Here is a 908027-nt window from a genome sequence, read left to right as displayed (position 1 = left end):
GTGCGGTCGACTATGAGCAAACGCCCGACGCACCGGTCGAACCGGGCTGTGCGCTGCTGTGCGTTGCGCGGCCCGCGACGGGCGCCGCGGAGCCGCTCGTGCTCGACCGCTGACGGCCCCTGCGACATGCCGCCGCAGACGGCCTGCTGCGCGAAAAGCGCGCGCAACTGCTTCTTTTTTCAAATGCCGTCCGGATCGACGATAGCGTCAACCGATTCGATGAAAGGAGCCCATCATGAAACTGCTCGCCATGGTTCGCCTGGTCCTGTGGAGTTTCTTCGGCGTGCGCAACAGCAAGGCGCACGCGACCGATCTCGCGAACACCAACTTCACGTTGCTGCCGTTCGTCGCGATCCTGCTGGCGGTGCTGGTCGGCGCGGTGATCTACGGCGTCGTGCATCTCGTCGTCGATCCGACCGTGACGATGCAGGGGTTCTGAGCGACAGGTGAACCGATGGCGGGCCGTCATGCCCGCTCCGGTTTTCGCCCGTTCTACCGGTGCACGACTGCACCGGTTGTCGAGGTCGTCGCGCGCGACGCGCATCGCGATCGCGTCGCCGCCGTGGTCGCGCCACCCGAAGCGTATTTCCCCCGTCCCGCCGTTCCCGCCTCCCGTTCCGTCCGATTCCACGGCCATCCGTCCCGCAAGGGGTAAAATGCGCGCCACGCCGCGTTGTCGCGCGCGACGGGCAGGCCGCCGTTCCAACGAACGGCCGGCGCAAGCGCCCGCCGCCTGCGCCGGGGCGTTCGAAGCGTCCTCCGCATGACACGACCGCGCGATGCCGCCGGCCGCCCGCCCGCTCCCGACGAACCCGTCGGCCGCTGCGTCGGTGCCCGGTACGTCACCTGAATCCGATGTCCCATCCTGCGTCTTCCTGACCGACCGGCACGCGTGCGTGCCGTACTGTCCGATTCGTCTGATGAGTGTCGTGTCGTCGCATGCGTCCGGTAGCGGTGCGGATTCTGTCCGCGGGCACACGCTTCGCAGCTTCGTAACGTGTTTCGACAGGGTCGAGTGGCGAGTTTTCCATCCAGAACAATGACGGTGAATAGAACAACAGCGACATCCGCACGGCGGCGTCGCACGAAGGTCGGGCTCGGAGTCGGCCTCGGCATCACGCTTTTCGCGGCGCAGGCCGCCGCGGCACCGGGCGACGCGCCCGCACCGGATGCCGGCGCGGCCGGCACCGCGACGCTGCCCGCGATCACGGTGAGCGGCGAGCGCGGCAGCACGCTGCGCGCGCGCGAAGCGTCGGTCGCAGGGCTCGACGACGCGCCGCTGCGCGACACGCCGGCGTCGGTGAACGTCATCACGCGCGCGCTGATCGACGACCAGCAGGCGAAGCGCCTGAGCGATGTCGTGCGCAACGACGCGTCGGTCGTCAACGACTATGCGCCTGTCGGTTATTTCGAAGGCTTCGCGATCCGCGGCTTTCCGGTCGATCTCGCGAGCGCGATCCGCATCGACGGGCTGACGGTGTCCGGCGAGCAGAACGTGCCGCTGGAGAACAAGGAGCGCGTCGAGATCCTGAAGGGGCTCGCGGGCATCGACAGCGGCGTCGTCGCGCCGGGCGGCGTGATCAACTTCGTGACCAAGCGCTCCGCCAACGTCGCGAGCGTGACGGGCGGCGTCGACAGCCGCGGCTCGACGTCGGCGGCCGTCGATCTCGGCCGCCGCTTCGGCCCCGACCATCAGTTCGGCTTCCGGATCAATGCCGCGAAGGAGAACATGCACTCCTACATCGACGGCACGAACGGGCGGCGCACGTTCGGTTCGATCGCCGCCGACTGGGACATCAGCCCGCGCGCGAGCCTGCAACTCAATGCCGAATTCCAGCAGTGGATCCAGCGCTCGGCGCCCGGCTACCAGTTGCTCGGCGGCACCGTCGTGCCGTCGGTCAAGACGACGTCGAAGGCGCTCGGCACGCAGCCGTGGGCGAAACCGGTGACGACCGATGCGCTGAACCTGAACGCGCGTTTCGACTACCGGTTCAACGACGACTGGAAGGCCTACATCGCTGCCGGCCGCAGCCGTACGATGATCGACGACAACAGCGCGTTCGCGTACGGCTGCTATTACGCGGCAAGCTGCACGGCCGGCGCGACGTCGCCGTTCTTTTTCGGCGCGAACGGCGACTACGACGTCTACGATTTCCGCAGCCCCGGCGAATACCGGCGCAACGACGACTTGCGCGCCGTCACGACCGGCAAGTTCGCGACGGGGCCGCTGCGGCACGAGCTGACGCTCGGCGTGAGCGTGCAGCGCCGCGTCGTGCACATGGCGACGGCCGTGTACGACTATGTCGGCAGCGAGAACATCTATGGACCCGACGTCGCGTTTGCGCCGTCGCCGAATACACCCGGGCCGTCGTATCCGCAGCTCGATTCGTGGCAATACGGCGTGTTCGGGCTCGACCGCATCAGTATCGGCGAACACTGGCAGGTGCTCGCGGGCGGCAAGGAAGTGCTGCTGCGCCAGCGCAGCTGGAGCAGCCTCGACGGCGACACGACGCATACCGATCGCTCGGTGTTCCTGCCGCAGGTCGCGCTCGTCTACAAGCCGGTGAACGTGCTGTCGCTGTACGCGTCGTACAGCAAGGCGCTTTCGCTCGGCGACCAGGCGCCCGTGCGCGCGACCAACGCGTATGCGTTCCTGCCGCCGGTCGAATCGCACCAGATCGAAGTCGGTGCGAAATACGACTGGCTCGACCGGTTGAGCCTCACGGCCGCCGTGTTCTCGATCAGCAAGCCGTTCCAGTTCGCCGACCCCGATCCGTCGGGCACGTCATACACGTTCGTGCAGCGCGGCACGCAGCGCCACCAGGGGATCGAGCTCGGCGCGGCCGGGCGCGTGACCGAGCGGCTGGGGCTGACGGCCAGCGTCGCGGCGATTCGTGCGCGCGCGGTCGATTCGGGTTCGCCGGCATATGAAGGGCACCAGATCATCAACGTGCCGGCGCTGCGTGCGTCGCTGTATGCGGACTACGCGGTGCCGGGTGTCGCGGGCCTGAACGTGCTCGGCGGCGTCGAGTACAGCGCGGCGCGCAACGCGAACGAGGAAGGCACCGCACGCGTGCCGTCGTGGTTCGTGTTCAACCTCGGCGCGCGCTACACGACGAAGATCGGCGGTCATCGCACGGTGTTGCGCGTGTCGGTCGACAACCTGTTCAACAAGTTCTACTGGCGCGACGCGGGCGAGCAGCAGGGCGATGCGTACCTGTTCCCCGGTGCGCCGCGCACCGCGCGTGTATCGTTGACCTATGATTTCTGATCGTCGGGACCCGGCCGCGTGACGCGCGGCCCCGGCAGCTAACCAGGAGAGCACAGACGATGTCCCCACTCGAAATCGCCGGCGTGATCGTCAGCGCGCTCGCGATCTGGCTGACCGCGAAGCGCCGCATGCTCTGCTGGCCGGTCGGGCTCGCGTCGGTCGCGCTGTACGGCTGGATCTTCTTCGATGCGAAGCTGTATTCGGACATGCTGCTGCAGGGCGCGTTCGCGGTGCTGCAGGTGTACGGCTGGCAGCGCTGGCTCGCGCAGCGTGCGAGCGAAGCCGACGGCGGCGCGTCGCCGGCCGGCGACGTCGCGCCCGTCACCGGCGTGCGGCCGCTCAAGATGCTGCCCGACCTGATCGCGGCGGTCATCGGCAGTGCGCTGCTCGGCGGGATGATGGCGCGCTGGACCGATGCGGCGCTGCCGTTCGTCGATGCGTCGCTGACCGCGTTCAGCCTCGTCGCGCAATACTGGACCGCGCGGCGCTACATCGCGTCGTGGGGGCTGTGGATCGTCGTGAACGTCGTGTACGTCGGGATGTTCGTGTTCAAGGAACTGTATTTGACGGCCGGGCTCTATGCGCTGTTCATCGGGCTGGCCGTCGTCGGCTGGCGCGACTGGAGCCGCACGGCCGCCGCATTGCGCGCGGCCGCGGGCGGCCCGCTCGCATCGGGCGGCGGCGCGCGCTGATTCACGCACGGATTCAACCACGGAGCAACGTCGTTCATGTCATTCCCACTCGAGCCGGACGGCCCCCTGTCGCGTGACGTCGCGCCGCCTCAATTCGGCGTGGACGGCGAGCAGGCCGAACGCGACTGGCCGTTGATGACGCACGACGAGGTGGCGGCAATACTCGCGCGGATCGACGGCGCGGGCGAGCCGGTGCGGCTGACGTGGCACAGCCCGCGGCAGTTCGCGGCGGCCGTGCTTGTGCGGATGGCGGACGGGCGCGGGCTGTTCGTCAAGCGTCACCACGTCAGCCTGCGCGATGTCGCGGGGCTCGAGGAGGAGCATCGTTTCATCGCGCATCTGCGCGAACGCGGCATCCCCGTGGTGGACGTGCTGGCCGATCGCCACGGCGCGACCGCGTTTGCGTCCGGCGAGTGGACGTACGAGGTGCACGTGCTTGCGCCCGGCGTCGACCCGTATCGCGGCGTGATGTCGTGGCAGCCGTTCACGCATTCTTCGCACGCATACTCGGCCGGCCGCGCGCTGGCCGAACTCCATCGCGCGTCGGCCGGCTACGACGCACCCGCGCGGCCCGTGCGCACGCTGCTGTCGAGCTTTCGCGTGCTGTCGTCCACCGATCTGGCGGGCGCGCTCGAACGCTGGGTCGAAGCGCAGCCGCTGCTCGTGCGTGCGCTCGGCTCGCGCGACTGGCGCGGCGACGTGGCCGATGCGATCGGCCCGTATCACGCGCGTCTCGTGCCGCTGCTGCCTGCGTTGCCGCCGCTGTGGACGCACGGCGACTGGCATGCGTCGAACCTGCTGTGGACCGATGCGGGGCCCGGCGCGCAGGTGCGGACCGTGCTCGATTTCGGCTTGTCGGATCGCACCTGTGCGGTGATGGACCTCGCGCTCGCGATCGAGCGCAATACGGTCGACTGGATGGCGCCGGCTGAGGCGCGACGCGTGGAATACGAGCAGATCGGCGCGCTGCTCGACGGCTACGAGTCGCTTGAACCGCTGGGCGACGACGCGTACGCGGCGCTGGTCGCGCTGCTGCCGATCGTGCATACGGAGTTCGCGCTGTCGGAAGTCGCGTATTTCGGCTGCATCATCGATGCGCCGGCGATCGTCGACATCGCGTACGACGGCTACCTGATCGGGCATGCACGCTGGTTCGGCGAACGCGACGGACGGCAACTGCTCGACTGGCTCGTGGAGCGGCGGCGGGGGAAGCAAGGGCGCGTTTGATTCTCGAGAATGCGCGGATAGCTTCCCGGGTTCGGTGATCGACATATCGCTCGAATCGAACATCGAAATCTCGTCCAGATGGATTCGATGGACCGTCGCACGCGAGCGTTGGCGGTACACGGGTCAACGCAAGCGTGGCGGCGGTAAATGAGCCGACGTCATGTCAATGGCCGGTGCAGCAGTTGTCGAGGCAGCCGGGGCTTACTTGAATGGTGACTTCACGTGTTTCCGACGTCGATCCGGCTGCACTGCCGGCTGGATAAATTTGCGTTTTTATCTGAAGCGGTGCGTTTATCAGACCGTCGTCTATGACGACTTTCGCCGTCGCGGAAGCTCGTTTCGTTGCAAGTCGTTCCGGATCGTCCTCAATCTTGGAAGCGCTCCCAATTATAGTGATCCAGTTTTGAATTGGGTGCTCGGAATTGATTGCTGAAACCCATCGCCCAACTCGTATTTGCTCGGATTCGGAGATTTCGTGGCTGTCGTGGGGGAAGGCTACGAAAAAATGCTGTGATGGTAGATTTTGTGATCCCTGGCATTCAGCTGCAGCACTTGCGGGGAAAAGAAGCGACGCTACTATAGGCGTGATTAATGTAGTGATGAAAATTCTCATGCTGAATTCGGCCCCATTATTCCGCAAATAATTCTTCGCCGTAGATCACGAACCCTGTGAGGGTATCCGCGTTCCTCAATGCCTGGTCAGGATTGGCCCTTGCCCATGCGGCCGCCGTGGGATCGAGCCCGTAACGAGGGTCGCCGCTGCCGAAGGTGTCGACGAAGTGAGTGACTTCGTGAATGAGCGTGGATAGGCGGGAGTCTCCGAACATATTCTGATCCCGTAAGCCGGTACAAAACTTCATCGCAATACTGATAAGCCTGCGCTCCGTGTTGGGCCCGCAAACGTGAGCGGCTTCATTCTCGATGTCGATCATGTTCGGAACGCAACCTAGCATTCTATCGAGATTCGGATCGCTTCGAACGAAATGATGTGGTGTTAGCGTTTTTAGAACCGAGAGATGTCGTGAGAAGCCGTCGAGAAGGTATTGTCGTGTATTTTCATCGCATCGATTGAACCAATAGGTCATTCTGTCTTGGGTCGTTTTGTCATACCGCTTCAGGTCGGTGATCCTGCGTTCAACTAGGATTATGGACCATTTAAGCAGTCGCGACGCCATAATTCTAAATTCTCGATTGGTCATGTTGGGGCAAATGGGTGTTGTGTTGATGTAAACATCAACCATCGATCCCGGGTTTGTGTTGGTGACGGCTCCGGAGTGAACGAGAAACCATTCTTTGTCTTCGTCAGTGTCAAAGTCGTACTCGTTGTGATCGAAGAGGTTTTTCATTGATTTAAAGTCTCGATTCGTAGATTTTCAAGGAGGCAGCACGACCTTGAGGTCATAAAGCAGCATGATTTCATTCGTGTTGCCGGAGCCTTGAACAGTCATCTTTTCGAGCGAATACGTCTATAGAACTAGTTCTAAATTTCGAAAGATATTCTTTATGCTGACGTGATCGTCCGAGCAGATATGCACGTCGATTCGGCGAGTACACCGCGCCCAACATGACGGAAATATCATCTTCGCCTCATGTTCGCACTGCGGCCGCTCCGTAGCATCGGTCGCAAACCGTTACCGCAGAACCGAACATGCTCAAGCTCTCTCTCGCCGTGGCCGTCGCCTTCGCGACGGCCGCGACGGCTTATGCGCAGCCGTCGCTGTCGCCGGGGCCGACCGCGGCTGCCGCGGGCCCCGCCGCACCGGTCGGCGCGCCGCCATCCGACGCGCTTCCGGCCCCATCGTTGACGCTTCCCGATGCGCTCGCCGTCGCGGCCCGCAACAATCCGGCGCTGCGCGGTGCACGCGCGGACGTCGATGCATCGGCCGGCGCGCTGATGCAAGCCGGCGCGCGGCCCAATCCCGAAGTGTCGTTCCTGCAGGAAGGCTTCAGCCGCGCCGAGCGCACGTCGACCGCGCTGATCAACCAGACCATCGAACTCGGCGGCAAGCGCCGCGCGCGGCTCGATGTCGCGTCGTACGGCCGCGAGTCGGCCAGCGCGTCGCTCGACGAACAGGGCGCCGTCGTGCGCGCGGATGTGATCGCCGCGTTCTACGGGCTGCTCGCCGCGCAGCGACAGCTCCAGGTCACCGAGGAATCGGCAGCGATCGCCGCACGCTCCGCGGATCTTGCGGCGCGTCGTGCACAGGCCGGCAAGGTGTCGCCGGTCGAGGCGACGAAGGCGCAGGTGGCGGCGGCCGGCGTGCAGATCGAAGTCGTGACCGCGCGCGGCCGTGTCGAGGTCGCGCGCGAGAAGCTCAACGCGGTGATGGGTGAAGCGCGCGGCGACCGGCTCGCGGTGCTCGGCGACCTGGAAGCCGTGCCGCCGGTAGAGCCGCTTGCCGCGCTGACCGCGCAGCTCGACGATTCGCCGCTCGCGCGGATCGCGCGCGCCGAGATGCTGCGCTCGAACGCGGCGGTGTCGCTCGAACGCGCGCGGCGCATTCCCGACGTGACGGTCAGCGCGGGCGTGAAGCGCGTGACGACGGGCGGCGTGCCCGACAACCAGGCCGTGGTCGGCGTATCGATCCCGATTCCGCTGTTCAACACGAACAAGGGCGCGCTGCTCGAGGCGACGCACAAGGCCGAGCGCGCGAACGCCGATCTCGATCGTGAACGCACGCGCCTGCGGCTGGAACTCACGCAGGCCTACGCGAACTTCGAGGCCGCCGAGCAGGAAGCGCAGCGGTTGAAGTCCGACATCCTGCCGGCCGCGCGCCTCGCGCTCGACGCGATGTCGCGCGGCTACGAACTCGGGAAGTTCAGCTTCCTCGACGTGCTCGACGCACAGCGCACGCTGTTCCAGGGTCAGTCGCAATACGTGCGCGCGCTCGCCGACGCCCATTCCGCCCGCGCCGACATCGGCCGGCTCGTCGGCACGCCGCTCGTGGCCGTCGCGCAATAAGCGCCCCTCCTATCTGAAGGATCATCATGTCACGCAGCAGAATCTTCGTTATCGCGGCGGCCTTGCTCGGCGGCGCTGGGATCGTGATCGGCGCGCTCGCCGTTACCCGGAGCGGGAGCAACCCCTCGGCGCCCGCGGGCACGGAAGCCGCGCAGCCGGCAGAAGGTGCTGGCGCGCACGGCGGTGTCGTGCTCAAGCGCGGCAAGCTGTCCGTCGAGATCGTGATGACGGAAAAGCCCGGCGACGCGCGGCTCGTCGTCTATCCGTTCGTCGACGGCAAGCCGGCGACCAGGGACGTGACCGTCTCCGGCACGCTGGTGCGGTACGACCGCACGCACGAGCCGCTGCGTTTCGACGCGGCCAGCCAGAAGTTCGTGTCCGCGCAGTCAATCGCGAAGCCGCACGTGTTCGACGCGACGATCGACGTGAAGGCCGGCAACGACGCCGCATCGTTCCCGTTCGCGCGCGCCGACGGCGCGATCGCGCTGACCGATGCGCAACTGGCGACCTCGAAGATCGCACTCGCGAAGGCCGGCCCCGCGCAGATCGCGACGCCGTTCCAGCTGCCGGGCGAGATCAAGTTCAACGAGGACCGCACCGCGCACGTGGTGCCGCGCGTGGCCGGCATCGTCGAGCAGGTGTCGGTGTCGCTCGGGCAGAACATCGCGAAGGGGCAGGTGCTCGCCGTGATCGCGAGCACCGATCTCGCCGACCGCCGCAGCGAACTGCTGACCGCCGAGCGCCGGCTGTCCGGCGCGCGTGCGACCTACGAGCGTGAACGTACGCTGTGGAAGGAGCGCATCTCGGCCGAGCAGGATTACCAGCAGGCGCAGGTGCAGTTGCGCGAGGCCGAGATCGCCGTGCAGAACGCGCGGCAGAAGCTCGCCGCGCTGAACGCGCCGGTCGGCGTGGGCGCGCTGAACCGCTACGAACTGCGTGCGCCGTTCGCGGGCACGATCGTCGAGAAGCATGCGACACCCGGCGAGGCGATCGCCGCCGATGCGAGCATGTTCGTGATCTCCGACCTGTCGACCGTGTGGGCCGAGATGGCCGTGCCGGCACAGCGGCTCAACGACGTGCGCGTCGGCCGCGACGCGACCGTGATCGCGACCGCGTTCGAATCGCGTTCGAGCGGCCCGATCGCATACGTCGGCTCGCTGCTCGGCGAACAGACGCGCACCGCACCGGCGCGCGTCGTGTTGCCGAACCCGGACGGCGTGTGGCGCCCGGGGATGTTCGTGAACGTGTCGGTCGACGCGGGCAAGCAGGGCGTGCCGCTGGCGGTGGCGAGCGACGCGCTGCAGGACGTCGACGGCGCGCCTTCCGTGTTCGTGCGTTCGCCGAAGGGGTTCGTCGCGCAGGCTGTCGAGACCGGGCGGCGCGACGAGCGCGCGACCGAGGTGCTGAAGGGGCTCAAGCCGGGCCAGGAGTACGCGGCGTCGAACAGCTTCGTGCTGAAGGCCGAACTCGGCAAGGGGAGCGCGGAACATGAATGAGTGTGACGTATGCGCCGTCGCGCGATTTGCCGCCCGGCTCGCGGCCCGAGATGCGGCCCGACTCGCGGCCCGCTTTCCGGCTCGCCGTGTGACCGGCCGGGCGGCCCGTCCGGTGCGGGCGACCGTTCCCCGTTTCAAGGAATCCCGACATGTTTGAGCGCCTGATCCGCTTTGCGATTGCGCACCGCTGGCTCGTGATGCTGGCGATCGCGGCCGTGGCCGCGCTGGGCGTGTTCAGCTACCAGAAGCTGCCGATCGACGCGGTGCCCGACATCACGAACGTGCAGGTCCAGATCAACACGTCTGCGCCCGGCTATTCGCCGCTCGAGGCCGAGCAGCGCATCACCTATCCGGTCGAGACCGTGATGGCCGGGCTGCCGGGCCTCGAGCAGACGCGCTCGATCTCGCGCTACGGGCTGTCGCAGGTCACCGTGATCTTCAAGGACGGCACCGATATCTACTTCGCGCGGCAGCTCGTCAACGAGCGCATCCAGGAAGCGAAGGACAAGCTGCCGGCCGGCATCGCGCCCGCGATGGGGCCGACGTCGACGGGCCTCGGCGAGATCTACCTGTGGACCGTCGAGGCCGACGCCGCCGCGCGCAAGCCCGACGGCACGCGCTATACGGCGGCCGACTTGCGCGAGCTGCAGGACTGGGTCGTCCGCCCGCAACTGCGCAACGTGCGCGGCGTGACCGAGGTCAATTCGATCGGCGGCTACGTGAAGGAATATCGCGTCGCGCCGAACCCGGCGAAGCTGATGTCGTACGGGCTGACGCTCGCCGACGTCGTGCGCGCGCTGGAGCGCAACAACGACAACGTCGGCGCCGGCTACATCGAAAAGCGCGGCGAGCAGTATCTCGTGCGCGTGCCGGGCCAGGCGCGCACCGTCGACGACATCGCGAACATCGTGCTGACCAACGTCGGCGGCGTGCCGGTGCGGATGAAGGACGTCGGCGCGGTCGACATCGGCCGCGAGTTGCGCACCGGCGCCGCGACGTCGGACGGCGAGGAAGTCGTGCTCGGCACCGTCTTCATGCTGATGGGCGAGAACAGCCGGACGGTGTCGAAGGCCGTCGCCGCGAAGATGGAGGACGTGAACCGCACGCTACCGGCCGGCGTGAAGGCGATTCCGGTGTACGACCGGACGGTGCTCGTCGAGAAGGCCATCGCGACGGTGAAGAAGAACCTGCTCGAAGGCGCGATCCTCGTGATCGCCGTGCTGTTCCTGTTCCTCGGCAACATCCGCGCCGCGCTGATCACCGCGCTGGTGATTCCGCTGTCGATGCTGATGACCTTCACCGGCATGGTCAACGCGAAGGTGAGTGCGAACCTGATGAGCCTCGGCGCGCTCGACTTCGGGATCATCGTCGACGGCGCGGTCGTGATCGTCGAGAACTGCGTGCGGCGGCTCGCGCATGCGCAGGCGGCCGCCGGCCGGCCGCTCACGCGCGACGAGCGCTTTGCGGAAGTGTTCGGTGCGTCGCAGGAGGCACGCCGTGCGCTGATCTTCGGGCAACTGATCATCATGGTCGTGTACCTGCCGATCTTTGCGCTGACGGGCGTCGAAGGCAAGATGTTCCACCCGATGGCGATCACCGTCGTGATGGCGCTCGCGGCCGCGATGGTGCTGACCGTCACGTTCATTCCCGCGGCCGTCGCGCTGTTCATCGGCGAGCGTGTCGAGGAGAAGGAGAACCGGCTGATGGGCTGGGCGCGGCGCGCGTACGAACCGGTGCTCGCTGCGTTCATGACGCGCCCGGCGCGTGTGATGATCGGTGCCGGCGCGATCGTGCTGGTCACGCTCGGGCTCGCCACGCGGCTCGGCAGCGAGTTCATCCCGAGCCTCAACGAAGGCGACCTGGCCGTCTCCGCGTTGCGGATTCCCGGCACGAGCCTGTCGCAGTCGGTCGAGATGCAGAAGTCGATCGAGAAGACGCTGAAGGCGCGCTTCCCCGAGATCGAGCGCGTGTTCGCGCGCACCGGCACGGCCGAGATCGCGGCCGACCCGATGCCGCCGAACCTGTCCGACGGCTACATCATGCTGAAGCCGGCCGACCGGTGGCCCGACCCGAAGAAGCCGCGCGACCAGCTCGTGCGCGAAATCGAGGAGGCGCTCGCCGAGCTGCCGGGCAACGCGTACGAGTTCTCACAGCCGATCCAGCTGCGCTTCAACGAGCTGATCTCGGGCGTGCGCAGCGACGTCGCCGTGAAGATCTTCGGCGACGACATGGCGGTGCTGAACCAGACCGGCGAACAGATCGCGGCCGCGCTGCAGAAGGTGCCGGGCGCGTCGGAGGTGAAGGTCGAGCAGACCACTGGCCTGCCGGTGCTGACGGTCAACCTCGACCGCGACAAGCTCGCGCGCTACGGCGTGAGCGTCGCCGACCTGCAGGACTCGGTGGCCGCGGCCGTCGGCGGGCAGAAGGCCGGTACGCTGTTCCAGGGCGACCGCCGTTTCGACATCGTCGTGCGGTTGCCCGACGAGCTGCGCTCGGACATCGAGGCGATCAAGCGGCTGCCGATCGCGCTGCCCGCGCCGGCCGCCGGCGCCAGCGCGCCGCTCGCGGCGGCACCGTACGTGCCGCTGGCCGAACTTGCGACGATCGACGTCGCGCCGGGCCCGAACCAGATCAGCCGCGAGGACGGCAAGCGGCGCGTGGTCGTCAGCGCGAACGTGCGCGGCCGCGATGTCGGTTCATTCGTCGCCGATGCGCGCGAGCTGTTGCAGCAGGACGTGCGCGTGCCGGCCGGCTACTGGGTGTCGTGGGGCGGCCAGTTCGAGCAGCTGCAAAGCGCGAGCGAGCGCCTGAAGCTCGTCGTGCCGCTCGCGCTGTTCATGGTGTTCGTGCTGCTGTTCGTGATGTTCAACAACGTGAAGGACGGGCTGCTCGTGTTCACCGGCATCCCGTTCGCGCTGAGCGGCGGCGTCGTGTCGCTGTGGCTGCGCGGGATTCCGCTGTCGATCACCGCGGCGGTCGGCTTCATTGCGCTGTCGGGCGTCGCCGTGCTCAACGGCCTCGTGATGATCTCCTTCATCCGCAACCTGCGCGACGAAGGTGTACCGCTCGACGCTGCCGTGCGCGATGGCGCGCTCACCCGGCTGCGGCCCGTGCTGATGACCGCGCTGGTCGCGTCGCTCGGCTTCCTGCCGATGGCGTTCGCGACCGGGACCGGCGCCGAGGTGCAGCGCCCGCTCGCGACGGTCGTGATCGGCGGTATCCTGTCGTCCACGGCGCTGACGCTGCTGGTGCTGCCCGTGCTTTACCGCGTCAGCCATGCGGTGTCGTGGCGCGCGGTGTTGCGCGGCGCCCTCGGCGCGGGCGTGCTGCGCCGGCTGGGTTTCTTCAAGGGTAATGCGTGATGCGAATTCTGATTGTCGAGGATGAACCGAAGACGGGCGCGTACCTGCGCAAGGGCCTCACCGAGGCCGGCTACGTCGTCGACTGGGTCGAGGACGGCATCACGGGCCAGCACCAGGCCGAGACCGAGGAGTACGACCTGCTCGTGCTCGACGTGATGCTGCCGGGGCAGGACGGCTGGACACTGCTGCAGAACCTGCGGCGCAGCAAGTTGACACCCGTGCTGTTCCTCACGGCGCGCGACGATGTCGGCGATCGCGTGAAGGGGCTCGAGCTCGGCGCCGACGACTATCTCGCGAAGCCGTTCGACTTCGTCGAGCTGACCGCGCGCATCAAGTCGATCCTGCGGCGCGGCCAGCCGCGCGACTCGAACACGCTGCGCGTGGCCGATCTCGAACTCGACCTGACGCGCCGCAAGGCCACCCGGCAGGGCGACACGATCCTGCTGACCGCGAAGGAATTCGCATTGCTGTGGCTGCTGATGCGCCGCGAAGGCGAGATCCTGCCGCGCGCGACGATCGCGTCGCAGGTATGGGACATGAACTTCAACAGCGACACGAACGTCGTCGATTCGGCGATCCGGCGCCTGCGCTCGAAGATCGACGACGCGTACGAACCGAAGCTGATCCACACGGTGCGCGGGATGGGCTACGTGCTCGAAGCGCGCGGCGGCGCGGCCGCATGATCGCGCGCCTGCTGCCGCGCACGCTGCGTGGTCGCCTGACCGCGCTGATCATCCTGTCGACGTCGGTGATCCTCGCGTCGAGTGGTGTCGCACTCTACGAAGCGCTGAGCAATCGCGTCGAGACGACGGCGGCCGAACAGATGGCCGGCATTTCCACCGCATTGGGTGCGCACCTGGCCGAGGCGCGCACGACGGCCGACGTCGCGCGCAACCCCGACATCTGGATCGACCAGTTGCACGGCCATCCGAACATGGATCTCGCGATCTTCGACGCCGCGGGCACGCGCCTCGTCGGCACGCCCGGCTTCCGCCCGTATGCGCCGCTGATGTCGCTGAACGCAGGGCGTGTGCCGGTCGGCGTCGCGCCGCCCGGCGCACGGCACCAGTATCTGGTGACGACCGTGCCGCTCGCCGGCAACGGCGCCGGCGCGCCCGCGGTGCGCGTCGCGGTGCAGTACGACCGCAGCGCCGACGTCCTGCTGCTGCGCACGCATGCTTATACGATCGTCGTGATCGAAGTGTTCGGCGTGGTGCTCGCGGCCGCGATCGCGTACGGCATCGCGGCACTCGGGCTGAGCCCGCTGCGACGCTTCGCGGCGCGCGCCGAGCAGATGTCGACGAGCCGGCTGGCCCATCCGCTGCCGGAACTCGATACGTCGGGCGAGCTGAAGGAGCTCGAGCACGCATTCAACGGAATGCTCGAGCGGCTGAACGAGTCGTTTACGCGGCTGAGCCAGTTTTCGTCGAATCTCGCGCACGACATGCGCACGCCGCTCACGAACCTGCAGGCAGCCGCGCAGGTCGTGCTGTCGCAGCCGCGCAGCGCGGATGAATACCGGAACGTGATCGAGTCGAGCATCGACGAATACCAGCGCTTGTCGCGGATGATCGAGGACATGCTGTTTCTCGCGCGCTCGGAGCAAGCCGGCACGTCGATCAGCGTACGGCGGCTGAATGCGGCGGAGGAGGCGGAGCGGGTGGCCGGCTACTACGAGTCGCTGGCGGAAGACGAGGGCGTGACGGTGAAGGTGGACGGCCACGCGTGGGTCGATGCGGACCTGACGTTGTACCAGCGCGCGCTGAGCAACCTGCTGTCGAATGCGTTGACCTATGCGCCGCGCGGCAGCGTCGTGACGATCGATTGCGTCGAGCAGCGCGGCGCGACGACGATCGCCGTGTCGGATACGGGGCCCGGCATTGCCGCGGAGCATGTCGGGCGGATCTTCGAGCGCTTCTATCGTGTCGATCCGTCGCGGCACAATTCCGCGTCGGGCACGGGGCTCGGCCTCGCGATCGTCCGGTCGATCATGGACAATCACGGCGGCGAATGCGGCGTCGACAGCGATCCCGGCCGGCGCACGACGTTCTGGCTGCGCTTTCCGCGACGGCCGGCCGAGCCGAACCGGCCGGCGGCCATCAGCACCTGACACCGCGGGCGGGCACGCTCGCGCGTTCGCCATGAGGCGGCCGCGCGCGGCGCGCTGCCCGCGGTCGTGTGACCGAGCGTCATTGCCGCGCGGTCAGGTTGTCGTGGTTATCGGCCTGCGGCTTCTTCTCGCCGCCATGCACCGAAATCCCGTGAAGCTCCTTGTTGCGCGCGACCATCTCGCCGCTCGGCGGGTATTGCGTCTTGCCGGCCGGCACGACGCCGTCGTGTTGCGCCTGCTTCAGTTCGTTGACGACCTGTGTGCGGCTCTTGCCCTGCGTTTGCGTTTCCGCGAATGCGGCCTGCGCGGCCATGCCGAGCGACAGCGTGGCGGTGACGAACAGTGCTGCGAGTTTTGCCGTTTTCATCGAGTGCTCTCCTTGATCAGGTCGCCGGGTGGCGAACCATGGACCCAGTATGCGAAAGCAGCCGTGCGTGACCGTGATCGCCAGATGAAAAAACCGTCAGATTGCGCAAGCAGGCAGCGAGTCGTTGGGACCTGACCGACATGACGCAACCGTCATGTTCGCGTCACGGGTGCGATGAGCGGGAAGCGGAACATGAAGTCTGCCGTTGGCCGACTGCGCCGAAGGCATTCGTGCCGTCCGCGGCAGCAGCATGGAAAGCGGGCGGCCCTGTTCAGACTCTCGTTCCGGATCGAAAATTGGATCGTCCCGCCATCCGTCTAGCCTTGATCGCAGTCCTGATCGTCCCGCTGCTCGCGGGTTGCGTATCGACACGTCCCGGCACCACCGCAGCCGCGCCGGCCGCTGCACGCAAGCCGGTGCCGGCCGACCTGATGCCCGGCGAGCAGATCGACTATGCCGGCCACCGCTGCGGCAATCCGAACCTGTATGTGAAAACGCATGCGTGCCTGTTCCCGCAACGCAATGCCGCGCCGTGATCGTCGGCTATGCGACAAAAAAAGGCCCGGTACTCGACGAGTCCGGGCCTAACGCGTGATCGTGCCGTGCGACAACGACCCGCTGCGTGGGTGGGAACGGGCGTGGCCCGTTACCGTTCCGATCGTAGCGACATCACGCATCGCGAACCTGATCGCAACATGAAATTTTCGTCACGCAGCGAGCCGGATTGGCCGTCGTGCTCAGAACCGGTGGCGCAACCCGAGGTTGACGATGCCCTGCGTGCGCGTGCCGCCGTAGCCATACGAGCCGATCGATGCCTGTGCCGTTTGCGTACCGCCGTCGAGCGTGCGCTGTTCGCCGTTCGCGCGCTGCCACGCGCCGACCGCATAGAGATCGGTGCGCTTCGACAGCACGTAGTCGGCGCCGGCGGACACCTGATGGTAGGTCGCGCCCGTATCGCCGCGGGCACGCGTGTAGCTGTAGCCGACGCCGACGAGCAGGCTGGGCGTCGCCTGATAGTTGAAGAAGCCGCGCGCGGTGTCGTACTTCTGCGTGCTGCGGAACGCGGACATCGCGTCGGCCTTGTACAGCGCATTGCTGTAGTCGATGCCGACCGCGAACGGCGCAAAGTTGTAGCGCAACGCGCCACGCGCGATGCCGATCGATTTCGCGGAGATGTAGCCGCCGTTGACCAGCGACCCGTCGAACGTGCCGTCGGACGTGCCGTTCCAGCCGGTGCGGATGCCGTTGGCGAGCGCTGACCGGTTGGCCGCGTAGTAGTAGCCGCCCGCGATATCGACGGGGCCGTTGCTGTACGACAGGCCGGCCGACCAGGTCTGCCCCGCGCCGCTCTTGCCGGCCACGCCGCCGAGCGCGTACATGCCGACGAACTGAAATCCGCCGATCACGGGAGACGTGTACTTCACCGCGTTGTCGGTGCGCGACGACGTGTCGTAGTTGTCGACGTCGCCAGGTGTCGCGTACACGCTGCCGAAGTAGAAGTCGCCGGTGATCGGCCATGCGACGTCCGCAAGTGCGTCGTACTGGCGGCCGAGCGTCAGCGTGCCCCAGCGCGCGCTTTCGAGGCCGACGAACGCCTGCCGGCCGAACATCCGCTTGCCCTGGCCGAGTTCGCCGGTGTTCGGGTTGAAGCCGTTTTCCAGCGTGAAGATCGCTTTCAGCCCGCCGCCGAGGTCTTCCGCGCCTTTTACGCCGAAGCGGTTGCCGAGCAGATTGCCGTTGCCGAGGCCGACGAGATTCCTGCCGTCCGCGTTGGCGTTCCACACGTAGGTGAGCGACGTATCGAACAGGCCGTACAGCGTGACTTCCGACGCATGCGCCGCATGGGCGGCCGCGAGCAGCGTACCCGACATCATGACGAGCCGAACTGGAGTTTTCATGGTGTGCCCCTGAAGTTCAAGAAGATCGTTTCGTGGATCGCTCGATTCCGGCGCGGAGCCTTGTGGTGGCAGGCAGGAATATCGCGATCGCGCTGGCGATTCTGGAAAGCGTTCGGATCGTGGAGGTGAGGGACAAATGAGAAAAATGTCATCGCCACGTCATGTGTGCTGCATCGAGCGATAAATTTCATTCGGACTGCGATGAAGGGGATGAGGGGGGCGTGACGAAACCGTCATGCTGCGATCACGATTCCGCACCGGCGTCGGCTCAAAGTGAAGGCTCCCGTCACGGATTCCCAGCAAGGAGCAAACAATATGAACATTCCACGTCCGATGATCGCCGTCGCCGTTGCCGCACTATCGATTGCGGCCTTCTCGCAAGCGGTGGCCGCCCAATCCAGGACTCGGCAGGAAGTGCGTCAGGAACTGGTGCGCGCGCGCCACGACGGCGTGATCCCAAGCCCGAATCACGATTACCCGACGAGCCCGGCTGCTGTCGCGCGGAATCAGGAAATCCATCGCTCGACCGTTCATCGCGGCGAGCAGGCGCCGATGGTCGATGCGCACGACAACCGCTTCGCGGTTCGTTGATCGGTTCATTCACGGCAGGGCGGATTGACATCCGTCGGCCGGATTCACCAGCGTAGAGGAACGTGTCATGCGCAATATCGTGAAAGGAATCGTGCTGGCGGCGTGCCTGATGTCGACGACGGCGATCGCGGCCGGCTGGCCGGAACGTGCGCTGTCGCATGCACCGGCGCATGACGTCGGCAGTCGTGCGAGCGAGCGGATGCGCTGCGAATTCGCGGCCGTACCCGCCGGCGCGTGGACCGCGACGTTCACGCGAGGGCAATGCGAGGTCGACGGCGGCCGGCTGACGTTCGTGCCGGCCGATGCCGGAAGCGAGTCGACGATGACGGAGAAGCGGATCGTACTCGGCGATGTCCGTACCGCATCGCATCAGTCGCGCAAGCTGAAGGAACAGCTGCAGTTGACGACGCGCGACGAAGTCATCGCGCTGAACATGCTGACCGACGACGGCAGCCGCAAGTCGCGCGAACATGCGATCGACCTGTGGAGCGCGTTGCGCGACGCGGGCGTCACGCCCGTGAACGGCATGCGTATCGTCGATACGTATCCGACGGGCGCGACGACGTGGTAGCCGCCGCGTGCGGCTTATCCGGTCTTCACCGATCCTTCGATCAGGAAGAATACGATGAAGCCGATGAAGAACGCGGCCGTCGCGAACGGCGTTTCGGGCACCTCGTGCGCTTCGACCAGCAGTTCTTCGGTCACGAGGTACAGCAGCGCGACGGTGCCGAGCCCGAGCAGCGCCGCGTAGAGGTTCGCCGGCAGGCCGGCAAACGCCGCGTTGCCGGCCACGGCCGCGAGGCTCAGCAGCGCCGCGAGCCCGACCGGCACGATGATCGACAGCAGCCGGCCGATGCCTGCGGCGGCAAGTGCCGCGCTGACCGACAGCGCGAGGAACAGCACTTCGAGCGTCAGCGCGACGGTCAGGATGATGCCGCTTTCGTCGCTGGCCGAGAACGCGATGCCGAGCACGAGGCCGTCGACGACGAGGTCGATCGCGGTAACGACGATCAGGCTCACCGGCAGTCGCGCTGCCTCGAAGTGCGTCTCGATCGCGCCCGACAGCGCGCGGATCGCGAGCATCAGCGCGATGCCGAGCACGAACCCGACGACGACCGGAAACAGCGCATGCGCGCGGTCTTGCGGCAGCAGTTCGAGCGCGGCGGCCGCGAACACGATGCCGCCGGTGAAATGCTGGATGACGCTCGACGTCTTCGGGCCGGGCGCACGCCAGGCGGCCGCGAGGGCGCCGAAACAGGCCGCCAGCACGGGCGGTAACGTGAGCAGCGCAAGCTTCGCGGTCGGTGTCATGAGGCCTCTGGGCGGTTGGCGTGCCGCAGCGCAGGCTGCGTTGCAAGATCGTACGCACCGGGCGTCGTCCCGGTATCAACCGGGGATTGAACACCTTGAAGCCGCTTCAAGGTCAAGTCATTTGACGCGGGGCGCACCGGTCGGCCGGCACGCCCGTTCCGGTCAAAGCTGCGCGAGCGCCTGGTCGAGGTCGGCGAGCAGGTCGTCGATATGCTCGATGCCGATCGACAGCCGCACCGTTTCTTCCTTCACGCCGGCCTTCGCGAGTTCGGCCGGCGACAGCTGCCGGTGCGTCGTCGACGCGGGGTGCGTCGCGAGCGACTTCGTGTCGCCGATATTGACGAGCCGCGTGAACAGCTTCAGCGCGTCCTGGAACTTCGCGCCGCCGTCGCGGCCGCCTTTCACGCCGAACGTCAGGATGCCCGGCGCGCGGCCCGACAAGTAGCGTGCGACGAGCGGATGGTCGGGGTGATCGGGCAGGCCCGCATAGTTCACCCACTCGACGTGCTCGTGGCGCGCGAGATGTTGCGCGATCTTCAGCGCGTTGTCGCTGATCCGCTCGACGCGCAGCGCCAGCGTCTCGATGCCCTGCAGGATCTGGAACGCGTTGAACGGCGAGATCGCCGCGCCCATGTTGCGCAGCGGCACCACGCGCGCGCGGCCGATGTAGGCGGCCGGCCCGAACGCTTCCGTATAGACGACGCCGTGGTAGCTGACGTCCGGCTCGTTCAGCCGCTTGAAGCGGTCGGCATGGTCGGCCCACGGGAACTTGCCGGAATCGACGATCGCGCCGCCGAGGCTCGTGCCGTGCCCGCCGAGATATTTCGTCAGCGAGTGCACGACGATGTCCGCGCCGTGCTCGAACGGGCGCAGCAGGTATGGCGACGGCACCGTGTTGTCGACGATCAGCGGGATGCCGTGGCGATGCGCGACCTCCGCGAGCGCGGCGATATCGGTGACGTTGCCGAGCGGGTTGCCGACCGATTCCGCGAAGATCGCCTTCGTGCGTGCATCGATCAGCGGTCCGAACGACGCGGGGTCGCGCGGATCGGCGAAGCGCGTGGTGATCCCGTATTGCGGCAGCGTGTGCGCGAACAGGTTGTAGGTGCCGCCGTACAGCGAACTCGCGGACACGATGTTGTCGCCGGCTTCGGCGATCGTCTGGATCGCGTACGTGACGGCGGATTGGCCCGATGCCAGCGCCAGCGCACCGATGCCGCCCTCGAGCGCGGCGATCCGCTGCTCGAGCACGTCCGTGGTCGGGTTCATGATCCGCGTATAGATGTTGCCCTGGACCTTCAGGTCGAACAGGTCGGCGCCGTGCTGCGTGTCGTCGAATGCGTACGCAACGGTCTGGTAGATCGGGACGGCGACCGCGCGCGTGGTCGGGTCGGGGCGATAACCGCCGTGCACGGCGATGGTTTCGAGACGCCAGTTCGGATTGGCCTGATCGGTCATGGGTGCTCCGTTTGTTGTTGTGAAGGTCGAGGGTCCTGCCGTCGGGCGATTATAGGAGCACGTGCGCTGCGTTCCTTAGAACGAATGGTGGGTTGCTTATGGGGGCGTCGCGCATAGAATGCCTTTTTCCCGCAGACGAAAGGTGCGTGATGGATCAGGACCAGTGGAACCAGGTGGATGCGTATTTCTCCGCGACGCTCGTGCCGTCCGACGACGCGCTCGACGCCGCGCTGGCGGCAAGCGACGCGGCCGGGCTGCCCGCGATCAACGTCGCGCCGAACCAGGGCAAGCTGCTGCAGCTGCTCGCGACGATCCGCGGCGCGCGCCGCATCCTCGAAGTCGGCACGCTCGGCGGCTACAGCACGATCTGGCTCGCGCGTGCATTGCCGCCCGGCGGCACGCTCGTGACGCTCGAGCTGAATCCCGAGCATGCGAAGGTCGCGACGCGGAACATCGCGCGCGCCGGGTTCGCGGAGGCAGTGTCGGTGGTGGTCGGCAGCGCGAAGGAGAGCCTCGCGCGGCTCGTCGACGCCGGGGAGGCACCGTTCGATTTCATCTTCATCGATGCGGACAAGGACAACAACGCGGTCTATCTCGACGCGGCGCTGAAGCTGTCGCGGCCCGGCACGGTGATCGTCGTCGACAACGTCGTGCGGGGCGGGCGCGTGGCCGATCCGGACAATCGCGAGCCCGACGTGGTCGGCGTGCGCGCCGGGTTCGCGCGCCTCGCGGCCGAGCCGGCGCTCACGACGACGGCCGTGCAGACGGTCGGACAGAAGGGCTGGGACGGGTTCTCGATCTCGATCGTCGGCGCGTGACCTGATGCGTCAGTGCGCGCCGGCGGCCGCGTCGGCGCGGCGGTACAGGCGCGGCCACTGGTCCTGGAACAGCCCGTTGCAGGTGCCGTGCGTCGCGATGTCGTCGAGCAGGAAGCGCCGGCCGTCGAAGATCCACGACGCGGTCGAGCCGCAATCGCCGGCACTGCGCAACCGCACCTTGCTCGACAGCATCGCGCTGGCCGGATCGTAGCCGGCGTCGGTCAGTTCGTTCGGGAACGACGCCGAATCGAGGCCCGCGTTCGCGTTCTCGCCGAAGTTCATCGCCGTCGGCGCGTACGGTGCGGTGCGGCGGATGCGATACCACAGGTCGGTGTGGTTATACATGCTGCTGGTCTGGCACGGGATCGCGACGAGCGCCTCGTCGGCCGAGATTGCGACGGCGCTCGACGCCTTCCTGCGATCGGCCGCGGACATTTCGTCTTCGACATCGGCCGCGCATTGCTTCACGTCGGCGCCGAATTTCGCGAGCACAGCGTCGACGAGCGGACGCTGTTCGGCCGCCGACAGGTTCGCGACGGGCGGCGGCGCCGGCGTGACCGCGGGCGGCAGCGCCGGTGCGGGCGGCACCGACGACGCAGGCTTGGTGCCGGGGCGCAGCAGCGCGGTGACCGTGCCGACGCGGCCCTGCGTATCGTCGATCAGCAGCAGCGCGGCATTCAACCCCGACAACGGCGTACGCGCGGTGTGTGCCGATGCCGGATCGCCGAAGCTCAGCGCTTGTGCGTTGCGCGACGCGGAGAGCCAGGCGGCCACCGTCGCCGGATCGTTCGTGCGGACCCGGAACGGGTGCGCCTGGTCGTCGCTCTTGTCGCCGAACGCATGCCATTGCGCCGGCACCGCATCGAACGGGCGGCCGTCGACGCGTGCGGTACGCAGGTCCAGCGGCGCCGACGCGTAGAGGTCGAGCGACGGTTGCGCATCGGGGCCGGCATCGCGCGTCAGGCGCAGGATGAGGGTGGGACGGGCGTCGTCGATATCGTCCGCATGGCTTTCGGCCACGCAGCGATTGCCGTTGTCGCAGACGACCGACCAGCTCTTGAAATCGCGCTCGACCGGCGGCCGCGCGAGCGGGCGGGCCTGTGCAGCGATCGGGGAAACGGCGAGGAGGACGGCGAGGGCAAGCGGAAAGCGGTGCGGCATGACGGTTCGTATCGACGGTGAAAGGGCGGGCGGAAGATGCCGGACTGCAAGCGCATCGTCAGCAAGCGGTGCAGGTCGAGTGCAGCGGCGCGAACGGCGACAAGTATACCGCTGCCGCGAGGTGCGATCGATGTCACGACCCGTCGCAGGCGGGTACGCGTGTTGCCGGCCGGCCGGCAACAGCGGCAGATGGACGGACGGCGCGATGCCCGCAGGCACCGCGCCGTCCGTCTTTCAGCGGCAGTCGACCACGTCGCGCAGGAACGTGTCGAGCATCGCCACGTCGCCCCACGGCCGCTTGTATTCGCGGTCGTGTTCGGCATCGGCGAGCATCGACTCGACGAGCGCGTGGATCGCGGGCCGGCGCGGCCCGTACTCGCTTTCGTTCGCGCGCATCTTCAGCGCGAGCAACGCATCGAGTTCCGCGCGCACCGCCGGCTCGTGCACGGTGCCGTCGACGAGATCGGCGAAGCGCATCGGCGGCATGCCGAGCCCCATGTCGATCCAGCGCACCGCGAGCAGCGGCCGCAGCACGTACAGGTACTTCTTGTAACGCACCGTGTCGCCTTGCAGATAGCCGCGAAAGTTCTTCTTCGCCATCGCGAGGTAGTGATGGCGCCCGCGCACCGGCGAGAAGAACGCCGCCGCCAGCGACCGGAGCCGCGGCGCCCAGCGTGCATCTTCGCGATACACGACCGGCGAGTCGAGCCATTCGAGCAGCGTCGGGTTCGAGCGGCGCAGCAGTTGCAAGGCCTTGCGCAGCTCCCAGCCGCTCACGTCGAGCTCGTCGTCGAGCGGCCGCTCGATCACGTCGCGTTGCGCTTCGACGCTCAGGTACCAGTCGCGTCGATGCACGTACACGAAGCGCACGTCGTAGTCGCTGTCCGGTGACGCGAAGCCCCAGCCGCGGCTGCCCGATTCGCACGCGAACAGCACGCTCACGTCGTGGCGGCGCTCGACTTCCGCGAGTTCCGCCATCACGCGCGCCCGCACGGCCGGGGCGACCGGATGCGCGCTGCGCACCGGCATCATGGTGTTTTCCGTTTTCATGGTTGTTGTTTCCCTTTCTTCGCGCGCGGCCGCCGGCCATCGGCCGCGCACCGCGCTATCCTTTCACGCACACCACCTGGCGCAGCGTGTGCACCACTTCGACGAGGCTGCGCTGGGCCGCCATCACCGCGTCGATGTCCTTGTAGGCCATCGGGATTTCGTCGACGACGCCCGCGTCCTTCCGGCATTCGACGCCTTGCGTGGCCTTCACCTGGTCATCGGCCGTGAAGCGGCGCTTCGCTTCGGTGCGGCTCATCGTCCGGCCTGCGCCGTGGCTGCACGAGCAGAAGCTTTCCGGGTTGCCGAGCCCGCGCACGATGAAGCTCTTCGCGCCCATCGAGCCCGGAATGATCCCCAGTTGCCCCTTCTGCGCGGACACCGCACCCTTGCGCGTCACGAGCACGTCTTCGCCGAAGTGGCGTTCGCGCTGCACGTAGTTGTGGTGGCAGTTCACCGCGTGCTCGTCGACCGCGAACGGCTTCGCGATCACGCCGCGCGCCGCGGCGATCACCGCGTCCATCATGGCCTGCCGGTTGCGCCGTGCGTAGTCCTGCGCCCAGCCGACCGCTTCGACGTAATCGTCGAAGTGCCGGCTGCCTTCGGTGAAATACGCGAGGTTGCGGTCCGGCAGGTTCGCGATGTGCTGGCGCATGTCGGCCTGCGCGAGTTCGATGAACAAGCTGCCGATCGCATTGCCGACGCCACGCGAGCCGCTGTGCAGCATGAACCACACGTGGTCCGCATCGTCGACGCACACTTCGATGAAGTGGTTGCCGGTGCCGAGCGTGCCGAGATGCGCGTAGTGGTTGGTCTTTTCCAGCTTCGGATACTTGTCGACGATCCGCTGGAAGCCCGGTTGCAGCGACTTCCACGATTCGGTCACGGCGGCCGGCGTGCGATCGCCCCACGCGCCCGGATCGCGGCGGCCCGGCGCGCGGCCGTGCGGCACCGCACGTTCGATCGCGCTGCGCAGCCCACCCAGCGAATCCGGCAGGTCGGACGCCGTCAGCGTCGTGCGTGCGGCCATCATCCCGCAGCCGATGTCGACGCCGACCGCGGCCGGGATGATCGCGCCCTTCGTCGGAATCACGCTGCCGATCGTCGAGCCCTTGCCGAGGTGGACGTCCGGCATCACCGCGATGTGGCTGAAGACGAACGGCATCTGCGCGGTGTTGCGCAGCTGCGCGCGCGCTTCGTCCTCGACGGCGACGCCTTGCGTCCACATCTTCACCGGCTTGCCGTTCGCCAGTTCCATCACCTGATATTCCATGCGATTCATTTGCTCACCTGATTCATTCGATTGTCCGGCGCGACACGCGTGTGCCGCGCCGGAACCTGCATTACGTGCCCTTGATGCTGACGAGTCCGTTCAGCACCTGGTCGAGGCCGCCGAACACCGAGATGCGGTCGATCCGTTCCGCGACGCGCTCGAGCGTTTCCAGCTCCTTGAGCCGCAGCGCGGTCGGGTTTTCTTCCATCACCTTCGCGGTGTTCAGCAGCGAACGCGTGGCCGCCGTTTCCTCGCGGCGGCGAATCACGTTCGCCTGCGCGGATTTCTCCGCCTCGACCACCTGCGCGAGGATCGTCTTCATGTCGCCCGGCAGCACGATATCCTTCACGCCGACGCTGCGCACGTCCACGCCCGAATCGCCGAGACGGGCACGCACCTGCGCGATCACGACCTCGTCGATCGACTGCTTGTCCTCCAGCAGCTCGTCGAGCGAGCGCGTGCCGACCGCCGACCGCAGCGCGAACTGCAGCTCGCGGTACAGGTGCTCGACCGGCTTCTGCAACTGGCCGAACGCATGCAGCACGTCCGCATAGCACCACGTCGCCGACAGGTTCAGCCGCAGCGCGACCTTGTCGCGCGTCAGGATTTCCTGTCCGCCGACTTCGATCGCCTGCAGGCGCAGGTCGACGAGCTCGACCGCGACGTCGCGGTTGAAGCGCCAGAACGCCGAGGTACCCGCGTCCAGCAACCGCTCGATCTTGCCGTCGATCTTCAGTACACCGACGTGGTACGCCGGCACCTGTGCCAGCAGCACGCCCGTCAGGCCCGCCACGCCGCGCGCCCGCAGCGCCGGTTGCGCGATGCGCTTCACGAGCGCGGCCGGCAGCAGGCTGTCCTGCGTGAGGTCGACGCGTTCGAGACGGTGCGCGGCCAGGCCGCGCCAGTACAGCCGGCGCGTGCCGGGCGCCAGGATCTCGACGAGCACGTCGTCTTCATAGCGCAGGCCCGCTTCGTCGTCGGCGAGATCCATCGCGACGAAGTACCGCGCGAGCACGTCCGGTGCGTCGTGACGCAGGTAGTCGGCCAGCGCGGCGTCGGCGAGCGGCGCGTCGAGACGCGCGGTCTGCACCGACAGGCGCTTGAACGGATCGAAGGCCTTGAACACGCCCGGTTCCAGCACCTTCACGAAATCACCTTCGCTCATCAGCAGCGCGCGTTCGTTCTTTTTCACAACATGTCGCATCCACATATTCTTGTCCTTTTTTTCAATGACCGCCGGGTGACGCGCATCGTGCGGATCGCGGTGCGACGCAACCGGGCGGGTGGCGCGCTGGCCGGCGTCGATGCACACGGCGACGCATCCTGCATCGCATCGTCGTGCGCATTCGCGCGGGCCGTGCGGCCGCCCGGCCGATCGCGCGGAACCGCAACCGGTCCGACGCGCGGCGGACCTTGCGGCCCGCACCGGCGGGTACTGCTTCTATCAAGAGACTGTCCTTGCGGACAGTGTTCGAGCGGGATTCGAACCCGCCACCGGCCGGCTTTCGCCGACTGCTCCACCTGACTGAGCTTCCGAACAATGGGCGCTCCGGGATTCGAACCCGGACGAGGCATCCTGGCGCGCGCCCCTTTGCCTTCATCTGTCCATGGCGGCATGCGCTGCCGCGACGAACGAGGTTCGGCGGCGGCGCACCAGCAGGGCTTGTTGAACCCTGGCTCGCGGGCCAGCGGGACATCCGGCGTCTTCTATTTAGCGAGGAGCGTGCCAGTGGGCGTGCTTGCGCTTTGGATATTTTTTAATTCATTGAAAATAAAGGGGATTTTATTTTTGCGAGTTTCTTTGGGGCGGTGCTTCGTGAATGTGTCGTCCAGAGAATCCGATACAATAAGATCGCTTCTTATCCCATGAGATAAACATGCGAAAGACCGTCGCTATCGGCTTTCTCGGCACCGTGCTCGACCAGGGCGGCCGCGCGCCGCGCCGTTACCGCAAATGGCGGCCGACGATTTCGCTGTGCGAGCAGCCCGACCTGCCGATCGACCGGCTCGAACTGCTGCATCCGCAGGACTACACGCGGCTCGCCAACCAGGTGCGGGACGATCTCGCGCGGCTGTCGCCGCAGACCGACGTGCGGCTCACGCCGGTCACGCTCCACGACCCGTGGGATTTCGAGGAGGTCTACGCGACGCTCCACGACTTCGCACGCGCGTATCCGTTCGACCTCGAGCACGAGGATTACCTGATCCACATCACGACCGGCACGCACGTCGCGCAGATCTGCTGGTTCCTGCTGGCGGAAGCGCGCTACCTGCCCGCGCGCCTCGTGCAGACGGGGCCGCCGCAGCGGACCGACGAAGGGCCGAGCGGGCCCGGCACGATCTCGGTGATCGATCTCGACCTGTCGCGCTACAACCGGATCGCGCAGCGCTTCACGCGCGAGCGCGACGAAACGGTGTCGTTCCTGAAGGCCGGCATCGCGACGCGCAATGCACGCTTCAACGCGCTGATCGAGCAACTGGAGCGTGTGGCCGTGCGTTCGCGTGCGCCGATGCTGCTGGTCGGGCCGACGGGTGCCGGCAAGTCGTTTCTCGCGAAGCGCGTGTACGAGCTGAAGCGCGGCCGCCATCGGCTCGCGGGGCCATTCATCGAGATCAACTGCGCGACGCTGCGCGGCGACGCGGCGATGTCGACGCTGTTCGGTCACGTGAAGGGCGCGTTCACGGGCGCGCAGTCGGCGCGCGCGGGGCTGCTGCGCGCGGCCGACGGCGGGCTGCTGTTTCTCGACGAGATCGGCGAACTCGGGCTCGACGAGCAGGCGATGCTGCTGAAGGCGATCGAGGAGAAGCGCTTCCTGCCGGTCGGTGCGGACGTCGAGGCGACCAGCGATTTCGAGTTGATCGCGGGCACGCACCGCGACCTGCGGCAGATGGTGGCGGCCGGCACGTTCCGCGAGGATCTCTATGCGCGGATCAATCTATGGACGTATGAACTGCCGGGGCTCGCGGAACGCCGCGAGGACATCGAGCCGAACCTCGAATTCGAACTCGACCGTTTCGGTCGCGAGCAGGGCGAGCAGGTGCGTTTCAACGTGGAGGCGAAGCGGCGCTATCTCGCGTTCGCCGCGTCGCCGCGCGCGGCGTGGGCCGGCAACTTCCGCGAACTGTCGGCGTCGGTCACGCGGATGGCGACGCTGGCCGATGCGGGGCGGATTACCGAGGAACTCGCCGAGCAGGAAGTTGAGCGGCTGACGCGCACGTGGTCGTCGCCGGCAGGCACGGGGGCGGCCGATACATGCGTCGACGCGGTGTTCGGCGCGCGGGCGGCGGAACTCGACCTGTTCGACCGTGCGCAACTCGAACGCGTGCTGGATGTATGCCGCACGTCGGCGAGCCTGTCGGAAGCCGGACGCACGCTGTTCGCAGTGTCGCGGCAGAGCAAGAAGCAACCGAACGATGCGGACCGGCTGCGCAAGTATCTCGCGCGGTTCGGGCTCGATTGGGAGAGCGTGCGGCAGGCACTCGACGGGGTGTGACGAACGCGGCGGCGCGGCCGGCGCGGTTCGTCACGCCGCCGCAGTCGCCGCGTCGTGAAACGGCGCCAGGAATCCCCAATCCGGGTGAGCCGCCGCGATATCCGCAAGCCCGCGCGCGAACGCTTGCGCCGGCAACCACGGATATCCGAACGCCGCATGCAGCGTGCCGAGCTTCAGCGACTGCGGATCGTCGACCGTATCCATCCGTGCGATATGAATATGCAGCGCGGCAATCCGCGCGACGTCTTCGCTTGCGTCATCACCCGCGAACTGCCAGCGATACGTGCCATGCCCGATCCGCAGCGCGCCGCTGTCCTTCTGCCGCATCACGACGAGCCACGGCATGCGGCTGACGCCATGCGCGTCGACCTCCGGTTCCGTGCAGACGTAATAGGTCCGGCACCGCTCGAACCGCTCGCCGAATTCCTCGACCAGCGTGCGCGCAATGGCAGCCGCGCCCGTCACGCGCGGCGGAAAATCGATATCGTCGCTCGCGAGCGAAAAGCTCAGCTCGGCATCGGTCGCGAAGCACTCGGCAATCAGTGGCGGATGGTTCAGGTCTTTCGCGCGCAGATAGCATTCGAGCAGCGCGCGAACCGTCGCGGGATGAAGCGGGAAGGGCATGGTCGAACCTCCAGTGTAGGAAAATCGGGCCGCACGATCCGGCATGCGTATGCGGTGGATACGCTGCCGGTCGTGGGTTGATGCGTGCTCGATAGAAGCGCCGTCACGCGCGGCAGATCGCGATGATCTCCGCGCTGGCCGCTTCGTCGAACGGTGCGCGTTGCCAGTTGCCGCACCATTCTGCCGACGCGAAACCGGCAGCCGCCACGCGTGCGAGCAGTTCGGGTTGCGCGATGAAACGCAGCCGGCTCGTGTTCGTCAGCAGCGTGTCGTCGCGGCGGAAGCGGTAGTGCGTGTCGAACGTCACGATCGCGCCGTCGACCGCACGCACCGCGTGATGGAGATCGACGCGGCCGAAGTCGTGCGATTCGACGCTGCGTGCCGAATGCGAGGGCGTCCATGCACGCCACGGCTCGACGCGCGGATTGCGGGTGTCGAACAGGAAGCGGCTGCCATCGGTGAGCACGCGTCGCACGCCATGCAGCATCGCGTCGATTTCATCGTCGGTCAGCAGGCACTGGAACGCGTGCCCGGTCATCACGACCGCATCGAACGGTGCGCCGGACGGCAGGCTGCCGAGTTCGCATGCGAGCCAGCGCACGGTGTCGGCGCCCGGTTGGCGCCGTGCGTACTCGATCATCGCCGGCGCCGGGTCGATCGCGATAACGTCATGCCCGGCCGCCGCGAGCCGGCGCGCGAACGTGCCGGTGCCGCAGCCGAGATCGAGGATGCGCTGCGGCGCGGCGCCGATCTCGGCGGCATAGAACGCGAAGTCCTGATCGCCCGCGTTGAACAGGTCGTAGACCGAGACGAGGCGCGGGTCGGTGTAGAGGCGGTCCGGGTCTGCGGGCGTCATGCGGCCACGCGGATCAGCGCTGCTGCACGGCCACACGCAGCCCGAGCGCGATGAAGATCGAACCGATGATCTTGCCCTGCCAGCGCGTGAGCCACGTGAGCCGCTTCACGATGCGGCCGAGCGGGCGGATCGAGCACGCGATCAGCGTCGTATAGATCGAGCTGAGCACGACGAAGATCAGCCCGAGCACCGCGAACTGCACGAACGTCGAGCCGCGCTCCGGGTGGACGAACTGCGGCATGAACGCGAGGAAGAACAGCGCGGTCTTCGGATTCAGCACTTCGGCGGGAATCGCCTGCAGGTACGCCTTGAGCGGCGTGACGGGCGACACTTGCGGCAGCGACGGATCGGATGCCTTCTCCAGCAGCGCGCGCACGCCGAGATAGATCAGGTACGCGGCGCCGACCAGCTTCACGACGTTGAACGCGAGCGCCGACGTCATCAGCAGCGCGGACAGCCCGACGGCCGCGAACAGCGTGTGCACGAAGTCGCCGCTCGCGACGCCGAGGCCGGTCAGGATGCCGGTCCTGCGTCCGCCCTGCACGGTGCGGCTCAGCACGAGCAGCACGGCGGGGCCGGGGATCAGGAACAGGCCCAGGACGACGGCCGTGAAGGTGGTCAGCGTGGTCAGGTCGAACATGGCGGCTCCGGCAGGTTGGCGCGGCGGCGGGGATCGGGGCATTGTATTCGGTTCGGCGTGCGGCTGCTGACGCGGCGCCCGGGCTGCCCGACCGTGCCTGTGCCTTTCTGGTATAAGCACGAAAGGATGCGCGGGCACGGCGTCCTTGTCTCTTCCAATGCCTGACCTTCCATGCGCGAGCTTCCACCGACCACCGATCCCGCCGCGGACGCCGAGATCTATCACGTGCCGCGTCCGCTCGTCGTATTCGGCGGCTCGGTCGTCGAGCCCGAATGGCGGCTGGAGCGGCACAGCCATCGTCAGGCGCAACTGCTCTATACGCTGAGCGGTGTCGTCTATTGCGAGATCGACGGCGGCGTGTGGAGTGCGCCACCGCAATGCACGGTGTGGATTCCCGGCGACGTCCCGCATGCGGCGCGCGGCTCGGCCGGCGCGACCTTCTACGCGGTGCTGGTCGAGCCCGACGCCGTGCTCGACCTGCCCGCGCACTGCTGCACGCTGTCCGTGTCGCCGCTGCTGCGCGAACTGCTGCTGAAGGCCGCGAGCTTCCCGAGCCTGTACGACGTCGACGGGCCGCAAGGGCGGCTGATGGCGACGCTGCTCGACGAACTCGTCGCGGCGCCGGTCGAGGACCTGTACTTGCCGATGCCGGCCGATCGCCGGCTGCGCAAGCTGATCGACCATCTGCTCGACGATCCGGCCGACAGGTCGCCGCTGCCCGAACTCGCGCGGCGCGCGGGCATCAGCGAGCGCAGCCTCACACGGCTCGCGACGAAGGAGCTTGGAATGAGCCTCGGCGACTGGCGCCGGCGGCTGCACGTCGCGCTGTCGCTGCGGATGCTGACGACCGGCCGCCGCGTGCACCAGATCGCGATCGACCTCGGCTACGAGAGCGCGAGCAGCTTCGTGACGATGTTCCGCAAGGCGACCGGCAAGTCGCCGACGCAGTTCCTGACCGACCGGCAACGCTGACCGACGCGGCCACGCGCGTTTGGCCGGATTGGAAAAGCAGTTGGCCGGGATGAGAAATGACGCGTTCGACCTCGATCCATAAAATGAGAATCGTTCTCATCTGGAGGTCGACATGCACATCAACACGACGGAATTCCCGTTTGTCTGGCTGCGTTACGGTGGTTCGACGCACCTCGAGCCCGCCCGACTGGTCGCCGAACTCGACGCGTTGCTGGCGCGCGGCGAACGCTTCGTTCTTCTGACCGACGATGCGCCGTCCGGCGGCGATCGCGGCGACACCGACCACGAGATGCGCAAGCAGCTCGCGAAGTGGAGCAAGGCCCACCGCGCGCAGTCGCGCGAATGGATCCCCGCGATGATCGCGATCGAGCCCGATGCGGCACGGCGTGCGGCGCTCGATGCATTTTCGGGTGCGTTCGAGAAGGTCTGGGGCTATCCGTTGAACGCGGCCGCGACCCGCGACGACGCGCTGGCGCTCGCGCAGCGGCTGCTCGCCGAACCCGCGCGCAGCATGGCGGCGGCGAACGCCTGAACCGGCCGCCGCGCGAGCCGCGCGGCTTTCATCGACATCGACACACATGCATGGCGCACGCACGCGCGCGCCGCGGCATGTCGCAACCACGCAGGGGTGACCGGTGGACAATCCGATCCGCGCGATGCGCATCTTCACGCGCATCGTCGAAATGAAGAGCTTTACACGCGCGGCACTGGCGCTCGGCATCTCGCGCGCGACCGCGACGCGGACCGTGCAGGAACTCGAAGCGGCGCTTGGCACGCCGCTGCTGGTGCGTACGACGCGCGCGCTGCGGGCGACGTCCGAAGGCGACGCGTATTACCGGCGCTGCGTGAGCATCACGGCGGACGTCGACGAGCTCGAAGCCAGCATTCGCGGCGCCGCGCGGCACCCGAGCGGGCCGTTGCGCGTCGAGGTGCCGGCGTCGGTGGCAGGCGCGATCGTGCTGCCGGCGCTCGACGCGTTTCATGCGCGGCATCCCGATCTCGTGCTGATGCTGGGCGTGGCCGGGCGCGCGGGCGATCGCGACGCCGATGCGATCGACTGCGCCATCCGGCTGGGCGCGCTGCCCGATTCGTCGCTCGTCGCGCGCCGGCTCGGCACGCTCGAGCGCGTGACGTGCGCGAGCCCCGCGTATCTCGATCGCTTCGGCGTGCCGCGCACACTCGACGCGCTCGAGGCCCACCGCGCGGTTGGCGGCGCGCTGGTGTCCGGCCAGCGCACGGCTGAACTCGATTTCGTCGCGGACGACGTCGTGCGCAAGGTCCGGCTCGACAGCATCGTCAGCGTGGACGACGAGCAGGCGTATCTGGCCTGCGGCGTGCATGGACTCGGGTTGATCCAGCCCACGCGTATCGCCGCGCAGCCGCTGATCGATGCGGGACGGCTGCGGGAAGTGTTGGCGGGCTGGCAACCCGATGCGCTGGCCGTGTCGGCCGTCTACGTGAAGCGCCCGCACGTGTCGCCCGGGGTGCGCGCGTTCGTCGACTGGATCGCCGAGCGTTTCGTGCAGGCCGGATACGAGCAGACCGGGTTGGCGGCGGCGGGGGCGGTGGGGTGGCGGCCGGCGCTGCCGGGTGCAGCCGCTACCGGCGATCGCTACAGCGGGCTGGTGGCGGTGGCGTGACGGCAGCAGACCGACGGAAAGATCGCGAGCAGCGTTCGCGAGGCGGAACGCGCCGGCCATCCATCCGATCTGTATCGAACGGTGTAAATATTTTGGCGATTTAGCACGAAATTCGCCGGAATGTTTTCATCGGAGACCGAACGGCCTGCAGTGAAGCCGTATAGGGCGAGTCGGGGTGTGCGCGTGCATCGCGCATCGACAGCCGACACACACGGCGTATGGAACGGGCGCGCTACACCGCCCTGAGGCGCCCCAATTCCTCCGCCAGAAAATCGACGAACGCGCGAATCCGCGTGGACATCTGGTGACGCTGCGCGTACACCGCGTAGATATCGGCGCTCGGCGTTTCGTGATCGGGCAGCACGACGACGAGGCGCCCGTCGGCGAGATAGTCGCGCAGGTCCCACTCCGCGCGCATCAGGATTCCGTGCCCGTCGAGCGCCCACTTCACGGCGATCTCGCCGTCGTTCGTCGTCAGGTTGCCGTTGATCCGCACGGCTTCCGTGTGGCGCGCCGCGCCGCGTCCGCTCGTCAGGCGCCAGATGCCGTAACCCTCGTCGCCTTGCCGGATGCCGATGCAGTTGTGCCGCGTGAGGTCGTGCGGCGTGCCGGGTGTGCCGTGCCGCGCGAGATACGCGGGCGCCGCGCACAGCAGCCGGCGGTTCGGCGCGAGCCGCCGCGCGACGACGCGCGTGTCGGGCGGCTCGCCGAAGCGGATGCACACGTCGAAAGCGTCGTCGGTGAGCGGCGGCGGCATCACCGACAGCTGCAACTGCACCGACACCTCCGGATAGCGCGCGACGAAGCGCGAGATCGCGGGGCCGACGTGGCTGCGCCCGAACCCGAGCGTCGCGTTCACGCGCAGCAGCCCTTTCGGCCGCTGCTTCGCGCTGCCGAGCAGTTCGCCGAGTTCATCCATCTGGTCGAGGATCCGGCGCGCGTAGTCGAGATACACGTCGCCTTCGGGCGTCAGCATCATCCGCCGCGTCGTGCGGTTGACGAGCGTCACGCCCGCGCGCCGCTCCATCTGGGTGAGCCGCTTGCTGACGGCCGCCGCGGTCAGCCCGAGTTCGCGTGCGGCCGCGCTCAGGCTGCCCGATGCGGCCAGCGTCGAGAAGAAGCCGAGATCGGCCGGCTGGACGGTATCCGCCATGACGGGATTCATGAATTTTAGTTAAAGATGCTTTGAGTATAGCCCCGGTTTCTGCACTTCCGGTTCGGTAAAGTGCGGTCACGCTCACGATCAATCGAGGATGGCCGCATGAAGACCTACCGTATCGCAACGATTCCCGGCGACGGCATCGGCAAGGAAGTGGTGCCTGCGGCCAAGCAGGTGCTGGCAGCGCTGGCCCGCGGCAGCGACCGCTTTGCCTTCGAGTTCGAGGATTTCGACTGGGGGGCCGATTACTACCGCCAGCACGGCGCGATGATGCCAACCGACGGCCTCGATGCACTGCGCGGCAAGGACGCGATCCTGTTCGGCTCGGCGGGCGACCCCGGCGTGCCCGACCACGTGACGCTGTGGGGGCTGCGCCTGAAGATCTGCCAGGGCTTCGACCAGTACGCGAACGTGCGCCCGACGCGCATCCTGCCGGGCATCGATGCGCCGCTGAAGCGCTGCGGGCCGGATGACCTGAACTGGGTGATCGTCCGCGAGAACTCCGAAGGCGAATACGCGGGTGTCGGCGGCCGCGTGCACCAGGGCCATCCGATCGAGGCCGCGACCGACGTGTCGATCCTCACGCGCGCCGGCGTCGAACGCATCATGCGCTTCGCGTTCCGCCTCGCGCAGTCGCGTCCGCGCAAGCTGCTGACGGTGATCACGAAGAGCAACGCGCAGCGGCACGCGATGGTGATGTGGGACGAGATCGCGAAGCAGATCGCGCAGGAATTCCCCGACGTGACGTGGGACAAGGAGCTCGTCGATGCGGCGACCGCGCGCATGGTCAATCGCCCGGCGTCGCTCGACACGATCGTCGCGACCAACCTGCATGCGGACATCCTCAGCGATCTCGCCGCCGCGCTTGCCGGCAGCCTCGGCATCGCGCCGACCGGCAACATCGATCCCGAGCGCCGCTATCCGTCGATGTTCGAGCCGATCCACGGCTCCGCGTTCGACATCATGGGCAAGGGGCTCGCGAATCCGGTCGGCACGTTCTGGTCGGTGGTGATGCTGCTCGAGCATCTCGGCGAAACGGATGCGGCCGTGCGCGTGATGCAGGCGATCGAGGCCGTGACGGCCGACCCGTCGCTGCATACGCGCGACCTCGGCGGCAATGCGACGACCGCGCAGGTGACGGCGGCTGTTTGCGAGCGCGTCGCGCACGCGGCGGTCGCGGCCTGACGACGGGGCGGGCGGCAAGCAAGCGGCAAGCGGCTCCCCGCCCGTTCATCGCCCCGGATTTTTCTGCCCGAGACTCGCGCATCCGACGCGAGCCGGGCTCCCGTTGCTCGCCGCCCGCTTCATCGCGGTGCTGCCGAGCATTCACGGACAGAGTACGGCTCGACCTCGAAGGAGGAGACACATGCAAGCGGATCTGGAAACCCGCGTCACACGGAAACTGATGTGGCGCATCATTCCGTTCGTGATGCTGCTTTACTTCGTCAGCTTTCTCGATCGCGTCAACGTCGGCTTCGCCGCGATGACGATGAACAAGGCGATCGGCCTGTCGCCGACCGCGTTCGGGTTCGGCGGCGGCCTGTTCTTCATCGGCTACTTCCTGTTCGAAGTGCCGTCTAACCTGATTCTTCACCGCGTCGGCGCGCGCATCTGGATCGCGCGCGTGATGATCACGTGGGGGATCGTGTCGGCCGTGTCCGCATTCGCGACCGGGCCGACGAGCTTCTACGTGCTGCGCTTCCTGCTCGGCATGGCCGAAGCCGGATTCTTCCCCGGCATCATCCTGTACCTGAGCCTGTGGTTCCCCGCGAAGCAGCGTGCGGTGGCCGCCGCGTGGTTCATGGCGGCCGCGCCGATCTCGACCGCGATCGGTTCGCCGCTGTCGGGCGCGATCATGCAGATGCCGCCGATGTTCGGGCTCGCGGACTGGCAGATGCTGTACATCGTCGAAGCGCTGCCGGCCGTCTTACTCGGCTTCGTCGTGCTGAAGTGCCTGACCGATTCGCCGTCGAAGGCCGCGTGGCTGCGCACCGACGAGCGCGACTGGTTGATTGCGAAGCTGAAGGCCGAGGCCGACGCGCGCCACACGCATGCGGGGCACACGGCCGGTGCGTGGCAAGCGCTGCGCGATCCGCGCGTGCTGGCGCTCGCGCTGATCTACTTCGGCACGTCGGCAGGGCTGTACACGCTCGGCCTGTGGGCGCCGCTGATGGTCAAGCAGTTCGGCTTCTCCGCGCTGCAGACGGGCTTGCTGACCGGCATCCCGAGCATCGCCGCCGTCGTCGCGATGATCGGGTGGGCGCGGCATTCGGATCGCACCGGCGAGCGCACGTGGCACGTCGTGATTCCGTGCGTGCTCGCATGCATCGGCTTCGTGTTCGCGGGGCAGGCGAGCACCGCGCTGCTGACCGTGCTCGCGCTGGTCGTCGTCAACATCGGGATCAGCGCCGCGAAGGCGCCGTTGTGGGCGATGCCGAGCGCGTTCCTGTCGGGGGCCGGCGCGGCGGCGGGCATCGCGATGATCAACTCGATCGGCAATCTCGGCGGATTCGTCGGGCCGTTCGCGATCGGCTGGCTGAAGCACGCGACGGGCGGGTATGCGGCGGGGTTGTATGTGGTGGCGGGCACGCTCGCGGTGTCGGCGGTCGTCACGTTGATGCTGAGCCGCAAGAGCGCACAGGAGCAGGTCGTGCCGGGTGTGCGGCATCATTCGTGAGCGCGGCGTGCGCATCCAAACGCCGGGCGGGTGCGCGTTGCGTTCCCGCCCGGCGTCACGCCTCGCAACTTGCGATCAGGTTCAGCTGTGCGTGAGCGTCAGCGCATAGAACTTCACGACGGTGCCGGGCGTCGTCAGCGGCGTGCCGGACACGGCCGTCTGGTCGTAGTCACCCGCCTTGAAGTAGAAGCTCTCGCCGTCGAAGCTCGAATCCATCGTGAAGGTCTTGGTCGTGCCGTTCGCGGTGACCGTGATCGTCGTGCCGCTCAGGCTCAACGCATAGCTGAACTTCTTGCCGACGCCGATCGTGGTGATCGGCGTGGTTGTCGACTTGCCGCCCTGGTTGGTGCTTTCGAGCAGCAGTTGCACAACACCGCCGGACGTGAACTGCAGCTCGCACAGCGGCTTGCTCGGGCCGGTGCCCTGGAAGATCTGGCCGATCGTCGTGTGATCGGGCACCTGCGTGACGGCGACCGTCGCATTCAGCCGGTTGGTGCCGGAGGTCGGCCAGATCGCGTTCTCGCGCAGCTCCGTGCGCGGATGCAGCGAGCCGGACGTGGTCCAGCCCTGCGTCGGGTCCATCATCACCATCGAACCGTCGCTGCCGTCCGTGTAGAAATACGTCGGGTTCACATAGCCGCCCGCGAGCGACGAGCCGCTCACGGTGTCGACCTTGCCGGACGAGCCGGTCGGCAACTGTAGCGTGAACGGCGCGAGGTTGAAGTTCGAGCCGGGCGGGTTAGACGGACTGAGCGCCATCGCGGTGGCCTGCTGGCGTGCGGCCGCGGCCGGGCTGGCCGGGTCGTCACCGCCGCAGGCGGAAAGGAACGCAACGGACAGTACGGCGACGACGCTCGGGATGATCCGGTTCTTCATGGTGTCTCTCTCTGATGGTCCGTGGCGGGGCGCCACGTCGTGGATAACGTTTTCCTTTTGGGCATTCGATCGCCATGAGGGTGATCGGTTGCCTGTAGAAAGCACTCCAAAATACAGAAAGCAGGTATGAACTGAAGACGGCTGGTAAACGGGAGTGAAAAGAAGGCAATACTGAAAAATCACGATGCTTTCGATCGGCTTTCCGCGTGGCTTGGTCAGTCGATCGAAGACGATGCTAGCAAGAAGCCTTGAGAGAGTAAACGTTTTCCTTCCCGGCGTGAAAGCACGGCTGGATGCAAGGTCGCGGCACGGCAGCGCGTTCGCAACTTGCCATGACTGGCGCGACGGTACAGTGCCGTTGGTGCGTGACGCGGCGTGATGCGAATGCGGAGGGAAAGCGGAGGCGGAGAGAGGGGAAGCGGCAGGTCGTGTGCGTGATGATGCGCCACACACGACCTGCCCGACCGTGCCGCATCGAGCGATGCGGCACGGCGTCAAGCGAAGCGACTTACTTGTCGTCGCCCTTGATCTGCGGCAGCGCCGATGCTTCGCCCGGCGTCAGCAGCCCGACTTGCGAGTACACGCGCAGCTTGTCGCGCGTATCGGTGATGTCGAGGTTGCGCATCGTCAGCTGGCCGATCCGGTCGCGCGGCGAGAACGTCGATGCCACCTTCTCCATCGACAGGCGTTCCGGCTGGTACGTGAGGTTCGGCGACTTCGTGCTCAGGATCGAGTAGTCGTTGCCGCGGCGCAGTTCGATCTTCACTTCGCCGGTGATCGCGCGTGCGACCCAGCGCTGGGCCGTTTCACGCAGCATGATCGCCTGCGGGTCGAACCAGCGGCCCTGGTACAGCAGGCGGCCGAGGCGACGGCCGTTCTCGCGGTACTGTTCGATCGTGTCTTCGTTGTGGATGCCGGTGACGAGACGCTCGTACGCGATGTACAGCAGCGCGAGGCCCGGGGCTTCGTAGATGCCGCGGCTCTTCGCCTCGATGATCCGGTTCTCGATCTGGTCGCTCATGCCGAGGCCGTGGCGGCCGCCGATGCGGTTCGCTTCCAGCAGCAGCTCGACCGGGTCGGTGAACTCGACGCCGTTCAGCGCGACCGGCTGGCCGGCTTCGAAGCGCACCGTCACTTCTTCCGCGGCGATCTTCACGTCGTCGCGCCAGAACGCGACGCCCATGATCGGGTTCACGATCTTGATGCCGCTTTCGAGGCTTTCCAGATCCTTCGCCTCGTGCGTCGCGCCGAGCAGGTTCGAGTCGGTCGAATACGCCTTCTCGGCCGACATCTTGTACGCGAAGCCCGCCTGGTTCATGAACTCCGACATTTCGGCACGGCCGCCGAGCTCGTCGATGAACGTCTGGTCGAGCCACGGCTTGTAGATCTTCAGATCCGGGTTCACGAGCAGGCCGTAGCGGTAGAAGCGCTCGATGTCGTTGCCCTTGTACGTGCTGCCGTCGCCCCAGATGTTGACGCCGTCTTCCTTCATCGCGGCGACGAGCATCGTGCCCGTCACGGCGCGGCCGATCGGCGTCGTGTTGAAGTACGTGACGCCGGCCGTCGTGATGTGGAACGCGCCGCTTTGCAGCGCCGCGATGCCTTCGGCGACGAGCTGCGCGCGGCAGTCGATCAGGCGGGCGCCGGCTGCGCCGTATTCGATCGCGCGTTTCGGGATCGCGTCGTAATCGTCTTCGTCGGGCTGGCCGAGGTTCGCCGTGTATGCGTACGGGACGGCGCCCTTCAGTTTCATCCAGTGCAGCGCTGCGCTGGTGTCCAGGCCGCCGGAGAAGGCGATGCCGACCTTCTGGCCGGTCGGGAGGCTTTCGAGAATCGTGCTCATAGGAATAACCGTGGATTGAAGCCGGTGGGATCGTATTTCGCGGAATATGCGAGTATCGGCTGTCCGGGAAGTTGGGGCAAGGGCTGATTTTCGCGCGGAATGGTCGTCCGGCCTGTCGCGGCGGGCCTGACAGGCGGTTAACCAGGCGGAGAACGCGATCCGGAAAGGCACGAAATCGCGGCCGAAACGGGCATCGACGCGTGCGGTCGCGGGCCGGATTTTGCGGGGCCGGATCGGCCGAAGCGCATGGCCACCGCCGCCAGGGAGCCGGCCGATCGTTTCGAAAGGAATATGAAAGTTTTTGGCTGGAAACCCGGAATCCGTCAGAACCTCAGATATTCCACGACTGCGCGGTATCCAGCAGCTTCTCGCGCAACTGATCGACTTCGCCGGCCAGCTTGGCCATGATCGACACATAGCCGGACAATTGCGGCGGCGGCGCGTCGTGCGGCGGGTCGGCGGGCCGGCGGCGCGGCGCGAGCCGGCTCGGCGTGCCAAACTTGAGCGCGCGGCTCGCGCCGACCAGCGTGTCGCGGATGCGCCGGTTCGCGGCCTTCATCTCGACGCGCATGTATTCGCGGGCCGCCACGTCGTCACGGGCCGGCACGGCGCTCGACAGGATCTCCAGATAGCCGATGCACAGGCGCAGGCTGCGCTGGATCGCCTCGAGCTGCATCATCGACGTCTCGCATTCCTTCGACACCGACGGCATCAGCGAGCGCAGCTGCACGAGCAGCGCGCTCAGCGCGGCCATTTCCTTCAGGTGCGCGTCGTCGCTCACGTGGCGGTCGCCCGCGAGCCGCGCATGCACGGCCGCGCACGCGCGCAGCGCGTCGGCGAGCTTGTAGCGCCACGAGTAGGTCGCGTAGAGCGGCAGCGCGAACGAGAACGCCAGCGCGATCACGATGCCGACCAGCACGTTCACCGCGCGCCACAGGCCGTCGACGATCTCGTTGTCGCCGTGCCCGGCGACGATCACCATCGTGATCGCCGACAGCAGCGCGATGTAGCCGGCCTTGCCGATTGCGTAATACGCGCAGACGCCGCACCCGACGGCCATCAGCAGGTAGATCGCGAACGGCGCGTTCAGGAACGAGTAGAGGAGGATCAGTCCGAGCCCCGCCAGCGCGCCGATCGACGTGCCGAGCGCGCGCTCGGCCGCCTTCTTGCGGATGTTGCCGTGGTGCTGCAACCCGCCGACGACGATCAGCACGGTGATCGTCGACCACTCGCCGTGCGGGACGTGCAGGCCGGTGGACAGTGCGATCGACACGAGGACGGCGAGCGCGACGCGCGCCGCGTGGATCAGCTTCGCGTGCCGGTAGCGGCGGTACGGGTCGAGCAGCGGGCGGAGCGCGTTGCGCAGCAGGGGCGGCAGCCGGGTAGGGAGCGGGGTGGTCATGACGGAGCGGGGGTGGCGGGAACGCGCACGGCGGCGTGCGCGGGCCGGCGCCGCGCCGCTTGCGCAGCAGACGTCACGCTAACCGAACGCGCGCGGGCTGTCCACGGCGCGGGCGCGGACGCGGCGCCTGGCCGCGACGCGGGACGTCACGCGTCGGCCGTGGCCTGCGGCGCGTCCAGCACGCGGTTGCGGCCGCCGGACTTCGCGCGGTACAGCGCTTCGTCGGCGCGCCGCAGCAGCGTCGCGGCGTTCATCCGGCCGTCGGCGGCGGTCGCCGTGCCGATGCTGGCCGTGACGCGCCCGTACGGGCTCTTCACGTGCTCGATGCCGAGCCCCGCGATCGCGCGCCGGATGCCTTCGGCGACGGTGGTGGCGCCTTGCGCGTCGGTGTCGGGCAGCGTGACGACGAATTCCTCGCCGCCGTAGCGCGCGACGTGGTCGCCGTCGCGGCGCAGGCAGCCCGACGCGGATTGCGCGACGCGGCGCAGCACGTCGTCGCCGGCCGGGTGGCCGTAGTAGTCGTTGAACGCCTTGAAGTGATCGACGTCGACGAACAGCACGGACAGCGGCCGGCCGCTGCGCGCCGCGCGCTGCGCCTCCTTCGCGAGCACCGTGTCGAACGTGCCGCGGTTGTCGAGGCCCGTCAGCGCATCGGTGCGGGCGAGTCGGTACAGCTTCGATTCGGCGACCTGCCGCCGCTTCAGTTCGCGCGACAGCGCGAGCGAGCCCCACGCGATGAATCCGGTGAACAGGCACATCAGCACGACGGTCCAGACCGTGCGGTGGTGCCACGACGCGTAGATGTCGATCTCGGCCGGCGCGACGTCGACGACCAGCGGCAGCCCGGCGAGATGCTTGTAGACGTAGATGCGCCGGACGCCGTCGATCGCGCCGGTACCGGTCAGCTCGCCGCTGCGGCTGCGCTGCGACTCGATGAACAGCGGCGAGTCGTGCAGGTCGAGGCCGACCACGCGCGTGTCGTACGGCAGCCGCGACACGAGCGTGCCGTTGTCCTCGACGATCGCCGCGCTGCCGTGCCGGCCGACCGCGAGGCCGTCGAGCAGCGCACGGAAGTAGTCGATGCTGAGCGTGCCGACGACGATGCCGCCGAAACTGCCGTCGGACCGCGTGATCCGGCGGCTGAGCGCGATCGTCAGGGCGCCGCCGCGCAGCCGGGAAGCGTAGGGCCGGCTGATGTAGAGGCCCTGCGCGAGCCGGTCGCGATGCACGGCGAAATAGTCGCGGTCGGCGAAATTGCCTTGCCGGGCCGGCGACGCACTCGAATCGACCACGATATTGCCGTGCGGGTCCATCACGAAAATCGAGCCGAGATACTCGCCGGTTGCCGCGCGGTCGAACAGCAACCGGTGGCGCTGGCGCGGCGGCAATGTCGTCAGTTCGGGATCGGTGACGCCGTCGACGACGTTTTGCAGCGACAAATCGTAGAGCGCGATATTGCGCGCGATATCGCGTTCGATCAGCAGCATCAGGTTGCGCGCATTTTCGACCGCATGGTCATACGCGTCGCGCCGCGCCTCGATTAATAGCGACGCGGAAAGTCCCCAACTGAACATCAGCAGCACGATGCCCGCAACGAGCACGCCGCGGGGCGAAAGAATGCGTGCCACGATCGACGCGGTATGGCGGCGCAGCGTGACGGGCAGCGGGAGTGACTTCATCCTCGGGCGTGGCGGGGGGCGGATATTCGCGGGGGCTGGCGGTTCCGCGCGGATTATTTCGAATTAATCGGCATTATCTCGCGAATTCGTGATTTTCGCGTGCGCATGCAAAACATGCATGCGGAAAGGGCGATTCTAAACGGTTACGCACCATTACCGCATCGCGCGGGCGATTTGATTTGAATCGATTATCAGTCTCGGTCGTTTTGTCTGATTAATAGCGTGAAGACCGGTCGATATTGCGCATCGGTGCGGTAATTGGCGGATTGAGACAGGCTTCGCCCGCGCATCGGCCGAAATGAAAAACCGCATAACCTCGAATAACGCACGGTTCTCGTCCCGGCACGCAGTGGCGGCTGCGCCGACGCAGCCAACTCCTTGATTCTGCGAATTCTCCGCGCGACGGCGGGCGTGCCGACCCGAGCTGCCCCGTTGGCGAATCAGGTAGAATCCGCGCTTCGCCGCAGGCGCCCGCCGCGCAATGCGTATCGGGGCCGCATCGAATGCATCGCAGGACGCGCACCGCGCTCCGATACCGCATGCGCCGGCTACGGATGCCGGCTCGCTCAACGTTCGTCTGGTTTTATGTCCGCAATTCCGAATTCCGACCCATCCGGTTCGTCCGCGAACCCACCCAAGCTTCATCGCGCGCTGAAGGCGCGCCACCTGACGATGATCGCCATCGGCGGCTCGATCGGCACGGGCCTGTTCGTCGCGTCCGGCGCGTCGATCTCGCAGGCCGGCCCCGGCGGCGCGATGGTCGCGTACATGCTGATCGGCCTGATGGTGTACTTCCTGATGACGAGCCTCGGCGAGATGGCCGCGTTCATGCCGGTGTCGGGTTCGTTCGCGACCTACGGCGCGAAATACGTGGACGAAGGCTTCGGCTTCGCGCTCGGCTGGAACTACTGGTACAACTGGGCCGTGACGATCGCGGTGGAACTCGTCGCCGCGCAGCTCGTGATGCACTACTGGTTTCCGGACGTGCCGGGCGTGTGGTGGAGCGCGGCCTTCCTCGGCGTGATGTTCCTGCTCAACGCGCTCACCGTGCGCGGGTTTGGCGAAGCCGAATACTGGTTCGCGCTGATCAAGGTCGTGACGGTGGTCGCCTTCATCGGCGTCGGCCTGCTGATGATCTTCGGCATTCTGAAGGGCGCGCCGAGCAACGGCTGGGGCAACCTGACGATCGGCGACGCGCCGTTCGCGGGCGGCCTGCCGGCGCTGATGGGCGTGGCGATGATCGCGGGCTTCTCGTTCCAGGGCACCGAGCTGATCGGCGTCGCGGCCGGTGAGTCGGAAAATCCGCGCACGACGATTCCGCGCGCGGTGCGCCAGGTGTTCTGGCGGATCCTGCTGTTCTACGTGTTCGCGATCTTCGTGATCGGCGTGCTGATTCCGTACACCGACCCGAACTTGCTGAAGACGGACGTGACGGACATCGGCGTGAGCCCGTTCACGCTGGTGTTCCGCCACGCGGGCCTCGCGTTCGCGGCCGGCGTGATGAACGCGGTGATCCTGACGGCCGTGCTGTCGGCCGGCAACTCGGGCATGTACGCGTCGACGCGGATGCTCTATACCCTCGCGACCGAGGGCCGCGCACCGAAGGTGTTCGCGAAGCTGTCGGCGGGCGGCGTGCCGCGCAACGCACTGTATGCGACCACCGCCGTCGGCGCGCTGTGCTTCTTCACGTCGCTGTACGGCGACAAGACCGTGTACCTGTGGCTGCTGAACACGTCGGGGATGACGGGCTTCATCGCGTGGCTCGGCATCGCGGTCAGCCATTACCGCTTCCGCAAGGGCTACGTGAAGCAGGGCTACTCGCTCGACCAGCTGCCGTACCAGTCGAAGTGGTTCCCGTTCGGCCCGCTGTTCGCGTTCGTGCTGTGCCTCGTGATCGCGCTCGGCCAGGATTACCAGGCGTTCCTCGCGAACCGGATCGACTGGGCCGGCGTCGCCGCGACCTACGTCGGCATTCCGCTGTTCCTCGTTGTGTGGCTCGGCTTCCGGTTCCTGAAGAAGAGCCGCTTCGTGCGCTACGAAGACATGGAGATCGCGCCGTGGATCGCCGCGAGCCGCGGCGCGCAGCGGCAGCCGGTGGCGAACCGCGAAACCGCGGGCTGACGCGGGCGCGGCAGGCAGCCGCGCGGCGGACGACGAAACGGGAAGCCGCGTGCTTCCCGTTTTTTTTGCCCGGCTTTTGCCTGCACGGGGTCAAAGCCGGTTATATTGCCCGACCCTACCGGGCCACGGCCCGGCCGGCGCGACAGGCGCAGCGCGGATCGGCATCCGGCGTGCGCGGCGCGCGGCGGCCGGCGGAATGCCCGGCGTTTTCATCGTTCCGTCCGGGCCGGCACGGCCCGCGGAGCGCGCAATCCAGAGGAATCCATGAGCGCATCACCCGCCGAGCGGAAGGCCGGACCCGTTTCCATCGTGCGAATCGAAGCCGCGATCAACGCGTGGCGCGAAGTGTACCCGCCGGCGCCGGACGGCGAGGATGGCTACGCGCTGGACGCCGGCAGCAACTGCCTCGCCGAGCTGTACGGCACGATGATCTGCTACCAGTTGCCGGACGTGCCGCTCGACTCGCTGAGCCCCGAGCAGCGCGATGCGCTCTACGCGACCGAGGTGTGACGCGCGGTCGTGACGTCATCGTCACACGGCGTCGATGAAGCAACGGGAAGCTCGCGGGCTTCCCGTTTTGCTTTGGGCCGCGCGTGGCGGCCGGCGCCGCCTGCGGTATCGTGACGACATCATCCGGCCGCGGTTGGCGCCGGAGCGCTGTCCGGGAGACATCAAAATGGAGTTGAGACACCTCCGCTACTTCGTCGCGGTGGCCGAAGAGCGGAATTTCACGCGGGCGGCGGAACGGTTGCATATCGCGCAGCCGCCGCTGAGCCGGCAGATCCAGCAGCTCGAGGAGGCGCTCGGCGTGCCGCTGTTCGAGCGCAACGCGCGGCCGCTGAAGCTGACCGACGCGGGCCGCTTCTTCTATTCGCACGCGGTGCAGCTGCTCGCGCAGACGACCGAACTCGAATCGATGACGAAGCGCGTCGGCAAGATCGAGCGCAGCATGTCGGTCGGTTTCGTCGGCTCGACGCTGTACGGGATGCTGCCGAAGATCATCCGGCGCTTTCGCAGCGAGTATCCGGCCGTCGAGCTGAGCCTGCACGAGATGTCGACGATGGACCAGATCAAGGCGCTGAAGGAAGGGCGCATCGACGTCGGGTTCGGGCGCATTCGCCACGAGGATCCGAGCGTGCGGCGCGTCGTGCTGCGCGAGGAGCGGATGATCGTCGCGCTGCCGGTCGGCCACGTGCTCGACAGCGCGAAGCCCGTGCTGTCGCTGCACGATCTCGTGAACGACACGCTGATCATTTTCCCGAAGGCGCCGCGTCCGAGCTATGCGGACCAGGTGCTCGCGGCCTTCCACGATCGCGCGTTGCAGCCGCGCAGGATCTACGAGACGCGCGAGTTGCAGATCGCGCTCGGCCTCGTCGCGATGGGCGAGGGCGTGTCGGTCGTGCCGCAGAGCGTGTACGGATTGAAGCGCGACGACATCAGCTACAAGCCGCTCGACGATCCGAACCTCGTGTCGCCGATCATCATGAGCATGCGGATGCTCGACGAATCGGAGGACATCCGCGCGATGCAGGCGCTGATCTACCGGCTGTACGACGAAGCGCAGATGGAGTACCTGCCGCCGCAGCCCGAATGAACGCGCGGGCCGTAGGGGCTTGCTTGACGCCGTGCGCGCCGGCCGGCCACCATGTCCCGATTCGATGCGGCCGCTGGTGTGCGGCCGCTTTCACGCCGCAGGCAGACACATGACCGATATCCTGACCGAGGAGACCGCCGTCGAGACGCCGCAAGGGCGCCTCCATACGAAACGCTGGCGTGTGAGCCCTGCGCGCGACGCGGCAGCGCCCATCGTGCTGCTGCACGATTCGCTCGGCTGCGTCGACCTCTGGCGTGACTTTCCCGAGCAACTCGCGCGGGCCGCGCAGCGCGACGTGATCGCCTACGATCGCCTCGGTTTCGGCCGCTCGGATCGTCATCCGGGAACACTCGGCACGACGTTCGTGCGCGACGAGGCCGATCATGCGTTCGCTGCGGTGCTCGAGCGACTGGGCGTCGATGCGTTCGTCGCGTTCGGACACAGCGTCGGCGGCGGGATGGCGGTGGGCTGTGCCGCCGCGTATCCCGAGCGCTGCCGCGCGCTCGTGACGGTCGCCGCACAGGCGTTCGTCGAGGATCGCACGCTGGACGGCATTCGCGCGGCGGGGCGGCAGTTCGACGAACCGGGGCAACTCGACCGGCTCGCGCGCTATCACGGCGACAAGGCCGAATGGGTGCTGCGCGCGTGGGTCGACACGTGGCTGTCACCGGCATTCCGCGACTGGAATCTCGACGAAGACTTGCCGCGCGTGCAATGCGCGACGCTCGCGATTCACGGCGAAGACGACGAGTACGGGTCCGACGCGCATCCGAAGCGGATCGCCGCGCGCGTCGCGGGGCCGTCGTCGTTCCTGCTGCTCGCACGATGCGGACACATGCCGCACCGCGAGCGGACGGACGACGTGCTGGCCACAATCAAGACGTTGCTGCGCGACGCGGGCGCCTGAGCGCCCGACAACCGGCGGGCCGGGCCCGCCGGCCGTCAGAACGACAGCTGGATCGCGAGATCGATCGCAAGCAGTGCGATCGAGCAGCCGATGCCGAGGATCACGTTCGGCAGCCGGTGCTCGAAGTCGCGATTGTCGCGGCGCATCGCGGCGCCGAGCAGGAAGATCGCCTCGACGACGATCTGCAGCCCGACGAACAGCAGCATCAGCAGATACTCGTAACCCATCTGCTTGAACGCGGCAAATTGCATCCCGTGATCGCGGATCCATTGGCCGACGCGCAGCAGTTCGTAGACGAACAGCAGGGCGGGGAACAGGTAACTGATGAAGTAGGTCGGCGCGGTGGCGTGCCGTAGTTCGAGGTGGAAGTGCTGATGCGTGGTAGCCATCACAACCCTCCTTGCAACGCGTGATTGCGGTCGCGACGGCGGCGCGATCACGTGCGAACGAAGGGATTACCCGATGCACAGTGCGCAGCCGTACGACGCCAGCATACTGCTGCGCGGGAAATTTGGCATGCGAAGTGTGTGTTCGTTGTAACAATATGTGTGAGACGTGCGACGCGTTGGCTGTGGTCCGTTGCCGGTTGCTCTGCGTTGCCCGGCGTCGGGGTGTCCGTTCGGGCGCGCGTGGTAGCGGAGTCGATGAATCGGCGAACGCCTGACGCGAAGGGCTTCGTCTCGCCCCATTCCGCAAACGCGATGGCCCGCGTCACGGCATCAGAAATGCCCGGTGAACCGGTAGCGGCTGCCCGGGTGCCACAGATTGGCGACCGACGCGACCATCGCCTGCGACCACGTGCGCCGATGCAGCAGCAGGCACGGCTCGCGGTCGTCCATCGTCAGGTGGCGGCGCGTTTCGGCGTCGGGCATCGCGGCCTCGATCCGGTATTCGACGCGCTGCAGCGGCGCGACGCGCGTCAGGTACTGGTTCGGCGTCGTCGTCGTGAAGTCCTGCAGCGCATATTCCGGTGCGCAGGCCGGATTGACCCAGCGTTCCTCGAGCTGCACAGGCGTGTCGTTCTCGAAATGCAGCACGCGCGAATGAAAGATCGGGCTGCCCGTATCGAGCTGCAGTTCGTCGGCGAGCTTCGCGTCGGCGGCGGCCGCGCCGACCTGCAGCACCTGCGCGCGGTAGCCGTGGCCGCGCGCGGCGACTTCGTCCGAGATGCTGCGGATCGCGACGAGCGTCGATTCGTATTTCGGCGAGGCGACATACGTGCCGGAGCCGCGCGTGCGCGTGAGCACCTGTTCGGCCGTCAGTTCGCGCAGCGCGCGGTTGACGGTCATCCGTGCGACGTTGAATTCGCGCGCGAGTTCGTTCTCCGACGGCACCTGGTCGCCTTCCGCCCACTCGCCGGCATGAATGCGGGCGAGGATGAAGTCCTTGATTTCCTGATAGATCGGTGTGGTCATGGGATCGCGATTCCAGAGTCGGCGGCGGCTCGCTGCCGAATGCCGATCCGGCGCGCGCCCGGCGCCGAGTGTACCGGTTTCGCGGGCGAGCGGGCCCGGATTCCCCGCATGATCCCTGTTCGACCGGCGCGCGTCCATGCGGGATTGCACAGAGCGGCCGGCCTGCGACGGCCGGCGTGCGGTCAGAACCGATGCCGGATGCCGACCGTCGCAACGACCTGCGTGCTGGTCGACGAAGCCGCGAGCCCCGTCACGTTCGCGAACCCGAGCGTCGCGCCCGACGGTACGCCGAACTGGTGCTGGTACACGGTTTCCGCATAGACGTCGGTGCGCTTGCTCAGCGCGTAGTCGGCCATCAGCGTCACCTGGTGCCATTTCGGCCGGTGACTGCCGGCGGCATCGTCGTAGCGGCCGTCGGTGAACGTGTAGGCGCCCGCGAGCGAGACGGCCGGCGTCAGCGCGTAGCGCGCGTTGACCTCGTAGTTGTCGAAGCGCAGCGCATTCAGCGCGCCGGGCAGCGACGAGGCGGCCGTGTCGTCGAACATCGAATGCGTCCACAGCGCGCCGACCGTCAGCCGGTCGAACGCATAGCTGCCTCCGGCGCCCATCACGCGCTGGCGCACGGCCGGGAAGTTCGCGCCGTCGTTGGTCGACAGCGCCCCGCCGGCCGTCAGCCCGCCGCGGTTGAGCTGCAGGTACGCGGCACCGAGGCTGACCGGCCCGTTCGCATACGACACGCCCGCGCTGTACGCGCGGTTGTTCGCGAAGCCGCCGGCCGCGTTGCTGAACCCGTACAGGCCGCCGAACTGCCAGCCGGCGAGCGTCGGGCTCGTGTATTTCACCGCGTTGTCGATGTAGAACGAATCGTCGATGTTGTCGTTGTCGAACGGATGCGCTGCGAGGTTGTTGCCGTCGCCGTTGTTCGCCATCGCGAGCGGGCCGAGGTAGTCGACCACCGAGTCGTATTGCCGGCCGAGCGTCAGCGCGCCGTAGCGGTCGCTTTGCAGGCCGACGTACGCGCGGCGGCCGAACATCGTGTTCTTGTAGGACTGCGTGCCGTTGTTCAGGTTGAAGCCGTTCTCGAGGCGGAACAGCGCATGCAGGCCGCCGCCGAGATCTTCATTGCCGCTCAGGCCGAAGACCGTGTTCGACAGCAGGCCGCTGCCTTGCTGCCATGCGCTTTTGCCCGACTGGTTGTTCGTATAGACGATACCCGCATCCAGCATCCCGTAGAGCGTGACGCTGCTTTGCGCATGCGCGGCGGCGCCGAAGAAGGCGAGGGAGAGGGTACCGACGACTGCTTTTTTCATTGCGTGTGCTTCCTGGAAAGGCCCGTTGCGACGGGAACGACGATTCGTCGCGCGTCTCCGTGCGGATCCGCGCGTTCGAATCGATGAAAGGGGGAGCTCGTGACGCGTGTCACGCGCGGCGGCGGCGAACGCCGGCTAGTGCTGCAACAGGCGGATCGCGCCGAATTCGGCGGCCGGCAGCACGCGGAGGATCGACAGGATCGCGGGCGATGCCTGCGACCGCGCGACTTCGAGCTCGATGCACGCGCGCCCGGTACGGTTGTCGATCGCGGCCGTGTAGAAATTGAGTGCGGTACCGACGGCCTGATGCAGCCGGCGGCGCACGGCCGCGAGGTTGTCCGATTCGACGCGGATCGACAGCAGCACGACCTCGTCGGCGGCGAGCCTGCGCCGCAAACGCACGGGCGGCAGATCGTGTGAAGCAGCGGATTCGGTTCTGGTCGGTTTCATGCTTTCTTCCCCTGGTCGCATCGTGCTTCGCACCGCGGCAAGCTCGTCCTGGACATGGCACCCATTTTAAGAATCGCGGCGGCGATACGGTGTATAGACTCGCGCGAGCGCTGAAAAGAACGCATAAAAACGTAGTGCGCGCAGGCTTTCGTCTTTACAGCTTTTTTATTCCCCGTAAAGAAATTGAACACCGCTTTGATACGCGGATTTCTACACTGTCGCATCCCATTCGCCAGATGAGCATGGGGGCGTCATCCGGGCTTGTGCCGACACGGCAAGGCCCGCTATGCCGACAGTCGCGCGGCGATGCCGTGCATACGAAAAAAGGGGAAAGCCATGTTGTGGATCACCGGCGCGCTATCGCTCGCGCTCTTCATCTATCTGTTTCATGCGTTGATCAAGACCGAGCGGTATTGATCGACGCGATTCAACAGGAATTCGAAAATATCGGTGAATGTCATGAGCGATCTGCTTTTCATTTTTTTCACGCTCGCGTTCTTTGCATTGACGGCCGGTTTCATCACCGGCCTCGACCGGATCTGAGCGAGCGTCGACATGTTCAACAATCTCATTCAATTCGCGATCGTTCTCGCGATCATGCTGGCGCTGGTGCCCGTCGTCGGGAAATGGCTCGCGCACGCCTTCACGAGCCCGCGCCACGCGTGGGTCGAGCGCCGCACCTATGCGCTGCTCGGCGTGAACCCCGACGAAGCGATGTCGTGGCAGCGCTACGGGATGGTGCTGCTGCTCAGTAATGCGGGGATGATGCTGCTCGGCTACCTGCTGCTGCGCATCCAGGACGCACTGCCGTTCGATGCGCTGCAGCGCGCGTCGCAAAGCCCCGACCTCGCGTTCAACACGGCCGCGTCGTTCATCACGAACACGAACTGGCAGGCCTATGCGGGCGAGAGCAGCCTGTCGAACTTCTCGCAGATGGCCGTCATCACGTTCCTGATGGTGGCGAGTGCGGCGACCGGCGTCGCGGCCGCGGGCGGCTTCATCCGCGGGCTGAGCCGCAAGAGCGCGGCCGACATCGGCAACTATTGGGTCGACTTCACGCGCGTGATCTATCGTGTGCTGCTGCCGCTCAGTTTTGTCATGGCGCTGGTTTACGTGTGGCAGGGCATGCCGCAGACGCTTGCGTCCGACGCCTGGGCGACCACGCTCGAAGGCGCACGCCAGCAGATCGTGTTGGGGCCCGTCGCGAGCCTCGAATCGATCAAGCACATCGGCACGAACGGCGGCGGCTTCTTCAGCATGAACGCCGCGCACCCGTTCGAGAACCCGACGCCGCTCACCAACACGCTGCACATGCTGTCGATGCTGCTGATCCCGTCCGCGCTGACCTATGCGCTCGGCACGATGATCGGCCGGCGCAGCCAGGGATGGGTGCTGCTGGGCGCATTCGTCGTGATGTTCGTCGGCTTCCTTGCTGTGATCTATTCGGCCGAGCAGCACGGCAACCCGCTGCTGAGCGGCATCGGCGTCGACCAGCAGCTGAGCGCGACGCAGCCGGGCGGCAACATGGAAGGCAAGGAAATGCGCTTCGGCATCGCGCAGACGAGCCTGTTCGCGACCGTCACGACGGCCGCGACCACCGGTTCGGTCGACGCGATGCACGATTCGCTGACGCCGCTGGGCGGGCTCGTGCCGATCGCGCAGATGATGCTGAACAACGTGTTCGGCGGCGACGGCGTCGGGCTGATCAACCTGTTCACGTTCGCCATCCTCACGGTGTTCCTCGTCGGGATGATGATCGGCCGCACGCCGGAATTTCTCGGCAAGAAGATCGAGGCGCGCGAAATGAAGTTCGTGATGCTCGCGGTGCTCGCGCATCCGTTCAGCATTCTCGGCTTCACCGCGCTGGCCGCACTGCTGCACTCGACGCTGGCGAGCCTCGCGAACCTCGGCCCGCACGGCTTCAGCGAGGTGCTGTACGCGTACACGTCGGGCACGGCCAACAACGGGTCCGCGTTCGCGGGGCTGAACGCGAACACGCCGTTCTTCAACACGACGATCGGCTTCGCGATGCTGATCGGCCGCTACCTGACGCTGCTGCCGATGCTCGCGGTCGCGGGCAGCCTCGCCGCGAAGAAGGCCGTGCCGGAAAGCGCGGGCACGCTGTCGACGTCGACGGGCCTGTTCGCCGGCCTGCTGGTGTTCGTGATCCTGGTGGTCGGCGGTCTGACGTTCCTGCCCGCGCTCGCGCTCGGCCCGGTCGTGGAGCACCTGCTGATGTCGGGCGGCCAACTGTTCTGAGGGAAACATCATGATTCAAGGCAATCGCCAGGCAGCGGCCGCCGCCGCGCCGGCATCCGGTTCTTCGTTCGGCGCGGCGACGCGCGGCCTCGTGCGGCCCGTGATCGCATCGTCGGTGCTGTTCATGCTCGTCACGGGCCTCGCGTATCCGCTGCTCACCACGGGCGTCGCGAACGTGCTGTTCCCGGCGCAGGCGCGCGGCAGCCTCGTGCGGCAGAACGGCACGACGATCGGCTCCGCGGTGATCGGGCAGCATTTCACGCGCGCCGGCTACTTCCATGCGCGGCCGAGCGCGACGGTCGGCACCGATCCGGCCGATCCGTCGAAGACGGTCGACCAGCCGTACAACGCGGCCGGCAGCGGCGCCAGCAACCAGGGTGCGACCAGCAAGAAGCTGCTCGCCGACGTCGCGCAGCGCGTGCGCGCATACCGGCAGGAGAACGCGCTTGCCGACGGCACGCCGGTGCCGGCGGACGCCGTCACCGCGTCCGCGTCGGGGCTCGATCCCGAGATCTCGGTCGCGAACGCGCGGCTGCAGGCGGCGCGCGTCGCGCATGCACGCGGCATCGATGCCGCGCAGGTGGCGGCGCTCGTCGATCGCATCGCGTTGCCGCGCCAGCTCGGCGTGCTCGGCGAGCCGCGCGTGCGCGTGCTCGACCTGAACCTCGCGCTCGACCGCACGTTCGGCCAGGCGGCCGGCGCGAAGCAATAGCAGGAACCACGGAGTCATTCATGTCCCATATCGAAACCCCGATCAACCCGGCGGCGATGCCGGTCGGCGGCGTGCCGCCGATGCGCTGGACGGCCGTGCTGCGCGAGGCGTTCCGCAAGCTCGCGCCGCAGGTGCAGTTGAAGAACCCGGTGATGTTCGTCGTCTATCTCGGCAGCATCGTCACGACCGCGCTGTGGCTGCAGGCGCTGACCGCCACGGCCGATGCGCCGGCCGGCTTCATCTTCGCGGTCGCGTGCTGGCTGTGGTTCACCGTGCTGTTCGCGAACGCGGCCGAGGCGCTGGCCGAAGGGCGCGGCAAGGCGCAGGCCGATGCGCTGCGCGCGGCGCGCAAGCGTGTGTACGCGAAGGTGCTCGACGAGCCGAAGCAGGCCGGCAGCACGAGCCATCGCGTGCCGAGCGACGAACTCGCGGCCGGCAGCATCGTGCTCGTCGAGGCCGGCGACACGATTCCGGCCGACGGCGAAGTGATCGACGGCGTTGCGTCGGTCGACGAATCGGCGATCACCGGCGAATCGGCGCCGGTGATCCGCGAGTCGGGCGGCGATTTCTCGTCGGTGACGGGCGGCACGCGCGTGCTGTCCGACTGGATCATCGTGAAGATCACCGCGCAACCGGGCGAGGCGTTCCTCGACCGGATGATCGCGATGGTCGAAGGCGCGAAGCGCGGCAAGACGCCGAACGAGGTCGCGCTGACGATCCTGCTCGTCGCGCTGACGATCATCTTCCTGCTCGTGTGCGTGACGCTGCTGCCGTTCTCGCAGTTCAGCGTGCTGCTGAACGCGTCGGGCTCGGCCGTGAGCCTGACCGTGCTGATCGCGCTGCTCGTCTGCCTGATCCCGACGACGATCGGCGCGCTGCTGTCGGCGATCGGCATCGCGGGGATGAGCCGCATGATGCGCGCGAACGTGCTCGCGACGTCGGGCCGCGCGATCGAGGCGGCCGGCGACGTCGACGTGCTGCTGCTCGACAAGACCGGCACGATCACGCTCGGCAACCGGGAAGCCGTGCAGTTCCGGCCGGCACCCGGCGTGGACGAGCGCGCGCTGGCCGAGGCCGCGCAACTGTCGTCGCTCGCCGACGAGACGCCCGAAGGGCGCTCGATCGTCGCGCTCGCGAAGCAGCGCTTCTCGCTGGACGTGGTGGGGGCCGTCGGCAGCATCGCGGTGCCGTTCAGCGCGCGTACGCGAATGAGCGGCCTCGATATCGGCGCACGCCAGGTGCGCAAGGGTGCGGCGTCGGCGATCCGCGCGCACGTCGATGCGCTCGGCGGCGTGTTTCCGCAAGCGGTCGAGACGGCCGTCAACGACATCGCGCGGCGCGGCGGCACGCCGCTCGTCGTCGCCGACGGCTCGACGGTGCTCGGCGCGATCGAGCTGAAGGACATCGTCAAGCACGGGATCGGCGCGCGCTTCGCCGAGCTGCGCAAGGTCGGCGTGAAGACGGTGATGATCACCGGCGACAACCGGCTCACCGCGGCCGCGATCGCGGCGGAAGCCGGTGTCGACGACTATCTGGCCGAAGCGACGCCCGAAGACAAGCTGCGGCTGATCCGCGAGCACCAGGCGAAGGGCCATCTCGTCGCGATGACGGGCGACGGCACCAACGACGCGCCGGCGCTCGCGCAGGCCGACGTGGCCGTCGCGATGCACAGCGGCACGCAGGCGGCGAAGGAGGCGGCCAACATGGTCGACCTCGACAGCAACCCGACGAAGCTGATGCAGGTGGTCGAGGTCGGCAAGCAGATGATCATGACGCGCGGCGCGCTGACCACCTTCAGTGTTGCGAACGATCTCGCGAAGTATTTCGCGATCATCCCGGCCGCGTTCGTCGCGACGTATCCGACGCTCGGCGCGCTGAACGTGATGGGGCTGCACAGCCCGACGTCGGCGATCCTGTCGGCGGTGATCTTCAACGCGCTGATCATCGTCGCGCTGATTCCGCTCGCGCTGAAAGGCGTGAAGTATCGCGCGGAGCCGGCCGGGAAGCTGCTGGGGCGCAACCTGCTGATCTATGGCGTGGGCGGCATCGTCGCACCATTCATCGGCATCAAGCTGATCGACATGCTGTTGACTCCGTTTATCTGACCGAACGCGCCGTCGCGGCCCCGCTCACGCCTTCGCGGCGTGTGCGGGGCCGTTCGGCGTTTCAATTGCCGGAAGCGATCATGGATGTGAATGTGAACGTGAACGAAGCGAATCGACGGGCGAGGGTGCCGCAGGCGCCCGTGGCGGGCCGTGACATCTGGCGCCGCGTGCTGCGCGCATGCGCGTCGATGGCCGACCGCATTGCCGGTGCCGGGCCCGACACGCGGCCCGCGCTGGCCGTGCGCGAAGCGCATCCGCGCACGCAGGTCTGGGTGTGGCGGTACGCGGTGCCGCTGCTGCTGGCCACGCTCGTCTGCGCGCTCGCGACGCTCGCGGCGAGCGCGCTGCTGCGCGTGTTCGACCTGTCGAACGTCGTGATGCTGTTCCTGATGACGGTCGTGCTGATCGCGCTGCGGCTCGGCAGGCTGGCCGGTGCGTGGGCCGCGTTCGTCTGCGTCGGCTGCTTCGACTTCTTCTTCGTCGAGCCGAGGCTGTCGTTTGCGGTGTCCGATACGCAGTACGTGTTCACGTTCGCGCTGATGCTTGCCGTCGCGCTCGCGATCGGCCAGCTCGCGGCGCGCCTGCGCGCGGAGGCACGCGCCGCGCGGGCGAACGAGAAGCGCTCGGCGGCGCTCGCGCGTGTCGCGCACGATTTGTCCGCCGCGATCGAAACCGAACAGATCGCATCGATCTGCACCGGCACGATCGCGCCGCTGCTCGGCGTGCGCGTCGCGCTCGTGCTGCCCGATGCGGATGACCGGCTGATGCCCGCGCGGCATGCGCGGTTCGTCGACGTACCGACGGCACGCTGGGTCTACGAAAATGGCCGCATGGCCGGTTGCGGATTGCCGCCGTTCGAGCGCGCGGCCGCGCAATACCTGCCGCTGAAGGCGCCGATGCGCGTGCGCGGCGTGCTCGTGCTGTTCGGCGACGCGCAGCCGGTGCCGACCGATCCGGACGACCGCCGGCTGATCGACGCATTGTGCTCGTCGATCGCGATGGCGCTCGAGCGCGTGCACTACGTCGGCGTCGCGCAGCACACGCTGGTCCGGATCGAAGGCGAGCGCCTGCGCAACGCACTGCTTGCCGCCGTGTCGCACGACCTGAAGACGCCGCTCACCGCGATCCGCGGGCTGGCCGAGACGCTGGAGCGGCCCGAGCGGCTCGCGCACGGGCAGCCGGCCGCGCTCGCGCACGGCATCCGCAACCAGGCCGAGGCGCTGCACGGGCTCGTCGTGAACCTGCTCGACCTCGCGCGGATGCAGAGCGAAGGCGTGCGGCTCAATCGCGAGTGGCACATGCTCGACGAGATCGTCGGCAGCGCGCTCGCGCATTCGGCCGGCGTGCTGGCCGGCCGCGACGTGAGCGTCGACCTGCCGGCCGACCTGCCGCTGATCGACGTCGACGCGCTGCTGATCGAGCGCGTGCTGATGAACCTGCTCGACAACGCGGCGAAATACGCGGGCGCGGAGGCGGCCGTGGCGGTGCGTGCGCGCGTGTTCGGCGAAACGCTGTACGTATTCGTCGAGGACGACGGGCCCGGTTTCATCGCGCGCAACACCGAGCCGCTGTTCGAGCCGTTCGAGCGCGAACGCAAGGAATCGTCGATCAGCGGCGTGGGGCTCGGGCTCGCACTGTGCCGCAGCATCGTCAACGCGCACGGCGGCTCGATCCGCGCGGTGCCGCTCGATCCGCACGGCGCGCGGTTCGAGATTCGCCTGCCACTGGGCGCGCCGCCCGATATCGAACACGAGAGCCGGACATGATCAGATCACGCGTATTGATCGTCGAGGACGAAGCGGACATCCGCCGCTTCGTGCGGATGGCATTGGAACAGGAAGGGCTCGACACCTGCGAGGCGTCGACGGCCCGCGAGGCGCGGATGTATGCGTCGAGCAGCAAGCCCGATCTCGTGATCGTCGATCTCGGGCTGCCGGACGACGACGGCAAGGCCTTCATCCGCGAGTTGCGCCAATGGTCGACGGTGCCGGTGATCGTGCTGTCGGCGCGGCAGCAGGAGGTGGAGAAGGTCGCGGCGCTCGATGCGGGTGCCGACGACTACCTGCCCAAGCCGTTCGGCGTGCCCGAACTGCTCGCGCGGGCGCGGGCGCAGTTGCGGCGCGCGGCGTTCGTGTCGGCCGACGGGCAGGCGTCGTCGATCGTGCGGTTCGGCGACGTGACCGTCGATCTCGGCCGGCATGAGGTCACGCGTGGCGGCGAGCCCGTGCATCTGACGCGCCTCGAATTCCGGCTGCTCGCCGCGCTGATCCGCGCGCGCGGCGGCGTGGTTGCCGCGCGGCAGTTGCTGGCCGAAGTCTGGGGCATTCACGACGCCGAGCGCGCACACTACGTACGCGTGTACATGACGAACCTGCGCCAGAAGCTCGAGCCGGTGCCCGCGAGGCCGCGGCACCTGCTGACGGAGCTGCAGTTCGGCTACCGGCTGGTCGGTCTCGAAACGGTCGGCGTGCCAAGCGAGGTCTAGACAGCCTTTGCGCGGCATCCGGCTGTCACCTTACGCCGCGAGAAAGCCGGAATTCAGCCTTGTGTAATCGATAATTAATTGAAAATTAAGGAGAATTGCGGCCCACGGCCATAATCCGCCGACAATTAGAGATAAACACGGATTGCTGGCGCCACCCCGGAAAAGGCAAAGTTGTATGTACAACTTGGAGCGTCGCCGGAAGGGGCGATTGCCGGGTTGGAAGGGTTCCCGGCGGGCAGTCCGGCCGGAACCCGGCCCAGTTCGCCTCTGACAGGAACGCCATGAAGAAACTCGCGCTCAGTATTGCCCTTGCCTGCATCGCGGTCGGTGCCCACGCCAAGGATTGGTCGACGATCCGGTTCGGCGTCGACGCCAGCTACCCGCCGTTCGAATCGAAGGACGCAAGCGGCAAGGTCGTCGGCTTCGACGTCGATCTCGGCAACGAGATCTGCGCCCGCCTGAAGGCGAAATGCGTATGGATCGAGAACGACTTCGACGGGATGATCCCCGCGCTGAAGGCGAAGAAGTTCGACGGCGTGCTGTCGTCGATGTCGATGACGCCGGCGCGTGCCGAGCAGATCGCGTTCTCCGACAAGCTGTTCAACACGCCGACGCGCCTCGTCGCGAAGAAGGGCACGAACCTGCAGCCGACGGCCGAATCGCTGAAGGGCAAGTCGGTCGGCGTCGAGCAGGGCACCATCCAGGAAACCTACGCGAAGGCCTACTGGGCGCCGAAGGGCGTGCAGGTCGTGCCTTACCAGAACCAGGACGGCGTGTACCAGGACCTGATGTCCGGCCGCCTCGACGCGGCGCTGCAGGACGCGGTGCAGGCCGACATCGGCTTCCTGAAGACGCCGCGCGGCGCGAACTTCGAATTCGCCGGCAAGGACATCGACGATCCGAAGACGCTCGGCAACGGCGCTGGCATCGGCCTGCGCAAGGACGATGCCGACCTGAAGGCGAAGATCGACCATGCGATCGCCGACATCATCAAGGACGGCACGTACAAGAAGCTCGAGAAGAAGTACTTCGCGTTCGACGTCTACGGCGGCTGACGCTCCATGCGGCGCGCACCGGTTGTGGCGCGCGCCGCGAGTGTTGCCGGGTGCAACCCGCTTCGCGTGACGCGTCCGACTTGATGAGCAGGTTGCATCAGGTAGTGCGTAGATATCGTTTGATGCGCGGGTAATGGCTATTGACAATCCAGCCACCTCGCTCTGGACTCCTCATATGATCTTCCAAGGATTTGGCCCGCTGCTGTGGGCCGGCACGGTCGAGACCGTGAAGCTCGCGGTGCTGTCGCTCGCCGCCTCGCTCGTGCTGGGGCTTGCCGGCGCGGCGGCGAAACTGTCGGCGAACCGCGTGCTCAAGTCGATCGGCACGTTCTACACGACGCTGATCCGCGCGGTGCCGGACCTCGTGCTGATGCTGCTGCTGTTCTACGGGATCCAGATCCTGCTGAACAACGTGACCGACCTGATCGGCTGGGACCAGATCGACATCGACCCGTTCGTGGCCGGCGTCGTGACGCTCGGCTTCATCTACGGCGCGTACTTCACCGAGACGTTCCGCGGCGCGTTCCTCGCGGTGCCGCGCGGCCAGCTCGAAGCCGGCTTCGCGTACGGGATGAGCGGCTGGCGCGTGTTCCACCGCATCCTGTTCCCGCAGATGATGCGTTTCGCGCTGCCGGGCATCGGCAACAACTGGCAGGTGCTCGTCAAGGCCACCGCGCTCGTGTCGATCATCGGTCTCGCCGACGTCGTGAAAGCGTCGCAGGATGCAGGCAAGAGCACGCTCGATTTCTTCTTCTTCACGCTGGCTGCGGGCGCGATCTACCTCGCGATCACGACGGTGTCCAACGTCGTGCTGCATCACCTCGAGAAGCGTTATTCCGTCGGTGTCCGGAGGCTCGCACTGTGATCGAACTCGTCAGCCAGTACTGGCAAAGCTATCTCTACACCGACGGCTACCGCTTCAGCGGCCTCGCGATCACGCTGTGGCTGCTGGTCGTGTCGATCGCGCTCGGTTTCGCGCTCGCCGTGCCGCTCGCGATCGCGCGCGCGTCGTCGAACCGCTGGATCTCGGGCTCCGTCTGGCTCTATACGTACGTGTTCCGCGGCACGCCGCTCTACGTGCAGCTGCTGATGTGCTACACGGGCATCTACAGCCTGCAGGTCGTGCATAACCACGTGCTGCTCGACACGTTCTTCCGCAACGCGATGAACTGCACGCTGCTCGCGTTCGTGCTGAACGAATGCGCGTACGCGACGGAGATCTTCGCCGGTGCGATCAAGGCGACGCCGGCCGGCGAGATCGAAGCCGGGATGGCCTACGGGATGTCGCGCTTCAAGCTTTATACGCGCATCATCCTGCCGTCCGCGCTGCGCCGTTCGCTGCCGAGCTACAGCAACGAAGTGATCCTGATGCTGCACGCGACGACACTTGCGTTCACCGCGACCGTGCCCGACATCCTGAAGGTCACGCGCGACGTCAATTCGGCGACGTACATGTCGTTCCAGGCCTACGGCATTGCCGCCGTGCTGTACGCCGTCGTCGTGTTCGCGCTCATCTGGGCGTTCCGCAAGCTCGAGACGCGCTGGCTCGCGTACCTCTCGCCGCGCAGCCACTAACGCATCCGCAAGATTCGCAAGGAAGGACCCAGCATGTACAAGCTTACCGTTGACAACCTGCACAAGAAATTCGGCGACAACGAGGTGTTGAAGGGCGTGTCGATGAAGGCGAAGGCCGGCGACGTCATCAGCATCATCGGCTCGAGCGGCTCCGGCAAGAGCACGTTCCTGCGCTGCATCAACTTCCTCGAACAGCCGTGCTCGGGGCAGATCACGATCGGCAGCGAGCCGATCCAGACCACGCGCGACCGCAACGGCTCGTTGCGCGTGGCCGACCAGAAGCAGCTGCAGCGCATGCGCACGAAGCTGTCGATGGTGTTCCAGCACTTCAACCTGTGGGCGCACATGACGGTGCTCGAGAACGTGATCGAGGCGCCGATGGCCGTGCTCGGCGTCGGCAAGGATGAAGCGATCGAACGGGCGCGCAAGTACCTGGAGAAGGTCGGCCTCGCGCCGCGCGTCGAGGGCATGTATCCGTCGCACCTGTCGGGCGGCCAGCAGCAGCGCGTCGCGATCGCACGTGCGCTCGCGATGGAGCCCGAAGTAATGCTGTTCGACGAGCCGACGTCGGCGCTTGATCCAGAACTGGTGGGCGAAGTGCTGAAGGTGATGCAGAAGCTCGCCGAGGAGGGCCGCACGATGATCGTCGTCACGCACGAGATGGGCTTCGCGCGCAACGTGTCGAATCACGTGATCTTCCTGCATCAGGGGAAGATCGAGGAAGAGGGCGATCCGCAGCAGATTCTCGTGAATCCGAAGAGCGAACGGCTCGGGCAGTTCCTGTCGGGGCGGTTGAAGTAAGGCCGCGTGCGGATTTGCATCAACGCCCGTGAAGTCGTCGCGGCTTCACGGGCGTCGATGCGAACCACGCCTACTGTTGCGCGAGCGCGTCCGTCAACGGGCGCTGCGCGACGCGCACGAGATTGTCGCGGCCCGCACTCGGGCTCGACCATTGCAGGTGCATGCTGGCCGGTCCGCTCGCATGCACGTACTCCACGCGGATCGGCACGTTCCGCTTCTGCGCGAGGTGGATGCGGCCCTTTGCGGTCGCGAGCCCCGGCTGCGCCTTGTCGATCACCTTGCGCCCGTCGATCCACACGCGTGCGACGTTGTCGCTCGTCACGCTGAACGTGTAGTTGTCGCCCTTCGGAATATCGAGCGCGCCGGTCCAGCGGATCGCATAGTTCGTCGCATTCATCCCCTTCGACGCATCGGGCGAATCGGTGCCGCGCTCGGTGTTCAGGTCGAAATCGACCAGCGGCGTGATCGACGAGAACACCGGCGTCGTGAACGTCGTGTCGTTGTAGTACGTCGCGTTCAGCACGCGCAGCCGCGAGCTGAACGCGCTCGCGAGCGCCTGCACCTCGGCCGTGCTCCACGGGTGGCCGTCGGGGTAGAGCGTGCCCTGGAACGGCGTGGCCGGCTCGACGGTGGCCGGTGCCGATGCCGTCTGCCCCCAGTGGAAGCGCGTATTCGTGCGGCCGATCATCAGTTCCCACACGAGGAAGCCCGTCTTGCCGCCGTACGTCGACGCGATGCCGGCCATCGTCTGGCCGGCCTGGCCGCCCGGCCAGCCGCGCTGCAGCGTTTCCGAATTCAGGCTGTCGAGCAGGCTCGGCGGCAGCGAGTAGTCGGGCGTCGTCGCGTTGAGCGCATACGGGTGGAACGCATGGAAGTCGGAGAAGTAGTCGCCTTCCGCCTCCTGCACGTTCGGCGAATTGATCGGCTGCGTCGCGCCCGCGTTCAGGATCGCGATGCGCGCGTCGTTCATCATCAGCGCGCGCGTCGGCTGCAGCGCGCCGTTGCCGCTGCAGCCGGGCTCGTTCATCGGTTCCCAGTACAGGATGCGCGGATCGTTGCGGTGCGCGGACACGAAATCGGCGATGTAGTGCTGCAGGTCCTGCTTGTACGTGGTCGACGCGCCGGCCGCGACCGGCTGCAGGTACTGCTGCTCGACCGACTGCCCGGGCGACTGCACCCAGCGGCTGTTGTGCACGCCGAAGATCGGCGCGGGCTGCGGGCCGTATGCGGGATCGACGTGCCAGCAATCGTCGTAGAAGATCGGCGCGACCTTCAGGCCGTGGCGCGCGGCGATCTCGAGCAGGCTGTCGAACTTCGCGAGGAACGCGTCGCGGTCGTTGACCCAGTTCAGGTAGTGCAGGTAGACGGTGATCGTGTTCATTCCGTACGTCTGCGCGTAGTCGAGCTCGCGGTCGACGATCGCCGGATCGTAGTTTTGCCAGAAGTCGATCGCGTTGACGGCATTCCACGGGTTGTACACGGCGCCGACCACGCGCGAGAAGTCGTACGTTGCCGGCGCGACGTCCGGATAGCGGCTGACGGTCACGTTGCTGAACGCGACGCTCGCACCGAAGCGGCGCAGCCCGAACGCACCCGCGCGCAGCGCGGTCGTCAGGCCGCTCGTCGCGTCGTTGATGCTGATTACCTGCGTGCCGTCCACATGGACGTCGATCGCGTTGTTGCGCGTGACGACCTTCAGGTGATGCGTGCTGCCCGGCACGATCGCAGGCACCGGATAGTCGACGAAGTCGGTCCAGTTGTTCTGCTCGCGGCCGACCTGCACGACGTGCCGCACCGCGTCGAGCCCGATGTAGTAGCCCGTCAGTGCGTCGGTGCCGACCGTCGGGTTCGTCACGTGCACGATGAAGCCCGCATTCGCGGTATTGGCGCCCGGTGCCGGTGCGCCGATCGTGACGTCCGCTTCGTAAGACGCGTGACCGTACGCCGGATGCTGCGCGTTCGTGACGAGCTTCGCGCCGTCCGTGCTCGTGCCGTCGATCCGGATCGTGTTCGACCCGCCGCTCGTCCAGGCCGGGCCGTATGTATCGAAGTCGGCGAGCGTCAGCGTTTGCGTGTCGATCGCGACAGGCGGCGCCGGCGGTGCATAGGGCGGCACGCCGCGCGACGACACGCGCAGCGCGGGCGTCGGCCCCGGCAGGCCGAGCGTGACGAGCTGGTTCGGGAAGTGCGACGGGCCGCCGTACCCGGCATTCATGAAATCGCCGGATGCCGCGGTATTCGCGGCGGTGGCACTGTCGCTCGCCGCGGCGTCGATGGCGGCACGCGCGGCGAGTGCCGATGCGGACGGGGCGGACGAATCATCGCCGCCGCATGACGCGAGCAGCACGACGACCGCCAGCGCGGCGGGTTTGAGGCGAGACGTGATAGTCATTCTGGACTCCGGATGAATGAGGAGAAGCGGACGACTGGTGACTCGATGCGGATGCAGCGGTATCCGGACAGGACGCGTCGCGGAACGGTAGGCGTGTGAGGTGCGGACGGGCGGAGCGGGCAGCGCGGCGGGTTCGCGCGCATTCGCTTCCGGTCACCGTCTCGTCGTGTTGCCTTGTGGTGGCTCGGGGTTCTGCCCGATGCCGACGCAAGTATAGAAATGCTTTTAAATTATTACTAATAATTTAGCGATGGTGTTTACCCTGAAGCAGGCGGCGGCCGAGGGTCAGCCGGACGGGAAGGGCCGCGCGTGAAGGCGGCGGGCGGCGAATGCGCCGCGCCGTCCGGTGTTCAGCGTCAGCGGGAAGGCGAAGGCGGCCGGATGCTTACACGCTGGCCGAGTGCGCGGCCGTCTCGACGGTCCGCACCGAGCCGCGCTCGACCAGCGGCCCGTCGAGCTTGATCGCGCGGCGGCGCACGGGCATCCCGACCGCGCGGTTCTGCTCTTCCTGCAGCAGGATCTCGACGGCCCAGCGGCCGAGCTCGTAGTTCGGCAGCACGATCGTTGACAGCGGCGGGTGCGTGTGCCGCGCGATTTCCTGGTCGTCGTAGCCGAGCACCGACACGTCGTCGGGCACGCGCATGCCGAGATGCTTGACGGCCTCGATCGCGCCGATCGCCATCAGGTCGTTCGCGCAGAAGATCGCGGTGGGCGGGTTCGGCTCGCGCAGCAGCGACAGCGTCTGCTCGAAGCCGGTATCCGAACCCCAGTCGCCGTCGCGCACGAGCTCCGGCGCGAACGGAATGTCGGCCGTCGCGAGCGCGGTGCGATAGCCCTTCAGGCGATCCTTCGCGGCGTCCTGCCACGGCTCGCCGTTGACGTAGCCGATGCGCCGGTGGCCCGCGCGCAGCAGGTATTCGGTCGCCGCATGCCCGCCCGCGACTTCGGCCGGCACGATCGACGACAGCCCGCTTTCGGCCGTATAGCAGTTGAGCAGCACGGCCGGCACGCGCAGCAGCTCGGGCGGCAGCGTGACCTTGCGCGTATAGACGGTCGCATAGACGACGCCGAGCAGGTTCGGCATCGCGAGCACCGAATCGAGCACCTGGCGCTCGATATCGACGTTGCCGTGCGTCGAGTACACGGCGAGCAGCTTGCCGTTCGCATAGGCCGCGTCGCGTGCGCCGTCGATGTTGACGACCGGATGCGGGCTCGTCGAGATTTCGTCGGCGAGATAGACGATCAGGTCGCGCTCGCCGTCGTGCGTCATCGCCACTTCGCGCGGCAGGAAGCGATAGCCGAGCTCGTGCGCGATCTTCAGCACCTTCTCGCGCGTGGTGTCCGAGAACTTGGTGCCCGCCGCGTTGTTCAGCACGAGGGAGACGGTGGATTGCGACACGCCGGCAAGCTTGGCGATGTCGGTCATCGTGGGGCGACGTTGAGTAGAGCGTTTCACGGTAGGAGCGCGGTCCGGCCTCGGCAGGATGGGCAAATGAATCGGTAATGAGCGGGTCGGATCAATCTGACTCGACGGTAACATCGGCAAATCTGGCCGGCAATCAAGCTTTACGCGTGCTTTGCCGGATGCGTCGACGTCGAGATAATAATATCAACAAATATTATTGACCACGCGTGCCGCGCCATGCCATCCTTTGCCGCACCTGCCCGCGGCCGGCGCGGTATGCCGGCCGGCGGGGTCGTCAGTCTCGCGTCCCGGGGGATGATCGATGATGCCGATGGAACTACCGCGCAGCGCCAACCTGATCGAACTGACCAGCGCCACGGCCCGCGTGTGCGTCGCGCCGAAGGTGGGCGGCTCGATCGCCGCCTACTACGAGGTCGAGCGCGACCGCCAGCGGCACTGGTTCCGGCCTGCCACCGCCGAGGCGGTGGCGAGCGGCGACCCGCTCGGCATGGCGAGTTTCCCGCTGTTCCCCTACTGCAATCGCATCCGCGACGCGAAGTTCGCATTCGACGGCCGCACGATCGACCTGTCCGGCCCGCACGATGCATTCCGGCATGCGCTGCACGGCCACGGCTGGCGCCGGCCGTGGCAGGTCGGACGACAGGACGCCGCCTCGGTCGAACTGCACTTCGAGCACCGGCCCGATCGCGGCCGGCAGGGCGACTGGCCGTTCCGCTACGAGGCGCGCCAGACGATCCGGCTGGACGGCGGCAGCCTGTCGATCACGCTGTTCGCGCGCAATCTCGACGCGCGGCCGATGCCGTTCGGCATGGGCCATCATCCGTATTACGTCAGGACCTCGCGCACGCTCGTCAGGGCGCAGGTGGACGCCATGTGGCACATCGACGACGACGTGCTGCCGACCCGCGTCGGCGCGCATCCGGCCGTCGATGCGCTGCGCGACGGGCTGCGGGTCGATGCGTTCGATCTCGACAACAATTTCGTGGGCTGGGCACGCGAGGCCGCGGTGATCTGGCCCGAGCGCGGCTGCCAGGTCGTGATGTCGGCGCAGCGGCCGTTCGACCAGCTCGTCGTGTTCGCACCCGCCGGCGTCGATGCGCTGTGCGTCGAGCCCGTGACGAACACGACGGACTGCTTCAACGTGGGCGCGCGCGACCGCGCCGCGCCCGTCGGCGGCTGCGTGCTGGCGCCCGGCGAGTCGCTGGAAGCGACGCTGCGCTGGACGCCCGGCCCGATCTGAGCGGGCGCTCGGCGGTACGGGATTATCCCGAGTCGGGCAGGCGATAATATCGAGTAATAATATTAATTCGTGACGCCGGAGCCGGCCGTGTGTGCCACGGCGTGCGGGTCGATCACAACACAACACTTGGAGACGATGATGCCGAGCCGTGCAAAGCTGCAACGTATCGTGGTGACGATGGGTGTGACGCTCGGATGCGTCGCGATCGCGCAGGCGCAGGACAATGCGCAGAAGGTCGGGTCGAGTTCCGCGCAGACCTGCACGAATCCGAAGCCGGGCAGCGTGAAGCTGACCGATCTGGTGGTCGGCTTCTCGCAGTCGGAGAACGAACAGAACCCGTTCCGCGCGACCGAAACCGCATCGGTGCGCGCCGCTGCGAAGGCGGCCGGCGTCAAGCGGCTGCTGTATACGAATGCGAACGCGAACCAGGCGAAGCAGGTCGCCGACATCGAAAGCATGATCAACCAGGGCGCGCAGGCGCTGATCGTCGCGCCGAACGATTCGACCGGCCTGCAGCCCGCACTCGCACAGGCACGCGCGAAGGGCATCCCCGTCGTGACGATCGACCGGCAGACGGCCGGCACGCCGTGCCAGGATTTCATCACGTTCCTCGGCTCCGATTTCTTCCGGCAAGGGCAGCGTGCCGCGCAGGCGCTCGCCGATGCGACCGGCGGCAAGGCGACGATCGCCGAGATCCAGGGCGGCTACGGCAATACCGTCGAGAGCCAGCGTACCGACGGGTTCGCCGATGGCCTGAAGAAATTCCCGAACATGAAGATCGTCGCGTCGCAGACCGCGAACTGGTCGGCCACCGAAGCGCAGAAGGTGATGGAGCAGGTGCTGCTCGCGCATCCCGACGTGACCGCCGTCTACGCACAGGCCGACACGATGGCGCTCGGCGCGATGACCGCACTGCGGCAGGCCGGCAAGCAGCGCGGCGTGACGGTCGTGTCGATCGACGGCACGAAGGATTTCGTCATCGCGATCGCGAACGGTTCGGCCGCCGCGAGCGTCGAGACGAACCCGCGCTTCGGCCCGCTCGCGTTCAAGTCGCTTGAAGCGTGGTTCGCCGGCAAGCCGGTCGCGCAGAAGCAGATCATGGACGATGCGCTGTACGACAAGGCGAACGCGAAGCATTCGCTCGAAGCGAACCTCGTCTACTGACCGGCCGGTAAACGATCGGCAATCGATCGGCAACCGCTCACACGCGAACGCGAGGCGCGAGATGGACGCAACGCTTTCCGCCGGACCCGGCGCCGACGATGGCGCCGGCGGCAAACCGGTCGTGCTCGAGACGCGCGGCGTCGGCAAGACATTCGGCGTCGTGCGAGCGCTCGACGGCGTGTCGCTGACCTTGCGCGCGTGCGAGGTGCACGGGCTGATGGGCGAGAACGGCGCCGGCAAGTCGACGCTGATCAAGATCCTCACCGGCTTTCACCAGCCCGATGCGGGCGAGATCCGCGTCGACGGCGCGCCCGTGTCGTTCGACAGCCCGCGTGCCGCGCAGCGCGCAGGCATCTGCGCGGTCTACCAGGAAATCAACCTGATCCCGGAACGCAGCGTGGCCGAGAACATCTTCCTCGGCCACGAGCCGCGCCGCTTCGGCCCGTGGATCGATCGCCGCGCGATGCTGGCGCGTACGCGCGAGATCGTCGAGCGCTACGGGCTCGACGTCGATCCGGCCGACAAGGTCGGTTCGCTCGGGCTCGGCCAGCAGCAGATGGTGTCGATCGCGCGTGGCGTGTCGCTCGGCGCGCGCGTGCTGATTCTCGACGAGCCGACGTCGGCGTTGAGCGGCGCGGAAGTGGAGGTGCTGTTCGGCGTCGTCGACCAGTTGCGCGCGACCGGCATCGCGATCGTGCTCGTGAGCCATCGGCTGTCCGAGTGCTACCGGATGTGCGATCGGCTCACGGTGCTGCGCGACGGCGCGGTGGTGCGCAGCGATACGCCCGACCGGCTGCCGCGCATGGCGCTGATTTCGGCGATGCTCGGCCGCGAAGTCGGTGCGCATGGTCCGCGCGAACAGGCGGAAGCGGCCGCTGCCGACGCGGCGCAGGAGCCGGCACTCGCCGTCGACGGGTTGCGCTGGGGCACGCGGTTGCGCGACGTGTCGTTCCGTGTCGCGCCGAAGGAGATCGTCGGGCTCGCGGGCCTGCTCGGCGCCGGGCGCACCGAAACGTTCAAGGCCGTGTTCGGCGCGCAGCCGCCGGATGGCGGCGCGGTGCGCGTCGGCGGCCACGCGCTCGATGGTGCGGATCCGTCGCGCGCGATTCGCGCAGGGCTCGCGTTCCTGTCCGAGGATCGCCGCTCGGAAGGCATTTTCTCGAAGCTGTCGGTGCGCGAGAACATCGTCGTCTGCGTGCTGCCGCGCATCGCGCGCTTCGGCTTCATCTCCGTGCGCAAGCAGGAAGCGCTCGTCGAGCGCTACATCCGCGAGCTGGGCATCAAGACGTCGCATGCGGGCGCGCCGATCTCGACGCTGTCCGGCGGTAACCAGCAGAAGGCGCTGATCGCGCGCTGCCTGTCGACCGAGCCGTCGGTGCTGCTGCTCGACGATCCGACGCGCGGCATCGACGTCGGCGCGAAGGCGGAAGTACACGATCTCGTCAAACGGCTCGCCGATGAAGGGCTCGCCGTCGTCGCGACGTCGTCGGAGATGGAAGAGCTGCTCGAGCTGGCCGACCGGCTCGTGATCCTGCATGAAGGCGCGACGAGCGGCGAGCTGTCGACGCGCGGCGCGAGCCCCGACGACGTGACCGCGTTGCTCGCGAACCAGGCGTAGCGCGCCGGATATCGATTGGAGGATGAGGAAAGCGTGAACCTTGCCAACCTGATGAGCGAACCGGATGAAGCACGCCGCACGTCGCGCCGCTCGCTGTTCGCGCAGGCGCGCGACCACAGCGTGTATCTCGCGTTCGTCGCGCTCGCCGTCTTCAACCTGCTCGTCACGCCCGGCTTCTCGAGTCCGCTCGCCGCGCGCAGCCTGCTGTTCCAGGCCGCGCCGATCGTGCTGATCGCGCTCGGGCAGAACCTCGCGATTGCGACGCGCGGGATCGACCTGTCGGTCGGTTCGGTGATGGCGCTGTCGAGCGCGATCATCGCCGTGTGTTTGCCGTATGGAACGGGCGCGGCATTCGCGGCAGCGATCGCGATCGGGCTCGCGGTCGGCCTCTTCAACGGCGGGCTCGTCGCGCGGCTCGGCATCGATCCGCTGATTTCCGGGCTTGCATTGCTGGTTGCCGCGCGCGGGCTGGCGCAAGCGTTGCTCGGCGGCTCGCGCGTGAGCCTGCCGCCTTCCGATGCGTTCGATTTCATCGGCGTCGGCACGTTCGTCGGATTGCCGGTCGTGATGCTGATCGCGCTCGCGTGCGCGGCCGTCGTGTTCTTCGTCGTGCGCAACACGACGTTCGGGCGCTACACGATCCTCGTCGGCGCGAGCCGCGATGCCGCGCATCTCGCCGGTGTGCCCGTGCGGCGCACGCTGCTGGCGGTCTACGCGGCGAGCGGTGCGTTGGCCGGGCTCGCCGGCCTGTTCGCCACCGCGCGTCTCGGCGCGGGCGATCCGAACTACGTCGGCGTGAACTTCGAACTCGATGCGATCGCCGCGTCGGTGATCGGCGGCACGCCATTGTCGGGCGGGCGCGTATCGATCGTCGGCACCGTGTTCGGCGTGCTGCTGCTGCAACTGCTCGACGCCAGCTTCATCATGAACAACATCACCTACACGTATGCGCAGATCCTGAAGGCCGCGTTCATCCTCGGCGCGCTGTACCTGCAGCGCTCGGGAGCCTGACATGTCGACCGCGCCGATTTCCACACCTACCGCGCAGGACGCGAGCCGCGCTCGCCGCGCGCAGTTCGTCCGTCTCGTGCAGGCGCGCGGCGCGATCGCGATCCTCGTGCTCGTGTGCCTGATCGCCGGCCGCGTGTTTCCGCATTTCCTGAGCGCGCCGAACCTGCTCGACATCGTCGCGGCCGCCGCGTTCGTCGCGCTGATCACGATCGGGCAGAGCTTCGTCATCATCCTCGGCGGGTTCGACCTGTCGGTCGGCTCGCTCGTCGGGCTCGGCACCGTGATCGCCGCGTATGCGGCGCCGTATGGCTGGGGCGCGGCGCTCGCCGCACCTGTCGGCGCCGGGCTGATCGTCGGGCTCATGAACGGCTGGCTGATCGCGCGGGCGCGCATGGCTCCGTTCATCGTCACGCTCGCCGCGCTGCTCGGGTTGAAAGGGCTGGCGCTCGTGCTCGCGAGCCAGGACATGCTGATCGCGAATCCCGGGTTCTTCGCGACGATCGCGAACGGTACGCTGTTCGGGATCGGCAATCTCGTCTGGATCGTGCTCGTCGCGTATCTCGTCGCCGCGTTCGTGCTGAATCACACGCGCTACGGCGCGGGCGTATTCGCGATCGGCGGCAACGAGGAAGCCGCGCGGATGCTCGGCGTGAACGTCGAAGGGCTCAAGATCGTCACGTACGGGCTGAGCGGGGCGCTCGCGGGGCTGGCCGGCGCGCTGCTCGCGTCGCGGCTCGATTCGGGCCTGCCGGGCGCGGGCAACAGCTACGAGCTGCAGTCGATCGCCGCGGCGGTGATCGGCGGCGTGTTGCTGACGGGCGGCGTCGGCACGCTGTTCGGGCCGCTCGCGGGCGTGCTGCTGCTCGGCGTGATCGAAAACGTGATCAACCAGGTCGGCACGTTGAGCCCGTACTACCAGAACCTCGCGAGCGGCGCGTTCCTGCTGCTCGCGGTGATCGCGCAGACGCTGCTGACGGGCAAGCGGCGCAAGCGGTGACGCGCACGGTTGCGTGCAGCTGCAAACTGGAACGCTAAATGCTTGTCACGCGTGATCCTTTCGATGAAGGAGCACGACGATGAGCACACCGACCACCACCGCCTTTTCCCACGTCAGGCCGCAGGACACCGTATTTCGCGGCGAAGGCCTGCGCGACTTCTTCCTGTATCGCGATCTCGGCATCGCGGCCGCGACGAACGGCAAGGTCGTCGCGCAACTCGTCAGGGCAAATCATGCACCGGAGGCGGGCACCGGCTGGCACCGTCACGAGGCCGAGTTCCATATCGTGATCATGCTGAAGGGCTGGGCGCGCTTCATGTACGGCGAACAGGAAACGCTGGTGGCCGCCGGCGACTGCGTGCACCAGGCGCCGGGAATCGTCCACTACCTGTTCGACTACTCGCCGGACATGGAGTACCTGGAGATCGTCGGGCCCGCCGATTTCAAGTCGATCGACGTCGACGGGCCGTGCGCGGTACCGCCGCCGACGCCGTGGAGCGAGGCGGGCGCTTAGCCTTCACGCGTTCCTGAACATGCAGTCGACCAACCGCCTTCGGGCGGTTTTTTATTTAGCCACTGGCACCCGCGACAGGCTTCCTTCCCATTTCGTTCGCTTCGACGCATTGCTTCGAATTCCCAAGCGTTGCCGAGCTGAAGATCCGGAAAGAAAGGAAAGGCATTCGTCAGCTTCGACGGCCGATTGGCGATGCGATGTCAAAGATCGTCAATTGCACGCAGGTGCGGTGCACGGCCTGTCGACGACCGGCGTTAAGGAGGTACCAGCCGGATCACCGGCTGACCTATCCGGGAGAGTTTCACCATGAACCGCATCGCGAAGATCCTGACGGCAACCGCACTGGCTTGCGCCGTGCTCGTGCCGGCACTGGCCGAAGCGCATTCGCACCGCGTGTGCCACTTCGATCATCACCACCATCGCGTGTGCCGCTGGGTGCGGTAACCGTGGTCTTTCCCGGGGATGTCCCGGACGTTTCATCTTTCAGGCAAATCAGGAGAGGATCATGAAAAAAACGATGTTGATCGCCGCGCTGGTCGCCGGCATGGGTATGTCGATCGGTGCGTTCGCGCAGGTTCCGGCCAGCGCGCCGGCCGGCACGACCGGTCTGTGCAAGGACGGCTCGTTCTACTCGGGCGCGTCGAAGAAGGGCGCATGTGCTGGCCACAAGGGCGTGAAGGCGTGGTACGGCGCGTCGGCCGCTGCCGCGGCGAGCGCACCGGCCGCAGCGCCGGCCACGGCGGCTTCCGCTGCGCCGGCATCGGGCGCCGCACCCGCGAAGAGCGCCGCCGCAACGACCGCCGCGGCGCCGGGCGGCGGTGCGGGCAAGGTGTGGGCGAACGACAGCACGAAGGTCTATCACTGCTCGACCGACAAGTACTACGGCAAGACGAAGCACGGCAGCTACATGTCGGAAGCCGACGCGAAGGCGAAGGGTTACCACGCGTCGCACGGCAAGGCCTGCTCGTAAACGCGCAGGGCCGGCGCGCGCGTTCAATCGCGCGCGTCGTCCGAACGCGGCAGCACACGTCGCCCCGCCTCTCCGGCGGGGCGATTCATTTGCAGCGCCGCGCACGCTCAGTGCGCGAGATGCGATCGTGTTTCCGTCGCCGCGTCATCCGCGGTTGCGCGCGCATCGAGCAGCGCGCGCAGCGTGACGTAGTGGGTGCCGCTTGCGTCGCCTTCCGCGGTCGCGGTGCGATCGTACGGCTCGTTGTCGTGGATCGTCGCCCGCACGATCGGATAGATCTGCGTTTCCCACCGGCTGCCGTTGAACACGCCGTAGTGCCCCACGCCCGTCTGTACGTGGTGCGTCTTCAGATACGGCGGTAAGCCCGAACACAGTTCCTGCGCGGCCACCGTCTGGCCCACTGCGCAGATATCGTCCTTCTCGCCCTCGATCGTCAACAGCGCGGTGCGATGAATCGCAGCCGGTTCGACGAGCCTGTCGCCGACGATCAGTTCGCCGCGTGCGAGCGCGTATTGCTGGAACACCTTCTCGACCGTTTCCAGATAGAACTCCGCGGTGAGATCGGCCGTCGCGAAATATTCGTCGTAGAAGTGCCGCAGCGTGTCGGCTTTCGCGGGGTCGCCTTTCGCGCGTTCGTAGTACAGATCGGCGAACGACGCCGCATGCCGGTCCGGGTTCATCGACATGAACGCGCCCACTTGCACGAAGCCCGGATACACGCACCGCTGCGCGCCGACGAAGCCTGTCGGTACGACGCTGATCAGGTTGCGCGCGAACCATTCGATCGGCTGGCTCGTCGCGAGCTCGTTGACCTTCGTCGGATTCACGCGGCAGTCGATCGGGCCGGCCATCAGCGTGAGGCTCGCCGGTTGTGCCGGATCGCCGCCGGCCGCCATCAGCGCGACTGCCGCCAGCGACGCGACGGTCGGTTGGCAGATCGCGAGCACGTGCGCGTCCGGGCCGATGTGGCGGACGAAGTCGATCACGTGCGTCACATACTCGTCGAAACCGAAGCGGCCGGCTGCCAGCGGGATGTCGCGCGGGTTGTGCCAGTCGGTGATGTACACGTCGTGGTCGGCCAGCATCGTGCGTACCGTGCCGCGCAGCAGTGTCGCGAAGTGCCCGGACATCGGCGCGACGATCAGCACGCGCGGCTGGCGCGCGACCGCCCCCGCCTTGCGGAAATGCAGCAGCGTCCCGAACGGCGTCGTTGTTGCCGCTTCCTCGACGATCGGCACCGTTTCCCCGTCGACGATGACCGATTCGATCCCGAACGGCGGGCGCCGGTGCGAGAACGCGCAGCATTCGAGCAGTTCGCACAGCGCGTCGACCATGCGGCCCGTCGGTGTCGACGTCGCCGGCGGCCACAGCGACATCGTCGCGCGCGTGGCGGCTGCCCATGCGCGCGCCGGGCGCAGGCATTCAGCAGACCATTGATAAAACGGATAGGCAAGCATGTTCATGGCCGTCGTTCGTTGCGCCGCAGTACAGGGAACGAGGCAAGCCGTGTGCCAGCGTGCGGCTGGCACGCGCGTTGCACGCGGTTCGAGAGCGCGGCAGCGCAAGCGGCACGTGACGACGGATGGACGAAGGCGACGCGCCGCTGCGCCGTCCCGGCGCGCGATACGTGCCGCGATGCCGTGCGACGTTGCGCCAGTTCGGCGAACGGAGCGCACAGGTGTGGTGCGGGCGGTCGCGCGGCGCGTCCGTTACGGTGCAGGGGCACGAACGACATATTCAGCAGGGGAGCGACATGGAATCCAACGCACGGACGACGCTGACCATCAGCAGCCGCAACTACTCGTCATGGTCGATGCGCGGCTGGTTGCTCGCGAAGCTGAGCGGGGTCGCGTTCGAGACGGTCAGCGTGCCGATCGATGCGACGTCGCGCGCGGAGTTGCTGCTGCTGTCGCCGTCGATCCTCGTGCCGTGCCTGACGCACGACGGCAACGCGGTGTGGGACACGCTCGCGATCGCCGAATACCTGAACGAGATCCGCCCGCAGGCGCGGCTGCTGCCCGACGACCGCCATGCACGCGCGCATTGCCGGTCGATTTGCGGCGAGATGCATTCCGGCTTCAGCGCATTGCGATCCGCGCTGCCGATGAACCTGCGCGGGCATTTCCCCGGCTTCCGGATCTGGTCGCGCGCGCAGCACGACATCGAGCGGATCGTGACGATCTGGCGCGAATGCCTCGCCGAGTACGGCGGCCCCTGGCTGTTCGGTGCGGAGATCGGCATTGCCGATGCGATGTACGCGCCGGTCGTCACGCGCTTCCTGACCTACGACGTGAAGCTCGAACCGGACGTCGCCGAATACTGCATGCGCGTGCTCGCGCATCCGTTCGTCGCCGAGTGGATCGAAGCGGCGAAGGCCGAGCACGAAGACATCGACGAACTCGACATGGAGTTCTGACGCACGCACTCGCCGCACACGTTCAATTTCGCGACATGCGCAAGGGGCGAAACGAACATTCGATGCGCTCGCGCAACTCGCAAACGTTTTACCTTGATTTCGGTTCGAAACGAGGACGAATTCCCTAAAGGATGTTGAGCCCCATGACGTAAACAGGTCACGGGGATGACTCGCGATCGCACGCTTCAGACGTGCGACGCGCAGTCCGCAACAACCAGCGCAGCAGGGGGATCGACTTGTGAATCGTCAGCAATCGTGGACGCGTACGGCGGCGCCCGGGGAAATCATTTATTCCGAGGGCTTCGCCGGCGAGCCCGTCATCTTTCTGATTACCGACGGCAAGGTCGAGCTGTCCACGCGATGCGACGACAAGCGCGTCATCGTCGCGACGCTCGGCCGTGGCGAGTTCTTCGGCGAATCGGCGTTGCTCGCGGCCGAACCGCGAGCGCATACCGCGAAGGCGCTGTCGTTCTGTCAGCTCACCGTCGTGCCGGCCAGCATGCTCGATGACGAAATCGAGCGGGTGTCCGCGCTGCTGCGCCACATCGTGCGGACGATGATCCGCCGCGTGAAGCGCAAGGACGACCAGCTCGCGACCTACACGCATGGCGACTTCATGCCGGGCGTGCTGTCGTATGCGCACCTGCTGGCGCTGATGGCGAACGCCGATGCGCGCGAAGCCGCTGACACGTGGGCGCGCCGGCCGATGCAGGCCCATGCGGCCGAAACCTCGGTGCCGCTCGCCGAAGTCATCCGCAAATGCCGCGCGATTGCCGGCCATTCGCGCCCGCACGTGCTCGCGATGCTGCGGCGCATGGAGAAGCTCAATCTCGTCACGATCGAAGCCGCGCAGGGTGACGCTGCCGGCGGCGCGATCGACCATGCGGCCTCGTCGGATGCGCGCCAGGTCGTCACGTTCGACGCCGCTCGCGTGATCGATCGCGCGCAGCAGGTGGCCGATCACGATCTCGACCTGTCGATCAACAGCGAACTCGAACTCATCGAACTGGCCGATCTCGAATCGCTGATCGGCGTCGACCGGACGCTGCTGCTCAGCAAGCTCTCGAACGGCGAGATCGCCGACGAAGTGTTTGCGTTCCGCAAATCGAAGGTGCTCAGTTTCGTCGAGCAGAAGGGCGTGGCGTACTTCTCGCGGCGCAACGGGCGTCGCGGCGGCGACGTGCGCGCGCTGGAGGACATCGTGTGGGTCGACCAGCGCACGCTGTTCGACGTGATCAGCGCGTTCGATACGTACGACCTCGCGAAGCTGATCGCGAATCTCGACGATCGCGCCGTGGCCGACAAGCTGTTTTCCGTGATGACCGAGGCGCGGCGCAACGAAGTGTCGTGGGTGATGCGCCGCGAGATCAAGCTCGATCCGATCGAGGTCGAGGAGATCGAGCAGCGCGTGCTGGATGCCGTGCGTGTGGCGAAGGCGCCTGTGGCGGGCGTGGCGCCGGTGGCGTCGACGTCGTCGTCGGATGCGTGAAACGGAGAAACGTATGGATCTGTTGACCCTGGCCGGCGTGGTGCTCGGCGGCGCGGCGATCGTGTTCGGTTTCGCGCTCGAAGGCGGGCATTTCTCGATGCTGTTCCAGTTCGAGGCGCTCGTGATCGTGCTCGGCGGCACGCTCGGCGCGGTGATGATCCAGAACACGTGGGCGCGCTTCTTCGACGCGGTGAAGCAGTTGCGGCTCGCGTTCGTGCGGGCGCGCGAGGTCGATCGCAAGAACCTGTCCGACCTGCTCGAATGGGGTGACCGCGCGAAGCTCGACGGGTTGCTCGCGTTCGAATCGATGGACGTGAGCGGCATTCATCCGTTCGCGCGCCGCGGGCTCGAACTGCTTGCGAACGGCGTGTCGACCGCCGTGCTCGAGGATGCATTGCAGCGCGAACTCGATGCGTACGAACGCAGCCGCCTCGCTGCCGTGCGCGTGTGGCAGCAGGCCGGCGGTTATGCGCCGACGTTCGGCATTCTCGGTTCGGTGCTCGGGCTCGTGCAGGTGACGAGCCATATTCTCGAACCCGCGCAGCTCGGGCCGGGCATCGCGATGGCGTTCGTCGCGACGCTGTATGGCCTCGCGTTCGCGAACCTCGTGTTCCTGCCGCTGTACGGCAAGCTGCGCGCGCAGATCGACAGCGAGATGCGGTTCCGCAAGCTGTATCTCGACGGCTTGCTCGCGATTTCGCGCAAGGAGTCGCCGCATACGATCGAAACGCGCCTGACCGGCGATGTGCGCGGGCGCGCGGCGGAATCGCTGGCGTGATGTTCGTGCGCAGGTATCTGTCTGCGCGCCTGTACCTTATGACGAACCCGGACTCCCGACAGCATGACTGCTCGAACTGACGGCGCATCCGCTGCCGATCGCGACGATGACGAACTCGAAGGCGCGCAGTCCGGACGCTGGCTGATTTCGTACGCGGATCTCATCACGACGCTGATGGTGCTGTTTCTCGCGCTGTACGTGCTGCAGCTCGCGAAATACAACGCGCTCGATGCGCGGTACCAGACGCTTGCGCGGCAGGCCGGCGGTGCTGCGACTGCCGCCGCCGAACCCGTCAAGTCCGACGCTGCGCCGCCGTGGCTCGCGTTGCTCGATTCGTTGAAGTCGAACGGCCGGATCTCGCTGGTGAAGGCGCCGCACGGTGTCGAGATCGGCATCGACGCGAAGATCCTGTTCAATGTCGGCGATGCGCGCTTGCTGCCCGATTCGTCGCCCGTGCTGAACCAGATTGCGCAGGCGCTCAGCGATCATGCGACCGGCGACATCCTCGTCGAAGGCCACACGGACAACGTGCCGATCGCGAACGCGAAATACGAATCGAACTGGGAGCTGTCGTCGGCGCGTGCGGGCAGTGTCGTGCGCTACCTGACCGAGCGCGGTATCGCGCCGCATCGGCTGGCGGCGATCGGGCGGGCCGATACGCAGCCGCTCGTCGCGGGCGACGATACTGCATCGAGGGCGCGAAACCGGCGCGTTACGATCTTCGTTGCATACTGATTAGCGTGGTACTCGCGTTGTGCCAACGCATATAGGCGGCCGCATATGCCCGCCTGTCATCAACATAACGAATCTCGCATGATTGGTATCTGAAATCAGCGATGCGGTTCTGCGCGTGCATGCCGATAACCCAAACTGGCTCAGACCGAGCGGTTATCGAGGGTTCCCCATGCATTTCTGGCGCAAGCTTTCCATTCAGAACAAGCTGATTCTCAGCATGACGAGTTGCCTGCTCGTGTTCGTCGCGATTTCGAGCGGGCTCAGCGTTCGTCTGATCGGCAACGCGGTGCGCGAGCGCGTCGTCCACGAAGAGCTGCCGACCGCCGTGAACGGCATTCGCGCCGACGTGCAGCGCCAGATGGCCGGCCCGATCGCTGCGTCGCGCATCCTCGCGCGCGATGCATTCCTGCTGCAATGGGAAGCCGACGGCGAACCCGACGCCGGCACGCGCAACTGGATCCAGTTCGCAAAGAACGTGAAGGACGAGCAGAAGGCCGCGTCCGTGCAGTGGGTGTCGGTCAAGAGCGGCAACTACTACAACGAAGCCGGCCTGCAGCGGAAAGTGACCGACAAGGATCAGTGGCTGACCAGCTTCCTGTCGTCCGGCAAGGCGTACGACGTAAACATGGATCGCGAGGAGACCGTCGGCGGCTACATGATGTTCATCAACAGCCGCGTGGAAATCGACGGCGTGCCGATCGGCGCGGCATGCATGAGCCTGTCCGTCGATGCGCTCGCGAAGGGCATCTCGGCTTATCGGATCGGTGAGACCGGGTTTGCGTATCTCGTGCGCCCCGACGGCGCGATCATGATGCATCGCGATACGTCGCTGATCGACGGCAAGCATTTTCTGAAGGATGAGCCGGGGCTGCCGGGGGATGCGTCGTCGACGTTGCTTGCGGGCAAGCCTTATGCGTATCTCAGCTACGAGGGTGATGGTGGCGCGCGGTTCATCGCGACGTCGTTCATTCCTGAGTTGAATGCGTATGTGGTCGTCCAGGTACCGCAGGCCGAACTGCTCGGGCCGGTGACGCGCGCGATCCGCAGCGCGGCGCTCGTTGCGGCGGTGGTGGGGCTTGGGGTTGCGCTGCTCGTGATCTGGCTGGTGGGGCGCGCGATTGCTGCGCCGATTCGGCGGGCGGCGACGTTGTTGTCGGAGATTGCGAGCGGTCAGGGTGATTTGACGCGCCGGATGACGGTCGAGAGCGAGGACGAGATCGGGCAGCTGTCGGACGCGTTCAACCGGTTCGTGTCGTCGCTGTCGACGCTGGTTCACCGGATTCGGGCGGCTTCGGCTTCGATCGCGACCGGGTCGGCGCAGATTGCTTCTGGGAATGCGGATCTCAGCGAACGCACCGAAGGGCAGTCGAGCAACCTGGAGCGGACGGCTTCTTCGATGGAAGAGATCACGGCCGTGGTGCGCAACAACACCGAGACGGCGACTACTGCGGCGAAGATGATCAACGGTGCGGCGGATACGGCGGCGCGTGGCGGGCAGGTGGTGGGCGAGGTCGTGACGACGATGGAGCAGATCAGCAACGCTTCGCAGCGGATCTCCGAGATCATCGTGATGATCGACAGTATCTCGTTTCAGACGAATATTCTGGCGTTGAATGCTGCGGTGGAGGCGGCACGGGCGGGGGAGCAGGGGCGTGGGTTTGCTGTTGTCGCTTCGGAAGTGCGGAATCTCGCGCAGCGTAGTGCGCAGGCGGCGAAGGAAATCAAATCGCTGATCGAGCACAGCGCGGGGACGGTTGGTGCCGGGTCGCGGCTGGTGAGTGAGGCGGGGAAGGTGATGAGTGATGTTGTCTCGCAGGTTCAGGGCGTTAGCGCGATGATGAGCGAGATTGCGGAGGCTAGCCTGGAGCAGAGCGCCGGGATCGACCAAATCGGGGACGCGGTGCAGTCGCTCGATCAGATGACGCAACAGAATGCGGCTCTGGTCGAGGAAAGTGCGGCGGCCGCGGAGAGCTTGAAGCAGCAGGCGGCGGAATTGACCAAGCTGGTTTCGGCTTTTAAAGTGGATGAGTAAGGGCTGATTGGCGGGTTGAGGATCGGGTGTTTCTGAGGGCGGCTGCCGTGGGGTCACGGCAGCCGTTTTTGCTTGTTGGCGCGGGATTTAGTGGCGTTTATAGAAATGAAACGCATTTCTGGATTGAGGGTTGGGGTGGGGGGCGGCGGTGCTTGTTGCCGTTATTGCTGCGTTGGGGGCAAAGGTTGTCGGGGCGCCGACGGATTCTTACCTGGCTTATCGGGAGAAGGTCGCGGCGGAGGTTGCCGCGCCCAGGATGGAAGATCAGGCGGATCTGGACAAGAAATATGCGGCCGAGGTGAATGCAAAGCTGGTTAAGCTGCATCGGGCAGTGTAAGGCGAAGTGGTTTCTGCAAAAGCAGAGCATAACGTGCAGAGCGTTGTCGCCGATGACGGGATGACACGCGGGCAGGACGGTCTGTTCTTGAAGTTGGATGACGCGATGGTCAATCTTCTGGTTACGACGGTGTCACTTTTGCAGGTTCGGGAAAAAACGGCCGATGTTGGGGTCAAGTCGATCGATGATGCTGCCGTTATCTTGTAAGGACACTCTTTGTGCGACGTGTTCGCCGATGATGCCGCGAGTTTCGGTTTGCTGAACTGCCGCTAAAGCGCAACCCGGCTGATGCGGTGGTGAAGGCGCGGCTGTTCGGGGAAAGCCAGGATGGGGTGCCGGGAGCCGAATATGTTGGTCATCTCTGTAAAGCAAGGGAGAGGATTTATGTCCTCTGGCGGGACGTAACGGTGCCGGAACCGCGGCTTGTGGCGGCGGCAAGAGTGTTTCACGAAGAGTTTTCCGGTGCAGAAGAGGTATTCGCGGAACGTTGCGGAAACAGATGCGATGGTGGGTGACGTTGTTTTTCGATATGAGGTTATCGTGCGGGCGCAATCTCGTTCGATAGTACCCTAAACATCGGTGACAACCGACGGCTGAAAGTCGGATATTGGCGTAGATGCCGTTCGTTTCGTTGCCACTGGGTACTTCAATTTCCTTTTTGCCTCGCGTCTTCAGTCATGGACATTGCTTTTGAGTCGCCTGATCAATTGGACGTGATCGCCCTCATCGCCGATCTGTACGCCTACCAGGACAACTTGTACCCGCCGGAAAGCCGGTGCGCGCTGGACCTTGCATCATTAAAGTGTCTAGGGCTAGACTAGACCGAACAGACAGCGTCGGATCGTCTGACTCAGTGGCCATTCGACATGCTAGCGAACATCGTCAACAATCTGTCTGCCGAGCCACGCCGCGCTGACTCCTTGGCAAGCACAGAAGCGTCGGCGCTACACCGCTGTCGACGCGAGGCAAAAGCTCCATTCGGCAATCTGCCTACCTAAACTCGGGTAGAACAACAAAATCGGTATCAATCAGTGGTGGACAAATGACAGTAACAGTCGCGACGGTAACTACCGGGGCTAGGATTCTGACGCCATTAGTAAAAGACTTATACACGAAGGCAAAAAGTATAGGTGCCACTTATCTCGATAACTGGGCGGCGTCCCAGTTCCCGAAGCGACTGGCGAAGAAAATCAGCAAAATTGAATCGGTAAAGACTCTCTGGCAATTTGAAAAAGAGGTGTTGATCAGAGATTTCTACTATCCGGCGGCTATCTCGTTCAATGGCGGAAAGAAAAAGGTCGAGAATATCGGTGATCTTGGGGCTAACACAGTCGTAATAGAGGGAATCGTAGGGCAAGGAAAGTCTATGTTCCTGCGATATCTTTGCATACAAGAATTATCCGAAAGCGGCAGCGGTAGGCTACCCATTTTCATTGAACTCCGATCAGTGAAGTCGGGAAAAGACCTGATGGACTACATTCTTGCCGAGATGAAGACGTATGAGATCGACGCTACGCGCGACTCGTTTCACTTCCTCGCGCAGACTGGAAAAATTGCCATTTTACTCGACGGATTTGATGAACTCGACAATTCGCTGATCTCGAGCGTTGTAAGGGAGCTGGAGTTAATTATCGAAAAGTATGAAAACATCGTCGTTTTGGTAACCTCCCGGCCAGATTGCGACATACAAAAGTGTCCACCATTCGAGGTCTTGCGATTGGCAAATATAGGAGTAGAGGATCACCTGCCATTCCTTAGTAAACTCGGGCTGATGCGCGTTCGAGCCAACGAAATTGCAATCGCTATCTCTGAGAGTCCAAACGAAATCTCTGAACTTATTGTAACGCCATTAATGTTGACGTTAACGGTAATGGTATATAAATCGGAGAATTCTATCCCGCCGCTGCTTGCTGAATTTTTTGAATCATTGTTTGCGACGGTTTTTACGCGGCACGACAAAACTAAACCCGGTTTTGAGCGGAAGCTTCAAACCGGGCTCGGCGAGCGAACACTCCAGAAGTTATTCGAAACGTTCTGTTTTATGTGTGCGCAAGCCGGGTTTACCCGGAGTCTCACGGCCGAACAGTTTGCGTCGACATTCGAGCGGTCGGCAGAATATTTTACCGAAGGTGCTACAAAGCTTGAGGCGTTCCGACATGACGTCAGCAAGGTCGCTTGCTTACTTCTTGAAGAAGGAGTCGGCGATATGACATTCCTTCATAAAAGCATTGCGGAATATTTTGCTGCGTCCTTTGTTCGTCGATTGCATGAGAGTGCGGCTCAGAAGTTCTATGAGAGGGTCAGGGGTGACTATCGTAAATGGGAACAAATACTTAATTTTCTGTCGAAAATTGATCAATATCGATACAATAAGTTCTTCCTTATCCCAGACTGCGAAGATTTTTTGAGAGATTTTCCGTCTGGCGCATCTTCCGAAGTGAGCATACTACAAGCGTATTTGCGGAAGCTGACCAATGGGGTAAGTATTCAACTGGCCGAGCGAAAGGGTACTTTGCGTGTGACAACTATGCTCACTGTGAGCGAACCTGATGCTATGCACGAACGTTCATTTACCCATCAAAAGGTGTTGAGTAATGTGGCATTTTCGTCAAATCTGAATGCCTACAGCGATATTTTGCTTAAGGGTGGGATTCGCCTAGCGAGACCGCACACGGATCGAAAATCAAGGATGGATATGGTTGAGAAGCCTCTTTCGGAGATTTATCAAGAGATTGGATATGATCCGTTTTTGATATCAATGAGGATAGGAATTCAGCGAGTTGAACGAGAGCTGGAAATGGCACGTAAATACGTAGCGGCCGAAAATCGCAAGGAAGACATCTTCTAAAGTCTCTTGCAAGCGCATGCCACAATCGAGCGCATTCCTAGCAATGCGGTCGTCCAGTGCGGGGCGATGACGGCTCTCGATGAGGTGACGGCGAGGCCATCTCAGACCTGATCTGACGCGGGCTGACAGATGAGGTCGTGACTTATACAATTAAAGCAACCCAATGTGCTGTTTGCTGTTGCTCGGGACAACGAGGGGAAGCAATCGGGTGTGGTGCGGGGCGGTTGTCGTCCATCCCGAATTCGGCGAATTGAAGCGCATGTATGTCAGCCCGCGAGCTCGTGGGCAAGGTGTTGCCAGGAGACTTATTTCCGTGCTTGAGTCGCGTGTAATTGACTCGGGCTGCTCGGTGCTAAAGCGTGAAACCGACCCCTCGCGTTGTATGCGTCTGCTGGCTATCAACATCGAGGATCGTTTGGTGACTATGCGGACGACCCGGTGAGTGTATTCATGGAAAAATATATTGCAGGCTGAGAATCTGGCTCACTGGGCATCGGATAACCGAAGTGTAGTCCAAGGGGACGTCTGGTTTCGGCTGCGGATTCAACCCATCGATGCAGCGCTCCTTGCCGCTATGCAGTGTGTTGTATCGACGAGTTGAATCCGCAGCCATAGGTATTCATTCATCGCAGAATTTTGTACGCCGGTTTTTATAAGTTCGACAAAAATTTAAGGTGTGGTTTACAATCAAAAAAATTTTAGAAAAATATTTCCAATGAGCTCCAGAATTGATGCAGCCGAAGCACTTGAGATTGGTGACAATATCGCAAAGAACGGCAACAACGCCTTCCTATTTCTAACAGGAGATAACGGCAGTGGAAAGAGTTCCCTACTGTTGGATATTGCGAAATCGATAGCTAAAAAAAGGGCGAACACACCATATGGGGATTTTGATCCCGATAATCACTCGCCAAAGATCATAGCCTACTCGATGGCGCCATTTAGCAAATTTGATTCCGGTGACGCAAATTCTCTGTTGGCGCGGAGATCGTTCGAACGAATAGGCGGGGGATCGAGTGGTACATCCAGATATGCATTACTTTTTCAGGCAATCGTCCAGTTCTGTATTTCGGACGAGAGTAAGCAACCACTTTTTCAAGAGATCGCTGATGTCACTCGGTTCTCTGCAACATTCAGGGTTCGCCTCCGAATTGAACGAGCTCGATTGCAAAGATTTCCACGTCTGGAAATTGATAACAATCCGGTAGCGCGGTCAATCCTGCAATCTACTTCACTTGAGGTTTTCATGCGGCCGGGGACTGTGCGGATTGCTACACCGTCGGACGCAGAGATGCCCCCGTCAAATTTTGATGCTCACTTTCCACCTACGGTCTCGGGAGAGTCGCGTGATCTCGCCGATGCACTAATGCTCCTTCGTCGACTTGGCGGCCTTCGCGTCATTCGCGTCGAATATGCAACGCAGGAAGATTCATGGAGGTCCGCCGATCAGCTCAGTTCCGGACAGCTTAGCTTTTTTGTTGGGCTGATGGTTTTGGCCAGTGCAATTGAAGATGATTGCATTATTCTCATTGATGAACCAGAAATAAGTCTTCATCCTGCTTGGCAGGAGAAATATTCTCAACTTATTTACAAGATCGCCAAGTATCACAAACGCTGTAGGTTTTACATAGCAACTCATTCGCCTATGGTAGTCAGCGCTGCTAAGGAAAAAGGGACCTTGGTTATCAATCTCGGCGCTGAATTGATCAGTGCGTCAGATATGATGGGCTCGACTGTCGGGAACATAGAAGAAGTTTTCGCGGTATACTTCAATACGCTTACCTCGAATAGTCACTTTGTCCGAGAAACAGCTATTAGAGCAACTCAAGCTCTGGCGATGGGTGACGCCAACGAATTTTCTATTTTTACAGATATTCTTCGGAAATTGAAACCTAAAATTCAAGATGCGCAAACGAAGAAGTTGGTCACGGCGATTTTGAAGAGGGCTGTTTCGTGAATATTGCGATAGAGAGTTTGTGCGACAAAGATATTTTTGATGGTGATGATCTTGCTGCTATCGAAAAAATTGAAAAATTGACCTGCTCATCACGTGATAAATGGGGCCACGATGATTTCAAGGTTGCATATAAAAAAATAAAAACCGCCTTGGTTAATGAGCAAGGCAGACATTGCTTCTATTGTCAAAAGCAGTATTTAAATATTGCGATGGATGATTGGCACATTGATCATATCGTGCCCATCGATGAAGATGAGAGGTTTACATTCTGCGATAGGAATCTCGTCGTCGCATGTAAATGGTGCAATCGGTTGAAGAATGACAAGCCCGTTTTGGTAAAGCCACCAAAGACTGCGAAATACTCAAAATCTAAAAATAACTATCGTATCGTACATCCTAGATACGATACCTACTCTGCTAATATTGATATCCTTGGGGGCCACGTTTACGTCGGGAAGACGCCCAAAGGTAGAAGAACGGTGCACGATTGCGTTCTTGATAGATTCATTTTGAGTTACCTTTCAAGTGTAAAGGCTTCTGATCGCCAGTTTGTAGAGGGTGCTTTAACTCTTTTGCTATCTGGTAATCCTAAAAAATTAATTGAATTCATTAAGGCGTTGCCATAATTCTGTGGGTTTTCACTGCGTGAGCATCGATTGTGAAGGTGAAATTTCACGGGATACAAACGAATCGAATTCGCTCGCGCGAATTGCCTGCAGTAGATCCTTGGCGACGCTTTCTACAAACACGAGGTAAGGACCTATCCGCAATTTCGTGGGTGACTCATATCATGAGAGGTAAAAATCATCGATATACCGATGAAGAAGAAAAGGCAAACTGTAGCGCGTCAGGCAGCGGCTCGCAGACCGCTGCCTGAACGTAAGCACTCGACCAGCACCGTAGAGTAGGTCGTTGACGACGGGAGCGCGATGCTATCGGATGGGTTCGACTTGGGCAGTAGACGGAAGCGCCGACGCCACGTTCCACGGCAACAACTCGTCGATGCGGTTGATCGGATGGTCAGCGATGCGCTTAAGAACATAGGCGAGATACGCCTCGGGATCGAGGCCATTCAGGCGTGCCGTGCCGATCAGGCTATACATCGCGGCGGCACGTTCGCCACCGGAGTCGGCGCCGGCGAACAAGTAATTCCGTCTGCCGAGGGCGACGCCGCGCAGTGCTCGCTCGGCGATCAGGTTGTCGATTTCCGCACGCCCGTCGCTGCAGTAGTAGATGAGCGCCGGCCAGCGATTCAGCGCGTACTGAATCGCCTTGGTCGTGTCGGATTTTGCAGAGAGCGTGGCGAGCGTTGCTTCGAACCAGCGTTTCATGTCGTCGAGCAGCGGTACCGCTCGCGCCTGGCGCACACTGTGTCGCTCATCAGGTGGTTTGCCACGGATCTGCTCCTCGATCTTGTAGAGCCCGCCGATCCGGTGCAGCGCTTCCTCCGTTACCGCATTGGGACGGACGGCATGTAGATCATGGATCTTTCGGCGAGCGTGGGCCATGCAGGCAGCTTCCTGGATGGTGCCGCCGCGATACAGCTCGGCATAGCCGGCAAACGCATCGGCCTGCAGCACGCCGGTGAAGTCTGCAAGATGCTGCTGGGGATGCTCGCCCCGTCGATCGGGCGTGTAGGCGAACCAGACTGCTGCCGGCTCTTCGGAAGCGCTCGGCCGATCATCGCGCACGTAGACCCACAGACGTCCTGTCTTTGTGCGACCGTTGCCGGGCGCCAGCACTGGCAACGGCGTGTCGTCAGCATGAACCTTGCCGCCGGCCAGCGCGTAGCGGCGCACGGTGTCGACCAGCGGCGCGAGCAACGCTGTGATGCTTCCCATCCAATACCCCATTGCATCCGGATCAATCTCGACGCCGTCGCGCGCGTACATGACTGCCTGGCGATGCAGCGGGATGTGGTACGCGAACTTCGACACGGCGATGTGCGCGAGCAGCGCTGGGCCCGGGATGCCACGATCGATCGGTCGACTCGGTGCCGCGGCCTGCACGATGCGATCGCAGCATGCGCAGGCCAGCTTCGGACGGCGGTGGCGAATCACGCGGAAGTGCGCCCGGACGTATTCGAGCTGTTCCGCGACGTCTTCGCCCAGCGGTTTGAGTTGCCCGCCGCAATCGGGGCAGTCATCATCGGCGGGCAGATGGATCCGCTCTTCGCGCTCAAGGTGATCGGGCAACGGCTTGCGGCCGACACCTTCGCGACTCGGCCGTTTCACTGCATCCGCCGCGGCCATATCGGCCGAGCCTTCATCGGCCTGCAGGTCTTCCAGCCGCAATTCAAGCTGTTCGATCTGGCGATCCAGCTTCTCCGATTTTCGGCCGAACTGCATCCGGCGCAGCTTGGCAATCGTCAGCTTCAGATGTTCGATCTCGATCGCGCGCGACGAGAGCTGCTCGCGCAAGCTGGCGACCATCGCCTTCAGCGCTTCAATGTCGTCGGGGAGATCGGTGGGAGCAGCGGACATGCGGTGAGCTTACACGACGCCACCCACAAGCTCTCCACGCGTAATGAACGTTTACAATGCGCTTCGCGGGCGTACCGCATCGATCGGCTGCCGCCAATCGAAACCTTCGAGCAAGAGCGCGAGCTGAGCGGTCGTCAGCGCAACAACACCAGCATCGGCGCGTGGCCACGCGAAACGTCCTTTCTCGAGGCGCTTCGAGAGCAGGCACAGGCCACCGTCGCACCACCACAAGCACTTCAGCAAGTCGCCGCGCTTACCCCGGAACACGAACACGTGCCCGCTGTAGGGATCCTTCTCCAGCACGGTTTGTACCTTCGCGGCTAATGAGTTGAAGCCGGAACGCATGTCCGTGACGCCCGCCGCGATCCAGATTCGCGTGTTCGGCGGGATCACTTCAGACAGTCTCGCAAATACTGTTCGGCGAACTCCTGCGACACACCGCGGATACGAATACGTCGTTTGCCGACCTCGATCTCGATTTCACAGCCTGGCGGCATCGCCGGGCTCGCCGACACGTCCGGCGTTTGCGGCAGAGCGTGATGTGGGATGTCTTTCGCAGGCAGATCGACCACATCAACCGGTAGCAGCGCGATGTTTGGTACCGACGGTGCAGGTTGCGTATCGAGTAAGCTTCTTCGCCACTGCGCGACCATATTGGCGTTCAAGCCGTGCGCACGCGCTACCTCGGCAATCGAGCGATTCGGATCGTTCGCTTCGGCAGCAACCGCTTCCCGAAACTCCTTCGTGTAGTTCCTCGATCCCGGTTGTCTTCCATGCACCACTGGCTTCATCAATCTGATTCCCATTACATCTGATGGGAATCAGATTGCCGGTGCCGCGCCCTCATGAACAGACGGTACGTGTCGAGCGCTTACGCCTGAACTGTCCAAGGAGCTGCTAGATCAACTCGTTAAAGGGCCGATGACGCCGGCCGAGGTGCAGGACCTGATGCTAGCGTTCAGCAACGCAGTCATCGAACGCGCGACGGGCGTTGAGATGATCTGCATCTGGGCTGCCCACCGGGTCAGCCCAAGCCGGCCAGTCAGGTCAACGAGCGCAACGGCGCCAGCGGCAAGACGGTCATCACCGATCAGAGCTAGCCGGGATGCGCCCAAGCGCTATCGCCTTCTAAATCCTCACACATCAGGAGCAGAAGCCCACTGGGCGCAGATTGCTGAATCGGTCTCAGCTTTAAGCTGACCAATCTCAAAATCGACTAGCATCTTTCCCGCAGTGAGAGCGTCGTTCACCCACTTTGGTCGGCGCCCCTTTCCAGACCACATGTTGCCATGCGCGTCCGCATACTTCGGGGGCCCGTTTATGGCGGTTTTCGTGACGGCCACCGTTTTGCGAAAATCGTCTTGCGGCGTTGCGTCGATGCCAACGATGCGCAAAAATAGGGCAGGATCCGCGGCTTGCAACTCTAGTGCCTTCCGTTTGAGGAGCGCAATCAAGCCATCAAAATCCAACGTTCCGCCAGCCGGGTTGTTCCATTTCCTGCGGCGCTGGAGCACAACTACAAAGAAACCAATCTTCGAGTTCGGAGTCTGCATGTACTGCCCCTTCAACTGCTCATCCAAGGCCACAAGGTAGTCGGCAACAGTCCAGCGCTCGGACATCTTGAGCTCAACCGTGGCTCGAAGGTCGCCTACCTGACACAGGACATCGCGCCGGGTTGCCGCTGGAAGGATTGACTCCAGTGTCACGACATAACGGCCACCGCTTGCATGATTCAACTCGCTGCCAAGAAGCGCCTGGAAGTCTTCTTCGAGGGCTAGGCCTTCGGTTTTCGTCTTGATGTGTTCCATGACCACCAGATTGAACATTCGTCGAAGGCTGAATTCGCCATGTTCGATGCCACGCTGCACTGCGAGTAGGTCGTTGTGGACAGCTTGAGCGAAAGCAGCGAATCCAATCGTTGGTGGTGCGAAGTCGCGTTCGAACTTGGCGTAGCTCTGCTGGGCGACTGGAACGACGTAGGCTTCCTCCTCGCGCATCTGAAATTGCAACTGCCTCATGTATTTCGCTCGCGCTCCGCTGGTCTTCTTTCGAAGGTCGTCCAGTACGACGTAGGCCGCTTGGGACTTGGCACTAGAGATTGCAGGAAGCAGCGAGTCGCGAAGACGTTGTGCGTGGTCGCGAGCGCCAACTTCAAACACCCGCCCGTCTTCGTGAGCGATATCGTCGGGCTCACGCACGACGGTCACCACCCACTCATATAGGGCTGCGAGAGCCTTCAGGCCGTCCGTGCCTCTCTCTGCTAAACCGCTCAAGCGGCTCCGCTGGTCCTGACCGATATACGCAGCCAGGTCGAACATGAACTCTTCCGCGGCGCGTTGTTCGGCTGTACGCCAACTTTCCCACCGCGCGTTGAAGGTTGCCGGGTAGTGCAACAGCCAGAACTGGCCCCAGACGACCGCGTTTGAACGGTGGCGCGTCATGTCGCGGATACCGGCCTCAAGTCCACTACGCACCGTCTGCTCATCTGCATTCCCAGGCGAGGCGACGGGACCATGACCGGGCGGCGTGTCGCGGAACGCTACAGACATGCGCGACCAAGCTTCGCCTTCGAAAGCGCCTTGGTCGAGACCTCCCCCTTCAACTACCGCGCAGGCCAGGGCAGCCGCAAGCGCATACGAATCGACGCTAGCTGAGCCTGTCGCGAACGTCCACGCCGCGCCGGACAGGCCGCGCTGAACCGCGGGAGGCGCGTCCGGCAAATGCCGAATTAGTGCGGCCGCCTGGTCAGCCGACACCGCGCCGGCGTCTGCCTTGGCCAGCACCTGGCGGAATTCCTCGATCGCTACCGCCTCATTGGCGCGCACGACGGACCAGAACCACTTCGGATAGCCGTTGATTTCAAAGCGACCGTAGGAGAGAGCTTGTTTAACCTCAGCGACGGACAGCGCTGGAAGCTTGGAGCCGTCTCCAAGGTCAAGGTGAAGCCCCTGAAGGCCTGCGACGGTCACGTAGTACGTGGTGTTGCGCTCGTGCTCGCGGAATTCAGGTGCGCGGGCGCGCCATATAGCGCTCAGCCCTGCTCGGGCGGCGCTAGCAAGGTCGACGCCCGCTGCCTTTTCGAACGCCGAGAAGTCGCAATCGCTGTAGTGCGAGTAGTGACTTGCCCGGCATAGCCAATTGGCAATCCAGGCAAGCGCATTCGCGTTAGATCCGTCTCTCACGCTATCAATTTCGTTCGACAGCGTGTCCTTGGAATGATTGTCCAGCTCCAGCTTCTTTCGCTTCGCCTCGTTGGGCCAAGTAACCGGCTTCTGTGCAGCAGCCTTCTCCTTGAGCGTGGATACGAGTTCGGTGAATCTAGGCTCGGCAAGCGCATTAACATCGCCGTCTTGCCACAGCGAGTACATCCCGTAGGAGACAAGCGTTTTCCAGATTCCGTCGGACGTTCGGTCACTTTGAGCGATGACTGCTCGAAGTAGGTCCCGGCGAACGGTGTCGGATACCTTCAGTGCGGCGCGGAGCTCAGGATACTCGCCGTTTCCAAAGTGGAGCTTGCCGTGCGCCTGGCAGTACGCCAGGCACAGCTTGGTGACGCGTTCGACAGGAAGGCTATCGGTTCGAACAACGAGCGCAATCAACTCTTGAACGGCCTCTGCGAAGTTTTCATATCTTTCGTTGTGCCCGTAATGCTCCGCATCAAAGTTCTCCACCAAACGGGATAGCAACCGCTCAGTGAGCGCCGCAAGTTGTTCTGGGCTTGCTGAGTCTGCGACAGCGTGCGTGAGAGCCCACGTGAGATTGAACCCGCCGCTGCTGCACATGTACTGCTTGCTTGCTAATTCAGCGATCGTGTCGGCGTCGAATGTCTTCCACGCAAGCTCACTAAGAAGAAGCTGAAGCGTTCGTTCTTCAAGGTGCGGGCTCATCTTAGCCGCATCAGCGAGTGACTGAGCATCGTCATCTCGTTCGAGCGACAGCAGATACGCGAGTTCTGCTGGATTTCCTAGCAGCTTCGCGTAGTCGTTGCCATGCTTGGACAGAACCTTGTCGCGGAAAACTCCCAGACGAGCGTAGGTAGCGACATCGAGAAGCGCGATGCGGGCGTGCCAGTCAGAGCCAACGCGGTCGTAGGCCTCCAGAAGTGTCGGTTCAATTCCAGGCTTCGCAGCTTGCCAGTAGTTCTCCGCCGTTAGGGTGAAATAGTTGCGTCCTAGTGTGTCGCCGCAAGTGTCCAGCCGCTCCACGCTGCGCTTCAGCGCTGCGCTCGCCTCAGCCAATGGAACTTGTGTACTACGCAGATCACCGAAAAATGCTACGGCCTGCGGCTCAACCTCCAGCAACTCTAACCTGCAGTGCACATTGAATGTGGATAGCCAGCCGGCGAGAGTCAGGTACGCTCGATGTACTCCACATTCACCAGTCGCTGCTCTCCACGACAGCGAAGCAACAAGCCGGTGCGCATCTTCGGGCGACTGAACCAGGGACGAGAGGCGCTTTGCGGCGAGATAGGGAAGCAGTTGATCGGGATAAAGCTTGACCTGATGCCGGCCAGAATCGATGAATAGCCTGGAGCCAAGCAGATACGCCAATGAGCTCTCAGAGAGCAAGGAGCCAACGAGGGGCCGGCACGACAGCACCCCATCCTGTACCTTGAGAACATCCCCGGCCAACTCCATGTTTGGCAGTTGACAAACGGCCGAAGCTGCCGCGAGCTTTTCTAGGGCGTCGCTCAAGCTCTCCGGAGAAGGCCGTCCCACCAGTGCTTCGCGGTGGTCTGAGCGCTGCTGAGCCTGGACGCCAGAAACCATTCGCTCAAAGACGGAGGATAGGTCGCTAGGCGGATTGGTCACCGGGTCAACGTAAGCCAGTACGTCGAGACTTCCAGGGCCATCCGTGAGTTGATTTAGCCCGAAACGCCGCGCCGCGTCGAGCAATGCCTTACCGTCTGCGACACTATGGCGCTTCTCGAGGTACCGCCTCGCTGCGCTCTTTGAGAGGGGAAACAACCGGAAGACCTTCAAGTGCTCCTTCGGGATGGACTTCGCCTTAATCGTGCTGCTGGCGTCGAACGCGGCGAGGCCAGCGCTCGGAGCTTCATTCACATCGACTTCTTCTGACGTGTCGTCAGGCGACGCGTCCTTTGCGTTGCTCGAATAGAGCGTTGTGCAAAGCTCTGCTTGAACAACATCAAGAACAGAAGGCGTGAGAGTTGCGGGGCGCGAAGAGAGAATCCAACTGACATCTGCGCCTGGATACCCAACTGCCCTGGACACCCTGCGAAGTGCCGACTGTAGCCCCGATTCCCGACCCAGCACCGCCTCATCCAGAGAATCCACAAACAAGTGCAAACGCTCGGCGGGCGAGTCCTCCCATGCTCCGAATGCTTTGGCCTCGGTCGTTTCAAGAGCGATGTGAAAGTCGGGCTCTTCGAGAAGCCGATGAAGGGCAACGAACACTGCATGCCGCCCTTCGTTACGGAGGCGTTGCGCGCAAGCTCGCAACTCTGTCGTTTTGCCGAAATTTGCACGCGCAGTGATGAGCGAGAAGCGTCCGGCGAGGAGTTGCTTCCAGCCTAGGCGCTTGCGACCCATAATATCCTGGGCCAGAAGCTCCTTGACCGAGTACTCGGTCAAGAGGCCAAAACGTCGTTCTAGATCGAGATAATCGGTCATCGCGTGGTAGCCCAGTCAGCTTCTTCTTCGTTAGTGTCGGCTAGGCCGACTTCGAGTGCGGCTGCCTATGGACCTATTTTGGGATTTATTGAAGCCCCGGACAAGCCCATACGCTACGTAGGAGAGCTCCGCCGGTAGGCGTTTCCATAGGAATTTCTGAAGAACCTGTGCAGCCCTCTGACGCACGTCTGCTTCTGTGTCGTTTACCCAGGCGGTGCGAGCGGCAATGCCGGGTCGGGAGCCGTCAACCGTATTTGCTCCGTTTGGTTTAGCGATTCGGCGAACATCCAGGAACGTAACCTGACGAATTCGCAGCATTCGTCTTGTGTTGCGCACGCCCTATGCCTAACGGCCAATCCCCCTCATTTCCCCATTTCTGAGATGCCAGTCCGACTACACTGGTCATGAAGCCTTGCTTCTCGCCATCGGAGATGAACGCAACCCCCTCCGCCCCGATGGTCGAAAGAAAGCCGTCTTGCCCAACAAGACCCAGCGAAAGGGGAGAAAGAAGGGGAAACCCGAGGCATCAAAGAAGCGCGGGCCGCATGGGCGGCAACCCATACGACCCGCTGACCACCACCAACTCATACAAGGAGTTGAAAATGGCTGACGCCAATACTAAGCCACGTCGTAGAAAGAACAAACCGGTCAACATGCAGGAGACGTTTGAGCTGGTCCTGCGCAACTACCCGGATCTTCCCAAGCGAGGCTGGCCGTACCTGCCGTGGATGAAGGCGATCGATATCAATTTCAAGATCTTCGGATTCAAGCCGGGCGACCGCGTGTACCTGAGGGTCAGTGACGTCGACCGGTCGATCACGATCACGCCGGACTACAGCCAGTTGGCGCTGCGAGAGCAGCCGTACCACGATGATTGGGAACCGTCGCCGGAATAACATCTGCAAGGGCCGCGTGAAACGGCTCTAGCGAGTGGAATGCAGGCGTTACCCAAACGCGACTGACCGCCGGGGCAACATGCCCCGGCCATGGCAGCAAACGCCGCGACTCACCCCTAAAGCGACCGTCAACAACTGTCACGACCGAAAGGCCCGTGAGGCCGCACCGCGCCTGCCGAAACTGCCGCTAGGGCTTCACATCATCGCCCGCTGGCCCGCCGCTTCACAACTTTCCCACGCTGCAACACATACTCGACCCGCGCGCCTTCATCGGCCACAACCCCGATATCCTCGAGCGGATTCCCATCCAGCACGACGAGATCAGCGATCGCCCCCACGGCCACAACCCCCAGCTCCCCCGTCATATTCACAATCTCCGCCGCCACCGTCGTCGCGGACCTAAGCGCCTCCAGATTCCCAAGCACCTCCGCCCGAATCCGAAACTCGCCAGACTGAAACGCGTGCATCTCACCGAGCAGATCCGACCCGAACCCCATCTTCACGCCGGCCTTCGCATAAATCTCAAGCGACTCGCGTCCTTTCTGCTGCACGGAAGCCACCTTCGCGATGGAGTCCGCGGGCATCCCAAACTCCGCCCCATGTTTAGCCAGCGCGTCATATGTCACCAGCGTCGGCACCACGAACGCCCCACGCTCATGCATGAGCGTGGCAGCCGCTTCATCCACGAGATTCCCGTGCTCGATCGTCCGCACGCCGCATCGCACGGCCCGCGCAATCGCTCGGCCCGTATACGCATGCGCCATCACATACGTATTCGCGGCCTCGGCCTCGTCGACGATCGCCCGAATCTCGTCCTCCGAATACTGCGTGTTCGCAATCGGATCGGTCGGCGAAGCCACGCCGCCTGACGCCATGATCTTGATCTGCGTCGCGCCTTTCTGAATCTCCTCACGCACGGCGAGCCGCACGCCTTCGACGCCATCGACAACCCGCGCAATCGCGCCCGTCCTGAAACAGCAGGAGCAGGGCTCCAGCACGTCGCCACGAGGCCGGAAATCCCCATGCCCGCCGGTCTGCGACAACGCTTTCCCCGACGGAAAAATCCGCGGCCCCGGAATCAGCCCGGTCTCGACCGCCTGCATCAGGCTCCAGTCCGCGCCCCCGGCATCCCGCACACTGGTAAACCCACGCGACAGCATCGCATCGAGAATCGGCAGCGACCGAATCGCCGCGAGAATATTCGGCTGCGTCGCATTCGCGCCGAGGTTCGCATTCGAAGCCAGCACATGCACATGGCAATCGATGAACCCCGGCATCACGGTCTTGCCGCGCACGTCGATCACCTGCGCATTCGGCAAATCCACCGGCCGATCGGTGACTTCGACGATCCGCTCGCCTTCGATCACGACATGATGATGTTCGAGCAACACGCCTCGTTCGAGGTCGAGCACGTTGCCGCCTTGAAGCACGGTAATGGTCATGAGGAAAAATCCTTATCGAGTCGTGGAGACCGCACGCTTCGCATCCCTCACGAAGCGCGTGCCGACGAAACTGACGGCCGCCGCGAGCATCACGTAGAACGCGGGCGCCATGTTGCTGCCGGTGCGGGCGATGAGCCACGTGATCAGGAACGGCGCGAACCCGCCGAATATCGTCACCGCGAAGTTGTACGCAACGGACAACCCGGTCGACAGCACCTTCGTCGGAAACAGCTCGGCGAACGCCGCGAGAATCGGCCCGGTGTAAGTGGCGATCAGCACGCCGAACACGGCCTGGAACACGATCAGCGACACGAACCCGGGCGCATGGTTGATCCACGAGAACATCGGCCACGCGAGCACGAGGATCGCGAGCGCCGCGCCGGACAGGAACACGCGTCGTCCCCACACGTCGGCGAGTCGCCCGACGATCGGCGAGCAGCACATGATCATCAGCCCGCCGACCATGCCGGCCGTGAAGCCGGTCGATTGCGGCAGATGCAGCGTGCGCACGGAATAGGTCGGCATGTAGAACAGCAGCACGTAGGTGCAGACGGTCCACAGGATGACCATCGAGAAACTCGCGAACGTCTCGCGCGGATACGTGTGCAGCACTTCCTTCAGCGGCGAGCTTTCCTTCGCCTGCGATTCGACGGCGCTGAACGCGGGCGTCTCGTCGAGATGGCTGCGAATGAAGTAACCGACCGGCCCGACGATGATCCCGAGCAGGAACGGCAGCCGCCAGCCCCAGCTATGCAGCGCCTGCGTGTCGAGGGACGTCGTGACGAACGTGCCGGTCGCCGCGCCGAGCAGCACCGCGAAGCCGATGCTCGACTGGATCCAGCTCGAGTAATACGCGCGCTTCTCCGGCGGCGCGTATTCGGTGAGGAACGCGGTGGCGCCGCCCATCTCGCCGCCGGCCGAGAAGCCTTGCAGCAGCCGCGCGACGACGATCATGAGCGGCGCGGCGATGCCGGCCTGTTCGTAGGTCGGCGCGATGCCGATCAGCGCGGTGCCGGCCGCCATCAGCAGGATCGTGAGCGACAGCGCGGCCTTGCGTCCGACCTTGTCGGCATAGACGCCGAGCACGATGCCGCCTACCGGCCGCATGAAGAAGCCGACGCCGAACGTCGCGACGGTGAGCAGCACGGATGTCAGTTCGTTGCCGGTCGGGAAGAACAGCTTCGCGATGATCACCGCGAAGAAGCTGTAGACGGTGAAGTCGAACCATTCGAGGCCGTTGCCGATCACGGTCGCGACGATGGCGCGGCGGCGCTGTTGCACCGCCGCATCGACGGAAGGCGCGGCGCGCGGGGAAAGCGTTCCTTGCATGGTCTCTTCCTTGGTCAGAAGACGGGACGGCTGCCCCGCTTGAATCCCATGCTAAGGAGAGCCGCAATTTTTTCTGAAACGAAAGATTCGCATGCCTGCATGCGCTGCACGCATGCGTCGCGCTCGGGGCATTCAGGGCGCGGTCTGCTGCTCCGCCTGTTCGAACAGCCAGCGGGTGAACAGGCGGGCGGCCTGGTTCTGCGCGCGGTCGTTCGGCGAGATCAGGTAATAGCCGCCGCCGTGGCTCGCGGACGCTTCCGTCACGCGCACGAGCAGGCCGGCTTCGATGCATGCGTCGATCATGTAGCGCCAGCCGAGCGACACGCCTTGGCCGAGAATCGTCATCTGCACGATTTGCGGATAGGAGTTGATCGTGATGTCCTGCGGCTGCGCTTTCTGCCGGTCGACGTCGTTCATGTCGAACCATTCGGACCACGACATCCATTGGCGCTGGCCGTCTTCGAGGCGCAGCAGCGTTTCGTTCGCGAGATCGGCCGCGTCGAGCGTGCGGCCGGCCAGATAGCCGGGCGCGCAGACGGGGAACACTTCCTCGTCGAACAGCCGGCGCGCGGTGTATTCGGCCGGCGCCTGCTGACGCACGTAGTAGACGCCGACGTCGAATTCCGCGGGCGACATCGATGCAAGACCGTCGCGCACGATCAGGCGCAGCTTGATGCTCGGATACGTGACGCGAAAGTTCGGTAGCCGCGGCGTGAGCCACAGCAGCGCGACGCCGGACGAGCACGCGATCGTCAGTTCGAGATCGCCGTACGGTTTCATTACGTCGTGCGTGGCTTGCGCGCATTGCGTGAGCAGATGGTGGACTTGTGCCGCGTATTGCTCGCCGGCGATCGTGAGCCGCAGCGAACGGTGTTCGCGCACGAACAGCGAGCGGCCGAGAAATTCCTCGAGCTGCTGGATCTGGCGGCTGATCGCGCTTTGGGTCAGGTGCAGTTCGGTGGCGGCTTTCGTGAAACTCGCGTGCCGCACGGCGGCTTCGAACGCGATCAGGCACTGAAGAGGCGGCAGAGGCGTGATGCGCATGGCGGGCAGGGAATCGGGGGAGCTGTCGACATGATACGGGCGAATCGAACGGAAATGACCGGGCGGGAAGGGCGTTGCCGATCAGCCTGTTCGCCGAGATCGGGCACGACGCGCGAGCGGCCAGGCAACGCGCGCAGCCAGTCAGGGCCGCATCGCTTCGCCCGAAAAGTGGATCGCGAGGTAAAACAGTTACAAGTTAGCTGTTGACGCGTGGCTATCTGGCAGTTAGTGTGTGCGTCGAAGTCCAAGAAGTCCGATTGCTGTTCATCAATTGCTCGCTCCTCCAAGCGGTATTCGTTGTCCTCTCCCTCCTTGACGCTTCACGCGCTCTTCAACAGAGCAAATCTCTCTATTTTTTTATCAAGGAATCTTCATGGATACCGGTATCGTCAAGTGGTTCAACGACAGCAAAGGCTTTGGCTTCATCACGCCGGACAACGGCGGTGACGACCTCTTCGCTCACTTCTCGGAAATTCGTGCGGACGGCTTCAAGACGCTGGCTGAAAACCAGAAGGTGAGCTTCGAGACGAAGCAAGGCCCGAAGGGTCTGCAAGCGGCCAACATCAAGCCGCTGTAAAGTTTGAAGGGCCCGGCCATCCCACGATGGGCGCCGGGTCGCAGCGACATCCTCACGGAGCTGGTCTCCTAAAGTTGGCGCGGTTGTTCCTGGCTGCCGCTGTTAAGTCGGCAGCTGGCCAAGCGCCACACGTCTCGTTGCACTTCATTCCCCCCTCCGGCCTCAGCGCCTGATTTTCGCTTTCCGACTGCTTCAGATTCAGCTCGCAATGGCTTTGAATCGGCGTATCCGTGCGCATTTCGCACGGCACGCGCGCGGTCGTTCATTATTAAAATTAAAAATGCAAACCAAACATATTCATCAATACAACGGCTATGCCGTCCAGCCCTCGGCGCATCGTTTGCCCGACGGCAGTTTTTCCGCCAACCTGCTGCTCGAGCGCGTCGATGGCGCGTCTGCAGAAGGCCGCTACCAGTTCTATTCGCTCGATTACTTCGCGAGTGAAGCGCAAGCGCTGCGGCACTCGGCACGCTGGGCGCGCCGCTGGGTCGACACGCGCGGTTAAAGGCAACGCGGTGGTGCCGGATACTCAACGCATGTGAGTCCCCGGGCGCGTACGACAACGCGCGCCCGACCCCCGCGTGCGGCCGATTCTTTAGCGACGATCCGAGAGGCCAGGGCGGACTGAACGGTGCTGCCAACCTCCGCATTTGTGCGAAGATTGCCGATATCCCAAATATGCGAGACCGCCGTGACCGGATCGACCGCCGAGGGCACCCCGGAAGCAACCGCCCACTCACCCTGGATGCCTGTCGCCCTGGCCGAACTCGGCATCCGCCGCCACCCGCCGGGCAGCATCAACCCGCGCATCGTCGAATACAACAACCAGACGAACCTGGTCGGCTACGACGACAAGATTTCCTGGTGCTCGTCCTTCGTCAACTGGTGCATGACGCACGCGGGATTCCGCGGCACCGGGTCCGCGCTCGCACGCTCATGGCTTGAATGGGGCCGCCCGCTGGAGCGCCCGGTCTACGGCTGCATCGCGATCCTGACACGCGACGACCCGACGAGCTGGAAAGGGCACGTCGGTTTCTACCTGCGTCACGACGCCGAACACGTTCACCTGTTCGGCGGCAATCAGCTGGAAGAAGTGCGCGAACTCGCGTACCCGTTGCATGAAGTGATCGGCTACCGCTGGCCGGCACCGCATTGACCCACCCGCGCTGGACCGGTAACGCAGCGAGAACCTGTCCGCATTTTTGTGGGCGAGACCGGCTTCGACGACGCGCCGCAGCAGGTCTGCGCGCGAGTCGAACCATCGGTGTTGCTTGGCAATGCGATCGACGATCGCTCGATCCACGCCGGGTGCCTTGCCCGCTTCGCGCAGTGCGCTGCGCGGCCGATAAATCGTCCGTCCTTCGACAAACGGCGACGTGCGCAACAAGCGGGCCAGATAGAACACGTTCTGGCCCAGGCCGTTTTCCCAGACGTTCTGGCCGGCATGCGTGAAAACCGAAATTCCGATTCGCATGATCGTTCACCCGAGAGCGTATGCGTCGCTTACCACTGGTAGGCTGCGCCAGCACCGTACGTATTACCGCCCGCACCGTTGATCGCCACCCCTCCCTTGACCTTCAGGTTGTTCGTGATTCGAGCGGTAAAACCAAGGGCCACTGCCTGATATCCCTGGAAGCCGGCGGTACCTATGCCGAACGAGAGCGTCTTCCCGGGATCGACTTCAGGAATCATCGTCAGCGCGGCGGCACTGGCAATTCCGGAATAGGCCATCCTTGCCACCTGATTCACGTTCGACTGCACGGCTCCCAATTGCGACATGTTGACCGCGTCCGTCGGGTTCATCCCGGGCGCCAGATTCGTAATCCTGCGCTCGTTGCCAGGCGAGCCCACCGACACCGTGCTCGCTTCGCTTGCGATTGAGCCCGCGCCTAGCGCGACCGAATTCTCCGCTGTTGCTATCGCTCCCGCGCCGAGCGCAACCGAGTTGCTCCCCGAGGCGAGCGCGTTGGTGCCCGATGCCGTGGCGGAGCTGTTGACGACCTGAGCTGCGGCATCTGTCGCGACCGGGTTTGCCGACATGCCCTGAACTGCTTGCGCGGTAACGACTGCCTTCGTGCTGGTCGAGAGCGAGGTCGAGCTGGTAGACAGGGAAGCCGTCCCCGTCGATGGAGTGCTTTGCGCAGTACTGGCACTTGTCGAGGTCGATGTCGAGAGCGCGGTAGCAGTAGACGTGCTCGTGGTTTGCACCGCGGCTTTGCCGCCCCCCTGGGAGTTTATCTGCGTGGACAGGGAGGCCAGCCCCGTCGACAGCGATGTCACCGCGGTATTCAACGTCGCCACCTTGCCGTTTGTCGTGTTCAAGCTGGTCGAGAGAGACGCAACGCCGGTGAAGAGCTGAACCACGCTGGTCGAGGTGGAAACGCTCAACGTCGACAGGCTGTTGTTGACCGTGTTCAGTTTGTTGAGCCAGGAGGCAATCGAGCCGGAATACGAGGTCGACAACGACGCCAGATTGCTGTTCGTCGTGTTCAGGCTCGTGGAGAGTGAAGTCACGCCGTTCGCCGCCGCGCTGATTCCGGTCGATGCCGATGTCGACAGGCTCGATACGTTGTTGTTGGTCGTGTTCAGACTCGTTGATAGCGAGTTGACCCTGCCCGTCGTCGTGTTCAAGCTCGTGGAAAGCGAGCCGACCGTGCTGTTCGTCGTGTTTAGGCCCGTCGACAGCGAGCTTACGCCGCTTTGCGCCGTGCTGATGCCGGCCGCGGCCGAGGTCGACAGGCTTGTCACTTTGCTGTTGGTCGTGGTCAGACTTGTCGACAGCGAGGTCACACCGCTTTGTGCCGTGCTGATGCCGGCCGCGGCCGAGGTCGACAGGCTTGATACGTTGCTGTTGGTGGTGTTCAGGCCCGTCGATAGGGAGGTCACGCCGCTTTGCGCGGTGCTGATGCCGGCCGCGGTCGAGGTCGACAGGCTTGTCACTTTGCTGTTGGTCGTGTTCAGGCCTGTCGAGAGGGAGGTCACACCGCTTTGCGCGGTGCTGATGCCTGCCGCGGCCGACGTCGACAGGCTTGTCACTTTGCTGTTGGTCGTGTTCAGGCCCGTCGAGAGGGAGGTCACGCCGCTTTGCGCCGTGCTGATACCGGCCGCAGCCGAGGTCGACAGACTCGCCACGTTGCTGTTGGTCGCGGTCAGGCTCGTCGACAGTGAGGTCACACCGCTTTGCGCCGTGCTGATACCGGCAGCGGCCGATGTCGACAGACTTGCCACGTTGCTGTTGGTCGTGTTCAGACCTGTCGACAGGGAGGTCACACCGCTTTGTGCCGTGCTGATACCGGCCGCGGCCGACGTCGACAGACTTGCCACGTTGCTGTTGGTCGTGTTCAGACCTGTCGAGAGGGAGGTCACACCGCTTTGTGCCGTGCTGATACCGACCGCAGCCGACGTCGACAGACTTGCCACGTTGCTGTTGGTGGTGTTCAGGCCCGTCGACAGAGAGCTGACGTTGCCGTTGGTCGAATTCAAGCTGGTCGACAGAGATCCCACGTCGGTCGATTCCTGCGTCGACAGTGCACTGAGGGTGCTGTTGGTCGCGTTCAGGCTCGTCGACAGCGAGGTCACGCCACTTTGCGCTGTGCTGATGCCAGCCGCAGCCGAAGTCGACAGGCTCGTCACGTTGCTGTTCGTCGCATTCACGCTGGTTGACAACGATCCGACGTCGGTCGACTCCTGCGCCGACAGTGCACCGAGGGTACTGTTGGTCGTGGTCAGGCTGGTCGAGAGGGAGGTCACACCGCTTTGCGCCGCGCTGATACCGACCGCAGCCGAAGTCGACAGACTCGCCACGTTGCTGTTCGTCGTATTCACGCTCGTCGACAGCGAGCTCACGCCGCTTTGCGCCGTGCTGATACCGGCCGCAGCCGAAGTCGACAGGCTTGCCACGTTGCTGTTCGTCGTATTCACGCTGGTCGACAACGATCCGACGTCGGTCGACTCCTGGGTCGACAGTGCACCGAGGGTGCTGTTGGTCGTGGTCAGGCTGGTCGACAGCGAGCTCACACCGCTTTGTGCCGCGCTGATGCCGGCCGCGGCCGAGGTCGACAGGCTCGCCACGTTACTGTTGGTGGTATTCACGCTGGTCGACAGCGATCCGACGTCGGTCGACTCCTGCGTCGACAGTGCACCGAGGGTGCTGTTGGTCGTGGTCAGGCTTGTCGACAGAGAGGTCACACCGCTTTGCGCCGTGCTGATACCGGCCGCAGCCGAGGTCGACAGGCTCGTCACGTTGCTGTTCGTGGTGTTCAGGCCCGTGGACAACGAACTGACGTTGTCGTTGGTCGCATTCACGCTGGTTGACAACGATCCGACATCCGTCGATTCCTGGGTCGACAGCGCAGCGAGGGTACTGTTGGTCGTGGTCAGGCTGGTCGACAGGGAACTGACACCGCTTTGTGCGGTGTTGATACCAGCCGCGGCCGAAGTCGACAGACTCGCCACGTTACTGTTGGTGGTATTCACGCTGGTCGACAACGATCCGACGTCGGTCGATTCCTGCGTCGACAGCGCACCAAGGGCGCTATTGGTCGTGGTCAGGCTTGTCGACAACGAGCCCACACCGCTTTGTGCGGTGCTGATACCGGCCGCAGCCGAGGTCGACAAACTTGTCACGTTGCTGTTCGTCGCATTCACGCTCGTCGACAGGGAACTTACGCCGCTTTGCGCCGTGCTAATGCCGGCCGCGGTCGAAGTCGACAGGCTCGCCACGTTGCTGTTCGTCGTATTCACGCTGGTTGACAGCGATCCGACGTCGGTCGATTCCTGCGTCGACAGCGCACCGAGGGTGCTGTTGGTCGTGTTCAGACCTGTCGACAGCGAACTCACGCCGCTTTGCGCCGTGCTGATACCGGCCGCGGCCGAAGTCGACAGGCTCGTCACGTTGCTGTTGGTGGTATTCACGCTGGTTGACAGCGATCCGACGTCGGTCGATTCCTGAGTCGACAGCGCACCGAGGGTGCTGTTGGTCGTGGTCAGGCTCGTCGACAGGGAACTGACACCGCTTTGCGCCGTGCTGATGCCGACCGCGGCCGAGGTCGACAGGCTCGCCACGTTGCTGTTCGTCGTATTCACGCTGGTCGACAGGGAAGTCACACCGCTTTGCGCCGTGCTGATGCCGGCCGCGGCCGACGTCGACAGACTTGCCACGTTGCTGTTCGTCGTATTCACGCTGGTTGACAGCGATCCCACGTCGGTCGATTCCTGAGTCGACAGCGCCCCGAGGGTGCTGTTGGTAGTGTTCAGGCCAGTAGACAGGGAGCTCACGCCGCTTTGCGCTGTGCTGATACCGGCCGCGGACGACGTCGACAGGCTTGCCACGTTGCTGTTGGTGGCGTTCAGGCCCGTGGACAACGAACTGACGTTGCCGTTGGTCGCATTCAAGCTGGTCGACAGTGATCCGACATCGGTCGATTCCTGCGTCGACAGTGCATCGAGGGTGCTGTTGGTCGTGGTCAGGCTTGTCGACAGGGAACTCACACCGCTTTGCGCCGTGCTGATGCCGACCGCGGCCGACGTCGACAGGCTCGCCACGTTACTGTTCGTCGTATTCACGCTGGTCGACAACGATCCGACGTCGGTCGATTCCTGGGTCGACAGCGCACCGAGGGTGCTGTTGGTCGTGGTCAGGCTCGTCGAGAGGGAGGTCACACCGCTTTGTGCGGTGCTGATACCGACCGCGGCCGAGGTCGACAGGCTCGCCACATTGCTATTCGTGGTATTCACGCTGGTCGACAACGAGCCCACGTCGGTCGACTCCTGACTCGATAGTGCACCGAGGGTGCTGTTGGTCGTGGTCAGGCTCGTCGACAGGGAGGTCACACCGCTTTGCGCCGTGCTGATACCGGCCGCTGCCGAAGTCGACAGACTCGTCACGTTGTTGTTCGTGGCGTTCAAGCCCGTCGACAACGAGCTGACGTTGCCGTTGGTCGTATTCAGGCTGGTCGACAGCGATCCGACGTCGGTTGATTCTTGGGTCGACAGTGCACCAAGGGTACTGTTGGTCGTGGTCAGGCTCGTCGACAAGGAACTCACGCCGCTTTGAGCCGTGCTGATACCGGCCGCAGCCGAAGTCGACAGGCTCGCTACATTGCTGTTCGTCGTATTCACGCTGGTCGACAGCGATCCGACGTCGGTCGATTCCTGGGTCGACAGCGCCCCGAGGGTGCTGTTCGTTGCATTCACGCTCGTCGACAGGGAACTTACGCCGCTTTGCGCCGTGCTGATACCGACTGCGGCCGAGGTCGACAGACTCGCCACGTTACTGTTGGTGGTATTCACGCTGGTCGACAACGATCCGACGTCGGTCGACTCCTGAGTCGACAGTGCACCAAGGGTACTGTTGGTCGTGGTCAGGCTCGTCGACAGGGAGGTCACACCGCTTTGTGCCGTGCTGATACCGACCGCGGCCGACGTCGACAGACTCGCCACGTTACTGTTGGTGGTATTCACGCTGGTCGACAGCGATCCCACATCGGTCGACTCCTGGGCCGACAGCGCACCAAGGGTGCTGTTGGTCGTGGTCAGGCTCGTCGACAGGGAGGTCACACCGCTTTGTGCGGTGCTGATACCGACCGCGGCCGAAGTCGACAGGCTCGCCACGTTGCTGTTCGTCGTATTCACGCTGGTCGACAGCGATCCGACGTCGGTCGATTCCTGGGTCGACAGCGCCCCGAGGGTGCTGTTGGTCGTAGTCAGGCTCGTTGACAGGGAACTCACGCCGCTTTGCGCCGTGCTGATGCCGACCGCAGCCGAAGTCGACAGGCTCGCCACGTTGCTGTTCGTGGTATTCACGCTGGTCGATAGTGATCCCACGTCGGTGGACTCCTGAGTCGACAGCGCCCCGAGGGTGCTGTTGGTCGTGGTCAGGCTCGTTGACAGGGAACTCACGCCGCTTTGCGCCGTGCTGATACCGGCCGCAGCCGAGGTCGACAGACTTGTCACGTTGCTGTTCGTGACGTTCAGGCCCGTCGACAACGAGCTGACGTTGCCGTTGGTCGTATTCAGGCTGGTCGACAATGAGCCCACGTCTGTCGACTCCTGAGTCGACAGCGCACCGACGGCGCTGTTGGTGGTGTTCAGGCCCGTAGACAGGGAGCTCACGCCGCTTTGCGCTGTGCTGATACCGGCCGCGGACGACGTCGACAGGCTTGCCACGTTGCTGTTGGTCGTGATCAGGCTCGTCGACAGGGAGGTCACTCCGCTTTGTGCGGTGCTGATGCCAGCCGCGGCCGAGGTCGACAGGCTCGCCACATTGCTATTCGTGGTATTCAAGCTGGTCGACAACGATCCGACGTCGGTCGATTCCTGGGTCGACAGCGCGCCGAGGGTACTGTTGGTCGTGGTTAGGCTCGTTGACAGGGAACTCACGCCACTTTGCGCCGTGCTGATACCGGCCGCAGCCGAAGTCGACAGGCTTGCCACGTTGCTGTTGGTGGCGTTCAGGCCCGTGGACAACGAGCTGACGTTGTCGTTGGTCGCATTCAAGCTGGTCGACAACGATCCGACATCAGTCGATTCCTGGGTCGATAGTGCACCGAGGGTGCTGTTGGTCGTGGTCAGGCTCGTCGACAGGGAGGTCACACCGCTTTGCGCCGTGCTGATGCCGGCCGCGGCCGACGTCGACAGGCTTGCCACGTTGTTGTTCGTGGCGTTCAAGCCCGTCGACAACGATCCGACGTCGGTCGACTCCTGGGTCGATAGTGCACCGAGGGTGCTGTTGGTCGTGGTCAGGCTTGTCGACAGGGAGGTCACGCCGCTTTGCGCCGTGCTGATGCCGGCCGCAGCCGAGGTCGACAAGCTCGTCACGTTGCTGTTCGTCGCATTCAAGCCGGTCGACAGCGATCCCACGTCGATCGACTCCCGGGTCGACAGCGCACCGAGGGTGCTGTTGGTGGTGTTCAGGCCCGTCGACAGGGAGGTCACGCCGCTTTGTGCGGTGCTGATGCCGGCCGCGGCCGAGGTCGACAGGCTCGCTACATTGCTGTTCGTCGTATTCACGCTGGTCGACAGCGATCCGACGTCGGTCGACTCCTGCGTCGACAGTGCCTCGAGGGTGCTGTTGGTCGTGGTCAGGCTCGTCGACAGGGAACTCACGCCGCTTTGAGCCGTGCTGATACCGGCCGCGGCCGAGGTCGACAGACTCGCCACGTTGCTGTTCGTCGCATTCACGCTGGTCGACAGCGATCCCACATCGGTCGATTCCTGAGTCGACAGCGCACCGAGGGTGCTGTTGGTCGTGGTCAGGCTCGTCGACAGGGAACTGACACCGCTTTGCGCCGTGCTGATGCCTACCGCAGCCGAAGTCGACAGGCTCGCCACGTTGCTGTTGGTGGTGTTCAGGCCCGTCGATAGGGAGGTCACGCCGCTTTGAGCCGTGCTGATGCCGACCGCAGCCGAAGTTGACAGACTCGCCACGTTGCTGTTGGTGGTATTCACGCTGGTCGACAACGAGCCCACATCGGTCGACTCCTGGGCCGACAGCGCACCGAGGGTACTGTTGGTCGTGTTCAGGCCCGTCGACAGGGAGGTCACACCGCTTTGCGCCGCGCTGATACCGGCCGCAGCCGACGTCGACAGACTTGTCACGTTGCTGTTGGTCGTGTTTAGACCTGTCGACAACGAGATCACACCGCTTTGTGCCGCGCTGATACCGACCGCAGCCGACGTCGACAGACTTGTCACGTTGCTGTTGGTGGTGTTCAGGCTCGTCGACAACGAGCTCACACCGCTTTGTGCCGTGTTGATACCGGCGGCGGCCGAGGTCGACAGGCTTGCCACGTTGCTGTTGGTCGTATTCACGCTGGTCGACAGGGAGGTCACACCGCTTTGCGCGGTGCTGATGCCTGCTGCAGCCGAAGTCGACAGACTCGTCACGTTGCTGTTGGTGGTGTTCAGACCCGTCGACAACGAGCTCACGCCGCTTTGTGCCGTGCTGATACCCGTCGAGGTCGAAGTCGACAGGCTTGCCACGTTGCTGTCGATGGCGTTCAGGCCCGTCGACAACGAGGTCACGCCGCTTTGTGCCGTGCTGATACCGGCCGCAGCCGAAGTCGACAGGCTCGTCACGTTGCTGTTCGTTGTGCTCAGACCTGTCGACAGCGAGTTCACGCCGCTTTGCGCCGTGCTGATCGCCGTCGAGGTCGAAGTCGACAGGCTGGTCACCTTTCCGTTCGTGGTGCTCAACCCCGTCGACAACGAGGTTACGCCGCTTTGTGCCGTGCTGATCCCCGTCGAGGTCGAAGTCGACAGGCTCGTCACGTTACTGTTCGCCGTGCTCAACCCCGTCGACAACGAGGTTACGCCGCTCTGCGCCGTGCTGATCCCCGTCGAGGTCGAAGTCGACAGGCTCGTCACGTTGCCGTTCGTGGTGCTCAGGCCCGTCGACAGCGAGTTCACGCCGCTCTGCGCCGTGCTGATCCCCGCCGCAGCCGACGTCGACAAGCTCGTCACGTTGCCGTTCGTTGTGCTCAATCCCGTCGACAGTGAGTTCACGCCGCTCTGAGCCGTGCTGATCCCCGTCGAGGTCGCAGTCGACAAGCTCGTCACGTTACTGTTCGTTGCGCTCAGGCCGGTCGACAGTGAGTTCACGCCGCTTTGCGCCGTGCTGATCCCCGCCGCAGCCGAGGTCGACAAGCTCGTCACGTTGCTATTGGTCGTACTCAACCCCGTCGACAGCGAGTTCACGCCGCTCTGCGCTGTGCTGATGCCCGCCGCAGCCGAGGTCGACAAGCTCGTCACGTTACTGTTCGCCGTACTCAGCCCCGTCGACAGCGAGTTCACTCCACTTTGCGCCGTGCTGATGCCGGTCGAAGCCGACGTCGACAAGCTGAAAAGCTGCGCGCCGTTAACCGCATCCGTTGACGTCGATGTCACGGTCCCGGCCGTAACATTGATGATCTTGCGCGTTGCCAGCGTACCGCTGCCAGCGCCCACGCTCACCACGTTACTCTGCCCCCCGTCGGTGCTACCGTAACCCAAGGCAACGCTGTTTGACCCAGTGGCCGTCACACTGCCGCCGATTGCCACCGAGTTTTGCCCCGCGCCGGTCGCACCGTAGCCGATCGCGACGGTGTTGGACGCGCTGACTCCAGCACCTGCATTCACGCCCAACGCCACGTTTCCGTTTCCGGTCAAGTTCTGCCCGGCGCCAGCTCCAATGGCCGTGTTGTAGTCCCCCGCGAGACCGTTCCCCGAATTGGCCCCGACTGCCGTGTTGTAACCGGCGCTGACTACGCTACTGCCTTGTCCGCTGTGATACCCGTAGAACGTGCTGTTGCTCCCGCTTGCCCCAACGCCGTTGCTCACACCACTTCCACAAATGTTGCTGTTGCTGCCGTTTTGGCAGGTGCCGTCCGCCCACCCCACCTGCGACAAAGACATGCACGCACCAGCCGCCAACGCCGCAGCCGCCGCCGCACGCACCCGCCGCACCGCCCGGGTTCGCCCGCCTGACTTCCCTTGTCCGGCCACGCACTCCGCGACAGCAACCATCTGATTCAGCCGCTTGCTGAAAATGCACTTGTAGATCTTGTTCATGTTGTCCCCCAGTTCTCATCAGCACCAGTTCGCGGAGAGCGCTTGCAGACAGGTTCCCCAGTCCGCGCGCACTTCTTGCCTGTATGTCACGACATCGGGATACCAGGTGGTGTCGCCAAACCACCGCCAATCGGCATGCTTTTGCAAAAGCACATGTGTCTTCAGTCCAAGCGCACCCGCAAGATTGGCGCTCGACGTACACACCGACGCGATTTCATCCAGACACTGCATTGCCGCTGCAGTCCGGCTGAAGTCGGTCAAGAAGTGAGAAAGATCGGTAACGGGTAAATCGGGCACGCCGGTGAGAACCGCGCGATACCCTGTGGGCATCAGCGAATAGAAGTGCACACAGCCAATGACTTTCAGATGCGCAACGGCGAGGTTGTAGCGAATCTGCGGATCATGAGGCGCGAGCGCGGCGGCCCGCGTGAGTTCCTCGAGTGCCTCGCGTGGTCGGCCACCTTGGTTCAATGCCACGCCCGGGAGAAGACGCAGGAAGCCGCAGCCCTGACCGACAGAGATGGCCTGCCTCGCGCACTCGGCACTTTGCTCAAAGTGCCCGTCATTCAAAAGTTGCAACGCTCGCTGCGACAGTGCCGCGGTGCGCGTTGACCGGCCGGACTCGACTTCCGCTGTCGCACCAGAAGGAAGTGGCAATACGCCGGTGATGCATGCCAGCCTTGAGGGTGGCGAATGCAAGTCTTCTCTGCATTTCATACGTCCCCCCGAACACGTCGTGAATCGAGTTCTCACCGCGCGCGTGAGCGCGGCTCAATCAACGTGTGCGGAGGGGTGATGCGAGAGGGCAGCCGCATGGCAGCCATAGCGTACTTGGACATGATTTCCCCGATCTGCGTTTTGGTCGTTCGTTGCCTGCACTGGGCTCTACGGCCGTGCGGCTTGGATGTGTGCGAAACACGTGAGCAAGGAGTAGGCCAGCACGCGGTGGCTCAATGACCACGAGGCCGAGCGATCGACAGGCGATGTGAGGCAGCGCTCGGGCCCCGGCGTTGTTTCAGTTCTGAAACTCCGGAAGGACGAGCCGATTCTCCAAGTCCCGCGCGCAGCAAGGAAACACACGTACGGCGCGGCTTTGCGTCGGCGGCAGGCATGGGATTCCTGCGTACCCCATTGCTGTGATTTATCTAGGAATGTTTCAATCGTGCAACCTGCGGCCGGGAACGATGCCGTGTGGGGTAATCGTTCTGTTCGGGCATGTGTGTGACCCGCCCGGGGGAATTTTCGGACCGGTTGAAACCGAGAGAATGGCTTCCAATGGAGAAAAGGAAGTCATGAAGAAGAGCCGATTTGCCGAGGAACAGATGGTCGCCATGAATGTGCTCGGCCCGATCCTCATCGGGCGGCTGGCGAGCGGCGCGCCGGCAAGTGTCGAAGCCGGCGCCTTATCGTGATTCCGCTCAGTTCTTCGCCACGGCCTCCACCTCCGGCCCACCCGCCGCGTCATTCCGGCTCCACCCACCCCCAAGCGACCGATACAACGCCACCGCCGCCAACGCATGTTCCCGCTTGACCTGATTGAGCGAATCCGAATCCCGCAGATACACCTCCTGCGCCGACAGCACATCCAGAAAATCCGTCGCGCCGCCCTTGTAGAGCTGATTCGCCAACCCGAGCGCCTTGTCCGATGCAGAAAGCGCGCTACCGAGCTTGCGCGTCGCCTCGTCGGAGCTGACGAGATTCGCGCGCGCATCCTCGACTTCCCGCAGCGCCTGCAGCATCGTCTGCCGCAATCCGAGTTCCGACTCGCGCATCCGGCTTTCGCTCTGCGAGATATCCGCCGTAATCCGCCCCGCATTGAAGATCGGACTCGTGGCGCTCAACGCCGCGCTGAACAGGTTGTCGGTCAACGTCGGCAACCCGAGATAGGAAGCCGCCAGAATCCCGTCCGTCAGGTTCAACGAAAACTTCGGATACCGCTCGGCCTTCGCCACGCCCACTTGCGCCGCACGCCGCTCGACTTGAGCGTAGGCAGTCAGCACATCGGGCCGCCGCAGCAACGCCTGCGAAGGCAACGTCCCCGGCGCGCCGACCGGCGGCGCCGGAATCTCGCCAGCCTGCGCCAACACGAGCCGATCGACCGATTCAGGCGTGCGCCCCGAATACACGGCAATCAGATTGAGCTGATGCGAGATCTGCGCCTGCGTCGGCGGAATCCGTGCTTCGAGCGCATCGAGCTGGTTCTGCGCACGCGTGACGTCGAGCTCGGTCGACAGCCCGAACGCCTGCCGCTTGCGCGTGAGTTCGAGCGCATGCTGCCGGATTGTCACGTTATCCTGAAGGATCTTCAATTCCTGCTGCGCCCAGCGCAGATCGACATACGCGGATGCCGCATCGGCCGCGAGCGCGAGCCGCATCGCATCTTCCGCATGCTTCTGTCCGACAAGCTCCGCCTGAGCGGCCAGCAGATCGAGCCGTTCACCGCCGAACACATCGGGCGACCAGCTCAGCGCGAGCCCCGCGCCAGCCTGCCGCACATAACCGAGCGGCGGCGGCGTATTCTGCCGCGCATCGGCCGCATGTGCGGTCGCGTCGAGTTCGGGCAGCAGCACCGCGCGCTTCTGGACGGTCAGCGCTTGCGCCTGCTTCACGCGTTCGGCGGCGGCTTGCAGATCGAGGTTGCCGTCGAGCACGGTCGCGATCAGCGTGTCGAGCACGGGATCGTGGAATTGCGCCCACCATGCGGCCGCGTCGATGTCCGCGCGCGGCACGTCGGTATCCCACGCAGCAGGTGCAAGCGTCTGCACGGATTCGTTCAGCGCCGGATGCTGCGCGGGCTGCACCGCGCACCCGGCGGCGAATGCACTGACAGCCAGCGCGAGAAGTAGCTTTTTCATGATGAAGGACCTTGACCTCAGTGCGCGTCCGGCGGCGGCGCGTTGAACGTAATGGGTTTGGAAAACACGACGGCAAGCAGCGCGACGACGAAGCACAGCGACAGCGCGTAATACGCATCGGCATAAGTGAGCGTCAGTGCTTCGCGATAAATCAGCCGATGCAGGTTCGCGAGCCCGGCCTGCGCGGTATTCAGCGTGTTGCCGGCCACCGAGCCCCAGTAGGCGGCCTGGCGATCGAGCAGCGACGCGACCTGCGGTTCGCCGGCGCTCACGTGCTCGTTCAGCCGCAGGTAGTGAAAATTCAGCCGGTCGTTGAGCATCGTCGCGCTGACCGCGATGCCGATCGCCCCGCCGAGGTTACGCATCAGGTTGAACAACCCGCTCGCCGATTTCAGCCGCGACTGCGGCAGCGAGCCGAGCGCCATCGTCACGATCGGCGGCACGCTGAATTGCTGGCCGATGCCGCGCAGTGCCTGCGGCAGCAGCAGTTCGCGCCAGCCCCAGTCGTGCGTGATCGGCGTGTACAGATAGCAGCCGAGGCCGAAGCAGATCAGTCCGAACACGAGCAGCGCACGCAGGCTGAAGTAGCGCGCGGCGAAGGCATACGCACAGAGCGCGATCAACTGGAACGCCCCGACCGACAGCAGCGCGATACCGATCTGCAGCGAGCTGAACGCCCGCACCTGCGCGAGAAACAGCGGCGTGAGGAACACGGTCACGAAGATCCCGATGCCGGTCACGAACGACAGCAGGCTGCCGATTCCGAAGTTGCGCACGGCGAGGGCGCGCAGGTCGACGATCGGATCTTTCGCGGTCAGCGCATGCACGATGAACAGGAAGCCGCAGATGCCGGAGATCCACGCGCAAATCACGATTGCATCGTCGCCGAACCAGTTCTTGCGCGGGCCTTCCTCGAGCACGTATTCGAGGCAGCCAAGGAAGCCCGACATCAGCACGATGCCGAGATAGTCGCCGCGCTTGATGAGGCTGAGGTCGGGCTCGTCGATGTGCACGTAGCGCGGCACGAGCGCGGCCACTGCGATGCCCGGCACGAGGTTCAGGTAGAACAGCCAGTGCCACGACCATTGGTCGGTGATCCAGCCGCCGATCACGGGGCCGATCGCCGGCGCGAGCGACGCGAGCGCGCCGATGGTCGTCGACGCGATCAGCCGCTGCCTGCCGGGAAACAGCACGAACGCGGTGGTGAACACGGTCGGGATCATCGCGGCGCCGAGCGCGCCCTGCAGGCCGCGAAACAGGATCATCGAGTTGATGTCCCACGCGAGCCCGCACAGCATGCTCGTGATCGTGAAGCCGACGGCCGACGCGACGAACAGCCAGCGCGTCGACATCACCTTCGACAGCCAGCCCGACATCGGGATCACGATGATCTCGGCGATCAGGTAGGCCGTCTGCACCCACGACAGTTCGTCCTGGCTCGCGGACAGCCCGCCGCCGATGTCGCGCAGCGACGACGCGACGATCTGGATGTCGAGCGTCGCCATGAAGAAGCCGACGCACATCAGCGCGAACGCGAACACGCGCTGCCGGGTCGGTTGCGACGCGGGGTCGCCGGAAAACGCGGTGGTCATCGTCGGCTCCCGCTCAGTTCTTGTGATCGGTATGCACGGTCACGACCGCGGAGAGCCCCGGGCGCAGCACGTGCTCGATGCCGGGCTGCGGATCGAGATGCACGCGCACGGGCACGCGCTGGACGATCTTCGTGAAGTTGCCGGTCGCGTTCTCGGGCGGCAGCACGCTGAAGGTCGCGCCGGTCGCGGGCGCCAGGCTGTCGACTCGGCCATGCAGTTTCGTGCTCGACGCATCGAGCGACACGTCGACGCGATCGCCCGCATGCATCTTGCGCAACTGGTCTTCCTTGAAGTTCGCATCGATCCACAGGCCGGAGGCCGGCACGACCGTCAGCAGCGGCACGCCGACGTTCGCGAGCATGCCGACGCGGCCCGTGCGGTTGCCGACGTAGCCGTCGACCGGCGAGCGGATCGTCGTGTATTCGACGTTGAGCGCCGCGACGCGCTGCGCGGCCAGCGCGGTGTTCACGCGGGCCTGCGCATCGGCGAGCTGCGCGCCGAGCACGTCGAGTTGCCGCTTCGATGCAAGCAGCGCGGCGTCGCTGCGTTCGACGGCCGCGCCGGCCTTCGAATAATCGGCGTCCGCGCGCTCGACGATCTGGTTCGACACGGCATCGGATTTGACGAGCTCGCGGTAGCGCACGCGGTCCGACGCGGCGCGCGTCAGTTCGGCCGACGATGCGTTCTTGTCCGCCGCATGCTGGCCGATCACCGCGAACTGCAGTTGCTGCTTCGCTTCGAGTTCGGTCACGGCGGAGCGCGCGCTGTCGACTTCCGCGGTCGCCTGTGCGAGCTTCGCGTCGTAGTCGCGCGCATCGAGCTGCACGAGCACGTCGCCGGCCTTCACACGCTGGTTGTCGGTCACGAGAATCTTGTCGACGAAGCCGTTGACCTTCGGCGCGAGCACCGTCACGTCGCCGCCGACATACGCATCGTCGGTGCTCTCCTGGAAGCGCAGCACGAACAGCCAGTCGAGCACGGCCGCGGCCACGACGACGACGGTGATGCCTACCGCGATGCGCATCCACGGCACGCGCCGCTGTTGCTTCGCGGGCCGCTCGGTTGTGGCTGCTTCGCGCGACGAGGCAGCGTCTTGGGTCGTTTCCATCGATTCACCTATGTATATGCACTTATCAAAACGATCGACGACATCGCGTCGATCGGGGAAGGGGCTAGCGTTCCGGCAGGTTGTGCGTGATCCGGAACAGTTCGTCTCTGAGGCGGGCCGCCTGCGCCGGCCCGAAGCGCTGCTCGAACGCTTCCTGCGCGGCGAGCCATTGCACGTGCGCGTCGGCGACCTTCGTTTCGCCGTGCGCGGTCAGCGCGAACGTCTGGCCGCGGCATGGCGGTTCGATCCGGCCCGTCACCAGTGCCGCGCCGACGAGCGGCTTGAGCGCGCGCAGCAGCGCGGTGCGTTCGATCACCAGCACGTTCGACAGCGTCGCCATCGTCAGGCCCGGCCGGTCGCGCAGCAGCGCGAGGATGCTGTATTGCGACGGCGTCACGCCCGCCTGCGACAGATAACGTTCGTAGAACTGCGAGATGCGGCGGGCGGCTTGCCGGACCGCAAAGCAATCGTCGTCGGTGAGAGTGATCTTGTGCATGTGCACATGTTAGGGCGCAGGGGGCCGCGAAGCGATGGGCGGGGCAGGATCAGATTGGTGTCGTGGCTGTACCAATCGCCATCAGGCGGCCGCCGGGACGATCCAGCCTTCGCGGTCGCAATAGGCGGCCGTGTAGTCGATGAACGCCTTGACCTTCGCGGGCAGCAGCAGGCGGTTCGCGTACGCGAGCTTGATCTCGACGAATGCGTCGACGAGGTCGGCGTCGGCCAGCAACTGCACGAGCGCGCCCGACGCGAGTTCGGCCTCGACGAGCGTTTTCGGGACGACGCCGATGCCGAAGTCGTGCATCACCATTTCGCGGTTGAAGACGGGGCTGTTCGACGAGATGTCGAAGCGGAACGGCACGGTCAGCAGGTCGCCGTCGACGCGGAACGACAGCGCGGGCCGGCGCAGCGACGGCGAGATCGGCACGAACGGATGATCGGCGAGATCGGCCGGTGTTTCGGGGTGCGGATGTTCGCGCAGGTAGGCCGGCGTCGCGACGATCACGACCGGAATGCGCTCGACCAGCCGCACGACGGTCGATTCGCTCGTCAGCATGTACGGCACGACGATGCCGATGTCGTAGCCTTCGCCGACGAAATCGACCGGGCGCTCGGTCAGCGTGACGTCGAGGCGCACCTTCGGATGCGCGCTCTTGAAGCCGGCGATCAGCGGCACGAGCCGGTTCAGCGCGGCCGTCGTGTGCGCGACGAGGCGCAGCAGGCCTTCGGGCTCGCGCGTTTGCGTCTGGGCTTCGACTTCGAGCGCGTCGAGTTCGTCGAGCACGGCCGCGCAGCGTTCGTAGATGCGCTCGGCCGTTTCGGTCAGCGACACCTGGCGCGTGGTCCGGTGCAGCAGCCGGCTGCCGAAGCGCGCCTCCAGATCCGCGACCGCGCGCGACACGACCGGCCGCGCGAGGCCGTGCATGTCGGCGGCGCGCGTGAAGCTGCGCATCTCCACCACCGACCGGAAGATCCGCAGCTTGTCGATGTAGTCCATGTCCGTCTCCTTGACGCGATGGCCGGCCGCGAGCCGTGTTACGGCGGAGTGTACATTGACTTTATGCATATGCACATATAAATTGACGAACATGAACGACACCTCGATTGCCCAAGCGTGCCACTGCCTCGCGCTGCGTCAGGCGGCGCGTTTCGTCACGCAACTGTACGAGCGGCATCTGGCCCCGGTCGGCGTCACGCCCGCGCAGTTCTCGATCATGGCGAATCTCACGCGCCAGCCCGGTCTCCTGATGAGCGAGCTTGCCGACATGCTCGTGATGGACCGCACGACCTTGCTGCGCGCGCTGAAGCCGCTGCAGCGCGACGGTTTCGTCGCGACGGCCGCGTCCGAGCACGATGCGCGCGCGCATGCGCTGCACCTGACGAAGCTCGGCGAGCGCACGTTCGCGCAGGCGAAGGTGGCGTGGCAGGCGGCGCAGGACGAATACGAGACGCAGTTCGGCAGCGATCGCGCGAAGGCGTTGCGCGGTGAGCTGTTCAGCCTGACCGCCGAACGCTAGGCGAACTGGAGCGAAATTCGAGCCATTGGCCAGGTTGCGGGCCTTCGATCGCATGAATTGGTTTTAAAACTGTCCGGATCGACGATGATCTGGACAGTTTTCAATTCCAGTTGTAGAGTCCTCTGACGGATTTCACGGGCCGGCGGCGCCGCCCGAGTCACGAGGAGCAACCGATGCTGCAGTTGAGTGACCGCGACGACGCGATGTTGCGCGGGGATTTCGGCGATGGCGTCGCGCGCGCGATGCGGATCGTCGCGCGTACGGCGCAGGTGATGTCCGCGCCGCACCTGATCGACATCACGTCGGCTCATATCGACGGCTGCTTGTATCACGGCCAGACGAGCCTCGACTTCGTCGAGTATTTCGTCGACACGGGCGCGCAGGTCGCGGTGCCGACCACCTTGAACGTCGGGTCGCTCGACCTGATCCATCCCGAGCTGTACCACGGCGATCGCACGATCCAGCGTGATGCGCAGCGCCTGATGGACGCGCACCTGCAGCTCGGCTGCGAATCGAGCTTCACCTGCGCGCCGTATCAGCTGAAGAAACGTCCCGCGAAAGGCGAGCAGATCGCGTGGGCGGAATCGAATGCGATCGTGTTCGCGAACTCGGTGCTCGGCGCGCGCACGAGCCGGTATGGCGACTTTCTCGACCTGGCCGCCGCGATCACCGGGCGCGCGCCGTATGCGGGGCTGCATGTCGAAGCGAACCGCGCCGCGCGGATCGTGTTCAACGCGCCGGACTTCAGCCGCCGGGCATCGCGCGATATCTATTTCGCCGCGCTCGGCCTGCTGATCGGCAGGATCGCGGGCGCGGTCGTGCCGGCGATCGTCGGGCTGCCGGCGGACACCACCGAAGACGAACTCAAGGCGCTCGGCGCGGCGGCCGCATCGAGCGGTGCTGTTGCACTGTTTCATGCGGTGGGCATCACACCGGAGGCGCCGACGCTCGACGCCGCGTTGCATGGAGGCGCGGCGCAACGCACGGTCGACGTCGCGCTGGCCGATCTCGACGAGATTCGCCGCACGTTGAACCACGGTGCGGCCGGCGACGCACTGGTCGCGGTGGCGCTCGGCACGCCGCATTTCTCGCTGGCCGAATTCCACACGCTCGACACGTTGCTCGACGCATTCGACGGCAAGCCGGCCTGCGATTTCTACGTGAACACGAGCCGCTTCATCCTGTGGGAGCTGGAGGAGGCTGGCCTCGCCGGCAAGTTCGCCGCGCGCGGCATTCAGATCGTCGTCGATACCTGTACGTACATCACGCCGGTGATGAAGCGGCTATCGGGGCTGGTGATGACCAACTCGGGAAAATGGGCGTCGTATGCGCCCGCGAACATCGGCGTGACGGTCGCGTACGGCAGCATGCGCGAATGCGTGCGATCGGCGTATGAAGGCAAGGTGCGATTCGATGACTGAAGCGACGGGCAGGCAATTGACGGGCGACACGCTCGTGCCGGGCAGCGCGTGTGCGCGCGCGTTCGTCCTCGACAAGCCGCTCAGCTTCTGGGGCGGCTACGACTCGGGCGCGGGCAGGATCGTCGATCGCGGGCATCCGCAGGCCGGCGCGAGCCTCGCCGGCAAGGTGATGGTGATGCCGCATGCGAAGGGCTCGAGTTCGAGCAGCAGCGTGCTCGCGGAAGCCGTGCGCAACGGCACGGGGCCGGTCGCGATCGTGCTGAAGGAGCGCGACCTGATCATCTCGATCGGCGCGATCGTGGCCGCCGAGCTGTATGCGATCGCGGTGCCGGTGGTGTGCGTGAGCGACGACGTGTACGACGCGATCGTCGCCGCGACGGGGGACGTGCGGATCGAGGCGGGCGAGGGGGATGGCGGCGCGAGGATCTGCGTCGACCTCTGACGCGTCGTGCGCCGGATCGTCTCAGATGAAGCGAATGTGCGGCGTTTCTTCGGTCGAGAGCGACAGTGCGCGCCGGGCAGCATTCATCTCGCGCTTGCCGCCTGGCTGCCTGAGCCGCCGGATCTCGGGCCACAAGATCGCGCCGAACACCGTGCGCAGGATCGTGCTCAGCAGGAGGAGGGCGATCGCGGCGCCGCCGAACCATGTGGCTATTTCCAGCACGCTGTCCGTGCTGCGTTCCATCGCGGACACGAGGCAGGCGGTGGCGGCCATGGCGACCAGCATGCCGATCGTGACGACAACATCCATGCGGGCAGCCGCGACTTTCGCGGGGCGAACGAGATAGACCGAGCCGTCGGTTGCGTTGCGGATAGCGTAGATGGCGCGGCGATCCCGATCTTGCGTGTAGGCGACGGTCAACCGGTCGCCCGCGACGATGAACACGCTTTGCGTGCTGTTCGTCCTGAGCATGAGCGGTGCGTCGACCGTGTCGAGCTGGAGCGCAATTTCCTCGATGCTTTGCTTGGTCGTGCCGAGATTGTTGCTCCAGACCTCGGTACTGATCGTTTTCTGGCTGACCGACGTCACGCAGCCGGACACAATCTGCATGGTGTGATCGTTCATCCGTTGCTCCGTTCGACCGTCAAGCCGGCCGGTTCGCCTTGCCACTTTTCCTGGGCTTCGCGCCGCTGGGGCCGGAAGGCCAGCTCGCAGAGGCCGGCGATCGCGAGCAGGGTGCCCAGCAGACTGACGATGCCCACGACCAAGGCCACCGCGCCGACGAACGCCCAGCCCGATTTGAAGACGGCGCCGTCGATCAGCAGGCTCAGCATGAAGATGCATGACGCCCACGTGAGCAGCGACAGGTTGCTGTTCTTCTGCCCGAGCGCATCGTAAGGGGCGATTGCCAGATCGTTGCTCCTGATCCACGCGATCTGGTGCCGGCCGCGATCGTCGAAGGTGCACGCGCGCACGGTCATCCCGGGCTTCAATCGACCGATCTGCTTGAATGCCTCTGCGTCGATATCGTCGGCGGCGATGAAGTAGCACGTGCCCTGCATCGTCAGGCGATAAAGCGGCACCTTCTTGGTCTCGGACGCGACACGAATGAGGTTGGTGTCGATACGGTCGATCGTCGATTCGATCAGGGTGGTGTGATTGGGCATGGGACGGGAGAGTGAGCCGGCCGGCGCCGCTTTGGCGCGGGATTGATCATACCGATTAAATTGCAGGTCGACACCACGTACCTGCTGCTGCGCATCATTCGCGTGCCGGCCCCGCGGCCGCTTCCCGAAACGCGCTCGGCGTCTGCCCGGCCCAGCGTCGGAACGCGCGCGTGAAGTTCGCCGGGTCGGTGAATTGCAGGCGCTCGGCGATGGTCTTCAGGTCGAGATCCGACGCGGCGAGCAACTGCTTCGCGTCGCGAAACCGCGCTTCGTCGAGCAGCTGCCGATAGCTCGACCCGGCTTCCTCCAGCCGGCGCCGCAGCGTGCGCGTCGATACGAGCAAGGCATCGGCGAGCGTGTCCGGCCCCGGGTAATCGCCGGCGGCGCGCGCCAGCTCCGCACGCACGCGCTCGACCAGATCGCCTTCCTCCTGCCGCACCTGCGCATATTCGCGTTCGACCTGCACCAGCGCCTGCCGGTGCGCGACTTCGTCGGCGAGCGGCAGCGGCCAGTCGAGCACGTCGTGCGCGATCCACAGCGCGTTGGCCGCGCAGCCGAATTCCACCGGCGGCAACTGGTCGCGATAGCGCGCGAAATACACGGGCTCCGGCCACGCGAACTGCAGCCTGATCGGCGGCGACGCGCGCCCGGCCCATTGCGAGATGTTCTGCGCGAGCCCCGTCAGCACGAATTCGAACATCACGTGGTGCTGCAGCACGGGGCTGGCCTGCACGCCGTGCAGTTCGAGCGTCGCGCCACGCTCGTCTTCCGCATAGGTCAGCCGGTACTGCCGGTTGCGCATCCGGAAGTAGCGCTGCGTGACGGACAGCGCTTCGCGGATGTCCCGCGCGGTCAGCGTCGCGTAGCCGAGAAAGCCGTGCACGGTCGGTTTCAGCAGCAGCCCGAACGCGAGCCCGATGCCCGGGTCGCCGCCGATCTCGATCGCATTGAGCACGAGCCGCCCCCATTGCGACGGCGCGACGCGCGCGTCCGGTTCGGCCAGCACCGCATCGCGCAGGCCCGTGCCGGCGCGCACGGCGGCCAGGTCGACGCCGCGCGCGGCCAGCGCCTGCAGCAGCAGGCGTGTATAGGCAACCGGAATCGTCGGCCGGCGCAGCCCGAGGCGGTCCTTGGCGAGGGGAGCGGTCATGTCGTATTGGCCGGAAATGACAAGCATTATGGCTGTTTGCCCCCTCACGCTCAAGGCGGCGCGCGCCTACGATGGCAGGCATCGCTTTTGGGCTCGACCATCATGACAACCGCCTTTCCCCACCTGCTCGCGCCGCTCGATCTCGGCTTCACGACGCTGAAGAACCGCGTGCTGATGGGCTCGATGCACACGGGCCTCGAAGACAGCCGCAAGACGCTGCCGCGCCTCGCCGAATATTTCGCCGAACGCGCGCGCGGCGGCGTCGGCCTGATCGTGACGGGCGGCTTCGCGCCGAACGTGGCCGGCTGGACCAAGCCGTTCGGCGGCACGCTGATGACGTCGGCGGCCGCGCGCCGGCATCGCGAGATCACGGAGGCCGTGCACGCGGAGGACGGCAAGATCGCGCTGCAGATCCTGCATACGGGCCGCTACGGCTACCACCCGTTCGCGGTCGCGCCGTCGAAGATCAAGTCGCCGATCTCGCCGTTCGCACCGCACGAGCTGAGCGCGCGTGGCGTCGAGCGGCAGATCCGCGCGTTCGTGCGCTGCGCGAAGCTCGCACGCGAAGCCGGCTACGACGGCGTCGAGATCATGGGCTCCGAGGGCTACCTGATCAACCAGTTCATCTCGATGCATACGAACAAGCGCACCGACCAGTGGGGCGGTTCGTACGAGAACCGCATCCGCCTGCCGATCGAGATCATCGAACGTACGCGCGAAGCGGTCGGCCGCGATTTCATCCTGATCTACCGGCTGTCGATGCTCGACCTGATTCCGGACGGCAGCGACTGGAGCGAAACCGTGCAGCTCGCGAAGGCCGTCGAGCGCGCGGGCGCGACGATCATCAACACGGGGATCGGCTGGCACGAGGCGCGTGTGCCGACGATCGCGACGTCGGTGCCGCGCGGCGCGTTCGCGTGGGTGACGAAGAAGATGAAGGGCGAGGTCGGCATTCCGCTCGTGACGACCAACCGGATCAACCGGCCGGAAGTGGCCGAGCAGATTCTCGCGGACGGCTGCGCGGACATGGTATCGATGGCGCGGCCGCTGCTCGCCGACGCCGAATTCGTCGTGAAGGCCGCGCAGGGCCGCGCCGACGAGATCAACACCTGCATCGGCTGCAACCAGGCGTGCCTCGATCACGCGTTCAAGAACCGGATCGCGTCGTGTCTGCTGAATCCGCGCGCGTGCCACGAGACGGAGCTGAAATACACGCCCGCGCAGCAGCCGAAGCGCATCGCGGTGGTCGGTGCGGGACCGGCCGGGCTGTCATGCTCGACCGCACTCGCGCAGCGCGGCCATCACGTCGACCTGTTCGACGGCGCAGCCGAGATCGGCGGCCAGTTCAACATGGCGAAGCAGGTGCCGGGCAAGGAAGAGTTTCATGAGGCGCTGAGCTACTTCGGCCGCCAGGTCGAGCTGACCGGCGTGAACCTGCACCTGAATCGCCGCGTCGATGCGAGCGACCTGATCGCGGGCGGCTACGACGAGATCGTGCTCGCAACCGGCGTCGCACCGCGCGACCCGAAGATTCCGGGGCAGGACGGGCCGAACGTGCTCAGCTATATCGACGTGCTCGCCGGCAAGCAGCCGGTCGGCCGGCGCGTCGCGGTGGTCGGCGCGGGCGGGATCGGCTTCGATGTCGCCGAGTATCTGGTGCAGGACGGCGAGTCGCCGGCACTCGACCTGGACGAATGGAAAGCCGAGTGGGGCGTGACCGATCCGGCCGCGACGCGCGGCGGCGTGACGCGTGCGCAGGTGTCGGCACCGGCGCGTGAGGTGACGCTGCTGCAGCGCAAGCCAGCGCCGCTCGGCAAGGGGCTCGGCAAGACGACCGGCTGGATTCACCGCGCGACGCTGAAGATGAAGCAGGTGAAGATGATCGGCGGGGTGAACTACGAGCGAATCGATGCGCGCGGGCTGCACGTGTCGTACGGCGAGCAGCGCACCGATCACGAGCTGATCGAAGCCGACACGATCGTGCTTTGCACGGGGCAGGAGCCGCAGCGCGCGTTGCTCGCGCCATTGCAGGCGGCCGGGCGCACGGTGCACCTGATCGGCGGCGCGGAACTGGCCGCCGAACTCGATGCGAAGCGCGCGATCGATCAGGGCGCGCGCCTCGCGGCGCGGCTGTAACGACCGTTGCGGCTCAGGCCGCTTCGGCCCGCTCTTCCTCTTCCGCCTCGAGCATGGCCTTGACGATCAGGTAGATGGCCGGCAGGTCGTCATCGTCGCGGCGCCAGTCGACCGGTTCCTCGACGTCCGCGGCGACCAGCCGGCTGTCGCGCAGCCGGATGAACGCGTCGACGACGGCCGGATCGTTGCGGTTCAGGAAACCGGCATTCGAGAATGCCAGCTCTTCGACGTTCAGCAGCGCCTGCCAGCTCATCGTGCGGACGGCCGCCGGATGGGTGCGCCGCCGCAGGCCAAGCGCCCGCTGCGCGGGGCCGCCGGCGACACGCTGCAGATCGACGACTGCCCGCTGCGCGGCGCGCTCGAAGTGGACGGGATTGAAGCCGGGTTGCTCGGGATCGAATGCGGATGCCAGGAACATGGTCGCCTCACAAAAGTCCGTTCGTCTGTGGATGACGGAATTCGGGTCAAATGGTGCAAAAGCACTGTAAATATATACAGTGTTTGGCGCAGATTCAAGCCCCGGATGAAGGATTTTGTGCAGCGGCGATCGAAGCGGGCGGCCGCAGCGATCCGGCGAACGGCTTACATCGCCGCCGCGATCGTCTCCCGCAACCACCGATGGGCCGGATCGCGATGCACGCGCTCGTGCCACAGCATCGACATTTCATAGCCGGGCACCTCGACCGGCGCGTCCACCACGCGCAGCGCGGGCACGTCGCGCACCAGCCGCTCGGGCAGCATCGCGACGAGGTCGGTGCTCGCGACGGCCGACATCACGAACAGGAAATGCGGCACCGACAGCACGACGCGCCGCGCGGCGCCGACCTTCGCGAGCGCTTCGTCCGTCACGCCGAAGAAGCCGCCGCCGTCGGGCGACACGATCACGTGTTCGAGCGTGCCGAACTGCGCGAGCGTCGGGCGCCGCTTCAGCTTCGGGTGGCCGGCGCGGCCGATCAGCACGTACCGCTCGACGAACAGCGGCAGGCGGCGCATGCCCGGTGGTGACCCTTCGGTCGTATGAAAGGCCAGGTCGATGCCGTTTCGTTCGGTATCCTGTTCGGTGCGCGGCGGCACGAGCTCGACGACCGCGAGCCGCGTACCGGGTGCAGCCGCGCGCAGCGTGCTTAGCGCGGGCAGCACGATCGTCGATTCGCCATAGTCGGTCGCGGCCACGCGCCACGTGTTCGTCGCGGTCGCGGGATCGAACGGCGTGGCCGGAACCACCGCGCGCTCGACCGCTTCGAGCGCATCGCGCAACGGCTCACGCAGGGCTTCGGCGCGCGCGGTGGGCCGCATCCCGCGCGGCCCCGGCAGCAGCAGCGGATCGCCGAACAGGTCGCGCAGTTTCTGCAGCTGCACGCTGACCGACGGCTGCGACATGTTCAGTTTCTCGGCCGCGCGCGTGACGTTGTGCTCGGCAAGCAGCACGTCCAGCGTGACGAGCAGGTTCAGATCGAGCCGTCTTAGATTATTCATGGCTATACCTGGAATATCAGGAATTCATTTCAAATATACCTTTGGTCGCGGCATCCTGCAGTCATTCAATCCACGGAGTGACGAACATGAATGTGCTGATCGTGTATGCCCATCCCGAACCGCGTTCGCTGAACGGCGCGCTGCGCGATTTCGCCATCGCGCATCTCGAAGCGGCCGGCCACACGGTGCAGGTGAGCGACCTGTATGCGATGAACTGGAAGGCGGTGCTGGACGAGAACGACGTGACCGATCGTGCGCCCGACGCGCGGTTCGATCCGACGCTCGACTCGAAGCGCGCATTCGCGGCGGGTACGCAAAGCGAAGACATCGCACGCGAGCAGGACAAGCTGAAGTGGGCCGATGCGGTGATCCTGCAGTTTCCGCTGTGGTGGTTCTCGATGCCGGCGATCATGAAGGGCTGGTTCGAGCGTGTGTATGCGTACGGTTTTGCGTATGGCGTCGGCGAGCATTCCGATACGCACTGGGGTGATCGCTACGGCGAAGGAATGCTGGCAGGCAAGCGGGCGATGATCGTCGTCACGACGGGCGGGTGGGAGCCGCACTACAGCCCGCGCGGCATCAACGGGCCGATCGACGACCTGCTGTTCCCGATCCAGCACGGCGTGCTGTATTACCCGGGGTTCGACGTGCTGCCGCCGTTCGTGATCTACCGGACGGGCAAGATGAACGACGCGCGCTTCGACGAAACACGCGCGGCGCTCGGCCGGCGTCTCGACGATCTATGGACCATGCAGCCAATTCCGTTCCGCCGGCAGAACACGGGCGACTACGAGATTCCGGCGCTGACGCTGAAGGACGAGATCGCGCCGGGGAAGGTGGGGTTTGCGGCGCATCTGGCCGCATGACGATTGCTGTGTACGCCGATGCGCGGCGACACGGATAACCGTCGCCGAATGCAAAGCGGCACGGGCGGCCTGCGAGACATCGCCGGCCGCCCGTGTCGCGCTTTTCGCGGCCGCTGGTCGCGGCCGCGATTCATCGTTGCTTACCGATCGTCTTCCCGCACCGACGACGGATGCCGGCACAGCGCCCGCACCTCCATCTCCATGTACGGAAACAGAGGCAGCTGGCTCAGCAGGTCATGCAGTTGCTGCACGCTCTCGACGTCGAAGATGCTGACGTTCGCATACTGCCCGGCGATCCGCCACAGATGGCGCCAGACGCCTTCGCTCATCAGCCGCTGGCACATCGCCTTTTCTTCCGCCTTCAGCGTGGCCGCCTTGACCGGATCCATGTCCGCCGGCAGGCGAACGGTCATTTCCACATGAAACAGCATCCTGCACTCCTTGAGTTGTCGAGTCGTCGAACGGGAAGGGCGCTCAGGCCTGCGCGCGTGCCCGCTCGACTTCGCTGCCCGGTACGTCCCGCTTTTCCTCGAGCAGAGAGAAATCGAAGTCGATCAGCGCGAACTGCCCGTCGACGCCATACGGCTTGCCTTCCGCGCCTTCCGCTTGCTTGACCGGCGGGATCAGCCCGTCGCGCGTCGCGAACGCGAAGTCGTCCCACAGATGCGGATCGCCGTCGATGTTGATCTGCGTCGTCAGCTTACGATAACCGTCCGCCGAAACGAAGAAGTGAATGTGCGCCGGACGATGGCCGTGGCGGCCGAGCTGGTCGAGCAGTTGCTCGGTCTTGCTGCCCGGCGGCACGCTGTAGCCGACCGGCAGCACGCTGCGGAAGCTGTAGCGGCCGTCGGCATCGGTGCGGATCGAGCGGCGCAGGTTGAACGCGGGCTGCGATTGGTCGAAATACGAGTAGTTGCCCAGATGGTTCGCATGCCACACCTCGACGAGCGCGTTCGCGATCGGCGCGCCGTCATGGCCGAGCACCCGGCCGCGCATGATCAGCGTCTGGCCCGGATCGGTGCCGTCGTCGAGACGCGCATGGCCGACCGATTCCGGCGCACCGGCCACGTACAGTGGCCCCTCGATCGTGCGCGGCGTGCCGCCCTGGATGCCGGCCTTCTCTTCGGCTTCGTCCATCCGTACGTCGAGGAAGCGCTCGAGGCCGAGGCCCGCGGCGATCAGCCCGAATTCGCGGCCGGCTTCGTTCAGGTAGTTCAGCGCGGTCCAGAACTCGCTCGGCTGCACGTCGAAGTCCTCGATCGTGTAGCAGACGTCCTTCACGATCCGGTTGACGATGGCGCGCACGCGCGGGTTGCCGGGTTTCTCCGCGGCGTCGTCGAAGGTCTTCAGCAGTGCGTCGATGGCTTGCTTGTTCATCTGTGTCTCCGGTTTCGGTTGTCGTGTGGGGATCAGCGGGCGCCGCGTCGCATCCGTTCGATGCGGGCCCAGTCGAAGGTGATGCCGAGGCCGGGCGTCGCCGGCAGATGCAGCTTGAAATCCTGGTAGCGCAGCGGCTCGACGAGGATTTCCTCGGTGAGCAGCAGCGGGCCGAACAGCTCGGTGCCCCATTTCAGCGAGTCGAACGTGCTGAACAGTTGCGCGGACGCCATCGTGCCGGCCGCGCCTTCGAGCATCGTGCCGCCGTACAGTTCGATGCCAGCGGCCGCCGCGATCGACGCGACGCTCGCCGCGCCCTGCAGGCCGCCCGACTGCGCGATCTTCACCGCGAACACGTCGGCCGCGCGCTCCTGCGCGAGCGCGAACGCATCGACGGGGCCGTGCAGCGCCTCGTCGGCCATGATCGGCACCTGCGCGAGCTGCGTGAGGCGCTTCAGCCCCGCGCGGTTGGTCGCGGCGATCGGCTGCTCGACGAGACTCACGCCGGCTTCCGCGAGCCGCGCACCGGCCCAGATCGCGTCGGTTTCGCTCCATGCCTGGTTCACGTCGACGCGCACGTCGCCGCGCTCGCCGAGCGCGCGCTTGATCGCGACCACGTGCGCCACATCGTCGGTGACCGCGTTCGAACCGATTTTCAGCTTGAACGCGCGGTGGCGGCGCGCGTCGAGCATCGCTTCGGCTTCCGCGATGTCGCGCTGCGTGTCGCCGCTCGCGAGCGTCCACGCGACATCGACCGCATCGGTCCGGCGGCCGCCGAACAGTTCCGACAGCGGCACGCCCAGGCGCTGCGCCTGCGCGTCGAACAGCGCGGTTTCGATCGCGCACTTCGCGAAACGGTTGCCCTGGAACAGCTTGCGCGCACGCGCCAGCGCGGCGCCCGGACGCGTCGCGTCCATGCCTTGCAGCAGCGGCGCGAAGTAGGTGTCGATGTTGACCTTGATGCTTTCGGGGCTCTCCTCGCCATAGGCGAGGCCGCCGATGGTCGTCGCCTCGCCGACGCCTTCGATACCGTCCGTGCATCGAACACGGACCAGCACGAGGGTCTGGCAGTTCATCGTCGCGACCGACAGTTTGTGGGGCCGAATCGTCGGCACGTCGACGAGCAGCGTGTCGATGCGTTCGATGGTGGCGGCAGTTGCTATCATGCGATTCCTCCTGTTGGTGCACATGGTAGGAATTCCCGCCCCGCGTCGTCCAACACTCTTTCCGACTACTTCCATACCTTTGAGGCATGAAATGGAATTGCGTCAGCTCCGCTACTTCATCGCCGTCGCCGAGGAAATGAACATCACGCGGGCGGCGGAGCGGCTGCACATGACGCAGCCGCCGTTGAGCCGCCAGCTTCAGGCGATCGAGGACGAGATAGGGTTGCCGCTGTTCGAGCGCGGCGCGCGGCCGCTGAAACTGACGGATGCCGGGCGCGTGTTCTATGCACAGGCGAAGCGCCTCGTCGACCAGGCCGACGAGCTCGGCCCGCTGACGCGGCGGCTCGCGCAGCTGGCGGAGCGGATCGTGATCGGCTTCGTGCCGTCGACGCTGTACGGCGCGCTGCCGGACGTGATCCGCGCGTTTCGCGAGGCGCAGCCGGACGTCGAGCTGTCGCTGATCGAAATGTTCACGCTCGAGCAGCTCGGCGCGCTGAAGGGCGGGCGGATCGACGTGGGGTTCGGCCGCCTGCGCTTCGACGACGACCAGCTGGTGCGCGAGGCGCTGATCGAGGAAAAGCTGATCGCGGCGCTGCCGGCCGGGCATCCGCTCGCCGATCCGGACCGGCCGCTGACGCTCGCGGATCTCGCGAACGAGACGATGATCGTCTACCCGAGTACGCCGCGGCCGAGCTTCGCCGATCAGCAGCTGTCCGCGCTGCGCGATGGCGCGGTCGTGCCGGCGGCCGTTCATGAGGTGCGCGAGCTGCAGACGGCGCTCGGGCTCGTCGCCGCGCAGGTGGGTGTGTCGCTGGTGCCGGAAAGCGTGGAGGGCGTGCGCGTGCGGGGCGTCGTCTACCGGCGGCTGCCGGAGCCGGCCGCGACGTCGCCGATCATCATGAGCCGCCGGCTGCACGGCGAAAGCGCGGCCACGGCGGCGTTCTGCGCGATCGCGCGGGAGATGATCGCGCCGGCAGCGTAACGGCCACGATCGACGTTGATGTCATAAATCGCAACTAACGGTCTGTTTCCGCGTGCGCCGCCGAATTCGGAGAGGGTTCGCGATGACATACCGATCCAGCTTCCATCGCAGCCGGCCGGCAAGCCGTTGCGCGGCGTGCGAGGCGAGTGGTAGCGGCTACCGCTGCGCGTCGAGCGTCTCCGACGGCGATTCACCGAATTTTTCCCGATACGCGATCGCGAACCGCCCGAGGTGCGTAAACCCGCAATCGAGCGCGACATCGGCGATCCGCCGGTCGGACGCCGCACCGCGCAGCAGCTCGCGCGCATGATCGAGCCGCGTCGCGCGCAGGTATTGCATCGGGCTCATCCCGCGGAACTGCAGGAACGCGTCGCGCAGCGTCCGTTCGGGCACGTTGGCGGCCTGGACGATATCGGCGAGCTGCAGCGGTTGCGCGTAGTACGCGTTCACGAACTCCTGCGCGCGCCGGACGAAGCCCGGCGCCGGGTCGCGGTGCGACGCGTGCGGCACGGACGGCGGATGGCCTTCGATCAGCAGGTCGATCAGCAGATGCTCGAGCTGCGACGCGACGCGTGGGTTCGCGTTCGCGCGTTCGAGCAGCTCGGGCGACCGCGCGACGAGCATCAGCTGCTGGCGCCACGCGGAAAGCGCGGCGTCGCTGACGTGCAGCACGGGGTCGAGCATCGCGCGCGGGTCGCCGGTCAACGAACCGACGGTCGCCGCGTCGATGCGCAGCACGAACTGCTCGCAATCGGCCGACAGCACCGCGTCGAAGCGCTCGCCGGGCGCGCACAGCACGCCGGTCTGTCCGTCGACGCCGAGCTGGCGCCCCATCGCGCGCACCTCGGCCTGGCCGGACAGGCAGAACATCAGCAGGTAATAGCCGTCGACCGCGTCGACCTGCACGCGCATCGCGTCGCCGAACGCGATCGTGCCGATCCCGAGCCCGCCCAGCTTGACGAAATCCATGTGCGACGCGCCGTGCACGCGGCCGTTCGGCAGCAGCGCATGCGGCTGCATCACGCGCGAGATGCGCTCGCGCGTCTCGTCGAGATCGCGGGATTCGAACAGCCGGTGCGCGCGCAGCGCGAGCGGCTCGAACGACGTTGGGGACATGGGCCTCAGCCTTGGTATGGGCGACGTGCGCTTCGATCCGACGAATGGGTCGCGATCGTGCGCCGGGTCGCGTGTGCCGTCATGCTAGCGCAGAAATCCGCCGAAAGTGGATATTGCGCCGCCGCAATCGCACTTTCCGGATAGACGGCGAATATTAGCTTTTCAAAAATCGGCTCCATGCATTCAACGCAACGGATCGACAAGGAGTCCGACATGGAGCAGACAGAATCGCCCGTCGTTTTCGCCGCGCGCGGCGACACATCCGACGTGACCTTTCCGCACGACGACGGTTCGCGCGTGCCGTACAAGGTGTTCAGCTCGCGTGCGGTCTACGATCGCGAGCAGGAGCGCATCTTCCGCGGGCCGACGTGGAACTTCGTCGCGCTCGAAGCCGAAATCCCGAAGGCCGGCGACTTCAAGAGCACGTTCGTCGGCGACACGCCGGTGGTCGTCACGCGCACCGAGGACGGCACGCTCTCCGCGTGGGTGAACCGCTGCGCGCACCGCGGCGCGCAGGTATGCCGCAAGTCGCGCGGCAACGCGAGCTCGCATACGTGCGTGTATCACCAGTGGAGCTTCGACAACTCGGGCAACCTGCTCGGCGTGCCGTTCCGGCGCGGCCAGAAGGGGATGACCGGGATGCCGGCCGACTTCGACCCGAAGCAGCACGGGCTGCGCAAGCTGCGCGTGGACAGCTATCGCGGGCTCGTGTTCGCGACCTTCAGCGACGAGGTCGCGCCGCTGCCCGAGTATCTCGGCGAGCAGATGCGCCCGTGGATCGACCGGATCTTCCACAAGCCGATCGAGTATCTCGGCTGCACGCGCCAGTATTCGAAGTCGAACTGGAAGCTGTACATGGAGAACGTGAAGGACCCGTATCACGCGAGCATGCTGCATCTGTTCCATACGACCTTCAACATCTTCCGCGTGGGGATGAAGGCGCGCTCGATTCCCGATGCGAACCACGGCCTGCACAGCATCATCACGGTGACGAAGACGAACGACGACACGTCGGCCGCGTACAAGCAGCAGAACATCCGTTCGTTCGACGAGGGCTTCCACCTCGAGGACGAATCGATCCTCGATCTCATATCGGAATACGACGAGGACTGCACGAACCATATCCAGCCGATCTTCCCGCAGCTCGTGATCCAGCAGATCCACAACACGCTGGTCGCACGCCAGATCCTGCCGAAGGGCCCCGACAACTTCGAGCTGATCTTCCACTTCTTCGGCTACGCGGACGACACGCCCGAGCTGCGCGCGCTGCGCATCAAGCAGGCGAACCTCGTCGGGCCGGCCGGCTACATCTCGATGGAAGACACGGAAGCGACCGAGCTCGTGCAGCGCGGCACGGTGCGCGATGCCGATGCGACGTCGGTGATCGAGATGTCGCGCGGCAATCCGGACCAGCAGGACACGGTGATCACCGAGAGCCTGATCCGCAAGTTCTGGGTCGGCTACCAGAAGCTGATGGGCTATTGAGGCGGGAGCGAAAAATGACGGAAGACATGAAGACGTGGTTCGAGATTTACATGCTCCAGAACCGCTACATCGGGCACCTCGACAACGACCGGCTCGAACACTGGCCGGAGATGTTCACCGAGGACTGCACGTACGAAATCGTGCCGAAGGAGAACGCCGATCTCGGGCTGCCGGTCGGGATCGTCCACTGCACGAACCAGCGGATGCTGCGCGACCGCGTGGTGTCGCTGCGGCACGCGAACATCTACGAGGAGCACACGTACCGGCACATGACGTCGGGCCTGACGATCGTCGCCGAACGCGACGGCGAGATCGACACCGAGAGCAACTACGTCGTCGTGCAGACGCGCAGCAACGGCGAGTCGAACGTATACCAGGCCGGCAAGTACTACGACACGGTCGTGCGCACGCCTGACGGGTTGCGCTATAAGACCAAGCGCGTGATTTACGACACGTCGCGCGTGCAGACGCTGCTCGCGACGCCGATCTGACCGATCTGACGAAGCAAGGAACAGACATGACCGAAGCAACGCTGGCCGAGTGGCATCCGCTCGGCGCTTTCGACGAATTCTCCGAAGACGAACCGGCGGCGCGTGTCGCCGGCCAGAAGCCGATCGCGATATTCCGGATCGGCGACGAGCTGTTCGCGATGCACGACCTCTGCACGCACGGCCATGCGCGGCTGTCCGAAGGCTATGTGGAAGACGGCTGCGTCGAATGCCCGCTGCACCAGGGGCTGATCGACATCCGCACCGGTGTGCCGAAATGCGCACCGATCACCGAGCCGGTGCGGACCTATCCGATCCGGATCGTCGACGGGCAGGTGGAAGTCAATGTCGGCTGATCCGTTCGTGATCGTCGGTGCCGGCCACGCGGCGCGGCGCACGGCCGAAGCGCTGCGCGAACGCGATGCGGCGGCGCGCATCGTGATGATCGGCGCGGAGCGCGAGCTGCCGTACGACCGCCCGGCGCTGTCGAAAGATGCGCTGCTGGCGGACGGCGGCGAGCAGCGCGCGTTCATCCGCGATGCGGCATGGTACGACGCGCAGCGCATCGAACTGCGGCTCGGCACGCGCGTCGACGCGATCGAGCGCGATGCGCAGCGCGTGCGGCTCGACGACGGCACGACGCTGCCCTATGCGCGGCTCGTGCTCGCGACGGGCTCGCGCGTGCGCACGTTCGGCGGGGCAATCGACGAAGGCGTCGTGCCGCACTACGTCCGCACGGTCGACGATGCGCGTGCGTTGCGTGCGCGGCTTGCGCCGGGCCGCCGCGTGGCGGTGCTCGGCGGCGGTTTCATCGGGCTCGAGGTGGCGGCTGCCGCGCGCCAGCTCGGTTGCGACGTGACGGTGATCGATCCGGCGCCGCGCCTGTTGCAGCGTGCGTTGCCGGAAGTGGTCGGCACGTATGCGCGGCAGATGCACGACGCACGTGGTGTGGTTTTCCAGATGGCGACGCTGCCGCGCGCGATCCGTCGCGCACCGGGCGGCGGCGCGATCGTCGAGACCGATCGTGGCGACGTCGAGGCCGATATCGTCGTGGTCGGCATCGGCGTGGTGCCCAACGTCGAGCTGGCGCAGGCGGCCGGACTCGACGTCGACAACGGCATTCGGGTCGACGCGGGCTGCCGCACGGCCGACGCCGCGATCTTCGCGGCGGGCGAGGTGACGATGCACTTCAATCCGCTGCTCGGGCGTCACGTGCGGGTCGAGTCGTGGCAGGTGGCGGAAAACCAGCCGGCCGTCGCGGCCGCGAACCTGCTCGGCGCCGATGATGCCTACGCCGAGCTGCCGTGGCTGTGGTCCGATCAGTACGACTGCAACCTGCAGATGCTCGGGCTGTTCGGCAACGAACGCACGATCGTCGTACGCGGCGATCCGGCGAGCGGGCCGTTCACGGTGTTCGGGCTCGGCGACGACGGCAGGATCGTCGCGGTGGCCGCGGCGAACCTCGGGCGCGACATCGGCGCATCGCGCCGGCTGATCGCGGCAGGGGCCGTGCCCGATCCGGTGAAGCTGGCCGATCCGGCGGTGAATTTGAAGTCGTTCATGTAGAAACGGCACGCGGGGCGCGCACGGCGCACACGTGCCGTGCGTGCCGGCTGCGCCTGCGCGTTTGTCGGTTGCAGCGAAATCGGGGATATTAGCGGCATCGCCGATCCGCCGGTCCTCCATGACGCCCGACAAAGCCCTCGAACTGAAACGCAGCAAGCGCCGCGCGCTGTGGCTGCTGCTGGCCGCCGTCGCGGTGTTCGTCACGACGATCCTGCTGCCGCGCGGCCCGTGGGTCGACGGCGTCAAGGCCGTGGCCGAAGCCGCGATGGTCGGCGCGCTCGCCGACTGGTTCGCGGTCGTCGCGCTGTTCCGCCGCGTGCCGATTCCGTTCGTGTCGCGCCACACCGAAATCATTCCGAAGAACAAGGACAAGATCGCCGACAACCTCGCGGTGTTCGTGCGCGAGAAATTCCTCGGCCCCGACGCGCTCGCCGCGCAGATCCGCCAGCACGATCCCGCGCAGAAGCTCGGCGCGTGGCTCGGCGAACCGGCGAACACCGACGCGCTCGGCAGCTACGTGACGAAGCTGATGAGCTTCGCGCTCGACATGACCGACGACGCGCGGATTCAAGCGTTCGTGCACGACGCGTTCCGCGCGGTGATCGACCGGGTCGACCTGTCGCAGTCGGCCGGCGCGATCCTCGACACGCTGACGAAGGACGGCCGCCACCAGGCGCTGCTCGACGACGCGATCGAGCAGGTGGTCGACGTGCTCGACAAGGAGGAGAACCGCGAGGTGATCGCGGGCTTCATCGTCGAATGGCTGAAGACGCAGTACCCGAAGGTCGAGAAGATCATGCCGACGCAGTGGTTCGGCGAGAACGGCGCGCGGATGCTCGCGAGCGCGGTGAGCCGGGTGCTCGAAGGCGTGGCGGCCGACCCCGAGCACGAACTGCGGCAGCGCTTCGACCGGACGGTCGCGCGGCTGACCGAGCGGCTGAAGCACGATCCGGCGTTCATCGAGAAGGGCGAGGAGATCAAGCGCTATATTCGCGACGGCGACGCGTTCAACGAGTATGCGCGCGACCTGTGGGACCAGTTGCGCGCGTGGCTGAAAGCCGATCTCGCGCGCGCCGATTCGGCGCTGCACCGGCAGGCCGCGACGCTCGGTGGCTGGCTCGGCGCGCGGCTGTCGGAGAGCCCCGCGCTGCGGGCATCGCTGAACGAGCACGTGGAGAAGGCCGTGCACGAGATGGCGCCGGATTTCGCCGATTTCCTGATGCGGCACATCCGCGATACGGTGCGCAACTGGGATGCGCGCGAGATGTCGCGGCAGATCGAGCTGAACATCGGCAAGGATCTGCAATACATCCGCATCAACGGCACGCTGGTCGGCGGGCTGATCGGGCTCGGGCTGTACCTGGTGTCGCTGGTGCCGCGCTGGGCGGCCGGGTGGCTGCATTGACGCGGCCGGACGCATCGCGGGCCGCGTGCGGCACCGGCCGCGCACGCATCACGCGTGCGCTTTCGAGCCGTGCAGTTGCAGGCCGAGCGCCTTGATGACTTTCAGGATCGTGCCGAAGCTCGGGTTGCCGTCGTGCGACAGCGCCTTGTACAGCCCTTCGCGCGACAGGCCGGCATCGCGCGCGACCTGCGACATGCCGCGTGCACGGGCGATCACGCCGAGCGCGTGCGCGATGAAGGCCGGATCGTCGCCGGCCTCCTGCAGGCAGGCCTCGAAGTAGTCGGCCATGTCGTCTTCGGTTTTCAGGTGTTCGGCCGAATCCCACGGCCGCGTGTTGATCTTGTCCATCGATCACTCCATGTCGAGGCGCGCGAGCATCGCGTGCGCGGCGCGTATGTCGGCCTGTTGCGTCGATTTATCGCCGCCGCAGAGCAGGATGACCCAGATCGGCCCGCGCCGGACGTAGTAGACGCGGTAGCCGGGGCCATGGTCGATCCGCATTTCGACGACCGGCGAGCCGGCGGACTTCCAGTCGCCCGGATTGCCCATCGACAGGCGGTCGATGCGTGCCTGGATGCGGCGCTTCGCGACGCGATCCTGCAGGCTGGCAAACCAGGCGTCGAAGACGTCGGTGGTTCGGATGCTGAACGTAGGCGCACTGTAGGGCATCGATTGCAGTATGTCAACCATGGTTCACAGATGAGATGGGCGGGTGGCAGGTCGATTCGTGGTCGCTACGGTAGGGCTGCCCGCTTCGTTTGTGTGCCGATTGGCCGTTCGGCCGAAGTCGAAATTTGTCGAATCCGTCTACAATCAAACACGTCCTTGCCGCTCGTGCGCGTTTGCCGCGTGCGGGCGGATCCGTTCGTTCTCCGGTGTTGCCGGGGGCGCCGCCACGCATCGCAATCGCGTATTGCGCGGCGGGAAGTGCCGTGGTTTGTGTCCAGTAGGTAAGCGTCCGCGTGCCGTAGGCCGGCGCGCGTCATGAACGCCGCGTGTCCGTAGGCCGGGCCGGCGGCATAACCGAGAGTCCCCCATGAAAGCATCGGATCTGTTCGTGAAGGCGCTGGAAGCCGAAGGCGTCGAGTACGTGTTCGGTATTCCAGGCGAAGAAAACCTCGATCTGCTCGAATCGCTGCGGCGATCGAAGATCAAGCTCGTGCTGACCCGGCACGAGCAGGCGGCCGGGTTCATGGCCGCCACCTACGGCCGCCTGACGGGCCGCACCGGCGTATGTCTCGCGACGCTCGGGCCCGGCGCGACGAACTTCGTCACGGCCGCCGCGTACGCGCAGCTCGGCGGCATGCCGATGCTGATGATCACCGGGCAGAAGCCGATCAAGTCCAGCAAGCAGGGCCACTTCCAGATCGTCGACGTGGTCGACATGATGCAGCCGCTCACGAAGTTCACGCGGCAGATCGTGTCGATCGGCAACATCCCGTCGGCCGTGCGCGAGGCGTTCCGGCGCGCGGAGGAGGAGCGCCCGGGCGCCGCGCACCTCGAGCTGCCGGAAGACATCGCGCACGAAGAGGGCGACGGCAAGCCGATCCCGCGCAGCTACAGCCGGCGGCCGGTGGCGGAGGAGAAGGCGGTCGCGCATGCGGTCGACGCGATCCAGGCCGCGCGCCATCCGCTCTTGATGATCGGCGCGGGCGGCAACCGCAAGACCACCTGCAAGATGCTGCTCGAATTCGTCGACAAGACAGGCATCCCGTTCTTCACGACGCAGATGGGCAAGGGCGTGATCGACGAGACGCATCCGCTGTGGCTCGGCAACGCGACGCTGTCCGACGGCGATTTCGTGCATCGCGCGATCGAGCATGCGGACTGCATCATCAACGTCGGCCACGACGTGATCGAGAAGCCGCCGTTCTTCATGCGCACCGACGACAAGACCGTGATCCACGTGAACTTCCTCGGCGCGCAGGTCGATCCCGTCTATTTCCCGCAGATCGAAGTCGTCGGCGACATCGCGAACGCGGTGTGGCAGATGAAGGAGGCCGTGTCGCCGCAGCCGCACTGGGATTTCGCGCGCTTCGCGATGATCAAGGAGCACTTCGACGCACACCTGGAGAAGGGCCAGCACGACCCGCGCTTCCCGATGTATCCGGTGCGCATCGTCAACGACCTGTACAACGCAATGCCGGTCGACGGCATCGTCTGTCTCGACAACGGGATGTACAAGATCTGGTTCGCACGCTACTGGCGTGCGCACGAACCGAACTCGCTGCTGCTCGACAACGCGCTCGCGTCGATGGGCGCGGGCCTGCCGTCGGCGATCGCGACGAAGATCGTGCATCCGCAGCGCAAGGTGATCGCCGTGTGCGGCGACGGCGGCTTCATGATGAATTCGCAGGAACTCGAAACGGCCGTGCGGCTGAAGCTCGACATCGTCGTGATGATCCTGCGCGACGACGCGTTCGGGATGATCCGCTGGAAGCAGGAGAACATGAATTTCCCCGATTACGCGATGACGCTGCAGAACCCCGATTTCGTCGCGTATGCGCAAAGCTACGGCGCGCACGGGCATCGCGTCGAATCGGCCGACGATCTGGAGCCGTTGCTGCGCGAGTGCTTCTCGTCGCCGGGCGTGCACGTGATCGACGTGCCGATCGATTATTCGGACAACGAGCGCGTGCTGAACCGCGAGATCAAGCGCCTGTCGGCCCAGCTCTGAATTCCCCGTTCACAGGAAGGAGTCGTTCCATGTTGAAGGAAACCTATCCGTATTACCTCGCCAACGAAGCCGTCTACGCGAACACCGATCTGGAAGTGATGGACAAGTTCAGCGGCAAGGTCGCGACGCGCGTCGCGCTGGCCGATGCGAAGGCGATCGATGCGGCAATCGCCGCGGCGGTCGACGCCGCGAAGCCGATGCGCGAGCTGCGGGCCTTCAAGCGGCAGGCCGTGCTCGACCATTGCGTCGCGCGCTTTCGCGAGCGCTTCGACGAGCTGGCCGAAGCGCTGTGCATCGAGGCCGGCAAGCCGATCAACGATTCGAAGGGCGAAGTGACGCGGCTGATCGATACGTTCCGCGTGGCGTCCGAGGAATCGGTGCGCATCGACGGCGAGATCATCAACCTCGAGATTTCCGCGCGTGCGCAGGGCTATACGGGCTACACGAAGCGCGTGCCGGTCGGCCCGTGCTCGTTCATCTCGCCGTTCAACTTCCCGCTGAACCTCGCCGCGCACAAGGTCGCGCCCGCGCTCGCGGCCGGCTGCCCGTTCGTGCTGAAGCCCGCGAGCCGCACGCCGATCGGCGCGCTGATCATCGGCGAGGTGCTCGCGGAAACCGATCTGCCGAAGGGCGCGTTCTCGGTGCTGCCCGCGCATCGCGACGGCGCCGATCTGTTCACGACCGACGAACGTTTCAAGCTGCTGTCGTTCACGGGTTCGCCGGCAGTCGGCTGGGCGCTGAAGGAGAAGGCCGGCAAGAAGAAAGTCGTGCTGGAACTCGGCGGCAACGCGGCCGCGATCGTCGATGCCGATCAGCGCGACCGGCTCGACTACGTGGTCGAGCGTCTCGCGTTCGGTGCGTACTACCAGTCGGGCCAGAGCTGTATCGGCGTGCAGCGGATCCTCGTGCATGCCGATCTTTACGACGCGCTGCGCGAGAAGCTGATCGCGAAGACGCGCTCGCTGAAGATGGGCGATCCGAAGGATCCGTCGACGTTCGTCGGCCCGATGATCTCCGAATCGGAGTCGCGCCGGCTGTCGGGCTGGATGGACGCGGCCGTCGCGGCGGGCGCGAAGATCGTCGCGGGCGGCAAGGTCGACGGCGCGATGTTCGAGGCGACGCTGCTGGAAAACGTCGGGCACGAGCAGGACCTGTACCGGAAGGAGGCGTTCGGCCCCGTCGCGATCCTCGAGAAGTTCGACCGCTTCGACGACGCGCTCGCTCGCGTGAACGACAGCGACTTCGGGCTGCAGGCCGGCGTGTTCACCGATTCGCTCACGCATGCGCAGCGCGCATGGGACGAACTGGAGGTCGGCGGCGTCGTGATCAACGACGTGCCGTCGTTCCGCGTCGACAACATGCCGTACGGCGGCGTGAAGGATTCGGGGCTCGGTCGCGAAGGGGTCCGCTACGCGATCGAGGACATGACCGAACCGCGGCTGATGGTCGTGCGCCGACGGTAACGCGCAGGCACGCGGCACGGGTCCGCGACGGCACGCAGGCTGGCGATCGGGCCGGCCTGCGTGCCGTTTTTCATTGCGGTGCATGCATCGGGGCGGCACGGCGCGCGCACCCCGCACGGCAGCCCGCCCGGCGCGCGCTCGACTGCTGGCCTCGCCTCGTGATGTAATCGCGCCAAACTGCGGACCGCGGTACGACGCCGGAACGCGCGAATTCATTCTTCACGAGGTCGATTCATGTCCCCCGTCTCGGCATTCAAGCTGGTTCTGTTGTCATTTCTCGCGATCGTCGCGCTCGAATGCATCGCCAAGCGGCTGCGGCTGCCGCCCGCGGCCGCGCTGCTGATCGGCGGCATCGGTATCGCGTTCATTCCCGGCCTGCCGCCGATCAACCTCGATCCCGACCTGGTGCTGCTGGTGTTCCTGCCGCCGCTGCTGATGGACGGCGCGTACTTCTCCGTGTGGGAGGAGTTCAAGCGCAACGTCGGCGGCATCCTGATGCTCGCGATCGGCGCGGTCGTGTTCACGACGTTCGCGGTCGGCTTCGCCGTGCACTGGGTCGTGCCGGCGCTGCCGTGGGCCGCGTGCTTCGCGCTCGGCGCGATCGTGTCGCCGCCCGACGCGGTCGCCGCGAAAGCCGTGCTCGAACGCGTCGCGCTTCCGCGCCGGTTGATGGTGCTGCTCGAAGGCGAGAGCCTGCTGAACGACGCGGCCGGCCTCGTGCTGTTCCGCTTCGCGGTCGCGGCCGCACTCACCGGTGCGTTCAGCCTCGAGCACGCGGTCGTGCGTTTCGCGGAACTCGGGCTCGGCGGCGTGGTGGTCGGCTTCGTGGTCGGCAGGCTCGTCGTGTGGTTCCTGAAGCTGCTCGACGACGACTATCTCGTGATCACCGTCGCGGTAATCACCGGCTGGATCGCGTACATCGCAGGCGAAATGGTCGAGGTGTCGGGCGTGATCGCGACGGTCACGGCCGGCATGATCGTCGGCTGGCATCAGCACGAGGTGTTCTCGGCTGCCGTGCGCACGCGTGGCACCGCATTCTGGCAGGTCATCGTGTTCCTGCTCGAAGCGATGGTGTTCGTCCTGATCGGGCTGTCGCTGCGCGGCGCGATCCACCGGCTCGGCGGATTCGAGCAGGTGCTCGCCACGATGGTGCCGCCGGTGGTCGCGGTGCTGGCGGCGGTGATCCTGTCGCGCTTCGTGTGGATCTATGCGGTCGAGGCGCTGAAGTGGCCGGTGCGCGGGTTCGCACGGCGCGGCGAAGCGCCCGACTGGAAGGCCGCGACGATCATGAGCTGGGCCGGGATGCGCGGGGTCGTGACGCTGGCGATCGCGCTGTCGCTGCCCGAGGCGCTGCCCGGTCGCGACGTGATCCTGGTCGCGTCGTTCGCGGTGATCCTCGTCACCGTGCTGCTGCAGGGCACGACGATCGGGCCGCTGATCCGGCTGCTGCGCGTGCCGCAGCGCGAGGAGCGCGCCGCGCATCATCTGACCGAGCCGCAGACGTGGGCGCATGTCGAGGCTGCCCAGCTCGCGGCGATCCAGCCGCTCGTGCGCGACGAGAACGGCGTCGTGATCCACCCGCGCCTGCTCGAGCAGTACACGTATCGTGCGGAGCTGACCGAACGCGCGAAGAACGAACCCGAATACCCGGCGGAAGTGCGCACCGCGCACTACGACGTCGTGCTGGCCGCGATCCGGGCCGGGCGCGCGGAGTTGTTGCGCCTGCATCGGTCGGGGCGCATCCACGACGAGATGCTGCATGCGCTCGAACGCGATCTCGACCTGCAGGAAGTGTCCGCGCAGCACGCGCGCGGGTAAGCCGGCGCGACCTGCCATCGCACGGGCCGGCGTCCTGCCGGCGCCGCCGAACCGCGCGCCGGCCGATCCTGGCCGGCCGCGCGTTTTTTTGCACCTGTCTACCGGCCGATGTGGCGTATCGGCATCCGGCCCTCAATACGTCCGGCAAACAGCCTTGCAGCCCATGCAATCCTTATGGGACCGGTCTCGCAAACGTTATCGTCTTTCGAATCCGGAAATGATCCGATTTATCTGATTCCGTCTCTTTCGGCATATTTGGCAAAACTAAACCGGAAGGAGATAGATGCTGTGTTCTAATTTCATTTAGAATCAGCCGGTTATCTTTATTGAGAGAAAGAATGCGGAGGTAATGCGGTCGCCAATGGAGAAGGAATCGGCGTCCGAAGCCCCGTAAGGCAGTGCCGACAGGCCAAATCGGCGGAATCAGGCGGTTTTTTCAACCGCCAAAATAAGATAGTGTCCAAGTCGGATAAACAACTCCTATGAAAGAATCGATTGGAGATTCGGCGTTTGAAACTGTATTTATGAAAGAATCGAGCAGTGATAATGCCTCGGATTGTCTCGAATCGGGGTTATCGGTCCTCCTGGTCGACGATCAACCGTTCGTCGGCGAGGTGATCCGTCGCGCGCTGCGCAGCGAACAGGACATCAACCTGCATGTGTGCACCGACGCGCACCGGGCGATGGCGGTCGCGCGCGACGTGAAGCCGACGGTGATCCTGCAGGACCTCGTGATGCCGGAGATCGACGGCCTCGATCTCGTCCGCGCGTGGCGCGCGGACGCCGGCACCGCACGCGTGCCGATCATCGTGCTGTCCGCGAAGGAGGAGCCGATCGTCAAGCGCGAGGCGTTCATTGCCGGCGCGAACGACTATCTGGTGAAGCTCCCCGACGCAATGGAGCTGACCGCGCGCATCCGCTATCACTCGAATTCGTACCTGATGTCCCGGCAGCGCGACGAGGCGCTCGATTTCCTGTCGCACGACATGCGTTCCCCGCAGACGTCGATCCTCGCGCTGCTCGACGTCTACCGCACCGAACACGGCGACATGCCGGCGATCATGGAGCGCATCGCCGGCCATGCGCGGCGCGCGCTTGCGCTCGCCGACGGTTTCATCCACCTGACCCGCGCGCAGTCCGAGCGCCGCGCGCACGAGGTCGTGAGTCTCAACGAGATCGTGCTCGATGCCGTCGACCAGCTGTGGGAGAAGGCGGCCGGGCTCGGCTGCCGGGTCGTCGCGCACGTGCCCGACACCGAGTGCGTGACGATGGGCGACCGTATGATGCTCACGCGCGCGGTCGCGAACCTGATCGACAACGGGCTGAAATACGGCCCGGCCGGCACCGACGTGCACTGCACGCTGGGCAGCGAGGACGGCGCCTGGCTGATCGGCGTCGAGGATACCGGCGCCGGCATCGCCCCGGAGCAACGCACGGCCGCGACCGAGTCGTTCGTGCAGCTCGAATCCGCACATGGTGCGGCGCGCGGCGGCTTCGGCCTCGGGCTCGCATTCGTCCGCGCGACGGCGGCGCGGCACCGCGGCCGGATCCTGATGCGCAATACGGCGCGCGGCTTCATGGTCGCGCTTCGGCTGCCGGCGCAAGCGGAGCGGTGATTTTGCGGCGCGGCCTGCCGGCGCCGCGTCGTCCGCAGACCCCGATACGCTCGCGGCGCGCCTCTCGGCGCGCAGGCGGGCGCGGATTTTTTCAACGCTGATTTTAGAAAGCCCATAACGAACATGGCCACCGTGACGCCTCGCGCGACCAATGAAAGCCTGCATCCGACGATCGGCGCCGCCCGGCTGACGCTCGGTAATCGCATCCTGCTCAGCTTCGGCGTGCTGTTCGTGCTGATGCTGGTGACAGCCGGCGTGTCGTACGAGCGACTGCGCGCGATCAATGCCGAAGCCGTCAGCATCGAGCGTGACTCGCTGCCCGGCGTCTACCTCGCGTCGTCGCTGCGCGCAGCGGTCAACGAAACGTTCGTCATGCTGCAGCAGGCGACCTTTGTCGAGACCGATCCCGACGCCGCGCAGCGCGATCTCGCGAAGATCACGGACGCGACGAAGCAGGTCGAGTCGCTGTCGGTCGACTACCAGGCATCGATCTTCCGCGACGACGACCGCGCGCGGTTTGCGACGTTTCGCGGCGCATACGATCGCTACCTGCCGCTGTTGACCGACGCGGTCCAGAAGCACCACGGCTCGCGCGACGAAGCGATCGCCGCCTACGCGAAGGTGTTGCCGGGCTGGACCGAGGTCGTGCAGGACGCGAACATCATGGTCCAGGAGAACCGCAAGTTCGCCGACCAGTCCGCGAGGCTGATCCGCGAATCCGTGCAGGACACGGAAGTCGTGCTCGTCGGCGCGCTGACGATCATGCTGCTGTCCGCGCTCGGGCTCGGCTACCTGCTGTACCGTTCGGTCACGGTCCCGATGGCGCGGCTCGTCGAAGTGCACGACGTGATGCGTACCGGCAACCTCACGCGCCGCCTCGACCTGCGCCGCCGCGACGAATTCGGCACGCTCGAGACGGGCTTCAACCGGATGGCCGACGAGCTGACCGAACTCGTCGCGCGCGCGCAGCAGTCGTCGCTGCAGGTGACGACGTCAGTGGCCGAGATCGCGGCCACCTCGCGCGAGCAACAGGCGACCGCGAACGAAACCGCTGCGACGACGACCGAGATCGGCGCGACCTCGCGCGAGATCTTCGCGACATCGCGCGACCTGCTGCGCACGATGAACGAGGTGGCCGGCGTGGCCGAGCAGTCGGCGACGCTCGCGGGCGTGAGCCAGAGCGGGCTCACGCGGATGGGCGAGACGATGCGCAGCGTGATGGACGCGGCCGGCTCGGTGAACGCGAAGCTCGCGATCCTCAACGAGAAGGCGCTGAACATCAACCAGGTGGTCGCGACGATCACCAAGGTGGCCGACCAGACCAACCTGCTGTCGCTGAACGCGGCGATCGAGGCCGAGAAGGCCGGCGAGTACGGCCGCGGCTTCGCGGTCGTCGCGACCGAGATCCGCCGCCTGGCCGACCAGACGGCCGTCGCGACCTACGACATCGAGCAGACGGTGAAGGAAATCCAGTCGGCCGTGTCGGCGGGCGTGATGGGCATGGACAAGTTCTCCGAGGAAGTGCGCCGCGGGATGCTCGACGTGCAGCAGGTCGGCGGGCAGCTGTCGCAGATCATCGCCGAGGTGCAGACGCTCGCGCCGCGCTTCCAGATGGTCAACGAAGGGATGCAGACGCAGGCGAACGGCGCCGAGCAGATCACGCAGGCGCTGTCGCAGCTGTCGGAGGCCGCGCAGCAGACGGCCGAGTCGCTGCGCCAGTCGTCGCAGGCGATCGACGACCTGACGCTGGTGGCGAACCAGTTGCGTACCAGCGTGTCGCGCTTCAAGGTCGACGCGTGACGCGCGCCGATCCGCAGAACGGCGCGCATGCGCTGTTCCTGATGTTCGAGCTCGACGGCGAGCGCTATGCGCTCGACGCGGCCGGCATCGACGAGGTGCTGCCGCTCGCGGACACGAAGGCCGTGCCCGGCGCACCCGACTGGATCGCCGGACTGCTGATGCGCGGCGGCCAGCCGGTGCCGGTGATCGACGTGCCGATGCTGGCGCTCGGCCGGCGCGCGCATGCGCTGCGCTCGACGCGGCTTGTGATGGTCCGCTACCGCGCGGGCGACACGGGCGTCGAGCGCACGCTCGGCCTGATCGTCGAACGTGCGACGCAGACGATGCGGATCGACCGCGCGGCGTTCCACGCAAGCGGCATCTCGACCGCGCGCACGCGCTGGCTCGGGCACGTCGCGAATACGCCTGACGGCGTCGTGCAGCAGGTGTCGGTGTCCGACCTGGTCGACGATGTCGCGCGCCTGTATCTGTTCGACGGCCTGACGGGCCACGGGGGGGAATTCGCATGAAAGCGTCCGAATCGCGATTTCGCGGCTGGCTGTTGCGCGAGACCGGCATCGACTCCGATTCGCTCGGCAACGATTTCCTGACGCGGGCGCTGACGGAGCGCGTGCATACGCTGCAGGCGGACGGCGAGCGCCTGCCGTCGGCGGCGCGGCCGCCCGTCACGCCGGAAGCGCTCGACGCGTACTGGCAGCAGCTGAACGCATCGGCCGACGAGAGGCGTGCGCTGATCGAGCTGTTCGTCGTGCCCGAGACGTGGTTCTTCCGCGACCGCGAGGCGTTCGCGACGCTCGCGCGGCTCGCGACCGAGCGGCTTGCCGCGATGCCCGGCCGCGTGATCCGCGTGCTGAGCGCGCCGTGCTCGACGGGCGAGGAGCCGTATTCGGCGGCGATGGCGCTGCTCGACGCGGGGCTCGACCCGGCCAGCTTCGCGATCGATGCGATCGATCTCAGTGCGCGCGCGATCGAACAGGCGCGGCTCGGCTGTTACGGGCGCAACGCGTTTCGCGGGACGGCCACCGAGTTTCGGTCACGGTACTTCACGCCGGCGAGCGACGGCTGGCTGCTCGACGAGCGCGTGCGCGCATGCGTGCAGTTCCGTCACGCGAACCTCGTCGAACCGGCCGCGGATACGGGTATCCGCTACGATTTCGTGTTCTGCCGCAACGTGCTGATCTACTTCGACCGCGACGCGCAGGATCGCGTGATCCGCTCGCTCGACGCGTTGCTCGTCGACGACGGCATGCTGTTCGTCGGGCCGGCCGAAACGGGCGTCGCGATGCGGCACGGGATGCGCTCGGCGCGCGTGCCGCTGGCGTTCGCGTTTCATCGTGAGCCGGCCTGCACGGCGGCCGATGCGGGCGCGGCCCGGTCGGCGCCGCCGCTGTCGGCGGCGGCGCCGTACCGGCATGCGGAGCGCCTCACGGTCGCGCCGCTCGCGGCGACGCGCCCGGTGCTGGCCGTCGCGCCGCCGGCCTGGCGTGGCGACGCGGGGCAGCCGATCGCGGTGCCGCCGCCGGCCGTGAACACGGCCGCCTTCGACGCACGGGCCGACCTGCCGGTCGCGACGGCCGACGCGGCCGCGCCGGTTGCCGAAGGCCTCGCGCCGACGCTCGAGGATGCACAGGCGCTCGCGAACGCGGGCGCATTCGACGAAGCCGAGCGCGTGCTCGCGCAGTTTTCGGCGCGCGTCGGGCCGCATGCCGACGCGTTCTACCTGAACGGATTGATCGCGGATGCGCGCGGGCGCGCCGCGGAAGCGGGCGACTTCTACCGGAAGGCGCTGTACCTGCGACCCACGCACCACGAAGCGCTGACCCATCTCGCGACGCTGCTCGACGTCGGCGGCGATCGCGCGGGGGCGCAATGGCTGCTCGAGCGCGCACGGCGCTCGGCCGGCTGACACGATGACGGGAACGGGACCGACACCGCGATGACCAGAGAAACTCATGAACCGCGCCGCCGCTGCCATTGACGATACGACGATCGACGTCGACGATTGCTGGAACCGGATCGGCACGCGCGGCGACCGCTCGTGCGAGCGGCTGAACGACTGCCTGCGCTGCCTGAACTGCCCGGTCTACGCATATCACGCGGCGAAGCTGCTCGAGCGTCCGCTCGACGCCGCCGAGCGGGCCGACGCGACGCGCCGGATCGGCGCGTTCGGCGTCACGCACGCGGGCGGCGACGACGGCGACACGCATCATGCGGCGCTGGCGTTCCGCGTGGCCGACGAATGGCTCGCGCTGCCGATCGGCGTGCTGCGCGAGATCGCCGGCACGCGCCCGATTCATTCGCTGCCGCATCGCCGCAATTCGGCCGTGCGCGGTGTGGTCAACATTCGCGGCACGCTGCGCATCGCGATCTCGATCGGCGCGCTGCTCGGGCTCGATGCAGGCAAGGGCGGCAACCGCGATGGCGACGGCCGTTTCACGCGGCTGCTGGTCGCTGCGCACCAGGGTGAACCGGTCGTGTTTCCGGTCGACGAAGTCGAGGGCGTGCTGCGCTTCGGCGCATCCGACTGGGTGCCGGTGCCGGCGACCGTCGGGCGTGCGAGCGCCGGCCTGTCGCGCGGCGTACTGTCGTGGCGCGGCAAGTCGGTGGGCCTGCTCGACGACGATCGGCTGTTCGACGCCGTGACACGGAGCATGCGATGAGCGGCGATGACGACCTGAGCCACCTGTCGCTGCTCGAGCTGTATCGCGAGGAGACGCGCACGCAGACCCAGGCGCTGTCCGAGCGGCTGCTCGCGCTCGAATCGGGCGAGCCCGACTCCGTCGCGCTCGAAGCCTGCATGCGCGCCGCGCATTCGCTGAAGGGCGCCGCGCGCATCGTCGGCGTGCCGCTCGGCGTCGACATCGCGGGGCGGATGGAGGAATGCTTCGTCGCCGCGCAGGCCGGCACGATCTCGCTGACGGCCACGCACGTCGACGTGCTGCTCGCCGGCGTCGATTTGCTGGTGCGCGTCGGTGATCCGCAGGCGCAGCCCGTGACGCCGACCGAGATCGACGTGTTCGCGGCCGCGCTGACGGGCGCCGACGGCGCACAGACGATGCAGGCGCCTGCCGCGATGCCGCCGCCGGCGCCGCCGTCGGTCATGCCGTATCGCGACCACGACGGTGCCGCGAACGAGCCGGTCGGCGCGAGCGCCGCGGTGCCGCCGCTCGCCGTGTCGGGCGCGGTGCCCGATCCGGCGCAGGCCGGCCGCGTGGCCGGTGCCGGCGCGATGCGCCGCGTGCGTGCCGATACGCTGAACCGGCTGCTGAGCCTGTCGGGCGAATCGCTGGTCGAATCGCGCTGGCTCAAGCCGTTCGCCGAGTCGATGCTGCGCGTGAAGCGTGCGCAGCGCGACGCGGCCCGTTCGCTCGACCTGATGGTCGAACAATTCGCCGATGAGCTCGATGCCGGCATGCTCGCGTCGATGAACGAAGTGCGGCACATGCTCAACGATCTGCAGCGTTCGCTGGCCGAGCGCATGGACGAATTCGACCGCTTCGAGCGGCGCAGCACGCATATCGCCGAGCAGCTGTACGACGAGGCGCTGCAGTGCCGGATGCGGCCGTTCGGCGACGCGACGCGCGCGTATCCGCGCATCGTCCGCGATCTCGCGCGCTCGCTCGGCAAGCAGGTGCGCTTCTCGATCGTCGGCGAGGGCACGCAGGTCGATCGCGACATCCTCGACCTGCTCGACGCGCCGCTCGGCCATCTGCTGCGCAACGCGATCGACCACGGCGTCGATTCGCCCGACGCGCGGCGCGCGCGCGGCAAGCCAGCCGAGGCCAGCGTGACGCTGGAGGCACGCCACAGCGCCGGCTCGCTGCTCGTCAGCGTGATCGACGACGGGCCGGGCGTCGACATGGACGCGCTGCGCGCGGCCGTCGTGCGCCAGCGCCTGACCGACGACGAGACCGCCGCGCGGCTGTCCGACCCCGAGCTGCTCGAATTCCTGCTGCTGCCGGGCTTCTCGATGCGCGATGCGGTGACCGACGTGTCGGGGCGCGGCGTCGGCCTCGACGCGGTGCAGGAGATGGTGCGCGGCGTGCGCGGCGCGGTGCGGATCTTCAACGAGCCGGGCGCGGGCATGCGCTTCGTGCTGCAGCTGCCGCTCACGCTGTCGGTGATCCGCAGCCTGCTCGTCGAAGTCGGCGGCGAGCCGTATGCGTTCCCGCTCGCGCACGTGCGCCGCACGCTCGAACTCGCGCATGCCGACATCGACGTGCTCGAAGGGCAGCCGCATTTTCCGTTCGACGGCCGGCGCGCGGGCCTGGTCGCCGCGCACCAGCTGCTCGACGCGGGCGAGCCCGACGCCACGCGCACCAGCACGGCCGTCGTGGTCGTCGGTGCCGAGCCCGAGCTGTACGGCGTCGCGGTCGACCGCTTCCTCGGCGAGCGGATGCTCGTCGTGCAGCCGCTCGACAGTCGCCTGCACAAGATCCAGAACATCGCGGCCGGCGCGCTGCTCGAGAACGGCGATCCGGTACTGATCGTCGACGTCGAGGACCTGATCCGCTCGGTCGACAAGCTCGTGCGCGGCGGGCAGCTTGCGCGGCTCACGCGCGACCCGCAGCTCGCGCTCGCCGATCGCCGCCGCCGCGTGCTCGTCGTCGACGATTCGCTGACGGTGCGCGAGCTCGAACGCAAGCTGCTGGAAAAGCGCGGCTACGACGTGACGGTCGCGGTCGACGGGATGGACGGCTGGAACGCGGTGCGCAGCGACGTGTTCGATCTGGTCGTGACCGACGTCGACATGCCGCGCATGGACGGCATCGAACTCGTCACGCTGATCAAGGGCGACCCGATGCTCAAGCGCGTGCCGGTGATGATCGTGTCGTACAAGGATCGCGACGAGGATCGCCGCCGCGGGCTCGATGCTGGCGCCGACTACTACCTCGCGAAAAGCAGCTTCCACGACGAGGCGCTGCTCGACGCCGTGCACGACCTGATCGGAGGCGCGCGCGGATGAACATCGGCATCGTCAACGACCTGCCGCTGGCCGTGGAGGCGCTGCGCCGCGTGATCGCGCTGCGCGCGGACCACCGCGTGCTGTGGGTCGCGACCGACGGCGACGAGGCGGTGGATTTCTGCGTCGCCCATCCGCCCGACGTCGTGCTGATGGATCTCGTGATGCCGAAGGTCGACGGCGTTGCCGCGACGCGCAGGATCATGGCGCGCGCGCCGTGCGCGATCCTGATCGTGACGGCGAGCGTCAGTGCGAACACGTCGTCGGTGTACGAGGCGATGGGGGCCGGCGCGCTCGATGCGGTCGACACGCCGACGCTCGCGCTCGGGCTGTCGGCCGACGCGTCGCCGCAGGCGCTGCTCGCGAAGATCGACCAGATCGGCCGGTTGCTCGAAAGCCGGACGGCGGCGCTCGTCCCGCCGGGGCCGGCGCCCGCGCGCGGCCAGCCGACGCTCGTCGCGATCGGCGCGTCGGCGGGCGGGCCGACCGCGCTCACCGCGCTGCTGCGCGCGCTGCCGGCCGATTTCCCGGCCGCGCTCGTGATCGTCCAGCACGTCGACCAGGCGTTCGCGTACGGGATGGCCGAGTGGCTCGACGGCTATACGCGGCTGCCGGTGCGCGTCGCGCGGCAGGGCAGCGTGCCGCAGGCCGGCGAGGTGCTGCTCGCGGCGACCAACGATCACCTTTACGTGTCGCCGCGCGGCGTGCTCGGCTATACGCAGCATCCGGTCGAGACACCGTACCGGCCGTCGATCGACGTGTTCTTCAACAGCGTTGCCGACGGCTGGCAGGGCGACGCGCTCGGCGTGCTGCTGACGGGCATGGGGCGCGATGGTGCGCTCGGGCTGAAGGCGATGCGCGCGAAGGGCTGCTACACGATCGCGCAGGACGAGGCAACCAGCGCTGTCTACGGGATGCCGAAGGCGGCCGCGGCGATCGGCGCGGCGTCGGCGATCCTGCCGCTCGAGCGGATCGCCCCCCAGCTGGTTTCGCGCATCACGCGCCCGCTGCGCGACTGACGGCGCGCCGGGGCTGCATTGCCGGCGATGCACGGCGTCGCGTACAATGGCCGCCTGCGGAGATGGCATGCCTCCCTGCGGTCGTTCCCGGCGCGTTGCGCGCGGTGCGGCCCTCAACCGCCGGTTCGCCCGGCTGATGATGCCTGCGTGTTCCTGGGTCGTCAGGAGGTCGCAGGCCGTCGATGCGGTATTCTGCCGCCCAGGTTTTGATGTTCAGTCGAATCTGGAAATCATGTTTTTCACGACTTCTTCCGATCTTCTCGCGACCGTGCGCTACGTGTGCCGCTGGCTCGCGCTTTCGGCGCTGCTCGGCGCGCTCGCCGGCACGGCTTCCGCGCTGTTCCTGATCGCGCTCGACTGGGCGACCGGCACGCGCGTCGCGCATCCGTGGCTCCTGTGGGGGCTGCCGGCCGCCGGTTTTGCCACCGGCTGGATCTATCACCGTTTCGGCCAGTCGGTCGCGCGCGGCAACAACCTGCTGATCGACGAGATCCACGACCCGAAGGCGCTCGTGCCGAAGCGGATGGCGCCGCTCGTGCTCGTCGCGACCGTCGTCACCCACCTGTTCGGCGGCTCGGCCGGCCGCGAGGGCACGGCCGTGCAGATGGGCGGCGCGCTGGCCGATCGCATCACACACGTGTTCCGCCTCGATCGCGAGCATCGCCGCGTGCTGCTGATGGGCGGCATCGCGGCCGGTTTCGCGTCGGTGTTCGGCACGCCGCTCGCGGGCGCCGTGTTCGGGCTCGAGGTGCTCGCGATCGGGCGCGTGCGGTACGACGCGCTGTTGACCTGCGTCGCGTCGGCGATCGTAGCGGACGTCGTGTGCCGCACATGGGGCGTGCATCACGCGGCCTATGCGATTCCGTTCGTGCCGGCCGTGTCGGCGACGGGGCTGGCCGTGACGATCGTCGCGGGCGTCGCGTTCGGCGTCGTCGGGCGGCTGTTCGCGTTCGCGACGCATGCGCTGACCGCATGGTTCCGGCGCGTCGTTCGCTACGCGCCGCTGCAGCCGGTGCTCGGCGGCCTGCTCGTCGCGGCGGCAGCCACCGTGCTGAACGTGCCGCAGTATCTCGGCCTCGGCATCCCGACGATCGAAGCGGCATTTCACGGCCCGCTGCCGCTGTACGATTTCGCGGGCAAGTTCGCGTTTACGGTCGTCACGCTCGCGTCGGGGTTCAAGGGCGGCGAAGTGACGCCGCTGTTCTACATCGGCGCGACGCTCGGCAACGCACTCGGCCAGGTGCTGGCGCTGCCGGTGCCGGTCCTCGCGGGGCTGGGGTTCGTCGCGGTGTTCGCGGGCGCGGCCAACACGCCGATCGCGTCGACGATCATGGCGATCGAACTGTTCGGCGCGGACATCGGCGTGTACGCGATCGTCGCGTGTGTCGTCGCTTATCTGTTTTCGGGGCACGCGGGGATTTACCGCGCGCAGCGCGTGGCGGTGGGGAAGGGGACGCAGGCCGAGGTGGAATGAGGCGGGGGCGAACGTCCGTCCCCATCGGCCGAGCGGTGTTTCAGTTCACTGCATGCCGGACGTCAACCTGGAGACATTCGATGACGCTGGACGACTTTCTGACCGAAGCGAAACGCCTTGCCAGGCCATGCCGTCTCTACCGCTTCGCGGACGACGGCGAATCCGTCACCGGCTACTGGCATGGGGTCGACGCCGGCGCGTCGTGCATCTCCGTCGAACGTGACGGCACCTGGCTGAACGTGTACCTCGACGAAAGCGGCACGGGCGGCCGCGTGGAGATTTCCGCGCAACCTGTCCGCTCCGACCGCCCGCTGTGCCGATCCGACGCGATATCGCTTCCGCCGGTCGACGCGCTGTTCCGCTTCGGCTCCGCCGCGATCGGCGCGTACCTCGCTTCACACGGCTGGCAGCGCGACTGGGGATTCAACGGCAACTTCAAGGGCGCGGCCGCGCACGTCTACGAGCGCGAGTGGATGGCGCAATGTCCGCTCTACACGGGCGGCGTGGTGGCCGTCGCGGGCGGATGGAACATGCCGTGGCCCGATGACGGGGACGAGCCGATCGACCTCGATCTCGTCCTCTGGACGTTCGAGGAAGCGGAGCCGTGGGTCGAGGTGTTTGCCGACGGCGGCCGGTACTCGGTGATCCAGCGGATCACCTAGCACGCGGGTAATCAGCCTTTACTGCTTCGGCAGCTTCGCGACATTGCGCGCCAGCAGTTCCTCGATATCGATGCCTTTTTCCGCCAGCAGCGCGGTGACGACGCCGTTCAATTCGCCGAGCGTTTCCTTGACCGATTCGCGGATCGTATCGACGACGACCTGGGTGCTGCGCTCGATCTCGATGTTGACCTTGTCGTTGACGCCCTTTGCATCGAACGTGGTCGCGCGGCGCGTTTCGGGAATCAGCCAGACGTCGAACCAGCCTTCGTCGCGATTGACGTCCGACACGGTGAGGCTGCAGCCGTTGATCGCGATGTAGCCTTTCGCGAACACATAGCGCTTGAACTCGGCAGGCACGCCGATGCGGATCATCCGGTTGTGCTCGGACGATGCGATGTGCAGGATGGTCCCCGGGAAATCGACGTGACCGGACAGCGGATGCCCGCCGATCTCCGCGCCGTCCTTCGCGGCCCGCTCGACGTTGACCCGGGCGCCGGTCGTGAGGTCGGCCAGCGTGGTGATCCGCAGGCTCGGCAACATGATGTCGAAGTCGATCAGCTCCGGCGAATGGATCGTCGTCACCGTCAGGCAGACGCCGTCGACCGACACGCTGGCGCCGATCTCGATCTCGTCGGTGAAGCGCTCGGGGAATGCGATGCTGAACGTCCTCAGTTCGCCGTGATCCTTGATGGCGTTGATGGTGCCAACACCCTGAACAATGCCTGTAAACATGGTCTGCCTTTCGTCGCGAATTGCCTGGCCGACATGATAAGTGATCCCGGCGGCGGACACTTGCGCGGCGCGCGGTTCGGCGCCGCCGGGCAAGTGTCGCGGGCAAAAAAAGGCCGTGCGCATGGCACGGCCTCGATCCGGAACCGATTGCCGCCGACATGGCCCGGGCGGCGCTGACCGCGCCGCCGGGCCGTGTCGCGACACGCTTGGGTCAAGCCTCCGCCGGCTCCCCCAGCGGCCCGGCTTCATCGTTCGCCACGCGCCGAGGCGTATCCGCGAGCCCCTTCGCGAGCTCCAGCGCCTGCCGCTCGAACAGCCGGCGGTAGATACCGCCGTCGATGCGGATCAGCGCGTCGTGGTTGCCTTCCTCGATCACCTTGCCGCGATCGAGCACCAGCAGCCGGTCGAGCGCGCGCACGGTCGATAGCCGGTGCGCGACCACGAGCGTCGTGCGGCCGACCATCAGCCGCTCCATCGCCTGCTGGATCAGCAGCTCGCTTTCGCTGTCGAGGCTCGACGTCGCTTCGTCGAGAATCAGGATCGGTGCATCGGCGAGGAATGCACGCGCGATCGCGACGCGCTGGCGCTCGCCGCCCGACAGCTTGATCCCACGTTCGCCGACGAGCGTGTCATAGCCGTCCGGCAGTGCGGCGATGAAGTCGTGCGCGCTGGCGAGACGCGCGGCGCGCTCGATGTCGGCGCGGCTCGCATCGGGGCGCGCATACGCGATGTTCTCGGCCAGCGTACGGTGGAACAGCACGGGCTCCTGCTGCACGATCGCGATCTGGCTGCGCAGCGAATCCTGCCGCACGCGCGCGATGTCCTGGCCGTCGATCGTGATGCGGCCGCCCGACACGTCGTACAGGCGCTGGATCAGCTTGATGAACGTCGTCTTGCCCGATCCCGAGTGGCCGACGAGGCCCACGCGCTCGCCCGGCGCGATGCGCATCGAGAAGTCGTCGTACAGCGGCACCGGATGGTTGCCGTAGCGGAACGTCACGTGCTCGAAGCGGATCTCGCCTTGCCCGATCCGGATGGCCGGCGCGTCGGGGCGATCGTCGATGCCGAGCGGCTGGCGTTCGAGCGCGACGAGTTCCTCCATGTCGTTCACCGAGCGCTGCAGGTTGCGGATGTGCATGCCGACGTCGCGCAGGTAGCCCTGCAGCATGAAGAACATCGTCAGCGCGAACGCGATGTCGCCGACGCTCGCCTCGTCGTTCACCCACAGCCGCAGTGCGACGCCGATCATCGCGGCCTGCATCGCGACGAGCATCGCACCCTGCAGCCCGCCGTTGAACGTGCCGCGCACCCACGTGCGGCGCGTGCGCTGCCGCCACTTGCCGATCACGCGTGCGAGCCGCGCTTCCTCGCGCGTTTCTGCGCCGAATGCCTTGACCACGGCATTGCAGCTCACGGCGTCGGCGAGCGCGCCGCCCATGCGCGTATCCCACAGGTTGCCGAGCCGCGCGGCCGGCGCGACGATGCCGAGCGACACCGCGACCGTCACCGAGATGTACAGCAGCGACCCCGCGCCGACGACGAGCCCCATCACGGGCCAGTGCGTGCCGAGCAGCGCGGTGGCGCCGACCAGCATCGCGACCGACGGCAGCAGCGCGATCAGCACGGTGTCGTTCAGCAGGTCGAGCGCCCAGATGCCGCGCGTGATCTTGCGCACGGTCGAGCCCGCGAAGCTGTTCGCGTGCCAGTCGGTCGAGAAGCGCTGCACGCGGTGGAACGACGCGGCGGCGATCTCGCTCATCATCTTCAGCGTGAGCGTGATGATGTTCAGGTACACGCCCTGGCGCAGCACCGTCGCGCCGAGGCTGAGCGCGGCGAGCGTGCCGAACGCGACGAGGGCCGAATGCCACGCGGCGGCGCGGTCGGTCAGGCCGGTCGACAGCGTATCGACGAGGCGGCCGGCGAACAGCGGCGTGAGGACGTCCGCGAGCGCGGCGAGCAGCGCGAAGCCCGCGACCGTGGCGGTGCGCGCCGGCTGCTTGCGCCAGTAACGAAGGGTGAAGCCGAAGACGGCCTGGAATGCGTGGCCGCCCAGATGGGCAGTTTTTCTGGTCATTTATCGTTGCCCGGCGCATCGCGCGACGGGACTTTCCGGTTCGGAGAACGTCGAAAACGCAACAGCCGGGCCGCGCGGAAAACGCGGGCGGAGCGAAAAACGGGCTGTCGGGAAAAGCGCGGCTGACGGGTTAGCGGAAAACTCGGGAGCCGGCGCGGACGGCGGGCTGGATCAGCTGCGCCGTGGGACCACGTTCGAGAAGGTGGCTGGCATTCGGAACATCTGCACCTCCTCTGAAGTGAACGTTGAAAGGACGCCGAAAAGACGTGAAAAGATTCTATCAGCAGTGTACGGCGCGCTGCAACGTCTGACGAATGCGGCGTTGCGGCGTCGATACGGTTAGTATTCAGGGTTTCGGCCCTGCTTTCGCGGGCGTTCCGCGGCGCGGCAGCGCAGGGGCCGGCAGGGGCATCGATTACACTTCGGCGTCCACGGCGCACGATGGTGCGGCCCCGCAGATTCACCCCAGATTTACCCCCGATACACACCTGAGGAAACGATGAGCGACGTTCAGCAAGGCATCCTGGCTCCGATCGACACGGCAGCCCGATACCTCACTTTCACGATTTCGAATGACGGCAACGTGGCAGCGGCGCTGGCCGCGCTGCGCGAGATCGTCGACGGACGCGACACGGTCGTCGGGTTCGGACAGTCGCTGGCCGCACACCTCGGGCGTCCGGTGCCGGGCCTGACCGACTTCCCGGCGTTCGCGGTGAAGGACCGCACGCTGCCGGCCACGCCGGCCGACGTGTGGGTCTGGCTGCGCGCCGACGACCGCGGCGAGATCGTGCTGCGTGCGCGGGCGATCGAACGCGCGCTCGCGCCGGCATTTGCGCTGCAGGATGCCGTCGATGGGTTCCGCTATTCGAACGATCGCGACCTGTCCGGTTACGAGGACGGCACCGAGAACCCGGAAGGCGACGACGCGGTGGCCGCGGCGGTCGTGACGGGGCAGGGCGCGGGGCTCGACGGTGCGAGCTTCGTCGCCGTGCAGCAGTGGCTGCACGACTTCGACCAGATGGAGCGTATTCCGTCGGGCGACATGGACAACATCGTCGGGCGCCGCCGCTCGGACAACGAGGAGCTCGACGACGCGCCCGAGTTCGCGCACGTGAAGCGCACCGCGCAGGAAAGCTTCGAACCCGAGGCGTTCATGCTGCGGCGTTCATCGCCGTGGTCGGACGCGCGCCGCGCGGGCCTCTACTTCGTCGCGTTCGGCTGCTCGTTCCGCGCATTCGACGTGCAGATGCGCCGGATGAGCGGCGCGGACGACGGGATCGTCGACGGCCTGTTCCGCTTCACGCGGCCGCTGACGGGCGCGTATTTCTGGTGCCCGCCGATGAAGGGCGGCAAGCTGGACCTGTCCGCGCTCGGACTGTAAACGCCGGGCAGCAACGACGAACGGGCGGGTCGCGCATCGTGCGCGGCCCGCCCGTTTTGCATGTCACGCGGCGATCGCATGCCGCGTGTCGCTTGCGGCACGTATCAGTTCAATGACGTTTCGATCCGCGTGCCGCGCTTGATGAACTGCGTCACCGGCGTCTTCTCGCAGATTTCCGCGAGACGCTGGCGTTGCGCATCGTCGAGCGGCCCGTCGAGCGTCACGACGCGGCGCACGTACTGCGCGCCGTCGCGATCGGCATGCAGCTCGGTGCGCACGGCGATGCGCGTGGCCGGCCACGTCTTGCGCTGCATGTACATGCGCAGCGTCGCGGCCGTGCATTGCGCGAGACCGGCCAGCACGAATTCGTACGGCGCCGGCCCGCGGTCCTGGCCGCCTTCGCGCGGCGCTTCGTCGCCGGTCAGCGCGTGCGTGCCGGCCTGCAGCTGGACGACGTAGTCGGGTGCGTTCGCGTCGAGCACGGCGGCGGCATGGATGAGCGACATGGCAAGTCTCCGGTAGGCGGGAAGTGGAAAGCGGGCGCCGCACGGCGGCGCGCAGCCGTCAGCATACCGTCCCGGCGTGCGGCGATGCGTCGGCGGCGCCGGCGCTGCTGCGCACGAGCGCGGCGATGCGTTCGCGTACCCACTGGTGCGCGCGATCGGTGTCGCGCGATTCGTGCCAGTACGCGAGGAGCGGGAACGGCTTGAGCCGCAACGGCAGCGGCCGCACGACGATCGGCAGCAGCGCGGCCATGCGCAGCGCATAGGTGTGCGGTAGCGTGACCAGCAGGTCGCCGGCCGCGGCGATCTGGCACGCGGCGAAATAGTGCTGGCAGGTGAGGCGGATATCGCGGAAGCGTCCGTCGTTGCCGAGCAGCACGTCGAGCGATTGCGGTTCGCCGAGCGACGACACCGCGATGTGCTGCGCCGCGAAATAGTCGCTGCGCCGCAGCGGCGTGCATGCCAGCGGATGATCGCGCCGCAGCGCGACGACGAGCGAATCGTCGAGCAGGTGCTCGGTCGCGATGCGCGGGCCCGTCTGCACGCGACGATCGACGACGAGGTCGGCATTGCCCGATGCGAGTTCGCGCTCGATGTCGGGCACCGCGATGCGACGGCTCACGAGCCGCAGGCCCGGCGCTTCGTCGGCGAATGCCGCGACGATCCGCGGCAACGCAATCGATTCCAGCACGTCGCGAATGCCGACGGCGATGCTCAGGTCGAGCGTCGCGGGATCGAATGCCGACGGATCGCGCACGGTGCGTTGCAGGCCCTTCAGGTGCAGTTGCACGTCCGCGATGATTGCGCGTGTGCGTTCGGTCGGCGCGACGCGATTGCCTTGGCGCACGAACAGCGGATCGTCGAAATGCGCACGCAGCCGGTTGAGGGCATGCGTGACGGCCGGTTGCGTGAGATGCAGCGCGCGGGCGGCCGCGCCGATGCCGCCGTGCACGTAGACGGCGTCGAGCACGCGAAACAGGTTCAGGTCGAGACGATGATCGGCGGGCACGGAGCGCGGCTGTCGTGGTGAACGGTGGATCGATTCTAAAGGATGCACGGGCAACGGATGCGCGGCGTGTCGTGTGTGCCGATCGAGTGCGTTCGATGCGTATCGATGCCGTTCGAACCGGTTCGCGCGCGCGGCGTCATCCGGTGCGCGGTGCATCACGACACATGCATCGCCACGCAAGACGGCCGCAACGATCGGCCGCATTGCATGCGTGATTCTGTGCCGGCATACCGGCAATGTGCGACAGCCTGTAGTAATCCGCCATCATGCTGTCCGCGTCGGCCATTTCGTGCCAAAGGCGCTACCCGTTCGGCTAAGATGCCGTCGCTTCATATTTCGGGATAGCCGTCCTGTCGCACGCATTCAAACCAAATATAAGCCTGACAGTTCGACGGTATTAGAAGAAGTCGAACAAGTCGGGGGCTTGGCCAGTGAATGCAGCAGATGAGCGGTGGGTCGTTATCTATTTGAGTACGGGTTTTTCGTTGGCCCAGGCCGCGCGTCTCGGCGAGGCGTTCAACCTGGCGAATCGCCTGCAGCCGTACAGTGCGGATTACCAGCTGAAATACGTATCCGAAAGCGGGGGACTGTTGCAGTCGTCGTCCGGCGTGAGAATTGCGGCCGATCCGCTCGGTGACGAGCATGGTCGTCGCGCACTCGCGTTCTTTCATCTTCACGGCGATCGCGCGGCCGTCAATTGGGATGACGCGCTGCAGCGGCGCCTGACCGACATTCGCCGGCATGCGCGCTGGATCGTCGATGCGATGGACCTGCCCGCGCTCGCGGCTACGCAAGGGCCGTCGTCCGCGATCGACGTGCGGCCCGGCCGCGGCGGGCGCCGTGCCGCGACGACGGTCGAACTGCAGGCCGGCGAGACCGACGTGTTCGCTGCCGCGCTCGACATGTTCCGCGTCGATCTCGGCGACAGCGCCGCGCAGGAGATCGCCTGCAACATGATGCGGCCGGTCGAGCAGCGCTATGCACAATCGATGTGGGCGTTTCGCGAACTGAGCGCGAGCCCGCCGATCCGGATGTCGGCGCAGCGGCTGCGCGCGCAGAGCGTGAACCGCATCTCGATCGCGAGCGCTGCGCAGGCCGCGGCGATGAGCGAGCGCAATTTCCTGCGGCGCTTCAAGAAGGAGATCGGCGTGACGCCGACCGAGTTCGTCCAGCACGTGCGGCTCGAGCGTGCATGCCACATGCTGATTCATACGACGCTGCCGGCCGACAAGGTGGCACGGCGTACCGGGTTCGGCAGCGGCGAGCGGCTCGCGAAGCTGTTTCGCCAGCGCCTGCTGATGTCGCCGACCGAATTTCGCGTCGCCGAGCGGGAGCGGATCCTGAATCACGGCACCGTGCCGCTCGATGCGGACGACGCTTCCGGCGCCGCGTCGTGCGACAGCGAGGGGATGAGTTGCGACGCGTGTATTGACGCGCACGAGAAAACGGGACGGATACCCGTAAAATCGGCCTGTCGCGATCTCGATTCCCGGTTTCCATGCCCTTCCTCCCCACTACCGCCACCGCCCCTTTCTGCCCGTCGGAAGTAAAGGGCAGCATCACCATCGACGCCGGCGCGCCGCGCTGGCAGAAGCTCAAGCGGTTCTTCGGCCCCGGCCTGCTCGTCGCGATCGGCTACATGGATCCCGGCAACTGGGCGACCGACATCCAGGCAGGCTCGCAGTTCGGCTATTCGCTGCTGTGGGTCGTCGCGTTCTCGAGCCTCGCGGCGATCTTCCTGCAGATGCTTGCGGCGCGGCTCGGCCTCGTCGCGGGCAAGGATCTCGCGCAGGCCAGCTATGACCGCTACGGCCGGTTCGGCCGCGTCGTGCAGTGGGTGACCGCCGAAGTGTCGATCATCGCGTGCGACATCGCGGAAGTCCTCGGCTGCGCGCTCGCGTTCAAGCTGCTGCTCGGCGTGCCGCTCGCGTGGGGGATCGTGCTGACCGCGCTCGACACGATGATCGTGCTCGGCCTGCAGGGCAAGGGTTTCCGGCAGATCGAGGCGATCGTGCTCGGGCTGATCGCGACGATGGCGTTCTGCTTCGTCGCGCAGGTCGCGATCACGCCGCCCGACTGGCATGCGGTGGTCGGCGGGCTCGTGCCGGGCGATCCGGGCCACGACCGCAAGGACGCGATCGTGCTCGCGCTCGGCATCGTCGGCGCGACGATCATGCCGCACAACCTGTACCTGCATTCGTCGGTCGTGCAGACGCGGCGTGTCGTCGGCGGCGCGCGCGGGACGATCCGCGACACGCTCGCGCTCGTGCGCATCGATACCATCGTGTCGCTGTTCGTCGCGATGCTCGTCAACGCGGCGATCCTGGTCGTGGCCGGCGCGGCGTTTCATGCGACCGGCCAGCACAACGTGACCGATATCGAACAGGCCTACAAACTGATTACGCCGATCGCGGGCGGCGCGGCCGCGCTGCTGTTCGGCATCGCGCTGCTCGCGTCGGGGCAGAGCTCGACGCTGACCGGCACGATCGCCGGCCAGGTGATCATGGACGGCTTCCTGCATACGAAGATCCCGTGCTATCAGCGCCGGCTGATCACGCGCGGCCTCGCGCTCGTGCCGGCGCTGATCGGCGTGCTGTGGCTCGGCGACGGCTCGGTCGGGCAGCTGCTCGTGTGGAGCCAGGTGCTGCTGAGCCTGCAACTGCCGTTCGCGATGTGGCCGCTGATCCGCTCGGTCAGCGATCGCAACACGATGGGCGAGCACACGATCGGACGCGGGATGCAGGTCGCCGCGTGGGCGCTGTTCGTCGTCATCACCGGCACGAACCTGTTGTTGATTACCGGCGTCGCCGGCTGATACAGCCTGTCACAGGCTGACACAGCCGCGGTGCGCGCATGCGGTAAACTGCGGCCTTTCCATCGTTGTCCGAAGTCCGTTATGTGGAGTGAAATCAGCAACCTCGGCGATGCCGCGCTGACCTTGCCGATCGCGCTGACGTGCGCGGCATGGCTGGCGTTGACCGACCGGCGCCTCGCCGTCCGCTGGGGCGTGCTGCTGGCCGCCGGCATGGGCCTCGTCGGCGCGACGAAGATCCTCTATGCCGGGTGCGGCATCGAGCTGCCGCAATTCGATTTCCGCGTGATCAGCGGCCATACGATGCTGTCGACGTCCGTGTGGACGGTCGCGCTGTCGATGCTGTGGCAGGCATTCCGGCCAGGCAAGGCGCCCGGCATCGCGGCCGGGCTGGCCGTCGGCGCGGTCACGGCCGTCGCGCGCGTGTTCGACCACTCGCACACCATGCCTGAAGTCGTCGTCGGCTGGATGCTCGGCGCGCTGGTCGCCCTGGTGTTCCTGCGCGGCTACGACGGCGCGCGACAGCGTGCGTTCTCGCCGCGGATCGCGGCGGTCTGCCTGCTGCTCGTGTCGGGCATCGCGTACGGGCACCGCGCACCGTTCCAGCAGATGATCGACACGCATTCGCCGCAGCTCTGCGCGTTCGTGCACGCGCCGTCGGGCGACGCATTCTGACGGTTGACCGTTTCCCGCCGGCGTGCGTCCGGCGGTTGCCTGATTTCCGGTCCTGAACGCGTCCCGCGTCGCGGAACGCCACGCTTTCCATTTCCCGAATCGACGAATCGGCCGATCCACCGGATCAGCCGCGCCCGCTCGTGCGTTCGTGCAGGCGCGGGAAGGTCATGAACGATGTTTATGACCGGGTATTACGAATATTCATTTCATCGATTGGTGGCATTCGCGTACGCTGGCTGACGTTCAACCGGGGCCTGCGGCCGGGACTGCGCGGCAGGCGTCACGGTCATCTCGATATACTCGGGGAAACCGTGCTGCGCGTCGTCACGACGACGCACGGGCAACCGGCCTGCGTTGGCCGGGGTACGCACGGAAAACCCGTCGCGGCAGCGTTCCGCGACGACGATTCATGACAGGAGCCAGTCACATGACAGCCGTTTCATCGCGCCTCGCAGGCAAGTGCGCATACATCACGGGCGCCGCGGGCGGCCTCGGTCGCGCGATTGCGCGCCGGATGGTCGAGCAGGGGGCGCGCGTGTTCCTGACCGACATCGCCGACGCGGCGGTGCTCGACGCCTTCGCACAGGAACTCAACGCCGGGCATGCCACGCCGGTCGCATTCGCCGCGACGCAGGACGTGCGCGACGAAGCGCGCTGGCAGGCGCTGCTCACGCAGGCGGTCGACGCGATGGGCGGGCTGTCGGTGCTCGTCAACAACGCGGGCGTCGGTTCGATCGGCTCGCCCGCGCAGATCGAGCTGGACGAGTGGCGGCGCGTGATGGCGATCAACGTCGAGAGCATCGTGCTCGGCTGCAAGCATGCGCTGTCGTATCTGGCTGAGAGCCATCCCGCGTCGATCATCAACATCTCGTCGGTCGCCGCGTTCAAGGTCGAGCCGGATTTCACCGCGTACAACGCGTCGAAGGCGGCGGTCGCGTCGCTGACGAAGTCGGTCGCGATCGACTGTGCGCGCCGCGAGATCGACGTGCGCTGCAATTCGATTCACCCCGCGTTCATCCGCACGGGGATCGTCGAGCCGCTGTTCCAGTCGCTCGGCGAACGCGACGCAACGCGCAAGCTCGCGCGCGGCATTCCGCTGCGCCGGCTCGGCGAGCCGGACGACGTCGCGCACGCGGCCGTGTATCTCGCATCCGACGAGAGCCGCTTCGTGACGGCCGCCGAACTCGTGATCGACGGCGGCATGTGCGTGGTCTGATACGCATCCCGAACCACCACGACCGGAGGAGAACATCGTGTCGACACCCGTGAACCGCCAACTGCTGCTGAAGACGCGCCCCGAAGGGCGCGTCGGCCGCGAACACTTTTCGCTCGTCGAGACGCCGGTGCCGGCGCTTGCGGACGGCGAGGTGCTCGTGCGCGTGCTGTATCTGTCGATGGACCCGACCAACCGCGTGTGGATGAGCGACGTGCCGCAGTACCTGCCGCCCGTCGCGATCGGCGAGGTGATGCGTGCGCTCGGCATCGGGCGCGTGGTTGCATCGCGTCATGCGGGTTTCGCGGAAGGCGATCTCGTGCAGGGGCTCGTCGGCTGGCAGGACTACGCGGTCGTGCCGGCCGACCAGGCCGCGCAGCTCGTGAAGCTGCCCGCGCAGTCGGGCCTGCCGCTGCCGACGCTGCTCGGCGCGTGCGGGATGAGCGGGTTGACCGCGTACTACGGGCTGACCGACATCGCGCCGGTGCAGCCGGGCGAGACGCTCGTCGTGTCGGCGGCGGCCGGGTCGGTCGGCTCGATCGCCGGGCAGATCGGCAAGATCCACGGCGCGCGCGTGGTCGGCATCGCGGGCGGTGCGGACAAGTGCCGCTACCTGACCGAGACGCTCGGCTTCGACGCGGCCGTCGACTACAAGGCCGACGATTTCCGGCAGCAACTGAAGGCGGCGACGCCGGACGGCGTGCACGTGAACTTCGAGAACGTCGGCGGCGAGGTGATGCGCGCGGTGCTGTCGCGGATGGTGATCGGCGGGCGCGTCGCGCTGTGCGGCGTGATCTCGAACTACAACAGCGGCCGCGCGGCCGACGACGTCGGCGTGCTGATCTCGAAACGGCTGACGATGCGCGGCTTCCTGATCCTCGACTACCGCAAGAGCCGCGAAGCCGTGCAGACGCTTTCCGGCTGGCTGCGCGACGGCCGGCTCAAGGCAGAGGAGACTGTTGCGGATGGTCTCGAGAATGCGCCCGACGTGCTCAATCGCCTGTTCGACGGCGACCATCGCGGCAAGCTCGTGCTGCGCGTCGATCCCGACGCGTGACGGGCGTGCGATGTGGGACGCACCGTGTCGCAAGGGCGTGTCGACCGCATTGAGTACGATCGACCGGGCCGCAGTTTAGGACTTGTCCCATATATTGTCGCGGCCGCTCTCCCTAAAGTGATTGCCAGCAGACAGGCGGCGTGACCGACGCGTCACGCCGCCTTTTTTTCTGGTCACGCGAAGGGGAGAGGAAACATGCGAAACGACGCGAAGCGGGCGGCATCGGCAACGGGCGCGGTGCACGATCGAACAGTGTGGAGTACGGGTGCCGTGCGGAGGATTGCGTTGGGGCTCGGTGTCGCGCTGGCCATGTCGAATGCGGCGGCAAACGGGCAGGCCCGGTCGGACGGCGTCGTGCATTTCACGGGCGCACTCGTCGATCTCTACGACGTGACGTTCGATGCGCCGTCCGGCGCCTTCGTCGAAGGGCCGGAGGTGGCACGCAGCGCGGTGGCGACACTGCGGTTCGATGCGCACGGCCGGCGCTTGGCCGGCGCCCATGTGACGCTGGCCGCGGCCGACGGCACGCCGCTCGAGCTGGATGCGGGTTCGGGCGTGCGCGCAACCTGGCGCGATGCACACGACGATCGGAGCGTGCCGCTGGTATCGGGCCGTGCGTATCGCGTCGGCCCGTATGGCGGCATGATGACGGTGGCGGCAGACGACGAAACGGGCGCCGTAGCGCCCGTCGTGATCCGCATCCGTCATCCGTGACGGACGGTTTCAGCAGGTGTGCAGATCACCGCACGCCGGCCCTGCGGCGCGTCATTCACCCTGTTCCGAGCGTGCGTAGATGTCCCAGCTCGCCATGAACAGCGCGGCGACGAGCGGCCCGATCACGAAGCCGTTGATGCCGAACAGCGCCATCCCGCCGAGCGTCGAGATCAGCACGACCCAGTCGGGCATCTTCGTGTCCTTGCCGACCAGGATCGGGCGCAGCAGGTTGTCGACGAGGCCGATCACGCCGACGCAGAACGCGACCAGGATCACGCATTTCCAGATCGCGCCGATCATCAGGAAGTAGAGCGCGGCCGGTACCCATACGAGGCTCGCGCCGATCGCGGGCAGCAGCGACAGGAACGCCATCAGCGAGCCCCACAGCACGACGCCCTCGATCCCGAGGATCCAGAAGATCAGGCCGCCGAGCGCACCCTGCACGAGTGCGACCGCGATGTTGCCCTTCACGGTCGCGCGCACGACCGTCGTGAATTTTGCGAGCAGCAGGTTCTTGTGCTCTTCGTCGAGCGGTATCGCGCGGCGCACGCGGCGGCCGATCTCGCCGCCGTCGCGCAGCAGGAAGAACACCATGTACAGCATCACGCCGAAGCTCACGACGAACTGGAACGTGTTCTGGCCGATGCTGAGCGCCTGGGTGGCCGCGAACTGGCTGATCTGCGCGGCGCCGTCGGTCAGCTTCTTCTGGATGCCCGGGATGTTGGTCAGCCCGTATTTCTGCAGCAGGTTCTGGATCGACGTCGGCAGCGCGTGAATGATGTCGTGGAAGTACTGCGAATAATTCGGCTGGGCGTCCTTCAGTTCCTGGTACACGTACGCGATTTCCTGCACGAGCGTTGCCGCGACGAACACGAGCGGCAGGATCACGATCAGGATGATCAGCGACATCGTCACGAGCGCGGCCAGGTTGCGCCGCTTGCCGAAGCGTGCGGCGAGCCAGCGCTGCACGGGCTGGAACAGGATCGCGAGAATGGTGCCCCAGAACACGGCGCCGGAGAACGGCGCGAGGATCCAGCAGAGCCCGACGGTGACCGCGGCCAGCAGGAAATAGAAGAATTTTTGGTGATCGTGTCCGCTTTCCATGGATGGCGTTCGCGCAGATTGTTGCTTCGTTTGATTGAATTGCGTTGCCCGGGGCGCGATCGGCTCGCGAACGTCACGGGTTCGCGGCGGAACGCGGCGTGGGGCGGCCCGAACGGGAGTATGCCCGCAAAGGCCCCGCCATCATAGCCGCTGCGTGTGGCCCATGCGAAAACGCCGCGGCGAAGGCCGCGGCGCTGCCGGGAAGCATAAGCGGCGCGAGGCCGCGTGCCGCATCGTCAGATATTGAGCTTCGTGACCTTCGTGCCGTTCACCGACAGGTCGCCCATCAGGCCGGCGTTGGTCAGGACCAGCACCTCGACCGGTGCGGTGGCCGTGGTGGTGTCGACCGCGCCGTTCGCGCCGACCTTCACGACCGCGACCGATGCGTCGGCGCCGGCGGCCCAGCCTTCGGACTTGCGGAACGAGTCGAGCGCATCCTGCGTCATGAACAGGAACACGATCGCCTTCGACTGCGCGCCGGCCTGCAGGCCGACCGACAGCGACGACGTGTTGTAGTAGCCGACGGTGCTGCCGCCGACGCGCAGTGCGCCGTTGCCGGACTGGCCGCCGACGATGAAGCCGGCCTGCAGCACGTTCGGGAACACGAGCGTGCCGCGCGATTTCGCGACGAGTTCACGCGAGCCGGGCACCGTCGAATAGAGGCGCGACAGCGTGGCGTTCACGCTGGCGTCGATTGATTGCCGCTTCGACGCACTGGCCGACGCGTTATCCGGCTTGTCGGGTGTGGTCGTGCAGCCGGCCAGCGCGAGGCTGCCGAGCATCACGGCGGCGGCGGCTTTCATGGCGAGGGATTTCTGCATGGCGGTTCTCCTTCGTTGTCTGATTGAAGATGGGCGGTGCGGGCAGCGGGGCGGCTGGCCGCGGTCAACGGCGGGAAAGGAGCAGGCCCGCAACGAACGCGAGACCGGCCACGACACCGGCGGTTTGCCACGGGTTGTCGTGCACGGCCTGCGACACGCGTTCGGCCGAATCGCGCAGCCGGGCGGCTGCGCTGCCCGACGCGTAGTCGAGCGCGCTGCGTGCTTCATCGAGCCTGGATTGCACGCGCTTGCGCAGTGCGGCGATATCGCCGTCGCCATCGTTTTTCAGCAGGTCTTCCAGTTCGTCGACCAGCCCGCGCAGATCGTCGGTCACGTCGGCATGCAGGTCGCGGGCGGCCGAGCGCGTCGTGCGTCCCACGCGCCGGCCGGTGCGACGGATGTCGGCCAGGCCGCGGTCCAGCTTGTGTTCGATCGAGTCGGTGAGCGCCATGATGTTTATCCTCCTTCGATTCAAGGCCAGTTTGAAGATAAGACGAATCCCAGCAACCAATGTGATTCGCCTGATCCAATTGAGTTTCGAGACAATTTTTCAATTCGTCGGCAGGATCGCCGGGAAGCCCCGCCGTGCGGGGCCGCGCGACGATTGAAAAAAATTCTCAATTGGGCGAAACGTGTGCAACAGACAGCGATACGAAGTGAATGTCCGGTAAATATGGCGTCGCCCGGGGTGCCAGGTAAATAGTGCCATTGCAGGCGACAGGCTGATGCAAATGCACTAATCGACGGCGTACTTGCGAGCAGGGTTTGTGCCTGCGGCCGGCATTCGGGAACGGTGCCCCAGTGCGAGGTCGACGACGACGGGATCGTGGTCCGACGAGCGATACGCGTCGGGTGCGTAATAGGACGACCGGTGCGCGGCCGTTTTGTAATCGGGCACCGGTTGCAGTGCAAACGGTTCGTCGGCGTTGATGTGCCAGACGTGCACGGCCTTGACGCGCGCGGCGAGTGCCGGCGTCGCGAGCGCATGATCAAGGCTGCCGGCCTCACCGCGAAATACATAGCTGTACGCAGCGTCGCCGGCGAAGCGGGGCACCAGGTTCGCATAGCCGCGCGCCTCCAGCGCGCGAACGGGATCTTCCTTCGCATAGCTGTTCAGGTCGCCGATCAGCAGCACGCCGTCGGCCGCGGCACCCGTCGGCGACGTGGCGAGCCAGTCGGCGATGCGCACGGCCGCCCGCGTGCGCGCGGCATTCCAGCAGCCCTGGCCGTCCGACTGGTCGCGATCGGCGCCGCTCGCATGCGGGCAGTTCTTCGACTTCAGGTGATTGACCGCGACCGTGAACGCCCGTGTGCCGCCGATGCGCCGGAATGTCCGTGCGAGCGGCGGCCGGTGCCGGCCGCCCAGCGTGACAGTGGCGGCACGCCCGGCCGGCTCGACCGTGCGGCTGTCATACAGCAGCGCAACCGCGATCGCATCGCGGCCGAGCCGCGCGGTACCGGGATCGACCGCGCGCCAGCCGTCGCCGAGTTGCGTGGCGAGACGCCGGATGGCGCTCGTGTCGCCGTAGCCGTTGTTCGCGATTTCCATCAGCCCGATTACGTCGGCATTCAGCGCGCGCAACGCCGCGACGATCTTCGCTTCCTGCCGCGCGAACGCGGCAGGCGTTTTTGCGCCGCGATCGGCCGCGGCACCGAATCCGCCGCCGTGGCCGTCGCCGTTGAAATAGTTGAATACGTTGAACGACACGATGCGCACGTCGGCATCGGGATGCCGGGCCGGTGCATCGGGACGCGGGTTCGCCGTGGCGTCGAATGCCGGCGCGGCGCCGGCCGGTTGCAGCCGCCACGCGCCGTAGCGCAGTTCGAGCACGCCTTCGACGCCGCGTACTGTGTAGCCCGCGCGAAGCGTGTTGGCGGCGCTCAGTGCGGGCGGCGGATAGCAGACGGCCGCGCGATCGCGGCGGTTCGAGCCATCGTCGAGCACGATGCGGTTGCGCGCGTTGGCCGCCGCGAGCGCAGCGGCTTCGGCGGGCGGCGCGACCTGGGTCGGGATGCGCAGCCGGCCGTTGCTGAGCACGACGCTGCCGTAGCGGCCGAGTTCGTGCGTATCGCTGACCGTCAGCGTTTGCGGCAGGCGCACCAGCATGCCTTCGTGCGCGGCCAGCACGGCCGGCGTGGCGACCGGCAGCGTGAGCGTGGCGGGCGTGACCGCCTGCCCGCGCGCACAGACCGCGATGCCGCCCGTCAGCGTGAACTGCGTGCGGCCGTATCGATCGTCGATCCGGCCGATGAGATGCACGAGATCGCCTGCATTCGCACGCGCGTTCGGCGCGTACACGAACAGGCCTTCCGGGACGCCCGGCTTGTGCGTGCGCTGCGCATCGGCCTGCTGGACGAAGAAGCCGCCGAGGCCGTCGGGCCCGCCGAACGTCGCGGTGACGACGGCCTCGATCGACGTCGTGTGCCCGGCCACCGGCGACGGGCCGTCGCCGCGGCGGAGGTCGGCGATCGCCGAGGTCGCGCCGCCGCAGCCCGCGCTGACCGGCAGCGCGGCGATGGCCGGGCGGGCGGAGAGGGCGAGCGACAGCGCAATGGCAGGCAGTGGCAGCAGGCGTGACATGGGACGGTCCACAGGAAGAAAATCCAACGGTTCGGCCCTACATCCTGAAGGCAAAATGTCAGGAAGCGGCCGAATTGGCCGTCAGGCCAGTGCCGGTCGGCCAACGATGCCGGCAGGCCGCATCGCGGCTGTTACGCTTTCGCATCGGGCGTCGCTTGCCGATCGCGCACCGAACATTGCCGCGCCCCGTTCCCACAGGAGATGCCCATGTCTTACATGCTGTTGATTGTCGAGCCGACCGAGCAGCGTGCCGAGCGCACGCTCGACGAAGGTCAGGCGCTGTACGCGCGGATGGTCGATTTCGCCGAGACGCTGAAGGCGCGCGGCGTGCTGCGCGGCGTCGAGTCGCTGGAGCGTTCCGAGCGCGGCACGCGCGTGCAGGTGCGCGACGGCGAGACGCGCCTGCTCGACGGCCCGTTCGCGGAGGCGAAGGAAATGGTCGGCGGCTTCTTCCTCGTCGACGTCGACACGCGCGAAGAGGCGATCGAGATCGCACGCCAGTGTCCGGCCGCGCAATGGTGCACGGTCGAGGTCCGCGCGGTCGGTCCGTGCTTCCTGTGACGGCTGCGACTCGGTATTTACCCTGATCTGTCGCGGCGCGTGTCGATTCGGCCGTCTTTCGTCCGTCGTCCGGATAAGGCCCCGATGAACGGGCGCCTCCTTCCATCGACGACAAGGAGTAAACGATGCGATTCATGATCATGATCCGGGCGAACGCCGTCAGCGAATCCGACGCGTTGCCGGACAACCGGCTGGTCGAAGCCATGACCGTCTATCACGAGGAGCTGGCCAAGGCCGGCGTGCTGCTCGACGCGAACGGGTTGCGGCCGAGCGCGCGCGGCTGGCGCGTGCGCTACACGGGCGGCAAGGGCACCGTGATCGACGGCCCGTTCGCCGAAACGAAGGAGCTGATCGCCGGCTATACGCTGATCCAGGTGCGTTCGCGCGACGAGGCGCTCGAGTGGACGCGCCGGTTTCCCGCGCCGTTCGGTGCCGAGATGGATTGCGAGATCGAGGTGCGGCCGCTGTTCGAGCTCGACGACCTCACGCCGAGCGATGCGGTCGAGCGGTTCCGCGATCTCCACGTCGGCCGCACCGGCGCCTGAACGTCCACCTGAGTCCAACCTCACCGGGAGCACCCGTCATGCACAAGATGGTCTTCATCAACCTGCCCGTGGCCGACCTGCCGCGCTCGAAGGCGTTCTACCAGGCGCTCGGCTTCGAAGTCGTGCCCGAATACACCAACGACATGGCCGCCTGCATCAAGATCAGCGACGCGATCTTCGCGATGCTGCTCGTGCGGCCGTTTTTCCAGACCTTTACCGGCAAGACGATCATCGATCCTGCAACGCAGGTCCAGGTGCTGTCGTGCCTGTCGTGCGAAAGCCGCGCCGAGGTCGACGCGATCGTCGCGAAGGCGCTCGCGGCCGGTGGCTCCGCGCCGCAGGCGCCGCGCGAGTACCCGAACATGTACGGCCACGGGTTCGACGATCCGGACGGCCACGCATGGGAGCTGATGGCCATGCCGCTGGACGCGCCGGCCGCGGGGCAGGCGTCGTGACGCTCGAGGCGACGCATCGTGCGATCGAAGCGGTCTGGCGAATCGAGGCGCCGAAGATCATCGCGCGCGCCGCGCGCGTGGTGCGCGACGTCGGCGTGGCCGAGGAGCTGGCGCAGGACACGCTCGTCGCGGCGCTCGAGCACTGGCCCGTCGACGGCGTGCCCGACAACCCGGCCGCCTGGCTGATGACGGCCGTGAAGCGTCGCGCGCTCGACCGCGTCCGGCAGGAGTCGCTGCATGCGGCGAAGCGCGACCAGCTCGGGCACGAGATGGACGCGCTCGAGGCGCACGTCGTCCCCGACATCGCGGAGGCGCTCGCCGACGCGAGCGACGACGACATCGGCGACGATCTGCTGCGGCTGATCTTCACGTCGTGCCACCCGGTGCTGTCGACCGATGCACGTGTCGCGCTGACGCTGCGGCTGCTCGGCGGGCTGACGACGGGCGAGATCGCACGCGCGTTCCTGACGCCCGAGCCGACGATCGCGCAGCGGATCGTGCGCGCGAAGCGCACGCTCTCGGCCGCGCACGTGCCGTTCGAGGTGCCGGCCGCCGATGCGCGGCCCGCGCGGCTCGCGTCGGTGCTCGAAGTGATCTACCTCGTGTTCAACGAAGGCCATGCGGCGACCGCCGGCGACGACTGGACGCGTCCGGCGCTGTGCGACGAAGCGCTGCGGCTCGGCCGCGTGCTGGCCGGGCTCGCGCCGGACGAAAGCGAAGTGTTCGGGCTCGTCGCGCTGATGGAACTGCAGGCGTCGCGCATGCATGCGCGCACCGATGCACAGGGCCGGCCCGTGCTGCTGCTCGACCAGGACCGCAGCCGCTGGGATCCGCTGCTGATCCGGCGCGGCCTCGCGGCGCTGGAGCGGGCGACGAAGCTCGGCGGCGTGCGCGGGCGGTATGCGCTGCAGGCTGCGCTGGCCGCCTGTCATGCACGTGCGCGGCACGCGTCGGATACCGACTGGGCGCAGATCGTCGCGCTGTACGACGCGCTCGCCGAGGTCGCGCCATCGCCCGTCGTCGAGCTGAATCGTGCGGTGGCGGTGGGGATGGCGTTCGGGCCGGCCGCGGCGCTCGAGCTCGTCGACGCGCTGCGCGACGATCCTGCGCTGGCACGCTATCACTGGCTGCCGAGCGTGCGCGGCGACCTGCTGGCGAAGCTCGGCCGCGCCGACGAGGCCAAGCTCGAGTTCCGCCGCGCGGCGGAACTGACGCGCAACGAACGCGAACGCGAATTGCTGCTCAAGCGTGCGACGGATGCATGACGCATGACCCATGACGCACGAGAGTGCGTCCAGCTTGCCGTCCCAACACCACCCGCGTCTCGCCTGGCACTGCCTGACACCGCCCGACGCTATCACGCGCATTGAAAAAGCCTATTGGGGGATGCGAACGCGAGCGCCTAGATTGAAGAGCACGATGCGTGCGCCGCGGCACACGCATCGTTCCCCACATACATCATCGGCCCGGCTTCGCACGCGGCCGCGCCGACTCGAACGGAGGCGCAAATGGCTCAACTCAAGGGCAGCAAGACCGAAGAGAACCTGAAGGCCGCATTCGCAGGCGAATCGCAGGCGAACCGGCGCTATCTGTATTTCGCTTCGAAGGCCGACGTCGAAGGGCAGAACGACGTCGCCGCGCTGTTCCGCTCGACCGCCGAAGGCGAAACCGGCCATGCGCACGGCCATCTCGAATACCTGGAAGCCGTCGGCGATCCGGCCACGGGCTTGCCGTTCGGTTCGTCGCGGCTGAATCTCGAATCGGCGATCGCCGGCGAGACGCACGAATACACCGACATGTATCCGGGCATGGCGAAGACGGCCCGCGACGAAGGCTTCGACGAAATCGCGAACTGGTTCGAAACGCTCGCGAAGGCCGAACGCAGCCACGCAAACCGCTATACGAAGGCGCTGGACAGTCTCGTCGACTGACGGGCCGCCGCGGGCCGCACGGCATCGCCGTGCGACCGGCATGCGGCCGGCTGTTCGTTCACCGCTGCCCGCAGTGCGCGGGCGGCGCGCTCGCGCGCATGCGCGCCACGCTGGAGCGCCCCCATGCCCCACAAGGAAGGCAGTCTCGAAGCCCCGACCCGGCATCCGCTCGACTGGCAGTCCGATGCGTTCTACGACCAGGCCGCGATCGATGCGGAAATGACGCGCGTGTTCGACATCTGCGCGGGCTGCCGGCGCTGCGTGTCGCTGTGCGGCGCGTTCCCGGCGCTGTTCGACCTGGTCGACGACACGCCGATGGGCGACATCGAGGAAGTACCGAAGGAAGCGTTCGGCAAGGTCGTCGACCAGTGCTATCTGTGCGACCTCTGCTACATGACGAAATGCCCGTACGTGCCGCCGCACGCATGGAACGTCGACTTCCCGCACCTGATGTTGCGCGGCAAGGCCGCACGCTACCGGCGCGGCGAAGTGGCGTTGCGCGACAAGGTGCTGTCGAATACCGATGCGCTCGGTCATTTCGCGGGCATTCCGATCGTCACGCAGGCAGTCAACGCGGTGAATCGCACGCCGCCCGCCCGCCACGCGCTCGAAGCGGCGCTCGGCGTCGATCGCAACGCATGGCTGCCGGCGTTCGCGCCGCGCAAGTTCCGGCGCGCCGCGAAGCGCTCGGACAACCCGCCCGTGCGCGATGGCGAACGCACGCCCGGCAAGGTCGCGATCTACGCGACGTGCTACGTGAATTTCAACGAACCCGGCATCGGCCACGACCTGCTCGCGATCCTCGCGCACAACGACATCCCGTACGAGCTCGTCACGCGCGAAGCCTGTTGCGGGATGCCGCTGCTTGAGCAGGGCAACCTCGCCGGCGTTGCCGCGAAGAAGGCCGTGAACATGCCGGTGCTCGAACGCTACGCGCGCGAAGGCTATGCGCTGATCGGCGCGATTCCGAGCTGCGTGCTGATGTACAAGAGCGAGCTGCCGCTGATGTTCCCCGGCGACGAGGCGGTGCGCGCGGTGGCCGACGCATTCTGGGATCCGTTCGAATACGTGATCGCGCGGCATCGCGACGGGCTGCTGAAGACCGATTTCAAGACCGGCCTCGGTACCGTGTCGTATCACGTGCCGTGCCATGCGCGCGTGCAGAACATCGGCCGCAAGACGGCCGACGCGTTGTCGCTCGTGCCCGATACGCGCGTGAACGTCGTCGAGCGTTGCTCGGGCCATGCGGGCACGTTCGGCGTGAAGAAGGAATTCCATGCGGACGCGATGCGGATCGGCGCGCCCGTGTTCAAGGCGATGGCCGAGCCGCAACCGGATGTCGTGTCGTCCGACTGCGCGCTGGCCGGCCATCACATCGTGCAGGGCATCGACGAGAAGGGGCTGCCGTCCGCGCCGCTCGCGCATCCGCTCACGCTGCTGCGCCGCGCGTACGGGATCTGATTCGAGGCCTGCCATCCACGAGGACTGCTCATGACGCTGACCCGCGACTCCCTGCTGACGCTCGAGGCGTACGCCAAGATCCGCCGGGCCGAACACGCGCGGCTCGTCGCGTACAAGCGCCGCCGCGCGGTGGCGCTCGGCAATCACCTGCGCTTCCTGTTCGAGGACGAGACGACGATCCGCTATCAGATCCAGGAGATGCTGCACATCGAGAAGATTTTCGACGAGGCAGGCATCGAAGGCGAACTGGAAGCGTATCTGCCGTTGATACCCGACGGCACCAACCTGAAGGCGACGATGCAGATCGAATACGAGCACGAGGCCGAGCGGCGTGCGGCGCTCGCGCGGCTGATCGGTGTCGAGGATCGCGTGTACGTGCAGGTCGACGGGCATGCGAGCGTCTATGCGATCGCCGACGAGGATCTCGAGCGCGACACCGCCGAGAAAACGTCGGCCGTGCACTTCGTGCGCTTCGAACTCGACGCGCCGATGCGCACGGCGCTCAAGGGCGGGGCGGCGCTGTCGATCGGCTGCGATCACCCGGCCTACGCGATGCCGCCGCAGCGCGTGGACGCGGACGTGGCCGCATCGCTGGCCGGCGATCTGCGCTGACGTGACTGCCGCGCGTCCCGGGCGCCGGTTTCAGCCGTCCCGTTCCGACCCGAAACAGGTCTCCGCTCGCCGGGCGGCATGGCCGCACGCGTGTCGCCGCGAAAATGTAACAGGCGTCACGAGGTTGCATGCGGGGACATACCGTGCATCGCGCGTCATCGCGCTTTCATCACTCGCAGAGAAACAATAAAAAGATTGTGCACGGAGATAATCACGATGAACGGAAATTGAATGATTTACCGATTCGTGAATATCTTGTTACGAATTTTCCCGTGATTTACCGATTTTCGGCAGCAATTCTTGCGATTGTTGCCGACAAGGGCCGGATCAGCCTGTAACAGCTTATTTCAGGGCATTCTTCATACCCTGCAGAGCCCCGCCAGACGGGCCTTTGCAGCGACGGGCATAAAGATCTCGCAAAAAAATTCAAGCGTAAATAGATTGCGCATCAATGGCTGGATGTTTCAGTGCGTAACATTAAGTCATTGTCATATTGAGATAAACCCTGAGGATGGTATGCTTCGTGCACAAAAATTCCCACATTGGAGTGAGACCGTGACTTGTGCGCCATTGCCGGGAATTGCGGCACCGTGAAAGTGCGGTGTCGCCCGGTATGCACAACACCGGATAACCATAATGTGCAACCTGGCCGCCGGGCGACGCGATTGTGTCGCGAAGGCGCCGCCAATCGCAGCCCGGCCTGGCTGCGTGGAGAGATCTACTATGTTCTTCGATGAGCTTAACGATGAAGAGTGGGTTCGTCTTTCAACGCTGATCGCCGATGAACCCATCCGGCTGAATCGTCGTGGGCGTCCACGCGCCGAACCGCGCGTCGTCGCGAATGCGGTGCTGTGGATCCTGACGACCGGTGAAGCCTGGTCCAAGCTGCCCGGCCGCTATCCGTCCGGGCCGACGTGCCGTCGCCGCTATGAAGAGTGGCTGGCGAACGGCACGCTGCTGAAGATGATCGACGTACTGACCCAGTTCAGCGGGCGCACGTTCGCGTATATTCCGCCGCCGCCGGAGGCGGCAGTGCCTGCGCGTCGCGCGGAGCCCGTGCCCGACAACGATCGCTTGCGCGGCGTGTTCTGGCAAAACCCCGAGTCGTGGCAATTGCCGGTTGCGCAGGCAAACGTTTGGGAGGGCGAAGGTGCGTCGATCAGCGCGATGCAGGTCGATGCGGTGATCGACCGGTCCGACGCGTCGTTCGTGGTGCCCGGGGCGCCGGCGGCCGAGCTGCGCCATGCGCGCGCATCGGCGACGAGCTTCGCCGCGGCCGAACCGCAAGTCGACGAGTATCGCGGCTATACGATCAGCGGCATCGCGCAGCCCGTGCAGAACCTGATGTATCGGGCGTGGGCCGAGATCTCGCAGGGCGACCGGCGCGTGGAGCGCTCGGGCCTCATCGGCCCGCGCTTCACCGATGCCGAGGAAGCCGAGCAGTTCGCGCTCGACTGGGCGCGCCAGTGGATCGATCGCCATGGCGCGAGCGACGAGCCGGCGCGCGAGCCGCAAAGCGAGGTGCTGGTCGGCCTGTCCGCGCTGGCGCGTGCGGAGTCGGACATCAAGCGTTTCATCGCCGAGCGTCACGCGGGCGCGATGTCCGAAAGCCGCAACGATCCCGTGCAGTCGGAACGCCGCGAGTACGCGTATCGCGTCGGTTGATCGCGGTGTCAATGCAATGCGCGGGCCGTCGTGTGCCACGACGCCCGCGCAGTTGCCCAGTCTCTCCATGGCCGCGTTGCCGGGAGCGCTGCCACGACGGCAGCGCTCCCGGCGTTTGATGCATCACTGGCGGCCGTAGGTATCGTCGAAGCGGACGATGTCGTCCTCGCCGAGATATGCGCCCGATTGCACTTCGATCAGTTCGAGCGGCATCTTGCCCGGATTCTCCAGGCGATGCGAGACGCCGAGCGGGATGTACGTCGATTCGTTTTCGGACAGCAGGAACGTTTCGTCGCCGCGCGTGATGCGCGCGGTGCCGCGCACGACGATCCAGTGCTCGGCGCGGTGGTGGTGCATCTGCAGCGACAGTTGCGCGCCCGGCTTCACGACGATGCGTTTCACCTGGAAGCGCTCGCCCATGTCGACCGAGTCGTAGTGGCCCCACGGGCGGTGCACCTTGCGGTGATCGGTGGCTTCCGCGCCGCGTTGCGCCTTGATGCGTCCGACGATCTTCTTCACGTCCTGCACGCGCGATTTGTCCGCGACGAGCACGGCGTCGGGCGTTTCGACGACGACGAGGTTCCGCGTGCCGACGCAGGCGACGAGCCGGCTTTCCGAATGCGCGAAAGTCGATTCGGCGTCTTCGAACAGCACGTGGCCGCGGCCGACGTTCTCCGCATCGTCCTTCGGCGAGATCTGCCAGATCGCGTCCCACGAACCGACGTCCGACCAGCCGGCGTCGAGCGGCACGACGACGCTCTCGCACAATTGCGGCAGGCTCGCGAGCGGCTCCATCACCGCATAGTCGATCGAGTTCGACGGCGAAGCAGCGAATGCGTCGCGATCGACGCGGAAGAAATCGCCGTCGTCCCTGCCTTGTGCGACCGCCTGTTCGCACGCGGCGTAGATCGCCGGTTCGAGCTGGCGGATCGCCTTCAGCCAGACCGAGGCGCGCACGATGAAGATCCCGCTGTTCCACCAGTATTCGCCCGACGCGACGTACTGCTGAGCGAGTTCGAGGTGCGGCTTCTCGACGAAACGGTCGAGGCGGCGCACGTCGAGGCTGCCCGTCGCGGCGTCGCCGAGCGGCGCGCCGACGCGGATGTAGCCGTAGCCGGTTTCCGCGTGCTTCGGCACGATGCCCATCGTCGCGATCTTGCCTTGCGCGGCGCAGTGCACGCCGGCCGCGACGGCTGCGTGAAAGCGCGGCAGGTCGGCGACCGCATGGTCGGCCGGCATCACGGTCATCACCGCATCGTTGCCGTCGGCGACGAGCCGCAGCGCGGCGAGCGTCAGCGCGGGCGCGGTGTCGCGGCCGAGCGGCTCGAGCATGATCGTCGCGTTCTTGGCCGTCAGGCGCAGCTGTTCGGCGGTCGTGAAGCGATGATCCTCGCCGCACACGATCAGCACGTCGTCGTTCAGCGGATGGACGGCCTCGAGGCCGTCGAGGCGCAGTGCGGTCGACTGCAGCAGCGAATGATCGCCGAGCAGGCCAATGAGCTGTTTCGGAAAACGTTCGCGCGACATCGGCCACAGGCGTGTGCCGGAGCCGCCGGCAAGAATCACCGGTTGCACCGCGAGGCGCGTGCCGGTGACGGGGGCGGCGGAAGAAGAATGGCGCGTTTCGGCTGCCACGGCCGGAGCATTCATGATGACACTCTCCACGGTTGATGTCAGTGCCTGTCGTTGTAGCATGAAGTAAATCGACAATAAAACCGGGCCCACTGCCCGATATTCATCGGCCATTCATCAGGAAAAATTTTCCGCGGTAGCATCGGATGCAAATAAAAAAATAAAAAATAATTCCGGGCATTGATGCCAATAGCTTGTCCACAAAGGGTTGGCGGCGACCGCAAAGTTTCCGAAAACTGCTCGATTTCCGATCGATTCGGGAAAACGTGCCGAATTAATTCAAAAAGATCGCGGCAAGTATTTCCGATTATTTTTCGAAATACTTGTGCGCTTGAGGGGGAATTTTCTTGTCGCTTCAATAGCGTCATGCAACGTTTGAATCGAGTGTGCGGCATGGGTCGCACGAGGAGCTGTTCGGCAAACGCCTGTTCAAAGAGGAAGCAGACATGTTGAGCGTGCTGGCGAGAGTCATCGATATCGCGATGGTCGTAGCGGGGGCGCTGATCGCCGCCGCGCTGCACGGCGGCAGCATCTGGCTCAACGACCTGCAGCGCACGATGATGCTGTTCGATTGCCTGCTCGTCGTCGTGTGCTTTCCCGCGTTCGGCATCTACCAGTCCTGGCGCGGCAAGCGTCTCGTCGGGCTGGTGGGGCGGGTCGTGTTCGCGTGGCTCCTGGTCGAGCTCGCGGGCATCCTGCTGAGCTTCAGCTTTCACCAGTCGGGTGACCTGTCGCGGCTGTGGCTGGGTTACTGGGCGCTCGTGACGATGGCGCTGCTCGCCGGCTCGAAGACCTGCGTGCACGTCGTGCTGCGGCAGCTGCGCCGCGGCGGCTACAACCTGAAGGCGGTCGCGATCGTCGGCGGTACGCCGGCGGCGCGGCGGCTGATCGCGCAGATGCGGGCGCGGCCGGAAGCCGGTTTCAACCCGGTGTGCGTGTACGACGAAAGCGAAGCGCCGGGCGAAGTGGCGCTCGACGACGTGCGCATCGAGCGGCAGTTCGAATCGCTGGTGTGGCTGGTGCGCAGCCGCGCGATCAGCGAGCTGTGGCTCACGCTGCCGATCACCGAGGAGCGCCGGATTCACCACATCGTGACGGTGTTCCGCCACGACTTCGTGAACATCCGCTTCATCCCGGACGTGCGCACGCTGTCGTTCTTCAACCAGGAAGTGGTCGAGGTGCTCGGCGTGCCGGCGATCAACCTCGCGGCGTCGCCGATCACCGACGTGCGGATCCTGCCGAAGTTCGTGTTCGACCGGCTGTTCGCGCTGGCGGCGCTCACGGCGCTTGCGCCGGTGATGGTGCTGATCGCGGGCCTGATCAAGCTGACGTCGCGCGGGCCGGTGTTCTTTCGCCAGAAGCGCAAGGGCATCGACGGGCACGAGTTCGAGATCTACAAGTTTCGCTCGATGAAGGTGCACCAGGAAGTGGCCGGGCAGGTCACGCAGGCGACCAAGAACGACACGCGCGTGACGCCGGTCGGCCGGTTCCTGCGCCGCACGAGCCTCGATGAACTGCCGCAGTTCATCAACGTGCTGAAGGGCGAGATGTCGGTCGTCGGCCCGCGTCCGCATGCGCTCGCGCACGACGACATCTACAAGGATCTGGTCAAGGGCTACATGTTCCGCTACCGGATCAAGCCGGGCATCACCGGATGGGCGCAGATCAACGGCTATCGCGGCGAGACCGACCAGATCGAGAAGATGATGGGACGCGTGAAGCTCGATCTGTACTACATGCAGAACTGGTCGTTCTGGCTCGACATCAAGATCGTCGTGCTGACGCTCTGGAAAGGCTTCACCGGCAGCAACGCGTACTGATACCGACGCCCGGCGCCACCACGCAGGCATGCCGGTTTTACGAATTTCGAATCATTGGTCACGAGGTCCGACACATCATGAATCTGACTATCATCGGCAGCGGTTACGTAGGTCTTGTCACCGGCGCCTGTCTCGCCGACATCGGGCACGACGTGTTCTGTCTCGACGTCGACCAGGCAAAGATCGACGTCCTGAACAACGGCGGCGTGCCGATCCACGAGCCGGGCCTGAAGGAAGTCATCGCGCGCAACCGCGCGGCCGGCCGCCTGCGCTTCTCGACCGACGTCGAGGCCGCGGTCGCGCACGGCGACGTGCAGTTCATCGCGGTCGGCACGCCGCCCGACGAGGACGGCTCGGCCGACCTGCAGTACGTGCTCGCGGCCGCGCGCAACATCGGCCGCTACATGACGGGCTTCAAGGTGATCGTCGACAAGTCGACGGTGCCGGTCGGCACGGCCGAGCGCGTGCGCGCGGCGGTCGCCGAGGAGCTCGCGAAGCGCGGCGGCGACCAGATGTTCTCGGTCGTGTCGAATCCGGAATTCCTGAAGGAAGGCGCGGCGGTCGACGATTTCACGCGTCCCGACCGCATCGTGATCGGCTGCGACGACGACGTGCCGGGCGAACGCGCCCGCGAGCTGATGAAGAAGCTGTACGCGCCGTTCAACCGCAACCACGAACGCACGCTTTACATGGACGTGCGCTCGGCCGAGTTCACGAAGTACGCGGCCAACGCGATGCTCGCGACGCGCATCTCGTTCATGAACGAACTGGCGAACCTCGCCGACCGCTTCGGCGCCGACATCGAGGCCGTGCGCCGCGGGATCGGCTCCGATCCGCGCATCGGCTACCACTTCCTGTATGCCGGCTGCGGCTACGGCGGCTCGTGCTTCCCGAAGGACGTCGAGGCGCTGATCCGCACGGCCGACGAGCACGGGCAGGCGCTGCAGATCCTGAAGGCCGTGTCGTCGGTCAACGCGACGCAAAAGCGCGTGCTCGCCGACAAGATCGTCGCGCGTTTCGGCGAGGACCTGACGGGTCGCACGTTCGCGATCTGGGGCCTGGCGTTCAAGCCGAACACCGACGACATGCGTGAAGCGCCGAGCCGCGAGCTGATCGCCGAGCTGCTGTCGCGAGGCGCGCGCATCGCGGCGTACGACCCGGTCGCGCAGCAGGAAGCGCGCCGCGTGATCGCGCTCGACCTGGCCGATCACCCGAGCTGGCTCGAACGCCTCTCCTTCGTCGACGACGAGGCGCAGGCCGCGCGCGACGCCGACGCGCTCGTGATCGTCACCGAATGGAAGATCTTCAAGAGCCCCGACTTCGTCGCGCTCGGCCGCCTGTGGAAGTCGCCGGTGATCTTCGACGGCCGCAACCTGTACGAGCCGGAGACGATGAGCGAGCAGGGCATCGAATACCACCCGATCGGCCGGCCGGGTTCGCGCCAGGCCGTCGCCGCCCGCGTGCCGGGCGCCGCGCGCGCCAGCGCGTAACCCCACTCGCCACGAGACGCCATGTTCCGGAACATCCTGATCGTCTGCCACGCGAACGTCTGCCGCAGCCCGGCAGCGGAGATGCTGTTCAAGTCGCACGCCGCGTCGCGCGGCGGCCCGCGTCCGACGTTCCACTCGGCCGGCGTGCATGCGAATGACGGCGACGGCATCGATCCGGTGATGCGGCAGCTGCTCGCCGAGCGGGGCGTCGATGCGACGACCCATCGCTCACGGCGACTGTCGCGCCGGATCGTGCGCGACGCCGACCTGATTCTCGTCAGCGAGCGCGGACAGATTGCGGCCGTCGAAAAGGTCGATCCGTTCGCGCGCGGCAAGGTCCACCTGCTCGGCAAGTGGGAAGGGGCCGAGATTGCCGACCCGCACGGTGGCCCCGAGGCCGATTACCGCGAGAGCTACTCACTGATCGAACGTCTGGTTCAAGGATGGCTACAGAAACTATGCTGAAACGCCCGATGCGCCCGGTGGCGCTTGCCGTCGCGCTGACGACTTTCCTGTCAGCCTGTGCAACCGCCCCCGGCAACTACCTCGACTCGTCGAACCTGAAGGACGAAGGCCGGCAGCAAGCCGCCGAAACCTATCCGGTTCATTACATCGACGCCAAAGTGGTGATGGACCAGCTGCAGAAGGCGCAGGTCGATCATCCGCTGCCGCCGGGACGCTATACCGATCCGTCGGAGTACGTGTACCGCGTCGGCCCGCAGGACATCCTCGGCGTCACCGTGTGGGACCACCCCGAGCTGACGACGCCGCAGGGCCAGTCGTTCTCGAGCGGCGGCAACACGACGCAGACGGTCGCGGGTGCGTTGCAGCAGCCCTATACGACCGCGCTGCCGGGCCAGGCCGATCCGTACGGCCAGACGGTCGCCGCGGACGGCACGATCTTCTTCCCGTTCGTCGGCCGCATCAAGGTGGCCGGCAAGACGGTCGCGCAGATCCGCGAGCAGATGGCCACCACGCTGTCGCGCTACGTGAAGAATCCGCAGCTCGACGTGCGCGTGCTGTCGTTCCGCAGCCAGAAGGTGCAGGTGACGGGCGAGGTCAAGCAGCCGGGCCCGCTCGCGGTGAGCGACGTGCCGCTGACGCTCGTCGACGCGATCTCGCGCTCGGGCGGCTCGACCAACGAGGCCGACCTGCAGCGCGTGCGCCTGACGCGCGACGGCAAGCTCTACACGCTCGACGCGAACGGCGTGCTCGATCGCGGCGAAGTGAAGCAGAACGTGATGCTGCAGCCGGGCGACATCGTCAACGTGCCGGACCGCAGCGACAGTCGCGTGTTCATCATGGGCGAGGTCAAGACGCCGGTCACGGTGCCGATGCTCAAGGGCAGGCTGACCATCGCCGACGCGCTGACCGCGGGCGGCGGCATCCTCGACACCGACGCGAACCCGCGCAAGATCTACGTGATGCGCGGGATGCGCGACAACCCGACGAAGCCTGAGGTGTACCGCCTCGACATGACGCAGCCCGATGCGCTGATGCTGTCGAGCCGCTTCCCGCTTCAGCCGCTCGACGTCGTCTACGTCAGCACGGCCGGCTCGGTGCAGTTCAACCGTGTGCTGCAGCAGGTGCTGCCGACGATCCAGACGATCTTCTACATGCGGCAAATCACGCGCTGATAGCCCGCCGGGGCGGCGCCTCCGCCCCGGCACCACTCAAGCGGGAACGAATGGTGAACACGCAAGCGAAACACTCCTACGCGGATCTGTCCGCCAAGACCGAGGAAGAGGACGTCGTCCTCGGCCAGTTGCTCCAGGTGATCATGGACGACATCTGGCTGCTGCTCGGCATCGCGGTGACGGTCGTCGCGCTCGCGGGCCTCTACTGCTTCATCGCGAAGCCGGTCTACCAGGCCGATGTGCACGTCCGCGTCGAGGGCAACGACAACACGTCGCAGGCGCTCACGCAGACGCAGACGGGCGCGATGATCAACAGCGGCCCGCAGCAGGCGCCGACCGACGCGGAAATCGAGATCATCAAGAGCCGCGGCGTCGTCGCGCCCGTGGTCGAGCAGTTCAAGCTGAACTTCTCGGTCGCGCCGAAGACGCTGCCGGTGATCGGCAGCCTCGCGGCACGCCTCGCGACGCCGGGCACGCCGTCGCGGCCGTGGCTCGGCCTGAAATCGTATGCGTGGGGCGGTGAAATCGCCGACGTCGACACGATCAACGTCGAGCCCGCGCTCGAAGGCAAGAAGCTGACGCTGACGGCCGGCCCGAACGGCACCTATTCGCTGGTCGACGCGAACGGCAAGCGGCTGCTGTCAGGCCAGGTCGGCGAGTCGGCGCAGGGCGGCGGCGTGACGCTGCTCGTGAAGAACCTCGTCGCGCGCCCCGGCACGCAGTTCACGGTGGTCCGCTACAACGATCTCGACGCGATCAGCGGGTTCCAGGCCGGCATCCAGGTGACCGAGCAGGGCAAGCAGACGGGCGTCGTGCAGATCTCGCTCGAAGGCAAGGACCCGGACCAGACCGCCGCGATCGCGAACGCGCTCGCGCAGTCGTACCTGAACCAGCACGTGGTCGCGAAGCAGGCCGAAGCGACCAAGATGCTCGACTTCCTGAAGGGCGAGGAACCGCGCCTGAAGGCCGACCTCGAACGCGCGGAAGCCGCGCTGACACAGTACCAGCGCACGTCGGGCTCGATCAACGCGAGCGACGAGGCGAAGGTCTACCTCGAAGGCAGCGTGCAGTACGAACAGCAGATCGCCGCGCAGCGCCTGCAGCTCGCGTCGCTCGCGCAGCGTTTCACTGATTCGCACCCGATGGTGATCGCGGCCAAGCAGCAGCTCGCGGAGCTGCAGGGCGAGAAGGACAAGTTCAGCAACCGCTTCCGCAGCCTGCCGGCCACCGAAGTGAGGGCCGTCCAGCTCCAGCGCGACGCGAAGGTCGCCGAGGACATCTACGTGCTGCTGCTGAACCGCGTGCAGGAGCTGTCGGTGCAGAAGGCCGGCACGGGCGGCAACATCCACCTCATCGATTCGGCGCTGCGTCCGGGCGATCCGGTCAAGCCGAAGAAGGTACTGATCCTGTCGGCGGCGGTGTTCCTGGGCCTGATCCTCGGCACAGGCGTCGTGTTCCTGCGCCGCAACCTGTTCCAGGGCATCGAGGATCCGGACCGCATCGAACGCGCGTTCAACCTGCCGCTGTACGGGCTGGTGCCGCAAAGTGCCGAGCAGGTGAAGCTCGACGCGCAGGCCGAGAAGGGCGGCAGCCGTGCCCGGCCGATCCTCGCGAGCCTGCGTCCGAAGGACCTCAGCGTCGAGAGCCTGCGCAGCCTGCGCACCGCGATGCAGTTCGCGATGATGGACGCGAAGAACCGCGTGATCGTGCTGACGGGCCCGACGCCCGGTATCGGCAAGAGCTTCCTGACGGTCAACCTCGCGGTGCTGCTCGCCCATTCGGGCAAGCGCGTGCTGCTGATCGACGCCGACATGCGCCGCGGCCTGCTCGACCGCTACTTCGGCCTCACCGCGCAGCCGGGCCTGTCCGAGCTGCTGAGCGACCAGTCGCCGCTCGAGGAGGCGATCCGCGAAACGCCGGTGCAGGGCCTGTCGTTCATCGCGGCCGGCACGCGCCCGCCGAACCCGTCGGAGCTGCTGATGTCGTCGCGCCTGCCGCAATACCTCGAAGGGCTCGGCAAGCGCTACGACGTCGTGCTGATCGATTCGCCGCCGGTGCTGGCGGTGACCGATGCGACGATCATCGGCCGCATGGCCGGCTCGACGTTCCTCGTGCTGCGCTCGGGCATGCATACCGAAGGCGAGATCGCCGATGCGATCAAGCGCCTGCGCACCGCGGGTGTCGACCTGGAAGGCGGGATCTTCAACGGCGTGCCGCCGAAGGCGCGCGGCTACGGCCGCGGCTATGCGGCCGTGCATGAATACCTGAGCGCCTGACCCACCTGGTGCGTAACCGGGCGGGCAGCGCGTGCTGCCCGCCCGGCCGACTGGAGAAACCATCGATGAAAATTTCCGTGCTCGTTCCGACCTACCGGCGTCCCGCCGACCTCGCGCGCTGCCTGCTGGCGCTGCAGCGGCAGCAGCGGCTGCCCGACGAGGTGATCGTCGTCGCGCGCCCGGAGGACGACGCCACGCACGAGCGGCTCGCCGATCCGGCGGTCGGCGGCGCGCTGCCGCTGCGCATCGTGCCGGTCGACGTGCCGGGGCAGGTCGCCGCGCTGAACAAGGGGCTCGACTCCGCGCACGGCGACATCGTGGCGATCACCGACGACGATGCGGCGCCGCATCCCGACTGGCTCGCACGCATCGAATCGGTATTCGAGGCCGATCCGCGCGTGGGCGCGGTCGGCGGCCGCGACTGGGTCCACGAGAAGGGCCGCGTGCTCGACGAATCGCGCGAGCTCGTCGGCCAGCTCACGCTGTCCGGCAAGATCGTCGGCAATCATCATCTCGGCGTCGGCGGCGCACGCGAAGTCGACATGCTGAAAGGCGCGAACATGAGCTACCGCCGCGCCGCGATCGAGCGGCTGCGCTTCGACACGCGGCTGCGCGGCGCCGGTGCGCAGGTGCACAACGACATGGGTTTCAGCATGCGCGTGCAGCGCGACGGCTGGAAGCTCGTCTACGACCCGGCGATCGCGGTCGATCATTTTCCGGCCGAGCGTTTCGACGACGACCGGCGCGATGCCGCGTCGCTGAATGCGATCAGCAACGGCGCGTACAACATGCACCTGATCCTGCGCGAGCACCTTCCGCCGCTGCGGCGCGAGATTGCCTGGTGGTGGTGGACGCTGGTCGGCACGCGCGTCTACCCGGGCGTCGCGCATCTGCTGCTGTCGCTGCCCACGGCGAAGCGCGAACGGATCCGTGAGCACTGGCGCGCGGTGCGCCGCGGCGCGCGCGACGCCCGCCGCGCGAACCTTGCCCCCCACCGCGCGGCGATGCCGCCGGTGACGTCTTGAACGGCACCCCCGGAGGGCTCGCATGACTTCAACGAAAGTTCACGTTCACCTGTTTTACGGCGCCGATCCGCGTACCTACCGGAAAGGCGAGAACATCGGCTGCCTGTACGGCTATCACCATGCCGAATCCGACGAATTCCGGCTGACCTATTCGCAGGACAGCGGTGAGAACCGCGTTGCCAGCCTCGCGCGTCGCGCGCTGAAGGCGGCGCTCGGCTTCGACATCGTGCATGCCTGGCGCAACCGCGCCGCGCTGCTGAACACCGACGTGATCTGGACGCACACGGAACAGGAGCACCTGGCGGCCTCGCTGGTGCTGAAGCTCGCCGGTGCGCAGGGCAAGCGCCCGCTGCTGCTCGCGCAGAGCGTGTGGCTGTTCGACAAGTGGGGCAGCTTTGGCGGCCCGCGCCGCTGGCTGTACCGCAAGCTGCTCAACCGCGCCGACGCGCTGACCACGCTGGCGCGCGACAACGCCGACCTGTGCCGCCGCTATCTGGGACGCGAAGCCGAGTTCGTCTACTACGGGCTGAACACGCAGGATTTCCCGCCGACCGAGCCGCAGCAATGGACGCCGAACCGGCCGCTGCGGATCGCGGCGATCGGCAACGATCGCGACCGCGACTGGCGCACGTTCCTTGCCGCGTTCGGCGGCGACGAGCGTTACGACGTGCGGCTCGCGACGCGCCGCCGCGTGCCGCGTGAGTGGCATGCGCCGAACGTGAAGATCGGCTCGGCGTCGGGGCTCGCGAAGCAGCACGAGCTGTACGCGTGGGCCGACGTGATCGTCGTGCCGCTGCGGCCGAATTTCCATGCGTCGGGCATCACCGTGATGCTCGAGGCGGCGGCCGTCGGCAAGCCGATGATCGTGTCCGACGTCGGCGGGCTCAGCGACTACTTCCCGCACGATACGGCCGCGTACGTACCGGCGTTCGACGCACAGGCGATGCGCCAGGCCGCCGACCGTTTCGTCGCCGATCCGGTGGCGGCGCTGGCTTGCGCGCAGGCCGCCGCCGCGTGCCTGCGCGATCGCGACCTGACCACGCAGGCGTTCGCCGAGCAGCACGTGCGGATCACGCGCGACATGCTGCGCCGGCGCCGCACGCCGGCGGCTGCGGGCGTGGCGATGCCGCTCGCGGATTCGCGTCCGTCGTCGCGGTGAGAGCGGATCGATGAGTACGATTGCCGCCGAACGCACCTCGTCGCGCACGCGCAGCTGGCTGCCCGAGCCGAAGCACTGGGTCGGGCAGGCTGCGCTGTGGTCCCTTACCGCCGCGCTGATCGCCGTACACCAGGGCAGGGTGCTGACGCTCGCGTTCCCGGTGCTGGCGATCGCGGTCGGCATCTGGCTGTATTTCAAGAGCCCGGCGCGCTACGTCGGCTTCATGTGGTGGGTGTGGTTCCTGAGCCCCGAGGTACGGCGGCTTGCCGACTGGTCGAAGGGCGCGTTCACGCCAACGAGCCTGATCCAGGTCGCGCCGCTCGCGGTGACGATGATCGCCGGTTTCGGGCTGATCCGGCATTACCGCGTGCTCGCGCAGCGGCGCGGGATTCCCGTGCTGCTGATGCTGTTCGGGCTCGCGTATGCGTATCTCGTCGGGATCGTGTCGAGCGGCGTGATGGCCGCGACCTATGACCTGGCGAACTGGGTGTACCCGGTGCTGATCGGCTTCCACATCATGGTCAACGCACGCGACTATCCCGAGTACCGCGACGTGCTGCTGTCCACGTTCATGTGGGGCATGCTCGTGATGGGCCTGTACGGCGTCGTGCAGTACTTCGTGATGCCGCAGTGGGACGTGCTGTGGATGATCGGGTCCGACATGGGTTCGCAGGGTGAGCCGGTGCCGTACGGCGTGCGCGTGTTCAGCACGATGAACTCGTCCGGGCCGTTCGCGTTCGCGATCATGGGCGCGCTGGTGTTCGTGTTCGCCGCGCCGCAGAAGATCCGCTGGTTCGCGGGGGCGGCCGGCTTCGTGTCGTTCGCGCTGTGTCTCGTGCGCTCGACGTGGGGCGGCTGGGTGATCGCGCTCGCGATCCAGCTCGCGCAGTCGAACAACCGCTTGCGGATGCGGATCCTGATCAGCGGCGTCGTGCTGGTCGGGCTCTGCGTGCCGCTCCTGACAGTCGGGCCGGTGGCCGACCGTCTCGGCGCGCGCCTGCAGTCGATCACGAACCTGAAGGACGACCGCAGCTACGACGACCGCAACAAGTTCTACGCCACCTTCGCGCAGACGGCGTTCACCGACGTCGCCGGCGAAGGGATGGGCGCGACGGGCGCGTCCACGAAGCTGTCGAGCGACAGCGGCGAGCTCGGCAAGTACGGCAGCTTCGACAGCGGCGTGATGAACGTGCCGTTCGTGCTCGGCTGGCCCGGCACGCTGCTGTATCTCGCCGGCGTCGTGATGCTGTTCGGCCGCACGTTGCGCGCGGCATTCAAGCTGCGCAAGGACAAGTTCGTCGGCGCGTGCCTGAGCCTGTGCCTGTCGACCTTCGCGATGCTCGTGTTCACGAACTCGCTGATCGGCACCGGCGGCCTGCTGATGTTCACAGCCATTTTTTCGATACTTGCCGCGGCGCACTGGCAAAAGGCACAACGCCTGCTGGCCGTCGCGCGTTCACGGGGAGGCGACCATTGAGAATCGCGATCGTCACGCACGTCGTGCGACATAACGACGGGCAGGGCCGCGTCAATTACGAAATTGCGCGCGCGGCGCTGGCCGAGAACTACGAAGTCACGCTGGTCGCGTCGCATGTCGCGCCCGAGCTGCTGGCCGACCCGCGCGTGCGCTGGGTGCCCGTGAAGGTCGGCGGCTTCTGGCCGTCGAATCTCGTCAAGCAGCAGGTGTTCGCGCTGAAGAGCGCGGCCTGGCTGCGCGCGCACCGCAGCGAATACGACGTGCTGCACGTGAACGGCTTCATCTCGTGGATCAAGGCCGACGTGAATACCGCGCACTTCGTGCACGGCGGCTGGTTCAAGAGTCCGTACTATCCGTTCGGGCCGACGAAGGGCATCTGGTCGGCATACCAGTACGTCTATACGCGCGTGAACACCACGCTCGAGCGCTGGGCGTACAAGCGCTCGCGCGCGATCACCGCCGTGTCGCAGAAGGTGGCCGACGAGATCGCGGGGCTCGGCATCGACAGCCGCAAGATCAGCGTGATCTACAACGGCGTCGACGGCAGCGCGTTCGCCGGGGCGCAGGCCGATCGCGCGGCGTTCAAGCTGCCGGACGACGCATTCCTGCTGCTGTTCGTCGGCGACCTGCGCACGCCGCGCAAGAACCTCGGCACCGTGCTGAAGGCGCTGACGAAGCTGCCGTCGAACGTGCACCTGGCGGTGGCCGGCTACCTGCCGGGCAGCCCGTATCCGGAAGAGGCGCGTGCGCTCGGCATCGATTCGCGCGTGCATTTCCTCGGTCTCGTGAAAAACATGCCGACGCTGATGCGCTCGGTCGACGCGTATGTCTTTCCGTCGCGCTACGAAGCGATGAGCCTGTCGCTGCTGGAAGCGATGGCGGCCGGTTTGCCGGTCGTCACCGCGCGCACGGCGGGCGGCGCGGAAATCATCACGCGCGAATGCGGGATCGTGCTGGAGGACCCGGACGATCCGGCCGCGCTCGCGCAGGCGATCGGTTCGCTCGCGGCGTCGCGCGATACCTGTCGCGCGATGGGCGACGCGGCCCGCGAACTGATGACCCGTTTCGGCTGGGCGCACATGGGTGCCCAGTATGTCGCGCTTTACCGGCGCATCGGCCAACCCACGCAGCCGTCCGCCTTCGAGCGGGTCGAGCATGCAGTCACGCAGGAGCAATCGTGATGTCCCAAACTTCCCGGCCGATCAAATCGTTGCAGATCGGCATGCACTGGTTCCCCGAACGCGCGGGCGGACTCGACCGGATGTACTACTCGCTCGTCGGCGCGCTGCCTGGCGCGGGCGTCGAGGTGCGCGGGCTCGTCGCCGGCTCGCCGAAGGTCGCCGACGACACGGGCGGCGCGATACAGGGCTTCGGTCCCGCCACGGAGACGCTCGCGCGCCGGATGCTCGCCGCGCGGCGAGCGCTGCGCGACGAGATCCGCAGCGAACGGCCGGACGTGATCTCGTCGCACTTCGCGCTGTACACGTTTCCGGGGCTCGACGTCACGCGCGGGATTCCGCAGGTGTCGCACTTCCAGGGCCCGTGGGCCGACGAAAGCCAGGTCGAGGGCGCCGCGACGCTCGGGCAGCGCGCGAAGCGCTATCTCGAACAGGCCGTCTATACGCGCTCGTCGCGGCTGATCGTGCTGTCGCAGGCATTCGGCCAGATCCTGACGAATCGCTACGGCATCGATCCGTCGCGCGTGCGCGTGATTCCCGGTTGCGTCGATACCGCGCAGTTCGATACGCCGCTCACGCCCGCCGAGGCGCGCCACAAGCTGCAACTGCCGCAGGATCGGCCGATCGTGCTGGCCGTGCGCCGGCTCGTGCGGCGCATGGGGCTCGAGGACCTGATCGACGCGATCGGCCTCGTCAAGCACCGTCACCCGGACGTGCTGCTGCTGATCGCCGGCAAGGGCAAGATCGGCGAGGAACTGCAGCAGCGCATCGACGATGCCGGGCTGCAGGACAACGTGAAGCTGCTCGGCTTCGTGCCCGACAACCATCTCGCGGCGCTGTATCGCGCGGCGACGGTCAGCGTCGTGCCGACCGTCGCGCTCGAAGGCTTCGGGCTGATCACCGTCGAATCGCTCGCATCCGGCACACCCGTGCTGGTGACGCCGGTTGGCGGGCTGCCGGAGGCGGTCGCCGGGCTGTCGAACGATCTTGTGCTGCCGTCGACGGGCGCGGCTGCGATCGCGGAAGGGCTCGGCGGCGCACTGTCGGGGGCGATCGCGCTGCCCGACGAGGCCGCATGCAAGCGCTACGCGCGTGATCATTTCGACAACGCGGTGATCGCGCGACGCGTCGCCGGCGTGTACGAAGAGGCGATCCGGGCGGCAGGCTGAACGCCGCGGCGCGCCACCTGCGCGCCGAACCCGAAACCGGACCGGCGCATGCGCATGGCTGGTCCGCGAGCCGGCTGCCCGACGAGGGTGGGCCGGCTTTTTTCGTTCGACTCCGATCGCCGGCGCGCATCACGCGCGCCTGAGCGTCGCGGCCCATACGCCGAGCGCGGCCAGGCTGACGACGGCCCCAAGCGCGCAGACGCCCGTCCATCCGGCGCGCGCATACATCATCGTCGACGCGATCGCGCCGAGCCCGCTGCCGGCCGAGTAGAACAGCATGTAGCAGCCGACGAGGCGCGCGTGCGCATCGGGCCGCGCGCCGAGAATCATGCTCTGGTTGACGACGTGGACAGCCTGCCCGCCGACGTCGAGCAGCACGATGCCGACGATCAGCCACGCAATCGACGTGTCGCCGAATGCGAGCGGCAGCCATGAGCATGCGAGCAGCACGAGCGCGGCGCCGGTCGTCGCTTCGCCGCGCCCGCGATCCGCGAGCCGGCCGGCGCGTGCGGCGGCCGCGGCCCCCAGCGCGCCGACGAGGCCGAATGCGCCGATCTGCGTATGCGACATCGCGTGCGGCGGCGCGCTCAGCGGCAGCACGAGCGCGCTCCAGAAGATGCTGAATGCCGCAAACATGAGTAGCGCGATCGCACCGCGCACGCGCAGCACGCGTTCATCGCGCAACAGCGACACCATCGACCGCAGCAGCGCCGCGTAGCCGATGCGTTCGCGCGGCCCGTTCGTGTCGGGCAGCAGCCGCGACAATGCGACGAGCATCGCGATCGCGAGCGCACCCGACACGAGGTAGACGGCCCGCCAGCCCGCGAAGTCGGTGACGACACCGGCCAGCGAGCGCGCGGCCAGCAGCCCGACCACCACACCGCCTTGCGCGGCGCCCACCACGCGCCCGCGTTCGCCTGCGCCCGAGAGGGCTGCCGAGCACGCGATCAGCCCTTGCGTCATCGCGGTGCCGAGCAGGCCGACCGCGACCATCCCCGCCAGCAGCGCGATGCGTGTCGACGACGCGGCGATGCCGATGCAGGCTGCCGTCAGCAGCAGAAGCTGCACGGCGATCAGGCGCTTGCGGTTCAGCAGGTCGCCGAGTGGCACGACGAACAGCAGCGCGAGCGCACAGCCGAGTTGCGTCGCGGTGATGACGCCGCCGACGGCGGCCTGCGGCACGCCGAAATCGCGCGCGATCGAATCGAGCAGCGGCTGGGCGTAATAGACGTTCGCGACGCTCGCCGCACAGCAGACGGCCAGCAGCGCGATGCGCGCCGACGACAGGCCGCCGCCATCGGCCGGATGCGTCGCGGGTGCCGGCACGTTCGATGCAACGGTGCCGGAATGACACGAAGACTCCATGGGGTTCCTCACGCAAACTAGTTGCAAATTGAAACTGGTGTGAGTGTAGGGAAAGTAGTTTTAAAATGCAACTTGTTGTGCGGCGGGCGACGGGCCCGCGCACGGATGCGCCGATGCCGCCGCGCGGGCGGCCGGCACGATTGCGGAGAGGAACATGGCCAGGCAGAAAAGTCTTGCGGATTCGCCGTGCCCGGTGGCGCGGGCGACCGATATCGTCGGCGATCGCTGGGCGTTGCTGATCGTGCGCGATGCGTTCGACGGCGTGCGCCGCTTCGGCGATTTCCGCGCGAGCCTCGGCGTCGCGAGCAACATCCTGTCCGACCGGCTGAAGATGCTGGTGGATGCCGGCGTGTTCGACGTCGTGCCGGCGTCGGACGGCACCGCGTATCAGGAGTACGCGCTGACGAAGAAAGGCGAGGGGCTGTTTCCGGTGATCGTGATGCTGCGGCAGTGGGGCGAGGCGAACCTGTTCGCGCGCGGCGAGCCGCATTCGGTGCTGGTCGACCGCAGCACGGGGCGCGCGATCCGCAAGCTTGCGTTGCGGCACGACGACGGCCGGCCGGTGAGGGCGGCCGACACGGTCGTGAAGAAGATCGACGACGAGGCGGGTGTGGCGCGGCGGTGAGCGCGATGCGCGACGCCGTTGCGCTCAGTGCCGTTCGCCGCGCCAGCGCCCGGGCGCGACGCCGAAGCGTTTCGTGAACGCATGCGTGAACGTGCTCTGGTCCGCGAAGCCGACCGTGCCCGCGATGTCGACGAGCGCATGCCGGCCGTCGGCGAGCAGCACGACCGCTGCGTCGAGCCGCAGCCGCTGCAGGTAGCGATGCGGTGTTTCGCCGAATGCATCGACGAACAGTTGATGAAACCGGCGCATCCCGTAGCCGCAGTGCGCGGCGAGATCGGCGATGCGCAGCGGCTCCGCGAGCCGCGCGCGCAGCCAGCGGTCGATGCGCGCGAAATCGAGGCCCGACGCGGGCGCGGCGATGCCGGCGTCGTCGAGCAATGCGTCGCACAGGCGTGCGGCGGCCTGCCACTGGAAACGGTGCGCGGCTGCGTGCCGTGCGTCGCCGGCCGGCGCATCGTGTTGCGCGGCGGCGGCTGCAACCTGCGCGACCAGCGACGTCAGCGCCGGGTCGATCGACACGGCGCGCGCATGGTCGAACAGCCGCTGCGGCACCGCGAGCGATGCCGCGGGCAGGTCGATCACGAGCTGGCGATTGTCGCCGAGGCCCGCGTAGTCGTGGCGCGCGCCGGCCGGAATCAGCCAGGCCGCGTGCCGGTCGATGCGCTGGCCGATTCCGTCCACCGCCATCACCATCGCGCCATCGACGCCGAGCACGACCTGGTGGAAGTCGTGCACGTCCGACGCTTCGCACGTGTCGTAACGGCGCAGCGCGATGGCGGGGGAGGCGATGCGTGCCATCGGAAGGAAGCGGCCGGGTGCGCGATCAGACGTCGAGCAGTTCGACTTCGAACACGAGCGTCGCGTTCGGCGGAATCACGCCGCCTGCGCCGCGCGGGCCGTAGCCGAGTTGCGGCGGGATCGTCAGGCGACGCACGCCGCCGACCTTCATGCCCTGCACGCCTTCGTCCCAGCCCTTGATGACCATGCCGCCGCCGAGCACGAAGGCGAACGGGTCGTTGCGGTCCTTGCTCGAATCGAATTTCTGACCGTCGGTCAGCCAGCCCGTGTAGTGGACGCTGACGGTCTTGCCGGCTTGCGCTTCCGCGCCGGTGCCTTCGGTCAGGTCTTCGTATTTGAGACCCGATTCGGTCGTGATGACAGCCATGACTTCTCCTGAAAGAGGGTTGCGTAAAACCGCTATTGTAGGCGAGCGCGCAGCGGGCCGGCGCGCGTGGTTCTTGCGCCGCTGCGCGCGGATCGGCGGCGTCGACCGACCGCCTTGCCCGCGGTCGCCCGAAACACGATTGGAACGCGCGTTTGAATTTTCCGCGAGCCATGCGATCGCCGTTGCACCAGGCGAGTGCGCCGCGCGTATGAATCGGTGCTGCCGGGGCGGTCGGCCATATCGCGTCCGGCCATCGCCGGATGCCGTGCAATGCCCGTCCCACGGGGCTTTCAGGTAGCCGACAGCGCATGTGGCCGGGCGTCGTGCAGCGCGTGCCGGCCAGCCCCCGCGTTCGAATCGCGGCCGGTCCCGGCGCCGTTCGAGCGCCGTTTTTTCCGCCTTTTCGACCGTGCCCCGTTTGGAAGCGCGCATCTACCGCGCGGCTTGCGCGCGCCGGCGCGGGCGGCCTATCTTTACATCTGTCGATGTCAGGATTTCGGCGGTGCGCGACGCGCCGCCCGGGCGTGCGCCGGCCGCGTCGGACGACGCGTCGGGCCGCCTCGGAACCAGGAGAACCATGAACATGAAGTCAGCCGCTTCCGCCACCGCAGCCGGGATCATGCCGGTGCGCCGCGACCTGCGCTTCGACCTGCCGGTCGAACGCGCGAAGGACTGGCATGGCCTCGGGTCGCACGTGACCCATTTCTTCAACGCGCTGTCGCTGCTGTTTCCGGCCGGCGAGCGCTTCTTCATGGATTCGGTGCGCAATTACCGCGACCGGATCGACAATCCCGTATTGAAGCAGCAGGTGCTCGGCTTCATTGGCCAGGAGGCGATGCATACGCGCGAGCACATCGAATACAACGAGCTGATGCAGGCGAACCGCCTGCCCGCGCGCAAGCTCGACAAGCGCGTCTGGACGGTGCTCGCCTTCATGAAGCGCAAGCTGCCGCATTCGGTGCAACTCGCGCATACGGTCGCGGCGGAACACTACACGGCGATGCTCGCCGACTGGCTGCTGCGCGACCCGACGCGCCTCGACGGTTCGGTCGAAGGCTACCGCCAGATGTGGATCTGGCACGCGCTCGAGGAAACCGAGCACAAGGCTGTGTCGTTCGACGTGTGGAACGCCGCGATGAAGCCGGGGCTGCGCCGCTACCTGATCCGCATCGGCGTGTATCTGCTGACGACGCTGACGTTCTGGCCGACCGTGTTCCTGATGCACGCGACGCTGCTGTGGCGCGATCGCGGCGCCGGCCATCACGTGCGCGGCATGCTGCGGATGATCGCGTTCCTGTACGGGCCGCGCCGCGGCCTGTTCCCGCGCATCGCGGGCGAATGGCTGAGCTTTTTCCGGCCGGGCTTCCATCCGTGGGATCACGACAACCATCACCATCTTGCGCGCGTCGACGCGCTCGCCGCCACCTACGGCGAAAAGGGCGGCGCACCTGCCGGCCGCGGCCGCGCGAACGCGCCGGCATCGCTCGCGTCGGGCCGCTGACACGACCCGCCGCGCGGCGATGCGCGCCGCATGTTGCGTTCCCGCATCAGCGGGCTTCCTGTGACGATTGACGGAAGTCGACCGGAAACGGTTGCACGCTCGCCGGCGTGCGCGGCCGACGGGGCGCGTGCGCCCGCGCCGGCGTCCCGATCCTGCGTAGCCGCATCACATGCAAACGCCGCGCGCCAGCACCGGCGCGGGTTTGCGCGCGGTGCGCCGTCCCGCTCCGGGTTCTTGCCGCGCGCGCCACAGGGATAACACCCATCTAGTCGCCCGCCGGCCGCATCGATATACCGTTCATGACAGCGCCCCCTTCGCGCGCGATTCGTGCGCAGGGGGATTTTATTCGGACGGAAATGCGGCCAATATGTCGGTTCAATCGTGGTCCGTCGGATATGGCGGCGAGCCGGCGCACGATACCAACGCCAAGCGGGGAACAACGATGGTTGCAAGGTCACCCGACGCAAACGGGCAGGCGGCGCCCGAGATGACGGATGTATCCGTCACCGCTCCCGAGGCCGGACGCAAGCTGTTTGCGATCATGCGGACGCCCGACGAGCCGTTGCTGGCGCAACTGCGCGGGCTCGGCTGGGAGATCGCGGTCGCGAAGACGGCCGGCGCCGCGCAGAACATGACCTCCGGCGTGAGCGTCGCGGCCGGGCTGGTCGATTTCACGGGGTTCACGTCGCGCGACTATCCCGCGCTGAAGGCGTGCCTGAGCCAGCCGGCAATCGGCTGGATTTCCATCGCGCAGGCCGGCATTACGATCAGTCCTGCCGTGCGCGAGCTGATCCGCAGCTATTGTTTCGACTATGTGACGCTGCCGCTGCCCTACGAATGGATTTCGCATGTGCTCGGTCATGCGCGCGGGATGGCCGCGCTCGATCGCGTCGACGGCGCGGCCTATGCGGCGTCGATCGGCGAACACGGGATGATCGGCAACTGTGAAGCGATGCAGCAGTTGTTCAGCACGATCCGCAAGGTCGCGAAGACCGATGCGAGCGTGTTCATCTCGGGCGAATCGGGCACCGGCAAGGAACTGACCGCGCTCGCGATTCACGAGCGTTCCGGGCGCGGCAAGGGGCCGTTCATCGCGATCAATTGCGGGGCGATTCCGCATCACCTGCTGCAGTCGGAACTGTTCGGCTACGAGCGCGGCGCATTCACCGGCGCGAACCAGCGGCGCGCGGGCCGGATCGAGTCGGCGAACGGCGGCACGCTGTTTCTCGACGAGATCGGCGACATGCCGGTCGAGAGCCAGGCGAGCCTGCTGCGCTTCCTGCAGGAAGGGAAGATCGAGCGGCTCGGCGGGCAGGAATCGATCGCGGTCGACGTGCGGATCATCTCCGCCACGCACGTGGATCTCGACGGCGCGGTCGAGGCCGGGCGCTTCCGCGCAGACCTCTATCACCGGCTGTGCGTGCTGCGCATCCACGAGCCGCCGCTGCGCGCGCGCGGCAAGGACATCGATATCCTCGCGCACTACGTGCTGCAGAAATTCAAGTCCGACAGCGGTCGCAAGATCAGCGGCTTCACGTCGGCCGCGCTCGATGCGATGCGCCGCTACGAATGGCCCGGCAACGTGCGCGAGCTGATCAATCGCGTGCGGCGCGCGATCGTGATGGCCGAGAGCCGGCTGCTGACGCCGCACGATCTCGGGCTCGAGACGCCCGGCGAAACCGAACCGGTGACGCTCGAGCAGGCGAGGGCGCTCGCCGAGCGCACCGCGATCGAGAACGCGCTGTTGCGCAACGATCACCGGATCAACAAGGCCGCCGCCGAACTCGGCATCTCGCGCGTGACGCTCTACCGGATGATGATCGAGCACGGGCTGAACGATCACGACAACAACGGCGGGAACGGCGACAACGGCGGGCACGACGGCGCGCCGTCCGGGGACGCCGGGCATCAGCGAGTCGGCTGAGCAGGAGCCGGTGCGGCCCGACCGCGCCGGTTGCACCGTGCAGCCGGACGATCGTCCGGCCCGGCACGTGTCGATCCGTCGCGCCGGCGGGCATGTAAAGCGCATGAAACATTTCGCGTCGGCAGCCGGGCGAATTCTCGCGGCAAACCGGGCCGAACGGCCCGGCACGCATCGGTAAAAACGCCGCGCTCCATTGTTCAGCCTTATCCCGCAAGGCTCCGCCGCCGCCCATCCGGCGCGGGCCGCGTGCCGCATGTTTCAGATTCGCAACTTCCGCCAATCCGCCCCCGTTCCGGCTGCCTGCCGGCATTGCCAACCCCTTGTCCGGACAGGCTCGCGCGCGGCTGGCCCGCTCCTTGCGAAGCTTGTCATGCGAAAGTCGACGACGCGAGGTCCGGCCGGTTCCTGCGGCCAGGACGCACTCCGCGGGGATGCGGCGGCGGAGCGCGGCGCAGTTGCCGCGTTCCGGCGGGCAACGGACGTCGTCGCCTGATCGTCGGGGCACCGGCATCGTCCGGTTGCCGGAACAAACATCACACAGCAAACGGGGTAGAAAATGAACGATCGCCACACGCCGCGGCCGGCAGGCCGCGATCGCAGTGATTCGGGGCATCGCCGGTCGAACGTCGCACTCGCAGCCGGCCGGCATGCATCGACAGGCCATCTCTCCGCGCCCGGTGCGAGGCGGATCCGGCTGGTTGCCGGTCATCCGCGCCGGGTCGGCACTTTCCTGCACGCCAACCCGGTTCGCATGGGCATGTGCGCACGGGCGCCGGTACCGCGGCGCCCGATCTTCGCCTATTGACCCGAGCAGCAGGCCAGCCGTTCGCGTTGCCGGTCGTTCCCTGGGCGATTGATCTGCAATCCGAACGATGATCGAGGCGTCGTGTCGTGCACGCGACGCAAGACGGGAAGCATTCGATGCAACGGCGAGCCGCGCGGTGCCGTTGCCATCCGGTTGAAGGGGAGGGGCGGTCGGACGCGCGCGACGGGAGTGGCACCCGTACGCGCGCGACGCCGTTTCAGCTGCCGTAGATGTCGAAGTCGAAGTACTTCGACGCGAGCCGCTTGTAGGTGCCGTCCTTGACCATGTCGAGGATCGCGCGATCGATCTTCGCCTTCAGGTCGGCGTCTTCCTTGCGCAGCCCGATGCCGGCGCCGATGCCGAGCATCTTCTCGTCGACGAGTTCGGGCCCGACGAACGTGTAGTTCGCGCCGCGCGGCGATTTCAGGAACCCGATCGCGGCCTGCACTTCATCCTGGAGCGCTGCATCGAGGCGGCCCGACGTCAGGTCCGCGTACACGCCGTCCTGGTTCTGGTACGACACGACGTTCGCGCCTTGCTTGCCCCAGTACGCCTTCGCGTACGTTTCCTGTGTCGTGCCTTGCTCGACACCGATCGACTTGCCCTTCAGCGATTGGGCCGTCGGCAGCAGCGGCGACCCTTTCTTCACGACGAGCCGCGTCGGCTGGTTGTAGATCTTCGTCGTGAAGCCGATCTGCTCCGCGCGTTGCGGCGTGATCGACATCGACGACAGCACCGCGTCGAACTTCTTCGCCTTCAGCGCCGGAATCATCCCGTCGAAATCGTTCTCGAGCCACACGCACTTGGCCTTCAGGCGCGCGCAGATCTCGTTGCCGAGGTCGATGTCGAAACCGACGAGCTTGCCGTCGGGCGCCTTCGACTCGAACGGCGCGTAGCTGGCATCGGTGCCGAAGCGGATCGTGGTCCAGTCCTTCGCGGCGGCGGGGCCTGCGGATACCGCGAGCAGGGCGATCGAAACAGCGGCAATCAGTCTCTTCATGGTGCGTTCCTTGGCGGGTGCTTCCGGGTTCTGTGCGACACGGTTTCACGGATACGAGCCGCGTCTTCGCGCGGTGTCCGCATGGTCATTAACGCAGAAAATAAAATAAAAGTCCAGAATGGACAAAAAATATCGTTCCGTCGGAAGCAATGGCCGATCGACGGGTGTCGACCCTTGTAAAAATGCGAAAATGGACTAATCTTGTTAGTAAATTCGTTTCGAGACTAACGATCATGTCACAGCCCGCCTACGATTCGCATTCCGCCCCGCCGCAGGCCTCGGTCGCCCAGATGTCGGCGGCCGGCCTGCGTGCGTTTTTCAACATCGCGCGCGACTGGGAACTGACGATCGACGAGCAGATCGTGCTGCTCGGGTCGCCCGGCCGTTCGACGTTCTTCAAGTGGAAGGCCACGCCGGAATCGGCGCGGCTGCCGCGCGATACGCTCGAGCGGCTGTCGCTGCTGCTCGGCATCTACAAGGCGCTGCAGATCCTGCTGCCGCAGCCGGCCGCGGCCGACGCGTGGGTCAAGCGGCCCAACGACGCGGCGCCGTTCGGCGGCCGGCGCGCACTCGACCGGATGCTTGCCGGCAACGTCGGCGATCTGGTCGCCGTCCGGCAATATCTCGACGCGATGCGGGGTGGCTGGGCGTGACGATGCCGATCGAAACACAACAATGGCCCACGACCACGGTCGACTGGGCACCTGCCTATCGTGTGATTCCCACCCGTTTTCCGGCGATCAACCTGTTCGACCGCGTCGCCTCGGCGGACGATTTCGACGCGCTGTATGCGCTCGAATCGCTGACCAACGACCGCATCCGCAACGAAATCGGCGCGCTCGACCTCGTGCCGCCTGCCGAACGCCGCTACGGGCTGGGCTGGGGGCCGATCATGGCTGCGTTTACGCACCTGAATCCGCAGGGCAGCCGCTTTTCCGACGGCAGCTACGGCGTGTTCTACTGCACCCGGTCGCGCGATACGGCGATCGCCGAAACGCGCTATCACAGCGCGCTGTTCCTGGCCGCGACGAAGGAGCCGCCGATGCGCCAGCAGATGCGGCTCTACACCGTGTTCGCGCAGGGCAGCGTGGTCGACGTGCGCACCTGGCCGCAGCGCGATCCCGCGTTGCTGCATCCGCTCGACTACGGCGCCGGGCAGGCGCTCGGCCGGGCGGTGCGCAACGCGGGCGGCGCGGGGATCGTCTATCCGTCAGTGCGCGACCCGCGCGGCGAGTGTCTGGCGGCGTTCCGCACCGCGCTGCTGCGCGATTGCCATCACGCGGCCTATCTCGAATACAACTGGAACGGCTCCGGTGTCGATGCGGTGTTCGAGCTGAACCAGGTCGGCTAGCACGCACCGGTTCGCGAGCCGTGGCCGGCGCGAGGGTGCAGGGGTGCGGCAGCGTTACGGCAGCGGCCAGTCGCCCGCGTGGCGTTCGCGCGCCTCGGCCTGCGTCATCGACCACGTGTTGCCGGTACGCGGCTCGGCGAGCGTGAGCCTCCCGGCCGGCGCGAACGCGCCCGTGTCGATGAACCATTGCGCACCGATCCGCTGCGGCGCGCGCACCGGCGTATGCCCGGTGCAGGTCAGCGACAGCCCGGCCTGCCGCGCCGGATCGGCGAGCCCCTGGACGAGATCGCGGCCCCAGATCAGCCGCTCGCGCACGTCGTGCGCATAGCTGCCCGTGTCGAGATCGGCGTCCGAGCCGAAGAATTCCGCATGCAGCACGTTGAAGCGGCCGGGGCCGTCGCCGATCACGCGCACCAGCGGCAGCGCGTCGACGCGCGCCGCGTGGGCGTGCAGCCTTTCCGGCGGCAGGTCGGCGCCCCAGTCGCCGCCGATCCCGCGCCACGCGTCGGGCGACAGCTTGCCGCTAGACACGAGGCTCAGCACTTCCTCGTGGTTGCCGCGCACGACGTGGCACCACGGACGGTCGAGCAGGTCGAGCGCGGTTTCGGAGGCAGGGCCGCGGTCGACCAGATCGCCGACCGAGAACAGGCGGTCGCGGGCCGGATCGAAGCGGATGTCGTGCAGCAGCGCGCGCAGCACGTCCACGCACCCGTGCAGGTCGCCGACGACGAAGTCGCGGCCAGCGGTGTTCGCGGGGTGGCGGCAGAGGGGGGCGGTGGCAGTCATCCCCTTATCTTAGGCGCTCGCGCCCATCGCCACGTCACGATGGAATGGCGATAATCGGGGCGCGGTATCCTCCGGCGCGGCGCGGCGGGCCGCCCCGCGCGCCATTCGAACCCTTTCTATCCGCTTTCGGAATCACACGATGACGTTTTATCCGCAGGTATTACGCAACCGGCCGCGCATGGTCGCGGCCTTCGTCGCAGGCGTGCTGTGCGCGGTGCTGCTGCCGTTTCCGCTGCGTCCGGCCGTACGGGTGCTGATCGGCTGGGATTGCACGGTCTGGCTGTATCTCGTGCTGATGTGGGTGCGCATGGTTACCGCGCATCATCACAAGGTGCGCGAAGTCGCGATCCGCGAAGACGAAAACGCGACGACCGTGCTGACCGTCGTGTGCTTCGCGACCGTCGCGAGCGTCGCTGCGATCGCGATCGAACTCGCGACCGTCAAGAGCGTGGGCTTCAGCGCGGGGCTCAGCCACTACGCGATCACGGCCGCGACGCTGTTCGGTGCGTGGTTCCTGATCCCGACGATCTTCACGCTGAACTATGCGCGGCTCTATTACGGCTCGCCGTCCAGCGACCGCGCGCTGCGCTTCCCCGATCGCAACCCCGAGCCCGATTACTGGGATTTCCTGTATTTCGCGTTCACGATCGCGGTCGCGTCGCAGACGGCCGACGTGTCGCTCGCGAACCGCTCCGCGCGGCGCTCGGTGCTCGCGCAGTCGATCCTGTCGTTCTACTTCAACATGGCCGTGCTCGGGCTGTCGATCAACGTCGCGGCCGGCCTGCTGAGCTGACGCCGGTCACGTGAGCAGGCCGTACGGGCCGCCGCGTTCCAGCGCCCGCTGGTATGCGGGACGCGCATGGATCGCGTCGAGAAAGCGCGCGATCGCCGGATAGCGGCTGCCGCCCCCGCGCGCGGTCGCGGCTTCGAGCGGAAAGCTCATCTGGATGTCGGCTGCGCTGAAGCCGTCGCCGACGAACCAGCCGGTGCGGCTCAGCGCGCCGTCGATATGGCCGAGATGAAGTGCGATCTGCGGATCGACGAAGCCCGACTGCAGCGTGTCGGCGATCTTGCGCGCGATCGGCCGCGCGAAGAACGGCATCGGCGCATGCGCGATCCGCAGCGCGACGAGCTTGAGCAGCAGCGGCGGCATCGCCGACCCTTCCGCGTAGTGCAGCCAGTACGTGTAGTCGTGCCGCCCGGGCGTGCCGGGCGGCGGCGCGAGGCGCCCGTTGCCGTAGCGTTCGACCAGGTACTCGATGATCGCGCCCGATTCGGCGAACGTGCGGCCTTCGTCGGTGACGACCGGCGACTTGCCGAGCGGATGGATCGCGCGCAGTTCGGGCGGCGCGAGCATCGTTTTCGGATCGCGTTCGTAGCGGACGATCTCGTACGGCACCTCCAGTTCTTCGAGCAGCCAGAGCACGCGCTGCGAGCGCGAGTTGTTCAGGTGATGGACGGTGAGCATGTCGTGGCCGGAAAGGGGCGGGAACGACATCATACCCAGCGCGCGTGGCATGCGCGCGAATCCCGTCCCGCGCCGCGCCGAACCGCTATGCGCGCCTCACCGCGACCCACGCCCCCCAGAACAGGCTCGCGAAAAAGCGCAGCGGCGCATCGAAGCCCGCGTCGCGCAGCAGGTCGAACACGGCATCTTCGGACGCGGGCGGATCGGCGCCCTGCAGGATCTTCGCGAGTTGCGCGCGTACGGCGTCGGGCGTGGCGCCCTTCATGCGCCAGCGCTGCTGCCACGCGTCGAGCAGGCGAGGGTGGTCCGCATAGCGGCGATGGTTGCCGGCGAGCACGAGCGGCGCGCCGGGCTTCAGGCGCCGCGCGATCGCATGCAGCAGCGCGGCCTTCGCGTCGTCGCCCGGCACGTGATGGAGTACGCCGATCAGCGTTGCGCCGTCGAACGCGGCATCATCGGGCAGCGCGTCGACGCCGTCCTCGACGAACGTCGTGCGCGACCCGAAGCCTGCGGCCTCGACGTTCGAGCGCGCGAGCGCGAGCATCGGCGCGGACGGGTCCACCGCCGTGAATTGCCAGCCCGGTTCGAGCGCGGCCGCCACGCAGATTTCCTGCCCCGTGCCGCCTGCGCCCGCGACGAGGATTTGCGCATCGGTCGCGCCGATCGCCGATGCGAGCACGCACGCGGCGAGTTCGTGACACGCATCGTAGCCGGCGAGCGCGATGCGCGATTGCTCGGCGTATTCTTGCGCGCGTGACGGATCGAATTTCGCGGCGCTGGCGGGAAGCGACATGGCGGTTTCCTTGGGTTTGTGGCGGACGACATGTCCGCGAGCCTGACGCAGAGCGTAGGGGCGCACGGCCCGCGCAACAAGGCGAGCAGACATTCCGGTATGCCGACTACCCGACTCGCCGGCACGTGCCGGCATGCCCGTTTTCCCAGGGGTCGGTTCGCATTTAAAAATGTCTGACCAGCCTGCATCGCGGTGGCGAATCCGGCGCATACTCGGTTCTCTCCCCCCGCCTGGCCTTCGCATGCCGGGCCCCGATGCGTCGCGCCACGGGCGCGGCCATGCCGCTCGGTACGCACGAGGAGCGCATGATGTCCGATTGTCCGCACGATCCGTACGCGCAGCACTACATCCATTGTTTGCCGTTTGGCGCGCAGCCCTGTGGCGCGCTCGGCACGTCGCCGCGCACGCATTTCCGCGTGTGGGCGCCGGGCAGTACGCAGGTTCAGCTCGAACTCGATTCCGGCTCCGACCCGACGCTCGTTCCGATGACGGCCGCCGGCCCGAACTGGTTCGAAGTCTTCGCCGACTGCGGCGCGGGCACCCGTTACCGCTATCGCCTCGACGATGCCGTGTCGATTCCCGATCCCGCGTCGCGCTCGCAACCCGACGGGCTCAACGGCCCGAGCGAAGTCGTCGATCCGCGTGCGTTCACGTGGCGCAACACGTTCTGGCACGGGCGTGCGTGGGAAGACATGGCGCTCTACGCGATCCGGCCGCACGCGGTGGGCGGCTTCGACGGCGTGCGCCGCCGCCTGCCGCAGCTCGCGCGGCTCGGCGTGACCGCGCTGGAACTGCTCGCGTCGCCGCACGACAGCCTGCCGTTCGCGCCGCTCGCGGCCGAAGGCGGCCCCGACGCGCTGAAGGCGCTGATCGACGAAGCGCACGGCTACGGCTTCGCGGTGCTGCTGGAGCTCGACTACGCGCGCTTCGGCAGCGGCACCGACGCGCTGCGTCATTACGCGGCGCCGTTCTTCCATACGCGCGACGACCCGCTGCAGGCTGCGCCGCTGGCGCTCGATCATCCGGAAGTCTGCGATTTCTTCTGCGACAACGCGCTGTACTGGATCGACGAATACCGTTGCGACGGGCTGCGCCTGCGTGAAGCCGACCGGATCGGCGTGTCGTGGCTGCGCGAGATCGCGGACCGCGTGCGCGCGGCCGTGCCGGCCGACCGGCTCATTCATCTCGTGCTCGGCAGCGAGCGGCATCCCGCGCATCTCGCCGATACGCATTTCGACGCGCAGTGGAACGGGTGCGGCGAACGTGCGCTGCACCGGCTGACGGGGCGCGATACGTCGGCCCACGAAGGCATTTCCACGCACCAGTCGATCCACACGCTCGCGCGTGCATTGACCGCGGCCGGTGCGGCATTCCAGCCGGCCGCATCGGCGGAGGGCATGACGGCCGACGGCGGGCTGGCGCTGACGTCGCTCGTGCTGTCCGACGGCGCATGGCGCGACTGCGGCCAGAGCGACCACGCGCAGGAGGCCGGCCTGGCCGCGCTCGCGCTGTCGCTGCTCACGCCGCAGATCCCGCTGATCTTCGACGAAACCGCACGCGACGCCGATCGTGCGCACTTCGTGCAGTCGGCGCTCGCGGTGCGCGCGAAGCTGATCGCGCCGCGGCTGTCCGATTGCCGGCCGCAGGACGCGCATGCGCTGAAGGCGGACGGCGACGGCGATGCCGACGCGCTGCTCGCGTCATGGCGGCTCGCCGACGACGAGACGCTGACGATCGCGCTGAACCTGTCGCCCGATGCGCTGCGGTTCGACGCGCCGAAAGGGCGCGTCGTGTTCGAGACGCCGGCGCGTGCGCGCGACCGCGTCGATGAAGGGGAATTGCCGCCGTATTCGCTCGTCGCGTGGCTGACGGGCGACGTCAACCGCTATGCGCTGACGCACGACGTGCGGCGCATCGATGACGGTTCGTGGCGCGGCATGCGTGCGAACCTGAACGCCTGAGCCGATGACGGCGTGATGGCTGGAAGGCCGGGCGCATGTGCGCCCGGCTGCACGGCAGGAAATCCCGGACTTACCAGAACCCGCGAATGCCCGCGATGCCGTACGCGCCGTGGCGGCGCGCATCGTCGAGATGCGCACGCGTCATCCCGCCGAGCGCGAAGACGGGCATTGCAGCCTGCGCGGCCAGCGCAGCGAACTGCGCCCAGCCGAGCGTCGGCGCACCGGGGTGGCTGAGCGTCGGCAACACCGGCGACAGCGTGACGAAATCCGCGCCGGCGCGCGCGGCCAGCAGCAGGTCGTCGTGCGTGTGGCAGGCGGCGGACACCCATCGTCCGGCCGGCAACGGCCGCTGCGCGGCGGCGCGCAACGCGGTGCCGTCGAGATGCCAGCCGGCACCGTCGAGCCGCGTCACGCCGGCTGCATCGATCGGGCCGTTCAGCATCAGGTGCGCGCCGGCCGCATTGCAACGCGCGAGCGCCGCGGCGGCGAGCGACGCGAACGCGGTCGCGTCGAGCGATTTCACGCGCAGTTGCACGAGCGTTTCACCGCGTGCGAGCACGGCCGACAGCCGGTCGAGGAACGCCGCGCGATCGGCCGCCGACGCGGACGCCGGTTCCGGCGTGATCACGCAGCAGCGCGGCAGCGGCGCGGCGACCGGGTTCATCGCGTGCGGCGCCGCGGGGCCGTCATTCGTCGGCCTCTTTCGCGACTTTCGGATAGACGCGCACGAGCACGATGCGCGGCCCGTTCATCTTCTTCACGACGACGTCGAAGCGGTCGAACGACACGCGTTGCCCTTCGGTCGGCAGGTCGCTGAGCGCCTGGATCACGAGGCCGCCGACCGACTCCGCGCGGCCTTCGTCGATGTCGATGCCGAGCGCCTGCTCGAGCGACACGACGGGCAGGCTGCCCTTGCCCATCAGCGTGCCGTCGTCGAGGCGGCTCCAGTCGGCATCGCCCTGGCGGAACTCGTCGTGGATCTGGCCGACCAGCGCGCCGAGCAGGTTGTCGAGCGTCAGGAAGCCGATCGGCTTCTCGCCCTTGTTGCCGACCAGCGCGAAGTGCGGCGCGCCCTTGCGGAAGCGGCGGAACAGGTCGAGCGCCGGCGTGTCGGGCCGCACGTATTGCACGGGGCGCACGTAGTCGGACAGGTCTTCGAGCGCCGCGCCGGCATGACGCGCGAGCAGCAGGTCCTTCAGGTGGATCAGCCCGCTCACCTGTTCGCGCGACGCGTCCTCGAACAGCGGATAGCGGCTGAAGCGGTGCCGCGCGACGATCTCCATGTTGTCGGGCAGCGGCAGGTCGCGCCGCAGGCCGATCATTTCATGGGCCGGCCGCATCAGGTCCGACACGGTCATCGACGAGAAGTCGAGCGAATGCGCGAGCGTGTTCCATTCGTCGTTGGTGTACGCGCCGCGCGCCGGCTGGGCGGTATTGCCGGCCGTGCTGCGGCGGCTGCGCAGGATCAGCTTCAGTTCGTCGGTCGAGTAGTGCGCGTCGCCGCCGTGGTCGGCCGACAGCCCCGCGAGCCGCAGCACCGCGTTGGCGCTGTTGTTGAGCACCCAGATCGCCGGATACATCGCCCAGTAGAACGCATACAGCGGCAGCGCGACCCACAGGCCGACCTTCTCGGGCTGGCGGATCGCCATCGATTTCGGCGCCAGTTCGCCGACGACGATGTGCAGGAACGAGATCAGCGAGAACGCGAACGCGAGCGAGATCAGGTGCACGACGCGTTCGGACTCCACGCCGATCAGGTCGAGCAGCGGGCCGAGCAGTTGCGCGAAGGCCGGTTCGCCGACCCAGCCGAGGCCGAGCGACGCGAGCGTGATGCCGAGCTGGCACGCGGAAAGATACGCGTCGAGGCGGCCGTGCACGATGCCGAGGATGCGGCCGCGCAGGCCGTGCTTGCGGGCCAGTGTCTTGACGCGCGTGGCGCGCAGTTTGACGAGGCCGAATTCGGCCGCGACGAAGAACCCGTTGAGGGCCACCAGGAACAACGCGCCGATGAGCGCGAAGATCTGTAACAAAGAATCGCTCCGGTTATGACAGGCCCGTCAGTATAGAGCCAGAAAGGAATTTGTAATGGATGGGGGCGGCCGAATACTTACACCGGCGCCTCGCAGGGGATGGAGAACGTGAGGGTGGTCGCCGCACCGTCGGCGAACACGGTATGCGAGAACGTGCCGCCGTGCGCGAGTGCGACGCGCTGGCACAGCGCGAGCGTCCATGCGACCCGCTTCGCGTCGCGCTCGCGCAGCATCTCGCGCCGGGCGAATGCTTCGAACGCGTGCGGCTGCGCGGGATCGGCGAGCGCGTCGGCCTTCACGGTGCAGGTGGCGCGTGCGGTGAACTGTGCGCCGTCGCGTGTGCATTCGAACGTCACGCGAGTGCCGGCGGCGCTGGCTTCGACGGCGGTCGTCAGCATCGTCCACAGCGCCTGCGCGATGCGCTCGCGGTCGACGGTCAGCGACGGGTCGCCGTCCGGCAGCGTCGCGTCGAGCACGACCTGCCGTGCGTCGGCGAGCGTCGCGCGCACGAGCGCGATCGTGTCGTCGAGCAGCGGGCGCAGCGCGAACGGCTGTGGCTTGAGTGCGAGCGTGCGGGTTTCCGCGCGCGGCGCGTCGAGCACGTCGTCGATCAGCGCAACCTGCTGTTCGATGCCCGTGCGGATGCCCGCGAGTGCGCGCTGCAGGTTCGGATCGGCATTGGCGAGCTGGCGCTCGAGCACGTATGCCCAGCTGTGCATCGCGTTCAGCGGGCTGCGCAGGTCGTGCGACGCGGTGGAGAGCGCCTGGTCGCGCAGGAACAGCGCGGCCTGGGCGGCGTAATGCGCTGCGCGCTCGCGCAGCAGGTCGGCGGCGGGATCGACGGTAGTGGACGTCACGGAGCTGGCCTGTCGGAAACGGTTGGCGTGGAAGTCACGCGAACCGCCATTATAGGGACCGTGCGCGTCACGCCGGCAGTGCGTCCTCGTCCTTTTTCCGGGCGTCGCCGTTCGGCAGCAACTGGCACGCGAGCAGGCCGGCCAGCATCAGCGCGCAGCCGACGAGCGCGCGCAGCGTCAGCGTTTCGCCGAGTGCGGCCCAGCCGGCGACCGCCGCGAACACGCCTTCCATGCTGAAGATCACGGCCGCGTGCGCGGGCGCCGCGTCGCGCTGCGCGACGACCTGCAGCGTATAGCCGACGCCCACCGACAGCAGCCCGCCGTACAGCAGCGTCGGCAGTGCGCCGCGCAGCATCGCGACGCTGACCGGCTCGACGGCGAGGCCGACCGCGAGGCACGCGACGCCGCACACGAGGAACTGCAGGAACGCGAGCACGAGCGGATCGTGGCGCTTCGCGAGATGGCCGACGGCCATCACGTGCGCGGCGATGATGACGGCGCCTGCGAGCTGGAACCAGTCGCCGTAAAGCACCGAGAAATGCTCGTCGATGCTGAGGAAATACAGGCCGATCGCCGCAAGCAGCGCGCCGAACCACGTGCCCGCGCCGATCCGGTGGCGCGCGAACACGCCCATCAGCGGCACGATCACGACGTACAGCGAGCTGATGAAGCCCGCGTTGGCCACCCGCGTGAACTGCAGGCCGACCTGCTGCAGCGAGATCGACACCGCGAGCAACCCGCCGAGCGCGAGGCCCGGCAGCAGCAGCGCCGGGTCGCGGCGGATCGCCGCGAGCTGCGCGCGCGACGCGGCGTTGAGCGTCAGCAGCGGCACCAGCACGAGCGCGCCGAGCAGGAAGCGCAGCCCGGTGAACAGGAACGGCCCGATCACGTCGAGGCTCAGGCGTTGCGCGACGAAAGCCGAGCCCCAGATCGCGGCGGCGGCGAGCATCAGCAGGTTGGCGCGGAGGTGCTGGCGGGCTTCGGGCTTCATCGGAATTCTTCTGGAGATTACAGGCGGCGACCCGCTAGTTTACGCCGAGATTGCAAGGCTGTCGGCAAACCGGCGCAGCGCGGCCGCCGCCCGGGCGTCGCGTACCCGCGAATACAGCACGACCTGCGATTGCGGCAGCGGCGGCAGCCCGAACTTCGCGCCGACGTCGACCAGCGTGCGCGGGGCGACGCGCCGCGCGAGCGGGCAGACGGCGAGCCCTGCGGCGGCGGCGGCCGTGACCGCCGCGACGCCGCCGCCGATGAAGCGCTCGCGCCACGGCCGCGCTGCACGATCGAGCGCGCGCAGCGCGGCCGCCCGCACGCCGCACGGGCCGGCCAGCACCGCGAGCGGCAGCGGCTCGCCTGCGCGCGGCACCCAGTCGGGCGCGGCGAGCCAGGCCAGCGGCTCGGTGAACAGCAGCGTGCCGTCTTCGCGCGGCGAATCCTCGCCCGGCTCGTGCCGCACGATCACCGCGTCGAGCCGGCGTTCGTCGTATTGCGCGAGCAGGTTCGTCGACGTCCCGAGATGCATTTCCAGCGACAGCCCTGGATCCTGCCGATGCAGGCTCGTGAGCACGGCCGGCAGGTCGGGCACCGCGACGTGCTCGCTGACGCCGAGCGACAGCCGGACCGTGCCGGCCGAGATCGCGCCGAGCGCGTGCTCGTGCGCATCGAGCAACGCGCGGGCGGCCGGCAGGAAATTCTCGCCGTCGGCCGCCAGCTTGACGACACGCGGCGTGCGCGCGAGCAGCGGCGTGCCGAGATGGGCCTCCAGCCGCTTCAGCTTCAGGCTGACGGCCGATTGCGTGGTGCCGAGCGCATCGGCGGCGCGCGTGAAGCTGGCGAGATCGGCAACCAGGACGAACGCGCGCACGGCATCGAGATCGAGTACTTTCATTTTCAATGTAAATGAATGAAATATTCATCAATGACTGTTCATTATAGTTATGCGCGCCTAACCTGATGCTGTGTTTCCGTTCTTCCACGTCAACTTCACCGACAGGAGCAGGACCATGCCATTCACTCGTATCGCCGTCCGCGAAGGCAAGCCGGCCGCCTACCGCGCGGCACTCGTCGACGGCGTGCAGCGCGCGCTGGTGCGCACGTTCAACGTGCCCGAGGACGACATCTTCATGGTCGTCACCGAGCATGCCGCCGAGAACTTCGTGTATGGCCGGCATTACCTCGACATCGAGCGCAGCGACGATCTCGTGATCATCCAGATCACCGCGAACAACACGCGCACGCTCGAGCAGAAGCGGGCGCTGTACCGGGCGATCGCCGACAACCTCGCGGAGCAGCCCGGCGTGCGGCAGCAGGACGTATTCATCAGTCTCGTCGAGGTGCTGAAGGAGAACTGGTCGTTCGGCAATGGCCTCGCGCAATACGCCGTTTGACCTGAGACAGGGCGACAGGGCCAGATCGCCGCCAGCACGTTTGTGCGACGTGTACTATGGAAGCTGCTTCACGGACGACGCCGGCGTGGTCGATACGCCGGCGATTCTTCTTGTGCAGGAGCCTTCATGTCGCGTGCGTTGGAAATCGTGTTGTCGCTGTCGCTGGAAGGTTGGCCGGTCAAGGCTGCGAGTCGCACCCGCGGCACGCAGCGCGACTTCGGCGCCGAGCTGGTGCGGGCGTGGCGGATCTGCCCGCAGGTGCGGATGCGGCGCGGCCATGAACGCGTGACGATCGAGCCGTGCCAGATCGAGGAGGCCGAGGCGAGCCCCGGCGCAAGCTGGTGGACCTGGGTCGAATCGAACGCGCACGGCAGGCGCGTCGTCGCGTCGCGCACGAAGGCGTTCGCGCCCGGCGTCACCGAGCGCGAACTGTTCGATGCGGAGCATGCCGGCATCGTCGTCGCGATGCCGTTACCCGTACCCGTTACGACGATCGCAGCCGATGCCGATGCGCCGACGGACGAAGTCGATGGCGTCGCGCCTGGCGACGCCGCGCCACCGGATGCGCGTGCGCGGCTCGACACGTCGGCGCTGCGCCTCGTCAGCGAACGGCGGCGCGGGCGGTGGGCCGACGACAGCGGCGTCGTGGTCGAGTTGACGCTCGACGACATCACGCTGTCCGGCGGCGGCGAGCCGCCGCGCCGCTACGTCGAGTTGCGGCTGGCGGCACCTGACTGGGAAACCGTGCCCGCGCGCACGGCCGCGCTGCATGCGCTGTTTGCCGCGGCGCGCGAACTGAGCGGCGCGTGGCCCGCGTTCGTGCAACTGACGAGCGTGATCGACCGCGCTTGCGCGGGCGCGCCGGTGGCCGCCGGGCTGGTCAAGGCGCAGCTCGTCGACCTGACCGGCATCCGCACGCAACGTGCCGCGCTGTTCGCGCTGTCGGGCGACATCACCGCGCAGTGGCTCGGCAACGAGTGCGGCGTGCTCGAGCGCGACGATCCCGAATTCGTTCACCAGATGCGCGTCGCGCTGCGCCGCCTGCGCACGCTGATGCGTTTTTTCCCGCGCTTTGCCGACCGCGAATGGCGGGAAACGCTCGGTGTCGACCTGCGCTGGCTCGCCGGTCTGCTCGGCACGGTACGCGACTGGGACGTCTTTTCGACCGAAAGCCTGCCTGCGCTGATCGCGGCCGACGGCGGCGACGGCGACTGGGACGGCACGCTCGACGCGGCCCGCGCGCAGTCGATGGCTGCACGCGTCGAGCTGCGGCAGGCGCTGCATTCTGCCCGCTATGCGCGGCTGACGCTCGGCTGGCTCGAATGGCTGGGCAAGCTTGCGCTGCCGGCGGCCGAAGGCGACGACGCACCGTCGCTGCGGCGGCACGCGACGAAGCGCGTGCGCCGGCTGTTCGGCCATCTCTACGCATCGCCGTCGCTCACGTCGCTCGATACGGCTGCGCGCCACCAGGTGCGGATCGACGCGAAGCGGCTGCGTTACGCACTCGAATTCTTCGCGTCGCTGGCGTCGCGCCGCACGCGCAACGAGACGGTCAAGACGCTCGCGCGCGTGCAGAGCGTGCTCGGTGAAGCGAACGACACGATCGTCGCGCTGCATCACCTCGAGCAGCTGGACGCGCCGCCATACCAGATCGGTTTCGTGCGCGGCTACGGCGCGGCGCTCGAACAGCGCGCGGCGCGCGACGCCGAAACGCTGCTGGCCAGCCTGCGCCCGCCGAAGCTCGACGGCAAGCCGGGCTGAGCGGCGCGCTGACTATAATGGCCGCCCGTTTCCCGCACGCATTCCGATGACCGACGCACCGCATTCCTCCTCGTCCGCCGAACCGCTCGAACTGGGCGGCGAGCTGTGGCTGCGCGCCGGCGAGCAGACGCTCGGCGGCGCGACGCGCATCGCGCTGCTCGCGGCGATCGGCGACACCGGCTCGATCACGCGTGCGGCGAAGGCCGTCGGCCTCAGCTACAAGGCCGCGTGGGACGCCGTCGACACGATGAACAATCTCGCCGGCGAACCGCTCGTCGCGCGTTCGACGGGCGGCAAGGGCGGCGGCGGCACGACGCTGACGTCGCGTGCGACGTCGCTGATCGCCGCATTCCGCACGATCGAGCGCGAGCATCGCCGCTTCATCGAGGCCGCGAGCGCGGCCGTCGCCGGCTTCGACGTCGACTGGGCGCTGATCGGGCGGATCGGGATGAAGACGAGCGCGCGCAACCAGTTGTTCGGCAAGGTCGCGTCGATCGTGCGCGGCACCGTCAACGACGAGGTGACGCTCGCGCTGCCCGGCGGGCAACTGGTCGTTGCCGTGCTCACGCACGAAAGCGCCGAGGCGCTCGGCCTGCGGGAAGGTGCGGATGCCTGCGCGCTGGTGAAGGCGTCGTGGGTCGTGCTCGCGGTGGACGATGGCGGGTCCGACCTGAAGGTGTCTGCGCGCAACCGGCTGCGCGGCAGTGTCGAAGCCGTCACGACGGGCGCGGTGAACAGCGAGGTGACGCTGGCGCTCGACGGTGGCGGGACGCTGACGGCCGTCGTCACCAACGACAGCGTCGAGGCGCTGCAACTCGACGCCGGTCGACCGGCGATCGCGCTGTTCAAGGCGTCGAGCGTGATTCTCGCCGTGACGGGCTGACGAAGCAGCCCGGGCGGCGCGCGTCGAAGATCGTGTGACGGACGGGGCGAAGCCGGCATCGCTCGACACGTGTGCGATACCGGCTTCGTTTCCGCTTTCAGCCTATGCCGCTACGCGCGGCTTCTCTCAGGCTCCAACCTGCCTGCCACGACCACGGCCGCGCGCGCTCAGGTGACGCGCGTCGGCCACTCGGCGTGCGGCGGGTTCGCCTGCACGCGTCCTTCGCTCAACTGCACGACCTGGTCGCCGAATGCGGCGACGTCGTCGGGGTCGTGCGAGATCAGCACCATCGGGATATCGAGCCGCGCCTGCAGTTCGGCGAGTTCGTGGCGCATGCGCTGGCGCATCGCGCCGTCGAGCGCCGCGAACGGTTCGTCGAGCAGCAGGATCCGCGGCTGCGCGACCAGCGCGCGCGCCAGCGCGACGCGCTGCTTCTGCCCGCCCGACAGTTGCGATGGATACTGCCCCGCGAGCGTTTCCAGGTCGAACGCGCGCAGCCAGTACGCGACCTCGGGCGGCACCGCCTTCGCGCGCGGGTTGCGCAGCCCCGACGTGAGCCCGAACGCGATGTTCTGGCGCACGTTCAGGTGCGGAAACAGCGCGTAGTCCTGGAACAGGTACGCGACGCGGCGGTCGCGGGTCGGCACGTCGATGCGGCGCGCGGCGTCGAACAGCGCTTCGCCGTTCAGCGTGATCGAGCCTTCGTCGGGCGACAGCAGCCCGGCGATCGCCTGCAGCGTCATGCTCTTGCCCGCGCCGGACGGACCGAACAGCACGACGCGCTGCGTCGTCGCGGTGAACGACAGGTCGAGCGTGAAGCGCCGCTCGGCGTTCGCGTAGGTCTTGCGGATGTCGACGACGAGGCTCATGCGCGCCTCCGCCGAAGCAATCGGGTCCCGGAACGATACGGACGGGGCACGCGCGTCATGTCAGCTGGCTCCGCCGGGCGCGCGACGGCACGAGCCAGCCGGTCGCGAGCAGCACGAGCACGCAGGTGATCGACGTCACCAGCACGAGGAAGTTGGCCGTGTTGTCGTCGCCCGCCTGCACGGCCGCGTAGATCGCGACCGACAGTGTCTGCGTGCGGCCGGGCAGGTTGCCGGCGATCATCAGCGTCGCGCCGAACTCGCCGAGCGCGCGGGCGAACGCGAGCAGCGCGCCCGCGAGAATGCCGCGCGTGGCGAGCGGCAGCGTCACGCGGAAGAACACCGCGACTTCGCCGAGCCCGAGCGTGCGCGCCGCGCGTTCGAGATGCGGATCGACGCCTTCGAACGCGGCGCGTGCCGACTTCAGGATCAGCGGAAACGCGACGACCATCGACGCGATCACCGCACCCTGCCACGTGAAGACCAGCTCGATGCCGAGGCTGTCGAGCCATGCGCCGAACACGCCGCGCCGGCCGAGCAGCACGAGCAGGTAATAGCCGAGCACCGTCGGCGGCAGCACGAGCGGCAGCGTCAGGATGGAATCGACGACATCGCGCAGCGGCGAGCGCCAGCGCGCGAGCACGAACGCGGCCGCGACGCCGAGCACGATGTCGAGCGCGGTTGCCCAGCCGGCAACTTTCAGCGACAGCAGCAACGGTACCCAGGCGTCTTGCATCGCGCTACGCTCACTTGCCCGCGGGCTTGAAGCCGAACGTCGACAGCACGGCCTGGCCCTGCGGCGACGCGACGAAGTCGATGAACGACTGCGCCTGCGCGGCGTGGCGGCTGTCCTTGACCACGGCGATCGGGTAGGTGATGGCCGTCTTGGTCGGCACCGTCAGCGCAACCTTCACGCGCCCCGGCATGATCGCGGCGTCGGTACCGAACACGAAGCCCGCGTCGACCTCGCCACGCGCGACGTAGTCGAGGCTTTGGCGCACGTTGGCGGCCAGCACGCCCTTCGCGCTGACGGCATCCCACACGCCGGCCGCGCGCAGCGCGCCTTCGGTGTAGCGGCCGACCGGCACCGATGCCGGGTCGCCGTACGCGATGCGCTTCACGCCGGGCGCCGTCAGGTCGTTCAGCGACGTCGGTGCTGCCGCGTGGCTGTCCGCCGGCACGATCAGCACGAGCGAGTTCGCCGCGAAATCGCGACGCGTGCCGGGCACGATCACCTTCTCGTCGAGCGCGCGATCCATCGCCTTCTGGTCGGCCGAGGCAAACACGTCGGCCGGCGCGCCCTTGGCGATCTGCTGCATCAGCACGTCAGACGCGCCGAAGTTGAACAGCACCTTGGTGTCCGGATGCTGCTTCTGGTAAGCATCGCCGACGGCCTTGAACGCATTCGTCAGGCTGGCGGCGGCCGACACGACCAGTTCGTCGGCGGCGGAAGCGGGCGCGCTGAACGCGATGCCGGCGGCGGCAAGCGCGGCCATCGGCAGCAGGCGAAGCAGGGTGCGGCGAAGCGGACGGACGGTCGAGCGCATGGCGGATTCGTTTCGAATGGGTGGAAACCGTAATCGTAATATAGGGCGGGTTATAACGCTCGACATACCGTTCATGCGACGGTGCGCATGAAATGGTCAGACGTGAAAAAAGGCGGCCGGACGGCCCGTCACATGCGGAACGTGTGCGTCGACGATTCGGTGCGCTGCAGCGACGACGGCTGCGACGCGGGACGGTAGTTCGGGTTGGCCTTCCAGCGCGCGCGGACAAACGGGCGCTCGTGGCCGGACAGTTCCAGCGCGACCTTGGTGACCCAGCGATGCGACGGCACCGTGATGCCGTGCAGCGCGACGGTGACGATCGCGAGGCTCGCGACGACCGCCGGCACCGACCAGCGGTGCGGCACCGCATGCCACGAGCCGGCGATGAACGCGAGTGCGGCGATCGCGCCGACGATGCAGCCGGTGATCGATTCGGAGGGCGAATGCGCGTCGAGCGCGACGCGCGACACGCCGACCGCGACGCCGGCCGCGAGCCCGAGCGCGATCCCGGCGAGCCGCGCCGGCGTGCGCGTGCGGATCAGCGCAAGGAAGATCGCGACCGGATACACCGACGTCGACAGCATCGCATGGCCGCTGAACCCCGTGAAATCCCACGCGCGGATGCCGATGCCCCAGCCGAGGAACGCGATCTTCGTGAGCGCCACCACGCCGATCGCGGCCGCGAGCACGCCGAGCCACGCGGCCGCGCGCCGCCACGAATAGCCGAGCGCGAGCCAGACGGCGATCGTGATCGCGAGCGGCAAGGTCAGGCCGGCGCCGCCGAACGCGGTGATCATGATCCACAGGTGAGACGACAGGTCGAACATCGGGAAGGGACGAACGAAGGCGGGGAGAATGCTTAAATCAACGCGCGAGCCGGGAAGAACGACTACAACGGATACAAGCGGCGAAACTCCAGTATAGCGCCGCGTATGCATGAGGCCCGATTTTTGCGCCGCCGGGAACTATCCGCATGCAGGAAAAATCCCAGAAACAATGTTATGGTGCATTGCACAAAGTCGAACGATGCACCCGTTGCGGTGCCTTCATGGCGCCCCTATTTTTTCCTGACTGCGAGCCCGATCGATGACCAAAAGTCTGACCAAGGTGTGGCTGGGCGGCATGAAACGCATGCTGTCCCCGGCCGCCAAGCGCGCGGCGCGCGATGCGCAGCGCATCACTCGCGACGCACTCGAAGCTGCCGCCGCTCCGGCCGCATCCGATCTGTCCCCGCCACGCGAATCGCGCGTGCGTCCGCGCGCTGCCGCCTGGGCGGCGGGAGAGTGGACGCGCGGCGAACATCCGATGACCCCCGCACTGGGGCGCCTCGTCCAGAATCTCGCCTACGGCCTGTACGTGCCGCCCGGCCGCCGGCGCGGCGCGATGCCGCTCGTCGTGATGCTGCACGGCTGCCAGCAGTCCGTCGACGAATTCGCGCAGGGCACGCGGATGAACCTGCTGGCCGACCAGCACGGTTTCGCGGTGCTGTATCCGGAGCAGTCGCTGCGCGCGCACGCGCACGGCTGCTGGCACTGGTATGAAGATACCGACCGCGCCGGCCGTGGCGAGGCAAACACGGTGGCGTCGCTGGTCGACGCGCTCGTCGACGAGCACGGTTTCGATGCGTCGCGTGTCTACGTTGCGGGGCTGTCGGCCGGCGCGGGTCTCGCGTCGCTTCTTGCACTGCACCATCCGGACCGTTTCGCGGCGGTGGCGCTGCATTCGGGTCCCGCGCTCGGCGAGGCGAATTCCGGCATCACCGCGATGGACGTGATGCGGCGCGGCCTGCGGCAAAACCCGGCCGCGCAGGTCGATGCGCTGGCCGATGCGGCTGCGTATCCCGGCATGCCGGCGCTGATCGTCCACGGTGACGCCGACCACGTCGTCGCGCCGAAGAATGCCGACCAGCTGACGGTGCAGTTCATGCGCCTGAACGGGCTGGCCGATGCGCGCGGCGCACTGCGCGGCGGCGAACGTGTCGAGACGCGCGAGGCAGGCGCGCAGATCACCGACGTCTGCCGCGACGGCGAGCCGGTCGTGCGGCTTTGCCATGTGAAAGGGCTCGATCATGCGTGGGCCGGCGGCGACGAAGCCGTGCCGTTTCATGCGGCGGTCGGCCCCGATGCGAGTGCGATGATCTGGGCCTTTTTCGAGGCGAATCAACGCACTGTGGCGACCGAACGACGCACCGTCTGATCAACGCTGGCCAAAGCCTAGGGTTTTCCCTATAATTCGGGAAAACCCTAGTCAAAGAACCTTTGGATTGCGAGATCGAACATGTACCTGCTGAGCCACCTCTTCCTGATGCTGACCAAGAACGCTGAAAAGGCCTCGAAAGAGCGCGCCGACGCGTACCTGGCCGATGCCACCGACATCTACGATCTCGAATTCCGCATGCGCAAGATCGATCGCGAAGCGGCGATGAACCGCCCGTATTCGTTCGGCTCGCGCTAAGCAGCGAAGGCGGGCACGCTGGCCCGCCGCTTCGACGAATCGCGCAAAAGGGCGCATGCGGCACCATGCCGCACGCGCCCTTTTTGTATTGGCAGTCCAGCGCCGCGTCAGACGACCGTCAGGCGCACCGGCACGTTGTTGCGGGTGGCGTTCGAATACGGGCACACGTGGTGGGCCTTTTCGACCAGCGCTTGCGCGTCGGCCTTGTCGAGACCCGGCAGCGACACGCGCAGCTCGATGTCGAGCCCGAAGCCGCCTGCGTCGTTCGGGCCGATGCCCACTTCCGCCGTGACCTGCGTATCGGCCGGCAGCGCCTGCTTGTTCTGGCCGGCGACGAATTTCATCGCGCTCAGGAAACAGGCCGAGTAACCTGCGGCAAACAGCTGCTCCGGATTCGTGCCTTCCGCGCCCGTGCCGCCGAGTTCACGCGGTGCGGCCAGCTTCACTTCCAGCTTGCCGTCGGTGGAAACCGCGCGGCCGTCGCGGCCGCCCGTGCTCGTGGCGCTGGTCTTGTACAGAATGTTCATCGTGCAGCTCCTGTCGGGAAAAGGGGAAAAGCGGTCCGGTCAAACGGGATGTCGCCGGCCACGCATAAAATATAGAACACAAATGATTAGTGTGCAAATGAAATTTCGAAGAAAAAGCCCGGCAGCGCCGGGCTGGTCGATCGGCGCGCGCGTCAGCGTTCGTTGGCGGCCGACAGCGCGTCGCGCAACTGCTGGAGATCCGCACGCAGCCTGATCAGGAAGTCGGGTGTCTGCTGCATCGCGCAAAAGAGATCGGCGGGTACCGAGCGCGCGCGATCCTTCAGTGAGCGGCCTTCCGGCGTGACGCGCACGTTCACGACGCGTTCGTCGGTCGCGCTGCGCACGCGTTCGACGTAACCGAGCGCTTCCAGCCGCTTGAGCAGCGGCGTGACGGTAGCCGGGTCCAGATCGAGCCGCGCGGCGATGTCCTTCACCGCGATGTCGTCGCGTTCCCACAGCACGAGCATCGCGAGATATTGGGGATAGGTCAGCGACAGCTTGTCGAGCAGCGGCTTGTACGCCTTCGTCATCGCGTGCGAAGTCGAATAGAGCGCGAAGCACAGTTGCTCGTCGAGCGTCTGGGGCAGTGCGGGTGGGCGGTCCATGATTCGGGTGGCGCGGCGGACGCGCGAACAATTTGTACGCAAATTATTTTGCGCGCAAAAGATCGGGTTGAACAGGGGCGCCCGGCGCGGGTTGCCGGCGGTCGATGCGGGAAAGGGGCAGAAGCGCGCCGGGAGGCAACCCGGCGCGGTGAGCGGCGTGACGGCCGGCGGTGTGTGCCGGCCGGGGAAGCTTCAGCGGCCCGACGTGGCCGTCGGCGCGCCCGGTTCCTGCACGCCGAAGCAGCCGCGATAGGTCGCGTAGAACGAGCAGTACAGCATCGTGACGATGATGATCGTCACCGGCATCATGATCGTCAGCGCATACGCGCCGGCGCCGAGCGCCTGCAGCAGCAGCGACAGCGCGAGCGACGTGCCGAGCGCGACGGCGAACCACAGCACGCCGTACACGGCGAACGCGCCGCGATTGCGCCAGCAGCTGACGACGCTGAAGAACAGCGCCTTCGCGGGCGGTACGTCATGCCATGCGACCAGCACCGGCGCGAACCAGAACAGCATCGCGATCGGCAGATAGAGCAGCGTCGCGAAGAACAGTGCGCCGAGCGTGCCTTGCGCGGCCAGCGCTTCCGGCGTCGTGCTCGCTTCGTCGGCCGCGCCCATCATCGCGTGGAACAGCGCGCCGCCGTCGACGAACGACGAAGCGGCGAACACCAGCACCATCGCCGCAACGTAGATCACGCCGAGCACCAGCAGCCGCTGGGTCGCGACGGTGCCGTAAGAGCGGAAGCCGTCGACGAGGATCGTCGGCATCACGGGCTTGCCGGCCACCGTGTCGCGGCACGCGGCCATGAAGCCGACCGCGATGCCGGGAATGAACACCAGCGGCAGCGCCGAGCCGATCACGGGCACCATCGACACCAGCGTGATCGCCAGCAGGTACGTGAAGAACAGCGTGATGAACGCGAGCGGATTCCGGCGGAACAGCCAGACGCCTTGACGGAACCAGACATAGCCCGTTTTGGCGGGCACTTCGATCAGTTGCATGCGGTTTGGATCTCGGGAAGCGCGGGCGCATGCGCGATACGCTCGCGCAGGATGCGTTCGAAATGGCCGGGGTCGTGCGGCTTGAGCATCTCGGCCGCACGCGGCAGGTAGAAGTCGTACAGGCGCGACACCCAGAAGCGGTACGCGCCCGCGCGCAGCATGTCGCTCCAGTGACGGCGCTCCTCGGCCGTGAACGGCCGCACCGTCTGGTACGCGCGCAGCAGCGCATCGGCGCGCGCGACGTCGAGCACGCCGGTCGCGAGGTCGACGCACCAGTCGTTGACCGTTACCGCGACGTCGAACAGCCACTTGTCGCAGCCCGCGAAATAGAAGTCGAAGAAACCGCCCAGCCGCACGTCGTGGCCGGTGCCGGGCGCCGCGTGCGCGAACAGCACGTTGTCGCGGAACAGGTCGCAATGGCACGGCCCGGCCGGCAGCGCCGCGTAGTCGTCCGACGCGAAGAAGGCCGCCTGGTGCGCGAGTTCGCCTTCGAGCAGCGCGCGTTGCGCGTCGGTGATGAACGGCACGATCGCCGGCACGTTCTCCTGCCACCACGGCAGGCTGCGCAGGTTCGGCTGGTTGCGCGGATAGTCGCGCCCCGCGAGGTGCAGGCGCGCGAGCATCTGCCCGACCTCGATGCAGTGTTCGACCCCCGGCGCGAGTTCGGCCGCGCCGTCGAGCTTCGTGACGATCGCGGCCGGCTTGCCGTGCAGCTCGCCGAACAGCGCGCCGTCGTCACGCGGGACCGGATCCGGCACCGGCACGCCGTGGCCGGCCAGATGACGCATCAGGTCGAGGTAGAACGGCAGCTGCTGCGCCGAGAGCTTTTCGAAGATCGTGAGGACGTACTCGCCGCGCGTCGTCGTCAGGAAGAAATTGCTGTTTTCGATACCGGACGGAATGCCGCGGAACGCAAGCACGTCGCCCAGTTCGTAGTGGCGCATCCATTGCGCGAGATCGGAGTCGGAAACAGCAGTGAAAACGGCCATGCGGGATGCGTCAGGTCAGGGTGTCGGCACGCGGGCGGCGTGCGTCGCGACAGCAGGTGAAGGGAGGCGGCGCGCCGCGAACGATGCGGCGCGCCCCGGAATCAGTAGCGCAGGTTCAGCGACGGCAGCCGCGTGATCGGGATGCCCGCGTCGTGCGGCTTCGGCGACGTGTCCGGCGTCGAGCTCATCTGGTAGCGCGTGCCGAAGTTCGACTTCACGTCGATCTCGACCGGCTTGCCGCGATCGCGGTACTCGGTGACCTCGGTGCCGTTCTTGCTCTTTTCGTGGAAGCTCGGCGTGCGGCGGATGTCCGCGAAGTCCACTTTCGACGTGACTTCGGCGCCCGGCCGGTTGATCTTGCGGAGATCGGGCAGGCCGGCGGCCTCGTTGGCCTCGGCCCGGGCCTGCGCGTCGGCGTCAGGCGTGCCGCCGGCGGCGTAAGCGGCGCTGGCGGCGGCAAACGCGGCGGCAGCGACGACGAGAATGAGCGGCTTCATGATGAGTCTCCAGTGAACCTACCGATTTTAGCAAATACTGCGCGCCATCCGGCCCTGACGTGCGCAGGGGCGGCCATAAGCATGACCGGGTTCCGTGGTAATGTCGTCCGATCAGACGAGGTGATGAAAATGAAGAACGATTTGAGCCGCCGGCACCGAGTGCTGTCGCCCGAAAGCCCGTCGGTCGAGGCTTTCGACGATCCGATCGCCGCCGTTGCGCGGCTGTCCGCCATTTACGACACGAATGCGGGTTTCCTGCGCGACGCGTTCGCGCGCTATCGCCGCCACGAACCGATCACCGAGCACGTGCGCGCGTGCTATCCGTTCGTGCGGATCCGCACCGACGTCAACACGCACGTCGATTCGCGCCGCTCGTACGGTTTCGTCGCCGGCCCCGGCGTGTTCGAGACGACGGTCACGCGCCCCGATCTCTTCGCGAACTACTATCGCGAGCAGTTGCGCCTGCTGTCGAAGAACCACCATGTCAAGATCGAGATCGGCGTGTCGTCGCAGCCGATTCCGATTCATTTCGCGTTTCCGGAAGGCATCCATCTCGAGGGCGAGCTCGACCGCGACCGCCTGCTCGCGATGCGCGACATCTTCGACACGCCCGACCTGTCGTATCTCGACGACCGCATCGTCAACGGCACGTTCGAGCCGGCGGCGGGCGAGCCGCATCCGCTCGCGCTGTTCACGGCCGCGCGCGTCGACTTCTCGCTGCACCGGCTGCGCCACTACACGGCGACGTCGCCCACGCATTTCCAGAACTACGTGCTCTACACGAACTACCAGTTCTACATCGACGAATTCGTGAAGCTCGGCCGCACGGTGATGACGGAGAGCGACGATCCCGAGGTGCGCGCCTACCGTAGCCAGTACAGTTCGTTCGTCGAACCGGGCGATGTCGTCACGTACAACGCCAACCTCGGCAGCGAGCCGGCCGAGGGCGCCGCGCCGCCGCGCCTGCCGCAGATGCCCGCGTATCACCTGAAGCGCGCGGACGGCAGCGGGATCACGATGGTCAACATCGGCGTCGGCCCGTCGAACGCGAAGACGATCACCGATCACATCGCGGTGCTGCGCCCGCACGCGTGGGTGATGCTCGGTCACTGCGCGGGGTTGCGCAACACGCAGCGTCTCGGCGACTACGTGCTTGCGCACGGTTACGTGCGCGAGGATCACGTGCTCGACGACGATCTGCCGCTGTGGGTGCCGATTCCGGCGCTGGCCGAAGTACAGCTCGCGCTCGAGCGCGCGGTGGCCGACGTCACGCGCCTGGAGGGCGCCGAGCTGAAGCGCGTGATGCGTACGGGCACGGTCGCGAGCGTCGACAACCGCAACTGGGAACTGCGCGATCATCGCGAGCCCGTGCAGCGACTGTCGCAGAGCCGCGCGATCGCACTCGACATGGAGAGCGCGACGATTGCCGCGAACGGTTTCCGCTTCCGCGTACCGTACGGCACGCTGCTGTGCGTATCGGACAAGCCGCTGCACGGCGAACTGAAGCTGCCCGGCATGGCCGACACGTTTTATCGCGGGCAGGTCGACCAGCATCTGCAGATCGGCGTGAGGGCGATGGAGATCCTGCGGACCAACGGGCTCGACAAGCTGCATAGCCGCAAGCTGCGCAGCTTCGCGGAAGTGGCGTTTCAGTAACGGCGCCGCGTAGCGGCACCCGTAACGACAAAGGCCTCGCGCGAACGCAGGTTCGCGCGAGGCCTTTGTCTTTCCGCTTCAGCGCCAGGGCCCGACGGCCCGGCAGTCAAGTGCTCAGCACTCGCCCTTTTTCGCGTGTCCCGGCGGGCAGTGATAGCCGCGATGACCGTGATGACGTTCGTGATCTTCCCACTCGCGGCGTTCCCAGTAGCGGCGGCCGTCCCAGTAGCGGTCGCCGTGCCAGCCGACGATGACGGCCGGCGCGGGGGCGACCACGACGGGCGCAGGCGCGACGACGACCGGTGCGGGCGTGCCGATGTTGACGTCGACGTTGACGGCATGAGCGAGGCCGGACAGCGAGAGGCCGAGGCCGGCGAAAGCGAGGGCGATCAGCGAGCGTTGCATGTTCTTTTCCGTGATGTCGTTGTAAGAGGCCGGCACGACGCGATGGAAGCGAGGGGGACCGTTCCACCGGGGGAACGCCGCGCCGACACAATGCAGTGTGCGGGCACGTGATGGAAAAGGCTAGGCAGGTTTATTACGGAGGGTTGCCGGCCGGCCGATGCAGGAAGCCGGTACGGGCCTGCGCCATTTGACAGTGGCGGGCCGCGGGGGCGGATAGTGACTTCGCCTCATGCAGCGCGGGCTGCGCGGATTTGACATTCGACGGCGCGCGGCCGCGAAGCGAGATTAACGATGCGTTACAAAGTCATGTGCGGCAGGCAGCAGCAGTCGCACCGGCTGCCGCACATCGGGCAGCACGCCGGCCGTCGGGCCGGCGGCTGCCACGGATGCGCTACAGATAGAACATCCGGTCTTCTTCAGGCCGCGGCGGATGGTCGTCGTCGTCCGAACCTTCCTCTTCGCCGCTGTCCTCGTAGAACGCGAGCACGGCGTCGAGCACCTGGTCGGGATCGTCGATCACCTGCATCAGATCCATGTCGTCCGGATTGATCAGGCCCATCGGGATCAACTGGTCGCGGAACCACTGCAGCAGCCCCTGCCAGAATTCGCTGCCGACGAGAATGATCGGCACGAGGCGCGACTTCTTCGTCTGGATCAGCGTGAGGACTTCGGACAGCTCGTCGAGCGTGCCGAAGCCGCCCGGCATCACGATCACCGCATCCGAGTTCTTCACGAACGTGACCTTGCGCGTGAAGAAGTGGCGGAAGCGCAGAGAGATGTCCTGGTAGTGGTTGCCGGCCTGCTCGTGCGGCAGCTCGATGTTCAGGCCGACCGACGGCGCCTTGCCGGCGTGCGCACCCTTGTTCGCGGCTTCCATGATGCCGGGGCCGCCGCCGGAGATCACGGCGAAGCCGGCGTCGGACAGCTTGCGCGCGATCTGCACGGCGAGCTTGTAGTGCGGCGTGTCGGGTTTGAGGCGGGCAGAACCGTAGATGCTGACAGCCGGGCGGATCTCCGACAGGTACTCGGTCGCCTCGATAAACTCTGCCATAATCGTGAACATCTGCCACGATGCGCGCGCCTTCTTGGCCGTCGCGCGTTCTTGATCTGCGAGCGAGCGCAGACTCGGAATCACTTTTCTCTTGTTCATAATGCCTGAAGAACGAAATCTGGAAGGTAAGACCCTGCTATTGGTTGACGGTTCGAGCTATCTCTATCGGGCTTACCATGCGATGCCTGATTTGCGTGGCCCTGGCGGGGAGCCGACCGGAGCGCTCTACGGAATCATCAACATGCTGCGCCGTATGCGCAAGGAAGTCAGTGCAGAGTATAGCGCTTGCGTGTTCGATGCAAAGGGCAAGACGTTCCGTGACGACCTTTATGCCGACTATAAGGCAAACCGTCCGTCGATGCCGCCTGATCTCGCATTGCAGGTCGAACCGATCCACGGCGCCGTGCGCGCGCTCGGCTGGCCGCTGCTGATGGTCGAAGGCGTCGAGGCCGACGACGTGATCGGCACGCTCGCGCGCGAAGCCGAGCGGCACGGGATGAACGTGATCGTGTCGACCGGCGACAAGGATCTCGCGCAGCTCGTGACCGACCACGTCACGCTCGTCAACACGATGACCAACGAGACGCTCGATCGCGACGGCGTGATCGCGAAGTTCGGCGTGCCGCCCGAGCGCATCATCGACTACCTCGCGCTGATCGGCGATACCGTCGACAACGTGCCGGGCGTCGAGAAATGCGGACCGAAGACGGCCGTGAAATGGCTCGCGCAATACGACAGCCTCGACGGCGTGATGGCGCACGCGGGTGAGATCAAGGGCGTGGTCGGCGACAACCTGCGCCGCGCGCTCGACTTCCTGCCGCTCGGCCGCACGCTCGTGACGGTCGAGACGGCTTGCGATCTCGCACCGCATCTCGAGTCGATCGAAGCGTCGCTGAAGAGCGACGGCGAAGCGCGCGACCTGCTGCGCGACATCTTCGCGCGCTACGGCTTCAAGACCTGGCTGCGAGAAGTCGACAGCGCGCCGCCCGAAGGCGGCGGCGCCGATGCGCCGGAAGGCGAGCCGGCACCGGTGGTGGCGGCCGACATCGTGCGCGAATACGACACGATCCAGACCTGGGAGCAGTTCGACGCATGGTTCGCGAAGATCGATGCGGCCGCACTGACCGCGTTCGACACCGAGACGACTGCGCTCGACCCGATGCTCGCGCGGCTCGTCGGCCTGTCGTTCTCGGTCGAACCGGGCAAGGCGGCGTACCTGCCGGTCGCGCACCGCGGCCCCGACATGCCCGAGCAGCTGCCGATCGACGAAGTGCTCGCCCGCCTGAAGCCGTGGCTCGAATCGGCCGATCGCAAGAAGGTCGGCCAGCACCTGAAGTACGACGCGCAGGTGCTCGCGAACTACGACATCGCACTGAACGGCATCGAGCACGACACGCTGCTCGAATCGTACGTCGTCGAATCACATCGCACGCACGACATGGACAGCCTCGCGCTGCGTCATCTGGGCGTCAAGACGATCAAGTACGAAGACGTCGCGGGCAAGGGCGCGAAGCAGATCGGTTTCGACGAAGTGGCGCTTGCGGAGGCCGCCGCCTACGCGGCCGAAGATGCGGACATCACGTTGCAGCTTCATCGCGCGCTGTATCCGCAGGTCGCGCGCGAACCGGGCCTCGAGCGCGTGTATCGCGAGATCGAGATGCCCGTCTCGCTCGTGCTGCGCAAGATGGAGCGTACGGGCGTGCTGATCGACGATGCGCGCCTGCAGGCGCAAAGCACCGAGATCGCGACGCGCCTGATCGAGCTCGAAGCGCAGGCGTACGAACTGGCGGGCGGCGAATTCAATCTCGGCTCGCCGAAGCAGATCGGGCAGATCTTCTTCGAGAAGCTGCAGTTGCCCGTCGTGAAGAAGACGCCGAGCGGCGCGCCGTCGACCGACGAAGAGGTGCTGCAGAAGCTTGCGGAGGATTACCCGCTGCCGAAGCTGCTGCTCGAGCATCGCGGGCTGTCGAAGCTGAAGTCGACCTATACCGACAAGCTGCCGCGCATGGTGAACCCGTCGACGGGGCGCGTGCATACGAACTATGCGCAGGCCGTCGCGGTGACGGGGCGCCTCGCCTCGAACGATCCGAATCTTCAGAACATTCCGGTGCGCACGGCCGAAGGCCGGCGCATCCGCGAGGCGTTCATCGCGTCGCCGGGCCACAAGATCGTGTCGGCCGACTATTCGCAGATCGAGCTGCGGATCATGGCGCACATCTCGGGCGACGCGTCGCTGCTGCGCGCGTTCTCGCAGGGTGAGGACATTCACCGCGCGACGGCCGCCGAAGTGTTCGGCGTGACGCCGCTGGAGGTCAATTCCGACCAGCGCCGGATCGCGAAGGTGATCAACTTCGGGCTCATCTACGGGATGAGCGCGTTCGGCCTCGCGTCGAACCTCGGCATCACGCGCGATGCGGCGAAGCTCTATATCGACCGCTATTTCGCCCGCTACCCGGGCGTCGCGCAGTACATGGAAGACACGCGCTCGCTGGCGAAGGAGAAGGGCTACGTCGAAACCGTTTTCGGCCGCCGCCTGTGGCTGCCGGAGATCAACGGCGGCAATGGCCCGCGCCGCCAGGCGGCCGAGCGTGCGGCCATCAATGCGCCGATGCAGGGCACGGCGGCCGACCTGATCAAGCTGTCGATGATCGCGGTGGACGACTGGCTCACGCGCGACAAGCTCGCGTCGCGGATGATCATGCAGGTGCACGATGAACTGGTACTCGAGGTGCCCGACGAGGAGCTGTCGCTGGTGCGCGAGAAACTGCCGGAAATGATGTGCGGCGTCGCGAAGCTGAAGGTGCCGCTCGTCGCCGAAGTGGGGGCCGGCGCGAACTGGGAAGAGGCACACTGACGCACCCCCGTGCGGTTCGCGTTCCCCGCGGCATATTGTTGCAGGGATGCTGAATATCGAGATGGTTTGCTTGTGGTCAACGCGCAAGCTCCCGGACAATGCATGTCAGTCATGTCATTGACGCGGGGCAGCGCGCCCCGCGTTCCGGGGCCGGGCGCATCGAAGTGCTTCGAACTGCACAACGATGATGTCCGAACCGGTTAATCCACCGGGCGGCGCGAACGGATCGCGTTTGCTTCGTCCGGCGGCAGCAGTATCGAATCGCAAAGGGGGAATCAGATGCATCGGATCATCATCGTAGGCGGAGGCGCGGGCGGCCTGGAACTGGCGACGCGGCTCGGCGACCGTTACGGCGCGCGCGGCAATCGTCCCGCGCGTGCACTCGTCACGCTCGTCGACCGCAATCCGACCCACATCTGGAAACCGCTGCTGCACGAAGTCGCGGCCGGCAGCATGGACCCGTTCACGCAGGAGCTCGAATATGCGGCGCAGGCGCGCTGGCACGGCTTCGAGTTCCAGCAGGGCGGCTTGACCGGGCTCGACCGCACAGCGAAACGCATCACGATCGCACCGGTCAACGACAGCGACGGCGAGGAACTGCTGCCGGCGCGCGAACTGGAATACGACACGCTCGTGATCGCGATCGGCAGCACGACCCACTTCTTCGGCGTGCAGGGCGCGGCGGAAAACGCGATCGCGCTCGATACGGTGGGCGAGGCCGAGCGTTTCCGCAAGCGGCTGATCGCCGCGTGCATGCGTGCCGAGCACCAGAGCCCGGCGCCGGCTGTATCGGGCGCACCGGGCGAAGCGGCAGAGCCGCGCATCCAGGTTGCGATCGTCGGCGGCGGCGCCACCGGCGTCGAGCTGTCCGCCGAGCTGCGCAACACCGCGCAGGTGTTGTCGGTCTACGGGCTGCACAAGCTCGATCCGCGGCACGACGTCGGCATCGTGCTGATCGAATCGGGGCCGCGGATCCTCCCGGCGTTGCCGGAGCGCGTGTCGTCGGCGACGGCCGATCTGCTCGAAAAGATCGGCGTGCGGCTGATGCTCTCCGAGCGCGTGACGGAGGTGGCGCCCGGGGCCGTCCACACGGCGAGCGGCAAGACGATACGTGCCGACCTGACGGTCTGGGCTGCCGGCATCAAGGCGCCGTCCGTGCTCGCGAATCTCGACGGGCTCCAGGTCAACAAGCTTGGCCAGCTCGACGTGCGCCGCACGCTGCAGACCTTCACCGACGACAACATCTTCGCGCTCGGCGATTGCGCGGCATGCGCGTGGCCCGGCAACGAGCGCAACGTGCCGCCGCGCGCGCAGGCTGCGCACCAGCAGGCGAGCTTCCTCCTGAAGGCGATCGGCTGCCGGCTCGAAGGGCGTCCGCTGCCGGAGTTCACGTATCGCGACCTGGGCTCGCTCGTGTCGCTCGGCCATTTCAGTGCGGTCGGCAACCTGATGGGCGGGCTGATCGGCGGCAACATGCTGATCGAAGGGCTGTTCGCACGCTTCATGTACATGTCGCTGTACCGGATGCACATCGCCGCACTGCACGGCTATCCGCGCATGATGCTCGATACGGTCGCGCACTGGCTGCGGCGTACGACGCTGCCGCGCGTCAAGCTGCACTGATCGCGCGTTCGCGGGCAACGCGGGCGGGGAGTACGCAGGTCACGCGTATTCTCCGCCCGTCGTTGTTTGCAGATTGAGACCATTGTGCCCGCGCGTTTTTCTTTTCGATCCGCGAGCATCAGGCCGAGTCGCGACGGCCGGCGAACACGGGCCGCGCCATGATTCGACGCGCCGCCGGCGGGCTTTTTCGCGGCGATCGACGTGGGCGGCGCAACGCACCGTAATCGAGTCTTACACATCTGACAGTTGACGCGACAACGGATAATTGGGCATCGTGTCCGGGTTTCCGTTTGCGGCAGGGTGCCAACCGCCGCGACATCCGCGCCGCGTGCCGGCGCGATGCCCCGTCATACGCATCCAGAATCGTGGCGGCGGCGCTCAATCGAGGAGTGCATTCATGTTGAAACCCGAAGTCGACAGCCTGGTTCCCCACGTTCCGTTCTCGCGCCGCAAGTTCATGCAGGCCGCGCTGGGCGGCACTTTCGCGGCGGCCGTGCTGCCCGTTTCGGCGCAGACGGTCACGACCGACAGCGCCGGGCTGGACGTCGACACCATCGAGATCCGCTCGGGCGACGCGAGCGTGCCGGCCTATCGTGCGCAGCCGGCCGGCAAGACGAACCTGCCGGTCGTCATCGTGATTCACGAGATCTTTGGCGTGCACGCGCATATCGCCGACGTCTGCCGCCGCTTCGCGAAGCTCGGCTATCTCGCGATTGCGCCCGACCTGTTCGCGCGGCAGGGCAATGCGGCCAAGTATCCGACGATCCAGGCGCTCGTCGACAACATCGTCAGCAAGGTGCCGGACCGACAGGTCACCGAGGATCTCGATGCAACGGTCGCATGGGCCGGCAAGAACGGCGGCGACCTGTCTCGCCTCGGCGTGACGGGGTTCTGCTGGGGCGGCCGCCAGGCGTGGCTGTATGCGGAACACAACTCGCACGTGCGGGCGGCCGTGGCCTGGTACGGGTTCGTCGAAGGCAAGACCGACGAGATGACGCCGTTCAATCCGGTCGATCATGCGTCGTCGCTGAAGGTGCCCGTGCTCGGGCTGTACGGCGAGAAGGATCAGAACATCACGCAGGCGTCGCTCGCGGACATGCGCAAGGCGATCCAGGCGAGCGATTCGAAGCTCGCGCGCGAATCGGAGATCGTCGTGTATCCGGATGCCGGTCACGCATTCTTTGCCGACTACCGGCCGAGCTATGTGAAGGCCGATGCCGAGGACGGCTGGAAGCGCGCGATCGAGTGGTTCCACAAGTTCGGCGTGATGTAAACGACGAGCGGCGGCCCATGCCGCCGCTTCGTCACTGCTGCGCGGTGCCGACGCTTACGGCGTCGGGCCGGTTGCGATCGGCCGCGACGGATCGGCGCTCCATTCGCTCCACGAGCCCGGGTACAGCGATGCGCCGTGCAGGCCCGCGACTTCCATCGCCAGCGCGTTGTGGCATGCGGTCACGCCGGAGCCGCATTGCAGGATCACGCGGTTCGGCTCGGTGCCGGCCAGCACGGTCGAGAACGCCTCGCGCAGTTCGTGGCCGGTCTTGAAGCGGCCGTCGGCGTTCAGGTTGTCCTTGAAGAAGCGGTTGCGTGCGCCGGGGATGTGGCCGCCGACACGATCGATCGTTTCGTTTTCGCCGCGATAGCGATCCGGTGCGCGTGCATCGATCACGACGCGCGTGGGTGACGTCACGTTCGCGAGCACGGCCGCCGCGTCGACCGTCGACTCGAGCGGCGCGGCCGCGCGGAAATCGCCGGCGGCCGGTTGCGGCACGTCGGCCGTCAGCGGCTGGCCGGCCGCTTCCCAGGCCTGCAGGCCGCCGTCGAGCACGGCGACCGAATCATGGCCGAGCCAGCGCAGCAGCCACCACAGGCGCGCCGCATACGCGCCGCCTTGCGCGTCGTATGCCACAACCTGCTGGCCCTGCTTGAGGCCGCGGCTGGCGAGCAGCGTCGCGAATGCGTCGCGGGTCGGCAGCGGATGGCGGCCGTTGGTGCCGGTCTTGCGGCCCGACAGGTCGCGGTCGAGATGAAGGTACTGTGCGCCGGGGAGGTGGCCGGCCGCATAGGCCGCTTCACCGGCGCCGGGATCGGCGAGATCGAAGCGGCAGTCGAACAGGACGACGCTGCCGGGCGCCGCGGCCAGGCGCTCGGCGAGATTGGCGGCGGAGATGAGCGTGGTGTAATGAGTGTGTGGCATGACGACTCCCTGGAGTGCAATGGGCCTGACACTCCAAGTCTAAACAAAAAAAGACGGGCCGAAGCCCGTCTTTTCGTATGCACTATGCCGCACGGCGTCAAAGCGCCGCACCGGGTGTCAGAGGTCGCCGAGGTGGCGGCGCAGGAACTCGTGGAAGTGCTGCATGCCGTCTTCCATCGGGCTCTGGTACGGGCCGACCTGCGACTCGCCGCGGGCCATCAGCGCACGGCGGCCTGCGTCCATCCGCATCGCGATCTCGTCGTCCTCGACGGCCGTTTCCATATAGGCGGCACGCTCGGCCTCGACGAATTCGCGTTCGAACAGCGCGATTTCCTCGGGGTAATAGAATTCGACGATGTTGGTCGTCTTCTGCGGGCCGCGCGGGATCAGCCACGACACGACGAGCACGTGCGGATACCACTCGATCATCAGGCCCGGGTAGTAGACCATCCAGATCGCGCCGAACTCCGGCGGTACGCCGTTGCGGAACTTCAGCACCTGCTCGTGCCATTTCTGGTAAGTCGCGCTGCCCGGCTTGGCGAGGGCGTTGTGCACGCCGACCGTCTGCACGCTGTACCAGTCACCGAACTCCCACTTGAGGTCGTCGCACGACACGAAGCTGCCGAGGCCCGGATGGAACGGGACGACGTGGTAATCCTCGAGGTAGACCTCGATGAACGTCTTCCAGTTGTAATCGCACTCGTGCACTTCGACGTGATCGAAGTGGTACTCGGAGAAGTCGAAGTGATGCTTCGTGCCGAGGTTGGCGAGATCGCGCGCGACATGGCGGCCTTCAGCCTCGAACAGCAGACCCTGCCAGTTCTGCAGCGGGCTCTTGTCGAGGTTCAGGCACGGCTTGTCGGGGAAGTGCGGCGCACCGAGCAGCTCGCCTTCCAGGTCGTACGTCCAGCGGTGCAGCGGGCACACGATGTTCTGCGCGTGGCCGCGCCCGTTGAGCATGATTGCCTGCCGGTGACGGCAGACGTTCGACAGCAGTTCGATCTGGTTCGTCTGGTTGCGGACCAGCACGCGGCCTTCCTTCTCGGACGGCAGCGCAAAATAATCCCCCGCCTCGGGCACCATCAACTCGTGCCCGACGTAACGAGGTCCTTTCTTGAAGAGGGTTTCGATCTCGCGCTCGAGTAGCGCCTCATCGAAATATGCAGTGACTGGAAGCTGGCTGTGAGCCGACTTCAACTGAAGCGCGTCGCTCAGATTGGACATTCCCACTCCCGGTGTTAGCGTGAAAGCAGTGAACAACCCAACCATCGAAAAATCGATTTAGGGAAACGGGGAATTATACCCGGTTCGCCTCGCAAGGCTAGGATTAAGTGCCTGATTTGTGTCAATTTTTTGTCGGCGAGCCATCGAAAGGCGCACACTGTGCATGGAAGATGGGGCCGGAATTGTGTCCGGGTGCCCACGACGGCAGGTCGGAAAATTCTCTTTTGCCGTAGAATGTCCGACTTGTTTTGAAATTTGACACCCTCGTCCATGGCGAAAACCGCATCCCCAGGCGCCACGCCGCCCGGCAATGGCACCGAACCGTTGCCGGACAATTACGAGATGGCGCTCGCGGAACTCGAGACGCTGGTTGCCCGGATGGAAGGCGGCGCGTTGAGCCTCGAGGATTCGCTGGCGGCGTATCGCCGCGGTGCGACCCTCGTTGCGTTTTGCCAACAGCAGCTTGAGAAAGTGGAGCAGCAGGTTCGCGTGCTCGACGGCGCGACGCTGAAGCCGCTTTCGTCCGGAACGGCCGCCACGGACGGCGAAGACGACGATCTATGACATTCGAACAATGGATGCGGTCTGTGCTTGACCGTGTCGAAGACGCACTCGGCCACTATCTGCCCGCTGAAACCGCGATGCCCGCGAAGCTCCACGAGGCGATGCGCTATGCGGTCCTCGGCGGCGGCAAGCGTGTTCGCCCGCTGCTGTGCCATGCAGCAGGCGAACTGACCGGCGCGGCGGAAGCGGCACGCAACGCGGCAGCGGCGGCGCTGGAGATGATCCACGTCTACTCGCTCGTGCACGACGACATGCCGTGCATGGACGACGACGCATTGCGCCGCGGCAAGCCGACCGTGCACGTGCAGTACGACGAGCCGACGGCACTGCTGGTCGGCGATGCGCTGCAGTCGCAGGCGTTCGTTGCGCTGACCGACGCCGATGCGCTGTCGCCGGTGCAGCAGGCTGCGCTCGTGCGCGAACTGGCGCTCGCGAGCGGCTCGATCGGCATGGCCGGCGGGCAGGCGATCGACCTGGCGAGCGTCGGCCTCAAGCTGACGCGCGAACAGCTCGAGACGATGCACCGGATGAAGACCGGCGCACTGCTGCGCGCGGCCGTCCGGATGGGTGCGCTGGCCGGCGAGACGCCTTCGGCGGAAACGATGGCTGCGCTCGACGTCTATGCGGGGGCCGTGGGTCTGGCCTTCCAGGTCGTCGACGACATTCTCGACGTCACGACCGATTCGGCGACGCTCGGCAAGACGGCCGGCAAGGATGCGGCGAACGACAAGCCGACCTACGTATCGATCCTCGGCCTCGAGGCGTCGCGCGAGCTGGCAGCGCAGTTGCGCGCCGAAGCGCACGACGCGCTGAAACCGTTCGGCGCACGCGCACAGCGTCTCGCCGAACTTGCCGACCTGGTAGTGAACCGGGTCAGCTGACGCGAAAGCCCGCCGCCGCGCACACGCTACGGTGCGTGCAAAAGAATGCGGGCGCGTTTGATTTCCTACAATGGAACGACGATGTACGACTTGCTGAAAACCATCGACGACCCGGCGGATTTGCGCCGCCTCGATCGTCGCCAACTGCAACCGCTCGCGGATGAGCTGCGCGCGTTCGTGCTCGACAGCGTGTCGAAGACGGGCGGCCATTTGTCGTCCAACCTCGGGACGGTCGAGCTGACGATCGCGTTGCACTACGTGTTCAACACGCCGAACGATCGCATCGTCTGGGACGTGGGTCACCAGACCTACCCGCACAAGATCCTGACGGGCCGCCGCGACCAGATGCATTCGCTGCGTCAGCAGGACGGCATCTCGGGCTTCCCGCGCCGCAGCGAGTCCGAATACGACACGTTCGGCACCGCGCACTCGAGCACGTCGATCTCGGCCGCGCTCGGCATGGCGATCGGCAGCCAGCTGAACGGCGACGACCGCTTCTCGATCGCAGTGATCGGCGACGGCGCGATGACGGCCGGCATGGCGTTCGAGGCGATGAACAACGCGGGCGTGTCGGAAGACGCGAAGGTGCTCGTGATCCTGAACGACAACGACATGTCGATCTCGCCGCCGGTCGGCGCGCTGAATCGCCATCTCGCCCGCCTGATGTCGGGCCGCTTCTATGCGGCTGCGCGCGCAGGTGTCGAGCGCGTGCTGAGCGTGGCGCCGCCGGTGCTCGAACTCGCGCGCAAGCTCGAGGAGCACGCGAAGGGCATGGTCGTGCCGGCCACGCTGTTCGAGGAGTTCGGCTTCAACTACATCGGCCCGATCGACGGTCACGATCTCGATTCGCTGATCCCGACGCTGCAGAACATCCGCGAACTGCGCGGTCCGCAGTTCCTGCACGTGGTGACGAAGAAAGGCCAGGGCTACAAGCTCGCCGAAGCCGATCCCGTGCTCTATCACGGCCCCGGCAAGTTCAACCCGGCCGAAGGCATCAAGCCGTCGACCACGCCCGCGAAGAAGACGTACACGCAGGTGTTCGGCGAATGGCTGTGTGATGAAGCCGAGCGCGATACGCGCGTCGTCGGCATCACGCCCGCCATGCGCGAAGGCTCGGGCATGGTCGAGTTCGAGAAGCGCTTCAAGGATCGCTACTACGACGTCGGCATCGCCGAGCAGCACGCAGTGACGTTCGCGGGCGGTCTCGCGACCGAAGGGCTGAAGCCCGTCGTCGCGATCTACTCGACGTTCCTGCAACGTGCATACGACCAGCTGATCCACGACGTCGCGCTGCAGAACCTGCCGGTCGTGTTCGCAATCGACCGTGCGGGCCTCGTCGGCGCGGACGGCGCGACGCACGCTGGCGCATACGATCTCGCGTTCATGCGCTGCATTCCGAACATGACGATCATGGCCGCATCCGACGAGAACGAATGCCGTCAGATGCTGCACACGGCGCTGCAGCAGCCGAACCCGACCGCGGTGCGCTATCCGCGCGGCGCGGGCACGGGCGTGGCGACGGTGAAGGAATTCACCGAGATCCCGCTCGGCAAGGGTGAAGTGCGTCGCCAGACGTCGCAGCCGGAAGGCAAGCGCGTCGCGATCCTCGCATTCGGCACGATGGTCGCACCGTCGCTGGCTGCCGGCGAGGAGCTCGACGCAACGGTCGCGAACATGCGCTTCGTGAAGCCGGTCGACGCGGCGCTCGTGCGCGAGCTCGCCGAAACGCACGACTACCTCGTCACCGTCGAGGAAGGCTGCGTGATGGGTGGCGCGGGCTCGGCCTGCGTGGAAGCCCTGATGGAGAGTGGGGTTATCCGACCCGTACTACAATTGGGCCTCCCTGACCTGTTCATCGATCACGGCGATCCCGCGAAGCTGCTGTCGCAATGCGGCCTCGACGGCGCGGGCATCGCGAAATCGATTCGCGAACGCTTTCTGAACCCGGCGGCCGATGTCGCCGGTCAGGCGAAGCGCGTCGCATAAGCTGGCGCCGCCTGTGGGCGGTGCCGGTGCGACTGGCGCAACCGGTCTTCATTGATGCGGAAAACATGGGCCTGCGGGCCCATGTTGCTTTTCCGGCTGCCGCGTGACGCGGCGTGCGCGTCGTCGAACGCGCGGCTTACAAGGATTGAACAAAGATGAACCAGATGAATCCCGCCTTCGTGATGCCCGACGTGCAGAGCACGGTGGATACCCGTCAGATCCCGATTCAGCGCGTGGGCGTGAAGGCGGTCCGGCATCCGTTGACGGTGTGCACCGAAGGCGGCGACGTGCAGCCGACCGTCGGTGTCTGGAACCTCGACGTCCGCCTGCCTGCCGATCAGAAGGGTACGCACATGTCGCGCTTCGTCGCGCTGCTCGAAGAGAATCGCGCACCGCTGACGGTCGAGCGCTTCCGCACGATGCTCGCGTCGATGCTCGAGAAGCTCGAAGCCGAAGCCGGCCGCATCGAGGTCACGTTCCCGTATTTCGTGAACAAGACGGCGCCGGTGTCGGGCGTGCAGAGCCTGCTTGACTATGAAGTGACGCTCGCGGGCGAAAGCCGCAACGGCGACACGCGCCTGTTCCTGAAGGTGCTCGTGCCGGTGACGAGCCTGTGCCCGTGCTCGAAGAAGATCTCGCAGTACGGCGCGCACAATCAGCGCTCGCACGTGACGATCGATGCCGAGCTCGCGGCCGACCTGCCGGTCGAGGCGCTGATCCGCATCGCGGAAGAGGAAGCGTCGTGCGAACTGTGGGGCCTGCTGAAGCGCCCGGACGAGAAGTTCGTCACCGAGCGTGCATACGAGAATCCGAAGTTCGTCGAGGATCTCGTGCGTGACGTCGCGCAGCGTCTCGATGCGGACGAGCGTGTGGTGGCATACGTGCTCGAAGCCGAGAACTTCGAGTCGATCCACAATCACAGCGCATATGCGCTGATCGAGCGCGACAAGCGTCTCGCTGCGTGACACTGCGTTTTTTACCGCGCCCATGAAGAAGGCCGCTCGAACCGAGCGGCCTTTTTGTTTTCCCGCGTGCTGTGTTGCGTTGCGCGGTTCAGCGTGCGAGCGACGCGAGATCCCAGCGCGGCTTCACCGTGAACGCGTAGTCGGCATTGGCCTGCTCGGGCCAGCGGCCGAGCCGCAGTGCGCCTGCGAGCGCGATCATTGCGCCGTTGTCGGTGCAGAGCGCGAGATCGGGGTAGTGCACGTCGAAGCCGCGTTTGGCCGCGGCGGCCGACAGTGCCGCGCGCAACTGACGGTTTGCGCCGACGCCGCCCGCGACCACGAGGCGCTTGAGCCTGGTCTTCTTCAGCGCGGCGAGCGATTTCGCGACGAGGACGTCGACGGCCGCGTCGACGAAGCCGCGCGCGAGATCGGCCTTCGCGCGGTCGAGCGCTTCGCCTTCCAGCTTCGCCGCTTCGAACTTCTTCATCTGCGTGAGCACGGCCGTCTTGAGGCCGCTGAAGCTGAAGTCGAGATCGCCCGAGTGCAGCATCGGGCGCGGCAGTACGACTGCACCGGGCGTGCCCGTCTCGGCGAGCTTCGACACTTCCGGGCCGCCCGGGTAGCCAAGGCCGATCAGCTTCGCCGTCTTGTCGAACGCTTCACCGGCTGCGTCGTCGAGCGTTTCGCCGAGCGTCTCGTACACGCCGACGTCGGTCACGCGCATCAGTTGCGTATGGCCGCCGGACACCAGCAGCGCGATAAACGGAAACGGCGGCGGCTCGTCGACGAGCAGCGGCGACAGCAGGTGGCCTTCGAGGTGATGGATGCCGACGGTCGGCTTGTTCCATGCGAGGGCGAGCGCATTGGCGATGCTCGCGCCGACCAGTAGCGCGCCGGCCAGGCCGGGCCCCTGCGTAAACGCGATCGCGTCGATGTCGTCGCGGCGCGTGCCGCTTTGGGCCATCACTTCCTCGAGCAGCGGCAGCGCGCGGCGGATGTGGTCGCGCGACGCGAGCTCGGGCACGACGCCGCCGTAGTCGCGGTGCATGGCGATCTGCGAATGGAGCGCGTGCGCGAGCAGGCCGCGCTGCGTGTCGTAGAGCGCGAGGCCGGTTTCGTCACAGGAGCTTTCGATGCCGAGAACGAGCATGGGTGCGGGCAGGGCGCGCCGTGTCGGGCGCACCGCGGGAAGGTCAACGTAACCGGAAATTATAGCAGGCGAGGGCTGGCCGCCGCTGGCGGCGGCCCGGGCTCGATGCCGGGCAGGTACAACGCTTCTGGAACCTTCCTAACTCGTTAGGTAGAGTCTTATGCATTATAGCGGCGAGCGGCCGGGTCACTCAACGGGGCGTGCCGGTCGTACGTTCGTGCATCAGCGTGTATGTTCCTTCAACGGGGGCGCTAGGCGGGCAGCCACCGCCTCGAGCGAGGCATAGCGCGTTGTAGCGTGGCGGTGGAGGTTTGTGTCAGTGGCGAGGTACTGAAAAAGACTGCGAGCGCGCCGACCGTTATCGCCGGCAGGATACGCCACGAAATACTCTTCACGCAGTTTCTTGGCATCGGCGATGCCGAACTGCAGGCGAAAGCCAACTTGCGTGAAATCCGACAGTTTCGGAAGCAGGGTGAAGACGCGGCCGAAAGCGACGGTATTGGGATCGATCTCGAACCAGAGATCGAGGCCGATCTCGGGGAGGTTATCAACGTCGCCGGTTTCGGCAAAGCGGTCGAAATCTGCAACGCGCGAGACCGAGAAGTCATGGATCTTGAACACCCGTCCACCGAGAAAGGCACGGAAGATAGCGGTGGCGGAAGTCTTGCCGCTGTTATTGGGCCCTACGAACAGCGTCTCCTTTTCTTCGATGTCGATCATCACATTCTCGAGGCGCCGAAAATTGCGGATCACAACTTTCTGAAGTTTCATGGTGCTTTCTCAAGTAATTTCTCGTGTGATTTCTCGGGTGCCTTGAGTGCGGTGTACTTACCAATCACTGCATCCGGTCTGCCGGAGCGATTTCTAAGTGCTGATCTTTTGTCAGCGATCGGTGCGTACCCACTGTTCAAAATGCCGGTGATGATTTCCTGAAGTCTTTACTGGCAGTCAACGCACACTGTCCAATTCAATGGCGAATCTGGCGCAGACGAAGAATTCATCGGATGGAATATGAAACTCCGTAGTCACATATGGGCCCATCCGTCCTGAGCCGACCTCCCTGAAGTCCAGCTTCGCAGTTCCGAGCTCCCAGTCAAAACTCATCTTCGTCAACTCAATGCCCCCGACGACTGATCCTGTATCCCCGTAACTCCCGGCCTCGCACGGTTGCCTATCTACCCACCTGTCGGTGGCAGCGACAAACAGACTCGCCACGTCGAGAAATGTCTCGACATCCTGGCGGCTAGGTAATACATAATCATGCTCGACTTCGTTCCTCAGCTTGTTGAGTCGAACGAGCAAGCGTGGAGCGGTAATGCCAAGCGATGAAATGAAGTTGACCATGCTGGGAAAACTTCGTGAGCCGCCAAGCCTCTCGAAACCGAAACCATTGCAAGTGTCCTCCATGCGGAGATGCAACGCCCGTTTCGCGTTGGTGATCGCATTTACAAGATGCCGTGGGGTGTCGCCCTCCTCAATGTCAAGTTCGGCAAATCTCAGATACTGACGAGCGGAGACGGGCTCCGTGCGTGTCTTTATGCATCCCCACATGGATGTCTCCATCCAGTCGGCTGAGAGACTACTCAGATCGAACTTGCTGGCAAGTTCAGCTAGTGTCGCCACTACAATGCTCCAGGGGTTGATATGAGTCAAAAAACTCTTTGAGACTTATGTAAGTGATGCTCCAGCCTCAGCTCACCGCGAGTGAACTCACGATGTGGTGATCGCGGTAGAGGTGCACTGCCAGAAAATCGAAATCGTGATCGTCGGCTCCGAAACGAAGGCGTAGTATATGGTGGAAGGCTTGATAGCGAAATGAAGTGGCTGCTGCATCATTAGGATTGCAGTTGCGGGTGGGGCGGCGGAGTGTGCTAATGTGGCCGGGAAAAGTAGCCCGAGGTTACCAGTGGCCTAAGTGGGACTGCTCGAAGTTGGCCATCTAATCAGTTGTCGGAGATGGTGAGCGATCGCTACCGGTGCCGTTTACGGCCGGACAGGTTTCAATGGTGGAGGGGATGTCACTCTCCAGAAGAGGCCGCTGGCAAGCTGTTCGGTTGTATGGCCGGGGCACCTTACTCTTCGGTCGCTCGTGTTTAGGCAATTTTGGTGTTTCGCGAGTGCTGGTGCTTGATCCGCTTTAGCCTTTCTGTAAGGAAAAATGGCCGCATGCTACGTGCGGTCATGCGTTGGTGAGTGCTTTGCTGACGTTGGAAGCCATTGACGAGAGTCAGTGGCACGCTGGCGCCCATTTTTAGGGGAAAACCCTCGCTCACCATACGCGGCGCGTATAAACATTATGAATAGTTCGTCGATCGAGCGAACATTAATTCGGGGAAAAGCAATGGCCTGCAAGGTCAGATATCTCAACAGCGCTGGCATCATGCCTCGCGAGATCAAGGGTATTGATGCTTTATCTAAGGCATTTCCGCCAAACTGGCTGCTTTACGTTTCCCTTAATTGCTTCCCGCGCAATCAGTCTCCAATGGAGATTGATGCAGTTGTGGTCATGGACGACCTTATCCTCCTTCTTGAGATCAAGGACTGGAACGGCAAGCTGACCTACAAAGGTGACCGATGGTTCGTCAATGGGGCACCGCGCAAGCGATCTGCTGTTGTTCTTGTCGATGAGAAGGCTAAGAAGCTCAAGTCCGTTATTCAAGGTCAGAGTTCGCTAGCCGGCGCATTCTATGTGGACTCGCGCGTTGTCTTCACGGGCACTGCCAATGCGGCGAACCTTCAACCGCAAGAGCAGGCGCGATGCTTGACGCTCTCGGAGGCGATGGCCATCGGGGATCCTGCCAAGCGCCATTTGTATGTAAAGCGTGGCAAGGTGTCGCTCACCAAAGCATGTAGTCTCGAGGCGGAGTTCGACAGAATCTTCAACAACACACAGCTCTTCCAACGGCTTGAGGCGGATTGGGCAGGCTACACGGTCACGGAGAAGGACATTTTCGTGCACCCGAAACAAGTCTGGCGCGACCACTTGGCCGAGCGAAGTGAAGAGAAGCGCTTGAAGGCAATGGTGCGAACATGGTCCTTCAACAATCTGCCGGTTGGCCTTAATAGCTCGGAGATGCGCAAGCTCGTGGCGATGCGCGAGACCAACGCGTTCGCCTACCTTCAGGACGTCGGCAGTGAACTTATTAGTCGTCAGCGAGTGCTTCGAGAGATCGCGACTCCGGACGAGGAGGTTTCGACCGGGCACTTCGAAGTTCGCCAGATTGCGCCAGGCTGGTATCCGCTTGACCAATACATTGTGCGTAACACGGATGCACTGAGTGTTTTGGATCGCATCACTATCGTTATGAGCCTGCTCAGCATCGTCGCTGAGCTTCACCGGGTCAACGTGACCCATCGGGACCTCGGTCCTCGGTCGATTTGGGTGGGCGGGCACAGCGACCTCGCGCTGACTGGTTTCATGTCCTGTCAGCTGCCAGACAAGACAACGGTGATGGACTGGTTGAAAGACCTGCGGGGCTACGCGGGGTTCCTGCCAGAAGACGTCAGTGGCTGCCCCAGCACCGGTCGGCAGAGGGACGTCTACAGTTGCGCTTACCTGGCCACCCAGGTGCTCACCGGCGAGGTTCCAAAGACCGCGGATATCGAGGCAACCGTTGCGGCGCTACCGCCGGAGCTTAAGAACCTCGGCGACTGGGTGCGAAGAGGGCTCTCAGTCGATCCATTATCGCGATACGCGAGCGCGGCAGAGCTCACGGATGCGTTTGCGGTCGTTGTCGAGGCTGGGCCAGCTGATGGATTCGACCAAAGCTTGTTGGACCGGTTTGAGACCACTGACGTCCCGTACGTGCGCTGGCCGCTTTCGGCAGTCGTTTCGTCATCGAGCCAGAAGCAGGTTTACGAGCACATCAACGGAGCCGCGACCGTTATGGTCAAGGTCTGGATGTCGTGGCTGCGCGGCCGTTCGACGCAGAGCGATTGCGCGCTGCTGAAGCTGCTGTTGAGCGTTGATCAGCTGATCGACGCCCCGCTCAAGGGACTCCCGCGATTTCTCGCAAGAGGTCTTTCTCCGCTGGGCGCCTTCGTGGTGTATGAACGAAGCGAGGGAACGCCTTTGGCGGAGCTCAAGTCTCTCCCTGAGAACACGGGGTTGGAACTTGCTGCCGATCTTCTGCGTACGGTCACCTCGCTACACGAACGCAGTTGCGAACATGGAGACATCTCGCCTTCCAATGTGCTGGTGAACGTCGATGATCGAACCATCTGCCTGATTGACCCGTTTGATATCTCGCAGGTTGGCGACGGGGCGTCAAGAACGCCGTCGATGCTGCCTGACAACTGGGAGCTCTTGCCGCAGGCAGCAATCGATCGCTTTGCCGCTTTAAAGGCGGTCCAGATGCTGCTTGTGCTGGATCCGAGCAGTGCCGCCGGGGCACTTCAGTCCGAACTCGACGCCGAGCTGAAGAAACCGGTTATCGAGTCGCTTCAGTATGCGCTGACCAAGGTGTCTCAAGCGGTGGAGGCGCTGACTGCGGCCGAAGTGATCGAGTTCCACCTAAAGACTGAGGGCCCAACGCACGGATTTTCTCAAACGGACAAGCTGTATGTGCGGCGACGCATTGAGCAGTCTGGTGCGGTGGCCTTCGACCTCACAACCGAAAAGGCTCAGTTGGTCTTGAAAGGCACTGGGATCGAGCTGCAACAGTACTATTTCAGGCAGACCTTCTTCGCGACTCTCGAGCGCGAGTCCCGCTCGGCACATAGCGATCTCCCCATTAGGGTGGCAGTTCAAGAGGGCGGCATCGGTGGCTTTGATGAGCTCTACGCCTACCTATGCAGCCACGAACGATTCACCGTCCTTCCCGCCGAGGAGGATCGGTCAGCGCCTCCTACGCAGTTTGAGGTGACTTGGCACTGGACGAAGCTGCTCGAAATCGAAGAGGAATCTCGCGTCGAGATCGCCGTTACTGAGATCCTGGCGCAAAAGGGTCAGGCGCTTGTGCTGGCCTACGAAAACCTGGGGAGGGATTTCGATTTCGATGAGGACGACTCTATCGACGTCTTCGTCGGTAGCCGCAAAATTGGGTACGTCGACCTATCTGCGAGTTCGTTCCCGAGTGCCATTGGGATCGTGTGCGAACGCGGGAACATTTCGAACGGAGATCATCTTCGTCTAGCGGAGCGCCGAGAGCAGACCTCGATGGAACGGCGCTCGCGGGCTGTCCGTCGTATCCTGGACCGCCGTTCGGTTATCGGCGACCTGGTGGAGTACTTCGATCCGCACAAGAGCGTCCCACCGAAGTCTTTCGACCTTTCTATCGACGACGCGCAGCTTGCTGCCTATGGGCTCAATGCTGGGCAGCAGCACGCGTTCCGGCATCTGCTTTCTTCCGGACCGGTTGGCCTGCTTCAGGGCCCGCCTGGCACCGGCAAGACGAGGTTCATCGCATCCTTCGTGCACTGGCTCATCTCCAAGGGAGGTGGCCAGCGCGTCCTTATTGCCAGCCAGTCACATGAGGCTGTCAACAATGCGATCGAGTCGTTGCTGCGCCTTCACAAGGGACGTGGTGAGACACGGCCGAGCCTCCTGCGGATTGGCTCCAAGGGCATCACCGACCGCATTCGCCCCTTCCACACGTCCGAGTTGCGAGAAAGCTACCGGGTCAAGTTCGATGCCGCCGCCAAGAACCGGTTTGGCCAGCTTACCAAAGCGCTCGGTGTGGACCGAACGTTCGCATCTGAGCTGTTTGACCTGGACAAGCAAGTCGGAACCCTCGCGCGGCGCTTAAGCACGGTACAGGAGGCCCTGGATGACGACGAAGGGCAGTTGGCCGTTGATCGTGAGCGCAACCGCGTGCAGCGAGCAAGGGTCCAAGATGCTTTCGTGGCCGCGTTCAAGGCCGTGGCAGGGCAAGAAACGGACGGCGTGTCGCCCCTTCAGGCATACGACCACCTAGTCAACGCGTTACACCTGAAGCATCCAAACGTCTCTCCGGCAGACGCCAGCGCGGCTCAGCGTGCGCTGAAGCTCACCAATGACTGGCTGGCTTCGCTGGGGTCGCCTGGGCGAAACTTCGAAGAGTTCTTGGCCAAAACGCGCAGCGTTGTATCGGCGACTTGCGTTGGCGTTGGGCAGACGCGTATCAAGATCGAGACGCAAGTGTTCGACTGGGTCATCGTTGACGAAGCTGCCCGGTGCACGCCTGGGGAGTTAGCGGTGCCCATCCAGATGGCCAAGCGCGTCCTGCTGGTGGGGGATCACCTGCAGCTGCTACCGATGATGGACGAACAAATGCTGAGCGACCTTAGGGAGGTTGAGCCAGACGTCTCGGTCGAGGAGCTCGCGCGCAGCGACTTCGAGCGCGCCTTTACGTCGACCTATGGCCAGTCCGTCGGCGTGCGGTTGACGGAGCAGTACCGGATGGACAGCGCCATCTGCGATCTGGTTTCGGAATGCTTCTACGAGGAGAGCGGTATTCGGCTGGTGACCTCCGCGGCGCGAAAGTCAGCGCTGCAGCCGACCGATTTTGGAGTGCCCTGGTTGTCTAAGCCGCTCGTCTGGATCGATGCCAGTAACGAACATATGAACTCCGAATATCGTCCGGAGGGTGAGACCACCATCCACAACCGCAGCGAAGTCGACGCAATCATCGCGGTGTTGGAGACGCTGGCGGCGGACAGTGCCTTGGTCACGGCGCTAGCGAAGGTTGATGATGAGACGCCAATCGGTGTCATCTGTATGTATGCGGGGCAGAAACGTCAGATTGAGTTGGCGTGGTCGCGCCGTCCGTTCGATCCGAAGTTCAAGCGCCTGGTGCGTATCGACACTGTCGACTCCTATCAGGGTAAGGAGAACGCCATCGTCATCCTCTCCCTGGTGCGCAGCAATCCGAAAGGGTCACCGGGACACGTGGGAATTTCAAACCGCTGCAACGTGGCTGTTTCGCGTGCCCAAGAACGACTCATTGTTGTTGGAGATGCGGAAATGTGGGAGCGTAGGGTTGATCCGAAGTCACCCATGCGCAGGGTCTTTGAGCACATGAAGAGCAACCCTGACCATGCCACGTTCCTCAAGGCATCGGAGGTTGCGTAAACATGAATGAGAACAACACTTTCGAAACGAACACGTTCGGGTTCAACCTTCCTTGCCGTCAGTTCGTAATCGCAGCCGAGAGGACGAAGGAGCGACGGCTGCCCATGGCGGATGAGTTCATCCTGAGAACCCTTCTCGTGGTGAAGTCCATCTCCGCGGACAGATTGGCGCGCTTCTTCGGCTTTGAAGGTCGGGACCTGGGCATCGCTGTCTCTGACCTCCAGGCGCGTAGCTTGGTCACGGTGGATGGCGACAACCTCAGCTTGCATCCGTCGGCGGCGGAAATGTTTCGAACATCTACCGAAGACGTACCGACCATCACGGTGGCTGAACCATTGAACGCTGACGTCTGGTTTGATCTGGTGACCAAGAACATGGTGAGCGGCCGTGGATTACGCAACATCCCGCATCTCATTCCGATTCCGCTGCGTCAGCAGATAGACGAGGCTGAGGCCCGCGCGGCGTTCCACGACAACTTCCGGGACTACTTGCGCATCGCGCGCAACGATCAGAAGGCGGACCAGTGGAGCCTTTATTCTATTCTTGACGTGCACGCTGGCCGCTACAGTTTTGTTCAGATTGGCGGTAGCGAACGGCTGACTTTGCAGGGTGCGCCCAGGCTTGAGTCACACTTAAATCTGAGTGAGACCGACTCGAGGGGGCGAGGAAAGCAGTTGACAGAGGCAATGTCCATCGAGCTACGCAAGCTGGATCATGTCAGCCCAAGCCAAATTTCTTTCAGCGAGTTCGCTCGCATGTTCAACCACCGAGACTGGTCGCAGTGGTTCCGGCCCGAGGGGCACTTCGATTTGGCCAGCTGGTTCCAGTTGGAGATGAACAGCAGTCCTGCCGGCACGGTTCCGCTGGTGGGCTACCCGTACGTCGAACGCAACCGACGAGCCATTACCTCGCTGCTCGAGGATGCGCCGCTGGACTTCAGCGGCGACCATCGTTGGCAGACTTGGTGGCTCAGACCCGGTGGCTCGCTGTGGGGGGCAACGGAGGATGTGCCGGCGACCCTCGAAGCGCTGCGGGGAGTCATCAGAGCGCGGGCCAAAGGAGGGATGCTCTCGTCTGTAGTGATTTCGCCGGCCTCAGTGGCCGACGCTTTGTCAAAGACGTTCACACGGGTCTTCGACATGGGTGTCCGCGCACCAACAAAGAAGGTGCCAACAGCGCTTGAGGTGCTCCTCGTCGCTGAGCGAGTTGCTGTTGTCTCAGTGATGGTTGCCCTGAGCGAATCCGTGTGTGTGCCAATTGGCTATGCAACCAACGACGAAGCCCGGGTTCGACGTATTGCAGAGCTGAGCGGCATTGGTGAGCTGGTTCGCGAGGGAACCCGCTTATGGCCACAGCCGAGTCGCTAGACTGCCAGCCATTCTGATCTGCGGCTACGTGCGCAGCCCAATTCGGAGCGACACGTCTACGTGTGGCGCAGCATATGGGTCCACACTTGGAGTCCAGTCTTCTGTCCAATCAGACGTACGATCCGATCGAGACTTTTGCCGTCCGAGCTGTATGGCTCGCCGGACTGATTCAGGAAAAGCGGCGAGTGTTCACGCGCGCTCAGCGCGGAGCGGAGACCTCGTTGACGCACTGCATAGTGATGGAGGTCTTGCATCAGTTGCCGGCTGACGTATATGTCGCGGGCCTTGCTACCTTTGGTCTTCATGCCGTGACCATCGCGCGGATCAAGGCTCACGCGAACGTTGCGCTCGTGACGGTAAGGGCGCTCTGGATCGATGACATATGCCAGCGGAAACGTTGCGAGTTCTTCTTTGCGAAGACCGGTTCCTAAAGCGAGGCGAATGATCATCCGATGATGGGGGTTCTCAGCCGAATGCAGGAGTTCTTTTACCTGTGCCGGTGAAAGAAATTTCGGCAGATCCTTGTAGGTTCGCGGCATTATGTCGGGCGTGGCCACAACGCCGCCAGAGGCGTTCACGTGCGCAAGAAATCGCCCACCGACGCTCATTCGACGAATGTCGTACGAGAACGGCAGTGTCGGAATCCATTGCTGGTGCATCGCAAACTCATAAAACTTGCAGATGTAGACCAGGCGATTGCGCACTGTCGCGCGGGCTAGGTCGTACTCCTCGAGGCAATAATCACGATAAGCTGCGACAAGTGGCTTTTACTCCCCGCGGCTGACATCGTCCCAGCGGAGATCATGCGTTTGGAGAAAGCTGAAATAGTCGTAGAGCGCCCGTGCAGTGTTGATCCATGACTTTTTTGAGCCGATGGCGCCGCGCAAGAGATAGAACCGGAAAAATTCATTGGCGGGGCGGCAACTCTCCATGTTGTCCCAAAGCAAGATCGGGAAACCGGGATAGGGCCGGCCGCTGATGAGGAAGTCGCTGGTGGAAGAGATCAGCCGCATTCAGGTTCTCCGGCCGATCAGCAAGGATGGGGGCCGTCGATTCGCGGTTGCGAACCCCATTTGCGAATCGAGCTGCGCCACCATCCAAGCGTTGCGTTGTCCGCCGTCGCATGTATCATTCGCCCTTCCTCAAGATAGTAATCAGTCGCCTACCTCTAAGTGACTGATAAATCTACATAATTTTCCTAACCCATGCAAAGTCCCTGAACAATCCGCGCCATGGAAACTTATGACATCGCCGTGATCGGCGCGGGCGCCGCCGGGATGATGAGCGCCGCGGTCGCCGGGCAGCTCGGCCGCCGCGTCGTGCTGATCGATCACGCGCCGCGGCTCGCCGAGAAGATCCGCATCTCGGGCGGCGGCCGCTGCAACTTCACGAACCTGTACGCGGGCCCCGACAACTATCTGTCGTCGAATCCGCATTTCGCACGCTCGGCACTGGCGCGCTATACGCCGCGCGACTTCCTCGGGCTGCTCAAGCGCCATCACGTGACCTGGCACGAAAAGCACAAGGGCCAGCTCTTTTGCGACCACGGCAGCGACGCGATCATCGACGTGCTGAAGCACGAGTGCGACGCGGGCGGCATCGCGTGGCGCCGGCCCGTCGTCGTCGACGCGGTGCGCCACGCGCCGGCCGACGGCTTCGTGCTCGACACGCAGCAGGCGGGGGCGATCGGTGCGCGCGCACTGATCGTCGCGACGGGCGGCCTGTCGATCCCGAAGATCGGCGCGACCGACTTCGGCTACCGGCTGGCGAAGCAGTTCGGCCACAAGCTCGTCGATACGCGGCCCGCGCTCGTGCCGCTGACGTTCGCGCAGCAGGACTGGGAGCCGTTCGCGGCGTTGTCGGGTGTGTCGCTCGAAGTGCGCGTATCGACCGGCGACAAGAAGCGCGGCGGCGAATTCGTCGAGGATCTGCTGCTGACCCATCGCGGCCTGTCCGGGCCCGGCATCCTGCAGATCTCGAGCTACTGGCAGCCCGGCGACCCGATCCGCGTCGACCTGCTGCCGCAGCGCGACACGGTGGCCGACCTGCTCGACGCGAAGCGTACGTCGAAGCGCCAGATCGGTTCGCTGCTCGCCGACTGGGTGCCGTCGCGCCTCGCGCATGCGTGGCTCGACACGCATCGCGTCGCGGCCGACGCGCGGCTCGCGGACCTGCCCGACAAGACGCTGCGCCAGATCGGCGATGCGCTGTCCGGCTGGACGCTGACGCCGAACGGCACCGAAGGCTACAAGAAGGCGGAAGTGACGAAGGGCGGGGTCGATACGCGGGAGCTGTCGTCGGCGACGATGATGAGCGCGCGCGTGCCGGGGCTGTTCTTCGTCGGCGAGGCGGTGGACGTGACGGGCTGGCTCGGCGGCTACAACTTCCAGTGGGCGTGGGCGTCCGGCACGGCGGCCGGGCAGGCCGCGGCGGAGTATTCGCGGAGCACCTGACGGCGCTCGGCCCGTTTAAGCGGACCCGGCCCCCGCGCCTTTGGACAATCCAATCGCTCTGCTATACTCGGTAGTCTTTCCCTGCAAACCTTTATTCGTGTCGGATCATGACGATCATTCGCGTTAAAGAGAACGAGCCGTTCGAAGTTGCAATGCGTCGCTTCAAGCGCACGATCGAGAAGAACGGTCTGCTGACCGAACTTCGCGCGCGCGAGTTTTACGAGAAGCCGACCGCGGAGCGCAAGCGCAAGAAGGCCGCTGCAGTGAAGCGTCATTACAAGCGGATTCGCAGCCAGACGTTGCCGAAGAAGCTGTACTGAACGATTGGGCGCCGCGCGGTTCGCTGAGCGGCGCACCGGCGACTCCGCGCGATCGGGTACGATCGCGCAGCCGATCAGGCGGCGAGTCGCCGATGCCGGATTCGAGCAACCCGCTTGAGACACTGTCCCAAGCGGGTTTTTGTGTTGACGCCCATTCGCGGGCGTCGGATTCACGTTTCCATTCCGGGTGAAAGATGAGTTTGAAAGAGCAGATCAGCGAAGACATGAAGGCCGCGATGCGCGCGAAGGAAAGCGAGCGCCTGGCGACGATTCGCCTGCTGATGGCCGCGATCAAGCAGCGTGAGGTCGATGATCGTGTCACGCTCGACGACGCGGGCATCACGGCCGTGATCGACAAGATGATCAAGCAGCGCAAGGATTCGATCAGCCAGTTCCAGGCCGCCGGCCGCGACGACCTCGTCGCGAAGGAGCAGGCCGAGCTGACCGTGCTGGGCGGCTACATGCCCGCGCAACTGTCGGACGCCGAAGTGGTGGCCGAAATCCAGGCGGCGGTCGCGCAAACCGGCGCAGCCGGCCCGCAGGACATGGGCAAGGTGATGGGCGTGCTGAAGGGCAAGCTCGCCGGCCGTGCCGACATGACGGCCGTTTCCGCGCAGGTCAAGGCCGCGCTCACGAAGTAAAACCCGTTCCCGGCGCGCCCAGCGATGCGTGCGCCGGGCGTCGTATTGTCTTTTTTCGCTCGATCCCACGGTGATTCCGCATTCTTTCCTGCAGGACTTGCTGAACCGCGTCGATATCGTCGACGTGGTGGGCCGGTACGTGCAGCTCAAGAAGGGCGGCGCCAACTTCATGGGGTTGTGCCCGTTCCATAACGAGAAGAGCCCGTCGTTCACCGTCAGTCCGACGAAGCAGTTCTATCACTGCTTCGGTTGCGGCGCGCACGGCACGGCGATCGGCTTCCTGATGGAGCACGCGGGGCTCACGTTCCCGGAAGCCGTGCAGGAGCTCGCGCAGTCGGTCGGGCTGACCGTGCCGCACGAACCGTCGATGCGCGGCGGTGGGGGCGGAGGCGGTGGCGGCGACTATCCGGCGCCGGTGTCGAAATCGGTCGCGACCGCGCTGTCCGACGCGATGACGGCCGCATGCGACTACTACCGCAAGCAGTTGCGCGGCGCGACGGTCGCGATCCAGTACCTGAAGAACCGGGGCCTGACCGGCGAGATCGCCGCGCGCTTCGGCCTCGGCTATGCGCCGGACGGCTGGCAGAACCTCGAAGCCGCGTTCCCGGACTATCGCGATGAATCGCTCGTCGAGTCGGGCCTCGTGATCGTCAGCGAGAAGACCGACGCGCAGGGCGTCGCGCGCCGCTACGACCGGTTCCGCGAGCGGATCATGTTCCCGATCCGCAACGTGAAGGGGCAGGTGATCGGCTTCGGCGGCCGTGTGCTCGGCAGCGGCGAACCAAAGTACCTGAACTCGCCCGAAACGCCGCTGTTCAACAAGGGCAGCGAGCTGTACGGGCTGTTCGAGGCGCGGCTCGCGATTCGCGAGCGCAAGTACGTGCTGGTCGTCGAAGGCTACATGGACGTCGTCGCGCTCGCGCAGCTCGGGTTCCCGAACGCGGTCGCGACGCTCGGCACCGCGTGCACGCCGATTCACGTGCAGAAGCTGCTGCGCCAGACCGACACGGTCATTTTCAGTTTCGACGGCGATTCGGCCGGGCGGCGGGCGGCGCGGCGCGCGCTCGAGGCCTGCCTGCCGCATGCGGGCGACAATCGCACGATCCGGTTCCTTTTTCTGCCGACCGAACATGATCCGGACAGCTATGTACGCGAGTTCGGCGCGGACGCGTTCTCCGAGCAGGTCGAGCGCGCGATGCCGCTGTCGCAATTTCTGCTGAACGAAGCGATTGCCGGTAAGGCGCTCGATCAGCCGGAAGGGCGCGCGAAGGCGCTGTTCGATGCGAAGCCGCTGTTGCAGGCGCTGCCCGCGAACGCGTTGCGTGCGCAGATCATGCACATGTTCGCGGACCGCCTCGATATCCCGTTCGAAGAGGTCGCGGGGCTGTCCGACGTCGATACGCGGATCGCGGCGCCGCCGCGCCAGGCGCCCCCGCGCAGCGAGCGCCGGCGCGTGACGGACAGCGAAAAGCGCGCGTTGCGCACGCTGGTGATGCATCCGCGCATCGCGTCGCAGCTCGACGACGAACAGATTGCGACCCTGCGCGCGTTGCCGCGCATCGGCGAACTGTTCGCGGAAGTCGTCGACCATGCGCGCGCGCTGGGCGACGGCGCGGAGTTCCGGCTGCTGTCGGATGTCCTGCGGACGTCCTCGAACGGGGCGACTTACGAGGAAATCTTCCGCGAAATTCTGGACTATGATGAAAACGTCCGCGATTTGCTGTTACAGAATCCGGAAGACGAGACGGTGCCCGAGCGGCAGCGTGAGCAGGAACGCATCGCGGGGGAGGAGCTGCAGGCGGCGGTGCTCAAGATGCGCTACGACGCCTGCTGCGACCGGCTTGACCGGCTGGCGCGGCAATCCACCTTCACCCCCGAGGAATTGGCTGAATTGACGGAATTGAACCAGCAGCGAACCGACATGAAACGTCGGCTCGGGCTGTAGGCGGCCGGGGCGCTTAGAGAGGGCGCCCCAGCGTGCTATAATATAAGGTTTCCAGCGGTTTGTTTTCCAAGCAAAGGCGAGAATCGCGATGGCAAAGACGACAGGCGGAAAGAAAGCAGCAGGCAAGGGCTCGACGGAGCCGACCAAGAAGGTCACAGCGGCCAAGTCTGCTTCTTCCACCAGGACAACGTCTTCAGCCACGTCAGCCCCAGCAGGAAAGAAAACCGCGGCCGGCACTGCTCAGGCTGCGCCGGCGCCGGCAGCCAGAACACGGGCTGCCGCCAGACCCGACTCCGGGCCGGCCAAGCCGGCGGCGAAGCGGGCAAGTGCGAAAAGCGCAAGGGACACGACTGCCGACGCGGACGAAACGGCAGTACGTACTACTCATGCACCCACGGTTCAACCGGCTGTCGTCCAGCAGCCGCGAGTCGATATAGCCGGTACGGCGAACTCCATGACCAAAAAGCTGAACGAAGTATCCGTCGAAGACGACGCAAATCAGAGCGACGAGCAGCCCGCAGCCGCGGCTGCTCCGGGCAAATCCAAGGTGCGCGATCGTCGCGCCAAGGAAAAGGCGCTGCTGAAGGAAGCGTTCGCGACGAGCACGCCGGGCACGGCCGAGGAGCTCGAAGAGCGCCGCGTGAAATTGCGCGCGCTGATCAAGCTCGGCAAGGAGCGCGGCTTCCTGACGTACGCCGAAATCAACGACCACCTGCCGGACAACTTCACCGAGACCGAAGCCCTCGAAGGCATCATCGGCACGTTCAACGACATGGGCGTGGCGGTCTACGAGCAGGCGCCGGACGCGGAAACGCTGCTCCTGAACGACAACGCGCCCGCCGCGTCGTCGGACGATGAAGTCGAGGAAGAAGCGGAAGTCGCGCTGTCCACCGTCGATTCGGAATTCGGCCGCACGACCGATCCGGTCCGGATGTACATGCGCGAAATGGGCACGGTCGAGCTGCTCACGCGCGAAGGCGAAATCGAGATCGCGAAGCGGATCGAGGACGGCCTGCGCCACATGGTGATGGCCATCTCCGCGTGCCCGACGACGATCGCCGACATCCTCGCGATGGCCGAACGCGTCGCGAACGAGGAGATCCGCGTCGACGAGCTCGTCGACGGCCTGCTCGATCCGAATGCTTCGGACACCGCCGATACCGACGGCTTCTCCGCGAAGGAAGCGGAAGCCATCGAGAACGAGGACGAGGAAGCCGAAGAGGAAGAGGAAGAAGAGGAAGAGGAGGAAGACGACGGTGCCGCGCAGGCATCGGCGAACGCCGCCCAGCTCGAAGCCCTCAAGCGTGCATCGCTCGAGAAGTTCTCGCAGATCAGCGAGTGGTTCGACAAGATGCGCCGCGCGTTCGAAAAGGAAGGCTACAAGTCGAAGGCCTACCTGAAGGCGCAGGAAACGATCCAGTCCGAACTGATGACGATCCGCTTCACCGCGCGTACCGTCGAACGCCTGTGCGACACGCTGCGTGCGCAGGTGGACGAAGTGCGTCAGGTCGAGCGCCAGATCCTGCACATCGTCGTCGACAAGTGCGGCATGCCGCGCTCGGAATTCATCGCGCGCTTCCCGGGCAGCGAGACCGATCTCGACTGGGCCGAGAAGATCACGGCCGAAGGCCATTCGTACAGCGCGGTGCTGTCGCGTAACGTTCCGGCGATCCGCGAACAGCAGCAGCGCCTGCTCGACCTGCAGGCGCGCGTCGTGCTGCCGCTGAAGGACCTGAAGGAAACCAACCGCCAGATGGCGGCCGGCGAACTGAAGGCACGCCAGGCGAAGCGCGAAATGACCGAGGCGAACCTGCGTCTCGTGATCTCGATCGCGAAGAAGTACACGAACCGCGGCCTGCAGTTCCTCGACCTGATCCAGGAAGGCAACATCGGCCTGATGAAGGCGGTGGACAAGTTCGAATACCGTCGTGGCTACAAGTTCTCGACCTACGCGACGTGGTGGATCCGTCAGGCCATCACGCGTTCGATCGCGGACCAGGCGCGCACGATCCGTATTCCGGTTCACATGATCGAGACGATCAACAAGATGAACCGCATCTCGCGGCAGATCCTGCAGGAAACCGGTCTCGAGCCGGATCCGGCAACGCTCGCCGAGAAGATGGAGATGCCGGAAGACAAGATCCGCAAGATCATGAAGATCGCGAAGGAGCCGATCTCGATGGAAACGCCGATCGGTGACGACGACGATTCCCATCTCGGCGACTTCATCGAGGACAACAACACGGTCGCGCCGGCGGATGCCGCGCTGCATGCCAGCATGCGCGACGTCGTGAAGGACGTGCTCGATTCGCTGACGCCGCGTGAGGCGAAGGTGCTGCGGATGCGTTTCGGTATCGAGATGAGCACCGACCACACGCTCGAGGAAGTCGGCAAGCAGTTCGACGTCACGCGCGAGCGGATCCGTCAGATCGAGGCCAAGGCGCTGCGCAAGCTGCGTCACCCGAGCCGTTCCGACAAGCTGAAGTCGTTCCTCGAAGGGAACTGATTTCCAGCGTCTCTGCCACGAACGCCGCCGGTATCCGCATGATGCCGGTGGCGTTTGTTCCCTTTGTCGTCTTTGTTGTTACAATGCCGGCCCGGCCTCGTTGCCGGGACAGCGTGTAGCACGCTTTGCTTCTCGTCTGGGCCCCTAGCTCATGCTTGGTTAGAGCAGCGAACTCATAATTCGTTGGTGCCGGGTTCGACTCCCGGGGGGCCCACCAGATTCGCTTCCACGGTTGTCCGGGGAAGCCGCGAAACCCGCGATGCCGCACGGCGTCGCGGGTTTTTCTTTGGTACGCGGTCGAGCGTATTGAGCGCGTTCGCGCCGGCGCCGCATGTCGCGTCTTCGCCACCGCGGAAACGCCGAAAGCGTGCCGACCCGATATCAATCGAAGTATGCTGTGGCGCGATCCGGTCGCATGCTGCTCCATCGCGCGCACCGGGGACCGGCGCCGCGCTCCGTCCGGCAGCCAGCCAGAACAAACACAATCCGACTTCGCCCGACAATGGGGGCGGCCAACATGATCATGCTGCGTTCGTGGGGTGCGATTCTGTCGTTGCTGATGCTTGCTGCGTGCGCGAGCCTGCCGCCGCAGGCCGACCGCACGCCGACGCATGCATTCGTCGATACCGACAATACGCGCCTCGGTGTGGCGTTTCGGCAGCAGGCCGCCGCCCATCCCGGGCAGGACGCGTTCCATTTGCTGACCGATCCGGTCGACGCGCTGGATGCGCGCGTGTTGTTGGCCGACCGGGCCGACCGGTCGCTGGACCTTCAGTACTACATCTGGCACGACGACCTGACCGGGCACGAACTGGCCGATGCGGTCATGCGTGCGGCCGATCGCGGCGTGCGCGTGCGCGCGCTGCTCGACGATCTCGGCACCAACGCGGACGACCGCAAGCTGCTCGAGATCAGCGCGCATCCGAACATCGAGATCCGGCTGTTCAATCCGGTGGCCTCGCGCCGGTTCAAGAAGATCGGCACGGTATTCGAGTTCGCGCGCGTCAACCGGCGCATGCACAACAAGGCGATGATCGCGGATAACCAGGTGGCGATCGTCGGTGGCCGCAATATCGGCGACGAGTACTTCGGTGCCTCTTCGATGCTGGAGTTCGGCGATCTCGATGTCGTCGTCCACGGCCCGGCGGTGAAGGACATCTCGACCGAATTCGATACGTTCTGGAATTCTCCGTACGCGTATCCGATCGACGTGCTGGTCGGACACGATGCGGCGCCGGGTGGGCTCGATCGCGAGCGCGAACGGTTGCGCGACTACCTGAGGGCCATGGAGGACAATCCGTACGTACTCGAGGCCCGGCAGCGGCTCGACCGGATCGTGCATGGGCAGGGTACCGAATTGTCGTGGGGGCGCGCGACGGTGCTGTACGACGATCCGTCGAAGATCGCGCACGCGCCGAAGGACGCCGACGGGCACCTGATGCCGCAATTGCGCGCGCTTGCGCTCCAGCCCCAGCACGACCTGCTGATCGTGTCGCCGTATTTCGTGCCGGGCAAGGACGTCGTCGAGCGGCTGCGTGCGCTCACGGCGCGCGGCGTGCGCGTGACGGTGCTGACCAACTCGCTCGCGTCGACCGACGTGGCGGCCGTGCACGCCGGCTACCGGCATTATCGACGCGACCTGGTGAATGCCGGCGTGCGGCTTTACGAACGGCGGCCGTCGGGCGACAAGAGCATTTCGAAGCAGGTCATCATCGGCTCGTCACGCGCGTCGCTGCATGCGAAGACCTACGTGTTCGATCACCAGAGCATTTTCATCGGGTCGATGAATCTCGATCCGCGCTCGCTGAACCTCAATACGGAGATCGGCGTGTACTGCGAGAGTCCGGCAATTGCGTCGCAGGTGGCGAACGATCTCGAGGCGCGGCTCGACCGGATCGCGTGGCGTGTCGAGGCGACGACCGATGCGGCCGGGAAAGGGCGGCTCGTGTGGATTCAGACCGAGGCGGACGGGAAGGTCACCGAAATCGATCACGAACCGGAAGTGTCGCCCGCACGGCGGATGGAGGTCTGGTTTCTGGGGCTGTTTCCGATCGAGTCGCAACTGTGAACGACGCTCAGCGGCGCGTGCGGCCGAGTCGTTCGATGACGGCCGCGAATTGCGTCGTTGCTGAGTCGATCGTCGCGTCGTCCAGCCCGGAATAGCCGAGCACGAAGCCGTTGTACGTGCGGCCGTCGCCGACGCGGTAGCTGCTCAGCGGCTGCAGCAGCACGCCCTGCGCGGACGCGGCGCGCGCGACGTCGGTGTCGTGCAGCGGTACGGTGAGATCCGCTGACAGATGCATGCCGCCCGGGCTGTCACGCACGCTCAATGCGGTGCCGAGGTGGCGCGCGAGGGCGGCTTCGAGGCTGCTGCGCCGCTCGGCATAGAGCGACCTCATCCTGCGCAGGTGCCGTGCAAAGAGGCCGGTGTCGATGAATTCGGCCATCGCGAGCTGGTCGGCCGCATGACCGCGATGGACGAGTTCGCGCAGCGTGCGCGTGAAGCGATCGACGAGGATCGGCGGCACCACCATGAAGCCGAGCCGAAGCGCGGGAAACATCGTCTTGCTGAAGGTGCCGAGATAGCAGACCGGCGCGTCGGGATGCAGGCCCTGGATCGCGGGCAACGGCTGGCCGTCGTGACGGAACTCGCTGTCGTAATCGTCCTCGATGATCCACGCACCGCACGCGCGCGCACGCTCGACGAGCACTGCGCGCCGTGCCGGGCTCATCAGTGCGCCGAGCGGATATTGGTGCGATGGCGTCGTATAGATCAGCCGGGGCGGCTGGCTACGCCACTGTGCGTCGGTAGGCGCCATCCCTTCGTGATCGACCTCGATCGGCACGAGATTCAGGCCGGTCGAGCGGAAGGCTGTCCGCGCGCCGTTGTAGCAGGGATTCTCGAGCCAGCCGTATTCGCCGGGATTCGCGAGCATGCGCGCACACAGCTCGAGGCTGCCTTGCGTGCCGTCGGTGATGAATACCTGGCCCGTGTCGCAGCGCACGCCTCGCGACACGCGGATGTACGCGGCCACCGCGCGCCTGAGCTCGGGCAGCCCTTCGACCGACCCATATGCGAGCTGGGCGGGCTTGATGGTTTTCCACGCACGCTCGATGCAACGACGCCACTGCGCCACGGGGAATTCGTCGAGTGACGGGAGGCCGGGGACGAACGGCAGCATGCGTTCGGGCTCGGGCTCGGCGTTCTCCAGCCCTTGCACGCGCGCCGACAGCCGAACCGCGGGCGGCCCGTCTTCATTCGCGGCGCTCGCGCGGCCGCGTCCGTCCCATCGCGTGATCGTGCCGTTGCGCGTGGCGGCCACGAAGCCTTCTTCCGCCAGCCGCTCGTACGCATAGACCGCCGAGTTGCGTGCAATGCCCAGCTCGGCCGCGAGCACGCGCGTCGACACAAGTCGCGTACCGGGCGGAAGGTGCCCGTCGAGCAGCAGCGTGCGCAGGCCCCGGTACAGCGCTTCCTGCTGGCTGTGTCGGGTCGTGCCGTCCTGTCGGGCAAGCGACGAGATGAGCAGCGCGAAATCCATAGGCTGGTTCCAGAAATTTTCGTTGTGCTGGTTCTTTTGAAGATGCCGCGCGCATCGTATCGTTCTCGTTCTCGCGGTGCAGACCGGCGCGCAAGCCGTGCCGGCGATCGCCGCGGCCCGCTGCACGTCCGTATTCTGATCGATTTGACACGCGACTGTCGACGAGCCCGGAGACGGGCGATTCGGCCGTGAATACGGCGCGCTACCGATTCAATTCACTTCGTAGTCCAGATATATGAGAGACCAGACCGCCATCGCTCCCACGTCGCGTACGACCATTCGCCGCTTGCCCGAGCTGGCCAGTCACGATCGCGCGATGCTCCACCGCATCGTGGACGAGGCCTACGTCTGTCACATCGCGTTCGGCGACGGACAGGACACGCACTGTATTCCGACCGCGCACTGGAGGCGAGGTGACGATCTCCATATCCACGGATCCAACGGCAGCCGGATGATCAAGGCGCTGTCGGCGGGTGCGCAGGCTTGCGTCGCGATCACGTTGCTGGACGGTCTCGTACTGGCCAGGTCGGCCTTCAACCATTCGATGAATTACCGTTCGGCAGTGATCTACGGGCAGTTCGAGGTGGTGGAGGGCGGTGCGGAGAAACTGGCGGCACTGGATGCGTTGATGGACAAGATTGCGCCGGGCCGCAGGCATGAAGCGCGGCCGGGCAATGCGAAGGAAATCAATGCGACCAGCGTGCTGCGGATCTCCATGGACGAAGCGGCCGTGAAAATCAGCGATTCGCTGCCGTCCGACAAGGACGAAGATCTGGCGCTTGCCGTCTGGACCGGAATCCTGCCGCTGAGGACGGCACGCGGTGCGCCAGTGCATGCCGACGGCAACGTGCCCGTGCCGGACTACGTGCGGAACTGGGCCGATTGAGTGGTGGATCGCCGGACGGCAGCGCGGCATTCGCGCTACCGTCGGCGGGACTTACCCCGGATGATGCTCGTGCGACTCGTGCTGCGGGTGGGAATCGGACGGGTGCGGATGCGGAGCCGCCGCGTGCTCGGTTGCCGCCGGTTGCCGAGGCCGCGGTGCCGCGTGTTCCTGCGGCGGCGCTTCGGCGTGCGGCTGCGTCTCCTTGTGCTGCTGCGGGGCCTCGTTGCGTTGCTGAGCTTCCGCGCGTTGTTGCTGCTGGGCCTCGTTGCGTTGCAGGGCTTCCGCTCGTTGCTGCTGCTGCGCTTCGTTATGCTGCTGGGCCTGCGCGCGTTCCTGTTGTTGCGCCGCGTCGTGCTGCTGCATTTCCTCGCGTTGCTGTTGTTGCTGTGCCGCCGCACGATTTTCCTGCGCGGCCGCGCGCTCCTGCCGCATTGCCTGCTGCCGCTCGTCGTGCATCGCGCCGGGTGGATGCTGCGCCGGTGCCACGGCATGCGGCGCGTTCGCGCGGTTCTGCGCGAATGCTTCCGGCGCGGGCCGCGTGCCGGGGCGCGCGTCGTTTGCGGCGAAGTGCGGCATCGTCATCGGCGCGGCGCCCGCGCGCTGCTCCATGGCTTGTCCGCGCATCGGTTCGGCACCGGGCTGTACGGCATTGCGCTCGATCGTCGTGTTGTTGTTGGTGACGCTGCCGCCGTAGTTGTTCGTGATGCGCGTGTTGCGGATGTTGGTGATGTTGTTGATCACGGTGGTCGACTTCGTCACGTACGTGGTGTGGTTGTACACCACGGCGGGGCGCTGCCAGCCATCGTGCCACCCCGGGCCTTCCGGACGCGGCGCCCCCCAGTTCATGCCCCATGCATGCCAGCCCCAGTCGTGGTGCCCGAAGATCGCGGCGCCGACGGCGATGCCGACGCCGAACGTGATCACGCTGGCCGCGACGACTTCGCCGGTGCTGTATGCGGGCGGCCGGTATACGTAGCCAGGGTACGCCGACACCGGTTCGCCGTAGACGACGGTCGGGTTGTAAGACGGCACGTACACGACATCCGGCTGCGCGGACTCGATCTCGATGGCCTGCGGCGGCGGCGGCACGATCGCGGGCCCGGCGTAGACGACCGGCGCGTCGGGGGCCGGCGTATAGCCGGCCGGCGCCGCCTGTGCGACTTGCGTGACGCGCATCTGGCTGCCCGAACGGAGATGGCCGGACTTCTGCGCGCGCTGGCGCATCACCTGGATCGCGTTCATCACGTCAGTCGGATCGTTGTAGTACGCCTGGCCGAGCGACGTGGTCCAGGCCGGGTTCGACGCCATTTGCGACAGCACCGCGGGGAACGCGGTCAGCGCCTTGACGGACGGGTCCCACGGCTGCGCATCGGCGGCGCTCGCGAGTGCCTGCCCCTTCAAGGCCGGATTCTGCGTGACCCAGTTGTTGGCGGCCGTTATCTGGTCCGGATACGTTGCACCCGCCAGCACCAGCGCGACGAGCTTGTCGGGGAACAGCGCGATCGGCGCGACCATCTGGTAGAGCTGGTCGGCGCTCGGCGGCGTGTAGGCGACGGGCGTCGAGGCCGGCTGTGCCGCGGCGGCCGCGCTCGCGTCGCGCGCCGGTGCGGCGGGGCTGTTGTCGCCATTCTTGTTGCAGGCCGACAGGCCGAGCAGCGACACGATGAGGGACGACGCGATCAGCGTTCTGACAGGGCGGTGTGCACGTGTGTCGTTCATGTTGTTCGTTCGGTGTGGAGGCAGCGTTGGCAGGCACGCGGGCTGCGCGGTCGTGTTCGCATGGCGGAAGTCCCGCGACGAATCGTCATATTCAGTTAAACGCACGACACGCGCGGAAGTTGTCGGTGTGTTGTGTAACAGTGTGTACCTTGCAGTCCGTAAGCGGGCGGGTGTCCGACGGGTAATCGATCTGAAAGTTGCTGGCGCAACGATTGCAAGGTCGGCGTGCGTACCGTCGCGCCGGATGCGTTTCCACGGGATCGCGCGGAATGCAGAAAACCCGCGACGGCTCGCGCCTGTCGCGGGTTTTTACGCGGTTGCGTGCGGTTCCGTGCGCGCCCAACGACGCGCACCCGGAACCGGGTCGATCATCGGCTCATCAGCGCGCGAAATCCGACGTGCTCTGGATGAACGCGTTCAGCTTCGAGATGTTCACGCTGCCGAAGCCCGTCGTCGCGTCCCAGCCGGCCTTCGCCTTGTAGCCGTACGTGCCGCTGCCGTTGTTGCCGGACGTGACGTCGTGCAGCAGCGCCGCGTTGGACGGGAAGTACTTGTAGATGCTCGACGCAGGGAACCCGAGCGCATTGTTGTTGGCCGACTGCAGCCGCGCCCAGATGCCCGTGAAGATCGGCGCGGCGAGGCTCGTGCCGCCTTCGTTGTTCAGGTAGCCCGAGCCCCACAGCGTGTCGGACGTCTGGCCGTTCACGACGAGAATCGCGCCGGTGCGCAGGTCGGCGTCGAAGCCGACGTCGGGCAGTGCGCGCTTGGTCGATCCGGTCAGCGTCGACGACTGCCACGTCGGCGCGGCTTCGTACTTGCTGTACCCGCCGCCCGTCGACCACACGGTGCCCGGCTGCCAGCTCGGATCGTTCCAGACGATCTCGCTGTTGTACGCGTTGGTCGACGTATTCGTGAACAACGTCGTGCCGCCTACCGCGATCACGTACGGCGACGTGGCCGGTTCGCTCACCGTGTAGGTCGAGCGCGACGGCGTGCCGCTCGCGCATTCGTACGCACCGTGATCGCCGGCCGAGACCGAGAAGGTCTGTCCCTGCGCGACCGCCTGCTTGAAGATGGTGTCGTCGGTCGCCTGCGAGCCGGTGCTGTTCGCGGACGATTCGCACACGCCGAGCGACACGTTGATCACTCTCGCGACGTTGTCGGTCACCGCCTTGTTGTATGCGGCGGTGATCGCCGTGAGCGTCATCGACGGTGCCGCGTAGAACACGACCTGCTTCACGCTGCCGCCGGCCGTGCCGACGATCGACTGGCTGTCGAGATTCCACTCGACGGTACCGGACGTATCGGTGTACGAACTGCCTGCCGGGCCCGTTTGCACGATGGTGCTGTTGATCGTGCCGAGGCCGTTGTTCGCGGCAAACGTATTGAGGTCGCTCACCGTCTGCGACAGGTCGCCTTCGGAGATGATGCCGACCGTGGTCTGCGAGGCCGTCGGCGTGCCGTCGCCGCCGTAGATCGACGAGAACTCGGTCGGGTTGTGCGGCACCGCCGACGCGCCGGCCGGGATCGTCAGGTTGCTGGTGTTGCCTTGCGGCTTGCTGCCCGCACCGGTATGCATCAGCTCGACGTTCTGCAGCCCGAGCACCGCGCCGACGATGCCGCCGATCGCGTTCGGCACTTGCGCGGCGTCGGTATTCGCATAGACGCTGCGGCCGTTGTGCGTGAAGCGCTTGAGCGTCGTGCGGAACGCGGACTTGATGGTCGCCGCGGTGCCGGACGCCGATACCAGCAGGCGGTTCGGCGCGACCACGATGTTCACGAAGCCTTCCTTGCGCAGGTGTGCGACGACGGACGTGACCTGCTGGTCGGTCGGCGCATATTGCGCGGCGAACTGCGCCGGCGTGAGGAACTGCTTGTAGTGCGGCGAGCCGGGCGTATGCAGGTCGCGCAGGTACTGGTCGAGTTGCGCCTCGTTGCGCAGGGTCAGCCCGAGCACGATGTCCACCGATTCGCCGGGCGCGAGCTCGACGGCCGCCGATGCCGCGGCCGCCGTGCTCGCGGCGGGCGCGCCGGCCGTACCGGCTTCGCTCTGTTGCACCAGCGGCAGGAACCCCTTGGTGCGGGTTTCCGTCCAGCCGGCCGCCGGCGCGGCATGGGCGGTCGCCATGCCGAACGACGCAACGGCTGCGGCGGCGGATGCGAGCTTGACGATGCGAATGTGCTTTTGTTTCTTGTCTGCAACCTGATTCATTTCAAATACCCCTCCGGTTGAACATCGAACGGCACGAACAACAACGGTCGACAGCGATGCGGGTCATGCACCGCCGTGTTCTGTCGCATGCGTGCGGATGGCACGGACGCGACAGGGCCTTTCGCCCGACCCGGAGAGATGGGTTTGCTCCGGGGGCGAAATTCGGAAAACGCGATAAAGGAAAAGCGGCGCCGGACTTGGCGCGGGCGGGATTGCTAGAGCAACAGTTTCGTTGTCCTGCTCATTTGATTCGATCCTTCGGCCCGCTGCCGGATGACAGCTGTCCAATGAGATGCATCGGGATATTGCATGCGCCGGCGCGCGAACGAATCAGCCGGCGGCGAGCACTGCGGTGCAGCGGAAGCGAAAAAACGTGGAGCGGAATCGATTGCGTGGTGAGCAATTCGTCAGATTGCTTGCATCGGACGGTATCAAGAACGAAAGCAGAGTGTCAAACTTTTTTTGATTATATGAAACAAAATTAAATCGAATAAAGCGAAATGATTTTGAAAATATCGACGGCATTTTGTAATGCTCGAAACCGGCAGGAAAGGTAATGCTGGAGTCGGTTCGCCGATCATTTCCGATTCGTTTTGTAATGGGTCGGTTGCTATCGAGGAAACACTCGAATCGCCGGCGCGTGCCGCGGGATGTCGAACTCGAGAACGGCAGCGCCGCCAGGCGATGCGAGATGGCGGACCTGCCCGCCGTGCGCGTGGACGACCGCGCGCGCGACGGACAGGCCGAGACCGGTTTCGACGAAGCGTCGTGAACCTTCGTTTTCGATCCGGACGACGGCGCCCGCGGCGCGGTCTTCGACGAAAAGCCTCAGCGTGGCCGGCGCGGAATGGCGCCGCAAGTCGTCGAGCAACGCGAGAACGGCCTGCCGGATGCGCGCGCCGTCGCAGGTCACGACGGTCGAGTCGGTCGTCAGGTCGATGACGAACCCCGCTTCACGAAACGCTTCGCGAACCGAATCGACGGCGCCGGCGATTTCGCGGTCGAGCGCCGTCGGGCATAGGTCGAGTGTCAGTGCCTCCGGCTGTTCGGCAACCTGAAGGTCGTCGACGAACCGGAACAGGTCGTCGACCTGGTGAAGCAGTGCGTCGCGCGACGAAGTGCCGTCTTCGTGGGCGAGCGCCTTGATGGCTTCGAGCCGGGTTTCGAGTTCGGCGAGCGGCGTGCGCATCGAGCGACTGCTGCTTTCGGCGACGGCTGCCGGATGGGAAGGAGTCCGATATTTCAATTGATGAGTCATCGCATTGAAGTCCTCGATGAAGCGCGACAGGCCGGTCATGCAGCCGTCGCGGGAAACGATGCGCGCCGACAAGCCGCCGGCGACGATGCGGCCGGCGTGGTCGGCAACCGCATCGAGCGCCGCGAGCGTGCGGCGCATCTGCCGGAACAGGTCGAACGCGGTTGCCAGCAGGCACACGAACAGCACCGTCGCGAGCACCAGGTAAGTGGATGCATCGTGGATCATCGCGTCGGCCGTTGCGTCGTGCGGCAACGCACCCGGGTGACGCAACGCGTAAAGGAGGAGCGCAGCGGTGCAGGCGATCAATGCGGCGACGATGGCGCCCAGGCCGATCGCCTGCCCGATTTGCCGGCCGGGCTTCGCCGGCAGCGTCACTGCACGCCCCGCAGCCGGTAGCCGACACCGCGCATCACTTCGGGCATGCCCGGTGCACCGGCCTGTTCGAGCTTCTTGCGCAGCCTGCAGATGTGGCTGTCGACCGTGCGCTCCAGCGCGCTCACGTCGGCCATGCATGCATCGAGCAACTCGCCGCGCGTGAACACGCGGCTCGGCGATCGCGCCATGTGTGCGAGCAGCCGGAATTCGGTCAGCGTCAGCGTGATCGGGATCTCGGCGGAATCCGTCCGCACGCGGGCCAGATAGCTGTCGGTGTCGATCTCCAGGTCGCCGACGCGCAGCATGCGCGTGGCCGGCGGCGCGGCCGACCGGCGCAGGATCGCGCGCAGCCGCGCGACGACCTCGGCCGGGTTGAACGGCTTGACGATGTAGTCGTCCGCGCCGGCGTGCAGCGCCTGCAGCCGGTCGAGGTCGCGGTCGAATGCCGTGAGGACGACGACGGGCGTATTGCCGCGTCGCCGCAGCTCGGTGAGCACCTCCCAGCCGTTCTTCTGCGGCATCTTCACGTCGAGCAGGATCAGGTCGGGCTTCAGGTGCGGCTGCACGTCGAGCACCGCTTGCCCGTCGGCGACGCGGTAGGTGCGAAAGCCGTCGTGCGTCAGGTACGCATCGAGGATGTCCGAGATGTCGGGCTCGTCTTCTGCAATCAGTATCAGGGAATGGGTCATGGAGTGTGCCGTGCGATGTCGAACAATCGGGGCAGCCCGTTGCCGGGCTGAATCGCGCCGTCCCGATCTGCTGCTGTACGGGCGGAACGGCGCCGTTCGTTCAGTTCTGCACCTCGCTCTGCGACGGCGCGACGTCCTTGTCGGTCAGGCCGCCACCGAGCGCCTTGTACAGCGCAACGGCGTTGCCGAGCTCGCTGCGACGCAGGTCGAGCAGCGCCTGCCGTGCCGAGTAGAGCTGCCGCTGCGAATCGAGCAGTTCCAGCCGCCCCTCGACGCCCGCGCGATAACGCAGGTTCGACAGGTCGGTGCGGCGTTCGGCCGAGCCGACCACGCGCGTCTGCGCTTCGATCTGGCGGCCGAAGGTTTCGCGCCCGGCGAGACCGTCGGCCACTTCGCGAAACGCGGTCTGGATCGAGCGTTCGTATTCGACGACCGCGCTGGACTTGCGCACTTCGGCGAGTCGCAGCTCGGAGCGCAGCCGGCCGCCCTGGAAGATCGGCACCGTGACCTGCGGCGCGAAGCTCCACGTGCGCTGGCCGCCGTCGAACAGGCTGCCCATCGCCGGGCTGAGGAAACCGATCGACGACGTCAGCGACAGGCGCGGGAAGAACGCGGCGCGCGCGGCGCCGATATCGGCATTCGCGGCGACGAGGTTCTGTTCGGCCTGCCGGATATCCGGGCGACGGAACAGCAGTTCGGAGGGCAGGCCGGCCGGCAGTTGCGTCATCACCGGTTGCTGCTGAAGCGGCACCGGCTCGGGCAGATCCTTCGGCAGCTCGGTGCCGACCAGCAGGCGCAGTGCGTTGCGTGCCTGCTCGACGGCGCGCGTGCGCGCTTCGAGATCGGCCGTGGCGCTTGCGACCTGGCCTTCGGCTTGCGCGATGTCGACGCCGCTCGCCTGATGCGCATCCTTCAGGCGGCGTGCGAGATCGAGCGACTGCTGCCAGTCGGCGAGCGTGCGCTCGGACAGCTGGCGCTGCTCCTGCGCGAGGCGTTCCGCGAAGTACGCGTCCGCGACGCCGCCGACCAGCGAGATCTGCACCGCGCGGCGGCCGTGATCGGTCGCGAGGTAGCGCGCGAACGCCGCATCCGACATCGATTTCACGCGGCCGAACAGGTCGATCTCGAACGCGCTGATGCCGAGGTTCACGCCGTACTGGTTCTGCGTTGTGCCGAACAGCGGCGGGCTCGACTGCGTGTCGTCCGACGTGCGCTGGCGCGTGAAGTTCGCGCCGGCGCCGATCGACGGCAGGCGCGCGGAACGCTGGATGCCGTACTGCGCTTCGGCCGCCTCGACGTTCAGCGCCGCGAGGCGCAGGTCGCGGTTGTTTTCGAGCGCGAGCTCGATCAGGCGCTGCAGGCGGCGATCGCCGAACATCGTGCGCCAGCCGAGATCGGCCGCGTTGGCCTTGAGGTCGGCGGCCGCGGCGGCCGTGTAGGCCGTCGGCACCGGCATCGAGGGCTTGACCAGCGTCGGCGCGAGCGAGCAGGCCGACAGGGCGAGGACGAGGGGAAGAATAAGCAATCGCATGGCATCAACCTTCCTGTCCGTGAGTCGGGGCGGCCGGCTGCTTGCGGGAAGCCCGCCATGCGCCGATGCGCTCCTGGATGCTCATCACGAACACAAAGAAAACGGGGACGAAGAAAATGGCCAGTACCGTGGCGGTCACCATGCCGCCGAACACGCCGGTACCGATCGCGTGCTGCGTTTCGGCGCTGGCGCCGGTCGCGATCATCAGCGGCACGACACCGAGGCCGAACGCAAGTGAGGTCATCAGGATCGGGCGCAGGCGCAGCTTCGACGCCTGCACGGCCGCTTCGATCAACCCCTTGCCTTCCTCGCGCAACTGCTTCGCGAATTCGACGATCAGGATCGCGTTCTTCGCGGACAAGCCGATCACGGTGATCATCCCGACCTTGAAGAACACGTCGTTCGGCATGCCGCGCAGCAGCACCGCACCGATCGCGCCGATCAGGCCGAGCGGCACCACCAGCATCACCGACAGTGGAATCGACCAGCTTTCGTACAGCGCGGCGAGCACCAGGAACACGACGATCATCGACAGCGCCATCAGCATCGGCGCCTGCGATGCCGACTGGCGTTCCTGCAGCGACTGGCCGGTCCACTCGACCGCGAAGCCCGGCGGCAGTTGCGCGGCAAGCCGTTCCATCTCGGCCATGGCCGCGCCGCTCGACTGGCCCGGCGCGGCGGTGCCCGAGATGCGCGCGGACGGGTAGCCCTTGAAACGCACCATCTGCAGCGGCGTCTCGGCCCATACCGGGCGAACCACTTCGGACATCGGCACCATGCCGCCGGCCGCGTTGCGCACGTACAGCTTCATCACGTTGTCGATCTGCATGCGTGCGGGTGCGTCGGCCTGGATGATCACCTGCTGCATGCGGCCCGCGTTCGGGAAGTCGTTCACGTAGGTCGAACCCATCGCGGTCGACAGCGTGTCGCTGAGCGTCGTGAACGACACGCCGAGCGCCTGCGCCTTCGCGCGATCGATCTCGAGGCGAATGCTCGTGCCGGCGGGGAGGCTGTCCGGGTACACGCCGGTCACGACCTTGCTTTGCGCGGCGAGTTCGAGCAGCTTCGCTTCCGCCGCCTTGAGCGCCGCGGTGCCCTGGTTGGCACGGTCTTCCAGACGCATCGAGAAGCCCGAGCTGTTGCCGAGTTCGTCGATGGCCGGCGGCAGCAGGCTCATCACCGTGCCTTCGGTCACGCCGGCCATCGCCTGCTGCGCGAGCATGCCTTCCTCGATCGTCGACGAGCCGCCGCGGTTCTTCCAGTCCTTCATCACGGACCAGTTGATCGCCGCGTTCGAACCCTGGCCCGAGAAGCCGTAGCCGATCACGGAAATGCTCGACTGGATTGCCGGACGCGAAGCAAGATGCTTCTCCAGCGTCTTGACCACGTCATGCGTGCGCTCGGCGGTAGCGTCTGCGGGCAGCAGAAAGCTGGTGATGAAGTAGCCCTGGTCCTCGTCCGGCAGGAACGACGACGGCAGGCTGCGGAAGCCGAACACCAGTGCGCCCGAAATCGCGACGAACACCAGCATCACGCGGCCCGTACGGCCGACCAGGCGGCCGATGCGCGTCTCGTACCATTTCGTCAGGACATCGAAGCGGCGGTTGAACCAGCCGAAGAAGCCGCGCTTCTCGTGGTGGCCCGGTTCGAGCGGCTTGAGCATCGTCGCGCACAGGGCCGGCGTGAGCGTCAGTGCCAGCAGCGCAGAGAACAGGATCGACACGGCCATCGACATCGTGAACTGCTTGTAGATCACGCCGACCGAGCCGCTCGCCATCGCCATCGGCAGGAACACCGCGGTCAGCACCAGCGTGACGCCGATGATCGCGCCGGTGATCTCCTTCATCGCCTTCGACGTCGCGTCCTTCGGCGACAGTCCTTCCTCGGCCATCAGGCGCTCGACGTTCTCGACGACGACGATCGCATCGTCGACGATGATGCCGATCGCGAGCACCATGCCGAACATCGTCAGCACGTTGATCGAGAAGCCGGTCAGCAGCATCACCGTGAACGTGCCGAGCATCGCGACCGGCGCGACGATGGCCGGGATCAGCGTATAGCGCACGTTCTGCAGGAACAGGTACATCACGAGGAACACGAGCACCATCGCTTCGAGCAGCGTGTGCAGCACTTTCTCGATCGAGATCTTCACGAACGGCGACGTGTCGAGCGGGATCGAGTAGGTCATGCCGGACGGCATCGACTTGCTCAGTTCGGCCATGCGCGTACGGATCGCGTCCGCGGTCTTCACCGCGTTCGCGCCCGGTGCGAGCTGCACGCCGACGAGGGTGGCAGGCTTGTTGTTCTCGCGGCTCACGAACGTGTAGTTCTGCGAGCCGAGTTCGACGCGGGCGACGTCGCCGAGCACGACCTTCGAGCCGTCCGCGTTCGCGCGCAGCACGACCTTCGCGAACTCTTCCGGCGTCGTGAGCTGGCCCTGCGCGGTGAGCGGCACGGTCACGCGCTGGCCCGCCAGCGCGGGCAGCGCACCGAGGCTGCCCGGCGCGATCTGCACGTTCTGCTGGCCGATCGCGGTCGTCAGGTCGCTCATCGACAGGCCGAAATTGATCAGCTTCTGCGGATCGACCCAGATGCGCATCGCGCGTTCGGAGCCGAACTGCAGCACACGGCCGACGCCGTCGATTCGCCGCAGTTCCTCGGAGACGCTGCGCGCCATGTAGTCGGCGAGTGCGCCTTCGTCGAAGCGGCCGTTGTCGGAACGCAGGCCGACGATCATCAGGAAGCCGGACGACGCGGATTCGACGATCAGCCCGTTCTGGCGCACGGCTGCGGGCAGGCGCGGCTCGACCGACTTGATCTTGTTCTGCACGTCGACCTGCGCCATCTCCGGATTGGTGCCGGGCTTGAACGTCACGGTGATCTGTGCGGCGCCGGACGTATCGGCCGACGATTCGAAGTACAGCAGGTTCTTGACGCCGGACAGTTCGCGCTCGATGAGGCTCAGCACGCCGTCGTTCATCGTCTGCGGCGTGGCGCCCGGATAGGTCGCGGTGATCGTGACGGACGGCGGCGCGACCGACGGGTAGCGCGCGACCGGCAGTTGCGGGATCGCGATCAGCCCCGTCAGGATGATGAAGAGCGCGATCACCCACGCAAACACCGGGCGTCGGATAAAGAATTCAGCCATGGCTGGAGGCTCCTCGTGATTCAGTGCGCGGACGCGGTGGCAGCCGCGTCAGGCGACTTCCAGTCGGTCGCGGCGGCCGGCGCGCCGTCGACCAGGCGTTCCATGCCTTCGACGACGATCTTCTGGCCGGCCTGCAGGCCCGACTTGATGCGGTAGCTGCGGTTCGTCAGTTCGCCGACCTCGACGGCCTTCAGATGCGCGGTGCCCTTCGCGTCGAGCACCCACACCTGCGGCTTGCCGCCGGCGCGCACGACGGCCTGTTGCGGCACCGTCACCGCGTTGGCGTAGTGCGCACGCGGAATGCGGGCACGCACGTACATGCCCGGCAGCAACTGTCGCTTCGGGTTGTCGACCAGCACGCGCAGCAGCACGTCGCCGGTGCCCGGATCGACGTTGACGCCCGAGAACAGCATGCGGCCCTTGACGTCGTAACGCGTGTCGTCGTCGCGCAGCACGTCGACCGGTAGGCCGCTGGCGTCCGACGCTTGCGGCTGCGAGGCGAGCGCGCCGCGCAGCGCTTCGAGCGACGCAGCCGGCTGGCGCACGTCCACGTAGACCTGGTCGATCTGCTGGATGCGCGCCATCGGCTGGCTGTCGCTGCTCGACACCAGCGCGCCTTCGGTCACGAGCGCCTGGTCGATGCGGCCGGCGATCGGCGCTTCAACGGTCGCGAATTTCAGGTCGAGCTGGCGGCGCGCGAGCGTCGCGCGGGCCTGCGCGACATCGGCGGCGGCCTGGTCGCGTTGCGACACGGCGTCGTCGTACACCTGGCGGCTGATCGCATCGGCTTCGACGAGCGGCTTGAAGCGGGCCGTCTGCACCTTCGCGCGTTCGAGCGCGGCCTGCGCACGCTGCAGCGATGCGGCGGCGGTGTCCATTTCAGCCTTGAACGGTGCCGGGTTGATCTGGAACAGCGGCTGGCCCATGCGCACTTCGGTGCCTTGCTCGAACAGCCGGCGCTGCACGATGCCGCTCACCTGCGGCCGGATCTCGGCCACCCGCACGGCCGCGACGCGGCCCGGCAGGTCCTCGGTGACGTCGAGGCGCGTGGCGGCCACGGTCATGGCCGCGACCGGCGTGGCCGGTGCGGCGGCCTGCTGTTCGGCGGGCCCGCAACCCGCCAGCATTGCCGCCACCAGCGCGCATACCGCGCTGTAGCAGCATCGTTTCTGATTCTTCATAGCGACTCCAGGAAACGCAGGCAGCCCACTGCCTGCTCTGACGGGTCGGAGTTTGCTTGGGTTAGTTGGGGGCTTTTATGCGGAAAGGTGGAGATTCGATGGAGCCCGCGAAAGGAAGCGAAAAGAGGGGCGGCGGGCGTCTCAATGGTCGGACGAATGGGCGTGGCGCCGTGTCATGCGTGCGGTGTCGTCGGCATTCCGCCGGTCGGTCCGGTCGACGAGGATCGACCGCGACGTGATCGATGACGACCGGCTCAGCAACGAAGTGCCGGCGGCGACGGGGGGCGAGGGGGGCTGTTGGGCGCGGTACGGAATCGGGCCCCGCGATCTAGAGCGGATCAGCTTCTGCCGGCTGCTCGACGCGTTCGCATCGTTCGGACGGTTGATCCGTAGCGCGTGCTACTGCCTGGCTCCGGCTTGCCGCAGCGCATCCGCAGCGTAGGTGTTGTCGTGTGTCAGTGCGAGCTGAAGCAGCGACTGCCCGCGCCGATCGACATGGTTCGGATTCGCGCCGTGCGCGACGAGCAGCGGAATCAGCTCGAAGCGATTGAACAGCGTCGCGAACCCCAGCGCGGTTTCGCCGGCGCCGTTCGTCTGGTCGATCGGGCAGCGCGTGTCGATCAGGCGGCGTGCGATGTCGGGTTCGTTCTTGAAGAGCGCACCCATCAGCGCCGTGTTGCCGTGGCGGTCGCCAACGCATGCATCGGCGCCGGCCGACAACAGGTAGTCGAGCGCGGCAGGCTGGCCGTCGTAGGACGCGAGAATCACGGCCGTATAGCCGTGGCTGTCGGCGGCGTCGACGGGATACCCGGCGTCATGCAGCGCGCGCAGGATGTCGACGCGGCCGACGCGTGCGGCGTCGAACCAGTCGCCGTCATAGCGGCGCAGTGAGGCGGGATCGGCCTTGCCGTAAGCAGGCTGGTCGGGCAGGTGCGCGCAGCCGGCGAGCGCGGCCAGCGCCACGGTCATGGCGGCCGCGCGGATCGTGTGCGTGAAGCGTTCGGGTCGCATGGGGATGTCCTGATGGAAAAGTCGGGCCGACGTGCGCGGCAATGCAACGCACGTCGGCAGCGACCGATGTCGCGGGATCAGTTCTCGCTCAGCTTCGCCGCGAGCGACTGCACCTGCTGTACGTTCGCGTGAACGGCCTGCGCGAGACGCGTGCCGTAGTCGGCATCGGCCTTGTAGAAGTACGACAGCATCGCGTACTGGTTTTGCGCATTCTTCACCTGGCCGAGATCGCCGGACAGTGCAGTGACGAGGTCGTCCTTGTCCTGCTGCGACAGGCTGCGGTAGTACTCGCCGGCCTGGCGGAACAGCAGCTTCTTGCGGATCGCTTCCTGTTGCGTCGTGCCGTTGAGCGCCATGCGCACGGACTTGTACTGCGGATCCTGCGCGAGTTCGTGCTGCGTCGACGGCTCGTAGTTCACCTCGCCCTTGCGGTCGCCCGCGTTCATCTTGCCGTCCTGGTTGTTGTTGACAACCGGCACGACAGGGCGGTTGATCGGCAGGTCCATGTAGTTCGCGCCGAGGCGGTACATCTGCGTGTCGGCATACGCGAACAGGCGATCCTGCAGCATCCGGTCTTCGGACGGCTCGATGCCCGGCACGAGCCGCGACGGCGCGAACGCCGATTCCTCGGTCGACTGGAAGTAGTTGTCGGGCACGCGATTGAGCGTCATCGTGCCGATCTTGCGTTCAGGTACGCCGGTCCATACCTTCGTATCGTCCAGCGCGTCGAAGTCGAAGCGGTTCAGGTCCTTGGGTGTGAGCACCTGCACGTACAGGTCCCATTTCGGGAAATCGCCTTGCTTCAGTGCGCCGTACAGGTCGTTCGTCATCAGGTTCCAGTCGCGCCCGATCGACGCGGCGATTTCTTGCGGACGCAGGCCGTGCACGCCTTGCTGGCTCTTCCAGTGGAACTTCACGTAGTGCACGTCGCCTTGTGCATTGACGAACTTGAACGCGTGCACCGCGAAGCCGTCCATGTGGCGATACGAATCGGGCATGCCCTCGTTCGTGTACAGCCTCGTCAGCATGTGGGTCGCTTCGGGCGTGTGCGCGAAGAAGTCGAATGCGAGGTTCGGGTCCTGCACGCCGGTCACGGCGCTCGGCTTGTTCGCGTGAACGAAGTCGGGGAACTTGATGCCGTCGCGAATGAAGAACACGGGCCAGTTGATGCCGACCATGTCCCAGTTGCCCTGCTGCGTATAGAACTTCACCGCGAAGCCGCGCGGATCGCGCGCCTGTTCGGGCGAGCCGCGATAGCCCATCACGGTCGAGAAGCGCACGAATACCGGTGTGCGGGTGCCCGGCGTGAAGACTTTCGCTTTCGTCAGGTCGGAGATGTCGGCGCTCGGCACGAACTCGCCGAATGCACCGGTGCCGCGCGCGTGCACGACGCGTTCCGGAATGCGCTCGCGATCGAAGCGCTGCAGTTTCTCGATGAGCGCGGAGTCCTGCAGCAGCACGGGGCCGGCGGGGCCGGCCGTCTGAGAATTCTGGTTGTCGCCGACGGGCGCGCCCGTGTCGCGCGTGAGTTCGGCGGCGTACGGGGAAGCGGAGAAGGCAACGCAGATCGCGGCGACTGCGTGCCGCAGCACGCGATGGGAGGATGAGGACATGACGATGGAACTCCTTGAATCCGATCGGTGGTGGGGAAGCCGACTGAATTAGAAGAGATCGTCAGATGATTGGCTAATTGATATTCGATATGTTTTCGATAGCCGAGGGGTCGAAGCGGCGCGGGCCCGCTCGTTGCGGACGAAATGAACCAGTATTGTTGCGCGCGCAATGAGTTGTTGCGGCGCGCGTGATGCACCGATCGTGCATCATGCGCGCCGGCACCGGTTACCCGTCGTTCGCCTGCCAGCCGAGCCCGAGGCTTTTCTGCACGGACACGTAGTCCTTGATCAGCTCGGCTTGCCCGGCGATCACGTTCTGTTGCGCGGACAGCGCTTCGCGTTGCGTATCGAGCAGGTCGATCATCGACGCGACGCCCGCGCGATAGCGCTCGTCCATCAGCGAGCGCGCATGCACGGCCGACGTCTGCACCTTCGTCAACGCAACGACATGCTCGCGCTGGTGCCCGTAACGCTGCAATGCGGTGTTGGCATCCTGTAATGCACCGAGCACGGCCTTCTGGTAATTCGCTTCCGCTTCGTCGCGCGACGCTTCGGCCGCTCGTACCTCGCCGCGCGTGCGCCCGAAGTCGAGGATGTTCCATTGCAGGTACGGTGCACCGACCCACGTGAAATTCTGCTTGCGGAACAGGTGGCCGGGGTCCGTCGCGCTGAAGCCGAGATCGCCGAGCAATGTGACCTTCGGGAAATAGTCGGCCACGTGCTCGCCGATCTGCGCGTTGCTCGATGCGAGCCGGCGCTCGGCCGCGCGAATGTCGGGGCGCTGCTTCAGCAGCGCGGCCGGATCGCCGATCGCGACGTTGCCGGGCAGCGTCGGCAGCGGGGCGTCCGCGGTCGACAATGCGGCATCCAGCGCGCCCGGCGCACGCCCCGTCAGGATCGCGAGCCGGTCGAGCGATTCCGTCACCTGCGCGTCGAGCGGGATCAGCGACGCCCGCGTGGTCTCGACCTGCGTCGTCAGGCGCTCGATGTCCACATCTGCCGCGACGCCGCGTGCGCGGCGCTGTTGCGTGAGTTCGAGCATCTTCTGCTGCAACCCGGCCGTGCGCTGCGACAGCGCGAGCCGTTGCTGCTGGTCGCGCAGGTCGACGTAGGCGTTCGCGACTTCGGCGGCGATCGACACCTGCGTATCGGCGAGATCGGCGTCGACGGCTTCGGCCTGTGCGGATGCCGCTTCGACTGCACGACGCGTGCCGCCGAACAGGTCGATTTCCCAGGTCGCGTCGAAACCCGCCGAATAGAGTTGCAGCGGTCCCGAACCGCCCAGCGACGGCGACGTGCCGCCCGACTGGTTCGAGCCGTTCGACGGCAGCAGCGAACCGAGCGCGCTGACGTCCGGTTCGCGCATGCGGATGGCCGCGACGGTGGCCGACGCTTTCGGCAACTGCGCCGCGCGCTGTTGCGAGAGCTGCGCGCGCGACGCGCGCAAGCGCGCCTGCGCCGCGTGCAGGTCGGGGTTGTACACGAGTGCGGCGGCGATCAGGTCGTCGAGCTGGCGATCGTTCAGTGCGAGCCACCACGCGCTCGGTGCGGGCGCGGTGGTGTCGATGCCGGAGGCCGGCGCGCGCACGAAGGTCGGCGCATCGGGTGCGGCGGGCGCGCCGCGATAGTCGGGGCCGACCGTGCAGCCGGCAAGCAGGCACGCGGCCGCGCACAGCGTGAGCGCAGGGCGGCGGGGCAGGGAGAAGGGTTTCATCGCGTAAGACGGTTCAATGGCCGGACGACATCGGCTGCGGGCCGCGCGGCGTTCTCAGCAGCAGTGCGAGCGGTACGCAGGCGAGCAGTGCGAGGCCCAGCAGATAAAAGGTTTCGGAGTAGGTCATCACGACGGCCTGGATCTGGATCTGCTGCGCCAGCTGCCCGAGCGCGCGCATGTTCGAATACGCGAGGTCGCCGGTGTGTGAAAACCAGTTGGCCGCATAGGCCGACAGCCGGTCCTGCCCGATCAGCGAGTTCGCGGTCACCGATTCTCGGAGCGCGGCCGTATGGAAGGTCGTGCGCCGGTCGATCACGGTGCCGATGATCGCGAGCCCGATCGAGCCGCCGAGGTTACGCGCCATGTTGTAGAGCCCGGCCGCATCGCCCGAGTCTTCACGCGCGACGGCCGCCATCGACGCCTGGTTGAGCGGCATCATCGCGAGCATCTGCGCGACGCCGCGGATCAGTTGCGACCACACGAAGTCATGGCCGACGCTCTGCGCGGTCAGGCTGATGTCGAGCATGCAGCTCAGGCAGAACAGCAGCAGCCCCGAGATCACGAGGATGCGGAAATCGACCTTGCCGAGCAGGCGCGGCAGGATCGGCATCACGAGAAAGGCCGGCAGACCCGACAGCAGCATGATCGCGCCGGCCTGTTCCGCGTTGTAACCGGCGACGATCGCGAGGAACTGCGGCAGCAGGTAGGACACGCCGTACAGCCCGGCGCCGACCGCGGACACGATCACGATCACGCTCGCATAGCGCGGGTTGCGCATCAGCGACAGCCGCATGATCGGCCGTTTCGCGAAGCGCTGCGACAGCGCGATCAGGACCATCCCCGCAAACGACACGATGCTCAGCGTGACGATCATCTGCGATTCGAACCAGCGTTCGCGCTGGCCTTCCTCGAGCACGACGGTGAGCGAGCTCAGGCCGATCGCGAGGCCGAAGATCCCGAGCCAGTCCGCGTTGAAGAACGAATGCCATTGAGGGCGGTCCGACGGCAGCCCGAACACCAGCAGCGCCATCAGCAGCAGGCACACGGGCAGGTTCAGGAAGAAGCACCAGCTCCAGTTCACGTTCTCCGCGAGCCAGCCGCCGAGCACGGGGCCGAACAGCGGCCCGAGCAGCACGATCAGGCCGAACAGCGTCATCCCGACCGGCAGTTGCGACAGCGGCAGCCGCGTGCGGATGATCGTCTGCGCGGTCGGGATCAAAGCGCCGCCCGTGAAGCCCTGGCCGATCCGGCCGGCGATCATCATCGGCAGCGAATGCGACCAGCCGCACATCATCGAGAACGCGATGAACAGCGCGGAGTTCGTCAGCAGGAAGTTGCGCAGCCCGAACACGCGCGTGAGCCAGGCGGCGAGCGGGATCATCACGATTTCCGACATCAGGTAGCCGGTCGAGATCCACGTGCCTTCGGTGCCGGTCGCGCCGATTTCGCCCTGGATCTGCGGCAGTGCGGAGTTCGTGATGGAGATGTCGAGCGTCGCCATCAGCGCGCCGAGCGCGCCGGCCGCGACCGCGATCCAGTCGGTGACGCTCGCGCGGCCCTCGTGCGGCGGCGCGGGCATCGTGGCGGACGTATCAGCCATGGCGTTTCTCGTCGCGGGCCGAACGCGTGTCGACGTCGACCGTCACCGACAGCCCCGGCAGCAGCATGCGTTGTGCGCGCGCGTTCGAATCGAGGCGGATGCGCACGGGCACGCGCTGGACGATCTTCGTGAAGTTGCCGGTGGCGTTTTCGGGCGGCAGCAGCGCGAACTGCGCGCCGGTGCCGGGCGCGAAGCTGTCGACGACGCCGGCCAGCGCGCCGTCCGGCAGCGCATCGACATGCAGCTCGACGGGCTGGCCGATGCGCATGTTGCCGATCTGCGTTTCCTTGAAGTTCGCGACGAGATAGATCGAGTCGACCGGCACGACGGTCAGCAGCCGCGTGCCGGGCTGCACGTACTGGCCGACGCGCACCGTGCGATCGCCGACGCGGCCGGCGAGCGTGCTGCGCACGATCGTGTTGTCGAGATCGAGCTGCGATTGCGCGGCGCTGGCCTGTGCGGCCTCGAGCTGCGCGCGTGCCTGCTGGAGCTGCGCGGTGAACGACGCGATCTGCGTGCGCGCGGCGGCGATCGACGCATTGTTCGCGGCCAGCGTCGCGGCGGCCTGGTCGCGCGTGCTCTTCAGGTCGGCCACGCGTTCGTGCGTTTCCGCGCCGGTCGCCGCGAGCGGCGCATAGCGCGTGTACTCGTCGCTGGCGTGCTGCGAGTTGATGCGCGACACCTTCGCCTGTGCATCGGCCTGTTCCAGATTCGCGTGCTGCTGGCTGATGTCGGCTTCGGCGCGCGCGATATCCGCGCGGCGGGCGTCGACCGTCGCCAGGGCCTGCGCGAGCGCGACCTGGTACTGGCGGACATCGAGCCGCACGAGCGGATCGCCGGCCTTCACGGCCTGGTTGTCGTGCACGTAGACGTCGGTCACGTAGCCGGCGACCTTCGGCGCGGCGGCCATGCTGTCCGCCTGCAGATACGCATCGTTGGTGCTTTCGATGAAGCGGCCGACCGTCCACCAGCGGCCGAGCCAGACCGCGCCGCCGATGGCTGCAAGCACGGCGACGGCGAGCAGGATGCGCCGCTTCGATCCGCCGCGTCGGTTACGCGGCGTTGTTCCGTTTTCCTGACGATCTACTTTCTGTGTCGGGTCTTGCAGCGTCGACATACGGGATCCAATTTATTCCAAGTGGAAGAATTATTCCAGTTGCTAAAATTGTGTCAAGTAGAATGTCGATCGATCGAATGACGAGGCAGGCATGAACGAAGCGAAGAAGCTGCGCCGTACGTCGGCGGGCGGCTACGCGCGCGGCGACGAAACGCGCCAGCGGATCATCGAGGCGGCAATCGAACTGTTCGGCGAACGCGGGTTCGCGGGCGCGTCGACGCGCGAGATCGCCGCGATGGCGGGCGTGAACGCGCCGGCGCTCCAGTACTACTTCGAGAACAAGGAAGGCGTGTACCGCGCGTGCGTCGAAACGATCGCCGAGAACGGCTGGCAGGTGTTCGCGCCGGCGGTCGGCCATGCGCGGGCGATGCTCGATGGCCAGGCGAGCGTCGACGCGCTGATCGATGCATTCATCTGGCTGCTGCGTGCGCTGTCGGACCGGATGTTCACCGCGCCGAAGACGATGAACCAGCGGATGTTCTTCGCGCGCGAGCAGGGCGGCCAGGAGCCGGCGAGTGCGAGCGAAATCCTGATGAAGCGCATGCGCAAGCCGCTGAACGACGTGAGCGCCGAGCTGATCGGCCGCATTTCGGGGCGGCCGGCCGACGATCCCGTCACGCGGTTGCGCGCGCTGAGCCTGTTCGGGCAGCTGACGGTATTCCACATCGCGCAGCGTTCGGCGTTGCAGTTGCTCGAATGGGAAGCGTTCGACGGCGAGCGTGCGGCGCTGGTGACCGACACGATCGCCGACCAGACGCGCGTGCTGCTCGAGCAATGGCACGCGCAGCGCGACGCGTTGGCGGCCGGTGCGCAAAGCGCGGTGAAGCGCGGGCAGGGTGCCGCCGCGTCGAAACGCGCGGCGAAACCGGGGACGGCAACCCCCGCGGCGAAAAGCACGGCACGCGCAAGGAAGCCCGCCGCGCGTTGAGCACGGCGCGTCACGCGCGTCGAACCGTCAGCCCGATTTGCGCTCCCCGTTGCCGGGCGACGGCGGCCGGGCTGCCGTTTCGGTCGCGTTGCCGATGTCGGTGGGGTTGTCGCCTTCATCGACGCCTGCAGGCCGCGATCCGTCCGCATAGGCAACGACGCTGCGCTGCGGATTCGCGATCCGGATGCCGCGTTCGCGGAACGTTTCAGCGATCCGGCGGTTGAATTCGCGCTGCACGCTCCAGCGCGCCGAGTCCGTGCACTGCATCTGTCCGGCCAGCGCGAGCGCTGCGCCGTCGACCTGGTCGATCCCCCAGTAGCTGAAGTCCGACAGGATACCGTCGTGGTACTTCGGATCGTCGCGCAACGCGGCGCCGATTTCCTTCAGCGTCGCGATCGCGCGATCGATGTCCTCGCCGTACGCGATGCTGACCTTGACGGCCGCGTTGCCGAGCCCGCGATTCGTATTGTTGACGGTCGTCACCGAGCTGAACGGGATCGTATATAGCGACCCGTCGCCCGCGCGCAGCCGCACGGTGCGGATCGACAGGTATTCGACCGTGCCCGACACGCCGGCAAGCGTGACCCAGTCGCCGACCTGCATCGCATTTTCCATCAGCAGGAAGATTCCGGTGATGAAATCCTGCACGAGCTTCTGCGAGCCGAAGCCGAGCGCGACGCCGAAGATGCTCGCGCCGGCCAGCAACGGGCCGACGTTCACGCCGAGTTGGCTGAGGCCTGTCAGTACGACGACGAGCGCGATCATCACGAACAGCAGCGAACGCAGCATCGGCAGCAGCGTGCGCAGCCGCGCGGCGCGCACCAGGTTGCCTTCGCGCGTCCAGCGCTGCAGGCGGCGCTCGATCGCGATGTTCGCGGCTTCCCACACGACGAGCGCGACGAGCGCCGCGATCGCGATCGTCACCAATGCCGACGCGAGCCGGTGGCCGATCGTGCCGGTCTCGAACGCGCGGAAGACCGGCACGCCCCAGGTCTGCAGCAGCAGCACGAAGGTCACGATGCCGATCGCGCCCGATACGATCTGGCGCAGCAGCGGGTAATAGCGGTACGCGTGCAGATGAACGAGCGTGCGGTCTTCATCGCGGCCCTGGAACAGCCGCGCGAGAGCGCCGAACACGACGATCGACACCATCCGCATGCCGATCATCACGGCGATCGAGCGGCCGCCGAGCGTGATCAGCACGCGATAGCCGTTGTGGACGTCGAGCGCCCACACGAACCACAGCGCCATCACGACGAAGACCGACACGGGCGCCCACGCGTCGGCGAGCGCATTGCCGATCACGGCGAAGGTCGGACGGTCCGCGCCGGCCGCGCGAATCCGCGCGGCGACCGGCTGGCGGCACCGCAGGATCAGCGCCGAAATCATCACGTGCCCGACGAGCGCGACGGCTTTCAGCAGCGCGACGTGACCGGCTTCGCTGAGGCCGAAGCTGGCGGCGATCTCGACCGCGGCCGTGCACGCGCCGACCACGATCACGATCCGCGCGATCGAGCGCTGCGCGAAATCGGCCCATGCATCGCTGATATGCAGCAGCCGCAACTGCCGCGCATCGGGCTGGAAGAACAGCCGGCTGACGATCGTGACGAGCCGGCAGATCACGTAGATGTCGATCAGCGCTTCGAGCGCGGATTCGACCGGCGTGCCCGTGTCGCCGATCAGCGACATCGTCAGGCTCGCGACGCCGACGAACACGAGCAGCGGCACCGCGCGCAGTGCGAGGCTGACGAGCGCGCGCGGCATCCGGTACAGCAGCGTGGAGTGACGTCGCGCGTGGCCGCGGCTTTGCGACGCGGCGGGCGCAGCTTCGGCAGCGTCGGTGGCGCCGGGCGGGCCGGATGTGTCCGGCGGCGCGTGGTCGTCGTCGGAGGTGGCGGAATCAGGCGCGGCGGGGCGCGACGTATCGGCGCGTCGTGCGGCGACCGCGGCCAGCGCGCGTCGCAGCAGCCGCTTCGCGAACCATTCGACGACAAGTGCCGGCACGAGCACGGCGAGGATGATCCAGATCGCGTGCGTGAGATCGGCGCGCTGGTCCGCGCGCACCAGCCGGTCATGCCACCAGTTGCCGACCGAGCCGACATCGAGCAGCGAGCGCAGCGATTCCTTCAGCGCGCCGCCGATTTCGACAGCCCAGCGCGACCCCTGGCGGACGAGCATCGACGCAAGCCCGTTCGACGTGAGCGCAGTCGGGGCCGCGGCCGCCGATGCGCCGCTGGCTGCGGCCGTTTCGCTGGCGGCGACCGCGGGCGCACTCAATACGCCGACGGCCGCGATCGCGCGCAGCGTCGTTTCGACCTGCGCGCGATCGCGCGGGTTTTCGAGCACATTGAGTGCCTGCCGGGCCTGTTGCGGCGTCAGCGCGGGCGCGGTGCCGGAGGCGGCCGGCGCAGCGGCCGGGGCGGGCGCGGCCGCATGGGCGGCCGACACGACGGCGGCAAGCAGCCAGCCGAGGAGGAAATGTCGCATGGAGTAGGCGTGCGGGGGCGCATCGGCGCGCGGCCCGCGGGGCTGAACGATGGACGGAAGTTAACATGATCGCGACCGGAACCGAATAGTTCCGTCGACGACCATTCGAATCAGGCATGGGCGAGGTGGCGCGGGTGTTCGCGGCGGCAAATGCCTGATGCAGGCTCCAGATGGTCCGACGGTCGGGAGGAAGAGGGTGCCTCGCTGAATCGTAAGGTGCTTGTAACGCCCGTTCTCCGCCGGAGCCGCGCAGTGCGTTGCAACATGGGCATTCGCCCGATCGTGCACGACGCGCCGGACGCATTCGGATTCCTGATGAATTATCGCTGTTCGTCGTGAAATATCGGCAGCACATGTTCGGCGATTTCCTCGATGACCTCGCGCACGGGCCGGTCGGATCCCGGGTTCAGCGTGACATGATGCGTGCCCGCCGCACGCATGTCCTGCAGGATGTCGACCAACGCGCGGCGCCCGGTTGCGTAGCCGAGCGACAGCGCGGTGGCCGATGCGTCGGGATCCGCGGCGAGGTCGAGTCGCATCGACACGCCGAACGCACGAAATTCCGGCGCCGGAAGCCTGTCGACCGCCGCGCGCCACATCGAATGGCGTGCGCGTTGCGTGTCCGGATCGCGGTGGTACGTCATCCAGCCGATCGAGTGCCGCGCGATCCAGTCGACGCTTTGTCCGCCCGAGCCGACCGCGAGCATCGGCACCGCGTCGCTGCCGCGCGGCAGCAGCATGAATTCGGGGCCATCGGGCGGTGCTTCGTCGGGCAGTACGCGGGACGGCACGCCCAGCGCGGCCGCGACGACATCCCAGTGTGCACGGTAGCGGTCGCGCCGCGTTTCCGCATCGACGCCGAACGCCGCATATTCGGGCGGCCGGTCGCCGGAGCCGAGCCCGAGAATGAAGCGTCCGCCGGACAGCGTCGCGACCGACAGCGCGCCTTTCGCGATATGCAGCGGATGACGCAGCGGCAGGACGATCGCGCCGCTCGCCAGCGCGATCCGGTGCGTGCGCGCCGCCAGTGCGCCGAGCAGCACCCACGGGTCGAGATGACCGACCGGGTCCGGGTAATCGGCGCTGTTCAACGGCACGTCGCGAATCCACAGCGCGCGAAAGCCGAGCGTATCGGCCAGTTCGGCGAGTTCGAGCTGCTCGTTGAAGTCGGCGACGACGTGGCCGCTGCGCAGCAGCGGCAGCGTGAGGCCGATCGACAGCTGTCCGTCCGAAAAGACGCGGCGGGCGGCGTCAAGGCGGGCAGGGGCGGGCGTGGTCATGTCGGATCCTTGGAGGCGATGCAGAGGGGGGCGCGGTGTTCCGTGTCCGAATGCTAGCGTGTTTGCGCACGGCGTGAGCCGCGCGGCATGCGCCGTTTCCGGTGCTACGCGAATCGCGGCGACACGTCGCACGGCGCGAGGCCGAGTTCGGCGCCGACGTCGGAGGGCCGCTGCCGCTCGACGGCACGCATGGCCGGCCATCGTCGTGCCGGCGGCCGTTTCAGTTTCGAAACATTCGCGCTTCCTGACGGTGCGCGATCCCTTCCGGAGGCCTTGCAGGAGCCCGCGGGGCCTTGCGGCGCGACGCATGGTGCACTCCTTGCATATCTGTACGGGCCGTGAGTGTGATTGCAGGGCGCAGTCGGCCCGACGATCGCTTCAGTGGGTCGGACATATCAGAAACGGGGACAAGAGAATGAAAAGAGACCGAATCGCAACGTGGCGTGTTGCAAACATGAATCGCCGACCTGCCCGAATATTCGCTTCGCCGTTGATTGCGGCGACGTGAGCGCGCGGCTTTCCGTTCCATCCGAGCAATCGGGTTCGTTCTGAGCGACACGTGCATGTTTGACGCACGAGGCCGACCGGCGACGGCCGGCCGTCGGGGATGAGTCTCCGAATGCATGCGGATGGCTCCGGCCTGGATCCCGGATCGTCATGCCGTAGCGCAACGCGAGTCGTCGCGCAGCGGATGCGTTCGCATGCCGCCCGTCGCGGCGTGGCGGACATGACCGGGATCGCACGGAAGAGCCGGCGGCGCAACGCAGCGTGCAGCATCGCGGAACACGCGTAGTTCAGGGGAAGCGTTCACCGGTGGCCGCATGGCGGCCGTCGCAACTTTGTGCTGTCAGTTGATCCACTACCCCGATGGATCAATTGTTGAAGCGCCCATCGCCGAGCGGCGAATGGGCGTCTTTTTTTGTGCGCCGGTTTTGCACCGGGGCCGTCGGCCGGATCGTGCGGCGTTCTGTATCATGTGCTGGCGCGCGGGCCGCTCGTGCGGTCGCACGAGCCTGCCGGAGCGCCCGATCACGCGTTGCCAACATGAACGACAAAGCCTTGCACGACCCCTCAACCGCTGGCGTCGACCCGGCCGCGCTCGATGCGCTGCATGCGTTCGTCGAGCGTCATCCGCGCCTGCTCGTATTGACCGGGGCCGGCATCAGTACCGATTCCGGCATTCCGGGCTACCGCGATCGCAACGGCCAGTGGATGCGCTCGCCACCGATCCAGCTCCACGAATTCCTCGGCTCCGATGCCGCGCGGCGACGCTACTGGGCGCGCAGCATGATCGGCTGGCCCGTCGTCGGCCGCGCGCAGCCGAACAGGTCGCACGTCGCGCTGGCACAGCTCGGCGACGCGGGCCGGATCGGGCGTCTCGTCACGCAGAACGTCGACGGCTTGCACCAGCGCGCGGGCAGTGGCGACGTGATCGAGCTGCATGGCGGGATCAACGGCGTGACCTGCCTCGAATGCGGCGCGCACCATGCGCGCGCGACGATCCAGACGGTGCTCGAAGCCGACAATCCCGAACTGCTCGGCGCGCAGGCCGAGCCGGCGGCGGACGGCGACGCGCACCTCGAATGGGCCGCGCTCGACACGTTCCGCATTCCGGCGTGCCCTGCGTGCGGCGGCCTGCTGAAGCCGGCGGTCGTGTTCTTCGGCGAGAACGTGCCGCGCGAACGCGTGGCGCTGGCGTCGCAGGCGCTCGACGCGGCCGATGCGCTGCTCGTCGTCGGGTCGTCGCTGATGGTGTATTCCGGCTACCGCTTCTGCGTGTGGGCACAGGCGCAGCAGAAGCCGGTCGCCGCGCTCAATCTCGGCCATACGCGCGCCGATCCGATGCTGACGCTGAAGATCGAGGCGCGCTGTGCACCGGCGCTCGACGCACTGACGGCCCGTCTGGGTCTTGGCGATGACACCCTGGAGCATGCATCGTGACCGGCGCCACCGCTTCGCCCGATCCCTCCGCGCGGTTGCTGGCGCCCGCGGCCGAACGCAACCGCGGGCCGATCCTCGACGTATTGCGCCGCGTACTGCCGGCGAGCGGCAGCGTGCTCGAGATCGCGAGTGGCACCGGCCAGCATGTCGTCCATTTCGCGCAGGCCCTGCCGGGCCTGCACTGGCAGCCGAGCGATCCCGACGAACAGGCGCGGCACTCGATCGCCGCGTGGGTCGCGCATGCGGGCCTCGCGAACGTCGCCGGGCCGCTGGCGTTCGACGTGCGCGAGGCAGCGTGGCCGGTCGCGGCGCTCGACGCGATCGTCTGCATCAACATGATTCACATCTCGCCGTGGGCCTGCACGGAAGCGCTGTTCGCGGGCGCGGCGCGGCTGCTGCGGCCGGGCGGCGTGCTGTTCCTGTACGGCCCGTACCGTCGCGAAGGCCGGCACACGGCGCCGTCGAACGAGGCCTTCGACCTGCAGTTGCGCAGCCGCGACCCGTCGTGGGGCGTGCGCGATCTCGAGACCGTCGTCGCGCTGGGCCTCGATCGCGGGCTCGACTGCATCGAGGTCGTCGAGATGCCGGCGAACAACCTGAGCGTCGTGTTCCGGCGGCTGCCGCACGCGGAGCAATGACACGCAAGCGCGCATCGACGCCGGGTTTCCACTATCCTTTCGCCTGTGCGCGCGGCCCGGTTCGGGTCGCGCCCCGTTTTTTCCGGAGAATTGACTAATGGGCAAGCAAGCAATCGGTGTGATCGGGCTCGCGGTGATGGGCCGCAATCTCGCACTCAATATCGAGAGCCGCGGTTACGCGGTGTCGGTGTACAACCGCAGCCGCGAGAAAACCGACGAACTGATCGCAGAATTCCCCGGCCGCAACCTGGTGCCGACCTATACGCTCGAGGAGTTCGTCGCGTCGCTCGAGACGCCGCGCCGGATCCTGATGATGGTGAAGGCCGGTGAAGCGACCGATGCGACGATCGCGTCGCTCAAGCCGCTGCTCGAGAAGGGCGACGTGCTGATCGACGGCGGCAATACGCACTTCACCGACACGATCCGCCGCAACCAGGAACTCGCGCAATCGGGCCTGCACTTCATCGGCACCGGCGTGTCGGGCGGCGAAGAGGGCGCATTGCGCGGCCCGTCGATCATGCCGGGCGGCCAGCGCGACGCGTACGACCTCGTCGAGCCGATCCTCAAGCAGATCGCCGCGAAGGCGCCGTCGGACGGCGAGCCGTGCGTCGCCTACATGGGCCCGGACGGTGCGGGCCACTACGTGAAGATGGTCCACAACGGCATCGAATACGGCGACATGCAGCTGATCGCCGAAAGCTACTCGGTGCTGAAGGACGTCGCGGGCCTGACCAACGACGAGCTCGGCGCGGTGTACACCGAATGGAACCAGGGCGAACTCGACAGCTATCTGATCGAGATCACGTCGAAGATCTTCGGCAAGAAGGACGAAGAGACCGGCAAGCACCTCGTCGACGTGATCCTCGATCGCGCCGCGCAGAAGGGCACCGGCAAGTGGACGAGCCAGAACGCGCTGGATCTCGGCGTGCCGCTGCCGCTCATCACCGAGTCGGTGTTCGCGCGCGTGCTGTCGTCGCTGAAGACCGAGCGCGTCGCGGCCAGCAAGATCCTGTCGGGCCCGGCCGCCGCACCGTTCGACGGTGACCGTGCCGCGTTCGTCGAGGCGGTGCGCCGCGCGCTGTACCTGAGCAAGGTGATCTCGTACGCGCAGGGCTTCGCGCAACTGCGCACGGCATCGGAAGAGTACGGCTGGAACCTCGATCTCGGGACGATCGCGAAGATCTTCCGCGCGGGCTGCATCATCCGCGCGCGCTTCCTACAGAAGATCACGGACGCCTATGCGAAGGACCCGGCGCTCGCGAACCTGCTGCTCGACCCGTACTTCAAGGACATCGCCGCGAACTACCAGACGGCGCTGCGCGACGTCGTGGTCGCCGCGGTGAAGGCCGGCGTGCCGGTGCCGGCATTCGCGTCGGCGGTCGCGTACTTCGACAGCTACCGTTCCGAGCGGCTGCCGGCGAACCTCGTGCAGGCGCAGCGCGACTTCTTCGGCGCGCACACGTTCGAGCGTACCGACAAGCCGGGCAGCTTCCACGCGAACTGGTCATAACCGGCCCGCGGGGGCAGCATTGTTGCGAAAATCTATTCTTTGAATAGGGTTTTTCTATCCCGGATGCCGACATTGTTGGCTCCGGGGAAACAGTGTTTTCGTTCTTTCATGGTTTTCCCTAGGTGCTGCCGGGACTAAACTCTGTTCCATCGCTGCAGACATGGTGTGTGCGGCGGAGCAAAAAAATCCCGGAGGTAATCATGAAATCGCTGATCGCAACGTTCGCTGCAGCTGCTGTCCTCGCCGTTCCCGCCGTCTCGTTCGCCCAACAGAACGCGCCCGTCACCCGTGCACAGGTGAAGGCCGATCTCGTCGCCGTCCAGCAGGCCGGCTACAAGCTGGGCAGCGACCGCACGAACTACCCGGAAGGCATCCAGGCTGCCGAAGCACGTCTGAACCCGCAACAAAACGTTGCCGCTGCCGACACGACCGGCTACGGCGCGCAACCGGCCGCCGCGCAAGAATCGGGCGTACCGGCTGCGGGCGCACCGGCTGTTGCAAAGACCGGCTGGCAAGTCAAGCGTATCGCTGACGGCGCACCGGTCTACAAGGGTCGTTAATGGTGCGGCCGCTCCGACGGCCGGATCCGACCCCCTGTAGTACAAACAGCCCGTCGTTCCGTCATGCGGAACGGCGGGCTGTTTTCATTGGCGGCGCGTGACGCGCCGGCGCTCAATGCAGCGGGCGGCGGCCGCGCCCGATATCGCGGAACAGCGCTTCGGCCGGTTCCAGTACCTGCAGCCACGTTTCGTCGTAGCCGCTCAGCGTGTCGAGTGCGTCGCGCAGCCGTTCGATCGCGAGGACCGGCAGCTCGACGCTGTGGCGCGTGGCGCCCGTCATGTGCGCGACGCTCGCCAGCTGGACGAGCGCATCGGCCGCCTCGGCGACATCGGTCGCGAACAGCAGGTGCCGGTTGAGCAATTCGACCAGGCCGCTGGAGCCGGCGAAATCGTCGGCGTCAAGCTGCACGGAAAGAAACGTCGCGTTGTTCATTGTCATGCTCCTCGTTGTCGTTGGATCGCGCGCTGCGTCATCGAGTATAGGCGGCGATCGAAGAGGGGAATGTGACGGGGGCGAGACGACTGGCGCGCGCGGCGGCGCGGGCCGAAAACCCGCGCGGCGCGGCTCGCAGGCCGCCGCCGCACCCATGCGGCACTGCAAGATTGTTGCCGCAACAGGCAGCCGATGCAGTCCTGACCGCGACAAATGGTATCTTTGCCGGTCGGAGCGACACTGAAAAGTGCGAAAAAGGGGCCGGTGAGCCCATTCGCACCGACGTTCCGCTGTGGAAACTGACGGCCGCGAGAGCGGTCGGATACTGATTGGTCCGGCCGTTCGGCCGGACATCGTGCGGCGCACACCGGGGGGCGGTGGGCGCCGCCACGACGCAAATCCGGGAGGACCCTTGAGAGAAACTATTCCCATCCACGATGCGCTGACGCGCTGGTTGCCGCAGGCGGCGCTCGTCGCCGCAGCCGTCGCGCTGTCGGGCTGTACGCTGACGCCGTGGACTGACAGCTGGCAACCGGCGCGCCAGTCGACCCCGATGTCGGCTGCGACGCCGGGCGTGATCGCCGGCTATTACCGCGTGAACCCGGGCGATACGCTCGCGAGCGTCGCGAGCGCCTACGGGCAACGCGTGCAGGACGTGGCCAGCTGGAACCACATGGCGCCGACCGACGCCCTGTCGCCCGGCCAGGTGCTGCGCGTGGCGCCGCCGTCTGCCGCACCGTCGCCCGGGCAGCCGTCTGCCGCGCCGGGCTCGCTCGCGTGGCCGGCAACGGGCGTCGTCGCGACGCCGTTCGCGGCAGGCAAGGCGCGCGGCATCGTGATCGCCGCATCCGGCCCCGACCACTCGGTGCGGGCCGCGGCGAACGGGCGCGTGGTGTACGCCGGGTCCGGCGTCAAGGCGTACGGCCCGCTCGTGATCCTGAAGCACGACAACGGCCTCATCACGGCCTACGGGCACAACGGCAAGCTGCTCGTCAACGAAGGCGATGCGGTGCGCCAGGGCCAGCCGGTCGCCGAAATGGGCACCGACGCGAGCGGCCGTTCGACGTTCGAGTTCGAAGTCCGCCAGAACGGCAAGGTCGTCGATCCGATGAACTTCCTGCCGCGCAACGGCGGCTGACGACCCGCAGTACCGCGTGTGCGCCGGGCGGCGCACACGCTCCCGCCTTCATCCTTCCTTGAGTGTCGCGGTACCGGACTGTCTCGCGTGATTGCCGAGCCATCGGATACCCAATGCGAGCGCCGCCGCGCCCAGCGCGATCAGCGAACACTGGATCGCGACCGGCAGGTAGCCGTGCGGCCGCGGATCGACGAACGGGTAGGGGTACCAGTTCTCCACTGCGCCGCGCACGAGCGTATAGCCGAGATAGACGAGCGGAAAACCGAGCCAGGCGAACGCGCTGCTGCGTGCGATCGGCCGGCGCGGCTCCACGTACAGCCAGTCGCACAGCATCACGAGCGGCACGATCCGGTGCAGCACCCAGTTGTTGAACGCCGGCGTGACGTGGCGCAGCGCATCGGGCCGCGCCAGCAGGAGTTCGTAGATGATCGCGGTGATCAGCACGTACAGCACGGCCGCGCCGCGCATCGATTCGTAGCGGGCCGAGCCGGGGCGCGCGATGCGCCACAGCCCCGCGGCCAGCATCGCGGCCGCGTAGAGGCTGCTCAGTTGCGTGAAGTAGCTGAGATAGTTGCCGAGATGGAAGTTCGGCAGGTGCCAGTAGTCGGCGATGCTGTGCACGGTCGTGGACACCGCGAGCAACGCGGCGGTCAGCCGATAGGCCGCAACGAAGAACGCTTTGCTCATGATGCCCGCGCGCCGTCGCACCAAAGCTTCATCGTGCCACAGCCGCTTGCGCGCGCGATGCGGATTTTCCATATGAGGGGCGCGCGCGGGGGCGCGCCGCCGATTCGTCGGATATTTGACCGCGCCGCGTAAAACCGGACGCCCGTGCGGCTACAATCGCGAAAGCCTGGCCGGGCGCAGGGGCGGTTGCCGCCCGCGCTCCTTCCCGCATACGACACACGAGACGAAGCATGAGAAACATCCTCGCGAAACAGACGCGCTACAGCTCGCCCGCGATCTTCTTCCACTGGGCCATCTTCGTGCTGGTGGCGCTGGCCTACCTGGCCATCGAGATCCGCGGCCCGAAAGGCAGCGACAGCCGCGTGTTCTGGATGAACGTGCACCTCACCGCGGGCACGTTCGTGCTCGTGCTGTCGGTGTTGCGCGTGCTGTGGCGCGCCGTCAGCCGCGTGCCGGAAGCCATTCCGCAGGCGGCGCTGCTGCGCTGGCTGTCGAGGCTCGCGCATCTCGCGCTCTACGTGTTCATCATCGCGCAGCCGCTGCTCGGCATCATGATGATCAACCTGGGCGGCAAGCCGGTGTCGCTCGACTGGCTCGGCGTGTCGTTCACGCTGTTCGGCCCCGACAAGGCGCTGCGGCCGACGATCAAGGAGGCGCACGAACTGATCGGCAACGCGTTCTACTTCGTGATCGGCCTGCATGCGCTGGCCGCGCTGTATCACCATTTCATCCGGCGCGACGACGTGCTGCGGCGCATGGCACCCTGATCGCCGCGTTCCGGGCGCATTTCGCCGGCGGGGGCGCATGGTTGTGCTGACAACCATGCGCCCCCGGTCTGTTTACCGGCACGGGTGGCTGGTCATCACGTTGAACATTCTGTAACATCTCGGCTGCTTTTACATTCCGCTTACTCGCCGCCGCGCATGCTGCACCGACATCGTCACCTGACCGCCTGGCTCGGCGTGCTCGCGATCTGGATCGCGATCGCGGCGCCGCTGGTGTCGCAGTGGCGCATCGCGCAAGCCACCACGCCGGACGCCATCGTCTGTAGTGCAGAGCATGGTGCGCATCGGTCGGCCGATACGCGCAGCGTGCACGATCACGCGCTGCATCTCGACGCGTGCGGCTACTGCGGTTTCTTCGCCCACAGCCCCGCGATCGGCGCGCCTGCCGCCGCATCGTTCGCTGCCATCCCCGCCGTTTCCGTGTCCGCCGCCGCGCCGTCCTCCGTCGCGGCGCGCGCCGACCGCTATCCGCGCGCGTATCCACGCGCACCGCCCGAGCGCGCCTGACGCGCTGTCATCCGTTCTTACTACCGCCGATATCCGTGCGGCCCGTCGCGGCCGCGTGGAGGGCGTCACTCGGGCTTTCGATCATGACCAAATTCCAGTTGCGTGCGCCGCGGGCGTCACGCAATGCCTGTGCGCGGCGCGTGCCGCGCATGTTGAAACTTACCGTTCCTGCGCTCGCTGCCGGCGCGCTGGCAGCGAGCGCCGCGGCGGCCGAAACGGCGCGTGCGGACGCCGCGCCCGTGAACGAGTCGGCCGCGCTGCTGCCGCCCGTCGAAGTCGTCGCGTCGCCGCTGTCCACGCCGCTCGTCGTCGTCACGGATCCGAAGGCGCCGCGCCAGCCGCTGCCCGCCAGCGACGGCGCGGATTACCTGAAGACGATCCCCGGCTTCACGTCGATCCGCAGCGGCGGCACGAACGGCGACCCCGTGCTGCGCGGGATGTTCGGTTCGCGCTTGAACATCCTGGCGAACGGGATGCCGACACTCGGCGCATGCCCGAACCGGATGGACGCGCCGACGTCGTACATCGCACCGGAAAGCTATGACAAGGTCACCGTCGTGAAGGGTCCGCAGTCCGTGCTGTACGGCCCCGGCGCGTCGGCCGGCACCGTGCTGTTCGAGCGCGTGACGCCGCGCTTCGAGCGTCCGGGCATGCGTTTCGACGGCAGCCTGGTCGGCGGGTCGTTCGGTCGCAACGACCAGAACATCGACTTGACGGCCGGTACGCCGGACGTCTATGGCCGCGTGACCGCGAACCACGCGCATTCGCAGGACTACAAGGACGGCAACGGCAACACGGTGCCGTCGCAGTGGGACAAGTGGAATGCCGACGCGGCGCTCGGCTGGACGCCCGACGACCACACGCGCGTCGAGCTGACCGCCGGTACCGGCGACGGCTATGCGCGTTACGCGGGCCGCGGGATGGACGGCGCGCATTTCCGCCGCGAGACCTTCGGGCTGTCGTTCGACAAGCGGCACCTCGGCGACGTGCTCGACCGGATCGAGGCGCGCGTGTACTACAACGAAGCCGATCACGTGATGGACAACTACACGTTGCGGCAGCCCGACCCGGCCAGCAGCATGCCGATGCGGATGGCGGCCGACGTGCGGCGCCGCACGGTCGGTGCGCGCGCGGCCGCGACGTTCCGTTTCGGCGACGACTTCAAGCTCGTGACGGGTGTCGACGCGCAATCGAACCGGCTCGATTCGCGTTCGTCGATGGGGCGGCAGGACTACCGCGACCAGCCGTGGGATGCGCAGGCGACGATGTGGAACGCGGGCACGTTCGGAGAGCTGACGTGGTATGCGAGCGAAGTGTCGCGCGTGATCGGCGGCGCGCGCATCGACTATGCGAGCGCTCGCGACAAGCGCGCGATGACGAGCGGAATGATGACGAGCAAGCCGAACCCGACCTTCGACGACGATCGCTCGCGCGTGCTGCCGAGCGGCTTCGTGCGCTACGAGCGCGATCTCGCGTCGCTGCCCGTCACGTGGTACGCCGGGATCGGACATGCGGAGCGCTATCCCGACTATTGGGAGCTGTTCTCCGCGAAGCGCGGGCCGGCCGGTTCGGTCAACGCGTTCTCGGCGGTGCAGCCGGAGAAGACCACGCAGGTCGACATCGGCGCGCAGTACAAGAGCGACCGGTTCGATGCATGGGTGTCGGCGTATGCGGGCTACGTGCAGGACTTCATCCTGTTCAACTATGCGGCCGGGATGATGGGCCCGACCACGCAGGCGACCAACGTGAATGCGCAGATCATGGGCGGTGAAGCGGGCGTGTCGTGGCGGCCTGTTGCGCCGCTGCGCGTCGAGACGTCGCTCGCGTATGCGTGGGGGCGTAACGTGGCGAGCGGCGATCCGCTGCCGCAGATGCCGCCGCTCGAGGCGCGTATCGGGCTCGAGTACACGCGCGGGGCATGGTCGGCCGGCGGCCTGTGGCGGATCGTTGCGCCGCAGCATCGCTATGCGCTGAACGAGGGCAACGTGGTCGGCAAGGACTTCGGTCCGAGCGCCGGATTCGGCGTGCTGTCGCTGCATACGCAATACAACGTCAGCAAGACCGTGCAGATCTCGGTCGGCGTCGACAACGTGCTGAACAAGGCCTACACCGAGCACCTGAACCTCGCCGGCAACGCGGGCTTCGGCTATCCGGCGAACGCGCCGGTGATGGAGCCGGGCCGGACCGCCTGGGTGCGCGTGAGCGCGAAGCTGTAGCGCACGGCACGTGTGCATTGCAGCATGCACGCGCATGAACGCGGCCCCGCCCGAACGGGCGGGGCGCGTCAACCGATTAGAGAACCGTATCTAGTCAGGGGGCAAACGTTCGCGACTCGTGATTCACTCCCGCATTCGACGCACACGGCGCGCGATGCAGCGTGCGTGTCGATCCGGTGTCATTCGCACCGGCAGCACAATAATCAGGAGAACATGCATGGCCAGATCGATGCGTTCCAGGGTAATGGCAGGGGCAGTGGCATGCGCGATGAGCGTCGCGCCGTTCGCGGGGACGACCGCGCTGACGACGCTCGCGACGACACAATCGGCAGTGGCGGCGACCGCGCCCGCCGACAACTACGCGGCGACGCGTTATCCGATCATCCTCGTGCACGGGCTCACGGGCACCGACAAGTACGCCGGCGTGCTCGAGTACTGGTACGGCATCCAGGAGGATCTGCAGCAGCACGGCGCGACCGTCTACGTCGCGAACCTGTCGGGCTTCCAGAGCGACGACGGCCCGAACGGGCGCGGCGAACAGCTGCTCGCCTACGTGAAGACGGTACTCGCCGCGACGGGCGCGACCAAGGTCAATCTCGTCGGCCACAGCCAGGGCGGGCTGACGTCGCGCTATGTCGCGGCCGTCGCGCCCGACCTCGTCGCGTCGGTGACGACGATCGGCACGCCGCATCGCGGCTCCGAGTTCGCGGACTTCGTGCAGAGCGTGCTCGCGTACGATCCGACCGGGCTGTCGTCGACGGTGATTGCCGCGTTCGTCAATGTATTCGGAATCCTGACGAGCAGCAGTCACAACACGAACCAGGACGCGCTTGCATCGCTGAAGACGCTGACGACCGCGCAGGCGGCGACCTACAACCGGAACTATCCGAGCGCGGGCCTTGGCGCACCGGGCAGCTGCCAGACCGGCGCACCGACGGAAACGGTCGGCGGCAACACGCATCTGCTGTATTCGTGGGCCGGCACGGCGATCCAGCCGACGCTCTCGCTGTTCGGCGTGACGGCGGCGCAGGACACGAGCACCATTCCGCTCGTCGATCCCGCCAACGCGCTCGATCCGTCGACGCTCGCGCTGTTCGGCACCGGCGCGGTGATGATCAACCGCGGCTCGGGCCAGAACGACGGGCTCGTGTCGCAGTGCAGCGCGCTGTACGGCAAGGTGCTGAGCACGCGCTACAAGTGGAACCACATCGATGAGATCAACCAGCTGCTCGGCGTGCGCGGCGCGTATGCGGAAGATCCGGTCGCGGTGATCCGCACGCATGCGAACCGGCTGCAGCTCGCGGGCGTGTAATCGATGACCGCACGTGAAGGGCGCGCGCCGCTGGCGCGGCGCGCAGCAGTCTACGGTGTCGTGGGGCTGGCGGCGATCGCCGGCGTCGCGATGTGGAGCGGGGCGGGCTGGCATCGCGGGGCGGGTACCGCCGGTGACGCACCGGATGCGGCAGCGGTGGGCGGCGTGCCGGCCGCCTCGCCGCAGGCCGCCGTGCCGGCGAGCACGGGCTTGCCGCCGTCGCTGGCCGGTTCCAGCGCGCCGCGGCTGCCGCTCGATGCTGGCGGCCATCTCGCGAAGTCGCGCGCGGTGCGCGATTTCTTCGACTATTGCCTGACCGCGCAGAGCGATTTGAGCGCGGCCGCGCTCGATGCGTTCGTCGTGCGCGAGATCGCCGCGCAGCTCGACGGCACGCTCGCGCAGGCCGAGGCGCTCGACGTGTGGCACCGCTACCGCGCGTATCTCGACGCGCTCGCGAACTTGCGCGATGCCGGCGCGGTCGACAAGGCCGACCTCGGCGCGTTGCAGCTCGCACTCGATCAGCGCGCGTCGATCGCGTACCGTACGCTCGGCGACTGGAGCCAGCCGTTCTTCGGTGCGGAGCAGTGGCGGCAGCGCTACGACCTCGCACGGCTGAAGATCACTGAGGATCGCTCACTGACCGATGCGCAGAAGGCCGAGCGGCTCGCGGCGCTCGAGCAGCAGATGCCGGCCGACGAACGGGCGGCGCAGCAGCGGATCGACCGGCAGCGCGCGGCGATCGACCAGATCGCGCAATTGCAGAAGAGCGGCGCGACGCCCGACGCGATGCGCGCGCAGCTGACGCAGACGCTCGGCCCCGACGCCGCCGCGCGCGTCGCGCAGATGCAGCAGGACGATGCATCGTGGCAGGGCCGCTATGCGGACTACGCGGCGCAGCGTGCACAGATCGAATCGGCGGGATTGTCGCAGCAGGACCGCGACGCGCAGATCGCCGCGCTGCGGCAGCGCGTGTTCACGAAGCCCGGCGAAGCCGTGCGCGCGGCATCGCTCGACCGCGCGGCCGGCAGCACGCAATGATGGGGGCGTCGCCGCGTGTGGCCGGTCTGGTGCGGCCTTACGCGGCGCGCGTGATGTCGCGCGGCAGATGCTGCTCGATGGTATCGGCGAGCGTGTCGAACGCGGGCCTGATCCCTTCGTGCGCGACGCATGCATAGCCGAGCAGCAGGCCCTGCCGCGCGGTGTCGAGGCTGCTGTAGTAGCTGGTGAGCGGGCGCACGATCACGCCCGCATCGAACGCGCTCTGGGTGACCGCACGATCGTCGCACGCGTCGGGCAGGCCGAGCACCAGATGCAGGCCGGCCTCGTCGCCCATCACGGGCAGCGCATCGCCGAAGCGTGCGCGGATCGCGTCGATCATCAGTTGCCGGCGCTCGCCGTACAGCGTCCGCATTCGTCTGACGTGCGAAGTGAGGTGGCCGTCCATGATGAATTCGGCGAGCACGGCCTGCTGCATCAGCTGGCCCTCGCGGTACAGCTCGGACAATCCGGTGCGGAACGTATCGACCAGATGTTCGGGCACCACCATGTAGCCCATCCGCAGCCCCGGAAACAGCATCTTGCCGAGGCTGCCGACGTAGATCACGCGGCCGCCGTCGTCGAGCCCCTGCAGCGACGCGAGCGGACGGCTGCCGTAGCGGAATTCGCTGTCGTAGTCGTCCTCGATGATCCAGCAGCGGTGCTGGCGCGCGTATTCGAGCAGCATCCGGCGCCGCGCGAGACTCATCACCATGCCAAGCGGGTACTGATGCGACGGCGTGACGAGCACGAGTCGCGGCGGATGCTGCATGTCGCTCACCCGCGGGTCGAGCCCTTCCTGGTCGACCGGCACCGGTGCGAGCGAGAGGCCGGCCGCCTGCAGCACGCTGCGCACGCCCCAGTAGCATGGCTCCTCGACCCACGCGCGATCGCCGATGTCGGACAGCAGTCGCACCGCGAGATCGATCGACTGGTGAATACCCGTCGTGATGATCACCTGGTCCGGCGAGCATTTGACCGAGCGCGCGACCCGCAGGTAATCGGCAAGCGCGCGCCGCAACGGCCGGTAGCCACCGCCCGGCGCATAGGTCAGCAATTCGGGATTGGCTTCCTTCCACAGCCGCGCCTGCAGGCGGCTCCACGTGCGGCTCGGAAATTCCGACACGTCCGGCACGCCCGGCATGAACGCCCCCCACTGGCGCCGCGACACGCCTGCGTGCTCGATCAGCTGCCGCCCGCGGGTCGACAGGCTGCCCTGCGCATCCGGCGGCGGCAGTTCGTCGGCGGCCGACGGCGCCGGCGCGGTGCCCGGCGCGTGGATCGCCGCGGCGTCCGGCCGCGTATCGGCCACATAGGTGCCGCTGCCGGTCGTCGTCAGCACGTAGCCTTCGGCCGTCAGCTGGTCGTACACGTGCAGCACGGTATTGCGCGCGATCGACAGGTCGCCCGCGAGCGTGCGCGAGCTCGGCAGTTTCGTCCCTGGCCCCAATTCCCCGGTCAGGATGGCTTGCTGCATCAGCTGCAGCAACTGCCGGTACATCGGCTCCGGCGAGCTGCGGTCGAGGCGGGCGGAGAGCCAGTCGGCGACGATCACGGTATCCAAAGTGGTCCTACTTGGAATATTGAAATGGTTCCCTAGTATAGAACCGTGAGGGCCGTATAGTGGGTCCATCTCAAAAACGTTTTGTCGCGAAGCAAGGGGACAGCCACGATGAAGTCCGATGATGTGATCGTCAGCTTTCGCGGCGTGCGGAAGACCTACGACGGTGAAACGCTGGTGGTCAAATCGCTCGACCTCGACATCCACCGCGGGGAATTCCTGACGCTGCTCGGGCCGTCGGGTTCGGGCAAGACCACCTGCCTGATGATGCTTGCCGGCTTCGAATTCCCGACCGGCGGCGAGATCCGCCTCGACGGCGAGCTGCTGAACAACGTGCCGCCGCACAAGCGCAACATCGGCATGGTGTTCCAGAACTACGCGCTGTTCCCGCACCTGACGGTCGAGCAGAACGTCGCGTATCCGCTGACCGTGCGCAAGCTGCCGGCCGGCGAGCGCGCGGAACGCGTCGCGCACGCGCTGAAGATGGTGCAGATGGAGCGCTTCGCGAAACGCTATCCGGCGCAGCTGTCGGGGGGCCAGCAGCAGCGCATCGCACTGGCGCGCGCGCTCGTGTTCGAGCCGAAGCTGGTGCTGATGGACGAGCCGCTCGGCGCGCTCGACAAGCAGCTGCGCGAACACATGCAGTACGAACTGAAGGCGCTGCACGAAAAGCTCGGCGTGACCTTCGTGTACGTGACGCACGACCAGGGCGAGGCGCTGACGATGTCCGATCGCGTCGCCGTGTTCGACAAGGGCATCGTGCAGCAGCTCGACACCGTCGACCGCCTGTACGAATCGCCGTGCAACGAGTTCGTCGCCAACTTCATCGGCGACAGCAACCGGCTGCGCGGCACCATCGCGCGCGTCGACGGCGAGTTCTGCGAATTCCGCCTCGACGACGGCACGAAGCTCGTCGGCCGCCATATCGGCGAAGCCGCCGAGGGTGCGTCGGCCGTCGCGTGCATTCGCCCCGAACGCATGAGCCTCGCCGCGCACGGCGCGAACGGCGCGAATGGCGCCGCCGCCAATTGCCTGAGCGGCGAAGCGCGCAGCCTCATCTATTTCGGCGATCACGTGCGCATGCGCTGTGCGTTGCCTGGCCAGGACGAATGTTTCGTGAAGGTGCCGCTCGGCACCGGCGCGCTCGATGCGTTCTCGCCCGGCGCGCCGGTCTCGCTCGCATTCGCACCCGAACACCTGCGCGTGTTCGCTTAACCCCGGTTTCCCCGTTTTTCCGCAGCACGTCGTCAACAACAAAGCCCACTTCCACCACGAGAGGAGAGGAACCATCATGAAACGAGCAAGCTTTACCGCGCGCCGCACGGCACTCGCGCTGGCACTGGTCGCGTTCGGTGCATCGGCATCGGCATCGGCTGCGGAACTCACGGTCGTCAACTTCGGCGGCGCGAACGGCGACGCGCAGAAGGCCGCGTTCAACCAGCCGTTCGAAAAGGCGACCGGCAACAAGGTCACTGCCGTCGAGTACAACGGCGAGCAGGCGAAGGTGAAGGCGATGGTCGAGGCGAAGCACGTCAACTGGGACGTGGTCGAGGTCGAATCGGGCGACCTGAACCGCGGCTGCGACGAAGGGCTGTACGAGAAGCTCGACTGGTCGAAGATCGCGAAGAAGTCCGACCTGATTCCGGAATCGCCGCAGGTGTGCGGCGTCGGTTTCTTCGTGTGGTCGACGGCGCTGTCGTACAACGCGGACAAGCTGAAGTCGGCGCCGACCGGCTGGGCCGATTTCTGGAACGTGAAGAAATTCCCCGGCAAGCGCGGGATGCGCAAGGGCGCGCGCTACAACCTCGAATTCGCGCTGATGGCCGACGGCGTCGCGACGAAGGACGTGTACAAGGTGCTCGGCACGAAGGCCGGCCAGGACCGCGCGTTCAAGAAGCTCGACGAGCTGAAGCCGTACATCCAGTGGTGGGAAGCGGGCGCGCAGCCGCCGCAGTTCCTCGTCGCCGGCGACGTCGTGATGTCGACCGCGTACAACGGCCGCATCGATGCCGCGCAGAAGGAAGGCAAGAACCTGAAGGTCGTGTGGAACGGCAGCATCTACGACCTCGACTACTGGGCGATTCCGAAGGGCTCGCCGAACAAGGCGCTGGCCGAGCAGTACATCGCGTATTCGCTGACGCCGAAGCCGCAGCAGGCGTATGCGCAGCACATCGCGTACGGCCCGGCGAACATCGCGGCGATCAAGTCGCTCGATGCGAAGACGCTCGCGAACCTGCCGAACTCGCCGGCGAACGGCAAGAACGCGGTGCTGGAGGACATCGGTTTCTGGACCGATCACAGCGACGAGCTCGAGCAGCGCTTCGCCGCGTGGGCGACGAAGTAACCGCCGCTCAGGTGTCCTGATGCAACCGGCCGCGCGATGCGTCGTTCGCGTCGCGCGGCATTCCGCCGGAACGTGCCTGGCCGGAGAGAACCGTTGAATACGTTGACGATCGCGCCTTCCTCGCAGTCGAACGCCGCGCTCAAGCGCGAGCTGAAGGCTGCCGAGGCCCGCAAGCGCACGATGGCGCTGTTGCTGGTCGCGCCGCTCGCGATTTTCCTGCTGCTGATTTTCGTCGTGCCGATCGGCACGCTGCTCACGCGCGCGGTGCAGAACCCCGAGATCGCGACCGCGTTGCCGAACACGGTCGCGGCGCTGTCGGGCTGGGACCGCAAGGCGCCGCCGGCAGACGCCGCGTATGTCGCGCTCGCGGCCGACATGACGAAGGTGGCCGACAGCGAGGCGATGGGGGCGCTCGCGCGGCGCCTGAACACCGAGATTCCCGGCTATCGTTCGCTCGTCGCGAAGACGGCGCGCGCGATGCCGCTGAAGGGCGACAACGACGCGGCGCTGACGCCCGCGCAGACGCGCGCGAAATTCATCGACCTCGACTCGCGCTGGGGTGACGCCGCGTACTGGCAGGCGATCGCGAAGAATGGCAGCCAGGTGTCGCCGTTCTACCTGCTCGCCGCGCTCGACCACAAGCAGGACGGCTTTGGCCACATCGTGCAGGCTGATCCCGACCAGTCGATCTACCTCGCGATCTTCGGCCGCACGTTCGTGATCGGCATCGCCGTCACGCTCTTTGCGCTGCTGCTCGGCTACCCGCTCGCGTACTGGATCTCGACGCAGTCGGAACGGCGCGCGAACCTCGTGATGATCCTCGTGCTGATTCCGTTCTGGACCTCGGTGCTCGTGCGCGTCGCCGCATGGATCGTGCTGCTGCAGAGCGAAGGGCTCATCAATACGGCGCTGATCGGCAGCGGACTGATCTCGCATCCGCTGACGCTGCTGTTCAACCGCGTCGGCGTGTACATCTCGATGACGCACATCCTGCTGCCGTTCATGATCCTGCCGCTGTACAGCGTGATGAAGTCGATTCCGCCCACGTACCAGCGCGCGGCCGTGTCGCTCGGCAGCCATCCGTTCGCCGCGTTCTGGCGCGTGTACGTGCCGCAGACCTATCCGGGCGTCGGCGCGGGCGCGCTGCTCGTGTTCATCCTCGCGATCGGCTACTACATCACGCCCGCGCTGCTCGGCGGGCCGAACGACCAGATGGTCAGCTACTACGTCGCGTACTTCACGAACGTGACCATCAACTGGGGCATGGCGTGCGCACTCGGCGGGCTGCTGCTCGCGGCGACGCTCGTGCTGTACGCGGTGTACGGGCGCTTCACGCGCACCAACGTGAGCCTCGGCTGAGCGCCGCGTACTACGAAACGGAAAGGGGATGCCGACCATGAAACTCGCCAGGCCGCTGTTCGCGCCGCACATGTCGTTCGTCGAGCGCGCGTGGTACGTCGCGTTGCGCGTGCTCGTCGTGCTGACGCTGCTGTACCTGATCCTGCCGGTCCTCGCGATCGTGCCGCTGTCGTTTTCGTCGAGCACGTTCCTCGTGTATCCGATTCCGGGTTTTTCGACGCGCTGGTACGAGAACCTGATCGCATCGGACGAGTGGCGGATGGCCGCGAAGAACAGCTTCATCGTCGCGCCGTCGGCGACCGTCGTCGCGACCGTGCTCGGCACGCTCGCCGCGATCGGGCTCACGAAGGCCGACTTCCGCGGCAAGGGGCTGCTGATGGCCGTGCTGCTGTCGCCGATGATCGTGCCCGTTGTCGTCGTGGGCGTCGGCATGTACCTGTTCTTCGCGCCGCTCGGGCTCGCGAACACGTACACGGGGCTGATCGCCGCGCACGCGGCGCTCGGCGTGCCGTTCGTCGTGACGACGGTGGCCGCGACGCTGCAGGGCTTCAACCAGAACCTGGTGCGCGCGAGCCTGTCGCTCGGCGCGAATCCGGTGTCGACCTTCTTCCGCGTGACGCTGCCGGTGATCGCGCCGGGCGTGATGTCAGGCGCGCTGTTCGCGTTCGCGACGTCGTTCGACGAAGTGGTCGTCACGCTGTTCCTCGCCGGGGCAGACCAGACGACGCTGCCGCGCCAGATGTTCACGGGCATCCGCGAGAACATCAGCCCGACGATCGCTGCGCTTGCAACGATCCTGATCGTCTTCTCGACGAGCCTGCTGCTCGCGCTCGAATGGCTGCGCGGGCGCAATGCGCGGCGCGCGGTGAGCTGACCCATCACGCCCGGCACGATGCGCCGCCGTGCAGGGGGCACGCGGCGCATTTTCTTTCATTCGGCTGACTGACGAGGCGGTTGCCTGCACGTTCGGTGCGGCTCTGCAACAATACGGGCGCGGCGGCGCGCGTTCCGTGCGGTGCGACCGGAACGCCGCCACGAGTCCAATCCGCGGCGCAACGCGTCGCTCGTCAGCCGAGCCTCATCTTGTCCGAATTCGCTTCTCCCGCCGGCGCCCAGGAGCCGGCCGTCAACTGGCGCGCGATGTCCGCCGTGCTGCTGGCCGTCGCGCTCGCGACGCTCGACACCGCGATCGCGAACACTGCCCTGCCCGCGATCGCCGCCGACCTGCATGCGTCGCCGGCCGCTTCCGTGTGGATCATCAACGCCTATCAGCTCGCGATGGTCGCGACGCTGCTGCCGTTCGCGTCGCTCGGCGACATCGTCGGCCACAAGCGCGTATATATCGCCGGGCTCGCGGTGTTCACGCTCGCCTCGCTCGGCTGTTCGCTCGCATCGACGCTGCCGATGCTGACGGCCGCGCGAATCGTGCAGGGCTTCGGCGCGAGCGCGATCATGAGCGTCAACGTCGCGCTGATCCGTGGCCTCTTTCCCGCGCACCGGCTCGGCCGTGGCGTCGGCTTCAACGCGCTCGTCGTCGGTGTGTCGTTCGCGGTCGGGCCGACGATCGCGTCGCTGATCCTGTCGGTTGCGGCATGGCCGTGGCTGTTCGCCGTGAACGTGCCGCTCGGTGTGTTCGCGCTGGCCGTGGCGATTCCGTCGCTGCCGCAGACGGCGCGCGGCAAGCATGTGTTCGATCCGGTCGCCGCGCTGTTCAACGTGATCACGTTTGCGTCGCTGATCTTCGCGCTCGGCGAATTCGCGCAGCGCGGGCCGCTGTCCGTCGTGTTCGCGTCGGCCGCGGTTGCACTCGCGTTCGGCTGGCTGCTGATCCGCCGCCAGGCCGGGCATCCGGCGCCGATGCTGCCGGTCGACCTGTTCCGCCGGCCCGTGTTTACGCTGTCCGCACTGACCGCCGTGTGCGCGTTCGCCGCGCAGGGGCTCGCGTTCGTGTCGCTGCCGTTCTATTTCGAAACCGTCCTGCATCGCAGCGCGGTCGAGACGGGCTTCCTGATGACGCCGTGGTCGGCGATCGTCGCGTTCGCCGCGCCGATCGCGGGGCGCTTGTCGGATCGCTATCCGCCGGGCCTGCTCGGCGCGATCGGTCTGGCGTTGCTGAGCGCGGGCATGGTGTCGCTTGCGGCGCTGCCGGTGTCGCCGGGTGTCGTCGACATCGGCTGGCGGATGATGCTGTGCGGCGCGGGTTTCGGCTTCTTCCAGTCGCCGAACCTGAAGGCGCTGATGTCGAGTGCGCCGCCCGAACGCAGCGGCGGCGCGAGCGGGATCATCGCGACCGCGCGGCTGATCGGGCAGGCGACGGGCGCGGCGCTCGTCGCATTGTCGTTCGGGATCGCGGGGCGCCACGGGCCGACGCTCGCGTTGATGCTCGGTGCAGGGTTCGCCGGGGCGGCGAGCGTCGCGAGCGGATTGCGGCTCTTTGCGCCGTCGCATCGGGCCGGTGTGCCGGCCGCGTCGGAGCGCGTGAAGGAGCCGGCGGCGGAATAGGAGAGACGAACCGGCGCGCGGCACACTTCGCCACGCGCCGGGCTTCAAGCTTCGCTTAGAACCCGCCCGACTTGATCAGCTGGTTGAGGTTCGCGATGTTCAGGCTGCCGAAGCCGGTCGTCAGGTCCCAACCGGTGCCGGCCGTATAGCCATACCCCTGATAGCCGTTGTTGCCCGACACGACGTCATAGCGCACGAGCGACGGATGGGACGGAATGTCCGCATAGAAGTTGCCGGCCGGGAAACCGAGGCCCGTGCCGTTCGCCGCGAGCAGGCGTGCCCAGAAGCCCGTGAAGATCGGTGCGGCGAGGCTCGTGCCGCCGATCTGCTGCAACTGGCCGTAGTTGTAGATGTACGCGCCCGTGCTTTGCGCGGCGTCGAACGCGACGTCCGGCAACTGGCGGTTGCTGCCCGACTGCCACGACGGTGCGGGCAGGATCGTGCTGACGCCGCCGCCCGTTGCCCACAGCTTGCCGTTGCCGTCGAGCCCTTCATTCCACACCGTCTCGTTCGAGAACGCGCCTGACGACGTCGTGTAGAGCGTCGTGCCGCCGATCGCGAGCACGTGCGGCGATGCAGCCGGCCACGACACCGTGTAGTTCGCGCCGTCCGGGTAGCCGCGGTTGTTGCACTCGTACACGCCTTCGTCGCCCGACGATACCGAGAACGTCTGGCCTTGTGCCGCCGCCGTCGTGAAGATCTGCTCCTCGGCGTCGATCGTGCCGTCCGCGTTCGCATCGGTTTCACACCAGCCGAGCGACACGTTGATCACCTTCGCGGTGTTGTCCGACACGGCGCGGTTGAACGCCTGTGTGAGGCCCGTGTTGCCGCTCGCATTGAGGTCGGCCATGTAGAACACGAGCTTGCCGACCTGGCCGCCGGCCGAGCCGACGATCGACTGGCTGTCGAGATCCCATTCGCCCTGGCCGTCCTGGTCGTCGGTGTAGCTGCCGCCCGAGCCGTTGGTCTTGACGGTCTGCGTCGTCACCGCGCCGTAACCGTTGCTCGACGTGAACTGCTTCAGGTCCTGCAGCGTCTGCGACACGCCGCCGATCGTGATGATGCCGACGGTCACGCCGGCCGCGGTCGGCACGCCGGTTGCGTTGTAGAGGCCCGGGAATTCCTTCGGATAGTGGCCGGTCGCCGTGCCGGCTGCAAGCGCCTGCGGCTTCGACACGTTGCCGATGCGCAGCAGCGGCCGCGCGTGTGCAACGTTCTGCAGCCCGAGCACCGAGCCGACGACGTCGCCGAGCGCACGCGGCACTTGCGCGGTCGACGCATTGGCGAAGCCCGAGCGGCCTGCGTACTCGAAGTGCACGAGCGACGTGTTGAACGCCGTCTTCACGGTGGCGGCCGTGCCGCTGGCGGAGACCAGCAGGCGGTTCGGCGCAACCTCGACGTTCACGAAGCCGCTCTTGTGCAGATAGTCGACGACCGACTTGACCTGCGCATCGGTCGGCGCGTAGTTGGCGAGGAACTGCTCGTGCGTGAGGTACTGGCGGTAATGCGCGCTGCCGGGCCGGTTCACGTCGCGCGCCAGTTGCTTGAGCTGCGCGGCGTTGCGCAGTTTCAGGCTGACGACGACGTTGGTCGTTTCACCGCCTGCCAGTTCGAGCGACGGCGCCGTGCTGCGCGCCATCAACTGCGGGCCGGTCAGAAAGGCCTTCGTATGCGTATCGACCCAATCCGTCGTCGCATGCGCCGCGGCGGCGGCGAACACGAACGGTGCCACGCACGCGAGGCGGCGGGGCGACGGAAGGGGAAGGGCAAACCAGGTGTTCCTTTTCATCGGGAGTCCTTTTTTAGGAGAGGCGACGTTACTGGAACCCCGGCCCTTGTGGGGCCGCGAGCGGTGACGAGCGTAGGGCGTCGGTGTCGTTCGGGTAGCTGCCATTTTCCACAGCTGTCAGTTCTGACATCGGCGCGTGCCGATGCGGGCGTGGTGCCGGAAGCGCGAGCAATGGTGAGCACGGCGAACGGAACCGGTTCGCGGCACGACAGCGCGGCCACGTGTGACGTTCGCACGCACGAGTTGCTCGTCGCGGCATCGAAACGTGCGCGATCGCGGAGTGGATCGACGCGCGAACGCGTGGCGTTTGCGTGTCCGTCACCGCGCGCCGAGTCGCACTATGTGGTCAGGCAAAGCGATGCGGAAGGAACGAATGCCCGCATGCACAAAAACGGGGCCGGTTGAGCGCGAACGTTTCCCGAACTGTGGAACAGCGCGCAGGGCAGTCTTGCAGGCGGCTTTCGGATCGCATGTCGCGATTGCGGATTAGAGGAAACGCTCGAATCCGGCGGCGGGCGCGAGCCGGCGCGCCGTAGACGTCACCCGCTCGCGATCGACAGACATCGCCCGCGAAATTCCGCCTTGACGCACGACGATCAGCGGATATCCTTCGATTCATAACCATTCGGTTATGGATTTTGGACGATATGCAGAAGACCTACGACATGCTTTTCCGGACACTCGCCGATCCCACGCGCCGCGCGCTTTTCGAGCGGCTGTGCGAGGAGGGCGAGCTGACGGTAGCCGCGCTGACGGCCCATGCGGGCGTCTCACAGCCGGCCGTGTCGAAGCACCTCGGTGTACTGAAGCAGGCCGGGCTCGTGAATGACCGTCACGAAGGCCGGCAGACGCACTACAGCGCGCAGCCGCAGGCGCTGGCCCCGCTGATCGACTGGACGAGCCAGATGGCAGGTTTCTGGCAGAGCCGGTTCGATGCCCTCGAAGATCTGCTCAAAAGGATGGATCAGTAATGAACCAAGCCACTACCGAAACGCGCTCCGTCGTCGTCGACCGCGAGCTGCCTCATTCGCCGGAGAAGATCTGGCGTGCGCTCACGCAGCCGCACCTGATCGAGGCGTGGCTGATGAAGAGCGACTTCGAGCCCGTCGCGGGCCGCGCCTTCAGCTTCCGTGCGGACTGGGGCTCGGTCGACTGCACGGTGCTGACGATCGAGCCGCCGCGCACGCTGTCCTACACGTGGGCCGCGTACGGCCTCGAAAGCGTCGTCACGTGGACGCTCACGCCGACGGCGGCCGGCACGCACCTGCGCATGGAGCAGGTCGGTTTCCGCGCGGATCAGGAACAGGCGTACCGCGGCGCGCAGCATGGCTGGGTCCGGTTCTTCGAGTCGCTCGAACAGGTGCTGGCGCGCCCTGACGAAGGCACGGAGGCTCGCGCATGAGTTCAACGGACCTTACACCGTCGGCGCGCATCGATGCGCTGATTGCCGGCATCGCCGACTGGCGCGGCAAGACCTTCGCCGATCTCCGCCAGACGATCCTCGCTGCGCAGGCGGGCATCGTCGAGGAATGGAAATGGATGGGCAGCCCGGTCTGGTCATGCGACGGGATGATCGCGGTGGCGAACGCGCACAAGGGCAAGGTGAAGCTGACCTTCATGCACGGCGCGCAACTCCCTGATCCCGACAAGCTGTTCAACGACGGCCTCGACGGCAATGCGCGACGCGCGATCGATCTGTTCGAAGGCGACCGGATCGACAAGCGGGCGCTTAAGAACCTCGTGCGCGCGGCGATCGAATACAACCGCACGCATCTGAAGAAGAACGCGCGGGCGGGTGCTGGCGCGAAGGCGCGCGGTGACAGGGCGGTGTAGGGCGCGGCCGGGCGGCGCGTCCCAATGCTGGTGCGCTGGCGATCGAGAGTCTCGGGCGAGTTGTGTGGATGGCGTTGCCGATCGTCAATGGCCCGCACATTTCTCGTCAGCGGCCATTGAGGCGAGCCCCGACACCGTCATCGGTCCTTGCGCCGGAAAGTGAACAGGGTGCCGCCACAGCAGTTGCCGCCCTGCAAGTAGACCTCGAAGGTTTTGTCGACGATGGCATAGCTGATCGTCGCGATGTCCAGGCGATCGTCAGGCAGAAAGTTTCCCGACATTGCCGGGACGAAATCGATCGCATCGCGGGCGAGCAGGTAGAGATGCTCGTCATGAACCGTCGTGGCGGGCGACAGTGTTTTCAGCGTGTCTTCCACGATATTGTCGTGAGGCTGGCTGATTTCGTACTGCATGCCCGCGTCGCGGTACGGAATCGACAGCAGCGCCTTGCCATCGACGCTCAGGCGTGTGGCGAGCGCCGTATCCACGGTGATCGTCATGCTGTCGAGGCGGTGCAAGTCCGCATGCGTCAGGCGCACGTCCGAGAATTCGCGGCGCGCCATTTCGATGGACGATACGTTCGATTTCCATCGGCCTTTCTCTCGCCATGAATCCCACATGGCGTTGGCCCCACCGGAGCCGGTGATGCTATCGAGCACATAAGTGCCGATCGCTTGCGTGAGAATGTCGCGTTTCGAGCCGATGACGACTTCCGAGGTCTGTTGCGCGTCGACGGGCAACTGCCGGTCGCCGCGGGCCGATGCCCAGGTACCGTCGAGCGTGTTGTTGGCCACCTTGCCCGTGAAGGTGCCGGTGCGTTGGCCGCCGCTCCCGATCTCGTCCATCGTAAAGGTCCCAGATGGCGCGATCTTGCCGTTCAGACCGATTGCGTTGCGCTTGCCGGCGTAGCGATAGCTTCCCGTCAACTTGCCGTCGACATTCTTGAGATCCATCGTGAACGCATAGCGATCACCGATCCGGCCTGCAAAGTGCTTGTGGAAGTACTGAGGGCCGGCCAGCGCCGACGTGGTGATCAACAAGGACAGAAGTGCTGCTGCGAGTTGCCGGGCAGGACGGAACATGGGGCGCGGTCGGGATCGATGGTGGCGCCATTGTGACACGGTGCCCTGCGCCGCAGCGCGGCTGGCGGTGTGCGTGGCGCGGCCGATCGGCGGGACGGCGATGCATCCGCGGCGAACAAAAAAAGCCCGACACGAGGTCGGGCATCCAAATCGGCCGCAACCGCCCGCGAGGCGGCTGCGGCACCTGCAAAAGCAGGACGCTTACGCTGCGAGCAGCGAGCGCAGCACGAACGGCAGGATACCGCCGTGCTTGTAGTAGTCGACTTCGATCGGCGTATCGATGCGCAGCAGCACCGGCACGCGCTGCGTTTCGCCGTTCTTGCGGTGGATCACGAGCGTGACGTCCTGCTGCGGCTTGAAGTCGTCGCCGAGGCCTTCGATGTCGTACGTTTCTTCACCGGTGATGCCGAGCGACTGGATGCTGTCCGCGCCCTTGAACTGCAGCGGCAGCACGCCCATGCCGACCAGGTTCGAGCGGTGGATCCGCTCGAAGCTGCGTGCGATCACGGCCTTCACGCCGAGCAGTTGCGTGCCCTTCGCGGCCCAGTCGCGCGACGAGCCCGTGCCGTACTCTTCGCCCGCGAACACGACGGTCGGCGTGCCGGCGGCGACGTACTGCATCGCCGCGTCGTAGATCGACTGCTGTTCGCCGCTCGGCTGGTGGATCGTCAGGCCGCCTTCGACACGCGTGCCGTCTGCCTTCGCCGGGATCATCAGGTTCTTGATCCGGACGTTCGCGAACGTGCCGCGCATCATCACGTCGTGGTTGCCGCGGCGCGAGCCGTAGCTGTTGAAATCGGCCTTCTGCACGCCGTTTTCTTTCAGCCACTTGCCTGCCGGCGAGTCTTCCTTGATCGAGCCTGCCGGGCTGATGTGGTCGGTCGTGACCGAGTCGCCGAAGATGCCCAGCGCACGCGCACCCTTGACCGTCGGAATCGATGCAGCCGGTTCCATCGAGAAGTCGTTGCCGAAGAACGGCGGCTCGGCGATGTAGGTCGACTTCGGCCAGTCGTACACCTGGCCCGATTCGCCCTCGATCTTGCTCCAGAGGTCGCCCTTCTTGGTCAGCTTCGAGTAGTTGTCCTCGAACTTCTTCGGATCGAGCGCGAACTTGAGCAGCGCGTGGATTTCTTCGCTCGTCGGCCAGATGTCGCCGAGGTAGATGTCGCGGCCGCCCTTGCCCTTGCCGACCGGTTCCGTCATCAGGTCGCGCGTGATGTTGCCGGCGATCGCGTACGCGACGACCAGCGGCGGCGACGCGAGGAAGTTCGCGCGGATGTTCGGGTGGATACGCGCTTCGAAGTTACGGTTGCCGGACAGCACGGCTGCCGCGACGATGTCGTTCTTCGTGATCGCTTCGTTCAGTTCCGGCGTGAGGTCGCCCGCGTTGCCGATACAGGTCGTGCAGCCATACGCCGCGACTTCGAAGCCGAGCTTCGACAGGTAGGGCAGCAGGCCCGTCTTCGTCAGGTACTCGGTGACGATGCGCGATCCCGGCGCGAGCGAGGTCTTGATCTTCGGATCGACCGTGAGGCCGGCCTCGACCGCCTTCTTCGCGAGCAGGCCGGCGGCCAGCAGCACGCTCGGGTTCGACGTGTTCGTGCACGACGTGATCGCGGCGATCAGGATGTCGCCGTTCTTCACGTCGACGCCGTTGCTCGTCGTGTACTGCGTGCCCAGGTCGTCCGCCTTCTTCGCGAAGCCGTTTTCCGCGACCGGCTTCGAGAACAGGTCGGTGAACGTCGACTTGACGTTGCCGATCTCGATGCGGTCCTGCGGGCGCTTCGGGCCGGCCAGCGACGGGGCGACCGTCGTCAGATCCAGCGTCACGACCTTCGTGTAGTCGATGTCGCCGGCCTTCGGGATGCCGAACAGCTTCTGCGCCTTGAAGTAGTTTTCGAACGCGGCGATTTCCGCCTTCGTGCGGCCCGTGCCTTCGAAGTAGTCGATCGTCTTTTCGTCGACCGGGAAGAAGCCCATCGTCGCGCCGTATTCCGGCGCCATGTTGCCGATCGTCGCGCGATCCGGCAGCGACAGCGACTTCGTGCCTTCGCCGAAGAATTCGACGAACTTGCCGACGACCTTCTCCTTGCGCAGCATTTCGGTGATCGTCAGCACCAGGTCGGTGGCCGTCACGCCTTCGCGCAGCTTGCCCTTCAGCTCGACGCCGACGACGTCCGGCGTCAGGAAGTACACCGGCTGGCCGAGCATGCCGGCTTCCGCCTCGATGCCGCCCACGCCCCAGCCGACCACGCCGATGCCGTTGATCATCGTCGTGTGGCTGTCCGTGCCGACGAGGGTGTCCGGGTAGTACACGGTGTCGCCGCCGTCCGCCTTCTTGTGGACGCCGCGCGCGAGGTATTCGAGGTTCACCTGGTGGACGATGCCCACGCCCGGCGGCACGACCTTGAACGTGTCGAATGCCTGCATGCCCCACTTCATGAACTGGTAGCGCTCGTTATTGCGCTGGAATTCCAGTTTCATGTTCAGGTCGAGCGCGTCCTTCTGGCGGAAGTAGTCGATCTGGACCGAGTGGTCGACGACGAGATCGACCGGGACCAGCGGCTCGATCTTCTTCGGGTTCTTGCCCGTGCGCTCGGCGACGCCGCGCATGGCCGCGATGTCGGCGAGCAGCGGCACGCCCGTGAAGTCCTGCAGCACGACGCGCGACACGACGAACGGAATCTCGTCGACACGCTTCGCGGTCGGCTTCCAGTTCGCGAGCTGCTCGATGTGCTCTTCGGTGATTTTCTTGCCGTCGTAGTTGCGCAGCACGGACTCGAGCACGATACGGATCGACACCGGCAGGCGTTCGATCTTCGTCTTCAGTTCCTTGCCGAGTTGCGGCAGCGAGTAGAACTTGCCTTTGCCGGAACCGCTGTCGAATTCCTTGAGGGTCTTGTGGAGATTGTGGGCCATGGTGATTTTCCTGGGTTTAAGGCTAGGAAACAAAGAGTCCTGTATCTGACGGCTATATCACATACAAGTCGACGTACTCATCGACCGGCATCGCTTCGAGCTTTGCCTGGTCCAGCGACACGTCGAGAATCGCTTGTTGCTGCTTTGCCGGGAAGCGGCGCGCGAGGTTGGCCCGGAACTTGTCGACCAGGAGCGGGATGCCGTCGGTGCGGCGCCGCCGATGGCCGAGCGGGTATTCGACCGCCACTTCGGCAAGCTTCGATCCGTCCGTGAACTCGATCGTCAGCGCATTCGCGATCGATCGCTTGTCCGGATCGTGATAATCCTTCGTGAACTGCGGATCCTCGACGCAGACGGTCTTCGCGCGCAGCGCGTCGATGCGGGGATCAGCGGCGGCCGAGTCTTCATAGTCGGCCGCGGTCAGCCGGCCGAACAGCAGCGGCACGGCGACCATGTACTGGATGCAGTGGTCGCGGTCGGCCGGATTGGCGAGCGGGCCCTGCTTGTCGATGATGCGGATCGCGGCCGCATGCGTGCGGATCGTGATCTTGCCGATGTCGTCGGTCGTGCGGCCCGCAGCGGCGAGTTGCGCGTGCAGCTGCAGCGCGGCCTCGGCGGCCGTCTGCGCATGGAATTCGGCGGGAAACGCGATCTTGAACAGCACGTTTTCCATCACGTACGTGCCGTACGGGCGCTGGAAGCGGAACGGCTTGCCGTCGAACAGCACGTCGTAGAAGCCCCAGGTCTTCGCGGTGAGCGCCGACGGGTAGCCCATTTCGCCCGTTCTCGCGATCAGCGCGAGGCGCACCGCGCGGGACGTGGCGTCGCCGGCCGCCCACGACTTGCGCGAACCGGTGTTCGGCGCGTGGCGGTAGGTGCGCAGCGCGTGGCCGTCGACGAACGCGTTGGAGACCGCGTTGATCAGCTCGTCGCGCGTGAGCCCGAGCAGCCGGCCGACGACGGCGGTCGACGCGACCTTCACGAGCAGCACGTGGTCGAGCCCGACCGCGTTGAACGAATTCTCGAGTGCGAGACAGCCCTGGATCTCGTGGGCCTGGATCATCGCGACGAGTACGTCGCGCATCAGGAGCGGCTTCCGGCCGGCCGCGACGGCCGTGCGGGAAAGCCAGTCGGCCGTCGCCAGGATCCCGCCGAGGTTGTCGGACGGATGACCCCATTCGGCGGCGAGCCAGGTGTCGTTGAAGTCCAGCCAGCGGATCATCGCGCCGATGCCGAACGCGGCCTGGACGGGATCGAGCTGGAAGGACGTGCCGGGCACCTTCGCGCCGTTCGGCACGATCGTGCCGGGCACGACGGGGCCGAGCAGCTTGGTGCAGGCAGGGTAGGACAGCGCCTCGAGTCCGCATCCGAGCGTGTCGATCAGGCAATGACGCGCCGTCTCCAGCGCGAGCGCGCTGTCGATGCCGGTGTTCAGCACGTAGTCGACGATATCGACGAGTACCGTATCCGGAGCAGGGCGGACGTTGGAGACCGGGGCGGACATCGAGGGGCCGAGGGGAACGCGCTTAGTTCGTTGCCGGCTTCAGCTCGTTCGATTGCGTCGGCGCCGCCGAGCCTTGTGCCATTTCCGGCGTCACGCATTCGTCCGCGAGGCGTTCGCCGCCGTTTGCGTCCGAGAACAGCATCGCCTTGGTCGGGATCACGACCAGCTTGAAGCCTGCTGCCGGATCGTAGAACGTGTCGGCACCCGTCGTCGTGGCTTGACGCGGCAGCTTGTAGTTCTTCTTCGCCCAGTGAACCGTGACGACCTGGTCGCGCTTCATGTCGCCGGCGAGGTCGAACGACAGGCCTTCCTTACAGGCCCACTTGACCGCGCCGTCCGGTACCGGATCGACCTTGGCTGCGGCACGCGCCTGCGCCTTCTTGCTGCGCGGGATGATGCGCTTGGCCGGCGCCGGGCGCTTGGCCGTTGCCTTCTTCGCGGTCGTCGTGGCCGTACCCTGGGCAAACGCGCTCGGAGCCGACACCAGCATCGTGGCGGACAAGGCGCCGATGGCGGTAGCGATCAGGAGTTTCTTCATGGAGTCAGAACCTTTCGATAATCAGTTGACAAGGGCCGGCAATCGAAACTGCCGGCCGGTTTGAAACTGCACGCGCCCCGAAAGCGCGCAGCGGCCGCTATTTTCACCTATTTGGCCGCGCACATATCAGGTTTTCGGGCTCCGTTACGTTTTTTGTCGTTTCGCAAACCTCTGTCCGGTTTGCGCATCGGCGAATGCATGAGATTCGTATATCCGGCGTAGCGGCCGGCGGCGCGCGCTTACGGCGCGGCGCCCGCGGCGGCCGGGCCGAACAGCGGCGCGGCCTCGGCCGGTACGGGCTGGCCGGTGGCGCGCGCACGGCGCAATACCGACCAGTAATAGCGATAACTCGCGCGATCGTGCAGCGTATCACCGTGGCGCGTCGGGCCCCAGTCGGCGGCCTGCGCGGCCAGCAGGATCTCGGCGGCCAGCGCGACCTCGTCGGTGCGCGGCGCGAACGCGTCGACGATCGGGCGGATCTGCGCGGGATGGATGCTCCACATCCGCGTGAACGCGAATTCGTCGCGCGCGCGGCGCGCATCGCCGGCCACGACGCTCATGTCGCGCACTTCGGTCGTCACGTTGTGCGACGGCGTCTTGCCGTGCGCGTGGCAGGCCGCGGCGATTTCGAGCTTCGCGCGGCGCACGAGCGGGTGGTCGAACTGGCCGGGCGAGCGCATCGCGGAATCGGGAATCGCGCCATGGTGCGCGGAGACGAAATCCATCAGCCCGAAGCTCAGCGTGCCGACCGTCGGCAGCGCGGCCAGGGCGGCCGCCTGCGCCAGCGCGCCGTGCGTCTCGACCAGCACGTCGACCGGAATCGGCTGCGCGATGCCGAGCTCGCGGCGCGTGCCTTCGATGAACGCGGTCATTTCGGCGGCGTCAGCCGCGCTGGCGATCTTCGGGAGCGTGATGTAGGCCGGTGCACGCGCGGCGCGCAGCACGATGCGGACGTCGTCGCGCCAATGCGGGTGGGAAAAGTCGTGGATCCGGACGCCGACGCGGCCGAAGCGGTTCTCGTCGCTGCCGAGCAGGTCGGCGACGAGGGCCGCGTGCGCGGTTTCCTGGCCGACGGCGGCGCCGTCCTCGCAGTCGAACGTGATGTCGAACACGGGGCCCAGCTCGGCCTGCAGCGCGAGCGACTTGCGCATCAGCTTTTCGCTGCCCGCGTAATGATCGCAGCAGGGCAGGATCGCGGGCGGGGACGCCCCGTCGTACAGCACTTGTGCAGGAGTGAGCGCGGCCATCTCTTCGACGTCAGGGGAGCGTGCAACGTGGAGAAAATCGGATTCGGGCAGGTTCTGGGCCGGTGCGCGGCGGCAAAACATGCGCGGATCGGATCGTTCGGCGGGGCCGGCGGCTGGCCGGCCCGGACCGAAACCGGGTGGCCCGAGGGCCGCCCGGCAAAGGCGCGTGATACTTAGTTCTTCAGCAGGTGAGCGACGCCATCGCGCTCTTCGAGCAGCTCGGCCAGCGTGCCGTCCATCTTCTCGCGCGAGAACGCGTCGATTTCCAGGCCTTCGACGCGCTTGTACTCGCCGTTTTCGCAGGTGACCGGCACGCCGTAGATGATGTCTTCGGGGATGCCGTACGAGCCGTCCGACGGGATGCCCATCGTGACCCACTTGCCGTTCGTGCCGAGCACCCAGTCACGGACGTGGTCGATCGCCGCGTTGGCTGCCGACGCTGCCGACGACAGGCCGCGCGCTTCGATGATCGCCGCGCCGCGCTTGCCGACGGTCGGGATGAACGTGTCGCGGTTCCACACGTCGTCGTTGATCAGCTTCAGCAGCGATTCGCCTTCGGCGGTCGCGAAGCGGAAATCCGGGTACATCGTCGGCGAGTGGTTGCCCCACACGGCGAGCTTCTCGATCGACGCGACCGGCTTGCCCGACTTGGCGGCGAGCTGCGACAGCGCGCGGTTGTGGTCGAGGCGCAGCATTGCCGTGAAGTTCTTCTTCGGCAGATCCGGTGCCGACTTCATCGCGATGTATGCGTTCGTGTTCGCCGGGTTGCCGACGACCAGCACCTTGACGTCGCGGCTCGCGACTTCGTTCAGCGCAGCGCCCTGGACCGTGAAGATTTCGGCGTTGGCCGACAGCAGATCCTTGCGTTCCATGCCCTTCGAGCGCGGACGTGCACCGACCAGCAGCGCGACGTCTGCATCCTTGAATGCAACCTTCGGGTCGTCGGTGATCACGACGCCCGCGAGCAGCGGGAACGCGCAATCGTCGAGTTCCATCACGACGCCTTTGACGGCGCCTTGGGCTTGCGGGAGGTCGAGCAGTTGCAGGATGACCGGCTGATCCTTGCCGAGCAGGTCGCCGTTCGCGATGCGGAACAGCAGGGAGTAAGCGATTTGACCTGCGGCGCCGGTGACGGCAACGCGCTTTGCGGGCTTAGCCATTGAAAATCTCCAGGACGGGTGAAGCGTTGGACGCTAGCGAAAACGCCATTCTATGCGCGTTGTGCGTAGCGTTGCATTGAAGCAGGGCGGAGGACTCGCGATGGCAGACGCGGTGAACCTGGAGACGGCCGTGGCACGTAGCCGGGGACGCGCTGTTGCACCCGCGAACCCTTGCTCGACCGGGAGTGTAGGAGCCGTCACGCGCAAAGTCAAACGGTATCATATGTCTTATATAAGACAGATGTTTTGCGGAAATTGAGTGGACGAAAAAGTGCGGTTTGTGATGAAATGCGCGCCATGACATCGAACCAGGCGAATACCGCGAATCAGACCGGCGCAGGCAGCCCAGGGCAGCCGGGCGCGGGCGATCCCGCACCTTCGCCTGTGGCGCCGCCGTCGCCGACGTTCAGCCCGTTATACCAGCAGATTAAGTCATTGATCACGCAAAGTCTCGAAACCGGTGAATGGAAGCCGGGCGAGATCATCCCGAGCGAAGTGGAGCTCGCGGCCCGCTACAAGGTCAGCCAGGGCACCGTGCGCAAGGCGATCGACGAACTGGCCGCCGAAAACCTCGTGGTCCGGCGCCAGGGCAAGGGTACTTTTGTTGCAACGCACAATGAGGACCGCGCGCAGTTCCGCTTCCTGCGTCTGCTGGCCGACGACGGTGCCGAACACCCGCACGTGAGCCGCCTGCTCGAATGCCGCCGCCTGCGTGCGCCGGCCGAGATTGCGCGGCAGCTCGACCTGAAGCCGGCCGATCCGGTCGTCCAGGTGCGCCGCCTGCTGGAATTCGATAGCGAAGTGACGGTGCTCGACGAGATCTGGCTGCCCGGCGCGATGTTCCGCGGGCTCACGTTCGAGCGGTTGAGCGAGTACAAGGGGCCGCTCTACGCGATGTTCGAGACGGAGTTCGGTACTCGGATGATCCGCGCGACGGAGAAGATCCGCGCGGTCGCGGCCGAGCCGTCGGTGGCCGACCTGCTGCATGTGCCGGCGGGTTTTCCTTTGCTGTCGGTCGAGCGCGTGTCCTATACATACGGAGACCGGCCGGTGGAGGTGCGTCGCGGCTGGTATGTCACAACCGGGTACTACTATCAGAATGACTTGAGTTGACGGTGTATCGGCTCAAGCCGAGTGCTTCGCGATCCCCATGCTCGCGAAGCACGTTTCGGGCCGCCTTTGTTCTTGTTCGCGCAACTATCCAGAGCAGACTTTCGCTGCAGCGCGATATAAAAAGGCGCTAAAATCGCGGATTAGTGTGACAACATAGTAGGGGTCTAGCATGACTGATGCAGTAAGAAAGCCGAGGCCGGAATACCGGAACATCGGACTCGCCGATATCACGATGAAATATCGCATGCCGCTGGCTGCGACTTTGTCGATCCTCCATCGAGTCAGCGGCGCGCTGCTGTTCTTGTTCCTGCCGTTCCTGCTGTTCCTCTTCGACCAGAGTCTCACCTCCGAGATCAGCTTCGAAGTCTTCAAGGCTTTCCTCTCCAACATCATCGTCAAGCTGATCGTCCTCGCACTGTCGTGGGCCTTCTTCCACCATTTCTGCGCCGGCATTCGCCACCTGCTGATGGACGTCAACCACGACGCCGTCACGAAGGAAGGCGGCAAGCGGACGGCAGTCGTCGTCTTTGTCGTCTCGATCGCGCTGACGATCGCCATGGCACTCAAACTGTTCGGAGCATTCTAAGAAAATGGCAGCCAATAACCGAATCGGCTCGAAGCGCCTCGTCGTCGGCGCTCACTACGGCCTGCGCGACTGGCTCGCGCAGCGCATCACCGCCACGATCATGGCGGTCTACACGGTCATTCTGCTCGCCCTGTTCTTCGGCGCGCACGATTTCTCGTACGAAGGCTGGGCATCGATCTTCGCCGCGCAATGGATGAAGCTCGCGACCTTCGTGATGCTGCTCTCCCTCTTCTACCACGCATGGGTCGGCGTGCGCGACATCTGGATGGACTACGTGAAGCCCGTCGGTGTGCGCCTGCTGCTGCAATCGCTGACCATCGTCTGGCTGCTCGCATGTGCGGGCTACGCCGCGCAGATTCTCTGGAGAGTGTAAAGAATGGCTGCAATCAAAACTAATCTCCCGCGCCGCAAGTTCGATGTGGTGATCGTCGGCGCGGGCGGCTCCGGCTTGCGCGCGGCGCTGCAACTGTCGCGCGCGGGCCTGTCGGTCGGCGTGCTGTCGAAGGTGTTCCCGACGCGTTCGCACACGGTGGCCGCGCAGGGCGGTATCGGTGCGTCGCTCGGCAACATGAGCGAAGACAACTGGCACTTCCACTTCTACGACACGATCAAGGGCTCCGACTGGCTCGGCGACCAGGACGCGATCGAATTCATGTGCCGTGAAGCGCCGAACGTCGTGTACGAACTCGAGCACTTCGGCATGCCGTTCGACCGTAACGCGGACGGCACGATCTACCAGCGCCCGTTCGGCGGCCACACCGCGAACTACGGCGAGAAGCCGGTCCAGCGCGCTTGCGCGGCCGCTGACCGTACCGGTCACGCGCTGCTGCACACGCTTTACCAGCAGAACGTCGAAGCGAAGACGCAGTTCTTCGTCGAATGGATGGCGCTCGACCTGATCCGCGACGCGGACGGCGACGTGCTCGGCGTGACGGCCCTCGAGATGGAGACGGGCGACGTCTACATCATGGAAGGCAAGACGACGCTGTTCGCGACGGGCGGCGCAGGCCGGATCTTCGCGGCATCGACCAACGCGTTCATCAACACCGGCGACGGCCTCGGCATGGCTGCGCGTTCGGGCATCGCGCTGCAGGACATGGAGTTCTGGCAGTTCCACCCGACCGGCGTGGCCGGCGCGGGCGTGCTGATCACCGAAGGCGTGCGCGGCGAAGGCGGTATCCTGCGCAACGCGAACGGCGAGCGTTTCATGGAGCGCTACGCGCCGACGCTGAAGGATCTGGCGCCGCGTGACTTCGTGTCGCGCTCGATGGACCAGGAAATCAAGGAAGGTCGCGGCGTCGGTCCGAACAAGGATCACGTGCTGCTCGACCTGTCGCACATCGGCGCCGAGACGATCATGAAGCGTCTGCCGTCGATCCGCGAAATCGCGCTGAAGTTCGCGAACGTCGACGCGATCAAGGAACCGATCCCGGTCGTCCCGACGATCCACTACCAGATGGGCGGCATCCCGACCAACATCCACGGTCAGGTCGTCGGCACGTCGCGCGGCCACAAGGATCCGGTCAACGGCTTCTACGCAGTGGGCGAATGCTCGTGCGTGTCCGTGCACGGCGCGAACCGCCTCGGCACGAACTCGCTGCTGGACCTCGTGGTGTTCGGCCGTGCGGCCGGCAACCACATCGTCGAGCACGTGAAGAACCAGAAGGAACACAAGCCGCTGCCGGCCGACGCAGGCGAATTCTCGCTGGCGCGCCTCGCGAAGCTCGACAAGTCGACGTCGGGCGAGTACACGCAAGATGTCGCGAACGACATCCGCGCGACGATGCAGAAGCACGCAGGCGTGTTCCGCACGTCGAAGCTGCTGAAGGAAGGCGTCGAGCAGATGGCCGGCCTGGCGGCACGCGTGGAAAACATCCACCTGAAGGACAAGTCGAAGGTGTTCAACACCGCGCGCGTCGAAGCGCTCGAGCTGGAGAACCTGATCGAAGTGGCCCGCGCCACGATGGTGTCGGCCGAAGCACGCAAGGAAAGCCGTGGCGCGCACGCTCACAGCGACTACGAGCATCGCGACGACGACAACTGGCTGCGCCACACGCTGTGGTACAGCGAAGGCGATCGCCTCGACTACAAGCCGGTTCAAATGAAGCCGCTGACGGTCGAATCCGTGCCGCCGAAGCCGCGCACGTTCTAAGCCGAGTCAAAGGAATCCGAAATGGCAAAACGCATTTTTGAAGTCTACCGCTACGATCCGGACAAGGACGCAGCGCCGCGCATGCAGACGTACGAGCTCGACATCCAGCATGAGCGCATGCTGCTCGACGCACTGGTGAAGCTGAAGGCACTGGACGAGACGCTGTCGTTCCGCCGTTCGTGCCGCGAAGGCGTGTGCGGTTCGGACGCGATGAACATCAACGGCAAGAACGGTCTCGCGTGCCTGACGAACCTGAACGACCTGCCGCAGAAGATCGTGCTGCGTCCGCTGCCGGGCCTGCCCGTCGTGCGCGACCTGATCGTCGACATGACGCACTTCTTCAACCAGTACCACTCGATCAAGCCGTACCTGATCAACGACGCGCCGCCGCCGGAGAAGGAACGCCTCCAGTCGCCGGAAGAACGCGACGAGCTCGACGGCGTGTACGAGTGCATTCTGTGTGCGAGCTGCTCGACGTCGTGCCCGAGCTTCTGGTGGAACCCGGACAAGTTCGTCGGCCCGGCCGGCCTGCTGCAGGCTTACCGCTTCATCGCGGACAGCCGCGACACCGCCACCGGCGAGCGTCTCGACAACCTGGAAGACCCGTACCGTCTGTTCCGTTGCCACACGATCATGAACTGCGTCGACGTTTGCCCGAAGGGCCTGAACCCGACGAAGGCGATCGGCAAGATCAAGGAACTGATGGTTCGCCGCGCGGTTTAAAGTTTGATGAGCGACGATTCGCATCAATCCGACCCGCACCGTCGCGCGCGCCTTCGCTGGCGCGCGCGGCGGGGTCTGCTGGAAAACGACATCATCTTCGAGCGTTTCTTCAGCAGATACGAGCATGACCTCACCGATGCAGACGTAGGCGCGTTGTCGCGCCTGCTCGATCTGAGCGACAACGACCTGATGGACTTGCTCCTCGCGCGCAAGGAACCAGAGGGCGACCTAGACAGCCCGGACATTCACCGGCTGTTGGAGATGCTGCGCAACGTGTAACGCCCGTGTGTAACGCGTTGTGCCCGTTATCGAATCCCGTTTCTTTATTTCGATTGAGGATGTGCCATGACTCCGTCTGATGTTAAAGCCACGCTATCGTTCAGCGACAACTCGCCGAGCGTCGAACTGCCGATCTACAAGGGCACGATGGGCCCGGACGTAATCGACATCCGCAAGCTGTACGGCCAGACCGGCAAGTTCACGTACGACCCGGGCTTCATGTCGACGGCAGCCTGTAATTCGGCGATCACGTACATCGACGGCGACAAGGGCGAGCTGCTGTACCGCGGCTACCCGATCGACAACCTCGCGCAAAACGCGGACTTCCTCGAAAGCTGCTACCTGCTGCTGAAGGGCGAGCTGCCGAACGCAGCGCAGAAGAAGGAATTCGTCGACACCGTCACGAAGCACACGATGGTGCACGAGCAGATGCACTTCTTCTTCCGTGGCTTCCGCCGCGACGCGCACCCGATGGCGATCCTGGTCGCCGCAGTCGGCGCGCTGTCGGCGTTCTACCACGACTCGCTCGACATCAACGACCCGCGTCACCGTGAAGTGTCGGCGATCCGCATGATCGCGAAGCTGCCGACGCTCGTCGCGATGGCGTACAAGTACAGCATCGGCCAGCCGTTCGTGTATCCGAAGAACTCGCTGTCGTACAGCGCGAACTTCATGCACATGATGTTCTCGAACCCGTGCGAAGAGTACAAGGTCAACGACGTGCTCGTCCGCGCGCTCGACCGTATCCTGATCCTGCACGCCGACCACGAGCAGAACGCATCGACGTCGACGGTCCGCCTGGCCGGTTCGTCGGGCGCGAACCCGTTCGCGTGTATCGCAGCCGGTATCGCGTGTCTGTGGGGCCCGGCGCACGGTGGTGCGAACGAAGCCGCGCTGAACATGCTCGAGCAGATCGGTTCGCCGGACAACATCCCCGAATTCATCAAGCAGGTGAAGGACAAGAATTCGGGCGTGAAGCTGATGGGCTTCGGCCACCGCGTGTACAAGAACTACGATCCGCGTGCGAAGCTGATGCGCGAAACGTGCTACGAAGTGCTGAACGAACTGGGCCTGCACGACGACCCGCTGTTCAAGCTCGCGATGCAGCTCGAGAAGATCGCGCTGGAAGACGAATACTTCGTGTCGCGCAAGCTGTACCCGAACGTCGACTTCTACTCGGGCATCGTCCAGCGCGCGCTGGGCATCCCGACGTCGATGTTCACGTGTATCTTCGCGATGGCACGTACGGTCGGCTGGATCGCACAGTGGAACGAAATGATCGGCGATCCGGAGCAGAAGATCGGCCGTCCGCGCCAGCTGTTCATCGGCGATACGCCGCGCGAAGCGAAGCCGCTCAACGCACGTTAAGTCGTGTGCGGCGCGAACGGCCGGCAGGCCGCTCGCGTCGGGCAGTCGCAACGCCACGACACCCCGACGGGTCCGCCCGTCGGGGTGTTTTCATTTGTGCGGCGGATCGGCGCGGCGCTCCAGCGATGGCGGGCGTATGTCGAGCGCCGGCGCGTCGTCGTCGGGCGCGCGGCCGTGCTGCTTGAAGAACTGCCGATATGCGCCTGGCGTCATTCCGCGGGCGGTGAGGAACTGGCGGTTGAAGTTCGCGGCATTCGGAATGCCGCAGCGCGCGGCCACCGTCGCGATCGGCCAGTCGGTGCCGACCAGGTGGCGGCAGGCGTGCGCGAGCCGCAGCCGCTGCACGTAACGGCCGACGCTTTCACCGAGATGCCGGACAAACAGGCGCTGCAGCGTGCGTTCGGACAGGTGCGCGGCAGCGGCGAGCGCGTCGATGCGCAGCGGTTCGTGGAAGCGCCGGTCGATCGCGTCGAGCACGCGGTCGAGGCGTTCGGCTTCGGGCGCGGCCGCATCGACGGACGGTGCCGTGCCGTCGGGCCGGTCATACGCATGCGCGGTGGCGAGCGGCTCGCCACCGGCTTCCGCGAGATCGGCGAGCGTATCGAGCGTGGCCGCGAGCCGTGCGCGCGGCGATGGATCGAGCAGTTGCGGCAGCCGCGCGCGCATCGCGCGGGCGGCCTCCACGCCGAAATGCAGGCCCGGCGCCGCACGCCGCAGCAGCGAGCGCAGCGGCGCGTATTCGGGACAGCAATCGGCCAGCCGCCGCACCCAGTCGCCGTCGAACCAGACGACGAGCGCGACCTCGGGCGCCTCGCGATCGATCCGCGCGTTCGACGACCACGTATGCGGCAGGTTGGGCGGTACCAGCACGAGGTCGTCGTCCGCGTAGCGTGCGACGTGATCGCCGATGAAGCGCTGGCCGCGGCTGTTGAGCGTCAGCGTCAGTTCGTACTCGGGGTGGCGATGCCATTCGAACGGGATGCGCGCGAGCTGGCGGTGATACACGCGGATCGAACAGCCGGGGGCGAACGTCACATGCTCGTACTGCGGCTTCATCGCGGCCTCCGGGCGAGGGCGGGCACCGCGCCGTGGCATGATCGTGAGCATTCGTCATGACGGAGCGATGCGATGTTTTCACATGTCTGCGTGGGCGTCAGCGACACCGCACGCGCCTACGATTTCTACGCGCCGCTGTTTGCGGAACTCGGGTTGCGGCTGAAATTCCGCGAGCCGGATGGCTGGTCGGGCTGGATGCCGGCCGACACGGACCGGCCGCTGTTCTTCTTCGGCCGGCCGCTCGACGGCCGCGCACCCGAACCGGGCAATGGCCACACGATCGCGTTCGCCGCGCCGACCCGCGCGCACGTCGATCGCTGCCACGCGCTCGCGCTGCGGCACGGCGGCACCTGCGAAGGGCCGCCGGGCCTGCGGCCGGACTATCACCGCGACTACTACGGCGCCTATTTCCGCGATCCGGACGGCAACAAGCTCTGCGTGGTCTGTCATCGTCCGGAGTAACGCTTGGTTGTCGGGATTGTATCGATAGTTGACCGGATAGTGTCGATGGCAGCGTCGTGCCGGCCGTACGCTGACAGCACATCACGATACGTTCAGCGAGGAGACCACGATGCAACTGACGATTGACGATCTGCCGGCCGCGATCCGCGCGGCGAAACGGGCGCTGCGCGCCGAGTTGCCCGGTTACGCGGCGTCGTTCCGCGAGCTGGAGGGCGACATCGCGCGGCAGGTCGATGCGATCCGCCGCGCGCACGCGCACGGCGACGACGTGATTCCGGTCGTACCGTTCGCGGATATCGCGGGCGGAACCGTCGATCCTCGCGCGATTGCCGCGATCCGTACGCGTGGTGCGGTCGTGATTCGCGGCGTGTTCGATGCACGGCAGGCGCGCGACTGGAACGACGAGATCGGCGCGTATCTGGACGCGAACCGTTTCGCCGACCGGTTGAATGCGCGTGCGGAAGACCGCTATTTCGGCAATCTCGCATCGGGCAAGCCGCAGATCTATGGCGTCTACTGGTCGAAGCCGCAGGTGGCCGCGCGCCAGTCGCCGGCCCTGACGCAGGCGCGTGTGTTCCTGAACCGCCTGTGGCGGCACGCGGATGGCGCACGCATGCATTTCGATCCCGACCAGGTGCCCGCCTATGCGGACCGGATTCGCCGCCGGCCGCCCGGTTCGACGTCGCTCGGGCTGTCGCCGCACGTCGACGGCGGGTCCGTCGAGCGCTGGCTCGGGGCGAACTTCCGGCAGGTCTACCGCCACGTGCTGGCCGGGCGCTGGCGCGATTACGATCCGTTCGATGCCGCATTCCGTCCCGACGTCGAGGAGATTCCGTCGCCGGCCGTCTGTTCGATGTTCCGCACGTTCCAGGGCTGGACCGCGCTGACGCCCCAAGGGCCCGGCGACGGCACGCTGCAGTTGATCCCGGTCGCGAACGCGATGGCCTACGTCGTGCTGCGCGCGCTGCAGGACGATGTCGCGGACGACGACCTGTGCGGCGCGCGGCCCGGCCGCGCCCTGTCGATCCGGCCCGAATGGCACGCGCTGCTGCTCGACGCGCTGGTGCCGATTCCGCACATGGCGCCGGGCGACGCGGTGTTCTGGCATGGCGACGTCGTGCATGCGGTCGAGGATGCGCATCGCGGCAACGGCGACAGCAACGTGATGTACATCGCCGCCGCACCGGGCTGCGCGAAGAACGATGCGTACCTGCAGCGCCAGCGGTCCGCGTTCCTGCGCGGCGAGAGCCCGCCCGATTTCCCGGCCGACCATTTCGAGACCGGCTTCGACGGGCGAGGCGGCGAGGGCGACCTGACGGCGCTGGGCCGCGCGCAGATGGGGTTCGGGCCCGACGTGTAACGGCCGTCTGCCGAATCCGCTGCGGGTCGCGCGCAATTCGACGCAATCGGCTGTCGGTGCAGCCGAAATCGACACGAATTGCGCAATTTGGCTTCCGATAATGGTCCGGACACAACGCCGCCGGCCCTTGCGCCGCAAGGGTGCGGCGCAGACCATGGAGGAGTCGATGCAATTCACGCAAGCGATCGTTCGCCGTCCCGCACCGTCCTGCGGCGCGGGCCTGACCACCGCCGAACTCGGCGCACCCGACTACGACAAGACGCTCACGCAGTTCCATGCCTATTGCGACGCGCTGCGCACGCTCGGCGTCGCGCTGACCGAGCTGCCGCCGCTGGACGCGTTCCCCGATTCGCATTTCGTCGAGGACGTGGCGGTCGTGACGCCGGAATTCGCGGTGATCACGCGCCCCGGCGCGCCCGCGCGGCGCGGCGAGACGGTGCATATCGAAGCGGCGCTCGCCGCGCATCGCGACCTGCTGCCGATGCAGGACGGCCGGCTCGACGGCGGCGACGTGATGCTGGTCGGCAAGCGCTTCTTCATCGGCCTGACGGGCCGCACCGATGCCGAAGGCATCGCCGCGTTCGAATCGCTGGTGTCGCGCTACGGCTACTCGGTCGTCGCGGTGCAGGTCGGCGCCGGCCTGCACCTGAAGTCGGTCGTCAACGCGCTCGGCGACGACACGCTGCTCGTGACCGAGGCGCTGGCCGCGCATCCGGCGTTCGCCGACTATCGCCGGATCGCGATCTCCGCTGCCGACGAGTACGCGGGCAACACGCTGCGCGTGAACGGCACGCTGATCACGCCGGCCGGCTATCCGCGCGTCCATGACGCGATCGCGCCGCTCGGGCTGCCGCTGCACGTGATCGACACGAGCGAGTTCCGCAAGATGGACGGCGGCCTGACCTGCCTGTCGCTGCGGTTCTAGCCGATTGGCGCGCGGCCGCTTCGGCCCGATAATGTGGCCCCCGCGCGGACCAGGAGACGTTCCGCGCACCAGCCACGATCCGACCGGAGCCAACGCGGATGACCGACAAGAAGATGCAGCTCGACAAGATCGATCTCCGGATCCTCGACATCCTGCGTACCGACGGACGGATTTCCTACCGGAAACTGTCGGAACTCGTGAACCTCACGCCGCGGCCTTGCCAGGCGCGCGTGGAGCGGCTCGAGGCGCTCGGCGTGATCGAAGGCTACCGCGCGATGATCAAGGCGCCGCGCGCGACCAAGCCGATCGTCGTGATCGCGCAGATCGTGCTGGCCGACCACGGGCGTTCGCAGGCGCCGTTCGAGGATGAAATGCGCGCGAATCCGGCCGTGCTCGATTGCTGGCTCGTCAGCGGCACGTTCGATTTTCTCGTGCGGCTCGCGTGCGAGGATCTCGACGAGTACCGGCGGATCGCGAACGTGTGGCTGGAAAGCCCGCGGTTCCGGATCGAGAAGATCGTGACGACGGCCGAACTGCAGGCGATCAAGCGCAGCGTCGTGTGAGGCGAACGGGCCTGGCAGGGCCGGTTGCGAGGTGAATGTTCAGGTCGATCGATTTGCATTCCGAATCAAATCGGCTGGCTGGATCACAATCAGGGTGAACACTATGGATGCTATGCAAGCGGCAGCGCAGACGGCGGCGCCGTCCGGGACGACGCTCAAGCGCCGTCTGCAGGGCCGTCATATCGCGATGATCGCGATCGGCGGCTCGATCGGCACGGGGCTGTTCGTCGCGTCGGGCGCGTCGGTCGCGCAGGCGGGGCCGGGCGGGGCGATCGCCGCGTATCTCGCGATCGGGATCATGGTCTACTTCGTCGTCACCGGGCTCGGCGAGATGGCGGCGCTGATGCCCGTGTCGGGCTCGTTCGCGATCTACGGCGAGAAGTACGTCGACGAAGGTTTCGGCGTCGCGCTCGGCTGGACCTACTGGTACAGCTGGGCCGTGACGATCGCGATCGAGCTGGTCGCCGCGCAGATCGTGATGCGCTACTGGTTTCCGGCGGTGCCGGGCATATGGTGGGGCGCGGGCTTCCTCGTGCTGATCTTCCTGCTCAATACGCTGTCGGTGCGCGGCTTTGGCGAATCGGAATACTGGTTCTCGCTGATCAAGGTCGTCACCGTGATTGCGTTCATCGCGGCGGGGCTGCTGATCGCGGCCGGCGTGCTCGGCACCGGTCATCCGGCCGGCTGGCACAACTTCACGACGGGCGACGCGCCGTTCGTCGGCGGCGTGCACGCGATGATGAGCGTCGCGCTGATCGCGGGCTTCTCGTTTCTCGGCACCGAGCTGGTCGGGATCACGGCCGGCGAATCGGAAAATCCGCGCAAGACGATTCCGCGCGCGGTGAAGCAGATCTTCTGGCGGATCATGCTGTTCTACGTGCTCGCGATCTTCGTGATCGGCCTGCTCGTGCCGTACACCGACCCGAACCTGCTGAAGAGCGACGTGACCGACATCGGCGTGAGCCCGTTCACGCTGGTGTTCAGCCATGCGGGCTTCCCGCTCGCCGCCGGTGCGATGAACCTGGTGATCCTGACGGCCGTGCTGTCGGCCGGCAATTCCGGCACCTATGCGGCGACGCGGATGCTGTACAACCTTGCAGCGGAAGGGCGCGCGCCGGCGATGTTCGCGACGCTGTCGCCGGGCGGCGTGCCGCGCAACGCGCTGTACGCGACGATGGCCGTCGGCGGGCTGTGCTTCCTCACGTCGCTGACCAACAACCAGAGCATCTATCTGTGGCTGCTGAATACGGTCGGCATCACGGGCTTCATCGCGTGGCTCGGTATCGCGGTCTGCCATTACCGGTTCCGCAAGGGCTTCCTGAAGCAGGGCTACCGGCTCGACCAGTTGCCTTATCGCGCGAAGTGGTTTCCGTTCGGGCCGCTGTTCGCGATCGCGATCTGCATCGTGATTTCGCTCGGGCAGGACTACCAGGCGTTCTTCGCGGCGCGCATCGACTGGATGGAAGTGCTGTCGATCTATGTGTGGATTCCGCTGTTCGTCGCGATCTGGTGGGCGTATCGCCGCGCGCGCAAGAGCCGGCTCGTGCGCTATGAGGAGATGGAGATCGGGCCGTGGCTGACGCGCTCGGTCGAGGCCGTCGACGGAGCGGCCGGGCAGCACGGGCAGTCGCACTGACCGCGCGCTGGCGACAGCGCTGCAACGGAAGCCGGCCGCATTGCGTGGCCGGCTTTGCTTCGAGCCCCTGAGCGACGATGCGCGAATGGCGCGTTCAGCGCGCGTGCTCCAACTGCGCTTTCATGAAATCGACCCACGCGCGTACCTTTTGCGGCACGTGTCGCGCTGCTAGGCGTCCAGCTCCGGATAGTGCCGGAAGATTCCCATGTCGTTGAACGGGATGCGGCGTTCCGACGCGAGATAGCGCGCGACGGGCGGATGCTGCGCGACGCGGTCATGCAGCGCGACGAGCGCCGGGATTTTCCGTTCGGCGCGCTTCATCGCTTTCGGAAACGCATAGCGCAGGCCCTCGACGATCTGGAATATCGACAGGTCTGCATAGCTCAGCGCATTGCCCGCGAGATAGCCGCTCTTGTGCGGATTCTGTCCGAGCACGCGATCGAAGTAGCCGAGGAATTTCGGCAGCCGGTTCTCGAGGAAATCGGCCGCGCGCTCGGCCGCTTCCGTCTTCTGGTCCTCGTAATAGAGGCAACTGGCGATCGGGTGATGCGTATCGTGGATCTCGGTGACGAAATCGGCGACGGTCAGCTGGAGCTGGTGTACCCACAGCCGGCCGGCTTCGTCTTCGGGTGCGAGCCCGAGCCGCGCGCCGAGAAACAGCAGGATGTTCGCCGTCTGCCCGACGACCGCGTCGCCTGCCTTCAGGAACGGCGGTGCGAACGGCACGCATTCGGCCTTCGTGCTGTCCATCATGCGCATCATCGCCGACACGCCCATCCCGCGCCCCGATTCGCGCGCCACATCGACATAGTCTGCTTCGGCTGCTTCGAGCGCGAGCCGTACGTATTCGCCGCGGCCCTGGATCTCGGGCCAGTAATAGAGTTCATATCGCATGCTGTTGTCCTGTTCGTTGAACCGGATGCTGCCGGCATCGTGACGACCGGGCGGCCGCGCACCGCCCGCTGCGAACAGACAGTCTAGGCGATTGTGGAAAAAGCGCCGCGCGCATCGTGCGTCGCGCGCGCCTGCAGCGATCGCGCCACCGGCGAAACGGGCATGCGATTCGCTCACCGCCTGTGAAACAGGGTCGTCCACCGGCGAAACGGCGCGGCGATCGAGCGGATTCGACTGGCGATTTCACCGCAATTTAACCAACGCCGCCTAGGATCGCGCTTCGTCGATCGGCGAAGCGTCGCGTTTCCGGTTCGCGCGTGCCTGCCCGATTGCCTTTCCCCTCGACCCCGCGAATTTCGTTGGCGCTGCCTGTGGTCGGGCGCTGTCGACATTCGCATCATTGCGAATCGTGCTCATGAGTCAGCATTCCCCGGCTTCGTCCCGAAGAAAATTCCTCGCCGCCGCGCCAGCCGTCGCGGCTTCGTCGCTGCTGAGCGCATGCGGTGGCGACGACGTCACGTCGGCACCGATCACCGACAGCGCGCTTGCCGCGCAGATGTCCGCGAAGCTGAATGCACAGCTCGGCGATGCGGCGACGGTCAACGCGATCGTCCCGGCGATGACCGACGTCGGCTTCACGTGGGACCTGCCGACCGTGCCGGCCGCGCAGATCGACGCGATCGTCGCGTACAGCTTCGGCAACCGTCCGAACGCGGCGAGCGGCAATACGTCGAGCACCGGCGGCAACCAGTCGGCGCTGCCCGATCCGGGGCCCGTGAACGAAGCGCTCGCGGACGCCGTGTACCGCATCCGCCAGTTGAAGCCCGTCAAGGTCTATGCGCAGTGGGAAATCGCGCGTTTCCTCGTGTCGAAATACGGGATGGGCACCGACGTGCTGTCGTCGGTCGAGCCGGTGATCGCGAGCGACGGCTCGATCGTGTACCTGAGCACGGCGGGCGTCGCGGCCGTGGCCGTGTCGCGCGCGGGCGGGGCGGCGGCGATGGGCACCGTCGCGGTGGTCGGCCATCGCGATCACGCGAAGCGCTGCATCCAGACGTCGCGGCAGGCGGGCATGAAGGCGGCTGCCGTCGCCGAGGTGCCGTTGCCGACCACGTACGACGCGCAGTCCGGCCAGCCGTGGACCCGCAATCGCAGTCTCTACCTCGTGCACGACATGTATGCGCAGATGCTGACGCGCGCGATGACCGCGACGATGCAGGCGTTCCCGAAGGGCTGACGTCCTTCGCTCCCCATTCGACTCTCATGATCATGACTACCCGCCGCCATTTCCTGGCTTCCACTTCCGTCCTCGCCGCCTCGTGCACGGCTGCCGCGCCGGTATTCGCGAGCGACGCGCCGGCCACCGATGCCGAACTGCAGCGCCAGATGCTCGGCAAGCTGACGAACGAACTGAACGATCGCGCGACCGCCACCGACGAAACCGGTTATCTGCTCGACACGTTTTTCTCGTGGACACCACCGGCCGCCGCTGTAGCCGCCATCAATACGATCGCCGCGTTCAGCTTCGGCAACCGCGCCGGGGCATCGGCCGCTGCACCCGTACCGGGCCCCGTCAACGAGGCGATTGCCGATGCCGTATTCCAGCTTCGGCAGAAGGTCGCGGCGCCGATCTTCGCGCAGCAGGAGATCGCGAGCGTGCTCGCGTCGAAATACGGTCTGACGGCCGGCGTGACATCGATCGCGACGCCTGCGTTGGCCGCCGGCAGCCCGATCCCGACGCCCGACGGTGTCGTGGCCGCGATCGTCAGGCAGGCCGGCGCCGCCGCGGCGCTCGGCACGGTCGGCGTCGTCACGCATTCGGACCAGGCGTCGCTCGCCGTGCGCGTGTCGAATGCGGCGGGGATGCATGCGGCGGTGCCGGCAGGCCTCGCGCTGCCGTCGCTCTACGATGCGTCCGCGCAGATGCCGGCCATGCGGCGGCGCGATCTCTACCTGCTGAGCAACGCCGGCATGCAGCTCGCGATGCTGCGGCTGGACCTGATCAACCGCGAGTACCCGAACGGCTGACGCTGCCGGCCCGGGGCACGGCGCAACGAGATCCGGGCGACGCGTCTGCGCGTTTGTCGCTCGCACGGATCGTGCGTGCCCCGGTTGCCGGGTAATGCCGATACAGGTATTGGCACTACCAGCCAAACCACTGTTTTTAATGGGTTTTTTCTCGTCTGGCCTGCGCCGCGACGCGTGCTGCGTGGCATAATCGACTCCATCCGCAAGGCTTGTAGTCACAACGACCCCGCATACCCATGGCACAGACTCTCTACGACAAACTGTGGAACACCCACGTGGTCCACACCGAGGAAGACGGCACGACCCTGCTCTATATCGACCGTCAGCTGCTGCACGAAGTCACGAGCCCGCAGGCGTTCGAAGGGCTGAAGATGGCGCAGCGTCCGGTGTGGCGCATCAGCGCGAACCTGGCCGTGTCGGACCACAACGTGCCGACGACGGACCGCAGCCACGGCATCGCCGATCCCGTCTCGAAGCTGCAGGTCGACACGCTCGACGCGAACTGCGATGCGTTCGGCATCACGCAGTTCAAGATGAACGACGTGCGCCAGGGCATCGTCCACATCATCGGGCCGGAGCAGGGTGCGACGCTGCCGGGCATGACGATCGTGTGCGGCGATTCGCACACGTCGACGCACGGCGCGTTCGGCGCGCTCGCGCACGGCATCGGCACGTCGGAAGTCGAGCACGTGCTCGCGACGCAAACCCTGCTGCAGAAAAAGAGCAAGAACATGCTCGTGAAGGTCGAGGGCGCACTGCCGCGCGGCTGTACCGCGAAGGACATCGTGCTCGCGATCATCGGCAAGATCGGCACGGCCGGCGGCACGGGCTACGCGATCGAATTCGGCGGCTCGACCATTCGCGCGCTGACGATGGAAGGCCGCATGACCGTCTGCAACATGGCGATCGAAGCCGGTGCGCGCGCGGGCATGGTCGCGGTGGACGACACGACGATCGAATACCTGAAGGGCCGTCCGTTCGTGCCGACCGGCGCGGAATGGGATCAGGCCGTCGAATACTGGCGCCAGTTCAAGTCGGACGACGGCGCGCAGTTCGACCGCGTGGTCGAGCTGAACGCGGCCGAGATCGTCCCGCAGGTCACGTGGGGCACGTCGCCGGAAATGGTCACGTCGATCGACGGTCGCGTGCCCGATCCCGAGCGCGAGAAGGATCCGGTCAAGCGCGACGCGATGGAGCGCGCGCTGGCGTACATGGCGCTCGAGCCGAACACGCCGATCGAGTCGATCAAGGTCGACAAGATCTTCATCGGCTCGTGCACGAACGCACGGATCGAGGATATCCGTGCGGCCGCGTATGTCGTGAAGAAGCTGAACCGTCGTGTCGCATCGAACGTGCGGCTCGCGATGGTCGTGCCGGGCTCGGGCCTCGTGAAGGCACAGGCCGAGCGCGAAGGGCTCGACAAGGTGTTCACGGATGCCGGCTTCGAATGGCGCGAGCCGGGCTGCTCGATGTGCCTCGCGATGAACGCCGACCGGCTCGATCCGGGCGAGCGCTGCGCGTCGACGTCGAACCGCAACTTCGAGGGCCGGCAGGGCGCGGGCGGCCGCACGCACCTCGTGAGCCCCGCGATGGCGGCAGCCGCGGCGATCGAAGGTCACTTCGTCGATATTCGCCAGCTGGGGTAACGCGTGACGGCATCGAAGGTCATCGCGCGGCTGGTTGCCGCGCTGGCGCTGGCAGGGCTGGGCTTCGGCCTCGCGGGCTGCAATACCGTCCGAGGCTTCGGCGAGGACGTCAACGCCGCGGGCAACGCGCTCAAGCGCGCCGCGGACTGACACCGCCACCGAGAATTTGTCGATGTGTGCCGGCCACGTGCCGGCCCTTCAACCGGATAGACGGATCATGGAAAAATTCACTGTACATACCGGCGTCGTGGCGCCGCTCGATCGCGAGAACGTCGACACCGACGCGATCATCCCGAAGCAGTTCCTGAAGTCGATCAAGCGCACGGGCTTCGGTCCGAACGCGTTCGACGAGTGGCGTTACCTCGATCACGGCGAGCCGGGCCAGGACAACTCGAAGCGTCCGCTGAATCCCGACTTCGTGCTGAACCAGCCGCGCTACCAGGGCGCGTCGGTGCTGCTCGCCCGCAAGAACTTCGGCTGCGGCAGCTCGCGCGAGCACGCGCCGTGGGCGCTGCAGCAGTACGGCTTCCGCGCGATCATCGCGCCGAGCTTCGCGGACATCTTCTTCAACAACTGCTACAAGAACGGCCTGCTGCCGATCGTGCTGACCGAGCAACAGGTCGATCACCTGTTCAACGAGACGGTCGCGTTCAACGGCTTTCAACTGACGGTCGACCTCGACGCACAGGTCGTGCGCGCGGGCGACGGCCGCGAGTATCCGTTTGAGATCGCCGCGTTCCGCAAGTACTGCCTGCTGAACGGCTTCGACGACATCGGCCTCACGCTGCGCCACGCGGACAAGATCCGCCAGTTCGAAGCCGAGCGGCTCGTGAAGCAGCCGTGGCTCAACACCAAGCTGGTCGGCTGATATCGTGCCTTTTCGGGCGAGCGCGCCGGCGGCGCGTTCGCCGGCCTGCCTCATAACACCTACCCAGTCAGGAATTTCGCATGAAGATTGCAGTGCTGCCCGGCGACGGCATCGGTCCGGAAATCGTCAATGAAGCCGTGAAGGTGCTGAACGCACTCGACGAGACGTTCGAACTCGAACAGGCGCCGGTCGGCGGCGCGGGCTACGAGGCGAGCGGTCATCCGCTGCCCGACGCGACGCTGAAGCTCGCGAAGGAAGCCGACGCGATCCTGTTCGGCGCGGTCGGCGACTGGAAGTACGACTCGCTCGAACGCGCGCTGCGCCCCGAGCAGGCGATTCTCGGGCTGCGCAAGCATCTCGAGCTGTTCGCGAACTTCCGCCCGGCGATCTGCTATCCGCAGCTCGTCGATGCGTCGCCGTTGAAGCCGGAGCTCGTCGCGGGCCTCGACATCCTGATCGTGCGCGAACTGAACGGCGACATCTACTTCGGCCAGCCGCGCGGCGTGCGCGCGGCACCGGACGGCCCGTTCGCCGGCGAACGCGAAGGCTTCGACACGATGCGCTACTCGGAACCGGAAGTGCGCCGCATCGCGCACGTCGCGTTCCAGGCCGCCCGCAAGCGCGCGAAGAAGCTGCTGTCGGTCGACAAGGCGAACGTGCTCGAAACGTCGCAGTTCTGGCGCGACGTGATGATCGACGTGTCGAAGGAATACGCGGACGTCGAGCTGTCGCACATGTACGTCGACAACGCGGCGATGCAGCTCGCGAAGGCGCCGAAGCAGTTCGACGTGATCGTCACGGGCAACATGTTCGGCGACATCCTGTCGGATGAAGCGTCGATGCTGACGGGTTCGATCGGCATGCTGCCGTCGGCGTCGCTCGACAAGAACAACAAGGGCCTGTACGAGCCGTCGCACGGTTCGGCGCCGGACATCGCGGGCAAGGGCATTGCCAATCCGCTCGCGACGATCCTGTCGGCCGCGATGATGCTGCGCTACTCGCTGAATCGGGCGGAGCAGGCCGATCGCATCGAGCGCGCGGTGAAAACGGTGCTCGAACAGGGTTACCGTACGGGCGACATCGCGACGCCGGGCTGCAAGCAGGTCGGCACGACGGCGATGGGCGACGCGGTGGTCGCGGCGCTGTAACGCGATGCGACACCGATAACGTAGAAAGGGCGCGAACGGGCCGTGAAAATCGGCCGGTTCGCCCGCGGTTGGCCGTTGTGCGGGCCACCGGCTTTGTGTAGACTCGAACGATGGCGCTGATTTCCCTGATCTCCCCGGTCCTGAAACTCCACGGCAACACTGCCCGTGTGGGTGCGCGCGCCATCGTCATCACGAAAACCATTACCACGAAAACGATCATTAAACGCTGATCGCCGTCGTGCCCGCCTGTTTCCCCGCGCGGTCACGCGGGGACGGAAATGGCGGGGAAGCTCCATTCAAAGCAAAGGGTTAGTCATGAACGTAGGTCTCGTAGGTTGGCGCGGCATGGTCGGCAGCGTCCTGATGCAGCGCATGCAGGAAGAAGGCGATTTCGACCTGATCGAACCGGTGTTTTTCAGCACCAGCAACACGGGCGGCAAGGCGCCGTCGTTCGCGAAAAACGAGACTACGCTCAAGGACGCGACCAACGTCGACGAGCTGAAGAAGTGCGACGTGATCATCACGTGCCAGGGCGGCGACTACACGAACGACGTGTTCCCGAAGCTGCGCGCGGCCGGCTGGAACGGCTACTGGATCGACGCGGCATCGTCGCTGCGGATGCAGGACGACGCGGTCATCATCCTCGATCCGGTCAACCTGGACGTGATCAAGGACGCGCTCGTCAAGGGCACGAAGAACTTCATTGGCGGCAACTGCACGGTCAGCCTGATGCTGATGGCGCTCGGCGGCCTGTTCCGCGAGAACCTCGTCGACTGGATCACGGCGATGACCTACCAGGCCGCATCGGGCGCGGGCGCGCAGAACATGCGCGAGCTGCTGTCGCAGATGGGCACGCTGAACGGCGCGGTGCAGGAACAGCTCGCCGATCCGGCTTCCGCGATCCTCGACATCGACCGCCGCGTGCTGGCCGCGATGAACAGCGATGCAATGCCGACGAGCCACTTCGGCGTGCCGCTGGCTGGCTCGCTGATCCCGTGGATCGACAAGGATCTCGGCAACGGGATGTCGAAGGAAGAGTGGAAGGGCGGCGCTGAAACCAACAAGATCCTCGGCAAGCCGGCCATGGGCGAACCCGGTTCGATCCCGGTCGACGGCCTGTGCGTGCGGATCGGCGCGATGCGCTGCCACTCGCAGGCGCTGACGATCAAGCTGAAGAAGGATGTGCCGCTCGACGAGATCAACGGCATCCTGGCGTCGGCGAACGACTGGGTGAAGGTCGTGCCGAACGAGCGCGAAGCGTCGATGCGCGACCTGTCGCCGGCGAAGATCACGGGTACGCTGACGGTGCCGGTCGGCCGCCTGCGCAAGCTCGCGATGGGCGGCGAATACCTGTCGGCGTTCACGGTCGGCGACCAGCTGCTGTGGGGCGCGGCCGAGCCGCTGCGCCGCATGCTGCGCATCCTGCTCGACAAGTAATTCCGCTGCATGTCCGGCCCGCGGGCCGGATTGCACACGATGACGCGCCGCGTCGGCCCTGGATTCAGGGCTGGCGCGGCGCGTTTTTTCATGGGCCGATCAGCGCATGCTCAGCAGCGTCTGGTCGACTGCCTGCTGCGTCTTGATCGTCTGCGCGTTCGCCTGGTAATTGCGCTGCGCGGTGATCAGGTTCACGAGCTCGGTCGTCAGGTCGACGTTCGAGTTTTCCAGTGCGCTGCCCTGCAGCGTGCCGTGGTTCGTGCTGCCCGGCGCGGAGACCTGCGGCACGCCCGAAGCGGCGGTTTCGACATACTGGTTGCCGCCGACGTTCACGAGCCCGTTCGGATTGTTGAAGTTCGCGAGCGCGATCAGACCGAGCACCGCGCTCTGGCCGTTCGAGTAGTTGCCGGTCAGCTTGCCGTCGGTGCCGATCGAGAACGTCGTCAGCGTGCCGCTCGCGAAGCCGTCCTGCGCGAGATTGGTCACGCCGTCCTTGCCGCCGTACTGCGTCGTGCCGCCCAGGTCGAGCGTCAGGTTCTGCGGATTGGCGCCACCCGTCGTGCTGGGAATCGAGAACGCGAACTGGCCGAGACTCGGCGTCGGCTGGCCGGTCGCGGCCGACGTCGTCGAGCTGATCCGCCCCGATGCGTCGAACGTGACGGTGCCGAGATTCGTCGGCGTCTGGCCCTGTACGCCCGCGTACGCCTGCCACGTGCCGGCCGCGCTCTTCGCGAAATACATCGTGACCTGCTGCGAGCCGCCGAGCGTGTCGTAGACCTGGATCGACGCGTTGTAGTTGTACGTCGTGCTGTCGCTCGCATTGAACGGCGTTTTGGCCGGCACCTTGTCCTGCGCGTTCAGGTTGAACTGGCCGGTAATCGTGTGCGTCGCACGCGGCGCGATGTTGCTGGTTGGCGCCTGCAGCGCCACGGTCTGCGCGGTGTTGATCACGCCGCCCGCGCCCGCCGCGTAGCCCATCAGGTTGCGGCCTTGCGAGTCGACGATGGCGCCGTTCTTGTCGCGATGGAACGTGCCGTCGCGCGAGTACGTGGTCACACCGTTGCTCGACATCTGGAAGAAGCCGTTGCCGTTGATCGCGACGTCGAGCGACGACTTCGTCGTATTGATCGTCCCCTGGCCGAAATTCCGCTGCACCGACGCGAGCTGCGTGCCGATGCCGATCTGCGTGTTGACCGACGTCGCGACCGAATTCGCGTACATGTCGGCGAAGTTTGCGCGCCCCTGCTTGAAGCCAACCGTGTTCGCGTTCGCGATGTTGTTGCCGATCACGTCGAGATTGCTCGACGCGCCGGCCAACCCGCTCAAACCCTGCTGATAGCCCATGTTCGATCCCCGTAACGAGCTGTTGAGTAATGCAGCCTTGCGACTGCGCTGACTTCCGGCACTGCACGGCGCCAGCCCGGCCGGTCGCGCTCCCGCCTTTCCGGCGTGGGTGAGTGCGACGACCGAATTGCGCCGATTCCTGTTCGAAGGCGATCGTAGCGGCGGCGATTATCTGGTCTGTGTAATTTTGTGTAATGTAATTGAATTATTGTTGAAATGAATGCTTTTGTATGAGTAATGGATCGTGGGTTTCGGGTCGCAAGCCTTGCGGGGCGTGGCTTTGACGGGAGGTGTGTTCAATTGATCGATAAGAGTGGGGAATTGCCTTCTTATCGATCAATTGAAATTCATCTGGATGAAATTGGCTGACCGAAGGGATTTGTTTTGATTATCAGCGGCTGATTCATTAACGGCATGCGGCGCGAATTGTTGAGCGGACACGCGCGATTCAGCCGTCGGGATCCTGCATTGGACGACCGGGCAGGCAAGGCCGCCCGGGGCGTACGCGACGGCCGCGCCATGCGTTCCGGATGCGAGGGTGTCGCGGCGGCTTTCAAGCATCGCTGTGGGCTCGTTTGATCGATCCGGTATGTCGGCTGCAGCGTGCGGACCCGACGAGGCTGCGGCCCTCGACCGTCAGGCGGCAGCGCGCGGTTGCACTGGCCGGAGACGAATTCGGCCCGAACATGATCGCGTGAAGTAAACTACGCGTTTACGACGCACAGACCAGCCGAAAGCGTCGCGTTCCGCGCGACGCTTTTGCATTTCTGCGGCAACTTTATTGACGTCTTCAACCGCGAATCCGAGCCGCGCTCGCGCGCGGCGATAGAGCCAACGATGTCCCGAATTTCCTTGTTTCCGCGTCAGTCCCGTCTGTCGCGCGCCGTGCGTGGCGCGCTGGCGATTCTGGCGCTCGGCGCAGCCGCATCGGCCTGGGCCGCCGGCACCGTCGAACTGCCGGCGTCCGCTGCCGGCGGCGACGCACCGCTTACCGTGACGGTCCAGCCGGGCCAGTCGCTGAACGACATCGCGAAAGCGGCCACGCAATCGCACGATCCCGCTGTGCTCGCACGCGCCGGCCGCGCGCTGTTCGACGCCAATCCGCAGGCGTTCATGAAGCGCGACGCGAGTCGCCTGAAAGTCGGCGCGACGCTGACCGTGCCGGCACTCGACGCAACCGGCGCGGCACTCGTGCCGGCCGGTGCCTCCGCGGCATCGGGTGCGACGGCGGCATCCGCGACTGCCGCCGCATCGGGCGGTACCGCGGAAGCGCAGCATGGCGCGTCCGCGCCGCATCCGGGGTCGGCCGCGCAAGCCGCGCCGGTCACGCCGGCCGTCCATGCGGCTCCCGTGAACAGCGCAAGCGTTGCGACGGCAGCGGGGGCGTCGGCTTCGGTCGGCGCTTCGGCGGCGCACGGCGCGTCGGCGGTCGACAGCCTGCAGCCGGCGGCACCTGCCGCAGGCGCAAGCGGCCCGCATGTATGGAGCGGTGCGATCCAGTCGGCCCCGTCGTCCGCGAGCGAGGCTGCGGTTCAGCCGGTGCCGGGCAGCCCGGTTTCGGGCTCGCACGAGCCGGCAGGTGCGGCGCCCGCTACGGGCGCGTCGCAGCCGCGGCCGTCGAGCCTGCAACAGTTGCTGGCGCTGAAGAACCGTGTGCTGATGGAGTTGCAGAAGCACGGCATCGGCAAGCCGGGCACGACGAACGGCGTCGCGCCAGTGCCTGCACCGGCGCCTGCCGCGCCGCGTCCGGCCGCGAACGACGCCGGTGCGTCGGCAGCCGCGCCGACGGCAAGCGAGGCCGCGTCCGGCGTCGCCGCCAGCGCGGCACAGCCGGCATCGGTGCCGGTGCAACCGGTCGCGCCTGTCGCGACACCGGCGCGCCGTACCGAGCAGATGGACTGGCGCCCGGCCGCCGTGGCCGGCGCTGCCGTGCTCGTGCTCGCGGCCGGCTTCGCGTGGCGCAAGCGCAGGAAAGGCCGCGGGACGGGCGATGCCGGCGCGGCTGCCGCTGCCGCAGGTGCGGCCGCGGCGCCGGGAGCCGAAGCCCCTCCGTCGATCGACCACACATTGCCGATTCAGCCCGAGATGCCGGTTGCGCGCGACGCGGCGTCCGATCAGTCCCTTGCTGCGGCGACTGCCGCTGCGGCAGACACAGTCGAGCCGACTGTCGCTGATGTGCCGTCGGTGCCGGAAGTCGCGAAGCTGCATGACGAGCAGCCCGAATTGCCGGCTGCTCGAGCGGTAGTACCGCCCTCGAGCGAGGCAGCGCCGGCTCCGCACGATGCAGAACCGGTGGAACAGGCCGCTGCCGCCGCCAAGTCGGCCGACACGCCTGCTGCGCCTTCGGCGACCGACGCGCAACACGCGACGCTGATGCAGAACGCGATCAGCGCACTCAACAGCCTTGACATGCCGTTGCCGCCGCGGACGTCGGATGAAGCGCCGCTGACGCCGGACGAGTTGTCCGCGCGGGCAGGGCAGTCCGGCACCGACGAAATTGCAACTAACGGTCGAGTCGCATCGCACCCGCCGATTGACGCAGGGCATCCGACCCCCGAACATCCGGCCGACCAGGACGACGAGTACGACTGGGATCCGGACGCGGCGACGTCCGCCGGCCACCCGGGCAGCACGCCCGCGCTGTCGCCGCTCGGCGGCGCGCAGTTCGGTGCGCTGAAGCTCGATTTCGATCTCGACCTGCCGTCAGCACCGGGCGCCGCGCTGCCCGCACTGACCGCGGACGAGCTTGCCCGCATCGCGCGCAACAAGCTCGATCTCGCGTCGGAGTACGTCGAACTGGGCGACCTGTCCGGCGCACGAACGCTGCTGCAGGAAGTGGTCGACGCGAACGACACCGCGACGCGCGACGATGCGCGCGCGCTGCTCGCGAAGCTGGCGGACGAGGCGTGATGCGGATCGCACTGGGCGTCCAGTACGACGGCGCGGCGTTCTGCGGCTGGCAGGCGCAGCCGCACGGCAAGACCGTGCAGGACCGGCTCGAGCACGCGCTGGCCGAGTTCGCGCGGGTGCCGCTGCATACGACGGTCGCCGGCCGGACCGACACCGGCGTGCATGGGCTCGGGCAGGTCGTGCACTTCGATACCGACCTCGAACGCGAGGTGTTCTCGTGGGTGCGCGGGACCAACGCGTTCCTGCCGTCGACCGTGTCGGTGCAGTGGGCGAAGCCGATGCCCGACACTTTCCACGCGCGTTTCTCCGCGTTCGAGCGCACCTATTACTACGCGCTGTACGTGCATCCCGTGCGGTCGCCGATGCTGGCCGGGCGCGCGGGCTGGATCCACACGCCGCTCGACGACGACGCGATGCGCGCCGCCGCCGCGCACCTGATCGGCGAGCACGACTTCTCGTCGTTCAGGTCGTCGGAATGCCAGTCGAAGACGCCGGTCAAACACCTGTATCAGATCGACGTGCGGCGCGCGGGGCATTTCATCCATTTTCGCTTCCGTGCGAACGCGTTCCTGCATCACATGGTGCGCAACCTGATGGGCTGCCTCGTCGCGGTCGGGCGCGGCCGCTATCCGGCCGACTGGCTGGCAGACGTACTGGCCGGGCGCGACCGCAATCTCGCGGCGCCCACGTTCATGGCCGACGGGCTGTACCTCGCCCACGTCGGCTACCCGGCGGAATTCGCCGTCCCGCCCGCGCAGCTCGGCAGCGTGCCGTGGAGCAGCGTCTGGGCCGATCTGGACCCTCAATCATGACGGATCACGCCGTGTCTTCCCCGACTCCCGCTGCAACCGGCCTGCCGCCGCGCACGCGCATCAAGCTGTGCGGGCTGTCGCGCCCCGAGGACGTGCTGCACGCGGCGGCGCTCGGCGCCGACGCGATCGGCCTCGTGTTCTACCCGAAGAGCCCGCGCGCGGTGACCATCGCGCAGGCGGCCGAGCTGGCGAGCCTCGCGCCGCCGTTCGTGTCGGTGGTCGGGCTGTTCGTGAATGCAACGGAAGCCGAGATCGAGGCCGTCGTGCGCGACGTGCCGCTGACGGTGCTGCAGTTCCACGGCGACGAGACGCCCGAGCAGTGCGACGCGCTCGGCCGCGCGGCACACCTGCCGTGGCTGCGCGCGGTGCGCGTCGGCCCCTCGACGCAGCCGTCCGATTTGGTAGAATCGGCTCTTCATTATTCGAAAGCGCGCGGCCTCCTGTTCGACACCCTGGTGCCGGATTACGGCGGTAGCGGCAAGGTCTTCGATTGGTCTCTTATTCCCGCAGAGCTCGCGCATCGGGCCGTTTTGAGTGGTGGCTTGAGCGCGCAAAACGTCGGTGATGCGATCCGCCAGCTGCGTCCGTTTGCTGTCGATGTCTCGAGTGGCATCGAAGTGGAGGGCGCAAAGGGCGTGAAGGATCACGCCCGGATGGCGGCGTTCGTACGCGCGGTGCGCGAAGCGGACGCCCGGTGATGCAAGCGGTGCGGCCTGACAAGCGGGGCGCCCCGACCGATCGAGAGAGACACCATGTACAACCTTCCTGATGATCGCGGCCATTTCGGCCCGTATGGCGGCGTGTTCGTCGCCGAGACGCTGATTCATGCGCTGGACGAACTGCGCGCGGCGTATGAAAAATTCCGGAACGACCCCGACTTCGTCGCGGAATACGAGCGCGAGCTGAAGTATTTCGTCGGCCGTCCGTCGCCGATCTACCACGCGCAGCGCTGGAGCGAGATGCTCGGCGGCGCGCAGGTCTACCTGAAGCGCGAAGACCTGAACCACACGGGCGCGCACAAGATCAACAACGTGATCGGCCAGGCGCTGCTCGCGAAGCGCATGGGCAAGAAGCGCGTGATCGCCGAAACCGGCGCTGGCCAGCACGGCGTCGCAACCGCGACGATCTGCGCGCGCTTCGGCATGGAGTGCATCGTCTACATGGGCGCCGAGGACGTGCGCCGGCAGGCCGCGAACGTGTACCGGATGAAGCTGCTCGGCGCTACGGTCGTGCCGGTCGAATCGGGTTCGCGCACGCTGAAGGACGCACTGAACGAAGCGATGCGCGACTGGGTCACGAACATCGAAAGCACGTTCTACATCATCGGCACGGTCGCGGGCCCGCACCCGTACCCGATGATGGTGCGCGACTTCCAGCGCGTGATCGGCGACGAGTGCAAGGTGCAGATGCCCGAACTCGCGGGCCGGCAGCCCGACGCGGTGATCGCCTGCGTCGGCGGCGGCTCGAACGCGATGGGCATCTTCTATCCGTACATCGACGACCAATCGGTGCAGCTGATCGGCGTCGAAGCGGCCGGCGACGGCCTCGACACGGGCCATCATGCGGCCTCGCTGATCGCCGGCAGCCCCGGCGTGCTGCACGGCAACCGCACGTACCTGCTGCAGGACGACAACGGCCAGATCATCGAGACGCATTCGGTGTCGGCGGGCCTCGACTATCCGGGCGTCGGCCCCGAACACGCGTGGCTGAAGGACAGCGGCCGCGCGCAGTACGTGCCGATCACCGACGACGAAGCGCTGAAGGCATTCCACGACTGTTGCCGGATCGAGGGGATCATTCCCGCGCTCGAGTCGAGCCACGCGATCGCGTATGGCGTGAAGCTCGCGCCGACGTTGCCGAAGGACAAGATCCTGCTCGTCAACCTGTCGGGCCGCGGTGACAAGGACATGCACACGGTCGCCGAGCGATCGGGCATCGACCTCTGACCCGACCGATGCGTGACCTGATCGAAGAGCCGGGCGGCGGTGCCGCGAGCGAGGCGGAGGCGGTTCAGCCCGTCGCCGCGGTGCCGCGCGCGCTGCCGTCCGGTATCGAACTGCATAACCGCGATTTCCTGACCGATGCCGCGCACCTGCCGGATGCGTCGATCGACCTGATCGTCGCCGATCCGCCGTACGGGCTCGGCAAGGACTACGGCAACGACTCGGACAAGCGTTCGGGCGACGATTTCCTCGCGTGGACGCGCGAGTGGCTCGAGCTCGCGGTTCCGAAGCTGAAGCCGAGCGGGTCGATGTACATCTTCTGCACGTGGCAGTACGCGCCGGAAATCTTCAGTTTCCTGAAGACGAAGCTCACGATGGTCAACGAGATCATCTGGGACCGGCGCGTGCCGAGCATGGGCGGCACGACGCGCCGTTTCACGTCGGTGCACGACAACATCGGCTTTTTCGCGGTTTCCAAGGCGTATTACTTCGATCTCGATCCGGTCCGCATCCCGTACGACGCCGATACGAAGAAGGCCCGCTCGCGCAAGCTGTTCGAAGGCAGCAAGTGGCTGGAGATGGGCTACAACCCGAAGGACGTCTGGTCGGTCTCGCGCCTGCACCGGCAGCACGCGGAGCGCGTCGATCATCCGACCCAGAAGCCGCTGGAAATCATCGAGCGGATGGTGCTCGCGAGCTGCCCGCCGGGCGGCCGCGTGCTCGATCCGTTCATGGGCAGCGGCACGACCGCGGTGGCCTGCGCACGGCAGGGGCGCGACTTCGTCGGCTACGAGATCAACGAAAGCTATTGTGCGATCGCGCACGAGCGCGTGAACGCGCTCGCGGCGCCGGCGTGCGCGTGAATCGCGCCGCCGCATCGCCGATCGCAATGCATCCAGGAAAATTGCCATGTCCCGTATTCAGCAGACCTTCGCCGCGCTCGCCGAACAAGGCCGTAAGGGCCTGATCCCGTTCATCACGGCCGGCGACCCCGATCCCGCGAAAACCGTCGAATTCATGCACGCGCTCGCCGCCGGCGGCGCGGACGTGATCGAGCTCGGCGTGCCGTTTTCGGACCCGATGGCCGACGGCCCCGTGATCCAGCGTTCATCGGAACGCGCGCTCGCGCGCGGCGTCACGCTGAAGAGCGTGCTCGCCGACGTGAAGCGCTTCCGCGAAACCGACCCCAAAACGCCTGTCGTGCTGATGGGCTATGCGAACCCGATCGAACGGATGGGCGTCGACGCGTTCGCGGCCGAAGCGCACGCGGCCGGCGTCGACGGCGTGCTGGTGGTCGACTATCCGCCGGAAGAGGCGGGCGTATTCGCCGAAAAGATGCGTGCCGCGCAGATCGATCCGATCTTCCTGCTCGCGCCCACGTCGACCGACGAACGCATCGCCGACGTCGGCAAGATCGCGAGCGGCTACGTCTATTACGTGTCGCTCAAGGGCGTGACCGGCGCAGGAAATCTGGATGTTTCGAGCATTGCGGGTAAAATCCCGGCCATCAAGTCGCGCGTGCCGGTCCCGGTGGGCGTCGGCTTCGGTATCCGCGACGCCGAAACGGCGCGCGCGGTGGCCGAAGTGTCGGACGCCGTCGTGATCGGCAGCCGCCTCGTGCAGCTGCTCGAAAGCGCGGCGCCGGACGCTGCCGCCGCCGCGCTGAAGACGTTCATCGCCGAGCTGCGTGCCGCCCTGGACGGCGCGGGCAAGACGGCGCGATAAACACAACACAGGAAGCGGGCGGGCCCAACGGCCCGTCCCGCCACGGAACAGGAAACCATACGATGAGCTGGCTCGACAAACTGTTGCCGCCGAAGATCAAGCAGACCGACCCGAAAAGCCGCAAGGGCATTCCGGAAGGCCTGTGGGTCAAGTGCCCGTCCTGCGAGGCCGTGCTGTACCGCAACGACGTGGACGCGAACCTGCACGTGTGCCCGAAGTGCGATCACCACATGCGCATCGGCGCGCGTGAACGCCTCGACGGGCTGCTCGATCCGGAAGGCCGCTATGAAATCGGCCAGGAGATCGTGCCGGTCGACACGCTGAAGTTCAAGGACAGCCGCAAGTACCCCGATCGTCTGAAGGAAGCGATGGACGAGACGGGCGAAACCGACGCGATGGTCGTGATGGGCGGTGCGATCCACACGCTGCCGGTCGTCGCGGCCTGCTTCGAGTTCTCGTTCATGGGCGGTTCGATGGGTTCGGTCGTCGGCGAGCGCTTCGCGCGCGGCGCGCAGAATGCGCTCGAACAGCACGTGCCGTTCATCTGCTTCACCGCTTCGGGTGGTGCACGGATGCAGGAAAGCCTGCTGTCGCTGATGCAGATGGCGAAAACCACCGCGATGCTGACCAAGCTGGCCGAAGCGAAGCTGCCGTTCATCTCGGTGCTGACCGACCCGACGATGGGTGGCGTGTCGGCGAGCTTTGCGTTCCTCGGCGACGTCGTGATCGCCGAACCGAAGGCGCTGATCGGCTTCGCCGGCCCGCGCGTGATCGAGCAGACGGTTCGCGAGAAGCTGCCGGAAGGCTTCCAGCGCGCCGAATTCCTGATCAAGACGGGCGCGATCGACATGATCGTCGACCGTCGCAAGATGCGCGACGAGATCGCGCAACTGCTCGCGCTGCTGCAGCGACAGCCGGCCGACGCGCTGGCTTGACCGGCGCAAGGTCGTGAACTCCGCGCGTCGCCTGGCTTCAGCGTCAGGCGGCGCGCTTCGTTTTTTGGCGTAGTGGCGGTACCGATCCAGATTTGATCCGATGAGCACTTTTCCCACTCTCGACGCGTGGCTTTCGCATCTCGAACGCGCGCACCCGGTCGGCATCGACATGGGCCTGACCCGCATCGGGCAGGTCAAGGCGGCGCTGCAGCTTGAATTCGCATGCCCCGTCATCACCGTCGGCGGCACGAACGGCAAGGGCTCGACCTGCGCGTTCCTCGAGACGATCCTCGTGCGCGCGGGATACAAGGTCGGCTGCCATACGTCGCCGCACCTGCTCGAATTCAACGAGCGCGCGCGCGTGAACGGGCAGAACGTCACCGATGACGAATTGCTGCCGCATTTCGAGGCCGTCGAAGCCGCGCGCACGTCGCTGCCCGCACCGGTGTCGCTCACGTATTTCGAATTCACGACGCTCGCGATCCTGCACCTGTTCGCGTCGCGCGGGCTCGACGCGGTGATCCTCGAAGTCGGCCTCGGCGGCCGGCTCGATGCGGTCAACATCATCGACACCGATTGCGCGATCGTCACGAGCATCGACATCGACCACACCGAATACCTCGGTGACACGCGCGAGAAGATCGCGTTCGAGAAGGCCGGGATCTTCCGCGCGGGCAAGCCGGCGATCTGCGGCGATCCGGCCGCGCCGCAAACGCTGATCGACCACGCCGAGGCGATCGGCGCCGACCTGTGGCTCGTCGGCCGCGACTTCCGCTACGAGGCGCAAGCAGGCGCGGAGCGCCAGCAGTGGAGCTACCTCGGCCGCGAGAAGCGCTATCCGGCGCTGGCGTATCCGGCGCTGCGCGGCGCGAATCAGCTGATCAATGCGTCTGCCGCACTCGCCGCACTCGAGGCGCTGCGCCCGGTGCTGCCGGTGTCCGCGCAGGACATCCGGCTCGGGCTCGCGAACGTCGAGCTGCCGGGACGCTTCCAGGTGCTGCCCGGCAAGCCGGCGATCGTGCTCGACGTCGCGCACAACCCGCATGCGTCGGCCGTGCTCGAGCAGAATCTCGGCAACATGGGCTTCTTCCCGTACACGTACGCGGTGTTCGGCGCGATGCACGACAAGGACATCGACGGCGTGCTGCAGCACCTGAAGGGCGAGATCGACCACTGGTGCGTGACCGACCTGCCGCTGCCGCGCGCGGCCTCCGCGGAGCAGCTCGAAGCCGCGCTGCGCAAGGCCGGCGTGGAGGAGGGGCCCGATTCGAGCGTGACGCGTTACGCGTCGCCTGCAGAAGCGTTTCGCGATGCACTAAAAAGAGCATCCGAGAATGATAGAATCGTGGTTTTCGGCAGTTTCCATACGGTTGCCGGCGTGCTGGCCTACCGTAAATCGCAGCAACACTGACTGACGGGCAGTTTCGGACTCAGCCATTCATGGGCATTTTCTCGTTCGGCAAAAAAGACGACGACGCGCCGCGGCGCGGCGGTCGTACCGGGACCTCCCGGAACGTGCGCACGGAGCGCACCACTGAACGCGTCGAGCGCCGCTCGCGCCGCACCGAGCGTCCGGAATCGGACGCGCTGCTCCTCGATCCGACCCTTCCAGAAAAGCAACGCGCACGCCGTCGTCTCGTCGGCGCGATCGCGCTCGTCGTGGCAGCCGTGATCGTGCTGCCGATGGTGCTCGATTCGCACCCGAAGCCGGTCACGGACGACATCGCGATCGACATCCCGAACCGGCCCGCGCACCAGGCGGTCGCGCCGCGTGACGACGATGCGGCCGACGTGCAGGCAGGCGTCGCGCACGACGAACCGCCGGCGTCCGACACGGCCGTCGCGGCCGCACCGGCACCCGTGCCGGCGCCCGCAACCAGGCCGGCCGCGCAACCCGATACGACGACCACGGCGAGCGTGACGCCGCCGAAGCCCGCGCCGAAGCCGGCCGCGCCCGCAGCGAAACCGGCCGCGCCGAAGCCCGCGACCGTCGCGAATGCCGACGCCGCGAGCCCGGACAGCGGCGACGCATCGTCGCCGGCATCGCCGGCCGGCGCACGTTTCGCGGTGCAGCTCGGTTCGTTCAAGGACGATGCGACGGCCCGTTCGTGGGCAACCAAGTTGAAATCGGCGGGTGTGCCCGCATATGTCGAGCATCGCAAGCAGGCAGACGGCAGCACGGCTACACTGTTGCGTGCAGGCCCGTTCGCGGATCGCTCGGCGGCCTCCGCCGCGATCGCGAAGGTGCGCGAAGCCGGTCTGACGCAGTAACGCGCGATGCTGACGGCTTTCGACTACGCTGTATTGGCGGTGATCGTGTTGTCGGCGCTGCGGGGTGCGTGGCGCGGCTTCGTGTCGGAGATATTCGGGCTGATCGGCTGGATCGCGGCGATCGTGATTGCGGGCCGCTACGTCGGGCTGGTCGTGCCGTATATCCCGGCGAACTGGCCGGGCGGCGCGCTGACGCAATGGGTGATCGCCTTCGCGCTGCTCGTGATCGGCGTCGTGCTGGTCGCCGGTGTCGCAAACGCGCTGCTGTCGCGGATCGCGCAGGCGAGTGGCCTGGGCGGCGTCGACCGCTCGCTGGGCATGATGTTCGGGCTCGTCCGCGGCTGTGTGCTGGTGGTGCTGCTGGTCGCGGCGGCCGGGCTGACCGAACTGCCCAAACAGGATTTCTGGCGCAATGCGCTATTGCGTCCCTTTGCCGAACAGGGCGTGCACGAGCTGAAGCAGCTCCTGCCCGACGGCATGGCCCAGTACGTACGCGTGTGACGACGCGGCCGGGCAGGACGGAACCGATTTTGTCATTCTGAAGGACATGCCATGTGCGGCATCGTAGGCGTTATCTCCCAATCCCCGGTCAATCAGCTGATCTATGACAGCTTGCTGCTCCTGCAGCATCGCGGTCAGGACGCGGCGGGCATCGCGACGGCGGACGGCAGCAATTTCCACATGTACAAGGCGAACGGCATGGTGCGCGACGTGTTCCGCACGCGCAACATGCGCAGCCTGCCCGGCACCTACGGCATCGGCCAGGTGCGCTACCCGACGGCCGGTTCGGCGTCGAGCGAAGCCGAGGCGCAGCCGTTCTACGTGAACGCGCCGTTCGGGATCATCCTTGCGCACAACGGCAACCTGACGAACTGGCAGCAACTGAAGGACGAGATGTTCCGGATCGACCGCCGGCACATCAACACCAATTCCGACAGCGAAGTGCTGCTCAACGTGTTCGCGCACGAGCTGCAACTGTCGACCACCGGCCTCGAGCTCGATCCGGCGTCCGTGTTCAAGGCAGTCTCGGGCGTGCATCGCCGCCTGCAGGGTTCGTATGCGATCGTGTCGCTGATTGCCGGCTACGGCCTGCTCGCGTTCCGCGATCCGTTCGGCATCCGTCCGCTGTGCATCGGCAAGCTCGAGACCGAGCACGGCACCGAATGGATGGTCGCGTCGGAGTCGGTGGCGGTCGAAGGCATCGGTTTCGAATTCGTGCGTGACCTGGAGCCGGGCGAAGCGATCTTCATCGACAAGGCCGGCAACTTCCACAGCCAGCAGTGCGCGGAGAACCCGACGCTGAATCCGTGCATGTTCGAATACGTGTATCTGGCCCGTCCGGATTCGTGCCTCGACGGCGTGCCGGTCTACAACGTGCGCCTGCGCATGGGCGACTATCTCGCCGAGAAGATCAAGCGCGAACTGCCGAACGTGCCGATCGACGTCGTGATGCCGATTCCCGATTCGTCGCGCCCGGCTGCGATGCAGGTCGCCGCGAAGCTCGGCGTCGAGTATCGCGAGGGCTTCTTCAAGAACCGCTACGTCGGCCGTACGTTCATCATGCCGGGGCAGGCCGTGCGCAAGAAGTCGGTGCGCCAGAAGCTCAACGCGATGAGCATCGAGTTCAAGGACAAGAACGTGCTGATCGTCGACGACTCGATCGTGCGCGGCACGACCTCGCATGAAATCGTGCAGATGGCGCGCGATGCGGGCGCGAAGTCGGTGATCTTCGCGTCGGCCGCGCCGCCCGTGAAGTTCCCGAACGTGTACGGCATCGACATGCCGACGCGCGGCGAGCTCGTCGCACACGGCCGCTCCGACGAAGAAGTCGCGAAGATGATCGGCGCCGACCACCTGATCTACCAGGACGTCGACGACCTGCGCCGCGCGGTGCGCGACATCAACCCGAAGCTCGAGCGCTTCGAGGCATCGTGCTTCGACGGCAACTACATCACCGGCGACGTGACGCCCGAGTATCTCGATGCGATCGAGCGTGCGCGTCTCGCGCCGGCGTCGCAGGCCGATCGCGACACGGCCGGCGACACCGAGCGTTCGCAGATGAACCTGCAACTGTCGGTCGAGTGACACCGGCGCACGCGCCCGGAGAAGCGTGCTAGGATGTGGCCTTGCGTCGATTTGATATCAGCTTGCGGACGCGGGGCGACTTCCCAAAACAGCTAAAGCGAAGGCCGGCGACAGCCGGCCCGAGTCGATCGCTGTCGTACCGCACCGAAGCCCGCTGATGCAGACGCATAGCGGGCTTTTTGTTTTTTGGCCTGGTTTTGATCTGGCCTGCGCGATGTGCGCGGCCATCGGATACGGAAAACGGAACATGGACGACTCCCTCAACTTCGACACGCTTGCCGTGCGCGCAGGCACGCTGCGCAGCGACTTCAACGAGCACTCGGAAGCGCTGTTCCTCACGTCGAGCTTCTGCTTCTCCAGCGCGGCTGACGCGGCCGAGCGCTTCGCGAACTCGGAAGACTACTTCACCTATTCGCGCTTCACGAACCCGACCGTCACCATGTTCCAGGAGCGTCTCGCGGCGCTCGAGGGCGGCGAGGCGTGCATCGCGACGGCGTCGGGGATGGCCGCGATCATGTCGGTCGTGATGTCCGCGCTGCAGGCCGGCGACCATCTCGTCAGCTCGCGCAGCCTGTTCGGTTCGACGCTCGGGATGTTCTCCCAGATCTTCAGCAAATTCGGGATCACGACGACCTTCGTCGACCCGACCGACCTGAACGCATGGCAGGAAGCCGTGCGGCCGGAAACCAAGATGTTCTTCCTCGAGACGCCGTCGAACCCGCTGACCGAACTCGCCGACATCGAGGCGATCGGCAAGATCGCGAAGGCCGCGAATGCGCTGTTCGTCGTCGACAACTGTTTCTGCAGCCCGGTGCTGCAGCAACCGTTGAAGCTCGGCGCGGATGTCGTGATGCACTCGGCGACGAAATTCCTCGACGGGCAGGGTCGCGTGCTCGGCGGTGCGCTGGTCGGCTCGAAGGAATTCATCATGGGCAAGGTGTTCCCGTTCGTGCGCAGCGCGGGCCCGACGCTGTCGGCCTTCAACGCGTGGGTGCTGCTGAAGGGGATGGAAACGCTGTCGCTGCGCGTCGAGAAGCAATCGGCGAACGCGCTGGAAATCGCACGCTGGCTCGATTCGCATCCGGCCGTGGCGCGCGTGTTCTATCCGGGCCTCGAATCGCATCCGCAGTATGAACTCGCGAAGCGTCAGCAGAAGGCGGGCGGCGCCATCGTGTCGTTCGAGCTGAAGGGCGATACGCCGGAGCAGCAGCGCGCGAACGCGTGGCGTGTGATCGACAACACGAAGCTCGTGTCGATTACCGGCAACCTCGGCGACACGCGCACGACGATCACGCATCCGGCCACCACGACGCACGGTCGTATCACGCCGGAAGCGCGTGCGGCAGCCGGGATCACCGAAGGGCTGATCCGCCTGGCGGTCGGCCTCGAGCACGCAGCCGACGTTCGCGCCGATCTCTCGCGCGGTCTCGAAGGCTGAGTCGCGCCGCCGGTTTCCGGGCCGGCATGAATGAAGCGGGCCGCTCGAAAGAGCGGCCCGTTGTCGGTTCTGCGCACATCTCGTACACGTGCGTGGCGTCGCCCGGTTCAGCCGGCGTGCCCGTGCGGCGGCGCGGCGCGCATCGCGTCGACCATCCACCGCAGCGTTTCATCGAGCGGCGTGACGGGCAATTCGCCCACCGCGCGCCGCAGCTTGTCGCGCGACCCGCTCAGGCTCTTCACCTCGTTGTGCCGCACGAAGCGCGGGTCGATCGTCACGTCGATCACGTAACCGGCGATGCGCGCCAGCATCGCCAGCACTTCCTTCAGCGAATACGCGCGCTCCGAGCAGACGTTGAACGTCTCGCCGGCCGGTGCGGCTTCGACCAGCTTCAGATAGGCGGCCGTCACGTCGCGTACGTCGGAGAAATCGCGGCTCACGTCGAGGTTGCCGAGCGAGATCCGCGGCGCGTTGCGCGCATAGTGCGCGACGAGCTTCGGCAGCAGGTACGCGTCGCTCTGGCCGGCACCCGTGTAGTTGAACGGTCGCGCGATCACGATCGGCAGCCGGTCGGCCCACAGCTTCGCCGCGTATTCCATCACGAGCTTGCTGACCGCGTAGTCGTTCGCCGGGGCCGGTGCGACGGTTTCGTCGAGCACGCCGGCCGTCGAGTTGCCGTAGATGTTCGCACTGCTTGCCAGCAGCACGGCCGACGGGCGGCGGTCGAGGCCCGCGAGTGCGGCCAGCAGGTTGCGCGTACCGGAGATGTTGACCGCGTAAGTTTGCGACGGCTCATCCTGCGCGACATGCGCGCGCGCGGCGAGATGCACGACCGCATCGGGCCGTGCGTCGGCCGCCGCCGCGCGCATCGCCTCTGCGTCGAGCAGGTCGACCGGCAGCAGCGTGCAGTGCGCGAACGCCGGATCGTCGGGGCGCGGCGCGCCGGGCGCGATCGTACCCCAGACGTCATAGCCGGCCGCCTGCAGGCGTTCGGCCATGTAGCGGCCCGTGAAGCCCGTCAGGCCCGTGACGAACGCACGGCGCGACGGGCGTCCGGTTTCAGAACGTGTCATGGTGTTGGTTCCGCGTCAAATCCGCTTCGACCATCATCTGGCAAAGTTGTTCGAGTGTCGTCTTGGGTGCCCAGCCGAGTTTGCTTTTCGCCTTGTCCGCGCAGCCGATCAGCAGGTCGACCTCGGCAGGGCGGTAGAACTTCGGGTTCACTTCGACGAGCACGTTGCCGGTGGCAGCATCGAGGCCGCGCTCCTGTTCGCCCTTGCCGGACCATTCGATCTGGTAGCCGGCCGCCGCGAACGCCATCCGGACGAAATCGCGCACGGTCTCGGTGCGGTTGGTCGCCAGCACGTAGGTGTCGGGCTCGTCGGCCTGCAGCATGCGCCACATCCCTTCGACGTATTCGAGTGCAAAGCCCCAGTCGCGCTTCGCGTCGAGGTTGCCGAGCTCGAGGCGCGTCGCCTTGCCGAGCTTGATCTTCGCGATCGTGTCGGTGATCTTGCGCGTGACGAACTCGCGGCCGCGCAGCGGCGACTCATGGTTGAACAGGATGCCGCTGCTGCCGAACAGGCCGTACGACTCGCGGTAGTTCACGGTCATCCAGTGCGCGTACAGCTTCGCGACGCCGTACGGGCTGCGCGGATAGAACGCGGTCGTCTCCGTCTGCGGAATGGCCTGCACCTTGCCGAACATCTCCGACGTCGATGCCTGGTAGAAACGCGTCTTCGGGCTCACGACGCGGATCGCCTCGAGCAGGTTCAGCGGGCCGATGCCGGTCACTTCGGCGGTCGTCGCCGGCTGGTCGAACGACACGCCGACGAAGCTCTGCGCGGCGAGGTTGTACAGCTCGTCGGGTTGCGTGCGTTCGAGCAGGCGCAGGCTCGAGCCGGCGTCGGTCAGGTCGTGCTCGACGAGCGTGAGGTTCGGGTGCGTGTCGACGCCGAGCTCGGCGATGCGCCAGAAATTCACCGAGCTGGTGCGGCGGTAGGTACCGGTGACCTCGTAGCCCTTGTCGAGCAGCAGCTTGGTCAGGTACGCACCGTCTTGCCCCGAAATCCCGGTGATGATGGCCTTCTTGCGAGTTTGGCTCATGGCGTTGTCCTGGTAGAAACGATGGATGGTGAAATTCAGGCGGTCGTGCCGGCGGCGGCCGGCAGCGCGCGGCGCGCGGGGCCGCGCGTCAGGCGCCGTTCGAAGCCGTACCAGCTCAGGGTTGCGTACGCGAGCGTGATCGCCAGCGCGAGCGCAGCCGTGACGAAGCGGTTCAGGTGCAGCGGCCAGAGCGCATACAACACGCTCAGGTGGATCAGGTACACGGTGTAGCTGACGGTACCGACGTAGACGAGCATCGGGTTGGTCAGCACACGTTGCACGAGGCCGCGGCCGCGCAGCGCGATCACGACGATCGACGTGCACAGCAGCAGCGAGATGCTGTAGAGCGCCGCATTCGACAGCGGCGTGTTCGCGGCGCGGAAGCGCGGGAACGACAGGTGCAGCCAGCCGAGGATCGCGAGCGACACGAGCGCGCCCAGGATCGCGAGCGGGTAGAACGGCTCCAGCGCGCGTCGGTCGCGGCGCAGCACGATCGCGAGCAAGGCGCCTGCCGCGAGCAGATCCATCCGGAACGGCGTCAGGTAGTAGATCGGCCAGAACGAATCGAACCACGGCGTCGCGATCGCGCGCAGCACGGGTGCGGCGACGACCAGCGCGGCGGCGACCCACAGCAGCGCGCGCTCCGAGCACCACAGCACGACGAACGGCCAGAAGATATAAAACTGCTCCTCGACCGCGAGCGACCACAGCACGTTCAGGCTGTCATGGCCGATGCTGCCGAGCGACAGCCCGATGTTGGTCGAGAAAAACGCGAACCACGGCCAGTGCGGCAGCCAGCCCGCGCCGAACAGGAGCGTCGACACCACCAGCAGCAGCACGTACGGCGGCAGGATGCGGCGCACGCGGCGCGCATAAAAATGGCTGAAGTACGACTGCCCGCGCGCCTTGCGATCGAGCAGGATGCCGGTGATCAGCAGGCCGCTCAGTACGAAGAACAGGTCGACGCCCATCCACAGCGGCGCTTTCAGCGCGTGCTGCAGGAACACGGCGCCCACCGCGATCGCGCGCAGTCCGTCGAGCTGCACGATGCGGCCGTGGTGCGGCGGGGTCAGGTCGGCGGGTCGCGAGATGCCCGTCATCGCGCTGCTCCTTTGCGACGTACGGCCGGGGCCGCGTCGTGTCGCACATCCGATGCGTGAACGTAATGCATGCCTTTGAATGAAATATCGAGTCGAAATCGATTCTAGGGAAAAGAAATCGGCAAAAAAACGCGCGTCATTTATCTGACAGCAAACATTCGAATGCCGATTAATCCGGTCGAAAGATGAAAGGTTGGTGCCCGGACAGCCGTGACAGGCGGCGCAGAGCGGCATTTTCTACGTGGTGGCTAGCGTAATGCGGTCGTTATTGCCGTTTTCGGATGCGATTTATCGCCTGTTCCGGTTCGATATTTCAGGCAGAAACATCCCCAAATATTTCCAAATTTCTTGTGATTATTTTTGCTTGTAACCTGCATCGCGACGTTTGAAACCCATTTAGCGACAGGGCACGCCGGCGGCAGTCCGCGGCAGCGCCGGTCGCTGCTGCATCAAGTCTGGAGAAGCGCATTGCGACGTCTGATTCTGGTAGGCATGACGGTAAGCGCGGCGCTGCTGGCGAGCGCAGCGCCGGCCGAAACGGTGTTGCCCGCGACGACGTCGTGGATCGGCAACACGTTCGGCTATGGCGACGGCAGCTGGACGCAGATCGACATCCGCGCGATTGCGGTGACGCCTGAAGGCAAGGTGTATACGAATGCGCCGTGGGACGAGAGCGGGGCCGAGGCGAGCGTCTACCAGGACGGGAAGATGCTCGGCTTCGCCGGCGGCACGCACGGCTGGGGCAACCTCGGCGGCAACGCGATCGCCGTGAACAGCAAGTATGCGTATGTCGCGATCGGCGTCGGCAACGAGCGCGGCCACCTGCAATCGCCCGGCATCTGGCCGGACAAGGGCAAGCAGTGGTTCGGCATCTCGCGGCGCACGATCGGCGACATGAAGCAGCCCGCGCCGTTTCGCGCGTCGCCGCAGGTCGCGCCGGGCGGGCGCGCCGATGCCGGCCGCGCGCGGATGGCCGCGAGCTTCATGATGATGAACGAGGTGCCGGCCCCCGCGCGCTCGGAAGTGGGCGAGGCGAAGGCGGAAGTGGGCGGCCTCGCGGTGGACGACAAGACGCTGTTCGCGACGAATCCATCGCACGACGTCGTGAATGTCTACGACGCGGAGACGATGCAGCAGAAGGGCACGTGGAGCGCGCACGAGCCGGGCCGCATCGCGCTCGCCGGCGACGGCACGCTGTGGCTGCTGACCGATACGCTGAGCGGGCCCGCGCATCTCGTGCACGTGCGGGCCGACGGCCGCAAGCTCGACGATGCGCCCGCACTGCCGGAAGGTACCGACGCGGTGGACGTGGCGGTCGACGCGAAAGGGCGCGTGCTCGTCGCGGACAACGGGCCGCGCCAGCAGATCCTGATTTTCTCGAAAGGCGGCAAGGGCTATGCGCAGTCGGGCACGTTCGGCGAGCGCGGCGGCATCTTCGCGGGCCCCGTGCCGGGGCGTCCCGGGCCGCAGCGCTTCAACGGGCTGACGGGCGTCGGCGTCGACCGCGCGGGCAACATCTATGTATCGATGAACGGGATCGGGCCGCGCCACGACACGATCGGCGCGGGGCTCGGCGCGGTGCTGGAAAGCTACACGCCGGACGGCAAGCTGCGCTGGCAGGTGCAGGGGCTGCTGTTCGTCGACGGCGCGTGGCTCGACCCCGCACGGCCGAACAGCGTGTACACGGGCAACAAGCGCTTCGAGCTCGACCTGTCGAAGCCGCCGGGCCAGGACTGGAAATACGTCGGCTTCCTGTCGAATCGCTTCAAGTATCCGGACGATCCCGTGTTCCACACGGACCAGTATCCGGGCATGCCGATCGCGCGGCGCGTCGACGGCCGCACGTTCCTGTACCTGACCGACATGTACGCCGATCACCTGAAGATCTACCGCTTCGACGCGAAGCGCGACGGCGAGGTCGCGATTCCGTCGGGCCTGATCGCGGGCCGCGCTCGGCCGGTCGACAAGGTGCCGAACAAGCCGCCTGGCGGCGACTGGCTGTGGCGCGACGCGAACGGCAACGGCCGGATCGATGCCGACGAATCCGAGATCAACACGACGGGCAAGGCGAAGGCGGGCGGCTGGGGCTGGTGGGTCGACACGAAGGGCGACATCTGGCGTACCAGCGACGTGCGCGGCATCCACCGCTTCCAGTACGGCGGCGTCGACAAGGCCGGCAACCCGATCTACTCGTACGACAAGGTCACGACCTATCCGATGCCGCAGCCGTTCACGCAGCTGCGCCGTTCGATCTACGAGCCGCAGACCGACACGCTGTACGTGACCGGCTACACGGCCGACGCGCCGCCGCAGCCGGGCATCAACAAGGAAGTGGGGCGCGTGCTGATCCGCTTCGACAAGTGGTCGACGGGCTCGCCGGTCGTGCGCTACCAGGTGGCGCTGCCGTGGCAGCTCGATGCGAAGCCGATCCTGGACCTGATCGGGATCACGGTCGAGGGCCGCTACATCTTCACCGTGGAGCCGGTCGGCAAGATCCACGTGTACGACAAGGACACCGGCAAGGAAGTGGGCGTGATGAGCCCGGGCACCGAGGTCGGCAAGGCATCCGGCTGGGTCGACGTGCCGTTCGGCATCAGCGCATTCCGGCGCGAGAACGGCGAATACCTCGTGTTCGTCGAGGAAGACGCGCGCGGCAAGGTGCTGATGTATCGCTGGAAACCGTGACGGGCGGCGCGCCGTCGTCGCTGTCACTCAAGGCATGAGCATGGACAAAGGCATTCTAAAGAACGTTTCGATCAACTTCATCGGGCTGATCCTGCCGACCTTCGTGTCGCTGGTGACGGTGCCCGCCTATATCCACGCGCTCGGCGTCGAGCGTTATGGCGTCGTCAGCCTCGTGTGGACCCTGATCGGCTATTTCGGGATCCTCGATCTCGGAATGAGCATGGCCGCGCAGAACCACATCTCGAAGGCGCTCGCGAGCGGCAACGCCGACGAAAGCGCGCGCGTGTTCTGGAGCGCGTTCTGGCTGAATCTCGGCACCGGCATCGTCGGCGGGCTGCTGATCTATTTCGGCGCGTTCGTCTACACCGCGTACTTCACGAAGGTCTCGGCCGAGATGCAGCACGAGGTGTATCTCGCGCTGCCGTGGCTCGCGCTCGCGATTCCGCTCGCCAACGTGTCGTGGGTGTTCGCCGGCGCGATCAACGGCGCCGAACGGTTCGGCGTGTTCAACACGAACCAGACGATCGGCACGTTCCTGTTCCAGCTGCTGCCGCTCGGCGCCGCGTGGTGGATCGCGCCGAACCTGCAGACGGTGCTCGCGGCGGCCGTCGTCGCGCGCCTGATCGCGGCGGTGATGCTCGGCCAGGCCAGCATCAAGGTGCTCGGGATCCGGCGCATCGATCCGCCGCAGTGGGGCACAGCGAAAGGGCTGTTCAACTTCGGCGGCTGGATGCTGATCGCGAGCACGACGAGCATGATCGCCGACACGCTCGATCGCGTGATGCTCGGCGCCGGCATGGGCGCGAAGTTCGTCACCTACTACACGGTGCCGCAGAACCTCGTCACGCGCCTGAACATGCTGCCGAACGCGCTCGTGCGCACGCTGTTTCCACGCCTGTCGGCGGTGGGTCGCGATCACGCCGACACGCTCGCGCGGCAGTCGCTCGAATTCCTGAACGGCGTGTTCACGCCGGTCGGCATCGTCGCGATCTTCGCGCTTGCGCCGTTCCTCACGCTGTGGGTCGGCGCCGATCTCGCCGCGCATTCGGCGCCGGTCGGCCGCGTGCTGGTGATCAGCGTGTGGCTCGTCGGCCAGGCGAGCGTGACGCGGATCCTGATCCAGTCGCAGGTCAATCCGGCCCGCGCGGCATTCGCCGGACTCGTCGAGATGCCGTTCTTCGTCGGCGGCCTGTGGTTCGGCATTCATCACTTCGGGCTGATCGGCGCGGCGGTGGTCGTCGCGGCGCGTGCGCTCGTCGACTACGGCGTGCTGCTGTACCTGTCGGCGATCCGGATGCGCGCGATCGTGCTCGACATGCTTGCGCACCTCGCGTTCCTGCTGGCGAGCCTGTTCCTGGCGCAGGCCTGGCCGGGGCTCGGCGAATCGATCGGCATGTGCGCGGTCGTGCTGGTGCTGAACGTCGCGTGGTCGCTCACGATGACGCCGGGGCTGCGCGCACTCGTGCGCGACCTGTTTGTCCGTCTCAATGCGAGGAAAACCGTATGAATCGCGATCTGGCGGAACACGCCGTCCTGAATCTCGCCACGGCCGATGCCGCCGCGGCCCACGCGGGCGATGCCGCCGCGCTGCACCGCGCGGTGCCGGCCGAGCGGGCCCGTGCACGGCAGCCGTCCCGCGCGCTGCGCGTGGCGATCGTCCACGACTGGCTCGTCACCTATGCGGGCGCCGAGCGCGTGCTCGAACAGATCGTCGCGTGCTTTCCCGACGCCGACCTGTTCAGCCTCGTCGATTTCCTCGACGACCGCGCGTTCGTGCGCGGCAAGCCGGTGACGACGTCGTTCATCCAGAAGCTGCCGTTCGCGCGCACCAAATACCGCAGCTACCTGCCGCTGATGCCGCTCGCGATCGAGCAGCTCGACGTGTCCGAGTACGACCTCGTGATCTCGAGCAGCCACGCGGTCGCGAAGGGCGTGCTGACGGGGCCGGACCAGGTGCACATCAGCTACGTGCATTCGCCGATCCGCTATGCGTGGGACCTGCAGCACCAGTATCTGGAACAGTCGAACCTCACGCACGGGCCGAAATCGCTGCTCGCGCGGATGATCCTGCATTACATCCGCAACTGGGACACGCGCACCGCGAACGCGGTGGACGGCTTCGTCGCCAACTCCGCGTTCATCGCGCGGCGCATCAAGAAGGTCTACCACCGCGATGCGGCGGTGATCTTCCCGCCGGTCGACGTCGACGCATTTTCGCTGAACGCCGAGAAGGACGATTTCTACCTGACCGCGTCGCGGATGGTGCCGTACAAGAAGATCGACCTGATCGTCGAAGCCTTCTCGCGCACGCCCGAGCGCAAGCTCGTCGTGATCGGCGACGGCCCGGAGATGCAGAAGATCCGCGCGAAGGCGGGCCCGAACGTCGAGATCATGGGCTACCAGCCGTTCGCGGTGCTGCACGACCGGATGCGGCGCGCGAAGGCGTTCGTGTTTGCGGCCGAGGAGGATTTCGGGATCTCGGTCGTCGAGGCGCAGGCATGCGGCACGCCGGTGATCGCGTACGGCAAGGGCGGCGCGCTCGAAACCGTGCTCGACCCGCAATCGGACCTGAACCCGACCGGGCTGTTCTTCGACGAACAGACGCCGCACGCGATCGTCGCGGCCGTCGACGATTTCGAGCGCGCGCCGCAGCGCTTCACGCCGGCCGCCTGCCGCACGAACGCGGAGCGGTTTTCCGCCGATACGTTCCGGCGGCGCTTCCTCGACTATGTAGAGGAAGCGCTGCCCGGCTCGACGGCGCAGCGCGGCACGGCGATCGCGCCGATGCCGGCCGCGCGCGGCCCGGCGACGCTCGTGCTCGACCAGAGCGGCGTGCTCGGCGGTGCCGAGCTGTCGCTGCTCGAGATCATGAAGCACATGCGCGCGAACGCCGACGTGCTGCTGTTCGACGACGGCCCGTTCCGCGCGGCGCTCGACGAGATCGGCGCGCGCGTCGACGTGGTCGACCAGGGTGCGCTCGCGGGCGTGCGCAAGCAGGGCGGCGTGTCGCTCGGCGCGGTGAAGCAGCTCGTGCGGCTGGTGCGCGATGTCGCGCGCCGCGCACGCCGTGCCGAAGTGATCTACGCGAACACGCAGCGCGCGATGGTGGTCGCCGCGCTGGCCGGACGGCTCGCGCGCAAGCCGGTCGTCTGGCACCTGCGCGACATCGTCAGCACCGACCATTTCGGCAGCAAGCAGTTGCTGGCGATCAAGTATTGCTCGCGGCTCGGCGTCACGCGCGTGATCGCGAACTCCGACGCATCCGCGCAGGCGTTCCGCACGCTGACGGGCTTCACGCCGCAGCACGTCGACGTCGTGTTCAACGGGATTTCGTCCGAGCCGTTCGACGCACTGGAAGGCGTCAGCCAGGCCGCGCTGCGCACGCGCCTCGGGTTGCCCGAGAACGCATGGCTCGTCGGTTCGTTCAGCCGGCTCGCGCGCTGGAAGGGGCAGCACGTGCTGCTGGAAGCCGCCGCACGGCATCCCGACATGCACGTGGTGCTGGTCGGCGCGCCGCTGTTCGGCGAGGACGAATACGCGGCGCAGCTGCACGAATACGTCGCGCGGCACGGGATGGACGAGCGCGTGCATTTCCTCGGCTTCCAGCGCGACGTGGCCGCCTGCATGACGGCGGTCGACGTCGTCGCGCATACGTCGATTACGCCGGAGCCGTTCGGGCGCGTGATCGTCGAAGGGATGCTCGCACGCCGGCCGGTCGTCGCGGCCCGCGCGGGCGGCGTCGTCGAGATCATCGAGGACGGCGACAACGGGCTGCTCTGCGAGCCGGGCGACGCGACCGCGCTGGCCGGCGCGCTCGACAGGCTGAAGCGCGACGGTGCGCGGCGCGCGCGGCTCGTCGCGAGCGGGCGCGCGACGGCGGTGCGCCGGTTCGGCACCGAGACCTATGTGGAGCGCGTCGAGAAGATCCTCTCGGATACGGCGAAAGCCGCGAAGGCGAAGAAGCGGTAGCCGTAGCCGGCGTGCGCCGGCGGGAAACGGGCCCTCATACGGCGTTGCGCCGCGTGGGGGCTTTGCTTTTCGGGGAGTCTGGTTCGGCGGGCGAGATGGCTTGCGAGGTGCGTGAGGTGCGAGATTGACTGATCGCATTTCTATGGCGATCGTGAAGCGGCAACAACCCGCGCGGGGGCAGTCGCGTGGCGGCAACCGGCCAGGGACGGCCCACACGCGCCGTGGCGCGGCCGGACGGCAGCGGGCTGCCCCATCCCCGTGCAATCCGGCATGCAACCGCGTGCCGGCCGTGAAAAAGCCCCCGCACGGCGACACGCCGCACGGGGGCTTCGACATCCTGCCAACCGCGTCAGGCGGCCCGTTCGGGCGCCGGCGCGACGACGCGGGCCGGGCGCGTCGGCTTGAAGCTGGCCGACCACATCATCGCCGGCCGTTCGAACATCCGGTAGAACAGGTACGCGACCGGGACCGCGACGGCCATGAACGCGAACGACGGCCAGATCGACAGCTGCAGTTCGGAGTGGAACAGCACCGAGCCGAGGCAGACGAACAGCGGCAGGTGGACGAGGTACAGCGAATAGCTGAAGTCGCCGAACCAGCTCAGCACGCGCAGCGGCGGCGTCGGGCGCGGCGGGCGGGCGAGCGCGCGGTACAGGAAGCACGCGAAGCCGGCCGACCACAGCTGGAATGCACCGTACTGGCCGAAGTGGAACGCGCCGCAGCCGGCGGCCAGCAGAACGGCGGCCGCCACGTACCACGCACGCGACGGCACGGGGGCGGCCGCGCCGCGCGCCTGCTGCGCACGCACGTCGGCGATCCATGCGCCGATCGTCCAGGACAGCCAGTACGACGTGAAGAACTGCAGGTCGTGCCGTTCGAGCAGCCACGCCGACGCGACGTTGACGATCGCAATCGCGGCCACGACGGCCGGCATGCCGATGCGTCGGCGCAGCGCGAACAGCAGCGGGTAGATCGCGTAGAACTGCACCTCGAGCGATAGCGTCCACAGCGCGCCGTTCGACCCGTACGTGTAGCCGGCCACGCCTTGGAGCGAGAACAGGTTCACGAGGAACGCGAGGATGCCGACGTCGCGGATCTTGTGGCTGACGGGCTCGATCTGCAGGCTGACGGAGTCGAGCGCGAGCGTGAACAGCAGCGCGGCGAGCAGCACCGGGTAGATGCGCGCGAACCGGCGTATCCAGAAGTTCGGTGCGTCGAGCCGGTACGCGGGGTTGGCCGCGAGCTTGAGCGCCGCGTTGCGATGGATGCAGTAGCCGCTGATCACGAAGAAGATCGGCACGCCGGCGGAGCCCCACGCGAACGGGAAGGTCAGGTAGCCGGCGATCACGCTCGGGTTCAGGGCATGGCCGTAAGCCTGATGGAAGCTCTGCATGCCGACCCAGACGACCTGCCGGCAGTGGAAGTAGGCGACGAGCAGCGCCGCGAAGCCGCGCATCGCGTCGATCACGTGTTCCTTGTGATCGGCGGCCGGCGGCGCGGTCAGAGACGATCCGCTGAAAGCTTGCATGCGATTCGATTCCTTGCGACGGATGGACGGGAAGTTTCACCCAATCGTAATGCGCAAGAATTCGATCAATGAATAAAAAAATCTCGCCCGGAAATAACGACATTCCACATCATGGTTTTGTCTCGGTCTGAAAGCGGTTCCGCGGGCGCTTCAATTATTTGCCGATTTTTTTCTGATAGTTTGAAGCATCCAGTTGATTGAGGCAAAGGAGCGGCAAGATGGACATGCATTGGATCGCGAGCGCTGCAGTACTGCTGGTCATGGCCGTGTTGTCGGCGTACCGCGAGGCGCTGAAGAACGAACCGATTCGCCCGGGTCTCGAACGGGGCGGCGTGCCCTATATCGAGGAATTCGAATCGTAAGTATTTGTATCCGGAAAATCGGTAATTTGTTTCTGTCTCGGCACTCGGTCCGGCAATATCGACCGAATGGAAGTGATTATATTTTTTTCGGAATAATTGGGCAATCGTCCATATCGATAATGAGCGGAGTGGAATTGGCAGTACCGTCGATTCTCGATATGCCGTTCGGAACACAATCGCGCCGGGTCGCTGGTCGACGCGGCGCAGTCAACGCAATCAGGATGCGAACATGTTGAAAGTCACCAAGGCCGTGTTCCCCGTTGCCGGACTCGGCACGCGGTTCCTCCCGGCAACGAAGGCGAGCCCGAAGGAGATGTTGCCCGTCGTCGACAAGCCGCTGATTCAGTACGCGGTCGAGGAAGCGATCAACGCCGGTATCACCGAGATGATCTTCGTCACCGGGCGCAGCAAGCGCGCGATCGAGGATCACTTCGACAAGTCGTACGAGATCGAGGCCGAACTCGAGGCGCGCGGCAAGGAAAAGCTGCTGGAACTCGTGCGCGGCATCAAGCCGAGCAACGTCAATTGCTTCTACGTGCGCCAGCCGGAAGCACTCGGCCTCGGCCATGCGGTGCTGTGCGCGGAGAAGCTCGTGCACGGCGAGCCGTTCGCGGTGATCCTCGCCGACGACCTGTTGCACGGCGAACAGCCGGTGCTCAAGCAGCTCGTCGACGTGTTCGACCACTATCACAGCTCGGTGATCGGCGTCGAGACGATCGCGCGCGAGGACAGCCGCTCGTACGGCGTCGTCGAAGGCCGCGAATGGGAAGAGGACGTCATCAAGCTGTCGGGCATCATCGAGAAGCCGGCGCCCGAGGATGCGCCGTCGAATCTCGGCGTGGTCGGCCGCTACGTGTTCATGCCGACGATCTTCGATCATCTGCGCAAGCTCAAGCCGGGCGCCGGCGGCGAGCTGCAGCTGACCGATGCGGTCCAGTCGCTGCTCGCGAACGAGCAGGTGCTCGCGTACCGCTACTTCGGCACGCGCTTCGACTGCGGCAGCAAGATCGGCTATCTCAAGGCAACCGTCGAGCTCGCGCTCCAGCATCCGGAAGTGGCCCGCGAGTTCGAGGCATACCTGCGTACCTGCTTGCCCGCGCTGGCTGCTGTCGCATAAGCGGCTGCGCGCTCCGTTGTTTCAGGTGGTGGTTGTTCCGTTGGCCCCGGCCGCTCAGGCGCCGGGGCTTTTTTGCATCTGCGGCGTGCGCGATCGTGGTGCGTGCCGCCGGTGTGTCGTGCCGGATTCGGGCGTCGGGTGCGATGTGGGCGAGGTGGGTGTCGCGCCTGAAACCGGTGCCGACGCGCCGGCCCGGACGCGTGCTTCGGCGGTTTCGTCGGCGTGACGCCGGTTGACGTGCGGGCCGGCGCTGGGCAGCTCGGTGCCGCGCGATGAAGTCGCGCCGCTCGTCGAGCAGCGCGAAGTGGGCATCGCATTTCCTTCGGATCGGGTGCGCTTGCGCGTGACGTTCAGCGCGCCGACGTGCTCGGCTGCGCGGCGAAGTGCCGCGCGAGCATCGTGGCGATCGGCTTCTTGAAGTCGAGCAGCCGCTTTTCGAGGTAGCGCCAGGACAGGTGCGCAAGCAGCACGGCGAGCGCGAATTGCAGCATCTCGGGCAGCGCTTCGCGGACGAATTCCGGTATCGGCACGTGCGCGAAGGATGCGGGCAGCACGCCGAAGCGCGCCGGAATCAGGTTGTGGAACAGGTAGAAGCCGTAGCTGATCGTGCCGAGATACACGAGCGGCCCCCAGTCGAGCAGCGCGACGACCGGATGTTCGGGTTCGCTGACGATCCACAGCATCAGCGCGCCGAGCGACGCGGACAGGCCGAGATCCGCGAGCCCCGCGACTGCGTCGGGCAACGCCGTGCACGCGGGCAGTGCAAGGAAGAGCACGACGCCTGCCGCGCCGAGCCAGCCGGGCGGAGTGCGGCGTACGGCGGACGCGCCGCGATCGGCGAGCGCCATCGCACCGACGCCGCCGAGCGCGATCAGTGCGAAATTCCACGGGGAAAACGCGTAGATCAGCACCGGCGACGCATCGGACAGATAGAGCGCGAGATGCGCGACCGCGCACAGCGCGACGGCCGCGATGCCGAGCGCGACGTGTCGCGCGGCAGGCACCGCGAGCAGCGCGAGCGGGGCGATCAGATAGAACTGCTGTTCAACCGCGAGGCTCCAGAAGTGCGACGTGGAGCCTGGCCAGCCGTCCTTGACGACACCGATCCAGTAATTCGACAGGAACACCGCGTGCCACGCGAGCCCGAGATTGACGCCGCGCTGGTAGAACAGCGCATGCGCGATCGCGAGCGCGGCGAGCAGCAGGTAGTACACGGGAAAGATCCGCAGCGCGCGCTTCGCGAGGAACAGCGCGAACGCGTGACGGCGTGTCATGGTGCCGCACTCGACGGCCTGGCGATTGCGATGCAGCTCGCCGACGATCAGGAATCCGCTGATGAGGAAAAACGTCCACACACCAAGCTTGCCGACGTCGACGGCAAGGACGTGGCCCTTGTGGGACAGGAAAACGAGAATGACGGCGAGGGCTCGCAGGCCGTCGAGTCCTTTGACGTATCTGGCTTCGCGCATGGAGGCATCCGGGCATTGAGCGGGCCCAGTATAGGTGCGCAAATATCGAACGTAATTCGTGTTCGGGCTCGTTTGGACGTATACGTAAGGGCGTTTTTCGATGCTCGAGCATCGACGAAGTCGGTCGCGCGCAACAAAACCTGCGGGAAACCCCGCGAAAACGCATAAAAGTACTGCACGAAGCGTCAAGGCGCTTGTAGAATCCGGCGTTGAAGCGCGCGCGTTGCACGCTTCGTGTATCCAACGACCACACCTGGTAGGAGAAACATGGCGACTTCCGCAAAAAAGGTGGCCAAGAAGGCTGCCGCACCGGCCACCAAGAAAGTGGCTGCCAAAAAGGCTGCGCCCGCGAAGAAAGTAGTGGCCAAGAAGGCTGTCGCGAAGGCAGCACCGGCTGCTCCGACGCCGCTGAAGGACAAGTTCACGAAGGCATCGCTCGCAACGCACATCGCTGAGCGCGCAGCTGTCGAAGTGAAGGCGGTCAAGGCAGTGCTCGCCGCACTCGAGAATGTCGTGCTGGGCTCGGTCCACAAGAAGGGCGCAGGCGAATTCACGCTGCCGGGTCTGCTGAAGATCACGGCACAAGTCGTGCCGGCGAAGAAGAAGCGCTTCGGCAAGGATCCGTTCTCGGGCGAAGAGCGTTGGTTCCCGGCGAAGCCGGCCAGCGTGCGCGTGAAGGCACGTGCGCTGAAGAAGCTGAAGGACGCGGCAGCGTAATGCCGCGCAACGACTGCCGAATGCATGTCGGCAGCCGTTGCGGAGTCCTGCGATCCCCGTACGCGAAAGCGTGCGGGGATTTTTATTGCGCTGCGCAAATCGCGCGGCAGCGAAGCGGTGTAGCGTCGGCGATGTCCGGCTCGATGCGTGCCGTGAAGCGAATGACGTGTCGCGCACGCGCGATGCCGAACGGCAATCTTCGTTCGCGCCTCGGGATGTTTCCGCACGCACGTATCGTTCTCGCCGGACCTGTTGCGAGCGCATCGTGACGGATTGCATTCCCGCCGGCATCGCCGCGCAGGTGGCCGCGGCGCGCACTGCGATCGAGCGGCATCTCGGCGCCACGCTGGAAGCCATCCACCTGTTCGGATCGGCGCTCGACGGCGGATTGAAACCGCACAGCGACATCGACCTGCTGGTGACGGCGACGACGCGACCCGGCGAAGCGGTGCGGCATGCGTTGATGCGCGATCTGCTTGCCGTGTCGGCGCCGCCAGGTAGCGCAGGCGGCATGCGCGCACTGGAAGTCACCGTCGTCGCGCACGACGACGTGGTGCCGTGGCGTCATCCTGCGCGGCGCGAACTGCAGTTCGGCGAGTGGTTGCGCCGCGATCTCGACGCCGGCATCGTCGAACCGCCGCGCATCGATCACGATCTGGCCATCCTGTTGACGAAGGCGCGGCAGCACAGCATCGCGCTGGTCGGGCCATCCGCGGCCGCGCTGTTCGAGCCGGTGCCCGCGCGCGATTTCGTCGCCGCGCTGCTCGATACCGTTGCGCAATGGAATGGCGAGCCGGACTGGCGCGGCGACGAGTGCAACGTGGTGCTCGCGCTCGCGCGCATCTGGTACAGCGCCGCGACCGGTACGATCGCGCCCAAGGACGTCGCAGCCGCATGGGTGCTGGCGCGCCTGCCGGATGCGTATCGACCGGTGGTGGCAGCCGCGCGCGACGCCTATCTCGACGGCGACGCGGGCGCGGCCATCCTGTCCGGCGAACCGCTCGCCGCCTTCATCGGCTACGCGCGGCGAACTGTCGAATCGATGCTGCGGGTATAGCGGCAGATGCCTGGCGCGTGACCGGTGCACGGTCATGCATGCGCCGCGGCGCGACGTGCATCGTCAGCTCGTCGTGCCCGCAAAGGCAGCCTTCAGTGCGGCGTCGTCGAACTTGACCATCTGCATCATCGCCGCGGCCACGCGCGCTGCCTTGACCGGGTCGCGGTCGGCCATCATCGGGATGAGCGCTTCCGGGACGATCTGCCACGACACGCCGTAGCGATCCCTCAGCCAGCCGCAGGCGTCGGCCGTGCCGCCGTTGTCGAGCAGGGCGTTCCAGTAGCGGTCGAGTTCCGCCTGGTCGGCGCAACTGACCAGCAGCGAGATCGTGTGGTTGAACGTCTCCGTGCGAGGGTGGCTCATCGCGAAGAACGGTTGCCCGAACAGCTCGAATTCGACCATCCGCGTGCCGTCGGTGCCGGGCACGGCCGTGACGCGCACGATGCGCGAATCCGGAAAGATGCCTGCATAGAAGGCCGCTGCTTCTTCGGCTTCGGTCGAATACCAGAGAAAAGGCGTGATCTTCTGAATCGTCATGGCGAATCTCCTGTGGAAATGGGGGCGACGCGCGAACCGCGTGCCGCCATCGATACGACGGATGACGGTTGCCGAAATCGACACGCGCCGGCACATGGCCGTCGCACCGGAGGAACGGCGCCGGCAGTGCGGATGGTAATGGCTCGGCGGACGGATGGCGACCGGCGCGGCGCTCTGCAAATGCTGTTCCCGGCGCTTTGCGGCCGCCAGGCGCCGATGCCGGCCGGTCGGCGTGCATCGGGCTCGGGTTCGGCGTGCCGGCCCGTGCAGGCGCTGCCGGCACGCGGGAGACGGACGAAAAAAAGCCAGTCGCGGCCGAAACCGGGACTGGCTTTCCAGGTCGGCGGCAAGGCGTCGGAGACGCCGTGCACGCCGGAAACGTACTTCTTAGAACTTGTGGCGCAGGCCGAGAGCGACCAGTTCGGCCGAGCTCTTGCCGGCGTAGCCGTACGAGCCGATCGACGCTTGCGCGTTCTGCTGAACGCCGTCGACGAGCTGCGTGCCGCTTGCGTGCTGGTATGCGCCGACCAGGTAGACGTCCGTGCGCTTCGACAGCGAGTAGTCCGCGCCCAGCGAAACCTGGTGGTACTTCGCGGTCGTGTCGCCGCTCGACTTCGTGTACGAGTAGCCGAGGCCCAGCAGCAGCGGCGGCGTGACTTGATACGTCACGAAGCCGCGGCCCGTGTTGTACTTTTCGGTCGAACCGAAGCCCGACGATGCGTCCGGCTTGTATTGCGCGTTGCTGTAGCCGAGGCCGACGGTGACCGGGCCGATTGCGTACTGACCTGCAACCTGTGCGATCGCGATCGACTTCGCCGTCACGTAACCCGAGTTGATCGGGCCGTCGATGATGTTGTCCGACGTCGTCGAACCCCAGCCCGAGCGGATGCCAGCAGCCGTCGGCGTCGGGTTGTTCGCGTAGAAGTAGCCAGCTGCAACGCCGACCGGGCCGTTGTTGTAGGCAGCTGCGACCGACCACGTCTGGCCTGCGCCCGTCTTGCCTGCGACGCCGCCGAGGGCGTACATGCCTTCAGCCTGGAAGCCGGCGATCACCGGCGACGTGTACTTGATTGCGTTGCTGACGCGCAGGCTGTTGTCGTTGTTGTCGACGTCACCCGGCGTGGCGAACGTGCTGCCGAAGTAGTTGTCAGCCGTGACTGCCTGGACCAGATCGACGATCGGGTCGTACTGGCGGCCGAGCGTCAGCGTGCCGTACTGGGCGCTTTCGAGGCCGACGAAAGCCTGACGACCGAACATGCGGCCGCCTTGGCCCAGCTTGCCGGTGCCCGGATCAAAACCGTTTTCCAACTGGAAGATTGCCTTCAGGCCACCGCCGAGGTCTTCTGCGCCCTTCAGGCCGAAGCGGCTGCCTTGCAGGTTGCCCGACAGCATTTGCCACGAGTTGTTGGCCTGGCCGTCATTGCCGTGCACCCAGGCAATCGACGTATCGATCACGCCGTACAGCGTCACGCTCGATTGAGCGTGTGCAGCGCCAGCGGCGCCCAGCAGGGCGAGCGAGAGGGTCGAGAGAGCAAGTTTCTTCATCGTTGAGTTTCTCCACGCAAGTGATTCATCGTTATTTGTTGCGGATTGGAGAATAGCTCAGTGCCATCGACGCAAGAAAGCTTAAAAAATAAAGTGTCTCGAAAAGGTAACAGCGCTAAAAAGTCCATATATATCAAGCACATCAACGACTGTTCCTGTTTTTGAAATAGTTGACAATTGCTGCGATGCGATTGTTTCAAAAGTTGACGCGCCATGCGACAGATCGCCTGTTTCGCCGGGTTCTGGTACGGAAACAGAGGCATGCAAACGTTTGCGGTTGCGGCAACGTATGCGCGGGCATGCAAGATGCATGTCGACGCCGCGCAAACGCGCGGCGGACAGCGTGGCTGCAAAGGGACGGCGGATGTGCGGGGGGCTTGCGGCGGGGTAAATCAGTCGCCGCCCGTGCGGTCGTTGCCCGAACCGGGTTGAGGTTGTGGTTGTACGGATGCAGCCGGCGCGGTGCCGGCCGGCCGGTGCGCGTTGCCGCGCGCCGCCGCGAATTCCGCGCCGAGCAGCAGCACGATCGCGGAGAAGTACAGCCACATCAACAGGACCGCGAACGATCCGGCCGCGCCGAATGCGCTGGCCGTGCCCGCATGCGCGAGGTACAGCGCGAACAGCTTCTTGCCGCCGGAGAACAGGATCGCGGACACGATGCCGCCGATCGCGGCGTCGCGCCACGCGACACGCGCGTCGGGCAGGAACTTCATCAGCGATGCGAACGCAGCCGCGAGCACCGCGATGCCGACGAAGAACTGCACGAGGTTCGTGACGATCACGTACGGCGAATTGCCGAGCAGCCAGGTGCCGACGAACGTGATCGCGGTGTCGAGCACGAGCGACACGATCAGCAGGAATGCGACGCCGAGCACGAGCCCGAACGAGATCAGCCGTACGCGCACGAGCCCGAGCATGCTCGACCAGCGGTTCTCGGTGGCCGGCCAGATCACGCTGAGCGCGGCGCTGAGCGACGCGAACGTGGCCGATGCGCCGATCGCGAGCGCGGCGAACGAGATCAGCGTGGCGAGGCCGCCGCGCTGGCCCGCGCGGTGCGCGTTCTGCACGATCGTCTGGATGCTGGCCGCCGCGTCGTCGCCGATCAGTTGGTGCGCCTGCTCGAACACCTGGCCGCGCGCGGCATCGTCGCCGTAGAACCAGCCGGCCACCGCGATCACCATCACGAGCATCGGCGCGAGCGAGAACGCGGAGAAAAAGGCGATGCCCGCGGCCATCGCGGAGCAGCGGTCGGACGAGAAGCGCTTGAACGCGGTGAGGGCCCAGTTGGCCTGTTGCTGGGCAAGGCGGGTTGCTTCGGAAGTGATCTGTCGTTTCATGACGGGTCGGTTGCGCGCGGAACGCGGATCATCGTGGGTAGTCAGACAATTCGGTATTGATCCGAGGATTCGAACATAGTTGCGCGAACTGTCTATAATTCCTTTCAGTTTCCTCACCCCCACAATAACGCCGAGACCAGCCATGCTACAAATGTCCCGGCGCCAGTTCCTGAAGGTGACGGCCACGTCGCTTGCCGGATCGAGTCTTGCCCTGATGGGCTTTTCTCCGTCCGAAGCGCTGGCCGAGGTCCGACAGTACAAACTGGCGCGCACAGTCGAAACGCGCAACACCTGTCCTTACTGTTCAGTGGGTTGCGGCATCCTGATGTACAGCCTCGGAGACGGCGCGAAGAACGCCCAGCCGAGCATCATCCACATCGAGGGCGATCCCGACCACCCCGTCAATCGCGGCACGCTATGCCCGAAGGGCGCGAGCCTGATCGACTTCATCCACAGCCCGAACCGCCTGACGCACCCCGAGTATCGTGCGCCCGGCTCGGACAAGTGGGAACCGATTTCGTGGAATGACGCGCTCGACCGCATCGCGAAGCTGATGAAGGCCGATCGCGACGCGAACTTCGTCGAGACGGCCGAAGACGGCTCGAAGGTCAACCGCTGGCTCACGACCGGCATGCTGGCCGCGTCGGCCGGCAGCAACGAAGTCGGGTACCTGACGCACAAGACTGTCCGCAGTCTTGGCATGCTCGCATTCGACAATCAGGCGCGTGTCTGACATGGCCCGACGGTGGCAGGTCTTGCCCCGACGTTTGGCCGTGGAGCGATGACGAACCATTGGGTCGACATCAAGAACGCGGACGTGATTCTCGTGATGGGCGGCAATGCAGCCGAGGCCCATCCGTGCGGTTTCAAGTGGGTAACGGAGGCGAAGGCGCACCGCAAGGCGCGGCTGATCGTCGTCGACCCGCGCTTTACGCGTACGGCCTCGGTGGCCGATTACTACGCGCCGATCCGCACCGGCACCGACATCGTCTTCCTGGGCGGCGTCATCAACTATCTGCTGACGAACGACAAGATCCAGCATGAGTACGTGAAGAACTACACGGACTTCTCGTTCATCGTGCGCGAGGATTTCGCGTTCAACGACGGCATCTATTCCGGCTATGACGCGGAGAAGCACGCGTATCCGGACAAATCGAGCTGGGACTACGAGCGCGGCGAAGACGGCTTCGTGAAGGTCGACCCGACGCTGCAGCATCCGCGTTGCGTGTACAACCTGCTGAAGCAGCACTACGCGCGCTATACGGCGGACATGGTCCAGCAGACGTGCGGCACGCCGAAGGAGAAGTTCCTGAAGGTGTGCGAAATGCTCGCAACGACGGCCGTGCCCGGCCGTGCCGGCACGATCCTGTACGCGCTCGGCTGGACGCACCACTCGGTCGGCGCGCAGATGATCCGCACCGGCGCAATGGTGCAGCTGCTGCTCGGCAACATCGGCATCGCCGGCGGCGGGATGAACGCGCTGCGCGGGCACTCGAACATCCAGGGGTTGACCGACCTCGGGTTGATGTCGAACCTGCTGCCGGGCTACATGACGCTGCCGATGCAGTCCGAGCAGGATTTCGACGGCTACATCAAGAAGCGTGTGCAGCTGCCGCTGCGGCCGAACCAGCTGAGCTACTGGAAGAACTACAAGGCGTTCCACGTCAGCTTCATGAAGTCGTGGTGGGGCGATGCCGCGACCGCCGAGAACAACTGGGGCTACGACTACCTGCCGAAGCTGGACAAGCAGTACGACCTGCTGCAGGTGATCGAGCTGATGAATGCCGGCAAGATGAACGGCTACATCTGCCAGGGCTTCAACCCGCTGGCGGCGGCGCCGTCGAAGGTGAAGACGGCGGCCGGCCTCGCGAAGCTGAAGTGGCTCGTGATCATGGATCCGCTCGCGACCGAGACGTCCGAGTTCTGGAAGCATCACGGCGACTACAACGACGTCGACGCGTCGAAGATCCAGACCGAGGTGTTCCGCCTGCCGACCACGTGCTTCGCGGAGGAAAACGGTTCGCTCGTGAGTTCGAGCCGCGTGCTGCAGTGGCACTGGAAGGGTGCGGAGCCGCCGGGCGAGGCGAAGAGCGATCTCGAGATCATGTCGGGGCTGTTCCTGCGCATGCGCAAGATGTACCAGAAGGACGGCGGCAAGTATCCGGACCCGATCGTGAACCTGACGTGGCCGTACGCGAACCCGGAAAGCCCGACGCCCGAAGAGCTGGCAATGGAGTTCAACGGGAAGGCGCTCGCCGATCTGCCCGATCCGAAGGACCCGGCCAAGACGCTCGTGAAGAAGGGCGAGCAGCTCGCCGCGTTCGCGCAGCTGAAGGACGACGGCACGACCGCGAGCGGCTGCTGGATCTTCTGCGGTGCATGGACGCAGGCCGGCAACCAGATGGGGCGGCGCGACAACTCCGACCCGACCGGCATCGGCCAGACGCTGAACTGGGCGTGGGCGTGGCCGGCGAACCGGCGGATCCTGTACAACCGTGCGTCGTGCGACGTCGCCGGCAAGCCGTTCGACCCGACCCGCAAGCTGATCGGCTGGAACGGCAGCGCATGGAAGGGCGCCGACGTGCCGGACTTCAAGGCGGACGAAGCGCCTGAAAACGGGATGGGGCCGTTCATCATGAACCCGGAAGGCGTGGCGCGCTTCTTCGCGCGTGCGGGGATGAACGAAGGTCCGTTCCCCGAGCACTACGAGCCGTTCGAGACGCCGCTCGACGCAAACCCGCTGCACCCGAACAACCCGCAGGCGCTGAACAACCCGGCTGCGCGCGTGTTCGCGGACGACCGTGCGTCGTTCGGCAAGGCGGCGGAGTTCCCGCACGTGGCGACGACGTACCGGCTGACCGAGCATTTCCACTACTGGACCAAGCATGCGCGGCTGAATTCGATCATCCAGCCCGAGCAATTCGTCGAGATCGGCGAAGACCTCGCGAAGGAAGTCGGCGTCGCGCATGGCGAGCACGTGAAGGTGTCGTCCAAGCGCGGCTACATCATCGCGGTCGCCCTCGTCACGAAGCGGATCAAGCCGCTGACGATCGACGGCAAGAAGGTCCAGACGGTCGGCGTCCCGTTGCATTGGGGCTTCAAGGGTCTGACGAAGCCCGGCTATCTCGCCAATACCCTGACTCCGTCCGTGGGTGACGGCAACTCGTACACACCGGAATTCAAGTCGTTCCTGGTGAAGGTCGAAAAGGCGTAAGGGGAAAGAGATGGCATTGCAATCGCTGGATATCAAGCGCGTCTCGGCCACCACGACGCCACCGCCCACGGTGCGCGAACCGGTGACCGGGAGCGTCGCGAAGCTGATCGACGTATCGAAGTGCATCGGCTGCAAGGCGTGCCAGACGGCATGCATGGAGTGGAACGACCTGCGCGACGAGGTCGGCACCAACGTCGGCGTGTACGACAACCCGGCCGACCTGACCGAGCATTCGTGGACGGTCATGCGGTTCTCCGAATACGAGAACCCGGCGGGCGACCTCGAGTGGCTGATCCGCAAGGACGGCTGCATGCACTGCGAGGATCCGGGCTGCCTGAAGGCGTGTCCGTCGCCGGGCGCGATCGTGCAGTACAACAACGGGATCGTCGATTTCCACGAGGAGAACTGCATCGGTTGCGGCTATTGCGTGACCGGTTGCCCGTTCAACGTTCCGCGGATCTCGAAGAAGGATCATCGCGCGTACAAGTGCACGCTCTGTTCCGACCGCGTCGCGGTCGGCCAGGAACCGGCCTGCGTGAAGACCTGCCCGACGGGCGCGATCGTGTTCGGCACCAAGGAGGACATGAAGCAGCACGCGGCCGAGCGGATCGAGGACCTGAAGGAGCGCGGCTTCGAGCATGCGGGGCTGTACGACCCGCAGGGCGTCGGCGGCACGCACGTGATGTACGTGCTGCACCACGCGGACAAACCGTCGCTGTACCACGGGCTGCCCGACAACCCGTCGATCAGCCCGATGGTGAAGCTGTGGAAGGGGATCGCGAAACCGCTCGCGGTTGCCGGCATCGCGCTGACCGCGCTCGCCGGGTTCTTCCACTACGTCCGCGTCGGTCCGAACGAGGTCAGCGACGCAGAGGAAGCCGCCGCGCGCGACGAGGCGCGACGCATCAAGGAGGACGCGAAATGAACCACGACGACCCCAACCTGATCGTCCGCTACACACCGAACGAGCGCACGAACCACTGGATCACCGCGATCACGTTCGTGCTGCTCGCGCTGTCGGGGCTCGCGCTGTTCCACCCGTCGATGTTCTGGCTCACCGCGCTGTTCGGCGGCGGCCAGTGGACGCGGATCCTGCATCCGTTCGTCGGCCTCGTGATGTTCGTGTCGTTCGCGATCCTCGTGGTGCGCTTCTGGCACCACAACGCGCTCGACGCGGACGATCGGCAGTGGCTGAAGCAGATCGGCGACGTGCTGACCAACCAGGAAGACAAGCTGCCGCCGGTCGGGCGCTATAACGCCGGGCAGAAGCTGCTATTCTTTACATTGGTGGCGTGCCTGCTGCTGCTCCTGCTGTCGGGAGTCGTGATCTGGCGGCGCTACTTCTCGTTCTACTTCCCGATCGGGGTGATCCGCGCGGCCGCTGTCGTGCATGCCGTGGCGGCCTTCGTGCTGATCGCGAGCATCATCGTGCACATTTACGCGGCGTTGTGGGTGAAGGGCTCGATCGGCGCGATGGTGCGTGGCACCGTCACGCTGGGCTGGGCCCGCAAGCATCACCCGAAGTGGTTCCGTGAAAGCGTGAAATAACGCACCGGAGCGGGGCGGCTCGCCGATCGCGGCGGGCAGCCCCGTCAGCCGTCGGAACCGCCTGAAGCGCCGACCTGTCGGCGCTTAGTTTTTTGGAAGATATATTTGTGACACAACGCATTCTCGAACCGACCGAGATCTCGGCACTCGATCATTCGGCCATTCCGCGCTTTCGCCTGCCGGAGCGCGCCACCGCGTTCGCTGCGCGCGCTGCGCGGCTGCGCAAGCTTGCCGACCTGAACCCGATCAGCGGCTACCTGCGGCTGATGGCCACCGTCGCCGACGCGCAGCACGCCACGCTGCAGACGCTGGAGCTGCCGCTGCCGTCGCAGGAAGCGATCGCGCGTGCGCAGCAGCATTCGATGCCGCTCGTGCCGGCGCTCGACGGCGAGCGCGATGCGCGCTGGCGCGCCGTGCTGTACGAACTGCTCGACCGCGTCGAAGGCGCCGGGCTCGTCAACCCGCAGCTCGCGAAACTGCTCGACCGGCTGCGCCTGATGGCGCCGGCCGAACTCGATGCGCAGGCCGACGCGATCCTCGCGCTGCGCTTCGCCGAAGTCGACCCGGCCACCGCGCCGTTCCTGATGGCCGCGCTGCAGGTGGCATGGACGGACCTCGCGAGCCGCGTGACGCCGACCGACGTCCCGTATCTCGACCAGCCGGGGCTGTGCCCCGTGTGCGGCACGCATCCGGTCGCGAGCGTCGTGCGGGTCGGCGGCCCGTACCAGGGCTACCGTTTCCTGCAATGCGGGCTGTGCACGACCGAGTGGCACATGGTGCGCACGAAGTGCTCGCACTGCGATTCGACGAAGGGTATCGCGTATCACGGGATCGAGGGCGGCAGCGAAGCCGTCAAGGCCGAATCGTGCGACGAGTGCAAGACCTATCGCAAGATCGGTTATCAGGACAAGGACTACGAGTTCGAGCCGCTCGCGGACGATCTCGCGAGTCTCACGCTCGACCTGCTGATGAACGAGGCCGGCTACCAGCGCAGTTCGCCGAACCCGCTGCTGTGGCCGGACGTCGCGCGGGAAGCGGACTGACGGCACGGGGCCGGTGGCGGTGCGCGAGCGCCGGCGCCGGCCGACTGCGAAGCATGAGACTGGAGCCACAACTACGTGACCGAACCGGGTGTGAATGAATTGAATGCGGTACTGGCGCGCGTGCCGTCCGTCGAGCGCGTGCTGTCGTCGGCACCGTTGCAACCGCTGATCGCGGACTATGGCCGCACACGCGTGCTGAACGCCGTGCGCGCCGAACTGGAGCGCTGGCGCACCGCCGCCCAGCACGACCCGGCCACGGCCGAGCCGCTCGACGAGCCGCGCATCGCCGCCGCCATCGCGCGCACGCTGGCCGCGCAGAGCACGGGCGCCGTGCGTGCCGTGTTCAACCTGACCGGTACCGTGCTGCACACGAATCTCGGGCGTGCGCTGTTGCCCGACGACGCGGTGCGCGCGGTGATCGACGCGCTCACGCGGCCCGTCAACCTCGAATTCGATCTCGCCACGGGCCGCCGCGGCGATCGCGACGACCTGATCGACGCTCTGCTGTGCGAACTGACCGGCGCGGAAGCCGCGACCGTCGTCAACAACAATGCGGCGGCCGTGCTGCTGACGCTGTCGGCGCTCGCGACGAAGCGGGAAGTGATCGTGTCGCGCGGCGAGCTGGTCGAGATCGGCGGCGCATTCCGCATTCCCGACATCATGAGCCGTGCCGGCGCGAAGCTGCGCGAGGTCGGCACGACCAACCGCACGCATCTGCGCGACTACGCGGACGCGATCGGCCCGCGCACCGCGCTGCTGATGAAGGTGCACTGCAGCAACTATGCGATCAGCGGCTTCACGAAGGAGGCGACGCTCGCCGAACTCGCGCCGCTCGCGCGCGAGCGCGGCGTGCCGGTTGCCGTCGATCTCGGCAGCGGCACGCTCGCCGACCTGACGCAATGGGGCCTGCCGCACGAGACGACCGTGCAGGAAACCGTCGCCGCCGGCGCAAACGTTGTCACGTTCAGCGGCGACAAGCTGCTCGGCGGGCCGCAGGCCGGCCTGATCGTCGGCGATCGCGCGCTGATCGCGAAGATCAAGAAGCATCCGCTCAAGCGCGCGCTGCGCGTCGGCAAGCTGACGCTCGCGGCGCTCGAACCCGTGCTGCGCCTGTACCAGTCGCCCGAATTCCTGCGCGACCGGCTCACGACGCTGCGCCTGCTGACGCGGCCGCAGCGCGAGATCGCCGAGGCCGCCGAACGCGTGCGTCCGGCGCTGCAGGCGGCGCTCGGCAGCGATTTCGACGTGACGGTCGAGCCGATGTTCAGCCAGATCGGCAGCGGCGCGTTGCCGGTCGATCAACTTCCGAGCGCCGGGCTCGTCGTGCGCACGGCGGACGGCAAGCGCGGCGGCCGCGCGCTCGCGCAGCTCGAGAAGCGTCTGCGCGAATGGCCGCGCCCGGTGATCGGGCGCATCGCCGACAACGCGCTGCGGCTCGACCTGCGCTGCCTCGAAGCCGCCGACGAAGCGGCGCTCGTCGCACAATGCGCGCCGCTGGCGGGGCCCGCTGCATGATCGTCGGGACCGCGGGGCACATCGACCACGGCAAGACGACGTTGGCGCGCGCGCTGACGGGCGTCGATACCGACCGCCTGAAGGAAGAGAAGGCGCGCGGCATCTCGATCGAGCTCGGTTATGCCTATACGCCGCTCGACAACGGCGACGTGCTTGGCCTGATCGACGTGCCGGGACACGAGAAGCTGATTCATACGATGGCGGCCGGCGCGTGCGGGATCGACTTCGCGCTGCTCGTGATCGCCGCCGACGACGGCGTGATGCCGCAGACGCGCGAGCATCTCGCGATCCTGCAGCTGCTCGGTGTCGCGCATGGCGCCGTCGCGCTGACCAAATGCGATCGCGTCGATGCCGCGCGCGTGGCCGAGGTGCGCGACGAGATCGCCGCGTGGCTGCACGATTCCACGCTGGCCGGCGTGCCGATCTTCGAAACGCGGGCGACCGTCGCAGACGATCCGGGTGTCGCCGCGCTGAAGCAGCATCTGGCCGACGCGGCGATCGCGTGGCGCGCGCGCCGCGACGACGGGCTGTTCCGGCTCGCGGTCGATCGCGTGTTCACGCTCGCGGGGCAGGGCACGGTCGTGACGGGTACCGCGTTCGCGGGCCGCGTCGCGACGGGCGACACGCTCGCGATCGTGCGTACCGGCGGCGCGGCCCGCGTGCGCAGCATTCATGCGCAGAACCGGCCGGTCGAGGCCGGCCGAGCGGGCGAGCGTTGCGCGCTGAACCTGGCCGGTGTCGACAAGGCCGACGTCGAGCGCGGCGATACCGTCGCCGATGCGCGGCTCGTCGCGACGTCGCCGCGTCTCGACGTCGAGCTGACGTTGCTCGCGGACGCCGGGCTGACATTGACGCACTGGGCGCCGCTGCACGTCCATCTCGGCACGCTGCATCGCGTCGCCCATGTCGCGCTGCTCGACGGCGATACGCTTGCGGCTGGCCAGCGGATGCGCGTGCAACTGGTGTTCGACGAACCGGTGTTCGCGCTGCCGGGCGACCGGTTCATCGTCCGCAATCCGCAGGCGACGCGCACCGTCGGCGGCGGCCGCGTGCTCGATCCGTTCGGGCCGGCCCGCAAGCGCCGTACGCCTGCCCGCCGCGCGTGGCTCGATGCGCTGGCCGCGTGGCTCGACGAAGGGCGCCTCGATGCGCTGCTCGCGCAGGCGCCGCTCGGCATCCCGCGCACGACGCTCACGCATCTGACGGGGTTCGCGCCGAATGCGCTGGCGTTGCCGGAAGACGCGCTGGCGATCGGGCAGCGCGACGCCGCGTCGAACGATGGCGCGGTGATTTCGCAGGCGCACTGGCGTGCGCTGCAGGCGCGGGCGATCGAGACGCTGCGCACGTATCACGAACGCATGCCCGACGAGCAGGGGCTCGACGCCGCACGCCTGCGGCGGATGGCTGCGCCGCTGGTTGGCGACGCGCTATGGCGTGCGCTCGTCGATGCGCTGGTGGCGGGCGGCGAGGTTGCGCGCAGCGGGCCGTGGCTGCATCTGCCGTCGCATTCGGTGAGCCTGGAGCCGCGCGAGGAAACGCTGGCGCAGCAACTGTTGCCGCTGATTCATGCGGGGCGCTTCGATCCGCCGTGGGTGCGCGATCTGGCGCGCGACACGGACGCGGCCGAGGACGCGGTGCGCACGCTGTTGCGCAAGCTCGCGCGGCGTGGCGACGTGCATCAGGTCGTGCGCGACCTGTTCTATCACGCGGACGTCATGCGCGAGCTGGCGGAGCTGGTCGCGCATCTCGCCCCGTCGCGCGGCGGCGGACTCGATGCCGCGACGTTCCGCGACGCGACGGGGCTCGGCCGCAAGCGCGCGATCCAGATTCTCGAGTTCTTCGATCGGGTTGGGTATACTCGCTTCCACCGCGATCTTCACTACCTGCGGCCTGACAGCGGTTGGGTGGGTATTCAGGCGTAGGCGCTCGTTGTTCTTTGGTTTTTTCCCCACGGAAGGCATTCGTATCCGGTGGTACGGCCGGGCTTCAAACTCGGTTGGGGGTGTCAGACACTCCCGGGTCGGTTCGACTCCGGCTGCCTTCCGCCATTCCAGGCTTCCCCGCATCATTTCATTGGCGTCGCAGCCATTCATCCGGACACTTCAGGCCGAAACAAGATGGCAGCGGCAGGCTGGCGGTGCAGATGCTATCGCCGGCCGGTATCGCGCAGCAGCCCGAGGCGCACGAGGCTTTCAGCCGTGGCGACAATGGCGTCCTCGCGCGGGCGGGGCGACCAGCCGAGCAAGCTGATGGCCTTCTGGCCGGTGGCGTTCAGATTGCGGCCGAGCAGCGGCAGCGATCCTCGCAGCGCGGGATCCCTGAGTGCGCCGATGCGCACCAGCCAGTCGGGCAGCACCCGGGTGGACACATGGCGCGCGGCATCCCCCAAGCGCGCTTTGAGCACCTGCGCGACTTCGGCGAGCCACATGCTTTCGCCGGCAATGGCAACAAAGCGCTCGCCGTTCGCGGCTTCGTGGGTCATGGCTCGCACATGCAGGTCCGCGACATCGCGCACGTCGACGAAACCGGAATTGATTCGCGGATTGCCGGGCTGGCCGTCCAGCATGCCCCTGATCAGGCGGATGGAGTGCGAATAGTCGTCGCCGAGCACGGGCCCGAGAACCGTCACCGGATTGATCGCGGACAGTTGCATGCCGTGTCCTTCTCGCGCGATGAAATCCCACGCCGCGCGTTCCGACAAGGTCTTCGACTTCTGATAAGGCCAGACATCGACGGCCGTCAGGTTGCTCCAGTCAGTCTCGTCGAAGGGACGGCTCATTGGCCCGTGTCCGGCGCAGATCGCACCGAAAGCGGAGGTCAGCACGACGCGCTTTACACCGGCGTCCCGCGCCGCACGCAGCACGCGCAGCGTGCCTGCTACGGCGGGCTTGACCCAATCGTCTTCGCTCGTCTGCGTGCCGGTGGGCGTGGGCGACGCGCCATGCACGACGTAGGCGCAGCCGGCGGTGGCCTGTTGCCAGCCGTCGTCGGAGAGGAGATCGGCCGCGACGAATGACAGTCGGTCTCCGGGCGCTGCCCCGCCTCTTTCGAGCTGGGCGCGTACCTGCGTCTCGCGCGTGAGCGAACGAACGGTAGTTCGCACCTGATAGCCTCGATTCAGCAGCGCCAGGATGCAGTGTTGTGCAATGAAGCCGGTGCCGCCCGTTACGAGAACCGATTCGAGGCTGGTATTGCTGTTCATGTCGTTGATTGTCCGGGACGAAGAACCGGAAGGTTAAGGCCCGGCCTGCGGCGTGTTAATGCTCTATAGTGCGATTTACTTGCGCGACAGTACGATGATGAGTGACGACCCCTTCTCCGACATCCTGAGACTCACGAACGCCGAATCGCTGGCGACGGGAGGCTTCTCCGCCGGCGGCGCCTGGGCCGTTCGATTTCCGGCACCCGACAAGATCAAGTTCTTTGCGGTGGTGAAGGGCGCGTGCTGGGTCTCCATCGACGGAGAAGAAACGCCGATCCGCTTTGGAAGCGGTGACGTCGGGTTGTTGACGGCAAAACGGTCCTTCGTCCTCGCAAGCGATCCTTGCGTTCCGCCTGTCGACGCGATGGCGTTGTTCTCGGGCGCCGGGAAGTCGACGGTGAAACTGGGCGACGGCAATGAATTCGCCCAGATCGGCGGACACGTACTGCTCGATCCGGTAACCGGCAGCTTGCTGTCGGACGTTCTGCCGCCATGGATTCACGTGCCGGCCGTATCGCCGCAGGCAGTGAGGGTCCGCTGGCTTCTCGAGCAACTCGTGGAAGAGCGTGCGGCCGATTTGCCTGGGGCGCAACTCGTATCGGCCCAGCTTTCACAGCTGCTCTTCATTCAGATACTGCGCGCCCATTTGAAGACGTCCGCGTCCTTGACGGGATGGCTGCGCGCGTTCGGCAATCCACGCATCGCACCCGCACTGCGACTGATGCACGGCGATCCCGCACGGTCATGGCATCTGGATGAGCTTGCCGCCGCATGTGCGATGTCGCGGACCACGTTCGCTTCCCACTTCAGGGCGAGCGCCGGTGTCGCGCCACTGGCCTATCTTGGAGAGTGGCGCATGCGTCTTGCGGAGCGCCGTTTGCGCGACGAGAACATCCCGGTGGCCCTGCTTGCCCAGTCACTCGGTTACTCGTCCGAAAGCGCATTCAGTAATGCCTTCAAGCGCATGTCCGGGCATTCGCCGACGGCATATCGTCATATCGTACGGACTGCTTCCGAAGTCGTGGGCAGTGAGCGCGACGGCGTTCGCGCGGACGTCTAGGCTACCGGTTCGACGCTGCAGCCGTTTCCATCGGAATCTCGGTGAAATGCTCGAGCGACTTGCGGACCGGAGCGCCGACATGCCCGATTCGCGGCCATCGAGCCCGGCTTTGCCCTTCGTTGCGCAAAGATCCCGTCAGGTGGCGCAATTCGTCCAGCAGTTTGACGGCGGGGGCGGGTAGCGTGCCACGCCGGCGCCGGAACGCCGTCAAAGTGCGTTGCGCATCCAGGCCTTCAATATCCAGGGCGTCAATGACGCCCGCTTTGCTTTCGGTGTCGTACATGGGTTCGACCATCCATGAGACAAAGCCACGTCGGGGGCGCCAATTTGTTGAGGAGGCGGATGTTGCGGAATTGGTCGCGGTCGCTGCCTTTCTCGTCAGCCAGTCCTCCTCGACGAACGCGACCGGCAAAACTTGATCGGGAAAAGCACCAGAAGTTCGTGGATTTTTTTCCGGCTATAGTGGAACCACTGACGGTCGGCGCGGCGTTTTTTGCCGATACCGTTCAGGTAATGATTGTAGACGGGGGGCTGTATGAAGGACAAAATCGACAAGACTGCCGGACCGATCTGGGGTGTGGCTGCGGGATTGCTTCTTGCCGGCGCCGGATTGAGTTTCGGTATTTTCCCGGCGGCGCTGCGCAACTCGGGAAGCGCAAACGACTTCATGGCGTCAGGCGCCGCGATGCTGGGCATCTTCCTCGTCGTCTATTCGACGCACGAACTGCGAAGAAAGCGCTCGCGCTGAGCGTTCGCGCACCGCTGATCGCGGCAAACGACTCGAGCCGGCCGACGGCTCGGGGTGGCGTTACGCCTTGCGGATTTCGTGGTTGTAGACGAGTTCGACGATTCGCTTCGTCGGAATACTCGCGCGCAAGCGGTCGACACCGTCGATCGGAAACCACTTGCATTTCTCGATCTCGTTGCTCGCTTGCGGCGTCTGGCCAGGGCCGACTTCCGCGAAGAACACGTGATGGACCTTGGCGAGCCCGGTGAACTGCATCGAGTACGTCAGATCCTGGACGATCATGCCGGTTTCCTCGAGCAACTCACGATGCGCGGCTTCGAGCGGCGTTTCCCCGCGCTTGATCGTGCCGCCGGGAAGGGCCCAGCGCGACGCCGCGCGCGCGACGAGCAACACCTGTTCATCGCGATAGCAGACGACGGTCGCGCGTTCCTTGACCGGGACGGCGCTCGCTTCGGGGGCCTTGGTGGGGGCGGGGACTTGGGGCATGTCGTGATTCTAACCAGCACGAATCGATCGGCCAAGGCGGCCTGACCGGGTTTGACTTTTGACCGCCCCCGGCCGGAACGCCCTGGTGAAGTCGAGGGCCATGCCGCGCCGCTCGCCCGGTTACTTCCTTTCCGGCAGGAACCAGTTCATCACGAGCGCGCAGATACCGCCCGTGGCCACGCCCGATTCCAGCACGTTCTTCAGCGCGTGGGGCAGGCTGTTGAGAATGTCCGGCACTTGCGACACGCCGAGGCCGAGCGCCAGCGACACCGCGATGATCAGCAGTGCACGACGGTCGAGGTGGACACCCGCGAGGATGTTGATGCCCGACGCGGCCACCGCGCCGAACATCACCATCGCCGCACCGCCGAGCACGGGCTCCGGCACGGCCTGCAGCACGCCGGCGACGACCGGGAACAGGCCGAGCACCACGAGCATCCCCGCGATCCAGATGCCGACGTGGCGGCTCGCGACGCCGGTAATCTGGATCACGCCGTTGTTCTGCGCGAACACCGAGCTCGGGAACGTGTTGAACACGCCGGCCAGCAGCGAGTTCGCGCCGTTGACGAGCACGCCGCCCTTGATGCGCTGCATCCACACCGGCCCTTCGACCGGCTCGTTCGAGATCTTGCTGGTGGCCGTGACGTCGCCGATCGCTTCGAGCGACGTGACGAGGTAGATGATCAGCATCGGCACGAACAGCGACCACGAGAAGCCGATGCCGAAGTGCAGCGGCGTCGGCACCTGGAACAGCGCGGCCTGGTGCATGCCGGTGAAGTCGAGGCGGCCGAGGAACGCGGCCGCGAGATAGCCGATCACGAGCGCGATGACGAGCGCGGTACTGCGCACCCAGACGACCGGCACGCGGTTCAGCAGGATGATCGTGCCGAGCACGAGACCCGACAGCGTCAGGTTCTCCGCGCTCGCGAACGTGCCCTTGGCCATCGCGCCGTAGCCGCCGCCCATGCTGATGAGGCCGACCTTGATCAGCGTGAGGCCGATCAGCAGCACGACGATGCCGGTGACGAGCGGCGTGATCAGGCGCTTCACGAACGGCAGGATGCGCGACACGCCCATCTCGACGAACGACCCGGCGATCACGACGCCGAAGATCGCGGCCATCACGGTCTCGACCGGCGTGCCTTGCTTGACCATCAGGCTGCCGCCGGCGATCAGCGGGCCGACGAAGTTGAAGCTGGTGCCCTGGACGATCAGCAGGCCGGCGCCCAGCGGGCCGAAGCGCTTGCACTGGACGAAGGTGGCGATGCCGGAGATCACCAGCGACATCGACACGATCAGGGTCGTATCGCGACTGGACACGCCGAGCGCCTGGCAGATCAGCAGGCCGGGCGTGACGATCGGCACGATGATCGCCAGCAGGTGCTGCAGCGCGGCGACGAAGGCGACCATCGGCGCCGGCCGGTCGTTCGGGCCGTAGACGAGGTCGCGGGCCGATTCTGCGGCGTCGGCGCCGTGGGCGGCGGGTTGGGCGGAGGTGGCGGGTTGCATGGCGAGCGGGCCGGACAGGGTGGAAAGTGCGGCATTTTAGCCGAAGGGCCCGCCGGCGCCGGCGCAATAGCGGGGATTCGGCCGGTCGAGGAAAGAGGGCGGATCGAAGCCCGGCGGTCAGCGGGTTGGCCGCGTGGCGATCGCGGCGGGCGTTGCGGTTGCGTGGAACCCGGGCAGCTCGGGAATCCGCTGCGCCATGAATTGCAGGAACGTGCGGGTCCTGAGCGGCAGATGGCGGCGCGACGCGTAGACGAGATGCAGCGCGTGCGGCGGCACCATGTCCCACTTCGGCAGCAGCCGGACGAGCTGCCCGCCATCGATCAGGTCCTGGACGAGCCACGCCGGCGCGCTGCCGACCGCGTGCCCGGCCAGGAAGCATTCCCGCAGTGCGATCGAACTGTTGACGCGATACCGGCCGTGTACCGGAACGGCGACCGTCTCGTCGCCGCGGGCAAATTGCAGTTCGCTCCCGAGGATGTCCGCGCGGGCGTATCCGACGTATTCGTGCTTCGCCAGGTCTTCCGGGCGGCGGATCCGCGATGCCTGCGCGACGTACGCGGGCGTGGCCACCAGCAGGCGCGGCGACGACGCGACGTGGCGCGCGACGGCATCCGGCGGCAGCTCGTGGCCGAGGCGAATCGCGACGTCGACGCCTTCCTCGACCAGGTCGACCACGCGATCGGTCAGGTGCAGTTCGACGTCGATTTCCGGCCACGCGGCGAGGAATTCGAGCACGAGCGCATTCAGCCTCAGTTCGCCGAGCCCGAGCGGCGCATTGACGACCAGCTTGCCGACCGGCCGCAACGTTTGCCCGCGCACCTCGGCCACCGCGCTGTCGTACTCGTCGAGCACGCGCTTGCAGCGGTCGTAGAACCGGCGGCCTTCGTCGGTCGGCGCGAGGCTCGTCGTCGAGCGTTCGAGCAGGCGCACGCCGAGTTCCCGTTCGAACGCGGCGACGATCTTGCTGATCGTCGGCTGGCCGGTGCCTTCCTCGCGCGCGACCGCTGAAAAATTACCCAATTCGATTGCGCGGACGAACACGCGCATGGAGCGCAATGCATCCATCTCATTCCTTCATGGCATGAATCCTATGCAAGTCTCCCACGTTCCGGTGCAATCGAGAATGACCTATCGTTCGCGAACCTTCAATCCCTGATGAGGAGTAGAGATGAACGAGGCAACGCAATTTTCGGCGCTGGACGGCGCGCACGTCGTGATTGTCGGCGGGAGCTCCGGAATCGGGTTCGCGGCCGCGAGCGCCGCGAAGGCGCGGGGTGCCAGCGTCACGCTGGTCGGCCGAAACCGCGCGAAGCTCGACGCCGCTGCGCAAGCGATCGGCGGCGCGGGCATCGCGGTGGCCGACATCGCGGACCGGCACGCGGTGCAGGCCGTATTCGACACGATGACACGCGTCGATCACCTGGTCGTCACGGCCGGTCGATTCATCGCCGGCAAGCTGAACGAGACCGATCCTGATCATCTGCTCGCCGCACTGCAGGAACGTATCGCCGGGCCGGTCTATGCGATCCGCGCCGCGCTGCCGCTGATGCCCGCGAACGGCTCGATCGTGCTGACCGGCGGGCAACTGTCCGATCGTCCTGCCGCGCACGGCACGTCGGTCATTGCCGCCGCCGTGCGCGGCGTCGAGGCGCTGGCGCAGTCGCTCGCGCTGGAACTGAAGCCGATTCGCGTCAACGTCGTTGCGCCCGGTTTCGTCGAGACACCGCTTTACGACGCGTTCGGCCCGGAAGCGCGCGATGCGATCCTCGCGGGCGCCGCATCGGCATTGCCGGGCGGGCGCGTCGGCCGCGCGGACGAAGTCGGCGAGGCGATCGCGTTCCTGCTGGGCAACGGATTCATGAACGGCGAAATCCTGCACGTCGACGGCGGCGGCCGACTGGTTTGAGCGCGTCAGTCGGCCTTGCGTGTGCCGGTACCCGTGCCGCGCGCCGTTGCGCGCGGCGGCCGGGCATCCGGATACGCACGCTGGCAGACGTCGATGACCGCATCGCGCAGACGGCGATGCGCGGGGTCGCCGTGCATGCGCGGATGCCACAGCGCGGATACGAGGATCGCGGGCAGGCGGACCGGGACCTCGAAGCTGCGCAGCCCGAGGGCTTCCGCAAGCCCGGGCGAGAATGCGTTGCCGAGGCTCGAGCGCGGCACGAGCGCGATCAGGTCGGTGCCGGCCGCGACGCGCATCGCGTCGGGGTAGCCGGGGACCACGACGTGCACGGGCGGGCCCGCGCCGGGACGATCGGCCGAATCGTCGGCCGGCCCGCCGAAATCGCCGAGCTGGGCCGAGATGACGTGACGGCAGGCCGCATAGCGCGCCGGCGTGATCCTGGCCGACGCGAACAGCGGGTGCCCGGCGCGGGCGACCGCGACGTGCCAGTCGTGAAAGAGCATGCGCGTGTGCAGCTCGGGCGCATCGTCGCCGCGCTTGCCGATTTCGAGGTCGACCGTGCCGTCGCGCAGCGCTTGCGGATTGCGGTCGGGCTTCGATACGAAGCGGATGCGCACGTGCGGTGCGACTTCGCCGAGCGCGGCGACCACCGGGCCGGACAGCATTTCCATGAACGATGCGGCCGCACGAATGGTGAACGTCGAGGTGAGGGTTGCCATGTCGACGTCGGCCGTGGCCGGGCGCAGCACCGTGCGCGCGTCGCTCGCGATCGCATGCACGCGATCGCGCAGCGCGGCGGCGTGCGGCGTCGGCACGAGCGTGCGCCCGGCGCGTACGAGCAACTGATCGCCGGTGGCGCTGCGCAGCCGCGTGAGCGTGCGGCTCATCGCGGACGTGCTCAGGCCCAGCCGGCGCGCGGCGCCGGTCACGCTGCTTTCCGACAGCAACGCGTCGAGTGCCGTAACGAGGTTCAGGTCGATGTCTTCCATGCGGACAGGATACGCTTCTGCGCGAATGGCATGGCGTCGAATGCAACTATGGATTGTATCCGATGCGTCTGGCGCCTGTCGTGGTGCCGGCCTATAGTGGGCGCAAGACGAAACACGGCAAAGGCGAAATCCATGCAACCGACTGAATCGAATCGACGAAACGTTCCCGCGATTCTCCTCGTCGCGGCCTCGCGCGGCCTTGGGCTGGCGATGGCGGAGGCATTCCTGGACAAGGGCTGGCGCGTGACGGGAACCGTGCGCGAAGGATCGGGGCGCACGAAGCTGCACGACCTCGCGGACCGGCACGACGGCCGGCTCGACATCGAGACGCTCGACATCTGCGAACCGGCGCAACTGGACGCACTGCGCGCGCGCCTGTCGGGCCGTCGCTTCGACATGCTGTTCGTGAATGCGGGGACGACCAACGATCCGAATGAAACGATCGGCGAAGTGACGACTGACGAGTTCGTGCGCGTGATGATCACGAATGCGCTGGCGCCGATGCGCGTGATCGAGACGCTGCAGGATCGGGTGACCGACGACGGGCTGATCGGCGCCATGTCGTCGGGGCAGGGCAGCGTCGCGAACAACGTCAGCGGCATGCGCGAGGTGTATCGCGGCAGCAAGGCGGCGCTGAACCAGTTCATGCGCAGCTTCGCGGCGCGCCAGGCCGATACGCGGCGCGCGATGGCGCTGATGGCGCCCGGCTGGGTTCGCACCGAGCTCGGCGGGCCCGATGCGCGCCTGACCATCGACGAGAGCGTGCCGAGCCTCGTCGACGTGCTGCTCGCGAAGCGCGCGCGGCCGGGGCTCGAATATCTCGACTACCTGGGGCGGACGGTGCCGTGGTAGTCGTCGCGGCACTGCGAACGCCGTGCCGTTTCACTACAATGCGACGACGAGTCTGCGATACGGCGGCGCCCGTCGCGTTTGAATCCATCCGGTTCACGGCGGATGGCGTGCGTCTCCGTCGTGACGGCCTTATGTCGAACCCGGAGCGCAACATGAACGAACCGTACCTGCAGGTCATCGCACATTATTTCGCGGCACCCGGCAATGGCGACCGCGTGATCGAACTGCTCGCGGAGCTCGCGCCGGCGACGCGCGCCGAGCCGAAGAATCTCGACTACGCGTATTTCCGCTCGCCGGAGAACCCCGACCACATCGTGATCCTCGAACGTTACCGCGATGCGGACGGCCTCGACGCGCATCGGGAAACGCCGCATTTCCAGCGGATCGGGATCGGGGCCATCATTCCGTTGCTCGATCGCCGCGACGTGTCGCGCTACATGGTGCAGCCGGACACCGGCACGGCGACGCCACCGGGAGGCACCCGATGAACCCGTTTCAATTCCGTACCGTTCCGACCCAGATCGTCGAATTCGGCGCCGCACGCCGGCTCGGCGCGCTGTTGCGCGAACGCTTTCCGGCGCTCGCGCGGCTGTGCGTCGTCACCGATGCGTTCCTGCATCGCAGCGGCGTGCTCGCGCCCGCGCTGGAGAGTCTCGCCGCGCACGGCTGGCAGGTGACCGTGATCGACGACGTGATCGCCGATCCGCCCGAGCACGTGGTGCTCGAAGCGACCGAGCGCGCCGTCGCGGCCGATGCCGAGATCGTGCTCGGCCTGGGCGGCGGGTCGTCGATGGACGTCGCGAAGCTGATCGCGGTGCTCGTGCCGCGGCAACAGGCGCTGGCCGACATGTACGGCGTCGACAAGGTCACGAGTGCGAGGCTGCCGCTCGTGCAGATGCCGACGACGGCCGGCACGGGCTCCGAGGTCACGGCCGTGTCGATCGTGACGGTCGGCGAGGCGCGCAAGATGGGCGTCGTATCGCCGAACCTGTTCGCGGACGTCGCCATTCTCGACGCCGAGCTGACACTCGGCCTGCCGCGTGCGGCGACGGCCGCGACCGGTATCGATGCGATGGTGCATGCGATCGAGGCGTATACGTCCGCGCGGCTGAAGAATCCGGTATCCGACATGCTGGCGACGCACGCGCTCACGCTGCTGTCGCGCAACCTGCTCGCAGCATGCGACGACGGGCAGAACCGGCACGCGCGCGAAGGGATGCTGGTCGGTGCGATGTTCGCGGGGCAGGCGTTCGCGAATGCGCCGGTCGCGGCCGTGCATGCGCTGGCCTATCCGGTCGGCGGCATTTTCCACGTGCCGCACGGGTTGTCGAATGCGCTGGTGCTGCCGCATGTGCTGCGCTTCAATGCGCAGGCCGCCGCACCGTTGTATGCGGAACTCGCGGCGATCGTCGCGCCGTCGGCGACGGGCAGCGACGAAGCACGCACGCATGCGTTGATTGCCGAGATCGATCGGCTGATCTTCGCGACGGGCATTCCGCGCACGCTGCGCGAAGTCGGCATCGGCGAAAGCGACCTGCCGCGGATGGCATCGGATGCCATGCTGCAGACGCGCCTGCTCGTGAACAATCCGCGCGAGGTGACGGAGGCAGACGCGCTGGAGATTTACCGGCAGGCGTGGTGACGCGGCGGGCGCGATGCCGGCCGCCGGCCGGGTTCCGTCATTTCAGGTCGTGATCCTTGCAGGTCGGCTCGAATTCGCCGTCGAAGTACTGATACAGGTGCACGAGCAACTTGTTGGCGCCGACCTTGCGCCCGAGATAGTGCGTGCCTTCCACCGACGTGCAGGTCGAGAACGCGAGTTGCAAGCCGCCGTCGAGCACGGCTTCCGGGTGTGCACCTTGACGCACGAAATGCGCGGTGCCGACGACGCCGAAGCCGCGCGTGTCCGCCGGCATCGACTTCGGCAGCGACAGTGCGTACGCGGCGATCGTGCGGTCGTCGTGCAGGCTGTCGAGAATCTGGTTGCCGGGTTTGCCGGCGGGGCCGGCGATTGTCGCGCAGCAGCGCGCGACGCCTTTGTCGTCGTCGGGCAGCACCTGCAGCGACGTGCCTGCCGCGAGATGCGTATTCGGCGTGTAGTAGACGCCATCGGCGACCACGCCGACCTGCTGCGCATGCGCAGCGATGGAGACGGCGAGCGCCGGGGCGATCAGGAGCGGACGAAGCGGTCGGATGGGCATGATGGCGGCGATGATACACGTGGCGCGCAAGCGCCGTGCGAGGCGCGTGCAGGTCGCGATCACGCCCGCGACGCGTCGGCGCCGGCCGCCACCACGTACGCCGACGCCTGCTTCGTGCCGTCCGGCTTCGTCTGCAGGTACACACCCTGGATCTCCGGCTCGAAGCCCGGCAGCGCGTTGATCCCGGCTTCCAGCGCGCGGAAGTAGTCGAGCGCCGGGCCGCCCCAGGTTTCCCCGGGCACCACGCAGAAGATGCCGGGCGGGTAGGGCAGCGCGCCTTCGGTCGCGATCCGGCCTTCGATACGGTCGAGCGTGACGAGCTCGACGTTGTTGCGGATCAGCTCGGCATTCGCGGCCTGCGGCTGCATCGCCTGCTTCGGGAACTGCGCGCGCCGGAACATCTGCTTCTGCAGATGCTTCATGTCGTGGCTGCGGTAGAAGTCGTGCATGCGCTGGCACAGCTGCCGCAGGCGCATGGTGCCGTACAGCTCCGGATACGCTTCGCACAGCGACGGAATCGCTTCGCGCAGCGGCGTGTCCTGGTCGAGATGGCGTTCGAACTGCGCGAGGTGCGCGACCAGATGCTGCAGCTTGCCGAAGCTCTCCGACGGCGTGAGCAGGAACAGGATCGTGTACAGGTCGGCTTTCTCGGGCACCACGCCGTGCTCGCGCAGGTAGCGCGCGAGGATCGGCGCCGGTGCGCCGAACGACGCGTACTCGTGCGTGTCGTGATTGATACCGGGCGTCGTCAGCAACAGCTTGCACGGATCGACGAAGTACTGGTCGTTCGCGTAGCCTTCGAAGCCGTGCCACGTATCGGACGGATGGAAGCGGAAGAAGCGCAGGTCGTCGACGATCTGCTCGGTCGGGTAGTCGGCCCACGGGCGGCCGTCGATCTGTTGCGGAACGAACGGACGGATCTGGCGGCAGGTCTTCATCAGCAGCTTGCGCGCATCGACGCCGTGCGCGACGCAATCGCGCCACAGGCGCTTGCCGGCCGGGCCCGCGTGCATTTGCGCATTGACGTCGAGCGCCGCGAACATCGGGTAGAACGGGCTCGTCGACGCATGGATCATGTATGCGTTGTTGAAGCGGCGGTGATCGCAGAAGCGCTTCTGGCCTTCGAGGTGGCTGTCCTTCTTGTGGATCTGCGACGTCTGCGAGAAACCGGCCTGCTGCTTGTGCACCGACTGCGTGACGAAGATGCCGGGATCGTCGGGGCCGAGCGTCAGCATCAGCGGCGAGCAGTCCTGCATCATCGGGATGAATTGCTCGTAGCCGACCCACGCCGAATCGAACAGGATGTAATCGCACAGATGCCCGATCCGGTCGACGATCTCGCGCGCGTTGTAGATCGTGCCGTCGTAGGTGCCGAGCTGGATCACCGCGAGCCGGAACGGCCGCGGCAGGTCGGCGCGCTCGGGCGCCACGTCGCGGATCGCGTCGCGAATGCGCGCTTCGCCGAGCGCCGCGCTGTCGACGCCGCCGATGAGGCCCCACGCGTTGCGCGCGGTTTCGAGGTACACCGGCCGCGCGCCGGACAGCACGAGCGCGCCGAGGTGCACCGACTTGTGGTTGTTGCGGTCGAACAGAACGAGATCGTCGGGCGCGAGCAGCGCGCTCGTGACGACCTTGTTCGACGTCGACGTGCCGTTCAGCACGAACCAGGTCTTGTCCGCGTTGTAGATCCGCGCGGCATTGCGCTGCGCTTCCAGCGCGGGGCCTTCGTGGATCAGCAGGTCGCCGAGCCGGACGTCCGCGTTGCAGAGGTCCGCGCGGAAGATCGTCTCGCCGAAGAAGTCGAAGAACATCCGGCCGAGCGGGTGATTCGAGAAAAACTGGCCGCCCTGGTGGCCGGGGCAGTCGAACTCGACGTAGCCGCGCTGCACGTATTCGCGCATGACCTTGAAGAACGGCGGCAGCAGGTTGTCGCTGTAGATGTCGGCGGCGGCGGAAATCTGCCGGCCGTAGTAGTGGCGGCCGCCGTGGCGGAGCTGGATCACGCCGCTCACGCTCGGCAGGATCGACGGCGGCACTTCCTGGTCGGGTTCGACCGCGACGAAGAACGGAATCGCGAAACCGGTTTTTTCGACGGTTTTCAGTACCTTTTGTGCCGCATCGATTCCGACGACGATTGCCGCGATATTCGTGAAATCGGTCTGGAATACGTCGACCTGTTCGTGCGTGGTGAGGAAGGCGCCGATCAGCGCCGGCTCGACTGCGATTTTCAACAGGCTCACGCGAACTCTCCGGTAAATGGCGGAAACGGGAGCCGCATTCGCGCCGGCAGGTCATCCTGATTCGACGTGCGCTGCAGCCGGTTGAAACGCTTCCGCGAATGCTGAATGCCGCATGCGCACCTCACGTACAAGCCTTGCGGGGCGCGGCGCTGCCGCCATCGGACAGTGCCCGGCGCAGCCGATCGTAGCAACAAAAGCGGGCGAGTTCAATCGACCGGGAATGACAATGTCATTGCATGATGAGAATGATCAAGTAATCGAGAATTGGCATGCTGCAGTGCACATGAAAATGATCCAATCATGAAATCCGTGTTGAAAAGCGCCGATGGTTTCGCCGAATCGTCAGCTTCTCATCGAATGGCATCCATGGCATAGTCGGCTCCGAATCGGATGGCGAATCAAACCGGAATTGCGAGCGTCTCACGCCGCGGACCGTGGCCTGCAGTTCGCGTGCTCGTGAGATGAACAACACAACAATCGAAGCATCGGAACCGAGAGGGCAACATCATGAATACCTCTGCTGGCGGCATTCGTCGTCTCGGCATGCGCGCGTTGCTGGTCGATGACGAGATCGCGCAGGAAACCGCGACCGGGCGTGCCGTCCGTACGCTGAGCGCGGAACTCGTGCAACGCGACATCGACGTGCTCACGGCGACGTCCGCCGACGACGCGATCATGCTGATCCGTTCCGATCCGTCGATCCAGTGCGTGCTGCTCGACTGGGATCTCGGCGTGGACGGCCACGGGCCGTCCGAGGCCGTGGTCGATGCGATCCGGCAGCGCAACGGCAACGTGCCGATCTTCCTGCTGGCCGACCGCAGCGTCGCGTCGTCGGTGCCGTCCGCGGTGATGGGGCAGGTCGACGATTTCGTGTGGCTGCTCGAGGATACGGCCGACTTCATCGGCGGGCGCATCCACGCGGCGATCGAACGCTATCGCTCGACCGTGCTGCCGCCGATGTTCGGCGCGCTCGCGAAATTCTCCCGCGTCTACGAATACTCGTGGCATACGCCGGGCCACACGGGCGGCACGGGCTTCCTGAAATCGCCGGTCGGCCGTGCGTTCTTCGAATACTTCGGCGAATCGCTGTTCCGCTCGGACCTGTCGATCTCGGTCGGCGAACTCGGCTCGCTGCTCGATCACTCTGGCCCGATCGGCGAAAGCGAGCGCTACGCGGCGCGCGTGTTCGGCGCGCATCGCACGTATCACGTGACGAACGGCTCGTCGACGTCGAACCGCATTATCCTGATGGCGAGCGTGAGCCGCGACCAGATCGCGCTGTGCGACCGCAACTGTCACAAGTCGGCCGAGCATGCGATGACGATGTCGGGCGCGATCCCGACCTACCTCGTGCCGACGCGCAACCGCTACGGGATCATCGGGCCGATCGCGTCCGAGCGCCTCACGCAGACGGCGATTCGCGAGGCGATCTCGTCGAACCCGCTCGCGGCCGGGCTGGCCGATCGGCAGCCGAAGCACGCGATCATCACGAATTCGACCTACGACGGCCTCTGCTACAACGTCACGCGCGTGGAAGAACTGCTCGGCGCGAGCGTCGACCGGCTGCACTTCGACGAAGCGTGGTACGGCTATGCGCGTTTCAACCCGATCTACCGCGACCGCCATGCGATGCACGGCGACCCGCGCGATCATCGTGCGGACCGGCCCACGGTGTTCGCGACGCAGTCGACGCACAAACTGCTGACCGCGCTGTCGCAGGCGTCGTATATCCACGTGCGCGACGGTCGCAGCCCGATTCCGCATGGTCAGTTTAACGAAACGTTCATGATGCACGCATCGACGTCGCCGAACTACGCGATCATCGCGTCGAACGACGTCGCGGCGGCGATGATGGATGGTCCCGGCGGAGCGGCGCTGACGCGCGAGTCGATCGAGGAGGCCGTCGCGTTCCGCCAGATGATCGCGCGGATGAACGGCGAATTCGGCGCGAAGGGCGACTGGTTCTTCGAATGCTGGCAGCCCGACACCGTGCTCGAGGCACGCACGGGCCGCACGCTGCCGTTCCACGACGCACCGCCCGAGCTGCTCGCGAGCGACCCGGCGTGCTGGGTGCTGCGCCCCGGCGCGCAATGGCACGGCTTCGGCAACATCGAGGACGGCTACTGCATGCTCGACCCGATCAAGGTGTCGATCGTCACGCCGGGCGTCGCGCCGGCCGGCGGCCTGATGCCGGTCGGCATCCCGGCGAGCGTCGTCACCGCGTATCTCGATGCGCGCGGGATCGTCGTCGAGAAGACGACCGATTTCACGATCCTGTTCCTGTTCTCGATCGGCATCACGAAGGGCAAGTGGGGCTCGCTCGTCAGCGCGTTGTGCGACTTCAAGCGCGACTACGACGCGAACCTGCCGCTCGACATGGCGATTCCGTCGCTCGCGAAGGAGCATGGCTCTCGCTATGCGGGCATGGGGCTGAAGGACCTGGCCGACACGATGTTCGCGGCGATGGAGCAGCTCGGCACGACGCGGCTGATGTCGGAAGCGTTCTCGATCCTGCCGACGCCGGAGATGAGCCCGGTGCGCGCGTACGAGCATCTCGTGCAGGGCCGCGTCGAGCAGGTCACGCTCGAGGAGCTGGCCGGGCGCACGGTTGCCACCGGCGTCGTGCCGTATCCGCCGGGCATTCCGCTCCTGATGCCGGGCGAGAACGCGGGGCCGGCCGGCGGCCCGGTGCTCGGCTACCTGAAGGCGCTCGAAGCGTACGACCGGCGTTTTCCGGGCTTCGCTCACGATACGCACGGCGTCGAAGTCGAGGACGGCACGTACCGTGTGTACTGCCTGACTGCGTGAGCGCCCGAACGGACGAACGAGCGACCGGCCGCTAGGCGGCCTCACATCGAAGGATCGACATCATGGAAAACGCAGCGAGCATGACCGACGCGGCCCCGGCGGCCGCGCCGAAGAACCGGATGAATGTCTGGCAGCTGACCATCCTCACGGCGGTCAACATGATGGGCTCCGGCATCATCCTGCTGCCGTCGAAGCTTGCGCAGGTCGGCACGATCTCGCTGCTGTCGTGGATCGTCACGGCCGGCGGCTCGCTCGCGCTGGCCTACGCGTTCGCGCGCTGCGGGATGCTGAGCCGCAAGCCGGGCGGGATGGGCGGCTACGCGGAGTACGCGTTCGGCAAGGCCGGCAACTACATGGCGAACTACACGTACGGGCTGTCGCTCGTGATCGCCAACGTCGCGATCGGCGTCACGGCGGTCGGCTACGGCACCGTGCTGTTCGACGCGACGCTGTCGCCGCTGCAGACGGGCCTGTGGACGATCTTCCTGCTCGTGCTCACGACGGTCGCGAACTTCGGCGGCTCGCGCATCACCGGCCGGATCGGTGCGGTGACCGTGTGGGGCGTGATCATTCCGGTCGTCGTCGTGTCGCTGATCGGCTGGTTCTGGTTCAGCGGCGCGACCTGGGGCGCGGCATGGAACCCGAACAACATGCCGTTCGGGCCGGCCGTCGGCGGCTCGATCGCGGTGACGCTGTGGGCGTTCCTCGGCCTCGAATCGGCGTGCGCGAACTCGGACGCCGTCGAGAATCCGGAGCGCAACGTGCCGATCGCCGTGCTCGGCGGCACGATCGCATCGGCGATCTTCTACATCGTGTCGACCAACGTGATCGCGGGCATCGTGCCGAACGCGATCCTCGCGAAGTCGAACGCGCCGTTCGGCATCGCATTCGCGACGATGTTCACGCCGACCGTCGGCACGATCGTCACCGCGCTGATGGTGATCGCATGCATCGGCTCGCTGCTCGGCTGGCAGTTCACGGTCGCGCAGGTGTTCAAGAGCTCGGCGGACGTCGGCTACTTCCTGCCGGTGTTTGCACGGGCGACGCGCACGGGCACGCCGATCGTCGGCATGGTGATCCTGCTCGTCGCGCAGGTCGCGCTGGCGCTGATGACGATCAGCCCGGAACTGAGCAGCCAGTTCCAGAAGATCGTCGATCTCGCGGTCGTCACGAACCTGGTGCCTTACGTGATGTCGATGGCCGCGCTGATCACCATCCAGAAGGTGGCGAAGGTGCCGCCTGGCAAGGCGCTGGTGACGAACGTGATCGCGATGGTCGCCACCGCGTACAGCTTCTATGCGCTGTTCAGCTCGGGCGAGCAGGCGCTGATGCTCGGCGGCCTGTGCGTGTTCCTGGGCTGGACGTTGTTCGGCTTCGTCAGTGCGCGCTTCTACCAGATGGAAGTCGACGCGCACGTGAAGGAGCCGGGCAAGTCACTGCAGGCGTGACGGCCACTGCTGACGTTGCATCAGCAGGGGGAGTTCTCTTTTCAGCAGGTCGACGACGGTCCGCACGCGCGGCGGCAGCGGCCGCTGCGCGTGCACCAACACATTGAGCGGGAAGTCGGGGATGTCGTATTGCGGCAGGAGGCGCACGAGCCGGCCGTGCGCGAGCGCGTCGGCGCAAGCCGGGTGCTGAACCACGCCGATTCCGCCGCCCGCCGCGATCGTGTCGAACATCGGGCGCCAGTGGCTGGTGGTCATGACCGTCCGGATCCGCGCGTATTCGGCTGCGCCGCCGTCGCGCTGCAGCGGCACCTGTTCGTTCGCGAACACGCCTTTTACGCGGATGAACGGATGGTGCGCGAGATCGGCTTTCGTACCGATCGGGTCGTGCCGATCCAGATACGACGGTGCGGCGACGAGCACGCGGCCGACCGCGCCGAGCGCGTACGCGACGAACCCGCCGTCGCCGAGCTGGCCGACGCGGATCGAAATGTCGACGCCCTCGGTGACCGGATCGACGATATCGTCGTTCAGCACCAGGTCGATGTGCAGTTTCGGATACGCGTCGCGGATCTGCATCAGCACGCCCGGCATCACGACCTCGCCGAGGCATTGCGGTGCCGCGAGCCGGATGGTGCCGTCGAGCGCGTTTTCCGTCTTCGCGACCGACGCGACCGCCATGTCGGCCGCTTCGAGCAGCGCCTTGCTGTGTTCGTAGAAGATGCGGCCTTCCTCCGTGCAGGCGAGGGTGCGCGCACTGCGCATCAGCAGCCGCGTGCCGAGATGCTTTTCGAGTTTCTCGATGCGCTCGCTGACGGCCGGTTGACCCATGTCGAGATCCCGCGCCGCGCCTGACATCGTTCCGCGCTCCACGACCCTGACGTAGACGCGCATCGTCGCCAATAAATCCATGAAATCGCGCCTTTTGTCTTCCGGTTCGATTTATTCCGATCGACGGATGGTACCAAAGCGGCGTCGGCGCGATGGTAGGTGCCGGACCGATACTGACTATTGGCAGGAAGGCAACCGGTGGCGATCGCCGCCCGGCGGATTCGGCCGCCGGCGCCGCGTGTATTCATCGCCACGATGAGCGACAATCGGCTTCCGCACGACCGACAGGAGGCGACATGACGCAACAGGACGAAGCCGTGCGCACGCACTGCGTCGCATGGCAGATCGTGCGGACATGGTTCGCGTGCGAATGGTGCCGGCTCGTCGAATCGCCCTCGGGCATCGACCTGTCGGGTTCGGTATCGGGGGCGATCGACGGCACGCCGTTTCGCGTCGACTACGCGATTGCATGCGGTGCCGACTGGCTGACCCGTTCGGCGCGCGTGACACGTTGGGCCGGCACGACGCAGCAGCAGTGGGACATCGCCTGCGGCGCAGGCCAATGGACGATCGACGGCGTCGAGGCGCCGGCACTGGCGGGCGCGACCGATATCGACCTTGGTTTCAGCCCGTCGACCAATACGCTGCCGATCCGGCGGCTCGCGCTCGCCGTCGGCGAATCGGCCGTGATCCGCACCGCATGGCTGCGTTTTCCGGATTTCGCGATCGTACGTGGCGAGCAGCGCTATACGCGTACGGCGCCAGGCGTGTATCGCTACGAGAGCGGCACGTACGCGGCCGATATCGCGATCGACGATGCGGGCCTCGTCACCGACTACGACGAGTGGCGCCGCATCGGCGCCGCGCCCGCGCCATAGAGCGTCAGCGCGCGCTGGCGACCGACAGCTTGCCGGGAATCAGCTTCAGCGTGCTGAACGTGTCGGCGATGTTCTGCTGATACGCGACCGTCGCATCGGTGATGGGCTGCACACCGTAGCCGGCGCGCTTGAGCGCGACTTCGAGCGTCGGCGCGTCGAGGCCGACGAGCGGCGACAGCTGGGTGGCGACCTCGGGAACGTGATCGCGCGCCCAGCGGTCGACCGCGTCGACTTCGTCGAGCAGCGTGCGCAGCACCTGCGGGTGGGCAGCCGCATACTTGCGCGCGGCGAGGTAGTACTGCGTGTTGCGCACGAGCCCGTCGCCGTTCGCGACCACGCGCGCGCCGAGCTGCCGCTCGGCGGCGGCGAAGTACGGGTCCCAGATCACCCACGCATCGATACTGCGCTGCACGAACGCGGCGCGCGCGTCGGCGGGCGTCAGGTAGATCGGCTGGATGTCCGCATACGTGAGGCCTGCGCGTTCGAGCGCCTTCACGAGCAGGAAGTGGACGTTCGAACCCTTGTTGAATGCGACCTTCTTGCCGCGCAGTTGCGCGACGGTGCGGATCGGCGAGTCGGGCAGCACGATGATCGCCTCGCCCTGCGGCGCGGGCGGCTCGTTGCCGATATAGACGAAATCGACGCCGCCGGCCTGCGCGAAGATCGGCGGCGTTTCGCCGACCGTGCCGACGTCGATCGCGCCGGCGTTCAGCCCTTCGAGCAGTTGCGGGCCGGCCGGGAATTCGAGCCATTGCACGGCGACGCCCTGGCTCGCGAGGCGCTTCTCGAGCGTGCCGCGTGCCTTGAGCACGACGAAGTTGCCGTACTTCTGGAAGCCGATGCGCAGCCGCGTGCCGGTGTCGTCGGCCAGCGCGGGCCGTGCCGCGAGCGGCCCGAGCGCGAGCCCGGCCAGGCCGGCGGCCGCACCCTGCAGCCATTGGCGGCGGTGCGGGCTCGCCAGGGTCGTTTCAACGTCGGTGTGCGGTGTGTCGTTCATCGGGCCATCCTGCGTGCGGGTTCACGGGCCGCGCACATGGACGGCGCGGCCGGCGCAAGGCAGGGCCGGATGCGGGCGACGCACGCAACCGGCCGGCCCGCGCCGGACTCAGGACGATACGGCCGCACCGGCCGGTGGCCAACCAACGAATGCGTATATGCAAATCAGCGGCGCGGCGGTGCTCAATCGGTGCCGGCCGCGCTTTCCTCGATCGAGTCGACCCGATCCGGATAGAACGCGAGGTGCCCGCGAATCGCTTCGACGGCCGGATAAGGATCCTCGTAGGTCCAGACGGCGTTGTTCGAGCGTTCGCCGCCGGCCGCGATCGAGTAGTACGCGCAGTCGCCCTTGTACGGGCAATAGGTGGCATGGTCGGTGCGTTGCAGCAGCGACATGTCGGCATCTTCGCGCGGCAGGTAGAGCACGGCCGGATAGCTGGCCTCGCGCAACGCGAGCGCGCGGCGCGTATCGGCGACGACCTTGCCGGCCACCGTCACCACCACGCGCCGCGGATGCGGCTCGATCGTGATCGGATGATCGGGGCCCGGCGATTTCACGGGACGAGCGGGCGTATCGGGACTGATCGACATCGTGGATCCTCCAGGACGCGGCAGCGCAGCGACGCCGGGCGGATCCCGGCGCGCCGGTGCCGGCGTTTGCCAGCCGATACGATGCGCTCATTCCGGAAAGTCTGCAGGGGGCCGGAAGGCAGCCGCGCGAAAGGCGGCCGGATCGTGCGTCCGGCGCTCGCGCGGACGATTCCGTGCACGGGCAGCGGGATGCACCGGCGACGATAAGCATCGCCGAATTAATTGGTAAGCGATCGGCGGGAGGCGCGCGAAGATCGGCCGTCGTCATTTGCATGACAGTCATCCTTTCTCTCCGCCACCATGAAGAACGCTTACGTTTCGTCAGCCACGCGTCGTGCGCGTGGCGTACCGCATGCCGTTGCCGCACTGCGCTGCATCGCCGCGTCGCTGCTGCTCGCCGGTGCCGCGACCCAGGCGCTGGCCGCGCCGACCGGCAAGACGCTCGTGTACTGCACCGAAGGCAGCCCGGCCGGTTTCGATCCGGGCCAGCACACGACGAGCACCGACTTCGATGCGAGCACGTACCCGGTCTACAACGGGCTCGTGCAGTTCAAGCGCGGCACGCTCGATCTCGAGCCGGCGCTCGCGACGAGCTGGGACGTGTCGCCCGACCAGCGCACGATCACGTTTCATTTGCGGCGCGGCGTGAAATTCCAGACGACCGCATGGTTCAAGCCGACGCGGCCGTTCCAGGCCGACGACGTCGTGTTCACGTTCCGCCGCATGCTCGATCCGGATGATCCGTTCCGCAAGGCCTACCCGGTCAGCTTCCCGTATTTCAGCGATCTCGGTTTCGACCGCAACGTCGAGCGCATCGAGAAAGTCGACGACTACACGGTGCGCTTCGTGCTGAAGACACCCGACGTCGTGTTCGTGCGCAACCTCGCGATGGCGTTCGCGTCGGTGCTGTCGGCCGAATATGCGTCGCAGCTCGCCGCGCGCCATCGTGAGTCGGACATCAACCAGTTCCCGGTCGGCACGGGGCCGTTCCTGCTGCGCTCGTACCAGAAGGATGCGCTGATCCGCTACGACGCGAATCCCGACTACTGGAAGCCGGACGACGTGAAGCTCGCGCGCCTCGTGTTCGCGATCACGCCCGATCCGGCCGCGCGCCTGCAGAAACTGGTGGCCGGCGAATGCCAGGTATCGGCGTTCCCGCGCCCGGCCGACCTCGAGACGGTACGGCGCGACCCGAAGCTGTCGCTGTTTTCGGGGACGGGCTTCAACGTCGGCTTCGTCGCGTACAACACGCAGCATCCGCCGCTCGATCGCGTCGACGTGCGGCGCGCGCTCGACATCGCGATCGACAAGACGGCGATCATCAGGACCGTGTTCAACGGCGATGCGACGATCGCGACGAACCCGATGCCGCCCTCGCAATGGTCGTACAACCCGCGCCTGAAGGATGCGCCGCGCGATCCGGCCGCCGCGAAGGCGCTACTCGCGCAGGCCGGGTTTCCGAACGGCTTCGACCTGACGCTGTGGGCGATGCCGGTGCAGCGGCCGTACAACCCGAATGCGCAATTGATGGCGCAGCTGATCCAGCAGGACTGGGCGAAGATCGGCGTGCGCGCGAAGATCGTCAGCTACGAGTGGGGCGAATACAACCGCCGCGCGAAGCACGACGGCCAGCATGACGCGATCCTGTACGGCTGGTCGGGCGACAACGGCGACCCCGACAACTGGCTCGGCACGCTGCTCGGCTGCGAAGCCGTGCACGGCAGCAATCTCGCGAAGTGGTGCAATCAGGATTTCGAACGACTCGTTACCGCCGCGCGTTCGAATGGGGACGTCGCGAAGCGCACATCGCTGTACGAGCAGGCGCAGGTCGTGTTCAAGGATCAGGTGCCGTTCACGCCGATCGCAACGTCGATCGTGTCGCTGCCGATCTCCAAACGCGTGCACGGGCTGACGTTCTCGCCGCTCGGCGGACACCGGTTCGACGGTGTGTGGCTTGATTGATGGGGAAGGGGCCGGCGCGCCCGGGGCGCGCCGGTATCGGCCGCCGTCAGTTGAGCGCGACGGCCGCCGCCGCCTCGACCGGCGAGCCTTCGAGTGCGACCGAAGGACGGCCGTCGGGGCCGACCGGCACGTCGCCGGTCAGCGTCGTGCGATAGAGCTGGCGGTCGAAGTCGAGATCGAAGATGTCGACCGGTGCGAGATGCGCGGTCGCGCGGTTGTCCCAGAACGCGATGCTGCGCGGCTCCCACTTGAAGCGGATCGTGAATTCCGGCCGCGTCACGTGTTCCCACAGCAGTTCGAGCAACGCCTGGCTTTCGCGCGGCGTCAGCCCGACGATCGATTTCAGGAAGCTCGGGCTCACGTACAGCGCGCGTTCGCCCGTCTCCGGGTGCACGCGCACGAGCGGATGCTCGGTCACGAGCGGGCGGCGTTCGACCGCCGCGTCGAATGCGCCGGTGGCGCGCGCACCGGCCGGCGGCGTGAAGCGGTGAATGCCGCGCAAGCCGTCGACGAAGCCGCGCAGCGGCGCGGACAGCGTCTCGTACGCACGTACCAGATTCGTCCAGTGCGTGTCGCCGCCGTACGGCGGGATCGTCACGCCGCGCAGGATCGATGCCCACGGCGGATTCACGGCAGCCGTCACGTCGGTGTGCCAGCCGGTCCAGGGCCGGCGCACCGGTTCGCCTTCGAAGCGGGTCGCCTTGCGATGTTTCGCGATCGAATAGACGGCCGGGTGGCCGTCGACATGGCCGAACACCGGGTGGCCGGCCGTCGGTTCGCCGAACTGCGCGGAGAACGCGACGTGCTGCTCGTGCGTGAGGAACTGTTCGCGGAAGAAGATGACGCGCCACTGCAGCAAGGCGGCGCGGATCGCCGCGATCTGCGGCGTGGTCAACGGTTGCGTGAGGTCGACGCCGCGGATTTCCGCGCCGATATGGGCGGACAGCGGAATCACGTCGACCGGCTGGGCGGCGGGTTCGAGTAGGGCGCTCATGCGACGCTCCTGGCGGAAGTGAACGGGGTGGAGTGCCGACATCGTTGCGCGTGCAAGTGTCGGCGCGGCGGCAGGAAGCTCATGATCGGGGCTCCGGTAGGGCAGGCGCGGCGGCGCGCGGGACGTGATGCCGCCGCGAGATACGGGTGTTACTGCAGCGTCGCACCCGGCCCTTTCAGCACGACGCTCCGGCGGCCGTCGATGCCGACCGGCACGTCGCCGTGAACGGTCGCGCGGCGCACGACGCGGCGTGCATCGCCGTAGTCGTTGATCGCGTAGTGCTGCGTCGCGCGGTTGTCCCAGATCGCGACGTCGCCTTCCTGCCAGTTCCAGCGCACGGTGTTCTCGAGACGCGTCACGTGCTCGTGGAAGACCTGCAGCAGGTGCGCGGAATCCTGCGACGACAGCCCCTTGAGCCGCTGCACGAAGTGGCCGAGCACGAGCGTGCGCTCGCCGGTTTCCGGATGCACGCGCACGACCGGATGCTCGGTTTCATAGACGGTCGACGTGAACACTTCGCGGTAGCGTTTCAGTTGCGTGTCGTCGGCATGCACATGGGTTGACGCGTAGTCGTAGGCGTTGGTGTGCAGCGCCCACAGCGTGTCAGCGAGCGCGCGCAGCGGGTCGGGGAGATGCGCGTACGCGGCGGCTGTATTGGCCCACACGGTATCGCCGCCGAACGGCGGAATCACGACCGCGCGCAGGATCGAGATCTTCGGGTATGCATCGACGAACGTCACGTCGGTGTGCCACGAATTGGCGCGCGCGCCGTGCGCGGAATCGAGTTCGAGCAGATGGGCGCTGCCGTCGACGGACGGCACGGTCGGGTGCGCGACGGTATCGCCGAAGCGGCGCGCGAACGCTTCCTGCGCGGTGTCGTCGAGATGATGCTGGCCGCGGAAGAACAGCACCTTGTGGCGCAGCAGCGCCGCGTGGACCGCGTCGAACGTCGCGTCGTCGAGCGTGGCCGACAGCCGGACGCCGGAGATTTCGGCGCCGATCCGGCCGGCGACCTGGCGAAGCTGAAGCGGAACGGCGGCCGTGCGCGGCGCGGCGTGCGAAGCATGCGAAGACGGTTGTGCGGCGTGCTGGACTTCGGACATCGTGGGTCTCCTGGAGTCGGGTCGGTCGAGTCTCCATTCAAGCAGGGACTGCGCGGAACCGGAACCGATGAATCGTCACAACCTTAGCGTTCCCGCTGTGATGAACGATATGTGATACGAAGCAATCGCGCCGCTACCATGCGAGCCGCCATTCGCCGATCCGGTGCGGGCGCGGCGTGTCGGTACGCTTGCCGCCCGTGCCGTCGTTGCGCGGCGGTTCGCTATCGTCGAAATCGGCGAGCACCGTATCGCGCAAGCGCGCGAATTCCGGCGAATCGCGCCGACGCGGCCGCGGCAGCGCGACGTCGACGATGCGTTCGATACGGCCCGGGCGCGGCGCCATCGTGACGACGCGGTCGCCGAGATAGACGGCTTCGTCGACGTCGTGCGTGACGAGCATCATCGTGATGCGCTCCTGTTCCCAGATGCGCAGCAGCTCGTTCTGCATCCGCGCACGCGTCTGCGCGTCGAGCGCGCCGAATGGCTCGTCGAGCAGCAGCACGCGCGGGCGGTTCACGAGCCCGCGCGCGATCGCGACGCGCTGCGCCATCCCGCCCGACAACTGGTTCGGAAAGGCGTGCTCGAAGCCGTTCAGCCCGACGAGCGCGACGTGATCGGCGACCGCCCGCCGTTTTTCGGCCGCGTCGAGCGGCGCGTTGCGCAGTGCGGCGGCGATGTTCTGCTCGACGGTGAGCCACGGGAACAGCCGGTGATCCTGGAACACGATCCCGCGCTGCAGCGACGTGTCGCGCACGCGTTCGTCGCCGGCGCGGATCTCGCCTTCGTAGTCGGTGTCGAGCCCGGCCACCAGCCGCAGCAGGGTCGATTTGCCGCAGCCGCTCGCGCCGACGATCGTGACGAATTCGCCGGTGCGCACGTGCAGCGACACGTCGTCGAGCACGGCGAGCGTCGCGCCGCGTTGTGCGTAGTGCTTGCTTACATGGAGGATGTCGAGCGAATCGGAGGCGAGCGTCGTCATGGCAGGGCGATGAAGGTGGTGGCGGACAAGGGGCGGAACATCAGCGCGGCAGGTCGCCGCGGCGGGCCAGCACCTTGCGCTCGATCGCCCGTGCGATCGCGTTCAGTGCCCAGCCGGTCACGCCGACGACGATGATCCCGAACAGCACGAGATCCATCCGGAACTGCTCGCTGCCGTCGATCAGCGTGTTGCCGATGCCGCTGCCGGCGACCAGCAGGTATTCGGCACCGAGCGTCGCGAGCCACGAATAGATCAGGCCGAGATACAGCCCGGTGAAGATCGACGGCAGCGCGGCCGGCAGGATCACGTGGCGAATGAGCTGGAGCCGCGAGTAGCGCAGCGCGCGGGCGACGTCGACATACGTGCGCGGCACCGCGTGAATGCCGTCGCACGTGTGCGCGGCGACGGGCAGCAGCGCGGCGAGCGACAGGAACACGACCTTGGCGACGTCGCCCAGGCCGAACCAGACGGAAATCAGCGGAATCCACGCGAACAGCGAGATCTGCTTGAACGTGTCGAAACTCGGGCCGACCATGCGCGCGGCGACGCGCGACAGCCCGAGCGCGGCGCCGAGCAGCAGCCCGCCCGTCGCGCCGATCGCAAAACCGCACGCTTCGCGCGCGAGCGACGCGGACAATGCGCGGCCGAGCGCGCCGCTCGTGGCCTGTGCCCATGCGGTGCGCAGCACGTCGGACGGGCCGACGAGCAGCCCGCTCTTAACGAGATGCGCGGAAGCGATCGCCCACCAGAGTGCGAACGCCACGAGCGGCAGCACGAAGCCGCGCCAGTCGGGCGCGTGCAGGCGGCGGGCGGGTGTCGGCGTATCGTCCGGCGTGAATGCTGGGGTGGCGGCGTGCGGCACGGGTGAGTCTCCTTCGGTTGAGCGGGGGCGGCCAGGCCGGATCAGCCGCGGAACGCGGACGGCACGCCGCGGCGCAGGCGCGCCTCGAGCGCGTCGAGCAGCCGGTTGATCAGCAGGCCGACCGCGCCGACCACGACCACGGACGCCATCACGAGATCGAGCTGGAACAGTTGCCGCCCGTACACGATCAGGTAGCCGAGCCCTTCGGACGATGCGACGAGCTCGACCACGACGAGCGCGAGCCACGATTTCGTGAACGCGAGCCGCACGCCGGTCGCGAGCGTCGGGATCGCGGCGGGCAGCACGACATGGACGATGCGTTGCCGGCGCGTGTAGCCGAACACGCGTGCGACTTCGTCGAGGGCGGGCGGTGTCTGGCGGAATCCCTGCAACGTGCTCAGCGTGACGGGGACGAGTGCCGCGTGCGCGATCAGCAGGTATTTCAGCGGTTCGCCGACGCCCACGAGCAGCAGCAGGAACGGCAGCCAGCCGAGCACCGGAATCTGCACGAGCGCGTTGAAGCTCGGCAGCACGTAGGCCTCCAGCGTGCGCGACAGGCCGAGTGCGACGCCGATTGAAACGCCGAGCAGCGTGCCGGCCGCAAAGCCGACCAGGACGCGTTGCAGGCTGATCAGCGTGTGGCGCGCGAGATCGCCGCTCGTCGCGAGGTCCGCGAGCGATTCATACACGCGTTCGGGCGGCGGGAGGATCTGCGGCGCGATCCAGCCGCGCGCGCTGCCGACGGTCCACAGCGCGAACAGCAGCGCCGGGAGCACCCAGGGTGCGAGCTGCCACGCGAGCCGCTTCACGACCGCCGCGCGACGCGGCGGCGCGGCGAGCGCATGATGCTCGGGCGACGGAATCGAAAACGCGGTGTCGCTCATCGGCGCGGGTTCGGGTCAGGAAAGCGGTTTGCCGGCCGCGTCGTAACGCGGCCAGTAGTTCTCGAGCTTCAGCGTGCGCAGCGCGTTGTCGAGATACTTCGGCTCGAACCAGCCGTCGACGTCGACCGGCTGCCGGATCAGCTTCAGGTTCAGCGCATCCTGCGCGACGGCCTTGTAGCGCGCGACGACGAACGGGTCGATCAGCGGGGACAGCCGGTCCTTCAGGCGCTGGTTCGCAAAGTCGGCCTGCCACGACGAATACGGCACGCCACTCTTCGTCCACAGCTTGAACAGTGCGTCGCGGTTCGCCTCGTCGGACGACCATTGCGCGCCTTTCACGTACGCGGTCACGACGCGCTGCACGATGTCCGGGTGCGCGCGCTCGAAATCGTCGAGCACGAGCAGGTGGGTCTGCCGCGTCAACTGCGGGCCGTCGTTCTGCGATTCGTAGATGATCTTCGCCAGGCCGGCGTCGCGCAGCTTGTAGAGCGCGTAATCGCCCACCGACGCGTCGATGCCTTTCGACGCGAGCGCGGCGAGCGAACTGGCGGCGTCGAGGTTGATCACGTGCAGGTCGCGCTCGCTGAGCCCGTTCCTCGCGAGCGCGTTGTCGGCGACGAGCTGCAGGTTGGTGCCGCGGAAGATCGACACGCGGCGCTCCTTCAGGTCCTTGATCGAACGGATCGTCGAGTCGGGCGGCACCGCGATCTTGATGCCCGAACGCACGCTCGCGGCGAGCAGCAGGCGCGTCTTGATCCCGTTCGAGCGGGCGAGCACGGCCGGCAGGTCGCCCTGGTACGCGAAGTCGAGCGCCTTGTTGGCGATCGCCTCGTTGACGGCGGGCCCCGCGCCCTTGAAGAACAGCCACTGCACCTTGATGCCGTCGGCGGCGAATTCCTTTTCGACCAGTTGCTGCAGTTGCACGGTGGCGGCGCTCGATCCGCCGAAGGTCGGCGGATCGCCGGTGCCTTGCTGGGCGACGCCGATGCGGATGACCGCGGGCTTGTCGGCATGCGCGGCGGCGGCCGGCAACGCAAGGAGGGACGCGATCAGCAGCGATCGCAGCAGGCGCAGTGGAGACGGGAATCGGTCGATCATGGAGCGTCGGATGGCGAGGAGTGGAAGTCGTGCCGGAGGGTGCCGGAGCCATTCTGGAGGACGCATTCGGCGCGGGACAAGCAACGATTTGAACTATGCTTATCGCCGTGTTTCGGGTTGGCAAATCACGCGTGTCGCCGATTGGAAATGGCGACACGCGCGTGCGGATCCCGCATGCCGATCGGGCGTGCAATATTTTCCGGATCATGCTGGCCAGCACTAAAATAAATGCCGGGTGGCGTGCACGCGGGTTCGTTTCAAATCCGGGCAGGAAAATTCGCGGCATATCGGAAAACTGAATAAAAAGTCATCGAAATGCGTGGCGGAAGAAACGATGCATGCCGGTATTGACATTCTTACTGTGCGGGCGCAGCCCTTTTGCATCACGCTTGAAAAGCGATAGATGACGTGCGCGTATTTCATCGTTGAAGGGCTTCGCCCATAAATGCAATCCGACGCTAAATAATTTGAATTCGCCCAAAAAATTGTATATACCCTAGACGAATTGGCGTGATCCGCATCGTGTCAATGCGGCTACGCAACAGACGCGCGGAAGCAGCGGCAGATGCCATTGCTGTCCACCGCGCATTGCAGTGATCGAATGGATTCAAGGGGAATGCGCACGGCCCGATGCCAGGGCCGACGCATGAGTCATGAATGGGCGAACGTCGTGCGCGCCACCGAAGCAACGCCGCGTCTTTACATTCAACGGTCGATCACCGACCCCGTCACTCGGAGGTTGTCATGCTGCAATACGTCAAGACCTTGCTGCGCGATGAACGCGGCGTCAGCTCGCTCGAATACGCGGTTCTCGCCGGCATCGTCGTCGTCGCGCTGGCGGCGGTCGGGGTGATTCTCAGCAGCACGTCCGGCGGCTTGCCGGCCGTGTTCACGTCGCTGATCAACAAGGTCACGGCGTTGATCTGATCTCCTGAACCCGCGCGCCGCCGACGAACACACGGATCCGCAGCGGTACGACGTATCCAGCCGGGGCGCGCCGACGGACGGCTCTCCGATGCTCTATTTCGTACAGTCGGCGGCGACGCTCGTGCTGGTGTCGCTCGCGATGCAGGATGTGCGCGCGCGACGCCTGTCCAATCGTGCCGTGCTGGCGTTCGCGATGCTGTATTTCGTCGCGGCGGCACTCGCGCGCGAAGGGCTCGCGCAACTCGCCGGCCACGCGGCGACCGCCGCGGCGATGCTGCTGTTGTTCGCCGGCCTGCGTCACGCGGGCTGGCTCGGCGGCGGCGACGTGAAGCTGGCGGCGGCGGTGTTCCTGTGGGCCGGCCCGGCGCTCGCGTTCCCGGTGCTGGCGACCGTCGGTGCGAGTGGCACCGCATGCGGGCTCGCCGTGCTCGCGGCCGGTGCATGGCAGCGTCGCACCGCGCCCGCGCGTACGATCGCGACGCGCGGTGTGCCGTACGGCGTCGCGCTCGCGCTCGGCGGCACGCTGGCCGTCTGGGCGCCGTTTCCTCGCGCGGTTTCGCTTACCTAGCCGGGGGACGCACGCCGCCATGCCCAAGCCCCTGAGAATGGCCGTCCTGGTCGTCGCTGCCGCGATCGGTGCGTTCATCCTGCGCCAGCTGTTCGTCGCCGCATCGACGCCGTCGGCGCCCGCCGAAGCGGCCGAGGTCCGCGTGCGTGTCGCGGCGGCGGACCTGCCCGAAGGGCTGCTGCTGCGCGACAACGATCTCGCGTGGAAGCGCATGCCGCGTACGCAGGTGCCGGCCGGCGCGTTCGTCGAGTCGCAACCGGGCGCGGGCCCGAAAGGCGCGCTGCTGCGCAACCGGGTCGACGCCGGTGCGCCGATCCGCGCGGAGAACGTGATCCCGGCCGGCGCACCGGATTTTCTCGCGGCCGCGCTGCAGCCCGGCATGCGTGCGATCTCGGTGCCGGTCGACGACGTGTCGGGCAACGCGGGGCTGATCCAGCCCGGCGACTTCGTCGACGTGGTGCTCACGCAGGAGATCGGTGGGTCGGCGACGACGCCCGGCACGTTCGAAGCGGAGACGGTCGTGCGGCGCGCGCGCGTGCTCGCGGTCGGCTCGGAATTCCAGCGTGCGAAGACGCCTGCGAGTGCGCCGGACGTGCCGGCGCGCGGCGCGCGCACGGTCACCCTCGAAGTCGCGCCGCGCACCGCACAGGTCGTGCTGGTCGCGACGCGCCTCGGCTCGCTGTCGCTGGTGCTGCGCAGCTTCGCGACGAGCGATCGCCGCCAGGCGGCGGGCGGCGACGAAGAGGACACCGATACGCAGCCGGTATGGGCCGGCGACGTGTCGCGCGCGGCCCGCGGCGCGCAGCGGGCGCCGTCCGCGAGAACGGACGCTGGCGCGCGGCCGGCTGCGCAGGGCAATACGGTCGTGATCTACCGCGGCTCGTCGGTCGACGACGGGTCGCGCGGCAGCGGTACCGGCACGGCAGGCGTGCCGCCGCTGCCATCGGGTTGGCCGGGCACGCCGGTCGCGCCGGCCGCACCCGCAGGCGGCTACGCCGCCGCGGACGCGACGGCGCAGGCGCCACGGACGGCAGTGCCGCAGTGACGCGGTGACGATTCGGGGCCGACCGCACGGCGGCCGGCATTTGACGGGAACACGCATGGTGCGCATCGTTCGTTGGATCGCTTTCTGGTGTCTGGCCTGCCTCGTCGCGCCGGGCGTCGCGCTCGCGCAGCGCGCGCAGGCGGCGGACGGCGGCGCGGCGTTGTCGATCGCGACCGGCAAGGGCGAGATGCTGACGCTGTCCGAGCCGGCCACCGCGATGTTCGTCGCGGATCCGGGCATCGCGGACATCCAGGTGCCGTCGCCGCGCACCGTGTTCGTGTTCGGCAAGAAGGCCGGCACCACCACGCTGATCGCGCTCGGCGCGAACCATCGGCCGATCCTGCGCCGGACGGTGATCGTGCAGGTCGACACCGCATCGCTGCAGACGGTGCTCGACAGCCGCTTTCCGCAATTGAAGCTGTCGGTGTCCGGCGCGCCGGGCTCGCTGATGGTGTCGGGCAAGGTGCCGAGCGCGGCCGACGCGGACGCCGTGATGCAGTCGCTCGCGCCTTATGTGAACGACAAGGAAAAGATCGTCAACCGGCTCACGCTGTCGCGTCCGATCCAGGTGAACCTGCGCGTGCGCGTGACGGAAGTGAGCCGCAACATCACGCAGCAGCTCGGCATCAACTGGAGTTCGCTCGGCGCGGCAGGCAACTTCGTCGGCGGGTTGTTCAACGGGCGCACGCTGATCGACCCGACGAACAAGCTGTTCAACCTGTCGCCGACCGGCGCGTATTCGGTGCTGGGCGGCTTCCATACGGGGCGCTGGTCGATCGACGTCGTGCTCGACGCGCTCGATCAGGAAGGGCTGATCACGATGCTCGCGGAGCCGAATCTCACCGCGATGTCCGGCCAGACCGCGAGCTTCCTCGCGGGCGGCGAGATCCCGATTCCGGTCGCGCAGGCCGGCACCACGACCGGCGCGATCACGGTCGAGTTCAAGCCGTTCGGCGTGTCGCTCGACTTCACGCCGACCGTGCTCGCCGACAACCGGATCAGCCTGAAGGTGCGGCCGGAGGTGAGCGAGGTCGATTCGAGCAACAGCGTGACGACGGGCGGCGTCACGGTGCCGGGACTCTCGGTGCGGCGCGTCGAGACGACGGTCGAGCTGTCGAGCGGGCAGAGCTTCGCGATCGGCGGGCTGCTGCAGAGCCAGACGGCCAATACCGTGTCGCAGATCCCGGGGCTCGGCCGGCTGCCGATCATCGGCCGGCTGTTTTCGTCGAAGAACTTCCAGGACAACAAGACCGAGGTCGTCGTGATCGTGACGCCGTACATCGTGCAGCCGACCGGGCCCGGCCAGCTCGAGCAGGCGCTCGACACCGTCGCGCGGCCGAGCAGCGATCTCGAGTTCGCGATCCAGCGCAATCTCGGGATCGACCTGCTGTCGGGCGACACGCCGCGTCTCGTCGGTGCCGCGGGCTTCGTGTACTGACCGGAGGAGCGCGCATGCGAGTTCGAACCCTGTTCACCGCACCGTTGCCGCTGGCGCTTGCGGCCTGCCTGTCGGCGCCGCCGCCGCTGAACATGCCCGATGCACGCGCGATCGGCTTCGACGGCGTCCGTGCGGTGCCGCCCGACTGCGCGAAGCTGATGCAGCCGTCGCATCTCGTCGACGCAGGGTTCGGGCGGCCCGGCGTGCCGTTCGGCTGCGCGACGTACACGAATCTCGCGGCGATGCTCGCGCGGCCGGAGGACCTCGTCGCGCCCGTGCCGTACGGCGGTGCCGATGCGCAAGTCGCGGCCGACGCGGTGCGCCGCTACGTCGAGGATCGCGTGAAGCAGCCCGCGCCGGGCAAGACGCTGACGACGACCGGCTCGCCCGGCCATTGACCCACTCCCGATGCGATCGCGATGCCGCCCATGAACGTCCTCGACCGCCAGAACGCCAAGCACGCCGCTACTGCCGGAGCGGCGGATCTCATCGCGGTCGTGTCCGATGCCGGCAGCGAGGATGTGATCCGCCGCGTCGCGCAGGATCTGTCGATCACGCGCGCCCATGTGCAGCCGGGCCGCTGCGACGATGCGATCCGGCTGCTTCAGCAGCACGAGCGCTCGCCGCGCCAGCTGATCGTCGACGTGTCGGATTCGGTGCTGCCGGTGTCGGACCTGATGCGGCTCGCGGAGGTGTGCGATCCGTCGGTGCGGGTCATCGCGATCGGCACGCAGAACGACGTCGGGCTGTTCCGCAACCTGCTGGGCATCGGCGTGCAGGACTACATCGTGAAGCCGCTGACCGTCGAGTTGATACGGCGTGCGCTGACGGCGACGGAGTCGGTCGTGCAGGTGCGCACCGGCAAGGTCGTCAGCTTCGTCGGCGCGCGCGGCGGCGTCGGCACGACCACGATCGCGGTGAGTCTGGCGCGCTGCCTGGCGGGCGAGAAGCGCCGCCGCGTGGCGTATATCGACCTCAATCTGCACGGCGGCGGCGCGAATTCGATGTTCGGGCTGTCGAGCAACAACGGGCTGATCGAATTGCTGAACATGGAACAGCGTCCCGACGACGCGTTGTTCGAACGCATGTTCGTCACGAAGGGCGACCGCCTGCACGTGCTTTCGGCCGAACTCGCGTACGGCGAAGACGTGCCGCTGCGCGACGACGCGATCGCGTTGCTCGTCGACATGCTGAAGGACCGCTTTCATTACGTGCTGTTCGACGTGGGCCACCGCGCCGGCAAGCTTTTCGAGGACGCGCTGGCGGCGTCCGATCTCGTCTATGTCGTCGCCGATCGCTCGGTGCACGCCGCGTACGAAGCCGCCCGGCTTGCGCGCTTCGTGAGGGAGCTGCCAGGCGAGCGGCTGCTGTCGATGATGCTGAACAACCCGCTCGAGCCGGTCAAGGGGCGCGTCGCGCAGACCGACTTCGAGGACGCATTCGGCGGCGTGAGGCTGCGCGAGCTGCCGCACGAGCCGCAGACACTCGCGGTCGCCGAGAACCTCGGCGAACCGATCGACGGCACGAAGCGCCGTGGTTTTCTGGACGAGATCCGGCTGCTCGCGAACGGCATCACCGGCGAATCGATGGCGGTTGCCGAGCCGTGGTACGCGCGCTTCGTCAAATGGAGGAAAGGATCGTGACGTTCGGTACCCGCAAACAGGACACGCCGGACCCCGCGCCGGACGCGTCACCTGTTGCGCCGCGCGACGGCGCACCTGCGCCGGGCCCGACCGCGAGCCAGGCGAGCGCTCCGGCGCGCATGCCCGCGCTGGCCGATACCCACGAGGCACTCATCCGCTCCGGCAAGTTCGACGCGATTCGCACCGCGGTGTTCTCGTCGATGAACATGTCGGCGGCGCTGATGAAGACGCGCGACGAAGTGCGCGCGGGCATCGAACAGGTGGCCGCGCACACGGTCGAGCGCGAACGCCTGAAGATCACGGCGGGCGAGCAGGTACTGATCGTCGACGCGATCCTGAACGACATGTTCGGCGTCGGGCCGATCGAGCCGCTGCTCGCCGACGACACCGTCTCCGACATCCTCGTGAACGGCCCCGACCAGGTGTACGTCGAGCGCGCGGGCAAGCTCGAACTCACGCCGCTAAAGTTTCGCGACAATGCGCACGTGACGAGCGTCGCGCAGCGGATCGCGGCGGCGGTCGGGCGCCGCGTCGACGAGAGCAGCCCGATGGTCGATGCGCGTCTTGCCGACGGCAGCCGCGTGAACGTGGTCCTGCCGCCGATCGCGATGCGCGGCGCGTCGATCTCGATCCGCAAGTTCGCGAAGCGCGACATCACGCTCGCGCGGATGGCGCACCAGGGCAATATTTCGCACGGGATGCTGCAGGTGCTGAAGATCGCGTGCGCGTGCCGGCTGAACATCGTGATCTCGGGCGGGACCGGTTCGGGCAAGACGACGCTGCTCAACGCGCTGTCGCAACACATCGAGGAGCACGAACGGATCGTGACGATCGAGGATGCGGCCGAGCTGCAACTGCTTCAGCCGCACGTCGTCAGTCTCGAGACGAGGCCGGAGAATACGGAAGGGCTCGGCGGGATCTCGCAGCGCGACCTCGTGCGCAACGCGCTGCGGATGCGGCCCGACCGCATCATCCTCGGCGAAATCCGCGGGTCGGAGGCGTTCGACGTGCTGCAGGCGATGAATACGGGCCATGATGGCTCGATGACGACGATCCATGCGAACTCGCCGCGCGACGCGATCAGCCGGCTCGAAAGCATGGTCATGATGGCGAACGCGAACCTGCAGTTGCTGTCGATCCGGCGCCAGATCGCGAGCGCCGTGCACCTGTTCGTGCAGGTCGAGCGGATGCGCGACGGCGTGCGTCGCGTGACGCGGATCACCGAGATCGCCGGGATGGAAGGCGAGGTGGTGATCACACAGGACCTGTTCGCGTTCCGCCAGGAAGGCGACACGTCGCGGGATGTGGTGAAGGGCGTGTTCGAGGCGTCGTCGCTGCGGCCCGCGTTCGCGCCGCGCGCCGCGTACTATGGCGTCGAGGACGCGCTCTCCGAGGTATTCCGGCAATGAGGGCCGCGGACCTGTTCGCGCTCGGCGCGTTCGTCGTGATCCTTGCGGCCGGTCTCGCGCTGTCGGCGTGGCTCGATCGTGCGCGCCACACGCCGGAGCAGCGCATTCGTGCGCGGATGCGGCACCTTGCGCCCTCGCTGGCGGGCCGGGAAGGCGGCGCGAGCGCCGTACCCGGCGTCGCGCTGTTCAACCTGCCGCGACGGCAAAGCCGTGCGCGCGCGCGGCTGCAGCATTACGTGACGCGCGTGCGCGCGGTGGGCGGCGAACGCGGGATGCGGATCGTCGTCGCCGGCACGATCGCCGGCGCGATTGCCGCGATCGTGGTGGTGCAGCTCGTCGCGGTGCCGCGCGTGCTCCATCCGCTGATCTACGTCGGGTTGCCGCTGGTGGCGATGCGCGCCAGCTACCGCGCATTGGTCGAGCGGTTCAGGCTGCGCTTTCTCGAAGCGTTCCCGGACGCGATCGACCTGATCGTGCGGGCGGTGCGCGCGGGCATTCCGGTCACGCAGGCGATCAGCACGGTGGGCGACAGTGCGGCCGAGCCGGTGCGCTCGACCTTCCGCACGATGGGCGACAGCCTGCGCGTCGGCGCGGACCTGAAGGACGTGCTGACGCTCGCGGCCGACCGGCTGATGATCGCGGACTTCTCGTTCTTCACCGTCTACCTGCTGCTGCAGCGCGAGACGGGCGGCAGCCTCGGCGAGACGCTCGACGAGTTGTCGAGCATCATCCGCACGCGCCGCGACATTCGCCTGAAGACGCGTGCGTTGACCGCCGAGGGGCGAATCACGACGAAGATCATTTCGGCGGTGCCGTTCGTGATGATCGGCGCGCTGTTCCTCGTGAACCGCGCCTACGTGATGCTGCTGTTCGACACGCATCCCGGGCGCGTGATGCTGACGATCGCCGCGGGGCTGCTGACGATCGGGCTGCTGTCGATTCGCAAGATCTCGAAACTGGATACCGCGCGATGACGATGTCGATGCTGGCCGCCCGCGGCCTCGAACTGTTGCTGCTGGCCGCGTGCGTCGCGGTGGCGCTCGCGACGCCGGGCGGCGGCACGCGCCGGCGGATCGCCGTGCGCGTCCAGCAGGCCGCCGGCCAGCGGCTGCCGTCGCTGGGCGCGGGGCGCCTGCAGCCGGCCGAGGTGCGTCAGGATCTGACGCGACGGCTCGCGCAGCTCGGCGAGCGGCTGCCCGTGCTCGACCCGATGCAGCGCGCGAAGCTCGGGCTGCAGCTGACGCGCGCGGGTTTTCGCGAGCGGCGTACGGTGTCGTCGATGATCGGCATCAAGCTGAGCTGCGGCGTGGCGTTCGCGGTCGTCGCGATCGTGTTCAGCCCGTACATTCCGCGTTTCGGCGAATACTTCGTGATCCGTGCGCTGGCCATGGTGGCCGCGTTCGTGATCGGCGTGATCGTGCCTGAATACGTGCTCGGCGCGATGATCCGGCGGCGCCGGCGCATCATCGCCGCGTGCTTCCCGGACGCGCTCGACTTGCTCGTGATCTGCACGATGGCCGGCAACAGCCTCGTATCGGGCGTGCGGCGCGTCGCACGCGAACTCGAGCGCATCTGCCCGCCGCTCGCCGACGAACTGAAGGTATGCGCGGACGAGCTGACGCTGAGCGGCAACGTGTCCGAAGCGCTCTCGCATTTCGCACTCCGTGTCGACTTTGCGTCGGCGCGCTCGCTCGCCACGACGCTCACGCAGTCGCAGCGGTTCGGCACACCGATCACGCAGGCGCTGCGCACGCTGTCGCGCAGCGAGCGCACCGAGCAGATCGTCGCGCTCGAGGAACAGGCCGCGAAGCTCGCGCCGAAGATCACGCTGCCGATGATGCTGTTCATCCTGCCGACGGTCGGCCTGATCGCGGCGGGCCCGGCGGCCATTCGCCTGCTCGAGGTGTTCAAATGAAGCGCTCCGTCATCCGTGCGTTCGCCGTCGCGGCCGTGCTGCCGCTGCTCGCCGGCGGCTGCGCGCCGGGTATCCAGACGAGGCCGGCGCTGTCGCACAAGAGCGACGACCCGCAGGCCGAATTGCGCATTGCCGACAGCGCGCTGGCCGGCGGGAACGTCGAACTCGCGTCGACGCTGTACGGGAAGGTGCTCGCGCGGCATCCGGACTCGCTCGCGGCCCAACTCGGGCTTGCCGACGTCAACTACCGCGCCGGCGATCTGGAGCGTGCACGCATTCTCTACGAGCAGGCACGGCAGCAGGCGCCCGCCGAACTCGGGCCGCAGGTGGGGCTCGCGCGTGTCGCGCTGCGGCAGCGGCGGCTCGACGAGGCCGCCGGCCGCTATCGCGACTTGCTGGCCGCACAGCCGAACCTTCCGCTCGCGGCGGAAGGGCTCGGCACGGTGCTCGATCTGCAGGGCCGCCACGAGGATGCACAGGCCGTGTACCGCGAAGCGCTGCGCGCGCATCCGGACGCGCAGGGGCTGCGCATCGACCTCGGGCTGTCGCTCGTGCTGAGCAACCGGCCGCGCGAGGGCGTGAACGTGCTGCTAGACGTGGCCGGGCTGCCCGATGCGCCGTGGCAGGCGCGCCAGAACCTCGCGTTCGCATATGGCGTGCTCGGCAACACCGATTCGGCGAAGAAGCTGCTGTCCGCGGATCTGCCCGCGTCGGCGGTGGCCGACAATCTGCGCGTGTACCAGGCGGTGCGCGCGCAGCTCGCGGCGCGCCCGCTAGCCGACGCGTCGCGACCGTTGAAGGGGGCCGCGCTCGAGCCGCGCATCGTGCCGCCGGCCGCGGGGGCCGCAAAATGACACGCGGGGCGACGGGCGCCCGCCGTGCGCGCGGCGTCGTATCCCTCGAATTCGTATTGATGCTGCCGTTCCTGCTGATGGTGCTGATCGGCATCATCGACACGAGCCTGCTTCTGTGCGACAAGGCCGTGATCACGAACGCGAGCCGCGAAGCCGCGCGTGCGGGCGTCGTGCTGCGCGTGCCGATGCTGACCACGACCCAGATCGCCAACGTCGCGTTGAGCTACACGCAGAACAGCCTGATCACGGGCGGCACCGCAACCGCGCCGACCGTGACCGTGACGCAGGCCAACGGCACGACGTCGGGCACCGCGCTGACGGTCACGGTGACCTACACGTATACCGGGATGGTGCTGGGTTCGGCATTCAGCGCGCTGACCGGCCCGGTGACGATCTCGGCCAGCTCGGTGATGCTCTATGAGTGACGCAGCCGGCAAGCCTTCCCGCGGCACCGCGCGCGAGCGCGGCTCCGTCGCGCTGTTCTTCCTGATGTTCCTGATTCCGCTGCTGTCGTTCGGCGCGCTGGCGATCGACATTGCGTGGATCGCCACGGTGCGCAACCAGTTGCAGAACGCCGCGGACGCGGCGGCGCTTGCCGCGGCCGATGCGATGATGTCGCCGACCGGCGGCGCGCTGAACTGGTCGCAGGCGGCGCCGGCGGCGAACGGCGTGATCGCGCGGAATTCGGCGGCGGGCGCGCCGCTGGCGACCGGCACGGTGACGACCGGCTACTGGAACGTGACGCGCACGCCCGCGTCGATGCAGCCGACCACGATCACGCCCGGCCCCTACGACGTGCCGGCAGTGCAGGTGACCGTGTCGCGCGCGCCGGGCATCAACGGCGGCTCGATTCCGCTGTTGCTGGGCGGGCTGCTCGGCATCCCCGGTGCCTCCGGCGGCGCGACCGCGATCGCAGTGCTCGCCGCGCCGGGCGGCGTCGCGGCGGGCGGGCTCTTTCCGATCGCGATCGACCAGTGCGTGTACAACCAGTACTGGAATGCGCAGACCAACCAGCCGCTGATCAATCCGCTCACCAACCTGCCGTACGAATTCTCGATCACGAACGGCCAGACCTACGGCGCGCTGTGCATGGGCGGCCAGTGGACGTCGTTCCAGTCGACCGCGACCGACACGACGACGATGGGCAACCTGATGGTGACCGGCAACCCGACGACGCTCAACATCGGCGACAGCATCAATCTCGCGACCGGCGTGAAGGCGACGCTCTATACGTCGGTGCCGGTCGGCACGACGGTCGTGCTGCCGGTCGTCACGCAGACGTCGAGCAGCACCTACGTGCCGATCGTCGCGTTCGCGGCGTTCCACATCGACGTGTCGCTGGGCGGTACGTACAAGTACATCCAGGGGCACTTCGTCGCCGGCGTCAAGATGACCGGCGTCGCGACGGGCGTCGGGCCGTACTACGGCCTGTATGTGCCGCCGCGGCTTGCGTTGTGAGGGTGGCTGGCATCGTGCCGCGCGCGGCGCAGCAGCACCAGCAGCGCGAAGAGCGTCACGGCCGGCCCGAGCTGCGGCAGCTGCAGCCACGGGTTCAGGTATTCGGCAATCGGCAGCGCCCAGAGCAGCGCGATCGCGGCCTGTTCGCCGCGCAGCCAGCCGTCGCGCCAGCCGATCGCGAGCATGCAGGCGATCGCGATCGCGAGCCACGCGAGTTCGTAGTGCCACACGTACGGGTTGGCGACCAGCGTCGCGACCGCCAGCACGGCCGCGCGCACGCGCGGATCGCGCGACTGCGTCCACACGATGCAGGCGGCGGCGATCGCGATCGCGGCGATGCACGCATGCGCGGCATACGCGGCGCCGAGCGGGACGCCCGCGAGGCGGAACGCTGCGAACGGGGTAGGCGACACGAGCCAGAACACGACGCCGTGCTCGAGGACGATCGAGCGGACGAGGCCGGCGCTCGTGACGAACAGGCGCAGCGAATCGATGCCGCAGACGAGCACGCTCAGCGCGACGAACGCGCCGGTCGCGAGCGCGGCCCACATGATCGTGCGCCATGCGCGCGCGGCGACCAGCACGAACGGGAACAGCAGCGCCAACTGCGGCTTGACCGACAGCAGCGCGATGCAGAGGCCGGCCCACAGCGGCCGCCGATCGGCCCAATAGACGGCCAGCGCCGCACACGATGCGGTCAGAAACGTGTTCTGCCCGAGCGTCGCGGTGACGAACACGCACGGCGCGGCGGCCAGCGCAAGTGTGCCGGTGCGCCATGTGCCGGGAATGGTGCAGAGGCCGGATACGCGCGACAAGGCGAGGCCGAGCATGAACACGCCGAACGCGACGAACAGCGGATAACCGAGCGCGAACGGCAGCAGCGCCAGCGGTGTCACGAGCAGCAGGTAGGTGGGCGGGTACAGCCACGGCGCGAAGACGTCGCGACGAAGGTGCGGGAACAGTTCGGGCAACAGCCGCGAGAAGGCGGAGAAATCGTACGCTTGCGCCGGCGAGCCGTGCAGCATGACGTACGAGGCCGACCAGAACACCGAGAAATCGGCACCGGGGCGCGCCGGGACGCTGCCGGACGCGTGACGAACGACCGTCGTCCAGATCACGATGAACAGCGCGTACAGCACCAGCATCAGCGTGCTGTACAGAGCGAGGCGTCGCGGCGTGAGCCACGCGACGACCGGGCGCTCCGCCGAGCGCATCGATTGGCGGGGAATGTCCAATTGCGGCGGCCCGGTTCTACTTGAGCGACGCTTTGCGGACGGCGACGCCGGCGACCGACGCCATCGGCGTCCGGCGGCGGGCCGCGTGTGCGCGCTTCAGCGGGAACTGCAGCAGCTCCGAGGCCGGCTGCGCGGCGCCATCGCGCTCGGCACGGTAGCGCCGCCTCACGAGATAGACGGGCCGCTGCTTGGACTCGTGATAGATCCGGCCGAGATACTCGCCGATCACGCCGATGCCGATCAGCTGGATGCCGCCGACGAACAGCACGACGGAAATCAGCGACGGGTAGCCGTGCACCGGATTGCCGTACAGCAACGTCCGCACCACGATGAAGGCGCCGTACGCGAGCGACAGCATCGCGAACGTGAGGCCGACGTAGGTCCACACGCGCAGCGGCACGGTGCTGAAGCTCGTGATGCCCTCGAGCGCGAAGTTCCAGCGCCGCCATCCGGAGAACTTCGAGCGGCCGCCGCTGCGCGGCGCACGCGTGTATTCGACGATCGCGGTGCGAAAGCCGACCCACGCGAACAGCCCCTTCATGAACCGTCGCCGCTCGGGCAGCGCGCGCAGCGCATCGACGACCTCGCGATCCATCAGGCGGAAATCGCCGACGTTTTCCGGCATCTCCACTTCGGACAGCGCATTGTGCACGCGATAGTAAAGTGCCGCCGCCGCGCGCTGCAGGTATGGGTCGCACATCCGGTCGGTGCGTTTCGCGGCGACGACCTCGGCGCCGCCGCGCCAGTGTTCGATCATCGCGGGGATCAGCGCGGGCGGGTCCTGCAGGTCCGCGTCGATCAGGATCACCGCGGCGCCGGCCGCCTCGTCGAGGCCGGCGGTGAGCGCAGCCTCCTTGCCGAAGCGGCGCGTGAGATCCACGACGTGTACGCGCGGGTCGCCGGACGCGACCGCGAGCAGCCGGTCGAGCGTGCGGTCGCGGCTGCCGTCGTTGACACAGACGATCTCGAAGCGCACGCCGGCGACCGACTCGAGAACCGGCAGCGTTTCGGCAAAGAACGCGTCGATCGTTTCTTCTTCATCGTGAAACGGCACGACGAGCGATATCAGCGGCTTCCTGGCGTACGTGGGCATCCTGCGGTCTCCCGAGAGATCGGCCTGCGCTGCACCGTATGGTTCCGGTTGTCGTTTGCCGAACGGGCCCGGCGCGAATTCGCTTCCGGCCTGCTTGTCCACCGCGGACCGGACGACAGGTATTGCGTTCATTGTAGGCAGGAATCGCCGATTCGTAGCATGTATCGACGGTTTTCATGGCGGACGGGCGCGCGGGGAAGAGACCGGTCCGCGGTTGTCGGCGATCCGTGCGCCGGTCGCGTCGACGTTCGGCGACGACGTGCCGGATCTCGACATGTCGAAGCCGGGCCGGGCGCCGGCGGAGCCGGTTACGCGGCCGACAGGTTGCGCACCGCGATCGACACGACGTCGACGCGCTTCGGCAGGATCGCATCCGCGGCTGCACGGTCGGCGACGCGTTGCAGCACGTCGATATCGGCGCCGCTGAGGCTGCGCTGCGCGAGCGCGGCCCGGTGCGCGATATCGGCCGCCGCGTCGGGCGGCAGGCGCGTGAGCGACGCATAGACGTTCGCGTAGTCGGCCGGGTGCGCCAGCGCCCATTGGCCCGCGCGGGCGAGCCGCGCGAGCACATCCGCGAGCGCCGCGCGTTTCGCGCCGTCGTTCAGTGTCTCGATCGGCGACGTGAGGAACGCGAGCCCCGAATTGATGCCGCTGCCGTCCCGGACGATCCGCGCGCCGCGTCGCACCGCGTGCCCGTAGTACGGGTCGAAGGTCGCCCAGACGGGTATCCGCTTTGCCTCGAACGCGGCGAACGCGTCGACCGGCAGCACGAAGCGCACGTCGACGTCGCGCGGCGCAAGGCCGTGTTCGCGCAATGCGCCATACAGCTGGTATTGCGAGATGCTGCCGCGAGCCGACGACACGACGACGGTTTGCCCTTTCAGGTCGGCGACGGTCCGCACCGGCGAATCGGGCTGCACGACGATCCCGAGCGACGCCGGCGAGCCGACGCGCGTCGCGACGATCCGCAGCGACGGATCGCCGAGCGCGGCCGTCAGCACGGGCAGGTCGCCGGCCGGTGCGAGATCGATCGCGCCCGCGCGCTGGGCCTCGAACAGCGGCGCCGCGCCCTGGAAATTGGCCCAGCGGAACCGGTAGGGCGCGCCGTCGAGCACGTGCGCGGCTTCGGCCAGCGCGCGCAGGCCGCCGGCCTGGTCGCCGAGCACGAGCGTGACGCCCGACAGCTCGGCGCCGGCCGCATGGGCGGAGAATGCGGTGCCGCCGGCGAGCGGCGCGGCGGCGAGGGCGGCAAGGCGCTGCAGCACGCGGCGGCGCGCTGCGGTGGAAGAAGGCTTCATTGGCGGCATGTCCTGGGTGACCCGCACCCGTGCGGCGCGGCTGCCGGGCAGGTTACGGAATCGGTTTCCGGCCGACAAACATCGAATCGTGCAATGCATATTCGCGCGGCAAGGGCCGGACGGGCCGGCGCCGGCGCGTGCAGGCGGCCGGTCTCAGGCGGGGCTCGATGCGGCCGGCACGATCGTGCGCAGGAACGCGCGTACGGCCGGCGCCTTCTCGAAGCGGCGGTGCGCGAGCGCCAGCTCCGACACGATCGGCTTGCCGGCGATCGGCCGGTACACGATACCCGGCAGAGACACGCAACCGGCCAGCGCATCGGGAATCACCGCGACCCAGCCGTTCACGGACACTCACGCGAGCACCGCGAGCAAGCCGCCCGGCCGTGCGGCGATCAGCGGCGCAAAACGGCCGCGGCGCGCGACTTCGAGCGTGCCGCGCTCCTGTTCCGGCAGCGCGAAGCGCGCGTCGGCGAGGTCGGCCGCGCGCACGGTTGCCGTTTCCGCGTAGCGCGAATCGGCCGGCACGGCCGCGACGAACACGTCGCGCTGCAGCGTGACGATCCGCAGCCCGCCGGGCAGCGGCAGCGGCGGGCGTACGTACGCGAGGTCGAGCCGGCCCGCGTCGAGCTGGTGCGCGACGTCGTCCATCGGCACTTCGCGCAGGTTCAGGTCGATACGCGGATGCGCGGCACGGAACGCGCCGACCGTGCGCTGCAGCGTGCCCGAATAGACGGCGGACGACACGTAGCCGATCTCGATCCGGCCGAGTTCGCCGCGCTCGGCCAGCGCGGCGAGTTCGCGGCCGCGCTCCAGGTGTTCGAACGCGGCGCTCGCTTCGGCGAGATAGGCCTCGCCGGCCGCACTCAGCGTGACCGCGCGGCGCGAGCGGTGAAAGAGCCGCACGCCGAGCACGCGTTCGGCTTCCTGAATCTGCCGCGTGAGCGCGGGCGGCGCCATGTCGAGCGCGTCGGCCGCGCGGGCGAAATGCAGGTGCCGCGCGACGCTCAGGAACGCGCGCACGTGACGGAATTCGAGCCGATCCATGATTGCAATTTTCGTCAATAAAACAGCGCTGGAGTGTCAATGACAGGTAATAAGGGGAAAGCCTAGCATACGGCTTGTCCATCCTGTCCCGGAGTGTTCGATGTCCCAATCTTCCCCGGCGTCGCGTGCGGACGCGGCTGCCGCCCCGCGTGCAGGCACGCGCCTGCCGGCCGCCGCGACGCTCGCGGTCGCGTCGGCGACCTGTTCGCTGATCGTGCTCGACACGAACGTCGTCGCCGTCTCGCTGCCGAGCATCGCGCGCAGTTTTCATGCGAGTTTCGCAGACATCGAATGGGTCGTGAGCGCGTACATGACGGCGTTCGCCGCGTGCCTGCTGCCGGCCGGCGGGCTCGCCGACCGCTTCGGGCGCAAGCGGATGCTCTTCGCGGGGCTCGCGCTCTTCTTTCTCGCGTCGCTCGGCTGCGGCATCGCGCCGTCGGCAGGCTGGCTGATCGCCGCGCGCGCGGTGAAGGGCGGCGGCGCCGCGCTGCTGCTGACGGCCGCGCTCGCGGTGATCGCGAATCGTTTTCCGGACGGGCGCGAACGGGCGCGCGCGTGGGCGATCTGGGGCATGTGCATGGGGATCGCGACGGCGATTGCACCGCTCGTCGGCGGCGCGATCACGCAATGGATCGGGTGGCGCTGGGTGTTCCTGCTGAACCTGCCGGTGTGCGCGCTGCTGGCGGCCGGTGCACGCGTCGCGATCGACGAGTCGAAGGATCCGCACGCGAAACGCGTGGATGCGGCCGGCAGCCTGCTGTTCGGCGCGGCGCTCGCATGTGCGATCGCGGCGCTGATCGGCGCGCCCGCGCACGGCTGGTTGTCGGCCGCGACGCTTGGCCGGCTCGCGCTTGCCGCTGCGCTGTTGGCCGCGTTCATCGGCGCGGAGCGCTGGCAGGCGCGGCCGATGATCGATCTCGCGCTGTTCCGCCAGCCGCGCTTCGTCGGCGCGGTGCTCGCGATGTTCGGCTACGCGGCGTGCGCGCAGGTGATGATGACGTTCCTGCCGCTGTACCTGCAGAACGCGTTCGGGATGTCGGCGATCGACGCAGGGCTCGGGATGCTGCCGTTCGCGTTCGCGATGATCGCCGGCCCGTCGCTCGGTGCGGCGCTCGCTGCGCGCGTGTCGTCGGGCGGCGTGCTGGCGGGCGGGCTCGCGCTGATCGGCGCGGGCAATCTCGTCACCGCGGCGCTGACGGCCAGCGGCGACTATCGGCTCGTCGCGATCGGCATGTTCGTGACGGGCTGCGGCGCCGGCATCATGAACGGCGACACGCAGAAGGCAATCATGGCGTGCGTCCCGCCCGAGCGCACGGGCATGGCGTCGGGCATCAGCACGACGACGCGTTTCTCGGCGATCGTGACGGCCGTCGGCGTGCTCGGGGCGGTGCTGGCGGCGAGCACGCACGCGCGGCTCGACGGGCTGCTTTCCGCCACGCCCGGCCTGCGCGCATTCGCCGACGAGCAGTTCCTGTCGAGCCTGCTGGCCGGCGATCTGGCGCAAGCGCTCGGCCGCGTGCCGCCGTCGGCCGCGGGCGTACTCGCCCACGCAGCGCCCGTCGCATTCGCGAGCGGGTTCGCCGACGCGCTGACGGCGAGCGGTGTGCTGGCGCTCGGCGCGGCCGTCGTTGCATACAAGTTGCTGGCGCAACCGATGCGCGACGGCGCGTGACGGTCAGTGGCGCATGCGTATGGAATCATCAAGCTAGTGCGTTCCGGTTTCACGCAGCGGATTCAGGATGTCATCGACGATCGAGGTTCTGTTACCCGTGCAACGAGTGCCGTCTTCATGCGGTGTTCTTCGATCCGGCAGCCGCGGCCATCGGCGATGCGAAGCCCGCTGGCAAGGGTTCGAGGCGTCATTCCGACGATGCGGTGCGGGGCAGATAAACAGGATTGATTCGACATGCGGAAATCGGGCATATCGTCCCGGCGTCGGCATGGCGCCGGTCAATGCGGCTTCGTCGCGATACGGTGGATGCGTGCCGCGTGCGCGACGCGAGCAGGGTGCGATGCGCGGCAATGCGTCGCCTGCTTGCGGCGCGTGCGTCGGGTGGATTCAGGTGTATCGGCGACGGCCGGCGCGGTCGCCGGCGCATCCGCATCCGCATCCGTGCCGGCAGCGACCGCGGCGACCGCCGGCAGCATCGCCTCGGCATCGAGCCACGCTCGCGTCGCTTCCGCGATCACCCCGCGCAGCCAGCGCACGCCCTCTGCGCACGCGCCCGATTCGTTCCACGTCATTCGGTACACGATGTCCGGCGGTTCGGCCGGCAGCGCGATCGCGGCGAGCGGCAGCAGCTTCGCATAGTGCCGCGCGAGCCGGTACGTGGTGGTGAGGATCATGTCGGTGCGCACGAGCGCGTGCGCGGCGAGTTCGAAGTGCGGCAGCGTGACGACGATGTGCCGCTGCAGGCCCACGCGTTCGAGCTGCCGGTCGATCGCGCCGGACGCCTCGAGCCACGACGGCGTCGGGCACAGCTGCGGCGCCGCCACGAAATCGGCGGCCGTCAGCACGCCGCGTCGAGCGAGCGGATGCGTCGCGCGCATCAGGCATACGACGCGGTCGTCGAACAGGTCGTCCTGCCGGAAGCGCGACTGGCGCGCGGGACGGTTGTCGATCACGATGTCGAGTTCGCCGTCCGCCAGCGCGCGCTCGTCGTCGAAGCCGTCGCCGAGCGGATGGAAGACGAGCTGCGCGTTCGGCGCGCGCTCGCGAAACAGCGCGACGAGCTTCGGCACGAACAGCACGTTCAGGTAGTCGGGGCAGCCGATCCGGTAGGTGCGCACCGACGTGCGCGCGTCGAACGTCGGCTGCTGGATGCGGATGAAGTCGATCACGCGCAACGCGTTGCGCAGCGGCTCGATCAGCCGCGCGCCGAATTCGGTCGGCACCATGCCGTAGCGGCTGCGCACCAGCAGAGGATCGCCGAGCAGCGTGCGCAGCCGCTTGAGCGCGGCGCTCGTCGCCGGCTGCGACATGTTCAGGCGCACGGCTGCACGCGACACGGTGCGCTCGGTCAGCAGCACGAGCAGGACTCGCATCAGCCGCGCATCGAGCACGTCGAGCGCGCCCGCGGCGTCGGCCGCGTGGCGCGGCAGGGTGGTCGGGTCTAGCGGGTCCCGCATGCCGATCCGCCTCCCGGCGACACCGTGACCGCGCGCGACGCGACTGCCGGCCGGCGGCGCGTCATTTTGCGAAGGTGCCCGGCCAGCCGACGATCCGCTTCGGGCGCGGCGGCGCGTACGTGCGGACCTTCGACGTCTTCAGCTTCAGGCGCACCAGCGACTCGGCGAGCGCGACCGCGGCCGACACGCCGTCGACGACCGGCACGCCCGTGGATTCCTCGATCTGCCGGTCGAGGCCGGCCATTCCGCCGCAGCCGAGGCAGATCACTTCCGCGTGATCGTCCTTCACCGCGCGCTGCGCCTGGCCGACGATCGACTCGATCGCGCGGGCCGGGTTCTCCTCGAGTTCGAGCACCGCGAGGCCACTGGCGCGTACCGACGCGCAGCGCGCGTCGAGCCCGGCGAGTTTCAGCCGATCCTCGATCAGCGGCACCGTGCGGTCGAGCGTCGTGACGACCGAATAGCGGTGGCCGAGCAGCATCGCGACGCTCGCGGCCGCTTCGGTGATGTCGACGACGGGCACCGTCAGCAGCTCCTGCAGTCCTTCTCGGCCGTGTTCGCCGTAGCCGGCCTGGATCACCGCGTCGTACGGTTCGTCGTAGCTCAACACGCGATCCATCACGGCGATCGCCGCGAGGTAGCTCTCGAAGTTGCCTTCGATCGACTCCGCGCCGAAGCGCGGCGTCAGCCCGACGATCTCCGTGCCGGGCGACGCGGCGGCCTGCGCCTGCGCGGCGATCGCGTCGGTGATCGACTCGGTCGTGTTGACGTTGACTACCAGGATCCTCATTGCGACTCCGTATGCGTGTATGTCAGTGTTGTGCGCAGGCGACCGCGATGGATTCGCCCGAGCGCGCTTCGTATTGCCGTTTGCGATCGGCCAGCAGCCAGTACACGCTGCCCGCGATGGCCGCGCCGAGCAGCCAGGAGAACGGCGTCATCGCGCTGAAGGCCGGCACGACGGCGAGCGTGATCGAGATCAGCGCGGACGGCGCGAGCGCCGCGAGCGCCTTGCGGTTCACGCCGCGCGTGTAGAAGTACGCGCCGGTCGGCGCTTCGGTATAGAGATCGGGCACGTTCACGCGCTGCTTGCGCACGAGCCAGTAGTCGACCGTGATGATCCCGTACAGCGGGCCGAGCAGCGCGCCGAGGCCGGACAGGAAGTAGACGATCACGATCGGGCTGTTGTACAGATTCCACGGCAGGATCAGCACGGCGATCGTCGCGCTGATCAGGCCCGCGCGGCGGAACGACAGGCGATGCGGCGCAAGGCTCGTCAGCACGAACGCCGGTGCGACGAAGTTCGCCATGATGTTCACGGCGACCGTCACGATCAGGAATGCGAGACAACCGAGCACGAGGAACAGCTTGTTCGGCACCGTCGCGATGATTTCCGTCGGGCTGTGGATGATGTGGCCGTTCAGCTTGAACTGCGCGCCGGCGAGCACGAAGCTGATCGTCGCGAACACGACGATGTTGACCGGCAGGCCCCAGAAGTTGCCGACGCGCACCGTCTTCGCGCTCGGCGACGAACGGGCGAAATCGCAGAAGTTGAGCACCAGCGTGCCGTAGATCGCGAGCCACAGCGAGCCGCCCGCGAAGATTTCCGTCCACATCTTCAGGCCCGTCATCGGCTTGCCGATCGACATCGCGAGATGGCCGCCCGTGCGGCTGATCATCCACGCGGCGAGCGACAGCGTCGTGACGAGGATCACCGGGCCGGCGAGCCCCTCGTACTTGCGGACCATTTCCATCCCGAACGTGAGGATGCCGATCTGCACGAGCCAGATCGCGACGAACGTGAGCCAGCCGAGCGTCGACAGCCCGAAGATCGCATTCTGGTCGAACGCGGCGAGGCCCGGCCAGATCGCCGTGAGCAGCACGCGCAGTACGACGGACGCGAGATAGGTCTGGATGCCGAACCAGGCGATCGCGATCACCGCGCGGATCATCGCGGGCAGCAGCGCGCCGTAGATGCCGAAGCTCATTCGGCTGATCACCGGGAACGGCACGCCGGTCTTCTGGCCCATGTAGCCGGTGAGGTTCATGAAGAAATAGACGAGCACCGCGCCGATCGCGAGCGATGCGAGCATCTGCCAGCCCGACAGGCCGAGCGCGAACAGCCCGATCGCGAACGAGTAATTCGCGATGTTGTGCACGTCGTTGGTCCACAGCGCAAAGATGCTGTAGCGGCCCCAGGTCCGGCCCTCGGCCTTGGTCGGCGCGAGGTCGGGATTGTGCAGCCGCGGGCTCAGCGCGGGGTCGCGCGTGGCCGAACCGGTTCGATGCGATGCGTCGTCCGCGCCGGGCACGAGGCCCGGGCGGTGGGTGGCTTCCAGTTGCACGCCGTTGTCTCCTTCCATGTGCGGGGCGCGAAACCGGCCGCGTAGGGACGCAGCGCCGGCTCGGCCGCCGTGGACGTTATGTCTCGGATTTGTTCGCGAGTATGGGTGGCGGCCACGACGATGGGAAATTAAATATTCGGCTGGGCGTCATTTGAAAAATGAATGGAAGCCGCCCGCCGGCAACGGCCGGGTGCGGCACGCAAATTGCGGGTCAGCGGGCTCCATCCACATCGACATCAGCGGAGGTGTCATGCAGCGATATTCATTTCGTCACGTATCGCGAGCCGTCTTCGCCGGCCTCCTGATTGCGGGCCTGGCGGCGGGCGCAGGCTGCCAGAAGAAGAGCGACTCCAGTTCAGACTCGGGTGCGACGAGCGGCATGTCGGCCGCGCCGTCCACCGCGCCGTCGGGCACGCCGAGCAGCGGGGCGGCCGGCGGCGGCGCGAGCCTGCCGGGTGCGGCCTCCGCGCCGGGCGGCGCAAGCGGCGGCTGACGGGCGCTTGACCGGACGGGCGGCATGCTTGCTGCGTGCGGTGTGCCGTCCGCTTTTGTCGTGTGCGGTGCCGGGCAGGCATGCGCGCCGGGTGGCGCGTGTGCGCGCGGCCGCGTGCATGAAAGATTTGCAAGGACCGTTGTAGCGATTTCCGGACCGGCGGTGACGGCGTGACGCCGGCGTACGCCGGCCGGGCAAGGAGGTGCGATGCAGAACGCGGAATCGAACCCTACCCCGGAAAAGCAGCGCGAACAGATCGAGAAGAGCCCGGTGAAGACACCGGCTGCCGGCGACATGCCGGATGCCGCAACCCAGGCGGCGCAGGTGGCGCGGCGTCCGATGACGCCCGAGGCCATCGCCGGGAAAATGCCGACCGGCCTGCCGCCGATCGACGTCGACGCGCATGCGGTCGACAGCGGCGATCCCGTGCGCCGGGCCGCCGGCCGGATCGTCACGCTCGACAACGCGAACATGGCGATGACCGACAACACGGTCGACGTCGACGGCAAGGGCATGGAGGCGCGCACCGGCGCGTCGGAACTGCAGGACAACGTGATCTATTCGAACGCATCGCTCGACGAAGCGGTCGAGACACCCGATGAAGGGCTCGGCGGGATCGAGAGCCGTCCGTCCGGCAACCTGCCGCAGATCGCGACGCGGCCGGGCTGGCGCGTGCGCCATGTCGGCGATGTCGATGTCGAACACGGCAACGGTACGCGCGCCGAGCACGTGATCTGCCTCGAGCCGGTCGACTGATGCGGTAATCGGGGCGTGGCGGCCGGCGCAACCGCACCGGCCGCCACGACCGTTGGCGGTCCTTACTGCGGACCGAGTTCTTGCGCGGACGTATCGGCGTCGTTGCCTTGCGCGACGAGCACGTGGATATCGTTCGGCGTCACGTCGCCGACCCCGCCCGACGGAATCGTCAGCAGCAGCCAGTCGGCGTTGTTGTTGATGGTGACCGGCGCGGTCTTGAGGATCGGCGTCTTGCTGCCGGCCGTCGTGACGATCACCTGGTAGCTGCCGCCGTTCAGGTAGTTCGAATCCTGCGTCGTGGCCGGCACCGCATTCTGGTAGGCCGCGCCCGCCATCGTCGGGCTTTGCGTCGTGATGTCGGTGCCCGGCGGGACGATGTACACGTCGACGTTCTGCGCGTTCGGCGACGCGTTGAAGCTGCGCACGCGCGCCTTGTCCGACAGCAGGCCCTTGTCGTACGGATCGTCGATCACGGAAATCAGCGACGTCGTGCTCGGCAGCGCGATCGTCGTGTAGTGATGGCCGTTCGCCGCGCTGAACGTCTGCGCGGCGATGGTCGTCGTCGTGCCCGAGACGTCATAGCTCGCGTTCTGCGTGCCCGAATCGACATCGTGATAGCGCGTCACGCCCTTGTACGCGACGCCGGCCTGGTCGAGCTTCGCGTTCAGGTAGTAGTCGAGATTCGGTCCGGCCGGCACCGCGTTGATGAAGCGCGCCTGCGGCTTCGAGATGCCGAGTACGGTGCCGACGTCGTTGCCGTCGCCGCCGCATGCCGCGAGCACGGAAACGGCAGAGCACAGGGCCACCAGCGTTCGTATTGATTTCATGTTGTCCTCTCGTTCAGGGAACCTGCTGACGATGCGGGACCGCCGCGCGAAGCGTCGCGCGGGGCGCAGCGCCGGTTGAAGGAAGGGTGTTGACCGCCGCAGAGGCGGGCGCGGGGATGGCGCAAGCGATGTGCCTGTGCGGCGGACGACGGCGCAGGGCGGCGGGAGGCACGCACGCGCCGTTGCGGCGGCGTGCGCGGGACGAGACGAACGAAGTGCGGCGAAGCGGGCGCGGGGCGGGTCGCACGCTCGGTGCGGTTGTAAAAAAGACAGCGTCGCGCGGGCGACGCACCGTGTCAGCGGTTCACGAGCCTGGCCGGATACGCGAGCGCGAGGGCGCAGCCGACCACCATGCATGCGGCAAAGCCATACAGTCCCGCGCTTTGCGAATGGAACGTGTCGCGCAGCCAGCCGATGAAGTAGGTGCTGCCGAACCCGCCGAGGTTCGCGATCGAGCACGCGAACGCGATCCCGCCGGCGGCGGCCGAGCCCTTCAGGAACGTCGACGGCAGTGCCCAGACGACCGGCATCGCGGCGGCCGCGCCTGCATTGATCAGCGAGAACAGCAGTACCGTCGCGAGCGTGCCGTGCGACGACGAAGCCGCGACCGCCAGCGCGACGGCCGACACCATGAACGGTACGACGATATGCCAGCGGCGTTCGCGTGCGCGATCGGAGCTCGCGCCGCAGTACAGCGTGGCGAGCACGGCGGCGGCATTCGGGATCACCATCAGCCAGCCGATGTGGTACGCATCCTTCACGCCGGTGTCGCGCAGGATCGTCGGCAGCCAGAAGCTCACCGCATACAGGCCGAGCAGCACGCACAGGTCGATCAGGCCGAGCGCCCACACCTTCGGGTCGGAGAATGCCTTGGCGAGCGCATGGCTCTTGTTGCCGGACGGATCGGCGTCGAGGTTCGCGCGCAGCGTGCGCTTCTCGTCGGCGTTCAGCCATTGCGCGGCTTCGATGTTGTTGGGCAGCCAGCGCAGCACGGCGAAGCCGAGCAGCACCGACGGCAGCGCTTCGAGCAGGAACAGCCACTGCCAGCCGCCGATCCCGTGCGCGCCGTCGAACGCGCGCATGATCCAGCCGGAGATCGGGCTGCCGATCATGCTCGACAGCGGCAGGCCGACCATGAACAGCGCGACGATCCGCGCACGGCGCGCATCGGGATACCACTGCGTCAGGTACAGCAGCACGCCCGGCAGGAAGCCGGCCTCGGCGGCACCGAGCAGGAAGCGCACGACGTAGAACTGCATCGGCGTATGCACGAACATCGTCGCACCCGACAGCAGGCCCCACGTGATCATGATCCGCGCGATCCACAGTTTCGCACCGACGCGTTGCAGCACCAGGTTGCTCGGGACTTCGAACAGGATGTAGCCGCCGAAGAACAGGCCGGCGCCGAGGCCGTACACGGTATCGCTGAACTTCAGTGCGTCGAGCATCTGGAGTTTCGCGAGGCCGATGTTGATGCGGTCGAGATAGGCCGCGAAGTAGCACAGGCAGAAGAGGGTGATGAGGCGCAGCGTGACCTTGCGATAGAGCTGGCCGTGCAACGCGTCGTCGGGGGAAACGGCGGCGCTCGGGTGTGCGGTAGACATGGGACTGCCCCTGTTCGAGTGTGACGGATGAATGGGTGGCTCGATCGACGCGCGCGGAGGTTCCGCTGCGCACTGGAACCTGTATATCACGGCAATTAAATAGCGTACACACTAGAAAATACCGAATCGCACAGGCACGAATCCGACCATCCGCAGGAAAGCGTTTGCGCGAGAAAATCCGTGTTTATGAAGGGGTTTTCGACGATATGGAGTGCCCGCTGAAAAGGGTGGTCCGGGTATGGATGCATGCACGGAATTCGTGCGCATACACTCAAAAAAGAAGTGTGTGCGCGGAAGCCTGCGACGGCACGCGAATGCATGTGCGACAGTCGGCGCGAACGGGCCCGGCGGGCTCTCGCGCCGGTGTCTTGGCCGGGGCGCCCTGTCCATGGGGCAATCGCCTGGCGCGATGCGTGCCCGGTGCCGCGCAACCTGATGCACCGCAATGACGCAGCGATCCGTTCGCCGATTGCGCTGATTTGAGGGTGTACACTGCTTGTCTTTCACTTACACCCGGCACGGGGCCTGCACTTTCATGGCGTCTTCGAAGGATTCCTACGACTTTCACGACCAGGTCGGGCACCTGCTGCGCCGCGCGTATCAGCGGCACGTATCGATCTTCCAGGAAGCGATCCCCGATTCGGACCTCACCGCCGCGCAGTTCGTGACGTTGTGCGCGGTCAAGGAGCGGCAGGCGTGCTCGCTCAACGACATCGTCAAGGCGACCGCGATCGATCAGGCGACGATCCGTGGCGTCGTCGAGCGCCTGAAGGCGCGCGCGCTGATCGAGGTGCTGCCCGACCCGAACGACGGCCGCAAGCTGATCGTGCGTACCACCGCGTCCGGCCTTGCGCTGATCGACCGCACGGTGCCGTTCGCGCGGCAGGTGACGGAGCGTACGTATGGTGCGCTCAATCCCGGCGAGCGCGTCGCGCTGCAGTTTCTGCTGCGCAAGATGATGGAAGACGACGGCGACGCGTGACGCGCGAGCGGCGCAGGTGCGGCCTACGCCGCGCCTGCCGCGACGGAGGCGCCCGCTTCGTCGGCGTGCATCAGCCGGCCAGCATCGCGTAGTGCGGCGCGTACTGCTTCGGGTGTGAACGGCGGCGCGTAGAACCGCACGCCGGTCGCATCGAACAGCGCGTTCGCGACAGCGGCGGGGCCCGGCACCGAGGCCGATTCGCCTGCGCCGAGCGGCGGTTCGCCTTGCCTCGGCATCAAGACTACATCGACATCCGGGACTTCCGCGAAGGTCAGGAGCGGATAGCTCGCCCATTCGCGCGACGCGACCTTGCCGTCCGCGAACCGCACGCGTTCCTTCAGCGTGCGGCTCAATACCTGGATCACGTTGCCGTGGATCTGGTGGCGCACGCCATCCGGGTTGATCATCGTGCCCGTGTCCTGGCCGACCGTCACGCGTTCGATGCGTATTTCGCCCGACACGCAGTCGACGCACAGGTCAACGATCCAGGCCGACCACGCCGCGCCGAATCCGGGGAAACGACTGTGCACGTAGCGCGCATAGGCGATGCCGCGGCCGCGCGCGAGCCGCGACCCGTCCTGTTCGTGAGGCGGGCGTGGCACGCGCGGCGTCCAGCCCGCGCGATCGGCCACGGCCTGCAGCAGCGCGATCGCGCGCGTGTCCTGCAGATGGCGCAGCCGGAACGCGAGCGGATCGACGCCCGTCAGCGCCGCGCACTCGTCGGCGAACGCATCGTGCGCGAACGAGTTCGGCAACGCCGATACGCCGCGCAGCCACGACGCACGCACGAGCGGCGCGAGATCCTCGCAGACGAAACGGCGATGCGGGCTCGCATACGGCGACACCGCCGTGCGATCGCCCATTTCGAACACGCGCGGCTCGGGCGCGATCGTGCCGGTCAGCAGCGCCGCGAGCAGCGGCGCATCGTTCGACGGATAGCGTGTCGTGAAGTCGTAGCCGAGCAGGCGGCCGTCGCGCGTGACGGTGCCGGTTACCTGCATCAGCTGGCCCGTGCCTTTCGGTTCCCACAGATGCTCGTCCGCGCGCGACAACTGCACGCGCACCGGGCGGCCGACCGCGCGCGACAGCAGCAGCGCGTCGCCGCACACGTCGTCCGCGCCGTTGCGGCCGTAGCAGCCGGCCGCTTCCATCCGCACGACGTCGAGATCGGCTTCGTCGCGCGCGACGAGCGTCGCGAGGTCATGGCGCAGCGACACGGGGTTCTGCGTGCCGGACCACACGGTGATTCGCCCATCGCCCGGCTCGCGGTAGTCGGCGAGCGCGCAGGACGGGCCGATCGAGCCGTGCATCTGGAACGGCCACGCATAGGTGCGCGACAGCGTGATCGTATCCGGTTGGGTTCGCGCGGCATCGACGTCGCCTTCGTCGAGCAGCACGCGGCGCGTGGCCGGCGCGGCGGCGATCGCGGCGGCCGGATCGTCGAGCGGCGGCAACGCGGGATGCGGCCGCCACGTCACGCGCAACTGGCGCGCCGCGCGGATCGCGTGTTCCTCGCGCTCGGCGACGACGCCGACAAAATCGCCGAGCGCGACGACGGCCACGAGCCCCGGCACGCCGGCCACCGACGCGCGGTCGACGTCGACGAGCGAGGTGCCGACGAATGCGCCGCTGTCGTGGCCCGCATACGGCGGCCGCACGACGCGGCCGTGCAGCATGCCCGGCACGCGCATGTCGTGCACGAACGTGAGCTGGCCGGTCGCCTTCGCGGGCAGGTCGACACGCGGCGCCGATTTGCCGACGATCCGGTAGTGCGCGGGATCCTTCGTGCGGGTGTTCAGGTCGAGGGGCAGCGCGATCCGGTGCGCGGTGACGAGCGCGGCGAACGTGATCGCCTGTCCATCGGCCGAAATCGTTCCATCGTCGACGGCCAGCCGCGCCGCGTCGACACCGAATCGCTCGGCCGCGAGCGCGAGCAGCGCGTGACGCGCCTGCGCGGCCGCGCAGCGCAGCGGCGTCGCGGAAATCTGGATCGTCGCGCTCGCGATGGTCGGGCCCTGGTTCGGGGTCGCGGCCGTGTCGCCGAGCACCATCGTCACGCGCGCGGCCGGCACGTCGAGTTCCTCGGCGACGATCTGCGCGAGCGACGTGCGGATCCCGGTGCCGAGATCGACGTGGCCGTTGAACGCGAGGATGCGGCCGTCGTCGAGAATCGCGACGAAGACTTCGGGCAGCGCGGGCACGTAGGACGACAGGCTGCCCGGTTGGCCGGGCGCCGGCTTGACGGGCGGCGCGGGCGGCCGGATGACGGTCAGGCAGCCGTCGCGCGCGAGCAGTTCGGAGCGGTTCACGGGGGAGTGGTCCTGTCGGGAGCGGTGCGGCCGGCGGGCGGCGGCGTCGGAAAGCGTTCGGGCGGCGGCGCGCGTGAAGCCAATCTAGGCCGCCAAAAGCGCAGCGTCAATCGCGGGCGACACGACACATGGGGCCGCCCGCGATCCGTCGCGATTCAGCGCGCGCGGGCCTGTAGCGCATCGATCGCCGCGATCGCGTCGTCGAGCGGCATCACGGCTGCATATTTCTGCTGCATGTCGAACAAGTTCGCGTCGTGCGGCGCGATCGCGCGATCGCCGACGCAATCGGCCAGCACGAGCGGGCGGAACCCGTGCGACATCGCGTCGACCACGCTCGCGCGCACGCAGCCGCTCGTCACGGCGCCCGCGACGAGCAGCGTCTGCACCGCGCGCTGGGCGAGCCACGGCGCCAGCTGCGTGCCGAAGAACGCCGACGGTACGGTCTTGCGCACGACGAGTTCGCCCGGCGCGGGCGTGAGTTCGGGCACGATCGCGCTGTTCGGGTGGTGCTCGGTCAGCGTCGCCATGCCGGGCACCTTCAGCGAGAACACGTTGTCGTCGCTGCCGTCGTCCGCATAAACGATGCGGCTGTGCGCGACCGGCCAGCCGCGTTCGCGAGCAAGCGCGAGCGCATGCGTCGTGCGCGCGATCGCCGGCGCGATGTTGCCGCCGCCGAACGTCGCGGGATCGGCGAAGCCGACCACGAAATCGACGATCAGCAGGCCGATGTTGCCGTGCGGCGGCAGCGGCGTGCCGAAACCCTGCTGGCGATACACGTTCGCTTCGGCGTGACGGGAAAGATCGTTCATGGTGTCGGGTGCTCGTCGGTCAGGCGGGTTGATCGGTCACGCGGCCGTCGCGCACGACGGTCTCGCCGTCGAGTTCGACCGTGCAGCGGCGCAGCGGGATGTCGATGTGGCAGGTGGTCGTGCGGTTGCCGCCGCCTTCGTTGTTCGGGCCGAGCGAGAACAGGAAGTTGCCCTCGAACGCGCGCGCATCCATCCCGATCGTCGCCTCGCGGTCGTACAGCCCGAGCGTCGACCAGCGCGCACGCGGCTGCAGCCCCCAGCCGATATGCGAGATCGCATAGCCTTCCGGGTCGGCGAACGTTTCCATGTAGTCGCGCAGCAGGTCGGCGTCGACGCCGCCTTCGATGCGCGTCGCGAAGCCGCCTTCGACGGTCAGCGCGATCGGCTCGCTCACGTAGTGTTTCTGCGGCAGCAGGATGTCGCCGCGATCGATCACGATCGTGCCGCGCGCGGTGCGGTCGTTCGGGTAGGTCAGTGCGAAACCGCTCGGCCAGTGGTCCCAGCGGCCCGGCGCGTCGACGAAGCCGTATTCGGCCGTCGGCGGGAACTCGCCGAGCGGGCACACGAGCGCAGTGCCGGCCGCCGAGGTCACGCGCATCTCGCGGGCAGCCGCGATTTTCTTCGACGCGGCGAGCACGCGCGTGCGGTCGGCCGGCGTCGGCACCATCCGCACGAGCACCTCGGGCGGCTCGACCGCGAGCAGGATCTTCGTGCCGGACTTCAGGATCTCGTGCTGCTCGGGCGAGAACAGCAGCGTCATCAGGTCGAGTACGAGGTCGCTCTCGCGCAGCGCGGCGATCGCGGCCTTGTTGCCGGTCAGCGGCGTCGTGCCGAGATAGGCGAGCGGGTCGCGGCTGAACGCCTTGTCGCCGTTCACCGGCGGCAGGTCGAGCCGGTTGACGATCGCGCCCATCGATTGCGTCGCGATCAGCGCGCACGACAGCGTCTGTGGGTGGGTGGCCGCGCTCGTCAGGATCGTGACGGTCTGGCCCGGTTCGAGGCGCGACAGCGTGAGGACCTGCTTCCACGCGTCGATCAGTTGGGTATCGCTGACTGGCATCGTCGGCTCCGGTAAAGGCGTAGGGGAAAGAGGGCGGGCGCCGCGCGATCAGGCGGCGAGCGGCGCGCCGAGGAAGTCGCCGAACGCCGCGTAGAAGCCCGCGGCGTTGTCCCACGGAATCATGTGGCCGGCGTCGGGCACGCGCACGTGCCGCATCGATGGCGTCGCGCGCTGCAGTTCGGCGACGTCGTCGTCGCGCACCACGTCGCCGCGCTCGGCCGTGATCAGCAGCGACGGCACGGCCAGTTGCGCGGCATCGGCGTGGAAATCGTCGGTATGGAATCCTTCGTACGACGCGCGCACCGCACGCTCGTCGCAGGTATGCAGCCATTCGGCGCGCAGCTGCAGTTCGGCGTCGGTCCAGGTCGGGCAGAACGCGCGCATGCCTTCGCCATCGGTGCCGGCACGGGCGAGCGCCATCGAGTCGATGTACCACGGCAGCTTGCCCGGATAGTCGCGGCGGTTCGGGCCCGATACGGGCGGGTCGACGAGCACGACGGACGCGAGCCCGCGGATATCGCGCCGCGCCGCGCGCGCAGCGATCCGCGCGCCCATCGAATGGCCGACGAGGCTCGTGCGCGGCAGGCCGAGCGCGGCGACGAGCGCCGCGATGTCGTCCGCCTGCGCATCGAGGCCGTAGTCGAGCGACGGCGACGCGTCCGACAGCCCGCGGCCGCGCACGTCGAGCACGTAGGTGTCGAATGCCGCGCCGAACACTTCGCCGACGAAGCCCCACGTGATCGCGGGGCTCGTGATGCCGGGGATCAGCACGATCGCCGGGCGCGACGCGCGCGCGCCGGTCGTGCCGCCGTAGCGCAGGTAGTGCTGGCGGATGCCGTTCGCGCGGATGTTCGCGCCGTACAGGAAAGTCGAGGACATGAATGGACTCCGTCGGAAGGGCCGCGCTCAGTACGCGCCGGACAGCAGCGCGCCGGCGCCGGGCACGACGGGCTCGAGGTCGAGCTCGCGCAGCATCGCGTAGGTGGTCGCGATCGCGGCCGTGACGACCGGCTTGCCCGTCATCGCCTCGACCTTCGCGACGGCCGGCAGCGACGGCATCTGCACGCAGGCGGACAGCACGATCGCGTCGGCGTCCTGGTACGGCAGCGTCTTCACGATGTCGGGCAGGCGTGCCGGATCGTGGCGGCCGACGTCGAGGTTGTCGGGAATCTCCAGCGCGCGATAGGCGAGTACGTCGAAGCCTTCGTTGCGGATGTAGTCGACCACGAGCTCGGTGAGCGGCAGCATGTACGGCGCGACGACGACGATGCGCTTCGCGCCGATCACCTTCAGCGCGTCGACGAGCGCGCCCGCGCTCGTCAGCACGGGCGCCTGCGCGCCGTTGTCGGCCGTGTGCTTCGTGAGGCGCGCCTGCGACACGCGGTGGTAGCCGTGGCCCATCGCCATGATCGCGACGAGGCACGCGTAGCCGAGCACGTCGACGCGCGCATCGCTCAGTTCCACCGCGCAGCGGTCGGATTCGGCATCCATTGCCGCGAGTTCTTCCTTGACGACCTTCTTCATCCGCATCCGGCTCGAGTGGTAAGTGAAGCGCTCGGGACGGATCGTTTCGCGCAACCGCAGCATCGCGGGAATCTCGGTTTCCATCGTCGTGTTGGAACTCGGCACGATCTGGCCGATGCGGTAGGTCTTGCTCATGACGGGAGGCTCCGTGTCGGTAAGGGTGGGGCGGCACGCGGGTGCGGGATCGCCGGATGTCGAGCAAAGTCTAGTGTGTACATTTGAAAATGGCAATGAATCAAAATGAGGTGTAACGCAGCGTGTCCATTGGCGTGTGCGGGTTTGTGAGGAATTATCGGTGTTTTCCCGAATGCAGTGACGACGCTCGATAATCCACTTGTCCTGAATAAATTGAGTGTGTACGCTACATAAACGCCATTCAATCCGCCCGTATCCGTGCCGCGTTCGGCCACGGGCCCACGATCAGGAGATCCGCATGAGCAAACCCCGTATCGCAATCATCGGCGCCGGTCTCGGCGGCACGGCCGCGGCTGCGCTGCTGCAGCGCGGCGGTTACGACGTCGCGCTGTACGAGCAGGCGCCCGCGTTCTCGCGCCTCGGCGCGGGCATCCATCTCGGGCCGAACGTGATGAAGATCATGCGGCGCATCGGCTGCGAGGACGCGCTGGAGACGATGGGTTCGCACCCGGATTTCTGGTACAGCCGCGACTGGCGGACGGCCGACGTGCTGTCGCAGATTCCGCTCGGCGACTACGCGCGCAGGACCTACGGCGCGAGTTACCTGACCGTGCATCGCGGCGATTTCCATGCGTTGATGACGCAGGCGGTCACGCCCGGCACGATCCGCTTCGGCAAGCGGCTCGCGGCGGTGGAGGACACCGGCGACGCGGTGCGCCTGACGTTCACCGACGGCAGCGTCGAGACGGCCGACATCGTGATCGGCGCGGACGGCGTGAATTCGCGGATCCGCGAGCACCTGCTCGGCGCGGAACCGCCGCGCTACACGGGTTATGTCGCGCACCGCGCGGTGTTCCCGGCGTCGCTGCTCGCCAACAAGCCGTACGACATGTGCGTGAAGTGGTGGTCGGAGGATCGCCACATGATGGTCTACTACGTGACCGAGAAGCGTGACGAGTATTACTACGTGACGGGTGTGCCGCAGGCCGAGTGGCCCGACGGCGTATCGATGGTCGACAGCAGCCGCGACGAGATGCGCGAGGCGTTCGCGGGGTTCCACGCCGACATCCAGCACCTGATCGACGTTTCGCCGTCGATCACCAAGTGGCCGCTGCTCGAGCGCGATCCGCTGCCGTTGTGGAGCCGCGGCCGCCTCGTGCTGCTCGGCGACGCGTGCCATCCGATGAAGCCGCACATGGCGCAGGGCGCGGCGATGGCGATCGAGGATGCCGCGATGCTCGCGCGCTGTCTCGATGAAGTCGGCATCGGCGACTACGCGGGCGCATTCGCGCTGTACGAGGCGAACCGCGCGGCGCGCGCGTCGAAGGTGCAACTCGTGTCGCACAACAACACGTGGCTGCGCACGAACGAGGATCCGTCGTGGGTGTTCGGTTACGACGTGTTCGACGTGCCGCTCGCGGCGCCGTCGCGCAGCAACGTGGCGGCCGCGGCCTGATGCGCCCGCGGTGCCCGCGCCGGCCGGTGCCGGGCCGTCGCGGCGATCGACATGCGCGGGTACGTGCGCATTTCGGCGTGTTATATGTCAGGCGCGCGCCGGCGGGCGCCAGCCGGCGGCAGTGCCCGCCGCCGGCCGCTCCCGGCCCGCGCGCCGCATTCCGGATCCACTCATGTCCCATCCCGCCTCTCCGTCGCGGCCGCTGGCGTTTCGCGTGAACGGCACGCCGCACACCTTCGACGCCGCCGCGCCCGACGCGCCGCTGCTGCTGGTCCTGCGCAACGACTGCGCGCTCAACGGCCCGAAATACGGCTGCGGGCTCGGGCAGTGCGGTGCGTGCACGGTACTCGTCGACGGGCAGGCCACGCGTTCGTGCGTCGTGCCGGCCGCCGCCGCGAACGGGCGCGACGTCACGACGCTCGAAGGGCTCGGCTCGCGCGACGCGCTGCATCCGATCCAGCGCGCGTTCGTCGACGAGCAGGCCGCGCAATGCGGTTATTGCCTGAACGGGATGATCATGAGCACGAAGGCGCTGCTCGACCGCCACCCCGCGCCGGACGATGCGGCGATCCGCGACGCGCTGCGCTTCAACCTGTGTCGTTGCGGCACGCATCTGGAGATCATCCGTGCGGTGCATCGCGCCGCACGCTATCTGCGAGACGGCGATGAAGCGTGACGCGAACCTGCCTGCGCAACGGGAGCACGCCGAGGTGCTCGACACGCGCGATGATCCTGCCACCGGCGCATCGCACGCACACCGTGCGCGCTACGAATGGCCGATCGGCGACACGCATGCACGCGCGTCGTTCGACATCGAAACGCGCACCGAACCCGACGGGCGGATGACGGCCTGGCGCTATCGCGCGCAGGCGGCCGGTGCAGGCGCGCACGATGCGCGCGGGGCGGATGCCGGCGCGGCATCGCCGTTCGTCTACCGGCACGCGCAGACGTCGATCGAACTGGCCGATGTCGACGGTGCGATTCCCGGTCAAGCGCACGCATTTGCCCGCGAATCCTTCGTCGACGAACTCGCCAGCGCGTTGCGACGCGACCCGGTCGCGCTGCGGCTGCAGCACCTCGATGCCGCGCGGGATGCGGGGCCGCGCGAGACGATCCGGATGGTCAGCGAGCGCGCCGCATGGGGCGTGCCGGTCACGGCCCGCGTGAACACGCGTTCGACGGTCAGCGGACGCGGCTTCGCATTCGACGGCGAGCCCGCGGCCGAATCCGGCGATGCCCGCCATGACGGCGACCCGCGCTGGTCCGCATGGGTCGTCGATCTCGAAGTCGACCGTGCGACGGGCGATGTCGCGGTACGGCGCGTCGTGGCCGGGCAGGGCAACGGCGAGCCGGGCGACGCGGCGCTGGCCGGCTTGCCCGCGTGGCAGATCGAGGCCGCGATTTCGCGCGTGATGGGGGCCCGGTTGTCCGCGCGGGCCGCCCACGACGAGACCGGTGCCGATGCGCAGCCGGACGCGATCGCACACGAACTGGTCGTATCCGACGCAGCGGCGCACCGCACGCAGGGCGAGCTGTCCGTGCACGATGCGCGTCGGATCGAGCAGGCGGCGGCACCGGCCGCGGCGGCGATCGCGAACGCACTGTACGACGCGACGGGCGTGCGCTTTCGTGCGCCGCCATTCGATGCCGCGCACATTCGCGCGGCACTCGCGCAACCGGTGCCGGCCGATGCCGGCGACGGGCTGCATGCGGCCCCGCGCCGTGCATCGCGCTGGCGCCGCTGGCTGGCCGGCGGCGGCGCGGGCGGGGTGGTCGGCGGGCTGATCGGGCTCGCGTGCGCGATCCTGCCGGGGCCCGCGCCGATCGCACCCGTTGCGCCCGGCGGCGCGGACGGCGCGATGTGGAGTGCCGCGACGCTCGAACGCGGCCGCCAGGTCGCCCTTGCCGGCGATTGCGCGGTATGCCACACGGCCCCCGGCGGCGCGACCAACGCGGGCGGGCTCGCGCTCGATACGCCGTTCGGCACGATCTACACGACGAACCTCACGCCCGATCCGGAAACCGGCATCGGCACCTGGTCGTATCCGGCGTTCGCCCGCGCGATGCGCGAGGGCGTCTCACGCGACGGTACGCACCTGTACCCGGCGTTCCCGTACACGGCGTTCGCGAAGCTGAGCGAGCCCGACCTGCTCGCGCTCTATGCGTACCTGATGTCGCAGCCGCCGGTGAAGCACGTGCCGCCGAAGACGAAACTGCCGTTCCCGCTCGACCAGCGGCGCCTCGTCGCCGGCTGGAACTGGCTGTATCACGACGCGCGGCCGTTTGCACCGGACCCGGCGCGCTCCGCGACGTGGAATCGCGGCAAGTATCTGGTCGACGGTGCCGGGCACTGCGGCGCCTGCCATACGCCGCGCAACGCGCTCGGTGCGGAGAAGGGCGGCCTGGCCTACCTGTCTGGCGGCGAAGCGGAGGGATGGGTCGCGCCGCCGCTCGTCGCGTCGCCGGCCTCGCCCGTGCCATGGACCGAAGGCGCGCTGTTCGACTATCTGCGCACGGGTTTCTCCGCGCAGCACGGCGTCGCGGCCGGACCGATGGCGCCCGTCGTCGCGGGGCTCGCGGCGCTGCCCGAGTCCGACGTCCGGGCGATCGCGCACTATCTGGCGTCGCTGTCGCCGCCGGTCGATGCCGCGGTCGCCGCGGACGCGGCAACCCGCCAGGCGCGCGGCGCGGAAACCGTCGCGACGCTCGGCCTCGAGAACGGCCGCCGCGCGTTCGACGCGGCGTGCGCGGTCTGTCATGCGGAATCGGGCGGCGTCGGGCATTTCGGCGTGCGTCCGCTGATGGGGCTCAACACGAGCGTCAGCCAGTCGACGCCGGACAACCTGCTGCGCGTGCTGCACCACGGGATCGACCAGCCGGCCACCGACCAGCTCGGCTACATGCCCGGTTTCGGCGCGGCCTTCGACGACCGCCAGATGGCCGAGCTTGCCGCCTACATCCGTGCGCGCTATGCACCGGGGCAGCCGGCGTGGCGGAACCTGGCGGAAGCATCGGCGAGGATCCGGCAGGCGGGCGAACCTTGACCGTCATGCGCGCATGAGCGCCCGGAACGCCATGCGGGCAGGGCGAAATGACCTGCCCGACGAAAATGCGCGCGGGCGACGGCTGTAAATCTTGCCTGAAACGTCCATCGTTTAACCATTCGAAACAATGTGTTCACTGAAAGGGGCATGATCTCCGGCGATCGAGCAGGCATACTGTCGCCTATGTTGCTCAATGCACGTCGAACGGCGTGCGCCTGCCCCTCATGTCCATTCCAGTCTCTTACCGAACCCTGCGATGGTTGACCGTCGCGGCTGCTGCATGCTTGCTCGCCGCGTGTTCGACCGCTTCCGACGTGACCGCCACGTCGAACCCGAACGTGTACACCGTGAAGACCCGTACGGTCGGCATGTCGACCTCGTGGGCCGACGCCCATGAAAAGGCCCTCAGCGAAGCGACCAACTACTGCACGCAGCGCGGGATGCGCGCGAGCATGAAGCAGGAGTCGCTGTCCGGCCGCGCCAGCGTCGACGCGCGCTCCGAACTCGCGTTCGAGTGCCATCCGACCTTCGAGACGGCATCGAACCCGCGCGGTTGAACGCACGGCGGTGCCCGCGCACCGCCGGCGCCTGAAGCGACGCCTGCATTTCCCTCCCCCGCATGCAAATCGACCCGCGATGCCGGACTGGCACATCGCGGGTCGGCGCACATTGGGCGCTGGCCGTTCGGCTCAGGCCGGCCGTGCCTCGTACAGCTTCACGCACGCGGAGAAATCGAGCGTGCCGAGCCCCTGCTGGCTCATCGACTGATAGAGCTGCTGCGCGAGCGCGCCCATCCATACCGGCTGATGCGCGCTCCGGGCGGCTTCGGTCGCCAGCCCGAGATCCTTCAGCATCAGGTTGGCCGCGAAGCCGCCCGCATAGCCGCGTGCGGCCGGCGCCGTGTCGCTCACGCCCGGATACGGGTTGTACGTGTCCGAGCTCCAGCAGCGGCCGGTCGACGTGTTGATGATGCCGGCCAGCACGGCCGGATCGATGCCGAGCGCGGCGCCGAGCGCCATGGCTTCCGACACGCCCATCATCGAGATCCCGAGCAGCAGGTTGTTGCAGATCTTCGCGATCTGCCCGGTGCCCGTGCCGCCGCAATGCACGACGTTCTTGCCCATGTCGAGCAGCACGGGCCGGATGCGCTCGAACAGCGCGGCGCTCGCGCCGACCATGAAGGTCAGCGTGCCGGCCTGCGCGCCGCCGGTGCCGCCCGACACGGGCGCATCGGCGAGCGGGAAGTCGCGTTGTGCGGCGGCGTCGGCCACCGCGCGCACGGTGCCGGGATCGATCGTGCTGCAGTCGATCAGCAGCGCGCCCGCCCGCGCGCCGGCCAGCACGCCGTCGTCGCCGAGGTAGACCGCGCGCACGTGCTGCGCGGCCGGCAGCATCGTGATCACGACGGCGCCGCGTGCAGCCGCTTCGCGCGGCGAGCCGGCCGCCATCGCACCCGCGCGCACCGCGGCGTCGACCGCATGCGCGTCGAGGTCGAACACCGTCAGCGCGTGGCCGGCCTTGAGCAGATTGGCGGCCATGGGGCCGCCCATGTTGCCGAGTCCGATGAATGCAATTTCCATGTGCGGGCCCTCTATCAGCGCAGCGCGATCGTCGTGTTCACGCCGCCGGCCGTCGCGTCGTCGTCGAACCAGCGCGCGGTGACCGTCTTGGTCTGCGTGTAGAACTGCACGACCTGCTTGCCGTACGGGCCGAGATCGCCGAGCTTCGAGCCGCGCGAGCCCGTGAAGCTGAAGTAGGGCACCGGCACCGGAATCGGGATGTTGATGCCGACCTGGCCGATGTCGATCTCGCTCTGGAACTTGCGTGCGGCCGCGCCGCTCTGCGTGAACAGGCCGACGCCGTTGCCCATCGGGTTCGCGTTGACGAGCGCGATCGCGTCGTCGAGCGTGTCGGCTTCGAGCACGACCACCACCGGCCCGAAGATTTCTTCCGTATAGATCGACATGTCGGTCGTCACGCCCGAGAAGATCGTCGGGCCGACGAAGTTGCCCTGCTCGTAGCCGGGCACCTTCACGTCGCGGCCGTCGAGTTCCAGCTTCGCGCCGGCCTTCACGCCTTCGTCGATCAGCGCGGTGATGCGCGCCTGCGCGGCCTTCGACACGACCGGCCCGACATCGGTGCCGGGCTCGTGGCCCGCGTTGATCTTCAGCACCTTCGCCTTCTCGACGAGATCGGGCAGCCAGTCGCGCGCCTTGCCGACCAGCACGACGACCGAGGTCGCCATGCAGCGCTGGCCGGCCGCGCCGAAGCCCGCGCCGACGAGCGCATTGATCGACTGCTCGCGGTGCGCATCGGGCAGCACGACCGCGTGGTTCTTCGCGCCCATCATCGACTGCACGCGCTTGCCGTGTTGGCTGCCGAGGTTGTACACGTGCGTGCCGACGCGCGTCGAACCGACGAACGAGATCGCCTTGATGTCCGGATGCGTGCACAGGCGGTCGACCACCGTCTTGCCGCCGTGCACGACGTTCAGCACGCCTTGCGGTACGCCGGCCTCGATCGCGAGCTCGACCAGCTGCATCGTCGACAGCGGGTCCTGCTCCGACGGCTTCAGCACGAACGTGTTGCCGCACACGATCGCCATCGGGAACATCCACAGCGGGATCATGCCGGGGAAGTTGAACGGCGTGATGCCCGCGCACACGCCGATCGGCTGGCGCAGCGTGTAGGTATCGACGCCGCCCGCGACGTTCTCCGCGAATTCGCCTTGCTGCAGCGTGCCGATCGAGCACGCATGCTCGACGACTTCGAGGCCTCGGAAGATGTCGCCCTGCGCATCGGGCAGCGTCTTGCCCTGCTCGGCCGTCAGCGTGTGCGCGATCCGTTCGAGATTGCGGCGCACGAGATCCTGGAACTTCAGCATGATGCGCAGTCGCGCGCCGATCGGCGTCGTCTTCCAGGTCTGGAACGCGCGCTGCGCGGACGCGATCGCGGCGTCGACCTCGTCGAGCGTCGCATACGGCACACGGCCGATCACGTCCTGCGTCGCGGGATTGACGATGTCGCCCCATTCGGCGCTTTGCGATTCGACGAATGCGCCGTCGATCAGCAGCTTGGCGGTGGGCACGGCGAGGGTGGTCTGGGGAACTGCGGCGTTCATGGAATTCTCCGGAAAGCGGTGAGGCAAGGTAAAAGGGGGGCTGCTTCCGCCGCGCATGCGTGCACGACGGTCAGCAGGACGAACTGAAATCGATCGGATGCCGGCGGCGTGCTCACGCGCGCGCCGGACGCATCAGTGCCGTACACAGGAGCGCGAACATGCCGAAGCCGACGAGGTACGCGATCACGTAGTGCGGCTGGCCGCCGCCGGCCTTGAGCAGGGACGTCGCGATCATCGGCGCGAAGCCGCCGCCGATCACGCCTGCCAGCTGCACCGACAGCGAGATGCCGCTGTAGCGGATTTCAGCGGGGAACTGCTGCGCGAACAGCAGCGATTCCGGCGCATAGAGGATCGGGAACACGACGCCGAGGCCGAGCACGATCGCCCACCATGCGTACGACGTCTGCTGCGTGCCGAGCATCATGAAGAACGGCGCGGCGAACGCGCACATCAGCACGAGGCCGATCGCGAACATCCGGCGCTGGCCGATGCGGTCGCTCAGGTGGCCGCACAGCGGCATCGTCACGAGCGACAGCGCGGCGCCGGCCGTGATCGCATGAAGCATCTCTGCCTTCGGCAGGTGCAGCTGCTGCGTCGCGTAAGCAAGCGCGAACGTGACGACCATGTAGAACCACGTGTTCTCCGCGGCGCGCGCGCCGACGATCGTCAGCACCTCGCGCGGATGGCGGCGCAGCGCGGCCGTTACCGGCGACTTCTCGGCCTTGCCCTGGCGCTGCATCTTCTCGAAGTCGGGCGATTCTGGCACCTTCGCACGGATGAACCAGCCGAGGCCGACGAGCGCGATGCTCGCGAGGAACGGCACGCGCCAGCCCCACGACAGCATGTCGGCTTCCGGCAGCGCGGCGACCGCGGCCATCGCGACCGACGACAGGATCAGGCCGAGCCCGACGCCCGTCTGCGGCAGGCTGCCGAACAGCCCCTTGCGGCCTTTCGGCGCGTGTTCGACGGCCATCAGCACCGCGCCGCCCCATTCGCCGCCGACGGCCATCCCCTGCAGGAAGCGCATCGCGATCAACAGCGCGGCGGCCCAGTAGCCGATGCTGTCGTAGGACGGAATCAGCCCGATGATCATGCTCGGCACGCCCATCAGCAGCAGCGTGATCATCAGCATCGACTTGCGGCCGATGCGGTCGCCGAAGTGGCCGAACACGATGCCGCCCATCGGCCGGCCGATGAAGCCGACCGCGAACGTGCCGAACGCCGCGAGCGTGCCGACGACGGGGTCGAGCGACGGGAAGAAGATGCTGTTGAACACGAGCGCGGCGGCCGTGCCGTAGAGGAAGAAGTCGTACCACTCGATCGTCGTGCCGGCCATGCTGGCCCAGCCGGCCAGCAGGTAATGCTTCGCGGTGCGGGCGGGGGCCGGCGCTGCGACTGTCGCATGCTCATCGAGGGTGGATCGGGTCTGCATGGTGTCTCCGTGGTGGTGCCGCGGCTCGTGGTCCGCAGGTCACGGTCGAGTATAGTTATGCGCAGATTCATCATGTACCGATAAAGAAACCGGTTGGATGTGCATTTATGCATATCGACGGCCGGCCCGGAGACTCCAGCCCCTTTTTCCCTCGCCGATGCGACATGCCACCGAGCCGGTTTCCGGCAACCTGAACTGGGACGACCTGCGCTTTTTTCTCGAAGTCGCGCGCACGCAGCGCGCAAGCGGCGCCGCGAAGCGGCTCGGCGTCGACTACACGACCGTCGCGCGGCGCATCCGCGCGCTCGAGGCCGCGATGGGCACGCTGCTGTTCGACAAGTCTCGCTCCGGCGGCTTCACGCTGACGGCCGAAGGGCAGCGGCTCGTCGCCTATGCGGACGCGATGGAGACGACCGTGCAGTCCGCGTGCGACCAGGTCGCGAACACCGGCGAGGCGCTGTCGGGCCACGTGCGGATCGGGTCGACGGAAGGATTCGGCTGCTTTTTCCTCGCGCCGCAGCTCGCGCAGTTTCGCGCCGAGCATCCGCACGTGACGGTCGACCTGCTGCCCGTGCCGCATTTCGTCAACCTGCCGAAGCGCGAGGCCGACCTCGCGATCACGCTCGAGCGGCCCGAGCGCGGGCCCTACGTGGTCACGAAGCTGTGCGATTACCGGTTGCGGCTCTACGCGACGCGCGACTACCTCGCGAGCCACGCGCCGATCACGTGCACGGACGATCTCGCGCAGCACACGTTCATCAGCTACGTCGACGATCTCGCGTTCAGCAACGAGTTGCTGTACCTGGATCGCGCGGTGCCCGGTGCGACGGCCGGGCTGCGCACGACGAGCGTGATCGCGCAGTACTTCGCGGCGCTGCAGGGCGGCGGGCTCGCGATCCTGCCGTGCTTCATGGCGGCCACGCAGCCGGCGCTCGTGCCCGTGCTGCCGGACGACGTGGTCGTCACGCGGTGCTTCTGGCTGACGTGCCGCGAGGATCTGCGCAAGCTGCGGCGCGTGACCGCGCTGTGGGATTACCTGCGCGCGGCGGCGGACGCGAATCGCGCGCTGCTGTCGGGCGAATCGGGGGCGCTGCGATTCGTTGGCGAGCCGGAAAAGCGGGGCGCGTGCGCGTCGTGATGGCGGTCGCCCGCTTCGGCATGGCGGCGGTTGTGCCATCATGTGCGCACCGACAGCCGCCAGGAGACGGTCGTGGAAATTCATTCGCAGTGGACGTTCGACTGCCGGCCCGAGCACGTATGGCCGCATTTCCTCCATGCGCGGATGGACGACTCGCGGCCGTTGCTGTTTCGCCTAGGCGTGCCGAAGCCGGTCAGCTGCCGCGTGCTCGAAGGCGTGCCTGCGGTCGGCAACACGCGGCAATGCACGACCGACCGCGGCACCATCGACCAGCGGATTCTCGTGCTCGACGAGCATCGCCGGCTGCGCTACCGGATGGTGGCGTCGACGGTCTGGTGTCGCGACTGGGTCGGCCTGCTCGAGGACGAATTCACGCTGACGCCCGTGGAAGGTGGCAGGACACGCGTCGAGCGGCGCACCGTGTTCAGCGCGCGCGGTTTGTTCAGGCCGGTGCGGCAGATCGGGTTGTGGCTCGCGTTGCAGCAGGCTCATCGATACGCGGCCCGCAACTGGCGGCGTCTCGCGATGGCGGCGCAGGGGCAGGCGGTCGCGATGGAGCCGGCGCGAGCCCGTTTTTAGCCTGAACAGGCGCTAGGCCTTCAGCGCGGGTGCGTAATAGATTTGCCCGATATCCGTGTCGCGTACCTGCCCGTTGCGTTCAGCCTCGGTGCGCGTATCGAAGAAATCGACTGTGCACAGATCCGGGCGGCCCAGCGCCTTCAGGATGCTCGACGTGCGCCACGCCGGCAGCCAGTCGGACCACGACAACCGCACACCCAGGATCAGCGCAAGCAGGACGCCCATCGCGACCGGCCCGCCCAGCAACATCGCCAGATCGAGACCCAGGTCGGAAAAGCCGCCGTTACCGGTCCAGAGCACCACGATCATCATCGGGATGAGCAAGCAGTTCACGCCGATGAACATCCATTTCCACGCCAGCCCGATGTTACGCGTCAGGCCGGCCAGACCCGTGTTGCTGCACGCATGATCCATCACCATGCGGCACCGGTCCGGAGACGACAGCGCGAACAGGCGGCCGCGGCGATCGACCACGGCAACCACGTCGTCGCCGACGTCGAAGCACTGCCCGCCAAGGAACCCGCGGTACGACTCGCCGCCTAGTTCGATTTCGACCGGTAGCTTCGCGAACAGGATCCTGCCGTTCTTCCCGACGGTCACGAACGCGTTTTCGGACGTGAAGGTCCGGGTTTCGCGCAGGTTCGCATACGACCACGTCGCCGGATGCTCGACCTTGTCGGCCGCGGCGTTCAACCGGGCCAGGATGAGATCTTCGTCGGTTTGCTGGAACACCAGCGCATTGGTCGCGGCCCCGTTGCCGGTGAGCGCGGCGACGATCGGCACCACGTTGTGCGTGAACCAGTAGCCGAGCGATTTCTTGCGGGCTTCGGGGTCGACGGGCGGCACCTGACGGCTTCCGGCGCCGCCCTGGTCGGGGCGCTCGAGAAAGCGCATCGCGGTCAGTTTGCCTTCTACGAGACGCAGGGGTGACGACATGAGTATTGGCGGCCGCAACGGGACAGGGTTTGCGGAGTCTACCAGTCGTCTGCCCGCGCACCGGATGCACTCGACGCGCGTTGCCACCGCCCCTGCATCGCGGCCGGCCACGCCGCAGTCGCGCGCAGGAACCCGGCATTCAAGCCGGGCAGCCTAGCCGGTCCGCGAGCTCGTTCAGGTCCCTGACGTCGAAGTCCCACGCATCGTCGGCTTTCAGGTCGGTCGTCTGGCCGGGTCCGTGTTCGGTCGGCCGCAGCACGAACGCGGTCGACAGCCCTTGCCGCCGCGCGGCGGCGAGGTCGCCGTTGTGCGCGGCGACCAGGCACAGCTCGGCCGGTGCGAGGCCGAGAATGTCGACGGTGTCGCTGTACACCTGCGGCGACGGCTTGTACGCGCGGACGACTTCCGCGCCGAGGATCGCGTCCCACGGCAGCCCCGCGCGTTTCGCGACGTCGACCATCAGCCGGATGTTGCCGTTCGACAGCGGTGCGATGATGAAGCGCTGCTTGAGCCGGTGCAGCGCGGCGACGGCGTCGGGCCACGGGTCGAGGCGGTGCCACGCGAGGTTGAGCGTGTCGATGTCGGCGTCGGGCACGTCGTCGATGCCGAACCGGTCGAGCGTGCGGACGAGGTTTTCGCGATGCAGCACGTCGAGCCGCACGTAGCGGCGGCGCCCGCTGCGGATTTCCTCCATCGACGGCGAATATTCGGCGCGCCATGCATCGGCGAACACGAACGGGTCGAGCGCGGGCGCGTGGCGGTCCAGGAACGCGGCGGCGCCGCGTGCGACACCGCTTCTCCAGTCGACGATCGTTCCGAAGACATCGAAAACGAGCGCCTTGATTTCGGCAGGGTTCGTCATGGTGATCCAGTGAAGGTCGTTCGATGAGGGCATACGTCGCCGTGCCGCCGGAATGCGCGACACCGGTTCCATCGACATTGAATCACGGATACGAAAACGCGGCCCGGCCGGTCGCGATCGCGTCCCGGTCGTGCCGGAACGGAGGAGAAGGCGATGGCGCGCGCGGTCGCCGGCCGGAAGGCGCCGGCGGCCGCCGCGTGCCGTGCCCGTCAGCTCTTGTCGTAAGAGAACTGGATGCCGGCCGTACCGCCGGTTTCGATGAACAGGTCGATGAACGCCGGCACGGTGGCGCTGCGCGCCCAGTCGCGCTGCAGTTCGCAGAACAGCTGCGCGACGCTGATCATCCGGCCGCCGGCCTGCTCGATGCGGCGCAGCGCGGCTTCGTGCGCGGCGACCGACGTGCCGCCGACCGCATCGACGACCACGTATACCTCGTAGCCGGCCTTCAGCGCGTCGAGCGCCGGGAACGTCAGGCACGCTTCGCTCCACAGCGCGGTCATGATCAGTTTCTTGCGGCCGGTCGCCTCGACGGCCTGGCGGAATTCGACGTCTTCCCACGAGTTGATGCTCGTGCGGTCGTAGGTCGGATAGCCTTCGAGCGCATGGCGCAGTTGCGGGATCGGCGGCTTGTTCAGACCCGTCTTCACGTTCACGGTCGAGTGGACGATCGGCAGGCCGTACGCGACGGCCGCCTTCGACGCGCCGACGATGTTGTTGATCAGCAGCTGGCGATCCATCGACGCGATGGAGTTCACCTGGACCGGCTGGTAATCGATGACGATGAACGCCGCGTTCTGCGGGGTGAGCAGGTGGTCGTTCGCGGGGTCGCGAACCGGTTCGCTTGCCATGGTTGCCTCCAGAGATGGGTCGGGAATGTGAAGGGACACGTCGAAACACGATGCTATGCGTGCAACAACCGGCGTTCCAGTCCCTTAAAATGCCGTCAGTGTTCTATGAGTGGAACAATCATGGATGACCTGAACGACCTCTACTATTTCGTGAAGGTGGTCGAGCACGGCGGGTTCACGCAGGCGGGGCGCGCGCTGGATGTGCCGAAATCGACGCTGAGCCGCCGTATCGCCGCGCTGGAAGCGAAGTACGACGTGCGACTGCTGCAGCGCACGACGCGTCATTTCACGGTCACGGAAACCGGGCGCGAATTCTACGAGCGCTGCCTTGCCGTGCTGGTCGAGGCCGACGCCGCGCGCGAGGTGATCGAGCGGCGGCACGCGGAACCGCGCGGTGTCGTCCGCGTGAGTTGCCCGACCGCGCTGCTCGAATACCGCGTGAGCGAACTCGTCGCGCGCTTCATGGCGATTCATCCGCAGGTGCAGGTGCATCTCGAGGCAACGAACCGCCGCGTCGACCTGCTGAGCGAAGGATTCGACCTCGCGCTGCGCGTGCGCTTCCCGCCGCTGGAGGACAGCGATCTCGTGATGCGCGTGCTGGCCGACAGCCCGCAGCGGCTGGTCGCCGCGCCGCAATGGCTGGACGGGCGAGGGGCGCTGTCGGACCCGGCCGAGCTGGCCGGCGCGCCGAGTCTCGATTGGGGGCCGGCGCGGCACCATCTGTGGCAACTGGTCGGGCCGAAGGGCGAGCACGCGCAGCTGCGCCATCATCCGCGCTTCGTGACCGACGACATGCACGCGCTGCGCGACGCGGCGATTCATGGCGTCGGCATCGTGCAGCTGCCGTGCATGGTCGTCGAGGACGATCTGCGCGACGGCACGCTGGTCGACGTGCTGCCGGGCTGGGCGCCGAAGGGCGGCGTGGTGCACGCGGTGTTTCCGTCGCGGCGCGGGCTGTTGCCGCGCGTACGGCTGCTGATCGACTTCCTGGCCGAACACATCCGGAAGGATTGACGGGCGGCGCGCTGTTTGCGGCGCCCGCGCGCGCGTCGGTCGCAGCCGCGATCGGTGCGCCGAATGCCGTGACGCGTCCGCCGGCCGGCGCAGAAGGCTGAGCGGGAACGGGGCCGGGCGCCGTCACAATCTGACGAACCGGCGTCGGCGAAGGGCCGCGTGTGTTTCGGCGGGCTGACCGCCGGGCCGCACGCGGCGGCGCACCCGCGTGTAACCCCTGATGCATGCGGATGCGCGGGTTGTCGCGGATTGGTGTTAAATATATTTCGGCGCGCCCCGGCTTGGCGCGCGAAACGGGGCGCACCGGGCATCGGCGTAAACCCGGAGCGAAAACGGCACGAAGGATCGAAAACGAATCGGGCGCATCAGACCCGATCGGACAGACGGCAGGATTCATCTTGAATACCGAACCGCAAAATTCTCGTTACAGCCTCGGGCTCGCGGCGGAAGTACTCGCGTCCGAGCAAAGCGTGCTGAGGCTGATCACGCGCAACACACCGCTACCGGAACTGCTGGTCGAGGTCTGCCGGCGTGCCGAGGCGTTGCTCGGCGACGGCGCGTCATGCACGATCCTGCTGCTCGATACGGACGGCGCGCACGTGCGCGTCGGCGCGGCGCCCTCGCTGCCCGCGCAGTACAGCGCGGCGATCGACGGCGCGCCGATCGGGCCGGCAGCCGGCTCATGCGGCACGGCGATGTACGAGCGCCGGATGATCGCCGTCGAAGACATCGAAACCGATCCACTGTGGGCCGACTACCGTTCCGTCGCATTGCCGCTGGGCCTGCGCGCGTGCTGGTCGGTGCCCTTTCTCGACGACGCGGGCGCCGTGCTCGGCGCATTCGCCGTCTATCACCGCACACCGTGCCGGCCAAGCGATGAGGAAGCCGAACTGCTGCGCGATATCGGCAACAGCGTCGGCCTCGCGGTGCACCAGGACCGGATCGCGCGGCAGCTCGCGCGCAGCGAGGAGCATCACCGGCTCGTCGTCAACAGCCTGAACGAAGGAATCCTCGTCGTGTCGCGCGACGGTGTCGTGGTCGCGAGCAACCCGAGCGCGAACCGGATGATGCGCGTGAAGGGCGATCTCGTCGGCCGGCGGCTGTCCACGGTGATCCTGCGCAAGCTGCGCGAGGACGGCACGCCGATCGCGCCCGACGCGTGGCCAAGCCGGCTCGCGCTCGAGACGGCCACGCCGATGCTCGACTACACGGTCGGCTTCGGCCTCGCGGACGGCGACATCATCTGGGTGCGCGGCAATGCGGTGCCGATCGTGAGGCCCGGCGAGACGCAGGCCGACTCGGTGCTCGTGTCGTTCAACGACATCGGCCCCGTGCGCGAAGCGCAGCAGCAACTGCGCTACCTGGCGACGCGCGATGCGCTGACGGGCCTCTACAACCGTCGCTGGCTCGCCGACCGCATGCGCGAGCTGTTCGGCGGGCACGATGCGGCGGGCGGGCCCGCGCGCGTCGCGATCCTGTTCATCGATCTCGTCGGTTTCAAGAAGGTCAACGACACGGCCGGCCACGACGCGGGCGACGCACTGCTGCGCAGCGTCGCGGCGCGGCTCGAGGCCTGCGCGGGCGGCCGCTACGCGCTCACGCGCGTCGGCGGCGACGAGTTCGTGATCCTCGTCGACGACTGCGACGATCCCGACCGCCTCGCGGTGCTCGCGCGCGAGGTGATCGACGCGATCGCGAAGCCGTTCGCGATCGCGAACAACGAGTACTGGCTCGGCGTGTCGATCGGGATCAGCGTGGCGCCCCGTGACGGCGACGATGCGGTCACGCTGATGCGCAACGCCGATTCGGCGATGTACGACGCGAAGCAGCGCGGCCGCAACCATTTCACGTTCTTCACCGCGCAGCTCAACCTGCGGCTGCAGCGCCGCTTCGCGGTCGAGCAGTCGCTGCGGCGCGCGCTGACGTCGGACATGCTGCGGCTCGCGTATCAGCCCGTCGTCGATGCGCGCAGCGGCCGCACGGTCGGCGCGGAAGCGCTGCTGCGCTGGACCAGCCCTGAGCTCGGACCGATGTCGCCGGCGGAATTCATTCCGGTCGCGGAAGATACGGGGCTGATCGTCGCGATCGGCCAGTGGGTGCTCGAAACGGCCTGCAGGCAGGCGGCCGAATGGCGCCGCACGATCGCCCCCGACCTGATGCTGGCCGTCAACCTGTCGCCCCGGCAGTTCCACGAAGGGCTCGTCGAATCGGTCGGCCGCTGTCTCGCGCAAACGCAGCTCGATCCGTCCGCGCTCGAACTCGAGATCACCGAAGGACTGCTGATGAACGACACGGACACCGTGCTGCCGATGCTCGAAGCGCTCACGGACATGAACGTGCGGATCTCGGTCGACGATTTCGGTACGGGCTATTCGTCGCTCGCTTACCTGAAGCGCTTTCCGCTGCACAACCTGAAAGTCGACCGCTCGTTCGTGTCGGGCGTGCCCGAGCATCACGACTCGGTCGCGATTACGCAGGCCGTCGTCGCGATGGCGCATTCGCTCGGCATGAAGGTCACGGCGGAGGGCGTCGAGACGCAGGCGCAGTCGTGGTTCCTGCAGCAGATCGGCTGCGACATGCAGCAGGGTTACCTGTTCAGCCGCCCGCTGGACCCGAGCGACTACGCGCGCCGGCTCGGCGCCGCGTAAGCGACGCGCGCGATCAGTCGCGCGGCGCGCCGAACCCGCCGGCGCCGGGCGGCGTCGGCGACGTATCGATCTCGACGCGGTTCTTGCCTTCGTGCTTCGCGCGATACAGCGCGCGGTCGGCCGCTTCGATCAGCACGGTCGTCGGCAGGCCGGGTGCGGGCACGATGCTCGCGCCGCCGATGCTGATCGTCACGGTGTTGCCGGTCGACGAATGCGCGTGCCGCAGCCGCAGCGCCTCGATGGCGAGCCGGATCTTCTCGCCGAGCAGCCGCGCCGCGCCCGGCGACGTCGCCGGCATCACGACCGCGAACTCCTCGCCGCCGAAGCGCGCGGCGAGATCGCCCGATTGCCCGAGGCAGCGCTCGATGGTCGACGCGATCTGCTTGAGCACGCTGTCGCCCGACACGTGTCCGTACGTGTCGTTGTACAGCTTGAAATTGTCGACGTCGATCATCAGCAGCGACAGCTCGCTGCGCTCGCGCGTGCCGCGGCGCCATTCGGCGGCCAGGTATTCGTCGAGATAGCGCCGGTTCGACAGCCCCGTCAGGCCGTCGGAATGCGTGAGGCGCCGCAGTTCGAGATTGGCTTCGAGCAGTTGCTGCTGCGATTGCCGCAGTGCGCGATAGGCCTCGTCGCGCTGCAGCAGGTTCATATATGAACGCGAGTGATAACGGATGCGCGCGACGAGCTCGATGCGGTCGGGCAGCTTCACGAGGTAGTCGTTCGCGCCGGCCGCGAACGCGGCGCTCTTGATCACCGGTTCTTCCTGCGTCGACAGCACGATGATCGGCACGTCGCGTGTCGCCGGGTTCGCGCGGTACGACTTCACGAGGCTCAGCCCGTCGATGCCGGGCATCACGAGGTCCTGCAGGATCACGGTCGGCCGCGTGTCGATCGCAGTGGCCATCGCGTCGTCCGAGCGCGGGCAGTAGTGGAAGTCGATGCCTTCCTCGTCGACGAGCGCGCGCCGGACGGCTTCCGCGACGATCGTCTGGTCGTCGACCAGCAGCACCATGGCCGGCACGTCGGCGGTCGGCGTGATCGGGCTGCCCGGCGGGCGGGTCAGGTCGCTAGTCATGGTCGATGCGGCGTGTTGCGAGGGCAGGCATGGGTGTTGCGCGTGTTCATCGGGCTCAGATCCGCGCGAGCGCCGCCAGCTCGCCCGCGATGCGTCCGAGCGGCAGGATCGCGCGCGCCGCGCCGAGCGTCGCGGCTGCCTTCGGCATGCCGTACACGGCGCTGGTCGCCTCGTCCTGCGCGATCGTATGGTAGCCCTTCATCCGCAGCGCCTTCAGGCCGATCGCACCGTCGCGTCCCATCCCCGTCAGCAGCACGCCGATCACGCGGCCGGGCCAGTGCTCGGTCAGGCTGTTGAAGAACACGTCGACCGATGGACGATACGGCGTGGCGGCCGGCTCGCGCGTGTATTCGAGCGTGCCGGTGCGCGTGATGCGCAGATGATCGTCGGTCGCGGCGAGCAGCGCGACGCCCGGCTGCGGACGGTCGCCTTCGCGCGCGACGCGCACGGCGAGCGGCGTCTGGCCGTCGAGCCATTGCGCCATGCCTTCCGCGAACGCGCGATCGACGTGCTGCACGATCACGATCGGTGCGCTGAAATCGGCCGGCAGGCCGCCGAGGATCGACGCGAGCGCGCCGGGGCCACCGGCCGACGCACCGATCGCGATCAGCGGGCCGCCGCCGGCGCGGGCGGCCGTGCCGGCGAGGCGCGTGCCGCCCGGCGCGTCGAGCAGCCGGCCGATCTGGTCGATCTTCGCGAGCAGGAGCCGGGTCGTGTCGCCGGCCGCGCCGTCGCCGAGCCGCGGTGTATCGACCGCGTCGAGCGCACCGGCGCCCATCGCCTCGAATACGCGCCACGCATTCGCGCCGATGCAGCTCGTCACGATCAGGATCGCGCACGGTCGTTCGGATCGCATGATCCGCCGCGTCGCTTCGATCCCGTCGAATTTCGGCATGATCAGGTCCATCAGCACGACGTCGGGCGGCTGCGCGGCGCACAGTTCGACGGCTTGCGCGCCGTCGGTCGCGACCCACAGCACGCGGTGCTCGGGCCGGCGCGCGATCGCGCGGCGCATCGCCTCGACGGCAAGCGGGAGGTCGTTGACGATGCCGATGTTCACAAGCGGAATTCTCCGGTCGGTTCGTAGTGTTGGAGGGTGGCCGGGTTCATGGAAGGGGCTGCCTGTCCGCTGCCGCCGGGTGGCATCGGCGGCCGGACGGCACGGTATTCTTTTGGGTTGACGACGCCCCGCATGCTGTCATGCGGCGCGGGCGGCGGCAATCGAAAAATTTGCCCATTGTGCCGTTTCAGTGCGTTTCCTCTATGACTGCACGGTGTTTCCGGGCGACACGGGGCGGCGGGCCGGTGCGTCCGCGCCTGCCGGGCCGCCGATCGTGCCGGCGCAGCCCGCGCAAGCCGGCATGTTACGGTGTGCCGGCCTCGACGAGGTCGAAGCCTTCATGAGCGAACCGGACCGCGCCAGCAACGGCGCCGTCGCCAACCTGCCGAGGATCTTCACGTAGGCTGACTACCGGCAACTGCGCGCGGGGAAGCGGTTCACCGTGGGCGCCGGCGCGCCGGCCGCATGGCGGGCCGCACCGGGCAGCCGGCCGCGCAGCGGATGCGCGGCCGTGTCGTCAATGGCTGCGCGCGTAGCCCTGGATCAGCGCGCGCATCATCCCCTCGACCGTCGCGTCGAGCAGGTCGCCTTCCTGCTCGGCTTCCTCGACGAGCGCGGCATAGGCCGTCGCGAGCGTCACGCGGTCGACTTCGTGGTGTTGTTCCATCAGCGTCACCATCCCGTCCTTCGCCAGATGAGCGGAGAACGCGCGGCTGCCGATGGTCTGGAATACGTCAATCATGGCGGCTCTCCCGTCCGTTGCCGATGCTTTCCAGTGTAGTCGGCGGCCCTGGGCTCCGCCACGCACGGCTGCCGGTCGACCAGCAGGCCGCTGTTTCCTCCGATGAAACACCGTCGACACACGGCCGGGGCACGGTATCCGCACGCTTCAACGTTTACCCGGAGCAGTAAATTGTCGACTTTTTATCGATAAAGTCTCGTGTTAGATTTCGCCGTCCGAGTCCGATGCAAACCGGGCCGGCAGCGCGCGGCGGGCGTGCCGCGCGTCGAGACACAAGGAGGGGAAATGCTGGTGCTGATTGGGGTGCCGATCGTCGTGATCGGTTTCGCGCTGCGCTTCAACGCGCTGCTGGTGGTCACGATCGCGGGGCTCGCGACGGGGCTCGCGGGCGGGCTGAATCTCGTCGACATCGTCAGCGCGTTCGGCAAGGCGTTTACCGAAAACCGCTACATGGGGCTGATCTGGCTGACGCTGCCGGTGATCGCGCTGCTCGAGCGCAACGGGCTCAAGGAGCAGGCGAAGAGGATGATCTCGCGCGTGCAGGCGGCCACCACGGGCCGCGTGCTGATGCTGTACTTCGTGCTGCGCCAGGCCACGGCCGCGCTCGGCCTCACGTCGCTCGGCGGCCACGCGCAGATGGTGCGGCCGCTGATCGCGCCGATGGCCGAAGCCGCCGCCGTCAGCCGGCACGGCGAGCTGCCCGAGGCGGTGCGCCAGCAGATCCGCGCGCATGCGTCGGGCGCCGACAACGTCGCCGTGTTCTTCGGCGAAGACATCTTTATCGCGATCCAGTCGATCCTGCTGATCAAGGGCTTTCTCGAACAGAACGGGATCTCGATCGAGCCGCTGCAACTGTCGGTGTGGGCGATCCCGACCGCGATCGCCGCGCTGCTGATCCACTGCACGCGCCTCGCGCTGCTCGACCGCCGGCTGACGCGCGGCTTCGGCCTGGTGAAGCAGGAGGGCGCGCGATGATCGGCCTCGAATCGCTGTACACGCTCGCGGGGCTGATGTTCGCCGCGTTCGCCTACTTCAACCTGACGGACCGCACGAACCCGCGCCGCGTCTTCAATTTCGCATTCTGGGCGATCTACGCGGCCACGTTCCTGTTCGGCGCGCTGCTGCCGCATTTCGTGACGGGCTGCCTCGCGATCGCGCTCGCGGTGATCGCGGGCTCCGGCAAGCTCGGGCGCGGCAAGTCCGACGAAGCGGGCGAAGCGGCGGCCGTGCGGCGCGAGACGCTCGCGCAGCGCTTTGGCAACCGGCTGTTCCTGCCCGCGCTGCTGATTCCGCTCGTCACGCTGATCGGCACGTTCGCGCTGAAGCACGTGCCGTTCGTCGAAGCGAAGAGCGTGACGCTGATCTCGCTCGTGCTCGGCACGATCGTCGCGTTCGTCGTCGCGCTCGCGATGCTGCGCGATTCGCCCGTGCATGCGCTGAAGGAAGCACGCCACACGATGGACGCGGTCGGCTGGGCCGCGATCCTGCCGCAGATGCTCGCGGCGCTCGGCGCGCTGTTCGCGGTCGCGGGCGTCGGCGGCGTGGTGTCGGGGCTCGTGAGGGACTGGGTGCCGATCGATTCGCCGTTCGCGGTGGTGGCGGCGTACACCGTCGGAATGGCGCTGTTCACGATGATCATGGGCAACGGCTTCGCCGCGTTTCCGGTGATGACGGCCGGCATCGGCCTGCCGCTGATCGTCCACCAGTTCCACGGCAACCCGGCGATCGTCGGCGCGATCGGGATGCTGAGCGGCTTCTGCGGTACGCTGATGACGCCGATGGCCGCGAACTTCAACATCGTGCCGGCGGCGCTGCTCGAACTGAAGGACAAGAACGGCGTGATCAAGACGCAGTGGCCGACAGCCTTGCTGCTGCTCGCCGTGAACACGCTGCTGATGTATGCGTTCGCATTCCGCTTCTGACGAGAGACGCACATGACCGACCGACTCACCCCCGAACTCGCCTCGAAATTCGCATCGCTCGCGCTCGCGCACCTGACCCGCGAATATCCGAACAAGCTCACGCATTCGCTCGAAGGCCCGCACGACGTGCAGGGGCCGCGCGCGCTGCATCCGATCTTCTACGGCAGCTACGACTGGCACTCGTGCGTGCACGGCTACTGGCTCGTGCTGCGCGTGCTCGAACGCTACCCGGCGTTGCCGGAAGCCGAGCGCATCGTCGCGACCGTCGATGCGCACTTCACCGATGCGAACGTCGCCGGCGAGCGCGCGTATCTCGCGCTGCCGCACAACAGCGGCTTCGAGCGGCCCTACGGCTGGGCGTGGCTGCTCGCGTTATCCGCGCAACTCGAGCGGCTCGCGCTGAAGGGCGCGCTGCCGCAGGCCGCGCGCTGGGCGAAGACGATGGCGCCGCTCACCGAGCTGTTCGTGTCGCGTTTCGAAACCTTCCTGCCGAAAGCGACCTATCCGCTGCGCGTGGGCACGCATTTCAACACTGCGTTCGCGCTGGCGCTCACGCTCGACTTCGCGCGCGACACGCAGCGCGACGGGCTCGCGGCGCTGATCGTCGATACCGCGAAGCGCTGGCACCTGAACGACGTCGCGTGCCAGGCGTGGGAGCCGTCGGGCGACGAATTCCTGTCGCCTGCACTGATGGAAGCCGAGCTGATGCGGCGCGTGCTGCCCGCGGCCGAATTCGACGGCTGGTTCGCACGCTTCCTGCCCGATCTCGCGCGCGGCGAGCCGGCGACGCTGTTCGAGCCGGCGACGGTCAGCGACCGCAGCGACGGCAAGATCGCGCACCTCGACGGGCTGAACCTGAGCCGTGCGTGGTGCCAGCGTGCGCTGGCCGGCGCGCTGCCGGAAGGCGATGCGCGGCGCGCGAAGCTGCTCGACGCGGCCGACCGGCATCTCGCGAGCGCGCTCGCGCACGTGGCGGGCGACTACATGGGCGAGCACTGGCTCGCGACGTTCGCGCTGCTCGCGCTGGACGCGTAGCGCGCGAAACCCCGCCGGCGGCAAGGTCTTCGGCGCGCGGCTATACTCGCCGCTCGGGCCGTTTCGCGCAGCATGCGTTGCACGAAACGGCCATCCGCCAGTTCGCCGCCTCGCCATGGACAAGCTGATTTCCTACGTTGCCGCGATCCACGGGCTCGCCGGCCCGGTGCAGATCGTGTCGCATGCTACGTCGCACGACCGCTGGACCGACGACGATGTCGAGGTCACGCGTGCCGAAACCGAATACCGCTTCGACAACGGCGCGATCGTGCGCCGCTCGGTCGAGCAGGACCGCGCACCGTCCGACCTGCTGTGCGCGGAATGCTGGATCGACTACGACGTGCTCCACCATCCCGATGCGCAGCCGATCAGCCCGTCGCGGCTGACGTTCGACAACGCGTGCCGAGAAACTTTCTGGCTGCGCTACCACCTCGCGTGAACGACCGAGTGCACGCGACCGTCCCAGGCCAACCGACGCCGTTCGACGGCGTGAAGGATTCGGGGCTCGGGTACAAGAAAGGCATGCAGCAAGCGATGAAGCGCTTCACGAACGTGAAGACGCATTCGCTGCCGTGGTGAGCGAAGCGGGGAAGGGCGTGTCACGCCCTCCCGCCGCCCTGGGCGTTACTGATAGAAGTTGAGCGTGACCATCGCCGAACGGCCCGGCGCCCACGTCGCGTAGATCGGGTACGCGCTCGCGTAATACTTCTTGTCGAACAGGTTCTGCACGTTGAGCTGCACGTCCATCGTCTTGTTCACGCGCCACGTCGCGGCCGCGTCGAAGCGTGCATAGCCGGGCGTCCACTTCCTGGTCGTCGCCGACACCGACGCATAGGTCTGGCTCATCACCGTCGCACCCGCGCCGAGCGTGAGCTTCGGCATCACGTCGTAGCTCGTCCACAGCGTGAAGTTGTGCTTCGGCACCATCACCATCGGCAGGCCCGATGCGCCCGGGCTGCCGGGGCCGGCGTCGGTCGTGATCGCGTTCAGGTACGAGTAGCCGCCGAACACGTGCCACTTCGGCGTCAGGTTGCCCGCGAAGCCGAATTCGAAACCGCGCACGCGCTGCTTGCCCGCGTTGACCGTGTGACCGAGGCCGTCGCTCACGCGCGCGTTGGTCTTTTCGGTCTGGAACAGGGCCGACGTCAACGACAGCTGATCCTGCAGCACGTCCCACTTCGCGCCGATCTCGATGTTGCGCGAGCGCTCGGGCGCGAGGTCCTGGTTCGTCGCGGTGATCTGGTCGGTGCCGCCGCCGAGGCCGCCGTTCGAACCCGGCGGATTCGACGACGTGCCGTACGACGCGTACAGGCTCACGTTGGTCACCGGCTTGAACACGAGGCCGAACTGATAGCTGAACAGGTTCGACGTGTTCGACAGGTCGGCGACGCCGGCCTGCTTGCCAGTCGTGTCGTAACGGTCGAAACGCAGTCCCGTGTTGAACTGCCAGCGCTCGGACAGTTTCACCGTGTCGAAAATGTACGCGGATACCGTGTCGGTGCGCGTGTTCGTCGTCGCGCCGGGGAAGGCCTTGTCGCCGTTCAGCACGATGCTGCCGGTCCACGGCATGTTCGGGTTCCAGCCGCCGGCGAGCGGCGTGCAGTTGCCGGCCACCGAGCATGGGCCGCCCGAGCGGATGTTGTTGCCGGCGGAATCCGACACGAGATAGCCCTCGTAGCGCGCCTGTTCATGGCTGAACTCGACGCCGGCCGTCATCGTGTGCTTCATGCCGAACAGGCTGGCGCTGCCGGTGACTTCGGTCTGGTTCGAGAAGCCGTTGAGCGCGTACTTGCCGCTCTTCGCCTGCAGGCCCAGCAGGTTCGGGTTCGACGCGAGGATCTGCGGATTCGTCGCCACGTAGTCGAGCGTCGAGCGGCCGAACATCGTCGTGTTCTTCAGCTTCCAGTCGTCGTTGATCTTGTGCTCGATGCGCACTTCGCCGGTGTCGGTCTGCCCGTAGCGGTAATCGCGCGTGTTCAGCCCGAAGAACTGCCCGCGATCGGTCGGCACCGGCGTGCCGCCCGACGCGCGGAACGGCACGCTGAAGTCCGGCATGTCGTACGAGTTTATGTGGTAGTAGCTGACCGTGACCGTGGTCGGCGTGTTCAGCCCGAACACGATCGACGGCGCGACGCCCCAGCGCTTGTTGTACACGTCGTTGCGGCCGGCCTGGTTCGCGTCGTGACCCATCACGTTCAGGCGCACGGCCGTCGTGTCATTGATCTTGCGGTTCGCGTCGACCGTCGCGCGCTTGTAGCCGTCGGTGCCGAAGCCGATGCTGCTGTTGATGAAGTTGTCGTTCTTCGGCGTCTTCGTGACGATGTCGATGCTGCCGCCCACCGAGCCGCGGCCCGCGTAGACCGAATCGGGGCCCTTGATCACGCTGATCTGCTCGACCGCGAACGTCTCGCGGTTCTGCAGCCCCGAGTCGCGCATCCCGTCGACGAAGATCGAGTTGCGCGATTCGAAGCCGCGGATCACCGGACGGTCGGCCGACGGGTTCGCGGCCGCGTCGCCGCCGAGGAACGTGATGCCGGGCACCGAGCGCAGCGCGTCCGCGAACGACGTGACGTTCTTTTCCTTGATCAGCTGCTCGGGAATCACGGTGACCGAGCGCGGCGTGTCGAGCAGCGGCGCGGTGAACTTGTACGACGGCGAGCGCTTCACCTGCATGTCCGACAGCGCCGACGACTGGACCTCGATCGTCGGCAGCGTCGCCGGGATGTCGGCGGCAGGGGCGGGAACGGTGGCGGGAGCAGTAGCGGCGGAAGCGAGCAGCGGCGTCAGGAAAACGGAGCAGGTCAGCGCCGACACGAGGGCGCGAGGCCTCGTCTTGAACTGGGCAGGCATATCGGGAAGCAGCGGAGGGTTCGGTGATCGGGCGCGTTTTCGCGATGCGGGCAGCACAGCCTGAAACATCGGAGAACGGCAATGCAAATGCGTATGATTCGCGTTTGCGACCGCAATTGTACGGATTAGTATTAAATATGTAAACGATTGAATGGTTTTTGTACTAATCCAGTCAGGTTTTCGTGGGGGCGATTGCCTTTGCGCCGTGTGCAACACCGCTTTCCATCGCCTGGCCGGCGCGCGGCGGCGGCGACTCGCTACACTGCCGTACCGGTTGGACGGGCCCCGGCAGTCAGGCCCCGAGCAAGGAGACAAAACACGATGGACATCCAACGCGCAGCGGTCGTCACGTACCGTGGCAACGCGATCGAGAACACGCACGTCGCTCATGTGGCGGTGGTCGATGCACGCGGCAGGTTGCTGGCCCGGTTCGGCGATCCGTTCCGGATGACGCTGGCGCGGTCGGCAGCCAAGCCGGCGCAGGCGCTGTCGGTGATCGAGACGGGCGCGCCCGAGCGCTTCGGCTTCGACGATGCGGACATCGCGCTGATGTGCGCGTCGCACAGCAGCGAGGACCGCCACATCGAACGCACGCGGGCGATGCTCGCGAAGGTCGCCGCACACGAATCGGACCTGCGTTGCGGCGGCCATCCGCCGCTGTCCGATGCGGTGTACCGGTCGTGGATCAAGCGCGACTACACGCCGACCGGCGTGTGCAGCAATTGTTCGGGCAAGCATGTGGGGATGCTGGCCGGCGCGCAGGCGATCGGCGCGGCGATCGCCGACTACCATCTGCCCGACCATCCGATGCAGGTGCGCGTGAAGCATGTGGTGGCCGATGCATGCGGGTTGCGCGACGACGAAGTCGACTGGGGCATCGACGGGTGCAACCTGCCGACGCCGGCGTTTTCGCTGGATCGCCTCGCGCGCCTTTACGCGTCGCTGGCCGACGGTGCCGATGCGGTGGAGGCAGGCGGCGCGATCACTGATCGCGTCCGTGCGCTGGCGCGCATTCATCGTGCGATGACGGCCCATCCGGAACTCGTTGCCGGCGACGGGCGCTACTGCACGGTGCTGATGAACGCGTTCGACGGGCAGGTGGTCGGCAAGCTCGGCGCCGATGCGTGCTACGGGATCGGCGTGCGCGCGTCGGAACGCACGCGGCAGCTCGGTGCGGACGGCGCGCTCGGTATCTCGGTGAAGATCGAGGACGGCAATCTGGACGTGCTCTACATGGTCGTCAGCGAAGTCCTCGAGCGGCTGCAGATCGGCACGGCCGCGCAGCGCGCGCAACTGGCCGGCTTCCACCGGCCGCGGATGCTCAACACGCAGGGCGTCGAGTTCGGGCACGCCACGTTCCCGTTCGAATTGCAGGCGGCCTGAGCGCCACCGGCGCACCAGCGCACCGGCGCACCGGCGCGCGGCCCGCGATCCGGGCCGCGCGCTACGCGCGTGCGCCGCGGATCTTTGCGAGTTCGAGTTCCGACAGCTCGCCGATATGCGCGAGGTGCTCCGCGAGAAAATCCTTCAGCACGCGCAGCTTCGCCGAGCTGCGCCGGTTCGCCAGATACGCGATGTAGATGTAGTCGCCCGTCAGCCGGTTCTGCAGCCGGTAGCGCGGCAACACGGCTTCGAGCCGGCCGCTCGCGAGCAGGTCGCGCACGAGCCAGATCTCGAACTCCGCGATGCCGAGCCCCGCGCAGGTCGCTTCGAGCAGCAGCTCCGAATGATCGGTGACGAGATTGCCGGCCGGCAGCACGCTGTGCCGCGCGTCGCCGTTCACGAATTCCCAGCGCGGATCGCCTTCCGGATGCACGTAGCGCAGGCAGTTGTGGTGCTTCAGGTCGTCGGGTGACGCCGGGCGTCCGCAGCGGTCGAGATAGCCGGGCGTCGCGCACAGGATGCTGTCGTTGCGCGACAGCCGGTGGACGACCAGGTTATCCAGGTAGTTCTCGCCTTCGTGGATGTCGAGATCGAAGCCGCCGGCCACGAGGTCGTTGTGGTTGTCGGTGAGCCGCACGTCGAGCTGGATCGTCGGATAGCGCGCGAGAAACGGCGGGACCAGCGGCGCGAGATGACGGCGGCCGAACGCGACCGGCGCGGTGAGCTTCAGCGGGCCGCTCGGTTGCGCATTCAGCTCGGCGACGACGCGCAGCGTGTCGTCGAGATCGGCGATCAGCGTGACCGCTCGCTCCAGATAGATGTGACCTGCTTCGGTGAGCGTCACGCTGTGCGTCGACCGGTGCAGCAGCGCGACGCCGAGGGCCTCCTCGATTGCCGTGACCTTGCGCGCGACGGTCGACGTCGACACGTGCATCTCCTTCGCGACTGCCGAAAAACTCCCCGTTTCGACCACTCTCACGAACGCACGCATCGCGCCCAGGTGATCGACGCCGGTTTCTCTCGCGCCTTTTTTCATTTTGATTCTCGCTGTTGCGTCCCACGCAAAACCGCTTTCGATAATACAGAAGCGAGCTTGTTTTTGCAAAGGCATAGAATTGCGAACCCGTTGCGTCGGGAAGCGGTGGACGACGGCGGCACGAGACATTCAGGAGGGCACGATGACAGAACACGGCTTCCGCGTCGAAGCGGATCTTTTAGGTAAGCGAAGTATTCCGGCAGACGCCTATTACGGTGTCCATACGCAGCGCGCGAAAGAGAATTTCGACATCACGGGCCGCACCATTGCGTCGCTGCCGTACCTCGTGATGGCGCTCGCGGCCGTGAAGGAAGCGGCGGCCGACGCCAACTGCGAGCTCGGGCTGCTGCCGCGGCCGTATCGCGATGCGATCGCCGCCGCGTGCGTCGAGATCCGCGAAGGGCGCCTGCACGACCAGTTCGTCGTCGACATCATCCAGGGCGGCGCCGGCACGTCGACCAACATGAACGCGAACGAGGTGATCTGCAACCGCGCACTCGAGATCATGGGGCATGCGCGCGGGCAGTACGAATACCTGCACCCGAACGAGCACGTCAATCTCGCGCAGAGCACCAACGACGTCTATCCGACCGCGATCCGCGTCGCGACGTGCTTCGCGGTCGAGCACCTGCTCGAAGCGATGGCGCGGCTGCGCGATGCATTCGCCGAACGGGCCGACGCGTTCGCCGGCCTGCTGAAGCTCGGCCGCACGCAGTTGCAGGACGCGGTGCCGATGACGCTCGGCCAGGAATTCTCGACCTACGCGGTGATGCTGACGGAAGACATCGCGCGGCTTCAGGAAGCCGGCTGGCTGATTCGCGAGATCAATCTCGGTGCGACCGCGATCGGCACGGGGATCACCGCGCATCCGGAGTACGCGGAGAAGGCGCTGGCCGCGCTGCGGCGCATCACCGGGCTCGACCTGAGCACCGCGCCGAACCTGATCGAGGCGACGCAGGATTGCGGCGCGTTCGTGCAGGTGTCGGGCGTGCTCAAGCGGATCGCCGTCAAGCTGTCGAAGATCTGCAACGACCTGCGACTGCTGTCGAGCGGCCCGCGCGCCGGGTTCGGCGAGATCAACCTGCCGCCCGTGCAGGCCGGCTCGTCGATCATGCCCGGCAAGGTGAATCCGGTGATTCCGGAAGTCGTCAACCAGGTCGCGTTCGAGGTGTTCGGCAACGACCTGACCGTGACCTTCGCGGCCGAGGCCGGGCAGCTTCAGCTCAACGCGTTCGAGCCGGTGATCGCCAGCGCGCTGTTCCGCAGCTTCAGCCATCTGACGGCCGCGTGCACGACGCTCGAGCAGCGCTGCGTGAGCGGCATCACCGCGAATCCCGAGCGGCTGCGCGAAACCATGGAGCGCTCGGTTGCGCTCGCCACCGCATTGAATCCGTACATCGGCTACAAGCGTGCGACCGACGTCGCCGCCGAAGCGCACGCAACCGGCAAATCGATTCGCGAGGTCGTGCTGGAACGCGAACTGATGACCGCCGCGCAACTCGACGAAGCGCTGCAGCCCGAAGCGCTGATCCGCCCGCGCGTGTTCTGACACCGGCCGCGCTCGCGGCCGTACCGAAAGCGCCCCCGAGCGGGGCGCGACATATCGACAAACAACGGAGACTCACGATGAAACACCCCAGCGAGCGCCCGGCCGGTCCGGCCGGCGGCGCGGATTCCCGCCATGCCGATCCCGATGCGATGTTCGCGTCGCACGAAGCCGGTTATGCGAAACAGTTGAAGCCGCGGCACGTGCAGATGATCGCCATGGGCGGCGCGATCGGCACGGGCCTCTTTCTCGGCGCGGGCGGGCGCCTGCAAAGCGCGGGGCCCGCACTGGCGCTCGTGTATCTCGTGTGCGGCGTGTTCGCGTTCCTGATCATGCGCGCGCTCGGCGAACTCGTGATGCACCGGCCGACCAGCGGCAGCTTCGTGTCGTACGCACGGGAATTCATGGGCGAGCGCGCATCGTTCGTCGCCGGCTGGATGTACTACCTGAACTGGGCGACGACCGGCATCGTCGACATCACCGCGGTCGCGATCTACATGAAGTACTGGGCCGTGTTCACCGACGTGCCGCAATGGGTGTTCGCGCTCGGCGCACTCGGGATCGTGTCGGTCATGAACATGATCGGCGTGAAGGTATTCGGCGAGATGGAGTTCTGGTTCTCGCTCGTCAAGGTCGGCACGCTCGCGGTGTTCCTCGCGGTCGGCGCGGTGTTTCTCGCGAGCGGCCATCCGGTCGCCGGCCAGATGCCGGGTCTGCATCTCGTGGCGGATCACGGCGGGATCTTTCCGCACGGCATCCTGCCGGCCGTGCTGATCGTGCAGGGCGTCGTGTTCGCGTACGCGAGCATCGAGCTCGTCGGCGTCGCGGCGGGCGAGACCGCCGATGCGCGCAAGGTGCTGCCGAAGGCGATCAACAGCGTGATGTGGCGCATCGCGCTGTTCTACGTCGGCTCGGTCGTGCTGTTGACGATGCTGCTGCCGTGGACCGCGTACAGCTCGCACGAAAGCCCGTTCGTCACGTTCTTCAGCAAGCTCGGCGTGCCGTACGTCGGTACCGTGATGAACGTCGTGGTGCTGACGGCCGCGCTGTCGAGCCTGAATTCCGGCCTCTATTCGACCGGGCGCGTGTTGCGTTCGCTCGCGATGGGCGGCTCGGCGCCGCGCTTCGTGTCGCGGATGAATGCGCGCGGCGTGCCGTATGGCGGGATCCTGATCACGGTCGCGATCAATGCGATCGGCGTGCCGCTGAACTACATCGTCCCGGCGCAGGCATTCGAGATCGTGCTGAACATGGCGTCGCTCGGGATCATCACGACGTGGGGCTTCATCGTGATGTGCCAGATCCTGTTCCGCCGCAAGGTCAATCGCGGCGAGCTGAAGGACGTGTCGTTCCGGATGCCCGGCGCGCCGTTCACGTCGTGGCTCACGCTCGCGTTCCTCGTCGGCGTGCTGGTGCTGATGGCGTTCGACTATCCGGGCGGCACGTGGACGATCGCGATGATTCCGGTGGTCGTGCTCGCGCTGGTGGTCGGCTGGAAGCTCGCGAAGCGCGGTGCCGAGCGCGAGCGGGCGGTTGCAGCGCCTGCCTCTGCGCGTGTCGTTGCCGATCCCGCACGCAACGCGTGACGTTATGCGCCGGGGGCGTCGGTCCGTTTGTCGGGCCGGCGCCTCCGGTGCGGTCAGTTCAACCCGGTGCGCTCGCCGACCCAGCGGGCGAAATCGCCGGCCATTTCCGCAGTCAGTTCGTGCCCGGCCGCGTACAGCCGCGTATCGTGTGCGACGCCGAGCGCCGTGAGCTTCGCGTCGGCCGTGTCGGCCCAGGCGACGGGCAGCTTGTCGTCGAAGCGGCCGTGGACGATCAGCGCATGGAGCGGACGAAGCGCATCGCGCGGCGCGATCAGCGGATCGATTTCCGGCAGAATGCGCCCGCACAGCATGGCGAACGCGCTCACGTCTTCCGGTGACGTGAGGCCGACGCCGGCGCTCATGATGCCGCCCTGGCTGAAGCCGGCGATCACGGTCGGGAGCGCGGAATCCGCGCCGTCCTGCGCACGGAACGCGCGCAGCAGCGCGATCAGCTGCACGCGGCTGGCGTCCGCGCGGGCCGCATCGATTTCGGGGCCGTTCGGGCCGAAGCGCACCGGAAACCACGCATGCTGATTGGGCCCGAACGTGAGCGGCCCGCGCAGGAACGCGATTTCGATGCGCGGATCGATCGCGTCGGCCACGTTCATCAGGTTGGTTTCGTTGCCGCCGACGCCGTGCAGCAGCAACAGGCGCGCAGCGGGGCGGCCGGCAGCCGGGCGCAGCCGGTACTGGAGGCCCGAATCGGGATCGGTGGTCAGCGGCAGGACGTCGGTCATCGCGTGGGTCCGGAAAGGGGAACGATGCGACAGTCTAGAGCGTGCTGGCGGGGAGGTGAATCGCCGGATGGCGATTGATTGTTTCCTGGCGGGAATGAATCCGATCGCGTGCATCGGGGCCGGAACGCTCGCGCGGGCGACGTGCAATCCGAAGTTTGTGCGCCTGCGCCGCATCGATTATAAAAAGATGCCAAAACAAACCAGCTCGCAGATAATGAGCAAACGTTTTACTGGCATTCAATAAAACTGATTTTGCGGATCATGAATAAAACAATGAATATCCGCTGTTTTGCCGATCCTGCAATCTCCGCAGCCGCGCCAGCCTTGGCAGCTTGAAGTTAACGGCCAATCCACGAAAAACTTTAGGGTTTTTCCACCGCAATTATTCATTTCATTTTTGTCAATGACCGATTGATTTTCGGTCATCGGACAGTCATACACCATCCCCGATAATTCGGCGCTCACATTCTTTCAATAGACCAAAGGGCGATCGAAGCCGGATCGCTGCGGGGAGCTGTACTCATGACCATCCGTCATCGCATTACGCTGCTAGTCGTCCTGACGTTCTTCGCGCTGTCCGCGATCGGCATCTATGCCGTGTACCAGACACGCAAGAGCGCGTCCGAGGTGCGTCAGGTCACCCAGGGCATCGTGCCGAGCGCGCTCGCGTCGGCCGACCTCGTCGCCGATGTGAAGAACATCCAGATCGCGACGATGACGCTCGTCTACGCGCCCGACGCGAACACCGCCGCGCAGGCGCGCGACGAGCTGAAGGCGAAGCAGGCCGCGCTGCGCGCCGCACTCGACGTGCAGGCCAAATCGGCGGTCGGCCGCGCGCAGGAAGGCCTCGTCGCGCAGGCGAAGGACAGCGTCGCGAACTATTTCGCGGCGATCGACGACACCGTGAAGATGAAGGCGGACGGCAAGGCCGAGATGGCGCAGGCCTACCTGTTCGCGAACGTCGCGCAGTATCGCGACGAACTCGAGAGTATCGTCGACACGCTGCGCGTCGAGAAGAACCGCCAGAAGGACGACGCGATCAGCGCGCTGAACGGGATGCTCGCCACGACGGCGACCGCGATCGCGGGTGTCGCCGGCACGGTGATCGTGCTGCTGACCGCCCTCGGCTTCGTGCTGTATCGCCAGATCACGCGCCCGCTGATCGGGATGCAGACGGCGATGAGCGAGATCGCGACGAGCCAGGATTTCACGCGCCGCGTGCCGGTGGGCCGGATGGACGAAATCGGCCATTCGATCGTCGCGTTCAACGGGATGATCGAGAAGATTCAGGAGAACGCCGCGCAGCTCAAGCAGAAGACGGCCGACATCCAGGCGATGCTGCAGAACATGCAGCAGGGCATCCTGACCGTGGTCGAGGGCGGTGTCGTGCATGCGGAATATTCGGCATACCTCGAAACCATCTTCGAGACGAACGACATCGCCGGCCGCGACCTGATGGCGCTCGTGTTCGACGATTCGGCGATCGGCGCCGACGCGCGTTCGCAGGTCGATGCAGCCGTGCACGCGTGTCTCGGCGAAGACAGCATGAACTTCGAATTCAACGAGCACCTGCTCGTCAACGAAGTCGCGAAGCGGATGCCGGATGGCCGCGAGAAGTGGCTCGACCTGAGCTGGTCGGCGATCACCGACGAGACCGACACGGTCGTGCGCCTGATGCTGTGCGTGCGCGACGTGACCGAGATCCGCGAGCTGACCGCGCAGGCCGGCGAGCAGCAGCGCCGCCTCGAGATGATCGGCGAGATCCTGTCCATCAGCCAGGACAAGTTCCACGACTTCGTGCACAGCGCGAAGGGCTTCCTCAGCGAGAACGAGCGGATGATCCGCCAGCACGAGCGCGTCGATCACTCGATCGTCGCGGCGCTGTTCCGCAACATGCACACGATCAAGGGCAATGCACGCACGTACAGCCTGCAGCACCTGACGAACATCGTCCACGAAGCGGAGCAGGCGTACGAATCGCTGCGTCGTGCGGACGGCGGCCCCGAGTGGAACCGCGACGCGCTGATGGACGACCTGGCGCGCGTACGCGAAGCCGTCGACCACTACGCGACGATCAACGCGGTCACGCTCGGCCGCAGCGGCGAGCCGGCGCAGAATGGCGCCGACTTCCTGATGGTCGAACGTGCGCATATCAGCGAAAGCCTGCGCGTGCTCGACGGCGCCGACCCGGCGAATGTGTCCGACTGGCACGCGGCACGCGATGCCGTGCGCCGCATGCTGAGCCAGCTCGGCACGCAGGGGATCGGCGACGCGCTCGGCGGCGTGATCGAATCGCTGCCGTCGCTCGCGGCCGAACTCGGCAAGCCGGCGCCCGTCGTGCATATCGACAGCCACGGCCATCGCGTGCGCAGCGAGATCGTCGCGACGCTGAAGAACGTGTTCATGCACCTGCTGCGCAATTCGATCGACCACGGCATCGAATCGTCGGAAGAGCGGCGTGCGGCCGGCAAGGCGGCGTCCGGCACGATCGACATCGCGGTCGGTGTGGGCGGCGGCGAGCTGTGGTTCGTGCTCGGCGACGACGGCCGCGGCCTCGCGCTCGACCGGATTCGCCGCATCGCGCACGAGCGCGGCTGGATCGAGGCGGGCAACGAAGCGGCGCTGTCCGACGAGGATGTCGCCGAGCTGATCTTCCGGCCGGGCTTCTCGACCGCGCAAGCGGTGACCGAAGTGTCGGGCCGCGGCGTCGGCATGGACGCGGTGCGCAATTTCCTGAAACGCGACGGCGGCAATATCGCGCTGCGTTTCACCGACGATCGCGCCGGTGCGCCGTATCGCACGTTCGAGACGATCGTGACGCTGCCGGCGCGCTTCGCGGCGGACGGTGCCGTCGACGGCGCCGCGCACGAGCAGCGTGCCCGCATCGCGGATATCGGCGCGGCGGAGTGACGAAGTGATCGTGCAGGCGTGGATGATTCAGGTGGCCGCCGCGCTGGCGGGCGGTGCGGTCGTCGCGGCGGTGGCGGCGGTCGTGTTTCTCGTGACGCGCCGGCGGCTCGTCGCGGCGATGGCGCGCGACGCGGACACGTTGCGCGGCGCGCTCGCCGCAGCCGCCGCACGCGCGAAAGAGGCGGCGTCCGCGCATGCGGCGGCGGCCGACGCCTGGGCGCAACGTGAGGCGCAGCTCGAGGAGGCGCTGGCGCGCGAGGCGTCCGCGGCCGGCACACAGCGCGATGCGCTGCAGACGTTGTCGGCCGATCGCGCGGCGCTCGCGCAGCACGCGATGAAGATCGCCGACGAAGCGGCGCGCCTGCGCGGCCTCGCCGGCACGTTCGAGCGCTGGCACGAGCAGATGATCTCGCTAACCACGCAGAACCAGGACATGCGCGTGAAGAACCAGGAGCTGTCGGCGATCGTCGCGCACGTGTCGATCGTGTCGCTGAACGCGTCGATCGAGGCCGCCCGCGCGGGGTCGGCCGGGCGCGGCTTCTCGATCGTCGCGAGCGAGGTGCGCGGGCTGGCCGCGCGCTCGCAGCAATTGTCGAACAGCTATCGCGACAGCCTGAACCGCAACGATCTCGTGACGGCCGCGACGTTCCAGGACATCCAGGCCGGCGGCAAGATGATCACGGCCGCGCTCGCGACCGTCGAGACGCTGGCCGGGCAACTGCACGCACGCATCGAAGGAGAGGCGGCGTGATCAGCGCGCAGGCGAAGGCCGGCTTCGAGCGGATCTTCTTCGACGCGGCGCGCACGCGGCTCGCGTCCGGCGGCGCGTGCGACATCCGGCCGTCCGCCGGCCAAGAACATGGCGGGCACGATCGCTCGCATGCGCGGTCGCGGTCGATGCCGAAGGTGCCCGAGCATGTCGCGGTGCTGACGATCTCGGCGCTGCATTTCCGCCTGCTGCTCGCACTGCGCTTCAGCGACGATGACGCGACGCGCCGCCGTTTCGCCGGCGCGAGTGCCGGCACCGGCAGCCAGCGGCCGCTTCCCGAGGCATTCATGGAAGTCGCGAACCTGTGCTGCGGCGCGATCAACCAGGCGCTGACCGCGCCGTTTCCCGATCTCGGGATGTCGACGCCGACCCTGCTGAGCGGCGCGAGCATCGACTACCTGCCGGCGCTCGCACCCGATCACGTGGCCGCGTACGACCTGACGCTCGACGGCGATGTGCGGGTCGGCGCGACGCTGTGCGTGTGCGCGAACGCGCCGGTCGATTTCCATGTGCCGGAAACGGCCGCCGTGGACACCGGCGGCGAGCTCGAACTGTTCTGACCGACCATCAGGAATCCATGAGATGACCGAAGACCAACCCGTCAGCAAGGTGCTCGTCCTCGACGACAGCCGCGCACATGCCGAGGCGATCAAGCGCTTCTGCGACGAGCACAACCTGGTCGGCCTGACCGTGCGGCGCAGCCGGCTGCTGAAGGTGCTGCGCTCGAACATCGACCTCGGTGCGATCCTGCTGGCCGAGGATTACGGCGGCTCGCCGGCCGAGAGCGCGATCATCGCGACGCAGATCGATGCGCTGCGCCCCGAGCTGCCGATCATCCTGCGCCGCGAATCGCTCGCGTCGCGCGACGGGCTGCCCGATGCGCTCGCGCGCGTCGCATGCGCGGCCTACGTCGCGGACGACATGACGCCGCTCGCGCGTGCGATCGACGAATACCTGTTCGGCCGCGACTATCCGAACGCGCTCGTGCGCGGCATCTCGGAGATCACCGAGGCGCGCATCGACAGCCTGTTCCCGGGGATGACGATCGAGCACGAGACGCCGTGCATCGTTCGCGACCAGATCATCTTCGGCGAAGTGTTCAGCCTGATCGCGCTCGAAAGCGCGTGGTGCCGCGGCTACATGCTGCTGCAGACGAGCGAGCAGCCGCTGCTCGACATGCTCGGCGGCACGCGCGAGGGCGGCCGCGCGCCGGATTTCCGCGACGTGAACAGCGTGCTCGGCGAGCTGACGAACCTCGTGTGGGGCGCGTTCAAGAACCGCTATCTCGGCGACGCCGAGGCACTGGCGCGCCATCCGGTGCAGGTACCGCTCGTCGTCAATCACAAGCAGAAGTTCATCTCGTTCGGCGGCGACTGTCCGCAGCTCTGCTTCAAGTACCGGATGACCGACCCGGCTTCGGGACGCTCCGTCTGCCTCGACCAGCGTTTCGTGTTCAGCCTGAGCTGGTCGCAGGAGGATTTCCGCGAATCGGTGCAGGACGTCGGGCCGATGGTCGAATCGGGCGAACTCGAACTGTTTTGAATTCAGCAACAAGGAAAGGGGAATACGACATGGCAAAGATTCTGGTGGTCGACGATTCGGGCACGGTGCGCGACGAAGTCGCGGGCTTCCTGCGCAACAACGGGCTCGACGTCGCGACGGCCGTCGACGGCAAGGACGGGCTCGCGAAGCTCAAGGCGACGCCCGGCGTGCGCCTCGTGATCAGCGACGTGAACATGCCGAACATGGACGGCCTGACGATGGTCGAGAAGATCCGCGGCGAACTGGCGAACACGGCGGTCAACGTCGTGATGCTGACGACGGAAAGCAGCCCGGCGATGAAGGAGCGCGGCAAGGCGGCCGGCGTGAAGGGCTGGATCGTGAAGCCGTTCAAGGGCGACGCGGTGCTCGACGCGCTGAAGAAGCTCGCGGGCTGACGCGCAGCGGACCATGACGGGCCCGTCGATCGCGCGCGTCGCGAGCGGCGGGTGGCGACATGGCGTAGCCGACGGCGCGCGCAATTTACAGCGCGCGGCGATGTCCGTATCCTGCCCGATGCCGAGGGCGGCGTGCCTGCGTGTCACGCCCGGCATCCACAACAATCAGGAACGGGACACCTTCCCATGAAATTCACAATCGACCGGACCGCGCTCGCGCGCATCCCGGCGCTGGTCCGGCCGAAGGACGGCAAGCGCATTCCGTTCGCGCAATACAAGGTCACGGGCTGCAACGGCTCGTACGAAGGCGTGACCGACGAAACGGGGCGCGGCGTGATGTACCGCTGCAAGACACAGTCGAAGATCGACGTGTCGTTCTATCAGTCGCGTCCCTGACATGAGCGGGAGCGTGCCAGAATCCGGCCGCGCGACGGCGCGGCGCATGGAGATGCTGTTCGTGAAAGGCATCTTTTTTACCTTGATCGGCGCGGGTCTGCTGATCGGCGTCGCGCTGTATGCGCAGTCGACGCTCGAATTCCTGCGGACGTCGGTCGTCGTGCCGGGCCGCGTCGTCAAGCTCAATGCGGGCCCGCATCACCCTGAGATCGCGTTCACGACGCTCGCGGGCGAGCATGTCGAGTACCCGCAGGGCGGTGCGGTCAGCGAGCCGGACGGCGCGACGGTCGAGGTCCGCTACGCGCCGGACGCGCCCGAGATGACCGCGCGGCTGAATACGTTCGGTGCGATCTGGGGCGACGTGCTGAGCTTCGGTGTGATGGGCGCCGTGTTTTTCGGCGCGGGCATCGGGCACCTGTGGACCGGCGTGCGCATGTGGCGCAGCGGGCGCCGGCCGGCCGCGCGCTGACGCACCGGCCCGCTACCGGGCGGCCGTCGCCGCCGTCGCGAATTCGTCGACGACGGCTTCGATCACGGCCTGCACGCGCGCGGTCTTGTAGAGGTCGGCATGGGCGACGAGCCACACGTCGAAATGATTGCAGCGCTGCGGCATGAGCCGTACCAGTTCCGGCTCGGTATCTGCGCGGAAGCACGGCAGCTCCGCGACGCCCAGCCCCGCCAGCGCGGCTTCCACCAGCATCATCGTCGACGACGTCTGGAACATCACGCGGCCGCGCGACGTCGGCTCGCCGCACAGCGCGTCCCACATCGAGGGCACCACCGGCTGCTGGTACATCACCAGATCGTGTCCGTCGAACGCGCTGCCCGCGACCGGTTCGCCGCGCTCGGCCAGGTAGCGGCGCGAGGCGTAGATGCCCGTTTCGAGATGCCCGAGCCGCCTGGCGATCAGGTCCGGCGATTCCGGCCGCAACGTGCGGATCGCGAGATCCGCTTCGCGGCGCGTGAGGTTGGTGATTTGCGCTGACGTCACGCACACGACGTCGATGCCGGCATGCCTGCGCCGCAAGTTGGCGATCGCGGGCACGACGAAGCGCTTGCCGAGCGTGTCGGTCGTCGCGATGCGCACGGACCCGGCCAGCTGCTCGTCGAGCCCCATCACGCGGCGCTCGATCGTGAGCGATGCGCGCTCCATCGTTTCGGCCGGTTCGAGCAGTGCTTCGCCGGCGGTCGTCAGCACATAGAGGGACGGGGTGCGGAGAAACAGCCGGGCCGAGAGTTCGTCTTCGAGCGCGGCGATCCGGCGTCCGACCGTCGCCTGGTCGACATTCAGCTGCGCCGCGGCGCCGCGCAGCGTGCCGGTGCGCGCCAGCGCAAGGAAGAAGCGGGCGTTGTCCCAGTTCATGCGGATTGATTGTGTCATCGGGCGGGCGGCGGCGGACGGGAAGCGATGATGCAAATATGCATCAGATAAATGCGAAATTACCACTTTTCTGCATCGCATACCGTTCCTAGACTTCCGGCATCAGCCTGGAGGTGTCATGTCCGATTGCCAATCCGTCTCCGCCCCCGTTTCCCCCGTCGCGCTGGCGGCCCCGAGCCGCGCGACGGCGCGCGAGCAGCGTCTGACGCTGGCGCTCGTCGCGATCGGGATGTTCATGGCCGTCCTCGATTCGACGATCGTCAACGTGGCGCTGCCCGCGATGCGCACGAGCCTCGGCGCGACGGTCGCCGAGCTCGCGTGGATCGTCGACGCCTACACGCTCAGCTTCGCCGCGCTGATCCTCGCGGGTGGCGCGCTGTCCGACCGGTTCGGTGCAAAGCACGTGTATCTCGCGGGGCTGGCGTCGTTCGTCGGCGCATCGGCCGCGTGCGGCGTCGCGTCGTCGGTGGCCGTCCTCGTGGTCGCGCGCTTCGCGCAAGGCATGGGTGCCGCGCTCTTCCTGCCCGCGTCGCTCGCGATCGTGCGCAGCACCTTCGACGTGCCGGCCGAGCGGGCGCGGGCGATCGCGGTCTGGGCCGGCATCGCGTCGGTCGCGGTCGCCGTCGGGCCGGTGCTGGGCGGCATCCTGGTCGACGATTTCGGCTGGCGCAGCGCGTTCCTGATCAACGTGCCGACCGGTGCTGTCGCCTTTGCCGGTGCGGCCGCGCTCGTTCGGGCATCGATCGCGCGGGATGTGCGCCACTTCGACTGGGCCGGCCAGTGCGTCGGTGCGGCGGCGCTTGGTGCGCTGTGTTTCGCGGTGATCGAATTGCCGACGCGCGGTGCAGGCGCCACGGAGGTCCGTGCCGCGTTGCTGATCGCCGCGCTTGCTGCCGTGGTGCTGGTCGTCGTCGAGCGGCGTGCCCGCTATCCGATGGTGCCGCTCGCGTGGTTTCGCAATCGCGTCTTCGTCGCGATGAACCTGATGGGGAGCCTCGTCTATGTCGGCTACTTCGGGCTGCTGTTCGTGCTGAGCCTGTACCTGCACGGGCGCTTCGGCATGAGCGCGCGGCAGATCGGGCTGACGCTGTTGCCGTTCGCGCTGAGTCTGTCGCTCGGCAATCTGCTGTCTGGAAAGCTGCATGGCCGCGTTCGTCCGGTCACGCTGATGGCGAACGGCCTCGCGCTGGCCGCGCTGGCCATTCCGGCGATCGCGATTGCGCTCGCGCTGCATGCGCCGTGGCCGGTGGTCTGGACGGCCATGGCCGCATTCGGCACCGGGACCGCGCTGTCGGTGGCGCCGATGATCGCGACGGTGCTCGAACAGGTGCCCGCCGACGCGGCGGGCGTGGCATCCGGCTTCCTCAACGCGGCGCGGCAGGCCGGCAGCCTGCTTGGCGTGGCCATCGCTGGCGCCGCGACGATACTGTTGCCGGACCTGACCGACGCGCTGTGGGCGGTCGCGGCGCTCGGGTGTGTCGCCTACGCGATTGCCGCGCTGGCCGCGAGGACGGCAGGCCGCGCGGAAGCCGCACGAGGGCGCCGTTGACGGGCGAGCGGCATCGCGCGTTGCGCGGTGGCTGGCGGGCCGGCACGCATGCGGCGCCGCGGCTGGACGTCGTGCGGAATGTGGAGGACCATTTCGTCACGATGCCGCGCACGGACGGACATGATTTTCGTCCGGTCGCGCCGCATCGAATCCTGCCGAACCCCGTCGAGCGAAACACCATGGAACCCGATCAAGAGACTGCCGAGCCGATCCTGCTGCGCGACGCACACGACGGTGTCGTCACGCTGAGGTTGAACCGCCCGCAGCAGTTCAACGCGTTGTCCGAAGCGATGCTCACGAGCCTGCACGACGCGCTCGATACGCTGGCTGCCGATCCGCATGTGCGTTGCGTCGTGCTGGCCGCCGAAGGCAAGGCTTTCTGCGCCGGCCACGACTTGCGCCAGATGCGCGGCAAGCCTGAACTCGACTACTACCGCACGCTGTTCGCGCAGTGCAGCCGCGTGATGCTCGCGATGCGCGCATTGCCGGTGCCGGTGATCGCGCGCGTGCACGGCATCGCGACGGCGGCCGGCTGCCAGCTCGTCGCCGCGTGCGACCTCGCGATCGCGGCCGATACCGCGCGCTTCGCGGTGTCGGGCATCAACGTCGGGCTGTTCTGCTCGACGCCGGCCGTCGCGTTGAGCCGCAACGTCGCGGCCAAGCGCGCGTTCGACATGCTGGTGACCGGCCGCTTCGTCGATGCGGCGACGGCCGCCGCGTGGGGGCTCGTCAACGAAGCCGTGCCCGAGGACGCGCTCGATGCGGCCGTCGCGCGCAAGGTCGTGGAGATCGTCGCGAAGAGCCCGGCCGCGGTGCGATATGGCAAGCAGATGTTCTATCGCCAGCGCGAGTTGCCGCTCGACGAAGCCTATGCGTATGCGGGCGACGTGATGGCGCGCAACATGATGGAGGAGGATGCGGGCGAGGGGATCGACGCGTTTCTCGAGAAGCGCAAGCCGATGTGGCGTTCGTAGCGCGTTCCCGTCGACTCACGCTCCGGTTCGCCGGACAGCAAACGGGCCGCCCGAGGCGGCCCGCAACCAAAGCGGCACGTGCATCGACGCCGATCAGCGCCCGTAGCTGCCCGTGCGCAGCGCCGGCTGCACGGTCGACGCGCCCGGCGGCACGATGACCACCGGCACGCGCGGCGCGAGCGCGCACATCAGCTCGTAGCCGATCGTGCCGCTGGCTTGCGCGACATCGTCCACCTTCACCTGGTCGCCCCACAGCTCGACGCTCGATCCGATACCCGCGTTCGGGCACGGCGTCAGGTCGACGGTCAGCATGTCCATCGACACGCGGCCGACGATGCGCGTCATCACGCCGTCCACCGCGATCGGCGTGCCGGTCGGCGCGTGGCGCGGATAGCCGTCCGCATAGCCGCACGCGACGACGCCGATCCGCATCGGCTGGTCGGCCGTGAAGCGGCGGCCATAGCCGACCGTTTCGTCAGGCGCGAGCGTCTGCACGCCGATGAGCTTGCTCGTCAGCGTCATCGCGGCTGCGAGCGGCGTGTCGGCGATATGGCGTGACGCGCCCGTCGGCGACGCACCGTACAGGATCGTGCCGGGCCGCACCCAGTCGCGGTGCGCGCGCGGATGCCACAGCACGGCCGCCGAATTCGATACCGAGCGCTCGCCCGGAATCCCTGCCGTGGTCGCATCGAACTGGTCGAGCTGCCAGTCGACTTCGCCTTCGTCGGCGTTCGCGAAATGCATCATCAGCGTGATCTTGCCGATCGACGGCGCGCTCGCCGCGCGTTCCCATGCCGCACGGAACACGGCGGGCCGATAGCCGAGCCGGTTCATCCCGGAGTTCATCTTGAGCTGAATGTCGATCGGCTGTTGCGGCTTCGCGGCGATCAGCAGGTCGAGCTGTTCGTCGCAATGCACGCTGACCGTCAGCCGATGGCGATCGGCCAGTTCGACGTCGGCCGGCTCGAAGATCCCTTCGAGCAGCAGCACGGGCTTGTCCCAGCCGAGTTCGCGCACGCGCACGGCTTCGTCGAGATCGAGCAGCGCGATGCCGTCGGCGTCCGCGAGGCCCGGGTAGATCCTGTCGATGCCGTGGCCGTACGCGTTGGCCTTGATCACGGCCCACACGCGCGATTGCGCGGCGGTGCGGCGGATGAAGTCGAGGTTGTGGCGGACAGCGTCAGGGCGGATATAGGCGACGATGGGACGGGGCATGGTGATGGCTCGGGTCGGATGTCGTGCGGCGCGCGGCGGCGCGGATAGAAACGGCGGTCTGGCGCGATAGTGCGTCAGGCCAGTGTTGAGCGCTATCTTATTGGTGTTCGACCAGTTTTAATTAACGTATTTATCGACGATTTGGTGGAAATTTTGGCGATCAAGCGGATCGCCCGCGGCTGCCCATGGCCTGTGCGGCGGCCGAGTCTCCCATCTAGAAAACCGGTGCGCGAACCACGTGAAGCGATGCTAAGCTCTCGGCGATCTTGTCATTGATCAATGTAATGATAACGGAGGAGACTTGGATGACGACGTCCCAGCTGTGCCTGTTCATCGCGGCGCTGTTGCCGTTCCCGATGACGTTCCTGGCCAAGGCCCGCAAGGGTTACGACAACCGTACGCCGCGCGATTATCTGGCGAAGCTCGAAGGCTGGCGCGCCCGCGCGCAGGCCGTGCATCAGAATTCATGGGAAGCGTTGGCGCTGTTCACGGCCGCGCTGGTGGTGGCGTGGCACAACGGCGCGAACGTGCATCGCGTCGACCAGCTCGCGATGGCGTTCGTCGCCATCCGTGTCGTCTATGCGCTGATGTACCTGCTGAACTGGGCGTCGCTGCGTTCGCTCGTGTGGACTGGCGGGATGGCGTGCGTCGTCGCGCTGTTCTTCGCCGCGCCGTAAGCGGCCGGTGAGCAGGGGCGCCGGCCGCGAATGCCGGCGCTACGACGCGCCGCCCGCGCCCCGTGCGTGACTGTCGTTGGATGCGGGCGCAACCCGCTTCGCGACGAACGGCGGTGCTTCCGCTTCACTGCGCAGGAACGCGATCAACGGATCGAGCAGCCGGTGCCGCGTCGATGGATGGCGGCGCAGCACGAAACGCCACGACGCATCGCGTGCGAGGCCCGGCACGAGCGGCACCAGGCGCCCGCTGCGCAGCTCGGGTTCGATCAGCGGCACGCGGCCGAGTGCGATGCCGGCACCGCCGAGCGCCGCGCCGATCACCTGGCTGAAGCTGCTGTAACGCACGATCTTCGTCTCGAAGTCGTCCGGCAAGCCGAAGTGCACCGCCCAGTTGCGCCAGTCGATCTCGGGGCTGTCCTCGTGCATCTCCTGCAGCAGCCGCGAGCGGCATACGTACCCCGATGCGTACGGAAACAGTTCGGGGCTGCACACCGGAAACACGGTCTCCCGCATCAGTACGTCGTCGTCGGCCTGCAGCCGGTGCGCGGGCACGTGCACGATCGCCAGGTCGACGCCGCTGCGTGCGAAATCCGGCTCGTCGTCGAGCACGATCGCATGCAGCGGGGTGTCGGGATGCAGTGAAGAGAATTCCGCAAGACGGCGCGCGAGCCACATCGACGAAAACGGTGCGTTGGCGGACACGGTCAGCCGTTGCGCGGTGCCGCGAATCTCGGCACAGGCGTCGGTCAGGCGCGACAGCGCGTCGCTGACGGCCGGCAGCAGGCGTGTACCGGCCGGTGTGAGGCTGATGCCGCCGAGCCCCGTGCTGCGTTCGAGCAGCCTTGCGCCCAGCGATTCTTCGAGCGAGCGGATCTGGTGACTGACCGCGCTGGTCGACACGTTCAGCTCGACCGCCGCGCGCGCGAACCCGCCGAGGCGGACGGCCGCCTCGAAAGCACGCAGCGCGCTAAGGGGAGGAAGGTGCGACATGGCGGGTATTGTAGTTGACTCAACACCCGTTGAAAAATCATCTTTTGCCGCGCGCGGGCGGCGCGGGTAGCCTCGATCCGGTCAAGAAAAAAGCAACGAATCACCGACCGGAGGGCTTCATGTATTTCGACCGACGACTTTGGGCAATGATGGCGGGACTGCGCTGGCGCGTGGCGGCTGCCGTCGCGCTCGGGCTGCTCGCGATGGGTGTCGGCATCCTGCGTTTCGTCTTTCTCGGCCGCGTGCTGGCGCTGGTTTTTGCCGGTGCGCCGGCACGTAGCATCGGCGAAGCCGTCGCTGCAACGGCCGCTTGCGTGCTGCTGCGCGCATGGCTCGACCATCGCCGCACGGTGCTCGCGCAACACACGGCCGGACGCGTGCAGGCCACGCTGCGCGCGCGGCTGTTCGACCGGATCGCGGCGCTCGGCCCCGCGTGGTTCAGCGGCGAGCGCACGGGCGGCGTGATGCTGGCCGTCGTCGACGGCGTCGAGCAGTTGCAGACCTTCTTCGGCGTCTACCTGCCGCAGCTCGTGATCGCCGCGTGCGCGCCGGTGATGATCTTCGCGGTGCTCGCATGGTGGGACGTGCCGACGGCCGCGATCCTGCTGGTCGCGGCGCTCGTCACGCTCGCGTTGCCGCAGCTCGTGCATCGCGCCGACAAGCGCGCGGCGCTCGCACGGTCGGCCGCGTTCAAGGCGTTCGGCGAGGAGTTTCTCGACGCGGTGCAGGGCCTGCCGACGCTGAAGGCGTTCGGGCAGAGCACCGCGTTCGGCGCGAAGCTGGCCGCGAAGGCGCGCGCGCTGTCCGACAGCACGTTCTGGGTGCTCGCGCTCGGCCTGCTGACGCGGTTCTTCACCGATCTCGGCACGGGCCTCGGCGCGGCCGCGGCGATCGCGGTGGGTGCGTGGCGCGTGCGGCACGGCGACATGAGCCTCGAAGCGCTGCTGATCGTGCTGATGGCCGGCAGCGAAATCTTCCGGCCGCTGCGCGACCTGCGGGCGGTGCTGCACCAGGGGATGATCGGCCAGTCGGCTGCCAATTCGATCCATGCGCTGCTCGACGCGGGCAGCCACGCGCCCTCCGCCGACGCGCCGCGCGTAGCGGGCCTGCGGCCGGAGATCGCGTTCGACGACGTCAGTTTCGCGTATCCGGGGCGCCGCGCGGATGCGCACGCGGCGTTGAGCTTTACGGTTCGCGAAGGCGAAACGGTCGCCATCGTCGGGCCGAGCGGCGCGGGCAAGTCGACGATCGTGCGCCTGTTGCTGCGCCAGCACGATGCGCAGGGCGGTGCGGTACGCATCGGCGGCCACGACGTGCGCGCGCTCGACGCCGACCAGGTACGCGGCATGATCGCGGTGGTCGCGCAGGATGCGACGCTGTTCGACGGCAGCGTGGCCGACAACCTGCGGCTCGGCCGCCCTGATGCGAGCGACGCCGAGATGATCGCGGCCGCGCGCGCCGCCAACGCACACGATTTCATCTCGGCGCTGCCGGACGGCTATGCGACGCGCATCGGCGAACGCGGCCTCACGCTGTCGGGCGGCCAGCGCCAGCGCATCGCGATTGCCCGCGCGCTGCTGCGCGATGCGCCGATCCTGCTGCTCGACGAGGCGTTGTCGTCGGTCGACGCGGAGAACGAAGCGCTGATCCAGCAGGCGCTCGACCGGCTCACGCGCGGGCGGACGACGCTCGTGCTCGCACACCGGCTGTCCAGCGTGATCGGTGCCGATCGCATCCTCGTGCTAGACCAGGGGCGGGTGGTCGACGAAGGCACGCACGCGGCGCTGATCGCGCGCGACGGCCCGTATCGCCGGCTGATGGGGCCGCAGCTGGAGGCGGTCGCCGAATCCGTCGGCACGGCGGCAGCGACCGGCGCGACCGCGCGTGCGTCGTCGGGCCCGCAGGTGCGGCCGCTGAACGACGACGCGGCGACGATCGGCTGGCCGGAGACATGGCAGACGCTGCTGCGCTTCGTGCAGCCGTGGAAGGGCAAGGTCGCGCTGACGGTGCTGTTCGGGATCGGCCGCGTGCTCGCGTTCATCGGCGTCGGCGTGATCGGCGCGCTGGTGGTCGGCGCGGTGTCGTCCGGCCGCGTGAGCACCGCGCTCGTCGTCGCGCTGCTCGTGATCGCGCCGGTGGCGGCCGTGCTGCACTGGCTCGAATCGTGGCTCGCGCACGACATGGCGTACCGGCTGCTCGCGGAAATGCGCATCGCGCTGTTCGCGACGCTCGAACGCCTCGCGCCGGCTGGGCTGCTGCGCCGCCGTTCCGGCGATCTCGTATCGCTCGCGACGCAGGACGTCGAGACCGTCGAATATTTCTATGCGCACACGCTAGCGCCCGCGTTCGTCGCGGTATTGGTGCCGGCCGGCGTGCTGGTGTTGCTTGCTTCGATCGCGTGGCCGCTCGCGCTCGTGCTGCTGCCGTTCCTGCTGTGGGCCGGGCTGGCGCCCGTGCTCGCGCGGCGCGACGTCGACCGGCTCGGCACCGGCGCGCGCGAAGCGCTCGGCCAGCTCGGCGCGCACCTGACCGAAACGATCCAGGGGCTCGCGGAACTGACCGCGTTCCAGTCGATCGCGCGCCGTCGCGCGGCGTTCGTGGCCGAGGTCGACGCGTACCGCCAGCAGCGCGCGAAACTGCTCGACGACCTGTCGGCGCAAAGCGCAGCGCTGGAAGTCGCGAGCGGGCTCGGTGGGCTGGCCGTCGCGGCGCTCGGCGCGCTGTTGTGCGCACGCGGCTGGTTTCCGCATGAATCGTTGCCGCTGCTGGTGCTGGTTGCCGTGGCCGCGTTCATGCCGGTGGCCGAAATCGGCCAGGTCGCGCGCCAGCTTGCCGACACGATCGCGTCGACGCGCCGCTTGCGCGCGCTGGAGAAGGAGCCCGTGCCGGTGACGGACGGCACGCATGAGCTGCCCGACAATCAGGCCGTGCGTTTCGAAGCCGCGTCGTTCACGTATCCGGGCCGCAGCGTGCCCGCGATCGATCATGTCAGCTTCGACGTGCCGCCGGGCAGCACGGTCGCGCTGGTCGGCGCGTCGGGCGCCGGCAAGTCGACGGTCGCGAGCTTGCTGCTGCGCTTCTGGGATCCGCAGCAGGGCCGCGTGACGCTCGGCGGCGTCGATCTGCGCGACCTGCGGCTCGACGACCTGCGACAGCACATCGCGCTGGTTGCGCAGGATACCTACCTGTTCAACGACACGCTCGAAGCGAACATCCGGCTCGCCGCGAACGACGCGTCCGACGCGGACGTGCAGCGCGCGATCGACCATGCGGCGCTCGGCGACTTCGTCGCGCGGCTGCCGGACGGGCTCGCGACGCGCGTCGGCGAGCGCGGCGTGCAGCTGTCGGGCGGCCAGCGCCAGCGGGTCGCGATCGCGCGCGCATTCCTGAAGGACGCGCCGGTGCTGATCCTCGACGAGGCGACGTCCCATCTGGATACGATCAGCGAGCAGCAGATCCGCGCGGCGCTGGAGGACCTGATGACGCAGCGCACGTCGATCATCATCGCGCACCGGCTGTCGACCGTGCGCAATGCCGACCTGATCCTCGTGATCGAACGAGGCAGCGTGATCGAGGCGGGAAGCCACGTGGACCTGATGGCGCGACAGGGCGCATATGCGCGGCTCGTGTCGCATCAGGCGAGCGGGGTGGCGGCGTGATCGATACGACATCGGCGCTTCGCCGGTAAGCGCATTCCGCAACATTCGTCGAATCGCGCTGACGGTTGGCGGCACGCGCGTGGTTGAACCGCTGACCGTCCGCGCGAACGAAGGCGCGGGCGGCGCATCGCGCGCCGCCTTCCGTCGGCGGTTGGCGCGCGCCGTCGTCCGCAGCCCGCGCCCGCCGCCACGATCCTTTCTGAACGCTCCCGCCTTTCGCGTACCCGCAAGCCGTGCGCCGGTCTGCCTGCCTCGCCGGACCCTTTCCCCGGTTCCCCCGTTTCCTCCGATCAATCCGGCCCCGCGCGGCTCGGGTTTGTCTCGATGCATTTATCCGTTGCGGACTTTTTTGTTGTCGTAGTATCGCCATTGACAACACTTGTTGCACTAATGTCTAATTCAACATCGCATGTTGCGGTGCGGCTTGATGTTCGTCGTTCCGCCGGCCCGTTGGCCGGTTACATCGCTCAATCATGCGGAGAGAAACCATGAGTCGCCGTTCCTTCCTGAAAGCCGTCGTGGTCGTCGCCGCGCTCGGCGCCAGCCTCGCACACGCGGATACCAAGACGCTCGTCGTCGGTACCGATACGTCGTTCATGCCGTTCGAGTTCAAGCAGGGCGACAAGTACGTCGGCTTCGATCTCGACCTGTGGGCCGAGATCGCGAAGGACCAGGGCTGGAAATACACGATCCAGCCGATGGATTTCGCGGGCCTGATCCCCGCGCTGCAGACGCAGAACATCGACGTCGCGCTGTCGGGGATGACGATCAAGGAGGAGCGCAAGAAGGCGATCGACTTCTCCGCGCCGTATTACGACAGCGGCCTCGCGGCGATGGTGCAGGCGGGCAATACGTCGATCAAGTCGATCGACGACCTGAACGGCAAGGTGATCGCCGCGAAGACGGGCACCGCGACGATCGACTGGATCAAGGCGCACCTGAAGCCGAAGGAGATCCGCCAGTTCCCGAACATCGACCAGGCCTACCTCGCGCTCGAAGCCGGCCGCGTCGACGCAGCGATGCACGACACGCCGAACGTGCTGTTCTTCGTGAACAACGAAGGCAAGGGCAAGGTGCAGGTCGCGGGCCAGCCGGTCAGCGGCGACAAGTACGGGATCGGCTTCCCGAAGGGCAGCACGCTCGTGCCGAAGGTCAATGCGTCGCTCGTGAAGATCAAGGCCGACGGCCGCTACGCGCAGATCTACAAGAAGTGGTTCGGCGCCGAGCCGCCGAAGATGTGAGCGTGACCGCGCGCCATGGCGCGGCTGGGTGGCCGCGCCGGTTTTGAATCGAACGGGGAGCAACAAGTGAATTTCGATTGGTCGGCGATATGGGCGGCGTTGCCGGACCTGATGGACGGGGTCCGGTTGACGGTGTTCATCGCATTTTTCGGGCTGGTGGGCGGGTTTATCGTCGGGATGGTCGCGGGGATGTTCCGCGCGTACGGACCGAAGGCGATGAACGTGCTCGCACAGGTTTATATTGAACTGATCCGCGGCACGCCGATCGTCGTGCAGGTGATGTTCCTGTACTTCGCGCTGCCGCTGCTCGCGCATATCCGCATCGACGGCCTGACGGCCGCGATCATCGCGATCACGGTGAATTCGGGCGCCTATCTGGCGGAAGTCGTGCGCGGCGCGCTGCTGTCGATCCCGAAGGGGCTGACGGAAGCGGGGCTCGCGATGGGGCTGTCGATGCCGCGCGTGCTGCTGAAGATCGTCGGGCCGCTGGCGTTCCGGCGGCTGATTCCGCCGCTCGGCAACCAGTGCATCGTGAGCCTGAAGGACACGTCGCTGTTCATCGTGATCGGCGTCGGCGAACTGACGCGCAAGGGGCAGGAAATCATCGCGGGCAATTTCCAGGCGGTCGAGATCTGGAGTGCGGTGGCCGTCATTTACCTGATATTGACCGGCGTGATGACGCTGACGCTTCGGCTCGTCGAAAAGCGGATGAGGATCCTATGAGCATGATCGAATTCCAGAACGTGTCGAAGAGCTTCGGCCACGTACCGGTGCTGAAGCATATCGACCTGAAGATCGACGCGGGCGAGGTGGTCGTCGTGATCGGTCCGTCGGGCTCGGGCAAGTCGACGATGTTGCGCTGTATCAACGCGCTCGAGAAAATCACCGGCGGTGAGCTGCTCGTCGACGGCCAGAGCGTGCGCGGCAACGCGACGACGATCCGCAACATCCGGCTCGAAGCCGGGATGGTGTTCCAGCAATTCAACCTGTTTCCGCAAATGACCGCGCTCGAGAACGTGATGTTCGGGCCGATGCAGGTGCGCGGTGCATCGCGTGCCGAAGCGCGCGACCAGGCGATGGCGCTGCTTGACAAGGTCGGCCTCGAATCGCGCGCGAATCATTATCCGTCGGAGCTGTCGGGCGGCCAGCAGCAGCGCGTCGCGATCGCGCGTGCGCTCGCGATCCGGCCGCGGCTGATGCTGTTCGACGAGCCGACGTCGGCACTCGATCCGGAGTTGCGCCACGAAGTGCTGAAGGTGATGCAGGATCTCGCGACCGAAGGCATGACGATGATCGTCGTCACGCACGAGATCGGCTTCGCGAAACGGGTCGGCACGCGGCTGCTGTTCATGGATCAGGGCGGCATTGCCGAGGACGGCCATCCCGTCGACCTGATCGACCGGCCGCCGACGCCGCGCCTGAAGGAATTCCTGAAACACGTCTCCTGAACGGAACCGAACCCGCCGACATGCCGCTTTCCCTTTCTCCCGTCATCGCTGGTGCGCCGTTCGACATCGGCGTGCGCCTCGGCGAGCTTGCCCGCCCCGTATTCGATACGTACATGCAGCAGAGCAGCGCATGGCAGGCCGTGCGCCGCTGGCGCGGTCATCCGTTCGTCGCCGCGCTGCGGCAGGCCGCGCTGGCCGCGTACCCCGATCTCGTCGCGGAACTGGACGGAATCGCGGCGGGCGTCGGCTGGCCGGCCGAGGACATCTTTCTGTGGAACTGCCGCGGCGAGCTGATCCACAACGCGCCGGACGGCTGCACGACGCTTGCCGCGCGCGATGCGAACGGCACGCGCTGGATCGCGCACAACGAGGACGGCGATCCGTTCCTGCGCGAGCGTTGCCTGCTCGTCGACGTGCAGCCGGCGGGCAAGCCGGGCTTCATCAGTTTCTATTACCCCGGTTCGCTGCCGGGCCATACGTTCGCCGCGAACCGCGCGGGCATCGCGCAGGCGATCAACAATCTGCGGATCCGTACGCCGGCGCCGGGCGTGCCGCGCATGATCCTCGCGCGAGCAGTGCTCGACGCGACGTCGCTCGACGCGGCAGCCGACGTGCTGCGCGTGCATGCGCGAGCGAGCGGTTTTCATCACACGCTCGGCGCGACCGGCGATGAGCGCTTGCTGAGCATCGAGGCGAGCGTCGCGCGCTGTTCCGTGATCGACGTCGCACGGCTCGCGGGCCATGCGAACCATCTGGTGCATCCCGGTTGCGAGGCGGAAGCACAGATCGTCACGCAATCGTCGGCCGACCGCCAGCGCCGCGTCGACGCACTGACGCCCGGCATCGACGCGATCGACGAAGCTGCGCTGCTGGGCGTGCTCGGCGATCGCGCACCGGAAGGACTGCCGATCTACCGCGACGATCCGGCCGACCCCGACGACGAGAACACGCTGGCCACCGCCGTGTTCGCGATCGGTGCGGCATCGATCGATTTCACCCTTCACCAACACGGCACGCAGCGTTTCGCGACGCGCATCGTGCCGTCCGGACGCGCGCACGACGCGTCCTGATCCATGAGGCAACGCATGACGACCGTTTTCCATCGCGCCCCGCGCACCACCTTGCCCGTTGCCGTCGCAGGCGACGGTATCGAAATCGTCGATTCCACCGGCAAACGCTATATCGACGCGTGCGGCGGTGCGGCCGTGTCGTGTCTCGGCCACAGCAACCAGCGCGTGATCGACGCGATCAAGCGGCAGGCGCAGCAACTGGCGTACGCGCATACGTCGTTCTTCACGACCGACGTGGCCGAGGAGCTGGCCGACCGGCTCGTCGACGCCGCGCCGGCCGGCCTCGAGCACGTGTATTTCGTGTCGGGCGGCTCCGAGGCGATCGAGGCAGCGCTGAAGCTCGCGCGCCAGTATTTCGTCGAGAAGGGCGAGCCGCAGCGCCGGCATTTCATCGCCCGGCGGCAGAGCTATCACGGCAACACGCTCGGCGCACTTGCGATCGGCGGCAATGCCTGGCGGCGCGAGCCGTTCCTGCCATTGCTGATCGAAGCGCACCACGTGAGCCCGTGCTATGCGTACCGCGACCAGCAAGCGGGCGAAACCGACGAAGCGTATGCGCAGCGTCTGGCGGACGAGCTCGAACGGAAGATCGTCGAACTCGGCGCGGAAAGCGTCGCGGCGTTCGTCGCGGAGACGGTGGTGGGCGCAACGGCCGGTGCGGTGCCGCCGGTGCGCACGTACCTGAAGAAGATTCGCGCGGTGTGCGACAAGTACGGCGTGCTGCTGATCCTCGACGAGATCATGTCGGGGATGGGGCGCACGGGTTATCTGTACGCGTGCGAAGAAGACGACGTCGCGCCCGACCTGCTGACGATCGCGAAAGGCCTCGGCGCAGGCTACCAGCCGATCGGCGCGACGCTCGTCAGCGACCGCATCTACCGGACGATCGTCGACGGCTCGGGCTTCTTCCAGCATGGCCATACGTACCTCGGCCATGCGACTGCGTGTGCGGCCGCGCTCGAAGTACAGCGCGTGATCGCCGAAGAGAAGCTGCTCGACAACGTGAAGGCGCGCGGTGAGCAACTGCGTGCATCGTTGCGCGAGCACTACGGCGCGCATCCGCATATCGGCGACGTGCGCGGCCGCGGGCTGTTCGTCGGCGTCGAGCTCGTGCGCGATCGCGAGACCAAGGCGACGTTCGATCCCGCGCTGAAGCTGCATGCAGCGGTCAAGCGCGAAGCGATGCAGCGCGGGCTGATGGTGTATCCGATGGGCGGCACGATCGACGGCGTCCACGGCGATCACATCCTGATCGCGCCGCCGTTCATCAGCACCGCGCAGCAGATCGATACGATCGTCGAGCGGCTGTCCGGTGCGATCGGCGCGGCGCTCGCGTCGGCCGGCGCGTGACCGCATTCGTCGAACCTTGTCCGGACCTTGCCATGACAAACAGACTGCCTCCGTTCGATCCCGCATCGGCCACCGATGAACAGAAGGCCGTGCTGGCCGACATCCTCAGCGGCCCGCGCGGCAACCTGAACGGGCCGTTCCTCGGCTGGATCGCGAGCCCCGAGCTGGCCCAGCACGCGCAGAAGCTCGGCGCGTTCTGCCGTTATCGCACGGGCCTGCCGCTGCGGCTGTCGGAGCTCGCGATTCTCGTGACGGCCGCGCGCTGGCGTTCGCAAGCCGAGTGGCACATCCATCATCCGATCGCGCTCGACGCAGGCGTGCCGGCCGCGACGGCCGACGCGATCCGGCTCGGCGTCGCGCCCGTATTCGAATCGGACGACGATGCGCTGATCCATGCGTTCGCGAGCGAGTTGTACGACACGCGCCGCGTGAGCGATGCGACGTTCGCGCGTGCGCAGGCACGCTTCGGCCACGAGACCGTCGTGAATCTCGTTGCGCTGCTCGGCTATTACGCGCTCGTCGCGATGACGCTGAATACGTTCGGCATGCGTGCGGACGGACAAACTGATTTGCCGTTTCCGGAGTAATGATTGTGCGTTGATCGTGCCGGAACCGGGGTGGCGAACCGTCCGACGAATGCCCGCCGACGTGTTGCCGTCAGCAATGCAACCAAATGTATTCGTACGAGATCAACGCGCATTGGCCGCGTATGATGGCTTGTTCACATCGATAGGTCGGTGAGCAAGCATGACGAGTACCCGTAAAACCATGATGATTGCCGGCGGGCTCCTGGTAGCCGCGGCCGGCACTGCCTACGTGATGCTCCTGCGCGCGGACCACCGTGCGATCGAAGACGCCGGTATCGGCGATTCGGCCGCACCGGTTGCCGTGGCGCCCGCGGGCAACGATCACGCGGTGCAGGGCGCGATCGCGCCGCCGGCACCGGCCGCCGCGACGGCGCCGAAGCAGGCGGCTGCCGCGCCGCCTCCCGCACCAACCGCACCCACGCCCGCGCCGGCCGCAACCGCGCGCGTCGACGCCGCGCCTGCACCGGCTCCCGCGATTCCGGTCGTCAATGACAAGCCGCAACCGGTGACGAAGCCGGCCGCGCCGCCGCCGAAGGTCAACGTCGTGACGGTGGAGGCGCAGGATTCGACCCCGCCAGCGCACGCTCCGGCACCGGCACCGGCTGCCAAATCCGCTCAATCGACTGCGCCCGCGCAGGTCACGCAACGGGCGCCGCGCAAGCGCGATGGCCTCGAACGCCACGCAGCCGCCGCGCCGCCGACTGCGACGAAATCCGAAACGCCGGAGACGGCCGCGCTCGTCAGGGAATCGGCGAAGCTCGATCCGTCGTTGCCGCCCCCGTCGATGTCATCGGTGTCGTCGATGCCGACGAGCACCGGTTCGTATCGGCAGGGCGGTTCGTCGTCCGGCGCGAATCCGGTGGCGGCCGCGATGACCGAGCAACTGGTCAGGCAGTCGAGCAGTTTCAAGTCGACGGCGCCTGCGCCGGCGGACGGCGGCCCGAGCGCGACCAAGTAACCGCGAACGCCTTCGGCATAAAAAGGGCCCCGCACGCCGACCAAGGCATGCGGGGCCAAGAGAGACAAACTTTGATGTCGGCGGGCTGACGTCCGTTATGCGGCAACCGCTTCTTCGGTCTGCGGTTGCGCCGCGGCGACCGGCGCCACGTCCTGACGGATCAGGTGGTCGAACGCGCCGAGCGATGCCTTCGCGCCTTCACCCACGGCGATCACGATCTGCTTGAACGGCACCGTCGTCACGTCGCCGGCCGCGAACACGCCCGGCACCGACGTCGCGCCGCGCGCATCGACGACGATTTCTCCGTGCTTCGACAGTTCGACCGTGCCTTTCAGCCATTCGGTGTTCGGCACGAGGCCGATCTGTACGAACACGCCCTCGAGGTCGATGCGCTGCGTGTCGCCCGAGCGCAGATCCTTGTAGACGAGCCCGTTCAGCTTGCTGCCGTCGCCGGTCAGCTCGGTCGTCTGCGCCTGCGTGACGATCGTCACGTTCGGCAGGCTGCGCAGCTTGCGCTGCAGCACTTCGTCCGCGCGCAGTTGCGCGCCGTATTCGATCAGCGTGACGGCCTTCACGATGCCGGCGAGGTCGATCGCGGCCTCGACGCCCGAGTTGCCGCCGCCGACCACCGCCACACGCTTGCCCTTGAACAGCGGGCCGTCGCAGTGCGGGCAGTACGCGACCCCGCGGTTGCGGTATTCGCGCTCGCCCGGCACGTTGATTTCGCGCCAGCGCGCGCCGGTCGCGAGCACGATCGTCTTCGCCTTCAGCACCGCGCCGTTCGCGAGGTGGATCTGGTGCACGTCGCCCGGGATCAGCGCATCGGCGCGCTGCACGTCCATGATGTCGACGTCGTACTGCTTCACGTGCTGCTCGAGTGCCGTCGCGAACTTCGGCCCTTCGGTTGCCTGCACCGACACGAAGTTCTCGATCGCCATCGTGTCGAGCACCTGGCCGCCGAAACGCTCGGCGACGACGCCCGTCGCGATGCCCTTGCGGGCCGAGTAGATGGCGGCTGCCGCGCCTGCCGGGCCGCCGCCGACGATCAGCGTGTCGAACACCGGCTTGTTTTCGAGCGACTTCGCGGCGCGTTCGCCGGCGCCCGTATCGAGCTTCGCGAGGATTTCCTTCACGCTGCTGCGGCCCTGGCCGAACGAGGCGCCGTTCAGGAACATCGTCGGCACGGCCATGATCTGGCGCGACTCGACTTCGTCCTGGAACAGCGCGCCGTCGATCGCGACGTGGCGGATGCGCGGGTTGATCAGCGACATCACGTTCAGCGCCTGCACGACTTCCGGGCAGTTCTGGCACGACAGCGAGAAGAACGTCTCGAACGCGTAGTCGCCGTCGAGCGCGCGGATCTGTTCGATCACGTCGTCGTCGAGCTTGATCGGGTGGCCGCCCGTCTGCAGCAATGCGAGCACGAGCGACGTGAATTCATGGCCCATCGGGATGCCGGCGAAGCGGATGCCGGCCGGCTTGCCGGGCTCGCCGATCGAGAACGATGGCTTGCGCTCGGCGTCGTCGCGGCGTTCGGTCACGGTCACGCGATCCGTCAGCGACGCAATCTCGTTCAGCAGCGCCAGCAGTTCCTGCGATTTCGCGCTATCGTCGAGCGAGGCGACGAGTTCGATCGGGCGCGTGATCTTTTCGAGGTACGCTTTGAGTTGGTTCTTGAGATTGGCGTCGAGCATGGCGTTTCGGATTCCGTATTGATTATGCTGGTCGGGCACGTCGTGCCGGAGGAGGGCGCGGGCCGCGCTGCGGCGGCCCGCCGTCGCGCGCCTCGTGCGAGGCGCGCGGCGCGATCGTCAGATCTTGCCGATCAGGTCGAGCGACGGGGTCAGCGTTTCCGCACCCGGCGTCCACTTGGCCGGGCACACTTCACCCGGGTGTGCCGCGATGTATTGCGCGGCCTGCACCTTGCGCAGCAGTTCGCCAGCGTCGCGGCCGATGCCGTTGTCGTGGATTTCGCACAGCTTGATCTCGCCTTCCGGGTTGATCACGAACGTGCCGCGCAGGGCCATCCCTTCTTCCTCGATCAGCACGTCGAAGTTGCGCGACAGCGTGAGCGTCGGGTCGCCGACCAGCGGGTACTTGATCTTGGCGATCGTGTCCGACGTGTCGTGCCATGCCTTGTGCGTGAAGTGCGTGTCGGTCGACACGCCGTAGATTTCGACACCCAGCTTCTGGAATTCCGCGTAACGGTCGGCGAGGTCGCCCAGCTCGGTCGGGCAGACGAACGTGAAGTCGGCCGGGTAGAACACGACGACGGACCACTTGCCCTTGAAGTTCTCTTCCGAGACGGGCACGAATTCGCCGTTGTGGTAAGCGGTTGCCTTGAACGGCTTGATTTGGGTGTTGATGATCGGCATCTGGAGAATTCCTTGTCTTCAGTGGTGAGTGGAGTGTTGCCAGTATCCGGGTTCACCCTGAATTTGGGAAATTGCTTGTTTCAATCCGGGGCATCGGGATTTTCTATCTGCTTCCGGCCCTTGATTGGTTGGGGGTAGGGATGGGCGAGCAGGCATGATCCCTATGCCGCACCGCGACGGGGGCGGGCAGCGCCTTCACCACTCCGGGCGCAGGTTCTCGTGGCTGACGGTCACGCGCCCCTTCCATAAACCGAATACATTGTTGCCAAGTGTCTGTTCGTGTCGCGCGATACGGGCATCGATTGCGTCGCCGATGATCTCGGCGCGGGAGCGGTTCTTGTTCGCTGCGATGATGGTCAGCGCGGCATGCTGGTCATCCGACAGGTCGACCGGGATGGTGGGCATTGCAACCTCCGTTACTTGACGCGCCCATCATCGATATCCGGCTGGACAAATGCAAGGTCGTCGCCTATCCGAAGCGAGCGCCGATTCCCGGTCCGGTCGGCGCGGCGCACCGCACCGCGCTCAAATCCCCGCCATCTTCCGCAACCATGCCGCGAGCCGTCGTGCGCCGTCCGGCATGTCCGCGTCCTCGCGCGTGCACAGGTAGTAATCGCGCCCGTCGTCGAGCGCATGATCGAACAGCTTCACCAGTTCGCCGTTCGCCACCTCGCGCTCGACCAGCGGCGCGCGCAGCAGCGCCGCGCCGAGATCCGCGCGCGCGGCGCTCAGCGTGAGCTGGCCATCCTCGAACATCGGCCCCACCGCATGCGACACGTGCCGCACGCCCGCGCCCTGCAGCCAGTTGACCCACGTGCTGCGGTCCTCGTCGTGCACGAGCGGCGCACGCGCGAGGTCGGCCGGCGTGCGGAACGGCCCGTGGCGCTTGAGGAACGACGGGCTGCACATCGGCACCATCGCGCCCGGCAGCAGCCGCTCGCAGCGGTAGCCCGGCCAGTCGCCGGTGCCGAAGCGGATCGACAGGTCCGACGCATCGCTCCGATAGTTGCGGTGATGCGCGTACAGCACCGTGACGTCGACGTCCGTGTTGTCGGCGAGGAACGCGTGCAGCCGCGGAATGAACCAGCCGATGCCGAGCAGCGGGATCAGGCTGACGGTGATCTGCCGCAGCGACGAGCGATCGCGCACGAAGCGCGTCGCGCTGCGCAGCACCGAGAACGCCGCGCTGATCGAACGGTAGTAGTCGCGCCCTTCGTCGGTGAGCGCGAGCAGCCGGCCCTCGCGCACCGTCAGCGGCGTCTGGATGAACGCTTCGAGCAGTTGCAGCTGATGGCTGACCGCCGACGGCGTGATGTCGAGTTCGCCCGCCGCCGCGGTGACCGACCCGAGACGCGCGAATGCTTCGAACGCACGCACCGCGCGCAGCGGGGGGTCGTGCGGCAATTGTTCGATATTTTTCATGTGTCGAATTTTATCGAAAAGTCAGGGTAAGCGACAACATGAAAATATTATTTATTTACATGGCTTTACGTTAATGTGTCGAGAACGGCATAAGCATCCAACAATTGGGTATTTGGGGTTTGGGTGATGAATATTTAATATTTTTCATGTTTTAATCCGATTCGCCGATCCCTCGCACATGAAAATCGCCTTCCTCCACGCCAGCCTCGCATTCTCGGCCGCCGCCCTGGTCGCCTCCGTTCCCGCGTTCGCGCAATCCGCGCCGCAGACGATCCTGATCGGTCTCGCCGCGCCGCTCACCGGCCCGTCCGCGCGGATCGGCAAGGATCTGCAGAACGGCGCGCAACTCGCGATCGACGACGCGAACGCGAAGCATCCGACCATCGGCGGCAAGCCGGTCGTCTACAAGCTCGTCGCGGCCGACGACCAGTCCGATCCGCGCACGGCTGTCGCGGTCGCGCAGCAGCTCGTCGACCAGCACGTGATCGGTGTCGTCGGTCACTGGAACACGGGCTGCAGCGTGCCGGCGTCGCGCGTGTACCGCGATGCCGGCATCCCGCAGATCGCGCCGGCCTCGACCGGTCATCAATACACGCAGCAGGGCTACGCGACGGCGTTCCGCATCATGGGTCACGACGATGCGGGCGGCAATTTCACCGGCGCGTACGCGGTGAAGACGCTGAAGGCGAAGCGCATCGCGGTGATCGACGATCGCACGTCGTTCGGCGCGGGGCTGGCCGACCAGTTCATCAAGGGCGTGCAGGCGAACGGCGGCGCGATCGTCGATCGTCAGTACGTGAACGACAAGACGACCGATTTCAGCGGCGTGCTGACCGCGATCAAGAGCAAGCGCGCGGATCTCGTGTTCTTCGGCGGCCTCGATGCACAGGCTGCGCCGATCGCCCGCCGGATGCGCCAGCTCGGCGTGAACGCGCCGCTGCTCGGCGCGGGCGGTTTCGTGAGCCAGACATTCCTGTCGCTCGCGGGCAAGGACGGCGACGGCGTGACGGCGCTCGAACCGGGCCTGTCGCTCGACCGGATGCCGGGCGGCAAGGCGTTCGACACGCAATACCAGGCGCGCTTCCGTGCACCGATCGAACTGCATGCGCCGTTCGCATACGACGCGGCCGCCACGCTGATCGCGGCCGCGCAGAAGGCCGGCACGACGCAGCCGGCGAAGCTCGTCGCGGCGGTGCGCGCGATCGACCGGCCGGGCGTGACGGGGCGCATCGCGTTCGACGCCGAAGGCAACCTGAAGGACCCGGCCTTCACGATCTACCAGGTGCGCGGCGGCAAGTGGACCGTCGTCGACGTGCTCGGCGGCGCGCGCACCGCGGCCAAGTAAATGCACAGCGACAAGACGAAACAGGCGATCCCCATGACCGAAACAACCCCGACATCCGCCGCCGCACCCGAGGACACGCGCCTCGGGATCCTCGCGCGGCGCCGCATCGAAGCGGAAATCATCAAGCCCATCTACGAGATCATGAAGCGCGAGTTCGGCACCGAGCGCGCGCAGGCCGTGATCGCGGAAGCCGTGCGCGGCGCGGCCGTCGACGCGGGCCGCACGTTCGCCGCGCAGGAGCCTGGCGGCACGAGCGTGAAGTCGTTCATCGCGCTGCAGGTGCTGTGGGAGAAGGACGATGCGCTCGACGTCGAGGTGCGGCGCGCGGACGATGCGCACTACGACTACGACGTGCATCGCTGCAGCTACGCGGAGATGTATCACGCGATGGGGCTCGGCGAGATCGGGCACCTGCTGAGCTGCGCGCGCGACAGCTATTTCATCCAGGGCTACGCGCCGGACGTCGCGCTCACGCGCACGAGCACGATCATGCAGGGCGGCAAGCGTTGCGATTTCCGCTACGCATTGCAGCGCGCGCCGGAGAACGGCGATGCGTGACGGCACCGTGAATGCACCGCGCATCGACGGCGATCGCCTGTGGGCGTCGCTCGAGCGGATGGCGCAGATCGGCGCGACGCCGAAGGGCGGCGTCTGCCGCCTCGCGCTGACCGATCTCGATCGCGAATCGCGCGACCTGTTCGTACAGTGGGCGCGCGACGCCGGCTGCACGGTGCGCGTGGACCGGATGGGCAACGTGTTCGCGCGCCGCGCAGGCCGCAACCGCGATGCCGCGCCGGTGATGACGGGCTCGCATGCTGATTCGCAGCCGACCGGCGGCCGGTACGACGGTATCTACGGCGTGCTCGGCGGCCTGGAGGTCGTGCGCGCGCTGAACGACGCGGGCATCGAGACCGAGCGTCCGGTCGACGTCGTGATCTGGACCAACGAGGAAGGCTCCCGTTTCGCGCCGGCGATGGTGTCGGCCGGCGTGTTCTCGGGCGTCTACACGCTCGAATACGGGCTGTCGCGCACCGATGGCGCGGGCAGGACGATCGGCGAGGAACTGGAGCGGATCGGCTACGCGGGCGCCGAACCCGTCGGCGGCTATCCGGTGCACGCGGCGTACGAACTGCATATCGAGCAGGGTCCGATTCTGGAACGGGCCGGCAAGACGATCGGCGTCGTGACGGCCGGGCAGGGGCAGCGCTGGTACGAAGTGACGCTGACCGGCGTCGACGCGCACGCGGGCACGACGCCGATGGAGGTCCGTCGCGATGCGCTGGTCGGCGCCGCGCGGATGATCTCGTTCATCGAGGTGCTCGGCCGTCGTTATGCACCGTACGCACGCGCGACGGTCGGGATGATCGAGGCGCGGCCGAATTCGCGCAATACGGTGCCGGGCGGCTGCTTCTTCACGGTCGAATTCCGGCATCCCGACGATGCGGTGCTCGACGAACTGGACGCGGCGCTGCGCGCGGAACTCGCACGCGTGGCGGAGGAATCCGGCCTCGGTGCGCAGATCGAGCAGATCTTCACGTATGCGCCGGTTCCGTTCGCGCCGCGCTGCATCGACACGGTACGCGACGCGGCCCGCGCGCTCGGGCTGTCGCACATGGACATCGTGTCCGGCGCGGGACATGACGCGTGCTATGTCGCGCGGGTCGCGCCGACCGGGATGATCTTCGTGCCGTGCGTCGACGGGCTGAGCCACAACGAGGCCGAAGCGATTACGCCGGAATGGGCGGCGGCGGGCGCCGACGTGCTGTTGCGTGCGGTGCTGCAGAGCGCGCAGGAGGCCTGAGCGTGATGTGCACGGCCCGGCGGGAGGTGTTCGCCGGGCCGTGCCTACTGCCGTCCGGCGTGGTGCCGGCGCGCGCGTTGCGTCAGGCTGGCTGCGAACGCCGATCGATGTATCGGCGCATCACGTAGAACGCCGTATCGGTGCGGCCCGGCATCGTCATCAATGCACCGTCGGCCGCAAACCCGAGTTTTTCATAGAACCGGTACGCCGCTTCGCGTGCCGTACACCATACGAGTGCGGCACCGCGTGCTTCCGCGTGCCATACGCAAACCTGCACCAAATCTCGCCCGAAGCCCATGCCGCGCACGGCCGGGTGGACGGCCATCCCGCGCAGCCGCCACGCCGGCCGGCCAGGGTCGTCGTCGCGCGGCTCCTCGCACAGCGAGGCGACCGCCACGATGTTCGACCCGCCGTCGCGCACGCCGACGTGCAGCGTCGTCGGCGCATGGTCGCCGGCCAGTTCGCACGCATTCAGGTCGCCATTCAGCAGGATCGCCGCCCTGAGCGGGTGCGTCTGCACGGCGTCGATCGGTGCGATGGTGAAGCGGGTGTCGCGTGGCGTCATCAACGTTTCCTGGATGGTCCTGGCGGCGCGTTACTTGCCGGCCTTGCGCGTTGCCATATACGCGAGATACGCGACGATCTGGTCGAGTTCGCGGTCGCTCAGCTGGTCGGGCGGAAACGCCGGCATGCTGCGGCCCGGCCAGTCGCGTACCGACGCCGGGTTGCGGATATAACGGCGCAGCGCGGCCGGCTGGAAGTAGTCGACCGGATTCATCGGCGTGTTCAGGTCGGGGCCGGCGTGGCTGCTGCCCGCGCCGTCGAGGCGGTGGCATGCGAGGCATTGCGTGACGAACAGGCGCTGGCCCGCGCGGGCCGGAGCGTCGGCGGGCAACGTGGCGTCGACGGCGAGCGACGGCCAGCGCGCGAGCGGCGACGATTCGATCGTGACACGCACGATCTGGTACGGCCACTGCTCGCCGCGCACCGATGCGGCGTCCGGCCCGAGCCACACGAGGTAGAACGGCCCGGCGCTGACGGGCTTGCCGGGCAGCTTCGGCCACGGACGGGCCGGATCCTCGATGGCGAGCCACGGGACGGCGCGGGCCGGTGCATGACGGCGCACGAGATCCATCGGCAGTTGCGCGGCGAAGCCGTCGGCCGCGCGCGTTTCGAGCACGCCGTCGGCCGGCAGCGGCGTGTCGCCGAGCAGCGCGGCGAACGGCACCGCGCGGAACGTCATCGGCCGGCCGTACGCGATGTCGCGCGGCACGTGGATGTCCGCCGCATCGGGGCGCGCGAGCAGCGTCTGCCGGGTGAGCGCGCGGGCCGTGCCGTCGGTGTCGAGTTCGAGCGAGGACTGCGCCGACGCACGTTGTGCGAGCAGGCACACCGTCAGCAGCACGAGCGAAAACCACGGGCGCTTCAGCATTCGTTCTCCAGGAAAGGGCATTCGCGCGGCGGCAGCAGGCAGGCGCCGCGGTCGATGGAAGGACTCGGGCGACAGTCTATCCGCTACGCGCGGCGCTGGCGAATTCGGCTGAGGAAAGGGGGCGAGGCCGGCCCGCGGTCACGACGTGGCCGATGGCCGGACCGTCGTCAATGACTCGAGCAAGGCGCTTCGCCTTTCGGCAGCGGTGTGTCGCGCTCCGCTTCGAAGTCGGCTTCGCGCGTGCCCGCCGGCGTCAGCGACACGAAATGCATTGCCGTGCCGCGCGCCGGGAACCCGGCGATACCGGTCGAGCCCCACGGAATCGGCGAACGCTGCACGCCGCTCACCGAGATGTCCGAGGCCCCGAGTGCCAGCGTCAGCAGCCGCCCGTCGCGGGTCGGGACGTACGCATGCGTGCCGGAGACGCCGATGCCGGATTCGCGCACCGACGCGGGCAGGCAGTCGAGCGTCGCGGTGCGGCGGCCGTCCGGGGCGACCAGCATCGCGACGCCGCGATCGTCCGCCGTCGTCGTGACGACGATGAAACGGTCGATCTCCGGCACATAGGCCGACGCGTACACGTAGTACCGGATCCTGCCGTTCAGCGTCCCGAGCAGGTCCAGCTTCGCCGTGACGGGATCGAACGTCGCGTATTCGAGCGTCGCGTCGGTGCTGCCTTCGATGAATTTCTGCCAGACGAGCAGCGCGATGCGCGGCGAGCCCGCGATCACGGGCCACCATTCGCGGCGGTGCGGCGCGACCGCGACGTGATTCAGCACGCGTCCGGTCGCGTCGTAGGTCTTCAGGTACACGCCGTTGCCGGTGCCGAGGTTGTCGACGCCGCCGCCGTCGACCCAGTCGGCCGAATAGAACACGACATAGCGCTCGCCGACCGTCGCGACGTGCCCCGAGTGGCCGCCCGGCTCGACTTCGTTCGGGTAGGGCTTGATCGGCTGCAGGTCGCGGCGATAGACGCCGTAGCGCTGGCTGACTTCCTGCGGCGCGTTCCAGCCGTCCTCGAACGTGACGAAGATGTCGCCGCGCGCGTTTTGCGCGATCGACACCGGTTCCTGTGCTTCGGGGCGGCTGATGAACGTGCGGACATGCAGCAGGCGCGGCTTGCCGGGCTGCCATTCGCCGACGTACACGTCATGCGGCCAGTTGCCGCTGCGCAGCGCGCCGCGCGGCACGATGCCCGAGCTGCTGAAGAACACCCAGCGCTTGCCGTTGCCGGCGTCGGCCACGCCGATGCCGTGCATGAAGCGCCGCGGGTCGCCGCCGTCCTGCGACGATGCCGAGGCCGGCACGGTGACCGTATGCACGGCCGGCGCGGCGGCGAGGTCGGACAGCGGCACCGCGCCGATGCAGCACGCGCCGCAGAGCGCGGCCGCCAATGCCGGCCGTATTCGCCGCGTCATTCGACCGTCACCGATTTCGCGAGGTTGCGCGGCTTGTCGACGTCGGCGCCGCGCGCGCAACCGACGTGATACGCGAGCAGTTGCAGCGGGATCACGTTGACGATCGGCGACAGCAGGTCGCCCGATTCGCGCACGCGGATCAGGTGCGTGTCGCGGTCGGCATCGATTTCGAGCTGGCTGCCGGCCAGCACGTAGAGCCGCCCGCCGCGCGCGCGCACCTCGGCCATGTTGGATTTCAGCTTCTGGAACAGGCGGTCGTCCGGCGCAATCGTGACGACCGGCATCGCGCTCGTGACGAGCGCGAGCGGACCGTGCTTCAGCTCGCCGGCCGCATAGCCTTCCGCGTGGATGTACGACACTTCCTTGAGCTTCAGCGCGCCTTCCAGCGCGATCGGGAAATGGATGCCGCGCCCGAGGAACAGCGCGTTCTCGGTGCGCGCGAACTTCGTGGCCCAGCCCATGATCTGCGTTTCCAGCGCGAGTGCGTGGCTGATGCGGCCGGACAGCGCGCGCAGCTGCTTCAAATGCGTCGCTACTTGCGCGGCGTCGAGCCGGCCGCGCTGCTGCGCGAGCGTGAGCGTCAGCACGAACAGCGCGACGAGTTGCGTCGTGAACGCCTTGGTCGACGCGACGCCGAGCTCGATGCCGGCCCGCGTGAGAAACCGCAGCGGCGCGTTGCGCGCGATCGTGCTGGTCGCGACGTTGCAGATCGCCAGCGACAGTTCCTGGCCCATCGCGCGTGCCTGCTCGATCGCGCCGATCGTGTCGGCCGTCTCGCCCGACTGCGAGATGCCGACGACGAGCGTGCGCGGGTCGGCCACCGTGTCGCGGTAGCGGAATTCGCTGGCGATCTCGACCTGCGCGGGGATGCCGGCGATACTTTCCAGCCAGTATTTCGCGGTCAGGCCCGCGTAGTAGCTGGTGCCGCAGCCGAGCAGCAGCACGCTCCTGACTTTCGACAGGAGGGCACGGGTGCCGTCGGTCGCGTCGAACAGCGCCGGCGAGATCGTGTCGATGCCGTCGAGCGTGCTGTCGATTGCTTTCGGCTGCTCGAAGATCTCTTTCTGCATGAAGTGCTGGTACGGGCCGAGCGCGGCGTCGCCTTCGCGCGCCTTCACCTGACACAGCGGGCGCTGGGCTTCCTGGCCGCCCGAGTCGATCACGGCGATGCGCTCCGGCGTGATCAGCGCGACATCGCCGTCTTCCAGGTAGACGAAGCGGTCGGTCAGGTCGCCGAGCGCCGCGCAGTCCGACGCGAGGTAGTTCTGCTCGGCGCCGATGCCGATCACGAGCGGCGAGCCCGCGCGCGCGGCGACGAGGCGCTGCGGCTCGCGCGCGCTGAGCACCGCGATCGCGTACGCGCCGTGCAGCCGCTTGACGGCGCGCACGACCGCGTCGAACAGGTCGTCGCGATAGACGCTGTGGATCAGGTGCGCGATCACCTCGGTGTCGGTCTGGCCGCGAAACGTGTAGCCGCGCTCGCGCAACTCCACGCGCAGCGCGTCGTGGTTCTCGATGATCCCGTTGTGCACGACCGCGATCGTGTCGCCGGACATGATCGGATGCGCATTCATTTCCGACGGCGCGCCGTGCGTCGCCCAGCGCGTATGTGCGATGCAGGTCTGCGCTTCGAGGCCGAGCGTCAGCACGCGCGCCTGCAGGTCCGTCACGCGCCGCAACGTGCGTTCGCTGCGCAGGCGGCCGTCGTCCTGCACGGCGATGCCGCATGAATCGTAGCCGCGATACTCGAGCCGGCTCAATGCATTGACCAGTTGCGGCACCTGATTGTTCAGGCCGCTTGCTCCGACGATTCCGCACATGATTCACCTCTCTACGGTAGGTTGGCGGCTGGCGCGCGGCGCGCGGCAGCACGATTTCAGGAGCGGTGCGCGTCGCGCGGCATGCGTCGCGCCCGGCGCGGCACGTCTCCGGCGATCTATTCGCGGGGCTGGGGCCCGGCATGCGCGACCCATTCGATACCCGAGATCGATCCGTTCGCATCGTGCGACGCGACGAGAATGCGCGTCGTGCGCCGCGCACCGCGCCGGCGGGCGCCGGCCAGTGCGGTGGTCGGCACCGAGCGCACCTTCACGCTGGCCGAGCGCCGCAGCATCTTCGACACGCGCAACCGGTAGGCGAGCGGATGCATGACGCGCCCCGCGATCAGCCACATGACGATCGTGCCGGCGATCAGCGCGATGCTCGTGACGTAGAACACGATCTGCTCGATCGGCATCTCGGCCTGGTTGAACGGCAGCAGGTAGCGGTATGTATAGATGCAGATCGAGGCCCACACGGCGCCGACCAGCGCCGGGCGCACGAGGCGGAACCAGACGACCAGCACGGAGCCGACGATGCGGCCGCGTTCGGCGATCATTTCGCGCGGCGTGCGCAGGGAAAGGTCAATAATCGGCGCGTTCTTCATGTTGAATGCCTCGGTCGGGGCTGACCCACACGGCTCGCTTGCCGCGGCCCCGCAGCACGACGGCCGGCAGGGCGACGACGGTAGTGATCATGCTGATCAGCCAGAAAGCGACGGGATACCAGATGGTGTCCAGGAAATACATCAGGAGTTTTTCGTCATACTGACGATCGATCATGCTGCCGATGATCAGCTGCAGGATGCAGGTGGCGACCAGCAGCATCCCGTGCCAGTGCGGCACGACCGATACGTGCCAGCTCGACGGCAACGGGTAGACGACGTCCACCAGCGCGAGCAGCAGGATGAACGACATCGAATAGGCCCACGCGATGCCGATCAGGTATTCGACGAACAGCGGCCACATCATCATCTGCGTCGGCCGCATCAGCGTGCCCGCATATTTCATGAGCACCTGGATGCCGCCTTTCGACCAGCGCAGCCGTTGCCGGTAGAGCCCCTTCAGCGTCTCGGGCATCAGGATCCAGCTCAGCGCATGCGGCTCGTACACGACGCGCCAGTCGCGGCACTGGAGCTTCCAGCTGATGTCGATGTCCTCGGTCAGCATGTCCGAGCTCCAGTAGCCGACGTCGGCAAGCGCGGTCTTGCGGAACATCGTGATCACGCCGGACACCGTGAAGATGCGGCCGTACACCTGCTGCGTACGCTTGATCAGCCCGACGATCGACGAGAATTCGCCGACCTGCATGCGGCCGAGCAGCGACGTGCGCGTGCGGATGCGCGGGTTGCCGGTCACCGCGCCGACACCCGGGTCGGTCAGGAAATGCTCGAGCATCCAGCCGATCGCGTCGTGCGCGAGCAGCGCGTCGCCGTCGATGCAGAGCAGGTATTCCGCGTTCGACACGGCCGCGGCGGTCGTCAGCCCGACCGCCTTGCCTTCGTTGCGCGCGTGATGGATCACGAGCAGCCGCGGGATCTCGACGGCCAGTTCGTTGAGAATCTCGCCGGTGTGGTCCTTGCTGCCGTCGTTGACCGCGATGATGTCGTAGTTCGGGTACTGCATCCCGTTCAGGTGGCTGATCACGCTGCGCGCGTTCGCGGCTTCGTTGAAGCAGGGCACGACGATCGAGATCTTCGGGATGCCGCTCGACGCGATCGTCCGGTTCGCCAGCACGCGGCCTTCTTCCAGCAGGAAGTAGTGCACGACGCCGCCGATCATCCACAGATACGACATGAAGAACGGGTAGTAGAAGACGAAATCCTGCAGGCGCTGGATGATGCCGTGGGTGTTCATGGCGTCTTCGCCCCCTGCGATTGCTGCAGCTGCATCAGCGCGTTGATCGACGTCGGGTCGAGGCGCGACTTCAGCGACATCACGTCGCGCATCGCGTCGAGCTCCGGCTGGCCGTTCAGGAAGTTGTCCGGGTAGTAGCCGAAATTCACGGCGCCCTCGCTGCGCAGCCGGCGCATCTGCGCGAGCAGCGTGCTGGCCGGCACCGCCTTTTGCCCGTGCCAGTCGTACGCCTGCAGTTCGAACACGGTGCGCTGCAGCCCGCGCTGCTTCGTGCGCACTGCCTTCACGAGCTGGTCCAGCCAGCCTTCGGGGTCCTTCGCCTGCTCCATGTACGGCATCGCCATCAGCGCGACGTAGTCGTAGGTTGCGAGGAAATCGTCGTAGTTCTGCGCATACCACGCTTCCGACTCGGGCTTGAGCACCGGCAGCGCGAAGATGTTGCGCGCGGTCAGCACGTCGCCGACGTTCTGGTGCGCCAGCACGATCTGCTGGAGCTGCCGGGTCAGGTCGATCAGGTAGCGTGACTTCTGGCGCGTCCACCGCTTCATCAGGTCGGGGTTCTCGCGGATCTTGCCGACGTCGGCCGGCAGCCCCCATTGCGAATAGGTCTGCAGCGCGTGCCGGCCCGCATCTTCGTAGTCGTCGAGCACGGCGTCGTCGCTGAACAGGATGCCGCTGAACGACGCGTGCTTGCTGAGATCCTCGTAGATCTGCTGGATCATCAGCCGCGCACCCGGATCGAACGGGCTCAGCCGGAACACGCGCGTACCGTTCTCGCGGGCCGGCGCGCCGCCGTATGCGGTGACGGCCTCGAGCCCGCGCTGCTTGTCGTCCGGCGGCCGGAACGCGAGCACCGGCATCCAGGCGTACACCTGCACGTTGGCACGCGTATTGAGCTGCCACGCGGCACGCGAGAACAGGTCGGCGCGCATCGGCAGGTGCCGGTTCGGGAAGTACACCGATTCGGCCACGCCGGTGCCTTTCGGGTCCGCATAGGCCTGCAGGTACACCGATTTCGGCTGCATCCGGTAGATGCGCTCGATCAGCTTGCCGAGATTCGCTTCCTGCCGCGCCGGATCGGGATCGTAGACCTGGTCGAGATCGACCTGCACGGTGCGCTCCGGCACGTCGACGTCGCCGCGGTTGGACGCCGGCTCGCGCATCGAACGCTCGAACCCGCCGATATCGACGTCGTACATCATCAGGATCCGCCTCAGCCGGTCCAGCGGCACGTCCGGCGTATTCGGGCCGGCATCGAGGCTGAACTGGATGTCCATGCCGAGCGACGTCGATATCTGGCGCACGGGCTGGTTTTCCGCGCCGTATGGCCAGACCATCGAGCGTGCGACGATGCCTGTACGTTCGCGGATCTGCCGCACGCAGGTCTGCAGGTCGTCGTGCACACGTGCGTGGAATTCGGCGTCGGTTTCATAGCGCTTCTGATCCTGAAGGTAGAGGTGCGACGTGGTCGCCGGCAATTCGTTGCCTTGTGGATTCGCGACCGCGCCATGATGGAGATTGTGGGTGTGGCAGCCGAGCTCGACGAATTCCGACTGCCCGAGCTTCTTCACCTCGTCCCACGACAGGAAGTAGTCGCGCGGCACCTGCACCTTGTCGCTGATGCGGATCGGCGTATCCGGCGGCGTATCGATCCACGCGGTGACGAGGCCCATCACGGCCGGATACTTGAAGCGCTCGAGCAGCGGCAGCACCTTCGTGTAGTGGCTGCGGAAACCGTCGTCGAACGTGAGCAGCACCGCGCGCGGCGGCAGCGGCTTGCCGCCGTGCCGCGACGCCTCGATCTGCTTGACCGTGATGGTGTGGTAGTTGTTGGTCTGCAGCCACGAGAAGATCGCGGTCAGCGTGCCGGTATCGACCGCGAACGCGTCGACCAGCGCCGAGCGCGACGAAAACGACGCCATCAGGTTGTCGCGCACGTCGTGCATGCAGATCACGCGAAACGTCTTGCCGTCGGCCGGATCGGACGGCGGCAGCAGGTCGATCATCTTGGCGTTGGTCACGCCCGGGAACAGCGAACAGGCGGCAAACGTGCCAAAGCATCCGCACATGAAGGTCCGTCTGGTTTGCATTGCACGATCTCCTTGCTAGAACGGCAGGTTGAGCGACAGGAAGCCGGTTTCGGAGCGCTCGCGCTGGCCGTCGTACGCATGGCTGCTGACTTCGACGCCGTAGGACAGCGTGATGTCGTGCTTGAACGTCCACGCATGCTCGAGGCGTGCGCTCCACAGCGGGCTGGTGCCGAAGCCGCGCTCGTTGTACACGCCGCCCGACGCGGACACGCGCTGCTGCAGGCTCATATCACCCTTCTTCCACAGCGTCAGCTGGTGCATGACGGTTGCCGCGGCTGCGTAGTCGCGCCCCGGGCTGAAGTAGGGCGCGTCCTTGCGGGTGTTGCTGTCCGTGCCGAGATTCAGCGAGACATTGACGAGCTGTTTCGCGGACGTGTACACGCGCTGCGTGGCGGTCGCCGCGATCTCCTGGTGCAGGTTCGAATCGCTGTAGCGGCTGACGCCGTAGCTCAGCCTGACCTCGCGGCGGTCATTCTGGCGATACACGACCTCCGCGTTCGCGGAGCGGCCCCAGATGTGCGCGGCGTACGCTTTCCACGGCAACGAGTTGTCGTTGGTGTCGAGCCCGGCGCTGACCGTCCAGTAGTCGTTGAGCGCGTACGCGATCGTCCCGCGCCCGCCGGTTCGGCCGTCCGCGCCGATCGAGCGTGTGACTTCGCCCAGCACGGTGAGCGGGCCGCGCCGGTAGTCGCCGCCGACGCCGGTGCGCGTGCGGCTGACGTGGCCGGCGTCGGTCTGCGCGAAGCCGTAGAACGTGTGCGAAAACACGCGCCAGTTGTCGCCGAACGGCGGCGAATACACATAGCTGTCCGACGTGAAGCTGTTGTCGGCCAGCGCGCTGTTGCCGTGCTCGAAGCTCAGGTCGGTCGTGAACACGGGGCTGCGGTATGCGTTGTAGTCGCGCTTGAAGCCGCGCACGGCGCCGCTGTCGGGGAACGTGTTGCCGAGGGTCTGGTCGACGGTCTTCGCGGTCGCGTAGTCGTCTGCCGTGAGCGACGCGCGGCCGAGGCCCGCGAGCATCTCGACGCTGTCAGGGTGATCGGTCAGCGACGCGCGATACATCGAGATCGCCTGGCGCGGATGCGCTTGCCCCGACACGGCGTCGGCGTGCGCGGCGCGGACCTCCGCGTTGAACGGCACCTGTTGTTCCAACTGCTCGAGCGCGGCGATCCCTTCGTTCACGTGACCCGTGAAGATCAGGTATTGAGCGCGCAGCCGGTAATAGCGCAGATAGTCGCCTTCTCCAGGGCCGACGCTGGTCACTTCCTTGGCCGGCGGCAGCGACTTGCCCATCTCGTCGAGCACCTGCTTCGCTTCCGGCGCGCGTCCCTGGTCGACGTACGACCAGAACAGTCCTTCCTGCAGTTCGATCGGACGCGTGCGCGAGCCGTACTGGAAGCCGCGGGTCGCGCGATCCGTCGGCGACGCGGTGGCCTGCTTCAGCGCGCGCGCATACACGGCGTTCGCCTTGCCCGGCTCGCTCAGGTACAGATAGGCGTCGCCGACGGCCGCCAGCGCGTCGATCGAGATTTCCGCGTTGGACGGAATCGTCTCGAACGTCGCGACGGCCGGCTTCATGTCGCCGCGTGCCGCAAGGGCGACTACCCGGTCGCCCGCGAGTGCGGTGCGCACCGGCGTGTACTCGGGGGTGGCAGGCATCCGCTTGTCGAGGTCGTCCGCCGCGCGCAGCGCGTTGTCGATTCCGTCGAAGCGGTCCGAACTCGTCATCGAACGCGACTTGTCGCGTCCGCCGCGCACTTGCTGGCGAATCGACAGTTCTTCCAGTTGCGCGATGTCGACCGCGGAGAATGCGTCGGGCCGCGCCTTGGCCTCGTCGAGCGCCTTGATCGCGCCGCCGCTCGCCGCGAGGCCGAACACGTCTTTGCGCACCGTCTCGACATCGGCGGTACGGAGGTTCGGCGCCTGCGCATTCGGCGCTTCGACGTCGGGCCCTTGAGATCGCTGGATCGCCTCGCCGGGGAACTGGGCGCCGGGCGTCTGTGAATTCGGCGTCTGGGACGCCGGCGGTTGCGAGCCGGGGGGCGCGGTGACAGGGGCCGGCGAGTTCGGCATCGGGGTGCCGGAGGCCTGCGCGGTCTGCGTCGGCGGAGCGGGCGGGGCGCCCGACGCGGGCGCTGCCGGTGCCGGCGCATTCGGCTGCGCGGTGCCGGTTGCCTGGGCAAGCAGCATCGGCGAGGCCGCGCCCGGCCCAGGATCGCCCGGCTGCGATACGACCGGGTCCACCACGACCGTGGTCGGCATGGTCGGGTTCGGCGCCTGCGCGATCTGCAGCGACGCGTCCGATGCCCGTGCGATCGGCGTCGTTGCATGAGGCGGCAGCGTGCCGCCATCCTGTGCGATCTCTATCGATGTCACTGTCGCGTGCAGGCCGCGAGGATGCGCATCCGGTGCGGACCCGGCGATGGCTCCCGCGCCGCCCGGTTCGGCGTCGCCTTCGGTGGAGAAACAGGGGCCGGACGCGACGAGCAGCAATACCAGCGGCGCATGCAGGAGGATCCGCCGGTTGGACGCAGCGGTGGTGGTGCATTGTTGTTGACGATTGTTAGCCACGATGTCTCCTCATTTTGAAACCATCACATCTCACTCTGAAACGATCACTTCGTTTGCACGCCCGACGACACGCGTCGCCGGCCGCGCACCGCCGGGCGGCGAGGCCCGGCGGCGTTCGACCCGTTCACAGGCGATTGCGGATCGCTTGCCCAAGCAGCGCGCGCGATTCGCTGTTCTTCGGGTCGATCGCGAGCGCTCGGCTCGCGTTTTGCTCCACACAGTCCCACTCGTCGATCTGCGCGCACGAGCGCGCCTTTGCCAGTGCTCGCGCGCTTTCCAGTTCCGCGTGCGTGACGCTTGCCGTCTGCATGCGCGCCGTGTCGCTGCCGTACGAGCGCGGCTTCGGCGTGTAGTCCAGGCGCTTTCTCGTGCCCGCCAGCGTTTCGGTTCGCGGCGCGCGATGCGTCGCGCTACGCCGTTCGGCGGCGTGCCCATTGGCCGAAGCGGCATGCGAATTGGCTGCCAGTGCCGCCGGTGCCGCATGCGACGGCTGCCGGTGTTTCGCGGCGGCGCGTGGCGTTGCCCGCGGAGCCGCTTCCGGTTCGACCGCGAGCGTGACGGGCGGCACGGTCGACACTTCGTGCGGCGCCGAAGCGGCCGGCTCCGGCGGCGGGGCTGCAGATGACGTGGCCTGTCGTGCAATCGTCTGCACAGGCGCGGCGGTGGCAGTCGTGCCGGACGCACCGGTTGCGCGGGACGTCGCGGCCACGATCGCCTGGCGGTATTTCCCGACGGCGGATGAGATCACGCCGGAGATGTCGTGCGCGACGCTCGCATGGCCCACGGTCCTGTCCCGCTCGACGTATGCGAAGAGGCCGAAGATCGCGGCGAACGCGACGATGCTGAGCGCCGCGTTCTTTCCCGGACCCCAGGAGGGTTTCGGCTGACGGGCGGGCGAGCCGTCCGGTCGTTCTGCACGAGTCATTCAATACTCCTCGATTCGATGCGCTGCGGTGAATGACACGATCGGGGCGGGGTCGGACGGCATTCACCATCGCAACTGCGTGGTGAGCGTGCCCGTTTCGACGATCGCGAACTGGGTGGCGCCTTGATAGGTCCCTTCGACCCGGTAGCTCGCATCCGGCACGCTGAACAGGCAGCGCGACCCCGATGCGTTGAATTCGACGAGCACGCGGCCGTGCCGTCTCAGGCGTACCTGCACGTTGGCCAGCGGTTGCCCGGTACTCGCGGAAGCAAACGACACGCCCAGGTTGTATGGCCGGCCGTCGGGGGGAAGCGGTGCGGACCCGTCGATCCGTGCGTCGCCGCAGATATACGAGATCACGTAGCGGTCGGCGCCCGGACCTGACGCGGGGGCCTGGGCCATGGCGTTCATGCAGAGCGCAGAGATGAAAACGCTCAGGAAAGGGCGAGCCTGCTGTCGAAGCGAGGAAGACATTGCAACCTCCTGTCCGGAATAAATGACACGCATTCATTCCGAGTCAGATTTGCCAGCGTTTTTTTTGCGACACGCTATTGATACACGATGGCTTTTGAACCAACAACCGCGTGTGGTCGGAATGGAACGGGTTGAAATATCTTATTTAAATAGGATAACGACGGATTCGTGTGATTCACTTAACACTGACGAAAGTCGATATTGCCGAATATGATCTTTGCTCGTCGGTAGCGATGATCGAGCACGCATTGAATCACGTCGGAGGTATCGACTTTCATGCCGAAAAATAACGACTGATAAAAGGAATTTTTGCGGCTGTGTTCGTGGCGAACCTACGAGGGTCCGGATACAGATCGCGCATCGTGAAAAGAGGGTGCGACGTCTTTGCTATTTTAGTTCTTTACAGCTAAATAGAAACTTTTGATTTGTTCTGTAACAGGGTATTTCTGTCCGAAAAATGAGGTTGAATATTCGGACTTAATGCGCTGGCAGTAAAAAATACGATGTCATTCGCAAACGTTTGCGTTTGATATCGAATAAAGGGTTGGCACAGGGATTTCACCGACTTCGGCGGGATTGCCGATTGCTGTATTTAATATTGATATTGAGAAAGGGCATTCGCGCCGTGAACCCGCACGGCGCGAATGCAAACGTCAGCGGCTGCCGCCGGCGATTCGCCTTGAGGTGCGCATGGCCGGTGCGGCTACCGGCTCGGCGCCGGCCGAACCTTCGACCGCCGCGCGCGGCCGGTTCATGATGTAGGCCCACAGTTGCTCGGCCGCGAGCCCGCGCTTGCGGGCCGACCGATACAGGCGGACTTCCAGTTCGGTGATCCAGTCCCCGGTGCCCGCGCACACGAGCGTGCCGTCCGCGAGTTCCTTCGCGACGCAACTCTCCGGCAGCCAGCCGATCCCGTGCCCGGCCACGACCATGCCTTTCAGCGCCTCGGACATGTGCGTCTCGAAGCAGCGGTGCAGCACATACGGCTCGGTCGCATTCAGCAGCAGCATCTCGACGATGTTGCCGAGGAACGCGCCCGACGAATACGCGAGCAGCGGCAGCGGGGCGTCGGGCGTGCCCGGCAGCTGGAACACGGGCTTGCCGCGCGCGTCGGGTGTCGACACGGGCAGGATCCGCTCGACGCCGAGGCTGACGAACGGGAAGTGGTTCGGGTCGAGCACGATCGGCAGTTGCGGATGGTGATAGCCGAGCAGCAGGTCGCATTCACCTTCGACGAGCTGCTGCACGCCTTCCGGCACGTTCACCGCGTTCACGCGCGCGGTCACATGGCCGACCTCGCCGTTGAGCTGTTTGAGCCATTCGGGAAACAGCGTGAAGACGAGCGTATGCGCGACGGCGAAACGCACGACCTGGTCGCTGGCCGCGAACTGGTCGTAGCCGTTCACGAGATTACGCGCCGCATACATGCTGCGCAGGATGTCCGCGGCGAGCCCGCGGAACATCTGGCCGGCCGGCGTCAGCGTGATCGGGTTGATGCTCCGGTCGACCAGCTTCGCATCCATCCAGGTTTCGAGCGCGGCGATTCGTCTGCTGAACGCCGACTGCGTGAGGTGCCGATGACGCGCGGCCCGGGAAAAGCTCTTGGTATCCGCAAGGCTCAGGAAATCTTCCAGCCACTTTGCTTCCATGTCGATCTTCGCTGTTTATTGTCGGCGCCGGAGGGGCGGCGCCATTTCACTGAACCGGTTTGGTAGCGTACCGCGCCTCGCGCATGGGGGCCGATGTTTTTTTTCGATCGGTGTCAGTCGAAATATGCATGGGCGTTGTCGGCGGGATTACGGCTGCATAGCGTTGAGGGGCCGGACCGGACTAACCGAACAGTTCACAGCGTCGAACTGGCGGCCGCCGCGGACGGTACTTCCCCCCAGGGCCGGTTGCGCCGTGTGCGTGCCGGCCCGCCTTCATGGCGGCGGTCCAGTGCCCGGTCGCGCCGTTTTTTGTGCAGTGCAGATTGCACATTCGTGACACGCGGGGGAACTATGTTTGATAGACGCGGCGCAGCATCGGCCGTGCGCGCTCGCGACGCATGCGGGCGCACGTCGCGTCGGATGGTGCACCAATGTGGTGCGTGATGCCGCGCGGGCGTGCCGGCGCGGCGCAAAAACGGGGGGATATCGAGAAGATTGTGCAAGGCACGTTCCTTGCAAAGCATTGATTACGCCGGTCCGGCATGCGCAATGCCGGGGAAAACGATCGATGGAGAAAAGATCGATGAAGCCATTCGATGAAATGCTGCAATCCGGCGACATGGTAAGGGCGCCCTACGCGCGCCTGAAGCAATGGCTCGACACGCAGAATCCCGCGAGCCTCGCCCAGAAAGCCCACGACGCGGAAGGCGTGTTCCGCAAGACGGGCATCACGTTCGCCGTCTACGGCGACGCGGAGGCCGCCGAGCGGCTGATTCCGTTCGACATCGTCCCGCGCATCATCTCGGGCGCGGAATGGAGCCGGCTGTCGCTCGGCATCGAGCAGCGCGTGATGGCGCTCAATGCGTTCCTCGACGACATCTACCACCGGCAGGAAATCGTGCGCGCGGGCATCGTGCCGAAGCACCTGATCGCGCACAACGAAGCGTTCATCCCGGAGATGATCGACTTCCGGCCGCCCGGCAACGTTTACACGCACATCATCGGCGTCGACATCGTGCGTACCGGCGAGAACGAGTTCTACGTGCTGGAGGACAACGCGCGTACGCCGTCCGGCGTGTCGTACATGCTGGAAAACCGCGAGACGATGATGCAGCTCTTCCCCGAGCTGTTCCAGCAGGTGAAGGTGCGCCCGGTCGAAACCTATCCGCAGATGCTGCGCCAGTCGCTCGCGGCCGTGTGCCCGCCGGGCGGCAACACCGACAACCCGACCGTCGCGGTGCTCACGCCCGGCATCCACAATTCCGCGTACTACGAACATTCGTTCCTCGCCGACCAGATGGGCGTGCACCTCGTCGAGGGCAGCGACCTGCAGGTGGTCGACGGCCGCGTCGCGATGCGCACGACCGAAGGCTTCCAGCCGATCGACGTGCTGTACCGCCGCGTCGACGATGCGTTCCTCGATCCGCTCACGTTCCGCCCCGATTCGGTGCTCGGCGTGGCGGGCATCATGGACGTGTACCGCGCCGGCAACATCACGATCGCGAATGCGCCCGGCACGGGCATCGCCGACGACAAGGCGATCTACTCGTACATGCCGGAGATCGTCGAGTTCTACACGGGCCGCAAGGCGCTGCTGGAGAACGTGCCGACCTGGCGCTGCGGCGAGGCCGACAGCCTGAAGTACGTGCTCGAGCATCTCGACGAACTGGTCGTGAAGGAAGTGCACGGCTCGGGCGGCTACGGGATGCTGGTCGGGCCGTGCGCGTCGAAGGCCGAGCTCGAGGCATTTTCCGCCAAGCTGCGCGCGCGCCCCGCGAACTACATCGCGCAACCGACGCTCGCGCTGTCCACGACGCCGATCCTGACCGACGCCGGCCTCGCGCCGCGCCACGTCGACCTGCGCCCGTTCGTGCTGGTGTCGGACCGGATCCGCATCACGCCGGGCGGGCTCACGCGCGTCGCGCTGAAGGAGGGATCGCTCGTCGTCAACTCGAGCCAGGGCGGCGGCACCAAGGACACCTGGGTGCTGGCCGACTGAGCCGGACGCGACCGCGCGCGCCGGAACCGGCGCGCCAACCGAACGAAGACGGAGTGGACACGAGATGCTTCTGGGACGTACTGCAAGCGGGCTCTACTGGATGTACCGCTATATCGAGCGCGCGGAGAACATCGCGCGCATCGTCGATGCCGGGCTGCGGATGGCGCTCACGCGCACGTCCGATGCGCCGGCCGAATGGTCGTCGGTGCTCGTCAGCTCGGGCACGGACGACGGCTACCGGGAGAAATACGACGCGTATGCGGCCGATACCGTGACCGACTATCTGTTGCGCGACCGCGACAACCCGTCGAGCGTGCTGTCGTGCATCGAGGCCGCGCGCTCGAACGCGCGGATGGTGCGCACGGCGCTGACGCGCGAGGCGTGGGAAAGCGTGAACGGCGCGTGGCTCGCGCTGCGTCGCGCGCTGGCGCAGCCGGTGCCGGAGAGCGAGCTGCCCAACGTGCTCGACCAGGTGAAGCGCGAAACCGCGCTGATCCTCGGCAGCTTCTACAGCACGATGCTGCGCAACGAGATCTTCGATTTCGCGCAGATCGGCGCATTCATCGAGCGCGCGGACAACACCGCACGGATCATCGACGTGAAATACCACCTGCTGCTGCCGTCGGTATCGCACGTCGGCACGATCCTCGACAACTACCAGTGGGAGACGATCCTGCGCTGCGTCGCCGCGCACCGCTCGTACCGCTGGGTGTACGACGTGCAGTACAAGCCGGTGAACATCGCTGATTACCTGATCCTGAACGGCCGCATGCCGCGCTCGCTGCGCTATTGCTACGGGCGCGTCGTGTCGAGCCTGAACCTGCTCGCGAAGGATTACGGCGTGACACACCCGTGTCACGACACGGCCACGAAGATCCTGCAGATGCTGTCCGATACCTCGGTCGAGCGGGTCTTCAAGAGCGGCCTGCACGAGTTCCTGACCGACTTCATCGGCCGCAACAACAGCCTCGGGCTCGAAATCGCCCAGGCTTACAACTTCGACTGAGAACTTGCCATGCGACTCGCCATTCGACACATCTCGCGTTATCAGTTCGACGACCAAGCCACCCATGCGCTGCAACGGCTGCGGCTGCGCCCGCAGTCGGGCCCCGGGCAGACGGTGCGCGCGTGGCAGGTCACGATCGACGGCGTCGAGCCGTCGCTGTCTTACGCCGACGGGCTCGGCAACCGGATCGACCTCGTGCGTCACGATCGCGGCGCGAAGGCCGAGATCGTGGTCGTCGCGGCCGGCGTCGTCGAGACGCAGGACCGTGCGGGCATTCTCGGGCATCCCGAAGGCTATGCGCCGCCCTGGATCTTCGAGCGTGAGACCGCGCTCACGAAGGCCGGCGACACCGTGCGCGAGCTCGCGGAAGCGCTGCCGATCGATCCGCAGGGCCTCGACGCACTGCACTGGCTGATGACGGAAGTGCACGGCCGCATCGCGTATGCGCCGAACCTGGCCGCCGACGCGCCCGTTGACGCGGAAACCGCGCTGCAAAACGGCGAGGGCACGAGCCGCGACCACGCGCATGCATTCATCTCGGCCGCGCGCGTGCTGAAGATTCCCGCGCGTTACATCTCGGGCTACGTCCTCGCCGACAGCGCGATGCAGCGCATCGCCGATGCGAAGCAGAACGCGGGCGACGTCGAGGAGGAGGAAGCGCTCGCGCTGCAGAGCGGCGAGGGCATGCAGCAGGTGCTCGGCGCGTCGCATGCCGCGCAATCGCAAGGGCTGCCGCAGCCGGCGCTCGGCGCCCAGCCGCAGGCCGCCGCGCTGATGCAGCAGCCGGCCGGCCATGCGTGGGCCGAGGCCTATGTGGAAGGGCTCGGCTGGGTCGGGTTCGACCCGTTCATGAACCGCTGCCCGGACGAGCGCTACGTGCGCATCGCGGTCGGCCTCGATTATCGCGACGCGCAGCCGGTGACGGGGCTCGGCGCCACGGCCGTCGGCGTCGAGATCAGCGTCGTGCAGACGCCCGAGCTCGTCTGACCCGACGCGCGCCTTCGCCGAATCCGCCATGCCGGGCCGCCGTGTCGAGTGCGACGCGGCGTGCGCGGCCGGCCCAACCCGAACCGAGCTCCCATGTCCATCCACGTCGCGCTGCATCACACCACCCGCTATCGCTACGACCGGCTCGTCAACCTCGGCCCGCAGGTCGTGCGGCTGCGGCCCGCGCCGCATTGCCGGACGCCGATCCTCGCGTATTCGATGACGGTCGAACCCGCGCAGCACTTCATCAACTGGCAGCAGGACCCGTTCTCGAACTATCTTGCGCGGCTCGTGTTTCCGGAGCGCACCGAGCATTTCGAGATCACGATCGATCTCGTTGCCGAGATGTCGGTGTACAACCCGTTCGACTTCTTCCTCGAAGCGAGCGCCGAGCAATATCCGTTCAGCTATGACGACGCGCTGAAGACCGAGCTCGCGCCGTATCTCGTCTGCGATCCGCAGACGAGCGCATCGAAACTGTTCCGCACGTATCTTGACGGCGTCGATCTCACGCCGGCCGGCACCGTGAACTTCCTCGTCGCGCTGAACCAGCAGCTTCAGCGCGACATCGGCTATCTCGTGCGGATGGAACCCGGCGTGCAGACGCCCGAGCAGACGCTCGAGCTCGCGTCCGGCTCGTGCCGCGACAGCGCCTGGCTGCTCGTGCAGCTGTGCCGACATCTCGGCATCGCCGCGCGTTTCGTGTCGGGCTACCTGATCCAGCTCACGCCCGACGTGAAGTCGCTCGACGGCCCGAGCGGCACGTCGGTCGACTTCACCGACCTGCACGCGTGGTGCGAGGTCTACCTGCCGGGCGCCGGCTGGATCGGCTTCGACCCGACGTCGGGCCTGCTCGCCGGCGAAGGGCATATTCCGCTGGCCTGCACGCCGCAGCCGACGAGCGCCGCGCCGGTCGAAGGGCTGATCGACGAGTGCGAGGTGTCGTTCGAGCACGAGATGAGCGTGACGCGCGTGTACGAATCGCCGCGCGTGACGAAACCGTATACGGAATCGCAATGGGACGCCGTGCTGACGCTCGGCACGCAGGTCGACGGCGCGCTGGCGGCCGGCGACGTGCGGCTCACGCAGGGCGGCGAGCCGACCTTCGTGTCGATCGACGATCGCGACGGCGCCGAGTGGAACACCGATGCGCTCGGCCCGACCAAGCGCGGCTACGCGACCGAACTCGTGCAGCGGCTGCGTGCCGAGTACGGCGACGGCGGCTTCCTGCACTTCGGGCAGGGCAAGTGGTATCCGGGCGAGCAATTGCCGCGCTGGGCGCTGTCGATCTTCTGGCGCGCGGACGGCCAGCCCGTGTGGCACGATCCGTCGCTGTTCGCCGACGAGCGCGAGCCATCCGCGTATACGACCGACGACGCGAAGCGCTTCATCGATGCGCTCGCCGCGCGGCTGAACCTGACCGACGAATTCATCCGGCCCGGCTACGAAGATGTCTGGTACTACCTGTGGCGCGAGCGCCGGCTGCCCGTCAACGTCGATCCGTTCGACTCGCGGCTCGACGACGAGCTCGAGCGTGCGCGGTTGCGCAAGGTGTTCGATCAGCAGCTCGACAGCGTCGTAGGCTACGTGCTGCCGGTCAAGCGCACGGACGACACGCCGGGCCTCGACGGGCCGCGCTGGCAGACCGGCCCGTGGTTCTTCCGCGACGAGCGGATGTATCTCGTGCCGGGCGATTCGCCGATGGGCTATCGGCTGCCGCTCGATTCGCTGCCGTGGGCCACCCGCTCCGACCACCCGTACCTGGTCGAACGCGATCCGTTCGCGCCGCGCACCGCGCTGCCGGACGCCGCCGCGATCCGCGCACGCTACGCGGGCCCGGCCGACGCGCCGCGCTACCTGGCCGGCGTGCATCGCGAAGCGTCGGCGCAGACGGTCATGCAGTGGCGCAACGACGGCACGGCCGAGGGCGCGCGTGCCGCGGCGCACGATCCTCAGCGTCGGCCCGAGCGCTTCGAATCGGCTGCGTGGATCACGCGCACCGCGCTGTGCGTCGAAGTGCGCAATGGCATCCTGTACCTGTTCATGCCGCCGCTTGCCGCGCTCGAGGATTATCTCGAGCTGCTCGGCGCGATCGAGCTGACCGCGCACGCGCTCGGCGTGAAACTGGTGCTCGAAGGCTATCCGCCGCCGCGCGATGCGCGGCTGAAGCTGCTGCAGGTGACGCCCGATCCCGGCGTGATCGAGGTGAACATCCATCCGGCCGCGAGCTTCGACGAGCTCGTCGACCACACCGAATTCCTGTACGACGCCGCGTGGCAGTCGCGGCTGTGCAGCGAGAAGTTCATGGTCGACGGCCGCCACGTCGGCACCGGCGGCGGCAACCACTTCGTGCTCGGCGGCGCGACGCCGGCCGACAGCCCGTTCCTGCGCCGCCCGGACCTGCTCGCGAGCCTGATCGCGTACTGGCACAACCATCCGTCGCTGTCCTACCTGTTCTCCGGGTTGTTCATCGGGCCGACGAGCCAGGCGCCGCGCGTCGACGAGGCGCGCAACGACCAGCTCTACGAACTCGACATCGCGTTCGCCGAGATCCAGCGCAACAAGCTGCTGTTCGGTCAGGACATGCCGCCGTGGCTCGTCGACCGCGTGCTGCGCAACCTGCTGATCGACGTGACGGGCAACACGCACCGCAGCGAGTTCTGCATCGACAAGCTGTACTCGCCCGATTCGTCGACCGGCCGGCTCGGCCTGCTCGAACTGCGTGCCTTCGAAATGCCGCCGCATGCGCGAATGAGCATCGTGCAGCAACTGTTGCTGCGTGCACTGGTCGCGCGTTTCTGGGCCGCGCCGTACACGACGCCGCTCACGCGCTGGGGCACCGCGCTGCACGACCGCTTCATGCTGCCCGAGTTTCTTCAGATGGATTTCGACGACGTGCTCGCCGAACTGCGCGATGCCGGTTTCGCGTTCGATCCGGCGTGGTTCGCGCCGCACTTCGAATTCCGCTTCCCGCTGTTCGGGCAGATCGCGGTGAACGGCATGCAGCTGTCGCTGCGCGGCGCGCTGGAGCCGTGGCACGTGATGGGCGAGGAGGGCGCGCCCGGCGGCACGGTGCGCTACGTCGATTCGTCGGTCGAACGGCTCGAAGTGCGCGTGACGGGGCTGAACGACAACCGCCACGTCGTGACCGTCAACGGTCGCGCGCTGCCGCTGCAGCCGACCGGCACCGTCGGCGAGTACGTCGCGGGCGTGCGCTACAAGGCGTGGTCGCCGCCGTCGGCGCTGCATCCGACCATCGGCGTGCACGCACCGCTCACGTTCGACATCGTCGATACGTGGCTGCAGCGTTCGCTCGGCGGCTGCCGCTATCACGTCGCGCATCCGGGCGGGCGCAACTACGCGACGTTCCCGGTCAATGCGTACGAGGCCGAGAGCCGCCGGCTCGCACGCTTCGTCGAGATGGGGCATACGCCGGGACGGATGGATGTCGCGGCTGCCGCGCCGAGCCGCGAATTCCCGTTCACGCTCGACTTGCGGCGGCCGTGATCCATCGATGACGGGGCGGACGACGATGCGCGGCTCGCGACCTCCCCGCGGCCGCGCCGGAATGCTAGGATGCGGGCAGATTGCGGCCGCGCGCCGCAGCAGCTTGCCGCCGGTGCGGCGGCGCGTATGCGCCGTTGCACCCTGAAGACGGAACGACATCGTGCCGCCCATTGACACCGATCATCTCGCCGCCCTCGACGCGATGCCCACGCTTTTCGATTCCGGCGCGCAGCCGGATGCCGCCGAACTGGCCGCCGCGCTTGCGGCGCCGGCGGCCGCCGGCCGCTACGACGAACTGCGCGGCAGCGCGGCCGGCCTGAACGCGCCTGCGCTTGCGCCCGCCTGGCGTAGTTTCTTCACATCGATCGGCAGCGACGGCGTGGCCGACCTCGATCGCCGCGCCGACGCGCTGCACCGGCGCATGCGCGAGAACGGCCTGTTCTATCAGTTGCACGAGCAGCGCGCCGGCGACGGCGCGGCCGGCCCGTGGTCGCTCGACCTGCTGCCGCTGATCGTCACGCCCGAGGACTGGGTCGGAATCGAGCGCGGTGTGCTGCAGCGCGTGCGGCTGCTCAACGCGACGCTGGCCGACCTCTACGGGCCGCAGACGATCCTGCAGCGCGGGCTGTTGCCGCCCGCGCTCGTCACCGGTCACCCCGGCTACCTGCGCGCGATGCGCGGCGCACGCGTGCCTGGCGACACGTGGCTGCACGTCGTCGCGTTCGATCTCGCGCGCGGCCCCGACGGGCAGTGGCGGATCGTCGCGCAGCACACGCAGGGCGCGGCCGGGCTCGGCTACCTGCTCGAAAACCGCCTGATCGTGTCGCGGCTCTTTCCGCGCGGGTTTCGCGGGCTGCGCGTGCAGCGCCTCGCGTCCGCGTACCGCGCGCTGCTGCAGAGCATGCAGTCGCTCAGCCCTACCGCCAAGAATTCGCGGATCGTGCTGCTGACGCCGGGGCCGCACAGCGCGACGTATTTCGAGCACGCGTATCTCGCGCGCTACCTCGGCCTCACGCTCGTCGAAGGCGGCGACCTGACCGCGCGCGACAACCGCGTGTTCCTGAAGACGCTGAGCGGGCTCGAACCGGTGCACGGCATCCTGCGGCGCGTCGACGATGCGTGGCTCGATCCGCTCGAACTGCGGCCCGACTCGATGCTCGGCGTGCCGGGGCTGCTGCAGGCCGTGCGTGCGGGCAACGTGCTGCTCGCGAATGCACCGGGCTCGGGCTTCCTCGAATCGCCGGCGATGCTCGGCTTCATGCCGCGCCTCGCCGAAGGGCTGCTCGGCGAAACGCTGACGCTGCCGGCCGTGCATTCGTGGTGGTGCGGCGAGGCGGCCGCCTGCAACGACGCGCTGCCGCAGCTCGCGCGCGGCATCATCAAGGCCTCCTATCCACCCGAGGTGCAGGCCGGCGGCGGGTTCGAGCCGGTGATCGGTGCACGGCTTACGCAGCCGCAGCTGGCCGAATGGCGCGCGCGGATCCTCGCGCAGCCCGAACGCTACACGGTGCAGGCCGACCTGCCGCTGTCGCAGGCGCCGACCTGGCCGCGGTCCGACGAGCCCGACGGCAACGGCGGCGCACGCATCGTGCCGAAGCCGCTGCTGCTGCGCGTCTTCGCGCTCGCCGACGGCGCGCAACGCTGGCGGCTGCTGCCGGGCGGGCTGTCGCGGGTCGGCACACGCGACACGCTGTTCAATGCGCCCATGCCGCGCGGCGGCAGCACCGTCGATACCTGGGTGATGACCGAGGGCATCGTCGATTCGACGACGCTGCTGCAGACGCACCTCGGCCCCGACGACCTCGTCGAACGGCCGCGCGCGATCGCGAGCCGTGCGGCCGAGAACCTGTTCTGGCTCGGCCGTTACACCGAGCGCGCGACCAACCTGATGCGGCTGGCGCGCGCCGCGCTCGAACGGCTGCGCGGCGAAGACGACGTCGACAGCCCCGCGCATCTGGAGCTGATCGATACGCTGTGCCGCGACACGGGCCTGATCGCGGCCGACGCGCCGAATGCCGTCGATGCACCGCGCGCGTTCCAGCACGCGCTCGCGACATCGCTGACGCGCGGTGCCGATCGCACCTCGGGCATCGCGTCGTGCCTGTTCGGGATGCGTGGCGCGGCGGCCGCGATTCGTGAACGGCTGTCGAGCGATCAGTGGCGGCTGATCGACGACGCGACGCAACTGTTCGCGGACAGCGCCGGCCTGCCGGAAGCCGAGGAGCAGATCGGCAACGAGGCACTGCAGCTGCTGGAGCGCCTGGGCTTGCTGCTCGGCGCCATCACCGGCGCGCAGACCGACAACATGACCCGCGACGACGGCTGGCGCTTGCTGTCGATCGGCCGGCAGATCGACCGGCTGGATTTCCTGTGCAGCGTGCTGAAGTTCGCGTTCGACGAAGGCGCGGTGCATCGGCAGGACGGCTTCGAGCTCGTGCTGGAGCTGTTCGACAGCACGATCACGTTCCGCTCGCGATTCCAGCGCGGCTTCGATGTCGCGCCGCTGCTGTCGCTCGTCGTGCTCGATACCGACAACCCGCGCTCGCTCGGCTGGGTCGTGCAGGCGCTGCGCGGCCGGCTGACGAAAGTCGAGCGCAGCGAAGGCTATGCGCTGTCCGAACTGGCCGAGACGGTGCCGGACGTGCCCGCGTGGTCGCTGCACGAGCTGTGCGAAACCGCCGAAGGCGGCCGGCACGACAATCTGCTCGCCGCGCTCGACACGACCGTGAAGGCGGTGTGGGAACTGTCGAACCGGATCGGCGAGCGCTACTTCAGCCACGTGCGCGAGGCGGGCAGGACGCTATGGTGACGACGAAAGGCGCGGTAAAAGCGCCGTCTGGCGCCAACCATGCACGACCGGCAGCGGCACCGGCCGCTCCGGCCGCCGTTGCACCGGGCCGGTTGCTGCGCGTCACGCACGACACCGAATACCGCTACGCGGCGCGTGTCGAATCCGCGCAGCACCAGGCGCGCCTGCAACCGCTCGTGACGCCGCGCCAGCAGGTGCTGTCGTTCTCGCTCGACATCGAGCCGGCACCGGAGTCGGTCTGCACGGAGATCGACGCGTTCGGCAACGCGCGTGCGTCGTTCGCGCTGAACCAGCCGCACGACGCGCTGCTCGTGCGCAGCCGCAGCACGGTGCGCGTGACGCCGCCCGTATGGTCGCGCGGCGCGCGCGGCGAACCGCCGCCCGCGATCGCGAATCCCGATGCAAAGCAGGCGAGCGAGTGGGAAGCCGTGCGCGACCGCTTGCGGTTCCGCGCGGGTCAGCCTTACGACGCGGCGAGCGAATTCGTGTTCGCGTCGCCGCATGTTGCTTGCGATCCCGAACTCGCCGCGTATGCGGCCGCGAGCTTCACGCCGCAGCGGCCGCTCGTGCAGGCCGCCTGGGATCTGATGCGGCGCGTGCATGCCGATTTCGCATACACGCCGAACAGCACCGACATCACGACGTCGGCGCTCGATGCACTGCGGTTGCGCAAGGGCGTCTGCCAGGACTTCGCGCACGTGATGATCGGCGCGTTGCGCTCGCTCGGGCTGGCCGCGCGTTACGTGAGCGGCTACCTGCTCACGCAGCCGCCGCCCGGTCAGCCGCGGCTGATCGGCGCCGATGCGTCGCATGCCTGGGTCGAGGTGTACGACCCGGCATGGCCCGAGGACAACGGCTGGCTGCAGCTCGATCCGACCAACGATCGCGCGCCGGGCGACGACTACGTGATGCTGTCGATCGGCCGCGACTATGCCGATGTGACGCCGTTGCGCGGTGTGATCCGCGGTGGGGGTGCGGACCAGGAGCTGAAGGTCGGCGTGACGGTCGAGCCGCTCGACGCCGATTGACGCGGGTTCGCCGATCGGAGCGGTCGTTTGTTGATCGCGTGTCTGCAGGCGCGTACGTTCGTGATGGCTGCGAACCGGACGGTCCATGCGCGCGGCTCGGAAGACACTTCGTACTCGACCGTGAGACATGACAGGAAAGTCACGTGTCATTCCGTTCGATTGAATCGGACGAGTTCAATTCTGTAGGAAAAGAGAAAACTGCACTTGTGCGCTGGTGCCCGGATTTCCGATGATCCGGATCTGCGTTCACGTCGCGTCAGCCTGAACGGCTGGCGGCGGAACGGCAGAAAAACACCAAACCGCGCGCAGGAGCCAGGGTGACGCAGCTTTATTCCGATTATCGATCGGCGACGGACGAACCCGTCGCACGGTCGATCGATGCCACCGAGTCGGACAGCACCGGAACGCCACGCAAGCTTCCACCGATCGTCGTCGGCCGAGGCGACGGGGTGTCGATGTGGACGAAAGACACGCGGCTGATCTGCATCAAGCAAATGCCGTTACCTGGTGTCGTCATCTTCGTCCATGGGGTGAACTCCGAAGGCGAATGGTTCGAAGCCGCCGAGCAGGGGCTGTGCAATGGCCTGAATCGCCGGCTCGGGCGGCTGGACGATCAATTGATGTATCACGGCATCGATGCCGGGCAATTGGTGCCCGCGAAGTACACGGAGAGCGTGACGCCGGACGGGTTTTTGAATCCAACGCTTTGGTCCGGCAACTACATCAAATCTGACCCGTCGTTCTCGCCCGTCATTCATTTCCGATGGGGCTATCGGGCAACCGCCGCAGAGTTGAAAGAGTACGGCGACAAGATTTTCCTGAACGAGAAGGACTATTGGGGCGGCGGTCCGTTCACGAACGGCTGCGCGAGCCTGCCCGATCTCTGGCACGGCGGCCTCGACGACCGCGCGGCCGGGTGGGTGACCGTCCAGGGGATCAACCCGACCAACCGGCCGCTGTATCGCGCGCCGCCCCGCGCATATGGCGTGCTCGCCGCTTTGCGCCTGGCGAGGCTGATCGAGTCGATTCGCCGCATGCAGGCCGACGTGCCGATTACCGTCGTATGCCATAGCCAGGGCAACATCGTGGGCCTGACGGCGGCGTTCTTCGGCGATGCACTGCCCGATGTCGAAGATCCGTGGGGACGTAGCGGGCATTGCGTGGCGGATGCCTACGTACTGGCGAATGCGCCGTATAGCCTTGCGCGCGCAGACGGCCCCAATCCATCCGATACGTTCATGGATACCTGGTCGCAACGCGCGACCAGGGACGGCAGCGGTCGTCGCGGACGGCAGACCTACGCCGCGCGCACGAAAACGTTCGGCAAGTTTCTGTCGATCATCGGCACGCGCAAAGCCTACGAACTGCCCGCCGGCAAGATCGATGAAGACATGGCCAACGAGCGGGTATCGCCGACCAGCAAGCGGTCTTATGCAGCACAAGAGGATCGGGCTCGCCACGGCCTGAACGGATCGACATATGGTCGCGTCACCGCGTATTGCTGTCCACACGACCAGGTGATTTCGGCGGTCACGGTTCAAGGCATCGGCTGGCGCGGCATCGACGAGAACGAGCTGAACGATATCAGCGTCCCCGGCGTGCTGACGCAGCGCGTCTTTGCCTCCGGCTTCCAGGTTGGCGTGCAGAAGCGCTATCGGTATTGGGAAGATGACTGGCGGCATGGCAAAAAGGGAACGACGTCGGGATTCTGGTATCCGCCTTCGCCACCTGCCAAGTTCAATCTCATCGGTGCGCTCAAGGGAAACGAGTCCGTGCTCGGGGTGGCGGCCACGCTTGCATCCGCGCCGATCATGTTTTTCGTGACCCAGATTAGCTCGGCATTGAATATGTTCCGCGTGAACGCCGTTCCGCCGGAGGGCTGGACCGTGGTGGCGGACGCGCCGCCACTTGACGAGCCATTCCCGCCGAAAGCGATGCGGTTCGGCAAGCTCATCGAAACGAAGGACGGCAATGCGAAGAGCGACTTCAACGAAGGCAACGATCCGCCGGCCGCGTGGCGAGACGCAAGCAAGACAGACGCCGACAAGCGCGCTGATGATCCCTACGATCAGTACAAGGCGAAGAACGATGACAGTGTCGCGCAAGGGACGGCAGAGAGCGAAGCCGGACAGCGTTACGAGGACCGCGCGTTGATGCGGATGGAGGCGCGGCGCACGCTGAATACGGAATGGCTCGATGGTGATGGCCACGTGATCGGCGAGGACGGCAAGAGCGAAATGCCGGAGGGTTACAAGGAATGGCGAGACAAGCAGATTGTCGATTGGCTCGATCGTGGTTCGACCAACAGCCCGACAAATCACTCCACGACGATGACCAATCCCGAGCATGCCGAAAAGGCGCTTGCGTACGATGTGGCGATCGGGGTTTGCTATCTGACGCCCGAGCAGCTCTACGACCTGCGAATTGAGGCGGATTGGCGGATGGGGGACGGCATTCCCAATGACAATCCGAACAAGAAGTACTACGACTATTTTGCGTCAGGAACGCTCGATAGAACGCCTCTTCACGAATGGGTACATGCCGAGGAAAGCGAAGCCAAGATTCCCGTCGCGATCGTGGACGAACGCGAAGCTCAAGTCTATCTCAGGGTCGGGGGTGCAATTTGAAGACCCTGATTTCTACATGGCCTCGACGTGTCGCCATTGCAGTCGCGGCATGGATAATTGCCACTCTAATAATGGCTTTGCTGATGACGCACGTAGAACAACCCGACCAAACACAATTGGAAGTAGGAGATTGGATGAAGCGATTTGTTGTGGTGCCCGGCCTGGTGGCTCTCATGGTGTTTCTGTCTACCACGGCCATGATGCGTTCGGCACATGCCGTGCCGACGTCGGAGCGGGTAGAAAATGCCACGCCGGTCGGAGAAGAGCCAGTGAAGCCATTTACGGCGCAGGTTGTCGGCTTGATCTGGTTGAATCCGTTGGAACGCATGGACTACCCGACCGAATGGCAATTGCTGTGGGCACAGGGCCTTGTCACACCGAACAAAAATGACGACATGGTGCGTACTGATCCAAAATCCTTCACGACGTTGCAATCGGTAGCTGGCATTGCCTATGGCAATAGCGGAACGGAGACGTTCAAGGGCTTCTATGCCAAGTACATTGACAAATTCATCTTGCTTATACGCAGCCGTTACTTCAGCAATGCAAAATATTTCTACACGGTGAGGCCCGAGAAGCAAAATGATTGGCGAGAACTCGCGGGTATCCGGGTCGAAGTTGCCGCTCCACTGCGCCTCGATGCGGCCTATGCCCGATCGCGCATGATCGATCGGATGATGAACTTCTTCGAGATCGGCCCTCCGTCACCCAAGACTTTGTGGAGCCGCGACACGCCTCCCGACGTACAGATCACGCAGGGTGGTGCGAACGCCGGCTTCACGTCCCTGAACAAAGCCTTGGACTACTTGCAGGCGAACCCCGACAAGAGCGTCTGGGTGATGAACTGGGACGCGCCCAACTTCCCGCCGACGGACGCACAGATCAACGAGAACCTTGTCGTGCTGTTCCTCGCCGGCCCAACCTTCAACACCGAACGCGAACCACTCGCCTGGATCGGCAAGGCCGCAACCGGCAATACGCATGATTTTCCGCAGAAGGTCGGCACGACCCGAGCCGTGCAGGCGTGGAAGGCGACCATCGATCAGGCGGCACGCAATGCAGGCGTCGCGGTCCGGGATCTCCATTACATCGTTCACGACGCAGGCAAGGGCAGCGATGCATCGTCGGCACGTCTTGCCTCGCTCTCCCGGACCTTGACCGAAACCCTCCCCGAATACGACCACTCGAAGCAGACATTCAACACGGCCGCGCTACTCGGCGACATGGGAACAGGCAGCGCATTGACCGACGTCGCGCTCGCCATCGGCCGGATCAACCACTTCGGCGCCAATGCACTCGTGGCCGGCACGACCGATCCGGAGCATCCCGTCGCGGTCGTCGTCCTGCCGCCGTCGACGCTCACGCCGATCGATCCCGACAAGGACTGGTTCCGTGCGCGCGGCGGCAACAATGCCTACCTGCCGTGGTGGGGACGCCGACACGATACGAATTACGGCATGCAGGGCTATTCGTGGTGAGCTCCGCTTGTGCGACGACCGGCCGGTTTGGCACCCCCGATGCGCGTCCCGCCAGGGCGCGAGACCCGGCCAACGCTTTAAGTCTTCGTTAATACTGCACGCCTAGCATGGTGATGTCGGCGAACGGTCCGGACCCATCCGGCGCGCCGGCGGCACGCGCGGGTGCGTCGACGTCACGGCGCCGCGCCGTCGCGCGGCGCCATTTCCCTGCAACGGCGGCGGACATGATCAAGAATTTCGACTATACGCTCGGCAACGAGAAGATCGAGCTTTGTGCGAGCTTCGGCGCGGGCCCCGCATTCCGCCGCGTGCTCGTGAGTCGCGCGGATTCGATGGAAACGCTCGTGGTGCTCGACGCACGCGGGCTATCGGGCCTGCTGAAGGTGGCGACGGAAGAACCGGAAGGGCTGCTCGACGACGCGATCCGGAAGGTCGGCGACGAACAGCTCGTCGAGCGCGCGATCAGCGCAAGGACGATCGTGGAAACCGCGTTGTGATCGGGCGGCGCGTGAGCGTGCCGGCAGGCACGGCGGCACGCGCCGCGTTGCGTTGCATCGCTCAGGCGGCGAACCGGTCGGTCGCCGCGATCAGCGCTTCGAGGATCCCCGGCTCGTTGTAAGCGTGCCCGGCGCCGGGCACGATCTCGAACGTCGCCTCCGGCCATGCCTTCGACAGTTCCCATGCGGTGCGCGCCGGGGTCGCGACGTCGTAGCGGCCCTGCACGATCACGCCAGGAATGCCGGCGAGGCGATGCGCGTCGCGCAGCAACTGGCCTTCCTCGACGAAGCCCCGGTTCACGAAGTAGTGGTTCTCGATCCGCGCGAACGCGAGCGCGTAGTGACCGTCTGCGAAGTGCTCGGCGAGTTTGGGGTCGGGCAGCAGCGTGATCGTGCGGCCTTCCCAGATGCTCCACGCGCGCGCGGCTTCGAGCTTCGCGGCTTCGTCGTCGCCGGTCAGCCGGCGATGATAGGCGGTCATCAGGTCACCACGTTCGGCTTCCGGAATCGGCGCAACGAAGTCTTCCCACAGGTCGGGGAACAGCCACGACGCGCCTTCCTGGTAGTACCACACCAGTTCCGCGCGACGCATCGTGAAGATGCCGCGCACGATCAGCGCGCTCACGCGCTCGGGGTGCGTTTCCGCGTAGGCAATCGACAGCGCGCTGCCCCACGAGCCGCCGAATACGAGCCACTTTTCCGCGCCGACCATCTCGCGCAGGCGCTCGATATCGGCGACCAGATCCCACGTCGTGTTGTTCTCGAGGCTCGCGTGCGGCGTCGAGCGCCCGCAGCCGCGCTGGTCGAACAGCAGGATGTCGTAGCGCTCGGGATCGAACAGGCGGCGATGGTCGGGGCTGCAGCCTGCCCCGGGGCCGCCGTGCAGGAACACGGCGGGCTTGCCGGCCGGGTTGCCGCAGCGCTCCCAGTAGATGCGATGGCCGTCGCCGGTGTCGAGGTGGCCGTGGGCGTAGGGTTCGATCGGTGGGTACACAGGCAGGCTCCGGGTGAGTGTCGACAGGGGGCGGACGAGGCGCGGGCCGGTGTGCGGACGGGGTGGTACTTCGTGTGTTGCTGCGCCGCAAAAATCGTTGCGTAGGCATCGGACCGGCCGCCGCCGGACAAGGCTTGTCATTATGCCCATTCGCCGCGCCCGGCGTGGGCCGGCTGTGGCGTGTGCGGGCGCCGCTGTCGGCCCGGCGATTTTTGAAGTAATTTCATTCCGATATTTTTCATACAAAATCCCGGCGGCATATCGGCGTGCCAGTCGGCGCGCCGGCTATCTCCTGCTCCTTTACCGTGCCAACGGGAACCAGCCGATGAACCATCGCGTCACGCAGTTGACCGGGTTGCGCGCCGTCGCGGTCGCGATGGTCGTCGTCGGTCATGCCGAGCATGTGCTGCCCGGCGGCTATACGGGCTGGTACGCGCCGTTGCGGCTGATCGCCGACGGCCGGCTCGGCGTGCTGATCTTCTTCGTGCTGAGCGGCTTCCTGATCACCAACGTATTGCGCGCCGAGTTTGCGCGCACGGGCGGCATCGCGCTGACGTCGTTCTACGTGCGCCGTGCGCTGCGGATCTGGCCTGCCTGTTATGTCTATCTCGCGGCCGTCGCGATCGTGGCGTTCGCCGGCGGCTTCGACGTCGATCGCCGGCAGTGGCTGTATGCCGCGCTGCACCTGTGGAATTACTCGGCGTGGTTCGGGCTGACCGGCGACAACACGCTGCATCCGGACGGCGCGTGGTATCTCGGCCATTTTTGGTCGCTCGCGCTCGAGGAACAGTTCTACTGGTTCTGGCCGCTGCTGTTCGTGTTCGGCATGCGTCGCGCCGGCACGCGCTGGCTGGCCGCGCTGATCCTGATCGTGCCGTTGGTGCGCGCCGTTACGTATTTCGTTGCGCCGGCGTTGCGCGGGCAACTCGGGATGATGTTGCACACCGGCGTCGATCCGATCCTGATCGGCTGCTATGCGTCGCTCAACCGCGAACGGCTCGAAGCGTGGATCGGCTCGTGGAGAGGTGAGGCGCGCATCGTGACGGCGCTCGTCTTCGTCGTGCTGCTCGGCATGCCGTTCGCCGAACACCGGCTCGGCGGCTTCTGGAACGCAACGTACGGCGTGACGCTCGAAGCCGCACTGATCGCGATCGTGATCGTCGTGCTGAATTTTCGCGGCGAGTTCTGGTGCGCGCGCTGGCTGCGCGCGCGGCCGGTCGTGTTCGTCGGCACGATTTCGTTCAGCCTCTATCTGTGGCAGCAGCCGTTTGCGAATCCGAATCTGGCGGTTCCGCACGAGTTTCCGCTTGGCATCGTGTGGGCGCTGATTGCCGCGACCGCCAGCTATTTCGTTGTCGAAAAACCGTTCCTGCGGCTGAAGGATCGCTATACGGCACGCGAGGCGCGACGCGTGCGGGATGAGGCGTTGCGGATGCCGGCGCCGACCGATGCGATCGGGGCGAAGGTGGTGGAGTAGGTGGGTGGGGCGCAGTCTTACTTGAAGCGCTTCTTCGAGGCGGGTGAATACCAGAAGTCGCGGAACATATCGATTCCGTACGACTTGCCGTCGTATTTGACGATCGTGCGCACGGTACGTTTTCCCTTGATTGAGTCTTCGTTGTCAGCGACGTGTGCCGTAATCGACAGATCCGCGAAGCCGTTGTGCGATGTCTTTTCGACGGCAATCGTCATATGTGCAGATTCACTTTCCAGATCACTGGTATCGGGGCCGCATGCGATGCCGGCGGTGGCTACCCAGCCGTGGAGATTTGTTCCGAACACCGGACGGACGCGGGCGCCGTCGCGAATCCACAGCGTCAGTTCGTTCTCGGGGTATGCGTCCACACAACTCGGCCCACGTGCGCTGCTGGTAAACACGACGCCGAACGCGCGCACGTCGGGTGACAGCCTGTACGGCGCAGTGTCGATCCGATAGCTGTTCTCGCTGATCTCCGTTACCGCATCTTCCTGAACCACCGACCGCTCGGCCGCCACGACCTTGCCGCCCTCGACGAGTGCGACGACCTGCAGTTTTTTGCTTTCGTCCGGGTTCTTGCTTTTGGGCAGCGAATCGAACGCGACGGCCGCGATCGTCGTTTCCGGTGCGTTCGGCATGGCCTTGCACGCCGACGCGACGACGAGCCGATTCGCATCTCGCGTGGCGATGCGTGCGCTGGCGATGCCGGCCCAGCGGGCGACGGCAGTGAGGGTGTCGTCGCCGCAAGACTGGCTTTCGGCAGCGTGAACTACGGCGGCGGCAAGTGCCAGCATTGGAGCGAAGCGCAGGATTCTCATTGTTGCGATCGGATATATGTACTCTTCGATGTTTGTGGGGGTTGCCTAGCGACCCGTTGTTGCCGTTGAGCTTTGACGAAAGCTGTCGTTCAATGAGATGTTAGGCGGCTGCCGCAATAACCTAGTTAAGTACACCACAACACTCCTTGTATCGCTTTCCGCTTCCGCAGGGGCACCGTGCGTTTCGGGACACCGTCGGCGCTGGCTGAAGAGCTTTCCTTACGGCCTCTTCGAGCACCAAAAGCTCATTTGACTGAATCACGTATCCAAGGTTGTTCGGGATACTTCCAACTGCTATCGGCTTCGTATCCGTTGGAACGTCAACTACGACGATCTCGCCGGTTGTAGTGTGTTGAGGGCCGGCGTACAGGGTCCCAAGCAATGCCACTCGACTTCCCGGACATAGCGCACCGCCCGGGCTGACATAGCTTCCAATATTTGCCAGGAATACGGGGGATCCTGATGAGCCAGGGAAGCAGGCTGCATCAATGAGGAACTCAGGCTTTCCGTTCAGTTTCAGCTTGGGATGTGTTGCCGTAATTCCCTTTCTGATGATTGGTAGATTATGAAGCTGATCCCATAGGCCATTTGGGTAACCAATCATCACGATCTCCTCCATCGGAGGCAAAGACTCCAAAAGATCGTTGCTTGCGAGCGTCCCTTTACCAAGCGGTACGAAATGGTAGGCCCGCCCGTCCTTGCTTGCACTATTTAAGATTGGGCCTATAGGAAAGGCAACTAGATCTATCGTGTCTGTAGGGTGGAGTATGCAATGTTTACCCAAATCGTTAAGGACTACGGCCTCATGCTTCCCAAGATCTGGAGTACCGTCTTCATTCTTCAACGTTAAATGAAAGACTCCTCGAATCGCACCCTCGACGACATGCTTGTTCGTCACTACGCAGGGAAGCGATTTCCCCTCTGCCTCGCAGAACATATAGATGTAGCCAGAACCCGACGAGATTCTATTCTGTGAATCCGTGCATTCAATGCGCACCGTACTATGCACAAGTTGCGTGATGGGATGGATGAACTGAGACATCGATGGAAGCGCTTAACGTTCAAAGTCAAGGGCGCTACGCGACACTTTATCGCGCAGAGTCCCCCGCACCACAGTGCTAATCCTCTCGCTCACTGGCGCACCTTTGTGCGGATGTAGTGAAAGAGCGTCCGAATGACATTTATCGCCAGATAGGCATAAAGCATACCGCCTCGCCCGGATGGCAGCTATCGGGATCAGGTAGGGACTGGCCGCTCGTGGCCGGATCCCGACTCGTGTCCCATGTCGCCCAAAATTTGCTAATAAAAATGAGAAAGGCCCTTGCGGGCCTCTCATGAACGAAGCGGGGCGCAACGCTTACCGCGTCAACGCCGTAAACCCTTCCAGCAATCGATCGACATCAGCTGCCTGAATCGCGCCCATCGTCGAGATCCGGAACAGTTCCTTCGACAGCCCGCCTTGCCCCGCGTAAATCACAAAGCCACGCGCCTTCAGTCCGTCGTGCAGCGCTTCATACGTGACACCCTGCGGCAACCGATACGCACGCAGGACGACCGACGACGCGCCTTCAGGCAGCACCAGTGGCATGCCGCGCGCAGCAAGCCCGGCTTGAGCCTGATCGGCAAGCGCCTTGTAATGCGCATGCCGCGCACGCCAACCGCCGGCCTCATCAAACTCGCGCAGCGCCTCGACGAGCGCGTAATACGCATGCACGGACGGCGTGAACGGCGTATTCCGCTGATCCTGCAGCTTCGCAAGCCGCCCAAGATCGAGGTAGTAAGTACGACTAGCAGCCTTCGCGAGCGCACTGCGCCGCACGATCACGAACGCCGCACCCGGCACACCATGCAGGCACTTGTTCGCGGTGGCAGCCACGGCATCGATATCGCCACCGGCAAAATCGATCGCTTCCGCGCCGAAGCTGCTGACGCCATCAACGAGCATCTTCACGCCACGCGAACGGCAGACTTCCGCGATTGCGCCGAGATCATTCAACCGGCCCGTCGTCGTTTCATGATGAATCACCGCGACATGCGAATACCCACCCGCATCGAGCTTCGCACCGATCTGCGCGAGATCGGGCGCCTGCATCCACTCATGCTTCAACACGTCGTGCGCGATACCGTACTGCGTCGCGATCTGCGTGATCCGCTCGCCATACACGCCGTTCTCGATCACGAGCAGCTTGCCGTCCTGCGGCACGAGCGCCGCGATCATGCTTTCGACGGCAGCCGTGCCCGACCCCGTCATCAGCACGGCGGCCCATTCGGCCGGATCGAGCTCGTACGCGGCGACGAGGCGCGCACGCGCCTCATCCTGCAGATCGAAGAATTCGCTTTCGCGATGGCACAGGTCGGGTTGCAGCAGGCTGCGGCGCACGCGTTCGGAGAGCGTGACCGGGCCAGGGTTCAGCAGCAGCATCAATGGGCTCCTTCAACGTGGGCTTCGGTCTGCGCGGCGCCGATGTGCCGCATCAGACGGGTCTTCACCTCGACCGGCGTGACGGTCGGGCGGGGCAGGCCGTCGGGCACGCCCGTGCGGATAGTCACGCGTACGAATTGCACACCGGATGGCCGGACCCCGTCGCCCGTCGCAGCCAGCGTCGTATCGAGCACGTCGAGCGTGTCGCCCTCGACCGCCGACGCATAGCCGCAAGCGGCAGCGACGCCCGCGAACGACACATGCTGCGACACCGTTGCCTGGCCGCCCGTCGATTCGTGCGCGCCGTTGTCGAGCAGCACGTGCGTGAGGTTCGCCGGGCCGTAGGTGCCGAGCGTCGCGAACACGCCCATCCGCATCAGCGCGGCGCCGTCGCCGTCGACGGCCACCACGCGCAGGTCGGGGCGCGCGAGCGCGAGGCCGAGCGCGAGCGGCGTCACGCAGCCCATCGAGCCGACCATGTACAACTGGTTCGGGCGATCGTCGAGCGCGTAGAGTTCGCGACCGCAGAAACCGGTCGACGCGAGCACGACGGTCGAATCGACCGGCGTATGCGCGATCACGCGCTGCAGCGCGTCGTGACGGGTCGGCCACGCATCGGCCGACGCCGCGCCCGACGCCGATTGCGCGGCGACGTGCGCACGCGGCTTCGCGGCCGGGTTCGCCTTCAGCTCATACGGCGCGACGCTGCCTTTCTGCATCACGAGCGCGTACGGGCGGCCCGTCGCGTCCATGTGCGCGATCGCGCGGTCGAGTGCCGGGCCGACCTGTTCGGGGTCGGTCGGGAACGTCTCCCACGGGATCTCCATCGTATCGAGCATCGCGGGCGTGATCGGGCCCATCAGCGCATGCTGCGGCTCGTCGGCGACGCCCGGCTGCCCGCGCCACGTGACGATCAGCAGTTGCGGCAGGCGGAACGTCCAGGTCAGCGACGTGAGCGGGCTCACCGCGTTGCCGAGCCCCGAGTTCTGCATCATCGCGATCCCGCGCTTGCCGCCGAGCGTCGCGCCCGCGATCAGCGCGACCGCGTCGCCTTCGTTCGCGGCCGACACGTAGTTCAGCGTCGGGTCCTGCAGCACGTAGTTGATGAACGGCGTCAGGTACGAGCAGGGCACGCCCGCGTACCAGTCGAAGCCGCGTTCGCGCGCGGCCTCGACGAACTGGGCCGCTTCGATCATTGCGCGCCCCCGTTGCCGGCGGCCGGTTCGGCCAGCGGCGTCTGGCCGTGCGCGAAGTCGCCCGCGCGGCGGAAATCCTCGAGATCGTTGACGCCGCGCCAGTGGCCGTGCACGTATTGCACCTCGATCTTCTCGCCGGCGGCGATCAGTTCGTTGAGCAGCGACGGGATGTCGAGCGTGTCGAAGTCGGGGCGTGCCTGCAGCGTCGCGAGCATCGCCTTCAAGCGGTCGACACCGGCGCCGCGCACGTTCAGCAGGCCGATCCAGCGGCCGTGCGGCGTGCCTGCGGCGACGTCGCTCGACACGCGTTGCAGGTAAGTCTTCTGGCCGAACAGGCCGCGATCGTCGGCCGCCGAGCAGAGCGCGAAGTCGCGTACGCTCTGGTTGGTCGGCTCGGTCAGCGACGAATCGACGACGACGCTGAACTCGGCTTCGCTTTCCGCGAGATCGCGCACGATGTAGCTGCGGAACAGCAGGTCGCCGTACGAGATCACGGTGTCGCCGGTCAGGCGTTCGGCCGCGCATGCGAGCGACGCGAGTTCGCCCGTCTGCGCATGGCGCTCGTTGACGACGAGCTTGATGCCCGACGTATCGATCGCATCGGCGCGATAGCCGCCAACCACGGTAATGTCGTTCACGCCGTGCGTCTTGAAGCCGTCGACGAGCCAACGCAGCAGCGGCTTGCCGGCGACCGGCAGCATGACCTTCGGCTTGTCTTCGGTCACGGCTTCCAGGCCCTTGCCGCGGCTCGCGGCGAGCACGATCGCCGCGTTCGACGCGCGCGAGGACGACGACAGGTAGATGCGCTCGGCCGCCGAGTATTCGTCGGCGTCCTGCAGACGGAAGATCTCGTTGACCGATGCCACGCGGTCTTCGACGTTGATCAGCGTTTCGCTCTCGTGGATCTCGCGCGCGGTCGCCTGCATCGCGGATGCCGACGCGCGGATCAGATGATTCGCCCAGATCACGGTGCTGATGCCGGCCTGGCGGAACACGTCGGTCGGCGTGCTGTAGTACTTGGTCGGCACGATCACGAGCGGCGCCTTGCCGCTCCATTCGCGCGCGAACTGCAGGATCTCGTCCGGGCGCGACAGCTTGCTGTGGATCAGGATCGCGTCCGCGCCGGCTTCGGCGTACGCGTTCGCGCGGCGCAGCGCCTCGTCCATCCCCCAGCCGGCGATCAGCGCTTCGACGCGCGCGACGATCGAGAAGTCGGGGTCGGTCTGCGAATCCTTGCCGGCCTTGATCTTGCCGCAGAACTCGTCGATTTCCGCGAGCGGCTGGCGCTCGCCGCCGATGAAGCTGTTCGTCTTCGGGAACTGCTTGTCCTCGATGCAGACGCCGGCGATGCCGCGCTGTTCGAGCTTCTTCACGAGTCGGCGCACGTTGTTGAAGTTGCCGTAGCCGGTGTCGCCGTCGAGCAGGATCGGCAGGTCGCTCGCGTCGGCCATGAATTCGAGCACGTCGACGACCTGTGTCCAGCTCGCTTCGTTGTTGTCGCGTACGCCGAATTGCGCGGAGATCGCGAGGCCCGATGCCCAGATGCCCTTGAAGCCGGCTTCGCGGACGATCCGCGCGGACAGGCCGTTGTGCGCTTCCATCAGGAATTCGAGGTCGCTGCTGACGAGCATGCGGCGCAGGCGTGCGCTGCGCGATTCGGTGAAGTTGGGTTCGCGTGCGTTCATCGTGCGGCTCCTGCGGTGGTGCGTTGAATCAGGGGGAGGATGTCTTGCGTGGCGCGGGCGACGTCGTTCGGGAAGTCGATCTCGATCCACGGCATACCGGTGACGTCGGCCACGTCGAACGAATGACCACCTTCGAGCAGCAGGTCGCGCACGGCTTCCTCGTGCGGCATGTTCGCGCGGCCGCTGTCGACGTAGCCCGCGACGATCGTCGCGAGGCGGCGTGCGGTGCCTTCGGTGAAGCGGAAGAAGCCGACCGATTCGCCGATCGTGTCGTATTCGAGGTCGACCGCGAGCTGCTTGCGCAGTTCGACCGGCACGCCGTTCTTCAGGCACAGCTTGACGGGCTCGTCGCCGGCCTCGAAGTCGCGGTCGATCAGCAGGCGGTCGACCGCGCGGTCGGCATCGGCCACCAGCGCGTGCAGGATGTTCTCGTCGTACAGCACGTCCGCGTCCATCAGCAGTACGTCGCCGCCGCGCGTCATCGCATCGGCGACGGTATGCACGGTCAGCACGCTGCCGAGGTCGTAGCGGTCGTTGATCACGATCTCGGCCTGGCGGCCGAGGCGCTTCAGCTCCTGCTCGACCTTCTCGTGCTGGAAGCCGAGCCCGAGCACGATCTCGTCGACGCCCGCGGCGTCGAGTACGCGCAGATGGCGCTCGAGCAGCGAAACGTCGTCGAAGCGCAGCAGGCACTTCGGGAACTGCGCTTCGGGCGGTTGTTGCAGGCGCAAGCCGAGGCCTGCCGCAAGAATGATGGCTCGCATGGGTTCTCCAACCAAAAAGCCGGCGATCTGAACGATCAGTCGGCGAGCGGCTGCGGCGCGCGGCGCCGCTGCCAGTTTCTTTCACTGAAATGCAGATAGAGCAGGCCGGGCAGGCCGAGCGCGAGTTCGCGCGCGCGCTTCGCGAGCGACAGCGCGAGCGCCGCGTCGGGCGGCAAGCCGACCAACGGCGCGAGCAGCAGGTAGCCGCCTTCCTGCGCGCCGAGCGAGCCCGGGATTGCGAAGGCCGCGCCACGGATCGCCTGGCCGACGCTTTCCAGCAGCAGCGCGTCGAGCCAGCTCACCGGGTGCCCGAGGAAGTGCAGCGCGAGCCACACTTCCGCGGTGCCGACGATCCAGCCGACGAGGCTCAACGCGAATGTCTTCGCGACCCTCGCGCGATCGCGGTACAGCGCGCCGACCGCGTCGTCGATCGCGTCGGCGCGCGTGGCCAGCGACGACCAGTCGCGCGGGCCGAGCAACTTCGATGCGAGGCGCAGGCCGCGGCCGAACAGCCCGCGCCGCTGCGCCGCATAGAACAGCAGCGCGAGCGCGCCGAGCACGCCGGTCGCGATCAGCGCGGGTGTGCGCAGGTGGGCGACCGATTCGTGCGTCGCATACAGGCTGAACGCGGCGATGCCGATCAGCGCGAATGCCATTTGCGCGAGCGCCTGCATCGTCGTGCTGACGGTCACGGCGGCTGCCGCGTCGGCCATCCGCGTGCCGCGCTGCGCGAGGTGGCGCACCATCAGCACGGGGCCGCCGATCTGCCCGGCGGGCAGCAGGCTGTTCACCGATTCGCCGACCCAGCGCGCGCGCAGCGCGTTGCCGAGTTCGGCGCCCGACTGCCCGCGGCGGAACATCACGGAGATCGCGATGGCGTCGATCACGAGCGGCACGACGTGGAATGCCGCGACGAGCGCAAGCCCCCAGCCGGCCGCGAGGAACGTGGACGCGACTGCGCCGACGCCTTGCCAGGCCAGCAGTGCGATGAAGAGTGCGGTCCCGAGGGACAGCAGGATGAGGCCGGCGCGCGTCATGACCCGGTCGTGCGCCGCGTGGCCAGTTGCTTGAACACCTGGCGGAAACCGAAATACGCGATCGCGTCCTTCATGTTCGAGATGAAGCGCTTCCACGGCCGCATGCCGGGGTTCGTCACGTATTCGAAAGTGAGCGACACGCGCATCTCGTTCTGGCCGAGCGGTGTGATGCGGTGACGCAGCTTGTCGCCGTCGAACAGCACGATGCCGCCGTCGGCGATCTGCACCGAGCCCGGTTCGTCGGCCACGTCGGGATTGCGCGTGTGCAGCTCGTAGTCGAGCCGGCACGACGATTCGTCGATCACGCCGATCAGCAGCGTGTAGCGGCGGCCGTCGTAGTACGACGTGTCGTAATGCCAGCCGATGTGGTCGCCGGGCTTCGTGTAGTAATACAGCGCGTACGCGTGCGGATCGTCGTCCGGCGACAGCATCAGCTTGTCGCCCGTGACCTTCTCGAGGAAGGCGATGAGTGCCTTCGAGCGATACAGTTCGGCGATGTACGGCGCCTGCTCGTCGATCGTATGGCGGCTCACGCTGCCGCCCTGCTTGTGGCCGGGCAGGTAATTGCGGTTCAGGCCGGCCTGCATCGCGCGGGCGGCGTCCGCCAGCTTCGCGTGCGCGTCGGCCGGCAGGAAGGCGTCGAGGTACAGGAACGAGCCCTGGCGCGTGTAGTCGCCGCGCAGGCGGTCGAGGTCGAGCTGGCCGACACGGTCGGCCACGGTGCGATCGGGATCGGCCGCCGCCACGCGCACGGGCGCGGGGCGTGCCGGGCTCAGCACGGAGTCGTCGCGCGTGCTAGGAGTCATTTGGAAGCCTGGATTTCGGTTGGGTTCTGCGCGGCCGGGTTCTGCGGAAGGTTGCCGCGCCGCACGATGCGCCACCAGTCGATCACGACCCAGGCGGCGAACAGCGGGGCGCCGATCGACGCCGCGAGCAGGAACGGCTCGACGCCGTCGACGAGCGTCACGATCGGCAGCAGGTACAGCACGTCTTCGGTCTCGAAGCCGCCGGCGAACGCCTGCTTGGTGCCGGCCTTGCCGGCGATCGATTCGATCCGCATGCGCAGGAAGAAGATCAGCGCGACGGCCGCACCGGCCACCGCGCCGAGCAGCACCGGCGACGCGGCCATCTGGCCGCCCTGGGCGACGATGCCGAGGCCCATGCTGACGAACAGCGCGACCGTCACGAGCGCATCGGCCGCGAGGTCGTAAAAGTGACCGATCTTGCTGGACTTGCCGCTGATGCGCGCGAGTTCGCCGTCGGTGTGGTCGACGAAGTTCGACAGCACGATCAGGAACGCGCCGGCATTGCTCCAGCCGAAGCCGCCGTGCGCGAGGCACCAGGCGCCGGCGAGGCCGATCAGCAGACGAAGGGTAGTGAGGTGATTCGGGGTGACCGGCGTATCGACGAGCGGTCGCACGAGCGAGCGCGCGAGCCGCGCATCCCAGGTGCGTGGCAGGGGGGGCTCGGCGCGTGTGGCGGTTTTTCTTTGGTCCATCGGCGAAATATATACGGAATTGTAATTTGGTGCTTTTTATTCGATCAATGTCCTGACATACGGGAGTGTTACCGCGTCTTGCACGTGTCGGCCGGTCGAAACCGGACGCGCGAAAGGGCGGGCGATCGGGACGGCAAACGGCGCGGCCGGCCCCGTCTTCCAGTGTGGTTCGCGTCACGCTGCTGTCAAGGACGGACGGGCCTCGTGGGCCGATGCGCCGGACATTTTCGAACGGCTCGGCAGGCGGCGCGCGGCGCATGCGACGTTGATGTGCGTCAGGTCCGGAAAAGCCGCATCGGGTGACAATTGGCCGCGCCGCGATTCCATCGACGATTGCCGATCGTCGGGCGGCCAATTGCAAGGAAAATCCGCCGATTGATTTGCGACGGTTGGCGATCCGTGCCCGGTCATTCGTCCCGATGCTTTCGTGCACCTTTCGCGTGCATCCGGTGCGCGCGGATCGCCTGTCACAGAACGGTCGTTCGATACCCGGCAAATCCGGCAAGGATCTTTTGCATCCAGTGGACATTTCGCGGCGATGGCCTCTGCGATACTCCGACCGTGCCTGTGGTGCCGGCCGCCCCGCGCGGCCCCAAGGGCTTCATGTCGCTCAGGAGACACCCCCCGCGACGTCAACGACAGACCCAAGCGTCAGAAACCAGCCATGTCTTCATCACGCATCCTCGCTCCCGCCCTGCGTTCGCTCGTCCGCACCGCCGACGAAGCCGCCGCGCTGATCCGCCCCGGCATGACCGTCGCCATGAGCGGCTTCACCGGTTCGGGCTATCCGAAGGCCGTACCGGCCGCGCTTGCCACCCATATCGACGCGGCGCACGCGCGCGGCGAGGACTTCCGGATCAACGTGCTGACCGGCGCGTCGACCGCGCCCGAACTCGACGGCGCGCTCGCCCGCACCAACGGCATCTCGATGCGGCTGCCGTATCAGTCCGACCCGACGCTGCGCGACAAGATCAACAGCGGCGAAGTCGACTACCAGGACGTCCACCTGAGCCACGTCGCGCAGTACGCATGGTTCGGGCTGTACGGCGATCTCGACGTCGCGATCGTCGAAGTCGCGGGCATCCGCGAGGACGGGCTGCTGATTCCGTCCGCGTCGATCGGCAACAACAAGACCTGGCTCGAACGGGCGAAGCACGTGATCCTGGAAGTGAACGCGCGCCAGCCGCTCGGCCTCGACGGGATGCACGACATCTATTACGGCACCGCGCTGCCGCCGCACCGCCAGCCGATTCCGCTGACCAGGAGCGACGACCGGATCGGCGAGCCGTACCTGCGCTGCCCGGCCGACAAGATCGTCGCGATCGTCGAGACCGATGCGCCCGATCGCAGCAATGCGTTCTCGGCGCCGGACGCGACATCGAAGCAGATCGCGCTGCAGCTGATCGACTTCCTGCGCCACGAAGTGAAGCGCGGCCGCCTGCCGGAAAACCTGCTGCCGCTGCAGTCGGGCGTCGGCAACATCACGAACGCGGTGCTCGCGGAGCTCAGCTCGGCCGGTTTCTCGAACCTGACGGCCTATACCGAAGTGATCCAGGACGGCATGCTCGACCTGCTCGACGACGGCACGCTGAGCTTCGCGTCGGCGACCGCGCTGTCGCTGAGCCCGGCCGCCGTGCAGCGCTTCGCCGACGAAATCGCGTCGTTCCGCGAGAAGATCGTGCTGCGGCCGCAGGAGATCAGCAACCATCCGGAACTCGTGCGCCGCCTCGGCTGCATCGCGATGAACGGGATGATCGAGGCCGACATCTACGGCAACGTGAACTCGACGCACGTGATGGGCACGAAGATCCAGAACGGCATCGGCGGCTCGGGCGACTTCGCGCGCAACGGCTACCTGTCGTGCTTCATGTCGGCGAGTACCGCGAAGGGCGGGGCGATCTCGCGGATCGTGCCGATGGCGAGCCACGTCGACCATACCGAGCACGACGTCGCGGTGGTCGTCACCGAGCAGGGCCTGGCCGACCTGCGCGGCCTGTCGCCGAAGCAGCGCGCGCGCAAGATCATCGCGACCTGCGCGCATCCCGACTACCGGCCGATGCTCGAGGATTACTTCGAGCGCGCGTCGCGCGAGAGCTTCGGCAAGCACACGCCGCACCTGCTCGCCGAGGCGCTGTCGTGGCACGAGCGCTACGTGCGGACCGGCACGATGAAGGTCTGACGCGGCCTGCGGCGGGCGCATGCGCGCCCGTCAGTCCATCGCCGCGTGCGCGACGTCGACGCTCGCCGCTTTCTGCGGCGGACGGATCAGCAGCAACAGCGGGATCATCAGCAGCGTCGCGACGAACATCAGCTTGAAGTCGTTCAGGTACGCGATCATCGTCGCCTGCTGGTTGATCGTGCGATCGAGCAGCGCGATGTCGACGCGGCTGCCGGCCATCGCCTGCACGGCCGGGTTGAACGGCGTGATGTGGGTGGCGAGGTCGGCGTGCGCGACCTGCGTGTTGCGCGTCATCAGCGTCTGCACGATCGAGATGCCGATACTGCTGCCAATGTTGCGCATCAGGCTGTAGGTGGCCGTGCCGTCCGCGCGCAGGTCGGGCGGCAGCGTCGAGAACGACAGCGCGCTCAGCGGCACGAACACGAGCCCCAGCCCGAAGCCCTGGATCACGCCCGGCCACACGATGTCCGCTTCGGACAGCACGACCGTGTACTGCATCATCTGCCACAGCGCGAGCGCGGAAATCGCCAGCCCCGCGAGCAGCAGCATCCGCGCATCCACGTATTTCAACAGCCTGCCGACGAACAGCATCGCGATCATCGTGCCGGCGCCGCTCGGCGCGGTAACGAGGCCCGTCGTCGCGACCGGGTAGCCCATCAGGTTCTGCAGCATCGGCGGCAGCAGCGCGCGCGTCGCATACAGCACTGCACCGACGACGAAGATGAACAGCGTGCCCGTCGCGAAGTTCGGGTCGCGCAGCAGTTCCGACTTGAAGAACGACGCCTTGCCGACGGTCGCCGTATGCACGAGGAAGAACGCGAAGCTGAGCGCCGCGGCGAGCGCCTCGATGCGGATTTCGTACGACCCGAACCAGTCGAGTTGTTCGCCGCGGTCGAGCATGGCCTGGAACGCGCCGATCGCGAGCGCCAGCGTCGCGAAGCCGAACGCATCGAATTTCACGTGCGGGCGCGGCGCGCGCGCAGGCAGGAAAGTCATCACGCCGGCCAGCGCGAACGCGCCGATCGGCACGTTGATGAAGAACACCCAGCGCCAGTTGTAGCTGTCGGTGAGCCAGCCGCCGAGCGTCGGCCCGAGGATCGGGCCGACCATCACGCCCATCCCCCAGATCGCCATCGCCTGGCCCTGTTTCTCGCGCGGGTTGATGTCGAGCAGGATCGATTGCGACAACGGCACCAACGCGGCGCCGAATACACCTTGCAACAGCCGCGCGCCGACGATCTGCACGAGCGTCTCCGACAGCCCGCACAGCGCCGACGCGACCGTGAAGCCCGCGATCGACACGATCAGCAGCCGCTTGACGCTCAGCCGGTCGGACAGCCACCCGGTGAGCGGCGTCGCGATCGCCGCGGCGACGATGTAGGAGGTCAGTACCCACGTGATTTCGTCCTGCGACGCGGACAGCGTGCCTTGCATGTGGGGCAGCGCGACGTTCGCGATCGTGCTGTCGAGGGTCTGGATCAGCGTGGCGAGCATGATCGACAGGGTCAGCATCGGCCGGTTCAGGGCGGGCGAGGCGGGGGCGTCGGCGGCGGGGTTCAAGCGGTGTCTCCGTGGGGCGGTCGCCGTGGGCGGCGATCCGGCATGGCTCAAATTATAAGCACGCTTATTATATAGTTGCTTATCGCCTGGGCGCGAGCCGCGGTCCGCTGGCGGCTTGACCCTATAATCGGCTGATGGACAAGACCTACGAGAACCGGATCGGCTATCTGATCGCCGACGTGGCCCGCCTGAACGGACGCCTGTTCGACCGGCGCGCGAAGCGCATCGGGCTGACGCGGGCGCAAAGCCGCGTGCTCGCGTACCTGACGTGGAAGGGCGAGATGAACCAGGCGCGGCTGGCCGAATGGCTCGAGATCACGCCGATCTCGCTCACGCGCCTGCTCGACCGGATGGAAAGCTATGGCTGGATCGAACGCATCGCGAACGACGACGACCGCCGCGCGTTCGTGATCCGCCTGACCGACAAGTCGCGCGAGATCTTTCCGCAGATGCTGGAAGTGGGCGATACCGTCGCCGACGACGGGCTGCGCGGCTTCACGTCCGACGAGCGCGATACGCTGGTGCGGCTGCTCGGGCGCGTGCGCCACAACCTGATCGACTGCGGCGGGGAGTGACGCGGGCGGCCGTTCGGGCGCGCCGGATGCATTGAAAACAACGAGCGCGCAGATGAATGGCGCACCTGCGATTGCCGGTTCAACGACCGCTACCCGGCGCGCTTCATGTCAATCCCGGTGTTCAGCGCGCCAGCACTGCGAGCGTGAATGCCGCGAGATAGAGCCCCACGCCGTACGACAGATGCGTGACGAGACTGCGCCGGCGCGCGACGCCCGGATGCGGCGTGCGCGCCGCCGCGATGCCGAAGCCGAACGCCGGCTGCATCACGAAGAACGGCGCGACCACGCTGGCGAGGCCGGCGACGAGCGCGGGAAGCGGTGTAGGCGCGGCGATCCATTCGGTGCCCGCGATCATGACGGGCAGCGCCGCGAACGCGATGCCGATCGCGTAATGCGCGATCCAGCCGAGGGCACGCTCGCCCGGCACGGATGGGGCCGCGACAATCGACACGTGCCGGAACCGCCCTTGCACCATGTGGCCGAGCCAGCGGCCGACCAGCGCGTAGTCGAGCGTCGGAATGCCGAAAGCGCGCCGCCGGAACAGCGTCCACAGATCCATCACGAGCGTGGCGCCCATGCCGATCAGCAGGAGGTCGAGCAGGATGCCGGGCGGGTTCATCGCGCTCCGCCGCAGCAGATGGTGGCGGAGGGGCGGCGCAGCGGAATACAGGGTTGTTTTATCGGTCTCATGGCGGTTCACGCTTGTTTTCACGGAGTCGAGCAACTATCTTGCAACTTCAAGTTCACTTGAGGTCAAGCATGAGCCGTCTGGACATTGCGGACGTGGCACGGCGCTCGGGATTGCCCGCATCGACGCTGCGCTACTACGAGGAAAAGGGGTTGATCGTTCCGATCGGCCGGCACGGGCTGCGGCGGCAATACGACGAGTCGGTGCTGGAGCGCCTGGCGTTGATTGCGCTCGGCCGCGAGGCCGGTTTCTCGCTCGACGACATCCTCGCGATGGTCGGCGCGGACGGCCAGCCCGCGATCGATCGCGCGAAGCTCGACGGCAAGGCCGACGAACTCGACCGCACGATCCGCCGTCTCGGCGCCGTGCGCGATATGCTGCGGCACGCGGCCGTGTGCCCGGCGCCCAGCCATCTCGAATGCCCGTCGTTCCAGAAACTGCTGCGCATCGCCGCGCATCGTCATCCGGCGCGCCGCACGAAGGCGGACGGCGCGTAGTCGACGAGCGGGCATCCGCGGGTTGGCGTGGCGGCTCGATGGCAGGGTGGTGCGTCGAGTCATGCGATGCCGGACATCGCAAACAGGAACAACGGGGTTGCAGCGTGTGGATTTTGCTGGTGTTTCCTGCCGCGTATGCGGCATCGAGGGTCGCGCCGCATTACGGGGTGCTCGCCGGGCTTGCGACGGCGGCCGTCACGATGGTGACGCCGCCCGTGCTGCTGGCGTGGGCAATCGCCTGGGTGAATCGGCGGCGCGGGGGCGTTGAACCGCTTGTCATGACCGCACCGCCTGTACGGGCCGATGGTCTGGAGGATAAACCGGCTGACGAGTCCGACGACGCACCCGACGTGCCGCTTCGATATGGCGAGCGTGCACGATTCAAACAACTGGTGCTGATTGCCGACGCCGTGCGGTCCGACGTCACGCGCAGTTTCTACGACAAGGCGAAGCGGACGATCGAAGCGTACGTGGATGTCGAGACGGGGCGTGACGGTTCGGAGGCGGCGATGGTGTCGGCGGCCGACCTGGCCCCGGAAGAGGTCTTGTCCGTCGCCCTGCCGGACGATGCGTTGACCGTGTTCGTGTCGAGCGACGGCGCGTGGTCGGGGTTCCGCGTCGGTGACGACAGCTTCCGGTTCCGCCGCGGTGCAATCACGAGACTGCGGCTCACGCAGGTGATTCCGGTTCGCTGGAAGGGCGGCTACATGGTGACGTTCTGGTTCGACGTACCGAACCGGGACAGCAAAGACGATTACGGGTCGTTTTCGGCCTGGTTCTATCTCGCGGCGGACTATTCCGATCGCCGCACACGCACACTCACCCATGCATGTCGCGAGATCGCGTCGATGCTCGACGTCGCGTTCGACATCGACGAGACCGCCGACGACTGATTCATCCCGCGTAATACACGCGGCATTCCATCTCGCGTCCGCGCACGATGCGCTTGCCGACGAGCGAGCCGTACGTCTCGGTGAAGACGGTGCGCTGGTGCTCGCACTGCACGGCGTCGTAGAAATAGAGCGAGACCCAGTCCGTCGGGCGGCCGGCTTCCGGCGTGCGCATCGCGGCATGCAGGCTCACCGCGGTGAAATGCCAGCCGCCCTTGGTCATGTGCATCACGGGTGGCGGCACGTAGCCGTCCGCGTTCAGGCGCCGGTGCGCGAGCGTCGGCAGCACGCCGGCGGCCGCCTTGTTGCGGTACTGGCGGTCGATGTAGAGCAGCAGCTCGACGGGCGGCTCCGTGCCGGGCCCGGCATGCTGCATGTGACCCTGCCAGCGCCGGCGACGGCTCAGCACGTCGTCGAGCGCGGTGAGGATGCCGGCCGCACGCCGCGGGCCGACGCCCGAGATCGTTTCGAGCTGGCCGTTGCGGGCCGCGCGTTCGAGCTCCTCGAGCGTATCGATGTGCAGCAGGTCGTGAATGCGCAGCGCGAGCGCATGGCCGATGCCCGGCACGGCTTCGAACGCGGACGTGCGTTGGGCGTCGCCGCACAGCCGGTCGAGCTGGCGCCAGCGGCCCGTCACCAGCAACTCGGCGATCGCCTGCGCGACGCCCGTGCCGATCTCGGGCAGCGCACCGAGCGCGTCGATGCCGCCGGATTCGAACACGGTGCGGATATCGCGGTCGAGCGCATCGACCGTCTCGGCCGACGCGCGGTAGGCCGCGACCCGGTACGGGTTCGCGCCCTGGTCGGCCAGCCGTTGCGCGGCCTCGCGCAGGCAGGTCGCGATGTGCCGGTTTTCCTCGAACGTTTGGCTGGCGGTCGTCTGCATGGCGAGGGACCTGGGGAAGCTCAAACGGAACGGACACGGCGAACGATGCGCCGGTCGACTTTTCACCATTGTCGCGACACGCGACGAAGAAAACTTGATGCACGTCAATGGCAAACGTAGCACAGGCGCGAAGCGCACGGTCGTGCCGGTTGGTGGCACGACCGTGCGTTGCGTGGGCGCTTATGCGTCGAGGAATGACTGCGCGTTCTCGGCCTCGGCGGCCGTGCGCAGCGCGGCGAGCGCCCGTTTCTCGATCTGCCGCACGCGTTCGCGGGACATGCCCGCGTCCTGCGCGATGGCGTCGTACGTATCGGGCTCGGCACCGCCGAGGCCGAACCGGCGACGCAGCACGTCGGCCTCGGCCGGCGTGACCGACCGGAGCAACGAACGCACGCAGTCGCGCATGCGCGTGTCGGCCAGTTGCTCGAACGGGCTGGCCGAGGTTTGATCCTCGATCAGCTCGACGAGCCCGGTGTCCGCGTCGGGCAGCGGCGTGTCGAGCGAGACGGGCTCCGCCGGCAGCGCCAGCACCGCGCGCAGCTTGTCCTCGGCGAGGCCGGTTTCGGCCGCCAGTTCGGCCGGCGTCGCCCGGCGGCCCGTGCGCTGGCGAAAGCGCAGCGCATGCCGCTGCACGCGCTGGTACTGGTCGCCGACGTGCACCGGTACGCGGATCGTGCGCGAGCGATCGGCGACCGCCCGCGTGATCGCCTGACGGATCCACCAGGTCGCATAGGTCGAGAACTTGAACCCGCGCCGGTATTCGAACTTCTCGATCGCGCGCATCAGGCCGAGGCAGCCGTCCTGCACGAGATCGGACAGGTCGACGCCACGGTTCATGTACTTGCGCGCGATCGACAGCACGAGCCGCAGGTTCGCTTCGAGCATCGCGCGCGTCGCATCGCGCACTTTCTGCTGGCCGTCGTTCAGCGCGGCCGCGAGTGCCCGCCGCGCGACCGCGTCGAAGCAGGCAGCTTCGCCCGTCGCAGCGTCATGCGGCGCGGTTGCGAGCGTACGCACGAGGCGGCTGGCGTCGTCGACGGCCGGTGCAACCCACGCGAGCGAGCCGAGCAGCGCGGCCACGGCGTTGCGCGCGTCGCGGTATGCGTCCGAACGGAAGCCCTGCGCCTGCAATGCGTCGCGCAACGTCGACACCGCGGCCTGCAGCACGTCGTAGCGGGCGGGCGCGGGCGTATCGCCTTCGTCTTCGTCGGCCGTGCCGGTCGCACTCGTCATACCCGTTGCGCCGTGACGCACGAGCAGCGCGTCGACGGCCGCCGGATAGCCTGCGATGGCATGCAGCACCTGATGGCGGCCCGTCTCGATTTCACGGGCGAGCACGATTTCGCCTTCGCGCGTGAGCAGCGGCACGGCCTGCATGCGCCGCATGTAGAGCGCGAGCGGATCGGTCGACGCGGCCGTGCCGCGAGTCAGGTCACCGAGCATCGCGCGGCCTTCGTCGAGCGCGTCGCGATCGACGTCGACCGGCGCCGCGCCGGCGAACGGCGCAGGCACGGCCGGCTCGTCGAGCACGGCGATGCCGATGTCGGCCAGCGCGGCGCGCACGACGTCGAGCGCATCGGGGCTGTCGCTTTCGGGCGGCAGCGCGTCGACGAGGTCGGCGTGTGTCAGATAACCCTGTTCGCCGGCAAGCGCCAGCAACTGGATGATCGGATCGAGCGGTGTGTCCGCCCGGGGAGTGGGGCGTGGCGTAGTCATGTCGATGGCGGCGCGAGCCGCGCTCCTGTCTGGGCGGGCCGAAGCTCGCCGGTGGGCGGCCGCCGGTCGTTCGCGAACACCTGTCCGCGCCGGTCAGCCTGACATCGTTCAAGGTGAGGGCATTTGCGCCAACTTCAACGCGGACGCCGCGGACGGGTCAGCACACTGCATGCCCGCTCGTACCGTCCTCGGCAGGAAACAAAAAGTAACCGATCATACGCGCGGAAATCTGCAGGGGACGTAAGCTAGAGTCAGGCGCGCGCCCGGCGGCGGCGCGCGGATTCTGCCGGAGCACGAGATGAACCCGATTCCCGCCGCGAGGCCAGCCGTCATCGCGCTGGCCGTGTTGACGCTCGGCGGCTGCTACTACACGAGCCCGTACGGCTATGCACCTTATTACGCGCCCATACCCGCCACGGTGACGCAGCGTGAAGTTCCGGTTGCACCGGCCGCGCCCGTTCCGGCCCCCTCCACGATGCCTGCCGCACCGGACTACGTCGATGCGCCAGCGCCCGTGTATGTCGCGCCGGCCTATGTGCCGCCGCCGTATCCGTACGCCTACCCCGCGTATTACTCGGGCTGGTACGGGCCACCCGTCACGATCGGCTTCTGGGGCCGCTGGGGCGGCGGGTACTGGGGCGGACGCGGCGGGTACTGGCATCGTCCGTGGGGCGGCGGGCATTGGGGTGGCGGCCACTGGGGCGGCGGCCATCGGCACTGATCGGCATTGACCGGCGCGCGGCGGTACCGCGCGGGAGAGCATCATGAGGAACACGTTTGTCCGAAGTCTGTGCGTCGTCCTGGCCGGCCTTGCAGCCGCGCCGGGCATGGCCGACGCGCAGAGCAGCGCTTACACGAACTCGCCGGCCGAGCTGTTTGCGGGGCCGGCGCCCGATTACCCGGTGGTCGCGCAGATCCCGCCGAATACCGCACTGGACGTATTCGGCTGCCTGAGCGACTACTCGTGGTGCGACGTCGCGCTGCCGGGCGTGCGCGGCTGGATCGACGCGCAGTTGCTCGAGTATCCGTACCAGGGCAACTACGTGCCGTTGCTCGAATACGGCGCGATCATCGGGGTTCCGGTGACGGGATTCGCGATCGGCGCGTACTGGGATCGCTATTACCGGCATCGCCCGTGGTACCACGACCGCGATCGCTGGGCGCATCGTCCGGAGCCGAGGCTCGGCCCCGGAGGCATGCCGCCGGGGCAAGGCCGTCCTCAGCCGGGCGGGCCGATGCAGGTTGTACCGGGCGGTCAGCCGCCCGTGCACGACACGCGGCCGTCGGCTGCGCGCGGCGGCTGGAACGGCGCAATTCGCACACCGCCGCCGCCGGCGGCACCGGCGCCCTCACCAATGCCGGGCGGGGCGGGCAACGCGCGTCCAGCCAGCCCTCCGCCGGCCGTGTTGCGCCCGCCGCCCGCGCAGGGTGGTGAGGCGCGTCCGATGCCTGCGCCGGGTGGCGAGGCACGTCCGATGCCGCCGGTGCGTCAGGGAGGCGGGGGCGGCGGTTATGCACGGCCGCAAGGTGGCGGAAATGGTGGCGGTAACCATGGTGGAGGTGGGGGCGGCGGCGGCCCCGAAGAATTCCGTCACTGATGTTGCCGGCGCCGCGGTTTCTCCGGACGCCGAACGAAAAAAAGCCGCTCCGGAGAGCGGCTTTTGATTGGGGCGAGCGGTCGGCTGCATGGCCCGCAACCGACCGCCAGCCTGGCCTGTTGCGTCAGTCGTCCAGCAGCGACAGGTCGCGCACGGCGCCCTTGTCGGCCGACATGACCAGCTTCGCGTAGGCCTTCAGCGCGGCGGACACCTTGCGCGGACGCGGCTGCGCCGGCTTCCAGCCCTTCGCGTTCTGCTCTTCGCGGCGGCGCGCCAGTTCCTCGTCCGACACCAGCACGTTGATCGTGCGGTTCGGGATGTCGATGCGGATCCGGTCGCCGTCGCGCACGAGGCCGATCGCGCCGCCGGCTGCCGCTTCCGGCGAGCAATGGCCGATCGACAGGCCCGACGTACCGCCCGAGAAGCGGCCGTCCGTCAGCAGCGCGCAGGCCTTGCCGAGCCCCTTCGACTTGATGTAGCTGGTCGGGTAGAGCATTTCCTGCATGCCCGGGCCGCCCTTCGGGCCTTCGTAGCGCACGATCACCACGTCGCCGGCCTTGACCTTGTCGTTCAGGATGTTTTCAACGGCTTCGTCCTGCGATTCGGTCACGTGAGCCGCGCCCTCGAACACGAGGATGCTTTCGTCGACGCCGGCCGTCTTCACCACGCAGCCGTCGAGCGCGATGTTGCCCGTCAGAACCGCGAGGCCGCCTTCCTTCGAGAACGCATGCTTGTACGAGCGGATGCAGCCATCGGCGCGATCGAGATCGAGGCTCGGCCAGCGCGTGTCCTGGCTGAACGCCACCTGCGTCGGGATGCCGGCCGGGCCGGCCAGGTAGAACGTGCGGACCGCATCGTCCTGCGTGCGGACGATGTCCCACTGGTCCAGTGCGTCCTTCAGCGTCGGGGCGTGCACGGTCGGCACGTCGGTGTGCAGCTTGCCGGCGCGTTCGAGCTCGCCGAGGATCGCCATGATGCCGCCTGCGCGGTGCACGTCCTCGATGTGGTACTTGTTCGTGTTCGGCGCGACCTTGCACAGCTGCGGCACCGAGCGCGACAGGCGATCGATGTCCTTCATCGTGAAGTCGATGCCGGCTTCCTGCGCGATCGCCAGCAGGTGCAGGATCGTGTTGGTCGAGCCGCCCATTGCGATGTCGAGCGTCATCGCGTTCTCGAATGCGGCGAAGCCGACCGAGCGCGGCAGCACGCGTTCGTCGTCCTGCTCGTAGTGCTGGCGCGTCAGCTCGACGATGCGGCGGCCGGCGCGCTTGAACAGCTGTTCGCGATCGGCGTGGGTGGCGACCACCGTGCCGTTGCCCGGCAGCGACAGTCCGAGCGCTTCGGTCAGGCAGTTCATCGAGTTCGCGGTGAACATGCCCGAGCACGAGCCGCAGGTCGGGCAGGCCGAGCGTTCGACTTCGGCGACTTCGGCGTCCGAATACGACGGGTCGACCGCGATCACCATCGCATCGACGAGGTCGAGCTTCTTCAGTTCGACGGTCTTGGTAACGGGGTTCGCGAGGCGCGTCTTGCCGGCTTCCATCGGGCCGCCCGACACGAAGATCACCGGAATGTTGAGGCGCATCGCGGCCATCAGCATCCCCGGCGTGATCTTGTCGCAGTTCGAGATGCACACCATCGCGTCCGCGCAGTGCGCGTTCACCATGTACTCGACCGAGTCGGCGATGATGTCGCGGCTCGGCAGCGAATACAGCATGCCGTCGTGGCCCATCGCGATGCCGTCGTCGACCGCGATCGTGTTGAATTCCTTCGCGACGCCGCCCGCGGCCTCGATTTCGCGCGCGACGAGCTGGCCGAGATCCTTCAGGTGCACGTGCCCGGGCACGAACTGCGTAAACGAGTTGACGACCGCAATGATCGGCTTCGAGAAATCGTCGTCTTTCATGCCGGTGGCGCGCCACAGCGAGCGCGCACCTGCCATGTTGCGGCCGGCGGTGGAGGTTTTGGAACGGTAAGTGGGCATTGTGGTTGCTGAAGAAAGATCGCGGAAAAGGGTGGAGGCACGGGGAATAAAGGCCTCTCTCGCGCCCGTGCGAACAACCTCTTGAGCTGCGCCCTGGGCAAACCCGTCGATTATCCCACAGCCGCCGCGGGCGTGGCGCCCATGGGGCCGGCGACGGGTTTGGGCGGTGTAACGGGCGGGGTGGTGACGGGCGGTCCGCCCGGCCGGTTCGGGCGGCGGCGGCGTCGATGACGAATCCGCGCCGCCCCGGCGCCCCGGTGTCAGTCGAGCAGCGTCAGGATCTCGTCGTACAGCGCCTTCGGAACCCGCACGCCGTTCGCGATGCTGCGCGCGCGGGCGTCGAAGCGCCGTTGCGACGGCAGCCGCGCACCCTGCGCAACGATCGACTCGAACATCCGTTCGCCGCGCGCGAGGCCTGCGTCGAGATCGTCGCCGAGGAACACCTTCGGGTCGAACGCGATCACGAGCTCGCCGTGGCACGGCGTCGCGCCGACGCCTTCGTCGAAGTCCATCGATTCGCGGCTCGTCATGTCGCCGATCAGCGCACCGCCGAGCAATTCGACCATCGCCGCGAGCGCCGAGCCCTTGTGACCGCCGAACGTGCGCATCGCACCCTGCAGCGCGGCCTTCGGGTCGGTGGTCGGCTGGCCGTCGGCATCGATCGCCCAGTGCGATGGAATTGCCTTGCCTTGCTTCGCGTGCAACTCGATGTCGCCGCGCGCGATCGCGCTCGTCGCGAAATCGAACACGAACGGCTCGCCGCCCGGGCGCGGCCACGCGAACGCGATCGGGTTCGTGCCGAACACGGGTTCGCGGCCGCCTTCCGGCGCGACCCAGCTGTGGCTCGGGTTCATCGCGATGCCGACCAGCCCCTCGGCCGCGATCGCCTCGACCTCGGGCCACAGCGCGGAGAAGTGGTAGCAGTGATTGATTGTCATCGCGGCGATCCCGTGCGCCTTCGCCATCCCGACCAGCACGGGCAACCCGGTTTCGAAGCTCAGCAGCGAGAAGCCGCGATGCGCATCGACGGAAACGATCGACGACGACAGCTTGCGCAGCGTCGGCACCGCTTGCGGATCGACCTTGCCCTTCTTCAGCGAACGCACGCAGACGAGCAGCCGGTACACGCCGTGCGAATGGCATTCGTCGCGCTGGCCCTGCGTGATCACGTTGGCGATGGCCCGCGCATGCGCGTCGGACATCCCGTTGTGCGTCAGCACGCGCAGCGCGAGCGCGTGGACCTCGTCGAGCGACAGGACGACTTCGGCGGTTTGCTCAGACATGGTTCACCTCGCGCGGAACGGGCACGCCGTCGATGCGTTGCGGCACCTTCAGCGGATTGCTGCTGCGGATCGCGTCCGGCAGCAGCGTGTCCGGCAGGTCCTGGTACGACACGGGGCGCAGGAAGCGCTCGATCGCGCGTGCGCCGACGGACGTCGTGCGTGGGTCGGATGTCGCGGGGAACGGGCCGCCGTGCACCATCGCATGGCCGACCTCGACGCCGGTGCCGAAGCCGTTGACGAGAATGCGGCCGGCCTTGCGCTCGAGCGTCGGGCGCAGTGCGGCGAACAGCGCTGCATCGCCGTCGGCGAGGTGCGCGGCGATCGTCAGCTGGCCGTCGAGCGACTTCAGCACGCGATGCAGCGTGTCGGCATCCGGGCAGCGGACGATCAGCGACGCGGGGCCGAATACTTCGTCACGCAGCTCGGGGTGCGCGATGAACGCGTCGGCCGAGGTCGAGAACAGCGCCGCCCGGGCCTGGTGGCGGCCGCCTGCCGCGCCTTCCGCCAGCAGCTCGACCGCGTCGTGCTCGCGCAGCGCCGCGACGCCTTGTACATAGCTCGCGTGGATAGGCGGCGTCAGCATCGTCTGCGCGGCCGCCGCGCGTACGGCATCGGCCGCCGCGGCTTCGAACGCGCGCAGCGCGGGGCCGTCGACGGCGAGCACCAGGCCGGGGTTCGTGCAGAACTGGCCGGCGCCGAGCGTGAGCGAAGCGACGAACTGCGGCGCGATCGCGTCGTGGCGCGCCTCGAGCGCGGCGGGAAACAGCAGCACGGGATTGATCGAGCTCATTTCCGCGTAGACCGGAATCGGCTCGGCGCGCGCGGCCGCGATATGCATCAGCGCGACGCCGCCGCGCCGCGACCCGGTGAAGCCGACGGCCTTGATGCGCGGATCGGCGACGAGCGCCTGGCCGATCTCGCGCGACGCGTCGAACAGCAGCGAGAACACGCCGGCCGGCATCGCGCATTCGCGCGCGGCCTGCTGGATCGCGCGGCCGACGAGTTCCGACGTGCCCGGGTGCGCGGAATGGGCCTTGACGATCACTGGGCAGCCGGCCGCGAGCGCCGATGCCGTATCGCCGCCGGCGACCGAGAACGCGAGCGGGAAGTTCGACGCGCCGAACACGGCGACGGGCCCGACCGCGACGTTGCGCAGCCGCAGGTCGACGCGCGGCAGCGGCTTGCGTTCGGGGCGCGCCGGATCGATTCGCGCGTCGAGAAAGCCGCCGTCGCGCACGAGCGACGCGAACAGCGCGAGCTGGCCGACCGTGCGGCCGCGCTCGCCTTCGACGCGTGCGCGCGGCAGCCCCGTTTCGATGACGCAGCGCTCGATCAGGTCGTCGCCGAGCGCCATGATGTGGCGGCCGATCGCGTCGAGAAATGCGGCGCGGGCGTCGAGCGACGTTTCGCGATAGGTGTCGAACGCGTCGTCGGCGAGCGCGCAGGCTGCCTCCAGGTCGTGCAGGCTCGCGCCGCCGAAAGCGGGTTCGAGCGGTTCGCCGGTGGCGGCGGCGATCGCGTGGAGGGTGCCGTTCTGTCCGGCGACGGCGGACTGGCCGATCAGCAGTTGACCTGTGAGTTGCATGGTGTTCCTCGGGAAAAAGCATGGGCCGGGCGTGGTGCGCCCGGCCGCAGGGATCATGAAAAAGGGGCGCGGGCGCGTCAGTCCTCGTCGTCGTCGAGCTGCAGCTTGCCGGCGCGCACGCCGGTATTGGCGCCCCAGTAGTAGATGACGAGCGCGACGGCCGCGACGACGACCGTGTCGTACGGATGCGCAAGCCGGCCCGTGCCGCCGAAGCCGCCGAGATAAGACAGCACGATCATCGCGGCATAGAACGCGATCAGCCACGCGGACGAGCGCACTTGCTCGGCGAGGCTCAGGTGCGCGGTCGGCACCCAGCGGCGGCAAGCGAGATAGATGACGAACATCACGATCTGCAGGCCCAGCAGCCAGGACACCGTGCTCCAGCCCGACCAGTAGACGATCAGCGCGGCGATCACGAACGACGCCGGGCCGGTGAGGCCGAACGCGCTCGCGCGGAACGGCCGCGGCAGGTCGGGCGCGGTGCGGCGCAGCGCGGCGACCGACACCGGCGCGACCGCGTAGCTCAGCACGAGCGCGGCCGACACGATATTGATCAGCGCTTCCCACGACGGGAACGGCAGCGTCCAGAAGATCGCGAGGCCGAACGTGAGCCACAGGCCCGCGCGCGGGATGCCCGACGCTTCGTCGACGCGCGTGAACACCTTGAAGAACGTGCCCGTCTTCGCCCAGCCGTAGACGACGCGCGGCGTCGCGTTCATGTAGATGTTGCCGCAGCCGCTCGGCGAGATCATCGCGTCGGCGACCACCATCACCGCGAGCCAGCCGACGCCGAGCGCGAGCGCGATGTCGCGGTACGGCAGCGAGAACGCCTTGCTCACGTCGTGCCAGCCGCCGGCGAGCATCGCCGTCGGGATGCTGCCGATGAACGCGAGCTGCAGCAGCACGTAAATCAGCGTCGACAGCAGGATCGACAGGATCAGCGCGATCGGGATCGTGCGCTGCGGATTGCGCACCTCGCTCGCGACCGACACGATCGGCGTGAGCCCGAGATACGCGAAGATGATGCCGCCCGCGGACACGGCCATCTCGATGCCCGGCATGCCGAACGGCGCGAAGCCTTGCACGGTGAGGTTCGCGGGCTTGAAGAACGTGAACAGCACCGCGATCACCGCCAGCGGCACGATGAACTTGAAGATGCTGATGATGTTGTTCGCCTTCGCGAACGTCTTCACGCTCGAATAGTTCAGGTAAAAGAAGAAGCAGAGCAGCGCGGCCTGCACGAGCCAGCCGACGGTGGTCGGGTCGCTCGATCCTTCGACGGTGAGGCCCGGAAACCACGCGGCCGCATACTGGCGCGCGGCGACGACCTCGATCGCGATCAGGCTTGAAAAGGCGATCAGCGTGATGAAGCCCATCAGGTAGCCGAGCAGCGGGCCGTGCGAGAACACCGGGTAGCGCACGACGCCGCCGGCACGCGGCAGTGCGGCGCCGAGTTCGCAGTAGACGATGCCGAGCAGCAGCACCGCGAAGCCGCCGAGCAGCCACGAGAAGATGCCGGCCGGGCCCGCGATCGTCGACACGTGACTCGCGGCGAACAGCCACCCCGAACCGAAAATGGCGCCGAGACCGATGAACGTGAGATCGGTCAGCGACAGCTGTTTCTTGAACTTGCCGTGACCCGCGTCGGGGTGCGCGGAACGGGAAAGCGGGACAGACGGGTGAGCGTTGCCTTGGCCTGGCATGGGCTTGTCTCCTGGGGGAATGGCGGTGCAGGCGCGAGCTGCGCGCGCTCCGACGGAGCAGCGCACACGCCTGCCGGCCGGCGTCGCCCGGTTCGAACGACCGGGGCGGGACGCGGGCCCTTCACACGCGGCGCGGGTGGGCGCCGGGGCGAACGGGCCCGCAGGCCAATGCCGGACCGGAGGCGGCGGTGTGCAGGGCAAGCCCGCACGCCGCCGCAGGGGAGTCGATCAGAGACCGACGTCGGGCAGTGCCGGGCGCGTTTCGAGCGCCTTCGCGACGATCGCTTTCACTTCCGCGAGCGTGTCGCCCTGCAGCGCGAGCCGCGGCGGACGCGTGATCGCGCTGCCGCGGCCCACCAGCTCTTCGCACAGCTTGATGCACTGCACGAGGTCGGGGCGCGCATCGAGGTGCAGCAGCGGCATGAACCAGCGGTAGAGCGCGAGCGCTTCGTCGAAGCGCTTCTGCTTCGCGAGGCGGAACAGCGTCTCGCCTTCCTTCGGGAACGCGTTCGACATGCCCGACACCCAGCCTTCGGCGCCGACCGCGATGCTCTCGACCACGACGTCGTCGAGGCCCGCGAACAGCACGAAGCGATCGCCGACCGCGTTGCGCAGGTCGATGAAGCGGCGCGTATCGCCCGACGAATCCTTGAAGCAGACGATGTTCTCGCAATCCTGCAGCGCGATCAGCACGTCGGGCGTCACGTCGTTCTTGTAGATCGGCGGGTTGTTGTAGACCATCACCGGCAGGTCGGTGCTCGTCGCGACCGCGCGGAAGTGCGCGGCGGTTTCGTGCGGCTTGGCCGAGTACACGAGCGCGGGCATCACCATCACGCCGTCGACGCCGACGCGCTGCGCTTCACGCACCGTGTTGCGCGCGAATTCGGTGGTGAATTCGGCGATGCCGGCGATCACCGGAATCTTGCCGCCGGCCGCGTCGCGCGCGGCCTCGATCACCTGGAGCTTCTCGTTCGTCGACAGCGACGTGTTTTCGCCGACCGTGCCGCAGACCACGAGGCCCGACACGCCGTCGTTCACCAGGTTCTTGACCACGCGGTGCGTGGCGTCGATGTCGAGGGAAAAGTCCGGCTTGAACTGGGTGCTGACGGCCGGGAAAACCCCGGTCCACTGAATGGCTTTGCGGCTCACTGAAATCTCCTACGTTCGTATCGGTCGGCCGACGGGTGTGTCGGTGTGGCAACCAGTATCGCCGCGCAAACGCCCATCACGCTTGAGTCGTATCGCGGAGCAAAATGACGAAATCGGCACAGCGGCCGGCAGGGGCGCGACAGGCGCGTCGCACTATGCCGATTTCGTCGTCGTCCTCATCGAAAAGCCACAAGCGGACGGACGCGCGACGGAGGAAGCTATGCTCCTTTCCCCACTTCGGACAGCTCATGATGAAGCGCATCCAGATCATCGATTCGCACACGGGCGGCGAACCCACTCGGCTCGTCGTGTCCGGCTTCCCGTCGCTCGGCAGCGGCACGATGGCCGAGCGACGCGACGTGCTCGCGCGCGAGCACGACCGCTACCGCACCGCGTGCATCCTCGAGCCGCGCGGCAGCGACGTGCTGGTCGGCGCGCTGCTGTGCGAACCCGTCTCGCCCGACGCGGCGGCCGGCGTGATCTTCTTCAACAATAGTGGCTATCTCGGGATGTGCGGGCACGGCACGATCGGCGTCGTACGCACGCTGCATCACATGGGGCGCATCGCGCCCGGCGTGCACCGGATCGAAACGCCCGTCGGTACCGTCGAGGCCACGCTGCACGACGACCTGTCGGTCAGCGTGCGCAACGTGCCCGCGTATCGCCATGCGCAGGGCGTCGCGCTCGACGTGCCGGGATACGGCCCCGCGAAGGGCGACATTGCGTGGGGCGGCAACTGGTTCTTCCTGATCAGCGACCACGGGCAGCGTGTGGCCGGCGACAACGTCGCGGCGCTGACCGCGTATGCGTCAGCCGTGCGTGAAGGGCTCGAACGGGCGGGCATCACCGGCGCGAACGGCGGCGAGATCGACCACATCGAGCTGTTCGCCGACGATCCCGAGCACGACAGCCGCAGCTTCGTGCTGTGCCCGGGCCTTGCATACGACCGTTCGCCGTGCGGCACCGGCACCAGCGCGAAGCTCGCGTGCCTCGCGGCCGACGGCAAGCTCGCGCCGGGCGCCGTGTGGCGGCAGGCGAGCGTGATCGGCAGCGTGTTCCACGCGAGCTACGAGCAGGCCGACGGCGGCATCGTGCCGACGATCCGCGGCAGCGCGCACCTGAGCGCGGAAGCGACGCTGTTGATCGAGGCAGACGACCCGTTCGGCTGGGGCATCGGGTCGTGAGCGACACGAAGACCGACGTCGTCGTGATCGGCGCCGGCATCGTCGGCGCGGCGTGCGCGCACGAACTCGCGCAGCGCGGGCTGCGCGTGCTCGTCGTCGACGACGCGAGCGGCGGCGCGACCGGCGCAGGGATGGGACACCTCGTCGCGATGGACGACAACGCGGCCGAGCTCGCGCTGAGCCATTACTCGATCGAGTTGTGGCGCGCGTTGAGCGGCGAGATGCCGGAAGGCTGCGCCTATCGCAACTGCGGCACGCTGTGGCTCGCGGCCGATGCGCACGAGATGGATCTGGCACGTGCGAAGCAGGCGACGCTCGCCGCGCACGGCGTGGCCGGCGAACTGATCGACGCGGCGGCGCTCGCGCAATTGGAGCCGATGCTGCGCACGGGCCTCGGCGGCGCGCTGAAGATTCCCGGCGACGCGATTCTCTACGCGCCGGTTACCGCGAACTGGCTGCTGCAGCGTGCGCCGCGCATCACGTTGCGTCGTGATCGGGCCGTCGCGGTCGACGGCCCGAGCGTGACGCTTGCAAGCGGCGACACGCTGCGCGCGGAACGCGTGGTCGTCGCGAACGGCGTTGCCGCGCGCACGCTGCTGCCCGAGCTGCCGCTGCGCCCGAAGAAGGGCCACCTGCTGATCACCGACCGCTATCCGGGACACGTGTCGCACCAGCTCGTCGAGCTCGGCTATGCGGCAAGCGCGCATGCGAGCGACGGCACGTCGGTCGCGTTCAATGTGCAGCCACGGCCGACCGGCCAGTTGCTGATCGGCTCGTCGCGCCAGTTCGACACCGAGGATGCGCGCGTCGAGCCGCCCGTGCTCGCACGCATGCTGCGCCGCGCGGTCGGCTATTTGCCGGATCTGGCCGACCTGAACGGCATCCGCTCATGGACCGGATTCCGCTCCGCGAGCCCCGACGGCCTGCCGCTGCTCGGCGAGCACCCGGCAAGGCCAGGCGTGTGGCTTGCGGTCGGGCACGAGGGGCTCGGCGTGACGACGGCGCCGGGCAGCGCGCGGCTCGTCGCCGCGCTGATGGCCGGCGAGCGGCCGCCGATCGATATCGAACCGTATTTGCCGGGACGCTTCCTGACCGCGTCGTCCTTGGCCGGAGCGCTGACATGAAACGACCCCCACGCTCACTTTGTTCGCTGCCCCCCGAGGGGGCCGTCAGCCGCCCACGGCCGGCTTTGCAAAGCCGGCCGGCTACGCAGGCGCAGAGCGATGCTCTGCGAATTCCCTGCTACGCCCTTGGGGCGGCCCGGCGGAGGCTGACATGATCATTCATCTGGACGGCCGCGCGCTGACGGTGGCCGACGGTGCGACCGTCGCGGCCGCCGTCGCGGCGAGCGGCGACGACACGACGCGTGTGTCGTGCACGGGTGCGGCGCGTGCGCCGTTTTGCGGGATGGGCATTTGCCAGGAATGCCGGATGACGATCGACGGTCGGCGCCGGCTGGCGTGCCAGACGCTGTGCCGCGACGGGATGCACGTGGAGCGCACGCGATGAAACAGGAACGACTGAGCGTCGACGTCGCGATCGTCGGCGCGGGCCCGGCCGGGCTGTCGGCCGCGCGGGCCGCCGCGCAAAGCGGCGCGACGGTTGCGATCGTCGACGACAATCCGCGCGCGGGCGGGCAGATCTGGCGGCAGGGCGCGGCGGCCACGCCTGCGCCGGCCGCCGCCGAACGGCTCGCCGTGCTGCGGCAGCCGAACGTCACGCATCTCGCGGCGACGCGCATCGTCGCCGAAACGCAGCCCGGTACGTTGCTGCTCGAGGACGACGAACGCGGGAGGCTGCTCGATTTCCGGACGCTGATTCTCTGCTGCGGTGCCCGCGAGCTGCTGCTGCCGTTTCCGGGCTGGACGCTGCCCGGCGTCACCGGGGCGGGCGGTTTGCAGGCGCTGATCAAGTACGGGCTCGACGTGCGCGGGCAGCGTACGGTGATCGCCGGCAGCGGGCCGCTGCTGCTCGCGAGCGCGGCGACCGCCCGTCAGGCCGGCGCGCGCGTGTCGCACGTGCTCGAGCAGGCCGCATGGGGCGACGTGGCCGGGTTCGGCGCGGGGCTGTGGCGCTGGCCGTCGAAGCTCGTGCAGGCCGCGAAGCTCGTCACGGCCGCTTACCGGCCCGATGCGCATGTCGTCGAGGCGTTCGGCGACAAGCGGCTCGAACGCGTGCGGATCCGGCAGGGCGATCGTGTGTTCGAGGTCGATTGCGACCGGCTCGCCTGCGGCTTCGGCCTCGTACCGAACACCGTGCTGCCGAGCCATCTCGGCTGCCGGATCGACAACGGCGCGGTGGCGGTCGATGGGCACCAGCGTACGAGCCGCGACGGGTATTTCGCAGCCGGCGAGTGCACGGGTGTCGGCGGCAGCGAACTCGCGATGGTCGAAGGCGAAATCGCCGGCTACGCGGCGACCGGGCAGACGGCGCCGTTGGCTGCGCTCGTCGCGCGGCGCGCGCACTGGCAGGCTTTTGCGGATGCCGTGCGCGAGCGCTTTGCGATCCGCGAGCCGATCCGCCGGCTCGCGCGGCCCGACACGCTGCTGTGCCGTTGCGAGGATGTGCGCTTCGATGCGGTCGCACAGGCACCTGGCTGGACGGCTGCCAAGCTGCAATCGCGTTGCGGGATGGGCGCATGCCAGGGCCGCGTATGCGGCGCGGCCGCGCAGGCGCTGTTCGGCTGGACGCCGCCGGTGCCACGCACGCCGCTCGTCCCCGCGCGGGTCGGCACGCTGATGCTCGACGGCACGGCATCCAGCGACGGCGCGTGACGCGTCGCGCCCAGGCGGCCCGGTTCGCGCCGGGCCGCGCCGCTTACTCCACCTTCACTTTCTCCCATCCGCCGACTTGCGGTGCCGCACAGGCGCGCAGGCACTCGATCGTCGCGGCCACGGCCGCGCGGTTCGCGCTGTCGGGGTGCCAGTAGATCGACACCGCGCCCTGTCCCTCGAGCTCCATCGGCAGGATGCGGATCGCGTTCAGTTGCGCGAAGCGCCGCGCGGCACGCTGCGACGCGACGCCGAGCAGGTCGGTGTTGTTCAGCAGCGTGAGGTTCAGGATCGACGAATTCGATTCGACGCAGTGCGGCGGCTGTACGCGGCCGGCGGCATTCAGCGCGGCTTCCAGCGCGTTGTGCACGGGCGTGCCGGACGGCCATACGATCCACGGGTAGGCGAGCACGTCGTCCCAGCCGACCGACGCCGCGCCGGCGAGCGCGTGGTCGGGCCGCGCGACGAACACGACCGGATCGACGTACAGCGCTTCGGCATGCAGCAGCGGATCGACTGAGGTCGATCCCGAGCGGCCGACGACGATATCGAGTTCGCTGCGTGCGAGCTGCGGCATCAGCTGGTTCATCGTGCTTTCGGTGAGCCGCACCTGCGCTCGCGGCATCCGCTTCAGCAACTGCGACACCGCGAGCGGCACCGTGTCGGCCGCCGCAACGCCCGACGTGCCGATCGTCACGAGGCCGCTGCCGCCTTCGCGTAGCGCGGCCATGTCGTCGCGCGCGACGTCGAGCTGCGCTTCGACGCGACGCGCATGCTCGATCAGCGCTTCGCCGTACGACGTCGGCCGCAGGCCGCGCGCATGCCGTTCGAACAGCGGCAGCCCGACATCCTCTTCCAGCTCCTTCAGCCATTTCGACAGCGCGGGCTGCGTGGTCGCGAGCGCCACCGCCGACTGGCTCAGGTTGCCGGTGCCGGCCAGGCTCAGCAGTACCTGGAGATGCCGCAATCGCAGCCGGTGGGTCCAGTCCATCGCATGCCTCGTCTCGAGAAGGTATATCCAGAATTATATGGATCAGATGATTTGACCATTTTGCTGGGTATGGCTGCGTCGAATATAAATCCACTCACGGACTGCAGCACGGTCCCCGACCAGACAGACTCGGCGCCGACGCCGATCGGCCGCCTCGAAGGAGACATCATGACGACCCAACCGGACGCGTCGCGCGCCGCCTACTACGCACGGATCGCCGAGCAGCGCCTCGCGCCGCTGTGGGAATCGCTGCACAACCTCGTGCCGAAATCGCCGCAGCCGGCCGCGCAGGCCGCGATCTGGAAGTACGCGCAGGTACGCGACCTCGTGATGCAGGCCGGCAGCGTGATCAGCGCGGAAGAAGCCGTGCGCCGCGTGCTCGTGCTGGAGAACCCGGGGCTGCCCGGCAAGTCGAGCATGACGCCGAGCCTGTACGCGGGGCTGCAACTGATCCTGCCGGGCGAGATCGCGCCGAGCCACCGGCACACGCAGTCGGCGCTGCGCTTCATCGTCGAAGGGCGCGGCGCATGGACGGCCGTGAACGGCGAGCGCATGACCATGCATCCGGGCGACTTCATCATCACGCCGTCGTGGGCGTGGCACGACCACGGCAATCCGTCGGCGGACGAGGGCGGCGAGCCGGTCGTGTGGCTCGACGGGCTCGACATTCCGCTCGTCGCGAGCCTCGATGCCGGTTTCGCGGAGAACTATCCGGAAGCCGTGCAGCCCGTGAATCGCCCGGAAGGCGACAGCCTCGCGCGCTTCGGTCACAACATGGTGCCGGTGCGGCATCGCGCGAGCGACCCGACGTCGCCGATATTCAGCTATCCGTATGCGCGCACCCGCGACGCGCTCGACGCGCTGTACCGGAACGGCGAGCTCGATGCGTGGGACGGCGTGAAGCTGCGCTATGTGAACCCCGCGACCGGCGGCTGGCCGATGCCGACCATCGCCACCTTCATGCAGTTCCTGCCCGCCGGTTTCGACGGCCGTACGTACCGCAGCACCGACGCGACGGTCTACTGCGTCGTCGAAGGCGCCGGCACCGCACACATCGGCGGCAACGCATTCGCGTTCGAGCCGCACGACATCTTCGTCGCGCCGTCGTGGGCGCCGGTGCGGCTGTCGGCATCGTCCGACAGCGTGCTGTTCAGCTATTCCGACCGGCCCGTGCTGTCCGCGCTGAACCTGCTGCGCGAAGCGCGCGATTGATACCGCCCGCGTTCGACGATCCGTTTTCCGTTTTCCGTTTTCCGTGTGCCGTGTGCCGTCGTGGCGGCGCACGCCTTCATTCATGCCTACGCTGGAGCCGTTCATGACTTTCGTTTTCCCGCCCGAAGCGCCCGTCGCGCTGCCCGTCGCCGGCAGCGATGCCCGATTCGCAGTACGCCGCGTCTATTGCGTCGGCCGCAACTACGCGGCCCATGCGCGTGAAATGGGCTTCGATCCCGATCGCGAGCCGCCGTTCTTCTTCTGCAAGCCGGCCGATTCGATCGTGCCGGTCGCGTACGGCGAAATGCTCGAACTCGCGTATCCGTCGCAGACGCAGAACTATCACTACGAAGCCGAACTCGTCGCGGTGATCGGCAAGGGCGGTTCGGACATTCCGCTCGAGCATGCGCTCGAACACGTGTGGGGCTATGCGGTCGGCCTCGACATGACGCGCCGCGACCTGCAGATGAAGATGCGCGAGATGGGCCGTCCGTGGGAAATCGGCAAGGCGTTCGACCGCTCGGCGCCGATCGGGCCCGTGCATCCGGCAAGCGACGTCGGTCATTTCGAGCAGGGCGCCCTGTGGCTGACCGTCAATGGCGCGACGAAGCAGCGGAGCGACGTGTCGCACCTGATCTGGTCGGTCGCGGAGACGGTGGCTGACCTGTCGAAGTTCTTCCGCCTCGAACCGGGCGACGTGATCTTCACGGGTACGCCGGAAGGTGTCGGCGCGGTGGTGGCCGGCGACGTGATGAAGGTCGGCGTCGAGCGTCTCGGCGAACTGACCGTGCGCGTGGTCTGACGCGCTTGCCCCGAAAGGTCACATCGTGCAACTGCATAGCTTCTTCAACAGTTCGACATCCTACCGGGTGCGCATCGCGCTCGCGCTGAAAGGGTTGCCGTACGACACGCTGCCCGTGAATATCCGCACCGGCGAGCATCGCGACGCCGCTTACGTCGCGCAGGTGAATCCATCGGCGGCGGTGCCGGCGCTGGTCGACGGCGATTTCCGTCTCGGCCAGTCGCTCGCGATCCTCGATTACCTCGACCAGATCCAGCCGACGCCTCGCCTGATTCCGCTCGAACCGCGCCGCCGGGCACGCGTGCTGGAACTGGCCGCGCTGATCGCGTGCGACATCCACCCCGTCAACAACCTGCGCGTGCTGCGCTATCTCGACAGCGCGCTGAAGGTCACGCCGCAGCAGAAGACCGCGTGGTACCGCCACTGGATCGCGGAAGGGATGGCCGGCGTCGAGCGGCTGCTGGCCCGCGCGGACGAGGGCCCGTGGTGCTTCGGCGCCACGCCGACGCTTGCCGACGTATGCCTCGTGCCGCAGGTCGCGAACGCGTTGCGGATGGATTGCGACCTGAGCGCTTATCCGCGCTGCCTCGCGGTGTTCGAACACGCGCGCCACGAGCCGGCTTTCGACGCCGCGCAGCCGCAGCGGCAACCGGATTACGTCGCATAACACGAAGCAGGAGACAGAGATGGGCGAGACACACAACAACGGCCGGCGCGTACTCGTGATCGGCGGCGGTATCGGCGGGCTGGCGGCGGCTCTGGCGCTCGCGCGCCAGGGCATCCGCGTGAAGCTGCTCGAACAGGCCGGGCAGATCGGCGAGATCGGCGCGGGAATCCAGCTCGCGGCGAACGCATTCAACGCGCTCGACGCGCTGGGTGTCGGCGAGGCCGCACGCGGCCGCGCGGTGTTCACCGACTGGCTGCAACTGATGGATGCGATCGATGCACGCGAGGTCGCGCGCATCGATACGGGCGCCGCGTACCGTGAGCGCTTCGGCAATCCGTATGCGGTGATCCATCGCGCGGACATCCATCTGTCGATCTACGAGGCCGTGAAGGATCACCCGCTGATCGAGTTCCGGACGAGCACGCAGGTGTGCGGCTTCGAGCAGGACGGCAACGGCGTGACCGTGATCGACCAGCATGGCGAACGCTATCGTGCCGATGCGGTGATCGGCTGCGACGGCGTGAAATCCGCGATCCGTCAGGCGCTGATCGGCGATGAACATCGCGTGACGGGCCACGTCGTGTATCGCGCGGTGGTCGACGTCGACCACATGCCGAAGGATCTGCAGATCAATGCGCCGGTCGTGTGGGCCGGCCCGCATTGCCATCTCGTTCACTATCCGCTGCGCGGCGGGCGGCAGTACAACCTCGTCGTCACGTTCCACAGCCGCGAGCAGGAAACCTGGGGCGTGCGCGAGGGCAGCAAGGAAGAAGTGCTGTCGTACTTCGACGGCATTCATCCGCTGCCGAAGCAGATGCTCGACCGGCCGACGTCTTGGAAGCGCTGGGCGACCGCCGACCGCGATCCGGTCGAGCGCTGGAGCGCGGGCCGCGCGACGGTGCTCGGCGACGCCGCGCATCCGATGACGCAGTACATCGCGCAGGGCGCATGCCAGGCGCTCGAGGATGCGGTGACGCTCGGCGCAGCCGTTGCACGGACCGACGGCGATTTCGAGGCGGCGTTCGCGCTGTACGAGCGCGTGCGGATTCCGCGTACCGCGCGCGTGCTGTATTCGGCCCGGGAAATGGGGCGGATCTATCACGCGCAAGGCGTCGAGCGGCAGGTGCGCAACGGGCTCTGGGTCGGCCGCACGCAGGCGCGGTTCTACGACGCGCTCGACTGGCTGCACGGCTGGCGCGCGGAGGATTGCCTGAAGACGGTCGCGTAACGCATCCGTTCAGCCCGAATCCGGCGGCGCGCATTTCAACGACATACGACGCGCGACCGCCTTCCTGGAGGAGACACCATCATGGCCGATACGCTGTCCATCGACGTCAGCGAATGGATCGACCGGCATCGCGTGGCGCCGTTTCAGGCCGCGATCGTCGTTCTGTGCTTTCTGATCGTCGCGATCGATGGGTTCGACACCGCATCGATCGGTTTCATCGCGCCCGTCATTCGTGCGGAATGGGGCTTGTCGCCCGCGCAGCTGGCGCCCGTGTTCGGCGCGGGGCTGGCCGGGCTGATGGCCGGCGCGCTCGTGTTCGGGCCGTTCGGCGACCGGTTCGGCCGCAAGCGCCTGCTGCTCGCGTGCGTGGCGTGCTTCGGCATCGCGAGTGCCGCGTCGGCAAGCGCGGGCGGCCCGGCCGAGCTGATCGTGTGGCGCTTCCTGACCGGCCTCGGGCTCGGCGGCGCGATGCCCAACGCGATCACGCTGACGTCCGAATACTGCCCGGCGCGCCGCCGCTCGCTGCTGGTGACGACGATGTTCTGCGGCTTCACGATCGGCTCCGCGCTCGGCGGGCTCGCCGCCGCGTCGCTGATCGAGCATCACGGCTGGCGCTCGGTGCTCGTGGTCGGCGGCGCCGCGCCGCTGCTGCTCCTGCCGGTGCTCGCCTGGCGGCTGCCGGAATCGGTGCGCTATCTCGTCAACCGCAACGCGCCAGCCGCGCGGATCGCGGCGATGCTCGGCCGCATCGCGCCGGATCCGCACCTCGCGCACGCATCGTTCGTCGCGCCGGGCGGCAAGCCGGCCGGGTCGCCGCTCGGCCGGCTGTTCGATGCCGACCTGCTGCGCGGCACGTTGCTGCTGTGGCTGACGTTCTTCATGAGCCTGCTCGTCATCTACCTGCTGTCGAGCTGGCTGCCGACGCTGCTGCGCACGACCGGTGCAACGCTGCAGACAGCCGCGCGCGTGACCGCGATGTTCCAGGTCGGCGGCACGCTCGGCGCGATCGTCCTCGGCGGGCTGATGGATCGCTTCGACCCGCATCGCGTATTGGCCTGCAGCTATGCGGCGGCCGGCCTCTTCGTCGCGGCGATCGGCGTGTTTGCCGCGTCGCCGTGGGGGGCCGCGCTGGCCGTGTTCGCGGCCGGTTTCTGCGTGTCGGGTTCGCAGGTCGGCGCGAATGCGCTGTCGGCCGCGTTCTATCCGACGGCGTGCCGGACCACCGGCGTGAGCTGGGCGAACGGGATCGGCCGTGGCGGTTCGGTCGTCGGATCGATGGCGGGTGGCGCGATGCTGGCGATGGGCGTGCCGCTGTCGACCGCGTTTGCCGTCGTGGCCGCACCGTGCGCGATTGCGGCGATCGCGGTGCTGGTGCTTGGCATGGTGCGCGCCGAAGCGGCGCGGGCGGCGGGTGTCGATGGCGTGGCGGGCGAGCAGGCCTGAGCGAGGGCGGGCGGCAGCGGCGTCAGCGGACGCGCGGCGGGATGCAATATTATATAAATTTATATAATATTGATTCGTTAATTGAAATCCTGCCCCGATGAACGATGCTCTTCCCGCCGGGTTGCCCGAGCCCGATCAGATGCGCGCCGCCGCCGAATCGGCCTGCGCGCTCCTCAAGGTGCTGTCGAATCCCGACCGGCTGCTGCTGCTGTGCGAGCTGTCGCAGGGCGAGCGCTGCGTCAGCGATCTCGAAACGCGGCTGGACATCCGCCAGCCGACGCTGTCGCAGCAGCTCGGCGTGTTGCGGGACAACGCGCTGGTCCGTACGCGCCGCGACGGCAAGAACATCCACTATTCGCTCGACAGCCCGGCCGTGATCGCGGTGATGGGCGTGCTGTACGAACAGTTCTGCGGCGCGGCCGCGAAGGGGGCGCGCGATGCAGCTTGATGCGCTTCATTTCACGCCGTGGCTGTCGCTGGCCGGCGGCGTGCTGATCGGGCTCGCGGCCGCGTGGCTCATCGCGTTCAACGGCCGGATTGCCGGCATCAGCGGGATCGTCGGCGGTTTGTTGACGGCGGGGGCGGGCGAGCGCGACTGGCGCATCGCGTTCGTCGGCGGGATGATCGTCGCGCCGGTCGTGATGCGGGTCGCCGGAGCCGGGCTGACGCCGCAGGTCGACGCGGGCTGGCCTGAATTGCTGGTGGCCGGCCTGCTGGTCGGCATCGGCACGCGGTACGCGGGCGGCTGCACGAGCGGCCACGGCGTGTGCGGGATGTCGCGCGGTGCGCTGCGCTCGGTGGTCGCGACGGCGACCTTCATGGTCGCGGGCTTCGTGACCGTCTTCGTGCGGCTGCACGTGGTGGGAGGCTGACATGCAGGCAGGATTCGCGTTTCTGGGCGGGCTGCTGTTCGGCGTCGGCCTCATCGTGTCGGGCATGGCCAATCCGCAGAAGGTGCTCGGCTTTCTCGACCTGGCCGGCCGCTGGGATCCGTCGCTCGCGTTCGTGATGGCCGGCGCGACGGGCGTGGCCGTGTTCGCGTTCGCGTGGGCGAAGCGCCGGACGCTGTCGTGGCTTGGCCTGCCGATCCGGTTGCCGGCGGGGCGGGCAATCACCGTGCGCCTGGTTGCAGGCAGTGCGGTGTTCGGCATCGGCTGGGGGATGGCGGGGTTCTGTCCGGGGCCCGCGATCGTATCGATCGGCTTCGGGTCGGCCAAGGGGATCGCGTTCGTTGTCGCGATGCTGGCCGGGATGGCGATTTTCGAATGGGTCGAGCGGCGCCGGAACGCGCATTGAGGTGACGGCCGCCGCATGCCGGGCTGGTGGCGGCGGCCGTGGTGGCGTCTGCGGCTAAGGATGGCAGGAGCAGGATGCGTTCGTCAGTTGTTGCGATGATGGGCGGCTGTCCGGCGTTTGCCGCGACGTAGCAAGTCGCGATATCAGGAATGCTCCCGCACGTGATGGCCACCGCGCACTCGCCCTGACAGCCGGCCCAGGATTCCGCGCCACGCCCCGAGCAAGCCTCTCGGGTTTGCAGGCGCCACGACCGTCGTACTGACCACGCCGGAACCGCCGGCCGACAACGCCACGTGGCCGGCCGTCTCGAATGTCAGACATTCGCCTTCGTCGAGCACGCGACGGATGTATTGCGGCGCGTCGGGCAGCCAGTCGAGCCCGCCGTGACGCAACGTGACTGCAAGCGCACCGTCCAGCACGATCACCTGGCTGCCCTTGTCGAACCACGCAAAGTGGCTTTGCCCGGCGTCGAGCCGGATGTGTTGCGTCCGCATGGCGATTCCTTTTCCCGGTTGCTCCGGTTGCGCGGCCTCGCGATGGCGAAGCGATAGCGTGCAATCAGGTTAGGGAAACAGGTGCGGACACGACAGATCCAGGGGACGGGAATCTGTTGCGGTGCAGGCGGCGATTTCGTATTGCTGTATCGGTGGGTTTTCTCCCGATCTGTATCTGGCGTGCGCTTGGCGGCGCGGGCACGATCGTCCGATGACGCCTTTTGCCAACGCATCCCGCACGCCATTGCCGCTGGACGGTGAGCCGCTTTACGAACGGCTCGCCGAGCATTACCGCCGCATCATCGCGGCCGGCACGCTGTCGCCCGGCGACCGGATGCCGTCGGTGCGCGCGTTCATGGCGCAGCACGGCGTAAGCCTGTCGACCGCGACCCAGGCGTTCCGGCGGCTCGAGGATACGGGCTGGTGCGAGGCCAGGCCGCGCTCGGGCTACTTCGTGCGGCGCCGCGCGGCGGCTGCACTCGCCACGCTGCCGGAAAGCGACGGGCCGCCGTTGCGCGTCGAGCCGCCGTTCGCGGGCCTGCATGAACGCGTGTCGCACGTGATCGACCGCGCGAACGCGGTGACCGACGCGTTGAATCTCGGCGGCGCGTCCGCGCTCGCCACGCTGTATCCGGCTGACCGCCTGCAGGCGCTGGCGATCCGGCTGCTGCGACGCAAGCCCACGTTGCTGACCGATGCGGGGCCCGGCGGCGGTTCGCCCGAATTTCGGCAGACGATGGCCAAACGCGCGCTGTCGTACGGCGTGGCGGTGACACCGGATGACGTGTTGTCGACGAGCGGCGGCGTCGATGCCGTGAATCTCGCGTTGCGCGCGGTGGCGCGCCCCGGCGACACGATCGCGATCGAATCGCCGGCCTTCTTCGGCCTGATCCAGTTGCTCGAAAGTCTCGGCCTGCGTGCGCTCGAAATCCCGGCGAGCCCGACGACCGGGCTGTCGATCGAGGCGCTTGAAGTGGCGCTGGCCGCGTATCCGGACATTCGGGCCGTGGTCGTCGTGCCGAACCTGCAGAACCCGCTCGGCTGTGTGATGCCGGACGAGCGCAAGGCCGCGCTCGTCGCGCTGTGCTCGCGCCACGGTGTGGCCGTGATCGAGGACGAGCCGTATCGCGAACTCGTCGAAGGGCCACAGACGGTCAAGCCGGTCAAGGCATGGGACCGCGATGGCACGGTGATCTACTGCCCGTCGTTCAACAAGGTACTGGCGCCCGGAATGCGGCTCGGCTGGATGAGCGCGGGGCGCTGGCAGGCGCGCGTGAGGATGCTGAAGTTCGCACAAAGCCGGCACAACGCTGCGCTGCTGCAGGCCGTGGCCGCCGAATTCGTCGGCTCGGGGGCGTTCGACCGCCACCTGCACCGGTTTCGTGCGCAATTGCGCGTGCAGCGCGACGTGACGATCGACGCGATCGCGCGACATTTCCCGGCCGGCACGCGGATGAACCAGCCGCAGGGCGGGATGCTGCTGTGGATCGCATTGCCGGACGGCGTGCGCTCCGAGGCGCTGTTCGATGCCGCGCTGGCGCAGCGGATCAGGATCGCACCCGGTTCGATCTTCTCGAATTCCGACCGCTTCGACGGCTATATCCGGCTGGCCTGCACGCGCGTGTTCGATGCGGCGCACGAAGCGGCGTTCGAAACGCTCGGCCGCCTCGTACGGGAAGCCACGGCGGCAGCGTAAGCGCAGCGGCGGCCGGCCGGACTGGCGAATACGCGGGCGCGGCGGCTTGCCGACGCGCCGCCGCGGCAAGCCGCCGCCATTTCATCGGCTGGCCGAGTGCGTGGCGAGGTGCTGGCGGATCAGCGACAGGTAACGATCGCCGACCGAGAAATCGCGTGCGGCGCGCGGACGGTCGGCCTGGCGCAGCGTGGCCGGCGCGCTCATGCCCAGATACCGGCATACGGCGGACGGGAAGGGCTTGCGCGTATGCCCGAGCTGGCGAGCCGCGCGCTCGACGCGGGCATCGCCGACCTGGGCGCGAAGCCATGCCAGCACTTGGCGATCGGCTTCGTTGACGATACGGACCAGATGTTCCATCGCGCACCTCACTGTTCATAAATACAGTACTGTAAATATAACCAGTGTTTGCGCCGACCGCAAGCGGATGCCGATGCGATTGGCCATCCGGCCGGGTCAACGCGCCGGTGTGGTGGTTCGCGCGATCCGGGCGACGGGGGCGACGGGGGCCGCAACCGCCGTATATCGCGCGTCGGTCAGCGTGCCGAGGAACGCGACGATGTCGTCGATTTCCGCGTCGGTCAGCGCGGGCGGCGTCCCGGGCCGGCGGTTCATCGGCGTCGAGTTGGCGTTGATGTTGCCGCGATAGGCGGCCGGCACGTCGTCGAACGTGTTGGCGCCGTGGTACCAGAATCCGGGATCGGTCGAGCGCGTGTTGTAGAACGCGACCGCGTCGCGCAGCGTCGTGAACACGCCGTTGTGCATGAACGTCTGCTTGACCGCGACGTTGCGCAGCCCCGGCGTGCGCAGGTAGCCGCACCACTGCGTCGGCTCGGGCCAGCGCAGCCGGCGCGCGGTGTCGCACAGTCCGTTGTCGAAATGGCGCGGATCGCGGTTCGCCGGCAGCGCACGGTTGCGCGGCACCGCGATCGCGTCGTAGCCGAAATCGGTGAACAGCGAGCGTTCCGGGCGGCTCGACGTGTCCGACAGCGTATGGCAGGTCATGCAGTTGCCCTTGTCCGGATTCCGGAACAGCGCGAGGCCGCGCATCTCGGCCGGCGCGAGCGGCTTGCGGGTACGCAGGAACGCGTCGAAGCGCGACGTGAACGGCGCCATTTCGTCGCTCTGCAGATACGCCTCGACGGCCGAACCGAGCGCGCGCACCAGTTGCTCGGGATCGCGCCGCACCGGCGCACCGAAGCGCGCGGCGAGATCCGGCGCGAGTTCGGTCGCATCGACCTTGCGCAGCAGCGCGGCCGGCGACCGGTTGTTCATCTCGTTCGGATCGAACAGCGGCCCGCGAATCTGCTCGGCGAGCGTATCCGCGCGGCCGTCGCTGAACAGGCCGCCGAACGGCGACGGCGCGGGCGCGTCGTCGTCCTGGTAGAAGTGGCGGCGCGGCACGTAGCGCACATAGAGCAGCGACGGCGCGTTGCGCCGGCTGAAGCGCCCGGGCCGGCTGCCTTCCGGCACGCCGGGGCCGGCGAGCGACGCAGCCGACAGCGTCGGCGCGAACGCGCGGCCCGGATCGTGGCAGCCCGCGCACGACATGCCGCGCGGCTCGGACAGCCGCGGGTCGAAGAAGATCCGGCGGCCGAGCGCGACGAGCGTCGGGTCGGGCGCGAAGCGTGCGGTGGCCGCATCGATCTTGCCCGTTACCTGTGGCGTGCCGTTGCCGATCGTGCCGACGACGCGCGACGGCGGCGCGCCGGGGAGCAGTACCGTTTCGGCCGGCGCGGCGTGGGCCGCGAGCGCCAGACCGGCGAGCAGCGTGGCCGCAAGCGTGTGCCGCAATTGCCGGCCGCGCACCGCGCGGCCGTTGCATCGAACGCCTTCACTCACGGCGCGATGAACCCCGTCTTGTCGCAGGCGAGCGTCGTGCCCGACTGGTCGCACGACGCGAGCAGCTTGCCGGCCGCCGAGTACGCATGGAACACCCAGCCCGTCGCGGGCGCCGCGCGGCGTTCCATGATCAGGAAGCCGAAGCTGTTGTTGTGCGACAGCCGCTCGATCACGGCGCCCGGCGCGGGCGTCAGGCCGGCCGGGAACGGGTCGGGCAGCGCGACGTCGAGGTTGTCGCCGCCGTTGCCGGACACGATCGTCGCCGGGTGCCCGGACGAGAAGTTGATCGCCTGGAAGTCGTGTACGTGGCCGTGCAGCGCGACGTGCACGCCCGGCGGGTAGTAGGCCTGCGCGTTGAGGCTCGACATCACCGACTGCAGCGCGAGGTTGCCCGGCGCGGGCGTGCTGCCGGCGATCGGCGCGAACGCGAGGATCGGGTGATGGTTCGTGAAGATCGTCGTCGTCATGCCGGCCTTCGACGCGAGCGACGCGACGGTCTGGAACTGCTTCTGGTAGATGCCGAATTGCGCGTCGGTCGTCTTGAGCGGCGTGCGGCCGACCTTCGCGGTGTCGAACACGATGACCTGCGAGCCGCCGCCGAGCGACACCGCATAGGGTTCCGAATAGTTCGCGTTGTTGTCGTTGGCCGGATCGTCGCACGAGCGGGCGGCCGAATACGGGCGCGGGTCGAGGAAGCGGAACCAGCCCTGGCCCGCGCGTGCGCATTCCTCGTGGTTGCCGCGCACGACGACCCACGGCGCCTTCGCGAGCAATGGCGCGGCCGGGCGGAACAGGTCGGCTTGCCACGTATCCCAGCCGTAGCCCCACGGGCTGTTCTTGCAGCCGGCGATATCCGGCGGGCAGGCGTTCTCGCGATAGTGGTAGTCGCCGACGTGCAGCACGAGATCGGGCGACAGCTTCGCGACGCTGGCCGCGATCGTGTCGAGCGGCCACACCGCTGCATCGTTGCACGCCTGCCATGCGTTGTCGGCCTTCTTCATCCGGCAGCCCGTGTCGGCGATGATCGCGATGCGCTGCGGCTGCGCTTTCGGCAGCGGCAGCGTGCGGCCCGCGACGCTTGCCGCCTGCGCGCCGCCCGGCAGCGTCGTTTCGCACACGGAAACCGGGAAGCTCGACGGTTTCGAATCGGCCGGATCGCTGGCGGTCGGCCGCTGGGCCGGCGTGGCGGCGCCCGCGCGCAGCGCCATGCGCGACAGCTTGCCGTCGACGGTCAGTTGCGGGCACAGCGGATCGCTGGCCGACGCGGGCGTGTAGTTCGAGATGACGCGCGCGATCGCCTGGTTCGCATCGCCGATCTCGACCCATGCGGCCTGGACGTTGACCGATGCGCTGGCCGGATCGTCCGGCGTATCGATGTGATTCGAGCACGCGGACAGCGCGGCGAGGGCAACAAGGGGCGCGCAGCGCACGAGCTGGGCGCGCGTGAGGAATCGTCGCATGGGAGGCACCGTAGGAAAGTCGTCAACGATACGCAGCGTGAATGTAAGAAATGTGAAAAAACAGCGTGCGACACGGTTCTCGCTCATGGGCAGGCATCGCTGCCGGGGGCTTGACCTCAAGCTGGCTTGAAGCAGCACAGTCCGGTGCATCATCCATGAACCAGAAGGAGAATCGACGATGGAAGCCAACCGGCCCAACGAAGCGCAATCCGCGCTATGGAACGGCCCGTCGGGGCGCGCATGGGTGGACGCGCAGGCGCCGATGGACCGGATGTTCGAACCGTTCGAGACGCTGCTCGCCGACGCGGCGGCCGCATCGTCCGCGCGCAGCGTGCTCGACGTCGGCTGCGGCACGGGGGCGGTCACGCTCGCGATCGCGCGGCGGCTCGGCGCGGATGCGCACTGCACGGGCATCGACATCTCGGCGCGGATGATCGACGCCGCGCGGGCGCGCGCCGAACGCTGCGGCGTGCCCGCCCGCTTCGTGTGCGCGGACGTGCAGACGCATGCGTTCGAGCCCGCGAGTGTCGACCTGATCGTGTCGCGTCTTGGCGTGATGTTCTTCGACGATCCGGTTCGCGCATTCGCGAACCTGCGGCAAGCGGCGCGGCCGGACGCGCTGATGCGGTTCGTCGCATGGCGCAGCGCGGCCGAGAACCCGTTCATGACGACGGCCGAGCGGGCGGCTGCACCATTGCTGCCGAACTTGCCCGCCCGGCAACCCGGTGCGCCGGGTCAGTTCGCGTTCGGCGACCGGCAGCGGATTGCGGCGGCATTGTCGGACAGCGGCTGGGCCGACGTCGCGATCGAGCCGGTCGACAGGGCGTGCGTGTTGCCCGAGCCTGCGCTGGACGACTACATCGCGCGGCTGGGCCCGGTGGGCCTTGCGTTGTTGGAGACGGACGAAGCGACGCGGCGGCGCGTGGTCGATGCGGTGCGTGCCGCGTTCGAGCGTTACGTGCACGGCGCGGAGGTGCGCTTCGATGCGGCGTGCTGGCTCGTGACGGCGCGCGTGCCGTCGGCGTGACGTAGTGGCGACAAGACGGCGTCGGGCGCATGGTCGCGCGCCGGTCCGCTCGCGCGCTGCCGTTCACGCGTGAGGAAACCGCGCCGCGCGATGCGTGCGTGTCAGCGTTTCCTCGCGCGCAGCATCAACCACGCGCAACCGCCGGCCACCAGCGCGAGGCCGAGCAGGACGGCCTCGACGCCGAGCGCGAAACCGGGCGGCATTTCACCGGTGTCCGGCACGGGCGACAGGTTGCCGCCCATTGCGACGGCGCCGCCCGACAGCAGTGCCATGCAGACGATCCAGTAGATCTTGCCGCGCGGCGCCGCGGCGCGGATTCGCCACATCGCGATGCCGGCGCCGCCGAGATACAGCAGCGCGAGCGTGCCGAGCGCGACGAGGTCGGCGGAGCGGCTTTGCAGGAGTGCGTTCATCGCGACGCTCCGTCGGGCGTGGCGGGGCGATACGGCGAAACGACGCGTGCCGCGCAAGTACTCATTCGGCCTCCGTCGCATGTCCGGGCGCACGGCTCAGCAGATGCGTCCGTGAGTCGGCGGCGAGCGACACGTAGCGTTCGTACTGGCGCAGCACGTCGGCGATCACCTCGTCGCCGCGCAGGTATTCGACGTCGTAGCCGAGCCGGCCGTCTTCGAAGAACGTGACGATCCCGTACACGTGCTCGCGGGCCGCATCGGGCTCGGCAGCCTCGCGCACGAGGAACGCAGCCGTGGATTTCGCCGTCACGCGCACGCCGTACACGAAGTCGCGATGCTCGGCGGTCGGCACGGTGAGCCGCACCGCATCGTCGCTGTCGCGCCGCACGAGCGCATCGACGCCGCTCGCGCGCAGCTCGTCGGCGACCTTGCGCAGCGCGGGCTCGACCGTTTCCGCGACGCACTGGCGCGCCTCGGCCTCGGTCGTCTGCCGCAGGATGTGTGTCAGCCGGTGGCGCCAGTGCTGGCCGGTCCAGAAGCTCGTCGCGGGTGCGACATCCTGCGAATAGTGCGCGCGGTCGGCCGCGAGCCCGCGCCATAGCCCGTAGCACAGCGCGAGCATGATGATCGCGACCGGCAGCGCGGCGATCAGCGTCATCGCCTGCAGCGCGCCAAGCCCGCCGGCGACGAGCAGCACCGCGGCCGTCACGCCGAGCAGCGCGGCCCAGAACAGCCGCTGCCACACGGGCGAGTGCGCGTTGCCGCGCGTCGCGATCTGGTCGATCACGAACGCGCCGGAATCGGCGGACGTGACGAAGAACACCGCGATCAGCACGATCGCGGCGATCGACAGCAGTTGCGGGAACGGCAGGAAATCGAAGAAGCGGAACAGCAGCGCATCGACGTTGGCGGCCGTCTGCGCGAGCGCGCCGGCCGCGCCGTGTGTATCGAGCCAGATCGCGCTGTTGCCGAACACGGTCATCCACACGAGGTTGAACGCGGTCGGCACGAGCAGCACGCCGATCACGAACTGGCGGATCGTGCGGCCGCGCGAAATGCGCGCGATGAACATGCCGACGAACGGCGACCACGACACCCACCATGCCCAGTAGAGGATCGTCCAGCCGCCGAACCAGCCTTCCTCGCGCGGCGGCGCGTACGCATAGGTGCGGAACGACAGCTCGACGAGATGCGACAGGTACTGGCCGATGTTGTCGCCGAGCGCGCGGAACAGGAACAGCGTCGGGCCCGCGACGACCACGAAGGCGAGCAGCAGGAACGCGAGCAGCAGGTTCAGCTCGGACAGCCGTCGCACGCCCTTGTCGAGGCCCGTCGCGGCCGACACGCCGGCGAGGATCACGACGACCGCGACGAGCCCGATGCGGAACACGTTGCTGCCGGTGTCCCAGCCGCCGACCGTTTGCAGGCCCGCGCTCAGCTGCATCACGCCGTAGCCGAGCGTCGTCGCGATGCCGGCGACCGTGCCGACCAGCGCGAACGCGTCGACGGTGTGGCCGATCCAGCCGTTGATGCGCTCGCGCAGCACCGGGTACAGCCCCGAGCGCAGCGTCAGCGGCAGGTTGTAGCGAAAGCCGAAGTACGCGAGCACGAGCCCCATCAGCCCGTAGATCGCCCACGCATGGAAGCCCCAGTGGAAGAAGGTCATCAGCATCGCTTCCTGCCCGGCGGCGGGCGTGCCGGGGTCGGCGGTCGGCGGCTTCAGGAAATGCTGCATCGGCTCGCCGACGCCGAAGTACATGAGGCCGATGCCCATGCCTGCCGCGAACAGCATGGCCGTCCACGAGACGAAGCTGAATTCGGGTTCGGCATCGTCGGGGCCGAGGCGGATGTTGCCGAAGCCACTGGCGGCGATCAGCACGAGAAACACGAGGAAGCCGGTGACGGCGAGCACGTAGAACCAGTCGAAGCGTGCGATGACCCATTGCTGGCCGGCGGAGAACAGCGCGCCGGCTTCGCTCGGGCGCAGTGCGCACACGACGAGCAGCGCGCCGATCACGGCGAGTGCGGGCAGGACGACCTGAGGCTTGAACGTCGTGCGGGGCGAGGGGCGGGAATCCGGCATGGCGGGCATCCAGTTGTGGGCGCAACGAGGCGCGACGCCGTCCGGCGCGCACGTCGCGCGTCGGACCCTGGTACGGCGTGCGTCGAGTGTACCGCGGTGTCAGGACTGCAAGAAGGGGCATGCAGAAGGGATCAACCTGACGAATTGTAAGGTATCGGGGCGATCGAGAAAACCGGCGCGGTTCGCCGGGTGGACTGGCGGCGTGCGAAAAACGCCGTGGCGAACGTCCATCTGGCGCCCGGACGGCGCATGCGGAATGCGCATCGTCCGGGGCGGCGGCAGCGCGCTGAAGGCGCTGCCGGGCAGGTTCAGAACGTGACGGCGATGCCGGCCATGCCGACGAACTGGCCGTGCGTGGTCGACGGTGTGAGCTGCTGCGAATCGCCGACGATCGGCGCCGCGTCGACGATATGGCCGGCGCCTTGCGCGCCGAGCGTCTGGCCGCTCGAATGCGTATAGGCCTGCAGCGCATAGAGCGTCGTGCGCTTCGACAGGCTGTACGACTCCTTCAGCGAGTACTGCTGGTAGCGGGCCGCGCTCGCGACGCCGTTCGCCTTCGACGCGAGCGTGTACGCGAACGCGCCGGCCACCGAGAATGTCGGCGTGAAGCGGTACGCGGCGAGCGCGCCGTAGGTATTGAACACGGCCGTGTCGGCAAACGCCGAGCCGTTGCCGGGCAGGTACTTCACGTTCGAGTAGTTGACGCCCATCGTCAGGTTGCCGAGCGTGGTGTTACCCGCCGCCGCGACCTGCTCGACGGCCTTCGCGGTCAGGTAGCCCTGGTTCAACACGGATACCGCGAAGCTGCCCGACGCCGCCGTGGCCGGGTTCAGGAAGCCGGCGGACGAGCCCGAGCTGTTGATCCGCAGGTAGCCGGCCGCGATCCCGATCGGCCCGTTCGCATAGCGCAGCGCGGCGCTGAACGTGTTGCCCTTGCCGGTCGCGCCGGCAATGCCGCCGAATGCGTACATCGCGCTCGCGGTCAGCCCGGCGAAGCTCGGCGACGTATAGGTAACCGAATTGTTCACGCGGATCGTCGTGTCGAGGCCGTCGATGTCGCCCGGATGTGCGCCGGTCGCGCCGGTCAGCCAGCTGCTCGACGCATACGGGCCGACGAACAGGAAGTAGGGCGTGTACTGGCGGCCGGCCGTCAGCGTGCCGTAGTGCTCGTTGCGCAGGCCGACGAATGCCTGGCGGTTGAAGATCGTGCCGGCGGCGGCCTGCGCGCCGGTATTCAGGTTGAAGCCGGACTGCAGGTCGAAGATCGCATGCGTGCCGCCGCCGAGATCCTCGTCGCCGCGCAGCCCGAACTTGGAGGCATACAGGTTGCCGTCGCGCATGTAGATGTTCGAGTGGCCCTGCTGGTTGTTCACGTACGCGATCGAATCGTCCACGACGCCGTACAGCGTCACGCTGCTCTGTGCGCGGGCGGCGGTCGCGCCGAGCGACGCGGCTGATAAAATCAGGATTGCATAGCGGTTGACGGGTGCTTTCATTGTCGATCTCCGGATCTCTTCATCTTTTCAACGGGGCGGGAGGCTGGAGCGCCTCCTCTGTGGCGGGCGGCGGACCGTGCGAACGGCCCGCCCGATCGGGTGTGCTTCAGTCGTCGAGCGCGACGACGAGGCGGCGCCATGCGCCGTGCGGCGCGTCCTGCTCGACGCGCGCGCCGCGCACGGCGACGGGGCCCTGCAGCGACGCGGGCAGCAGGATCTCGACGCGTTCGGCCGGGCGGCCCGGCCGGCCGTCCCAGCGGACCGACACGCCGAGCACGCCCGACGCCTCGCGGCCGGTTTCGATCCGCCACAGTCCGTATTCGCCGTCGCGCCAGGCTTCCGTTTCGCCGTCGTCCTCGACGCATTCGCCGTACGCGACGCCGTCCTCGACGCGCGGCGCGACGAGGAAGCCGCGCGCGTCGGCACGTGCGCCGAAATGCTGCTCCGCGACGTTCAGCGGCAGTACGCGGCCTTCGCGCAGCAGCATCACCGGCGTGTCGAGCGGTGCGGGCAGCGTCACGCTCGAGCCGCCGTCGAACGCCTGCGCGCTCGCGCAGCACATCCAGCGCGCGCCCGACGGCAGGTACACCGTGCGCTCGGTCTGGCCGGGATCGACGACCGGCGCGACCAGCAGCGCGTCGCCGAGCATCATGTCGTCGCACGCGTCGTAGCAGCGCGCATCGCCGGGAAAATCGGCGAGGGTCGGCCGCAGCACGGGCTCGTAGCGCGTCGTGGACAGCCACAGCAGGTGATAGAGGTAAGGCAGCAGCCGGTAGCGCTGCTTGATCAGCGACGCGATCTGCGCGGTGATCTCCGGATACATCCACGGCTCGTTGACGGTGCCGTCGTCATTCCACGAATGGATGCTGAAGCGCGGCATGAAGATGCCGAACTGCACCCAGCGCAGCAGCAGCTCGGGCGACGGCGCGGGGCCGGAGAAGCCGCCGATGTCGTGGCCGATGTTCGACACGCCCGACAGCGCGAGCCCGAGCCCCATCTTCAGGTTGTAGCGCAGCGTTTCCCACGACGTATGGTTGTCGCCGGACCAGGTCTGCACGTAGCGCTGCATGCCGGCGCCACCGGAGCGCGACACGAGGAACGGCCGCTGCGCCGGCGCATGGGCGCGCTGCGCTTCGCGCGACGCGCGCATCATCAGCATCGTCTGCAGCACCTTCGCCTCGCGCGCCGGGAACGGCTGGCCGAAGCCGTGCGCGAGCGCGTCGGGCGACCAGATCTCGTATTCGTTGTTGTCGTTCCAGGTCGATTCGATCCCGTACTCGAGCAGCGCCGACGTGACCTGCTCGCGCCACCAGCGGTACGCGTCCGGCTGCGTGAAGTCGAGGTACGCGCCGACCTCGTCCCAGAACTGCACCCACGCAGGCTCGCCGGAGGCCGAGCGGATCAGCAGCCCGCGCTGCGCGGCGTCGTCGAAGGCGGGATGGTCGCGCAGCAGGCACGGCTTGATGTTCGCGCACAGGCGGATGCCGTGGTCGCGGTAGTGCTTCACGAAGCCCTTCGCGTCGGGGAACTTGTCGCGGTTCCAGTTGAACACGTAGCGCTTGGCGCCGATCGACGTATAGCCCGACGACAGGTGGAACGAATCGCACAGAATGTCGTGCTCATCGCACTGCTCGACGAACCGGTTCATCTGCTGCTGCGCGTCCGGCGCGTCGGTATAGCTCATCGTCGAGCCCGAATAGCCGAGCCCCCATTTCGGCACGCGCGCGGGGCGCCCGGTGAGCCACGTGAAGCGCCGCGCGGCCGCGAGCGGCGTGTCGGGCGACGCGATGAAGTAGTAGTCGAGATCGCCGTGTTCGGCGACGAAATAGCGGTATGGGCCGTGATAGTTGTCGAGTTCGCGGCCCATGTCGAACGAGCAGTCCGACAGCGTGTCGTAGAACATCCCGAAGCCCTGGCAGGCGTCCGGCGACCACGTGATGTAGAACGGGATGTGCTTGTACAGCGGGTCGGTATGTTTCGCGCTGTAGCCCATCGCGTCGATGTTGCGCATCTCGAAGCGCGCGCCCGTGCGGTCGAGCTCGCCCGCGCGTTCGCCGAGGCCGAATACCTTGTCGCCGCGTTCGCGCGCGACGTAGTGATATGCGCGGTCGTCCCACCAGCCGAAGTTGTAGGCCTGCGTCGAGCGGTCGGCCAGCGCGACTCTCCACGCACCGTCCGCGCCGCGCATCGACCACGTGCAATGGCCGCCTTGCCAGCGCACGGCGAGCCGGATCTGCGCGGTCTCGAGGTGCAGGCCGTCGTCGTCCTCGACGAGGGTGAAGGCGGGCAGCGCGAAGCCGTCGAGGTCGAGGCGATCGCGTCCGTCGAGCGGCACGTCGTCGAGGCCCGGCGCGATCGTCCACGTGCGCGGGTTGTGCGCCGTGGCGTCGGGCAGCACGCGTACGCGCACGATGTCGTCCTCGAGCACGAAGATCTCGACGGTGGCACCCGCATCGGACGCGAGCAGCACGCGGTTCGCATGCTTGCCGGAAACGCGGAACACGGGCGGATGAAGGAGCGAAGTCATGGATGCGATTCCTGGTGAGGGCAAATGTCAGGCGTGCTGTGCGAGCAGGCGTTCCTGCTTCGACTGCCCGCGGATCAGTACCGCGAGCAACGTGACGCCGATGATGTCGAACAGGCCGAGGCACGCGAACAGCGGCGCGTAGCCGATCTTGTCGGCGAGCGCGCCGACCAGCAGCGAGAAACCGAGCCCGCCGATCCACGCGGCCATTCCCGCGAAGCCGCTCGCGGTGCCGACTTCCTCGGAATCGAACACGTCGGCCGACAGCGTGTTGACGAGCGCGGAGATCATCTGGTGCGCGAAGCCGCCGACGCAGAACAGCGCGATGGCCGTGTACGGTGACGAGACGAGGCCGATCATCGCGGGCCCGAGCATCAGCACCGCGCCGAGCGCGACGCCGGCGACGCGCGACCACACGAGCGGCAGCCTGAAGCGTTTCGCGAGATACGGCGACAGGTAGCCGCCCGCGATGCCGCCGGCGTCGGCCGCGAGGAACGGCATCCACGCGAAGATCGCGATCTGCGTGAGCGGCATGTGGCGCTCGGTTGCGAGGTACAGCGGAATCCAGAAGCTGAAGGTCTGCCATGCCGGTTCGGCGAAGAAGCGCGGCAGCGCGATGGCCCAGAAGCGCCGTGCGGTGACGACGTCGCGGATGCGGCGCTTCGACACGGGCGGCATCGTCGCCTGGCCGTCGCGGATCAGCGCGCGCTCCCGCGGCGTGATGCGCGGATGATCGGCCGGCGACCGGTACTGCGTGTACCAGAGCGCGGCCCACACGAACCCGAGCGCGCCGGTGGCCATGAACGCGGCCTGCCAGCCGAACCGCATCGACAGGAACACGACGAGCGGCGGTGCGATCGCGGCGCCGAGCGACGTGCCCGCATTGAAGTAGCCGACCGCGACGGACTTCTCGCGGTCGGGAAACCATTCGGCAACGGCCTTCATCCCCGACGGAATCGCGGCGGCCTCGAACAGCCCCAGGAAGCCGCGCAGGATGCCGAGCGACAGCCAGCCCGACGCGAAACCATGCGCGACGCCGACGATCGACCACAGCATCGCGAACAGCGCGAACCCGAGCCGCAGCCCGATCAGGTCGACGATGAATCCGCACACCGGCTGCATGATCGTGTAGCCGATCTGGAACGCGCCGACGATGTACGAGTACTGCTGCGTCGAGATCGCGAACACCTGCTTCAACTCGGGCGCGAGCACCGCGAGGGAATTCCGTGCGAGGTAGTTGAGGATCGTGCCGAGACACACGAGCACGATGATCCACCAGCGCAATGCCTTGACTGTTTTCACTGCTGTCTCCTGTTGGGCAGGGCAGGCATGCAAAGCCTGTCTTGATCCATGCGAGCCGTCCGGTCAGGAAGGCTTTTTTACCTTATTTGTACGATGTCCGATCATTGTGACCGCCACTTTCCATCGTCTTTTATCGAAACTACGCGGTTCGAGCGAAAATTCTGTCGCTGTTGGATGCGGTTGTTATCTGACGACTGATCATTTTCGAGCATCCTATGTTCGAATTCGAATCAGGTCAACGCCAATTTGCATTCGAACGAACATGATCGGGGTTTTCCCGGTGAGCGGACGGCGGCGGTGCGCGAACATGGACGGCGCTCGCGTGCCGAGCCCCGCGCGGCGGGGCTCGGCGACGGCACGGTGCTCGGCGGACGTCCGACAGGGCGTGGCAACCCTGATGAAAATTAATTTTTTTCCGGGACAAGGATTGTGTAAATTGATTTTCACCATCCTTGCAACGACCCTTCGCATGACGCCTCTCGTTTCGCACGACGCCATTCACGACGAACCCGCGATCGCCGAGCGGATCGCGTCGGCGATGCCATTGATGACGCCGATTCACCGGCGCATGGGCGAATTCGTGCTCGCGAACCCGTTTCGCGCGGCGACGATGCGGATCGACGAACTCGCGCAGGCCGTGAGTGCGTCGATCGCGACCGCGAACCGCTTCGCGAAGGCGCTCGGTTTCGACGGCTATCCGGCGATGCGCGCGGCGCTCGTGCGCGGCTTCGAAGCGACGCTCGGGCCGGTCGAACGGCTGCGTTCCGCGCAGGAGCAGGAGCCCGGCGTACGCGGCGCGGCATGGATCGACGCGGTATTCGACCAGGCTGCCGCCAACATCCAGAGCACGCGCGCGCAACTCGATGCGGCCGATGTCGAGGCCGCGGTCGAGGCGATCGTCGGCGCGCGGCGCGTGCTGATCCTCGGCGCCGGGTCGAGCGCGTTTCTCAGCGGGCTGATGGAGCACGGGCTGTCCGTGTGCCACGACAACGTGCAGTCGCTCGCGCTGCTCGGCGGGCCGTCGCACGCGGCGCGGCGCCTGTACACGGCCGATTCGCGCGATCTCGTGATCGCGCTCGCGTTTCCGCGCTACGTGAAGGACACGATCGAACTGGTCCGCCGGGCGGCCGCGCGCGGCGCACGCGTACTCGGCATTTCCGACGGCCCGCAATCGCCGCTGGCGCCGGTCGCGTCGCTGAACCTGTACGTCAAGGCCGAACGGCGTTTCGCGGCCACGTCGGAAGCCGCCGTGCTCACGATGATCGAGGCGCTGATCGACGCGGTCGCGCTGCGCACGCACCGGTCCGCGAAGTCCGCTGCCGAGATGACCGAATTCCTGCTGCCGTGGCTCGTGCAGCCGCAGGCGGCGCTGCCGTCTGCCAATCCTCCTTCCTCACGTCCGAAAAAATCATGAATTCTCCCGCGATCGTTGCGATTCACGGCGGCGCAGGCACGATCCTGCGCGAGGCGATGGATACCGACACCGAACGCCGGTATCGGGCCGAACTGACCGCGATCCTGCAGGCCGCGCAGCAGGTGCTGGCCGATGGCGGCAGCGCGCTCGATGCCGTCACCGTCGCGGTGCGGATGCTCGAGGACTGTCCGCTGTTCAATGCCGGACGCGGCGCCGTCTACACGGCCGAAGGCAAGCACGAACTCGACGCGGCGGTCATGGACGGCGCGACGCTCGGCGCCGGCGCGATCTGCTGCGCGACGCGCGTGCGCAATCCCGTGCTCGCCGCACGGCGCGTGATGGAGGCGAGCGAACACGTGCTGTTCGCCGGCGCGGGCGCCGATGCGTTCGCGGCCGCGCAGGGGCTCGAACTCGCGGAACCCGGCTACTTCGACACCGAGGCACGCCATGCGCAGTGGCTCAAGGCGCGCACGGCGGCCGGCGCGATGCTCGACCACGACGCGGCGACGTTCGCGTTCGGCAAGGCGCAGCCGGCCGAGCCGCTCGATCCGGACCGCAAGCTCGGCACGGTCGGCGCGGTCGCGTGCGACCTGCACGGCCACATCGCGGCGGCGACGTCGACCGGCGGCATCACGAACAAGCAGCCGGGGCGGGTGGGCGATTCGCCGATCATCGGCGCGGGCTGCTATGCGGACGACGCGACCTGCGCGGTCTCGTCGACGGGCACCGGCGAGATGTTCATCCGCCTCGCGACCGCGCATGACGTCGCCGCGCAGATCGCCTATCGCGGCGCGTCGCTCGCCGACGCCGCGCACGACGTCGTGATGAACAAGCTGCCGCGCCTCGCCGGCCGCGGCGGGCTCGTCGCGGTCGATGCGCACGGCAACGTCGCGATGCCGTTCAACACCGAAGGGATGTACCGCGGCTACGCGCGCGTCGGTGAAGCGCCGGTCGTCGGCATCTACCGCGACGACGCGGCCTGAACCCGGATCGCACGAGGAGAACCCCGCATGACTTCGAGCCGAACCCCATCCGGCCTCGTGCTGCCCGAACAGCGCGTGGTGGCCGTCGAGGACCTGTCGGTCACGTTCCGCCGCGAAAGCGCGACGTTCGACGCGGTGCGCAACGTGTCGTTTCACGTCGACCGCGGCGAGACGCTCGCGATCGTCGGCGAATCGGGCTCCGGCAAGTCGGTCACGTCGCTCGCGCTGATGCGGCTCGTCGAGCACGGCGGCGGCGAGATCACGAGCGGCCGGATCGCGTTCCGGCGTCGCGGCGGCGCACTCGTCGATCTGGTGCAGGCGAGCGCCGCGACGATGCGCGGCATCCGCGGCGCGGACATCGCGATGATCTTCCAGGAGCCGATGACGTCGCTGAACCCGGTGTTCACGGTCGGCGACCAGATCAGCGAGGCGATCGCGCTGCACCAGTCGAAGGGCGCGGCCGAGGCGCGCGCGGAAGCGCTGCGGCTGCTCGATCTCGTGCGTATTCCGGAAGCGCGTCGCGTATTCGCGCGCTATCCGCACCAACTGTCGGGCGGGATGCGGCAGCGCGTGATGATCGCGATGGCGCTGTCGTGCCGGCCCGCGCTGCTGATCGCCGACGAGCCGACGACCGCGCTCGACGTGACGATCCAGGCGCAGATCCTGCAACTGGTGCGCGGGCTGCAGGACGAAATGAACATGGGCGTGATCTTCATCACGCACGACATGGGCGTGGTGGCCGAAGTGGCCGACCGCGTGCTCGTGATGTATCGCGGCGAGAAGGTCGAGGAGGGCGAGTCGGACCGCATCTTCGCGGCGCCCGCCCATCGCTACACGCGCGCGCTGCTCGCGGCCGTGCCGCGGCTCGGCTCGATGCAGGGTACCGACACGCCCGAGAAATTCCCGCTGCTGAAGGTGGACGACGCGAATGCGACGATCGCGGCTGCGTCCGCCGCGAACGACAATGTGCAGCCGCCCGTCGATCACGCTGCGCCGCCGATCCTGCGCGTGAGCGATCTCGTGACGCGCTTTCCGGTGAAGAGCGGCGTGTTCGGCCGCGTGTCGCAGTACGTGCATGCGGTCGAGCGCGTGAGCTTCGAGCTGCGCGCGGGCGAGACGCTTGCGCTCGTCGGCGAATCGGGCTGCGGCAAGTCGACCACCGGCCGTTCGCTGCTGCGCCTCGTCGAATCGCAGAGCGGCTCGATCGAATTCGATGGCCGCGACATCAGCGCAATGAAGGGGCATGACCTGCAGGCGCTGCGCCGGAACATCCAGTTCATCTTCCAGGATCCGTTCGCGTCGCTGAACCCGCGCCTGACGGTCGGCTTCTCGATCATGGAGCCGCTGCTCGTGCATGGCGTCGCCAGCGGCAGCGAAGCGCAGGCGCGCGTCGACTGGCTGCTCGACAAGGTCGGCCTGCCGCCCGAGGCCGCGCGCCGCTATCCGCACGAATTCTCGGGCGGCCAGCGCCAGCGGATCGCGATCGCGCGTGCGCTCGCGCTGAACCCGAAGGTCGTGATCGCCGACGAATCGGTGTCGGCGCTCGACGTGTCGGTGCAGGCGCAGATCGTCAACCTGATGCTCGACCTGCAGCGCGAGCTCGGCGTCGCGTACCTGTTCATCTCGCACGACATGGCCGTCGTCGAGCGCATCAGCCATCGCGTCGCGGTGATGTATCTCGGCCAGATCGTCGAGATCGGTCCGCGCCGCGCGGTGTTCGAGGCGCCGCAGCATCCGTATACGAAGAAGCTGATGAGCGCGGTGCCGGTGGCCGATCCCGCGCGCAGGCATGCGCCGCGCCAGCTCGCGGCGGACGAAATCCCGAGCCCGATCCGCGCGATCGGCGACGAGCCGGCCGTCGCGCCGCTCGTCGCGGTCGGTCCCGATCATTACGTCGCGACGCATCGCGTCGGCGGCGCGTATTGAGTGCGTGACGGAGCGCCTATGGACCGCAGCTGCGCACGCGCCAGGCAACGCCGTTATTTTCCCGAGCGGATGCTGTCGCACCGCGATTTCCACCACGCGTTACCGAATCATCCAGAGGAGCCAGACCAAATGAACAAGCCGTATTCGTTCCCGATGTTCCGTCCGCGCGCGCTGTTCGCGGCGGGAGCAGGTGCGCTCGCGCTGTCGGTCGCGGTGCCCGCGTTCGCGCAGCAGAACGTCGTGGTCGCCGTGTACTCGACGTTCACGACGATGGACCCGTACGACGCAAACGACACGGTGTCGCAGGCCGTCGTCAAGTCGTTCTACGAGGGGCTGTTCGGTTTCGACCGGAACATGAAGCTCGTCAACGTCCTGGCGACCAGCTACACGGCGTCGCCGGACGCGAAGGTGTACACGGTCAAGTTGCGCGAGGGCGTGAAATTCCACGACGGCACCGACTTCAATGCGGCCGCGGTGAAGGCGAACTTCGACCGCGTGACCGATCCGGCGAACAAGCTGAAGCGCTACGGCCTGTTCCGCGTGATCGAGAAGACGGAGGTGGTCGATCCGACCACGGTGCGGTTCACGTTGCGCGAGCCGTTCTCGGCGTTCATCAATACGCTCGCGCACCCGTCGGCGGTGATGATCTCGCCGGCCGCACTGAAGAAGTGGGGGCGTGACGTGTCGCTGCATCCGGTCGGCACCGGGCCGTTCGAATTCGTCGAATGGAAGCAGACCGACGACATGAAGGTGAAGAAATTCGCCGGCTACTGGAAGAAGGGGTATCCAAAGGTCGACACGATCGACTGGAAGCCGGTGGTCGACAACAACACGCGCGCGGCACTGATCAAGACGGGCGAGGCGGATTTCGCGTTCACGATTCCGTTCGAGCAGGCGAACGACCTCAAGAGCAACGCGAAGATCGAACTGATCGAGTCGCCGTCGATCATCCAGCGCTACATTTCGCTGAACACGCAGCAAAAGCCGTTCGACAACCCGAAGGTGCGTGAAGCGCTGAACTACGCGGTCAACAAGGAGGCGCTCGCGAAGGTCGTGTTCGCCGGTTACGCGACACCGCAGACCGGAGTCGCGCCGATGGGCGTCGAATACGCGACGAAGCTCGGGCCCTGGCCGTACGATCCGGCGAAGGCGCGTGCGCTGCTGAAGGAAGCCGGCTATCCGAACGGATTCGAATCGACGCTCTGGTCCGCGTACAACCATTCGACGGCGCAGAAGCTGATCCAGTTCGTCCAGCAGCAGCTCGCGCAGGTTGGCGTGAAGGTGCAGGTGCAGGCACTCGAGGCCGGCGAGCGGGTCGCGAAGGTCGAGAGCGCCCAGGATCCGGCAACGGCGCCGGTGCGGATGTACTACAGCGGCTGGTCGGCATCGACGGGCGAAGCGAACTGGGCACTGACGCCGCTGCTCGCATCGGCATCGGCACCGCCGAAGCTCTACAACACCGCGTACTACAAGAGCGCTGCCGTCGACGACGATCTCGCGAAGGCGCTCGAGACGACCGATCGTGCGAAGAAGGCCTCGCTTTACGCCGACGCGCAGAAGCAGGTGTGGGCCGACGCGCCGTGGATCTTCCTGGTGCAGGAGAAGATCGTCTATGCGCGCAACAAGCGATTGCACGGCATGTACGTGATGCCGGACGGCTCGTTCAACTTCGACGAAATCTCGGTGAAATGACGGCGGCTTGCCCGCCTCGCGGTGCCGGCGGCGCAGGCCGCCGGCACGCTGATTCGATCGGTGCCCCATGCTGAATTTTCTCGTCAAACGGCTGCTCGGCCTGCTGCCCACGCTCGCGATCGTCGCGTTGCTGGTGTTCATGTTCGTGCACCTGCTGCCGGGCGACCCGGCGCGGCTCGCGGCAGGCCCCGAAGCCGACAATGCGACGGTCGCGCTCGTGCGTGCCGATCTCGGGCTCGATCGGCCGTTGCCCGCGCAGTTCGTGAATTTCTTCACGAAGATCGCGCACGGCGATTTCGGCATGTCGACGCGCAGCAAGCGGCCGGTATCGACCGAAATCGGCGAGCGCTTCATGCCGACGCTGCTGCTGACGCTCGTCAGCATGGGGTGGGCGACGCTGTTCGGCATGGCGATCGGGATCGCGTCGGCGGTGTGGCGCAATCGCTGGCCCGACCGTCTCGGCATGACGATCGCGGTGTCGGGCATCTCGTTTCCCGCGTTCGCGCTCGGCATGCTGCTGATGGAAATCTTCTCGGTGAAGCTCGGCTGGCTGCCGGTCGTGCCGGACGGTTCGTGGAAGAGCTACGTGCTGCCGTCGCTGACGCTCGGCGCGGCGGTCGCGGCCGTGATGGCGCGCTTCACGCGCGCATCGTTCGTCGAGGTGCTGAACGAGGACTTCGTGCGCACCGCGCGTGCGAAGGGCGTGCACGAGCCGATGGTGGTGCTCAAGCATTGCCTGCGCAACGCGATGATCCCGGTCGTCACGATGATGGGGCTGCAGTTCGGCTTCCTGCTCGGCGGCTCGATCGTCGTCGAGGTCGTGTTCAACTGGCCGGGGCTCGGGCGCCTGCTGGTCGATGCGGTGACGATGCGCGACTACCCCATGATCCAGGCGATCGTGCTGCTGTTCTCGCTCGAATTCATCCTGATCAACCTGGCCGTCGACGTGCTGTACGCGGTCATCAACCCGACCATCCGGTTCAAGTGAGAGTGAGGCGAGCATGAACGCGACTGTCCAGCCCGCGGCGCCGGCCGCACCGACCGCGATCCGCACGCCGTGGCGTGAATTCTGGCGCAAGTTCCGCAAGCAGACCGTCGCGCTCGTCGCGGGCGGCTTCGTGCTGGCGCTCGTCGTGCTGGCCTTCGTCGGCCCGCACATCGTGCCGTTCGATCCGGAGAACTACTTCGACTACGATGCGCTGAACGCGGGGCCGTCGGCCGTGCACTGGTTCGGCGTCGATTCGCTCGGCCGCGACATCTTCAGCCGGATCGTCGTCGGCACGCGCATCTCGCTCGCGGCCGGCTTTTTCTCGGTCGCGCTCGGCGCGGTGATCGGCACGTTCTTCGGGCTGCTCGCCGGCTACTACGAAGGCTGGTGGGACCGCATCACGATGCGCATCGCCGACGTGCTGTTCGCCTTCCCCGGCATCCTGCTCGCGATCGGCGTGGTCGCGATCCTCGGCAACGGGATGATCAACGTGATCTGTGCGGTCGCGATCTTCAGCATCCCGGCGTTCGCGCGGCTCGTGCGCGGCAACACGCTGATGCTCAAGCACATGACCTACGTCGAGGCCGCGCGCAGCATCGGCGCGTCGGACTGGACGATCATCATGCGGCACATCCTGCCGGGCACCGTGTCGTCGGTCGTCGTCTACTTCACGATGCGGATCGGCACGTCGATCATCACGGCCGCGAGCCTGTCGTTCCTCGGGCTCGGCGCGCAGCCGCCGACGCCGGAGTGGGGCGCGATGCTCAACGAGGCGCGCGCGGACATGGTGACGGCACCGCACATCGCCGTCTTCCCGAGCCTCGCGATCTTCCTGACCGTGCTCGCGTTCAACCTGCTCGGCGACGGGCTGCGCGACGCGCTCGACCCGAAGCTGGAGCGCCGCTGATGCGTGTTGCACCGATGTGGGCCACGACGCTGCCGGCCGGCCCGCGCGGCACGATCGCCGACGTGCCGGGCGTGACGGTCGGCCATTGCACGCTCGATACCGGCAGCGTGCAGACGGGGGTGACCGTCGTGAAGCCGCATCCGGGCGACGTGTACCGCAGCAAGGTGCCGGCGGGCGTGGCCGTGATCAACGGCTTCGGCAAGAGCGTCGGGCTCGTGCAGGTCGGCGAACTCGGCACGCTCGATACGCCGATCGCGCTGACCAATACGTTCGGCGTCGGCGCGGTCGCCCAGGCGCAGATCCGCGCGGCGATCGCGGCGAATCCGCAGATCGGTCGCGACTGGTCGACCGTCAACGCGCTCGTGCTCGAGTGCAACGACGGCTATCTGAACGATATCCAGGCGTTCGCGGTCACGGCCGCGCATTACGACGACGCGTGCCGCGCGGCGTCGCGCGACGTCGCACGCGGTGCGGTGGGCGCCGGGCGCGGGATGTCGTGTTTCGACCTGAAGGGTGGGATCGGCTCCGCTTCGCGCGTCGCCGTCGCGGCCGGCCGGCCCTATACGGTCGGCGCGCTCGTGCTCGCGAATTTCGGCCGGCTGCCGATGCTGACGCTCGGCGGCGTGCCGCTCGGGCGCATCGTCGCGCAACGGCGGGCGGCCGAGGCCGCGCACGCGGCGCCGCCCGAGCAGGGCTCGATCATCCTGTTGCTCGCCACCGACGCGCCGCTCGACGCACGGCAGTTGTCGCGGCTCGCGCGCCGCGCGGGCGCGGGGCTGGCCCGTACGGGTTCCGTCTACGGGCACGGCAGCGGCGACATCGCGCTTGCGTTCTCGACCGCCTGCACGATCGCGCACGACGCATCGACGATCGCGCTGCCGGCCCTCGTGGCCGACGCGGCGCTCGATCCGCTGTTCATGGCCGCGGCCGAAAGCGTCGAGCACGCGATCGCCGACGCGTTGCTGCAGGCGGTGACGGTCGCCGGGCGCGACGGCCACGTGCGGCAATCGCTGCGCGACGCGGTGCCCGATCTCGAGCGGTTGTTCAACGAAGATAACGAAGGGCATTCGACCCAGTCATGAAGATCCTGATCTCGACCGACATCGAGGGTGTCGCCGGCGTATTCGCCACCGAGCAGACGCGCGCCGGCAATCCGGAGTACGAACGGGCGCGCCGCTGGATGACCGCCGAAGCGAATGCGGCGATCGAAGGCGCGTTCGCGGGCGGCGCGCAGGCCGTGTGGGTCAACGATTCGCATGGCAGCTATCGCAACCTGCTGCCCGACGGGCTCGATGCGCGTGCGCGCGTCGTGCTCGGCAAGCCGCGCACGCTCGGGATGATGGCGGGCCTCGAACAGCGGCCCGATCTCGTGTTCATGATCGGCTTTCACGCGAAATCGCAGACGCGCGGCGTGCTCGCGCACACGATCAACAGCTTCGCGTTCACGCAGGTGTGGCTGAACGGCGTCGAGCTCGGCGAAGCCGGGTTGTACGGCGCGCTGGCGCAAGAATATGGCGCGCACGTCGCGCTCGCCACGGGCGACGACGTGTTCACCGAGGAAACGCGGCCGCTGTTCGCGGACGCGCGTTTCGAGACGGTCAAGACGGCCGGCGGCACATCGAGCGGCGACACGCTCACGCCGGCCGCGTCGTGTGCGCGGATTGCGACCGCCGCGCGCGACGCGGTGGCGCAGGCGCTGTCGGCCGGCGTGCGTGCCGGCACGCATCGGCCCGCGCCGGCTGCTTGCACGCTGCGCGTGCAGACGGCCGCGCTGGCCGACCTGTTCGGCGTGCTGCCGTCGCTCGAGCGGGTCGATGCGGTGACGCTGCGTTTCGACGGGCCGTCGGTCGAGCACGTGGTGCGCACGCTGAACAGCCTGTCGGCGATGTCGTTCATGCTGCGGTGATGCGCGCCGCAACGATGCCGCCTGCGCGCGGCCGGTCAGTCGACGACTGCGGGGCCGGCCGTCGCGGCCAGCAGGAACGCTTCCATCGCCGCGACCAGCGCGAGCGGCGTCTCGTTCATCGGGTAGTGGCCTGCATTGGGCAGCACGTCGACGGTGGCGAGCGGATAGCGCCGCAGGTAGGTGCGCGCCATCAGCGCCATGTCGAACGCGGGATCGTGTTCGCCGATCAGCACTTTGACGGGGTGCGTACCGGCGATCTCGTCGCTGAAATCCGTATCGGCCCACGCGCGGAAGTACGCGCCGAAAGCCTGCGCCGACGAACCGGCTGCCGAATACGCGGCTTTCCACTCGATCCAGGCGGCCGGCAGCCGGCTACCGGTGCTGCGGTCGATGATGGTGCGCCGAGCGGCGACGTGGTCGGCGGCGCGCTCGAATAGCGCGCGCTTCTCCGCGTCGAACGGCAGGCCGCCGCACGGCACGGGTGTGATCGGAACCAGCGCGCGCACACGCTCGGGCGCCATGACGGCGACTTTCTCGGCCGCCATCGCACCCATCGAGTGGCCGACGAGGCTGAAGGTCGCGAAATCGAGCGTGTCGGCGAGCGCGAGCGCATCGGCGGCGATCTCGTCGATCGTGTAGTCGCCCTCCGCGTCGCGCATGCGGCCGTAACCTCGGTAGTCCATGAATACGTAGGTGAAGTGCGCGTGCGACAGCCATGGTTCGACGGGTTCGAACGCATGGGCGTCGCCGAACCAGCCGGGCAGTACAAGAACAGGGTGGGGGCCGTCCCCCACGCGATGAAACGTATTCGGCATGTCCGCTCCGATGAAGTTGCAATCCGGCCGATCAGGCCGACGGGTCTTGCGACCGTGAGGTCGCGCAACGGTGGAGCGGATCGTAGATCGTTCGAAGGCGACCCGCCTTCGATATCGGGTCATTGATGATGGAATTCGGGCCGTGAGAAATACGCTGCTAGATCCCTACGAACATATTCCGCGGAACGTGGTCGTGACCGCCAACGACTATGCGGCGGGCACGACGTTTCCGGAGCACGCGCACGGGCGCGGGCAATTCGCGTTCGCGTCGCGCGGCACGATCAGCGTGTCGACGCCGCACGGACGCTGGCTGGTGCCGCCGCAGCGCGCGTGCTGGGTGCCGGCCGGCGTACGGCACGAAATGACGATGACCGGGCCGGTCACGATGCTCAACGCGTTCGTGTCGGGCGACGCCGCGCAGGCGGCCGGCCTGCCCGGGCAGTGCGGCGTGTATGGCGTGTCGCCGCTGCTGCGGCACCTGATCGACGATGCGATCGACCTGCCGGCCATGTACGACGTCGACGGACGCGCGGGCAAGCTGATGGATCTGCTGGTCGCGGAAATCGCGACGATGCCGCGCCTGTCGCTGCATGCGCCGCTGCCCGCCGATGCACGGCTGGCGAAGGTGTGCCGGCACCTGTTCGCGTCGCCGTCGATCGCGGCCGATCTCGACCAGGTCGCGGCCGATGCGGGCGTGAGCCGGCGGACGTTCACGCGGCAGTTCCGCGCGCAGACGGGCGTGAGTTTTGCCGCATGGCGCCAGCAGGTGTGCATGCTCGCGGCGATTGCGCGCCTGACCGACGGGCAGCCGGTGACGCGCGTCGCGCTCGATCTCGGGTACGCGAGCGCAAGCGCGTTCACGTCGGCGTTTCGCCGCATCCTCGGCGACACGCCGAGCCGGTATCTGGAGATCCGGCGCTAGCCGGACGCAGCGCGAAAAAATACGCGCCCGCCAAATTCGGTCGGACGCGTTTAAAGGCACTCGGTCAGAAAAAAATGCGCGAACGGCCCGTTCGGCGGCGTCGCGCATGATTTGCGTAATTATTGCCTCGTCCGATTTAATCCTTTCGGCTCGTTGCGGATAACGAAGGATACGCCGCATAACGCGCAAACGATATCCCGTTGGCCCGAGGATGCATGTGCGGTCGCAGCATCCGTTTCAATCGGGCGTTCGATCTCGGGGCGGGAAGCCGCGGGCAACCGGGGTTCGCCGCCCCGACTCGCCACGATGCGACGCATCATCGAACGATCGCGACGGCTCAAGAAAAACGCCGCGTGGTGCGATGCCCGTCGGTATCGCGCCACGCGGCGTGCGGTTGCGTGCGAAGCCGGCATGCGCCGGCGCACGCGTCAAACGTCGAAGAACACCGTTTCGTCCGGCCCCTGCATGCGGATGTCGAAGCGGTAGACGACCGGGCGGCCCGGCTGCGCGTCGCGTTTCGCGACGAGCGTCGCGCGGCGTTCGGCCGGCACCGCATTCAGCACGGGGTCGGTCGCGTTCGCCGCGGCTTCGTCGTCGAAGTACACGCGCGTGAACGCATGGGTGAGGATCCCGCGCATCATCACGGTCACGTTGATGTGCGGCGCCTCGTCGGCGGCGATACGGCCGGGCTTCACCGTCTCGACGACGAAGCGCTGCTGCGCATCGGTGCCCGTGCCGACCCGCGCGAAGCCCGTGAAGCCGGATGTCGCGATGTCGTTGCGCGAGGCGGGGTAGCGGCCCGCGCCGTCCACCTGCGTGAATTCGAGCACCGCGTCGCCGACGACGTTGCCGTCGCCGTCGAACACCTGGCCGACCAGCAGCACGTGCTCGCCTTCGGCGTGCGCCGCGGCGATCGTCGGCGTGAACAGGCTCTTCAGGTCGTAGTCGTATTGCTGCGGGCACAGGCCGTACGCGAAGTACGGGCCGACCGTCTGCGAAGGGGTTTGCTTCAGCGTCGTCATGGTTCAGCGCTCCATCGGGGTAGCGTCGCGGCCGCGCAGCACGATGTCGAATTCGTAGCCGAGCGCATAGCCTTCTTCGGTGATGTCCATCGAGAAGCGCGAGATCAGGCGATCGCGTGCGGCCTCGGGCGTGCCCTGGAAGATAGGGTCGTACGCGAGCAGCGGATCGCCGGGGAAGTACATCTGCGTGACGAGACGCGAGCCGAAGTAATCGCCGAACAGCGAGAAGTGGATGTGATTCGGGCGCCACGCGTTCGGATGGTTGCCCCACGGATACGCACCGGGCTTGATCGTCAGGAAGCGGTAACGGCCTTCGTCGTCGGTGAGGCAGCGGCCCGCGCCGAGGAAGTTCGGGTCGAGCGGCGCGTCGTGCTGGTCGACCTTGTGCACGTAGCGGCCGGCCGCGTTCGCCTGCCACACCTCGACGAGCGTGTTGCGCACCGGTTTGCCGCCTTCGTCGAGCACGCGGCCCGTGACGACCATGCGCTCGCCGAGCGGCTCGCCGTTCTTCACGGCGTTCTTCGTCAGGTCGTGGTCGAGCGCGCCGAGATCTTCGGCGCCGTAGACGGGTGCGTACTGGTCGCGCAGCTTCTCTTTCAGCGGGATCAGCGGGCGGGTCGGGCCGCGCTTCACGGACGAGCGGTACTCGGGGTGGACATAGGCCGGATGCGACGGCCAGTCGCGCGGCGTGAGGATCGTGGGGGAATCCATCGGGCGTCTCCTGTTAGGTTTTTCGCAAAGTGGATGGCAGGACTTTAGCCAATCCGGAAAGTTATGCAAAATGACCTTTTTTCGCGAATCGCATAACCGTTCGTTATGTTCGGCGCGCCCATGAAAAATCCGCCGGACAGGATGCCTGTCCGGCGGATGAAAGCGATCGGGCTTCGCGTCGTCGGTGACGACCCCGTGCACGGCCCTCCAGCCAGCCCGTCGCTATTTTTTGTCTTTTGTTCTTGTTGTTATGCGGTCTCCCCGAGCGTGCCCGTTGTCAGGCATGGCCGGGATCGAACACGATCCCGTCGAATTCGAGTGTCAGCGCGCCGCCGCGCAGCAAGGCGGCCGGCGTCGCAGCGGGGTCCGTGCCGAGCACGTCGCTCACGTACCGCGCGCAGAACCCGCGTCGCACCCGCGGGTTGAAGCGCTTGCCGAGCAGTGCGTCGATCCGCTGTTCGGCCGCCGCCTGCACGTGGCGCTGCGCGTCGGCGGTCGGCGCCGCGACGCGGCGGGCCAGTGCGATACGCCCGCCGTCGGTACGGGCGACGAAGCGCGACAGCGGCGTGAGCGTCGTCCAGGCCAGCGCGGCGGATTCGGCGATCACCGGCTCGTCGCCCGACGTATCGACGACGATGCCGAAGCGATTGGCCCACGCGCCGGCCGAGCCCGTCGTGCCTGCCGCGTCGCGCGGCGCACCGGCCGGCACGCGGATGAACACGAGGTCACCGACGTGCGCGCCGGCGGCCAGTGTGCGGACGGTCGCGAGCGGCAGGGTGCGAGCCGTGTCGCGGGCTTCGCGCGGAGCGGTGTGGTGCGGTTCACAGGCGGCGGTTTCGGTTCGGGCGGTCATTTCGGCTCCGTCGTTGAGTGACAGGACGGAGCGGATTATGCAGACAAGTAACAGAAAGTGCTCATCTGCGAGTGCAGGTAGCCTAATATCTGACCTGGAGCATCATTTTTCGATACCGATATGACCGAAACCGCCCAACTCATCGAAACGCTGAAGCGCCAGTTGAAGGCGCAGGGCATGACCTACCGCGACGTCGCGCGTGCGCTCGACGTCTCCGAGACGAGCGTGAAGCGGCTGTTCGCCAGCGGCCGCTTCACGCTGGAGCGCCTTGCCGAGATCGCGCAACTGCTCGGCTATACGCTGGCCGAGCTCGTGCAGGAAGCGTCGGCATCGGCGCCGAGGCTGCACGTGCTGACCGAACAGCAGGAGGCGCTGCTCGTGTCGGACGAGAAGCTGCTGCTCGTGGCCGTCTGCGCGATCAACTACTGGACCGTGCAGGACATCGTGTCGGCCTATCAGGTGACGAAGGCCGAGTGCGTGAAATACCTGCTGATGCTCGACCGGATGAACGTCGTCGCGCTGCTGCCGGGCGACCGGATTCGCGTGCGCGTCGCGCGCGATTTCGATTGGCTGCCGGGCGGGCCGATCCGCCGTTACTTCCATGCGCATGCGCTCGGCGATTTCCTCGACAGCCGCTTCGACGGCGCCGGCGAGACGATGACGTTCTCGCAAGGGATGCTGACCGAGGCCGCTGCCGCGGAACTCGAACTGGAGTTGCGCCGGCTGCGCAGCAAGGCGGCCGCGCTGCATGCGGAGTCGTCGTCCGCGCCGCTCGGGCAGAAGCACGGGACGGGCTTGCTGATCGCGAAGCGGATCTGGGAGCCGTCCGGTTTCCAGGCGCTGCGGCGTGTCGCGTGACATCGCACTGCGTGCTTGGGGCTATCCGGAAAGTTATGCAAAATGGCGTTTCATCGTCATCTGCATAACCGCTCGTTATGAATAACCGAATCGCCGACGGCCGGGTCAAGTTCCGGCACCTGCAGTGCTTTCTCGCGGTCGCGCAGCTGGGCGGCGTGCAGAAGGCGGCCGAAAGCCTGTCGATCACGCAGCCGGCCGTGTCGAAGACGATCGCCGAACTGGAGTCGATTCTCGGCGTGAAGCTGTTCGAGCGCGGCCGGCAGGGCGCGCAGCCGACCCGCGAGGCGCAACTGTTCATGCCGCATGCGAATGCGTGCGTGCTGGCGCTGCGGCAGGGTGTCGGGCTGCTCGCGCGCGAAGGCGGAGCCGCTGCCGCGACGCTGGAAATCGGCATGCTGCCGACGGTGGCGGCGTCGCTCGCGCCTGCGTTGATGAAGGCGCTGGCCGAGCGCTGGCCGCGCGCCGTCGTACGGATCGCGACGGCCGCGAACGCCGATCTGCTCGAGCGCCTGAAGTCCGGCGCGATCGAGTGCGCGATCGGGCGGCTGTCGGAGCCGGAACGGATGATCGGTCTCGCATTCGAGCAGTTGTACAGCGAGCCGCTCGTCGCGGTCGTGCGCGCCGGGCATCCGCTGCTGGCGAGCGCCGCGCCGGCCGCCGAGCTCGCGCGCTATCCGGTCGTGCTGCCGCCGTTCGGCACGCTGATCCGCCAGTCGGCCGAGCAACTGCTCGGTGCATGCGGCGTGCCGCCGCTGGATTCGTTCATCGAGGTGCTGTCGGTGTCGGTCGCACGCGCGCTGGCGCTCGAGAACGATGCGGTCTGGTTCGTGCCGCTCTATGCGGCCGAATACGACCTGTCGGCCGGTGCGCTCGCGCGCCTGCCGCTGCCGTCCGCGGGCACCGACGAACCGGTCGGGCTCGTGCTGCGCACCGATGCGCAACCGTCGCCGGTCGCACGGACGCTGATCGACGCCGTGCGCGATATCGCGCGGTCGAGGTTCGGCGACACGCACGCGCACCGGGCGCCACGCGCGGCGCGCAAACCGGCTCGCGGCGACGGTTGATCCGTCGGGCTGCACGCGCCGCACGACCCGAGCCGTTTTCCCGCTGCCGGATTGGCCATCCGGCCAGTAGCGATCTTCGTGGTGCTTGGCATATCGTACCGTTTTTGGTACGATTGGTGACAAGACGATGGCGAGACAGCAGATCCAGGCCACGCTCGGCGTGCGGTTCTTCCGCACGGCCCGCGGCAACGAGCCGGTGCGCGAATGGCTCGGCTCGCTCGGGCAAGCGGAGCGAAGGGCGATCGGCGAAGAGATCAAGACCGTTCAACTCGGCTGGCCGCTCGGCATGCCGCTGGTCCGGAAGATGGCGAAGGATCTATGGGAGATCCGCGTGATGCTGCCGGGGCGAAGCGCCCGCGTGCTGTTTACGGTGTCCGGCGGCACGATGGTCCTGCTGCACGGCTTCTTCAAACAGTCGCGGGCCACGCCGCAGGACGATATCTCCGTCACCGTCGCGCGCCTGAAAGCGCTGACGCATGCCATCTGAATTTTCCCGGTTGTGCCGGAACGCATCGCCCCCGATGCGTCGGGCGACCGGCAACGCCATGCACTGGAGCACGACATGACGACCACGAACAACCCGCATATCGGCAGCGATTTCGATGCCTTCCTCGAAGCGGAAGGCAATCTCGAGGCGGCCACCGCCACCGCGATCAAGCGCGTGATCGCGTGGCAGATCGGCGAGGAAATGAAGGCGCAGCACATCACGAAAACCGCGATGGCCGCGCGGATGAAAACCAGCCGCGCCGCGCTCAACCGGCTGCTCGACGAAACCGACACGAGCCTCACGCTGGCGACGCTCGCGAGCGCGGCTGCCGCACTCGGCAAGCGGCTCAGCTTCGCGCTGGTGCCGGCCTGACCGGCGCGAAGGCATCGCGCCTGGCATCCTGCGGGCAGGCACGCGTCGGCCTGCTCGCGCACGGCGGGTCATTTGCGTGACGCGGTCACCTGCAGATAAAGCAGTGCACCGCCCGCGAGCAGCAGCGGGCACAGGAAATACCAGCCGGTCGTCAGGAACAGCCCGGCGACTGCAACCAGCGAAACCCACGCGCAGCGGTACGCGATCCCGCCGCGCGGCAACAACTTCAACGCGGCGGCCGCGCCGAGCCCGTACACCATCACGAAACATCCGGACGTGACGAGCACGAGCGGCTTCGGGCCAACGTCCGAGAGCGTCGTGGCGGCCAGCGCGACGGCTGCGAGCACGGCGATCACGCCGAGGCTGCGGCGCGGCACGCCGCCGACTTGGCTGCCTTGCGCGAGCCACGCGGGCAGCGCGCCGTCGCGCCCGAGCGCTGCACCGAGCTTGGCTGCGCCCGCGAAATACGCGTTCATCGTCCCGAGCGTGAGCAGTAGCGCGGCCGCAGCGGCCAGCACCTGAGCATGGCTGCCGATGCCGCCCGCGATCAGTTCGGCGAGCGGCGCGCCCGATGCGCCGGCAGACGGCCCGAGCACCATCACGCTCGCAGCGGCCACCGACAGGTACAGGAACCCGACGACCACGACCGCAATACCGGCGGAGCGCGGCATGTCATGGGCAGGCCGACGGAATTCGGCGGCAAGATGCGTGATCGCTTCCCAGCCGGCAAAGCTCCACACGAGGAGCGCTGCGGCCTGGCCCACTGCGAGCCAGCCATGCGGGGCAAACGGATGCAGGTTCCCGGTGCGCGCATGCGGCGCGGACGTGAGCACTGCGGCGAGCAGCAGCGTGACGAGCAGCGCCGACAACACGAGCTGCATGCGGCCCGAAACGGTGACGCCGAACGCGTTCGCGGCCGACACGGTCGCGATCAGCGCGGCGGCCGTGACGACGACCGTCGTGTGTCCGCCACCCGTGACGGCCGCGACATAGGCGCCGCCGAACATCGCGGCGGCCGGCGCACCGGCCGGCACCGCAAAGTAGAAGCACCAGCCGACGATCGCCGCGGCCTTCGGTCCGAATGCGCGCCGTGCGTAGGTCGAGACACCGCCCGAGTCGGGATAGCGTGCGCCGAGTGCGGCGAAGGTGGCGGCAAGCGGCCCCGACAGCACGACGAGGGCGGCCCACGCAAGCAGCGAGGCCGGGCCCGCAACCTCGGCGGCGAGCGCGGGCAACGCGATCACGCCCGTGCCGAGCACGGCGCCGATATACAGCGCAGCGCCCTGGAAAATGGTCAACGAACCCGCGTGATGAGCAGCGGGCGAATCGGCATGCGTGGCCATGAGCGGCAGTCTCCGGAAGTCTTGTTGTGCTGGGCGACGCGCGGGAGCCCGCGCGGTCGATCGTTCGATGCTACCCGAACGATTGCGGCAGCGCGGCCCGGCGATCAGTAGTCCATGTGCCGCGCGTGTCAGCCGATGTCAGCAGTAACGCGCGAGCCGCAGGCGCGTATCCTCGCGAGCGGCGGGCGACAGGTCGGGTGCGTAGTGGAACGTACCGGATACCAGCGATGCGACGGGCACGCCGTCGCGGAACAGCACGCGATTGCCGGCGAGCGCCGGCACCTTGTCGCCGGGCAGCAGCGTGCCGGCGAGGTTCAGCGGGTCGGCGCCCGTCACGCACACGTACTGCCCGTCGCCCGGTTGCCGCCTGAGTTCGCGCAGGATCGGGATGGCTTCGGGCAGCGCGAATTGTTCGCCCGCGAGCCCGGCGACGAAGCGTCCGCCGCGAATCTCGCCGCGTGCTTCGAGCCGTTGCAGCACACGCACGAGCTCGCGCCAGCTCGGCAGCCAGTCGGCTTCGCGTTCGAGCAGCCGCCAGAACACGACACCGTAGCGGCGCAGCAGCGTCCATACGATGTGTTCGAGCGCGTCGGGATCGGTCGCGGCCAGGCCGCGTTTCGAGGTGGCCGCATCGTCCGGCGGCGCGTAACGCTGCACGAGCGCCCAGCGGCCCGCGTCGTCCATCCCGCCGATCAATGCGCCGCCGCGTCGCGTGCGCGGCGCATAGGTCGCGCTGCGCTTGACGGCCGGTTTCAGCAACGCGCGCAGGCCCGCGTAGCTGTCCGCATTCACGAGGCCGGCCGATACGAGTTCGCCGAGCGCCTGCTCGAGTTCGACGGGCAGCATGTGCAGGTCGTCGAGCAGCGCATCGAAGAACATCGCACCGTGCGCGGCGAGCGCATCGCGTACCTGTGTGGCGCGCGCGGACAGTGCCGGTTGCGCATCGGGATCGCGCAGCGCCTGCCATGCGGAAAGATGGCGGCGCGGCAGCAGCACGATCGGCGTCGTTTTCACGGGCGTGCCGGCCGCCCGGGCGGGCGCGCCGATGCGTGTCCAGACCAGTTTGCCCGAGCGGCACAGCTCGTCGAGGCCGCCGGCCATGTAGTCGGTGAGCCGCGCGGGCAGCAGCGCGTCTTCCCATGCACTCGCCGCGGCCTCGTAGCCTTCGAGCTGTTCGACCACGGCCGCGAGTGCGTCGCGGCCGGTGCCGCGCGTGTCGGGTGTCAGGTGCTGCCAGTGGAACAGGAAGCGCATGAAATCGGCGCGCTCGACCGGCTCGATCTCGCGGCGCAGCCGCTTCACCGTATAGCGGTGAATGCGCGCGAGCAGGTGGCGTTCGCACCATTCGTCGGTCGTCGCGCCCGGCGTGAAGCGGCCGCGCATCACGTAGCCTTCGCGCTCCAGTGCCGCGAGCGCCGTCGCGATCGACGCGGGCGGCAGGCCGAGCGGTGTCGCGATCGCGTCGAGCGTGAGCGGCCCGAAGCCGGTGAGGCGCGCGCGGATCACGTCGACGAGCGCTGCATCGGCTTCCCAAGGCTGCGCGCACGCGGCCGGCACCTTGAGCGCCGGCATCGTGCGTGCGTCCGGATGCAGCGCACGCAGGCATACGAGCCGTTCGACCGGTATCCACAGCGCGGCGCCGTTGGGCACGACGAGTTGCGTCGCGCGGCGCCGTTCCGCAAGTTCTGCGAGCTGCTCGGGCCAGCCTGCGTGTGCCTGGGCTTCGCTGTCGGCGATGCAGGCGAGCGTGAGCAGCGCATCGTGCATTTCGTCGGCATCGCGTACGAGCGGCCATGCTTCGTCGCGCACGGCGTCGATCGCATCGGCGTCGAGTGCGCCGAGATCGTCGGCCGATTCGGGATCGCTCCAGCGGCGCGACTGTACGGCCTGCGTGCGGCGCTCCTCGAGCGGCGCATCGTCGAGGAATGCGTAGGGCTTCGCGTTCAGGATCTCGGCCGCGAGCGGCGACGGTGCGGGCAGGTCGCGCGCGACGAGCTCGATCGCGCCGCTTTCGATCCGGCGCAGCAGCGCGAGCCAGCCGTCGGTATCCATCGCGTCGTGCAGGCAGTCGTCGAGCGTCTGGTCGACGAGCGGATGATGCGGAATCTCGCGTTCGCCGACGATGTTCTCGAGGCACGCGACCTGGTCGGGGAACACGGTCGCGAGCAGATCCTCGCTCTTCATCCGCTGCAGTTGCGGCGCGGTGCGCCGGCCGCCGGTGAAGCGCGGGAGCGCGAGCGCGGTCGTCGCGTTCCAGCGCCAGCGCACGCCGAACATCGGCGCGTCGAGCAGCGCCTGGACCAGCACGTGCTCGGCGCTGGCCGAACGCAGGTAGCGCCACACTTCGTCGAGCGCGAAGCTGTGCGCGAGCGACAGCGACAGGATGATCGCGTCGTCGGTCGCGGCGGCCTGCAGTTCGAAGTTGAAGCTGCGGCAGAAGCGCTTGCGCAGCGCGAGCCCCCAGGCGCGGTTGATGCGGCTTCCGAACGGCGAATGGATCACGAGCTGCGTGCCGCCCGACTCGTCGAAGAAGCGCTCCATCACGAGCGTGTCCTGCGTCGGCAGTGCGCCGAGCGCGGCGCGCGTGCGGGCGAGGTAGTCGGCGATCTGGCGCGCGGCGTCCGGGGACAGGCGCAGATCGTCGACAAGCCAGCGCAATGCGGGTGCGAGGCGGCTGTCGGCGGGGGCGGGCGTGGTGCCGGCTTCGGCATTCGCTTCGGTTTCCGCCTTGCCGCCCGCACGTTTGCGTCCGCCGGAACTGGAGCTGGCACCGGCACCGGCACCGGCGGCTGCCTGCCGGTCGCCTTCGGCGAACAGCCCGTCGAGCCGCGCGCGCAGCCGGCCGACCGCCGCCGACAGTTCGTCGCTGCGCCCCGGCGCCTCGCCGAGCCAGAACGGAATGTTCGGCGACTGGCCCTGCGCGTCCTCGACACGCACGCGGCCCGTTTCCACGCGAATGATCCGGTAAGACTGGTTGCCGAGCTGGAACACGTCGCCGGCCAGGCTCTCGATCGCGAAATCCTCGTTGACGGTGCCGACCTGGATGCCCTGCGGTTCGAGCAGCACCGCATAGTCGGCCATGTCGGGGATCGTGCCGCCGGACGTCGTCGCGGTCATCATCGCGTTGCGGCGCCCGCGCACGGTGCCGCCCACCACGTCGCGATGCAGGTACGCGCCGCGCACGCCGCGCCGGCTCGTGAAGCCTTCGGCGAGCATCTTCATCACTCCGTCGAAGCGTTCGCGTGTCAGCCGTGCGTACGGCGCTGCGTGCGTGAAGCGCGCATACAGCGCGTCTTCCTGCCATTCCGAGCACGCGACTTCGGCGACGATCTGCTGCGCGAGCACGTCGAGCGGCGCTTCGGGAATGCGCAGCGCGTCGAGTTCGCCGCGCTGCACGCAATCGAGCAGCGCCGCGCATTCGACGAGCTCGTCGCGCGACAGCGGAAACAGCCGGCCTTTCGGCACGCCGCCCACATGGTGCCCCGAGCGGCCGACGCGCTGCAGGAACGGCGCGATCCCGCGCGGCGAGCCGACCTGGCAGACGAGATCGACGTCGCCGATGTCGATGCCGAGTTCGAGCGAGGCCGTGGCGACGAGCAGCTTCAGTTCGCCGCGCTTCAGGCGTTGTTCGGCGTCGAAGCGGTGTTCCTTCGCGAGGCTGCCGTGATGCGCGGCGATCGCGTCCTTGCCGAGCCGGTCGGCGAGATGGCGCGCCATGCGCTCGGCGGTGCGCCGCGTGTTGACGAACACGAGCGTCGTGCGATGCGCGGCCGCGAGCCCGGCGATGCGGTCGTACACCTGTTCCCACACGTCGGTCGCCATCACGGGTTCGAGCGGCACGTTCGGCAGTTCGAGCGCGAGGTCGCGCTCGCGCGTGTGGCCCGTGTCGACGATCGTGCAGTCGCGCGGCGCGTCGGCCGGGCCGCCGACCAGGAAGCGCGCAACCGCGTCGATCGGCTTTTGCGTGGCCGACAGCCCGATGCGCGGCAATGCGTGGCCGGCCAGCGCGTCGAGGCGTTCGAGCGACAGCGCGAGATGGCTGCCGCGCTTGGACGACGCGAGCGCATGGATTTCGTCGACGATGACCGAGCGCACGTTCGACAGCATCTGCCGCCCCGACGTGGACGACAGCAGCACGTACAGCGATTCGGGCGTCGTGACGAGGATGTGCGGCGCGCGCTTGCGCAGCGCGGCGCGCTCCGCTTGCGTGGTGTCGCCGGTGCGCACGGCCGTGCGGATCGCCGGCACCGGCAGGCCGAGTTGCGCGAGCGATTCGGCGATGCCGGCGAGCGGTGCGTCGAGGTTCACGTGGATGTCGTTCGACAGCGCCTTCAGCGGCGACACGTAGACGACCAGCGTCGCGTCGGGCAGCGTGCCGTCGTGTGCCAGCGCATCGCGCACCAGATCGTCGAGCGCGCACAGGAACGCGGTGAGCGTCTTGCCGGAGCCGGTCGGCGCGGCGACGAGCGTCGACCGGCCGGCCTTGATGTGCGGCCACGCGAGCGCCTGCGCGCCGGTCGGCGCGGCGAACGTGCGACGGAACCACGCGGCGACGGCCGGGTGGAACACGTCGAGCGCACGGGTTGCAGGGCGGGTAGCTGTGACGTCCATCGAAACGTTGAAATGGGGTGCGAGTGCGCGGACGAACCGTGCATGAATCGAATCGCCAGTGTGCCAGACGTCGCGCGTGCGTGCCGGGCATGCATGCCGACGATCCAGGTTCAGATGGGGGCCCGCAGCGCACTTTCAACGAACCGAAAGTTGCGTGCAATTCGGTGTGCCGAATTGCGTCGAATTGCAACTAGACGCGATGCAGCCAGCCGAGCCAGTGTTCGAGCAGCGGCGCGCGCGACCACAGCGACTGCGCGAGCCACAGCGTGCCGCCCCATGCGGCGGCCACGACGATCAGGTCGCAATGTCCACTGTTCCACAGGTTGAGCGAGTGGCGCCGCCAGATCCACGGCACGCCGAGCGGGTTCGGCCAGTCGGCCAGCAGGTGCATCACGCCGCCGCAGGCGAAGCCGAACAGCGGCGCGGCCCACAGCGGATGCGGATGATGGATGAGCCCGTGCCATCCGAGCGCGAGCAGTGCGATCCATCCGATGCCCCAGTGCGTGACGGTGCGATGCGTGATCCACAGGCGGCGCTTGCGGCTCCACCAGGCGACTTCGAGCCAGTCGGGCGCTGTGCCGCCCGCGACGCCCGCCACGAACGCGGCGAGCATGCCGATGTGCCACGGGCCGGTGGCGCCGGTTTGTGCGACGAGGACGGCGGCGGCGACGCCGGCCGCGAAGCCGGACGCGTGATGCGCATTGTGTGATGCCATAGGGAGCGAGACGAAGATACGTGAAGCGGCACGTGGTCGAAACGGTGATGCCGTCGAAAGGGGCGCTATCTTCGCAGATCGAATCGCGCTGCGGGAGGGGCGTTTGCAGATTTTTTTGCGCGTGCTGCGCGGCATGTCGCGAGGTTCGCAACTTTCGGTTTTGTGCGCTGCGTGATGGCGTGTATTGCATGTGGTTTCGATCGATGCGTTTGCACGTCGCGGCGCTGCAACGTGGTCGGGCGCACACAATTCGGCATGCCCGTTGTCGCATGCCGCGTGTTCGACCCTTTTTGTCCCCCTATACTACGAAGCCGGCATATGGCCGTCGGCGCGCCAGCGGCCATCCACGGATCAGGTGCTTTTCCTGCCTGACGAAGATCCATATGGGGGACATGCAATGACTACGCTGAATCGCTTCAAGACATCCGCTGCCGTGCTCGCGACGGTGGCCGGCATCGGGTTCCTGCCGAACGCGCCCGCGTACGCGAAAGGGCCGCAGCCGGCCATCCTGACGAGCTCGGCGGTTGCCGTGGCCGACAAGTACAGCGCGGATGCCGCGGAGCGGATCTTCAAGGAAGGCGGCAACGCGATCGACGCGGCCGTCGCGATCGCATTCACGCTCGCCGTCACGTATCCGGAGGCCGGCAACATCGGCGGCGGCGGCTTCATGACGATCTACAAGGACGGCAAGCCGTACTTCATCGACTATCGCGAGCGCGCGCCGCTCGCCGCGACGAAGGACATGTACCTCGACAAGGACGGCAACGTCATCAAGGACATGAGCCTGTACGGCCCGCGCGCGGCCGGCGTGCCGGGCACCGTCGCGGGCATGTGGGAAGCGCAGAAGCGCTTCGGCAAGCTGAAGTGGAAGCAGGTGCTCGCGCCGGCGATCCACTATGCGCGCGACGGCTTCGTCGTCGACGAGCAGCTCGCGCAGCGCGGCGTCGATGCATCCAAGGAGTTCGGCGGCAAGACCAACTTCGACAAGTATTTCTCGGGGCTGAAGGCCGGCGCGAACTTCAAGCAGCCCGACCTCGCCGACGTGCTCACGCGGATCGCGAACGACGGCGCGGAAGGTTTCTACAAGGGCAAGACGGCCGAGCTGATCGCCGCGTCGATGAAGACCGGCGACGGCAACGGGCTGATCACGACCGAGGATCTCGCGCAGTACCGTGCGGTATGGCGCCAGCCGGTGCAGGCGAAGTGGAACGGCTATGACGTGATCACCGCGCCGCCTCCGAGCTCGGGCGGCATCGGTCTCGTGCAGCTGCTGAAAATGAAGGCCGACTTGAAGCAGGACTTCGAGGGCGTGAAGCTCAACTCGCCGCAGTACATTCACCTCGTCGCCGAAATCGAGAAACGCGTGTTCGCCGATCGTGCGCAGTATCTCGGCGACCCGGACTTCTACAAGGTGCCGATCGCGCAGCTGACCGACGACGCGTACATCGCGAAGCGTGCGGCCGAGGTCAACCCGAAGGAGCCGTCGGACACGAAGAGCGTGCAGCCGGGCCTCGGCACGACGATGCCGGAGAAGGCCGAAACGACGCACTTCTCGGTCGTCGACAAGTGGGGCAACGCGGTGTCGAACACGTACACGATCAACGGGTACTTCGGCTCGGGCGTGATCGCCGACGGCACGGGCATCGTGCTGAACGACGAGATGGACGACTTCTCCGCGAAGCCGGGCGTCGCGAACATGTTCGGCGTGGTCGGCAGCGACGCGAACGCGATCGAACCGAAGAAGCGCCCGCTGTCGTCGATGTCGCCGACGATCATGACGAAGGACGGCAAGGTGTCGCTCGTGATCGGCACGCCGGGCGGCTCGCGGATCTTCACGTCGATCTTCCAGGTGATCAACAACATCTACGACTTCAGGATGCCGTTGAAGGAAGCGGTGGGCGCGATGCGCTTCCATCACCAGCTGCTGCCGCCGAACACGATCTTCTGGGAGCCGTACCACCCGATCGAAGGCGAACTCGCGAAGCAGATCGAGGCGCGCGGCTATACGCTAAAGGGGCAGGATTTCAGCGGCGACATCCAGGTCATCAAGATCGACGGCAAGACGCCGGAAGCGATGGCCGATCCGCGCGGGCGAGGTGTGACGCGGATTATTCGATGACGTGACGCGATGCGTGCATGCCGGAGAAAGCGGCGCGCACGTCGTTCGGCAGCCGGGCGTTTCGATCCGGCTGCCGAATCTTTTTTAGCCGGTCGTCCGGATGAAGCCGGCAATTCGCTCCGCAATGGCGTCGGGCGCATCTTCGAAGCAGTGGTGCCCGACGCCCGCCAGCCGCTCGACCGGCGCCGACGGAAACAGCGCGGTAAAGAGCGGCAGGAAGTGTTCGGCGCCGAGCGTCCGGTCGGCGTCTCCCCAGATCGCGAGCGCGGGTTTGTCGCGTATCGCGCGCAGTGCCGCTGCATCGGGTGCCTCGAACCGGTGCTCGCCGGCCGCAAAGCCGCGCGCCCATCCGATCGCGCCGAGACAATCGGCCGGTTGCGCGAACGGCGCACCGTACGCGGCGATCCACGTATCGGTGATGACTGCGTGGTTCTCGAAACCGTTCAGCTTCAGCGTGCTCAGGATGTTGAAGCCGAGCTGCCCGAGTACCGTTTCGAGCGTGTCGTCGGCCGCCGCACGCATGATCCACTGGAACCACGGTGCATCGCGGCCGTTCGCGGTCAGCCGCTCGACGAGGTCGGGCTGGCCGAATGGCGTCGGCCCGTTCGCCGACACGATACGCCGGATCCGGTCCGGATGACGCGCGGCGAGCCCCATGCCGACCGGGCCACCGAAATCGTGCATCACGAGCGTGATGCGATCGAGGCCGCGCGCGAGCACGAAGCGCTCGAGATTGTCGATGTGGTCCTGCAGCCAGTAGCTGCGGTCCTGCGGCGTTGCGCTTTTGCCGAATCCCATGTGATCGGGCACGACGACGCGGTGCGTCGGACTCAGCGCCGTCACCAGATGGCGGAACAGATAACCCCACGTGGGCTCGCCATGCAGGCACAGGACGGTTTCGCCGTCGCGCGGGCCTTCGTCCACGTAGTGCATCCGGAAGCCGGATGCGTCGTCGAAATGCGGGGCGAAGGGAAAGGTGCCGTCGAACGTGGCATCGGACCGGATCATCGAACGCTCCTTCAGGTAGTCGGATAGTCTGGTTTCAAATTGAAACCGAATGGAAGCGTAGGATAGAAGGTTTCAAGTTGCAACGGAAAGAGTGATCCGGCTGGCTGCCGGCGGGCGGCGTCACTCACGCGTGGCGACGCGCTCGAACGCGCTGATTGCGAAATTTATAGCCATAGTGGTACGCATCACGTGCTAATCCGGACAGAAACCTTCGCACCGTTCATCGATCTCGAACAGTAGGGGGCGCTCAATTGATTTTTTGCTTTTTAGGTTTTATATTGCAACCATTCATTTCACCGGACACGACCGCCGTTCAGCCTGCCCGCCGGGCGCGGCATTGCCCCATGCATCGATGAACCGACGAACCACGCACGAAGATTCCCCCTGCGGCGTCGCCCGCCCGCTGGACGCGATCGGCGACTGGTGGTCGCTGCTGATCGTCCGCGACGCGTTCGACGGACTGCGCCGCTTCGGCGAATTCCAGAAGAACCTGGGCCTCGCGAAGAACATCCTGGCCGCCCGCCTGCGCAACCTGGTCGCGCACGGGATCATGGACATCGTGCCGGCCGCCGACGGCGGTGCGCATCACGAATACGTGCTGACCGAGAAGGGGCGCGGGCTGTTTACACTATTGGTCGCATTGCGACAGTGGGGCGAGGATTTCTTCTTCGAACCGGACGAGGCGCATGTGCTGCTCGTCGACCGGAAGACCGGGCTGCCGGTCAGGAAGCTGGAGCTGCGTTCGCAGGACGGCCGCGTGCTCGGGCCGGAGGACACGGTCGTGCTGCCGCCGCCCGACTGACGCGCGGCGAACCGGCCGGCGTCAGCGCTCGAGCAACGCATGCTCCTGCGCACGGATGCGGTAAGCGACGAGCGGGCATCGCGCTCAACCGCGGTCGTTCGCCGTGTTGCTTTCGAGGAAGCTATCCACCGCGATCAGCGACTGTTCGTCGAGCGTGCCGAGCACGCTTTTCAGTTTCAGTTGCAGCTTCAGCGCATCGAGATAGCTGTCGAACAGCTTCTGCCGGATGCCCGAGATGTCGCGCCGCAGGTTCAGCGTTTCGTAGGTCGTGCTGTAGCCGACCTGATGCGCCTTCATCGACGAATCGTACGCGAGCCGGGCGGCCTGCAGCGACTGCTGCAGCGCGCGGATGCGCTTGCCGACCGATTCCAGCGCAGACAGCGCCTCGCGATGATCGGTGCCCAGTTGCTCCTCGACCTCGCGCAGCCGGTTGCGGTATTGCTCGGTCACGTGCTCGGCTTCCACCTGCCGGTAGTACACGCTGCCGCCGGAGAAGATCGGGATCGTCACCTGCACGCCGACCGCGCTCTGATGGAAGTCCGAGCGATCGGTGAGCCCGCGCAGGTTCGGGTTGAGCCCGCGCGAATACGATGCGAACAGGTCGACGGTCGGCAAGTGCTCGGCGCTGACGCGTTTCGCCGCGAGCCGCGCGACCTGGACATCGCGATACGCCTGCCGGTACGCGGGGTTGTCCTGCGGCGCGTATTCGCCCGAGGGAATGCGCGGCGACGACCCGCGCATCGCGAGCCGCGGCCAGCGCGCGAAATCGATCGTCGAACCGAGCAGCGTCTCGTAGCGTGCGCGACGCGCGTCGACGTCGGTCTGGGCAAGTGCCTCGTCGGATTCCGCGAGGCTGCGGCGCGCCTCGATCTCGGCCGTGTCGCCGATCGTCTTCATCCCGAGCTGCGCCATGCGCCGCGTGTCGCTTTCGAGCCGCGTGAGCGCGCTGACTTCGTCGTCTGCCGACTGCAGTTTCTCGCGCGCGCTGAGCAGGTCGAAGCACGCGTTCGCGACGCGCAGAATCAGGTCCTGCTTCGCGACCTCGAGCTTCTGCTTCGCCGATTCCTCGTATTCGGTCGCGCGTCGCATGTCGTACAGGTAGGGCACGTTGAACAACGCCTGCGTGACTTGCGCGGAACCGTACGCGGCATTGCTCGACCCGCTGACGTCGATGCCGAACAGGTTCGCGTGCGTGCCGTAGCGCCCCCATTCGAGTTGCGCAGCGGCCTGCGGCAGCATCTGCGCGCGCGCTTCGGGGAATTTCTGGCGGGCCGCATCGTATTCGCTGCGCGCCTGCAGGTAGCGCGGATCGTGCACGGACGCGTACTGGTAGGCCGTGTCGAGGCAGAACGCCTGCACGTTGGTCGACACGCCGGCTATCGTTACAGCGAACACTGTCACGGTTGCAAGTCGGGGATTCCACCTAGTCGAAAATCTTGATAGGGAAATACCCGCATTCCGCATCGCCGATCCGCGATTCTCGCGCCTCGTTTCAAACATGGTCGTCTCCGTCTCCTGCCCGTGCCGCAATGCCTTGCGGCGGGATTTAAACGTTTTGAAATTGAAATTCAAACAGCATGAATGTCTGCTAACCGTCACACATCGAAAAACACACCTGTAAGAGTGTGTCCTCCATTGAATTTCGATGCGTCCGCATGATAGCCTGATTTCGGCTCGTAATCGCAGTGATTATTAGATTAACAAGTCGCTCGGGATTAAAAGCCGTTTGTCTTTCAATGAAGGTTCTTTGCATCATCTTTATTTTTTACGAGGAGAGAATGATGAAGGTCATGACGACGGAACAGGTCAGGAATGTGCATGGCGGCGGTGCGATCAGCTCGCTGGGCAGCCTCGCCGTTGACGCCGCGCCGGTGGTGACCGCGCTCGGCCAGTTCCTGCCGAGCCTCGGCAATTACCTGCAGAACCCGAAGACGTTCAATAACACCGGCAAGTAACCGCCGTGCGCGGGGAGGCGCCCCCCGCGCGAAATGCTGCGAAACAGAAGGAAAAGTATCGATCGCCGCAGTGGTAATAAAGCGAATCCGAAATGAATTATTTCGGATTCGGGCGATTATCAGGAGACAGGGGTGTCGGATTATCTCCGTAATAAAGCAAACGGCCATCGATTTTGCAATTGGCTGACGGCTGAAGGCATTCCGAAAATATAAAGGCCAACACAAATGCGAGACATCACGGAAGAACAGGCCCGCCAGATTCGCGGCGGCGCGTCGCTTTACTCCAATTCGGCCGCCTATACGGTCGATCTCGTCAACCAGTCGATCGGGACCACGTTGCAGGGCCTGATGACCCAGTACCAGGCCCACGCCGTCGAACAGTTCCGGATGTCGCTCGGCTCGTCGCGCTGAGCGGCCTGCCAAGCAACTGGCAACACCGATCTTCCGTCGCGGCCGGCAGCGCGCCGGCTGCGCCCATGCGACTCGCGCACGACCCGCCACGGGCCCGCACCGGCAGGCCCGGGCGGCGCGTCGTCGCGCCCCGGGTGCCCGACCATGCTCTTCAATACGCGTAAAGTCCGTCCGGTCCTGCAGGACGAGGTGACGGAGTGCGGCCTGGCCTGCCTCGCGATGATCGCGTCGTGGCACGGGCGCGAAACGACGTTGCGCACGCTGCGCAACCGCTATCCGGTCCGGATCGATTCCGGGCTGTCGTTCTTCGACCTGATGGAGATCTCGAACGATCTCGGGCTGCGCGCCCGCGGGCTGCAGTTCGACGCGGGCGAACTCGACGCGCTCAAGACGCCGTGCATCCTGCACTGGGGGATGAACCATTATGTCGTGCTGACGAAAGTCGGCTACGGCAGCGTGCACATCGTCGATCCCGCGCTCGGCGAGACGAAGCTGCCGCTCGCGCAGGCGCTCACGCACATCACCGGCTATGCGCTCGAACTGAATCCGGACATCGGCTTCACGCGGGCGGGGCAGGCCGACCGGATCCGGCTGCGCGACTACCTCGAAGGGCTGACGGGCATCCGCAAGAGCCTCGCGATCGGCATCGCGGGCGGCGTCGCCGCGCAGCTCCTGCTGCTGCTCGGCCCGTCGTACGTGCAGCTGACGATCGACGAGGCGCTGAAGAAGACCGACGTCGACATCCTGTACCTGCTGACGATCCTGTTCGCGATCGTGTTCCTGTTCGACACGCTGTACGCGAACCTCGTCGGCAACATCAAGAGCTATCTGCGCAACATCGTGTCGCAGCAGCTGTCGGCGAACATGGTCGGCCATCTCGCGCGGCTGCCGATCGGCTATTTCCTGTTCCACAACACCGGCGATTCGATTTCGCGCGTGTCGTCGGTGTCGGAGGTCGGGCGCTTTCTCGTCGACGGGCTGGTCGGCGGACTGCTGAATGTCGTCACCTGCACGCTGACGCTCGTGCTGATGCTGTACTACAGCCCGGTGCTGGCCGGCATCAGCCTGGCCGGAATGGTGCTGTTCGCGCTGAGCCGGCTCGCGATCCAGCCGCAGCTGCAGGACGCGATGTCGCAGATCCTCACGCGCGGCGCCGAGGCCGATGCGCTGCTGATCGAGAACATCCGCTCCGCGCATTCGATCAAGCTGCTGTCGGCCGAGACCGCGCGCAGCAGCCTGTGGGTCAACGCGTTCACGCAGAAGCTGCAGGCGATGCGCCAGCAGGAGCGGCTGCAACTGCTGTTCGATGCGATCTCGAAGGGAATCGTGCATGTCGAGCAACTGGTGATCGTGACCTACGGCGCGTGGCTCGTGATGCACGGCCAGAGCACGATCGGCGTGATCTACGCGTTCATCCAGTACAAGAACCTGTTCGCGGACAAGTTCATCGACTCGATCCAGCTCTACGTGCGCCGCAAGGTGCTGCAGGTTCACATGGACCGCGTCGCCGACGTGCTGCAGACCGAGACCGAGGAGCCCGCGCCGGATGCGGCCGTGCGGCCGGTCGACGGGTTCGACGGCGCGCTGTCGATCCGCGCGCTGTCGTACACGCCGAAGGGCGGCAACCGCCCGATCCTGCGCGACATCGCGCTCGACGTGCCGGCCGGCGGCAAGATCGCGATCGTCGGCCGCACCGGCAGCGGCAAGACGACACTCCTGAACCTGATCTGCGGGCTCGTGCGGCCGGATCGCGGCACGCTGTTCGTCAGCGGCGTCGATCTCGCGGAAGTGAACTTGCGGCAGTACCGCAAGCATCTCGCGGCCGTCACGCAGTCCGACCAGCTGTTTCGCGGGACGATCCGCGACAACATCACGAACTTCGCGCCGGCGCCGCGGATCGGCGCGATGTTCGACGCGGCGAAGCTCGCATGCATCCACGACGAGATCGAGCGGCTCGACCACCGATACGACACGCCGCTCGGCGATACGCAGAAATTCCTGTCGGCCGGCCAGATGCAGCGGCTGCTGATCGCGCGGGCGCTGTATTGCGAGCCGCGCCTGCTGATCCTCGACGAGTTTTCGTCGAACCTCGACCAGGCGACGACGCACGAAATCTGCCGCAACGTGCTGACGCTGCCGTGCACGATCGTGCTCGTCACGCACGACGCGTCGATCCTGTCGATGGTCGACCGCATCTACGAGATGAACGAAGGCGTCCTGATCGATGCGACCGACGCATGGCGCGCGAACGAGGAGATGCGGTGATGCTCGGACGACTCTTCCTGCTCAATCCGTTCTCGTACGCGTTCCTGGTGCGCCGCGCGGTGCGTGCGGTCGCGCTGCGCACGTCGCCTGCGCGTGGGCTGCGGCTGATGCGCTGGTGCTCGGGCGCGTGCCTGCGCTGCTTTCCGTGCATTCGTGAGTCGATCGAACGCGCGGTCGCCTACATGCTGAGCGCGCACCTGAACGACGATCCGCGGCGCGTGCGCGAGGTGTCGGCCGCGATCGTGCGCGAGCTGTTCGAGGCCGAATTCGCGGGGCTCAAGTTGCGCACGCACAGCCTCGAATCGATGAAGTCGATGATCGACGGGATGGCGTGCGAAGGCGACGACCAGCTGCGCGCGGCGCTCGCACGCGGCGGCCCGCTGATGCTTGCGGGGCTGCACTTCGGCAACCTGATGCTGTTCGTCACGAAGCTGCGCTTCATGATTCCGGACGACCGCAAGCTGATGGTGATCCTGCACCGCGATGCGCCCGGCGCGTTCTTCGACGATGCGCTGCGGCTCGTTGCCGAATATGGTGCCGGCGAGGTCGAGTTCATCGACATCGAGGAGCGCGTGCACCTGCGGCGGCTGATCACGAGCCTGCGGCGCGAGGCGCCCGTGTTCCTGCTGTTCTCCGACCTGCACGGCAAGTTCGGCAAGACCAACCGCTGCCGGCTCGGCGGGCGCTGGGTGCGGATGGCCGGCGGCGGCGTGAAGCTTGCGGTCGAGCAGGGGATTTCGCTGCTCGTCTCGTACGCGACGGGCGTGCCGTTCCGCGATCGCTGCGCGGTGCATTTCACTGAGCTCGCGGCCAGCCCGCTCGCGCCGATGCTGGGCGCGGACGACGACGCGTCGCCGGTGCGCGCGACACACCAGCGCATCGTCGACCGGCTCGAACAGGCGCTCATGCGCCAGCCCGAGCAATGGCATTTCTGGGAACACTTCACGCCTTACCTGATGCCGACGCCGCTGCTCGATGCGGCCGCGCGGCGTCGCTCCTGACGAGCCTGCCCCATGCCGACCTGGAACTCCGCCCTCCGAGAACAGAAGCCGTCACGCAAGCTCGCGCGCGGCACGACCTTCGGCACCGTGATCCACGGCGTCGTCGACGTGCCGGTGTCGATGCGGTTCTTCTGCTACCTGTCGCTGGCGATGTTCGCGATGTTCGTCACCGCGCTCGTCGAACTGAGCTACGCGAATACCGAGAGCGTGTCGGGGATGCTGACGCCGCGCTCCGGGCTGATCGGCGTCAGTGCGCCGCCGGGCTGGGCCGTGCGCGACATTTACGTCGGCAAGGACCAGCACGTGAAGGCCGGCCAGCGGCTGCTGGCGGTGACACGCGACACGAGCTTCGTAAGCCAGGCGAACAACGTGCAGGGGATGCGCATGGCGCTCGACCGGCAGCGCGTCGAGGTGAAGCAGCAGATCGACGCGGCGCAGCTCGAATACCGGTCGTCGGTGCAGCAGATCAACCAGCAGATCGCCGCGCAGGGCGAGAGCCGCGGGCTGATCGACCGGCAGATCCAGGACCAGAAGCGCATCGTCGACGAATACGGCGAACGGCGCGCACGCGTGAAGCAGCTGCTCGACGAGCAGGTCGTGACGCTCGAACAGTACAACCAGGTCAACACGCAGTACCTGCAGGCTGGGCAGGCGTACCAGGACCTGCTGCTGCGCCGTGCCGAGCTGGCGAAGAACGCGATGAAGCTGCGCGGCGATCTCGACACGATGCAGAGCAAGTACGACGGCGCGAATGCCGAGCTGAAGATCAAGCAGGAAGAACTGAATGCGAAGGAATACAACATCGACGAGAACGTGAACCAGGTGCTGTACGCGCCGGCCGACGGGCAGATCGTGCGGCTCGACGTCGTGCAGGGCGGCGTGATCGACCCGCCCGGCACGCGCGTCGTCGAGATCCTGCCCGCGAAGGCCGACGGGTTGATCGCCGAGGTGTACATTCCGTCGTCGAAGGCCGGCTTCGTGAAGAAAGGGCAGGAAGTGAAGGTTGCGTACGCAAGCTATCCGGTCGAGAAGTTCGGCACCTATCGCGGCAAGGTGCTGTCGATCTCGCCCGTTGCGTTCTCGGCGAAGGAACTGAACCTGCCTGGCGACGCGGCCGCGCCGCAGACCTACTTCAAGACCTGGGTCGAACTCGCCGATCGCACGCCATCGTTCGAAGGGCGACCGTTGTCGCTGCGGGCCGGGATGATGCTGAAGGCCGACGTCGTGCTGGAGCGGCGCAGCCTGCTCGAATGGCTGTTCGAGCCGCTGTACCGGATCCGCCAGCGCCTGTTCGGCGTGCCGGCCTGAGCCGATGGCGAATCGCGACACGTGCCGCCGCCGCGCGCGGCCGGGTTCCGTGCGTCCGCTGTCGCGCTGGCTCGGCGCGACGCTGTTCGCATGCGCGGCCGCCGCGCACGGTGCGCCGCAGCCGGACGGCGACGCGGAACCGCGCTGGCAGGCCGGCGCCGACGGCATCGGCTTCTGGCCGGGCGGCGACGCGGACGGGTTCGATGCGAGCGCGTGGGCGACCGACGCGGGGCCGGCGCGCGGCGGGCGCAACGGCGCTTCGGCCGACGCGGCGCCACCCGACGCCGTCCCGCTGACCGCACGCAAGATCACGCTCGGGCAGCGAACCGGCGGAGCGGGGCGCGCGTGCGCAGCAGCGCACGACGATGGCGCGGACGGTATCGGCTTCGACGACAACGATGCGGCCGGCGGCTGCGATTCGGCCGTGCCGCGCGACGCATCGGCAGATGACGCCCAGGCTGGTGGCGTCGTCCACGCGGACCGGATGCCGTACGAACTGCATCCGGTCGATCCTTCGCGGCTGCCCGACCTGCCGGCCGCGCAGGCGCCGCCGTTGCTCGAGCAACTGGCGGGCAACGACCGCAACATGGTCGGCCTCGGCTGGCACTTCATCGCGACGACCGGCCGGTCGACGCCCGTGACGACGCGCACCGACGCGCTCGGGCTGAACAGCTTCCAGAACCACGGTTCGAGCCTGTCGCTCAGCAATACGAACACGCTGGCGTTCACGTTCACTCACTTTTTCTCGGAGAACTGGGCGGCCGAACTCGGCGGCGGCATTCCGCCGGTGCTGACGTTGCGCGGGCACGGCAGCATCGCGCTGCCGCTCGATCGCATCTTTGCCGGCGTCCACGGGCGCTTTCCGCTGATCGATCTCGCGAACACGCAAAGCAACCCGCTCGCGACCACGCGCGCGTGGCTCGGCTCCGTCGTGTTCAAGTACTACCTGGGCGAGCGGGACGATCGTTTCCGCCCGTTCGCGGGCATCGGCATCAGCTACACGCGCTTCACGAATACCAACCTGAACCCCGTGTTCCAGCGCAAGCTGGCGTCGCTCGGCGGGCTGCTCGCGGCGGGCGCGGACATCGGCAGCCTGCAGTCGCTGCTGCTCGACCCGGCGTTGTTCCAGCGGATCTGGGATGCCGGCGGCGACCTGCTGCTGTCGGGGAAGACCAACGTATCCGCGAAGGTGAAGAGCGTGTGGGAGCCGGTGTTCACCGTCGGCGCGAGCTACCAGATCACACGCCGGCTCTGGGTCACCGGAATGGTCACCTACGTCCCGCTGCGGACCCGGATCACGCTCGACATCAGCCAGCCGAACCGGACCCTCGCATCGAACACGTTCGACATTTCGGCGAACCCCGTGCTGGCCAGCGTGCTGCTGAACTTCCGCTTCTGACGGGTGTGGCCGCCCGTTTCATGAATTTGACGCGCGACACTGGGATAATGATGGAGTTTGGCTGCGTCAATGACGGAAGGAGGCCCCATGGGCGACAACGATACCCGCACCGAGACCGACAACCTTGCCGATACGGACTCGATGGAAGCGCGCCAGCGCCGTTTCGAGGAGGATCTCGTCGACGCGTACGACGAAGAGCTCGAGATGGAACTCGACGACCGGCGCTTCGACGACGGCGACGCGTTGCTGTTTTCGCAAGAGCGTCGCGAGGCACGCAAGGAATATTTCCGCGAGCTGTTCCGGCTGCAGGGCGAGCTCGTGAAGCTGCAGGACTGGGTCGTGAGCACGGGGCACCGGCTCGTCGTCATTTTCGAAGGGCGCGACGCGGCCGGCAAGGGCGGCGCGATCAAGCGCATCACGCAGCGTCTGAACCCGCGCGTGTGTCGTGTCGCCGCGCTGCCCGCGCCGAACAACCGCGAGCGCACACAATGGTACTTCCAGCGCTACGTCGCGCATCTGCCGGCAGGCGGCGAGATCGTGCTGTTCGACCGCAGCTGGTACAACCGCGCAGGCGTCGAGCGCGTGATGAATTTCTGTACCGACGACGAGTACGAGGAGTTCTTCCGGTCGGTGCCCGAGTTCGAGAAGATGCTCGTGCGCAGCGGCATCCAGATCGTCAAGTACTGGTTCTCGATCACCGATCACGAGCAGGAAGTGCGCTTCCAGGCCCGGATCCAGGATCCGCTGAAGCAGTGGAAGCTGAGCCCGATGGACCTCGAAAGCCGCCGCCGCTGGGAGGCCTATACGGCCGCGAAGGAAGAGATGCTGCAACGCACGCACATTCCGGAAGCGCCGTGGTGGGTCGTGCAGGCCGTCGACAAGAAGCGCGCGCGGCTGAACTGCATCCACCACCTGCTGAGCCAGGTGCCGTATCACGAGGTGCCGCACCCGTCGATCGACCTGCCGCCGCGCGAGCATCACGAGGATTACATCCGCCGGCCGACGCCGGACGACATGATCGTGCCGGATACCTACTGACGCCGGAACGCGTCAGGCTTGATCGGGCACAGCGGGGAAGGCGGGCGCCTTGCCCGCGCGTCAAAGCGGCGGGAAACCCGCGCGCCCCTGCGTCAGGTCGAACAGCGCGGTTCTCGCATCGGCCTCGGCGGTTTGCGGCAGCTTGATCACCAGCTTCACCGTCATCCCGTACGCGCTGTCCACCAGTTCGTACGCGGCCTGTTCGATCCAGCGGCGCACACGCGCCTCCTCGGGGTAGCCGATCTCGATCGCGAGGCGCGTCTGGCGAATCCGCTCGACGCGCTCCGCATCGAGCAGCGCCGAGGCGATCGCGTCCGTATAGGCGCGTACCAGGCCACCCGCGCCGAGCTTCACGCCGCCGTAGTAACGCACGACCGCGCCGAGCACGCCGTCGAGATCGTGATGACGCAGCACTTCGAGAATGGGGCGGCCTGCCGTGCCCGACGGCTCGCCGTCGTCCGACATGCCCGACTGGCCGCCGGCCAGCAATGCCCAGCACACATGGGTGGCCGTCGGGTGCTCGTCGCGCAGGCGCTGCAGCGCCTGCATCGCGGCGTCGCGGTCGTCGACGGGGATCGCGAACCCGATGAAGCGGCTCTTGCGGATCTCGAGTTCGGTCGTACGGGGTGCGGATAGGGTGTAAGTCACGTCGATCGTCAGGGGCAAGCATGCGCGATGCAATCGCCTGCCCGTATTCCGGATGTTGTCTGTCTCGGCGGCCGCGGATGCGCGGCGCCTGTCGAAGCATACCGCGCCCGGCGTCAGCGCACGCCGACCGACGCCCGCAGCGCCGCGCCCAGCGTGCGCAACGCTTGCCTCGCCTGCGCATCGGTCTGGTTCGAGTAAAGCACCACGTCGCGCGCCGGCAATGGCGGCAGCCCGTATTGCGTGCCCACGTCGACCGTGCCGGCAGGCGCCACGCGATGCCCGAGCGCCGCGACGGCGAGCCCCGCGGACACCGCCGCGCCGATCGTCGCGACACCGCCGCCGACAAAGACTTCCGTCCACGCGACACCGGCTTCGTCCAGCGCGCCGACCGCCATGCGGCGCACGCTGCACGGCTCGGCTTGCGTGGCCAGCCGCAGCGGTTGCGGCGGATGGTACTCGAAATCCGCCGCCGCCATCCAGCCGAACGACTCCGACAGGATGGTTTCGCCGTCGAGCCGCCGGCTGTCGTGCTGCAGCGCGACGGCCGCGTCGAGCTGGCCGCGGTCGAATGCGCCGAGTACGTCGCGTGACGCCGCGACGCGGATCTCGAGCACGAGCGCCGGTTCCGCTTCGCTCATGCGCCGCAGCAGCATCGGGAGATCGGCGCCGACGACATGGTGGCTGACGCCGATCACCAGCCGCCGCTGCCCGGTGCCGAATGCGCCGACCGCGCCGTGGTGAGCGGCGACCAGTTCGCGTGCCGGCTCCAGGAACGCGGCGCCGTCTGCCGACAGGCGCACCTGCCGCGGCGTGCGTTCCAGCAGGCGGCGGCCGAGACCGTCTTCGAGCCGCTTGATCTTCAGGCTCACCGCCGACTGCGTCGTGTCCATCGCCTCGGCGGCCCGGGTGAAGCTCTTGAGGTCGGCGGTCAGCACGAACGCCTGCACGGCTTCGATGTCGAGCGTTTTCATCGTGCACTCATTCATTTGAAAAGCGAATCATTGAAATATGATGCCATCGTCTTTTCAAATGATTCAAGGTCTTCTACGCTGTTCCCAAGCCGTCGTGATGTCCCGCCGTTTCTTTCGCCAGGAGTCGATCATGCTGACCGCGTACTACGTACACCGCCTGCCGGCGGACTACGACCTCGAGATCATCCGGAATCGCGTGCGCGAGCGCGGCAGGCTGTGGGACGACACGCCGGAATTGCTGTTCAAGGGGTTCCTGCTTCGCGAAGCAGGCCGCTTCGGCGCGACGGAAAACGGCTATGCGTCGTTCTATCTGTGGCGCAGCGAGCAGGCGTTCGCCCGCTTCGTGATGGACGGCCGCTATCGGGTCGTGACGGACAGCTTCGGGCGCGCGCCGATCGACACGCAGGTTGCGCTCGATGCGCGCAAGGGCGCTGCGGCGGCGGGACGCTTTGCGCGTCTGGAAACCCTCGATATTCCGGCGGATGCCGACCTCGACGCGACGCTTGCACGAGAGATTGCGCGTAATCGCGAAGTCGCGGCGCGGCAGGGTGTGGTGGCGGCTGCCGTCAGTCTCGATCCGCTACGCTGGCGGCTGACGCGTGCGCTCGTCACGGACCACGAACCGGACGACGGCGCAGCCGGCACGGTGTACCAGATCCTGCATCTGGCGCGGCCGTTGCTCGACACGCTGGAAGCGGGCGGTGCGTGATGGCCGGCATCGCATCGCGATTGCCGGCCGGCCTGGTGGTTGCCGCGCATCTGGCCGGCGTGGCGGCGGCGATCGTCGCGATGGCCGCGCTCGCGACGGTGCTGGCGCTGCTGCTCCGGTAGCGCCGTTCGGATGATCGGCAGGCACGGGGAAGCCGGGCGCGCGGCTCCCCGCTGGTCCGGCAGCGATCAGTTGCCTTGCAGCCGGATATCGCGCGACGACGCACCGACATACACCGTCCCGCCCGATACGACCCGCCAGCCGTTACGCGACGTGTCCCACACGCTCTGCATGCGTGGCGATACGTTCACGCGCACGCGCCGCGCCTCGCCCGGATTCAGCCGGATCTTTTCCCAGCCGACCAGCCGCTTCGGCGGTTCGTCCTTGTACGGCACGCCGAGATAGACCTGCGGCGTTTCCGCGCCGGCGACGCGCCCGTCGTTGCGCACGGTGAAGGCGACGCTCAACGAGCCGTCCCATTGCTTCGATACCGACAGCCCCGAATACGCGAAGTGGGTATAAGACAACCCGTGGCCGAACTCGAACATCGGCTTGATGTTGCGCGCGTCATACCAGCGATAGCCCATGTTCAGCTTTTCCGCGTAGACGGGATCGTTGTCGAACGCGCCGTTTTGCCCCCAGGTCGGCGAATCCTGATCGCGCGCCGGGAACGTGACGGGCAGCTTGCCCGACGGATTGACCGCGCCGAACAGCACGTTCGCGATCGCCTTGCCGCCGGCTTCGCCCGGATACCACGCCTCGACGATGGCCGACACGTTGTCCTTCCACGGCATCAGCACCGGGTTGCCGCTCTGGACGACGACGATCGTGTGTGGATTCGCACGCGCGACGGCTTCGACGAGCGCGTCCTGATTCGACGGGTTCGCGAGGCTCAGGCTCTGCAGGTCGCCGAAATCCTCGCCGGCCGGCTGAGCGACCACGACGATCGCGACATCCGAGCGGCCCGCGAGCGCCGCGGCCTGGTCGATCTCCTGCTGCGTGTACGCGCGGAACGGCGACTGCTGGTCGCTGTTGCCCGCGTACGTGACCTGCGCGGCCGGCGCGAGCGCACGGATCGCCGCGACGATCGGCACGTCGACCTTCAGCCACGGATTGCGCCACCAGCTGCAGCCCGTCGAAGACCCGAACGTCAGGCCGCCGCAGCCCGCGAACGAACCCGAGACCGGATCGCGCGTGTTGCCCGAGCCGCCTCCGGACAGCACGGCCGTGTCCGCATGGCCGCCGATCACGGCGATACGCGACAGCGCCGATGCGGCCAGCGGCAACTGGTTGCCGTCGTTCTTCAGCAGTACGATCGACTGCTCGGAGGCCGCCTGCGCGAACCGGTTCGCAGCGGCGAAATCGATCGTACCGCCGCCCTTGGCCGGATCGTCCATCACGCCGACGCGGATCATCACGGCGAGCTTGCGGCGCACCATGTCGTCGAGGCGTGCGGTCGACACCGAGCCGTTCGCGATCGCCTGCTTGACGGCCGCCGGCGTCAGGTACACGCTCGGCCCGACGTCTTCTTCCTCGTCGAGGCCGGCGTTGATCGCGGCCGCGGTGCTATGCGTGGCGCCCCAGTCCGACTGCACCTGGCCCTGGAAGCCCCATTCGTTCTTCAGCACGTCGTTCAGCAGGTGATTGTTTTCACACGCATACGTGCCGTTCAAGCGGTTGTAGCTGCACATCACGCTGCCGGGCCGGCCGCGCTTCGCGGCGATCTCGAACGGCAGCAGGTAAAGCTCGCGCAGCGTGCGCTCGTCGATCTGCGTGTTGCCGCCCATCCGGCCATGCTCCTGTTCGTTGCCGGCGTAGTGCTTGATCGTCGCGATGACTTTCTGCCGCTGCGTCGCGAGCGTGCGTTCGGCGAGCAGGTCGCCGGCGAGCAGCGGGTCTTCGCCGAGATACTCGAACAGGCGGCCGCCGCGCGGCTCGCGCGCAAGGTTGGTGCCGCCGCCGAGGCCCATGCCGAACCCTTGCGCGCGCAACTGGATCGCGACCTGCTTGCCGAAGTCGTACGACAGCCGGCGATCCCAGCTCGCGGCGACGGCGATCGTCGCAGGGAACGTCGTGCTGGCCTGCGACGTGCTGCCGGAGCCGGTCGCCGAATCGACCATGTTGAGATCGGGGATGCCGAGCCGCGGCACGCCCTGGATGTAGCCGGCGCCGCCGCCCGGTACCTTTGACATTTCGTATTGCGAATGAATGAACTGAAGCTTCTCGTCGAGCGTCATCTTGCGCACGAGCAGGTCAGCGCGTCGTTGCGCGGCGGCCGACGCGAATGACTCGGTCGCGTCGCCCTGCGAATTGAAATCGGCGTCGCCGGCGTAGGCGGTGGTGCAGAGGGTCGCTGCCAGCACGACGGCCGGCCAGAGTTTGTCTCGCATGTTGTTCTCCATGATCGTATTGCCGGTTGTTCGGATGATGTCTGGAGCTGCACACGACCGGTGGATTCGCACCGGAGGTATTCGGCTGGCGCTGCGGGGTGGTTGCGCGTCGGCACGCCAGGCCAGGCGGGGAATCGTTACGGCCGGTTGGGCCCGATCGAACATCGAGGACGGCTACGCGGACCGTCCTGCATGGTTGATTCGGATGTAGCGATTCTCCGCAGCGACCAATCGTACGAATGTAGTTTGACTACAGCATCGGTGTTTCTACCGATACGTACGATCTTTTTTGGATGAGGTGGGGCGGCGGGGTGGAAAGGTGGTCAACGTTCCCGATTGCGGCTGTGCAGCAGGGTAAGAAGTGCCTGCGCGCCACGTTCTCGAGGGCGATACGGCGAGGCATGCGTTCCAGGTTGTTGCGTGCGCATCGAACCTGGCTTAGGTCATTTCACGCACTGTTTGTCGAGATTGCCGCCTCTATTCTGGAATGGGCGAGCACGAACGATCGTGCTCGCCCATTCCATTCGGATTCCCCCATTTTTTGACTTCTTTGCATCGCGATTGAATCGCGGCGATATGGAGCGCTTGAATGACAGCAGAATTTCCGGCTACATACGTTGTGGGTAACGCTACTGGTCTGACCGCCCGTCCGCTGCTGCAGGAACTGGTCGACCTCCCGATGAGCGTGAGGCGGTTCGGGGTGAAGGGTGACGGCGTGACTGACGATACGGCGGCACTCCAGGTGGCGCTCAATGCCGGGATCCCGCTGTATTTCCCGCCGGGGACTTACCTGTACAGCAATACGCTGACGGCAACGGCATCGATCGTCGGAGCCGGGTGGGACTCGATCCTGCAATGCACGACGTCGCAAGGACAGAATTCGGTGATCTACTGGAGCGGTGCCAGTAATTTCAAAATCCGGAATCTGCAATTCTTTTCAGCGAATGCGACCGCGTATTACCCCGACGAGAACGCCGGTTCGATCAACTTGCAGGGCTGCAGCCAGTTCGAAATATCGGGATGCAAGTTCAATAATTCGGCCGGCGGCGGCGCGCTCATGCGCAGTTGTGTCAACGGCAAGGTGTTCGGCAATACGCTGCTCAACATCTGGCATGACGGCATTCATGTGACGAAGGCAAGCGCTGATATCACGATTACGAACAACGAAGTGATCAACGGCGGCGACGACGCGTTTGCGGTGGTGGGTTATTTCAACGAGGGCGTCCGGCCCCGCCGCGTCACGATCGCAAACAACCGGGTCGTCGGAACCAAATATGCGCGTGGTGTAGCGATCGTCGGGGCGCAAGACATCACGGTGACCGACAACCAGATCTACAACCCGATGGCGGCCGGCATATATGTCGCGTCGGAGTTGACGAGTGTTTACCAGTCGTACGGCAACGACAATGTGACGATCGCGAACAACGTTCTGGATACGTGCGGCGTTCAATCGAATATCGGTGCAATCGTCAATTCGCCGAATGGACCGATCGGCTATGGGGCATTGGTCGTGACTGCAACTGCCGGATTCAACAACTCGCATATCACGATCGTCAACAACACGATCAAGAACGCTGCGGGAACGCCGATCGGACTGTGGCAACCAGCTGGAAACAACATTCACGTCAACATCTCGCAGAACACGATCAGCAATGCATGGGATCCCAACAACAAGAACGGATTCCCGTTGACGACGATCGGTGCGACGTCGGCATCGACGACACTGAACTTTGCCAATACGCCTGGTGTCGCAGTCGGCATGACCGCGTGGTATTTCAATGGATCGACGAGCGTACAGATCGGTATGGTTGTATCGGCGGGCACTTCGACGGTCACGCTGGACAGGAAAGCGACCGTTCCCAGTGGTGCGGCCGTGATCTTTTCGGGCGTCGGCCTGTTCGGGGCGACGATCTCGTCGACGGCTTCTGCTGCGAGCGGCGCCACCGTGCTCACGTTCTCCACGACGACGGGCGTGACTTGCAACGATCTCTACGGTTTCGGATCGCCAGGCGATGAAGCGACCGGCGTCTCGATCGGGCAGGCCGTCAGCGGTTCCAACATCGCGACTGGAACCTTCGTGACCGGTGTGACGGCGACTTCAGTGACGCTCAGCAAGGGCGTGACGGGCACCGTCGCGAATGGTGCCGCCATCGTATTCACGCCGATGGTCTGCATGGCGTCGCAGACCATCGTGACCTCGGCCGCGTCGGCGGCAGGGACCAACACGCTGACGTTTACGCCTTATCCGTCGGCGCGTGGCTGTGCAGTCGGCCAGGGGGTATCCGGAGCGAACATTCCGACAGGCACGTATGTAACCGCAGTGTCGGGCAATGGTAACGGTCCGACAGTCACTTTGTCGAACAACGTTACTGGAACCGGAATCGCAAACGGCGCGTCCATCACGTTCACAGGGACGGGGGGATTGAGCGCGGTGTCCGGAATCGCCTTGTACAACACTCGCAATTGCATCGTTTCGAAAAACCAGCTATCCGGCATATCGAAGGACGGGATATACGTGGACGGCTCTTGCGCGAATGTCACGGAGATCAGCGACAACGTCGGAGAAAACATCGGCTGCTGCAATGGACTCGCCCGTTTCATAACGATCGGAACGCTTGTCGCCGGCGCATCTCTCAAAGTTCGTGGCAATTACATGGCTCAGCCCGTCAATTATCCGCGGGCGATCGACACGCTGATTTCCTCGAGTTCGTGGAGTTCTACTGCGTGGGGCGAGGACAACATCGCTCAGAACGGATTTGTCGGTCTTGGGGTGCAGCTCAACCCGGTCGCGCAGACGGTCGGTCCTTCGCCATGGACGTTCGCGAACCGCAACCTCAGCGGGGTCAGCATGTCTGTTACCGGCGGTACCGTATCGTCGATCGCCGTGTCGCGAAACGGGCAGGCGGCCTATGCCGCCGGCTTGACGAACGGTCTCATCGATCTGAAGCCAGGCGATGCGATGACGGTCACCTATAGCGCCGCCCCTACGGTCGTGATGATTCCAAGACTGGGGCAATAGCGGTTGTGCGGAGCCTGATGCGGCGGACCGATATTCGTGTGACGAGTTGAGTGAGGTTCCTCACATACGTACGGTGCCGGAAGGTGTTCAATCGTGTATTGCCGGGTTGGAGCACGACCGGCTCGGCAGTGCCATGGCGCTCGAGTGCCGATGATGCCGCCAGGGGCAATCGACCGGGCGGGTTCGCGACCGGCCGCAGATCCGCACGTAGACGGACGAACGCCAATATTGCTCACGCGTGCCGAGCGGTCGGTTGGGGCGACCGCGCACGTCCGGTAATGCGAGCCTTGCGTGGAAGTGGCGCCGCAAGTCCGGGACGGCGTGTTGTGAAAATGTAATGTGACGTACGGAACGCGTCGGGATTGGATGGCTTAATCGCCGCTATCCGAGCAGGTTATCGTGTTTGGCCTGTCAAGCTGATCCGGGGGAACGAACAGAAATGTAACGTCGTCCGAACTAATAAATTACCAAGACCAATCTCAACTCAGAGGCGCTTGCAGGCCAGGCGATCCTCGACAGGCACTCGCCGGACCCGGACGGTCACGCGGGTGTTTTCACATACAGGCGTTTCCGTGGGAACCCAAATCGATACGCAAGGACGGAGCCGGTTACGGGGAGCCGGCTCGCATCGTCGCAACGTCAGTCGTTCCCGATTCGGTTTATTCGGCCAGGCGTACACGCAGCCTCGTTCCGGCCGCGAGTTGACGCTCACCCGGACGCACGCGCAGCCGTTTCCGGTGCCCGGATGCCTGCTTCGCGGCATGCGACAGGGATCCAGCGGCGCGACGAACCATCAGGTGTATGGCGAAAGGACCGGATCATGACACCCATTCAGTTCAACGGATGTGTCGGCTGGTTTCACGCGGGCCATCGCCCACATGGCATCGTGATTTGCGAGCCGCTCGGTCACGAGGCGCTCTGGCTTCACAAACTCGTGCGCGCGCTCGCCGAGCATCTCGCCGAGCGCGGCTTTCCGGTGCTGCGATTCCACTATCCCGCAAGTGGCGACTCGCTGGGCGACGAACACGACGCCGACCGCTTCGACCACATGCTCGAGAGCGTTCGGCATGCCGCCGATGCGCTGCGCGAGCGTGTCGCGTCGGACACGCTGACGCTCGTCGGCGTGCGCGCCGGCGCCGCATTGGCGCTCCTCGCCGCGGACGGCATCCCCGGATTCACGCGCTTCGTCGCGCTGGCGCCGGTGGTGCGCGGCCGCGGCTACCTGCGCGAGCTTTCTCTCGTCGCGCAACGCTGGCTCGACAACGTGCCGCCGGCCGTGCGGGAGGCGGTTCGAGACGAACGACCGCTCCATGTGCTCGGGCACGCGTATCCCGATGATCTTGTCGCTGCACTGCGGGCCATCAACCTGTGTGAGTCTGCCGGACGACTCCAGGCGTTGCCGGCGCGCGCGTTGCTCGTCGATGCACCGTACGGCGACGGTCCTGCGCTGTCGGATGCCCTCGAGGCGCGCGGGGTTTCGGTCGATCTGCAGGCCTGCCCGGACTGGGGCGGTCTCATGCGGGAGCCGGTCTGGTCACGGCTACCCGACGGATTGATCGACAGGGTCGCGAACTGGGTCGACGACAGTTCCGATGCGGCCGTTCGCGTTTCCGTTCGGAGCACCGAGTCGGCCGTGTCCCTGGCAGGAGAGGGCAGTGTCGAACGCATGGTCTCGGTGGGGCCAGGGCGCTTGTTCGGCGTACTGTGCGAACCGGCCGGCAACATCCGGCGCGCGGCCGCACCGACCCTGTTGATCACCAACACGGCAGCCAATCCGCACGTCGCCGACGGCCGGCTTGCGGTTCGCCTCGCCCGGTCGCTAGCGGCATCGGGTATCAGCAGCCTGCGCGTCGATTCGAGCGGCATCGGCGACAGCGGCCCGCGTGCGCGAGACGATCAGTCGGATATTCCGTATTCGGATCAGGTGATCGACGATATCGCATCTGCGGCCGAGTGGCTGAAGGGGCAGGGGCATCGCGAGATCGTGGCATTCGGGATCTGCTCCGGCGCGTACGCATCGCTTCATGCCGCCGCGCGCGAGCATTTCGCCGGCGTGATTGCGGTCAATCTTCCGGTTTTCATCTGGCCGCGCGGCGAAACGCTCGCGAATGCCGTCAATAACCAGACCAATTCGATGCGCGGCTATTGGGCATCGCTGCGCAGCCGCGACAAGCTGCGTCGGCTGATGCGCGAAGGGCGCGATCTGCGGCCAGTCCTGCGCGCGCTGTTCCGTTTCGTCACGGGTGTCATGACGGTGCCCGTCAAGCGTGTCGGCGAGCATTTCGGCTGGCGTCCGGGTAACGAGACACCTCGCGGATTGCTGCGAAACATGTCGGCGCACGGCGTCCGTACGCATCTCGTCTACGGCACGTTCGATGCGGGTGTCGACGCGCTGGTCCGGCATTTTGGCCCCGCATCCCGTGCGTTCGGGCATTGGCCGAACGTATCCGTCGACCTGCAGGACGCGCTCGATCACTCGTTGCACGGCAACGCCGCCGCGCAGTACGTCGTCGCGCGTTGCACCGAGATGCTCGCCGGCTGGTACGCGCCGGCCGAATTCGCGGCACCCGCGCAGCCGGAGCCCGCGCACTCGTGACGTTCGGGCAGAGGACGCACGCAGGCCCAACCAGGCGGCGATCGCGGCGTTTCTCCCGTGCGGGCATCCCGGCAGCGCGGCATCGGGGAGCAATCCGGCGGAAGTTTTGCCAGAGTCTCCCGTCAACGTAACCGGACGAACAGTTCGGCGGCTTCGGTCGTCTTATCCTGACAGTGTCGAATTTTCATGGGGTTGCCTGTTCGCAGGCGCCATCGCGGCTCCGTTCAGGAATGACAATGAAGCAAGAGTGCCGGGAACATCGGAAGTGGAATCCGCGTCACGGTGAGCGGGCAACGCACGATCGGGTGCATGCAACCCGGGATGACAGCGGTTGGCGAAACGCGCACGCAACGATCGGGCCCTGTCATGCAGTCGATGACGTGGCCTCGCGTTCGCGACATGGTGTTCGCCGAGGTCAATCGTGATGCGTGTGCTGGTGATCAACGACTTTGCTCGCAAGGGCGGCGCCGAGGAAGTGTACCGTGTGTCCGTCGACGTGCTGCGCGCCCGTGACGGCGTTGAAGTCGAAACCTTCGACGAGCGTGCACTACCCGATGTCGAGGGCGGCGGGCGGGCGCGTGCATGGTCACCTGCCGCCGCGCGTGCGCTCGCCGCGCTGCTCGATCGGTTTCGCCCGCAACGCATTCTCGTGCACAACTACCACAACCGGTTGTCGAGCGCGATTCTGCCCGTGCTCGCACGCTACAAGCGGCACTCGGGATGTGGTCTGTTCATGACCGCGCACGATTACCACCTGTTGTTCTACAACCCGAGCCTGCTTGTCTATCCCGGCGGACGGGCGCAACCGTTGTCGATCGACCTGCTGCATCGCAGCCGGCGCGTCGCGCTGAAGGCCAGCCCGCGCGGCATGCTTCACGACGTCGCGAAGAAATTGCATTGGCATGCGGTCGATGCGCTTTTCGATCCGCTTGGCCTGTTCGACGAGATCCTCTGCCCGAGCCCGTTCATGCGAGATCTCATCGCGCAGTGCGGCCGAACTCCCGCCACACTGGTGCCGAACCCGATCGACTCGACGCTGGTTCCTCGTCCGCCCAAACCCGTCCGGAGCGATCGCCTCGATCTTGCGTTCGTCGGACGTGTGGATGCGGACAAAGGCCTCGGCCGGTTTCTCGCGCTCATGAGCGAATCGGCCGGCGATGCGATTGCGTCGCTTACCGTTTACGGCGACGGGGCCGAGCGGGCCGACCTGGAAAAACGTTACGCGATGCTCGTCGAATCGGGGAGGCTGCGCTTTGCCGGGCGCCTCGATCATGCAACGTTGTTCGCCGCGCTGCCGACGCACGATGCCCTCGTGTTGCCGTCGATCTGGGTGGAAAACGCCCCCCTCGTGATTGTGGAGGCGGCGATGCTCGGCCTGCCGGCGCTCGTGCACGACATCGGAAGCCTGTCGACCTTTGGTGACGAGATCGGTAACAAGATCCTCTACCGGAGCACGGCCGAAGGCTTCGCGCACGCGCTCACCGAACTGCGCGCGCACCTCGATAGCGACAATCGTCACTACGACTGGTCGCGTTACTCGGTCGAATGCTACGCGTCGTCGCTGTGTGCCGTACTCGGCATCGGCACGGATGTACCGCGAACGTGGGCACATTGACAGTTGGCACACTGTTTCCTCTCAGCCCGTAAAGCACGATGACCGCTGTCCGAAAAAATTTTACGTTGTTGTTCGCATTGCAAATCTCGACGTACGTCGTGCCACTCGTCACGTTGCCGCTGCTGACGCGCGTGCTCGGCCCCCTGCAATACGGGCGGTTGTCGTTCGTGCTGGCGGTGACAACGTATTTCATCAATCTGGCCAATTACAGCTTCGACCTGACCGCAACGCCGCGTGTCGCGCTGGCGGACGGCAGGGTGGAGCGATCGCGGATTTTCTGGGCAACGGTGTGCGCCCAGTGGGCGATCACGGTCGCCGGCTTCGCCGTGCTCGTCGCGCTGACCCTGCTCATCCCGCATTTCGCGGCGGAGCGCACGGCGCTGCTGATCGGGTTCGGGATGGCGGTCGGTGCCGCGCTGACGCCGGGCTGGTACTTTCAGGGCATCCAGAAGCTGAGCGTTTACAGCGTCACGGTGGTCGTGTACCGTGCATGCAGTGTCGTTGCCTTCTTCTTGTGGGTGCGCACGCCGGACGATCTCCTGCACGCGGTTGCCATCAACGCGGCGGTGCCGTTGCTGTGCGGAGTGACGTTACTTGCCTACCTGTTCCTCCACCGCGAGATCGACAGTGTCCGCGTGCGGTTCGCCGACATCGCCGCCGCGCTGAAAGGCGGCTCGCAGGTGTTTCTGGCATCGACGTCGATCTCGTTCTATGCATCGACCAATACCATCCTGCTGAGCATCGTCTCGGGCAGTGTCGCCGCCGGTTATTTTTCCGCTGGCGACAAGTTGATCCGGGCTGCGGTCGGCCTGCTGCAACCGCTGAGAGCCGCAACCTATCCGCACGTCACGTATCTAATGCATCACGCGCGTGACGATGCGTTTGCGTTCCTGCGAAAGCTGATCGTGCTGCAGGGCGCATTGGTGCTGACCATGTCGGCAACGATCTACGCATGCGCACCGCTCATCGTCCGGATCCTGTACGGCAGCTCGTTTGCGCCGACGGTCGGCGTGCTGCGTTGCCTGGCACTGGTGCCGTTCATGGCATGCATGACGGATCTGTTCGGTGTTCAAACCATGCTGCCGATGGGCATGAAGCGCGCCTTCAGCATCATCCTGATCTCGTCCGGTGTGCTGAACGTGACGCTGCTGCCGCCGCTTGCCATGCTGTTCGCAGAGCGCGGCGCGGCGATCGCGGTGTTGCTCGCCGAAACGGCCGTCGCCGTCGCGCTTGCGTATGTCCTCTGTCGTGAGCGGGTCGGTCTGATCAACCTGTCGGCGCGTTCGGGCTGACGCGATGCGAGGAGGCGGCGATGGAAGCGTGATGCATCGGATTCGCCATCCTTCCGAGCGACAGCCATTTGCGATGCGAGTCGACGGGCGTCGCCGTTGCCCGTCCCTCCGACATGCCGGTTACTTGGTGATGAGCGCCCCGGTCAACCCCGCGCTGATGGCGGGCAGCAGCAGGTTCAGCACGCGGCTCGCGCGGACCAGCCCGGTGTTGTCGACATACACGATATCCTTCGACGCGAGCGGGAACTGATTCGCAAGCAGCATCGAGACGGGCGACTTCATGTCGAGGTGATAGATGACCGGCTCGCTGTCGGCGGCCTTGCGCAGCACGAAAACCTGTTGGGCGTTCGACGTCTGCTGGTTGAGCTGGCCGGCCTCCGAAAGCGCCGCACTCAATGTGAGCGAGCCATCGCGTTGGGGCGGCACGGCCGTCGGCTTGTTCACTTCGCCCATGACATAGACGGGATTGTCATCGCGCGCACCCACATGCAACAGGTCGCCCGGCTGCAGCATGATGGCGGCGGGACTCTTGCCCGTCTTCATCATCTGCGCGACGTTCACGGGATAAGTCGTGCCGTTGCGACTGATCGTCACGCGACTCTGATCCGCGCTCGGCGCGAAGCCGCCCGCGCGATTGACCGCTTCGACCAGGGTCATCGGAATGTCGTTGATCGCCTGCGAACCGGGGGCGCGCACTTCGCCGTCTACGTACACTTGCTCGGCGCGGAACGATGCGACGCGAACGGTCACTTGCGGTTTGATAAACACTTTCCTGAGTTCGGCATCGAGTTCCCGCTGGACCTGCGCCGAAGTCTTCCCGGCCGCGCGGATCGGCCGCGTCACGTACGGGAACTGCACGTTGCCGTCGCTATCGACCACGAAACCGGGTGCTGCGTCGGACGATTTCGTGTTCTGCGTGGGCTGGCCGACAGCGGCAGCGAATTCGGGGTGATCCCACACCGTGATTTGCAGCACGTCGCCCGGGCCGAGCTTGTAGCCACTCGGCTTGCCGAGCAGATTGCCCGGAATCGGCGACGCGGTGCGCTGCTTCTGCTCCGTGTGAATCTGGTTGATCAGCGTCAGATCGATCTGCTTGACCGGCACCTTCATGTCACTGGTCACGTCGCCATTGTCGGTGGTCGTGACCGGCAATGCAGCCTGGTCTGCCATATGCTGGCCCGGCGCGAACGCGCACGCCGAAAGCAGGGTGGAAATCGCCACGGACAGCGCGGCGCGCATTCGACGCGCTGCATGGTCGTTCTTTTTCAGCGCGAGCGTATCGAACAGCTGGTGGTTGTTCATGTCGTCATTCAGCATGGTAAACCGGCTGGTCTGCCGGCCGGATATGACCCGTATTTAGAAACAATTTAAATTAATTTAATACTTGCCGTGCCTTCGAGTTTCTGGCGTTTCTCGTCTCGACATCCTGATATCGGCGGTCATGCGTCCGGCTGCGCCATCAAGCCCGCAATTGTCATGGATTGTCGAAAGGGGAAGCGATGGGCACTTAACATAGCACGAGACAGATGGGCAACCGAGAGATTCGCACCATCAGTGCCTATTAATGTAAGCCATCGCACTTAGCGCGCCGGGTATTTATCGCATAGTGGCCCGGACAAACAGAATCATTGGGGTTCCTGGGGGCAAGGGTTCAGTGGCGCACTTTTTACCGACCTGCAGTCGGATGGAGGGCAGGCACCCACGATGGCCCGGTCTGGCAAGGGTGTCGCGCGGCACGCGTGACCCCGAGCACGCGGCGCCACGAGAAGCCTGGCAAGGTGGCAATTTGGGAGTTTATGCATGGCATTGGATATGCGTTCATCTAATGAGTACCGAGACGGCGCGGGAAATATTTCCCGCGACGCGACTCGCTTTACGCTGACCGAATTGCTGGAGAATGTGTTTTATTATCGAAATGCATTTATTTCTGTTTTTCTGGGATGCCTGCTGTTGGCGATCGTGTATGCGATGTCGGCGACACCGATTTATTCTGTTGATACATTGATACAGGTCCAGGAAAACAAGCATAGCGCGCTGGGTTCGCTTTCGGAGATTTCGAATGCGCTCGATATTCAGAACTCCGCCGTCATCGGCGAAATCGATATCGCTCGCTCGCGCACGGTCGTCACCCAGGCGATCGAGAAAACCGTCGCGCAGGCGGAAGTTTCAGTCAGTAATCGGATTCCGCTCGTAGGTGGCTTTCTTGGTTCGATCCTGTCGAAGGATGCGGATGGTCTCGTCAAGCCGTTGTTCAATACGCCGTTCTGGGCGTGGGGCGGTGAACGAGTCGAATTCAGCAAATTCGACGTCCCCGATGCACAGCTTGGCAAAAAGCTGGAGTTTGATTATCTCGAGGGCAACCGTTTCCTGTTGAAGGACAGCGATGGCCAAACGGTGTTGAAGGGCGTCATCGGCCAGCCGAGCGAAGGCAACGGCTATCGCGTGGAGGTGTCGCGGATCGTGGCGCGCCCCGGTACGGAGTTCCGGGTACGGCGGGTTGCCACGTCCGTTCGACTCGATGCCGTCCTGACCAAGCTGGCCGGCGCTGAAACGAAACGCCAGTCGGGCATCATGCAGCTCAGTCTCGAGGATCCCGATCCTGTGTTTGCCGCGCGGCTGCTCAATGCGATAGCCGCGGCCTATCTGGATATCAACGCGAGACGGCGTTCAGAGGACGCGGAACGCAGCCTGACCTTCCTCGAAGCGCAACTGCCGGCGGTGAAGGCACGGCTGGAGCAGGCGGAGCAGGCGCTGAACACGTTTCGCAACTCGCAAGGTTCGATCGATTCGCAGGGCGACGTCAGGCTGCTCATTGACCAATTGGCGCTGGTGGACAAGTCGCGGCTCGAAGCCAAGCTCGAGTATCAGGACTTGTCGTCCAAATATGTAGCCGGACAGCCTCAGATCGCGGCCGTGGTCAACAAGCTGAAGACGCTCGATCAGCAGTCGGCCGAATTGAAAAGCAAGGTGGCGCACCTGCCGTCGCAGCAGCAAACCTATTTGCGTCTGGCGCGAGACGTCGAAGTCAATAACCAGCTCTATGTCGGCTTGCTGAACAACACGCAGCAGTTGCAGATCGCGAAAGCGGGCACGGTCGGCAATGCATCGATCATCGACAAGGCGGATGTGAGCGACAAGCCGATTCGGCCGAAGCGCATGATCGTGATCGTGCTGGGTGCAGTGGTCGGGCTGATATTGGGCGTTGCCGTGGCACAAGGCTTTGCATTGTTTTTCAGGCGTGTTCGTGATCCGAAGTATCTGGAAGCGATGGCCGGCGTGCCGATGCTCGGCGTACTACCGTCGTCGCCGCGGCAGATCGAGGCCGACCTGAGCGACAGGTCGGCTTTCATGGCGGTGAGCGAGCACCCGGATACGCCGCTCGCCGAGGCGATGGCGAATCTGGCCATGCTGTTGCGTTGCAGGATGAGCGCGGATGGGGGCAAGGCGACGACTGTCCTGATGACGTCGCCCGAACCGGGGCAGGGCAAGTCGATGATCTCCGCCAATATTGCTGGTCTGTATGCGGCCAGCGGCCTGAAGACCCTGCTTGTGCGTGCCGATGCGGGCCAAGGGGGCATTGATCGACGCGTGCCGGCGAAATACGAGAAGGGATTGTCGGATGTGCTGAAAGGCTCGATCGATCTCAGGAAGGCGATCGCTCGCGTTCAGGAAAATCTCGACATGCTGTCTGCCGGAAAGCAGGCCGATCGCGCACCGAACCTGTACGGCACCGAGAAACTGGGGGCGCTGCTCGCTTCGCTGCGCGGCGAATATGACGTGATCATCGTGGATGCGCCGCCGGTTCGTCCGGCAGCATACGTCGCCATGTTGTCGAGGTTCGCCGACATCACGTTGATGGTGGCGCGTCAAGGTTCGGTCAGCTACGCCGATGTGGCGGACGCGATCGAGAACCTGAACAAGGTCGGTGCGAACGTGGATGGCCTGGTGTTCAACGGCTTCGCGCTTTCACCGTTGCGCCACGGCTATTACGCGAACGGGAATCGACACGCGAAGGAAACCCGGGCGCAGGCCGATCCTCGCTACGTCGCATCCGATACGTTGTGGTTCAGGGCATGGACGCGCGTAAGAAAGGAACTGCTCAGAAACGTTGCGTGATGTTGAGCAGAGCGGAGCGCAGCAAATGAATCATCGGATCATGGCGAAACGAACACCTCAAGTCGATACGGATACGGCACGAGCCATGCCGTTCGTCGGGTCATGGTTGATCCGGCCTTCCCGGACGCGGTTTGCGAGGGTCCTGAGCCCCCGTGATGATGAGCCTTGCGCCGCCGGGTACGGGTGCATGAAGGATGGCGCGAATTTCGGGTTGCGGCACGATGGATAGAACGACCGGAGCATTGGGCGGCACGGGAGGCTTTGCCTCCGCGAACAGCGTGATCGGGTTGACGCTGTTCGTGCTCGCATTGCTGTTCAACGCGGTGATGCCGGCGCTCGGCATGAAGGAGTCGAGCGCCTTGTGCACGTTTCTGCTGGCAACATTAGGGCTCGTTGCCCTGGTCAAATCGCGCCCGGTGTTTGCCATTTCGATGCTTTACGTGCTGGCGATCGGCATGACCGCATTCCTTGCCGGCGTGGGATTGGAGGACGGCGGCTATCTGACGGAAACCGACGTCATCGGTGACGCGACAGGGGCATTCAGCCGGCTCCTTTCGTTCTATCTGATTTTCGTCGTCTGTGCGTTCGTTGCCTTCGATCGGTTTCTGGACGAACGCCCGGCGCGCGAGCCGATCAAGGCACGGATCACGTTTCAACCGATCAGCATCGTGATCGGGTTCGGGCTCGCGGCCACGATCATCGCGATCGGTGTGATCGCGGGTCTGACGTCCGGGTTCTCGTTGTTTTCCGGCATCAATCGATATGCGCTGCGGAATGATTCATCGAACGGGACGATGTTCAACCTGTTCCTGAACAATCAGTCCTTCATGGGTTTTCTGCTGGGCACCATTGCCACCAGTCCCGACAAGCGCATCCGCGCGGCGGCGATCCTGACGATGGCTGTCGACCTGGCGCTCAACGTGATGCATGGCGAGCAATTCATGGCAGTGCTGCACATCGGGTTGTGCTCGCTGGCGCCGTTCATTTCGATTCATGCGATGAACGGAAAGCCGGTTGTCCGCTTTCTGGGTATCGGTGCGGGACTGGCGCTGTTGCTGGGTGCCGTTTCCATTGTGTACTCCTACCGCGGGCAGGGGCTCGAAGTTGCCGACATGCTTTCGTCACGCTTTCTGCTACAGGGCCAGCCGTGGTACGTGGTCGACAACGATGCACACCTGTTCACGGCGCCGAGGCTTGGTGGCACGGACGCTTTCTGGCGCTTCGTGAACTCGCTCGGTTCCTGGACCATGCCGACGTTTTTCGACGATTCCGAACCGAGCGGCTTGCGTGACTTGATGAAGTCGTACACCGAGCCGAGCGTGCTCAGGGCCTACATGTTCGACGACGTGACCTTCACGATGGGGAACATGGCCGTGCCCGTGTACTGGTTCGGCTATGCCGGAGGCGCTCTCTTCATCGCGATGACCGGCCTGGTGTACGGCGCGCTCGGTGCGCTGCAGATTCTGGTGGCGATGCGCGGCGGGGTCGTGATGCTATGGCTGATGGCGAAGGTCTTTTCATATGCAACCTTCGCCGTTCAGCAAGGTGAATACTGGATGATGTTCGGCTCGCGTACGGCTTTTTATGCAGTTCTCGCACTCGCCTGGTGGTATTGGATCGATGCGAGGCATTCGGATCCCAAATGAACCAGGCCATCCGCCTTGTGCGTTGAGTCTTCACCATTCCAGTCATGTCAAACGCGATGAGTTCCGAGCGGTTTCAGCATATCGACGCCATGCGTGCCGTCGCGGTGATCCTCGTCATATGGACGCACTATGCTGAACGATTCGTCCCCCTTGCCGGTTCACAGCAGGTGCTGGACACGCTGCAGCGTTCCGTGAATTTCGGAAGAATCGGGGTGGTCATTTTCTTCGCGATCAGCGGCATGCTGATTCCAACCAGCCTGCACGGCGAGATCGGCGCGGGCACGAAGCGGTTCCTCGTTCGTCGATTTCTTCGACTGTATCCGGCCTATTGGCTGGCGCTGCCCGCAGGGTATTTTGTTCATTGGTATTTGTTCGATAAAACGATGGACCTGCGTGGCATTCTGGCAAATGTGACCATGATCCCGGTTGCCTTTGGGGAAAGCCTGATCCTGCCGCATGGCTGGACGCTGGAAACGGAGTTGTATTTTTACGGGTTGTGCCTGATTTTGTTCTGGTGCGGGGCGCTTCACCGGATGCTCCACCTGTGCCTGGTCACTGTCGGGTTATGCGGATTGTTCGTGTTGACGCTCAAATTGCACCTGTTCCCGGCTGATCTTCTCAGTCAGTACAAGACCATGCCATATCATCTTGGGATCATGTTCTGGGGCGCATGCTTTCGCCAGGCGTACGACAACCCCACGCGACTGCTGCATGTCGGACTGGCCAGAGGCGGTGCGCTGTCTCGGCTCTCCGTCACTTACCGGGCGGCGGTCGCTTATGCAACGGTACCGGTCGTCGGCGTTGCGCTGGCGGGGGCCATCGATGATTGGCGGCATCACAACACGTTTCACCTTCCGATTTCGCTTGCCTACATGATCGGCATCGCGACGTTCGCGATGCTCGCGACCGTGCTGAAGCTTCGCATCCGCCTGCTGTCGTGGATCGGCAAGATCAGTTACTCGGTGTACCTGTTGCACAGTCTTCCGCTGTTTGCGGCGTACTGGCTGTGTCAGCGTTTCCACATCGCCGGATGGCCGCTCGGTCTATACATGATCGTACCGATGGTGCCTTTGATCCCGTTGTCGTGGGCCGGCTACCGACTGTGTGAAGCACCGTTCGTGAAGCTTGCGCGTACGCTCACGTCGCGTCGGGGGCGTGGTGTGCTCGCGTCCGGCGATGCGACCGGCTGATGCGTGCGCCGGGTTGCTCCCTGGAAGTGATTCGATATGCACAGATCGCCGTGCCTGTGTCGCGTATGCGCCGGTATCGCCGGCATGATGATGGCTGGCTGCCTGGCGTGGCCGGGGTTCGCCGCGGCAGTATCCGGCACTTCCGGAACGAGTGCGATTCACGTGGATCTACCGGCTGCGTACGTTCATCCCGACCCCGATGCAGCCGATCAGGCGGACGAACTGCAGCGCGCGCTGGACGTGCTGCAGCCGGGCCAGCGGCTGGTGTTCATGCCGGGACGGTATGTCGTCGGCCGTTCGCTGGTCGTGCGGCAGCGGCATGTCGTGCTGTCGGGTGTCGGCGCGACGCTGATTGCGACCGTTCCCGGCAATCAGACGATCGAGATGCGGGGCGACGGGTCGACGCTCGCCGGGTTTCATCTCAAGGGAACCGGCGCGACGCGTCTCGACACGCCGGAATCGACCAAGGTCGAGGTGACGGGGCGTGACGTGCAGGTGCTCGACAACGTCATCGACGGCGGCGCCAGCGCGGGCATATTCGTGTTCGGCGGAGCGGACGTCGCGATCGTCGGCAACCAGGTACTGTCGACACTCGCCGACGGCATTCACATCACGCACGGCGCGCGCAATGTACTGGTTCAGGGTAATGTCGTCCGCGGGTCCGGCGACGACATGATTGCCGTGGTGAGCTACCTGGCCGACGGGGCGTTGACCCGCAACGTGCTGATTACCGGCAACATGCTCGAAGGCAATACGTGGGGGCGCGGAATCACGGTGGTCGGCGGCGCGGAGGTGACGATCTCGGACAACACCGTGCGTGACGTGCAGGTGAGTGCCGGGATCCTCGTCGCGCAGGAAGACAGCTACCGGACCTACGGCGTGTCCGACGTCCGGGTCGAGCACAACGTGGTATCGGCCATCCAGACCGCAGCCGGCCGGACCGACCCGCGTCCGCTCACCCAGCAGGCCGCGATCGAGGTCAGCACGTGGTCGGGCTCGGTGACGCGCGTGGCCGTGATCGGCAACCGTGTGTCGCATGCGCGGTTCGACGGTATTCGCTTGTGGGGAAACGTGTCGGGCGTCCAGCTCGTGGACAATTCCTTGTCGGAGGTCCACGGCATGACGGTGCGAGTCGGCCCCAGGCAGGATTGCGCCGCCGCCGACGCGAAAGCCGGGCCGTGCGCGGCCGTGCTCCAATCGCGGTCAGTCGCGCCGGACGTGGTGGGCGCGGGTGTCTCGTTGTTGCCGCATGTACGCGAATTCGTCAGGCAGTCCAGCCGGTCGCGGCGCGATATCGACTGAAGGCGCGACGCGCCCGTCGATCGATATCGTCATCGCGGTGTTCGCGCGCACGGTGGGCCGGGCGCACGGTATCCCGCACCGCTATGCCTGCTGCAAAGGCAGTGCCTCGACCTCGCGCCCGTACTGATCGTCGAAGCGCACGATATCGTCTTCGCCGAGATAGTTGCCCGATTGCACCTCGATGATCTCCAGCGGAATCCGGCCGGGATTCTCGAGACGATGGACTTCGCCGACCGCGATATACGTCGACTCGTTCTCGCTGAGCAGGAAGGTTTCGTTGCCGCGCGTCACCTTCGCGGTACCGCGCACGACGATCCAGTGCTCGGCACGGTGATAGTGCATCTGCAGCGACAGCCGCTTGCCCGGCTCGACGACGATCCGCTTCACCTGGAACCGCTCGCCGAGATCGATCGAATCGTAATGGCCCCACGGGCGCTGCACCTTGCGGTGCTCGCTCGCCTGCGGTCGCCGGTCGCTTTTCAGGCGCGCGACGATGTTCTTCACGCGCTGCACGTCGTGCTTGTTCGCGACGAGCACCGCGTCGGGCGTCTCGATCACGACGACATCCTTCATCCCGACGCACGCGATGAGGCGGCCTTCCGAACGCACCAGGCTGTCCTGCGTGTCCTCGAACACGATCGGGCCGCGCGCGACGTTGCCGTGATCGTCCTTCGGCATGATTTCCCAGATCGCATCCCACGTGCCGACGTCCGACCAGCCGGCCGACAGCGGCACCACGATGCCTTCGATGCCGAGATCGCTGCTGTCGGCGAGGCGCTCCATGACCGCGTAGTCGATCGAGTCGGACGGGCAGGCGTCGAAGGCCGCCGCGTCGATCCGGAAGAACGGATCCTCGGCGACGCCCGCGCGCCATGCCGACTCGCAGGCCGCGTGAATCTCGGGCGCCAGCGCGCGAATCGCCTTGAGCCAGACCGATGCACGCGTGACGAAAATGCCGCTGTTCCACCAGTAATCGCCCGACTGCAGGTAGCGTTCGGCGAGCGCGGCGTCGGGTTTCTCGACGAAGCGTCCGATCGAATAGCCGCCTTGTCCGCCGTGGCGGCTCGTACGCGGCTCGCCGACCCGGATATAGCCGTAGCCCGTTTCCGCGCGGCGCGGCAGCACGCCGAGCGTGACGATCGCGCCTTCCTGCGCGTAGCGTGCCGCGCGGGAGATCGCGTCCTGGAACGCGCCGACATCGGCGATCACGTGGTCGGCCGGCATCACCGCGAGCACGGGGTCGTCCTCGAGCACGCTGGCGTCGAGCGCGGCGAGCGTGAGCGCCGGTGCCGTGTTGCGCGCGGCCGGTTCGAGCAGGATGCGCGCGGGCGCCGCACGGTCGACCACTTGCGCGGCGCTCATGATGCGATGCTGTTCGCCGCAAACCAGCAACAGCGTGTCGCCCAGCGCGGCGTTCGCGATGCCGTTCAGGCGGCGCGCGGTCGCGGAGAGCGGCGATTCGTTCGACGTCAGCTCGATCAGCTGCTTCGGATACTGTTCGCGCGACAGCGGCCAGAGACGCGTGCCGGAACCGCCGGCGAGGATGACCGGCAGGATGCGCGGCAGGTCGGGTTCGGGAACCGGGCGTAGGGTGCGGGTCATCGGTTGGCTCCGGTATCGGCGGGCAGCCGGTTGTGTACGCGTCCGTCGGCGCGTGCGTCTTCATTTCGCGGGCGGGCCGTCGAAAGGGTCCGGGACAGCAGCTGGCGCAGCGCGCCGGCGGCGCGGTCGGCCGGCCGGATCATGCCGACGAACGGCGCGCCCTGCTCGAGATACGGTCCGTATGCCTTGCGGAATCCGAAACGTTTGTAGAACGCCTGGCGCGGCTCGGGGACGTGCATGCGCAGCGCGGCATCCGGCCACGCGGCCAGCGCGGCGGTCAACGCACGTTCGAGCAGGTGCTCGAGCGTATCGCCGTCGCGGCACGCTTCGCTCGTCAGTACCTTGTCGATCACGACGTCCGGGTCGATGTCGTCGCCGGGCAGGATCCGCGCGTAGGCCGCGACTTCCGCGGTATCGCCGGTGCGTGTGGTTGCATAGACGTGCAATGCGCCTGCGTCCTTGCCGTCGATGTCGAGATGGGTATGCGCATCCTCGACGACCAGCACGGCGTTACGTGCGCGCAGGATTGCATAGAGATCGACGGCGCTCAGATGTTCGAATTCACAACAATGCCATTCCATGATGCGGTCCTCGTGTGAAACCTTCAGCACGCCGTGCCGCGCGGACGCGTTTGTCCTGTGCGGTGCGGCGATGATCATGATGCGGATGCCGTGCGAGCCGGTCTGTTCGAAAGCGCACTCACGCTCCGGTTTGTGGGCCTGCGCGAGGTGCGACGGTCGCGATGCACCGACAACGGCGCAGTGTGCGGTAGCACACAACGGCCGCGCCGGTGCTTTCCGATAATTGGCACCGCATGGTGGCCGCGTTGCGCGGCTCGCCCATATCGAACGTCAATGAAGAATCGGGAGCGGTACTTGAAGATTGCGATCGTTCACGACTGGCTGGTCGTGCCTGGCGGCGCCGAGCGCGTGCTGGCCCACATGATCGACTGCTTTCCGCAGGCCGATGTCTACAGCCTCGTCGATTTCCTCGAGGATCGTGACTGCCTGCGCGGCCGGGCGGTGCGCACGTCCTTCATCCAGAAGCTGCCGTTCGCGCGCACGCGCTACCGCAGCTACCTGCCGTTGTTTCCGCTTGCCATCGAACAGTTCGACCTGTCGGCGTACGACGTCGTGCTGTCGAGCTCGTATGCGGTCGCGAAGGGCGTGCTGAGCGGCCCGGACCAGTTCCACGCCAGCTACGTGCATTCGCCGGTGCGCTATGCCTGGGACCTGCAGCACCAGTATCTGAACGAGGCCGGGCTCGCACGCGGGCCGAAATCGGCGATCGCGCGGGCGCTGCTGCATTACATCCGCAACTGGGATGCGCGCTCGGCGAACGGCGTCGATCGTGTGGCCGCGAATTCGAACTTCATCGCACGCCGGATCCGCAAGACGTACCGGCGTGAAGCGACGGTGATCTATCCGCCGGTCGATGTCGACCACCTGTCGCTGCGCCCGGACAAGGAAACGTTCTACCTGACCGCATCGCGGCTCGTGCCGTACAAGCGGATCGACCTGATCGTCGACGCGTTCTCGCGTACGCCCGAACGCCGTCTCGTCGTGATCGGGGACGGACCGGAGATGGAGAAGATCCGCGCGCTGGCCGGGCCGAACGTCACACTGCTCGGCTACCAGCCGTTCGACGTGCTGCACGACCACCTGCAGCGTGCGCGCGCATTCGTGTTCGCGGCGGAAGAGGATTTCGGCATTTCGCCGGTCGAAGCACAGGCGTGCGGCACGCCCGTGATCGCGTACGGGAAGGGCGGCGTGCGCGAATCGGTGCGCGCGTGGCCGGCCGCCAGCGCAACGGGCCTGTTCTACCACGCGCAGACGGTCGACGCGCTGCTCGACGCACTTGCCCGTTTCGAAGCGCTGCCGCGTGGGTCGATCGATCCGCACGCGTGCCGCGCGAATGCCGAATGCTTCGGTTCGGCGCGCTTTCGGGACGAGTTCACCCGCTTCGTGATGGACGGCTATGCCGCGTTGCAGGAGGAGATGGCCGGTCCCGCCGGCTTTACGCCGGACGACGGCGCTCCGGCCGCAGGCGGCATGCATGATCGGCCGGTCCGGCATGGCCAGGCGGCGCTGCGAACCTGACCGGTATTCGCGCCGGTTGATTACGGCGTGTAACGGTTGGGCGGCCCGCGTGCCGTCCCAAGACGGTGCAGCCGGCCGGCAGTGTGCCCGATTATGCGGCGCGCGGCATACGGTGCCGGTATTTTTCCCGGATTTCGGCGAAAATTGCACGCAATCGATCGTGGCTATCTTGCGGAAAAGTAGTATTTGCCACTGATTGACGGGAATGCTCGGTGATAATCAAATCTCAGTGGCCAAACATGTGTCGCGCGTGGCGACGGGCTGCGTAACCGGTTGATTCAGGATTATCTTTTGGTAACAAGACCATCTCGAAACGGGGTGTAAATTCAAAAAGGAATGAAATGCGGCGGTCACTCCGCGAGCGGGTTGGCCGCCGTCCGGTTCGGCATCGGGCGCGACTGTCGTGTACGACGCGACGCACATGCGGACGGACGTTCCGTTTGCCGACGTGCCCGGCCTGACGGCGGGGCGCTTCAAAGCCGGAATGTCGTGGCTTCCGCAGCCGCGCGTTCCGTTCGAGTTCGATGACAACGAGGCCGGATGACATCCGGCTCGACCTCCGGGGGTTCTCGCCGTGTGCAGATTCGATCTTCGCCAAGGCTGCGGCAACGCAGCGCGGAAAGGCGGCCATGCGCCCCCGGCCGCAGCGCACGCGAACGGGTCGCGGAGTGGAGAAAGTGATGGTTCGTTATGAATATGCCAATAACGCGCGATAAGAGCGCCGGCGCGGAGAGCGGTAACGGCCAGCGTCCGCTGATTTACTGGACGCAGTCGCCGTCCGTGATGCTGCGAAAGGAACTGTCGCGCCGCGACTGGAAAGTGTCGATCGTCGCGCATGCGAACGAGTTGCGCGACACGTCCGGCGAAATCACCTGCGGCATTCTCGATCTCAGCGGCGGCCATGCCGATGCGATCGGCAGCATCGCGTCGACCTGCGCGTCGATGCGCGACGTCGTGTGGGTCGCGCTCGTCGACGTCGGCCAGACCGCGTCGCCGAACGTGCGTGCGCTGTTGCGCGACTATTGCTTCGACTACGTCACGTTGCCCGCGTCGCATCAGCGGATCGCCGATACGGTCGGCCATGCGTATGGCATGGAATGCCTGTTCGCACGCGACCGCGAACAGCTCGAATCGGAGGAGAAGGGCATCGTCGGCACGTGCAGTGCGATGCTGCGGCTGTTCGATACGGTGCGGCGGTTCGCGCGCACCGACGCACCGGTATTCGTGTTCGGCGAAACGGGCACCGGCAAGGAACTGACGGCCGTTGCGATCCATCGCCATTCGGAACGGCGCAGCGGCCCGTTCGTCGCGGTCAACTGCGGCGCGATTCCGCCGCACCTGCTGCAATCCGAGTTGTTCGGCTACGAGCGCGGCGCGTTTACCGGCGCGAACGCGCGCAAGATCGGCTATGTCGAAGCCGCGAACGGCGGCACGCTGCTGCTCGACGAAATCGGCGACCTGCCGCACGAGAGCCAGGCGAGCCTGCTGCGGTTTCTGCAGGAGCGCTCGATTCATCGTCTCGGCGGCAGCGATCCGGTGCCCGTCGATGTCCGGATCGTGTCGGCCACGCACGTCGACTTGCGCGACGCGATGGAGGAAGGCCGTTTTCGCGCCGACCTGTTCCACCGTCTGTGCGTGATGCGCATCGACCAGCCGCCGCTGCGTGCACGCGGCAAGGACATCGAACTGCTCGCGCACCACATGCTCGAGCGTTTCCGCGGCGACGCGCGCCATCGCGTGCGCGGGTTCTCGACCGATGCGATTACTGCACTGTACAAGCACGACTGGCCGGGCAATGTCCGCGAACTGATCAACCGCGTGCGCCGTGCAGTCGTGATGACGGAAGGGCGCCTGATCACCGCGCGCGATCTCGAACTCGAATACTGCCTCGATGCGGCGTCGCCGTCGGTGGCCGATATCCGCAAATCGATCGAGCGCGAGGCGATCGAAACCGCGTTGCTGCGTACGCGCGGCCGCGTCGCGGCGTCCGCGCGCGAGCTGGGCGTGTCGCGCGCGACGCTGTATCGCTGGATGGAGGCGTACGGCATCGAGCGGCCACGCGGCACGGGTTCATCCGACTGAGAGACTGGATCGAGACTGGATGGAACACGCTCGCGGCACGAGGCGGCCGCGAGCGTCACGTCAATCGGCCTGCGTGGCGCGCACCGCGCGCGCGGCATTCACTGCACGGATGTCCACCACCGGCGGCGCATGGTCGCCGGTTGCCGGGTCGTTTCCGGCCGCATGCAACGGAACGAGCGCGACACGCGCCGGCGTGCCGGGCGCGAGGTGGAACCAGTCGTCGCGCGGCACGAAGCCCGGCGCGTCGATCTGCACGTGGCGCGCGACGTGCCGTGTATCGATGTCGACGTGCCATGTGCTGCCGGCGCGCGACACGCACGCCTCGATCCCGAGTTCGCGGCGGGCCAGCACGGCCGGATGCGTGCGGGACGGGAAATGGAACGCCTGCGACAACAGCGTGCCGTCGTCGGCGCGCAATGTCGCGACGACGGTGTCGTGTTCGCAGGGCCCGAAGCGGTACGCATAGGTCCAGTCGAAGAAGCGGCCGAGCAGGTCGGCCGATCCGATCCGTATCGCGTCGTGCGCGGCGATCCGCACCGGGCAGCCGGCCCGCGCGACCGGCGTGCGGCCGTCGCGCAGCGCGATCAGCTCGACCGCCGCCGACAGCGGCACCGGGCGTTCGTTGACCACGTGCACGTCGAGCCCGTTCAGGCCTTCGTCGACGAGCAGCACCTGGACCGGCTGCAGCACCTGGCGCAGCGCGTACCACGCCGATTTCGGCCGGTGCGCGGCGTCGATCACGCCCCATCCGGCACCGGGCATCACGTCCTGGAACTGCCACACGAGCGCGCCGGCGCAGCGGGAGCCGCTGCGTCGCCATTCGGAGAACGTCTCGCGCATCAGGTCCGCGATCACCGCGCGCGACAGCTCGAAGTAGCGGGCCGGATCCTCGCGCCGCAGCCGGTCGGGCGTGACGTCGTACAGTGTCTGCAGATAGTGGTCGCGGATATCCTCGAAATCCCACGACGTGCCGGGGTCGCGCGGCACGGCTGCTTTCCAGCGCGGCTCATGCACGCCGGGCCAGCCGAGCGCCGCGAGCGTCGCATCGCACGGCAGGTTCGCGAATGCGAGGCATTCGCTCGCGAAACGCACATCCGCGCGCCGCGCGTCGTCGAGCGGACGCAGGTATGCGCCGACGCCGTAATAGTGCGACACGCGTTCGCGCGGCGTGAACGGCAGCACGCCGCCGTCGGGCGAATCGGGCACGTACGGGACGTCGGGGCGGCGCGCGGCCGCATGGCCGGCCAGCCGCTCGGCCGTCAGTTCGAGGAAGCGCTGCTTCGGCCCGAGCCCCGACATCGCGGCTTGTTGCGCGATCTCGCTCCCGCCGCACAGCACCGCAAGCGAAGGCGAGGCGCCGAGGCGTGCAAGAAACTGATCGGCTTCGCGATCGATGTCGTTGGCGAACGCGGGATCGTCGAGCGCGTAGTCGAAGTTCGCGAACATGAAGTCCTGCCAGACCAGCAGTCCGAGCCGGTCGCACCACGCGTGGAACGCGTCGGACTCGTAGGTCATCGTGCCGCCGACGCGGATCATGTTGAAGCCGGCGTCGCGTGCGAGCCCGAGCAGGCGGCCGTAGGTCGTGTCGTCCGCGTGCAGCGCGAGCGGGGCGGCGCTGCTCCAGCAGGCGCCGCGCGCGAACACCGGTACGCCGTTGATGCGCAGTCCGAAACCCTTGCCGTCGGCGCCGCCGTCGACCTCGATCGTGCGGAAGCCGGTCGAGCCGAGCGGCCGCCGTTCGTCGCCGAGATGCAGCGTAATCTCATAGAGTGCGGGCTCGCCGTGCGTATGCGGCCACCAGCGGCGCACGTTGGGGACCGCGACGCTCGCGCGCAGCCGGTCGGCGCCGGCGCGTTCGAGCGTCGCTTGATGTTCTCCGCATGAAAGCCGCGCGGCGAGGTTCGTGGGCAGCGGCGCGGCGAACGTCAGCTCCACGTCGAGCCAGCCCGTGTCGCCTTCGACGCGCGCCTGCAGGCGGGATTCGGCCAGGACGGGGCCGTCGGCCGGATTGAGCACGTCGACTGGCCGCCACGGGCCGGCCGGGACGTATGGCGGGAACCAGCCCGGCATGTGCCCGAACAGCGACGAGCGGACCGTGCGCAGCGCGGCCGGCTCGGCGAGCCGCGTACGCCAGCGCGCCCGTCGCGGCGCGCGCGCGTCGCGCAGGTGCGGCGCGAGCGCACGGAAGCAGAGCGTCAACCGGTGCGTGCCGTCGAGCGAGACGGGCACGTCGTGCGCGACGAACATGCTGTCGGAGCGGAGGATCGGCGTGTCGTCGAGCCAGGCTTGCGCGAGCGTCGCGAGGCCGTGGAAGCGCAGCACGCGCGGTCCGTGCCCGCGCAGTGCGATCCGGTACCAGTGGTCGCGCTCGTCGAGCGACGGGGCGTCGCCGGGCCGGCCGGCCAGCACGAGCGCCTGCGCAACCGTGCCGGGCACGGGCGCCGCGACCCAGCCGCCGTCATCGGCCGGAAGGTCGCGCGGTTCCCGTACGGCGCCTGCGGCCGTCGCGAGCATCGACCACGCAGGCAGGGCACGCGCGCGCGTCACCGCATGGCCGGCACGGGTGCCGTGTCGCTGCGCACCGGCGCGACATGCCGCAGCGGTGCGCCGATCTGCCGTGCGCAGGCGACGAGGTCGGCATACGCGGCTTCGATTGCCTCGAGCGTCGAATCGCCGCGTTCTTCCTTGCCGCGCGCGCAGGCACGCGCGAGCCGGAATTCCAGCACCATCGCTTCGGACGCGATGCGATCGCACGCGGCGCGGATCTCGGCGAACGGCCCGACGCAGCCGCTGGCCTGCAGCCAGCGCGCGTAATGGCCGAACAATTCGAAATTCGCGCCGAGCTGCCGCACCGAATTGAACGAGTACGCATGGAAGTGCTCGAGCGGCGCATCGGCGAGGGTGCGCGCGTCGATCTGCAACTGCCGTCGGAAGGCGGCGATCGGATTGACGACCGGCAGGCGCCGCAGGTGACGCTGCAGAGCGACGAGCGACGCGTCGCAAAGTGCGCGCTCGTCGAGCGGCGTAAACCGCCGCTTCGCGCATTCGACGTACGGCGGCAACGTCATCGGCGAACTGCCGCCGACGAGCCCGTTGTAGTCGAAATCCTCGGCCACGTAGTAGCCGCTGTTGTGGAAATAGCCGATCTGGTGCTTCACGCGGTCGATGGCGTCGATGCCGATCGTCGTCTTCGTGTGTTGCGTGCGGTAGCTGCTGCCGCGCGTGTCGGGCAGGAACCACGCGTCGACCTCGACGATCATCAGGTGGCCGCGCGCGACCTGCGTCTCGATGTGCCGGTCGAGCGGCTCGTAGATCGAATGTTCCTGCACGACGATCCCGTAGAGCCGCTCCAGTTCGTCGTGCGGAAACTTGAAGAACGTGAACTGGTCGCCCTCGAAATCAAGCGCGATCGTAAACGGTAGCGCTGCGTACGGATTCAGGCCCCACCAGCGGAGCACCTCGAGCCACATGTCGACGTAGCAGTTGGTCTGCTTCCAGACCATCTCCTGACTGTGCAGCGGGTGCGGCCGGTAGTGGCGTGCGCGGTGGCGCACATCCTCGAACGACGCGTCTTCCCCGTCGCGCGAAACGAACCTCATCGCGTGCCCCACAGTACGTCGCGCACCGCTTGCGGCCACGCATCGATGTCGAAGCCGTGATGGCGGAACAACGCGAGCGTGAGCCGTTCGAGGCCGAAGCCGACGCAGCCCGTGTGCGCGACGTCGTCCGTCGCGGTGCGGATGTTCCACAGCAGGCCGAAATGGTCCATGTGGTAGTTGAAGCTCAGGCATGCGGTCTGGCGGCCGTCGTGCTCGATCGGGATCAGCAGCTCGAACTTCAGGTTCTGCTCGCGTTGGCTGTTCGCGACGATCTTGCCGCCGCGCCCGAAGAACGGATCGTTCGCGAGATCGATCGCATTCGGCAGGTGCAACGCGTCGATCATCCGCGTGCCGCGCTCGATCCACGTTTCGCGGAACGCGACGATCTGTTCGGGCGTGCCGATCCGCACGTACTCGCGCATCCGGAACAGCTGCATGCGGGTCGGGTCGAGCGACGGCTCGTGACGGAAGCAGTACGAGAACACGTCGACGATCCGGCCGTCGGCGGGCAGCGCGCCCGCGCGTGCGACGACCGGATAGACGGGGTAGCACGCGGCCGGCGTCATCACGACGTAGGTCGGCTTCTGGCTTTCGGTCCAGTCGTCGCCGCGATCGAGGCACTGCAGCACGCGCTGGTGCTGGCGTTCGTCGCCGCAGAACGCATGCACGCTGCCGGCGAGCTGCGGGAAGCTTTTCATGTATTCGCTGCGCTCGAACTCGGTGCGGCTCATCGCCGGCGGGAAGCGCAGCACTTCGGCCTGCTGGTCGGCGCCGATGCGCGTGACGAATGCGTCGAGCGCTTCGACCACGCGCTCGAATCGCTCGCTGCGGCCGAACAGGCCCTGGATGCCGGTCGAGACCAGCAGGCCCGCGTCGATCAGTTCGTCGCGCAGCGGGTTGACGCCTGCGCGGTCGAGCGGCGCGTCGGCGGGAGTGGAGGCGGCGGAGGGCACGGCGAGGCGGTCGTTCACGAATGTTTCTCCAGCGTCGCAGGACGCAGCGCGAGCAGCAGGCTCGCAGTATTGGCGGCAATGCGGTCGTTGCTGATCATCAGCGGCGCCGCGAGCAGGTCGCGCAGGTGGCGGCCGATGCTGAACGGCGTGCCTTGCTTGTAGCCGGCCATCCCGCAGATCATCATCGCCTGGTGCGCGACTTCGAGCGCGGTCGTCGACACGTAGGTCTTCAGCGTGTTGATTTCGGCGGCCCGGGCCATGCCGGCCGACCATGAGCTCGACGACGCGTTCGCATGGATGCGCAGCACGGCGTCGACACGGGCCTGCATCGCCTGCATCAGCGCGAGCGATTCGGCGATGCGTCGCGCCGCGGGCGACGGCGCGCCGTCGGTCTGGCGTGCCTGTGCACGGAAAAACTGGTGCGCGCGATGGAACGCGTCGCCGGCCACGCCGATCCATACCGCGGCCCACAGGATGTGCGAGACCGGCACCATCGTTTCTTCGGCGATCTTCGCGAACGGGACCGGCAGGCACTGGACGGCGGCGCCCTGCGCATCGAGCACGAAGCCGTTGCTGCAGGTGCCGCGCATTCCCAGCGTGTCCCATTCGCCGCGGCGCGTGAGCGTGTAGCCGTCGCGCAGCAGCGTGACGAGCACCTGCTCAGAAGCCGGTGCGTCGGCATCGCGTCGTGCGGTCGCGAGGATGCCGTCCGCGTAGTCGCCGTACGAGATCGTCGGCGCGGATTTGCGCAGCCGGAACCCGCCGCCGTCGGTTTCGAGCGCGCACTGGCTCGCGCGCAGATTGCCGCCGACGCCGTCTTCCGATGTGGCCGACGCGAGCAGCCACTGGTGGCGCACGAGCTGCTGCAGGAACAGCTTGTGCCAGCCCTGGTCGGCGGCATGGTCGACGATGCAGGCGACCTGGATCTGGTGCATCGCGAACACCATTGCCGACGACGCGCAGGCCTGGCCGAGGATCGAGCAGGCCGACGCGATGTCTTCCAGCGACGCGCCCGCGCCGCCGAGATGGGTCGGCACCATCGCGCCGAGCAGCCGGCGCGCGCGCATCGCCTCGATCGCCTCGACGGGGCAGCGCGCGTCGCGATCGACCGCATCCGCATGCTGCGCGGCGATTTGTGCGACGGCGTGCGCGGCCTCGTCGAGCCGATGCGATGCGCTGTCGGCCGCGAGTTCGGGAAGCAGCGCGCTCATGCGGAGTGCTCGGTGCGTTGCAGTGTGGCGATCGTGGCCGCGAGTGCGTCGATGCTGCGGAACAGGTTGCGGTTCAGCATCTCGTCGGGAATCTCGATGTCGAACTGCTTCTCGATCGCGAGCATCAGCTGGATCGTGTCGAGCGAGGAGAGGCCCGCTTCGTAGAGGTCGTCCCCGTCGCCGATCGAATCGATCGCGGCTTCGAGGTGGGCGACGTGCTTGAGGATGGTTCTGATTTCGTTTTTCACGTGCTGCTCCGGCGTGCGTGGTGTCGTCCGCTCGGGCAGACGCGCGATGTGCGCTGACGTCCCCCCGGCAGTCCGGCATCAGTAGACCATTGGCAGGCACGGCGTTCTGTTCGCCACCCTACAAACCGCTGACCTGGTGTGCTCGCGGCGCCGAGGCACTGCGCCGGGCCGCTCCGTCGATCACGCGCGCGATGCGGCCGGCACGCCGGAATCGGCGGAGAGAATGCGCTTCATTTCGTCGCGCACGATCGCGCGGCAGCCGCACGACATCTTTTCGAGGCCGTCGAGGTCGGCGAGCTCGATCGAGCTGCGGTATTGACGGATCAGGCCGAGCTTCTGGATCTCGCCCGCGGCATCTGTGACGGTTTCGCGCCGCACGCCGAGCATCTGCGCGAGCATGCTGTGCGTCACCTGGATCTCGATGCTGCGCGTACGGTCGTACGCCAGCAGGAACCATCTGCATAACTGATGTTTCAGCACGTGATGCCGGCTGCAGAACGTGATCTGCGCCACCTGCGCCATCAGCAGCCGCACGCAGACGAACACGAGATGGCGGATCATCGGCGATGCGTCGAACGCGGCGGAGAATACGCGCCGGTCGAGCCGGTAGACGAAGCCGTCGCGGCAGGCCACCGCACGGCACGGCATCCGGCCGCTGCCGCCGATCACGTCGTCGCAGACCACGCTCTCGCTGCCGATCTCCGCAACCTCCAGCGTCATGCCGCCGGACGACACGTACTGCAGCGAGATCGCCGTCGTGACGGGGAGGTACACCGCGGTGAGCATCTCGCCGGGTTCGCACAGCACTTGCCCCGATTTCAGGTGGACGAGCTGAAGCTGGGGCGCCAGCGTGGCAAGTTCGTCGCGGTCGATGGCCGCGAGAAACCGGTTGGCATCGAAGCTGTGGGAAAGCTCGATCATGCCGTTCGCGTAGGCGACGGCGTCGTTGGCCTGGAAGGTCACGGCACATCCTCGTAGGGTGGCGGTCGCGCGTCGTCGCGGCGATCCCGGGGAAACGGGAATTAGCACGATCGTGCGGACTTGTGTTCATCGAAAATCGAATGACGATGCGGTAAAAAGGCTAGCACGCGATTGAATCCAATCAGTTTCACATTACGTCATTTCACAAAGTTTGACGATTTTGCTCGAGCGGAAACTTCATGTGAATTTAATGATTCATTCGCGTCGAATTAATCATTCGGAAACGGAATGCTGTCCGGATCGGACATTCAGGGCGGATCGGGAATCAATCGGATGACGCTGCGCATCGTACGCGAAAATCATCGGGCGGACATTGAACATTATTTGACAAATAAACGGGGCTCGCCTGAATGTCATTAATAATCAATGGTGTGCGTGCGAAATGTGCGTTGGGTTACAGAGCGGGAAGTGCGTGTGCCGATTCAATTTTGAGACAGTTTCAAACGAGCGTGTGTGGCGCTGCAGCGCCGGGAAGTGGCGTCCGAGACATCACGGAAACAATTGAAAAACGGCTGTAAGTATTTGAACGATAAGCCTCATGGTTCCGATTCCATTGCCCCGATTCCTTACATCTGAATTGATCAGTCAAATCACAGGCTGTGTCCGTCGCCCGCAGAGTGTCCGGAAATGAGACGTTTTTTATGTGGCGAGGTCGAATATTCGGGCGATCTAAATCAAGCGTGATTCATATATTAAGGATGGACGGGTATTGGCACGTAAATCGCTTATTCGAATTCGCGCGTCGAAACGGGACGTCGACTCGATCCGGCGATAACAAGCCGATGACCAGTCGGAATCAGGGTTGTGGGCCGCAACCACTGTCAACGTCCGGGCGCGCATCGCGATAACGAGTTCCGTGCTTGCGGCTGCACGCGGCACGGACAATAAAAGGGATACAGACATGCTTCATCTTCACTCGAGCTACACGGCGAACGCCATCCTCGATGCCCTCCCGGAGGACAGCATTCGCACCATCGCACCGCATCTGGAACTGGTCCGGATCAAGGCCGGGATGCTCGACCGGGTCGGTGAGCCGATGCGCCATCTGTATTTTCCGACGACGTCGATGATGTCGGTGCAGCACCTGATGGAAGACGGTGCGATGGTCGAGGTGGCGGTGGTCGGCCGCGAAGGCGTGGTCGGCCTCGGGACGCTGGTCGGCGGCGTCGCGGCGTCGAGCCGGGTCGAGGTGCGCATCGGCGGGATGGCGTATCGCGTGCCGAGCTGCGTGATGCGTGCCGAATTCGAGCGATCGCCGCAGACGTACCGGCTGCTGCTCAACTACTGCCAGGCGACGATGGCGCAGATTTCGCGCAGCGCGCTGTGCAACCGGCATCACTCGGTCAGCGAGCAGTTGAGCCGCTGGCTGCTGCTCGCGCACGACCGCATCGACGGCGACGAACTGCCCGTCACGCAGCAGACGATCGCGAACATGCTCGGCGTGCGGCGCGAAGGCGTGACGGAGGCGGCCGGCAACCTGCAGGAAGCCGGGCTGATCCGGCAGCGCCGCGGCCGCATCACGGTGCTCGACCGCGACGGTCTCGAACATCACGCGTGTGAATGCTACGACCTGATTCGAGCCGACTATCGCCGCTTGCTCGGGGCGCGCGGGAATACGAGGCAGGCGCCGCTTCGCCCGCGCATGCCGGAGGTGCGTGGCGGATTCCCGGCACATGGTGCGTAACGATGCAGTCGATGTCCGGTGGAACGAATACGATGCGGCGCGCCGCGATCGCGGCGGTCGACGTCGTGCTCGTCCTGGCGGGGGCGCTTGCGGCACAGGCGGCATCCGGCCTGGCGTGGCGCGAGCTGTCCGATGCGCAGCGCGGCGCGATCGCGCTGCTGTGCGTGCTGACGGTGGCGCTGCTGCCGCGCTACCTGCGCACCGTGCGCGGCGGCGTGGCGGTGCAGGGCGGCGCGCACGTGCTGACGCAGACGCTGGTGGCGGTCGTCTGCGCGAGCGTGCTGACGGTGGCCGGCACGATGTGGATCATGAATCGCGGCGGCACGGTTACGACACGCTGGATCGTGCGCACGGTGCTGGCCGGCGACGCGACGTTGCTGCTCGGCCGTGCCGCGCTGCTGGCATGGGTGCTGACGCGCAACGACCCGCGGGCGCGGCAACGCCGTGTTGCCGTGGTCGGCGCAACGGCATACGGGCGCGTGGCGGTCGAGCGGATGCAGCTCGCCCCGAACGGCCCTTTCGTGGCAGCGTGCGTCTTCGATGACGACGCGCCGGCCGCCGCGGGCGGCATCGGCGGCGTGCCGGTGATCGATGACTGGACCGCGTTGCGCGACATGATTCGCGGCGGCGAGATCGACGAGGTGTGGCTCACGCTGCCGATGTCGCACGAATGGCGGATCCAGCGCATCGTGCGCGAGTTGCGCGACGAATTCGTCGAACTGAGGCTGTTGCCCGACGTGCGGCAGATGGCGGTCGTCGATCGCTCCGCGACCGACGTGCTCGGCATGCCGGCGATCAATCTCGCGACCACGCCGAGCTCCGCGCCGGAGCTGTGGGCGAAGTTCGCGTTCGACCGGCTGTTCGCGTTCGGCGTGCTGATTCCGTTGCTGCCGCTGCTGTCGATGCTGGCGGTCGCGGTCAAGCTGTCGTCGCCGGGGCCCGTGCTGTTCAGGCAGCGCCGCAAGGGCGTGGACGGCCGCGAGTTCGACATCCTGAAGTTCCGCACGATGCGCGTGCATCGCTCGCAGCCGGGCGTCGTGCGGCAGGCGTCGCGCAACGATGCGCGCATCACGCGCGTCGGTGCGTTCCTGCGGCGCACGTCGCTCGACGAGCTGCCGCAGTTCTTCAACGTGCTGTTCGGTCAGATGTCGGTCGTCGGGCCGCGCCCGCACGCGATCGAGCACGACGATCTCTACCGGCAACTGATCGACTGCTACATGTACCGCTATCGCGTGCGTCCGGGCATCACCGGATGGGCGCAGGTGAACGGCTATCGCGGCGAGACGCGCAAGGTCGAGGCGATGGCGGCCCGCGTGAAGTTCGATCTCTTCTACATGCAGAACTGGAGCTTCTGGTTCGACATGAAGATCATCCTGCTGACGATCCTACGCGGCTTCATCGGGCGCAACGCTTTCTGAGGATAGCGAAGCGTCCGGAAAGCCGTGCGTTGTGCGGTCGAACGTACCGACCGGAACGACGGCGGCAGACACACTGACTGCACATCAGCATTCCGCGCCGCGGAGTGTCCGGCGGCGCTTCGTCGCGCCGCAGCCATCGGAACAGTCACGATCATGTCAACGTCGATTCGGGAGCGAAGCGCACCGGTACTTCAGGAAGCGCGCGCGGAACGGGGCGTCGGCACAGCCGCGCACACCGTGCGGCTGCGCCGCCTCGCAATCAACGGGAAATTCACCGCGCAGCGCATGACGGGCGTCCAGCGCGCCGCATACGAACTGACTGCCGAACTCGCGCGCATCGCGAATGCCGGCGACGAACCGTCGCTCGTCGTGCCGTCCGATCACGATCCGGCGGCGATGCCGGCCGGCGTGCGGTCGCAGACCAGCGGGCGACGGCGCGGCCCGCTGTGGGAACAATGGACGCTGCCGCGCACGACACGCGGCCGGACGCTGCTGAGCTTGTGCAACATCGGCCCGCTGACGAAGCGCGATCAGCTGCTGATGATCCACGATGCGGCAATCTTCGATCTGCCGGCCGGCTATTCGCTCGCGTTTCGTCTGTGGTACCGCTTCGCGTTCTCGATCCTGAAGCGGCGCGCCCGCCATATCGTGACGGTGTCGCATTTTTCGCGGGCGCGGCTCGCCGCGCGGCTCGGCGTGCCGCCGGCACGCCTGTCCGTCGTGCCGGGTGCCGTCGACCATATCGACCGGATCGATGCCGATCGCGGTGTGCTGTCGCGCCTGGATCTCGAGACGGACGGCTACGTGCTGTTCGTCGGGTCGCTCGCGCCAGGCAAGAATCTCGTGCGCGCGCTGGCCGCGATCGCGTTGATGCGGGCGTCGCACCCGACGTTGCGCTTCGTGATCGCGGGCGGCGCCAATGCAAAGATATTCGGTGTGCGTGAAGCTGGCCTGCGCGAAGACGATCCGTACGTCACGTGGGCCGGTTATGTGACTGACGGCGAGCTGAAGGCGCTGTACGAACACGCGGGATGCTTCGTTTTTCCGTCGTTGTACGAAGGATTTGGCCTGCCGCCGCTCGAGGCGATGCGGTGCGGTTGCCCCGTCATCGTGTCGCACGAGGGTTCGCTGCCGGAAGTCTGCAGCGGGGCGGCGCTGTTCTGCGATGCCTATTCGCCCCCGGATATCGCTGCGTCGATCGCTCGCGTGATGGACGATCCCGAACTGCGTGCGCGGCTGCGCACGATGGGCCGCGAGCATGCGCAGCAGTACAGCTGGCAGCGCTCGGCGCGCGCGTTGCTCGAGATCGTCCGTGCCGATGCCTGACGGGCGCTGACGCCGTCCGGCCCGACGGCACGATCGATACCGGCAGTGTCTGCGTCGGACGAAACCGGCGTGGACGCGTTTTCGCGTCCGTCCCCGATTTTCGGGCGCGCGGCCGGCAAGCTGATTCGGGTCAACACACGCGTGTTCAATGGGTTTATCCTGCGTCGAATGCGTCCTGCGCTTCGTGCTGCCGGGCGCACCCCCGGACGTGCGGCGCAGGCGGTGACGCCTTTGCGCCGCGCACCGGCGCGACACCGCGCGCCGCACTTTTTCGCGCGGAACCCGGAACAGGAGACACGGCCATGGCGCTCGACCAACAACAATGGCAGACGCTGAAACAGCGGCTGAACGAGAGCGAGCAGGCGCTGCGTGCGGAGATCCGCACGAGCGAGGACCATCGCGCGTCGGAATCCTATGCGGACCTTGCCGGCGCGGCGCCCGACGAGGGCGACGAGGCGAACGCGGATCTGTTCGTCGACGTCGATCATGCATTGATCGGCATGAAGCTGACCGAACTGCGTGCAATCGGCCGCGCCCAGCAGCGGATGCGCGACGGCAGCTACGGCGAATGCATCGATTGCGACGGCTCGGTGGGCTACGAGCGCCTGCTGGCGCGCCCGAGCGCCGAACGCTGCACGCATTGCCAGTCGATCTACGAGCGGCAATACGCCACGACACCGCGCGCCTCCCTCTGACGTCGCGGCCGCAACGGCGCTGCGCGCGCTGCGCGGCGGGCGTACGATGAAGGCAGTGCGCCCGCGGCGTCGACATGCTCTGACACGCGGTGCCGGGCGCGCAGACGCCGCCGCGCCGGCGCACGGCGCCATCCACGTGGAAGGGAGCCACGCCGACCATGCCGATCCACAATGCCGAGTGCGCGGCCGTGTTCGCCGAGATCGCCGACATGCTCGAGATCCAGGGTGCCAATCCGTTCCGCGTGCGGGCCTACCGCAACGCTGCACGGACGATTGCCGACTACGGCCGCGATATCCCGACGATGATCGCGCACGGCGACGATCTCGGCAAGATTCCGTCGATCGGGGCCGATCTCGCGTCGAAGCTGCGCGAGATCGCCGCGACCGGCACCTGCGAACTGCAGCAAACGCTGCGCCATGCGTTGCCGGGCGCGATCGTCGAGTTGCTCGACGTGCCGGGGCTGGGCGCGAAACGCGTGAAGGCGCTGCATGATGCGCTGCACGTCGATTCGCTCGAACAGCTGCGGGCCGAAGCGAAGAACGGGCACGTACGCGAACTGCCGGGCTTCGGCGCGAAAACCGAAGCCCATCTGCTCGACGCGATCGACGATCGCCTGCAGCGCGAACCGCAACGCTTCCTGCTGCCCGATGCCACGCAATCGCTGATGCCGTTGCTCGACCGCCTGCGCGCGGTCGCGGGCGTCGGCAACGCCGTGCCGGCCGGCAGTTTCCGCCGTCGCCGCGAAACCGTCGGCGATCTCGACATTCTCGTCACCGCACGCGACCCGGCCGCCGTCGCCGATGCGTTCGTCGGCTACGGTGACGTGGCGCGCGTGCTCGCGCACGGCAAGACGAAGTCGAGCGTCGTGCTCGCGAGCGGGTTGCAGGTCGACCTGCGCGTCGTCGATGCCGATGCGTTCGGCGCGGCACTCGTCTATTTCACGGGATCGAAGGCGCACAACATCGCACTGCGCAGGATCGCCCAGGCCGGCGGGTTGAAGATCAACGAATACGGCGTGTTTCGCGGCGACGAGCGGATCGCCGGCGACACGGAGGCGTCGGTCTACGCCGCCATCGGGCTGCACGAGGTGCCGCCCGAATTGCGCGAGAATCGCGGGGAGATCGACGCGTCGCGCGCCGGCACGCTGCCGGCGCTGATCGAGCGCAAGCATCTCCACGGCGACCTGCATGCGCATACCGACGCGTCGGCCGGCCGCGACAGCCTGCGCGCGATGGCGGAGGCAGCCCGTGCGCGCGGGCTCGCGTATCTGGCCGTGACCGACCGCGCGCCGAACGCCGGCCGCAGGCGCAGCGATTTCGACTGGCTCGCGCGGCAGCTCGACGAGATCGATCGGGTCAATGCGTCTTTCGACGATTTCGTGCTGCTCAAGGGCGTGGAAGCCGGCATTCACGAGGACGGCAGCCTCGACGTGCCCGATGCGATGCTCGGCCGGCTCGATCTCGTGGTCGGCGCGGTACGCGACGGCTTCGACCTGTCGCGCGACGCGCAGACCGATCGCATGCTGCGCGCGATGGACCATCCGCATTTCACGATTCTCGCGCACCCGACCGGCCGTGTGCTCGGCGAGCGCGATGCATGCGAACTCGACGTGCCGCGCGTGATCGCGCAGGCCGCGGCGCGCGGCTGCTTCGTCGAACTCGATGCACAGCCGCGGCGGCTCGATCTGCCCGACATCTGGTGCCGGGAGGCCGCGAAGGCCGGCGTGCCGGTCGCGATCGGCTCGGATGCATGCAGCGCCGGCGAACTCGACAACCTCGCGTACGGCGTCGATCAGGCACGGCGCGGCTGGCTGACGCGGCCCGACGTGCTGAACACGCGCACGCTCGCGCAACTGCGGCCGTTGCTGGCACGGACGATGGGCAAGGGCAGCGGGACGAAGCGGAACCGGTCGAAGGGCGCGTGAGCGCGGCCGGCAGGGTCATGCCGCCCGCCGCGCGTTCACGTCATGCCGGCAGGGTCATGCGAGCACGCCAGTCGCCGGCACATAAGGCAGGCCGAGCGCCTGCGCGACCGCTTCGTACGTGATGTGCCCGTCGCAGACGTTGAGGCCCGCGCGCAGATGGGGATCGTCGGTCATGGCCTGCTTCCAGCCCTTGTCGGCGAGCGCGAGCGCATGCCCGAGCGTCGCGTTGTTCAGCGCGAAGGTCGACGTGCGCGCGACCGCGCCGGGCATGTTCGCGACGCAGTAGTGCACGACGCCGTCGACGACGAAGGTCGGGTCCGCATGCGTCGTCGCATGCGAGGTCTCGAAGCAGCCGCCCTGGTCGATCGCGACGTCGACGACGACCGCGCCCGTGCGCATCGTCGCGATCATGTCGCGCGTGACGAGCCGCGGCGCCGATGCGCCCGGCACGAGCACCGCACCGATCACGACGTCGGCATCGCGCACGGCTTCGTCGACCGTATGTGCATTCGAACAGACGGTCGCGATCCGGTTGGCGAACACGAGGTCGAGCTGGCGCAACCGGTTCACGTTGTTGTCGAGCACGGTGACGCGCGCGCCGAGGCCGACCGCCATCTGCAGCGCACCGGTGCCCACCACACCCGCGCCGAGCACGACGACGTGCGCGGCCGGCACGCCGGGTACGCCGGCCATCAGCAGGCCGCGGCCGCCGCGCGGGCTTTCGAGGTGGGTTGCCGCGACCTGGATCGACATGCGTCCGGCCACTTCGCTCATCGGCGCGAGCAGCGGCAAGCCGCCGCCGGGACCCGTCACGGTTTCGTACGCGATGCAGACCGCGCCGGATTCCACGAGCGCGGCGGCCTGGCCGGGATCGGGCGCGAGATGCAGATACGTATAGAGGATCTGGCCGCGCCGCAGCATCGCGCATTCGGCCGGCTGCGGCTCCTTGACCTTGACGATCATGTCGGCGCGCGCGAAGACTTCGTCGGCGTCGTCGCTAAGCGACGCGCCGGCGGCCGTGTAGTCGTCGTCGAGCAGGCCGATCGCGGTGCCCGCGCCGCGCTGCACGAGCACGCGATGGCCGTGCCGCACGAGTTCGTGCGCGCTGGCCGGCGTGAGGCCGACGCGATATTCGTGGTTCTTGATCTCCTTCGGCACACCGATCAGCATGAGTCGCCTCCATGGCCTTCGTTATCGTTGTCGTGCGAGCGGCATGCCGACCGCAGTACTGGAATAACAGGGTAGTAGCGCGCCAAGGGAAGTCAAGCGGCCGGCCCGTGCGGTAGTCGCGCGCACTGCATCGCACCATGCGCTGCGACGGGTTGCGACCGGACGTCGCAATGCACGCGATGCCGGGTTTCGGTATCGTCATGCGTGGCGCGGGCCGGGGCCGCGTGCCGGGTCCTTCCGGCAGAACAACAAGACAAGGACACTACCGACATGACCGGTGCGTATTTCAGCGTGCCGACGCTTTGTGCGATCGCGCTCGTACATGCCTACTGGGCGTTGGGCGGGCGGCTCGGCAAGCGTGCGGCGATTCCGGAACAGGATGGCGTGCCGCTGCTGCGGCCGACCGCCATCGGCACGCTTGCTGTCGCGGCGGCGCTGTTGGGCGGCGCGTGCGTGGTGGCCGCGCGTGCCGGCTGGCTGGGGCGCAACGCGTATCCCAATGCGATCGCGTTCGCGGTCGTTGCGTTCGCACTGATCTTCGCGGTGCGCGCCGTCGGCGATTTCCGTTACGTCGGCTTCTTCAAGCGGATTCGCGGGTCGCGTTTCGCGCGGATGGATTCGCTGTGTTACTCGCCGCTGTGTGCGGCACTGGCGCTGTCGATCGCGTCGATGTTCTGGCCGTGGTGACGGGCGGGCGATTCAGCCCGCCTGCGTATCGATCGGCGTGATGCATTCGGCCGGCACGGCATCGGTCAGCCAGACGCCGTTTTCGGCGACAAGGAACGTGTGGTCCTGCAGGTGCATGCGCGGCGCATCGACCTCGAGCATCACCGACACGCCGTAGCGCGCGCCGACTGCCCGTGCTGTCCGGATGTCGGCCGACGCCATCACGCGGTGCCGCGTCGCTGGACAGAGACAGCCATCTGACATCTCCAGCGCGGAACAAACGCCTGTCCGCTGCCTTCATCCGTCTGCCATTGCGCCATCCTTGCGCATTCCGGCTTCCTGATTTTTTGATTGTTGCGATTTTCGATGCATTGAATTGCATCGAACCCCCTCGTAATGGAACCGGTTCCATATATAATTCGCGGCACTCGTCGCCCAGTGCTCGAAAGAGGGTCGTGCACGTCTCGCTTGCCGTCGGCAAACGCGGCGTCTAAGTTGAAACAGGGTCATGGCGATGAGGGGCAGATACCGGAAGAAAGGCGGTATTTGTCTGATGATAGGGCCCGATAAGAGGTCGATCCGTGCGGCGCTGCCGAAACCGACGCGCCGCGCGGCTGCATGAAGTCGCCGCTGCGCATCGCGCGGCCGGCGCCCGCATCGAGGTTGTTCGCAGCACACGAAAGAACAGGACGGCTGGCCGCGTGCGGCATGGCTGCCATACCGGATACGACGCATGCGGAGTGCGCGCGTCCGGACCCCGATCCCCAACGATCAACATCCGACCATGTCCACGCCACCTGACAAACCCAACTCGCGCCGCCGTTTCCTGCGCACGTCGGTCGCGCTCGTGCCGATCGCGTCGGTCGCCGGCTGCGACCTGCGTTCGTCGTCGCCGTCCGCGACGACGGCCGGCAACGCGCCCGCCGCATCGTCCGGCGCCGAACGTGCCCCGTACAAGCCGACCTTCTTCGATGCGAAGGAGTGGGCGTTCGTCCAGGCCGCGGTCGACCGGCTGATCCCGGCCGACGCCGAAGGCCCCGGCGCGCTCGAATCGGGCGTGCCCGAATTCATCGACCGCCAGATGGAGACGCCGTATGCGCACGGCGCGACGTGGTACATGCAGGGGCCGTTCCAGCAGGGCGTGCCCGAGCTCGGCTACCAGTTGAAGCTGGTGCCGCGCGACATCTACCGGCTCGGCATCGCGGCCGTCAACCGCTTTTGCGAAAAGGCGCACGGCAAGGCGTTCGCGGATCTCGATGCAACGACGCGCGACACCGTGCTCGGCGCGCTGGAGAAAGGCGGCGCGCAGATCGACGACGTGCCGCCCGGCGTGTTCTTCGGCCAGTTGCTGCAGAACACGCGCGAAGGCTATTTCTGCGATCCGGTGCACGGCGGCAATCACGACATGGCCGCGTGGAAGATGATCGGCTTTCCGGGCGCGCGCGCGGACTTCATGGATTTCGTCAACCAGAGCGGCAAGCCCTATCCGTACGGGCCCGTCTCGATCAACGGGGAGCGCAGCTGATGGCCGCAGAGAAAAAGCCGCACGTCGATGCGGTGATCGTCGGCTTCGGCTGGACCGGCGCGATCCTCGCGAAGGAACTGACCGAAGCAGGCCTGAAGGTCGTCGCGCTCGAGCGCGGCGAATATCGCGACACCTATCCGGACGGCGCGTATCCGAACACGATCGACGAGCTGACCTACAACATTCGCAAGAAGCTGTTCCTCGACCTGTCGAAGACGACCGTGTCGATCCGTCACGGCCTGCAGGACACCGCGCTGCCGTACCGGCAGCTCGCCGCGTTCCTGCCGGGCGAAGGCGTCGGCGGCGCGGGGCTGCACTGGTCGGGCGTGCATTTCCGGATCACGCCGGAAGAGCTGCGCCTGCGCAGCCACTATGAAGAGCGCTACGGCAGGAAGTTCATCCCCGAAGGGATGACGATCCAGGATACGGGCGTGACCTACGAGGAGCTCGAGCCGCACTTCGACTTCGCCGAGAAGGTGTTCGGCACGTCGGGCCAGGCGTACAAGGTCGGCGGCAAGGTGGTCGGCGACGGCAACGTGTTCGAAGCGAACCGCAGCGACAACTTCCCGCTGCCCGCGCAGTTGAACACGTATTCGGCACAGCGCTTCTCCGATGCAGCCAAGTCGCTCGGCCTGCATCCGTACCGGCTGCCGTCGGCGAACACGTCGGGCCCGTACACGAACCCGTACGGCGTGCAGATGGGGCCGTGCAACTTCTGCGGCTACTGCAGCGGCTACGCGTGCTACATGTACTCGAAGGCGTCGCCGAACCTGAACATCCTGCCCGCGCTGAAGCAGGCGCCGAACTTCGAGCTGCGCTCGAAGTGCCACGTGCTGCGCGTCGATCTCGACGACACGAAGAAGCGCGCGACGGGCGTGACCTACGTCGATCCGGCCGGGCGCGAAGTGCACCAGCCGGCCGATCTCGTGATCGTGGCCGCGTTCCAGTACCACAACGTGCACCTGCTGCTGCTGTCGGGCATCGGCAAGCCGTACGACCCGATCTCGGGCGAGGGCGTCGTGGGCCGCAATTTCGCGTACCAGAACCTGTCGACGATCAAGGCGTTCTTCGACAAGGACACCTACACGAACCCGTTCATCGGCGCGGGCGGCAACGGCGTCGCGGTGGACGACTTCAACGCGGACAACTTCGACCACGGCCCGCTCGGCTTCGTCGGCGGCTCGCCGCTGTGGGTGAACCAGGCCGGCGTGAAGCCGATCAGCGGCATCGCGACGCCGCCCGGTACGCCGCAGTGGGGCTCCGCGTGGAAGAAGGCCGTCAAGGACAACTACGCGCACACGATCTCGATGGACGCGCACGGCACCAACATGTCGTACCGCGACGTCTATCTCGACCTCGATCCGACCTATCGCGATTCGTACGGCCAGCCGCTGTTGCGGATGACGTTCGACTGGAAGGACAACGACATCAAGATGGCGCGGTACGTGACCGGGCAGATGAAGAAGATCGCGGAAGCGATGGGGCCGAAGGCGATCGGCGTGTCGACGCGCGAGTTCGGCAAGCACTTCGATTCGCGCCAGTACCAGACGACCCACCTCGTCGGCGGCGCGATCATGGGCACCGACCCGAAGACGAGCGTGCTGAACCGCTACCTGCAGTGCTGGGACGTGCACAACGTGTTCGTGATGGGCGCATCGGCGCTGCCGCAGGGCATCGGCTACAACCCGACCGGGATCATCGCGGCGCTGGCCTACTGGTCGGCACGCGCGATCCGCGAGCAATACCTGAAAAATCCTGCCCCGCTGGTGACCGTATGATGAGGACGATGAACCACGACGTCGCGCGCCGGGTGTCGCGCGCGCTGGCGGCCGGCGCCATCTGGGCCGCGTTCGGCTTCGCGGGCACGACGGCATTTGCGCAGCCGGCAGCGCCTGCGGCGGCTTCCGCTGCGGCTGCCGCACCCGCGCCTCGATCCGCCGACGCGAACCTGATCAAGCGCGGCGAATATCTCGCGCGTGCCGGCGACTGCATCGCTTGCCACACCGCGAACGGCGGCAAGCCGTTCGCGGGCGGGCTGAAGTTCGACACGCCGATCGGCGGCATCTACTCGACGAACATCACGCCGGACCCGAAGACGGGCCTCGGCGGCTGGACTTACGAGGACTTCACGCGTGCGGTGCGCGAAGGCGTGCGCAAGAACGGCGACACGATGTATCCGGCGATGCCGTTCCCGTCGTATGCGCGCCTGACCGACGACGACATGAAGGCGCTGTACGCGTACTTCATGCACGGCGTCGCGCCCGTCGAACACGAGAACCGCGCGGTCGACATCGTGTGGCCGCTGTCGATGCGCTGGCCGCTCGGCATCTGGCGCAAGATGTTCGCGCCGACGCCGAAGCCGTTCGATGCGGCGCCTTACACCGATCCGGTGGTCGCGCGCGGCGCATATCTCGTGCAGGGTCTCGGCCATTGCGGCGCGTGCCACACGCCGCGCGCGCCGACGATGCAGGAGCGCGGGCTGACCGACGCGGACGGCCCGGACTTCCTGGCCGGCGGCGCGGCAATCGACGGCTGGGTGCCGACGAGCCTGCGCGGCGAGCCGCGCACGGGCCTCGGCACGTGGAACGACGCCGAGATCGTGCAGTTCCTGAAGACGGGCCGCACGCTGCGCACGGCCGCATTCGGCGGGATGACGGACGTGGTCGGGCACAGCATGCAGCACATGACCGACGACGACCTGAACGCGATCGCGCGCTACCTGAAGACACTGCCGCCGCGCGTGCAGGGCGAGCAGCCGCACGTGTACGACGCCGCTGCCGCGAAGGCGCTGCAGACGGGCGACGCGAGCAAGCCGGGCGCGGCAGTCTATCGCGACAACTGCATGGCCTGCCACCGCAGCGACGGCCATGGCTACACGCGCGTGTTCCCGGCGCTCGCCGGCAATCCGGTCGTGCAGGGCGACGATCCGACCTCGCTGATCCACGTCGTGCTGGAAGGCAGTGCGCTGCAGGGGACGCACACCGCGCCGTCGACCTTCACGATGCCGCCGTTCGGCTGGCGCCTGTCGGACCAGGACGTCGCGGACGTGTCGAACTTCGTGCGCACGAGCTGGGGCAACACGGGCGCGCCGGTGACGGCCGCGCAGGTCGCGAAGGTGCGCAAGAGCGTGCCGTCGACGCGGCCCGAACCGCCGCCGGGCGCGCGGTTCCCGCAAGCGTCGCGCTGACGCGGGCGGCGGGGCGCCGGCCCCGCCTGTCGTTGCGCCGGGGTTGCACCCCGCAAAGGCGCGCGGCCGCGTGAATTTTTCGCGGCCGCACGCCATTCTTCCGCCTCATCCCTTATCCTTCACTCTTGAACCTTACTAAATAGTTACAAGAGCTTGGGAGGGGGGATGCCTCATGATGTCAGCCTGATTGCGTTGCTCGCGGCCGGTTTCGGTCTCGCGATGATCTTCGGTTACCTCGCGTCGCTGCTGAAAATGCCGCCGCTCGTCGGCTATCTGCTCGCCGGGATCGTGATCGGCCCCGGCACGCCCGGTTTCGTCGGCGACCTGTCGCTCGCGCAGCAGCTCGCCGAAGTGGGCGTGATGCTGCTGATGTTCGGCGTCGGCCTGCATTTTTCGCTCGGCGATCTGCTCGCGGTGCGCAAGATCGCGCTGCCGGGCGCCGTCGTCCAGATCACCGTCGCGACGCTGTTGGGCGGCGGGCTCGCGCTCACGTGGGGCTGGAGCCTCGGCGCGGCGCTCGTGTTCGGGCTCGCGCTGTCGGTCGCGAGTACCGTCGTGCTGCTGCGCGCACTCGAGGGGCGTGGGTTGGTCGAGTCGGTCAACGGGCGCATCGCGGTCGGCTGGCTGGTCGTCGAGGATCTCGTGATGGTGCTCGTGCTGGTGCTGCTGCCGCCCGTCGCGGGGCTGCTCGGCGGCACGCCGCCCGGCGATACCCATGCGGCCGGCGGCAGCGTGTGGGGCACGCTCGGCGTCACGATGCTGAAGGTCGCGGCGTTCATCGCGCTGATGCTGGTGGTCGGCAAGCGCGTGTTCCCGCGCATTCTGTGGCTCGTCGCGCGCACCGGTTCGCGCGAGCTGTTCACGCTGTGCATGATCGCGGCCGCGGTCGGCATCGCGTTCGGCGCGGCGAAGCTGTTCGACGTATCGTTCGCGCTCGGCGCGTTCTTCGCCGGGATGATGATGCGCGAGTCGGAATTCAGCCGGCGCGCGGCCGACGAGACGCTGCCGCTGCGCGACGCGTTCTCGGTGCTGTTCTTCATCTCGGTCGGCATGCTGTTCGACCCGAAGGTGCTGATCGAGGAGCCGCTGCACGTGATCGAGGTCGCGGCGATCGTGCTGGTCGGCAAGACGCTCGCGGCCGTCGCGCTCGTGATCGCGTTCCGCTATCCGCTGAACACCGCGCTGACGGTCGGCGCGGGCCTCGCGCAGATCGGCGAATTCTCGTTCATCCTCGCGGGGCTCGGCCGGGCGCTCGGACTGCTGTCGGCCGAGGGGCAGAGCCTGATTCTGGCGGTCGCGCTGATCTCGATCGCGATGAATACGTTGCTGTTCGCGATGATCGATCCGGCGCTCGCATGGATCCGCAAGCATTCGGCGTTCGCGCGCAAGCTCGAGGCGCGCGACGACCCGCTCGCCGCGCTGCCGATGTCGACGCCGCAGACGCACCTGACCGGGCAGGTCGTGATCGTCGGCTACGGCAAGGTCGGCACGCGGATCGCGCATGCGCTGGACGAGCGCGGGATCGCGTACGTCGTCGTCGAGCAGAACCGCGAACTCGTCGAGAAACTGCGTGCGGACGGCGTCGCGGCCGTGTCGGGCGACGCGATCGAGCCGATCGTGCTCGTGCAGGCGCACATCGCGCGCGCCGGGATGCTGGTCGTCACGCTGCCGGATGTGTTCGACGTGCGGCAGATCGTCGAGATCTCGCGCACGCTCAACCCGACGCTCGAGGTCGTGCTGTGCACGAACAGCGGCGACGAGGCCGCGCTGCTGTCTCACGAAGGAATCGGCACCGTGTTCATGGGCGAGACCGAACTCGCGCGCGGGATGACCGAGCACGTGCTCGGCCGGATGGTGAAGCCGCTCGCGGCCGCGCATTGACCGTGCAGCATCGCGCTGCGTGCCGCGCACCGCGCGGGACGCGGCGGAAACGCTCGAATAGTGCGGGGCGTTCCTGGAAGGTGGGACGAAAGCAACGGAAGGGCGACGCGCATGCGGCGCCGCCCGTGAGGCTTCTTCAGCTTGCGGCTGCAGCCTTCGTCGGCGCGACCGTGCCGGCCTGCGCGGCCGTCTTGAGCGGTGCCGACGGATTCTGCGCCGCAGCCGTCGTGGCCGCGGCCGCCGCCTTCGGCGTTGCCACCGTCTTCTGCGGCGCAGCCGCCTTCGCCGGCGCATTCTTCTCGGGCTCGACCGGTGCATCGGGCGGCACGCCGAGCAACTGCAGCGAGCCGCTCGTGACCGACGCGAACACCGGGCCGGCCACCGTGCCGCCGTAGTAGCCCTTGCCGCGCGGCTCGTCGATCATCACCGCGACGATCAGGCGCGGGTTGCTCATCGGCGCCATTCCCGCGAACAGCGCGCGGTACTTGCCCTTCGCGTAGGTTGCACCGACCTGCTTGCGGGCGGTACCGGTCTTGCCGCCGATCCGGTAGCCGTCGACGCGCGCGCGGCGCCCCGTGCCGCCTTCGCCGACCGCCATCTCGAGCATCGAGCGGATCGACGCGGCCGTTTGCGGCGACGTCACGCGGTGGCCGCGATGCGCGTCGATCGTCTGCTGGTCGGTCCCGTTCTTCAGCAGCGACACCGGGTGCAGCGTGCCGTCGCCCGCGTAGGCCGTGTAGGTCTGCGCGATCTGCAGCAGCGACATCGACAGGCCGTAGCCGTAGGCCATCGTCGCCTGTTCGATCGGACGCCAGCGCTTGTAGCCGCGCAGCCGGCCCGACGCGACGCCCGGGAACGTCAGTTCCGGTGCGCGGCCGATCCCGTACTCCTGGTACTTGTTCCAGATCGTTTCGGCGGGCAGGTTCAGCGCGAGCTTCGCGAGCGCGACGTTGCTCGACTTCTGCAGCGCTTGCGCGACCGTCAGCGACCCGTGGTTCGACGTGTCGTGAATCACGGCCGGGCCGATCTTGTAGGTGCCCGGCGACGTGTTGATGATCGTGTTCGGCGTGACCTTGCGTTCGTCGATCGACAGCGCGACGACGAGCGGCTTGATCGTCGAGCCCGGCTCGAACGTGTCGATCACCGCGCGGTTGCGCAGTTGCTGGCCGGTCAGGCGGGCGCGGTCGTTCGGGTCGAAGGTCGGGTAGTTCGCGAGCGCAAGGATCTCGCCGTTCTGCGCGTCGAGCACGACGACGCTGCCGGCCTCCGCGTTGTTCTCGATCACGGCCGCCTTGAGCTGGCTGTACGCGAGCTGCTGGATCCGGCGGTCGATCGTCAGCTCGATCGTCGCGCCGTGCTGCGCGGGCACGAGCGGGCGCGTGTCCGACACGATGCGCCCGAGCCGGTCGCGGATCACCTCGCGCTGCCCGGACGTGCCCTGCAGGCGTGCATTCGCCGCAAGCTCGACGCCTTCCTGGCCCTTGTCCTCGACGTTCGTGAAGCCGACCACGTGCGCGGCCGATTCGCCTTCGGGGTAGAAGCGCTTCGAATCGGCGATCTGCGTGATGCCGTCGATCGCGAGCTTGTCGAGGCGGCCCGCGGTATCGGCGTCGACCTGCCGCTTGAGCAGCACGAAGGTCTTCTCGTTGCCGAGACGCCGCTTCACCTCGACAAGCGGCATGTCGAGCACCTTCGCGATCTGCGGGTAGTCGGTATCGGCGACCTGTTTCGGGTTCGCCCAGATTTCATAGGTCGACAGGCTGACCGCGAGCATCGCGCCGTTGCGGTCGACGATGCGCCCGCGCATCGCGTCGAGCTCGATCGTGCGCTGGTAGCGCTTCTGGCCCTGGCCGACATAGAAATCCTGGTTCGCGACCTGCACCCAGAAGGCCCGCGCGATCAGTGCGGCGAACGCGAGGAACACGATGATCACGATGAACCTCGAGCGCCACATCGGCAGGCGCGACGCGAGCATCGGATTCTTGGTCGCGGCCGCGTAGGGATCGGCGGGGTGGGTCTTCTTTTTCACGCTCATGCAATGGCCGGTTCGGGCCGCCCGACGGCGGCAAATCAGTCTGGATAATGCGATTGTAATAAATGAGTAAACACCGTGTGGGGAAAGTGTGTTCCGGCCCCGTGAAAAACATTGACCGGGGACTCGGCCACACGCGGAAACGGGGAGGAAAAAACGGCGAAAGCGGGATGTCGACGTCACGGCAGGCGACGCGGGCGGAACCTCGGCCGCGTGTCGATCGGGGGCTGCGGATTCCGGCACCGGTCGATCGCGGCAGTCGATGCAGCGCGATCAATTGCCCGGCTCCTGATTATTTCTTTATGCCAGAAAATGAAAAACGCCCCGAAAAGGGGCGTCGTTAATAATGAATATCGCAATGAATATCACTGATGCCGGAATAAACCCGAAGACCGCAGACGATTTACGTCAATGAATGCTAGCGGGCGACGGAAATGAATTCCCGGTATTCCGGCTGGGTCGTGCAGCGATCGACTTCCTGCAGCCGCCATGCACCGGCGTGATCGCCGGCGAGTACGGCGGGGCCCTGTTCGCGCTGCATCGCACCGAACGACAGCCCCTTCAACTGGCAGACGGCGTTGCCGCTGTCGGCCGCGCAGAGGGCCATCGTGCCCTCGACGTCGCGGACCTTGCCCCAGGTCGGAAGATCGATGCCCTGATGTGCCTCGCGCGACCACAGCCCTTCGTCGGTGTCGACCCACAGTACCGCGAAGGCATGCCGGGTTGCGGAATCGCTGCCATTAATCCGAATGGTGAGGCGCATTGTGATCGTCTCCTAAAAATGACGCATTCGACCGTTTTGACTTGACCAGTCTAGATAGACTGGTGTGAAACGCAAGTGTTAATCCGCAATAAATCCATATTGAGTCTATTGCGGATTCAGATGAAACGACGTCTGACGATTCGTGGTCATTCCGGAGGCCCGCGCACTAGCGGGCGTCACGGGCGGTTGCCGCGCCGGCGCGCGCATTGCCGACGCGCGAGACATGGGATGACATGGCCGCCGGGCGCGTCGATCTGTCGCGCGCGGCCGGCGGCCGGAAACGGGGTCACCGGATGCGACATGACGCAGTCCGGCCGTCGCCCGGCCGGATGTTTCGGCGCGTTGACGGCGGGTCCGGCACGACACACTCCGACAATCGCGTACAAATCGGCACACTTTCACGAAACTTTCGGGACAGACTTGCATTCGGTCGGGCCCCACACTGGGAGCATCCCGATCCCGTGCCGCGGACGCCCGTCCACGGCGGCTGCCGCCGCTTCGTGCCAGAGACGCGATCGACGCGATCGCGGGCCGCATGCCCGATCGGAACTGCCGGGGTGCGCGTCAGCCCCGGCCCGGCCGGTGAGCCGTGCGCAGCCTGCAACCGCGGGCGCCGCGCCGCCCGGTCGATTCTTCGAAGGAGACTATCGTGCTGATCTGGAAAACCGCGTTGTCGCTCAACTGGCGCACGAGCCTCGTGTCGCCGGCCAGCGCACCGGTCGCGGCGGCGAACGTCGGACGGCTGGTGCTGACCGGCGCGACCGGTTTCATCGGCAGTACCGTGCTGACGGCGCTTGTCAACGCAGGGCTGCTCGAACGCATCGTGTGCGTCGTGCGTGCGGAGGACCGCGGCCACGCGGTCGCGCGGCTGCGCGAAGCGGCGCTGCGCGCGGGGCTCGCGCCCTACTGGGCGTCGCGGCTGACCGATGCGAACGTGATCGTCGGCGCGCTCGGCGACGTGTGGCACGGCGCCGATGCGCCGCGCCTCGCCGGCGCGACACACGTGATTCACTGCGCGGGCCATGCATCGCCGGCCGACGGCGCGCACCTGCAGGCCGACATCGCCGATGCCGTGCACTTCGCCGAACGCTTCGCGCGCGCGCCGCGCCTGCAGCGCTTCGTGTACGTCGGCACGGCCTATGCGCATGCGGGCCGCGGCGGGATCGTGCAGGAAGCGGGGGCGGCCGATGCGGCGGACGACGCGGCGCGCGACGACGAAGGCCTGCCGGGCGCGGTGCTGGCGGCCGACTACCTGCACGCGAAGGCCGAAACCGAGCAGCGCCTGCGCGCGCTCGGACTGCCGCTCGTCGTCGTGCGGCCGTCGCACGTGGTCGGCCATACGGTACTCGGCACGCGGCCCGCGCCGAATTCATTCTGGATGTTCCGGTTGGCGCATGCCGCGCGCCGCTTCACCGCGCGGCCGATGACGCGGATCGATATCGTGTCGGTAGACGACGTGGCGCGCGCGACGATGCTGCTGGCCGTGAAGCCGACACTCGCACACGACGTCTATCACGTGTCGGCCGGCGACGAGGCGCCGCAGGTGGCGCAGATCGTGCGCGCGATGGACGAGGCGGCCGGGATGACGGGTGCGCCGCGCTACGCGGCGTGCGCGCCGGCCGAATTGCCGCTGGTGGTGCGCGATGTGCTCGGGCGGCCCGATCCGGCACTCGAGCGCGTGATCGGTCGCGCGTTGCAGCGCTGTGGGGAGTTCGCGACGGTCGACCGCGTGTTCGACAACCGCCGCGTGCGCGACGAAATCGATTTCGAGCCGTTGCCGTTCATCGACTACGTCGAGGAATGCATGCGCACGTCGCGCGGCGTGGCCGTGACCGAGCTGATGCGCGGCGCACTGCATTGACCGTGCGCACTGGCGCGGCGCCCGTTCCCGCGCATGGCGGGCGCGGGCGCCGTCATCACGCGTTGCCGCCGAGCTCGATGAGCCGGTCGAGCGCGCGGTAGATGTCTTCGAGGCCGTCCTGGCCGAAACGCGATTCGAGCTGCCGGTATTGCTCGTCGATGCGCGGACCGATTTCCGTCACCAGTTTCCTGCTTTGCGGCGTCAGGCTGACCAGCAGCCGGCGCTGGTCTTCCTGCGCGCGCGTGCGCGTGATCAGGCCGTCGCGCTCCATCCGTTCCAGCACGCCCGTGAGGCTCGGGCTCAGGATGCAGCAACGTTTGGCGATCTGTCCCGCTTCGAGCGCGTGCGCCGGTTCGCCGTCGAGCACGCGGATGATCCGCCATTGCTGTTCGGTCAGCGCGAATTCCTTGAGAATGGGGCGAAACAGACCCATCAGCGTTTCGCGGGCCTCGAGCAGCAGCATGGCCAGGTTGCGATGGTCGAGCGTACGGTTCATCGGGGTGGGTAAAGGACGGGGACGCATCAATCTTAACAGCCGAAGGTGATGAATTTCGCAACTCAGGGTAATCGAGGTTGCCAGCGCCCGATTGTTTACTTAAGATATTAACTATTGACGATGCGCCGCGACGCGCGGCAGGGGAATGACGCATGGAGCTGTCTTGCACGACCGCCGCGGCGCCGCCGTTGCCGGTCGCCATCGGGACCGTCTACGGGGCGCTGCTCAACGAGCGCGCGGCGCTCGACGCGCTCGGCGACGCCGTGAACGCACCGCCTTACGGCCGTCCGCCGCAGGCACCGATCCTGTACATCAAGCCCGCAAACACGCATGCGGCCGACGGCGCGGCCGTCGTCGTGCCGGCCGGTGTCGACGCGCTGGAGATCGGCGCATCGGTGGCCGTCGTGTTCGCCCGGCGCGCGACGCGCGTGCCGGCCGCGCAGGCGCTCGACTACGTGCACGGCTTCACGCTCGCGAGCGACGTGTCGGTGCCGCATCCCGATTACTACCGTCCGGCCGTGCGCTTCAAGTGCCGTGACGGCTTCTGCCCGCTGGGGCCGGCGATCGTGCCGGCCGCCGCGCTGGGCGACGTCGACGCGATCGGCCTGACGGTGCGGATCGACGGCGAGGCGGCCGCGTCCGCGTCGACCGCCGCGCTGATCCGCCCGGTGCGCGAGCTGATCGCCGACGTGACGGCGTTCATGTCGTTCGACGCGGGCGACGTGCTGTTGCTTGGCGTCGCGGGCGGCGCACCGCGCGCCCGTGAGGGCAGCACGATCGAGATTGCGGCCGCCGGCATCGGCACGTTGCGGCATACGCTGGTTGCGGAGGACGCACGATGAAGACGGCGCGTGTGATCTACAACGGCGCACTGCATGCGGCCGAACCGGCCGGCGACGGCACGATCCGCCTCGATACGGGGTGCGTGGTCGCCGAGGACGCGGTGGCGTGGCTGCCGCCCGTCGCGCCGCGCACGACGTTCGCGCTCGGCCTGAACTACGCCGACCACGCGAAGGAACTCGCGTTCAAGGCGCCGAGCGAGCCGCTGATCTTCCTGAAGGGGCCGAACACGTTCATCGGCCACCGGTCGCGCACCGTGCGCCCGGCGGATGCGACGCACATGCACTACGAGTGCGAGCTGGCCGTCGTGATCGGCCGGCCCGCGCGCAACGTCAGCCGCGTGCAGGCGATCGACTACGTGGCCGGCTATACGGTCGCGAACGACTATGCGATCCGCGACTATCTCGAGAACTACTACCGCCCGAACCTGCGCGTGAAGAACCGCGACACCTGCACGCCGCTCGGGCCGTGGTTCGTCAGCCGCGACGAGATCGGCGACGCGGGCGACCTGATGCTGCGCACGACCGTGAACGGCCGGGAGACGCAGCGCGGCAGCACGCGCGACATGATTTTCGACGTGCCGGCGTTGATCGAGCACATCAGCGGCTTCATGACGCTCTCGCCGGGCGACCTGATCCTGACCGGCACGCCCGAGGGGCTGGCGGACACGAAGCCGGGCGACGAGGTCGTGACCGAGATCGAAGGAATCGGCCGGCTCGTGAACACGATCGTCGGTGAAGCAGACTACTATCGCGCCGGCTGAGCCCGTCGCACCAGGAGAGCATATGACCATCAAGCACTGGATCGACGGCCGCGAAGTCGAGAGCCGCGAGACCTTCACGACGCTGAATCCCGCGACGGGCGAAGTCATCACCGACGTCGCGTCGGGCGGCGAGGCTGAGGTCGACGCGGCCGTGCGCGCGGCGAAGGCGGCGTTCCCGAAATGGGCGAACACGCCCGCGAAGGAGCGCGCGAAGCTGATGCGCAAGCTCGGCGAGCTGATCGAGAAGAACGTGCCGATGCTCGCGGCGCTGGAGACGCAGGATACCGGCCTGCCGATCGCGCAGACGAGCAAGCAGTTGATTCCGCGGGCGTCCGAGAACTTCAACTTCTTCGCGGAAGTGTGCGTGCAGATGAACGGCCGCACGTATCCGGTCGACGACCAGATGCTGAACTACACGCTGTACCAGCCGGTCGGCGTGTGCGCGCTGGTGTCGCCGTGGAACGTGCCGTTCATGACGGCCACGTGGAAGACGGCGCCGTGCCTCGCGCTCGGCAACACGGCCGTGCTGAAGATGTCCGAGCTGTCGCCGCTGACGGCCGACCAGCTCGGCCGGCTCGCGCTCGAAGCCGGCATTCCGCCCGGCGTGCTGAACGTCGTGCAGGGCTATGGCGCGACGGCCGGCGACGCGCTGGTGCGCCACCCGGACGTGCGTGCGGTGTCGTTCACCGGCGGCACGGTCACCGGCAAGCGCATCATGGAGCGCGCCGGCCTCAAGAAGTATTCGATGGAGCTCGGCGGCAAGTCGCCGGTGCTGGTCTTCGACGACGCCGATTTCGATCGCGCGCTCGACGCGTCGCTGTTCACGATCTTCTCGATCAATGGCGAACGCTGCACGGCCGGGTCGCGGATCTTCGTGCAGCGCACGATCTACGATCGCTTCGTGCAGGAATTCGCGCGTCGCGCGAACAACCTGGTGGTCGGCGATCCGTCCGATCCGGGCACGAATCTCGGCGCGATGATCACGCGCCAGCACTGGGAGAAGGTGACGGGCTATATCCGCATCGGCGAGCAGGAAGGCGCACGTGTGGTCGCGGGCGGCGCGGACAAGCCGGCCGGGCTGCCCGACCGTCTGCGCAACGGCAATTTCGTGCGCCCGACCGTGTTTGCCGACGTCGATAACCGGATGCGCATCGCGCAGGAAGAGATCTTCGGGCCGGTCGCGTGCATCATCCCGTTCGAGGACGAAGACGAAGGGCTGCGGCTCGCGAACGATACGGCGTACGGCCTCGCGTCGTACATCTGGACGCAGGACGTCGGCAAGGTGCATCGTCTGGCACGCGGCATCGAGGCCGGGATGGTGTTCGTGAACAGCCAGAACGTGCGCGACCTGCGCCAGCCGTTCGGCGGCGTGAAGGAATCGGGCACCGGGCGCGAGGGCGGCGAATACAGTTTCGAGGTGTTCGCGGAGATCAAGAACGTGTGCATCTCGATGGGTTCGCATCACATCCCGCGCTGGGGCGTGTGACGGGCGCGGGGCGATTCGACGAAAAGACGCCGCAAAGACCATACGGAGACTGAACGATGGGCAAACTGTCCCTCGCCGCGAAGATCACGCACGTGCCGTCGATGTACCTGTCGGAACTGCCCGGCCGGCATCACGGCTGCCGTGAGGCGGCGATCCGCGGCCACCAGCTGATCGGCGAGCGCTGCCGCGCGCTCGGCGTCGACACGATCGTCGTGTCGGACGTGCACTGGCTCGTCAATGCCGGCTATCACGTGAACTGCAATGCGCGGTTCGCGGGCACCTACACGAGCAACGAGCTGCCGCATTTCATCCGCGACATGCAGTACGCGTATCCGGGCAACCCGGCACTCGGCCGGCTGATCGCCGAGACGGCCACCGAGCGCGGCATCGCGACGCGCGCGCACGAGATCGACAGCCTCGAACTCGAATACGGCACGCTCGTGCCGATGCGCTACATGAATGGCGACCAGCACTTCAAGGTCGTGTCGATCGCGGGCTGGTGCATGTGGCATCAGCTCGACGAAAGCCGCCGCTTCGGCGAGGCGCTGCTCGAAGCGATCGAGAAGAGCGATTCGAACGTCGCGTTCCTCGCGAGCGGTTCGCTGTCGCACCGCTTCAACGACAACGGCAGCCCCGAGGAATCGATCCACCAGATCAGCCGCGAATTCTTCCGGCAGGTCGACCTGCGCGTGGTCGAGCTGTGGAAGCAGGGCGATTTCAAGACCTTCTGCGCGATGCTGCCGGAGTACAACATACATTGCCACGGCGAAGGCGGGATGCACGACACGGCGATGCTGCTCGGGCTGCTCGGCTGGGACCGCTACGACAAGCCGGTCGAGATCGTCACCGACTATTTCGCGAGTTCGGGCACCGGGCAGATCAACGCGATCTTCCCGCTGGCCTGAGCGCGGCGGCCCGCCAAGCAACCGAATCCGACCGGAGATTTGCCATGCCTCACATCGTCGTCGAATACACCGCGAACATCCGCGACGACGCGCGCATTCCCGCGCTGCTGCGCACGATCAACGCGACGCTGATCGCGCAAGGCGGCGTGTTCCCGACCGGCGGCATCCGCTCGCGCGCGATCGAGCTGCAGGACTACTGCGTGGCCGACGGCACGGAGGACGACGCGTTCGTCCACGTGACGCTGAAGATCGGCGCGGGCCGCAGCGACGAAACGAAGCAAGCCGCGTGCGATGCGCTGTTCGACGCGATCAAGGCCCATTTCGCCGAGCTGTACGCGAAACGCTACCTTGCGCTGTCGATGGAACTGACCGAATTCAGCGAAAGCGGCTCGTACAAGCACAACAACATCCACGCCCGCTACAAGCGGGCCGGCTGAACCCCATTCCCGATCCGACCATGCTCGAACCCGCCATCATCGACCAGCTCGCGCACCGTCTGCACGACGCCGAGCGCGCACGCACGCAGATCCGCCAGATCTCGCTCGACCACCCCGACATCACGATCGACGACGCGTATGCGATCCAGCGCGCGTGGGTGACCCTCAAGCTCGCGGAAGGCCGCACGCTGAAAGGGCACAAGATCGGCCTCACGTCGAAGGCGATGCAGAACACGTCGCAGATCGACGAGCCCGACTACGGCGCGCTGCTCGACGACATGTTCTTCGAAGACGGCGGCACGATCCCGACCGGCCGCTTCATCGTGCCGCGCGTCGAGGTCGAGCTCGCGTTCGTGCTCGGCAAGCGGCTTTCGGGCCCGAACTGCACGATCTTCGACGTGTACGACGCGGTCGATTACGTCGTGCCCGCGCTCGAGATCATCGACGCGCGTAGCCAGTCGATCGACCCCGATACGAAACGCCCGCGCAAGGTGTTCGACACGATCGCCGACAACGCGGCGAACGCGGGCGTCGTGATCGGCGGCCGGCCGGTGCGGCCGCAGGACGTCGACCTGCGCTGGGTCGCGGCGATCATGTCGCGCAACGGCGTGGTCGAGGAAACGGGTGTCGCGGCCGGCGTGCTGAACCATCCGGCGAACGGCGTCGCGTGGCTCGCAAACCGGCTGTCGCGCTTCGATGTCGCACTGGAACCGGGGCAGATCGTGCTCGGCGGCTCGTTCACGCGGCCGTGCGCGGCGCGATCGGGCGACACGTTCAGCGTGGACTACGGCTCGCTCGGAACGATCCAGTGCTACTTCGAGTGAGGTGAGCGAACGATGCAGATTCCATCGAATGTGTTCAAGGCCGCGCTGGCGCGCGGCGACGCGCAGGTCGGGCTGTGGCTCGGGCTCGCGAATCCGTACAGCGCCGAGGTCGTCGCGGGCGCCGGTTTCGACTGGCTGCTGATCGACGGCGAGCATGCGCCGAACACGGTGCCGACGATCCTCGCGCAACTGCAGGCGATCGCGCCGTACCCGTCGCATCCGGTCGTGCGCGTGCCGTGGAACGATCCGGTGATCGTCAAGCAGGTGCTCGATCTCGGCACACAGACGCTGCTCGTGCCGATGGTGCAGAGCGCCGACGAAGCGCGCGCGGCCGTGGCAGCGACGCGATACCCGCCGCACGGGATTCGCGGCGTCGGCAGTGCGCTGGCGCGTGCGTCACGGTGGAATCGGGTGGGCGACTACCTGCATCGCGCGAACGACGAGATGGCCGTGCTCGTGCAGGTCGAGACGCGTGCGGGGCTCGACGCGATCGATGCGATTGCGCGTGTCGAAGGCGTCGACGGTGTGTTCATCGGGCCGGCCGACCTGGCCGCCGACCTCGGGCATCTCGGCAATCCGGGGCACCCGGACGTGCAGGCCGCGATCGACGGCGCGATCCGCGCGATCAAGGCGGCCGGCAAGGCGCCGGGCATTCTGAGCGCGGATGAGGCGGCCGCGCGGCGCTACCTGGAAGCGGGGGCGCTGTTCGTCGCGGTGGGTGTCGATACGACGCTGCTGGCGAGAAGCGCGGAGCGCCTGGCCGCGGAGTTCAAGGCGAATGGCGGCGATGTGGTGAAGAAGGGCGACGGGACGTATTGAGCCTGCCGGCGGCGGGACAGCGAAGGACGCTACGCGTCGCTGCGCCGGCCCGCCTCCATATACCTCCCCGGCGTCGTCCCCAGCGCACGCCGGAACATGTCGATGAACGCGCTGACGTTGTCGTACCCGAGATCGAGTGCGATCGTCGTCACCGGCACGTCATCCGCGATTCGCTCCAGCGCGCGCAGCAGCCTGGCCTGCTGACGCCACTGCGCGAACGTCAGCCCCGTTTCCGCGACGAAGCGGCGGCTCATCGTGCGCGCGCCGATGCCGGCCCATTCGGCCCATTCCTCCAGCCGCCGGTTGTCCGCGAGATCCGCGGCCAGCGCGTCGGTGATCTTCATCAGCCGCGGGTCCTGTGGCCGGACCAACCCCAGCGCCTCGACCTCCGACGACGCGATTTCATCGAGGATCACGTCGGCGATCCGCGTCTGCGCGGCATCCAGTTCCGAATCGCCCCAGCTTGCCGCGCGCTGCACGGCTTCGCGCAGCAGCGGCGTCGTGCGGATCGCGCGCGGCGCAGCGGGCAGTGCCGCGCAACGCGCTTCGGCGACGAACGCCGACCAGCCGGAAATCGGCCCGAACGAGCGCAGCGAATGCCGGCAATGCGGCGGAATCCAGATCGCGTGGATCGCCGGCACGACCCAGTCCTGGTCGTCGAGGCCGATTGTCACCAGCCCGCTCAGCGCGCCGACGAGCTGGCCGCGCGCATGCGAATGCGCCGGCGTGACACGCGGGTCGCGCTGCGACAGGAGGGCGGCGACCACGAACGGGCCGTCGTCGGACGTGACGAATCGGGCGGGCAGGAGCGGATCGGACATGGCCGGATTTCGGTATCGAATGGCCGTTATACCGGAGATCGGCCGGTTTCGCACACCTACACTGCGTCCATCGATGACAACCGGAGTACGACGCGATGCGAGCCGACCAGATGCTTCCCGACCATGCCGACCAGATTGAAACCGGCGGAACGACGATCCGCAAGGGGACCGTCGGCGCGTTCCTGGTCAACGCGCGTGTGCTGACCGACCCGAACGCGGCACCCGCCGATCGGATGCGCGCGGAGGCCGATGCGATCGACGCGTTGCCGGCGCTACGCGCGCTCGGTCTGTTCGACGTGCTGGAAGTGCGCGATCCCGCGTTGCGCGCATGGCTCGACGCACGCTGATGCGCACCGGAGCCGTCGATCGAGATCCCCGAATCAAGGAGTCTTCATGAAAGCAGCAGTCGTGACGGGCGCCGGCGAGCGTCCCGTTCATATGGAATTCGATGCGCCGCACGCGATGCCGGGCCACAGCCTGATCGACGTGACGGCGTCCGCGCTGAGCCGGATCGCGCAGGGGCGCGCGGCCGGCACGCATTACTCGTCGGAGCGACGCTATCCGTTCGTGGTCGGCGTCGACGGCGTGGGGCGTCTCGACGACGGTCGGCGTGTCTACTTCTTCGGCGCCCCCGTGCCGTTCGGCGCGATGGCCGAACGCACGATCGTGCCCGATACGCAATGCGTGCCGCTGCCGGACACGCTCGACGATGTCACGGCCGCGGCGCTTGCGATTCCGGGAATGTCGTCGTGGGCGGCGCTGACCGAACGCGCGCGGCTCGTCGCGGGCGAAACGGTGCTCGTCAACGGTGCGACGGGTACGTCGGGGCGGCTGGCGGTGCGGATCGCGAAGCGTCTCGGTGCCGCGAAGGTGATCGCGACGGGCCGCAACGCGGCTGCGCTGCAGGCGTTGCCGAGCGCCGGAGCAGATGCGGTCGTGTCGCTGCAGCAGGACGACGTCCATCTGGCGCGTGCGCTCGAACCGCATTTCCGTGACGGTGTGGACGTCGTGCTCGACTATCTGTGGGGCGCCAGCGCGCAGACGCTGCTGTCTGCCGCCGCGAAGGCGTTACCCGCCGGCCGCCGACTGCGTTACGTGCAGATCGGCTCGATCGGAGGCGCGGACGTTCCGTTGCCGGGGGCCGTGCTGCGGGCGACCGCAATCGAACTGATGGGCAGCGGGATCGGCAGCGTATCGCTGCCGCGCTTGCTGGCGTCGGTGCGCGGCGTGTTCGACGCGGCCGGGCCGGCAGGCCTCGCGATCGACACGCGCACGGTGCCGCTGTCCGACGTCGGCGAACACTGGGGCGATGTGAACAGCCTCGTGCGCACGGTGTTCACGATGCGCGGCGAGTGAGCGGCGCATCGACACGCAGCGTGCCGGACGAGGCGCGAGGGGGCGCGCTGCGCGGCGGCGGTCGGCGGTTCGCCGCGATGCCGCCGCGCATGACCTGGCTGAAGGGCGGTCGACCGACTCCGCCGCCCGCCGGCCCACGCGTCAGAACCGCTGCTGAATCCCCGCCGTGACACCGACCTGCGTCGTGCCGTATCCCGCGAAATCGCGCGACACGCCGACCTTCTGGTCGTGTTTCGCGATCGCGAATGCGCCGGCCGCATACAGCACCGTGCGCTTCGACAATGCGTAGTTCGCGCGCATCGACACCAGCGTCGGATCGGCGTCGCTGCCGCCCTTGATGTTCTGGTGATAAACGGCCGCAATCAGCGAGAATGCCGGCGTGAACTGATACGACCCGCCGAGCCAATACGTGTCGCTCAACTGGTTCGCCGCCGTGGTGCGGAACGTGCGTTTGTAGTTGCGGTAGCCGGCCATCGTCTTCAGGTTGCCGAAGTCGTAGCTCAGGCCGGCATGGATGCCCTGGATATAGTTGACCGTATCGGCCGGCGTGACGCTGTCGGCCGCGCCGTTCTGCCGGTCGAACGTGACGACCGCCGCGAACGGGCCTTTCTCGTAGCCGACCGCGAAGTCGTATTTCGAGCTGGTCTTCATGCTGCCCGGCACGTTGCCGAAGCCGTACAGCGCGCCGAACTTGAAGCCGCTGTATTCGCCGTCGTAGCGCACCGCGTTCGACGAGCGCGTGAACATGCCGTCCTTGCGGCCGCCCGTCGCCATCGACGACGACGCCCACGAGTAGTTCTGCGCGTAACCCATCGGGTCGAACGGCAGCATGTAGTCGTAGGTGACGGTGTAGTTGCGGCCGAGCGTCAGTTCGCCCCATTTGCTCTTCAGTCCGACCGTCGCGCGGCGCGCGAAGATCGAGTCCGGGCCGTCGTCGAGCGCGCCGTTCGCGAGGTCGATCCCGCTTTCGAGGCGGAACACGGCCTTCAGCCCGCCGCCGAGATCCTCGACGCCGCGCAAGCCCCAGCGCGACGTGTTCTTGTTGCCCGACTTGAGCTTGACCGAGCTGCCGCCTTCCGGCGCCGCGTGGTTCGTGTACTCGATGCCGGCATCCATGATCCCGTACATCGTGACCGACGACTGCGCGTGCGCGGCCGGCACGGCGATACAGGCTGCCGCGGCCGAACCGGTGAGGACTACTGTTCGAATGGAACGTTCTGCGCGTGACTTCATGTTGACGGTGTCTCCTTGGTTTTTGTGGACGGGTTGAAACGGAAAACGGGTACTCGCCGCGCCGTCGCCGGACGCCACGAGGCGTCCGCCGATGCGGGTCGCTAAGGGATGTGTTGCCTGAATGCATGCGCGGCGGCGCACCGGCCGCCGCGACCGGGTCAGCCCGCCTTCGCGAACGCCCAGCAGTCGTTGGTCGGGAATTCGATCCAGTGCTTGCCGGCCGTGCGCGGCACGTGGCCGAACGCGCGCAGGCGCATCTCGCCGCAATGGAACAGGTATTCCCAGCGGTCGCCGAGATACATAGACGTGACGAGGTCGGCCTGCAGCCGGTTCGCGCCCGGGCCGTCGGCGACCTGCACGCGTTCGAGGCGGATCACGGCCTGCGCGTCCTGGCCCGGTGAGAACGTGTCGCGGGCCAGCGCCTGCAGCTCCCAGCCGTCGCCGGCGAGCGTCACGCATTCGCCGTCGATCGCGGCGACGCGCGCGTCGATCCGGTTGTTGCTGCCCATGAATTCGGCCGTGTACAGCGATCGCGGCGCGCCGTACAGCTCGGCCGGCGTGCCTTCCTGTTCGATGCGGCCGTTGCGCAGCAGCAGGATGCGGTCGGACATCGCCATCGCTTCGGTCTGGTCGTGCGTCACGCACAGAGCCGACAGCCCGAGCGACACGATCAGTTCGCGCAGCCATGCCCGCGCTTCCTCGCGCAGCTTCGCGTCGAGGTTCGACAGCGGCTCGTCGAGCAGGATCACCGGCGGGTTGTAGACGAGCGCGCGTGCAATGGCGACGCGCTGCTGCTGGCCGCCCGACAGCTGGTGCGGAAAGCGTTCCGCGAGATGGCCGAGGCCGAGCTGGTCGAGCGCGGTCTGCACGCGGCGCTTCTGTTCGGCCGGCGCGACGCGGCGCAGCTTCAGTCCGTAGCCGACGTTGTCGGCGACGGTGCGGTGCGGCCACAGCGCGTACGACTGGAACACGAGGCCGAGCGAGCGCTGCTCGACGGGCAGGTCGACGCGGTTCGCGCCGTCGAAGAACACGCGGTCGTCGAGCTGGATCCGGCCGTCGGACGGCTGTTCGAGGCCGGCCACAGCGCGCAGCAGCGTGGTCTTGCCGCTGCCCGACGCGCCGAGCAGGCACACGACTTCGCCGGCCTTCAGTTCGAACGACACGCCCTTGAGGATCGGATTGGCACCGTAGCTGAGATGCAGGTCGTCGACGATGAGCTTATCCATGAAGTTTCACTCCGAAGCGCAGGGCCACGCCGAGACCGGCGCCGACCATCGCGATGTTGATGACAGAAAGCGCGGCAACCTGGTCGACGGCGCCGGTCGCCCACAGCGACACGAGCAGCGCGCCGATCACTTCGGTGCCGGGCGACAGCAGGTAGACGGCCGTCGAGTATTCGCGCTCGAAGATCATGAAGATCAGCAGCCACGCGGCGAGCAGGCCGAAGCGCACGAGCGGCAGCGTCACGTCGAGCGACACGCGGCTGCGCGTCGCGCCGACACTGCGGCCGGCTTCCTCGAGCTCGGGGCCGACCTGCAGCAGCGCGCTCTGGATGAGCCGCATCCCGTAGGCGAGCCACACGACCGTGTACGCGATCCAGATGCTCCACATCGAGTTCTTCAGCTCGCGCAGGCCCGGCACGAACAGGAAGATCCACAGGAACGCGAGACCGGCGAGCAGGCCCGGCACCGCGCGCGGCAGCAGCACGAGGTAGTCGAGCAGCTTGGTCGCCCAGTCGGGGCGGCGGTGGCCGGCGAACGCGACGAGCGAGTAGAAGCCGATCGCGAGCGCGCCGCCGATCACGCCGATGCCGAGCGTGTTGACGATCGCGCGCACCAGGTTGTCCTGCTCGAACAGCTCGATGAAGTTCGACAGCGTCAGCACTTCGGCGAGCGCGACGCCTTCGCCCCAATTGGTCACGAACGCGCGCAGCACGATGCCCGAGATCGGCACGATCACGGTCAGCATCAGCCACAGTGCGACGATCGCGAGCGCCACCCAGCGCCACACGCCGAGCGGCAGCACCGTCGCGCGGCCGGCCTTGCCCTTCACGGTGACAAAGCGGTTCGCGGTTTTCAGCAGGCGGCGCTGCAGCAGCACGAGCGGGAACGTGATCGCGACGATGCACACGGCAACCGCGGCCATCAGGTGATACGACGGCACGCCGAGCTTGTTGGTCAGCTTGTACAGGTAGGTCGCGAGCACGAGATGGCCTTCGGGATCGCCGAGCACGAGCGGCAGCCCGAACACCTCGAAGCCGAGGAAGAACACCAGCACGCCGGCGAACAGCAGCGCGGGCATCGTCATCGGCAGGCTCACGTCGAGCGCGACGCGGAACGGTCGGGCGCCCGTCACGCGCGCGGCTTCCTCGACGTCCGAGCCGAGATTGCGCAGCGCGGCCGACGAATACAGGTACACGTGCGGCACGTGCGTGAGGCCGACGATCACCGTGATCGCGAAGACCGAGTACACGTTCCAGGGCACGTTCTGCACCCCGAACAGTTCTTTGAACCACACCGAGTAGAAGCCGACCGGGCCGGCCGCGACCACGTAGCCGAACGCGAGCACCATCGGCGACACGAACACCGGCGTGAGCAGCAGCGGTTCGAGCCAGCGGCGGCCGGGCAGGTCGGTGCGCACCATCAGGAACGCGAGGATGCCGCCGAGCGGGATCGAGATGAACAGCATCCCGCCGGCGATGACGAACGAGTTCTTCACGGCCGACCAGAAATCGGGATCGCTGAAGACGAAACGGAAGCCCTCGATGCCGAGCGTCTTGTTCGCATCGAAGAACGGCGCGGACAACAGGCTCTGGAACAGGATGAAGCCGAGCGGCAGCGCGACCGCGACGGTCAGTACCGCGACAACGATCCAGCGCAGCATGCCGGCGAGCGGCTGCAGGCTGCTGACCGGCAGCGCGGGAATCGCGCCGCGCGGGCCGGTGGCGGGCGGAACGGCCGGTGCCGTGCCGCGGGTGCTGGTTGAAAGCATGAGTTCGCCCCTGCGGCCATCCGGATGGCCGCCTCTAGGAAGTCGGTATGGGGAAGGGGCCGCCCGCGCGACGTGCGGCGGGCGGCCGTTGGCCGGCCGAAGCCGATCAGCGGATCAGCTCTTGATCGCCTGCTGCCATTGCTTCAGGAACGCGAGCCGCTTCGACTGGTCCAGGTAGACGAGCAGGCCGGTGCCGATCTGGATCGGCTTCAGCGAATCGCCGAGTTCCTTCGTGAGGCTTGCGGCCGACGTCTCGCCGGTCACGTCCGTGCGGATCGCGTACAGGTTCGCCTGGTTGGCGATCATGGTCTGGCCGCGCTTCGACAGCAGGTAGTCCACCCACAGCTTGGCGGCGTTCGGGTTTTTCGCCTTCTTCGAGATCGTCGCGAGGCGGCTCACGATCTGCGTGTAGTCCTTCGGAAACACATAGCCGATGGACTTGTCCTTCTTCGCCTTCGCGTATGCATACGAACCGATGATGTTGTAGCCGATCAGGTTCTCGCCCGACGAGATGCGCTCCATCATCGCGCCCGTGCTCGACTGCAGCTTCGGGCCGGTCGCGCCGATCGCCTTCACGAGTTCCCACGTGACCTTCTCGTTCAGGTGCGCGTCCTGCGTCAGCGCGTTGAAGCCGACGCCCGATTTCTCGACGTCGTACGTCGTGAGCTTGCCCTTGAACTTGTCCGGTTGCGACGCGAGCAGCTTGATCAGCTCGGCGCGCGTCTTCGGCACTTCGTTCTCGGGGATCAGGCGCTTGTTGTAGACGATCGCGAGCGGCTCGAAGGTCGTGCCGTACGCCTGCTTCTGGTACTGCGCCCATTGCGGCACGTTCGGGCTTTCGGGCGAATCGTAGGACGCCATCAGGCCGTCGTTGACGAGCTTGACCTGCAGGTCCATCGCGGAGCTCCACAGCACGTCGGCGCTGGTGCTGCTCGCCGCGTTCTCGCTGATGTAGCGGTTGTACAGCTCGGTGCTGTTCATGTCGTTGTACTCGACCTTCACGCCGTACAGGCTTTCGAAGTCCTTGATCAGCGGGCGCACGAGGCCCGTGTCGGTCGTCGAGTAGACGATCAGCTTGCCTTCCTTCTTCGCGGCGTCGATCACGCCCTGGTAGTTACCCGGATACCCGGCCGGAACCTGTGCGGCGGCGCTGCCGGCGGCGGTGCCCAGGACGATCGCCAGCGCGGCGGCGAGGTGCTTCGGTGCAAACGGCATGTCTTCCTCCAGTTACGCATTGTGTTGTTCGAGTGACGGGGATGTTAATTGCGAGGCACTTTCAGCCTGCTTTCATTTCTGTTCACGGTCGCGTCGTTTGTGTCATGGATTTCCCGAGGTCGAAGGGGCCGCCGAGGCGGGTTTCGCGGCGCGCGGAACGGTTCGAAAGGGGGGAAGCGATGCTCGGGCGGGCGCGGAAGCCCGTCACGACGACGCGTTATGCGGAGGCCGCCAGCAGCTGGCCGAGGACCCGTCCGCCATGCCGGGCATGCGCGGCGGTCAGCGCGGCATACCCGACGACGACGCCCGCGTCGCGCCGGGCGCTTCGACAGAATTCGCGGATCGGCTGCAGCGCGATGCCGGCCGCGCGCGCCTGGGCGACATACGCGGCGGCGTCCATCCCGGGCGGCAGCCACAGCACGAAATGAAAGCCCGCGTGCTCGCCGGATACCGTGTACCTGCCGCCCGCGTGCTTCGCCAACTGGTCGAGCACGATGTCGCGGCGCTGGCGGTACGCGTGCCGCGCGGCGCGCAGGTGCTTCGCAAAATCGCCGTCGGCGATGAAGCGCGCCAGCGCCAGCTGCGGCGCCACGCCGACCGCGCGCGCGGTCGCGTGCCACACGGCCGACAGCGCCGGCCGCAAGGTTTTCGGCACGATCATGAAGCCGATGCGCAGCCCCGAGAACAGCGTCTTGTTGAACGAGCCGCAATAGATCACGCGGTCGCACGCGTCGAGCGATTTCAGCGCGGGCAGCGGGGCGGTCTGGTAGCTGAATTCGCCGTCGTAGTCGTCCTCGATGATCCACGTGCGGTTGCGCTGCGCGCGGTCGAGCAATTCGAGCCGGCGCGACACCGACATCGTCACGCCGAGCGGCGCCTGATGCGCGGGCGTCACATAGGCCGCGCAGGCATCGGGATGCCGGTCCAGCGACGCCATGTCGATGCCTTCGCGGTCGACCGGCACGTCGATCACGGTCGCGCCCGCGATCGTGAAGATCTGCCATGCCGACACGTAGCCGGGGTCCTCCATCAGCACCGTCGAGCCGGGCGTGAGCAGCGTGCGTGCGACGAGGTCGATCGAATGGCGGATGCCGGTCGTGATGAAGATGTCGCCGGCGTCGCACGGGATGCCGCGATATTCCCGCAGGTACGCGGCGATTTCGTCGCGCAGGCTGTCGACACCTTGCGCGGGCGTCGCGCCGAGGTCGTTTGCCGTCGCGGCCAGCAGGCTCGCGCCGAGCGCCTTCTTCCATTGCTGCATCGGCATCAGGCCGGGATCGGCGAGCCGCGCGGCGAACGGGACGCCGGGGCGCACGCCGTGTTCGGGTTCGGCTGCGTCCGGCGTGCTCGCCGGTGCGGGGTGTGTGTCGCGGGGACGAGGCTGCGCGGCCGCGCGCAGATAGCTGTCCGGCACCACCGCGCAGACGCGCGTGCCGGACCCTTGGGTGCGCGCGACGTAGCCCTCGGCGCACAGGATGTCGTATGCGGCTTCGACGGTGCCGCGCGCGATGTCCCAGCGCGCGGCCAGCGTCCGGCTCGACGGCAGCGGGCTGTCGGCGGGCAGCAGGCGCTTCAGGATCGCGTCGCGAATCGTGTCGGCGATGCATTCCTGTTTCGACTGCGGGCTGCTGGCCGACAACCCGGAAGGGCGTGGCAGGTCGAGCGGAATCGCGGCTTTGCCTCGCGGCATAGTGGTCCAGTCAATGGTCGATTTAATGGTCCTTCAGCTTATATCACTTTCCCCTTAGATTGCTGTCGACCCTCTCTCTCCGGACCGGAAACGGACTTGCCGCATGAAGACTCGTTCATTGCCCCAGCGGGGCTGGTTGTTCCTGTTGATGCTCGTCGTGTGCCTGCCGCGCGTCACGATCGATGCCTACCTGCCGTCGCTGCCCGCGATGGCCGATGCGCTGCACGGCACCGACGCGCAGCTGCAGCTCACGCTGACCCTCTACATGGTCGGCTATGCGCTGTCGATGCTGGTGTCGGGGCCGCTATCCGACCGTTACGGCCGCCGTCCCGTGCTGCTCGGCGGCCTGTGCGTGTACGTCGTCGCGAGCGTGGCGTGCGCGCTGTCGACCGGTATTCCGGCACTCGTCGTCGCGCGCATCTTTCAGGCGCTGGGCGGCTGCACCGGCACGGTGGTCGGCCGCGTCATCGTGCGCGAGCGCTATCCGGCCGCGACGCAGGCCGCGATGCTCGGTCATATCTCGGCCGGCATGGCGCTGTCGCCAGTGGTTGCGCCGCTGGCGGGCAGCGCGATTGCCGAGTGGTTCGGCTGGCGCGGCGTGTTCGGCTGGCTGGCGGCGGGCGGGGTGGTCGCGACCGCGATGGTGCTGCGCTACCTGCCCGAGACGCGCGAACGCGATGCACGACCGGCTCCGGGCCCGCGGCTCCTGCGGACCTACGCCGGCCTGCTGCGCGACCGACGTTTCCTGCGTTACTCGCTGGCGATCAGCTTCGTCTACTGCACGTACTACCCGTTCATCGCGGAATCGTCGACGCTGTTCCAGCGGCAAATCGGCGTGTCCGGCCCCGTCTACGCGGCGATCTTCGGCGTGACCGTGCTCGGCTACCTGATCGGTTCGAGCGCGTTCGCGCGGACCGGCAAGCGCTGGCAAGCCGATTCGGTCATCGCGGCGGCGGCAGTCGTCAATCTGGCCGGCGCCGCCGTGCTGTGGGTCGGCAGCGCGATCGCGCCGACGGCCGTGGCGGCCCTCGTCGTGCCGATGTTCGTCGTGATGATCGCCGTCGGGATCGCGATTCCGGCCTGCCAGTTCGCGGTGATGCAGCCCTACACGACGATCGCAGGCACCGCGTCGGGGCTGTTCTTCTTTATCCAGATGGCGATCACGGCCGCGTGCGGCGGCGTGCTGGTAGCGCTGTCGGACGGCACCGCGCGCCCGATGATCGTCGTTACGGCCGGCGCGAGCGTCGCGTTCGTCGCGGTGGTCGTCGGCTTTCGGGAGCGGCGCGCGACGGGCGATGCACGCTTCGCGACGGGCAACCGGTCCGCCGCCGAGCGCTGAGCAGCGGCCGCCAGGGCAGGGCGCGGCGGCCTGGCGGCCCCCGCGCAACCCGTGTTTCCGCGAGGCGTCGGCATGGAAAGGATCATGTAATGTAGCGGCCTGTCGCTGACCTTACCGGAATCCCCATGCGCGTGCTGCTCGTCGAAGACAACCCGAACCTGGCCCAGTCGCTGAACGACGCGCTGAGCGCCGCGCGCTTCGCGGTCGATCACATGGCCGACGGCGAGGCGGCGGACCACGTGCTGCGCACGCAGGATTACGCACTGGTGATCCTCGATCTCGGGCTGCCCAAGCTCGACGGGCTGGAGGTGCTGCGGCGGCTGCGCGCGCGCCGCAACCCGGTGCCGGTGCTGATCCTCACCGCGCACGGGTCGGTCGAGGACCGCGTGAAGGGGCTCGATCTCGGCGCCGACGACTATCTCGCGAAGCCGTTCGAGCTGACCGAGCTGGAAGCGCGCGCTCGCGCGCTGATTCGGCGCAGCCTCGGTCACGAGCATTCGCGCGTCGAATGCGGGCCGCTTTCGTATGACAGTATCGACCGCAGTTTTCATCTCGCGGGCGAGCTGCTGTCGCTCACGCCGCGCGAGCGCTCCGTGCTCGAGGTGCTGATCCTGCGCAACGGCCGCGCGATCAACAAGGACACGCTGTCGGAGAAGATCTTCGGGCTCGACGAGTCGGTCAACGCCGATGCGATCGAGATCTACGTGTACCGGTTGCGGAAGAAGCTGGAAAACACGGGGGTCGCGATCGTCACGCTGCGCGGCTTGGGCTACTTGCTCGAAGCGAAGGCGGAGAGCGCTGAATGACCCGCCGCCCGAACCTGCGCACGCAGGTCGCGCTGTGGCTGCTGCTGCCGCTGCTGGGGCTGCTCGCGCTCGACTCGTGGCTCACGTACCAGCGCGCGATGAGCGCCGCGCACGTCGCGTTCGACCGCACGCTGTCGTCGTCGCTGAAGTCGATCCGCGAAGGCGTGCGGCTCAACGACGGCGAGATCGAGGTCGACCTGCCGTATCTCGCGCTCGAAATGCTCGAGTCGAGCGACGGCGGCAAGATCTACTACCTGATCCGCGAGGACAACGGCCACACGATCACCGGCTATCCGGACCTGCCGCTGCCGCAGGGGCGCGATGCGGGCGACGGCGCGCTGTTCGTCACGCGCTACTACGACGTCGTCTATCGTGGCGAGCAGTTGCGGATGGCCGCACTGAGGATCCCGGTGCACGACGTGCCGACCGCGCAGTCGCGCATCGTGTGGGTGATGGTCGGCGAGACGATCGAGGCGCGCCAGGCGCTCGCGCGCGAGATCCTGATCGGGTCGCTGCTGCAGGAGGGGCTGCTCGTCGTGCTCGCGCTCGGGATCGTGTGGCTCGGCGTCGGGCGCGGGCTGCGGCCGCTGAACCGGCTGTCGGCGACGGTCGCGGCACGCAGCGAGGACGACACGACGCCGCTCGATACCGGCGCGATGCCGAGCGAGCTGGCGCCGCTCGTCGATTCGATCAACCAGTACATCGGCCGCACGCAGCGGATGCAGGTGGCGCGGCGCCGCTTCTTCGCCGATGCGGCCCATCAATTGAAGACGCCGCTCGCGGCCGTGCAGGCCGGCGTCGAGCTCGCGCTGCGACCGGACGAGCAGCCGCGCGCGAACGGGCACCTGCGGCGCGCGAACGGCGCGGTGCGGCAGGCTGCGAAGATCGTCCAGCAGCTGCTGTCGCTGTCGCGGCTCGATTCGGACAGCGGCCATGCGGTCGCGCACAAGCCGGTCGAACTGCACCGGCTCGCGCGCAGCGTAACGCTCGACTGGTCGCCTGTTGCTCGAGCACGCGATATCGATCTCGGCTTCGAGCACGAGGCTGATGTCGACGTGCTCGGGCAGTCCGATCTGCTCGGCGAGATGATCGGCAACCTGATCGACAACGCCGTTCGTTATGCGGGCGACCATGCGGTGATCACGGTGCGTGTGTCGCGCGACGGCGAGCAGGCGCAGCTGGACGTGATCGACAACGGGCCGGGCATCCCGGTGGACGAACGCGACGCGGTGTTCGAGCGTTTTCATCGCGGCAGCAAGACGCAGACGGTCGAGGGGACGGGGCTCGGGCTGTCGATCGTGCGGGAGATCGCACGCGTGCACCAGGGCAGCGTGACGCTGGGCGACGCGCCCGGGGGCGGGTTGGCCGTGGCTGTATGGCTGCCGGTGGCGATCGATGCAGGGCTGCAGAAATAAAAACAATTAAATCGACAATTCAGTGATCAATTTAATATCGTCGTAATGTGCTGCTATTTTTAACAGCTTCAAAAGCGGAATCTTTATACCTACGATAAATTGGCCGCCTGTTGCGCGGCCTTGTCTTGATGATTTAGGGGTGAATCAAAATTTAAGATTATTGAAAAGGACCACATCATGGCCACAGTACTCGACGAAGACGTTCTGCCGGAAATCGTTGTCGTGAAATTCAAGGTAAGCGGAGGGCAGGTCACGTCCGGGAGCGGAAAGGCACCGCTCATCTCCTTCGCCGCTGCTTTCAACACGGAAGGCGTGCAGGCGTCACTGCCGGAGGGTACCGGCTCGGTGCACGGTCCGGGTGCGGTTGTCTGGAGCCAGCGGCCCGCACCGACAAAAATCGCGATTCGAGGGAATTACTGGAATTTTCCGGCAAAGGAAGGCGGGGGGCACAGCAATTTGGTGCGCACCTTCTGGATGCACCTGCACGGTTACATCGGATTGGTTTCCGTCGCCAACTGGCATGGCATTCCGCCGGCGCCATTCCCGTTGCTGGATTTGACCTCGGTTACGCCGCGGAATTCGAAAACCGGAACGGCGAACTATACGATCTATCTCGATCCGAAAATTCCCGATGAAACGATCACGGTGAGCGATGCAGTACTTACCGAATTGTCGATTTAGAAATAAATGATCGATATGGTTTACAAATAAAGCGTCAGAGGAATTCGGGGTTAAATCATTTTGTCCCGGTGACGCATCGCGGCAAATTACCCGGTGCGTCACATTTTCAAGCGATGACTGGACCGGCCATCCGGCGGTCTGCACCGCAGGTCGATCAGTCGCCGAAGCCGATTTCCGCGTCGAGCGCCTGCCCGATTTCCAGGAAACTGCCCGCACCGCGTACGACGATCGCGTTGATGCCGAACGTCAGCGCGCCGTCGTAGTTCGGGTTCGCGCGATAGGTCTGCATCGTGTCGGTCGGCTCGTGCGGCCATGCCGGATCGGGCGCACCGGTGGCCTGGTCGATCGTCGGCATCGGGCAGCGTGTGCACAGCTTCACGAGCCGCAGCCGCACCGGCGTGTCGCCGTCGGTGTCGAGGTGCTTGACGAAATCCTCCTCGTATGCATCGAGATCCGACACGACGATGTTCGGCCGAAAGCGGTTCATCGGGATCGCCGGCGCGCCTTTCGCGGCGAGCCGCGCATTCAGGTCGTCGAGCGACGACTGGCCGATCACGAGCAGCGGATAGGCGTCCGAGAATTGCGTATGCGTATCGATGTCGCCGGTCCACTTGCGGTCGCAGCCGCGGCGCGCGTCGGCGCCGAAGCGTGCGAGCTTCGTCGGCACGCCGAGGAATTCGGTGAGCCAGGCGGCCGTTTCGGCGCCCGTGTCGATTGCGTCGACGGTGTCGCGCCAGACGGTCGCGGCCATCTTCGGCGTCGCGGGCGTCGCGTCGCCGTCGAGCGGCGTGCGGAGTTCCGGCATGCCCGGCGCGTTCAGCACGAGCGCATCGCTGTCGAGCGCCGTGCGGATCAGCGCGAGGCGCGGGTGCGTGCGCTGCGTGATCATCTGTCCGTCGCGATCGGTGATCAGCCAGTGGCGGTCGTACGCGAGGCCCGTTTCGAGCAGTTGCGCGCGCGTCAGCGCGACGCCGGCGCAGGATTTGATCGGATAGACGAAGAGTTCGGTGATGGCTGGCATGACGCTGGCTGAACGCGGGATGGTCGAATCGCGATTGTGCCAGATCGTGCCGAAGCCGTTCGGGCGGCCGTCGGCCGCCGCGTGCGTGGTCAGGCGAGCGGAAAGCCGGTATCGAACGTCGTGCGCACATCGAGCGGCTGGCGCAGCAGCCCGGCCTTCAGGTAGAAGTCGGCCGTGCGCTGCTGTTCGGCGATCACCGTGGCGTCGAGCGCCAGCCAGCGCGTGTTGCGGCGTTCGAACTGCAGCTTCGCGGCGCCCGGCGGAATGCCGATGATGCGCGCGAGCGCCGCCGAATACGCGTCGGCATGCCGATACGACCACGTCTGCGCGCGCACGACGCGCCGCAGGAAATCGTGCAGCACGTCGCGCTTCGAAGCGATCGCCGCGTCGGTCGCCGCGAGATAGCTGAGGCCCGACCACAGCCCGCGGCCGTCGACCAGCACGCGTGCGCGGCCGCTCGTTTCGGCAAGCGCGGTGTAGGGTTCCCAGGTCGCCCACGCGTCGATCGACCCGGTGGCGAGCGCCAGCATCGTGTCGGCCGGCGGCAGGAAGCGGAACGACACAGCATCCGGCGGCAGGCCGGCCGCGTCGAGCGCCTTCAGCGTGACGAAATGGCCGATCGAGCCGCGCGTGGTGCCGATGCGCTTGCCCTTCAGGTCGGCCGCGCCTTTCAGCGTCGCGTCGGGCCGCACGAGCACGGCCGTGCCGTACGGATCGGAACGGTTCGCGCCGATCACCTTGATGCGGGCGCCCGATGCGAGCGCGAAGATCACCGGTGCGTCGCCGATCGGGCCGCAGTCGACGGCCGCCGCGTTCAGCGCTTCGGCGAGCGGCGCGGCGGCCGGGAACTCGGTCCACGCGATGTCGTACGCGAGGCCGTTCAGTTCGCCGGCTGCTTCGAGCAGTGCGCGCAGCCCGCCTTTCTGGTCGCCGGCACGCAGCAGCGGGCGTGCACCCGATTGCGCACGCAGCGCGGCAGGCGCCGCGGCGATCGTGGCGAGGGCGCTTGCTCGTGCGAGGAAATGGCGTCGGGTCGGATTCATCGTGAAGTTCGGTTGAAGGAAGGGTTCAGGGATTCAATGCGGGAGCCCGGCCTGTACGTCGCGCACGGGCTCGTTGTCGACGCGCAGCAGCAGCGCGGTCAGTGCGTCGCTGCTCGTGTTGGTTGCGGCCGGCCGGGTCACCGCATCCGAGCGGCACAGCAGGTCGGCATCCGACCAGCCGGCGCTGCCCGGCAACGCGCGCGCCCGCAGCCAGCCGCGGCGATCGGCGAGCAGTTGCGTGCCGCCGAGTGCGTCGGGCGCGACGCCGGCAATCGTCGCGAACGCGCGCCATGCATCGGGCGTCGTCGCGACGCAGTTCGCGCGCGTGCTGGCCGAGGGCGCCACGGACGCACCGCGTTCAGTGACGAGCAAGGTTTGCCAGCGCGCGTCTTCCGGCGGCGGCGTTACGCCCGGCGCGAGCGCGACGATGCGCACGCGCTGGCCGTCGCGCCAGCGGTCGAGCGATTGCGGCGCGGCGTCGCCGCAGCGCACGTCGAGCGCCGGCAGCGGGACGGGCACCGGCCACGTGCCTTCCGCCTGCGCGCCGCTGCCCGCGGCCAGCGCCTTCAGGTAGTCGAGCACGGCCCACGTCTCTTGCGGGCCAAGTGTCGCGGCGAAAGCGGGCATCGTCGACGCACCGTGTTCGTCGCGTGTGCCGTGCCGCACGCGCCAGAACAGCTCGCCGTCGAGGCGACGCGCGAGCAGCGCACCGGCAAAGGTCGGCGGCCAGCGCTTGAGCGTGGCCGCGAGCGGCCCTTCGCCACGTCCGTCCACGCCGTGGCAGGCCGCGCAGCGCTGGACATACAGGTGCGCGCCGCGCATCACGCTCGATACGGAAAACGGCGCGGGATCGCGCTGGAAACTCGTCGGCACGGCGGGCGCGAGCCACAGCGACGTCGGCGGCCACGGCGCGAACCACGCGACGGCCAGCGCGGCGATCACGGCGATCGTGGACGGCAAACGCCGCTTGCGCGAAGCGAGCGCGACGCAGGCGAGTACGACGGCCAGCACCGTCATGGCACCCGCGAGCGCGAGTTGCCGCGTCAGTCCGGCATCGATGCGCAGCGTTTCGAGTGCGATGCGGTGTGCCCACGGCCATGCGGCCTGACCGTCGGCATCGCCCGTCAGGCCGACCGCGTGCAGCACGCGTGCCAGCGCGATTTGCGCGCGATACAGCAGTTGCAGGAAGGCGATTGCCCAGTCGGCGAACGGCGGTGCGTTCATCGCGCGCGTCTCCGCCGTGTATCAATCGTTCGTCGAACGGCACCTCGCATCTACCAGCTCGCATCGAGCCCGAGATGCCGCAGCGCGTCGTGGCGCAATTCGGCGAGGCGCGGGTCGCCGCGATGGCGCGGGTAGGGCAGGTCGACGTGCAATTCGGCGACGATCCGTGCCGGACGCGGCCCGAACACGATCACGCGCTGCGCGAGAAACAGCGCTTCTTCCACGTCGTGCGTGACGAGCAGCGACGAGAACCCGTCGCGTTGCCACAATGCGGTCAGCTCGGCCTGCATCGTGAGCCGCGTCAGCGAATCGAGCTTGCCGAGCGGTTCGTCGAGAATCAGCAGACGCGGATCGTTGACGAGCGCGCGCGCGAGCGCGACACGCTGTGCCATCCCGCCGGACAACTGATGCGGGAACACGTTCGCGAACTCCTGCAGCCCGACGCGCGCGAGCGCATCGTCGACGCGATGCTGCGCGGTGCGTGCCACGCCGCGCGCTTCGAGGCCGAGCGCGACGTTCGCGCGCACGCGCCGCCACGGGTACAGCGTCGGGTCCTGGAACACGACGATGCGCGACGGATCGGGCCGTTCGATCGGCACGCCGTCCTGCGCGATGGTGCCTTGCCGCGCAGCATCGAGCCCCGCGACGAGGCGCAGCAGCGTCGATTTCCCGCAGCCGCTCGGGCCGAGCAGCGCGACGAATTCGCCAGCCGCGACCGACAGCGTGACGTCGTCGAGCACCGGCAGCGCACCGCCGGGGCCGTCGAACGCATGGCTCACGCGGCGGATGTCGATGCGCGCGCCGCGCGGCGCGGTGACGGTGGGTGCCGCGACAGTGGCCGCGGACGGTTCGAGTACGGCGGCGCTCACCATTTAACGGTTCCTTTCTGCCACGCGAGCACGCGGTCGCGCACCGCGAACAGCAGCGCGATCAGCCCGGAAAACAGCAGCGCCATCACGATCAGCGCCGCATACATGTTCACGTACGACGCCCAGCCCTGCGCCCAGCTCAGGTACCAGCCGAGCCCCGACTTGACGCCCATCATCTCGGCGACGACCAGCACGGTGAACGACGCGCTCAGCCCCATGAAGATGCCGACGAACACGTGCGGCAGCGCGGCGGGAATCGCGACGCGCAGCACGAGGAAGCGCGCGTTCGCGCCGAGCGTGCGCGCGACGTCGTAGTACTGCTTGTTCACGCTCGCGACGCCCGACCACGTGAGCACCGCGACCGGGAACCCGGTGGCGAGCGCGACCAGGAACGCGGCGGCCGAATAGCTCGACGGGAAGAAGTAGAACGTGAGCGGCAGCAGCGCGGTGGCCGGCACGGGGCCGAGCACGCGCAGCACCGGATGCACCCAGTAGCCGATCCGGCGCGACCAGCCGATCGACACGCCGACCGCAAAGCCCACCGCGACGCCGTACGCGAACCCGAGCGCGAGCAGCTTCAGCGTGTTGCCGGCGCTGCCCAGCAGGCGCGGCCAGTCGTCGACGTAGACCTCGATCAGCGCCTGCGGCGGCGCGAAGAACGGCGTCGGCAGCCAGCCGGTTTTCGCGGTGACGATCTCCCATGCGGCGAGCACGAGCGGCAGTGCGACGAGCCACGGGCCGGCCGGGCGCACGCGCGCGAGCCGCGTGCGCGTCGCGGCGACGAGGTGGCCGAGCGTCGCGGCGGCGAGCAGCAGCGCGGCGATCGTCCACGCGGCCGTGCCGAACGTGTCGGTGTACGCCCAGTCGCTGAAGCCGACGATGCGGTTCGGCCACAGCTGCGTGAGCGCACCGAGCCCGGCCCACGCTAGCGCGGCGGCGATCCCGGTTGGCCAGGTGCGCGCGCGGCGCGCTTCTGCGGCGAGCGTGGCTTCGCAGGCCGTGCAGGCCGCGCGCGCGGAAGCGTTGGCGTTCGCGGCGCCGGCCGGGGCCGACGCGGTGCGTGCAGCGGAAGCGTGTTCGATCGTCGACATCGCGTCACCCCAGTACGTTCGCATAGACCTGCTGCGCGAAGCGCTGCGGGTCCGTGCTCTTCTTCAGCACGCTGATGCGGCGGAAATCGTCCGCATAGAACGCGATTTCCTGCTGCAGGTCGACGTTGGTCGGGTGATGCGTGTAGGTCAGCGTCGCGTACAGCTTGCGCAGGTCTTCCGGATTGATCTTCGGCGAGTACTTCGCGAACACCTTCGCCGCTTCGTTCGGGTTGTCGTGCGTGTATTCGGTGGCCTGCACGATCGAGCGCGCGAGCGCGGCGGCCGCCGGCCGGTCGTTGCGGACGAGGTCGCCGCGCGCGCCGATCACGCAGCACACCTTGCGTGCGTATTCGCCGGACAGGTTCGTCGCGAGTTCCGTATACGCGCCGTTGCTGCGCTTTTCGAGCAGATAGAGATTCGGGTCGCCGTCGGCGATTGCCTGGATCTCGCCCTTGTCGACCGCGACGCCGAGCAGGTCGGCCGGATACTGCCGCCACGTGATGTCGCGCTCGGGATCGACGCCGTTCTTCGCGAGCAGGATCGAGAAGAAGTGCTTGCCGGGCGCGGCGAGATCGCTGACGCCGACCGTCTTGCCCTTCAGCGCCTGCAGCGTCGTGACGCCGGCCGCCTTCGCGCCGAGCAGCCGCACGCAGCCGCCGTGCGAGCTGCCGATGATCTTCACGTCGAAGCCGGCTTCGAGCGGCTTCAGCCAGCGGTGGATCATCCCGACCGCCGCATCGGCCTTGCCGGTTGCGATCGATTCGAGCAGCTGGTCGGTCGACCCGCTGTAGTTGATCAGGTCGACCTTCAGGCCGTTCTTCTCGAAGAAGCCGTTCTCCTGCGCGACGACGATCGGCGTCAGGCAGAACGCATTCTGGTTCCACGCGAACGTGAGCTTCTTCAGCGGCGGCGCGGACCACGCCTTGCGGCCGAGCGTGATCGCCGGCGCGGCGAGCGCGGCGGCGCCGGCCGCGCGCAGCAGCCGGCGGCGTTTGTCGTCGTGCGCGTCGGCGGGCGCGGGAGCGGTGGTGTGGGTCATTGTCTGGTCTCCGGTCGTGCGGAAAGGCGCTCAGTCGAGCAGGTCGGGTTCGTCGGCGACGACCCGCGCAAACAGGCTGTCGAACGCATGCAGCGCACCGTCGGGGCCGCCGATCTGGCCGTGCGTGTGGCGCGCGGTGTCGTGATCGATCGGCTGCGGCGTGCCGGCCGCTTCGGCCAGCAACTGCGTGTGCGCGGCGTTGTCGAGCGCGATGTACCACCACGCGGCGGCCTCGACCGTCGGGCCGGCCGTCAGGATGCCGTGGTTCTTCAGGATCACGCCCTTGTGCGTGCTGCCGTCGGGCTTCGCGAGCGCATCGGCGATCCGTGCGCCTTCGCTCGTGTCGACGATCATCCCCGTGAAGTCGTCGAACAGCGCGTGATCCTCGTAGAACACGCACGCGTCCTGCGTGAGCGGATCGAGCGGGCGGCCGAGCGTCGACCATGCCTTGCCGTAGGTCGAATGCGTGTGCGCGGCGGCGACGACGTGCGGATGGGCTTCGTGGATCGCCGCATGGATCGCGAACGCGGCCTTGTTCAGCGGCCGCGTGCCGATCGCGGTTTCGCCGCGCGCGTTGACGAGCAGCAGGTCGGATACCTTGATCTGCGAGAAATGCACGCCGAGCGGATTCACCCAGAAATGGTCGGGCAGCTCCGGATCGCGCGCGGTGATGTGGCCGGCGAGCCCCTGCGCGAAACCGAAGCGCGCGAACAGGCGGAACGCGGCCGCGAGCCGCTCCTGCCGGTGACGGCGTTCGGCGGCGACGTCGATGCGCGGTGCGGTCGCGTCGAACCAGAAGTGCTGGCGCGGGGCTTCGGCGAGTTCGAGACCCGATGCAGTGCGCACGGGCGAGGAAAGGACGGCGGACATGATGGCGTGTGGCTCCGTTGGGCGTCAGGCGGCGCGGCGCGCTGCGTCGCGTGCGGCGACGGCGCTGCGCACGCGCGGAATCAGTTCGCGGCCGTAGTCGATCGCGTCTTCCAGCGGGTCGAAGCCGCGGATCAGGAAGGTCGTCACGCCGAGGTCGTAGTAGTCGAGCAGCGCATCGGCGACCTGTTCGGGCGTACCGACGAGCGCCGTCGAGTTCGAACGTGCGCCGGTGAGCTTCGCGATTTCGGTCCACAGCCGCTTGTCGACGCGCGAACCGCGGTCGGCCGCGGCCAGCAGGCGGCGCGCGCCTTCGCTCTGCTGCGGGCCGCCGGCGCCGAGGCCGGCCGCTTCGCGCAGCCGGCGCGTCTCGTCGAGGATGCGGTGCGCGCGCGCCCACGCTTCGTCTTCGGTTGCGGCGAGGATCGGGCGGAACGACACGGAGAAACGCACTTGCCGGCCATGCTTCGCGGCTTCGGCGCGCACGCGCGTCGTCAGGTCGCGCACCTGGTCGAGCGATTCGCCCCACAGCGCGTACACGTCCGCGTGTTTGCCGGCCACCGCGAGCGCGGCGTCCGACGCGCCGCCGAAGTAGATCGGCACGTGCGGCTGCTGGACCGGCTTCACTTCCGAGAAGCCCTGCTTGAACCGGTAGTGCGCGCCGTCGTGATCGAACGGCTGCGCTTCCGTCCAGATCCGCCGCAGGATGCCGAGATATTCGTCGGTGCGCGCGTAACGCGCGTCGTGGTCGAGGAAATCGCCGTCGCGCTGCTGTTCGCTGTCCGAGCCGCCGGAGATGAAGTGCACGGCGAGCCGGCCGCGGCTGAACTGGTCGAGCGTCGCGATCTGCCGCGCGGCGAGCGTCGGCGCCGTGAAACCCGGGCGATGCGCGAGCATGAAGTGGATGCGCTCGGTCGCGGCCGCCGCGAACGCGATCGTCAGCGTGGCCGACGGGCCGGTCGAGTGGTGCGGCACGAGGATCCGGTCGAAGCCGGCCGTTTCGTGGGCGCGAGCGAAGTCGCGCACGTAGTCGGGATCGACCACGGGGCCGGATGCCGGATGGATTTCCGACTGTTTCTGGCTCTGGATCATGCCGATGAATTCGACGCTCATCTGGGTCTCCGGTGCAGGGATGTCCCGGCGCACGGCCGGGCAGGAATGGAGCGCAGGTTAACGCCGCGATCATGCGGAATGGAAATAATCAATCCCGAATTGAATATCAGATTTGCATGGTTTGGGCCCGATCGCGTTACGCATACGCTGTGGGCTCGTGAATGATCGGGCGCGCGTTGGCGCCGTGTTTGCACTCCCCAGGGAATCCGTCTCGATGTCCGCCAGCCTTGCCGCTTCCTCGCCGTCACCGCAGCCTGCGCTGCGCCTCCTGCCTGCCGGCCCCGCCGACGATGCGAACGACGCGCGCGTCGCCGCGCTGCTCGACCGTCTTGCGCCCGAACTCGCCGCCGATGCGGCCCGCAACGATGTCGATGGCCGCTTTCCGCACGAGAACTTCGCACGGCTGCATCGTGCCGGGCTGATCGCGCAGGTCGTGCCGCGCGAGCATGGCGGCGCCGGTGCGACGCTTGCGCAGGCGAGCCGGATCGTGGCCGCCGTCGCGCGGGCCGATCCGGCGACCGCGCTGGTGCTGACGATGACGTACCTGCAGCATCGCGCGCTCAGCCGCGCCGACAACCGCTGGCCGGCCGAGGTGCGGCGCGCGGTGTTCGACAGCGCGGTCGCGCACGGCGCGCTGATCAATGCGCTGCGCGTCGAGCCGGCACTCGGCTCGCCGTCGCGCGGCGGGCTGCCGGCGACCGTTGCACGGCGTGACGGCGACGGTTGGCGGCTGTCCGGCCACAAGCTGTACAGCACCGGTATTCCGGCGCTGCGCTGGCTGGCCGTATGGGCGCGCACCGATGAGCCGGAGCCGCGCGTCGGCGTGTTCCTCGTGCCGCGCGAGCGCGACGCCGATGGCGACCGCATCCGCGTGATCGAAAGCTGGAACCACCTCGGTCTGCGCGCATCGGGCAGCCACGAAGTCGTGTTCGACGATGTGTGGCTCCCGGCCGACCATGCGGTCGACGTGCGCGCGCCGGACGCGTGGGCCGTGTCGGCCGCGACCCATGCGGATGCCGACGCGCAGGCCGACCAGCAGGCGTGGATGGTCGCGCTGCTCGGCAGCCTGTACGACGCGGTCGCGCGGGCGTCGCGCGACTGGCTGGTCGGATTCGCGACGACGCGTGCGCCGAGCGGGCTCGGCGCGCCGCTCGCGACGCTGCCGCGCGTGCAGGAAGCCGTCGGCGAAATCGAGGGCTGGCTGCACGCGAACCGCGTGCTGCTCGACGATCACATCGCGCGCACCGACGCGGGCAACGCGCCGCCGGTGACGACGAGCGGCCTCGTCAAGCGCACCGTGACCGAGCAGGCGATCCGCACGGTCGAGCAGGCGCTGAAGCTGTCGGGCAATCACGGGCTCAGCCGGGCCAATCCGCTCGAACGCCACTACCGCGACGTGCTGTGCAGCCGCGTGCATACGCCGCAGGACGACGCGATCGCGGTGGCGGCGGGGCGGGCGGTGCTCGACGCGGCAAGCGCGAGCGAAACGAAGGCCGAGGCAGGAGAAGCGCCACGCAACGAGGTCGAACGCGGTCGACCCGATGCGTGAGCCTGGCAGGGTGGGTGCGCGGGGAAACCGGGCGGCGCGCTGCAGCGGCCGCCCCGTCCGGTCAAGCGGCCTTGCCGTGCGGCTGCTCGGCCGCCGCGAACGCTGCGCGCGCATGCGCGGCGACGGCCGCGAGCGGCGCGTCGAAGCGGGCCGCATCGTGCCGGCGCAGCAGCCACAGATCGATCTGCGGCTTGAAATCGGCGAGCGGCACGATCTCGAGCGCGTCGCGCAGCGGGCTGCCTTCGACGAGCGGCAACGGCATCAGCCCGATGCCGAAGCCGTTCGCGACGCTCTGCAGTTGCAGGTCGCGGCCGTAGGTGTCGAGCGTGACGGGCATCGGCAGGCCCTGCGCGTCGAGCGCGCGCCGCAGGCCCGCGCGAAAGCCGCAGCCGTCCGGATTGAGCACCCAGCCGCGCGCGTGGCAGTCGGCGAGCCGGTAGCTGCGGCGCGGCCAGTCGCCCTTGCGGCCGACCGCCACGAGCCGCGTGGCCAGCAGGCGCTCGCCCTCGACCTGCGCCGGCAACACCATTTCGCGTGCGAGGAACACGAGTGCCGCATCGAGTTCGCGGCGCGCGACACGCTCGACGAGCCTGCCGCCCCATGCGGTCGTGACCTGCGTCGCGAGTGCGGGCCACTGCGCGGCGAGCCCGGCGATCAGCGCGGGCAGCATCAGTTCGCCGAGCCCCTGCGTGAGCCCGATCCGGAATTCGCCGGCGGGCGGCTGCTCGCCGGCCGTCAGCTCGCGCAGCGCATCGACCTCGCGCAGGATCGCGCGACACTGCTCGAAGACCTGCCGGCCGATGTCGGTCGGGCGCGGCGGCTTCGTGTTGCGGTCGAGCAGGATCACGCCGAGCGCTTCCTCGAGATTCTGGACGCGCCGCGTGATGGCGGGCTGCGTCATCCCGAGTTCGGCCGCGGCCTGGCTCAGGGTCTGGCAGCGGACGACTGCTGCAAAAGCGTCGATATCGCTAATTTTCATGTTTGTTCTGCATGGTCTTTCGGGTGCATCATGACGATCCATCATATTCGGCATCATATTCGAGGAGACGGCCGATGAGTACGCTTTCGTTGCAACAGACGCCGCTGCGTCCGTTCGTCGACGGTCTGGGCGCGCTGCTCGCGTCCGGCGCGAACGAGGCGCGCATTCTCGACGAGGGCGGCGCGCTGCTTGCCGCGCTCGTCGAACACGACGACTGGTTGCCCGACGCGTTCGCGCAGCCCGATCCCGAGCGCTATCGGCAATACCTGCTGCATCTCGACCCGGACGAGCGCTTCTCGGTCGTCAGCTTCGTGTGGGGGCCCGGCCAGACGACGCCGATCCACAACCACACGGTGTGGGGGCTGATCGGGATGCTGCGCGGCGGCGAGTTTTCGCAGCCTTACCGGTTCGACGCCGCGGGCAAGCCGGTTGCCGCGGGCGACGCCGTGCGGCTGGCGCCGGGCGAGGTCGAGGCCGTGTCGCCGCGCATCGGCGACGTCCATCGCGTGACCAACGCGTTCGACGACCAGGTGTCGATCAGCATCCACGTGTACGGCGCGAACATCGGCAAGGTCGAGCGCGCGGTGTTCCTGGACGACGGCACCGTGAAGCCTTTCGTGTCAGGCTATTCGAACGCCTGATGCGGGGCCTTCCGGCGCGGCCCGTTGCGGGTGCGCGGCGGCAGGCCCGAGATCGACCCGTTCCGCATTCTTCACCGACTTCAACGTATTCAACGCAGAGACATCGTGACGCAATCCGCCGATTCCATTTCCCGCTTTCCCGTCGCGTCGTACCAGGACGTGCGCGCACGCCTGCTGGCCCGCGACGAGCTCGCGCTGATCGACGTACGCGAGGAAGATCCGTACGCGCAGGGCCATCCGCTGTGGGCCGCCAACTTTCCGCTGTCGAAGCTCGAACTCGACGCATGGACGCGCATTCCGCGCCGCGACACGCCGATCGTCGTATACGGCGAAGCCGGCGGCGAGGATCTCGCGCCGCGCGCGGCCGCGAAGCTCGCGCAACTCGGCTACAGCGACGTGCGCTTGCTCGACGGCGGCCTCGCGGGCTGGCTGGCCGCGGGCGGCGAGCTGTTCATCGACGTGAACGTGCCGAGCAAGTCGTTCGGCGAATGGGTCGAGGCCGAGCGCCATACGCCGTCGCTGTCCGCGCAGGAGGTGCAGGCGCTGATCGATGCGAAAGCCGATGTCGTGATCGTCGATGCGCGCCGGTTCGACGAATACCAGACGATGAACATCCCGACGTCGACGAGCGTGCCGGGCGCGGAACTCGTGCTGCGCGTGCGTGCGCTCGCGCCGAATCCGAAGACGCAGGTGGTCGTCAACTGCGCGGGCCGCACCCGCAGCATCATCGGCACGCAGTCGCTCGTCAACGCGGGGCTGCCGAATCCGGTCGCGGCACTGCGCAACGGCACGATCGGCTGGACGCTCGCGGGCCAGACGCTCGAGCGCGGCGCGGCGCGCCGCTTTCCGGATGAAATCGACGCGGCGCAGCGCGCGCAGGCGCGCCAGGCCGCACGCGCAGTGGCCGAGCGCGCCGGCGTGCCGCGCATCGCGCTGGCCGAGGTCGCCGCGCTCGACGCGCCGGGCCGCACGCTGTACCGCTTCGACGTGCGCACGCCGGAGGAATACGAAGCCGGCCACCTGCCGGGCTTCCTGAGCACGCCGGGCGGCCAGCTCGTGCAGGAGACCGACCATCACGCGGCCGTGCGCGGCGCGCGGATCGTGCTCGCCGACGACGACGGCGTGCGCGCGGACATGACCGCATCGTGGCTCGCGCAGATGGGCTGGGACGTGCGTGTCGTGGAACCGGCCGGCGCGGCGGCGTTCACCGAGCGCGGCCAGCCGCCGCGCGACGTGCCGGCGACGCCGCCCGCGGCCGACGTGTCGCCCGCGACGCTCGCGGGCTGGCTGAGGGAGGCCGTACCCGGCGAACTGGCGATCGTCGACGTGACGGCCAGCGCGAACTACGTGAAGCGCCATATTCCGGGCGCGTGGTTCGCCGTGCGTGCGCAGTTGCGCGACGCGCTCGCGGCGATCCCGCCCGCGAAGCGCTATGTGTTCACGTGCGGATCGAGCCTGCTGGCGCGCTTCGCGGCGGACGATGCGCGTGCGTTGCTGCCGGCCTCGGCCGAGATCCGGGTGCTGACCGGTGGCACGGCCGCGTGGATCGACGCCGGGCTGCCGCTCGAAAGCGGCGAGACGCATCTCGCGTCGCCGCGCGTCGACCGCTACCGGCGCCCGTACGAAGGCACCGACAACGCGGCGGCCGCGATGCAGGCGTATCTCGATTGGGAATACGGGCTGGTCGACCAGTTGAAGCGGGACGGCACGCACCACTTCAACGTGATCTGACCGATGCGGTGCAACCGGGCGCGGCGCCCGGTTCGCATGTATCAGCGCTTGAACGTATCGACGGCCGTGCGGCCGACGGCCGGATCGTCGGTGAAGAAGCCGTCGATGCCCGCGCGCAGGTACGCCTGGATTTCACGCACCGAGCCGGCCGTGTTGCGCGTGGCCGGCGTGCCGCCGTCCTTCAGCGACGCGGGCAGGAAGTTGTTCTCCGGGCGGAACGTGTACGGATGCACGACGAGGCCGGCCTCGTGCGCGTAGCGCACGTACGGCGTCGGCTGCTGCAGCGTGCCGTCCGCGGCAACCGCGATGATCGACGTCTTGTACGGGCCGACGCCGTTCGCGTAGGTCGCGATCTCGCGCATGCCGTCGCGCGTCGACAGGTCGCCGTAGGTGCGCTTGTCGTTCGCGTTCACGAAGTCGTACGGGCGCTGGCCGGCTTCGTCCATCAGCTGCACGAGCTTCCAGTTCGGCTGGCTCGACTTGATCCGGTTGCGGATCGCCTTCAGGTTCGCGACCTCGAACGACTGGATGTAGACGGTCGCCGTGCGCGACGTGTACGCATCCTTCAGCAGCGCATCGACGAGACGGTCCTCGAGCGGCAGGTTGATCGACTGGAAGTAGGTCGGATGCTTGGTTTCCGGATACAGGTGGATCGTGCGGCCGGTCTGCGCGGACATCTGCTTCGCGAGCGCGACGATCTCGTCGAGCGTCGGGATCTCGAACTGGTCGTTGTACGCGGTGTTCGCCGGGCGGACCTGCGGAATGCGCTCGCGCGCACGCAGCGTCTTCAGCTCGGCCAGCGTGAAATCCTCGGTGAACCAGCCGGTCAGCTGCGCGCCGTCGATCGTCTTGGTCGCCTTGCGGCTCGCGAACTGCGGCAGCACGGACACGTTCGTCGTGCCCGATATCTCGTTCTCGTGGCGCGCGACGAGCACGCCGTCGCGCGTCGACACGAGATCGGGCTCGATCACGTCCGCGCCGTCCTCGATCGCCTTGCGGTACGACGCCAGCGTGTGTTCGGGGCGCAGCGCGCTCGCGCCGCGATGGCCGACCACCTGGACTTTCGCGGAGATGGGCTGGGTGGGATCGGACGCCACGTCGTCGCCGCCGCACGCGGCGAGCAGGAACGCGGCGGCACAGGCGAACGGGACGTAGCGCAGGGAGGTCGGGCGCTTGAAGAGCATGTCGATGAACCTTCGAAACGGGAGTCGGAAAAGGGCGGTCGCTCCGTCGGCGCGGCGGTCGCGCCGAGCCGCACGGAATCGAACGGTGCGCGATCGTCGCACCGAATAATTACATATGTATTACTTCGACCTTTCCGTTTCTGTTTTTGGGGTGCAATCCACGCGGCAGGACCGATGAAGATGGCCTGGGGTGTGCCTCAATCCGGCCGCCTCGGGCAGGCCGCGCGCCGGATGCACTAAACTTGCGGGAATTTTGCATCGCCGCGCCGGGGCCGACGCCCGTCCGGCGCGACGATGCGGCGACTCGCGGGCCGGCGCGGGTGCCCGGCGCCCGTGTGCGTCCGGGGCCCGCGCCGGCCGATTTTTCCCGACCCATGACGACTCGAACCGATTCCGCCTTCCTGCTCGGCGACCTGCTGAAGAACGTTTCCCGCTCCTTCTACCTGACGCTGCGCGTGCTGCCCGACGGCATGCGCGACCCGGTCGGCCTCGCGTACCTGCTGGCGCGCGCGGCCGACACGATTGCCGACACCGCGCTCGTCGCGCCCGGTCGCCGCGCGGCGTTGCTGACCGACCTGCGCAACGAGGTCGAGCGGCTCGGCGACGGCGTGGCGCTGTCGCGTTCCCTCGAGGACGTGACGCGGATGCAGACCGATTCGCACGAGCACGTGCTGCTCGGCTCGATGGAACCGATGCTCGCGCTGCTGCGCGCCCAGCCGGACGCCGACCGCGCGTCGATCCGCAAGGTCGTCGCGACGCTCACGTCGGGGATGGAATTCGACTTGCGCACGTTTCCCGACGAGCAGTCGGGGCAGGTCGTGTCGCTGCCGACGCGCGACGAACTCGACCGCTACACGTACCTCGTCGCCGGCTGCGTCGGCGAGTTCTGGACCGACATGACGGGCGCTCACACACGCGCCGCGCGCGGCTGGAACCTGCCTGACATGCGCGAGAAGGGCATCCGCTTCGGCAAGGCGCTGCAGATGACCAACATCCTGCGCGATTGCGCGAAGGACCTGCGCATCGGCCGCTGTTATCTGCCGGACGACGTACTGGGCGCGCATGGGTTGAGCGTGGCCGATCTGATGCAACCCGGTGCGTCGGCGCGGGCGCGCGTCGTGCTCGCCGACCTGTTGCGCGTGACGCTCGACCAGTATCGCGACGCGTGCCTGTATGCGCTCGCGATCCCGCGCCGCTTCGTGCGGCTGCGGCTCGCATGCCTGTGGCCGATCATGATCGGCCTCGAAACGCTCGAGCTGCTGGCCGGCCACGACGCGTGGCTCGATCCGGCGAAGCCGGCCAAGGTGCCGAGAAAGCGCATCTACCGGATCATGGCGTCGTCGCTCGCGCTGGTGGGCTCGAACGCGGCGATCCGTGCGCGCATGGCCGCGCTCGCCGATGCGGTGACCGCGCGCCTCGCCGGCCCGGCATCGCGCTGAATATCGCCGGCGCGCCGCGCCGGCATTCCTGTCGGCCCGCGTTCGCCGGGCCGCTCCCTGTCCGATTTTCCCCACACGAACTGAAACGTTTTCATGATTTCGTTTCACGAAACATGGGTGTCATGAATGTCAGCGATCCTGCGCGGCGGCGTGAATCGCGGTGTCAGCTGCGATCGCGCATTTGTAAGATGAATTTTTGCCGAAGGCGTCTGACGACATTGGGCGGTCGCGTTGCACCCGTAAAAATGTAAAGCTAGGGTTTTCACCGGGAAATGCCGGAAAGGCCCGCCGCGTAAGCGTTTTCAGGTGTTATGTAACCGCTTGGTGAACCCGTGCGTTGCGTCGATCATACGATGACCGACTGCACATGTTGGGAAACAATTGGTAATCCGTCAGAATCGCGTCGGCATGTACTCGCACATGTGTCGGTCATAAAACCACACCAGAAAAGAAACATTCTTTGAGGACGGAGAATCAATGAAAAAGCGCGTCGCTTTCGCCATGACGGCAGTCGGTCTCGCAGCCGCTACCGCCGCCCACGCTCAGAGCAGCGTGACCCTGTACGGTATCGTCGACAACGGTATCGCTTGGCAGAACAACTCGTCGGCAGTCGGCGCAACCACGGGTGGTCACTCGAAGGTGCAGATGTCCACCGGCGTGTGGGCTGGCAGCCGCTTCGGCCTGAAGGGCAGCGAAGATCTGGGTGGCGGCACGAAGGCGATTTTCCAGTTGGAAGCCGGCGTCAACACGGCTAACGGCTCGTCGCAGTGGACCAACGGCATCTTCACGCGTCAGGCATGGGTCGGTATGACCAACGCCACGTACGGTACGCTGACGGCTGGCCGCCAGTACACCGCGTACTACACGCTGCTGTCGCCGTACAGCCCGACGACCTGGCTGACCGGCTACTACGGCGCACACCCGGGCGATATCGACTCGCTGGATACCAGCTACCGCGCGAACAACTCGCTCGTCTACATGTCGCCGAAGTTCTACGGCTTCACGGTCGGCGGTTCGTACTCGTTCGGCGGCGTCGCAGGCGCGACGAACCGCGGCTCGACGTGGAGCGCGGCGATCCAGTACCTGAACGGCCCGGCAGGCATCGCAGTCGGCTACCAGAAGATCAACAACTCGACGCTCGGCGGCGGCGTGTGGGGCGCGAACTCGACCGCGCAGAACGGTCTGGACGCGAGCGGCAACGGTGCGGAACAAGCCGTGTCGTCGATCAACAACGGCTACAAGTCGGCACAGTCGCAGCAGCGCGTCGCCGTGACGGCCGGTTACCAGTTCACGCCGGCGTGGGATATTTCGGCGTCGTACTCGAACGTCCAGTACATCCCGGGCGTGGGCTCGTCGTTCCGCAACACGGCGATCTTCAACACGGCTGGCGCCGTGCTGCACTGGAAGGCATCGGCTCAGTGGGACTTCGCCGCAGGCTACTCGTACACGCGTGCGACCGAGTCGAACGGCATCTCGAGCTCGGCCAAGTACCACCAGGTCACGCTGTCGCAGTACTACAGCCTGTCGAAGCGCACGGGCCTGTACGCAGTTGAGGCGTACCAGCACGCGAGCGGCAACACGCTCAACGGCGCGTCGGTCATCGCTGCAACGACGTCGATCGGTGACGGCGTGGGCGCAGGTTCGAAGCAGAACCAGATCGGCGTCGGCGTCGGTCTGATCCACCGCTTCTGATGTCGCGCGGCGCGCGAGCGCCGCTTACGGCATGCGGTATGAAAACCGGCCTTCGGGCCGGTTTTTTCATGGGCGTGCGCTTCGTGCGTCTGTCGCGTTCCGGCGCCGGTCGAGCCCGTACCGGCGCGCGCCGAAGCGGCCGTCCCGGTCACCGGGTCGCATCATCCGCCCAGGTCCCAGCCAGCGCCTGGAACAGCGCGGCCGTATCGGCGAGCCGGTCGGCCTGCGCGCGGGTACGGTCGAGCGCCGTCTGCAACGCCTGCCGTTGCGCGTCGAGCAGGTCGAACGTGCTGATGCCGCCCGCCGCGTAGCGGTTGCCGGCGATCGCGTTGCTTGCTGCCGCTTCCTGCGCGGCTGTCTCTCTGGCCTGCAATGCGGCCGCATCGTGTTCGACCGCGCGCAGCGCGTCGGCCACCTGCTGCAGCGCCTGCAGCACGGTTTCCCGATAGCTCGCGAACGCGGCGTCGTACGCCGCTTCGGCCGCGCGTTTCTTCGCGCGCAGTTCGCCGCCGTGAAAGAGCGGCTGCGTGAGACCGAGACCGACATTCCACACATTGAGCCCGCTGACGATATCCGCGATGCGCGTGCGCTCCGAGCCGATCCCCGCCGAAATCGAAAATCGCGGATACAGGTTCGCGGTGGCCACGCCGACGTTCGCGCTCGCCTGGTGCAGCACGGCTTCCGCCGCGCGGATGTCGGGCCGTTCGCGCGCGAGCGTCGACGGCAGCGCGACGGGCAGCGTGCGCGGCAGTGCGAGCGCATCGAGCGAAAGGTCCGGCAGCGCGGCGTCGGACGGCGGCACACCCAGCAGGATCGCGAGCCGGTGGCCGGCCTGCGCGAGGCGGGCCAGCAGCGGCGGCAACGACGCCTGCGTTTGCGCAAGCAGCGCGCGTTGCGCGTGCACGTCGGCCTGCGAGACGCCGCCCGCCGCGTAGCGCGCCTCGACGATGCGCAACTGCCGTGCTTGCGCGTCGACGAGCTGCCGCGTGAGCGCGACCTGTTGCGCGAGCGACGCGCGCAGGATTGCGGTGGCGACGACGTTGCCTGCAAGCGTCAGCCGCGCGGCGTCGAGCGTGTACGCCCGATAGTCGACCTGCGCACGCAGCGCTTCGAGCGCGCGCCGGTTGCCGCCGAATACGTCGAGCACGTACGACACGCTCACCGATGCGTCGTACAGCGTGAACGGCCCGGGGCTCGGCACGTTGGCCGGCAGCCCGAACGCGGCGGTATCGACTCGCTCGCGCGTGGCGGACAGGTTCGCGTCGACGCGCGGCAGCATCGTCGCGCCGGCCTCGGCCGCATGGTTCTGCCGCGCTTCGTCGAGCCGCGCGCGGGCTTCGGCGAGCGTCGGGCTGTTCTGCCACGCGGTGTCGACGAGCCGGTTCAACGGTTCCGAGTCGAACTGCGTCCACCAGCGTTGCGGCGTGTGCGTGGCCGCGGAGAAAGTCTGCATGTCACCGGCCGGGCCGGTCGCGGCGGCCGTGGTCGCGGGTGGCTCGCCACGCGTGTACTGCTGCGTGGCCGGCGCATCAGGTGTGCGGAAATCCGGCCCGACCGCGCATCCGGCAGCGAGCAAAGCGGCAGCGGCCAACGTGAAGCCGCGGGCAGCGAGGGACGCGCGATGCAAGGCCGGTTTCATCGCGTGCCGCCTAATCGAGCGTGCGCCGGTAGAAGCGCAACGCGACGCCCATCACGACGACGGTAAACAGCGCGACCGGCCACACGGACGGCCACAGGTCGGCCCAGCCGTTGCCTTTCAGCAGGATGCCGCGCACGAGGCGGTTGAAGTAGGTGAGCGGCAGCAGGTTGCCGATGAACTGCGCCCATTTCGGCATCCCGGCGAACGGAAACATGAAGCCCGACAGCAGGATGTTCGGCAGGAAGTAGAACACCGCGAGCTGCATCGCCTGCAACTGGTTCTGCGCGAGCGACGACAGCGTGATGCCGACCGTCAGGTTCGCGGCGATGAACAGCAGCGCGGACAGGTAGATCGCGAACACGCCGCCGACGAACGGCACGGCGAACACGAAGCGGGCGGCCGCGAGGATGATCGACACCTGGATCAGCCCGATGAACACGTACGGCACGATCTTGCCCGTCATCACCTCGAGCGGCCGCACGGGCGTCGCGAGCAGGTTCTCCATCGTGCCGCGCTCGCGTTCGCGCGTGATCGCGAGGCCCGTCATCATCACCATCGTCATCGTCAGGATCACGCCCATCAGGCCCGGCACGACGTTGTACTGCGTGATGCCTTCGGGGTTGTACAGCCGGTGCAGCACGACGTCGAACGCGGCCGGGCGGCCGTTCAGGTGCGCGAGCGGGCCCGTCAGGTCCTTGTCCGCGACGGGCTGCACGAGGCCCGGCAGCGCGCCGATCGCCGACGCCGTGGCAACGGGATCGGTCGCGTCCGCCTCGACGAGCAGCGACGGACGCTCGCCGCGCAGCAGCCGCCGCGAGAAATCGGCCGGCACGCTCAGCACGAACTGCACGTCGCCGCGAGCGAGCGCATGGCGGCCGGCCGCTTCGTCGGGCAGCGTCTCGACGATGTCGAAGTATGCGGAGTGGCGCATCGCGGCGATGAAGCTGCGCGTGAACGGGCTCGCGTCGGCGACGATCACGGCGGTCGGCAGGTGCTTCGGATCGGTGTTGATCGCGAAGCCGAACAGCGCGAGCTGGATGATCGGCACGCCGACGATCATCGCGAACGTCACGCGATCGCGTCGCAGCTGCAGGAACTCCTTCAGCACGATGCTCCACCAGCGCGCGACCGAGAACGATTCGCGCAGGCCCGCCCACGCGCTCATGGCGACACCCCGCCGGGCGGCCCGGACGTGCGGCCCATCATGTAGATGAACACGTCCTCGAGCGCGGTGTCGATCGGCATGACCTGCAGCGACGTGTCGCGGGCAACCTGCCGAAGCGTCGCGTCGAGCTGCGCGCGGTCGCGGCCGCTCACGTGCAGCGCTGAGCCGAATACGACGGTCTGCTCGACGCCCGGCATCGTGCGCAGCCGCGCGGACAGTTCGGTCAGGCGCTCGCCGGTGATCGCGCGCGTCGACAGGTGCTGGGACGCGACGATCTCCGCCGACGTGCCCTGCGCGAGCAGTTCGCCGTACGCGATGTACGCGAGCTTGTGGCAGCGCTCGGCTTCGTCCATGTAGTGCGTGCTGACGAGCACCGAGATCCCCTGCGCGGCGAGCCGGTGCAGTTCCTCCCAGAAGTCGCGGCGCGCGGCCGGGTCGACGCCGGCCGTCGGCTCGTCGAGCAGCAGCAGCTCGGGCTCGTGCAGCATGCACGCGGCCAGCGCGAGGCGCTGCTTCCAGCCGCCCGACAGCGCGCCCGTGAGCTGGTCCGCGCGGCTCGCGAGGCCGAGCCCGTCGAGCGCGCGCGCGACGGCCGCCTGGCGGTTGCGCATCCCGTACACGCGCGCGACGAAGTCGAGGTTCTCGCGGATCGACAGGTCTTCCCAGTACGAGAAGCGCTGCGTCATGTAGCCGACGCGCCGCTTGATCTGCGCGCTGTCGCGCACGATGTCGTAGCCGAGGCAGGTGCCGCTGCCGGAATCGGGCGTGAGCAGCCCGCACATCATCCGGATCGACGTCGTCTTGCCGCTGCCGTTCGGCCCGAGAAAACCGAAGATCTCGCCGCGCGCGACGCGCAGCGATACGTCCTTCACGACGTGCTTGTCGCCGAACCGCTTGTTCAGCCGGTCGACGTCGATCGCGTACGGGGCGGGCGGGACGTTCATCGCACGCTCACGGCGACGGGCTGGCCCGGATGCAGCTTCGACGCATCGGCCACGGCCGGGCGCGCCTCGATCATGAACACGAGCTTGGTCCGGCTCTCGTTGCTGTAGATCACGGGCGGCGTGTATTCGGCCTCGCTCGACACGTAGGTGATGCGTGCGGGCACGTCGGCCGCGCAGCCGTCGCAATGGATCGCGACCGCGCGCCCCGGCGCGAGCGACGCAATGGCGGCCTCCGGCACGAAGAAGCGCACCTTCAGGTTCTGCGGCGGCAGCATCTGCACGACCGGGTTGCCGGCCTGCACCCATTCGCCGACGCGGTACAGCGTGTCATACACGCGCCCGGCCGCCGGCGCGGCGACGCGTTTCTGGTCGAGCTTCCATTGCGCTTCGGCTACCGCGGCCTGCGCGGCGTCGACTTGCGCGGCCTGGGCGGCGACTTGTTGCGCGCGGCCCGGCAGGCGCGCGACGTCGACCTGTTTCTGCAGTTCGCGCATCTGCGCGGCGGTGGTCTGCGCGGACGTGCGTGAATCGTCGAGCTGCTGCTTCGACAGGCCGCCGGCCGCGTACTGGCGTTCATCGCGCGCGCGTTGCGCGGCGGCCCGTGCGGCCTGCGCGCTGGCCTGTGCGAGCTGCGCCTGCGTGACCGCGATTTCCGGCGGGCGCTTGCCGGTCTGCAGGTCGGCAAGCTGCGCGCGGGCGGCCGCGAGCTGATGCTGCGCCTGCAGTAGCGCGACCGTTTCGCTGACGGCTTCGAGCGAGAATGCCGGCGTGCCGGCGGCGATGGTCTGACCGCGTTCGACCGGCAATTGCGCCAGCGTGCCCGATTGCGACGACGACAGGTACACGAACTCGCCTTCGACGTAGCCCTGGTAGGTCGTGCCGTTGCCTGTCGACCGTCCGCACCCGGCGAGCAGCACGGCGGCGGCGGTCAGCGCGAACGGCAGCGCGCGGGCCGCGTTCACGATGGCCTCCGCGGCGACGGAGCCCGCGCAGGCGGCGCGGCGGCGGGCGGCTGCAGGCCCGAGCCGAGCAGCGCACGAACGTGCCGGTGCAATGCGTCGCGGTCGATCGGCGGCAGGCCGCGCGCGCTTTGCCACAGTTTCGCGGTAGCGAGCGGCAGCATCACGAGCGCGATGATCGAGTGGAACAGGAACGCCGGTTCGAGCGCGGGATTCAGCGTGCCGGCCTGCTGTGCGGCGCGGATGCGTTCGGCGAAGCGGCCGATATGGTCGAGCGGAATGCGCCGGATCATGCGCTCGCGCAGCAGCCCGCCTTCGTGGACGATCTCGCGCAGCCAGATCGACGGCAGCCACGGCATGCGGTGCGTGACGTCGAAGAAGCGGTCGACGAGTTCGGCGACGAGTGCGAACGGATCATTCTCGATCCGTCGCTCGGTCGGCCGCCACACGAACGCGACGGCCTGCACGAGCCGCTCCTCGACGATCGCGTCGAGCAGCTGTTCGCGGTTCGTGAAGTAGTAGTGGACCATCGCCGACGTGACGCCGGCGGCGGCGGCGATCTGCGCGACCGTCGTCGCGGCGATGCCGCGTTCGGCGAACAACCGGATCGCGACGTCGAGCATGTGGTCGCGCAGGTCGAAGTCGTCCACCGACGGGCGGCGCCCGCGCGGCCTGGCGACGGTGGATTTCGCGTTCATGCAATCGACGCTAATTGACGAGTTAGTTAATTTCAAGGAAGGGTTTTCGCCGCCATTGATCGAGATCGGGCGAGCGTCGAAGCGGGGTGCGACGAGGCGGCGGGCAGTGCGCAGCCGGTGTCGTGTAGGGAGCTGTTAACGGGGAATCGGTGAAGAACCGGCAGGCGAGCCGGTTGCGATGCGAGGTGCGCACGCGGTATCCCGCGCACGCGCCCCGCACGCGGATTACTGATCGATCGGCGACTTCAGCGGTTCATGTTCGCCCGTCAGCCCGAACACGACGAGCTGGGCGGGCTCGGTCGCGCTCGCGTTGCGCGACACCTGGTGGCGCGAACCGGGCGCCTCGTACCAGCCTTCGCCGGCGCGGTAGCGGCGCAGCGGGCCGCCGTTCACCTGCGACAGCACTTCGCCTTTCGACACGACGGCAAATACCGAGCCGAGGTGCCGGTGCGCTTCGGACGCCTGGCCGGGCGCATAGTCGACGGTCGCGACGACGGCAAGCTTGCCGGGCGCTTCGGGCACGGCCTGCTGCATGATCGCGTGCACGGTGCTGCCGGCGTCGTGTGCCTCAGCGGCGGCCGGCAGCGCGGCACAGAGTGCGAGCGCGACGCACGAGGCGGCGCGACGGAGCGGGGAGCCGGTCATCGTCGCCTCCTTACTCGGGCATCTTGCGGAACGCGATCGCGAAGCGGTTCCACGAGTTGATCGTCGCGATCAGCATCGACAGGTCGAACAGCTCCTCGTCGGTGAAGTGCGGCTTCACGGCTTCCCAGACGGCGTCCGGCACGTGGTTGTCGGCCACCAGCGTCAGCGCCTCGGTCCATTCGAGTGCCGCGCGTTCGCGCTCGGTGAAGAACGGCGTTTCGCGCCACGTGACGACGGTCGCCAGGCGGCGATCGGTTTCGCCGCCCTTGCGGGCGTCGGTCGTGTGCATGTCGACGCAGAACGCACAGCCGTTGATCTGCGACGCGCGCAGGCGGACGAGTTCGGCGAGGGGCTTCTCGATCGAGCTTTTCGCGAGGAATTCCTCGGCGTTGCGCATCACCTTGATCGCATTCGGGCTGGCGGCATAGAAATTCAGGCGCGGTTGCATGGCAGGTCCTTTTCGGTGGGTAGCGCCCGGTTGGCGCGACAGGACCCACTTTAAGTGGTCGACTGGCCTGCTTGAATAGCCAATTTCGTGGAAATTCAGGTAACCAGTGGCGATTCGCCGGCGCTGTCGGGGCCGAGCAGCGCGGCCAGCTTCGCGAGCGCCGTGTCGATGCGCGGCGCGTCGATCCCGCCATAGCCGAACAGCAGCCCCGCGCGGACCGGCACGCCGACGTGGAACGCCGAGATCCCGTACAGGCCGATGTCCTGCGCACGCGCCGCGCGGACCAGCGCCGCCTCGTCGAGGCCCGGCTTCAGGTGTGCGGCGAGGTGGATGCCGGCCGTCGGCACGATCGCGTCGAACCACGGCGCGAGTTCGCCGCGCAGGTGCGCGATCAGCATCTTGCGGCGCGCGTCGTAGTGTTTCTGTACACGTTTCAGGTGCCGCGCGAAATCGCCTTCGACCATGAAGCGCGCGAGCGCCGCCTGCGTCAGCGTGCAGGTGTGCCAGTCGACGATCTGCTTCGCCTTGGCCAGCGCGCCGCGCAGCGCGCGCGGCGGAATCGCGTAGCCGATCCGCAACTCGGGAAAGATCGTTTTCGAGAACGTGCCGACGTAGGCGACGAGGCCCGTGCGGTCGAGGCTCTTCAGCGATTCGACCGGGCGGCCTTCGAAGCGGAACTCGCCGTCATAGTCGTCCTCGATGATCACCGCGCGGCGGCGCTGCGCCCACTCGAGCAGCGCGACGCGGCGATCGAGCGTCATCGGCATCCCGAGCGGGAACTGGTGCGACGGCGTCACGTAGACGAGCCGCGCCTCGTCGGGCAGACGTTCGGTGACGAGGCCATGCGCATCGACCGGCACGCCGATCACCGTCGCGCCGAGCGACGCGAAAGCGGCGCGGGCGGGCGGATAGCCGGGATCCTCGACCGCGACGACGTCGCCGGGCCGCACGACGACACGCGCGAGCAGGTCGAGCGCCTGTTGCGCGCCTTGCGCGACGAGCACGTCGTCCCAGCTGCACGCGACCGCGCGGCTGAACCCGACGTAGCGCGCGATCGCGCCGCGCAGCTGCGGGTCGCCGGCCGGGTCGTGGTACTGGCCGGGGCCGCGCGCCTGCTGGCGCAATGCGTGATGCAGGCAGCGCCGCCACGCGTCGAACGGGAACAGCGTCTTGTCGGTCACGCCGCCGCGGAAGTCGAAGCCCGGCGAATCCTGCGGCGCGGGCATCGCGAGCGCGTTGGGCAGGTCGTTCCACAGCGCGCGTGCGTCGACCGCGCTGACGCGCGGCGTGTCCTCGACGATCGACGGTGCCGCCATCGCCGCGGCGTGCGGCACGCGCGCGAGGCCGTCGGCGACGAACGTGCCGTCGCCCGCGCGCGTGTTCAGGTAGCCCTCGGCGACGAGGCGCTCGAACGCGTCGAGCGTCGTCTTGCGCGACACGCCGAGCTGTTTCGCGAGATCGCGCGTCGACGGCAGCCGCGCGCCGCCTGCGAGGCGCCCGTCGACGATCGCGGTGCGCAGCTGCCGGAAGATCTGTCCCGTCAGGTCGTGACGGCCTTCGATGCGGATCGCGATGTCCATCGCAGTGGTTACCTCGATCATGATGATTCGGTGCCCGTCAGGATACCGGAAGTCGTCGGCCGGATCGGCGGCATGCGGAAGACGCCGCCGCCTGCGTCGCGCGATTGGACCGCAGCCCGCCGCTGCCTTACGATCCACGACAACCCCATACCGGAGCGATCTCATGCTGTCCGAAGACGAACTGGCGCTGCTCGACGCGATCCGTGCCACCGGCAGCCTGTCGCGCGCGGCCGCGCGGATGGGCAAGGCGCCGTCGACGGTGTCGCACGCGGCGCGCCAGCTCGAAACGCGATTCGACGCGCTGCTGTTCGACCGGCGCGGCTACCGGCTGCAGCTCACGCCGGCCGGGCAGCTGCTCGCCGACGAGGCGGTACGGCTGGCGCTGGATGTCGCGCGGCTCACGCAGCGCGTGCGGCAGGTCGCGAGCGGCTGGGAGGACCGGCTGTGGATCGTCAGCGACGAGGTGCTGGAGTTCGACACGCTGCTGCCGGTTGTGCGTGCATTCGACGCGCTCGACTCCGGCGTGTCGTTGCGCTTCACGCACGAAGTGCTCGGCGGCACTTGGGAAGCGCTGCGCGACGGCCGCGCGGACCTCGTGGTCGGCGCGACCAACGAGCCGCCGGCGATTCCCGGCTTCAAATGGTTCGAACTCGGTGCGATGGAGTGGGTATTCGCGGTGTCGCCGCGCCATCCGCTGGCAGCCGCGAGCGGCGTGCTGACGCGCGACGCGATCGGCGCGCATCGCGCGGTCGTCGTCGCCGATTCGTCGCGGCGCGCGGCCGGCCGCGCCTACGGGCTGCTCGGCGGGCAGGCCGTGCTCGCGGTGCCGTCGATGCGCGCGAAGATCCTCGCGCAGCGCGATGCGCTCGGCGTCGGCTGGGTGCCGCGCCGGCGCGTCGCGTCGCTGCTCGCGCGCGGCGAACTGGTCGAGAAACAGACGGCCGATCCGCGCGAGCCGAACCGGCTTTACGTTGCGTGGCACGGCGACCGCGACGGCCGCGCGCTGCAATGGTGGCTGGAGCAACTGCGCGAGCCGCGCCTCGCACAGCGGCTGCTCGACGGAATCGACGTGACTGGCTGAAAGCGGCTGTCCGAACATGTTCGATGTTTTCGAACATGTCCGTCGCGCCCGTCGTACGGCAAGGCCGCGCGCCGCGCGCATCCTGTGTTCACGGTCAACTCACCGGTTCACAGGAGAACATCATGCAACGCTTCGAAGGAAAGACGGTCCTCGTCACGGGCGGCAACAGCGGCATCGGCCTGGCGGCCGCCAGGGCATTCGCGGCCGAAGGCGCGCGAGTCATCATCACCGGGCGCGACGCCGAGACACTGGAAGCCGCCCGCCAGACGCTCGGCGAAGGCGCGCTGGCGATCCGCAACGAAGCCGGCAGCGTCGCGTCGGCCCGCGCGCTGGCGGACGCGATCGCGACGGCCGGCGCCCGGCTCGACGCGGTATTCATCAACGCGGGCGTCGCGAAGCTTGCGCCGTTCGCCGACAGCGACGAGGCCATGTGGGACCTCGTGTTCAACACCAACGTGAAGGGCGCGTATTTCCAGATCCAGTCGCTGGTGCCGCTGCTGAACCGCGGCGCGTCGATCGTGATCAACGGCTCGATCAACGCGCACATCGGGATGCCCGGTTCGTCGGTGTACGCCGCGAGCAAGGCGGCCGTCAATTCGTTCGCGAAGACGCTGTCGACGGAACTGCTGCCGCACGGCGTGCGCGTGAACGTCGTCAGCCCGGGCCCGGTGCAGACGCCGCTGTACGGCAAGCTCGGACTCGATGCGGCGACGCTCGACGCGACGGCCGACAAGATCAAGGGCCTCGTCCCGGTCGGCCGCTTCGGTACGCCGGAAGAAATCGCGTCGACGGTGCTGCACCTGAGCGCGGCGGAATCGGCGTTCATCGTCGGCGCGGAAATCATCGCGTCGGGCGGGATGGGCCTGCTCTGATCCGTGCCTCCGACGGAGACCGTCGCCGGGCGAAGCCACGCCGGGCGGACGGTCGCCGTCGCCTGCACGACGGCGCACGCGCACCGTGCCTATCGGGAAGCGCAGGCGCCGGCTTCGAGTTGCGTCACCGTGAGCCCGGAGAACGTCGCGCGGCCTTGCTCGGCGAACACGGCGACGCGGTCCGCGTCGAGCGGCGGAAAGACCAGGTCGGTCAGCGCCACGCGGCCGCCGTTCGCGAACACCTCGACCGACCCGCGATCGACGACGATCTCGAGCCGCACCTGCCCGCGCTCGAGCGGCAGGTTCACGATGTGCTCGCGGCTGAACGTGCCGGCGAAATGCGTGTCGCCGGAGCGGGAACGGTCGAGCGTCAGCGTGCGTTTCGCCGTGTCGTAGACGATCCGGGTGCCGGTCGATCCGTCGGCCGAACCTCTGACGATCAGGCCTGCGCGCGCCGCTTGCCGGGGCGCGATCGTCACCGTGATCCGCTGGGCCACGCCGCGCGTCGCGGCCGGCAGCACGCGCGTCGCGGAGTCGATCGTGAGGTCGCCTTCGTGCACGGCGGGCCGGCTGTCCGCCCACGCGCCGAATGCGGCGGCAGGCGCGACGACGAGCGTCGGTTCGCCGTCGATCGTCTTCAGCGACAGTTCGCGCGGCAGGGTGGTCGCGCCGCGCCACGGTGTGGTCGGCGCTTTCGCCGCGTAGTCCCAGTTGCTCATCCACGCGATCGCGACGGGCCGTGCGCCGGGCGCGCCCGAGAACGTGCCGGCCGCGTAGAAGTCCGCGCCATGGTCGACCCAGCGGAATTGCGCGGGATCGGAGCCGGCGGGCGCAATATGGTCGGGCACGAACGTGCGGCCGTCGAAGTCGCCGACGAAATACATCGCCCCGGAACCGCCCGCGATCGACCACGGGTTGACGTTGACGATCATGACCCACCTGATTCGTGTCGGATCGTCATCGAGCGGCAGCGGCACGAGGTCCGGCATCTCCCACAGCGCGCCGTCGTGCGGCACGCCCGGCCGCGTGAAGTCGCTCAGGAAATTCCAGTGGATCAGGTCGTCGGAACGATAGAGCTTCACGACCTGCGCGTCGGCGACGACCGTCGTCATCAGCCAGTAGCCGCCCGGCGCATACCACGACACTTTCGGGTCGCGAAATTGCTTCGATTCCGGATCGAGCGTGAGCACCGGGTTGTGCGCATACGGCTGCCAGGTCGTGCCCTGATCGAGGCTGTACGCGAGCGACTGGGCCTGGACGCCGGGTGCGTGACCCGAGCCCGGCTTGTAGACGCTCGTGTAAAGCGCGACCAGCGGCGTGCGGCCCGGTTGGCCGAGGCCGGACGTGTTCAGCGTGTCGGCGACGATCGAGCCGGAGAAGATTTCCTCGCTGGCGTTCGCGCGCATGGCAACCGGCTGCTCCTGCCAGTGGACGAGGTCGGTGCTCGTCGCATGGCCCCACGACATGTTGCCCCAGTCGTTGCCGAGCGGATTGTATTGATAGAACAGGTGATAGCGGCCGTTGTCGTAGACGAGCCCGTTGGGATCGTTCATCCAGTTGCGCTGCGGCGTGTAGTGGAGCGCGGGCCGCCATTGCGGCGTGCCCGGGCCGGCCGGTGCGCCACACGGCGCGGCGGCGGCCTGCGTGCACACCAGGCAGGCGAGCAGCAGCCGGGCGATCAGGAAGGAAAAGCGGAAAGACGTCGAATTCATGCGCGCGGTTCCGTGCTTCGTCGGGCGAAGCGGGAAAGGAGGGCGCATGCCGTCTTCGACGGCGGCATGCGCGATGGTCCAAAGAAAAAAGGGAGGCGCACACACGACACGCGCGATGAGCGCCTCCTCAACCCCGTGCCTTTACCGGCTTTCGTTATGGTTGGTTACGCTGTTTGCCGTCAGTTGTGGCCGGCTCCCGTGGCAGGCAGGTTCGCCGGAATGTCGCCGTAGCCGCCGAGCCCGCTGCGTCCATACGTGCGGTCGACCGCCGTCGACGTGCCGTTGATGTTCACCTTCACCGTCGGCGCGAGCGTGCCGCCGCGGCGCGGGCCGATCGCATCGATGAACGATTCGACGAGCCCGCCCGGCATCACGTAGTGCGAGTACGACTGGAATTCGCGCGGATTCTGGTTCGGATCCTGCGAATACGGCGCGCCGGCCGGCGCGGAGAAGTCGGTCGGGTTGCCGAGCACGAGGCCGCTGCCGCCGTTCAGCGGCAGGAAGTCGCTACGGATCCCGTTGCCGACGAAGCCGTACACGCCGTCCGGGCCGTCGACGCCGGCCGCCATCGTCGTGCGGTGGCTGATCGTGAACAGGTAGTACTTGCCGTCCTTCAGGTAGATCTGCGGGCGCTCGGTCTGGTCGTCGACGCAGTTCGCCGACAGGATCGGCGGCAGGAACTTCCACTCGGTCAGTTGCGGGTTCGTGGCGATCGCGAGGCCGACATTGGCCTTTTGATACACTGCGCCCGAATTCATCACCGCGTTGAGATCTTCCTTGTACGGATCGTTCGCCGCGTAGCCGAGGTCGGCATCGGTGCAGGTGCGTGCGCCGCGCGGGCCGCCCGTGTTGCCTTCGAAGACCATGTAGGTCTTGCCCGGGTGCGCGGGGTCGGTGAACACGAACGGATCGCGGAACGAGAAGTAGGTGTTCTGCTGGCCGGTCTGGTAGTAGTTGCCGTCCGGCTGCAGCAGCGCCTTGTGATCGTCGAAGCCGCTGAACCACACGTGCTTGTCGTCCGCGTGGATGTGGCCGTCGGTGCGCGTGATGATCGCCTGCGGCGGCGTGATGTCGGCGCCGCCGGGCGCCGAGCGGTTGAACGACGTCGCGGTGTAGTAGAGGCTGACGTTGTCGCCCTGCGTGAGGCGCGCCGAGCCCGACCATTCGGCGTTGTTGGTCATCGGCGCGGTGCCGAACACCCGGGCGCTCGCGCCGTCCGGGAACAGGTGGCCGCCCCAGGTCCAGCCGCCGTTCGCGGGGCGCTGCGACGCAGGGATGCCCGCGCGGCGGTAGAAGAAGCCGATGCGCGCATGGACGTGACGGTCGTCGAACGTGTAGCCCGCGTGCGGATCGGCGGTGAGCGAGAAGATCACCTCCCAGCCCTTGTAGCTGAGCTGGTTCGCGCGCAGGTCGGCCAGCGGCCAGGTGTCCCACACCCACACGTTCGAGTTGACCAGCGGGAAATCCTGCGGGATGTCCGGCATCGTCAGCGCTTGCGGCAGCGAGTTCTTGTCGGCGCCGGCGGTGTGCGATTGCGCGACGATCTGGCGGATGTCCGCGCGCGTCCAGCGCATCGTGAAGTTGCCTTCGGGATCGTAGGCTTGCTGCGTATGGGGCGTGGGCACAGGCGCGCCCGTGCCGCTGGACTGCGCGTGCGCGACGGACGCGAAGGCGGCAAGTGCGCCGCCAGCGAGCAGCAAACGTTTGGTCGCGATCGGGCGGAAAAGGGGAAAGTATGTCATCTCGTCGTCGTTTCCTGAAAAGGTGAAATTGAACGGCTGAGTGGGCATCGATGTCCAAACCGGTTTGGATGCTATTTCAAACCGGTTTGGAACGCAAAAGATATTTATTTGACGGTAATCGTTACTCAATGGAAATAATTACCCGGTCGGCGCGTCGCGGACGTCGGGCGGCCGGGCGGATCGGCGAATGCGAGGAACGACGGTGAAGGTGAATCTGAAGGCGCTATCGGACGCGCTCGGGCTGTCGCGGACGACGGTCAGTCGCGCGTTGAACGGTTACGACGACGTCAGCGAGGCCACGCGCGAGCGCGTGGCGCGGGCGGCGCGGGAAATGGGCTATGTGGCCGATCCGACCGCGCGCCGGCTGGCGACCGGTCGGGCGGACATGATCGGGATCGTCTATCCGTTCGGCGCGGGCGATCTCGGCGATCCGCGCTTCGGCGAGGTCGTCGCGGGCATCACCGAGCGGCTTGCCGAGCGCAATCTCGATTTCATCATCGCGTCTGCGCGACCGAACGCGGAACTGGACACCTATCGGCGGATCGTCGACGGCAAGCTCGTCGACGGGCTGATCGTCGCGCGCACGCTCGTCGACGATCCGCGCATCGCGTACCTGCAATCGAGCGCGTTTCCGTACGTCGCGTACGGCCGCACGCAGGGCGCCGAACCGTATGCGTGGTTCGATTTCGACAACGAGGCCGGTGCGCGCGACGCGGTGCGCCGGCTGCTCGGCTTCGGGCATCGGCGCATCGCGATGATCAGCGCGCCGCTGGCGCTGAATTTCGCCGCCCAGCGGCGCGCCGGCTTCCTGTCGGCGTTGCGCGAAGCCGGCATCGAGCCCGACCCGGCGCTGCTCGTCGAGTGCCCGTTTACGCACGACGGCGGGCAGCAGGCGGCGCGGGCCTTGCTCGCGCGCGATGCGCGGCCGACCGCGCTGCTGGTCGACAACAACATCGCGGGCGGCGGGGCGTTCAGCGCGCTCGTGGACAGCGGTCTGCGACTGGGCGACGACATGTCGCTGATCGTCTACGACGGCGTGCCGCCGGACATCGCGCATCCGTATCGCGTCACGGCTGTCGTACAGCCGACCGGGCATGCGTCTGGCCGCGCGCTGGCGGAGCTGATGCTGCGGCTGCTGGGCGACGGCGTGCGCGAGCATCGACTCGAGGCGCCGGCCATCGAGGCCGGCGACACGGACGGTCCGTTGCGCGACTAGCCGGCGCGCTAGCGGAAGGGGCGCGATCGGGCGCGGACGTTGCCGGATCGTGCCCCGCGTCGTAGCGACGAAAAGGCCATGACGTCGACAGGGGTGAATGCCCGTTTTACTAGACGACCGGTCTAATCCGGCGCTATCATCCGTTCCGTGAATGCGACGACGTATTCGGGCCTGGACAACAAGGACGCGAAAATGCCATTTCGCGCTGCGATGCTGTTCGGGCAGCGAGGCGCCGTCGTTTTATTTGGCCGTTTTCTAGACGACTGGTCTAATAGGGGCGCGCGGCATTCGGTGCAACGAATCGCACGTTGACGCGCGAACGCTGACTAACCGACAGGCGTGCCGCGCCGACCGGGCCCCCGGTTGCGCGGGCCCGTTTCCCCGTTCATTTCGAAGGAGTGTCCGATCATGAAGATTCTGGTTGTCCTGACCTCGCACGACACGCTCGGCGACACCGGCAAGAAAACCGGCTTCTGGCTCGAGGAACTGGCCGCGCCGTACTACACGTTCAAGGATGCGGGCGTCGAGCTGACGCTCGCGTCGCCGAAGGGCGGCCAGCCGCCGCTCGACCCGAAAAGCAGCGATCCGGCCGCGCAGACCGATGCGACGCGCCGCTTCGAGGCCGATGCGGCGGCGAAGGCCGAACTCGCGTCGACGCGCAAGCTGGCCGATGTATCGGCGGACGACTACGACGCCGTGTTCTATCCGGGCGGCCACGGCCCGCTGTGGGATCTCGCCGAGGATCTGCACTCGATCGGCCTGATCGAGCGCACGCTCGCCGCCGGCAAGCCGGTCGCGGCCGTCTGCCACGCACCCGGCGTGCTGCGCCACGTGAAGAACCCGCAGACCGGCGAATCGGTCGTGCGCGGCAAGCGTGCGACGGGCTTCACCAACAGCGAGGAAGCCGCCGTCGAACTGACGGAGGTCGTGCCGTTCCTCGTCGAGGACATGCTGAAGACCAACGGCGCGGAATTCGAGCGCAGCGCCGACTGGGCGCCGCATGTCGTCACCGACGGGCTGCTGATCACGGGGCAGAACCCCGCGTCGTCGGAGCCCGCTGCCGAGGCACTGCTCGCGAAGCTCGGCCGCCGGTAATTGATGGCATGGCGCCGGCGGGGCCGGCGCCGTTCCCGCTCCGTCGCCGGGCATGGCCGGCCCGCCGACGGCCCCGATCGCTCCGCCGCGCGCACCGCGCGGGGAGTCCCCAGTCGTTTTGCAGAACCAAGCAAAGGAGTCGTGGATGTCTGCCTTGTTCGAACCGTTCAAACTCAAGGATGTCACGCTGCGCAACCGCATCGCGGTGCCGCCGATGTGCCAGTACGTCGCCGAGGATGGCGTCGTCAACGACTGGCATCACGTGCATCTGGCCGGCATCGCGCGCGGCGGCGCGGGCCTCGTGATCGCGGAGGCCACGGCCGTGTCGCCGGAAGGGCGCATCACGCCGGGCTGCGCCGGGCTGTGGAACGACGCGCAGGCCGAAGCGTTCGCGCCGTCGGTCGGCGCGATCAAGGCGGCCGGCGCGGTGCCCGGCATCCAGATCGCGCACGCCGGCCGCAAGGCGAGCGCGAACCGCCCATGGGAAGGCGACGACCATATCGCCGACGGCGATCCGCGCGGCTGGCAGACCATCGCCCCGTCGGCCGTGCCGTTCGGCGCGCACCTGCCGAAGGTGCCGCGCGAAATGACGCACGACGACATCGCCCGCGTGCAGGCCGACTTCGTCGCGTCGGCGAAGCGTGCGCGCGATCTCGGCTTCGAATGGCTCGAACTGCATTTCGCGCACGGCTATCTCGGCCAGAGCTTCTTCTCGGTGCATGCGAACCAGCGCACCGACGAATACGGCGGCTCGGCCGACAACCGCGGCCGCTTCCTCGTCGATACGCTCGCGGCCGTCCGCAAGGTCTGGCCCGAGCATCTGCCGCTGACCGTGCGGCTCGGCGTGATCGAATACGACGGCCGCGACGAAGAGACGCTCGCCGAGTCGATCGCGCTCACGCAGCGGATGAAGCGGGAAGGGCTCGACATGCTGAGCGTGTCGGTCGGCTTCTCGACGCCCACCGCACAGATTCCGTGGGGCCCGGCGTTCCTCGCACCGATCGCCGAGCGCGTGCGCCGCGAGGCCGGACTGCCGGTGTCGTCCGCATGGGGGATCGACACGCCGCAACTGGCGAACCGCGTGGTGGCCGAAGGGCAGCTCGATCTCGTGATGGTCGGCCGCGCGCACCTGGCCGATCCGCACTGGCCGTACTACGCGGCCAAGCAACTCGGCGTCGAGCGTCCGTCGTGGACGCTGCCCGCGCCGTACGCGCACTGGCTCGAGCGTTACCGGATCGCCGACAAGGTGGCCTGAGCGGCCGTGGCGGCACGATGCGCCGGCGCGGCCCGCGCATGATGCGCGCCGCCGATCCGGCGCCGATGGATAGAATGGCGGTTCGTGCAGGCCGGTTGCCTGCGCGAACCGCCATTTTTTCATTTCGACAGAGGTGCCATGGGCGCACATGTCCCGTCGTCTCACGATTCCGCCGCGCGGCCGCGCGCGCAGCAGATCGCCCGCATCGTGCTGTATGCGGCGCTGCTGGTGCTCGCGCTGTGGGTGATCCGCGACTTCATTCCCGCCATCGCATGGGCCTGCGTGACCGCCATCGCGATGTGGCCGCTGCTCAAATGCTTCGAATCGCACCGGCTGTTCCGTGACCGGCCGACGCTCATCGCCACCGTCATCACGGCCGCGATCTCGCTGCTCGTCGTGCTGCCGGTCGCGGTCGCGGCCACCCAGGCGATCGGCCAGGCGCATGACCTGCGCGAGTGGCTGCGGACGATCCAGGACAACGGCATTCCGTTGCCGGACGTCGTCGGCCGGCTGCCTTACGGCTCGGCGCAGATCACCGAATGGTGGCAAGCCAATCTCGGCCATCCGCTGCATGCGTCCAGCGCGATGCATGGCATGAACAGCGAGAAATTCCTCGCGTTCGGCCGGCAGTTCGGCACCAAGCTTGCGCATGCGCTGCTCGAATTCGCCTTCATGCTCGTCACGCTGTTCGTGATCCTGCGCGCGGGCCACAAGCTGTCGGGCGCGTTGTTGCAGGGCGCGCGGCGTGCGTTCGGGCACAACGGCGCGGAACTGATTGACCGGATGGTGAAGGCCGTGTACGGCACGGTGACGGGGCTCGTCGTCGTCGGGCTCGGCGAGGGCGCGCTGCTCGGCATCGCGTATGCGCTGGCCGGCGTTCCGCATGCGGCGCTGCTCGGCCTCGTCACGGCGATTGCCGCGATGCTGCCGTTCTGTGCGCCGATCGTGTTCTGCGGCGCGGCGCTCTGGCTGTTCGTGCAGGGCGCGACCATGTGGGCCGTCGTGGTGGCCGTGCTCGGTTTCATCGTCGTGTTCGTCGCCGAGCATTTCGTGCGGCCGGTGTTGATCGGCAGCTCGGCGCGGCTGCCGTTCCTGCTCGTGCTGTTCGGCATCCTCGGCGGCGCCGAGACGTTCGGCCTGATCGGGCTGTTCGTCGGCCCCGCGCTGATGACGGTGCTGACGATGCTGTGGGCCGAATGGATTGCGTGACGATGCGCGCCGTTGCGCCGATTTGACGGAGCGGCGCAACGGGTTCGATGCGCGCGCAAGCATGCGCCGGCCGCAACGCTCGGCCACGATCCGGCTTGCACGCGGGCATGCCACGCAGGGATTCGTATAAAGATCTCTACATTTCTTTTCGATCCGGACCCAAAGGTCTAGTAGCATGGGGCTTTCGATCACGCCGGCATGGCGCAGCAGATTTCCCCAAGCATGCGATTGATTCCGATGTCCCGACCCGCGGCGATGCTGTCCCTGGCCGCGAGCTGCCTGATGTTGCACGGCTGCGCGTGGTTCGACTCGTGGCTGCCGTTCTCGTATTCGCGCACGCCGCTCGCACGGGCCGCCTCGCGGCATGGCGCGACGCGCGCCGACGTCGTCCGCGCCGGCGGCAACCCGCGCAGCGTGTGGATGGTCCGCAACGGCAGCGGCGTCTGCTACAACTACTTCATCGAGCACGGCAACGATCACCGCGAGTATTTCGTCGTGTTCGACAGGGCCGGCGTCGTCACGCAATACGGCTTCGATTCCTGCATGGACGCCGACCGCAAGGGCACGCTTCAGCCGGGCAAGAGCGCGTCGCGATAGTGCCGCCGCAACGCGCTGCGCGCGCGCGTCATACGGCCGTCACGCTATCGTGTCGACCACGCCGCCGTCGACGCGCAACGCCGCGCCAGTCGTGGCCGATGCCTGCGGCGAGCAGACGTACACGACCAGGTTCGCGACTTCCTCCGTCGTCGCCGGCCGCTGGATGATCGAACTTGCGCGCGCGCTGCGCACGAACTCCACCGCGATGTCGTCGATGCTGCGCCCCGTTTCGTCGGCCTGCGCCTTCAGCAGCGCGCGCACGCCTTCCGACATCGTCGGCCCCGGCAGCACCGAATTGACCGTCACGCTGGTGCCGGCCGCGAGCTTCGCGAGGCCGCGCGCGATCGACAGCTGCGCGGTTTTCGTGAACCCGTAATGAATCATGTCGACCGGGATATTCAGGCCCGATTCCGACGAAATGAACACGATGCGCCCGGCATTGCGTTCGATCATCCCCTTCAGGTAATGCCGCGCGAGCCGCACGCCGGACATCACGTTCATCTGGAAGTAATGTTCCCACTCGGCGTCGTCGATCTCGAAGAATGCCTTCAGGCCGTAGATGCCCGCATTGTTGACGAGGATGTCGGCATCCGGCGTGTGCTGCGTGATGCGCGCGACGCCGGCCGCGTCGGACAGGTCGGCGGCGACGCCGTCGAAGCTCGCGCCGGGCACGGCCGCGCGCAGCTGCGCGAGCGCAGACTGAACCGACGTGTCGCTGCGGCCATTGACGACGACGCGCGCACCAGCGCGCGCGAGCCCTTCGGCGATCGCGAGCCCGATGCCGGCGGTGGAGGCGGTGACGACCGCGGTCTTGCCTTTCAGATCGATGTGCATGAGCGTGACGGGAGAGGAGTGAACGGGATCCGCCGCGCGTGCCGCGGCGGCCGGAATTCAAAGCTTAGGCGAAATGGCGCGATCCCGCGTCGACGCCGGCAGGTCCGGTTGCGCGGCGGCGCACAGTCTTGTACGGTGAGCGTTCGCCGTCCGAACCGGGAGCCCGCCGCGTGAGCCGTACCGCCAACCGATCGATCGACCCGTCGCCGTTCTGGCGCGACGCCGCGCTGCCGTTCATCGAGGCGCGCACCGTCGACGACGGCCGCGAGATCTGCTACGCGAAGCACACGCACGACACATTCTCGGTGGGCGCGATCGTCGGCGGCACGAGCACCTACGTGAACGGCGCGACGAACGAGCACGTCGGGCGCGGCGTGCTCGTGATCATCGATCCGGAACAGGTCCATGCGTGCAACCCGTATGGCCCCGATGCGTGGGCGTACCGGATGGTCTATGTCGACGTGCCGTGGCTCGCGCGGCTGCAGCATGCGCTGGGGCGCGATCCGAACGGCGATTTTCACGGGTTTTCGCCGAAGTTGACGGAGCGGCGCGACCTGTTCGCGCAATTTGGCGGGTTCTATCGCACGCTCGTTTCGCCGTCGGTCGATCCGCTCGGCAAGGAAAGCGCTGCGGTCGAGTTCTTCACGCAACTGCACGGCGCGCTCGATCGCGAACTGCCCGATCCGCGGCCGGGCGACGACAACGCGAAGCTCGCGCGTGCGGCCGACTACATCGCCGCGCATTGCCGCGAGGGCGTGACGCTCGATGCGATCTGCGCGGCGGCCGACCTGTCGCCGTCATACCTGATCCGTGCGTTCAACGCGCGCTACGGGATGACGCCGCACGCGTTCCTGGTCGATCGCCGCGTGCAATACGGCCGCACCGAGCTGCGCCGCGGCCGGCCGATCGCCGAAGTCGCGCTCGATGCGGGCTTTGCCGACCAGGCGCATTTCCAGCGAGCGTTCCGGCGCATCGCGGCCGCGACGCCCGGGCAGTACCGAAGCGCGATGCGCTGACCGGCGGCGCGGCTATACGTCGAGCAGGAACAACGCGCTGCCTGCCAGCAGCAGCGCCATCAGCCGGTTGAACACGCGCATGCGCCGCGCGTTCGCAAGCCGATGCCGCAGCGACGCGCCCGCATACGCCCAGCAGGCGATCGACGCGAAGCAGATCACCAGATACAGCGCGGCGAATTGCCAGACCTGCGCGCGGTCGCCGTCGGCCGCATACGCGCCCATCGCGGCCACGCATGCGAGCCATGCCTTCGGATTGAGCCACTGCATCGCGGCGCCGGACGCCGCCGACGGGCCGGCCACGTCCGGGTCGGCCGACAGCCGGCCGTCGTCGAGCGCGAGCCGCAACGCCATGAACAGCAGGAACGCGATCCCCGACCACTGCGTGGCCGTCGTCAGCACGGGCCAGCGCGCGAGCGCCGCGTGCAGGCCGAGGCCGATCAGCAGAAAGAGCGCGACGAAGCCCAGCGTCGCGCCGGCCGCGTAGCGCAGGCCGGCGCCCAGGCCGTGACGGGCGCCCGCGCTGAGCGCGACGATGTTGACGGGACCGGGGGTAATCGACGAGGCCAGCGCGAACGCGGCCATCGAAACCAGCATGCTCATCAGGTGTCTCCATGCGAAATGTCGAAAGTCGCATCGAGACTACGGGAGCCGTTTCGGCCCGTATTGAAGAAAACTGCCCTCGGTGGCGCGGTCGGGATTCACGTCACGCTGAACCGGGCGCAACGCCCACGGGCCGATCGAAAGTCGTCGGATGCAGGCGTTGCAACCGACGCCGTCGAATCTTTCTTCACGAATGGGCGGGAGTCGCGAGCGCGTCGAACGCGTCGGCTTCCGGAAGCTGGCGCCACGACTCCGGGCCTGCGTCGATCTCTTCGACCGTCAGCAGACACGCATCGAGTTCGCGACGCAACCGGACGTGATCGATCGACTGCCCGATGAACACGATTTCCTGGCGGCAATCGCCAGCCGGTTCCTCCCATTTCTTCAGCACGCCGTCGCGACGATAGTCGTCGTGCGGCCAGTCCGACGGCGGAGTAAACCGCCACCATCGGCCAACGTAGCCCCACTGGAACGCGTCGCCGGCCTGCACGAGCATCGCGGTTTCGGCATATCGGTGCGCGGCCCAGACATATCCCTTGCAGCGCAGCAGTCGGCCGTTGGTCCAGGGGCGGCGCAGCCACGCGAGCAGGCGCGCCGGATGAAACGGCGCGCGTTCGCGATAGATCCACGACGCGATTCCGTATGTATCCGATTCCGGCGGGCGTTCGTCGGCCTGCATGCGTTGCATCCATCCCGGCGATTCGACGAGCGCCGGCAGATCGAAGCGTCGCGTATCCAGGACATCCGACGGATCGACCTTGCCGTGCTGCATCGGCAGGATTCGCGCCGATGGATTCAGTGACGCCAGAATCGCGTGCAGCCGCTCGAAACCCGCGTGGCCGATCCGGTCGAGTCGGCTCACGAGGATCACGTTCGCATATTCGACTTGTTCGATCAGCAGGTCCGACAGCTTGCGCGGCGGATCGGCATCGCTGCCGTTCGCGAGCGGGGCGTCGCGCGTGACCGGTTCAGTCGACGCGATCATATCCTCGAACGTCTCGCCGTTGACCACCGTGACGAGCGTGTCCAGCCGCGCGAGTTCGCTGAGGCTGAAACCGTCGCGGTCGAGAAACGCGAACGTCTCCGCGACCGGCATCGGCTCCGAGATACCCGTCGACTCGATCAGCAGATAATCGAAGCGATGCTGCCGCGCAAGCGTGCTGATCTGCTCGAGCAGATCGGCGCGCAGTGTGCAGCAGATGCAACCGTTGGTCATTTCGACCAGTTCGTCCTCGCCTCGATGCAGCTCGACATTGCGCCGCACGTCGTCGGCGTCGACGTTGATCTCGCTCATGTCGTTGACGATCACGGCGACCTTCAGGCCGGCGCGATTGCGCAGGATGTGGTTCAGCAACGTCGTCTTCCCGGCGCCGAGGAAGCCGGACAGCACGGTGACCGGAATCCTCGGCGGCGGGGCCGCCGGCACGTGCCGATTTGCCGGCGTCGTCATGCGCTCTGCCCGGACGCGCGATCCAGGTAGCCCTCAAACAGGTCGACCACGACATAGCCGTCGTCGGCGGCGTCGCCCCACAGATCCTTCACGCGGAACTCGACGTGATAGGTCGGCTGATGCGCGGCGCCGGTGTCGCCGTGGCCGATCGCGTCCGGGAATGGCCACGATTCGGTCGTCCGGTGCAGCACGACGCCTGCCTTGCCGCGAACGTAGCCCGGCGCGCGGATGTGTCCGCTGACGTATTCGTCGCGAACGACGACGCGATCGCCGACCTCGAACCGCGTCGACTCGGGCGGGGTCGCCCGGCCGCCGGATCGCGGCGGGTTCGCGAGCCGGAAAGGCGAACCGAGCGCGCGGTCGAGTTCATCCTGCGTGAGCACGCCGGTTTCGACGAGCAAGGTTGCGGTCGCGATCACGTAGCGCTCGTAGTAGCGCGTGCCGACGTGCTGGCGCACGTCGATGCGTTCGACTGCGTGACGTACCTCGTCGACGCTGAATTTTTTCAGTTGGTCCACCCCGACGAACATCAGGCTGTACGCGAGATGCTCCCAGTCTTCCTTGAAGACCGGTTTGTAGCCGAGGCTGTTGATCGTATGCGGCACCGGGCCGAAACCCTGGAATCCGCCGAGGTCGTGAAAGCCGTCCATATGTGATCTCCGAGATGAAGGTCGAGAGCGAAACGTGGTGCGCGTCAGTGCACGCGCGGCAGCGCAACGCCGATCAGCACGTCCTTGGTGACGAGCGCGCGCAGTTGTTCCTCGGTCATGTGCTCGCTGCCGGCCGGCCGCACGGGCAGCACGAGATAGCGGCTTTCGGCGGTCGTATCCCAGACCTTCACGACGACGTCGTCGGGCAGGTCGGTACCGAGCTCCCGCAGCACCGTGCGCCCTTCGCGGACGAGCCGCGCACGATATTCGAAGCCCTTGTACCACTCGGGCGGCAGCCCGAGCACCGGCCAGTTCGTGCATGAGCACAGGCTGCAGACGATCACGTTCTTCAGCGTCGGCGTGTCTTCGAGCGCGACGATGTATTCGCCCTGCGGGCCGGTGTAGCCGAACTGCGCGCATGCAGCCGTGCCGTCTTTCAGCAGAAGGTCGCGAAACGCGGGGTCGACCCATGCACGCGCGACGATGCGCGCGCCGTTGGCCGGATCCCAGGTCGTGGACATCAGCTCGGTCAGATTTTCGACATAGCCGTCGGGAATCAGGTTCTTCTCTTTCATCACGCGAAACAGCGCCCAGGCGCGTTCGCCGGGCGTCGAGGCTGTGTCCTCGGAAGGCATCGTGTTCATCGTGGGGCTCCTTGTCGTGGTTCGGGTCGACCGCCGCCACGGCGTGGCGACTGTGCCGTGGCGGGGAGGGGGCGCGTCGTGTCGGTCACGCTCGACGAGCAGGGTAAGAAGAGAAAAAGCGCGGTTCTTTGCCGGCACGGATCGGAAACTATGCCGAGACGGCCCCATTGCGCGGCAGGTGCCGACGCGCACCGGATGCACGGCGATTCGCGGCATCGACAGCCCATCCGGCATGAAACGGCGGCAGCCCGCGCACGTTTTGCGACCGCTGCGGGGCGCTGGCTGCGCAGGCCCGCCACAGCCAATTTCTTGTTCCGCCGGAAAACAGAAATGCGGATTTTGCCTTTCTATTCTCACCCTCAAGCGACGGCCGTCCGGTGTCGCGAATCGTCGGCACTCTACCGAGTACCGGCGGAATAACAGTCAACCAGCACCCCGCGATTCCACGGTCCGGCGACGGTTTCCGTTCGTCGTACGTCGAGCGTGGCGGTGTCTGCGCATCCAGGTGAGGAGCATGATGGACAACGTCAACAGAATGAAACTGAAGCGAATCGCGCGCTGGATCGGCCTGTCGCTGATGGTCGTCGCATCGCATTACGCGGGCGCGGTCGAGGTCGACCCCGGCGACTACGAGCAGTATCCGGTCGGCGCGACGATCGGCGTGCTGTACTACAACTATTCGGCGACGAACGCGTACTACGCGAACGGCCACCGGACGTCGGATTTCGACCTGCAGTCCAATGTCGGCATCGCCCGCTTGCTGCACGTGTTCCAGCTCACCGACAGGCTCACGATCGATCCGCAGGTGCTGCTGCCGTTCGGTCATATCAGCAGCTTCGGCAACGCGGGTGCGCTTGGCAGTACGAACGGTGTCGGCGACGTGATCCTGACCGCTCCGTTGAAATACCGCCTGAACGAAGCGAAGGACGTCGTCGCCGCGACGGTCTACGTTTACGCGCCGACCGGGAGTTACGACCAGAACCGCGGCCTCAATCTCGGCGCCAACCGCTGGTCGCTCGATTTCCAGGCAGCCTACATCAAGCACTTTTCGCCGCAGTGGGCGCTCGATCTCGTCGGCGACGCGATCTGGTACGGCAACAACACGTCGTACGGCGCGAGCGGTGCGACGCTGCATCAGCGGATGAGCTACAGCACCCAGGCGATGGTGCGTTACATGCCCGATCCGGGCACGTCGCTCGGGATCGGCATCACCCAGCTCTGGGGCGGCGAAACGAGCGTCGACGGCGCGGACAACAACGACGCGCTGCGCACGACGCGCCTGCGGATCACCGCGGCGAAATTCGTGACGAAGGCCGACCAGGTGCAAATCCAGCTCGGCACCGACCTGAGCGTGCGCAACGGTCCGAAGAACAGTGTGCTCGCGGGCCTGCGCTACGCGCACATCTTCTGACCACCCGCATGCGCCGGGATATGGCCGGTGCATGTCGCTCAGTGTCCCCAACGCAGATATCACGACACCCCATTCACTTCCCACGGAGGTCACGCATGGAATCCGCCATCGACAAACACCTGATCTGCCCGCGGACGCTGTCGCGCCGCGTCGCCGACGATTACCAGCCGCCGTTCCCGATGTACGTCGCCCGGGCCGCCGAAGACCTGAGCCAGGTCGTGATGGGCTATTTCGGCGTCCAGTATCGCGGCGCCGACAAGCGCGCCGCGGCGCTGGCCGCGTTGCGCCGGATCGTCGCCGATTTCGGTGCGCAGGACGGCCCGAACAACTTCGACCTGACGCAACACACCGACGACCAGGGCTACGAGAACCTGATTGCCGTCGGCTACTGGCGTGATCCGGCCGCGTATGCGCGCTGGATTGCGTCGCCGGCAGTCGTGGAATGGTGGGCCTCCGACGCCCGTCTCGCGGACGGGATCGGCTACTTCCGGGAAATCGTCGCGCCGCGCGCCGAGCAGTTCGAGACGCTTTACGCATTCACGAGCGATTTCCCCGGCGTCGGCGCGATCATGGACGGCGTCAGCGGCGAGATCGAGGAGCACGGATACTGGGGATCGATGCGTGACCGGTTCCCGATCTCGCAGACGGACTGGATGGCCGCGGACGGCGAGTTGCGCATCGTCGAGGGCGATCCGGCTCGCGGCGGCCGTGTGGTCGTACTGGCACACGACAACATCGCGCTGATTCGGTCCGGTCAGGACTGGCGCGCCGCGGAGACTGACGAGCGCCGACTGTATCTGGAGGAGATCGAGCCGACGCTGCGCAGCGGAATGGAGTTCCTGCGCGACAACGGCAAGGACGTCGGCTGCTACAGCAATCGCTACGTGCGCTCGATCGATCTCGACGGCAACGCGCTCGACGAAAGTTACAACATCGGCCACTGGCGCTCGCTCGACCGCCTCGAGCGCTGGGCCGAATCCCATCCGACGCACCTGCGGATCTTCGTCACGTTCTTCCGCGTCGTCACCGGGCTGTCGAAACTGCGGCTGTATCACGAGGTTTCCGTTTTCGACGCAAAACATCAGGTCTACGAATACGTGAACTGCCATCCGCGCACCGGACTGATGCGCGACGCCGTCGCCATCGCCCGCTGAATCCCGCCGGCGCCGCCAACACTGGCGGTGCCGCTTACCGAACTGGAGAACGTCGATGGCCATCAAACGCCCGACCCGCGAACAACTGTCCGACATTGCAGCCGGCTTCGGCTTTCATGTCGATTCCCGCCAACTCGCCGAATACGACGATGCGCTGCAGGCGAACTTCGACGCGTACGACGTGATCGACGCGCTGCCCGACCATCTGCCCGTCGTCGCGTATCCGCGCACGCCCGGCTACTGCCCGGAAGGCGACGAGAACCGTTACGGCGCATGGGCGCGCAAGAGCACGATCCACGGCGCCGCCGACGGCAAGCTGCACGGCAGGACGGTGGCCGTGAAGGACAACATCTGCGTCGCCGGTGTGCCGATGCGCAATGGCGCAAGCACGTTCGAGGGCTACGTGCCCGATATCGATGCGACCGTCGTCACGCGGGTGCTCGACGCCGGCGCGACGATCGCCGGCAAGGCGACCTGCGAGTACTACTGTTTTTCCGGCGGCTCGCACACGAGCGCGTCGGGGCCGGTGCACAATCCGCGCAAGGCCGGATATTCGTCAGGCGGCTCGTCGTCCGGCAGCGGCGCGCTGGTCGCGAGCGGCGAGGTCGACATGGCGCTCGGCGGCGACCAGGGCGGCTCGGTGAGAATCCCGTCCGCCTATTGCGGCATCGTCGGGATGAAGCCGACGCACGGGCTCGTGCCGTACACCGGCGCGATGCCGATCGAGGCGACCGTCGATCATCTCGGGCCGATGACGGGCACGGTGCTCGACAACGCGCTGCTGCTCGACGTCATCGCGGGCGACGACGGGCTCGATCCGCGCCAACGGATGTTGCCGCCGCGCGCCGATTATCTCGGCGCGATCCGCGACGGCATCGCGGGCCTGCGGATCGGCATTCTGCGCGAGGCGTTCGGGCTCGCGAATTCGGAGAAAGTGGTCGACGAGGCCGTGCGGGTCGCCGCGCTCCGGTTGCGCAAGCTGGGCGCGAGTGTCGACGAAGTATCGGTGCCGCTGCATGCGGCCGGCACCGCGATCTGGCTGCCGATCGCGGCCGAGGGTGCAACGCAGCAGATGATGAAGGGCAACAGCCACGGTTTCAACTGGGGCGGCCTGTACGTGACCGGCATGATCGATCATCACGCGGGCTGGCGCGAACGCGCCGACGAGTTGCCGGATACCGTGAAGGTGACGATGCTGCTCGGCGAATATTTCACGAGCCGGTATCGCGGGCGCTACTACGCGAAGTGCCAGAACCTCGCGCGACGCTTGCGATCGGCTTACGACGCGGCGCTGCAGTCGTATGACGTATTGCTGATGCCGACCGTCCCGATGCGCGCGTCGGAACTGCCGAAGCCCGGCTGTGCGATGTCCGAATCGCTGACGCGCGCGTTCGAGATGCTCGCGAATACCGCGCCGTTCGACGTGTCCGGGCACCCGGCGATGTCGCTGCCGTGCGGGGTAGCCGACGATCTGCCGATCGGGCTGCAACTGGTCGGGCGCCGCTTCGACGAAGCGACGATCTACCGCTGCGCGTATGCGTATGAACAGTCTTCCGACTGGCGTCAGACGACATTCGCATGACGTGCCCGGCGCGGCAGCGCATCGCCGCCGCGCCGCATGTCGGTCCGGCCGGCAACGCGGCTTGCACGGTTGCCGATTGGACAATGCGCTTTTGAACGGGCACGCTACCGGCTGCGTGTTGGCTAACCGATGTGGGGCACGACCATGACGATGCGTCCTTTCCCGCGCGCCGCAAGCGGCGACGCGCCCGGTCCGGCGTCCGGCAGCCCGCCGGACGAATGGACGAATTCGGCGATCGAGGTGGCGACCGACGGCTCGGTCAGCCAGCGTATCGAGTTTTGGCGCGAGACGATTCTGCGTTTGTTCGCGGACGTGCAGATCGCGGCCGTGCAGAAAGCCGATTTCTTCGGCCAGGTGCGGCAGCGCAAATGCGAAAAGATGCGAATCTCGGAAATCCATGCCAGCGAGCAGGCCGTGATTCGGCGCTATCGCCAGGCGCGGAGCGAGTATGAGGACAAGTATTTCGGCGTATTGATGCTCGAGGGCAGCCAATCGGTCGAGCAGGACGGCAAGATCGTCACGCTGCGCCCCGGGGATTTTGCGATCTACGACGCGACCCGGCCGCACCACCTGCAGTTCGGCCAGTCGTGGCGCGAGATCGTCGTGAGCATTCCCCGCGCGACCCTGAACCAGCTCGTCGTCGGGATGGAACACCGCACGGCCTCCCCGACGCACACCGGGGAGGGCGTCGGCAGCGTCATGCGTGCGTTTCTCGAGCAGATGTCGTCGCAGATCCGCAGCGTGACCGAGGAAGAGATGCGGCAGTTGTCGGATACCGCGATCTCGCTGATCGCGATGACGCTCGGGGGCATGCAGCGCAACGACGTCGCGCAATCGAGGATGAAGGCGTTGACACTGACGCGTGTCAAGCGGCATCTGCTCGAGCACCTGCACGATCCGGAGCTGAGCCCGATGATGATCGAGCGGTCGATCGGGATTTCGTCGCGGTACATCAACAAGCTATTCGAGGCCGAAAACACGTCGTTGATGCGTTACGTATTGAATCTGCGGCTCGAACGGTGCGCGCAGGATCTGGCGAATCCGCAATGCGCGGTGCTGCGCGTGTCGGACATCGCGTTGCGCTGGGGATTCAACGACATGTCGCATTTCAGTCGCGTGTTTCGGGAGCGGTTTGCGATGTCGCCGCGGGCATGGCGCGAGCAGGGCGGCAAGCCGCGCGCGTAACCCGTCCCGGGCCGCGTTCGCGGCACGCAGGCGCCGATCGGAAGAGCGGCTGGACGGCCGCTGGCGCGGCCGCCGTCAGTGCAGCGCGCGCGGCGCGTGGGCCGGACGCGGCTCTGCCGAATCGCCCGATCCGGTCGATCCGGCTGCGTCGGCCGCGCGCAGCGGTCCGCCCGCGCAGGGTTCCGTCGATACCGAGAAGCCGAACGTATTGACGCCGCCCGAGCACGCGACGAACACGCCGCCGCCGTGCATCTCGGCCACGGCCTTGACGATCGACAGCCCGAGCCCGTGGTTCTCCTTGCTGTTCGCGCGCGCTTCCTCGAGCCGGTAGAAGCGCTCGAACACGTGCGAGCGCTGCACCGGATCGATCGGCTCGCCGGGGTTCGACACGGCCATCTCGACGAGCGTGTCGCGGCGCGTGATCGTCACGTTCACCGTCGCGCCGGGCGCCGAATGCTGGATCGCGTTGATCAGCAGGTTCGTCATCGCGCGGCGGAACAGCGACGGGTCGACGGCCGCACGCGCGTCGCCATGCAATTCGGCGCGCAATTGCGCCTCGTCGAGCGGGATTTCGAGGAAGTCGAGCATGCGCCGCACCTCGTCGGCGAGCGACACATCCTTCAGGTCGGTCGCGCGTTCGCCGCGATCGCTGCGCGACAGGAACAGCATGTCGTTGATGATCACGCGCAGCCGCTCGAATTCCTCGAGGTTCGACTGCAGCGTCTGGCGCATCCGGTCGACCGAGCGGTCGCGGCTCGTCAGCGCGACCTGGGTCTGGCCGATCAGGATGCTGATCGGCGTACGCAGCTCGTGCGCGACGTCCGCGTTGAACGCTTCGAGCCGCGCGTAGGTTTGCTGGATGCGTTCGAGCGCGCCGTTGAACGACGTGGCGAGATCGCGCAGCTCGGTCGGTAGCGCGTCGGTGTGCAGCCGCTGGCGGCGGTTCGTCGCGCTCACGCTCGCCGCATCCTGCGACAGCCGGTCGAGCGGCGCGAGCCCGAAGCGCGCGACCGCGCGGCTCAGCAGCAGCGTGATGACGGTGGCCGTCGCAATCAGCGCGGCGAGCGTCCAGCCGAAGCGGCGCAGCATCCGCTGCGTGCGCTCGCAGGACGACGCGACGACCAGCTGCAGCTCCGGCCGCTCGCCGGCGCCGGCCAGCGTGACGGTCTTCGTCATCACCGCATAGCTGCTGTCGTTGAGCTGGTAGCGCTGGAACGCGCCGAACGGCGGGTCGAGCGGCACGCCATTGACGGGGCTGCCGAAGCGGAACGCCGGGTTGTCGCTGACGACCTGGTAGTGCGTCGAGCCGTCGGGCGGTTCGAGGTCGGCGAGCTTTTCCTGCATCAGGCGGCCGCGCTCGGCCGTGGTCGCGTGCGACACGATCATCGCGGCGACCTTGGCGCGCGTGTCGAGCGTCGCGCGCAGTTCGGCGAACAGCTGGCGCTCCATCATCACGAACAGCCCGCAGCCGACCAGCGTGAACACGAGCAGCGACACGATGCCGAACATCGCCGAGAGCCGCAGGATGATCGAGCGTTTCATGCCCGCCGCTCCGTGTCGCCGTCCTCGCGTGCCTCGAGCACGTAGCCCATGCCGCGGATCGTGTGCAGCAGCTTGTCCGCGAACGGGCCGTCGAGTTTCGCGCGCAGGCGCTTGATCGCCGTCTCGACGACGTTCGCGTTGCTGTCGAAGTTCACGTCCCACACGAGTTCGGCGATCGTCGTCTTCGACAGCACCTCGCCGCTGCGCCGCGCGAGCACGCCGAGCAGCTGGAATTCCTGCGCGGTCAGGTCGAGCCGCGTGCCGTCGCGCGTCGCGCGGCGGCCGATCAGGTCGACGCGCAGGTCGCCGATCGAGATCAGCGTCGATTCCTGCACGCGTGCGCGGCGCGTCAGCGCGCGCAGCCGCTCGATCAGCTCGAGGAACGAGAACGGTTTGGTCAGGTAGTCGTCCGCGCCGCCGCGCAAGCCCCGCACGCGATCGTCGACGCGGTCGCGCGCGGTCAGCATGATGACGGGGGTCTGCTTCTGCGCGCGCAACGCACGCAGCACGCCGAAGCCGTCGAGCTTCGGCAGCATCACGTCGAGCACGACCACGTCGTAGTCGAATTCGACGGCTTTCCATGCGCCGTCCTCGCCGTCGAGCGCGGTGTCGACGACCCAGCCTTCCTCGGTCAGGCCGCTCTTCAGGTATTCGACGACTTTCGGTTCGTCTTCGACGATCAGCACTTTCATGTTGGTATTCCGCTAACCGGGTTAAGGGTCGACGCCCGCGGTGCGCTGGGGGCTTGCCGCCGCGACGTCGGATGGCGTGGCGTCGTTCGTTGCGGCGCCGTCCCAGCCGCCGCCGAGCGCCTTCGCGAGAAACACGACGAGCGCCGCGCGCTGGCCCTGGATCTGCACGGCCTGGCGCTCGCTCGTCAACAATTGCTGCTGGGCCGTCAGCACGTCGATGAATGGCGTCAGGCCGCCCGCGTAGCGGTCCTGCGCGAGCGACACGAGCTTGCGCGCGTCGTCGACGGCCGCCGCTGCCTGCTGCGCGGCGTCGGCGAGGATCGACAGACCCGTGACCGCATTTTGCACTTCCTGGAACGCGGTGAGCACGGTCTGCCGGTAGCTGGCCTGCGCGGCGACGTAGCCGGCCTGCGCGAAATCGACGCCGGCCTTCAGCCGGCCGCCTTCGAACAGCGGCTGGCTGAGCGACCCGCCGACCGACCACAGCAGCGCCGGCACGGTGAACAGGCCCGCGAAGCGCGTCGCATCCCAGCCGATGTCGGGCGACAGCGTGATGCGCGGGAAATACGCGGCGCGCGCGACGCCGATCTGCGCGTTCGCGGCGGCCATCGCGCGTTCGGCCGACGCGACGTCGGGCCGCCGCTGCAGCAGGTCGCTCGGCATGCCGGTCGGCAGCGCGGGCGCGTTGATCGGCACCACGCGCGGCGGCAGCGAGAATTCGGGGGCCGGCGCGCCGACCAGCGTCGCGAGCGCGGTTTCGACCTGCGCGCGCTGCTGGAGCAGCAACTGCGCCTGCGTGCGCGTCGCGTCGAGCTGCGAGCGCTGCTGCAACAGATCGAGGCCCGACACCGCGCCGAGGTCGTGGCGCGCACTCACGTAGTCGAGCGCCTTCTGCTGCAGGTCGATCGAGCGCTTGACGACGTCGATTTCGCTGTCGAGCTCGCGCAGCGCGAAATAGCTCGACGCGAGATTGGCGGTCAGCACGAGGCGCGCGTTCGCGAAATCGTCGCGCGCCTGCTCGGTGGTGGCCTGCGCGGATTCGACGCTGCGCCGCACGCGGCCGAACAGGTCGAGCTCGTAGCTGACGGCCGCGCCGACCTGGATCTCGTTCTGCACGGTCGACATGCTCTTCGTCGCGTAGTTGGTCTGTGGCCGGTCGGCGGAGATCTTGAAGCGCTGGCCGCTCGCGGTCAGGCCGACGGCCGGATACTGCGCGGACGCGACCGACGCGAGCGTCGCCTTCGCCTGGTCGTAGCGCGCGGCCACGGCCTTCAGGTTCTGGTTGTTGCGCAGGGCGTCGGTTTCGAGTGCGTCGAGTTGCGGATCGCCGAACGCGGTCCACCACGCGGGATCGAGCGGCGCGCGGGCCGGTGCGGCCGGATGCCAGTACGCATCGGCCGGGTCGAGCCGCCACGCGGCCGGCGTGTCGACGGCCGGGCGCCGGTAGTCCGGGCCGACGGTGCAGCCGGCGACGGCGGCTGCCGCCACGACGGCGGCGAGCGCCGCGGGCCGCAGGCGGGCGCGCATCGCGATCACGACTTCGCTCCCGCGGCGGCCGATGCCGGTTGCGCGGCCGGCGCCTGCACGACGACCTTGTCGCCGTTCGCGAGCGCGTCGCTCGGGTTCGCGACGAGGCGGTCGCTCGGCGTGAGCGGGCCATCGACTTCGAGCGTCTGGCCGATCGTGCGCACGACCGTCACCTGCTTCAGGTGGACCTGGCCGTTCGCGTCGACGGCCGCGACCGTCGGGCCTTCGCCGCGGAACAGCAGCGTATTGGCGGGCACCTGCAGGCGGCCGACCGGCGTCATCGGCAGCGTGGCCTGCACGTAAGCGCCGGGCAGCAGCCGGCCGTCCGGGTTCGGCAGCGTAATCTCGATCTGCAGCGAGCGCGTCGCGACGTCGATCGCCTCGGACGTGCGCGTGATCGTGCCGTCGAAGGTCCGGCCCGGCAGCTCGGCCTGCGCGACGCTCACGTGCTGGCCGACTTTCACCTGCTGCGCGTTGGCCTGCGGCACCTGCACGTAGAGGCGCAGCCGGTCGGCCTGCACGACGGTGAACAGCGAGCGGCCGGCGTTGCCGGAATTGACGAGATCGCCGACGTCGACGTTGCGCTGCGTGACGATCCCGTCGATCGGCGCGACGATCCGCTGGAAACCCTTCAGCTCGGTGAGCCGGCGCATGTTCGCGTCGGCCGCGGCGAGGTTCGCGGTGCCCTGGCTGAACGCGCCTTGCCGGTCGTCGAGTTCCTGCTGCGAGACGGCATCGCGCTGGCGCAGCTGCTGCGCGCGGTCGAACGACGTCTTCGCGAGCGCGAGCGCGGCCTGCGCCTGCTGGCGTTGCGCGGTGGCCTGCGCGAGTTCCTGGTTCAGCTCGGGCGTGTCGAGTTCGGCGAGCGTCTGCCCCTGCTTCACGTGCGCGCCGATGTCGGCCTGCCAGCGCACCACGTAGCCGCTCGCCCGCGCGTAGATCGGCGCCTCGACGAAGCCGCGCAGCGTGCCGGGCAGCGTCAGCTTGCCGCCGGTGGCCGCGTCGACCGGATGCACGACGCTCACGTACTGGCACGTGTTCTGCTCGGCGACCGCGTCGAGCCGGTTGCCGTTCAGCACGTTGACGACGATCGTGCGCGCGGCGCCGGCGGCGAGCAGCACGCCGATCACGATCAGGACGATGCGCCCGCGCCGCGACACCGACGTGCGCGTCGGCAGGTGCATGCCGTGTTCGTCCACCTGGATGCCGACGGAGCTGTGATGTTTCTCTTCCATGAATTCAACCAATTCAACCGGGTAGTGGGGCGAAAGTCAGTGTCCGGCCTGGCGCGCGCGCCGGCGGGCCAGCCGCGCATGCACGCCGCCGAACACGAGCGGCACGAACAGCAACGTCGAAACAGTCGCGAACAGCAGGCCGCCGATCACCGCGCGGCCGAGCGGCGCATTCTGCTCGGCGCCTTCGCCGAGACCGAGCGCCATCGGCACCATCCCGATGATCATCGCGAGCGCCGTCATCAGCACCGGCCGGATCCGCGTCGCGCCGGCCTCCAGCGCGGCCGTGAGCGGCGGCGCGCCGGCCGCGAGGCGCTGGCGCGCGAACGACACGACCAGAATGCTGTTCGCGGTCGCGACGCCCACCGTCATGATCGCGCCCGTCAGCGCGGGCACGCTCAGGTGCGTGCCGGTGATGAACAGCATCCACGCGATGCCGGCGAGCGCGGCGGGCATCGCGCTGATGATGATCAGCGGATCGAGCCACGACTGGAAATTGACGACGATCAGCAGGTAGACGAGCACGATCGCCATCGCGACACCCGCGCCGAGGCCGATGTACGACGTGCGCATCGTCTCGACCTGGCCGCGCATCGTCAGGTCGGTGCCGCGCGGCAGCGTCGCGCGCGCGCCGGACACGATGCGGTCGATCTCGCCCGCGACCGCGCCGAGGTCGCGGCCTTCGACGCTCACGTACACGTCGATCGCCGGGCGGATGTTGTAGTGCGTGATCACGGCCGGGTTCACGGTGCTGCGCACCTGCACGAGGTTGCCGAGCAACTGCAGCGGCATGCCCGTACGGCCGCTCGCCGAAATCGGCGTGCCGAGCAGGTCGTCGACCGAGGAGATGCTGTATTGCGGGGTCTGGATCTGCAGCGGGTACTGCACGCCGGTGCGCGGGTTGATCCAGAACGAGGGCGTGGTCTGCGAACTGCCGGACAGCGAGATCAGCATGTTCTGCGCGACGTTCTGCGCGGAGAGGTTGAGCTGCTGCATGCGCGTACGGTCCATGTCGGCCAGCAGGGTCGGCTCGTCGTTGCGTTGCAGCACGTGCACGTCGACGGCGCCGGGGATTTGCCTGATCTTTTTCATCAGGCTGCTCGCAATGGTCATGTTACTCGCGAGATCGTTGCCGAGCACCTGCACGTCGATCGCGGCCGGCTGGCCGAAGTTGAGGATCTGCGTGACGATGTCCGACGGCTGGAAGAAGAACTCGACGCCCGGGAAGCGTTGCGGCAGCAGCGTGCGCAGCGTCTGCACGTAGTGCCGGGTCGCGCGGTGGCCGGGTTTCAGCGCGATCAGCAGCTCGCCGTCGAGCGTGCCGATCGTGCCGGCGTTGCTGTACGACAGGTTGATGCCGCTCACCGGCAGGCCGAGGTTGTCGACGATCGCGCCGAGCTCGTCGGGCGGCACGGTGTCGCGGATCACGCGTTCGACCTGGTCGGCGAGGCGCGCGGTTTCCTCGATCCGGTAGCCGGTCGGCGCACGCATGTGCAGCCGGATGTTGCCGGAATCGGCGTTCGGGAAGAAGTCGCGGCCGAGCACGAACACCAGCCCCGTCGACAGCACGCAGAAGCCGAGGAAGCACATCGCGTAGAAGCGGCGGCGCACGAGCAGGATGCTGAGCAGCACGATGTACCACGCGCGCAGCCGTTCGAACGCATGGTTGAACGCGTGATGCAGGCGCGCGAAGCGCGACATCGAATGCTCGGGGCCGGTGCTCGCCTGCTGCGGGCGGAACAGCAGCATCGCGAGCGTCGGCACCAGCGTGCGCGACAGCACGTACGACGCGAGCATCGCGAACACGACGGCTTCCGCGAGCGGCACGAACAGGAAGCGCGCGACGCCCGTCAGGAAGAACATCGGCACGAACACGATGCAGATGCACAGCGTCGACACGAACGCGGGCACCGCGATTTCGCCCGCGCCTTCGAGGATCGCGTCGTGCAGGTTGGTACCGAGGTGCAGGTGCCGCTCGATGTTCTCGATCGTGACGGTCGCATCGTCGACGAGAATGCCGACCGCGAGCGCGAGCCCGCCGAGCGTCATGATGTTGATGGTCTCGCCGAGCGCGGACAGCGCGATCAGCGACGTGAAGATCGACAGCGGGATCGAGATCGCGATGATCAGTGTGCTGCGCCAGTTGCCGAGGAACAGCAGGATCATCATCGCGGTCAGCACGGCGGCGATCAGCGCCTCGTGGATCACGCCCTGGACGGCCGCGTCGACGAACACCGACTGGTCGAACAGCGGCGTGATCGTGAGCCCTTCGGGCAGTGTCGGGATCACCTTCGGCAGCAGCGCCTTCAGGTCCGACACGACCTTGAGCGTCGACGCGTCGCCGCTTTTCAGGATCGAGATGAGCACGCCGCGCTGGCCGTTCTGGCGCACGACGTTGGTCTGCGGCGCGAAGCCGTCGCGCACCGCTGCGACCTCGCGCAGGTAGGTCGTCGCGCCGTTGACGGTCTGGACCGGCAGGTTGTTGATGTCGGCGACGGTATCGGCCGACGCGTTCGTGTCGATCCGGTATTCGGTCTGGCCCATCTTCGCGGTGCCGGTCGGCAGCACGAGGTTTTGCGCGTTGACCGCGTTGACAATGTCGGCCGGCGTGAGCCCCTTCGCTTGCAGCGCCTGCGGGTCGAGGTCGATCGCGACCACGCGCGTGCGGCCGCCGTACGGGAACGGGATCTGCGCGCCCGGCACCGTGATCAGCTGCGGGCGCAGGAAGTTGAGCGCGATATCGGCGAGCGACTGTTCGCTGAGCGTCGTGCTCGACAGCCCGAGCTGGATCACCGGGATGCTCGACGCCGAATAGGTGATCACGAGCGGCGGCGTCGCGCCCTGCGGCATCTGCCGCACGATCGCCTGCGCGGAGGAAACCGTCTGCGCGATCGCCGTCTGCACGTTCGCGCCCGGCTGCAGGAACACCTTCACGACGGCGATGCCGGGCAGCGACGTCGATTCGACGTGCTGGATGTTGTTGACGGTCGTCGTCAGGATCCGCTCATGGACGGACGTGATGCGGTTGGTCATCTCCGTCGCGGAGAAGCCGCTGTAATTCCAGATCACGCTGATCACGGGGATGTTGATCGCGGGCAGCACGTCCACCGGTGTGCGCATCAGCGCCAGCGGGGTGGCCAGCACGATCATGATGGCCATGACGATGAACGTGTAGGGGCGCTTGAGCGCGAGATTGACGATCCACATGAAGGCAGCGGGACGGGCGGTGATCAGGCGTCGGTGAAGGGAACCCGAATGATAGGCGTCGGCGTGGAACGGGTTACTGTCGCGAAACTGGCGGAATTGTCAGGTTGAGGCGCGCGCGTTGCGCGCCGATTCCGCAGACGGAATGCACGTGTCGCGATGGCGACGGTTGTGCCGATCGTGCGGCGCTCACAGCTGTTCCATTCCGAAGCGCGCGAGCGCCTGCAGATCGACGACCTCGATCTGGTTGTACGCGAGCCGCAACGCGCCGAGCTTTTCCAGCTGCTGCAGCGCCTGGTTGATCCGCTGCCGCGACACGCCGACGAGCATGCCGAGTTCCTCCTGGGAAATCGACAGCGACGGGCCGGTATCCGGATACAGGTCGGGGTTGAAGAGCTGCGCGAGCGCCTGCGCGACGCGTGCGTCGACATCGAGCAGCCGGCTGTTCTGGATCGAGGCGATGAATTCGCCCATCCGGTTGTTCAGCTGATGGATCACGAAGCGCGTGAACGGCAGGCTGGTATCGAGCAGCGCATGGAAGGTGTCGACCGGCACGAACAGCACGGTCGAGCGCTGGATCGCGACGACCTCGTACTTGCGCAGTTCGCGCTTGATCACGCTGCCTTCGCCGAACCAGCCGCCCGACGGCACGCCGGAAAACGTGCAGCCGCGCCCCGACACGTTGAAGATCGCGAGCTTCAGCAGCCCCTGGTGCACGCCGATCCAGTACTCGGACGGCGCGAGCCGGTGCGCGATCACGTCACCGGCCTCGCACTGCTCGACGCGCGACTGCGCGAGCACGAGCGCCTGGTGCTCGGGCGCGAGCGTGCGGAACCACGCACACTGGGCGAACAGCGTCGCGAGCGGCGGCAGCGGGCCCGGTTCGGGAAGCGTGTCGGCCGGGCGGGCGGGCGCGTCGGGCGGCGCAACGGAGTCGTCGTGCATGGGTGCGGGTTTGCGAGGATAGGGATAACGCGCAGCGCTGGAGCGGCACTCTGTCGTTTCGATGACAGACGGCTCACAATAGCGCCCGTTAGTCTGTCGGCAATTGAACCACATCAAAACGATCCGGGGTGCATGCACGCCGGTCGACAGTACACGGGAGACAGGATCATGACGCAGATGTTCGAGGCCGGACTCGGCCGCCGCGACGCCAATTACGTGCCGCTCACCCCGATCGATTTCCTGGTCCGGACGGCCGAAGTCTATGGCGAGCGCCTTGCGATCGTGCACGGCGACGTGCGGCGCACGTGGGGCGAGACGTACACGCGTGCGAAGCAGCTGGCGAGCGCGCTCGCGCGGGCCGGCGTCGAGCGCGGCGACACGGTCGCGGCGATGCTGCCGAACATCCCGGCGATGGTCGAGGCGCACTTCGGCGTGCCGATGGCCGGCGCGGTGCTCAACACGATCAACACGCGGCTCGACGTGCCGTCGGTGCTGTTCATGCTCCGTCACGGCGAGGCGAAGGTGCTGATCGTCGACACCGAATACGCGGAACTCGCGCATCGCGCGGCGCTCGAGGTGCCGGACCTGAAGATCGTCAGCGTCGCCGACGCGATGCCGGCCGATCCCGACCGCTTCGCGGGCGCGACCGACTACGAGGCTTTCGTGGCCGGCGGCGACCCCGACTACGCATGGACGCCGCCCGCGGACGAATGGGAGGCGATCGCGCTGAACTACACGTCGGGTACGACCGGCGACCCGAAGGGCGTCGTCTACCACCATCGCGGCGCGTATCTCGCGGCGATCAGCAACCTCCTCGAATGGGACATGCCGAAGCACGCGGTGTATCTGTGGACGCTGCCGATGTTCCACTGCAACGGCTGGTGTTTCCCGTGGGCCGTCGCGGCGCGTGCGGGCGTGAACGTGTGCCTGCGCAAGTTCGATGCGAAGACGGTGTTCGACCTGATCCGCCGCGAACGCATCACGCATTACTGCGGCGCGCCGATCGTGCAGAGCGCGATCGCGAACGCGCCCGCCGAATTCCGCGCGGGGATCGACCACACGGTGCACGCGATGGTCGCGGGCGCGGCGCCCGCGCCGGCCGTGATCGCGAAGATGAAGGAGATCGGCTTCGACCTGCTGCACGTGTACGGGCTGACCGAGGTCTACGGTCCGGCGACCGTGTGTGCGAAGCAGTCGCACTGGGAAGCGGTGTCCGACGAGGAACGCGCGCGATTGAATGCGCGCCAGGGCGTGCGTTACCACCTCGAAGCGGGCGCCACGGTGCTCGATCCCGACACGATGGCGCCCGTGCCGGCCGACGGCGAGACGCTCGGCGAGATCATGTTCCGCGGCAACATCTGCATGAAGGGCTACCTGAAGAACCCGAAGGCGACCGACGACGCGTTCCACGGCGGCTGGTTCCATACCGGCGATCTCGCGGTGCTGATGCCGGACGGCTATATTCGCATCAAGGATCGCAAGAAGGACATCATCATCTCCGGCGGCGAGAACATCTCGAGCATCGAGGTCGAGGACGCGCTGTACCGCCATCCGGCCGTCGCCGTCGCGGCCGTCGTCGCGATGCCCGATCCGAAATGGGGCGAAGTGCCCTGTGCGTTCGTCGAGCTGCGCGAAGGCGCGAGCGCGACCGAGGAGGAGATCGTCGCGCACTGCCGGCAACTGCTCGCGGGCTTCAAGGTGCCGAAGGCCGTGCGCTTCGGCGAGCTGCCGAAGACGTCGACCGGCAAGATCCAGAAGTTCCAGCTGCGCAATGCGGTCGGCTCGGACAAGGCGATCGACCTGGCGGGCGACAAGAAGTAGGCGAGTCGCCCGGCCCTGGCCGATCGTCCGGCGTCCGTCACGCGTTGCGTTCGAGCCGGAACACGCTGACCGCGTCCGACAGCTGCGCGGCCTGGTCGCGCAGCGCGACGGCCGCGCGTTCGGCGTCGGAGATCAGCGTCGCATTCTGCTGCGTCGCTTCGCCGATCTGCGTGACGGCCAGGTTCACCTGCTCGATGCCGGTCGATTGCTCGCGCGCCGCCGCGCTGATCTCGCCGATCAGCGTGCGGACCTGGTCGACCCGCGCGACGATGTCGCGCATCGTGCCGCGCGCGGCGCCCGCGATCCGGTAACCCTGTTCGACGGTCGTCGACGATTCGGCGCTCAGTGCATCGATTTCCTTGACGGCAGCCGCGCTGCGCTGCGCGAGCGCGCGCACCTCGGCCGCGACCACGGCGAAGCCCTTGCCGTGTTCGCCCGCACGCGCGGCTTCGACGGCCGCGTTCAGCGCGAGGATGTTGGTCTGGAAGGCGATGCCTTCGATCGCGCCGGTGATTTCGGCGATCCGGCGCGTCGCGCGGCCGATGTCGTCCATCGTCGCGACCACGCGCTGCACCGCGGCGTCACCGTTCGTCGCGGCGGCCGACGCGTCGGCGACCAGCGCGTTGGCCTGCGCCGCGTGCTCGGCGCTCTGCTGCACGGCGGCGGTGATCTGCTCCATGCTGGCGGCCGTCTGTTCGACGCTGCTCGCCTGCGTCGCGATCCGCGCGGCGATGTCGCCGCTGCCGGCCGCGATGCCGACCGTGCCGTGCGCGATGTCGGCCGAGCTGTTGCGCACCTGCGCGACGATCCGCGCGAGGCCGTCGCCGATCCCGTCGACCGCCTGCACGAGCCGGCCGATCTCGTCGTTGCCCGCGCTGCCTTGCGCGGGCGCACCGTCGCGGATGCGCACGCTGAGATCGCCTGCCGCATAGCGCTCGGAGGCCCGCGCAGCAGCTTCCAGCGGCCGGCTCACGACGCGGCGCACCACGATGACGAACAGCGTCGCGAACGCCGCGACGAGCACGGCGCCGATCATCAGGAAACGGTTGCGGGTGGCGCGCATGCTGGCGAGCAGCTCGTCGTCGAGCGCGATGCCGCCGACGAGCCACTGCCACTGCGGAATCGTCGTGAACGACACGAATTTCGCGGTCGGGCCGCCGTCGTGCGCGGCCGGGTCGGTCGATGTGTACGCGAGCCGGCCCTGGCCGGCCGCGAGCATCTGCGCATAGGGCGCACGCGTGTCGTCGGCGGGTTGGCCGGCCGCATCGGGATGCACGACGAAGGTGCCGCGCGACGGGCCCTGCGACGCATCGAGCACGAAGTAGTAGCCGTTGTCGCCGATCTTCAGCGCGCGGATGCCGTCTTCGACGAGCTTGAGCTCGGCGCCGATGTCGAGGCCGACGAACAGCGCGCCGATCACGCGGCCGGTCGCGTCGGTCACCGGCTTGTACTGCGTGATGTACGACCGGCCGAACAGCTTCGCGAGGCCCGTGTAGCTGCGCCCGGCGACGAGCGGCCCATACGCGGGGCCCGCGCGGTCGAGCTTGGTGCCGACGGCGCGCGCGCCGTCCTGCTTCTTCAGCGACGTCGTGATGCGCACGAAATCGTCGCCGTCGCGCGCGAAGATCGTCGCGATCGCGCCGCTTTTCTTCAGGAACTGGTCGGGAATCGAGTAATCGAGGTCGAGCGGCTGGCCGCCCGCGAGGAGCGTCGGCGCGGCCACGCCGCCGATGTCGACCGTGCGTGCCGGGTCGAGCGAGAAATCGGCCGGCAGGAAACTCGCGAACAGCGACATCGAGCGGTTGGCTTCGGCGGTCAGTGCCTTGTCGAACAGGTCGACCATCGCGCGGATCGACTGCTCCTTGTCGACGATCCGCATGTGCGCTTCGTCAGCGAGCTGACGGCCGGCGAAATGGGCGAGTGTCCATGCGAACACGGTAAACAGCAGGGCGACGAGCACGCACGCCAGCGCGGCGAGACGCGCGCCGACGCTCACCCGGCCCAATTGGGTCAATCTCATGAAACATCCTGAGTGGGGAGGGAGAGGAGGCGGAACGCACGCGTCACCGCTAGTCGTCCGTTAAATACGGCAACTCTGGCGAAATCTTTAGCGGAGCGTCGCCGCTGGCGGGCCGGCAGGCGCGCGAAGGACAGTGGAGGTCAGTGCGTCACGAGCCATGCGACGGCCAGATAGCGGCCGACCTTTGCGATCGTCACGATGACGAGGAAGGTCGGCAGCGGCTCGCGCAGCACGCCGGCGATCATCGTCAGCGGATCGCCGATCACCGGCGCCCAGCTGAGCAGCAGCGACCAGCGGCCGTAGCGGCTGTACCAGCGCTCGGCGCGCGCGAGCGCGGACGGCTTGACCGGAAACCAGCGGCGCTCGCGGAAGTGCTCGATGCCGCGCCCGAGCGCCCAGTTGATCGCCGAGCCGGCGACGTTGCCGATGCTCGCGACGAGCACCAGCGCCCATACGGGTTCGCGCCCGGCGAGCAGCAGGCCGGCGAGCACGGCTTCGGACTGGAGCGGGAACAGGGTCGCGGCGACCATCGACACGGCGAACAGGCCGCCGTAAGTGAGCAATTCGGACATCGCGCGATTGTACCGGCGGCGTCATCGGCGGCGGCGCGGGCGTGCGGCGGTCGCGCGGAAAGGAACGCGTCGGTGTCCTCAGTTCCAGCCGGCCATGATCGCGCCCATCCCGACGAGCAGCCCGCCCGTCACGCGATTCATCGCGCGCATCCGCGCCGGCCGCTGCAACGCCCGGCTCAGCCGGTGCGAGAACAGCGCCATCGACGCAACGCCGCCTGCGAACAGCAGCGCGAACGTCGTCGCGAGCAGCAGGAATTGCAGGTTCAGGCTCCAGTCGGAATCCGGGCTGATGAACTGCGGAAAGAACGACGGAAAGAACAGCAGCGTTTTCGGATTCAGGCCGGAGGTCGCGACGCCGCGCCAGAACAGCGCGCGGCCGGTGTCGGTGTCCGGCAGGGCCACGGCCGCCGCGGTCCCGGTTCCGGCTGCGGTCGTGGCGGCGGGAGTGCCAGCCGGCGCACGGCTGAGCCATTGCTTGGCCCCGAGCCACACGAGATACGCGGCGCCGGCCCAGCGCAGCACGGTCAGCGCGTGTTCATTGAGATGCACCAGCGAATTCAGGCACAGCGCGGTCAGCGCGAGTTGCAGCAGCACGGCGAGCGTGCCGCCCCAGACGCACGGCAGCGCGCGGCGCCAGCCGGCGCGCAGCGCCTGGTTCATCGTGAGCAGGTTGACGGGACCGGGGGCGTAGATCAGGACGACAGAAGCAGCGAGGAACGACAGATAAAGCTTGAACGACATGACGGAAGCAGGAACAGGGCCGCAGGCACCGGCCCCGCACGCGGTCGGATAGGCGTGCGGGGCGGCGGGGAATCGCATGCCTGCCGCCCGGCACCGCAACTCGTGATTGCGGCCGTGCGTCCCGGTGCGAGGGGGTTGTCGCGGGGAGCGTGCCGGGCAGCAGGCATGGAGAAAATGTATCAAGCGGCCCGGTTAAAAGGCTTCCTGTTTTCCAGCAAAACGGACCTGAAACCGGAATCCTGTTCAGATAGAATGCCGATTTTCAGTAGAAGATTCTTCTCATCATGGCTACCCGCGAACGCACGCCCAAAACGCTCGACAATCAGGACCGCAAGATCCTGGGTGCATTGCAGAAAAATGCGCGCCTGTCGAACGCCGAACTCGCCGAACAGATCGGCATGTCGACCACCGCCTGCTGGAACCGCACGCGGCAACTCGAACTCGACGGCTACATCGACGGTTACGTCGCGCTGGTCAACCAGCGCATGCTCGGCTATGCGGACATCGTGATCCTCGAAGTCACGCTCGATCGCCACGAGGACGACGCGCTCGCGCGTTTCGGCTCGGAACTGGCGGCGCTGCCGGAAGTGCTCGAGGCGTACCTGGTGTCGGGCGAGTACGACTACTGGATCAAGGTGGCGGTGGACGGCACGGCCGGCTACGAACGGTTCCTGCGCGAAAAGCTGTACCGGATTTCGAGCATCCGTCACAGCCGCTCGATGTTCGCGCTGCGGTGCATGAAGGATGTGCCTTCGATCCAGGTATGACGGGGCGCAGAGGGGATGTGGCCGTCGTCGAGACGACGGCGCGTACGGCTTCGGCGAAAACCGAAGGGCCGACAGGGAAGGCTCGCCGCGTGAGACGGCCAACGGGCACGAAAGACGGATGAATCTTCCGTTGCAACGATCCGGCGCAGTCGTGCGCCTGGTATCGCTCTTGAAGCGGCCTTGAACCGGCCTCGAGACGACCGTGAAACGCGCCCGGCGCGGTGAGCGCATTCTGCCGAGACGAACCCCGGCTGGTTTCCACGTCGGCACCCCGCATTCCGGCGCCCGGCGGCAGCGGCCACTGGCGGCGCGCGTCCGGGCGAGCGGATCAGGCAGGGTGTTTAGGTGTTTGCCGCCGGCAGGCGGCCGGTCGCCCCGCTCAGCGCGGCAGGCGCGCGTGTGCTTCAGCGATGACTTCGCAGTTCTCGAGGTGGAGCGCCCACGCTTCCGCAAGCAGCTCGCTCACACGTGCGAGCCAGCCAGTGGATTGGGTGGAACGATCGGAGACATTAGACGTTTGCATGACGAAGCCCCATATAGGTGGCGAGTTAGGGATAACCCTAATCATAGCGAAACGGCTCCGCCTTGTGAAATGAGATTTCGTTATATGAGAATTCCTGACAGTTTATGTTGCTGCTGCGCAACATGAATATCGGCGCCGTTGCGTGACGCCCAGGCGTGGCGAGGCCGTGCCGGCACGGCCTCGCGGGAAGAAAAACAGGGGGAGTCGAACGCCGGGGAAAAGGGCGCGATTACCGGCCGATCCACCCGAAGCGCCAGGACAGCCGCCGCGTCGCGGCGCGCAGCGTCTGCGCGAGGTCGCTGTCCGGCCCGCGCGGAAAGCCGCGCGACGAGCCGATGATCGCGATCACGAGCCGGATGCTGCCGGTGTGATCGAACACGGGCGCGGCGACCGTGCCGATGCCCGGCACCGGCGCATCGAACGCGAAATCGAGTTCGTCCGCGCGGATCGCCGCGAGCCGCGCGCGGAATGCGGCGTCGTCCGGCGCGGCGCGGGTGCCCGCGAGACGCACGGGCTCGTTGGCGAGCAGGTCGGCCAGCACGTCGTCGGACATGCCCGATGCGAATATCCGGCCGATCGCCGTATTGACGAGCGACATCACGGTGCCGACCTGCAGGCTCACGTGCTGCGGCCGCGCCGATTCCTCGAGCCGGATCACGGTCGGGCCGAGCGGGCCGAGCGTCGCGGCGGCGACGCTCATGTCGGTCGCGGCGGCCAGCGCGACGATCTCGGCTTCCGCGTCGCGCGTCGGCGACACGCGCTGCATCGCGATCAGGCCGAGCGCCTGCGCGAGCGGGCCGCCGTCGAAGCAGCCGGCATCGTCGCGGCCCAGCAGGCCGATCTTCTGCAGGCTGACCAGATGCGGAAACGCTTTCGCGGCCGGCATGCCGGCCGCCGCCGCGAGATCGCGCAGCGGCAGCGCACGGCCCGCCGACACCAGCGCGAGCAGCAGTTCACCGGTGCTGTCGAGCGCGTTGATCCCGCGCTGCGCCTTCGCGTCGTCGGCCAGGGCCGGCGGCACGCGCGCCGCGCCGGCTGCCTGCGCGGGCGTGGACTCGGACGCGGACGGCGGTTCGGCCGCGCTCGACCCTTGCGCGCCGAGCGACGCGGTGGCCTGCCGCGCCGTTTCGCGCAAGGCCGTCGCGATCGGGCCGTTCCAGTCGACGTCGATCGACCCGCTCGAACCGATCACCGTCAACGCAAGCTGCAGATGCCCGTGCGCGTCGCATACGGGCACGCACATCGCGCTGACGCCGGGGCTCGGCCGGTCGATGCTGCGTTCAATGCCGCGCGCACGGATCGCTTCGCGTTCGGCCTGTTGCGCATCGGCGTCCGGTGCGGCTTGCGCGGTTTCGGTGCCGGCGAGCGTCGCACCCGCGCCGGCCTGGCTCGCGGCCATCGCGTCGAGCTGGGCGGCGTCGCCGAACGCGCGGAACACTCGGCCGGTCGCCGTCGTGTCGAGCGACATCACCGAACCGACGTGCAGGTTCACGTGCAACGGATAGCCGCCGTGCTCGATGCGCACGATCGTCGGGCCGAGCGCGCCCGGCACCGACAGCGCGACGCTCAGGCCGACGGCTTCGGCGAGCTGCGCCGCGTGCGGCAGCGCCGCGCGATAGGCCGGCTGGCGCTCGATCGACATCAGCCCCAGCCGTAGCGACAGCGGGCCCGGCTCGTAGTTGCCGGTGATCGCATCGCGCTTCACGAGCGCGAGCCGCGTCAGGCTGACGAGATAGGTGTGCGCCTGCGCGGTCGACAGGTCGGCCGCCGCAGCCAGTTCCGACAGCCCGAGCGGCTTGCGCCGGCGCGCGAGCGCGTCGAGCAGCCGGCCGCCGACCTCGACGCTCTGGATCCCGCGCTGCGCCTTGGGCGGCGCGTCGTCTGCGCTGACTTCGTGGTTCTGCACGCGATGATTCTTCCGTTGACGAAACCCCGCATGGTATCCGACGCCATTTATCGCGCCAGCCCGCAGGTTTACCCGCATTAAACAATAGCAAGCGACTTTGTCATTGACAAATATTCGAGGCGAGAAGATGATCCGCTCATTCCCCTCAACACATGGCTCGCAGCCACGGAACGCACAATGGCCAAAGCATTCGCCTCCCAAGCCGATCTGGAAGAGAAGAAAGTCACCTGGACGAAGCTGTCCGAGAACGCGTACGCCTACACCGCCGAAGGCGACCCGAACTCGGGCGTGATCATCGGCGACGACAGCGTGCTGATCGTCGACACGACCGCGACGCCCGCGATGGCGCAGGACCTGATCGCGAAGATCCGCAGCGTGACCGACAAGCCGATCAAGCACGTGGTGCTGTCGCACTACCACGCGGTGCGCGTGCTCGGCGCATCCGCGTATTTCGACGAAGGCGCGCAGCACGTGATCGCGAGCCGCGGCACCTACGAGATGATCGTCGAGCGCGGCGAGGCCGACATGAAGTCGGAGATCGAACGCTTCCCGCGCCTGTTCGCCGGCGTCGAGACGGTGCCGGGCCTGACCTGGCCGACGCTCGTGTTCGAGCGCGAGATCACGCTGTTCCTCGGCAAGCTCGAAGTGAAGATCATGCACGTCGGCTCGGGTCACACGAAGGGCGACACGATCGTGTGGCTGCCGTCGCAGAAGGTGCTGTTTTCGGGCGACCTCGTCGAATACGACGCCGCGTGCTACTGCGGCGATGCGCAGCTCGAACAGTGGCCGGCCACGCTCGAGGCGCTGCGCGCGCTCGGCGCCGAGAAGCTGGTGCCCGGCCGCGGCCCCGCACTGCTGAATCCGGCCGACGTGAACAAGGGCCTCGACTACACGAAGGATTTCGTGACGACGCTGCTCGCGCAGGGCCGCAAGGCCGTCGAGCGCAATCTCGACCTGAAGGCGTCGATGGCGCTCACGCGCGAAGCGATGGACCCGAAGTTCGGCCACGTGTTCATCTACGAACACTGTCTGCCGTTCGACGTGTCGCGCGCGTTCGACGAAGCGAGCGGCATCACGCATCCGCGCATCTGGACCGCGCAGCGCGACAAGGAAATGTGGGCCGCGCTGCAGGACTGAGCGGCGCGCGGCGGCGGGGCGTTCATCTGAACGCTTCGCCGTTTTCCTGAGGGCTCCGGCATCCGCGGCGGCAGTGCGCCGCGGTGCCGGCAGCCGTATCCGGTCTCACAAGAAAGCAGGGCGCATGCACGCCCTCGGAGACTGCCGCGCGCTCGATACGCGCGGCCCGTTTGGAGAGAGACATGTCCCAATCGCTTCCCGCCGAAGCGCCGCACGCGCACGTGCGTGCCTCGGCGCCGGCTTCCGTATCCGAACTCAGCGACGCGCAGCTGTTCCGCAAGATCGCGTGGCGGATCGTCCCGTTCCTGTTCCTCTGCTACGTCGTGTCGTTTCTCGACCGCATCAACATCGGCTTCGCGCAGTTGCAGATGAAGCACGACCTCGGCTTCAGCGATGCGATGTACGGCCTCGGCGCCGCGGTGTTCTACGTCGGCTACGTGTTTTGCGAAGTGCCGAGCAACATGCTGCTCGCGCGGTTCGGCGCGCGCCGCACGTTCACGCGGATCATGCTGCTGTGGGGCATCGCGTCGACCGGGATGATGTTCGTGTCGCAGCCGTCGCATTTCTACGTGCTGCGCTTCCTGCTCGGCGTGTTCGAGGCCGGCTTCTTCCCCGGCATCGTGCTGTACCTGACCTACTGGTTCCCCGCGAACCGGCGCGCGGCGGCGATCTCGGTGTTCTTCGCGGGCGTCGCGGTGGCCGGCGTGCTCGGCGGCCTGCTGTCGGGCTGGATCATGCGCGACATGAGCGGCGTGATGGGGCTGCACGGCTGGCAATGGATGTTCGCGATCGAAGGCGCGCCGGCGATCCTGCTCGCGTTTGCCGCCTTCACGTTCCTCGTCGACCGGCCGCAGGACGCCGCGTGGCTCACGTCCGATGAAAAGGCGCGGGTCGCCGCGCTGTGCGCCGAAGGCCGCGGGCACGGCAGCGCGCACGACGGGCGCAGCGTGCTGGCCGCACTGGCGAACCCGCGCGTGTACCTGTTCGCGTTCATCTATTTCTCGCTGACCTGCGCGTCGCTGACGCTCAACTTCTGGATGCCGCTGATGATCCGCGACTTCGGCGTGACCGACGTCGTCGCGGTGAGCCTGTACACGGTCGTGCCGAACGCGGTCGGCGCGCTCGGGCTGGTCCTGATCGCGCGCCGCTCGGACCGCACCGGCGAGCGCCGCAAGCACTTCGCGTGCTGCACGATCGGCGGCGGGCTCGCGCTCGCGGCGCTGACGCTGCACCTGCACAGCTTCGCGGCGATGCTCGCGTGCCTGTCGATCGCGGCGACGCTGATCTTCGCCGCGCTGCCGATCTTCTGGGCCGTGCCGACCCGCTACCTGTCGGGCAACGCGGCCGCGGCCGGGATCGCGCTGATCAGCAGCATCGGGATCACGAGCGGCATCGTCAGCCCGTGGGTGATCGGGATGATCCGCACGCGCACGGGCAGCATGGATCTCGCCGTGTACCTGCTGGCCGCGCTGCTGGTGGCCAGCGGCGCCGCGCTGATGCTCGGCGTGAAGGGCGAGGCCGCGCAGCGCGGCTGAGCGCGCACCGGCCGGTCGCTGCCCGCGGGCGCGGCGACCGGCGCTTCGTGTCGGCCCCGCACAAGAATCCATCGAGGAGACGATCGATGTCAGCTCCGCTTCAAGCACACGCCGCACCGGCCGTCGCGCCCGGGGCCGGTTCGACGGACGCGACCGGCGGCGACGCGCTGTACCGCCGCATCGGCCGGAGGATCGTGCCGTTCCTGTTCATCTGCTACATCGTGTCGATCCTCGACCGCAGCAACATCGGCTTCGCGCAGCTGCAGATGCGCCAGGATCTCGGCCTGACCGACGCGATGTACAGCCTCGGCGCGGTGCTGTTCTTCGTCGGCTACGTGCTGTTCGAAGTGCCGAGCAACGCGCTGCTGCGCCGCTTCGGCGCGCGCCGCACGTTCGCGCGGATCATGTTCCTGTGGGGCGCGGTGTCGGTCGCGATGATCAGCGTCGACAGCGCGCGGCACTTCTACGTGCTGCGCTTCCTGCTCGGCGTGTTCGAGGCCGGGTTCTTCCCGGGCGTGGTGTTCTACCTGACGTACTGGTATCCGGCTCGGCGGCGCGCGTCGGTGCTGTCGATCTTCTACGCGGGCGTCGCGGTGGCGGGGATGGTCGGCGGGCTGCTGTCGGGCTGGATCATGCGCGGAATGTCCGGCGTGATGGGGCTGCATGGCTGGCAATGGATGTTCGCGATCGAAGGCGCGCCCGCGATCCTGCTTGGCGTGATCGCGTGGTTCCGACTGTGCGATCGTCCCGAGCACGCGCGCTGGCTGTCCGACGCCGATCGACGGCAGCTCGCGGCCGATCTGGCCGCCGACCGCGCCGGTACGGGCACGCAGGCGCCGCATTCGCTGCGCCAGGTACTGGCCGAACCGCGCACGTACCTGTTCGCGTTCATCTATTTCTCGCTGACCACCGCGCTGCTGATGCTGCTGTTCTGGATGCCGCTGATGATCCGCGAATTCGGCATCCACGACGTCGTGCAGATCAGCCTGCTGTCGGTCGTGCCGAACGCGATCGGCGCGGCCGGCCTGATCGCGATCGCGCGACGCTCGGACCGCCAGCGCGAACGGCGCCGGCATTTCGCCGCGTGCGCGTTCGGCGGCGCGGTGGCGCTCGCGCTGCTGACGCTGCACCTGCCGAGCATCATCGCGATGATGGCGCTGCTGTCGATCGCGGCGATGCTGATCTTCGCCGCGCATCCGGTGTTCTGGGCCGTGCCGTCCGCGTATTTCTCGGGCGCCGGCGCGGCGGGCGGGATCGCGCTGATCAGCAGCATCGGCGTGTCGAGCGGGATGATCACACCCTGGCTCGTCGGGTTGATCCGCACGCGAACCGGCAGCATGGATCCGGCGATGTGGATGATCGCCGCGCTGCTGGCCGCGTGCGCGGTTGCGATGCTGCTGGGCGTGCGCGCCGCACCGCGCGGCGCGGGCGCCGCCGGCAACTAGCGCGCCACGGTGTAGCGCGGCGCCGGCGTATCGGCCGACAGGTGCGGCGCCATCGTGCGGCGTGCCGTCTCGTAGGCATCCCATTCGTGGCCTGCGTGCAGCGACGGGATCGTCACGAGTTCGCCGCGATCGAAGCCGATCAGCGCGGCATCGACCATGTCCGTCGCCGTCATCACGATTTCCTTCGGCAGGTGTTCGAGCGGCAGGCCGCCCGTCTGCCAGAAATCGGTCGCGGTTGCGCCCGGCAGCACGGCCTGCACCTGCACGCCCTTGCCGGCGAGCTCGTGATGCAGCGACTGGCTGAACGCGAGCACGAACGCCTTGCTGCCGCCGTACACGCCGTTCAGCGTTTCCGGCGAGATCGCGACGATCGACGAAATGTTGATCACGGCGCCGCCGCCGCGCGCGACGAAGCCCGGCACCGCCGCGTAGGTCAGGCGCGTGAGCGCGGTCACGTTCAGGTCGATCATCCGCGTCATCGCGTCGACGTCGCTGTCGAGCAGCGGCGCATGCGTGCCGATGCCCGCGTTGTTCACGAGCAGCGTGATGCTCGCGTCCTGCTTCAGCTTCGCCTCGACGGCGGCGAGCGCCGTGCGGTCGTTGAGGTCCGCGTCGACGATCTCGACGCTGCGCTGCGTGTCGTTCGTGATGCGCTCGGCGAGTGCGCTCAGCCGGTCGCGGCTGCGCGCGACCAGGATCAGGTCGTAGCCGCGCCGCGCGAGGCGGTCCGCGTAGACGGCGCCGATGCCCGACGATGCGCCGGTAATGAGGGCGGTACCGCGATGTGCTTGCGTCATGATGTGCTCCGTTTCGGTGAGAATGGCCGGATGGCGTGAAGCCATTCTGGCGCCGAAGCGCCGCGACACAAATGACGTAGATGGGTATGATTCAGGACATCGGGCCGACCACCGCGCCCGGGACCGGAGACTCCCCATGCACCGAATCGGCTTTCTGATCAGCGACGGCTTCCAGATCATGGCGCTCGCCGCGCAGTCGGTGTTCGAGTACGCGAACATGGGCATGCGCGAGCCGTTCTACGCGATGGACAGCTATTCGGTCGACGGCGGCGACGTGCGCTCGTCGCTCGGGCTGTCGGTCGCCACGCGTGCGCTGCGCGGGCGGATCGACGTCGATACGTGGGTCGTCGCGGGCGTCAACGATCCGCTCGCCACGCCGGCGCCGGCCGGCGTCGTCGCCTATCTGCGGCGTGCGAATGCGCGTGCGCGGCGGATCGCCGGTATCTGCACGGGTGCGTTCGTGCTGGCCGAGGCCGGACTGCTCGCGCAGCGCCGCGCGACCACGCATTGGGCGTTCGGCCGCGACATGCAGCGGCAGCACCCGGAGATTCGCGTCGAGGAAGACCGTATCTACATCGTCGACGGTCCGATCTGGACCTCGGCCGGCATGACGGCGGGGCTCGACCTGGCGCTCGCGATGGTGGAAAAGGACCTGGGCGCCGATGCCGCGCGCTCGGTCGCGCACAAGCTCGTGATGCACCAGCGCCGGGCCGGCGGCCAGTCGCAGCATTCCGAAATGCTCGACCTCGCACCGAAATCCGACCGGATCCAGAACGCGCTGAACTATGCGCGGCAGAACCTCGGCCGCGCGCTGACCGTCGAGGACCTCGCCGAAGCCGTCCACCTGAGCCCGCGCCAGTTCAGCCGCGTGTTCACGCTCGAAACGGGGCAGTCGCCGGCGAAGGCGATCGAGCGGCTGCGGCTCGAATCCGCGCGGCTGATGATCGAGCAGAGCCGTCATCCGCTCGACGTGATCGCGAAGGAGAACGGCTTTCGCGACCGGCGGCACATGCGCGAGGCGTTCGTGCGCGGATTCGGCGTGCCGCCGCAGGCGATGCGGCGCGACGCGCGGGCGGACGAACGCGAAACGGGCTGACGCCTGCCGGCGCGCGGCGCCAGCGCGGGGCGGCAAAATCGCGCAGAATCTCCGGCATTCGTCGCGAGGAGACACCATGCACGCCGAGCCGTTCGAGATTGCGATATCCGATCACGCACTGGATGACCTGCGCCGGCGCCTGCGCGGCAGCCGCCCGCCGACGCTGACGCCCGCCGAGCCGTGGCAGCAGGGCGTGGACGGCGCGTGGCTGCGCGACCTGGCCGAATACTGGGCCGAGCGCTTCGACTGGCGGGCGGTGGAGCGTCGGCTGAACCGGCTGCCGCAGTTCGTCGCGGATGCGGGCGGCCAGCGCGTGCATTTCATCCATCGGCGCGGGGCGGGACCGAACCCTTATCCGCTCGTCATCACGCACGGCTGGCCGGGCTCCGTGTTCGAATTCGACGCGCTGATCGAGCGTCTCTGCGATCCGGCGGCGTTCGGCGGCGATCCTGACGACGCGTTCGACGTCGTCGTGCCGTCGCTGCCCGGCTTCCTGTTCTCGCCCGCGCCCGCGGCACCCGGCATGTCGGCGTTTCAGGTCGCCGACCGCTGGGCGGCGCTGATGTCCGGCCTCGGCTATCGACGCTTCGGCGCGCAAGGCGGCGATCTCGGCGCAGGCGTGTCGATCGCGCTCGGCGCGCGACATGCGGACCGGCTGGACGGCATCCACCTGAACTTCCTGCCCGGCAGCTACGAGCCTCCGGCCGACGCGGCGTTGCCGCTGACCGAGGACGAACGGGCCTTCGTGACGCAGCGCGGCGAGTGGGCCGCGCTGGAAGGCGGCTACGCGCATATGCACATGACGAAACCGCAGACGCTGGCCGTCGCGCTCAACGATTCGCCGGCCGGGCTGGCCGCATGGATCGCCGAGAAATTCCGCGCGTGGAGCGATTGCGACGGCGACGTCGCACGGCGGTTTTCGCACGACACGCTGCTGACCGGCATCTCGCTCTACTGGTTCACCGGCTGCATCGGCTCGTCCATGCAGATGTATTGGGAAAACCGGCTGCAGCCCATGCGTTTCGCGGCCGGCCAACGCGTGGCGGTGCCCGTCGCGTTCGCGCGTTTTCCGAAGGAAATCGGCCGCCCGCCGCGCAGCTGGGTCGAACGCGTGTTCGACGTCGTGCAATGGACCGACATGCCGGCCGGCGGCCATTTCGCGGCGATGGAAGAGCCGGATCGGCTGGCGGACGACATTCGGCGTTTTTTCCGGCGCTTTCGGTAACGCGCGGGTCGGCCTGCGCAGCGGCCGACGTGCACGGCCGGCCATCAGGGCGACGGCGCGCGCCCGCACCACGCGGACCACGGCGAGCCGACGTCGCCTGCGTTACCGCGTGACGAACGGCGCGGCGGCGTCCGGCGCGGTACGCGCATGCTTGCGCTGGCGCAGCAGCGCGACGCGGCAATTCTCGCGCGCGGTCTCGCGGCCGTCGTCGTCGAGCAGCACGAGATCGCCGCGCATCACGTTCAGCGTGATGACATCCTCGCCCGGCGCGCCGAGCGTCTCCGGCGTATGCGCCGAGCCGGCCGGCTCGAGCACCGTCGAGCCGGCGTGCGCGACCCAGTCGTACTCCAGGTAGCGCCACGCACCCTGCAGCGTGTGGACGAACACCTCGCCGTCGTGCCGATGGCGCGGCAGCGTGCCGCCGGCCGGCATCTTCAGCAGCGCGGTCAGCGTGTCCTCGGCCGCATTGATGTGCAGATACTTGATCGCGAGCCCCGGCAGGTCGGCGCTCATCGGCAGCCACGGCAGCGCGTCGCCGGGCAGGCACGAGATCGGCGGCAGGTCGGTGGAGAGCGGGGCGGACGGCTGCGTCATGGCGGGAGGCGGAGCGGAAATGGGGAGCCCGCATTATCGCAGAGGCCGGTCGCGGGGCCGAACACGGCTGTACTCATCGACGCTGGCGTGTCTGAACGCCCGATCCTTACAGCTCGAAATATACAGTCAAACTGTACAGTTAAACTGTTGATATGCTATCGTGGCTTCATGAACACGCCATCGTCCCCCTCCGACGCGCTCCCGCTCGCCGGTCTCGCCGGCGAACTCCGTATCTCGGTCGGCAAGCTGATACGGCGCATGCGGGAGCAGACCCATCCGAACGACCTCACTTCGTCGCAGAAGTCGGTGCTGTTGCGGCTCGATCGCGACGGCCCGGCGACCGTATCGGCACTTGCACGCGCCGAAAGCGTGCGTCCGCAGTCGATGCGCGTGACGGTCGCGACGCTGGAGGCGCTCGGCGCCGTCAGCGGCGCGCCCGATCCGACCGACGGCCGGCAGACGCTGATCGCGCTCACGCCCGGTTTCCGCAAGGTGCTGCAGGCCAATCGCGCGGCCAAGGACGACTGGCTGTTCCGTGCGCTGCACGCGCAGCTGTCGGAGGCGGAACGGGCCGAGCTCGCCGCCGCCGTGAAACTGCTGCAGCGGCTTGCCGAATTCCAGGATCCCGCCCGCCCGTGAACCTCACCGACCCGCACGCCGAAAGGACAACCCGCCCATGAACCTCCTGCCTCTCGTGTCGTACTTCTTCGGCGGCGCGTTTCTCGCGAACGCCGTGCCGCATCTCGCCAGCGGGTTGCGCGGCGAGCCGTTCCAGACGCCGTTCGCGAAGCCGCCGGGCCGTGGGCTGTCGTCGTCCACGGTGAATGTCGTGTGGGGTGTCGTGAACCTCGCGATCGCTTATGCGCTCGTGTGCCGCGTCGGCGATTTCGACCTGAAGATCGCGGCCGACGCGGTGGCGCTCGGTCTCGGCATCCTGGTGCTCGGCCTGTTCGTCGCGCGGCACTTCGGCGAACTGCACGGCGGCAACGCGCCCGATCGGAAGCGGCCATGAGCGTGCCGGCAGCGGGCGTGTTCCGCTCGCTTCGCAGTTTCAACTATCGCGTGTGGGCGATCGGCTCGCTGGTGTCGAACATCGGCACGTGGATCCAGCGCACCGCGCAGGACTGGCTCGTCCTCACGCAGCTCACGCATCACGACGCGTCGGCCGTCGGCACGGTGATGGCGCTGCAGTTCGGGCCGCAACTGCTGCTGTTGCCGTGGACCGGCTACGCGGCCGACCGTTTCGACCAGCGCAAGCTGCTGATGGCCACGCAGGCGCTGATGGGCGTGCTGGCGCTGGTGCTCGGCGTGATGACGGTCACGGGCGCCGTGCGGCTCGAGCATGTGTACGTGTTCGCGTTCCTGTTCGGCTGCGCGTCGGCGTTCGACGCGCCGGTGCGGCAGACCTTCGTCGCCGAACTGGTCGGCGATCGCGAACTCGCGAACGCGGTCGCGCTCAACTCGACGTCGTTCAACGCCGCGCGGATGGTCGGCCCGGCGGCGGCGGGCTTCCTGATCGCGTCGGTCGGCACCGGCTGGGCGTTTCTCGCGAACGGGCTCAGCTTCTTCGCGGTGCTGGCGTCGCTGTCGCAGCTTCGGGAAGACGAACTGCGCGCGAACGTGCGGGCAGGCCGCTCGCGCGGCAGCCTGCTCGACGGGTTCCGCTATGTATGGCACCGCCCGGACCTGACGGCGATCCTCGTGATGCTGTTCCTGATCGGCACGTTCGGGCTCAATTTCCAGCTGTACATTTCGACGATGGCCGCCAGCGTGTTCCATGTCGATGCGCGCGGGTTCGGGTTTCTTTCGTCGATGATGGCGGTCGGCACGATCTCGGGCGCGCTGCTCGCCGCGCGCCGCGAGCAGCCGCGGTTCCGTCATCTGTGGATCGGTGCGACGCTGTTCGGGCTCGGCTGCACGTTCGCCGCGCTGGCGCCCGGCTACTGGTCGTTCGCCGCCGCGCTGGTGCTGACCGGGATCGCCGCGATCACCTTCATGAACTCCACCAACAGCCTGATGCAACTGTCCACCGAGCCGGCGATGCGCGGCCGCGTGATGGCGCTGCGCCTCGCGGTCGCGCTCGGCGGCACGCCGATCGGCGCGCCGGTGGCCGGCTGGGTCGCTAACCATCTCGGCCCGCGCTGGGCGCTCGGCGTCGGCGCGGCGTCCGGCTTTGCCGCGGCACTCGTCGCGACCCGTTTCGTCGCGCGCCAGCGCGCGCAGCCGCGCACCGGCGACGACGGCGCCTGACGGACCTCGAAGCCCGCGCTATGCCGTCGGCCGGGCCGCCGCATGCGCGGCTTCCAGGCACGACTGGAACAGCAGCGCGGCCCGCGACGGTCGCGGCGAGCGCCGCAGCAGGCTCACGAACCGGCACCGGTAATTGAACCGGTGCGGCGCGACCGGCTGCATCAGCCCCTTGTTCTCGAAGCTTTCCGCATAGTGATCGGGCAGAAAACCGAGATAGCGGCCGGACAGGATCAGCGTCGCGATCGATTCCTGGTCCGACGCGGTCGCGCTGCGCGTGAGCTTCGCGCGATGGCTCAGCTCCATGTTCGGCGAATGGAAGCCGAGCCCCGCGAACGCGTGGTTGCGGATCGTCGTCCAGGTGAGCTTGCCGTGCGGCGCATCGAAGAGCGGATGCTGCCGGCCGCAGTAGAGCAGCATCCGTTCGTCGAACAGCTCCGCATACTCGAGGCTGCCCGAGTTGCGGTGTGCGGGAATGATCCCGACCTGGTAGCTGCCGTCGATGATCCCGCGCTCGACCTCGTTGATCGAGGCGACATGCAGGTTCAGCGCGACGTCGGGCGCCTCGTCCGCGAACTGGCGGATCGCATCGCCCAGGCGCGCGTTCGGGTTGGTGGCCGTCTTGTCGAACACGGCGACGTGCAGTTCACCGCCCATCTTGTCGTGAATGCCGTCGATCCTGCTGCGAAATGCTTCCATCGACGCGAGCAGGCGCAGCGTCTCCTCATAGACCGTCTGGCCTTCCGGCGTCAGCGTGAAGCCCGCGCGGCCGCGCCGGCACAGCACGAGGCCGAGGCGTGTTTCCAGATCCTTCACGTGCCGGCTGATCGTCGAGATGCCGATATTCAGTTCCAGTTCGGCGGCCGCCATCCCGCCGCACTGCACGACGCCCTTGAAGACCCGCAGCAGACGGAGATCCATGTCGCTGAGCTGCCCGAGCAGCGCACGGCTCTTCGGTTTCTTTGCTTGCATAGTTGAGCAAGTGAACATTGATATTGCGATATTCAAAAGACTAATTGGCGTCCCGACAATGTGCAACATCATCACAAGAAGGAGGGGCGCGCCGCGCCGACCGACATGACCGACATCACCACCGCCCAGCAGGACGACACGAACCTGCGCACCGACGCCGCGTGGCTCGACGCGCACTGGATGCCGTTCACGGCCAACCGCCAGTTCAAGGCCGATCCGCGCATGATCGTGTCGGGCAAGGGCGCGTATTACACGGATGGCGAAGGCCGCAAGATCTTCGACGGCCTGTCGGGCCTCTGGTGCACGGGCCTCGGCCACGGCCGCACGGAAATCGTCGAAGCCGTGAGCCGCCAGATCGCGCAGCTCGATTACGCGCCGGCCTTCCAGTTCGGCCATCCGAAATCGTTCGAACTGGCCAACAAGATCAAGGAACTGACGCCGGCCGGCCTCGACTACGTGTTCTTCACGGGCTCGGGCTCGGAAGCGGCCGACACGTCGCTGAAGCTGGCCCGCGCGTACTGGCGTGCGAAGGGCAAGGGCACGAAGACGCGCCTGATCGGCCGCGAGAAGGGCTACCACGGCGTGAACTTCGGCGGCATCTCGGTCGGCGGGATCGGGCCGAACCGCAAGCTGTTCGGCCAGGGCCTCGATGCCGATTTCCTGCCGCACACGCAACTCGCCGAGAACAAGTTCTCGCGCGGGATGCCCGAGCATGGCGCCGAGCTGGCCGACCGCCTGCTCGAGCTGATCGCGCTGCACGACGCGTCGAACATCGCGGCCGTGATCGTCGAGCCGTTCTCCGGTTCGGCGGGCGTGGTCGTGCCGCCGAAGGGCTATCTGAAGCGCCTGCGCGACATCTGTACCGCGCACGACATCCTGCTGATCTTCGACGAGGTCATCACGGGCTTCGGCCGGGCCGGCGCGATGACGGGCGCCGACGCGTTCGGCGTGGTGCCGGACATCATGAACTTCGCGAAGCAGGTGACGAACGGCACGCAGCCGCTCGGCGGCGTGATCGCGACCAAGGAGATCTACGACACGTTCATGGCCGCGGGCGGCCCCGAGTACATGCTCGAGTTCCCGCACGGCTACACGTATTCGGCGCACCCGGTCGCGTGCGCGGCCGGCGTCGCGGCGCTCGACCTGCTGGTGAAGGAAGACGCGGTGGCCCGCGTGCGCGATCTCGCGCCGCATTTCGAGGCGGCCGTGCACGGGCTGAAGGGCCAGCGCCACATCGCGGACATCCGCAACTACGGGCTGGCGGCCGGCCTGACGATCGCGGCGCTGCCGGGCGAACCGGCACGGCGTCCGTACGAGATCGCGATGCGCTGCTGGGCGAAGGGCTTCTACGTGCGCTACGGCGGCGACACGATCCAGCTCGCGCCGCCGTTCATCGCCGAGAAGCGCGAGATCGACAATCTCGTCAACGCGCTGTCCGACGCGCTCAACGAAGTGGACTGAGCCGCGGCTTGCCCTGAGCGATAACCGAATTCACGAAAGAGCCTCAACGATGAAACACGACAGCAATGTGACTTCCACCATCGGCCACCTGATCGACGGCAAGCGTGTCGACGGCGGCAGCCGCGTCCAGCCGGTGTTCGACCCGGCCACCGGCGAATCGAACAAGAGCGTCGCGCTTGCCGACAAGCTGACCGTCGAAGCCGCGATCGCGTCCGCGCAGGCCGCGTTCCCGGCGTGGCGCAACACGCCGCCGCTGAAGCGCGCCCGCGTGATGAGCCGCTTCAAGACGTTGCTCGAAGAGCATGCCGACGAGCTGTGCGCGCTGATCACGGCCGAGCACGGCAAGGTGCTCGCCGATGCGATGGGCGAGCTGCAGCGCGGGATCGAGAACGTCGAATACGCGACCTACGTGCCCGAGCTGCTGAAGGGCGAGCACAGCAAGAACGTCGGCCCCTCGATCGATTCGTGGAGCGAGTTCCAGGCGCTCGGCGTCGTCTCCGGCATCACGCCGTTCAACTTCCCGGTGATGGTGCCGCTGTGGATGTGGCCGATGGCCGTCGCGTGCGGCAACACGTTCGTGCTGAAGCCGTCCGAGCGCACGCCGTCGTCGACGCTGCGCATGGCCGAGCTCGCGCTCGAAGCCGGCTTGCCGCCGGGCGTGCTGAACGTCGTGAACGGCGACAAGGAGGCGGTCGACACGATCCTGACCGATCCGCGCGTGAAGGCCGTGAGCTTCGTCGGCTCGACGCCGATCGCCGAATACATCTATTCGACCGGCTGCGCGCACGGCAAGCGCGTGCAGGCGCTCGGCGGCGCGAAGAACTTCGCGGTCGTGATGCCTGACGCCGATATCCCCAACGCGGTGAATGCGCTGATGGGCGCCGCGTACGGCTCGTGCGGCGAGCGCTGCATGGCGATTCCGCTGGTCGTCGCGATCGGCGACGAAACGGGCGACCAGGTCGTCGCCGGGCTGAAGGCCGAGATCGAGAAGATGAAGGTCGGCCCGGGCAACGGTGCGGGTGTCGACATGGGCCCGCTCGTCACGCAGCAGCATTTCGAGAAGGTGACGGGTTTCGTCGAAGCCGGCGTGCAAGCCGGTGCGACGCTCGTCGTCGACGGCCGCGGCGTGAAGGTCGACGACCACGACGGCGGCTACTACCTCGGCCCGTGCCTGTTCGACAACGTGAAGCCGGGCATGCCGATCTACCAGCATGAAATCTTCGGGCCCGTGCTCGGCGTGATCCGCCTGAAGTCGCTCGACGAGGCGATGGCGCTGATCGACGCGCACGAATACGGCAACGGCACGTGCCTGTTCACGCGCGACGGCGAGGCCGCACGCTACTTCGGCGACAACATCCAGATCGGCATGGTCGGCATCAACGTGCCGCTGCCGGTGCCGGTCGCGTACCACTCGTTCGGCGGCTGGAAGCGTTCGCTGTTCGGCGACCTGCACGCGTACGGCCCGGACGCCGTGCGTTTCTACACGAAGCGCAAGACGATCACGCAGCGCTGGCCGTCGGCCGGCGTGCGCGAAGGGACGGTGTTCAGCTTCCCGTCGAGCCGCTGACGCACAAGCCGGCTGCGTACAGCCGGCAGGACGTGCGAAGGCCCGCTCCGATCGTCGATCGGGGCGGGCTTTTTCATGTCTGCACGGATGGGACGGAAGGCAGCGGAACGCTTACGGCGCCACCACGTGCCACATGTTCTTGAAGTTGTCGCCGTTGCGGTCGCCCTGTTTCATGTCCTTCGAGAAGAAGTAGAGCGGCTTGCCCTTGTACGCCCATTGCGGGCTGCCGTCGTCGCGCTTGACGATCGTGTAGGGGCCGACCGGGACGTCGGTCGCGCTGGCCTTGTAGGGCGGCCAGAAGGATTCGCATTGGCCCGTGCAGGCGCTGGTGCCGGCGTTGGGCTTGTCCTGGTCGAATGTGTAGACGGTCATGCCGTTTGCGGCGACGAGCGCGCCGTTTTCGACTTTCGTGATCGAGCCTTGGGCCGAGGCCGAAGCGGACGCAATGGCGAGCAGGGCGGAGCTGACGAGCAGCGCGGCTTTCATGTGTGCCTCCTGGTTGTCCGGTGGGCGGCCGCGATCGTGTGCACGGGCGAGCGTGCGCAGGGATCGCGATGAATGGTGCCGGAACGCGATGCCGTCGCCGCCCGTGCGAGCGACACAAGGTCGAATGGCGGCAAACGGGGCGTCTTCTTCACGATAGGCGGTTTTGAGCAGGGCTGCGAGAAGAACGGGGGGCGTATCGGCCGAAGTGTATTCGTCACACAACGGCAGGGTGATCGCCGCCGAGCGGAGCGGATATTCGCGTCCGTCCCCGAACGCGGATGTGCGCCGATGCGTCAGCGTCTTGCGCGACGACGGGCGGGACGATACGCCGGAATCCGGCCGACGAATGTCACACCCACAGCCGATACATCCAGAACGACTCGTCTTCGATGAAGCGTTGCGTGAACTCGCTCGGCGAAAATCCCGTGATGCGCTTGACCTCGCGACTCAGGTGCGCCTGGTCGGAGAACCCTTCGTCCAGCGCCAGCGTGGCCCAGTTGAACGCGGTGCCGGCTTCGAACCGGTCGCGCGCCGCGAAGAACGCGCCTTCCGTCCTGACGAGCGCCTGCCATTCGCGCAGCGATCGGCCGCTGTAGCTCTTGATGCGCCGTTCGACCTGACGCGGGCTGTGCGTGCCGCGCCATTCGCGCGCCTGCAGCGCGAGGCGCTCGACCCAGCTGCGCCCCGCGTCGCGGAGCGACGACAGCGGTGTCGCCGGCCGAAGCGCCTGCCAGCGAGGCGCGAGATGTCGATCGATCGCCGCCAGCACGTCGGCGTCGCGATCCGCGCCGATCAGCGCGTCGAGCAGCGGGTGCCAGTCGCGGCCGAGACACGCGTGCGCGTCGAGCACGCGGTCGTGGATGTCCGGCAGCGCGATACCGAACAGGGTCCGCGCCGCATCGGCGGTGAAACAGAGCATGCCGATCAGTCCGCCCGTCGGCGCCCACGCGACGGTGGGCGCCGAATGGCTGCCCGACAGCGTCGCCGCGGCACCGAAGGGGCGCCATTGCGGGCCGTCGGCCGTGTGTGCGATGAAGCCCGCGTCGAGATCCCGGTACCACGACACGCAGACGAGCGGCGTGGCCGGAAAGTGCGAGAGCCGCTGCGCGTCGCTCGCCGCGACGCCGCGCGTGTCGTACAGGACGATCGCGACCACCGCGCCCTGCAGCGCGGCCGGTGCGGGATGCAGCCGCGCATGCGGCGACCGCCCGCCGTTCGCCACACGCGGAGCGCGCGCAAGCGGATCGGGGCAGGACGGCAGGATCGATGTCGGTCCGGAGAACATGACGCCGGAGTATAGGCATCGGCCTCACGCGTGTCGATGTCGTTTGCGTTCAAGACCGCTGGCTCGGCGCTGCGGACAATCCGGCACATGAACTCGCGATCCTCTTCCCAATGTCCATTCCATGCGGGCACCGCTGCGCCGGCGCCCGTGCTTCACCCGCCCGGCGTATGGCCGCCGGGGCCGCGTGCCGGCCTGACGGGGTGGGGGCTGCTGCGCGCGATGTCGCGCGACCTGATCGGCACGCTGGCCGGCTGGCGGCGCGCGTACGGCGACGTCGTGCACTTGCGTGTATGGCCCGAGCACGCAGTGGTCGTGACCGATCCGGCGCTCGTGCGCGAGCTGCTGGTCACGCATCACGATGCGCTCGGGCGCTGGGAGCGCGCGATTCGCGTATTCGCGCAGGTCCACGGCCACAGCGTGCTGGTCGCCGAGGGCGACGCGTGGCGCGACAAGCGGCATGCGCTGCAACCGAACTTCATGCCGAAGCCGGTTCAGGCGTTCGTTCCGGCGATCGCGGCGACGGCCGGCCAGGCACTCGCGCAGTGGCCCGCACGCGATCCGGACTGGCCGATCGAAAGCGCGCTGACGTCGTTGGCCATGGACGAGATCATGCGCACGATGTTCTCAGAAACGATCGGCGGCGATGCGCGCGCGGCCGAGGAGGCGGTGCGCGTGGTGAGCGCGGCGGCCAACGCGGCGTTCTACGTGCCGGCGAGCACGCCTGACTGGGTGCCGTGGAAGCGCGGCAAGGTGCAGGCGATGGCGGTGCTGGACGGGCTGGTCGGCCGGCAACTCCATGCGCGCCTCGACCGGCCCGAGCATACGTGGCCCGACGATCTGCTGTCGCGCCTGTTGCGGCTGCATCGGGCGGATGCGCGGAAATGGCCGCTGCAGGCCGTTCACGACGAATGCGTGACGGCGTTCCTGGCCGGGCACGAGACGACGGCCGGGGCGCTGACCTGGTGGGCATGGTGCATGGCCACGAATCCGGACGTGCAAGCCGCCGCGCGCGACGAGGTGTCCCGCGTGCTGGGCGGTCGCGCGCCGTCCGCCGAGACGCGACCGTCGTTGCGCTACCTGACGCAGACGCTCGACGAAACGCTGCGGCTGTATCCGTCCGCGCCGATCCTGATCAGCCGCCGCGCCGCGCGGCCGATCGCGCTCGGCGGATGGCAGTTTCCTGCGCGCACGCTGTTCATGCTGCCGCTGCAGTTGATGCAGCGCGATCCGCGGTGGTTTCCGGAACCCGACGCGTTTCGTCCGGAGCGCTTCGCCGACGATGCGCCGCCGCTGCCGCGCGGCGCGTACATGCCGTTCGGCACGGGCCCGCGCGTGTGCCTCGGGCAGCATCTGGCGATGACGGAGATGACGGTTGTGGCCGCAATGGTCCTGCAGCGGTACGTCCTGTCGGTGCCGCCCGGAATGGCGCCGCCGCGACCCGTGTTGAACGTGACGCTGCGGCCGCAGCAGGCGTTGCATCTGGCGATCGCGCCGACGGGGCTGACGACCGATGCGGCCGCTTCATGAGGGGGCATGAGCGTTCGATTCGACCTGGCCTGCATCGCGCGAGCGATGGCCGTTCGTGCGATGCCGCGCAATCGAATCGTCGGCAATTGAATGCGTACCTGGAACGGCATGCGGCGCCACCGACGCGGCATCGCACAACACCTATGCTTGAAGGGCCCAGGCCGGGCGGAGCCCAAGGAGGATGGTCATGCGCATGCTTCTCAACATACGAATCCCTCACGAGCCGTTCAACACGCTGGTGCGCGACGGCAGCGTCGGCGACGTGATCTCGCGAATACTCGAAGCGGTCAAGCCGGAGGCCGTGTATTTCACGGAGCAGAACGGCGGGCGCGGGGCGGTCGTGATCGTCGACATGGATGACCCGTCGCAGATCCCGGCGCTCGCCGAGCCGTGGTTCCTGATGCTGAATGCGGACTGCGAGTTCCGCGTGGTGATGCTGCCGGACGATCTCCGGAACGCCGGGCTCGCGCAACTCGGCGCGAAGTGGAAGTAGTAGGAGGCCGCGCAAGACCGTGCCCCCTGCCCGGAAGCCGGGCGGGCGGCATGGCGCGGCGTTTCGCTGGCCACTATCGCGCAGGCTGCGACGGCTCGACGTTTGCCGCTTGCCGGTTTTTCGGTCGCAACAGCAACAGCAGGCCGCACAAGGCCGCCGCGCCCAGGAACACGAAAAGGCACCGCTCGTTCCATGCGGTCAGGCTGTCGGATGCCACACCGCCTGCGTTTCCGGCCGTGGCGCCGGCTTCCAGCAGGAACGTGAAGACCGCCGGCACCGGCGCCGAGCCCAGGTAGGCCAGGAACGCGAACTGCAGCCGGCCGCGCGTCAGGATCGACCAGACGTCCTTGCCCACCAGGCACGCGACCAGCACCACGGGCGGCACGAGCACGATCGATGCGGCGCTGATCGCGCACAGAAACAGCCAGCCGATTCCTATGAGCGGAATGAGTGACATGCGTCGGGATTCCTGTTTCCGGAGAGTCTTGTTGTCGATGAAACATCCGCGTTCGCTACATCGGGTGATCACACGCATGACGGATAGTGCCCGATTCCGCGCCCGTTGCCACCCGTCCTGACCGATGCGCTCAGCCGGCCGCATCTTCCCCCAGCGCCTGGATGAACCGCGAAAACAGCTCGGGCTGCGAAGAAATCCCGAGCTTCGCGTACAGATGGCGCCGATGCACCTTCACCGTTTCGGGCGAGATCGCCAGCCGTTCGGCGATCGCCTTCGACGAATTGCCGCGCAGCACCATTCTTGCGATCGACATCTCCCGGTCGGTCAGCACGCCCGCGCCGAAGCGTGCGAGCGCCTGTTCGACGCGCGCGCCGAGATCGGCATCGGGCGTCGCGCGCGCGGCATCGCCCACCAGCCGCCAGTGCTGCCGCATTGCCGCGAGCACCCACGGCATCGCGGCCGTCAGCTTGCCGAGCGGCTCGACGTCGAAGCGTGCGGCCGCACCGAGCGACAGCGACAGCAGCGTGTCGGCGTTGGGCCGCACGAGGATCTGGATCTCATCGTCGCCGACTGCATCGCGGAAGTAGCTGAGGAAATACTCGCTCTGCCGGAACAGGTCCGGCGCGACTTCCTCGAGCCGGTAGCAGCCGTCGGCGAGACCGTCGTGCGCGGCCTGCAGGAACGGGTCGAGCAGATAGACGCCATTCAGGTAGAGCGGCACGGGCGATGCGCTGTCGGTGCCGCCCGTATCGTATTCGTCGAGCACGAGCGGCACGCCGTCGCGGCCGACCGCGGTCGCGAGCGCGTTGTCGAACGGCACCATTTCATTGAGCAGCAGCACCAGGAACCGCCAGAAGCGCGGCTCGCCGAGATGGTCGATTGCGCGGCCGAGCGCCTGGTGCATCGCGATTTCGGAAAAGAGACGATCCATACCACCACCGGAAGGGCGTAACACGAAGGGGGAATAGCGGTCCTGAAATTGGCTTCCTAGACTGCCACGCAATCAATCGGGCCCGAGTATGGGTGTTCAAAAAAAGGCGGCAAAGGAACCAAGGAGCACGAAATGGCGATGATGTCGGAATCGACGGGCAGCCTGCAAGCGGCGCCTGCAACGGAGGACGCGCCGCGCGCGCTGTCGCAGACGCTCAGCGTCCGCGATGCGGTGATGATCACCGTATCGGGCGTGACGCCGGCGAGTTCGATCTTCGTGATCGCGCCGTTCGCGATCCAGCAGGCGGGCAGCGGTGCCGTGCTGTCGTTCGTGCTCGGCGGCGTACTCGCGCTTGCGTTCGCGCTCTGCTACGCGGAACTCAGCGCCGCGCACCGCAGCGCGGGCGGCGAGTACGTGATGGCCAAGCGCGTGTTCGGCACGCTGCCGGGCTACCTGACCTTCATCACGGTGCTCTCCGTCAGCGTGTTCATCCCGGCCGTGCTCGCGAGCGGCGCCGCGCCCTACCTGAACAACGCGCTCGGCACGCACTTCAGCAACCAGTCGGTCGCGCTGACGATCGTGCTGCTCAGCTATCTGCTCGGCATGCTGAACATCAAGACGAACGCGTGGATCACCGGCGCGTTCCTGGTCGTCGAGATCGGCGTGCTGATGCTGATCGCGGGGCTCGGCTTCGGTTCGCCGCATCGCGGCGCCGACGTGCTGATCGCCCCGGTCGTCGCGAGCGGCAACGCGCTCGTGCCGGCGACGCTCGCAGCCATCGTGCCGGCGATCGGCACCGCGATCTTCTGCTACAACGGCTTCGGCTCGGCCGCGTATCTCGCGGAGGACCTGCGCGGCGGCAACCGCAACGTCGCGAAGGCGGTGATCTATTCGTTGCTCGTGATCCTCGTCGTCGAACTGGTGCCGCTCACGGCGATCGTGCTCGGCGCGCCGTCGCTGACGGAACTGACGAAGAGTGCCGACCCGATCGGCTATGTGGTGCGCTCGCTGAGCAACCCGGCCGTGTCGCGCGTGGTCAGCGGCGGGATCTTCCTGTCGGTGTTCAACGCGATCATCGCGATCGTGATCACGATGGGCCGCCTGCTGTACAGCAGCGGCCGGCACGCGCTCTGGTCGCGCACCTGCAACCGCGCGTTCTCGACGATTCATCCACGCCTCGAATCGCCGTGGCTCGCGACGATCGCGCTGGCGGTGCCGTCGGCGGGGCTCGTGTTCGTGTCGAGCCTCGACGAGCTGACCGCGTTCACGGTCGACCTGCTGCTGCTGATCTACCTCGTCGTCGGGCTCGCCGCGCTCGCGAGCCGGTTCGTGCGTCGCGACGTCGAGCATCATTACCGGATGCCGCTGTGGCCCGTGACGCCGCTCGTCGCGGTGTCGGGTGCCGCCTATACGCTCTACACGACGCTGGCGACGGCGACGAAGTCGACCGACCTGATCATCATCGCGGGGCTGCTGGTCGCCGCACTCGTGATGTACGGGGTGTGGGCGCGCCACAGCGAAGCGTTCCGCGCGCTTTGAGCGCAGGATTGGCAACTGGCGACATCGACATACCGAACCACTGAAAGACTGGAGGAATTGCATCATGCGCACGAGGGATCTCGGCATCCGCATCGGACTCGGTACGCCGGGCCGCTTCAACGCGATCACGGACGTAGCGGGCGTGCGGGTCGGACATTGCACGCTGACCGTCGAGAACGGCGACGCGTCGATCCGCACCGGCGTGACCGTCATCGAGCCGCGCGCGGGCACCGCGCTCGATTCGCCGTGCTTCGCGGGCGTGCACGTGCTGAACGGCAACGGCGACGCGACGGGCCTCGAATGGATTCGCGAGGCCGGCCTGCTGACGACGCCGATCGCCTGCACGAACACCCACAGCGTCGGCGCGGTGCGCGACGCGCTCGTCGCGAACGAGCGCGAAGCGGCGGCCGGCCGCGTGTACTGGTGCATGCCGGTCGTGATGGAAACCTACGACGGGCTGCTGAACGACATCTGGGGGCAGCATGTGAGCGCCGCGCACGTGCAGCGCGCGCTGGCGGCCGCGCAGTCGGGGCCGGTGGCGGAAGGCGGCGTCGGCGGCGGCACGGGGATGATCTGCCACGAGTTCAAGGGCGGCATCGGCACCGCGTCGCGCGTGCTCGCGGCCGATGCGGGCGGCTGGACCGTCGGCGCGCTCGTCCAGGCGAACTACGGTGTGCGCGAGATGCTGCGTGTTGCCGGCTACCCGGTGGGCGAAGTATTGCGGCACGTGCATTCGCCGTTCCGCGAACAGGAAGCCGGAGGCGAGCCGGGCATGGGCTCGATCGTCGTGACGATCGCGACCGATGCACCGCTCCTGCCGCATCAATGCACGCGCCTCGCGCAGCGTGCGAGCGTCGGGCTCGCACGCGTCGGCGGCGGCACCGAGGATTCGAGCGGCGACATCTTCCTGGCGTTTGCAACGGGCAACGACGGCCTGCCGGCGGCGAACTACGGCAGCAAGGGCGCGCCGACCACCGATCTGAAGATGGTCAACAACGACCATATCTCCGCGCTGTTCGTCGCGGCGGCGGAAGCGGTGGAGGAAGCGATCGTGAATGCGCTGGTCGCGGGTGGCAACGTCGAGTCGCGCGGTGCGCGGGTCGAAGGGCTCGGGCAGGCGCGCCTGCTGGATGCGTTGCGCGAAGTGGGCTGGCGGCCGGGGCGCGGCGCCTGAAACGGCAAGCGCCGCTTCAATCGAAGCGGCGTGAGAGGGGGCGGCGATGCGGCGATCGGCCGGACCGCCGTCCGCCCGTGCATGCGCTGCATGCCGTGCGGGCGATGCGGGCCCGGCCGTGACGTCGCGGCGTCATGCTCAGCTGCCGAAGTAGATGTTGCAGAAGCTGACCGGGCCGACACAGGCGTTCGGGTCTTCCTGCTTCGATTGCGAACGATCGACACGGCCCGCGGCCTTGACGGCTTCGGCGCGGTTCGCCTGTTGCGATGCAGCGTCTGCCGGTGCCGGCTGCGCGTGAGCGACGGCAGCGGTGAGCGACAGGGCAACGAGGGCGAGGTGCAGCGGCTTCATTTTGGTTTCTCCTGGGTGAGTGCCAGTCGCGCTGGCAGTGAGGAAACTATAGGCTCGCACTGCTTAAAGATTAATCACCGCGGCTGTAGAGCTTATTTCCATCCGGCACAAGGATCCCGTTGCGCCCGCATCGATCGTCAATGGCGGTGCCGGTTGAACGGCGCGTCCTTGTCGAGCAGCGCGCTGCGCATGAAGTGCAGGCAGCCGACGATCCGCTGCATGCTTCTGCGCGCATCGGGCACCGCGTACCATGCCTGCAGCGTGTGCTGCGCCGAGCGGATCGCGAGATTCACCGATTTCAGCGTGCGTGCGTGATGGCCCGGCGTCGGATCGTCGAAGAAGCGCGGCAGCTCGTGCAGCACCGCATCGATCGACGCGGTCCAGCGCAGCGTCTGCGGCGGCTTCGAGGCACTGAACACATGCAGCTCGTCGCGCAGGTCGATCACCGCATGGCCGACCTCGAGCGTCGACAGCATCCAGCGCATGGCGTCGCGGTGCTGCCGTGTCCGCCGCACGAGCAGCGTGCGCAGTTGCGCCATCAGGTCGTGGGTACTCGACTGGAAGCGCTGTGCGAGGCCGTCCGGCGCGCCTTCGCACGCGAGCGTGACCTGGCGGCGCAGGTCGTGCGCGATGCGGCCGGTGAGCCACGGCATGTGGGTGGGAAACACGACCGCGAACACGAGCGAGCACGCGAGCATCGCGACGACGATCGCCAGCCCGTTGTTGATCAGCACCTCGGGCGTATAGGCGATCGCGTTGTCGGGGCCCGCGAGCAGGCAGAAGAACACCGCGAAGCCGATCCCGTAGCCGGACAGGCCGGGACGCATTGCCAGGAAGGCACCGAGGCCGAGTACCGGCGCGAGTGTCGCGCACAGCAGCGGGAAGCCGTCGATGTTCGGATACACGTAGCACAGGAACACGTAGCCGACGGCGGTCGCGAACGCCGCGCCGACGCTCATCTGCGCGACGAACTTCGGCGCGCGCGGCGACGTCGAGCTGAGTGCGCACGCGATCGCGGTGGCGATCACGGCGAGCGATCCGCTCGGCCATTCCGACGCGATCCAGAACGCGCTCATCGCGCCGACGGCGACGACGGTGCGCAGGAACGCGAAGCCGACGAAGAACGAATTGGTCTTCACCGCGTAATGCGTGACGGAACGCTCGAACGCGTGATCGTCCTGGTCGAGCGACGCGTACGTATCGGCGTAGCCGAGGTATTCGCCGACGAAGCGGTACAGCAGTTCGATCGCGGTGTCGAAGTCGAGCAGGCCGCCGGCCGCATGCGCTTCGACGGTGCGCCGCGACGCACGGGCCGCCTTGGGCAGCGCGCCGTGGAAACGGCGCAGTTCGAGCAGCGCGCCGGTGGCCGGCGTGATGCCGCGCGGCCGCTCGTCGCGCAGCGCCGCGAACCGTAGCGCGAGCGCGTCGACATGCGGCGCGAGCGCATCGAGCACTGCATCCGAATGGTTCGCGCGCAGGCGTTTGACGAGCTGGTGCAGCGCATGCAGCCGCGTGCATGCGTTCATGAACTCGCTGTTCAGCCGGGCGAGCCGGCGGCTGCGCGCGCGGATGTGCGGATTCTCGAACGACGCGAACGCGCGGTTGGCTTCGAAGCCGACGATGTCGTCGACGAAATCGGCGAAGCGCCGCTCGAAATCGCCGCGCGCGACGTTGCCTGCGAGTGCACCGGCGGTGAACGCCGCGAACGTCGCGTGGCGCGCGCTCAGCGAGCGCATCAGCGCCTTCGCGGAACTGAGCGGCAGGATCAGCGCGCTGACCGCGCCCGAGCATGCGATGCCGAGCGCGACCTCCGCGGCGCGCGTGAGCGCGGACTGGAACAGCGTCTGCGGCGTCATCACGGCCGGCAGGCCGATCAGCGCGGCCGTGTAGCCGGCGAGCACGAAGCCGTACCAGCGGAAATGGCGGTTGCGCACCGCGAGCGCGATGCAGCCGCCGATCCACAGCGTGATGCCGGCCATGTACAGCTCGGGCTGCTGCGCGAACAGCCCGCCGAGCGCGAGCGCGGCGACGAGGCCGGCCGCCGTGCCGAGCACGCGATAGAAACTCTTGGCGAACACCATCCCCGACAGCGGCTGCATCAGCACGAACACGGTCGTCATCGCGGTGCGCGGCTGCGACATCTCGAGACGCATCGCGATGCCCATCGCAAGCAGCGCCGCGAGCACGGTTTTCGCGAGATGCAGCCAGATCAGCCCGTCGGTCACGGCCCAGTCTCGCGCCGCGTTGCCGAGCGGATCGAGCCATCGCCTCCATCGGTCCGGTTCGATGGAAGATCGCGCGATCGCAGGTTGTGGCTTCATGAAAAGAGGGGGCTCGTACGGGGCCGGGGCACGGTGCCGCGGCACGTCCGAACGGGTCCGTTCGACTGGTGAGGCGCCGATTGTAGGAGTGCGGCGCTCGCGCATTAACGTAGCTGCGGGGAAACGATAGTTGCAGCCGGAGTAACAATCTGTCGCATCCCGTGGAGGAAAATAGCGGTTCCGCTACAAGTTGCTCACAGGAATGGATACCCTACAAAACATGCGGGTGTTTTCGCGCGTCGTCGAGACGGGCAGTTTCACGGCCGCCGCGCAATCGCTGAACTCGACGACGGGCGCGATGTCGCGCGCGGTGTCGGAGCTCGAGGCGCGGCTGCGCACCCGTCTGATGAATCGCTCGACGCGCCGTCTCGCGCTCACGTCGGCCGGCGAAAGCTATCTGCGGCGCTGCCGCCAGATCCTCGCCGACGTCGACCGCGCGGAAGAAGAGGCGAGCTGCGCGCACGAACGGCCGGCCGGTGTGCTGCGCATGCACAGCTTCGCGAGCGTCGGCCATCACTATGTATTGCCCGCGCTGACGCGCTATCACGCGCAGTTCCCGGACGTGTCGATCGAGCTGTCGCTGTCGCAGCGCATGCCCGACCTGTTCGACGGGACGAGCGACATGGCCGTCGTGACTGCGTCGTCGCTGCCCGATTCCGAACTCGTGTCGCACCTGCTCGGCTCGACGTTCAGCATCCTGTGCGCGTCGCCCGACTATGTGAAGCGGCATGGCGTACCGGCCCGCCCGCAGGATCTCGCCGCGCATGCCTGCCTGACGCTGTGTACGCCCGCGTTCCCGACGCACGAATGGGTGCTCGAGGGGCCCGAGGGCGTCGAGCAGATCCACGTCGCGGGGCCGGTGCAGACCAATACGGCCGAATCGCTCGCACTCGCGATCCGCGACGGCATCGGGATCGGCATGCTGCCGCTGTACTCGGCGATCGACGCGTTGCGCGACGGCACGCTCGTCCGCGTGCTGCCCGCGCACATCCTGCAGAAGATGAACGTATACGCGCTGTATCCGTCACGCCGCTTCGTCGATGCGAAGGTGCGGACCTGGGTCGAGATGCTGCGTGCGCAGGTGCCGGGCATGATCGCGCGAGACGTCGAGATGCTGAGCGCGATCGATCGCGAACCGCAGGCTGCCTGAGCGCCGGGCGCACACAGGTGCGTCGTTTCGTTGCAGGCTTCTTCACGCATGAGCGATACACGCCTTGCCCGCTGAACATCCTTCACGCGGGCGAGGCGCTTTGTCACGTCGTCACGGCGCGGGCTTCGCTGCCGCACCGGATTCGGTTGCCGGCTGGCCGGCCGGGCCGTATGCGGCCTGCGTCGCCTTGTGTTCGGCGAGACGCTTCGCCTGCAGCCGCGCCTGCGCCGCCATGATGTCCTCCGGATAGTTGTCGGCTTCGCCATGCGCCGGGTTGTAGCCGACCGATTCCAGATCGATCAGCTCCTGCAGCACCTGCGCGCGCGTGACGGGCGACTGTGCCTGCTGGGCGAACGACAGGGCCGGTGCGGCAAGCAGGACGGCAGCGGCGGCGGTAACGACGAGCGATTTCACGAGGTTCTCCTGAATACGGGGTGGGTGGCCGGATCGATGCGCGACGCATGACCCGAGCCTTCGACGCCAGTCTACGTAGCGGCTGCACGCGCAAAAACCCCGATTCCAGGCAGGCTGCCTTCCAGATGGCACAACATTGGCGCCCGTCGCCCGCGGCGAACGGACCCATGGTTCGAGGCCGGCGGGCGACGCGGCATCACACCGGTCAGAAGCGCGTGCGCATGCCGATCGTGCCGACCACCTGGTTCGCCGTGCTCGATGCGCCGCCCGACGTGTTGATGAACGCCTGGTAGCCGCGGCCGGACGCATGCTGGAACATCGCTTCCGCGTACAGGTCGGTACGGCGCGACAGCTTGTACACGGCCTGCAGGTTGGCCTGGTGCCACTTCGGATCGGTGCCGTGCTTGCTGTCGGGGTTCGACACGCTGGCGTCCGTGTACACGTAGGCGGCGCCGAGGCTGACGGCCGGCGTCACGGCGTAGCGCACGTTCACGTCGTAGTTGTTGAACGCGACCTGGCCGGTGGAGCCGAACGCGCCCGTGTTGTCGTATTGCGAGCGCGTGTAGACGAAGCCGACGGTCGCCGGGCCGAACACGTAGCTCACGCCGCCGCCATACGTGCGCATGCGGTCCGAGCCGATCGACCAGCCGCCCTGGCTCACGCTCTTCGCTTCGGCCGAATCGGTCGCGCCGGGGCTCGCGCTCGTCGAGCCCTTCGTGCCGTTCATCTGCAGGTACGCGCCGGCCAGCTTCAGCGGGCCGTTCGTGTAGCTCGCCGCGACGCTGTACGCGCGGTTGGCGCTGAAGCTCGTCGAGTTCGAGAACGCGTACATCGCGCCGACCTTGAAACCGGCGAGCGACTCGCTCGTGTACTTGACCGCGTTGTTGATGCGCAGTGAGTGATTCAGGTTGTCGTTGTCGAACGGATGCGCGAAGCCCGCATCGCCGAAGTCGCCTGCCGTGGCGGACAGCGGTGCGACGAAGTCGACCATCGTGTCGTACTGGCGGCCGAGCGTCAGCGTGCCGTAGCCGGCCTGGCTGAGGCCGACATACGCGTGGCGGCCGAACAGCTTGCCGTCCTGGCCGAGCCCGCCGTTGTTCACGTTGAAGCCGTTTTCGAGCACGAACAGCGCCTTCAGGCCGCCGCCGAGATCCTCGGTGCCGCGTACGCCGAAGCGGCTGCCGTTGACCGTGCCGCTGGCCATGCGCCACTGCGACGCGCCGTTCACGTTGTTGGTATACGCGATGCCGGCGTCGATCAGGCCGTACAGCGTGACCGAGCTTTGCGCGTGGGCGAGCGGCGCGAACAGGGCGGCGGTGCATGCGCCGGCGATCAGGGTTTTTTTCATGGTGAAGTTCCTGCGTGTGGGACGGGAAACAAAAGTTCGGCGCAAGTGTAGGGGCGCGGTCGTCCGATTCCGGGGTACCGGGATGCGAGCGCTCCTTTGCGCGTTGCGCAAGAGTCCGTCATACCGCCTTCACAAAGCGACGCGAGGGCCGCACGCCGGGCGTTCTCGCCCGCCGCCCGCAGCGCCCCGCGGGTTGGCCGCACGCGGCATGTCGCGCATCGACAACATGCGGGCCGCCAAGGCCGGAGTTGATCGCCGCGCGGCGGACGCGGAGAATGGACACTCCGATGCCGAGATCCGGAGACAACCCATGGCTACCGCCCGTCGTCCGTCGTTCAGCTCCGCCCTGTGCTACCGCAATCCGAAAGCCGCGCTGGACTGGCTCGAGCGCGCCTTCGGCTTCGAACGCTTCATCGTCGTGACCACGCCCGACGGCGATATCGCGCATGCCGAGATGAAGTTCGGCGATGGCATCGTGATGATCGGCGGCGCATGGGCCGATTTCGTCGCGTCGCCGGAAGACACGGGCGATCGCAATACGCAGAATGTCCATGTGCATCTTCCCGACGATGCGGACATCGATGCGCATTGCGAACGTGCGCGTGCCGCCGGCGCGGAGATCCTGCAAGCGCCGGCCGACCAGTTTTACGGTGAGCGCGTGTATCGCGCGCGTGACCCCGGCCGGCATGTGTGGACCTTCGGCAAGCACGTGCGTGACGTGACGAACGACGAGATGAGCGCGGCGACCGGCCTGAAGATCGACGACTTCAGGTAAATGCCTGCGCGCGTCGCCGGCATTCCTTTTCCTTAACATGCGGCCCGCCGCGGCCGCCTGACGACCGGACCCACATGAATCTCTTCAACGTACGCCTGCGCGGCCGCGACGGCCTGTTCACGATCGGCATCGATGCTGGCAAGATCGCGCGGATCGATGCGCAAACCGCGCCGATTGCGTCGACGAACCCCGACCATATCGATGGCGGCGGCCGTCTCGCGATTCCGCCGCTCGTCGAACCGCATATCCACCTCGATGCGGTGCTGACGGCTGGTGAACCCGCATGGAACATGAGCGGCACGCTGTTCGAGGGCATCGAGCGCTGGTCCGAACGCAAGGCGACGATCACACACGAGGATACGAAGACACGCGCGCATGCGGCGATCGGCATGCTGCGCGACCACGGGATCCAGCACGTGCGCACGCACGTCGACGTGACCGATCCGACGCTCGCCGCGCTGAAGGCGATGCTGGAAGTGAAGGACGAGGCGCGCGGGCTGATCGACTTGCAGATCGTCGCGTTTCCTCAGGAAGGCATCGAATCGTTCGAGGGCGGCCGCGCGCTGATGGAGCAGGCGATCGACCTCGGCGCGGATGTCGTCGGCGGGATTCCGCATTTCGAGAACACGCGCGAGCAGGGCGTCAGCTCGATCGGCTTCCTGATGGATCTCGCGGAACGCACCGGCTGCCTCGTCGACGTGCATTGCGACGAGACCGACGATCCGCATTCGCGCTTTCTGGAGGTACTCGCCGAAGCGGCGCGCGTGCGCGGGATGGGCGCGCGCGTCACGGCGAGCCACACGACCGCGATGGGTTCGTACGACAACGCGTACTGCTCGAAGCTGTTCCGGCTGCTGAAGCGCGCGGGCCTGAACTTCATCTCGTGCCCGACCGAGAGCATCCACCTGCAAGGGCGCTTCGACACGTTTCCGAAGCGGCGCGGCGTCACACGCGTCGCGGAACTCGACCGCGCCGGGCTCAACGTGTGCTTCGGGCAGGATTCGATCAAGGATCCGTGGTATCCGCTCGGCAACGGCAACATCCTACGCGTGCTCGATGCGGGCCTCCATATCTGCCACATGATGGGTTACGAGGACCTGCAGCGCTGCCTCGACTTCGTGACCGACCACAGCGCGACGGCGATGCATCTCGGCGACCGCTACGGCATCGCGGTCGGGCGTCCGGCGAATCTCGTCGTGCTCGACGCGGACAGCGACTACGAAGCCGTGCGACGGCAGGCGAAGGCGACGCTGTCGGTCCGCCACGGGAAGGTGATCATGCGGCGCGAGCCGGAGCGCGTGACGTATCCGGATTGACGCGGAAGGCGGGCCATCACGGCCTGCCGGTCCTCATGTATTCACAAAATACATGAGTTGATTTGAAAAATACGTTTGTCTCATGAGAGGCGCGGGCCTACGATTCGGTCCTGACGACGGCGTGCAGGTTGCGGGCCGTCCTTTCGATCTTCGTTCGCCGACCCCATGCGCCTCGATCTCCCGTCCGCTCCCGCTTCTTCTTCACCGCCCGCCAGCCCGTTCGCGCGCATGGCCGTCGTCACGGTCCTGACCGGCGTCGGCGCGGGCTTCGGCGGCATGCTGCTCGCGCTGCTGCTGCATGCGATCCAGCACGTCGCGTACGGCTACAGCGTCGCGCACGTGATCGGTTCCGAGAGCTTCCTCAATGGCGTGACCGGTGCCGATCCGCTGCGCCGGGTCACGGTGCTGATCGTCTGCGGGATCGTCGCCGGCGGCGGCTGGTGGGCGCTTTACCGGTATGGCCGGCCGCTCGTCAGCATCCGCCGCGCCGTGCGTGCGGCCGATCCGCGGATGCCGTTCGTCAGCACGACGGTTCACGCGCTGCTGCAGATCGTTACCGTTGCGCTCGGCTCGCCGCTCGGCCGCGAAGTCGCGCCGCGCGAGATCGGTTCGCTGCTGGCCGGGCGGCTTGCGCACGCGGCGGGGCTCACGCCCGACGACTGCCGGCTGATGGTCGCGTGCGGCGCCGGCGCGGGCCTTGCGGCCGTCTACAACGTGCCGCTCGGCGGTGCGGTCTTCGTGCTCGAAGTGCTGCTCGGCACGTTCGAACTGCGTGCGGTGGTCGTGGCGGTCGTGACATCGGCCATCGCGGCCGTCGTCGCGTGGATCGGCCTCGGCAACGAGCACCAGTACACGGTGCCCGCGTTCGTGTTGAGCACGCCGCTCGTCGCGTGGTCGATCGTCTGCGGGCCGCTGTTCGGTTTCGCCGCTTACGGCTTCGTACGGCTCACGAGCCGCGCGCGAGCAGACGCGCCGAAAGACTGGCGGCTGCCCGTGTTCGCGCTGGTCAATTTCGCGGTGATCGGTGTGCTCGCGATGCGTTTTCCGCAATTGCTCGGCAACGGCAAGGGGCCGGCATCGCTGGGTTTCGACGGGACGCTGACGATCGGTGTTGCCGCTGCGCTGCTCGTGCTGAAAGTGCTGATCGAAGCCGGCAGCCTGCGGGCCGGCGCGGAAGGCGGGCTGCTGACGCCGGGCCTCGCGAACGGCGCGCTGCTCGGTGTCGTGCTCGGCGGGCTGTGGAGCCTCGTGTGGCCGGGCGCATCGCTCGGCGGATGCGCGCTGATCGGCGCGACCGCGTTTCTCGCCGCGTCGATGCAGATGCCGATCACGGCCGTCGTGTTGATGCTCGAATTCACGCGCGCGAATCACGACAGCCTCGTGCCGATGCTGCTGGCCGTGGCCGGTTCGCTCGTTGCGTACAGGTTCGCGCAGAAGCTGGTGGAGCGGCGAGCGATAGCGATCGCAGCCGTCAGCACGCCGGAGGCGGTTGCTCGCTAGCGGGCTAACGCCAGGGGCCGTATACGCATCGACGAGCGCCGCGATCTATCCACGACGTGGCGTATTTGGAGGGGCGTCGCGCGGGTACGGGAAGAGCATGCATCGCTGACGCATCAATTCCGTCTTGAAGTGGATTATCCGGGAAAATTGCGCCATAAGACATAATATAAGGGAATTATATTTCCTGAACGCATCTTTCCTGTAACTCTATAATACTGTGAGTTACGAGAGATATAGCGCGGGAAGACCCATTATGTTGGAATTAAGTTTTCGCAAGCCCGACGAAATCGTCACACTGCTTTGCGCGAGGCTTCGCACGGAGCGGCTGGCGTTGCAACTGACGCAAAGCGAGGTAGCCGCGCGTGCCGGCGTCGGTTCCAATACCGTGTCCAATCTGGAAGCCGGACGCAATGTGAGCCTCGATACGGTAGTTCGTGTAGCCATGGTCCTGGGACGAAGCAAGGAACTCGAAGGATTGTTCCTGCCGAAGCTCGATAGCCTGGAAGACGTTCAGCGGTATGAAAAAAGTGCCAAGCGTCAGCGCGTCAAGAGGGGCAACCAGAAATGATCGAGCGGATCGATGTCTACTACGACGGCTGGGGGGAGCACTGGCTGTGGGGATCGATGGTTTCTACGACGGCGATCACGGGGCGCCCGTTGATCGTATTCGAATATAGCGATGATGCGCGCAAGAGGGGGCTGGAACTGTCGTCTTATGCGCTCCCATTGCATGGGGCGAGGCTGCGTAAGGACTTTCCGTCCCACCAGCTGGGATTGCCCGGCCCGGTCTATGACGCGCTGCCCGACGGATGGGGCATGTTGCTCATGGACCGCTTGTTCAAACGCCGCGGTCTCAATGCGGCACGCATCGGGCCGCTGGAGCGGTTGGCTTACATTGGCAACCACGCAATGGGCGCCATGTCGTTCGAGCCGGTCGCGCTCGAGATCCAGGCGCCGCAGCCGGATATTCCTCTCGATCGGCTCGCGGCCGAGGTACAGCAAGTCCTAAATGGTGAGGGCGGCGAATTCCTTCATCAACTGCTGCAGGTGGGCGGCTCTCCGCAAGGTGCCAGGCCGAAGGCTCTGGTCTATCGTGATCCGCAGTCCGGCGTTTTTACCACGGCCGCGGTGGCGGGTTTTGAAGCATGGTTGGTCAAGTTCCCGGCCCGGCAAGAGCATCCCGAGGTGTGCGCGATCGAAATGGTCTACGCCGAGTGCTTGCGCATGTGCGGCATCGAGACCCCGGACACGCTGCATTTCAATTTGCCTGACGGGATGGCGGCATTTGCGTCCAGGCGTTTCGATCGACGTGACGGTCTGCGCGTGCCCATGCAAAGCGTTGCCGCGTTTACCGGTGCCGATTACAAAACGCCGGGTGCGCTGGACTACGTGAACTTCTTGCGCGCGACTCACATGTGCACCAACGACGTACGCGAGAAGGCGCGGGCGTTTGAACGGGCTGTCTTCAATGTCGCGTTCAATAATCGCGACGATCATCCGAAAAACTTCGCCTACGTCATGTCGCGATCCGGCCAGTGGAAACTCGCGCCGGCCTACGACGTGACATTCTGCGAGGGGCCGGGCGGTTACCACCAAATGGACGTCATGGGCGAGGCGCTGCGGATCGACCGGGCGGCATTACTCGGACTGGCAAAGGAAGCGGAGCTTTCCGTAGCCGCTGCCGGCGACATGATCGACGGAATGTGCGGAGTGGCCAGTCAGTTCTCGGCCATTGCGAAGCGCCGCTACGAGGGGATCATCACAGAAGACACCCTGACGGACATTCAGCGTCGAATCGACGAGAACGTTGCGCTGCTGCGCTAGGGGCTCGGCGTGCGCGACATCATGGGGTATTGCGTGACGACGCTGCTGTTCTCGGGCGTCGTGTTCGTCGCTGGGATGTATCTGTTCTGACGGAGCGAGGCGAGATGCGGCCGGGGCAACGCCCGCATCCTGCCGGCGCGAATCCCGTCCGCCGTCAGCCGTGCGACCGCACGTCGGCGCGCTCGTGCCCGTGACGCAACGCGAGGCTCGCGAACGCCGCGATAACGAGTGCGGCCGCCAGCAGCGTCAACCCGTTCTTCGCATTGCCGGTCGCCTGTTCGATCTCGCCGACGACGGTCGGCCCGACGAAGCCGCCGAGCAACCCGCAGGTATTCACGAGTCCGAGCCCGCCGGCCAGCGCGCTGCCGGCGAGCCGCGACGCCGGAAACGTGAACACGATCGACTGCACGACGAAGAACATCGACGCGGCCACGCACACGCAGAGCAGCCCCGCCAACGGCGACGCATGCGCGGCGCCGATCATCCCGGCCGCCATCACGACGAGCCCCGCGCACAGCATCCGCCGCGAATGACGCGACTCGCGTGCGAAGCGCGGCAGCGTCCCGGCGCCGAGCGCGGCGGCGAGCCAGGGCAGCGACGTCAGCAGCCCGACCGCGACCGGCGAAAGACGTCCCGACGCGCCGATGATGCCCGGCAGGAAGAAGATCACCGTGTAGATGGTCAACTGGTGGCAGAAATACACGAAGATCGCGAGCCAGATCTGCGGGTCGCGCAGCGCGGCGCCGAACGCGTGGCCGCCGTGCGCGGCCACGCCCGCGTCCTGTTCGGCGGCCAGCTTGCGCTCGAGCGCGCGGCCGGTTTCCGGGGCGAGCCACGGCGCGGCGCTCGGCCGGTCCGGCAATCGCGTCCACACGACGAACGCGAGCAGGATCGCCGGAATGCCTTCGACGACGAACAGCCATTGCCAGCCGTGGAAACCGAGCGTGCCGTCGAGTTCGATCAGCGCACCGGCCAGCGGCCCGCCGACGATATTCGCAATGCACACGCCGAGCAGGAAATAGCCCGTCGCACGCGCACGCTCCTCGCGGCCGAACCAGTACGTCAGATACAGCATCACGCCGGGAAACAGGCCGGCTTCGGCCACGCCGAGCAGCAGGCGCATCACGTAGAACGACGTTTCGCCGCGGACGAACGCCATCGCGACCGACAGCGCGCCCCACGTGATCATGATCCGCGTGATCCAGAAGCGCGCGCCGACGCGATGCATGATCAGGTTGCTCGGAATCTCGAAGAGCGCGTAGGTGAGAAAGAACAGCCCCGCGCCGAGCCCGTACGCGGCCGACGAAATGCCGAGATCGACGCCCATCGAATGTTTGGCGAACGCGATGTTGGTGCGGTCGAGAAAGCTGATCACATACGCGGCGATCAGCAGCGGCATGAGTTTGCGGAACAGCAGCCGGTTCAGCGACGCGCTCGCGTCGCCGGTGGCGGGGGACAGGGCCTGGGCGTGATGAGTGGACATGCGGACGACTCCGGTAAGAGCGAACCGGCGCGCACGGCAAGCACGGCGCGCCGCGTTCGGCAAATGCCGCTGCGATGCAGGCAGCGGATGGGCAGTCGACGGAGCCGCGCCGGCGGCGCTCGAACGGAGCGGGGCGATCAAGGGCGTCCTGGCGCCGGCCGGCTCGGGCCGGCGCCTTGTCACTGCGCTTGCGGATGCGGGTGGTGGGGTGGCGATCACGCTCGACAACGGATGGACTGAGCGTGGCGAAGACACATGTGGCGATCCTGCCGATTTCGACGCCGAGCGCGGCAGGCTGGCGGCGCGTTGCCGGGCATTCGGCGGGCTGTGGAAGTGCTTCGCGTTCCTCGCGCGCGAACAGGCACACACCGGTGTGCCGTCCGTCACGAAAGCACTTACGGAGTCGCGGGCAGCTTCGGCGTTTTGTGCAACTCGGCCCAGTAGCCGTTGAGCTCGTCGTCGGGCACGTTGAAGCGCTGTAGCCATGCCTCGCTTGCGACGGTCGTATTGAGCAAGGGCGCGGTGCTGTTGACCGTGCCGCGCTGGAGGATGCCGCTCTTGTCGGCAACGATCGCGCGCAGCGCGTGATTCAACAGAACGTATGCAGACGGAGGCGCGGGCGGGATGCCCTTGCCGATCGGCACGCCGGCTACCGGACCGGTGCCGGCTTGAATCAGTAACCCGCCGTTTGCGAGCGAGGTCTTGCGGTACCAATCAGGCGGCAGCATCAAGGCGTCAGCGCCGCCAGCGCGACGGACAAGATCACCGCCCAGAGCGGTCAACCAGTCGACGGTCTTGATCTTCTCCTCGAGGTCGCGGATCGACGTCCGCGTCGGATCGCCGACGTCGACGCCTGGGCCATACAGCCGCGACCAGAAATTCTCGCTTGCTTCATTGGCTTCCGGATCCAGCGGCGGAAGGTTGACCCCGATACCCGCGTGCCCCCATATCGTCGGCACCGCCGCGGCGAACTCCGCGAACAACTGTTCGAAAGTGCCGGGGCAAAGCTCGAGGAAACGACGGGGCACGGTGAACACCATGGCATCGAGCCCGCGGTCCCCAAGTTCCGCCTGCCAATCCGGAATGCAGAACGCGGTAAATTCAAAGAATCCTGTCGCGAGCTTGTGGCCTGCGCTGGTCGTTGTCGCCACGAGCACCTGGCTGCTCGGAAGGCTGTCGGCGACGGCAGCGAACCCGCGTGCTTTCGAGAACTCGACCGGCTTCTGACCCTCCTCGTAGAACCATCGCATTGGACTTGCCGTCGGGGCGGGCTGCTCCGACGCTTTCGCGAAGTCCTTCGCGAACTCATCGATCGCGGCCATGTACCGGTTGTAGCAGGCGACGAGGGCGTCGCGCACGGGCTTGCTGTGTCCGCCTTTGAAGTAGAGCACGCCGCGGACTACCAAGGCAGCCCCAACGATCGCTTTCTGTTCGAGCGGTTCGTACAGACCGAAGGGCAGGGTGTCTTGTCGCTGTGGGTCGTTGGCCCACGCAGTCAGTTCGTCTTTCGTCATGGTCGTCAGAAGGGGAAAGCATGGCCGGGATTCGCTGGGCCGGGTCCGATCGGCGGCAGTTTCGGCAGTCCCAGAGGGCCGGTATTGTGCGCCCCTCCGGCATTTTGGCCGAACAACTCGTCCATGTCCGTGCTGGTGCTACGTTGGGTCGAGCGTGCTGGCTCCTTCTCCGCATCCTCGTCGGGGCATCCGCATTGTGCCTTCTTCAGCGGCACGTACTTCGATTCGTCGCCCGCGATCTTCACGTAGTCGGCCGCTTGGCCCTTCCGCATTTCGTCATCGAACTTCATCTCTATGACCGCTCGCAGATTCGATTGCTCGGGCGGCTGCGAGGGATCGTTCACGATCACGACATCCGGCCGCCGGGTCTGGTCTATGCCGGCTCGCTTTCCCTCAAGGTAGCCTTTCATCCTGCCTGGCCAGCTGTTGCGAATATAGTCAAGCAAGTCGCCGTGTGGTTCCAGCGGGTCGTCGGCGGACATGATCGGCGAGGGCGGCCTCGTAGTCATGTTGTAGTTGACCTCCGGGACGTAAACGGTTTTTTGCCCTGTTGCCGCGACCGATCTATCGTTCTCAGCGTCGATCCGCTGCTCGACGCACTTCTGGCGCTGAAGACGCCCGCCACCGCGCGTCCAGACACCGATCTTGCCGCAATTGCACATGACCCGACAAAGAAACGCCTTGTCCTCGGGGGTGATGCCCTTCCTGGCACCGACAACGGTTGTCTGGCCGGTGCCAGCTCGCGAACCGCCGGCGGCGGACCCGGCCGAATACGGGCCGCTCATGCTTCGCTGCCGCCTGCAGTCGATCCAGGTTGATCGAACGTCAACGACGACGCCTGATGGCTGTTGAGCCATTCGGTGTGGCCGTCCGCGTCCGTTGTGCCTTGTATCTGTTGCCCATCGGACGATGTGACGGTGTAGCGATGATTTGCGAGGGGGGCGCGCGTTTGGTCGTCGACGAGTTGGAAGCGCCCGCGATAGGCACCATCGTCCTGCGCGAGGGTCTGCGCAACCACGCTCTTGCCCGCGCCGACCGACCCACCCGCGCCGGAAGTCGGCTCTACAGTCGCCTCGCCTTGCGAAGCGATCAGCGTCGCACCGCACGCGGTCTTGTCGCCCTCGGTCGCCACGGCGCGGCCGCCGAACGTCATGCTGCGAACCCGAACAGCAACGATCGGATAGACGCCGCTGCACTTCGGGCACGACACCATGTCGCCTTCGAGCGCGAGTGGCTTGCCGAATACGACGTTGGTAGATGTACAGGCGAGCACTCGGCCGCCGTGGGACGTTGTATCGCCCTCTCGAATGAATGCTGAGCTCATGCTTGGTCCTCTCAGGTAAACCCGAGCGGAATGTAGCATGTGCCGAACGCGCTTCTATCCTGTCAGATTTGACGGGGAAATCGGATTGTCAAAGGTGGAGGGAATATCGTGCGCTTGCTGCTGATTGGTTCTATCGCCTCGTCAGCAGCAAGCGGCCATCGGTTACTTTGCTTCTTTGGCATTGAGTTCAGCGAGCTGCGCCTCTACCCAGACGCCGAATTCGGCCACTTCGTCCCGCAGCTCACTGAAGGCGGCGGTATCGTTGATCGGGCTCATTCCCAAGAAGATCACTCGGAGGACTTTCGCCTGCTCCTTTGCAGCTTCGAGGATGGCGCGGCGATTCGGAGTAATTCCTGTAGGTGTCGCGATCTTGCCCGAAAGAAGTGTGCGAGGCATGTCCATGGCGAGACGGACGGCTTTCGGGTCAAGTCGAACATCAATCGAGTCATTCAGCGGCATTTTTTTGTTATCCCCGGGTGGAATTGGTTGGTCTGTCAGTATAGAGAAATCAAGGCCTGCACGTTTTCAGTTCGGGCGGGCCGACGGTGCTGAACCGTGCTAGATTCGCTGACGATACGTAACAGAAGAAGAGGGGATCGGGTTTCCAGAGGGGCATGCTTTCACCGGGCCTTACGCGTGGCATTTCCGTAAAGCCCAGCCCAACAGTACTTATCGAACCGAGCATTCGCCGAAGCCGCAGTAGCGATCGAACGCCGTTGCGCCATGCAACGGCGCGCCGCATGCCATTTCGCCGTCGCTACTCAAGCGTCCGTATCGAATTGCTGATCCCGCGTGCGCAGTCGATCACCGCCGGCGCGAGCTTGCGGCGCGCGTCGTCGAACGTCCAGCGGCTCGTCGGCGCGACCACGTGCACGGCCGCGACTGGCAGCCCCTGGCTGCCGAGCACGGGTGCCGCAATCGACATGTCGCCGATGAACAGTTCTTCCTGGTTGGTCGCGTAGCCGTCGCGCCGCGCGCTGTCGAGCAGCGCGACGAGTTCGTCGAGCGCCGTGACCGTGCGCGGCGTATGCGGCGTGCGCACCATGTCGTCGAGCCGCGCGCGCGCGTGGTCCGGCGGCAACGCGCTCAGGAACGCACGACCGGAGCCGGTGCAATACATCGGGATGCGGCTGCCGATCGGCATGTGGATCGGCACGAACTTCGTCGACACGAAACGCGCGACGTACACCATTTCATCCTCGTCCGGCTCGGTGAGATTGGTGGTTTCGCCGGTCAGGTTCGTGAGCTCGGACAGGAACGGATTCGCGACGTCGATCAGCGTATCGGCCGCGAGATAGTTGAAGCCGATCCGCATCACGTGCGGCGTGAGCTGGTAGCGCCGCGTGACCGGATGCTTGCGAATGTAGCCGAGCTTCTCGAGCGTGTAGACCATCCGCTGCGCCGAGCTTTTCGTCATGCCGGCCGCGTCGGCCACTTCAGCCAGCGTCATCGTGCGTCGCTTCGCGCTGAACGCGCGCAACACGTTCAGCCCTTTCTCCAGCGACTGGTTGAACAGGAGGTCGTTTGCTTGGTCGGGCGACGTTTCCATGGCGAAGGGCGGAATCGATTCGATATCACATCATAGCGTATCGAATATCGATACGTAAAAATCTATTTGCGATGTTTTTGATTCGTTTTAAGATCAAGCCATCGTCGCAGTGTCGATCAGCGACCGGCCGGCGCACCGGATTATTCGAGAGGGAGTCACCATGATTCCGTTCATCAAGCGGTTCGGCGCACTGGCCGCCGGTTTCGCCACCTGCATCGTTCTTTCCACGGCATCGGCCGGTGCCGGCGCGGCCGAGCCGACGCTCAAGGTCGGTGCGACGGCCACCGGCGTGCCGTTCACGTTTCTCGACGTCAAGAGCAATTCGATCCAGGGGATGATGGTCGATGCGATTACCGCGGCAGGGAAGTCGGCCGGGTTTCGCGTCGACGTGCAGCAGACCGTGTTCTCGGCGCTGATCCCGTCGCTCACCACGCAGAAGATCGACATCATCTCGGCCGCGATGCTGAAGACGCCGGCGCGCCAGCAGGTCGTCGATTTCTCCGACACCGTCTACTCGTTCGGCGAAGGCCTGATCGTGAAGGCCGACGACCCCGGCCGCTATACGTCGATGGACGATTTCAAGGATCAGGTGGTCGGCGCGCAGGTCGGCACGGCGTTCGTCGACGCGCTCAACAAGAAGGGCATCTTCAAGGAAGTCCGGACCTACGATTCGATCGCCGACATCATGCGCGACGTCGCACTCGGGCGCATCAAGGCTGGCTTCGCCGACCAGCCGATCGTCGCGTACCAGATCGAACACGGCGTCAACCGCCAGGTGCGGCTCGTGCCCGAATACCAGAGCGCCGTGAAGGGGCAGGTCTGCTTCATCGTGCGCAAGGGCGACACGGCGACGCTCGAGCAGCTCAACGGCGCGATCCGGAAAATGAAGAGCGACGGCACGCTGCAGCAGATCCTGCAGAAGTGGCACATGAGCTGAGCGCCGGCCCGCGATTCCCGAACGATATCGCCCGCCCGACGCGGGCACCCACTGCGGCGTGCCGGTAGGCCATCGCATAGGAGATCTCATGTTTTTTCAGAACGCGATCGATTTCCTGCCGATCCTGCTGAAGGGCGCGGTGGTCACGATCGAGATCACGGCATGCGCGTTCGTGCTCAGCTCGGTGCTCGGGCTGATCCTCGCGCTGCTGAAGGTGTCGCGCAACCGTGTGGTGTCGACGGCCGGCAGCACGGTCGTCAACGTGATCCGCGGGCTGCCGATCATCGTGCAGCTGTTCTACATGTACTTCGTGCTGCCCGATCTCGGCATCCAGCTGTCGGCGTTCCAGGCCGGCGTGCTCGGCCTCGGCATCGCGTACTCGGCATACCAGGCGGAAAACTTCCGCGCCGGCATCGAGGCGATCGACCGCGGCCAGATCGAAGCCGCGCACGCGATCGGCATGCGCGGGCCGATGATCATGCGGCGCGTGGTGCTGCCGCAGGCATTCCGCATCGCGCTGCCGCCGTACGGCAACACGCTCGTGATGCTGCTGAAGGATTCATCGGTCGCGTCGACGATCACGGTCGCGGAGATCACGCGTGCCGGCCAGCTGATCGCGTCGTCGACGTTCCAGAACATGAGCGTCTATACGCTCGTCGCGTTGCTGTATCTCGCGCTCGGCCTGCCGCTGATGTTCGGCGTGAACCGGCTGGGCAAGCGGCTCTCGCTGAGGAGAAGCGCATGATCCGGATCGATGCGATACACAAGCGCTTCCAGCAGCACGCCGTGCTGAAGGGCGTGAGCCTCGACGTGCAGCAAGGTGAAGTCGTGTGCCTGATCGGGCCGTCCGGCTCGGGCAAGTCGACGGTGCTGCGCTGTATCAACGGCTTCGAGAACTACGACGAAGGATCGATCGAGATCGACGGCGTGAAGGTCGACGCGCAGTCGAAACGGATCCACGAGCTGCGGATGCGGGTCGGCATGGTGTTCCAGCGCTTCAACCTGTTCGCGCACCGCACGGCGCTCGAGAACGTGATGGAAGGGCCCGTGCACGTGCGGCGCCGGCCGGCCGCGCAAGCGCGCGAACAGGCCCGCACGCTGCTCGACAAGGTCGGGCTCGCGCACCGGATGAATGCATATCCGTCCGAGCTGTCGGGCGGGCAGCAGCAGCGCGTCGCGATCGCACGCGCGCTCGCGATGGCGCCGCAGGCGATCCTGTTCGACGAACCGACGTCGGCGCTCGACCCCGAACTCGTCGGCGAGGTGCTCGGCGTGATGCGCGGGCTCGCGCGCGACGGCATGACCATGGTGGTCGTCACGCACGAAATGGGATTTGCCCGCGAAGTGGCCGATCGCGTGTGCTTCCTGCACGACGGCACCATCTGCGAAAGCGGACCGGCGCGCGACGTGCTCACGCAGCCGACCCATCCCCGCACGCAGGAATTCCTGCGCCGCCTGCTGGCGTCGGACGGCGCCGACCACCCGGATCGAACATGAGCGCAACGAACGCGGCACCCGGACGGCCCGACGCGCAGTGGTCCGATTCGCTGTGGGCGGCGACCGCCGCGCTGGCGCCCGATACACCCGCGCTCGACGCGTCCGCGTCGTGCGACGTGGCGATCGTCGGCGCCGGCTTCACCGGCCTGTCGACCGCGCTCCACCTGGCCGAACGCGGCGTGAACGTGCGCGTGATCGACGGCGCGCAGCCGGGCTGGGGCGCGTCCGGCCGTAACGGCGGGCAGGTGATCCCCGGCCTGAAATACGACCCCGACGAGCTGATCCGCCGGTTCGGCGACGAAGCCGGCGAGCAGCTTGCCGATGTGGCCGGCGGTGCGGCCGACACGGTATTCGACCTGATCGCGCGGCACGCGATCGACTGCGATGCGCGGCGCCACGGCTGGATCCAGCCGGCGCCGACCGCCGCGATGCTCGAGACGGTCGCGCGGCGTGCGCAGCAATGGACCGCGCGCGGCGCACCGGTCGAACTGCTCGACCGCGACGATGTTGCGCGCCGGCTCGGCACGCAAGCCTATGCGGGCGGCTGGATCGATCGCCGCGCGGGCAGCGTGCAGCCGCTCAGCTATACGCGCGGCCTCGTGCGCGCGGCGCAGGCGAGCGGGGCGGTCGTGCACGGGATGACGCGCGCCGTCGGGCTGACGCGTGCCGACGGCCGCTGGCAGGTCGCGACGGCCGGCGGCGCGACAGTGTCGGCGGACCGCGTCGTGATCGCGACCAACGGCTATACCGACGGGCTGTGGCCCGGCTTGCGCCAGTCGGTGATCGCCGCGAACAGCTTCATCGTCGCGACGCAACCGCTCGCGCCGGCGCTCGGTCGCGACATCCTCGCCGGCGGCGAGGTCGCATCGGATGCGCGGCGGCTGTTGCTGTACTTCCGGCGCGATGCGGCGGGGCGCCTGCTGATGGGCGGCCGCGGCCCGTTCGCGGAACCGCGTGCGACGAGCGACTGGCGCCATCTCGAGCGTGCGACGACGCTGCTGTATCCGCAATTGAAGGGCGTCCGGTTCGAATACCGCTGGGCCGGGCGCGTCGCGATCACCTCGGATTTCATGCCGCACGTGCACGAGCCCGCGCCGGGCGTGACGATCGCGCTCGGCTACAATGGGCGCGGCATCGCGATGGCGACGACGCTCGGCAAGCATCTGGCCGCGCACCTGTCGGGCGATGCGCAGCTGCCGCTGCCGTTCCGGATCACGCCGGTCCGGCCGATCCCGTTTCACGGGCTGCAGCGCTTCTATATCGCGGCCGGCGTGGCCTGGTATCGGCTGCTCGACAGCCTGTCGTAACGCAAGCGGGAAACCGCATCGCCAACCGTCGTCCGATCGGGCAGAATCGACACTCCCTGTTTCTGCCGACGGACGCCGCATGACCGATCCGAACGAATCGCCCGGCCGCCGCGCCTATGCGGGCTTCGCGCAACGCTACGCGGACATCGCGCCGACGAAGGCGCACAACGCGCTATATGAACGGCCGGCGACGATGGCGCTGCTCGGCGACGTCGACGGCCTGACGGTGCTCGACGCCGGCTGCGGGCCCGGCATCTGCAGCGAGCACCTCGCGCGCCGCGGCGCGACCGTGCATGCGTTCGACGTCACGCCGGAGATGATCGCGCTCGCGCGAACGCGCTGCGAGGGCCTCGCGGTCGATGTCGTGGAAGGCGATCTGGAGGCGCCGCTTGCGTGGTTGCCGGATCACGCGGTCGACAAGGTGCTGTGTTCGCTTGCGCTCGACTACGTGCGCGATCTCGCGCCGACGCTGCGCGAATTCCGGCGCGTCGCGCGCCCCGGTGCGACGCTGGTGTTCTCGATGGCGCATCCGATGCGCGACTGGATGGACGAACGCACGCGCGGGGACGGCACGTACTTCGACACGTCGCGTTTCGGTTTCCACTGGTCGGGATTCGGCGAGCCGCGGCCCTATGTCGAGGCCTGGCGGCGGCCGCTCGCCGATATCCTGAATGCGGTCGCCGACGGCGGCTGGCGGCTCGACCGGTTCGTCGAACCGAAGCCGCTGCCGGAGATGAAGGCCGCATCCGAACGGCTCCACGCGGAGCTGTCGCTGGCGCCGGCCTTCCTGTGCATCCGCGCGCGCTGCTGATGCGACGCGGCGCACGGCCGGCGCTCAGTGCCGCGCCGGCTCGTCGTTCAGCGTGCCGAGGAACGCTTCGATATCCTTGATGTCCTGCGCCGTCATTGCCGGCTTGTCGCCCGGCTTGCGGTCGAACGGCGCATCGGTCACGTCGACGTTCGCGCGATATTTCGGCGGGATGTCGTCGTACTCGTCGACCTTGCCGTCCGCGCCGCGCGAATAGAACTTCTGCGGCGAGATGCTGCGCTCGTTGTAGAACGCCATCACCTGGTCGAGCGTATGGAACACGCCGTTGTGGAAGAACACGTGGCGCGTCGCCGCGTTGCGCAGCGTCGGCGTCAGGAACATCGCGCAATACTGCGTCTGGTCCTTCAGGTCGTCGCGGAACGGCCCGCACACGCCGAGATCGTAGAACGCCGGGTTGCGGTTCTGCGCGAGCGCCTTGTTGCGCGGCGCACCGAGCGCCTCGTACTGGTAATCGGTAAACATCGGCGGCAAGCCGTCCTTGCCGGGCTTCGACAGGTGGCAGCCCGCGCAATTCGCCTTGTCCGGATCGTTGAACAGGCGCAGCCCGTGCAGTTCCGCCTGCGTGAGACGCGCGCGGCCTTCGAGCCAGCGGTCGTACTTGCTGTTGTACGGGTGGAAGGACGGATCCTCGACCTGGAAGCGCGCGATCGCGAACATCGCTTCCGATACCGCGAGCTGCGGGCTGTCGAACACGCGTGCGCCGAACAGTTTCTCGAACTGCGCGCGGTGCGACGACTGCGCGAGCTTGTGCGCCACGTCATCGATGCTCGCGTTCGCCATCTCGACCGGATTCAGCAGCGGGCCGAACGCCTGCTGCTGCAGCGTGTCGGCGCGGCCGTCCCAGAACATCCCGCCCTGCGGCACGAGCTGCGGCGCGGCCGACGTGCCGGCCACCTTCTGCGCCTTGACGACGTCGGCCGCCGACGCGGCCTGCTGCGCGACGCTCGGCGCGGCGTCGTTTTCGCCGGCATCGGGGCCGATGCTGAAGTTCGGCTGGCGGTACAGGTACATCAGCGACGGCGGCGGGCGATAGCCCTGCTGCGTCATCGCGAGGCCGCCCGGCTGCACGTCGAGCGCATTCGGCGGGCCGTACGCATGATCGGGGCTGTGGCATGACGCGCACGACTGCTTGCCCGACGCGGACAACGACGGATCGTGGAACAGCGCGCGCCCGAGCTGCGCGACCGCCGACAGCGGTTGCGCGGCGGGCCGCTGCAGCACGACCGGATGCGGATTCGCGCCCGTCCAGTCGGCGACCACCGTGCCGATCGCCGCCGGCACCTGCGCGGGAAATGCGATCGCGAACGCGCCGTAGCCGATCACGGCCGCGCCGAGCACGAACGCCGCGCGGCGCAGCAGGCGGGAAGGGGCACGCGGCGCGGGGGAGCCGGAGGTGTCGGGAGACGAAAACGCGGGGCGAGCTGTCATGCTGTCGGTCGAAAATCGTGCGCCGCACGAAGCGGCGCGTTGAAATGGAAACGGCCGGCGCGTCGTGCGCCGGCCATGCGGGTCATGCCGTGACGGTCAGATCGCCGGTGCGGCGCTCAGGGCAGTGCCGAGCGTCGGGTCGAGGTACAGCGGCGTCGTATTCGGCTTCGACGAGAAGTCGAACAGGTTGCGCAGATCGCCCGCCGTCGCATCGAACGAGCCGCCGCCGATGCGCTGGCCGCCGAGCCAGTTGTCTTCGATGAAGCGCACGACGGACGCCTGGTCGAGCATCGTGTGGTCGACGTAGTTCTGCTTCGCGTACGGCGAGATCACGACGAGCGGAATGCGCACGCCCGGGCCGCAGCGGCCGTTCACGGTCGCGCCGTTCACGCCGGTGGTGCCGCCCGTGCCGCACTTGCCGGCGCCGTTGACCTGGTCGACCGCGTCAGACGATGCGTGCGTCGGCGCCGTGTACACGTGGTCGTACCAGCCGTCCGAGTCGTCATAGGTGACGATCACGGCCGTGTTCTGCCAGTCCGGCTGCTGCTGCAGGAAGTTGACGACCTTCGTCACGAACTCCTGCTCGTCGAGCGGATCCGAATAGCCCGCGTGCCCGTCCTGCGCGGCCGGCGCCTTCAGGTAGCTGACCGACGGGAAGTTGCCGGCCTTCACGGCCGCGAAGAAGTCGTCCGTGTCGTATTGGTGGTTCGCGGGTTCGGCGGTCTTGCCGTCGACCTGGAAGCTCGAACCGATCGCCGCGACCGAGCTGGGGCGCGTGTGCTGCGGGTTCGCGGTCGATGCGTAGTACTGGAACCAGTTGTGGTGCGGAATGTAGTCGGCCGTCGCGGCGTTCACGGCGGTGGCGACCGTGCTGCGCGCGCAGCCCGTCGTGCCGTTGCCGTTCGTCGTCGACAGGTTGAAGCCGCCCATGAAGCCGCCCCACGTGATCTTCGCGCCGTTCAGCAGGTCGCCGATGTTCTTGCCGGTCATCATCGCCTGGTCGGTCGTGCTCGAGCACACGTCGAAGCCCGGGTCGACGTCGTTGATCATCGTGAAGCCGCCCTGGCCGTCGTTGATGTAGTACGAGGTCGCGGCGAGCGTCGACGGCTGCTTCGACGTCTTGACGATCTGCATCCCGTTGGTCTGGCCCGACACGACGTTCAGCGCGCCCGGCGTCGACGGGCCGTAGACCGTCGTGAACGTGTTGTCGCTCATCGCGAAGCGCTGCGCATAGTTCCACAGTGCCGTCACGGTGTTGCCGTCGAAGTAGCCCATCACCTGGCCCTTCGTGCCGAACGCGCCGGCGCCGCCGGACGAGCCCTTGCCCGTGTATTTCGGGAACAGGTCGGCGAGACCGTTGTCCTCGGCCAGCTGTTCGGCCGTGTACGCGTGGTTCTGGTCGGCGGTTGCGGCCTGCGTGCGGTCGAGGCGGAACGGGTTCGCCGCGTCGGTGCCGTTGGCCGTGTTCGTGAAGTTCGGGTTCGCGGTGAGCAGCGTGCCCGTCAGCCCGTTCGGCGTCGGCGTGCCGGACTTCGCGGTGAATGCCGGTTCGCCCGACGGGTTCGTCGCGTTCGGGTAGGTGCCGAAGTAGTGGTCGAACGAGATGTTTTCGCCATAGATCACGACGACGTGCTTGATCGGCGTGGCGGTCTGCAGCGCGTCCTGCGACGACACGGCGGGCGTCGACGTGGGATCGTCGCTGCCGCCGCAGGCGAACAGCGCCAGCGCTGCGGCCGCGCAGGCAGTGACGAGCAAGGCTTGACGGAACATCGGGAAACTCCAGGTAAGGTCTGCGATGGTGGAGAGCGGCCCCGTCGCCGTGTCGGTTCGGCGCGAAGCTCGTGACAGAGCACGCGCATTGGAACAGTCGCGTATGAAGATATGGGGACGGAGTGATTTCGCGACGGTTGCGTTGCGGTATCGATTTCATTACGGCCCGACGCGACACGAAAGAGAATGGAAAGGGGGGGCTGCTTGCCACCTCGGCGTTACATTCGGCGGCGCGCGGGGCGATCGCCGCGGGAGCCATGCGGGGCGGGCGAAAGGGCGTGGCCAGCCAGTTCGGCTACGAAACGCCGTGCGGCGCTTTTTTGACAATCCGGTTACGCATTCATACGATGAGCGCCTGTCGCGCCCGTCGCGTGATTTCCAACCGTCAGGGAGGTTTCAGCGTGCCGATCCCCGTTCTGTTCGCCGTTCTGTGCGCGGCGTTCCTGCATGCGTCATGGAACGCGCTGGTGCGCAGCAGCGGCGACCGGTTGCGCTCGGCGACGGTGTTGCAGATCGCGATCGGGGTGTTCGCGCTGCTGTTCCTGCCGGCTGCCGCGCCGATCACGCCGGCGAGCTGGCTCTGCGTCGTCGTGTCGGCCGTGATCCACGTCGTCTATACGCTGCTGCTCGTCCGAGCGTACGAACACGGCGACCTGAGCGTCGCATACCCGGTCGCGCGCGGCACGGCGCCGCTGCTCGTCACGCTCGGCGCGGCGGCGTTCGCGGGCGAGCGCCTGAACATCGGCGCGCAATGCGGGCTCGTGCTGATCTGCGCGGGCATCATGGCGATCGGGCTGGAGCGCGGACGCGGCGCGAAACACCGGATGATGCAGGTGCTGCCGACCGCGTTCGCAACCGGCGTGTCGATCGCGGCGTACAGCGTGGTGGACGGGATCGGCGTGCGCGAGAGCGGCAGCACGGTCGGCTATACGGCATGGATGTTCGTGCTGACGGGCGCGCTGATGGCCGCGTATTACCGGCTGCGGGCGGGGCCGCTGCGGCTGACGCAGGACGTCGGCGAGACGGCGAAGGCCGCCTGCGGCGGCGTGTTCGCGGCGCTCGCGTACGGCATCGTGATCTGGGCGATGGATCGCGCGCCGATGGGTCCGGTGTCGGCACTGCGGGAAACGAGCGTGGTGTTCGCGGCGTTGATTGCGCGCGTCTATCTCGGCGAACGGCTGACGCCGCGCCGGGCGGCCGGATGCGCGGTGATCGCGGCGGGGGCGTTGCTGATCAGTGTGTTCGAAGCGGTGCGGTAAACGCGTCGACCCGATGTGCCGGGCGCGCCGCGTGACGCGTCAGCTTTCCACCGGCATCGCACTCGTGCACTTGATCTCGTCGAGGCACACGCTCGAATGCACGCCGCTCACGCCGGGAATCCGCATCAGCGTCTCGAGCAGGAACCGCGACAGCCCTTTCAAATCGTGCGCGACGACCTTCAGTACGTAGTCGATGTCGCCCGTCACCGAGAAACATTCCTGGATCTGCGCGAGATCGGACACCAGTTTCTGGAACTTCGACAGGTCGCGGATATGCCCGCGCTCCATCGTCACGTGCACGAACGCCGTGACGCCGAAGCCGAGCGTATCGGGGCACAGACGGGTCTCATAGCGGCGGATCGCACCGATCTCCTCCAGCCGCCGGTGGCGCCGCAATGTCTGCGCGGGAGACAGGCCGACAGCCTTCGCCAGGTCGAGGTTCGACGCACGGCCGTTCTCCTGCAGGATCGAAAGCAAATGTCGGTCGATACGATCGAGAACCGGTTCAGGCATTTTGTTTCCTTATTTGTCTCCTGAGCGCAATCTTATCTCATAATGTAGGGTTTGCATGAACCGGTTACGCAACCCGATTTCGTCGTCGCAACGCTAAACTGACCCCGGATTTTCGTGTGCGGCCGCAGCAATGCGGATGCGGCGACAGTCGGCGGCCGGTCTGGCGGGTTCGCCGACGCGAATCGGGCGCCGCCACACGAAGATTGCAGTCCCCCAACCCGGTGGCTCCACGAACGGCTGCCGGCACAGCAAAAACAGCGCCCGGCACCCCGAGGCGCGCCGCACCGCTTCCGGCGGAGGCGGGCAGAATGGAGAAGACATGGTTTCTGGAAACGAGAGCGACGGCCTGAAGCGCGGGCTGAAGAACCGGCACATCCAGCTGATTGCGCTCGGCGGCGCGCTCGGCACGGGGCTGTTCCTCGGCATCGCGCAGACGATCAAGATGGCGGGCCCGTCCGTGCTGCTCGGCTATGCGGTGGCCGGCATCGTCGCGTTCTTCATCATGCGCCAGCTCGGCGAGATGGTCGTCGACGAGCCCGTCGCGGGGTCGTTCAGCTACTTCGCGAACAAATACGTCGGCCACTTCACCGGCTTCCTGTCGGGCTGGAACTACTGGGTGCTGTACATCCTCGTCAGCATGGCCGAGTTGTCGGCCGTCGGGATCTACGTGCAGTATTGGTGGCCGGGCGTGCCGACCTGGGTGTCGGCGCTGGTGTTCTTCGTCGCGATCAACCTGCTCAACCTGGCCAGCGTGAAGTCGTACGGCGAGACGGAATTCTGGTTCTCGATCATCAAGGTCGCCGCGATCGTCGGGATGATCGGCTTCGGCGGCTGGCTGCTCGCGAGCGGCCATGCGGGGCCCGAAGCAAGCATCGCGAACCTGTGGCAGCACGGCGGCTTCTTCCCGAACGGCGTGTCGGGGCTCGTGATGTCGATGGCCGCGATCATGTTCTCGTTCGGCGGGCTGGAGCTGATCGGCATCACCGCGGCCGAGGCTGACGATCCGAAGCGCAGCATTCCGCGCGCGACCAACCAGGTCATCTACCGCATCCTGATTTTCTACATCGGCGCGCTCGCGGTGCTGCTGTCGCTGTATCCGTGGGAAAAGGTCGTCACCGGCGGCAGCCCGTTCGTGCTGATCTTCCACGCACTGAGCAGCAACGTGGTGGCCAACGTGCTGAACGTCGTCGTGCTGACGGCCGCGCTGTCGGTCTACAACAGCGGCGTGTACAGCAACAGCCGGATGCTGTTCGGCCTCGCGCAGCAGGGCAATGCGCCGAAGGTGCTGTGCTCGGTGAACAAGCGCGGCATTCCGCTCGCCGCGCTCGGCGCGTCGGCGCTCGCGACCGGCGTGTGCGTGCTGGTCAACTACTTCATGCCGGGCAAGGCGTTCGAGGTGCTGATGGGCCTCGTCGTGTCGGCGCTGATCATCAACTGGGCGATGATCACGGTGATCCACCTGAAGTTCCGCCAGGCCAAGCGTGCAGCCGGGGAGGAGACTTCCTTCCGCAGTCTGGGCTATCCTTTCACGAATTACCTGTGCCTGGCATTCATGGCCGGCATTCTCGTCGTGATGTACCTGACGCCGGATCTCCGCCTGTCGGTGTACCTGATCCCGGTTTGGCTCGCGGTGCTCGCGGTCGGGTATCGCTTCCGTCAGAAGAATGCAGGCTATGCGGTGCATGACGGCGTATCCGCACGCTGACGCAGGCCACGACCGATCATTCTTCCAAACGAGACCGACTCAAGCCATGTTCGAACACATCGACGCGTATCCGGGCGATCCGATCCTGACGCTGAACGAAAACTTCCAGAAAGATCCGCGCGACCAGAAGGTCAACCTGAGCATCGGGATCTATTTCGACGCCGAAGGCCGGATTCCGGTGATGGGCGCCGTGCGCGAAGCCGAAACCGCGCTGCAGCGCGAGAGCGGCCCGAAGCCGTACCTGCCGATGGTCGGCCTGGCCGCGTACCGCGACGCAGTGCAAGCACTCGTGTTCGGCGCCGATCACCCGGCCCGCGTGGCCGGCCGTATCGCCACGGTGCAGACGCTCGGCGGCTCGGGCGCGTTGAAGGTCGGCGCCGATTTCCTGAAGCGCTATTTCCCGGATGCGCAGGTGTGGCTGAGCGACCCGAGCTGGGAAAACCACCGCTTCATCTTCGAGCGCGCCGGCTTCACGGTGAACACGTATCCGTACTACGACGAAGCGACGGGCGGCCTGAAGTTCGACGCGATGCTCGCGGCGATCGACGCGCTGCCGGCGCGCAGCATCGTGCTGCTGCATGCGTGCTGCCACAACCCGACCGGCGTCGACCTCGACGAAGGCCAGTGGGAGAAGCTGATCGACGTGATCGAGGCGCGCGGGCTGCTGCCGTTCGTCGACATGGCGTACCAGGGCTTCGGCGCGGGCCTCGACGCGGACGCGTTCGCGGTGCGCGAGCTGGCCCGCCGTGGCGTGCCGACGCTCGTCGCGAACTCGTTCTCGAAGAACTTCTCGCTGTACGGCGAGCGCGTGGGCGGCCTGAGCGTCGTCTGCGAGGATGCGGCCGCGGCCGACCGCGTGCTCGGCCAGCTGGCCGGCGCCGTGCGCTCGAACTACAGCAACCCGCAGACCTACGGCGCGAAGGTCGTCGCGGCCGTGCTCGGCACGCCGGCGCTGCGCAAGCAGTGGGAAGAGGAACTGTCGGCGATGTGCCGCCGCATCGCGCGGATGCGCCAGTCGATCCACGACGGCCTGCGCGACCACGTCAGCGGCGAGGCGCTCACGCGCTACGTGAAGCAGCGCGGGATGTTCACGTACACGGGCCTGACCGAATCGCAGGTCGACGCGCTGCGCGAGGTGCACGGCGTGTACATCCTGCGCTCGGGCCGGATGTGCGTGGCGGGCCTGAACGATTCGAACGTCGGCATCGTCGCCGATGCGATCGGCAAGGTGCTGAAGAGCGGCGTCTGAGTGCGGCGCGCCCCGGCGCGCAACGAACGATGCTGGACGACCGGCTGCTTCCCGTCGCGGGAGCAGCCGGTTTTTTCTTGCGCGGCGGCAACGTGCGCCGGCGGACGGACGCGTACGCATTCGCGCTTGCAGCGGTACGATCACGGCATCCGACGCAACACGAAAGGAGCGACATGGGCATCCGGATCATCCAGCTCGGCACGCCGCGCGCGGCCGGCGAGGGCCTGCGGATCGGCACGGTGCGGCGCCCGCCGCGTGGTGTTCCCAAGGCGGAATTCGCGTCGCGCAACTACTATGATGTATGGTTGCCGACGCTGTCGCCGAGCGCCGAACTCGTTGCCCAGGCACAGGCCGCCGGGACCGACGCCGAATGGAAGGCGTTCAAGCGCCACTTCCGCGCGGAGATGGCGCATGGCGATCCGGCGAAGGTGCTGGACCTGCTGGCGGCGCTGTCGGCCACCACGGCGTTCTCGATCGGCTGCTATTGCGACGACGAGCGCCATTGCCACCGCAGCGTGCTGCGCGAGCTGCTCGCGGAGCGCGGTGCGGCGATCGAACCCGACGCGGGCTGAGGCCGCGCCGCGTTGCCGCACCGCGATCGTGCGGTGCAGCGAACCGCTTGACGTGGGTCAAGCGCGCGGCCGCGCGCGCCACTATGCTCTCGTCATGGAGCCATCACGACGATGACAGGCCAACAGATGCACATTACTTTTCCGCCCGAGCCGCCCGAATATTGCGCGCGCGACCTGGTCGTCGCGTTTTCGGCGCTGGTCGACGGGCGTTTCGTACAGTGCGCGGTCACGGCCGAGGCGCTGGAAGATCATTTCGGCGCGCGGTCGCTGCTCGAACGCGACCTGCTGGCCGCATTCGACGGGCACCGGACGGCAATCGAGGCGATGGCACGGCGGATGCTCGAGGAAATCGGCGGCCGGCCGGTGCTGCTGCACAGCGGTCACTTCCGGCTCGAAGACTGATACCGCAGGAGGGCGCATGACTCTGCAGGGCAACATTCACGAACGCGACTGGTCGGTCGAAGTCGAGACGCGCCCGTGCGAATCGGGCGAGTTCCGCTGCCGCGTGTCTGTCGAGCACGGCGCCGGCGCCGCGCGGTTTCATCATACGTTCGAGCACAGTCATGCCTATCCGACCGAGCGCGAGGCCATGATCGAAGGGCTGCGGGCCGGCATGACATGGATCGAGATGAAGTCGTCGCAGGTTTTCAACGTATGAACGGCCCGCGCCGGTAAAGGCGCGGGAGGATGGTCGGCCGGGCAGCGATCGAAGCATCGCGCCACGCCACGGGAAACGCGTGCCGCCGCATCGTGATGCGGGCGGCGCAAGCAAGGCGGTCGACGAGCAGGCGGCCCCGTCAGGAGACACGACATGGGCGTGGGCATGCAGATCGCCTGCCTGGGATTCACGGGGGCCGCCGCGGTGGAGGCCGAGGCCGGCGCGCAGTTGGTACGCCTCGAACGGTTCCGCGCGCTGATCGACGGCTGCCACCTCGCGATCGAATCGCGCGCGGCGACCGATGGGGGGCGGCTGTACGACGTGCGGCTCGACCTGGTGATGCACGACGCGGCGCTCAGGCCGCTGCCGCCGTGCGTCGGCAATGACGTCGACGAGGCGCTGCGCCGCGCCTTCGCACAGGCCGAACAGGCGCTGATCGCGTGGCAGGCGGGCGGTGCAACGGTGGCACTGCGCGGATGATCGAGAGTCGTGCGTCAGACCCGCGCAAGCGCTTGCGCGTCGATGATGCGCACGCGCTTGCCGCGCGTTTCGACCAGCGCTTCGCGATGGAACCGCGAGAACATCCGGCTGACGGTTTCGAGCTTCATCCCGAGATAGCAGCCGATTTCCTCGCGCGTCATCCGCAGGTTGAACTCGGTCGCCGAATAGCCGCGCGCCTCGAACCGCGACGATAGGTTCAGCAGGAAATGCGCGACGCGCTGTTCGGCCGACATCGTGCCGAGCAACAGCATCTGGCTCGATTCGCGGACGATCTCGCTGCTCAGCATCTGGTAGAGGAAGTGCTGCATCGGCTTCATCTCGCGGCACGCCGCTTCGAGCGCGCCGAACGGGATGATGCACACGACGCTGTCTTCCAGCGCGATCGCGTCGCAGCAATGCTGCCCGCCGCCGATACCGTCCATGCCGAGCGTTTCACCGGCAATCTGGAAACCCGTCACGTGCTCGCGGCCGTCGCGATGCATCATCACCGTCTTGAACGAACCCGCGCGCACCGCATAGATGCTCTGGAACGGATCGTCGATGCGGAACAGCGCGTCGCCCTGGCGAACCTGCCGGGTCGTGCAGATGATCGCGTCGAGCCGGCCGTATTCGGCGGCCGTCAGGTGCGGGGGCAGGCACATCGAGCGCATCGCGCAGGCCGAACAGCGGGCGGCCGGATGTTTGGCGGCGTCGGCGCGTGCGACCGTGCGCAGCGGAATCGTGGGCCGGGGTACGACGGAGACGTCGGCGGCGCAGGCGGTGGCTGTGGACATAAGTCACTCCGGCTCGTCAGGTGCGGTGCACGCGAGCGTGCACCAGGGATTCGATGACACGGCATGCGGCGTCGAATTCGACGGTCTTGTCGAAGAAGTAGTCGGCTCCCGCCGTCGCGCATGCCTCTCTGAATGCCGGCGCCGAGTGATTCGTCAGCACGATCGTGACGATGCGCGGCGCGACCTTCGACAGCATCCCGATCAGGTCGAGGCCGCTGCCGTCCGCGAGCCGCACGTCGACGATCACGACGTCCGCCCGGCTGCTGCGGATGTGCGTCCACGCGTCCTGGCCGTCTTCCGCTTCGCCCACGACGGCGACGCCGCGGATCGCGCCGACGAGCAGCGCGATGCGCTGCCGGACGGCGACGGCGTGATCGACGAGAAACACCCTGAGCGCGGCGGGTGACAGGCTGGCATTCATGCCGGCAGTATCGTGTTGCGCCGCCGAAATTGAAATCGGCCGAATTGGAAGTTGGTGTAGGCCGCTTCGACGCGTTGTAGGGCGTTTCCTACAACGCGTACGGGAAACCGCCGGAGCGGTTTCGACAGTGCGAGGCCGCGTGCGCGGCCGAAGGGCGCCGGTGCCTGGTCAGCCGGCCGCGCGTGTCGCGAGGGCGTCGCGCGCCGTGCGACACGCGGCCAGATCCCACGCGGCACAGCCGACGCTCTTGAACAGCAGCGGGCCGCCGCGCGCGAAGGTGCCGTTCAGCACGTCGGCGAGCGACGCGACGTGCTGCCAGTCGACCCGCGCGACGATCAGGTCGCCGGCTTCGTGGCGCGCGCCGGCCGGATCGTCGACGACGAGCCGGCTGCCGTGCACCGTGTTCGCGTCGATCTCGGCGGCATCCGCGGTGAACGCGCCGACGCCGACCACCAGCCGGCCTTCGCGCGCGGCTTCCCGGTAGACGGGCGTGCGGCTCGTCGTCAGCGTGACGACGACGTCGATCGCATCGGGAATCGCGTCGCCGTCGAGCGGCACGAGCCGCGGCGCCTGCGCGCGGTGGGCCGCGCAGAACGCGGCCGCGCTGCCGGCGCTCGTGCCGCGTACGTGGAGGCGTGCTTCCGGAAAGATTGCCGCGAGCGCTTCCGCGTGATTGGCCGCCTGCTTGCCGGTGCCGATCAGCAGGATGTCGCGCGGCGCGGCGCCGTGCAGCGCCTGGATCCCGAGCGCGGTGACGGCTGCCGTGCGGCGGCCGGTGACCGTCGGGCCGTCGAGCGAGAAGCGCATCTCGCCCGTGTTCGCGTCGTATGCGGTCACCTGGCCGAGGATCGTCGGCAGGCCGCGTGCGCCGTTGCCGGGGCACACGTTCACGAGCTTGTGGCTCGCGAGGTCGCGCGCGCTCGACGGCATCGACAGCATCACGCCGCCGGCCTGCAGCGGTATGACCAGACGCTCGGGGCTGACGATCTCGCCCGCCGCATACTCGGCGACGGCTTGCCTGAGCGTGGCGAGCAGCGCCGGGTAGGCGAGCAGCGCGGCCGTGTCGGCCGCATCGAAAACGGGAATCGGGGAAAGGGCAGTCATCGTGTACGTCGCAGGCGTCGGTGAGCGTGAACGACGGGCGCGTGCCGCGCCCGCCAAGGGTTGCCGGAAACCGTGACACTGGGCAGTGTGGATCGAATCTATACCACCTGCTGGCGCACCTGCAACCCAGAAAATAAAGCGAACGGCTGATTTTGGTTCTAATATCTGTCCAGAAAGACCGCAGTGGCGCGTTGCCCGTGCCGCTCCGGTATAGTGCGAACCCATTCCAGATCCACGCCCGCGACCGGGCAGGAGCCATACGATGATGTCCGCGCGTCCCGAATCACTCGAAGGCGGTTTCAGGCCGCTGCAGATCTACGAGCAGGTGGCCGAGAAGATCCGCGACGAAATCCGCGCCGGCCGCTATGCGGCCGAGTCGCGGCTGCCGTCCGAGCGCGAGCTCGCGGGGCTGTTCCAGGTCGGCCGGCCGGCCGTGCGCGAAGCGCTGGGCGCGCTGCAGAACGAAGGGCTCGTGTTCACGAAGCGCAATTCGGGCACCTATGTGGTCGCGGCGCCGCTCGACGTGCTCGCGCAGCGCGGCGACACGCGCACGGCGTCGGAGGCCGACTTCAGCCCGACGTCGACGCTCGACGTGCGGCTGATCCTGGAGCCCGCGATCGCGCGTCTCGCGGCGGCCCACGGCCGCGCCGATCCCGGCGCCGAGCGCTATCTCGCGCAGATGGAAACCATCACCGACGTCGACGATCCGCACCAGCGCGCGCTCTGGAACGAGAGCGACCGGCTGTTCCACCGGCAGCTCGCGCTGATGACGGGCGACGCGCTGATGGTGAAGATCGCAGACGAAGTCGCGAAGACGATGGACCAGCCGCTGTGGAAGCGCCTGAAGGACGACGGCATCTACGACGCGGGCCGGATCCGGCTCTACGTGTCCGAGCACCGGCTGATCTACGAGGCGATCGTGTCGGGCGACGCCGATGCGGCCGCGTTCTATGTCGAGCAGCACATCCGCCGCGTACGACGGGACATCGCGCCGAAGTAGGCGTGAAGCCACGCGAATTCGTTTTGGTCTTAAATATGACCAAAATCCCGAAATTATTTTGAAATTGCTTGCGATGTGACCACACGTGTCCTACATTGGTTTCACACAAAACCAATCAGGAGACATCATGCGACACCTCGTTACCGCGCTCTCGGTGGCCGTTGCCGCCGGCGCGCTGACTTCCGCGCACGCGCAGGAAGTCGTGATGATCGGCCATTCGGCGCCGTTGACGGGCCCGCAGGCCGCGAACGGCAAGGACAATGAAAACGGCGCGCGGCTCGCCGTCGACGAGCTCAACAAGGCCGGCATCAAGGTCGCCGGCAAGGCCGTCACGTTCAAACTGGTTTCCGAAGACGACCAGGCCGATCCGAAGGCCGGCGTGCAGGTCGCGCAGAACCTCGTCGACAAGGGCGTCGTCGCGGTGCTCGGGCCGTACAACTCGGGCGTCGCGATCCCCGCGTCGCGCGTGTACTCCACCGCGGGCGTGCCGATCCTGCCGGTCGCGTCGAACCCGGCGCTGACGAAGCAGGGCTTCAAGAACATCTTCCGGATCGGCGCGAGCGACGAGCAGCTCGGCGGCACGATGGCCACGTTTGCCGCGAAGACGCTGAATGCGAAGACGGCCGCCGTGATCGACGATCGCACCGCGTACGGGCAGGGCGTCGCCGAGCAGTTCATGAGCGTCGCGAAGGCGAACGGGATCAAGATCGTCGACCAGGAATACACGAACTCGTCGGCCACCGATTTCCTCGGCATTCTCACCAAGATCAAGGCCGGCAACCCCGACGTGATCTTCCTCGGCGGCTACGCGGCGCAGGGCGCGCCGATGGCCAAGCAGATGAAGCAGCGCGGGCTGCGCGCGAAGCTGCTGGGCGGTGACGGCATCTGCTCGGCCGACATGGGCAAGGTCGCGGGCGACGCGGCGTCGATCGTCTACTGCGCGCAGGGCGGCGTCGCGCTCGAGAAGACGGCGGCCGGCCGCGAGTTCCTGAAGAAGTACCACGACACGTATCACACCGATACGCAGGTCTACGGCGTCAACTACTACGACGGGATGAAGCTGCTCGCCGATGCGATGGTCAAGGCCGGCACGACCACCGACAAGGCGAAGCTGATCGCGCAGCTCGCGAAGTCGAACTATACGGGTGTCGCCGGCACCTATTCGTTCGATGCGAACGGCGACCTGAAGGGCGCGCCGACGACCGTCTACGTGATCCGCAACGGCCTGCCGGAGCCGTATTCGAAGTAAGTGCGCCCCTGCCTGTCACCGGACGGCGGCCGGCCCGCCGTCCTTCGTTTCAACGCATCCGATTCGACATGAAAATTTCCCGATCCCTTTCCACCGTCGAAGTCCATACGGGCGGCGAAGCGTTCCGCATCGTCACGAGCGGGCTGCCGCGCGCGGCCGGCGACACGATCGTCCAGCGCCGCGCGTGGCTCAAGGAGAACGCCGACGAGATCCGCCGTGCACTGATGTTCGAACCGCGCGGCCATGCCGACATGTACGGCGGCTACCTGACCGAGCCGGTCTCGCCGAATGCCGATTTCGGCGTGATCTTCGTGCACAACGAAGGCTACAGCGACCATTGCGGCCACGGCGTGATCGCGCTGTCGACCGCCGCGGTCGAACTCGGCTGGGTGCAGCGCACGGTGCCGGAAACGCGGGTCGGCATCGACGCACCGTGCGGCTTCATCGAGGCGTTCGTGACGTGGGACGGCGAGCATGCGGGGCCGGTGCGCTTCGTCAACGTGCCGTCGTTCATCTGGCAGCGCGACGTGTCGGTCGAGACGCCGTCGTTCGGCACCGTGACCGGCGACATCGCCTATGGCGGCGCGTTCTATTTCTACGTCGACGGCGCGCCGTTCGACCTGCCGGTGCGCGAGTCGGCCGTCGAGCAACTGATTCGATTCGGCGCGGAAGTGAAGGCCGCCGCGAACGCGAAGTACCCGGTCGTGCATCCGGAGATCCCGGAGATCAACCACATCTACGGCACGATCATCGCGAACGCGCCGCGCCATCCGGGCTCGACGCAGGCGAACTGCTGCGTGTTCGCGGATCGCGAGGTCGACCGCTCGCCCACGGGCTCCGGCACCGGCGGCCGCGTCGCGCAGTTGTACCTGCGCGGGCAGCTCGCGGCCGGCGACACGCTCGTCAACGAATCGATCGTCGGCACGGTCTTCAAGGGGCGCGTGCTCAGCGAAACGTCGGTCGGCGACATCCCGGCCGTGATCCCGGAAGTGGAGGGCAGCGCGCATATCTGCGGGTTCGCGAACTGGATCGTCGACGAGCGCGATCCGCTCACTTACGGATTCCTCGTGCGCTGAACAGCGGCGCCGATCGGCCGCCGTCGCGCGGTTTCCCGGTTGCAGTACCAGGTTTGGCGCGTCGTTCCCGTTGCGGGGCACGCGCCTTTTTTGCGTGCGAAACACTGGCCAGCGCGCGCGGTGCGTGCGCGTGCAGCGCCGCTGCCGGCCGGCGGGCCGCGCGAGTTTGGTACGATGCACCCTTTTCAGCCGAGCTCCACCCGCGTGAATCGCCGAAACGTGTCGTCAGTGCGTGCTTTCTGTGCCAGATGGGTCGCGCGCGCCCAACCCGTCGCGGCTGCCGCCGCCGCACGGGTCAAGCCTCTCGCCGCCGCCGCGTGGCACCATGTCCGCCACCCGACGCGCCGTGGCGTGCTGCTCGCGGGCGCCGCCGTGCCGGCGCTGTTCGTGGTGTACGTGGTCGTGCTGATTCCGTTCACGCCGGGCATCGGCGACATCCGCAAGGCGCGCGTCGACCAGCCCGCGCAGGTGTTGTCCGCCGACGGCAAGCTGCTGGCCGAATTCAAGCCGTCGAACCGCGAGTGGGTGTCGCTCAAGCAGATCTCGCCGCACATGGTCGACGCGCTGATCGCGACCGAGGATCACCGCTTCTACGAGCATCACGGCCTCGACTGGAAGCGCACGGCGTCGGCCGCGCTCCATACGTTCTCGGGCAGCCGCCAGGGCGGCTCGACGATCACGCAGCAGCTCGCACGCAACCTGTATCCGGACGAGATCGGCCGCGCGCCGACGCTCACGCGCAAGGTCAAGGAGGCGATCACCGCGCTGAAGATCGAGGCGGTCTACAGCAAGGACCAGATCCTCGAGACCTACCTGAACACGGTGCCGTTCCTGTACAACGCGTACGGCGTCGAGATGGCCGCGCGGACCTATTTCGACAAGTCGGCCGACGAGCTCGACGTGCTCGACAGCGCGACGCTCGTCGGGATGCTGAAGGGCAACAGCTACTACAACCCGGTGCTGAACCCCGAGCGGGCGCTGCAGCGGCGCAACACGGTGCTCGGCCAGATGGTGAAGTACGGCAAGCTGTCGCCCGCGCAGTTCGCGCAGTTGCAGCGCCGGCCGCTGCGCATCGACTTCGAGCGCCAGAAAGAGCCACCGGGGCCGGCGCCGCACTTCGCGCAGCAGTTGCGCAAATGGCTGATCGCGTGGGCCGACCGCAACGACTACAACATCTATTCGGACGGCTTGATCGTGCGCACGACGATCGACTCGCGGCTGCAGCAGATGGCGACGCAGGCGCTCACGCTGCAGGGCAATCAGTTGCAGGGCATCGCGAACAACGCGTGGAGCGGCCGCGACGGCTGCGGCACCGACAACGAGGTGTTCCGCACCTTCATGCGCGAGTCGCCCGAGTACAAGGCCGCGCAGGACGCCGGCAAGGACGACGCGGCCGCGATGAAGCTGCTCGCGGCCGACCGCGGCTTCATGCGTGCGCTGTGCAAGGCGAAGACCGACGTGCAGGCCGGCTTCCTCGCGATCGATCCGCGCGACGGCGCGATTCGTGCGTGGGTCGGCAGCCGCGATTTCACCAGCGAGCCGTTCGACCACGTCGCGCAGGCGCGGCGCCAGCCGGGCTCGACGTTCAAGCCGTTCGTCTATGGCGTCGCGTTCGCGAGCGGAATGAAGCCGGACGACACGTTCGTCGACCAGCCGGTCGAGATTCCACTGAAGGGCGGCGAGATCTGGCGGCCGAACGACGACGTGCCGCCTACGGGCAAGCCGATGACGCTGCGCGACGCCGTCGCGCTGTCGCGCAACCGGATCACCGCGCAGGTGATGGAGAAGGTCGGGCCGGCCGCCGTCGCGCGGCTCGCGCGCGACATGGGCGTGCGTGAAAGCCCGCTCGAACGCGTGCCGTCGCTCGCGCTCGGCACGAGCCCGGTCACGCTGAAGGAGATGGTCGCGTCGTACGCGACGATCGCGAACGGCGGCCTGTACGTCGAGCCGCAGATGGTCACGCGCATCGAGACCCGCCAGGGCGAGGTGCTCGCCGAATACGCGTCGGCGCCGCCCGAGCGTGCGCTCGATGCCGAATCCGACAAGACGCTGCTCGACGTGATGCGCGACGTCGTCACACGCGGCACCGGCGGCAGCATCCGCACGCGCTTCGGGATCCGCGGCGACGTGGCCGGCAAGACGGGCACGACGCAGGACAACGCGGACGGCTGGTTCATCCTGATGCAGCCGGGCCTCGTCGCCGGCGCGTGGGTCGGTTTCGACGACGGCCGCGTGACGCTGCGCAGCGATTACTGGGGGCAGGGGGCGCACAGCGCGCTGCCGATCGTCGGCGACTTCTTCCAGCGCGCGCAACGCGCCCGGATCGTCGACACGAAGGCGAAATTCGATACCGAGCCGTCGCCCGGCTGGTTCGCCTCGCTGCGCGAGCGCGCGACGGACCTGTTCGACACGTGGTTCCCGCCCGAGCCGAAGAAAGCGCCGGCGTCCGTCAGGACGCAGCGTATCGAGCGTCCGCCCGAGGTCGACGAAGGCGCGGCGTCGGCCGCTTCGGCCGCGTCGGCGCCCGAAGCCGCGTCCGGCGGCATCGTCGAGGAGTGGGTGCCGGCGTCCGAAGTGGCCGCCTCGGCCGCCGCGTTGTCGGCGGGCGCCTCGCAACCGCAACCCGCGCAACCGCCGGCGAGCGCCGGCACGACGAGCGGCAGCGGCGCAGGCATCGATACAGCGCCTCCCGCCGCGCCGGCCCAGCCGTCCGCGCCGCGCGCTCCCGACACGAGCGGCGCGTCGCAGTAACGAAGCCGTTCAGATTTCGCGCGATGCTGCCGTAATCAAGTTGTCACGACAGCTCGCGCGGTCGTTCCGCGCCTCTACGATGCGGCTTCCCACCGACTATGTCGCGCTCGTGCGCGACGATCTCTCCGCCGGCGTTTCGCTCGGCTTCGATCTCTACGATGCCGACGGCGCCGCGCTGCTGCCGGCCGGCACGACATTGCGCGACGCCGCGCAGCATGCATTCCTGTTCGACCATTTCCGGCCCGTGCGCCGGCGCGATGACGCCGAAGCTGATCCGCGCGAGCAGGGCGCGGCGGCGCCGGCCACGCGCATGGGGCTGTCGGCGGGCGCCCCGATCGGCATCCGCCGCCGGGTCGGTACGACCCGCGCATTGCAGCGCTGCCGGCTGATCGGCGTCGCTGCGTCGGGTGCGCTGTTCGTCGAGCCGCAGCCGGCGGCCGTGCTCGAATTCGCGCGCGGCGACGACATCGAGGCGGTGGCGATCGGCCGCGCCGCGGTGTCGCGCTTCGGCGCGACGGTCGAGGCGGTGCAGGCATCGGGCGCCGCGCCGTTCATGATCCTGTCGCCGCCCGGTTTCGTCGACCGGCTGCGCACGCGCGCGGAGCCGCGCGTGCCGGTGCGGATAGCAGCCTGCTGTGCGGGCGGCGCGGACCATGCGGAAGGCATCGGGATGGTGCGCGACATCAGCCTGAGCGGGCTGTCGATTGCCGTCGACCGGACGATCGCCGCCGCCGGCGAGTCGCTGCGCGTACTGCTCCCGTACGCGGCGGGCGACCGCGTCGAGCTGCTGGCACTCGACGGCACGGTACGCGCGGTGCATGCCGACCCGGCGACGCCGGCGCTGACGCTGCATCACGCGGCGTTCGGCGAAACCGCCGATGGCGACCTGGTCCGCCTGAAGGCGCTGCTGTTCGACCGGCTGATGGCGTCGGCGGATACTGATCGCCCGCGCTGACGCGCGGCCGGCGCGTGCCGCGTACCGTATCGCAGTATTCGGTGCGCGAACGCCGATAATCATCTGATGATTCGGCTTATTCCCGCGAGATTGTACGGTTTCCGTCAACAGTGAATTTGCGATTTAAGTATTTACCCTGATAGTCGCGCCTCCTAGACTTCTACTCATGCGCAACGACCTCGAGTCCGAAGCGCCTGACAAAACAATCCTGGAGGTAACGCATCATGAAATCGCTGATCAAGGCAGTTGCTTTGGCCGCCCTGGTGGCCGCACCGGTCGTCTCGTTCGCCCAATCGAACCAGCAACCGCTGACGCGCGCGCAAGTGCGCGCCGAACTGGTCCAGCTCGAAAAGGCCGGCTACAACCCGAACGACTGGATCAACTACCCGGAAAACATCCAGGCCGCCCAGGCCAAGATCGCCGCCGCGCAGAACACCGGCGCACAAGCCGACGCAACGGGCTACGGCGCGAATGCCGCCGCCACGTCGCAGTCGGGCCAGCGCGTGGTCGTGCCGGCCGTTAGCGACCGCTCGTCGGTGTACTTCGGCCACTAAGCCGGCAGGCACCCGCGAGGGTGCCCGGCTCGCTGCTTCCCCTGAACCCGCACACGGTAGCTGCCGTGTGCGGGTTTTGCATTTCCGCGCCCGATCGGCATCACGGTCCGGTACCCGCATGGCGGGTGCGGCTCGCGAGCACGGCGGCGCACGTGGCGATCGGCGGCACCGACAGCTGGACGGCCGCCGCGCGCATCGCCGTCAGGTGACGCAACGCGCGTACCAGATCACGTAGCCGAGACCCGAAGTCAGCGCGCCGGTGGCGGCGCTGACGGTCAGGTACGCGAACGAGAAGCACGCGACATAGGCGAACAGCATGGCTGCCGCGGGCCGCCTGCAAGGCGCCGGCTGACAAGCGTCAGCGCGTGCGCTAGCATCGCGGACGGTGTCGCCGCGCGCCGAGGCGCGGCAGGGCAACCGGCCCGCACCGGGTTCCACATTTCAACGAACAACAAGGAGCATCCATGCGTGTCTTGACCGGTCTGTTGTGCTCGCTGGCGCTGCTGGCAAACGTCGCCCATGCGCAGGCGAATTGCGCGGACGCGACGGATCAGGCGGCGATGACGGCATGCGCCGATCGCGCGTACAAGAAATCCGACGGGGAGCTGAATCGTACATACCAGGCCGTCACCACGCGCCTGCGCGATGCGCGGCCGCTGGCCGACAAGCTCGTGAATGCGCAACGCGCGTGGATTGCGTACCGCGATGCCGAGTGCGGTTTTTCCAGCGCGAACGCGGAGGGCGGCAGCGCGTATCCGATGGTCGTGTCGACTTGTCTCGACGATCTGACGAAAGTGCGCACCGAAACGCTGAAGGGTTATCTGTCCTGCGAGGAAGGCGATCTCGCTTGCCCGGTGCCCGGCAAGTAAGCCCCGCGCACCAGTTCGCCGGCCGCTCGTCGCGTGGCCGGCCAGGCTCGCCCTCTGCGGCTGGACGTCGTCCGTTACACGTCGTCCGTTTCGTCGAGCAGCTTGTGCCGCATCGCGTACCGCACCAGCGCCGCTTCGTGCGGCATCTGCATCTTTTCGAGGATCCGCGTCTTGTAGGTGCTGACGGTCTTTGCGCTCACGCACAGCGCGTTCGCGATCTCGGTCAGTGTCTGGCCGGCCGCGATCCGCCGGAACACGTCGAATTCGCGATCGGACAGCCGCTGGTGCGGCAGCGTCTCGGCCGGCTCGTTCAGGCTCTGCGCGAACTGCTCGGCCATCGCGAGGCTCACGTAGACGCCGCCCGACGCCACCTTCGTGACCGCGCCGACCAGTTCGGCGCTCGCGCTTTCCTTCGTCAGGTAGCCGGACGCGCCGGCGCGGAACGCACGCACCGCGTATTGCTGTTCCGCGTGCATCGTCAGCACGAGCACGCGCAGCGCGGGCTTCTCGTCCTTGATCTGCTTGATCAGCTCGACGCCGTTGCGGCCCGGCATCGACAGGTCGAGCACGAGCACCTGCGCGGAGGTTGAGCGCACGAGCGCGATCGTCGATGGGCCGTCGCAGGCTTCGCCGGCCACCTCGAATCCGGTGGCGTTCTGGAGAATGTGCCGCAGACCGTCGCGTACGAGCGTATGGTCGTCGGCGATGAGCACCTTGATCATGTGATGAGCGTTTCCTGTTGAACCGTACTGAGCGGAAAGGCGACGGTGATCGAGAAGCCGCGCGCGAGCGCGGTGTCGATCGTCACGGTGCCGCCCAGCATGTGGGCGCGTTCGCGAATGCCGATCAGGCCGAACGATTTGTCCTCGTGGGCCGGCCCGCCGGGCGCCGCGCCGCGGCCGTTGTCCGCGACGCGCAGCACGCAGAAGCCTTCCTCGATGTCGAGGCGCAGCGCGACGCGCGTCGCATCCGCATGGCGCGCGACGTTCGTCAGCGCTTCCTGGACGATGCGGAACAGCGTGGTCGCGCCCGCGCTGGTGAAGGTGAGGCCGCCCGTTTCGATGTGACGCTCGACATCGATCCCGTAGCGGTTCGTGAAATCGTTCGCGAGCCATTCGATCGCCGGCACGAGGCCGAGATCGTCGAGCATCACGGGGCGCAGGTCGGCCGCGATGCGCCGCACCGACGCAACCGTCGCGTCGATCAGTCGCCGCATGCCCTGCAGGTGCGTCTGCACATCACCGTCGGGTTGCGTGCGGCCGGGCACGCGCAACTGCTGCTCGACGACCGAGAGGTCCATCTTCAACGCGGTGAGCTGCTGGCCGAGGTCGTCGTGGAGCTCGCGCGCGATCCGCGTCTTTTCTTCTTCGCGCACGTTCTGCAGGTTCGCCGACAATTCGCGCAATTCTTCGCGCGACTGCTTCAGCGCGTTATCGGCGCGCTGCCGCTCGGTGATGTCGCGCAGCATCACGGTGTAGAGCTTGCCCGACGCGTCGCGGATCTGGGAGATCGACGCCTCGATCGGAAATTCCTCGCCGTTGGCGCGCAGCCCGAACAGCACGCGCTGGCGGCCCATCTGCCGCTCGGACACGCCCGTCACGCCGAACTGGTCGACGTGCTTCGCGTGCGCGGCGCGGAACCGCTCGGGGATGAAGCGCGACAGCGGCGCGCCGATCGCCTCCATCGCGGACACGCCGAACACCTGCTCGGCCATCGGATTGAAGATCACGACCGTCTGCTTCTCGTCGATCGTGATGATCGCTTCCATCGACGAACGGATGATGCCCATCATCCGCGCCTCGTTGAGCATGCCGCGGGTGCTCGCGCCGGCATCGGACCGGCCGCGCAGCAACGCATGGACGAGCGCCGCGAACGCGAACGACGCGATCAGCCCCGCGGCGAGTACGGTGCCGGCCGCGCGCTGTGCGCCGGTCGCGCTCGGGCGGCCGTCGGCAGAGTAGCGGAGCGTCAACGCGGTGCCGCCGAAATTCAGCACGTCGGTGCGCCGCATCAGGTCGGGCGATGCCGACGCTTCGTCGGTCGTCGACTCGACACTGACGATCGCGCGCGGATCGCCACCGGCCGTCATCCACAGGTCGATGCCGCGTTCCGCGTCGAGCGCGCGCTCGACCAGGCGCCGCGGGCTCAGTGCCGCGAACAGCATGCCGTCGACGCCGGCCTCACGCGTGCCGGACGGCGTGACGGCCGCATGCGGCGACGTGGTCACGGGCAGGAACAGCGTCAGCGTGCGGGCGTCGCGGGAAGTATCGTCGTCGGCCGGATGAACGCCGAGCGCGATGTCGCCGCTCTGCAGCGCGCGCGCGAGTGGCGCCGCGTCGGACGCCCCGAAGCGGACGACCGGCGAATTCGACGCGGGCGCGCTGAGCGTCGCGGCCGCGAGCGGACCGGCCGGCGACGGCTTCGCGCCGGCGAGGGCACTGCGGGCGGCGGGCGACAGCGGCGCATAGCCGATCTGCCGGACCGGCGAGCGGGCGCTGTCGAGATCGAGCGTCTCCGCATAGCGGCGCCATTGCTCGGGCGTCATGCCCGGGACGAGACCGAACGCGCCGCGTGCACCTTCGAGCACGGCGACGCCGGACTGCAGCTCGTGGCGCAGCATCGCGGTCACGTGCGTGGTGCGGCGTTCGAAGCGCGTATGGACGGCGCCTTGCCACTGCTCGCGCACCAGCAGCGCAACGCCGAGCGACAGCACGGCGCCGGCGCACAGCGCGACGACGCCAGCCGCGAGCGGCTGGCGTAACATGGTCTGGAGGCGCGTGGGCCCTGGGGCGTCACGCGTCGGGGTTCCACCGGCGGTCATTCAATGATCATTACTGTCGTTCTGGCGGCCCGGGCACTCGGGCCGCGCGGCAAAACCGGGGGAAACTCGCACCGGCTGCGTGCAACGTCTGTTTTCAAGATGAAATTGTGCGCGCTTTACATGTTTTTTGTAATAGGGTCAGCTGAAATTGCGGCGAACGGTGTGAAGCAGCGGGCACGCCGGCCGCGCTTGACGCGCGTCAACAGGCGCGTCGGCACGTGGGGCAGACTGTTCGGCAGGCAAGCCGGCACCGGGCCGGCTTGCGATAACGGGCCGCCGTGGCGCGATGCGCGACGCGTGCCCGGTCGGAGGGACGGACCATGTACAAGCGGATTTTCGTCGGGCTCGACGGCAGCCCGAGCGCGCGTCTCGCGCTGAACGAGGCGATCCGGATCGCGGCGGCGTCGGGCGGTGAGGTCACCTGCGCGTATGTCGTCGAGCACCGGCCGCAACTCGTCGACGTCGATGCGGGCTTCGCGGCCGAGCGCGACCGCGATGCGGCCGCGACCGATGCCGTGACGCCGGTGCTCGACGACGCGAAAGCGGTGCTCGCGCAGCAGCACGTGACGGGCACCGTGCGTGCGCTCGATGCGTACGGCGAGGATGTTGCCACCGTGCTGATGCGCACGGCGGCCGAAGCCGACGCGGACCTGATCGTGATGGGCACGAGCGGCCGTCACGGCCTGCGCCGGCTGCTGCTCGGCAGCGTCGCGGAATCGCTGCTGCGCGCGGCAGACCGACCCGTGCTGCTGGTTCGCCACAACGAGCCGGGGGCGACGGCGGCCGCGTAGCGCATGCGGTGCGGCGCAGCGGCATGCGCCGCCGTGAGTGGCACGCAGCAGCGCCCATCCGCTGGCTGTCTGCCCGATTCAACGCGCGACGCGCTGACCGGCGCATCGCGTGAAAGCGCGCCTGTCGCGGCGAGCCGGAAGCGGGCGCTCGTGACGCACCCGCATGCCCGCGATTGCACGCGCACGGTTGCATCCCGACATGCAGTTCTGGCAGCATCGACCGGTGTCCGCCTGTTCGCCGCGCGCATGGCCGCGGCGATCGACGCAGGAGCATCCGGCTGGAACCGGTCGAACGGGTGATGTGAACCCGGCCGGCTGCCGGATGCCGGTTTTCTACCTTACCGACGTCATCCGCCATGCCGATCTCCGCCTCCGACCTGATTCGCCAGTTCGACCTGCAGCCGCATCCCGAAGGCGGCTATTTCCGCGAAACCTACCGCGCGACCGATTCGGTGGTGCGTCCGGCCGACGGTGCGCCACGCGCCGCGTCGACCGCGATCTACTACCTGTTGTGCGACGGCGCGTATTCGTCGTGGCACCGGATCCGTTCCGACGAAGTCTGGCATTTCTATGCGGGCGACCCGATCGAAGTTTGGGTGCTCGACGAGCACGACGGGCTGACGATCCATCGGCTCGGCAACCCGCTCACGCATCCGGGCACGGTGTTCCAGGCGGTCGTGCCGGCCGGGAGCTGGTTCGGCGCGCGCTGCGCGTCGCCCGAGCATGTCGCGCTCGTCGGCTGCACGGTGGCGCCGGGCTTCGAGTTCGCGGAATTCGAGCTGGCCGATGCGGCCGCGCTGGCTGCCGCGTTTCCCGACTACGCTGAACACGTCGCGCGGCTCGCGCAGCGCTCCGACGTGTGACGGTCACGGTCGCGTCACGCCGCGCGCAAAGCCCGTGCCGATCTCCCGTGTTCCGCGCGGTCGAGGCCAAACCCGTTTAGAATGCGCAGGATGCACCGGTCGGTCGCGGACGTGCCGCGGCGGCCGTTGCGCCGCCGTACCGACGGCCCTGTCGCGCGGCCCGCATGTCTTCCAGGAGCGCCGCCGTGTGGCACTTTCCCATCGCTATTCCATCGTCGCTCGGCCCGTGGGCCGTGTTCGCGAGCGTGTTGATCACGCAACTCGGCGTGCCGGTGCCGGCCGTGCCGATGCTGATCCTCGGCGGCACGATGGCGGCAATGGGGCAGGCGTCATGGGTCAGCATGTTCGCGGCGGCGATCGGCGCGACGATGCTCGCCGATTCGCTGTGGTTCTTCATGGGCCGCACGCGCGGCCGGCGCCTGCTGAACGGCCTCGTGCGCTTCTCGCTGTCGCTCGACACGACGCTGCGCTTCGCCCGTAACGTATTCGAAAGATACGGCGCGCCGCTGCTCGTGTTGTCCAAGTTCCTCCCGGGCCTCGGCCTCGTGTCGGCGCCGCTGCTCGGCACGACCGCGATCGGCGTCGGCGTGTTCCTGTTCTGGGACCTGGCCGGCGCGTCGCTGTGGGCCGCGTTCTGGCTGATCGGCGGCGCGGCCATTCACGACCAGATCGTCCAGTTCGTGCTGTGGGTGCGCGCGAGCGGCGGCACGATCCTTGACGCGTTCCTCGCGATCTTCATCACGTTCCTGCTGTACCGCTGGGTGCGCCGCGTGCAGTTCCGCCGCTATCTCGCGCAGGTGCGCATTTCGCCGCCGCAACTCGTCGAGATGATGACGTCGGACGAGCCGCCGCTGATCTTCGATGCGCGGCCGAAAGCGATCCGCGAGCGCGAGCCGTACCGGATCGCCGGCGCGGTGCCGGTCGATCTCGATTCGCCGGACCTGCTCGACCCGGAAATGCTGAAACGGCCGATCGTCGTCTATTGCGTGTGCCCGAACGAGGCCACGGCCAAGCGTCTGATCGCGAAGATGCAGCGCAAAAAGATGATCCACAACATCCGGGCGCTGAAGGGCGGCCTCGATGCATGGGAAAAGCACGGTTATCCGGTCGAGCCGATGCCGGCCGATCTGGATTCGTCGCGGTATTTCGTGCGTCCCGAACACGGGGCGCTCGAAGGCGAATATACGGTGCGGGCGACATTATCGAAGTGATGCAGCCAGCGTTGGTGGTTTCGGCGCTCGAGAGCGCATATTTTCCCCCCCATCTTGATTTATATATTTTTGACGAGCAAATTTTGCGGCACTATCGCCTCTTATCTCGTAATCGTTCGACCAACAATATCATGAGCATCCGGCCGCGATCGGCCGATTGACACCGCGTCTAAAACTGCGTCGCACCTATCTCAATAAAATCGCGTCCCGCCTCAGAATTAACAATCTGAAAACATTATAAAAATATTAATTCTTCAGTATTTTTTAAAACCTCCGGCTGTTGGAGCAGGGAAGGCCAATGCTCCTCGCGTCGCACTAATCATTTCTGACAGTGTGCGGTGATCGCTTCTGCTAGGATCGCGCAGTGGATAAGAGGGGACCAATTGCGAGCGCCGTTTCGCAATCGCGACATGCATGAGAGGCGTTGTCGCTCTGACTCGCCCGAGATTCAGCAGAAGTATCCAAAAGGTGTCAAGTTCAACTCACAGGGATTCCCCGCCTTCGCACCGTACGCGAAGGCGCAAGTCGATGTCGTCGATTTGACCGGGGACTACAATAAAGATGCTGCACTCTCAAATCAGGCTGCAGGCTTTAAGAAAACGCCCAGTGGCTATGTATGGCATCACGTCGAAAACGCCGAGACGATGCTGCTGATTCCGCGAGACCTGCATGACGCGATTCGCCATACGGCGGCTCTGCCGTTCTCAAGCCATCACCAGGAGCTAAATGATGATTATTAAGACTCGCAAAGCACTGACCGCGCCGACACTTGAAGATATTGCCAAGGTCGAGCGCGAAATTGGAAGATCGCTTCCATCGGAATATATAGAAATTCTGAAAAAATTGAATGGGCTTATTTTGACTCGAATGCAATTGATCTTCCGGGTGGAGGCGGGGCTGGAATTAGTCAATTTATTCCTTTTGAGGAAATTGCTCGAAATATCGGATATATGAAGCAAGCTGATGTTTCGGGTTACTTCCCATTTGCTCATGCAGAAGGCGGGAACTATGTTTGCATGTCGCTACATGATGGCGACTATGGGTGTATTTATTTCTGGGATCATGAAGTTCCTGGATATGAGGCTTTGTCGAAGGTTGCGAATTCATTGATTGTGTTTTTGGATTCCCTTCGCCCATTCAAGGCTGAAGAAGTTTATCTCGATCCAGCCCGAGTTAAGAGTGTTTGGGTAGACCCGGAATTTCTAAAGAATTTGAAGGATGATTGAAGATGAATTTTGGAATTAAATTATAGATTTTTCTGAAAATAACGCTGCGGGAATAGTAAATAATGAAGACGCCTATGCGGCTGACGGCCCTACCGATTACGGCCTTGGTTTCGCTTGCAGTATGCGCACAACAAGCGCCCACGCCAGCCGATCGCGCCGCTGCTGCGCGTGCAAACGTCGAACAAGACCGACAAGCACAGCATCCCCAATGCAGCACAGTTGATAGGTACACTTCCCGTCGGGCTTGGTGCTCAGGTCCTCTTGCGTGTCCCCGAACGAAACGGCCGCGAAACGCCTGATCGCGAAGATGCAGCGCAAGAAAATGATCCACAACATCCGCGCGCTGAAGGGCGGGCTCGATGCATGGGAAAAGCACGGTTATCCGGTCGAGCCGATGTCGGCCGATCTGGATTCGTCGCGCTATTTCGTGCGAACGCGGGGCGCTCGAAGGCGAATATACGGTGCGGGCGACGTTGTCGAAGTAAATGCGCGCGTGACACCGCGCGCATTCGAAATCTGTTTCCAGTTTCACGCTTGGCGATTTACAAGAAAATCGGCTGGCGTGAAACCTCTCATCCTCCCTATAATCCCGCCTGCATATTGCGTGCGCCTGACCGCGCACATTCGACGCGTGTTCGTTCACGCCGAAATCGATTGATCCCGTTGTCGCCCGACACGCGCACAGCCGCGCCACACGGGCCGCACGGGCGTATTCCGTGAAAGGCCCGATCCGTTTTCCGGATTGTTCCGGGAATGACGGATAATCCGCGGCGATTCCGATCGGATTGACGCAACATTCATGTCATTTCTCATTCAGAAATCGACAACAGGGATTATTTCGTTTTCGGTTGCCAAAAAATCGGCATGAACGGTCGCGCATTGACATCGACACAATGACGGCGGCCCGCTCGCGGCTGCCAGGAGACGGACTTGAAACAACCAGAAGACCAGCTGCACCGCGGGCTGGAAGAACGGCACATCAACCTGATGGCGCTCGGCGCGACGATCGGCGTCGGCCTGTTCCTCGGCTCGGCCACCGCGATCCGCACCGCCGGCCCCGCCGTCCTGCTGACCTACCTGCTGGGCGGCATCGCGATCTTCCTGATCATGCGCGCCCTCGGCGAGATGGCGATCACCAATCCGGTCGCCGGCGCATTCAGCCGCTACGCCCGCGACTACCTCGGGCCGCTCGCCGGCTACCTGACCGGCTGGACCTACTGGTTCGTGTGGATCGTCACCTGCATGGCGGAAATCACCGCGGTCGGCGTCTACATGCACATGTGGTTCCCGGGCGTGCCGAACTGGATCTGGGCGCTTGCGGCGCTCATCGCGATGGGCTCGGTGAACTTCATCGCGGTCAAGCTGTACGGCGAATTCGAATTCTGGTTCGCGCTGATCAAGATCGTCACGATCGTGCTGATGATCATCGGCGGCGGGCTGATGATCGCGTTCGGCATCGGCAACGGCGGTGTCGCGACCGGCATCTCGAACCTGTGGTCGCACGGCGGCTTCATGCCGAACGGGATCAACGGCGTGATCGCCGCGCTGCCGATCGTGATGTTCGCGTATCTCGGCGTCGAGATGCTCGGCCTCACGGCCGGCGAAGCGCGCAACCCCGAGAAGTCGCTGACGAAGGCCGTGAACTCGGTGTTCTGGCGCGTGCTGATTTTCTATATCGGCGCGCTGTTCGTGATCATGTCGCTCTATCCGTGGGACCAGATCGGCACGCAGGGCAGCCCGTTCGTGATGACGTTCTCGCGGCTCGGCATTCCGGCTGCCGCCGGCATCATCAACTTCGTCGTGCTGACCGCGGCGCTGTCGTCGTGCAACAGCGGCCTGTTCAGCACCGCGCGGATGCTCTACAACCTCGCGCAGCAGGGGCAGGCGCCGGCCATGCTCGGCCGCGTGAACCGCAGCGGCGTGCCGGTGTACGGCGTGATCGTGTCGGTCGCGCTGCTGCTGATCGGCGTGCTGCTCAACTATCTCGCGCCGCAGCACGTGTTCACGTGGCTCACGTCGGTGTCGACGTTCGGCGCGATCTGGACGTGGTGCGTGATCCTGATCGCGCAGATGCGTTTTCGCCGCACGCTGTCGGCCGACAAGATCGCGCGCCTGCCGATCCGCGTGCCGTTCTATCCGCTCGGCTCGTTCGTGGCGCTCGGCTTTCTCGTGCTGGTCGTCGTGCTGATGGCGTTCACGCCCGACACGCGCGTCGCGCTCGTGATCGGGCCCGTGTGGATCGCGCTGCTCGGCATCGCGTATGCACTGTTCTACGCGAACCGTCCGGCCGCGTCGGTCCCGACGAAGTCGTAAGCGGCGAGCGCAGGGCGCCGCGCGATCGTTGATCGCGATCATGCGCGGGCGGGCAGGACGACCTATGCTGAACGAATCGCTTGTCCGCGCTTCGCGTGGCTACCCGCCGATCCCTGCGACCGCGGCGGCTGCCCGGCCGCCGCGCGCCGCTTCCACGCGAGGCTCCCGTCGTCGTTCCGCGACGACGCGCACGCACGGAGGCTTTCGCCATGCAGTCTGCCCATTCCATCCCGCCGCTCGAACGGATCGCGCTGGCCGTCGATCCCACGCCCGAATCGCTGTCCGCCGCACGCTACGCGCGCACGCTGCTGCGTCCCGGCATGCGATTGCGCATCGTCTGCGCAATCGACAACCCGCGCCTCGTCCTGCCCGACATCCCGCGCGTCGACGCACTGCTGACGTCGGCGCGCGAGGAGATGATGGGCGAAGCGCACGCCGTCAACGCGCGGATCGCCGCACTGTTTGCCGACAGCGGCATCGAGGTCGAGAAGGTCATCGTCGATACGTCGGTCACGGGCGGCACGGTCGCCGATGCGCTGGTGAACGACACGTCGGCATGGCAGGCGGACGCGCTGGTGGTCGGCGCGAATCCGCATCACGGGCTGCTGCGGCTCATCGAAGGCGCGATGTCCGACACGCTGTCGAAGCGCGCGCGCTGCGCGCTGCTGATCGTGCCGGCCGCCTATGTACGGCCGTCGGATGGCGCGCTGCAGCGGCTGATGTTCGCGATCGACGGCAGCGAACCGTCGCTGCACGCGGCGCGCGTCGGCCTCGGTTTCGCGGCACCGACGACGTTGCTGTACGCCGCCTACGTGATCGATCGCGCGGTTCGTCTGACCGATATCGTGCCGGTGCGCGCGCTCGAGGATGCGTACCGTGCGGAGGGCGACGATGCGCTGGCGAAGATCGCGCCACTGTTCCACGCGACCGGGAATCCGACCAAGCGTGGTGTCGTCGAAACGCGTCCGACCAGCGACGATGTGGCCCACGCGCTGATGCGCGATGCCGTGCACTGGCGTGCGGAACTGCTGGTGGTCGGCACGCATGGCCGGCGCGGCATCGCCGCCTGGCTGATCGGCAGCGTCGCACGCCGCGTGGCACACCTCGCTCAAGTGCCGGTGCTGCTCGTGCGCGGCGCGGCGTGAACGGCGCGGCATCGCGTACAAAGCCGAGGTCGATTGACCTGCATCAGAAACGGCATGCGCATCGCGTGAGACAGTGAAGGAACATCCGGCGATCGCGACGGTCTGTCGTGCACGTACGACGACAGCCGCACGCAAGCATCGAAACCGCTGATCCGGCAGATCGGGATCGAGCGCGCATTCGAGTCGCCACGTCGATTACAGGAGCCGCGCCATCGCTTGCATGGCGTGTCATCCGACCGAGAACTCTCTGGCACGAGGGTAGGCAGCCGACGGCTGCCTTGGAGGACGGGCGGGGTGCTCGCACCCCGTCCGCTTTCCGCGTGGCTGGCCCCGTCGGATCACTTTCCCCGCAGGTATTGTTTTGAATGCGGCCGTTCAGGACGGCGCGCAGGAGCGCGCGATCGCGTCGAGACGGATCGCGGCGAAGGTCGACGCCGGCACGGCACCGCCGTATTCACGCGGCAGCGGCACGCACGGCGGAGGTGTCACGGCGCGCAGCCATCGCACGGCCCCGTGCCGTGCGTCGGCTGCGTGCTGGTTCAGGTGGTCCGAAGAATCGAGCAGAGGTCGTGCCGGCGGACGACGCCGCGGCGCACACGCGACCGCGGGCGCACGACGTGCATCGGCCCGCATGCGCTGCACGTGTGGCTGCGCAGCCGGTTCGCATGCGGCCAGCCGGGGCGTGCCTTGCGGCGTGGCTCCGACTCGGCCGGCGCATCGCGCGCCTGTCGCGTGCCGAGCGCAGCGGCGAACCGCTGCAGCGCAAGGATCGACCCCGCGACGCTCTGGTACTTTTCGCGGCCGATCTGCCCGTCGAGCGTGACGAGCAGCCCGGCTTCGCGGGCGAGCGCGAGCAAGGTGTCGAGATCGTCGGACGGACGGTCGCCGGCCGATACGTTACGGGTCCGGGCGGGCAGGGCGCGCGTGTTGCCCGACGCGCGCCGCTGGCCGTCCCGGCCCGGGAAGTTGCGTTGTGCCATGGTTGGTCTCCTGCGCCGGACCCCGCACGCCTTGCTCGATGGCAGGCTGGGCGATGAACCGGTATGAACGCGTTGTTCATGGGATCAGTATCGTGGGTCGGCAGCAGGCTGCCAAGCGGCGCGCGCTGAAGTCGCTGTCAGGTATTGCGCGGCGCGTATCGGAATCCGCTGACAAGCGCCGCGGCCGATTGGCCGATCGTCCGGCCTGCCGGCGATCCGGCCGGCGTGTTCGGACGAATGAACCGGGCGCGGCAGGGCCGCTTGACGCATGATTTCGGTCGGTCTAAGTTCTTCCGTGCATCGGCGTCGGGGGGCGGTTCCACGGCCCGCCTGTCGACCGGTGCCGCGCCCCGGGGTGGCGCGGCAGGGCTTCCAGTCTCGTTCGCGGGCAGTTTGCGCCGCGAATCAAGCGCGGCCGGTTCGGGGACGGATCGGCACGGCGGCACGCAACGTGTCGTTGATCGCGCGCAAACACCTGCCGGCGCATCGCACGCCGCGCGGTCGACCAGTCTTTAAGCTTCCAGTACCGTCGTTTCTTTATTCCTCGACTGTCAGGAGTCCGTCGATGTCCAAGGACAATTTGCTCGATTCACTGAAGGAAGCCGCCGAACAGCGTGCGATCGGCGCGGATCAGCTGCGTGCGATGCTCGACGATGAAGTGCGTGTGCTGTCGTCCGGCGCGCGCGTGCATGACTACATCCACGTGTTCGCGATCCGGAACCTGCGCGAACGGATGCGCCGGCGGGACGATTTCGACGCCGACACGCAGGCTGGTGCGTCAGCGGCGGAATCCGATCCGCACCCGAGCGTCCGCCTGTGACGGGCGATTGCCGCGGCCGGCACGGACCGTCGCCGGCCGCGGCCGAATCACGCCCGAGCGCGTTGCCGGCGGTTTCCGCCGCATCGGCCCGCCCGCCCGCGACCTGACGATCGGCTGACAGCCGCCGACGTTTTTCGTCACACGTTTCACTGAATTGTCACAGCGGCCTCAAGTAAGCGGCGCGAATGCCGTTTACCCGGTGAATTCGTCCACCGGGCGTTCGCGCTCCCTTACCGAGTCGTTGCCATGCTCTCGTCCATCCGCGCCCGCATTCTTGCCGCGTGCGTCTCCATCGTCGTATTCGCGCTCGTCGCCACCACGCTGATCAACTACTTCATCGCGCGCTCGTACAACGATGACGCAATCGACCGCAACCTGACTTCCGTCGCGAGCGGCCATGTGGTCGGGATCGCCGACTGGGTCGCCACCCGCAGCCGGATGATCGCGTCGCTGCAGGATGCGGCACTCACGCTCGATCCGCTGCCGGTGTTCAAGCAGATGGCCGCGGCCGGCGGCTTCACGAACGTCTACGCGGGCTATGCCGACAAGGCGTTCCACTTCTCCGACCCGACCGGCATCCCGCCCGACTACGATCCGACCGGCCGCCCGTGGTACAAGCAGGCCGCGCAGGCCGGCAAGCCGGTCGTCACGCCGCCCTACGTCGATGCCGGCACCGGCAACCTGGTCGTCACGTTCGCCGTGCCGATCCTGCGTGACGGCGCGCTGAAGGGTGTCGTCGCCGCGGACGTCGCGATGGACAGCGTGATCGCCAACGTGAAATCGATCCGCCCGACGCCCGCCAGCTTCGGGATGTTGATCGACAGCAGCGGCCACGTCGTCGCGCATCCGGACCCGAAGCTCACGCTGAAGCCGGTCGCCGACGTGTCGCCCGAACTCGGCGCGACGAGCGCGGCCACGATCGCGGCCGCGACGGCACCCGTCGAGGTGAGCGTCGGCGGCGACGCGAAGCTGGTGCGTGCGCGGCCCGTGCCGGGCACCGACTGGTACGCGCTGGTGCTGCTCGACAAGACCGAGGCGACGGCCGGCATGCGCTCGCTGCTGACCGCGTCGCTGATCACGCTGGTCGTGATCGTCGGCGTCGCGTCGCTGATCATCGGCGCGATCACCGCGACGGCATTCCGCCGCCTGTCGCAGGTGCGCCAGGCGATGGCCGCGATCGGCTCGGGCGCCGGCGACCTGACGCAGCGCCTGCCGGCGGTGGGCAGCGACGAAGTCGCCGACATCGCGCGCTCGTTCAACAGCTTCGTCGACAAGCTGAACGACGTGATGCGCCAGATCCGCGACGCGAGCGAATCGGTGCGCACGGCCGCGAACGAGATCGCGGCGGGCAACCAGGATCTTTCGTCGCGTACCGAATCGGCCGCGGCGAGCCTCGAGGAAACGGCGGCGTCAATGGAAGAGATCACCGCGACGGTCGGCCAGTCGGCGGCAGCCGCCGGCCAGGCCGACGAGCGCGCAGCGGCAGCATCGCGGATCGCGTCGCACGGCGGCGTGGTCGTGTCGGACGTCGTCGCGACGATGGAGAAGATCGAGGAAGCATCGGGCCGGATCGGCGACATCATCGGTGTGATCGACGGCATTGCGTTCCAGACCAACATCCTCGCGCTGAACGCGGCCGTCGAAGCGGCGCGTGCGGGCGAGCAGGGCCGCGGCTTCGCGGTCGTCGCACAGGAAGTGCGCAGCCTCGCGCAACGCAGCGCGCAGGCCGCGCGCGAAGTGAAGGTGCTGGTCGAATCGACGGTCGCGAGCGTGTCGGCTGGCTCCGGGCAGGTGCGCCAGGCCGGCGACACGATGCGCGAGATCGTGTCCAACGTATCGAACGTGACGACCATCATCTCCGAGATCACGCACGCGGCGAACGAGCAGACGCGCGGCATCCAGGAAGTGAATCGCGCGGTCACGCAGCTCGATGAAATGGTCCAGCAGAACGCGGCGCTCGTCGAACAGTCGACCGCCGCGGCGACCGCGCTGCAGTCGCAGGCGAATGCGCTGGCGACGACGGTCGGGCGGTTCAAGGTCGCATGACCGCGGCCCGGCGGCCCGGCGGCGTGGCCGCACCGCTCAGGAGCGGCCGTCGTCGCGCATCAGCGCGAGCCGATTGTAGAGCGTTTTCAGGCTGATCCCGAGCGCCTTGGCCGCGCGCGGCTTGTTGCCGTCGAAATGGCGCAGCGTGGCCGCGATGAAGCGTTGCTGCGCATGATGCAATGTCGCGCCGAGCGGCAGCGCCATCGCACTCTCCGACGTGCGGTCGGGCGGCATCGGCTGTTTCGGCAGCGCGACGTCGATACCTTCGTCCGCGAGGATGTACGCGCGCTCGATCGTGTTGTGCAGCTCGCGCACGTTGCCAGGCCACGAGTACGCGCGGAGTGCCGCGATCGCCGCGTCGGTCAGCCGCTTGTGCGAGCGGTGCCGCGCGTTCAGCGTCTCGACGAATTCCTGCGCGATCGTCTCGACGTCGCCGTCGCGCTGGCGCAGCGGCGGCACGTACAGCGCGAACGCGGCAAGCCGGTAGAACAGATCCTCGCGCAGCCGGCCGTCGCGCACGGCTTCGGCCGGGTTGTGGCGCGTGGCCGACACGATGCGCACGTCGAGCGGAATCGGCTCGGTGCCGCCCACCCGCACGATCGCGTTCGACTCGAGCGCGCGCAGCAGCTTCACCTGCAGCGCCGCGGGCATTTCGGCGATCTCGTCGAGCAGCAGCGTGCCGCCGCGCGCGGCCTCGAAGAAACCTTCGCGCTGTGCGACCGCGCCGGTGAAACTGCCTTTCTCGTGCCCGAACAGTTGCGCCTCGGCGATATCGGGCGGGATCGCGCCGCAGTTCACGGGCACGAACGGGCCGTCGCGCCGCGCACTCAGATCGTGCAGCCGGCGCGCGACGATATCCTTGCCGACCCCGCTTTCGCCGGCAATCATCACGCTGGCGCGGGTCGGTGCGATTTTCTCGATGCGGCCTTGCAGCGAGCGCATCGCGGAGGACCGGCCGGACAGCCGGCGGCCGTCTGCACGCTGCTTCGACCGGTTTGCGGTTTCACCCATCGGCATTCGCGGGCCGTTTTGAAAATCGGCATCACGCGTTCTGTTGATTGCAATATTTATCATCGACAGCGAAACGGCCGTGAAGGTGCCGCGAAATAGTAATTTCCAATGTCCATGACGGGGACAGAAGGAATCGCCCATCGATCTTTCCGCCGGACGGAAACGGCTGCGCGATCGTGGGGCCGATCGGTGCTTTTTTACAGCGCGCCGATGAAAAAGACGGTTGCGATCGCTTTCCGCACCCGCAGCGGGCAACCGAGATCGACGCCGAACGGCCTGCGGGACGGCACCCTGCGCCGTCCCGCCATGCTCCGACTGAACGATGTTGTCATGTCCGTCCCGGGCATATCGCTTGCTGCCGCCTCCAAGCCCGCCCGGCACGCTCGACGGCCACCCGGATGGCCGAACCGCGGCACGACGGGAGCCGGTGCGAGGCAAGGATGCAATGAAGACCCTGACTCATGAGTTGTTGCGGCAGGGTGCATGGGTCGTGCTGGCCGTCGGGCTGGCGTCCGCGCTGCAGGCGTGGGCGATTCACATCGTCGGCGAGCACGCGCCATTCGCGCCGCTGCCTTTCTATGCAGGCGTTGCGGCCGCCGCATGGCTGACGTCGTTCGGTGGCGGCCTCGCCGCGACCGTCGCGAGCGTGGCCGTGATCGGCACGCTGTGGTGGCACGATGTGCCGCTGGCCACGTTGCTCGCGCAAGCCGGTGCGTTCGTCGCGATCGGCTTCGTCGAGTGCGTGCTCGTGATGGCGGTGAAGCCGCTGATCGCGAACGATCGCCTGCACGCCGCGGACGACGATGGCGACGCGGACGCCGCCGCACGCGCGCCGCATCGCGAGCCGGACAGCCTGTTGCGCCGGGTGGTCGACGCGTCGCCCGAGGCGATCGTCGGTGTCGACACCGCGCGCCGGATCACGAGCTGGAATCCCGCCGCGCAACGGATCTTCGGGATCGACGCCGCACAGGCGAGCGGGCGTGACATCGCGACGATGCTCGCGCCGCGCTGGTTGCGGCGGCATCCGCTGCCCGCCACGTTCACGAACCTGGAGGCGCCGGTCGGGCCGCTCGACGTGCTGTGCGTGCGCCGTGGCGGCGGCCGCTTTCGCGCGACCTTCGCCGCGTCGCCGATCGTCGACGCGCAGGGCAACTGCACGGGCCTGTCGATGACGTTGCGCGAAGCGCGCGAACGCCGCCGCAGCGAGCGGCGCGCCCTGCGCTCGTTGCGCGGCGCCCGCGACGCGCGTGCGCAGGCCGACACGTCGAACCGGCTGAAGGACGAGTTGCTGGCCACGGTGTCGCACGAGCTGCGCACGCCGCTGAACGTGATCTACGGGTGGGTCGAGGTGCTGCGCAACGTCGGCGGGCACGGGCTCGCGGAACAGGCGGTCGAGGCGATCGATCGCAGCGCGCGGTCGCTGTCGCACATGGTCGGCGATCTGCTCGACGCGTCGTCGCTCGCGACGGGACGGCTACGTCTCGAACGCGTGCCGGTCGATCTCGTGCGCGTCGTGCGCGATGCCACGCGCGAGCTCGATGCGACCGCGCAGGCGAACGGGCTCGAGCTGTCGGCGGCGTACGCGATGCCGACCTGCGTGATTCCGGCGGACGGCGAGCGCGTGCGCCAGGTGCTGTCGAACCTGCTGTCGAACGCGATCAAGTTCACGCCGCCGGGCGGGCGCATCAACGTGTCGCTGACGCGTGCCGGCGAACGCGTCCGGCTGTCGGTCGCCGACACGGGCCTAGGGATCGCACCGGAATACCTGCCGCATCTGTTCGACACCTTCAGCCGGCCCGAAGGCGCGTTCGCGTCGCCGAAGCGCGGGCTCGGACTCGGCCTGTCGATCGTGCGCAACATCGCGCAGCTGCATGGGGGCAACGTCGTCGCGACGAGCGACGGACCGGGACGCGGGACGACCGTGACGGTCATGCTGCCGGCCGGCTGGGACGTCGACGATCCGGCCGAGCGCCTCGCGCGCCCCGCAGGCGGGTCGGACTCGGTGGCGCTCGACGGCCAGCGCGTGCTCGTCGTCGATGACGACGCCACCTCGCGCGCGAGCCTTGCCGCGGCGCTCGAGACGATGGGCGCGCAGGTGTCGACTGCGCAGTCGGGGCACGACGCGCTCGACGAGGTGCAGCGGCATCCGCCGAGCGTCGTGCTGTCGGACCTCGCGATGCCGGACGGCGACGGCTTCTGGCTGCTCGACCGGATCCGCCATTTGCCGGACGGCAGCGGGCATTTACCGGTCGTCGCGGTGACCGCGCACGCCGGCAAGGCCGACCGCCACCGCGTGCTGGCCGCCGGCTTCGATGCGTACCTGTGCAAGCCGGTCGACATGCCGACGCTCGCGAGCGTGATCGCCGACGTCGCGCATGACGATGCGCACGGCGGGAAAGGGCGCGGCTGACGGCAACCCCACGCGGCCGGCCCGCTCCGTCACGACATACGGAGGTCCGGATGACCACGAACCGGAGAGAAAAGGACAGTCGCCCACGGGCGGCCATCGCACTGGTTGCTGCCGTTGGCGCACTGGCGTTTGCATGTTCGCGGGCGCAGACGCCGCCCGCTTCGTCGGTGCAGGTCGCACCGGGCGTCGTCCGCCCGGGTGCGACCGCCGACGAAGCCGGCATGACGCAGCGGCCGACCGGCATCGACGCCGAGTTCGTCGACAAGGCAGGCATGCTCGACAAGGTCGAACGGCAGGCCAGCCAGCTTGCGCTCGACCGCTCGTCGAACCCCGACGTGAAGGCGTTCGCGCGCCGGATGGCCGACGATCACGCCCGCATCGCCAGCGAACTGCGGCAGCTCGGTGCGCAAAAGGGCGTACCGGTGCAGTCGCGGATGCTGGTCGATCCGGCGGTGACGGCGTTGCGAATGAAGGAGGGCCATGCGTTCGACACGGCGTACCTCGCGCTGGCGGGCCCGCGTGCGCATGAGTCGGCGATCCGGCTCTATCAGGACGAGGCGAAGAACGGCCGCGATCCGCAGCTTCGCGCGTTCGCGGCCGGCACACTGGGGACGCTGAGCGCGCACCTGGCCGCCGCGCGGCAATTGGCGCGGACCGTCGCGGCCGCGCACTGAGCGGCGTCAACGCCGCCGCTTGCCGTCCTCGGGGCCGTCCGGCGACGCCTCGTGCGGCGGCGCGTCGAGTGCCGATTCGCCTTCCTCGATCAGCCAGTACGGCGAACTGCCGTAGTACGCATGCAGCGCCTCGGCCCAGTCCGGGTCGGCCATCGCCGGCCAGCGGTCGCGGTCGAAGCCGGGCGCGTCGCGCACCTGCTCGGTCGCGACCGGCAGCACGAAGCATTTGCGCTCGGCGTCGAGCACGAGCGCGTTCCACGGCACCGCGAGCAGCTTGTCGCCGAGCCCGAGCCCGAGCACGCCGCCCGACGAGACGACCGCATACGCGATCCGGCCGGCGCGCACGTCGAGCATGATGTCGGCCACCTTGCCGATATCGTCGCCGTCCATCGTCAGCACGCGATCGCCCGCGAGTGTCCGGGCGGCCATCACGTCGGGCCCCGGCCCGCCGCCGGCAGGGCGGCGCTGGCCGCCGACGATGCGCGTGTCGCCGCGCGACGGTCTGTCCGTGGTCATCGTTCACCTCCAGGTGGAAGCCGCGTGCGGTCAGTGCCGGCGCGGCAGCGACACGTCCTCGAGCGTATTGGCCAACTCGTCGCGCTCGGGGCCGCCGGCGCGCGTCGCGATGTCGCCGAGCGACACGATTCCGACCAGCCGCCGGTCGCGGTCGAGCACCGGCAAGCGATGCAGCTGCACGTCGGCCATCCGCTGCTGGACGTCGCCGACGCCGTCGTCCTCGACGCACCACTGCACGGGCGCGGATGCCACGGCCTGCACCGGCGTATCGAATGAATGACCGTGCGACAGCGCGCGCACCGCGAGGTCGCGGTCGGTGACGATCGCGACGAGTTCGGTGCCGTCGCAAACGGGCAGCACGCCGATGTCGAAGCGCTGCATCAGTTCGGCCGCATGGCGAATCGTGTCGGTCGGTGCGACGCACACCACGTCGCGCGACATGATCTCGTTGACGCGATACATGAACGCCTCCTTCGTGAGCAGGACGATTCGGGAGCAGATGCCGTGCCGCGCGCACTCTGCTTGCGCCCGGCCTCGACGGCCGGGCAACGGAGAAATTTGCCAGCCCGCTTGTACATCTTCCACGGCGGCTGCCGCGACGGGCGCTGCGGGATGTCAGTGGCCGATGCCCGTCACGACGACGATTGCCAGCACCACTGCGCTTTCGATGGCGGCCAGTGCAGCGACGCCGGCGGCGCCGCTGATTTCATGCCATCTGCGTTCAAGGCGTTTCATCAGATCACTCCGAATGGGTCCGACCCGCCGAAGCGCCGCCGCGCCTCGCGAGCCGGGTGCCGCCGTCAGCCGTGATCGCGGGGCGGGGAAGGGTCGTGCGGCGCGCGACGTTCAGGTTCGCCGGACGGTTTGGCGGGGTCGATGCGAGTCGCGCCGCCGACGGCGGGCGGATCGCTGGCCGGAAACGTCTCCTCGAGCCCTTCGTCGATGCGCTCTTCCGTCTTGTCTTTCGACGGCGGGCGCGACGTGGCGAGACGGAACAGTCCGGCAGCCGGTGACACGGCGTCGTGGCGGCCGGTGGCGTAAGCGGTCATGGTCGAACCTCCTTGCTGGTCAATGCGTGAGCAAGCGCCGTGCCCGTAACGTGCCGACGGCACGACGCTTGCGCGCCGGGGAAGCCGGACGGGCGCGCGGGACATGCGCCGCGCGCTGTCGGCGTGGACAAGAGGACATCGTGATGAATGCAACCAGGGAACGGATACGTTACGACGCGAACGTATGCGGCGGCGAATTCGCCAGCGTGCGCGCGCGTTTCGACGCGTGGAAGCGCGAATCGCTGGTCTACCGGCCCGAGCGCCGCATGTTCGACGGCAAGGACGAGGTGCGCGAGCTGAACGACATCGTCTACGACGGCCCCGAGCGTGCGCAGCAGGCGCTCATCGCGCATTGCACGCCGGCCGATCCGTTCGCGCTCGCGGTGCGGCTGACCGCGGAGGGACGCACGATGTGGCTGGTGATGGCGGCCTACGACGACTGAGCGGGCCGCGTGCGAGCGGAACTGGAGCGGGCACGTTGCTTGCGCGCGGTCGCAGCGCCATCGAGAGGCGCGCGCCGTCGCGCAGGAGTGACATGAAGACGCCATCCATGCTGCACCGCCCCGAACCGACGACCCCCGACGTCGACCCGGATCCGGTACCGCCCGGGCACGACGATCCGGTCGATCCGCCCGTGCCCGACGGGCTGCCGCAGGGCGACCCGCCGTCGCATCCGCCGCCGATGCGGATGCCCGGTGGAGCGGTGCGCTACCACCGGCCGCGCGAATACTGAAAAGGAGGACCCTCATGGACATCCACGTTCAATCACCCGACAAGCGCGCGATCGCTCAGGTGCTGGGCCGCTATTTCGAATCGCGCTCGCTGCGCTATCACATCGAGGAATTGCCCGGCGGCGTGCTGCAGATCGGCTTTCGCGCGAGCGGCCGCCCGGTGGCCGTCACCGTCTCGTTCGACGATGCCGCATACGACACCTATACGCACTGGGACGCGAGCCAGAAACAGCTGGCGCTCGGACGGCTCGCCGACGGGTTCTCGCGGATGATGTCGACGCGCAGCCCGGCCGCGCTGGCCGGCGACTATCACGTCGAGCGTTTCTGATCCGGCAACGCCTCACCCCCTTCATTCCGGAAAGCGGCAAGGTGCCCGCCCGCGGCGGGCGCTTTGCGTCTCTCGCGCGCGTCGCGTAGGATGTCCGTTAATTCAGCGCACGCTACGTTCGCGCCACAGACTGCCAGCCGCTGTAGCCGGATGGCGCGACGCGCTTTCCTTCAGGTTCGTTTCGCGCAACCGACGGAGACGCCTTGATGACTGTTGCTCGCCTGTTGCTTTCACCCGGCGCACGCCGGTTCGTATCCGGCCTGTCGGCCTGCGCGGCGCTCACGGCGGCCGGCGCCCGCGACGCGTCGGCCCAGACGCCTTCGCCGCTCGGCGAGTGGCAGTACTCGGCGGGTGTGCCGCTCGAGAAACTGTTCGATCCGACCGTCTCCACGTGGCAGGTCAGCGTCGGCGCCGCGATGACGCTGCAGCCGCGCTATGCGGGCTCCGACCGCTATCGCGTGATGGGCGGCCCGAACCTCGACATCCGCTATCGCGACCTGTTCTTCCTGTCGACCGGCGAAGGGCTCGGCGCGAACGTGCTGCGCGGGCCGAACTGGCGCGTGAGCCTGTCGGTCGGCTATGACCTCGGGCGCCGTTCGGCCGACGATCTCGGCCACCTGAACGGCCTCGACAACATCAACGCGGCGCCCGTGATGAAGCTGTCGGGCGATTACGTGATCTCGAAGGAATTCCCGCTCGTGCTGCGCGCGGATGTCCGGCGCAGCATCGGCGGCTCGAACGGCTGGACCGGCGATTTGTCCGCGTACATGCCGATGCCGGGCAGCAACGAAAACTTCTTCTGGTTCGCGGGGCCGACCGTGTCGTTCGCCGATTCGCGTTACATGAACAGCTGGTTCGGCGTGAGCCAGGGTGCCGCCGCGCGCTCGGGGCTGCCGGCCTATTCGTCGGGGGCCGGGATCAAGTCGGCCGGCCTCGGCGTGACGATGGTGTGGTTCGTGAACAAGCACTGGTTCGTCACGATGGACGGCGCGATCGAGCAACTCGTCGGCCGCGCGGCGCGCAGCCCGATCACGCAGCAGTCGACCAACGGCGTGTTCGACATGTCCGTGAATTACCAGTTCTGAGCGGGGCCCGGCAGCGGCGGGCAGATGTCGCACGCGGCATCTGCCGTCACATTTGATATGATTCCGACCTGTACAAACGTACAGTGATCGATCTCCGTGACGCCTGCTTCGCCGACGCCCCCGGCGTTTTACTACCTGACCAATTTCGAACGCGCGCTGGCCTGGCTCGGCGAGCGTTACGACGACCTGTTCGACGCGCACGAGCATGCGTTCGTCCGGCAGTTCGCGACGCTGCCGCAGCCGTCGCGCGCGCTGCTCGTGCGGATGCTGATGCGCAGCGGGTCCGACTTCCGCGCGAGCAAGCTCGCGTACGACGAAATCGGCAGCACGCTCGACGCGGCCGCGCCGCTCGTCGCGCTCGGCTGGGTCGACCCGGCGCCCGCGCTGACGCTCGACGAGCTGTTCGCGCTGTCGACCAAGGCCGACCTGCTGCGCATTTTCCCGTCGCTCGCCGCGCATGCCGGCGAGCGCAAGCCCGAATGGCTCGAGCGGCTGCGGCCCGCGCACGACACCGCGCAGCCGCTCGACGCGTGGTGCGCGCAGGCCGGCGATAGCGTGCTGCGCGTGACGGTCGGCGCGCTGTGCGACCGGCTGCGGCTGATGTTCTTCGGCAATCTCCATCAGGACTGGAGCGAATTCGTGCTCGCCGATCTCGGCGTGTTCCAGTACGAAAGCGTGCCGATCGCGCCGTCGTCGCGTGCGTTCCAGCAGCGCGGCGACGTCGATGCGTATCTCGCGCTGCAGATGTGTCGCGACGCGCTCGACGTGTGGCCCGACGACTTGCCGTTCGACGACCTGATGCGCTCGATCGACGCCGTGGGCTGCGCGCAGCCGTGGCTCGCGACGCGTCGCGCGAAGCTGCTGTTCGCGCTCGGGCAGGCCTGCGAGCGCCGCGCCGACTGGGATGCCGCGCTCGATGCCTACGCGCGCAGCGCGTGGCCCGGCAGCCGCCATCGGCGCATCCGCGTGCTCGAGCGCTGCGGGCGCGACGACGACGCGCTCGCGCTGGCGCTCGATGCGCGCGGCCGCTTCGAGAGCGACGAGGAGCGTCAGCGCGTCGAGCGCATGCTGCCGCGTCTGCAGCGCCGTGCCGGCCAGCGTGTCGAACGCGCGGCCGCCGCTGCCGGCGTACCGCGCGAAACACTCGTGCTCACGCGTCCCGACGCGTTCGTCAGCGTCGAATTCACGGTGCGCGACCATCTTGCGCAGCCGGCTTCGCCGGTCCATTACGTCGAGAACACGCTGATCAATTCGCTGTTCGGCCTGCTGTGCTGGGAGCCCGTGTTCGCGGCCGTGCCCGGTGCGTTCTTCCATCCGTTCCAGCGCGGCCCGGCCGACCTGCACGCCCCCGATTTCGCCGCGCGCCGTGCGGACGCATTCGACGCGTGTTTCGCGCAGCTCGATTCGGGCGCGTACCGCGACACGATCCGCCGGCATTTCGCGACGAAGGCCGGGCTGCAATCGCCGTTCGTGTTCTGGGGCGTGCTGACCGACGCGCTGCTCGACGAAGCGCTCGCCTGCCTGCCGCCCGAGCACCTGCGGCTGTGGTTCACGCGCCTGCTCGCGGATATCCGCAGCAACCGCTCGGGGCTGCCCGATCTCGTCCGCTTCTGGCCCGATGAGCGCCGTTACGAGCTGATCGAGGTGAAAGGCCCCGGCGACCGGCTGCAGGACAACCAGACACGCTGGCTTGCATACTGCGTCGCGCACGGCATGCCGGTGCGTGTCGTCGATGTCGAATGGGCCGGCGAGGGCGTCGCGCACGCCGAAGCGGCGGGGCTGTCCGCATGAGCTACGTCGTCGCGGTGCGGGCCATGTGCGAATTCACCGCGCGGCGCGGCGATCTCGACCTGCGCTTTACGCCTGCGCCGACGGCGCTCGAAGGCATTGCCGGCCACGGTGCGGTCACGTCCAAACGCGGCGCGCGCTACGAAACCGAGATCGCGCTGACGGGTACGTGTGGCACGCTCACCGTGCGCGGCCGTGCGGACGGCTACGATCCCGTGGCGAACCGCGTCGAGGAAATCAAGACCTACCGCGGCAGCCTCGATGCGATGCCGGCCAACCATCGCGCGCTGCACTGGGCGCAGGCGAAGGTCTACGCGCACCTGCTGTGCGACGCACGCGGCCTAAAGGAAATCGACGTTGCGCTCGTGTATTTCGACATCGTGTCCGAGCGCGAGACCGTGCTCACGGAAACGCTCGATGCCGGCACGCTCGCGACCTTCTTCGCCGAGCAGTGCGCGTGCTTCGTCGGCTGGGCCGAACGCGAGACGGCCCATCGCGCCGCGCGCGACACGGCGCTGCGCGCACTTGCCTTTCCGCACGGGCAGTTCCGCAGCGGTCAGCGGGAACTGGCGGTCTCGGTCTATCGCGCGGCGCGTGACGAACGCTGCCTGATGGCGCAGGCGCCGACCGGCATCGGCAAGACGCTCGGCACCGTGTTTCCGCTGCTGAAGGCGTGCGGCGAGGGCGAACTCGACCACGTCTTCTTCCTGACCGCGAAAACGCCCGGCCGGGCGCTTGCGCTCGAAGCGGCGACGACGCTCGGCGCCGGCACGCCCGCGCTGCCGCTGCGCGTGCTGGAACTCGTCGCGCGCGACAAGGCGTGCGAGCATCCGGACAGCGCGTGCCACGGCGAATCGTGCCCGCTCGCGAAAGGCTTCTACGACCGGTTGCCGGCCGCGCGCGATGCGGCGATCGAGGCCGGCCTGCTCGATCGCGACGCCGTGCGCACGACCGCGCTCGCGCACGATGTCTGCCCGTACTACCTGTCGCAGGAACTCGCGCGCTGGTCGGACATGGTGATCGGCGACTACAACTACTACTACGACGGCAGCGCGATGCTGCATACGCTCGCGCAGCAGAACCAGTGGCGCGTCGGCGTGCTCGTCGACGAAGCGCACAACCTGCTCGACCGCGCGCGCAAGATGTACAGCGCGTCGCTCGATCCGTTCGCGTTCGCGGCCGCCCGCGAAGCCGCGCCGGCGGCGCTGCGCAAGGCATTCGACCGGCTTGCCCGCGCGTGGGGCACGATCAATCGCGCGCAGACCGAGCGCTATGCCGCGTATCCGGACGTGCCGGGCCCGATCGTGTCGGCCGTGCAGAACCTCGTCGCGGCGATCGGCGAACATCTGACGGACGCGCCGCGCGCGAACGGCGACGCGTTGCTGCGGTTTCATTTCGAGGCGATCCAGTTCGGCGTGCTCGCCGAAGCCTTCGACAGCGCGTCGATCTTCGACGCGACGCTGCATGGCGAACCGATGCCGCGCCAGCCCGCGCTCGACGGTGTCGCATCGGCGAGCCGGCGCCGTCGCGTCCAGTCGACGCTGTGCGTGCGCAACGTGATTCCGGCCGGCTTCCTGGCCCCGCGCTACGAGGCGGCGCGCGCGACCGTGCTGTTCTCGGGCACGCTGAGCCCGTTCGATTTCTACCGCGACACGCTCGGGCTGCCCGGCGACACGGGCTGGCTCGACGTCGACGGGCCGTTCCGCGCCGAGCAGCTGACGGTGCGCGTCGCGAGTCACGTATCGACCCGCTGGCGCGATCGCGACCGGTCGCTCGAACCGATCGCCGACCTGATCGCCGCGCAATACGCGACGCGGCCCGGCAACTACCTCGGCTTCCTGAGCAGCTTCGACTATCTCGGGCGCGTGGTGGCGCTGATGCAGACGCGCCATCCGGACGTGCCCGTGTGGGCGCAGGCGCCCGGCATGGCCGAAAGCGAGCGCGACGCGTTTCTCGCGCGCTTCGACGCGGGCGGGCGCGGCGTCGGTTTCGCGGTGCTGGGCGGGGCGTTTTCGGAAGGCGTGGACTTGGTCGGCGAACGGCTGATCGGCGCGTTCATCGCGACGCTCGGGCTGCCGCAGGTCAACGACGTCAACGAGCAGATGCGGCGCGCGATGGACGCGCGGTTCGGCAACGGCTACGACTACATGTACCTGTATCCGGGCTTGCAGAAGGTCGTACAGGCGGCCGGGCGCGTGATCCGCACCGAGCACGACGAAGGTGTCGTGCACCTGATCGACGACCGTTATCGCAGGCGCGAGGTGCGCGACCTGCTGCCGCGCTGGTGGCGGATCGGGTGACGGTGAAGGCGAAGGCGAGGCGGCCTGGCGCTACAGCACGTTGAGCATCGCGAGCGCGGCTTCCTGCAAGTGCGGCAGCACGCGCCGCACGGCCGCGTCGGCAGTCTCCGCGCCGATCGGCATGTTCGTGCTCAGCGCGGCGACCACTTCGCCGTGACGGTTCTTCAGCGGCACCGCGATCCCGCGCACGCCGACCTGTAGTTGCTGCTCGATCGCCGCGAAACCGGCGTCGCGCGCCTGGTCGACCTGTTCGAGCAGCCGCGCCTTGTTGGTGATCGTGTGCGGCGTGAACGGCGGTAGTTCGGTTGCGTCGAGCCACGCGCGCACGGCTTCGCGGTCGGGGTGGTGGGCGAGCAGCACGACGCCGGGCGACGTCAGCGGCGCCGGCACGCGCGCGCCGAGCACGAAGCCCGTCGTCATCACGCGCGACACGCCGTTGCGTGCGATGAACACCAGTTCCCAGCCGTCGAGCACGCTGACGTACGCCGATTCGTTCAGCGACGCGCTCAGTTGCTGCAGATAGGGCTGGACCGTGCGCGGCAGGCGCGCCGAATCGAAGTACGACCAGCCGACCCGCAGCACGCGCGGCGTGAGGCCGTACAGCTTGCCGTCGGTGTACACGTAGCCGAGCGCTTCGAGCGTCAGCAGGTAGCGCCGCGCGGCCGTGCGCGTGAGGCCCGTGCGCGCGGCGGCCTGCGTGGGCGTCATGCGCGCGTGCTGGCTGTCGAAGGCTTCGAGGATCATCAGGCCTTTTTCGAGGCCGGCAATCCAGTCGCGTCGGTCGAGTTCGGGCTTTTTCATCGTCGCGCGTCGCGGGTGGGCGGTGGGTGCGCGGTGTTCGCGCGAGAGTGGGCGATTATCGCGCGAGTTGTGGGGTAACGGGCGATTGGTTGATCTGCCCATCCCCTTGCCCGCTGGATAGCGGCAGATATAGAGTCGGCGACATCTATTCAAGGAGGGATCGTATGCGGGTTGCAAAGTGGAGGAATAGCCTGGCGGTGCGCCTTCCGGCCGGTCTGGTCGACGCGTTGGGGCTGCGTGAAGGCGACGAAGTCGAAATCGTCGTTCACCGTGCCGGCGCTTTGGCCGAGAGCCGCAACGCGAGTCCCGAAGCGCTTCTGCTGCCGTTGAGGCGTTTCAGAGGCAAGCTGCCGGGCGGTTTCAGGTTCAGGCGGAACGACGCAAACGAGCAGATTTGACTCGACCCATTCAAGCGCCGGAACGCAACTGCGACGCGGTCCACGTTACTTGTGTTCATGGCGGAGCGCGGCAATGCGCTATCGCGCACCCATCACGCACCCGTCCTCGACGAAATCGAAGCGGGAATCGATTGCGTGGTTGATCCGAACCGATCCGATGCCCGTTATCGTCGCCCATTGTCCGCGCGTGACGATTTGCATGGTTTCGTCCCGATATGCGATACCCGTGTCCGATGCGCGTTCGGCCGCGACGACGCGCATTCGCGCAAGGAATTGCGCTTTCGTGCGAATGTAAGCTTTGTGCTGGACAAAGAAGTGTGGGCTCGCGATGAAATCGAGTTGCTCGATATCGGCGTGACGATACGCATCGATCCAGACGTCGCGCATCTGCGCCAGGGTGAATCGGGGTTCCATAGGCTGTGCATTTTCCTGCTGGAGCGCGGATGCACGGTTTTTAGCGCTATCCGCGGGGTCAGGAAGGAAGCCTATGGCCGGGCGCACATTTCGCCAATCGGACAGGTCTGAATCTGGTTGTTTCGCGCGCGGGAAAAAGCCGACGGGTTGCGGGTGTGGACGTCCCGATGACGCATCATCGCGCTGGCGCTGACCGCGGGAAAGGGGAGTGAAGCAGCGCGCGGTGTGCTGACGCGAACAGATGGCAGCCGATGGTAGAACCCGGTGCGGCCGCGCATGGAAGCGGCTGATACGGCGTGAAAAGCCGAGGAACCGGATGCGACGCGACCGTCACGTGCGCCGCATCCTTCAGTGCATCATTCGCTGCTCGTCCACTCGACGTTCGCGCCGACCGACCGCAAGTTCTCGACGAAATGCGGATGCGCGCGGCGGATCGGCAGCGCGTTCATGATTTCCGAGCGGCCTTCGATGCTCGCGGCGACCATCAGCAGCGCGATCGCGACGCGGATGATGTACGGGCTCTCGACGCGTGCCGGCGTCAGTTGCAGCCCGCCGAAAGTGATCAGCCGGTGCGGATCGGACAGCAGCACGTGCGCGCCGAACTTCGACAGTTCGCCGGACCAGCCGAGCGCGCCGTCGTACACCTTGTTCCAGAACATCGCGCTGCCTTCCGCGCGCACGCCGAGCGCGATGAAGATCGGCAGCAGGTCGACCGGCAGGTACGGCCACGGCGCGGCTTCGACCTTGGTCAGGATGTTCTGCGTGAATGGCCGGCGCACGCGCAGCGGGCCGTCGCGTTCCGCACGCGACCAGCCGTCGCGGTGCGTGACGTTGACGCCGAACTTCGCGAACGTGCGGTCGATCAGCGGGAAATGTTCGGGCGACGAGTTGCGCACGGTGATGTCGCCGCCGGTGATCGCGCCGAGCGCGAGGAACGTCGCGATCTCGTGGAAATCCTCGGCGAAGCGGAACTCGCCGCCGCCGAGCTTGCCGTCGCCCCTCACGCACAGCCGCGACGTGCCGATGCCCTCGATCGTGACGCCGATCATCGCGAGGAACTGGCAGAACTCCTGCACGTGCGGCTCGGACGCCGCGTTCATCAGCGTCGACGTGCCGCTCGCGGCCGTCGCGCACAGCGCGAAGTTCTCGGTGGTGGTCACCGACGCGTAGTCGAACCAGTGGTCGTTGGCCGTCAGCGGGCCGTCGGTGCGGACGATCAGCGAATCGGGCGTGCGCTCGATGTGCGCGCCGAAGCGCTCGAACACCTCGACGTGCGGGTCGATCTCGCGCACGCCGAGCGTGCAGCCTTTCACGTCGTTCTCGAGGCGCGCGACGCCGAAGCGCGCGAGCAGCGGCGGAATCAGCATGATCGACGAGCGCATCGCCTCGGGCAGCCGGTGGACGGCCGGATCGAACTTCGTGTCGCGATGGTGGAGTTCGAGCAGGCCCGTCGTGAAATCGACCGACACGTCGCTGCCGAGCGTGCGGAAGATGTCGAGGATCTTGCGCACGTCGGTGATGTCCGGCACGCCGACGAGGCGCAGCGGCTGATCGGTCAACAGGGTGGCGCACAGGATCGGCAGGACGGCGTTCTTGTTCGCGGACGGCTTGATGTCCCCGCGCAGCGGAGTGCCGCCGTGGACGATGAGATTCGACATGATATGGGGGCGTATCGGTGACTGACGTAGGCCCATATGATGCCATTGGTCGGCCGGCGGCGTGGAATGTTCAGAGGGGAAAAAAGGGGATCGGGATGCGTGATTGACGGTGTTTGACGTTGGTCGCGTGCGATTCGGCCGGACGATTGCCTGCCGGCAGGAAGAAATGGCCGGCCGCGAATCGGGCCGGCCATCCGGTCAGGCCGTCACTGCGCCGCCCGCATCCGCGCGGCGACCACCAGCGAGATCAGGCAGCCGACCGCGAGATATCCGGCGACGAGGTGCCACGACCCGCCGGCCAGGCTGACGAGGCCGACCGCGATGAACGGCGTGAACCCGCCGCCGACGACGCTCGCGAACTGGTAACCGACACCGGCGCCGCTGTAGCGGTATTCGGCGCCGAACAGCTCGGTGAACAGCGGCTGCTGGACGCTCACGACCATGTCGTGCGCGGCGTTCGCCAGCAGGATCGAGAAGATCACGATCCACGCGATCGACCGTGCCTCCAGCGCGACGAAGAACGGCACCGCGGACGCGAGGCCGATCAGCGCGCCGATCAGGTAGATGCGGCGCAGGCCGTAGCGGTCGGCCAGCCACGCGAAGCACGGAATCGTCACGCAGCTCACCGCACCGACCAGCAGGCCGATATTCAGGAACAGGTCGCGGGACATGCCGAGGTTCGTCGTCGAATAGCTGAGCGCGAACGCGGTGACGATATACATCGTGAACAGTTCGGCGAGCCGCAGCGCGACGATCAGCAGGAACGCCTTCGGATGACGCGTCAGCGCTTCCAGCACCGGCAGGCGCAGCTTGCGGTTGCCGTGCTCGACCTTCTCGACGAACTCCTGCGACTCGTCCATGTTCTTGCGCACCCACAACCCGATCAGCACCAGCACGATGCTGAACACGAACGGCAGGCGCCAGCCCCACGACTTGAACGCGGCCTCGCCGAGCGTGTGGCTCAGGATCGACACGATGCCCGTGGCCAGCACGAGGCCGACGCCGTAGCCGACCTGCACGCCGCTGCTGTAGAACGCCTTCTTCTCCTTCGGCGCGCTCTCGACGGCCATCAGCGCCGCGCCGCCCCATTCGCCGCCGACCGCGAAACCCTGGATCGCGCGCATCAGCACCAGCAGCACGGGTGCCCACCAGCCGATCGTCGAGAACGCCGGCAGCAGGCCGATCGCGACCGTCGACAGCCCCATCAGCATCACGGTCAGCACGAGCATCCGCTTGCGCCCGAGCCGGTCGCCGTAGTGGCCGAACACGACGCCGCCGAGCGGCCGGAACAGGAAGCCGACGCCGAACGTCGCGAACGCCGCGAGCGTGCCCATCGTCGGGCTGACTTTCGGGAAGAACTCGGAATTGAATACGAGCGCGGCGACAATCCCGTACAGCAGGAAGTCGTACCAGTCGACGACGGCGCCGACGAAGCTGCCGATCGCGGCCTTGCGGGCCTGGCTGCGCGCGCGGGCGCCGGCTGCGGCGTCGAGGGTGTCGAAGGTTGGGGTCATGGCGGTGTCTCCTGGCTCGGCGCATCGTGGAATCGTGGCGGCGCCGCGTCCGATGCTGCATTGAAGTCGATGGGTGAACGGAGAATAGGGCGCACGCCGCATGGCGGCAATTGGCCAATCGGACAAAGTGCGCGATTATCGTTCAAGTTCGTGCGATTATCGAACGAATTCCGGGTTTGCACTAAGCGGCGTGGCGATATCCCGTTCGGCCAGGGTGTGCCGCCGTGAACGATCTGGTTAAAATCTGCAGCATCGACAATTTGCCCGTTCGGGGCGGATGCGCGGTCGTTCCGTCGGCCGCACAGGCCGCACGCGACGGGCGCCGTCCCCATCGACCGCATGCCCTCGGAGACTGGAATGCCCGGCAATTCCCACCCCCTGTCCAGCGATACGCCGCCTGTTGCCGATCCGGCCGCCAATCCGCTCGGGATGGCCGGCCTCGAGTTCGTCGAATTCGCGGCACCCGTGCCGGAAGCGCTCGCGCAGCGCTTCGAGCAGTTCGGGTTCAAGGCGATCGCACGCCATGTCAGCAAGAACGTCACGCTGTACCGGCAGGGGCAGATGCATTTCCTGATCAATGCCGAGCCCGATTCGTTCGCTGCGCGCTACGCGGAGGAATACGGGATGGGCGTCTGCGCGATCGGGCTGCGTGTGGCGAGCGCCCGGCGTGCGTTCGAGCGGGCGATCGAGCTCGGCGCATGGGCGTTCGAGGGCGAAAAGGTGGGCGTGGGCGAACTGAAGATCCCGGCTATCCAGGGCATCGGCGATTCGCACCTGTATTTCGTCGACCGCTGGCGCGGGCGGGACGGCCAGCGCGGCGGCGTCGGCGACATCTCGATCTTCGACATCGATTTCCGGCCGATCGACATCGCGACCGCGCACACCGATCTCGACTGCGCGGGCGTCGGCCTGCAGCAGGTCGACCATTTCACGCAAACCGTCGGCGCGGGGCGCATGCGCGAGTGGCTGGATTTCTACCACGACCTGCTGCATTTTCGCGAGATCCATGAGATCGATGCGCACTGGCATGTGTCGGAGGAATCGCGCGTGATGGTATCGCCGTGCGGCGCGGTGCGGATTCCGGTCTACGAGGAAGGCACGCGGCGCACCGAGCTGATGCACGCGTATCTGCCCGACCATCCGGGCGAGGGCGTGCAGCACGTCGCGCTGGCTACCGACGACATCCTGTCGTGCGTCGATGCGTTGCGTGCGAACGGCGTCGAATTCATCGAGCCGCCCGCGCGCTATTACGACGACGTCGATGCGCGGCTGCCGGGGCACGGCGTCGATCTCGACGCGCTGCGCCGCCGGGCGGTGCTGGTCGACGGCGAGATTGGCAGCGACGGCGTGCCGAAGCTGTTCTTCCAGACCTTCGTGAAGCGCAAGCCCGGCGAGATCTTCTTCGAGATCGTGCAGCGCCAGGGGCACCACGGGTTCGGCGAAGGGAACCTCGCGGCGCTCGCCCGCGCGCGCGACGCCGGCTGAGCGGGCTGCCCCGTCACGCGGTATCGCCCGTCCCCAGCTTGCGGCTCTGCCGGCGCATGCCGTCGAAGATCGCATCCGCGATGTCCATCGGGAAATCCGCCGGGATCTGCGCGGCAGCCTTGGCAATCGCGGGTTCCGTGCGAGCAACGACCGCGGCCATCGCGGCGCGCACGTCGTCCTCGGTCAGCCCGACACGCCGGCCCTGCGCGATCCAGTGGCGCGGCTGGATCTCGCCGATCACGTAGTGCCGGTTCTTCCCGCACACGGCCATCGCAAGGCGCGCGCGGCGCGGCGGAATCTGGTTGCGGCGCGTGCCGATGATCGGATGCGCGGACAGCACGTTGTAAAGCGGCGTGCTGCGATACGTGTTGCCGGGCAGGTGCGCGATGCAGAAGTTCTTCGCATGGCCGATCGACGCGAGCAGTGCGAACGGCGCCGTCGATCCGAGCTGGTAACGCTGCGCGATGCGGCGGCGGATCGGCTCGCTGTCCGGCAACAGGTTGTCGAAGTAGTCGGCAACGACCGCGCCCTGATGCGGCTGGTTGCCGGGCGTGAAGGGCACCGACAGCGACAACGGTCGCCCCTGGGGATCGTCGAGCAAGTCGGGCAGGTAGACGAGGCGCTCGACGCCGCGCCGAACCTCCCAGTAGCCGACCGGAATACCGTTCATCCACAGGTCGAGCCGGTCGTGGCGGGCGCGGGTGACCATCGTCACCAGTCCTCCCGCTTCGAAACGCGCGGCTTGGCGCGGGGCGTCGCTGCCGGCCGCTTCCGTGCGACGCCGGCCGTGGTGCCGGCCGGGCTTTGGGCGGCCGTGGCGCCGCGTTTGCTCGCAGCCGGCGGGCGAACCGCCGGCGCGGCAGCGGAATCGGCAGCGACAGCGGCCGCTTTCGCCGATTCATCCCGTTCGTCGAGGCTGAGCGTCATGCGAACGCCGAGCGCGTTCAGCACCTTGAAAAGCCGTTCGATGCTGACCACCGACGGGTTGGCTTCGAGCTGCGCGTAGGATTGCTGCGTGACGCCGACGCGGGCGGCCAGTTGCGCCTGCGTGAGCCCCGCGGACTTCCGGAAGCCGACGAGTATCGGGCGTAATTGGGTCAGGGTCTGGACGGGAAAAGCCATCGGGCGCTCCGCGAGATAACAGGCGATCGTTTGTAATCGGAAAATACAAATCAAAGGCTGTATTTACAAAAAACAAACGAAAGCCTGTAACGCGTAGAGCCGGCCATCCCCCGCAAAGCGTCGCGCACGACGCCCGCGCATCGACGCATCAGGCCGCCCGAAGCGGATTCGCATGCGCGCTCCGCGCACTTTCCGGATCGTCGTCCCCGAGCGGGATGAACGCCATGATCTCCAGGTCGTGTCCCGACAGCGCAGGCAGCCGGAACGGGCTCGACAACACGTTCAGCCGCCGCACGCCGACGTCACGCAGGATCTGCGAACCGATCCCCGTCACGCGCCCGTCGCGGCGCACGTTGCCGGCCGGCATCCGCATCGCGTCGCCGCGCATGTCGCAATCGAGCAGCACCGCCACGCCGCAGCCGGCCGCGTCGATCCGCTGCAGTGCGGCGTGCAACGGCCACGAATGCGCGGACGGCTCCGCGTCGAGCAGGTCGAGCAGCGAATGGCATTCGTGCACGCGCGTCAGCACCGGCGTCGCGGGATCGGGCTAGCCGCGCACGAGCGCGAGATGCGGCGCGCCGTGCACGGCGTCGCGATACTCGATCGCGCGAAACCGCCCCCACGGCGTATGCAGCGGCCGTTCGCCGACGCGTTCGACCAGCGACTCGTGCTCGCGGCGGTAGTGAATCAGGTCGGCAATCGTGCCGATCTTCAGCCCGTGATGCGCGGCGAACGTCTTCAGCTCCGGCAGGCGCGCCATCGTGCCGTCGTCGTTCATCACCTCGCAGATCACCGACGCCGGCGTGAGCCCGGCAAGCGCCGCGAGATCGCAGCCGGCCTCGGTGTGGCCCGCGCGCACGAGCACGCCGCCCGGGCGCGCGGCGATCGGGAATACGTGGCCGGGCTGCACGAGATCGTCGGCGCGCGCGCCTTCCCGCACGGCAGCGCGGATCGTATGCGCACGATCGGCCGCCGAAATGCCGGTGGTCACGCCTTCGGCCGCCTCGATGCTGACGGTGAACGCGGTGCCGAACGGCGTGCCGTTATGGTCGGCCATCGGCGGCAGCCGCAGTTGCTCGCAGCGCTCGGCGGTCAGCGTCAGGCAGATCAGCCCGCGCCCGAAGCGCGCCATGAAATTGATCGCGTCGGGCGTCACGTGATCGGCGGCGATCACGAGATCGCCTTCGTTCTCGCGATCCGCTTCGTCGACGAGCAGGACCATGCGGCCCGCACGAAGCTCGTCGACGATCTCCCGCGTGCCGGCGAGCGTCATTGCGCCTCCGTGGCGTCGAACGCGCGGCGCAGCGCGGCGGCGCCGAACGTCAGCACGCGGTCGGCTGCGTCGACGGCGCCGAGCATGCTCGCGAAACCGTGCAGCTGGCCCGGCCAGCGCACGAGCGTCACCGGCGTGCCGGCCTGCGCGAGACGCTGCGCATAGGCTTCGGCCTCGTCGCGCAGCGGATCGAATTCGGCGCTGACGATCGTCGCCGGTGCGACACCCGCGACGTCCGGCGCGGCGAGCGGGCTGGCAAGCGGCGACGCGCGATCGGCGCCGTCGTCGAAATAGTGATGCTTGAACCAGCGCATCATGTCGGCCGTCAGGAAATAGCCATCGCCGAGCGATTGATACGACGGATGCTCGGTCGCGCAATCGACGACCGGATACAGCAGCAACTGATGCGCGATCGCGATGCCCGAGCCGCGCAACTGCAGCGCGGCGACCGCCGCGAGATTGCCGCCTGCGCTGTCGCCGGCCACGGCCACCGCGCCGGCGCGCGCGCCGAGATCGCGTGCGCTGGCCGCGGCCCAGCGCACGGCGTCGCATGCGTCGTGCGCGGCAGCCGGGAAGCGCGCTTCGGGCGCGAGCCGGTAGTCGACCGACAGCACGAGCGTGCGGGCCCGCTGCGCGAGGCTGCGGCACAGGTTCGCGTGCGAGTCGATGCCGCACGACACGAAGCCGCCTCCGTGGAAGAACACGGTCAGCGGCAACGGCCCGTCGGCGTCGGGCCGATACAGCCGTGCGGACAACTGACGGCCCGAGGCGGGAACCTGCCAATCCTCTTCGGCGGCGACGGCATCGCCGGGCGCGAAGGCGCCGCCCGCGGCGAGGCTCGCACGGTAGGCGGGAACGGTGAGCTGCGCGAAATCGATCGCGGGGGCCTGGGCGAATGCGGCAAGCAGCGCCTGCGCCTGAGGGTCGAGCGGCATGGGAACTCCTGTCTGAATCGAATGCGGTCTGAATCAGGTAAACCCGTGTCGCGGTTTTCCCTGAGTCCGCACCGGATGCTTGCCGGTACGGCCTGACGGGCATTCCAGCGCAGCAGGCAGGGCGCCACATCATCCGATTGGACGATGGTTCACACGCGCGGATGGCCAATTCTCAGCATTCAGTGAATCTCCCGATGACGCTGGAATTTAGACGCGTCTTAATCATGGCGGCGCGGGTGGTCGCACCGGATACATGTCGTATGGAGGATGGAGCGTGCTGATGGAGACGAGATGGGCTCCGCAAGAGAGCCAGGCAACCAGTGACGAGGCCGATATCGGCGTCGCGGATTTCAGCGAGTTGATGGCGCGCATCTATCAGGGACCGCTGGAGACGCCGCCGTGGGCCGGTGCGCTCGAACTCGTCCGTCGCTGGCTGCAGGCGAACTACGTGACGCTGATCCTGCGCGCGGCCGCGAGCGATCGTCGCGCGCCGCTGTCCGTGCACGCGTCGGAATTCGGCCCGGTCGTCCCGGGCGACGGCGAGGCGTCGTACAACAACTACTACTATTCGCTCGATCCGTTCGTCGGCCTGCCGGCCGATCGCGTGGTCACCGTCGACGACGTGTTCGGCGACACGGGCTGGCTGTCGAGCGAGCTGTACAAGCAGTTCCTGAAGCCGCAGGACGTGCGCTATATCCTCGGCGCGGACCTGCGCACGCCATCGGGCGTCGAATGCCGGTTCCGCGTCTGCCGCAACCATGCGGCGAAGCAGTTCTCCGCACGCGACAAGGCGATCTGCGCGCTGCTGCTGCCGCACCTGAAGCGCGCGGTGGAACTGCATTCGCGGCTCGATTCGGCCGAGGTCGAACGCTCGATCTATGCGAACGCGATCGACCGCATGCAGGTCGGCACGATCGCGCTCGACGAGAACGGCACGATCATCGACATGAACAGCGTCGCCGACGAGATCCTCAAGCAGAACAACGGCCTGACAATTGCGCGCGGCACGATCGAAGCGACCGACGCGCAGGAAAACCGCACGCTGAAGCGGCTGATCCGCCACGCGGTGATGGGCCACCACGGCACGGCCGCGGCGACCGTCGAGGCGATGCCGATCACACGCAGCTTCGACAAGCCGCGCCTCGGGCTGCTGGTGCGCACGGTGCTGCTGTCCGACTGGTCGGAAGACAACAAGCGGCGGCCGGCCGTCACGCTGTTCCTGCGCGACCCCGACCGCAAGCCGCAGGGCGCGCAGGAAATCATCCGCAAGCTGTTCGACCTGACGCCGGCCGAGACATCGCTCGCGCTGCTGCTGACGAACGGGCTGACGCTCGAGGAAGCCGCGGACGAATCGGGGATCAGCAAGAACACGGCGCGCACGCACCTGCGTGCGATCTTCTCGAAGACGGGTGTCACGCGGCAGGCGACGCTCGTGCGGATCCTGCTCGGGAGTGTCGTGCCGCTCGGCTAGGCGGATGCGGGTGCTGATGCTGATGTCGGCACATCGGAAGCGAACGCACTCGTCCGGCGATACATCGACATCAGTCGACGCATCGCGGGTTGCACGACAACGACGGCATCATGCAAAAGAGGCTCGCACCGCGCGAGCCTCTTCTTCATTCCAGCCGACCGAGCCAACAGCACGCATCGGACGTTCGACGATACCCGCCGCGTTCACGACCCGCGCGTCGAGCGATTCGCCCACTCGGCCAGCGCCGGCCACTGCGCACAGCCGCGCCGGATGAACGCGGCGCCTGTGCGGATCACGAGCGCGCCGATCGCGAGCGCGGCCACGTCGTCGAGGCGGCCGAAGCCGACCAGTGCCGCGCTCATTGCAAGCGCCGCCAGCAACGCCGACAACGCATCGGTACGCACATGCCAACCGCTCGCCTCGAGCAGCGCGGAACCCGTCTCGCGCGCCTTGCACAGCATCCAGGACGAGAGCGCGGCCTTGCCGGCGAGCGTGACGGCGACGAGCGCGAGCGTCGCCGCACCCGGCTGCACGACGGGCGGCGTATCGAATCGGGTCATCGCATGCCAGATCATCTGCGCGCCGGTCGCGACGAGCAGCGCGCCGAGGCCCGCGAGCGCGAGCGGTTCGAAGGTCGGGCGCCGCTCGGGCGGCAGGCGGGCGTCGAGCCGGCACGCGACGAGGATCAGCGCATCGGCCGCGAGGTCGATCGCCGCATGCGCGACGTCCGCCAGCAGCCCCGACGAATGCGCGGACCACGCCGCAACCGTCTCGGCGGCGAGCAGCAGCAGGTTGATCGCGAGGCTGACGGCGAGGGCGCGGGACGTGGCCGCGTAAACGTGGGGCGTGGCGCGCGACGTGCGCTGCATGGCGGATTCGTCCGTCGATAGCGTGGGTCAGCCCCGAACGGTACCGATTGACGGTGGCAGATCGGTGACAGCGGCGGAATCGCGGAACCGGTCATGAACGGCCTTCGTGAAAATGGTGCTCGCTTCGTGGCGTGGCCGGATCCGCGCCCGCGCTGTGCCAACGTAGCGCGCAGTACGATCCTGCCGCGAGACCCCCATGTTCCGAAAGATCAGCAACGCCGTGCTCGAGCGACGGCAGCCCGAACCCTCGACGACGTCCGGCGAACGCAAGGCGCCGGATCCCGGCAAGCAGAAGGCGGCGCCGGGCGCGACGCCGCCACCGCAGCTCGCCGGGCTGGAGACGCGCTCGCCGCGCAAGTCGGCGGAGCAGACGCGGGAATCGCCATCCGACTGGGGCGCCGAAACGCTGAAGGCGCTGGATGGCATCGCGAAGCGCGGCGCGACGCCGGGCAGCGAACGTACGACGGGCTTTACCGTCCGGAAATCGCCGACGCCGCGCTCGAACGCATCGCTCGCTTCGTTGAAATCGAAGAGCCGGCCCGCGTCGATCACGGACAAGACGAGCGAGGTCGAGACGTCCGAGCCCCGGCACGTGCCGGCCGTCGTCGCGGCCACGCTGCACGAGACGGAGACCGAGACGACTTCGGTCACGAAAACCGACAAGACCGCCAGGGCGGCGGAGACGGCCGCCGCGCCCGCAACCGGCGACCACGTGGCGCGCCTCGGTCGCGTATTCGACACGTTTTTCGGCGAAACCGTCGACCTCGACACGCCGTCCGTCAAGCCGTCTACCAATAAGGACAAGCACACGACGGTGGTCGCCGATGTGCCGCAAGCGGCGCGTGACGCACAACTCGAAGCGACCCGCTCGCCCAACGCGCGCTTCGAAGCGGCGCTGGCCGGCCAGGACATGCAGCCGATCCGCAACGGCGGCCGCGGCAACAACTGCTCGATCTACGCGCTCGTGCAGTGCGCGAATCCGGACCTCGACGGTCCGGCGCTGGACGAGGCGGTGAGCGAGATCCGCACCGCCTTCGACGCGCAGCACCCGGACGAGAAGGGCCGGATGCTGCTGCTCGACACCAACGCAGGCGGGCACGGCGCGGCACTCGTCTCGCTCGTGAACGAGAAGTTCGGCGTCGACATGCAGGTCGGTGTCGTGCAGGCGGGCGTCGAGGACGCGCATCCGGTCACGACGATCGGCCAGTTCCACGGCAGCCAGCGTCAAGCGGGGCAGGCGCCGACGCATCGTGTCGTTGTATGGGACCAGCACGGGCATTTCGAGGCGATCACCAGCACCTCGGACAAGGCCGCCGCCGGCGAGACCGATGAGACGGTACCGAAGCCGCCGCCGGGCTCGACGGCGCCGCTGGCCGCGCCCGTCACGACCCAGCCGCCGGCCGACCTGGCCCCGCGCAAAAGCGGCGAAGCGCCGCTCGACAAGCAAGCGGACGGAACGACACAGACCGCGAAGCAGGACGCGGCGCCGCGCCCGCATGGCGAAGCGCTGGGCCAGCTCGTGCCGAACGCCACCGTCGGCGCGAAGGTGCTGCGCCGATTCGGGCGCTGGATCCGGGTCGACAACGAGAACGCGCTGCCGCAGTTGCTGAACAAGACGAAACCCGAAGGCGGGATCGTGCAGGGCCTGACGAAGGCGCACCTGACGTCGTCGCCGGCGTCCGCGCTGGCCCTGGCGCACGAAGGCGTGAATACGGTCTACGCGGCGCAGGAACTGGGCACGTCCGCGATGCGCAAGAGCCGCTACCAGAAGCAACTGGGCAACTGGCCGGCCTCCGCAGACGACCCGAAGATCAAGACGGGCGGCCGCGAGGTGCCGCTGTCGGAAATCGCGGGAAAGACCGATTTCCAGTCCCGCTACGACCTCAAGGTGGCGATCCTGGGCCAGCCCGAGGGCCCGCAGCGGGAGAAGATGCTCGACGTGCTGACCGGACGCTACATCGCCGAGGTCCAGGGCAAGAACCGCGTGGTCCGCTCTGCGATCAAGACGACCATGTCGGCCATGGGGATCGGGGCCGGCGTCGGCCTGGCGGTCGGCACGCATGGCGCCGCGTCCGCGGCGATCGCGGGCGGCGCGATCCTGTCGGGGCGCGACCTGCTCGACAACCGCAAGGCGGCCCATTCGCTCAAGCAGCACTATCGCGACAAGAAGATGGCGGCCATCGCCGACGGCGCGATGCGCAACCGGCTCGAAAAGCAGCTCGCCGGCGAGCCGGATGCGACGGAAAAGGAGGCCTGGGACGGCATTCGCGACACCGTCAACCAGCAGCGCATCGGACGTCTCCTGCCGATCAAGTTCGACAGGTTCAACGAGAACAAGTCGACCGACAACAAGAAGCAGGAGGTCGACCTCGTGAAGAAGCATGCGGCCGCGCGCGTGGTCGGCATGCTCGAAGAGAGCCATGGCCGGCACTCGCTGGCGCCCGCCTATCTGGAGGCGAGCAACGGCGTGCGTCACAAGGAACTGAAGAAGTTCTATCGCAAGGCGGTCGACGAGGACCGGCGGTCCGACGGCGGCAGCGACATTGCGTCGGCGTTGCAGCTGATGCGCGATCTCGGGATGTCGAAGATGGAGGCGATCGCGCATCTGCGAACCGCGGCGGGCGGTGTCGCGCAGAAGCCGCTCGACGAGGATCAGGCCAAGCAGATGAAGAACGATCCCGATCCGGTCGTCAGGCATATGGCGCAGTCGCCGACCGACCGTCTCGAATCGGCGCTCGGTTCGGCGATGGGGCGGCGCTAGGGTCGCGGCAATGGCCGACGATCGGCGAAGAAACGGACGATTGCAGGAAGGGCAGTCATTTTTTCATGATTATGAGAATGAGTCAGGTAATTATGACGCACATTAATCGATATTTCGCTTCGTATTTATGCGCGTCGATACGCACCGGTTCTCGTGTCGCGTCGGTCACTCACCTATATTGACCGCACGAAATGCAAGCCGGGTAAATACTTCCAATCAAAGACAGGAGTGTCCGATATGGCCGCGAATATCACGATTACCGTCAGTCCGTCGACGACCACGCCGACCGACTTCGGCAATTCCGGAGCCAATGGCGCATCGTCGGCCAATCAGCCGGCGAGCTTCACGCTGGATGCCGGTTCGCTGGCCGCGCTCCTGAAGCCGCCGGCCGGCGGCAACGGCGCGAACGGCCTGGGCGGCGCGGGCCAGGGGCTGCACAACGTCAAGCTGAGCACCGACAAGGGTACCGTGCAGGTGCAGATGGACAGCCAGGGCAACATCTACGACAAGAGCGGCAAGAGCATCGGCAAGCAGAACCCGGACGGTTCGTTCACGTTCGACAGCGGCAAGAGCCCCGAGGCGGAAATCCTGAATACCGGCTCGGCGAACGGCAAGCACCAGCCGCAAGGCCGCGAAACGATGGATGCGTCCGACGTCAGCGTGTCGGCCGGCGACCTCCGCGGCCCGAACGGCAACGGCAGCGGCGGCGCCGGCGGCACGGATGGCGGCTCGACGATTCCGGTGAACTACCCGCAGAACGGCGGCGCGTTCAACGCGAACGGCACCAACGGCGTGCCCGGCGGCCAGGATGTCAACATCGGCGTAGGCAATTCGCCGACCGGCGGCCAGACCATCACGATCACGCTCGGCGACGGCGCGTCGCCGAATGGCACCGTGCCGCAATCGGGCAGCTCGCCGTATGCGAACGGCGGGCTCCCGGTCGGCCTGGGCGGCTCCGGACAGGCCGGCCAGGGGCTGCACAACGTGAAGCTGAGCACGGACAAGGGTACCGTGCAGGTGCAGATGGACGATCAAGGCAACATCTACGACAAGAGCGGCAAGAGCATCGGCAAGCAGAACGCGGACGGCTCGATCACGTTCGACAGCGGCAAGAGCGCGGCAGCCGAGATCCTGAATACCGGCTCGACGAACGGCAAGCACCAGCCGCAGGGCCGCGAGACGATCGATGCGTCCGACGTCAGCGTGTCGGCCGGCGACTTGCGCGGCAGCCAGGGCGAAGCGCAGGATGCCGCGACCGGCAAGGAAGTCGAAAAGCTCAGCCAGCTGGGGCTCGGGCCGGTGGATCCGCAGGGGCAGACGGTCACCGTCTGACGTGGCGGGCGCGACCGGAGCGGCCGCGGCCACCCGCGGCCTGGACATGACTGACGACGCGGCAGGCGCGATGCGCCTCGCCGCATGGCAATCGCAATTGGCATGAGACGGCTCATTCTGGATCGAAGCGAGGACGTGATGCAGTTCGTCGCGTCCTTGACGGGGGAGGCGCGTTACCCCAACTACGACGACGCGATCGGCCTCGAGAAGGACGGCCGGCTCGTGGCGGGCGTGGTGTACCAGGCCTACAACGGCCCCAACGTGGCGATGCATTTCGCGGTGGCCGGTTCGCCGCACGTGATCACGCCCGGGTTCGTCTGCGCGGCGTTCCGCTTTCCGTTCATCCTGCTGCGCTGCAACCGGATCAGCGGCTATGTCCGCGCCGACAACCTTGCCGCGCAGCAGCTCGACGAAAATCTCGGCTTCCGGCGCGAAGGCGTGATCCGCGAGGGGGCGTCCGACCGGACCGACTTCATCCTCTACGGCATGCTGAAACACGAGTGCCGCTTCCTCGACGGCCGCTACCTCGCGGCGATGAATCGCGACCTGGCGCAGCAGGAGTGCGCGGAGGCGTGATGCGATGCGGGTCGGGCGAACGCCATCGCGGCGAGACGAATGCGTCCATTCGACGAGCGGTGCGGCTGCGGTTCATGAAGGAGTCAGCATAAATCCATATAATCGTTTTCATCGCGACTTATAGGGTCGGTTTAAACGGCTTTATCGAATCGATATTCATTTGTTTACTTATTAAAGATAAACAGATCGAATCCTTTCCGGAGGAATTCATTCATTGGTATCCAATACCGATGATTGTTGCATGCATGACGAATTCAAGGCGGCGCGATATATCCCTATTCGCGGCATATTTCGCCGCCTGGCCAGACATTCTCCACTCACGATCCGGATAACCGAGCCGGAGCTGTACGTTGCATCCATCGCATCCGCTGTCGCCGACGCAGCCTGTCGCGACAGCCGGGGCGTCCAGTTGCCGCAGTCGGAACCATGGCATCGCTCCTCGCATGACGCCGCTCGCCGGCCGGCATGGACGACGCATTTCCTGCCTGCTCATCCAGGGAACGAGCTGATAATGAATCTCGCGGTTTTCTCCAAAGACATGACGCGGCGCGATGCAATCTGCAGCCATCTCGCCGCGAACGGCATCGCCGTCGAACGGTTCGACGACGAAACGAGCTTCGCCCGCGCGCTCACGCGTCGCGAGTTCGACGCGATCCTGATCAGCATGGAGGCGGGCATCGATCCGCAGCATCCCGTGCTCGTCCATCGCGCGTGCCACGGCGTCCAGCGCGCGCCGCTGATCCTGATCTGCTCGCCGAACGACAGCATGGAAGCCGTCGACCTGCTGCACTACGAAACCGACGAGATCGTGCTCGCGCCGATCAGCCTGCCGGAACTGTTGCTGCGTCTGCGGCTGACCAGCCGCCGGCTCCAGTGCACGCGCAGCAGCGTGGACCGCGAGCGCCTGACGTGCGGCCCGTACCGGCTCGATCGCCACGCGTCGACGGTCAGCGTGGCCGGCGACGTGATCCGGCTCACGTCGCGCGAGTTCGCGATCGCATGGATGCTGTTCTCGCAGTTCGACAAGTACGTCGCGCGCGGCGAGATCGCGCGGGCGGTGTGGGGCAGCCCGGAGGACGTCGTCAGCCGTTCGCTCGAACAGCACATCTACAAGCTGCGCAAGAAGCTCAGCCTGAACGGCGAGCATGGCGTCTACCTGCGCACGATGTATGCCGTCGGCTACCGCATCTTCATCCAGACGCGCGAGCATCGTGCCGCGCCGGTACGGCAACGCACGACGATGCCGGTGCCGGCCTATGCCGACGACTTCGATGCGCCGGTCGCGCGGCACGCGACCGGCGGGCGCTGACGCATGACACGAGCGCGCGTGATGATCGATCGAGCCGGGACGTGCCGCTTGCCGCGGCTTCGCCGGACGACAGCGCGCGCAATTCTGCTCGCCGCGGTTCGCCTCCATGCCTTCGCACATTCCATCGCACCGCGCGGCCACTGAGGCCGCCCGGACCGACGATACCCGCGGGCCCGACGGCACGGCGGTGGATACCCCGCGCGATGCGGTGCAGCTCGACGGCGACGTCGTGCTGAGCCTGCTCGCGCTGATCGGTGGCGGGGGCGCGGAACTGAAGGACGCGGCCGGCGGCGGGCAGACGCAGGGCGGGCCCGCAGGCACGGCGCCCGGGCCCGCGCGTGATGGCGCGCCGTGGCCGCGCACGGCGCCCGCTGTGCCCAGTGGGCCCGGCATGCGCGGTGGCGCGGCAGGGCCGATTGCGCCCGGCACGGGCCAGAGCACGCAGACGGGCATCCTGCCTGCGCTCACGGGGAACACGCAGGCCGGCGACGATGCCGTGCCGGCCATCGTGCCGGATGCGGGCGGCGACGCGCAGCAGCGGCAGGCACCGGACCCGGTTGCGCCCGAAGGCGCGCTGCTGCTTGCGTTGCTGCCGGGCGCCGACTTGCTTCGTCAGCCCGGTGTCGAAACTGCATGGCCATCGGCGGCCGATACGCAGCCGATGCCGCCCGCGGCAAGCGGGAACGACGTCGGGCCGCACGTGGACGGCGACGCTGGCGAAGCCGGCGACATGATGCGTGCGCCAGCGGGCGCGATGGCCTTCGCCGGAACGGCCGCGCCGCTCGCAACGCCATCGCGTACGGGCGCCGAGGCACCCGCCACGCAGACAGAACGGCTCGCCGCGACCGCCGATCACGCGCCGTCCGGTGCCGAACGCCGTGCGTCCACGCAGCCCGCAACCGCCACGCCGCAGATATCGCAGACGCCGACGGCACGCCGCGACGCCGCCGCACCGCCGGCCCGTTCCGCACGCGACGCGCTGGCTGACGCCGCCGGCACGGCCAGCCGTTACGCGCATGCGACGGTGCGCCGCGCGGGCACGCTCGCGGCCGCGACCGGGCGGTCGCTGGCCGCGCACGGCGCGGCGCTGCCCGGTGTGCGTGCGCTGGAGGCCAATCTCGTCGAACGCGGGTGGATGCCCCGTCCGGTGCGGCCATCCGCGTCGTCCGACGAAGCCGGCATCGGTAGCGGCGCCGGCGCGGACGCGGGCGATCCGTCGTCGTCCATCGCGTCGGGCAACGAAGCCGCGGGCGTGGTGAACGTCGTGCGGTATGTGGTGCAGGCGCGCGAATGGCTGGACGAACGGCGTCCGCGCGCGCCGGCTGGCGGTTGCCCGCATCGTCGCAGCCTGCGCTGCCGCTGGTACTGCCGTGCGGGATGCACGCGGCGCGGCGGATGAGCGTGGATTGCTTTCTTCCTTTTCAACTTTCGGGATTTCCGGCTTCGACATGAGAATCGACACGATGCAGGGCGCGGCGATCGCGTGGCTGGGCGGCATGCTGCTTGCGGGTTGCAGCGCGACCTCGCCATCCGCGGCAAACGGCGCGCCGGTGTTTCCCGACCCAGGTGCGGCGTGGGTCGCCGGCGGCAAGCAAGTCAGCGTGCGCGACCTGCGGAAAGTCGTGCCCGGGATCACCGAGAACCAGGTGTACCTGCTGATTCACGAGCCGCATTTCAGCGAAGGCACCTTCGGCGTCCGCGCGTGGAACTACCTCTTCAAACTGCGAACCGGCCGCCCCGGCGAATACGCGACGTGCCAGTACCAGGTGCAATTCGATACGCACCGGCTGGTCCAGGCAACCTACTGGAAAGACCCTGCATGCGCGCAATACGTGACGCCCGGCGCGACTGCGGCGTCGAACCCGGCAGACGCGTCGTAGCGCGGCGCAGGCCACTCGGCGGGCAGCCGCGCCCGCATCACAGCCGCGCGCGGCCGCCGGACGAATCGCGCAGCAGGTCGCGCAGCCAGGTTCCGGCATCGGGTGCCGGTACGGCCGGACGAGCATGCCGGGTCAACACGTAAAGCAGGCAGTCCGCCGCGTCCAGGTCGCGATTCGGTTGCGGCTCGTGGCGCTTCAGCACCGCTTCACACCGGAAGCCCAGGCGCTCGATGCAGTGGCCGGCCGGACCGCCGGTCACGCAGTGCGCATAGATCCGCTGCACGCCGCGCTGGCCGAGCAGCCAGCCGAGCAGCTCCTGCAGCGCCATCAGGCAGGCACGCCGGCGCCGCGTGCCGCCGCGCTTCGCGATCATCACCGACAGGCGCACGCACGGCAGGTCGGGCGTGAGTTCGATCACACCCGCGAGCTGCCCGGTGGCGCGGCACTCGCACGCATAGCGGATCAGCGTCCGGTCACGCCAGCCGCGGCGGGCTTCGTCGATATACGCGTGGGTTTGCGCGAGATCGCCGTGACGCCCGATCGGCAAATACTTCATCGTTTCGGGGTCGCTCAGCATCTGCTCGAAGAGCGCGGGCGCATCGCCCGGCACCAGCGGGCGAAGTATCAGCCATTCGGTTTCGAGATGGGTCAACGGGGGGAGTCGCATGATGATCGCTCGTCATCGATCGGTCTTGTCAGTGTTGCGCAACGGAGTGCGCCGCGGTGCGAACGCGCGAACCGGCATGTGCGCCACGGAATGTCTTCGCGCAGGTGGCGTCGGGTTCGCCGCGCGGCACGGATGACGCGGTACGCCATGACATGCTGGCGGATGCACGGCGCCGCATGAGCGGCCGCGTGGGCGGTGGCGATCGCCGCCGTTGCTCCGATGGAGATATCGCATGCGCTTCGCACTCGCGGGATTCGATCTGTTTCACGGTGTACTCGAGACGTTCGTGAGCGCCGGCTGGACACCCGTATCGCTGTTCAGCTTCGTGACCGACGACCGGGTGAATTCGAACGAGGAGATCGTGTCGCATGCGACGCGACACGGCCTGCCGTTGCACCTGTCGCGAATCGACGAGGCGGCGCTGCGCACGCTGCGCACGCTGCGCGATCTCGACTGCGACGTGCTGGTCGTCGCCGGATACGGCTGGCGGATTCCGGACTGGACGCCGTACGTCCGGCACGCGATCAACTTCCATCCTGCGCCGCTGCCGGAAGCGCGCGGCCCGTATCCGCTGATGCGCGCGATCCTGGACGGTCACCGCGAATGGGGCGTGACCTGCCACCGGATCGCGCCGGAATTCGACACCGGCGAAATCCTGCTGCAGGAGCGCTTCGCGCTCGCCGCCGACGAATGCCACGAAAGCCTGCAGCTCAAGGTGCAGATGGCCGGCTGCCGGCTCGCGCGGCAGGTCGCGTACCGCTTCGACGCGCTGTGGGCCGCGCGCAAGCCGCAGGCGGGCGGCACCCATTGGCCGAAGCCGTCGGAGGCCGACCGCACGCTCGACTTCACGCAGCCGGTGGATCGCGTGATGACGCAGGTCCGGGCCAACGGGCTGCACGAATGCATCGCGCAGGTCGGCGGCAGCGTGCTCTACGTGCGGCGCGCCGTCGGCTGGCACGAACGGCATGCCTGCGAGCCGGGCACGATCGCACACGTGAGCCGCCGCTGGACCGTGATCGCGGTACCGGACGGCTTCGTCGCGCTGCTCGAATGGAGCGTGCTGAGCCTGTCCCGGCGCGCGGACATCGGGCCGTGATCCGCTGCGCGCGGCGCGTCCGGGCGGCGCGAGTTGGCCAGTCACCGGGTCACGCCCGCAGCCAGAAGAATTCGCCCGACGCGATGCCTTCGAACATCTCGTCGCTCGACTCGATGATGTTCTGCCGCCAGTAGCGGCCGTGGTCGGCATAGTGAACGAGCAGGTCGGCGAGATCCGCGCCGCTGAAATCGGGATCGAACGGCAGCCGCAGGATCAGGACGATCGAGCCCGTGTCGGCGTCGATGCCGAGCTGCGCCTGGTCCTGCGCGTAGATCAGCAGGTTGGCTTCCAGCATCAGCCGGAAAATGTGCAGCGTGCGGCCCGCCGTGACGGTGCCGAAGTGGAAGTTCGCGTAGATCGCTTCCTGGTCGCGCTCGACGTGCTCGAGGCGCACCTCGAATCCTTCGACCTCGACCGAGCCGGTTTCCTGCACGTAGTCGACGTCGTGAAGACCGACGACCGCGCAGAACTGGGCCACGAGTTCGAGATAGCGGGGATCGTTCATGAGCGGGACGACGCGACGAAAGCGGGGATGAGAAGAGGCCGGCGCGCCGGAGCCCGCCGGATGACCGGGTCGGGCTGGCCTGTCGCGCCGGCGGTGGCGCCGCGGTGCGGCGTGCGAAGCGCGTTACTGGTTCTTCGCGATGTCCTTGAGCGAACCGGTTGCCGAATTGGTGGCGTTGGCTGCCGCCGTCGCCGCATTCAGCTGAGCGTTGTTCGATGCCTGGGCGGTGGCTGCCGCCGAGCTCGCCTGCGTGATCGCGGTCTGTGCCGCAGTGGATTGTTCAATGCTCGCGACTGCTGCACCTGCACCTGCCAATGCGCCTGCCATGGTGATTCTCCTTGTGAAGTGACGACGGTTACTGCGGATAAACCGTTCTCGAGCGGCAAGTGCCGCAGCGGAACAGAACGGAAGCGGGGCGCGCTACGCGTGCCGGATCTGCTGGATCACGCGCGAGGCCGCCAGCAGGCCACGGTAGAGCGTCGCGCGATTCCTGTTGTCGATGTCGGCGCCGGGTGTCGCGTTGTTCACGTTCTCCGCGATCTCGGCGAGCGCGCGCTGGATCCCGTCGATCGTCGGCGCGGCGTTCGGGTCTCTGGCGATCGCGGAAAGGTTGTCGAACTGCTTGGCGTAGGGCGTAATCGGCTCGTACATGTCGCGTGTCCTGTCGAGGTCGGTGGAAATTCAGGAGTCCGGCGCAGCCGGGTGGGGCGCGGCGCGCACCTGCTCCGCGCTGCGCGTGATCGTGCTGCTGTCGACGGAAGGTGCCGCCGGCCCCGAGGCGACCGGCACGCCGGACGCCGGCACCGGATCGGCCGGCTCATCCGTCGCGTAGATGTGCTTCACGCCGTCGGGCGTCTGCGTGTACTGCACCGTGTCCGACGACACGATCTCCGAATACTGTCCGGTCACCGGCACGGCCTGGCCGGGATGCTCGACCGCCTGCACGACCAGCCGCCGGATGTTCGAATCGAGGTCGGCGCGCACGCGCGTGACGGCCTTGTCGAGCGCGTCCTTGCTGTCGACCGTGCCGGTGATCGCGAATTCGCCGTTGCCCAGGTACTTGACGCGCACGCCCGCGATGCCGAGCGAATCCTCGATGCTGTGCACCGCGTTCTGCGCGACGTCGTAGCTGCGCACGACGTCCTTCGTCGCGATCTTCGCGAGCGTCGAGCGGACGAGCTGGTCGTCGGCCAGGTTGGCGACCATGCCCGTCACGACGCTCGTGTTCCCGACCGTGCGCACCTGCAGCTCGGTCATGTGCGCGGCCGCGAGCGCGTCCTGGATGCGGGTGCTCCGGAAGTCGGCGCCGTGCCGCAGCGCGGCCTCGCTGTCGGGCGCGGTGGTCAGCAGCACGGCGGTGCCCGCGACGATGCCGATCGCGATGCACGCGACGAGCGCGCCGTAGTAGCGGCGCCGCTTGCGCCGTTCGGCGTCGACCCGCGCGTCGGCCGGCCGCGTCAGCAGCGTCGACAGCAGGTCGAGATCCGACGGCCACGGCACGTCGTCGGGGCCCACGCACAGGATCGTCTCGCCGAACCGCATCGGCACGAAGTCGACCAGGATCACCGTTTCCGGTTCGGCCGCGGCGTCCGCGGGCGCACCGTCCGGCGCGTCGGCGCGCGTGATCGCGCGCACGACGCCGGACGCGTCGACGTCGAGCGTCACGTCCGCGCCGGTCCAGTCCGTCAGCCGGATATCCGCATCGGCACCGCCATGAACCCGATGCTGACCCGGCGCGAGCTGCAGCATCGCGCCCGCATGGAATCCCGTCAGTATCCGTAGCTGTTTCATGAGCGAAGCGTTCAATCGATATCAGGTCCGTATGCCGAAGCGGCGGTGCCGTGCACGACGGGCGCGAATCGTCCGTCTCGCTGTGAATGTAGAGGCTAAAAGCGCGCTGGCGGCCGCGGATGCGAAGACTTCGCGTGTCGAACGAAGCGTCGGGCGGCACTGCCGCACTACGGCATGCGCCGCAACGCGCGCAATGTAGCGAGCGCTTCCGCGCACTGGCGCGGCGTGCGCGGCCGGTCGAACTGGCGCAGCAGCAGGCCGGCCAGCATGTTGAAGTCGCGCGTCGCTTCCGGCAGCGGCGCGGCGCCGACCGCTGCGTCCCGCCTCGGCGGCTGCGCGCGCAACATCTCGAGGTCGGCCGCCGGCAACGCGACGCCGGATTGCTGCACGCGCAGCCAGCGCACGGACCACGCATGCACCTGCGCGGCGACACCGGCGCCCGGCTGCGCGGAGAACGCGCGTTGCAACGCGAGCAGTTCGCGGGCGCACGCGTCACGCAGCGCATGCGGATCGAGGCCGGACGCAGGGGCGGGCGGTGATTCCAGCGGATGCTGCGACGCGACCGGCGCGGCGTGGGGCCGGCGGCCCGTCCTGAACGTGGCCGTGGCGATGCGCTCCGGTTCGTTCGCGTCGTCCTGATCGTCGCCCTGGTTGCCGCGCCCGCCGCCGTGTCCGCCCTGGCGTTCGTGCTCGTCGCCGGATACCTCGAGCTCAGGCGGTTCGCCGGCGGCGTCGGCGCCGTCCGCACCGTCGCTCGCCCCGGCGCCGCGCTTGCCGCGTGCGGTGCGGCGCCGGCGCGCGAGCCGCGCGGCCATCTTTTTCGCGCGCTGCGCCTGCGCCGCATTCTGCTGGGCCTGCGGGCCGCCGTGCGCGAAGCGCGTGCCGCGGTACAGCGTCGCGAATTGTCCGGCCGGCTTGGCGCGTGGCGATTTCGCCGACTTCTTGTGCGCGGCCGCCGCTTGCTGGGCGAGCGCGGCGGAGTGGGGGCCGATACGTGTCATCCGGGCCTCGCGTCAGTTGGGAAACGCCGTTCGCATCATTTCGTTCGCGAAATGCAGGATCGCCGCGCAGGACAACGGTGCGGCGATCACCAGCACGATCGTCACGGCGATCAGCTTGACCGCGAACGGCAGCGCCTGGTCCTGCAGCGACGTGATCGCCTGGACGAACGAGACGGCGAGCCCAACCGCGGCGGCCGCGATCACGAACGGCAACGAAACCGTCAGGCACAGCAGCATGCCCTGGGTGGCGGCGTGAACCAGCGAATCGACGTCCATGGCGGCTCCGGTCACTTGTAGGTCAGCACGAGCCCGTGGATCAGCGCCGACCATCCATCCATCACGACGAACAGCAGCAGCTTGAACGGGATCGCGACGTTGGTCGGCGACACCTGGTTGAGCCCCATCGACAGCAGCACGTTCGCGATGATCAGGTCGATCACGATGAACGTCACATAGAGCAGGAAACCGATCTTGAACGCATCGGTGAGCTCGGTGAGCGTGAAGGCCGGCGCGAGCACGATCAGGTCGGTTTCCTTCAGCGCCTGCGCTTCCTCCTGCGGCCACACGATCGACGCCGAGCGGATGAAGAAGCGCTTCTCGCGTTCCTGCGTGTGCTTGATCAGGAACTGCCGGAACGGCTCGCGGGCGGCGTCGGCCGCCTGGATCACGGCCTGCGACGATTGCGGCGAGATCGTCTGGCCGCTCAGCGTCTTCGCCGCCATCATGCCGATGGGCGCCATCACGTATACCGACACGAGGATCGCGATGCCGTTGAGCACCATGTTGGGCGGTACCTGCTGCACACCGAGCGCGTTGCGCAGCAGGCCGAGCACGACGACCACCTTCGCATACGACGTCACGACCATCGCGACGAACGGCAGCAGGCCGATCGCGACGACGATCAGCAGCAGGCCGGACAGGTCACTGTACTGAACCATGCTCGTGCGCCATGCGGAGAATGCGGATGCCGACGTGCTCGCCGATCCCGACCAGCTCGCCGTAGCCGATCACCTGGCCGTGCGCGACGAGCTTGAGCGTCAGGTCGGCGATCGCGGTCGGCAGCTCGATCACGTAGCCGGGGGCGAGCGACGACACCTCGTCGATCGTCAGCGCGACGGTATCGGCGACGAACTGCACCGGCAGCTCGAGTTCGCCCACTTCGACGGCGCGTTCGGCATCCGGCGCGTCGAGCCCGGCTTCGGGCGTATCCAGGACGGTGGTTTCCGTCATCACGGGTTCCTTCAACAAAGTGATCGTTCGGGATTGCACGGCCACCGCTGCCCGGCCATGCGCGAGACCCGCGCTGCCCCAGGTCGCGAAGGCGACGGGATGCGGCGCTGTGTCCGCACGTGCGCCGGCGCCATGCAGCCACGCGGCGTCCAGCGACGGATCGGCCACCCGCAGCAGGATGTCGCCGCCGCGCAGGCTCTGCAGCGTGTCGACCGACAGCGCCTTCACGCCGAGCACGAGACTGCCCGGCAAGCGCAGCGACGCGTCGAACCATCCGGCGCGCGCGGTGCGCGCCAGGCACGTATCCAGCCACTCGATACAGCGGCCCGGCAACTGCACGAGCGCGTCGTGCCGCTGGTCGCGCAGCGTGAGCGACAGCGCGACGCTCACGCTGTGCGGACGCGGCGCCGGCCCCGTGCCGCGCCTGACCGCGACGACCTGCGCGCCGGTCAGGCCGAGCCTGTCGAGACAGCCCAGCAGCGGCCCGCACAGCACGTTCGCGACGGCATTGCGCAGCGTCAGTTCGGGGCTCGTGCGCCGTTCGGCGACCTGGACCTCGGACCACGCGCAGACCGACAGCGCGGGATAGCGTTCGAGATCGAGCAGCAGGTGCGCACTCACCGGGCCGGCCGGCGTGTCGATCCGCAGCTCCGCGACGGCCGGGTCGGCGTAGTCCGGCGCGCCGGTCGCGAAGCGGCACTGAAAATCGCGCACGCCGAGCGTGTCGCGCAGGAACACCGGTAGGCGTGCGTCGAACAGCCGGCGCGACGCGTGCGCGCTCGCCGCGTCGAGCGGTGGCGGGACGAGCGGCGCGCACGCTGCGCCGCCGGGAGTGATCGAATGCCGAATCAGTTTCATCCGTAGCCGGAAAATGCCGCCGTTGGCCCGCGCAGGCCGCCCGCCGGGCGCCGCGCTCGAGGCAATTCACGCGGGGCCGGCTACCACACCGTGAGACGGACGGTCCGCGGCTGCCCCCATGCCCGCAGCATCGTGTCGAGTTCCTGCTCGAGCGCGACGCTGTGGGCCAAGAGTAACTGTCGTGCTTCGCGATCCTGCGTATCGAACCGAAGCTGCAGGTCGAAATGCGAAAGCGACACGTGCAGCTCGGTGGACGCCAGGATCCGGTCGTTCAGCACGACATGGGCTTCCCATTGCCCGCCGGCCGCGACGGCGGGATCGCCGCAGAACGCCGCGATTTCGCGCGACAGCACGCCGAGCAGCCCGAGGTGATCGCGCTGCTCCCGCAGCGTGACCGTCGCGATCGGCACGGCGGCGCTCGCGATGCGCGCGGCGATGGTCCGGGATTCGGCCAGCTCGGCGGACGTCGGCACCGGGTCCGGCGCAGGCGTGTCGCGCTCGTTCGAGATCAGCGGAAAATGCTCCGCACGCCCGGACGACGGATCGGGTTCCGCGGACGAATCGTCCTGCTGGCGCGACGCGGGCGGCGCATCGGACACCGGGCGCACCACGGTCCGGCGCGCGGCAAGCAGCGCCGCGTAGTCGAACCGGCGCGCGCCGCGCGCGGACCGCGGGCTCGCGTCGTCCGGGGGCGGCAGCGCTCGCGAGTCGCGGCTGTCGATGCGTGACACGGCGCGGCGTCAGACGGTGATGCGGCCGATCGGGCGCAGGTCGACGTGCTCGCCCAGTTCCTGGTACGAGTACACGGGCAGCCAGCCCAGCTTCGCCTCGATCATCCGGCGCACGTATCGGCGGATGTCCATCGACGTGACGAGCGCGACGCCGTCGGTCGGCTGCGGCCCGACGACCGCGTGGATCTTGTCGATCAGCAGGCCGATCTCGTCCGGCGCGAGCGCCAGGAAATTGCCCGTCGGCGTCTGCTTGATCGCCTGCCGGATGTGCTGTTCGATCGGCAGGTCGAGCAGCACGGCGGGCAGCGTGCGCTGGCCACGCGTCGCACGATGCGCGAGGAAGCGTGACAGGTCGCCGCGCACGTACTCGGTGAGCATCAGCATGTCCTTTTCCTTCGGCCCCCACGCGATCAGGCTTTCCATGATGGTCCGCACGTTGCGGATCGAGATCTGTTCCTCGAGCAGGCGTCGCAGCACGTCGGCGATCCGCTGCGGCGGCAGCACCTTCTGGACTTCGGCGACGAGCCCCGGGTGATCCTCGCCGAGTTGCTCCAGGATCCACTGCACCTCCTGGATGCCGAGGAACTGCGTCGCATGGTGGCGCATCAGCGCGACCGACGCGTGCGCGATGACTTGCTCGGGGCCCCATGCCGGAATGCGCGCCGGCGCCTCGCGCGCGTCGACCCAGTGGGTCGGCCGGCCGCCGGGATCGATCGGCGCGCGCGGTTCGCCCTTCGCGACCAGCGCGTCGCGCTGCTGCACGTCCTCGGGCGACAGCGGCATGCCCGTCGCGACGCGCTCGGGCTCCGGCAGCATGACCATGCCGGCCGGCAGCTCGACCAGCAGATGCGGCACGTCGTGGATCAGGATTTCCGCATGCATCGCCGGCAGGCCCGCATGGGTCCACATCGTGATGCCGGGAAACGGCAGCCCCAGTTCCTCCTGCAGCCGCGCGCGCTCCGCGCCGAACGACTTGTCGAGCACGGGCAGCACCAACCGCTGCATCAGATCGGGCGCGACACGCACGCCGATCGGGCAGGCGAACTGCGGAGCGCGCGTCATGATCGCGGGCGTATCGGCCTTCGCACCCGAACGCTGCATCGCCTGCAAGCCGTCCTGGGCCGGCGCGCGCTCCGATTGCCGGTCGTTCAGCTTGTACGCGATGAACGCGAGGATCGCCGACAGCAGCAGGAACAGCACGACGGGGAAACCCGGCACCAGCGCGAAGCCGAGCAGCAGCAGCGCGGCGAAATACAGCGCACGCGAACTCGAGCCGAGCTGGCGGCCGATTTCCTCGCCGAGCGAGCGCGGCTTGTGGCTGCGCTCGTCCGCGACGCGCGTGATCATCACGCCGGCCGCGACCGACAGCAGCAGCGACGGAATCTGCGACACCATCGCATCGCCGACCGACAGCACCGAGAAGCGGTTCGCCGCCTCGCTCGCGCTCATCCCGTGATAGGCGACACCGACCGCGATGCCCGCGACGATGTTGATGGTCGTGATCAGGAGGCCGGCGATCGCATCGCCTTTCACGAACTTCATCGCGCCGTCCATCCCGCCGTGCAGCTGGCTCTCGATGGCCAGCGTCGCGCGGCGGTGGCGCGCTTCTTCCGGGCTCAGCAGGTTCGCGCGCAGGTCGGCGTCGATGCTCATCTGCTTGCCGGGCATCGCATCGAGCGTGAAGCGCGCGCCGACCTCGGCCACGCGCTCCGAGCCTTTCGCGATCACGATGAACTGCACGGTCGTGATGATGATGAACACGACCAGCCCGACGACGAGGTTGCCGCCCACCACCAGCTTGCCGAAGCTGTCGATGATGTTGCCGGCCTCGGCATGCAGCAGGATCGACTTGGTCGACGCGATGTTCAGCGAGAGCCGGTAGAGCGTCGTGAACAGCAGCAGCGACGGAAAGGCGGACAGCGACACGATGTCCGGCACGTACATCGTGACCATCAGCAGCGTGACGCTGATCGTGATGTTGATCGCGAGCAGGATGTCGATCAGCTCGGGCGGCAGCGGCAGGATCATCAGCGAGATGATCGCGGTCACGAGCAGCGCGATGCCGATTTCGCCGCCTGCCGGGAACTTGAGGGCCTTGAACATCGGAACGCTCAGTGAAGGGATGGGGTGGAGGGCGAGCCGATCGCGTCTACCCAGCGCAGGATCGCGGCGACCGTCTCGAACAGCTCTTCCGGGATCGGCTGGTTCAGCGTGACCTTGTACAGCGCGCGCGCGACGGGCGGGTTGCCGATGATCGGCACGCCGGCGTCGCGCGCCGCACGCCGCAGCGAGGCCGCGTCGGCATCCATGCCTTTCGCGATCACGACCGGCAGCGGGTGTTCGTCCGGCGCATAGCGCACCGCGACCGCGAAGTGGGTCGGATTGACGACCAGCACGTTGGCCAGGCCCACGCGCGGCTTCGGCGGCGCGCTCGCCAGCTCGCGCGCGAGGCGGCGGCGCTCGCCCTTGAGTTCGGGGCTGCCTTCCTGCTCCTTGTGCTCGCGCTTCACCTCGTCCTTGCTCATCTTCATCTTCTTGATGAACAGGAAGCGCTGCAGCTTGATGTCGACGGCGCCGACCAGCAGGAAGATGCCGACCGAGATCGCGCCGAGCTTCGCCAGCATGTCCCAGAACATCAGCGACAGCCCGCCGAGCGGCTGGTAGATCGACCCGACCACGAGCGGGAACAGCCACTTGATCGACTGCCACATCACCCAGCCGAGGATGATCGCCTTCACGACCATCTTCGCGCAGTCGATCAGGCTCTTCGCGGAAAAGATCCGCTTGATGCCGCTCGCCGGATTCACCGTCTGCAGGTTCGGCGTGACCGGCTTGGTCGCGATGCGGAAGCCGGCCTGCGCGACGGAGCCGGCCGTCGATGCCAGCGCGGCCGCGAACACGCACGGCACGATCAGCTTCAGCGTGGTGCCGCCGAGCCGGAACAGGTCGGCGTGCATGCGCTCCAGCGTGCGCTCCTGCGCGACGAACGTCAGCGGGATCGACACGAGCTCGTGCAGCCCGTCGCGAAACAGCGGCACCGTCGCAACCAGCGCGATCAGCGCACCGGCCATCGACAGCGCGTCGGAGAAGTCGGTGCTGCGCGATACCTCGCCGTCCTTGCGCGCGTCCTCGAGTTTCTTGTCGGTGGGCTGTTCGGTCTTTTCGTCGCTCATGGATAGGCCCGCGGCACATCTCGGCCGGATCGGATCAAAAGGGGCGCGCATTCGCGCCGCTGCGACGACCTTAGCGCCCGCCGCGCGCGGCAGGCGGGCGCGATGCGAAGCGGCGCGGCGCATGCCGAAGCGAGCGGCCGGCCGGGGCTGCCCGCCGGGCGCGCTTCGCCTCGTGCGCGCTGGCTTCGCATGCGCGGCGGCGGGGCCGGGCGGAATTGCTATGTTGGCAGGCGTCGGCATGCATCCGACGGCGCGCCGCCCGCTGCACGACCGGCCGGCCCGTTTCCCTCTCTTCGCAGGAGTGCGTTGCCATGACCGTAGACACGCCCGAGTACCTGAACTGCAGCCCCGAATTCATCGGCGGGCTGATCGAGACCGTCTCCGTGGCGCTGCTGGACAATTTTCCGAACACGCACGTCGACCTGTTCGACATCGAGCAGGTGATCGACGCGTTGCGGCTGCTGCGCCCGCGCGTGGTCGAGATCGATGCGCTCGACGGCCTCCTTCGCATGGCGAAGGGGCAGTGGCAGGAAGCGAACCAGGTGCTGCTGCGGGTGATCGAGATGCGCCCCAAGTTCGGCTATGCGAAGGCGCTGCTCGCGTTCTCGCTGTCGTCGATGGGCGATCCGTCGTGGCGGCAGATCGCGACCGAGGCGCTCGCGGACGACCCGGACAACAAGGACACGCGCGCGCTGGTGCGGGCGCTCGAAGTGAAGGACGAGGTCGATCGCGCGATCCGCGAGCATCGTCCGGGCCAGCCGTTCGTCGCGCCGGCGTCGCTCGACGAAGCCGGCGCCAGCGCCGACGAGCCGCAGCACGACCCCGCACCGGCGGTCGAGATGTTCCACGGCGGCGCATTCCTGCGCGCGTAATCGGGAGGCACCGACATGTCCATCGATCCCGTCAGCCAGCTCGCGCCGGCCGCCCTCGACGCAACCGCGGCGACGCCCGCGACCGCCGCCCCCGCGACGACCGAACTGGGCGACAAGTTCACGGCGCTGATGGCGCGCGCGCCGATGGCGCCGCCCGAGCACGCGGGCAGCCATCTGTCGTCGTCGGTGTCGAAAGCCATCGAGGCGCAGGACGTGCAGTTCCGGCACACGATCGAGGATGTCGGCAAGCTGACGGCCGACCTGCCGGGCATGTCGATGACGGAGATGACCCACCGCACCATCCAGATGATGTACGAGATGACCAGCATGCAGATGAACATGCAGGTCAAGATGAGCCTGGCGGAATCGTCGAAGTCGTCGGTGCAGACGCTGATGAAGAATCAATGAGTCCCGTGGTCCGCCGGCGTGCGGAGCGGAACGTCGCGAACGGCAGTGCCCGAAGGGCGGGTGGCAACGTCATGAAGTCGAATCGTCGCGTGGCGCGCATTGCAGTCGTCGCGCTTTGCATCGCGCTGCTCGGCGGATGCAAGAAGGAGCTGTACGGCAGTCTCACCGAGCAGGACGCGAACGAGATGCTGGTCGCGCTGCTGGAGCAGGGCGTGTCCGCGAGCAAGACCAGCCCCGACGGCGGCAAGAACTGGACGCTCGACGTCGACGACGCGCAGGTCGTGCGTGCGATGGAGGTCCTGCGTTCGCGCGGGCTGCCGCACAGCAAGTTCAATGACCTCGGCGAGCTGTTCAAGAAGGACGGCCTCGTGTCGACGCCGACCGAGGAGCGCGTGCGCTTCGTGTACGGGATCTCGCAGGAACTGTCGTCGACGCTGTCGAAGATCGACGGCGTGCTGGTCGCGCGCGTGCAGATCGTGCTGCCGAACAACGACCCGCTCGCGCAGGAGATCAAGCCGTCGTCCGCCGCCGTGTTCATCAAGTACCGGCCGGACGCGGACATCAACACGCTGATTCCGCAGATCAAGACGCTCGTGATGCACAGCGTCGAAGGGCTGACCTACGACCACGTGAGCGTTACGACGGTCGCCGCCGATCCGGTCGAACTGTCGAAAACCCCGCCGCCCGCGTCGAACCCGTGGTGGATGGTCGTGCTCGGCGCCGCGCTCGCGGCGCTCCTCGCGGGTGCCGGCTTTGCGGCGTACCGGTTCGGCTTGACGCGCGGCGCGAACAGCGGCGCGCCGTCGCTGCAGGGCTGGCTCGACGCATTCGCCGGGCGGTTCCGGCCGGCCCGCAAGGAGCCGTAGGCGATGGCGGGACTCGCAGCGCCCGCCGGGCTCGATGCCGGCGTGCCGGCCGTGCGCGTCGCGACGGCGCTCGACCGCTATCGCGACAACGTCGATGGCGTCGCCGACTGGGTCCATCCGTCCTGGATCGCCGCCGCGCTCGGCGTGCCCGAAGCACGGCTGCAGGACTGGCGGCCGCTGCTCTCCGGTGCGCCGGCCGGCGCCGCCGTGCGGTGCTCGCGCGCACTGGTGCGCGCGCTGGGCGTGACGCCGCCGGCGATCGCCGACCTGTCGCAGGGCGGTTTCGCCCGCGTCGACGCGGCCGTCGCGCCGCAGCCGAACGCGTGCCTGCTGGACGTCGCGCCCGCGCCGCTGACGCTGCGGATCTGGCGGATGCGCGCGCTGCTGCTGCGCCGCGGCGAGGTGCGGCGGCTGATCGACCGGCATGCGCAACGGCGGCTCGCCGACTGGACGGGGCTCGACGTGGACGTGCTGATGAGCGGCCCGAACACCGACAGCGCGAACGACGCAGCCCGTCTCGCCGCCGTCGCGATGCCGCCGCTCGCGTCGCTCGGTGCGCAGGCGCTCGCGATCGAAGGGATGCTGCTGGTGCTGCGCGACCTGAAAGGCGCGGCCGGACTGCCGTTTCCGCTGTCGCGGCTCGCGTTGCCGCGCCTGATCGACGTGCCTGCATGGCTCAACGCGTTGCCGACGCAGCACGACGAAGCGGGCACGGCGCGGCTGTTTCGTCGTCTGCCTGAATTGCTTCGGGAGTGGGCATGGTTATTTGGCTGAACAGCAGCCGGCTGACGGCCGGCACCGACGATGGCGGCGAGGGCGCGCCGGCGGTACGGTTCGGCGTGCACGGCGACGTGGTCCGGCGCGAGACGTTCGGCCATCTGTTGTCGATCGCCGAAGCCTATGCGCAGCTCGACGCGGACCGCGCGCGGGTGCTTGAGGAAGCACAGGCCGAGGCCGCCGCGATCGTCGCGGAGGGCGAGGAACAGGCCGAACTGCTGCTCGACGCGGCGCGCGACACCTACGAATCGGCCGAACAGCGCGGCTACCGCGAGGGCTCGAACCGCGCGCTGTCGGAATGGATGGAGCGGCTCGCCGACGCGACCGATGCGCAGAGCCGCCTGCAGGTCCGCATGCGCGAACGGCTGGCGGACATCATCGCGTCGGCGGTCGAGAGCATCGTGCGGAGCATGGATCGCGAAGCGCTGTTCGAGCGCGCGCTGTCGACCGTCGACCGGATCATCGACAACTCCACCTACCTGCGCGTCGCGGTGAATCCGCAGGACTACGACGCGGCACGCGCCGCATTCGACCAGCTCGCGGCGAAATGGCGCGAGCTCGGCCGGCCGATTCCGGTATCGATCGTGGCCGACCGGCAGCTCGAGCCGGGCGCGTGTGTCTGCGAGACCGATTTCGGCTCGGTCGATGCGAGCCTGAACACCCAGTTACGGGCCATGCGCAGCGCCGTCGCCCGTGCGCTGAAGCGCTCGATCCATCTCGACCAGGCCGGCACGGATGATGACGAAGCGGCAAGCGGCGATGCCGCGACGGCCGAGGTGTCGGGATGAAGGACGGCTGGTTCGACCGGACGCTCGGCTTCGAGCGCCTGACCGACGAGATCGAGCGCGAGATCCTCGCGCGGCCGGGCGTGCTGCGCACCGGCAAGGTGATCGAGGTGATCGGCACGCTCGTCAAGGTCGGCGGCCTCGACGTGTCGCTGGGCGAGCTGTGCGAGCTGCGCACGCCGGCAGGCGCGCTGCTCCAGCATGCGGAAGTAATCGGCTTCACGCGCGACTGCGCGCTGCTGTCGCCGTTCTCGCGGCTCACGGACATCTCGCGCTCGACCCAGGTCGTCGGCCTCGGCCGGTCGCTCGCCGTCAAGGTCGGCGACATGCTGCTCGGGCGCGTGATCGACAGTCTCGGCAATCCCGTCGACGGCGGTCCCGACATCGAATCCGACACGCTGCAGCCGGTGTTCGCGTCGCCGCCCGAGCCGATGAGCCGGCGCATGATCGAGACCCCGATGGCAACCGGCGTGCGCGTCGTCGACGGAATGATGACGCTCGCGGAAGGGCAGCGAATGGGCATCTTCGCGCCGGCGGGCGTCGGCAAGAGCACGCTGCTCGGCATGTTCGCGCGCGGCACCGACTGCGACATCAACGTGATCGCGCTGATCGGCGAACGCGGCCGCGAGGTGCGCGAATTCGTCGAGCTGATTCTCGGGCCGGCCGGCATGGCGCGCTCGGTCGTCGTCTGCGCGACGTCCGACCGTTCGTCGATGGAGCGTGCGAAGGCGGCCTACGTGGCGACGGCGATCGCCGAATACTTCCGCGATCGCGGGCTGCGCGTGCTGCTGATGATGGATTCGCTCACGCGCTTCGCGCGCGCCGGGCGCGAAATCGGGCTGGCCGCCGGCGAGCCGCCGGCGCGGCGCGGTTTCCCGCCATCCATCTTCGCGGAACTGCCGCGCCTGCTGGAGCGCGCCGGGATGGGCGCGACGGGCTCGATCACGGCGCTCTACACGGTGCTCGCCGAAGACGAGAGCGGCAGCGATCCGATCGCGGAGGAAGTGCGCGGGATTCTCGACGGGCACATGATCCTGTCGCGCGACATCGCCGCGCGCAACCAGTATCCGGCCATCGACGTGCTGGGCAGCCTGTCGCGCGTGATGTCGCAGGTGATGCCCGCGCCGTACGTCGACGCGGCCGCGCGGGTGCGCGCGTTGATGGCGAAGTACCGCGAGATCGAGATGCTGCTGCAGATCGGCGAATACAAGCCGGGGGCGAATGCGCTCGCCGACGAGGCGATCGCACGGCACGACGCGATCAAGGCGTTCCTGTCGCAACGCACCGACGAAATCGTCGCGCTGGCCGACACGGAGGCGCGGCTGCATGCGCTGACCGCTGGCTGATGGCCGACGTCAACCGCCATCGCATCGCCGCGCTCGCGCACGCGAACGCGCGCCGCACGCGCGAGATCGACACCTGGCGCGGCGAACTCGCCGCGCGCCACGACGAACGTGCGGGATTGCTCGCTCGCCGCGCGGCGAAGGTCGAGCAGATCGACGGTGAAACCCGGGTGATCGACGGCTACCAGGCGCGCGTCGCGCAGATGACGGGCGGCAGTGAAGGCTTTTCGATCGACGCGTTCAACCAGTGCGTGCGGTACATCGGCGTCGTGACCGATCGCAGGCGCGCGATGGTCGCGGAACTGTCGCAGCTCGACGGCCTGATCGACGGCGTCGAAAGCGAGATCGCAAGGATCCAGCGCGACATCGCACGCAATACGCAGCGGATCGACCAGTGCAGCGAACGGATCGCGGCCATCCGCCGGGCGCTCGATCTCGCGCGCGAGGACGCGCAGGACGAAGAAAACGAGGAAATCGCCACGTCCCGGTTCATCCGGGCGCGTGCCGCCCAGGGATGACACCGGATGATCCAGACGCTCGAACCGCTCGTCGGCCTGCATGGCCTCTTCATCGGCTACCTGACGGTCACCGGCGTGTGCTCGCTGCGGCTGTTCGTGCTGATGTTCGTGTTTCCGCCGACCGCGGACGGCGTGATCCAGGGCACGGTGCGCAACGCGATCGCGATCGTGTTCAGCGCGTACGTCGCGATGGGCCAGCCGATCGCGTTCATCGAATCGCTGCACGGCCTGTTCCTCGCCGAAGTGATGCTGCGCGAGGCAGCCATCGGGCTGGTGCTCGGCTATGCGGCGTCGACCGTGTTCTGGGTCGCGGAAAGCGTGGGCGTCTACATCGACGACCTGACCGGGCACAACAACATCCAGATCACCAATCCGGCCAGCCAGGAGCAGAGCACGCCGGTGGGCACGTTGCTGCAGCAGGTCGCGATCATGGCGTTCTGGGCACTCGGCGGGATGACGTTCCTGCTCGGCACGCTCTACGAATCGTACGGCTGGTGGCCGGTCGCGAAAGGCGCGCCGATCGCCGGCGACATCGTGGAATCGTTCGTGCTCCGGCAGACGGATACGCTGATGCAGTCGATCGCGAAGCTCGCCGCGCCGCTGCTGTTCATCCTGGTGCTGGTCGACGTCGCGTTCGGCTTCGTGTCGAAGTCGGCGTCGAAGCTGGATATTTCCAGCCTGAGCCAGCCGGTGAAGGCCGCGGTCGCGATCGCGATGCTGGCGATCTTCATCGGCTTGTTCGTCGACCAGGTGCATGGCCAACTGGCCCTGAATTCGCTCGAGGCGCAGTGGAATGGAATTTTCTCAAATCATGGGAACGCAGATAAACATTAGTTTACTAATTCATTTCAAACTCAATCTTTCTCAAAACCACGCGAAAGATTAGATTAATTGAGTTTCTTCATATTTCATTCCGCTACGCTGTTCTCCAAGGCGGCCTGACAAGCCGGCACGCACTGGAGTCAGCTATGTTCTCGACACTTTATTTCCCGCTTGCCGCGTATCTGGGAACCCCGGATTTCGCCAATGGGCGGGAACGTTTTGGCACCATGCTGTTCAACGGCGACATCGGCGTCGCCCGCCAGTTGGCCAGCCGCTGGGCGGACGAGGCCGATGCGCCGCGCAATCCGCCCCACGCGCTGCAACTGCACGCCGACATGCAATTGCTGACCGGCGGCGACGTGGAAGCCGAGGAGGCCTATCGCACCGCCCAGCGGCTCAGCCATGCGTCGCGGCAGGCGATGCGCGCCGAGTCCTGCCGCAACACCGCGTGGCAGGCATTCTTCCGCTACCGGCTCAACACCGCGCTGGCCTGCTTCGGCCGCGCCGCCGACGAGGACGACATCCCGATCGATCGCGTGCTCGAAGTCCGCGTCGGCATCGTCTGCGTGCTCCATGAACTGGGGCGCGTCAGCGAAGCGCTCGGCGAACTCGACGAACTGCGCGAACTGGCCCGCGAGGCGCCGGAATCGACCCTGCCGGCATGGCACGAGCTGCTCGCGGCGCTGAAGCTCGACATCGCGATGCAGTGCGCGCTGCGCTCGTCGGCGTCGCTGCAGGATCACGTCTACTGGCAGTCCGGCTCGATGCACGGCCGCGCCGCGCGGGCGTCGCTGCACGAGTACCTCGACAGCGCCCAAAGCAGGATCGATCTCGCGAGCGTGCATCTTCCCGTGCTGCGCGCCCGCGTCGACTACCTGTGTCAGTTGCGCAGCGCGACCGGTGCCGACCGGAATGCGGTCGACGGGTTGCTCAAGCATGTGAACTGGGCGCGCGACCACAACCTGCGCGACTATCAGCGGACGCTGCGGCTCGAGATCGCGCTCGCGATGCTCGCGTGCGATGCGGCGCAGGTCGCCGACATGATCCTCGAGCCGCTGTACGGCGCCGCGCAGTCCGGCGTGGCCGGCCACCGGCAGATCGAATACCTGTACTGCGTGGCCAAGACCCGCCAGGCGCAAGGGCGGCTGAAGGAGGCACAGCAGTTCTACAGCCGCTATGCGCTGACCTCGATGGAGTGCCTGCGCGAAGCGCTGTCGGCCCGCGTGCCGTTCCTCGAACGCAAGATCCGCGAGACGTCGCAGCTCGACGACATCGGCGCGCGCCTGCCGGCCCGCTATCGGCGTGCGTACAGCTTCCTGCTCGAGAACCTCGAGCACGCCGACCTGTCCGTGCGCGACATCGCCGCAGAAGTCGGCGTGACCGAACGCGCGCTGCAAAGCGCGTTCAAGAAATTCCTGAACATGTCGCCGACCGAGCTGATCCGCCGGCAGCGGATGGAGCGGATCCGCGCCGAGCTCGTGGACGGCTCGGCGTCCGACGGCGGCGTGCTGGCCACCGCGAGCCGCTGGGGCGTGCAGAACCGCTCGACGCTGATCAACGGCTATCGAAAGCAGTTCGACGAAGCGCCATCGCACACGCTCGAACGATAACGAACCGATTTTTCCCTCCGTAACGGGTGTGCGACAGCGATGAGATCGAAGGCGATATTTTGCGCGGCGTGGGCCGTGTGGGTAATCGGCATGGGCGCGACGGCGGCCGCGCACGCGGATGCGGTGCGCTGGCGCAGCAGCGTCGCCCACGTGACGGCCGAAGGCAAGGACCTGAAGGACGTATTGCGCGACCTGCTCGCGAGCCAGGGCGTGACGGCATCGATCGCCGACAACGTCCAGGGCACCGTGACCGGCCGCTTCGACATGCCGCCGCAACGGATCCTCGACACGCTCGCCGCGACGTTCGGCTTCGTGTGGTTCTACGACGGCAGCGTCATGTCGATCAGTAATGCGAACGACGTCACGCGGCAGATCGTCCGGCTCGACAATGCATCGATCAACGATCTCAACACCACGCTGCGCGGCATGCGGCTCGACGACAAGCGCTATCCGCTGACCTACGACAGCAGCGCGCGCACCGTGATCATCAGCGGCCCGCCGCAATACGTGCAGATGGTGGCCGGCGTCGCCAAGCATCTCGACGAGAACATGCAGCGCTCGAACGGCACGGTGGTGCGCGCGTTCAAACTGAGCAGCGCGTGGGCGGCCGACCACAAGGTGCAGCTCGACGGCAAGAACGTGGTCGTGCCCGGCGTCGCGACGGTCGTGTCGAATCTCTATCATTCGAAGCAGTCCGGCGCGGGCGGCGGCAGTGCCGTGCCGGCGATCGGCGGCCTGGAGCGGCTCTCGCCGATGACCGATGCGAGCGGCGGCACCACGGGCGGCTCGCCGGTGCCGCCGCTGCCGCCGGGCATGGTGGGCGGCGACACGTCGCGCAGCCTGGTGAGCGGCCTGCTCGGCGGCGGCAGCCAGTCCGGTGGCGCGAAGAACGGCGCGGTCATGGATGCGTCGCAGGGCGGGGCGGGAAGCGCGATGGCGGCCGACCCGGGGCCGGGCGACCGGAGCCTGCCGGTGGTGGAAGCCGATCCGACCACCAACTCGGTGCTGATCCGCGACACGCCGCAACGCATCGGTCTCTATGCGCCGCTGATCGAGAAGCTCGACGCGCGCCCGAACCTGATCGAGATCGAGGCGCACATCATCGAGATCGACGACGACCTGCTGCGGCAGATTGGCGTGGACTGGCGCGCGCACAACAGCCACGTCGACCTGCAGACCGGCTCGGGCACGATGCAGCAGAACGGCTACAACGGCAACATCAACCCGAATTTCGGCGTGACGACGCTGGCCGACGGCACCACGTCCGTCGCGGCCACGCCCGTCGGCGGCGCGATCACCGCGGTGCTCGGCAATGCCGGGCGCTACCTGCTCGCGCGGATCACCGCGCTGGAATCGACGTCGGAGGCGAAGATCGATTCGAGCCCGAAGGTCGCGACGCTCGACAACGTCGAGGCCGTGATGGACAACAAGACGCGCTTCTTCGTGCGCGTGCAGGGCTATACGTCCGGCGACCTGTATTCGGTGTCGACCGGCACCTCGCTGCGCGTGCTGCCGATGGTCGTGCAGGACAACGGCGCGACGCGGATCAAGCTCGACGTGCACATCGAGGACGGCCAGCTCACGGGCGACCTCGTCGATACGCTGCCGGTGATCACGAGCAGCGAGATCAACACGCAGGCGTTCGTCGGCGAAGGCGAGAGCCTGCTGATCGCCGGCTACAGCACCGACAAGGATTCGAACGGCGTCGCGCGGGTGCCGTGGCTGTCGCGGATTCCGCTGGTCGGCGCGCTGTTCCGGAATACCGATCGATCGCACAAGCACATGGAACGCGTGTTCCTGCTGACGCCGCGGATCATTCACTTCTGACCGCCGCCCGGCGAGGCGTGCGCCGTTGCGGCGCTCGCCGCGCGTCGTCAGGCCTTCGTGGCGTCCGACATCACGATATTGACCGTCTTGCTCGGATCGCCCGCGAGGCCCATCGCGGCTGCGTCGTCGGTCGAGTACATGTACGGGCGGATCGCGTCGCCGTCGCCGGCCGTGCGCCCGTCGGACAGCGTCACTGTCATGTTCTCGTCGTTGCCGGCGAAATCCTTGTTGCCGTCGACCTTGCTGACGTCCGGATTGCCGGCACCGGACGCCTGACCATTGTCGGCCCCGCCGTCTTCGTACAGCACCTCGTTCGGATGCGTATTGCCGCTCGCGTCGGACGGCGAGATCCGCACGCCGATGTCGTGCGAACCGCCGACGAACGTACCGGTCTGGCCCGGCGCGAGCGTGAGGGTCGCCTTGTTCTGGCCTTGCACCGAGTACGTGAACGACTCGGGCCGGTTCGTGTTGTTGGTGACGTTGAAGGTCTTGTCGCTGCCCGTACCGGTGTTGACGGTTTGCGTCGACGCCGGGTCGATGCCTTCTATCGCGCCGGCCCGCGCCACGCCGCCGGCGTTGGTCGACAGTTTTGCCGGCGCTCCGGAAGTTGGCCCGCCGGCCGGCTGGGTCTGGTCGTTTCGGGTGCGCTGAGTGTTCTGCGTGTTCGGCTCGATCGGCGCATTCTGGCCGTTCGGCGGCGACGTCTGCGGCAACGCCTCGTAGTTGGCCAGCGGCGGGGCGGACCGGCCCGTGCCGCCCATCGCCGGCGACGATGACGAATCGTCGCCGTTCTGCCCCGACAACAGGCTCTTGAGCGCCGCCATCAGTTCCTGGATGATCTGCGCGACCTGTTGCGAACCGGGGTTGTCCGCCGATCCGGCATCGGGTGCGGAATCGGCCGCGGAAATCGGGGCGTTGCCCTGGAGGGTGATGGTGATCATGGTCGCTGTTCTCCGCGGGGAGTGGACAGGGTAGGTGCGCGTGGCGCGCTTGCGCCGGCCGGCACCGTTGGCCATTCGACTGTATGCCTCGGTGCAGCGTGCGTGCGGCACGACACGAAACGCCGGCGCACGGTGCGAAGTGCCGCCACGATACGGGGAAAACGTTCGGCCACGACTTCGCATCGATGGCGCCGACTACGCGCCGCGCCTCGTTCCGATTCGCAAACCTGTCGCCTGCTTCGCACCGGCCGCGCGGGCCGCCCGTCACGCGGCCTATAGTCCGTCGAAGTGGCCCGTCAAGCGATTCCCGGAAGGAGGCAGTCATGTCCTTGTCAGTGAGTGTGAATTCCACCGGGTCGACGAATTTCGACCCTTCGCAGGATTCCGGTTCGAACCAGGCGCAGATCACGCAGGTGCTGGCGCAGCTCGAGCAGATCCTGCAGGCGGTGTTCGCCGCGCTCAAGCAAGCGTCGGCCGCCGACGGAACGCAGCCTGCCGGCGGGGGAAGCGCGGGAGGAATGCCGTCGATACGGCTCGCGAGCGACGACTGCAGCGGAAGCGGCGGCAACGGCACACCGCTTTCGTTCTCGCTGAACGGGCCGCAGTCGAACAACGCGCCTCCGGCCAACAATGCACCGCCGGCGAATGCCGGCGCGCCGCAACCGCAAGGCGGCCAGAGCGACGGGCAGCCGCACGGCCAGAACGCGTCGACGCTGCCCGCGAACACCGGCGGCAGCGCGGCGAACGCGATCGCGGACGACCTGCGCAGCCGCTACGGGCTGAACGACACGCAGATCGCGGGCGTGCTCGGCAACCTGCAGCAGGAAAGCGGGCTGAAGCCGAACGTCAACCAGGGCGGCGCCGAAGGCGCGCCGTCGGGCAACTTCGCGGACGACAACGCGAACGGCTGGGGCCTCGCGCAATGGGGCGGTGCACGCAAGCAGGGCGAGATCGCGTATGCGCATGAGCACAACCTCGATCCGGGCAGCCTCGACGCGAACATCGGCTACATGAACCAGGAACTCGACGGCCCGTACAGCAAGACGATCTCCGACCTGAAGAGCACGACGAACGTGTCGCAGGCCGCGCAGGTATGGGACACCGACTACGAGCAGGCGACCGATCCGCAGATGGACAACCGGCTCCAGTACGCGCAGAACTTCCTGAACGAAGGTCTCTGAGCCGTCTTCGCGGTTCGGCGCGGCGGCACGGGGTGGCGGTGGTCCGTTTGTCCGCCGGCCTCGACTTGCTCCATAGCGCACCTCCAGCGGCGGCACACCAGCCGCGATCGTGACCGGCCAGCCTGCGATGTGACGCCTGACTGCACATAGGCGCCGCACGGACATCATCCGCATCCCCTGACAGAGCGGCGGCATCCAGCCGCACCGCGAGAGGTGCGCGGCACGCGCCCGTTCAACAACGACGAGACGAATGCACGTCGCAGCGCGACCACGCGGCAACGCGACAGGGCATCGCCCGGCACACCGCCACCATATGCCTTTCGCTACGGCGAAAGCGCGCCCTCACACGACCTCACTCGAGCTTGTTCCCGCCGTGCCGGTATCGCTCACGACAAACAGCAGGCAAGGCCGAGCAAACCCTCAGCTCAACATTATAGAAATAATGTCAAATCATCGGATTTGAATGATTGGATATTTAACGGTTTACGTTATATTATTTACGAAATTCCCGACGAACCCCTCCATGTCCGATCTCGCCGCCGACGAACCCCGCCTGACCGCCGAAATCGAGCGCCTCAAGGCCGACTTCCCGAAAACCCGCGAGCTGTACCGCGAAGCCTGCGCGCTGCTGTTCTTCCGCTTCGGCATCACGCCTACGGCCAACCGCCTGTACCAGCTCGTCCGCAAGGGCAGCATGAGCACGCCGACGGCCGTCCTCGGCGAGTTCTGGGCCGAGCTGCGCGAGAAGAGCCGCGTGCGCATCGAACATCCCGACCTGCCGGCCGATCTGCAGGCGGCGGCCGGCGAACTGGTCGCCGCGCTGTGGAACCGGTCGAGCACCGACGCAGCAGCCGCGCTCGACGCGTTGCGTGCGGAAGTCGAAGCCGAACGGGTCGCGGCGAAAGCGGAAGTCGCGACGCTGCAGGCCGAGCTGGCCCGCACCGAAACGGCACTGGAGCAACGCACGGCCGCACTGCTGGCCGCGCAGGTGCGCATCCAGGAACTGGAGCAGGCGAGGGCGGCCGACGAAGCATCTCGACACGCGCTGCAAGCGGATATCGAACGCCTGAAGGCCGACAACGCGGAAGGCGACCGCGCACTCGCGCAGGCACGCGCGGATTTCACGACCCAGCTCGACCGCTTGCGCGACGACGCGGGCCGCGCCGAGGAACGCTTGCGTGCGTCGGAAAAGCGGGCGCTTCACGAGATCGATCGCGAGCGGCTCGCGGCCGCGCGATTGCAAAAGGAGCTCGACGCGACCGCATCGCGCACGGAACAACGCGATGCGCAACACCGGAAGGACATCGCCGACCTGCAGGCGCAACTCGGCGACGCGCTGCATCGATGCGGCGTGCTTCAGGGGCAGCTCGACGGCGCACTGGCGACCGATGCGGCACGCGGCAGGGAACTCGATGCATTGAGGCGCGAGATGGCCATACTCGCCCGCCGGGCGCCGCTGCGCGGCGTCAAGACGGCGCCGGCCGCGCAGCGGGAAGCACGCACGGCCCGCACGAGAAAGCGCGCCGGCGAAGCGCCGCGCTGACGATGCAACCGCAAACGTGCGCCGACCGAAGTCGACGCACGCCGAAGGCGTCGGGCGGCAGGCAAACGCACCCGATCCCGCGCACCTGAGCGCCGGCCCGCCCGATTCAGCTCAACTCGTCACATACTTCGACGGCAGCGGCGGCGCATCGGCCGGAATCGTCACGAGCGACGTATTCAGCCAGCCCTGCGGCGTGCCGTTCGACTGCGCATAGGCGCCGACGTACGGCATCATCCGCGTCGTCTGGTAGACCTGCGGCGTCCAGCCGGCCGGTGCGAGGAAGATCGACGTCGCACGCTTCTCGCTGTACGCCGATGCCCCGTACGTCGAGATGTTCCACAGCGTCTGCTGATACGTCGCGTAGTCGGCGTTGTGACGCGAGCCGCCGGCCTGCCATCCCTCGAGCTGAATGAACGTGTTGTACGTGCCGGCGCCCGCGAGCAGGTTGTTCACCGTGCGCCCGTACAGGAACGACAGGATCAGCCCGCAGTTCACCGGCGCGAAATCGCTGCCGACGCTCAGGTAGTAGTGGCCCGTCGTGTTCAGGACCGACGCGTAGTGCGAGTTGCCGATATCCGTCGATGTCGTCAGCCCGCTGGCGCCCATGAAGCTGTCGAACGCCTGCATCGTGACGCCCGCGGGCAGGTCGCTCGCCGCGCTGATCGCGACGAGGTGCGAGCCGGCCGCCATCAGCGTCAGGAACGCGGACAACGTCGCCGCCACCCAGTTGCCTTGCGCGTCGACGAACGGAAACGCACGATAGCCGGTCAGCGCGAAGACCGCCGGGTCCGTGCCGGCCTGCCATGCGATCTGCGGCACCCACATCGTCAGCGGGCCGGCGTTCGATGCGCTCGACACGTATTGCTTCAGCGCATCGATCAGCTGCGCATCGGCCGCGGGCAGCACCGTATACGACGCGCCGTCCTGCCAGCGCCGCACCCATTGCGCGACGAAGCCCGCAAGCTGGCCGCCAGTGAAATCGGCGGGCGGCACATAACCGAGCGACCCGGTGCCCTGGTACGCGGACTGGATGGCCGCGGCCGTGCGCACGTTGCTGCCGAACATGCTGTTCGCGAAATCCTGGCAGTTATTGGACGGCGGCGTCGCGAGCTGCGCGAGCGGGACGACCCATGCGCCGTTCGCGGTCGCGACACCGCGATACAGGTTGATGTTCGCGACCGAGTCGTGACCGGGAAAGGTCGCGGCGTCGGCGCCCGACACGCAGCCGGCCGACGGCGTGACGCTGACGGTGGTCGGCTGCGAGCCGAACGGATGCGTGTACGCAATCGCGAACGACGCGTCGCCGCCGGCAAGGCCGAACGATCCCGTGCAATCGCCCCAGCTGTTCGATGCGCCGACGGCCGTCGATTGTCCGGTCGCAATCGACGCTTGCGAAGCCTGCGGCGTCGAGCCGCTCTGGCTCGCTGCGTTGCCGAACGCGAGCGTCGTCGACGGAATCGCATTGGTGACGTTGATCGTGATCGAGCGATCGGCGATGCCGTAGCTGCGCGCGGCGGTATTCGCGGCGCCGGTCGCGGCCAACGACGACGCGGAGGTCGGATTGCCGTCGCCGCCGCAGGCGGCCAGCGTGCCGACGAGCGGCGACAGGGTCAGCGCGGCGCCGCGCTGGATGAAGCGCCGGCGGTTCGGCGCGGGCGGACGGGCGGGTTTCGAGGCGGTCATGGGGCGTTCCTGGTCACGGGTTCGAGAGGAGGCAACGACGGTCCGGCGCATTGCACACGTGTGCAATGTCGGCCGCGTTTTCGCAATTGCCGGCACATGCGCCGCGCGTATTTAAGCGGGAGATCGATGAAACGCCTGCGACGAAACCGAGTCGCTCGTGTGACGCCGCGCACGCGGCGGGTCAGGGAAACGCCGGCCGGGCATTGGGCACCCGGCGGGGATCGGGTAAAGTGCCGCTCAACATGCCGGTTCGACGTTGCTAGACGACCGGTCTAATCGTTGCTAACATACGCCATCATGAATGCATCTTCAGGCGCGGAAGTTCGCCAGCACATCCTGAATATCGCGAAGCCGATCATGCTCCACAAGGGGTTTTCGGCGGTCGGTCTGAACGAGATTCTCGCCGCGGCGGGCATCCCGAAGGGCTCGTTCTACCATTACTTCGGCTCGAAAGAGGCATTCGGCGAAGCGCTGCTCGAATCGTATTTCGACGGTTATCTCGCGCATCTCGACAACCTGCTCGAGCATCAGGCCGGCACCGGCGCCGAGCGCCTGATGACGTACTGGGGCAACTGGCTGCATACGCAATGCGCGGACGATCCCGAAGGCAAGTGCCTCGCGGTGAAGCTCGGCGCGGAAGTGTCGGATCTGTCGGAAGCGATGCGCGCGGTGCTTCGCCGCGGCACGAGCCGGATCATCGAGCGGCTCGCGGGCGGCATCGAGGCCGGGCTGGCCGACGGTTCGCTGCGTGCGGTCGACGATCCGTCGCACACGGCCGCGATCCTGTACGAGCTGTGGCTGGGCGCGACGCTGCTGGAAAAGATTCATCGCAACCGCCAGCCGCTCGAAAGGGCGATGGCCGAAACGCGGCGCATGCTGAACCTGCCGCAGGCCGCGCAGGGCGGTGCGCAGTCGTAAGTGGGGCGCGCTCTGGCGCGTCTTGTTTTTGCCCTGACTCTAGACGACTGGTCTACTCAAACACGCATGACGAGCGCTTCACTCCGCGTTACGCTGTCCCGATTGCTCCAACCGCACGCGTGCGGCATCGACGGCCCGAGTGCCGACGCGGCGCGGGCGCGCATCTTCTGCTGGTCCATCCCTGATCCGATCGTGCCCACGAAGCACCTTTATTCCTGTTGACGGAGGCTCACATGCCGCAAAGCAAGACCGCAAATCGCCAGATCATCCTGACTTCGCGCCCGGTCGGCGCACCGACGCCGGACAACTTCCGCGCCGAAACCAGTGACGTGCCGACGCCCGGCGCCGGCCAGGTGTTGCTGCGCACGGTCTGGCTGTCGCTCGACCCGTACATGCGCGGCCGGATGAGCGACGCGCCGTCCTATGCGCCGCCGGCCGAACTCGGCCAGCCGATGGTCGGCGGCACGGTCAGCCGCGTCGTGGCGTCGAACCTGCCGGCGTTCCGCGAAGGCGATCTCGTCGTCGCCGGGGCCGGCTGGCAGGACTATGCGCTGTCCGACGGCCGCGACCTGATTCCGCTCGGCCACGACTTCGCGCATCCGTCGTACGCGCTCGGCGTGCTCGGCATGCCGGGCTTCACCGCGTACACGGGGCTGCTGAAGATCGGCGAACCGAAGGCCGGCGAAACCGTGGTCGTCGCGGCCGCGAGCGGCGCGGTCGGCGCGGTGGTCGGCCAGATCGCGAAGCTGAAGGGCTGCCGCGTGGTCGGCGTCGCGGGCGGCGCCGACAAGTGCGCGTACGTGACCGACTCGCTCGGCTTCGACGCGTGCGTCGACCATCGCGATCCGGCATTCGCCGCGAAGCTGAAGGAAGCATGCCCGAACGGCATCGACGTCTATTTCGAAAACGTCGGCGGTGCCGTGTTCGATGCGGTGTGGCCGCTGCTGAACGACCATGCGCGCGTGCCCGTGTGCGGGATCATCGCGCACTACAACGACGCGGCGTACGACGACAAGGCGACGTCGACCGGCCGCGACCGCGTGCCGGCACTGATGGGCACGATCCTGCGCAAGCGCATCCGGATGCAGGGTTTCATCATCCTCGATCACTATGCAACGGGCTATGCGCCGTTCCTGAAGGACATGAGCGAATGGGTCGCGCAGGGCAAGGTGAAGACGCTCGAGGACGTCGTCCCCGATCTCGCCGATGCACCGGAAGCGCTGATCGGCTTGCTTGCCGGCAAGAATTTCGGCAAGGTCGTCGTGCGCGTGGGCCCGGACGAACTGGCCTGATCGCTCCGCTCGACGACATACAACCGCTGCACGCTGGCGTCGCGAAACGCCGGCTTGTGGCATGCTCGTTTCCGTTTTCAAAGGAGTGGAAAAATGGCACTTCACGTGATTGCTTCGCTGTTCCTGAAACCCGAACACGCACAGGCCGCCGAGGCCGAGCTGCGCAGCATGGTCGCCAGGACGCGCACCGAACCGGGCAACCGGCGCTACGACCTGTTCCGCGAGCAGGACGGTTCGCCGAACCTGCATCTGTACGAGATCTACGACGACCAGGCAGCGTTCGACGCGCATCTTGCGAGCCCGTATTTCGGCGAATTCCGCACGAAGTCGGCCGACTGGTTCACCGCACCGCCGGTGATCAAGGTGCTGTCGGCCATCGAAGTGGCCGAGTAACGACGCAAGCCCGCAACACCACCGCCGCGGCTCGCCCGCACCCGGGCCGCGCGGCACCCGTTGCGCACGACGCAACGGCAATGACGACAACCAGACGGCGCAGCGCCCGTCGTTCGCGCCGCTTCCCCAATACAACGGCCCCGGAGGCTGAATGATCACCCTCAACATCAACGGCGAAACCCGCCCGGTCGACGCCCCCGACGACATGCCCTTGCTCTGGGTGCTGCGCGACGTCGTCGGCCTCACCGGCACCAAGTTCGGCTGCGGGATCGCGCAATGCGGCGCGTGCACCGTGCATCTCGACGGCGTTGCCGCGCGTTCGTGCGTGCTGCCGGTCGCCGCCGTCGCGGGCCGCAAGATCACGACGATCGAGGCCGTCGGCGCGACGCCGGCCGGCCACAAGGTCCAGCAGGCGTGGCGCGAGCTCGACGTCGTCCAGTGCGGCTACTGCCAGTCGGGGCAGGTGATGGCAGCCACCGCGCTGATCGCGTCGAACCCGAACCCGAGCGACGCCGACATCGACGCGGCCATGGCCGGCAACATCTGCCGCTGCGGCACGTATCACCGGATTCGCGCGGCCGTGAAACAAGCCGCGAAGGAGGCCTGAGATGTCGCGAGGACTCATTGAAGCAGGCCGGGCTACTGCGGGCGTGTCGCGCCGGTCGTTTCTGAAACTCGGCATGTCGCTCGGCGCGGCGGCCGGCGGCGGCCTGCTGCTCGGCTTCAGCCTGCCCGCGGCGGGCGACGATACACGTCGCTCGGTGATCGGCGGCGATGCGGCCGAACCCGCGCAGCCGGGCGTGTTCGCGCCGAATGCGTTCGTGCAGATCGACCGCGCCGGCAAGGTCACGCTGGTGATGCCGAAGGTTGAGATGGGGCAGGGTGTCTATACGTCGCTGCCGATGCTGATCGCCGAGGAGCTCGAAGTGCCGCTGTCGAGCGTGACGCTCGATCATGCGCCGCCGAACGAGAAACTATTCCTCGATCCGCTGCTCGGCGGCCAGCTCACCGGCGGCTCGACGTCGATACGCTACGCGTGGGAACCGCTGCGCCGTGCAGGCGCCACGGCGCGCACGCTGCTGGTCTCGGCGGCCGCAAAACAATGGAACGTCGATCCGGCCAGTTGCCGCGCGGCCAACGGTGAGGTGCAGCATCCACCGAGCGGCCGGCGTGCGTCGTACGGCCAGTTGGCCGACGCCGCGGCGAAGCTGCCTGTACCGAAGGACGTCGTGCTGAAGAAGCCGGAAGATTTCAAGCTGATCGGCACGCCCGCGAAGCGCCTCGATTCACCGGAGAAGGTCGACGGCACCGCGCAGTTCGGGCTCGACGTGCGCCTGCCCGGCATGTTGTACGCGGTGATCGTGAACAGCCCGGTGTTCGGCGGCACGGTCGCGAGCGTCGACGACACGGCCGCGAAGAAGCTTCCCGGCGTGCGCCAGATCGTGCGCGTCGACAACGCGGTCGCGGTGATCGGCGATCACACGTGGGCCGCGAAGCGCGGCGCATCGGCGCTCGTCGTGAAGTGGAACGAAGGCGCGGGCGCGAAGGTGTCGACGAAGGATCTTTTCGCGGATCTCGCGCAGGCGGCGGCGAACGGCAAGGGCGCGGTCGCGCGCAAGGAAGGCGACGTCGGCAAGGCCTTCGCGAACGCGAAGACGCGCGTCGACGCCGTGTACGAGCAGCCGCTGCTCGCGCACGCGACGATGGAACCCGTGAACTGCACGGTGCACGTGCGCGGCGACGGCTGCGAGATCTGGGTCGGCACGCAGGTGCCGACGCGGGCGCGCGATACCGTGCAGCAACTGACGGGCCTGGCGCCGGACAAGATCGTCGTGCACAACCACCTGCTCGGCGGCGGCTTCGGCCGGCGGCTCGAAACGGACATGATCGGCCAGGCCGTGAAGGTCGGCAAGCAGGTCAACGCGCCGGTCAAGGTGATCTGGACGCGCGAGGAGGATGTTCAGCACGACATGTACCGGCCGTGCTACTACGACCGGATCTCGGCGGGGCTTGACGCGAACGGCAAGCCGGTCGCGTGGCAGCACCGGATCGTCGGCTCGTCGATCCTCGCGCGCTTCGCGCCGCCCGCGGTCAAGGACGGCGTCGATCCCGACGCGGTCGAGGTTGCGTCCGAACTGCCGTACGACCTGCCGAACCAGCTCGTCGACTACGTGCGCCAGGAGCCGCGCCACGTGCCGACCGCGTTCTGGCGCGGCGTCGGCCCGACGCGCAGCACGTTCGTCGTCGAGAGCTTCATCGACGAGCTCGCCGCGCAGACCAAGACCGACCCCGTGCAATACCGCCGCGCGCTGCTCGACAAGACGCCGCGCGCCCGCAACGTGCTCGACGTCGCGACGAAGGCGGCCGGGTGGGGCGCATCGCTGCCGAAGGGGCAAGGGCGCGGCGTCTCGGTGATGCACGCGTTCGGCAGCTTCTTCTCGATCGTCATCGACGTCGCGGTGGAAGGCGGCGAGGTGCAGGTCAAGCGCGTCGTGTGCGCGGTCGATTGCGGCATGTTCGTCAATCCGAACACGATCGAGGCGCAGGTGCAGGGCGGCATCGTCTTCGGGATCACGGGCGCGCTGTACGGCGAGATCACGATCGAGGACGGCCGCGTCGTGCAGACCAACTTCACCGATTACCGGATGATGCGGATCAACGAGGTGCCGCCGATCGAGGTCCATCTGGTGAAGAGCGGCGAGGCGCCGGGCGGGATCGGCGAGCCGGGCACGGCCGCGACCGCGGCGGCACTGGCGAACGCGATCTTCGCGGCGACCGGCACGCGGCTGCGCAAGCTGCCGGTCGGCAACCAGCTGAAGACGGCTTGACGGAGACGACGATCATGCGATACCTCACGCTGAACACGCTCCGCGCGTCGCTGCTTGCCTTGTCCGCGCTGCTGGCCGGCCCGGCCGCGCACGCCGCCGAGGCGGCGCCGGCCGACAGCGCGCTCGTCGCGCGCGGCGCCTATCTCGCGAAAGCCGGCGATTGCGTCGCGTGCCACACCGCGCCGCGCGGCACGCCGTTCGCGGGCGGCCTGAAGATGGTCACGCCGATGGGCGCGATCTACACGACCAACATCACACCCGACCCGGAAACCGGCATCGGCGGCTATACCGAAGCCGAGTTCGCCGGCGCGCTGCGCAAGGGCGTCGCGAAGGACGGTCACAACCTGTATCCGGCGATGCCGTATCCGTCGTACGCGAAGCTGAAGGACGACGACGTGAAGGCGCTGTACGCGTACTTCATGCACGGCGTCGAACCGGTGAAGCAGGCGAACCGGCCGTCCGACATCCCGTGGCCGCTCAACATGCGCTGGCCGCTCGCGTTGTGGAACATGGTGTTCCTCGACACGACGCCTTATGCCGACAAAACGGACAAGGATGCGATGTGGAACCGCGGCGCCTATCTCGTGCAGGGGCTCGGGCACTGCGGGTCGTGCCACACGCCGCGCGGCGTCGGCTTCCAGGAGAAGGCGCTCGACGAAGGCGGCGCGGCGTTCCTGTCGGGCGCGCCGATCGACAACTGGTTCGCGTCGAACCTGACCGGCGAGCACAACACGGGGCTCGGCCGCTGGAACGAGGCCGACGTCGCGCAGTTCCTGAAGACCGGCGCGAACCGGCACGCGACTGCCTTCGGCTCGATGGTGAGCGTGATCAACCACAGCACGCAGGCAATGACCGACGACGATCTGGCGGCGATGTCCCGCTACCTGAAATCGTTGCCGGCC

At 67.1% G+C, this 908027-nt stretch carries 796 protein-coding genes, 3 tRNA genes, 8 pseudogenes and 1 riboswitch (2 of these 808 running past the window's edge); of the genes and pseudogenes, 466 read left to right on the top strand and 341 right to left on the bottom strand.

Annotated features, from left to right (window positions below):
- The 5 genes from AC5LXX_RS27465 to AC5LXX_RS27445 form a co-directional block, all read left to right on the top strand.
- Nucleotides 1-113, top strand: partial view of a pyridoxamine 5'-phosphate oxidase family protein gene (locus AC5LXX_RS27465; protein WP_493411759.1) — the 3' portion only. The gene continues 1942 nt to the left of window position 1, outside the view; only the last 113 of its 2055 coding nucleotides appear in the window; the start codon falls outside the window, past its left edge; its stop codon occupies nucleotides 111-113.
- 122 nt (nucleotides 114-235) lie between these two features.
- Nucleotides 236-439: a DUF2970 domain-containing protein gene (locus tag AC5LXX_RS27460; RefSeq protein WP_124455830.1), complete on the top strand. Its 204-nt coding sequence runs from the start codon at nucleotides 236-238 to the stop codon at nucleotides 437-439.
- A 600-nt stretch (nucleotides 440-1039) separates the two neighbouring features.
- Nucleotides 1040-3271, top strand: coding sequence for a TonB-dependent siderophore receptor (locus tag AC5LXX_RS27455; RefSeq protein ID WP_493411758.1), 2232 nt, complete (start codon nucleotides 1040-1042; stop codon nucleotides 3269-3271).
- Between the two features lie 59 nt (nucleotides 3272-3330).
- Entirely contained in the window at nucleotides 3331-3963 is a 633-nt protein-coding gene (gene pnuC, locus AC5LXX_RS27450; protein WP_493411757.1) for a nicotinamide riboside transporter PnuC, read from the top strand.
- A gap of 36 nt (nucleotides 3964-3999) precedes the next feature.
- Nucleotides 4000-5190, top strand: coding sequence for a phosphotransferase enzyme family protein (locus tag AC5LXX_RS27445; RefSeq protein ID WP_493411756.1), 1191 nt, complete (start codon nucleotides 4000-4002; stop codon nucleotides 5188-5190).
- A 163-nt stretch (nucleotides 5191-5353) separates the two neighbouring features.
- Here AC5LXX_RS27445 and AC5LXX_RS27440 read toward each other — a convergent pair whose 3' ends face one another.
- Together AC5LXX_RS27440 and AC5LXX_RS27435 are read right to left on the bottom strand one after the other, a co-directional pair.
- Complete coding sequence (locus AC5LXX_RS27440) at nucleotides 5354-5803, bottom strand: hypothetical protein (protein ID WP_493411755.1); 450 nt, start codon at nucleotides 5801-5803, stop codon at nucleotides 5354-5356.
- A gap of 16 nt (nucleotides 5804-5819) precedes the next feature.
- Nucleotides 5820-6536, bottom strand: coding sequence for a M35 family metalloendopeptidase (locus AC5LXX_RS27435; RefSeq protein WP_493411754.1), 717 nt, complete (start codon nucleotides 6534-6536; stop codon nucleotides 5820-5822).
- A gap of 302 nt (nucleotides 6537-6838) precedes the next feature.
- Here AC5LXX_RS27435 and AC5LXX_RS27430 point away from each other — a divergent pair, with 302 nt between their 5' ends.
- The 5 genes from AC5LXX_RS27430 to AC5LXX_RS27410 all read left to right on the top strand — a co-directional run bounded on the left by AC5LXX_RS27430 (nucleotide 6839) and on the right by AC5LXX_RS27410 (nucleotide 15120).
- Entirely contained in the window at nucleotides 6839-8152 is a 1314-nt protein-coding gene (locus AC5LXX_RS27430; protein ID WP_493411753.1) for a TolC family protein, read from the top strand.
- 26 nt (nucleotides 8153-8178) lie between these two features.
- On the top strand, nucleotides 8179-9648 hold the full coding sequence (locus AC5LXX_RS27425) for an efflux RND transporter periplasmic adaptor subunit (RefSeq protein WP_493411752.1): 1470 nt from the start codon (nucleotides 8179-8181) through the stop codon (nucleotides 9646-9648).
- Between the two features lie 149 nt (nucleotides 9649-9797).
- Nucleotides 9798-13010, top strand: a complete 3213-nt coding sequence (locus tag AC5LXX_RS27420) for an efflux RND transporter permease subunit (protein WP_493411751.1) — start codon at nucleotides 9798-9800, stop codon at nucleotides 13008-13010.
- Nucleotides 13010-13693 carry a heavy metal response regulator transcription factor IrlR gene (gene irlR / locus AC5LXX_RS27415; protein WP_493411750.1) on the top strand — a complete coding sequence of 228 codons (684 nt, stop codon included), beginning with the start codon at nucleotides 13010-13012 and terminating at the stop codon, nucleotides 13691-13693. Before AC5LXX_RS27420 ends, irlR begins: the two co-directional genes overlap by 1 nt.
- Nucleotides 13690-15120, top strand: a complete 1431-nt coding sequence (locus AC5LXX_RS27410; protein ID WP_493411749.1) for a heavy metal sensor histidine kinase — start codon at nucleotides 13690-13692, stop codon at nucleotides 15118-15120. Before irlR ends, AC5LXX_RS27410 begins: the two co-directional genes overlap by 4 nt.
- Nucleotides 15121-15199: 79 nt before the next feature.
- Here AC5LXX_RS27410 and AC5LXX_RS27405 read toward each other — a convergent pair whose 3' ends face one another.
- Nucleotides 15200-15487 (bottom strand): DUF4148 domain-containing protein, encoded by a 288-nt coding sequence (locus AC5LXX_RS27405; protein WP_124455840.1) that lies wholly within the window; start codon nucleotides 15485-15487, stop codon nucleotides 15200-15202.
- A gap of 323 nt (nucleotides 15488-15810) precedes the next feature.
- Between AC5LXX_RS27405 and AC5LXX_RS27400 the strand changes: the two genes are divergently transcribed.
- The gene (locus AC5LXX_RS27400; RefSeq protein ID WP_493411748.1) at nucleotides 15811-16023 is read left to right on the top strand and encodes a hypothetical protein; all 213 of its coding nucleotides are present in this window, start codon (nucleotides 15811-15813) and stop codon (nucleotides 16021-16023) included.
- A 201-nt stretch (nucleotides 16024-16224) separates the two neighbouring features.
- Here the strand turns inward: AC5LXX_RS27400 and AC5LXX_RS27395 are convergent, their stop codons facing one another.
- Nucleotides 16225-17385: a porin gene (locus AC5LXX_RS27395; RefSeq protein ID WP_493411747.1), complete on the bottom strand. Its 1161-nt coding sequence runs from the start codon at nucleotides 17383-17385 to the stop codon at nucleotides 16225-16227.
- 315 nt (nucleotides 17386-17700) lie between these two features.
- Here AC5LXX_RS27395 and AC5LXX_RS27390 point away from each other — a divergent pair, with 315 nt between their 5' ends.
- On the top strand, nucleotides 17701-17976 hold the full coding sequence (locus AC5LXX_RS27390) for a DUF4148 domain-containing protein (RefSeq protein WP_493413430.1): 276 nt from the start codon (nucleotides 17701-17703) through the stop codon (nucleotides 17974-17976).
- Nucleotides 17977-18043: 67 nt separating this feature from the next.
- The gene (locus AC5LXX_RS27385; protein WP_493411746.1) at nucleotides 18044-18547 is read left to right on the top strand and encodes a hypothetical protein; all 504 of its coding nucleotides are present in this window, start codon (nucleotides 18044-18046) and stop codon (nucleotides 18545-18547) included.
- A 14-nt stretch (nucleotides 18548-18561) separates the two neighbouring features.
- Here AC5LXX_RS27385 and AC5LXX_RS27380 read toward each other — a convergent pair whose 3' ends face one another.
- Complete coding sequence (locus AC5LXX_RS27380) at nucleotides 18562-19287, bottom strand: ZIP family metal transporter (RefSeq protein WP_493411745.1); 726 nt, start codon at nucleotides 19285-19287, stop codon at nucleotides 18562-18564.
- Nucleotides 19288-19449: 162 nt separating this feature from the next.
- Nucleotides 19450-20745, bottom strand: a complete 1296-nt coding sequence (locus tag AC5LXX_RS27375; protein ID WP_322084062.1) for an O-acetylhomoserine aminocarboxypropyltransferase/cysteine synthase family protein — start codon at nucleotides 20743-20745, stop codon at nucleotides 19450-19452.
- Nucleotides 20746-20894: 149 nt separating this feature from the next.
- Here AC5LXX_RS27375 and AC5LXX_RS27370 point away from each other — a divergent pair, with 149 nt between their 5' ends.
- Nucleotides 20895-21563 carry an O-methyltransferase gene (locus tag AC5LXX_RS27370; RefSeq protein WP_493411744.1) on the top strand — a complete coding sequence of 223 codons (669 nt, stop codon included), beginning with the start codon at nucleotides 20895-20897 and terminating at the stop codon, nucleotides 21561-21563.
- A 9-nt stretch (nucleotides 21564-21572) separates the two neighbouring features.
- Here the strand turns inward: AC5LXX_RS27370 and AC5LXX_RS27365 are convergent, their stop codons facing one another.
- The 5 genes from AC5LXX_RS27365 to AC5LXX_RS27345 all read right to left on the bottom strand — a co-directional run bounded on the left by AC5LXX_RS27365 (nucleotide 21573) and on the right by AC5LXX_RS27345 (nucleotide 26584).
- Nucleotides 21573-22724, bottom strand: coding sequence for a DUF1176 domain-containing protein (locus tag AC5LXX_RS27365; RefSeq protein ID WP_493411743.1), 1152 nt, complete (start codon nucleotides 22722-22724; stop codon nucleotides 21573-21575).
- Between the two features lie 234 nt (nucleotides 22725-22958).
- Entirely contained in the window at nucleotides 22959-23774 is an 816-nt protein-coding gene (locus tag AC5LXX_RS27360; protein ID WP_493411742.1) for a nucleotidyltransferase domain-containing protein, read from the bottom strand.
- A gap of 55 nt (nucleotides 23775-23829) precedes the next feature.
- Nucleotides 23830-25053, bottom strand: a complete 1224-nt coding sequence (locus AC5LXX_RS27355) for an RtcB family protein (RefSeq protein WP_493411741.1) — start codon at nucleotides 25051-25053, stop codon at nucleotides 23830-23832.
- Between the two features lie 61 nt (nucleotides 25054-25114).
- Nucleotides 25115-26254: a slipin family protein gene (locus tag AC5LXX_RS27350; RefSeq protein ID WP_322084057.1), complete on the bottom strand. Its 1140-nt coding sequence runs from the start codon at nucleotides 26252-26254 to the stop codon at nucleotides 25115-25117.
- Between the two features lie 257 nt (nucleotides 26255-26511).
- Nucleotides 26512-26584: transfer RNA gene (locus AC5LXX_RS27345), tRNA-Phe, on the bottom strand.
- A 337-nt stretch (nucleotides 26585-26921) separates the two neighbouring features.
- Here AC5LXX_RS27345 and rtcR point away from each other — a divergent pair.
- On the top strand, nucleotides 26922-28538 hold the full coding sequence (gene rtcR / locus AC5LXX_RS27340) for an RNA repair transcriptional activator RtcR (protein WP_493411740.1): 1617 nt from the start codon (nucleotides 26922-26924) through the stop codon (nucleotides 28536-28538).
- A 30-nt stretch (nucleotides 28539-28568) separates the two neighbouring features.
- Here rtcR and AC5LXX_RS27335 read toward each other — a convergent pair whose 3' ends face one another.
- From AC5LXX_RS27335 to AC5LXX_RS27325, 3 genes are all read right to left on the bottom strand, one after another.
- Nucleotides 28569-29162 (bottom strand): nuclear transport factor 2 family protein, encoded by a 594-nt coding sequence (locus AC5LXX_RS27335; RefSeq protein ID WP_493411739.1) that lies wholly within the window; start codon nucleotides 29160-29162, stop codon nucleotides 28569-28571.
- 103 nt (nucleotides 29163-29265) lie between these two features.
- Nucleotides 29266-30018: a class I SAM-dependent methyltransferase gene (locus AC5LXX_RS27330; protein ID WP_493411738.1), complete on the bottom strand. Its 753-nt coding sequence runs from the start codon at nucleotides 30016-30018 to the stop codon at nucleotides 29266-29268.
- Between the two features lie 13 nt (nucleotides 30019-30031).
- Entirely contained in the window at nucleotides 30032-30658 is a 627-nt protein-coding gene (locus tag AC5LXX_RS27325) for a LysE family translocator (RefSeq protein ID WP_493411737.1), read from the bottom strand.
- A gap of 171 nt (nucleotides 30659-30829) precedes the next feature.
- Between AC5LXX_RS27325 and AC5LXX_RS27320 the strand changes: the two genes are divergently transcribed.
- The 3 genes from AC5LXX_RS27320 to AC5LXX_RS27310 all read left to right on the top strand — a co-directional run bounded on the left by AC5LXX_RS27320 (nucleotide 30830) and on the right by AC5LXX_RS27310 (nucleotide 33270).
- Entirely contained in the window at nucleotides 30830-31630 is an 801-nt protein-coding gene (locus tag AC5LXX_RS27320) for an AraC family transcriptional regulator (protein WP_493411736.1), read from the top strand.
- A gap of 112 nt (nucleotides 31631-31742) precedes the next feature.
- The gene (locus AC5LXX_RS27315) at nucleotides 31743-32162 is read left to right on the top strand and encodes an ATP--cob(I)alamin adenosyltransferase (RefSeq protein ID WP_493411735.1); all 420 of its coding nucleotides are present in this window, start codon (nucleotides 31743-31745) and stop codon (nucleotides 32160-32162) included.
- Between the two features lie 103 nt (nucleotides 32163-32265).
- Complete coding sequence (locus tag AC5LXX_RS27310; protein ID WP_493411734.1) at nucleotides 32266-33270, top strand: LysR family transcriptional regulator; 1005 nt, start codon at nucleotides 32266-32268, stop codon at nucleotides 33268-33270.
- A 232-nt stretch (nucleotides 33271-33502) separates the two neighbouring features.
- On the opposite strand, the gene AC5LXX_RS27305 is transcribed toward AC5LXX_RS27310, so the two are convergent.
- Nucleotides 33503-34423, bottom strand: a complete 921-nt coding sequence (locus tag AC5LXX_RS27305; RefSeq protein WP_493411733.1) for a LysR substrate-binding domain-containing protein — start codon at nucleotides 34421-34423, stop codon at nucleotides 33503-33505.
- A 108-nt stretch (nucleotides 34424-34531) separates the two neighbouring features.
- On the opposite strand from AC5LXX_RS27305, the gene AC5LXX_RS27300 reads away from it, so the two are divergent.
- Nucleotides 34532-35614: a tartrate dehydrogenase gene (locus tag AC5LXX_RS27300; protein ID WP_493411732.1), complete on the top strand. Its 1083-nt coding sequence runs from the start codon at nucleotides 34532-34534 to the stop codon at nucleotides 35612-35614.
- A gap of 181 nt (nucleotides 35615-35795) precedes the next feature.
- Complete coding sequence (locus AC5LXX_RS27295; RefSeq protein WP_493411731.1) at nucleotides 35796-37106, top strand: MFS transporter; 1311 nt, start codon at nucleotides 35796-35798, stop codon at nucleotides 37104-37106.
- 81 nt (nucleotides 37107-37187) lie between these two features.
- Here AC5LXX_RS27295 and AC5LXX_RS27290 read toward each other — a convergent pair whose 3' ends face one another.
- The 4 genes from AC5LXX_RS27290 to AC5LXX_RS27275 form a co-directional block, all read right to left on the bottom strand.
- A complete protein-coding gene (locus tag AC5LXX_RS27290) occupies nucleotides 37188-37982 on the bottom strand; it encodes a polysaccharide lyase family 7 protein (protein ID WP_493411730.1) in 795 nt (264 codons plus the stop codon).
- A 508-nt stretch (nucleotides 37983-38490) separates the two neighbouring features.
- On the bottom strand, nucleotides 38491-39825 hold the full coding sequence (argG, locus tag AC5LXX_RS27285) for an argininosuccinate synthase (protein WP_021157353.1): 1335 nt from the start codon (nucleotides 39823-39825) through the stop codon (nucleotides 38491-38493).
- Nucleotides 39826-40156: 331 nt separating this feature from the next.
- Nucleotides 40157-41227: an FUSC family protein gene (locus AC5LXX_RS27280; RefSeq protein WP_493411729.1), complete on the bottom strand. Its 1071-nt coding sequence runs from the start codon at nucleotides 41225-41227 to the stop codon at nucleotides 40157-40159.
- A 146-nt stretch (nucleotides 41228-41373) separates the two neighbouring features.
- Nucleotides 41374-42906: a GGDEF domain-containing protein gene (locus AC5LXX_RS27275; RefSeq protein WP_493411728.1), complete on the bottom strand. Its 1533-nt coding sequence runs from the start codon at nucleotides 42904-42906 to the stop codon at nucleotides 41374-41376.
- 585 nt (nucleotides 42907-43491) lie between these two features.
- On the opposite strand from AC5LXX_RS27275, the gene AC5LXX_RS27270 reads away from it, so the two are divergent.
- The 4 genes from AC5LXX_RS27270 (at nucleotide 43492) to AC5LXX_RS27255 (ending at nucleotide 47528) form a co-directional block, all read left to right on the top strand.
- Nucleotides 43492-45027 (top strand): amino acid permease, encoded by a 1536-nt coding sequence (locus tag AC5LXX_RS27270; protein WP_493411727.1) that lies wholly within the window; start codon nucleotides 43492-43494, stop codon nucleotides 45025-45027.
- 264 nt (nucleotides 45028-45291) lie between these two features.
- Nucleotides 45292-45537, top strand: a complete 246-nt coding sequence (locus AC5LXX_RS27265) for a DUF3717 domain-containing protein (RefSeq protein WP_074804087.1) — start codon at nucleotides 45292-45294, stop codon at nucleotides 45535-45537.
- A 166-nt stretch (nucleotides 45538-45703) separates the two neighbouring features.
- The gene (locus AC5LXX_RS27260) at nucleotides 45704-46621 is read left to right on the top strand and encodes a LysR family transcriptional regulator (protein WP_321790056.1); all 918 of its coding nucleotides are present in this window, start codon (nucleotides 45704-45706) and stop codon (nucleotides 46619-46621) included.
- Between the two features lie 109 nt (nucleotides 46622-46730).
- Entirely contained in the window at nucleotides 46731-47528 is a 798-nt protein-coding gene (locus AC5LXX_RS27255) for an alpha/beta fold hydrolase (RefSeq protein ID WP_493411726.1), read from the top strand.
- Nucleotides 47529-47563: 35 nt separating this feature from the next.
- On the opposite strand, the gene AC5LXX_RS27250 is transcribed toward AC5LXX_RS27255, so the two are convergent.
- The 4 genes from AC5LXX_RS27250 to AC5LXX_RS27235 all read right to left on the bottom strand — a co-directional run bounded on the left by AC5LXX_RS27250 (nucleotide 47564) and on the right by AC5LXX_RS27235 (nucleotide 50703).
- Complete coding sequence (locus tag AC5LXX_RS27250) at nucleotides 47564-47917, bottom strand: hypothetical protein (protein ID WP_124455866.1); 354 nt, start codon at nucleotides 47915-47917, stop codon at nucleotides 47564-47566.
- Nucleotides 47918-48247: 330 nt separating this feature from the next.
- Complete coding sequence (gene hutC / locus AC5LXX_RS27245) at nucleotides 48248-48943, bottom strand: histidine utilization transcriptional repressor HutC (RefSeq protein WP_493411725.1); 696 nt, start codon at nucleotides 48941-48943, stop codon at nucleotides 48248-48250.
- Between the two features lie 182 nt (nucleotides 48944-49125).
- Nucleotides 49126-50253: a porin gene (locus AC5LXX_RS27240; RefSeq protein WP_493411724.1), complete on the bottom strand. Its 1128-nt coding sequence runs from the start codon at nucleotides 50251-50253 to the stop codon at nucleotides 49126-49128.
- Nucleotides 50254-50388: 135 nt separating this feature from the next.
- Nucleotides 50389-50703, bottom strand: a complete 315-nt coding sequence (locus tag AC5LXX_RS27235; RefSeq protein ID WP_493411723.1) for a hypothetical protein — start codon at nucleotides 50701-50703, stop codon at nucleotides 50389-50391.
- Nucleotides 50704-51009: 306 nt separating this feature from the next.
- Between AC5LXX_RS27235 and kdpF the strand changes: the two genes are divergently transcribed.
- A complete protein-coding gene (kdpF, locus tag AC5LXX_RS27230) occupies nucleotides 51010-51120 on the top strand; it encodes a K(+)-transporting ATPase subunit F (protein ID WP_493413429.1) in 111 nt (36 codons plus the stop codon).
- Here the strand turns inward: kdpF and AC5LXX_RS27225 are convergent.
- Nucleotides 51090-51260: a hypothetical protein gene (locus tag AC5LXX_RS27225; RefSeq protein WP_493413459.1), complete on the bottom strand. Its 171-nt coding sequence runs from the start codon at nucleotides 51258-51260 to the stop codon at nucleotides 51090-51092. The genes kdpF and AC5LXX_RS27225 overlap by 31 nt on opposite strands.
- Between AC5LXX_RS27225 and kdpA the strand changes: the two genes are divergently transcribed.
- From kdpA to AC5LXX_RS27180, 9 genes are all read left to right on the top strand, one after another.
- Entirely contained in the window at nucleotides 51259-52962 is a 1704-nt protein-coding gene (gene kdpA / locus AC5LXX_RS27220) for a potassium-transporting ATPase subunit KdpA (protein ID WP_493411722.1), read from the top strand. The genes AC5LXX_RS27225 and kdpA overlap by 2 nt on opposite strands.
- A gap of 10 nt (nucleotides 52963-52972) precedes the next feature.
- Complete coding sequence (gene kdpC, locus AC5LXX_RS27215; protein WP_493411721.1) at nucleotides 52973-53674, top strand: potassium-transporting ATPase subunit KdpC; 702 nt, start codon at nucleotides 52973-52975, stop codon at nucleotides 53672-53674.
- A gap of 56 nt (nucleotides 53675-53730) precedes the next feature.
- Nucleotides 53731-55779 (top strand): potassium-transporting ATPase subunit KdpB, encoded by a 2049-nt coding sequence (kdpB, locus tag AC5LXX_RS27210; RefSeq protein ID WP_493413428.1) that lies wholly within the window; start codon nucleotides 53731-53733, stop codon nucleotides 55777-55779.
- Between the two features lie 80 nt (nucleotides 55780-55859).
- The gene (locus AC5LXX_RS27205) at nucleotides 55860-57545 is read left to right on the top strand and encodes a DUF4118 domain-containing protein (protein WP_493411720.1); all 1686 of its coding nucleotides are present in this window, start codon (nucleotides 55860-55862) and stop codon (nucleotides 57543-57545) included.
- A complete protein-coding gene (locus AC5LXX_RS27200; RefSeq protein ID WP_493411719.1) occupies nucleotides 57542-58264 on the top strand; it encodes a response regulator in 723 nt (240 codons plus the stop codon). The genes AC5LXX_RS27205 and AC5LXX_RS27200 overlap by 4 nt, the downstream gene beginning before the upstream one ends.
- Nucleotides 58265-58545: 281 nt before the next feature.
- On the top strand, nucleotides 58546-59319 hold the full coding sequence (locus tag AC5LXX_RS27195) for an ABC transporter substrate-binding protein (protein ID WP_039344924.1): 774 nt from the start codon (nucleotides 58546-58548) through the stop codon (nucleotides 59317-59319).
- A gap of 175 nt (nucleotides 59320-59494) precedes the next feature.
- Entirely contained in the window at nucleotides 59495-60184 is a 690-nt protein-coding gene (locus AC5LXX_RS27190; protein WP_124455877.1) for an ABC transporter permease, read from the top strand.
- A complete protein-coding gene (locus AC5LXX_RS27185; RefSeq protein ID WP_493403723.1) occupies nucleotides 60181-60894 on the top strand; it encodes an ABC transporter permease in 714 nt (237 codons plus the stop codon). Before AC5LXX_RS27190 ends, AC5LXX_RS27185 begins: the two co-directional genes overlap by 4 nt.
- Before the next feature lie 33 nt (nucleotides 60895-60927).
- The gene (locus AC5LXX_RS27180; protein ID WP_493411718.1) at nucleotides 60928-61695 is read left to right on the top strand and encodes an ABC transporter ATP-binding protein; all 768 of its coding nucleotides are present in this window, start codon (nucleotides 60928-60930) and stop codon (nucleotides 61693-61695) included.
- Between the two features lie 70 nt (nucleotides 61696-61765).
- On the opposite strand, the gene AC5LXX_RS27175 is transcribed toward AC5LXX_RS27180, so the two are convergent.
- Together AC5LXX_RS27175 and AC5LXX_RS27170 are read right to left on the bottom strand one after the other, a co-directional pair.
- The gene (locus tag AC5LXX_RS27175; protein ID WP_493411717.1) at nucleotides 61766-64087 is read right to left on the bottom strand and encodes a PA14 domain-containing protein; all 2322 of its coding nucleotides are present in this window, start codon (nucleotides 64085-64087) and stop codon (nucleotides 61766-61768) included.
- A 385-nt stretch (nucleotides 64088-64472) separates the two neighbouring features.
- Nucleotides 64473-65513 (bottom strand): LacI family DNA-binding transcriptional regulator, encoded by a 1041-nt coding sequence (locus AC5LXX_RS27170; protein ID WP_493411716.1) that lies wholly within the window; start codon nucleotides 65511-65513, stop codon nucleotides 64473-64475.
- Between the two features lie 304 nt (nucleotides 65514-65817).
- On the opposite strand from AC5LXX_RS27170, the gene AC5LXX_RS27165 reads away from it, so the two are divergent.
- The 8 genes from AC5LXX_RS27165 (at nucleotide 65818) to AC5LXX_RS27130 (ending at nucleotide 73027) form a co-directional block, all read left to right on the top strand.
- Nucleotides 65818-66753, top strand: a complete 936-nt coding sequence (locus tag AC5LXX_RS27165) for an aldose 1-epimerase (RefSeq protein WP_493413427.1) — start codon at nucleotides 65818-65820, stop codon at nucleotides 66751-66753.
- A 135-nt stretch (nucleotides 66754-66888) separates the two neighbouring features.
- Nucleotides 66889-67917, top strand: a complete 1029-nt coding sequence (locus AC5LXX_RS27160) for an ABC transporter substrate-binding protein (protein WP_493411715.1) — start codon at nucleotides 66889-66891, stop codon at nucleotides 67915-67917.
- Nucleotides 67918-67978: 61 nt separating this feature from the next.
- Entirely contained in the window at nucleotides 67979-69535 is a 1557-nt protein-coding gene (locus AC5LXX_RS27155; RefSeq protein WP_493411714.1) for a sugar ABC transporter ATP-binding protein, read from the top strand.
- A gap of 33 nt (nucleotides 69536-69568) precedes the next feature.
- Nucleotides 69569-70546: an ABC transporter permease gene (locus AC5LXX_RS27150; RefSeq protein ID WP_493411713.1), complete on the top strand. Its 978-nt coding sequence runs from the start codon at nucleotides 69569-69571 to the stop codon at nucleotides 70544-70546.
- A gap of 1 nt (nucleotide 70547) precedes the next feature.
- Nucleotides 70548-71543, top strand: a complete 996-nt coding sequence (locus AC5LXX_RS27145) for an ABC transporter permease (RefSeq protein WP_493411712.1) — start codon at nucleotides 70548-70550, stop codon at nucleotides 71541-71543.
- 79 nt (nucleotides 71544-71622) lie between these two features.
- Nucleotides 71623-72057: a cupin domain-containing protein gene (locus tag AC5LXX_RS27140; protein ID WP_493411711.1), complete on the top strand. Its 435-nt coding sequence runs from the start codon at nucleotides 71623-71625 to the stop codon at nucleotides 72055-72057.
- Nucleotides 72058-72363: 306 nt separating this feature from the next.
- Nucleotides 72364-72501, top strand: a complete 138-nt coding sequence (locus AC5LXX_RS27135) for an HHHH-motif protein (RefSeq protein WP_006488624.1) — start codon at nucleotides 72364-72366, stop codon at nucleotides 72499-72501.
- Between the two features lie 61 nt (nucleotides 72502-72562).
- Nucleotides 72563-73027 (top strand): DUF3761 domain-containing protein, encoded by a 465-nt coding sequence (locus AC5LXX_RS27130; protein WP_124455887.1) that lies wholly within the window; start codon nucleotides 72563-72565, stop codon nucleotides 73025-73027.
- 107 nt (nucleotides 73028-73134) lie between these two features.
- Here AC5LXX_RS27130 and AC5LXX_RS27125 read toward each other — a convergent pair whose 3' ends face one another.
- Complete coding sequence (locus AC5LXX_RS27125) at nucleotides 73135-74490, bottom strand: polyhydroxyalkanoate depolymerase (protein ID WP_493411710.1); 1356 nt, start codon at nucleotides 74488-74490, stop codon at nucleotides 73135-73137.
- Nucleotides 74491-74780: 290 nt separating this feature from the next.
- On the opposite strand from AC5LXX_RS27125, the gene AC5LXX_RS27120 reads away from it, so the two are divergent.
- The 11 genes from AC5LXX_RS27120 to AC5LXX_RS27070 all read left to right on the top strand — a co-directional run bounded on the left by AC5LXX_RS27120 (nucleotide 74781) and on the right by AC5LXX_RS27070 (nucleotide 86245).
- Nucleotides 74781-75443, top strand: coding sequence for a glutathione S-transferase family protein (locus tag AC5LXX_RS27120; RefSeq protein WP_493411709.1), 663 nt, complete (start codon nucleotides 74781-74783; stop codon nucleotides 75441-75443).
- A gap of 238 nt (nucleotides 75444-75681) precedes the next feature.
- Entirely contained in the window at nucleotides 75682-76932 is a 1251-nt protein-coding gene (locus tag AC5LXX_RS27115) for a cyclic nucleotide-binding domain-containing protein (protein WP_493411708.1), read from the top strand.
- 13 nt (nucleotides 76933-76945) lie between these two features.
- Nucleotides 76946-77710 carry a flagellar motor protein gene (locus AC5LXX_RS27110; RefSeq protein ID WP_124455891.1) on the top strand — a complete coding sequence of 255 codons (765 nt, stop codon included), beginning with the start codon at nucleotides 76946-76948 and terminating at the stop codon, nucleotides 77708-77710.
- Between the two features lie 63 nt (nucleotides 77711-77773).
- Nucleotides 77774-78445, top strand: a complete 672-nt coding sequence (locus AC5LXX_RS27105) for an OmpA/MotB family protein (protein WP_493411707.1) — start codon at nucleotides 77774-77776, stop codon at nucleotides 78443-78445.
- A 169-nt stretch (nucleotides 78446-78614) separates the two neighbouring features.
- Complete coding sequence (locus tag AC5LXX_RS27100; protein ID WP_493411706.1) at nucleotides 78615-80477, top strand: methyl-accepting chemotaxis protein; 1863 nt, start codon at nucleotides 78615-78617, stop codon at nucleotides 80475-80477.
- Between the two features lie 148 nt (nucleotides 80478-80625).
- Entirely contained in the window at nucleotides 80626-80814 is a 189-nt protein-coding gene (locus tag AC5LXX_RS27095) for a hypothetical protein (protein ID WP_493411705.1), read from the top strand.
- Between the two features lie 33 nt (nucleotides 80815-80847).
- Nucleotides 80848-81021: a hypothetical protein gene (locus AC5LXX_RS27090; protein WP_493411704.1), complete on the top strand. Its 174-nt coding sequence runs from the start codon at nucleotides 80848-80850 to the stop codon at nucleotides 81019-81021.
- 835 nt (nucleotides 81022-81856) lie between these two features.
- Nucleotides 81857-83662 (top strand): NACHT domain-containing protein, encoded by a 1806-nt coding sequence (locus AC5LXX_RS27085; protein WP_493411703.1) that lies wholly within the window; start codon nucleotides 81857-81859, stop codon nucleotides 83660-83662.
- Nucleotides 83663-83825: 163 nt separating this feature from the next.
- A complete protein-coding gene (locus AC5LXX_RS27080; protein WP_493411702.1) occupies nucleotides 83826-84104 on the top strand; it encodes a GNAT family N-acetyltransferase in 279 nt (92 codons plus the stop codon).
- Nucleotides 84105-84377: 273 nt separating this feature from the next.
- Nucleotides 84378-85619 (top strand): AAA family ATPase, encoded by a 1242-nt coding sequence (locus tag AC5LXX_RS27075; protein ID WP_493411701.1) that lies wholly within the window; start codon nucleotides 84378-84380, stop codon nucleotides 85617-85619.
- The gene (locus tag AC5LXX_RS27070; RefSeq protein ID WP_493411700.1) at nucleotides 85616-86245 is read left to right on the top strand and encodes an HNH endonuclease; all 630 of its coding nucleotides are present in this window, start codon (nucleotides 85616-85618) and stop codon (nucleotides 86243-86245) included. Before AC5LXX_RS27075 ends, AC5LXX_RS27070 begins: the two co-directional genes overlap by 4 nt.
- A gap of 306 nt (nucleotides 86246-86551) precedes the next feature.
- Here AC5LXX_RS27070 and tnpC read toward each other — a convergent pair whose 3' ends face one another.
- Genes tnpC through tnpA form a run of 3 tightly spaced genes read right to left on the bottom strand, consistent with a single transcriptional unit; the run spans nucleotide 86552 to nucleotide 88893 of the window.
- The gene (gene tnpC / locus AC5LXX_RS27065; protein WP_493411699.1) at nucleotides 86552-88102 is read right to left on the bottom strand and encodes an IS66 family transposase; all 1551 of its coding nucleotides are present in this window, start codon (nucleotides 88100-88102) and stop codon (nucleotides 86552-86554) included.
- A 51-nt stretch (nucleotides 88103-88153) separates the two neighbouring features.
- Nucleotides 88154-88495, bottom strand: coding sequence for an IS66 family insertion sequence element accessory protein TnpB (gene tnpB, locus AC5LXX_RS27060; protein WP_036047966.1), 342 nt, complete (start codon nucleotides 88493-88495; stop codon nucleotides 88154-88156).
- The gene (gene tnpA, locus AC5LXX_RS27055; RefSeq protein WP_175038127.1) at nucleotides 88492-88893 is read right to left on the bottom strand and encodes an IS66-like element accessory protein TnpA; all 402 of its coding nucleotides are present in this window, start codon (nucleotides 88891-88893) and stop codon (nucleotides 88492-88494) included. Before tnpA ends, tnpB begins: the two co-directional genes overlap by 4 nt.
- Nucleotides 88894-88984: 91 nt before the next feature.
- Here tnpA and AC5LXX_RS27050 point away from each other — a divergent pair.
- Nucleotides 88985-89196: pseudogene (locus AC5LXX_RS27050) on the top strand (IS256 family transposase); the annotation flags it as partial.
- Nucleotides 89197-89238: 42 nt separating this feature from the next.
- Here the strand turns inward: AC5LXX_RS27050 and AC5LXX_RS27045 are convergent.
- Complete coding sequence (locus AC5LXX_RS27045) at nucleotides 89239-93735, bottom strand: H-NS family nucleoid-associated regulatory protein (protein WP_493411698.1); 4497 nt, start codon at nucleotides 93733-93735, stop codon at nucleotides 89239-89241.
- Nucleotides 93736-94280: 545 nt separating this feature from the next.
- Between AC5LXX_RS27045 and AC5LXX_RS27040 the strand changes: the two genes are divergently transcribed.
- Nucleotides 94281-94631 (top strand): hypothetical protein, encoded by a 351-nt coding sequence (locus AC5LXX_RS27040; RefSeq protein WP_493411697.1) that lies wholly within the window; start codon nucleotides 94281-94283, stop codon nucleotides 94629-94631.
- Nucleotides 94632-94831: 200 nt separating this feature from the next.
- Here the strand turns inward: AC5LXX_RS27040 and AC5LXX_RS27035 are convergent, their stop codons facing one another.
- From AC5LXX_RS27035 to AC5LXX_RS27025, 3 genes are all read right to left on the bottom strand, one after another.
- Nucleotides 94832-96073: a metal-dependent hydrolase family protein gene (locus AC5LXX_RS27035; protein ID WP_493411696.1), complete on the bottom strand. Its 1242-nt coding sequence runs from the start codon at nucleotides 96071-96073 to the stop codon at nucleotides 94832-94834.
- A 12-nt stretch (nucleotides 96074-96085) separates the two neighbouring features.
- Nucleotides 96086-97402 (bottom strand): MFS transporter, encoded by a 1317-nt coding sequence (locus AC5LXX_RS27030; RefSeq protein WP_493411695.1) that lies wholly within the window; start codon nucleotides 97400-97402, stop codon nucleotides 96086-96088.
- Between the two features lie 132 nt (nucleotides 97403-97534).
- The gene (locus AC5LXX_RS27025) at nucleotides 97535-98446 is read right to left on the bottom strand and encodes a LysR substrate-binding domain-containing protein (protein WP_493411694.1); all 912 of its coding nucleotides are present in this window, start codon (nucleotides 98444-98446) and stop codon (nucleotides 97535-97537) included.
- 373 nt (nucleotides 98447-98819) lie between these two features.
- Between AC5LXX_RS27025 and AC5LXX_RS27020 the strand changes: the two genes are divergently transcribed.
- From AC5LXX_RS27020 to AC5LXX_RS27010, 3 genes are all read left to right on the top strand, one after another.
- A complete protein-coding gene (locus tag AC5LXX_RS27020; RefSeq protein ID WP_006485974.1) occupies nucleotides 98820-99023 on the top strand; it encodes a cold-shock protein in 204 nt (67 codons plus the stop codon).
- Nucleotides 99024-99303: 280 nt separating this feature from the next.
- Nucleotides 99304-99528: a hypothetical protein gene (locus AC5LXX_RS27015; protein WP_493413426.1), complete on the top strand. Its 225-nt coding sequence runs from the start codon at nucleotides 99304-99306 to the stop codon at nucleotides 99526-99528.
- 240 nt (nucleotides 99529-99768) lie between these two features.
- Nucleotides 99769-100179, top strand: coding sequence for a TIGR02594 family protein (locus AC5LXX_RS27010; protein WP_493413425.1), 411 nt, complete (start codon nucleotides 99769-99771; stop codon nucleotides 100177-100179).
- Between the two features lie 246 nt (nucleotides 100180-100425).
- On the opposite strand, the pseudogene AC5LXX_RS27005 reads toward AC5LXX_RS27010, so the two are convergent.
- Together AC5LXX_RS27005 and AC5LXX_RS27000 are read right to left on the bottom strand one after the other, a co-directional pair.
- A pseudogene (locus AC5LXX_RS27005) lies at nucleotides 100426-100497 on the bottom strand (hypothetical protein); the annotation flags it as partial.
- A 29-nt stretch (nucleotides 100498-100526) separates the two neighbouring features.
- On the bottom strand, nucleotides 100527-107855 hold the full coding sequence (locus tag AC5LXX_RS27000; protein WP_493413424.1) for a YadA-like family protein: 7329 nt from the start codon (nucleotides 107853-107855) through the stop codon (nucleotides 100527-100529).
- Between AC5LXX_RS27000 and AC5LXX_RS26995 the strand changes: the two genes are divergently transcribed.
- Both AC5LXX_RS26995 and AC5LXX_RS26990 read left to right on the top strand, forming a co-directional pair.
- Nucleotides 107815-108537 carry a hypothetical protein gene (locus AC5LXX_RS26995; RefSeq protein ID WP_493413458.1) on the top strand — a complete coding sequence of 241 codons (723 nt, stop codon included), beginning with the start codon at nucleotides 107815-107817 and terminating at the stop codon, nucleotides 108535-108537. The two genes, AC5LXX_RS27000 and AC5LXX_RS26995, sit on opposite strands and share 41 nt — an antisense overlap.
- Nucleotides 108538-108540: 3 nt before the next feature.
- On the top strand, nucleotides 108541-109008 hold the full coding sequence (locus AC5LXX_RS26990; RefSeq protein WP_493413457.1) for a hypothetical protein: 468 nt from the start codon (nucleotides 108541-108543) through the stop codon (nucleotides 109006-109008).
- 581 nt (nucleotides 109009-109589) lie between these two features.
- Here the strand turns inward: AC5LXX_RS26990 and AC5LXX_RS26985 are convergent.
- From AC5LXX_RS26985 to AC5LXX_RS26960, 6 genes are all read right to left on the bottom strand, one after another.
- Nucleotides 109590-110270: a tetratricopeptide repeat protein gene (locus AC5LXX_RS26985; protein WP_493411693.1), complete on the bottom strand. Its 681-nt coding sequence runs from the start codon at nucleotides 110268-110270 to the stop codon at nucleotides 109590-109592.
- 719 nt (nucleotides 110271-110989) lie between these two features.
- Nucleotides 110990-112426: an efflux transporter outer membrane subunit gene (locus AC5LXX_RS26980; RefSeq protein ID WP_493411692.1), complete on the bottom strand. Its 1437-nt coding sequence runs from the start codon at nucleotides 112424-112426 to the stop codon at nucleotides 110990-110992.
- A 17-nt stretch (nucleotides 112427-112443) separates the two neighbouring features.
- A complete protein-coding gene (locus AC5LXX_RS26975) occupies nucleotides 112444-114018 on the bottom strand; it encodes a DHA2 family efflux MFS transporter permease subunit (RefSeq protein WP_493411691.1) in 1575 nt (524 codons plus the stop codon).
- Nucleotides 114019-114031: 13 nt separating this feature from the next.
- Nucleotides 114032-115126 carry an HlyD family secretion protein gene (locus AC5LXX_RS26970; protein ID WP_493411690.1) on the bottom strand — a complete coding sequence of 365 codons (1095 nt, stop codon included), beginning with the start codon at nucleotides 115124-115126 and terminating at the stop codon, nucleotides 114032-114034.
- Nucleotides 115127-115190: 64 nt separating this feature from the next.
- Nucleotides 115191-115622 (bottom strand): MarR family winged helix-turn-helix transcriptional regulator, encoded by a 432-nt coding sequence (locus AC5LXX_RS26965; protein ID WP_493411689.1) that lies wholly within the window; start codon nucleotides 115620-115622, stop codon nucleotides 115191-115193.
- A gap of 81 nt (nucleotides 115623-115703) precedes the next feature.
- A complete protein-coding gene (locus AC5LXX_RS26960; protein ID WP_493411688.1) occupies nucleotides 115704-116624 on the bottom strand; it encodes a LysR family transcriptional regulator in 921 nt (306 codons plus the stop codon).
- A gap of 91 nt (nucleotides 116625-116715) precedes the next feature.
- On the opposite strand from AC5LXX_RS26960, the gene AC5LXX_RS26955 reads away from it, so the two are divergent.
- The 3 genes from AC5LXX_RS26955 (at nucleotide 116716) to AC5LXX_RS26945 (ending at nucleotide 119007) form a co-directional block, all read left to right on the top strand.
- Nucleotides 116716-117144, top strand: a complete 429-nt coding sequence (locus tag AC5LXX_RS26955) for a MarR family winged helix-turn-helix transcriptional regulator (RefSeq protein ID WP_124446303.1) — start codon at nucleotides 116716-116718, stop codon at nucleotides 117142-117144.
- Nucleotides 117145-117317: 173 nt separating this feature from the next.
- Nucleotides 117318-118565 carry an aconitase X gene (locus AC5LXX_RS26950; RefSeq protein ID WP_493411687.1) on the top strand — a complete coding sequence of 416 codons (1248 nt, stop codon included), beginning with the start codon at nucleotides 117318-117320 and terminating at the stop codon, nucleotides 118563-118565.
- The gene (locus tag AC5LXX_RS26945; protein ID WP_493411686.1) at nucleotides 118558-119007 is read left to right on the top strand and encodes an aconitase X swivel domain-containing protein; all 450 of its coding nucleotides are present in this window, start codon (nucleotides 118558-118560) and stop codon (nucleotides 119005-119007) included. The genes AC5LXX_RS26950 and AC5LXX_RS26945 overlap by 8 nt, the downstream gene beginning before the upstream one ends.
- A gap of 21 nt (nucleotides 119008-119028) precedes the next feature.
- On the opposite strand, the gene AC5LXX_RS26940 is transcribed toward AC5LXX_RS26945, so the two are convergent.
- The 3 genes from AC5LXX_RS26940 to AC5LXX_RS26930 all read right to left on the bottom strand — a co-directional run bounded on the left by AC5LXX_RS26940 (nucleotide 119029) and on the right by AC5LXX_RS26930 (nucleotide 121350).
- Nucleotides 119029-119631 carry a hypothetical protein gene (locus AC5LXX_RS26940; protein ID WP_493411685.1) on the bottom strand — a complete coding sequence of 201 codons (603 nt, stop codon included), beginning with the start codon at nucleotides 119629-119631 and terminating at the stop codon, nucleotides 119029-119031.
- Complete coding sequence (locus tag AC5LXX_RS26935; protein ID WP_493411684.1) at nucleotides 119628-120173, bottom strand: hypothetical protein; 546 nt, start codon at nucleotides 120171-120173, stop codon at nucleotides 119628-119630. The genes AC5LXX_RS26940 and AC5LXX_RS26935 overlap by 4 nt, the downstream gene beginning before the upstream one ends.
- A 94-nt stretch (nucleotides 120174-120267) precedes the next feature.
- The gene (locus AC5LXX_RS26930; protein WP_493411683.1) at nucleotides 120268-121350 is read right to left on the bottom strand and encodes an AraC family transcriptional regulator; all 1083 of its coding nucleotides are present in this window, start codon (nucleotides 121348-121350) and stop codon (nucleotides 120268-120270) included.
- A gap of 75 nt (nucleotides 121351-121425) precedes the next feature.
- Between AC5LXX_RS26930 and AC5LXX_RS26925 the strand changes: the two genes are divergently transcribed.
- On the top strand, nucleotides 121426-123459 hold the full coding sequence (locus AC5LXX_RS26925; protein ID WP_493411682.1) for a 2,4-dienoyl-CoA reductase FMN-binding domain-containing protein: 2034 nt from the start codon (nucleotides 121426-121428) through the stop codon (nucleotides 123457-123459).
- 13 nt (nucleotides 123460-123472) lie between these two features.
- Here AC5LXX_RS26925 and AC5LXX_RS26920 read toward each other — a convergent pair whose 3' ends face one another.
- Together AC5LXX_RS26920 and AC5LXX_RS26915 are read right to left on the bottom strand one after the other, a co-directional pair.
- Nucleotides 123473-123877: a DUF2471 family protein gene (locus AC5LXX_RS26920; RefSeq protein WP_493411681.1), complete on the bottom strand. Its 405-nt coding sequence runs from the start codon at nucleotides 123875-123877 to the stop codon at nucleotides 123473-123475.
- A 164-nt stretch (nucleotides 123878-124041) separates the two neighbouring features.
- Complete coding sequence (locus AC5LXX_RS26915; RefSeq protein WP_493411680.1) at nucleotides 124042-124935, bottom strand: LysR family transcriptional regulator; 894 nt, start codon at nucleotides 124933-124935, stop codon at nucleotides 124042-124044.
- A gap of 86 nt (nucleotides 124936-125021) precedes the next feature.
- Here AC5LXX_RS26915 and AC5LXX_RS26910 point away from each other — a divergent pair, with 86 nt between their 5' ends.
- Nucleotides 125022-125801 carry an NAD(P)H-dependent oxidoreductase gene (locus AC5LXX_RS26910; RefSeq protein ID WP_493411679.1) on the top strand — a complete coding sequence of 260 codons (780 nt, stop codon included), beginning with the start codon at nucleotides 125022-125024 and terminating at the stop codon, nucleotides 125799-125801.
- A gap of 140 nt (nucleotides 125802-125941) precedes the next feature.
- Here AC5LXX_RS26910 and catC read toward each other — a convergent pair whose 3' ends face one another.
- The 3 genes from catC to AC5LXX_RS26895 are packed head-to-tail and all read right to left on the bottom strand — an operon-like array spanning nucleotide 125942 to nucleotide 128344.
- Nucleotides 125942-126232 carry a muconolactone Delta-isomerase gene (catC, locus tag AC5LXX_RS26905; protein WP_493411678.1) on the bottom strand — a complete coding sequence of 97 codons (291 nt, stop codon included), beginning with the start codon at nucleotides 126230-126232 and terminating at the stop codon, nucleotides 125942-125944.
- 43 nt (nucleotides 126233-126275) lie between these two features.
- On the bottom strand, nucleotides 126276-127178 hold the full coding sequence (gene catA, locus AC5LXX_RS26900) for a catechol 1,2-dioxygenase (RefSeq protein WP_493411677.1): 903 nt from the start codon (nucleotides 127176-127178) through the stop codon (nucleotides 126276-126278).
- Between the two features lie 32 nt (nucleotides 127179-127210).
- Nucleotides 127211-128344, bottom strand: a complete 1134-nt coding sequence (locus tag AC5LXX_RS26895; protein WP_493411676.1) for a muconate/chloromuconate family cycloisomerase — start codon at nucleotides 128342-128344, stop codon at nucleotides 127211-127213.
- Between the two features lie 91 nt (nucleotides 128345-128435).
- On the opposite strand from AC5LXX_RS26895, the gene AC5LXX_RS26890 reads away from it, so the two are divergent.
- The gene (locus AC5LXX_RS26890; RefSeq protein WP_493411675.1) at nucleotides 128436-129326 is read left to right on the top strand and encodes a LysR family transcriptional regulator; all 891 of its coding nucleotides are present in this window, start codon (nucleotides 128436-128438) and stop codon (nucleotides 129324-129326) included.
- 156 nt (nucleotides 129327-129482) lie between these two features.
- Here AC5LXX_RS26890 and andR read toward each other — a convergent pair whose 3' ends face one another.
- Complete coding sequence (gene andR / locus AC5LXX_RS26885; RefSeq protein ID WP_493411674.1) at nucleotides 129483-130442, bottom strand: anthranilate 1,2-dioxygenase regulatory protein AndR; 960 nt, start codon at nucleotides 130440-130442, stop codon at nucleotides 129483-129485.
- Between the two features lie 213 nt (nucleotides 130443-130655).
- Between andR and andAc the strand changes: the two genes are divergently transcribed.
- The 5 genes from andAc to AC5LXX_RS26860 all read left to right on the top strand — a co-directional run bounded on the left by andAc (nucleotide 130656) and on the right by AC5LXX_RS26860 (nucleotide 135386).
- Nucleotides 130656-131927: an anthranilate 1,2-dioxygenase large subunit AndAc gene (gene andAc / locus AC5LXX_RS26880; RefSeq protein ID WP_493411673.1), complete on the top strand. Its 1272-nt coding sequence runs from the start codon at nucleotides 130656-130658 to the stop codon at nucleotides 131925-131927.
- Between the two features lie 14 nt (nucleotides 131928-131941).
- Nucleotides 131942-132418: an anthranilate 1,2-dioxygenase small subunit AndAd gene (gene andAd, locus AC5LXX_RS26875; protein WP_006490977.1), complete on the top strand. Its 477-nt coding sequence runs from the start codon at nucleotides 131942-131944 to the stop codon at nucleotides 132416-132418.
- Nucleotides 132419-132444: 26 nt separating this feature from the next.
- Entirely contained in the window at nucleotides 132445-132771 is a 327-nt protein-coding gene (gene andAb, locus AC5LXX_RS26870) for an anthranilate 1,2-dioxygenase ferredoxin subunit AndAb (RefSeq protein WP_493411672.1), read from the top strand.
- Nucleotides 132761-133981: an anthranilate 1,2-dioxygenase system ferredoxin--NAD(+) reductase gene (gene andAa / locus AC5LXX_RS26865; RefSeq protein WP_493411671.1), complete on the top strand. Its 1221-nt coding sequence runs from the start codon at nucleotides 132761-132763 to the stop codon at nucleotides 133979-133981. The genes andAb and andAa overlap by 11 nt, the downstream gene beginning before the upstream one ends.
- A gap of 118 nt (nucleotides 133982-134099) precedes the next feature.
- Nucleotides 134100-135386 carry a DUF445 domain-containing protein gene (locus AC5LXX_RS26860; RefSeq protein ID WP_493411670.1) on the top strand — a complete coding sequence of 429 codons (1287 nt, stop codon included), beginning with the start codon at nucleotides 134100-134102 and terminating at the stop codon, nucleotides 135384-135386.
- 48 nt (nucleotides 135387-135434) lie between these two features.
- On the opposite strand, the gene AC5LXX_RS26855 is transcribed toward AC5LXX_RS26860, so the two are convergent.
- Together AC5LXX_RS26855 and AC5LXX_RS26850 are read right to left on the bottom strand one after the other, a co-directional pair.
- Nucleotides 135435-135734: an addiction module antidote protein gene (locus AC5LXX_RS26855; protein WP_493411669.1), complete on the bottom strand. Its 300-nt coding sequence runs from the start codon at nucleotides 135732-135734 to the stop codon at nucleotides 135435-135437.
- A 3-nt stretch (nucleotides 135735-135737) separates the two neighbouring features.
- Nucleotides 135738-136055 carry a type II toxin-antitoxin system RelE/ParE family toxin gene (locus AC5LXX_RS26850; protein WP_493413423.1) on the bottom strand — a complete coding sequence of 106 codons (318 nt, stop codon included), beginning with the start codon at nucleotides 136053-136055 and terminating at the stop codon, nucleotides 135738-135740.
- Nucleotides 136056-136422: 367 nt separating this feature from the next.
- Here AC5LXX_RS26850 and AC5LXX_RS26845 point away from each other — a divergent pair, with 367 nt between their 5' ends.
- The 12 genes from AC5LXX_RS26845 to AC5LXX_RS26790 all read left to right on the top strand — a co-directional run bounded on the left by AC5LXX_RS26845 (nucleotide 136423) and on the right by AC5LXX_RS26790 (nucleotide 152878).
- Nucleotides 136423-138063 (top strand): acetolactate synthase large subunit, encoded by a 1641-nt coding sequence (locus AC5LXX_RS26845; protein ID WP_124446340.1) that lies wholly within the window; start codon nucleotides 136423-136425, stop codon nucleotides 138061-138063.
- Nucleotides 138064-138092: 29 nt separating this feature from the next.
- Nucleotides 138093-139526, top strand: a complete 1434-nt coding sequence (locus AC5LXX_RS26840; RefSeq protein ID WP_493411668.1) for an aldehyde dehydrogenase family protein — start codon at nucleotides 138093-138095, stop codon at nucleotides 139524-139526.
- Nucleotides 139527-139760: 234 nt separating this feature from the next.
- Nucleotides 139761-141344, top strand: coding sequence for a Na+/H+ antiporter (locus tag AC5LXX_RS26835; protein ID WP_493411667.1), 1584 nt, complete (start codon nucleotides 139761-139763; stop codon nucleotides 141342-141344).
- Nucleotides 141345-141826: 482 nt separating this feature from the next.
- The gene (locus AC5LXX_RS26830; protein ID WP_493411666.1) at nucleotides 141827-142960 is read left to right on the top strand and encodes a hybrid sensor histidine kinase/response regulator; all 1134 of its coding nucleotides are present in this window, start codon (nucleotides 141827-141829) and stop codon (nucleotides 142958-142960) included.
- A 123-nt stretch (nucleotides 142961-143083) separates the two neighbouring features.
- The gene (locus AC5LXX_RS26825; RefSeq protein ID WP_493411665.1) at nucleotides 143084-144760 is read left to right on the top strand and encodes a methyl-accepting chemotaxis protein; all 1677 of its coding nucleotides are present in this window, start codon (nucleotides 143084-143086) and stop codon (nucleotides 144758-144760) included.
- Nucleotides 144757-145269 (top strand): chemotaxis protein CheW, encoded by a 513-nt coding sequence (locus AC5LXX_RS26820; RefSeq protein WP_493411664.1) that lies wholly within the window; start codon nucleotides 144757-144759, stop codon nucleotides 145267-145269. Before AC5LXX_RS26825 ends, AC5LXX_RS26820 begins: the two co-directional genes overlap by 4 nt.
- The gene (locus AC5LXX_RS26815) at nucleotides 145266-146666 is read left to right on the top strand and encodes a CheR family methyltransferase (protein ID WP_493411663.1); all 1401 of its coding nucleotides are present in this window, start codon (nucleotides 145266-145268) and stop codon (nucleotides 146664-146666) included. The genes AC5LXX_RS26820 and AC5LXX_RS26815 overlap by 4 nt, the downstream gene beginning before the upstream one ends.
- A 46-nt stretch (nucleotides 146667-146712) precedes the next feature.
- The gene (locus AC5LXX_RS26810) at nucleotides 146713-147420 is read left to right on the top strand and encodes a chemotaxis protein CheW (RefSeq protein ID WP_493411662.1); all 708 of its coding nucleotides are present in this window, start codon (nucleotides 146713-146715) and stop codon (nucleotides 147418-147420) included.
- Nucleotides 147417-149726, top strand: a complete 2310-nt coding sequence (locus AC5LXX_RS26805; RefSeq protein WP_493411661.1) for a hybrid sensor histidine kinase/response regulator — start codon at nucleotides 147417-147419, stop codon at nucleotides 149724-149726. Before AC5LXX_RS26810 ends, AC5LXX_RS26805 begins: the two co-directional genes overlap by 4 nt.
- Nucleotides 149723-150742: a chemotaxis response regulator protein-glutamate methylesterase gene (locus tag AC5LXX_RS26800; RefSeq protein ID WP_493411660.1), complete on the top strand. Its 1020-nt coding sequence runs from the start codon at nucleotides 149723-149725 to the stop codon at nucleotides 150740-150742. Before AC5LXX_RS26805 ends, AC5LXX_RS26800 begins: the two co-directional genes overlap by 4 nt.
- Before the next feature lie 49 nt (nucleotides 150743-150791).
- Nucleotides 150792-150895: riboswitch (Fluoride riboswitch) on the top strand.
- 79 nt (nucleotides 150896-150974) lie between these two features.
- Nucleotides 150975-152216, top strand: a complete 1242-nt coding sequence (locus tag AC5LXX_RS26795; RefSeq protein WP_493411659.1) for a voltage-gated chloride channel family protein — start codon at nucleotides 150975-150977, stop codon at nucleotides 152214-152216.
- Between the two features lie 80 nt (nucleotides 152217-152296).
- Nucleotides 152297-152878, top strand: a complete 582-nt coding sequence (locus AC5LXX_RS26790; protein WP_493411658.1) for a hypothetical protein — start codon at nucleotides 152297-152299, stop codon at nucleotides 152876-152878.
- 18 nt (nucleotides 152879-152896) lie between these two features.
- On the opposite strand, the gene AC5LXX_RS26785 is transcribed toward AC5LXX_RS26790, so the two are convergent.
- Nucleotides 152897-153610: a riboflavin synthase subunit alpha gene (locus AC5LXX_RS26785; protein WP_493413422.1), complete on the bottom strand. Its 714-nt coding sequence runs from the start codon at nucleotides 153608-153610 to the stop codon at nucleotides 152897-152899.
- Nucleotides 153611-153821: 211 nt separating this feature from the next.
- Entirely contained in the window at nucleotides 153822-155684 is a 1863-nt protein-coding gene (locus AC5LXX_RS26780) for an ABC transporter ATP-binding protein (protein ID WP_493411657.1), read from the bottom strand.
- Nucleotides 155685-156183: 499 nt separating this feature from the next.
- Between AC5LXX_RS26780 and AC5LXX_RS26775 the strand changes: the two genes are divergently transcribed.
- On the top strand, nucleotides 156184-157065 hold the full coding sequence (locus AC5LXX_RS26775; RefSeq protein WP_493411656.1) for a Dyp-type peroxidase: 882 nt from the start codon (nucleotides 156184-156186) through the stop codon (nucleotides 157063-157065).
- A 104-nt stretch (nucleotides 157066-157169) separates the two neighbouring features.
- On the opposite strand, the gene AC5LXX_RS26770 is transcribed toward AC5LXX_RS26775, so the two are convergent.
- Both AC5LXX_RS26770 and AC5LXX_RS26765 read right to left on the bottom strand, forming a co-directional pair.
- Nucleotides 157170-157571, bottom strand: a complete 402-nt coding sequence (locus AC5LXX_RS26770; RefSeq protein WP_493411655.1) for an OsmC family protein — start codon at nucleotides 157569-157571, stop codon at nucleotides 157170-157172.
- Between the two features lie 58 nt (nucleotides 157572-157629).
- On the bottom strand, nucleotides 157630-158577 hold the full coding sequence (locus tag AC5LXX_RS26765; RefSeq protein WP_493411654.1) for a LysR family transcriptional regulator: 948 nt from the start codon (nucleotides 158575-158577) through the stop codon (nucleotides 157630-157632).
- Between the two features lie 485 nt (nucleotides 158578-159062).
- Here AC5LXX_RS26765 and AC5LXX_RS26760 point away from each other — a divergent pair, with 485 nt between their 5' ends.
- The 7 genes from AC5LXX_RS26760 to AC5LXX_RS26730 all read left to right on the top strand — a co-directional run bounded on the left by AC5LXX_RS26760 (nucleotide 159063) and on the right by AC5LXX_RS26730 (nucleotide 165048).
- Nucleotides 159063-160127, top strand: a complete 1065-nt coding sequence (locus AC5LXX_RS26760; protein ID WP_493411653.1) for a helix-turn-helix domain-containing protein — start codon at nucleotides 159063-159065, stop codon at nucleotides 160125-160127.
- Nucleotides 160076-161392: an Nramp family divalent metal transporter gene (locus tag AC5LXX_RS26755; RefSeq protein ID WP_493411652.1), complete on the top strand. Its 1317-nt coding sequence runs from the start codon at nucleotides 160076-160078 to the stop codon at nucleotides 161390-161392. The genes AC5LXX_RS26760 and AC5LXX_RS26755 overlap by 52 nt, the downstream gene beginning before the upstream one ends.
- Nucleotides 161393-161473: 81 nt before the next feature.
- Entirely contained in the window at nucleotides 161474-162064 is a 591-nt protein-coding gene (locus AC5LXX_RS26750) for a phosphatase PAP2 family protein (protein WP_493411651.1), read from the top strand.
- Between the two features lie 167 nt (nucleotides 162065-162231).
- The gene (locus AC5LXX_RS26745) at nucleotides 162232-162477 is read left to right on the top strand and encodes a hypothetical protein (protein ID WP_493411650.1); all 246 of its coding nucleotides are present in this window, start codon (nucleotides 162232-162234) and stop codon (nucleotides 162475-162477) included.
- A 14-nt stretch (nucleotides 162478-162491) separates the two neighbouring features.
- Nucleotides 162492-163280 (top strand): SDR family oxidoreductase, encoded by a 789-nt coding sequence (locus tag AC5LXX_RS26740; RefSeq protein ID WP_493411649.1) that lies wholly within the window; start codon nucleotides 162492-162494, stop codon nucleotides 163278-163280.
- Between the two features lie 37 nt (nucleotides 163281-163317).
- Nucleotides 163318-164334 carry an NADP-dependent oxidoreductase gene (locus tag AC5LXX_RS26735; RefSeq protein ID WP_322081663.1) on the top strand — a complete coding sequence of 339 codons (1017 nt, stop codon included), beginning with the start codon at nucleotides 163318-163320 and terminating at the stop codon, nucleotides 164332-164334.
- A gap of 195 nt (nucleotides 164335-164529) precedes the next feature.
- Nucleotides 164530-165048: a thioesterase gene (locus tag AC5LXX_RS26730; RefSeq protein ID WP_493411648.1), complete on the top strand. Its 519-nt coding sequence runs from the start codon at nucleotides 164530-164532 to the stop codon at nucleotides 165046-165048.
- 51 nt (nucleotides 165049-165099) lie between these two features.
- Here AC5LXX_RS26730 and AC5LXX_RS26725 read toward each other — a convergent pair whose 3' ends face one another.
- The 4 genes from AC5LXX_RS26725 to AC5LXX_RS26710 form a co-directional block, all read right to left on the bottom strand.
- Entirely contained in the window at nucleotides 165100-166152 is a 1053-nt protein-coding gene (locus tag AC5LXX_RS26725; protein WP_493411647.1) for an AI-2E family transporter, read from the bottom strand.
- Between the two features lie 236 nt (nucleotides 166153-166388).
- Nucleotides 166389-166973, bottom strand: coding sequence for a BPSL1445 family SYLF domain-containing lipoprotein (locus AC5LXX_RS26720; protein ID WP_124446388.1), 585 nt, complete (start codon nucleotides 166971-166973; stop codon nucleotides 166389-166391).
- Nucleotides 166974-167037: 64 nt separating this feature from the next.
- Nucleotides 167038-167424 carry an ElaB/YgaM/YqjD family protein gene (locus AC5LXX_RS26715; protein ID WP_124447249.1) on the bottom strand — a complete coding sequence of 129 codons (387 nt, stop codon included), beginning with the start codon at nucleotides 167422-167424 and terminating at the stop codon, nucleotides 167038-167040.
- A 285-nt stretch (nucleotides 167425-167709) separates the two neighbouring features.
- A complete protein-coding gene (locus AC5LXX_RS26710) occupies nucleotides 167710-169554 on the bottom strand; it encodes an ExeM/NucH family extracellular endonuclease (protein WP_493411646.1) in 1845 nt (614 codons plus the stop codon).
- 207 nt (nucleotides 169555-169761) lie between these two features.
- On the opposite strand from AC5LXX_RS26710, the gene AC5LXX_RS26705 reads away from it, so the two are divergent.
- The 8 genes from AC5LXX_RS26705 (at nucleotide 169762) to AC5LXX_RS26670 (ending at nucleotide 176784) form a co-directional block, all read left to right on the top strand.
- Nucleotides 169762-170115 carry a YciI family protein gene (locus AC5LXX_RS26705; protein ID WP_034185688.1) on the top strand — a complete coding sequence of 118 codons (354 nt, stop codon included), beginning with the start codon at nucleotides 169762-169764 and terminating at the stop codon, nucleotides 170113-170115.
- Nucleotides 170116-170240: 125 nt separating this feature from the next.
- Nucleotides 170241-170660: a YciI family protein gene (locus AC5LXX_RS26700; RefSeq protein ID WP_493411645.1), complete on the top strand. Its 420-nt coding sequence runs from the start codon at nucleotides 170241-170243 to the stop codon at nucleotides 170658-170660.
- A gap of 38 nt (nucleotides 170661-170698) precedes the next feature.
- Nucleotides 170699-171115 carry a VOC family protein gene (locus AC5LXX_RS26695; protein ID WP_493403642.1) on the top strand — a complete coding sequence of 139 codons (417 nt, stop codon included), beginning with the start codon at nucleotides 170699-170701 and terminating at the stop codon, nucleotides 171113-171115.
- Nucleotides 171112-172380, top strand: a complete 1269-nt coding sequence (locus AC5LXX_RS26690; RefSeq protein ID WP_493413421.1) for an RNA polymerase sigma factor — start codon at nucleotides 171112-171114, stop codon at nucleotides 172378-172380. Before AC5LXX_RS26695 ends, AC5LXX_RS26690 begins: the two co-directional genes overlap by 4 nt.
- A 243-nt stretch (nucleotides 172381-172623) precedes the next feature.
- Complete coding sequence (locus tag AC5LXX_RS26685; RefSeq protein WP_006497294.1) at nucleotides 172624-173046, top strand: rubrerythrin family protein; 423 nt, start codon at nucleotides 172624-172626, stop codon at nucleotides 173044-173046.
- A gap of 123 nt (nucleotides 173047-173169) precedes the next feature.
- Entirely contained in the window at nucleotides 173170-174507 is a 1338-nt protein-coding gene (locus AC5LXX_RS26680) for a heterodisulfide reductase-related iron-sulfur binding cluster (RefSeq protein WP_493411644.1), read from the top strand.
- Nucleotides 174508-174537: 30 nt separating this feature from the next.
- Nucleotides 174538-175119: a DUF3501 family protein gene (locus AC5LXX_RS26675; protein WP_493411643.1), complete on the top strand. Its 582-nt coding sequence runs from the start codon at nucleotides 174538-174540 to the stop codon at nucleotides 175117-175119.
- A 723-nt stretch (nucleotides 175120-175842) separates the two neighbouring features.
- Nucleotides 175843-176784 (top strand): DUF6566 family protein, encoded by a 942-nt coding sequence (locus tag AC5LXX_RS26670; RefSeq protein WP_124447251.1) that lies wholly within the window; start codon nucleotides 175843-175845, stop codon nucleotides 176782-176784.
- A gap of 123 nt (nucleotides 176785-176907) precedes the next feature.
- Here AC5LXX_RS26670 and AC5LXX_RS26665 read toward each other — a convergent pair whose 3' ends face one another.
- Nucleotides 176908-178434, bottom strand: a complete 1527-nt coding sequence (locus AC5LXX_RS26665) for a mannose-1-phosphate guanylyltransferase/mannose-6-phosphate isomerase (protein ID WP_493411642.1) — start codon at nucleotides 178432-178434, stop codon at nucleotides 176908-176910.
- Nucleotides 178435-178862: 428 nt separating this feature from the next.
- Between AC5LXX_RS26665 and AC5LXX_RS26660 the strand changes: the two genes are divergently transcribed.
- From AC5LXX_RS26660 to AC5LXX_RS26615, 10 genes are all read left to right on the top strand, one after another.
- Complete coding sequence (locus tag AC5LXX_RS26660) at nucleotides 178863-180236, top strand: undecaprenyl-phosphate glucose phosphotransferase (RefSeq protein WP_493411641.1); 1374 nt, start codon at nucleotides 178863-178865, stop codon at nucleotides 180234-180236.
- A 77-nt stretch (nucleotides 180237-180313) separates the two neighbouring features.
- Nucleotides 180314-181726, top strand: a complete 1413-nt coding sequence (locus tag AC5LXX_RS26655) for a UDP-glucose dehydrogenase family protein (RefSeq protein ID WP_493403637.1) — start codon at nucleotides 180314-180316, stop codon at nucleotides 181724-181726.
- Nucleotides 181727-181747: 21 nt separating this feature from the next.
- Complete coding sequence (locus AC5LXX_RS26650; protein WP_027791027.1) at nucleotides 181748-182191, top strand: low molecular weight protein-tyrosine-phosphatase; 444 nt, start codon at nucleotides 181748-181750, stop codon at nucleotides 182189-182191.
- On the top strand, nucleotides 182185-183363 hold the full coding sequence (locus tag AC5LXX_RS26645) for a polysaccharide biosynthesis/export family protein (RefSeq protein WP_493413420.1): 1179 nt from the start codon (nucleotides 182185-182187) through the stop codon (nucleotides 183361-183363). Before AC5LXX_RS26650 ends, AC5LXX_RS26645 begins: the two co-directional genes overlap by 7 nt.
- Before the next feature lie 50 nt (nucleotides 183364-183413).
- Nucleotides 183414-185639 (top strand): polysaccharide biosynthesis tyrosine autokinase, encoded by a 2226-nt coding sequence (locus AC5LXX_RS26640; protein ID WP_493411640.1) that lies wholly within the window; start codon nucleotides 183414-183416, stop codon nucleotides 185637-185639.
- A gap of 65 nt (nucleotides 185640-185704) precedes the next feature.
- The gene (locus AC5LXX_RS26635; RefSeq protein WP_493411639.1) at nucleotides 185705-186664 is read left to right on the top strand and encodes a glycosyltransferase family 2 protein; all 960 of its coding nucleotides are present in this window, start codon (nucleotides 185705-185707) and stop codon (nucleotides 186662-186664) included.
- A gap of 22 nt (nucleotides 186665-186686) precedes the next feature.
- Nucleotides 186687-187823: a glycosyltransferase family 4 protein gene (locus AC5LXX_RS26630; protein WP_493411638.1), complete on the top strand. Its 1137-nt coding sequence runs from the start codon at nucleotides 186687-186689 to the stop codon at nucleotides 187821-187823.
- 10 nt (nucleotides 187824-187833) lie between these two features.
- A complete protein-coding gene (locus tag AC5LXX_RS26625) occupies nucleotides 187834-189300 on the top strand; it encodes an O-antigen ligase family protein (RefSeq protein ID WP_493411637.1) in 1467 nt (488 codons plus the stop codon).
- Nucleotides 189297-190481 carry a glycosyltransferase family 4 protein gene (locus AC5LXX_RS26620; protein ID WP_493411636.1) on the top strand — a complete coding sequence of 395 codons (1185 nt, stop codon included), beginning with the start codon at nucleotides 189297-189299 and terminating at the stop codon, nucleotides 190479-190481. Before AC5LXX_RS26625 ends, AC5LXX_RS26620 begins: the two co-directional genes overlap by 4 nt.
- A complete protein-coding gene (locus AC5LXX_RS26615) occupies nucleotides 190481-191647 on the top strand; it encodes a glycosyltransferase family 4 protein (protein WP_493411635.1) in 1167 nt (388 codons plus the stop codon). The genes AC5LXX_RS26620 and AC5LXX_RS26615 overlap by 1 nt, the downstream gene beginning before the upstream one ends.
- Before the next feature lie 129 nt (nucleotides 191648-191776).
- Here AC5LXX_RS26615 and AC5LXX_RS26610 read toward each other — a convergent pair whose 3' ends face one another.
- Nucleotides 191777-193012: an MFS transporter gene (locus AC5LXX_RS26610; protein WP_493411634.1), complete on the bottom strand. Its 1236-nt coding sequence runs from the start codon at nucleotides 193010-193012 to the stop codon at nucleotides 191777-191779.
- A 154-nt stretch (nucleotides 193013-193166) separates the two neighbouring features.
- On the opposite strand from AC5LXX_RS26610, the gene AC5LXX_RS26605 reads away from it, so the two are divergent.
- Nucleotides 193167-193637: a winged helix-turn-helix transcriptional regulator gene (locus tag AC5LXX_RS26605; RefSeq protein ID WP_493411633.1), complete on the top strand. Its 471-nt coding sequence runs from the start codon at nucleotides 193167-193169 to the stop codon at nucleotides 193635-193637.
- 24 nt (nucleotides 193638-193661) lie between these two features.
- Here AC5LXX_RS26605 and AC5LXX_RS26600 read toward each other — a convergent pair whose 3' ends face one another.
- The gene (locus tag AC5LXX_RS26600; protein WP_493411632.1) at nucleotides 193662-194435 is read right to left on the bottom strand and encodes a helix-turn-helix transcriptional regulator; all 774 of its coding nucleotides are present in this window, start codon (nucleotides 194433-194435) and stop codon (nucleotides 193662-193664) included.
- 25 nt (nucleotides 194436-194460) lie between these two features.
- On the bottom strand, nucleotides 194461-194802 hold the full coding sequence (locus AC5LXX_RS26595; protein ID WP_493411631.1) for an FKBP-type peptidyl-prolyl cis-trans isomerase: 342 nt from the start codon (nucleotides 194800-194802) through the stop codon (nucleotides 194461-194463).
- A 583-nt stretch (nucleotides 194803-195385) separates the two neighbouring features.
- Between AC5LXX_RS26595 and AC5LXX_RS26590 the strand changes: the two genes are divergently transcribed.
- Together AC5LXX_RS26590 and AC5LXX_RS26585 are read left to right on the top strand one after the other, a co-directional pair.
- Nucleotides 195386-196303: a metal-dependent hydrolase gene (locus AC5LXX_RS26590; RefSeq protein WP_493411630.1), complete on the top strand. Its 918-nt coding sequence runs from the start codon at nucleotides 195386-195388 to the stop codon at nucleotides 196301-196303.
- 442 nt (nucleotides 196304-196745) lie between these two features.
- The gene (locus AC5LXX_RS26585) at nucleotides 196746-198227 is read left to right on the top strand and encodes a sigma-54 dependent transcriptional regulator (protein WP_493411629.1); all 1482 of its coding nucleotides are present in this window, start codon (nucleotides 196746-196748) and stop codon (nucleotides 198225-198227) included.
- A gap of 1022 nt (nucleotides 198228-199249) precedes the next feature.
- On the opposite strand, the gene AC5LXX_RS26580 is transcribed toward AC5LXX_RS26585, so the two are convergent.
- Nucleotides 199250-200032, bottom strand: a complete 783-nt coding sequence (locus AC5LXX_RS26580; RefSeq protein ID WP_493411628.1) for an ABC transporter substrate-binding protein — start codon at nucleotides 200030-200032, stop codon at nucleotides 199250-199252.
- 233 nt (nucleotides 200033-200265) lie between these two features.
- On the opposite strand from AC5LXX_RS26580, the gene AC5LXX_RS26575 reads away from it, so the two are divergent.
- Both AC5LXX_RS26575 and AC5LXX_RS26570 read left to right on the top strand, forming a co-directional pair.
- Nucleotides 200266-200685, top strand: coding sequence for an MbcA/ParS/Xre antitoxin family protein (locus AC5LXX_RS26575; protein WP_124446438.1), 420 nt, complete (start codon nucleotides 200266-200268; stop codon nucleotides 200683-200685).
- Between the two features lie 2 nt (nucleotides 200686-200687).
- Nucleotides 200688-201383 carry an RES family NAD+ phosphorylase gene (locus tag AC5LXX_RS26570; RefSeq protein ID WP_493405563.1) on the top strand — a complete coding sequence of 232 codons (696 nt, stop codon included), beginning with the start codon at nucleotides 200688-200690 and terminating at the stop codon, nucleotides 201381-201383.
- A gap of 54 nt (nucleotides 201384-201437) precedes the next feature.
- Here AC5LXX_RS26570 and AC5LXX_RS26565 read toward each other — a convergent pair whose 3' ends face one another.
- Nucleotides 201438-202169, bottom strand: a complete 732-nt coding sequence (locus AC5LXX_RS26565; protein ID WP_493411627.1) for a metallophosphoesterase — start codon at nucleotides 202167-202169, stop codon at nucleotides 201438-201440.
- Between the two features lie 139 nt (nucleotides 202170-202308).
- Between AC5LXX_RS26565 and AC5LXX_RS26560 the strand changes: the two genes are divergently transcribed.
- Nucleotides 202309-202962, top strand: a complete 654-nt coding sequence (locus AC5LXX_RS26560) for a DUF1345 domain-containing protein (protein WP_493411626.1) — start codon at nucleotides 202309-202311, stop codon at nucleotides 202960-202962.
- A gap of 6 nt (nucleotides 202963-202968) precedes the next feature.
- On the opposite strand, the gene AC5LXX_RS26555 is transcribed toward AC5LXX_RS26560, so the two are convergent.
- Complete coding sequence (locus tag AC5LXX_RS26555; protein ID WP_493413419.1) at nucleotides 202969-203637, bottom strand: glutathione S-transferase; 669 nt, start codon at nucleotides 203635-203637, stop codon at nucleotides 202969-202971.
- 85 nt (nucleotides 203638-203722) lie between these two features.
- A complete protein-coding gene (locus AC5LXX_RS26550) occupies nucleotides 203723-204430 on the bottom strand; it encodes a class I SAM-dependent methyltransferase (RefSeq protein ID WP_493411625.1) in 708 nt (235 codons plus the stop codon).
- 308 nt (nucleotides 204431-204738) lie between these two features.
- On the opposite strand from AC5LXX_RS26550, the gene AC5LXX_RS26545 reads away from it, so the two are divergent.
- On the top strand, nucleotides 204739-206391 hold the full coding sequence (locus AC5LXX_RS26545) for a DUF3459 domain-containing protein (protein ID WP_493411624.1): 1653 nt from the start codon (nucleotides 204739-204741) through the stop codon (nucleotides 206389-206391).
- 70 nt (nucleotides 206392-206461) lie between these two features.
- On the opposite strand, the gene AC5LXX_RS26540 is transcribed toward AC5LXX_RS26545, so the two are convergent.
- The 5 genes from AC5LXX_RS26540 to AC5LXX_RS26520 all read right to left on the bottom strand — a co-directional run bounded on the left by AC5LXX_RS26540 (nucleotide 206462) and on the right by AC5LXX_RS26520 (nucleotide 211166).
- Nucleotides 206462-207055, bottom strand: coding sequence for a thiamine phosphate synthase (locus AC5LXX_RS26540; protein WP_493411623.1), 594 nt, complete (start codon nucleotides 207053-207055; stop codon nucleotides 206462-206464).
- Between the two features lie 22 nt (nucleotides 207056-207077).
- Nucleotides 207078-208421: a hemolysin family protein gene (locus AC5LXX_RS26535; protein ID WP_493411622.1), complete on the bottom strand. Its 1344-nt coding sequence runs from the start codon at nucleotides 208419-208421 to the stop codon at nucleotides 207078-207080.
- A gap of 77 nt (nucleotides 208422-208498) precedes the next feature.
- Nucleotides 208499-209278: a sensor histidine kinase gene (locus tag AC5LXX_RS26530; RefSeq protein WP_493411621.1), complete on the bottom strand. Its 780-nt coding sequence runs from the start codon at nucleotides 209276-209278 to the stop codon at nucleotides 208499-208501.
- A gap of 67 nt (nucleotides 209279-209345) precedes the next feature.
- Nucleotides 209346-210269 (bottom strand): DMT family transporter, encoded by a 924-nt coding sequence (locus AC5LXX_RS26525; RefSeq protein WP_493411620.1) that lies wholly within the window; start codon nucleotides 210267-210269, stop codon nucleotides 209346-209348.
- 39 nt (nucleotides 210270-210308) lie between these two features.
- On the bottom strand, nucleotides 210309-211166 hold the full coding sequence (locus AC5LXX_RS26520) for a LysR family transcriptional regulator (RefSeq protein ID WP_493411619.1): 858 nt from the start codon (nucleotides 211164-211166) through the stop codon (nucleotides 210309-210311).
- A gap of 115 nt (nucleotides 211167-211281) precedes the next feature.
- Here AC5LXX_RS26520 and AC5LXX_RS26515 point away from each other — a divergent pair, with 115 nt between their 5' ends.
- The 3 genes from AC5LXX_RS26515 (at nucleotide 211282) to AC5LXX_RS26505 (ending at nucleotide 214309) form a co-directional block, all read left to right on the top strand.
- A complete protein-coding gene (locus tag AC5LXX_RS26515; protein ID WP_493411618.1) occupies nucleotides 211282-211665 on the top strand; it encodes a tautomerase family protein in 384 nt (127 codons plus the stop codon).
- Between the two features lie 126 nt (nucleotides 211666-211791).
- On the top strand, nucleotides 211792-213426 hold the full coding sequence (locus AC5LXX_RS26510) for a CHAD domain-containing protein (protein WP_493411617.1): 1635 nt from the start codon (nucleotides 211792-211794) through the stop codon (nucleotides 213424-213426).
- Between the two features lie 46 nt (nucleotides 213427-213472).
- The gene (locus AC5LXX_RS26505) at nucleotides 213473-214309 is read left to right on the top strand and encodes a TOBE domain-containing protein (protein WP_493411616.1); all 837 of its coding nucleotides are present in this window, start codon (nucleotides 213473-213475) and stop codon (nucleotides 214307-214309) included.
- Between the two features lie 167 nt (nucleotides 214310-214476).
- On the opposite strand, the gene AC5LXX_RS26500 is transcribed toward AC5LXX_RS26505, so the two are convergent.
- From AC5LXX_RS26500 to AC5LXX_RS26485, 4 genes are all read right to left on the bottom strand, one after another.
- The gene (locus AC5LXX_RS26500; protein ID WP_322081642.1) at nucleotides 214477-215178 is read right to left on the bottom strand and encodes a sulfate/molybdate ABC transporter ATP-binding protein; all 702 of its coding nucleotides are present in this window, start codon (nucleotides 215176-215178) and stop codon (nucleotides 214477-214479) included.
- A 55-nt stretch (nucleotides 215179-215233) separates the two neighbouring features.
- Nucleotides 215234-215911 (bottom strand): molybdate ABC transporter permease subunit, encoded by a 678-nt coding sequence (gene modB, locus AC5LXX_RS26495; protein ID WP_493411615.1) that lies wholly within the window; start codon nucleotides 215909-215911, stop codon nucleotides 215234-215236.
- A gap of 10 nt (nucleotides 215912-215921) precedes the next feature.
- Nucleotides 215922-216722: a molybdate ABC transporter substrate-binding protein gene (gene modA, locus AC5LXX_RS26490; RefSeq protein WP_493411614.1), complete on the bottom strand. Its 801-nt coding sequence runs from the start codon at nucleotides 216720-216722 to the stop codon at nucleotides 215922-215924.
- 128 nt (nucleotides 216723-216850) lie between these two features.
- The gene (locus tag AC5LXX_RS26485) at nucleotides 216851-217549 is read right to left on the bottom strand and encodes a phosphatase PAP2 family protein (RefSeq protein WP_493411613.1); all 699 of its coding nucleotides are present in this window, start codon (nucleotides 217547-217549) and stop codon (nucleotides 216851-216853) included.
- A 259-nt stretch (nucleotides 217550-217808) separates the two neighbouring features.
- Between AC5LXX_RS26485 and AC5LXX_RS26480 the strand changes: the two genes are divergently transcribed.
- Nucleotides 217809-218918 (top strand): extracellular catalytic domain type 1 short-chain-length polyhydroxyalkanoate depolymerase, encoded by a 1110-nt coding sequence (locus AC5LXX_RS26480; protein WP_493411612.1) that lies wholly within the window; start codon nucleotides 217809-217811, stop codon nucleotides 218916-218918.
- A gap of 81 nt (nucleotides 218919-218999) precedes the next feature.
- Entirely contained in the window at nucleotides 219000-219176 is a 177-nt protein-coding gene (locus tag AC5LXX_RS26475) for a DUF3563 family protein (protein ID WP_124446476.1), read from the top strand.
- 107 nt (nucleotides 219177-219283) lie between these two features.
- Here the strand turns inward: AC5LXX_RS26475 and AC5LXX_RS26470 are convergent, their stop codons facing one another.
- From AC5LXX_RS26470 to AC5LXX_RS26450, 5 genes are all read right to left on the bottom strand, one after another.
- Nucleotides 219284-219703: an organic hydroperoxide resistance protein gene (locus AC5LXX_RS26470; protein ID WP_493411611.1), complete on the bottom strand. Its 420-nt coding sequence runs from the start codon at nucleotides 219701-219703 to the stop codon at nucleotides 219284-219286.
- Nucleotides 219704-219855: 152 nt separating this feature from the next.
- Entirely contained in the window at nucleotides 219856-220308 is a 453-nt protein-coding gene (locus tag AC5LXX_RS26465; RefSeq protein WP_493411610.1) for a MarR family winged helix-turn-helix transcriptional regulator, read from the bottom strand.
- A gap of 192 nt (nucleotides 220309-220500) precedes the next feature.
- A complete protein-coding gene (locus AC5LXX_RS26460) occupies nucleotides 220501-221310 on the bottom strand; it encodes a BPSS1780 family membrane protein (RefSeq protein ID WP_493411609.1) in 810 nt (269 codons plus the stop codon).
- Complete coding sequence (locus tag AC5LXX_RS26455; protein WP_124446484.1) at nucleotides 221301-222299, bottom strand: homoserine kinase; 999 nt, start codon at nucleotides 222297-222299, stop codon at nucleotides 221301-221303. The genes AC5LXX_RS26460 and AC5LXX_RS26455 overlap by 10 nt, the downstream gene beginning before the upstream one ends.
- A gap of 101 nt (nucleotides 222300-222400) precedes the next feature.
- Complete coding sequence (locus AC5LXX_RS26450; RefSeq protein ID WP_021160838.1) at nucleotides 222401-222796, bottom strand: hypothetical protein; 396 nt, start codon at nucleotides 222794-222796, stop codon at nucleotides 222401-222403.
- Between the two features lie 129 nt (nucleotides 222797-222925).
- On the opposite strand from AC5LXX_RS26450, the gene AC5LXX_RS26445 reads away from it, so the two are divergent.
- The gene (locus AC5LXX_RS26445; RefSeq protein WP_493411608.1) at nucleotides 222926-224452 is read left to right on the top strand and encodes an AMP nucleosidase; all 1527 of its coding nucleotides are present in this window, start codon (nucleotides 222926-222928) and stop codon (nucleotides 224450-224452) included.
- A gap of 114 nt (nucleotides 224453-224566) precedes the next feature.
- Here AC5LXX_RS26445 and AC5LXX_RS26440 read toward each other — a convergent pair whose 3' ends face one another.
- Both AC5LXX_RS26440 and AC5LXX_RS26435 read right to left on the bottom strand, forming a co-directional pair.
- Nucleotides 224567-224857, bottom strand: a complete 291-nt coding sequence (locus tag AC5LXX_RS26440) for a hypothetical protein (RefSeq protein ID WP_493411607.1) — start codon at nucleotides 224855-224857, stop codon at nucleotides 224567-224569.
- A 391-nt stretch (nucleotides 224858-225248) separates the two neighbouring features.
- Nucleotides 225249-226007 (bottom strand): LOG family protein, encoded by a 759-nt coding sequence (locus AC5LXX_RS26435; RefSeq protein WP_124446490.1) that lies wholly within the window; start codon nucleotides 226005-226007, stop codon nucleotides 225249-225251.
- 1 nt (nucleotide 226008) lies between these two features.
- On the opposite strand from AC5LXX_RS26435, the gene polA reads away from it, so the two are divergent.
- The 3 genes from polA to AC5LXX_RS26420 all read left to right on the top strand — a co-directional run bounded on the left by polA (nucleotide 226009) and on the right by AC5LXX_RS26420 (nucleotide 231658).
- On the top strand, nucleotides 226009-228762 hold the full coding sequence (polA, locus tag AC5LXX_RS26430) for a DNA polymerase I (RefSeq protein ID WP_493411606.1): 2754 nt from the start codon (nucleotides 226009-226011) through the stop codon (nucleotides 228760-228762).
- A 279-nt stretch (nucleotides 228763-229041) separates the two neighbouring features.
- Complete coding sequence (locus tag AC5LXX_RS26425) at nucleotides 229042-230385, top strand: NAD(P)/FAD-dependent oxidoreductase (RefSeq protein ID WP_493411605.1); 1344 nt, start codon at nucleotides 229042-229044, stop codon at nucleotides 230383-230385.
- Nucleotides 230386-230782: 397 nt separating this feature from the next.
- Entirely contained in the window at nucleotides 230783-231658 is an 876-nt protein-coding gene (locus tag AC5LXX_RS26420) for a dienelactone hydrolase family protein (RefSeq protein ID WP_493411604.1), read from the top strand.
- Nucleotides 231659-231712: 54 nt separating this feature from the next.
- Here the strand turns inward: AC5LXX_RS26420 and AC5LXX_RS26415 are convergent, their stop codons facing one another.
- Nucleotides 231713-232582: a sulfurtransferase gene (locus AC5LXX_RS26415; RefSeq protein WP_124446498.1), complete on the bottom strand. Its 870-nt coding sequence runs from the start codon at nucleotides 232580-232582 to the stop codon at nucleotides 231713-231715.
- 117 nt (nucleotides 232583-232699) lie between these two features.
- Nucleotides 232700-233806 (bottom strand): aromatic ring-hydroxylating oxygenase subunit alpha, encoded by a 1107-nt coding sequence (locus AC5LXX_RS26410; protein WP_493411603.1) that lies wholly within the window; start codon nucleotides 233804-233806, stop codon nucleotides 232700-232702.
- A gap of 270 nt (nucleotides 233807-234076) precedes the next feature.
- Between AC5LXX_RS26410 and AC5LXX_RS26405 the strand changes: the two genes are divergently transcribed.
- The 4 genes from AC5LXX_RS26405 (at nucleotide 234077) to folE2 (ending at nucleotide 238202) form a co-directional block, all read left to right on the top strand.
- Nucleotides 234077-234370, top strand: a complete 294-nt coding sequence (locus tag AC5LXX_RS26405) for an exodeoxyribonuclease VII small subunit (protein WP_006479428.1) — start codon at nucleotides 234077-234079, stop codon at nucleotides 234368-234370.
- The gene (locus tag AC5LXX_RS26400; RefSeq protein WP_493411602.1) at nucleotides 234367-235251 is read left to right on the top strand and encodes a polyprenyl synthetase family protein; all 885 of its coding nucleotides are present in this window, start codon (nucleotides 234367-234369) and stop codon (nucleotides 235249-235251) included. Before AC5LXX_RS26405 ends, AC5LXX_RS26400 begins: the two co-directional genes overlap by 4 nt.
- An 81-nt stretch (nucleotides 235252-235332) precedes the next feature.
- Nucleotides 235333-237237: a 1-deoxy-D-xylulose-5-phosphate synthase gene (gene dxs / locus AC5LXX_RS26395; RefSeq protein ID WP_493411601.1), complete on the top strand. Its 1905-nt coding sequence runs from the start codon at nucleotides 235333-235335 to the stop codon at nucleotides 237235-237237.
- 155 nt (nucleotides 237238-237392) lie between these two features.
- On the top strand, nucleotides 237393-238202 hold the full coding sequence (gene folE2, locus AC5LXX_RS26390) for a GTP cyclohydrolase FolE2 (protein WP_493411600.1): 810 nt from the start codon (nucleotides 237393-237395) through the stop codon (nucleotides 238200-238202).
- Nucleotides 238203-238290: 88 nt separating this feature from the next.
- Here folE2 and tsaD read toward each other — a convergent pair whose 3' ends face one another.
- From tsaD to AC5LXX_RS26375, 3 genes are all read right to left on the bottom strand, one after another.
- The gene (gene tsaD / locus AC5LXX_RS26385) at nucleotides 238291-239331 is read right to left on the bottom strand and encodes a tRNA (adenosine(37)-N6)-threonylcarbamoyltransferase complex transferase subunit TsaD (protein ID WP_124446506.1); all 1041 of its coding nucleotides are present in this window, start codon (nucleotides 239329-239331) and stop codon (nucleotides 238291-238293) included.
- Between the two features lie 222 nt (nucleotides 239332-239553).
- Entirely contained in the window at nucleotides 239554-240102 is a 549-nt protein-coding gene (locus tag AC5LXX_RS26380; RefSeq protein WP_493411599.1) for an AAA family ATPase, read from the bottom strand.
- Between the two features lie 177 nt (nucleotides 240103-240279).
- Nucleotides 240280-240984, bottom strand: a complete 705-nt coding sequence (locus AC5LXX_RS26375) for a hypothetical protein (RefSeq protein ID WP_493411598.1) — start codon at nucleotides 240982-240984, stop codon at nucleotides 240280-240282.
- A 643-nt stretch (nucleotides 240985-241627) separates the two neighbouring features.
- Between AC5LXX_RS26375 and AC5LXX_RS26370 the strand changes: the two genes are divergently transcribed.
- Both AC5LXX_RS26370 and AC5LXX_RS26365 read left to right on the top strand, forming a co-directional pair.
- Nucleotides 241628-246382 (top strand): AAA domain-containing protein, encoded by a 4755-nt coding sequence (locus tag AC5LXX_RS26370; RefSeq protein ID WP_493411597.1) that lies wholly within the window; start codon nucleotides 241628-241630, stop codon nucleotides 246380-246382.
- A 2-nt stretch (nucleotides 246383-246384) separates the two neighbouring features.
- A complete protein-coding gene (locus AC5LXX_RS26365; RefSeq protein WP_493411596.1) occupies nucleotides 246385-247749 on the top strand; it encodes a hypothetical protein in 1365 nt (454 codons plus the stop codon).
- A gap of 56 nt (nucleotides 247750-247805) precedes the next feature.
- Here AC5LXX_RS26365 and AC5LXX_RS26360 read toward each other — a convergent pair whose 3' ends face one another.
- The gene (locus AC5LXX_RS26360; RefSeq protein WP_493411595.1) at nucleotides 247806-248408 is read right to left on the bottom strand and encodes a tyrosine-type recombinase/integrase; all 603 of its coding nucleotides are present in this window, start codon (nucleotides 248406-248408) and stop codon (nucleotides 247806-247808) included.
- A 108-nt stretch (nucleotides 248409-248516) separates the two neighbouring features.
- Nucleotides 248517-248762 carry a hypothetical protein gene (locus tag AC5LXX_RS26355; RefSeq protein WP_493411594.1) on the bottom strand — a complete coding sequence of 82 codons (246 nt, stop codon included), beginning with the start codon at nucleotides 248760-248762 and terminating at the stop codon, nucleotides 248517-248519.
- Between the two features lie 219 nt (nucleotides 248763-248981).
- Here AC5LXX_RS26355 and AC5LXX_RS26350 point away from each other — a divergent pair, with 219 nt between their 5' ends.
- From AC5LXX_RS26350 to AC5LXX_RS26320, 7 genes are all read left to right on the top strand, one after another.
- Nucleotides 248982-250202: a BaiN/RdsA family NAD(P)/FAD-dependent oxidoreductase gene (locus AC5LXX_RS26350; protein WP_493411593.1), complete on the top strand. Its 1221-nt coding sequence runs from the start codon at nucleotides 248982-248984 to the stop codon at nucleotides 250200-250202.
- Nucleotides 250203-250309: 107 nt separating this feature from the next.
- Complete coding sequence (rpsU, locus tag AC5LXX_RS26345) at nucleotides 250310-250522, top strand: 30S ribosomal protein S21 (protein WP_006479415.1); 213 nt, start codon at nucleotides 250310-250312, stop codon at nucleotides 250520-250522.
- Between the two features lie 194 nt (nucleotides 250523-250716).
- Entirely contained in the window at nucleotides 250717-251163 is a 447-nt protein-coding gene (locus AC5LXX_RS26340) for a GatB/YqeY domain-containing protein (protein WP_493411592.1), read from the top strand.
- A gap of 70 nt (nucleotides 251164-251233) precedes the next feature.
- Nucleotides 251234-253108: a DNA primase gene (gene dnaG / locus AC5LXX_RS26335; protein ID WP_493403597.1), complete on the top strand. Its 1875-nt coding sequence runs from the start codon at nucleotides 251234-251236 to the stop codon at nucleotides 253106-253108.
- 88 nt (nucleotides 253109-253196) lie between these two features.
- Nucleotides 253197-255614 (top strand): RNA polymerase sigma factor RpoD, encoded by a 2418-nt coding sequence (gene rpoD / locus AC5LXX_RS26330; protein WP_493411591.1) that lies wholly within the window; start codon nucleotides 253197-253199, stop codon nucleotides 255612-255614.
- 138 nt (nucleotides 255615-255752) lie between these two features.
- Nucleotides 255753-255831, top strand: a tRNA-Ile gene (locus tag AC5LXX_RS26325).
- A 300-nt stretch (nucleotides 255832-256131) separates the two neighbouring features.
- Nucleotides 256132-257682 (top strand): phospholipase D family protein, encoded by a 1551-nt coding sequence (locus AC5LXX_RS26320; RefSeq protein ID WP_493411590.1) that lies wholly within the window; start codon nucleotides 256132-256134, stop codon nucleotides 257680-257682.
- A gap of 7 nt (nucleotides 257683-257689) precedes the next feature.
- On the opposite strand, the gene pdxR (AC5LXX_RS26315) is transcribed toward AC5LXX_RS26320, so the two are convergent.
- Nucleotides 257690-259156: a MocR-like pyridoxine biosynthesis transcription factor PdxR gene (gene pdxR, locus AC5LXX_RS26315; RefSeq protein ID WP_493411589.1), complete on the bottom strand. Its 1467-nt coding sequence runs from the start codon at nucleotides 259154-259156 to the stop codon at nucleotides 257690-257692.
- Nucleotides 259157-259391: 235 nt separating this feature from the next.
- Here pdxR (AC5LXX_RS26315) and AC5LXX_RS26310 point away from each other — a divergent pair, with 235 nt between their 5' ends.
- A complete protein-coding gene (locus AC5LXX_RS26310; RefSeq protein ID WP_493411588.1) occupies nucleotides 259392-260042 on the top strand; it encodes a pyridoxamine 5'-phosphate oxidase family protein in 651 nt (216 codons plus the stop codon).
- A gap of 51 nt (nucleotides 260043-260093) precedes the next feature.
- On the opposite strand, the gene AC5LXX_RS26305 is transcribed toward AC5LXX_RS26310, so the two are convergent.
- The 12 genes from AC5LXX_RS26305 to AC5LXX_RS26250 form a co-directional block, all read right to left on the bottom strand.
- Nucleotides 260094-261761: a DUF3300 domain-containing protein gene (locus AC5LXX_RS26305; protein ID WP_493411587.1), complete on the bottom strand. Its 1668-nt coding sequence runs from the start codon at nucleotides 261759-261761 to the stop codon at nucleotides 260094-260096.
- Nucleotides 261762-262140: 379 nt separating this feature from the next.
- Nucleotides 262141-263973 carry a S53 family peptidase gene (locus tag AC5LXX_RS26300; RefSeq protein ID WP_493411586.1) on the bottom strand — a complete coding sequence of 611 codons (1833 nt, stop codon included), beginning with the start codon at nucleotides 263971-263973 and terminating at the stop codon, nucleotides 262141-262143.
- A 610-nt stretch (nucleotides 263974-264583) separates the two neighbouring features.
- Nucleotides 264584-265606, bottom strand: coding sequence for a sensor histidine kinase (locus tag AC5LXX_RS26295; protein ID WP_493411585.1), 1023 nt, complete (start codon nucleotides 265604-265606; stop codon nucleotides 264584-264586).
- Nucleotides 265603-266295 carry a response regulator gene (locus tag AC5LXX_RS26290; RefSeq protein WP_493411584.1) on the bottom strand — a complete coding sequence of 231 codons (693 nt, stop codon included), beginning with the start codon at nucleotides 266293-266295 and terminating at the stop codon, nucleotides 265603-265605. Before AC5LXX_RS26290 ends, AC5LXX_RS26295 begins: the two co-directional genes overlap by 4 nt.
- A gap of 100 nt (nucleotides 266296-266395) precedes the next feature.
- Complete coding sequence (locus tag AC5LXX_RS26285; protein ID WP_493411583.1) at nucleotides 266396-267826, bottom strand: efflux transporter outer membrane subunit; 1431 nt, start codon at nucleotides 267824-267826, stop codon at nucleotides 266396-266398.
- A gap of 4 nt (nucleotides 267827-267830) precedes the next feature.
- Nucleotides 267831-270974: a multidrug efflux RND transporter permease subunit gene (locus AC5LXX_RS26280; RefSeq protein WP_493411582.1), complete on the bottom strand. Its 3144-nt coding sequence runs from the start codon at nucleotides 270972-270974 to the stop codon at nucleotides 267831-267833.
- Nucleotides 270975-270994: 20 nt separating this feature from the next.
- Nucleotides 270995-272155, bottom strand: coding sequence for an efflux RND transporter periplasmic adaptor subunit (locus AC5LXX_RS26275; protein WP_493411581.1), 1161 nt, complete (start codon nucleotides 272153-272155; stop codon nucleotides 270995-270997).
- Nucleotides 272156-272554: 399 nt separating this feature from the next.
- On the bottom strand, nucleotides 272555-273166 hold the full coding sequence (locus tag AC5LXX_RS26270) for an ankyrin repeat domain-containing protein (RefSeq protein WP_493411580.1): 612 nt from the start codon (nucleotides 273164-273166) through the stop codon (nucleotides 272555-272557).
- A gap of 77 nt (nucleotides 273167-273243) precedes the next feature.
- Nucleotides 273244-274779, bottom strand: coding sequence for a catalase (locus tag AC5LXX_RS26265; RefSeq protein WP_124446535.1), 1536 nt, complete (start codon nucleotides 274777-274779; stop codon nucleotides 273244-273246).
- A 226-nt stretch (nucleotides 274780-275005) separates the two neighbouring features.
- Entirely contained in the window at nucleotides 275006-276493 is a 1488-nt protein-coding gene (locus AC5LXX_RS26260; protein ID WP_493411579.1) for an efflux transporter outer membrane subunit, read from the bottom strand.
- Nucleotides 276494-276506: 13 nt separating this feature from the next.
- Nucleotides 276507-278093, bottom strand: coding sequence for an MDR family MFS transporter (locus AC5LXX_RS26255; RefSeq protein WP_493411578.1), 1587 nt, complete (start codon nucleotides 278091-278093; stop codon nucleotides 276507-276509).
- Nucleotides 278086-279210: an HlyD family secretion protein gene (locus AC5LXX_RS26250; protein WP_493411577.1), complete on the bottom strand. Its 1125-nt coding sequence runs from the start codon at nucleotides 279208-279210 to the stop codon at nucleotides 278086-278088. Before AC5LXX_RS26250 ends, AC5LXX_RS26255 begins: the two co-directional genes overlap by 8 nt.
- Nucleotides 279211-279301: 91 nt before the next feature.
- On the opposite strand from AC5LXX_RS26250, the gene AC5LXX_RS26245 reads away from it, so the two are divergent.
- Nucleotides 279302-280138 carry a CerR family C-terminal domain-containing protein gene (locus AC5LXX_RS26245; protein ID WP_493411576.1) on the top strand — a complete coding sequence of 279 codons (837 nt, stop codon included), beginning with the start codon at nucleotides 279302-279304 and terminating at the stop codon, nucleotides 280136-280138.
- 27 nt (nucleotides 280139-280165) lie between these two features.
- Here AC5LXX_RS26245 and AC5LXX_RS26240 read toward each other — a convergent pair whose 3' ends face one another.
- Both AC5LXX_RS26240 and AC5LXX_RS26235 read right to left on the bottom strand, forming a co-directional pair.
- Nucleotides 280166-282625 (bottom strand): mechanosensitive ion channel family protein, encoded by a 2460-nt coding sequence (locus tag AC5LXX_RS26240; protein WP_493411575.1) that lies wholly within the window; start codon nucleotides 282623-282625, stop codon nucleotides 280166-280168.
- 320 nt (nucleotides 282626-282945) lie between these two features.
- Nucleotides 282946-283905, bottom strand: coding sequence for an LLM class oxidoreductase (locus tag AC5LXX_RS26235; RefSeq protein ID WP_493411574.1), 960 nt, complete (start codon nucleotides 283903-283905; stop codon nucleotides 282946-282948).
- A 1044-nt stretch (nucleotides 283906-284949) separates the two neighbouring features.
- Here AC5LXX_RS26235 and AC5LXX_RS26230 point away from each other — a divergent pair.
- The 4 genes from AC5LXX_RS26230 to AC5LXX_RS26215 all read left to right on the top strand — a co-directional run bounded on the left by AC5LXX_RS26230 (nucleotide 284950) and on the right by AC5LXX_RS26215 (nucleotide 288554).
- A complete protein-coding gene (locus AC5LXX_RS26230) occupies nucleotides 284950-285846 on the top strand; it encodes an NAD-dependent protein deacetylase (RefSeq protein ID WP_493411573.1) in 897 nt (298 codons plus the stop codon).
- Nucleotides 285843-286484, top strand: a complete 642-nt coding sequence (locus AC5LXX_RS26225; protein ID WP_493411572.1) for a DUF938 domain-containing protein — start codon at nucleotides 285843-285845, stop codon at nucleotides 286482-286484. Before AC5LXX_RS26230 ends, AC5LXX_RS26225 begins: the two co-directional genes overlap by 4 nt.
- Before the next feature lie 97 nt (nucleotides 286485-286581).
- Nucleotides 286582-287994 carry an NADP-dependent phosphogluconate dehydrogenase gene (gnd, locus tag AC5LXX_RS26220; RefSeq protein WP_027791098.1) on the top strand — a complete coding sequence of 471 codons (1413 nt, stop codon included), beginning with the start codon at nucleotides 286582-286584 and terminating at the stop codon, nucleotides 287992-287994.
- A 200-nt stretch (nucleotides 287995-288194) separates the two neighbouring features.
- Nucleotides 288195-288554, top strand: a complete 360-nt coding sequence (locus tag AC5LXX_RS26215) for a DUF4148 domain-containing protein (RefSeq protein WP_493411571.1) — start codon at nucleotides 288195-288197, stop codon at nucleotides 288552-288554.
- A 112-nt stretch (nucleotides 288555-288666) separates the two neighbouring features.
- Here AC5LXX_RS26215 and AC5LXX_RS26210 read toward each other — a convergent pair whose 3' ends face one another.
- Complete coding sequence (locus tag AC5LXX_RS26210; RefSeq protein WP_124446555.1) at nucleotides 288667-288987, bottom strand: hypothetical protein; 321 nt, start codon at nucleotides 288985-288987, stop codon at nucleotides 288667-288669.
- Between the two features lie 412 nt (nucleotides 288988-289399).
- Between AC5LXX_RS26210 and AC5LXX_RS26205 the strand changes: the two genes are divergently transcribed.
- Nucleotides 289400-290125: a peptidoglycan DD-metalloendopeptidase family protein gene (locus AC5LXX_RS26205; protein ID WP_493411570.1), complete on the top strand. Its 726-nt coding sequence runs from the start codon at nucleotides 289400-289402 to the stop codon at nucleotides 290123-290125.
- 48 nt (nucleotides 290126-290173) lie between these two features.
- Here the strand turns inward: AC5LXX_RS26205 and AC5LXX_RS26200 are convergent, their stop codons facing one another.
- Nucleotides 290174-290812: a Pr6Pr family membrane protein gene (locus tag AC5LXX_RS26200; protein ID WP_493411569.1), complete on the bottom strand. Its 639-nt coding sequence runs from the start codon at nucleotides 290810-290812 to the stop codon at nucleotides 290174-290176.
- Nucleotides 290813-291042: 230 nt separating this feature from the next.
- Here AC5LXX_RS26200 and AC5LXX_RS26195 point away from each other — a divergent pair, with 230 nt between their 5' ends.
- The 5 genes from AC5LXX_RS26195 to AC5LXX_RS26175 all read left to right on the top strand — a co-directional run bounded on the left by AC5LXX_RS26195 (nucleotide 291043) and on the right by AC5LXX_RS26175 (nucleotide 296670).
- A complete protein-coding gene (locus AC5LXX_RS26195; RefSeq protein ID WP_493403575.1) occupies nucleotides 291043-291579 on the top strand; it encodes a cytochrome b in 537 nt (178 codons plus the stop codon).
- Between the two features lie 156 nt (nucleotides 291580-291735).
- Complete coding sequence (locus AC5LXX_RS26190) at nucleotides 291736-292104, top strand: DUF2946 domain-containing protein (RefSeq protein WP_493411568.1); 369 nt, start codon at nucleotides 291736-291738, stop codon at nucleotides 292102-292104.
- A gap of 83 nt (nucleotides 292105-292187) precedes the next feature.
- On the top strand, nucleotides 292188-294320 hold the full coding sequence (locus AC5LXX_RS26185; protein ID WP_493411567.1) for a TonB-dependent copper receptor: 2133 nt from the start codon (nucleotides 292188-292190) through the stop codon (nucleotides 294318-294320).
- 217 nt (nucleotides 294321-294537) lie between these two features.
- A complete protein-coding gene (locus AC5LXX_RS26180; protein ID WP_493411566.1) occupies nucleotides 294538-295632 on the top strand; it encodes a triacylglycerol lipase in 1095 nt (364 codons plus the stop codon).
- A 3-nt stretch (nucleotides 295633-295635) separates the two neighbouring features.
- Complete coding sequence (locus AC5LXX_RS26175; protein WP_493411565.1) at nucleotides 295636-296670, top strand: lipase secretion chaperone; 1035 nt, start codon at nucleotides 295636-295638, stop codon at nucleotides 296668-296670.
- A gap of 37 nt (nucleotides 296671-296707) precedes the next feature.
- Here AC5LXX_RS26175 and pdxR (AC5LXX_RS26170) read toward each other — a convergent pair whose 3' ends face one another.
- A complete protein-coding gene (gene pdxR, locus AC5LXX_RS26170; protein ID WP_493411564.1) occupies nucleotides 296708-298231 on the bottom strand; it encodes a MocR-like pyridoxine biosynthesis transcription factor PdxR in 1524 nt (507 codons plus the stop codon).
- 108 nt (nucleotides 298232-298339) lie between these two features.
- On the opposite strand from pdxR (AC5LXX_RS26170), the gene AC5LXX_RS26165 reads away from it, so the two are divergent.
- From AC5LXX_RS26165 to AC5LXX_RS26145, 5 genes are all read left to right on the top strand, one after another.
- A complete protein-coding gene (locus tag AC5LXX_RS26165) occupies nucleotides 298340-299443 on the top strand; it encodes an ABC transporter ATP-binding protein (RefSeq protein WP_493411563.1) in 1104 nt (367 codons plus the stop codon).
- A gap of 76 nt (nucleotides 299444-299519) precedes the next feature.
- Entirely contained in the window at nucleotides 299520-300572 is a 1053-nt protein-coding gene (locus AC5LXX_RS26160) for an ABC transporter substrate-binding protein (RefSeq protein ID WP_493411562.1), read from the top strand.
- A gap of 93 nt (nucleotides 300573-300665) precedes the next feature.
- Nucleotides 300666-301931, top strand: a complete 1266-nt coding sequence (locus AC5LXX_RS26155) for an ABC transporter permease (RefSeq protein ID WP_493411561.1) — start codon at nucleotides 300666-300668, stop codon at nucleotides 301929-301931.
- A gap of 37 nt (nucleotides 301932-301968) precedes the next feature.
- Entirely contained in the window at nucleotides 301969-302805 is an 837-nt protein-coding gene (locus tag AC5LXX_RS26150) for an ABC transporter permease (protein ID WP_493413418.1), read from the top strand.
- 209 nt (nucleotides 302806-303014) lie between these two features.
- Complete coding sequence (locus AC5LXX_RS26145) at nucleotides 303015-304433, top strand: MFS transporter (protein WP_493411560.1); 1419 nt, start codon at nucleotides 303015-303017, stop codon at nucleotides 304431-304433.
- Nucleotides 304434-304488: 55 nt separating this feature from the next.
- Here AC5LXX_RS26145 and AC5LXX_RS26140 read toward each other — a convergent pair whose 3' ends face one another.
- Entirely contained in the window at nucleotides 304489-306222 is a 1734-nt protein-coding gene (locus tag AC5LXX_RS26140; RefSeq protein WP_493411559.1) for a S53 family peptidase, read from the bottom strand.
- Between the two features lie 647 nt (nucleotides 306223-306869).
- On the opposite strand from AC5LXX_RS26140, the gene AC5LXX_RS26135 reads away from it, so the two are divergent.
- Genes AC5LXX_RS26135 through AC5LXX_RS26125 form a run of 3 tightly spaced genes read left to right on the top strand, consistent with a single transcriptional unit; the run spans nucleotide 306870 to nucleotide 308055 of the window.
- Nucleotides 306870-307193: an ArsR/SmtB family transcription factor gene (locus AC5LXX_RS26135; protein WP_493411558.1), complete on the top strand. Its 324-nt coding sequence runs from the start codon at nucleotides 306870-306872 to the stop codon at nucleotides 307191-307193.
- Nucleotides 307193-307624, top strand: coding sequence for an SRPBCC family protein (locus AC5LXX_RS26130; protein WP_493411557.1), 432 nt, complete (start codon nucleotides 307193-307195; stop codon nucleotides 307622-307624). Before AC5LXX_RS26135 ends, AC5LXX_RS26130 begins: the two co-directional genes overlap by 1 nt.
- Nucleotides 307621-308055 carry a DUF1801 domain-containing protein gene (locus AC5LXX_RS26125; RefSeq protein ID WP_493411556.1) on the top strand — a complete coding sequence of 145 codons (435 nt, stop codon included), beginning with the start codon at nucleotides 307621-307623 and terminating at the stop codon, nucleotides 308053-308055. Before AC5LXX_RS26130 ends, AC5LXX_RS26125 begins: the two co-directional genes overlap by 4 nt.
- Nucleotides 308056-308192: 137 nt before the next feature.
- On the opposite strand, the gene AC5LXX_RS26120 is transcribed toward AC5LXX_RS26125, so the two are convergent.
- The 6 genes from AC5LXX_RS26120 to AC5LXX_RS26095 all read right to left on the bottom strand — a co-directional run bounded on the left by AC5LXX_RS26120 (nucleotide 308193) and on the right by AC5LXX_RS26095 (nucleotide 316505).
- Nucleotides 308193-309137 (bottom strand): hypothetical protein, encoded by a 945-nt coding sequence (locus AC5LXX_RS26120; RefSeq protein WP_493411555.1) that lies wholly within the window; start codon nucleotides 309135-309137, stop codon nucleotides 308193-308195.
- Between the two features lie 201 nt (nucleotides 309138-309338).
- Entirely contained in the window at nucleotides 309339-312056 is a 2718-nt protein-coding gene (gene acnA / locus AC5LXX_RS26115) for an aconitate hydratase AcnA (protein WP_493411554.1), read from the bottom strand.
- 52 nt (nucleotides 312057-312108) lie between these two features.
- Nucleotides 312109-313560, bottom strand: a complete 1452-nt coding sequence (locus AC5LXX_RS26110; RefSeq protein ID WP_493411553.1) for a bifunctional 2-methylcitrate dehydratase/aconitate hydratase — start codon at nucleotides 313558-313560, stop codon at nucleotides 312109-312111.
- Nucleotides 313561-313582: 22 nt separating this feature from the next.
- Entirely contained in the window at nucleotides 313583-314098 is a 516-nt protein-coding gene (locus tag AC5LXX_RS26105) for a hypothetical protein (protein WP_124446591.1), read from the bottom strand.
- 239 nt (nucleotides 314099-314337) lie between these two features.
- Entirely contained in the window at nucleotides 314338-315345 is a 1008-nt protein-coding gene (locus tag AC5LXX_RS26100) for an HpcH/HpaI aldolase/citrate lyase family protein (RefSeq protein ID WP_493413417.1), read from the bottom strand.
- 173 nt (nucleotides 315346-315518) lie between these two features.
- Nucleotides 315519-316505 carry a malate dehydrogenase gene (locus AC5LXX_RS26095; protein ID WP_006479357.1) on the bottom strand — a complete coding sequence of 329 codons (987 nt, stop codon included), beginning with the start codon at nucleotides 316503-316505 and terminating at the stop codon, nucleotides 315519-315521.
- Between the two features lie 297 nt (nucleotides 316506-316802).
- Between AC5LXX_RS26095 and AC5LXX_RS26090 the strand changes: the two genes are divergently transcribed.
- The 7 genes from AC5LXX_RS26090 (at nucleotide 316803) to gltA (ending at nucleotide 322726) form a co-directional block, all read left to right on the top strand.
- The gene (locus tag AC5LXX_RS26090; RefSeq protein ID WP_493413416.1) at nucleotides 316803-317618 is read left to right on the top strand and encodes a GntR family transcriptional regulator; all 816 of its coding nucleotides are present in this window, start codon (nucleotides 316803-316805) and stop codon (nucleotides 317616-317618) included.
- 169 nt (nucleotides 317619-317787) lie between these two features.
- A complete protein-coding gene (gene sdhC / locus AC5LXX_RS26085; protein WP_124446595.1) occupies nucleotides 317788-318204 on the top strand; it encodes a succinate dehydrogenase, cytochrome b556 subunit in 417 nt (138 codons plus the stop codon).
- 4 nt (nucleotides 318205-318208) lie between these two features.
- Nucleotides 318209-318577 carry a succinate dehydrogenase, hydrophobic membrane anchor protein gene (gene sdhD / locus AC5LXX_RS26080; protein WP_174911332.1) on the top strand — a complete coding sequence of 123 codons (369 nt, stop codon included), beginning with the start codon at nucleotides 318209-318211 and terminating at the stop codon, nucleotides 318575-318577.
- 3 nt (nucleotides 318578-318580) lie between these two features.
- A complete protein-coding gene (sdhA, locus tag AC5LXX_RS26075) occupies nucleotides 318581-320356 on the top strand; it encodes a succinate dehydrogenase flavoprotein subunit (RefSeq protein ID WP_124446597.1) in 1776 nt (591 codons plus the stop codon).
- 21 nt (nucleotides 320357-320377) lie between these two features.
- Entirely contained in the window at nucleotides 320378-321079 is a 702-nt protein-coding gene (locus AC5LXX_RS26070) for a succinate dehydrogenase iron-sulfur subunit (protein WP_059237255.1), read from the top strand.
- A 6-nt stretch (nucleotides 321080-321085) separates the two neighbouring features.
- Nucleotides 321086-321358 carry an FAD assembly factor SdhE gene (locus tag AC5LXX_RS26065; RefSeq protein WP_011355742.1) on the top strand — a complete coding sequence of 91 codons (273 nt, stop codon included), beginning with the start codon at nucleotides 321086-321088 and terminating at the stop codon, nucleotides 321356-321358.
- A gap of 66 nt (nucleotides 321359-321424) precedes the next feature.
- On the top strand, nucleotides 321425-322726 hold the full coding sequence (gltA, locus tag AC5LXX_RS26060; RefSeq protein WP_011355741.1) for a citrate synthase: 1302 nt from the start codon (nucleotides 321425-321427) through the stop codon (nucleotides 322724-322726).
- Between the two features lie 90 nt (nucleotides 322727-322816).
- Here gltA and AC5LXX_RS26055 read toward each other — a convergent pair whose 3' ends face one another.
- Nucleotides 322817-323782, bottom strand: a complete 966-nt coding sequence (locus AC5LXX_RS26055; RefSeq protein WP_493411552.1) for a helix-turn-helix domain-containing protein — start codon at nucleotides 323780-323782, stop codon at nucleotides 322817-322819.
- Between the two features lie 72 nt (nucleotides 323783-323854).
- Between AC5LXX_RS26055 and AC5LXX_RS26050 the strand changes: the two genes are divergently transcribed.
- The 5 genes from AC5LXX_RS26050 (at nucleotide 323855) to AC5LXX_RS26030 (ending at nucleotide 328728) form a co-directional block, all read left to right on the top strand.
- On the top strand, nucleotides 323855-324244 hold the full coding sequence (locus tag AC5LXX_RS26050) for a VOC family protein (protein WP_493411551.1): 390 nt from the start codon (nucleotides 323855-323857) through the stop codon (nucleotides 324242-324244).
- A gap of 109 nt (nucleotides 324245-324353) precedes the next feature.
- On the top strand, nucleotides 324354-325604 hold the full coding sequence (locus AC5LXX_RS26045; protein ID WP_493411550.1) for a DUF1479 domain-containing protein: 1251 nt from the start codon (nucleotides 324354-324356) through the stop codon (nucleotides 325602-325604).
- 166 nt (nucleotides 325605-325770) lie between these two features.
- Complete coding sequence (locus AC5LXX_RS26040; protein WP_493411549.1) at nucleotides 325771-326529, top strand: dimethylarginine dimethylaminohydrolase family protein; 759 nt, start codon at nucleotides 325771-325773, stop codon at nucleotides 326527-326529.
- A gap of 98 nt (nucleotides 326530-326627) precedes the next feature.
- Nucleotides 326628-327092, top strand: a complete 465-nt coding sequence (locus AC5LXX_RS26035) for an Lrp/AsnC family transcriptional regulator (protein ID WP_493411548.1) — start codon at nucleotides 326628-326630, stop codon at nucleotides 327090-327092.
- A gap of 103 nt (nucleotides 327093-327195) precedes the next feature.
- Nucleotides 327196-328728, top strand: a complete 1533-nt coding sequence (locus AC5LXX_RS26030) for an amino acid permease (protein WP_493411547.1) — start codon at nucleotides 327196-327198, stop codon at nucleotides 328726-328728.
- 168 nt (nucleotides 328729-328896) lie between these two features.
- Here AC5LXX_RS26030 and AC5LXX_RS26025 read toward each other — a convergent pair whose 3' ends face one another.
- Nucleotides 328897-329622 carry a glutathione S-transferase gene (locus AC5LXX_RS26025; protein ID WP_493411546.1) on the bottom strand — a complete coding sequence of 242 codons (726 nt, stop codon included), beginning with the start codon at nucleotides 329620-329622 and terminating at the stop codon, nucleotides 328897-328899.
- Nucleotides 329623-330037: 415 nt separating this feature from the next.
- On the opposite strand from AC5LXX_RS26025, the gene AC5LXX_RS26020 reads away from it, so the two are divergent.
- From AC5LXX_RS26020 to asd, 8 genes are all read left to right on the top strand, one after another.
- Nucleotides 330038-330859, top strand: coding sequence for a hypothetical protein (locus AC5LXX_RS26020; protein ID WP_493411545.1), 822 nt, complete (start codon nucleotides 330038-330040; stop codon nucleotides 330857-330859).
- Between the two features lie 32 nt (nucleotides 330860-330891).
- Entirely contained in the window at nucleotides 330892-331650 is a 759-nt protein-coding gene (locus AC5LXX_RS26015; protein ID WP_493411544.1) for a Tat pathway signal protein, read from the top strand.
- Between the two features lie 236 nt (nucleotides 331651-331886).
- A complete protein-coding gene (gene leuC, locus AC5LXX_RS26010) occupies nucleotides 331887-333296 on the top strand; it encodes a 3-isopropylmalate dehydratase large subunit (protein ID WP_493411543.1) in 1410 nt (469 codons plus the stop codon).
- 3 nt (nucleotides 333297-333299) lie between these two features.
- Entirely contained in the window at nucleotides 333300-333446 is a 147-nt protein-coding gene (locus AC5LXX_RS26005; RefSeq protein WP_006487745.1) for an entericidin A/B family lipoprotein, read from the top strand.
- 67 nt (nucleotides 333447-333513) lie between these two features.
- Nucleotides 333514-334164: a 3-isopropylmalate dehydratase small subunit gene (leuD, locus tag AC5LXX_RS26000; RefSeq protein WP_493411542.1), complete on the top strand. Its 651-nt coding sequence runs from the start codon at nucleotides 333514-333516 to the stop codon at nucleotides 334162-334164.
- Between the two features lie 80 nt (nucleotides 334165-334244).
- Nucleotides 334245-335312, top strand: coding sequence for a 3-isopropylmalate dehydrogenase (gene leuB / locus AC5LXX_RS25995; protein WP_493411541.1), 1068 nt, complete (start codon nucleotides 334245-334247; stop codon nucleotides 335310-335312).
- 110 nt (nucleotides 335313-335422) lie between these two features.
- Entirely contained in the window at nucleotides 335423-335542 is a 120-nt protein-coding gene (locus tag AC5LXX_RS25990) for a hypothetical protein (RefSeq protein WP_006487736.1), read from the top strand.
- An 85-nt stretch (nucleotides 335543-335627) separates the two neighbouring features.
- Complete coding sequence (gene asd / locus AC5LXX_RS25985; RefSeq protein ID WP_069618461.1) at nucleotides 335628-336749, top strand: aspartate-semialdehyde dehydrogenase; 1122 nt, start codon at nucleotides 335628-335630, stop codon at nucleotides 336747-336749.
- A gap of 99 nt (nucleotides 336750-336848) precedes the next feature.
- On the opposite strand, the gene flgE is transcribed toward asd, so the two are convergent.
- Together flgE and AC5LXX_RS25975 are read right to left on the bottom strand one after the other, a co-directional pair.
- Nucleotides 336849-338093 carry a flagellar hook protein FlgE gene (gene flgE, locus AC5LXX_RS25980; RefSeq protein WP_493411540.1) on the bottom strand — a complete coding sequence of 415 codons (1245 nt, stop codon included), beginning with the start codon at nucleotides 338091-338093 and terminating at the stop codon, nucleotides 336849-336851.
- 336 nt (nucleotides 338094-338429) lie between these two features.
- Nucleotides 338430-338654, bottom strand: a complete 225-nt coding sequence (locus tag AC5LXX_RS25975) for a hypothetical protein (RefSeq protein WP_493411539.1) — start codon at nucleotides 338652-338654, stop codon at nucleotides 338430-338432.
- A gap of 276 nt (nucleotides 338655-338930) precedes the next feature.
- Between AC5LXX_RS25975 and AC5LXX_RS25970 the strand changes: the two genes are divergently transcribed.
- The 12 genes from AC5LXX_RS25970 to AC5LXX_RS25915 all read left to right on the top strand — a co-directional run bounded on the left by AC5LXX_RS25970 (nucleotide 338931) and on the right by AC5LXX_RS25915 (nucleotide 352212).
- Nucleotides 338931-341003, top strand: coding sequence for a motility hub landmark protein FimV (locus AC5LXX_RS25970; protein ID WP_493411538.1), 2073 nt, complete (start codon nucleotides 338931-338933; stop codon nucleotides 341001-341003).
- Nucleotides 341003-341815 carry a tRNA pseudouridine(38-40) synthase TruA gene (gene truA / locus AC5LXX_RS25965; RefSeq protein ID WP_322081594.1) on the top strand — a complete coding sequence of 271 codons (813 nt, stop codon included), beginning with the start codon at nucleotides 341003-341005 and terminating at the stop codon, nucleotides 341813-341815. Before AC5LXX_RS25970 ends, truA begins: the two co-directional genes overlap by 1 nt.
- Nucleotides 341812-342513: a phosphoribosylanthranilate isomerase gene (locus tag AC5LXX_RS25960; protein WP_493413415.1), complete on the top strand. Its 702-nt coding sequence runs from the start codon at nucleotides 341812-341814 to the stop codon at nucleotides 342511-342513. Before truA ends, AC5LXX_RS25960 begins: the two co-directional genes overlap by 4 nt.
- 54 nt (nucleotides 342514-342567) lie before the next feature.
- Nucleotides 342568-343761: a tryptophan synthase subunit beta gene (gene trpB, locus AC5LXX_RS25955; protein ID WP_322081593.1), complete on the top strand. Its 1194-nt coding sequence runs from the start codon at nucleotides 342568-342570 to the stop codon at nucleotides 343759-343761.
- A gap of 8 nt (nucleotides 343762-343769) precedes the next feature.
- A complete protein-coding gene (locus tag AC5LXX_RS25950) occupies nucleotides 343770-344621 on the top strand; it encodes a DNA-methyltransferase (RefSeq protein WP_493411537.1) in 852 nt (283 codons plus the stop codon).
- Between the two features lie 46 nt (nucleotides 344622-344667).
- Nucleotides 344668-345483, top strand: a complete 816-nt coding sequence (gene trpA, locus AC5LXX_RS25945; protein ID WP_059237232.1) for a tryptophan synthase subunit alpha — start codon at nucleotides 344668-344670, stop codon at nucleotides 345481-345483.
- 62 nt (nucleotides 345484-345545) lie between these two features.
- The gene (accD, locus tag AC5LXX_RS25940) at nucleotides 345546-346418 is read left to right on the top strand and encodes an acetyl-CoA carboxylase, carboxyltransferase subunit beta (protein WP_322081591.1); all 873 of its coding nucleotides are present in this window, start codon (nucleotides 345546-345548) and stop codon (nucleotides 346416-346418) included.
- A 100-nt stretch (nucleotides 346419-346518) separates the two neighbouring features.
- On the top strand, nucleotides 346519-347829 hold the full coding sequence (gene folC, locus AC5LXX_RS25935; protein ID WP_175900090.1) for a bifunctional tetrahydrofolate synthase/dihydrofolate synthase: 1311 nt from the start codon (nucleotides 346519-346521) through the stop codon (nucleotides 347827-347829).
- A 29-nt stretch (nucleotides 347830-347858) separates the two neighbouring features.
- Nucleotides 347859-348689, top strand: coding sequence for an SPOR domain-containing protein (locus AC5LXX_RS25930; RefSeq protein WP_493411536.1), 831 nt, complete (start codon nucleotides 347859-347861; stop codon nucleotides 348687-348689).
- A 6-nt stretch (nucleotides 348690-348695) separates the two neighbouring features.
- Entirely contained in the window at nucleotides 348696-349190 is a 495-nt protein-coding gene (locus tag AC5LXX_RS25925; protein ID WP_027782633.1) for a CvpA family protein, read from the top strand.
- A gap of 51 nt (nucleotides 349191-349241) precedes the next feature.
- Nucleotides 349242-350774 carry an amidophosphoribosyltransferase gene (gene purF, locus AC5LXX_RS25920; RefSeq protein WP_493411535.1) on the top strand — a complete coding sequence of 511 codons (1533 nt, stop codon included), beginning with the start codon at nucleotides 349242-349244 and terminating at the stop codon, nucleotides 350772-350774.
- 247 nt (nucleotides 350775-351021) lie between these two features.
- Entirely contained in the window at nucleotides 351022-352212 is a 1191-nt protein-coding gene (locus tag AC5LXX_RS25915) for an O-succinylhomoserine sulfhydrylase (RefSeq protein ID WP_493411534.1), read from the top strand.
- Between the two features lie 107 nt (nucleotides 352213-352319).
- On the opposite strand, the gene AC5LXX_RS25910 is transcribed toward AC5LXX_RS25915, so the two are convergent.
- From AC5LXX_RS25910 to AC5LXX_RS25900, 3 genes are read right to left on the bottom strand one after another with little or no spacing between them, the layout of a single operon-like run.
- The gene (locus AC5LXX_RS25910; RefSeq protein WP_493411533.1) at nucleotides 352320-353285 is read right to left on the bottom strand and encodes an NAD-dependent epimerase/dehydratase family protein; all 966 of its coding nucleotides are present in this window, start codon (nucleotides 353283-353285) and stop codon (nucleotides 352320-352322) included.
- On the bottom strand, nucleotides 353272-354318 hold the full coding sequence (gene gmd, locus AC5LXX_RS25905) for a GDP-mannose 4,6-dehydratase (RefSeq protein WP_322081588.1): 1047 nt from the start codon (nucleotides 354316-354318) through the stop codon (nucleotides 353272-353274). The genes AC5LXX_RS25910 and gmd overlap by 14 nt, the downstream gene beginning before the upstream one ends.
- Before the next feature lie 35 nt (nucleotides 354319-354353).
- On the bottom strand, nucleotides 354354-355418 hold the full coding sequence (locus AC5LXX_RS25900; protein ID WP_493411532.1) for an acyltransferase family protein: 1065 nt from the start codon (nucleotides 355416-355418) through the stop codon (nucleotides 354354-354356).
- Between the two features lie 492 nt (nucleotides 355419-355910).
- Here AC5LXX_RS25900 and AC5LXX_RS25895 point away from each other — a divergent pair, with 492 nt between their 5' ends.
- The 3 genes from AC5LXX_RS25895 to AC5LXX_RS25885 are packed head-to-tail and all read left to right on the top strand — an operon-like array spanning nucleotide 355911 to nucleotide 362072.
- A complete protein-coding gene (locus tag AC5LXX_RS25895; protein WP_493413414.1) occupies nucleotides 355911-358103 on the top strand; it encodes an NHL repeat-containing protein in 2193 nt (730 codons plus the stop codon).
- Between the two features lie 40 nt (nucleotides 358104-358143).
- On the top strand, nucleotides 358144-359610 hold the full coding sequence (locus AC5LXX_RS25890; RefSeq protein ID WP_493411531.1) for a flippase: 1467 nt from the start codon (nucleotides 358144-358146) through the stop codon (nucleotides 359608-359610).
- Nucleotides 359607-362072, top strand: coding sequence for a glycosyltransferase family 4 protein (locus AC5LXX_RS25885; RefSeq protein ID WP_493411530.1), 2466 nt, complete (start codon nucleotides 359607-359609; stop codon nucleotides 362070-362072). The genes AC5LXX_RS25890 and AC5LXX_RS25885 overlap by 4 nt, the downstream gene beginning before the upstream one ends.
- 349 nt (nucleotides 362073-362421) lie before the next feature.
- Here the strand turns inward: AC5LXX_RS25885 and AC5LXX_RS25880 are convergent, their stop codons facing one another.
- Nucleotides 362422-363600: an acyltransferase family protein gene (locus AC5LXX_RS25880; RefSeq protein ID WP_493411529.1), complete on the bottom strand. Its 1179-nt coding sequence runs from the start codon at nucleotides 363598-363600 to the stop codon at nucleotides 362422-362424.
- A gap of 218 nt (nucleotides 363601-363818) precedes the next feature.
- On the opposite strand from AC5LXX_RS25880, the gene AC5LXX_RS25875 reads away from it, so the two are divergent.
- Nucleotides 363819-363962, top strand: a complete 144-nt coding sequence (locus AC5LXX_RS25875; RefSeq protein WP_006479318.1) for a hypothetical protein — start codon at nucleotides 363819-363821, stop codon at nucleotides 363960-363962.
- Nucleotides 363963-364191: 229 nt separating this feature from the next.
- Nucleotides 364192-365079: a UTP--glucose-1-phosphate uridylyltransferase GalU gene (gene galU, locus AC5LXX_RS25870; RefSeq protein WP_085041520.1), complete on the top strand. Its 888-nt coding sequence runs from the start codon at nucleotides 364192-364194 to the stop codon at nucleotides 365077-365079.
- Between the two features lie 350 nt (nucleotides 365080-365429).
- Here galU and AC5LXX_RS25865 read toward each other — a convergent pair whose 3' ends face one another.
- Complete coding sequence (locus tag AC5LXX_RS25865) at nucleotides 365430-366548, bottom strand: acyltransferase family protein (protein WP_493411528.1); 1119 nt, start codon at nucleotides 366546-366548, stop codon at nucleotides 365430-365432.
- Nucleotides 366549-366815: 267 nt separating this feature from the next.
- Here AC5LXX_RS25865 and AC5LXX_RS25860 point away from each other — a divergent pair, with 267 nt between their 5' ends.
- Together AC5LXX_RS25860 and AC5LXX_RS25855 are read left to right on the top strand one after the other, a co-directional pair.
- Nucleotides 366816-367265: an HU family DNA-binding protein gene (locus tag AC5LXX_RS25860; RefSeq protein WP_034185832.1), complete on the top strand. Its 450-nt coding sequence runs from the start codon at nucleotides 366816-366818 to the stop codon at nucleotides 367263-367265.
- A 265-nt stretch (nucleotides 367266-367530) separates the two neighbouring features.
- Nucleotides 367531-368322 carry an AadA family aminoglycoside 3''-O-nucleotidyltransferase gene (locus AC5LXX_RS25855; RefSeq protein ID WP_493411527.1) on the top strand — a complete coding sequence of 264 codons (792 nt, stop codon included), beginning with the start codon at nucleotides 367531-367533 and terminating at the stop codon, nucleotides 368320-368322.
- 63 nt (nucleotides 368323-368385) lie between these two features.
- Here the strand turns inward: AC5LXX_RS25855 and AC5LXX_RS25850 are convergent, their stop codons facing one another.
- The 3 genes from AC5LXX_RS25850 to AC5LXX_RS25840 all read right to left on the bottom strand — a co-directional run bounded on the left by AC5LXX_RS25850 (nucleotide 368386) and on the right by AC5LXX_RS25840 (nucleotide 371741).
- Entirely contained in the window at nucleotides 368386-368859 is a 474-nt protein-coding gene (locus AC5LXX_RS25850; protein WP_493411526.1) for a VOC family protein, read from the bottom strand.
- 387 nt (nucleotides 368860-369246) lie between these two features.
- Nucleotides 369247-370404, bottom strand: a complete 1158-nt coding sequence (locus AC5LXX_RS25845) for a porin (RefSeq protein WP_493411525.1) — start codon at nucleotides 370402-370404, stop codon at nucleotides 369247-369249.
- Between the two features lie 392 nt (nucleotides 370405-370796).
- Nucleotides 370797-371741, bottom strand: a complete 945-nt coding sequence (locus AC5LXX_RS25840) for a YihY/virulence factor BrkB family protein (RefSeq protein WP_493411524.1) — start codon at nucleotides 371739-371741, stop codon at nucleotides 370797-370799.
- A 142-nt stretch (nucleotides 371742-371883) separates the two neighbouring features.
- Here AC5LXX_RS25840 and fdnG point away from each other — a divergent pair, with 142 nt between their 5' ends.
- From fdnG to AC5LXX_RS25805, 7 genes are all read left to right on the top strand, one after another.
- On the top strand, nucleotides 371884-374955 hold the full coding sequence (fdnG, locus tag AC5LXX_RS25835) for a formate dehydrogenase-N subunit alpha (protein ID WP_493411523.1): 3072 nt from the start codon (nucleotides 371884-371886) through the stop codon (nucleotides 374953-374955).
- Nucleotides 374956-374965: 10 nt separating this feature from the next.
- Nucleotides 374966-375880, top strand: coding sequence for a formate dehydrogenase subunit beta (gene fdxH / locus AC5LXX_RS25830; RefSeq protein WP_493411522.1), 915 nt, complete (start codon nucleotides 374966-374968; stop codon nucleotides 375878-375880).
- On the top strand, nucleotides 375877-376503 hold the full coding sequence (locus AC5LXX_RS25825) for a formate dehydrogenase subunit gamma (protein ID WP_021162866.1): 627 nt from the start codon (nucleotides 375877-375879) through the stop codon (nucleotides 376501-376503). Before fdxH ends, AC5LXX_RS25825 begins: the two co-directional genes overlap by 4 nt.
- Nucleotides 376504-376610: 107 nt before the next feature.
- A complete protein-coding gene (gene fdhE / locus AC5LXX_RS25820; protein ID WP_185658074.1) occupies nucleotides 376611-377546 on the top strand; it encodes a formate dehydrogenase accessory protein FdhE in 936 nt (311 codons plus the stop codon).
- A gap of 75 nt (nucleotides 377547-377621) precedes the next feature.
- Entirely contained in the window at nucleotides 377622-379061 is a 1440-nt protein-coding gene (selA, locus tag AC5LXX_RS25815; protein WP_493411521.1) for an L-seryl-tRNA(Sec) selenium transferase, read from the top strand.
- Nucleotides 379058-380983 carry a selenocysteine-specific translation elongation factor gene (gene selB, locus AC5LXX_RS25810; RefSeq protein ID WP_493411520.1) on the top strand — a complete coding sequence of 642 codons (1926 nt, stop codon included), beginning with the start codon at nucleotides 379058-379060 and terminating at the stop codon, nucleotides 380981-380983. Before selA ends, selB begins: the two co-directional genes overlap by 4 nt.
- A gap of 30 nt (nucleotides 380984-381013) precedes the next feature.
- Nucleotides 381014-381109 (top strand) — tRNA-Sec (locus AC5LXX_RS25805).
- Nucleotides 381110-381207: 98 nt separating this feature from the next.
- Here the strand turns inward: AC5LXX_RS25805 and AC5LXX_RS25800 are convergent.
- Nucleotides 381208-382263 (bottom strand): SDR family oxidoreductase, encoded by a 1056-nt coding sequence (locus AC5LXX_RS25800; RefSeq protein WP_493411519.1) that lies wholly within the window; start codon nucleotides 382261-382263, stop codon nucleotides 381208-381210.
- A gap of 58 nt (nucleotides 382264-382321) precedes the next feature.
- Between AC5LXX_RS25800 and AC5LXX_RS25795 the strand changes: the two genes are divergently transcribed.
- On the top strand, nucleotides 382322-383323 hold the full coding sequence (locus tag AC5LXX_RS25795) for an AraC family transcriptional regulator (protein WP_493411518.1): 1002 nt from the start codon (nucleotides 382322-382324) through the stop codon (nucleotides 383321-383323).
- 1 nt (nucleotide 383324) lies between these two features.
- Here the strand turns inward: AC5LXX_RS25795 and AC5LXX_RS25790 are convergent, their stop codons facing one another.
- Nucleotides 383325-383606, bottom strand: a complete 282-nt coding sequence (locus tag AC5LXX_RS25790; protein ID WP_493411517.1) for a hypothetical protein — start codon at nucleotides 383604-383606, stop codon at nucleotides 383325-383327.
- A 252-nt stretch (nucleotides 383607-383858) separates the two neighbouring features.
- Here AC5LXX_RS25790 and AC5LXX_RS25785 point away from each other — a divergent pair, with 252 nt between their 5' ends.
- Nucleotides 383859-384071, top strand: coding sequence for a hypothetical protein (locus tag AC5LXX_RS25785; RefSeq protein WP_124450209.1), 213 nt, complete (start codon nucleotides 383859-383861; stop codon nucleotides 384069-384071).
- A 60-nt stretch (nucleotides 384072-384131) separates the two neighbouring features.
- Here AC5LXX_RS25785 and AC5LXX_RS25780 read toward each other — a convergent pair whose 3' ends face one another.
- The 3 genes from AC5LXX_RS25780 to AC5LXX_RS25770 all read right to left on the bottom strand — a co-directional run bounded on the left by AC5LXX_RS25780 (nucleotide 384132) and on the right by AC5LXX_RS25770 (nucleotide 387131).
- Nucleotides 384132-384557 carry an NUDIX hydrolase gene (locus AC5LXX_RS25780; RefSeq protein ID WP_493411516.1) on the bottom strand — a complete coding sequence of 142 codons (426 nt, stop codon included), beginning with the start codon at nucleotides 384555-384557 and terminating at the stop codon, nucleotides 384132-384134.
- Between the two features lie 120 nt (nucleotides 384558-384677).
- Nucleotides 384678-386066, bottom strand: coding sequence for a nucleobase:cation symporter-2 family protein (locus tag AC5LXX_RS25775; RefSeq protein ID WP_493411515.1), 1389 nt, complete (start codon nucleotides 386064-386066; stop codon nucleotides 384678-384680).
- 117 nt (nucleotides 386067-386183) lie between these two features.
- Nucleotides 386184-387131, bottom strand: coding sequence for a LysR family transcriptional regulator (locus tag AC5LXX_RS25770; RefSeq protein ID WP_493411514.1), 948 nt, complete (start codon nucleotides 387129-387131; stop codon nucleotides 386184-386186).
- Between the two features lie 103 nt (nucleotides 387132-387234).
- On the opposite strand from AC5LXX_RS25770, the gene AC5LXX_RS25765 reads away from it, so the two are divergent.
- A complete protein-coding gene (locus AC5LXX_RS25765; protein WP_493411513.1) occupies nucleotides 387235-387972 on the top strand; it encodes an SDR family oxidoreductase in 738 nt (245 codons plus the stop codon).
- A gap of 5 nt (nucleotides 387973-387977) precedes the next feature.
- On the opposite strand, the gene AC5LXX_RS25760 is transcribed toward AC5LXX_RS25765, so the two are convergent.
- On the bottom strand, nucleotides 387978-388961 hold the full coding sequence (locus AC5LXX_RS25760) for a LysR family transcriptional regulator (RefSeq protein WP_493411512.1): 984 nt from the start codon (nucleotides 388959-388961) through the stop codon (nucleotides 387978-387980).
- A 132-nt stretch (nucleotides 388962-389093) separates the two neighbouring features.
- Between AC5LXX_RS25760 and AC5LXX_RS25755 the strand changes: the two genes are divergently transcribed.
- From AC5LXX_RS25755 to AC5LXX_RS25745, 3 genes are all read left to right on the top strand, one after another.
- Nucleotides 389094-389813 carry an SDR family oxidoreductase gene (locus tag AC5LXX_RS25755; RefSeq protein ID WP_493411511.1) on the top strand — a complete coding sequence of 240 codons (720 nt, stop codon included), beginning with the start codon at nucleotides 389094-389096 and terminating at the stop codon, nucleotides 389811-389813.
- 152 nt (nucleotides 389814-389965) lie between these two features.
- Nucleotides 389966-390301, top strand: coding sequence for a putative quinol monooxygenase (locus AC5LXX_RS25750; protein WP_124450101.1), 336 nt, complete (start codon nucleotides 389966-389968; stop codon nucleotides 390299-390301).
- Nucleotides 390298-391455 (top strand): iron-containing alcohol dehydrogenase, encoded by a 1158-nt coding sequence (locus tag AC5LXX_RS25745; RefSeq protein ID WP_493411510.1) that lies wholly within the window; start codon nucleotides 390298-390300, stop codon nucleotides 391453-391455. The genes AC5LXX_RS25750 and AC5LXX_RS25745 overlap by 4 nt, the downstream gene beginning before the upstream one ends.
- A gap of 37 nt (nucleotides 391456-391492) precedes the next feature.
- On the opposite strand, the gene AC5LXX_RS25740 is transcribed toward AC5LXX_RS25745, so the two are convergent.
- Both AC5LXX_RS25740 and AC5LXX_RS25735 read right to left on the bottom strand, forming a co-directional pair.
- A complete protein-coding gene (locus tag AC5LXX_RS25740) occupies nucleotides 391493-392014 on the bottom strand; it encodes a hypothetical protein (RefSeq protein ID WP_493411509.1) in 522 nt (173 codons plus the stop codon).
- Nucleotides 392015-392073: 59 nt separating this feature from the next.
- On the bottom strand, nucleotides 392074-394254 hold the full coding sequence (locus AC5LXX_RS25735) for an ornithine decarboxylase (protein WP_493411508.1): 2181 nt from the start codon (nucleotides 394252-394254) through the stop codon (nucleotides 392074-392076).
- 507 nt (nucleotides 394255-394761) lie between these two features.
- Here AC5LXX_RS25735 and AC5LXX_RS25730 point away from each other — a divergent pair.
- Both AC5LXX_RS25730 and potE read left to right on the top strand, forming a co-directional pair.
- Nucleotides 394762-397062, top strand: a complete 2301-nt coding sequence (locus AC5LXX_RS25730) for an Orn/Lys/Arg family decarboxylase (RefSeq protein WP_493411507.1) — start codon at nucleotides 394762-394764, stop codon at nucleotides 397060-397062.
- 62 nt (nucleotides 397063-397124) lie between these two features.
- Nucleotides 397125-398510, top strand: coding sequence for a putrescine-ornithine antiporter (potE, locus tag AC5LXX_RS25725; RefSeq protein ID WP_493411506.1), 1386 nt, complete (start codon nucleotides 397125-397127; stop codon nucleotides 398508-398510).
- Here the strand turns inward: potE and AC5LXX_RS25720 are convergent.
- Complete coding sequence (locus AC5LXX_RS25720) at nucleotides 398496-399419, bottom strand: LysR family transcriptional regulator (RefSeq protein ID WP_493411505.1); 924 nt, start codon at nucleotides 399417-399419, stop codon at nucleotides 398496-398498. The genes potE and AC5LXX_RS25720 overlap by 15 nt on opposite strands.
- Before the next feature lie 215 nt (nucleotides 399420-399634).
- On the opposite strand from AC5LXX_RS25720, the gene AC5LXX_RS25715 reads away from it, so the two are divergent.
- Nucleotides 399635-400216, top strand: a complete 582-nt coding sequence (locus tag AC5LXX_RS25715; RefSeq protein ID WP_493411504.1) for a putative glycolipid-binding domain-containing protein — start codon at nucleotides 399635-399637, stop codon at nucleotides 400214-400216.
- Between the two features lie 4 nt (nucleotides 400217-400220).
- On the opposite strand, the gene AC5LXX_RS25710 is transcribed toward AC5LXX_RS25715, so the two are convergent.
- Both AC5LXX_RS25710 and AC5LXX_RS25705 read right to left on the bottom strand, forming a co-directional pair.
- Nucleotides 400221-401213 (bottom strand): sulfonate ABC transporter substrate-binding protein, encoded by a 993-nt coding sequence (locus tag AC5LXX_RS25710; RefSeq protein WP_493411503.1) that lies wholly within the window; start codon nucleotides 401211-401213, stop codon nucleotides 400221-400223.
- Between the two features lie 182 nt (nucleotides 401214-401395).
- A complete protein-coding gene (locus tag AC5LXX_RS25705) occupies nucleotides 401396-401803 on the bottom strand; it encodes a DUF427 domain-containing protein (protein ID WP_493411502.1) in 408 nt (135 codons plus the stop codon).
- A 300-nt stretch (nucleotides 401804-402103) separates the two neighbouring features.
- Between AC5LXX_RS25705 and AC5LXX_RS25700 the strand changes: the two genes are divergently transcribed.
- Nucleotides 402104-403765, top strand: coding sequence for an ABC transporter substrate-binding protein (locus AC5LXX_RS25700; RefSeq protein ID WP_493411501.1), 1662 nt, complete (start codon nucleotides 402104-402106; stop codon nucleotides 403763-403765).
- Nucleotides 403766-403811: 46 nt separating this feature from the next.
- Here the strand turns inward: AC5LXX_RS25700 and AC5LXX_RS25695 are convergent, their stop codons facing one another.
- From AC5LXX_RS25695 to AC5LXX_RS25670, 6 genes are all read right to left on the bottom strand, one after another.
- Nucleotides 403812-404759 carry a TauD/TfdA dioxygenase family protein gene (locus AC5LXX_RS25695; protein WP_493411500.1) on the bottom strand — a complete coding sequence of 316 codons (948 nt, stop codon included), beginning with the start codon at nucleotides 404757-404759 and terminating at the stop codon, nucleotides 403812-403814.
- 149 nt (nucleotides 404760-404908) lie between these two features.
- Nucleotides 404909-405862, bottom strand: a complete 954-nt coding sequence (locus AC5LXX_RS25690) for a TauD/TfdA dioxygenase family protein (RefSeq protein ID WP_493411499.1) — start codon at nucleotides 405860-405862, stop codon at nucleotides 404909-404911.
- Between the two features lie 133 nt (nucleotides 405863-405995).
- Complete coding sequence (locus tag AC5LXX_RS25685; RefSeq protein ID WP_493411498.1) at nucleotides 405996-406841, bottom strand: ABC transporter ATP-binding protein; 846 nt, start codon at nucleotides 406839-406841, stop codon at nucleotides 405996-405998.
- 40 nt (nucleotides 406842-406881) lie between these two features.
- Nucleotides 406882-407703 carry an ABC transporter permease gene (locus AC5LXX_RS25680; RefSeq protein ID WP_493411497.1) on the bottom strand — a complete coding sequence of 274 codons (822 nt, stop codon included), beginning with the start codon at nucleotides 407701-407703 and terminating at the stop codon, nucleotides 406882-406884.
- Nucleotides 407704-407744: 41 nt separating this feature from the next.
- Complete coding sequence (locus tag AC5LXX_RS25675) at nucleotides 407745-408587, bottom strand: ABC transporter permease (RefSeq protein ID WP_493411496.1); 843 nt, start codon at nucleotides 408585-408587, stop codon at nucleotides 407745-407747.
- Between the two features lie 15 nt (nucleotides 408588-408602).
- A complete protein-coding gene (locus AC5LXX_RS25670; protein ID WP_493411495.1) occupies nucleotides 408603-409685 on the bottom strand; it encodes an ABC transporter substrate-binding protein in 1083 nt (360 codons plus the stop codon).
- 95 nt (nucleotides 409686-409780) lie between these two features.
- Between AC5LXX_RS25670 and AC5LXX_RS25665 the strand changes: the two genes are divergently transcribed.
- From AC5LXX_RS25665 to AC5LXX_RS25605, 13 genes are all read left to right on the top strand, one after another.
- The gene (locus tag AC5LXX_RS25665) at nucleotides 409781-409984 is read left to right on the top strand and encodes a hypothetical protein (protein ID WP_493411494.1); all 204 of its coding nucleotides are present in this window, start codon (nucleotides 409781-409783) and stop codon (nucleotides 409982-409984) included.
- A gap of 445 nt (nucleotides 409985-410429) precedes the next feature.
- Nucleotides 410430-410612, top strand: coding sequence for a Flp family type IVb pilin (locus tag AC5LXX_RS25660; protein ID WP_124450135.1), 183 nt, complete (start codon nucleotides 410430-410432; stop codon nucleotides 410610-410612).
- Between the two features lie 88 nt (nucleotides 410613-410700).
- The gene (locus AC5LXX_RS25655; protein ID WP_493411493.1) at nucleotides 410701-411180 is read left to right on the top strand and encodes an A24 family peptidase; all 480 of its coding nucleotides are present in this window, start codon (nucleotides 410701-410703) and stop codon (nucleotides 411178-411180) included.
- 19 nt (nucleotides 411181-411199) lie between these two features.
- A complete protein-coding gene (gene cpaB, locus AC5LXX_RS25650) occupies nucleotides 411200-412225 on the top strand; it encodes a Flp pilus assembly protein CpaB (RefSeq protein ID WP_493411492.1) in 1026 nt (341 codons plus the stop codon).
- A 55-nt stretch (nucleotides 412226-412280) separates the two neighbouring features.
- Entirely contained in the window at nucleotides 412281-413663 is a 1383-nt protein-coding gene (locus AC5LXX_RS25645) for a type II and III secretion system protein family protein (RefSeq protein ID WP_493411491.1), read from the top strand.
- Nucleotides 413664-413677: 14 nt separating this feature from the next.
- Nucleotides 413678-414061: a CpaD family pilus assembly lipoprotein gene (locus AC5LXX_RS25640; RefSeq protein ID WP_322081553.1), complete on the top strand. Its 384-nt coding sequence runs from the start codon at nucleotides 413678-413680 to the stop codon at nucleotides 414059-414061.
- 21 nt (nucleotides 414062-414082) lie between these two features.
- On the top strand, nucleotides 414083-415306 hold the full coding sequence (locus tag AC5LXX_RS25635; RefSeq protein WP_493411490.1) for a CpaE/TadZ family protein: 1224 nt from the start codon (nucleotides 414083-414085) through the stop codon (nucleotides 415304-415306).
- Nucleotides 415303-416715: a TadA family conjugal transfer-associated ATPase gene (locus AC5LXX_RS25630; protein ID WP_493411489.1), complete on the top strand. Its 1413-nt coding sequence runs from the start codon at nucleotides 415303-415305 to the stop codon at nucleotides 416713-416715. The genes AC5LXX_RS25635 and AC5LXX_RS25630 overlap by 4 nt, the downstream gene beginning before the upstream one ends.
- Nucleotides 416712-417689 (top strand): type II secretion system F family protein, encoded by a 978-nt coding sequence (locus AC5LXX_RS25625; protein WP_493411488.1) that lies wholly within the window; start codon nucleotides 416712-416714, stop codon nucleotides 417687-417689. The genes AC5LXX_RS25630 and AC5LXX_RS25625 overlap by 4 nt, the downstream gene beginning before the upstream one ends.
- Nucleotides 417686-418630 carry a type II secretion system F family protein gene (locus AC5LXX_RS25620; protein ID WP_493411487.1) on the top strand — a complete coding sequence of 315 codons (945 nt, stop codon included), beginning with the start codon at nucleotides 417686-417688 and terminating at the stop codon, nucleotides 418628-418630. Before AC5LXX_RS25625 ends, AC5LXX_RS25620 begins: the two co-directional genes overlap by 4 nt.
- Nucleotides 418627-419484: a tetratricopeptide repeat protein gene (locus tag AC5LXX_RS25615; protein WP_493411486.1), complete on the top strand. Its 858-nt coding sequence runs from the start codon at nucleotides 418627-418629 to the stop codon at nucleotides 419482-419484. The genes AC5LXX_RS25620 and AC5LXX_RS25615 overlap by 4 nt, the downstream gene beginning before the upstream one ends.
- Entirely contained in the window at nucleotides 419481-419909 is a 429-nt protein-coding gene (locus AC5LXX_RS25610) for a TadE/TadG family type IV pilus assembly protein (RefSeq protein ID WP_493411485.1), read from the top strand. The genes AC5LXX_RS25615 and AC5LXX_RS25610 overlap by 4 nt, the downstream gene beginning before the upstream one ends.
- Nucleotides 419902-420942: a TadG family pilus assembly protein gene (locus tag AC5LXX_RS25605; RefSeq protein WP_493411484.1), complete on the top strand. Its 1041-nt coding sequence runs from the start codon at nucleotides 419902-419904 to the stop codon at nucleotides 420940-420942. The genes AC5LXX_RS25610 and AC5LXX_RS25605 overlap by 8 nt, the downstream gene beginning before the upstream one ends.
- Here AC5LXX_RS25605 and AC5LXX_RS25600 read toward each other — a convergent pair.
- Nucleotides 420906-422177 (bottom strand): glycosyltransferase family 87 protein, encoded by a 1272-nt coding sequence (locus AC5LXX_RS25600; RefSeq protein ID WP_493411483.1) that lies wholly within the window; start codon nucleotides 422175-422177, stop codon nucleotides 420906-420908. The genes AC5LXX_RS25605 and AC5LXX_RS25600 overlap by 37 nt on opposite strands.
- A 16-nt stretch (nucleotides 422178-422193) precedes the next feature.
- A complete protein-coding gene (locus AC5LXX_RS25595; RefSeq protein WP_493411482.1) occupies nucleotides 422194-423270 on the bottom strand; it encodes a glycosyltransferase family 2 protein in 1077 nt (358 codons plus the stop codon).
- A 178-nt stretch (nucleotides 423271-423448) separates the two neighbouring features.
- Between AC5LXX_RS25595 and AC5LXX_RS25590 the strand changes: the two are divergent.
- Nucleotides 423449-423556: pseudogene (locus AC5LXX_RS25590) on the top strand (phage protein NinX family protein); the annotation flags it as partial.
- A 22-nt stretch (nucleotides 423557-423578) separates the two neighbouring features.
- Here the strand turns inward: AC5LXX_RS25590 and AC5LXX_RS25585 are convergent.
- On the bottom strand, nucleotides 423579-424568 hold the full coding sequence (locus AC5LXX_RS25585) for an ABC transporter substrate-binding protein (RefSeq protein ID WP_493411481.1): 990 nt from the start codon (nucleotides 424566-424568) through the stop codon (nucleotides 423579-423581).
- A 153-nt stretch (nucleotides 424569-424721) separates the two neighbouring features.
- Nucleotides 424722-425612 (bottom strand): annotated as a pseudogene (locus AC5LXX_RS25580) (LysR family transcriptional regulator).
- A 100-nt stretch (nucleotides 425613-425712) separates the two neighbouring features.
- On the opposite strand from AC5LXX_RS25580, the gene AC5LXX_RS25575 reads away from it, so the two are divergent.
- Complete coding sequence (locus tag AC5LXX_RS25575) at nucleotides 425713-427284, top strand: MFS transporter (RefSeq protein WP_493411480.1); 1572 nt, start codon at nucleotides 425713-425715, stop codon at nucleotides 427282-427284.
- A 278-nt stretch (nucleotides 427285-427562) separates the two neighbouring features.
- Here the strand turns inward: AC5LXX_RS25575 and AC5LXX_RS25570 are convergent, their stop codons facing one another.
- The 3 genes from AC5LXX_RS25570 to AC5LXX_RS25560 all read right to left on the bottom strand — a co-directional run bounded on the left by AC5LXX_RS25570 (nucleotide 427563) and on the right by AC5LXX_RS25560 (nucleotide 431104).
- Entirely contained in the window at nucleotides 427563-428741 is a 1179-nt protein-coding gene (locus tag AC5LXX_RS25570; protein ID WP_493411479.1) for a LysR family transcriptional regulator, read from the bottom strand.
- 61 nt (nucleotides 428742-428802) lie between these two features.
- On the bottom strand, nucleotides 428803-429531 hold the full coding sequence (locus tag AC5LXX_RS25565; protein ID WP_493411478.1) for an aspartate/glutamate racemase family protein: 729 nt from the start codon (nucleotides 429529-429531) through the stop codon (nucleotides 428803-428805).
- 22 nt (nucleotides 429532-429553) lie between these two features.
- The gene (locus AC5LXX_RS25560; RefSeq protein WP_493411477.1) at nucleotides 429554-431104 is read right to left on the bottom strand and encodes an NCS1 family nucleobase:cation symporter-1; all 1551 of its coding nucleotides are present in this window, start codon (nucleotides 431102-431104) and stop codon (nucleotides 429554-429556) included.
- Nucleotides 431105-431336: 232 nt separating this feature from the next.
- On the opposite strand from AC5LXX_RS25560, the gene AC5LXX_RS25555 reads away from it, so the two are divergent.
- Both AC5LXX_RS25555 and AC5LXX_RS25550 read left to right on the top strand, forming a co-directional pair.
- The gene (locus AC5LXX_RS25555) at nucleotides 431337-431579 is read left to right on the top strand and encodes a hypothetical protein (RefSeq protein ID WP_185658140.1); all 243 of its coding nucleotides are present in this window, start codon (nucleotides 431337-431339) and stop codon (nucleotides 431577-431579) included.
- 207 nt (nucleotides 431580-431786) lie between these two features.
- Nucleotides 431787-432335 (top strand): DUF3005 domain-containing protein, encoded by a 549-nt coding sequence (locus AC5LXX_RS25550; protein WP_493411476.1) that lies wholly within the window; start codon nucleotides 431787-431789, stop codon nucleotides 432333-432335.
- A gap of 62 nt (nucleotides 432336-432397) precedes the next feature.
- On the opposite strand, the gene AC5LXX_RS25545 is transcribed toward AC5LXX_RS25550, so the two are convergent.
- Complete coding sequence (locus AC5LXX_RS25545; RefSeq protein WP_493411475.1) at nucleotides 432398-433162, bottom strand: DUF4397 domain-containing protein; 765 nt, start codon at nucleotides 433160-433162, stop codon at nucleotides 432398-432400.
- A gap of 296 nt (nucleotides 433163-433458) precedes the next feature.
- On the bottom strand, nucleotides 433459-434766 hold the full coding sequence (locus AC5LXX_RS25540; protein ID WP_493411474.1) for an MFS transporter: 1308 nt from the start codon (nucleotides 434764-434766) through the stop codon (nucleotides 433459-433461).
- A 535-nt stretch (nucleotides 434767-435301) separates the two neighbouring features.
- Here AC5LXX_RS25540 and AC5LXX_RS25535 point away from each other — a divergent pair.
- On the top strand, nucleotides 435302-435748 hold the full coding sequence (locus AC5LXX_RS25535; protein WP_493411473.1) for a MarR family winged helix-turn-helix transcriptional regulator: 447 nt from the start codon (nucleotides 435302-435304) through the stop codon (nucleotides 435746-435748).
- Nucleotides 435749-435771: 23 nt separating this feature from the next.
- On the opposite strand, the gene AC5LXX_RS25530 is transcribed toward AC5LXX_RS25535, so the two are convergent.
- The 5 genes from AC5LXX_RS25530 to AC5LXX_RS25510 all read right to left on the bottom strand — a co-directional run bounded on the left by AC5LXX_RS25530 (nucleotide 435772) and on the right by AC5LXX_RS25510 (nucleotide 441585).
- Nucleotides 435772-438057: a xanthine dehydrogenase family protein molybdopterin-binding subunit gene (locus tag AC5LXX_RS25530; RefSeq protein ID WP_493411472.1), complete on the bottom strand. Its 2286-nt coding sequence runs from the start codon at nucleotides 438055-438057 to the stop codon at nucleotides 435772-435774.
- Nucleotides 438058-438212: 155 nt separating this feature from the next.
- Nucleotides 438213-438866: an isochorismatase family protein gene (locus AC5LXX_RS25525; protein ID WP_493411471.1), complete on the bottom strand. Its 654-nt coding sequence runs from the start codon at nucleotides 438864-438866 to the stop codon at nucleotides 438213-438215.
- Nucleotides 438867-438885: 19 nt separating this feature from the next.
- Complete coding sequence (locus tag AC5LXX_RS25520) at nucleotides 438886-439926, bottom strand: 2,5-dihydroxypyridine 5,6-dioxygenase NicX family protein (protein WP_493411470.1); 1041 nt, start codon at nucleotides 439924-439926, stop codon at nucleotides 438886-438888.
- A gap of 48 nt (nucleotides 439927-439974) precedes the next feature.
- Nucleotides 439975-440805, bottom strand: a complete 831-nt coding sequence (locus AC5LXX_RS25515; protein WP_493411469.1) for an alpha/beta fold hydrolase — start codon at nucleotides 440803-440805, stop codon at nucleotides 439975-439977.
- Between the two features lie 27 nt (nucleotides 440806-440832).
- On the bottom strand, nucleotides 440833-441585 hold the full coding sequence (locus AC5LXX_RS25510; protein ID WP_322081534.1) for a maleate cis-trans isomerase family protein: 753 nt from the start codon (nucleotides 441583-441585) through the stop codon (nucleotides 440833-440835).
- Between the two features lie 298 nt (nucleotides 441586-441883).
- On the opposite strand from AC5LXX_RS25510, the gene AC5LXX_RS25505 reads away from it, so the two are divergent.
- The 4 genes from AC5LXX_RS25505 (at nucleotide 441884) to AC5LXX_RS25490 (ending at nucleotide 446642) form a co-directional block, all read left to right on the top strand.
- On the top strand, nucleotides 441884-443041 hold the full coding sequence (locus AC5LXX_RS25505; protein ID WP_493411468.1) for an FAD-dependent monooxygenase: 1158 nt from the start codon (nucleotides 441884-441886) through the stop codon (nucleotides 443039-443041).
- A 172-nt stretch (nucleotides 443042-443213) separates the two neighbouring features.
- Nucleotides 443214-443717, top strand: coding sequence for a (2Fe-2S)-binding protein (locus AC5LXX_RS25500; protein WP_493411467.1), 504 nt, complete (start codon nucleotides 443214-443216; stop codon nucleotides 443715-443717).
- The gene (locus AC5LXX_RS25495; protein ID WP_493411466.1) at nucleotides 443707-446085 is read left to right on the top strand and encodes a c-type cytochrome; all 2379 of its coding nucleotides are present in this window, start codon (nucleotides 443707-443709) and stop codon (nucleotides 446083-446085) included. The genes AC5LXX_RS25500 and AC5LXX_RS25495 overlap by 11 nt, the downstream gene beginning before the upstream one ends.
- A 224-nt stretch (nucleotides 446086-446309) precedes the next feature.
- Complete coding sequence (locus AC5LXX_RS25490) at nucleotides 446310-446642, top strand: hypothetical protein (protein ID WP_493411465.1); 333 nt, start codon at nucleotides 446310-446312, stop codon at nucleotides 446640-446642.
- 132 nt (nucleotides 446643-446774) lie between these two features.
- Here the strand turns inward: AC5LXX_RS25490 and mmsB are convergent, their stop codons facing one another.
- The 3 genes from mmsB to AC5LXX_RS25475 form a co-directional block, all read right to left on the bottom strand.
- Entirely contained in the window at nucleotides 446775-447665 is an 891-nt protein-coding gene (gene mmsB, locus AC5LXX_RS25485) for a 3-hydroxyisobutyrate dehydrogenase (RefSeq protein ID WP_493411464.1), read from the bottom strand.
- Between the two features lie 14 nt (nucleotides 447666-447679).
- Complete coding sequence (locus tag AC5LXX_RS25480; protein WP_493411463.1) at nucleotides 447680-449206, bottom strand: CoA-acylating methylmalonate-semialdehyde dehydrogenase; 1527 nt, start codon at nucleotides 449204-449206, stop codon at nucleotides 447680-447682.
- A gap of 112 nt (nucleotides 449207-449318) precedes the next feature.
- Entirely contained in the window at nucleotides 449319-450638 is a 1320-nt protein-coding gene (locus AC5LXX_RS25475; RefSeq protein WP_493411462.1) for an MFS transporter, read from the bottom strand.
- A 157-nt stretch (nucleotides 450639-450795) separates the two neighbouring features.
- On the opposite strand from AC5LXX_RS25475, the gene AC5LXX_RS25470 reads away from it, so the two are divergent.
- Both AC5LXX_RS25470 and AC5LXX_RS25465 read left to right on the top strand, forming a co-directional pair.
- Nucleotides 450796-451776 (top strand): LysR family transcriptional regulator, encoded by a 981-nt coding sequence (locus AC5LXX_RS25470; RefSeq protein WP_493411461.1) that lies wholly within the window; start codon nucleotides 450796-450798, stop codon nucleotides 451774-451776.
- 72 nt (nucleotides 451777-451848) lie between these two features.
- A complete protein-coding gene (locus AC5LXX_RS25465; RefSeq protein ID WP_493411460.1) occupies nucleotides 451849-452355 on the top strand; it encodes an SRPBCC family protein in 507 nt (168 codons plus the stop codon).
- 12 nt (nucleotides 452356-452367) lie between these two features.
- Here AC5LXX_RS25465 and AC5LXX_RS25460 read toward each other — a convergent pair whose 3' ends face one another.
- From AC5LXX_RS25460 to AC5LXX_RS25450, 3 genes are all read right to left on the bottom strand, one after another.
- Entirely contained in the window at nucleotides 452368-453402 is a 1035-nt protein-coding gene (locus AC5LXX_RS25460) for a hypothetical protein (RefSeq protein WP_493411459.1), read from the bottom strand.
- 28 nt (nucleotides 453403-453430) lie between these two features.
- Nucleotides 453431-454153 carry a haloacid dehalogenase type II gene (locus tag AC5LXX_RS25455; protein ID WP_493411458.1) on the bottom strand — a complete coding sequence of 241 codons (723 nt, stop codon included), beginning with the start codon at nucleotides 454151-454153 and terminating at the stop codon, nucleotides 453431-453433.
- A gap of 209 nt (nucleotides 454154-454362) precedes the next feature.
- On the bottom strand, nucleotides 454363-455001 hold the full coding sequence (locus tag AC5LXX_RS25450) for a hydrolase (protein WP_493411457.1): 639 nt from the start codon (nucleotides 454999-455001) through the stop codon (nucleotides 454363-454365).
- A 120-nt stretch (nucleotides 455002-455121) separates the two neighbouring features.
- Here AC5LXX_RS25450 and AC5LXX_RS25445 point away from each other — a divergent pair, with 120 nt between their 5' ends.
- Together AC5LXX_RS25445 and AC5LXX_RS25440 are read left to right on the top strand one after the other, a co-directional pair.
- Nucleotides 455122-456015, top strand: coding sequence for a LysR substrate-binding domain-containing protein (locus AC5LXX_RS25445; protein ID WP_493411456.1), 894 nt, complete (start codon nucleotides 455122-455124; stop codon nucleotides 456013-456015).
- 398 nt (nucleotides 456016-456413) lie between these two features.
- On the top strand, nucleotides 456414-458663 hold the full coding sequence (locus AC5LXX_RS25440; RefSeq protein WP_493411455.1) for a putative bifunctional diguanylate cyclase/phosphodiesterase: 2250 nt from the start codon (nucleotides 456414-456416) through the stop codon (nucleotides 458661-458663).
- Between the two features lie 13 nt (nucleotides 458664-458676).
- Here the strand turns inward: AC5LXX_RS25440 and AC5LXX_RS25435 are convergent, their stop codons facing one another.
- Together AC5LXX_RS25435 and AC5LXX_RS25430 are read right to left on the bottom strand one after the other, a co-directional pair.
- Nucleotides 458677-459741 (bottom strand): diguanylate cyclase, encoded by a 1065-nt coding sequence (locus AC5LXX_RS25435; RefSeq protein WP_322081524.1) that lies wholly within the window; start codon nucleotides 459739-459741, stop codon nucleotides 458677-458679.
- A gap of 55 nt (nucleotides 459742-459796) precedes the next feature.
- On the bottom strand, nucleotides 459797-460801 hold the full coding sequence (locus AC5LXX_RS25430) for a chemotaxis response regulator protein-glutamate methylesterase (protein WP_493403450.1): 1005 nt from the start codon (nucleotides 460799-460801) through the stop codon (nucleotides 459797-459799).
- 190 nt (nucleotides 460802-460991) lie between these two features.
- Between AC5LXX_RS25430 and AC5LXX_RS25425 the strand changes: the two genes are divergently transcribed.
- On the top strand, nucleotides 460992-461204 hold the full coding sequence (locus AC5LXX_RS25425; protein ID WP_493411454.1) for a hypothetical protein: 213 nt from the start codon (nucleotides 460992-460994) through the stop codon (nucleotides 461202-461204).
- Between the two features lie 114 nt (nucleotides 461205-461318).
- Here AC5LXX_RS25425 and AC5LXX_RS25420 read toward each other — a convergent pair whose 3' ends face one another.
- The gene (locus AC5LXX_RS25420; RefSeq protein ID WP_493411453.1) at nucleotides 461319-461543 is read right to left on the bottom strand and encodes a hypothetical protein; all 225 of its coding nucleotides are present in this window, start codon (nucleotides 461541-461543) and stop codon (nucleotides 461319-461321) included.
- A gap of 285 nt (nucleotides 461544-461828) precedes the next feature.
- On the opposite strand from AC5LXX_RS25420, the gene AC5LXX_RS25415 reads away from it, so the two are divergent.
- The 5 genes from AC5LXX_RS25415 (at nucleotide 461829) to AC5LXX_RS25395 (ending at nucleotide 465079) form a co-directional block, all read left to right on the top strand.
- Complete coding sequence (locus tag AC5LXX_RS25415; protein ID WP_493411452.1) at nucleotides 461829-462518, top strand: DUF969 domain-containing protein; 690 nt, start codon at nucleotides 461829-461831, stop codon at nucleotides 462516-462518.
- Nucleotides 462515-463465, top strand: coding sequence for a DUF979 domain-containing protein (locus AC5LXX_RS25410; RefSeq protein ID WP_493411451.1), 951 nt, complete (start codon nucleotides 462515-462517; stop codon nucleotides 463463-463465). Before AC5LXX_RS25415 ends, AC5LXX_RS25410 begins: the two co-directional genes overlap by 4 nt.
- A gap of 12 nt (nucleotides 463466-463477) precedes the next feature.
- Entirely contained in the window at nucleotides 463478-464500 is a 1023-nt protein-coding gene (locus AC5LXX_RS25405; protein ID WP_493411450.1) for a DUF2891 domain-containing protein, read from the top strand.
- A 115-nt stretch (nucleotides 464501-464615) separates the two neighbouring features.
- Nucleotides 464616-464939, top strand: a complete 324-nt coding sequence (locus tag AC5LXX_RS25400; protein ID WP_124456098.1) for a hypothetical protein — start codon at nucleotides 464616-464618, stop codon at nucleotides 464937-464939.
- On the top strand, nucleotides 464936-465079 hold the full coding sequence (locus tag AC5LXX_RS25395) for a hypothetical protein (RefSeq protein WP_493413456.1): 144 nt from the start codon (nucleotides 464936-464938) through the stop codon (nucleotides 465077-465079). The genes AC5LXX_RS25400 and AC5LXX_RS25395 overlap by 4 nt, the downstream gene beginning before the upstream one ends.
- 45 nt (nucleotides 465080-465124) lie before the next feature.
- On the opposite strand, the gene AC5LXX_RS25390 is transcribed toward AC5LXX_RS25395, so the two are convergent.
- Entirely contained in the window at nucleotides 465125-467350 is a 2226-nt protein-coding gene (locus AC5LXX_RS25390) for a TonB-dependent receptor (RefSeq protein ID WP_493411449.1), read from the bottom strand.
- Between the two features lie 321 nt (nucleotides 467351-467671).
- Here AC5LXX_RS25390 and AC5LXX_RS25385 point away from each other — a divergent pair, with 321 nt between their 5' ends.
- The gene (locus AC5LXX_RS25385; RefSeq protein WP_124456100.1) at nucleotides 467672-468733 is read left to right on the top strand and encodes an asparaginase; all 1062 of its coding nucleotides are present in this window, start codon (nucleotides 467672-467674) and stop codon (nucleotides 468731-468733) included.
- A gap of 61 nt (nucleotides 468734-468794) precedes the next feature.
- Here the strand turns inward: AC5LXX_RS25385 and AC5LXX_RS25380 are convergent, their stop codons facing one another.
- Nucleotides 468795-469769: a LysR family transcriptional regulator gene (locus tag AC5LXX_RS25380; protein ID WP_493411448.1), complete on the bottom strand. Its 975-nt coding sequence runs from the start codon at nucleotides 469767-469769 to the stop codon at nucleotides 468795-468797.
- 142 nt (nucleotides 469770-469911) lie between these two features.
- Between AC5LXX_RS25380 and AC5LXX_RS25375 the strand changes: the two genes are divergently transcribed.
- Together AC5LXX_RS25375 and AC5LXX_RS25370 are read left to right on the top strand one after the other, a co-directional pair.
- Nucleotides 469912-471318 (top strand): aspartate ammonia-lyase, encoded by a 1407-nt coding sequence (locus AC5LXX_RS25375; RefSeq protein ID WP_493411447.1) that lies wholly within the window; start codon nucleotides 469912-469914, stop codon nucleotides 471316-471318.
- Nucleotides 471319-471395: 77 nt separating this feature from the next.
- A complete protein-coding gene (locus AC5LXX_RS25370) occupies nucleotides 471396-472901 on the top strand; it encodes an amino acid permease (RefSeq protein ID WP_493411446.1) in 1506 nt (501 codons plus the stop codon).
- Nucleotides 472902-472954: 53 nt separating this feature from the next.
- Here AC5LXX_RS25370 and AC5LXX_RS25365 read toward each other — a convergent pair whose 3' ends face one another.
- Both AC5LXX_RS25365 and AC5LXX_RS25360 read right to left on the bottom strand, forming a co-directional pair.
- On the bottom strand, nucleotides 472955-473638 hold the full coding sequence (locus AC5LXX_RS25365; protein ID WP_493411445.1) for an alpha/beta hydrolase: 684 nt from the start codon (nucleotides 473636-473638) through the stop codon (nucleotides 472955-472957).
- Between the two features lie 237 nt (nucleotides 473639-473875).
- Nucleotides 473876-474064, bottom strand: a complete 189-nt coding sequence (locus tag AC5LXX_RS25360) for a hypothetical protein (RefSeq protein WP_493411444.1) — start codon at nucleotides 474062-474064, stop codon at nucleotides 473876-473878.
- Nucleotides 474065-474160: 96 nt separating this feature from the next.
- On the opposite strand from AC5LXX_RS25360, the gene AC5LXX_RS25355 reads away from it, so the two are divergent.
- The 7 genes from AC5LXX_RS25355 (at nucleotide 474161) to AC5LXX_RS25325 (ending at nucleotide 480119) form a co-directional block, all read left to right on the top strand.
- Nucleotides 474161-476548, top strand: a complete 2388-nt coding sequence (locus AC5LXX_RS25355; RefSeq protein WP_493411443.1) for an MCP four helix bundle domain-containing protein — start codon at nucleotides 474161-474163, stop codon at nucleotides 476546-476548.
- Between the two features lie 22 nt (nucleotides 476549-476570).
- A complete protein-coding gene (locus tag AC5LXX_RS25350; protein ID WP_493413413.1) occupies nucleotides 476571-477299 on the top strand; it encodes a methyl-accepting chemotaxis protein in 729 nt (242 codons plus the stop codon).
- Nucleotides 477296-477877: a hypothetical protein gene (locus AC5LXX_RS25345; RefSeq protein WP_493411442.1), complete on the top strand. Its 582-nt coding sequence runs from the start codon at nucleotides 477296-477298 to the stop codon at nucleotides 477875-477877. Before AC5LXX_RS25350 ends, AC5LXX_RS25345 begins: the two co-directional genes overlap by 4 nt.
- A gap of 22 nt (nucleotides 477878-477899) precedes the next feature.
- Complete coding sequence (locus AC5LXX_RS25340; RefSeq protein WP_493411441.1) at nucleotides 477900-478859, top strand: chemotaxis protein CheX; 960 nt, start codon at nucleotides 477900-477902, stop codon at nucleotides 478857-478859.
- A gap of 29 nt (nucleotides 478860-478888) precedes the next feature.
- Nucleotides 478889-479254, top strand: coding sequence for a response regulator (locus AC5LXX_RS25335; protein WP_124456108.1), 366 nt, complete (start codon nucleotides 478889-478891; stop codon nucleotides 479252-479254).
- 186 nt (nucleotides 479255-479440) lie between these two features.
- Nucleotides 479441-479650 (top strand): hypothetical protein, encoded by a 210-nt coding sequence (locus AC5LXX_RS25330; RefSeq protein WP_493411440.1) that lies wholly within the window; start codon nucleotides 479441-479443, stop codon nucleotides 479648-479650.
- A gap of 46 nt (nucleotides 479651-479696) precedes the next feature.
- The gene (locus tag AC5LXX_RS25325) at nucleotides 479697-480119 is read left to right on the top strand and encodes a DUF3592 domain-containing protein (protein ID WP_493413412.1); all 423 of its coding nucleotides are present in this window, start codon (nucleotides 479697-479699) and stop codon (nucleotides 480117-480119) included.
- 12 nt (nucleotides 480120-480131) lie between these two features.
- Here the strand turns inward: AC5LXX_RS25325 and AC5LXX_RS25320 are convergent, their stop codons facing one another.
- Nucleotides 480132-481013, bottom strand: a complete 882-nt coding sequence (locus AC5LXX_RS25320) for a LysR family transcriptional regulator (protein WP_493411439.1) — start codon at nucleotides 481011-481013, stop codon at nucleotides 480132-480134.
- 136 nt (nucleotides 481014-481149) lie between these two features.
- On the opposite strand from AC5LXX_RS25320, the gene AC5LXX_RS25315 reads away from it, so the two are divergent.
- Nucleotides 481150-482580, top strand: a complete 1431-nt coding sequence (locus AC5LXX_RS25315; protein ID WP_493411438.1) for an MFS transporter — start codon at nucleotides 481150-481152, stop codon at nucleotides 482578-482580.
- A 179-nt stretch (nucleotides 482581-482759) separates the two neighbouring features.
- Nucleotides 482760-483554 carry an enoyl-CoA hydratase gene (locus AC5LXX_RS25310; RefSeq protein ID WP_493411437.1) on the top strand — a complete coding sequence of 265 codons (795 nt, stop codon included), beginning with the start codon at nucleotides 482760-482762 and terminating at the stop codon, nucleotides 483552-483554.
- 93 nt (nucleotides 483555-483647) lie between these two features.
- On the opposite strand, the gene alr is transcribed toward AC5LXX_RS25310, so the two are convergent.
- The gene (gene alr / locus AC5LXX_RS25305) at nucleotides 483648-484769 is read right to left on the bottom strand and encodes an alanine racemase (protein WP_493411436.1); all 1122 of its coding nucleotides are present in this window, start codon (nucleotides 484767-484769) and stop codon (nucleotides 483648-483650) included.
- 305 nt (nucleotides 484770-485074) lie between these two features.
- Here alr and AC5LXX_RS25300 point away from each other — a divergent pair, with 305 nt between their 5' ends.
- Nucleotides 485075-485446 carry an MAPEG family protein gene (locus tag AC5LXX_RS25300; protein WP_493411435.1) on the top strand — a complete coding sequence of 124 codons (372 nt, stop codon included), beginning with the start codon at nucleotides 485075-485077 and terminating at the stop codon, nucleotides 485444-485446.
- A gap of 39 nt (nucleotides 485447-485485) precedes the next feature.
- Here AC5LXX_RS25300 and AC5LXX_RS25295 read toward each other — a convergent pair whose 3' ends face one another.
- Nucleotides 485486-486436 (bottom strand): LysR family transcriptional regulator, encoded by a 951-nt coding sequence (locus AC5LXX_RS25295; protein ID WP_322081510.1) that lies wholly within the window; start codon nucleotides 486434-486436, stop codon nucleotides 485486-485488.
- Nucleotides 486437-486555: 119 nt separating this feature from the next.
- Between AC5LXX_RS25295 and AC5LXX_RS25290 the strand changes: the two genes are divergently transcribed.
- From AC5LXX_RS25290 to AC5LXX_RS25255, 8 genes are all read left to right on the top strand, one after another.
- Nucleotides 486556-490095, top strand: coding sequence for an ABC transporter ATP-binding protein/permease (locus AC5LXX_RS25290; protein ID WP_493411434.1), 3540 nt, complete (start codon nucleotides 486556-486558; stop codon nucleotides 490093-490095).
- A gap of 488 nt (nucleotides 490096-490583) precedes the next feature.
- Complete coding sequence (glnH, locus tag AC5LXX_RS25285; RefSeq protein ID WP_493411433.1) at nucleotides 490584-491336, top strand: glutamine ABC transporter substrate-binding protein GlnH; 753 nt, start codon at nucleotides 490584-490586, stop codon at nucleotides 491334-491336.
- 15 nt (nucleotides 491337-491351) lie between these two features.
- Nucleotides 491352-492059, top strand: coding sequence for a glutamine ABC transporter permease GlnP (gene glnP, locus AC5LXX_RS25280; RefSeq protein ID WP_493411432.1), 708 nt, complete (start codon nucleotides 491352-491354; stop codon nucleotides 492057-492059).
- Nucleotides 492056-492784 (top strand): glutamine ABC transporter ATP-binding protein GlnQ, encoded by a 729-nt coding sequence (glnQ, locus tag AC5LXX_RS25275; protein WP_185658260.1) that lies wholly within the window; start codon nucleotides 492056-492058, stop codon nucleotides 492782-492784. Before glnP ends, glnQ begins: the two co-directional genes overlap by 4 nt.
- Before the next feature lie 20 nt (nucleotides 492785-492804).
- Nucleotides 492805-493854 carry a C45 family autoproteolytic acyltransferase/hydrolase gene (locus AC5LXX_RS25270; protein WP_493411431.1) on the top strand — a complete coding sequence of 350 codons (1050 nt, stop codon included), beginning with the start codon at nucleotides 492805-492807 and terminating at the stop codon, nucleotides 493852-493854.
- A gap of 15 nt (nucleotides 493855-493869) precedes the next feature.
- Entirely contained in the window at nucleotides 493870-495204 is a 1335-nt protein-coding gene (locus AC5LXX_RS25265) for an aspartate aminotransferase family protein (protein ID WP_493411430.1), read from the top strand.
- A 32-nt stretch (nucleotides 495205-495236) separates the two neighbouring features.
- On the top strand, nucleotides 495237-495791 hold the full coding sequence (locus AC5LXX_RS25260; protein ID WP_493411429.1) for a carboxymuconolactone decarboxylase family protein: 555 nt from the start codon (nucleotides 495237-495239) through the stop codon (nucleotides 495789-495791).
- Nucleotides 495792-495951: 160 nt separating this feature from the next.
- Complete coding sequence (locus AC5LXX_RS25255; RefSeq protein ID WP_493411428.1) at nucleotides 495952-496749, top strand: extensin; 798 nt, start codon at nucleotides 495952-495954, stop codon at nucleotides 496747-496749.
- Between the two features lie 95 nt (nucleotides 496750-496844).
- Here the strand turns inward: AC5LXX_RS25255 and ahpF are convergent, their stop codons facing one another.
- The 4 genes from ahpF to AC5LXX_RS25235 form a co-directional block, all read right to left on the bottom strand.
- Nucleotides 496845-498443 carry an alkyl hydroperoxide reductase subunit F gene (gene ahpF, locus AC5LXX_RS25250; RefSeq protein ID WP_493411427.1) on the bottom strand — a complete coding sequence of 533 codons (1599 nt, stop codon included), beginning with the start codon at nucleotides 498441-498443 and terminating at the stop codon, nucleotides 496845-496847.
- A 117-nt stretch (nucleotides 498444-498560) separates the two neighbouring features.
- Nucleotides 498561-499124 carry an alkyl hydroperoxide reductase subunit C gene (gene ahpC, locus AC5LXX_RS25245; RefSeq protein ID WP_011547973.1) on the bottom strand — a complete coding sequence of 188 codons (564 nt, stop codon included), beginning with the start codon at nucleotides 499122-499124 and terminating at the stop codon, nucleotides 498561-498563.
- 195 nt (nucleotides 499125-499319) lie between these two features.
- Nucleotides 499320-499529 (bottom strand): CopG family ribbon-helix-helix protein, encoded by a 210-nt coding sequence (locus tag AC5LXX_RS25240; protein ID WP_493411426.1) that lies wholly within the window; start codon nucleotides 499527-499529, stop codon nucleotides 499320-499322.
- Between the two features lie 120 nt (nucleotides 499530-499649).
- Nucleotides 499650-500546, bottom strand: a complete 897-nt coding sequence (locus AC5LXX_RS25235; protein WP_493411425.1) for a LysR substrate-binding domain-containing protein — start codon at nucleotides 500544-500546, stop codon at nucleotides 499650-499652.
- Nucleotides 500547-500724: 178 nt separating this feature from the next.
- Between AC5LXX_RS25235 and AC5LXX_RS25230 the strand changes: the two genes are divergently transcribed.
- Genes AC5LXX_RS25230 through AC5LXX_RS25220 form a run of 3 tightly spaced genes read left to right on the top strand, consistent with a single transcriptional unit; the run spans nucleotide 500725 to nucleotide 503692 of the window.
- Nucleotides 500725-501891: a branched-chain amino acid ABC transporter substrate-binding protein gene (locus AC5LXX_RS25230; RefSeq protein ID WP_493411424.1), complete on the top strand. Its 1167-nt coding sequence runs from the start codon at nucleotides 500725-500727 to the stop codon at nucleotides 501889-501891.
- 33 nt (nucleotides 501892-501924) lie between these two features.
- Nucleotides 501925-502449 carry an L-2-amino-thiazoline-4-carboxylic acid hydrolase gene (locus AC5LXX_RS25225; protein WP_493411423.1) on the top strand — a complete coding sequence of 175 codons (525 nt, stop codon included), beginning with the start codon at nucleotides 501925-501927 and terminating at the stop codon, nucleotides 502447-502449.
- Nucleotides 502442-503692, top strand: coding sequence for a Zn-dependent hydrolase (locus tag AC5LXX_RS25220; RefSeq protein ID WP_493411422.1), 1251 nt, complete (start codon nucleotides 502442-502444; stop codon nucleotides 503690-503692). The genes AC5LXX_RS25225 and AC5LXX_RS25220 overlap by 8 nt, the downstream gene beginning before the upstream one ends.
- Before the next feature lie 82 nt (nucleotides 503693-503774).
- Here the strand turns inward: AC5LXX_RS25220 and AC5LXX_RS25215 are convergent, their stop codons facing one another.
- From AC5LXX_RS25215 to AC5LXX_RS25165, 11 genes are all read right to left on the bottom strand, one after another.
- Complete coding sequence (locus AC5LXX_RS25215) at nucleotides 503775-504257, bottom strand: GNAT family N-acetyltransferase (protein ID WP_493411421.1); 483 nt, start codon at nucleotides 504255-504257, stop codon at nucleotides 503775-503777.
- A 30-nt stretch (nucleotides 504258-504287) separates the two neighbouring features.
- Nucleotides 504288-505124 carry a c-type cytochrome gene (locus AC5LXX_RS25210; protein ID WP_493411420.1) on the bottom strand — a complete coding sequence of 279 codons (837 nt, stop codon included), beginning with the start codon at nucleotides 505122-505124 and terminating at the stop codon, nucleotides 504288-504290.
- A gap of 167 nt (nucleotides 505125-505291) precedes the next feature.
- Nucleotides 505292-506542 carry a hypothetical protein gene (locus tag AC5LXX_RS25205; RefSeq protein ID WP_493411419.1) on the bottom strand — a complete coding sequence of 417 codons (1251 nt, stop codon included), beginning with the start codon at nucleotides 506540-506542 and terminating at the stop codon, nucleotides 505292-505294.
- Complete coding sequence (glmS, locus tag AC5LXX_RS25200) at nucleotides 506539-508362, bottom strand: glutamine--fructose-6-phosphate transaminase (isomerizing) (RefSeq protein WP_493411418.1); 1824 nt, start codon at nucleotides 508360-508362, stop codon at nucleotides 506539-506541. The genes AC5LXX_RS25205 and glmS overlap by 4 nt, the downstream gene beginning before the upstream one ends.
- 116 nt (nucleotides 508363-508478) lie before the next feature.
- On the bottom strand, nucleotides 508479-508967 hold the full coding sequence (locus tag AC5LXX_RS25195) for a Biofilm PGA synthesis auxiliary protein PgaD (RefSeq protein WP_493411417.1): 489 nt from the start codon (nucleotides 508965-508967) through the stop codon (nucleotides 508479-508481).
- Nucleotides 508945-510216 (bottom strand): poly-beta-1,6-N-acetyl-D-glucosamine synthase, encoded by a 1272-nt coding sequence (gene pgaC, locus AC5LXX_RS25190; protein WP_493411416.1) that lies wholly within the window; start codon nucleotides 510214-510216, stop codon nucleotides 508945-508947. The genes AC5LXX_RS25195 and pgaC overlap by 23 nt, the downstream gene beginning before the upstream one ends.
- Complete coding sequence (pgaB, locus tag AC5LXX_RS25185) at nucleotides 510213-512306, bottom strand: poly-beta-1,6-N-acetyl-D-glucosamine N-deacetylase PgaB (RefSeq protein ID WP_493411415.1); 2094 nt, start codon at nucleotides 512304-512306, stop codon at nucleotides 510213-510215. Before pgaB ends, pgaC begins: the two co-directional genes overlap by 4 nt.
- Nucleotides 512307-512321: 15 nt before the next feature.
- Nucleotides 512322-514877: a poly-beta-1,6 N-acetyl-D-glucosamine export porin PgaA gene (gene pgaA / locus AC5LXX_RS25180; protein WP_493411414.1), complete on the bottom strand. Its 2556-nt coding sequence runs from the start codon at nucleotides 514875-514877 to the stop codon at nucleotides 512322-512324.
- Between the two features lie 124 nt (nucleotides 514878-515001).
- Nucleotides 515002-515802 carry a hypothetical protein gene (locus AC5LXX_RS25175; RefSeq protein WP_493411413.1) on the bottom strand — a complete coding sequence of 267 codons (801 nt, stop codon included), beginning with the start codon at nucleotides 515800-515802 and terminating at the stop codon, nucleotides 515002-515004.
- A 63-nt stretch (nucleotides 515803-515865) separates the two neighbouring features.
- Nucleotides 515866-516276 (bottom strand): hypothetical protein, encoded by a 411-nt coding sequence (locus AC5LXX_RS25170; RefSeq protein WP_493411412.1) that lies wholly within the window; start codon nucleotides 516274-516276, stop codon nucleotides 515866-515868.
- Between the two features lie 653 nt (nucleotides 516277-516929).
- Nucleotides 516930-517925, bottom strand: a complete 996-nt coding sequence (locus AC5LXX_RS25165; RefSeq protein WP_493411411.1) for a LysR substrate-binding domain-containing protein — start codon at nucleotides 517923-517925, stop codon at nucleotides 516930-516932.
- Between the two features lie 583 nt (nucleotides 517926-518508).
- Here AC5LXX_RS25165 and AC5LXX_RS25160 point away from each other — a divergent pair.
- The 9 genes from AC5LXX_RS25160 to AC5LXX_RS25120 all read left to right on the top strand — a co-directional run bounded on the left by AC5LXX_RS25160 (nucleotide 518509) and on the right by AC5LXX_RS25120 (nucleotide 533863).
- Nucleotides 518509-519924, top strand: coding sequence for a circularly permuted type 2 ATP-grasp protein (locus tag AC5LXX_RS25160; RefSeq protein ID WP_493411410.1), 1416 nt, complete (start codon nucleotides 518509-518511; stop codon nucleotides 519922-519924).
- 64 nt (nucleotides 519925-519988) lie between these two features.
- On the top strand, nucleotides 519989-520930 hold the full coding sequence (locus AC5LXX_RS25155; protein WP_493411409.1) for an alpha-E domain-containing protein: 942 nt from the start codon (nucleotides 519989-519991) through the stop codon (nucleotides 520928-520930).
- 9 nt (nucleotides 520931-520939) lie between these two features.
- The gene (locus AC5LXX_RS25150) at nucleotides 520940-521917 is read left to right on the top strand and encodes a transglutaminase family protein (RefSeq protein WP_322081494.1); all 978 of its coding nucleotides are present in this window, start codon (nucleotides 520940-520942) and stop codon (nucleotides 521915-521917) included.
- A gap of 93 nt (nucleotides 521918-522010) precedes the next feature.
- Entirely contained in the window at nucleotides 522011-525424 is a 3414-nt protein-coding gene (locus AC5LXX_RS25145) for a transglutaminase family protein (RefSeq protein ID WP_493411408.1), read from the top strand.
- Nucleotides 525425-525626: 202 nt separating this feature from the next.
- Nucleotides 525627-528233, top strand: a complete 2607-nt coding sequence (locus AC5LXX_RS25140) for a circularly permuted type 2 ATP-grasp protein (RefSeq protein WP_493413411.1) — start codon at nucleotides 525627-525629, stop codon at nucleotides 528231-528233.
- Nucleotides 528227-529261 (top strand): transglutaminase family protein, encoded by a 1035-nt coding sequence (locus tag AC5LXX_RS25135; protein ID WP_493411407.1) that lies wholly within the window; start codon nucleotides 528227-528229, stop codon nucleotides 529259-529261. The genes AC5LXX_RS25140 and AC5LXX_RS25135 overlap by 7 nt, the downstream gene beginning before the upstream one ends.
- A gap of 455 nt (nucleotides 529262-529716) precedes the next feature.
- Nucleotides 529717-531888 carry a T6SS effector phospholipase Tle3 domain-containing protein gene (locus tag AC5LXX_RS25130; RefSeq protein WP_493413410.1) on the top strand — a complete coding sequence of 724 codons (2172 nt, stop codon included), beginning with the start codon at nucleotides 529717-529719 and terminating at the stop codon, nucleotides 531886-531888.
- 134 nt (nucleotides 531889-532022) lie between these two features.
- Nucleotides 532023-533366, top strand: coding sequence for a virulence factor (locus AC5LXX_RS25125; protein ID WP_493411406.1), 1344 nt, complete (start codon nucleotides 532023-532025; stop codon nucleotides 533364-533366).
- A 224-nt stretch (nucleotides 533367-533590) separates the two neighbouring features.
- Nucleotides 533591-533863, top strand: coding sequence for a hypothetical protein (locus tag AC5LXX_RS25120; protein ID WP_493411405.1), 273 nt, complete (start codon nucleotides 533591-533593; stop codon nucleotides 533861-533863).
- Nucleotides 533864-533924: 61 nt separating this feature from the next.
- On the opposite strand, the gene pip is transcribed toward AC5LXX_RS25120, so the two are convergent.
- Nucleotides 533925-534857: a prolyl aminopeptidase gene (gene pip, locus AC5LXX_RS25115; protein ID WP_493411404.1), complete on the bottom strand. Its 933-nt coding sequence runs from the start codon at nucleotides 534855-534857 to the stop codon at nucleotides 533925-533927.
- Nucleotides 534858-535182: 325 nt separating this feature from the next.
- Here pip and AC5LXX_RS25110 point away from each other — a divergent pair, with 325 nt between their 5' ends.
- Nucleotides 535183-536334, top strand: a complete 1152-nt coding sequence (locus tag AC5LXX_RS25110) for an acyltransferase family protein (protein WP_493411403.1) — start codon at nucleotides 535183-535185, stop codon at nucleotides 536332-536334.
- A 17-nt stretch (nucleotides 536335-536351) separates the two neighbouring features.
- Here AC5LXX_RS25110 and AC5LXX_RS25105 read toward each other — a convergent pair whose 3' ends face one another.
- From AC5LXX_RS25105 to AC5LXX_RS25065, 9 genes are all read right to left on the bottom strand, one after another.
- Nucleotides 536352-537152 (bottom strand): PA3715 family protein, encoded by an 801-nt coding sequence (locus tag AC5LXX_RS25105; RefSeq protein WP_493411402.1) that lies wholly within the window; start codon nucleotides 537150-537152, stop codon nucleotides 536352-536354.
- Between the two features lie 121 nt (nucleotides 537153-537273).
- Complete coding sequence (locus AC5LXX_RS25100) at nucleotides 537274-538194, bottom strand: trypsin-like peptidase domain-containing protein (RefSeq protein ID WP_493411401.1); 921 nt, start codon at nucleotides 538192-538194, stop codon at nucleotides 537274-537276.
- 315 nt (nucleotides 538195-538509) lie between these two features.
- A complete protein-coding gene (locus AC5LXX_RS25095; RefSeq protein ID WP_493411400.1) occupies nucleotides 538510-539574 on the bottom strand; it encodes a 2-aminoethylphosphonate aminotransferase in 1065 nt (354 codons plus the stop codon).
- Nucleotides 539574-540770 (bottom strand): phosphonopyruvate decarboxylase, encoded by a 1197-nt coding sequence (gene aepY, locus AC5LXX_RS25090; RefSeq protein ID WP_493411399.1) that lies wholly within the window; start codon nucleotides 540768-540770, stop codon nucleotides 539574-539576. Before aepY ends, AC5LXX_RS25095 begins: the two co-directional genes overlap by 1 nt.
- Entirely contained in the window at nucleotides 540767-542455 is a 1689-nt protein-coding gene (aepX, locus tag AC5LXX_RS25085) for a phosphoenolpyruvate mutase (RefSeq protein WP_493411398.1), read from the bottom strand. Before aepX ends, aepY begins: the two co-directional genes overlap by 4 nt.
- On the bottom strand, nucleotides 542452-543219 hold the full coding sequence (locus AC5LXX_RS25080; protein WP_493411397.1) for a phosphocholine cytidylyltransferase family protein: 768 nt from the start codon (nucleotides 543217-543219) through the stop codon (nucleotides 542452-542454). Before AC5LXX_RS25080 ends, aepX begins: the two co-directional genes overlap by 4 nt.
- Nucleotides 543220-543254: 35 nt before the next feature.
- Nucleotides 543255-544256 (bottom strand): HpnL family protein, encoded by a 1002-nt coding sequence (locus AC5LXX_RS25075; protein ID WP_124448096.1) that lies wholly within the window; start codon nucleotides 544254-544256, stop codon nucleotides 543255-543257.
- The gene (locus AC5LXX_RS25070) at nucleotides 544253-545062 is read right to left on the bottom strand and encodes a HalD/BesD family halogenase (protein WP_493411396.1); all 810 of its coding nucleotides are present in this window, start codon (nucleotides 545060-545062) and stop codon (nucleotides 544253-544255) included. The genes AC5LXX_RS25075 and AC5LXX_RS25070 overlap by 4 nt, the downstream gene beginning before the upstream one ends.
- The gene (locus tag AC5LXX_RS25065) at nucleotides 545059-545754 is read right to left on the bottom strand and encodes a CDP-alcohol phosphatidyltransferase family protein (RefSeq protein ID WP_124448092.1); all 696 of its coding nucleotides are present in this window, start codon (nucleotides 545752-545754) and stop codon (nucleotides 545059-545061) included. Before AC5LXX_RS25065 ends, AC5LXX_RS25070 begins: the two co-directional genes overlap by 4 nt.
- A 664-nt stretch (nucleotides 545755-546418) precedes the next feature.
- On the opposite strand from AC5LXX_RS25065, the gene scpC reads away from it, so the two are divergent.
- Entirely contained in the window at nucleotides 546419-547933 is a 1515-nt protein-coding gene (gene scpC / locus AC5LXX_RS25060; protein WP_493411395.1) for a succinyl-CoA:acetate CoA-transferase ScpC, read from the top strand.
- Between the two features lie 30 nt (nucleotides 547934-547963).
- Here scpC and AC5LXX_RS25055 read toward each other — a convergent pair whose 3' ends face one another.
- A complete protein-coding gene (locus tag AC5LXX_RS25055; RefSeq protein WP_493411394.1) occupies nucleotides 547964-549493 on the bottom strand; it encodes an MDR family MFS transporter in 1530 nt (509 codons plus the stop codon).
- Nucleotides 549494-549627: 134 nt separating this feature from the next.
- Between AC5LXX_RS25055 and AC5LXX_RS25050 the strand changes: the two genes are divergently transcribed.
- Nucleotides 549628-550068, top strand: a complete 441-nt coding sequence (locus tag AC5LXX_RS25050) for a MarR family winged helix-turn-helix transcriptional regulator (protein ID WP_493411393.1) — start codon at nucleotides 549628-549630, stop codon at nucleotides 550066-550068.
- 121 nt (nucleotides 550069-550189) lie between these two features.
- Here AC5LXX_RS25050 and AC5LXX_RS25045 read toward each other — a convergent pair whose 3' ends face one another.
- Nucleotides 550190-550687 (bottom strand): DUF2938 domain-containing protein, encoded by a 498-nt coding sequence (locus AC5LXX_RS25045; protein WP_493411392.1) that lies wholly within the window; start codon nucleotides 550685-550687, stop codon nucleotides 550190-550192.
- A gap of 140 nt (nucleotides 550688-550827) precedes the next feature.
- On the opposite strand from AC5LXX_RS25045, the gene AC5LXX_RS25040 reads away from it, so the two are divergent.
- Complete coding sequence (locus tag AC5LXX_RS25040) at nucleotides 550828-551253, top strand: helix-turn-helix domain-containing protein (protein ID WP_493411391.1); 426 nt, start codon at nucleotides 550828-550830, stop codon at nucleotides 551251-551253.
- A gap of 104 nt (nucleotides 551254-551357) precedes the next feature.
- Entirely contained in the window at nucleotides 551358-552146 is a 789-nt protein-coding gene (locus AC5LXX_RS25035; RefSeq protein ID WP_493411390.1) for a hypothetical protein, read from the top strand.
- A gap of 1 nt (nucleotide 552147) precedes the next feature.
- Here the strand turns inward: AC5LXX_RS25035 and AC5LXX_RS25030 are convergent, their stop codons facing one another.
- Both AC5LXX_RS25030 and AC5LXX_RS25025 read right to left on the bottom strand, forming a co-directional pair.
- On the bottom strand, nucleotides 552148-553029 hold the full coding sequence (locus tag AC5LXX_RS25030; RefSeq protein WP_493403383.1) for a helix-hairpin-helix domain-containing protein: 882 nt from the start codon (nucleotides 553027-553029) through the stop codon (nucleotides 552148-552150).
- Nucleotides 553030-553209: 180 nt separating this feature from the next.
- Nucleotides 553210-554745 (bottom strand): sigma-70 family RNA polymerase sigma factor, encoded by a 1536-nt coding sequence (locus tag AC5LXX_RS25025; RefSeq protein ID WP_493411389.1) that lies wholly within the window; start codon nucleotides 554743-554745, stop codon nucleotides 553210-553212.
- A 298-nt stretch (nucleotides 554746-555043) separates the two neighbouring features.
- Here AC5LXX_RS25025 and AC5LXX_RS25020 point away from each other — a divergent pair, with 298 nt between their 5' ends.
- Nucleotides 555044-555466, top strand: a complete 423-nt coding sequence (locus AC5LXX_RS25020; RefSeq protein WP_493411388.1) for a hypothetical protein — start codon at nucleotides 555044-555046, stop codon at nucleotides 555464-555466.
- 43 nt (nucleotides 555467-555509) lie between these two features.
- Entirely contained in the window at nucleotides 555510-556343 is an 834-nt protein-coding gene (locus AC5LXX_RS25015; RefSeq protein ID WP_493411387.1) for an SH3 domain-containing protein, read from the top strand.
- Between the two features lie 124 nt (nucleotides 556344-556467).
- Here AC5LXX_RS25015 and ilvD read toward each other — a convergent pair whose 3' ends face one another.
- The 5 genes from ilvD to AC5LXX_RS24990 form a co-directional block, all read right to left on the bottom strand.
- Entirely contained in the window at nucleotides 556468-558327 is a 1860-nt protein-coding gene (gene ilvD / locus AC5LXX_RS25010; protein WP_493411386.1) for a dihydroxy-acid dehydratase, read from the bottom strand.
- Nucleotides 558328-558587: 260 nt separating this feature from the next.
- Nucleotides 558588-559610 carry an Ldh family oxidoreductase gene (locus AC5LXX_RS25005; protein ID WP_493403378.1) on the bottom strand — a complete coding sequence of 341 codons (1023 nt, stop codon included), beginning with the start codon at nucleotides 559608-559610 and terminating at the stop codon, nucleotides 558588-558590.
- The gene (locus tag AC5LXX_RS25000) at nucleotides 559603-561195 is read right to left on the bottom strand and encodes an aldehyde dehydrogenase (NADP(+)) (RefSeq protein WP_493411385.1); all 1593 of its coding nucleotides are present in this window, start codon (nucleotides 561193-561195) and stop codon (nucleotides 559603-559605) included. Before AC5LXX_RS25000 ends, AC5LXX_RS25005 begins: the two co-directional genes overlap by 8 nt.
- Nucleotides 561196-561272: 77 nt before the next feature.
- Nucleotides 561273-562898: an APC family permease gene (locus AC5LXX_RS24995; protein WP_493411384.1), complete on the bottom strand. Its 1626-nt coding sequence runs from the start codon at nucleotides 562896-562898 to the stop codon at nucleotides 561273-561275.
- Nucleotides 562899-563126: 228 nt separating this feature from the next.
- Entirely contained in the window at nucleotides 563127-564047 is a 921-nt protein-coding gene (locus tag AC5LXX_RS24990) for a dihydrodipicolinate synthase family protein (protein ID WP_493411383.1), read from the bottom strand.
- 251 nt (nucleotides 564048-564298) lie between these two features.
- Between AC5LXX_RS24990 and AC5LXX_RS24985 the strand changes: the two genes are divergently transcribed.
- The 4 genes from AC5LXX_RS24985 (at nucleotide 564299) to AC5LXX_RS24970 (ending at nucleotide 568005) form a co-directional block, all read left to right on the top strand.
- The gene (locus AC5LXX_RS24985) at nucleotides 564299-565231 is read left to right on the top strand and encodes a 4-hydroxyproline epimerase (RefSeq protein WP_493413409.1); all 933 of its coding nucleotides are present in this window, start codon (nucleotides 564299-564301) and stop codon (nucleotides 565229-565231) included.
- Entirely contained in the window at nucleotides 565228-566355 is a 1128-nt protein-coding gene (locus AC5LXX_RS24980) for an NAD(P)/FAD-dependent oxidoreductase (RefSeq protein ID WP_493411382.1), read from the top strand. Before AC5LXX_RS24985 ends, AC5LXX_RS24980 begins: the two co-directional genes overlap by 4 nt.
- 151 nt (nucleotides 566356-566506) lie before the next feature.
- Nucleotides 566507-566740: a 2Fe-2S iron-sulfur cluster-binding protein gene (locus AC5LXX_RS24975; RefSeq protein ID WP_124448064.1), complete on the top strand. Its 234-nt coding sequence runs from the start codon at nucleotides 566507-566509 to the stop codon at nucleotides 566738-566740.
- Nucleotides 566737-568005, top strand: a complete 1269-nt coding sequence (locus AC5LXX_RS24970; protein WP_493411381.1) for an FAD-dependent oxidoreductase — start codon at nucleotides 566737-566739, stop codon at nucleotides 568003-568005. The genes AC5LXX_RS24975 and AC5LXX_RS24970 overlap by 4 nt, the downstream gene beginning before the upstream one ends.
- Before the next feature lie 43 nt (nucleotides 568006-568048).
- Here the strand turns inward: AC5LXX_RS24970 and AC5LXX_RS24965 are convergent, their stop codons facing one another.
- Nucleotides 568049-568993: a LysR family transcriptional regulator gene (locus AC5LXX_RS24965; protein ID WP_493411380.1), complete on the bottom strand. Its 945-nt coding sequence runs from the start codon at nucleotides 568991-568993 to the stop codon at nucleotides 568049-568051.
- 168 nt (nucleotides 568994-569161) lie between these two features.
- Here AC5LXX_RS24965 and gtdA point away from each other — a divergent pair, with 168 nt between their 5' ends.
- The 8 genes from gtdA to AC5LXX_RS24925 all read left to right on the top strand — a co-directional run bounded on the left by gtdA (nucleotide 569162) and on the right by AC5LXX_RS24925 (nucleotide 575641).
- Nucleotides 569162-570205: a gentisate 1,2-dioxygenase gene (gene gtdA / locus AC5LXX_RS24960; protein WP_493411379.1), complete on the top strand. Its 1044-nt coding sequence runs from the start codon at nucleotides 569162-569164 to the stop codon at nucleotides 570203-570205.
- A gap of 103 nt (nucleotides 570206-570308) precedes the next feature.
- Nucleotides 570309-571007, top strand: coding sequence for a fumarylacetoacetate hydrolase family protein (locus tag AC5LXX_RS24955; protein WP_493411378.1), 699 nt, complete (start codon nucleotides 570309-570311; stop codon nucleotides 571005-571007).
- Between the two features lie 25 nt (nucleotides 571008-571032).
- A complete protein-coding gene (gene maiA / locus AC5LXX_RS24950; protein ID WP_493411377.1) occupies nucleotides 571033-571674 on the top strand; it encodes a maleylacetoacetate isomerase in 642 nt (213 codons plus the stop codon).
- Between the two features lie 19 nt (nucleotides 571675-571693).
- Nucleotides 571694-572902 (top strand): 3-hydroxybenzoate 6-monooxygenase, encoded by a 1209-nt coding sequence (locus AC5LXX_RS24945; protein ID WP_493411376.1) that lies wholly within the window; start codon nucleotides 571694-571696, stop codon nucleotides 572900-572902.
- 81 nt (nucleotides 572903-572983) lie between these two features.
- Nucleotides 572984-574345, top strand: coding sequence for an MFS transporter (locus AC5LXX_RS24940; protein ID WP_493411375.1), 1362 nt, complete (start codon nucleotides 572984-572986; stop codon nucleotides 574343-574345).
- Nucleotides 574346-574442: 97 nt separating this feature from the next.
- Nucleotides 574443-574793 carry an ArsR/SmtB family transcription factor gene (locus AC5LXX_RS24935; protein ID WP_124448056.1) on the top strand — a complete coding sequence of 117 codons (351 nt, stop codon included), beginning with the start codon at nucleotides 574443-574445 and terminating at the stop codon, nucleotides 574791-574793.
- A complete protein-coding gene (locus tag AC5LXX_RS24930; protein ID WP_493411374.1) occupies nucleotides 574783-575217 on the top strand; it encodes a YeeE/YedE family protein in 435 nt (144 codons plus the stop codon). Before AC5LXX_RS24935 ends, AC5LXX_RS24930 begins: the two co-directional genes overlap by 11 nt.
- 1 nt (nucleotide 575218) lies before the next feature.
- Nucleotides 575219-575641 (top strand): DUF6691 family protein, encoded by a 423-nt coding sequence (locus AC5LXX_RS24925; protein WP_493411373.1) that lies wholly within the window; start codon nucleotides 575219-575221, stop codon nucleotides 575639-575641.
- 143 nt (nucleotides 575642-575784) lie between these two features.
- Here AC5LXX_RS24925 and AC5LXX_RS24920 read toward each other — a convergent pair whose 3' ends face one another.
- On the bottom strand, nucleotides 575785-576135 hold the full coding sequence (locus tag AC5LXX_RS24920) for a hypothetical protein (RefSeq protein WP_493411372.1): 351 nt from the start codon (nucleotides 576133-576135) through the stop codon (nucleotides 575785-575787).
- A 211-nt stretch (nucleotides 576136-576346) separates the two neighbouring features.
- Between AC5LXX_RS24920 and AC5LXX_RS24915 the strand changes: the two genes are divergently transcribed.
- Nucleotides 576347-577831 carry an aminotransferase-like domain-containing protein gene (locus AC5LXX_RS24915; RefSeq protein ID WP_493411371.1) on the top strand — a complete coding sequence of 495 codons (1485 nt, stop codon included), beginning with the start codon at nucleotides 576347-576349 and terminating at the stop codon, nucleotides 577829-577831.
- A gap of 81 nt (nucleotides 577832-577912) precedes the next feature.
- Here AC5LXX_RS24915 and AC5LXX_RS24910 read toward each other — a convergent pair whose 3' ends face one another.
- The 3 genes from AC5LXX_RS24910 to AC5LXX_RS24900 form a co-directional block, all read right to left on the bottom strand.
- Entirely contained in the window at nucleotides 577913-578188 is a 276-nt protein-coding gene (locus AC5LXX_RS24910) for a CppA family protein (RefSeq protein WP_034191604.1), read from the bottom strand.
- 96 nt (nucleotides 578189-578284) lie between these two features.
- On the bottom strand, nucleotides 578285-579598 hold the full coding sequence (locus AC5LXX_RS24905) for a cytochrome-c peroxidase (RefSeq protein WP_493413408.1): 1314 nt from the start codon (nucleotides 579596-579598) through the stop codon (nucleotides 578285-578287).
- A gap of 68 nt (nucleotides 579599-579666) precedes the next feature.
- Nucleotides 579667-581130: a metallophosphoesterase family protein gene (locus tag AC5LXX_RS24900; RefSeq protein ID WP_493411370.1), complete on the bottom strand. Its 1464-nt coding sequence runs from the start codon at nucleotides 581128-581130 to the stop codon at nucleotides 579667-579669.
- Between the two features lie 178 nt (nucleotides 581131-581308).
- On the opposite strand from AC5LXX_RS24900, the gene AC5LXX_RS24895 reads away from it, so the two are divergent.
- The gene (locus AC5LXX_RS24895) at nucleotides 581309-582157 is read left to right on the top strand and encodes a class I SAM-dependent methyltransferase (RefSeq protein ID WP_493411369.1); all 849 of its coding nucleotides are present in this window, start codon (nucleotides 581309-581311) and stop codon (nucleotides 582155-582157) included.
- A gap of 101 nt (nucleotides 582158-582258) precedes the next feature.
- Here AC5LXX_RS24895 and AC5LXX_RS24890 read toward each other — a convergent pair whose 3' ends face one another.
- From AC5LXX_RS24890 to AC5LXX_RS24870, 5 genes are all read right to left on the bottom strand, one after another.
- The gene (locus AC5LXX_RS24890) at nucleotides 582259-582570 is read right to left on the bottom strand and encodes a hypothetical protein (RefSeq protein WP_493403359.1); all 312 of its coding nucleotides are present in this window, start codon (nucleotides 582568-582570) and stop codon (nucleotides 582259-582261) included.
- A gap of 61 nt (nucleotides 582571-582631) precedes the next feature.
- Nucleotides 582632-584653 carry a BCCT family transporter gene (locus AC5LXX_RS24885; RefSeq protein WP_493411368.1) on the bottom strand — a complete coding sequence of 674 codons (2022 nt, stop codon included), beginning with the start codon at nucleotides 584651-584653 and terminating at the stop codon, nucleotides 582632-582634.
- Nucleotides 584654-584961: 308 nt separating this feature from the next.
- Nucleotides 584962-586149, bottom strand: a complete 1188-nt coding sequence (locus AC5LXX_RS24880) for a porin (protein ID WP_493411367.1) — start codon at nucleotides 586147-586149, stop codon at nucleotides 584962-584964.
- A 106-nt stretch (nucleotides 586150-586255) separates the two neighbouring features.
- Nucleotides 586256-588676 (bottom strand): glycoside hydrolase family 31 protein, encoded by a 2421-nt coding sequence (locus AC5LXX_RS24875; RefSeq protein ID WP_493411366.1) that lies wholly within the window; start codon nucleotides 588674-588676, stop codon nucleotides 586256-586258.
- Between the two features lie 27 nt (nucleotides 588677-588703).
- Nucleotides 588704-589975, bottom strand: coding sequence for an MFS transporter (locus AC5LXX_RS24870; protein ID WP_124448034.1), 1272 nt, complete (start codon nucleotides 589973-589975; stop codon nucleotides 588704-588706).
- Nucleotides 589976-590444: 469 nt separating this feature from the next.
- On the opposite strand from AC5LXX_RS24870, the gene AC5LXX_RS24865 reads away from it, so the two are divergent.
- The 8 genes from AC5LXX_RS24865 (at nucleotide 590445) to AC5LXX_RS24830 (ending at nucleotide 599791) form a co-directional block, all read left to right on the top strand.
- Entirely contained in the window at nucleotides 590445-591389 is a 945-nt protein-coding gene (locus AC5LXX_RS24865) for a MurR/RpiR family transcriptional regulator (RefSeq protein WP_493411365.1), read from the top strand.
- Nucleotides 591386-592372, top strand: coding sequence for an isoaspartyl peptidase/L-asparaginase family protein (locus tag AC5LXX_RS24860; protein WP_493411364.1), 987 nt, complete (start codon nucleotides 591386-591388; stop codon nucleotides 592370-592372). The genes AC5LXX_RS24865 and AC5LXX_RS24860 overlap by 4 nt, the downstream gene beginning before the upstream one ends.
- Nucleotides 592373-592399: 27 nt before the next feature.
- Nucleotides 592400-594298, top strand: a complete 1899-nt coding sequence (locus tag AC5LXX_RS24855; RefSeq protein ID WP_493411363.1) for a dipeptide ABC transporter ATP-binding protein — start codon at nucleotides 592400-592402, stop codon at nucleotides 594296-594298.
- Between the two features lie 129 nt (nucleotides 594299-594427).
- Nucleotides 594428-595990 (top strand): glutathione ABC transporter substrate-binding protein GsiB, encoded by a 1563-nt coding sequence (gene gsiB / locus AC5LXX_RS24850; RefSeq protein WP_322083598.1) that lies wholly within the window; start codon nucleotides 594428-594430, stop codon nucleotides 595988-595990.
- A 67-nt stretch (nucleotides 595991-596057) separates the two neighbouring features.
- Nucleotides 596058-596978 (top strand): glutathione ABC transporter permease GsiC, encoded by a 921-nt coding sequence (gene gsiC / locus AC5LXX_RS24845; RefSeq protein WP_124448024.1) that lies wholly within the window; start codon nucleotides 596058-596060, stop codon nucleotides 596976-596978.
- Between the two features lie 13 nt (nucleotides 596979-596991).
- Nucleotides 596992-597885 carry a glutathione ABC transporter permease GsiD gene (gsiD, locus tag AC5LXX_RS24840; protein ID WP_493411362.1) on the top strand — a complete coding sequence of 298 codons (894 nt, stop codon included), beginning with the start codon at nucleotides 596992-596994 and terminating at the stop codon, nucleotides 597883-597885.
- On the top strand, nucleotides 597885-598967 hold the full coding sequence (locus AC5LXX_RS24835) for a DmpA family aminopeptidase (protein ID WP_493411361.1): 1083 nt from the start codon (nucleotides 597885-597887) through the stop codon (nucleotides 598965-598967). Before gsiD ends, AC5LXX_RS24835 begins: the two co-directional genes overlap by 1 nt.
- Nucleotides 598964-599791, top strand: coding sequence for a M55 family metallopeptidase (locus AC5LXX_RS24830; RefSeq protein WP_493411360.1), 828 nt, complete (start codon nucleotides 598964-598966; stop codon nucleotides 599789-599791). Before AC5LXX_RS24835 ends, AC5LXX_RS24830 begins: the two co-directional genes overlap by 4 nt.
- Nucleotides 599792-599826: 35 nt before the next feature.
- Here the strand turns inward: AC5LXX_RS24830 and AC5LXX_RS24825 are convergent, their stop codons facing one another.
- Nucleotides 599827-600606: an alpha/beta fold hydrolase gene (locus AC5LXX_RS24825; protein ID WP_493411359.1), complete on the bottom strand. Its 780-nt coding sequence runs from the start codon at nucleotides 600604-600606 to the stop codon at nucleotides 599827-599829.
- Nucleotides 600607-600748: 142 nt separating this feature from the next.
- On the opposite strand from AC5LXX_RS24825, the gene AC5LXX_RS24820 reads away from it, so the two are divergent.
- Complete coding sequence (locus tag AC5LXX_RS24820; RefSeq protein ID WP_493411358.1) at nucleotides 600749-601528, top strand: AraC family transcriptional regulator; 780 nt, start codon at nucleotides 600749-600751, stop codon at nucleotides 601526-601528.
- Between the two features lie 428 nt (nucleotides 601529-601956).
- Here the strand turns inward: AC5LXX_RS24820 and pcaG are convergent, their stop codons facing one another.
- From pcaG to AC5LXX_RS24805, 3 genes are all read right to left on the bottom strand, one after another.
- Nucleotides 601957-602550 carry a protocatechuate 3,4-dioxygenase subunit alpha gene (pcaG, locus tag AC5LXX_RS24815; protein WP_493411357.1) on the bottom strand — a complete coding sequence of 198 codons (594 nt, stop codon included), beginning with the start codon at nucleotides 602548-602550 and terminating at the stop codon, nucleotides 601957-601959.
- 3 nt (nucleotides 602551-602553) lie between these two features.
- Entirely contained in the window at nucleotides 602554-603261 is a 708-nt protein-coding gene (gene pcaH, locus AC5LXX_RS24810) for a protocatechuate 3,4-dioxygenase subunit beta (RefSeq protein WP_006489685.1), read from the bottom strand.
- Between the two features lie 277 nt (nucleotides 603262-603538).
- Nucleotides 603539-604114, bottom strand: coding sequence for a YiiX/YebB-like N1pC/P60 family cysteine hydrolase (locus AC5LXX_RS24805; protein ID WP_493411356.1), 576 nt, complete (start codon nucleotides 604112-604114; stop codon nucleotides 603539-603541).
- Between the two features lie 120 nt (nucleotides 604115-604234).
- Here AC5LXX_RS24805 and AC5LXX_RS24800 point away from each other — a divergent pair, with 120 nt between their 5' ends.
- The 4 genes from AC5LXX_RS24800 to AC5LXX_RS24785 all read left to right on the top strand — a co-directional run bounded on the left by AC5LXX_RS24800 (nucleotide 604235) and on the right by AC5LXX_RS24785 (nucleotide 606895).
- Complete coding sequence (locus AC5LXX_RS24800; protein WP_124448010.1) at nucleotides 604235-604972, top strand: helix-turn-helix domain-containing protein; 738 nt, start codon at nucleotides 604235-604237, stop codon at nucleotides 604970-604972.
- A 77-nt stretch (nucleotides 604973-605049) separates the two neighbouring features.
- Nucleotides 605050-606036: a pca operon transcription factor PcaQ gene (pcaQ, locus tag AC5LXX_RS24795; protein ID WP_493411355.1), complete on the top strand. Its 987-nt coding sequence runs from the start codon at nucleotides 605050-605052 to the stop codon at nucleotides 606034-606036.
- Nucleotides 606037-606163: 127 nt separating this feature from the next.
- A complete protein-coding gene (locus AC5LXX_RS24790) occupies nucleotides 606164-606523 on the top strand; it encodes a type II toxin-antitoxin system RelE/ParE family toxin (protein WP_124448006.1) in 360 nt (119 codons plus the stop codon).
- A gap of 75 nt (nucleotides 606524-606598) precedes the next feature.
- Complete coding sequence (locus AC5LXX_RS24785; protein WP_124448004.1) at nucleotides 606599-606895, top strand: XRE family transcriptional regulator; 297 nt, start codon at nucleotides 606599-606601, stop codon at nucleotides 606893-606895.
- A gap of 68 nt (nucleotides 606896-606963) precedes the next feature.
- Here AC5LXX_RS24785 and AC5LXX_RS24780 read toward each other — a convergent pair whose 3' ends face one another.
- From AC5LXX_RS24780 to AC5LXX_RS24770, 3 genes are all read right to left on the bottom strand, one after another.
- On the bottom strand, nucleotides 606964-608238 hold the full coding sequence (locus AC5LXX_RS24780; protein WP_493411354.1) for an APC family permease: 1275 nt from the start codon (nucleotides 608236-608238) through the stop codon (nucleotides 606964-606966).
- 138 nt (nucleotides 608239-608376) lie between these two features.
- Nucleotides 608377-612849 (bottom strand): DEAD/DEAH box helicase, encoded by a 4473-nt coding sequence (locus AC5LXX_RS24775; protein ID WP_493411353.1) that lies wholly within the window; start codon nucleotides 612847-612849, stop codon nucleotides 608377-608379.
- A 190-nt stretch (nucleotides 612850-613039) separates the two neighbouring features.
- Nucleotides 613040-613564, bottom strand: coding sequence for a metal-dependent hydrolase (locus AC5LXX_RS24770; RefSeq protein ID WP_124447998.1), 525 nt, complete (start codon nucleotides 613562-613564; stop codon nucleotides 613040-613042).
- A 397-nt stretch (nucleotides 613565-613961) separates the two neighbouring features.
- On the opposite strand from AC5LXX_RS24770, the gene ggt reads away from it, so the two are divergent.
- A complete protein-coding gene (ggt, locus tag AC5LXX_RS24765; RefSeq protein WP_493411352.1) occupies nucleotides 613962-615683 on the top strand; it encodes a gamma-glutamyltransferase in 1722 nt (573 codons plus the stop codon).
- An 84-nt stretch (nucleotides 615684-615767) separates the two neighbouring features.
- Here ggt and AC5LXX_RS24760 read toward each other — a convergent pair whose 3' ends face one another.
- Nucleotides 615768-616691, bottom strand: coding sequence for an alpha/beta fold hydrolase (locus AC5LXX_RS24760; RefSeq protein ID WP_493411351.1), 924 nt, complete (start codon nucleotides 616689-616691; stop codon nucleotides 615768-615770).
- Between the two features lie 352 nt (nucleotides 616692-617043).
- Between AC5LXX_RS24760 and AC5LXX_RS24755 the strand changes: the two genes are divergently transcribed.
- Entirely contained in the window at nucleotides 617044-617493 is a 450-nt protein-coding gene (locus AC5LXX_RS24755) for a winged helix-turn-helix transcriptional regulator (protein WP_493411350.1), read from the top strand.
- A gap of 84 nt (nucleotides 617494-617577) precedes the next feature.
- Here the strand turns inward: AC5LXX_RS24755 and AC5LXX_RS24750 are convergent, their stop codons facing one another.
- Nucleotides 617578-618993: a TolC family protein gene (locus AC5LXX_RS24750; RefSeq protein WP_493411349.1), complete on the bottom strand. Its 1416-nt coding sequence runs from the start codon at nucleotides 618991-618993 to the stop codon at nucleotides 617578-617580.
- Between the two features lie 281 nt (nucleotides 618994-619274).
- Here AC5LXX_RS24750 and AC5LXX_RS24745 point away from each other — a divergent pair, with 281 nt between their 5' ends.
- The 7 genes from AC5LXX_RS24745 to ppk2 all read left to right on the top strand — a co-directional run bounded on the left by AC5LXX_RS24745 (nucleotide 619275) and on the right by ppk2 (nucleotide 626870).
- Nucleotides 619275-619448: a hypothetical protein gene (locus AC5LXX_RS24745; RefSeq protein WP_006495012.1), complete on the top strand. Its 174-nt coding sequence runs from the start codon at nucleotides 619275-619277 to the stop codon at nucleotides 619446-619448.
- Between the two features lie 225 nt (nucleotides 619449-619673).
- Nucleotides 619674-619859: a hypothetical protein gene (locus AC5LXX_RS24740; protein ID WP_006479215.1), complete on the top strand. Its 186-nt coding sequence runs from the start codon at nucleotides 619674-619676 to the stop codon at nucleotides 619857-619859.
- 144 nt (nucleotides 619860-620003) lie between these two features.
- Entirely contained in the window at nucleotides 620004-622124 is a 2121-nt protein-coding gene (locus AC5LXX_RS24735) for a peptidase domain-containing ABC transporter (RefSeq protein WP_493411348.1), read from the top strand.
- On the top strand, nucleotides 622121-623125 hold the full coding sequence (locus tag AC5LXX_RS24730; RefSeq protein WP_493411347.1) for a lysophospholipid acyltransferase family protein: 1005 nt from the start codon (nucleotides 622121-622123) through the stop codon (nucleotides 623123-623125). Before AC5LXX_RS24735 ends, AC5LXX_RS24730 begins: the two co-directional genes overlap by 4 nt.
- Nucleotides 623126-623137: 12 nt before the next feature.
- A complete protein-coding gene (locus tag AC5LXX_RS24725; protein ID WP_493411346.1) occupies nucleotides 623138-624433 on the top strand; it encodes an HlyD family secretion protein in 1296 nt (431 codons plus the stop codon).
- Between the two features lie 4 nt (nucleotides 624434-624437).
- Nucleotides 624438-625832 carry an OmpW/AlkL family protein gene (locus AC5LXX_RS24720; protein ID WP_493411345.1) on the top strand — a complete coding sequence of 465 codons (1395 nt, stop codon included), beginning with the start codon at nucleotides 624438-624440 and terminating at the stop codon, nucleotides 625830-625832.
- A gap of 87 nt (nucleotides 625833-625919) precedes the next feature.
- Nucleotides 625920-626870 carry a polyphosphate kinase 2 gene (gene ppk2, locus AC5LXX_RS24715; RefSeq protein WP_493411344.1) on the top strand — a complete coding sequence of 317 codons (951 nt, stop codon included), beginning with the start codon at nucleotides 625920-625922 and terminating at the stop codon, nucleotides 626868-626870.
- A 60-nt stretch (nucleotides 626871-626930) separates the two neighbouring features.
- Here the strand turns inward: ppk2 and AC5LXX_RS24710 are convergent, their stop codons facing one another.
- Together AC5LXX_RS24710 and AC5LXX_RS24705 are read right to left on the bottom strand one after the other, a co-directional pair.
- Nucleotides 626931-627518, bottom strand: coding sequence for an IMPACT family protein (locus AC5LXX_RS24710; RefSeq protein WP_493411343.1), 588 nt, complete (start codon nucleotides 627516-627518; stop codon nucleotides 626931-626933).
- A 113-nt stretch (nucleotides 627519-627631) separates the two neighbouring features.
- Nucleotides 627632-628489: a LysR family transcriptional regulator gene (locus AC5LXX_RS24705; RefSeq protein WP_493411342.1), complete on the bottom strand. Its 858-nt coding sequence runs from the start codon at nucleotides 628487-628489 to the stop codon at nucleotides 627632-627634.
- A 130-nt stretch (nucleotides 628490-628619) separates the two neighbouring features.
- On the opposite strand from AC5LXX_RS24705, the gene AC5LXX_RS24700 reads away from it, so the two are divergent.
- Nucleotides 628620-629198, top strand: a complete 579-nt coding sequence (locus AC5LXX_RS24700; RefSeq protein ID WP_493411341.1) for a DUF4865 family protein — start codon at nucleotides 628620-628622, stop codon at nucleotides 629196-629198.
- Nucleotides 629198-629320 (top strand): hypothetical protein, encoded by a 123-nt coding sequence (locus AC5LXX_RS24695; protein ID WP_493411340.1) that lies wholly within the window; start codon nucleotides 629198-629200, stop codon nucleotides 629318-629320. The genes AC5LXX_RS24700 and AC5LXX_RS24695 overlap by 1 nt, the downstream gene beginning before the upstream one ends.
- A 66-nt stretch (nucleotides 629321-629386) precedes the next feature.
- Here AC5LXX_RS24695 and AC5LXX_RS24690 read toward each other — a convergent pair whose 3' ends face one another.
- Entirely contained in the window at nucleotides 629387-631588 is a 2202-nt protein-coding gene (locus AC5LXX_RS24690; protein ID WP_493411339.1) for a glycoside hydrolase family 3 C-terminal domain-containing protein, read from the bottom strand.
- A gap of 589 nt (nucleotides 631589-632177) precedes the next feature.
- Between AC5LXX_RS24690 and AC5LXX_RS24685 the strand changes: the two genes are divergently transcribed.
- From AC5LXX_RS24685 to AC5LXX_RS24670, 4 genes are all read left to right on the top strand, one after another.
- Complete coding sequence (locus AC5LXX_RS24685) at nucleotides 632178-634607, top strand: glycosyl hydrolase family 28-related protein (RefSeq protein ID WP_493411338.1); 2430 nt, start codon at nucleotides 632178-632180, stop codon at nucleotides 634605-634607.
- Nucleotides 634608-635427: 820 nt separating this feature from the next.
- Nucleotides 635428-637203 (top strand): serine aminopeptidase domain-containing protein, encoded by a 1776-nt coding sequence (locus AC5LXX_RS24680; protein WP_493411337.1) that lies wholly within the window; start codon nucleotides 635428-635430, stop codon nucleotides 637201-637203.
- Nucleotides 637204-637627: 424 nt separating this feature from the next.
- Nucleotides 637628-638818: a glycosyltransferase family 4 protein gene (locus AC5LXX_RS24675; RefSeq protein WP_493413407.1), complete on the top strand. Its 1191-nt coding sequence runs from the start codon at nucleotides 637628-637630 to the stop codon at nucleotides 638816-638818.
- A 38-nt stretch (nucleotides 638819-638856) separates the two neighbouring features.
- Entirely contained in the window at nucleotides 638857-640110 is a 1254-nt protein-coding gene (locus tag AC5LXX_RS24670; RefSeq protein WP_493411336.1) for a flippase, read from the top strand.
- 120 nt (nucleotides 640111-640230) lie between these two features.
- On the opposite strand, the gene AC5LXX_RS24665 is transcribed toward AC5LXX_RS24670, so the two are convergent.
- Nucleotides 640231-641412 (bottom strand): polysaccharide biosynthesis/export family protein, encoded by a 1182-nt coding sequence (locus AC5LXX_RS24665; RefSeq protein WP_493413406.1) that lies wholly within the window; start codon nucleotides 641410-641412, stop codon nucleotides 640231-640233.
- A gap of 498 nt (nucleotides 641413-641910) precedes the next feature.
- Between AC5LXX_RS24665 and AC5LXX_RS24660 the strand changes: the two genes are divergently transcribed.
- The 4 genes from AC5LXX_RS24660 (at nucleotide 641911) to AC5LXX_RS24645 (ending at nucleotide 648364) form a co-directional block, all read left to right on the top strand.
- Nucleotides 641911-644226: a GNVR domain-containing protein gene (locus AC5LXX_RS24660; protein ID WP_493411335.1), complete on the top strand. Its 2316-nt coding sequence runs from the start codon at nucleotides 641911-641913 to the stop codon at nucleotides 644224-644226.
- A 221-nt stretch (nucleotides 644227-644447) separates the two neighbouring features.
- Nucleotides 644448-645872, top strand: coding sequence for a DUF6418 domain-containing protein (locus AC5LXX_RS24655; RefSeq protein ID WP_493411334.1), 1425 nt, complete (start codon nucleotides 644448-644450; stop codon nucleotides 645870-645872).
- 44 nt (nucleotides 645873-645916) lie between these two features.
- Nucleotides 645917-647062 (top strand): acyltransferase family protein, encoded by a 1146-nt coding sequence (locus tag AC5LXX_RS24650; RefSeq protein WP_124447959.1) that lies wholly within the window; start codon nucleotides 645917-645919, stop codon nucleotides 647060-647062.
- A 36-nt stretch (nucleotides 647063-647098) separates the two neighbouring features.
- Nucleotides 647099-648364: a right-handed parallel beta-helix repeat-containing protein gene (locus tag AC5LXX_RS24645; RefSeq protein WP_493411333.1), complete on the top strand. Its 1266-nt coding sequence runs from the start codon at nucleotides 647099-647101 to the stop codon at nucleotides 648362-648364.
- A gap of 81 nt (nucleotides 648365-648445) precedes the next feature.
- Here AC5LXX_RS24645 and AC5LXX_RS24640 read toward each other — a convergent pair whose 3' ends face one another.
- Both AC5LXX_RS24640 and AC5LXX_RS24635 read right to left on the bottom strand, forming a co-directional pair.
- Nucleotides 648446-649966 carry a mannose-1-phosphate guanylyltransferase/mannose-6-phosphate isomerase gene (locus AC5LXX_RS24640; RefSeq protein ID WP_493411332.1) on the bottom strand — a complete coding sequence of 507 codons (1521 nt, stop codon included), beginning with the start codon at nucleotides 649964-649966 and terminating at the stop codon, nucleotides 648446-648448.
- On the bottom strand, nucleotides 649963-650625 hold the full coding sequence (locus AC5LXX_RS24635) for a GNAT family N-acetyltransferase (protein ID WP_493411331.1): 663 nt from the start codon (nucleotides 650623-650625) through the stop codon (nucleotides 649963-649965). The genes AC5LXX_RS24640 and AC5LXX_RS24635 overlap by 4 nt, the downstream gene beginning before the upstream one ends.
- Nucleotides 650626-650841: 216 nt before the next feature.
- Here AC5LXX_RS24635 and AC5LXX_RS24630 point away from each other — a divergent pair, with 216 nt between their 5' ends.
- Nucleotides 650842-652065: a glycosyltransferase family 4 protein gene (locus AC5LXX_RS24630; RefSeq protein WP_493411330.1), complete on the top strand. Its 1224-nt coding sequence runs from the start codon at nucleotides 650842-650844 to the stop codon at nucleotides 652063-652065.
- A 690-nt stretch (nucleotides 652066-652755) separates the two neighbouring features.
- Entirely contained in the window at nucleotides 652756-654147 is a 1392-nt protein-coding gene (locus AC5LXX_RS24625) for a sigma-54 dependent transcriptional regulator (RefSeq protein WP_493411329.1), read from the top strand.
- 60 nt (nucleotides 654148-654207) lie between these two features.
- On the opposite strand, the gene AC5LXX_RS24620 is transcribed toward AC5LXX_RS24625, so the two are convergent.
- The 6 genes from AC5LXX_RS24620 to AC5LXX_RS24595 all read right to left on the bottom strand — a co-directional run bounded on the left by AC5LXX_RS24620 (nucleotide 654208) and on the right by AC5LXX_RS24595 (nucleotide 661121).
- Nucleotides 654208-656694 carry a glycoside hydrolase family 2 protein gene (locus AC5LXX_RS24620; RefSeq protein ID WP_493411328.1) on the bottom strand — a complete coding sequence of 829 codons (2487 nt, stop codon included), beginning with the start codon at nucleotides 656692-656694 and terminating at the stop codon, nucleotides 654208-654210.
- The gene (locus AC5LXX_RS24615; protein WP_493411327.1) at nucleotides 656691-657746 is read right to left on the bottom strand and encodes a DUF1839 family protein; all 1056 of its coding nucleotides are present in this window, start codon (nucleotides 657744-657746) and stop codon (nucleotides 656691-656693) included. Before AC5LXX_RS24615 ends, AC5LXX_RS24620 begins: the two co-directional genes overlap by 4 nt.
- Nucleotides 657743-658717, bottom strand: coding sequence for an amino acid--[acyl-carrier-protein] ligase (locus AC5LXX_RS24610; RefSeq protein ID WP_493411326.1), 975 nt, complete (start codon nucleotides 658715-658717; stop codon nucleotides 657743-657745). Before AC5LXX_RS24610 ends, AC5LXX_RS24615 begins: the two co-directional genes overlap by 4 nt.
- Nucleotides 658714-659910, bottom strand: a complete 1197-nt coding sequence (locus AC5LXX_RS24605) for an acyl-CoA dehydrogenase family protein (protein WP_493411325.1) — start codon at nucleotides 659908-659910, stop codon at nucleotides 658714-658716. Before AC5LXX_RS24605 ends, AC5LXX_RS24610 begins: the two co-directional genes overlap by 4 nt.
- Nucleotides 659907-660158: an acyl carrier protein gene (locus AC5LXX_RS24600; RefSeq protein WP_124447939.1), complete on the bottom strand. Its 252-nt coding sequence runs from the start codon at nucleotides 660156-660158 to the stop codon at nucleotides 659907-659909. The genes AC5LXX_RS24605 and AC5LXX_RS24600 overlap by 4 nt, the downstream gene beginning before the upstream one ends.
- A gap of 180 nt (nucleotides 660159-660338) precedes the next feature.
- The gene (locus tag AC5LXX_RS24595) at nucleotides 660339-661121 is read right to left on the bottom strand and encodes a Crp/Fnr family transcriptional regulator (RefSeq protein WP_493411324.1); all 783 of its coding nucleotides are present in this window, start codon (nucleotides 661119-661121) and stop codon (nucleotides 660339-660341) included.
- Between the two features lie 919 nt (nucleotides 661122-662040).
- Here AC5LXX_RS24595 and AC5LXX_RS24590 point away from each other — a divergent pair.
- From AC5LXX_RS24590 to polX, 5 genes are all read left to right on the top strand, one after another.
- Nucleotides 662041-662823 carry a Crp/Fnr family transcriptional regulator gene (locus AC5LXX_RS24590; RefSeq protein ID WP_493411323.1) on the top strand — a complete coding sequence of 261 codons (783 nt, stop codon included), beginning with the start codon at nucleotides 662041-662043 and terminating at the stop codon, nucleotides 662821-662823.
- 11 nt (nucleotides 662824-662834) lie between these two features.
- Nucleotides 662835-664241: an undecaprenyl-phosphate glucose phosphotransferase gene (locus tag AC5LXX_RS24585; RefSeq protein WP_493411322.1), complete on the top strand. Its 1407-nt coding sequence runs from the start codon at nucleotides 662835-662837 to the stop codon at nucleotides 664239-664241.
- A gap of 153 nt (nucleotides 664242-664394) precedes the next feature.
- Nucleotides 664395-665567, top strand: coding sequence for a glycosyltransferase family 4 protein (locus tag AC5LXX_RS24580; protein WP_493411321.1), 1173 nt, complete (start codon nucleotides 664395-664397; stop codon nucleotides 665565-665567).
- A gap of 302 nt (nucleotides 665568-665869) precedes the next feature.
- Entirely contained in the window at nucleotides 665870-666262 is a 393-nt protein-coding gene (locus AC5LXX_RS24575; RefSeq protein WP_124447931.1) for a TraR/DksA family transcriptional regulator, read from the top strand.
- 158 nt (nucleotides 666263-666420) lie between these two features.
- Nucleotides 666421-668187: a DNA polymerase/3'-5' exonuclease PolX gene (gene polX / locus AC5LXX_RS24570; protein WP_493411320.1), complete on the top strand. Its 1767-nt coding sequence runs from the start codon at nucleotides 666421-666423 to the stop codon at nucleotides 668185-668187.
- Between the two features lie 54 nt (nucleotides 668188-668241).
- Here the strand turns inward: polX and ald are convergent, their stop codons facing one another.
- Nucleotides 668242-669357: an alanine dehydrogenase gene (gene ald, locus AC5LXX_RS24565; RefSeq protein WP_493411319.1), complete on the bottom strand. Its 1116-nt coding sequence runs from the start codon at nucleotides 669355-669357 to the stop codon at nucleotides 668242-668244.
- Nucleotides 669358-669627: 270 nt separating this feature from the next.
- On the opposite strand from ald, the gene AC5LXX_RS24560 reads away from it, so the two are divergent.
- Nucleotides 669628-670044, top strand: coding sequence for a DUF3995 domain-containing protein (locus AC5LXX_RS24560; protein ID WP_493411318.1), 417 nt, complete (start codon nucleotides 669628-669630; stop codon nucleotides 670042-670044).
- 12 nt (nucleotides 670045-670056) lie between these two features.
- Here the strand turns inward: AC5LXX_RS24560 and AC5LXX_RS24555 are convergent, their stop codons facing one another.
- Nucleotides 670057-670245, bottom strand: coding sequence for a 2'-phosphotransferase (locus AC5LXX_RS24555; RefSeq protein WP_493411317.1), 189 nt, complete (start codon nucleotides 670243-670245; stop codon nucleotides 670057-670059).
- Between the two features lie 562 nt (nucleotides 670246-670807).
- Between AC5LXX_RS24555 and AC5LXX_RS24550 the strand changes: the two genes are divergently transcribed.
- The 4 genes from AC5LXX_RS24550 (at nucleotide 670808) to AC5LXX_RS24535 (ending at nucleotide 676616) form a co-directional block, all read left to right on the top strand.
- Nucleotides 670808-671548 (top strand): gluconate 2-dehydrogenase subunit 3 family protein, encoded by a 741-nt coding sequence (locus AC5LXX_RS24550; RefSeq protein WP_493411316.1) that lies wholly within the window; start codon nucleotides 670808-670810, stop codon nucleotides 671546-671548.
- Nucleotides 671548-673326 carry a GMC family oxidoreductase gene (locus AC5LXX_RS24545; protein ID WP_493411315.1) on the top strand — a complete coding sequence of 593 codons (1779 nt, stop codon included), beginning with the start codon at nucleotides 671548-671550 and terminating at the stop codon, nucleotides 673324-673326. The genes AC5LXX_RS24550 and AC5LXX_RS24545 overlap by 1 nt, the downstream gene beginning before the upstream one ends.
- Nucleotides 673323-674735 carry a c-type cytochrome gene (locus AC5LXX_RS24540; protein WP_493411314.1) on the top strand — a complete coding sequence of 471 codons (1413 nt, stop codon included), beginning with the start codon at nucleotides 673323-673325 and terminating at the stop codon, nucleotides 674733-674735. The genes AC5LXX_RS24545 and AC5LXX_RS24540 overlap by 4 nt, the downstream gene beginning before the upstream one ends.
- Before the next feature lie 165 nt (nucleotides 674736-674900).
- Nucleotides 674901-676616, top strand: a complete 1716-nt coding sequence (locus tag AC5LXX_RS24535) for a cation:proton antiporter domain-containing protein (RefSeq protein ID WP_493411313.1) — start codon at nucleotides 674901-674903, stop codon at nucleotides 676614-676616.
- Nucleotides 676617-676752: 136 nt separating this feature from the next.
- Here the strand turns inward: AC5LXX_RS24535 and AC5LXX_RS24530 are convergent, their stop codons facing one another.
- A complete protein-coding gene (locus AC5LXX_RS24530; protein ID WP_493411312.1) occupies nucleotides 676753-678651 on the bottom strand; it encodes a peptidoglycan D,D-transpeptidase FtsI family protein in 1899 nt (632 codons plus the stop codon).
- A gap of 415 nt (nucleotides 678652-679066) precedes the next feature.
- Nucleotides 679067-679411 carry a DUF3564 family protein gene (locus tag AC5LXX_RS24525; RefSeq protein ID WP_493411311.1) on the bottom strand — a complete coding sequence of 115 codons (345 nt, stop codon included), beginning with the start codon at nucleotides 679409-679411 and terminating at the stop codon, nucleotides 679067-679069.
- Nucleotides 679412-680060: 649 nt separating this feature from the next.
- Between AC5LXX_RS24525 and AC5LXX_RS24520 the strand changes: the two genes are divergently transcribed.
- On the top strand, nucleotides 680061-681272 hold the full coding sequence (locus AC5LXX_RS24520) for an SDR family oxidoreductase (RefSeq protein WP_493411310.1): 1212 nt from the start codon (nucleotides 680061-680063) through the stop codon (nucleotides 681270-681272).
- 55 nt (nucleotides 681273-681327) lie between these two features.
- On the opposite strand, the gene hpaR is transcribed toward AC5LXX_RS24520, so the two are convergent.
- The gene (gene hpaR / locus AC5LXX_RS24515) at nucleotides 681328-681768 is read right to left on the bottom strand and encodes a homoprotocatechuate degradation operon regulator HpaR (RefSeq protein WP_124447909.1); all 441 of its coding nucleotides are present in this window, start codon (nucleotides 681766-681768) and stop codon (nucleotides 681328-681330) included.
- 152 nt (nucleotides 681769-681920) lie between these two features.
- Here hpaR and AC5LXX_RS24510 point away from each other — a divergent pair, with 152 nt between their 5' ends.
- The 7 genes from AC5LXX_RS24510 to hpaI are packed head-to-tail and all read left to right on the top strand — an operon-like array spanning nucleotide 681921 to nucleotide 687842.
- Complete coding sequence (locus AC5LXX_RS24510) at nucleotides 681921-682610, top strand: fumarylacetoacetate hydrolase family protein (RefSeq protein ID WP_493411309.1); 690 nt, start codon at nucleotides 681921-681923, stop codon at nucleotides 682608-682610.
- The gene (locus AC5LXX_RS24505) at nucleotides 682607-683371 is read left to right on the top strand and encodes a fumarylacetoacetate hydrolase family protein (RefSeq protein WP_493411308.1); all 765 of its coding nucleotides are present in this window, start codon (nucleotides 682607-682609) and stop codon (nucleotides 683369-683371) included. Before AC5LXX_RS24510 ends, AC5LXX_RS24505 begins: the two co-directional genes overlap by 4 nt.
- Before the next feature lie 22 nt (nucleotides 683372-683393).
- Nucleotides 683394-684857 carry a 5-carboxymethyl-2-hydroxymuconate semialdehyde dehydrogenase gene (gene hpaE, locus AC5LXX_RS24500; RefSeq protein ID WP_493411307.1) on the top strand — a complete coding sequence of 488 codons (1464 nt, stop codon included), beginning with the start codon at nucleotides 683394-683396 and terminating at the stop codon, nucleotides 684855-684857.
- 56 nt (nucleotides 684858-684913) lie between these two features.
- Nucleotides 684914-685762 carry a 3,4-dihydroxyphenylacetate 2,3-dioxygenase gene (gene hpaD, locus AC5LXX_RS24495; protein ID WP_493411306.1) on the top strand — a complete coding sequence of 283 codons (849 nt, stop codon included), beginning with the start codon at nucleotides 684914-684916 and terminating at the stop codon, nucleotides 685760-685762.
- 44 nt (nucleotides 685763-685806) lie between these two features.
- A complete protein-coding gene (locus AC5LXX_RS24490) occupies nucleotides 685807-686199 on the top strand; it encodes a 5-carboxymethyl-2-hydroxymuconate Delta-isomerase (RefSeq protein WP_493411305.1) in 393 nt (130 codons plus the stop codon).
- Between the two features lie 20 nt (nucleotides 686200-686219).
- The gene (gene hpaH / locus AC5LXX_RS24485; RefSeq protein ID WP_493411304.1) at nucleotides 686220-687023 is read left to right on the top strand and encodes a 2-oxo-hept-4-ene-1,7-dioate hydratase; all 804 of its coding nucleotides are present in this window, start codon (nucleotides 686220-686222) and stop codon (nucleotides 687021-687023) included.
- 12 nt (nucleotides 687024-687035) lie between these two features.
- On the top strand, nucleotides 687036-687842 hold the full coding sequence (gene hpaI, locus AC5LXX_RS24480; protein WP_493411303.1) for a 4-hydroxy-2-oxoheptanedioate aldolase: 807 nt from the start codon (nucleotides 687036-687038) through the stop codon (nucleotides 687840-687842).
- Nucleotides 687843-687871: 29 nt separating this feature from the next.
- Here the strand turns inward: hpaI and AC5LXX_RS24475 are convergent, their stop codons facing one another.
- Nucleotides 687872-688663 carry an AraC family transcriptional regulator gene (locus AC5LXX_RS24475; RefSeq protein ID WP_493411302.1) on the bottom strand — a complete coding sequence of 264 codons (792 nt, stop codon included), beginning with the start codon at nucleotides 688661-688663 and terminating at the stop codon, nucleotides 687872-687874.
- A gap of 95 nt (nucleotides 688664-688758) precedes the next feature.
- On the opposite strand from AC5LXX_RS24475, the gene AC5LXX_RS24470 reads away from it, so the two are divergent.
- Together AC5LXX_RS24470 and AC5LXX_RS24465 are read left to right on the top strand one after the other, a co-directional pair.
- Nucleotides 688759-689010 carry a hypothetical protein gene (locus AC5LXX_RS24470; RefSeq protein WP_493411301.1) on the top strand — a complete coding sequence of 84 codons (252 nt, stop codon included), beginning with the start codon at nucleotides 688759-688761 and terminating at the stop codon, nucleotides 689008-689010.
- A gap of 46 nt (nucleotides 689011-689056) precedes the next feature.
- Nucleotides 689057-690019, top strand: a complete 963-nt coding sequence (locus AC5LXX_RS24465) for a quinone oxidoreductase family protein (RefSeq protein WP_493411300.1) — start codon at nucleotides 689057-689059, stop codon at nucleotides 690017-690019.
- 141 nt (nucleotides 690020-690160) lie between these two features.
- Here AC5LXX_RS24465 and AC5LXX_RS24460 read toward each other — a convergent pair whose 3' ends face one another.
- The 5 genes from AC5LXX_RS24460 to pdxR (AC5LXX_RS24440) form a co-directional block, all read right to left on the bottom strand.
- Nucleotides 690161-691252, bottom strand: a complete 1092-nt coding sequence (locus AC5LXX_RS24460; RefSeq protein ID WP_493411299.1) for a porin — start codon at nucleotides 691250-691252, stop codon at nucleotides 690161-690163.
- Between the two features lie 158 nt (nucleotides 691253-691410).
- Complete coding sequence (locus AC5LXX_RS24455) at nucleotides 691411-692478, bottom strand: ABC transporter ATP-binding protein (RefSeq protein WP_493411298.1); 1068 nt, start codon at nucleotides 692476-692478, stop codon at nucleotides 691411-691413.
- The gene (locus AC5LXX_RS24450; RefSeq protein ID WP_493411297.1) at nucleotides 692471-694243 is read right to left on the bottom strand and encodes an ABC transporter permease; all 1773 of its coding nucleotides are present in this window, start codon (nucleotides 694241-694243) and stop codon (nucleotides 692471-692473) included. Before AC5LXX_RS24450 ends, AC5LXX_RS24455 begins: the two co-directional genes overlap by 8 nt.
- 114 nt (nucleotides 694244-694357) lie before the next feature.
- Nucleotides 694358-695458 (bottom strand): ABC transporter substrate-binding protein, encoded by a 1101-nt coding sequence (locus AC5LXX_RS24445; RefSeq protein ID WP_493411296.1) that lies wholly within the window; start codon nucleotides 695456-695458, stop codon nucleotides 694358-694360.
- 217 nt (nucleotides 695459-695675) lie between these two features.
- Nucleotides 695676-697148: a MocR-like pyridoxine biosynthesis transcription factor PdxR gene (gene pdxR / locus AC5LXX_RS24440; RefSeq protein WP_493411295.1), complete on the bottom strand. Its 1473-nt coding sequence runs from the start codon at nucleotides 697146-697148 to the stop codon at nucleotides 695676-695678.
- Between the two features lie 103 nt (nucleotides 697149-697251).
- Here pdxR (AC5LXX_RS24440) and AC5LXX_RS24435 point away from each other — a divergent pair, with 103 nt between their 5' ends.
- The 4 genes from AC5LXX_RS24435 (at nucleotide 697252) to AC5LXX_RS24420 (ending at nucleotide 701389) form a co-directional block, all read left to right on the top strand.
- Nucleotides 697252-698487: a multidrug effflux MFS transporter gene (locus tag AC5LXX_RS24435; RefSeq protein WP_493411294.1), complete on the top strand. Its 1236-nt coding sequence runs from the start codon at nucleotides 697252-697254 to the stop codon at nucleotides 698485-698487.
- Between the two features lie 125 nt (nucleotides 698488-698612).
- Nucleotides 698613-699293: a response regulator gene (locus AC5LXX_RS24430; protein WP_493411293.1), complete on the top strand. Its 681-nt coding sequence runs from the start codon at nucleotides 698613-698615 to the stop codon at nucleotides 699291-699293.
- Nucleotides 699290-700708 (top strand): sensor histidine kinase, encoded by a 1419-nt coding sequence (locus tag AC5LXX_RS24425; protein WP_493411292.1) that lies wholly within the window; start codon nucleotides 699290-699292, stop codon nucleotides 700706-700708. The genes AC5LXX_RS24430 and AC5LXX_RS24425 overlap by 4 nt, the downstream gene beginning before the upstream one ends.
- Before the next feature lie 177 nt (nucleotides 700709-700885).
- Nucleotides 700886-701389, top strand: coding sequence for a hypothetical protein (locus tag AC5LXX_RS24420; RefSeq protein ID WP_493411291.1), 504 nt, complete (start codon nucleotides 700886-700888; stop codon nucleotides 701387-701389).
- Nucleotides 701390-701543: 154 nt separating this feature from the next.
- Here AC5LXX_RS24420 and AC5LXX_RS24415 read toward each other — a convergent pair whose 3' ends face one another.
- From AC5LXX_RS24415 to AC5LXX_RS24380, 8 genes are all read right to left on the bottom strand, one after another.
- Nucleotides 701544-702410: an MOSC domain-containing protein gene (locus tag AC5LXX_RS24415; protein ID WP_493411290.1), complete on the bottom strand. Its 867-nt coding sequence runs from the start codon at nucleotides 702408-702410 to the stop codon at nucleotides 701544-701546.
- Nucleotides 702411-702499: 89 nt separating this feature from the next.
- Complete coding sequence (locus tag AC5LXX_RS24410) at nucleotides 702500-703453, bottom strand: ABC transporter substrate-binding protein (RefSeq protein WP_493411289.1); 954 nt, start codon at nucleotides 703451-703453, stop codon at nucleotides 702500-702502.
- Between the two features lie 33 nt (nucleotides 703454-703486).
- The gene (locus tag AC5LXX_RS24405; protein ID WP_493411288.1) at nucleotides 703487-704677 is read right to left on the bottom strand and encodes a c-type cytochrome; all 1191 of its coding nucleotides are present in this window, start codon (nucleotides 704675-704677) and stop codon (nucleotides 703487-703489) included.
- A gap of 50 nt (nucleotides 704678-704727) precedes the next feature.
- Nucleotides 704728-705549, bottom strand: coding sequence for an ABC transporter ATP-binding protein (locus AC5LXX_RS24400; protein WP_493411287.1), 822 nt, complete (start codon nucleotides 705547-705549; stop codon nucleotides 704728-704730).
- Entirely contained in the window at nucleotides 705543-706637 is a 1095-nt protein-coding gene (locus AC5LXX_RS24395) for an ABC transporter permease (protein ID WP_493411286.1), read from the bottom strand. The genes AC5LXX_RS24400 and AC5LXX_RS24395 overlap by 7 nt, the downstream gene beginning before the upstream one ends.
- Nucleotides 706638-706641: 4 nt before the next feature.
- Nucleotides 706642-707676: an ABC transporter substrate-binding protein gene (locus AC5LXX_RS24390; RefSeq protein ID WP_493411285.1), complete on the bottom strand. Its 1035-nt coding sequence runs from the start codon at nucleotides 707674-707676 to the stop codon at nucleotides 706642-706644.
- 30 nt (nucleotides 707677-707706) lie between these two features.
- Nucleotides 707707-708546: a class II aldolase/adducin family protein gene (locus tag AC5LXX_RS24385; RefSeq protein WP_493411284.1), complete on the bottom strand. Its 840-nt coding sequence runs from the start codon at nucleotides 708544-708546 to the stop codon at nucleotides 707707-707709.
- Nucleotides 708547-708570: 24 nt separating this feature from the next.
- Nucleotides 708571-709656 carry an LLM class flavin-dependent oxidoreductase gene (locus AC5LXX_RS24380; RefSeq protein ID WP_493411283.1) on the bottom strand — a complete coding sequence of 362 codons (1086 nt, stop codon included), beginning with the start codon at nucleotides 709654-709656 and terminating at the stop codon, nucleotides 708571-708573.
- A 214-nt stretch (nucleotides 709657-709870) separates the two neighbouring features.
- On the opposite strand from AC5LXX_RS24380, the gene AC5LXX_RS24375 reads away from it, so the two are divergent.
- Nucleotides 709871-711205, top strand: a complete 1335-nt coding sequence (locus AC5LXX_RS24375; RefSeq protein ID WP_493411282.1) for an acyl-CoA dehydrogenase family protein — start codon at nucleotides 709871-709873, stop codon at nucleotides 711203-711205.
- Between the two features lie 61 nt (nucleotides 711206-711266).
- Here the strand turns inward: AC5LXX_RS24375 and AC5LXX_RS24370 are convergent, their stop codons facing one another.
- Complete coding sequence (locus AC5LXX_RS24370; protein WP_493411281.1) at nucleotides 711267-712241, bottom strand: LysR family transcriptional regulator; 975 nt, start codon at nucleotides 712239-712241, stop codon at nucleotides 711267-711269.
- A 17-nt stretch (nucleotides 712242-712258) separates the two neighbouring features.
- Here AC5LXX_RS24370 and AC5LXX_RS24365 point away from each other — a divergent pair, with 17 nt between their 5' ends.
- Both AC5LXX_RS24365 and AC5LXX_RS24360 read left to right on the top strand, forming a co-directional pair.
- Nucleotides 712259-712825: a cysteine dioxygenase family protein gene (locus tag AC5LXX_RS24365; RefSeq protein ID WP_124447851.1), complete on the top strand. Its 567-nt coding sequence runs from the start codon at nucleotides 712259-712261 to the stop codon at nucleotides 712823-712825.
- Nucleotides 712826-712930: 105 nt separating this feature from the next.
- Nucleotides 712931-714556 (top strand): rhodanese-related sulfurtransferase, encoded by a 1626-nt coding sequence (locus AC5LXX_RS24360; RefSeq protein WP_493411280.1) that lies wholly within the window; start codon nucleotides 712931-712933, stop codon nucleotides 714554-714556.
- 41 nt (nucleotides 714557-714597) lie between these two features.
- Here AC5LXX_RS24360 and AC5LXX_RS24355 read toward each other — a convergent pair whose 3' ends face one another.
- Nucleotides 714598-715740: a glycerophosphodiester phosphodiesterase gene (locus AC5LXX_RS24355; RefSeq protein ID WP_493411279.1), complete on the bottom strand. Its 1143-nt coding sequence runs from the start codon at nucleotides 715738-715740 to the stop codon at nucleotides 714598-714600.
- A gap of 374 nt (nucleotides 715741-716114) precedes the next feature.
- Between AC5LXX_RS24355 and AC5LXX_RS24350 the strand changes: the two genes are divergently transcribed.
- Together AC5LXX_RS24350 and AC5LXX_RS24345 are read left to right on the top strand one after the other, a co-directional pair.
- On the top strand, nucleotides 716115-717179 hold the full coding sequence (locus AC5LXX_RS24350) for a phytoene/squalene synthase family protein (RefSeq protein ID WP_493411278.1): 1065 nt from the start codon (nucleotides 716115-716117) through the stop codon (nucleotides 717177-717179).
- A 477-nt stretch (nucleotides 717180-717656) separates the two neighbouring features.
- Nucleotides 717657-718871 carry a porin gene (locus tag AC5LXX_RS24345; protein WP_493411277.1) on the top strand — a complete coding sequence of 405 codons (1215 nt, stop codon included), beginning with the start codon at nucleotides 717657-717659 and terminating at the stop codon, nucleotides 718869-718871.
- Nucleotides 718872-719019: 148 nt separating this feature from the next.
- Here the strand turns inward: AC5LXX_RS24345 and AC5LXX_RS24340 are convergent, their stop codons facing one another.
- The 8 genes from AC5LXX_RS24340 to pdxR (AC5LXX_RS24305) form a co-directional block, all read right to left on the bottom strand.
- The gene (locus tag AC5LXX_RS24340; protein ID WP_493411276.1) at nucleotides 719020-720510 is read right to left on the bottom strand and encodes an efflux transporter outer membrane subunit; all 1491 of its coding nucleotides are present in this window, start codon (nucleotides 720508-720510) and stop codon (nucleotides 719020-719022) included.
- A gap of 10 nt (nucleotides 720511-720520) precedes the next feature.
- The gene (locus tag AC5LXX_RS24335; protein ID WP_493411275.1) at nucleotides 720521-721675 is read right to left on the bottom strand and encodes an ABC transporter permease; all 1155 of its coding nucleotides are present in this window, start codon (nucleotides 721673-721675) and stop codon (nucleotides 720521-720523) included.
- Nucleotides 721672-722619 carry an ABC transporter ATP-binding protein gene (locus AC5LXX_RS24330; protein ID WP_493411274.1) on the bottom strand — a complete coding sequence of 316 codons (948 nt, stop codon included), beginning with the start codon at nucleotides 722617-722619 and terminating at the stop codon, nucleotides 721672-721674. The genes AC5LXX_RS24335 and AC5LXX_RS24330 overlap by 4 nt, the downstream gene beginning before the upstream one ends.
- Nucleotides 722616-723581: an HlyD family secretion protein gene (locus AC5LXX_RS24325; protein WP_493411273.1), complete on the bottom strand. Its 966-nt coding sequence runs from the start codon at nucleotides 723579-723581 to the stop codon at nucleotides 722616-722618. Before AC5LXX_RS24325 ends, AC5LXX_RS24330 begins: the two co-directional genes overlap by 4 nt.
- A complete protein-coding gene (locus tag AC5LXX_RS24320; protein WP_493411272.1) occupies nucleotides 723578-724276 on the bottom strand; it encodes a TetR/AcrR family transcriptional regulator in 699 nt (232 codons plus the stop codon). Before AC5LXX_RS24320 ends, AC5LXX_RS24325 begins: the two co-directional genes overlap by 4 nt.
- A gap of 225 nt (nucleotides 724277-724501) precedes the next feature.
- Nucleotides 724502-724921 (bottom strand): cupin domain-containing protein, encoded by a 420-nt coding sequence (locus AC5LXX_RS24315; RefSeq protein ID WP_493411271.1) that lies wholly within the window; start codon nucleotides 724919-724921, stop codon nucleotides 724502-724504.
- Between the two features lie 10 nt (nucleotides 724922-724931).
- Nucleotides 724932-725369: a carboxymuconolactone decarboxylase family protein gene (locus AC5LXX_RS24310; RefSeq protein WP_124447830.1), complete on the bottom strand. Its 438-nt coding sequence runs from the start codon at nucleotides 725367-725369 to the stop codon at nucleotides 724932-724934.
- A 95-nt stretch (nucleotides 725370-725464) separates the two neighbouring features.
- A complete protein-coding gene (pdxR, locus tag AC5LXX_RS24305; protein WP_493413405.1) occupies nucleotides 725465-726949 on the bottom strand; it encodes a MocR-like pyridoxine biosynthesis transcription factor PdxR in 1485 nt (494 codons plus the stop codon).
- Between the two features lie 163 nt (nucleotides 726950-727112).
- Here pdxR (AC5LXX_RS24305) and AC5LXX_RS24300 point away from each other — a divergent pair, with 163 nt between their 5' ends.
- On the top strand, nucleotides 727113-728030 hold the full coding sequence (locus tag AC5LXX_RS24300) for a LysR family transcriptional regulator (RefSeq protein ID WP_493411270.1): 918 nt from the start codon (nucleotides 727113-727115) through the stop codon (nucleotides 728028-728030).
- 122 nt (nucleotides 728031-728152) lie between these two features.
- Complete coding sequence (locus AC5LXX_RS24295; RefSeq protein WP_124447826.1) at nucleotides 728153-728902, top strand: SDR family oxidoreductase; 750 nt, start codon at nucleotides 728153-728155, stop codon at nucleotides 728900-728902.
- 89 nt (nucleotides 728903-728991) lie between these two features.
- On the opposite strand, the gene AC5LXX_RS24290 is transcribed toward AC5LXX_RS24295, so the two are convergent.
- Both AC5LXX_RS24290 and AC5LXX_RS24285 read right to left on the bottom strand, forming a co-directional pair.
- Nucleotides 728992-730614, bottom strand: coding sequence for a glycoside hydrolase family 32 protein (locus AC5LXX_RS24290; RefSeq protein WP_493411269.1), 1623 nt, complete (start codon nucleotides 730612-730614; stop codon nucleotides 728992-728994).
- A gap of 179 nt (nucleotides 730615-730793) precedes the next feature.
- Nucleotides 730794-732356: a glycoside hydrolase family 68 protein gene (locus AC5LXX_RS24285; protein ID WP_493411268.1), complete on the bottom strand. Its 1563-nt coding sequence runs from the start codon at nucleotides 732354-732356 to the stop codon at nucleotides 730794-730796.
- Nucleotides 732357-732543: 187 nt separating this feature from the next.
- Here AC5LXX_RS24285 and AC5LXX_RS24280 point away from each other — a divergent pair, with 187 nt between their 5' ends.
- From AC5LXX_RS24280 to AC5LXX_RS24260, 5 genes are all read left to right on the top strand, one after another.
- The gene (locus AC5LXX_RS24280; protein ID WP_493411267.1) at nucleotides 732544-733572 is read left to right on the top strand and encodes a substrate-binding domain-containing protein; all 1029 of its coding nucleotides are present in this window, start codon (nucleotides 732544-732546) and stop codon (nucleotides 733570-733572) included.
- A gap of 408 nt (nucleotides 733573-733980) precedes the next feature.
- Complete coding sequence (locus AC5LXX_RS24275) at nucleotides 733981-734667, top strand: type 1 glutamine amidotransferase domain-containing protein (RefSeq protein ID WP_322082460.1); 687 nt, start codon at nucleotides 733981-733983, stop codon at nucleotides 734665-734667.
- A 145-nt stretch (nucleotides 734668-734812) separates the two neighbouring features.
- The gene (locus AC5LXX_RS24270; protein ID WP_493411266.1) at nucleotides 734813-735922 is read left to right on the top strand and encodes an NADH:flavin oxidoreductase/NADH oxidase; all 1110 of its coding nucleotides are present in this window, start codon (nucleotides 734813-734815) and stop codon (nucleotides 735920-735922) included.
- Between the two features lie 138 nt (nucleotides 735923-736060).
- Nucleotides 736061-737131 carry an AI-2E family transporter gene (locus AC5LXX_RS24265; RefSeq protein ID WP_493411265.1) on the top strand — a complete coding sequence of 357 codons (1071 nt, stop codon included), beginning with the start codon at nucleotides 736061-736063 and terminating at the stop codon, nucleotides 737129-737131.
- A 222-nt stretch (nucleotides 737132-737353) separates the two neighbouring features.
- Nucleotides 737354-737728, top strand: coding sequence for a hypothetical protein (locus tag AC5LXX_RS24260; protein WP_493411264.1), 375 nt, complete (start codon nucleotides 737354-737356; stop codon nucleotides 737726-737728).
- 39 nt (nucleotides 737729-737767) lie between these two features.
- Here the strand turns inward: AC5LXX_RS24260 and AC5LXX_RS24255 are convergent, their stop codons facing one another.
- Complete coding sequence (locus AC5LXX_RS24255) at nucleotides 737768-738562, bottom strand: SDR family NAD(P)-dependent oxidoreductase (protein WP_493403245.1); 795 nt, start codon at nucleotides 738560-738562, stop codon at nucleotides 737768-737770.
- Between the two features lie 170 nt (nucleotides 738563-738732).
- Here AC5LXX_RS24255 and AC5LXX_RS24250 point away from each other — a divergent pair, with 170 nt between their 5' ends.
- Complete coding sequence (locus AC5LXX_RS24250; protein WP_493411263.1) at nucleotides 738733-739578, top strand: AraC family transcriptional regulator; 846 nt, start codon at nucleotides 738733-738735, stop codon at nucleotides 739576-739578.
- Nucleotides 739579-739590: 12 nt separating this feature from the next.
- Here AC5LXX_RS24250 and AC5LXX_RS24245 read toward each other — a convergent pair whose 3' ends face one another.
- From AC5LXX_RS24245 to nthA, 4 genes are all read right to left on the bottom strand, one after another.
- Complete coding sequence (locus AC5LXX_RS24245) at nucleotides 739591-740178, bottom strand: LysE family translocator (RefSeq protein WP_493411262.1); 588 nt, start codon at nucleotides 740176-740178, stop codon at nucleotides 739591-739593.
- Nucleotides 740179-740365: 187 nt separating this feature from the next.
- On the bottom strand, nucleotides 740366-741628 hold the full coding sequence (locus tag AC5LXX_RS24240) for a GTP-binding protein (protein WP_493411261.1): 1263 nt from the start codon (nucleotides 741626-741628) through the stop codon (nucleotides 740366-740368).
- Nucleotides 741625-742278, bottom strand: a complete 654-nt coding sequence (nthB, locus tag AC5LXX_RS24235) for a nitrile hydratase subunit beta (RefSeq protein ID WP_493411260.1) — start codon at nucleotides 742276-742278, stop codon at nucleotides 741625-741627. Before nthB ends, AC5LXX_RS24240 begins: the two co-directional genes overlap by 4 nt.
- 44 nt (nucleotides 742279-742322) lie before the next feature.
- A complete protein-coding gene (gene nthA / locus AC5LXX_RS24230) occupies nucleotides 742323-742922 on the bottom strand; it encodes a nitrile hydratase subunit alpha (RefSeq protein WP_493411259.1) in 600 nt (199 codons plus the stop codon).
- Between the two features lie 514 nt (nucleotides 742923-743436).
- Here nthA and AC5LXX_RS24225 point away from each other — a divergent pair.
- From AC5LXX_RS24225 to AC5LXX_RS24210, 4 genes are all read left to right on the top strand, one after another.
- Nucleotides 743437-744333, top strand: a complete 897-nt coding sequence (locus AC5LXX_RS24225) for a transporter (protein ID WP_493411258.1) — start codon at nucleotides 743437-743439, stop codon at nucleotides 744331-744333.
- 95 nt (nucleotides 744334-744428) lie between these two features.
- Complete coding sequence (gene oxdA / locus AC5LXX_RS24220) at nucleotides 744429-745487, top strand: aliphatic aldoxime dehydratase (RefSeq protein ID WP_493411257.1); 1059 nt, start codon at nucleotides 744429-744431, stop codon at nucleotides 745485-745487.
- 55 nt (nucleotides 745488-745542) lie between these two features.
- Nucleotides 745543-747069, top strand: a complete 1527-nt coding sequence (locus tag AC5LXX_RS24215) for an amidase (RefSeq protein ID WP_493411256.1) — start codon at nucleotides 745543-745545, stop codon at nucleotides 747067-747069.
- Nucleotides 747070-747213: 144 nt separating this feature from the next.
- Entirely contained in the window at nucleotides 747214-748254 is a 1041-nt protein-coding gene (locus AC5LXX_RS24210; RefSeq protein ID WP_493411255.1) for an AraC-like ligand-binding domain-containing protein, read from the top strand.
- Nucleotides 748255-748329: 75 nt separating this feature from the next.
- Here AC5LXX_RS24210 and AC5LXX_RS24205 read toward each other — a convergent pair whose 3' ends face one another.
- The 6 genes from AC5LXX_RS24205 to AC5LXX_RS24180 form a co-directional block, all read right to left on the bottom strand.
- Complete coding sequence (locus AC5LXX_RS24205; RefSeq protein WP_493411254.1) at nucleotides 748330-749796, bottom strand: heavy metal sensor histidine kinase; 1467 nt, start codon at nucleotides 749794-749796, stop codon at nucleotides 748330-748332.
- Nucleotides 749793-750488: a heavy metal response regulator transcription factor gene (locus AC5LXX_RS24200; RefSeq protein WP_009688307.1), complete on the bottom strand. Its 696-nt coding sequence runs from the start codon at nucleotides 750486-750488 to the stop codon at nucleotides 749793-749795. The genes AC5LXX_RS24205 and AC5LXX_RS24200 overlap by 4 nt, the downstream gene beginning before the upstream one ends.
- Nucleotides 750489-750509: 21 nt before the next feature.
- Nucleotides 750510-752015: an efflux transporter outer membrane subunit gene (locus tag AC5LXX_RS24195; RefSeq protein ID WP_493413404.1), complete on the bottom strand. Its 1506-nt coding sequence runs from the start codon at nucleotides 752013-752015 to the stop codon at nucleotides 750510-750512.
- Between the two features lie 5 nt (nucleotides 752016-752020).
- Complete coding sequence (locus tag AC5LXX_RS24190) at nucleotides 752021-753250, bottom strand: efflux RND transporter periplasmic adaptor subunit (protein ID WP_493411253.1); 1230 nt, start codon at nucleotides 753248-753250, stop codon at nucleotides 752021-752023.
- 36 nt (nucleotides 753251-753286) lie between these two features.
- Nucleotides 753287-756454, bottom strand: a complete 3168-nt coding sequence (locus AC5LXX_RS24185; protein ID WP_493411252.1) for an efflux RND transporter permease subunit — start codon at nucleotides 756452-756454, stop codon at nucleotides 753287-753289.
- Nucleotides 756455-756640: 186 nt separating this feature from the next.
- The gene (locus tag AC5LXX_RS24180; RefSeq protein WP_493411251.1) at nucleotides 756641-757396 is read right to left on the bottom strand and encodes a Crp/Fnr family transcriptional regulator; all 756 of its coding nucleotides are present in this window, start codon (nucleotides 757394-757396) and stop codon (nucleotides 756641-756643) included.
- A 168-nt stretch (nucleotides 757397-757564) separates the two neighbouring features.
- Between AC5LXX_RS24180 and AC5LXX_RS24175 the strand changes: the two genes are divergently transcribed.
- The gene (locus AC5LXX_RS24175) at nucleotides 757565-759217 is read left to right on the top strand and encodes an acyl-CoA synthetase (RefSeq protein ID WP_493411250.1); all 1653 of its coding nucleotides are present in this window, start codon (nucleotides 757565-757567) and stop codon (nucleotides 759215-759217) included.
- A 37-nt stretch (nucleotides 759218-759254) separates the two neighbouring features.
- Here the strand turns inward: AC5LXX_RS24175 and AC5LXX_RS24170 are convergent, their stop codons facing one another.
- The 3 genes from AC5LXX_RS24170 to AC5LXX_RS24160 form a co-directional block, all read right to left on the bottom strand.
- Nucleotides 759255-761237 (bottom strand): methyl-accepting chemotaxis protein, encoded by a 1983-nt coding sequence (locus tag AC5LXX_RS24170; RefSeq protein WP_493411249.1) that lies wholly within the window; start codon nucleotides 761235-761237, stop codon nucleotides 759255-759257.
- Nucleotides 761238-761377: 140 nt separating this feature from the next.
- Entirely contained in the window at nucleotides 761378-761809 is a 432-nt protein-coding gene (locus tag AC5LXX_RS24165) for a YqaA family protein (RefSeq protein WP_493411248.1), read from the bottom strand.
- A 78-nt stretch (nucleotides 761810-761887) separates the two neighbouring features.
- Nucleotides 761888-762550, bottom strand: coding sequence for a LysE family translocator (locus AC5LXX_RS24160; protein ID WP_493411247.1), 663 nt, complete (start codon nucleotides 762548-762550; stop codon nucleotides 761888-761890).
- Between the two features lie 284 nt (nucleotides 762551-762834).
- On the opposite strand from AC5LXX_RS24160, the gene AC5LXX_RS24155 reads away from it, so the two are divergent.
- Nucleotides 762835-763317, top strand: a complete 483-nt coding sequence (locus tag AC5LXX_RS24155) for an Lrp/AsnC family transcriptional regulator (protein WP_059240672.1) — start codon at nucleotides 762835-762837, stop codon at nucleotides 763315-763317.
- Between the two features lie 379 nt (nucleotides 763318-763696).
- On the opposite strand, the gene AC5LXX_RS24150 is transcribed toward AC5LXX_RS24155, so the two are convergent.
- Together AC5LXX_RS24150 and AC5LXX_RS24145 are read right to left on the bottom strand one after the other, a co-directional pair.
- The gene (locus tag AC5LXX_RS24150; RefSeq protein ID WP_162999171.1) at nucleotides 763697-763840 is read right to left on the bottom strand and encodes a hypothetical protein; all 144 of its coding nucleotides are present in this window, start codon (nucleotides 763838-763840) and stop codon (nucleotides 763697-763699) included.
- Nucleotides 763841-764069: 229 nt separating this feature from the next.
- Nucleotides 764070-765746, bottom strand: a complete 1677-nt coding sequence (locus tag AC5LXX_RS24145) for an IclR family transcriptional regulator (protein ID WP_493411246.1) — start codon at nucleotides 765744-765746, stop codon at nucleotides 764070-764072.
- A 177-nt stretch (nucleotides 765747-765923) separates the two neighbouring features.
- Here AC5LXX_RS24145 and AC5LXX_RS24140 point away from each other — a divergent pair, with 177 nt between their 5' ends.
- The 3 genes from AC5LXX_RS24140 to AC5LXX_RS24130 all read left to right on the top strand — a co-directional run bounded on the left by AC5LXX_RS24140 (nucleotide 765924) and on the right by AC5LXX_RS24130 (nucleotide 769863).
- Entirely contained in the window at nucleotides 765924-766883 is a 960-nt protein-coding gene (locus AC5LXX_RS24140) for an MBL fold metallo-hydrolase (protein ID WP_124447781.1), read from the top strand.
- Between the two features lie 182 nt (nucleotides 766884-767065).
- Entirely contained in the window at nucleotides 767066-768418 is a 1353-nt protein-coding gene (locus AC5LXX_RS24135) for an MFS transporter (RefSeq protein WP_493411245.1), read from the top strand.
- A gap of 86 nt (nucleotides 768419-768504) precedes the next feature.
- On the top strand, nucleotides 768505-769863 hold the full coding sequence (locus AC5LXX_RS24130; RefSeq protein WP_493411244.1) for an MFS transporter: 1359 nt from the start codon (nucleotides 768505-768507) through the stop codon (nucleotides 769861-769863).
- Here AC5LXX_RS24130 and AC5LXX_RS24125 read toward each other — a convergent pair.
- Complete coding sequence (locus AC5LXX_RS24125) at nucleotides 769860-770660, bottom strand: SDR family NAD(P)-dependent oxidoreductase (RefSeq protein ID WP_493411243.1); 801 nt, start codon at nucleotides 770658-770660, stop codon at nucleotides 769860-769862. The two genes, AC5LXX_RS24130 and AC5LXX_RS24125, sit on opposite strands and share 4 nt — an antisense overlap.
- 136 nt (nucleotides 770661-770796) lie before the next feature.
- Here AC5LXX_RS24125 and AC5LXX_RS24120 point away from each other — a divergent pair, with 136 nt between their 5' ends.
- Together AC5LXX_RS24120 and AC5LXX_RS24115 are read left to right on the top strand one after the other, a co-directional pair.
- Entirely contained in the window at nucleotides 770797-771756 is a 960-nt protein-coding gene (locus AC5LXX_RS24120) for a GlxA family transcriptional regulator (RefSeq protein WP_493411242.1), read from the top strand.
- A 76-nt stretch (nucleotides 771757-771832) separates the two neighbouring features.
- Complete coding sequence (locus tag AC5LXX_RS24115) at nucleotides 771833-772981, top strand: epoxide hydrolase family protein (RefSeq protein ID WP_493411241.1); 1149 nt, start codon at nucleotides 771833-771835, stop codon at nucleotides 772979-772981.
- A 102-nt stretch (nucleotides 772982-773083) separates the two neighbouring features.
- Here AC5LXX_RS24115 and AC5LXX_RS24110 read toward each other — a convergent pair whose 3' ends face one another.
- On the bottom strand, nucleotides 773084-773575 hold the full coding sequence (locus AC5LXX_RS24110; protein ID WP_493411240.1) for a 2,4'-dihydroxyacetophenone dioxygenase family protein: 492 nt from the start codon (nucleotides 773573-773575) through the stop codon (nucleotides 773084-773086).
- Between the two features lie 168 nt (nucleotides 773576-773743).
- Here AC5LXX_RS24110 and AC5LXX_RS24105 point away from each other — a divergent pair, with 168 nt between their 5' ends.
- Genes AC5LXX_RS24105 through AC5LXX_RS24095 form a run of 3 tightly spaced genes read left to right on the top strand, consistent with a single transcriptional unit; the run spans nucleotide 773744 to nucleotide 775825 of the window.
- Nucleotides 773744-774214: a MarR family winged helix-turn-helix transcriptional regulator gene (locus AC5LXX_RS24105; protein WP_493411239.1), complete on the top strand. Its 471-nt coding sequence runs from the start codon at nucleotides 773744-773746 to the stop codon at nucleotides 774212-774214.
- A gap of 37 nt (nucleotides 774215-774251) precedes the next feature.
- The gene (locus AC5LXX_RS24100) at nucleotides 774252-774587 is read left to right on the top strand and encodes a hypothetical protein (RefSeq protein WP_493411238.1); all 336 of its coding nucleotides are present in this window, start codon (nucleotides 774252-774254) and stop codon (nucleotides 774585-774587) included.
- A complete protein-coding gene (locus AC5LXX_RS24095; RefSeq protein ID WP_493411237.1) occupies nucleotides 774584-775825 on the top strand; it encodes an MFS transporter in 1242 nt (413 codons plus the stop codon). The genes AC5LXX_RS24100 and AC5LXX_RS24095 overlap by 4 nt, the downstream gene beginning before the upstream one ends.
- A gap of 18 nt (nucleotides 775826-775843) precedes the next feature.
- On the opposite strand, the gene AC5LXX_RS24090 is transcribed toward AC5LXX_RS24095, so the two are convergent.
- Nucleotides 775844-776794: a LysR family transcriptional regulator gene (locus tag AC5LXX_RS24090; protein ID WP_493411236.1), complete on the bottom strand. Its 951-nt coding sequence runs from the start codon at nucleotides 776792-776794 to the stop codon at nucleotides 775844-775846.
- 105 nt (nucleotides 776795-776899) lie between these two features.
- On the opposite strand from AC5LXX_RS24090, the gene aptA reads away from it, so the two are divergent.
- Together aptA and AC5LXX_RS24080 are read left to right on the top strand one after the other, a co-directional pair.
- The gene (gene aptA, locus AC5LXX_RS24085) at nucleotides 776900-778255 is read left to right on the top strand and encodes an omega-aminotransferase AptA (RefSeq protein WP_493411235.1); all 1356 of its coding nucleotides are present in this window, start codon (nucleotides 776900-776902) and stop codon (nucleotides 778253-778255) included.
- A gap of 49 nt (nucleotides 778256-778304) precedes the next feature.
- Nucleotides 778305-779822: a CoA-acylating methylmalonate-semialdehyde dehydrogenase gene (locus AC5LXX_RS24080; RefSeq protein ID WP_493411234.1), complete on the top strand. Its 1518-nt coding sequence runs from the start codon at nucleotides 778305-778307 to the stop codon at nucleotides 779820-779822.
- Between the two features lie 111 nt (nucleotides 779823-779933).
- Here AC5LXX_RS24080 and AC5LXX_RS24075 read toward each other — a convergent pair whose 3' ends face one another.
- Both AC5LXX_RS24075 and AC5LXX_RS24070 read right to left on the bottom strand, forming a co-directional pair.
- The gene (locus AC5LXX_RS24075; protein ID WP_493411233.1) at nucleotides 779934-780308 is read right to left on the bottom strand and encodes a COG4315 family predicted lipoprotein; all 375 of its coding nucleotides are present in this window, start codon (nucleotides 780306-780308) and stop codon (nucleotides 779934-779936) included.
- Between the two features lie 349 nt (nucleotides 780309-780657).
- Entirely contained in the window at nucleotides 780658-781593 is a 936-nt protein-coding gene (locus AC5LXX_RS24070) for a helix-turn-helix transcriptional regulator (protein ID WP_493411232.1), read from the bottom strand.
- Between the two features lie 87 nt (nucleotides 781594-781680).
- On the opposite strand from AC5LXX_RS24070, the gene AC5LXX_RS24065 reads away from it, so the two are divergent.
- Together AC5LXX_RS24065 and AC5LXX_RS24060 are read left to right on the top strand one after the other, a co-directional pair.
- Entirely contained in the window at nucleotides 781681-783120 is a 1440-nt protein-coding gene (locus AC5LXX_RS24065; RefSeq protein WP_493411231.1) for a cytochrome P450, read from the top strand.
- A 187-nt stretch (nucleotides 783121-783307) separates the two neighbouring features.
- Entirely contained in the window at nucleotides 783308-783613 is a 306-nt protein-coding gene (locus AC5LXX_RS24060; protein ID WP_124447749.1) for a panthothenate synthetase, read from the top strand.
- Between the two features lie 73 nt (nucleotides 783614-783686).
- Here AC5LXX_RS24060 and AC5LXX_RS24055 read toward each other — a convergent pair whose 3' ends face one another.
- Nucleotides 783687-784148: a hypothetical protein gene (locus AC5LXX_RS24055; RefSeq protein WP_493411230.1), complete on the bottom strand. Its 462-nt coding sequence runs from the start codon at nucleotides 784146-784148 to the stop codon at nucleotides 783687-783689.
- Nucleotides 784149-784200: 52 nt separating this feature from the next.
- Nucleotides 784201-785001: a helix-turn-helix transcriptional regulator gene (locus tag AC5LXX_RS24050; protein ID WP_493411229.1), complete on the bottom strand. Its 801-nt coding sequence runs from the start codon at nucleotides 784999-785001 to the stop codon at nucleotides 784201-784203.
- A 132-nt stretch (nucleotides 785002-785133) separates the two neighbouring features.
- On the opposite strand from AC5LXX_RS24050, the gene AC5LXX_RS24045 reads away from it, so the two are divergent.
- Together AC5LXX_RS24045 and AC5LXX_RS24040 are read left to right on the top strand one after the other, a co-directional pair.
- Nucleotides 785134-786540 carry an APC family permease gene (locus AC5LXX_RS24045; RefSeq protein ID WP_493411228.1) on the top strand — a complete coding sequence of 469 codons (1407 nt, stop codon included), beginning with the start codon at nucleotides 785134-785136 and terminating at the stop codon, nucleotides 786538-786540.
- A gap of 64 nt (nucleotides 786541-786604) precedes the next feature.
- Nucleotides 786605-787714: a DmpA family aminopeptidase gene (locus tag AC5LXX_RS24040; RefSeq protein ID WP_493411227.1), complete on the top strand. Its 1110-nt coding sequence runs from the start codon at nucleotides 786605-786607 to the stop codon at nucleotides 787712-787714.
- Nucleotides 787715-787852: 138 nt separating this feature from the next.
- On the opposite strand, the gene AC5LXX_RS24035 is transcribed toward AC5LXX_RS24040, so the two are convergent.
- Nucleotides 787853-788065, bottom strand: coding sequence for a hypothetical protein (locus AC5LXX_RS24035; protein WP_124447740.1), 213 nt, complete (start codon nucleotides 788063-788065; stop codon nucleotides 787853-787855).
- A gap of 137 nt (nucleotides 788066-788202) precedes the next feature.
- The gene (locus AC5LXX_RS24030; RefSeq protein WP_493411226.1) at nucleotides 788203-790386 is read right to left on the bottom strand and encodes an FUSC family protein; all 2184 of its coding nucleotides are present in this window, start codon (nucleotides 790384-790386) and stop codon (nucleotides 788203-788205) included.
- A gap of 202 nt (nucleotides 790387-790588) precedes the next feature.
- On the opposite strand from AC5LXX_RS24030, the gene AC5LXX_RS24025 reads away from it, so the two are divergent.
- Nucleotides 790589-791536: a LysR family transcriptional regulator gene (locus tag AC5LXX_RS24025; RefSeq protein WP_493411225.1), complete on the top strand. Its 948-nt coding sequence runs from the start codon at nucleotides 790589-790591 to the stop codon at nucleotides 791534-791536.
- Between the two features lie 111 nt (nucleotides 791537-791647).
- On the opposite strand, the gene AC5LXX_RS24020 is transcribed toward AC5LXX_RS24025, so the two are convergent.
- A complete protein-coding gene (locus AC5LXX_RS24020) occupies nucleotides 791648-791950 on the bottom strand; it encodes a DUF4148 domain-containing protein (protein WP_493411224.1) in 303 nt (100 codons plus the stop codon).
- A gap of 205 nt (nucleotides 791951-792155) precedes the next feature.
- Nucleotides 792156-793298, bottom strand: a complete 1143-nt coding sequence (locus tag AC5LXX_RS24015) for a porin (RefSeq protein WP_493411223.1) — start codon at nucleotides 793296-793298, stop codon at nucleotides 792156-792158.
- A gap of 310 nt (nucleotides 793299-793608) precedes the next feature.
- On the opposite strand from AC5LXX_RS24015, the gene AC5LXX_RS24010 reads away from it, so the two are divergent.
- From AC5LXX_RS24010 to AC5LXX_RS23985, 6 genes and pseudogenes are all read left to right on the top strand, one after another.
- Complete coding sequence (locus AC5LXX_RS24010; protein WP_493413403.1) at nucleotides 793609-794073, top strand: VOC family protein; 465 nt, start codon at nucleotides 793609-793611, stop codon at nucleotides 794071-794073.
- A 74-nt stretch (nucleotides 794074-794147) separates the two neighbouring features.
- Nucleotides 794148-795389 carry a cytosine deaminase gene (codA, locus tag AC5LXX_RS24005; protein ID WP_493411222.1) on the top strand — a complete coding sequence of 414 codons (1242 nt, stop codon included), beginning with the start codon at nucleotides 794148-794150 and terminating at the stop codon, nucleotides 795387-795389.
- Between the two features lie 165 nt (nucleotides 795390-795554).
- The gene (locus AC5LXX_RS24000; protein ID WP_493411221.1) at nucleotides 795555-796889 is read left to right on the top strand and encodes a chloride channel protein; all 1335 of its coding nucleotides are present in this window, start codon (nucleotides 795555-795557) and stop codon (nucleotides 796887-796889) included.
- Nucleotides 796890-797142: 253 nt separating this feature from the next.
- On the top strand, nucleotides 797143-797457 hold the full coding sequence (locus AC5LXX_RS23995; RefSeq protein ID WP_493411220.1) for a helix-turn-helix domain-containing protein: 315 nt from the start codon (nucleotides 797143-797145) through the stop codon (nucleotides 797455-797457).
- Nucleotides 797454-798713 (top strand): type II toxin-antitoxin system HipA family toxin, encoded by a 1260-nt coding sequence (locus AC5LXX_RS23990; protein WP_493411219.1) that lies wholly within the window; start codon nucleotides 797454-797456, stop codon nucleotides 798711-798713. The genes AC5LXX_RS23995 and AC5LXX_RS23990 overlap by 4 nt, the downstream gene beginning before the upstream one ends.
- Nucleotides 798714-798803: pseudogene (locus AC5LXX_RS23985) on the top strand (TIGR00366 family protein); the annotation flags it as partial.
- Between the two features lie 64 nt (nucleotides 798804-798867).
- On the opposite strand, the gene AC5LXX_RS23980 reads toward AC5LXX_RS23985, so the two are convergent.
- Nucleotides 798868-800196, bottom strand: coding sequence for an MFS transporter (locus AC5LXX_RS23980; protein WP_493411218.1), 1329 nt, complete (start codon nucleotides 800194-800196; stop codon nucleotides 798868-798870).
- On the opposite strand from AC5LXX_RS23980, the gene AC5LXX_RS23975 reads away from it, so the two are divergent.
- A complete protein-coding gene (locus tag AC5LXX_RS23975) occupies nucleotides 800195-800647 on the top strand; it encodes a Gp49 family protein (RefSeq protein WP_493411217.1) in 453 nt (150 codons plus the stop codon). The genes AC5LXX_RS23980 and AC5LXX_RS23975 overlap by 2 nt on opposite strands.
- On the opposite strand, the gene AC5LXX_RS23970 is transcribed toward AC5LXX_RS23975, so the two are convergent.
- The 5 genes from AC5LXX_RS23970 to AC5LXX_RS23950 form a co-directional block, all read right to left on the bottom strand.
- Nucleotides 800592-801710 carry a type VI immunity family protein gene (locus AC5LXX_RS23970; RefSeq protein WP_493411216.1) on the bottom strand — a complete coding sequence of 373 codons (1119 nt, stop codon included), beginning with the start codon at nucleotides 801708-801710 and terminating at the stop codon, nucleotides 800592-800594. The genes AC5LXX_RS23975 and AC5LXX_RS23970 overlap by 56 nt on opposite strands.
- 5 nt (nucleotides 801711-801715) lie before the next feature.
- Nucleotides 801716-802495 (bottom strand): VRR-NUC domain-containing protein, encoded by a 780-nt coding sequence (locus AC5LXX_RS23965; protein WP_493411215.1) that lies wholly within the window; start codon nucleotides 802493-802495, stop codon nucleotides 801716-801718.
- Nucleotides 802492-803034: a PAAR domain-containing protein gene (locus AC5LXX_RS23960; RefSeq protein WP_493411214.1), complete on the bottom strand. Its 543-nt coding sequence runs from the start codon at nucleotides 803032-803034 to the stop codon at nucleotides 802492-802494. The genes AC5LXX_RS23965 and AC5LXX_RS23960 overlap by 4 nt, the downstream gene beginning before the upstream one ends.
- A gap of 162 nt (nucleotides 803035-803196) precedes the next feature.
- Nucleotides 803197-803493 carry a hypothetical protein gene (locus tag AC5LXX_RS23955; RefSeq protein ID WP_493411213.1) on the bottom strand — a complete coding sequence of 99 codons (297 nt, stop codon included), beginning with the start codon at nucleotides 803491-803493 and terminating at the stop codon, nucleotides 803197-803199.
- Nucleotides 803494-803791: 298 nt separating this feature from the next.
- Entirely contained in the window at nucleotides 803792-804583 is a 792-nt protein-coding gene (locus AC5LXX_RS23950) for an IclR family transcriptional regulator (protein ID WP_493411212.1), read from the bottom strand.
- Between the two features lie 160 nt (nucleotides 804584-804743).
- On the opposite strand from AC5LXX_RS23950, the gene AC5LXX_RS23945 reads away from it, so the two are divergent.
- The 5 genes from AC5LXX_RS23945 to AC5LXX_RS23925 all read left to right on the top strand — a co-directional run bounded on the left by AC5LXX_RS23945 (nucleotide 804744) and on the right by AC5LXX_RS23925 (nucleotide 809135).
- Complete coding sequence (locus AC5LXX_RS23945) at nucleotides 804744-805520, top strand: ABC transporter substrate-binding protein (RefSeq protein ID WP_493411211.1); 777 nt, start codon at nucleotides 804744-804746, stop codon at nucleotides 805518-805520.
- Between the two features lie 88 nt (nucleotides 805521-805608).
- Nucleotides 805609-806265: an amino acid ABC transporter permease gene (locus AC5LXX_RS23940; RefSeq protein ID WP_493411210.1), complete on the top strand. Its 657-nt coding sequence runs from the start codon at nucleotides 805609-805611 to the stop codon at nucleotides 806263-806265.
- Nucleotides 806262-807017: an amino acid ABC transporter ATP-binding protein gene (locus AC5LXX_RS23935; RefSeq protein ID WP_493411209.1), complete on the top strand. Its 756-nt coding sequence runs from the start codon at nucleotides 806262-806264 to the stop codon at nucleotides 807015-807017. The genes AC5LXX_RS23940 and AC5LXX_RS23935 overlap by 4 nt, the downstream gene beginning before the upstream one ends.
- Nucleotides 807014-808324, top strand: coding sequence for an NAD(P)/FAD-dependent oxidoreductase (locus AC5LXX_RS23930; RefSeq protein WP_493411208.1), 1311 nt, complete (start codon nucleotides 807014-807016; stop codon nucleotides 808322-808324). The genes AC5LXX_RS23935 and AC5LXX_RS23930 overlap by 4 nt, the downstream gene beginning before the upstream one ends.
- Before the next feature lie 79 nt (nucleotides 808325-808403).
- Nucleotides 808404-809135 carry a class I SAM-dependent methyltransferase gene (locus tag AC5LXX_RS23925; RefSeq protein ID WP_493411207.1) on the top strand — a complete coding sequence of 244 codons (732 nt, stop codon included), beginning with the start codon at nucleotides 808404-808406 and terminating at the stop codon, nucleotides 809133-809135.
- Between the two features lie 24 nt (nucleotides 809136-809159).
- Here the strand turns inward: AC5LXX_RS23925 and AC5LXX_RS23920 are convergent, their stop codons facing one another.
- Together AC5LXX_RS23920 and AC5LXX_RS23915 are read right to left on the bottom strand one after the other, a co-directional pair.
- A complete protein-coding gene (locus tag AC5LXX_RS23920; RefSeq protein WP_493411206.1) occupies nucleotides 809160-810581 on the bottom strand; it encodes a cytochrome-c peroxidase in 1422 nt (473 codons plus the stop codon).
- A gap of 96 nt (nucleotides 810582-810677) precedes the next feature.
- On the bottom strand, nucleotides 810678-812351 hold the full coding sequence (locus AC5LXX_RS23915; protein WP_493411205.1) for a phospholipase C: 1674 nt from the start codon (nucleotides 812349-812351) through the stop codon (nucleotides 810678-810680).
- 347 nt (nucleotides 812352-812698) lie between these two features.
- Between AC5LXX_RS23915 and AC5LXX_RS23910 the strand changes: the two genes are divergently transcribed.
- Nucleotides 812699-813610 carry an EamA family transporter gene (locus tag AC5LXX_RS23910; protein WP_493411204.1) on the top strand — a complete coding sequence of 304 codons (912 nt, stop codon included), beginning with the start codon at nucleotides 812699-812701 and terminating at the stop codon, nucleotides 813608-813610.
- A gap of 39 nt (nucleotides 813611-813649) precedes the next feature.
- Here the strand turns inward: AC5LXX_RS23910 and AC5LXX_RS23905 are convergent, their stop codons facing one another.
- Nucleotides 813650-814123, bottom strand: a complete 474-nt coding sequence (locus AC5LXX_RS23905) for an Lrp/AsnC family transcriptional regulator (protein ID WP_174379575.1) — start codon at nucleotides 814121-814123, stop codon at nucleotides 813650-813652.
- A 319-nt stretch (nucleotides 814124-814442) separates the two neighbouring features.
- Between AC5LXX_RS23905 and AC5LXX_RS23900 the strand changes: the two genes are divergently transcribed.
- From AC5LXX_RS23900 to AC5LXX_RS23875, 6 genes are all read left to right on the top strand, one after another.
- Complete coding sequence (locus AC5LXX_RS23900; RefSeq protein ID WP_493411203.1) at nucleotides 814443-815828, top strand: amino acid permease; 1386 nt, start codon at nucleotides 814443-814445, stop codon at nucleotides 815826-815828.
- Nucleotides 815829-815874: 46 nt separating this feature from the next.
- Entirely contained in the window at nucleotides 815875-817077 is a 1203-nt protein-coding gene (locus AC5LXX_RS23895; protein ID WP_493411202.1) for an amino acid aminotransferase, read from the top strand.
- A 173-nt stretch (nucleotides 817078-817250) separates the two neighbouring features.
- The gene (locus AC5LXX_RS23890; RefSeq protein WP_493411201.1) at nucleotides 817251-817649 is read left to right on the top strand and encodes a DUF488 domain-containing protein; all 399 of its coding nucleotides are present in this window, start codon (nucleotides 817251-817253) and stop codon (nucleotides 817647-817649) included.
- Nucleotides 817650-817760: 111 nt separating this feature from the next.
- Nucleotides 817761-818051: a DUF1488 family protein gene (locus AC5LXX_RS23885; protein ID WP_493411200.1), complete on the top strand. Its 291-nt coding sequence runs from the start codon at nucleotides 817761-817763 to the stop codon at nucleotides 818049-818051.
- 16 nt (nucleotides 818052-818067) lie between these two features.
- Nucleotides 818068-818307, top strand: coding sequence for a UDP-glucose 4-epimerase (locus AC5LXX_RS23880; protein WP_124447685.1), 240 nt, complete (start codon nucleotides 818068-818070; stop codon nucleotides 818305-818307).
- Between the two features lie 153 nt (nucleotides 818308-818460).
- On the top strand, nucleotides 818461-818787 hold the full coding sequence (locus tag AC5LXX_RS23875) for a metal ABC transporter ATPase (protein ID WP_493411199.1): 327 nt from the start codon (nucleotides 818461-818463) through the stop codon (nucleotides 818785-818787).
- A gap of 14 nt (nucleotides 818788-818801) precedes the next feature.
- Here AC5LXX_RS23875 and AC5LXX_RS23870 read toward each other — a convergent pair whose 3' ends face one another.
- The 3 genes from AC5LXX_RS23870 to lhpI form a co-directional block, all read right to left on the bottom strand.
- Nucleotides 818802-819581 (bottom strand): helix-turn-helix domain-containing protein, encoded by a 780-nt coding sequence (locus AC5LXX_RS23870; protein ID WP_124447681.1) that lies wholly within the window; start codon nucleotides 819579-819581, stop codon nucleotides 818802-818804.
- A 16-nt stretch (nucleotides 819582-819597) separates the two neighbouring features.
- Nucleotides 819598-820002, bottom strand: coding sequence for a response regulator transcription factor (locus AC5LXX_RS23865; RefSeq protein ID WP_493411198.1), 405 nt, complete (start codon nucleotides 820000-820002; stop codon nucleotides 819598-819600).
- Nucleotides 820003-820170: 168 nt separating this feature from the next.
- A complete protein-coding gene (lhpI, locus tag AC5LXX_RS23860; RefSeq protein ID WP_493411197.1) occupies nucleotides 820171-821106 on the bottom strand; it encodes a bifunctional Delta(1)-pyrroline-2-carboxylate/Delta(1)-piperideine-2-carboxylate reductase in 936 nt (311 codons plus the stop codon).
- 262 nt (nucleotides 821107-821368) lie between these two features.
- Between lhpI and AC5LXX_RS23855 the strand changes: the two genes are divergently transcribed.
- The 6 genes from AC5LXX_RS23855 to AC5LXX_RS23830 all read left to right on the top strand — a co-directional run bounded on the left by AC5LXX_RS23855 (nucleotide 821369) and on the right by AC5LXX_RS23830 (nucleotide 828691).
- The gene (locus AC5LXX_RS23855) at nucleotides 821369-822106 is read left to right on the top strand and encodes a FadR/GntR family transcriptional regulator (RefSeq protein WP_124447675.1); all 738 of its coding nucleotides are present in this window, start codon (nucleotides 821369-821371) and stop codon (nucleotides 822104-822106) included.
- 127 nt (nucleotides 822107-822233) lie between these two features.
- Nucleotides 822234-823355, top strand: coding sequence for a branched-chain amino acid ABC transporter substrate-binding protein (locus tag AC5LXX_RS23850; protein ID WP_493411196.1), 1122 nt, complete (start codon nucleotides 822234-822236; stop codon nucleotides 823353-823355).
- A 68-nt stretch (nucleotides 823356-823423) separates the two neighbouring features.
- Nucleotides 823424-824431 (top strand): trans-3-hydroxy-L-proline dehydratase, encoded by a 1008-nt coding sequence (lhpH, locus tag AC5LXX_RS23845; RefSeq protein ID WP_493411195.1) that lies wholly within the window; start codon nucleotides 823424-823426, stop codon nucleotides 824429-824431.
- 174 nt (nucleotides 824432-824605) lie between these two features.
- Nucleotides 824606-827182 carry a penicillin-binding protein 1A gene (locus AC5LXX_RS23840; protein ID WP_493411194.1) on the top strand — a complete coding sequence of 859 codons (2577 nt, stop codon included), beginning with the start codon at nucleotides 824606-824608 and terminating at the stop codon, nucleotides 827180-827182.
- Between the two features lie 79 nt (nucleotides 827183-827261).
- The gene (locus AC5LXX_RS23835; RefSeq protein ID WP_493411193.1) at nucleotides 827262-828137 is read left to right on the top strand and encodes a PilZ domain-containing protein; all 876 of its coding nucleotides are present in this window, start codon (nucleotides 827262-827264) and stop codon (nucleotides 828135-828137) included.
- Between the two features lie 224 nt (nucleotides 828138-828361).
- Complete coding sequence (locus AC5LXX_RS23830; protein ID WP_493411192.1) at nucleotides 828362-828691, top strand: DUF4148 domain-containing protein; 330 nt, start codon at nucleotides 828362-828364, stop codon at nucleotides 828689-828691.
- 136 nt (nucleotides 828692-828827) lie between these two features.
- Here AC5LXX_RS23830 and AC5LXX_RS23825 read toward each other — a convergent pair.
- Nucleotides 828828-828955, bottom strand: a pseudogene (locus AC5LXX_RS23825) (EamA family transporter); the annotation flags it as partial.
- Between the two features lie 200 nt (nucleotides 828956-829155).
- On the opposite strand from AC5LXX_RS23825, the gene AC5LXX_RS23820 reads away from it, so the two are divergent.
- The gene (locus AC5LXX_RS23820) at nucleotides 829156-829560 is read left to right on the top strand and encodes a lysozyme inhibitor LprI family protein (RefSeq protein ID WP_493411191.1); all 405 of its coding nucleotides are present in this window, start codon (nucleotides 829156-829158) and stop codon (nucleotides 829558-829560) included.
- A gap of 74 nt (nucleotides 829561-829634) precedes the next feature.
- Here AC5LXX_RS23820 and AC5LXX_RS23815 read toward each other — a convergent pair whose 3' ends face one another.
- Nucleotides 829635-830282, bottom strand: coding sequence for a response regulator (locus AC5LXX_RS23815; RefSeq protein WP_124447661.1), 648 nt, complete (start codon nucleotides 830280-830282; stop codon nucleotides 829635-829637).
- Complete coding sequence (locus AC5LXX_RS23810; protein WP_493411190.1) at nucleotides 830279-832381, bottom strand: PAS domain S-box protein; 2103 nt, start codon at nucleotides 832379-832381, stop codon at nucleotides 830279-830281. Before AC5LXX_RS23810 ends, AC5LXX_RS23815 begins: the two co-directional genes overlap by 4 nt.
- Nucleotides 832382-832701: 320 nt before the next feature.
- On the opposite strand from AC5LXX_RS23810, the gene AC5LXX_RS23805 reads away from it, so the two are divergent.
- The 9 genes and pseudogenes from AC5LXX_RS23805 to AC5LXX_RS23765 all read left to right on the top strand — a co-directional run bounded on the left by AC5LXX_RS23805 (nucleotide 832702) and on the right by AC5LXX_RS23765 (nucleotide 839930).
- Nucleotides 832702-833172, top strand: coding sequence for a universal stress protein (locus AC5LXX_RS23805; RefSeq protein ID WP_124447657.1), 471 nt, complete (start codon nucleotides 832702-832704; stop codon nucleotides 833170-833172).
- A gap of 356 nt (nucleotides 833173-833528) precedes the next feature.
- The gene (locus tag AC5LXX_RS23800) at nucleotides 833529-834035 is read left to right on the top strand and encodes a cupin domain-containing protein (protein WP_493411189.1); all 507 of its coding nucleotides are present in this window, start codon (nucleotides 833529-833531) and stop codon (nucleotides 834033-834035) included.
- Nucleotides 834036-834220: 185 nt separating this feature from the next.
- Nucleotides 834221-835246, top strand: a complete 1026-nt coding sequence (locus AC5LXX_RS23795; protein ID WP_322082418.1) for a DedA family protein/thiosulfate sulfurtransferase GlpE — start codon at nucleotides 834221-834223, stop codon at nucleotides 835244-835246.
- 338 nt (nucleotides 835247-835584) lie between these two features.
- A complete protein-coding gene (locus AC5LXX_RS23790; RefSeq protein ID WP_493411188.1) occupies nucleotides 835585-835986 on the top strand; it encodes an HNH endonuclease in 402 nt (133 codons plus the stop codon).
- Complete coding sequence (locus AC5LXX_RS23785) at nucleotides 835976-836200, top strand: SMI1/KNR4 family protein (RefSeq protein ID WP_493411187.1); 225 nt, start codon at nucleotides 835976-835978, stop codon at nucleotides 836198-836200. Before AC5LXX_RS23790 ends, AC5LXX_RS23785 begins: the two co-directional genes overlap by 11 nt.
- Nucleotides 836197-836472, top strand: coding sequence for an SMI1/KNR4 family protein (locus AC5LXX_RS23780; RefSeq protein ID WP_493411186.1), 276 nt, complete (start codon nucleotides 836197-836199; stop codon nucleotides 836470-836472). The genes AC5LXX_RS23785 and AC5LXX_RS23780 overlap by 4 nt, the downstream gene beginning before the upstream one ends.
- Before the next feature lie 262 nt (nucleotides 836473-836734).
- Nucleotides 836735-836957, top strand: a pseudogene (locus AC5LXX_RS23775) (cytochrome P460); the annotation flags it as partial.
- A 445-nt stretch (nucleotides 836958-837402) separates the two neighbouring features.
- Complete coding sequence (locus AC5LXX_RS23770; RefSeq protein WP_493411185.1) at nucleotides 837403-838785, top strand: amino acid permease; 1383 nt, start codon at nucleotides 837403-837405, stop codon at nucleotides 838783-838785.
- 209 nt (nucleotides 838786-838994) lie between these two features.
- Nucleotides 838995-839930, top strand: coding sequence for a universal stress protein (locus tag AC5LXX_RS23765; protein WP_493411184.1), 936 nt, complete (start codon nucleotides 838995-838997; stop codon nucleotides 839928-839930).
- Nucleotides 839931-840469: 539 nt separating this feature from the next.
- Here AC5LXX_RS23765 and AC5LXX_RS23760 read toward each other — a convergent pair.
- Nucleotides 840470-840910, bottom strand: coding sequence for a hypothetical protein (locus tag AC5LXX_RS23760; protein ID WP_124447641.1), 441 nt, complete (start codon nucleotides 840908-840910; stop codon nucleotides 840470-840472).
- 565 nt (nucleotides 840911-841475) lie between these two features.
- On the opposite strand from AC5LXX_RS23760, the gene AC5LXX_RS23755 reads away from it, so the two are divergent.
- Entirely contained in the window at nucleotides 841476-841730 is a 255-nt protein-coding gene (locus AC5LXX_RS23755) for a DUF3562 domain-containing protein (protein ID WP_124447639.1), read from the top strand.
- A gap of 246 nt (nucleotides 841731-841976) precedes the next feature.
- Nucleotides 841977-843776: a methyl-accepting chemotaxis protein gene (locus tag AC5LXX_RS23750; RefSeq protein ID WP_493411183.1), complete on the top strand. Its 1800-nt coding sequence runs from the start codon at nucleotides 841977-841979 to the stop codon at nucleotides 843774-843776.
- A 36-nt stretch (nucleotides 843777-843812) separates the two neighbouring features.
- Here the strand turns inward: AC5LXX_RS23750 and AC5LXX_RS23745 are convergent, their stop codons facing one another.
- A complete protein-coding gene (locus tag AC5LXX_RS23745) occupies nucleotides 843813-844850 on the bottom strand; it encodes a sigma-54 interaction domain-containing protein (RefSeq protein WP_493413402.1) in 1038 nt (345 codons plus the stop codon).
- Nucleotides 844851-845232: 382 nt separating this feature from the next.
- Here AC5LXX_RS23745 and AC5LXX_RS23740 point away from each other — a divergent pair, with 382 nt between their 5' ends.
- Nucleotides 845233-847197: a hybrid sensor histidine kinase/response regulator gene (locus tag AC5LXX_RS23740; protein ID WP_493411182.1), complete on the top strand. Its 1965-nt coding sequence runs from the start codon at nucleotides 845233-845235 to the stop codon at nucleotides 847195-847197.
- 50 nt (nucleotides 847198-847247) lie between these two features.
- Nucleotides 847248-847871 carry a DUF4142 domain-containing protein gene (locus AC5LXX_RS23735; protein WP_493411181.1) on the top strand — a complete coding sequence of 208 codons (624 nt, stop codon included), beginning with the start codon at nucleotides 847248-847250 and terminating at the stop codon, nucleotides 847869-847871.
- Nucleotides 847872-847877: 6 nt separating this feature from the next.
- Here AC5LXX_RS23735 and AC5LXX_RS23730 read toward each other — a convergent pair whose 3' ends face one another.
- The 3 genes from AC5LXX_RS23730 to AC5LXX_RS23720 all read right to left on the bottom strand — a co-directional run bounded on the left by AC5LXX_RS23730 (nucleotide 847878) and on the right by AC5LXX_RS23720 (nucleotide 849436).
- Entirely contained in the window at nucleotides 847878-848387 is a 510-nt protein-coding gene (locus tag AC5LXX_RS23730) for a PRC-barrel domain-containing protein (RefSeq protein WP_493411180.1), read from the bottom strand.
- Nucleotides 848388-848417: 30 nt separating this feature from the next.
- Nucleotides 848418-848849, bottom strand: a complete 432-nt coding sequence (locus AC5LXX_RS23725) for a CBS domain-containing protein (RefSeq protein WP_493411179.1) — start codon at nucleotides 848847-848849, stop codon at nucleotides 848418-848420.
- Between the two features lie 338 nt (nucleotides 848850-849187).
- Complete coding sequence (locus AC5LXX_RS23720) at nucleotides 849188-849436, bottom strand: hypothetical protein (protein WP_493411178.1); 249 nt, start codon at nucleotides 849434-849436, stop codon at nucleotides 849188-849190.
- 143 nt (nucleotides 849437-849579) lie between these two features.
- Between AC5LXX_RS23720 and AC5LXX_RS23715 the strand changes: the two genes are divergently transcribed.
- From AC5LXX_RS23715 to AC5LXX_RS23690, 6 genes are all read left to right on the top strand, one after another.
- Nucleotides 849580-849879: a hypothetical protein gene (locus tag AC5LXX_RS23715; protein WP_493411177.1), complete on the top strand. Its 300-nt coding sequence runs from the start codon at nucleotides 849580-849582 to the stop codon at nucleotides 849877-849879.
- A 92-nt stretch (nucleotides 849880-849971) separates the two neighbouring features.
- A complete protein-coding gene (locus tag AC5LXX_RS23710; RefSeq protein WP_124447623.1) occupies nucleotides 849972-850169 on the top strand; it encodes a hypothetical protein in 198 nt (65 codons plus the stop codon).
- Nucleotides 850170-850183: 14 nt separating this feature from the next.
- On the top strand, nucleotides 850184-850495 hold the full coding sequence (locus tag AC5LXX_RS23705; RefSeq protein ID WP_041492268.1) for an ATP-binding protein: 312 nt from the start codon (nucleotides 850184-850186) through the stop codon (nucleotides 850493-850495).
- A 206-nt stretch (nucleotides 850496-850701) separates the two neighbouring features.
- Entirely contained in the window at nucleotides 850702-851580 is an 879-nt protein-coding gene (locus tag AC5LXX_RS23700) for a MipA/OmpV family protein (protein WP_124447621.1), read from the top strand.
- 96 nt (nucleotides 851581-851676) lie between these two features.
- On the top strand, nucleotides 851677-853371 hold the full coding sequence (locus AC5LXX_RS23695; protein WP_493411176.1) for a VRR-NUC domain-containing protein: 1695 nt from the start codon (nucleotides 851677-851679) through the stop codon (nucleotides 853369-853371).
- Complete coding sequence (locus AC5LXX_RS23690) at nucleotides 853368-855668, top strand: ATP-dependent DNA helicase (RefSeq protein ID WP_493411175.1); 2301 nt, start codon at nucleotides 853368-853370, stop codon at nucleotides 855666-855668. The genes AC5LXX_RS23695 and AC5LXX_RS23690 overlap by 4 nt, the downstream gene beginning before the upstream one ends.
- Nucleotides 855669-855698: 30 nt before the next feature.
- Here AC5LXX_RS23690 and AC5LXX_RS23685 read toward each other — a convergent pair whose 3' ends face one another.
- The gene (locus AC5LXX_RS23685) at nucleotides 855699-856469 is read right to left on the bottom strand and encodes an IclR family transcriptional regulator domain-containing protein (RefSeq protein WP_493411174.1); all 771 of its coding nucleotides are present in this window, start codon (nucleotides 856467-856469) and stop codon (nucleotides 855699-855701) included.
- Nucleotides 856470-856633: 164 nt separating this feature from the next.
- On the opposite strand from AC5LXX_RS23685, the gene AC5LXX_RS23680 reads away from it, so the two are divergent.
- Entirely contained in the window at nucleotides 856634-856867 is a 234-nt protein-coding gene (locus tag AC5LXX_RS23680; RefSeq protein ID WP_493411173.1) for an AbrB/MazE/SpoVT family DNA-binding domain-containing protein, read from the top strand.
- Nucleotides 856868-856924: 57 nt separating this feature from the next.
- Entirely contained in the window at nucleotides 856925-857392 is a 468-nt protein-coding gene (locus tag AC5LXX_RS23675; RefSeq protein WP_493411172.1) for a hypothetical protein, read from the top strand.
- A 245-nt stretch (nucleotides 857393-857637) separates the two neighbouring features.
- Here AC5LXX_RS23675 and AC5LXX_RS23670 read toward each other — a convergent pair whose 3' ends face one another.
- Both AC5LXX_RS23670 and shiA read right to left on the bottom strand, forming a co-directional pair.
- Nucleotides 857638-858939 (bottom strand): UDP-N-acetylglucosamine 1-carboxyvinyltransferase, encoded by a 1302-nt coding sequence (locus AC5LXX_RS23670; RefSeq protein WP_493411171.1) that lies wholly within the window; start codon nucleotides 858937-858939, stop codon nucleotides 857638-857640.
- A 206-nt stretch (nucleotides 858940-859145) separates the two neighbouring features.
- Entirely contained in the window at nucleotides 859146-860453 is a 1308-nt protein-coding gene (gene shiA, locus AC5LXX_RS23665; RefSeq protein WP_493405499.1) for a shikimate transporter, read from the bottom strand.
- Between the two features lie 357 nt (nucleotides 860454-860810).
- Between shiA and AC5LXX_RS23660 the strand changes: the two genes are divergently transcribed.
- Nucleotides 860811-861938: a 4-hydroxyphenylpyruvate dioxygenase family protein gene (locus tag AC5LXX_RS23660; protein WP_322082409.1), complete on the top strand. Its 1128-nt coding sequence runs from the start codon at nucleotides 860811-860813 to the stop codon at nucleotides 861936-861938.
- A gap of 13 nt (nucleotides 861939-861951) precedes the next feature.
- Here the strand turns inward: AC5LXX_RS23660 and AC5LXX_RS23655 are convergent, their stop codons facing one another.
- From AC5LXX_RS23655 to AC5LXX_RS23640, 4 genes and pseudogenes are all read right to left on the bottom strand, one after another.
- Nucleotides 861952-862647 (bottom strand): HipA N-terminal domain-containing protein, encoded by a 696-nt coding sequence (locus AC5LXX_RS23655; RefSeq protein WP_493411170.1) that lies wholly within the window; start codon nucleotides 862645-862647, stop codon nucleotides 861952-861954.
- A gap of 2 nt (nucleotides 862648-862649) precedes the next feature.
- On the bottom strand, nucleotides 862650-863060 hold the full coding sequence (locus tag AC5LXX_RS23650; protein WP_493411169.1) for a helix-turn-helix transcriptional regulator: 411 nt from the start codon (nucleotides 863058-863060) through the stop codon (nucleotides 862650-862652).
- Between the two features lie 148 nt (nucleotides 863061-863208).
- Nucleotides 863209-864333 (bottom strand): annotated as a pseudogene (ribBA, locus tag AC5LXX_RS23645) (bifunctional 3,4-dihydroxy-2-butanone-4-phosphate synthase/GTP cyclohydrolase II).
- Nucleotides 864330-865268 carry an alpha/beta hydrolase gene (locus AC5LXX_RS23640; RefSeq protein WP_493411168.1) on the bottom strand — a complete coding sequence of 313 codons (939 nt, stop codon included), beginning with the start codon at nucleotides 865266-865268 and terminating at the stop codon, nucleotides 864330-864332. Before AC5LXX_RS23640 ends, ribBA begins: the two are co-directional and overlap by 4 nt.
- A gap of 280 nt (nucleotides 865269-865548) precedes the next feature.
- On the opposite strand from AC5LXX_RS23640, the gene AC5LXX_RS23635 reads away from it, so the two are divergent.
- On the top strand, nucleotides 865549-866739 hold the full coding sequence (locus AC5LXX_RS23635) for a helix-turn-helix transcriptional regulator (protein ID WP_124447597.1): 1191 nt from the start codon (nucleotides 865549-865551) through the stop codon (nucleotides 866737-866739).
- 203 nt (nucleotides 866740-866942) lie between these two features.
- Here AC5LXX_RS23635 and AC5LXX_RS23630 read toward each other — a convergent pair whose 3' ends face one another.
- Nucleotides 866943-867608: a cation diffusion facilitator family transporter gene (locus tag AC5LXX_RS23630; RefSeq protein WP_493411167.1), complete on the bottom strand. Its 666-nt coding sequence runs from the start codon at nucleotides 867606-867608 to the stop codon at nucleotides 866943-866945.
- Nucleotides 867609-867804: 196 nt separating this feature from the next.
- Here AC5LXX_RS23630 and AC5LXX_RS23625 point away from each other — a divergent pair, with 196 nt between their 5' ends.
- The 6 genes from AC5LXX_RS23625 (at nucleotide 867805) to AC5LXX_RS23600 (ending at nucleotide 875466) form a co-directional block, all read left to right on the top strand.
- On the top strand, nucleotides 867805-870369 hold the full coding sequence (locus AC5LXX_RS23625) for a hypothetical protein (RefSeq protein WP_493411166.1): 2565 nt from the start codon (nucleotides 867805-867807) through the stop codon (nucleotides 870367-870369).
- 237 nt (nucleotides 870370-870606) lie between these two features.
- Nucleotides 870607-871701, top strand: a complete 1095-nt coding sequence (locus AC5LXX_RS23620) for a hypothetical protein (protein WP_493411165.1) — start codon at nucleotides 870607-870609, stop codon at nucleotides 871699-871701.
- Between the two features lie 102 nt (nucleotides 871702-871803).
- Nucleotides 871804-872277, top strand: coding sequence for a GNAT family N-acetyltransferase (locus AC5LXX_RS23615; RefSeq protein WP_124447588.1), 474 nt, complete (start codon nucleotides 871804-871806; stop codon nucleotides 872275-872277).
- Nucleotides 872278-872788: 511 nt separating this feature from the next.
- Entirely contained in the window at nucleotides 872789-873586 is a 798-nt protein-coding gene (locus AC5LXX_RS23610; protein WP_185658093.1) for a response regulator transcription factor, read from the top strand.
- A 187-nt stretch (nucleotides 873587-873773) separates the two neighbouring features.
- On the top strand, nucleotides 873774-874985 hold the full coding sequence (locus AC5LXX_RS23605; RefSeq protein ID WP_493411164.1) for a hypothetical protein: 1212 nt from the start codon (nucleotides 873774-873776) through the stop codon (nucleotides 874983-874985).
- A 49-nt stretch (nucleotides 874986-875034) separates the two neighbouring features.
- Nucleotides 875035-875466, top strand: coding sequence for an outer membrane protein assembly factor BamE (locus tag AC5LXX_RS23600; RefSeq protein WP_493411163.1), 432 nt, complete (start codon nucleotides 875035-875037; stop codon nucleotides 875464-875466).
- 37 nt (nucleotides 875467-875503) lie between these two features.
- Here AC5LXX_RS23600 and AC5LXX_RS23595 read toward each other — a convergent pair whose 3' ends face one another.
- On the bottom strand, nucleotides 875504-876133 hold the full coding sequence (locus tag AC5LXX_RS23595; RefSeq protein WP_493411162.1) for a GNAT family N-acetyltransferase: 630 nt from the start codon (nucleotides 876131-876133) through the stop codon (nucleotides 875504-875506).
- Between the two features lie 232 nt (nucleotides 876134-876365).
- Between AC5LXX_RS23595 and AC5LXX_RS23590 the strand changes: the two genes are divergently transcribed.
- On the top strand, nucleotides 876366-877229 hold the full coding sequence (locus AC5LXX_RS23590; RefSeq protein ID WP_493411161.1) for a methionyl-tRNA formyltransferase: 864 nt from the start codon (nucleotides 876366-876368) through the stop codon (nucleotides 877227-877229).
- A 49-nt stretch (nucleotides 877230-877278) separates the two neighbouring features.
- On the opposite strand, the gene AC5LXX_RS23585 is transcribed toward AC5LXX_RS23590, so the two are convergent.
- From AC5LXX_RS23585 to sctU, 11 genes are all read right to left on the bottom strand, one after another.
- Nucleotides 877279-877734, bottom strand: a complete 456-nt coding sequence (locus AC5LXX_RS23585; RefSeq protein ID WP_046547806.1) for a CesT family type III secretion system chaperone — start codon at nucleotides 877732-877734, stop codon at nucleotides 877279-877281.
- A gap of 123 nt (nucleotides 877735-877857) precedes the next feature.
- Nucleotides 877858-878061, bottom strand: a complete 204-nt coding sequence (locus tag AC5LXX_RS23580; protein WP_046547807.1) for a hypothetical protein — start codon at nucleotides 878059-878061, stop codon at nucleotides 877858-877860.
- A gap of 93 nt (nucleotides 878062-878154) precedes the next feature.
- Nucleotides 878155-878385 (bottom strand): type III secretion protein, encoded by a 231-nt coding sequence (locus AC5LXX_RS23575; RefSeq protein ID WP_176045394.1) that lies wholly within the window; start codon nucleotides 878383-878385, stop codon nucleotides 878155-878157.
- A 30-nt stretch (nucleotides 878386-878415) separates the two neighbouring features.
- Nucleotides 878416-879525, bottom strand: a complete 1110-nt coding sequence (locus AC5LXX_RS23570) for a secretion protein (protein ID WP_493411160.1) — start codon at nucleotides 879523-879525, stop codon at nucleotides 878416-878418.
- A 167-nt stretch (nucleotides 879526-879692) separates the two neighbouring features.
- Nucleotides 879693-880526, bottom strand: coding sequence for a hypothetical protein (locus AC5LXX_RS23565; protein ID WP_493411159.1), 834 nt, complete (start codon nucleotides 880524-880526; stop codon nucleotides 879693-879695).
- A gap of 12 nt (nucleotides 880527-880538) precedes the next feature.
- On the bottom strand, nucleotides 880539-880802 hold the full coding sequence (gene sctS / locus AC5LXX_RS23560; protein ID WP_046547810.1) for a type III secretion system export apparatus subunit SctS: 264 nt from the start codon (nucleotides 880800-880802) through the stop codon (nucleotides 880539-880541).
- 11 nt (nucleotides 880803-880813) lie between these two features.
- On the bottom strand, nucleotides 880814-881464 hold the full coding sequence (gene sctR, locus AC5LXX_RS23555) for a type III secretion system export apparatus subunit SctR (protein WP_124447569.1): 651 nt from the start codon (nucleotides 881462-881464) through the stop codon (nucleotides 880814-880816).
- Nucleotides 881448-882614, bottom strand: a complete 1167-nt coding sequence (sctQ, locus tag AC5LXX_RS23550) for a type III secretion system cytoplasmic ring protein SctQ (RefSeq protein WP_493411158.1) — start codon at nucleotides 882612-882614, stop codon at nucleotides 881448-881450. The genes sctR and sctQ overlap by 17 nt, the downstream gene beginning before the upstream one ends.
- A gap of 80 nt (nucleotides 882615-882694) precedes the next feature.
- On the bottom strand, nucleotides 882695-883345 hold the full coding sequence (gene sctP / locus AC5LXX_RS23545) for a type III secretion system protein SctP (protein WP_493411157.1): 651 nt from the start codon (nucleotides 883343-883345) through the stop codon (nucleotides 882695-882697).
- Between the two features lie 9 nt (nucleotides 883346-883354).
- Nucleotides 883355-885448 carry a type III secretion system export apparatus subunit SctV gene (gene sctV / locus AC5LXX_RS23540; RefSeq protein ID WP_493411156.1) on the bottom strand — a complete coding sequence of 698 codons (2094 nt, stop codon included), beginning with the start codon at nucleotides 885446-885448 and terminating at the stop codon, nucleotides 883355-883357.
- A gap of 8 nt (nucleotides 885449-885456) precedes the next feature.
- A complete protein-coding gene (gene sctU, locus AC5LXX_RS23535) occupies nucleotides 885457-886518 on the bottom strand; it encodes a type III secretion system export apparatus subunit SctU (RefSeq protein ID WP_493411155.1) in 1062 nt (353 codons plus the stop codon).
- Between the two features lie 311 nt (nucleotides 886519-886829).
- Between sctU and AC5LXX_RS23530 the strand changes: the two genes are divergently transcribed.
- The 10 genes from AC5LXX_RS23530 to sctC all read left to right on the top strand — a co-directional run bounded on the left by AC5LXX_RS23530 (nucleotide 886830) and on the right by sctC (nucleotide 896346).
- Nucleotides 886830-887390, top strand: a complete 561-nt coding sequence (locus AC5LXX_RS23530; protein ID WP_493411154.1) for an HrpB1 family type III secretion system apparatus protein — start codon at nucleotides 886830-886832, stop codon at nucleotides 887388-887390.
- A gap of 15 nt (nucleotides 887391-887405) precedes the next feature.
- Nucleotides 887406-887798 (top strand): type III secretion protein HrpB2, encoded by a 393-nt coding sequence (locus AC5LXX_RS23525; protein WP_124447557.1) that lies wholly within the window; start codon nucleotides 887406-887408, stop codon nucleotides 887796-887798.
- Between the two features lie 71 nt (nucleotides 887799-887869).
- Nucleotides 887870-888664, top strand: coding sequence for a type III secretion system inner membrane ring lipoprotein SctJ (sctJ, locus tag AC5LXX_RS23520; RefSeq protein WP_493411153.1), 795 nt, complete (start codon nucleotides 887870-887872; stop codon nucleotides 888662-888664).
- 3 nt (nucleotides 888665-888667) lie between these two features.
- The gene (locus AC5LXX_RS23515) at nucleotides 888668-889438 is read left to right on the top strand and encodes a type III secretion protein HrpB4 (protein ID WP_493411152.1); all 771 of its coding nucleotides are present in this window, start codon (nucleotides 888668-888670) and stop codon (nucleotides 889436-889438) included.
- On the top strand, nucleotides 889423-890229 hold the full coding sequence (gene sctL, locus AC5LXX_RS23510; protein ID WP_493411151.1) for a type III secretion system stator protein SctL: 807 nt from the start codon (nucleotides 889423-889425) through the stop codon (nucleotides 890227-890229). Before AC5LXX_RS23515 ends, sctL begins: the two co-directional genes overlap by 16 nt.
- Nucleotides 890226-891572 carry a type III secretion system ATPase SctN gene (gene sctN / locus AC5LXX_RS23505; protein ID WP_124447549.1) on the top strand — a complete coding sequence of 449 codons (1347 nt, stop codon included), beginning with the start codon at nucleotides 890226-890228 and terminating at the stop codon, nucleotides 891570-891572. The genes sctL and sctN overlap by 4 nt, the downstream gene beginning before the upstream one ends.
- On the top strand, nucleotides 891572-892087 hold the full coding sequence (locus AC5LXX_RS23500; protein WP_493411150.1) for a hypothetical protein: 516 nt from the start codon (nucleotides 891572-891574) through the stop codon (nucleotides 892085-892087). Before sctN ends, AC5LXX_RS23500 begins: the two co-directional genes overlap by 1 nt.
- Before the next feature lie 6 nt (nucleotides 892088-892093).
- Entirely contained in the window at nucleotides 892094-892921 is an 828-nt protein-coding gene (sctT, locus tag AC5LXX_RS23495; RefSeq protein ID WP_124447545.1) for a type III secretion system export apparatus subunit SctT, read from the top strand.
- Between the two features lie 134 nt (nucleotides 892922-893055).
- Nucleotides 893056-894519 carry a helix-turn-helix transcriptional regulator gene (locus AC5LXX_RS23490; RefSeq protein ID WP_124447543.1) on the top strand — a complete coding sequence of 488 codons (1464 nt, stop codon included), beginning with the start codon at nucleotides 893056-893058 and terminating at the stop codon, nucleotides 894517-894519.
- A 39-nt stretch (nucleotides 894520-894558) separates the two neighbouring features.
- On the top strand, nucleotides 894559-896346 hold the full coding sequence (sctC, locus tag AC5LXX_RS23485; protein WP_493411149.1) for a type III secretion system outer membrane ring subunit SctC: 1788 nt from the start codon (nucleotides 894559-894561) through the stop codon (nucleotides 896344-896346).
- Nucleotides 896347-896393: 47 nt separating this feature from the next.
- On the opposite strand, the gene AC5LXX_RS23480 is transcribed toward sctC, so the two are convergent.
- The gene (locus AC5LXX_RS23480) at nucleotides 896394-897287 is read right to left on the bottom strand and encodes a hypothetical protein (protein WP_493411148.1); all 894 of its coding nucleotides are present in this window, start codon (nucleotides 897285-897287) and stop codon (nucleotides 896394-896396) included.
- 323 nt (nucleotides 897288-897610) lie between these two features.
- Here AC5LXX_RS23480 and AC5LXX_RS23475 point away from each other — a divergent pair, with 323 nt between their 5' ends.
- Complete coding sequence (locus AC5LXX_RS23475; RefSeq protein WP_493411147.1) at nucleotides 897611-898468, top strand: phage tail tip lysozyme; 858 nt, start codon at nucleotides 897611-897613, stop codon at nucleotides 898466-898468.
- Between the two features lie 523 nt (nucleotides 898469-898991).
- Entirely contained in the window at nucleotides 898992-900011 is a 1020-nt protein-coding gene (locus AC5LXX_RS23470) for a DNA-binding protein (protein ID WP_493413401.1), read from the top strand.
- 111 nt (nucleotides 900012-900122) lie between these two features.
- On the opposite strand, the gene AC5LXX_RS23465 is transcribed toward AC5LXX_RS23470, so the two are convergent.
- Nucleotides 900123-901694 (bottom strand): hypothetical protein, encoded by a 1572-nt coding sequence (locus AC5LXX_RS23465; protein ID WP_493411146.1) that lies wholly within the window; start codon nucleotides 901692-901694, stop codon nucleotides 900123-900125.
- Nucleotides 901695-901991: 297 nt separating this feature from the next.
- On the opposite strand from AC5LXX_RS23465, the gene AC5LXX_RS23460 reads away from it, so the two are divergent.
- The 6 genes from AC5LXX_RS23460 to AC5LXX_RS23435 form a co-directional block, all read left to right on the top strand.
- The gene (locus AC5LXX_RS23460; RefSeq protein ID WP_493411145.1) at nucleotides 901992-902612 is read left to right on the top strand and encodes a TetR/AcrR family transcriptional regulator; all 621 of its coding nucleotides are present in this window, start codon (nucleotides 901992-901994) and stop codon (nucleotides 902610-902612) included.
- Nucleotides 902613-902845: 233 nt separating this feature from the next.
- On the top strand, nucleotides 902846-903904 hold the full coding sequence (gene curA / locus AC5LXX_RS23455) for an NADPH-dependent curcumin/dihydrocurcumin reductase (protein WP_493411144.1): 1059 nt from the start codon (nucleotides 902846-902848) through the stop codon (nucleotides 903902-903904).
- Nucleotides 903905-903997: 93 nt separating this feature from the next.
- Nucleotides 903998-904297, top strand: coding sequence for a putative quinol monooxygenase (locus AC5LXX_RS23450; protein ID WP_493411143.1), 300 nt, complete (start codon nucleotides 903998-904000; stop codon nucleotides 904295-904297).
- Nucleotides 904298-904448: 151 nt separating this feature from the next.
- On the top strand, nucleotides 904449-904904 hold the full coding sequence (locus tag AC5LXX_RS23445; RefSeq protein WP_124447527.1) for a (2Fe-2S)-binding protein: 456 nt from the start codon (nucleotides 904449-904451) through the stop codon (nucleotides 904902-904904).
- A 1-nt stretch (nucleotide 904905) separates the two neighbouring features.
- Nucleotides 904906-907125, top strand: coding sequence for a xanthine dehydrogenase family protein molybdopterin-binding subunit (locus AC5LXX_RS23440; RefSeq protein WP_493411142.1), 2220 nt, complete (start codon nucleotides 904906-904908; stop codon nucleotides 907123-907125).
- A 14-nt stretch (nucleotides 907126-907139) separates the two neighbouring features.
- On the top strand, nucleotides 907140-908027 hold the 5' portion of the coding sequence (locus AC5LXX_RS23435) for a c-type cytochrome (RefSeq protein ID WP_493411141.1). 411 nt of this gene lie beyond the right edge of the window; the window shows 888 of its 1299 coding nt (coding positions 1-888); the start codon lies at nucleotides 907140-907142; the stop codon falls past the right edge of the window.

The organism is Burkholderia torrens (assembly GCF_984668525.1).
This window is presented reverse-complemented; position numbering and strand designations above follow the sequence as displayed.

What these genes read in the sequence shown, in the direction of transcription:
- AC5LXX_RS24695 (WP_493411340.1), top strand. Translation starts at nt 629,198, where the DNA reads ATGGCCGGCATCGCATCGCGATTGCCGGCCGGCCTGGTGGTTGCCGCG.
- pdxR (WP_493411589.1), bottom strand. Translation starts at nt 259,156, where the DNA reads ATGGATTTCGCGCTGCTCATCTCGTCGCTTGCCCGACAGGACGGCACG.
- AC5LXX_RS25235 (WP_493411425.1), bottom strand. Translation starts at nt 500,546, where the DNA reads ATGAAAAATATCGAACAATTGCCGCACGACCCCCCGCTGCGCGCGGTG.
- dxs (WP_493411601.1), top strand. Translation starts at nt 235,333, where the DNA reads ATGTACGACTTGCTGAAAACCATCGACGACCCGGCGGATTTGCGCCGC.
- AC5LXX_RS26100 (WP_493413417.1), bottom strand. Translation starts at nt 315,345, where the DNA reads ATGGCCGCGCTCACTCCTGCACAAGTGCTGTACGACGGGGCGTCCCCG.
- AC5LXX_RS24205 (WP_493411254.1), bottom strand. Translation starts at nt 749,796, where the DNA reads ATGAAACGCTCGATCATCCTGCGGCTCTCGGCGATGTTCGGCATCGTG.
- AC5LXX_RS24280 (WP_493411267.1), top strand. Translation starts at nt 732,544, where the DNA reads ATGCGAGGAACGACGGTGAAGGTGAATCTGAAGGCGCTATCGGACGCG.
- AC5LXX_RS26580 (WP_493411628.1), bottom strand. Translation starts at nt 200,032, where the DNA reads ATGAAGAGACTGATTGCCGCTGTTTCGATCGCCCTGCTCGCGGTATCC.
- AC5LXX_RS23965 (WP_493411215.1), bottom strand. Translation starts at nt 802,495, where the DNA reads ATGAGCGGCCCGTATTCGGCCGGGTCCGCCGCCGGCGGTTCGCGAGCT.
- AC5LXX_RS26270 (WP_493411580.1), bottom strand. Translation starts at nt 273,166, where the DNA reads ATGCGACCCGAACGCTTCACGCACACGATCCGCGCGGCCGCCATGACC.
- AC5LXX_RS26025 (WP_493411546.1), bottom strand. Translation starts at nt 329,622, where the DNA reads ATGCGATATGAACTCTATTACTGGCCCGAGATCCAGGGCCGCGGCGAA.
- AC5LXX_RS25225 (WP_493411423.1), top strand. Translation starts at nt 501,925, where the DNA reads ATGACCGAAACAACCCCGACATCCGCCGCCGCACCCGAGGACACGCGC.
- AC5LXX_RS24385 (WP_493411284.1), bottom strand. Translation starts at nt 708,546, where the DNA reads ATGTCCGCCGTCCTTTCCTCGCCCGTGCGCACTGCATCGGGTCTCGAA.
- AC5LXX_RS24185 (WP_493411252.1), bottom strand. Translation starts at nt 756,454, where the DNA reads ATGTGGATCGTCAATCTCGCGCTCAAGCGCCCCTACACGTTCATCGTC.
- AC5LXX_RS23900 (WP_493411203.1), top strand. Translation starts at nt 814,443, where the DNA reads ATGGTTTCTGGAAACGAGAGCGACGGCCTGAAGCGCGGGCTGAAGAAC.
- modB (WP_493411615.1), bottom strand. Translation starts at nt 215,911, where the DNA reads ATGCAAGACGCCTGGGTACCGTTGCTGCTGTCGCTGAAAGTTGCCGGC.
- AC5LXX_RS25165 (WP_493411411.1), bottom strand. Translation starts at nt 517,925, where the DNA reads ATGGAAGCAAAGTGGCTGGAAGATTTCCTGAGCCTTGCGGATACCAAG.
- AC5LXX_RS27385 (WP_493411746.1), top strand. Translation starts at nt 18,044, where the DNA reads ATGCGCAATATCGTGAAAGGAATCGTGCTGGCGGCGTGCCTGATGTCG.
- AC5LXX_RS23820 (WP_493411191.1), top strand. Translation starts at nt 829,156, where the DNA reads ATGCGTGTCTTGACCGGTCTGTTGTGCTCGCTGGCGCTGCTGGCAAAC.
- AC5LXX_RS24705 (WP_493411342.1), bottom strand. Translation starts at nt 628,489, where the DNA reads ATGAAAACGCTCGACATCGAAGCCGTGCAGGCGTTCGTGCTGACCGCC.
- AC5LXX_RS26480 (WP_493411612.1), top strand. Translation starts at nt 217,809, where the DNA reads ATGACCAAAAGTCTGACCAAGGTGTGGCTGGGCGGCATGAAACGCATG.
- AC5LXX_RS27295 (WP_493411731.1), top strand. Translation starts at nt 35,796, where the DNA reads ATGCAAGCGGATCTGGAAACCCGCGTCACACGGAAACTGATGTGGCGC.
- AC5LXX_RS25545 (WP_493411475.1), bottom strand. Translation starts at nt 433,162, where the DNA reads ATGAAATCAATACGAACGCTGGTGGCCCTGTGCTCTGCCGTTTCCGTG.
- sctL (WP_493411151.1), top strand. Translation starts at nt 889,423, where the DNA reads ATGGTTATTTGGCTGAACAGCAGCCGGCTGACGGCCGGCACCGACGAT.
- AC5LXX_RS26585 (WP_493411629.1), top strand. Translation starts at nt 196,746, where the DNA reads ATGGTTGCAAGGTCACCCGACGCAAACGGGCAGGCGGCGCCCGAGATG.
- AC5LXX_RS26815 (WP_493411663.1), top strand. Translation starts at nt 145,266, where the DNA reads ATGAAAGCGTCCGAATCGCGATTTCGCGGCTGGCTGTTGCGCGAGACC.
- AC5LXX_RS24865 (WP_493411365.1), top strand. Translation starts at nt 590,445, where the DNA reads ATGACGCCTCTCGTTTCGCACGACGCCATTCACGACGAACCCGCGATC.
- AC5LXX_RS25470 (WP_493411461.1), top strand. Translation starts at nt 450,796, where the DNA reads ATGCGACATGCCACCGAGCCGGTTTCCGGCAACCTGAACTGGGACGAC.
- AC5LXX_RS25695 (WP_493411500.1), bottom strand. Translation starts at nt 404,759, where the DNA reads ATGAGCGCCCTACTCGAACCCGCCGCCCAGCCGGTCGACGTGATTCCG.
- AC5LXX_RS24275 (WP_322082460.1), top strand. Translation starts at nt 733,981, where the DNA reads ATGAAGATTCTGGTTGTCCTGACCTCGCACGACACGCTCGGCGACACC.
- AC5LXX_RS25640 (WP_322081553.1), top strand. Translation starts at nt 413,678, where the DNA reads ATGCGAGTTCGAACCCTGTTCACCGCACCGTTGCCGCTGGCGCTTGCG.
- AC5LXX_RS24330 (WP_493411274.1), bottom strand. Translation starts at nt 722,619, where the DNA reads ATGAACGTCCCGCCCGCCCCGTACGCGATCGACGTCGACCGGCTGAAC.
- AC5LXX_RS23855 (WP_124447675.1), top strand. Translation starts at nt 821,369, where the DNA reads ATGATGTCCGCGCGTCCCGAATCACTCGAAGGCGGTTTCAGGCCGCTG.
- AC5LXX_RS26125 (WP_493411556.1), top strand. Translation starts at nt 307,621, where the DNA reads ATGAGTTCAACGGACCTTACACCGTCGGCGCGCATCGATGCGCTGATT.
- AC5LXX_RS23440 (WP_493411142.1), top strand. Translation starts at nt 904,906, where the DNA reads ATGTCGCGAGGACTCATTGAAGCAGGCCGGGCTACTGCGGGCGTGTCG.
- AC5LXX_RS24660 (WP_493411335.1), top strand. Translation starts at nt 641,911, where the DNA reads ATGGCATTGGATATGCGTTCATCTAATGAGTACCGAGACGGCGCGGGA.
- AC5LXX_RS25330 (WP_493411440.1), top strand. Translation starts at nt 479,441, where the DNA reads ATGAAATTCACAATCGACCGGACCGCGCTCGCGCGCATCCCGGCGCTG.
- AC5LXX_RS23920 (WP_493411206.1), bottom strand. Translation starts at nt 810,581, where the DNA reads ATGACAGCTCGCCCCGCGTTTTCGTCTCCCGACACCTCCGGCTCCCCC.
- AC5LXX_RS25515 (WP_493411469.1), bottom strand. Translation starts at nt 440,805, where the DNA reads ATGTCCTCGACTTTCCTGTACGGCGCGAACATCCGCGCGAACGGCATC.
- AC5LXX_RS27260 (WP_321790056.1), top strand. Translation starts at nt 45,704, where the DNA reads ATGGAGTTGAGACACCTCCGCTACTTCGTCGCGGTGGCCGAAGAGCGG.
- AC5LXX_RS25025 (WP_493411389.1), bottom strand. Translation starts at nt 554,745, where the DNA reads ATGACTACGCCACGCCCCACTCCCCGGGCGGACACACCGCTCGATCCG.
- AC5LXX_RS23895 (WP_493411202.1), top strand. Translation starts at nt 815,875, where the DNA reads ATGTTCGAACACATCGACGCGTATCCGGGCGATCCGATCCTGACGCTG.
- AC5LXX_RS27455 (WP_493411758.1), top strand. Translation starts at nt 1,040, where the DNA reads ATGACGGTGAATAGAACAACAGCGACATCCGCACGGCGGCGTCGCACG.
- AC5LXX_RS25220 (WP_493411422.1), top strand. Translation starts at nt 502,442, where the DNA reads ATGCGTGACGGCACCGTGAATGCACCGCGCATCGACGGCGATCGCCTG.
- AC5LXX_RS26675 (WP_493411643.1), top strand. Translation starts at nt 174,538, where the DNA reads ATGACGCTGACCCGCGACTCCCTGCTGACGCTCGAGGCGTACGCCAAG.
- AC5LXX_RS26550 (WP_493411625.1), bottom strand. Translation starts at nt 204,430, where the DNA reads ATGTCGCTTCCCGCCAGCGCCGCGAAATTCGATCCGTCACGCGCGCAA.
- AC5LXX_RS24635 (WP_493411331.1), bottom strand. Translation starts at nt 650,625, where the DNA reads ATGATCATCGCCGCACCGCACAGGACAAACGCGTCCGCGCGGCACGGC.
- AC5LXX_RS26630 (WP_493411638.1), top strand. Translation starts at nt 186,687, where the DNA reads ATGACTTCAACGAAAGTTCACGTTCACCTGTTTTACGGCGCCGATCCG.
- AC5LXX_RS26240 (WP_493411575.1), bottom strand. Translation starts at nt 282,625, where the DNA reads ATGCGACATTTCCTCCTCGGCTGGCTGCTTGCCGCCGTCGTGTCGGCC.
- AC5LXX_RS26090 (WP_493413416.1), top strand. Translation starts at nt 316,803, where the DNA reads ATGACATCGAACCAGGCGAATACCGCGAATCAGACCGGCGCAGGCAGC.
- argG (WP_021157353.1), bottom strand. Translation starts at nt 39,825, where the DNA reads ATGAGCACGATTCTCGAAAGCCTCCCGACCGGCCAGAAGGTCGGCATC.
- hpaR (WP_124447909.1), bottom strand. Translation starts at nt 681,768, where the DNA reads ATGAACCGTACGCTCGACCATCGCAACCTGGCCATGCTGCTGCTCGAG.
- AC5LXX_RS24545 (WP_493411315.1), top strand. Translation starts at nt 671,548, where the DNA reads ATGGCCGCAGAGAAAAAGCCGCACGTCGATGCGGTGATCGTCGGCTTC.
- AC5LXX_RS24400 (WP_493411287.1), bottom strand. Translation starts at nt 705,549, where the DNA reads ATGGTGAGCGCCGCCGTACTCGAACCGTCCGCGGCCACTGTCGCGGCA.
- AC5LXX_RS26560 (WP_493411626.1), top strand. Translation starts at nt 202,309, where the DNA reads ATGACGTTTTATCCGCAGGTATTACGCAACCGGCCGCGCATGGTCGCG.
- AC5LXX_RS25210 (WP_493411420.1), bottom strand. Translation starts at nt 505,124, where the DNA reads ATGCTGAAGCGCCCGTGGTTTTCGCTCGTGCTGCTGACGGTGTGCCTG.
- AC5LXX_RS24000 (WP_493411221.1), top strand. Translation starts at nt 795,555, where the DNA reads ATGCGCCTCGATCTCCCGTCCGCTCCCGCTTCTTCTTCACCGCCCGCC.
- sctN (WP_124447549.1), top strand. Translation starts at nt 890,226, where the DNA reads ATGAAGGACGGCTGGTTCGACCGGACGCTCGGCTTCGAGCGCCTGACC.
- rpoD (WP_493411591.1), top strand. Translation starts at nt 253,197, where the DNA reads ATGGCAAAGACGACAGGCGGAAAGAAAGCAGCAGGCAAGGGCTCGACG.
- AC5LXX_RS24170 (WP_493411249.1), bottom strand. Translation starts at nt 761,237, where the DNA reads ATGAGATTGACCCAATTGGGCCGGGTGAGCGTCGGCGCGCGTCTCGCC.
- AC5LXX_RS25925 (WP_027782633.1), top strand. Translation starts at nt 348,696, where the DNA reads ATGCTGACGGCTTTCGACTACGCTGTATTGGCGGTGATCGTGTTGTCG.
- AC5LXX_RS26670 (WP_124447251.1), top strand. Translation starts at nt 175,843, where the DNA reads ATGTTCTTCGATGAGCTTAACGATGAAGAGTGGGTTCGTCTTTCAACG.
- AC5LXX_RS25300 (WP_493411435.1), top strand. Translation starts at nt 485,075, where the DNA reads ATGACGACGTCCCAGCTGTGCCTGTTCATCGCGGCGCTGTTGCCGTTC.
- AC5LXX_RS27240 (WP_493411724.1), bottom strand. Translation starts at nt 50,253, where the DNA reads ATGAAAAAAGCAGTCGTCGGTACCCTCTCCCTCGCCTTCTTCGGCGCC.
- AC5LXX_RS25990 (WP_006487736.1), top strand. Translation starts at nt 335,423, where the DNA reads ATGGCGCTGATTTCCCTGATCTCCCCGGTCCTGAAACTCCACGGCAAC.
- AC5LXX_RS24445 (WP_493411296.1), bottom strand. Translation starts at nt 695,458, where the DNA reads ATGCCGTTTGCACCGAAGCACCTCGCCGCCGCGCTGGCGATCGTCCTG.
- AC5LXX_RS23705 (WP_041492268.1), top strand. Translation starts at nt 850,184, where the DNA reads ATGGACATCCACGTTCAATCACCCGACAAGCGCGCGATCGCTCAGGTG.
- AC5LXX_RS23995 (WP_493411220.1), top strand. Translation starts at nt 797,143, where the DNA reads ATGTTGGAATTAAGTTTTCGCAAGCCCGACGAAATCGTCACACTGCTT.
- AC5LXX_RS23915 (WP_493411205.1), bottom strand. Translation starts at nt 812,351, where the DNA reads ATGTTCCGTCAAGCCTTGCTCGTCACTGCCTGCGCGGCCGCAGCGCTG.
- AC5LXX_RS25435 (WP_322081524.1), bottom strand. Translation starts at nt 459,741, where the DNA reads ATGACTAGCGACCTGACCCGCCCGCCGGGCAGCCCGATCACGCCGACC.
- sctU (WP_493411155.1), bottom strand. Translation starts at nt 886,518, where the DNA reads ATGAGCGACGAAAAGACCGAACAGCCCACCGACAAGAAACTCGAGGAC.
- AC5LXX_RS23460 (WP_493411145.1), top strand. Translation starts at nt 901,992, where the DNA reads ATGAATGCATCTTCAGGCGCGGAAGTTCGCCAGCACATCCTGAATATC.
- AC5LXX_RS25260 (WP_493411429.1), top strand. Translation starts at nt 495,237, where the DNA reads ATGACAAACAGACTGCCTCCGTTCGATCCCGCATCGGCCACCGATGAA.
- AC5LXX_RS26640 (WP_493411640.1), top strand. Translation starts at nt 183,414, where the DNA reads ATGGTGAACACGCAAGCGAAACACTCCTACGCGGATCTGTCCGCCAAG.
- AC5LXX_RS24985 (WP_493413409.1), top strand. Translation starts at nt 564,299, where the DNA reads ATGAAGCGCATCCAGATCATCGATTCGCACACGGGCGGCGAACCCACT.
- AC5LXX_RS24785 (WP_124448004.1), top strand. Translation starts at nt 606,599, where the DNA reads ATGACGACCACGAACAACCCGCATATCGGCAGCGATTTCGATGCCTTC.
- AC5LXX_RS27155 (WP_493411714.1), top strand. Translation starts at nt 67,979, where the DNA reads ATGGACGCAACGCTTTCCGCCGGACCCGGCGCCGACGATGGCGCCGGC.
- AC5LXX_RS25240 (WP_493411426.1), bottom strand. Translation starts at nt 499,529, where the DNA reads ATGCCCACCATCCCGGTCGACCTGTCGGATGACCAGCATGCCGCGCTG.
- AC5LXX_RS26805 (WP_493411661.1), top strand. Translation starts at nt 147,417, where the DNA reads ATGAGCGGCGATGACGACCTGAGCCACCTGTCGCTGCTCGAGCTGTAT.
- AC5LXX_RS25230 (WP_493411424.1), top strand. Translation starts at nt 500,725, where the DNA reads ATGAAAATCGCCTTCCTCCACGCCAGCCTCGCATTCTCGGCCGCCGCC.
- AC5LXX_RS26895 (WP_493411676.1), bottom strand. Translation starts at nt 128,344, where the DNA reads ATGATAGCAACTGCCGCCACCATCGAACGCATCGACACGCTGCTCGTC.
- AC5LXX_RS26855 (WP_493411669.1), bottom strand. Translation starts at nt 135,734, where the DNA reads ATGGACAAGATCAACACGCGGCCGTGGGATTCGGCCGAACACCTGAAA.
- AC5LXX_RS27380 (WP_493411745.1), bottom strand. Translation starts at nt 19,287, where the DNA reads ATGACACCGACCGCGAAGCTTGCGCTGCTCACGTTACCGCCCGTGCTG.
- AC5LXX_RS27035 (WP_493411696.1), bottom strand. Translation starts at nt 96,073, where the DNA reads ATGACCATTACCGTGCTTCAAGGCGGCAACGTGCTCGACCTCGAACGA.
- AC5LXX_RS25265 (WP_493411430.1), top strand. Translation starts at nt 493,870, where the DNA reads ATGACGACCGTTTTCCATCGCGCCCCGCGCACCACCTTGCCCGTTGCC.
- AC5LXX_RS24200 (WP_009688307.1), bottom strand. Translation starts at nt 750,488, where the DNA reads ATGAAAGTGCTGATCGTCGAAGACGAACCGAAAGTCGTCGAATACCTG.
- AC5LXX_RS24535 (WP_493411313.1), top strand. Translation starts at nt 674,901, where the DNA reads ATGCCTCATGATGTCAGCCTGATTGCGTTGCTCGCGGCCGGTTTCGGT.
- glmS (WP_493411418.1), bottom strand. Translation starts at nt 508,362, where the DNA reads ATGTGCGGAATCGTCGGAGCAAGCGGCCTGAACAATCAGGTGCCGCAA.
- AC5LXX_RS24080 (WP_493411234.1), top strand. Translation starts at nt 778,305, where the DNA reads ATGAAACACGACAGCAATGTGACTTCCACCATCGGCCACCTGATCGAC.
- AC5LXX_RS23975 (WP_493411217.1), top strand. Translation starts at nt 800,195, where the DNA reads ATGCGGACGACTCCGGTAAGAGCGAACCGGCGCGCACGGCAAGCACGG.
- AC5LXX_RS25005 (WP_493403378.1), bottom strand. Translation starts at nt 559,610, where the DNA reads ATGTCTGAGCAAACCGCCGAAGTCGTCCTGTCGCTCGACGAGGTCCAC.
- AC5LXX_RS24100 (WP_493411238.1), top strand. Translation starts at nt 774,252, where the DNA reads ATGAACCTCCTGCCTCTCGTGTCGTACTTCTTCGGCGGCGCGTTTCTC.
- AC5LXX_RS24025 (WP_493411225.1), top strand. Translation starts at nt 790,589, where the DNA reads ATGGATACCCTACAAAACATGCGGGTGTTTTCGCGCGTCGTCGAGACG.
- hpaE (WP_493411307.1), top strand. Translation starts at nt 683,394, where the DNA reads ATGACCATCAAGCACTGGATCGACGGCCGCGAAGTCGAGAGCCGCGAG.
- AC5LXX_RS25420 (WP_493411453.1), bottom strand. Translation starts at nt 461,543, where the DNA reads ATGATTGACGTATTCCAGACCATCGGCAGCCGCGCGTTCTCCGCTCAT.
- AC5LXX_RS23725 (WP_493411179.1), bottom strand. Translation starts at nt 848,849, where the DNA reads ATGTATCGCGTCAACGAGATCATGTCGCGCGACGTGGTGTGCGTCGCA.
- AC5LXX_RS27375 (WP_322084062.1), bottom strand. Translation starts at nt 20,745, where the DNA reads ATGACCGATCAGGCCAATCCGAACTGGCGTCTCGAAACCATCGCCGTG.
- AC5LXX_RS25570 (WP_493411479.1), bottom strand. Translation starts at nt 428,741, where the DNA reads ATGCGGGACCCGCTAGACCCGACCACCCTGCCGCGCCACGCGGCCGAC.
- AC5LXX_RS23470 (WP_493413401.1), top strand. Translation starts at nt 898,992, where the DNA reads ATGTCCGATCTCGCCGCCGACGAACCCCGCCTGACCGCCGAAATCGAG.
- AC5LXX_RS25845 (WP_493411525.1), bottom strand. Translation starts at nt 370,404, where the DNA reads ATGAAGAAACTTGCTCTCTCGACCCTCTCGCTCGCCCTGCTGGGCGCC.
- ald (WP_493411319.1), bottom strand. Translation starts at nt 669,357, where the DNA reads ATGCTGATCGGTGTGCCGAAGGAGATCAAGAACCACGAATATCGCGTC.
- AC5LXX_RS24035 (WP_124447740.1), bottom strand. Translation starts at nt 788,065, where the DNA reads ATGAAGCCGCTGCACCTCGCCCTCGTTGCCCTGTCGCTCACCGCTGCC.
- AC5LXX_RS27145 (WP_493411712.1), top strand. Translation starts at nt 70,548, where the DNA reads ATGTCGACCGCGCCGATTTCCACACCTACCGCGCAGGACGCGAGCCGC.
- AC5LXX_RS27360 (WP_493411742.1), bottom strand. Translation starts at nt 23,774, where the DNA reads ATGAAAACGGAAAACACCATGATGCCGGTGCGCAGCGCGCATCCGGTC.
- asd (WP_069618461.1), top strand. Translation starts at nt 335,628, where the DNA reads ATGAACGTAGGTCTCGTAGGTTGGCGCGGCATGGTCGGCAGCGTCCTG.
- AC5LXX_RS24995 (WP_493411384.1), bottom strand. Translation starts at nt 562,898, where the DNA reads ATGCCAGGCCAAGGCAACGCTCACCCGTCTGTCCCGCTTTCCCGTTCC.
- AC5LXX_RS24115 (WP_493411241.1), top strand. Translation starts at nt 771,833, where the DNA reads ATGCACGCCGAGCCGTTCGAGATTGCGATATCCGATCACGCACTGGAT.
- AC5LXX_RS26645 (WP_493413420.1), top strand. Translation starts at nt 182,185, where the DNA reads ATGCTGAAACGCCCGATGCGCCCGGTGGCGCTTGCCGTCGCGCTGACG.
- AC5LXX_RS25750 (WP_124450101.1), top strand. Translation starts at nt 389,966, where the DNA reads ATGAACGAACCGTACCTGCAGGTCATCGCACATTATTTCGCGGCACCC.
- AC5LXX_RS26860 (WP_493411670.1), top strand. Translation starts at nt 134,100, where the DNA reads ATGACGCCCGACAAAGCCCTCGAACTGAAACGCAGCAAGCGCCGCGCG.
- AC5LXX_RS25660 (WP_124450135.1), top strand. Translation starts at nt 410,430, where the DNA reads ATGCTGCAATACGTCAAGACCTTGCTGCGCGATGAACGCGGCGTCAGC.
- polX (WP_493411320.1), top strand. Translation starts at nt 666,421, where the DNA reads ATGCCGATCCACAATGCCGAGTGCGCGGCCGTGTTCGCCGAGATCGCC.
- AC5LXX_RS24180 (WP_493411251.1), bottom strand. Translation starts at nt 757,396, where the DNA reads ATGCACGACGACTCCGTTGCGCCGCCCGACGCGCCCGCCCGCCCGGCC.
- AC5LXX_RS24890 (WP_493403359.1), bottom strand. Translation starts at nt 582,570, where the DNA reads ATGAACGCACTCCTGCAAAGCCGCTCCGCCGACCTCGTCGCGCTCGGC.
- AC5LXX_RS24075 (WP_493411233.1), bottom strand. Translation starts at nt 780,308, where the DNA reads ATGAAAGCCGCGCTGCTCGTCAGCTCCGCCCTGCTCGCCATTGCGTCC.
- AC5LXX_RS24940 (WP_493411375.1), top strand. Translation starts at nt 572,984, where the DNA reads ATGGCCGATACGCTGTCCATCGACGTCAGCGAATGGATCGACCGGCAT.
- pdxR (WP_493413405.1), bottom strand. Translation starts at nt 726,949, where the DNA reads ATGGACATCGCGATCCGCATCGAAGGCCGTCACGACCTGACGGGACAG.
- AC5LXX_RS24465 (WP_493411300.1), top strand. Translation starts at nt 689,057, where the DNA reads ATGAAAGCAGCAGTCGTGACGGGCGCCGGCGAGCGTCCCGTTCATATG.
- AC5LXX_RS25355 (WP_493411443.1), top strand. Translation starts at nt 474,161, where the DNA reads ATGACCATCCGTCATCGCATTACGCTGCTAGTCGTCCTGACGTTCTTC.
- AC5LXX_RS25410 (WP_493411451.1), top strand. Translation starts at nt 462,515, where the DNA reads ATGATCGGCCTCGAATCGCTGTACACGCTCGCGGGGCTGATGTTCGCC.
- AC5LXX_RS26340 (WP_493411592.1), top strand. Translation starts at nt 250,717, where the DNA reads ATGAGTTTGAAAGAGCAGATCAGCGAAGACATGAAGGCCGCGATGCGC.
- AC5LXX_RS25550 (WP_493411476.1), top strand. Translation starts at nt 431,787, where the DNA reads ATGCAGAACGCGGAATCGAACCCTACCCCGGAAAAGCAGCGCGAACAG.
- AC5LXX_RS26600 (WP_493411632.1), bottom strand. Translation starts at nt 194,435, where the DNA reads ATGGCACGCATCGCCTCCCCCGCCATCGCGCTGCGCCGTTACGACACG.
- fdxH (WP_493411522.1), top strand. Translation starts at nt 374,966, where the DNA reads ATGGCATTGCAATCGCTGGATATCAAGCGCGTCTCGGCCACCACGACG.
- AC5LXX_RS24335 (WP_493411275.1), bottom strand. Translation starts at nt 721,675, where the DNA reads ATGAGCGCGTGGGCGGGCCTGCGCGAATCGTTCTCGGTCGCGCGCTGG.
- AC5LXX_RS26515 (WP_493411618.1), top strand. Translation starts at nt 211,282, where the DNA reads ATGCCATTCACTCGTATCGCCGTCCGCGAAGGCAAGCCGGCCGCCTAC.
- AC5LXX_RS23960 (WP_493411214.1), bottom strand. Translation starts at nt 803,034, where the DNA reads ATGAGCTCAGCATTCATTCGAGAGGGCGATACAACGTCCCACGGCGGC.
- AC5LXX_RS25975 (WP_493411539.1), bottom strand. Translation starts at nt 338,654, where the DNA reads ATGCTTGAAAGCCGCCGCGACACCCTCGCATCCGGAACGCATGGCGCG.
- AC5LXX_RS25770 (WP_493411514.1), bottom strand. Translation starts at nt 387,131, where the DNA reads ATGGATGCATTGCGCTCCATGCGCGTGTTCGTCCGCGCAATCGAATTG.
- leuB (WP_493411541.1), top strand. Translation starts at nt 334,245, where the DNA reads ATGAAGATTGCAGTGCTGCCCGGCGACGGCATCGGTCCGGAAATCGTC.
- AC5LXX_RS24040 (WP_493411227.1), top strand. Translation starts at nt 786,605, where the DNA reads ATGCGCACGAGGGATCTCGGCATCCGCATCGGACTCGGTACGCCGGGC.
- AC5LXX_RS26520 (WP_493411619.1), bottom strand. Translation starts at nt 211,166, where the DNA reads ATGAAAGTACTCGATCTCGATGCCGTGCGCGCGTTCGTCCTGGTTGCC.
- AC5LXX_RS26615 (WP_493411635.1), top strand. Translation starts at nt 190,481, where the DNA reads ATGTCCCAAACTTCCCGGCCGATCAAATCGTTGCAGATCGGCATGCAC.
- AC5LXX_RS25365 (WP_493411445.1), bottom strand. Translation starts at nt 473,638, where the DNA reads ATGACCGACGTCCTGCCGCTGACCACCGATCCCGATTCGGGCCTCCAG.
- AC5LXX_RS24370 (WP_493411281.1), bottom strand. Translation starts at nt 712,241, where the DNA reads ATGATGCCGAATATGATGGATCGTCATGATGCACCCGAAAGACCATGC.
- AC5LXX_RS24175 (WP_493411250.1), top strand. Translation starts at nt 757,565, where the DNA reads ATGACGCAGATGTTCGAGGCCGGACTCGGCCGCCGCGACGCCAATTAC.
- AC5LXX_RS26435 (WP_124446490.1), bottom strand. Translation starts at nt 226,007, where the DNA reads ATGAACAAGAGAAAAGTGATTCCGAGTCTGCGCTCGCTCGCAGATCAA.
- AC5LXX_RS24555 (WP_493411317.1), bottom strand. Translation starts at nt 670,245, where the DNA reads ATGGCGTCGGCCGACATCCGGACAGCACGGGCAGTCGGCGCGCGCTAC.
- AC5LXX_RS24920 (WP_493411372.1), bottom strand. Translation starts at nt 576,135, where the DNA reads ATGCGGACGCAACACATCCGGCTCGACGCCGGGCAAAGCCACTTTGCG.
- AC5LXX_RS26510 (WP_493411617.1), top strand. Translation starts at nt 211,792, where the DNA reads ATGTCGCGTGCGTTGGAAATCGTGTTGTCGCTGTCGCTGGAAGGTTGG.
- AC5LXX_RS25125 (WP_493411406.1), top strand. Translation starts at nt 532,023, where the DNA reads ATGAAGCGATTTGTTGTGGTGCCCGGCCTGGTGGCTCTCATGGTGTTT.
- AC5LXX_RS26935 (WP_493411684.1), bottom strand. Translation starts at nt 120,173, where the DNA reads ATGCCCAATCACACCACCCTGATCGAATCGACGATCGACCGTATCGAC.
- AC5LXX_RS24225 (WP_493411258.1), top strand. Translation starts at nt 743,437, where the DNA reads ATGATGGACAACGTCAACAGAATGAAACTGAAGCGAATCGCGCGCTGG.
- AC5LXX_RS26720 (WP_124446388.1), bottom strand. Translation starts at nt 166,973, where the DNA reads ATGCAGAAATCCCTCGCCATGAAAGCCGCCGCCGCCGTGATGCTCGGC.
- andR (WP_493411674.1), bottom strand. Translation starts at nt 130,442, where the DNA reads ATGTCCCCAACGTCGTTCGAGCCGCTCGCGCTGCGCGCGCACCGGCTG.
- AC5LXX_RS24670 (WP_493411336.1), top strand. Translation starts at nt 638,857, where the DNA reads ATGACCGCTGTCCGAAAAAATTTTACGTTGTTGTTCGCATTGCAAATC.
- AC5LXX_RS26415 (WP_124446498.1), bottom strand. Translation starts at nt 232,582, where the DNA reads ATGCCACACACTCATTACACCACGCTCATCTCCGCCGCCAATCTCGCC.
- AC5LXX_RS24510 (WP_493411309.1), top strand. Translation starts at nt 681,921, where the DNA reads ATGGAGCTGTCTTGCACGACCGCCGCGGCGCCGCCGTTGCCGGTCGCC.
- AC5LXX_RS26030 (WP_493411547.1), top strand. Translation starts at nt 327,196, where the DNA reads ATGGATGCTATGCAAGCGGCAGCGCAGACGGCGGCGCCGTCCGGGACG.
- AC5LXX_RS25860 (WP_034185832.1), top strand. Translation starts at nt 366,816, where the DNA reads ATGGCGACTTCCGCAAAAAAGGTGGCCAAGAAGGCTGCCGCACCGGCC.
- AC5LXX_RS27020 (WP_006485974.1), top strand. Translation starts at nt 98,820, where the DNA reads ATGGATACCGGTATCGTCAAGTGGTTCAACGACAGCAAAGGCTTTGGC.
- AC5LXX_RS27105 (WP_493411707.1), top strand. Translation starts at nt 77,774, where the DNA reads ATGACTGCTCGAACTGACGGCGCATCCGCTGCCGATCGCGACGATGAC.
- gsiC (WP_124448024.1), top strand. Translation starts at nt 596,058, where the DNA reads ATGCTGAATTTTCTCGTCAAACGGCTGCTCGGCCTGCTGCCCACGCTC.
- AC5LXX_RS24505 (WP_493411308.1), top strand. Translation starts at nt 682,607, where the DNA reads ATGAAGACGGCGCGTGTGATCTACAACGGCGCACTGCATGCGGCCGAA.
- AC5LXX_RS27120 (WP_493411709.1), top strand. Translation starts at nt 74,781, where the DNA reads ATGGAATCCAACGCACGGACGACGCTGACCATCAGCAGCCGCAACTAC.
- AC5LXX_RS24895 (WP_493411369.1), top strand. Translation starts at nt 581,309, where the DNA reads ATGGAAGCCAACCGGCCCAACGAAGCGCAATCCGCGCTATGGAACGGC.
- AC5LXX_RS24265 (WP_493411265.1), top strand. Translation starts at nt 736,061, where the DNA reads ATGGGCGCACATGTCCCGTCGTCTCACGATTCCGCCGCGCGGCCGCGC.
- AC5LXX_RS27335 (WP_493411739.1), bottom strand. Translation starts at nt 29,162, where the DNA reads ATGCCCTTCCCGCTTCATCCCGCGACGGTTCGCGCGCTGCTCGAATGC.
- AC5LXX_RS27430 (WP_493411753.1), top strand. Translation starts at nt 6,839, where the DNA reads ATGCTCAAGCTCTCTCTCGCCGTGGCCGTCGCCTTCGCGACGGCCGCG.
- AC5LXX_RS23865 (WP_493411198.1), bottom strand. Translation starts at nt 820,002, where the DNA reads ATGAATGCCAGCCTGTCACCCGCCGCGCTCAGGGTGTTTCTCGTCGAT.
- AC5LXX_RS23580 (WP_046547807.1), bottom strand. Translation starts at nt 878,061, where the DNA reads ATGGCAGGCGCATTGGCAGGTGCAGGTGCAGCAGTCGCGAGCATTGAA.
- AC5LXX_RS25335 (WP_124456108.1), top strand. Translation starts at nt 478,889, where the DNA reads ATGGCAAAGATTCTGGTGGTCGACGATTCGGGCACGGTGCGCGACGAA.
- AC5LXX_RS24955 (WP_493411378.1), top strand. Translation starts at nt 570,309, where the DNA reads ATGACTTTCGTTTTCCCGCCCGAAGCGCCCGTCGCGCTGCCCGTCGCC.
- scpC (WP_493411395.1), top strand. Translation starts at nt 546,419, where the DNA reads ATGTCTTCATCACGCATCCTCGCTCCCGCCCTGCGTTCGCTCGTCCGC.
- AC5LXX_RS25730 (WP_493411507.1), top strand. Translation starts at nt 394,762, where the DNA reads ATGAATACCTCTGCTGGCGGCATTCGTCGTCTCGGCATGCGCGCGTTG.
- AC5LXX_RS23730 (WP_493411180.1), bottom strand. Translation starts at nt 848,387, where the DNA reads ATGACCACGGACAGACCGTCGCGCGGCGACACGCGCATCGTCGGCGGC.
- AC5LXX_RS25950 (WP_493411537.1), top strand. Translation starts at nt 343,770, where the DNA reads ATGCGTGACCTGATCGAAGAGCCGGGCGGCGGTGCCGCGAGCGAGGCG.
- AC5LXX_RS25450 (WP_493411457.1), bottom strand. Translation starts at nt 455,001, where the DNA reads ATGGCAAGCGAACCGGTTCGCGACCCCGCGAACGACCACCTGCTCACC.
- AC5LXX_RS26730 (WP_493411648.1), top strand. Translation starts at nt 164,530, where the DNA reads ATGCGAAACGACGCGAAGCGGGCGGCATCGGCAACGGGCGCGGTGCAC.
- AC5LXX_RS27080 (WP_493411702.1), top strand. Translation starts at nt 83,826, where the DNA reads ATGTGCTGTTTGCTGTTGCTCGGGACAACGAGGGGAAGCAATCGGGTG.
- AC5LXX_RS23785 (WP_493411187.1), top strand. Translation starts at nt 835,976, where the DNA reads ATGATTATTAAGACTCGCAAAGCACTGACCGCGCCGACACTTGAAGAT.
- AC5LXX_RS25605 (WP_493411484.1), top strand. Translation starts at nt 419,902, where the DNA reads ATGAGTGACGCAGCCGGCAAGCCTTCCCGCGGCACCGCGCGCGAGCGC.
- AC5LXX_RS25645 (WP_493411491.1), top strand. Translation starts at nt 412,281, where the DNA reads ATGGTGCGCATCGTTCGTTGGATCGCTTTCTGGTGTCTGGCCTGCCTC.
- AC5LXX_RS23800 (WP_493411189.1), top strand. Translation starts at nt 833,529, where the DNA reads ATGCCGATCTCCGCCTCCGACCTGATTCGCCAGTTCGACCTGCAGCCG.
- AC5LXX_RS25375 (WP_493411447.1), top strand. Translation starts at nt 469,912, where the DNA reads ATGACAGAACACGGCTTCCGCGTCGAAGCGGATCTTTTAGGTAAGCGA.
- AC5LXX_RS24150 (WP_162999171.1), bottom strand. Translation starts at nt 763,840, where the DNA reads ATGCAAACGTCTAATGTCTCCGATCGTTCCACCCAATCCACTGGCTGG.
- AC5LXX_RS23635 (WP_124447597.1), top strand. Translation starts at nt 865,549, where the DNA reads ATGGAGACGAGATGGGCTCCGCAAGAGAGCCAGGCAACCAGTGACGAG.
- AC5LXX_RS25215 (WP_493411421.1), bottom strand. Translation starts at nt 504,257, where the DNA reads ATGACGCCACGCGACACCCGCTTCACCATCGCACCGATCGACGCCGTG.
- AC5LXX_RS23875 (WP_493411199.1), top strand. Translation starts at nt 818,461, where the DNA reads ATGGGCGTGGGCATGCAGATCGCCTGCCTGGGATTCACGGGGGCCGCC.
- AC5LXX_RS27320 (WP_493411736.1), top strand. Translation starts at nt 30,830, where the DNA reads ATGCGCGAGCTTCCACCGACCACCGATCCCGCCGCGGACGCCGAGATC.
- AC5LXX_RS25175 (WP_493411413.1), bottom strand. Translation starts at nt 515,802, where the DNA reads ATGACTCGTGCAGAACGACCGGACGGCTCGCCCGCCCGTCAGCCGAAA.
- AC5LXX_RS26705 (WP_034185688.1), top strand. Translation starts at nt 169,762, where the DNA reads ATGTCTTACATGCTGTTGATTGTCGAGCCGACCGAGCAGCGTGCCGAG.
- AC5LXX_RS24645 (WP_493411333.1), top strand. Translation starts at nt 647,099, where the DNA reads ATGCACAGATCGCCGTGCCTGTGTCGCGTATGCGCCGGTATCGCCGGC.
- AC5LXX_RS26310 (WP_493411588.1), top strand. Translation starts at nt 259,392, where the DNA reads ATGAGAGACCAGACCGCCATCGCTCCCACGTCGCGTACGACCATTCGC.
- AC5LXX_RS23740 (WP_493411182.1), top strand. Translation starts at nt 845,233, where the DNA reads ATGAAGACCCTGACTCATGAGTTGTTGCGGCAGGGTGCATGGGTCGTG.
- AC5LXX_RS24295 (WP_124447826.1), top strand. Translation starts at nt 728,153, where the DNA reads ATGCAACGCTTCGAAGGAAAGACGGTCCTCGTCACGGGCGGCAACAGC.
- AC5LXX_RS24880 (WP_493411367.1), bottom strand. Translation starts at nt 586,149, where the DNA reads ATGAAAGCACCCGTCAACCGCTATGCAATCCTGATTTTATCAGCCGCG.
- AC5LXX_RS24050 (WP_493411229.1), bottom strand. Translation starts at nt 785,001, where the DNA reads ATGGATCGTCTCTTTTCCGAAATCGCGATGCACCAGGCGCTCGGCCGC.
- AC5LXX_RS26460 (WP_493411609.1), bottom strand. Translation starts at nt 221,310, where the DNA reads ATGCAACTGATCGAAGTGCCCGCCAAAACGGGCTATGTCTGGTTCCGT.
- AC5LXX_RS24045 (WP_493411228.1), top strand. Translation starts at nt 785,134, where the DNA reads ATGGCGATGATGTCGGAATCGACGGGCAGCCTGCAAGCGGCGCCTGCA.
- AC5LXX_RS26840 (WP_493411668.1), top strand. Translation starts at nt 138,093, where the DNA reads ATGTTGAAGGAAACCTATCCGTATTACCTCGCCAACGAAGCCGTCTAC.
- AC5LXX_RS24095 (WP_493411237.1), top strand. Translation starts at nt 774,584, where the DNA reads ATGAGCGTGCCGGCAGCGGGCGTGTTCCGCTCGCTTCGCAGTTTCAAC.
- AC5LXX_RS24690 (WP_493411339.1), bottom strand. Translation starts at nt 631,588, where the DNA reads ATGCGAGACAAACTCTGGCCGGCCGTCGTGCTGGCAGCGACCCTCTGC.
- AC5LXX_RS24460 (WP_493411299.1), bottom strand. Translation starts at nt 691,252, where the DNA reads ATGAAGTCACGCGCAGAACGTTCCATTCGAACAGTAGTCCTCACCGGT.
- AC5LXX_RS24155 (WP_059240672.1), top strand. Translation starts at nt 762,835, where the DNA reads ATGGCTACCCGCGAACGCACGCCCAAAACGCTCGACAATCAGGACCGC.
- nthA (WP_493411259.1), bottom strand. Translation starts at nt 742,922, where the DNA reads ATGAACACGATGCCTTCCGAGGACACAGCCTCGACGCCCGGCGAACGC.
- AC5LXX_RS26970 (WP_493411690.1), bottom strand. Translation starts at nt 115,126, where the DNA reads ATGGAAACGACCCAAGACGCTGCCTCGTCGCGCGAAGCAGCCACAACC.
- sctC (WP_493411149.1), top strand. Translation starts at nt 894,559, where the DNA reads ATGAGATCGAAGGCGATATTTTGCGCGGCGTGGGCCGTGTGGGTAATC.
- AC5LXX_RS24365 (WP_124447851.1), top strand. Translation starts at nt 712,259, where the DNA reads ATGAGTACGCTTTCGTTGCAACAGACGCCGCTGCGTCCGTTCGTCGAC.
- AC5LXX_RS23640 (WP_493411168.1), bottom strand. Translation starts at nt 865,268, where the DNA reads ATGCCGCTCGACCCTCAGGCGCAGGCGCTGCTTGCCGCATTCGCCCAG.
- AC5LXX_RS24140 (WP_124447781.1), top strand. Translation starts at nt 765,924, where the DNA reads ATGGCCAAAGCATTCGCCTCCCAAGCCGATCTGGAAGAGAAGAAAGTC.
- sdhD (WP_174911332.1), top strand. Translation starts at nt 318,209, where the DNA reads ATGGCAGCCAATAACCGAATCGGCTCGAAGCGCCTCGTCGTCGGCGCT.
- AC5LXX_RS25015 (WP_493411387.1), top strand. Translation starts at nt 555,510, where the DNA reads ATGAGGAACACGTTTGTCCGAAGTCTGTGCGTCGTCCTGGCCGGCCTT.
- glnP (WP_493411432.1), top strand. Translation starts at nt 491,352, where the DNA reads ATGGCGCGGCTGGGTGGCCGCGCCGGTTTTGAATCGAACGGGGAGCAA.
- AC5LXX_RS26285 (WP_493411583.1), bottom strand. Translation starts at nt 267,826, where the DNA reads ATGCGATTGCTTATTCTTCCCCTCGTCCTCGCCCTGTCGGCCTGCTCG.
- AC5LXX_RS26420 (WP_493411604.1), top strand. Translation starts at nt 230,783, where the DNA reads ATGTTGAAACCCGAAGTCGACAGCCTGGTTCCCCACGTTCCGTTCTCG.
- AC5LXX_RS26035 (WP_493411548.1), top strand. Translation starts at nt 326,628, where the DNA reads ATGACCGACAAGAAGATGCAGCTCGACAAGATCGATCTCCGGATCCTC.
- AC5LXX_RS25065 (WP_124448092.1), bottom strand. Translation starts at nt 545,754, where the DNA reads ATGGACCAAAGAAAAACCGCCACACGCGCCGAGCCCCCCCTGCCACGC.
- AC5LXX_RS26275 (WP_493411581.1), bottom strand. Translation starts at nt 272,155, where the DNA reads ATGAAGAATCAGAAACGATGCTGCTACAGCGCGGTATGCGCGCTGGTG.
- AC5LXX_RS23620 (WP_493411165.1), top strand. Translation starts at nt 870,607, where the DNA reads ATGGCCGCGAATATCACGATTACCGTCAGTCCGTCGACGACCACGCCG.
- purF (WP_493411535.1), top strand. Translation starts at nt 349,242, where the DNA reads ATGTGCGGCATCGTAGGCGTTATCTCCCAATCCCCGGTCAATCAGCTG.
- AC5LXX_RS26545 (WP_493411624.1), top strand. Translation starts at nt 204,739, where the DNA reads ATGTCCGATTGTCCGCACGATCCGTACGCGCAGCACTACATCCATTGT.
- gtdA (WP_493411379.1), top strand. Translation starts at nt 569,162, where the DNA reads ATGACGACCCAACCGGACGCGTCGCGCGCCGCCTACTACGCACGGATC.
- AC5LXX_RS23445 (WP_124447527.1), top strand. Translation starts at nt 904,449, where the DNA reads ATGATCACCCTCAACATCAACGGCGAAACCCGCCCGGTCGACGCCCCC.
- AC5LXX_RS26290 (WP_493411584.1), bottom strand. Translation starts at nt 266,295, where the DNA reads ATGACCCATTCCCTGATACTGATTGCAGAAGACGAGCCCGACATCTCG.
- AC5LXX_RS24650 (WP_124447959.1), top strand. Translation starts at nt 645,917, where the DNA reads ATGTCAAACGCGATGAGTTCCGAGCGGTTTCAGCATATCGACGCCATG.
- leuC (WP_493411543.1), top strand. Translation starts at nt 331,887, where the DNA reads ATGGCACAGACTCTCTACGACAAACTGTGGAACACCCACGTGGTCCAC.
- AC5LXX_RS26065 (WP_011355742.1), top strand. Translation starts at nt 321,086, where the DNA reads ATGAGCGACGATTCGCATCAATCCGACCCGCACCGTCGCGCGCGCCTT.
- AC5LXX_RS25585 (WP_493411481.1), bottom strand. Translation starts at nt 424,568, where the DNA reads ATGAAGCCTTCTTCCACCGCAGCGCGCCGCCGCGTGCTGCAGCGCCTT.
- acnA (WP_493411554.1), bottom strand. Translation starts at nt 312,056, where the DNA reads ATGGCCCACAATCTCCACAAGACCCTCAAGGAATTCGACAGCGGTTCC.
- AC5LXX_RS26235 (WP_493411574.1), bottom strand. Translation starts at nt 283,905, where the DNA reads ATGACCACGCCCGCCCCTGCCCGCCTTGACGCCGCCCGCCGCGTCTTT.
- AC5LXX_RS26825 (WP_493411665.1), top strand. Translation starts at nt 143,084, where the DNA reads ATGGCCACCGTGACGCCTCGCGCGACCAATGAAAGCCTGCATCCGACG.
- AC5LXX_RS25320 (WP_493411439.1), bottom strand. Translation starts at nt 481,013, where the DNA reads ATGAACTGGGACAACGCCCGCTTCTTCCTTGCGCTGGCGCGCACCGGC.
- AC5LXX_RS25140 (WP_493413411.1), top strand. Translation starts at nt 525,627, where the DNA reads ATGCCCACGCTTTTCGATTCCGGCGCGCAGCCGGATGCCGCCGAACTG.
- AC5LXX_RS23745 (WP_493413402.1), bottom strand. Translation starts at nt 844,850, where the DNA reads ATGATAAATATTGCAATCAACAGAACGCGTGATGCCGATTTTCAAAAC.
- AC5LXX_RS24300 (WP_493411270.1), top strand. Translation starts at nt 727,113, where the DNA reads ATGCTGTCCGAAGACGAACTGGCGCTGCTCGACGCGATCCGTGCCACC.
- AC5LXX_RS26140 (WP_493411559.1), bottom strand. Translation starts at nt 306,222, where the DNA reads ATGAAAAGGAACACCTGGTTTGCCCTTCCCCTTCCGTCGCCCCGCCGC.
- AC5LXX_RS25155 (WP_493411409.1), top strand. Translation starts at nt 519,989, where the DNA reads ATGCTTCTGGGACGTACTGCAAGCGGGCTCTACTGGATGTACCGCTAT.
- gsiD (WP_493411362.1), top strand. Translation starts at nt 596,992, where the DNA reads ATGAACGCGACTGTCCAGCCCGCGGCGCCGGCCGCACCGACCGCGATC.
- AC5LXX_RS25500 (WP_493411467.1), top strand. Translation starts at nt 443,214, where the DNA reads ATGTCCCATCCCGCCTCTCCGTCGCGGCCGCTGGCGTTTCGCGTGAAC.
- rpsU (WP_006479415.1), top strand. Translation starts at nt 250,310, where the DNA reads ATGACGATCATTCGCGTTAAAGAGAACGAGCCGTTCGAAGTTGCAATG.
- AC5LXX_RS27170 (WP_493411716.1), bottom strand. Translation starts at nt 65,513, where the DNA reads ATGACCGACATCGCCAAGCTTGCCGGCGTGTCGCAATCCACCGTCTCC.
- AC5LXX_RS25385 (WP_124456100.1), top strand. Translation starts at nt 467,672, where the DNA reads ATGGACATCCAACGCGCAGCGGTCGTCACGTACCGTGGCAACGCGATC.
- AC5LXX_RS24790 (WP_124448006.1), top strand. Translation starts at nt 606,164, where the DNA reads ATGGCGAGACAGCAGATCCAGGCCACGCTCGGCGTGCGGTTCTTCCGC.
- AC5LXX_RS25340 (WP_493411441.1), top strand. Translation starts at nt 477,900, where the DNA reads ATGACCGAAGACCAACCCGTCAGCAAGGTGCTCGTCCTCGACGACAGC.
- AC5LXX_RS27040 (WP_493411697.1), top strand. Translation starts at nt 94,281, where the DNA reads ATGGGCGGCAACCCATACGACCCGCTGACCACCACCAACTCATACAAG.
- AC5LXX_RS27350 (WP_322084057.1), bottom strand. Translation starts at nt 26,254, where the DNA reads ATGTGGATGCGACATGTTGTGAAAAAGAACGAACGCGCGCTGCTGATG.
- AC5LXX_RS27130 (WP_124455887.1), top strand. Translation starts at nt 72,563, where the DNA reads ATGAAAAAAACGATGTTGATCGCCGCGCTGGTCGCCGGCATGGGTATG.
- AC5LXX_RS23585 (WP_046547806.1), bottom strand. Translation starts at nt 877,734, where the DNA reads ATGAACGATCCCCGCTATCTCGAACTCGTGGCCCAGTTCTGCGCGGTC.
- AC5LXX_RS26175 (WP_493411565.1), top strand. Translation starts at nt 295,636, where the DNA reads ATGACCGCACGTGAAGGGCGCGCGCCGCTGGCGCGGCGCGCAGCAGTC.
- hpaH (WP_493411304.1), top strand. Translation starts at nt 686,220, where the DNA reads ATGCTCGAACCCGCCATCATCGACCAGCTCGCGCACCGTCTGCACGAC.
- AC5LXX_RS24165 (WP_493411248.1), bottom strand. Translation starts at nt 761,809, where the DNA reads ATGTCCGAATTGCTCACTTACGGCGGCCTGTTCGCCGTGTCGATGGTC.
- AC5LXX_RS23710 (WP_124447623.1), top strand. Translation starts at nt 849,972, where the DNA reads ATGAAGACGCCATCCATGCTGCACCGCCCCGAACCGACGACCCCCGAC.
- AC5LXX_RS27085 (WP_493411703.1), top strand. Translation starts at nt 81,857, where the DNA reads ATGACAGTAACAGTCGCGACGGTAACTACCGGGGCTAGGATTCTGACG.
- AC5LXX_RS26725 (WP_493411647.1), bottom strand. Translation starts at nt 166,152, where the DNA reads ATGGAAAGCGGACACGATCACCAAAAATTCTTCTATTTCCTGCTGGCC.
- AC5LXX_RS24585 (WP_493411322.1), top strand. Translation starts at nt 662,835, where the DNA reads ATGTCCGGTGGAACGAATACGATGCGGCGCGCCGCGATCGCGGCGGTC.
- AC5LXX_RS26930 (WP_493411683.1), bottom strand. Translation starts at nt 121,350, where the DNA reads ATGCTTGTCATTTCCGGCCAATACGACATGACCGCTCCCCTCGCCAAG.
- AC5LXX_RS25765 (WP_493411513.1), top strand. Translation starts at nt 387,235, where the DNA reads ATGAACGAGGCAACGCAATTTTCGGCGCTGGACGGCGCGCACGTCGTG.
- AC5LXX_RS23935 (WP_493411209.1), top strand. Translation starts at nt 806,262, where the DNA reads ATGATCCGGATCGATGCGATACACAAGCGCTTCCAGCAGCACGCCGTG.
- AC5LXX_RS25610 (WP_493411485.1), top strand. Translation starts at nt 419,481, where the DNA reads ATGACACGCGGGGCGACGGGCGCCCGCCGTGCGCGCGGCGTCGTATCC.
- AC5LXX_RS26945 (WP_493411686.1), top strand. Translation starts at nt 118,558, where the DNA reads ATGACTGAAGCGACGGGCAGGCAATTGACGGGCGACACGCTCGTGCCG.
- AC5LXX_RS24245 (WP_493411262.1), bottom strand. Translation starts at nt 740,178, where the DNA reads ATGAGCATGCTGGTTTCGATGGCCGCGTTCGCGCTGGCCTCGTCGATT.
- mmsB (WP_493411464.1), bottom strand. Translation starts at nt 447,665, where the DNA reads ATGGAAATTGCATTCATCGGACTCGGCAACATGGGCGGCCCCATGGCC.
- AC5LXX_RS27420 (WP_493411751.1), top strand. Translation starts at nt 9,798, where the DNA reads ATGTTTGAGCGCCTGATCCGCTTTGCGATTGCGCACCGCTGGCTCGTG.
- AC5LXX_RS27110 (WP_124455891.1), top strand. Translation starts at nt 76,946, where the DNA reads ATGGATCTGTTGACCCTGGCCGGCGTGGTGCTCGGCGGCGCGGCGATC.
- AC5LXX_RS26850 (WP_493413423.1), bottom strand. Translation starts at nt 136,055, where the DNA reads ATGCCCTACAGTGCGCCTACGTTCAGCATCCGAACCACCGACGTCTTC.
- AC5LXX_RS26695 (WP_493403642.1), top strand. Translation starts at nt 170,699, where the DNA reads ATGCACAAGATGGTCTTCATCAACCTGCCCGTGGCCGACCTGCCGCGC.
- ilvD (WP_493411386.1), bottom strand. Translation starts at nt 558,327, where the DNA reads ATGCCCACTTACCGTTCCAAAACCTCCACCGCCGGCCGCAACATGGCA.
- AC5LXX_RS26185 (WP_493411567.1), top strand. Translation starts at nt 292,188, where the DNA reads ATGACCAAATTCCAGTTGCGTGCGCCGCGGGCGTCACGCAATGCCTGT.
- AC5LXX_RS25910 (WP_493411533.1), bottom strand. Translation starts at nt 353,285, where the DNA reads ATGACACGTTCTGAAACCGGACGCCCGTCGCGCCGTGCGTTCGTCACG.
- tnpA (WP_175038127.1), bottom strand. Translation starts at nt 88,893, where the DNA reads ATGAAGCCAGTGGTGCATGGAAGACAACCGGGATCGAGGAACTACACG.
- nthB (WP_493411260.1), bottom strand. Translation starts at nt 742,278, where the DNA reads ATGGACGGCTTTCACGACCTCGGCGGATTCCAGGGTTTCGGCCCGGTG.
- AC5LXX_RS26570 (WP_493405563.1), top strand. Translation starts at nt 200,688, where the DNA reads ATGCCGATCGAAACACAACAATGGCCCACGACCACGGTCGACTGGGCA.
- AC5LXX_RS26780 (WP_493411657.1), bottom strand. Translation starts at nt 155,684, where the DNA reads ATGACCAGAAAAACTGCCCATCTGGGCGGCCACGCATTCCAGGCCGTC.
- AC5LXX_RS26400 (WP_493411602.1), top strand. Translation starts at nt 234,367, where the DNA reads ATGACATTCGAACAATGGATGCGGTCTGTGCTTGACCGTGTCGAAGAC.
- AC5LXX_RS27190 (WP_124455877.1), top strand. Translation starts at nt 59,495, where the DNA reads ATGATCTTCCAAGGATTTGGCCCGCTGCTGTGGGCCGGCACGGTCGAG.
- AC5LXX_RS26165 (WP_493411563.1), top strand. Translation starts at nt 298,340, where the DNA reads ATGAAGTCCGATGATGTGATCGTCAGCTTTCGCGGCGTGCGGAAGACC.
- AC5LXX_RS24015 (WP_493411223.1), bottom strand. Translation starts at nt 793,298, where the DNA reads ATGAAAAAAACCCTGATCGCCGGCGCATGCACCGCCGCCCTGTTCGCG.
- AC5LXX_RS26610 (WP_493411634.1), bottom strand. Translation starts at nt 193,012, where the DNA reads ATGGAGTCTTCGTGTCATTCCGGCACCGTTGCATCGAACGTGCCGGCA.
- AC5LXX_RS24760 (WP_493411351.1), bottom strand. Translation starts at nt 616,691, where the DNA reads ATGATCCGGTCCGATGCCACGTTCGACGGCACCTTTCCCTTCGCCCCG.
- AC5LXX_RS24425 (WP_493411292.1), top strand. Translation starts at nt 699,290, where the DNA reads ATGACCCGCCGCCCGAACCTGCGCACGCAGGTCGCGCTGTGGCTGCTG.
- AC5LXX_RS25880 (WP_493411529.1), bottom strand. Translation starts at nt 363,600, where the DNA reads ATGCAAGCTTTCAGCGGATCGTCTCTGACCGCGCCGCCGGCCGCCGAT.
- AC5LXX_RS26940 (WP_493411685.1), bottom strand. Translation starts at nt 119,631, where the DNA reads ATGAACGATCACACCATGCAGATTGTGTCCGGCTGCGTGACGTCGGTC.
- AC5LXX_RS27195 (WP_039344924.1), top strand. Translation starts at nt 58,546, where the DNA reads ATGAAGAAACTCGCGCTCAGTATTGCCCTTGCCTGCATCGCGGTCGGT.
- AC5LXX_RS26260 (WP_493411579.1), bottom strand. Translation starts at nt 276,493, where the DNA reads ATGAAACCCTTCTCCCTGCCCCGCCGCCCTGCGCTCACGCTGTGCGCG.
- AC5LXX_RS27205 (WP_493411720.1), top strand. Translation starts at nt 55,860, where the DNA reads ATGGATGTGAATGTGAACGTGAACGAAGCGAATCGACGGGCGAGGGTG.
- AC5LXX_RS25970 (WP_493411538.1), top strand. Translation starts at nt 338,931, where the DNA reads ATGTCCCGAATTTCCTTGTTTCCGCGTCAGTCCCGTCTGTCGCGCGCC.
- AC5LXX_RS24835 (WP_493411361.1), top strand. Translation starts at nt 597,885, where the DNA reads ATGCGTGTTGCACCGATGTGGGCCACGACGCTGCCGGCCGGCCCGCGC.
- AC5LXX_RS27100 (WP_493411706.1), top strand. Translation starts at nt 78,615, where the DNA reads ATGCATTTCTGGCGCAAGCTTTCCATTCAGAACAAGCTGATTCTCAGC.
- AC5LXX_RS23480 (WP_493411148.1), bottom strand. Translation starts at nt 897,287, where the DNA reads ATGATCACCATCACCCTCCAGGGCAACGCCCCGATTTCCGCGGCCGAT.
- AC5LXX_RS26070 (WP_059237255.1), top strand. Translation starts at nt 320,378, where the DNA reads ATGGCAAAACGCATTTTTGAAGTCTACCGCTACGATCCGGACAAGGAC.
- AC5LXX_RS24675 (WP_493413407.1), top strand. Translation starts at nt 637,628, where the DNA reads ATGCGTGTGCTGGTGATCAACGACTTTGCTCGCAAGGGCGGCGCCGAG.
- AC5LXX_RS24560 (WP_493411318.1), top strand. Translation starts at nt 669,628, where the DNA reads ATGACCGGTGCGTATTTCAGCGTGCCGACGCTTTGTGCGATCGCGCTC.
- AC5LXX_RS25315 (WP_493411438.1), top strand. Translation starts at nt 481,150, where the DNA reads ATGTCCGATTGCCAATCCGTCTCCGCCCCCGTTTCCCCCGTCGCGCTG.
- AC5LXX_RS24070 (WP_493411232.1), bottom strand. Translation starts at nt 781,593, where the DNA reads ATGTTCTCCGGACCGACATCGATCCTGCCGTCCTGCCCCGATCCGCTT.
- AC5LXX_RS25295 (WP_322081510.1), bottom strand. Translation starts at nt 486,436, where the DNA reads ATGTCGCACCTTCCTCCCCTTAGCGCGCTGCGTGCTTTCGAGGCGGCC.
- AC5LXX_RS25795 (WP_493411518.1), top strand. Translation starts at nt 382,322, where the DNA reads ATGCTCTATAGTGCGATTTACTTGCGCGACAGTACGATGATGAGTGAC.
- AC5LXX_RS26350 (WP_493411593.1), top strand. Translation starts at nt 248,982, where the DNA reads ATGGAAACTTATGACATCGCCGTGATCGGCGCGGGCGCCGCCGGGATG.
- AC5LXX_RS26250 (WP_493411577.1), bottom strand. Translation starts at nt 279,210, where the DNA reads ATGTCGACGCTGCAAGACCCGACACAGAAAGTAGATCGTCAGGAAAAC.
- AC5LXX_RS25635 (WP_493411490.1), top strand. Translation starts at nt 414,083, where the DNA reads ATGCCGCCCATGAACGTCCTCGACCGCCAGAACGCCAAGCACGCCGCT.
- AC5LXX_RS26500 (WP_322081642.1), bottom strand. Translation starts at nt 215,178, where the DNA reads ATGAGCCTCGTCGTCGACATCCGCAAGACCTACGCGAACGCCGAGCGG.
- AC5LXX_RS26230 (WP_493411573.1), top strand. Translation starts at nt 284,950, where the DNA reads ATGAACGACAAAGCCTTGCACGACCCCTCAACCGCTGGCGTCGACCCG.
- AC5LXX_RS27390 (WP_493413430.1), top strand. Translation starts at nt 17,701, where the DNA reads ATGAACATTCCACGTCCGATGATCGCCGTCGCCGTTGCCGCACTATCG.
- AC5LXX_RS24525 (WP_493411311.1), bottom strand. Translation starts at nt 679,411, where the DNA reads ATGCGCCTCACCATTCGGATTAATGGCAGCGATTCCGCAACCCGGCAT.
- potE (WP_493411506.1), top strand. Translation starts at nt 397,125, where the DNA reads ATGGAAAACGCAGCGAGCATGACCGACGCGGCCCCGGCGGCCGCGCCG.
- AC5LXX_RS25670 (WP_493411495.1), bottom strand. Translation starts at nt 409,685, where the DNA reads ATGATCGACCGATTCCCGTCTCCACTGCGCCTGCTGCGATCGCTGCTG.
- AC5LXX_RS26370 (WP_493411597.1), top strand. Translation starts at nt 241,628, where the DNA reads ATGAATAGTTCGTCGATCGAGCGAACATTAATTCGGGGAAAAGCAATG.
- catA (WP_493411677.1), bottom strand. Translation starts at nt 127,178, where the DNA reads ATGAACAAGCAAGCCATCGACGCACTGCTGAAGACCTTCGACGACGCC.
- AC5LXX_RS24945 (WP_493411376.1), top strand. Translation starts at nt 571,694, where the DNA reads ATGGGCGAGACACACAACAACGGCCGGCGCGTACTCGTGATCGGCGGC.
- AC5LXX_RS25020 (WP_493411388.1), top strand. Translation starts at nt 555,044, where the DNA reads ATGAACCCGATTCCCGCCGCGAGGCCAGCCGTCATCGCGCTGGCCGTG.
- AC5LXX_RS24105 (WP_493411239.1), top strand. Translation starts at nt 773,744, where the DNA reads ATGAACACGCCATCGTCCCCCTCCGACGCGCTCCCGCTCGCCGGTCTC.
- AC5LXX_RS26655 (WP_493403637.1), top strand. Translation starts at nt 180,314, where the DNA reads ATGAATCTGACTATCATCGGCAGCGGTTACGTAGGTCTTGTCACCGGC.
- AC5LXX_RS24910 (WP_034191604.1), bottom strand. Translation starts at nt 578,188, where the DNA reads ATGGAACATCTGGTCCGTATCGTCAACGAAGCCGATCGCCAAGTGCTG.
- AC5LXX_RS25700 (WP_493411501.1), top strand. Translation starts at nt 402,104, where the DNA reads ATGAAGAACGCTTACGTTTCGTCAGCCACGCGTCGTGCGCGTGGCGTA.
- glnH (WP_493411433.1), top strand. Translation starts at nt 490,584, where the DNA reads ATGAGTCGCCGTTCCTTCCTGAAAGCCGTCGTGGTCGTCGCCGCGCTC.
- AC5LXX_RS25130 (WP_493413410.1), top strand. Translation starts at nt 529,717, where the DNA reads ATGTGGACGAAAGACACGCGGCTGATCTGCATCAAGCAAATGCCGTTA.
- AC5LXX_RS23815 (WP_124447661.1), bottom strand. Translation starts at nt 830,282, where the DNA reads ATGATCAAGGTGCTCATCGCCGACGACCATACGCTCGTACGCGACGGT.
- AC5LXX_RS25445 (WP_493411456.1), top strand. Translation starts at nt 455,122, where the DNA reads ATGGATGACCTGAACGACCTCTACTATTTCGTGAAGGTGGTCGAGCAC.
- AC5LXX_RS26910 (WP_493411679.1), top strand. Translation starts at nt 125,022, where the DNA reads ATGAATGTGCTGATCGTGTATGCCCATCCCGAACCGCGTTCGCTGAAC.
- AC5LXX_RS25785 (WP_124450209.1), top strand. Translation starts at nt 383,859, where the DNA reads ATGAAGGACAAAATCGACAAGACTGCCGGACCGATCTGGGGTGTGGCT.
- AC5LXX_RS25360 (WP_493411444.1), bottom strand. Translation starts at nt 474,064, where the DNA reads ATGACCGAAAATCAATCGGTCATTGACAAAAATGAAATGAATAATTGC.
- AC5LXX_RS24530 (WP_493411312.1), bottom strand. Translation starts at nt 678,651, where the DNA reads ATGAGCGTGAAAAAGAAGACCCACCCCGCCGATCCCTACGCGGCCGCG.
- sctR (WP_124447569.1), bottom strand. Translation starts at nt 881,464, where the DNA reads ATGGTTCAGTACAGTGACCTGTCCGGCCTGCTGCTGATCGTCGTCGCG.
- cpaB (WP_493411492.1), top strand. Translation starts at nt 411,200, where the DNA reads ATGCCCAAGCCCCTGAGAATGGCCGTCCTGGTCGTCGCTGCCGCGATC.
- AC5LXX_RS26960 (WP_493411688.1), bottom strand. Translation starts at nt 116,624, where the DNA reads ATGGACTACATCGACAAGCTGCGGATCTTCCGGTCGGTGGTGGAGATG.
- AC5LXX_RS25760 (WP_493411512.1), bottom strand. Translation starts at nt 388,961, where the DNA reads ATGGAAGACATCGACCTGAACCTCGTTACGGCACTCGACGCGTTGCTG.
- codA (WP_493411222.1), top strand. Translation starts at nt 794,148, where the DNA reads ATGAATCTCTTCAACGTACGCCTGCGCGGCCGCGACGGCCTGTTCACG.
- AC5LXX_RS24805 (WP_493411356.1), bottom strand. Translation starts at nt 604,114, where the DNA reads ATGACCGCCCGAACCGAAACCGCCGCCTGTGAACCGCACCACACCGCT.
- AC5LXX_RS24055 (WP_493411230.1), bottom strand. Translation starts at nt 784,148, where the DNA reads ATGCGTGTGATCACCCGATGTAGCGAACGCGGATGTTTCATCGACAAC.
- AC5LXX_RS25690 (WP_493411499.1), bottom strand. Translation starts at nt 405,862, where the DNA reads ATGTCCGAAGTCCAGCACGCCGCACAACCGTCTTCGCATGCTTCGCAC.
- AC5LXX_RS25350 (WP_493413413.1), top strand. Translation starts at nt 476,571, where the DNA reads ATGATTCAGGTGGCCGCCGCGCTGGCGGGCGGTGCGGTCGTCGCGGCG.
- AC5LXX_RS27125 (WP_493411710.1), bottom strand. Translation starts at nt 74,490, where the DNA reads ATGAACATGCTTGCCTATCCGTTTTATCAATGGTCTGCTGAATGCCTG.
- AC5LXX_RS25540 (WP_493411474.1), bottom strand. Translation starts at nt 434,766, where the DNA reads ATGTCTACCGCACACCCGAGCGCCGCCGTTTCCCCCGACGACGCGTTG.
- AC5LXX_RS24430 (WP_493411293.1), top strand. Translation starts at nt 698,613, where the DNA reads ATGCGCGTGCTGCTCGTCGAAGACAACCCGAACCTGGCCCAGTCGCTG.
- gnd (WP_027791098.1), top strand. Translation starts at nt 286,582, where the DNA reads ATGGGCAAGCAAGCAATCGGTGTGATCGGGCTCGCGGTGATGGGCCGC.
- sctS (WP_046547810.1), bottom strand. Translation starts at nt 880,802, where the DNA reads ATGGACGTCGATTCGCTGGTTCACGCCGCCACCCAGGGCATGCTGCTG.
- AC5LXX_RS24125 (WP_493411243.1), bottom strand. Translation starts at nt 770,660, where the DNA reads ATGACGCAAGCACATCGCGGTACCGCCCTCATTACCGGCGCATCGTCG.
- AC5LXX_RS24550 (WP_493411316.1), top strand. Translation starts at nt 670,808, where the DNA reads ATGTCCACGCCACCTGACAAACCCAACTCGCGCCGCCGTTTCCTGCGC.
- AC5LXX_RS24800 (WP_124448010.1), top strand. Translation starts at nt 604,235, where the DNA reads ATGACCGAAACCGCCCAACTCATCGAAACGCTGAAGCGCCAGTTGAAG.
- AC5LXX_RS27280 (WP_493411729.1), bottom strand. Translation starts at nt 41,227, where the DNA reads ATGACCACCCCGCTCCCTACCCGGCTGCCGCCCCTGCTGCGCAACGCG.
- aepX (WP_493411398.1), bottom strand. Translation starts at nt 542,455, where the DNA reads ATGAACGCACGCGAACCCAACTTCACCGAATCGCGCAGCGCACGCCTG.
- AC5LXX_RS25255 (WP_493411428.1), top strand. Translation starts at nt 495,952, where the DNA reads ATGACGAGTACCCGTAAAACCATGATGATTGCCGGCGGGCTCCTGGTA.
- AC5LXX_RS24450 (WP_493411297.1), bottom strand. Translation starts at nt 694,243, where the DNA reads ATGCTTTCAACCAGCACCCGCGGCACGGCACCGGCCGTTCCGCCCGCC.
- AC5LXX_RS26485 (WP_493411613.1), bottom strand. Translation starts at nt 217,549, where the DNA reads ATGTTCGACCTGTCGTCTCACCTGTGGATCATGATCACCGCGTTCGGC.
- AC5LXX_RS27025 (WP_493411694.1), bottom strand. Translation starts at nt 98,446, where the DNA reads ATGCGCATCACGCCTCTGCCGCCTCTTCAGTGCCTGATCGCGTTCGAA.
- AC5LXX_RS23890 (WP_493411201.1), top strand. Translation starts at nt 817,251, where the DNA reads ATGGGCATCCGGATCATCCAGCTCGGCACGCCGCGCGCGGCCGGCGAG.
- AC5LXX_RS26680 (WP_493411644.1), top strand. Translation starts at nt 173,170, where the DNA reads ATGCCCCACAAGGAAGGCAGTCTCGAAGCCCCGACCCGGCATCCGCTC.
- AC5LXX_RS26210 (WP_124446555.1), bottom strand. Translation starts at nt 288,987, where the DNA reads ATGAACAACGCGACGTTTCTTTCCGTGCAGCTTGACGCCGACGATTTC.
- AC5LXX_RS26700 (WP_493411645.1), top strand. Translation starts at nt 170,241, where the DNA reads ATGCGATTCATGATCATGATCCGGGCGAACGCCGTCAGCGAATCCGAC.
- AC5LXX_RS24405 (WP_493411288.1), bottom strand. Translation starts at nt 704,677, where the DNA reads ATGAACGCACCGCCGTTCGCCGACTGGGCAATCGCCTTCCTGCAACTG.
- AC5LXX_RS25170 (WP_493411412.1), bottom strand. Translation starts at nt 516,276, where the DNA reads ATGTCTTCCTCGCTTCGACAGCAGGCTCGCCCTTTCCTGAGCGTTTTC.
- trpB (WP_322081593.1), top strand. Translation starts at nt 342,568, where the DNA reads ATGTACAACCTTCCTGATGATCGCGGCCATTTCGGCCCGTATGGCGGC.
- ahpC (WP_011547973.1), bottom strand. Translation starts at nt 499,124, where the DNA reads ATGCCGATCATCAACACCCAAATCAAGCCGTTCAAGGCAACCGCTTAC.
- AC5LXX_RS23655 (WP_493411170.1), bottom strand. Translation starts at nt 862,647, where the DNA reads ATGGTCACCCGCGCCCGCCACGACCGGCTCGACCTGTGGATGAACGGT.
- AC5LXX_RS26845 (WP_124446340.1), top strand. Translation starts at nt 136,423, where the DNA reads ATGAAAGCATCGGATCTGTTCGTGAAGGCGCTGGAAGCCGAAGGCGTC.
- kdpB (WP_493413428.1), top strand. Translation starts at nt 53,731, where the DNA reads ATGCCGGTCGGCGGCGTGCCGCCGATGCGCTGGACGGCCGTGCTGCGC.
- AC5LXX_RS25370 (WP_493411446.1), top strand. Translation starts at nt 471,396, where the DNA reads ATGAAACACCCCAGCGAGCGCCCGGCCGGTCCGGCCGGCGGCGCGGAT.
- AC5LXX_RS25885 (WP_493411530.1), top strand. Translation starts at nt 359,607, where the DNA reads ATGAATCGCGATCTGGCGGAACACGCCGTCCTGAATCTCGCCACGGCC.
- hpaD (WP_493411306.1), top strand. Translation starts at nt 684,914, where the DNA reads ATGGGCAAACTGTCCCTCGCCGCGAAGATCACGCACGTGCCGTCGATG.
- AC5LXX_RS25480 (WP_493411463.1), bottom strand. Translation starts at nt 449,206, where the DNA reads ATGAACGCCGCAGTTCCCCAGACCACCCTCGCCGTGCCCACCGCCAAG.
- AC5LXX_RS23530 (WP_493411154.1), top strand. Translation starts at nt 886,830, where the DNA reads ATGACCGTAGACACGCCCGAGTACCTGAACTGCAGCCCCGAATTCATC.
- AC5LXX_RS24110 (WP_493411240.1), bottom strand. Translation starts at nt 773,575, where the DNA reads ATGACGCAGCCGTCCGCCCCGCTCTCCACCGACCTGCCGCCGATCTCG.
- AC5LXX_RS24625 (WP_493411329.1), top strand. Translation starts at nt 652,756, where the DNA reads ATGAATATGCCAATAACGCGCGATAAGAGCGCCGGCGCGGAGAGCGGT.
- AC5LXX_RS26095 (WP_006479357.1), bottom strand. Translation starts at nt 316,505, where the DNA reads ATGGCTAAGCCCGCAAAGCGCGTTGCCGTCACCGGCGCCGCAGGTCAA.
- lhpI (WP_493411197.1), bottom strand. Translation starts at nt 821,106, where the DNA reads ATGACTGCCCTTTCCCCGATTCCCGTTTTCGATGCGGCCGACACGGCC.
- AC5LXX_RS25790 (WP_493411517.1), bottom strand. Translation starts at nt 383,606, where the DNA reads ATGTACGACACCGAAAGCAAAGCGGGCGTCATTGACGCCCTGGATATT.
- AC5LXX_RS26785 (WP_493413422.1), bottom strand. Translation starts at nt 153,610, where the DNA reads ATGTTTACAGGCATTGTTCAGGGTGTTGGCACCATCAACGCCATCAAG.
- AC5LXX_RS24755 (WP_493411350.1), top strand. Translation starts at nt 617,044, where the DNA reads ATGAACCGACGAACCACGCACGAAGATTCCCCCTGCGGCGTCGCCCGC.
- pgaC (WP_493411416.1), bottom strand. Translation starts at nt 510,216, where the DNA reads ATGAACACCCACGGCATCATCCAGCGCCTGCAGGATTTCGTCTTCTAC.
- AC5LXX_RS24975 (WP_124448064.1), top strand. Translation starts at nt 566,507, where the DNA reads ATGATCATTCATCTGGACGGCCGCGCGCTGACGGTGGCCGACGGTGCG.
- AC5LXX_RS25720 (WP_493411505.1), bottom strand. Translation starts at nt 399,419, where the DNA reads ATGGATTTATTGGCGACGATGCGCGTCTACGTCAGGGTCGTGGAGCGC.
- AC5LXX_RS26590 (WP_493411630.1), top strand. Translation starts at nt 195,386, where the DNA reads ATGAAGTCAGCCGCTTCCGCCACCGCAGCCGGGATCATGCCGGTGCGC.
- AC5LXX_RS27075 (WP_493411701.1), top strand. Translation starts at nt 84,378, where the DNA reads ATGAGCTCCAGAATTGATGCAGCCGAAGCACTTGAGATTGGTGACAAT.
- AC5LXX_RS27315 (WP_493411735.1), top strand. Translation starts at nt 31,743, where the DNA reads ATGCACATCAACACGACGGAATTCCCGTTTGTCTGGCTGCGTTACGGT.
- AC5LXX_RS23765 (WP_493411184.1), top strand. Translation starts at nt 838,995, where the DNA reads ATGCAGTCTGCCCATTCCATCCCGCCGCTCGAACGGATCGCGCTGGCC.
- hpaI (WP_493411303.1), top strand. Translation starts at nt 687,036, where the DNA reads ATGCAGATTCCATCGAATGTGTTCAAGGCCGCGCTGGCGCGCGGCGAC.
- AC5LXX_RS23660 (WP_322082409.1), top strand. Translation starts at nt 860,811, where the DNA reads ATGCCCGGCAATTCCCACCCCCTGTCCAGCGATACGCCGCCTGTTGCC.
- AC5LXX_RS23590 (WP_493411161.1), top strand. Translation starts at nt 876,366, where the DNA reads ATGCGCTTCGCACTCGCGGGATTCGATCTGTTTCACGGTGTACTCGAG.
- AC5LXX_RS23475 (WP_493411147.1), top strand. Translation starts at nt 897,611, where the DNA reads ATGTCCTTGTCAGTGAGTGTGAATTCCACCGGGTCGACGAATTTCGAC.
- AC5LXX_RS27440 (WP_493411755.1), bottom strand. Translation starts at nt 5,803, where the DNA reads ATGAGAATTTTCATCACTACATTAATCACGCCTATAGTAGCGTCGCTT.
- AC5LXX_RS25800 (WP_493411519.1), bottom strand. Translation starts at nt 382,263, where the DNA reads ATGAACAGCAATACCAGCCTCGAATCGGTTCTCGTAACGGGCGGCACC.
- AC5LXX_RS23870 (WP_124447681.1), bottom strand. Translation starts at nt 819,581, where the DNA reads ATGTCCACAGCCACCGCCTGCGCCGCCGACGTCTCCGTCGTACCCCGG.
- AC5LXX_RS25850 (WP_493411526.1), bottom strand. Translation starts at nt 368,859, where the DNA reads ATGACGATTCAGAAGATCACGCCTTTTCTCTGGTATTCGACCGAAGCC.
- AC5LXX_RS24540 (WP_493411314.1), top strand. Translation starts at nt 673,323, where the DNA reads ATGATGAGGACGATGAACCACGACGTCGCGCGCCGGGTGTCGCGCGCG.
- AC5LXX_RS24355 (WP_493411279.1), bottom strand. Translation starts at nt 715,740, where the DNA reads ATGCTCTTCAAGCGCCCGACCTCCCTGCGCTACGTCCCGTTCGCCTGT.
- AC5LXX_RS25050 (WP_493411393.1), top strand. Translation starts at nt 549,628, where the DNA reads ATGGACAAGACCTACGAGAACCGGATCGGCTATCTGATCGCCGACGTG.
- AC5LXX_RS26150 (WP_493413418.1), top strand. Translation starts at nt 301,969, where the DNA reads ATGAAACTCGCCAGGCCGCTGTTCGCGCCGCACATGTCGTTCGTCGAG.
- AC5LXX_RS25900 (WP_493411532.1), bottom strand. Translation starts at nt 355,418, where the DNA reads ATGACGGGCATCTCGCGACCCGCCGACCTGACCCCGCCGCACCACGGC.
- AC5LXX_RS27275 (WP_493411728.1), bottom strand. Translation starts at nt 42,906, where the DNA reads ATGAAGTCACTCCCGCTGCCCGTCACGCTGCGCCGCCATACCGCGTCG.
- kdpF (WP_493413429.1), top strand. Translation starts at nt 51,010, where the DNA reads ATGCCGTGCATACGAAAAAAGGGGAAAGCCATGTTGTGGATCACCGGC.
- AC5LXX_RS26425 (WP_493411605.1), top strand. Translation starts at nt 229,042, where the DNA reads ATGCATCGGATCATCATCGTAGGCGGAGGCGCGGGCGGCCTGGAACTG.
- AC5LXX_RS25075 (WP_124448096.1), bottom strand. Translation starts at nt 544,256, where the DNA reads ATGACGCGCGCCGGCCTCATCCTGCTGTCCCTCGGGACCGCACTCTTC.
- AC5LXX_RS25575 (WP_493411480.1), top strand. Translation starts at nt 425,713, where the DNA reads ATGTCCCAATCTTCCCCGGCGTCGCGTGCGGACGCGGCTGCCGCCCCG.
- AC5LXX_RS25710 (WP_493411503.1), bottom strand. Translation starts at nt 401,213, where the DNA reads ATGAACGACACACCGCACACCGACGTTGAAACGACCCTGGCGAGCCCG.
- AC5LXX_RS25495 (WP_493411466.1), top strand. Translation starts at nt 443,707, where the DNA reads ATGAAGCGTGACGCGAACCTGCCTGCGCAACGGGAGCACGCCGAGGTG.
- AC5LXX_RS23955 (WP_493411213.1), bottom strand. Translation starts at nt 803,493, where the DNA reads ATGCCGCTGAATGACTCGATTGATGTTCGACTTGACCCGAAAGCCGTC.
- AC5LXX_RS25080 (WP_493411397.1), bottom strand. Translation starts at nt 543,219, where the DNA reads ATGCGAGCCATCATTCTTGCGGCAGGCCTCGGCTTGCGCCTGCAACAA.
- AC5LXX_RS27255 (WP_493411726.1), top strand. Translation starts at nt 46,731, where the DNA reads ATGACCGATATCCTGACCGAGGAGACCGCCGTCGAGACGCCGCAAGGG.
- AC5LXX_RS24310 (WP_124447830.1), bottom strand. Translation starts at nt 725,369, where the DNA reads ATGCAACCGCGCCTGAATTTCTATGCCGCCAGCCCGAATGCGATCAAG.
- AC5LXX_RS23595 (WP_493411162.1), bottom strand. Translation starts at nt 876,133, where the DNA reads ATGCGACTCCCCCCGTTGACCCATCTCGAAACCGAATGGCTGATACTT.
- AC5LXX_RS26525 (WP_493411620.1), bottom strand. Translation starts at nt 210,269, where the DNA reads ATGAAGCCCGAAGCCCGCCAGCACCTCCGCGCCAACCTGCTGATGCTC.
- AC5LXX_RS23650 (WP_493411169.1), bottom strand. Translation starts at nt 863,060, where the DNA reads ATGGCTTTTCCCGTCCAGACCCTGACCCAATTACGCCCGATACTCGTC.
- AC5LXX_RS25740 (WP_493411509.1), bottom strand. Translation starts at nt 392,014, where the DNA reads ATGCCCATCCGACCGCTTCGTCCGCTCCTGATCGCCCCGGCGCTCGCC.
- AC5LXX_RS25890 (WP_493411531.1), top strand. Translation starts at nt 358,144, where the DNA reads ATGGACAAAGGCATTCTAAAGAACGTTTCGATCAACTTCATCGGGCTG.
- pdxR (WP_493411295.1), bottom strand. Translation starts at nt 697,148, where the DNA reads ATGCCGCGAGGCAAAGCCGCGATTCCGCTCGACCTGCCACGCCCTTCC.
- AC5LXX_RS27325 (WP_493411737.1), bottom strand. Translation starts at nt 30,658, where the DNA reads ATGTTCGACCTGACCACGCTGACCACCTTCACGGCCGTCGTCCTGGGC.
- AC5LXX_RS23755 (WP_124447639.1), top strand. Translation starts at nt 841,476, where the DNA reads ATGTCCAAGGACAATTTGCTCGATTCACTGAAGGAAGCCGCCGAACAG.
- AC5LXX_RS25105 (WP_493411402.1), bottom strand. Translation starts at nt 537,152, where the DNA reads ATGAGAATCCTGCGCTTCGCTCCAATGCTGGCACTTGCCGCCGCCGTA.
- AC5LXX_RS27410 (WP_493411749.1), top strand. Translation starts at nt 13,690, where the DNA reads ATGATCGCGCGCCTGCTGCCGCGCACGCTGCGTGGTCGCCTGACCGCG.
- AC5LXX_RS25100 (WP_493411401.1), bottom strand. Translation starts at nt 538,194, where the DNA reads ATGTCTCAGTTCATCCATCCCATCACGCAACTTGTGCATAGTACGGTG.
- AC5LXX_RS26575 (WP_124446438.1), top strand. Translation starts at nt 200,266, where the DNA reads ATGTCACAGCCCGCCTACGATTCGCATTCCGCCCCGCCGCAGGCCTCG.
- modA (WP_493411614.1), bottom strand. Translation starts at nt 216,722, where the DNA reads ATGCGCTCGACCGTCCGTCCGCTTCGCCGCACCCTGCTTCGCCTGCTG.
- AC5LXX_RS25560 (WP_493411477.1), bottom strand. Translation starts at nt 431,104, where the DNA reads ATGGAAGGAGACAACGGCGTGCAACTGGAAGCCACCCACCGCCCGGGC.
- AC5LXX_RS26775 (WP_493411656.1), top strand. Translation starts at nt 156,184, where the DNA reads ATGAGCGACGTTCAGCAAGGCATCCTGGCTCCGATCGACACGGCAGCC.
- AC5LXX_RS26180 (WP_493411566.1), top strand. Translation starts at nt 294,538, where the DNA reads ATGGCCAGATCGATGCGTTCCAGGGTAATGGCAGGGGCAGTGGCATGC.
- AC5LXX_RS27290 (WP_493411730.1), bottom strand. Translation starts at nt 37,982, where the DNA reads ATGAAGAACCGGATCATCCCGAGCGTCGTCGCCGTACTGTCCGTTGCG.
- pgaB (WP_493411415.1), bottom strand. Translation starts at nt 512,306, where the DNA reads ATGCAAACCAGACGGACCTTCATGTGCGGATGCTTTGGCACGTTTGCC.
- AC5LXX_RS25780 (WP_493411516.1), bottom strand. Translation starts at nt 384,557, where the DNA reads ATGCCCCAAGTCCCCGCCCCCACCAAGGCCCCCGAAGCGAGCGCCGTC.
- AC5LXX_RS25865 (WP_493411528.1), bottom strand. Translation starts at nt 366,548, where the DNA reads ATGCGCGAAGCCAGATACGTCAAAGGACTCGACGGCCTGCGAGCCCTC.
- AC5LXX_RS26280 (WP_493411582.1), bottom strand. Translation starts at nt 270,974, where the DNA reads ATGGCTGAATTCTTTATCCGACGCCCGGTGTTTGCGTGGGTGATCGCG.
- AC5LXX_RS23940 (WP_493411210.1), top strand. Translation starts at nt 805,609, where the DNA reads ATGTTTTTTCAGAACGCGATCGATTTCCTGCCGATCCTGCTGAAGGGC.
- AC5LXX_RS25160 (WP_493411410.1), top strand. Translation starts at nt 518,509, where the DNA reads ATGAAGCCATTCGATGAAATGCTGCAATCCGGCGACATGGTAAGGGCG.
- AC5LXX_RS26790 (WP_493411658.1), top strand. Translation starts at nt 152,297, where the DNA reads ATGACGCTGGACGACTTTCTGACCGAAGCGAAACGCCTTGCCAGGCCA.
- AC5LXX_RS23950 (WP_493411212.1), bottom strand. Translation starts at nt 804,583, where the DNA reads ATGGAAACGTCGCCCGACCAAGCAAACGACCTCCTGTTCAACCAGTCG.
- AC5LXX_RS23685 (WP_493411174.1), bottom strand. Translation starts at nt 856,469, where the DNA reads ATGAAAAAGCCCGAACTCGACCGACGCGACTGGATTGCCGGCCTCGAA.
- AC5LXX_RS23715 (WP_493411177.1), top strand. Translation starts at nt 849,580, where the DNA reads ATGAATGCAACCAGGGAACGGATACGTTACGACGCGAACGTATGCGGC.
- AC5LXX_RS26915 (WP_493411680.1), bottom strand. Translation starts at nt 124,935, where the DNA reads ATGAATAATCTAAGACGGCTCGATCTGAACCTGCTCGTCACGCTGGAC.
- tnpC (WP_493411699.1), bottom strand. Translation starts at nt 88,102, where the DNA reads ATGTCCGCTGCTCCCACCGATCTCCCCGACGACATTGAAGCGCTGAAG.
- kdpA (WP_493411722.1), top strand. Translation starts at nt 51,259, where the DNA reads ATGTTCAACAATCTCATTCAATTCGCGATCGTTCTCGCGATCATGCTG.
- AC5LXX_RS24160 (WP_493411247.1), bottom strand. Translation starts at nt 762,550, where the DNA reads ATGTCGTTCAAGCTTTATCTGTCGTTCCTCGCTGCTTCTGTCGTCCTG.
- pcaH (WP_006489685.1), bottom strand. Translation starts at nt 603,261, where the DNA reads ATGGATTCCCCCACGATCCTCACGCCGCGCGACTGGCCGTCGCATCCG.
- AC5LXX_RS25310 (WP_493411437.1), top strand. Translation starts at nt 482,760, where the DNA reads ATGGAACCCGATCAAGAGACTGCCGAGCCGATCCTGCTGCGCGACGCA.
- AC5LXX_RS26105 (WP_124446591.1), bottom strand. Translation starts at nt 314,098, where the DNA reads ATGAAGAAACTCCTGATCGCTACCGCCATCGGCGCCTTGTCCGCCACG.
- AC5LXX_RS25400 (WP_124456098.1), top strand. Translation starts at nt 464,616, where the DNA reads ATGGACAAGCTGATTTCCTACGTTGCCGCGATCCACGGGCTCGCCGGC.
- alr (WP_493411436.1), bottom strand. Translation starts at nt 484,769, where the DNA reads ATGCCCCGTCCCATCGTCGCCTATATCCGCCCTGACGCTGTCCGCCAC.
- AC5LXX_RS26955 (WP_124446303.1), top strand. Translation starts at nt 116,716, where the DNA reads ATGAACGACACCTCGATTGCCCAAGCGTGCCACTGCCTCGCGCTGCGT.
- AC5LXX_RS24255 (WP_493403245.1), bottom strand. Translation starts at nt 738,562, where the DNA reads ATGCACATCGATCTGAAAGGCAAGACCGCGGTCGTCACCGCCTCCACC.
- pnuC (WP_493411757.1), top strand. Translation starts at nt 3,331, where the DNA reads ATGTCCCCACTCGAAATCGCCGGCGTGATCGTCAGCGCGCTCGCGATC.
- AC5LXX_RS24580 (WP_493411321.1), top strand. Translation starts at nt 664,395, where the DNA reads ATGTCAACGTCGATTCGGGAGCGAAGCGCACCGGTACTTCAGGAAGCG.
- AC5LXX_RS24435 (WP_493411294.1), top strand. Translation starts at nt 697,252, where the DNA reads ATGAAGACTCGTTCATTGCCCCAGCGGGGCTGGTTGTTCCTGTTGATG.
- aepY (WP_493411399.1), bottom strand. Translation starts at nt 540,770, where the DNA reads ATGATCGAAGCGGCCCAGTTCGTCGAGGCCGCGCGCGAACGCGGCTTC.
- AC5LXX_RS27370 (WP_493411744.1), top strand. Translation starts at nt 20,895, where the DNA reads ATGGATCAGGACCAGTGGAACCAGGTGGATGCGTATTTCTCCGCGACG.
- AC5LXX_RS26245 (WP_493411576.1), top strand. Translation starts at nt 279,302, where the DNA reads ATGAACGAAGCGAAGAAGCTGCGCCGTACGTCGGCGGGCGGCTACGCG.
- AC5LXX_RS24590 (WP_493411323.1), top strand. Translation starts at nt 662,041, where the DNA reads ATGCTTCATCTTCACTCGAGCTACACGGCGAACGCCATCCTCGATGCC.
- AC5LXX_RS25070 (WP_493411396.1), bottom strand. Translation starts at nt 545,062, where the DNA reads ATGACTCCTAGCACGCGCGACGACTCCGTGCTGAGCCCGGCACGCCCC.
- AC5LXX_RS26890 (WP_493411675.1), top strand. Translation starts at nt 128,436, where the DNA reads ATGGAATTGCGTCAGCTCCGCTACTTCATCGCCGTCGCCGAGGAAATG.
- galU (WP_085041520.1), top strand. Translation starts at nt 364,192, where the DNA reads ATGTTGAAAGTCACCAAGGCCGTGTTCCCCGTTGCCGGACTCGGCACG.
- AC5LXX_RS27015 (WP_493413426.1), top strand. Translation starts at nt 99,304, where the DNA reads ATGCAAACCAAACATATTCATCAATACAACGGCTATGCCGTCCAGCCC.
- AC5LXX_RS24830 (WP_493411360.1), top strand. Translation starts at nt 598,964, where the DNA reads ATGAAGATCCTGATCTCGACCGACATCGAGGGTGTCGCCGGCGTATTC.
- flgE (WP_493411540.1), bottom strand. Translation starts at nt 338,093, where the DNA reads ATGGGCTATCAGCAGGGTTTGAGCGGGTTGGCCGGCGCGTCGAGCAAT.
- AC5LXX_RS23780 (WP_493411186.1), top strand. Translation starts at nt 836,197, where the DNA reads ATGAAGCAAGCTGATGTTTCGGGTTACTTCCCATTTGCTCATGCAGAA.
- AC5LXX_RS24925 (WP_493411373.1), top strand. Translation starts at nt 575,219, where the DNA reads ATGCAGGCAGGATTCGCGTTTCTGGGCGGGCTGCTGTTCGGCGTCGGC.
- AC5LXX_RS27425 (WP_493411752.1), top strand. Translation starts at nt 8,179, where the DNA reads ATGTCACGCAGCAGAATCTTCGTTATCGCGGCGGCCTTGCTCGGCGGC.
- AC5LXX_RS25655 (WP_493411493.1), top strand. Translation starts at nt 410,701, where the DNA reads ATGCTCTATTTCGTACAGTCGGCGGCGACGCTCGTGCTGGTGTCGCTC.
- AC5LXX_RS24490 (WP_493411305.1), top strand. Translation starts at nt 685,807, where the DNA reads ATGCCTCACATCGTCGTCGAATACACCGCGAACATCCGCGACGACGCG.
- AC5LXX_RS27200 (WP_493411719.1), top strand. Translation starts at nt 57,542, where the DNA reads ATGATCAGATCACGCGTATTGATCGTCGAGGACGAAGCGGACATCCGC.
- AC5LXX_RS26135 (WP_493411558.1), top strand. Translation starts at nt 306,870, where the DNA reads ATGCAGAAGACCTACGACATGCTTTTCCGGACACTCGCCGATCCCACG.
- kdpC (WP_493411721.1), top strand. Translation starts at nt 52,973, where the DNA reads ATGATTCAAGGCAATCGCCAGGCAGCGGCCGCCGCCGCGCCGGCATCC.
- AC5LXX_RS23700 (WP_124447621.1), top strand. Translation starts at nt 850,702, where the DNA reads ATGACTGTTGCTCGCCTGTTGCTTTCACCCGGCGCACGCCGGTTCGTA.
- AC5LXX_RS23750 (WP_493411183.1), top strand. Translation starts at nt 841,977, where the DNA reads ATGCTCTCGTCCATCCGCGCCCGCATTCTTGCCGCGTGCGTCTCCATC.
- AC5LXX_RS24825 (WP_493411359.1), bottom strand. Translation starts at nt 600,606, where the DNA reads ATGCCGAATACGTTTCATCGCGTGGGGGACGGCCCCCACCCTGTTCTT.
- hutC (WP_493411725.1), bottom strand. Translation starts at nt 48,943, where the DNA reads ATGACCACACCGATCTATCAGGAAATCAAGGACTTCATCCTCGCCCGC.
- AC5LXX_RS23980 (WP_493411218.1), bottom strand. Translation starts at nt 800,196, where the DNA reads ATGTCCACTCATCACGCCCAGGCCCTGTCCCCCGCCACCGGCGACGCG.
- AC5LXX_RS24195 (WP_493413404.1), bottom strand. Translation starts at nt 752,015, where the DNA reads ATGCGCGCCCGCCTGCGGCCCGCGGCGCTCGCCGCCGTCGTGGCGGCA.
- AC5LXX_RS26440 (WP_493411607.1), bottom strand. Translation starts at nt 224,857, where the DNA reads ATGCAACGCTCGCTGATCGCCCTCGCTTTCGCCGGCCTCGGCCTCTCG.
- AC5LXX_RS24770 (WP_124447998.1), bottom strand. Translation starts at nt 613,564, where the DNA reads ATGGCATCACACAATGCGCATCACGCGTCCGGCTTCGCGGCCGGCGTC.
- AC5LXX_RS26475 (WP_124446476.1), top strand. Translation starts at nt 219,000, where the DNA reads ATGTACCTGCTGAGCCACCTCTTCCTGATGCTGACCAAGAACGCTGAA.
- andAb (WP_493411672.1), top strand. Translation starts at nt 132,445, where the DNA reads ATGACCGAAGCAACGCTGGCCGAGTGGCATCCGCTCGGCGCTTTCGAC.
- AC5LXX_RS24210 (WP_493411255.1), top strand. Translation starts at nt 747,214, where the DNA reads ATGACGATGCGTCCTTTCCCGCGCGCCGCAAGCGGCGACGCGCCCGGT.
- AC5LXX_RS26810 (WP_493411662.1), top strand. Translation starts at nt 146,713, where the DNA reads ATGAACCGCGCCGCCGCTGCCATTGACGATACGACGATCGACGTCGAC.
- AC5LXX_RS25490 (WP_493411465.1), top strand. Translation starts at nt 446,310, where the DNA reads ATGTCCATTCCAGTCTCTTACCGAACCCTGCGATGGTTGACCGTCGCG.
- AC5LXX_RS26200 (WP_493411569.1), bottom strand. Translation starts at nt 290,812, where the DNA reads ATGAGCAAAGCGTTCTTCGTTGCGGCCTATCGGCTGACCGCCGCGTTG.
- AC5LXX_RS24410 (WP_493411289.1), bottom strand. Translation starts at nt 703,453, where the DNA reads ATGAATCCGACCCGACGCCATTTCCTCGCACGAGCAAGCGCCCTCGCC.
- AC5LXX_RS26455 (WP_124446484.1), bottom strand. Translation starts at nt 222,299, where the DNA reads ATGGCCGTTTTCACTGCTGTTTCCGACTCCGATCTCGCGCAATGGATG.
- tsaD (WP_124446506.1), bottom strand. Translation starts at nt 239,331, where the DNA reads ATGCTCGTTCTCGGCATCGAAAGCTCCTGTGACGAAACCGGCCTCGCG.
- AC5LXX_RS24750 (WP_493411349.1), bottom strand. Translation starts at nt 618,993, where the DNA reads ATGTTTGAAACGAGGCGCGAGAATCGCGGATCGGCGATGCGGAATGCG.
- AC5LXX_RS24395 (WP_493411286.1), bottom strand. Translation starts at nt 706,637, where the DNA reads ATGTCGACGATCGAACACGCTTCCGCTGCACGCACCGCGTCGGCCCCG.
- curA (WP_493411144.1), top strand. Translation starts at nt 902,846, where the DNA reads ATGCCGCAAAGCAAGACCGCAAATCGCCAGATCATCCTGACTTCGCGC.
- AC5LXX_RS27435 (WP_493411754.1), bottom strand. Translation starts at nt 6,536, where the DNA reads ATGAAAAACCTCTTCGATCACAACGAGTACGACTTTGACACTGACGAA.
- AC5LXX_RS24415 (WP_493411290.1), bottom strand. Translation starts at nt 702,410, where the DNA reads ATGCCAGCCATCACCGAACTCTTCGTCTATCCGATCAAATCCTGCGCC.
- AC5LXX_RS25960 (WP_493413415.1), top strand. Translation starts at nt 341,812, where the DNA reads ATGACGGATCACGCCGTGTCTTCCCCGACTCCCGCTGCAACCGGCCTG.
- AC5LXX_RS23680 (WP_493411173.1), top strand. Translation starts at nt 856,634, where the DNA reads ATGCGGGTTGCAAAGTGGAGGAATAGCCTGGCGGTGCGCCTTCCGGCC.
- AC5LXX_RS24135 (WP_493411245.1), top strand. Translation starts at nt 767,066, where the DNA reads ATGTCCCAATCGCTTCCCGCCGAAGCGCCGCACGCGCACGTGCGTGCC.
- AC5LXX_RS26715 (WP_124447249.1), bottom strand. Translation starts at nt 167,424, where the DNA reads ATGGCGCTCACCGACTCGATCGAACACAAGCTGGACCGCGGCCTGGCC.
- folE2 (WP_493411600.1), top strand. Translation starts at nt 237,393, where the DNA reads ATGAACCAGATGAATCCCGCCTTCGTGATGCCCGACGTGCAGAGCACG.
- AC5LXX_RS26380 (WP_493411599.1), bottom strand. Translation starts at nt 240,102, where the DNA reads ATGAAACTTCAGAAAGTTGTGATCCGCAATTTTCGGCGCCTCGAGAAT.
- AC5LXX_RS26110 (WP_493411553.1), bottom strand. Translation starts at nt 313,560, where the DNA reads ATGTCCGCCCCGGTCTCCAACGTCCGCCCTGCTCCGGATACGGTACTC.
- AC5LXX_RS24685 (WP_493411338.1), top strand. Translation starts at nt 632,178, where the DNA reads ATGACAGCAGAATTTCCGGCTACATACGTTGTGGGTAACGCTACTGGT.
- AC5LXX_RS26745 (WP_493411650.1), top strand. Translation starts at nt 162,232, where the DNA reads ATGAACGATGTTTATGACCGGGTATTACGAATATTCATTTCATCGATT.
- AC5LXX_RS24965 (WP_493411380.1), bottom strand. Translation starts at nt 568,993, where the DNA reads ATGGACTGGACCCACCGGCTGCGATTGCGGCATCTCCAGGTACTGCTG.
- AC5LXX_RS26050 (WP_493411551.1), top strand. Translation starts at nt 323,855, where the DNA reads ATGTTTTCACATGTCTGCGTGGGCGTCAGCGACACCGCACGCGCCTAC.
- AC5LXX_RS24780 (WP_493411354.1), bottom strand. Translation starts at nt 608,238, where the DNA reads ATGGCCACGCATGCCGATTCGCCCGCTGCTCATCACGCGGGTTCGTTG.
- AC5LXX_RS24270 (WP_493411266.1), top strand. Translation starts at nt 734,813, where the DNA reads ATGTCTGCCTTGTTCGAACCGTTCAAACTCAAGGATGTCACGCTGCGC.
- AC5LXX_RS24745 (WP_006495012.1), top strand. Translation starts at nt 619,275, where the DNA reads ATGAAGGTCATGACGACGGAACAGGTCAGGAATGTGCATGGCGGCGGT.
- AC5LXX_RS26950 (WP_493411687.1), top strand. Translation starts at nt 117,318, where the DNA reads ATGCTGCAGTTGAGTGACCGCGACGACGCGATGTTGCGCGGGGATTTC.
- AC5LXX_RS26835 (WP_493411667.1), top strand. Translation starts at nt 139,761, where the DNA reads ATGTCCCCCGTCTCGGCATTCAAGCTGGTTCTGTTGTCATTTCTCGCG.
- AC5LXX_RS26215 (WP_493411571.1), top strand. Translation starts at nt 288,195, where the DNA reads ATGAAATCGCTGATCGCAACGTTCGCTGCAGCTGCTGTCCTCGCCGTT.
- AC5LXX_RS25915 (WP_493411534.1), top strand. Translation starts at nt 351,022, where the DNA reads ATGGACGACTCCCTCAACTTCGACACGCTTGCCGTGCGCGCAGGCACG.
- AC5LXX_RS25000 (WP_493411385.1), bottom strand. Translation starts at nt 561,195, where the DNA reads ATGCAACTCACAGGTCAACTGCTGATCGGCCAGTCCGCCGTCGCCGGA.
- AC5LXX_RS26045 (WP_493411550.1), top strand. Translation starts at nt 324,354, where the DNA reads ATGCAACTGACGATTGACGATCTGCCGGCCGCGATCCGCGCGGCGAAA.
- AC5LXX_RS25270 (WP_493411431.1), top strand. Translation starts at nt 492,805, where the DNA reads ATGCCGCTTTCCCTTTCTCCCGTCATCGCTGGTGCGCCGTTCGACATC.
- AC5LXX_RS23885 (WP_493411200.1), top strand. Translation starts at nt 817,761, where the DNA reads ATGACAGGCCAACAGATGCACATTACTTTTCCGCCCGAGCCGCCCGAA.
- AC5LXX_RS25625 (WP_493411488.1), top strand. Translation starts at nt 416,712, where the DNA reads ATGAGGGCCGCGGACCTGTTCGCGCTCGGCGCGTTCGTCGTGATCCTT.
- AC5LXX_RS26320 (WP_493411590.1), top strand. Translation starts at nt 256,132, where the DNA reads ATGATCATGCTGCGTTCGTGGGGTGCGATTCTGTCGTTGCTGATGCTT.
- AC5LXX_RS25205 (WP_493411419.1), bottom strand. Translation starts at nt 506,542, where the DNA reads ATGACGCGGCGAATACGGCCGGCATTGGCGGCCGCGCTCTGCGGCGCG.
- AC5LXX_RS25775 (WP_493411515.1), bottom strand. Translation starts at nt 386,066, where the DNA reads ATGCAACCCGCCACCTCCGCCCAACCCGCCGCCCACGGCGCCGACGCC.
- AC5LXX_RS24775 (WP_493411353.1), bottom strand. Translation starts at nt 612,849, where the DNA reads ATGGACGTCACAGCTACCCGCCCTGCAACCCGTGCGCTCGACGTGTTC.
- AC5LXX_RS26130 (WP_493411557.1), top strand. Translation starts at nt 307,193, where the DNA reads ATGAACCAAGCCACTACCGAAACGCGCTCCGTCGTCGTCGACCGCGAG.
- AC5LXX_RS26975 (WP_493411691.1), bottom strand. Translation starts at nt 114,018, where the DNA reads ATGACCACCGCGTTTTCCGGCGACCCCGCGTCGCAACCGACCCGGCAG.
- irlR (WP_493411750.1), top strand. Translation starts at nt 13,010, where the DNA reads ATGCGAATTCTGATTGTCGAGGATGAACCGAAGACGGGCGCGTACCTG.
- AC5LXX_RS26750 (WP_493411651.1), top strand. Translation starts at nt 161,474, where the DNA reads ATGTGGAGTGAAATCAGCAACCTCGGCGATGCCGCGCTGACCTTGCCG.
- AC5LXX_RS25715 (WP_493411504.1), top strand. Translation starts at nt 399,635, where the DNA reads ATGACGCAACAGGACGAAGCCGTGCGCACGCACTGCGTCGCATGGCAG.
- sctJ (WP_493411153.1), top strand. Translation starts at nt 887,870, where the DNA reads ATGAAGTCGAATCGTCGCGTGGCGCGCATTGCAGTCGTCGCGCTTTGC.
- AC5LXX_RS24665 (WP_493413406.1), bottom strand. Translation starts at nt 641,412, where the DNA reads ATGAACAACCACCAGCTGTTCGATACGCTCGCGCTGAAAAAGAACGAC.
- AC5LXX_RS24725 (WP_493411346.1), top strand. Translation starts at nt 623,138, where the DNA reads ATGCCGACCTGGAACTCCGCCCTCCGAGAACAGAAGCCGTCACGCAAG.
- AC5LXX_RS26040 (WP_493411549.1), top strand. Translation starts at nt 325,771, where the DNA reads ATGCAATTCACGCAAGCGATCGTTCGCCGTCCCGCACCGTCCTGCGGC.
- AC5LXX_RS23450 (WP_493411143.1), top strand. Translation starts at nt 903,998, where the DNA reads ATGGCACTTCACGTGATTGCTTCGCTGTTCCTGAAACCCGAACACGCA.
- AC5LXX_RS27300 (WP_493411732.1), top strand. Translation starts at nt 34,532, where the DNA reads ATGAAGACCTACCGTATCGCAACGATTCCCGGCGACGGCATCGGCAAG.
- trpA (WP_059237232.1), top strand. Translation starts at nt 344,668, where the DNA reads ATGTCCCGTATTCAGCAGACCTTCGCCGCGCTCGCCGAACAAGGCCGT.
- AC5LXX_RS25685 (WP_493411498.1), bottom strand. Translation starts at nt 406,841, where the DNA reads ATGACGACGCTCGCCTCCGATTCGCTCGACATCCTCCATGTAAGCAAG.
- AC5LXX_RS24345 (WP_493411277.1), top strand. Translation starts at nt 717,657, where the DNA reads ATGAAAAAGCGCGTCGCTTTCGCCATGACGGCAGTCGGTCTCGCAGCC.
- AC5LXX_RS25520 (WP_493411470.1), bottom strand. Translation starts at nt 439,926, where the DNA reads ATGCCAGTCAGCGATACCCAACTGATCGACGCGTGGAAGCAGGTCCTC.
- AC5LXX_RS23835 (WP_493411193.1), top strand. Translation starts at nt 827,262, where the DNA reads ATGCGGCTTCCCACCGACTATGTCGCGCTCGTGCGCGACGATCTCTCC.
- AC5LXX_RS24900 (WP_493411370.1), bottom strand. Translation starts at nt 581,130, where the DNA reads ATGCGACGATTCCTCACGCGCGCCCAGCTCGTGCGCTGCGCGCCCCTT.
- andAc (WP_493411673.1), top strand. Translation starts at nt 130,656, where the DNA reads ATGGAGCAGACAGAATCGCCCGTCGTTTTCGCCGCGCGCGGCGACACA.
- oxdA (WP_493411257.1), top strand. Translation starts at nt 744,429, where the DNA reads ATGGAATCCGCCATCGACAAACACCTGATCTGCCCGCGGACGCTGTCG.
- AC5LXX_RS26770 (WP_493411655.1), bottom strand. Translation starts at nt 157,571, where the DNA reads ATGTCGCTCATCCATGCCGCCGCCGTGCTCGACGCGAACGCACCCGAC.
- AC5LXX_RS24340 (WP_493411276.1), bottom strand. Translation starts at nt 720,510, where the DNA reads ATGAAACCGGCCTTGCATCGCGCGTCCCTCGCTGCCCGCGGCTTCACG.
- AC5LXX_RS24855 (WP_493411363.1), top strand. Translation starts at nt 592,400, where the DNA reads ATGACTTCGAGCCGAACCCCATCCGGCCTCGTGCTGCCCGAACAGCGC.
- AC5LXX_RS24065 (WP_493411231.1), top strand. Translation starts at nt 781,681, where the DNA reads ATGAACTCGCGATCCTCTTCCCAATGTCCATTCCATGCGGGCACCGCT.
- AC5LXX_RS23500 (WP_493411150.1), top strand. Translation starts at nt 891,572, where the DNA reads ATGGCCGACGTCAACCGCCATCGCATCGCCGCGCTCGCGCACGCGAAC.
- AC5LXX_RS26540 (WP_493411623.1), bottom strand. Translation starts at nt 207,055, where the DNA reads ATGAACCCGGTCGCCGCGCCGCTGCCGCGCTGCTGCGTGATCACGCCG.
- AC5LXX_RS25705 (WP_493411502.1), bottom strand. Translation starts at nt 401,803, where the DNA reads ATGTCGATCAGTCCCGATACGCCCGCTCGTCCCGTGAAATCGCCGGGC.
- AC5LXX_RS27270 (WP_493411727.1), top strand. Translation starts at nt 43,492, where the DNA reads ATGTCCGCAATTCCGAATTCCGACCCATCCGGTTCGTCCGCGAACCCA.
- AC5LXX_RS27165 (WP_493413427.1), top strand. Translation starts at nt 65,818, where the DNA reads ATGCCGATGGAACTACCGCGCAGCGCCAACCTGATCGAACTGACCAGC.
- accD (WP_322081591.1), top strand. Translation starts at nt 345,546, where the DNA reads ATGAGCTGGCTCGACAAACTGTTGCCGCCGAAGATCAAGCAGACCGAC.
- AC5LXX_RS24935 (WP_124448056.1), top strand. Translation starts at nt 574,443, where the DNA reads ATGAACGATGCTCTTCCCGCCGGGTTGCCCGAGCCCGATCAGATGCGC.
- AC5LXX_RS24860 (WP_493411364.1), top strand. Translation starts at nt 591,386, where the DNA reads ATGAATTCTCCCGCGATCGTTGCGATTCACGGCGGCGCAGGCACGATC.
- AC5LXX_RS27365 (WP_493411743.1), bottom strand. Translation starts at nt 22,724, where the DNA reads ATGCCGCACCGCTTTCCGCTTGCCCTCGCCGTCCTCCTCGCCGTTTCC.
- sctT (WP_124447545.1), top strand. Translation starts at nt 892,094, where the DNA reads ATGATCCAGACGCTCGAACCGCTCGTCGGCCTGCATGGCCTCTTCATC.
- AC5LXX_RS25045 (WP_493411392.1), bottom strand. Translation starts at nt 550,687, where the DNA reads ATGAACCCGCCCGGCATCCTGCTCGACCTCCTGCTGATCGGCATGGGC.
- AC5LXX_RS25840 (WP_493411524.1), bottom strand. Translation starts at nt 371,741, where the DNA reads ATGAAACGACAGATCACTTCCGAAGCAACCCGCCTTGCCCAGCAACAG.
- AC5LXX_RS26555 (WP_493413419.1), bottom strand. Translation starts at nt 203,637, where the DNA reads ATGCTCACCGTCCATCACCTGAACAACTCGCGCTCGCAGCGCGTGCTC.
- rtcR (WP_493411740.1), top strand. Translation starts at nt 26,922, where the DNA reads ATGCGAAAGACCGTCGCTATCGGCTTTCTCGGCACCGTGCTCGACCAG.
- pcaG (WP_493411357.1), bottom strand. Translation starts at nt 602,550, where the DNA reads ATGACGACGCTGAAGCAAACCCCTTCGCAGACGGTCGGCCCGTACTTC.
- andAa (WP_493411671.1), top strand. Translation starts at nt 132,761, where the DNA reads ATGTCGGCTGATCCGTTCGTGATCGTCGGTGCCGGCCACGCGGCGCGG.
- AC5LXX_RS25110 (WP_493411403.1), top strand. Translation starts at nt 535,183, where the DNA reads ATGAACCATCGCGTCACGCAGTTGACCGGGTTGCGCGCCGTCGCGGTC.
- AC5LXX_RS23810 (WP_493411190.1), bottom strand. Translation starts at nt 832,381, where the DNA reads ATGACCGCCGGTGGAACCCCGACGCGTGACGCCCCAGGGCCCACGCGC.
- AC5LXX_RS23735 (WP_493411181.1), top strand. Translation starts at nt 847,248, where the DNA reads ATGACCACGAACCGGAGAGAAAAGGACAGTCGCCCACGGGCGGCCATC.
- AC5LXX_RS26595 (WP_493411631.1), bottom strand. Translation starts at nt 194,802, where the DNA reads ATGGCTGTCATCACGACCGAATCGGGTCTCAAATACGAAGACCTGACC.
- AC5LXX_RS26120 (WP_493411555.1), bottom strand. Translation starts at nt 309,137, where the DNA reads ATGTTCCGTCCTGCCCGGCAACTCGCAGCAGCACTTCTGTCCTTGTTG.
- AC5LXX_RS26965 (WP_493411689.1), bottom strand. Translation starts at nt 115,622, where the DNA reads ATGCACAAGATCACTCTCACCGACGACGATTGCTTTGCGGTCCGGCAA.
- AC5LXX_RS23565 (WP_493411159.1), bottom strand. Translation starts at nt 880,526, where the DNA reads ATGACACGTATCGGCCCCCACTCCGCCGCGCTCGCCCAGCAAGCGGCG.
- AC5LXX_RS26920 (WP_493411681.1), bottom strand. Translation starts at nt 123,877, where the DNA reads ATGTTCCTGGCATCCGCATTCGATCCCGAGCAACCCGGCTTCAATCCC.
- AC5LXX_RS25095 (WP_493411400.1), bottom strand. Translation starts at nt 539,574, where the DNA reads ATGCTGCTGCTGAACCCTGGCCCGGTCACGCTCTCCGAACGCGTGCGC.
- AC5LXX_RS26980 (WP_493411692.1), bottom strand. Translation starts at nt 112,426, where the DNA reads ATGAAAAAGCTACTTCTCGCGCTGGCTGTCAGTGCATTCGCCGCCGGG.
- AC5LXX_RS24390 (WP_493411285.1), bottom strand. Translation starts at nt 707,676, where the DNA reads ATGACCCACACCACCGCTCCCGCGCCCGCCGACGCGCACGACGACAAA.
- AC5LXX_RS24875 (WP_493411366.1), bottom strand. Translation starts at nt 588,676, where the DNA reads ATGACTTCGCTCCTTCATCCGCCCGTGTTCCGCGTTTCCGGCAAGCAT.
- AC5LXX_RS25565 (WP_493411478.1), bottom strand. Translation starts at nt 429,531, where the DNA reads ATGAGGATCCTGGTAGTCAACGTCAACACGACCGAGTCGATCACCGAC.
- AC5LXX_RS26355 (WP_493411594.1), bottom strand. Translation starts at nt 248,762, where the DNA reads ATGCGGCTGATCTCTTCCACCAGCGACTTCCTCATCAGCGGCCGGCCC.
- AC5LXX_RS25525 (WP_493411471.1), bottom strand. Translation starts at nt 438,866, where the DNA reads ATGAACGATCTTTCCCGTCACGCCGAAGCGAACGTGTATCGCCAGCAG.
- AC5LXX_RS25505 (WP_493411468.1), top strand. Translation starts at nt 441,884, where the DNA reads ATGAGCAAACCCCGTATCGCAATCATCGGCGCCGGTCTCGGCGGCACG.
- AC5LXX_RS23970 (WP_493411216.1), bottom strand. Translation starts at nt 801,710, where the DNA reads ATGACGAAAGACGAACTGACTGCGTGGGCCAACGACCCACAGCGACAA.
- AC5LXX_RS24680 (WP_493411337.1), top strand. Translation starts at nt 635,428, where the DNA reads ATGACACCCATTCAGTTCAACGGATGTGTCGGCTGGTTTCACGCGGGC.
- AC5LXX_RS25620 (WP_493411487.1), top strand. Translation starts at nt 417,686, where the DNA reads ATGACGATGTCGATGCTGGCCGCCCGCGGCCTCGAACTGTTGCTGCTG.
- AC5LXX_RS23670 (WP_493411171.1), bottom strand. Translation starts at nt 858,939, where the DNA reads ATGTCGAATCTCATCGTCCACGGCGGCACTCCGCTGCGCGGGGACATC.
- AC5LXX_RS24190 (WP_493411253.1), bottom strand. Translation starts at nt 753,250, where the DNA reads ATGGAAGAGAAACATCACAGCTCCGTCGGCATCCAGGTGGACGAACAC.
- AC5LXX_RS25755 (WP_493411511.1), top strand. Translation starts at nt 389,094, where the DNA reads ATGCAACCGACTGAATCGAATCGACGAAACGTTCCCGCGATTCTCCTC.
- AC5LXX_RS25535 (WP_493411473.1), top strand. Translation starts at nt 435,302, where the DNA reads ATGGCGTCTTCGAAGGATTCCTACGACTTTCACGACCAGGTCGGGCAC.
- AC5LXX_RS25665 (WP_493411494.1), top strand. Translation starts at nt 409,781, where the DNA reads ATGCTTATCGCCGTGTTTCGGGTTGGCAAATCACGCGTGTCGCCGATT.
- AC5LXX_RS24970 (WP_493411381.1), top strand. Translation starts at nt 566,737, where the DNA reads ATGAAACAGGAACGACTGAGCGTCGACGTCGCGATCGTCGGCGCGGGC.
- AC5LXX_RS25615 (WP_493411486.1), top strand. Translation starts at nt 418,627, where the DNA reads ATGAAGCGCTCCGTCATCCGTGCGTTCGCCGTCGCGGCCGTGCTGCCG.
- AC5LXX_RS26660 (WP_493411641.1), top strand. Translation starts at nt 178,863, where the DNA reads ATGTTGAGCGTGCTGGCGAGAGTCATCGATATCGCGATGGTCGTAGCG.
- AC5LXX_RS24930 (WP_493411374.1), top strand. Translation starts at nt 574,783, where the DNA reads ATGCAGCTTGATGCGCTTCATTTCACGCCGTGGCTGTCGCTGGCCGGC.
- AC5LXX_RS26470 (WP_493411611.1), bottom strand. Translation starts at nt 219,703, where the DNA reads ATGAACATTCTGTACAAGACCAGCGCCACGAGCACGGGCGGCCGCGAC.
- AC5LXX_RS24740 (WP_006479215.1), top strand. Translation starts at nt 619,674, where the DNA reads ATGCGAGACATCACGGAAGAACAGGCCCGCCAGATTCGCGGCGGCGCG.
- AC5LXX_RS26055 (WP_493411552.1), bottom strand. Translation starts at nt 323,782, where the DNA reads ATGAAGCCGCAGTACGAGCATGTGACGTTCGCCCCCGGCTGTTCGATC.
- AC5LXX_RS27405 (WP_124455840.1), bottom strand. Translation starts at nt 15,487, where the DNA reads ATGAAAACGGCAAAACTCGCAGCACTGTTCGTCACCGCCACGCTGTCG.
- AC5LXX_RS25415 (WP_493411452.1), top strand. Translation starts at nt 461,829, where the DNA reads ATGCTGGTGCTGATTGGGGTGCCGATCGTCGTGATCGGTTTCGCGCTG.
- AC5LXX_RS26015 (WP_493411544.1), top strand. Translation starts at nt 330,892, where the DNA reads ATGACTACCCGCCGCCATTTCCTGGCTTCCACTTCCGTCCTCGCCGCC.
- AC5LXX_RS26445 (WP_493411608.1), top strand. Translation starts at nt 222,926, where the DNA reads ATGAAGAACGATTTGAGCCGCCGGCACCGAGTGCTGTCGCCCGAAAGC.
- sdhA (WP_124446597.1), top strand. Translation starts at nt 318,581, where the DNA reads ATGGCTGCAATCAAAACTAATCTCCCGCGCCGCAAGTTCGATGTGGTG.
- AC5LXX_RS25290 (WP_493411434.1), top strand. Translation starts at nt 486,556, where the DNA reads ATGTATTTCGACCGACGACTTTGGGCAATGATGGCGGGACTGCGCTGG.
- AC5LXX_RS23990 (WP_493411219.1), top strand. Translation starts at nt 797,454, where the DNA reads ATGATCGAGCGGATCGATGTCTACTACGACGGCTGGGGGGAGCACTGG.
- AC5LXX_RS25555 (WP_185658140.1), top strand. Translation starts at nt 431,337, where the DNA reads ATGCAGCGATATTCATTTCGTCACGTATCGCGAGCCGTCTTCGCCGGC.
- selB (WP_493411520.1), top strand. Translation starts at nt 379,058, where the DNA reads ATGATCGTCGGGACCGCGGGGCACATCGACCACGGCAAGACGACGTTG.
- shiA (WP_493405499.1), bottom strand. Translation starts at nt 860,453, where the DNA reads ATGACCCCAACCTTCGACACCCTCGACGCCGCAGCCGGCGCCCGCGCG.
- AC5LXX_RS24655 (WP_493411334.1), top strand. Translation starts at nt 644,448, where the DNA reads ATGGATAGAACGACCGGAGCATTGGGCGGCACGGGAGGCTTTGCCTCC.
- AC5LXX_RS26405 (WP_006479428.1), top strand. Translation starts at nt 234,077, where the DNA reads ATGGCGAAAACCGCATCCCCAGGCGCCACGCCGCCCGGCAATGGCACC.
- AC5LXX_RS26625 (WP_493411637.1), top strand. Translation starts at nt 187,834, where the DNA reads ATGAGTACGATTGCCGCCGAACGCACCTCGTCGCGCACGCGCAGCTGG.
- AC5LXX_RS25675 (WP_493411496.1), bottom strand. Translation starts at nt 408,587, where the DNA reads ATGAGCGACACCGCGTTTTCGATTCCGTCGCCCGAGCATCATGCGCTC.
- AC5LXX_RS23830 (WP_493411192.1), top strand. Translation starts at nt 828,362, where the DNA reads ATGAAATCGCTGATCAAGGCAGTTGCTTTGGCCGCCCTGGTGGCCGCA.
- andAd (WP_006490977.1), top strand. Translation starts at nt 131,942, where the DNA reads ATGACGGAAGACATGAAGACGTGGTTCGAGATTTACATGCTCCAGAAC.
- AC5LXX_RS26255 (WP_493411578.1), bottom strand. Translation starts at nt 278,093, where the DNA reads ATGGCTGATACGTCCGCCACGATGCCCGCGCCGCCGCACGAGGGCCGC.
- AC5LXX_RS27140 (WP_493411711.1), top strand. Translation starts at nt 71,623, where the DNA reads ATGAGCACACCGACCACCACCGCCTTTTCCCACGTCAGGCCGCAGGAC.
- sdhC (WP_124446595.1), top strand. Translation starts at nt 317,788, where the DNA reads ATGACTGATGCAGTAAGAAAGCCGAGGCCGGAATACCGGAACATCGGA.
- AC5LXX_RS26565 (WP_493411627.1), bottom strand. Translation starts at nt 202,169, where the DNA reads ATGACTGCCACCGCCCCCCTCTGCCGCCACCCCGCGAACACCGCTGGC.
- gmd (WP_322081588.1), bottom strand. Translation starts at nt 354,318, where the DNA reads ATGAGCCAAACTCGCAAGAAGGCCATCATCACCGGGATTTCGGGGCAA.
- leuD (WP_493411542.1), top strand. Translation starts at nt 333,514, where the DNA reads ATGGAAAAATTCACTGTACATACCGGCGTCGTGGCGCCGCTCGATCGC.
- AC5LXX_RS27045 (WP_493411698.1), bottom strand. Translation starts at nt 93,735, where the DNA reads ATGACCGATTATCTCGATCTAGAACGACGTTTTGGCCTCTTGACCGAG.
- AC5LXX_RS27460 (WP_124455830.1), top strand. Translation starts at nt 236, where the DNA reads ATGAAACTGCTCGCCATGGTTCGCCTGGTCCTGTGGAGTTTCTTCGGC.
- sctQ (WP_493411158.1), bottom strand. Translation starts at nt 882,614, where the DNA reads ATGAAACTGATTCGGCATTCGATCACTCCCGGCGGCGCAGCGTGCGCG.
- folC (WP_175900090.1), top strand. Translation starts at nt 346,519, where the DNA reads ATGAGCACTTTTCCCACTCTCGACGCGTGGCTTTCGCATCTCGAACGC.
- AC5LXX_RS27305 (WP_493411733.1), bottom strand. Translation starts at nt 34,423, where the DNA reads ATGGCGGATACCGTCCAGCCGGCCGATCTCGGCTTCTTCTCGACGCTG.
- AC5LXX_RS23690 (WP_493411175.1), top strand. Translation starts at nt 853,368, where the DNA reads ATGAGCTACGTCGTCGCGGTGCGGGCCATGTGCGAATTCACCGCGCGG.
- AC5LXX_RS23515 (WP_493411152.1), top strand. Translation starts at nt 888,668, where the DNA reads ATGGCGGGACTCGCAGCGCCCGCCGGGCTCGATGCCGGCGTGCCGGCC.
- AC5LXX_RS24455 (WP_493411298.1), bottom strand. Translation starts at nt 692,478, where the DNA reads ATGGATAAGCTCATCGTCGACGACCTGCATCTCAGCTACGGTGCCAAT.
- AC5LXX_RS26795 (WP_493411659.1), top strand. Translation starts at nt 150,975, where the DNA reads ATGTTTTTCACGACTTCTTCCGATCTTCTCGCGACCGTGCGCTACGTG.
- aptA (WP_493411235.1), top strand. Translation starts at nt 776,900, where the DNA reads ATGACCGACATCACCACCGCCCAGCAGGACGACACGAACCTGCGCACC.
- AC5LXX_RS26450 (WP_021160838.1), bottom strand. Translation starts at nt 222,796, where the DNA reads ATGAAGCCGCTCATTCTCGTCGTCGCTGCCGCCGCGTTTGCCGCCGCC.
- AC5LXX_RS26830 (WP_493411666.1), top strand. Translation starts at nt 141,827, where the DNA reads ATGAAAGAATCGATTGGAGATTCGGCGTTTGAAACTGTATTTATGAAA.
- AC5LXX_RS25150 (WP_322081494.1), top strand. Translation starts at nt 520,940, where the DNA reads ATGCGACTCGCCATTCGACACATCTCGCGTTATCAGTTCGACGACCAA.
- AC5LXX_RS26665 (WP_493411642.1), bottom strand. Translation starts at nt 178,434, where the DNA reads ATGAATGCTCCGGCCGTGGCAGCCGAAACGCGCCATTCTTCTTCCGCC.
- sctV (WP_493411156.1), bottom strand. Translation starts at nt 885,448, where the DNA reads ATGTTCAAGGCCCTCAAGTTCCCGGCAGGCGGCGAAATCGGCATCGCG.
- AC5LXX_RS25475 (WP_493411462.1), bottom strand. Translation starts at nt 450,638, where the DNA reads ATGCAGACCCGATCCACCCTCGATGAGCATGCGACAGTCGCAGCGCCG.
- AC5LXX_RS25325 (WP_493413412.1), top strand. Translation starts at nt 479,697, where the DNA reads ATGGAGATGCTGTTCGTGAAAGGCATCTTTTTTACCTTGATCGGCGCG.
- AC5LXX_RS24030 (WP_493411226.1), bottom strand. Translation starts at nt 790,386, where the DNA reads ATGAAGCCACAACCTGCGATCGCGCGATCTTCCATCGAACCGGACCGA.
- AC5LXX_RS25145 (WP_493411408.1), top strand. Translation starts at nt 522,011, where the DNA reads ATGTCCATCCACGTCGCGCTGCATCACACCACCCGCTATCGCTACGAC.
- AC5LXX_RS25195 (WP_493411417.1), bottom strand. Translation starts at nt 508,967, where the DNA reads ATGAAGAACGCGCCGATTATTGACCTTTCCCTGCGCACGCCGCGCGAA.
- AC5LXX_RS24735 (WP_493411348.1), top strand. Translation starts at nt 620,004, where the DNA reads ATGCTCTTCAATACGCGTAAAGTCCGTCCGGTCCTGCAGGACGAGGTG.
- AC5LXX_RS26740 (WP_493411649.1), top strand. Translation starts at nt 162,492, where the DNA reads ATGACAGCCGTTTCATCGCGCCTCGCAGGCAAGTGCGCATACATCACG.
- AC5LXX_RS23465 (WP_493411146.1), bottom strand. Translation starts at nt 901,694, where the DNA reads ATGACCGCCTCGAAACCCGCCCGTCCGCCCGCGCCGAACCGCCGGCGC.
- AC5LXX_RS24090 (WP_493411236.1), bottom strand. Translation starts at nt 776,794, where the DNA reads ATGCAAGCAAAGAAACCGAAGAGCCGTGCGCTGCTCGGGCAGCTCAGC.
- AC5LXX_RS25510 (WP_322081534.1), bottom strand. Translation starts at nt 441,585, where the DNA reads ATGAGCAAGACCTACCGCATCGGCCAGATCGTGCCGAGTTCCAACACG.
- AC5LXX_RS23600 (WP_493411163.1), top strand. Translation starts at nt 875,035, where the DNA reads ATGAGAATCGACACGATGCAGGGCGCGGCGATCGCGTGGCTGGGCGGC.
- AC5LXX_RS26195 (WP_493403575.1), top strand. Translation starts at nt 291,043, where the DNA reads ATGAGAAACATCCTCGCGAAACAGACGCGCTACAGCTCGCCCGCGATC.
- AC5LXX_RS23575 (WP_176045394.1), bottom strand. Translation starts at nt 878,385, where the DNA reads ATGTACGAGCCGATTACGCCCTACGCCAAGCAGTTCGACAACCTTTCC.
- AC5LXX_RS27250 (WP_124455866.1), bottom strand. Translation starts at nt 47,917, where the DNA reads ATGGCTACCACGCATCAGCACTTCCACCTCGAACTACGGCACGCCACC.
- AC5LXX_RS27225 (WP_493413459.1), bottom strand. Translation starts at nt 51,260, where the DNA reads ATGTCGACGCTCGCTCAGATCCGGTCGAGGCCGGTGATGAAACCGGCC.
- AC5LXX_RS24640 (WP_493411332.1), bottom strand. Translation starts at nt 649,966, where the DNA reads ATGACCCGCACCCTACGCCCGGTTCCCGAACCCGACCTGCCGCGCATC.
- AC5LXX_RS25895 (WP_493413414.1), top strand. Translation starts at nt 355,911, where the DNA reads ATGACGGTAAGCGCGGCGCTGCTGGCGAGCGCAGCGCCGGCCGAAACG.
- AC5LXX_RS24130 (WP_493411244.1), top strand. Translation starts at nt 768,505, where the DNA reads ATGTCAGCTCCGCTTCAAGCACACGCCGCACCGGCCGTCGCGCCCGGG.
- lhpH (WP_493411195.1), top strand. Translation starts at nt 823,424, where the DNA reads ATGAAAATTTCCCGATCCCTTTCCACCGTCGAAGTCCATACGGGCGGC.
- AC5LXX_RS24915 (WP_493411371.1), top strand. Translation starts at nt 576,347, where the DNA reads ATGACGCCTTTTGCCAACGCATCCCGCACGCCATTGCCGCTGGACGGT.
- ggt (WP_493411352.1), top strand. Translation starts at nt 613,962, where the DNA reads ATGACTACGCTGAATCGCTTCAAGACATCCGCTGCCGTGCTCGCGACG.
- AC5LXX_RS24470 (WP_493411301.1), top strand. Translation starts at nt 688,759, where the DNA reads ATGCGAGCCGACCAGATGCTTCCCGACCATGCCGACCAGATTGAAACC.
- AC5LXX_RS24575 (WP_124447931.1), top strand. Translation starts at nt 665,870, where the DNA reads ATGGCGCTCGACCAACAACAATGGCAGACGCTGAAACAGCGGCTGAAC.
- AC5LXX_RS23880 (WP_124447685.1), top strand. Translation starts at nt 818,068, where the DNA reads ATGACTCTGCAGGGCAACATTCACGAACGCGACTGGTCGGTCGAAGTC.
- AC5LXX_RS26755 (WP_493411652.1), top strand. Translation starts at nt 160,076, where the DNA reads ATGCCCTTCCTCCCCACTACCGCCACCGCCCCTTTCTGCCCGTCGGAA.
- AC5LXX_RS23905 (WP_174379575.1), bottom strand. Translation starts at nt 814,123, where the DNA reads ATGCCTGAACCGGTTCTCGATCGTATCGACCGACATTTGCTTTCGATC.
- AC5LXX_RS23615 (WP_124447588.1), top strand. Translation starts at nt 871,804, where the DNA reads ATGAGACGGCTCATTCTGGATCGAAGCGAGGACGTGATGCAGTTCGTC.
- AC5LXX_RS25405 (WP_493411450.1), top strand. Translation starts at nt 463,478, where the DNA reads ATGACCGACCGACTCACCCCCGAACTCGCCTCGAAATTCGCATCGCTC.
- AC5LXX_RS24260 (WP_493411264.1), top strand. Translation starts at nt 737,354, where the DNA reads ATGCGATTGATTCCGATGTCCCGACCCGCGGCGATGCTGTCCCTGGCC.
- AC5LXX_RS26300 (WP_493411586.1), bottom strand. Translation starts at nt 263,973, where the DNA reads ATGAATCAGGTTGCAGACAAGAAACAAAAGCACATTCGCATCGTCAAG.
- AC5LXX_RS27330 (WP_493411738.1), bottom strand. Translation starts at nt 30,018, where the DNA reads ATGACGCCCGCAGACCCGGACCGCCTCTACACCGACCCGCGCCTCGTC.
- AC5LXX_RS25380 (WP_493411448.1), bottom strand. Translation starts at nt 469,769, where the DNA reads ATGAAAAAAGGCGCGAGAGAAACCGGCGTCGATCACCTGGGCGCGATG.
- AC5LXX_RS27395 (WP_493411747.1), bottom strand. Translation starts at nt 17,385, where the DNA reads ATGAAAACTCCAGTTCGGCTCGTCATGATGTCGGGTACGCTGCTCGCG.
- AC5LXX_RS27175 (WP_493411717.1), bottom strand. Translation starts at nt 64,087, where the DNA reads ATGACTATCACGTCTCGCCTCAAACCCGCCGCGCTGGCGGTCGTCGTG.
- AC5LXX_RS26305 (WP_493411587.1), bottom strand. Translation starts at nt 261,761, where the DNA reads ATGAACGACACACGTGCACACCGCCCTGTCAGAACGCTGATCGCGTCG.
- gsiB (WP_322083598.1), top strand. Translation starts at nt 594,428, where the DNA reads ATGAACAAGCCGTATTCGTTCCCGATGTTCCGTCCGCGCGCGCTGTTC.
- AC5LXX_RS23610 (WP_185658093.1), top strand. Translation starts at nt 872,789, where the DNA reads ATGAATCTCGCGGTTTTCTCCAAAGACATGACGCGGCGCGATGCAATC.
- AC5LXX_RS26650 (WP_027791027.1), top strand. Translation starts at nt 181,748, where the DNA reads ATGTTCCGGAACATCCTGATCGTCTGCCACGCGAACGTCTGCCGCAGC.
- AC5LXX_RS26800 (WP_493411660.1), top strand. Translation starts at nt 149,723, where the DNA reads ATGAACATCGGCATCGTCAACGACCTGCCGCTGGCCGTGGAGGCGCTG.
- AC5LXX_RS25455 (WP_493411458.1), bottom strand. Translation starts at nt 454,153, where the DNA reads ATGACGAACCCTGCCGAAATCAAGGCGCTCGTTTTCGATGTCTTCGGA.
- AC5LXX_RS24380 (WP_493411283.1), bottom strand. Translation starts at nt 709,656, where the DNA reads ATGAGCGTCGAATTCATCGGCATGATCCAGAGCCAGAAACAGTCGGAA.
- AC5LXX_RS25595 (WP_493411482.1), bottom strand. Translation starts at nt 423,270, where the DNA reads ATGCCCACGTACGCCAGGAAGCCGCTGATATCGCTCGTCGTGCCGTTT.
- AC5LXX_RS23910 (WP_493411204.1), top strand. Translation starts at nt 812,699, where the DNA reads ATGAGCGCCTGTCGCGCCCGTCGCGTGATTTCCAACCGTCAGGGAGGT.
- AC5LXX_RS24420 (WP_493411291.1), top strand. Translation starts at nt 700,886, where the DNA reads ATGGCCACAGTACTCGACGAAGACGTTCTGCCGGAAATCGTTGTCGTG.
- AC5LXX_RS26410 (WP_493411603.1), bottom strand. Translation starts at nt 233,806, where the DNA reads ATGTCCAATCTGAGCGACGCGCTTCAGTTGAAGTCGGCTCACAGCCAG.
- AC5LXX_RS23570 (WP_493411160.1), bottom strand. Translation starts at nt 879,525, where the DNA reads ATGAAACAGCTACGGATACTGACGGGATTCCATGCGGGCGCGATGCTG.
- catC (WP_493411678.1), bottom strand. Translation starts at nt 126,232, where the DNA reads ATGCTGTTTCATGTGGAAATGACCGTTCGCCTGCCGGCGGACATGGAT.
- AC5LXX_RS26925 (WP_493411682.1), top strand. Translation starts at nt 121,426, where the DNA reads ATGACAACCGCCTTTCCCCACCTGCTCGCGCCGCTCGATCTCGGCTTC.
- AC5LXX_RS24475 (WP_493411302.1), bottom strand. Translation starts at nt 688,663, where the DNA reads ATGTCCGATCCGCTCCTGCCCGCCCGATTCGTCACGTCCGACGACGGC.
- AC5LXX_RS24290 (WP_493411269.1), bottom strand. Translation starts at nt 730,614, where the DNA reads ATGAATTCGACGTCTTTCCGCTTTTCCTTCCTGATCGCCCGGCTGCTG.
- AC5LXX_RS23630 (WP_493411167.1), bottom strand. Translation starts at nt 867,608, where the DNA reads ATGCAGCGCACGTCGCGCGCCACGCCCCACGTTTACGCGGCCACGTCC.
- AC5LXX_RS23805 (WP_124447657.1), top strand. Translation starts at nt 832,702, where the DNA reads ATGTACAAGCGGATTTTCGTCGGGCTCGACGGCAGCCCGAGCGCGCGT.
- truA (WP_322081594.1), top strand. Translation starts at nt 341,003, where the DNA reads ATGCGGATCGCACTGGGCGTCCAGTACGACGGCGCGGCGTTCTGCGGC.
- AC5LXX_RS25040 (WP_493411391.1), top strand. Translation starts at nt 550,828, where the DNA reads ATGAGCCGTCTGGACATTGCGGACGTGGCACGGCGCTCGGGATTGCCC.
- AC5LXX_RS27180 (WP_493411718.1), top strand. Translation starts at nt 60,928, where the DNA reads ATGTACAAGCTTACCGTTGACAACCTGCACAAGAAATTCGGCGACAAC.
- AC5LXX_RS27160 (WP_493411715.1), top strand. Translation starts at nt 66,889, where the DNA reads ATGATGCCGAGCCGTGCAAAGCTGCAACGTATCGTGGTGACGATGGGT.
- AC5LXX_RS27030 (WP_493411695.1), bottom strand. Translation starts at nt 97,402, where the DNA reads ATGCAAGGAACGCTTTCCCCGCGCGCCGCGCCTTCCGTCGATGCGGCG.
- AC5LXX_RS25875 (WP_006479318.1), top strand. Translation starts at nt 363,819, where the DNA reads ATGGACATGCATTGGATCGCGAGCGCTGCAGTACTGCTGGTCATGGCC.
- AC5LXX_RS24240 (WP_493411261.1), bottom strand. Translation starts at nt 741,628, where the DNA reads ATGACGACGCCGGCAAATCGGCACGTGCCGGCGGCCCCGCCGCCGAGG.
- AC5LXX_RS23490 (WP_124447543.1), top strand. Translation starts at nt 893,056, where the DNA reads ATGTTCTCGACACTTTATTTCCCGCTTGCCGCGTATCTGGGAACCCCG.
- AC5LXX_RS25120 (WP_493411405.1), top strand. Translation starts at nt 533,591, where the DNA reads ATGATCAAGAATTTCGACTATACGCTCGGCAACGAGAAGATCGAGCTT.
- AC5LXX_RS23625 (WP_493411166.1), top strand. Translation starts at nt 867,805, where the DNA reads ATGTTCCGAAAGATCAGCAACGCCGTGCTCGAGCGACGGCAGCCCGAA.
- AC5LXX_RS24010 (WP_493413403.1), top strand. Translation starts at nt 793,609, where the DNA reads ATGGCTACCGCCCGTCGTCCGTCGTTCAGCTCCGCCCTGTGCTACCGC.
- AC5LXX_RS26605 (WP_493411633.1), top strand. Translation starts at nt 193,167, where the DNA reads ATGGCCAGGCAGAAAAGTCTTGCGGATTCGCCGTGCCCGGTGGCGCGG.
- AC5LXX_RS24320 (WP_493411272.1), bottom strand. Translation starts at nt 724,276, where the DNA reads ATGAACGCGAAATCCACCGTCGCCAGGCCGCGCGGGCGCCGCCCGTCG.
- gltA (WP_011355741.1), top strand. Translation starts at nt 321,425, where the DNA reads ATGACTCCGTCTGATGTTAAAGCCACGCTATCGTTCAGCGACAACTCG.
- AC5LXX_RS24615 (WP_493411327.1), bottom strand. Translation starts at nt 657,746, where the DNA reads ATGAGGTTCGTTTCGCGCGACGGGGAAGACGCGTCGTTCGAGGATGTG.
- AC5LXX_RS25135 (WP_493411407.1), top strand. Translation starts at nt 528,227, where the DNA reads ATGGTGACGACGAAAGGCGCGGTAAAAGCGCCGTCTGGCGCCAACCAT.
- AC5LXX_RS23720 (WP_493411178.1), bottom strand. Translation starts at nt 849,436, where the DNA reads ATGACCGCTTACGCCACCGGCCGCCACGACGCCGTGTCACCGGCTGCC.
- AC5LXX_RS25745 (WP_493411510.1), top strand. Translation starts at nt 390,298, where the DNA reads ATGAACCCGTTTCAATTCCGTACCGTTCCGACCCAGATCGTCGAATTC.
- AC5LXX_RS23675 (WP_493411172.1), top strand. Translation starts at nt 856,925, where the DNA reads ATGGCGGAGCGCGGCAATGCGCTATCGCGCACCCATCACGCACCCGTC.
- ahpF (WP_493411427.1), bottom strand. Translation starts at nt 498,443, where the DNA reads ATGCTCGACGCCAATCTCAAGAACCAACTCAAAGCGTACCTCGAAAAG.
- AC5LXX_RS26465 (WP_493411610.1), bottom strand. Translation starts at nt 220,308, where the DNA reads ATGGACCGCCCACCCGCACTGCCCCAGACGCTCGACGAGCAACTGTGC.
- AC5LXX_RS23945 (WP_493411211.1), top strand. Translation starts at nt 804,744, where the DNA reads ATGATTCCGTTCATCAAGCGGTTCGGCGCACTGGCCGCCGGTTTCGCC.
- AC5LXX_RS24315 (WP_493411271.1), bottom strand. Translation starts at nt 724,921, where the DNA reads ATGACCGGCTCCCCGCTCCGTCGCGCCGCCTCGTGCGTCGCGCTCGCA.
- AC5LXX_RS24605 (WP_493411325.1), bottom strand. Translation starts at nt 659,910, where the DNA reads ATGAGCGCGCTGCTTCCCGAACTCGCGGCCGACAGCGCATCGCATCGG.
- AC5LXX_RS24060 (WP_124447749.1), top strand. Translation starts at nt 783,308, where the DNA reads ATGCGCATGCTTCTCAACATACGAATCCCTCACGAGCCGTTCAACACG.
- AC5LXX_RS26020 (WP_493411545.1), top strand. Translation starts at nt 330,038, where the DNA reads ATGAGTCAGCATTCCCCGGCTTCGTCCCGAAGAAAATTCCTCGCCGCC.
- AC5LXX_RS25930 (WP_493411536.1), top strand. Translation starts at nt 347,859, where the DNA reads ATGGGCATTTTCTCGTTCGGCAAAAAAGACGACGACGCGCCGCGGCGC.
- polA (WP_493411606.1), top strand. Translation starts at nt 226,009, where the DNA reads ATGCCTGAAGAACGAAATCTGGAAGGTAAGACCCTGCTATTGGTTGAC.
- AC5LXX_RS24350 (WP_493411278.1), top strand. Translation starts at nt 716,115, where the DNA reads ATGACGACTCGAACCGATTCCGCCTTCCTGCTCGGCGACCTGCTGAAG.
- AC5LXX_RS24215 (WP_493411256.1), top strand. Translation starts at nt 745,543, where the DNA reads ATGGCCATCAAACGCCCGACCCGCGAACAACTGTCCGACATTGCAGCC.
- AC5LXX_RS27010 (WP_493413425.1), top strand. Translation starts at nt 99,769, where the DNA reads ATGCCTGTCGCCCTGGCCGAACTCGGCATCCGCCGCCACCCGCCGGGC.
- AC5LXX_RS24120 (WP_493411242.1), top strand. Translation starts at nt 770,797, where the DNA reads ATGCACCGAATCGGCTTTCTGATCAGCGACGGCTTCCAGATCATGGCG.
- AC5LXX_RS25030 (WP_493403383.1), bottom strand. Translation starts at nt 553,029, where the DNA reads ATGCAGACGACCGCCAGCCAAACGTTCGAGGAAAACCGGCACATCGCG.
- AC5LXX_RS23925 (WP_493411207.1), top strand. Translation starts at nt 808,404, where the DNA reads ATGACCGATCCGAACGAATCGCCCGGCCGCCGCGCCTATGCGGGCTTC.
- AC5LXX_RS23930 (WP_493411208.1), top strand. Translation starts at nt 807,014, where the DNA reads ATGAGCGCAACGAACGCGGCACCCGGACGGCCCGACGCGCAGTGGTCC.
- AC5LXX_RS25825 (WP_021162866.1), top strand. Translation starts at nt 375,877, where the DNA reads ATGAACCACGACGACCCCAACCTGATCGTCCGCTACACACCGAACGAG.
- AC5LXX_RS24285 (WP_493411268.1), bottom strand. Translation starts at nt 732,356, where the DNA reads ATGACATACTTTCCCCTTTTCCGCCCGATCGCGACCAAACGTTTGCTG.
- AC5LXX_RS27355 (WP_493411741.1), bottom strand. Translation starts at nt 25,053, where the DNA reads ATGAATCGCATGGAATATCAGGTGATGGAACTGGCGAACGGCAAGCCG.
- AC5LXX_RS27265 (WP_074804087.1), top strand. Translation starts at nt 45,292, where the DNA reads ATGAGCGCATCACCCGCCGAGCGGAAGGCCGGACCCGTTTCCATCGTG.
- AC5LXX_RS26635 (WP_493411639.1), top strand. Translation starts at nt 185,705, where the DNA reads ATGAAAATTTCCGTGCTCGTTCCGACCTACCGGCGTCCCGCCGACCTC.
- AC5LXX_RS26265 (WP_124446535.1), bottom strand. Translation starts at nt 274,779, where the DNA reads ATGTCCTCATCCTCCCATCGCGTGCTGCGGCACGCAGTCGCCGCGATC.
- AC5LXX_RS26160 (WP_493411562.1), top strand. Translation starts at nt 299,520, where the DNA reads ATGAAACGAGCAAGCTTTACCGCGCGCCGCACGGCACTCGCGCTGGCA.
- AC5LXX_RS25390 (WP_493411449.1), bottom strand. Translation starts at nt 467,350, where the DNA reads ATGCCTGCCCAGTTCAAGACGAGGCCTCGCGCCCTCGTGTCGGCGCTG.
- AC5LXX_RS27135 (WP_006488624.1), top strand. Translation starts at nt 72,364, where the DNA reads ATGAACCGCATCGCGAAGATCCTGACGGCAACCGCACTGGCTTGCGCC.
- AC5LXX_RS23760 (WP_124447641.1), bottom strand. Translation starts at nt 840,910, where the DNA reads ATGGCACAACGCAACTTCCCGGGCCGGGACGGCCAGCGGCGCGCGTCG.
- AC5LXX_RS24375 (WP_493411282.1), top strand. Translation starts at nt 709,871, where the DNA reads ATGTCCGCCAGCCTTGCCGCTTCCTCGCCGTCACCGCAGCCTGCGCTG.
- AC5LXX_RS26710 (WP_493411646.1), bottom strand. Translation starts at nt 169,554, where the DNA reads ATGTCACGCCTGCTGCCACTGCCTGCCATTGCGCTGTCGCTCGCCCTC.
- AC5LXX_RS23840 (WP_493411194.1), top strand. Translation starts at nt 824,606, where the DNA reads ATGCACCCTTTTCAGCCGAGCTCCACCCGCGTGAATCGCCGAAACGTG.
- AC5LXX_RS24700 (WP_493411341.1), top strand. Translation starts at nt 628,620, where the DNA reads ATGCTGACCGCGTACTACGTACACCGCCTGCCGGCGGACTACGACCTC.
- AC5LXX_RS23850 (WP_493411196.1), top strand. Translation starts at nt 822,234, where the DNA reads ATGCGACACCTCGTTACCGCGCTCTCGGTGGCCGTTGCCGCCGGCGCG.
- AC5LXX_RS24720 (WP_493411345.1), top strand. Translation starts at nt 624,438, where the DNA reads ATGGCGAATCGCGACACGTGCCGCCGCCGCGCGCGGCCGGGTTCCGTG.
- AC5LXX_RS24885 (WP_493411368.1), bottom strand. Translation starts at nt 584,653, where the DNA reads ATGCCGGATTCCCGCCCCTCGCCCCGCACGACGTTCAAGCCTCAGGTC.
- pcaQ (WP_493411355.1), top strand. Translation starts at nt 605,050, where the DNA reads ATGAATAACCGAATCGCCGACGGCCGGGTCAAGTTCCGGCACCTGCAG.
- glnQ (WP_185658260.1), top strand. Translation starts at nt 492,056, where the DNA reads ATGAGCATGATCGAATTCCAGAACGTGTCGAAGAGCTTCGGCCACGTA.
- AC5LXX_RS26190 (WP_493411568.1), top strand. Translation starts at nt 291,736, where the DNA reads ATGCTGCACCGACATCGTCACCTGACCGCCTGGCTCGGCGTGCTCGCG.
- AC5LXX_RS26505 (WP_493411616.1), top strand. Translation starts at nt 213,473, where the DNA reads ATGACCGACGCACCGCATTCCTCCTCGTCCGCCGAACCGCTCGAACTG.
- AC5LXX_RS26360 (WP_493411595.1), bottom strand. Translation starts at nt 248,408, where the DNA reads ATGCACCAGCAATGGATTCCGACACTGCCGTTCTCGTACGACATTCGT.
- AC5LXX_RS27235 (WP_493411723.1), bottom strand. Translation starts at nt 50,703, where the DNA reads ATGAAACCGACCAGAACCGAATCCGCTGCTTCACACGATCTGCCGCCC.
- AC5LXX_RS26685 (WP_006497294.1), top strand. Translation starts at nt 172,624, where the DNA reads ATGGCTCAACTCAAGGGCAGCAAGACCGAAGAGAACCTGAAGGCCGCA.
- AC5LXX_RS23525 (WP_124447557.1), top strand. Translation starts at nt 887,406, where the DNA reads ATGTCCATCGATCCCGTCAGCCAGCTCGCGCCGGCCGCCCTCGACGCA.
- AC5LXX_RS27445 (WP_493411756.1), top strand. Translation starts at nt 4,000, where the DNA reads ATGTCATTCCCACTCGAGCCGGACGGCCCCCTGTCGCGTGACGTCGCG.
- ppk2 (WP_493411344.1), top strand. Translation starts at nt 625,920, where the DNA reads ATGGGCGACAACGATACCCGCACCGAGACCGACAACCTTGCCGATACG.
- AC5LXX_RS26365 (WP_493411596.1), top strand. Translation starts at nt 246,385, where the DNA reads ATGAATGAGAACAACACTTTCGAAACGAACACGTTCGGGTTCAACCTT.